The organism is Arachidicoccus terrestris (genome assembly GCF_020042345.1).
GTDB lineage: Bacteria > Bacteroidota > Bacteroidia > Chitinophagales > Chitinophagaceae > Arachidicoccus > Arachidicoccus terrestris.
Map to the genome: position 1 here is coordinate 3287275 of NZ_CP083387.1, position 922746 is coordinate 4210020.

Annotated in this window: 709 protein-coding genes, 7 tRNA genes, 2 other RNA genes and 2 riboswitches (2 of these 720 cut by a window edge); of the genes, 363 read left to right on the top strand and 355 right to left on the bottom strand. The window is 43.2% G+C overall.

What is annotated here, in order from left to right; genetic code table 11:
* Together guaA and K9M52_RS12805 are read left to right on the top strand one after the other, a co-directional pair.
* On the top strand, positions 1-836 hold the 3' portion of the coding sequence (gene guaA / locus K9M52_RS12800; RefSeq protein WP_224068820.1) for a glutamine-hydrolyzing GMP synthase. The gene continues 700 nt to the left of window position 1, outside the view; only the last 836 of its 1536 coding nucleotides appear in the window; its start codon lies beyond the left edge, outside the window; it ends in the stop codon at positions 834-836.
* 92 nt (positions 837-928) lie between these two features.
* A tRNA-Met gene (locus K9M52_RS12805) sits at positions 929-1002 on the top strand.
* Positions 1003-1156: 154 nt separating this feature from the next.
* On the opposite strand, the gene K9M52_RS12810 is transcribed toward K9M52_RS12805, so the two are convergent.
* From K9M52_RS12810 to K9M52_RS12855, 10 genes are all read right to left on the bottom strand, one after another.
* Entirely contained in the window at positions 1157-1357 is a 201-nt protein-coding gene (locus tag K9M52_RS12810) for an ATPase (protein ID WP_224068821.1), read from the bottom strand.
* 957 nt (positions 1358-2314) lie between these two features.
* Positions 2315-3412: a hypothetical protein gene (locus K9M52_RS12815; RefSeq protein ID WP_224068822.1), complete on the bottom strand. Its 1098-nt coding sequence runs from the start codon at positions 3410-3412 to the stop codon at positions 2315-2317.
* 9 nt (positions 3413-3421) lie between these two features.
* On the bottom strand, positions 3422-5155 hold the full coding sequence (locus tag K9M52_RS12820) for a hypothetical protein (protein ID WP_224068823.1): 1734 nt from the start codon (positions 5153-5155) through the stop codon (positions 3422-3424).
* A 17-nt stretch (positions 5156-5172) separates the two neighbouring features.
* Positions 5173-6867, bottom strand: a complete 1695-nt coding sequence (locus tag K9M52_RS12825; RefSeq protein ID WP_224068824.1) for a hypothetical protein — start codon at positions 6865-6867, stop codon at positions 5173-5175.
* Positions 6864-10487, bottom strand: a complete 3624-nt coding sequence (locus K9M52_RS12830) for a hypothetical protein (protein ID WP_224068825.1) — start codon at positions 10485-10487, stop codon at positions 6864-6866. Before K9M52_RS12830 ends, K9M52_RS12825 begins: the two co-directional genes overlap by 4 nt.
* The gene (locus K9M52_RS12835; protein ID WP_224068826.1) at positions 10484-11347 is read right to left on the bottom strand and encodes a hypothetical protein; all 864 of its coding nucleotides are present in this window, start codon (positions 11345-11347) and stop codon (positions 10484-10486) included. Before K9M52_RS12835 ends, K9M52_RS12830 begins: the two co-directional genes overlap by 4 nt.
* Before the next feature lie 12 nt (positions 11348-11359).
* Complete coding sequence (locus K9M52_RS12840; protein WP_224068827.1) at positions 11360-12685, bottom strand: hypothetical protein; 1326 nt, start codon at positions 12683-12685, stop codon at positions 11360-11362.
* A 28-nt stretch (positions 12686-12713) separates the two neighbouring features.
* Positions 12714-17117, bottom strand: a complete 4404-nt coding sequence (locus K9M52_RS12845; RefSeq protein WP_224068828.1) for a DUF6603 domain-containing protein — start codon at positions 17115-17117, stop codon at positions 12714-12716.
* 3 nt (positions 17118-17120) lie between these two features.
* Positions 17121-18377 carry an exonuclease/endonuclease/phosphatase family protein gene (locus tag K9M52_RS12850; protein ID WP_224068829.1) on the bottom strand — a complete coding sequence of 419 codons (1257 nt, stop codon included), beginning with the start codon at positions 18375-18377 and terminating at the stop codon, positions 17121-17123.
* A gap of 232 nt (positions 18378-18609) precedes the next feature.
* Positions 18610-20538, bottom strand: a complete 1929-nt coding sequence (locus K9M52_RS12855; protein WP_224068830.1) for an outer membrane protein assembly factor BamB family protein — start codon at positions 20536-20538, stop codon at positions 18610-18612.
* 278 nt (positions 20539-20816) lie between these two features.
* Here K9M52_RS12855 and modA point away from each other — a divergent pair, with 278 nt between their 5' ends.
* The 6 genes from modA to K9M52_RS12885 all read left to right on the top strand — a co-directional run bounded on the left by modA (position 20817) and on the right by K9M52_RS12885 (position 26397).
* Positions 20817-21569, top strand: coding sequence for a molybdate ABC transporter substrate-binding protein (gene modA / locus K9M52_RS12860; RefSeq protein WP_224068831.1), 753 nt, complete (start codon positions 20817-20819; stop codon positions 21567-21569).
* A 15-nt stretch (positions 21570-21584) separates the two neighbouring features.
* Complete coding sequence (gene modB, locus K9M52_RS12865; protein ID WP_224068832.1) at positions 21585-22265, top strand: molybdate ABC transporter permease subunit; 681 nt, start codon at positions 21585-21587, stop codon at positions 22263-22265.
* Positions 22262-23104 carry an ATP-binding cassette domain-containing protein gene (locus K9M52_RS12870; RefSeq protein WP_224068833.1) on the top strand — a complete coding sequence of 281 codons (843 nt, stop codon included), beginning with the start codon at positions 22262-22264 and terminating at the stop codon, positions 23102-23104. Before modB ends, K9M52_RS12870 begins: the two co-directional genes overlap by 4 nt.
* 124 nt (positions 23105-23228) lie before the next feature.
* Positions 23229-24749, top strand: coding sequence for a sulfatase-like hydrolase/transferase (locus tag K9M52_RS12875; RefSeq protein ID WP_224068834.1), 1521 nt, complete (start codon positions 23229-23231; stop codon positions 24747-24749).
* A 67-nt stretch (positions 24750-24816) separates the two neighbouring features.
* A complete protein-coding gene (locus K9M52_RS12880) occupies positions 24817-25158 on the top strand; it encodes a TfoX/Sxy family protein (RefSeq protein WP_224068835.1) in 342 nt (113 codons plus the stop codon).
* Between the two features lie 132 nt (positions 25159-25290).
* Entirely contained in the window at positions 25291-26397 is a 1107-nt protein-coding gene (locus K9M52_RS12885; protein WP_224068836.1) for a Gfo/Idh/MocA family protein, read from the top strand.
* Between the two features lie 60 nt (positions 26398-26457).
* Here K9M52_RS12885 and K9M52_RS12890 read toward each other — a convergent pair whose 3' ends face one another.
* From K9M52_RS12890 to metE, 4 genes are all read right to left on the bottom strand, one after another.
* Positions 26458-28905 (bottom strand): TonB-dependent receptor, encoded by a 2448-nt coding sequence (locus K9M52_RS12890; RefSeq protein WP_224068837.1) that lies wholly within the window; start codon positions 28903-28905, stop codon positions 26458-26460.
* A 127-nt stretch (positions 28906-29032) separates the two neighbouring features.
* The gene (locus K9M52_RS12895; RefSeq protein WP_224068838.1) at positions 29033-30244 is read right to left on the bottom strand and encodes a GTP-binding protein; all 1212 of its coding nucleotides are present in this window, start codon (positions 30242-30244) and stop codon (positions 29033-29035) included.
* Between the two features lie 487 nt (positions 30245-30731).
* Positions 30732-31694 carry a methylenetetrahydrofolate reductase gene (locus tag K9M52_RS12900; protein ID WP_224068839.1) on the bottom strand — a complete coding sequence of 321 codons (963 nt, stop codon included), beginning with the start codon at positions 31692-31694 and terminating at the stop codon, positions 30732-30734.
* A gap of 181 nt (positions 31695-31875) precedes the next feature.
* Positions 31876-34182 (bottom strand): 5-methyltetrahydropteroyltriglutamate--homocysteine S-methyltransferase, encoded by a 2307-nt coding sequence (metE, locus tag K9M52_RS12905; RefSeq protein WP_224068840.1) that lies wholly within the window; start codon positions 34180-34182, stop codon positions 31876-31878.
* 188 nt (positions 34183-34370) lie between these two features.
* On the opposite strand from metE, the gene K9M52_RS12910 reads away from it, so the two are divergent.
* Complete coding sequence (locus K9M52_RS12910) at positions 34371-34832, top strand: Lrp/AsnC family transcriptional regulator (RefSeq protein WP_224068841.1); 462 nt, start codon at positions 34371-34373, stop codon at positions 34830-34832.
* A gap of 68 nt (positions 34833-34900) precedes the next feature.
* Here the strand turns inward: K9M52_RS12910 and K9M52_RS12915 are convergent, their stop codons facing one another.
* Positions 34901-35305, bottom strand: coding sequence for a YidH family protein (locus tag K9M52_RS12915; RefSeq protein WP_224068842.1), 405 nt, complete (start codon positions 35303-35305; stop codon positions 34901-34903).
* Positions 35306-35536: 231 nt separating this feature from the next.
* On the opposite strand from K9M52_RS12915, the gene K9M52_RS12920 reads away from it, so the two are divergent.
* The gene (locus K9M52_RS12920; protein ID WP_224068843.1) at positions 35537-36661 is read left to right on the top strand and encodes a major royal jelly family protein; all 1125 of its coding nucleotides are present in this window, start codon (positions 35537-35539) and stop codon (positions 36659-36661) included.
* A 51-nt stretch (positions 36662-36712) separates the two neighbouring features.
* Positions 36713-37276 (top strand): NADPH-dependent FMN reductase, encoded by a 564-nt coding sequence (locus K9M52_RS12925; protein ID WP_224068844.1) that lies wholly within the window; start codon positions 36713-36715, stop codon positions 37274-37276.
* Between the two features lie 301 nt (positions 37277-37577).
* Here the strand turns inward: K9M52_RS12925 and K9M52_RS12930 are convergent, their stop codons facing one another.
* The 5 genes from K9M52_RS12930 to K9M52_RS12950 all read right to left on the bottom strand — a co-directional run bounded on the left by K9M52_RS12930 (position 37578) and on the right by K9M52_RS12950 (position 42679).
* Entirely contained in the window at positions 37578-38342 is a 765-nt protein-coding gene (locus K9M52_RS12930) for a DUF6620 family protein (protein WP_224068845.1), read from the bottom strand.
* Between the two features lie 40 nt (positions 38343-38382).
* The gene (locus K9M52_RS12935; protein WP_224068846.1) at positions 38383-39159 is read right to left on the bottom strand and encodes a hypothetical protein; all 777 of its coding nucleotides are present in this window, start codon (positions 39157-39159) and stop codon (positions 38383-38385) included.
* Between the two features lie 16 nt (positions 39160-39175).
* On the bottom strand, positions 39176-39433 hold the full coding sequence (locus tag K9M52_RS12940) for an eL43 family ribosomal protein (protein WP_224068847.1): 258 nt from the start codon (positions 39431-39433) through the stop codon (positions 39176-39178).
* 10 nt (positions 39434-39443) lie between these two features.
* The gene (locus tag K9M52_RS12945; RefSeq protein WP_224068848.1) at positions 39444-40463 is read right to left on the bottom strand and encodes an SPFH domain-containing protein; all 1020 of its coding nucleotides are present in this window, start codon (positions 40461-40463) and stop codon (positions 39444-39446) included.
* Between the two features lie 389 nt (positions 40464-40852).
* On the bottom strand, positions 40853-42679 hold the full coding sequence (locus tag K9M52_RS12950) for a helix-turn-helix transcriptional regulator (RefSeq protein ID WP_224068849.1): 1827 nt from the start codon (positions 42677-42679) through the stop codon (positions 40853-40855).
* Positions 42680-43347: 668 nt separating this feature from the next.
* On the opposite strand from K9M52_RS12950, the gene K9M52_RS12955 reads away from it, so the two are divergent.
* The 4 genes from K9M52_RS12955 (at position 43348) to K9M52_RS12970 (ending at position 52366) form a co-directional block, all read left to right on the top strand.
* On the top strand, positions 43348-47145 hold the full coding sequence (locus K9M52_RS12955; protein WP_224068850.1) for a TIM-barrel domain-containing protein: 3798 nt from the start codon (positions 43348-43350) through the stop codon (positions 47143-47145).
* Positions 47146-47437: 292 nt separating this feature from the next.
* Positions 47438-47587, top strand: a complete 150-nt coding sequence (locus K9M52_RS12960; protein ID WP_224068851.1) for a hypothetical protein — start codon at positions 47438-47440, stop codon at positions 47585-47587.
* A gap of 400 nt (positions 47588-47987) precedes the next feature.
* A complete protein-coding gene (locus K9M52_RS12965) occupies positions 47988-50471 on the top strand; it encodes a PIG-L family deacetylase (RefSeq protein WP_224068852.1) in 2484 nt (827 codons plus the stop codon).
* 86 nt (positions 50472-50557) lie between these two features.
* The gene (locus K9M52_RS12970) at positions 50558-52366 is read left to right on the top strand and encodes a sodium:solute symporter (RefSeq protein ID WP_224068853.1); all 1809 of its coding nucleotides are present in this window, start codon (positions 50558-50560) and stop codon (positions 52364-52366) included.
* A gap of 10 nt (positions 52367-52376) precedes the next feature.
* Here the strand turns inward: K9M52_RS12970 and K9M52_RS12975 are convergent, their stop codons facing one another.
* Both K9M52_RS12975 and K9M52_RS12980 read right to left on the bottom strand, forming a co-directional pair.
* Positions 52377-52619, bottom strand: a complete 243-nt coding sequence (locus tag K9M52_RS12975; RefSeq protein ID WP_224068854.1) for a hypothetical protein — start codon at positions 52617-52619, stop codon at positions 52377-52379.
* A gap of 15 nt (positions 52620-52634) precedes the next feature.
* Complete coding sequence (locus K9M52_RS12980; RefSeq protein ID WP_224068855.1) at positions 52635-53498, bottom strand: SPFH domain-containing protein; 864 nt, start codon at positions 53496-53498, stop codon at positions 52635-52637.
* Between the two features lie 419 nt (positions 53499-53917).
* Between K9M52_RS12980 and K9M52_RS12985 the strand changes: the two genes are divergently transcribed.
* Positions 53918-57265 (top strand): protein O-mannosyl-transferase family, encoded by a 3348-nt coding sequence (locus K9M52_RS12985; RefSeq protein ID WP_224068856.1) that lies wholly within the window; start codon positions 53918-53920, stop codon positions 57263-57265.
* Between the two features lie 113 nt (positions 57266-57378).
* Here K9M52_RS12985 and K9M52_RS12990 read toward each other — a convergent pair whose 3' ends face one another.
* From K9M52_RS12990 to K9M52_RS13000, 3 genes are all read right to left on the bottom strand, one after another.
* Positions 57379-58695 (bottom strand): alpha-amylase family glycosyl hydrolase, encoded by a 1317-nt coding sequence (locus tag K9M52_RS12990; protein ID WP_224068857.1) that lies wholly within the window; start codon positions 58693-58695, stop codon positions 57379-57381.
* 103 nt (positions 58696-58798) lie between these two features.
* Positions 58799-60295, bottom strand: coding sequence for a magnesium chelatase (locus tag K9M52_RS12995; protein WP_224068858.1), 1497 nt, complete (start codon positions 60293-60295; stop codon positions 58799-58801).
* A 295-nt stretch (positions 60296-60590) separates the two neighbouring features.
* Positions 60591-61034 (bottom strand): NDR1/HIN1-like protein, encoded by a 444-nt coding sequence (locus K9M52_RS13000; protein ID WP_224068859.1) that lies wholly within the window; start codon positions 61032-61034, stop codon positions 60591-60593.
* 258 nt (positions 61035-61292) lie between these two features.
* Between K9M52_RS13000 and K9M52_RS13005 the strand changes: the two genes are divergently transcribed.
* The 4 genes from K9M52_RS13005 (at position 61293) to K9M52_RS13020 (ending at position 65806) form a co-directional block, all read left to right on the top strand.
* Complete coding sequence (locus K9M52_RS13005; RefSeq protein ID WP_224068860.1) at positions 61293-61919, top strand: WbqC family protein; 627 nt, start codon at positions 61293-61295, stop codon at positions 61917-61919.
* Positions 61920-62301: 382 nt separating this feature from the next.
* The gene (locus K9M52_RS13010) at positions 62302-63789 is read left to right on the top strand and encodes a glycoside hydrolase family 125 protein (protein ID WP_224068861.1); all 1488 of its coding nucleotides are present in this window, start codon (positions 62302-62304) and stop codon (positions 63787-63789) included.
* A 50-nt stretch (positions 63790-63839) separates the two neighbouring features.
* Positions 63840-64739, top strand: a complete 900-nt coding sequence (locus tag K9M52_RS13015) for a LysR family transcriptional regulator (protein WP_224068862.1) — start codon at positions 63840-63842, stop codon at positions 64737-64739.
* Positions 64740-64807: 68 nt separating this feature from the next.
* Positions 64808-65806 carry a YeiH family protein gene (locus K9M52_RS13020; protein ID WP_224068863.1) on the top strand — a complete coding sequence of 333 codons (999 nt, stop codon included), beginning with the start codon at positions 64808-64810 and terminating at the stop codon, positions 65804-65806.
* A 29-nt stretch (positions 65807-65835) separates the two neighbouring features.
* On the opposite strand, the gene K9M52_RS13025 is transcribed toward K9M52_RS13020, so the two are convergent.
* Positions 65836-66684, bottom strand: coding sequence for an NAD(P)-dependent oxidoreductase (locus tag K9M52_RS13025; RefSeq protein ID WP_224068864.1), 849 nt, complete (start codon positions 66682-66684; stop codon positions 65836-65838).
* A gap of 193 nt (positions 66685-66877) precedes the next feature.
* Here K9M52_RS13025 and K9M52_RS13030 point away from each other — a divergent pair, with 193 nt between their 5' ends.
* The 6 genes from K9M52_RS13030 to fumC all read left to right on the top strand — a co-directional run bounded on the left by K9M52_RS13030 (position 66878) and on the right by fumC (position 74551).
* The gene (locus K9M52_RS13030; protein ID WP_224068865.1) at positions 66878-67417 is read left to right on the top strand and encodes a MarR family winged helix-turn-helix transcriptional regulator; all 540 of its coding nucleotides are present in this window, start codon (positions 66878-66880) and stop codon (positions 67415-67417) included.
* 61 nt (positions 67418-67478) lie between these two features.
* Positions 67479-69062 (top strand): histidine ammonia-lyase, encoded by a 1584-nt coding sequence (gene hutH, locus K9M52_RS13035; RefSeq protein ID WP_224068866.1) that lies wholly within the window; start codon positions 67479-67481, stop codon positions 69060-69062.
* Entirely contained in the window at positions 69037-70707 is a 1671-nt protein-coding gene (hutU, locus tag K9M52_RS13040) for a urocanate hydratase (protein ID WP_224068867.1), read from the top strand. The genes hutH and hutU overlap by 26 nt, the downstream gene beginning before the upstream one ends.
* 13 nt (positions 70708-70720) lie before the next feature.
* Complete coding sequence (gene hutI, locus K9M52_RS13045; protein WP_224068868.1) at positions 70721-71974, top strand: imidazolonepropionase; 1254 nt, start codon at positions 70721-70723, stop codon at positions 71972-71974.
* Positions 71964-72953, top strand: a complete 990-nt coding sequence (gene hutG / locus K9M52_RS13050) for a formimidoylglutamase (protein ID WP_224068869.1) — start codon at positions 71964-71966, stop codon at positions 72951-72953. The genes hutI and hutG overlap by 11 nt, the downstream gene beginning before the upstream one ends.
* Positions 72954-73150: 197 nt before the next feature.
* On the top strand, positions 73151-74551 hold the full coding sequence (gene fumC / locus K9M52_RS13055) for a class II fumarate hydratase (RefSeq protein WP_224068870.1): 1401 nt from the start codon (positions 73151-73153) through the stop codon (positions 74549-74551).
* Positions 74552-74643: 92 nt separating this feature from the next.
* Here fumC and K9M52_RS13060 read toward each other — a convergent pair whose 3' ends face one another.
* The 4 genes from K9M52_RS13060 to K9M52_RS13075 all read right to left on the bottom strand — a co-directional run bounded on the left by K9M52_RS13060 (position 74644) and on the right by K9M52_RS13075 (position 78086).
* On the bottom strand, positions 74644-75393 hold the full coding sequence (locus K9M52_RS13060; RefSeq protein WP_224068871.1) for a lipoprotein signal peptidase: 750 nt from the start codon (positions 75391-75393) through the stop codon (positions 74644-74646).
* Positions 75394-75588: 195 nt separating this feature from the next.
* Complete coding sequence (locus K9M52_RS13065; protein ID WP_224068872.1) at positions 75589-76008, bottom strand: VanZ family protein; 420 nt, start codon at positions 76006-76008, stop codon at positions 75589-75591.
* 140 nt (positions 76009-76148) lie between these two features.
* On the bottom strand, positions 76149-77105 hold the full coding sequence (gene lpxD, locus K9M52_RS13070; RefSeq protein ID WP_224068873.1) for a UDP-3-O-(3-hydroxymyristoyl)glucosamine N-acyltransferase: 957 nt from the start codon (positions 77103-77105) through the stop codon (positions 76149-76151).
* 321 nt (positions 77106-77426) lie between these two features.
* Complete coding sequence (locus K9M52_RS13075; RefSeq protein ID WP_224068874.1) at positions 77427-78086, bottom strand: 4'-phosphopantetheinyl transferase family protein; 660 nt, start codon at positions 78084-78086, stop codon at positions 77427-77429.
* Between the two features lie 75 nt (positions 78087-78161).
* Here K9M52_RS13075 and dcd point away from each other — a divergent pair, with 75 nt between their 5' ends.
* The 3 genes from dcd to K9M52_RS13090 all read left to right on the top strand — a co-directional run bounded on the left by dcd (position 78162) and on the right by K9M52_RS13090 (position 82227).
* Entirely contained in the window at positions 78162-78698 is a 537-nt protein-coding gene (dcd, locus tag K9M52_RS13080) for a dCTP deaminase (RefSeq protein WP_224068875.1), read from the top strand.
* Between the two features lie 260 nt (positions 78699-78958).
* Entirely contained in the window at positions 78959-81766 is a 2808-nt protein-coding gene (locus K9M52_RS13085) for an outer membrane beta-barrel protein (RefSeq protein WP_224068876.1), read from the top strand.
* Positions 81767-81993: 227 nt separating this feature from the next.
* Entirely contained in the window at positions 81994-82227 is a 234-nt protein-coding gene (locus tag K9M52_RS13090) for a 4a-hydroxytetrahydrobiopterin dehydratase (protein WP_224068877.1), read from the top strand.
* A 15-nt stretch (positions 82228-82242) separates the two neighbouring features.
* On the opposite strand, the gene K9M52_RS13095 is transcribed toward K9M52_RS13090, so the two are convergent.
* From K9M52_RS13095 to K9M52_RS13125, 7 genes are all read right to left on the bottom strand, one after another.
* Positions 82243-82722, bottom strand: a complete 480-nt coding sequence (locus K9M52_RS13095) for a universal stress protein (protein ID WP_224068878.1) — start codon at positions 82720-82722, stop codon at positions 82243-82245.
* A gap of 138 nt (positions 82723-82860) precedes the next feature.
* On the bottom strand, positions 82861-84666 hold the full coding sequence (locus K9M52_RS13100) for a cellulase family glycosylhydrolase (RefSeq protein WP_224068879.1): 1806 nt from the start codon (positions 84664-84666) through the stop codon (positions 82861-82863).
* Between the two features lie 49 nt (positions 84667-84715).
* Complete coding sequence (locus K9M52_RS13105) at positions 84716-86275, bottom strand: glycerophosphodiester phosphodiesterase family protein (protein WP_224068880.1); 1560 nt, start codon at positions 86273-86275, stop codon at positions 84716-84718.
* Between the two features lie 45 nt (positions 86276-86320).
* Positions 86321-87769: a glycoside hydrolase family 30 protein gene (locus K9M52_RS13110; RefSeq protein WP_224068881.1), complete on the bottom strand. Its 1449-nt coding sequence runs from the start codon at positions 87767-87769 to the stop codon at positions 86321-86323.
* A gap of 102 nt (positions 87770-87871) precedes the next feature.
* Entirely contained in the window at positions 87872-89419 is a 1548-nt protein-coding gene (locus K9M52_RS13115; RefSeq protein WP_224068882.1) for a RagB/SusD family nutrient uptake outer membrane protein, read from the bottom strand.
* 37 nt (positions 89420-89456) lie between these two features.
* On the bottom strand, positions 89457-92591 hold the full coding sequence (locus K9M52_RS13120) for a SusC/RagA family TonB-linked outer membrane protein (RefSeq protein ID WP_224068883.1): 3135 nt from the start codon (positions 92589-92591) through the stop codon (positions 89457-89459).
* A gap of 88 nt (positions 92592-92679) precedes the next feature.
* Positions 92680-94194, bottom strand: coding sequence for a glycoside hydrolase family 30 protein (locus tag K9M52_RS13125; RefSeq protein ID WP_224068884.1), 1515 nt, complete (start codon positions 94192-94194; stop codon positions 92680-92682).
* 288 nt (positions 94195-94482) lie between these two features.
* On the opposite strand from K9M52_RS13125, the gene K9M52_RS13130 reads away from it, so the two are divergent.
* Positions 94483-97515 carry a triple tyrosine motif-containing protein gene (locus K9M52_RS13130; RefSeq protein WP_224068885.1) on the top strand — a complete coding sequence of 1011 codons (3033 nt, stop codon included), beginning with the start codon at positions 94483-94485 and terminating at the stop codon, positions 97513-97515.
* A gap of 12 nt (positions 97516-97527) precedes the next feature.
* On the opposite strand, the gene K9M52_RS13135 is transcribed toward K9M52_RS13130, so the two are convergent.
* Positions 97528-98322: an MBL fold metallo-hydrolase gene (locus K9M52_RS13135; RefSeq protein ID WP_224068886.1), complete on the bottom strand. Its 795-nt coding sequence runs from the start codon at positions 98320-98322 to the stop codon at positions 97528-97530.
* Between the two features lie 17 nt (positions 98323-98339).
* Positions 98340-98711: a hypothetical protein gene (locus K9M52_RS13140; protein ID WP_224068887.1), complete on the bottom strand. Its 372-nt coding sequence runs from the start codon at positions 98709-98711 to the stop codon at positions 98340-98342.
* 147 nt (positions 98712-98858) lie between these two features.
* Here K9M52_RS13140 and K9M52_RS13145 point away from each other — a divergent pair, with 147 nt between their 5' ends.
* The 3 genes from K9M52_RS13145 to infC all read left to right on the top strand — a co-directional run bounded on the left by K9M52_RS13145 (position 98859) and on the right by infC (position 101751).
* Positions 98859-99302: a DoxX family protein gene (locus K9M52_RS13145; RefSeq protein WP_224068888.1), complete on the top strand. Its 444-nt coding sequence runs from the start codon at positions 98859-98861 to the stop codon at positions 99300-99302.
* A 185-nt stretch (positions 99303-99487) separates the two neighbouring features.
* On the top strand, positions 99488-100894 hold the full coding sequence (gene dacB, locus K9M52_RS13150; protein WP_224068889.1) for a D-alanyl-D-alanine carboxypeptidase/D-alanyl-D-alanine endopeptidase: 1407 nt from the start codon (positions 99488-99490) through the stop codon (positions 100892-100894).
* Between the two features lie 170 nt (positions 100895-101064).
* Positions 101065-101751, top strand: a complete 687-nt coding sequence (gene infC, locus K9M52_RS13155) for a translation initiation factor IF-3 (protein ID WP_224068890.1) — start codon at positions 101065-101067, stop codon at positions 101749-101751.
* A 143-nt stretch (positions 101752-101894) separates the two neighbouring features.
* Here infC and K9M52_RS13160 read toward each other — a convergent pair whose 3' ends face one another.
* Both K9M52_RS13160 and K9M52_RS13165 read right to left on the bottom strand, forming a co-directional pair.
* Complete coding sequence (locus K9M52_RS13160) at positions 101895-102299, bottom strand: RrF2 family transcriptional regulator (RefSeq protein WP_224068891.1); 405 nt, start codon at positions 102297-102299, stop codon at positions 101895-101897.
* A 140-nt stretch (positions 102300-102439) separates the two neighbouring features.
* Positions 102440-105214 (bottom strand): putative LPS assembly protein LptD, encoded by a 2775-nt coding sequence (locus K9M52_RS13165; RefSeq protein ID WP_224068892.1) that lies wholly within the window; start codon positions 105212-105214, stop codon positions 102440-102442.
* A gap of 290 nt (positions 105215-105504) precedes the next feature.
* On the opposite strand from K9M52_RS13165, the gene K9M52_RS13170 reads away from it, so the two are divergent.
* The 4 genes from K9M52_RS13170 (at position 105505) to nhaA (ending at position 111151) form a co-directional block, all read left to right on the top strand.
* Positions 105505-106431 carry an N-acetylmuramoyl-L-alanine amidase family protein gene (locus tag K9M52_RS13170; protein ID WP_224068893.1) on the top strand — a complete coding sequence of 309 codons (927 nt, stop codon included), beginning with the start codon at positions 105505-105507 and terminating at the stop codon, positions 106429-106431.
* Between the two features lie 226 nt (positions 106432-106657).
* Positions 106658-107671 (top strand): MlaD family protein, encoded by a 1014-nt coding sequence (locus tag K9M52_RS13175; protein WP_224068894.1) that lies wholly within the window; start codon positions 106658-106660, stop codon positions 107669-107671.
* A gap of 2 nt (positions 107672-107673) precedes the next feature.
* The gene (locus K9M52_RS13180) at positions 107674-109881 is read left to right on the top strand and encodes an OstA-like protein (RefSeq protein WP_224068895.1); all 2208 of its coding nucleotides are present in this window, start codon (positions 107674-107676) and stop codon (positions 109879-109881) included.
* Between the two features lie 94 nt (positions 109882-109975).
* A complete protein-coding gene (nhaA, locus tag K9M52_RS13185) occupies positions 109976-111151 on the top strand; it encodes a Na+/H+ antiporter NhaA (RefSeq protein WP_224068896.1) in 1176 nt (391 codons plus the stop codon).
* Positions 111152-111166: 15 nt separating this feature from the next.
* On the opposite strand, the gene K9M52_RS13190 is transcribed toward nhaA, so the two are convergent.
* From K9M52_RS13190 to K9M52_RS13205, 4 genes are all read right to left on the bottom strand, one after another.
* Positions 111167-112165 carry a vWA domain-containing protein gene (locus K9M52_RS13190; RefSeq protein ID WP_224068897.1) on the bottom strand — a complete coding sequence of 333 codons (999 nt, stop codon included), beginning with the start codon at positions 112163-112165 and terminating at the stop codon, positions 111167-111169.
* Complete coding sequence (locus tag K9M52_RS13195; protein ID WP_224068898.1) at positions 112155-113153, bottom strand: hypothetical protein; 999 nt, start codon at positions 113151-113153, stop codon at positions 112155-112157. The genes K9M52_RS13190 and K9M52_RS13195 overlap by 11 nt, the downstream gene beginning before the upstream one ends.
* 14 nt (positions 113154-113167) lie before the next feature.
* Positions 113168-114109: a DUF58 domain-containing protein gene (locus K9M52_RS13200; RefSeq protein ID WP_224068899.1), complete on the bottom strand. Its 942-nt coding sequence runs from the start codon at positions 114107-114109 to the stop codon at positions 113168-113170.
* A 70-nt stretch (positions 114110-114179) separates the two neighbouring features.
* Positions 114180-115181: an AAA family ATPase gene (locus tag K9M52_RS13205; RefSeq protein WP_224068900.1), complete on the bottom strand. Its 1002-nt coding sequence runs from the start codon at positions 115179-115181 to the stop codon at positions 114180-114182.
* A 187-nt stretch (positions 115182-115368) separates the two neighbouring features.
* Between K9M52_RS13205 and ubiE the strand changes: the two genes are divergently transcribed.
* Together ubiE and K9M52_RS13215 are read left to right on the top strand one after the other, a co-directional pair.
* Positions 115369-116112, top strand: coding sequence for a bifunctional demethylmenaquinone methyltransferase/2-methoxy-6-polyprenyl-1,4-benzoquinol methylase UbiE (ubiE, locus tag K9M52_RS13210; RefSeq protein ID WP_224068901.1), 744 nt, complete (start codon positions 115369-115371; stop codon positions 116110-116112).
* A 69-nt stretch (positions 116113-116181) separates the two neighbouring features.
* Positions 116182-116526, top strand: a complete 345-nt coding sequence (locus K9M52_RS13215) for a DMT family protein (RefSeq protein WP_224068902.1) — start codon at positions 116182-116184, stop codon at positions 116524-116526.
* 76 nt (positions 116527-116602) lie between these two features.
* On the opposite strand, the gene K9M52_RS13220 is transcribed toward K9M52_RS13215, so the two are convergent.
* Together K9M52_RS13220 and K9M52_RS13225 are read right to left on the bottom strand one after the other, a co-directional pair.
* On the bottom strand, positions 116603-117109 hold the full coding sequence (locus K9M52_RS13220; RefSeq protein WP_224068903.1) for a TlpA family protein disulfide reductase: 507 nt from the start codon (positions 117107-117109) through the stop codon (positions 116603-116605).
* Positions 117110-117174: 65 nt separating this feature from the next.
* Positions 117175-118929, bottom strand: coding sequence for an ABC transporter ATP-binding protein (locus K9M52_RS13225; protein ID WP_224068904.1), 1755 nt, complete (start codon positions 118927-118929; stop codon positions 117175-117177).
* Positions 118930-119808: 879 nt separating this feature from the next.
* Here K9M52_RS13225 and K9M52_RS13230 point away from each other — a divergent pair.
* Complete coding sequence (locus K9M52_RS13230; protein ID WP_224068905.1) at positions 119809-120576, top strand: SDR family NAD(P)-dependent oxidoreductase; 768 nt, start codon at positions 119809-119811, stop codon at positions 120574-120576.
* 108 nt (positions 120577-120684) lie between these two features.
* Here K9M52_RS13230 and K9M52_RS13235 read toward each other — a convergent pair whose 3' ends face one another.
* The 3 genes from K9M52_RS13235 to K9M52_RS13245 form a co-directional block, all read right to left on the bottom strand.
* A complete protein-coding gene (locus K9M52_RS13235) occupies positions 120685-121419 on the bottom strand; it encodes a ThuA domain-containing protein (protein ID WP_224068906.1) in 735 nt (244 codons plus the stop codon).
* Between the two features lie 35 nt (positions 121420-121454).
* Positions 121455-122327: a KPN_02809 family neutral zinc metallopeptidase gene (gene ypfJ / locus K9M52_RS13240; RefSeq protein ID WP_224068907.1), complete on the bottom strand. Its 873-nt coding sequence runs from the start codon at positions 122325-122327 to the stop codon at positions 121455-121457.
* 221 nt (positions 122328-122548) lie between these two features.
* Positions 122549-123349 (bottom strand): metallophosphoesterase, encoded by an 801-nt coding sequence (locus K9M52_RS13245; RefSeq protein WP_224068908.1) that lies wholly within the window; start codon positions 123347-123349, stop codon positions 122549-122551.
* A 525-nt stretch (positions 123350-123874) separates the two neighbouring features.
* Here K9M52_RS13245 and pth point away from each other — a divergent pair.
* The gene (gene pth, locus K9M52_RS13250) at positions 123875-124462 is read left to right on the top strand and encodes an aminoacyl-tRNA hydrolase (protein WP_224068909.1); all 588 of its coding nucleotides are present in this window, start codon (positions 123875-123877) and stop codon (positions 124460-124462) included.
* A 12-nt stretch (positions 124463-124474) separates the two neighbouring features.
* Entirely contained in the window at positions 124475-126742 is a 2268-nt protein-coding gene (locus K9M52_RS13255; protein ID WP_224068910.1) for an FUSC family membrane protein, read from the top strand.
* 49 nt (positions 126743-126791) lie between these two features.
* Here the strand turns inward: K9M52_RS13255 and gmk are convergent, their stop codons facing one another.
* Genes gmk through murA form a run of 3 tightly spaced genes read right to left on the bottom strand, consistent with a single transcriptional unit; the run spans position 126792 to position 129379 of the window.
* Complete coding sequence (gene gmk, locus K9M52_RS13260; protein ID WP_224068911.1) at positions 126792-127403, bottom strand: guanylate kinase; 612 nt, start codon at positions 127401-127403, stop codon at positions 126792-126794.
* A gap of 12 nt (positions 127404-127415) precedes the next feature.
* Positions 127416-128003, bottom strand: coding sequence for a nitroreductase family protein (locus tag K9M52_RS13265; protein WP_224068912.1), 588 nt, complete (start codon positions 128001-128003; stop codon positions 127416-127418).
* Positions 128004-128062: 59 nt separating this feature from the next.
* Complete coding sequence (gene murA, locus K9M52_RS13270) at positions 128063-129379, bottom strand: UDP-N-acetylglucosamine 1-carboxyvinyltransferase (RefSeq protein WP_224068913.1); 1317 nt, start codon at positions 129377-129379, stop codon at positions 128063-128065.
* Positions 129380-129569: 190 nt separating this feature from the next.
* Between murA and K9M52_RS13275 the strand changes: the two genes are divergently transcribed.
* Positions 129570-130115 carry a DinB family protein gene (locus K9M52_RS13275; RefSeq protein WP_224068914.1) on the top strand — a complete coding sequence of 182 codons (546 nt, stop codon included), beginning with the start codon at positions 129570-129572 and terminating at the stop codon, positions 130113-130115.
* A 124-nt stretch (positions 130116-130239) separates the two neighbouring features.
* Positions 130240-131502 carry a PQQ-dependent sugar dehydrogenase gene (locus K9M52_RS13280; RefSeq protein ID WP_224068915.1) on the top strand — a complete coding sequence of 421 codons (1263 nt, stop codon included), beginning with the start codon at positions 130240-130242 and terminating at the stop codon, positions 131500-131502.
* A 93-nt stretch (positions 131503-131595) separates the two neighbouring features.
* Here the strand turns inward: K9M52_RS13280 and K9M52_RS13285 are convergent, their stop codons facing one another.
* Positions 131596-132438, bottom strand: coding sequence for an alpha/beta fold hydrolase (locus K9M52_RS13285; RefSeq protein ID WP_224068916.1), 843 nt, complete (start codon positions 132436-132438; stop codon positions 131596-131598).
* On the bottom strand, positions 132416-133666 hold the full coding sequence (locus K9M52_RS13290) for an Lnb N-terminal periplasmic domain-containing protein (protein ID WP_224068917.1): 1251 nt from the start codon (positions 133664-133666) through the stop codon (positions 132416-132418). Before K9M52_RS13290 ends, K9M52_RS13285 begins: the two co-directional genes overlap by 23 nt.
* Positions 133667-133881: 215 nt before the next feature.
* On the opposite strand from K9M52_RS13290, the gene pyrF reads away from it, so the two are divergent.
* The 4 genes from pyrF to K9M52_RS19050 all read left to right on the top strand — a co-directional run bounded on the left by pyrF (position 133882) and on the right by K9M52_RS19050 (position 138009).
* Entirely contained in the window at positions 133882-134691 is an 810-nt protein-coding gene (pyrF, locus tag K9M52_RS13295) for an orotidine-5'-phosphate decarboxylase (RefSeq protein WP_224068918.1), read from the top strand.
* 37 nt (positions 134692-134728) lie between these two features.
* Positions 134729-135247, top strand: coding sequence for a hypothetical protein (locus tag K9M52_RS13300; protein ID WP_224068919.1), 519 nt, complete (start codon positions 134729-134731; stop codon positions 135245-135247).
* Positions 135248-135315: 68 nt separating this feature from the next.
* Positions 135316-137865, top strand: coding sequence for a S9 family peptidase (locus K9M52_RS13305; protein WP_224068920.1), 2550 nt, complete (start codon positions 135316-135318; stop codon positions 137863-137865).
* Between the two features lie 21 nt (positions 137866-137886).
* The gene (locus tag K9M52_RS19050; protein WP_262902407.1) at positions 137887-138009 is read left to right on the top strand and encodes a hypothetical protein; all 123 of its coding nucleotides are present in this window, start codon (positions 137887-137889) and stop codon (positions 138007-138009) included.
* Here the strand turns inward: K9M52_RS19050 and K9M52_RS13310 are convergent.
* The gene (locus tag K9M52_RS13310; RefSeq protein ID WP_224068921.1) at positions 138001-138852 is read right to left on the bottom strand and encodes an AraC family transcriptional regulator; all 852 of its coding nucleotides are present in this window, start codon (positions 138850-138852) and stop codon (positions 138001-138003) included. The two genes, K9M52_RS19050 and K9M52_RS13310, sit on opposite strands and share 9 nt — an antisense overlap.
* Before the next feature lie 87 nt (positions 138853-138939).
* Between K9M52_RS13310 and K9M52_RS13315 the strand changes: the two genes are divergently transcribed.
* The 4 genes from K9M52_RS13315 to K9M52_RS13330 all read left to right on the top strand — a co-directional run bounded on the left by K9M52_RS13315 (position 138940) and on the right by K9M52_RS13330 (position 141607).
* Positions 138940-139503, top strand: coding sequence for a short chain dehydrogenase (locus K9M52_RS13315; RefSeq protein WP_224068922.1), 564 nt, complete (start codon positions 138940-138942; stop codon positions 139501-139503).
* A 35-nt stretch (positions 139504-139538) separates the two neighbouring features.
* Positions 139539-140042 carry a lipocalin-like domain-containing protein gene (locus tag K9M52_RS13320; RefSeq protein WP_224068923.1) on the top strand — a complete coding sequence of 168 codons (504 nt, stop codon included), beginning with the start codon at positions 139539-139541 and terminating at the stop codon, positions 140040-140042.
* Positions 140043-140269: 227 nt separating this feature from the next.
* Entirely contained in the window at positions 140270-140863 is a 594-nt protein-coding gene (locus tag K9M52_RS13325; protein WP_224068924.1) for a hypothetical protein, read from the top strand.
* A 15-nt stretch (positions 140864-140878) separates the two neighbouring features.
* Positions 140879-141607 carry a type 1 glutamine amidotransferase gene (locus K9M52_RS13330; protein ID WP_224068925.1) on the top strand — a complete coding sequence of 243 codons (729 nt, stop codon included), beginning with the start codon at positions 140879-140881 and terminating at the stop codon, positions 141605-141607.
* 125 nt (positions 141608-141732) lie between these two features.
* Here K9M52_RS13330 and K9M52_RS13335 read toward each other — a convergent pair whose 3' ends face one another.
* From K9M52_RS13335 to proS, 7 genes are all read right to left on the bottom strand, one after another.
* Positions 141733-142401 (bottom strand): DUF922 domain-containing protein, encoded by a 669-nt coding sequence (locus K9M52_RS13335; RefSeq protein ID WP_224068926.1) that lies wholly within the window; start codon positions 142399-142401, stop codon positions 141733-141735.
* A 108-nt stretch (positions 142402-142509) separates the two neighbouring features.
* On the bottom strand, positions 142510-143844 hold the full coding sequence (locus tag K9M52_RS13340; RefSeq protein ID WP_224068927.1) for a dihydrolipoamide acetyltransferase family protein: 1335 nt from the start codon (positions 143842-143844) through the stop codon (positions 142510-142512).
* A 60-nt stretch (positions 143845-143904) separates the two neighbouring features.
* Positions 143905-145173 carry a CinA family nicotinamide mononucleotide deamidase-related protein gene (locus tag K9M52_RS13345; RefSeq protein ID WP_224068928.1) on the bottom strand — a complete coding sequence of 423 codons (1269 nt, stop codon included), beginning with the start codon at positions 145171-145173 and terminating at the stop codon, positions 143905-143907.
* 147 nt (positions 145174-145320) lie between these two features.
* Positions 145321-145965, bottom strand: a complete 645-nt coding sequence (locus K9M52_RS13350) for a class I SAM-dependent methyltransferase (RefSeq protein WP_224068929.1) — start codon at positions 145963-145965, stop codon at positions 145321-145323.
* Positions 145966-145998: 33 nt separating this feature from the next.
* A complete protein-coding gene (locus K9M52_RS13355) occupies positions 145999-147246 on the bottom strand; it encodes an MFS transporter (protein ID WP_224068930.1) in 1248 nt (415 codons plus the stop codon).
* A 61-nt stretch (positions 147247-147307) separates the two neighbouring features.
* Positions 147308-148342: a Smr/MutS family protein gene (locus tag K9M52_RS13360; RefSeq protein WP_224068931.1), complete on the bottom strand. Its 1035-nt coding sequence runs from the start codon at positions 148340-148342 to the stop codon at positions 147308-147310.
* Positions 148343-148547: 205 nt separating this feature from the next.
* Entirely contained in the window at positions 148548-150026 is a 1479-nt protein-coding gene (gene proS / locus K9M52_RS13365) for a proline--tRNA ligase (RefSeq protein ID WP_224068932.1), read from the bottom strand.
* A 299-nt stretch (positions 150027-150325) separates the two neighbouring features.
* Between proS and K9M52_RS13370 the strand changes: the two genes are divergently transcribed.
* Entirely contained in the window at positions 150326-151261 is a 936-nt protein-coding gene (locus tag K9M52_RS13370) for a hypothetical protein (RefSeq protein WP_224068933.1), read from the top strand.
* 124 nt (positions 151262-151385) lie between these two features.
* On the opposite strand, the gene K9M52_RS13375 is transcribed toward K9M52_RS13370, so the two are convergent.
* Both K9M52_RS13375 and K9M52_RS13380 read right to left on the bottom strand, forming a co-directional pair.
* Positions 151386-151742, bottom strand: a complete 357-nt coding sequence (locus K9M52_RS13375) for a DUF4870 domain-containing protein (protein WP_224068934.1) — start codon at positions 151740-151742, stop codon at positions 151386-151388.
* Between the two features lie 149 nt (positions 151743-151891).
* The gene (locus K9M52_RS13380; RefSeq protein WP_224068935.1) at positions 151892-153160 is read right to left on the bottom strand and encodes an aspartate kinase; all 1269 of its coding nucleotides are present in this window, start codon (positions 153158-153160) and stop codon (positions 151892-151894) included.
* Positions 153161-153332: 172 nt separating this feature from the next.
* Here K9M52_RS13380 and K9M52_RS13385 point away from each other — a divergent pair, with 172 nt between their 5' ends.
* The 4 genes from K9M52_RS13385 to K9M52_RS13400 all read left to right on the top strand — a co-directional run bounded on the left by K9M52_RS13385 (position 153333) and on the right by K9M52_RS13400 (position 155911).
* Complete coding sequence (locus K9M52_RS13385; protein ID WP_224068936.1) at positions 153333-154094, top strand: ABC transporter ATP-binding protein; 762 nt, start codon at positions 153333-153335, stop codon at positions 154092-154094.
* A gap of 71 nt (positions 154095-154165) precedes the next feature.
* Positions 154166-154723 carry a YfiT family bacillithiol transferase gene (locus K9M52_RS13390; protein WP_224068937.1) on the top strand — a complete coding sequence of 186 codons (558 nt, stop codon included), beginning with the start codon at positions 154166-154168 and terminating at the stop codon, positions 154721-154723.
* Between the two features lie 39 nt (positions 154724-154762).
* Positions 154763-155344 (top strand): NUDIX hydrolase, encoded by a 582-nt coding sequence (locus tag K9M52_RS13395; RefSeq protein WP_224068938.1) that lies wholly within the window; start codon positions 154763-154765, stop codon positions 155342-155344.
* 15 nt (positions 155345-155359) lie between these two features.
* Positions 155360-155911, top strand: coding sequence for an AAA family ATPase (locus K9M52_RS13400; RefSeq protein ID WP_224068939.1), 552 nt, complete (start codon positions 155360-155362; stop codon positions 155909-155911).
* Here K9M52_RS13400 and K9M52_RS13405 read toward each other — a convergent pair.
* Genes K9M52_RS13405 through K9M52_RS13420 form a run of 4 tightly spaced genes read right to left on the bottom strand, consistent with a single transcriptional unit; the run spans position 155908 to position 160739 of the window.
* Entirely contained in the window at positions 155908-157356 is a 1449-nt protein-coding gene (locus K9M52_RS13405; protein ID WP_224068940.1) for an APC family permease, read from the bottom strand. The two genes, K9M52_RS13400 and K9M52_RS13405, sit on opposite strands and share 4 nt — an antisense overlap.
* On the bottom strand, positions 157353-158609 hold the full coding sequence (locus tag K9M52_RS13410; protein ID WP_224068941.1) for a 3-deoxy-D-manno-octulosonic acid transferase: 1257 nt from the start codon (positions 158607-158609) through the stop codon (positions 157353-157355). The genes K9M52_RS13405 and K9M52_RS13410 overlap by 4 nt, the downstream gene beginning before the upstream one ends.
* Positions 158590-159519 (bottom strand): tRNA (adenosine(37)-N6)-dimethylallyltransferase MiaA, encoded by a 930-nt coding sequence (gene miaA / locus K9M52_RS13415; protein ID WP_224068942.1) that lies wholly within the window; start codon positions 159517-159519, stop codon positions 158590-158592. Before miaA ends, K9M52_RS13410 begins: the two co-directional genes overlap by 20 nt.
* 59 nt (positions 159520-159578) lie before the next feature.
* The gene (locus tag K9M52_RS13420) at positions 159579-160739 is read right to left on the bottom strand and encodes a sigma-54-dependent transcriptional regulator (protein WP_224068943.1); all 1161 of its coding nucleotides are present in this window, start codon (positions 160737-160739) and stop codon (positions 159579-159581) included.
* A 262-nt stretch (positions 160740-161001) separates the two neighbouring features.
* Between K9M52_RS13420 and K9M52_RS13425 the strand changes: the two genes are divergently transcribed.
* A complete protein-coding gene (locus K9M52_RS13425) occupies positions 161002-161307 on the top strand; it encodes a YtxH domain-containing protein (RefSeq protein WP_224068944.1) in 306 nt (101 codons plus the stop codon).
* A gap of 451 nt (positions 161308-161758) precedes the next feature.
* Positions 161759-162280, top strand: a complete 522-nt coding sequence (locus K9M52_RS13430; protein WP_224068945.1) for a c-type cytochrome — start codon at positions 161759-161761, stop codon at positions 162278-162280.
* Positions 162281-162460: 180 nt separating this feature from the next.
* On the opposite strand, the gene pckA is transcribed toward K9M52_RS13430, so the two are convergent.
* On the bottom strand, positions 162461-164074 hold the full coding sequence (gene pckA / locus K9M52_RS13435; protein ID WP_224068946.1) for a phosphoenolpyruvate carboxykinase (ATP): 1614 nt from the start codon (positions 164072-164074) through the stop codon (positions 162461-162463).
* A gap of 488 nt (positions 164075-164562) precedes the next feature.
* Between pckA and serA the strand changes: the two genes are divergently transcribed.
* Positions 164563-165795: a phosphoglycerate dehydrogenase gene (gene serA / locus K9M52_RS13440; protein ID WP_224068947.1), complete on the top strand. Its 1233-nt coding sequence runs from the start codon at positions 164563-164565 to the stop codon at positions 165793-165795.
* A gap of 84 nt (positions 165796-165879) precedes the next feature.
* Here serA and K9M52_RS13445 read toward each other — a convergent pair whose 3' ends face one another.
* Positions 165880-167274, bottom strand: coding sequence for an IS701 family transposase (locus tag K9M52_RS13445; RefSeq protein ID WP_224071853.1), 1395 nt, complete (start codon positions 167272-167274; stop codon positions 165880-165882).
* A gap of 32 nt (positions 167275-167306) precedes the next feature.
* A complete protein-coding gene (locus K9M52_RS13450; protein ID WP_119986438.1) occupies positions 167307-167516 on the bottom strand; it encodes a hypothetical protein in 210 nt (69 codons plus the stop codon).
* A gap of 183 nt (positions 167517-167699) precedes the next feature.
* Between K9M52_RS13450 and K9M52_RS13455 the strand changes: the two genes are divergently transcribed.
* Positions 167700-168773, top strand: coding sequence for an NAD(P)/FAD-dependent oxidoreductase (locus K9M52_RS13455; protein WP_224068948.1), 1074 nt, complete (start codon positions 167700-167702; stop codon positions 168771-168773).
* A 90-nt stretch (positions 168774-168863) separates the two neighbouring features.
* Here the strand turns inward: K9M52_RS13455 and K9M52_RS13460 are convergent, their stop codons facing one another.
* From K9M52_RS13460 to K9M52_RS13470, 3 genes are all read right to left on the bottom strand, one after another.
* Positions 168864-169742 (bottom strand): Ppx/GppA phosphatase family protein, encoded by an 879-nt coding sequence (locus tag K9M52_RS13460; RefSeq protein WP_224068949.1) that lies wholly within the window; start codon positions 169740-169742, stop codon positions 168864-168866.
* A gap of 18 nt (positions 169743-169760) precedes the next feature.
* Positions 169761-171962: a polyphosphate kinase 1 gene (ppk1, locus tag K9M52_RS13465; protein ID WP_224068950.1), complete on the bottom strand. Its 2202-nt coding sequence runs from the start codon at positions 171960-171962 to the stop codon at positions 169761-169763.
* Between the two features lie 459 nt (positions 171963-172421).
* Positions 172422-172925 carry an adenylyltransferase/cytidyltransferase family protein gene (locus K9M52_RS13470; RefSeq protein ID WP_224068951.1) on the bottom strand — a complete coding sequence of 168 codons (504 nt, stop codon included), beginning with the start codon at positions 172923-172925 and terminating at the stop codon, positions 172422-172424.
* A 559-nt stretch (positions 172926-173484) separates the two neighbouring features.
* On the opposite strand from K9M52_RS13470, the gene K9M52_RS13475 reads away from it, so the two are divergent.
* Positions 173485-174636: a transposase gene (locus K9M52_RS13475; protein WP_262902434.1), complete on the top strand. Its 1152-nt coding sequence runs from the start codon at positions 173485-173487 to the stop codon at positions 174634-174636.
* Positions 174637-174785: 149 nt separating this feature from the next.
* Here K9M52_RS13475 and panD read toward each other — a convergent pair whose 3' ends face one another.
* Both panD and K9M52_RS13485 read right to left on the bottom strand, forming a co-directional pair.
* A complete protein-coding gene (gene panD / locus K9M52_RS13480; protein WP_224068952.1) occupies positions 174786-175136 on the bottom strand; it encodes an aspartate 1-decarboxylase in 351 nt (116 codons plus the stop codon).
* A gap of 11 nt (positions 175137-175147) precedes the next feature.
* A complete protein-coding gene (locus K9M52_RS13485; protein ID WP_224068953.1) occupies positions 175148-175954 on the bottom strand; it encodes a 2,3,4,5-tetrahydropyridine-2,6-dicarboxylate N-succinyltransferase in 807 nt (268 codons plus the stop codon).
* 63 nt (positions 175955-176017) lie between these two features.
* Here K9M52_RS13485 and K9M52_RS13490 point away from each other — a divergent pair, with 63 nt between their 5' ends.
* The 13 genes from K9M52_RS13490 to K9M52_RS13550 all read left to right on the top strand — a co-directional run bounded on the left by K9M52_RS13490 (position 176018) and on the right by K9M52_RS13550 (position 190373).
* A complete protein-coding gene (locus K9M52_RS13490) occupies positions 176018-176617 on the top strand; it encodes an L-threonylcarbamoyladenylate synthase (RefSeq protein ID WP_224068954.1) in 600 nt (199 codons plus the stop codon).
* Positions 176618-176841: 224 nt separating this feature from the next.
* A complete protein-coding gene (locus K9M52_RS13495; protein ID WP_224068955.1) occupies positions 176842-177489 on the top strand; it encodes a DUF47 domain-containing protein in 648 nt (215 codons plus the stop codon).
* Positions 177490-177525: 36 nt separating this feature from the next.
* Positions 177526-178569, top strand: coding sequence for an inorganic phosphate transporter (locus K9M52_RS13500; RefSeq protein WP_224068956.1), 1044 nt, complete (start codon positions 177526-177528; stop codon positions 178567-178569).
* 566 nt (positions 178570-179135) lie between these two features.
* A complete protein-coding gene (locus tag K9M52_RS13505; protein ID WP_224068957.1) occupies positions 179136-180503 on the top strand; it encodes a 3-keto-disaccharide hydrolase in 1368 nt (455 codons plus the stop codon).
* A 6-nt stretch (positions 180504-180509) separates the two neighbouring features.
* Positions 180510-181850, top strand: a complete 1341-nt coding sequence (locus K9M52_RS13510; RefSeq protein ID WP_224068958.1) for a Gfo/Idh/MocA family protein — start codon at positions 180510-180512, stop codon at positions 181848-181850.
* A gap of 31 nt (positions 181851-181881) precedes the next feature.
* Positions 181882-183219, top strand: a complete 1338-nt coding sequence (locus K9M52_RS13515; protein ID WP_224068959.1) for a Gfo/Idh/MocA family protein — start codon at positions 181882-181884, stop codon at positions 183217-183219.
* A 240-nt stretch (positions 183220-183459) separates the two neighbouring features.
* The gene (gene galE, locus K9M52_RS13520) at positions 183460-184521 is read left to right on the top strand and encodes a UDP-glucose 4-epimerase GalE (protein WP_224068960.1); all 1062 of its coding nucleotides are present in this window, start codon (positions 183460-183462) and stop codon (positions 184519-184521) included.
* A 68-nt stretch (positions 184522-184589) separates the two neighbouring features.
* Positions 184590-185558 carry a transketolase family protein gene (locus K9M52_RS13525; protein ID WP_224068961.1) on the top strand — a complete coding sequence of 323 codons (969 nt, stop codon included), beginning with the start codon at positions 184590-184592 and terminating at the stop codon, positions 185556-185558.
* 105 nt (positions 185559-185663) lie between these two features.
* Positions 185664-186212 carry an RNA polymerase sigma factor gene (locus K9M52_RS13530; RefSeq protein WP_224068962.1) on the top strand — a complete coding sequence of 183 codons (549 nt, stop codon included), beginning with the start codon at positions 185664-185666 and terminating at the stop codon, positions 186210-186212.
* 43 nt (positions 186213-186255) lie between these two features.
* A complete protein-coding gene (locus K9M52_RS13535; RefSeq protein WP_224068963.1) occupies positions 186256-187044 on the top strand; it encodes a hypothetical protein in 789 nt (262 codons plus the stop codon).
* A gap of 72 nt (positions 187045-187116) precedes the next feature.
* Complete coding sequence (locus K9M52_RS13540) at positions 187117-187533, top strand: hypothetical protein (protein ID WP_224068964.1); 417 nt, start codon at positions 187117-187119, stop codon at positions 187531-187533.
* Between the two features lie 321 nt (positions 187534-187854).
* Entirely contained in the window at positions 187855-189210 is a 1356-nt protein-coding gene (locus K9M52_RS13545) for a Gfo/Idh/MocA family protein (RefSeq protein WP_224068965.1), read from the top strand.
* Between the two features lie 92 nt (positions 189211-189302).
* Entirely contained in the window at positions 189303-190373 is a 1071-nt protein-coding gene (locus tag K9M52_RS13550) for a phosphotransferase enzyme family protein (protein WP_224068966.1), read from the top strand.
* 120 nt (positions 190374-190493) lie between these two features.
* Here the strand turns inward: K9M52_RS13550 and K9M52_RS13555 are convergent, their stop codons facing one another.
* Positions 190494-191237 carry a TrmH family RNA methyltransferase gene (locus K9M52_RS13555; RefSeq protein WP_224068967.1) on the bottom strand — a complete coding sequence of 248 codons (744 nt, stop codon included), beginning with the start codon at positions 191235-191237 and terminating at the stop codon, positions 190494-190496.
* A 5-nt stretch (positions 191238-191242) separates the two neighbouring features.
* Between K9M52_RS13555 and K9M52_RS13560 the strand changes: the two genes are divergently transcribed.
* A complete protein-coding gene (locus K9M52_RS13560; protein ID WP_224068968.1) occupies positions 191243-193681 on the top strand; it encodes a BamA/TamA family outer membrane protein in 2439 nt (812 codons plus the stop codon).
* A 33-nt stretch (positions 193682-193714) separates the two neighbouring features.
* On the opposite strand, the gene K9M52_RS13565 is transcribed toward K9M52_RS13560, so the two are convergent.
* Complete coding sequence (locus K9M52_RS13565; RefSeq protein WP_224068969.1) at positions 193715-194893, bottom strand: AIR synthase related protein; 1179 nt, start codon at positions 194891-194893, stop codon at positions 193715-193717.
* A 162-nt stretch (positions 194894-195055) separates the two neighbouring features.
* A complete protein-coding gene (locus K9M52_RS13570) occupies positions 195056-195952 on the bottom strand; it encodes a hypothetical protein (protein WP_224068970.1) in 897 nt (298 codons plus the stop codon).
* A 358-nt stretch (positions 195953-196310) separates the two neighbouring features.
* On the opposite strand from K9M52_RS13570, the gene K9M52_RS13575 reads away from it, so the two are divergent.
* The 12 genes from K9M52_RS13575 to K9M52_RS13630 all read left to right on the top strand — a co-directional run bounded on the left by K9M52_RS13575 (position 196311) and on the right by K9M52_RS13630 (position 207514).
* Complete coding sequence (locus tag K9M52_RS13575; RefSeq protein ID WP_224068971.1) at positions 196311-196637, top strand: HesB/IscA family protein; 327 nt, start codon at positions 196311-196313, stop codon at positions 196635-196637.
* Between the two features lie 30 nt (positions 196638-196667).
* A complete protein-coding gene (gene sufB, locus K9M52_RS13580; RefSeq protein WP_224068972.1) occupies positions 196668-198152 on the top strand; it encodes a Fe-S cluster assembly protein SufB in 1485 nt (494 codons plus the stop codon).
* A 66-nt stretch (positions 198153-198218) separates the two neighbouring features.
* Positions 198219-198968 (top strand): Fe-S cluster assembly ATPase SufC, encoded by a 750-nt coding sequence (gene sufC, locus K9M52_RS13585; RefSeq protein WP_224068973.1) that lies wholly within the window; start codon positions 198219-198221, stop codon positions 198966-198968.
* 98 nt (positions 198969-199066) lie between these two features.
* Positions 199067-200407, top strand: coding sequence for a Fe-S cluster assembly protein SufD (sufD, locus tag K9M52_RS13590; protein WP_224068974.1), 1341 nt, complete (start codon positions 199067-199069; stop codon positions 200405-200407).
* Between the two features lie 141 nt (positions 200408-200548).
* A complete protein-coding gene (locus tag K9M52_RS13595) occupies positions 200549-201784 on the top strand; it encodes an aminotransferase class V-fold PLP-dependent enzyme (RefSeq protein ID WP_224068975.1) in 1236 nt (411 codons plus the stop codon).
* A gap of 41 nt (positions 201785-201825) precedes the next feature.
* Positions 201826-202269, top strand: a complete 444-nt coding sequence (locus K9M52_RS13600; protein ID WP_224068976.1) for a SufE family protein — start codon at positions 201826-201828, stop codon at positions 202267-202269.
* 45 nt (positions 202270-202314) lie between these two features.
* Positions 202315-202629, top strand: a complete 315-nt coding sequence (locus K9M52_RS13605; protein WP_224068977.1) for an iron-sulfur cluster assembly protein — start codon at positions 202315-202317, stop codon at positions 202627-202629.
* Between the two features lie 19 nt (positions 202630-202648).
* Positions 202649-203095 carry a DUF3592 domain-containing protein gene (locus tag K9M52_RS13610; RefSeq protein WP_224068978.1) on the top strand — a complete coding sequence of 149 codons (447 nt, stop codon included), beginning with the start codon at positions 202649-202651 and terminating at the stop codon, positions 203093-203095.
* A 179-nt stretch (positions 203096-203274) separates the two neighbouring features.
* A complete protein-coding gene (locus K9M52_RS13615; protein WP_224068979.1) occupies positions 203275-204312 on the top strand; it encodes a LacI family DNA-binding transcriptional regulator in 1038 nt (345 codons plus the stop codon).
* 9 nt (positions 204313-204321) lie between these two features.
* Entirely contained in the window at positions 204322-205503 is a 1182-nt protein-coding gene (gene galK, locus K9M52_RS13620; protein ID WP_224068980.1) for a galactokinase, read from the top strand.
* Positions 205504-205619: 116 nt separating this feature from the next.
* Positions 205620-207299, top strand: a complete 1680-nt coding sequence (locus tag K9M52_RS13625) for a sodium:solute symporter family protein (protein WP_224068981.1) — start codon at positions 205620-205622, stop codon at positions 207297-207299.
* Positions 207300-207310: 11 nt separating this feature from the next.
* The gene (locus K9M52_RS13630) at positions 207311-207514 is read left to right on the top strand and encodes a hypothetical protein (RefSeq protein WP_224068982.1); all 204 of its coding nucleotides are present in this window, start codon (positions 207311-207313) and stop codon (positions 207512-207514) included.
* A 127-nt stretch (positions 207515-207641) separates the two neighbouring features.
* On the opposite strand, the gene K9M52_RS13635 is transcribed toward K9M52_RS13630, so the two are convergent.
* The 3 genes from K9M52_RS13635 to K9M52_RS13645 all read right to left on the bottom strand — a co-directional run bounded on the left by K9M52_RS13635 (position 207642) and on the right by K9M52_RS13645 (position 209931).
* Positions 207642-208160 (bottom strand): hypothetical protein, encoded by a 519-nt coding sequence (locus K9M52_RS13635; protein WP_224068983.1) that lies wholly within the window; start codon positions 208158-208160, stop codon positions 207642-207644.
* Positions 208161-208344: 184 nt separating this feature from the next.
* A complete protein-coding gene (locus K9M52_RS13640; protein ID WP_224068984.1) occupies positions 208345-209577 on the bottom strand; it encodes a nucleoside recognition domain-containing protein in 1233 nt (410 codons plus the stop codon).
* A 96-nt stretch (positions 209578-209673) separates the two neighbouring features.
* Positions 209674-209931: a hypothetical protein gene (locus K9M52_RS13645; protein ID WP_224068985.1), complete on the bottom strand. Its 258-nt coding sequence runs from the start codon at positions 209929-209931 to the stop codon at positions 209674-209676.
* Positions 209932-210612: 681 nt separating this feature from the next.
* On the opposite strand from K9M52_RS13645, the gene pfkA reads away from it, so the two are divergent.
* Together pfkA and pyk are read left to right on the top strand one after the other, a co-directional pair.
* Positions 210613-211596, top strand: coding sequence for a 6-phosphofructokinase (pfkA, locus tag K9M52_RS13650; RefSeq protein ID WP_224068986.1), 984 nt, complete (start codon positions 210613-210615; stop codon positions 211594-211596).
* Positions 211597-211723: 127 nt separating this feature from the next.
* Positions 211724-213223 carry a pyruvate kinase gene (pyk, locus tag K9M52_RS13655; RefSeq protein WP_224068987.1) on the top strand — a complete coding sequence of 500 codons (1500 nt, stop codon included), beginning with the start codon at positions 211724-211726 and terminating at the stop codon, positions 213221-213223.
* 124 nt (positions 213224-213347) lie between these two features.
* Here pyk and K9M52_RS13660 read toward each other — a convergent pair whose 3' ends face one another.
* Entirely contained in the window at positions 213348-214502 is a 1155-nt protein-coding gene (locus tag K9M52_RS13660; RefSeq protein WP_224068988.1) for a hypothetical protein, read from the bottom strand.
* A 160-nt stretch (positions 214503-214662) separates the two neighbouring features.
* Between K9M52_RS13660 and K9M52_RS13665 the strand changes: the two genes are divergently transcribed.
* From K9M52_RS13665 to lepB, 5 genes are all read left to right on the top strand, one after another.
* Positions 214663-215250, top strand: coding sequence for a thymidine kinase (locus tag K9M52_RS13665; RefSeq protein ID WP_224068989.1), 588 nt, complete (start codon positions 214663-214665; stop codon positions 215248-215250).
* Between the two features lie 45 nt (positions 215251-215295).
* Positions 215296-215949, top strand: a complete 654-nt coding sequence (locus K9M52_RS13670; RefSeq protein WP_224068990.1) for a heme exporter protein CcmB — start codon at positions 215296-215298, stop codon at positions 215947-215949.
* A 102-nt stretch (positions 215950-216051) separates the two neighbouring features.
* Complete coding sequence (locus K9M52_RS13675) at positions 216052-216486, top strand: hypothetical protein (protein ID WP_224068991.1); 435 nt, start codon at positions 216052-216054, stop codon at positions 216484-216486.
* Positions 216487-216585: 99 nt separating this feature from the next.
* A complete protein-coding gene (gene fmt, locus K9M52_RS13680) occupies positions 216586-217521 on the top strand; it encodes a methionyl-tRNA formyltransferase (protein ID WP_224068992.1) in 936 nt (311 codons plus the stop codon).
* Between the two features lie 144 nt (positions 217522-217665).
* A complete protein-coding gene (gene lepB, locus K9M52_RS13685; RefSeq protein ID WP_224068993.1) occupies positions 217666-219180 on the top strand; it encodes a signal peptidase I in 1515 nt (504 codons plus the stop codon).
* Between the two features lie 157 nt (positions 219181-219337).
* Here lepB and K9M52_RS13690 read toward each other — a convergent pair whose 3' ends face one another.
* Complete coding sequence (locus K9M52_RS13690) at positions 219338-219751, bottom strand: VOC family protein (protein ID WP_224068994.1); 414 nt, start codon at positions 219749-219751, stop codon at positions 219338-219340.
* Between the two features lie 433 nt (positions 219752-220184).
* On the opposite strand from K9M52_RS13690, the gene K9M52_RS13695 reads away from it, so the two are divergent.
* From K9M52_RS13695 to K9M52_RS13725, 7 genes are all read left to right on the top strand, one after another.
* On the top strand, positions 220185-221411 hold the full coding sequence (locus K9M52_RS13695; RefSeq protein ID WP_224068995.1) for a hypothetical protein: 1227 nt from the start codon (positions 220185-220187) through the stop codon (positions 221409-221411).
* An 82-nt stretch (positions 221412-221493) separates the two neighbouring features.
* Positions 221494-222567, top strand: a complete 1074-nt coding sequence (gene pstS, locus K9M52_RS13700; RefSeq protein WP_224068996.1) for a phosphate ABC transporter substrate-binding protein PstS — start codon at positions 221494-221496, stop codon at positions 222565-222567.
* Between the two features lie 90 nt (positions 222568-222657).
* Positions 222658-223650 (top strand): phosphate ABC transporter permease subunit PstC, encoded by a 993-nt coding sequence (pstC, locus tag K9M52_RS13705; protein WP_224068997.1) that lies wholly within the window; start codon positions 222658-222660, stop codon positions 223648-223650.
* Positions 223651-223663: 13 nt separating this feature from the next.
* On the top strand, positions 223664-224509 hold the full coding sequence (gene pstA / locus K9M52_RS13710; RefSeq protein WP_224068998.1) for a phosphate ABC transporter permease PstA: 846 nt from the start codon (positions 223664-223666) through the stop codon (positions 224507-224509).
* Positions 224491-225249, top strand: coding sequence for a phosphate ABC transporter ATP-binding protein PstB (gene pstB / locus K9M52_RS13715; protein ID WP_224068999.1), 759 nt, complete (start codon positions 224491-224493; stop codon positions 225247-225249). The genes pstA and pstB overlap by 19 nt, the downstream gene beginning before the upstream one ends.
* Before the next feature lie 25 nt (positions 225250-225274).
* Positions 225275-225943: a phosphate signaling complex protein PhoU gene (gene phoU / locus K9M52_RS13720; RefSeq protein WP_224069000.1), complete on the top strand. Its 669-nt coding sequence runs from the start codon at positions 225275-225277 to the stop codon at positions 225941-225943.
* A 551-nt stretch (positions 225944-226494) separates the two neighbouring features.
* A complete protein-coding gene (locus tag K9M52_RS13725; protein WP_224069001.1) occupies positions 226495-226980 on the top strand; it encodes a cytidine deaminase in 486 nt (161 codons plus the stop codon).
* A gap of 30 nt (positions 226981-227010) precedes the next feature.
* Here the strand turns inward: K9M52_RS13725 and ispE are convergent, their stop codons facing one another.
* Entirely contained in the window at positions 227011-227928 is a 918-nt protein-coding gene (ispE, locus tag K9M52_RS13730; RefSeq protein WP_224069002.1) for a 4-(cytidine 5'-diphospho)-2-C-methyl-D-erythritol kinase, read from the bottom strand.
* 26 nt (positions 227929-227954) lie between these two features.
* Positions 227955-228548 (bottom strand): bifunctional nuclease family protein, encoded by a 594-nt coding sequence (locus K9M52_RS13735; RefSeq protein WP_224069003.1) that lies wholly within the window; start codon positions 228546-228548, stop codon positions 227955-227957.
* A gap of 255 nt (positions 228549-228803) precedes the next feature.
* Between K9M52_RS13735 and K9M52_RS13740 the strand changes: the two genes are divergently transcribed.
* The 10 genes from K9M52_RS13740 (at position 228804) to K9M52_RS13785 (ending at position 242770) form a co-directional block, all read left to right on the top strand.
* On the top strand, positions 228804-230033 hold the full coding sequence (locus tag K9M52_RS13740; RefSeq protein WP_224069004.1) for a sugar MFS transporter: 1230 nt from the start codon (positions 228804-228806) through the stop codon (positions 230031-230033).
* A 29-nt stretch (positions 230034-230062) separates the two neighbouring features.
* Entirely contained in the window at positions 230063-230398 is a 336-nt protein-coding gene (locus K9M52_RS13745) for an L-rhamnose mutarotase (RefSeq protein WP_224069005.1), read from the top strand.
* Positions 230399-230443: 45 nt separating this feature from the next.
* A complete protein-coding gene (locus K9M52_RS13750) occupies positions 230444-231211 on the top strand; it encodes an SDR family NAD(P)-dependent oxidoreductase (RefSeq protein WP_224069006.1) in 768 nt (255 codons plus the stop codon).
* Positions 231212-231290: 79 nt separating this feature from the next.
* Complete coding sequence (locus K9M52_RS13755; RefSeq protein ID WP_224069007.1) at positions 231291-232151, top strand: fumarylacetoacetate hydrolase family protein; 861 nt, start codon at positions 231291-231293, stop codon at positions 232149-232151.
* Positions 232138-232986, top strand: a complete 849-nt coding sequence (locus tag K9M52_RS13760) for an amidohydrolase family protein (protein ID WP_224069008.1) — start codon at positions 232138-232140, stop codon at positions 232984-232986. Before K9M52_RS13755 ends, K9M52_RS13760 begins: the two co-directional genes overlap by 14 nt.
* A gap of 22 nt (positions 232987-233008) precedes the next feature.
* Positions 233009-233797, top strand: a complete 789-nt coding sequence (locus K9M52_RS13765; protein WP_224069009.1) for an L-fucose dehydrogenase — start codon at positions 233009-233011, stop codon at positions 233795-233797.
* Between the two features lie 41 nt (positions 233798-233838).
* Positions 233839-235494: a UxaA family hydrolase gene (locus tag K9M52_RS13770; protein WP_224069010.1), complete on the top strand. Its 1656-nt coding sequence runs from the start codon at positions 233839-233841 to the stop codon at positions 235492-235494.
* An 808-nt stretch (positions 235495-236302) separates the two neighbouring features.
* Positions 236303-239638, top strand: coding sequence for a SusC/RagA family TonB-linked outer membrane protein (locus tag K9M52_RS13775; protein WP_224069011.1), 3336 nt, complete (start codon positions 236303-236305; stop codon positions 239636-239638).
* A gap of 19 nt (positions 239639-239657) precedes the next feature.
* Positions 239658-241703, top strand: a complete 2046-nt coding sequence (locus K9M52_RS13780; RefSeq protein ID WP_224069012.1) for a RagB/SusD family nutrient uptake outer membrane protein — start codon at positions 239658-239660, stop codon at positions 241701-241703.
* A 23-nt stretch (positions 241704-241726) separates the two neighbouring features.
* Positions 241727-242770: a 3-keto-disaccharide hydrolase gene (locus tag K9M52_RS13785; protein WP_224069013.1), complete on the top strand. Its 1044-nt coding sequence runs from the start codon at positions 241727-241729 to the stop codon at positions 242768-242770.
* A 242-nt stretch (positions 242771-243012) separates the two neighbouring features.
* Here the strand turns inward: K9M52_RS13785 and cmk are convergent, their stop codons facing one another.
* The 3 genes from cmk to ychF form a co-directional block, all read right to left on the bottom strand.
* Positions 243013-243726 (bottom strand): (d)CMP kinase, encoded by a 714-nt coding sequence (cmk, locus tag K9M52_RS13790; RefSeq protein ID WP_224069014.1) that lies wholly within the window; start codon positions 243724-243726, stop codon positions 243013-243015.
* 74 nt (positions 243727-243800) lie between these two features.
* Complete coding sequence (gcvP, locus tag K9M52_RS13795; RefSeq protein WP_224069015.1) at positions 243801-246668, bottom strand: aminomethyl-transferring glycine dehydrogenase; 2868 nt, start codon at positions 246666-246668, stop codon at positions 243801-243803.
* 506 nt (positions 246669-247174) lie between these two features.
* Positions 247175-248278, bottom strand: a complete 1104-nt coding sequence (ychF, locus tag K9M52_RS13800) for a redox-regulated ATPase YchF (protein ID WP_224069016.1) — start codon at positions 248276-248278, stop codon at positions 247175-247177.
* Between the two features lie 796 nt (positions 248279-249074).
* Here ychF and K9M52_RS13805 point away from each other — a divergent pair.
* The 13 genes from K9M52_RS13805 (at position 249075) to K9M52_RS13865 (ending at position 273645) form a co-directional block, all read left to right on the top strand.
* Positions 249075-250001: a dihydrodipicolinate synthase family protein gene (locus tag K9M52_RS13805; protein ID WP_224069017.1), complete on the top strand. Its 927-nt coding sequence runs from the start codon at positions 249075-249077 to the stop codon at positions 249999-250001.
* A gap of 4 nt (positions 250002-250005) precedes the next feature.
* Complete coding sequence (locus K9M52_RS13810; RefSeq protein WP_224069018.1) at positions 250006-251502, top strand: sodium:solute symporter; 1497 nt, start codon at positions 250006-250008, stop codon at positions 251500-251502.
* 212 nt (positions 251503-251714) lie between these two features.
* Entirely contained in the window at positions 251715-253256 is a 1542-nt protein-coding gene (locus K9M52_RS13815; RefSeq protein ID WP_224069019.1) for an arylsulfatase, read from the top strand.
* 995 nt (positions 253257-254251) lie between these two features.
* Positions 254252-257491 carry a SusC/RagA family TonB-linked outer membrane protein gene (locus K9M52_RS13820; RefSeq protein WP_224069020.1) on the top strand — a complete coding sequence of 1080 codons (3240 nt, stop codon included), beginning with the start codon at positions 254252-254254 and terminating at the stop codon, positions 257489-257491.
* Positions 257492-257584: 93 nt separating this feature from the next.
* Positions 257585-259615, top strand: coding sequence for a RagB/SusD family nutrient uptake outer membrane protein (locus K9M52_RS13825; protein ID WP_224069021.1), 2031 nt, complete (start codon positions 257585-257587; stop codon positions 259613-259615).
* 34 nt (positions 259616-259649) lie between these two features.
* Positions 259650-261260: a DUF5123 domain-containing protein gene (locus K9M52_RS13830; protein WP_224069022.1), complete on the top strand. Its 1611-nt coding sequence runs from the start codon at positions 259650-259652 to the stop codon at positions 261258-261260.
* 70 nt (positions 261261-261330) lie between these two features.
* Positions 261331-262764 carry a glycoside hydrolase family 28 protein gene (locus K9M52_RS13835; RefSeq protein WP_224069023.1) on the top strand — a complete coding sequence of 478 codons (1434 nt, stop codon included), beginning with the start codon at positions 261331-261333 and terminating at the stop codon, positions 262762-262764.
* Between the two features lie 80 nt (positions 262765-262844).
* A complete protein-coding gene (locus K9M52_RS13840) occupies positions 262845-265919 on the top strand; it encodes a glycoside hydrolase family 2 protein (RefSeq protein WP_224069024.1) in 3075 nt (1024 codons plus the stop codon).
* 31 nt (positions 265920-265950) lie between these two features.
* The gene (locus K9M52_RS13845; RefSeq protein ID WP_224069025.1) at positions 265951-266769 is read left to right on the top strand and encodes a rhamnogalacturonan acetylesterase; all 819 of its coding nucleotides are present in this window, start codon (positions 265951-265953) and stop codon (positions 266767-266769) included.
* A gap of 80 nt (positions 266770-266849) precedes the next feature.
* On the top strand, positions 266850-268220 hold the full coding sequence (locus K9M52_RS13850; RefSeq protein WP_224069026.1) for a pectinesterase family protein: 1371 nt from the start codon (positions 266850-266852) through the stop codon (positions 268218-268220).
* A gap of 86 nt (positions 268221-268306) precedes the next feature.
* Positions 268307-269362, top strand: coding sequence for a pectate lyase (gene pelA, locus K9M52_RS13855; protein WP_224069027.1), 1056 nt, complete (start codon positions 268307-268309; stop codon positions 269360-269362).
* Between the two features lie 67 nt (positions 269363-269429).
* On the top strand, positions 269430-271937 hold the full coding sequence (locus K9M52_RS13860; RefSeq protein WP_224069028.1) for a glycoside hydrolase family 95 protein: 2508 nt from the start codon (positions 269430-269432) through the stop codon (positions 271935-271937).
* A gap of 58 nt (positions 271938-271995) precedes the next feature.
* A complete protein-coding gene (locus K9M52_RS13865) occupies positions 271996-273645 on the top strand; it encodes a glycoside hydrolase family 43 protein (RefSeq protein ID WP_224069029.1) in 1650 nt (549 codons plus the stop codon).
* Positions 273646-273736: 91 nt separating this feature from the next.
* Here K9M52_RS13865 and K9M52_RS13870 read toward each other — a convergent pair whose 3' ends face one another.
* Positions 273737-274771, bottom strand: coding sequence for a LacI family DNA-binding transcriptional regulator (locus tag K9M52_RS13870; protein ID WP_224069030.1), 1035 nt, complete (start codon positions 274769-274771; stop codon positions 273737-273739).
* A 912-nt stretch (positions 274772-275683) separates the two neighbouring features.
* Here K9M52_RS13870 and K9M52_RS13875 point away from each other — a divergent pair.
* The 10 genes from K9M52_RS13875 (at position 275684) to K9M52_RS13920 (ending at position 291859) form a co-directional block, all read left to right on the top strand.
* Positions 275684-276472, top strand: a complete 789-nt coding sequence (locus tag K9M52_RS13875) for a rhamnogalacturonan acetylesterase (protein ID WP_224069031.1) — start codon at positions 275684-275686, stop codon at positions 276470-276472.
* A gap of 179 nt (positions 276473-276651) precedes the next feature.
* Positions 276652-278103, top strand: coding sequence for a glycoside hydrolase family 28 protein (locus tag K9M52_RS13880; protein WP_224069032.1), 1452 nt, complete (start codon positions 276652-276654; stop codon positions 278101-278103).
* Positions 278090-278776 (top strand): SGNH/GDSL hydrolase family protein, encoded by a 687-nt coding sequence (locus tag K9M52_RS13885; protein ID WP_224069033.1) that lies wholly within the window; start codon positions 278090-278092, stop codon positions 278774-278776. Before K9M52_RS13880 ends, K9M52_RS13885 begins: the two co-directional genes overlap by 14 nt.
* Positions 278760-279812, top strand: a complete 1053-nt coding sequence (locus K9M52_RS13890) for a pectinesterase family protein (protein WP_224069034.1) — start codon at positions 278760-278762, stop codon at positions 279810-279812. The genes K9M52_RS13885 and K9M52_RS13890 overlap by 17 nt, the downstream gene beginning before the upstream one ends.
* 247 nt (positions 279813-280059) lie before the next feature.
* A complete protein-coding gene (locus K9M52_RS13895; protein ID WP_224069035.1) occupies positions 280060-283005 on the top strand; it encodes a SusC/RagA family TonB-linked outer membrane protein in 2946 nt (981 codons plus the stop codon).
* A gap of 18 nt (positions 283006-283023) precedes the next feature.
* Complete coding sequence (locus K9M52_RS13900) at positions 283024-284694, top strand: RagB/SusD family nutrient uptake outer membrane protein (protein WP_224069036.1); 1671 nt, start codon at positions 283024-283026, stop codon at positions 284692-284694.
* Positions 284695-284734: 40 nt separating this feature from the next.
* A complete protein-coding gene (locus K9M52_RS13905; RefSeq protein WP_224069037.1) occupies positions 284735-286510 on the top strand; it encodes a glycoside hydrolase family 28 protein in 1776 nt (591 codons plus the stop codon).
* A 77-nt stretch (positions 286511-286587) separates the two neighbouring features.
* The gene (locus K9M52_RS13910) at positions 286588-288624 is read left to right on the top strand and encodes a glycoside hydrolase family 88 protein (protein WP_224069038.1); all 2037 of its coding nucleotides are present in this window, start codon (positions 286588-286590) and stop codon (positions 288622-288624) included.
* A 53-nt stretch (positions 288625-288677) separates the two neighbouring features.
* Positions 288678-290207, top strand: a complete 1530-nt coding sequence (locus K9M52_RS13915; protein ID WP_224069039.1) for a tagaturonate reductase — start codon at positions 288678-288680, stop codon at positions 290205-290207.
* Between the two features lie 5 nt (positions 290208-290212).
* Positions 290213-291859, top strand: a complete 1647-nt coding sequence (locus K9M52_RS13920) for a UxaA family hydrolase (RefSeq protein WP_224069040.1) — start codon at positions 290213-290215, stop codon at positions 291857-291859.
* 161 nt (positions 291860-292020) lie between these two features.
* On the opposite strand, the gene K9M52_RS13925 is transcribed toward K9M52_RS13920, so the two are convergent.
* The 3 genes from K9M52_RS13925 to K9M52_RS13935 are packed head-to-tail and all read right to left on the bottom strand — an operon-like array spanning position 292021 to position 296139.
* A complete protein-coding gene (locus K9M52_RS13925) occupies positions 292021-293940 on the bottom strand; it encodes a DUF3857 domain-containing protein (protein WP_224069041.1) in 1920 nt (639 codons plus the stop codon).
* Between the two features lie 18 nt (positions 293941-293958).
* Positions 293959-295878 carry a DUF3857 domain-containing protein gene (locus K9M52_RS13930; protein ID WP_224069042.1) on the bottom strand — a complete coding sequence of 640 codons (1920 nt, stop codon included), beginning with the start codon at positions 295876-295878 and terminating at the stop codon, positions 293959-293961.
* 21 nt (positions 295879-295899) lie between these two features.
* On the bottom strand, positions 295900-296139 hold the full coding sequence (locus K9M52_RS13935; RefSeq protein ID WP_224069043.1) for a hypothetical protein: 240 nt from the start codon (positions 296137-296139) through the stop codon (positions 295900-295902).
* A 27-nt stretch (positions 296140-296166) separates the two neighbouring features.
* Here K9M52_RS13935 and atpD point away from each other — a divergent pair, with 27 nt between their 5' ends.
* The 4 genes from atpD to K9M52_RS13955 all read left to right on the top strand — a co-directional run bounded on the left by atpD (position 296167) and on the right by K9M52_RS13955 (position 304130).
* Positions 296167-297672 (top strand): F0F1 ATP synthase subunit beta, encoded by a 1506-nt coding sequence (gene atpD / locus K9M52_RS13940; RefSeq protein WP_224069044.1) that lies wholly within the window; start codon positions 296167-296169, stop codon positions 297670-297672.
* Positions 297673-297741: 69 nt separating this feature from the next.
* On the top strand, positions 297742-298002 hold the full coding sequence (atpC, locus tag K9M52_RS13945; protein WP_224069045.1) for an ATP synthase F1 subunit epsilon: 261 nt from the start codon (positions 297742-297744) through the stop codon (positions 298000-298002).
* Between the two features lie 1096 nt (positions 298003-299098).
* The gene (locus tag K9M52_RS13950) at positions 299099-302425 is read left to right on the top strand and encodes a SusC/RagA family TonB-linked outer membrane protein (RefSeq protein WP_224069046.1); all 3327 of its coding nucleotides are present in this window, start codon (positions 299099-299101) and stop codon (positions 302423-302425) included.
* 28 nt (positions 302426-302453) lie between these two features.
* Entirely contained in the window at positions 302454-304130 is a 1677-nt protein-coding gene (locus K9M52_RS13955) for a RagB/SusD family nutrient uptake outer membrane protein (RefSeq protein WP_224069047.1), read from the top strand.
* Positions 304131-304232: 102 nt separating this feature from the next.
* Here K9M52_RS13955 and K9M52_RS13960 read toward each other — a convergent pair whose 3' ends face one another.
* A complete protein-coding gene (locus K9M52_RS13960; protein ID WP_224069048.1) occupies positions 304233-305561 on the bottom strand; it encodes a serine hydrolase in 1329 nt (442 codons plus the stop codon).
* A gap of 257 nt (positions 305562-305818) precedes the next feature.
* Between K9M52_RS13960 and K9M52_RS13965 the strand changes: the two genes are divergently transcribed.
* Positions 305819-306724 carry a serine hydrolase gene (locus K9M52_RS13965; protein WP_224069049.1) on the top strand — a complete coding sequence of 302 codons (906 nt, stop codon included), beginning with the start codon at positions 305819-305821 and terminating at the stop codon, positions 306722-306724.
* Between the two features lie 42 nt (positions 306725-306766).
* Here K9M52_RS13965 and K9M52_RS13970 read toward each other — a convergent pair whose 3' ends face one another.
* Positions 306767-307537 (bottom strand): hypothetical protein, encoded by a 771-nt coding sequence (locus K9M52_RS13970; protein WP_224069050.1) that lies wholly within the window; start codon positions 307535-307537, stop codon positions 306767-306769.
* 157 nt (positions 307538-307694) lie between these two features.
* The gene (locus K9M52_RS13975) at positions 307695-308507 is read right to left on the bottom strand and encodes a 1-aminocyclopropane-1-carboxylate deaminase/D-cysteine desulfhydrase (protein ID WP_224069051.1); all 813 of its coding nucleotides are present in this window, start codon (positions 308505-308507) and stop codon (positions 307695-307697) included.
* A 147-nt stretch (positions 308508-308654) separates the two neighbouring features.
* On the opposite strand from K9M52_RS13975, the gene K9M52_RS13980 reads away from it, so the two are divergent.
* Positions 308655-309557, top strand: coding sequence for a nucleotidyltransferase family protein (locus tag K9M52_RS13980; protein WP_224069052.1), 903 nt, complete (start codon positions 308655-308657; stop codon positions 309555-309557).
* 133 nt (positions 309558-309690) lie between these two features.
* Complete coding sequence (locus K9M52_RS13985) at positions 309691-310386, top strand: response regulator transcription factor (protein WP_091401534.1); 696 nt, start codon at positions 309691-309693, stop codon at positions 310384-310386.
* 99 nt (positions 310387-310485) lie between these two features.
* Here the strand turns inward: K9M52_RS13985 and K9M52_RS13990 are convergent, their stop codons facing one another.
* Both K9M52_RS13990 and K9M52_RS13995 read right to left on the bottom strand, forming a co-directional pair.
* Entirely contained in the window at positions 310486-312798 is a 2313-nt protein-coding gene (locus K9M52_RS13990) for a GH92 family glycosyl hydrolase (protein WP_224069053.1), read from the bottom strand.
* 22 nt (positions 312799-312820) lie between these two features.
* Complete coding sequence (locus K9M52_RS13995; RefSeq protein WP_224069054.1) at positions 312821-313486, bottom strand: metal-dependent transcriptional regulator; 666 nt, start codon at positions 313484-313486, stop codon at positions 312821-312823.
* Between the two features lie 139 nt (positions 313487-313625).
* On the opposite strand from K9M52_RS13995, the gene K9M52_RS14000 reads away from it, so the two are divergent.
* Entirely contained in the window at positions 313626-315500 is a 1875-nt protein-coding gene (locus tag K9M52_RS14000; RefSeq protein WP_224069055.1) for a BamA/TamA family outer membrane protein, read from the top strand.
* Between the two features lie 66 nt (positions 315501-315566).
* Here K9M52_RS14000 and sucC read toward each other — a convergent pair whose 3' ends face one another.
* The 3 genes from sucC to K9M52_RS14015 form a co-directional block, all read right to left on the bottom strand.
* On the bottom strand, positions 315567-316778 hold the full coding sequence (sucC, locus tag K9M52_RS14005; protein WP_224069056.1) for an ADP-forming succinate--CoA ligase subunit beta: 1212 nt from the start codon (positions 316776-316778) through the stop codon (positions 315567-315569).
* A 128-nt stretch (positions 316779-316906) separates the two neighbouring features.
* Positions 316907-317620 (bottom strand): 1-(5-phosphoribosyl)-5-[(5-phosphoribosylamino)methylideneamino]imidazole-4-carboxamide isomerase, encoded by a 714-nt coding sequence (gene hisA / locus K9M52_RS14010; RefSeq protein WP_224069057.1) that lies wholly within the window; start codon positions 317618-317620, stop codon positions 316907-316909.
* 97 nt (positions 317621-317717) lie between these two features.
* Entirely contained in the window at positions 317718-318947 is a 1230-nt protein-coding gene (locus K9M52_RS14015; protein ID WP_224069058.1) for an NADP-dependent isocitrate dehydrogenase, read from the bottom strand.
* Positions 318948-320557: 1610 nt separating this feature from the next.
* On the opposite strand from K9M52_RS14015, the gene K9M52_RS14020 reads away from it, so the two are divergent.
* Together K9M52_RS14020 and K9M52_RS14025 are read left to right on the top strand one after the other, a co-directional pair.
* Positions 320558-321433 (top strand): hypothetical protein, encoded by an 876-nt coding sequence (locus K9M52_RS14020; RefSeq protein WP_224069059.1) that lies wholly within the window; start codon positions 320558-320560, stop codon positions 321431-321433.
* Positions 321434-321491: 58 nt separating this feature from the next.
* Positions 321492-322844, top strand: coding sequence for a bifunctional folylpolyglutamate synthase/dihydrofolate synthase (locus K9M52_RS14025; RefSeq protein WP_224069060.1), 1353 nt, complete (start codon positions 321492-321494; stop codon positions 322842-322844).
* A gap of 79 nt (positions 322845-322923) precedes the next feature.
* Here the strand turns inward: K9M52_RS14025 and tyrS are convergent, their stop codons facing one another.
* Positions 322924-324201 carry a tyrosine--tRNA ligase gene (gene tyrS, locus K9M52_RS14030; RefSeq protein WP_224069061.1) on the bottom strand — a complete coding sequence of 426 codons (1278 nt, stop codon included), beginning with the start codon at positions 324199-324201 and terminating at the stop codon, positions 322924-322926.
* 259 nt (positions 324202-324460) lie between these two features.
* Here tyrS and K9M52_RS14035 point away from each other — a divergent pair, with 259 nt between their 5' ends.
* The 3 genes from K9M52_RS14035 to K9M52_RS14045 are packed head-to-tail and all read left to right on the top strand — an operon-like array spanning position 324461 to position 331277.
* The gene (locus K9M52_RS14035) at positions 324461-325573 is read left to right on the top strand and encodes a putative type IX sorting system protein PorV2 (protein ID WP_224069062.1); all 1113 of its coding nucleotides are present in this window, start codon (positions 324461-324463) and stop codon (positions 325571-325573) included.
* 42 nt (positions 325574-325615) lie between these two features.
* Positions 325616-330838: a putative type IX secretion system sortase PorU2 gene (gene porU2 / locus K9M52_RS14040; RefSeq protein ID WP_224069063.1), complete on the top strand. Its 5223-nt coding sequence runs from the start codon at positions 325616-325618 to the stop codon at positions 330836-330838.
* A 58-nt stretch (positions 330839-330896) separates the two neighbouring features.
* On the top strand, positions 330897-331277 hold the full coding sequence (locus tag K9M52_RS14045) for an RDD family protein (protein WP_224069064.1): 381 nt from the start codon (positions 330897-330899) through the stop codon (positions 331275-331277).
* Positions 331278-331285: 8 nt separating this feature from the next.
* Here K9M52_RS14045 and K9M52_RS14050 read toward each other — a convergent pair whose 3' ends face one another.
* A complete protein-coding gene (locus K9M52_RS14050) occupies positions 331286-333079 on the bottom strand; it encodes an ABC transporter ATP-binding protein (protein WP_224069065.1) in 1794 nt (597 codons plus the stop codon).
* Positions 333080-333146: 67 nt separating this feature from the next.
* On the opposite strand from K9M52_RS14050, the gene K9M52_RS14055 reads away from it, so the two are divergent.
* The gene (locus K9M52_RS14055; RefSeq protein ID WP_224069066.1) at positions 333147-334301 is read left to right on the top strand and encodes a glycosyltransferase; all 1155 of its coding nucleotides are present in this window, start codon (positions 333147-333149) and stop codon (positions 334299-334301) included.
* Positions 334302-334351: 50 nt separating this feature from the next.
* On the opposite strand, the gene K9M52_RS14060 is transcribed toward K9M52_RS14055, so the two are convergent.
* A complete protein-coding gene (locus tag K9M52_RS14060; RefSeq protein ID WP_224069067.1) occupies positions 334352-335440 on the bottom strand; it encodes a mannose-1-phosphate guanylyltransferase in 1089 nt (362 codons plus the stop codon).
* Positions 335441-335658: 218 nt separating this feature from the next.
* On the opposite strand from K9M52_RS14060, the gene K9M52_RS14065 reads away from it, so the two are divergent.
* The 4 genes from K9M52_RS14065 (at position 335659) to K9M52_RS14080 (ending at position 340707) form a co-directional block, all read left to right on the top strand.
* Positions 335659-336645 carry a radical SAM/SPASM domain-containing protein gene (locus K9M52_RS14065; protein WP_224069068.1) on the top strand — a complete coding sequence of 329 codons (987 nt, stop codon included), beginning with the start codon at positions 335659-335661 and terminating at the stop codon, positions 336643-336645.
* A gap of 10 nt (positions 336646-336655) precedes the next feature.
* Positions 336656-337129, top strand: a complete 474-nt coding sequence (locus K9M52_RS14070; protein WP_224069069.1) for a MarR family winged helix-turn-helix transcriptional regulator — start codon at positions 336656-336658, stop codon at positions 337127-337129.
* A 63-nt stretch (positions 337130-337192) separates the two neighbouring features.
* Entirely contained in the window at positions 337193-338770 is a 1578-nt protein-coding gene (locus tag K9M52_RS14075) for a glycoside hydrolase family 10 protein (RefSeq protein ID WP_224069070.1), read from the top strand.
* Between the two features lie 89 nt (positions 338771-338859).
* Positions 338860-340707 (top strand): M1 family metallopeptidase, encoded by a 1848-nt coding sequence (locus K9M52_RS14080; protein WP_224069071.1) that lies wholly within the window; start codon positions 338860-338862, stop codon positions 340705-340707.
* 154 nt (positions 340708-340861) lie between these two features.
* Here K9M52_RS14080 and K9M52_RS14085 read toward each other — a convergent pair whose 3' ends face one another.
* The 4 genes from K9M52_RS14085 to K9M52_RS14100 are packed head-to-tail and all read right to left on the bottom strand — an operon-like array spanning position 340862 to position 344368.
* Positions 340862-341248, bottom strand: a complete 387-nt coding sequence (locus tag K9M52_RS14085; RefSeq protein ID WP_224069072.1) for a DUF3037 domain-containing protein — start codon at positions 341246-341248, stop codon at positions 340862-340864.
* Positions 341226-342011 carry a HipA family kinase gene (locus tag K9M52_RS14090; RefSeq protein WP_224069073.1) on the bottom strand — a complete coding sequence of 262 codons (786 nt, stop codon included), beginning with the start codon at positions 342009-342011 and terminating at the stop codon, positions 341226-341228. Before K9M52_RS14090 ends, K9M52_RS14085 begins: the two co-directional genes overlap by 23 nt.
* Positions 342012-342067: 56 nt before the next feature.
* The gene (locus K9M52_RS14095; RefSeq protein WP_224069074.1) at positions 342068-343810 is read right to left on the bottom strand and encodes a phospho-sugar mutase; all 1743 of its coding nucleotides are present in this window, start codon (positions 343808-343810) and stop codon (positions 342068-342070) included.
* Between the two features lie 48 nt (positions 343811-343858).
* Positions 343859-344368 (bottom strand): phosphoribosyltransferase family protein, encoded by a 510-nt coding sequence (locus tag K9M52_RS14100; protein WP_224069075.1) that lies wholly within the window; start codon positions 344366-344368, stop codon positions 343859-343861.
* A 149-nt stretch (positions 344369-344517) separates the two neighbouring features.
* Here K9M52_RS14100 and K9M52_RS14105 point away from each other — a divergent pair, with 149 nt between their 5' ends.
* The 7 genes from K9M52_RS14105 to K9M52_RS14135 all read left to right on the top strand — a co-directional run bounded on the left by K9M52_RS14105 (position 344518) and on the right by K9M52_RS14135 (position 354556).
* On the top strand, positions 344518-345846 hold the full coding sequence (locus K9M52_RS14105) for a (Fe-S)-binding protein (protein WP_224069076.1): 1329 nt from the start codon (positions 344518-344520) through the stop codon (positions 345844-345846).
* 24 nt (positions 345847-345870) lie between these two features.
* The gene (locus tag K9M52_RS14110) at positions 345871-346776 is read left to right on the top strand and encodes an MBL fold metallo-hydrolase (RefSeq protein WP_224069077.1); all 906 of its coding nucleotides are present in this window, start codon (positions 345871-345873) and stop codon (positions 346774-346776) included.
* Between the two features lie 21 nt (positions 346777-346797).
* The gene (locus K9M52_RS14115) at positions 346798-347805 is read left to right on the top strand and encodes an N-acetylmuramoyl-L-alanine amidase (protein ID WP_224069078.1); all 1008 of its coding nucleotides are present in this window, start codon (positions 346798-346800) and stop codon (positions 347803-347805) included.
* 372 nt (positions 347806-348177) lie between these two features.
* Positions 348178-349575 (top strand): DNA repair protein RadA, encoded by a 1398-nt coding sequence (gene radA, locus K9M52_RS14120; RefSeq protein ID WP_224069079.1) that lies wholly within the window; start codon positions 348178-348180, stop codon positions 349573-349575.
* 65 nt (positions 349576-349640) lie between these two features.
* On the top strand, positions 349641-351104 hold the full coding sequence (locus K9M52_RS14125; RefSeq protein WP_224069080.1) for an MFS transporter: 1464 nt from the start codon (positions 349641-349643) through the stop codon (positions 351102-351104).
* Positions 351105-351176: 72 nt separating this feature from the next.
* A complete protein-coding gene (locus tag K9M52_RS14130; RefSeq protein WP_224069081.1) occupies positions 351177-352154 on the top strand; it encodes an ROK family protein in 978 nt (325 codons plus the stop codon).
* 149 nt (positions 352155-352303) lie between these two features.
* Entirely contained in the window at positions 352304-354556 is a 2253-nt protein-coding gene (locus tag K9M52_RS14135) for a GH92 family glycosyl hydrolase (RefSeq protein ID WP_224069082.1), read from the top strand.
* Positions 354557-354687: 131 nt separating this feature from the next.
* Here the strand turns inward: K9M52_RS14135 and K9M52_RS14140 are convergent, their stop codons facing one another.
* The 3 genes from K9M52_RS14140 to dnaB all read right to left on the bottom strand — a co-directional run bounded on the left by K9M52_RS14140 (position 354688) and on the right by dnaB (position 359440).
* Positions 354688-355101 (bottom strand): hypothetical protein, encoded by a 414-nt coding sequence (locus tag K9M52_RS14140; protein ID WP_224069083.1) that lies wholly within the window; start codon positions 355099-355101, stop codon positions 354688-354690.
* Between the two features lie 179 nt (positions 355102-355280).
* Complete coding sequence (locus K9M52_RS14145) at positions 355281-357716, bottom strand: TonB-dependent receptor plug domain-containing protein (RefSeq protein ID WP_224069084.1); 2436 nt, start codon at positions 357714-357716, stop codon at positions 355281-355283.
* 146 nt (positions 357717-357862) lie between these two features.
* Positions 357863-359440: a replicative DNA helicase gene (gene dnaB / locus K9M52_RS14150; RefSeq protein ID WP_224069085.1), complete on the bottom strand. Its 1578-nt coding sequence runs from the start codon at positions 359438-359440 to the stop codon at positions 357863-357865.
* A 784-nt stretch (positions 359441-360224) separates the two neighbouring features.
* On the opposite strand from dnaB, the gene K9M52_RS14155 reads away from it, so the two are divergent.
* Positions 360225-361226 carry an NAD(P)H-dependent glycerol-3-phosphate dehydrogenase gene (locus tag K9M52_RS14155; protein ID WP_224069086.1) on the top strand — a complete coding sequence of 334 codons (1002 nt, stop codon included), beginning with the start codon at positions 360225-360227 and terminating at the stop codon, positions 361224-361226.
* 12 nt (positions 361227-361238) lie between these two features.
* Here the strand turns inward: K9M52_RS14155 and hemW are convergent, their stop codons facing one another.
* Both hemW and fusA read right to left on the bottom strand, forming a co-directional pair.
* Complete coding sequence (gene hemW, locus K9M52_RS14160) at positions 361239-362372, bottom strand: radical SAM family heme chaperone HemW (protein ID WP_224069087.1); 1134 nt, start codon at positions 362370-362372, stop codon at positions 361239-361241.
* Between the two features lie 164 nt (positions 362373-362536).
* Entirely contained in the window at positions 362537-364693 is a 2157-nt protein-coding gene (gene fusA / locus K9M52_RS14165; protein ID WP_224069088.1) for an elongation factor G, read from the bottom strand.
* Between the two features lie 321 nt (positions 364694-365014).
* Between fusA and ffh the strand changes: the two genes are divergently transcribed.
* From ffh to K9M52_RS14180, 3 genes are all read left to right on the top strand, one after another.
* Positions 365015-366349 carry a signal recognition particle protein gene (ffh, locus tag K9M52_RS14170; RefSeq protein WP_224069089.1) on the top strand — a complete coding sequence of 445 codons (1335 nt, stop codon included), beginning with the start codon at positions 365015-365017 and terminating at the stop codon, positions 366347-366349.
* A gap of 141 nt (positions 366350-366490) precedes the next feature.
* Positions 366491-366925: a DUF4293 domain-containing protein gene (locus tag K9M52_RS14175; RefSeq protein ID WP_224069090.1), complete on the top strand. Its 435-nt coding sequence runs from the start codon at positions 366491-366493 to the stop codon at positions 366923-366925.
* Between the two features lie 32 nt (positions 366926-366957).
* Positions 366958-367758, top strand: a complete 801-nt coding sequence (locus tag K9M52_RS14180; protein WP_224069091.1) for a S1/P1 nuclease — start codon at positions 366958-366960, stop codon at positions 367756-367758.
* A gap of 80 nt (positions 367759-367838) precedes the next feature.
* On the opposite strand, the gene purE is transcribed toward K9M52_RS14180, so the two are convergent.
* The 3 genes from purE to atpG form a co-directional block, all read right to left on the bottom strand.
* Positions 367839-368372, bottom strand: a complete 534-nt coding sequence (gene purE, locus K9M52_RS14185) for a 5-(carboxyamino)imidazole ribonucleotide mutase (RefSeq protein ID WP_224069092.1) — start codon at positions 368370-368372, stop codon at positions 367839-367841.
* A 116-nt stretch (positions 368373-368488) separates the two neighbouring features.
* Positions 368489-369523 carry an SMC-Scp complex subunit ScpB gene (scpB, locus tag K9M52_RS14190; protein ID WP_224069093.1) on the bottom strand — a complete coding sequence of 345 codons (1035 nt, stop codon included), beginning with the start codon at positions 369521-369523 and terminating at the stop codon, positions 368489-368491.
* Positions 369524-369671: 148 nt separating this feature from the next.
* Entirely contained in the window at positions 369672-370553 is an 882-nt protein-coding gene (gene atpG / locus K9M52_RS14195) for an ATP synthase F1 subunit gamma (protein ID WP_224069094.1), read from the bottom strand.
* A 544-nt stretch (positions 370554-371097) separates the two neighbouring features.
* On the opposite strand from atpG, the gene secA reads away from it, so the two are divergent.
* From secA to K9M52_RS14215, 4 genes are all read left to right on the top strand, one after another.
* On the top strand, positions 371098-374433 hold the full coding sequence (gene secA / locus K9M52_RS14200) for a preprotein translocase subunit SecA (RefSeq protein ID WP_224069095.1): 3336 nt from the start codon (positions 371098-371100) through the stop codon (positions 374431-374433).
* A gap of 171 nt (positions 374434-374604) precedes the next feature.
* The gene (locus K9M52_RS14205) at positions 374605-375033 is read left to right on the top strand and encodes a hypothetical protein (protein ID WP_224069096.1); all 429 of its coding nucleotides are present in this window, start codon (positions 374605-374607) and stop codon (positions 375031-375033) included.
* Between the two features lie 2 nt (positions 375034-375035).
* Positions 375036-375236 carry a helix-turn-helix transcriptional regulator gene (locus K9M52_RS14210; protein ID WP_224069097.1) on the top strand — a complete coding sequence of 67 codons (201 nt, stop codon included), beginning with the start codon at positions 375036-375038 and terminating at the stop codon, positions 375234-375236.
* A gap of 115 nt (positions 375237-375351) precedes the next feature.
* Complete coding sequence (locus tag K9M52_RS14215; protein WP_224069098.1) at positions 375352-376890, top strand: arylsulfatase; 1539 nt, start codon at positions 375352-375354, stop codon at positions 376888-376890.
* A gap of 109 nt (positions 376891-376999) precedes the next feature.
* On the opposite strand, the gene K9M52_RS14220 is transcribed toward K9M52_RS14215, so the two are convergent.
* The 5 genes from K9M52_RS14220 to K9M52_RS14240 all read right to left on the bottom strand — a co-directional run bounded on the left by K9M52_RS14220 (position 377000) and on the right by K9M52_RS14240 (position 382272).
* Positions 377000-377497 carry a DinB family protein gene (locus K9M52_RS14220; RefSeq protein ID WP_224069099.1) on the bottom strand — a complete coding sequence of 166 codons (498 nt, stop codon included), beginning with the start codon at positions 377495-377497 and terminating at the stop codon, positions 377000-377002.
* Between the two features lie 96 nt (positions 377498-377593).
* Positions 377594-378283, bottom strand: coding sequence for a helix-turn-helix transcriptional regulator (locus tag K9M52_RS14225; RefSeq protein WP_224069100.1), 690 nt, complete (start codon positions 378281-378283; stop codon positions 377594-377596).
* A 13-nt stretch (positions 378284-378296) separates the two neighbouring features.
* The gene (locus K9M52_RS14230; RefSeq protein WP_224069101.1) at positions 378297-379601 is read right to left on the bottom strand and encodes an ABC transporter permease; all 1305 of its coding nucleotides are present in this window, start codon (positions 379599-379601) and stop codon (positions 378297-378299) included.
* Positions 379602-379615: 14 nt separating this feature from the next.
* Entirely contained in the window at positions 379616-380548 is a 933-nt protein-coding gene (locus K9M52_RS14235; RefSeq protein WP_224069102.1) for an ABC transporter ATP-binding protein, read from the bottom strand.
* Between the two features lie 182 nt (positions 380549-380730).
* Positions 380731-382272: a trypsin-like peptidase domain-containing protein gene (locus K9M52_RS14240; protein ID WP_224069103.1), complete on the bottom strand. Its 1542-nt coding sequence runs from the start codon at positions 382270-382272 to the stop codon at positions 380731-380733.
* A 582-nt stretch (positions 382273-382854) separates the two neighbouring features.
* On the opposite strand from K9M52_RS14240, the gene K9M52_RS14245 reads away from it, so the two are divergent.
* Positions 382855-383589 carry an LOG family protein gene (locus K9M52_RS14245; RefSeq protein WP_224069104.1) on the top strand — a complete coding sequence of 245 codons (735 nt, stop codon included), beginning with the start codon at positions 382855-382857 and terminating at the stop codon, positions 383587-383589.
* A gap of 200 nt (positions 383590-383789) precedes the next feature.
* Here K9M52_RS14245 and K9M52_RS14250 read toward each other — a convergent pair whose 3' ends face one another.
* Both K9M52_RS14250 and mnmA read right to left on the bottom strand, forming a co-directional pair.
* Positions 383790-384779 carry an aspartate-semialdehyde dehydrogenase gene (locus K9M52_RS14250; protein WP_224069105.1) on the bottom strand — a complete coding sequence of 330 codons (990 nt, stop codon included), beginning with the start codon at positions 384777-384779 and terminating at the stop codon, positions 383790-383792.
* Between the two features lie 241 nt (positions 384780-385020).
* Complete coding sequence (gene mnmA / locus K9M52_RS14255) at positions 385021-386127, bottom strand: tRNA 2-thiouridine(34) synthase MnmA (protein ID WP_224069106.1); 1107 nt, start codon at positions 386125-386127, stop codon at positions 385021-385023.
* A 280-nt stretch (positions 386128-386407) separates the two neighbouring features.
* Here mnmA and K9M52_RS14260 point away from each other — a divergent pair, with 280 nt between their 5' ends.
* The gene (locus tag K9M52_RS14260; protein ID WP_224069107.1) at positions 386408-387049 is read left to right on the top strand and encodes a hypothetical protein; all 642 of its coding nucleotides are present in this window, start codon (positions 386408-386410) and stop codon (positions 387047-387049) included.
* 241 nt (positions 387050-387290) lie between these two features.
* Positions 387291-387773, top strand: a complete 483-nt coding sequence (ssb, locus tag K9M52_RS14265) for a single-stranded DNA-binding protein (RefSeq protein ID WP_224069108.1) — start codon at positions 387291-387293, stop codon at positions 387771-387773.
* Between the two features lie 151 nt (positions 387774-387924).
* Here ssb and K9M52_RS14270 read toward each other — a convergent pair whose 3' ends face one another.
* The gene (locus K9M52_RS14270) at positions 387925-389472 is read right to left on the bottom strand and encodes a hypothetical protein (RefSeq protein WP_224069109.1); all 1548 of its coding nucleotides are present in this window, start codon (positions 389470-389472) and stop codon (positions 387925-387927) included.
* A 167-nt stretch (positions 389473-389639) separates the two neighbouring features.
* Between K9M52_RS14270 and K9M52_RS14275 the strand changes: the two genes are divergently transcribed.
* Together K9M52_RS14275 and K9M52_RS14280 are read left to right on the top strand one after the other, a co-directional pair.
* A complete protein-coding gene (locus K9M52_RS14275) occupies positions 389640-390722 on the top strand; it encodes an Ldh family oxidoreductase (RefSeq protein WP_224069110.1) in 1083 nt (360 codons plus the stop codon).
* A gap of 99 nt (positions 390723-390821) precedes the next feature.
* Positions 390822-392237 carry an OmpA family protein gene (locus K9M52_RS14280; protein WP_224069111.1) on the top strand — a complete coding sequence of 472 codons (1416 nt, stop codon included), beginning with the start codon at positions 390822-390824 and terminating at the stop codon, positions 392235-392237.
* A gap of 90 nt (positions 392238-392327) precedes the next feature.
* Here the strand turns inward: K9M52_RS14280 and K9M52_RS14285 are convergent, their stop codons facing one another.
* Entirely contained in the window at positions 392328-392843 is a 516-nt protein-coding gene (locus K9M52_RS14285; RefSeq protein WP_224069112.1) for a uracil-DNA glycosylase family protein, read from the bottom strand.
* A 65-nt stretch (positions 392844-392908) separates the two neighbouring features.
* On the opposite strand from K9M52_RS14285, the gene K9M52_RS14290 reads away from it, so the two are divergent.
* Together K9M52_RS14290 and K9M52_RS14295 are read left to right on the top strand one after the other, a co-directional pair.
* The gene (locus K9M52_RS14290; RefSeq protein WP_224069113.1) at positions 392909-393505 is read left to right on the top strand and encodes a DUF1543 domain-containing protein; all 597 of its coding nucleotides are present in this window, start codon (positions 392909-392911) and stop codon (positions 393503-393505) included.
* A 217-nt stretch (positions 393506-393722) separates the two neighbouring features.
* Positions 393723-396257, top strand: coding sequence for a DNA gyrase/topoisomerase IV subunit A (locus tag K9M52_RS14295; RefSeq protein WP_224069114.1), 2535 nt, complete (start codon positions 393723-393725; stop codon positions 396255-396257).
* A gap of 130 nt (positions 396258-396387) precedes the next feature.
* Here K9M52_RS14295 and K9M52_RS14300 read toward each other — a convergent pair whose 3' ends face one another.
* The 10 genes from K9M52_RS14300 to K9M52_RS14345 all read right to left on the bottom strand — a co-directional run bounded on the left by K9M52_RS14300 (position 396388) and on the right by K9M52_RS14345 (position 406328).
* On the bottom strand, positions 396388-397434 hold the full coding sequence (locus tag K9M52_RS14300; protein ID WP_224069115.1) for a TerC/Alx family metal homeostasis membrane protein: 1047 nt from the start codon (positions 397432-397434) through the stop codon (positions 396388-396390).
* Between the two features lie 76 nt (positions 397435-397510).
* Positions 397511-398656, bottom strand: a complete 1146-nt coding sequence (locus K9M52_RS14305) for a cysteine desulfurase family protein (RefSeq protein WP_224069116.1) — start codon at positions 398654-398656, stop codon at positions 397511-397513.
* Positions 398657-398673: 17 nt separating this feature from the next.
* Positions 398674-399186: a DUF2911 domain-containing protein gene (locus K9M52_RS14310; RefSeq protein WP_224069117.1), complete on the bottom strand. Its 513-nt coding sequence runs from the start codon at positions 399184-399186 to the stop codon at positions 398674-398676.
* A 201-nt stretch (positions 399187-399387) separates the two neighbouring features.
* Positions 399388-399828, bottom strand: a complete 441-nt coding sequence (gene smpB / locus K9M52_RS14315; RefSeq protein WP_224069118.1) for an SsrA-binding protein SmpB — start codon at positions 399826-399828, stop codon at positions 399388-399390.
* Positions 399829-399966: 138 nt separating this feature from the next.
* Positions 399967-400887, bottom strand: coding sequence for an acetyl-CoA carboxylase, carboxyltransferase subunit beta (gene accD, locus K9M52_RS14320; RefSeq protein WP_224069119.1), 921 nt, complete (start codon positions 400885-400887; stop codon positions 399967-399969).
* Between the two features lie 135 nt (positions 400888-401022).
* Positions 401023-401637, bottom strand: a complete 615-nt coding sequence (locus K9M52_RS14325; RefSeq protein ID WP_224069120.1) for an IMPACT family protein — start codon at positions 401635-401637, stop codon at positions 401023-401025.
* A gap of 11 nt (positions 401638-401648) precedes the next feature.
* Positions 401649-402731 (bottom strand): bifunctional diaminohydroxyphosphoribosylaminopyrimidine deaminase/5-amino-6-(5-phosphoribosylamino)uracil reductase RibD, encoded by a 1083-nt coding sequence (gene ribD, locus K9M52_RS14330; protein ID WP_224069121.1) that lies wholly within the window; start codon positions 402729-402731, stop codon positions 401649-401651.
* Between the two features lie 305 nt (positions 402732-403036).
* Positions 403037-403972: a DUF3078 domain-containing protein gene (locus K9M52_RS14335; RefSeq protein WP_224069122.1), complete on the bottom strand. Its 936-nt coding sequence runs from the start codon at positions 403970-403972 to the stop codon at positions 403037-403039.
* 66 nt (positions 403973-404038) lie between these two features.
* Positions 404039-404776: a DNA repair protein RecO gene (gene recO / locus K9M52_RS14340; RefSeq protein ID WP_224069123.1), complete on the bottom strand. Its 738-nt coding sequence runs from the start codon at positions 404774-404776 to the stop codon at positions 404039-404041.
* A gap of 52 nt (positions 404777-404828) precedes the next feature.
* Entirely contained in the window at positions 404829-406328 is a 1500-nt protein-coding gene (locus K9M52_RS14345; protein WP_224069124.1) for a S10 family peptidase, read from the bottom strand.
* Positions 406329-406605: 277 nt separating this feature from the next.
* Between K9M52_RS14345 and K9M52_RS14350 the strand changes: the two genes are divergently transcribed.
* From K9M52_RS14350 to K9M52_RS14360, 3 genes are all read left to right on the top strand, one after another.
* Positions 406606-407928 (top strand): aspartate kinase, encoded by a 1323-nt coding sequence (locus K9M52_RS14350; RefSeq protein WP_224069125.1) that lies wholly within the window; start codon positions 406606-406608, stop codon positions 407926-407928.
* A gap of 152 nt (positions 407929-408080) precedes the next feature.
* Positions 408081-408935 carry a hypothetical protein gene (locus K9M52_RS14355; protein WP_224069126.1) on the top strand — a complete coding sequence of 285 codons (855 nt, stop codon included), beginning with the start codon at positions 408081-408083 and terminating at the stop codon, positions 408933-408935.
* A 171-nt stretch (positions 408936-409106) separates the two neighbouring features.
* Complete coding sequence (locus tag K9M52_RS14360; protein ID WP_224069127.1) at positions 409107-409508, top strand: hypothetical protein; 402 nt, start codon at positions 409107-409109, stop codon at positions 409506-409508.
* 39 nt (positions 409509-409547) lie between these two features.
* Here the strand turns inward: K9M52_RS14360 and K9M52_RS14365 are convergent, their stop codons facing one another.
* The 4 genes from K9M52_RS14365 to K9M52_RS14380 all read right to left on the bottom strand — a co-directional run bounded on the left by K9M52_RS14365 (position 409548) and on the right by K9M52_RS14380 (position 413092).
* Entirely contained in the window at positions 409548-410687 is a 1140-nt protein-coding gene (locus K9M52_RS14365; RefSeq protein ID WP_224069128.1) for a hypothetical protein, read from the bottom strand.
* Positions 410688-410717: 30 nt separating this feature from the next.
* Positions 410718-411548 (bottom strand): hypothetical protein, encoded by an 831-nt coding sequence (locus K9M52_RS14370; RefSeq protein ID WP_224069129.1) that lies wholly within the window; start codon positions 411546-411548, stop codon positions 410718-410720.
* The gene (locus K9M52_RS14375) at positions 411532-412074 is read right to left on the bottom strand and encodes an RNA polymerase sigma factor (protein ID WP_224069130.1); all 543 of its coding nucleotides are present in this window, start codon (positions 412072-412074) and stop codon (positions 411532-411534) included. The genes K9M52_RS14370 and K9M52_RS14375 overlap by 17 nt, the downstream gene beginning before the upstream one ends.
* A 64-nt stretch (positions 412075-412138) precedes the next feature.
* Positions 412139-413092: a helix-turn-helix transcriptional regulator gene (locus K9M52_RS14380; RefSeq protein ID WP_224069131.1), complete on the bottom strand. Its 954-nt coding sequence runs from the start codon at positions 413090-413092 to the stop codon at positions 412139-412141.
* A 99-nt stretch (positions 413093-413191) separates the two neighbouring features.
* Between K9M52_RS14380 and K9M52_RS14385 the strand changes: the two genes are divergently transcribed.
* Positions 413192-414322 carry an FAD-dependent oxidoreductase gene (locus tag K9M52_RS14385; protein ID WP_224069132.1) on the top strand — a complete coding sequence of 377 codons (1131 nt, stop codon included), beginning with the start codon at positions 413192-413194 and terminating at the stop codon, positions 414320-414322.
* 81 nt (positions 414323-414403) lie between these two features.
* On the opposite strand, the gene K9M52_RS14390 is transcribed toward K9M52_RS14385, so the two are convergent.
* The 5 genes from K9M52_RS14390 to porT form a co-directional block, all read right to left on the bottom strand.
* Positions 414404-414489: transfer RNA gene (locus K9M52_RS14390), tRNA-Leu, on the bottom strand.
* Positions 414490-414525: 36 nt separating this feature from the next.
* Positions 414526-414598, bottom strand: a tRNA-Gly gene (locus tag K9M52_RS14395).
* A gap of 93 nt (positions 414599-414691) precedes the next feature.
* Complete coding sequence (locus tag K9M52_RS14400) at positions 414692-414916, bottom strand: hypothetical protein (RefSeq protein ID WP_224069133.1); 225 nt, start codon at positions 414914-414916, stop codon at positions 414692-414694.
* A gap of 57 nt (positions 414917-414973) precedes the next feature.
* Positions 414974-415990: a glycosyltransferase family 2 protein gene (locus K9M52_RS14405; RefSeq protein WP_224069134.1), complete on the bottom strand. Its 1017-nt coding sequence runs from the start codon at positions 415988-415990 to the stop codon at positions 414974-414976.
* 72 nt (positions 415991-416062) lie between these two features.
* On the bottom strand, positions 416063-416809 hold the full coding sequence (gene porT, locus K9M52_RS14410) for a type IX secretion/gliding motility protein PorT/SprT (RefSeq protein ID WP_224069135.1): 747 nt from the start codon (positions 416807-416809) through the stop codon (positions 416063-416065).
* Between the two features lie 123 nt (positions 416810-416932).
* On the opposite strand from porT, the gene mgtE reads away from it, so the two are divergent.
* On the top strand, positions 416933-418363 hold the full coding sequence (mgtE, locus tag K9M52_RS14415; RefSeq protein ID WP_224069136.1) for a magnesium transporter: 1431 nt from the start codon (positions 416933-416935) through the stop codon (positions 418361-418363).
* A 65-nt stretch (positions 418364-418428) separates the two neighbouring features.
* A tRNA-Arg gene (locus K9M52_RS14420) sits at positions 418429-418502 on the top strand.
* A gap of 97 nt (positions 418503-418599) precedes the next feature.
* Here the strand turns inward: K9M52_RS14420 and K9M52_RS14425 are convergent.
* On the bottom strand, positions 418600-419133 hold the full coding sequence (locus K9M52_RS14425) for a hypothetical protein (RefSeq protein ID WP_224069137.1): 534 nt from the start codon (positions 419131-419133) through the stop codon (positions 418600-418602).
* Between the two features lie 425 nt (positions 419134-419558).
* Here K9M52_RS14425 and K9M52_RS14430 point away from each other — a divergent pair, with 425 nt between their 5' ends.
* A complete protein-coding gene (locus tag K9M52_RS14430; RefSeq protein WP_224069138.1) occupies positions 419559-421109 on the top strand; it encodes a glycosyltransferase family 39 protein in 1551 nt (516 codons plus the stop codon).
* Positions 421110-421194: 85 nt separating this feature from the next.
* On the opposite strand, the gene K9M52_RS14435 is transcribed toward K9M52_RS14430, so the two are convergent.
* Positions 421195-422157: a D-2-hydroxyacid dehydrogenase family protein gene (locus K9M52_RS14435; RefSeq protein ID WP_224069139.1), complete on the bottom strand. Its 963-nt coding sequence runs from the start codon at positions 422155-422157 to the stop codon at positions 421195-421197.
* A 258-nt stretch (positions 422158-422415) separates the two neighbouring features.
* Here K9M52_RS14435 and K9M52_RS14440 point away from each other — a divergent pair, with 258 nt between their 5' ends.
* Complete coding sequence (locus K9M52_RS14440; protein WP_224069140.1) at positions 422416-423543, top strand: DegT/DnrJ/EryC1/StrS family aminotransferase; 1128 nt, start codon at positions 422416-422418, stop codon at positions 423541-423543.
* 14 nt (positions 423544-423557) lie between these two features.
* The gene (gene rfbD / locus K9M52_RS14445) at positions 423558-424427 is read left to right on the top strand and encodes a dTDP-4-dehydrorhamnose reductase (RefSeq protein ID WP_224069141.1); all 870 of its coding nucleotides are present in this window, start codon (positions 423558-423560) and stop codon (positions 424425-424427) included.
* Positions 424428-424513: 86 nt separating this feature from the next.
* On the opposite strand, the gene K9M52_RS14450 is transcribed toward rfbD, so the two are convergent.
* Positions 424514-426766, bottom strand: coding sequence for a Tex family protein (locus K9M52_RS14450; RefSeq protein WP_224069142.1), 2253 nt, complete (start codon positions 426764-426766; stop codon positions 424514-424516).
* 83 nt (positions 426767-426849) lie between these two features.
* Positions 426850-427404: a 3'-5' exonuclease gene (locus K9M52_RS14455; protein ID WP_224069143.1), complete on the bottom strand. Its 555-nt coding sequence runs from the start codon at positions 427402-427404 to the stop codon at positions 426850-426852.
* Between the two features lie 144 nt (positions 427405-427548).
* On the opposite strand from K9M52_RS14455, the gene K9M52_RS14460 reads away from it, so the two are divergent.
* The 11 genes from K9M52_RS14460 (at position 427549) to K9M52_RS14510 (ending at position 441751) form a co-directional block, all read left to right on the top strand.
* Positions 427549-427776 carry a hypothetical protein gene (locus K9M52_RS14460; protein WP_224069144.1) on the top strand — a complete coding sequence of 76 codons (228 nt, stop codon included), beginning with the start codon at positions 427549-427551 and terminating at the stop codon, positions 427774-427776.
* 110 nt (positions 427777-427886) lie between these two features.
* Entirely contained in the window at positions 427887-428822 is a 936-nt protein-coding gene (locus tag K9M52_RS14465; RefSeq protein ID WP_224069145.1) for an aspartate carbamoyltransferase catalytic subunit, read from the top strand.
* Positions 428823-428854: 32 nt separating this feature from the next.
* Positions 428855-429325: a pantetheine-phosphate adenylyltransferase gene (gene coaD, locus K9M52_RS14470; RefSeq protein WP_224069146.1), complete on the top strand. Its 471-nt coding sequence runs from the start codon at positions 428855-428857 to the stop codon at positions 429323-429325.
* 81 nt (positions 429326-429406) lie between these two features.
* Entirely contained in the window at positions 429407-432406 is a 3000-nt protein-coding gene (locus K9M52_RS14475) for a sensor histidine kinase (RefSeq protein ID WP_224069147.1), read from the top strand.
* Between the two features lie 127 nt (positions 432407-432533).
* On the top strand, positions 432534-433166 hold the full coding sequence (locus K9M52_RS14480) for a response regulator transcription factor (RefSeq protein ID WP_224069148.1): 633 nt from the start codon (positions 432534-432536) through the stop codon (positions 433164-433166).
* Positions 433167-433333: 167 nt separating this feature from the next.
* Entirely contained in the window at positions 433334-434026 is a 693-nt protein-coding gene (locus K9M52_RS14485; RefSeq protein ID WP_224069149.1) for a hypothetical protein, read from the top strand.
* Entirely contained in the window at positions 434007-435626 is a 1620-nt protein-coding gene (locus K9M52_RS14490; RefSeq protein WP_224069150.1) for a T9SS type A sorting domain-containing protein, read from the top strand. The genes K9M52_RS14485 and K9M52_RS14490 overlap by 20 nt, the downstream gene beginning before the upstream one ends.
* Before the next feature lie 453 nt (positions 435627-436079).
* Positions 436080-436278: riboswitch (cobalamin riboswitch) on the top strand.
* A gap of 283 nt (positions 436279-436561) precedes the next feature.
* Positions 436562-438544, top strand: coding sequence for a TonB-dependent receptor plug domain-containing protein (locus K9M52_RS14495; protein ID WP_224069151.1), 1983 nt, complete (start codon positions 436562-436564; stop codon positions 438542-438544).
* Positions 438544-439689, top strand: coding sequence for a YncE family protein (locus K9M52_RS14500; protein ID WP_224069152.1), 1146 nt, complete (start codon positions 438544-438546; stop codon positions 439687-439689). The genes K9M52_RS14495 and K9M52_RS14500 overlap by 1 nt, the downstream gene beginning before the upstream one ends.
* A 9-nt stretch (positions 439690-439698) precedes the next feature.
* On the top strand, positions 439699-440586 hold the full coding sequence (locus K9M52_RS14505; RefSeq protein WP_224069153.1) for a hypothetical protein: 888 nt from the start codon (positions 439699-439701) through the stop codon (positions 440584-440586).
* Positions 440587-440644: 58 nt separating this feature from the next.
* The gene (locus tag K9M52_RS14510) at positions 440645-441751 is read left to right on the top strand and encodes a DUF5074 domain-containing protein (protein WP_224069154.1); all 1107 of its coding nucleotides are present in this window, start codon (positions 440645-440647) and stop codon (positions 441749-441751) included.
* A gap of 287 nt (positions 441752-442038) precedes the next feature.
* On the opposite strand, the gene K9M52_RS14515 is transcribed toward K9M52_RS14510, so the two are convergent.
* The 3 genes from K9M52_RS14515 to K9M52_RS14525 form a co-directional block, all read right to left on the bottom strand.
* On the bottom strand, positions 442039-443076 hold the full coding sequence (locus K9M52_RS14515; protein ID WP_224069155.1) for an NAD(P)-dependent alcohol dehydrogenase: 1038 nt from the start codon (positions 443074-443076) through the stop codon (positions 442039-442041).
* Positions 443077-443110: 34 nt separating this feature from the next.
* A complete protein-coding gene (locus K9M52_RS14520) occupies positions 443111-444844 on the bottom strand; it encodes a M3 family oligoendopeptidase (RefSeq protein ID WP_224069156.1) in 1734 nt (577 codons plus the stop codon).
* Between the two features lie 183 nt (positions 444845-445027).
* Positions 445028-445606 (bottom strand): DUF5606 family protein, encoded by a 579-nt coding sequence (locus tag K9M52_RS14525; protein ID WP_224069157.1) that lies wholly within the window; start codon positions 445604-445606, stop codon positions 445028-445030.
* 254 nt (positions 445607-445860) lie between these two features.
* Here K9M52_RS14525 and ligA point away from each other — a divergent pair, with 254 nt between their 5' ends.
* Together ligA and K9M52_RS14535 are read left to right on the top strand one after the other, a co-directional pair.
* Positions 445861-447984: an NAD-dependent DNA ligase LigA gene (ligA, locus tag K9M52_RS14530; protein WP_224069158.1), complete on the top strand. Its 2124-nt coding sequence runs from the start codon at positions 445861-445863 to the stop codon at positions 447982-447984.
* Positions 447985-447992: 8 nt separating this feature from the next.
* Complete coding sequence (locus tag K9M52_RS14535; protein ID WP_224069159.1) at positions 447993-448676, top strand: NAD-dependent epimerase/dehydratase family protein; 684 nt, start codon at positions 447993-447995, stop codon at positions 448674-448676.
* Between the two features lie 28 nt (positions 448677-448704).
* Here the strand turns inward: K9M52_RS14535 and K9M52_RS14540 are convergent, their stop codons facing one another.
* A complete protein-coding gene (locus K9M52_RS14540; protein WP_224069160.1) occupies positions 448705-449835 on the bottom strand; it encodes an AI-2E family transporter in 1131 nt (376 codons plus the stop codon).
* 374 nt (positions 449836-450209) lie between these two features.
* Here K9M52_RS14540 and eno point away from each other — a divergent pair, with 374 nt between their 5' ends.
* Positions 450210-451484: a phosphopyruvate hydratase gene (eno, locus tag K9M52_RS14545; RefSeq protein WP_224069161.1), complete on the top strand. Its 1275-nt coding sequence runs from the start codon at positions 450210-450212 to the stop codon at positions 451482-451484.
* Positions 451485-451585: 101 nt separating this feature from the next.
* Entirely contained in the window at positions 451586-454579 is a 2994-nt protein-coding gene (locus K9M52_RS14550; RefSeq protein WP_224069162.1) for a hypothetical protein, read from the top strand.
* A 63-nt stretch (positions 454580-454642) separates the two neighbouring features.
* Here K9M52_RS14550 and K9M52_RS14555 read toward each other — a convergent pair whose 3' ends face one another.
* Positions 454643-455743 carry a S1C family serine protease gene (locus K9M52_RS14555; protein WP_224069163.1) on the bottom strand — a complete coding sequence of 367 codons (1101 nt, stop codon included), beginning with the start codon at positions 455741-455743 and terminating at the stop codon, positions 454643-454645.
* Between the two features lie 7 nt (positions 455744-455750).
* Positions 455751-456317, bottom strand: coding sequence for an RNA polymerase sigma factor (locus K9M52_RS14560; protein ID WP_224069164.1), 567 nt, complete (start codon positions 456315-456317; stop codon positions 455751-455753).
* A 152-nt stretch (positions 456318-456469) separates the two neighbouring features.
* Here K9M52_RS14560 and K9M52_RS14565 point away from each other — a divergent pair, with 152 nt between their 5' ends.
* The 13 genes from K9M52_RS14565 (at position 456470) to K9M52_RS14625 (ending at position 472212) form a co-directional block, all read left to right on the top strand.
* Positions 456470-456709, top strand: coding sequence for a hypothetical protein (locus tag K9M52_RS14565; RefSeq protein WP_224069165.1), 240 nt, complete (start codon positions 456470-456472; stop codon positions 456707-456709).
* 574 nt (positions 456710-457283) lie between these two features.
* Positions 457284-458138 (top strand): prephenate dehydratase, encoded by an 855-nt coding sequence (locus K9M52_RS14570; protein WP_224069166.1) that lies wholly within the window; start codon positions 457284-457286, stop codon positions 458136-458138.
* Between the two features lie 12 nt (positions 458139-458150).
* A complete protein-coding gene (locus tag K9M52_RS14575) occupies positions 458151-459317 on the top strand; it encodes a pyridoxal phosphate-dependent aminotransferase (RefSeq protein ID WP_224069167.1) in 1167 nt (388 codons plus the stop codon).
* Positions 459318-459331: 14 nt separating this feature from the next.
* On the top strand, positions 459332-460198 hold the full coding sequence (locus K9M52_RS14580) for a prephenate dehydrogenase (RefSeq protein ID WP_224069168.1): 867 nt from the start codon (positions 459332-459334) through the stop codon (positions 460196-460198).
* A 61-nt stretch (positions 460199-460259) separates the two neighbouring features.
* The gene (locus K9M52_RS14585; RefSeq protein WP_224069169.1) at positions 460260-461951 is read left to right on the top strand and encodes a DEAD/DEAH box helicase; all 1692 of its coding nucleotides are present in this window, start codon (positions 460260-460262) and stop codon (positions 461949-461951) included.
* A gap of 52 nt (positions 461952-462003) precedes the next feature.
* Positions 462004-463092, top strand: coding sequence for a chorismate mutase (locus K9M52_RS14590; RefSeq protein ID WP_224069170.1), 1089 nt, complete (start codon positions 462004-462006; stop codon positions 463090-463092).
* Positions 463093-463197: 105 nt separating this feature from the next.
* Complete coding sequence (gene aroB / locus K9M52_RS14595) at positions 463198-464238, top strand: 3-dehydroquinate synthase (protein WP_224069171.1); 1041 nt, start codon at positions 463198-463200, stop codon at positions 464236-464238.
* A gap of 12 nt (positions 464239-464250) precedes the next feature.
* Complete coding sequence (aroA, locus tag K9M52_RS14600) at positions 464251-465582, top strand: 3-phosphoshikimate 1-carboxyvinyltransferase (protein ID WP_224069172.1); 1332 nt, start codon at positions 464251-464253, stop codon at positions 465580-465582.
* Between the two features lie 39 nt (positions 465583-465621).
* A complete protein-coding gene (locus K9M52_RS14605; protein ID WP_224069173.1) occupies positions 465622-466239 on the top strand; it encodes an HAD family hydrolase in 618 nt (205 codons plus the stop codon).
* 39 nt (positions 466240-466278) lie between these two features.
* Positions 466279-467280, top strand: coding sequence for a chorismate synthase (locus tag K9M52_RS14610; RefSeq protein ID WP_224069174.1), 1002 nt, complete (start codon positions 466279-466281; stop codon positions 467278-467280).
* A gap of 72 nt (positions 467281-467352) precedes the next feature.
* Positions 467353-469401, top strand: coding sequence for a M13 family metallopeptidase (locus K9M52_RS14615; RefSeq protein WP_224069175.1), 2049 nt, complete (start codon positions 467353-467355; stop codon positions 469399-469401).
* A 76-nt stretch (positions 469402-469477) separates the two neighbouring features.
* Positions 469478-470461 carry a polyprenyl synthetase family protein gene (locus K9M52_RS14620; protein WP_224069176.1) on the top strand — a complete coding sequence of 328 codons (984 nt, stop codon included), beginning with the start codon at positions 469478-469480 and terminating at the stop codon, positions 470459-470461.
* A gap of 74 nt (positions 470462-470535) precedes the next feature.
* Positions 470536-472212 carry an APC family permease gene (locus K9M52_RS14625; protein ID WP_224069177.1) on the top strand — a complete coding sequence of 559 codons (1677 nt, stop codon included), beginning with the start codon at positions 470536-470538 and terminating at the stop codon, positions 472210-472212.
* A 30-nt stretch (positions 472213-472242) separates the two neighbouring features.
* On the opposite strand, the gene K9M52_RS14630 is transcribed toward K9M52_RS14625, so the two are convergent.
* From K9M52_RS14630 to K9M52_RS14655, 6 genes are all read right to left on the bottom strand, one after another.
* Positions 472243-472497: a PLD nuclease N-terminal domain-containing protein gene (locus tag K9M52_RS14630; RefSeq protein ID WP_224069178.1), complete on the bottom strand. Its 255-nt coding sequence runs from the start codon at positions 472495-472497 to the stop codon at positions 472243-472245.
* Positions 472498-472521: 24 nt separating this feature from the next.
* On the bottom strand, positions 472522-473556 hold the full coding sequence (gene murB / locus K9M52_RS14635) for a UDP-N-acetylmuramate dehydrogenase (protein WP_224069179.1): 1035 nt from the start codon (positions 473554-473556) through the stop codon (positions 472522-472524).
* A 32-nt stretch (positions 473557-473588) separates the two neighbouring features.
* The gene (locus K9M52_RS14640; RefSeq protein ID WP_224069180.1) at positions 473589-475676 is read right to left on the bottom strand and encodes a putative porin; all 2088 of its coding nucleotides are present in this window, start codon (positions 475674-475676) and stop codon (positions 473589-473591) included.
* A gap of 63 nt (positions 475677-475739) precedes the next feature.
* A complete protein-coding gene (locus tag K9M52_RS14645; protein ID WP_224069181.1) occupies positions 475740-477029 on the bottom strand; it encodes an NAD(P)/FAD-dependent oxidoreductase in 1290 nt (429 codons plus the stop codon).
* Between the two features lie 87 nt (positions 477030-477116).
* Positions 477117-477476 (bottom strand): hypothetical protein, encoded by a 360-nt coding sequence (locus tag K9M52_RS14650; protein WP_224069182.1) that lies wholly within the window; start codon positions 477474-477476, stop codon positions 477117-477119.
* Positions 477463-478038 (bottom strand): RNA polymerase sigma factor, encoded by a 576-nt coding sequence (locus K9M52_RS14655; RefSeq protein WP_224069183.1) that lies wholly within the window; start codon positions 478036-478038, stop codon positions 477463-477465. Before K9M52_RS14655 ends, K9M52_RS14650 begins: the two co-directional genes overlap by 14 nt.
* Positions 478039-478160: 122 nt before the next feature.
* On the opposite strand from K9M52_RS14655, the gene K9M52_RS14660 reads away from it, so the two are divergent.
* From K9M52_RS14660 to der, 4 genes are all read left to right on the top strand, one after another.
* Positions 478161-478913: a C40 family peptidase gene (locus tag K9M52_RS14660; protein WP_224069184.1), complete on the top strand. Its 753-nt coding sequence runs from the start codon at positions 478161-478163 to the stop codon at positions 478911-478913.
* 123 nt (positions 478914-479036) lie between these two features.
* Positions 479037-479108: transfer RNA gene (locus K9M52_RS14665), tRNA-Met, on the top strand.
* A gap of 139 nt (positions 479109-479247) precedes the next feature.
* Positions 479248-480120: a GTPase Era gene (gene era, locus K9M52_RS14670; RefSeq protein WP_224069185.1), complete on the top strand. Its 873-nt coding sequence runs from the start codon at positions 479248-479250 to the stop codon at positions 480118-480120.
* A gap of 77 nt (positions 480121-480197) precedes the next feature.
* A complete protein-coding gene (gene der / locus K9M52_RS14675; RefSeq protein WP_317197274.1) occupies positions 480198-481511 on the top strand; it encodes a ribosome biogenesis GTPase Der in 1314 nt (437 codons plus the stop codon).
* A gap of 96 nt (positions 481512-481607) precedes the next feature.
* On the opposite strand, the gene K9M52_RS14680 is transcribed toward der, so the two are convergent.
* Positions 481608-483530 carry an LTA synthase family protein gene (locus tag K9M52_RS14680; protein ID WP_224069186.1) on the bottom strand — a complete coding sequence of 641 codons (1923 nt, stop codon included), beginning with the start codon at positions 483528-483530 and terminating at the stop codon, positions 481608-481610.
* Between the two features lie 120 nt (positions 483531-483650).
* Between K9M52_RS14680 and K9M52_RS14685 the strand changes: the two genes are divergently transcribed.
* From K9M52_RS14685 to K9M52_RS14695, 3 genes are read left to right on the top strand one after another with little or no spacing between them, the layout of a single operon-like run.
* Positions 483651-484268 carry a phosphatase PAP2 family protein gene (locus K9M52_RS14685; RefSeq protein WP_224069187.1) on the top strand — a complete coding sequence of 206 codons (618 nt, stop codon included), beginning with the start codon at positions 483651-483653 and terminating at the stop codon, positions 484266-484268.
* Positions 484265-484738, top strand: a complete 474-nt coding sequence (locus K9M52_RS14690; RefSeq protein WP_224069188.1) for a 23S rRNA (pseudouridine(1915)-N(3))-methyltransferase RlmH — start codon at positions 484265-484267, stop codon at positions 484736-484738. Before K9M52_RS14685 ends, K9M52_RS14690 begins: the two co-directional genes overlap by 4 nt.
* Before the next feature lie 41 nt (positions 484739-484779).
* Positions 484780-485433, top strand: a complete 654-nt coding sequence (locus K9M52_RS14695) for a rhomboid family intramembrane serine protease (protein ID WP_224069189.1) — start codon at positions 484780-484782, stop codon at positions 485431-485433.
* Positions 485434-485459: 26 nt separating this feature from the next.
* Here K9M52_RS14695 and K9M52_RS14700 read toward each other — a convergent pair whose 3' ends face one another.
* On the bottom strand, positions 485460-485861 hold the full coding sequence (locus K9M52_RS14700; RefSeq protein WP_224069190.1) for a GNAT family N-acetyltransferase: 402 nt from the start codon (positions 485859-485861) through the stop codon (positions 485460-485462).
* A gap of 184 nt (positions 485862-486045) precedes the next feature.
* On the opposite strand from K9M52_RS14700, the gene hisF reads away from it, so the two are divergent.
* From hisF to aspS, 4 genes are all read left to right on the top strand, one after another.
* Positions 486046-486804, top strand: a complete 759-nt coding sequence (gene hisF / locus K9M52_RS14705; RefSeq protein ID WP_224069191.1) for an imidazole glycerol phosphate synthase subunit HisF — start codon at positions 486046-486048, stop codon at positions 486802-486804.
* Between the two features lie 33 nt (positions 486805-486837).
* Complete coding sequence (gene hisIE / locus K9M52_RS14710; protein ID WP_224069192.1) at positions 486838-487452, top strand: bifunctional phosphoribosyl-AMP cyclohydrolase/phosphoribosyl-ATP diphosphatase HisIE; 615 nt, start codon at positions 486838-486840, stop codon at positions 487450-487452.
* An 89-nt stretch (positions 487453-487541) separates the two neighbouring features.
* Entirely contained in the window at positions 487542-488471 is a 930-nt protein-coding gene (locus tag K9M52_RS14715; protein WP_224069193.1) for a TlpA family protein disulfide reductase, read from the top strand.
* Between the two features lie 42 nt (positions 488472-488513).
* The gene (gene aspS, locus K9M52_RS14720) at positions 488514-490346 is read left to right on the top strand and encodes an aspartate--tRNA ligase (protein ID WP_224069194.1); all 1833 of its coding nucleotides are present in this window, start codon (positions 488514-488516) and stop codon (positions 490344-490346) included.
* A gap of 97 nt (positions 490347-490443) precedes the next feature.
* Here aspS and K9M52_RS14725 read toward each other — a convergent pair whose 3' ends face one another.
* The gene (locus tag K9M52_RS14725) at positions 490444-491043 is read right to left on the bottom strand and encodes a peptidylprolyl isomerase (protein WP_224069195.1); all 600 of its coding nucleotides are present in this window, start codon (positions 491041-491043) and stop codon (positions 490444-490446) included.
* Positions 491044-491057: 14 nt separating this feature from the next.
* Entirely contained in the window at positions 491058-493013 is a 1956-nt protein-coding gene (gene glgB, locus K9M52_RS14730) for a 1,4-alpha-glucan branching protein GlgB (protein ID WP_224069196.1), read from the bottom strand.
* A gap of 138 nt (positions 493014-493151) precedes the next feature.
* Here glgB and K9M52_RS14735 point away from each other — a divergent pair, with 138 nt between their 5' ends.
* Positions 493152-493832 (top strand): hypothetical protein, encoded by a 681-nt coding sequence (locus K9M52_RS14735; protein WP_224069197.1) that lies wholly within the window; start codon positions 493152-493154, stop codon positions 493830-493832.
* 220 nt (positions 493833-494052) lie between these two features.
* The gene (locus tag K9M52_RS14740) at positions 494053-496341 is read left to right on the top strand and encodes a GH92 family glycosyl hydrolase (RefSeq protein ID WP_224069198.1); all 2289 of its coding nucleotides are present in this window, start codon (positions 494053-494055) and stop codon (positions 496339-496341) included.
* A gap of 143 nt (positions 496342-496484) precedes the next feature.
* On the opposite strand, the gene K9M52_RS19215 is transcribed toward K9M52_RS14740, so the two are convergent.
* From K9M52_RS19215 to K9M52_RS14755, 3 genes are all read right to left on the bottom strand, one after another.
* Entirely contained in the window at positions 496485-496826 is a 342-nt protein-coding gene (locus K9M52_RS19215; protein WP_394369865.1) for a CPBP family glutamic-type intramembrane protease, read from the bottom strand.
* A 401-nt stretch (positions 496827-497227) separates the two neighbouring features.
* Positions 497228-497941 carry an SAM-dependent methyltransferase gene (locus tag K9M52_RS14750; protein WP_224069199.1) on the bottom strand — a complete coding sequence of 238 codons (714 nt, stop codon included), beginning with the start codon at positions 497939-497941 and terminating at the stop codon, positions 497228-497230.
* A gap of 36 nt (positions 497942-497977) precedes the next feature.
* Positions 497978-499099 (bottom strand): AI-2E family transporter, encoded by a 1122-nt coding sequence (locus K9M52_RS14755; protein WP_224069200.1) that lies wholly within the window; start codon positions 499097-499099, stop codon positions 497978-497980.
* A 93-nt stretch (positions 499100-499192) separates the two neighbouring features.
* Here K9M52_RS14755 and K9M52_RS14760 point away from each other — a divergent pair, with 93 nt between their 5' ends.
* Both K9M52_RS14760 and K9M52_RS14765 read left to right on the top strand, forming a co-directional pair.
* A complete protein-coding gene (locus K9M52_RS14760; RefSeq protein ID WP_224069201.1) occupies positions 499193-500023 on the top strand; it encodes an alpha/beta fold hydrolase in 831 nt (276 codons plus the stop codon).
* Positions 500024-500026: 3 nt separating this feature from the next.
* Positions 500027-501193: a glycosyltransferase gene (locus tag K9M52_RS14765; RefSeq protein ID WP_224069202.1), complete on the top strand. Its 1167-nt coding sequence runs from the start codon at positions 500027-500029 to the stop codon at positions 501191-501193.
* A 25-nt stretch (positions 501194-501218) separates the two neighbouring features.
* Here K9M52_RS14765 and K9M52_RS14770 read toward each other — a convergent pair whose 3' ends face one another.
* From K9M52_RS14770 to K9M52_RS14785, 4 genes are read right to left on the bottom strand one after another with little or no spacing between them, the layout of a single operon-like run.
* Positions 501219-501569 carry a metal-sulfur cluster assembly factor gene (locus K9M52_RS14770; RefSeq protein ID WP_224069203.1) on the bottom strand — a complete coding sequence of 117 codons (351 nt, stop codon included), beginning with the start codon at positions 501567-501569 and terminating at the stop codon, positions 501219-501221.
* Entirely contained in the window at positions 501538-502848 is a 1311-nt protein-coding gene (locus tag K9M52_RS14775; protein WP_224069204.1) for a cbb3-type cytochrome c oxidase subunit I, read from the bottom strand. Before K9M52_RS14775 ends, K9M52_RS14770 begins: the two co-directional genes overlap by 32 nt.
* Positions 502835-503707 carry a DUF2249 domain-containing protein gene (locus tag K9M52_RS14780; RefSeq protein WP_224069205.1) on the bottom strand — a complete coding sequence of 291 codons (873 nt, stop codon included), beginning with the start codon at positions 503705-503707 and terminating at the stop codon, positions 502835-502837. The genes K9M52_RS14775 and K9M52_RS14780 overlap by 14 nt, the downstream gene beginning before the upstream one ends.
* 31 nt (positions 503708-503738) lie before the next feature.
* Complete coding sequence (locus K9M52_RS14785; RefSeq protein WP_224069206.1) at positions 503739-504719, bottom strand: DUF2249 domain-containing protein; 981 nt, start codon at positions 504717-504719, stop codon at positions 503739-503741.
* A 243-nt stretch (positions 504720-504962) separates the two neighbouring features.
* Here K9M52_RS14785 and K9M52_RS14790 point away from each other — a divergent pair, with 243 nt between their 5' ends.
* From K9M52_RS14790 to K9M52_RS14820, 7 genes are all read left to right on the top strand, one after another.
* Positions 504963-506012 (top strand): agmatinase family protein, encoded by a 1050-nt coding sequence (locus K9M52_RS14790; RefSeq protein ID WP_224069207.1) that lies wholly within the window; start codon positions 504963-504965, stop codon positions 506010-506012.
* Between the two features lie 2 nt (positions 506013-506014).
* Complete coding sequence (locus K9M52_RS14795) at positions 506015-506602, top strand: hypothetical protein (protein WP_224069208.1); 588 nt, start codon at positions 506015-506017, stop codon at positions 506600-506602.
* 173 nt (positions 506603-506775) lie between these two features.
* The gene (locus K9M52_RS14800; protein ID WP_224069209.1) at positions 506776-508077 is read left to right on the top strand and encodes a radical SAM protein; all 1302 of its coding nucleotides are present in this window, start codon (positions 506776-506778) and stop codon (positions 508075-508077) included.
* Positions 508078-508104: 27 nt separating this feature from the next.
* Complete coding sequence (gene mtaB, locus K9M52_RS14805) at positions 508105-509385, top strand: tRNA (N(6)-L-threonylcarbamoyladenosine(37)-C(2))-methylthiotransferase MtaB (RefSeq protein WP_224069210.1); 1281 nt, start codon at positions 508105-508107, stop codon at positions 509383-509385.
* Positions 509386-510052: 667 nt separating this feature from the next.
* Positions 510053-513010, top strand: coding sequence for a SusC/RagA family TonB-linked outer membrane protein (locus tag K9M52_RS14810; RefSeq protein WP_224069211.1), 2958 nt, complete (start codon positions 510053-510055; stop codon positions 513008-513010).
* Positions 513011-513052: 42 nt separating this feature from the next.
* On the top strand, positions 513053-514783 hold the full coding sequence (locus tag K9M52_RS14815; RefSeq protein ID WP_224069212.1) for a RagB/SusD family nutrient uptake outer membrane protein: 1731 nt from the start codon (positions 513053-513055) through the stop codon (positions 514781-514783).
* Between the two features lie 161 nt (positions 514784-514944).
* A complete protein-coding gene (locus K9M52_RS14820; RefSeq protein WP_224069213.1) occupies positions 514945-515148 on the top strand; it encodes a dodecin family protein in 204 nt (67 codons plus the stop codon).
* 84 nt (positions 515149-515232) lie between these two features.
* On the opposite strand, the gene pgi is transcribed toward K9M52_RS14820, so the two are convergent.
* Positions 515233-516888 (bottom strand): glucose-6-phosphate isomerase, encoded by a 1656-nt coding sequence (pgi, locus tag K9M52_RS14825; protein WP_224069214.1) that lies wholly within the window; start codon positions 516886-516888, stop codon positions 515233-515235.
* 230 nt (positions 516889-517118) lie between these two features.
* Between pgi and K9M52_RS14830 the strand changes: the two genes are divergently transcribed.
* From K9M52_RS14830 to K9M52_RS14845, 4 genes are all read left to right on the top strand, one after another.
* The gene (locus tag K9M52_RS14830; protein ID WP_224069215.1) at positions 517119-519014 is read left to right on the top strand and encodes a DNA polymerase III subunit gamma/tau; all 1896 of its coding nucleotides are present in this window, start codon (positions 517119-517121) and stop codon (positions 519012-519014) included.
* 48 nt (positions 519015-519062) lie between these two features.
* On the top strand, positions 519063-519860 hold the full coding sequence (locus K9M52_RS14835; protein ID WP_224069216.1) for an undecaprenyl-diphosphate phosphatase: 798 nt from the start codon (positions 519063-519065) through the stop codon (positions 519858-519860).
* An 11-nt stretch (positions 519861-519871) separates the two neighbouring features.
* Entirely contained in the window at positions 519872-521176 is a 1305-nt protein-coding gene (locus K9M52_RS14840) for an MFS transporter (protein ID WP_224069217.1), read from the top strand.
* 130 nt (positions 521177-521306) lie between these two features.
* Positions 521307-522035 carry a class I SAM-dependent methyltransferase gene (locus tag K9M52_RS14845; RefSeq protein ID WP_224069218.1) on the top strand — a complete coding sequence of 243 codons (729 nt, stop codon included), beginning with the start codon at positions 521307-521309 and terminating at the stop codon, positions 522033-522035.
* 37 nt (positions 522036-522072) lie between these two features.
* On the opposite strand, the gene K9M52_RS14850 is transcribed toward K9M52_RS14845, so the two are convergent.
* Both K9M52_RS14850 and K9M52_RS14855 read right to left on the bottom strand, forming a co-directional pair.
* Positions 522073-522468: an SET domain-containing protein gene (locus K9M52_RS14850; protein ID WP_224069219.1), complete on the bottom strand. Its 396-nt coding sequence runs from the start codon at positions 522466-522468 to the stop codon at positions 522073-522075.
* Between the two features lie 57 nt (positions 522469-522525).
* Positions 522526-523407: a transglutaminase-like domain-containing protein gene (locus K9M52_RS14855; protein ID WP_224069220.1), complete on the bottom strand. Its 882-nt coding sequence runs from the start codon at positions 523405-523407 to the stop codon at positions 522526-522528.
* A 176-nt stretch (positions 523408-523583) separates the two neighbouring features.
* On the opposite strand from K9M52_RS14855, the gene ssrA reads away from it, so the two are divergent.
* Positions 523584-523962: a transfer-messenger RNA gene (gene ssrA, locus K9M52_RS14860) on the top strand.
* Positions 523963-524284: 322 nt separating this feature from the next.
* Positions 524285-524659, top strand: coding sequence for a BRO-N domain-containing protein (locus tag K9M52_RS14865; RefSeq protein ID WP_224071871.1), 375 nt, complete (start codon positions 524285-524287; stop codon positions 524657-524659).
* Positions 524660-524814: 155 nt separating this feature from the next.
* Here K9M52_RS14865 and cobA read toward each other — a convergent pair whose 3' ends face one another.
* Complete coding sequence (gene cobA, locus K9M52_RS14870) at positions 524815-525570, bottom strand: uroporphyrinogen-III C-methyltransferase (protein WP_224069221.1); 756 nt, start codon at positions 525568-525570, stop codon at positions 524815-524817.
* A gap of 162 nt (positions 525571-525732) precedes the next feature.
* On the opposite strand from cobA, the gene nirB reads away from it, so the two are divergent.
* The 7 genes from nirB (at position 525733) to K9M52_RS14905 (ending at position 534988) form a co-directional block, all read left to right on the top strand.
* Positions 525733-528255 carry a nitrite reductase large subunit NirB gene (nirB, locus tag K9M52_RS14875; protein WP_224069222.1) on the top strand — a complete coding sequence of 841 codons (2523 nt, stop codon included), beginning with the start codon at positions 525733-525735 and terminating at the stop codon, positions 528253-528255.
* 26 nt (positions 528256-528281) lie between these two features.
* A complete protein-coding gene (gene nirD / locus K9M52_RS14880; protein ID WP_224069223.1) occupies positions 528282-528695 on the top strand; it encodes a nitrite reductase small subunit NirD in 414 nt (137 codons plus the stop codon).
* Positions 528696-528820: 125 nt separating this feature from the next.
* The gene (locus tag K9M52_RS14885) at positions 528821-532321 is read left to right on the top strand and encodes a nitrate reductase (RefSeq protein ID WP_224069224.1); all 3501 of its coding nucleotides are present in this window, start codon (positions 528821-528823) and stop codon (positions 532319-532321) included.
* 43 nt (positions 532322-532364) lie between these two features.
* Positions 532365-533852, top strand: coding sequence for a rubredoxin (locus K9M52_RS14890; RefSeq protein WP_224069225.1), 1488 nt, complete (start codon positions 532365-532367; stop codon positions 533850-533852).
* Between the two features lie 35 nt (positions 533853-533887).
* Positions 533888-534169 (top strand): SelT/SelW/SelH family protein, encoded by a 282-nt coding sequence (locus K9M52_RS14895; RefSeq protein WP_224069226.1) that lies wholly within the window; start codon positions 533888-533890, stop codon positions 534167-534169.
* 59 nt (positions 534170-534228) lie between these two features.
* Entirely contained in the window at positions 534229-534468 is a 240-nt protein-coding gene (locus K9M52_RS14900) for a MoaD/ThiS family protein (RefSeq protein WP_224069227.1), read from the top strand.
* A 76-nt stretch (positions 534469-534544) separates the two neighbouring features.
* Complete coding sequence (locus K9M52_RS14905) at positions 534545-534988, top strand: molybdenum cofactor biosynthesis protein MoaE (RefSeq protein WP_224069228.1); 444 nt, start codon at positions 534545-534547, stop codon at positions 534986-534988.
* A 140-nt stretch (positions 534989-535128) separates the two neighbouring features.
* Here the strand turns inward: K9M52_RS14905 and rpsA are convergent, their stop codons facing one another.
* The 5 genes from rpsA to rpmI form a co-directional block, all read right to left on the bottom strand.
* Positions 535129-537030 carry a 30S ribosomal protein S1 gene (gene rpsA / locus K9M52_RS14910; RefSeq protein WP_224069229.1) on the bottom strand — a complete coding sequence of 634 codons (1902 nt, stop codon included), beginning with the start codon at positions 537028-537030 and terminating at the stop codon, positions 535129-535131.
* Between the two features lie 248 nt (positions 537031-537278).
* Positions 537279-538949 (bottom strand): glutamine--tRNA ligase/YqeY domain fusion protein, encoded by a 1671-nt coding sequence (locus tag K9M52_RS14915; RefSeq protein ID WP_224069230.1) that lies wholly within the window; start codon positions 538947-538949, stop codon positions 537279-537281.
* A gap of 125 nt (positions 538950-539074) precedes the next feature.
* Entirely contained in the window at positions 539075-540508 is a 1434-nt protein-coding gene (locus K9M52_RS14920) for a type III PLP-dependent enzyme domain-containing protein (protein WP_224069231.1), read from the bottom strand.
* A 213-nt stretch (positions 540509-540721) separates the two neighbouring features.
* A complete protein-coding gene (gene rplT, locus K9M52_RS14925; protein ID WP_091393504.1) occupies positions 540722-541066 on the bottom strand; it encodes a 50S ribosomal protein L20 in 345 nt (114 codons plus the stop codon).
* Between the two features lie 82 nt (positions 541067-541148).
* Complete coding sequence (gene rpmI, locus K9M52_RS14930) at positions 541149-541346, bottom strand: 50S ribosomal protein L35 (RefSeq protein WP_091393507.1); 198 nt, start codon at positions 541344-541346, stop codon at positions 541149-541151.
* Positions 541347-541623: 277 nt separating this feature from the next.
* On the opposite strand from rpmI, the gene K9M52_RS14935 reads away from it, so the two are divergent.
* A complete protein-coding gene (locus K9M52_RS14935; RefSeq protein ID WP_224069232.1) occupies positions 541624-543390 on the top strand; it encodes a chloride channel protein in 1767 nt (588 codons plus the stop codon).
* A gap of 112 nt (positions 543391-543502) precedes the next feature.
* Positions 543503-544597: an oxygen-dependent tRNA uridine(34) hydroxylase TrhO gene (trhO, locus tag K9M52_RS14940; protein WP_224069233.1), complete on the top strand. Its 1095-nt coding sequence runs from the start codon at positions 543503-543505 to the stop codon at positions 544595-544597.
* A gap of 74 nt (positions 544598-544671) precedes the next feature.
* Here trhO and K9M52_RS14945 read toward each other — a convergent pair whose 3' ends face one another.
* Positions 544672-545451: an AMP nucleosidase gene (locus tag K9M52_RS14945; protein ID WP_224069234.1), complete on the bottom strand. Its 780-nt coding sequence runs from the start codon at positions 545449-545451 to the stop codon at positions 544672-544674.
* Positions 545452-545671: 220 nt separating this feature from the next.
* Between K9M52_RS14945 and K9M52_RS14950 the strand changes: the two genes are divergently transcribed.
* From K9M52_RS14950 to K9M52_RS14990, 9 genes are all read left to right on the top strand, one after another.
* Positions 545672-546115, top strand: a complete 444-nt coding sequence (locus tag K9M52_RS14950) for a type I restriction enzyme HsdR N-terminal domain-containing protein (RefSeq protein ID WP_224069235.1) — start codon at positions 545672-545674, stop codon at positions 546113-546115.
* 105 nt (positions 546116-546220) lie between these two features.
* On the top strand, positions 546221-546904 hold the full coding sequence (locus tag K9M52_RS14955; protein WP_224069236.1) for a cytochrome c biogenesis protein: 684 nt from the start codon (positions 546221-546223) through the stop codon (positions 546902-546904).
* A gap of 82 nt (positions 546905-546986) precedes the next feature.
* Positions 546987-547214: a CcmD family protein gene (locus tag K9M52_RS14960; protein WP_224069237.1), complete on the top strand. Its 228-nt coding sequence runs from the start codon at positions 546987-546989 to the stop codon at positions 547212-547214.
* Between the two features lie 25 nt (positions 547215-547239).
* Positions 547240-548655, top strand: coding sequence for a Glu/Leu/Phe/Val family dehydrogenase (locus K9M52_RS14965; RefSeq protein ID WP_224069238.1), 1416 nt, complete (start codon positions 547240-547242; stop codon positions 548653-548655).
* 160 nt (positions 548656-548815) lie between these two features.
* Positions 548816-549902 (top strand): peptide chain release factor 2 gene (gene prfB / locus K9M52_RS14970; RefSeq protein WP_224069239.1). Its coding sequence is split into 2 segments (ribosomal slippage): positions 548816-548875 and positions 548877-549902, totalling 1086 coding nucleotides; the frame shifts between segments, so codons are not numbered across the junction.
* Positions 549903-550002: 100 nt separating this feature from the next.
* Complete coding sequence (tilS, locus tag K9M52_RS14975) at positions 550003-551469, top strand: tRNA lysidine(34) synthetase TilS (RefSeq protein WP_224069240.1); 1467 nt, start codon at positions 550003-550005, stop codon at positions 551467-551469.
* Between the two features lie 52 nt (positions 551470-551521).
* Positions 551522-551845 (top strand): DUF3467 domain-containing protein, encoded by a 324-nt coding sequence (locus tag K9M52_RS14980; RefSeq protein ID WP_224069241.1) that lies wholly within the window; start codon positions 551522-551524, stop codon positions 551843-551845.
* 32 nt (positions 551846-551877) lie between these two features.
* On the top strand, positions 551878-553518 hold the full coding sequence (pruA, locus tag K9M52_RS14985) for an L-glutamate gamma-semialdehyde dehydrogenase (protein ID WP_224069242.1): 1641 nt from the start codon (positions 551878-551880) through the stop codon (positions 553516-553518).
* Between the two features lie 163 nt (positions 553519-553681).
* Positions 553682-554668: a pyruvate dehydrogenase complex E1 component subunit beta gene (locus K9M52_RS14990; protein WP_224069243.1), complete on the top strand. Its 987-nt coding sequence runs from the start codon at positions 553682-553684 to the stop codon at positions 554666-554668.
* 650 nt (positions 554669-555318) lie between these two features.
* On the opposite strand, the gene K9M52_RS14995 is transcribed toward K9M52_RS14990, so the two are convergent.
* On the bottom strand, positions 555319-556713 hold the full coding sequence (locus tag K9M52_RS14995) for an FxLYD domain-containing protein (protein WP_224069244.1): 1395 nt from the start codon (positions 556711-556713) through the stop codon (positions 555319-555321).
* A 270-nt stretch (positions 556714-556983) separates the two neighbouring features.
* Here K9M52_RS14995 and gyrA point away from each other — a divergent pair, with 270 nt between their 5' ends.
* From gyrA to K9M52_RS15010, 3 genes are all read left to right on the top strand, one after another.
* On the top strand, positions 556984-559677 hold the full coding sequence (gene gyrA, locus K9M52_RS15000) for a DNA gyrase subunit A (RefSeq protein WP_224069245.1): 2694 nt from the start codon (positions 556984-556986) through the stop codon (positions 559675-559677).
* A 76-nt stretch (positions 559678-559753) separates the two neighbouring features.
* Positions 559754-561115 carry a hypothetical protein gene (locus K9M52_RS15005; RefSeq protein ID WP_224069246.1) on the top strand — a complete coding sequence of 454 codons (1362 nt, stop codon included), beginning with the start codon at positions 559754-559756 and terminating at the stop codon, positions 561113-561115.
* A gap of 326 nt (positions 561116-561441) precedes the next feature.
* Positions 561442-561999, top strand: a complete 558-nt coding sequence (locus tag K9M52_RS15010) for a hypothetical protein (RefSeq protein ID WP_224069247.1) — start codon at positions 561442-561444, stop codon at positions 561997-561999.
* Positions 562000-562123: 124 nt separating this feature from the next.
* On the opposite strand, the gene rdgB is transcribed toward K9M52_RS15010, so the two are convergent.
* A complete protein-coding gene (rdgB, locus tag K9M52_RS15015; RefSeq protein ID WP_224069248.1) occupies positions 562124-562705 on the bottom strand; it encodes an RdgB/HAM1 family non-canonical purine NTP pyrophosphatase in 582 nt (193 codons plus the stop codon).
* A 17-nt stretch (positions 562706-562722) separates the two neighbouring features.
* Positions 562723-563286, bottom strand: a complete 564-nt coding sequence (locus tag K9M52_RS15020; protein ID WP_224069249.1) for a hypothetical protein — start codon at positions 563284-563286, stop codon at positions 562723-562725.
* A gap of 52 nt (positions 563287-563338) precedes the next feature.
* Between K9M52_RS15020 and K9M52_RS15025 the strand changes: the two genes are divergently transcribed.
* From K9M52_RS15025 to K9M52_RS15060, 8 genes are all read left to right on the top strand, one after another.
* Positions 563339-564403 (top strand): branched-chain amino acid aminotransferase, encoded by a 1065-nt coding sequence (locus tag K9M52_RS15025; protein WP_224069250.1) that lies wholly within the window; start codon positions 563339-563341, stop codon positions 564401-564403.
* A gap of 317 nt (positions 564404-564720) precedes the next feature.
* A complete protein-coding gene (locus tag K9M52_RS15030) occupies positions 564721-566340 on the top strand; it encodes a Na+/H+ antiporter (RefSeq protein WP_224069251.1) in 1620 nt (539 codons plus the stop codon).
* A gap of 231 nt (positions 566341-566571) precedes the next feature.
* Positions 566572-567384, top strand: a complete 813-nt coding sequence (locus K9M52_RS15035) for a helix-turn-helix domain-containing protein (protein WP_224069252.1) — start codon at positions 566572-566574, stop codon at positions 567382-567384.
* Between the two features lie 258 nt (positions 567385-567642).
* Complete coding sequence (locus tag K9M52_RS15040) at positions 567643-568206, top strand: outer membrane beta-barrel protein (protein ID WP_224069253.1); 564 nt, start codon at positions 567643-567645, stop codon at positions 568204-568206.
* A gap of 147 nt (positions 568207-568353) precedes the next feature.
* The gene (locus tag K9M52_RS15045; protein WP_224069254.1) at positions 568354-568746 is read left to right on the top strand and encodes a VOC family protein; all 393 of its coding nucleotides are present in this window, start codon (positions 568354-568356) and stop codon (positions 568744-568746) included.
* A gap of 334 nt (positions 568747-569080) precedes the next feature.
* The gene (yidC, locus tag K9M52_RS15050) at positions 569081-570949 is read left to right on the top strand and encodes a membrane protein insertase YidC (RefSeq protein WP_224069255.1); all 1869 of its coding nucleotides are present in this window, start codon (positions 569081-569083) and stop codon (positions 570947-570949) included.
* 207 nt (positions 570950-571156) lie between these two features.
* Positions 571157-572512, top strand: coding sequence for a pyridoxal-phosphate dependent enzyme (locus K9M52_RS15055; protein WP_224069256.1), 1356 nt, complete (start codon positions 571157-571159; stop codon positions 572510-572512).
* A 9-nt stretch (positions 572513-572521) separates the two neighbouring features.
* Positions 572522-573079, top strand: a complete 558-nt coding sequence (locus K9M52_RS15060; RefSeq protein ID WP_224069257.1) for an NUDIX domain-containing protein — start codon at positions 572522-572524, stop codon at positions 573077-573079.
* Between the two features lie 46 nt (positions 573080-573125).
* Here K9M52_RS15060 and K9M52_RS15065 read toward each other — a convergent pair whose 3' ends face one another.
* Entirely contained in the window at positions 573126-574439 is a 1314-nt protein-coding gene (locus K9M52_RS15065; RefSeq protein ID WP_224069258.1) for a UDP-glucose dehydrogenase family protein, read from the bottom strand.
* A gap of 244 nt (positions 574440-574683) precedes the next feature.
* Here K9M52_RS15065 and pepT point away from each other — a divergent pair, with 244 nt between their 5' ends.
* Positions 574684-575931, top strand: a complete 1248-nt coding sequence (gene pepT, locus K9M52_RS15070; RefSeq protein WP_224069259.1) for a peptidase T — start codon at positions 574684-574686, stop codon at positions 575929-575931.
* 59 nt (positions 575932-575990) lie between these two features.
* A tRNA-Arg gene (locus K9M52_RS15075) sits at positions 575991-576062 on the top strand.
* 441 nt (positions 576063-576503) lie between these two features.
* On the opposite strand, the gene K9M52_RS15080 is transcribed toward K9M52_RS15075, so the two are convergent.
* The 5 genes from K9M52_RS15080 to K9M52_RS15100 form a co-directional block, all read right to left on the bottom strand.
* Complete coding sequence (locus K9M52_RS15080; RefSeq protein ID WP_224069260.1) at positions 576504-577271, bottom strand: XRE family transcriptional regulator; 768 nt, start codon at positions 577269-577271, stop codon at positions 576504-576506.
* A 204-nt stretch (positions 577272-577475) separates the two neighbouring features.
* Positions 577476-579953 (bottom strand): penicillin-binding protein 1A, encoded by a 2478-nt coding sequence (locus tag K9M52_RS15085; protein ID WP_224069261.1) that lies wholly within the window; start codon positions 579951-579953, stop codon positions 577476-577478.
* A 147-nt stretch (positions 579954-580100) separates the two neighbouring features.
* Positions 580101-583466 (bottom strand): type IX secretion system periplasmic lipoprotein PorW/SprE, encoded by a 3366-nt coding sequence (gene porW, locus K9M52_RS15090; RefSeq protein ID WP_224069262.1) that lies wholly within the window; start codon positions 583464-583466, stop codon positions 580101-580103.
* A gap of 119 nt (positions 583467-583585) precedes the next feature.
* Positions 583586-585199 (bottom strand): L,D-transpeptidase family protein, encoded by a 1614-nt coding sequence (locus K9M52_RS15095; protein ID WP_224069263.1) that lies wholly within the window; start codon positions 585197-585199, stop codon positions 583586-583588.
* 21 nt (positions 585200-585220) lie between these two features.
* Complete coding sequence (locus K9M52_RS15100) at positions 585221-586003, bottom strand: RsmE family RNA methyltransferase (RefSeq protein ID WP_224069264.1); 783 nt, start codon at positions 586001-586003, stop codon at positions 585221-585223.
* A gap of 145 nt (positions 586004-586148) precedes the next feature.
* Between K9M52_RS15100 and lon the strand changes: the two genes are divergently transcribed.
* From lon to K9M52_RS15115, 3 genes are all read left to right on the top strand, one after another.
* Positions 586149-588554 carry an endopeptidase La gene (lon, locus tag K9M52_RS15105; RefSeq protein WP_224069265.1) on the top strand — a complete coding sequence of 802 codons (2406 nt, stop codon included), beginning with the start codon at positions 586149-586151 and terminating at the stop codon, positions 588552-588554.
* Between the two features lie 213 nt (positions 588555-588767).
* Positions 588768-590069 (top strand): prolipoprotein diacylglyceryl transferase, encoded by a 1302-nt coding sequence (locus tag K9M52_RS15110; protein WP_224069266.1) that lies wholly within the window; start codon positions 588768-588770, stop codon positions 590067-590069.
* A complete protein-coding gene (locus K9M52_RS15115) occupies positions 590069-591082 on the top strand; it encodes a glycosyltransferase family 9 protein (protein ID WP_224069267.1) in 1014 nt (337 codons plus the stop codon). Before K9M52_RS15110 ends, K9M52_RS15115 begins: the two co-directional genes overlap by 1 nt.
* A 24-nt stretch (positions 591083-591106) precedes the next feature.
* Here the strand turns inward: K9M52_RS15115 and K9M52_RS15120 are convergent, their stop codons facing one another.
* The 7 genes from K9M52_RS15120 to K9M52_RS15150 all read right to left on the bottom strand — a co-directional run bounded on the left by K9M52_RS15120 (position 591107) and on the right by K9M52_RS15150 (position 597938).
* The gene (locus tag K9M52_RS15120; RefSeq protein WP_224069268.1) at positions 591107-592231 is read right to left on the bottom strand and encodes an ABC transporter permease; all 1125 of its coding nucleotides are present in this window, start codon (positions 592229-592231) and stop codon (positions 591107-591109) included.
* Positions 592228-593334, bottom strand: coding sequence for an ABC transporter permease (locus K9M52_RS15125; RefSeq protein WP_224069269.1), 1107 nt, complete (start codon positions 593332-593334; stop codon positions 592228-592230). Before K9M52_RS15125 ends, K9M52_RS15120 begins: the two co-directional genes overlap by 4 nt.
* On the bottom strand, positions 593331-594071 hold the full coding sequence (locus K9M52_RS15130; protein ID WP_224069270.1) for an ABC transporter ATP-binding protein: 741 nt from the start codon (positions 594069-594071) through the stop codon (positions 593331-593333). Before K9M52_RS15130 ends, K9M52_RS15125 begins: the two co-directional genes overlap by 4 nt.
* A gap of 16 nt (positions 594072-594087) precedes the next feature.
* Complete coding sequence (locus tag K9M52_RS15135) at positions 594088-595020, bottom strand: ABC transporter ATP-binding protein (protein WP_317197275.1); 933 nt, start codon at positions 595018-595020, stop codon at positions 594088-594090.
* A 53-nt stretch (positions 595021-595073) separates the two neighbouring features.
* Positions 595074-595973 (bottom strand): HlyD family secretion protein, encoded by a 900-nt coding sequence (locus K9M52_RS15140; RefSeq protein ID WP_224069271.1) that lies wholly within the window; start codon positions 595971-595973, stop codon positions 595074-595076.
* Between the two features lies 1 nt (position 595974).
* Positions 595975-597252 carry a TolC family protein gene (locus K9M52_RS15145; RefSeq protein ID WP_224069272.1) on the bottom strand — a complete coding sequence of 426 codons (1278 nt, stop codon included), beginning with the start codon at positions 597250-597252 and terminating at the stop codon, positions 595975-595977.
* Between the two features lie 71 nt (positions 597253-597323).
* Complete coding sequence (locus tag K9M52_RS15150; protein ID WP_224069273.1) at positions 597324-597938, bottom strand: TetR/AcrR family transcriptional regulator; 615 nt, start codon at positions 597936-597938, stop codon at positions 597324-597326.
* A gap of 239 nt (positions 597939-598177) precedes the next feature.
* Here K9M52_RS15150 and K9M52_RS15155 point away from each other — a divergent pair, with 239 nt between their 5' ends.
* On the top strand, positions 598178-600988 hold the full coding sequence (locus tag K9M52_RS15155) for a glycoside hydrolase family 2 protein (protein ID WP_224069274.1): 2811 nt from the start codon (positions 598178-598180) through the stop codon (positions 600986-600988).
* A 133-nt stretch (positions 600989-601121) separates the two neighbouring features.
* On the opposite strand, the gene K9M52_RS15160 is transcribed toward K9M52_RS15155, so the two are convergent.
* Entirely contained in the window at positions 601122-601352 is a 231-nt protein-coding gene (locus K9M52_RS15160; RefSeq protein ID WP_224069275.1) for a hypothetical protein, read from the bottom strand.
* 100 nt (positions 601353-601452) lie between these two features.
* Positions 601453-601878, bottom strand: a complete 426-nt coding sequence (locus tag K9M52_RS15165) for an NUDIX hydrolase (protein ID WP_262902408.1) — start codon at positions 601876-601878, stop codon at positions 601453-601455.
* Positions 601879-601973: 95 nt separating this feature from the next.
* Here K9M52_RS15165 and pyrE point away from each other — a divergent pair, with 95 nt between their 5' ends.
* The 3 genes from pyrE (at position 601974) to K9M52_RS15180 (ending at position 606413) form a co-directional block, all read left to right on the top strand.
* Positions 601974-602612 carry an orotate phosphoribosyltransferase gene (pyrE, locus tag K9M52_RS15170; RefSeq protein WP_224069276.1) on the top strand — a complete coding sequence of 213 codons (639 nt, stop codon included), beginning with the start codon at positions 601974-601976 and terminating at the stop codon, positions 602610-602612.
* 159 nt (positions 602613-602771) lie between these two features.
* Positions 602772-603731 carry a signal recognition particle-docking protein FtsY gene (ftsY, locus tag K9M52_RS15175; protein ID WP_224069277.1) on the top strand — a complete coding sequence of 320 codons (960 nt, stop codon included), beginning with the start codon at positions 602772-602774 and terminating at the stop codon, positions 603729-603731.
* Between the two features lie 243 nt (positions 603732-603974).
* Complete coding sequence (locus K9M52_RS15180; RefSeq protein ID WP_224069278.1) at positions 603975-606413, top strand: alpha-L-rhamnosidase-related protein; 2439 nt, start codon at positions 603975-603977, stop codon at positions 606411-606413.
* Positions 606414-606421: 8 nt separating this feature from the next.
* On the opposite strand, the gene K9M52_RS15185 is transcribed toward K9M52_RS15180, so the two are convergent.
* From K9M52_RS15185 to K9M52_RS15200, 4 genes are all read right to left on the bottom strand, one after another.
* Positions 606422-606988, bottom strand: coding sequence for a DUF4256 domain-containing protein (locus tag K9M52_RS15185; protein ID WP_224069279.1), 567 nt, complete (start codon positions 606986-606988; stop codon positions 606422-606424).
* 38 nt (positions 606989-607026) lie between these two features.
* Entirely contained in the window at positions 607027-607704 is a 678-nt protein-coding gene (locus K9M52_RS15190; RefSeq protein ID WP_224069280.1) for a class I SAM-dependent methyltransferase, read from the bottom strand.
* 136 nt (positions 607705-607840) lie between these two features.
* Entirely contained in the window at positions 607841-608299 is a 459-nt protein-coding gene (locus K9M52_RS15195) for a MarR family winged helix-turn-helix transcriptional regulator (RefSeq protein WP_224069281.1), read from the bottom strand.
* Complete coding sequence (locus K9M52_RS15200) at positions 608292-608714, bottom strand: EVE domain-containing protein (RefSeq protein ID WP_224069282.1); 423 nt, start codon at positions 608712-608714, stop codon at positions 608292-608294. The genes K9M52_RS15195 and K9M52_RS15200 overlap by 8 nt, the downstream gene beginning before the upstream one ends.
* 175 nt (positions 608715-608889) lie before the next feature.
* On the opposite strand from K9M52_RS15200, the gene K9M52_RS15205 reads away from it, so the two are divergent.
* The 5 genes from K9M52_RS15205 to K9M52_RS15225 all read left to right on the top strand — a co-directional run bounded on the left by K9M52_RS15205 (position 608890) and on the right by K9M52_RS15225 (position 616088).
* The gene (locus K9M52_RS15205; protein WP_224069283.1) at positions 608890-610053 is read left to right on the top strand and encodes a hypothetical protein; all 1164 of its coding nucleotides are present in this window, start codon (positions 608890-608892) and stop codon (positions 610051-610053) included.
* A gap of 45 nt (positions 610054-610098) precedes the next feature.
* Positions 610099-610686, top strand: a complete 588-nt coding sequence (locus tag K9M52_RS15210; RefSeq protein WP_224069284.1) for an RNA polymerase sigma-70 factor — start codon at positions 610099-610101, stop codon at positions 610684-610686.
* A 40-nt stretch (positions 610687-610726) separates the two neighbouring features.
* On the top strand, positions 610727-611752 hold the full coding sequence (locus tag K9M52_RS15215) for a FecR family protein (protein ID WP_224069285.1): 1026 nt from the start codon (positions 610727-610729) through the stop codon (positions 611750-611752).
* A 55-nt stretch (positions 611753-611807) separates the two neighbouring features.
* Positions 611808-613496: a carboxypeptidase-like regulatory domain-containing protein gene (locus tag K9M52_RS15220; RefSeq protein WP_224069286.1), complete on the top strand. Its 1689-nt coding sequence runs from the start codon at positions 611808-611810 to the stop codon at positions 613494-613496.
* A gap of 261 nt (positions 613497-613757) precedes the next feature.
* On the top strand, positions 613758-616088 hold the full coding sequence (locus tag K9M52_RS15225) for a TonB-dependent receptor (RefSeq protein WP_224069287.1): 2331 nt from the start codon (positions 613758-613760) through the stop codon (positions 616086-616088).
* Between the two features lie 190 nt (positions 616089-616278).
* Here K9M52_RS15225 and K9M52_RS15230 read toward each other — a convergent pair whose 3' ends face one another.
* Entirely contained in the window at positions 616279-616671 is a 393-nt protein-coding gene (locus K9M52_RS15230) for a helix-turn-helix domain-containing protein (RefSeq protein ID WP_224069288.1), read from the bottom strand.
* Positions 616672-617413: 742 nt separating this feature from the next.
* Here K9M52_RS15230 and K9M52_RS15235 point away from each other — a divergent pair.
* Positions 617414-618202, top strand: a complete 789-nt coding sequence (locus K9M52_RS15235) for a hypothetical protein (RefSeq protein ID WP_224069289.1) — start codon at positions 617414-617416, stop codon at positions 618200-618202.
* A 27-nt stretch (positions 618203-618229) separates the two neighbouring features.
* On the opposite strand, the gene K9M52_RS15240 is transcribed toward K9M52_RS15235, so the two are convergent.
* The 20 genes from K9M52_RS15240 to K9M52_RS15335 form a co-directional block, all read right to left on the bottom strand.
* Positions 618230-618598, bottom strand: coding sequence for a DoxX family protein (locus K9M52_RS15240; RefSeq protein ID WP_224069290.1), 369 nt, complete (start codon positions 618596-618598; stop codon positions 618230-618232).
* Positions 618599-618669: 71 nt separating this feature from the next.
* Entirely contained in the window at positions 618670-619233 is a 564-nt protein-coding gene (locus K9M52_RS15245; protein ID WP_224069291.1) for a Crp/Fnr family transcriptional regulator, read from the bottom strand.
* Between the two features lie 807 nt (positions 619234-620040).
* Positions 620041-620535: a hypothetical protein gene (locus tag K9M52_RS15250; RefSeq protein ID WP_224069292.1), complete on the bottom strand. Its 495-nt coding sequence runs from the start codon at positions 620533-620535 to the stop codon at positions 620041-620043.
* A gap of 54 nt (positions 620536-620589) precedes the next feature.
* Positions 620590-621948 carry a phage/plasmid replication domain-containing protein gene (locus K9M52_RS15255; RefSeq protein WP_224069293.1) on the bottom strand — a complete coding sequence of 453 codons (1359 nt, stop codon included), beginning with the start codon at positions 621946-621948 and terminating at the stop codon, positions 620590-620592.
* Positions 621945-622151 (bottom strand): hypothetical protein, encoded by a 207-nt coding sequence (locus K9M52_RS15260; protein WP_224069294.1) that lies wholly within the window; start codon positions 622149-622151, stop codon positions 621945-621947. Before K9M52_RS15260 ends, K9M52_RS15255 begins: the two co-directional genes overlap by 4 nt.
* Positions 622152-622383: 232 nt before the next feature.
* Entirely contained in the window at positions 622384-622866 is a 483-nt protein-coding gene (locus K9M52_RS15265; protein ID WP_224069295.1) for a glucosaminidase domain-containing protein, read from the bottom strand.
* A gap of 61 nt (positions 622867-622927) precedes the next feature.
* Positions 622928-623911, bottom strand: a complete 984-nt coding sequence (locus K9M52_RS15270) for a hypothetical protein (RefSeq protein WP_224069296.1) — start codon at positions 623909-623911, stop codon at positions 622928-622930.
* A gap of 58 nt (positions 623912-623969) precedes the next feature.
* Positions 623970-624518, bottom strand: coding sequence for a hypothetical protein (locus K9M52_RS15275; RefSeq protein ID WP_224069297.1), 549 nt, complete (start codon positions 624516-624518; stop codon positions 623970-623972).
* Between the two features lie 2 nt (positions 624519-624520).
* Entirely contained in the window at positions 624521-624976 is a 456-nt protein-coding gene (locus K9M52_RS15280; protein WP_224069298.1) for a hypothetical protein, read from the bottom strand.
* 7 nt (positions 624977-624983) lie between these two features.
* Positions 624984-625349 carry a hypothetical protein gene (locus K9M52_RS15285; protein ID WP_224069299.1) on the bottom strand — a complete coding sequence of 122 codons (366 nt, stop codon included), beginning with the start codon at positions 625347-625349 and terminating at the stop codon, positions 624984-624986.
* 2 nt (positions 625350-625351) lie between these two features.
* Positions 625352-625762: a hypothetical protein gene (locus K9M52_RS15290; protein ID WP_224069300.1), complete on the bottom strand. Its 411-nt coding sequence runs from the start codon at positions 625760-625762 to the stop codon at positions 625352-625354.
* Entirely contained in the window at positions 625762-626694 is a 933-nt protein-coding gene (locus tag K9M52_RS15295) for a hypothetical protein (protein WP_224069301.1), read from the bottom strand. Before K9M52_RS15295 ends, K9M52_RS15290 begins: the two co-directional genes overlap by 1 nt.
* Before the next feature lie 54 nt (positions 626695-626748).
* Entirely contained in the window at positions 626749-627312 is a 564-nt protein-coding gene (locus K9M52_RS15300; RefSeq protein WP_224069302.1) for a hypothetical protein, read from the bottom strand.
* Between the two features lie 3 nt (positions 627313-627315).
* A complete protein-coding gene (locus K9M52_RS15305) occupies positions 627316-627528 on the bottom strand; it encodes a hypothetical protein (RefSeq protein WP_224069303.1) in 213 nt (70 codons plus the stop codon).
* A 116-nt stretch (positions 627529-627644) separates the two neighbouring features.
* Positions 627645-627806, bottom strand: coding sequence for a hypothetical protein (locus tag K9M52_RS15310; protein WP_224069304.1), 162 nt, complete (start codon positions 627804-627806; stop codon positions 627645-627647).
* Between the two features lie 275 nt (positions 627807-628081).
* The gene (locus K9M52_RS15315; RefSeq protein ID WP_224069305.1) at positions 628082-628345 is read right to left on the bottom strand and encodes a hypothetical protein; all 264 of its coding nucleotides are present in this window, start codon (positions 628343-628345) and stop codon (positions 628082-628084) included.
* A 6-nt stretch (positions 628346-628351) separates the two neighbouring features.
* On the bottom strand, positions 628352-628609 hold the full coding sequence (locus K9M52_RS15320) for a hypothetical protein (protein WP_224069306.1): 258 nt from the start codon (positions 628607-628609) through the stop codon (positions 628352-628354).
* A gap of 67 nt (positions 628610-628676) precedes the next feature.
* Positions 628677-628856: a hypothetical protein gene (locus K9M52_RS15325; RefSeq protein ID WP_224069307.1), complete on the bottom strand. Its 180-nt coding sequence runs from the start codon at positions 628854-628856 to the stop codon at positions 628677-628679.
* Positions 628856-629113, bottom strand: a complete 258-nt coding sequence (locus tag K9M52_RS15330) for a hypothetical protein (protein ID WP_224069308.1) — start codon at positions 629111-629113, stop codon at positions 628856-628858. Before K9M52_RS15330 ends, K9M52_RS15325 begins: the two co-directional genes overlap by 1 nt.
* Before the next feature lie 574 nt (positions 629114-629687).
* Positions 629688-630326, bottom strand: a complete 639-nt coding sequence (locus K9M52_RS15335) for a hypothetical protein (RefSeq protein WP_224069309.1) — start codon at positions 630324-630326, stop codon at positions 629688-629690.
* Between the two features lie 165 nt (positions 630327-630491).
* Here K9M52_RS15335 and K9M52_RS15340 point away from each other — a divergent pair, with 165 nt between their 5' ends.
* From K9M52_RS15340 to K9M52_RS15350, 3 genes are all read left to right on the top strand, one after another.
* Entirely contained in the window at positions 630492-630794 is a 303-nt protein-coding gene (locus tag K9M52_RS15340; protein WP_224069310.1) for a helix-turn-helix domain-containing protein, read from the top strand.
* Complete coding sequence (locus K9M52_RS15345; RefSeq protein ID WP_224069311.1) at positions 630784-632037, top strand: type II toxin-antitoxin system HipA family toxin; 1254 nt, start codon at positions 630784-630786, stop codon at positions 632035-632037. Before K9M52_RS15340 ends, K9M52_RS15345 begins: the two co-directional genes overlap by 11 nt.
* Before the next feature lie 146 nt (positions 632038-632183).
* Positions 632184-632729, top strand: coding sequence for a dihydrofolate reductase family protein (locus tag K9M52_RS15350; RefSeq protein ID WP_224069312.1), 546 nt, complete (start codon positions 632184-632186; stop codon positions 632727-632729).
* A 428-nt stretch (positions 632730-633157) separates the two neighbouring features.
* Here the strand turns inward: K9M52_RS15350 and K9M52_RS15355 are convergent, their stop codons facing one another.
* From K9M52_RS15355 to K9M52_RS15380, 6 genes are all read right to left on the bottom strand, one after another.
* Positions 633158-634831, bottom strand: a complete 1674-nt coding sequence (locus K9M52_RS15355; RefSeq protein ID WP_224069313.1) for a SusD/RagB family nutrient-binding outer membrane lipoprotein — start codon at positions 634829-634831, stop codon at positions 633158-633160.
* Between the two features lie 20 nt (positions 634832-634851).
* Positions 634852-638037 carry a SusC/RagA family TonB-linked outer membrane protein gene (locus K9M52_RS15360; protein ID WP_224069314.1) on the bottom strand — a complete coding sequence of 1062 codons (3186 nt, stop codon included), beginning with the start codon at positions 638035-638037 and terminating at the stop codon, positions 634852-634854.
* Positions 638038-638642: 605 nt separating this feature from the next.
* Positions 638643-639467 carry a helix-turn-helix domain-containing protein gene (locus tag K9M52_RS15365; protein ID WP_224069315.1) on the bottom strand — a complete coding sequence of 275 codons (825 nt, stop codon included), beginning with the start codon at positions 639465-639467 and terminating at the stop codon, positions 638643-638645.
* A gap of 153 nt (positions 639468-639620) precedes the next feature.
* A complete protein-coding gene (locus K9M52_RS15370) occupies positions 639621-640511 on the bottom strand; it encodes an SDR family oxidoreductase (protein ID WP_224069316.1) in 891 nt (296 codons plus the stop codon).
* A 252-nt stretch (positions 640512-640763) separates the two neighbouring features.
* Positions 640764-641528 (bottom strand): dienelactone hydrolase family protein, encoded by a 765-nt coding sequence (locus tag K9M52_RS15375; protein ID WP_224069317.1) that lies wholly within the window; start codon positions 641526-641528, stop codon positions 640764-640766.
* Between the two features lie 472 nt (positions 641529-642000).
* Positions 642001-643866: a MutS-related protein gene (locus tag K9M52_RS15380; protein ID WP_224069318.1), complete on the bottom strand. Its 1866-nt coding sequence runs from the start codon at positions 643864-643866 to the stop codon at positions 642001-642003.
* Positions 643867-644118: 252 nt separating this feature from the next.
* Between K9M52_RS15380 and K9M52_RS15385 the strand changes: the two genes are divergently transcribed.
* From K9M52_RS15385 to K9M52_RS15395, 3 genes are all read left to right on the top strand, one after another.
* On the top strand, positions 644119-645693 hold the full coding sequence (locus tag K9M52_RS15385) for a carboxylesterase/lipase family protein (RefSeq protein ID WP_224069319.1): 1575 nt from the start codon (positions 644119-644121) through the stop codon (positions 645691-645693).
* A gap of 217 nt (positions 645694-645910) precedes the next feature.
* Positions 645911-647746, top strand: coding sequence for a glutamine--fructose-6-phosphate transaminase (isomerizing) (gene glmS, locus K9M52_RS15390; protein ID WP_224069320.1), 1836 nt, complete (start codon positions 645911-645913; stop codon positions 647744-647746).
* A 173-nt stretch (positions 647747-647919) separates the two neighbouring features.
* Positions 647920-650118, top strand: a complete 2199-nt coding sequence (locus tag K9M52_RS15395; protein WP_224069321.1) for a DUF4954 family protein — start codon at positions 647920-647922, stop codon at positions 650116-650118.
* Between the two features lie 104 nt (positions 650119-650222).
* On the opposite strand, the gene thrS is transcribed toward K9M52_RS15395, so the two are convergent.
* Both thrS and K9M52_RS15405 read right to left on the bottom strand, forming a co-directional pair.
* Positions 650223-652157, bottom strand: coding sequence for a threonine--tRNA ligase (thrS, locus tag K9M52_RS15400; RefSeq protein ID WP_224069322.1), 1935 nt, complete (start codon positions 652155-652157; stop codon positions 650223-650225).
* A 156-nt stretch (positions 652158-652313) separates the two neighbouring features.
* A complete protein-coding gene (locus K9M52_RS15405) occupies positions 652314-652934 on the bottom strand; it encodes a hypothetical protein (RefSeq protein WP_224069323.1) in 621 nt (206 codons plus the stop codon).
* 360 nt (positions 652935-653294) lie between these two features.
* Here K9M52_RS15405 and K9M52_RS15410 point away from each other — a divergent pair, with 360 nt between their 5' ends.
* Together K9M52_RS15410 and K9M52_RS15415 are read left to right on the top strand one after the other, a co-directional pair.
* A complete protein-coding gene (locus K9M52_RS15410; RefSeq protein ID WP_224069324.1) occupies positions 653295-653741 on the top strand; it encodes a MarR family winged helix-turn-helix transcriptional regulator in 447 nt (148 codons plus the stop codon).
* 34 nt (positions 653742-653775) lie between these two features.
* Complete coding sequence (locus K9M52_RS15415) at positions 653776-655008, top strand: MFS transporter (RefSeq protein ID WP_224069325.1); 1233 nt, start codon at positions 653776-653778, stop codon at positions 655006-655008.
* Between the two features lie 27 nt (positions 655009-655035).
* On the opposite strand, the gene K9M52_RS15420 is transcribed toward K9M52_RS15415, so the two are convergent.
* Genes K9M52_RS15420 through K9M52_RS15440 form a run of 5 tightly spaced genes read right to left on the bottom strand, consistent with a single transcriptional unit; the run spans position 655036 to position 661308 of the window.
* Positions 655036-655842 (bottom strand): Rossmann-like and DUF2520 domain-containing protein, encoded by an 807-nt coding sequence (locus K9M52_RS15420; RefSeq protein WP_224069326.1) that lies wholly within the window; start codon positions 655840-655842, stop codon positions 655036-655038.
* Between the two features lie 51 nt (positions 655843-655893).
* Positions 655894-656610, bottom strand: a complete 717-nt coding sequence (locus K9M52_RS15425) for a LytR/AlgR family response regulator transcription factor (RefSeq protein WP_224069327.1) — start codon at positions 656608-656610, stop codon at positions 655894-655896.
* Positions 656611-656665: 55 nt separating this feature from the next.
* The gene (locus K9M52_RS15430; RefSeq protein WP_224069328.1) at positions 656666-657730 is read right to left on the bottom strand and encodes a sensor histidine kinase; all 1065 of its coding nucleotides are present in this window, start codon (positions 657728-657730) and stop codon (positions 656666-656668) included.
* A gap of 41 nt (positions 657731-657771) precedes the next feature.
* On the bottom strand, positions 657772-658590 hold the full coding sequence (gene panB / locus K9M52_RS15435) for a 3-methyl-2-oxobutanoate hydroxymethyltransferase (RefSeq protein ID WP_224069329.1): 819 nt from the start codon (positions 658588-658590) through the stop codon (positions 657772-657774).
* 33 nt (positions 658591-658623) lie between these two features.
* Positions 658624-661308, bottom strand: coding sequence for an FtsK/SpoIIIE family DNA translocase (locus tag K9M52_RS15440; RefSeq protein WP_224069330.1), 2685 nt, complete (start codon positions 661306-661308; stop codon positions 658624-658626).
* Between the two features lie 152 nt (positions 661309-661460).
* Here K9M52_RS15440 and K9M52_RS15445 point away from each other — a divergent pair, with 152 nt between their 5' ends.
* The 3 genes from K9M52_RS15445 to K9M52_RS15455 all read left to right on the top strand — a co-directional run bounded on the left by K9M52_RS15445 (position 661461) and on the right by K9M52_RS15455 (position 664839).
* Positions 661461-661997: an acyl-CoA thioesterase gene (locus K9M52_RS15445; protein ID WP_224069331.1), complete on the top strand. Its 537-nt coding sequence runs from the start codon at positions 661461-661463 to the stop codon at positions 661995-661997.
* Between the two features lie 164 nt (positions 661998-662161).
* Entirely contained in the window at positions 662162-662854 is a 693-nt protein-coding gene (locus K9M52_RS15450) for a DUF6089 family protein (protein WP_394369818.1), read from the top strand.
* Between the two features lie 122 nt (positions 662855-662976).
* Positions 662977-664839 (top strand): UbiD family decarboxylase, encoded by a 1863-nt coding sequence (locus K9M52_RS15455; protein WP_224069332.1) that lies wholly within the window; start codon positions 662977-662979, stop codon positions 664837-664839.
* Positions 664840-664875: 36 nt separating this feature from the next.
* Here the strand turns inward: K9M52_RS15455 and bcp are convergent, their stop codons facing one another.
* From bcp to K9M52_RS15525, 14 genes are all read right to left on the bottom strand, one after another.
* Positions 664876-665355, bottom strand: coding sequence for a thioredoxin-dependent thiol peroxidase (gene bcp / locus K9M52_RS15460; protein ID WP_224069333.1), 480 nt, complete (start codon positions 665353-665355; stop codon positions 664876-664878).
* Positions 665356-665482: 127 nt separating this feature from the next.
* Complete coding sequence (locus tag K9M52_RS15465; RefSeq protein ID WP_224069334.1) at positions 665483-666046, bottom strand: GNAT family N-acetyltransferase; 564 nt, start codon at positions 666044-666046, stop codon at positions 665483-665485.
* Between the two features lie 39 nt (positions 666047-666085).
* Positions 666086-666964, bottom strand: a complete 879-nt coding sequence (locus K9M52_RS15470; RefSeq protein WP_224069335.1) for a hydroxymethylglutaryl-CoA lyase — start codon at positions 666962-666964, stop codon at positions 666086-666088.
* Between the two features lie 35 nt (positions 666965-666999).
* Positions 667000-667776 (bottom strand): 23S rRNA (guanosine(2251)-2'-O)-methyltransferase RlmB, encoded by a 777-nt coding sequence (gene rlmB, locus K9M52_RS15475; RefSeq protein WP_224069336.1) that lies wholly within the window; start codon positions 667774-667776, stop codon positions 667000-667002.
* Between the two features lie 225 nt (positions 667777-668001).
* Complete coding sequence (gene murQ, locus K9M52_RS15480) at positions 668002-668832, bottom strand: N-acetylmuramic acid 6-phosphate etherase (RefSeq protein WP_224069337.1); 831 nt, start codon at positions 668830-668832, stop codon at positions 668002-668004.
* A gap of 10 nt (positions 668833-668842) precedes the next feature.
* The gene (gene hisH / locus K9M52_RS15485; protein WP_224069338.1) at positions 668843-669433 is read right to left on the bottom strand and encodes an imidazole glycerol phosphate synthase subunit HisH; all 591 of its coding nucleotides are present in this window, start codon (positions 669431-669433) and stop codon (positions 668843-668845) included.
* Between the two features lie 57 nt (positions 669434-669490).
* Positions 669491-670273 carry a tryptophan synthase subunit alpha gene (gene trpA / locus K9M52_RS15490; RefSeq protein WP_224069339.1) on the bottom strand — a complete coding sequence of 261 codons (783 nt, stop codon included), beginning with the start codon at positions 670271-670273 and terminating at the stop codon, positions 669491-669493.
* Between the two features lie 31 nt (positions 670274-670304).
* Positions 670305-671498, bottom strand: a complete 1194-nt coding sequence (gene trpB, locus K9M52_RS15495) for a tryptophan synthase subunit beta (protein ID WP_224069340.1) — start codon at positions 671496-671498, stop codon at positions 670305-670307.
* Positions 671499-671538: 40 nt separating this feature from the next.
* Entirely contained in the window at positions 671539-672600 is a 1062-nt protein-coding gene (locus K9M52_RS15500; RefSeq protein ID WP_224069341.1) for a hypothetical protein, read from the bottom strand.
* Positions 672597-673253: a phosphoribosylanthranilate isomerase gene (locus K9M52_RS15505; RefSeq protein ID WP_224069342.1), complete on the bottom strand. Its 657-nt coding sequence runs from the start codon at positions 673251-673253 to the stop codon at positions 672597-672599. Before K9M52_RS15505 ends, K9M52_RS15500 begins: the two co-directional genes overlap by 4 nt.
* A gap of 4 nt (positions 673254-673257) precedes the next feature.
* Positions 673258-674058 (bottom strand): indole-3-glycerol phosphate synthase TrpC, encoded by an 801-nt coding sequence (gene trpC / locus K9M52_RS15510; protein WP_224069343.1) that lies wholly within the window; start codon positions 674056-674058, stop codon positions 673258-673260.
* 53 nt (positions 674059-674111) lie between these two features.
* Positions 674112-675116: an anthranilate phosphoribosyltransferase gene (gene trpD / locus K9M52_RS15515; protein WP_224069344.1), complete on the bottom strand. Its 1005-nt coding sequence runs from the start codon at positions 675114-675116 to the stop codon at positions 674112-674114.
* Positions 675117-675208: 92 nt separating this feature from the next.
* A complete protein-coding gene (locus tag K9M52_RS15520) occupies positions 675209-675781 on the bottom strand; it encodes an anthranilate synthase component II (RefSeq protein ID WP_224069345.1) in 573 nt (190 codons plus the stop codon).
* 36 nt (positions 675782-675817) lie between these two features.
* Entirely contained in the window at positions 675818-677242 is a 1425-nt protein-coding gene (locus tag K9M52_RS15525; protein ID WP_224069346.1) for an anthranilate synthase component I family protein, read from the bottom strand.
* Between the two features lie 435 nt (positions 677243-677677).
* On the opposite strand from K9M52_RS15525, the gene K9M52_RS15530 reads away from it, so the two are divergent.
* Positions 677678-677890, top strand: coding sequence for a hypothetical protein (locus K9M52_RS15530; RefSeq protein ID WP_224069347.1), 213 nt, complete (start codon positions 677678-677680; stop codon positions 677888-677890).
* Between the two features lie 220 nt (positions 677891-678110).
* Here the strand turns inward: K9M52_RS15530 and K9M52_RS15535 are convergent, their stop codons facing one another.
* From K9M52_RS15535 to rlmN, 3 genes are read right to left on the bottom strand one after another with little or no spacing between them, the layout of a single operon-like run.
* Entirely contained in the window at positions 678111-678827 is a 717-nt protein-coding gene (locus K9M52_RS15535) for an RluA family pseudouridine synthase (protein WP_224069348.1), read from the bottom strand.
* 38 nt (positions 678828-678865) lie between these two features.
* Positions 678866-680320 carry a pseudouridine synthase gene (locus tag K9M52_RS15540; RefSeq protein WP_224069349.1) on the bottom strand — a complete coding sequence of 485 codons (1455 nt, stop codon included), beginning with the start codon at positions 680318-680320 and terminating at the stop codon, positions 678866-678868.
* 36 nt (positions 680321-680356) lie between these two features.
* Positions 680357-681406: a 23S rRNA (adenine(2503)-C(2))-methyltransferase RlmN gene (gene rlmN / locus K9M52_RS15545; protein WP_224069350.1), complete on the bottom strand. Its 1050-nt coding sequence runs from the start codon at positions 681404-681406 to the stop codon at positions 680357-680359.
* Positions 681407-681730: 324 nt separating this feature from the next.
* Between rlmN and K9M52_RS15550 the strand changes: the two genes are divergently transcribed.
* Together K9M52_RS15550 and aat are read left to right on the top strand one after the other, a co-directional pair.
* Positions 681731-682039, top strand: a complete 309-nt coding sequence (locus tag K9M52_RS15550; RefSeq protein ID WP_224069351.1) for an ATP-dependent Clp protease adaptor ClpS — start codon at positions 681731-681733, stop codon at positions 682037-682039.
* An 83-nt stretch (positions 682040-682122) separates the two neighbouring features.
* A complete protein-coding gene (aat, locus tag K9M52_RS15555; RefSeq protein WP_224069352.1) occupies positions 682123-682797 on the top strand; it encodes a leucyl/phenylalanyl-tRNA--protein transferase in 675 nt (224 codons plus the stop codon).
* A gap of 88 nt (positions 682798-682885) precedes the next feature.
* Here aat and K9M52_RS15560 read toward each other — a convergent pair whose 3' ends face one another.
* Positions 682886-683281 (bottom strand): hypothetical protein, encoded by a 396-nt coding sequence (locus K9M52_RS15560; protein WP_224069353.1) that lies wholly within the window; start codon positions 683279-683281, stop codon positions 682886-682888.
* A 339-nt stretch (positions 683282-683620) separates the two neighbouring features.
* Between K9M52_RS15560 and rocD the strand changes: the two genes are divergently transcribed.
* Positions 683621-684859: an ornithine--oxo-acid transaminase gene (gene rocD, locus K9M52_RS15565; protein ID WP_224069354.1), complete on the top strand. Its 1239-nt coding sequence runs from the start codon at positions 683621-683623 to the stop codon at positions 684857-684859.
* A gap of 103 nt (positions 684860-684962) precedes the next feature.
* Here rocD and K9M52_RS15570 read toward each other — a convergent pair whose 3' ends face one another.
* Positions 684963-685637 carry a protein-L-isoaspartate(D-aspartate) O-methyltransferase gene (locus tag K9M52_RS15570; RefSeq protein WP_224069355.1) on the bottom strand — a complete coding sequence of 225 codons (675 nt, stop codon included), beginning with the start codon at positions 685635-685637 and terminating at the stop codon, positions 684963-684965.
* A gap of 82 nt (positions 685638-685719) precedes the next feature.
* Positions 685720-686478, bottom strand: a complete 759-nt coding sequence (gene aqpZ / locus K9M52_RS15575; RefSeq protein ID WP_262902409.1) for an aquaporin Z — start codon at positions 686476-686478, stop codon at positions 685720-685722.
* A 75-nt stretch (positions 686479-686553) separates the two neighbouring features.
* Here aqpZ and K9M52_RS15580 point away from each other — a divergent pair, with 75 nt between their 5' ends.
* Positions 686554-687291 carry a 2-phosphosulfolactate phosphatase gene (locus K9M52_RS15580; protein ID WP_224069357.1) on the top strand — a complete coding sequence of 246 codons (738 nt, stop codon included), beginning with the start codon at positions 686554-686556 and terminating at the stop codon, positions 687289-687291.
* Positions 687292-687375: 84 nt separating this feature from the next.
* Positions 687376-689418, top strand: a complete 2043-nt coding sequence (locus tag K9M52_RS15585) for a BatD family protein (protein ID WP_224069358.1) — start codon at positions 687376-687378, stop codon at positions 689416-689418.
* 120 nt (positions 689419-689538) lie between these two features.
* On the opposite strand, the gene K9M52_RS15590 is transcribed toward K9M52_RS15585, so the two are convergent.
* Positions 689539-690249 (bottom strand): response regulator transcription factor, encoded by a 711-nt coding sequence (locus K9M52_RS15590; protein WP_224069359.1) that lies wholly within the window; start codon positions 690247-690249, stop codon positions 689539-689541.
* Positions 690246-691229: a sensor histidine kinase gene (locus K9M52_RS15595; protein WP_224069360.1), complete on the bottom strand. Its 984-nt coding sequence runs from the start codon at positions 691227-691229 to the stop codon at positions 690246-690248. The genes K9M52_RS15590 and K9M52_RS15595 overlap by 4 nt, the downstream gene beginning before the upstream one ends.
* 101 nt (positions 691230-691330) lie before the next feature.
* On the opposite strand from K9M52_RS15595, the gene K9M52_RS15600 reads away from it, so the two are divergent.
* Both K9M52_RS15600 and K9M52_RS15605 read left to right on the top strand, forming a co-directional pair.
* Entirely contained in the window at positions 691331-692206 is an 876-nt protein-coding gene (locus K9M52_RS15600) for a YicC/YloC family endoribonuclease (protein ID WP_224069361.1), read from the top strand.
* Between the two features lie 57 nt (positions 692207-692263).
* Positions 692264-692920: a gliding motility lipoprotein GldH gene (locus K9M52_RS15605; protein WP_224069362.1), complete on the top strand. Its 657-nt coding sequence runs from the start codon at positions 692264-692266 to the stop codon at positions 692918-692920.
* 21 nt (positions 692921-692941) lie between these two features.
* Here the strand turns inward: K9M52_RS15605 and K9M52_RS15610 are convergent, their stop codons facing one another.
* Entirely contained in the window at positions 692942-694696 is a 1755-nt protein-coding gene (locus tag K9M52_RS15610) for a glycoside hydrolase family 3 protein (protein ID WP_224069363.1), read from the bottom strand.
* Positions 694697-694824: 128 nt separating this feature from the next.
* Positions 694825-695418, bottom strand: coding sequence for an RNA polymerase sigma factor (locus K9M52_RS15615; RefSeq protein ID WP_317197276.1), 594 nt, complete (start codon positions 695416-695418; stop codon positions 694825-694827).
* Between the two features lie 277 nt (positions 695419-695695).
* On the opposite strand from K9M52_RS15615, the gene uvrA reads away from it, so the two are divergent.
* The 3 genes from uvrA to K9M52_RS15630 all read left to right on the top strand — a co-directional run bounded on the left by uvrA (position 695696) and on the right by K9M52_RS15630 (position 702196).
* On the top strand, positions 695696-698629 hold the full coding sequence (gene uvrA, locus K9M52_RS15620) for an excinuclease ABC subunit UvrA (protein ID WP_224069364.1): 2934 nt from the start codon (positions 695696-695698) through the stop codon (positions 698627-698629).
* A 147-nt stretch (positions 698630-698776) separates the two neighbouring features.
* Positions 698777-700180: an MBL fold metallo-hydrolase RNA specificity domain-containing protein gene (locus K9M52_RS15625; RefSeq protein WP_224069365.1), complete on the top strand. Its 1404-nt coding sequence runs from the start codon at positions 698777-698779 to the stop codon at positions 700178-700180.
* A 561-nt stretch (positions 700181-700741) separates the two neighbouring features.
* Positions 700742-702196, top strand: coding sequence for an APC family permease (locus K9M52_RS15630; RefSeq protein ID WP_224069366.1), 1455 nt, complete (start codon positions 700742-700744; stop codon positions 702194-702196).
* Between the two features lie 23 nt (positions 702197-702219).
* Here the strand turns inward: K9M52_RS15630 and K9M52_RS15635 are convergent, their stop codons facing one another.
* The 7 genes from K9M52_RS15635 to recQ all read right to left on the bottom strand — a co-directional run bounded on the left by K9M52_RS15635 (position 702220) and on the right by recQ (position 724761).
* A complete protein-coding gene (locus K9M52_RS15635; RefSeq protein ID WP_224069367.1) occupies positions 702220-704259 on the bottom strand; it encodes a TonB-dependent receptor in 2040 nt (679 codons plus the stop codon).
* 228 nt (positions 704260-704487) lie between these two features.
* Positions 704488-706053 carry an NAD(P)H-hydrate dehydratase gene (locus K9M52_RS15640; protein WP_224069368.1) on the bottom strand — a complete coding sequence of 522 codons (1566 nt, stop codon included), beginning with the start codon at positions 706051-706053 and terminating at the stop codon, positions 704488-704490.
* 53 nt (positions 706054-706106) lie between these two features.
* The gene (gene dnaE / locus K9M52_RS15645) at positions 706107-709778 is read right to left on the bottom strand and encodes a DNA polymerase III subunit alpha (RefSeq protein ID WP_224069369.1); all 3672 of its coding nucleotides are present in this window, start codon (positions 709776-709778) and stop codon (positions 706107-706109) included.
* Between the two features lie 438 nt (positions 709779-710216).
* On the bottom strand, positions 710217-719108 hold the full coding sequence (locus tag K9M52_RS15650) for a glycoside hydrolase family 94 protein (protein ID WP_224069370.1): 8892 nt from the start codon (positions 719106-719108) through the stop codon (positions 710217-710219).
* A gap of 380 nt (positions 719109-719488) precedes the next feature.
* Positions 719489-720760 (bottom strand): nucleoside permease, encoded by a 1272-nt coding sequence (locus K9M52_RS15655; RefSeq protein WP_224069371.1) that lies wholly within the window; start codon positions 720758-720760, stop codon positions 719489-719491.
* Positions 720761-720879: 119 nt separating this feature from the next.
* The gene (locus K9M52_RS15660; protein ID WP_224069372.1) at positions 720880-722370 is read right to left on the bottom strand and encodes a lipopolysaccharide biosynthesis protein; all 1491 of its coding nucleotides are present in this window, start codon (positions 722368-722370) and stop codon (positions 720880-720882) included.
* Positions 722371-722496: 126 nt separating this feature from the next.
* Positions 722497-724761 (bottom strand): DNA helicase RecQ, encoded by a 2265-nt coding sequence (gene recQ, locus K9M52_RS15665; protein ID WP_224069373.1) that lies wholly within the window; start codon positions 724759-724761, stop codon positions 722497-722499.
* A 320-nt stretch (positions 724762-725081) separates the two neighbouring features.
* Between recQ and K9M52_RS15670 the strand changes: the two genes are divergently transcribed.
* From K9M52_RS15670 to K9M52_RS15695, 6 genes are all read left to right on the top strand, one after another.
* Positions 725082-726068: a KpsF/GutQ family sugar-phosphate isomerase gene (locus tag K9M52_RS15670; RefSeq protein WP_224069374.1), complete on the top strand. Its 987-nt coding sequence runs from the start codon at positions 725082-725084 to the stop codon at positions 726066-726068.
* Positions 726069-726192: 124 nt separating this feature from the next.
* Positions 726193-727467 carry a sugar MFS transporter gene (locus tag K9M52_RS15675; protein ID WP_224069375.1) on the top strand — a complete coding sequence of 425 codons (1275 nt, stop codon included), beginning with the start codon at positions 726193-726195 and terminating at the stop codon, positions 727465-727467.
* Positions 727468-727962: 495 nt separating this feature from the next.
* Positions 727963-729309, top strand: coding sequence for a TolC family protein (locus K9M52_RS15680; RefSeq protein WP_224069376.1), 1347 nt, complete (start codon positions 727963-727965; stop codon positions 729307-729309).
* Between the two features lie 25 nt (positions 729310-729334).
* Entirely contained in the window at positions 729335-730588 is a 1254-nt protein-coding gene (locus K9M52_RS15685; protein WP_224069377.1) for an efflux RND transporter periplasmic adaptor subunit, read from the top strand.
* 39 nt (positions 730589-730627) lie between these two features.
* Positions 730628-734212: an efflux RND transporter permease subunit gene (locus K9M52_RS15690; RefSeq protein ID WP_224069378.1), complete on the top strand. Its 3585-nt coding sequence runs from the start codon at positions 730628-730630 to the stop codon at positions 734210-734212.
* Between the two features lie 145 nt (positions 734213-734357).
* Positions 734358-734888, top strand: a complete 531-nt coding sequence (locus K9M52_RS15695) for a hypothetical protein (protein WP_224069379.1) — start codon at positions 734358-734360, stop codon at positions 734886-734888.
* Positions 734889-735012: 124 nt separating this feature from the next.
* On the opposite strand, the gene K9M52_RS15700 is transcribed toward K9M52_RS15695, so the two are convergent.
* Positions 735013-735870, bottom strand: a complete 858-nt coding sequence (locus K9M52_RS15700) for a sigma-70 family RNA polymerase sigma factor (protein WP_091393883.1) — start codon at positions 735868-735870, stop codon at positions 735013-735015.
* Between the two features lie 236 nt (positions 735871-736106).
* Positions 736107-736814, bottom strand: coding sequence for a YceI family protein (locus K9M52_RS15705; RefSeq protein ID WP_224069380.1), 708 nt, complete (start codon positions 736812-736814; stop codon positions 736107-736109).
* A 253-nt stretch (positions 736815-737067) separates the two neighbouring features.
* Here K9M52_RS15705 and K9M52_RS15710 point away from each other — a divergent pair, with 253 nt between their 5' ends.
* A complete protein-coding gene (locus K9M52_RS15710; RefSeq protein ID WP_224069381.1) occupies positions 737068-738987 on the top strand; it encodes a S9 family peptidase in 1920 nt (639 codons plus the stop codon).
* A gap of 91 nt (positions 738988-739078) precedes the next feature.
* Here K9M52_RS15710 and K9M52_RS15715 read toward each other — a convergent pair whose 3' ends face one another.
* Positions 739079-740581, bottom strand: coding sequence for a rhomboid family intramembrane serine protease (locus K9M52_RS15715; RefSeq protein ID WP_224069382.1), 1503 nt, complete (start codon positions 740579-740581; stop codon positions 739079-739081).
* A gap of 218 nt (positions 740582-740799) precedes the next feature.
* Here K9M52_RS15715 and pyrH point away from each other — a divergent pair, with 218 nt between their 5' ends.
* The gene (pyrH, locus tag K9M52_RS15720; RefSeq protein WP_224069383.1) at positions 740800-741516 is read left to right on the top strand and encodes a UMP kinase; all 717 of its coding nucleotides are present in this window, start codon (positions 740800-740802) and stop codon (positions 741514-741516) included.
* Between the two features lie 94 nt (positions 741517-741610).
* Here pyrH and K9M52_RS15725 read toward each other — a convergent pair whose 3' ends face one another.
* The 12 genes from K9M52_RS15725 to K9M52_RS15780 all read right to left on the bottom strand — a co-directional run bounded on the left by K9M52_RS15725 (position 741611) and on the right by K9M52_RS15780 (position 764008).
* The gene (locus tag K9M52_RS15725; protein WP_224069384.1) at positions 741611-743116 is read right to left on the bottom strand and encodes a glutamate synthase subunit beta; all 1506 of its coding nucleotides are present in this window, start codon (positions 743114-743116) and stop codon (positions 741611-741613) included.
* 69 nt (positions 743117-743185) lie between these two features.
* A complete protein-coding gene (gltB, locus tag K9M52_RS15730; RefSeq protein ID WP_224069385.1) occupies positions 743186-747715 on the bottom strand; it encodes a glutamate synthase large subunit in 4530 nt (1509 codons plus the stop codon).
* Positions 747716-748132: 417 nt separating this feature from the next.
* Complete coding sequence (locus K9M52_RS15735) at positions 748133-748750, bottom strand: glutathione peroxidase (RefSeq protein WP_224069386.1); 618 nt, start codon at positions 748748-748750, stop codon at positions 748133-748135.
* Positions 748751-748802: 52 nt separating this feature from the next.
* On the bottom strand, positions 748803-750230 hold the full coding sequence (locus K9M52_RS15740) for a hypothetical protein (protein WP_224069387.1): 1428 nt from the start codon (positions 750228-750230) through the stop codon (positions 748803-748805).
* Positions 750231-750347: 117 nt separating this feature from the next.
* A complete protein-coding gene (polA, locus tag K9M52_RS15745) occupies positions 750348-753179 on the bottom strand; it encodes a DNA polymerase I (RefSeq protein ID WP_224069388.1) in 2832 nt (943 codons plus the stop codon).
* Between the two features lie 174 nt (positions 753180-753353).
* Positions 753354-753722: a VOC family protein gene (locus K9M52_RS15750; RefSeq protein WP_224069389.1), complete on the bottom strand. Its 369-nt coding sequence runs from the start codon at positions 753720-753722 to the stop codon at positions 753354-753356.
* Positions 753723-753736: 14 nt separating this feature from the next.
* Positions 753737-754339 (bottom strand): TetR/AcrR family transcriptional regulator, encoded by a 603-nt coding sequence (locus tag K9M52_RS15755; RefSeq protein ID WP_224069390.1) that lies wholly within the window; start codon positions 754337-754339, stop codon positions 753737-753739.
* A gap of 267 nt (positions 754340-754606) precedes the next feature.
* The gene (locus K9M52_RS15760) at positions 754607-757018 is read right to left on the bottom strand and encodes a TonB-dependent receptor (RefSeq protein ID WP_224069391.1); all 2412 of its coding nucleotides are present in this window, start codon (positions 757016-757018) and stop codon (positions 754607-754609) included.
* A 72-nt stretch (positions 757019-757090) separates the two neighbouring features.
* A riboswitch (TPP riboswitch) is annotated at positions 757091-757191 on the bottom strand.
* 107 nt (positions 757192-757298) lie between these two features.
* A complete protein-coding gene (locus tag K9M52_RS15765) occupies positions 757299-759998 on the bottom strand; it encodes an MGH1-like glycoside hydrolase domain-containing protein (protein WP_224069392.1) in 2700 nt (899 codons plus the stop codon).
* Positions 759999-760062: 64 nt separating this feature from the next.
* Positions 760063-760866 carry a glucose 1-dehydrogenase gene (locus tag K9M52_RS15770; RefSeq protein WP_224069393.1) on the bottom strand — a complete coding sequence of 268 codons (804 nt, stop codon included), beginning with the start codon at positions 760864-760866 and terminating at the stop codon, positions 760063-760065.
* A 275-nt stretch (positions 760867-761141) separates the two neighbouring features.
* Positions 761142-762533, bottom strand: coding sequence for an efflux RND transporter periplasmic adaptor subunit (locus K9M52_RS15775; RefSeq protein WP_224069394.1), 1392 nt, complete (start codon positions 762531-762533; stop codon positions 761142-761144).
* 44 nt (positions 762534-762577) lie between these two features.
* Positions 762578-764008, bottom strand: a complete 1431-nt coding sequence (locus K9M52_RS15780; RefSeq protein WP_224069395.1) for a TolC family protein — start codon at positions 764006-764008, stop codon at positions 762578-762580.
* 171 nt (positions 764009-764179) lie between these two features.
* Between K9M52_RS15780 and K9M52_RS15785 the strand changes: the two genes are divergently transcribed.
* The 3 genes from K9M52_RS15785 to K9M52_RS15795 all read left to right on the top strand — a co-directional run bounded on the left by K9M52_RS15785 (position 764180) and on the right by K9M52_RS15795 (position 767354).
* Positions 764180-764950, top strand: a complete 771-nt coding sequence (locus K9M52_RS15785; protein WP_224069396.1) for a TIGR02757 family protein — start codon at positions 764180-764182, stop codon at positions 764948-764950.
* Between the two features lie 337 nt (positions 764951-765287).
* Positions 765288-766184 carry a helix-turn-helix domain-containing protein gene (locus K9M52_RS15790; RefSeq protein WP_224069397.1) on the top strand — a complete coding sequence of 299 codons (897 nt, stop codon included), beginning with the start codon at positions 765288-765290 and terminating at the stop codon, positions 766182-766184.
* A gap of 162 nt (positions 766185-766346) precedes the next feature.
* On the top strand, positions 766347-767354 hold the full coding sequence (locus K9M52_RS15795) for an aldo/keto reductase (protein WP_224069398.1): 1008 nt from the start codon (positions 766347-766349) through the stop codon (positions 767352-767354).
* Between the two features lie 130 nt (positions 767355-767484).
* On the opposite strand, the gene K9M52_RS15800 is transcribed toward K9M52_RS15795, so the two are convergent.
* On the bottom strand, positions 767485-769872 hold the full coding sequence (locus K9M52_RS15800) for an outer membrane beta-barrel family protein (RefSeq protein ID WP_224069399.1): 2388 nt from the start codon (positions 769870-769872) through the stop codon (positions 767485-767487).
* Positions 769873-771198: 1326 nt separating this feature from the next.
* Here K9M52_RS15800 and K9M52_RS15805 point away from each other — a divergent pair.
* Complete coding sequence (locus tag K9M52_RS15805; protein WP_224069400.1) at positions 771199-774303, top strand: T9SS type A sorting domain-containing protein; 3105 nt, start codon at positions 771199-771201, stop codon at positions 774301-774303.
* Between the two features lie 75 nt (positions 774304-774378).
* On the opposite strand, the gene K9M52_RS15810 is transcribed toward K9M52_RS15805, so the two are convergent.
* On the bottom strand, positions 774379-775413 hold the full coding sequence (locus K9M52_RS15810; protein WP_224069401.1) for an isoaspartyl peptidase/L-asparaginase family protein: 1035 nt from the start codon (positions 775411-775413) through the stop codon (positions 774379-774381).
* A 104-nt stretch (positions 775414-775517) separates the two neighbouring features.
* Here K9M52_RS15810 and K9M52_RS15815 point away from each other — a divergent pair, with 104 nt between their 5' ends.
* The 4 genes from K9M52_RS15815 to K9M52_RS15830 all read left to right on the top strand — a co-directional run bounded on the left by K9M52_RS15815 (position 775518) and on the right by K9M52_RS15830 (position 780674).
* Entirely contained in the window at positions 775518-778034 is a 2517-nt protein-coding gene (locus tag K9M52_RS15815) for a glycoside hydrolase family 95 protein (RefSeq protein WP_224069402.1), read from the top strand.
* Positions 778035-778131: 97 nt separating this feature from the next.
* Entirely contained in the window at positions 778132-778923 is a 792-nt protein-coding gene (locus K9M52_RS15820; RefSeq protein WP_224069403.1) for a penicillin-binding transpeptidase domain-containing protein, read from the top strand.
* Positions 778924-779004: 81 nt separating this feature from the next.
* The gene (locus K9M52_RS15825) at positions 779005-780009 is read left to right on the top strand and encodes a VWA domain-containing protein (protein ID WP_224069404.1); all 1005 of its coding nucleotides are present in this window, start codon (positions 779005-779007) and stop codon (positions 780007-780009) included.
* Complete coding sequence (locus tag K9M52_RS15830; protein ID WP_224069405.1) at positions 780006-780674, top strand: tetratricopeptide repeat protein; 669 nt, start codon at positions 780006-780008, stop codon at positions 780672-780674. Before K9M52_RS15825 ends, K9M52_RS15830 begins: the two co-directional genes overlap by 4 nt.
* A gap of 77 nt (positions 780675-780751) precedes the next feature.
* Here the strand turns inward: K9M52_RS15830 and K9M52_RS15835 are convergent, their stop codons facing one another.
* From K9M52_RS15835 to K9M52_RS15865, 7 genes are all read right to left on the bottom strand, one after another.
* Positions 780752-781411: a CoA transferase subunit B gene (locus K9M52_RS15835; RefSeq protein WP_224069406.1), complete on the bottom strand. Its 660-nt coding sequence runs from the start codon at positions 781409-781411 to the stop codon at positions 780752-780754.
* A 104-nt stretch (positions 781412-781515) separates the two neighbouring features.
* A complete protein-coding gene (locus tag K9M52_RS15840; RefSeq protein ID WP_224069407.1) occupies positions 781516-782208 on the bottom strand; it encodes a CoA transferase subunit A in 693 nt (230 codons plus the stop codon).
* A 158-nt stretch (positions 782209-782366) separates the two neighbouring features.
* Positions 782367-787106: an Ig-like domain-containing protein gene (locus tag K9M52_RS15845; RefSeq protein WP_224069408.1), complete on the bottom strand. Its 4740-nt coding sequence runs from the start codon at positions 787104-787106 to the stop codon at positions 782367-782369.
* A 516-nt stretch (positions 787107-787622) separates the two neighbouring features.
* Complete coding sequence (locus K9M52_RS15850; RefSeq protein ID WP_224069409.1) at positions 787623-788414, bottom strand: response regulator transcription factor; 792 nt, start codon at positions 788412-788414, stop codon at positions 787623-787625.
* Positions 788415-788457: 43 nt separating this feature from the next.
* The gene (locus K9M52_RS15855) at positions 788458-791781 is read right to left on the bottom strand and encodes a ligand-binding sensor domain-containing protein (protein WP_224069410.1); all 3324 of its coding nucleotides are present in this window, start codon (positions 791779-791781) and stop codon (positions 788458-788460) included.
* Between the two features lie 36 nt (positions 791782-791817).
* Complete coding sequence (locus K9M52_RS15860; protein ID WP_224069411.1) at positions 791818-794211, bottom strand: GH92 family glycosyl hydrolase; 2394 nt, start codon at positions 794209-794211, stop codon at positions 791818-791820.
* Positions 794212-794448: 237 nt separating this feature from the next.
* A complete protein-coding gene (locus K9M52_RS15865) occupies positions 794449-796977 on the bottom strand; it encodes a glutaminase family protein (RefSeq protein WP_224069412.1) in 2529 nt (842 codons plus the stop codon).
* A 339-nt stretch (positions 796978-797316) separates the two neighbouring features.
* Between K9M52_RS15865 and K9M52_RS15870 the strand changes: the two genes are divergently transcribed.
* A complete protein-coding gene (locus K9M52_RS15870; RefSeq protein WP_224069413.1) occupies positions 797317-798186 on the top strand; it encodes a phosphodiester glycosidase family protein in 870 nt (289 codons plus the stop codon).
* Between the two features lie 97 nt (positions 798187-798283).
* On the top strand, positions 798284-798877 hold the full coding sequence (locus tag K9M52_RS15875; protein WP_224069414.1) for a hypothetical protein: 594 nt from the start codon (positions 798284-798286) through the stop codon (positions 798875-798877).
* 105 nt (positions 798878-798982) lie between these two features.
* Here K9M52_RS15875 and K9M52_RS15880 read toward each other — a convergent pair whose 3' ends face one another.
* Positions 798983-799408 carry an META domain-containing protein gene (locus K9M52_RS15880; protein WP_224069415.1) on the bottom strand — a complete coding sequence of 142 codons (426 nt, stop codon included), beginning with the start codon at positions 799406-799408 and terminating at the stop codon, positions 798983-798985.
* A gap of 65 nt (positions 799409-799473) precedes the next feature.
* Entirely contained in the window at positions 799474-802998 is a 3525-nt protein-coding gene (smc, locus tag K9M52_RS15885; protein WP_224069416.1) for a chromosome segregation protein SMC, read from the bottom strand.
* A 285-nt stretch (positions 802999-803283) separates the two neighbouring features.
* On the opposite strand from smc, the gene K9M52_RS15890 reads away from it, so the two are divergent.
* On the top strand, positions 803284-803928 hold the full coding sequence (locus K9M52_RS15890) for a J domain-containing protein (RefSeq protein WP_224069417.1): 645 nt from the start codon (positions 803284-803286) through the stop codon (positions 803926-803928).
* Positions 803929-803936: 8 nt separating this feature from the next.
* On the opposite strand, the gene pyrR is transcribed toward K9M52_RS15890, so the two are convergent.
* On the bottom strand, positions 803937-804482 hold the full coding sequence (pyrR, locus tag K9M52_RS15895; protein ID WP_224069418.1) for a bifunctional pyr operon transcriptional regulator/uracil phosphoribosyltransferase PyrR: 546 nt from the start codon (positions 804480-804482) through the stop codon (positions 803937-803939).
* Between the two features lie 114 nt (positions 804483-804596).
* Here pyrR and K9M52_RS15900 point away from each other — a divergent pair, with 114 nt between their 5' ends.
* On the top strand, positions 804597-805328 hold the full coding sequence (locus K9M52_RS15900) for an FKBP-type peptidyl-prolyl cis-trans isomerase (RefSeq protein ID WP_224069419.1): 732 nt from the start codon (positions 804597-804599) through the stop codon (positions 805326-805328).
* Between the two features lie 79 nt (positions 805329-805407).
* On the opposite strand, the gene K9M52_RS15905 is transcribed toward K9M52_RS15900, so the two are convergent.
* The 3 genes from K9M52_RS15905 to K9M52_RS15915 are packed head-to-tail and all read right to left on the bottom strand — an operon-like array spanning position 805408 to position 807936.
* Complete coding sequence (locus K9M52_RS15905) at positions 805408-806043, bottom strand: hypothetical protein (protein WP_224069420.1); 636 nt, start codon at positions 806041-806043, stop codon at positions 805408-805410.
* Between the two features lie 25 nt (positions 806044-806068).
* Positions 806069-807445, bottom strand: coding sequence for a histidine--tRNA ligase (hisS, locus tag K9M52_RS15910; protein WP_224069421.1), 1377 nt, complete (start codon positions 807443-807445; stop codon positions 806069-806071).
* A 23-nt stretch (positions 807446-807468) separates the two neighbouring features.
* Positions 807469-807936: a low molecular weight protein-tyrosine-phosphatase gene (locus tag K9M52_RS15915; RefSeq protein WP_224069422.1), complete on the bottom strand. Its 468-nt coding sequence runs from the start codon at positions 807934-807936 to the stop codon at positions 807469-807471.
* Between the two features lie 242 nt (positions 807937-808178).
* Between K9M52_RS15915 and K9M52_RS15920 the strand changes: the two genes are divergently transcribed.
* Positions 808179-808511, top strand: coding sequence for a PadR family transcriptional regulator (locus tag K9M52_RS15920; RefSeq protein WP_224069423.1), 333 nt, complete (start codon positions 808179-808181; stop codon positions 808509-808511).
* Positions 808512-808529: 18 nt separating this feature from the next.
* Entirely contained in the window at positions 808530-810731 is a 2202-nt protein-coding gene (locus tag K9M52_RS15925) for a PspC domain-containing protein (RefSeq protein WP_224069424.1), read from the top strand.
* 81 nt (positions 810732-810812) lie between these two features.
* On the opposite strand, the gene hisB is transcribed toward K9M52_RS15925, so the two are convergent.
* Genes hisB through hisG form a run of 4 tightly spaced genes read right to left on the bottom strand, consistent with a single transcriptional unit; the run spans position 810813 to position 815290 of the window.
* On the bottom strand, positions 810813-811949 hold the full coding sequence (hisB, locus tag K9M52_RS15930) for a bifunctional histidinol-phosphatase/imidazoleglycerol-phosphate dehydratase HisB (RefSeq protein WP_224069425.1): 1137 nt from the start codon (positions 811947-811949) through the stop codon (positions 810813-810815).
* A 60-nt stretch (positions 811950-812009) separates the two neighbouring features.
* Entirely contained in the window at positions 812010-813071 is a 1062-nt protein-coding gene (hisC, locus tag K9M52_RS15935; protein WP_224069426.1) for a histidinol-phosphate transaminase, read from the bottom strand.
* A 28-nt stretch (positions 813072-813099) separates the two neighbouring features.
* Positions 813100-814398 carry a histidinol dehydrogenase gene (gene hisD / locus K9M52_RS15940; RefSeq protein WP_224069427.1) on the bottom strand — a complete coding sequence of 433 codons (1299 nt, stop codon included), beginning with the start codon at positions 814396-814398 and terminating at the stop codon, positions 813100-813102.
* A 34-nt stretch (positions 814399-814432) separates the two neighbouring features.
* Positions 814433-815290: an ATP phosphoribosyltransferase gene (hisG, locus tag K9M52_RS15945; RefSeq protein WP_224069428.1), complete on the bottom strand. Its 858-nt coding sequence runs from the start codon at positions 815288-815290 to the stop codon at positions 814433-814435.
* Positions 815291-815602: 312 nt separating this feature from the next.
* On the opposite strand from hisG, the gene K9M52_RS15950 reads away from it, so the two are divergent.
* A complete protein-coding gene (locus K9M52_RS15950; RefSeq protein WP_224069429.1) occupies positions 815603-817543 on the top strand; it encodes a hypothetical protein in 1941 nt (646 codons plus the stop codon).
* Between the two features lie 412 nt (positions 817544-817955).
* Here K9M52_RS15950 and K9M52_RS15955 read toward each other — a convergent pair whose 3' ends face one another.
* A complete protein-coding gene (locus K9M52_RS15955) occupies positions 817956-819614 on the bottom strand; it encodes an alpha-L-fucosidase (RefSeq protein ID WP_224069430.1) in 1659 nt (552 codons plus the stop codon).
* Between the two features lie 561 nt (positions 819615-820175).
* Between K9M52_RS15955 and K9M52_RS15960 the strand changes: the two genes are divergently transcribed.
* Positions 820176-821057: a helix-turn-helix domain-containing protein gene (locus K9M52_RS15960; protein ID WP_224069431.1), complete on the top strand. Its 882-nt coding sequence runs from the start codon at positions 820176-820178 to the stop codon at positions 821055-821057.
* Between the two features lie 677 nt (positions 821058-821734).
* On the opposite strand, the gene K9M52_RS15965 is transcribed toward K9M52_RS15960, so the two are convergent.
* The 4 genes from K9M52_RS15965 to K9M52_RS15980 form a co-directional block, all read right to left on the bottom strand.
* Positions 821735-822154: an OsmC family protein gene (locus K9M52_RS15965; protein ID WP_224069432.1), complete on the bottom strand. Its 420-nt coding sequence runs from the start codon at positions 822152-822154 to the stop codon at positions 821735-821737.
* A 374-nt stretch (positions 822155-822528) separates the two neighbouring features.
* Positions 822529-825108 (bottom strand): phosphoenolpyruvate carboxylase, encoded by a 2580-nt coding sequence (locus K9M52_RS15970; RefSeq protein WP_224069433.1) that lies wholly within the window; start codon positions 825106-825108, stop codon positions 822529-822531.
* Between the two features lie 77 nt (positions 825109-825185).
* On the bottom strand, positions 825186-826274 hold the full coding sequence (locus tag K9M52_RS15975) for a mannose-1-phosphate guanylyltransferase (RefSeq protein WP_224069434.1): 1089 nt from the start codon (positions 826272-826274) through the stop codon (positions 825186-825188).
* Positions 826275-826345: 71 nt separating this feature from the next.
* Positions 826346-827371: an aldo/keto reductase gene (locus tag K9M52_RS15980; protein WP_224069435.1), complete on the bottom strand. Its 1026-nt coding sequence runs from the start codon at positions 827369-827371 to the stop codon at positions 826346-826348.
* Positions 827372-827527: 156 nt separating this feature from the next.
* Here K9M52_RS15980 and ruvB point away from each other — a divergent pair, with 156 nt between their 5' ends.
* Positions 827528-828559, top strand: coding sequence for a Holliday junction branch migration DNA helicase RuvB (gene ruvB, locus K9M52_RS15985; protein WP_224069436.1), 1032 nt, complete (start codon positions 827528-827530; stop codon positions 828557-828559).
* A 248-nt stretch (positions 828560-828807) separates the two neighbouring features.
* Entirely contained in the window at positions 828808-830115 is a 1308-nt protein-coding gene (locus K9M52_RS15990) for a chloride channel protein (protein WP_224069437.1), read from the top strand.
* 194 nt (positions 830116-830309) lie between these two features.
* Here the strand turns inward: K9M52_RS15990 and K9M52_RS15995 are convergent, their stop codons facing one another.
* From K9M52_RS15995 to K9M52_RS16070, 16 genes are all read right to left on the bottom strand, one after another.
* Positions 830310-830558 carry a type B 50S ribosomal protein L31 gene (locus K9M52_RS15995; RefSeq protein WP_224069438.1) on the bottom strand — a complete coding sequence of 83 codons (249 nt, stop codon included), beginning with the start codon at positions 830556-830558 and terminating at the stop codon, positions 830310-830312.
* A gap of 146 nt (positions 830559-830704) precedes the next feature.
* Positions 830705-831958, bottom strand: coding sequence for an ATP-dependent Clp protease ATP-binding subunit ClpX (gene clpX / locus K9M52_RS16000; protein ID WP_224069439.1), 1254 nt, complete (start codon positions 831956-831958; stop codon positions 830705-830707).
* Between the two features lie 110 nt (positions 831959-832068).
* Positions 832069-832716 carry a ClpP family protease gene (locus K9M52_RS16005; RefSeq protein ID WP_224069440.1) on the bottom strand — a complete coding sequence of 216 codons (648 nt, stop codon included), beginning with the start codon at positions 832714-832716 and terminating at the stop codon, positions 832069-832071.
* A gap of 52 nt (positions 832717-832768) precedes the next feature.
* Positions 832769-833458, bottom strand: coding sequence for a ClpP family protease (locus K9M52_RS16010; protein WP_224069441.1), 690 nt, complete (start codon positions 833456-833458; stop codon positions 832769-832771).
* Positions 833459-833673: 215 nt separating this feature from the next.
* Positions 833674-835065, bottom strand: a complete 1392-nt coding sequence (tig, locus tag K9M52_RS16015; protein ID WP_224069442.1) for a trigger factor — start codon at positions 835063-835065, stop codon at positions 833674-833676.
* Positions 835066-835143: 78 nt separating this feature from the next.
* Positions 835144-835225: transfer RNA gene (locus tag K9M52_RS16020), tRNA-Leu, on the bottom strand.
* A 128-nt stretch (positions 835226-835353) separates the two neighbouring features.
* Positions 835354-835683 carry a putative signal transducing protein gene (locus K9M52_RS16025; protein WP_224069443.1) on the bottom strand — a complete coding sequence of 110 codons (330 nt, stop codon included), beginning with the start codon at positions 835681-835683 and terminating at the stop codon, positions 835354-835356.
* Positions 835684-835705: 22 nt separating this feature from the next.
* Positions 835706-837760, bottom strand: coding sequence for a (E)-4-hydroxy-3-methylbut-2-enyl-diphosphate synthase (gene ispG, locus K9M52_RS16030; protein WP_224069444.1), 2055 nt, complete (start codon positions 837758-837760; stop codon positions 835706-835708).
* Positions 837761-837835: 75 nt separating this feature from the next.
* On the bottom strand, positions 837836-838351 hold the full coding sequence (locus tag K9M52_RS16035; RefSeq protein WP_224069445.1) for an FUSC family protein: 516 nt from the start codon (positions 838349-838351) through the stop codon (positions 837836-837838).
* A gap of 357 nt (positions 838352-838708) precedes the next feature.
* Complete coding sequence (locus tag K9M52_RS16040; protein WP_224069446.1) at positions 838709-839686, bottom strand: DUF4973 domain-containing protein; 978 nt, start codon at positions 839684-839686, stop codon at positions 838709-838711.
* Between the two features lie 9 nt (positions 839687-839695).
* A complete protein-coding gene (locus K9M52_RS16045; RefSeq protein WP_224069447.1) occupies positions 839696-841753 on the bottom strand; it encodes a RagB/SusD family nutrient uptake outer membrane protein in 2058 nt (685 codons plus the stop codon).
* A gap of 15 nt (positions 841754-841768) precedes the next feature.
* Positions 841769-844885, bottom strand: a complete 3117-nt coding sequence (locus K9M52_RS16050) for a SusC/RagA family TonB-linked outer membrane protein (protein ID WP_224069448.1) — start codon at positions 844883-844885, stop codon at positions 841769-841771.
* A gap of 12 nt (positions 844886-844897) precedes the next feature.
* Positions 844898-846307, bottom strand: a complete 1410-nt coding sequence (locus K9M52_RS16055) for an IPT/TIG domain-containing protein (RefSeq protein ID WP_224069449.1) — start codon at positions 846305-846307, stop codon at positions 844898-844900.
* Positions 846308-847072: 765 nt separating this feature from the next.
* Positions 847073-847750, bottom strand: a complete 678-nt coding sequence (tpx, locus tag K9M52_RS16060) for a thiol peroxidase (RefSeq protein ID WP_224069450.1) — start codon at positions 847748-847750, stop codon at positions 847073-847075.
* A 53-nt stretch (positions 847751-847803) separates the two neighbouring features.
* Entirely contained in the window at positions 847804-848793 is a 990-nt protein-coding gene (gene mgrA, locus K9M52_RS16065; protein ID WP_224069451.1) for an L-glyceraldehyde 3-phosphate reductase, read from the bottom strand.
* Positions 848794-849012: 219 nt separating this feature from the next.
* A complete protein-coding gene (locus tag K9M52_RS16070) occupies positions 849013-850887 on the bottom strand; it encodes a glycoside hydrolase family 2 protein (RefSeq protein WP_224069452.1) in 1875 nt (624 codons plus the stop codon).
* A gap of 388 nt (positions 850888-851275) precedes the next feature.
* Between K9M52_RS16070 and K9M52_RS16075 the strand changes: the two genes are divergently transcribed.
* Entirely contained in the window at positions 851276-852490 is a 1215-nt protein-coding gene (locus K9M52_RS16075; protein WP_224069453.1) for a C1 family peptidase, read from the top strand.
* Positions 852491-852577: 87 nt separating this feature from the next.
* On the opposite strand, the gene K9M52_RS16080 is transcribed toward K9M52_RS16075, so the two are convergent.
* The 3 genes from K9M52_RS16080 to K9M52_RS16090 all read right to left on the bottom strand — a co-directional run bounded on the left by K9M52_RS16080 (position 852578) and on the right by K9M52_RS16090 (position 856997).
* Complete coding sequence (locus tag K9M52_RS16080) at positions 852578-853786, bottom strand: MFS transporter (RefSeq protein WP_224069454.1); 1209 nt, start codon at positions 853784-853786, stop codon at positions 852578-852580.
* Positions 853787-853845: 59 nt separating this feature from the next.
* Entirely contained in the window at positions 853846-856227 is a 2382-nt protein-coding gene (locus K9M52_RS16085) for a family 20 glycosylhydrolase (protein ID WP_224069455.1), read from the bottom strand.
* A gap of 131 nt (positions 856228-856358) precedes the next feature.
* The gene (locus K9M52_RS16090; RefSeq protein WP_224069456.1) at positions 856359-856997 is read right to left on the bottom strand and encodes a carboxypeptidase-like regulatory domain-containing protein; all 639 of its coding nucleotides are present in this window, start codon (positions 856995-856997) and stop codon (positions 856359-856361) included.
* A gap of 221 nt (positions 856998-857218) precedes the next feature.
* On the opposite strand from K9M52_RS16090, the gene K9M52_RS16095 reads away from it, so the two are divergent.
* The 4 genes from K9M52_RS16095 (at position 857219) to K9M52_RS16110 (ending at position 860945) form a co-directional block, all read left to right on the top strand.
* Positions 857219-858292: an Mrp/NBP35 family ATP-binding protein gene (locus tag K9M52_RS16095; RefSeq protein ID WP_224069457.1), complete on the top strand. Its 1074-nt coding sequence runs from the start codon at positions 857219-857221 to the stop codon at positions 858290-858292.
* 72 nt (positions 858293-858364) lie between these two features.
* Positions 858365-858823, top strand: a complete 459-nt coding sequence (locus K9M52_RS16100) for a CAP domain-containing protein (RefSeq protein ID WP_224069458.1) — start codon at positions 858365-858367, stop codon at positions 858821-858823.
* 221 nt (positions 858824-859044) lie between these two features.
* Positions 859045-860094 carry a tRNA preQ1(34) S-adenosylmethionine ribosyltransferase-isomerase QueA gene (gene queA / locus K9M52_RS16105; protein WP_224069459.1) on the top strand — a complete coding sequence of 350 codons (1050 nt, stop codon included), beginning with the start codon at positions 859045-859047 and terminating at the stop codon, positions 860092-860094.
* Positions 860095-860195: 101 nt separating this feature from the next.
* Positions 860196-860945, top strand: a complete 750-nt coding sequence (locus tag K9M52_RS16110) for a tyrosine-protein phosphatase (RefSeq protein ID WP_224069460.1) — start codon at positions 860196-860198, stop codon at positions 860943-860945.
* A gap of 13 nt (positions 860946-860958) precedes the next feature.
* Here K9M52_RS16110 and K9M52_RS16115 read toward each other — a convergent pair whose 3' ends face one another.
* The 6 genes from K9M52_RS16115 to fbaA form a co-directional block, all read right to left on the bottom strand.
* Positions 860959-862074, bottom strand: coding sequence for an acyltransferase family protein (locus K9M52_RS16115; RefSeq protein ID WP_224069461.1), 1116 nt, complete (start codon positions 862072-862074; stop codon positions 860959-860961).
* Positions 862075-862597: 523 nt separating this feature from the next.
* A complete protein-coding gene (locus K9M52_RS16120; protein WP_224069462.1) occupies positions 862598-863635 on the bottom strand; it encodes a Gfo/Idh/MocA family protein in 1038 nt (345 codons plus the stop codon).
* Between the two features lie 48 nt (positions 863636-863683).
* Complete coding sequence (rfbA, locus tag K9M52_RS16125; protein WP_224069463.1) at positions 863684-864538, bottom strand: glucose-1-phosphate thymidylyltransferase RfbA; 855 nt, start codon at positions 864536-864538, stop codon at positions 863684-863686.
* A gap of 16 nt (positions 864539-864554) precedes the next feature.
* The gene (rfbC, locus tag K9M52_RS16130) at positions 864555-865091 is read right to left on the bottom strand and encodes a dTDP-4-dehydrorhamnose 3,5-epimerase (protein ID WP_224069464.1); all 537 of its coding nucleotides are present in this window, start codon (positions 865089-865091) and stop codon (positions 864555-864557) included.
* 21 nt (positions 865092-865112) lie between these two features.
* Positions 865113-866171 carry a dTDP-glucose 4,6-dehydratase gene (rfbB, locus tag K9M52_RS16135; protein ID WP_224069465.1) on the bottom strand — a complete coding sequence of 353 codons (1059 nt, stop codon included), beginning with the start codon at positions 866169-866171 and terminating at the stop codon, positions 865113-865115.
* A gap of 141 nt (positions 866172-866312) precedes the next feature.
* Positions 866313-867386 carry a class II fructose-bisphosphate aldolase gene (fbaA, locus tag K9M52_RS16140; protein ID WP_224069466.1) on the bottom strand — a complete coding sequence of 358 codons (1074 nt, stop codon included), beginning with the start codon at positions 867384-867386 and terminating at the stop codon, positions 866313-866315.
* Between the two features lie 236 nt (positions 867387-867622).
* Here fbaA and K9M52_RS16145 point away from each other — a divergent pair, with 236 nt between their 5' ends.
* Both K9M52_RS16145 and K9M52_RS16150 read left to right on the top strand, forming a co-directional pair.
* Complete coding sequence (locus K9M52_RS16145) at positions 867623-868762, top strand: vWA domain-containing protein (protein WP_224069467.1); 1140 nt, start codon at positions 867623-867625, stop codon at positions 868760-868762.
* Between the two features lie 124 nt (positions 868763-868886).
* Entirely contained in the window at positions 868887-869933 is a 1047-nt protein-coding gene (locus K9M52_RS16150) for an ABC transporter permease (RefSeq protein ID WP_224069468.1), read from the top strand.
* Positions 869934-869950: 17 nt separating this feature from the next.
* Here K9M52_RS16150 and K9M52_RS16155 read toward each other — a convergent pair whose 3' ends face one another.
* The 5 genes from K9M52_RS16155 to K9M52_RS16175 all read right to left on the bottom strand — a co-directional run bounded on the left by K9M52_RS16155 (position 869951) and on the right by K9M52_RS16175 (position 876271).
* Complete coding sequence (locus tag K9M52_RS16155; RefSeq protein WP_224069469.1) at positions 869951-871468, bottom strand: PepSY-associated TM helix domain-containing protein; 1518 nt, start codon at positions 871466-871468, stop codon at positions 869951-869953.
* A gap of 10 nt (positions 871469-871478) precedes the next feature.
* Positions 871479-873899 (bottom strand): TonB-dependent receptor, encoded by a 2421-nt coding sequence (locus K9M52_RS16160; RefSeq protein ID WP_224069470.1) that lies wholly within the window; start codon positions 873897-873899, stop codon positions 871479-871481.
* A 436-nt stretch (positions 873900-874335) separates the two neighbouring features.
* The gene (locus K9M52_RS16165) at positions 874336-874578 is read right to left on the bottom strand and encodes a hypothetical protein (RefSeq protein WP_224069471.1); all 243 of its coding nucleotides are present in this window, start codon (positions 874576-874578) and stop codon (positions 874336-874338) included.
* A 226-nt stretch (positions 874579-874804) separates the two neighbouring features.
* The gene (locus tag K9M52_RS16170) at positions 874805-875497 is read right to left on the bottom strand and encodes a hypothetical protein (RefSeq protein WP_224069472.1); all 693 of its coding nucleotides are present in this window, start codon (positions 875495-875497) and stop codon (positions 874805-874807) included.
* 45 nt (positions 875498-875542) lie between these two features.
* The gene (locus tag K9M52_RS16175; protein WP_224069473.1) at positions 875543-876271 is read right to left on the bottom strand and encodes a hypothetical protein; all 729 of its coding nucleotides are present in this window, start codon (positions 876269-876271) and stop codon (positions 875543-875545) included.
* 198 nt (positions 876272-876469) lie between these two features.
* Between K9M52_RS16175 and K9M52_RS16180 the strand changes: the two genes are divergently transcribed.
* Positions 876470-877420 (top strand): EamA family transporter, encoded by a 951-nt coding sequence (locus K9M52_RS16180; protein ID WP_224069474.1) that lies wholly within the window; start codon positions 876470-876472, stop codon positions 877418-877420.
* Here the strand turns inward: K9M52_RS16180 and priA are convergent.
* The gene (priA, locus tag K9M52_RS16185) at positions 877417-880023 is read right to left on the bottom strand and encodes a replication restart helicase PriA (protein WP_224069475.1); all 2607 of its coding nucleotides are present in this window, start codon (positions 880021-880023) and stop codon (positions 877417-877419) included. The two genes, K9M52_RS16180 and priA, sit on opposite strands and share 4 nt — an antisense overlap.
* 167 nt (positions 880024-880190) lie before the next feature.
* Between priA and K9M52_RS16190 the strand changes: the two genes are divergently transcribed.
* Positions 880191-880856: a GDSL-type esterase/lipase family protein gene (locus tag K9M52_RS16190; RefSeq protein WP_224069476.1), complete on the top strand. Its 666-nt coding sequence runs from the start codon at positions 880191-880193 to the stop codon at positions 880854-880856.
* 31 nt (positions 880857-880887) lie between these two features.
* Here the strand turns inward: K9M52_RS16190 and K9M52_RS16195 are convergent, their stop codons facing one another.
* On the bottom strand, positions 880888-882216 hold the full coding sequence (locus K9M52_RS16195; RefSeq protein ID WP_224069477.1) for an MATE family efflux transporter: 1329 nt from the start codon (positions 882214-882216) through the stop codon (positions 880888-880890).
* A 256-nt stretch (positions 882217-882472) separates the two neighbouring features.
* On the opposite strand from K9M52_RS16195, the gene K9M52_RS16200 reads away from it, so the two are divergent.
* Positions 882473-883216 (top strand): MlaE family ABC transporter permease, encoded by a 744-nt coding sequence (locus tag K9M52_RS16200; protein ID WP_224069478.1) that lies wholly within the window; start codon positions 882473-882475, stop codon positions 883214-883216.
* 92 nt (positions 883217-883308) lie between these two features.
* Positions 883309-884301, top strand: a complete 993-nt coding sequence (locus K9M52_RS16205) for a YpdA family putative bacillithiol disulfide reductase (protein ID WP_224069479.1) — start codon at positions 883309-883311, stop codon at positions 884299-884301.
* An 82-nt stretch (positions 884302-884383) separates the two neighbouring features.
* Here the strand turns inward: K9M52_RS16205 and K9M52_RS16210 are convergent, their stop codons facing one another.
* The 6 genes from K9M52_RS16210 to K9M52_RS16235 all read right to left on the bottom strand — a co-directional run bounded on the left by K9M52_RS16210 (position 884384) and on the right by K9M52_RS16235 (position 890889).
* Positions 884384-886726 carry an NADP-dependent malic enzyme gene (locus tag K9M52_RS16210; protein ID WP_224069480.1) on the bottom strand — a complete coding sequence of 781 codons (2343 nt, stop codon included), beginning with the start codon at positions 886724-886726 and terminating at the stop codon, positions 884384-884386.
* Between the two features lie 103 nt (positions 886727-886829).
* Entirely contained in the window at positions 886830-888014 is a 1185-nt protein-coding gene (locus K9M52_RS16215) for a M20 metallopeptidase family protein (RefSeq protein WP_224069481.1), read from the bottom strand.
* Between the two features lie 22 nt (positions 888015-888036).
* Positions 888037-888705, bottom strand: a complete 669-nt coding sequence (deoC, locus tag K9M52_RS16220; protein ID WP_224069482.1) for a deoxyribose-phosphate aldolase — start codon at positions 888703-888705, stop codon at positions 888037-888039.
* Between the two features lie 16 nt (positions 888706-888721).
* Positions 888722-889069 (bottom strand): translation initiation factor, encoded by a 348-nt coding sequence (locus K9M52_RS16225; RefSeq protein ID WP_224069483.1) that lies wholly within the window; start codon positions 889067-889069, stop codon positions 888722-888724.
* 31 nt (positions 889070-889100) lie between these two features.
* Positions 889101-889952, bottom strand: a complete 852-nt coding sequence (gene nadC / locus K9M52_RS16230) for a carboxylating nicotinate-nucleotide diphosphorylase (protein ID WP_224069484.1) — start codon at positions 889950-889952, stop codon at positions 889101-889103.
* A 37-nt stretch (positions 889953-889989) separates the two neighbouring features.
* Positions 889990-890889 (bottom strand): ROK family protein, encoded by a 900-nt coding sequence (locus tag K9M52_RS16235; protein WP_224069485.1) that lies wholly within the window; start codon positions 890887-890889, stop codon positions 889990-889992.
* Between the two features lie 492 nt (positions 890890-891381).
* Here K9M52_RS16235 and K9M52_RS16240 point away from each other — a divergent pair, with 492 nt between their 5' ends.
* Positions 891382-892407, top strand: a complete 1026-nt coding sequence (locus K9M52_RS16240) for an Rpn family recombination-promoting nuclease/putative transposase (RefSeq protein ID WP_224069486.1) — start codon at positions 891382-891384, stop codon at positions 892405-892407.
* 87 nt (positions 892408-892494) lie between these two features.
* Here K9M52_RS16240 and K9M52_RS16245 read toward each other — a convergent pair whose 3' ends face one another.
* Together K9M52_RS16245 and K9M52_RS16250 are read right to left on the bottom strand one after the other, a co-directional pair.
* Positions 892495-892824 (bottom strand): hypothetical protein, encoded by a 330-nt coding sequence (locus K9M52_RS16245; protein ID WP_224069487.1) that lies wholly within the window; start codon positions 892822-892824, stop codon positions 892495-892497.
* Between the two features lie 133 nt (positions 892825-892957).
* Complete coding sequence (locus K9M52_RS16250; RefSeq protein ID WP_224069488.1) at positions 892958-893731, bottom strand: helix-turn-helix domain-containing protein; 774 nt, start codon at positions 893729-893731, stop codon at positions 892958-892960.
* Positions 893732-893947: 216 nt separating this feature from the next.
* Between K9M52_RS16250 and K9M52_RS16255 the strand changes: the two genes are divergently transcribed.
* Both K9M52_RS16255 and K9M52_RS16260 read left to right on the top strand, forming a co-directional pair.
* Positions 893948-895855, top strand: coding sequence for an ABC-F family ATP-binding cassette domain-containing protein (locus K9M52_RS16255; RefSeq protein ID WP_224069489.1), 1908 nt, complete (start codon positions 893948-893950; stop codon positions 895853-895855).
* Positions 895856-895945: 90 nt separating this feature from the next.
* A complete protein-coding gene (locus K9M52_RS16260) occupies positions 895946-897538 on the top strand; it encodes a peptide chain release factor 3 (protein ID WP_224069490.1) in 1593 nt (530 codons plus the stop codon).
* Positions 897539-897633: 95 nt separating this feature from the next.
* Here the strand turns inward: K9M52_RS16260 and K9M52_RS16265 are convergent, their stop codons facing one another.
* The 3 genes from K9M52_RS16265 to K9M52_RS16275 form a co-directional block, all read right to left on the bottom strand.
* On the bottom strand, positions 897634-898323 hold the full coding sequence (locus K9M52_RS16265; protein ID WP_224069491.1) for a glycoside hydrolase family 25 protein: 690 nt from the start codon (positions 898321-898323) through the stop codon (positions 897634-897636).
* 128 nt (positions 898324-898451) lie between these two features.
* A complete protein-coding gene (locus K9M52_RS16270; protein ID WP_224069492.1) occupies positions 898452-899630 on the bottom strand; it encodes an O-succinylhomoserine sulfhydrylase in 1179 nt (392 codons plus the stop codon).
* 72 nt (positions 899631-899702) lie between these two features.
* Complete coding sequence (locus K9M52_RS16275; protein ID WP_224069493.1) at positions 899703-900128, bottom strand: OsmC family protein; 426 nt, start codon at positions 900126-900128, stop codon at positions 899703-899705.
* 190 nt (positions 900129-900318) lie between these two features.
* Here K9M52_RS16275 and trxA point away from each other — a divergent pair, with 190 nt between their 5' ends.
* Positions 900319-900636 carry a thioredoxin gene (trxA, locus tag K9M52_RS16280; RefSeq protein ID WP_224069494.1) on the top strand — a complete coding sequence of 106 codons (318 nt, stop codon included), beginning with the start codon at positions 900319-900321 and terminating at the stop codon, positions 900634-900636.
* Between the two features lie 159 nt (positions 900637-900795).
* Here trxA and K9M52_RS16285 read toward each other — a convergent pair whose 3' ends face one another.
* Entirely contained in the window at positions 900796-902385 is a 1590-nt protein-coding gene (locus tag K9M52_RS16285; protein WP_224069495.1) for a hypothetical protein, read from the bottom strand.
* Positions 902386-902600: 215 nt separating this feature from the next.
* Here K9M52_RS16285 and K9M52_RS16290 point away from each other — a divergent pair, with 215 nt between their 5' ends.
* From K9M52_RS16290 to K9M52_RS16350, 13 genes are all read left to right on the top strand, one after another.
* The gene (locus K9M52_RS16290; protein ID WP_224069496.1) at positions 902601-903749 is read left to right on the top strand and encodes a 2-isopropylmalate synthase; all 1149 of its coding nucleotides are present in this window, start codon (positions 902601-902603) and stop codon (positions 903747-903749) included.
* A 55-nt stretch (positions 903750-903804) separates the two neighbouring features.
* Positions 903805-905205, top strand: a complete 1401-nt coding sequence (leuC, locus tag K9M52_RS16295; protein WP_224069497.1) for a 3-isopropylmalate dehydratase large subunit — start codon at positions 903805-903807, stop codon at positions 905203-905205.
* A 49-nt stretch (positions 905206-905254) separates the two neighbouring features.
* Positions 905255-905851 carry a 3-isopropylmalate dehydratase small subunit gene (leuD, locus tag K9M52_RS16300; protein WP_224069498.1) on the top strand — a complete coding sequence of 199 codons (597 nt, stop codon included), beginning with the start codon at positions 905255-905257 and terminating at the stop codon, positions 905849-905851.
* A 53-nt stretch (positions 905852-905904) separates the two neighbouring features.
* The gene (locus tag K9M52_RS16305) at positions 905905-906678 is read left to right on the top strand and encodes a class I SAM-dependent methyltransferase (protein ID WP_224069499.1); all 774 of its coding nucleotides are present in this window, start codon (positions 905905-905907) and stop codon (positions 906676-906678) included.
* Positions 906675-908189, top strand: a complete 1515-nt coding sequence (locus tag K9M52_RS16310; protein ID WP_224069500.1) for an ATP-binding cassette domain-containing protein — start codon at positions 906675-906677, stop codon at positions 908187-908189. The genes K9M52_RS16305 and K9M52_RS16310 overlap by 4 nt, the downstream gene beginning before the upstream one ends.
* Positions 908190-908238: 49 nt before the next feature.
* Entirely contained in the window at positions 908239-909360 is a 1122-nt protein-coding gene (leuB, locus tag K9M52_RS16315; protein ID WP_224069501.1) for a 3-isopropylmalate dehydrogenase, read from the top strand.
* A gap of 352 nt (positions 909361-909712) precedes the next feature.
* Complete coding sequence (ilvD, locus tag K9M52_RS16320) at positions 909713-911425, top strand: dihydroxy-acid dehydratase (RefSeq protein WP_224069502.1); 1713 nt, start codon at positions 909713-909715, stop codon at positions 911423-911425.
* Positions 911426-911460: 35 nt separating this feature from the next.
* Positions 911461-913200 carry a biosynthetic-type acetolactate synthase large subunit gene (gene ilvB, locus K9M52_RS16325; protein ID WP_224069503.1) on the top strand — a complete coding sequence of 580 codons (1740 nt, stop codon included), beginning with the start codon at positions 911461-911463 and terminating at the stop codon, positions 913198-913200.
* Between the two features lie 71 nt (positions 913201-913271).
* The gene (ilvN, locus tag K9M52_RS16330) at positions 913272-913919 is read left to right on the top strand and encodes an acetolactate synthase small subunit (RefSeq protein WP_224069504.1); all 648 of its coding nucleotides are present in this window, start codon (positions 913272-913274) and stop codon (positions 913917-913919) included.
* Positions 913920-913936: 17 nt separating this feature from the next.
* Complete coding sequence (locus K9M52_RS16335; RefSeq protein ID WP_224069505.1) at positions 913937-914455, top strand: DinB family protein; 519 nt, start codon at positions 913937-913939, stop codon at positions 914453-914455.
* A 121-nt stretch (positions 914456-914576) separates the two neighbouring features.
* The gene (gene ilvC, locus K9M52_RS16340; protein ID WP_224069506.1) at positions 914577-915623 is read left to right on the top strand and encodes a ketol-acid reductoisomerase; all 1047 of its coding nucleotides are present in this window, start codon (positions 914577-914579) and stop codon (positions 915621-915623) included.
* Positions 915624-915811: 188 nt separating this feature from the next.
* Positions 915812-917044 carry a threonine ammonia-lyase IlvA gene (ilvA, locus tag K9M52_RS16345; RefSeq protein ID WP_224069507.1) on the top strand — a complete coding sequence of 411 codons (1233 nt, stop codon included), beginning with the start codon at positions 915812-915814 and terminating at the stop codon, positions 917042-917044.
* A gap of 35 nt (positions 917045-917079) precedes the next feature.
* On the top strand, positions 917080-917685 hold the full coding sequence (locus tag K9M52_RS16350; protein ID WP_224069508.1) for a sugar O-acetyltransferase: 606 nt from the start codon (positions 917080-917082) through the stop codon (positions 917683-917685).
* An 81-nt stretch (positions 917686-917766) separates the two neighbouring features.
* On the opposite strand, the gene rnpB is transcribed toward K9M52_RS16350, so the two are convergent.
* From rnpB to K9M52_RS16365, 3 genes are all read right to left on the bottom strand, one after another.
* Positions 917767-918137, bottom strand: an RNA gene (rnpB, locus tag K9M52_RS16355) — RNase P RNA component class A.
* Positions 918138-918186: 49 nt separating this feature from the next.
* Entirely contained in the window at positions 918187-918786 is a 600-nt protein-coding gene (locus K9M52_RS16360; protein ID WP_224069509.1) for a thioredoxin family protein, read from the bottom strand.
* 67 nt (positions 918787-918853) lie between these two features.
* Positions 918854-920089 carry a metallophosphoesterase gene (locus K9M52_RS16365; RefSeq protein WP_224069510.1) on the bottom strand — a complete coding sequence of 412 codons (1236 nt, stop codon included), beginning with the start codon at positions 920087-920089 and terminating at the stop codon, positions 918854-918856.
* Between the two features lie 201 nt (positions 920090-920290).
* On the opposite strand from K9M52_RS16365, the gene K9M52_RS16370 reads away from it, so the two are divergent.
* The 3 genes from K9M52_RS16370 to K9M52_RS16380 all read left to right on the top strand — a co-directional run.
* A complete protein-coding gene (locus K9M52_RS16370) occupies positions 920291-920971 on the top strand; it encodes a metal-dependent hydrolase (protein ID WP_224069511.1) in 681 nt (226 codons plus the stop codon).
* 125 nt (positions 920972-921096) lie between these two features.
* Complete coding sequence (locus tag K9M52_RS16375) at positions 921097-921897, top strand: ParA family protein (protein ID WP_224069512.1); 801 nt, start codon at positions 921097-921099, stop codon at positions 921895-921897.
* A 142-nt stretch (positions 921898-922039) separates the two neighbouring features.
* On the top strand, positions 922040-922746 hold the 5' portion of the coding sequence (locus K9M52_RS16380; protein WP_224069513.1) for a ParB/RepB/Spo0J family partition protein. Its footprint extends 235 nt past the window's final position; the window shows 707 of its 942 coding nt (coding positions 1-707); its start codon is at positions 922040-922042; the stop codon falls past the right edge of the window.

Below are 922746 nucleotides of genomic sequence, written 5' to 3' on the forward strand. Positions count from 1 at the left end.
TGATCAGTCGGGCCATTGGCGACAGACTTCATGGCATATTTGTAGATAACGGGGTATTGCGTAAAGATGAGTTTAAGCAAGTTCTGGAGACCTATAATGAAATTGGACTGAATGTTAAAGGAGTGGATGCCAAAGCGCTCTTTTATAAAGAATTGGCGGGCAAATCTGACCCAGAAGCCAAAAGAAAAACCATCGGTAAGCTTTTTATTGATGTTTTTCACGAGGAAGCACAGAAAATCAATGAAGCATCGTTTCTGGGACAGGGAACGATCTATCCGGACGTAATTGAAAGTGTCTCTGTACACGGACCTTCTGTTACCATTAAATCTCACCATAACGTAGGCGGCCTGCCTGCTACGATGAATCTGGAGCTGGTGGAGCCGTTAAGAGCTTTATTCAAGGATGAGGTCAGAAGGGTGGGACTGGAACTGGGTATTCCGGCAGATATGATCAACCGGCACCCTTTCCCCGGGCCAGGCCTGGCGATCCGAATTCTGGGCGAGGTAACAGAAGAAAAAGCAAAATTGTTGCAGGAAGCAGATCATATTTACATTAAAGCATTAAAAGACAGAAATCTGTATAATCAGGTTTGGCAGGCCGGGGCCATTCTGCTGCCGGTTAAAAGTGTCGGGGTAATGGGGGACGAAAGGACTTACGAATTTACTTTGGCTTTGCGAGCCGTAAGCTCTGTCGACGGGATGACAGCTGACTGGTCTCATCTGCCTTATGAGTTTCTGGCAGATGTCTCAAACGCCATTATCAATAACGTTAAGGGTATCAATAGGGTGGTATATGATATCAGCAGCAAACCACCCGCTACCATTGAATGGGAGTAACAGAAATTATTATTCCGATTTTTTTGCAAAAAATGGATTTTCCCTTTACTTTTGCAACCCATTAGCGCACGAGTGTGTTCTTGGGTAACCACGGCGAGGTAGCTCAGGTGGTTAGAGCGCAGGATTCATAACCCTGAGGTCTCGGGTTCAATTCCCGATCTCGCTACTCTTATAAAATATCCTAAGTGTCAATTACTTAGGATATTTTTTTGCCATATCCTCTAACTGCTATTTACTGCTTGTACTTAATTTGATACCCAACAAAAATATACAACTTAAACCTTCTAGCCGTGCAATGACAGCAGTCTAAAATATGATTACTATTTAAATAGCATATCCATTTGCAAATCGTTTTGAATCATGGACGAAGCATAGCTATTGGGTGCTAAACCAAAAGTGGTAACCAGTGTGAGATATATGGCTGATTTTGTTTTTGTCTGTTCCTTAAATACCGCGATTTTTGTAGCCAGGGCATCAGCATAGCTTTTTCTGATTGTGAACGGATGGATGGAAAATTTCATCTCGCATAGATTAATTATTCTATCTCGTCTATCAATTACAAGGTCGATCTGTGCGCCTTGATGGTCCCCGTGTCCAACCCAGGAAGATGTTCTTGTTTCTATGGCCGATATGCCCAATGCGTCGTCTTTGATTTGCTCTATATGCTCAAGGCAGGCTTGTTCAAAAGCATAACCGCTCCATGCTCGCTTTTCGGGCTATCAAGTTGCTTGAGCCAATTGGTTTGGTCTAGGTCGCTCGAGCTTTTTATCCATTTTAGGTAGAAAAGTGAATAAGGGTCCGCTAATGGGTAGAGGCTCATTTTTTCTTTATTGTTAAAAGGACGATATTTACGAATGAAGTGGCTTTTCTCTAGTTCTTTCAACATAAGGGTTACGCACCATTATTGGTTAGATGCGCTGCCTTTATAATTTCATTTTGTTTGAGGCCTTTGCCTTTTGCACTTAACGCCTCAATAATTGCAATATGGCCTTCCGCTTTGCGAAACAGTGCATGAAACAGGTTGCCGAATTCATTTCGGAGAAAGCCGTCCTTTTGGAAACATAGTCGGTCGATATGGGTAAAAAAATAGTAACACCCTTGAATGCTATGAGATCACTTAGTGGTAATGACAATTATTTAGAAAATAAGGAGGAAAAGGAAAAGTAAGCAGATAGTCAAGGGAAAGGAATGCATTTTATGAGATAGTGTATTTGGTGGCACTTCAATATACCGAAGAGAAACTTACACAATGAGCTTATCAATTTGGTAAATGCTATCCGGACTTTAGGGATTTTTGTTAGATTGTGTTGTCAATGCCAATCCCTTTTATACTCTCTATTATTGAATAATCGATATTGCTTGCTTTGCTGTTTTGCACATAAATGACTTGGCACAGATGTTTTTTGTAAATTTATGAGTCACAGACTTGAAATATGAAGAAGGAAAATGTAACAACTAATCGAATACCTGAGGTGTAGCTATTTATTAAAATATGCATTAAGAAACGGGACCATTATCTTATCATGTGCAGGGAGGAGTTCCAGAAGCCTGAAAAGAATCCCATTAACGTTTTGCTGCACTGTACCAACCAGCCTTCGGTCGGGTTCGAGATGATCCAGTCGGCCAAGCAAGGTGAGTGTATGAAAAATTAAGGCTGCAGACAGCCCGTCATACCATTGCTGGTCCGGGAAACAAAGATGACCAATTTCTTCAAGGTGCTTACGATAGGCCTCGGCCAGGGTTATTGGAAAATGGGGGTCGTTCCATAAGTAGTTACCGTTGTCTAGATTAACTTCAAATTTTCCCATCATGGGTTTGCAAAGATCAATCAGGCTCAAACCAAAACGGGCGTATTCAAAATCTAGCAAAAACAGGTCATCCCCTTGCTCAAAGGTTTGACGGGCATTTCCGAGATCATCGTGGATCAAAGCCAGGAAGGGTCCGGGAGTTGTTACAATGGCGCGCACCCGTTCCAGTTCTTGTTCCATCTCGTTGCTATCGATATTACGGCGTCCAGCCAGCGCCAACAGCATTTTTTGCCCCACCTGAAATCGCTTGAGTTGGGCGGGGCCCCCATAACGCCGCCGGTCATCTCCGGGATGGCCAAGTCCTGCTTCTTGACGCATGCCATAATAATGAGTTGCTTGTTCGCGTGTACAAAGATGCAATATGGCCAGAGATCTGGATAGTCTTTCAATAATGTAATCAAAGCTACGCATGGTGCTATGCCCAGATTCACCTAAGTCATCAAGCAAAAAAATGCCCTGCTGGTCGAAGGCCAGCAGGTTGGCGCGGAAAGGGGCCGATGGCTGAAGCGACTGCAGGAATCGTTGAGCTAATAGCTCTTCGGCAAATTCGACATGGGTATCTACCAACTGTAGAGCAGGAAAAGCATCAGCGGCTATATGTTTTATAAATACACTTGGCGGGCCGGATCCGCGTAATACCAGCCGGGCCGTGACGGCTGCCCGGCTGGAAAGTGCAACGACCTCAGCAATCGACGTCTGATTGCCAAAAGTCTTTCGAATCAGATCTTCCAGGGATAGCTGAAATGCATTTTGAATATTTATTGGCATGATCAAAGGCTATGAGGGGTTTAACAGCATAATATAACACATCGCATACCAGTCCGGTAAAAGGGCAGTGGTATTGGCATCCGTCTTCAGTTGTGAAAAGTCTACATTCAGTTGGTGGGTATGTTCTCCCGCATTCTGCAATTTGGAATTTGTTCCTGACCCGGCTACATCAAAACCTGCCCAGTGGCCACAGCTGAAGTTTCGGGCATACCAGTTGGCAGGTAAACTATGTGTATGGCTTCCTGCGTTGTCGAACTGGGCGGTCACCTTGAATCCGGAGAGCATATGCTGATGAACCGGTAAGGGGTCTGTCTGGCCAGGTGTTTTGCTCCCCCCTGCTCCCATGATAAAAAGGTCTTTAAGATCCGGAGTCCCGTTATTACCGTCGCAAAGCGCCCAGCCTGCGGGAATGTCTGTTATGCCACCGCTCCAGGCAACAATACTTCCAACCGGTGTCCAACGCTGTGAGATTGCAGGCCTAAAAGTGATCGCGGAACTGGCTGTCTGGAGATCGCCTACAATCATATCGATTGCGGTAAGGACAAATGAACTGTTCATGTTGCAGGGAACTGCTACTGCCGCACCGGAAGAAGCGACTTTACCCAAACCTGATATTTCTATATAGGTGGCGTCATCGACATCCCAATTGAGTTGGGCTGTTGCAAGGGTATTGTTACCAACAATTATCTGCTGTGGCGTTACAGAAAAAGAACGGATAGCCATCGGAGGGTATTGCTTGTTGAGAAGGGAAGCAAAATAGCCATCATTATACCCCGGGATATTTCTATATTGTACATATAACAGGGTTGGGCCATTGATAAAATCCGTGATGATATTGGTGACATTAAACTGAGCAATCGCCTTTCCCTGAATACCTAGTATAGCATGGTTGGATGGATCGGGCTCCAAAATCCATGTAGCGGGGCTGCCCAATGTTTTTTGAGGCGTTTTCCAGCCAGAAGTACCCTTGGCCAGGTCAAAGCCGAAGGCGTTTATTGCATCAGGTGTCGTTAAAGCATAATATCCCGGCGCGCCTCCCGAAGGAACAAACGAAACGATAAATTGCGGAGGGTTGGTGTCCCATGGCACTTTATCCGGTACAATGGGCGTATTGCCGCTTTTATTCAGAAACGTTAGCTGTAATGTGTTGACATAGGGAGCTGTACTGTCTTTAGTGATACCAATATCAGGTATTTTTTGATTTTTCCCGTTCGACGGATCCGGTGGGTTAGCCACTGCGTTAAAAGACATTGTGAGGGTAAGATCCTTGCCACTGGCCGGCGGTTCGTTGATCAATAGCGTGGTTGATATAAGCGTTTCGTGTTCGGCCCCCAGATTATACAACTCCGAACTGACATAGACAGTTCCGGTACCAGAGGTCGGATTGATCTTATCCGCGGTAAATTCAATCGTTTCGCCCTTTTCCCACTGCAAGGTATTTGTTGGAGCTGCCGCCCAGACCGGGTAATCGGGGTCGGGGAAGAAACGGATATCCCAGCCAGTAGCGGTCAGGGTTATTTTCTTTTGATCGTCAGGATCTTCATATAGCATGGAAAAGTCCAGCAGAAAATCTGCCGGCCCGTCTGCAGGTGGCGGTGGATTTATAGCCTTCCCTCCATTTAGCGTAATAGATTTGCCGGTATTGTTTATGTACTGTATCGTCAACGTGTTATCCTGCCCGGTATATATTTCTGGGCTCTGGTCGTTGTTCTGAATGACGACCTGGATATTTAGTGCACTCATGGGATAAATTTTGGAAGTTAGACGCCTTGTTTCATAATATAACACAGTGCATACCAGGGAGGCAGTGGGGGATTATCATTGTTGTCGCTATTAAAGGAGGGGATTACCACTTTGACCGTATGATTGTGTACGCCGGCCTCTTGTGTGTGCGTGTTATTGGCGTCAAAGTGACCATTGGTGTCAATGCCGGTATGAACGCCGCAGCTCAGGTTACGGGCGTACCAATTACTGGGCATCGCATGCGTGTGGTTACCGTCAGAGGTAGATGTAAATTCGGTATCTGCTACATTAATGGCATGGGTGTGTGTATTGGCCGAACCACTGGAATTGGGCGTATAATTGTTGCCGGCGCCGACAATAAATTTATCTCGCAGATCCGGTGTGCCATTGGTGCCGTCACATAAGCTCCAGTTGGCCGGTATAGTCTCCGCTGATCCGCTCCATATCAGGATTGTTCCTTTGGGAATGACGCGTGAAAGAAGGTCCGGCGTGACAGTAACAGTCACCGCTTTGGACACAGCGCCGGCCAGCGAAGCACTGAATGCAGTCAGTACAAAGGTGGTTGTTTGTTCAATGTAAACATCCTGGTCGGTGACGGTAGCATCTACGATTCCCAGGCCCGATAACGTAACGTAGGCAGCATTTGTAGTGCTCCAGGAGAGTAATACCTGGGCCGGGCCGTTAATATTGTTGAGGGTGGTGGCATTGGCTGTAAAAGAGTCAATGGAGAGGCCGGCCCCGGCATTGATCTGATCTTCAGTCGCTTGCCTGACGGGTATATTCAATATCTGATAACCGTCTGCCATGCCGGGAATATCCAGATAATAAAGAATACATTGTGTGTCGCGGGCAGATTGCTCCAGGCTCTTAATATGTATCAGTTTCAGCAGGACTTCTGCCGGTGAGCCGCCTTTAGCCGACGCATAAGTAATCTTCCAAACAGGGTAATCGGCATTGCCGAATTTTTTAACCTTCCAGTTATAGGCTTCACTAATCTCAACCCGCATCAATTGTGCCATTTCAGGAGGCATTAGCGCATTAAAATCCCGTGAATAACCATCACTGAGCTGAAAATAAAAAGAGGTATTAGACCCGTTTTGGCCCGTTTGTAAAAATCCAATACTGTTGGTGATGGCTAGTTTCATAACACCGGCTCCTTCATCATTTGCCTGGCCGCTTATATAGACGGAATTGTCATAGCGCCAGGTTGCTGCCATGTCACAGACTTCGCCGTTTTTATCCAGGATAAATAAGGCGGTCGTTGATGTAGCCGTATATGTCCCCTCAACATTTTCAATGCGCGCCTCCACAAAGCCACAGCCATTTTGACCGGTCGCCTTTACCGCGGGAAACAATAGTACGATCTGATCATTGGTAAACCAGTTCCAGTAGGGGGCAGTTTGTTCAAACGTATATATGAGGTTGTCCTCGCTGACTGACAGACTGAAACCAGGCACTCTTCGGGGCGGCTCTGTAAAGACAAGGTTGCCTACGGTCTTTGTAAAATCGATAATGATCCGTGCCCTTGATGCTGTGCTCTCCGCTTTTTGCGTCTGAAATGAACTCCAGCCATTATTAACCAGTTTTATTTTAAGTGACTCGGTTTTATCTATGGTCATAAAGTTCAGTCCTTCGCAATTCTGCACTGAGTTAAAAAAGGAAAGTCGCCTGGTGGCCGTCTGGGGCCGTTTGTTTTTTTGAGGCTTGTTCATGAGTTTGTATTTTTGTCAAGTTTCAGCCAGCCCTCCGATAGATCGGCGGCGTTTTTAAGCGTGGCTTGTTGATTAACTGTTTGGATGTCCTCTTCTTCCCATTGATTGTTTTGCAGAGTAACCCAACTCCATGTGCCGTCCCCTTCAGCCGGGGCAGGAAATACCGCTTCCGGTCCGGTGAATAGAATTGGCGCGCCCAGGAAGGTAAATGAGAGGGCTGAAAGCGCTGCGCTGTATATAGCCGGCGGGATCGTGATGGATTTAACGGGGAGTACGCCGGTATAGGCATGTATTTCGCAACGTGGATCGATCAGCAAGGCAAGATTATACAGGGCAGTATCTGCTGGCCTGACAGTCAGCGTACCCGGTAACGGTGCCTTAATATGTGCTGTCTGCGGTGGGGCTGCCTCAGAATAAAATGTCCTGAAATCATAAAGGCCCTCCCCTGCATTGTCAGACTTAAAGTAACCATATAGCCCGTCATTGAGCTCTGTGAGGCTTCCCAGCAAAATCGGAAACTCAATATTTGTAAAGCCGGCTACCGACCGGATTTGTACATTGCCCCGCTTCATATCCTCTTTGAGGGCCGCAAAACTCTGGTCTGGTTGGGGGCCACCCATTAGGGTTAGGCCTAGTCCGACCTGTATGAGTGCCATCGGTGTGCCGATCAATACGGCGGTGGAGACGTTCTGCTGTCCGCTGTTCGGAACAACATAGGTGGTGGTCTCATCCAGTGTGCTGATGAAATTACGTATATAGGAAGCACCATTGGCATTGGCTCCTTCAATAAACTGACGTAGTATCGGGTTGACATCTTTTATGGTCTTTTCCATGTCCGTGCCGGCTGAGGCGCTGCCGGGCGCATCCCTCCAGAAAACCATATCGCTGCTTGCGGAGGTAAGCAGCGTGCCTATTGCCGCGCCGGTCGCGTCAAAGAACATCAGGCTGCTGTCGAGGTGATTAGGAACCACCCATCCGCAAACGGGGCTGTCGTCTGCATGGCTGGTCATTTCAACATGATGGTCCGCAGCCGACAGAAGACGAAAATTCAGTTGCATCGGCTGCGATAGGCGGGGAGGCAGGAACATCTCCGGCGGCTCATTGAGACCTTGGCGCCGACTCGGAATGGACTGGCTTACAGCCAGATCGTTTATGTTGACCATTTTCCTACGCCCAAAAGAATCAATAATATAGAGCTTGCGCAAGCTGGCGCGGCCCGCTCTCAGCGGGTTATACGAGACGCTGAGTAAAGGTGTCCGTTGATTTTGGTCTGCCACCGCCGGCGGAAGTGTAATATTGGAAAAGTCATAATATGGCCTGGCAATCGCTGCAGGATCAGCAACCGGCATCTGCATCACCGGTTCCAGCATGGAGAGTATATCATGGAAGCCACTGAGCGACTGGGAAAGCGTGCGCGTGCTTTTTAAATCATTTAGGATCTTCTGAAGTGCGTCGTCTTTATAATATTTAAGGTATTCAGAAATCTGGGTACGAAGGTCTGAAACAGCGCCACTGCTGAGTAAGGTGGTACCTTGGTATTGCTGAAGCATACCGTTAAAGTCGGTATCAGTCGGATAGATATAGTTAAAATCTTCTTTGCTGAATTGTAGCGACGATATCAGTATGTCCGGGGGATAGCTTTTATTGTTGTCATGATCTAGTTTGACTAATGGCGTAAATTCAATATTCCAGGATATAGATGTGGGGAACCAAGGAACATGCCATTTATTGATCAGGATGTTTCCTTCGGGGGCGGGACCATTGAAAGAAATATTGTTTTCGGGAGTTTTGGCAGCGAGCCAGGATGCCTGTGCGGTCCGCAGGTTGGTTTCAGTATCCGTCAGGTTGATGATCGCCGGGTTTCCCTCTCCTCCCTGTTGTTGTAGCAAAATAGCCAGTGCTATGGCAAAGTCTGTATTAAGCATTTGGAGTGCTTTCCAGCTAGATGCTATCCCAGGGTACGGAAGTTGACTTACATCGCCAAACGGGGGTATCAGAGCGGCTGACAGGTCCATTGCCTGGCTACCTTGGACAAGATCTTTTGGTAAACTGATGGTGTTAATCAGGTCTTCTGACAAAACACAGTGGACAGGGGCTGTATAATCCGGAGGGAGTGGCGGTATATCCTGTCCGGCCAGTAAGAGGACAGGGTCCAAAGGCTGGTAAAATCTTGGCGCGGCCAGTGAGACCAGTGCCATCGAATCGGGCAGCGCCTGCATAATCGCGGTTGCCGATTTATCTATTTTATCCTTGGCGTCACTAATTGTAGCCTGCAAGAGGCTTAATGCTGTTATTTCCTCATTAATATAGTTATAAACGTCTGTCAACGACGGCTGCCCTTCCTGGTATTCATGCTGGACAATCATAAACTTGCTCCAGTCCGCGAAGCTCTGCTGCTGCTGCCGTTTTAGCTGAAGCTGTTTGTCGTCGGTAGCGGCTTGCAGCTCATTCAGCTCTTGTAATTGCCTTGCCAAAGCGGGGTCTAATGGAGATGTCGGTTGTCCTTCTCTTGGCTGTATATCCCATAGACCTGCCCCTTGATAAGCCTTGTATTCTGCGCCAAAGAGCAGTTCCTCAAATACGGCCATGCCGCCCGGCTGCCCAAGGTCTTGCAGGGCGCCCAACTGTATGGCGTTCAATAGCAATTCAATAGGTTCCGTTTCATCGTTTTGGCGATGCCCGGCTGACTGCTCTTCTGACGTTGTCAGCTCGGCTATCAGCTTGGCGAGTGCTTCCGGAGCGGTATTGCCAATGGTGATATCTACTGCCGCCGGATCGTCTGCGTCCGGGAAATAGCCTTTTTGCAGCCCGGGCTCCCAGTCAACCGACCTGGTACATCCCTGTACCAACAGATAATCCGGACTTAACTGTCCGTTATGGTCATCAAACAACCATCCGAAACGATTGCCGTTCCCGTGGATTACTTCTTTAGATACAGGGTCTGCAGCCGGGTTTTGATACCAGCCTGTAACGGTATAGCTAAGCTGGGCCGCACTGGCATCAAAACCGCCATTCAGGCTATTATCATACATGCCGAATACGTTGGCGCAGTTAGGATAATAGGCCGCGAAATCTGCAATACCATATCCCATGGCATTCAGATGAGGATAATATACGTCCCCTTTATTGCCGTTTTTCAGCCAATCGTCATAATCATATACCCGTCCCAGATAACGCCAGGTATTGTCACTGTCTCCATCGGGTGTCCATGGAACGGAGGTCTGGCTATACTGGTCTGTGACGGAGATATAATCACTTTCTATAACCCAGTTTTTATAGCTTACAGAGCCGTCTTCTACCAGAACGATGGTGCGGGTGATTAACCAGCGGTTAGGGGCATCGGGGAGGTCGACCTGCCCGTTGCTGTCGGTCTTTCCTGTCCGTAAGGCTTTTGGCAGAGACCAGTGTAAATAAATACCTTCTGCCATGGATCGGGATCCGGTAAACGGTGGATTGAGTACTGACTGGCTCAGGTAGACATTCCCTGTTTTATCTTTCTTAGTCGGCAGATGGGTAAAATCGGCGTTTGCCGGGAGAAAAATATTGTAATTGACGTCCGCAGCACTGATCAGCAGGGCTTCTACTCGCATAGGGACAATAAGGCCGGTATTTGTACTCATATTTGTGGGTTTGAAATAAGATAGTCAACTTCTTGTACTCCCTGTATCATTTCCAGGGCAAATTCAGCAGCCGTAAAAGGTGCCGAAGAAGAAATGCCCTGGTTATCGATGAGAAGTTGATGTATGTCGCCTGCAAGCGCCTGGATATCTATGACCTGATTGTTTGTGGTTGCGTCGCGCATAGGTATCATTGCATGCACATCCTTAATGACGGACCCCGGCTGCTCCCCATTTGGACCTGCCTGCACATATTTAAGCAGCTTCTGCAGTGGTGTGATTCCCTGTTCAACACCAAAATGGAGTGCTTCGGCAGGCTCACTAAAGCGCACTTTTGTAACCAGCCGGTCAAACAGGCAAAGCATAATGTCTGTGGACAGCCGTTCCATTCTCAGCAACTTCGCCTCGCCACTATCATCACTTCCCCTTACTTCCAGTTGCGGCCATCCCGGAACAACCGCTGAACGAAGTAAAAACCCCGTAACCTGCCCGGAAGCTTCTACCGGCTCCCCTTCCTGTTGACCCGAACGCTTGCATGCTGCTTTCGTAAGGATTTTCTTCCTGAGTCTGTCCAGATATTTTTTATCTCTGACATGGTCACCCGTTACAACACGGCCGATACTAAAGGCTCCATCTATAAGCGCATCCACCCAGTTTTGATCCAACGAAAAGAAGCGGATCGACTCTGTCGGGAGCATACGTTGATCAGGTACAAGATAATGGAAAGGAACGCCTTTTAATAGCCGGAGATCTGAGAGCCAGTCGGTTATCTGTACTTCAGTCGGTTGCTCTTCCTGGCCACCCTGCTTAAGAGCCTCTTGTATGCCTGCGCGAAAGCGATTATGCTGTGTCCAACGTTTCATAATGAACTGGGTTTATTTTTTGTATTTTTCGGTAAATCTGGCAAGCAACGGTTTTACTGCTTCATTGATGAGTTTCTGATGAAAGTCACTTTGATGCAACCGCTGCCTACCGCTTGCTAACTGAAATCCGGCGGATAGAAAATCTTGCTCAAATGCGTTGACCGCCGCCTGATCCTGACTTTGTTTCCAGTTATATAAGGTGGTGGAGAAGCCCAGGTCATTGAGAGCCAGTAACCGTCCAAGCTGCCAGGCAGCAGAAAGAGATAAGTCTGTAATGCCATTTTCAGGATCATAACTGATTAAAGCATCTTGAGAGGGTATCGGGACAGTCATCGTTTGTTCAGTAGTAAAGGGCAAAAACGGACCCCGATACCAGCTATAGATATCTCCTCCCTGGCGCGTATGGTAAGGCAGGATAGTGTAGCCTAGTTCGAGCGCTTTTTTTACACTTTCATTGGCGGTCCCGGATGCCATCGCGTAGGGAATCTGCAAAGTGGCCGGAGTGTGGTTCAGGTCCTCGAAGTATTGCCGGAAGGTAACGGGCTGGGCTACACTTGAGAAAAACCACTGGGTCAGGACAACCAGACGAAGCGCTGCTGTTCCCGTTGGAAGTCCGGTGCGGTCCGGAAGATATTCGCCCATATTTTCAAGAGAAACCAGGCAGCAGGTCGTTTTATGGCCCGCCACTGCCAGGCGGTTTCCGGCGACTACCGCCGATTCGCCCAGAGGCGTGTCGACTCCGTCAGTGACGCGGGCTTGTGTCGCCACTTTGCTTACCAGTCTTGCACTGCTGAGCCATTGCATCTCGGTACTCAGCGGAGCGATGGCTGTAAATAAGTCTGCCGGAACGTCTATATAACGGCAGGGATCTGTTTCGTGCTGGCCGTATTCAAGGGTAAATCCCGGGTAGGACAATGTTCCGGAAGGAAGATCCGAAAGATCTTTCAGGCTGCCGGAATGGATCTTAGGCGCAGGATCACCTTCATCGAATACGAGCACTGCGAGCCATGGATAGGTCAGGCTATCTTCTTCCGTCTGATTGGCGATACCCAGGTCTCGTTGCCAGGGAAGGGTTTTGGCGGTTAGTACGACATGTGGCAGAACACTGCCGAATTCGCCTTGTGCCGAAGAAGGCGGAAAAACAGTTTGAACATAATTGGGTGAAAGGCTAAAGCGGATACCCTGGACCGCAAAGCTCAAATGGGTGTCAAACTGCTGATTAAATGGGTGGGGTCCTGTTCCGGCAACCTGCTGAGATACAGATACCAGATAATCACCCGACTCTAGTGGAGGCTGGTAAAATTCGTAAAACGTAATGTCTTTCTTTTTATCGTTCATGATTCTACTTTTAATAATATTTGAACTCTCAGCTGAGATGTTTAGGTTCTCCCAGATAAGCCAGTATGATGGGGCTTAGCAGTTGTAAGGTCTGTGCATCCTGCAGAGGCTGTGTATGCAGGGCACCGGTTACGGAGAAACCATTCACATAAAGATCTGTCAGGATATCACTGCGCACCTGTGCGACGGAGTCTTCGGCAATCGTTGCTGAAAATGTGCTGTTGGGATCAAGGCCTCCAAAAGGATCTTTCACAGGTGCAGTATTAACACCCCGGTCAACGGACACTTTTCCTTCTATTTCTGTTTCCAGCGCCGCGACAAGGATGGGCAATGAATGATCGGGTGTGATGACCTCCGGTATGATATCAAGTCCCTGCAGGACGTTATCGAGCAGAGCGCTGTTATTAAGAACCGTGTTCAGCTGCTTGTCAAAGATCCACATCGCTTTTGGTGCACGGGAGATAAAAGGGGTCACAGTGAAGCCATCATATAGCATACAATCTGTCAGCCGACAGATCGTCACCAGATGTGTGCTGCTTAACTCGCCAGCCTCCAGTTGCATAGGGCCAATACCAAAATCGGTCAGCCAGGTATAATCAGTACCGCCGGACGTCCATTTTCCGGTTCCCTCCAAGGTATTATAGCTGAGGGTTTTCCCGGCTACCAAGGCCTGCGTGCGTAAACTGAAATGCTGTGGATCCGCGATATAATCTATCGGGACCTTTACAGTTTTAGAGGGATTAGCAGGATCAGGATGCACATCGATGGACGCATCCGTACCGGTGAGGTCCTGCAAGACGCCGTTGGTTATAACGGCGCGCACGACTGGTGAGTCCGTTGCAGAAAGACTGGTCACGCTCTTACTGCAGGGACTGTCTGCCACCGGAAGAGCCGTGCCGGATAGCAAGAATGGGTCCCTTGCCTGCCGGGCAACCGGTCGTTGCATAAAAGAGCTGGCGACGGACGCCGGTGTCATTGAACCACCTTCCTGGTCAAGAAAGGAATCCCGGAAATCAGGCCAGTCAATACCGGCAGGCTGGCCGCCTCCTTCCTCATCTCCGATGGTAAAGGAAATAATGTCAAGATCAATGACAGCCCGGTAATGAAAATCCGGTCCCCAGATGTGTAGTTCGGCACCCACACTGACTGACAAAGAAATCCGGACAAAGGCCAGATCGATCGAAGCGTTTACGCTAAAGGACACGCCCAGGCGGATATCATAGCTAAAAGGTTTCCAATAAATTAAAAAATCTGCATGTGCAATAAAGCTCGCGCTGATAGCGCCGCTTTTCCAGGTCGCTTCCAGGCGTCCACCAGCCATGACGGCGTGAGGCGTAAGTGCAAAATACATACCTCCTTTAATGACCAGCTCGGAGGAAACTGCCCAGTTCATGCCCAGCCTGGGTACAGTGGGGTAGTACGAAGGAGCTTTGAAGTATGGGTTGTAACCGCCAAAAGTAATGACAAAGTCCCCAGCGTGCTCATTTGGCGTAAACCAAAGGCAGAAGGCAAACCCTCCCGTTATCCGGCATGCTTTTGCCAGTATATAGGAATCCGGTGTCAGCTCGGCATATACGGCCAGAAGACCATCCTGCGGTATAAAAAGTGCTTCCAGTGCAAGCTGTGCGAAAATAACCGGTTCAGGTTCTTTTGCAGGTACTTGAAGCGTACCGAGTCCTAAGAGGCCGAGTTGGAACCGGGTGCCAAAGGCCACTGACAGCAGTGCGTAAACACTGACCATGCCAAAAGAAGAGACGCTGACGCCGGCAGCCAACCAATTTTCTCCGATAGATACATTCAGATATTGCTCCATCACTTTCATAGCCTCAGCAAGCGTCGGGTGGGTGCCAAATGGATTTCCGCCGGAACCCGCACCCGCAACGAGTGGGAAGCTGGTCACTTTATCTATAGGTGGCAGCAGTAAGTTGCAGTTATAGCCAAAGCCCGCAGAAAGGCCGTTCACATAAAAGTAAGGAGGACCACCGATCGGGGCGTTGATCATGACAAAGGCGAACAGTGATGCCGGATCCGTGGTCGCATAGGCGCCAATGGCAGTCAAACCGAAATTACCGAAGCGAACCATCAGCTCGCCGGCAAATTCCATGTAATTCGTATTGGCGGTTTTTAGGAATGCACCATCGATGCGCAGGGACGGGCAGCTGTAGCTGATACCAAGTCCACCTATCGCAAAGCCTGGAACATATGGACTTTTTAGCGGAATGGTGACCCCGAGCCCCAGTACACTGGCATTGAAAGCGGAAAAGGAGAGTGCAGCATTGAACAGGATTTCCAGTCCGCCGTCAGATAGCCGAAACCCTATCTGTTGTATACTTAAGGGGCCAAAACTCTGTTGTATATTGATCCAGGTACCTGCTTGTGAGCCGGCGTCGACACCTGGAGCTGAATCCGGGCTTGCCAATAAAGGGTAGCCGGCGTCATAGGCAGACTGATCATTTGCTGTAACGGCGTTGCCAAAAGAAAGAGTGACGGTTTGTGCTTTTTGGCCTAACGTTAAATAGATGGTCAAGGTGGAATTGCCACCGGTATCGATATTGAGCGATATGGACTGCAGCCTGATGCTATCTTTTTCGGAAAGGTATTTGCCAACCAGTGGAAGATCTGTCAAGTTGATAGAGGCGCCTGCAAAAGATAGGGCGGCATCGACAACTATCCGCTGTTCCTTAACGGCATATTCAATGCTGAGATTGGAAAGGTCCATTTCAGGAAATCCGTCAGGTACCTTAAATCCAAAATAATCCCCAAGATTGCGTAAGAGTGCTGTCAGGCTGGGTATCTGGCCGGGCGCAGTCCGGCCTGTAAAAGTCCAGCCATTCTGACTATCGTAGACTGCCGAAACAGACACTGCAATACCACCCAGCAGAAACTGTCCGGTTACTGATCCCTGTATTGCACCGGTGGTGATGTTAGTGGCGAGGGCCAGGCTCATCCCGGTTAGTATCAATCCATTTGCACCTCCTATCAGTTCCCATGTTTCTTTTATATCCGCTGAAAAACTATACACAGAATTTCTGATGTCGCCATTCACTTCAAAAGTGGCTCCCGTTATAACCGGCATAGGGATCGAGTCTCCCACCAAATTCCTGACCGGTGCCAGCAGATCGATCTCTTTACCCGGATTGGCTTGCACATCCAACTTGATCGTAAAAAGCAGACTGGGTAGAGCGATATAAGCGCTCAATACGATATTCTTGTTGGATGCCGGATAAAAGATGGCAGAGGCGTAGATATTACCCGATGCGACCCACCCGTCGTTTTCATTGGTTGCCTGAAGTGAAAATGCGATCTGGTCAATAACGATGAGATCATTAAAAAGCGACCATGGCTTTGCTGTAATCGTAAATGAAAACAGGATATCGGAGAAAGACAGCGGATTGACCATGAGATCCAGGCATGCATATGTTAAAGCCAGATTTTCGAAGGCCGGGAAGCTGCTGATGGGGTCAACAAGGTAGCTGATATCGGCACCGTTTACAAGGGAATTAAGATCACTTTTAGTGCCTGTAAGCGGGGTAAAATTCTGTCCCACTTCGACGCGGACGCTCTCATTGTCATCCTGATATAGATACATGGTCGCCGGTATCTCCTTCCAGCCTTTTGCACTGAAAATGGATCGTATAGCCAGGACAGTAAGGGGGGTGACCGCAAATGCCAGGGGGGTATCCGCGACTATTTCCTGGAAGAGAACGGCCATTTGCATGGTGAAAGAGAATTTGTTTTCACCATAGCTATAGGACTTGCCGCCAACTGCCATCTCCAGCAGTAATTCGGGGTAAATCGCCTCTGGCATGTAATTATCGCCTTTAAAATGCCAGAGGGATATAGGGCCGCTCATGGCGACGGGTAAATTAATCACAGCGCCGATCAGAGACTGTTGTTCGCCCTTTATATTCACTGTCGCGGCAAAAGACAAACCGCTAACAAGACTATCCGCCACCGGCTTGATTTCCGGAGGGTAGCCGAAGCTGCTTCTGAAATCTGCCGGAAGCTGCGCCGTAGAATCGGTATCGATGATAATGGAGGGCATTGCCAGCGTGATGGAGTCCACCAGCGGGCCGGACAGTATGGGGAACATCATGGCCAGTGACCAGGATGGATCCGCGATGGAGATTGACAGTTTTGCCGAGACAGTATTATCTGCTGTATTGAATATAAATTTACCCTCTGTTAGCTGACCTTTCTCAACGCCGGTCAATACGTTTTTACTGACTTCACCTTTAATGATTATTAGTTGCAATTTGTCGTCTGCGCTCATCGACGCCTGACTGATGTTCAATGTACCCGCAGATGCAAAGAAGGCCAATTGCCAGAGTGCAGTGAGTGTGGGCGTCTCCAGTTTGTCCGCCGGCAAAGAAATCTGCTTTTGGTTGTCTGGCGTCAGGAGCTCTTTTAGTTTGTCAAATGTTAAGGCCATCGTTTAAGGTAGTGTGAGCGTGAAGGAAACAGGTAAATGATCACTTATTATACGGCCGCCGATTAGTGAGCCGGAAAGATTTATAGCAGTACGCCCCAGTAATTGGCTTGCATAATCCGTTAACGGGAGCTTGTAATCACCGGCCTGAAAGCCCCGCTGGTCAAGTTCAGCATAATGACTTACCGAATCCAAAAGTTTGATTTGGCGAATGCGGATCAATTCTGGAATATTTGTCGTCAGTGGACCCGCAAAAGTCACGGCGGCAGGTGCAGGAGGACCTGACCTGAGGAAAAAATTGTCAAAGCCACTGATCGGCAGTTGTGCTGTGGACTTAAAATCGCGCGGACTAAAAAATTTCGGTGTAACCAGATGTGTGCCATCTTTGATGGCTGGTACTCCACCCAGGTCAGGGTATGCAACTCCCTCTACGGAGCTGTATCCGGTCCTTTGTGTTGGATCAATGAAATTTACATTAAAATCACCGGTCAGTACATAATTACAGACATTAGCTGTTGCTGTTGCTCCACCGATCTTATAGCTTATGTTAAGCGGAACTGACGGCGGGCCTGCAAAGAGCGGTTGCGGTGAGACGCCATTTATGGGCGAGAAATACCGGAGGGTTTGAAATTGTTGAATGGCCAGATTACTATTTGGTGCAAAATGACAGACAATAACGGGCAGTAATTTGTTTGCTCCGCTGGCAGAAGGACACCAGAACATACACAAGGCAGGCTGTCGGGTACCCGGCCAGGTTGGAAGACCAAGCGGCCGGCCAAAGATAGAGACTTTCTGGACATCAGGGTATAATAGACAGGCTCCTTCAGAGATTTTGATTTTGCCGGCAGCGAAAGTATAGGTGAATTTTCTGAATTCAACATCTGCAAAGGAAGGATAAAATAGGCCGCCGATTGTCGACACGTGACCGCCAACGGTTTTATCTATCGGATGAAGCGGTATTGTCTTAGTAGGATCACGGATAAAGAAGGCGTAATATTCCAGGCCGGTATTCGATGAGAGAATACAGAGCCTGTACTCGCTGACACCATTCTTCAGGCTGAGTGCATACAAAGCTTTAGCAATTGAAGCTGCTACTGCACCGGCCGTTGAATTTAAGGTGGTATTTAGTTCAACCAATGCGAATATATCAGGACGGATGGCATAAACCGTTTCTGCAATTCCATCTACGATGTCCTTAAACCCGGATTTGGTTTTCCCATAATTTTGGATGTTCCAGTTCAATACCTTTACCGTTTGAGCCATATTTGCTTAAATTATTAATGAGCAAAATATGTTGGTAAAAAGCCTGCTTTAAGGTTGGTCAGCTATCGGTCAGCTCCGTTAATTTCAAAAGTCGAACAGAACACTAAATAATCAAAACGATGACAACCTTTAAAGAATGAATACACCGGCTGTAAATCGTCTTAAGTGTTGGAGTAAAGTTAAGATATTATATGATAAGAATCAAAATTAATATATGTGAAAGTAAAAGCCCTTATTTTACCGACCTGGGGCGAGGAAGGGTTGCCTGAATCGAACCGCCGGCCGGTTGATTATATCCAACCGGCTGGAGGCAGGTGATCTTCCCGTCCATGGTGCTGACAATAACGGTATGGTCATTTAAAGGTAATATGCCATTAACCAGACCATTGGAAACTTTATATTTCCATAGAACTTTTCCGCTTTGCCGGCTTACTGCTACTACCAGGCCGGAACCGGTAGGCAGGTAAACGATATTATTCTTTTCCACGATAGGAGTGGGGCAGATTTCATAACCCAGTTGAACGTCCGGGTGCCAGGCTAACTGCATGGTATCAGACGTAGTTGAGAAACCGCATAATTCCCCTTGCATGGTCTTTGTATAAATTAAAGCACTATCCGAAGACAGCCCCATTGATTCCCTGACTTTCCAGTCAGGATTTCCTTTGCGCCATATAACGCGGCCGTTTTCAGCATTAAAAACGGTCATGACCCTGTCCGGCGCGACGATAAATATCCGGTTGTTGGCGGCCACCGGCCAGCAGGCTGCCGGAGAATACATCCTGTTGCCGGAACCATTATTCCATTTCCAGGCTAATTCTCCGGTGGCGGTATCCAGTGCATAGAAATCATTTGCCCAGCAGCCAAAATACACTTTGTTGTTATATAGCAATGGCTTATCCACAACAAACCCCTTGACCTCCGGATAGTCCCATAAAAGCTGCCCGGTATTCAAATTAAATGCTCTGAAATGGCCGTCGGAGCCACCGATATAAACTTTATCATGGACGATGAGAGGGCAAGCCACGTTCGGCTTTTCTGTTGTATACTTCCAGACAGGCTGACCTGTCGCCGCGTCCACGCAATAAATATTTTTATCAGTCGATGCCACAACAATTTTGTCATCTCCAACAGCCGGCGTAGAATATATCTTACCTCCCGTCCGGAAGGTCCACTTAAGGCGACCATGTTTTTTGTCCAGCGCAAATAGTGAGCCGTTGGTATTGGTGGTAATTAACAGATTTTCATAGCTGATGATGCCCGTTCCGATATCACTTTTGTCCTTATACTGCCAGCGGGTCTTAACCATGGGGTAATCTTCATTGACTGCGTAGGATGGCCGGGGGTAGGAGGTTGTATCCCTTCCAAAATAATGATCTCTCAACGTAATTGCTGCCCAGGGCGCATCGGTTTTAACACCGGGTATTCTTATGGCAAAAGTAGCTATACTATCACGGAAATGAACAATATTATAACCGCCTATGCTGTCTTTTGCCCGAAGCGTAGAGCGTCCGACGATGGCGGGAATACCTTCTGTATTCAGTTTCGCGTTTCGATGCCAGTGCCCGTCAAGTATCAGTTGAATGTCGTGTTTTTTTAAAAGGTCAATCGCTTCATACCAATTATTTAAACCGGAGTCGAGCGGGTAATGATTTAGAAAAACGATTGGCTGTTTTTCATTTTTTACTTCTTTTAAGACCGAGTCAAGCCAGACAATTTCTTCACGGGGTATCTGGCCGGGGCCCATGCGCATATTTGGGCCGGAGCCTGTCGCGAGAAACAGATAACCACCATAATTAAAGGCAAAAGTTTCTTTGCCGAAAACTGTCCGGAAACTATTTGCTCCACTCTCTGACCAATTGGCGTCGTGGTTGCCGGGTATGACATAGTATGGCTTGTTCAGGCTGTCCAGTATTTGCTTGGCCAGTTCCAGTTCGGCGTCTGCCCCAAACTCGGTGACATCTCCCGTGTGCACCACAAATTTGAGCGAGGTGTCTGCATTGATATCTTTCACGACCCTTCGCAGGTCTTCTGCACCTGTTGCGCTGCCTACATGTGTATCAGAAATAAAAGCGAATTTAAAATCGGTGGCTCTGTTTTGTGCGACCGCCATCCGGGTGCAGAGACATGTCAAAAACAGAACAAATAGTCGTTTTAAAATCATCAGGTTAAAATTAATGGTTAGAATCTTATAAAAATAATACCACACTGTAAGGCAGTGTAAGCCTTATTGTTTCTGGTAGCGGATAATGAGCCTGCCAGACAAAGCTAATCAAATTCCTAAACAGCCGCCGTTTTTTCTAATCTAGGCAATAATGCTGAGTAATGAAGTTATTATCTGTTGTTGCCTGCTCTTCTACTGCGGTCTGGAGAACCTCTATGTGCTTAAAATAGCATATTTTTGATTCCGGTTGTTTTAACCGCTACAAAAGAGGAATGATTATGCGTCGGTTCAAGACTTTAGGAGCTATCTTTGTAATTTTGTTATGTATTGCCAGCGTCAATGGACAGACTTTGCGCATAGCTGTGGCGGCAAACGCCCAATTTGTCATGGATTCGTTAAAGACAGCTTTTCAAAAAGATCATCCGGGAAAGATCGATTTGATTGTCAGTTCATCGGGGAAGTTGACGGCACAAATCAAGCATGGTGCGCCCTATGATATTTTTTTGTCGGCGGACATGAAGTATCCCAGCTCTATTTATGAGGCCGGCGATGCACTGGCGGCCCCTGCGATATATGCGTTTGGTAAACTTGTATTATGGACTGCCGGCAAGACGACGCCGGGACTGGATAGACTCCGGTCCTCGACGATAAAAACCATTGCGGTTGCCAACCCTGCCATCGCACCTTACGGGGTAGCCGCTATAACCGCGCTTAAGAAAACGGGTATGTTTGAAACCATTAAAGATAAAATTGTTTATGGTGAAAGCATCGCCCAGGTCAATCAATACCTATTGAGCGGTGCTGCTGATGTTGCGTTTACGGCGATGTCCGTCGTTAAAAGCCCCGATATGAGCCGGAAAGGGAAATGGATAGAAGTAAAAGCAGACCTCTATCAACCCATAGCGCAAGGCGTCATCATATTGAAATTTGCCAAACGCAATCATCTTAAGATGGCCCGTGCTTTCTATGATTTTCTTTTTAGCTCTGGGGGAAGAGCGATCTTTAGATATTTTGGTTACAGAATACATTAAACAAATCAGCGCTTTATGGCATTCAACTTCCAACCGCTTATTTTGAGCCTTGAACTGTCACTGATCACTACAGTGCTGTTGTTGGTTGTTGGCATTCCGATCGCCTCCTTTTTGGCCTTCAGATCTTTCAGAGGTAAATCGGTTATCGAAGCGATGGTCAGCTTACCGTTAGTATTACCGCCTTCTGTGCTCGGTTTTTATCTTTTGGTCACCTTTAGCCCTCATCATTTTGTTGGCGCTTTTTTTCAGGAGTATTTTGATTTGCGATTGGTTTTCTCATTTCCGGGGTTGGTTCTTGGATCTCTTATTTACAGTCTTCCCTTTATGATTCATCCATTACAGGCCGGCTTGCAGGGATTACCTCCCAGCTTCAGAGAAGCTTCATATGTTCTCGGCAGGTCGAAAAAGCAGACACTTTTCAAAGTCCTTCTTCCCAATATTAAACCGGCGCTGCTAACGGGAATGGTACTGACTTTTGCACACACACTTGGAGAGTTTGGTGTGGTGCTGATGATTGGCGGAAATATTGACGGCTCTACCAAAGTCGCCTCGATCGCAATTTATGACTCCGTTGAGTCCCTGGACTTCCACACAGCTCATATTTACTCCATTGTATTGATTGTTATTTCATTTGTTATTTTGCTGTTTGCCTATGGATTGAATAAAAAGCTTTTTAATTCCCGTATAAACTTATGATCAAGATTTCCCTGCAGAAGCAGTTGAATATGGCCCAGGGCAGCAAAATGTTTACAGCTGATATAGAGATCAAATCCGGTGAGTTTGTTGTCATTTTCGGTAAGTCAGGAACGGGAAAAACAAGCCTGCTGAGAATGATCGCCGGCTTAATGAAGCCTGATCAGGGACATATAGCAGTGGATAATGTAGTGTGGTTTGACGCTAGAAATAAGGTTCACCTGCCGATTCAAAAAAGAAATATTGGCTTTGTTTTTCAGGATTTGGCCCTTTTTCCCAACATGTCCGTGATGGATAATCTGATATTCGCGGCAGGCAAGAATAAAGATGAAGCCTATCTGGACCGTCTGCTTTTGATGACGGAAATGAAAGCGTTGTCAGCCAGAATGCCTCAAACTTTATCGGGTGGACAGCAGCAGCGGGTGGCGTTGATGAGGGCTTTGGCAAGAAAGCCCGGGCTACTGTTGCTGGATGAACCATTTTCATCTCTGGATGAACAGATGGGGTATCAATTAAGGAAAGAATTAAGAAGCCTCCATCAGCAGTTGCACTTAACGACTATATTGGTATCCCATGACCTTATTGATATTAACGGGAATGCGGATAAAGTTGTTGAAATAGAGAATGGACGGACCATCCCCATGAAGACTATTGCGTGTAGATACAGCGGTAAGATAAAACGCATTTATGCATATGGATCTGGATTTATGGCGGAAATAGCCCTGGATAATGAGATCCTGAAAATGCCCATAGACGAATTGACCGCGAGCAAGTTGAAAGAAGGCTCGACCCTCTCTATCGCGTATGGTAATGGCCATGTTCATATATTTCCTCATTTCTGAAAATAATGAACTTGTTTTAATCATGGTATTTGTCGTTTAAGGGCACAAATTGCTATATAACGGCATTCTGACATTTATTTGTATCTTAGTGGAGCGTTATATTTCAATCATTAAAAACTAATCTATGAATTTCAGCGACCGTCTAGCGGGTTTGTCAGGCCAACCGGATATTATTATGATTATTACCGATCAGGAAAGGGCGACGCAGCATTTTCCTGAAAACTGGGAAAAAGAGCATCTTACATCTCTCACGTTTTTAAAGGAAAACGGATTTAGTTTCGACCGGGCTTTCTGTAATACATGTATGTGTTCTCCCAGCAGATCGACCCTGCTGACCGGACTTTATCCCGCGCAGCATCATGTAACGCAAACACTAACCAGTGGAGGAAAATACTCTTCGGGAGAGGTGACACTGGATAATACCTTGCCTAACGTTGCCCGGATGTTGGTTGACGCCGGATATGACGTACATTATCGAGGGAAATGGCATATCAGCAAAGGAGAGGACGGCGGCGGGCCCGCACCATCGGATATCGCTCTCTATGGGTTCAGGGGCTGGAAAGCGCCCGATGCCGGAGAGGATACCGCTCCGGAGAACTTCGGAGGTGGATTTGCGAACCATGACGGTGCATATATACAAGAAGGAATTGAATTTTTGCAAAATGTAAAGCGCCTGAGAGCTCAAGGCAAAAGCAAGCCGTACTGCCTTATCCTTTCTTTGGTGAACCCACATGATGTGCTCTGTTATCCCAGAGGTTTCCATTATGGATATAGTGATACATTCCTCGAAGGACCTATTATGCTACCAGAGACCGTAAATGAAGACTTGGTGGCCAATGGAAAGCCTTCCGCGCAGGCACAGGTAAAAACGACAGCCGGCATTAGCCTGGGAAGGCTTAATACAGCGGAGAAGCAAACCAATTATCTTAATTTCTACGCTAATCTGCTACGCCAGGTCGATAAGGAAATAGGTTATTTTATTGATGAATTGTATAAAGAGGACGGTGCCCCTAAGCTGGCTGATCAGGCAGTGGTTATCCGACTGGCTGATCACGGGGAAATGGGCATGACGCATGGAGGTATGCGACAAAAAGCATTTGTTGCTTATGAGGAAGCGATAAGGATTCCTATGGTGTTTTCCAATCCAATTCTTTTTCCTAAGGACACGGCTTATAAATCTACCCGGAACCTGGCATCTTTGATAGATATTATGCCCACTATTGCAGACATCGCTGGCGTAAAGCCTCCGGAAGGCGTTCGAGGTGTCAGCCTTTTGCCTTTATTGAATGAAGATAAGCCGGTACAGGATGCCGTGTTGTTCACCTTCGATGACACCAAGGCCAGCGCTGCTGACAAAGCCAGTGTTGTTAAGGCTGCAAATCGCATTCGCTGTGTCCGGACCAACGACTGGAAATATACAAAATACTTTGATGCATTGGGCGGCTACCCTGAAGAGTTTGAGTTATATGATTTGCGCCAGGAAAATGCTTTAGAATACGAAAACCTGGCTAATGACCCTAAATATACGGAAGTCAGGTTAAAAATGGCTGCACTACTGGACGAACAGGTACAGCAAAAGCTGTCAGTAGATGTGGAAGCCTTTGACGAAGGAAAGTTTACAAGGTGGTTTGAGCGACCTCAGTAAGGCAGATCTTTGACACAGACCAATAGAAGTATTCCTTGCTTTTTTTAATTCATAAACCGGGCATCTAATGGCATACGACTTGAAACTTGCGGACAGGGTACGTGCGTATTTAGTATCGTTTCCCGGCCTGAAAATTAATGAGAAGGAAATGTTCGGCGGACTTGCTTTTTTAGTGAACGGGAAAATGTGTATTAATGTCAGCGGGGACAATTTGATGTGCCGTTTCGATCCGACACAGACTGAAGCGCTGTCAGGAAAATTGGGGTTTCTTCCCATGATAATGAAAGGTAAGCAATATTATGGCTATTGTTATGTTGAACCGGAGGGGATTAAAATGAAAAGAGATTTTGAATTTTGGATACAACTCTGTCTGGACTTCAATAGCGATGCTAAATCCTCCAAAAAATAATTGGAGAACGATAACAGACTATCGCTTTATAGATATGGCTGTACGTCTAGCGTAGAGGTCTCTCACAGGTTGAATTTGAATATTACATATTTTAAACCCGGATTTTGTATTGAACACTTGAAAAAAATAAGCATGAAACTTTCTTTGTTATTGCGTACCGCGTTATTGAGTTTTGCTGCATTTTTGGGATTCTCATTATCCGCCTCAGGGCGGCAGGCACCTCTGAAGGTTGCCCTGGCGGGATTAAGCCATGACCATGTTTACCTTTTGATGCAGCATTACAAAAAAGGAGAAGTGGCAATTGTTGGTATTGTTGAATCAGATCCTGTCTTAGTTGAGAAGTTTAAAAAGACCTATCATTTGGCCGATACTTTGTTTTATAAGGACCTTTCGGTGTTGCTCAGGAACAGAAAGCCAGAAGTCGTTATGGCATTTGGACCGAACGTCGCCCATCTTTCGGTGGTAGAGGCCTGTGCTCCTTTGCATGTGAATGTCATGGTGGAAAAGCCGCTGGCGACAACGGTGAAAGATGCGGAACGGATTGTTTCTCTGGCTAAGCAGCATCATATTTACGTATTAACAGATTATGAAACAAGCTGGTATGCGAGTAACCAGGCCGTATATAAGCAGGTCAGCGCAAATGAAATCGGAGAGGTCAGAAAAATGGTGGCACACGACGGGCATCAGGGGCCTAAAGAGATCGGCTGTAGCCCACAGTTTTTGTCCTGGCTGACTGATCCGAAAAAGAACGGAGCAGGCGCTTTATTTGATTTTGGTTGTTACGGAGCGAATCTGATGACATGGCTGATGAATGGCAGCGCTCCCGAAGCGGTCTATGCGGTCACCAGGCAGATCAAGCCCACTATTTACCCAAATGTGGACGACGATGCTACTATCGTTTTAGATTACCCCGCTGCTACCGGTATTATTGAAGCTTCATGGAACTGGCCGTATAATATTAAGGATTGGGAAGTCTTCGGTAAGAACGGCTATCTTCAGGCTGTTGACCCCGACCAGCTGCGTGCGAGAAAGAATGGAGAGATGAATTATACTATAGAAAAGTTGCCTGCTCCGGCACAACCCTACCGGGATTATGTTGCCTATGTGTCTGCGGTTGTAAGGGGACAGCTGGATCCCGGCAATGATCTGTCTTCCCTTCAAAATAATCTCATTGTGGTGAAGATACTGGCGGCCGCCAGACAATCTGCCAGGGAGGGCAGGAAAATATACCTGAAGTAGGCAATAGATATTCTTGAATTGAGCTTATGATAAAAGGAGATCTTTTTTATGCTTAACCGTTTATATAGGAAATATGATTTTGATACATATATTTCGGCCGGGCCCATAAATGCCGTAACGGTGGGTAGGAGAGAAGCTATAATACTCAAAGTATTTTAATCTGCTCATATGGCTCTGATATGTAGTATTCATCACATTGTTTATCGCAACCTGTAATTCGATACGTTGCCGTCCGTTACATTGCAGGGAAACCCCTGTGCCGATATTAACCAGTGTATAAGACGGTGTGGCGGTTTCTGTATTATATAGACCCAGGAACCGGTTTTGAGATCCATGGTAATCGAGTTCAGTCATGAAAGTTAGACAACGGAAGACCTTGTTTTGTAAGGAAACAATTTGTGTAATGTTGCTGAGCCAGCTAACCGGTGGGATGTGAGGCAGATATCTGCCTAATGTGCCTTTATTTTCATATAAGTGACTTGTATTTGCGCCATAGGTGATGGAGAGGTTGTTATTCCAGGAAAGGCCTTTCAGGGATCGGGGATGTATGTTTGCTGTAAGTTCCAGCCCATATAAGTGTGCACCTGCCTGTTGATATTGAAAAGTTTTATTACCCTGGGCATCGGTGAGGGGTGCTCCATCATTAGAAAGTTCTGTCAAGTAAATATAGTGATTGATATAATTATTAAAAACGCTAATCGATCCTGAGAAGGCACTGTATTCCATATCCATGCCAAGGTCTTGCTGGAAGCTGAACTCGGGTTGGGCATTCATATTTCCTTTATAGATAATGTGCGCGCCCGGATCCAGGCCATTTGCGGCAAGCTCCGTGATGTTGGGTGCTCTGTAACCCCTGGCTATATTTGCTTTCAGGCTGATATGGCTGTTGAAGGTATAGGTGCTGCCCAGACTTAAAGAGAGGCCATGAAAGCTTTTATTGAAACGACTGAATTGTCTCGTAGCTTTCGCATCAGGATGATCCGTCGTTTTATCAAACCCGGTATACTGATTTTTTACGGTATATAGGGGTTTGCCATCTATGTGTCTGTGGTCGTAACGAATACCTCCGCTAAAGGTAAAGTGCTTATATTTCCATTTAGAGAAAATGAAGCTGCCGATATCCCAAAGCCGGTAATCAGGAATGGGAAAATCTGTAGCGTCTTTATTTTTGTTGCCTTGATTCATGCCATTGACGCCAATGGTTAAATCCAAATTTTGCCAGACCGGTAAAGTATACTTAAATCCAAAGTTCAAGGTATTTAGGCGGACATACATACCGGCCTGATCCGTAATAGTAGGATGACTGAACTCTTGCCGGATGTTTTGTTGCCAGGCTATGGACGCTTCTACCTCTCCATGTCTTAATTTATACTGGTTGTTTGAATAGATCCGGTAATGTTGTATGCGCTGATGCAACGGACTTAGCCTGTAGCTGTTTAGTTGTTGATCAGATACGACTGGCCGGTCTTTAATATTATCTCTGTCTCCTTCATATATCTGTTTAGTGAATTTTCTTGTAAGAGAATCTCTACTGCCATCGGGTATACCTTGCCGGTCATTAAACAAGGTAAGATTAATAGTACTTTTACCGTTGGCTCCGGTGTGCCCTAATGATACGGTAGCTGAGGCTTCTTTAAAATTGGTATTATAGACACGACCATCTACCGGATTTTGGAAGTTTTTTGCCATCCTGTAACTGCCGGCACCGAGAAAATACCAGTTTCTGTTGCTGCTGTATAGACGGATACCATTGCCGATTAATCCATTGTTTTGCTGATATTCGCTGGTCAGACGGCCTCGAATGTTTCCGGTCTGGTCTTTTGGCCTAAAGGGTATCAGGCTGACGACTCCAGCCAATGCGTCAGAGCCATATATAAGACTAACAGGGCCTTTTAGCACTTCCGCTTTCTGCAGGCCGTAGGGATCAATTTCAATACCATGTTCATCTCCCCATTGTTGTCCTTCCTGTCGAATGCCATCGTATAAAGTCAACACCCGGTTGTATCCAAGCCCCCGGATAAACGGCTTGGATATGTTCGGGCCGGTTTTAACCGCATTTAGCCCCGGGACGTTTTTAACAAGGACATCAATGATATTACTTTGAAGCGTCCGGTCAATCTTCAAGGCAGGTACCGAAGTGATCGCTACGGGGTTTTCCCTCAATTCTTTCTGCCTGTCTGTACGAACCGTTACATCGGTTAATGTGCCTGCTACCTGCTCTAAAAACAACGTATGAAATGCTACCGTGGAGCAGAGCATTAGCGTATCCGTTTTATAGCCGGTGGAGGAAATGACGACTTTGACATCAGACGGGTCATTTGCCACATCTATTGAGAAGACGCCGTTTTGATCGGTCACAACGCCCTTTGCACTCTCCAGAATCTTTATGGAAGCGCCCGCTAAAGGCCTGTTATTTCCGGCATCTTTAACGATACCGCTTATTCTGCGATAATCAACACTAAAACCCATTAGAACGAAAATAGTACCTAAAAGCAATGTTTCTCTCATTATAATCAATATATGAGCGCAAATATAAGATATAATTTTGGTAAACCTAAATAATTAATTTGGCAATATGAATATTAACTAATAAGGTTGCGGGTTCAAAGCAAAAATGATGAAGATGGAGTTGAAATTAAGTCTTCATGGGAAAAGGGTCGTTAAACTGAAAACCGTTACCAAAGGGAGATGGCTCATCGTCTTGTAGCAGACAGCTGTTAAGGTCATTTATGACCTTTTCCTTTTCTATGTTCTGGCCAATAAATACAAGTTCATTGATCCTGTCTCCCCATTTTTTGTTCCACCTGCTTTCAATATCCTTTTGGTTATAAACAAAAGATGCATACTTGATACGCTCAGAGTAAGGCATACTGCACCACCACACGCCTGCTCTTTCCAGTCTTGAAGAGCCTCCCGCCTGGGAGAAATTCATTGCCTCATCAGGCCGGGAGGCTAGCCAGAATAATCCTTTGGCCCGAATTATCTCCTGGGGGTATTGCTCATTAAGATAGGTCCAGAAACGTTCTGGGTGGAATGGACGCTTACTTCTGAAAACAAAGGAACTAATACCATATTCTTCGGTTTCGGGCGTGTGGTTTTCTGTCTGGAGTTCTTTTTGCCAGCCGGCAGAAGTTTGTGCCTCATCAAAATCGAAAAGCCCGGTATTGAGTATCAGTTTCGGATCAATTTGTCCAAAGGAAGATCTTAGAATTCTGGCTGAAGGATTTAACTTGTGAATAGCTGCTTCCAGGAGGCCGAGGGTTTTTCCGTCTACAAGATCAGTCTTGTTTAAAACGATGACGTTGGCGAATTCAATCTGATCGGTGAGCAGATCGACAATGGTCCGGTCATCCCCTTCCATATTGGTGAGTGCCCGATCTGTTAAACGTTCATTTGTGCCGAAATCATTGAAAAAATTAAGACAGTCTACTACCGTGACCATCGTATCGATATAGCTGAACCTTGACAGGTCTATACCGCTCTCGTCGTTAACATACGAAAAGGTCTGTGCTACCGGAACTGGCTCGCTGATACCGGAACTTTCGATGAGCAAATAATCAAAGCGGTTTTCAGCTGCCAGGCGCTCGACTTCTTTTACCAAGTCTTCCCTAAGTGTGCAGCAGATACAGCCATTACTCATTTCTACTAATCTTTCTTCAGTTCTTGATAAAACCTCTTCATTCTCTACCAGTTTGGCATCTATATTCACTTCACTCATATCATTGACAATGACGGCAACTTTAAGATGCTGTTTATTATGTAGTAGATAGTTAAGAAGGGTGGTCTTGCCTGCTCCCAAAAAGCCGCTTAATACGGTTACGGGAAGTTTTCTTTTATCAGTGTTCATATACGCTGTACCAGTTAATTATATTTTCTAAATGATTTTTCCCATAGATTTCAATAAATCGGCGTGTTTCAGGATGTTCTGCATTGCGAAATACGGCCAGCCGGCGCCTCGCGAAGTGTTTACTTAGTTTGATTTCGCATTGATTTTCAATGCAGTTACGCCACTGGTCAAAAGTCTGGGGGATCATATTTTTTAGTTTAATAATGAAACGTTGTTGCAAATATAAAGAATGCCTACTATTTATTGCAACATTGATGCAAATATTTTTTTGACTATTCTGGCGATCCCGTGTGGAGCGGGGCGGGAACATGAATGGCTTTTTTGTCAGGTGCCCGGGCTTTTCCTGAAAAATAAGGCAGCAGATGAACGAGCAGACAACCTCCTCAGATGAGGCAATAACGGTGTTCATTAGCTGAGTCAGGTGCCGTTATCGTTCTATTTTTATATTCAAGATATCGCTAAGCCGGTGGGATTGAAGTTTCGGTATTTATTGCCGGTTGAAAGTATGCACCTCTCTTTGCTTCGTCGCATCCTCTCTGTTCAACATTTTTCCAATCTTGTTGACAAGGTCAATTGAGCCATTGATTTCATCTTTTCGAATAGCCAGACTCTCAATATTAAATCCAAAAGGGACGCAGCTTCTAGTGCAGAATTCAATCAGTTGATCAGCAATATCTAGACAAACATTCAGGGATTTTTCCAACATATTGTCGGCTTGTAATAATTCTTCTTTAAGTTGATCCGGAATATGAATACCCAACCATTCCATAAACCGAAGCGTCTTTACAGAGCCGCATACCGTTAATGTAAAAACAATCGTGGGAGGGGTGATCTGCTGCTTTTGACTGGTCAGGCAAAGGTCTTCTATCATTTTTTTCGCATAGTCCAGATTGAAAACACATTGAGAAATAAAGTAAGAAACGCCACAGGCGGCTTTATCTAAAATGCGTTTATCCTCATCGTGTAAGACAGCGTGTCTTTCTGGAATCGTAACAGCCCCCAGAACAGATGTTTCATTGAATTTCTGCCACAGACCATAAGCTTCCGGCAATGTTACTTTAACAGGGTAATCAGCTGCAGGTACGCCTACAAATACCGGATAGAACTGTTGTATATGAATATCATCCAGCCACTGTGTCAGTTCCTCACTTGAAAATTTACCAGCGGGTCTGTAAATGATTTTCGGGACCTTCAGATCTTGCAGATACTGCCTGGAGAAATTGAATGGATCAAGTGCATTCATAAAGGGAAATGGACGCTCAACCGAAGTACGGGCTGACTCGTCCTGCACATCATAAACCACCAGGGCGTCGATATCCAGGGACACGAGCCTTTCCAATGTTTTTTGAGCAATTTCTGCGACTTTCTCCGGAGAAGTGCCTTCTTTGGGAGGCGTAATTCCGTAGGTTAAAATTCCTGACTTTCCTGATTTGACTTTATCTAAAAACATATACCCTTATACTAAACTTGTCCTTGTCTTTTGTTTAACTATGCTATTTTCTGTCTGATCCGCTTACTATCTGCAAAAGTAAGTATTATATCGCCGTTTTCGGTTATCTGTTGATGCCCGGTTTTTAATTTTAAGAAAACGCACTGCAAACCGTTAGGCTTGCAGTGCTCAAATATATAAATTATAGGACAGCTTCTACACTTATTTCTTGCCGAATTTGCCTGGCGGCAGCAACCATGTTTTCCAGGGCAGCCTTCGTTTCAGGCCACTTTCTGGTTTTTAATCCGCAGTCCGGGTTGACCCATAGATTGCGCGCCGGCAAGAGCCCGGCCGCTTTCTTCAACAAAGAAGCTATCTCTTCCGTAGCCGGAACACGAGGGGAATGGATATCATATACACCGGGGCCGATTTCATTTGGGTATTCAAAATGAGCAAATGCCTGTAATAGTTCCATTTGGGACCTGGAGGTCTCAATAGTGATCACGTCAGCATCCATGGCCGCGATGTGTTCAATAATATTATTAAATTCACTATAACACATATGTGTGTGGATCTGCGTTTTATCCTGCACACCGCCGGCTGTAATTCTAAACGCCTTTACCGCCCAATTTAGATACTGAGTATGTTTGGCTTTTCTCAACGGCAGACCTTCTCGAATAGCTGCTTCATCAATCTGTATAATACCGATTCCTGCTTTTTCCAGTGCCAATACTTCATCGCGGATAGCAAAAGCGATTTGCGCGGCTGTGGTCTCACGAGGCTGATCATCCCGCACAAATGACCATTGTAATATTGTAACGGGGCCGGTCAGCATGCCTTTCATGGGTTTAGTGGTTTGTTTAGCTGCGAAACTGGTCCAACGGACAGTCATGTCATTGGAGCGGCTTATATCTCCAAAGATCACGGGTGGTTTGACGCAGCGACTGCCATAACTTTGTACCCAGCCGTTTGCGGTAAACAAGAATCCGTCCAGTTGCTCGCCAAAATATTCCACCATGTCATTACGTTCGAATTCACCGTGGACCAGAACATCCAGGCCGATTTCCTCCTGCCAGCGAATTACATCTGTGGTGGCCTTTTCGATGGCCGTTTCATATTGTTCATTTGTCAATGCACCTTTTTTGAATTTGGCCCGCAATTGGCGAATGTCATCAGTCTGGGGAAAAGAACCGATGGTCGTCGTCGGAAAGGCCGGTAAGTTAAACCGCTCGTGATGCAGACGCTGGCGTACCCGAAAGGGACTATTACGTGTCGCATCGGCGTCAGTAATGGTGTCAACTCTGGCCTTTACCGCCGGTTTATGCACTTTCTTTGATGATTTTCGAGACGCTATCGCTTCAATATTTGCTTTTAATAGTGTGGTATTGCCTTCTGCAATCCGGGTAAGTTCGCTAACTTCTGATAGTTTTTGCTTAGCGAAAGCCATCCAATTTTTTATCTCCGGGTCTATAGCTGTCTCCAGAGCCAGATCAATCGGGCTATGTAAAAGGGAACAGGAAGGAGCAATGATAACGCGCTCTTTCCCTAATTTTTCAACAGCTTTATTGATTAATAGTAATGATTTCTGATAATCATTTTTCCAGACATTACGTCCATCCACGATCCCCAGAGATATACTTAATGAATCCGGGGCGAGCGCCAGTACTTCTTCCAGTTGTTCGGGTGCCCGTACCAAGTCGATATGAAGTGCTTCAACAGGTAAACTGACGGCCAGTTCTGTATTGTCAAGCAGGGCGTCAAAGTAGGTAGCAAGGAGTATGTGTATGCCGCCAGTCTGGTCAGCGATCTTTTTATAGGCATATATAAATGCATCTTTCTCTTTTTGGGAAAGGTCAAGCACGAGACAAGGCTCGTCCAGCTGAACCCAGGTTGCACCTTGTTTTTTTAGACGGTTGATAATGTCAATATATACAGGTATTAATTTGTGGATAAGATCAACGCGATCAAAACCTGCTTCTTTTTCTTTGCCTAACAGCAGATAACTTACTGGCCCGATTAGAACAGGTTTGGCGCTTTCGCCAAGGATTTGCCTGGCGTCGCTATATGCATTAAATACATTATCATCGGATATCTTGAATGTCTGATCAGCCACGAACTCCGGGACAATATAATGGTAATTGGTATCCAGCCATTTGGTCATTTCCATGGCTGTAATATCCAGACCGTTTTTTTGGTAACCACGGGCCATGGCAAAATATAATTCTATTTTATTATATGCACTATTGGCGGACAATAAGGGTGAATAGCGTTCCGGGATAGCACCCAGGAGCATACTTGTGTCAAGAACCTGATCATAAAAACTAAAATCATTGCAAGGTATCAGGTCAATACCTGCTTCGAGCTGCGCCTGCCAATTCTGTTCTTTAATCATATCCGCGACACTGTTTAAGGCTGTAAGGTCAATCTTACCGCTCCAGAACTGCTCGCATGCCTTTTTGAGTTGTCGGTGGCCTCCGATTCTGGGATAGCCTAGATTTTGTGTTAGCATGTATCTTGTCTTTAAAAATGGTAAAAACGTCTTTGTTTTTTGATAAATAAATCCGTGTAAAGATAAAATTGAAGACTATTAAACTGCCTTAATGATTAAAATTGATAAAAATATCTATTTTAATATGTGAAATAAGTGTATTGTTCTGTTTTGTTGCTATTTTTGCCGGAAAAAAAGAAATTTATTTTATGTATGAACTGGATGAAACAGATATGTTGCTGTTGAAGTTACTGGCCGAAAATGCGAAATACACAAATAAGGAATTGGCCGGCATGGTGAATCTTTCTCCATCTCCCGTATTTGAACGGATTAAAAGGCTGGAAGGCAATGGATTTATTAAAAAATATATTGCTATACTGGACGCAGAGAAGTTCAACCGGGGCTTTATCGTTTTTTGTAACATCAAACTAAAGCAACATAATAAAGAGATAGGTAATAGCTTTGTAGCTGATATTATGAATATCGATGAGGTGGTCGAATGTTATAACATTTCCGGAGATTACGATTTCATTTTAAAAGTATATGCCCGCGATATGAAACACTATCAGGATTTTGTTTTTAATAAACTGGGGTCAGTTAAAAGTATTGGCAGTACACATAGCACTTTTGTGATGTCTGAAATTAAAAATACCCATAATATAAGTTTTTGATAGAGCGCAGTATATTCAGATCACACAAATAAAATCATGCTTAAAAAGCTCTATTTTTAAACAACGCTTTATTGGATAAATGTCAAATTCCAGCACAAATAAATTAAAAGCAATATACAGATGATGAAAATGAAAACGGTACTAACTTTGATTAACAAATCTGAGTGATTATAGTTACCCTCTTCCAATTGTTTACGTGATTTTCGGTAACGTAAATAAGCAAAGACGATGACCAGGCCTCCCAGCGCCACTAAAAATAAGCCGATTACCTGCGAATAGCCGGTGTTCGGCGGTAAGCCCTGTTCAGCATTTAATGCGATCGATACCTGCCGGATAAATAAAGAAAATTTGACGACTACGAACCCGAACCCCATAATGCCGATGCTTGTCCGGACCCAGGCTAAAAATGTCCGTTCGTTTGCCAGTATATCGCTTATTGGGAGCTTTGTAACTGACTTTTTTTGATTTTCCATATATCTATGATTGATTCTAGTTGTAATTTAAGAACTATCCTGATACATTGAACAGTTTATTTAACTGGAAGGTTCGATGATGCACGCCGCGCGATCAGAATATTGTGATGAAATCGTCAAGCCATAATTTCCGCAAACTTTCTATATGAAAGCCTAAGGCTGCTAGTAGCATCAGCAAAATCCCGTAATTTTAGGCTGGCAGTTCAACTATTGATAAATAATGGGGCAGCTATGAAAAAGAATAGATTGATCCAGGTCTTGGCCTGTGTAGTTATCGGGACGGTTAGTTTAACCGGTCGCGGGAAGGCCCAGGATAAGGGCGGACAAGCACTTCAGACGGTTGCAGAGTTTGGCAGGAGCATGGCCATAGGTCTTAGCGTAAATTCCGCAAACAGGCTATTTGTTTCTTTCCCAAACTATGATGGTGATGGCAAATATGCTTTAGCTGAGGTTGTCAAGGGCACATTGAAAGCTTACCCTAATGAAGCATGGAATCTAGAGCAGTCAGACAATAAGAACCATTTTGTCAGGCTCCAGGATTTATTTGTGGATGATCAGGACAATTTATGGGTATTGGATTCTAAACCGGCCCCTGGCGGCGATATCTTTAAGACGGGTGAGCCAAAGCAAAAAGCCGGCCGCTTTTCCTTGATCAAAATCAACACAAAGGCTGATCAGGTAGAAAAAATTTACAACTTTCCCAATTTAGATAAATCTTTTTCTGCACTAAATGATGTTCGTGTAGACACTAAAAGGCAGGTAGCTTATCTCTCAGATCCTGGTCAGGCTGCCATTGTCGTATTGGATCTCCTGTCTGGCAGATCCAGGACAGTACTTTCCAGAACAACCTTTACACTTGCTGATGATATTGTATTGCGTTACAGTGGCCGGGAAATGAAAGATCGAAAAGGGCGACCGTTTAGGTCTAATGTTAATGGGATCGCATTAACGCATGACGGGCAGTATCTTTATTTTAAACCCATAAATGAGGAATTTTTATTCCGGATTAATACCCGTTTTTTGAGAGATGCCTCTTTATCAGAAAAAGAGCTGGAAACGAAGGTGGAAAATATGGGTAAAGTAGGTGTCACCCACGGGCTGATAGCAGACAGGGCAGGTAATATTTATCTGACGACTTCCGAAGGATATTCAATTTCCTATTTGACACCGGAAGGTCAGTTGAAAGTATTGATTAAAGACAAAAGATTACTCTGGCCCGATTCAATGGGTATCGGGTCAGACGGTTATCTGTATGTCTCCTGCGCTCAGCTACAGCTATTACCGGCATGGAATAAAGGTGAAAATAGAACACAGTATCCATACCGGGCATATCGGGTACGACTGCCAGTGAAGTAAATGGATTTTGGATTGTATATTTGATCGAACATTATAAATTAAAATTGAAACATGAGCGCAACGCATATCGGTATTTTTGTAGGGAGTTTGAGAAAAGGGTCTTATTCAAAAAGTATTGCAGGTTTTATTGAAGGGCTTTCTTCTGATCGCTTTAGTTACAAAATTATTGAGATCGGGAATCTCCCGTTATATAATCAGGATTATGATGATGAAGGGACCGCTCCGGAAACTTATGAGAAGTTCAGAAAATCGGTTAAGCCTTTGGATGGGGTATTGTTCATTACGCCTGAATATAACCGTTCCGTGCCGGCTGTATTAAAAAATGCCATAGATGTTGGTAGCCGTCCTTATGGACAGAGTGTGTGGTCAGGTAAACCAGGCGCCATCATAAGTTCCTCTCCCGGAATCTACGGTGGTTTTGGTGCCAACCATCATTTACGTCAGTCTCTGGTATTTTTAAACGTATTGCCGCTTCAACAGCCTGAGTGTTACTTGCCTAAAATCGCAGATAGTATTAATGAACAGGGAGAGCTGACTAGTGACAAGCTCAAAGAATCATTGGGTAGGTTCATAGAAGCCTTCGAAAAATGGGTGATGACCACGAAAGAATCGTAAATGATGTGGCTGTATTTTTAGCCCAAAAGTTCCGCCAAATTTTACTGTATGTATGGCATGCATATCCGTGCCAGACGCCGGTGACTACCGCTAGAAGTGCTGGTTGGCGGCTATTGATTTGATAACGGATAATTTAATGAATAGGTAGCCAGCCTATAACCGGTCATTGTTTTCTATGACGGCTATAGGCCGGTTACATTCATGTCTGTATTTATGACTATAATCATTGGAAGCCGCATACATGAATATTTGTCCTTGAGCAGCGGTTAAAGTTGCAGTGTCTTTTATTTCCTGAGTGATATTAAAATTCAATATCATCTACTATACTTCCTGTGCCGTGCTCGCTGGCGAATTTAGCACTGTATTCCTTTTTCTTTTGCTCCTGATAATCATCCATTGCTGCCATAATGCTAAAATCACTCATCCACTTAAAACCAGCCTCATTTACCTGAGAAATGGTAACGCCTAACTCATCCACTAGCCATTGAGCCCCGTCAATTCCGTTGTCATAGGCGGCCTGCAATGCTCCCTGGATTTCGTAAAAGTAATATTTATCAGAAGCAAGCTTCTCTAAAGTCGCTTTGGCGGCTTCAGAGGAAACAGTGGTTGCCGGTTTGTTTTTGGGTTCGAGAGTCGCTAGTTTAGGATGGCTTTGGGCCTCCCCATAATATTTGGAATAGACGTTGACGACATTGTAAGTGCCGTCTGAACGCATACGGTTATTCCAGGTTGTCTTGGCTTCTGCCCATTGTGGCGTTTCGACCCCTAATGCTTCAGCAATTTCTGCATCCGTACACCCTGCTCCCATTCTGGCCATCCCGGCTGCATAGTCTGCGATAGAAATGCCATGTACAGGCTGTAATAACGGATCATTAGGGTCTTCAGTCGCCGTGTTCATGGTTTTAATGCCCTTTGACGCTGCACCGACATCCATGACCTTCTGCATATCTCCGTCCATATATGCTTTTAATGCTTCATTATGCGGCGAACCCCCTTGATCGGCGGCTGCTTTCTGTGCTTTGTCTATTAAGTTTTCTGTAAGGTCTTTAAACATCTTTTTAAACATGATTTTTCTATTTTGTGATTAATGAATATAGGTTAAAGGGCTACCATGATTGTCCATATGATTTATAATCATGGATGAGCCGATTATAAAAATCTTGGTGATGTTGTTCCAGCCCAGGTAGTATATTATCCATTTCCTGAATGAGAGACTTTGCATAGCGCTCAAAACTTGGCAAACCGGCAGAGATTCCCTTTTCCTGGTAAATAGCCTTGTGTACTTCCTTTAGATGATGGCATCGCAGGGATGCCAGGGGGTATACAAACATTTCAATTCCTTTCGCTTTCGACCCCGGATCAAAATTGTTCTGGGTCAAACAAAATTCACATTGTATATATGTATCTATAAAATAGAATTTTTTCAGTTTGAGTTTGGCGCCGCATTGTTTACAATGAAATTTTTCACGGATTTGTTCGTATTCAGCCATCGCTTCGGCATATTGTTTCTCAAGATCCCTTTCCTGAATATTTTCGAATACGCCGGTCATTTGGCTGAGCACTTTTGTGTGCCAGTTATTGTAGAGTTCTGACAGAATCATTTGCTGGTTCCAGCCTGCAGATGGCGCTACCTGTGTATGAAAAGTATTCGACCCCTTTTGTATGATCGCATTAAACTGTGCAATAATGCCGGCTTTAAATTGATAGTAGTTGCGCTTATAAAGGTCTGGGTCGGTATCCGCGATTTCTTGTGCGTTTGCCTTTACTTCCTGAAAAAGATCATCCGCTCTTTGCGACAATTTGTTTAAGAATGTTTCCAGCTTCTGCTGGAGCGCGTCGTTTTCTACCTGTTTGTCTTTATTGCTAAAATTAAGAAAACCCATGATAATAGTTTTTTCGTTAGGAGGGTGAATTGTCGGATTTTTTTAAATGAATGCCATCTGTTATTTGAGCTTTGATAAACTCAAAGTTGCAGTATGCACAGTGAGTTACACCATCACTTTTCGCTCTTCCGGCACCACAATTCGGACACGTGTGCAGATAAAACGTAGGGGCCGTCGCAGCAGGGATATCCCGCTTCTGAGACCGGAGGGTTTGTTTCATTTTCTGGATCAGGCTTGCAGCCCTCGGCTGCTTCTGCGAATCTTTTTGCTCCATACGGCTTGTTTTATAGTTTTGAAAGAATCTCTGCCTTCTTGGCTCTATATTCATCGTTATCTATTAATCCTTGGTCGAAAAGGGATTTTAAGGTTTGAAACTGTTCGGTAATATTCTTTGGCGTGGCAGCAGGGGTATCGCTGCCATTGCCTGCTTCATCTGAAGGACTGGCATTTGTAGACCTTACAGCCTGATGCCCACTTACCGGGGTGATCTGTCCCATGACCAACCCTAAACCCACGCCTTGCCGTGTGGCTTCGTTCAATGCGCTTCCCTGCTGTCCGATAGCCAACGCGGTATTGAATTGCCTGTATTTTTCCATATCACCGACCATATTCATTCCTGTGACGGAGTCATAGTATTTACTGACTTCGTCGGGGAGATTGACTGATGTTACGGTAAATTCAGTGATTTCAATACCAAAAGGATCAAAGAACTGGCTGATTAACGGACCGATCTTATCATTAATGACACTTAGATTTTTGAAGAGGTCGAGAACGGATACGCCGCTGACTGCAATGGCCTCTCCAAATTTGGGGGCAATAAAGTCTCTTAATTTTCTTTCAAAATCCTGAATGGTGATTATGGAAGTGGCTCCTGCATATTCTTTAAAAAAGGCCTCCGGACGGGCAATCCTGATATTATACGTTCCGAATCCACGAACACGTATCTGGCCAAATCGGGGATCCGGCATCATGATCGGAGCGGGTGTGCCCCATTTTAAGTTGATGAACTGCCGGACGGAGAAATAGAATACGTCTACCTTAAATGGACTTTTAAAACCATACTGCCATCCTTTTAAACGCGAAAGGATCGGAATATTTTCTGTGGATAGGGGATGGGTTCCTGCCTCAAATGTATCGGCTATTTTACCCTCGTTCAATAACATGGCAGACTGACTTTCTCTAACAATCAATCTGGCTCCGTTTTTTATTTCCTGATCACTGTCCGGAAACTTCCACATCATAACATCCGGATCATCTTCTAACCATTGAATGATCTCTAAAAAGGGTAAATTTGTCAGGCGCATAGATTAGGCATTTTTATATAGCCAAAAATAGAAAACACACGACCGGATTCCGCATTTTCACCGTTGCATTGTAGCTACATAATGAAAGAAAAGTGACTACAAAATAGCTACAAGAGGTATAAGTTGTTGTAGGTCAATTAAGCAAGGGCTATTTTCATACATCTAAGGTTGAATCGATTGACGCGGATTTGCAGATCTCAGATGGATTATGGCAAGAGGAAAGACGGTCTTTGCTAATTGACGGAGGTAGACATGATCAGTTGGCAGGGTGTAATTACTTGCTTTTTTTCTCGTGAAAGACGATATCTGCTGCCATTATGGCTGTCTATATCAGTGCAGGTGATATAGAAGCACGGTAGACGCCCTGTAAGACGGGGAAGGAAGTTCAATTATTTCAGACTCTGAATAAAGTTATCCAGATCGGTGTCTTTCCCCAGTTGAAGTTTCTGTTTAATGCGATACTTGCTTACTCTTATACTTTTAGGGTCTACATGGAATACAGATGCCATTTCTTTTGTGGACAGCCCAAGTAAGAGATAGGCGCAATGTTTTAATTCCAATGGAGTTAACCTGTTACCTGATTTTTCTTTTAGCTTCTGGAAAAAATCAGGGTTGATATGTTTGAACTCCTTTACGGATTGTTGCAATGCTTCCTCAATTTGCATTTCTTCACGGATAAGCCGATCCACCGTGCCCCGGTTTCCTTCAGTCTCCAGCTTTTTCAATTTGTCCTTAAGCTCTAATAACAGGTTATTTTTTCGTTCAATCTGGAGCGCGTCTGCCATGGCCTCTTTTTCCAGTTGTTCTTTTTGCAAAGTAAGCAGTTCTTGTTTGGTTTCCAGTTGAACCTTTGCTGTTTGCTCCATTTGTAGTCGCATGGCACTCCTTTGACGTTCTTCCTCTTTCTCATTTTCCAGTTTCAGGGCATTTTGGACATGTAGCCTGGTTTTAGCTTTAAAATATAGTAACAGTAAAAGTAGGCTGACACCCAGTAATAAGCAAATAGCCCACAAGCGTATATTCAGCCTTTTTTTGTTGCTTGCTTCCTGGTCAGCGATTTTCAGGTCTTCCTGTAGTTTTTTATTTTCGAATTGTGCTTCTAATTTTTTGACCTGTTGTAAACGGGCTTGGTTAAATATAGAATCATTAAAGACTTGCTGTTCTTTCTGATAGAATAAGGCAGATTTGTATTTTTTCTGGCGCTCATATAGTTTTGTTAAGCCTTGCGCAACATTGAATAAGGTATAATAAGAAGGGCGAGGTGCGTTTTTTAAGTGAATATAGGCATCCATCAGATACGCTTCTGCCTTCGGCACTTCGTTTTTGAGGAGCGCTATTTCTGAATGGAGTCCTTTTACGTTACCCAGTATCTCATAGTTCCGGTCAAAGTTTTGTGCTGCACGTTCCGCGATGCCTGTAAAGTATATAATACTGTCTTGCTGAATGCCGTTATTCTCAAGTTGATACTGGAAGAAAAAATTGGCAAGGTTTAGGTTCGCAATAGCATATGTCCGGATGCCTACTTGGCCAGGATGCTCCTCAAACAGATCAACAGCCTTATGAAGATATAAACGTATGCTATCTACATACAAGCTGTTTTTTGATTTTTTGTAATGGTAACCCATCACAATAGACTTGGCGGTGAATGCATTGCTCAATATTTCATACTGACCCGCAGCGATCGCTGCAGCGATCGCCAGATCGGCGTATTTGCCGCTTTGTACCATGTCGTTCCAGTTGGTGTATACACCATACATCATATAGTAAAGCCTGGCCTGTAGATCCTGGTCAGGATGGGTGCTTAATATATGTAAAGCTTTTTGGGCATTTGCGACGGCTATATCCCGTATATCCAGATAATTATACCAGTTGGCTATGGCGTAATAGCCATAGGCGGTGGCTAACGGGCTTTTAGACTGTTGTCCGATCGCCAGGCTCTTCTGTGCGTATGATTTAGAGAGATCATAATTTGTGTTCGAGACAATACTTTGTTTGCTTAATTCACTATACACCTTCGCTGTCAATACCGGGTCTGTTTTGCGGGTGATGGCTTTTTGTGCTTTCGACAAATACATCAGATTGCCATTATAGTCGGCGCGAAGCCGGCAGTAATAGGCCGAGTCTAGTAAGGAGGAAATAGGGCCTGGACTGCCGTATGCTATGCTGACAAAACATAGTGATAGACTAAGGGCTATAAAAAAGCTATTTATTTTCATGGATATTCTACTTATGATTCAACGGCCCACTGACGGTTGAATGGTATTTATTTGCAAAGCAGGGCTCTATTTGGTCTTGATAAGCCCGCAGACAGGAGATCGCCGGCAGAGTCGCTGGCCCAGTTTGACAGGCTGTCCCGAGCGATAACTGTAAATTAAGGGGCGAAAAAGTAGTGCTGGGTTCCCTTCCATAAATATCTTGTTTCATTATAACTTAAGACAGGCGGTGCTGGTCAATTATTTTTAGGTTGACGTAGATGTTCCAGGTTTGATAAGGATTGAACCAATCCGGCCATAAAACTACTGAAAATTAACTTATTATTGCCCTTGGTTGTCTTCTTTTGTGGCATTTCTCAATATTGGCGGGCCATCTTTGAAGGCATGTCTTTTTACGCACAGCGGGGGACTCGAGAAGTATAATTATGGCAAATTTATCATTTTATATAATTAACTAATTGATTATAAACCTTTTTTACGCAAACGAATGTGTAGTATTTTACTAATATCCGTTATTTAATAGACAGTCTTTTTTATTTTTACAGGAATGCGGCCCATAGTGACCGCATTTATTTTTCATACAAACAGCATATTTACCAAAGATGATCAGGCGAATCCAAAACTTTTTTTCCTTCAAATTGCTATTGTTGAGTCTTTTGCTAGGCCCTCTTATGGCTAATGCAACCAATTTCGATCCTGCGGACAGCGTTTCCAGCAAGATCGAGCGGGCGGAACAGATCAATCCGACTACAGTACAGTTAGTATTTACAGACAACCACAGGCTGAGTATTGACTTTTTTGGAGAAAATATTTTCAGAATCTTTGAAGATATTAAAGGTGGTATTATACGCGATCCTGAGGCAAAACCAGAGGCGCAGATATTGGTTGATAATCCCAGAAAGAATCCCGGAATACTGAGTGTCACAGATCGCGATGGAGAAATTATCATCAGTACAGATGCCGTTGCGCTGCAATTCGATAAAGGAAGCGCGGTATTTAGGGTCACCAACAAAGTAACCGGTAAAACGGCTATACAGTCTCTGCATTCAATTGATTTCAGCGATGACAAAGTAACGCTTTCCCTTAAAGAAAATACGGATGAATATTACTATGGCGGTGGCGTCCAAAACGGCCGTTTTTCCCATAAAGGACATCAAATATCGATAGAAAATCAGAATAGCTGGACAGATGGCGGGGTGGCCTCTCCGACGCCTTTTTACTGGTCTACCGCTGGTTATGGTATCATGTTCTATACTTTTAAGAAAGGTACTTACGATTTTGGATCAAAAAATAAGGGCGTTGTTACCCTGTCACACGATGCAGCCTATTTCGACGCCTTTTTTATGGTTGACACGGGTGCCGAAAAATTGCTACAGGATTTCTATCAGTTAACAGGTAATCCGGTTTTGCTGCCTAAGTTTGCTTTTTACGAAGGCCATTTAAATGCGTATAATCGTGATTATTGGAAGCAAGACTCTACGGGTATTCTGTTTGAAGATGGTAAAAGATATAAAGAAAGCCAGAAAAATAACGGCGGGATCAAAGAATCGCTGAATGGTGAAAAAGGCAATTATCAGTTCTCTGCCAGGGCAGTGATTGACCGGTATGCCAGTCACGACATGCCACTAGGCTGGCTGTTGCCCAATGACGGATACGGTGCCGGATATGGGCAAACCAGTACACTGGATAGCAATATCGCTAATTTGAGATCTCTGGATGATTATGCGCGCAGCAAAGGGGTCGAAATCGGTCTTTGGACACAGTCCGACCTGCATCCTAAACCGGGTATCAGCGCATTGCTGCAAAGAGACATTGTGAAAGAAGTTCGTGATGCAGGGGTAAGGGTATTAAAAACCGATGTCGCCTGGGTAGGTGCCGGTTATTCGTTTGGGTTAAACGGGGTCGCTGATGTGGGACATATTGTGCCATATTATGGCCACGCAGCCAGGCCGTTTATTATATCATTAGACGGATGGGCCGGCACGCAAAGGTATGCGGGCGTCTGGTCCGGTGATCAGACCGGCGGAAACTGGGAGTATATTCGTTTCCATATTCCGACTTTTATTGGATCGGGGCTTTCCGGGCAACCCAATATCACCTCTGATATGGATGGGATTTTCGGTGGTAAGAATCCGGTGGTCAATGCCAGGGGGTTTGAATGGAAGACGTTTACTCCGATGGAGCTCAACATGGATGGTTGGGGTGCTAATGAAAAGTATCCCCAGGCTCTGGGAGAGCCCACGACGTCCATTAACCGTACCTATCTTAAACTTAAATCAGCATTGCTCCCTTATACTTATAGTATAGCCCACCAGGCAGTTACAGGCCTGCCAATGGTCAGAGCTATGTTTTTGCAGTATCCTAACGCATACACCCTGGGTACCGCCACAAAATATCAGTTTATGTATGGGCCGGGATTGCTGGTGGCTCCAATCTATCAATCCACCCAAATGGATAAGGAAGGTAACGATATTCGGAATAATATTTATTTACCAGAAGGGCAATGGGTCGATTATTTTACCGGCCAGCAATATGCAGGAAACGTCGTATTGAACAGTTTTGATGCGCCAATATGGAAATTGCCCGTTTTTGTAAAAAGAGGTGCTATTATCCCTATGACCTTACCCAATAATAATATACACGGCATCCGGAATGATTTACGGATCTATGAGCTTTACCCTTACGGTAAGTCCTCCTTTGAACAATATGATGATGATGGCAGGACTCAGGCCTATAAAGACGGTGAAGGCGCCACTACACTTATTGAATCCAGGCTGACCGGGAGCAATGCCCGGATTACGGTGCATGCAACTAAGGGCACCTTCAAGGGGTTTGTGAAAGAAAAATCGACACTGTTTAAAATCAACCTGACTGAGCAACCCAAGTCTGTTTCTGTAAAACTGGGTAGTCATAAAGTGAAACTTACTGAGGTGTCATCCCTGGAGGCTTTTAATCAAACAGATAATGTTTATTTCTATAATTCCGCGCCTAATTTGAATCAGTTCGCGACAAAGGGTAGTGCTTTTGAGAAAGTTAAAATGATCAAGAATCCACAGGTCTGGGTAAAGGTTGGCAAGTCAGACATTACAAAAAATGATTTGCAGCTTGATATAAAGGGTTATGCATTTGCGCCAGTAGACAGGTCCATGACCCATACAGACGATCTTACGATACCTGGCCGTTTAACTGTATTGGACAGCAACAAAGCCGCTTATTCATTAAATCTTACATGGAGTAAGGTCGCTGGTGCGGATTATTATGAGATTGAGTATGACGGTATGCGGTATACACATATTATACCGACCCATTTTTTGTTTGAACAGTTGCAACCTGAAACAGATTATAGTTTTAAACTTAGGGCAGTGAATAAAGGAGGTACTTCTGACTGGGCAACGCTCGAAGCAAAAACAAGCAAGGATCCTCTTGAGTTTGCAGTTCATAATATTACTGCAGTATGTACTGCTCCGTCACAGGGGCGCCGCATGGGTATCAATAAAATGTTTGATTTTGACGAGAGCACTGACTGGCATACGGACTATGATACCAAAGCGGTGCCGTTTGATGTTGTAATTGACCTGCATTCTGTGAACGAACTGGATAAAATGCAGTATCTGCCTCGCATCAGTGGCAGAAATGGAATCATAACCAAAGGGAAAGTTTACTATAGTCTGGATAAAAGCGACTGGAAGGAAGTCAGTGAATTTACGTGGAAGAGCGATAACGAAATCAAAGAATTTACTTTTAAAGGCCATCCGTCCGCAAGATACATTAAAATAGAGGTTGAAGCAGGTATTGGTCAGTTCGGGTCAGGTCGTGAACTATATATTTTTAAAGTGCCTGGATCAGAAAGCTATCTGCCGGGGGATATTAACAATGATCATAAGATCGATCGAAATGACCTGACCTCTTATATGAACTACACCGGATTAAGGCAAGGAGACGGCGACTTTGAGGGATATATCAGTAACGGAGATATTAATAAAAATGGGCTCATTGATGCCTATGATATTTCTGTGGTGGCCACGCAGCTGGACGGAGGCGTACGATTAAAAAGAAGTCAGACCCCTCTTGAGGGATCGCTGGTAATCACCGCCGGGAAAGCGGATTATAAGAAGGGAGAAACCATAGAAATTCTTGTCAAAGGAAAAGGCTTGAAAAATGTGAATGCCTTGAGTTTCGCACTGCCATATAATCCTGATGATTTTGAGTATGAAACGGTTCAGACGTTACATACGGGTAAAATGGAGAATCTGACCTATGATCGTTTGCATTCGAATGGGAAGAAGGTATTGTATCCGACATTTGTCAACATAGGGGAGCAAACCGTTTTAGATGGTAGTGATGATCTGTTTATCATTAAATTCAAAGCTAAACGTTCGCTGAAACTGAACCTGATAGCAACGGAGCGTATTTTGGTGGATCCGGCACTGGACTTCACAGCGGCACCAGCTGCTATAAAAATTGATTAAGTGTTTGATTAGGTGTTTTGCAATAATGGATGGAGCCTGCAGGCCTTGCGCTTGCGGGCTACTTTCGTTCTAGGCCTAGGATTGCTAAAAAATGTTTAGATTACGGTGGAAGTGTTAATGTGAAAAGTACTTATTGGTTATGGCTGCGGTGCTGTTTTTATTGCCTTTAACGCGCACACAGAAGGTCATGGATCTGTATGATGACCCTGTGCCTGGTGCCAGAGGGGCGCAAAACCGGGAGTATGTAGAGAGCAAGTCTATCATAAGGTTAGCCAACCTAAATTGATTATGTATGTCCCCATCACCGGATAAATCCAATGGAACAGCGGAGATCATTTGCCCCGGTGGAGGCTACGAAGGTCTCTGGATGGAACTAGAAGGGTCATCTGTTGTGAAAAAAATGAATGCACTTGGTAATTACGGCTTTTGTACTCAAATATAGGCTACCCGATGACTGTACTATGAAAAACAAATGTTTTGACCCTTTGCAGGATGCACAACGCGCTATACGACAAGTGCGCGAGCATACTAGTTATAGGACAAAACCGTTCCTGTTGAGAATAGTTTATTGTTTTATCAGGCACTGCTTCGTCATGATGTTTCTGCTGCCATGCATCAGTTTGATATTGGAGGGCATGGCTTTCCGGAAGAACCCGCGAAAAGTCATTGGTCTGACTATGCAGCAGACTGGTTGCGGTTTAAAGGCCGGGTCCAATAACAATAAGTGAAATTTTGATTCTTTTATGGATCTATCTGGTCATAAAAGCAGAATATTGAGTAATTTGGTCATATTTTCCCAAACAGGGTAAAATCTCTCAATCTAATATTTTTATAATTTGCTCATGCGAAAAGTTGGAATACTCTCGTTATTATTGATTCTTTATACCGTTTCCATCGCACAGCGCCCCCGGCGATGGAGCGCCTCAGACATAAAATTTCATCTGGAAAAATTAGGTGTTCTTGGAAGGGTACTCTACCTGGCAGCTCATCCGGATGATGAGAATACAATGCTCATTTCTTTTTTATCTAAAGGCAAAATGTATGAAACAGCCTATCTGTCATGCACCAGAGGAGATGGTGGGCAGAATCTGATCGGCAGCGAGCAAGGCAGCGAACTAGGGCTTATTCGTACTGAAGAGCTTCTGGGTGCCAGGGCTATAGATGGCGGAAAACAGTTCTTTACGACTGCCAACGACTTTGGGTTTTCAAAAAGTGCAACGGAGACGCTCAAATTCTGGAGGCACGACAGTACTCTCGCTAATATTGTATGGATCATCCGGAATTATCAGCCCGATATTATTGTCACCCGATTTCCGGAAGACGCCCGGGCAGGTCACGGCCATCACTGGACGTCTGCCCTACTGGCTCATGAAGCTTTCAAAGCCGCCGCGGACCCTAATCGTTTCAAAGAACAATTACAGTTTGTTCAAACCTGGCAGGCAAAGCGCTTACTTTGGAATACCTTTAGTTTTGGACACCGTAATACGACGTCCCCGGATCAGTTCCATATTGAAACCGGAGGATATAATCCTTTATTAGGGAGAAGCTATGGAGAGATTGCTGCTGCCAGCCGGAGTATGCATAAAAGCCAGGGGTTCGGTGCCGCTCCTTATATGGGTGAGCGGCTGGAATATTTCAAGACAATAGAAGGTGAAGCGCCTGAATCTTCCCTAATGGATGGCATCACAACTGACTGGTCCAGGATAAAGGGCGGTGCTGCCATCGGCGAACAGATAAGCGAGATTAACCGAAGTTTCCAGATTAATAATCCCGCCGCAAGTGTTAAAAGCCTGCTTGCGCTATTAAAATCCATTCAAGAATTGCCGGATGGCCGTTGGAAATCGGAGAAGTTATCCGAGACCCAGGCACTTATTCTTGCTTGCCTGGGATTTTTTGCAGACGCGACGACCAGTGAAGCTGTTGCGGCTGAGGGGGCTGAAATAAGTGTACAAATCAGGGCGTTGAACCGCTCTGACATTCCTGTTGAGCTGATAAGCTATCAGCTGGCCGGACTAGATAAATCCATTCATCAAGCGCTTTCTAAGGGCAAGGACTATAATGCCAAACTTGTATTATCTATACCCAGTGATGCTCCTATTACAGAGCCGTACTGGCTAAAAGAGGCGCATCCGATCGGCTATTATAACGTTGATGATCCAAAACTTGTTGGCCGCCCTTTAAATCCGCCACCCTATATAGCACGGCTGCGATTAAACGTGGAGGGCACGGCCCTTGATTTGAGGTTGCCCATACAATACCGGCATACCGATGAGGTAAAAGGAGAGCTGTATCAGCCCCTTGTTATCGCCCCGGCAGTTACCATTAACATGAATGATCCGGTAGTACTACTCAGCCGGGACGCGCCAGCTAAAATGATTCGGGTGGAGGTGAAGGCGTTTAAAGATCATCAACAGGGAACACTGCACATTCATGTGCCGGATCAGTTTGAGGTGGTTCAAAACGACCTGCCGTTTAATTTAGACAAAGCAGGAGATAGTTGGATGGGCGTATTTGAACTCCGGTTGAAACCTGGCTTGGTAAATTCAATCAGCCTTAATGCAAAAATATCTGCGATTGTGGACGGCAAGACGTACGACAGAGGCATTAAGGTCATTGAACACAGTCATATTCCTGCTATAACCTTGTTTCCCAAAGCAACGACTCGTCTGGTGGGACTAGATATAAAAACAACCGGCAAGAATATCGGTTACGTAGCGGGAGCGGGCGACCTTGTGCCGGCCTCTCTACGACAATTAGGCTATCAGGTGACACCTATTACTTCTGCTTCTATTTCTCAGAAAGCGCTTTCGGGCTTTGACGCGATTATTACAGGCATCAGAGCTTACAACATTAATCCTCTGCTCCATCCCTTGCAGTCCAAGTTGCTGAATTATGTCAAAGACGGTGGCGTCTTATTGGTACAATATAATAAGAATGGTCACATGGTCACTGACCACATGGGGCCTTATCCTTTTAACGTCTCCGGGGACCGTGTGACGCAAGAGGATGCCCCGGTTAAATGGCTGCTGCCTGATCATGCGGCCCTGCATTATCCGAACACGCTTCAGCCGGCAGATTTCGATGGGTGGATACAGGAACGTGGGCTATATTTTACCAGTGATGCAGATCCGCATTACAGTAGATTGTTTGAGATGCATGACAGCGGTAGCCAGCCGCTGGATGGCTCAACTATAGTCTGCAATTATGGAAAGGGAAAATATGTGTACAGCAGTCTGGACTTTTTTCGCGAATTACCGGCAGGAGTTCCCGGCGCATTCAGGTTATTTGTCAATTTACTGGCTAAGCCTGCAGATTCTACCAAATAATCCAAACAAAGCATGCGGGAAAAGAAAATACATATACGATCTGACAGCAAAGAGGAACGTCCGCCGCTATTTAAAAATTGGCGTGGATGGTACGCAGCTGTATTGCTGATATTGGTATTATTGATCCTGTTATTTTATTTATTTACGAAGCATTTCGCATGAGTAACCTCGACTGGTGGATAATGTGTCTGACCTTTTTGGTAATCATTTTGTATGGTGTATACAAAAGCAGGGGACAGCGCAATGTAGACAGCTATTTTCTGGATAATAAATCCATGCCCTGGTACCTGATCTTATTTTCTATTATCGGTACACAGGCCAGCGCTGTTACCTTCCTGTCTGCTCCGGGACAGGCCTTTACGGATGGAATGCGCTTTGTACAGTATTATTTTGGGCTGCCCATTGCGATGATTGTTATCTGTATTGCCTTTGTGCCGATATTTCATAAGTTAAAAGTCTATACAGCTTATCAGTTTCTGGAAGACCGGTTTGATCTAAAAACAAGGTCTTTAACAGCTTTTCTGTTTTTATTGCAACGAGGCATGTCTACGGGCATCAGTATTTATGCCCCGGCTATTATCGTCTCTTCGATATTGGGCTGGAATATCTACTGGACCAATATATTCATGGGCGGCTTTTTGATCATTTATACTGTACTTGGCGGAACCAGAGCGGTCGCGCATACGCAAAAACTACAGCTTTTTATTATTATTGCAGGTATGTTTCTGGCCGGTTATATGGTCGTCCACTTATTACCGAACGGTGTCAGTTTCTCTGATGCTTTGCATATTGCCGGCAAATCGGGTAAACTTAATGTTATTACCACGCCTACCAATGTCGGGGATCATAGTTTCTGGGAAGATAAGTATACTTTGTGGAGTGGATTAATCGGGGGCTTTTTTCTGGCGCTTTCCTATTTTGGTACGGATCAGAGCCAGGTGGGCCGCTACCTGACGGCCAGATCTATACGGGAAAGCCGGATGGGATTGCTGTTGAACGGCCTGGTTAAAGTACCTATGCAGTTTCTGATCCTGTTAATCGGTGCACTCTTATTTGCCTTCTATCAGTTTCAGCCGGCACCACTTTCTTTCAATGAAATGCAGCTCCACAAAATAGAAGACCCCGTCTTACATAACCGGATCAGCGAGCTGCAACGACGTTTTGATTCTGTCAGTCAACTAAAGAATACAACGACCCTGGCACTGGTCGACCAGATCCATGCAGATGATAAAAAGAAGATTCAACAGTCCAGGCAACAACTGTCCAACTTACAAATCCAAACGGAACAACTAAGAGCGGAAGCGAAAACAGTGATCAAGAAAGCCGATCCGGCCGCCGACACCAACGACACCAACTACATTTTTTTAAATTTTGTGATTCACTATCTACCCAAAGGCCTGATCGGTTTATTATTTGCGATCATATTTCTGGCTGCCTGGGGATCTATTGCTGCGGCCCTTAACTCTCTGTCATCAACCACGGTGATTGACATCTATAAAAGGTCCGTCAGGCCGCTGGCCTCGGAGCGTCATTACCTGAATGTGTCCAGATGGTTTACACTGTTTTGGGGTGTGTTTTGTATTGTGATTGCGCAGTTTGCCAATAAACTGGGCAGCCTGATCGAAGCCGTTAATGTATTGGGATCGTTATTTTACGGTACAATACTAGGTATTTTTATGATTGCTTTTTTTATGAAGCGGGTCAAAGGCGCTGCAGCTTTCTGGGCCGCTATTCTTACGGAACTGATCATAATCATCATTTATAATCTGGATATCGTATCTTTTTTGTGGCTCAATGCCATCGGCTGCCTATTGACGATGTTGTTGGGATATTTTTTGCAAAAAATATTGCCCGACCCGCCAGATAAGAAAGCGGCTGGTGTGTTCGAAAAATAAGGGAGCCTGTTTAATGGTCTGGAAAGGGCCCCCTATTTGTATCCGGCACACTGTCATGGGGGCTGTCAGCTGGCCGGGCCTTAGATGAAAGAAATTTTTCCTGGTAGTGCTTGCCAAATTGCTCTTTGAGTGTCTGGTTCAGGATAAATTCTATTTGGCCGTTAACGCTTCTAAATTCATCGGAGGCCCATTTCTCCAATGCTTTGTAGGTTGCTGGATCTAATCTTAATACAAAATTCTTTTTTTCGGGCACAATTATTCGTTTTGATTATTGATAAAGTGTACCTGCGTTGACGACAGGTGAGGCTGCTTTCTCTCCGCAAAGCACAACCATTAAGTTACTAACCATGGCAGCTTTTCTTTCATCATCTAATTCTACCACATTTCTCTCAGACAGCCTTTGGAGGGCCATTTCCACCATACCCACAGCCCCTTCGACGATCTTAGCCCTTGCTGCGACAATAGCCGTAGCCTGTTGACGTTGCAACATGGCACCGGCGATCTCCGAGGCATAGGCCAGGTGGCTGATTCGTGCTTCAATAATTTTGATGCCGGCAGGGGCCAGGCGGTCGGACAACTCCTTTTCCAGGATCTCATTCACCTGGTGACCACCTTCTCTTAAAGTGATACTGGCGTGTTCATCCTCCAGGTTATCATAGGCAAAACTGCCTGTCAGCATCCGGACGGCAGCTTCGCTCTGGATCTTGACATAGCCTTCATAGTCCTGAACTTCATACGCAGCCTTGTATGTATCGCCTACCTGCCAGACAATAACGGCGCCGATTTCAATGGGATTGCCCATTTTGTCGTTGACTTTCAGTATCTGGCCCTGTAAGTTGTTCAGGCGCAGGCTGATCCTTTGTGTAGAGTATAGCGGATTGACAAAAAAGAGTCCGTTGTCTTTCACAGAAGCGATATACTTTCCGAAGAAATTCAGTACTCTGGAATGATTCGGGCTGATGACCATCAGGCCCTTCATCAGGAAGATAAAAATGATCATACAGATAAATCCACCGATCACTAGCAGGACCTGTCCTGCACCGTAAATAAAAAGGATGATCCCTGCTGCAAAAGATAGTATTGCCAGCAATAGGGCCAGGAAACCGGACATGGGTTTGACTAATTTTTCCATAAGTATTATTTTGATATTAAAATGATATTAAAGATAGAACAATTTCTTCAATAATCGTAAAAAACAACAACAACTTTCTCAGTGGATAAATCGGGACAAATAATTTTATTATATTGATAATTATATATTTATGTCTTTTTACAGGACCTGCTGCCGTTCCCCCGACCCCGACCTTCGGTAAAATGCGATTGTTGCCTCCGGCGACGCTCGGAAAATAGGAGGCAAATATTTCCAAAAATCAGCAGGCAGGGGAACGGAAGTGTTCAGAAAATCAGTGATTTTCTATCAAAATTCTAACAAAATAATTGACAAGGCTATCTTGTAATATCAATACTTTCCCTTAGGTTTGCTGTCAATCCAAAATCAGTTATTTTTATAACCATTTTTAATTTTATTATTAGCAGTATAATTATTTTCAGATGAATTTTAAGAAATGGAACAACCTTGTCGGGTGGGCGGTTTGCCTGATTGCCTGTGCAACCTATATATTAACCACTGAATTAGGCGGTAGTTTCTGGGATTGTGGTGAATTTGTCAGCAGCTGTTACAAAGTACAGATTCCCCATCCACCGGGCGCGCCCTTGTTTGTGCTCATTGGCCGTTTTTTTATTGTTCTGTTCGGCGATCATCCTGAAAATGCGGCCAAAGCGGTCAATGTGATGAGCGCACTGGCCAGCGGTTTTGCCATCTTATTTTTGTTCTGGACAATTACCCACTTCGCCCGCAGGATTGTGCAGGGTACCAGGGCTCTGGCTGATCTGACCAAAAATGAAGTGGTGATGATTATGCTGGCCGGTGTAGTAGGAGCGTTGGGATATGCCTTTACGGATTCCTTCTGGTATAGCGCCGTTGAAGGGGAAGTATATGCTTTATCGGCTTTCTTTACGGCGTTAGTCTTCTGGGCTATGCTTAAATGGGAGCATAAGGCAGATGAACCAGGCGCTGATAAGTGGATTATTTTCATCTTCTTTATGATGGGACTTGCCGTGGGGGTCCACCTGTTGAACCTGTTGACGATTCCGGCGGTTGTTATGATCTTCTATTTCAGGAAAAGACATCTTTTTAATTACACACTGGTCAAAAAGTATTTTATCCGCATTGTGCTGATCGGTGGTGGTCTGGGATTTGTCGGTGCTTTACTGAGCGCTAATTCTGTTGCGAATAGCGCCGGTGTGCCCATGGATTCTACCGTGGCTATGCTGATTCTGTTCGGCGCTATTATCTGTGCGCTGCTGGTAAGAGGCGTAGAAAAGATCAATAGTGATAAGAAGGAATTATACGGAGGCGCATACATCTTTTTTGTCATCAGTGTAATAATCCTGGGATTTGTGCAGATTGGTGTTATTCAAACCTCGATCAAACTGGCAGGTCATTTGGATATCTTTTTTGTGAATTCTCTGAATCTGCCGATTTTTTCCGGATTTATCGCCTTTTTTGTAATCCTGGCGATTGCCCTGTTTATCGTATTGAGGATGGCAAAAAAGAAAAACTGGCAGTTTGTCAAACTGGGTGTCTGGTGTATTGTTTTCCTGTTGATCGGGTTCAGCTCCTATCTGACGACAATGATCAGAAGCACAGCCAATCCGTCCATTGATATGTATAATGTGGACAATCCTATGAGTCTGGTTGGCTATCTGGGCCGTGACCAATATGGCGATTTCCCGTTACTCTATGGACAGAAGTTTACTGCTTCTCCCATCGCCCCTTATTACGGAGCCACCCAATACCAAAAAGGGGTAGACGCCAACGGTAAGATCAAATACATCCCGACAGGGAAGAAATTTTCCTTTCTTTACAGTTCAGAAGATCAGATGATCTTCCCACGTGTCTGGAATACCGGCCATGACAGGAGACAGACCGATTATTATGCGAACTTCCTGGGTATTGGTAAGGACCAGCAGGGTAATTATGAAAGAGCGCCCAATTTTGTGGACAATCTCAAGTTCTTCATGGGCTATCAGGTCTATTACATGTATTTGAGGTATTTCCTGTGGAATTATAGCGGCCGGCAAAATGACATGCAGGGTAATACGGTCTCGGATGTCAGAGACGGAAACTGGATCACCGGGATTCCATTCATTGATAATTTTATGTACGGAGACCAGTCCCTGATGCCTGAAGCGCTGAAAACGAATAAGGCTCATAATGTCCTGTTCGCCTTGCCGCTGATCCTGGGGCTTATCGGAATGTTCTACCAGTTTAAGCGTAAAGGAGATGACGGATTGATTACCTTCCTGCTATTTTTTATGACCGGTTTTGCGATCGTTATGTATCTGAATCAGGCAGGGAATGAGCCCAGGGAACGTGATTACGCATATGCAGGCTCCACCTATGCTTTTGCAATATGGATCGGCATCGGTGTCTTTAAAGTCCGTGACTGGTTCCAGAAGATATCCAATCAGAAGGTAGCTACGACACTGGCCGGGGTTGTTTGTGTACTGGCCGTACCGGTACTGATGGCCGGTCAGGAATGGGATGATCATGACCGCAGCAATAAAGCATTGGCACCCGATCTGGCTAAAGACTACCTGGAAAGTTGTGCACCGAATGCCATTCTCTTTACTTTCGGGGATAATGACACTTATCCACTTTGGTTCGCCCAGGAAGTGGAAGGTGTCCGGCCGGATATCCGTGTGATTAATACCAGTTTATTAGGCATTGACTGGTATATCAATAACCTTCGCGTTAAAGTCAATGAAAGTGACTCCGTGGACGTGATCCTTTCTCAAAAACAAATAGAAGGGGATAACCGGAATCAGGTTGTTTTTGTTCCCAAGAACTTTCCACAGGACAGGTATTATGATTTGTATGATATGATGAAGAATTATGTGGGAAGTGAAGATCGCTCTAAGCAAGTGCAGATGAACGATGGTAACATGTATAGTACTTTCCCCGTTAAAAATGTATTCGTTCCTGTTAATAAGGAAGTAGTAGAGAAAAACGGAACGGTCAACGCGAAGGACAGTGTGCTGAGTTCTTTGCAGTTTACGATTCCAAAGAATAACCTATTTAAAAACGACCTGGCTATTCTGAATATCATTGCTGCCAATAAATGGAAACGGCCCATTTATTTTACCATGAATCAGCAAATCGGACTGGGTTTTGATGAATACCTGCGTAAAGATGGTTTAAGCTATCGTCTGGTACCTGTTGCGCCGAATACAACCAGTACGGATTCTGTTTTTAACCGTTTTAATGCTAAATATGGCTCTATCATGGGACTGCTGAAAGAAAATGTCAATGCAGACTGGATGTATGAAAAACTCATGAAAAAGTTTGTATTTGGCAATGCGGATTTGCCAGGTGTCTATTTTGACGAAGAAAACAGACGGCATTTAATTACAATCAGAGAGGCCTTTGCAGATGCAGCCATCGCGATGGTGAAGAATGGCAAACATGATGAAGCCAAAAAATTGCTGGAAAGAGCCGATAAAATGATGCTGGAACAGAACTTTCCTTACGGAATGCCTTCCAGAATGGGGATGCATAATCAGACGAGTCTGAAGTTCCTGATGGCCGCCTACATGGCTGGTGATGAACATTTGGCCAAAAAGGTGGATAAGTCACTGCGTACAGACCTGCAGCAGGAAATTACCTACTTCAACTCTATATCGCAAGACAAAATAGGCAACTATTATTTTGAGGTGACCAGCTATCCGCAATACCTGATTATGATGGATGAACTGTCTAAAGATGCAAGTCCCCAATCGCCCGTCAATCATCTGGAAAACGCAGATACCTTAAATACAATGGATACCGGTAAATAGCCGCCAGGAATATATAGAAATAGCCGCACCTGCTAAAGACAATAGGTGCGGCTATTTTATTTATGCGGTGTAAGGATTATAGGGATATAGAAAGCATGACCGATAATCTTTTCCTATCCTTCCTTCGAATAATATACACTAAAGCTGGCTGGCGGCAACACCCATTGTTGATCCGGCTGTATTTTTTGATTTTCCTGCTGACGCATCCTCTGGTCCATATGCGTGTATATCCCTGTGATCGTCTCTTTGGGCAATTGCCCTGCCAGATTAAAGAGCTGACTTTGCTGCTGAGATAAATTGAGCATAACCAATGCCTTCCCATTGCCTCCCTCCGTTGCCTGAATGAAGTAGGCAAGAATAGTGCTATTTGGGCCGGTATCCAGCCAGTGAAGTACGGTATTAAAGCCAAATGCCGGATGCCTGTGCAGGCTGATGACGCTCTCGTAGAACGGGGCTAATGCTGGTGGGTCGGAGGCAGGCCAATCCAGTTGGTCTTTGTCAAAAAAACTTAATCTTTTTGTATTCGGGATTTCCTGCCCGCCGTAAATAAGCGGAACTGCCGGGTATAGGAAAGTAAAGGCAGCCAAGGGTAGCGCTAAGTCAGCGTATTTTTCATAAGCGGTTCCATTCCAACTATTCTCATCATGATTGCCGGTAAACAGTAGTTTTTCTGCACCCGCGGGTAAACTTTTATAATGCTGTAATGTGCCTGTCATATGCTGAATATGCGCCGGGAGGTCTTCATTATACCTTAGTTTCTCGCTGTCATGCATCCATCGCCAGGCATAGGTGATATCGAAAACATCACTATAAGAATCATCATCACACTCCCCCAGCCATAATAACTGCTTCAGTTGCTCTAGGTCAGTTCTGGCTTTTTGCCAGAAGGACAGGGGAACCAGGTGAGCCATATCACATCTAAATCCATCAATATCAAACATGCCGATCCAGTATTTCATGGCATGAATCATTGCTGTCTGCATATCCTGATTCTGATAATTGAGGTCTATGACATCTTCCCAGCCATGGGTTTCTGTAAAATTGCCTTGTTCATCTTTAAGGTACCAATCGGGATGTTGGGTCCATATATGGTCCCAGCCTGTATGGTTGGCCACCCAGTCGATGATCACCTTGAAACCAAGTGCATGGGCTGCATGAACCAGCTGTTTAAAGTCTTCGGTCGAGCCAAACTCGGGATTAATATCCATATAGTTACTGGCCGCATAGTAACTGCCTAAACTTCCTTTCCTGTTCTTCATACTGATGGGAGTGAGTGGCATGAACCATAGAATATCAACCCCCATTTTTCTGATCCTCGGCAAGTGTTTTTCGAATGCTTTTAAGGTGCCTTCCGGTGTATATTGTCTGACATTTACCTCGTAAATGCTGGCCCCATTCAGCCAGTTGACACCCTTAAATCGAATACTCATATTAAATTATTATATAATATATTATCAGGCTTCTATCCAGATATTGAATAAAGCGCTCTATAACTGTGGGTTATCTGCTTGTTTTTTTGAATCCACATTACATCTACTGATCCTCGTCATCAAAATCCATCATACTGCCAATAAGATCATTAAAATGGATCTGCCCTTCTACCACTTTCTTGCTGATCAGCGAGTAGGCAGACAAGCCATGTAAAACGAATTCCATCATCAGCGTGTGCTCTGAGGATGATAGTGCCGGGTAGTGCTGACTGACGATTTCCGACAGACCAGAGACCTGCTTTAGTTGTTTTTGCCGGTCCTTATCTTTCATATCTGTCAGGATATCCAGGTTACCGCCTTGATCAAACCAAGAGATGACTTGCCGGTAGGGATTCAATTCCCTTCCTTCCATAGATGATTTGCCGGTCGGACTCCTTTTGGCAGGTACTGGAAAGTACAAAACAAACTGGCTTCGAATGGCCTTTTCCAATAGGTGGAGGGCGACCTGAAACGGGCCTTCCTGTTCTCCTTCGTACACCAGTTCAATTTTTCCGGTAATAGCCGGAATAGTGCCCATTAAGTCACTGATCCAGATAGAGGTCTGCTTCTCCCGATTGATCAATGCTCTTCTTTCTGCGCTACTGACCAGGTTTTCAAAAGCCGCTATCGTCAGGCGGGCACTGACGCCGCTTTTCCTGTCTACATATTCGCTTTTTCTGGCTTCAAAAGCAATTTGCTCCACTATCTTTTTGACCAGGTCCGGTATGAGGACTTTTAATTTTTGTTCTTCCAGTATAGCGGCCTGCTGTTCCGTAATTTGTAATGCTGTATTTAGGTCTTTTGGATAATGTGTAAGTATTTGGCTTTCAATTCGATCCTTTAAAGGTGTTACAATGCTCCCCCGGCTGGTATAATCTTCGGGATTGGCCGTAAACACAAATAAAATATCCAGATTGAGTCGTAATTTGAACCCTCGTATCTGAATATCTCCTTCCTGCAAAATATTAAATAAAGCAACTTGTATTCTAGCCTGAAGGTCGGGTAACTCATTGATTACGAATATACTACGATTGCATCTTGGGATAATCCCATAATGAATAACTTCCTCATCTGAAAAGCTGAGCCTTAGATTAGCGGCCTTAATCGGGTCAATATCGCCTATTAGATCCGCAACGCTGACGTCCGGTGTGGCAAGCTTTTCGCCAAACCTGTCTGACTTATGCAACCACTGTATAGGAGTCTGATCGCCCATTTTCTCAACTAACTGCCGCCCAAATTTGCTGACAGGGGCAAAAGGATCATCATTGACCTCACTGCCTTCGATAATAGGCATATATTCATCCAACAGATCAACCATCTGTCGTGCGATTCTGGTTTTGGCCTGACCGCGAAGTCCGAGAAGCAATATATTATGACGGCTTAAAACGGCTGTTTCAATGTCCTTTAATACAGTTGAATCATATCCCAGGATTCCCTGAAACCGGGGTCCATTATTTTGGATTCGGTGAATTAGATTTTTCCTGATCTCTTCTTTAATGGAAAGGGGCTGATAGCCGGATTTTTTTAACTGCCCCAGGTTCTTAATTTTTTGAATATCCATTTTTTTCCTTTCGCTTTTAAAAAATAACCAATATCTAAGTTAGCCGATTTTAAGAAACTAACTGCTAAAATGGACCCAATAATAACCTGCCGTTTAAAAATTAATGGATGACAGGATAGTAATAGCAGAAATGCCATCAGGTAAAATGTCATATGACCAGGCAGGAAAACCCCGAACCGCTGAAAACAAATAATGGAAGTTTTGTTCACAGCCGAGATTCAAAAAGTCGACATGATGGCCGCCAGGGCGAAAACCATCCGCATCCTCCAATAGAGTAATGGAACCTCTTAAAAGATCAAAACCGGATCGATTGTTTTGTAGAAACATCAAAAGGGACCTGCACAAAAATCCCCGAACGCCCCACCTTGGTTTTGCCCTTCACCTCTAATAGAACCTCCTTTTTAAAAAAAGCATCCGCTATATTATTAAAAATTTTATTACGATCAAATCTGAGGCTTGTCCCAAAAGTAAATGTTGTATCTGCGGGAATAGTTAAAGATGTGTCCAGATTATAATGTGTTATCAGTTGGCGGTTTGCGAAAACATCGGCATCGATTTTTTTGAGCTGGATCGAATATTTGTTCGGATTGAAAAATGTCAGGGTACCAAAAACCGTTGCGGTGTCCCCGGAAAAATCTATCAATTTAATGTTCTTGATGCCCCGGAATTCGATGCCGGATGGTTTTTTGCAGCCCCAAATTACGAGGCCAAAGAGTAGGATAGAAGCGATTTTTTTCATTTTGAATGATTATCCTGCAAAATACAAAATATGCCCGTAATCGAACATATATTAATTTTTTTGTTGTATCTTTGATGACTATAATACTTAGTAATTTTAAAAGTAAATGAAAGGAGATACTAATCTAATATGTTTAGTATATTATATAAATTATAAATTAATGATTACCACATATTAATCCGTTTTATATAAAGTAAAAATTTACATATTATAAGCCGGATTTTTGTTAAAAAATCAATTAAAAAACATCTTATAGATATGCTCAATGAAATGAATGAAATAACAATTTATACTGTTGATAATCAGTTTCTACCAAATATTAATTGGTTTAAAATTTCAATTAAAGGAGAATATATAAATTTTAGTTTATTTGAAAGGTGGAAAAAAATGAGTTTTGGTAACCGTTGTACCCTATCCGGAGGCAATGGCCCGGTAAATCTTTCCATTCCCCTGGAAAAAGGGCGGGATCAAAAATCATTATTTCGGGATATTAAAATTTCTTATTTAGATAATTGGCAAGTTAAATTTTGGAGAACCATAATTTCATGCTATAACCGCTCACCTTTTTTTGAGTATTATGGTGATGGATTCCGGGAAATCTTATTTAAGAAGCACAGTTTCCTGCAAGACCTGAATATAGAAATGATTTATTTATGTTTGAACTATCTGAGTATAAATAAAGAAGTTATGATGGTTAGTGACGATAATTTACCCCATATTGACAGTAGGAAGCATTACCTGACCCCTAAAACATATCACGAAGATCCTGATCCCGTTATCTACCATCAAATGTTCATAGACAGGTTTGGCTTTCAAGCAAATTTGAGCATCTTGGACTTGCTATTCATGGAGGGTCCTGAAGCTCATTATTTATTAAATAAATAGTATTATGTATTTATATACAATTAGTTGTTATTATTTATATAACGATTTTCATTTAGGGCATTTCTTCAAATGTTGAATATTTAACTATATTTATTATTGTTGTATTAAATCAGATAGGTACTTGATATTGTAAATCATGTCAAAAATCATATGACCGTTTTTGAATATTTGTTTGCATTGGAAGAACTCTCTTATTTATATTAGTCAAATATTTAAATTATTAAAATTCGTATGTTTGAATTGGATGAGGATTATTTTTTCCGAAATCTTTAAGGATTTGTAAAAACTGTTATTAGATTTCAGTTTTAACTAAATCCTTCTTTGCTTCAGAAGATTTGCCTTATTTTTAGCCAACTATTTTTTTCATTAAATTTTTCATGCAATGCATCGTAGAAAATTTTTACAACAATCTGCTATGGCGGGCGCAGGTGTGATGGTGGCAAAATCCGGCTTTTCCCGATTAACAAAATTTGAGGATTTTCCGGTAGTGAGGGTTCCGGTAGGACAACGGAAATTTAGAAGTGATGCGGTAGAAGCTCTGATCACGGAGGTGAATCAGAAAATAGGTAACAAGGAAATTGCGTGGCTCTTTAATAATTGTTTTCCCAATACTTTAGATACGACCGTCGACTATTCTTTGATCGGTGGTAAACCAGATACGTTTGTTATTACCGGTGATATTGATGCGATGTGGTTGCGGGACAGCACTGCGCAGGTTTCTCCCTATTTACCTTTATGTAAGAAGGATAAGAATCTGCATAAAATGATTGAGGGCGTCATTCGAAGACAGAATAAATGTATTATTATTGATCCATATGCCAATGCCTTTTATAAGGATGGGTCTAAAGTCAGCGAATGGAAAAAGACAGACCATACGGACATGAAGCCGGGCGTTCATGAACGAAAATGGGAAATCGACAGTCTTTGTTATCCCATCCGTTTGGCCTATCATTATTGGAAAGAGACCGGTGATACAGCCCCTTTTGATGAGCACTGGAAAGAGGCCATGGCACTGGTGGTAAAAACATTTAAAGAGCAACAACGCCTGGAAGGCCAGGGGCCCTATAGTTTTACCAGGGAAACTTCCTTTGCTACTGACTCATTACCACTTGGTGGGTACGGGTATCCGGGCAAACCCAATGGGCTTATCTGTTCTATGTTCCGGCCGAGTGATGATGCGACCATATTCCCTTATCTGATTCCCAGTAATTTCTTTGCCGTTAAATCGCTTGGTCAGCTTGCAGAGATGTGCGAGCAAATTGGCAAAGATCCCGAAAAAGCGAAGGAAGCCAGAGAGTTGGCCAAAGAGGTATATGTAGCATTACAACAGGTTACGGTTATGCATCCTAAATATGGTAAGATCTATCCGTTTGAGGTAAATGGTTATGGCAGTATCAATTTGATGGACGATGCGAATGTGCCTTCTATTTTGGGTATGCCTTATTTGGAAGCTGTATTTCCGAATGATGCTACCTATCTTAATTCACGCCGCTTTATTTTATCGGAAGATAATCCATTCTTTTTCAAAGGTACAGTTGCAGAGGGAGTTGGCAGCCCGCATACTGGTCTGAACATGATCTGGCATATCGGTATTTCCATGCGGGGACTAACCTCTACAGATGTGAAGGAAATGGCAGAATGTCTGGAAATGCTGAGGTCTAGCCATGCAGGAACCGGGTTTATGCATGAGTCCTTTGATCCAAGCGCGCCGATCAAGTTTACAAGGAAGTGGTTTGCCTGGTCCAACACACTTTTCGGTGAATTTATATGGAAGATGTACAGAGAACATCCAGATCTTCTAAAGGCACCGGCACCAGCTGTTGCTGCAACACCGCCCAGCAAACAAAAAAGCCGCTGGAAAATATTTTAATAATAGAGATATAGGGCGTCCATTGAGACGCCCTTTTTAAACCTGATCGTATGCTGGATTTTAGATTACGGGTGTTTCATGTAGTGGCCCATTTGTTGAGTTTTACCAAAGCAGCTGAGGAGCTTTCTATCAGTCAGCCCGCCGTTACAAAGAATATTAAGGAGCTGGAAAGCCAATTGGGCATCCGGCTTTTTGATAGAAAAGCCGGTAAAGTTGCACTTACTTCAGCCGGCCGTACGGTATTGAATACAGCAGAACGTATCCAGGCGCTCTACCGTCAACTGGAATTTGATTTGAATATTCTGAAAAATCAATTTGGAGGGATATTAAAGCTTGGTGCCAGTACTACGGCAGGTCAATATGTCTTGCCCGAGATACTTGCGAGGTTTCACCGATCATTCCCGGAGGTGAAACTGGCCATGCACAGTGCCAATACTGAAACTATTGAACAGGCAATCCTGCAGCATGAAATTATGATGGGCGTCGTGGAGGGTAAAAAACATCAGCCTTTACTAAGTTATACGCCTTTTATCCAGGATGAGATAGTAGCCATTACCCACAAAGACAGTAAATATGGCGGATACAATCAGGTATCGCTGGAAGAACTTATTGCGATGCCGGTTGTTTGTCGCGAAAAAGGGTCCGGTAGTCTGGAAGTATTGGAAGCTGCCCTGCAGGAAAGGAATCTGAGTTTATCTGACCTACAGGTGGAAATGATGCTGGGTAGCACAGAAGCGATCAAATCTTTTTTAGAAAATTATGATTGCATCGGTTTTGTTTCGATTGCGGCTGTAGCCGGTCCGGTTAGCAGGGGAGAGTTCAAGATTATTGAAATCCCTGAAATGGAAATTCTGCGGGAGTTTTATTTCGTACATCCCTTAGGCGTTGCCTCTGGTTTAGCGGCGTCTTTTATGGATTTTGCGCGGCATGCCTATAACCATAGGTTATAATATATCAATATTTGCCATAGGAGAAAACCAGAGCGCAGGCCCATCTTTGTTCTTCAAAAACGACAAAGATGATGAAGATAACAGCAAAAAAAGATCGGAGGAAAAGGGGAAAAAATGTATTGTTTTTATTGATGATGGTCGCTTGTATGACGCCTTGGGTGGGGGCGGCATCGGCTCTATTTTTAGGTATTCTTATGGCCTGGCTGGGCGTTCTGCCCTTAGAAAAATACAGTGGTATACTGATCCGGTATTTTTTGCAGATCGCTGTTGTGGGCCTGGGATTTGGGATCAATTTGCAACAGGCGCTCCGCGCGGGCAAAGAAGGGTTTTGGCTTACGGTCTGTTCGGTGTTTATAACGCTCAGCTTCGGGATTTTCCTTGGTAAAAAAATCCGGCTGTCCTTCCATAGCACATTATTGATCGCTGCAGGGACCGCCATTTGTGGAGGAAGTGCCATTGCGGCTCTCGCGCCACTACTCGCTGCAAAAAAAGAAGATATTTCTGTTTCTTTGGGAATCATATTTTTACTGAATGCAGTAGCGCTTCTTATTTTTCCGTGGTTGGGTAATGCATTCCAGTTGAGTCAGCACCAATTTGGGCTTTGGTCGGCTATTGCCATTCAGGATACCAGTTCTGTGGTCGCCGCCGCAGCAAGTTACGGTAATACAGCACTGAAAATTGCCACCACTGTAAAACTGGAAAGGGCCCTTTGGATCATACCGGTCTCAGTTGTCTGTATGGCTCTTCTAAAAAAAGAACATAGAAGAAATAAAAGTGGCGGTTCAGAACAGATAAATGGCGATAAGCCGCGGATCCGTATTCCCTGGTTTATAGTGTTGTTTTTGATCACAATCGTGTTATCTTCCTATCTTCCGTGGGTACATGCCGCAGGAAAAGTGGTGTTACCTGTTTCTAAAAAGCTATTGTCTTTGACCCTGTTTTTTATTGGTACCGGATTTACTAAGGAGGCTGTCCGCAAAGTCGGGTTCAGACCGTTACTTCTGGGACTGATCTTATGGGGATTTATTGGAATCTTGTCTTTGGCCTTTTTATTTTTTCAGGCATAAAAGGCCGGGTGCGCTGGTGGAAGTGAAAATCATGTTTTCTTAAGATAATTGATAACACCCATAACGTCTTCTTTGCCATAGCCAACATCATGGGCTTTCTGGTAGGTTTCGATGGCTATTTTTCCAACGGGAAAATCAGCACCCGCGTCTCTGGCAAGCAGTAAATCTTTCAGCATAAGATCAAGGGCAAATGCCGGTTTAAAATCATTATTCAGCAATATTGGCGTTTTAACTTTAGTGGCTCCGCTGCCACTGGCACTCTGATTGATGATGTCAAGCATCGCTTTTCTCTCTATTCCAAGACTGTCAGAAAGCAATAAGGTTTCGGCCAGGCCCTCATACAACATGCCCAGAAAATAATTGATAGAGATCTTAGCGGCAAGTCCCTTTCCGTTACCTCCCAGGTGCTCTACTTGCTTCCCCATTTTTTCAAGACAAGGGTGAGCACGCTGAACATCCCTTTGCTGTCCGCCCACCATAATGATCAAAGTCCCTTCGGTGGCCGGCCCGGTACTGCCTGCAACAGGCGCATCTATAAAAGAACCGCCTTTTGTTTTTATTTTTTCATTAATTTCCAAAGACTTGGCTGGGGAAATCGTACTTAGGTCGACAAATAGTTTTCCTTGAATATTCTCTTCCAGAATTTCCTGATAGACCTGATTGACAGCTAGATCATTGGTGAGCATGGTGAAGAGGATATCCGCATTCGTTACTACTCCCGAAATAGATTCATAGACAGTCGAATTTTCCCTGAAGCCGGTCGTTTTTTGTATTGTCCTGTTATAGACAGATAGAGGAAATCCGGCCTTTTCCAGATTTTTAGCCATCGGATATCCCATGTTTCCTAAACCTATAAACCCAATTTTTTCTGTATTCATACCATTACATTCGATTGATTAGAGATGTTATTATTTTGAGACTTCCCGCTAGGGGCGGATAAAGGTATTGAAAAATGCAGGGGTTTAGAAGATTGATGCCCAGTGCGCGCTGTTAATTTTTAAATTTTTCTAAATTTTTTTGGTATTAGTTTTATACGACTTAATATTGTATAAGTACTTATATAATAATTGTATGGCATCATTATATCATGATCTTGGATTTTTAATTCTGGGAAGCCGGCTTCGAAGAATGAGTGAGTATTTTCTGGCAGAGGTTAATAAAGTTTACCAGGAATTAGACCTTCCGTTTGAGGCAGGCTGGTTCCCGCTGTTTTTTATTCTGGCGAGGGAACAACAAGTCAGTATCAGACAGGCGGCGGATGAGTTAATGACTTCCCATTCTGCCATCAGTCAGCTCGTTGCTAAATTAAAAGAAAGAGAATTGATTACGTCTTTTGAATCCAGTGAAGACCGAAGGGTCCAGTTAATCGGGCTAAGCGAAAAAGGTATACAGTTAAAGAATAGATTACAGCCTGTATGGGAAAGTATATCAAATAGTATGGAAGAAATGGAAACGACGTATCCGGACGTCGCCCATTTTTTGCCTGCGGTGGCACGTCTGGAGCAGCATTTTGAATCCCAGCCGCTATCGGGCATCATCATGGACCGGGTGCAACAGGATACCAGAGCACTGAACGGAGTGAACAATGGAGAGAAGCCGCGGAAAGTATAGTTATCCTGGCTTCATAGCTTAACTTATCGTGAATTAAATACAAATCGAACAAAACAATAATATGCAGATATTTGAATATGGGAAGGATCAGTTAACAGTGGGACTGGCCGTAGATCTGAGTCTGGGGAAAATAAAAGGGCAATTACCTTTATCAGTAGTAGAGCGAATTCAACAGAGTAGCGGATGGGTTCAGGAAATTGTAGAACAGCAGGCGGTAGTCTATGGTATAAATACAGGGTTCGGCCCACTGTGTGATACACTGATCTCCGCTGCGGAGACCAGAACCTTACAGCATAATTTGCTTAAGAGCCACAGTGTAGGGGTGGGAGACCCGATAGCGCCTGTTATTGCTAAATTAATGTTGATTTTAAAACTGCACGCTTTATGTCAGGGATACTCAGGAATTCAGTTAGATACAGTCAGGCGCATCCTGGCCATGATAGAAGCGAATATTATTCCGGTCGTGCCCGCGCAAGGATCTGTGGGAGCATCTGGAGACCTGGCCCCGTTGGCACATTTGTTTTTACCGTTAATTGGCGAAGGCGAAGTCTACTTTAAAGATAATCGCCTACCGGCCCGGGAGGCATTGCAACAGTCGGGACTTGCACCGTTGGAACTCAGTGCGAAGGAAGGGCTGGCACTTATTAATGGCACTCAGTTTATTGCTGCACATAGTGTCTGGGGGCTTTATCAGTGGTATAACTGTCTTGAATCTGCAGATATTATCGGCGCGCTCTCTCTGGATGGACTGATGGGATCGGTGAAACCATTTGATCCCCGGCTTCACGCGATCCGTCCTTTTGCCGGAAACCAACTGGTAGCCGCCCGTTTAAGCGCTTTATTAGCAGATTCGGATATTCATAGCGCCCATCTGAATTGCAACCGGGTACAGGATCCTTACTCACTGCGCTGTATGCCACAAGTGCACGGAGCATCCAGAACGGCTTTTCAGCATCTTAAAGAACTGACACATATCGAAATTAATTCAGTGACGGACAACCCGATCATCCTGGGGGCATTAGATACAATAAGCGGAGGTAATTTCCACGGAGAACCACTGGCAATAGCATTAGACTATGGTACTGTGGCTGCACATGAACTAGGCAGCATTTCCGAACGCAGAAGTTATTTAATTATTGAAGGGCGATATGGTTTACCGAAGCTGCTGATTCAGGATGCAGGATTGAATTCCGGATTTATGATCCCTCAGTATACAGCTGCGGCGCTTGTTTCAGAAAACAAGTCTTTGTGTTTTCCTGCCAGTGCAGACAGTATTCCCACATCGCTGGGTCAGGAGGACCATGTCTCGATGGGCTCCATCGGTTCCAGAAAAATGTTGCGGGTAATAGAGAATCTTAAAAATATCCTGGCAGTGGAACTGCTTTATGGTGCGCAGGCTGTTGATTTTAGGCGGCCTTTGAGAAGCTCCCGGCCTCTGGAAGCTGTTCACGATTTGGTCAGGGCGGTGGTACCCTTTGCGGACAAAGACCGTGTATTTGGCAATGATATTAAAACTTTACACGATCTGATTGATGCGCGGCAGATTATCGCCTGTGTTGCGGACAAATCGCCGGAACTCAGCCAATTATATACTATACAAGAAGTAAATACACATAACTATGCAACATTCGGAATTTATCAGTAAATATGCGCGCCATCCGCATTATAGTGCGCCTGTCGGTCATATTTTGCATGCCAAAAGTTGGCAAACAGAAGCACCCCTCAGGATGCTCCTCAATAACCTTAATGCTGAAGTGGCAGAGAATCCAGATGAACTGGTGGTTTATGGAGGTATCGGTCAGGCGGCCCGAAATAAGGAAGCCCTGGAGAAAATTATTGAATTACTGCTGGACCTGGACGAGGAACATTCCTTGCTTATTCAATCGGGTAAACCGGTAGGGATCGTTCGCACACACCCTGAAGCGCCACGGGTGTTACTGGCTAACAGCAATCTGGTCCCACATTGGGCCACCTGGGATCATTTTAATGAACTTAGAAGCAAAGGTCTGATGATGTTTGGCCAAATGACGGCGGGCAGCTGGATCTATATCGGCACGCAGGGAATTTTACAAGGCACTTATGAAACTTTCGTTGCCTGTGGGAAAAAACATTTCAATGGTGATCTGGGAGGGAAGCTCATCGTGACTGCCGGCCTCGGAGGTATGGGCGGCGCCCAGCCACTGGCAGCAACTATGGCCGGTGCGGTTTTTCTGGGTGCTGATGTCGATGCCTCCAGAATCCAAAAAAGAGTCGATACAAGATATATTGATAAAATGACCAGCGATTATGAGGAAGCAATCCGCTGGGTAAAAGCAGCACAACAAGCGAAAGAGGCCGTTTCTATCGGGCTGGTCATGGATGCGGGAAATATGTTGGAACGGCTTTTGGCAGATGGCATTGTCCCGGACATCTTAACTGATCAAACCTCCGCACATGATCCCATCAATGGATATATTCCCAGTGGTTTAAGCTTGGAAGCTGCTGCTGATTTACGTAAAAAAAATGCTGGATTATACAGGGAAAAATCACTTAAAAGTATGGCCAGGCATGTAGGGTTAATGCTTGAGTTAATGCATAAGGGAGCGGTCACCTTTGATTATGGTAATAATCTGAGAGCCTTTGCCAGGGAAGGCGGAGAAGACAATGCTTTTGATTTTCCAGGATTTACCCCCGCTTTTATCCGGCCACTTTTTTGCGAAGGCAAGGGACCGTTCAGATGGGTGGCACTTTCCGGGGACCCGGAAGATATCTACACGACCGATCAGGCGCTTATAGAGGCCTTTCCTGAAAACACGCATCTGATTCATTGGTTAAAAATGGCCCGGGAGAAAGTAGCTTTTCAGGGGCTGCCTGCCAGGATTTGCTGGTTAGGTCTGGGAGAGAGGGAGCAGGCAGGGCTTATCTTCAATGAACTCGTCCGGAAGGGTAAAGTTAAAGCGCCAATTGTGATAGGCAGGGATCATCTGGACTGCGGATCTGTGGCTTCTCCTTATAGAGAAACGGAATCTATGTTAGATGGCAGTGATGCCGTCTCCGACTGGCCATTGCTTAATTTGATGAGTAATACCGCAGGAGGAGCGACCTGGGTTTCTTTCCATCATGGAGGAGGTGTCGGAATGGGCTATTCTCAGCATGCAGGCATGGTTATACTGGCGGACGGAACAGCGCGCGCCGCCAATTGTATAAAAAGAGTGTTATTCAATGACCCGGCCATGGGGATCTATCGTCACCATGATGCCGGTTATGCAACAGCAACGAAATTTGCTGAGAAATTTGACATCGACCTATAAAAAATACTTTCTGATGACACAACAGCAATCGCCCTGTAGATTAATTGGCCCCTTTAGTCAAATCGTTACCTTTAAGAATGCTTCTTTAAAAGGTCCTCTGAATGCTGCTGACCTTGGCATTATCCAGGGAGGTGCGGTCGTTGTCGGTGGGGAAGGCCGCATAATAGAAGTAGGTGAGATACAGCATCTGGTTTCCCGTTATAAAGACGCTGCGCATGAATTCATTCAAGGAGAAAAGGTTTTATTACCCGGATTTATTGATGCACATACACATATATTATTTGCAGGAAGCCGGAGCAGGGATTATAGCATGCGCCTGGATGGCAAGACCTATTTAGAAATTGCCCAGGCCGGTGGTGGTATTATGGATACGGTAAGGACCACCAGGGAGGCAGATGAAACGGTACTCAGCAAGGATTTGCAATGGCGATTGCACAAAATGTTACAGGGCGGGATCACAACGGCAGAAGTAAAAACCGGCTACGGCTTGGGGGTATCAGAAGAATTGAGACTGTTAGAGGTCCTGCATGCCAATAAAGACAATGCCGTTATTGACATTGTGCCGACATGTCTGGCAGCCCATATGAAAGCGCCTGATTTTACCGGTAATAACAAAGACTATTTAAATGAAATCCGGGAAAAACTCTTCCCCGTCATGGACACCAGCTCTCTGGCTGCAAGAGTGGACATATTTGTAGAATCTTCTGCCTTTACCATTGAAGAGGCAAAACCTTATCTGAATGCCGCTAAAGACAGGGGATGGGATATTACCGTACATGCGGATCAGTTTACGCCCGGAGGTGCAGAACTAGCCGTATCGCTCGGGGCCGTATCTGCGGATCACCTGGAAGCCAGTACCGAGAAAGACATTCATATCATTGCAGGCAGTAATACCGTTGCCACTGTTTTACCGGGTGCTTCTCTGGGATTAGGCATCTCTTTTGCACCGGCCAGAAAGCTCTTGGATGCCGGTGCAGCAGTAGCCATCGCAAGTGACTGGAATCCGGGGTCTGCCCCCATGGGCAATCTTTTGGCAGAGGCGGCCTTACTGGGCGTCTATGAGAAACTGAGTATGGCAGAAACGCTGGCAGGATTGACATTCCGGGCGGCAGCTGCGCTAAAACTTTCTGACAGAGGTAGAATCGTAAAAAATGCGATTGGCGACATGCAGGCCTATGATACATCCGATTATAGGGATATTTTATATAATCAGGGGTCGTTAAGGCCCTCCATCATTTGGACTAAATCGAAACGTTATGATCAGTAATATCTTTTACGAACTGCCTCAGAAAAGCTGGTGGCAAGGGCGTATTGACGGTGAACAACCCAGCTTGATACGGCTGCACCAAAGTGTCCAGATCATTGAACTTAATGCCTTAAAGCCCACGGCTGGCATTCGTAATGTGATCTTTCTGGGTTTTGCTTCAGATGAAGGCGTCCGTAGAAACCAAGGTAGGTCGGGCAGTGCGACCGGACCTTACTTATTGCGGAAGGCTTGTAGCAATTTGCCCGTGCACCACAGTGAGCAGCTGCATCTGTTGGATACGGGTAATATTGCCACGATTAACGGGAACCTGGAGGAGGCTAGCAAGTATCTCTCACAAGCCATTTCTTTAATCGTTGAAAGTGAAGGTTTTCCGATTGTGCTGGGCGGCGGGCATGCGGTAGTCACCGGCCATTACAACGGGCTCAAAATGAAGATGCAGGATAAAAAAATTGGTATCATTAACTTCGATGCACATTTTGATCTAAGGCAGCCGGGAGAAAGCGGACCTAATTCGGGAACAGCGTTCTATGAGATTGCCCGGCAGTGTCAGGACAGCGGTGAAGCCTTTCATTACCTGGCCATCGGTATTCAACGCTCTGCTAACAGCAAGTGGTTATTTGATAAAGCAAAGGAAACGGGAACCCAGTATATTCCGGTAGAAAATATCAATTCCCTGGAAATCGCGTCAGCACAGGAGAAGATCCGAAGCTTTGCCCAGCAGGTAGATGCCCTTTATCTTAGTTTTGACCTGGATGTTTTTTCCAGTGCAATTGCACCTGGTGTGAGCGCGCCGACGGCAGCCGGCATTTTCTATGACGGCAATTTCAGGCGATTGCTGCAGGCCTGCTTTGCCAGCGGTAAAGTCATTTCCATGGATGTGGCGGAGCTTAATCCTGTCTATGACCTTGACAACAGGACGGCAAAATTAGGCGCACAGATAATATTCGACAGCCTGTTAGCCTTAGAAGGGGCACTTTAATGCCGCAGCGGGGCCGGCCATGTCTCTGAAAACCAGTTGAAGATTTGGGAAGTGTCCGATAATCCTCAGCTAAAAGTTTTTTCAACCGGCGGTTATCGCCTGCGGGTCCGGTCAACAATTGGCATGATGGGTAGGGCGGTTGGGAATTAGCCAGTATATTTGCACATCTGAAGTTAACATTTAAATGATTATATATTATGGAATACAGGATTGAAAAAGATACAATGGGAGAGGTGAAAGTGCCCGCAGACGCTTATTGGGGGGCACAGACACAACGCAGTATTGATAATTTCAAAATTGCGGAAGATATCAATAAGATGCCTAAGGAGATTATCACAGCCTTTGCTTACCTGAAAAAGGCAGCGGCACTGACCAATGAGGCATTAGGCGTCCTCCCTGGGGAAAAGGCTGAACTGATCGCCAAAGTAGCTGATGAAATCCTGTCCGGCCAGTTATTGGACCAGTTTCCCTTGGTGGTTTGGCAAACCGGCAGCGGCACACAGAGTAACATGAATGCCAATGAAGTCATTGCCTATCGGGCACATGTGCTGCACGGAGGTGTATTGACGGATAAGGAAAAATTTCTGCATCCTAACGATGACGTCAATAAGAGTCAGTCTTCCAATGATACTTTTCCCACTGCCATGCACATTGCGGCCTATAAGATCCTGGTGGAAAATACTATTCCGCATATTACAACGTTACGTGACACGCTGCAGAGCAAATCCGAAGCTTTTAAAAAAGTGGTTAAGATCGGCAGGACCCACTTTATGGATGCAACACCTCTTACCTTAGGACAAGAGTTTAGCGGTTATGCTGCACAACTGACGCATGGACTAAAAGCAATCCAGAACTCACTGACACATCTTACGGAACTGGCCCTTGGTGGGACAGCCGTAGGGACGGGTATCAATACGCCTAAAGGTTATGCAAAGCTGGTCGCGGAAAAAATTGCTGAACTGACAGGGTTGCCTTTTGTGACTGCCCCCAATAAGTTTGAAGCGTTGGCGGCACATGATGCGATTGTGGAGGCCCACGGTGCATTGAAGACAGTTGCGGTAAGTCTGATGAAAATCGGCAATGATATCCGGATGTTGTCCAGCGGACCCAGAAGCGGTATCGGTGAAATCCATATCCCGGATAATGAGCCCGGTTCCTCCATTATGCCTGGCAAGGTGAATCCGACGCAGTGTGAAGCGCTAACTATGATCGCGGCACAGGTGTTAGGTAATGACGTTGCCATTAATGTAGGAGGAGCAACCGGTCACTTTGAGTTAAATGTGTTCAAACCGATGATGATCTATAATTTTTTGCATAGTGCCCGTTTGATCGGGGATGGCTGTAAGAGCTTTAACGATAAATGCGCGGTAGGAATAGAACCCATTGAGGCAAATATTAAAAAGCATGTTGATAATTCTCTGATGCTGGTAACGGCATTGAATACGAAGATCGGTTATTATAAAGCTGCGGAAATCGCACAGACTGCACATAAGAACGGATCAACCCTGAAAGAAACTGCTGTTGCCCTCGGTTATCTGACCCCTGAGCAGTTTGATCAGTGGGTAGTGCCTGTGAATATGTGTGGAGATATAGATTAAGCCGGCAGAGCCGCTGTAGGAAACATAACAAAAAAGCGTGATCTCAGATTTTAACTGAAGTCACGCTTTTTTATTTATTATGCCTTTTGAGATTAACGGGCCGAATGGATTTCAATGTTGTTTTGCTGATTATCAGAAGATGCATTTTCCTGCATATTCAAGGCTGTGTTAAGATCGGATTGCGGTGTCTGCAGTTCCGTTTTATTCTCTTTAGACTGCTGGTCGGGAAAGAATCTTCGTTGGAAAATCAACAGCACGAAAAAACTAAAGGAGATATAGAAATCAGCCAGGTTAAATACAGGATCAAAGAACGTGAATTCTTTACCGCCCCAGAAAGGCACCCAGTTGGGTAAAACTGTATCAATCATAGGAAAGTATAACATATCAACAACGCGGCCATGGAGAAATGCCGCATATCCGCCACTAGGTGGGAACAGTGTCGCAACGTGGTGGCTGCCTAAGTGGCTGGCATTGAAAATTAATCCGTAAAACATGCTGTCGATGAGATTGCCTGCAGCACCGGCATAGATCAGACTGACACAGATAATGAACCCCTTGTGCGCTTTTTTACGGATCAGATTCCGGATATAAAAAGTGCCCCATATCACGGCAACTAACCTGAACAGTGTTAAGGCTATTTTACCGAAAGAGCCGCCAAATTGCAACCCCCAGGCCATTCCTTCATTTTCTACAAAATGCAGTCTGAACCATGAACCTAAAATATTATGTTCCTCACCTAAATAGTAATGCGTCTTGATATAGATTTTAAAAGCCTGGTCAATAAACAGTAACAGTAAAATGAGCCCTGCAACATGTTTTCCTTTAATGGTCGACGATTTCAATGTTAAATTTTTTAATGCACTTAAATTGCGGCAAAGTTAATGGAAAATCAAATGTAGGCGTTTAGCCGCTTGCTTTTATTGTTTTTGCCCGTGTGAATTTACAAAAAAATCGCCCGAAAGACGTTAAAAAATCGCTATTGAGGTCTGTTTGGATGCCAGAATCCACCGATCTGAGTAAAATGACAAAGAAACAGGCTATTTAAGTAACCTTGTATTGTTTTTTGTGATAATATAACGAACCAGAAAGTAGCCAATGACTGCCCCGAGTCCATCTGCGACCATGTCTTCATAGGAGAAAGAACGGGAATGGCCGGTGCAATATTTCTGGACAAACTCCATGATAATACCATAAGAGGTGGCGATCAATACCATAAAAACGAGTTTGGTCTTAGAGAAAGCGAAAGGTATCTTTCTGTAAGCCAACCCAAAAAAGAATACCAGACCACCGAAAAGCCCCATATGAACGAGCTTATCCTGAAAGGGAATTTTCATGTCCACGCCATCAAAATCTCTTTGCGGGAGCGTCAACAGGATAAAAATAATGAGTAGCCAAATAATGAAAGGAATGAACTGGGCGAAAGTCGGTGGCTTTATAATGGTAGTTTGCTGACTCAAAATTAATCTTTTTTGTTCGCAGATCAGTCCGTATCAAATTGCTGTACAATGGATACGGGCATCCATATTAGGGTGCTTCTTTGTTATTATTGAATATTTTCACTACCAATGACTAAAATCAGGCCAAAATACCGGAACATCTATCGACTTTCGTCCTGAAAGACTTTTTTCCATAATTCCGGTATACGCTTTACCCAGACGAGTTCTCTTCTTTTGTACCCAGCCTCTTCTGCAGGATAACCGAAATAGGTCTTTCCGCCTTTGAGGGAGGAAGGCACGCCACTTTGCGCTAATACTGTTGCGTTTTCCCCGATAGTCAGCGTCTTGCTGACGCCAACCTGGCCCCAAAGGGTGACGCCATCTTCGATTTTGGTCGCTCCTGCGATACCTACCTGAGCCGCAAATAAACAATTGCGTCCAACCTCCGTATCATGGCCGATATGAACCATATTATCCATTTTTGTACCGCGGCCGATCCGGGTCGCATCCGTTACACCGCGGTCGATTGTACAGTTGGCCCCGATTTCCACATCGTCTTCAATAATCACCTGACCGCAACTTTGCATTTTACGATACCAGTCTGGTGCTGTTTTCCGGGTATTGTAATAAAAAGCATCACTGCCAATAACGCTGCCTGATTGTATAATTACGTGGTTTCCGATTCGTGTATAATCACTAATGGTTGTGTTGGGGTAAATAATACAATTATCACCTATGACCACATCTTTGCCGATAAAAACACCCGGACTGATAATGGTATTTTGACCGATGATAGCGCTGGGGTTGATCATCGTACTGGCCGCTGTAAAAGGACGAAAATGCGTAACGATTTTCAGGTAAGCTTCAAAAGGCTCTTCTGAATAAAGCAATACTTTTCCCTCTGGTCGTTCTACTGTCTTATCATTAATAATGACATGAGTGGCTGTACTTTTCAAGCAACTGTCATAATATTTGGGATGGTCCACAAAGACCAGATCACCGGGTTTGACTTTGTGCAGTTCATTGATACCACTGGCTTTCATAGCGGGATCACCAATCAATTCGGCGCCGATTAGTTCAGCAATCCACTCTGCGGTTACGGGTTGAGGAAACTCCATGGTTCTATTGTAATTAGTTGTATTTAATATTTGGTTCCAAAATTAATACAGTTGGGCTATTATTCTTTTAGAACTTTGTTATTTCTTGCTAGTCTCTCTCAGGCAGCATTCACGGATGATCAGCGCCCTTTTCAATGGTTTAATGCATGAGGGAAAAATAAAAACCTGCTTGACATGCAATAAAATAATGATGGCTGAACAAAGAAATGCACAATTTGAAAGGTAATTGTGCATAAAAAAATAGGTAAATTATTTTGCATTCGTCAAAACTAGTTTTAATATTGTGTACGGAAATTTTTTTTCGTGCTTACTAACACATTTTTATCTATATCCCGCTTCATGCGGGATATTTTTTATTCCCCCTGAAACCCACGTCATACTTAGCTTTGCGAATAGCTTGTAATGAACAGCCAATGACATATCCATTTCTTCCTTGAAAAATCTCCCCTTAAAACACCCCTCCGTTTTTAAAGAAAATGGCGCTAAAAGAATATTTTCTTTAAAATTAACCTTTCCGAAACTAAACCATTTGTAGATGGCTTCCTTAGCACACCACAGCGTAGTGTATAGCGCCAAAGAATGATCATTATTTTCTGACAGGAAACCCCGTTCATTTTCATTGAGAAATTTATTCTGAATACGTATCACTTTATCATCAAATATTTCAATATCAATACCTACCCTATGGGTTTTACTGATAATGGCTGCGGCATAATCTCCGCAATGGGAAATGGAAAAGTGATATTTTTCATCTTTAAGGTAGGGTTTTCTGCTGTCTGCAATAGCGATCTCTGACAGCGGAAAGTCAGCCGCCAGAAAGGATAATAAATACCGGCCTGCCAGGTGTTGTTTTCTTTTGTGGGGGTGCTGGATCTTTTTACTAAGGGGAACCTGGTTCAGGAAGAAAGATTCTTCTTCCCGGATTTGCCAGATGGCTAAACGGATATCATCAGAAGGCTGGTCTTGATAAAACAAAGGCATATGGGCTACTGGTTTCTTTTAAATGTTGGATAAGCTATATATTTGCAAATATAATCTTAAACCAATTAGGCAGGAATGATATTATCGGATAAAAGGATTTTAGAGGAGATGAACAAGGGGACTATTAAAATCACCCCCTTTGTGCGTGAACAACTTGGAAGCAATAGTTATGACGTGCATCTGGGGAGCACGCTGGCAGTCTATAAAGATAGCGAGCTGGATGCCAGAAAGCATAATGAGATTGAGTTTTTTGAAATTCCTGAGGAAGGTTTCGTGCTACAACCTGACAGATTTTATCTAGGGGTTACGCAGGAGTATACTGAAACACATGTCCACGTCCCGTTTCTGGAAGGGAAATCTTCAACGGGAAGGTTAGGTATTGATATTCATGCTACGGCAGGAAAAGGCGATGTGGGTTTTTGTGGCAACTGGACACTGGAGATATCCTGCAAACAGCCCGTACGTGTTTATAAATTTATGCCTATAGGACAGCTGATCTATTTCCCTGTTGAGGGAGAGATCGAGGTCAAGTACAATCAGAAAAAGAATGCCAAGTACAGTGGCCAGCCCAATAGACCGGTAGAGAGCATGATGTGGAAAAACCCTTTTTAGCACCATGGAACCATCTATTGCAGGCTGTAAGATGGTCCTATTGCAAGGTAGAAGTGTCCTGATTGCGGCTTAATTGAGTGCTTATGAGGAGTTCTATACAGATTAAGCTGCCGTTTTCTGATTGCCGGCTTTTGATTTAACCTAATCTTTTCACCTTTCTACCGAAAGGCTCTTGTTTTAGCCAGGTGTCCCAGACCTTTGCTTAAACCCAGGCTTTCTGCCTGAGTCGAAATTTATTTAAAATATACCCCAAAAGTCTTATGCGTTTCACAGTCGTCGTTAGCATCCTGATGGTTTCCCTTATTCTGAGTCGGGCTCAGGCACAGACCCAGAATAGGGATGGGAAAATATCGGGCCAGATCGTAGATACGATCTCTAATAATGTCAGCAGAGCTACAATATCCTTGTTAAAGGCTGCTGATACCGCTAATGTTAAAAGAACTCTCTCAGATAGTACCGGGCACTTTAGTTTTTCAGACCTGGAGCTGACAACTTATATTATGCGCATATCCTTCCAGGGCTACGATGTCGCAGACCGTTATGTATCCATTTCTAAAGAAGAGCCGGCATTAAATGTTGGAGAAATCACATTGAAGCAGACGCTGAACGAATTAGGGACGGTCATCGTGACGGCTATTGTGCCGGTGACCTTCAAAGGAGATACTACTGAATTCAATGCGGATGCATTTGGTACCAAGCCCAATGCAACGGTTGAAGACCTGATTAAAAAGCTACCGGGTATGGAAGTAGGGAAGGACGGCACAATCCAGAGTCAAGGGGAATCTGTTCCAAGAGTATTTGTGGACGGTAAACGTTTTTTCGGAGATGACCCGAAAGTGGCCACACAGAATCTGCCTCGTGAGGTCGTAGATAAGATCCAGGTATTTGACGGCAAAAGTGATCAGGCAGAATTTACCGGCTTTGATGATGGCAATACGATTAAAACGATCAATATTGTGACAAAAAAGGACAAACGCCACGGTATGTTTGGCAAGTCCTCTGCGGCGATCGGTAATGATGACCCTGAATTCAAAAACGGGCTTTATAATTTTAACGGTCGCTTCTTCAAAATGGATGGCGATAAACGACTTGGCGCGATTGTGAACTTCAACAATGTGAATGCGCAGACATTTGGTGGTGGCGGCGGTAGTGACGACAATAACGGGCTGAATAAGACTTTTTCTGCCGGTATACGTTACGGTGATCAAATATCTAAGAAGACAGAATTCTCCGGCAGCTATAATTATACCGACAGGCATTCTGTCAGAGACAGTAAATCTTTCCGGCAAGATCTGTTCACAGATACTTCTCAGTTGACTAGTCAAAACAGTTATGGTATTAGTGATAATCAGGGCCACCGGATGAATCTGAACTTCGAGACAAAATTTGATTCCAGCAATGAACTCAGAATCCGGCCAAATATAAGCTACAACAAAAGCTCAGGCAGCAGCTCATCTTCAAGTGAGATTTCCCGGCTGATTGACGGAGATACTTCCAGGCTCAGTCGTACTAATTCAAATAATACGACGGGGTCAAACAGTTATAATGCCGCCTTGGGAACAACTTACCGGCATGCTTTCAAAAAGAAAGGGCGGTCCGTTTCACTGGACCTGCAGCTTTCTGCCGGAAGGAACGAAAACGAGGGCACTAATTTCTCAGATATATATAATTTCGAAACGGCCAAAGATAGTCTGACCAATCAGACCTATTCTTCCATTAATGAAAACAAATCTATCAGCACGACTTTGTCCTATACCGAACCTATTGCCCCGCATCAGTTACTGGAACTGGAACTTAACAATTCCTACCGGAAAACGAACTCGGACCGTAAAACCTATAATTACGACAGCATCACCGGCGGTTATACGGATGCCAATGAATTTCTCACCAATCTCTACGAAAATACCTATCAGTCTACCCGGGCGACGTTAGGTTATATGTATAGTGATGAGTTATTGCATATCAGTGCAGGGACCGGGGTGCAGTTCGGTCGCCTCAACAGTGACAATCTTTCCAAAGATATTCATCTGAGCCAGGATTATGTCAATCTCTATCCAACCGCCTCTATGTCCTATAAGTTTTCAAAAACCAGGCGTTTACGGTTTAATTATCGTGGGCGTACCAATCAACCCGACGTTAATCAACTACAGCCTGTAGTCGACAACTCCAATCCGCTACATATAACAACAGGTAACCCTAATCTGGACCAGGAATTCAAACATAGCTTCCTGTTGCGCTACAATAATTTTGACAGAGAGAGTAATAAGTCTTTCGATGCCATGATCAGCGCAGATATTACACAACATATGATTTCGAATGCAAAATTCAGGCTACCCAATGGCGGAGATTCTACGATACCCGTTAATTTGAACGGTTTCTATAATATCAGCGGTTATTTGAACTGGGGCATTCCTTTGAACCGGCCGAAGTCCAACCTGAATCTTTCCACCCGCTTTGAGAATCAGCGTTCTGTCAGTCTGATTAATAATGTGCATAGTTTTACCTATAACACTTCCATTAGCCAACGTATCGGTTGGTCTACCAATCTGGCAGAACTTTTTGACGTCAATTTTTCCACAAATCCGACCTATAATTTTGCCAGTTATACCGTCAATAAAAATTCAGACGGTAACTATTATTCCCAGTCACTGTCCTTTGACGGTACCTGGTATTCAAAGTCCGGTTGGGAGATTATGTCAGACTTTGATTACACTTTTTACGCGGGGCTTCCAAAAGGACAGAATACGGCCATCCCTATCTGGAATGCAGGTATTGCCAAATTGTTCTGGAATCAGGCCGGGGAATTAAAGCTTTCCGTACATGATATCCTTAACCAGAATAAAGGGATTGATTTTACCAGAACGGACAACGTTATTGGCTGGACCCAGAATAATATTCTCAAACGTTATTTTATGTTGACATTTACCTACAATCTGCGCAAATTCGGAGGAAGGAAAATGCGTTTTGGCCCCGATGGTGGCCGGGGGCCAAGAAGGGATTTTGGTGGAGAAAGAGGTGGTTTTGGAGGTGGCAGAGGTGGCGGTTTCCGCGGTGGCAGAGGCTTTTAATCGTCATCCCATGACTTAGGCGTCGTATTGAAAACAGGGAATTTATCAAATACAAATGGGCCGGCTATGGAGTAATATGACTACATTGGCGGCCCATTTTTTGATTATAAGGCTTTACATTTTTGCATATCACTGCATGGGTATCCGGCAGTCGTGGCATATATATTGTGCCGGTTAGAACGGATATACAGAAAACAACATTCAGACCCAAATAAAAAAACATCATTATGTGGGAAGAGAAAGATAGCAGGTTAGTAAGGTCGTTCACCTTTGGTGATTTTAGTGAAGCTTTTGCTTTTATGACCAGAGTGGCGCTGATAGCAGAGAAACACAATCACCATCCCAATTGGTCCAACTCGTGGAATAAAGTAGATATTAGCCTTAGTACACATGACGCCGGTGATATTGTTACTGATAAGGACCGGGAACTGGCAGAGGCGATCAACGGGCTATTGTCCTGATTGGAAAGCTATGGGTTATATGTCTGGCCCTTCAAAGGGAATGACCAATACAGGAACTTTAGCGTGCCGGACCAGATATTCTGCTGTACTGCCTAACAGAAAATGGGCAAGGCCCTTGCGTCCATGGGTGCCAACGACCAGGATGTCAGCGCCCCAGTTCTTCAGTTTTCTCAGGATCTCTTCTCTGGGTAATCCTTCCGTCAATACCGGATGGATACGGTCCTCCATGGAGCGGGGTACATATTTTTCAATGATTAGCCTGATCGTGCTGTTGGCTTGATCTTCCAGAAATGTACCTGTCTGGATAGGTTTTACTTCCAGGTCGGAAGGAATGATTTCCTGGCTTCTGTCTATTACAGAAAATAATGCCGCGGGAATCTGCAAAACAGAGGCTAGTTCAATACCCTTTTTAGCCGCATTTTCTGAGCAGGGACTACCATCCACCGCAATAAGCATCTTGGAGAACACCATCGTTCCGGACATTGAAGTTGACATATGCGTGCAATTTAAGTTGAAAGATATATTCAGGGTGCAAACCCTCTTTTAATCTGTTCTTTAATCCGCTGCTGCTAGCTGCCGCAAATTCTGCTCCAAACTCCTACGTTAGGTGTTAATAATCGGTGCCGGAGGCGTCTATTTTGTTACCGGCCTGAAAATAATGCCTCTAAGCAATAGGCCCCCTTTTTTAAATATAAGCTTTACCGGTTTCCCAAGGTTACTGCTCTTATTCAACATAATGGTTACCGGCCGGCTAATTGTAAATGTCCCGTTTGCCGGGGCACTTGTATTGAGCAGAAGATCTCCTACTGTTTTGTCAGCTTGCATGATCTCAATATTGAGTGAGTCGGTATCTTGCATCTGCTTATCTTTCGCATAATCCAGCTGCAATTGATATTTACCGGATCGTTGGATGTCTAATGTGTAGTTTAGCCATTCACCGTCCTGGATAAAACAGACATAAGGTTTACCGGACGCAGAATCGATTCTTATATCGACACCGTCGTTACGGTATTGTCGTCCCTTATTGCCATCAGTATGAACGCCCGGGGTATACTGATACCGGGCTGTATCTTTGTCCAGATAGGCATAGCCGTTTGCGCCTAAATCGTAGTCTGCGGCCAAGACATAACACGGATGGCCATTGAGTGTATATTGTTTAAACCGAACGGACGTGGGGTCCTGCACTCTTCTGAATAGTGCATCAATGACATCTCTATGGATGATATTATTTTGGATACGAATGTTATTAATAAGAGCTTTTAGCAATTTGCTGCCCTTGCCGGCGGGTGGTTGGGGACCCTTTCCTGCAGCGTAACGGATAAAAGCATCGTAGTTTGGGGGCATTTTGATTTCCAGCGGGTTATTCAACCCCATTTTTTTCCAGGGCCACCAGCTCCAGCCGATCTGATTATCTTCCATTAACCGAATACATTGCATATACCAGTTATTGGAATTTTCCCCGGATTCTCCCAGCCACACAGGTGCCTGCAACCGGTTTCTCAGATCCAGGAAGTACCGGATCGCAGTCTTGTCATTGAAGTTACCATATTTATGAAAACTAAGAACTGTATTGTTATCCCATAAGCTGTCAAGGCCGTGGTAATTATTGGCAAAACCGTTACCCTCAAGTATGATCATGTGACGCTTGTCATACTGGCGGATGCTTTCTGTAATTCTTTTAAGCAAGGCCCAAAGTGGCTGATTGTGTTGTTCTTTGGTCCCTCTTATATCTGTACTGTCTTCAAAGCCCCAGTTGGTTTCATTAAGCAGATCATAGCCACCTATATAGGGTTGGTCCTTGTAGCGCTTTGCCAGTTTTTCCCATAGGGCGACAGTTTTCTCCTGGTTGGCTTGGGACTGCCATAGGGAAGGGCGTGCCGGGTCTCTGTCACTGATAGGCAAATCATTGCCCTGTCCGCCCGGTGCAGCATGCAGGTCTAATATGAGATAGACATGAGCCTGACTGCACCAGGAAAGAAGGGTATCTACTAACCTGAAACCTTCCGGCAGCCAGGTATTCTTCCCGGCAAAAGGTTCTTGCTCAATGGGCAATGTAAAAAGATTGTAATGCATGGGCAGCCGAACGGCATTAAATCCCCAGGCCGCCATTGAATCAATATCTGCCTGTTGGATAAAGTTTTGCCGCCAGTCTTTATAAAATTGTTCTGTGCCTTCTTCTCCTACCATGTCGCGGATTTTTTCGCGTATCTTAGTCTGTGTTCCTAAAAAACCAACATGAAACATATAGCCTTCCTGCAGCATGTAACCGCCCAATCCTATACTGCGGATAATAAAGCTGGAATCTTTGCCGTCTGTGATATGGGTGCCGGAAGTTCTGAGAAACTGTGCGTCGGCTCTCTGGTGAACGCCGATAGCGCCTGCAATGAATAAGCCGATGTTGAGTAGCCATTTAATCCTGAAGAGAGAAGTGTAAGCCATAGTAGGAGATATTGCTTGAATAAGAAAATAAGATAGATTGGTAACGACTTTATTGATAGACCCTTACATAATCCACCAGCATCTTGGCAGGGAAGACGTTGTTGTCAATGCCTCGTTTACCGCCCCAATCGCCGCCTACGGCGATATTCATGAGCAGGTGAAAAGGTTGATCATAAGGCCAGCTTTTATAACCAGTATGTTCATTGGCAAAACTAAACTGTTTTTGATCATCCATGTAAAAGGATAGGGAGTCCGGCGACCATTCTAATGCATATACATGAAATTGTGTATAAAGTGAATTTGTATAAACTCCCTTGGATTTTTGGGTATGCTTTACGTGATTGTATTTCTCTGTATGTACGGTAAAAAATACAGAGTCCGGATTGTAACCGACATTTTCCATGAGATCTATTTCTCCGCTGGATGGCCAGCCTCCATACGTGTTATTATCCGGTAATAACCATAGTGCCGGCCAGAGCCCACGGCCAGCCGGTAGCTTAGCGCGCAGTTCAAGACGCCCATATAAAAATCCTTTTTTCTGGACCATGCGGACTGAGCTATATCCTTTGGGTTGCTTATCATCCTTTCGGGCAATAATATGTAACAATCCTTTTTCAATGACAACATTGCGGCGGTCTCCGTCTGTATAATTCTCTAATTCATGATTGCCCCAGCCATGACTGCCGGTATCATAGCGCCAGTAACTGCCATCAGGGGAGCCGGCAACGTTAAATTCATCGTTGAAGACCAGTTTTCTGTTACCATAGATTTTCTGATGACGGCGGGCCCTGGCGGCCACAAGCTCCGGTTCATTGGTCGTAATGGCGTCAAAACGGCTGGCCAGTAACCAGTCGATAGTTGCTGTATCGTTGACGGTCCAGCCATTTAGCAAAATGCCTGTATTCTTTGCTTCCCCGATCCACTCCGGATGCTTTTGAAAGACACTGTAATGGTAATCTGCACCGTTGATGCCGTCCGCTTTTAGGTCGGTCGGCGATTTCTCTCCATTCAGATATTGCGTCATGGCCTTAGGGTATAGGTGATGGATTTCAAGCAACACATCATAATCAAAACTGATAAAAATGACCTTATCCAAAGCTTTAAATTCTTTCACCATTTGAAGTACTGCACGGGTGGTTTTAATGGCACGGTCTTTACTGATCACTGAGGGTTTGATCTCCAGTATCGGGATAGTATGACCGCCGCTTCCGAGTGCTGTCTGCAGGTAACTCCGGAGTGTGGGCAAATGTTCTCCGTTTTTCAGCGGTACACGCATCAGCTGCTGATACGTACTTTTTTCAATCGTATCCCCGGCATACACCGGATCGTGGTTGATAATAAGTGTGTCATCTGAAGTCATCTGAACGTCAAACTCAGATCCCATACAACCCAGCTGAATCGCTTTTTTAAGGGATGCTATTGAATTCTGGGGCAAACCGGCGGTTTTCCAGGCGCCTCTATGCGCAATGACGTTGCTATAGCCGGCCGTATCACTGACCGCCGGAGACTGCCCCCTTAGCTGCAGCAAGGGAGCGATCTGGAGCGATCCGGCTGCAAACAATGCCAGTGCAGCGAACCGGTGCCGGGGTAGGAGGTTCTTTACATTCATTTTTTATCTCTTTAGTTATCCTCAAATTAATATATCCCTACTCAATTACCAAACGTAGGTGGCTGCCGCACCCGCACTGAGAATAACGGGGGCGATTTTATTTTTGTATTTCAGGCAAAAACGGCGATCGTGGTCCGTGGTATTAATAGCTATACATACCTTCCTGCCCCCGGGCGTCAGAAAAGCAACGTTCGGTACGCCGGCGATCTTGCCGGAGCTGATTCTGACTGAACCGGCAGGTACAAACCTGGAAGCATGGGCAATAATATAATAGGAGGGATTTCTGCTGATGACTTTGCCATCAATGGTAAGCGCCCCCAGACATGTGGTACAGCCACCGGGTGTATGCGGGGCCAGATTTGGATCTGCGGCCAGGTTCCATTCCAGTACATTGCGGCTCCAGTTCCTGGTCGCGCCTACGATCAGATTACTGATATGCCAGCTGAGATCGCCACCAAAAGACCCGGTAGAGGGTGTATATTGTTCTGTAAAATATAGATTTTTATCTGGGTACCGATCATGTACTTCAGACAGCGCACTGATGTCGCCGTTATATAAGTGAAAGGCTGCCCCATCCACATAAACAGCGGCGTCCGGGTCACTAAGAATGGTCATTGGATAATCCGGATGATTGGCGTTATGATCATAGACCTGTATTTTGGTCGACAGACCTGCGGTTTTGAAGGCTGGTCCAAGGTTGTTTTTGATAAAACCCCGCTGGTCATCGGCAGTCATATACAGGCTGGGATTGTTATCCGGATTCAGCGGTTCATTTTGTGGTGTAATGGCGTCAATGGTAATACCTTCTTTCTGCATGGCTTGTATGTACCGTACAAAATACTGCGCATAGCTCTCATAATACTGCGGCAGTAAACTGCCGCCTTTGGAGCTGGCATTGGATTTCATCCAGGATGGGGCGGACCAGGGAGAACCTAGTATCTTAATAGAAGGATTGATGCGGAGAATTTCTTTAAGTAACGGAATCAGGTGTATGCTTGCTTTGGCAATGGAAAAATGTTGCAGGTTTTGATCGGTCTGGCCTTCTGGCATGTCATCGTACGTATAAACACTGTCACTCAGATCGGACGCACCAATGGATACCCGAAGATAGCTAATGCCAATGGCGCTGCCTTTGTGACCAAATAGCTCGCCGAGTAGCTGCTTTTTGTCCGCGGCAGCCATTTCACTGATTAGTTTGGCACTGCCATCAGTCAGACAGAAACCAAACCCGTCCATCGTTTGATACTGAATGGCAGAATCAACGGTAATCTTATCCAGCTGACTATTGTCGGTTGCTTCGAAGGCAACTTTTGGCTGTCTTTCCAGCAACTTTGACCTGTTGGGGGTTGTTAAATATGGTTGTACCGAGTCCTTAACAATGGGTGATGTTTCAGGCGAGGTCGTTGTTTGGCTATTACTCTTGCCACAGGCTGTCATCAGGCTAAGCACGAAAAAAGAAGTAGCTGTTGCTCTTAGTATTTTTATTGAGTGCATATGTATCGGTTTTTCATAGAGAACAACCGGCAGGCGTTAGCCTATTAGAATCACCTGCCGGTTGTCATTTGATTATTAAGTATGTAGATCAGGACAAGTACGCTAATTTACATAAAGTGGGTTTTGTTTCAGGTTTTTATTGAATTCGAATTCTGCAAAAGGGATAGGCAATATCTCGTTTTTGCCCGCTTCAAAACCCTTAAAGGCCAGTACAGCTGCGGCCCTTCCGGTCCTGACCAGATCAAACCACCTGTGGCCTTCCGTAGCCAGTTCCATATGCCTTTCATGGTAGATATTCTTCAACGTAACCGGTACAGATGGTAGTCCTACTCTGGCACGTACGGCATCCAGGAGTTTTTGTGCGCGTGCGGTGCCGGTACCTGCCTGTACTAATGCCTCTGCTTCCATCAGATAGGTGTCGGCCAGCCGGATCTCGATATAATCATTGGGAAAGTTTAGTTCGGCCACACCTGAAGCCACCTTGTATTTCTGTAAAGGTGCGAATTTCTGGATAAAGTAACCTGTGTTCAAATAGCCTTCAATATAACTGGATCCGGTTGCCTTTGTGAGAGAGTCAATATTGGCAATAGTATAACGGTAACGCGGATCATAGACGTCTTTAGACGGATGCATGTCTTTTACCAGCGTTTCCTTAATGATCGGATTAAAGCTCCAGCCACCTCCAAAATAAGTGGGACCCGTATAGGAGCGGGGCCCTACCATATTGACATAGACATTGCCTTTGCCCGGAAACCAGTTACCCCAGTCCGTTTTGCCGGTGCCGGTGTAGACCAGTTCAAAAATAGACTCAGAATTGAATTTATGATCCGGGCTGAAAATGTCCGCAAAATTTTTCACCAGCTGATAGCCATATACCGGTGTGGCTGCGCCGCCCGGTGTGGGGCCGTTGATCTTGTTGAACTGTTCCGCCGCCTCATCCCATTTCTTTTCGTAGAGATAGACTTTGCCCAGTAAGGCGATCGCTGCTCCTTGCGTTACACGGCCTTTCTCGGCTTCGCCCACCGTGGCTGGCAGATTCGGTATCGCTGCCAACAGATCTTTTTCTACCTGGGCATATACACTGTCAGCAGAAGTTTGTTTGACGTCCCTGTTTTGGGCAATGGGAATGGGTTCCAGTGACAGGATGATGTTTTTAAACAAGCGTACCAGGTCGAAATAATAATGAGCCCTGAGAAACTGCGTCTCTGCCTTGTACCTTTTTAAAGTGGCTTCATCCAGCCCGGCCCCTTCGATTTTCGTTAATAACACATTGCAACGGTAAATACCTTTGTAATCCATAGACCAGAACTGGCCCTGGGGGCCGACCTGCGGTGTGAGTTTTGAATAATCACTCATGGCCTGCCAGGTATTCATATCTGAGGCGCCGCCGCCACCTGCCAGGCATTCGTCTGATGCGGCGTTCAACGGTCCTAATGTATTCGCATAAGTGCCATCAATCCCTCCACCCGCATCGGTGAGCGGTGCGTAACAGGATACCAGACCGGCAAAGGCCTGATCAGGTGTTTTATAATACGTGTCTTCCTGAAATTCCCCTTTTGGGTCCAGTTCCAGAAAGGATTTGGAGCAGGCCGTGAAAACACCTACGGTCAGTAGTAGCGCCGCTGCTCGTTTAATTATATGATATTGCATGATTTCTTTTTTTATCTGATGTATAAGAAACTATAATTTAAAGTGTGATATTGGCTCCCAGCATCCAGGTTCTGGCCTGCGGATAAACACCTTTGTCGATACTGCCGGCCACTTCCGGATCCAGTCCGTTATATCCTGTTAGAGTAAACAGGTTATTGGCACTGATATAAAAACGCACCTTTTGTAGGGTAGCTTTCTGGGTGATCTCTTCAGGCAGCGTATAGCCGACTTGCAAAGTCTTTACCCTGAAATAGGCACCATTCTGCAAATAAAAGTTACTGGGGTTTTTGAAGTTGCCGTTCTTGTCATCATTGGTCAGGCGTGGATAGTTGCCATCTGGGTTCGCTTCAGACCATCTGTCCAGCGCTTCGATGCCATAGTTGGCAGAATTGATGTCCATACGCCTGTAGGCTTTCATAATTTTATTACCCCATACACCCTGACCAAATAGCAGGAAGTCAAAATTGTGATAGCTGGCGCTTACAGAGAAGCCGTAGTTCCACGAGGGCAGGCTGCTGCCCAGGAACGTGCGGTCACCGTCAGAAATAGTGCCGTCACCATTGAGGTCCGCCCATTTAAAATCGCCCGGCTTGGCATTGGGCTGAATCAGCTTTTCTCCCGTCTTGTAATTATTGATCTCATCCTGGGAGCGGAAGATGCCGAGCTCTTTAAAACCATAGAAGGCGTTGACCGGTTGGCCGACCTGTGTTCTTCTGGGCGGGTAAATCATGTTCTGATAGGAGCCTGAGGTAAAATACTCGGTCGTTCCTAAATAGGTCACTTCATTATGGTTATAGGAGATATTGCCGCTGGCGTTGATTCTGAAGTCTTTATTTTGATAGGTATAACCCAGGACCAGTTCTGCTCCTTTGTTAACCAGACTGCCTACATTCTGCCAGGGATCTCCGTTATAACCTGCATAAAACGGTTGTTTAACGGTCTGCAGCATATCGGTTGTTTTCTTATTGTAGACATCTAAAGACAGGTTGAAGTTTTTCAGGAAAACGGCATCGATACCGATATTGGCCGTGGCAGTCTGTTCCCATTTAAGATCCGGGTTGGCCGGCGCATTGGGACTGTATCCGATGATCAGGCCATCTATTCCATAGACATAGTTCCTGCCGCTGCCAATGGTAGCTGCATATTGGAACGGAGCCAAAGAACGTTCATTGCCCAGTACACCGTAGGATGCCCTTAGTTTAAGGAAGCTGAGATTGGCAGCCTCTTCCATAAAATGCTCTTTGGAGAGTACCCAGCCTACTTCAACGGAAGGGAAATAGCCATATACATTGTTGCTGCCGAACTTCGAAGAACCATCCCGGCGGATGATACCGGAGAACAGGTATTTTTCATCAAAGTCATACGTCAGGCGGGAGAAAAGAGAAGACAGTGTATAAGGCTGCGCATCGCTGCCGGAAGCGACCCTGTCTTTGGTCGGCAGACTGAAGTTCAAAGAGTAATCTTCGTAAGAATTGATCGGAAGACCTGCAAAGCTACCACTCAGATTCATACCGGATTCTTTTTGTGCCGATGTACCGACCAGGAGCATAAAATGGTGCAGGCCATTGTAATAATCATAAGACGCCGTGTTGTCCCAGTTCCAGGTCAGGTTCTGGTTAGAGGCCCGGTTGCCTGAAGTAACGGTCGTATTGCTTCTGGTGGAACTCAGGTAGTAAAGTGGCGTAAAGGATTCACTGCCATAAAATGCCTGTTTGGCGGACAGTGAGCTTTTAAGGATCAATCCTTTGATGGGCCTGATCTCAACAAAACCGTTGGCCAGAATATTGTGTGACCAGTTATAGTTACCAGCAATGGTCTTTACGTAGGCGGCCGGATTCACGATCTCCTGGGCGACGAGAGACGAAATACCGTAGGGTTGACCCAGTGCGTTTCTGACGATATACGGATTGGAATAGACTGCGGGATCTACAGTGCTCATGTCGGAAACGATAACCGGTGTAATCGGATCCAGGTTCATCGCATCGGAGAGCGGGCCACCGAACTCGGTATTCGCATCAATACCTTCTGTCTTATTGTAACTATAGGAGATATTTTCTCCGATCGTTAACCAAGGCCGTATTTTATAAGTACTGTTTAATGCGAAATTGAGTCTTTTAAAGCTGGATACATCCGGCATGACCAGGCCTTTTTGCTGCAAGAGACCAAAGGAGGCATAATAAGTACCTTTATCGGATCCGCCACTCACACTAAAGTTATGGTTCTGGATGGGCGTATTCTTTTTAAAGATTACGTCCTGCCAGTCTGTGCCCCGACCATACTTAGATGGATTTTCAATCAGCGGGTCACCGCCGTCATTGGTAGCGGCTTCATTGACCAGCTCTGCATACTGGCTGGCGTTGGCCAGTTTTACCCTTTTGATCGGGTTCTGGATACCAAAATAGCCATTATAACTGAGCCTGGGCGGACCGTTTTTGCCACTTTTGGTCGTGACGATGACTACACCGTTAGAGGCTCTGGCGCCATAGATAGCCGCAGAGGCATCTTTTAAAACTGTAATACTTTCAATGTCATCCGGATTCAGCGCTTCATAGCCACCGTTATCTACCGTAATGCCATCAATGACGTACAGAGGATCACTGTTGTTAATGGAGGTGACTCCACGCACCCGGATGGTGGGAGAGGCGCCCGGCTGACCGGAACTCTGAACGACTGTTACACCCGCGGCGCGTCCTCTGAGGGCATCATCAAAACGCGTGATCTGTTGGTTTTCCATGTCTTTTGCGGACACGGTTGAAATCGCACCTGTCAACGCTTTTTTCTTCTGGGTGCCGTAACCGATCACGACAACATCACTCAAATCACCGGATTGGGGCTGGAGTGTGATGGAGAGGGTTGTCTGATCAGCAATAGTCACCGTCTGGTCCGCATACCCGATAGAAGAAATGACCAGAATATCTCCGGCCTTTGCCTGTAGGGTGAATCGTCCGTCGGTATCTGTGACAGTGCCATTGGAGGTGCCCTGTATCTGTACAGAAACGCCTGCCAAAGGTTTTCCATCAGGACCCGATACAATGCCGGTTAGTTGTTGCTGTACCGTAATATAAGCAGGGACATAGCCTGCGGCTAGTGTCCTGGATGTGGGTATCACCGCCCCTATAAGTGCAAGGGATGCCAGCGATAGCCAGGGTTGCATGTGTTTTCTTTTTTTCATTGTTAAATTTTCGTTTGATGAGCGCCATTCTGATAGGATGCCCTCACCTTGTTCTTGTTAAATGAGTGTATGGGGTGTTGTTTTAGTTTTATAAAATGACGGTATTCAGGCTATGCGCTCTGGCCCTTGCCAAGGCCCACCGACCGTTTAACCAAAAATGAAATGAAATATCTTTGTCAGTAGTGTTCAATACTACGGAGGCAATGGATCCATCGGGGTTAATGAAAGAAGTGGCCTGCAGATCGGAGCGGTTGGTCGTGCAGCTGATTCGCCTGGCGCCCTTATGAATGAATTTAGAGAATTGGCCAATATACCAGAAGGCGTTTGTGAAATGCAGTTGCTTTTCCGGGATATTGGCGATGACGGGTGCAAAACAGAAATTGCCTACATGGTTGGGTCCGCCGGTTTGATCCAGCAGGATATTCCAGTCACAATACGCGGTAATGCCGCCATTCAGGTCATGGAGGATATTTATGGCGTATCTTTCTCCCAGTCCCCAGTCATTGATCTTACTGTAATCAAATTTTTCCTGACAGCCTTCTGTAAAGAGCAGGTGTACGCTCGGAAAACTCTCTCTTACTTTTTGCACATTGTCAAAAAGCGGTTTTGTGCCGGACCAGGTTTCATACCAATGGAAGCCCAGCCCCCAGATGTATTTAGCCGCTACGCTGTCACTGAGCAGTACACTGGCTCTTTGGAATAAAAGATCCCGGTTATGGTCCCAGGCAATCAATTTTAGGTCCGCATAGCCGTTTTGATGTAAGGCAGGGCCAAGGGCATTTTTGATGAAGTCTCTTTCCTCGCTGGCGGTATATATACAGGATTCCCAGATTTGATTGGCCATGGGTTCATTCTGGACAGAAATACCCCAGAGGTCAATTCCATACTGATGATAGGCCTGGACGAATCTGATCAGGTAATCAGCCCATAACGCGTAATATTTTTTAAGTAAATGGCCACCATGCAGGATATTGTGGTTGTCTTTCATCCAGGCGGGCGGTGTCCAGGGGCTGGCAAATAGCTTGAATTTACCGCCAAGTTTTTTCTGGATCCGTTTGATCAGCGGAATCTTGAACTTTTCATCATGGGCAACGCTGAAGGTGCTAAGCGTGGTGTCATTTTCTGCCACATACATGTAGCTGGCGCTGGAAAAATCGCAACTCCCAATGTTGGTGCGGCCGAAGTTATAACCGATACCGTTTTCGGGATCATAATAGACATTGATCAGGCTGTCTTGCAGGTTTTCCGGAAGCGCCGCCAAGGTTTCTGCCGAAGCGTCCGTCAGGGCTCCGCCAAAGCCGGTTATTTTCTGAAACTGATGGCCGGGATCAATAAAAACACAGATATCGGTTTCCAGAGGCTGATCTTTAGCAGTCCAGGTGAGCGTATCTGAGGGGCTGATTCTAAGGTTGGTATTTTTAGCTGTCGTATAGATGACGGGAGCTGATTGCTGATGATAGGCAATCACTGTTGACAAACGATTTTGACCTGGGTAATTCCGGTCAGTAGTTGTTTTATTATCCGACCGGCAGCTGGCGGTCAGGATGATGCAGGTTGCTATGATCGCAACCTCCGGGACATAAGATCTAAATTTTTGAGACATAAACAAAGTATTGTGTATTATGAGCTTTAAAGATTCTTTGTGATCGAGGACCTGATTAAGGGCGGGAATCCTAAGAGCACCTTAACCTCTTTTAATAAACGAGTCGCCCGTTTGTTAAAGAATTTTAGGTAAAGTTTGCGTTTTGGGGGACAGCTGCCAAACATACTGCCCCTACAATACCACTACATATTAAAATACATTTATTGATAATCAATGTTTTAATGCCCCTCAATATGAAATTGAGATAATTCATGGAAGTTTTTCAGGCAAAAAACAGAATTTTAACGGGTGAATCCGCAAGCATTATTTCCGGCACCTAAAAGCCAAAATCTGTTAACGAACAGCAGCCGGCCAGGTTATTTATTCAGGACTTATTTGTTCCTGCTGGCAGTACTCTGCTGTTTTGTCAGGGTGGCCGGCCAGCGTAATACGGCTGCGACTCATGTACCCTACAGCACCATCGGCTTGCCAGGAGTGGTTCATTTTACTGAGAAAGATTTTGAAGCGGGTGTACAAAACTGGATGATTGCACAGGATAGTCTGGGAATACTCTATTTTGCCAATACGGATGGCTTACTTACTTATAATGGGAATGACTGGCACCTGTATCCCTTGCCTAATAAAACACTGGTACGGTCGCTGGTTATTGGCTCAGACGGGAAGATCTACACCGGTGGCCAGGATGAGATCGGTTATTATTTTCCATCATCCAACGGGACCTTAACTTATCGCTCGCTTAAAAAGTATTTGCCGGCGACCGAGCGCAGCTTTGCAGATGTCTGGAACACCGGGATTACCGGCGGCCGGCTTTATTTCAGATGTACCGACCGGATTATGGCTATTGACACTGCAGTCGGCAACCGGAGATCTGTTGTGTATCCGGCACCCAGCGAGTGGGTATACATGGCCTGTGTCAGGGAAGGTGTGCTGGCCCAGGACAGAAAAAAAGGACTCTTGATGTATAAGGGAGGGCACTGGAACGTTCTGACAAAAGCATTTATAAATCAGGTGATAACCTCCATTGTAGAGACAGAAGGCCATGGCTATCTGATTACGACACTAAAGGGCGGTATTTCAATATTCGAAAACGGCAAAGTCCGCCCTGTACCTCTTCCCGATTATGTCACAGCTGCACATATTTATACTGCTGCCAGCGTCAGTCGCGATAAGTTTGCTTTAGGTACGACTTCCCGGGGCGTATATATTATCAATGAGGCCGGACAGATATTAAGGCATTTTGACAGTGAAACCAGACTGCAGAATAATAATGTCCTCAGCCTTTTTGTGGATCGGGAGCAGAATCTTTGGCTGGGACTGGATAAAGGCATTGACCTGGTAGACTATAACTCTTTTATCCAGACTATTAGCCCGATTTATAATACACCAGCTGCCTGCTATACCGCACTTGTATATAAAGGACAGCTGGTGATTGGGACTTCGGACGGCCTTTTTAAAGCACCTTTAAGTGTACCGCTCACTGAAGATATCAGTTTTAGCAGGGGACATTTTTTCAAAGTGGCAGGCAGTTCTGGTCAGGTATGGGGGTTATACAACACAGGAGACCAATTACTGATGGGGCATAATGAAGGCATTTTCCGGGTAGAGGGAGTCAGTGCTGTACCTATTTATAAGCATGAAGGTGTATGGCTTTTCCAGCCCCTGCCCGGTAATGGCCAGAGCAGGCGTCAATGGCTAACAGGTAATTATGCGGGAATGGAGTTGCTGAGGGATTCCTTGGGACAAATCATGGATGGAGGGCGCATTCCGGGTAGCCCTTATGAGTCACTCAGGTTTATGGCCATGGATACCGTGCGTCACGTTATATGGGCTTCACATCCTTACAGGGGCGTTTATGGTTTGCAGATGAGTACAGATATGAGACGTGTTTTAGGCATACGCTTATACACACAAAAAGATGGCCTGCCCGGCACCTTAAATAATTATGTGTATACCCTGAAGGGTAAGATCGTTTTTTGTACTGATAAGGGGCTATACACATATGATCCTCAAAGAGATCGCTTCTTCCCCGAAAATAACTATAAAAAAATATTTGGGAAACTCTCTGTTCGACTGGTTTGTGAAGATGCCAAAGGCCGGATCTGGTTTGTAACGCACAAGAAACTCGGTGTATATATACCTTCCAGGGGTATCCGTTATTTTCCCGAACTCAACGGTAAGTTGATATCCGGGTTTGAATTTATTTTGCCTATCAATGATAAAAATATTCTTGTCGGATCCAATGATGGTCTTATTCATATCAATTTTAATAAGTATCAGGGCCGGCATGAACCCGTCCAACTGATACTCACCAGGGTAAATGCAATTGCCGCCAGGGACTCTTGTCTTTTCAATGGCTATTTTACGCAGCGCAATACCGTTGTCAAAAGCCAGCCTGAACAGACAATTCGACATTTGCCAGCCAGATTCAACTCATTCCATTTTGAGTTTACCGCCACTTCCTACCGTCCGCCCAGAGAATTTGAATACAGTTTTCAATTAGAGGGTTTTGATAAAAAATGGAGCGACTGGACGGCAAAAAAGGAAAAAGACTATACCAACCTGCCTTATGGGAGTTATACTTTTAAAGTCAAAGCCAGGGATCGGTTTGGGACAGCGTCTCAGGTAATGGCGTATCAGTTTGTCATTGAGCCCCATTGGTATCAGACCACCCTCGCTTTTCTCCTTTATATCCTCTTATTTTTTGCTGGCTTAATTTATGGCCGGCACCTGTTACTTAAAAAATTCGAGGCGCAACGCACCAAGTTCGAAAAAGAACAGCAAAAGCTGCGGTATCTACATCAACTGGAGATCGAACACAGTGAGAGAGAAATTATACAGCTCCAGAAAGAAAAGCTAGAGGCAGAAGTGGCTTTTAAAAACCAGGAACTTGCTTCAGCCACGATGCATCTTTTTAAAAGAGGTAAACTGCTTTCAAAGCTCAAAGAAGAGCTTTCAGGTGCCATTAGAAAATTGCCGGATGATGAAAGTCATGGCGACTTTTCCCGGCTGGTTAAAATGCTCAGTGAGGCGGAAAAACAGGATGCTGACTGGGAACAGTTTGCGATTCATTTTGATGAAGTACATAATAACTTTCTATCGAATCTGAAAGATGCTTATCCGGAATTGACCCCTTCAGATCTAAAAATATGCGCTTATATCAAAATGAATTTATCTTCCAAAGAAATGGCGCAACTGCTGAATATTTCTTTAAAAGGGGTAGAGGTGGCCAGATACCGGCTTAGAAAAAAGCTGCGTATTACGAGTGCACAGGTGAACCTCTATGATTTTTTGAGTAGTGTGCGAAGGCAGGCGGGCAGCTAAGTTCACATGGCGTTATATCGGAACTTGCAATACCAGGCCGTCATAAGCCATATGAACATGCTGAGGCAGTTGTCTGGATATTTCTTCGTGTAGCCCCATTTGATGGCTGGCATGTGTAAGATAGGCTTCTGGTATTTGCAGCGTATCAATTACGCCTAAAGCTTCACTAAGTGTAAAGTGAGAAATATGTTTTTCCTTTCTCAGAGCATTGATGACAAGTACTTTGGTTCCTGCAATCAATTCCTGTTGCGGGGCGTCGATTTTATTGGCATCTGTTATGTAGGTAAAGTCTCCGATTCTGAATCCCACGACTTCTAATTTATGGTGCCACACCCTGATAGGTGTCACTGTAAGGCCCTCTACCTCAAAGGGGACTGATTCGATATTATTCAGTACTATTTGCGGGATGCCTGGATATTTGGCTTCAGCAAAGGCATAATAGAATTCCCGGACCAGCTCTTTTTGGGTCGCTTTGGTGGCAAAGACCTGCATTGGTTTTTGCTGAAAAAAATTATAGGCCCTGATATCATCCAGACCGGCAATATGATCTTTGTGGGCATGGGTGAATAAAACCGCGTCCAGCCGGTCGTTATCTATACGCAACATCTGATAACGAAAATCAGGAGTGGTATCAACTATAATCGTCTTATCCCGGTATCGAAGCAAGATGCTGCTTCGTAGCCTTTTGTCTCTGGAGTCAGGGGAGCGGCAAACTTCACAGTGACAACCGATCATCGGAACACCGCTGCTGGTACCGGTTCCTAAAAAAGTGATCTCTAATAAATCTTTTTTTGCTATTGCTTCCAAAGTATATGCTGATTTAATTATTGGTCCCGCATGGCTAGTATACTGTCAACGATATAAACAGAGTGACCGCGCCAGGGAAGCCTGCCATGATATTCTTTATAATGGAGATCAAAGACCTTACCACTGTTTCTTTCCAGCTGATGAAAAATGGCACTGTCATCCACCGAAAACGCAAACTCATAGCTTTGAAAAGAGCCATTGTTTTGCCGGCCAAAACCCTGTTGGATCAGTTTGCCCTCATAGGTCTTAAAAAGATTACCTTTATAGACCGCATAATTGAGTACACCGGATTTGACACCGGTGGCAAAAACATAATAATATTTTACGTAAACGAAAACTGTGACAAAAAGAATCAATATGATGGAGGCGATGGTCAGGATCTTTTTCATGTGCCGTCTTTATATGCTGGATTTCGTCAGCAATTTACGCCTAATTCATGGATTTTGTAGCCAAATTGCCTGTTTCTTGTATTTCTTCAATCAGTTTAAGAAATACAAGAATGATTCTTTTTAATTTTGAAATTAAACATTTATAACATGAAGTATGCACAGCTTTTTGTACGTCTGGCTGTTGGAACAGCTTTCTTATCGGCGGTCGCAGACCGAATGGGCCTTTGGGGCCCTTTTGGCCAACCGGGCGTCGCATGGGGCAACTGGGAACGTTTTGTGGCTTACACACATCAGCTGACTGTCTTCGCCGGGGAAGCGATCAGCAATGTACTTGCCATAGTCGCTACCTTATTAGAAACCCTATTGGGCATCTTGCTGATTATCGGTTACCGTATTAAAGCGACCGCTTTTTTTTCGGGTGGCCTATTGGCACTTTTTGCCATTGCTATGACAGTATCCTTGCCGCTGGGTATTAAATCGACCTTTGATTATTCGGTCTGGACAGGCGCCAGTGCCTGTTTACTGTTATCATCCATACCCCGTTCCCACTGTGCTTTTAGCCTGGATCGTTTTTTGCAAAAAAATCGCTGACAAACCGCGGTGTTCCGGTCGATGAAAAGAGAAGCGTATTATAACTGAATTTGCGGGTTTTGCCCGTCTGGGTCAGTGAATTGGTTAATTTGACCGATATTTGCGCCACCGGACTGTTCGGTATTCGTTTTGCTGGGTACCGATGAATATTGATCCAATAACCGAATGTAGAAAAGTATAGATTTATGCGCTTATTTTATTTGACGTTTCTTTTTTTTGTGGCCACCATACAGTTGTCTGCTCAGTCCATTCATTCCAGGCTTGCGAGTCAGACCCAGCGGTTATTAGAAGATGTGCAAATGAAAAATGCCTCCCTGAGTCTTTATGTAGCGGATGCGGCAACAGGTGAACTGGTTTATCAATACAGTGGACACCGTGGCCTGGCACCGGCCAGCAGTCAAAAGATATTTACTGCCATTGCAGCCTTCGAAAAATTAGGAACGGATTTTCGATTTAAAACGACGCTTGGATATAAAGGCCAGGTAGAAAGTGGTGTATTAAAAGGAGACCTGATCATAAAAGGCTACGGAGACCCTACACTGGGTAGCTGGCGTTACCCCGGCTATAAACCGGAGGATGTAAAAAATAAGATCATCAGCAGTTTGGAAGCTGCCGGTATCAGAGCCGTTGACGGGGATGTTATTGTTGATGAAACAAGTTTTAGCTTTAATCCGGTGCCGGGTGGCTGGCCCTGGAATGATATGGGTAATTACTATGGTGCCGGAGACTGGGGGGTGAATTGGATGGAAAATCAGGTGAACATTACCTATAGGGGCGGTAGCCCGGGTGGCGCTGTAAAGATCCAGAAAGTAGACCCCGAGATGCCGGGTGTTGCACTGATCAATAAGATGGTCTCCGGCCCCTCTGGCTCCGCTGACAAGAGCAGGATATTTACTGCACCATATAGCCCGGTGGCCTTGATTGACGGACGGGTGCCTTCTGGAACGACAAGGATGGCGACCGGTTCCATGCCCAACCCGCCTTTGCAGCTGGGAACAGACATTGTCCGCTGGTTGAAAGAAAAGCAGATTTATATTACCGGAGGCGTTAAAACGGGAGGAGCGCTGGTGATAAAAGGTAACAGTGTCCCGAAAATGGCCAAAGTGATTGATACCTATACTTCACCTCAACTTTCCCAAATTGTTCATTATTTCCTGCGGAAAAGCGTCAACCTGTATGGCGAGGCCTTTGCCAAGGCTATTGGTTATCAGGAGAAAAATGAAGGTAGTACGGAAACAGGAGTAGATGAAATTATTAAGTTCTGGAAAAGTAACGGGATCAGTGCCGGAGAATTGGGAATGATGGATGGCAGCGGGTTGTCTCCACAGAATTATGTCTCCGCCTATGCAGAGGTAAAGGCGCTGCTCTATGCCAGGGGCCGGAACTGGTTTGCTGACTTTTATGAAGCGTTACCTACCTATAACGGTACAAAAATGAAAAGCGGAACCATTCACGCCTGTAAGGCTTATGCGGGTTATCAAAAATCGTCTTCCGGAAAGAATTATGTATTTTCTATTATCATCAATAATTATTATGGAAGTCAGTACAGTCTGCTCCCCAAAATGTACCGCATTTTGAACGTTTTGAAGTAGCAGGGGCTTTGCCGTTACAAGCGGTAACTGACAAACTGCCAGCATTTCTAAGAAGATAGCGGTGTTTTTTTGTGGTTTGGAACTATTGTACAATATTTGCAGTAATTTTCAAGTCAAAAAGTTTCTAAAAAAGAAAACTAGTTTTACTTAATTTCACCAAAAAATTGTGAATGGCATTAGTACACAGAAGAAATAATCGGCGTTTTCAGAGACAAACAGAGCCGGAGCATCGCATCAATGAACGCATAAGAGTTCCGGAAGTTCGTCTGGTAGGAGATAACGTCGAAGTAGGCGTTTATCCTATTGAAGAAGCCCGTAAGATTGCTGCTAATCTGGAATTGGACCTGGTAGAAATATCTCCTAATGCAAATCCGCCGGTATGCCGGGTGGTCGAGTATAAGAAGTTCCTGTATGAGAAAAAACGTAAGGAAAAGGAAATGAAGGCCAACTCTAAACAGAGTGAGCTGAAAGAAATCCGCTTTACGGCTAATACTGATGACCACGATTTTGATTTCAAGGCCAAACATGCTGAACGCTTCCTGCAAGAGGGTAATAAAGTAAAGGCCTATGTACAGTTCAAAGGCCGTGCGATTATGTTTAAAGACCGCGGCGAACTTTTGTTGCTGAAATTTGCGGAAAGGCTGGCAGATGTCGGCTCTTTGGAAAGTATGCCGAAAATGGAAGGACGTCGGATGCTGGCGATGTTTGCTCCGAAAGTCACCAAGAAGAAAGAAGGCGGTGGTAACAAGGAAAAGCCTCAGGGGGAAAAGAAGGCCGCCAAGCCTCAAGCAGAGAAAAAGGCTGAAAAGCCACAGGCAGCAGACAAAGCTGTTGATAAGCCGGGAGATAAAGCTTAATTATACCTGATTTAGCGTATTGGAAAAGAGTCAGCATGTATCATGCTGACATATATAAAAATAATAAATGCGTCGATATCTCTGGATATTTGACGCATTTATTATTTAAAATTGAAATAACAGCCTTGCCGGATTGGCTGATCCTAAGTCAGATCCGCGACGGTTCTATGTTCCAGGATGGCCAGATTGGCGTCCCTGACCTGAATCAAGACATCCCGTAGCCCACAGCTGTCTTCATTGCAGTTCTCACATTTTTTATAAAAATGCAGACTCACGCAGGGTAATAAGGAGATTGGTCCCTCAATGAGCCGCATTACCTCGGCCAGCACAATATCCTCTGGCTTTTTTGCCAGAAAATAGCCGCCCCCCTTGCCTTTTTTACTATCTAAAATCCCTTCCTTTTTCATTTCCAGGAGGATGTTTTCCAGAAATTTTAATGGTATTTTCTTTTTGCGGGAAATCTCCGCAATCAATACCGGCCCATCCTGTGCCTGTTGTGAGAGGTACATCAGTGCTTTAAATGCATATTGCGTTTTCTTTGATAACATAATTCTATTTTTCCTCCAATCACCTTGGTTGTTGCAAACGGCAAAGTTACCTCATAAAAATAAATCAAATTATAGAAAAACCCTATTTTTTAGTGGTTTTAGTTCATTCAATCCGTGATTTTGCATCTATGAGAGCTGGTTTAGTTGTAGAAAGATCTGGATCTATTGATTTTAAGATCTCTTAGAATGCCGGATTTTGGGTTCAGGATAATGCTGAATGACTTAAACCGGCCGATAGGTGAGACGTTAATGGACATCTGCCAACAGTGCATTTCCCGGGTCAGGAAGAGGCTTAACATACGAACTTCCTGTGATCCGACATCAAAATACATGCTTCCGCCGGCCTTCCATTTTGGCGTCAGGCTAAAATCGCCATTCAGGTTGAGGCTGGAATTAACCTGGGTGAAGAATCCCTTATAATCCGGTGTCGGCGTCCGGTAAAAACCCAGGGCAAAAGAGGCCTGAAGGTTCCAGGGGATATTAAAATCTACAAACTCCGCCGGATTATCCCTTACGTATTGCAATTGCCTTTGCTGCTGGTCATAAGGCATATTGGGATCCGGTTCAATACGTTGTTGATCAGACCGCTGATCCGCCTTTTTACTCTGAAAAGAAGTAGACATAGAAATATTACCACTTGTAATGTTACCGATCTTACCTTCTTTCCATAGGAGTTTATTGACCCGTTGCCCTAATTCATAGTCGTACTGATCAATGACCATACTGGCATTGACATTCATCTTGTTATTGAAAAGGGCGGTTCTGAGGGAGATATTGATAGGGGACCAGTTCAGGCTATCGGCGATCATATTATAACCAGTATTGATACTAAGCCCGTCGATCAAATTGACTTTTTTAGTGGCATTTTCAGGATCGCCGGTCGTGTCTTTATCGTTGACCTTTTTCATTTGCAGGATATTATCCAGACCAAAATTGATACCGCCAAAACTGCCTTCACCAAAGGCTCCTACAATATTGCCGTCAAATTTGGAGACCCGGATCCTGCGGGCAGAAGTGTCCGTCTGCAGTGACTGGTAGTTCTGTGCATTCATATCGGGCTGATAATTCAGGCTGATCGTAGGGCGGATCTCGTGGCGGATGGCCTTGATTTTCCCTTTCTTAAAATTCAATGTTCCGAAGATCCTCGTATTCATGGACATGCCGAAAGACATCTGACGGGCGGCAAAGAACCCTCTGGAGATCGTTGTGTCAACTGTTTGCGTTTCCTCATTCCAGTGTCGGTCCATCTTACGGCTATACCAGTTCTCCGCATAGGAAACGGATGGTGTAAACAAAAGCGGACCTACCGCGGGTAAAGTCAGTGTAATAGGAATCTGGTGCTGCGCGCCCCAGAGCATGGTATCTTTTAGCTGTTGCGTTGAAAAAGCGGTGTCGTAAAATGAGAACTGGTTGAGAACGGTTCCATTATAGGAGATCCCCAGGTTCTCATACCATTTAGGTTTGCCGACCTGCTCTTTTTTCTGGAACGGGTTGATGGTGGCCATCGAGAAGTTGGCTGTCGGTAGTTGCACATTGATCAGATGGGTGTTATTATTCTGATTGTGGTTCGCCGCCAGTGACAGATTGTACTTCCCTTCATCCCAGGTCTTGCTCCAGGTAACAGAAGAGCTTAACTGGTTCTGGATGTTTTCCAGGTTGTTGGTCAGGTAGCTGTTGTATTTTGTACTGCCCGCGTTGACATTGGCAGAAAAACTCACACCGGGTCTTGCCTTACTATCCATGGAGTGACTCCAGCCGACATGTACGGTCGTTGACTTGGTATATTCATCTCGGGATATGCCCGATGTATTGAGTATTTTGGTAAACTGGTACTGTAGGTTTAGCGACCCTCTGTATTTATATCTTTTATAATAGTTAGGATTAACACTGATCATATACCCTCCGTAACTGTATATATTGGCACGGGTGGTCACATCCCAATAGTCATTGATCACCTTATAGTATCCCAGGCCGTTAAACCCGAGCCCATAACCACTGTTCTGTTCGAAGGTAGGCGGTAAAAAGCCGGAATGACGCCCTCTGGTCAGCGGATAGATACCAAAGGGGATGACCACCGGCATGGGCACTCCTTCAAACTCCGGAATGGCCGGTCCGGAGACGGCCAGCTTACCCGTGATCATTTTCATTTTAAAGGCATGAAAATCAAAATGCGGTGGATCCAGATTACAGGTGGTAAACCGGGCATCTTTGGCAAAAAGGGCATTACTGTCTATTTTCTTGACAATATCTGCTTTTACAAAGATCTCTCCTTCGTTGTAGTACGTATTTTTCAGAATCCCTTTTTTCGATTTGGCATTAAAGCGCAGACTGTCCATAATGGATTTACTGCCCTGTTGCACAATGGTGGGTTTGCCGTATATATTATCTGATGTATCTTTGTTGCCGAAGGCATTAATGATATTGGTGGATTTATTATAATTAATGTCATTGGCTGAAATATCGTATTCCGGGTTTTTGATATTTGCGTCCTTGTGCAGGGAAAAGGTGTTTTTTTGCACATAAAACACAGAAGAATCTGTTGCCTTATAGTCAAAAACGGAAGGTATGGAGTCTTTGGATAAAAAAGACATATCCCTGGCCGGGCGCTTACTAAAAGTAAATGCATCAGCAGGCGTACGTGGCAGGACGGAGTCTGCAAAACTGGCTGGAATTGAATCGAGTGCGGGATTCAGCCACCATGTATAGTTATGAAAAATTTTTGCCGGATGCAGATGATCTGATTTACCTATCGTCCTGAGGACCGCAGCAGAGTCGCCGGTCCAGTTTCCGGTGAGCATGCCGAGAAGCAGATGAAAGGTATATGTTGAGTTGTTCTCACTTCTGAATGCCGGTGAGTGGCTTCTTGTTCTGGCCTGGCCATTGAGCACCCAGGCAAATGAAAATACCGTGGCCACGGTGGCCCTTATTAAGTATTTTTTTTTCGCTGGATAACTAGGGTTCATACCAAAAATCACCTGTTGAATGACAGTGCAATAATAACTTAAAAGTTGGTAGCACGATCACAAAACATGGAGAAACTGAATATTTTATCGGTTTAAGAAGGCTACAAATGTAGTGCTTATGGGGCAATTGCAAAATTGGCCTGTCGTAATTATAACATATTTTATTTTATAAAAAGATGGGATTCAAAAAATATCCTGTTATTATTGCAAATAAAACGTTACAGGCGCAAATATTTACGTAAATGAAAGGGAATTTTCGGAGAATTATAGGTGTTTTTTTCTTGTTGTTTTGTGGCCTGGGTTATGTTCAGGCGCAAAAATCAGCACTTCGGACTATTATAGTGGACCCGGGACATGGGCTGCCGGATCCCGGTGCCAGAGGGAAATACAGCAATGAGTCGGATATCACGCTTGCGGTCGCCAAGAAACTGGTAGATAAACTGCGGGATTCTCTTCCGGGTGTGAAGGTGCTGATGACGCGTACCGACCGGAATTTACCGGGCAGATTGGAAAATGCAGCCCAGGCGAATCGTTGGCGGGCCAAATTTGCCAACGAGAACCATGGGGATCTGTTTATTTGCATTCACGTCAATGATGCGCCATCGACAACACACAGAAAAGTCGTTGGGTATAGAACCAAAGTATATTATACCGGCAAAGGCAGTAAAAGACGCCGGCATACCCGCCGGGTGCCTCGCTACAGCTATTATAAGGTTGCCGGGACTGCACATGGTACAGAAACCTATGTGTGGGCGGTTCGTAAAAATGATTCTAAACAAGACTTTGTCCAGAACAGTCATCCCGAAGAGCTGTATGGAGAAAAAGGAGACAGCTCTGTTCCGATGTTCAGTTCGACCGAAGAAAAGATACTGGCTACGATCCGTACAAAAAAGTTTTTTTCAAGAAGTTTATTGCTGGCTAATTTAATCGAAGAACAATATGTCAAACAGGGTAGGTTCAGCAGAGGCGTCAAACAGCGTAACGAAGTGGGGATCTGGGTGCTGCACGCAACCGCCATGCCTAGCATTTTGACGGAGATCGGGTTTATGACCGATCGTAGTGAAGAGGATTATATGAACAGCCAGGGGGGACAACTACAGATTGCTTCCAATATTTTGCAGGCGGTCATTAAATACAAGCAGTTGCTGGATGCGGGGAATGTACACTGATGTGTCCAAGAAGCTAATTTGGTTGGTTTTTTGCACTAAAATGGCTGATTTTAATGTTGCGTGAGCCCGGAGGATATAAGAATAATTGGCTATTTTTAAACTTAACAACTTATGGTTCAAAGACTAATCTAATTATCTTTGTACGCCGGTGCCGGAATTGATTATTAGGCTAAAACGATAGAAAGCAAACTAGGGCACACCGGATAAAAATTATAAAAACCAGGGTATGAAAATATCTAATGAAACTAAAATAGGCGCACTAACCATTATAGCCATTGTATTGCTGTTTTTGGGATTTAATTTTTTAAAGGGTAAGAGTCTGTTCAAGTCCGGCTATTATTTATATGCGAAGTTTCCCGAGTCCAATGGACTGGTAGCGTCCAACGTTGTCACCATTAATGGATTTCAGGCGGGAACCGTCTCTAAGATCAGTGCCAGCAAAGACCTGAAAGAGATTGATGTAGAAGTGAAACTTAATCAGGAATATGAGATCCCCGATAATTCTACGGCCAATATTTCCAGCAATCCATTAGGTGCTTCCAGCCTGGAAATCACCTTGGGAGACTCTAAGACCCTGATGAAATCGAAAGATACTTTACTGACCGTTATGACTCCCGGACTGTTGGGACAGGTAGGGAACCAGATACGCCCCCTGGCAGAAACCGCTAAAAATACCCTGCAGCATATCGACACCGTCATGCAGAACATTAATCAGGTTATGGACTCCTCTTCCAAAGAACATCTGCAGGAGATGGTCGCAAACTTAAGCGTGGTAACCAAAAATCTGACTCAGACGACTGCACTGCTAAATAAGGCATTAGATTTGCAGACAGGAGCCTTTGCAGGATCTATTAAAAATATTAATAGCTTTACCCAGAACCTGGCTGATAATAATGCCAAGCTCGATTCCGTAATGAATAATCTTTCCGTGGCGACCGGTAAGTTGGCACAGGTAGACCTGGCCACCACTTTGGACAAGCTCAATAGTTCCATGGAGCAGCTATCTGGTATCATGAAAAAGGCGAATTCAACGGACGGCTCTCTGGGTGCCCTGCTAAATGACAGAGAATTATATAATAATTTTAACCGTACAGCAAAAAGTTTACAGACACTTTTGGACGATCTTCGGGTGCATCCTAAGCGGTATGTAAATATTTCTATTTTTGGCAAAAAGGATAAAGGGAATTATTTAGAAAAACCTTTACCGCAGGATAGTTTGCCTGCTGACTTCCGGAAGTAATAATGAAGATCTTAAAGAAGAAAAAAATACAATATTACCTGAGTGTTATTGCCTGTATTATACTGTCTGTCTATACAGGCAATACTTTGCGGGCACAAGTAAAGCGTGCGGGTACGGATTCTGCCGGCGGGGATCGTATTCAGATTATCCATGCTGACCGCACCGGGTTTAAAAAGTTCAACGATAGTACCATGATCCGTTTTGCCAGCGGCAATGTCGCGGTCAGGCAATCTAATACTTTGTTTTATTGTGACAGCGTAGCTGCTAATCCTGCTACACAGATTACCGAAGCTTTTGGTCATGTGCATGTTAATGACAACGACTCTATCCATATCTATTCGGATTTTATGCGTTATAAAGGTGCAGAGCGGACAGCCTTTCTGAAAAATAATGTAAAACTGACAGACGGAAATGGCACACTGACGACCTCTACACTTGATTATGACCTGAATACCAAGATTGCGGTTTACAATCAGCAGGGAAAACTGGTCAACGGCAAAACAGTGCTGACCAGTCGTTCGGGCACTTATTATGGTGATACCAAGGATGCGCAGTTTACCAAAGATGTAAAACTTGTGGATCCGGATTATACGATGACCACTGATACCCTGTTATATAATACAGTCACAAAAGTTGCCACCTTTACGGTCCCGACCCTAGTCCAACAGGGGCCTTATAAAAGTATTCAGACGACGGACGGGTATTATGATCTCTTACATAAGACCGCCTATCTGGGGAAGCGCCCTACACTCATAGATAGCAGCTCTGTCCTGATTGCGGACGAGATTGCAGCCGATGATAGCAGCGGCTTCGCGGAGGCCAGAGGAACCGTGGTATACAGGGACACGGCCCAGGGAATGGTTGTCCTTTGTAATGACTTGAAATCCAGTCGTGAGAATGCATCTTTTCTGGCGACTGTAAATCCGATCGCTATCATCAAGCAAGATGCAGATTCAATATTTATCGCCGCAGACACGCTTTATTCTGCACGTTTTGTCAATGATTCCCTGCAGATAAATACGGATAGTGCGCATAAGGTCGTAGATCACCATCCACTTGATTCCACAGGCGGTGATCATGAACGCTTTTTAACGGATCATGTGTCAGCAGCCTCAGATTCACTGCGGACAGACAGCACCAGTTTATCTTCAGCGAAGGAGTCAGCTACCAAAGACACTGTCAGCCCCCAGGGGTTCCATAAGGTGGGTAAGGTATTCGTCTGGGATACGGACAGTACAAAGCCTGCGGGTCAACCAAAGCAGGAAACTGATAGTACGACAGATGAGCATCAGGGTTTGTTTGATTTCTTTAAGCGGAAGAAAAAAGATGAACAGGTTAAACAGCCCGTTTTGCCTGCGGTGTCCGCTGACAGTACAAAGCCTGGCAGAGAGGCGCCCAAAAAGAAAGAGGAGAAGAAATCCATCTTTAATATCTTCAAGAAGAAGGACCGGGGGGTGAATTCGGGTAAACGCCAGCCGGCGATCATTGACAGTATTAAAGCGTCCAAACCTCAACCTATGGCAGATTCAAGCGGTAGCAGAAAACCCGGCTTAGATTTTTCAGTAGGGAAATCTGGCGGTAAAAGAGACTCGTTGCCTCCGGAGGATAAGAAAAACCGCTTTTTGGAAGCTTACTATAATGTGCGGATCTACAGTGATTCTTTGCAAGGGATAGGAGATAGTCTGTATTATTCGGGCAGAGATTCTCTGATTGAGCTTTTTAAGAACCCGACTATCTGGACGACCTCTAATCATCAGATCTCGCAAGTCAGCGGAGACACCATTTTGGTCCAGACTGCCAATAATAAACCCAAGTATATCCGGGTAGCGGAAAATGCGCTTATGATTAGTCAGGCCGATACATTGCACCAGGAAAAGACCAGTAAGTTCTTTAACCAGATGGCTGGGAGAAAGCTGGAAGCCTGGTTTACCGATGGTCAAATAGATAGCCTTTCTGCTCAGGGAAATGCGCACGGAATATTCTATAGCCTGGATGACGAGAACAAGTATATCGGGGTGACACAGCAAGATTCCAGGATACTTAACTTTTATTTTATCAATAAAGAACTGCAGCGTATTGTTGGAAAAAGTGATGTGGTGGGCAGGGTTTACCCGATGGGCGAAGTGGATCACGAAAAGATTCGCCTGAAAGGGTTTCAGTGGCTGGAAGACAAACGGCCTAAATCCAAGTACGATTTACTGGCGCATTGATTTTTATCGAATTATTCATATACGTATTTTTACCCGTAGACAGAGAAATTCCCGTGTCCATTATATCTGGTAGCTGTCTTTAAATGAGTGGTATATGTATCAGAAACTACGGTATACCGTAAAAGCATTTATTCATGATAGTCGCAGCGTAGGGATGCTGCTGCTGTTTTGTACCTTTATATCCCTGCTTCTTTGTAATTTGCCGATGGGAGCAGCTTACAGCCATTTCTGGCACCTGGAATTCAAAGGCTTGCATACACTACATTTACCTCATACACCAGTAGAACTAATCAATGATTTACTCATGTCGGTCTTCTTCTTTCTGGCGGGAATGGAGATTAAAAGAGAGCTGGTCAAGGGAGAATTATCTTCACTCAAAAAGGCGGCTTTGCCTTTTGTTGGAGCGGTCAGTGGCGTCGTTTTTCCTGCCATTATCTTCCTGCTATTTAACCGTGGGACGGGATTTGAACATGGTTGGGGTATCCCTACGGCGACAGATATTGCTTTTTCATTAGGTGTAGCTGCACTTCTGGGCAGCAAGGTGCCGTATTCTTTAAAAATATTTTTAACCGCACTGGCCATTATAGATGATCTATGCGCTATTTTAATTATTGCCTTATTCTATGGGGGACAGATAGCGGGCATATGGCTACTAGTCGCTACGGGCTGCTTGTTGTTGCTTTGGGCCATAAACAAGGTCCGCTCTGTTACGACAACCGTCAAGCATCTATTGCGGATCGCAGTAGCGCTGCTCCTTTGGTATGCCATTTTGCAGAGCGGTATACATCCAACGATCGCAGGTATACTGTTTGCCTTTATGATTCCGGTGGAATTATTGCCACTGTATGAAAAGAAAGTGCATATTCCTGTGAACTTTATCATTGTACCGGTTTTCGCGCTGGCCAATACTTGTATTTTGTTACCGGACAACCTGACTGCTGTATTTCAGTCCACGGTTTCCTGGGGCATTTTATTAGGTCTCTTTATTGGAAAGCCACTGGGCATTAGTCTGGTAGCATACATGGGCATCCGAGCTGGCTGGTTCAGACTTCCGGCTGGCGCCAACTGGAACCAGTTTATTGGTATTACGGTACTGGCAGGCATTGGCTTTACGATGTCCATATTTGTGACCTCCCTTGCCTATTCTGAGCTCGGGTTACAGACTGATGCTAAACTGGCTATTCTTCTGGCTTCGGTACTGGCTATGGTGACGGGTTATGGCTGGTTATATGCCGCGTCTGCCAAAAAAACAAGTTCGCTGTCAGACTAAATAAGAAGATTTATCTTACGGGAATTTTCGCAACACGCGCAGTCGCAGGAAGAGCTCCAATGCAAGCAGGAAAAGTCCTGTCAACACAAATGGAATATACTTTTCTTCATAACGGTTATAACTGGTTACCTTAATGTCAGATTTTTCCAGTTTGCCGATACTTTCATAAACTTTTTGCAGGGTTTTATTATCGCCTGCCTGAAAATACTGACCACCGGTCTGACGGGCAATATTTTTCAGCAGTTCCGGGTTAAACTCCAGCTTTCTGCCACCCGGGTCGCCAAAAGGGTCGTTGTCATTGACGACTTTATTACTGCCGATACCGACGGTATAGACCTTAATGCCGAACGTCTTGGCCATGGAAGTGGCAATATCCGGAGATATTTTCCCGCCAAAATCCATTCCATCCGTTAGTAAAATGATGATTTTGCTTTTAGCTTTGCTATACCTGAGGCGGTCGATGCTAGTGGCAAGGCCGGAACCGATGGCTGTGCCTTCCTCTTCCAGATAACCACTGTTGATCTGACTGATCTGTTGGAGCACCATATTATAATCTGTGGTCACAGGCGTTAGCGTGAAACTGATATTACTGAAGATTGTTACGCCGATGCGGTCTCCTTCTCTGGTTCTGACAAAGTTTTCCGCAACTTTTTTGGCCGCTTCCAGCCGGTTAGGAACAAAGTCCCTTTCTGTCATGGAGCCACTGATATCAAAACAAAGTACAATATCGATGCCCTGGCCGGTTGTCGTGGTTTCAGTAAAGCTATCCCTGGGTCTGGCCATGGCAATGATCAAAACGCCAAGTGCTAATATCCGCAGCCAGAAAGGAATAGGGACCAGCCTGGTTTTCCATGTTTTGGTTTTTTTGATCTCCCGGGTCGTGGACAATGCTAAAGTTGCCGATTTTTTGGCCTGGCGTCTATAGTGCCATATGACCAATACCGGTAACAATACTAATAACAGCAGGAACCAGGGGTAGGCAAAATCCGTATATTGCAACCAGTTAACGATCATTTTTCTTTTGTGTTTCCATTATTTGTTTTTCTACGCTCGTAAGCGTTTGCCGGGCAATCGTCACCGCTTCCTTTGTCTTTTCCACTTCAGGACTATGCTCAGCAAATTTCACATAATCGCTTAAGGAAGCAAATGATTCCATATCGGCGCGTTCTTTATGGCGTACCAGATAAGCCTGGAGGCTGGCTACGAGTTCTTTGGAGGTTGCCTGGAAAGCATGGCTGGATAAGCGTTCATCAAAATAGGCGCGGCAAATATCCAAAAGCCTTGTATAGAATTCTTTGACCTTACCGGCTTCCACCAGCTTTTCCTTTTCAAGGGCGTCGATCTGGCCCATTGCCCAGGCCAATGGAGGCCCCTTAACGACCGGCTTACCGGTCTTAGGCCGATCCTTCGTCCTTTTAATCCAGCGGATAATCAGAAAGGTCAAAAGCCCGAGTAAAATTACTGCTCCGGTTATGTATAACCAGGTGTAATCTCTATAATCTACATTCAGGATATCTTTAACGGGGTGAAAATCTTTTAAATTGCTGACATCCACTGGCATTACCCGCAAAGTGACAGGTGTTGTAGAGAGTGTATATTCCTGATTGTTGATATCCTTAACCACCGGTTCAATCACGGGAATTTGCCAGGAACCGGAATCGAAAGAGGTGATGGTCAGCTTTTGCATGAGCGTCGTCTGCCCGTCTACAGATATCGTATCTATCTTTCCACTGCGAACCACCTCTATATGGTTTGCAGTATCCTTTACCTTAAACCAGTTTTGCACGCTCTGCGCCTGGTCGGTGAGGTTCTCTACTTTAAGTTGCAGCGTGACTTGTTCGCCTATTAAAATTTGCTCCCGGTCCAGTGTGACCACTGCCTGTTGAGCGGTTACCCGCTGACCCATACAAAAACAGAAAATAATAAATAACAGGGTAGAGAGCATTCTGGTTAAAATAATGCCTGTACGATCTGCTTTATTTATTATTTTATTCAGGTGCATCGCGTTGCCGTTGATTATTTTCTTTTGATGAAAAACTGTTGGAGAATACCGACAAAATCCTGTCCGGTTTCTATTTGTAACAGATCTGCGCCCACTTTTTTAAACTGTCTCTGGGCCTGAGAGGTGATCTCATCAAACTGTTTAGTATATCGCAGCCTTGCGTATTTATCATTGCTGTCAAATAAAATATTCTCGCCGGTTTCAGGGTCACTGAGCTCGACCAGCCCGATCCTGGGCAGTTGCATATCCATACGATCATAGACCTGAATGCCTATAACATCATGCTTTTTGGCAGCGACACCTAAAGCCTGCTCGTAATGATCGGCCACAAAATCGCTCAGAATAAAGACAATGGATTTATGTTTCGCAGTACTGGTCAGAAACTTAAGGGCTCTTTCCAGGTCAGTCTTGCCAGATTCAGGAGTGAAACTCAATAATTCCCGTACGATTCTAAGTACATGTTGCCTGCCCTTTCTGGCCGGAACATATTTTTCTATCCGGTCACTGAATAGAATAGTACTTATTTTGTCATTATTGCTGACAGCAGAGAAGGCAATAGCCGCCGAGATTTCTGTGATCAGGTCTTTTTTGGATTGCTTATTGGTTCCAAACAGATTACTGGCACTGGTGTCGATCAGCAGATATACACTCAGTTCGCGTTCTTCCTCAAATAACTTGCTATAGGCATGCCCCATTCTGGCCGAGACATTCCATTCGATAAAACGCACGTCATCCCCCGGTTGGTATTCCCGGACTTCTTTAAAGGCCATCCCCCGGCCTTTAAAGGCAGAGTGGTATTCTCCGGAAAATAAATGATTTGTCAGCCTTTTGCTTTTGATCTCCAGCTCGCGCACACGACTGGAGACGGAGGCGTCATTATCATCCTCTGTCAACAGCGGTGTATTAATGTTGTTATGCTGCGATGACTTATATTTATTTTTCCTAAGTGAAAACACGACAATTATAATTAATCGGTGAAGACCAAAAATACGAAGGTAGGGTTCTCGATCCGCTCAGAGAGAAAGACTATGGAACCTGAACAGTTTTCAGAATATCTTCAATAATGTTTTCAGAGCTGGTATTTTCCGCTTCGGCCTCATAGGTGATTCCGATTCTGTGTCGCATAACATCCTTGCATATGGCTTTTATATCTTCAGGGATCACATAGCCGCGGCCTTGCATAAAAGCATGTGCTTTACCGGCGAGCGCCAGATTAATACTGGCTCTGGGCGATCCGCCATAACTGATAAAAGGTTTGAGTCTATCCAGGCCATATTGCTCAGGATAACGGGTCGCGAAAACAATGTCCAGAATATATTTTTCGATCTTTTCGTCCATATAGATCTTGCTTACCAGGTCCCTTGCTTCCTTGATTTCTTCTAAGGTAATAATGGGATGAATGCGGGCATTGGCAGACTGTCTGGATGCTTCCTGACGAATGATCTGCAATTCTTCCTGTTTGGTCGGGTAACCCACGACCACTTTTAGCATAAAACGGTCTACCTGTGCCTCAGGCAACATATAAGTGCCCTCCTGTTCCAGTGGATTTTGAGTAGCCAGCACTAAAAATGGCTCAGGAAGCGGGTAAGAGCCGTCACTGATGGTCACCTGTTTTTCCTGCATGGCTTCCAGCAGTGCACTCTGGACTTTAGCAGGGGCCCGGTTAATTTCGTCTGCCAGAATGAAATTAGCGAATACCGGTCCCTTGCGCACGACAAATTCAGCTTTTTGCTGATGATAGATCATTGTGCCGATCACGTCTGCCGGCAATAAATCGGGTGTAAACTGGATGCGGCTGAATTGTCCCTGAACAGCTGCGGCCAATGATTTAATAGTCAAGGTCTTGGCCAGACCGGGAACACCTTCCAAAAGCACATGTCCGTTAGACAGAAGGCCTATGAGTAACCGATCGATCATATAGGTCTGTCCAACGATCTTTTCAGATAGTTCTTTTTTGATTCTTTCTATAAAAGAGGATTTCTGCTCTACTTGTTCATTAACCTGTAAGATTTCTTCTTCTAAACTCATTTTGGAGAAAATTAGAGCGTGAATGTACGAAGTATAACGCTTTGATTGGTTAATTATATTCTAAAAAAAGCTATTATTTATTTCAGGTTTCACCTTGTGAGCTGACAGTGAAAAACAGGAGACTGAATGGGCGAAAATGAGATTTTAAGGCTGACGAAACTTCCTAAAAGCCATTATCTTTGCAGCTATGACAAAGTACGCACATGACGAGATTCTGCCTTTCGGCAGTAGCGGGAAGGAAAAAAAACAGCAGGTAGAGCATATGTTTGACGACATCGCACCAAAATATGATTTTCTAAACCGCTTTTTAAGTCTGGGAATTGATGTTCAGTGGCGAAAGAAGGCCATCAGGCGTTTATCGAAGCTTAAGCCCAGACAAATCCTGGATGTGGCAACTGGTACCGGTGACGTAGCGCTTATGACTTATGATATGTTGCAGCCAGAAAAAATCATTGGGGTGGATATATCTCAGGGCATGTTGCAGGTAGGTCTTGAAAAGATAATAAAAGCCGGTCTGTCAGACAAAATCGAACTAAAGCAGGCAGATAGCGCCGCTCTTCCTTTTGCGGATAATAGTTTTGATGCCATTACAGTGGCTTTCGGGGTGCGTAATTTTCAGGATCTGGAAAAAGGACTCTCGGAAATGCATCGGGTATTAAAACCAGGTGGTAAGCTCATCGTACTGGAATTCTCCCGTCCGCATAATCCGGTATTTAAGGGATTGTATAGTTTTTATATGAATGTAATAACACCTGCTATGGGAAACCTGTTTTCCAAAAATAAAGAAGCCTACAGTTATCTGAATAAATCAGCTAAAGCCTTTCCTGAAAGGAATGATTTTGTGAAGATCCTCAATGGGGTGCATTTTAAAAATACCCTATTTAAGGCACTTACTATGGGAATCTGCTGTATATATGAAGGCGTAAAATAGCGGCAGGCAATGCATGGTTGGAAATGTTTTTGCATCAAAAGCAGGAATTCAACTTTTCAATTTTAATCCATGAAAACGACTTGGATCATCTTACTACTGGTTTGTTCCAATATTTTTATGACGACAGCCTGGTACTGGCACCTGAAACCCGGTGTTGGCAATTTACCGGTCTGGAAAATTGTGCTGATAAGTTGGGGAATCGCTTTTTTTGAATATTGTCTGACGGTGCCGGCTAACCATTTTGGAAGAGCGTGGGGAATCGGGGCTTTTCAGCTGAAAATTATTCAGGAAGTTGTAACGCTTGTCGTCTTTACTTTCTTTGCTATCTTTTACCTGAAAGAGCCTTTTCACTGGAAATACCTGGTTAGTTTTTTGTGTATACTGGCTGCCGTTTATTTTGCCTTTAAAAAATGAATCTTAATCTCTGTTATACAAGTATGCCCGTGCAATATTGCAAGGGCATACCTGTATCTCCTATTCGTTGATACTTTTACTCCAGCAACTGAATTAATTCCCTTGGACTGACACCTGCAGGGAAGGTCTTGACCAACTGCCTTTTCTTATTATAAGCGGCCATATACGGGGTCATTTCCAGGTGGTAGAAACTGGGGATGGAATAATTGACATCTTTCACAAAATGCACATTGGGCAAATCGTTGAGATGATATTTTTCTGCAAATTCATTGATTTCTTCAAAGGAGGCCGCATAGGTGGCCCAGATAAATTCGATCTTTTTTAATTTATTCATGGAATTTGCCAGTTGAGTTGCTTCATGCTGACAATGTTCACAATCGGGATTAAAAAAAGTGATCACTATAGCTGTTTTCTTGGGTATCTGAGCCAGGCTCAGCCAGCTGCTATCCTGTCTGAGTAATAGAAAGTTGGGGAGGGTAGAGTCTTTCCTATAGGGAGGAAGGCTGTCGTAGCTGTCCTGTGCTTTCAGAGTAGTTACTAAAAATATAGCCAGTAAGGCGGATAATATACCTTTGTAGTTCATGTGATCTTAATTTTAAGAAAATATAGATTCTACAGTAAAATTAAGGTTTAATTATTGGATGACTGTTAGAAAAATGCTGTATTTCTTTCGCCTACTTGCTGACGCCACATGGCATAATACAGGCCTTTTTGTTCCAGAAGTGTGTCGTGATTGCCTATTTCGGCGAACTTACCTTTTTCCAGTACATATATGACATCTGCATGCATAATCGTAGAGAGTCTATGTGCGATCAGTATTGTAATTTGCTGCTTGTCGGCAGAGATCGACCGGATCGTTTCCGTAATGCTTTGCTCGGTTATGGAATCCAGTGCAGAAGTTGCTTCGTCAAATATAAGCAGTCGTGGCTTTCTTAAAAGTGCCCTTGCGATTGAGAGTCTCTGTTTTTCTCCTCCAGAGAGTTTCATGCCGTTTTCTCCGAGAATGGACTGCAGTCCCTGCGGAGATTTTTGCAGCAGATGCGTGGCGGACGCCTTGTGCATCGCGTCCAGCATTTCTGATTCGGTGGCATCGGATTGCACAAACTGTAGGTTTGCCTGAATGCTGCCGGCAAATAGCTGGGTATCCTGCGTGACAAAGCCAATCTGCCGTCGCAATTGGTTGTAGCGGATCTTTTGGGAATCAATTTCATTAAACAAAATGGAACCCGATAAAGGTCTGTAGAGTCCCACTAATAGTTTGACCAAAGTCGATTTGCCCGATCCTGAAGGACCGACAAACGCAATGGTTTGCCCGATTTGGACTTCAAATGAAAGGTGATCGATACTGTTATAATCGGCTGTTTTATGCCGGAATACGACATCGTCGAACCGCAGGCTGTCCAGCCTGCCAAGGTCTTCTGGTGTAGGGGGACGTGTTTCAACAGGCTTTATCATCAGCCGGTCAAAACTGCGGATAGAAGCATCTACTTCCCTGTATTGTAAGATGATATTTCCCAGATCCTGTAAAGGGCCGAAGATCGTGGTGGAGATAAACTGCATGGCAATTAATTCACCGGTGGTCAATACTTTTCTGAAGATGAGCCACAGCAGAATAAATAAAATGGATTGCTTCAATACATTTAGTGTAGTCCCCTGCAGAAAAGATAAAGTGCGTACTTTTTTAACCTTTTCCATTTCGAGGTCAAAAATGGAAGAGGTTAATCCACGCAGGCGTCGGATTTCCGGAAAGGTGAGCCCAAGGGAGCGTACCAGTTCTATATTCCTCAGGCTCTCTGTAATAATGCCAGACATGGCATAGGTCTCTTTATTGATAGAACGCTGAATGGTTTTAATTTTCTTAGAAAGCAGTCCGGTCAATGACCCTAATAAAACAATACCAATTAAAAACACAGGTATGAGCATCCAGTTTTTTGTAATAGAATACCAGATCAGGAAGCCGATCCCGACAACAGAAGAAAAAAGGATATTGATAAAGGACGTAACAAAGCGTTCTGTGTCGGTTTTAACCTTTTGTAAAATGGACAGTGTTTCTCCGCTTCGGTTTTCCTCAAATTCTTGAAAGTTTAACCTCAGTGTCTGTTTAAGTCCATCGTTGAATATCTTCTCTCCGAATCTGGCGGTCGCCAGGCGAATGACATAATCCTGAAAAGCCTTGGCCAGCCGCGATAACAAGGCGACAGCGATGGCAACGGCCAGCCAGAAGAGGACTCCGCTTATCAATTCTTTTTCTGTGCTGACGACCGGATGCGTCGCATAATCGTCAATGATTTTTCCGAAGATTACCGGGTCGATCAGACTGAGCAGCTGCGCCGCAGTGGCTAGCAGTAGGGCCAGTATGATCAGTTTCTTATGAGGTTTGAGGTACTTCCAGAGCGTTTCCATCACCTAATGTAAGGAATCTTTTTATTGGACAGACATTTGTGGCTTTTTTTTCAGACCGGCCGTCAAATGAGATGGGGGAAATATCTGAGGCTTTGGCGAGAGTGCCTATAGGCAGATCATGAAGGCAGTATATGTAATTGGCTGTATATTTCGCGTTTTGTTTAGATATGAGGTGGCAGAATAGAGGGCACAATCAAATGTGCGATTCCCGTAAGAAGAGGAGCGTCATATCAGCTGTATTTATCCTATATGCCGTTCATTTTTTCGTCTCCTATAGAAGCGCGCTTATAATAAAGAAGTTGCTATGCAGGGAATAGTATATTTCATTATATATTGAATAAATAATTATACATTTTCGATTCACTTTGCATTCTGGTCCCAAGAATATACGCTGATTTCGTACTTTTGCCATTTTTGTTTTCATGTCATTTTCCATTTCTTTTTATTAAGATTAGCCATGCCCATTCTATCAAATAGTGACTTAGATCTTTCCTATTTAAATACAACCGGTATTTCGTCCATTGTCCTTTATGGGATCCAAGAAAACACCAGTTTTTAAACCCAGATGGAAAACCGGTTCTATTGAAAATGGAATAACGAGACCAGCCATACATAACGAATAGTCTGCCGACGGTGATGTATATTGCTTCTAATTTACTACTCACACAACTATATGAATAACGTATTTACCTAATAAATTTTTCTGCGCGTTGTGCGGTAGGATTGGTATCAGCAAGTTTGAGTGCAAATGAATAGAAAATAGATTGTTGACCATCCATCTTAGAAAATAAGCCTAATGAACACTGAAGTTCCGGTCCTATTTAGAGATTTGTTTTACCTTTCCATTTCAATTATAAATATCTGTTTAAACTAAATAAAATGGCAAATAAAAGAATAATTCTTGTAACGGGGGCCAGCTCCGGTTTTGGTAGAGCAATTGCCTTGCGGTTTGCGGCAGGAGGGTGGGATATCATTATTACAGGAAGAAGAGCGGAAAGGCTGTCGGAGCTCAAGGGGCAAATTGAGGCTGATTATGGAGTAGACGTACTGCCCCTGTGTTTTGATGTTCAAGACAGGAAAGCGGTTAATGAACAGTTAGCCAATCTACCTGCCGAATGGCAGGAGATTGATGTTTTGGTAAATAATGCTGGTCTTGCACTTGGCAGAGCTAACTTCGATGAGGCCGATATAGATGATTGGGAAACCATGATCGATACCAATATTAAGGGGCTGCTTTATGTTTCAAGGGGCGTTTTGCCCTATTTTGAGAAAAAGGGGAAAGGACACATCGTCAATATTGGCTCTACAGCCGCTAAAGATGTATACCCGATGGGCAATGTGTATTGTGCTACCAAAAGCGCGGTGGAGGCAATTTCCAAGGCTCAGCGAATAGACCTGCTTTCTAAAAAAATAAAGGTAACGGCAATTCATCCAGGTGCTGCGGAAACAGAATTTTCTTTGGTACGTCTTAAAGGTAACCAGGCAGAAAGTGACAAAGTATATGCAGGTTACCATGCCTTAGAAGCCAGAGATATTGCAGATATTACTTATTACGTCGCCAATCAGCCAGCGCATGTTTGTATTAATGACCTTGTTGTTACTTGTACGGCCCAAGCCAATGGTTTATTCACCTATAAAGAAGGGTAGAAGGAGTTTTGCGGGGAACAAAATAATATAAATAAAAGCCGACAAGCCTACGAATAGGTTTGCCGGCTTTTATTTATTATCACTGCCTTTAGAAATCTGGTCACCGGATTAATTCTTTGAAGTAGCCCAGTCCAGCGCCTTGTAGATTATTTTCTGAAAGCTTTTGGAAGAAAAAGTTTCGGGAAAATGGCCCCATTCAATATAAAAAGCCCGCCCGCCATCAAAGTTATGATACCAGCTGATCGGGTGAAATTTACCCATGTTGCCACCTTTATAGCTGGATTCATCTACGCTGATCAGGTAATGTAGACCGTCTTGTACAGACTTAAAATTATAGATCTCTTCTTTCTGTATCAGGGAGTCCGGCAGATGCTGGGTCGCAATGAACTTTTTGTCCAATACTTTGAAGGTCGCTTCCTGCGGGTGAGGATGGCTGTCGAAATAGGCTCCGGAGAGTTTGTTATACCAAGGCCAGTCATACTCCGTATCAGTGGCTGCATGGATGCCGATATATCCGCCTCCTTTTTGAATAAAATGCTGAAAAGCGGCCTGCTGCGCATTATTGAGTACATCGCCGGTGGTATTGAGAAATACAACCGCTTTATAAGGTTTAAGCCCCTGTTTGGTAAATACTGTCGCGTCTTCCGTTGTGTCTGCCTGGTAGCCGGCAGCAACACTTTTTTCCAGAAACATCGTTTTGCCGGCAGCAATAGAGGCATGCCTGTAACCGGCTGTTTTGGAAAAGACCAATATTTTTTTGGGTTGCTGGGCGAACAGATACGCCGGCACCAGCCATAAAGCCAGCACGGTAAACAAAAGATACTTTGTTTTTAGTCGAAACATTCTTTTTTAATTTTGATGAGTGATGGAGTAACTGATTAATTCAGGCTGGGATCATTAAAGGTATCGCCTTGGCTGAAATCACCGGACGTGTAGCCTTTTTTAAACCAGTAAATACGTTGTGCGGAAGTACCGTGAGTGAAAGAGTCTGGGTTGGTGGTGCCGGTCGCTTCCCTTTGCAGGCGGTCGTCGCCTACTGCACCGGCAGCGCCCAGTGCTGATTCGATGTCACCTTGCTCCAATTGAATGATCTGTTCCTGTTCTGCATAATGTGCCCAGAGGCCGGCATAGAAATCTGCCTGCAGTTCCAGTTTGACAGACAGCTTATTATAAGCGGCCTCGCTAAGCCTCCCTCTGGCGGCATCCACCTGATCGGTCATACCAAGGAGATTCTGGATATGATGCCCCATTTCGTGGGCGATGACATAAGCTTTGGCCAGCTGGCCCGGTGCATTAAATCGCTGGGATAGTTCCTGGAAAAAACCAAGGTCAATATATACCATTCTGTCGCCCGGACAATAAAAAGGGCCGGAGGCCGAACTGGCACCCCCACAGGCAGTCTGCACACTGCCTTCAAACATGACCAGTCTGGGTCTGGAATAAGATTTACCAAACTTGTCGCGTAAAATGCCGTTCCAGACAGTATTACAGCTGTTATATACTCTGACCGTCAGTGTTGAGTCATTATTGGCCCCAACATTCGTGACGGTTCCAGTGGTCTGCGTCTGCGTTTGGTCCGGTATCGCATTATTGACAAAACCCAACATCTCCATGGGATTCTTGCCAAGAATCAGGGAAATAACGACGACGACGATAGCGCCCAGGCCACCGATCTTGCCGACACGACGGGCGCCACCTCCTTTCCTTACCTCTACGCCATCTGTACTGTCATCAGGATTTAACCATTTCATTTGTTTGTGTTTTAGGTGTGTGGAACATTCGTTATCTGTTCAGTCCCATTAAAATTAACTGTTAATAAAAACTTATCGTAAATATACAGTAAGATTCTAAGTCAACCACTACTTGCTCAAAAAATCTAAGTGATAATTATACCAGCTGTGCTTTTAATACACAAAGGGCATGGCCTTCTGCGCATGTCCCTCTTTACTTATGGCAGGTATTTAGCCCGTATTTACCGATAGCCATGTTGGTATAGTGTCGGTAAGAGATCTGACTGCCAGAAGGGGTTTGTTTCAACAGGAGCAGATGCTGCACTGACAGTCGAAGGCAGTTCCATAATCGTTAAACGGCCTTCATGGCCCGCACCAGTATCCAGATTTATGATATTCAATGCTTTCATAGGTTGATCTCTGTTCCAGTGGGTTGTCGCAGTATGCCCGATATAGATTTCCCGGAAACGGGTATCACTATAAAAACCTTCTGGTATCACCCCGTTTTCATAATAACTATCCTTTTGCAATGCGGCCTCAAAAAGATCCCTGTCCCGGTAAAAAGTTGCTGCTTTTTGCAGGCTGAAGGGTATATGGCGGTCAAAACCACCATGTACAAAACACCGGTTTTCCGAATCTATATAATATAACCTTTGCTGGTTGAAAAACTTTTGATGCTGCTGGGGTATATCTGAGGCCGAAAGTGCCGATTGAAAGCCTGACCCGGACGTATATATTTTACGCGCTTTACCCGCGTGATGCAGGTAGGAGATTAATGTGCCTCGGCCTCCGGTTCGCCACTGGACAGGGTGGTAGCCGGTTTCAAAGAAGGTCTGGAACCAGTCATCATGATTACCTTTAATAAGCACGCTGTTTTTGATGCTTAAGAGGGTCTCGATACACTCAAAAACATCAGGATAGCCATCGACAATATCTCCCAATTGAATTAAGTGATCTTGCTCTACATCGAAGCTTGCCCGCTCCAGACATTGCTTAAGGGCTTTATAGGCGCCATGAATATCGCCCATAACAAAAGTGCGCATGGTAATTTTATTGCAAATTCCTGATTGATTTTCAGTGTTAAAGATCGTTTTTTCCGGATGAATAACAAGGAATTCTGCAGCCTTATGAGGGCTGGTTCCTATTTACAATATATTACAACATATTTATTATGAATGTTGTACGTAAGGACTTGCGACTTATTTTTACCAAGTTTGTTGTTAAAATTTGTTTTGCCCATTCGTAGAATTTGCTTTACCTTTAGCCTACAAGCGCATTAGATGCGCCCTATCACAAACCTGATATGTGGTTTGGACAAATCAACGACCAGGCGGGTAATTTCAAGATACCCGCCTGGATTTTTTAAGATATTGCTTTGCTGCCAGACTGTCTCCTCTCTCTTTATCCATGCCCTTTGCTATTTAATGAACTTAATGCCGGAAAAGAGGCCTTGATGCTTAAAAACGTTTAGTTGTTACAGAACTTGTCCACATAACCGATTAATATGCATTAATTTTGCATATTATTGTTATTGATAAGTAATTGTGATTACCTGAAGGAGAGTTAATATGTCTAAATTTTTAATCGTTGGGCTGGGGAATCCGGGAAGTGAATATGCCGGCAGCCGCCATAATGCAGGCTTCGATGTGGTAGATGCCTTTGTGTCAAAACATGAAGGTAGTTTCCGGTCAGACCGCCTGGCCGATGTGGCAGAAGTAAGATGGAAAGGCAAGATTTTTATATGCATCAAGCCCACCACCTTTATGAATTTAAGCGGTAAAGCCTTTCGGTATTGGATGGATAAAGAAAAGGTACCCTTGGAACGGACCCTTACAGTAGTTGATGATTTGGCCCTGCCCATTGATAAGGTCAGGATTCGGGCGGGCGGTAGCGATGCAGGCCATAATGGTTTAAGGGACATTCAGCAGATCCTTGGTACTACGGAATATCCAAAACTGCGTTTTGGGATTGGTAATCAGTTTCCTAAGGGGATGCAGGTCGATTTTGTTCTGGGAAAGTGGTTTCCAGAGGAAAGAGAGACTATTCGGGCCAAAGTAGATAAGTGCGTTGAAATGATCGAGCAGTTTGCTGTAGCAGGGATATCCCGGGTCATGAATGATTATAATAAGCAAAGTTTTAGCGTCGTTAAAAAATAATTAGCAAATACATTGAACAATATAACAGCTTTTCGCAAGTTTGTTTCTGGGCATCATTTATATGCCGGGTTATTAATTACCCTGGCGGTATTGGTTCCCTCTATTGTCTTCTTCCAGAACGGGTTGCTGATCAAATATATTCTGGTTCCTCTTGGCGTGATTAACGTCGGGTTTGCAGATGCACCAGGTTCTTTTAAACATCGGCTGAACGCCAATATTATCGCTATTGTCGCTTATTTTGTAGTATCTGTTATTGCCGGTTTTTCCAGAGATATTTTATGGTTGTCCGTAATAGAACTGTTGATTTTTGCGGTCACGCTTTCGCTTTGCGGTATTTATGGAACCAGAATGTCCAGTATCGGCACTTGCGCACTCATGTGTTTTATCTTTTTCTCAGATAAAAATTTTGTGGAAGGAGATATTCTGCTGAATGCCTGGTACATGACAGCTGGGGGCATTCTGTATTTTTTTATATTTATTATATCATATAGACTCAGGCCATATAAGTTAATTCAGCAGATGCTGGGTGAACATCTGATAGAACTTGCTGAACTCCTTAATCTGCGCAGTCGATACTATGCGCCCAAAGTTGATTATCCTCAGATACTGGATCAAATGCTTAAAAAACAGGTTGTCTTGAAAGAACAGCAGGAAAACCTAAGGGAAGTGCTATTTAAAACCCGTCAGATTGTTCAGGAATCTACTGTCAAAAGCCGTTCATTGCTGGTTATTTTTATAGACAGTATTGACTTGTATGAACGGATACTTTTGTCACAACAGGATTATGTTCAGTTGCACAAAGCTTTTGACGGAAAACATATCCTCCAGGTATATGGACGCTATATTGGTATCCTGGCTTTTGAACTGGAACAGATAGGCCTGGCACTTCAACAGGGAAAACAATATCATAGTAAAAGAGAACTGAATAATGCGTTCGAAAAATGTCGTGGCGCGTTTTATCAGTTGCGGGAGCGGCATATGGATTCGACGAATATGGAGGATTTTATTATGCTCCGGCAGATTCTCTATAGCCTGCAGGATCTGACAGACCGCATAAAAAAATTGAACCTGTTCACCAAGAATAAAAAGGATATCTCTGCAGAAATGCATGGAGACCAAAGTGACAGGGAGAATAAAGAAAAGCGTCATATCCGGGACTTTGATCCTTTTATTCCCAAACAACAGTATGATTACCGGCTATTCGTCGAAAATATTTCTTTTAAATCCGGTCAGTTCCGTCATGCAATCCGGGTTGCTATTGCGTTACTGATAGGGCTGATTGTTTCAAGGATATTCAACCTGGGGCATCATAGCTATTGGGTACTAATGACGATCATTATAATCCTTAAGCCTTCCTATAGCCTGGGTAGACAAAAGAATATTGATAGAATAGGTGGGACGATTGTAGGTGGTGTAATCAGCTTTCTGACCATCTATTTTATAAATGATGCGAACGCTATTTTTGTAATAATGTGCTTCGCAATTCTGCTTTCCTGTTCTATGTTGCGCATCAACTATTTTATCTATGCCATTGGCATAACGATGATGGTGATTTTATCTTACGATTTTATCAGCGCTAAAGTGATGTCTGAAGTCCTGTTGCAAAGAATATTAAACAGTGGCATTGGTTGTGCGATCGGATATGTTTCCTCTTTATTTGTATTGCCGAATTGGGAGCATGAACAGAAAAATCAGTATGCGGCAGAAATGTTGGAGGCCAATAAAGTCTATTTCCTTTCTGTTGCCGGTTATTTTATCGGTAAGCCCTTGGATGTAGACTACTTTAAACTATGCAGAAAGAATGCTTTTATCGCACTGGCGAATTTGTCGGATAACTTTCAGCGGATGTTATCTGATCCTAAACGTCAGCAGGTAAAACTGGAGGAATTTCATCAGTTTGTGGTGACCAGTAATATGCTTTGTTCTTATATCGCGTCGCTTTCATACTATGCACAGGGGCAGGACCAAAGGTATATTTCTGATGAATTCCTGATTGTGTGTAGCCAGATCCAGCAGAATTTTGAAACCGTACAAAGAACGCTTGATACAGCCGATAGTGAGGGAGCGGGCGCTGTCCTTCGTCAGTTGCCGGTTAATCAAAAATTAATGGATTTGCTGGAGCAGCGTAAAAAGGAGCTACAGGTAAGTATTGACGGGCCGCATGATACCTCCATCAGAAAATTCCTGACAGATTATAAGACCATTAATAGCTTATTTAACCTGATCAACGGCGTGATCTCCGATCAGAAAAAAATCGTTGCCGAGCTAACCAGGAACTAGTTGGATTAAATTGGCAGAGGTCTTTTTTTTCTGAACGTCTTTTGATGGTTTACCCGATAAAGTCCAAAATCAATTGCTCCGCTTTTTTGCAGGCATCGTCCAGCTGATCATTGGTAACGGTTTGATCAAAATGAGGCTGAAAGGAGAGCTCATATCTGGCCTTACTTAGCCGGGTCTGTATAGCTTCCGTGGTTTCAGTACCCCTACCTATTAGCCTTTGTTCTAGGGCCTCAACAGAAGGCGGTTCAATGAAAATGGAGAGGCATTCTGCACCAAACTGTTTCCTTACATGAATGGCTCCTTTTACATCGATATCCATGATCGGCAATTTGCCACTGTTCCAGATCCGGTTAAGCTCTGACTTTAAGGTGCCGTAGTATTTACCTTCATAGACCATTTCCCATTCCAGAAAAGCTTCCTTTTGGATGTTTTCCTTAAATGTTTCCACAGAAACAAAATAATAATCAATTCCGTCTTTTTCCTGGCCCCGTGGCGCACGGGTTGTAGCAGATACAGAAAAAGCAAGTTTATCCGCGTGATTTGAAAGCAAGTAGCGGGCAATGGAACTTTTACCCGCTCCCGAGGGAGCCGTTAAAATGATCATTTTACCATGACTCTTTGAGATTTTCTCAGCGGATATGTCTGCAGGTATGTTATTCATGTCTCTGTTTTTCTATCGGTGGTACCACATGACTTTTTCTTCCATAGAAGTCAATCTTCTGCCTTCCGGCTTTTCCTGGTCTGTATATCCCAGGTAAATAAGGCCGATCATCTGGTCTTCTTCTTTTAATTGAAAATACTGCTTCATGGCGGGCTTTAGCGTTTGGCCTCCGGTACTCCAGAAACTGGCAATACCCATGGCTTCCGCTGCCAGCAGCATATTTTGTACAGCCGCAGCTGTAGCACAGATTTCTTCCAGTTCTGTAATATTGTTTTTAGGACCTCTTTTAGAAAAGACCGCTATGATGTGAGAGGCGCTGTTGCCCTGGTTTTTCAATTTATCATAAGACGCCTGCATAAACCGGTCAGGTTCTGTATTGACCTTATATAAATCTGCATGGTCCTGACAAAACCGCCCGATACCCTCGCGATCAAAAATGATAAAGCGCCAGGGTTCAGTCAATCCATGGGTAGGAGCCCAGTTTGCTGCCTGGATTAATTTGTTTATAGAAGACGGATCAATGACCTTGCCATTGTAGCCTTGCGGTTTAACAGATCTTCTATTCTGAATTACTTTTTCTATTGTATTAATATCTGACATAGTCTTTTGAGTGGTTACCTATATAATACAGTTCTTTCAAAAATGCCTGGTTAGATGGATTATCTTCTGTCGTCGATCCGGCGGATCTCAGCACCAAGTTCGATGAGGCGTTTATCAATATGCTGATAGCCGCGATCGATCTGTTCGATGTTCTGAATAATGCTTTTGCCCTCTGCACTCAGTGCCGCGATAAGTAACGCTTGCCCCGCACGGATATCCGGACTGCTCATGGTTATACCTCTTAATTTATGTTTTCGATCCAGTCCGATAACGGTGGCGCGATGCGGGTCACAAAGAATGATCTGTGCGCCCATATCGATCAGTTTATCGGTAAAGAACAGCCGGCTTTCAAACATTTTTTGATGAATAAGCACACTGCCTTTGGCCTGGATGGCGGTTACTAATACAATGCTGATCAGATCTGGCGTAAATCCCGGCCAGGGATTGTCATAAATGGTCAGTATACCCCCGTCCATATAGGTGGATATCTCATAATGATCCTGCTGAGGAATATAAATATCATCCCCCTTAAACTCCATCCGGATGCCCAGTTTACGGAACTTCTCCGGAATAACGCCTAAATGCCCAATTCCCGCGTCTTTAATCGTGATCTCGCTAGCTGTCATGGCAGCCAGACCGATAAAGCTACCGATCTCAATCATATCCGGTAGCATCCGGTGTGTGGTACCCGAAAGCTTATCCACCCCTTTAACGGTTAACAGGTTGCTGCCAATGCCGGTTATATTGGCGCCCATGCTGTTCAGCATCCGGCAGAGTTGCTGGATATACGGTTCACAGGCTGCGTTATATATCTGGGAGGTGCCTTCTGCCAACACAGCCGCCATGAGTACGTTGGCTGTTCCGGTTACGGAGGGTTCGTCCAGCATCATATAACATCCTTTTAAGCCATTGGTCCTAAATTCCAGACAGGACGTTTCCGCATTATAGTTAAATGCAGCGCCCAATTGCTGAAAGCCCAGAATATGTGTATCGACACCACGGCGTCCGATCTTATCACCACCTGGCTTAGCGATATAAGCTTTTTTATAACGTGCCAGCATGGGGCCAGCCAGCATAACGCTGCCTCTCAGCTTACTGCCCTTGTCCCTGAATGCAGCAGAAGCTAAATAATCTGTTTGAATATTATCCGCCTTAAAAAGGCAGGTATGTCGATCAATACGGTTGACCTGTACATTCATATCTGCCAATAATTCAATTAACAGATTGACATCCAGAATATCGGGAATATTTTCAATTCGTACTTCCTGATCAGTTAACAGTACAGCAGAGATAATCTGCAGGGCTTCATTTTTAGCCCCCTGAGGAATGATACTGCCACTCAGTTTTTTGCCACCTGTTACTTCAAATGAAGCCATATGATTTTAATTTAATTGAGCATGTTGAAACGCAAATTTAATAATCTATGGGAGAATAGCGCTCAGATGATTGTTATATTCCATAAAAACCGGGAATGTTCAGGAGAATTCTGTTTTGAAGAAAGGCACCATTCGCAAGTTATTAAGTAATTTTACGGTTCAAAAGAACGATCCATAAAATTTACATAATATGATATCTACACCTGAATCCTTCGCAACCGGATTTTTGACGCAATCTATCAAAAGACTGGAAGGATATAAACAGATGGCGGACAAGGCCATCAGTCAGTTATCAGATGATCAACTCTTTGCAGTTGTAGCGGAGGGAAGCAACAGTATTGCTGTCATTATGCAGCATATGGCCGGTAATATGAAAAGCCGCTGGACGAACTTTATGACGGAAGATGGGGAGAAAGCCTGGCGGAACCGTGACCAGGAATTCGAATCAACACTGCAGGACCGGAAAATGTTACTGACTGAGTGGGAAAAAGGCTGGTCTTGTCTACTGGAAGCTTTGAGAAGTCTGCATGCTGAAGATCTGGCAAAAGAGATTACGATCAGGGGGGAAAAACTTGCTGCCTATGATGCTATTGTAAGACAACTGATGCATTATAGCAGCCATGTCGGGCAAATCGTTTATGTGGCTAAATGGTTGAAAGGTGCCGAGTGGGAGCCATTAACAATCGCCAAAAATCAAAGCCAGGCCTTTAACCAGTCTATGGGTTATTCGTCATAACAAGACTGATTGATTTGACCTGTTGGAATAGTTAAGAAGGGATCGGGAAAGGTTTGAACGACAAAATATTGTTAACATAGAAGAGGTGATTGGATAAAAACTGCTAAAATGAAGTAAATTCACTATGAAAAACCATATTCTCATGCATATATCACATGCTACACGTGCGCTCATCGGACTCATGATGGGCGGTGCTCTGTTGAGCTGCAACAGTAATTCTCAGTCACAAAACGATCAGAAAACAGCCCCGGCAGACAGCCTGCCACCCGTGGAGACCAAGGCTCCCAATAGTAATTATAAGCCGGCGTTTCCTGGACAGACCCGGGTAAAAGGGGTTAAAACCCAGACACCGATTAAGGTGGAAATGCTGGACAGTACACTTAAATTCCCTTGGGCGATCTGTAATTTGCCGGATGGCCGGTTACTGATTACTGAAAAACTGGGGACCATGCGGATTGAAACCCTGGATGGACAACTGGATAAGAAGATTACCGGTCTGCCAAAGGTAAATGCGGATGGACAGGGAGGTCTTCTGGATGTTAATATAGATCCGGATTTTGCCACCAACAGAATGGTGTATTTTGATTACGCAGAACCAGGGGCGGAAGGTAATGTACTGGCAGTCGCGAAAGGCAGGCTTGCGGATGACGAAACGCATTTAGAAAATATCCAGGTGATCTACCGGGCTGCACCGGCCTGGAAGGGTACCCTGCAATATGGCTCCAGGATTTTATTCGACCAGGAGGGTAATCTTTTTGTCAGCACCGGAGAACGTTCGGACAAGAAAGTCCGGGTGCAGGCACAGCAGCTCAATTCTGCTTTGGGTAAGGTGCTCCATATCACGAAGGAAGGTAAGCCGGTTCCCGGCGGCCCTTTTGTGGATTCCGCAGGAGCCTTACCGGAGATCTATGCCTATGGCTTCCGTAATCCTGAAGGTATGGCTTTCAACCCCACAACCCATGAGATCTGGGAAGTAGAGTTCGGCCCCAAAGGTGGTGATGAATTAAATGTCGTTCGCCCGGGTAAAAATTACGGCTGGCCGGTTATCACCTACGGCAGGGAATATAGCGGTGATCCGGTAGGAGAAGGTATTCAGCAAAAAGAAGGCATGGAACAACCCGTTTATTACTGGGATCCGGTTATCTCACCTTCAGGCATGACTTTTTATAATAGCGATACCATTGCTGAATGGAAGGGAAATATCTTTATTGCCTGTCTGAGCAGCTCACACATTACCCGCATCGTTTTGAACGGCGATCATGTGGAAGCAGAAGAGTGGCTCATGCAGGATATGGGACAACGTTTCCGGGCCATCACACAGGCGCATAATGGCGCATTGTATGTGGTGTCTGAACAGGGGAAACTTTATAAAATTTCTAAAAAATGAGCTTAGTCAGCTCATATATAAAAGCCTATGTTATTTTTTGAAAACCAAAAATAACATAGGCTTTTTAACAGGCGGTTTATGAGATGAGTCCTGTTATATGGATACGTTTTGCACCAATTGCAGAAAATGGGTCAGGATCTTATTAACCTGACCGGGGCATTCCAGAAACCCCATATGACCTGCCTGTTCCAATATCTCTATCATCGCTGTTTGGGGCAGAGAAGACTGACGAATCAGATCGATGGCAGGCGCTGCTTTATCCTCAGTTCCCGAAATAAATAAAAAAGGTATGGATAGATGCATTAACAGGGCCGTTTTGTCTGTCCGGTCATGCATCATTTGATAATACTGTTGCAGAGTCCTCGTCTCAAAATGGCTGCCTGCTTCAATCAGTTCCTGAATGACCTGCGGATGAGCTGATTTAAAGACAGGGCCAAATAAAGTAGGGATCATGGTTTTCAAGAAGGCAGCCCCCCCATATTGCTCCATGGTATGTATGGCCTTGATACGGTTGACTTTCTTCTGTTCAGAATCTGCATAGGCAGTGCTGTGAAGCAGCCCTAGTCCCAGTATTATTTCCGGATATCTCTCTGCGAATGCCAGTGCGATATAGCCGCCCATTGAGTGACCGATAATAACCAGCTTGTCAATTTGCTCTTCTTTTATGATAGCTGCCAGGCTATCCGCAAAGTCGGCTGTACTTTCCAGTACTGGATTATAGGGTGAGCCGCCGGAGCCAGGTAGATCCGGTACCAGTAATGTGTAGTAGGCCGACAAGGCATCCAGCTGTTCTTGAAATATACCGCCTCTCTCGGGAAAGCCATGCACCAACATCAGTGTAAGGTCTGCTCTGTCACTGCCACTGTTCGATGGGCGAGTTGGTTGTAAAAGCACATATCTGATATCTTGTCCTCTATAGTGGATTGTTTTCTGCATGTATATCATTTTTTCTGGCCAATACTGCATACCTGATAAGCATGAGGACACAGAAGGGCAATAATGCGATATTAAAATGTTGTGGGAGTCCCCACCAGAAAGCGAGCAGAATAGCTGTTAATATCAACATGAATATAAAGTATTTCTTCAACCAGGTACGTGGCTTCCAGATGAAAAAACCGGCAATCAGGTTTAGAGGCATGGCCCAAATGAGGTTATAATTATTTTTACAGGCCTGGTGGTCTGTGCCCAACCACATAAATACCAGTAATACGCCTAGGAGGCCCGTAACGTATAACAGCAGGCTATCCAGTATCAATTGCCCTCTCGGTTCATTTCTAAGCAGGTAATAGATTAATAGCAGCAAGATACATGTGGCAGAAATGACTATGAGTGGAAGATATTTGCTGCTGGGGATTATGGGCGAAGGGAGGTCGATGATCTTGCTGTTAGATTGTACGTAGGGATGTCCTGTGACAGTGGCAGAATCTATACCTGCAGCTAGATAATCCGGCAAAAACATGGCTGTATTGTTATCCACAGGGATGTCGATTCTGCTACCTAGCAGAATATCTATCCCAAGCTTGCTCCAGGGCTGTCCTCCCTTATCCAGATAATGATATATCAGATCCCTGAAACTGGTATGATCCGGTACGATCTGTCCGTGTATTTTCGTCCCTTTCATTCGGCCGAACAGAATATCCCTGATTCTGGTTGCGCAATTGTCATAAAGAAAATCATATTTATAATACCTTTTGGCCGGTTGATAATTATCTTTTAAAAAATTGAGGACCTGCCGTTTTTGATCAGCTGTTAGGTCGAGTACTTGTTCAGTCACACTTCGCTGAGTGACCTGGTATTCATACATAAATTCCTCAAATGTCGAAATGCTTAGCATGAATTCCAGTTTGCCCCGGATGAACTTGAGATAAAAATTGGGTTGATCGAACTGAAATGTTCCATAGTTGAACACATAATCCGTGTTTAGCTGCCGGTCCTGAATACGGATGGCGGTATGGCCAAAGCTGGAATACAGATCTGCCCCCGGAGCACAGGTAAGCAAACTGACCCGCAGTGGATCATAGGGCGCAGTTGCGTTTATATCCTGACTGATAATGCTCTTAGGGGTTTTGGAGGTTGAAAGGGGGCCGTTTTGTGCACTGACGGTGAGTGCTAGTGTGCTCAGGCAAAGTGAAGTAATGAATAACCGTAAATATTTGCACCACATGAATAATAGGTTTCTATAGATGAATTGAACTGTATAAGTCTTGAAATGCCTTACATTACGTAAGCATTCTTTGACTTTTTTCTTCGTTTTACCTGATTTTAGCCATTTTGCTCAGGAGTCTTAGGCCTGGCTGCCGCTACAAAGATGCAAATTCTCGGGCAGAATGTTATTTTTTAGGGCGCACTTTCTTATTTTTGGCTCTTAACTAAGAATTTATGAACATTCGGCAACTGACAGCATCTATCTTTCAAAAACGTTCTTATTTGTGTGTAGGCCTGGATACGGATGGGACTAAATTGCCTGATGGCTTGCAGGATACGCCGAAGGATATCATTGCCTTTAACCGGGATATAATTGATGCCACCCTTGACAGTGCTGTTGCTTATAAGATCAATACGGCATTTTACGAGGCCATGGGGCAAAAGGGGTGGGAGATTATGGAAGCCACTCTGGCACATATTCCCAAAACCCACTTTAGTATTGCGGATGCAAAACGAGGAGATATCGGGAATACAGCCGCCCAGTATGCAAAAACTTTTTTTGAAACTTATCAGTTTGATGCTGTAACCGTGGCGCCTTATATGGGCAGCGACAGTGTTCAGCCTTTTTTGGCGTATAAGGATAAAACCACTATTGTTCTAGGGCTTACTTCGAACAAGGGTGCCGATGATTTTGAGCAGTTGGCCCTCGCCACCGGTAAAAGACTTTATGAGCAGGTGCTTACGACGGTCAGTAGCTGGGGAAGCCCCGATAATCTGATGTTTGTCGTAGGAGCCACTCAGGCAGAGTCTTTACAACATATCCGTACGCTTGTTCCGGATCATTTTTTACTGGTTCCGGGTGTGGGTGCCCAGGGAGGCACTGTCGAGGAAGTGGCTGCCGCAGGCTGGACTAAGAACTGCGGACTACTCGTGAATGTCAGCAGAGCCGTAATGTATGCCTCCAGCGGAACAGATTATAAGGCCGCAGCAGCAGAGGCTGCCAGGAAATATCATCAGCAAATGATGCAATCCTTTGAAGGCTAACCGGTTTTTATCGAGTCATCCCGTAAATATTATTGTTATGATAACGAAGATTGTACGTAGTGTTTTTGTCTGGGCACTGCTGGCAGTTGCATTTACATCTATTAGCTGCAGGTCAAATACCGACACAGATCAAAATAAACCGGAAGCAGACTCGGCCGCTGCGGGTATGAAAATCGACACCGCGTCTATCACTGATCGTTCGGCCTTGACGGTAACTGAAACGAATGAGGATTCTTTGATCATTGCATCAGTTACCCAGGGCAGTATACCGGATTCAATCGTATTAAAGGTGGATCACATTTTTCAACGGATTCATGTAGTGGTTAAGAATGTGTCAAGCGACTCACTGGTGGCCTCTTTAAATGCTCCCGGTAAGGAAAGGAATGTGCGTATCAATCAGATCATTATGCCAGATGGCAGTATGGACGGCCCCTTTGGGCATGAAATACACTATCGTACCCGGCAAAAAGGTACTTATACGCTTATTGTCGGAAAGGATAATATGGCTGACGGTCAGGTTGAAGGCCCCGTCACTGTTTTTGTAAAACTATTGTAGAGGGATTTTAAGGAAAATCAGGAACTGACAACTGTAACTTTAAATATATTCATACCCACCTTAAGCTTATGAAGCGTACAACAGGCTTATTATTGATGACAGTACTGGGTTTTCTGTCAGTACAGGGGCAGGAGATGCCCACAACCCGGCAACAGGAACCGTTCAAGGCAAATTATGCCCTGGCTGCTAAATTTTCGCCGGAAAGGCAAAAAAAGATGATCTTTTCTACCCATGTGAGCCCTCATTGGCTGCAGAAGGGAGACCAGTTCTGGTATCAATTCTCTACCAGCAGAGGAAAGAAATGGTACCTGGTGAATGCTGCGGCCGGAACCAAGCGGCCATTGTTTGATGAACAGAAAGTAATTGCCAAAGTCAGCGAAATTGTGGAGGAACCTTATACGGCTCAGCATTTTCCCATCGATAGCGTTGAATTTTTGGAAAATGAGCATGCAATACGGTTTCAGATAAAATCCCAAAAAGATGTAGTGGATAAAGATACCGGCAATGTTAAAAAAGATAAGGGAAATGAGGGTGATAAGAAAAAGGATCATACCTCGGCAGCGGAGAAGTCTCAAAAAAAAATCTATTATTTTCGCTATGATATAGACCAGGATAGGCTCACCGAGCTTAAGGACTATAAAAGGAAAAAAGAGACGCAGAAATGGGCTAATATTTCTCCTGATGGCCAGACAGTTGTTTTTGTGAAGCATTATAATCTCTACTGGATGGACAGGGCGAATTTTGAAAAGGCCCTGATCAACGAAAAAGACAGCACTATTATAGAGCATCCATTGACCACCGATGGAGAACTCTATTACACTTATGGCCGCAATGCCAGCAATATTGGTACGGATAACGTGGAAATGGAAAAAGATAAGGACAAAAGATCCAAGCCTTATCTTCTTTGGTCGGCTGATTCCAGATATTTTGCCATGACAAGAGAGGATGATCGCAAAGTAAGTAAGCTATGGGTTGTACATAATATTAAAGAACCCCGCCCCACACTGGAAACTTACGCTTACGCTATGCCCGGAGATACTGCACTGTCGGTTTATCATTTACTGGTCTTTGACATGGCCAATAAAACGCGAAGAGAAATAGACGCGCATGCTTATAAGGATCAGACCTTAAGTATACAGGGTAAGCCTTATCATTCCTCGGACAGGGATAAGCCTTATGTGCCTTTGATCTGGTCAGGAGATGATACACATTTTTATGTAACCAGGCAGAGTCGTGACATGAAAAAGATTGATGTGCTGAAAGCAGATGCAGCCACCGGTACAGCCAAAACCATTATTGAAGAGCGGATGAATACCTCGCAGGAGGCCAAGAATGTAGGTGTTGTCAATGGTGGGAAGGAGCTCATTGAATGGAGCGAACGGAGCGGCTGGGCGCAATTTTATTTATATGATGGAGAAGGACATCTGAAGAACCAGATCACTCCCGGTGGTTTTCATTGCAATGACATTGAGAAAATAGATGAGCAAAACAGGGTGCTTTATTTTACAGCGAATGCCCGGGAAGATGGAGAGAACCCCTATTATATGCATTTCTACCGGATTAATTTTGATGGCAGCAATCTGCAACTGCTTAACAAAGGGAATTTTGATCATGATATCAGTATGAGTGATTCCAGGAAATATTTTGTGGATAATTATTCCAGGGTCAATACGGTACCCAATGCAGTACTTAGGAATAATGAAGGCAAGCAGATCATGCAACTGGACTCGGCCGACTTGTCGCAATTATTTGCTGCCGGCTACAAGTTTCCAGAGTTAGTAAAGGTTAAAGCGGCAGATGGCATCACGGACCTTTATGGCGTTCTTTATAAACCGTTTGACTTTGACAGTACTAAAAAATATCCTCTGGTTGAATATGTCTATCCCGGACCGCAGACAGAAGCGGTACAGACAGCCTTTACACGTCTGTCTGATCGTACGGACCGTTTGGCGCAGATCGGATTGGTCGTCTTAACGGTCGGTAACAGAGGCGGCAGCCCCATGCGGTCCAAATGGTATCATAATTATGGTTATGGTAATCTGAGAGATTATGGGTTGGCTGATAAGAAAGCGGCAGCTGAACAGATCGCCGATCGTTTTAACTATATTGATATTAATAAAGTTGGTATCCACGGGCATTCCGGTGGCGGATTTATGACGGCAGCCGCCATGTTTACCTATCCCGATTTCTTTAAAGTGGGCGTTGCGTCTTCCGGTAACCATGATAACCGGATCTACAATAACTGGTGGAGTGAAAAGCATCATGGTATAACAGAAAAGATAAGTAGCAAAGGGGACACTAGTTTTGCCTTTAAGATCGCGACAAATCCACAGATCGCGTCACATTTGAAGGGGCATTTATTGCTCACTACAGGAGATGTGGATGACAATGTTCATCCCGCCAATACGATCCGCGTTGTAAATGCACTCGTAAAGGCCAACAAGCGGTTTGATCTGGTAATATTACCCGGGCAGCGTCACGCTTATGGCGACATGGAGGAATACTTTTTCTGGCGACTGGCTGATTATTACAGCATGTGGCTTTTAGGGGATTTTTCTCATACGGCGCAGGTAGATATGACGGAAGCAAATCGCGATAAAGCGCTCAGTGACGATTAAGCTATTTTTTATTGATAAAAGATGAACAAAGAAGGGGCCGCCATGAAAGAGGCAGTCCCTTCTTTGTTTGCCGGCAGTTGGATAGCCCGTGACTATCCTGGTTCTTATTTTTCAGAATGGAAAATGAATGCGGTATTAACCTGAGTTGCTCATGTGAAGCTTCCTGTATTCCGATGGGTTCATGCCCTTGTATTTTCTAAAGGCGCGGTTTAAATGGCTTTCATCGGTATAATTAAATTCGTATGCGATCTCGTTAATACGCATATCACTGTGTAGCAACCTTGTTTCTACTAATCTAAGCCTGAAGTTATTGATATATGCCTGTAGGGTGTCACCTGTTTGCTTTTTAAAATACCTGCCAAGGTAGTTGAGCGAGATATTAAAATGCTTGCTCAATTTTTTTGCTCTTAGATTGTCAGGTTCAAATATATTATCCTGTATGTAATTAAGTATTTCCAACACAGGTTCACCCGTGGCTTCTGTCACATTTTTGGGCAGTTTTAAAGCGATATTTCTGGCTACAATGGTAATTAACGTATCGATAATCTGTTCAGTAATACGATTATAATATAGTTGCTGATTTTGTTGTTCGTTAAGTATGTTTTCAATAAACGAGGCCACCAGCGGTTTATCCACTTTGTTTTTCAAAATGCATCCGGGGCGATGACTGGCATTCTTTAAGATATACTCCACTTGCCTTATCAAGTCTGACGTGTCGCGGTTTTTGCCTTTTACATATTGTTCACTGAAACGTAGAATAAAAAAGGTAGTAGGTATCGTAATGTCAAAGCTATAAACATCCTGTGGTGTCAACAGGAAGAGGTTTCCCTTGCGGTAGTTGAACCGGTTCTTATTGACAGTTTGGACACCTGTACCTTCGAGTATAAAGATCAATTCAAAGAAATGGTTACGTTTTGCGATTTCGCTGAAATCGCTTAACCGCTTGCATTCGATTTCGTATGAATCATATAGTATTGCGCCTGCCATGGGTGCAAAAGTACAAAATAAGTGTAAAAATGTACAAGAGCTGAATAGCCATCCTTGTATAATTTTGCTACAATCAAATTTTGAATCATGAAAATTTTACTTATTGGCGCAACAGGTGCTATCGGAAGGCTCATTCAACCCGCTTTACAGATTGATCATGACGTTATTAGCGTAGGCAGGAGCAACGGCGATATTTTGGCGGATATTTCGGCAATAACGGATATCAGGCATCTTTTCAAAAGGTCGGGTAAGGTCGACGCGATTATCTGTGTGGCGGGCAGCAGCGTAACGGGGGAACTGGATGCTATGGACATCACCGGCTATGAGGCCGGTATTCAACAGAAGCTGTTGTCGCAGATTAACCTGGTACTTATCGGGCTAAACTATGTTAATGATAATGGATCTATCACGTTGATATCTGGAAAAATAGGAGAGAGCCCCGTTAAAGGCTCTTCCGGAAAGGCTGTTCCCAATGGAGCCGTTAACAGTTTTGTAAAGGCTGCAGCTTTAGAAATGCCACGCGGCATACGGTTAAATGCTATAAGTCCGGCTAAGATTTCAGACATTCCGGCAAACGACCTGGTACTTGCCTACATTAAAAGTATAGAAAGCAAGCTCAATGGAGCTATTATCCGCATTGGCTACAAATAATTGTAACGATAATAATAACTTAAATTAACATTAAGATGATAAAATGTTTATTGCTCATAACTTTTTCGATGCTATGGGCCAATCCACACCATAGTTCTAATTTGTCTACGGCAGCCAGGAACCGGTTGGTGGGAACCTGGTCGCTGATGGCAGTGGAGAACACCTATGCTGATGGCCGGGTCACCTATCCTTACGGGAAAAATCCTGCAGGCAGGATGATTTTGACAAATGGCGGTGACTATTCCATTCAAATACTAAAATCGGACAGACCCAACGTGGCTGCCAATAATAAAGCCAAAGGTACACAGGAGGAAAATGCTGCATTGGTCAAAGGAAGCAATTCGCATTTTGGCAGATATGTTGTGGATGAGTCGAACTATACCATCACTTTCGATGTACGGCATGCTTTTTTCCCCAATTGGGAAGGACATCTTCAGGTTCGGTCTTATACGTTAAAGGATAAGGTGCTGACTTATATTGTGACCAATACCACCAGCGGCGGTAAGGTAAAGGCCCGGGTTGCCTGGCAAAAAAAATAATTAGCTGCTGCAAACAGTCAGAGGCGTCTAAAACAGCAAGCGGGTTATATCTGATACGGGATATCTGCCAAGGAGCCTGTAACGCTTTTCAGTTTTGGACGCCTACTTTTATTGTGATTACAGGCAGTCTTCGTTTCAGGAATAAAAGCAGCCAAAAACTGTGGATATAGCCTATTTGTTTGGCATTTAAATTGTAATTTTACTATAGAGCAAACTTATCTTTTATTATGGAATCACGTGATATATTGCAAAGTGCAATTGAAAAGTTTTCACATACTGCAGAAACCGGTGATATCAGGGCTGGCCGTAAGAAGTTTTTTGATACGATTACATGCAGAGACGATAAAGAAGGGCTTCGTATCATCGATACCATAGGAGATGAGCGTAACAATATGGTGATTCTGGCTGGTAAACAAAACGATGGTTCCTCAGGTGTTGTTTCTTTCTCTTTTGTGAGAAAGGAAGGATATTTTGCCATCCAGGTAATCTCTACGATTGCCGCATTCATTCCTTCTGAACAGGTCGTGATCGGGTTTAAATTTGAAAATGGAAAGGAAGTCATCTCTGGATTTGTATTTCCTCCAGTGAATGTCGAAGGTACCCATTACTGGGCCAATTATGCACAGGTTTCCCCAGAAGACCTGGGCGCATTTATGGAATCTTCTCTGGTTACCTGGCAGATGAAAAATAAAATCAATAACAATCATTTGGAAAGCGACTTTAATATACTTGCTACAGATATTTTACCCCAGACTGAAGCAAAATATCTTTTACGCTCTATGGCTTGTGCGATCGCCAAAGATTATTTAGCTACCGTATAATTTCCGTTTTTATTCATGAAAAAGGAAAAGCGCGTCCATTATCTGCAACATGTCGATTTTGAAGGCCTGGGTTATATTGAAACCTGGCTATCGGAAAATGGATTTGATTGTACAGCGACAAAATTTTATGAGCCACTGTTTCAGTTGCCCGCGCCCGACGATATAGATGCCCTGATTATAATGGGCGGCCCTATGGGTGTGTATGATACGTCTGTCTACTCCTGGCTGAAAGCAGAAAAAGATTTTATAAAATGCTGTATAGAAGCAGAGAAGCCAGTGCTTGGCATCTGCCTTGGCGCACAACTCATTGCAGATGTGTTAGGTGCAAAGGTTTATAAAGCTCCCCAAAAAGAAATTGGCTGGTTTCCGGTGATGCCTGACGCAGGTTTAATAAAGAAAGGCAGAGTGTCGCTGAAATTTGAAAGATTGTTCAGAAATAAACCAACTGTTTTTCACTGGCATGGGGATCAATTTGAGCTGCCGAATGGCTGCTCCAATTTGTTGGACTCTCCAGCTAACAGCAACCAGGCATTCTCAGTGGAGGATAAGGTTATTGCATTACAATTTCACCTGGAAGTCAATGCATCGGGTCTGGCTTTAATGATAGAAGAAGGCAGAGGTGAGATTAACCTAGAAGATGCCCCATATGTACAAAGTAAAAGCCTGTTGTTAAATGGAAGAAGGTATATTAACGCCTGCAACGAATTGATGGGTAGAATACTGAATCTGTGGTTAGATAATTAATTCGCTTTTATTATTGAAAACCTGTAATCGGCATCCTTTGCCGCATGGAAGAAGGTATATTAACGCCTGCAACGAATTGATGGGTAGAATACTGAATCTGTGGTTAGATAATTAATTCGCTTTTATTATTGAAACCTGTAATCGGCATCCTTTGCCGCATTTAACGGCGGTAAGGTCTGGCTGATATGTGCTCCTTCATAGGGAGGTAGCTGCTGCAAAGCAAGGGTAATCCGCTGGTTCCAGATGGCCTGGTTCTTTTTGAGTAATCCATGCATGGTCTGGCGTTCGTAATTCTTCTGTACTTTGGAAAGCTCCTTATTCATGGCTTCCATGATCTTGGCGATCTCTTCTTTAAAATTATTGGTAAATTTTACTTGCCGGAACTGCTGGAAGGTTTTTCTGGTATAGATCTCATTCAAGTCAAAATGACCTTGTTCATGCTGAAGAAGACCACTATCCTGTAAAGCATCCGCAGATACCCAGGATTTGTTATAACTGAATCTATTGGTCATGGAAATTTTCAAGACACGTTGCAGGTCCAGATTACTAACACTTACTTCTACACCTGGCTGGCTTGAAGTGACTGCTCCGACAGAAAGGGGCTGCCCCTTTCTTGCGGGTTGTACTACCCGAAAATTATCAAAAGTTAGGCCGGTAGGGCTCCAGTCAACATCCCTGGCCGGATCAGAGAACTGTGCCTTGGCAACACTGAATTGTAACAGGGTTATTATTAATACAATCACCCCTGAGGACCTCCGTAAAAAATCCGGCAATACATTTTTAAACTTTGACATAGAAAATTAGACTTCCGTAATCAACGCAAGTTACATGCTTTAAAGAAGTTCTCGGCTCACACTATGGCAAATTAAGATCTTATATATAGTAATTTATATTAAATTAGGTTAATATTTCTTATTCAGGTCCCAGTTTTCTATTTCTTTTACCACTCCATCCAGAAAACGGGAACCTAATGCGCCATCAATGATCCGATGATCATAACTGAGCGACAGGATCATAATGTGCCTGATACCAATTGTATCGCCCATGTCTGTCTCAATAACCACCGGTCTTTTCTTAATGGTGCCGATGGCCATAATAGCCACCTGTGGTTGGTTGATAATGGGCGTTCCGCCCAGAGATCCAAAACTGCCCACGTTGGTCAGTGTAAATGTACCTTCCTGTGTATCAGCGGGTTTTAATTGATTATTGCGGGCTCTTTCAGCCAGATCATTGACTGCTTTACTGAGGCCTACCAGATTAAGATGGTCGGCATTTTTAATAACCGGCACGATCAGGTTGCCACTGGGCAGCGCGGTGGCCATCCCTATATTAATATTTTTCTTCAGTATAATAGTGTCACCATCCACAGAGCTGTTAATCAAAGGAAAACGTTTGATTGTACGTGCTACGCAATCAATAAAAAGTGGCGTAAATGTGATCTTGCTCTTTTCCCTGATTTCAAAGTCTTTCTTAACTTTCTCCCGCCATTTAACCATATTGGTGACATCAACTTCGGCAAAACTGGTCACTGTTGCATTGATGTTTTGGCTATCTTTCATATGCTTGGCGATCAGCTTACGCATCCTGTCCATCTCAATGACCTCTGTCTCTCCACTGAAACTTGCCGGAGATATTGAGGGGGCAGGCATAGTCTCCTGTATAGCGGAGTTGACGGGCTGACCACCCTTGCGGGCGATGTAGGCTAGCAGATCTTTCTTTGTAAGCCTGCCATCATTGCCTGTTCCGGGGATACAGGCAAGATCCGATGGTGCAATACCTTCTTTAGCGGCGATACTCATGACTAGTGGGGAATAGAAGCCATTATTGCCCTGAATATTATTAGACTCATTTGTGGTCGCCGGCGTTTCTGCTGAGGCAGCAGGTACATAAGGAATGGATGCAGTATCTTCATTTTCAATGTTTTCTGCACTATCCTCCGTTGCGTTTTGCGTTGAAGCCGGTTCCGCTTCTGTTTCTTTTGTATTTGCTGCTTCTCCTTCAGTTTCTATAAGCGCAATGGTAGCGCCTACAGGGGCAACTTGGTTTTCCTTGAACAAAACTTCTTTGATTACGCCACTTACAGTAGAAGGCACTTCACTATCTACCTTATCGGTAGCGATTTCAAGAACCATTTCCTCTTCCTCGACCTGTTCACCCGGCTGTTTAAGCCATTTTAAGACGGTTGCTTCTATTATTCCTTCGCCGAGAGCCGGCATTTTTAATTCAATTAGCGCCATAAATGTATTTTTGTGCCTGGATTAAGGGAATCCGGGCCTGGAAATGTACGATTAAGTTTTCTAATCTGAAAATTGAGTGCCCTGATTTTCTGATTCGATTAGTTTACGTAACAGATTAAATGCCTGGAGGGAAGCGGCTTCCCGGTTATGCAACCGGTCATACCGGAAGTGACAGAGCTTGGTCACGACCTGGTCCTGACTGGCTGCGGCTATCCATACGGTCCCGACTGGCTTTTGCTCAGTTCCGCCGGTAGGGCCTAATATGCCCGAAACAGCTATGCTGTAATCAGCACCCATGATCACTCTCACCTGTTTAGCCATTAAAATGACGACCTGTTCGCTGACGGCCCCATGGGTGTCCAAAATATTCCTGGGTACTTTTAAAAGACCTTCTTTAATGGCATTGTCATAGCTGACGACACTACCGTGAATATAGGCAGATGCCCCGCTAATGGCAGTTAACTGGGCTGCCAGATAGCCGCCGGTACAACTTTCTGCGGTTGTTACCCTTTTGTCGTATTGAATCAGGAGTCGGGCAATGGCCTCGGCGAAACTGATATCCTCATCTGTTACCAAAATATCACTGAGCAAGTCCTTCATTTGCTGAAAATAATCATCAATGACAGAGCGAGACCCCGGCTCCACATTTTCTGTCAGTCGAAGCCGGACGGCCTGATGACCAGGTAGATAAGCAAGTTTGATATTTTCGGGAAGACTGGTTTCCAGGTCTTTAAGCCGCTCTGCGACGAAGGATTCTCCAAGCCCCATTGTCGTCATGGTACGATGCAGGACTTCTCCCAGATCAAATTTCTCCCGGATAGCTTTCAGTACAAAGTTTTCTGTCAGTCCCTGCATCTCAAAAGGGACGCCCGGCATGCTGAAATAGAGCTTACCTTCCCTTTCAAACTGCATGCCGGGGGCTGTTCCACGTGAATTAAGCATGACCTGGCAAACGTCAGGGACTTCAGCCTGCCGGATATTGACATCCAGCATCGGTCTGTTTAGCCTGGCGAAAATGCCCTTGATTATTTCCAGGGACGGTTCATGAAGGACCAGACTTCCTCCGAAATATTCGTTCAGGATCGGTTTAGTAAGATCATCTTGTGTAGGTCCTAATCCGCCTGTAATTATAATAATATCAGAATCCGACGAAGCGTCATCTAAGGCCTGCCATATGGCATCCCATTTATCACCTATGATGACGCGCCTGGCTACCCAAACCCCAATATTATTTAAAGCCTGTCCCAGCCAGGCACCGTTTGTATCGATTACCTGGCCAATCAGCAATTCATCACCAATCGTTAGAATAGTAGCGGTTACGCGCTGCATATATGACATATTAGTTGGGTGCAATTTACTAAAAAATGGCTTCTAATTACGTTAAAGCGGAGCGGGCTCTGCCAAAAAACCACTGTATGGTTTTGTGGCAGCTGTTAAAAAAGAATGCACAAATCAGCTCGGGAAATAGGTTTATATTCATTGGAGAAGCCTGACTCTTACAATCCAATAATATCTAAGATTGATATAGGCTGTTTCTGCCGCGATACCCGATAATTGCCTGATAACAAATTCTCTTGTCGGGAAATTCTTTAAAACCAAGTGCGAAGCCCCGGTTTCCAGGGTTCTGGTCTGATAGGTATTGCCGCGATCATCTGACTTAGTAATCATGTGACTACTGCCTTCAATATAATTATTATCGATGAAAACCAGAGTCCCTCCAGGTTTTACCAGCCCGGATACCTTGGTGATAAAATGATCCAGTTCCTGTAACAGTATATGACTCCAGATAAATCCGCCAAACAGACTTTCATGTTTTCTGATTGGGTTTAAATCATAAATATCAGAAACTTCAAAAGTTACACAGCTTTTATATCGTTTGTTTTTTGCAATGTCGATTACTGTTTTATTGATGTCGGTAGCCAAAATTGAGTTTGCCGTCTGAGCAATTCTTTCCGTCCAATACCCGGTTCCGCAGGCGATTTCCAAAACTTCTTTATGAAAGAATAAAGACTGCAAAACGCTGATGAGCTTTTTTAAATCAGCCTGCCTTTCAGGTTTATGGTAAACCTTTTCATATTCCTGCGCCCGGTCTCTATAGTAATTAACAAGGTCTTGATCCATTCTTATAGATAATCGTCGTTGTTCAAATGCTGCCTATACGGCAGGCACTGCATCTTCTTCCATATAATCCAAATCCTTGTGGAAGGATTCCTTGAGTCTGCTTAGCGAAAAAAGCGCAATGGCTACCAAAAAAAATAACATAATGTAAGCTGCCGGAATCAATTTAAAATGCTTTACAAAAAATTCAAATAGGAGTGTGATTGGAATCAATGCACCTCTTACAAAGTTTGGTACAGTGGTGGTCACCGTTGCACGAAGGTTGGTGCCAAACTGTTCTGCGGCAATGGTTACAAAGTTGGCCCAATATCCGACACCGACGCCAATGATAAAGGCCAGGTAATTGAACTGGGTAGGCGTAATGCCTTTATAGCTGAGATAGTAAGAACAGCTTGCCAATGTAAATAAACAAAATATCAAAATGACTTTTTTCCTGGATTTCATCCATTGAGATAGGAGTCCTGCAATCAGATCTCCAAAAGAAATGCCTATATAGGCAAACATGATACCACTGCCGGCATCCAACGTACCTTTTGCATTTAATTGATGGCCTATTTCGGGGGCCTGCGTGAGAAGGATGCCTACGACAAACCATAAAGGAAGCCCGATGAGAATACAATGGATGTATTTGACAAGTCGGTCTTTATTGCCCATAAGCATACCCAGGCTGCCTTTTTTGATGTTTTTATCTTTGGCGGCCTGTTCAAACATCCCTGACTCGAAAATGCCTAACCGTAAGAATAACAATAGGATGCCCAGACCACCACCTACAAAATAGGCATTACGCCAATCAAAATAATGTGAGACTCCCTTGGCGGCTACTGCGCCGAACAATCCTACTACAGCGACCATCATCGTACCATACCCTCGCTTTTCCCTGGGCATCGTCTCGGCGACCAGCGTGATACCGGCACCTAATTCCCCGGCCAGACCAATACCTGCAATAAAACGAATAAAAGCATAGGTATTGACATCGTGCACCAGGCCATTGCAGATATTGGCTATCGAATATAAAAGGATGGATCCGAACAGCACTTTGATCCGGCCATATCTGTCGCCCATAACGCCCCAGATAATGCCGCCAATGAGCAGGCCACCCATTTGCATGTTAAGGATGTATTCACCCATCTGGCGCATTTCACGATCGGGGATACCGATGTCTTTCAGGCTCTGGATCCGGACAATGGAAAAGATTAACAGGTCGTAGATGTCAACAAAATAGCCGAGAGAGGCTACCAGTACCAGTAAAATAACATTTTTGTTTTGAATCCGGTTTGAGACCATATATGGTTATTTTGGCACACAATTTACACCAAAATGCCGCAAAAGTTAACAACAGTATCAATTAATATTGGAAGAAAATCTCTGTTGCGCCAAACCCGAAACGATGATCAAACTGGTTAACAAAGCTTTTTACCTCTCTGCGGCTCTTGAGCAGCTGATGGATCTCTTCTTTTAGTTTGCCTTTGCCTACTCCGTGGATAATAATCAAATTAGGCTGGCGGTTCATCACTGCGATATCATACCATTTTTCGAATTCTCTTAGCTGCAGCTGCAGCATTTCAAAATGGGAGAGACCTTTGGGATCATCTATGATTTTATCAATATGCAGATCCACCACACTCCGAACAGGCGGCAGGGTTTCTTTGAACTTTTTTGCAGGAACAACCTTGTACCCGACTTTGCTCAGGGAGCTAAGGTCCATTTGTTCTTTTACCTGCTTCTCCCTAACTGGGTATTTGTCCAGTAAACGGTAGGAGATAGTCGGTTCGTTTTTGTCCTTGATCTCCTCTACTTTATTAAATACCTGCTTCGGTTTTAATTTTAACTGAGTTTCAAAATAATCAGCCCTCTTATCGTCTTTTTTGGATAGGGAGAATTCTATTTCAAAATGGGGGTAATCATTTAAATCAGAAAAATCCATGTCATGAATATAGACATCTTTATGAGGAAGCACTTCTGATTTCAATTCAAAATCGACCTGACCATTTTTCTCATACCTGTAATAAAACTGCATGGCATCCTGAGTATGGTTGACCAGGTAGATTTTAAAATAATCCACAATGTCATCACCAAATTCATCCAGTGAATATTTTGGCAATAAGGTCAGCCAGGTCCCGTTTTCAGCTTTAATATGATTCGTTTGCGTTTTCTTTTCAATAGGGATCTGATCAATAAAAGCTTTTTCTTTTTTGGGTGCCGATACGAGAGGCTTCTGAGAGAACCTTTTAAAATAAGGGAAATCGATCTGATCAGTATATATAGGGAACTTGACACCACGTACTTCTACGATGACCATCTCTGGATTTAAAATTTCCAGCACGCGGCCTTCTTCACTTGTCTGTAACACGAGGATTTCGTCTCCAACTTCATATTTCATACTGCAAAATTAATTCATTTCTCTACAAATCCCTGAATTCATTGCCGGTTGGCGCCCCCCGGAGTGAAACCAGAGTGCTGCTTTATTCAGTATTAAAGTCTTCTTTATAAGCCGGGAAGCCGTCCAATGATTGATGGACGGCTTCGTATCTGTTTTATAGTTGTTTTCTGTGATATATAATTCCCCGGCCTTACTTTTATTAGTATTAATAGGCGCGGGCGAATAATACCCGCTGTTTGCTGGGATTGCCTGTCAGGATACATTTGCCATTTTCCTCAGGATTATCGAGTGGGATACAACGAATAGTGGCCTTGGTCAGCTCTTTTATTTTGTCTTCTGTTTCAACAGTGCCATCCCAATGGGCTGCAAGGAAACCGGGCTGCTCATCCAGTAAGCGCACAAACTCATCCCAAGTGTCTACAGGTGTGATGCGGGACTGCTGAAATGCTTTCGCTTTATTAAAAATGCTGGTCTGGATTGCCTCCAGTAAGGAGACGATCTGTTCATCCAGGCCATCCAAAGAATAGGTTGCTTTTTCCCGGGTATCACGACGAGCAAGCTCGGCTTGGTTGTTTTCCAGGTCTCGCATACCAATGGCTATTCTCAGCGGAACGCCTTTTTTCTCATATTCGGCAAATTTCCACCCCGGCCGTTGGTTATCAGTATCATCATATTTCACGCGGACTCCTTTTTGCTTTAACTTGTCCATTAAAGGTAAAATGACTCCGTCAATCCGGGCCTTTTGTTCTTCACCTTTGCATATAGGAACAATAACAAGCTGAATAGGAGCAATCTTTGGAGGTAATATCAATCCTTCATCATCACTATGGGCCATGACCAAGCCACCGATCAGCCGCGTGGATACTCCCCAGCTCGTAGCCCATACATAATCCAGCTTATTTTGCCTGTCACTGAATTTAACGTCAAAAGCCTTCGCAAAGTTCTGACCCAGAAAATGTGAAGTGCCTGCCTGCAGCGCCTTCCCGTCCTGCATAAGTGCTTCAATACAATAGGTATCCACCGCTCCGGCAAATCGTTCACTTTCACTCTTGATCCCCCTGATGACTGGCACAGCCATGTATTGTTCTACAAAATCGCCATAAACATGGAGCATTTTTACGGCTTCTTCAATTGCTTCTTGTTGGGTGGCATGTGCGGTATGCCCTTCTTGCCATAAGAATTCTGCAGTACGTAAAAACAGCCGGGTACGCATTTCCCAACGCACAACGTTGGCCCACTGATTAATGAGTAGCGGAAGATCCCTATAGGATTGAATCCAGGTTTTATAGGTATTCCAGATAATGGCTTCAGAGGTAGGACGAACCACCAGTTCTTCTTCCAGTCGGGCTTCGGGATCAACGATCAGTTTTCCTTTTTGCTCAGGGTCACCCTTTAAACGATAATGGGTAACCACCGCACATTCTTTAGCAAAACCCTCAGCGTTTTTCTCCTCGGCTTCAAAAAGGCTCTTGGGGACAAATAACGGAAAATAGGCATTTACGTGGCCCGTTTCCTTAAACATACGATCCAATACATCCCTCATATTTTCCCATAAGGCAAATCCATAGGGTTTAATGACCATACAGCCGCGAACTGCACTGTAATCGGCCAGTTCACCTTTAATAACCAGGTCGTTGTACCACTGAGAATAGTCTTCGTTACGGGATGTTATTTCTTTACTCATATTAAATAATTCAATAATATTTTTACTGCAGATTTTGCAATACGATTTTATTTAACTATTTATTAAAGTTTAGTAATTAACTATTAACCCTAGCAAAAAGTCTAATAAAATAGGTTGCAAAAGTACTAACTTCGCAGGTAATTTAACAACCAATGGTTTAAAGTTTTAAATTTGACAAAAATAGCTTAAATTTAGGTCAGAACTGTCGCAGAAAGATTGATATTTACGTTATTAAGTCGAAGGAAGCAAACAGGCTGCTGTAAACCATTAGCGACCTAAATGCAAAAAAATAATCGAGGATGAAAAATAAATTATTAACCATCGGAATCATGTCCCTGCTGATGGGAAGTTGTACGGTAGTCTATCAGGCCAGACCGGAAGATAGCTATGCGCGTAACAATTCAACTCAGTATAATGATCAATATGGTGATCCCTACTATCAGGGAGACGATATGGACGGATATGATGAAAGCTGGGACGCAGATACTTCCGCCGGAGAAGAGCCTAAGATAGACTTTAACAGCGGTGCTTACGATAATGGATATGTCTATAATCCGGCATATTTCGGAGCCAATTTCTATGCTGGTAACCCTTTCTGGGGCCTTGGGCTGTATAACGGCTGGGGCTGGGGTTCTCCCTGGGGCTGGGGCGCTTATTCTCCCTGGGGTTGGGGAATCGGCATCGGTTACGGCTGGGGCGGTTATTATGGCTGGGGTAGTATCTATACCGGTTGGGGCGGTGCCTTTGGCTGGCCGGGATACTATGGTGGCTACTGGGGATATCCCTACTATGGTTGGGGTGGCTATTACGGCGGCTGGGGATATTCTCCCTATGTTGTTCGAAGAGCAACCCGACATTCTAATCTGGTTACCAGAGACGGAAAGACATTTGCACGGACAACTTCTGCCAACCGTTGGGCTTCGTCTAACATGAGAGACATGAATGTCCGCAATACCAGAGGAGTACGCTCTTATCAGCCCTCCATTCGCGATGTCAGTAGCAGCAGAAGCAGATATGGTTCAGGTACCAACAGGAACTATTCCCAACCCAGAAATAGTAATGTGATCCGCAGAACTGCACCGGTTCGCAGAAGCACGTCTCCTTCCAGAAGCTACACACCTTCCAGAAGCTCCAGACCAACGCGGAGTTATTCACCGCCAACGCGGAGCTACTCTCCACCAGCCAGAAGCAGTGCGCCTTCCAGAAGCTCTTCCCCGGTAAGGAGAAGCAGGTAATCTATTAGCATAGCGTACTTCTACAATAATAAATACCAAGTGCCCGTTACAAATAATCTCTGTAACGGGCACTTGGTATTTGTCATATTCTGGCCCTCCGACTTACTTGAAACACAGGCGTTAATCAGATAATTCGCAGGGAAAAAGGATACCGGTATAATTTGCCTTCTGATGCACGTATTGTGGCTACAACCACTAAGACTACAGCGATAATGCCCACAGCCCACAGCAGAAGAATACCGATGATAGAAATAAAAAGTATAAGACAAACCAAGGCAACCGTGATCTGGAAATTCAGGGACTCTTTGGCATGTTCCCTGACGAATTCCGATTCATTCTTTTTAAGCAGATAGATAATAAGCGGCCCTAGGAATGTGCTGACGAAAGTAATGAGATGTGCCAGTAACCCCAGTGTTTTTTCATCCTGTGTGGGAGGCGTCAATGGTTCTGATTCCTGGCCCAAAATTGATGTATTTGCCATAAAATGGATTTTAGTGAGGTTAAAGTTATGGCTATTTACGATTAGTTGTTGATTTTGAAAGAAGAATCATCTAAAGCAAATAATAATGAGGTCTTTTCTCCTCCAGAGGGGCTCAATTGATCTCTTATAAATAACAGCAGGCCCGCGTACTATTGTGCTTCGTATAATACCTGCAAATGCAACTCATTTTCTTGGTAGAGCACCTGCCTTTTGTTGCTGAGATACCGGCTTTTCGCAACATCGTTATGATGGCGGATGGTAAATAAGCTCAGTCCCCTTTGAACCTGAACATCAAACCATTCGCTGGCACTTTGAGCAAATTGTTCAATTTTTTCCGCATGGTCGTCTACAGCGACTTCCAGACTGATGGCTCCGGTTTGAATCAGATTAGGCTTTATTTTAAGTTCCCTGAATATCTTATATAACCGGCTCATAGGCTTTTCCTCAATAAATGAAAAGTCCAGTGTCCGTAAATGAATTAACACCTGCTGGTGTTTATTAATCAGGATCGGTGGCAGATCTTTTGTAGGATGCTGGTCGATCAGTGTCCCTGGCAATCCCGTATCCAGAAAACACTTGACATGCAGGGGAATGTTTTTATTCTGCAATGGCTTGATGGTTTTTGGATGTATGACCTGAGCGCCGTAATAGGCCATTTCAATAACTTCTTTATAACTCAGTTGCGGAATGTATGTTGCTTCCGGAAATAGCCTTGGATCGGCGTTCATGATACCTTCCACGTCTTTCCAGATGGTCAGGCCGTTTGTGTTCAGTATATTGGCAAATATAGCGGCGCTGAAATCGCTACCTTCTCTGCCCAGTGTTGTGTTCTCACACTGGTCTGTAGAACCGATGAACCCTTGTGTAACGACAAAATTCGCCTTATTGAACAGTGGTAATAGCTGGGTTTTAGTAGCATTTTCTGTAAATTCCCAGTCGACAATGCCTTCCTGAAAATGATTGTCCGTACGCAGTATATCTCTCACATCGAGCCAGACAGTATTTAGCCGGATCTCTTTAAGGTAATAGCTGATAATACAGGTGCTCATCAATTCACCTACACTGACAATCTGATCATAATAATAGCTGTATTCTCTAACAGGTTTATCATGAAGCAACCATTCAACTTCTGTAAAAAAATCAGCCAGTTGGGCTATACAGGGGTTAAATTCCAGTACTAACAGATACTTTGCCAGCGTTAGATGTTGTTTGCGGATGTCACCGAAAAGCCTGAGTGCATCATCTTTCCTGCCATCAAAAAAAGCAGTGGCCACAGTTTCCAGCGCATTTGTCGTTTTTCCCATTGCAGAGATAATGATCAGTGTCGGCTCTTCGGCATTCTGTTCCAAAATTTTGCCCACATGTTTTACATGATCGACATCCTGAACACTGGCACCCCCAAATTTAAATACCCGCATGACTAATTAATAAATAGTGATAAATGGTTTGCAGCAAATGTACAAGTTGATTTTTACTCTTGGAGAAAAACTAACAAGGAAACGGCTTATATCGCTTCTATCCGGAGGCAAATACATATTAAAATTGTTGAAAACTGTTCCCTAAACCAAAATTATCGATTAATTTGCGGCCATGGCACAACCGATTATTTCCGTACGGGATCTTGTTAAGAACTATGGTGATTTTAAAGCTGTTAAGGGGATTTCTTTTGATGTTATGCAAGGCGAGATCTTCGGGCTTTTGGGGCCTAACGGGGCCGGAAAGTCGACTACACTGGAAATCATTGAGACGCTCAGGCCTAAGACCAGCGGCAAGGTTATGGTAGATGGAATTGATCTGGACAGCCGGCCCGGCGCTATCAAAAAGATTATCGGCGTACAGTTGCAGGCTGCCGGTTATTACCCCGGGCTGAACTTACAGGAACTGGTTCAGATGTTTGCCGGTCTGTATAATCAGCAGGTAGACTCTCTGGAGCTACTGGATACGGTCCAGTTAAGAGATAAGGCCAAAAGTAAATTCAAACAGCTGAGCGGCGGACAGAAACAACGTTTTTCCATAGCCACGACCCTCATCAATAAACCGAAAATTATTTTCCTGGATGAACCCACTACCGGACTGGACCCACAGGCCAGACGTAACTTATGGGAGTTGATCCGGGATATTAAGGGGCGAGGTACGACTGTAATACTTACGACACATTATATGGATGAAGCCGAGTTTCTGTGCGACAGGGTTGCCATCGTGGATGCAGGTAGTATTATTTCGCTCGCTACGCCCGATCAAATGATCGATGATCTGGTGGCCACAGGATTTGAAAGACCGAAGCAGGTCAAAATGGCTAATCTGGAAGATGTATTCCTTCATCTGACGGGTAAATCCTTGCGGGATATATAGCTTTTTTTCAGTAGATATATTATATTTCAATTAATTTATATATTAAATACCCATCTTAAAGATTTTATCTGATGTCAGCAATGCAAACCGAAAACCTAGATCAATTGCAACACCTGCGGTACCCTATCGGGCAATTTGAACCGCAACCCTATAGTGATGCACAGAAAGCCAAATGGGTTTCTGATGTGCAGTCCCTGCCAGCCCTATTGGAGATTGCTGTCCAGAATCTGGATGCTCCCGCGCTGCATACGCCTTATAGAGAAGGGGGATGGACAATTCAGCAGGTAGTGCATCATGTAGCCGACAGCCACATCAATGCTTATATACGGCTAAAAATGACATTGACAGAAGACAAGCCGATTATTAAGCCTTATGAAGAAGGGCTATGGGCAGAATTGGAAGACACAAAAGGACTCCCGATTAATATATCCCTGACTTTATTACATAGTCTGCACCTACGGTGGGTAAAGATCTATGAGTCTTTAAAAGAGGAGCATTGGAAGCGGTCCATGATTCATCCGGCAACACAAAAAGAGATTACTTTATGGGAGCAACTCGGCCTATATAGCTGGCATGGCAGACATCATCTGGCCCATGTAATGGGTTTAAAAGAACGAATGGGCTGGTAGGCAAGATGATTATCCTTAAAAACAAAAAAGAGATGCAGCATGCAAGATCATGAGAATATTGATAGATTGAAATGGAAGACCCTGGATTCAACATATCTGTTTAAAGAAAACTGGTTTACTGTTCGAAAAGATAAATGTCAACGGGCAGATGGCAAGATCATTGATCCTTATTACGTATTTGAATTTCCTGAATGGGTTACAGCTCTCGCTGTAACAGCTGATAATAAGGTTTTGATGGTCAGGCAATATCGCCATGCGCTTGGAGAAGTAGGATTGGAACTGCCAGGTGGATGTGTAGATGATACTGATGAAAATTATGAAGACGCAATCCGCAGAGAACTGCTGGAAGAAACCGGCTATGCATTCGAATCTGCACATTATTTAGGAAAGATCTCAGCCAATCCCTCTACCAACAGCAACCTGATGCATATGTTTGTAGCCACCGGCGGGCAAAAAATCAAGGACCAGGATTTGGATGATAATGAACAGATAGATGTCCTCACCTTGTCGTTTGAAGAGCTAAATACCTTGATTGAAGAGAAACGGATTGCTCAGGCAATGCATATTTCTACGATTTTATATGGACTCAGATATCTGGGTAAGCTCACTATACATCCCTGATTACAATAACCCATAATGAGCTGTCAACATCCCCTTAATATTGTGGTGATCGGGCCGGAAAGTACCGGCAAATCCAGCCTTTGCCAGGCATTGGCGGTATACTATGATAACCTCTGGTGCCCGGAATATGCCCGGCAGTATCTGGAAGAAAAACCGTCTGAATTTCATTATACAAGAGAAGATCTGCTGGTGATTGCCAAAGAGCAATTGCAACAGGAAAAGTTATATATGCTGAAGGCCAGGGAAAGGAATGACCGGTTTTTATTCATTGATACCGATATGTATGTCATAAAGGTCTGGAGTGAGGTCGCTTTCCAAAAATGTGATCACTGGATACTGGAACAAATTGCCAGGCGACAATATGACTATTACTTGTTGTGTGACATAGATCTTCCATGGACAGAAGATCCATTAAGGGAGTATCCTGATCCGGCGATGCGCCAGCATCTTTTTAAGCATTATCAGGATCTGCTTCATCACCAAAATACGCCCTTTTCAGTAATTCATGGAGCGGATAGCTCAAGAATAGAAAACGCGGTTCAGGCGCTGGAGCAGCAGTTTCCCTAATCCGGCTTTTCTACTCCATGCCGGCCATTGTCTACCCCTTTGATCGCGTTGTTCTTTTTGGCCATATAATATAATGGGAACCCGATAGCCACAATAATTAGCCCACCAATCACATAATCTCTGGTATAGAATACCAATAGAATACAAAAAGCAGCACTAATAAGTACATAAAGTGCGGGAAGTACTGGATATAAAGGGGCTTTGTAAGGTCGATCGGCATCTGGCATCTTTTTGCGTAGCCGAAAGATGCCAATAATAGTCAGCATGTAAAAAAGTACGACTACAAAGGAGACCATGTTGAGCAGATCCCCATATTTGCCACTCAGACATAACAGGCTGGCAACTATGCATTGGATCCATAAACCAAATTCAGGGACTTCATTTTTATTCAGACGACCTGCCTTCTGAAAGAACAATCCATCCTTGGCCATAGTATAGTACACCCTTGCCCCGGCCAGGATCAGTCCGTTATTGCAGCCAAAAGTGGAGATCATTATCATGATCGCGATGATGAGTGTGCCGGCCGGGCCAAAGGCTTGCAGTGATGCAGCTACGGCTACTCTGTCATTTTGCGCGTAGGCAATATCATGTAAGGGCAATACAGCAAGGTAAACCAGATTGATGGCCAGATAAAGAAGTGTGACCAATAAGGTGCCCAAAAAAAGGCTCATGCCGACATTCTTTTTTGGGTTTTTGATCTCTCCGGCAATAAACGTGACATTTTCCCAGGCTACGCTGCTAAATACGGAGCCCACCATTGCTGCGGCAACGGCGCCGAAAGCTGCCATAATTGTATAATCACTAAAACTTCCGTCGGCGTTTAGCATATGGAGATCCAGGGCATTTTGCCAGTTGGCTGTCCACACATCTGCCTTAAAGGCCATGAATCCAAAGAGGATCAGACCGGCCAGAGATAGAATTTTAATAATTGTAAAAAAGGTTTGAATGATTTTACCATTGCGGATGCCTTTGGAGTTCACAACCGTAAGAAGGATAATGATGGCAATAGATAGGATCTGTGCCGCACTGATCTGAATGGAGCCAAGATCTAGCAATATGACGTTTTCTCCCACCTCAGGAAACAGGTAGGCCGTAAACTTACTGAAGGCAACGCCCACCGCTGCAATCGTTCCTGTCTGGATTACGGAGAAAAAGCTCCATCCGTATAAAAAGCCCACAAGGGGGTTATAAGCCTCTTTCAGATAAACGTACTGGCCACCTGCTTTTGGAAACATTGCACTGAGCTCGCCATAGCTGACAGCAGCAAGAATGGTCATCACTCCGGTGATGACCCATACCAGGATCATCCAACCGGCACTTCCTACATGTCGCGTGATGTCTGACGATACAATAAAAATACCCGAACCGATCATAGAGCCGGCAACAATCATTGTTGCGTCCATCAGGTTCAATGAAGATTTAAATGCGGGTTTCTGATTACTCATAATATTTGCGAAATAAGGTTTTTATCGATATACGAAAGTATTTTAGCTGTTGCTCCGGCGCTTTGTTCCATAAAGTCGGAAGCGGCCTGACAAGCCTTTTGGTATTGTTGATGATCTTCCAGAAGTTCATTAAAAGTGGCTTCCAGTTCAAGAACATTATCGACTGGAAAAGCTGCACCCGCTTGTTCCATTTCTACGGTTTCTTTGAAATGTTCATATATCGGCCCGAAAACAACGGGCTTGCCATAAACGGCGGCTTCCAGCGTATTATGGATACCGCTTTTACCGAAACCTCCACCCACAAAACATATAGTGGCATAATGATATAGCCTTTTCAGCTTGCCGATATTATCGATGATCAGGATATGGGCATCTGACCCGGGGGCCTGTATATAGGTACTGTACAAGATACTGCCGGGGTAGAGCTCCAAGCAGTCATCCAGACGAGCCTGATCGATCTCATGCGGGGCAATAATAAAACGGATCTCTGGATGACTGTTGGCATAATGACGGAGTTCATTGTCGTCTTCCGGCCAGGTGCTGCCTGCGACAATAACCGGAAATGTTGCGCAGAACTCGTCAACACCGTCTATAGGAACCCAGCGGTCCCGTACGGAAAGAACGCGGTCCACCCGGGTGTCTCCCGTACGGGTGACATTTTGAATTTGTATACTTTTTAATAGATGTACAGAATTTTCATCCTGAACAAAAAGATGCCTATAAAAAAAGAGCATCTTTCTATGGAGCAGGCTGCCATACCATTTGAAAAAAGGCTGATCCTTTCTAAATAACGCGGATATCAGGATTAACGGGATCTTGCGGTCATGGATGGCCTTGAGGTAGAAATACCAAAATTCATATTTGACGAAGATCACCAGTTTGGGTTTGGTGATACTTAGCCAGCGCCTGGCGTGATAATGACTGTCCAGCGGCAAATAAAAGACCCAGTCTGCACCGGCATAATTTTTATGAATTTCATAGCCAGAAGGAGAGAAGAAACTCAGTAAGATCTTATGATCTGGATGATGTTCTTTTAAGGCTTCCAAAAGCGGCCGTCCCTGTTCAAATTCTCCCAGCGAGGCACAATGAAACCAAATAACAGGGGCCTCGTTGCCTTTAAATGCCTTATTCAGCTTTTTAAAAATTTTTTTTCGGCCTTGATACCAGAGCCGGGCTTTGTGATTGAAAACCGAGGCGATTTCCACACCACAAGCATATAAAAACAAAAATATTCTATACAGAATCAGGCCCATTCAATTGAGATTTAATACAAGATAGTATATTTTCCTTATCTGTTGGGGAAAACCATTTAAAATCTTCCTGCTTTTTAAACCAGGTAATTTGCCTTTTGGCATAGTGACGTGTATTGCGTTGAATTGTTTCTTTTACACTTAACAAATCCGTCTTTCCCTCAAAATACGGATACCATTCTCTATATCCCACAGTCTGTAGCGCATTCAGATGCCGAAAAGGATAAAGGGTGCGGACCTCCTTTTCCAGGCCCTGAGCCATCATAATATCTACACGGGTATTGATTCGTTGATATAGCACGTCTCTGGGTGTGGCAAGCCCTATATTAATCACCTGAAATCCCCGGTCCTGTTTTTTATTCTTGCGGTAGGCAACGATAGAAGTGCCTGTGGTACGGATAAACTCGAGCGCCCGCATTAATCGTTGCGGATTCATCTTTTCCGCCTGTTCCCAAAATAAGGGATCCTCCAAAGCAATCCTGGATTGTAACCATTCCAGCCCATTTTGCTGATATTGCTGAATGACTGTTTCACGGATGGAGGCAGGTATAGACGGCATGGCATCGATTCCCTCTGTGAGTGCTTTAATATACAAGCCTGTACCGCCAACAGCCAGTACGACTGAATGCTCCTTAAAAAGCTGATTCAAGGTTTTTAAACCATACGCAGCGAAGGTCCCGGCATTGACTATTTCCTGAATGCTATGCGTCGCAATAAAATGATGAGGAACCAGGTGAAGTTCTTCCGGGGAAGGTCTGGCGACCCCGATCTCAAGTTCTCTGTAGCATTGCCTGGAGTCAGCGGAGAGAATCTCTGTGCCAAATGCCTTTGCCAGCCATATGCCCAGGGCAGTTTTGCCTGAGGCCGTTGGTCCGGCAAGGACAACCAGGGTCCGTGGATGAGGTAGTTGCATAAGATCCGTCGAGTTTAATGAAGCAGACTTTGCTTTCCAAAGATATCCGATCCTGCTGCCTATTTGGAGATGACGTAATTATGGATGTCTTCCAGCTTGATTTTGTCGCCCGCCAGAATGATCAGCCTTTCGACCACATTTCTGAGCTCCCGAATATTACCACGCCAATTATGTTCCTGCAGCGCCTTGAGGGCGTCCTTATCAATATTTTTGACCGGCTGCCCGTAGTCCTGGGCGATATCTTCGAGAAATTTTTCCACCAGCAACGGAATATCTTCTCTGCGATTGTTAAGAGACGGTGTGTGGATCAGGATGACACCCAGACGGTGATACAGGTCCAGCCTGAAATTCTTTTCCTCGACTTCCCTGAGCAGGTCCTTGTTTGTGGCCGCAATGACGCGGACGTCTACGTTAATCTCTTTTTCGCCTCCGACACGCTGGATCTTGCCTTCCTGGAGCGCCCTAAGTACTTTGGCCTGGGAACTGAGACTCATGTCGCCGACTTCATCCAGAAACAGTGTTCCACCATTCGCCTGTTCAAATTTACCTATATGCTGTTTGACTGCAGAGGTAAATGAGCCTTTTTCGTGCCCAAAAAGCTCGCTTTCAATAAGCTCCTGGGGAATGGCGGCACAGTTGACCTCAACCAGGGGTTTTCCTGCCCGGTTACTTTTAGCATGAATCCATCTGGCTACTAATTCTTTACCGACTCCGTTTTCGCCGGTAATCAGTACACGGGCATCCGTTTCTGCTACTTTATCGATTGTGGTCTTGATCTTATTCATTTCTTCTGACTGGCCGATCATTTCCTGAACTTTGGCAACCTTTTTCTTTAAGGTCTTCGTCTCTTTGCTAAGGACATTTTTGTCCGTCGCGTTGCGGATGGTGATCAACAGGCGGTTCAGATCAGGGGGTTTGGATATAAAGTCAAAGGCACCTTTTTTTACGGCTTCAACCGCCGATTCTATATTGCCGTGCCCACTGATCATAATAATAGGGATATCTGAATTCAGTTCCATCGCCTTGGTTAAAAATTCCATGCCATCCAGCTTGGGCATCTTAATATCACAGAGTACTACATCGTAATTATTTTCAGAGAAATGTTTCCAGCCGTCCTCACCGTCGGTTGCTTCATCTACCTTATAGCCTTCAAACGTCAAAATTTCATGAAGGGTCTTGCGTATTGCCTTCTCATCGTCAATAACTAATATTTTCGCCATATTTTAAAGGGCTTGTTTTTTGGGTAATAATTACCTGCGAATATAGTTTTTTTTGCCTAAACCACATCCCCGCTCTATTATATAAAGATGGGGAATTTCTCGTATGCAAAAAGGTGCCTTCTTTAGCGGTTTAAAATATAATCAGGGAAATATTTGGTATAGTTCTCTGATTATCTTACATTAACGTTATATTTGGCGATCTTGGCAAGGTTGTTGAACTTTACAGATTAATCCTTATTAATAACATTTAAAACTATTCGTTATGAGTGCGAAACATATTTTGGTTGGAACGATTTCCGGTATTGTTGCAGGTGCCGTTGTAGGACTGATGCTAGCTCCCCAGTCCGGTGAAGAGACCCGCAAGCAACTCGCAGATTCGACAAGGGATCTGAAAAATAAATGGAACAAGTGGACAGCCAAATCCATGGAAGAACTCGATGACCTCCAAGAGGTCTTTAAATCTGAGGTCGCTGGTGTTAGTGATGATATTCGTGAAAGGGTGCTGAAACTGATTAAAAAAGTAAAGCATTCTACTGATAGCGTTTCAGAAGAAGTTGCTGAAGCATGACATCCAGATCCGGATTAAAATACTAATTGCAGATGTAGGTATGACATCTGGATGAAGCAAAACCACAGACAAAATATATTGATTTAATATCGATAGTTTTTAAAGATAAATGATCAACCTCTTTTAAAACCGCATTTATCATTATCCGGTAACATAAAGAGGTATATTACAGGAATTATAACCCTACGCTTCACGAACACCAACATACAAATGAGCATTTCCTGATTAACTTTATTATATCGTTAATTATGGGGATGCTCTTTTATTGTGCTTCCCCTGCTACCTTTATAATTTTCAGAATATGGCTTATTGGTCAAAAAAACGACTCCCAGTAATTTTTTTTTGATAGTAGAGATGAGTTATTTATATTTACGGTACAGTAAGGCAGTGGTTCGGGTGTTGTAATCCAAAGCCTGACTTCCTGTATTCCCTATTCAAATTCGAAATTGATATGTTTAAAATTAAAGCCAATAAAAACAAAGGCAGCGTCCTTATTGTTTTGGGAGCACTGTTCGTGGGTGTACTGATGTCTTTTTCATTTACACAACCTAAACATAATTTTAAAGTCTTACCCCAGGATATAAGTCATGACAGCCTAATGGGTATCATGAAAGGATTCAATAAGGCGTTGGGCGTCAAGTGTGGATTTTGTCACGCAAAAAGCGAAACGGACTCTACCAAATTAAATTTTGCGAGTGATGAACTGCATCATAAGGAGATTGCGCGATATATGATGAAAATGACCGCAGGTATCAACAAAGAATATTTTAATTTCCGTGGCTCTACACGCCCGGATACGATTCAGGTCATTACCTGTGTTACCTGCCACAGAGGAAATGAACATCCGGCCAAAAGCATGGAGGATGTCCAGCCAAATCATTTTCGTAAGATGATGGGGCCGGATCATAAAGGCCCGAATGGTAAAGAAGGCCGCCCTGATATGCCGCCACGCAGGGAACAAAAAGAAGGGTAAGGTAGATCGTATACCGATTTCAAAAAGGAGGACAAGTATTAGATCAGTACAACTAATAGTGCCCTCCTCGGGATACAGCTGTTGAAAATTATACTTGTAATCATCAAGTTGGTACCCACTGTAACTAAATATTATAAAGAAATCCGCATTCAGTACCCCCGGTAGTGGATGCGGATTTCTTTATAATATTTGAGGTCCGCCTGCACGGGTAGATGCGCTTGCTTTCTGAGAATATTTTTTGAAATTCTCAATAAATAAACGCGCCAGTTTATTGGCCTCGGCGTCATAGGCCTCCTTATCTTGCCAGGCTTCTCTGGGGTTAAGGATGTCATCCGGTACACCAGGGCAATGCTGTGGTTTCATGACGCCAAAAACATCATGTTTTATATAATGCACGTCACGGAGTTCATCATTGAGGGCTGCCACTACCATGGCCCTGGTATATTTTAGATCGATTCGTTTGCCCGTACCATAAGCTCCGCCACTCCAGCCGGTATTGATCAGCCACACATTAATCTCGGGGTGTTTTTGCAGGTTGCGGCCCAGGAGCTCTGCGTATTCAGTCGGATGTAATGGTAGAAATACATGGCCAAAACAGGCAGAGAAGGCTGATTGCGGCTCTTTGATACCCACCTCTGTTCCGGCTACTTTAGCAGTGTATCCGCTAACAAAGTGGTACATAGCTTGCCCTCTGGATAGTTTAGCAATCGGGGGTAAAACGCCGAATGCGTCACAGGTCAGAAAAAATATGTTTTTTGGGAGATTCCCAAACGAAGGCTGTTTGGCATTTCTGATATAACTGATTGGATAGGCGGCACGGGTATTTTCAGTGATGGAAGCATCACTATAATTGACCCTATTTTCTCCGGGATAAAAACTCACGTTTTCAAGTAAGGTGCCTTTACGTATGGCAGCTGCGATTTCAGGCTCCTTTTCAGGGCTAAGATTGATGCATTTAGCATAACAGCCGCCTTCAAAATTAAAAATAGCATGCTCTGCCCAGCCATGCTCATCATCGCCGATTAAAGCTCTGTCCGGACTGGCACTCAACGTTGTTTTGCCGGTACCGCTGAGACCAAAAAATAAAGCGACATCGCCGTGTTTGCCTTCATTGGCTGAGCAGTGCATAGATAATACTTTATTATCATGGGGTAACAGAAAGTTAAGGACACTAAAAATACCTTTTTTGATCTCTCCTGTATAGGCACTTCCGCCAATCAGGACGATTCTTTTGGTGAAATTGACAATCGTAAAGTTACTTTGACGGGTTCCGTCGACCGATGGATTAGCCATAAAGCCGGGCGCCTGAATAATTTGCCACCTGGGTTGTGCTTCTTGTACATCGTCGGCTGCATTTGTCTGGTCAATAAAGAGATTATGACAGAAAAGGTTAGCCCAGGGCGTTTCATTAATGACCTGTATTTTCAGGTTATATTCAGGATAGGCGCATGCACTGACATCTCTGATCCAGATTTCCTTATCAGAAAGGTAATCAATGACCTTGTTATACAAGGAGTTAAATATGTCGGTACCGATGGGAATATTTACCGTTCCCCAATCCACTGAATCGGTTGTAATAGCATCTTTTACAATAAATTTATCTTTGGGAGACCTGCCGGTAAACTTTCCCGTCTGAACACAAAGTGCGCCTTCCTGACTTAATTTACCCTGTCCTAATTGCAGTGTCTGCTGTTCAAGTTGTTCTGGAGCAAGGTTGTAATAGATTTTTTTTGCATTGAAGGGTTGAGGCTGTTTTAAGGGGGTAGCCGCAGGACGGTCGGATATAGGTTGCATAACGCGTTTAAAAACTTTTAAAATGAACGTACATTTGTTAGTATATGCAAGGTAGGAATAAATTCTTGAGAACAAAGTAATTCTGCTATAATTTTTAACAGGGTTGGAGAATGGCGGCTTCGGGAGGTTATAGATCTTTCTAAATTTTTTTATGTTTTTTGTAAGACATTTTATTTTTAGAACTCTATCTATTCAATAGAGTATTTTCGCCAATTTATATGGGTATAATTGCTACTTAATCAGTATGTTATGTTTATTATTTGTCACTGAAAAAAATGAAATGCCTGGTTCAGCTTACTTTTTGGTAACCTATATTTTCTTCCTTATACCAATAACACGCATTAGTTTAGATTCGATTACATTCGCAATTGTTAAATATTACAGGCTGTATTTTTTATGCAGGTTAGTTAGATTTTATGCAAAAAAATCAATGCGGTTATGTAAAATTTGCACTATTTTCAAATACTCATTAAACAAATGAAAATTGCATGAAAGAGCAAACCAGTTATCCTAAAGAAAAGATTAATATTCTCTTTTTAGAGAATATCAGTGACAAGGCCGTTGAACGATTCAAGTCCGCAGGGTATGCTAATGTAACAAAATTGACAGGGGCCATGAATGAAGAAGAGCTTATCAAGGCCATTAAAGATGTTCATTTAATTGGTATTCGCTCGAAGACAAAAATCACGGCTAAGGTTTTAAAGGCTGCCACCAAATTACAGGCGATTGGCTGCTTTTGTATCGGTACTAATCAGGTAGACCTGGAGTCTGCTAAAAAAGCCGGCATTGCAGTTTTTAACGCTCCATATAGCAATACGAGAAGTGTAGCAGAACTGGTGATTGCTACATCCATTTTGCTGATTCGTAAAATTCTGGATAAGAACAAAGCTGCCCATGAAGGTATTTGGTTGAAAGATTCTAAGGATAGCTATGAACTAAGGGGCAAGACAATGGGTATTATCGGATACGGTAGCATCGGCACCCAGCTCAGTATTTTGGCTGAAGCGCTGGGCATGAAGGTGTTGTTTTATGACGTGCAAACCAAACTTCCTCTGGGAAATGCGGCATCTACCAAATCCATGAAAGAACTGGTGAGTAAAGCTGATATTGTTTCCTTGCATGTTCCCGAAACACCGGAAACTAAGGAAATCGTCAATGAAAAACTACTTAAATCTTTCAAAGACGGTTCTATTCTGATTAACTATGCGAGAGGTCATTGTGTTGAGATAGATGCATTGGTTAAACATCTGAAAAGCGGTCATCTTTCCGGAGCAGCAATCGATGTATTTCCAGTAGAACCCAAAAAAATAGGGGATGCATTTGAAAGTCCGTTAAAAGGACTAAGCAATGTGCTGCTAACGCCACATATTGGGGGGTCAACAGAAGAGGCGCAGGCTAATATCGGAGAAGATGTGAGCAAAAAGCTTTTTGATTATCTGGAAAACGGAGTGACCAACCAATGTATTACGGTGCCGTCAATCGCGTTACAGGCACACCCCAATGCCCATCGCATTTTGCATATTCACAGCAATAAACCAGGTGTGTTAAGCGCAATCAATACGCAGCTGTCCAAAAATAAGATCAATATCCTGGGACAATATCTGAATACCAATGATACCATTGGTTATGTAGTCCTGGATCTGGATAAAAAGCTTTCCGCAAAAGCGGTTGAATTACTTAAAGAAGTAAAAGGAACGATTAAGGTACGTACCGTTTATTAATAAGTGGTAGTTCGAATAGCTTACCCATCAATTATAAAGCCTGCGCTTCCCCCTTTGGGTGAAGTGCAGGCTTCTTTAGTTTGGCTAATTTCTGGCATAAAAGAAGGAGGAAAATGAGGGATTTGCCATTTTTTCGCACTTCGATAATTTTTTTTCAATGTTCACGAAGTCGGAAAAATTAATATTTACACTTTGCGCCCAATTTTCAACTCTACATCTATTTATAATATCACCAGTAGTAACCCTTTGCTTTTTAATATTTACGTACCATTTAGGCCCAGGGAGTTGTTTTTTTGATTTGGACTGCTGCTGTTTGTGCGATGCCAGTATCATCATAGCATAACATGCGGATACAAATGCCGGAACTTTTGCTACCGCAGTTTTTTCCCGGATTTGTGCCTGACCACATCCCATTAATGTTTTCTGATCTCTAAAGCCGACTTCTATCTCCCATCTTCTAATATAAGCCTGGACCTGCAGGAAAATATCTATCTCTTGATTGGTTGATATTAAATAGGCGGGAGCACGATACAGTAATTTTGATTTTTTGGTGAGCCTATAGGAAACTGGCCTGATAATGATCAGCATTAAGTCTCTCTTACCTGATTTTCGCCAGCGTATATCTTTTACAACTTTCACATTGAATGTACGCATCTTTCCTGCAGCCCATGCTTCAACCTGCTGATAAGGATAGTCATCGCTTTGTCGGATTTGTTCTGGTGTGGGGAGCTCTTCTCCATAATATCGTTTACGTCCCTTTCCTGATTGTTGCTCTTCTGGTAGAGCATAAATTTTTGAATCCTTCCTTATGCGGCCAATGAGTTCTACATTTTCTGGAAGTTGCCTTAAAACAGTTCCATTCGTGTAACTGCCGTCCACGCTCAGGATAAGTTTTTTATTTTTATAGCCATCGTCATCTAAGCACTTTCTCAAGGCTATGACACGCTGGACGCCTACTTCGCTCATTTTTTCTTTCTTCTGTCTTTCCCGGTATAGTGCTACTTCCTGGTCGGTCGCATTTTTTGACGGCTTCTTGGTGGGAGGACAATGTTTGAAGTCTACCGGGATGGCCCTTGATGGACCGCAGAGGTCTTTTTCAATGAGCGATAAAGAGAGTTGAACAAATCGTTGGCCCCAAATGAAATTATTACAAAACGGGGGGCCAAGTGGATCCCTTAGCCATCCGGTCCCTGATATTTTCTTCCCTCTCTTCCTTAACAGGGTATCGTCCATGTGTGCATAAATAAAATCGCCTTTCTTTCTATTTTGATACACGACCTCCTTTCTAACTTCAGAAAAAATTGCATTCATATCCATTCTTTCACCCTTAAATATTCGATAGGCCGCACTCCAGTCCTTAAACTGATTCCCACTTGCTGTTAACATCCCTGTTATCGTACAACGTCCAATACATGAAATAACTCCGTGAGACAAATCGCGAGCTCTCTGAAAAGTTCTGGATTGCTTGAAAGCTGTTATACATCTATCGAATAATTCATTAAAGCAAGCAACTACTCCTTCTTTTTGGGGAGTTTTTTTTTAAGATCTTTTACGGATTCATCACTACGCTGAAGTACTAGGCGCTGGTGATCATCTATCACCCACTCAACAATCTCTCCTTGCTTAAATTCTATTGCCTGAGCCACGGCAGCTGGAAAATTTACATACCATTGCTCACTCTTTGCTCTTTTTATTATCTGAATTTTAGTTGGATATCCCATATCTAGTCGTTTAACTAGATATAAAGATCACAAAAAATAGCAATATAACCAACTAAATTGCTATTTTTTTTTGCCTTATCTAGAAAAAGGCCAAACTAGAGAAGCCTGCGCTTCCCCCTTTGGGTGAAGTGCAGGCTTTATTGATTTGTTCGCTTGTCAGTACTTATATCTAATTTTGTCTCTATGAAAGACATGGATTGTATTATAGTGGGGCAGGGAATCGCAGGAACTCTATTGAGTTTTGAATTGATGCAGGCAGGCTTTTCTGTACTGGTCGTAGATTCAGACAAGCCTTATGGGGCCAGCCGCGTGGCCAGTGGAGTTATCAATCCGGTGACAGGGCGAAGGGTTGTGGAAACATGGAAAATAGACCATCTTTTGCCCTTGGCCGCTGATACTTATGACCGGATCAGTAAGTTCCTCGGCTTACCTTCTATCACAAGAATGATAGATGTCCTTTCGGTTCATAATAGTGAGCAGATGCGGCAGGCGTATGAGAAACGCATTAAGGAAGAAAGTAATTATATCCTTGAAGTGGAAGGTACCGGACAGTATGAGTTATTTTTTAAGCTACCATATGGTTTGCATGCGATTCATCCTGTTTTATTAGTTGACCTGCAAACATTGTTGTCTGCTTATAGGGACTATCTTATTGAACAGGATCTTTTATTGAACATCCCCTTTGATTGGAGTCGGTTGCAATTGTCAAAAAAAGAAGACGAGCCGATTTTTTATAACAGTGACGATGGCATACAACTAAAAGCAAAATGGCTGATTGCCGCTGAAGGAACCGGAGTGGTGCATAATCCATATTTTAAGGAGCTGGCTTTTAGGTATAATAAAGGTGAAGCTCTGATTATTTCAGCGCCACAACTGCCAAGGTCACATATTTATAAATTGCGATATAGTATAGTGCCCTGGGGAGAGAAGGACCTTTTTTGGGTGGGTTCGACGTATCAGTGGACCTTTGATAATGCATCGCCCTCAGCTTCCTTTAAAGAATCGGTGATCAGTTTTTTAGATAAAGAACTTTTAGTACCTTATAAGGTGTTGGATCACATGGCTTCTATTAGGCCGGCCAGTGTGAACAGAAGGCCGTTTGCCGGTTTTCACAGTATATATTCCCGACTAGGTATTCTCAATGGACTGGGGGCCAAAGGGTGCTCACTGGCCCCATATCTGGCAATGGCCTGGAAGGATCATTTGTTGAGGGGCAGGCCTTTTGATGCTGAAGTCATCCTTGACAACAATCGGTAAACAGCGCCCCTGTTTATATATGTATAGGTATGACTATATCTATATCTGTCTTTAATACCATCGGTTATCGGCCGCAGATCTGTCGTATTATTATTTGCTGATTTTAGAATACAGCTCACGGATCAGACCATCTGCGACGCCGATTTTGGGTACATAGATCTCTTGAGCGCCAGTCCAGCGCATGATTTGAATATAGATCTGAAGGGCGGGTACAATTACATCCGCACGATCTTCTCTTATTTTGTATTGTCGCATTCGTTCAGCGATGCTCAACGTTTCAAAGTGTTTATAATAGTTTTTAAGGGTACGTATAGACAGGGGCCTTCCCTCCTTTGTTTTACTCAATGAAAACACTTTATTAATATTACCACCGGAACCAATAGCGGTGATTGGCAAATCGCATTGGGTTTTCTCCTGAATCAATGTTTTGAGTTCAGCCCAGTCTTTATCTCCCCACTGGCCTTCCAGGAGGCGTATCGTACCCAAATTGACAGATTTTTTAAAAACTTGTCTGCCTTTTACATAGAAATTGAGTTCGGTACTGCCTCCACCCACGTCAATGTATAGGTAGGCATGTTGATTGCTTAGCGATTCCGCAATATGGTTTTTAAAAACCAGCGAAGCTTCTTCTTCACCCGAGATGATTTCTATAGAAATTCCGGATCGCTGATGCACGTCTTCAATAATATCCCGGCTGTTTTTAGCGTCTCTCATGGCGCTGGTCGCACAGGCTCTGAACTGCTCCACACCATAGGCATCCATCAGATGTCGGTATGCCTGCATGGTATTGATGAGCATTGCTTCCCTTTTAGGGCCGATTTTTGATAGTTTGAAGACGTCCAAACCCAATCGTAAGGGGACGCGGACAAGGTTCATTTTATTAAATTCCAAATGTTTTCCTTTGCCTTTGACATCGGCGATCAGCAGACGTGAGGCGTTACTTCCTATATCAATCGCGGCTAGAACCATACGCTATTTTTTGTAATACTATTTATTTGTTCCGTTTACTAATTTTAATGACGCTATTTTCGTGCCTGTTTTTGGTATGGGCTTCACTTTTGCCACAGATTTTATTGCCGGCTTAGAACGAGACGCCTTTGAGAGCTGTTTGGATTCCGGTGGCAATGTATCCTGCAAGTATGTATAGATCTTTGTTTGAGACCTTATCTCCTTTTCTTTATTGCCCCTATGAATATACTTGTTTTCCAGCAAACCATCCAAAATTCTTGCTTTGACATTATCGCTTAACTGGATTTGGAGGATTTCCCGGAGTGTTTTTTTGATGGCGGGATCCTGTATCTTTACGGCTACTTCTAGCCGATGTTGTAAATTTCGGACCATCCAGTCCGCAGAAGATATATATGTGGTGTGCTTGCCGCCATGATGGAAGATCATTACTCTGGCATGTTCCAGGTATTCATCGACAATACTGATGGCAAACATATCTTGTTTAAACTTCTTAAAATGAGTGTTTGCACAGCATATACTCCTTATGATCATCTGTACGGGTACACCTGCGTGTGCTGCTTCATACAATTTCCGGATAAGAATATCGTCACTGAGAGAATTTAGTTTTAGAATGATTCCTGATTTTTTTCCAGCTTTTGCGGCAGCGATCTCGTAGTCGATGCGGCTGATAAAATGTTCCCGCATTCCGGTAGGGGCTATTACCAGATGTTTGCATTTGTGAAGATGGGCTTCGCTAGTGTGCTCCGGCGCTTCCAGGTATTTAAAAATGCGCCCGATATCAGCCATGATGGCTGAGTTGGCGGTCAGCAGATAATGATCTCCATAGATTCTTGCGGTTTTTTCATTAAGGTTGCCAGTTGCAATGAAACCATAACTGACGGTTTTTTTCTGAATCCGTTTTTTGATCAGACAGACTTTTGCGTGAACTTTTTTGTCCGTAATGCCAATTAAAGTTTTGACACCTTCTTCTTCCAGGCGGTCCTTCCATTCCAGATTGGCCTGTTCATTGAACCTCGCCCGGAGTTCTATCATAACGGTTACATCTTTTCCATTACGGACAGCATTGATCAGCGCATTGACGATCTTGGAATTAGATGCCAACCTGTAGGCCGTTATCTGAATGCTCTCTACATCCGGATCCATAGCGGCCTCCCGGAGCAAATCAATTACCGTTACATAGCTGTGATAGGGCGGGCTTAATAAAATATCTTTTTTGAGCAGGACATCGGTCACCCTTCTTTTACCGGCAACATCCGGATGAACAAATGGAGGTTGGTTCCTGGTTGTTTTGATAGGAAATAAATCAGGTAGCGCCATAAAATCACGGAAATTATGAATCTTTTCTCCTGGTAAGATATTGTCTTTCTGGCTCAGATGCAGATGTTTAATAAGAAATTGTAGCAGCCCTGTATGCATCTGTTTGTCATAGATGAAACGGACCGCTTTTCCTTTACGCCTGTTTTTTAGACCCTTTTTGATCTGCTGAACCAGCGTAGTCGACAAATCATTATCAATATCAAATTCTGCATCCTTTGTAATTTTGAAGATATACGCTTCAAACTGGTCATAGTCAAAGAAGGAAAAAATATACGGTAAATTAAATCGTATCACATCTTCCAACAGGATTATATGCCGTTCAGTAGACCTTGAGGGAAGCTGGAGGAATCTTCCATGAATGTCAGACGGGATTTCAATGAGAGCGAGTTTATGGTCGGATGGATCATTCTTTTTATGCATAACCACACCCAAGAACAGGCTTTTATCTCTTAGATAGGGCAGAGCTGGCAAGTCTTCAACTAAAAGTGGTATAACACTGGAGGCAACTTCCTGATCAAAATAGTTTCTGACAAAACTCTTTTGACGGGTAGACAGAGAACTGGCATCTTTTAGAAAAAATTTATTCTCAGCCATTTCCTGGACGATGCCTTGCCAGACTGTATTGAATTCATTTTGTTGCCTGAGTACGATCGTCTGGATTCTTTCCAGGATTGCCTCCGGTTGCTCCTCGAAGTAAAAGTTCGCTTTTTTCCCTTTAAGCAAAACCATGCGTTTAAGTGCTGCTACCCGGACCCGGAAAAACTCCTCAAGATTGCTGGAATGGATGGCCAGAAATTTAATTCGTTCTGGTAATGGCACTGTAGGGTCGCTAGCCTCTTGTAAAACGCGTTCATTAAAACTGAGCCAGCTTATATCACGTGGAATGTTCTGAATGGTTTTCATCTAGATCGTCGTGGAAAATAACCTATTTTAAATTCATTAATATGTTCTGTCTCTAAAGGTAAGTATTGAAGGGTAATTCTTTAGTATTCCAAGGTTAAATTATTGTAACTTCTTTCTTTAGTGTACATGCGGAAAAAAAGAGCTAATTAAATGAGCTTAACACCATTTTTTCAAGAAGACATCATAAAAAGATGGTTGAAATTTAAAGAGTGTTACCCTGCATTGTTAGATACTTCTATAATAAACTTAGCATATATTCTCTTCAACATTTAGCTGAACTATATCAACTAAAGAGAGGTATTGACGATAAAAATGGGCGAATGTAGAGATAAGTTCGATAATTTAGAAGATAAAATAAATATCAAACTGGCCTTGGTTGAAACCCGGCACTTTGAATGGCTGTTTCGTTGTATTTTATTGTAAAGAGCTCTTGGATTAGATAATTATAGCATATGTCAGTTATTCTGTTTTATCCGTATTTCTCAGCTTTTCCAGCGTTGCAGTAGATGAATAGCCTTCCAGAATAGGGTTAATAATAACCTCGCCACCATTGTCCTTTACCTCTTTTGCGCCGACAATCTGATCGATACTATAATCACCACCTTTGACCAATACATCGGGCAGGAGTGCCTGGATGGTCTTAAGAGGCGTTGGTTCGTCAAATACGATAACAGCGTCAACGACAGCCATCGCAGCCAGTAAAAGCGCCCGGTCTTCCGCTTTATTAATGGGCCTTCCCTCTCCTTTAATGCCGGCAATACTGGCATCTGAATTAATAGCCACGATAAGACAATCTGCATGACTGGCAGCTTCATTTAAAGAAACCAGGTGACCGGCATGTAACACATCAAAACAGCCATTGGTAAATGCCACTTTTTTACTTTTAAGTCGCCATCCCGCTACCACTCTTTGTAAATCTTCTAACTCATATAGCTTACTCGCCGCAAATGCTGTAATTTTCATGTATTGTGTTTAGAGGTTCAATTTAAGATAAAATCGCCAAAGGCCATTATTTTATTGATGCTATTGTTCTATCGATATTGGAACACATCGTCAAACCTCTTAATAATCAGCATAGAGCAGAGTTAAAAGAAGAGTAACTGCTGCTCAGATATATAATTATTTAATTGATTGTCAGTTTATTATATCCAAAAAAGCAAGAAGTTTAACACCTACTCGAAGCGCAGTTCCAGAAAATGCAGAACTTGTCTTTAAAAGTTGACAGCCATCTCTGCTTCTTTCACTGTAATTATTTAGTTTTGCCCCTGTCATCATCGAAAAGCACTGATACTAATAGGGTGGAGATGATGACGAACCTACTTCGTTGATTTGACCTGACTGTACATCTGCCGCTTTGCCATGGGCAGTAAGAACAGCCATCAATCCAAATATTATTGAAATCATGCCCTGGTGGTATAAGGCCACATTAAAGGGGCACAGGCATTCTATTATAAAAAAATTAAATTGTGAAAAGCACGCACCTGAAAGCCTATAAATTTCGGATCTACCCTGAGGGGAACAGATTAATTTTCTGGCCCGGCAATTTGGCTGCGTCAGGTTCGTGTACAATTATGCCCTTGAACTGCGGCAAAAGACCTATGAACAGACCGGCAAATCCCTGTCTTACTATGATACCGCCAAAATGCTGCCTGTGCTTAAAAGCCGGCAGGAAACCGGGTGGCTGGGCGAGGTGATCGCCCAGCCACTGCAGATGGCCATGCAAAATGTAGATGATAGCTACAGGCGTTTCTTTAAGGGACAGAACAGGTACCCCAGATTCAGGTGCAGAAGCGGCCGTCAGTGCTTTAAGCTGCCACAGGGCTTCAGGGTGGAGGGTGATCACCTCTGGCTCCCTAAACTGAAAACAGGGATCAGAATAAAAATAAGCAGGCAGATCAAAGGGAAAATCTTATACCTGCATCTGTCCAGGACCACTACAGGCAACTATTACGTTTCCTTCACCTGTGAGGTCCCCAGAGAGATACTGGCCGGTACGGGTAAGGATACCGGCGTCGATGTAGGGGTCAAGGATGCCGCCATCCTGTCGGACGGCACCAGATATGAAAATATCAAACCGCTGAAGACACTGGAGAAGAAACTAAAACACAGACAAAAGCAGCTCTCAAAAAAGCAGAAAGGCAGCAAATCCAGGAAACGGCAACGCCGTAAAGTAGCCCGGCTGCATGAAAGGATAAAGAACCTCAGGGAGGACCACCTGCATAAGATCACTACCGACATCGTCAAGAAACACGACTGTGTCGCGGTAGAGAACATTGCGGTGAAAAACATGTTGAAAAACCACTGTCTGGCAAAGTCCCTGTCAGACGCTTCACTGGGAAAGCTACTGACCCAGCTCGAGTACAAATGCGACTGGTATGGCCGGAAGTTCGTGAAAGTTGACCGGTTCTTTCCCTCTTCCAAAACCTGTTATGTCTGCGGGGAAAAGAAAGAAGACCTGACTCTGGCAGACAGGACCTGGACCTGCAGCTGCTGCCATACCACGCATGACAGAGATGTCAATGCCGCCAGGAACATACTCAGGGAAGGTCTGAAAATATTGTCTGGCTGTGGTACGCAGTCGGACACTAAACAAAAACAGGCGGAGGCGTTCCCACCAGGGGAGTCTGTGAAGCCTGAAGCGAAGGCTATGCAAGAGGAAAAACCTGATGCATAGCTGAGCAGTACAAAAGAAGATGATGAGTTATATAATATTTTGATGGCCATCAAAATCAAAGATGCCTGCCCGGAAATCTTATGAAATCCTAAGGCAGGCGTTTAAAAAATATACCCAGCCACTAAACGGGTAACACTGGCTTCCTTAGATTAAGGCAGTTTATTCGTTCCCTCTCTGGGAAAGACGACCTGGGGACGGAAGGTCTTAGCTTCTTCGAAATCCATGTGTGCATAAGATATAATAATAATAATATCACCTACTGCACCTTTTCTGGCAGCAGGGCCGTTTAGGCAAACGGTACCGCTGTCTCTTTTGCCTTTGATGAGGTAGGTTTCAAGGCGCTCGCCGTTATTGACATTAACGATCTGCACTTTTTCTCCTTCAATCATTCCTGCTGCGTCCATCAGGGCTTCATCCAGGGTGAGGCTTCCGACATAGTTTAAATTCGCTTCGGTCAATACTGCCCGATGGATTTTCGATTTTAATACCTCGATTAACATACTTAATTTTTTTAGACGGCTACATTAAAATCACGAAGCGCGTCATTGAGACTTGTTTTAAGATCTGTGCTGGGTTTACGCTGACCGATGATCAGGGCACAGTTCACATTATAGGTGCCGGCAGGGAATTCCTTAGGATAACTACCTGGAATCACCACACTGCGGGCAGGAACCCGACCTTTAATTTCAATGGGCTTTTCACCGCTGACATCAATAATTTTGGTGGATTTGGTTAAGACTACGTTGGCACCCAATACGGCTTCTTTTTCTACAATCACGCCTTCAACTACAATACAACGGCTACCGATAAAGCATCCGTCTTCAATAATGACCGGAGAAGCCTGTAAAGGCTCCAGTACACCACCGATACCAACACCGCCGCTTAGGTGAACGCCTTTGCCTATCTGTGCACAGCTGCCAACTGTCGCCCAGGTGTCTACCATTGTACCTTCATCCACATAAGCCCCGATATTTACATAGCTAGGCATTAAAACAACGTTTTTGCCTAAAAAAGCACCATAACGTGCGACAGCATGAGGTACTGCTCGTACGCCCATAGTCGCATAATCTTTTTTCAGCAACATTTTATCATGAAACTCGAAAGGCGCCAGATCCCAGGTTTGCATTTTCTGTACACCAAAATATAATAAAATGGCTTGTTTTACCCACTCATTTACCTGCCAGCCACTCTCGGTGGGAGCAGCTGTGCGGAGTCTGCCTTTATCTACCTCTTCGATAACACTCCGAACGGCATCCACATATTTTTGGTTTTCCAGTAAGGACCTGTCTTGCCAGGCGGCTTCAATAAGTTCTTTCATTATAATTTTTAGTTTTTAATGGATTTTGCAAAATTAATGTATCACATGGATTAATTTAGCATTATGCACAAAGACTTTGAAATAGACCTACACAAATGCCTTTCTTGTTTGGAGACCGACGGTATATTCCTGTATCCAACTGACACCGTATGGGGGTTGGGCGCAGATGCGTCCAATGAAACTGCTGTTCAGCGTATTATGCATCTTAAAAACCGCCCTGCCAACAAGAGCTTTGTCGTATTGGTGGCGGACCAAGTGCAATTGGCACAATATGTAACAGATATTGACCAGAGAATTCAGCCTTATTTGCGGCAGTTTCATAAACCGACCACGGTTATTTACCCCGGCGCACATGGACTGGCGCCAACTGTCATTGCTGCTGATGGCTCTGTTGCTATTAGAATATGCAATGACCCTTTTTGTCAGGAACTATTACGTAGGTCGGGTAAAGCCTTGTTAAGTACTTCTGCGAACTTAAGCGGTCAGGCAGCTCCTGCATTATACGCGGAAATGGACCCTGCTATTATACAGGGTGTTGATTATGTCGTCAGGTATAGACAGGATGATACTGAGCGTTCCGCTCCCTCAACTATTATTAAGTGGCATCCAGATCTGTTGAATACAGCAGACAATAAGAGTCCTATTGAAATCATCAGGAACTAACAGCTGCCTTTCCTTTAGATATAAAATTATATCCATAGATAATAATTATGACCTGTAGGTTAAATAATTATTATCAAATTGTAAATTTATTGATTATATATATTCCTTATAAGCAATTATTTGCAAATAATTTGTTAGCCTATATTAATTTTATATTAACTTACGGTAGATAGGGCACTTAAAACAGCACAGCAGGTTACTTTTGCACAAAATATTTATAAGCTATGGGACTGAACAACTTTGGGAAAATTTTTATGCCAAAGAATAAGATCTTCTATGATCTGTTTGAAAGTGTGGCAGAAACGCTGACCACGATGGGTAAAGAACTCAAACGTATGGTAGATGAGTCCGACAGAGATAAACGAGCAGTTGTTGTTTCCAGACTGGAAGACTTGGAACACAAAAATGATGAAGCCACCCATCAGTTATTTACAGAATTAGGCAGGAACTTCATTACACCTTTCGACAGAGAAGATGTTCACGCCCTGGCCATGTCCTTAGATGATGTTGCAGATTGTATATATGCTTCCGCCAAGAAAATCCACTTTTATAATGTGAATCCGAATGAGTCCAGTATCCAGAAGATGGCTGAGCTTATTGAATTAGGTACCAGAGAGATCCAGGTGGCGGTTAATTGCCTGCGCGATATGAAGCACTTAAGAAAAATGACCGAATCCCTGATTCGTATCAATAGTATTGAGAACCAGGCAGATGATATTTATGATCTGAGTATTGAGAAGCTCTTCCAGGTAGAAGAGGACTTTAAAAGCCTGATTAAGAAGAGGGAAGTGTTTCAGGTAATGGAAAAAGTAGTTGATAAAATGGAAGATGCCGCTAACACGGTAGAGTCCATTATTATTAAATACTCTTAACACCATACCTTATCACACTTAACATAAAAAGCAGCTATGTTCGGATTTTCCGCATTATTAATTGTTGTTATTGTCCTGGCCCTGATATTTGATTATATCAATGGTTTCCATGATGCCGCCAATTCAATTGCTACTATTGTCTCCACAAAGGTGCTGACGCCTTTTCAGGCGGTACTTTGGGCGGCACTTTGGAATTTTGTCGCCTATTTTATTTTTAAAGAACATAAAGTCGCCAATACAGTTGCTAAGACTATCCATCCGGAATATATCACGATGACGATTATTCTGGCCGGAATTGTTGCTGCTATCATCTGGAATCTGATTACCTGGTGGTTTGGTATTCCCTCCAGTTCTTCCCATACATTAATCGGAGGTTTTATCGGTGCTGCTTTGGCAAGGATAGGCCACTTTGATGTAATTGAGATGTACAATCTGGGTAAGACAGTCTTGTTTATCTTTCTGTCACCAATTATTGGGATGTTCCTGGCCTTTGTAATAACAGTAATTATTAATTGGATTGCCAGAAAATCGCACCCGTATAAAGCGGAAAAGTGGTTTAAAAGACTGCAGCTGGTGTCTTCAGCCGCCTTTAGTCTCGGGCATGGGGGTAATGACGCTCAAAAGGTGATGGGGTTGATTACTGTGGCGCTTTTGTTGGATAAGAACGGCGGCGCACCACTGGCGGAAAACGCACCTATTCTGGAAACGATGTTACATAATAACTGGATCCCGCTGGCCTGTTATACTGCAATTGGTCTTGGGACGATGAGCGGTGGCTGGAAGATCGTTAAAACGATGGGGTCAAGAATCACCAAAGTAACGCCTATTGAAGGTGTCGCCGCGGAATCTGCGGCGGCTTCTACTTTGATCCTGACAGAAGCCATGGGAGTGCCGGTTAGTACCACGCATACGGTAACCGGTGCGATCATGGGAGTAGGGGCTACAAAGAGACTTTCCGCGGTACGTTGGGGGGTAACCGTGAACCTGATCTGGGCATGGGTGCTTACGATTCCTGTCAGCGCGTTGATGGCGGCTATAGTCTACTGGCTGTTGAGACATCTGTTTAATCTGCCTGCATAACTTTTACCCAAATCATTGTATTTATAAATAAAGGCAGGATTACGTTTTGATTCTTTTAGATCGATAACGTAATCCTGCCTTTTTTGATTTGTCCTACAGGGAATTAATAGCTTGCTGCCTGGTTTATACGCTATGTCGCTTTCTGATATAGATTTTTTTACTGCCCTTTAAATATTAAACCGATTTTAAACAGATCCTTAATCTAGTTCAAATAATAAACTCATTTACTGTATGAATACTGGTCATTTGGTATTATTTGTATAAAATCTGATAGAATTTGTTGCATTTTAGTAAAAATTTTCTATTACCTTTAGTTTCCTTCCTTCGGATATTGTAAGCTGACTTGTGGAACTGGAAAAGCCCTGAACAAGGGAATTCAGATCGAAGGAATCCAAGCAGAGATAGGGTGTTAAGCGGTGGGTTATGCTTTCACGGTAAGCCGGATCTTGACAGTAGATATAAATGCTGCAAAGAAGCTTAAAGCAATCGGATATAGCCTTTTAAGCAAAGACATGACTTAGAGAATGATTCTTATTTTTTCACTACCATAAAATTTAAAAACGTATATGAAAACGATTTTAGTAGGCTTAGCATTAATGACGGCAGTGGGTTGTAGTGCCGGGGGAAGTAATGACCAGGCTGATGCGCCATGGGAACCCCTGTTTAACGGAAAAGACCTCTCTGGCTGGACACAAAAAGGTGGCAAAGCCGGCTACGAAGTGAAGGATGGCATGGTGGTCGGTAGTACCGTCCATAATACACCCAATTCATTTATGTGTACAGATAAAAATTATGGTGATTTTATTCTGGAGCTGGATTATAAGGTAGATCCGTCGATGAACTCGGGTATACAGATTAGAAGTAATAGTATGCCGGTCTATCAGAATGGTAGAGTACACGGCTATCAGGTCGAGATTGATCCTTCTGACAGAGCCTGGAGTGCAGGCATATATGAAGAAGCACAACGCGGTTGGCTTGTACCTTTAACCGACAATCCTAAGGCAGGACATGCATTCAAACAAAACGATTGGAACCATTACCGCATTGAGGCTATTGGTGATACCATCAAAACATGGATCAATGGTATAGCTGCCGCTAATCTGATTGATGACAAGACCCATGATGGTTTTATTGCTCTGCAGGTACATCAGATAGGAGATAAGGATTCTGCCGGCAAACAGATTATGTGGAAAAATATCCGGATCATCACCAAAGATGTCGCAAAGTACAGCACTCCTTCAACCGCCAAACCCACATATACTAAAAATACGTTGACTGCCGCAGAGCAGAAAGATGGCTGGAAAATGCTTTGGGATGGCAAAACAACTAACGGCTGGCGTGGTGCAAAACTGGATCATTTTCCCGACAAGGGCTGGAGTATTGAAAATGGGGAACTGATTGTCAATGCTGCCGATGGTAAAGAATCTGCAGACGGAGGTGATATAGTGACAGTGGATCAATATGGCGATTTTGAGTTACGTGTTGATTTTAAGCTGACCAAGGGCGCTAACAGTGGTATCAAATACTACGTAGATCCAGCACTGAATAAAGGTGCCGGTTCTGCTATTGGCCTGGAATACCAGATACTGGATGATGAAAATCATCCCGATGCTAAATTGGGGGCACAGCCAGGAAGCAGAACTGTTTGTTCCTTGTATGATATGATTCAGGCAGATCCGAAAAAACCAATTAACCCGATCGGACAGTGGAATACGGCTTATATTGTTTCTAAGAATAACCATGTAGAACATTGGTTGAATGGTGTAAAAGTGCTGGAATACGACAGGGGTAGTAAGGATTTTGAACGTTTGGTTAAAGAAAGCAAATATAAAGTGTGGCCTAATTTCGGGTTAGCTAAAAGGGGACATATCCTGCTGCAGGATCACGGTAATAAAGTGTTCTTCAGAAACGTAAAAATCAAAGCATTAAACTAATTTTCAATGACGACAAGAAGAGATTTTATATCAAAGACATTACTGAGCAGTGCAGGGCTCATGTTGGGTAAAACGGTCATGAGTATGCCGGCCAGCAGCTATAATAGGATTATCGGCGCTAATGACAGGATCAATGTGGCGCTTGCAGGTCTGGGCAGAAGGGTAGGTGCTTATTACGATCCAATGGGCAGAAAAGAAGCGAACGCACAGGTGCTCTATCTGTGTGATGTGATGCAAAGCCAGCGCGAAAAATGCCTGAAAGCAATTTCTAAACATATTACCAATAAGCCGGTCTTGGAAAATGATATCAGAAAAGTACTGGAAGACAAGAATGTAGATGTATTGGTCAATGCAACACCGGATCACTGGCATACGCCTGGATCTATTATGGCTATGCATGCCGGCAAAAATGTATATGTAGAAAAGCCTTGCAGTCATGATATGCAGGAAAATGAATGGTTGGTAGCCACCGCAAAAAAACTGAATAAGGTGGTCCAGATGGGAAATCAGCAACGTTCTTCGGCACATACCATTGAGATTATTAACGAGATCCATAAGGGTATTATTGGTACGGCTTATAAAGCAGTTGCCTTTTATTCCAATTCCAGGGGGGAGGTACCTAAACAGACCAAAGCGCCTGTACCGGATGGATTGGATTGGGAGCTCTGGCAGGGGCCGGCTATCAGAAGAGATTATACAGACAATACATGGGACTATAACTGGCACTGGTATGGCTGGAATTATGGTACAGCTGAGGCAGGAAATAACGCTACACACGAACTGGATATAGCCAGGTGGGCGCTGGGTGTGGATTACCCTGAGTACGCAGAAGTCGAAGGTGCTAAGCGACATTTCCTAAACGATGGATGGGAGATGTATGATACTATTTTGTCTACCTTTAAATTTCCTGAAAACAAGATCATCCAGTGGGATGGCAAGAGCCGTAACGGTTATAGCACCTATGGTTCGGACAGAGGAACGATTATTTTCGGGAGTGAAGGGACGGTCTATGTTGACAGAAATAAATACCGCTTGATGGACAGAACGGGTAAGCTGGTTAAAAAATTTGACAGTAGTAGCCATGAAGCAGGGAATGCCCTGGGTGGTGGTGGCGATACTACTACAGATCACATGATTAATTTTTTAAACACCATTAGAGGTAAAGAAAAATTACATGCGCCTATCGCGGATGCCAGTATTTCTATGGCTATGGTACATTACACCAATATGGCGTACCGCAGCGGCAAAGGCTTTACAGTTAATCCCAAAAATGGCCAAGTGCAGGATGCCGAAGTCCAGAAACTTTGGGGGCGACAATATGCCTCTGGTTGGCAGCCTAAAATCTGATAACTTATTGCATAAAAATGAATATATTAAAATGAAAGATAGCAGTAGACGGTCCTTTATTAAAAACGGATCCATTATTGCGGCCGGTGCCGGAGTGGCGTCTTTATTGCCACTGGATTTGCTGGCTGCAGCGAGAAAGAAGATAGCCCCTTCGGACAAGATCCGTGTGGCGGCAATCGGCGTAAATGGCATGGGCTTTTCTGATTTAAAATCGATTCTTAAGAATCCGGAGGTTACAGTAGCTTCTATCGTGGATGTAGATGAGAGGGTATCAGCCAAGAGGTCCGCGGAATTGGCAAAACAGGGTTTTAAAGTCAATACCTTAATAGATTACCGGAAGGTATTAGACGATAAAAATATTGATGCCGTTATTATCGGTACGCCGGACCACTGGCATGCCAAGATGATGGTAGATGCCTGTAACGCCGGGAAAGATGTTTACTGTGAGAAACCGACCGGACACTCGATCGAAGAGTGCCGTGTGATGGTGGAGGCACAGAAAAAATATGGCAACGCCGTTCAGGTAGGGCAGTGGCAACGAAGTCAGAAGCATTTTAAAGACGCCGTTGATTTTGTGCAATCAGGGAAGCTGGGTAAAGTAAGGTTGGTAAAAACCTGGGCTTATATTGGCTGGAAGGATTCCATTCCTGTAGAACCAGACAGCCCTGTCCCACCAGGCGTACATTATGACCAATGGTTGGGTCCCGCTCCTAAAAGACCGTTTAATATCAATCGATTCCACTTTAGTTTTCGGTGGTTCTATGATTATGCCGGCGGGCTGATGACTGATTGGGGCGTGCATATGATTGATTATGCGATGCTCGGCATGAAGGCCAGCCACCGTTTTCCCAAGTCAGTAGCTGCTATTGGCGGCAAGACAGGTTATCCGGATGATGCTCAGCAATGGCCGGACACGATGAGTGCGGTTTATGACTTTGGTGATTTTAATATGGTTTGGGAACAAGCCATGGGCATTGGCGGAGGTCCTTATGGTAGAGGACATGGCGTCGCATTTATCGGCAACAACGGAACTTTAGTGCTTGACAGAGGCGGTTGGGAAGTGATTCCGGAAAAGAAAAGCTCTGGCTATTTGATGGAAGCGGTTCCGAAACAAAAATCTGTGGATAATGGTCTGGACCTGCACACGAAAAATTTTGTGGAGGTCATTAAATCAAGAAAGCTCTCGGATTTAAAAACACCCATTGAGGATGGGTGTCAGGTCGCGATGAATTGCTGTATGGGCAATATAGCCCAAAGGGTCCAAAAAACGATCCATTGGGACAGTCAGGCACTGCAGTTCACGGACAAACAGAGCAATCAGTACCTGAAATCTGAATATCACAATTCAATTGCCTTTCCTAAAGTATAGGAACGTTATTAAACCTAGAGCAATCTCAAATAGTAAGGTAAACGTCGTAAGCGCATCGGTGGTCAATAGGTCTGCCGGTATTCTTGCGACGTTTTTATAGGCTTAATACCGCGGAATATAAATGCTTTTTAAGCTTTCGGGTCTTTTTAACTAAATCGATTGCGGAGATTCGGATGGTTAGCGAACAGTTAATTGCAAAAACTGGGCTATTTTTACACCTCAATAATAAAACCCTGGTTTATGGCAAAAAAGAAAATCCTGGTAACAGGAGGATGTGGATATATCGGTGCACACACCGTCGTCGATCTTATGGAAAATGGTTTTGAAGTGGTCTCTATAGATGATCACTCTAAATCTACTACCTTACTTCTGGATGGCATTGAACGAATTACAGGCAAAAAACTGAAAAATTATAAAGTAGATCTGAAAAACTGGCAGGATACACGTGCTGTTTTTCAGGAGAATGCAGATATTGAAGGCGTGATCCATTTCGCTGCTTATAAAGCAGTAGGGGAATCCGTAGGGCAGCCTCTTGAATATTATGAGAACAATCTGGAATCCCTTATCAATGTACTTAAATGTGTTGCAGAGTTTAATATCGGGCAGTTTGTGTTCTCTTCTTCATGCACAGTATATGGAAGCCCGGATAAAATGCCGGTAACAGAAGATTCGCCTATTAAGGATGCTGAATCCCCTTATGGTGCTACTAAACAGATGGGAGAGCGGATTATTCAGGATTTTGCCAAGGTACACGATACAAAAACGATCCTGCTACGTTATTTTAATCCTGTAGGGGCTCACCCGTCAATTGAGATTGGAGAAATTCCATTGGGCAAACCTCAGAATCTGGTTCCGGCTATTACACAGACTGCTATTGGTAAGCTTCCGCAAATGACCGTATTTGGAGCAGATTATGATACGCGTGACGGAAGTTGTCTGCGTGATTTTATTCATGTATCGGATATTGCCCATGCCCATACGCTGGCTTTGAATTATCTGCTGGAAGACAGAAACCAGTCCAGTTGTGACGTGTTTAACCTGGGCACAGGAAATGGGGTAACCGTACTGGAAGCTATTAAGGCCTTTGAAAAAGTTAGCGGCGAGAAACTCAATTATGTGATAGGTCCGAACCGGCCCGGCGATATTGTGGCGATCTATGCGAACAACCAACATGCCGTCGATAGCCTTAAATGGGATATCCGCTATGACTTAGATGAAATGATGCATACCGCCTGGGCTTGGGAAAAGAAAATGGCTGTTGACGGCAGGTATTCCAATCAGGAGAAATCTGTCTTAAATTAAAAAAAATTCAATGTATTTGTTTATCTTGCAGCTTATCTCATTGTAAACAAAATTATTAAAAACGTATTATGCATTTAGAAGATATTAAGCTTCAAAACGAAAAGGAAACCCGTGCGGGCTTTGGAGACGGCATCTATGAGATTGCTAAGGAAAATAAGGATGTTGTTGTCTTGACTGCTGATCTGGCCGGATCCTTCAAATTAGGCCCGTTTATCAAAGACTTTTCTGATCGCTACTATGAAATGGGGATTGCAGAGGCCAATATGATGGGCACTGCAGCCGGTCTGACTATTGGGGGTAAAATACCGTATACGACTACCTTCGCTAATTTTAGTACGGGACGTGTCTATGATCAGATTCGTCAGAGCATTGCCTATAGTGGCAAGAATGTTAAGATCTGTGCAAGCCATGCCGGTCTTACTTTAGGTGAAGACGGTGCGACCCACCAGATCCTGGAAGATATTGGTATGATGAAAATGCTGCCGGGGATGACTGTCATCAATCCTTGTGATTATAACCAAACAAAGGCTGCTACTAAAGCCATTGCCAGCCATAACGGCCCGGTATATCTGCGCTTTCACCGTCCTAAATGGGCTAATTTTACGACAGAAAACGGTAGTGACTTTGTTATTGGTAAAGCACAGTTAATGGCAGAAGGTACTGATGTATCGATTTTTGCCTGTGGGCATCTGGTATGGTATGCGATCGAAGCTGCACGAGCCTTGAAAGAAAAAGGGATCAGTGCAGAAGTAATTAATTTACATACGATTAAGCCTCTGGATGAAGAGGCGGTGGTTCGTTCGATCCGTAAAACGGGGTGTGCCGTTACTTGTGAAGAACATAATATTTGGGGTGGACTCGGAGAGTCCGTTGCTCATGTAGCCGGACAGTACAATCCTGTTCCTATTGAATTTATCGGAACAAAGGACACATTTGGTGAGAGTGGCAAGCCTGTTGACCTATTAGACAAATATGGATTGACGCCTAGATTTATTGTAGCGGCTGCTGAAAAGGTAGTTGAACGCAAAAAAGGCTAGGGCGACCATTTAAGGAATAAAATCAGGAACCTGCTTGGATTAAAGCAGGTTTTCCTATTTTTACCGGAATTTTGTTATTAGTAGGACTTATAGTAGTAATAATCTATGATTTTAGACGACGGTGAGCTTTTAAGGCTTTTCAGGCAGGAAACAACCCGGGAAAGTGCTTTTACTGATATAATTAAAAAATATCAGGAAAAACTTTATTGGCATATCCGCCGCATGGTGGTTAGCCATGATGACGCCAATGATGTTTTGCAAAATGTTTTTATCAAGGTCTGGAAGGCCCTGGATGGATTCAGGGAGGATAGCCAGCTCTATACTTGGTTGTACCGGATTGCCACAAACGAATCCCTTACTTTTTTGGAACAACAGAAAAGGAAGGGGTCGGTGAGTTTTGATGATGTCGAGAGCGGCCTTTCCAATAAGATCAAAGCCGATGATGGTTTTGATGCCAAAAAACTGGAATGGAAATTGCAGTTGGCCATCCAACAACTCCCAGAAAAGCAAAGACTTGTGTTCAATTTACGGTATTATGATGAAATGCCCTATGAGCAAATGAGCCGGGTACTGGATACCAGCGAAGGTGCGCTAAAGGCCAGCTATCACCATGCGGCAAAAAAAATAGAGGAATTTATCAGAAATAGCGATTAAACGAAAGTCTATTTGGGTTGTCGAATGATAAGTTAATACTAAAATGGAAAAGAATTTGAGATATACAGGCTCCGGCGGTACTCCGATTTTGGATACCGTCAACAAAATGGAACGGCTCTACAAGGTGCCGCTGTCCTATTTTGAAGGGCTTGCTGATGAGATTATGGCTAAGATCAGGCTAGGGGCGTTTTCGGGAAATATGGGTTACAGGATTCCGGAAGGATACTTTTCAGGCCTGGCAGGCCAGATCATTGACCGGATTCACTCAGAAAGAGAAATGACCTCCGGTCTCCAAAGTGATTTTCGTGATCCATCGGTTTATCAGGAGTTAAAAGATATAGCACCTTTGTTACTGCAGATTGGCAATCAAAATGTTTATGAAGTTCCCAAGGGATATTTTCAGGGGCTCTCGGCTGCTGACATGGTCCAGGCTGAAGTTGATCGTGAATTATCCACTATCCGCAACAGTGATGATGGCAAGGTAATTCCCCTGACTCCCAGAAAAAAGATGTGGCGCACGGCGGTAGCCGCGGCTGCTATTGTCGTCGTGATATTCAGTGGACAACATTACTTTACCAACCACCACGACTCTAGTGTGCCTCCTCCTTCCGGCAATCAGTTCGCTTCTAAGCTCAATACGGGTAATGATAGTTTTCGGTCGGGCATTTCTGAACTCTCCGATGAAGAGATTATGGGGTATCTGAGTACGCCTGATCCTTCCCTGAGAGATTCCATGAGTGAAAAAGCAGCCGAAGAAACGCAAAAAGCGATCAGCAGCATGACCAATGAGGAATTGGAAAACTATTTAGAAAGGACGCCAGCTACTTATTAAGGTAATTTATAATATGTTACTATTTATATCTTAAAATTATTGATTATTTGGGGTATAAAAATTGGTTGAGGAATGAAAAAAATTATATTTTTTTTAGGGATTTTGTTTTTTCATAGTTATATTTGCCTTGCACAGACTAACGGATCCCGAAACGGCGACAAGGTTGAGAAGGTGAAAGTCTCATTTTTCACCCGTCAGCTTAATTTAACTGCATCAGAATCTAAAGAGTTTTGGCCTGTTTATAACAGTTATTTCTTGAAATTAAAGAAAGCCTGGCATTCAAATATCGGTAATCGAACCGCTTTTGATGAAAAGGCATCGGCATTGAAAGATCAGTATAGAGATGATTTTGTCAAAATACTACATTCTCATGAAAGAGCTGAGGATGTATTTAAGGCAGAAAAAGCTTATCGGAAGATGTTGAAAGAAGAATTAAAAAATAGAAAACAGGCGCCACGCGGAAGCTCGGGGTCTAAAGGCCGTAAATAATATAAAACAAGTTTCAAAGGCATTATAACGGAAGGTGGTAATACAACTGCATATCGAAGACGATAATAAGTTATAGCAGCTGAATAGTGTCAATAATATAATTAAAAGTGCCGGCTCTTAGGCCACAAAAGTGCACTTTTCAACTTTTAGGTGTTTTTCATAGGTTAGCAACAGCCGCTCGTTTCTACGTATGGCTGTTTTTTTTTGCCCCTGCAAGAGCAAAATGACAAACCCAAACTTGGGCAAACGATTGTGTGTTCATTTGTTGTAAAAATTACGCATCTTTAGCTTTCACTTTATTTACCGAGCAAAAATTAAAGCATGAATACTACCAGAAGAAACTTTGTTAAGGCAGTCGCTGTTACAACGGCTGGAGCTGCTGTATTACCGGGACACTTATTTGCCCGCCCCAAAAAAGCCAATGAGAAAGTAAGACTGGCCTTTATCGGTGTCGGCCTTAGGGGAGAGAGCCATGTGGCACTTGCCTGCAACAGGGACGATGTTGAAATCGTTGCTTTGTCTGATATTAATGCTCAGATGATGGACAGAGCTAAAAGTATTATCCAGAAAGCAGGCAGACCAATGCCGCAGATTATATTAGGAGATAAGACTGCATACAAAAAAGTCTTTGAAATTAAAGACCTTGACGCTGTTATCATCGCTACGCCCTGGGAATGGCATTGTCCAATGATCCTGGACGCTATCGCAGCAGGCGTCAAATATGTAGGTACTGAAGTGATGCTGGGAATTACGCTGGAAGATCACTGGAAAGTGGTTCGGGCAGCTGAAGCTTCTGGTGCGCATGTCATGATGTTAGAAAATGTTTGTTACCGCCGGGATGTCATGGCGGTCATGAATATGGTCCGTCAGAATGTTTTCGGTGAATTAGTGCACTTGCAAGGGGGCTATCAGCATAATCTGCGCTCAGTGCTGTTTACCAAGGACAAGAGTGGCGATTATATTTTCGGAGAAAAGGCTTTTTCTGAAGCACAATGGAGGACGGCACATTCTGTTCACCGCAATGGAGACTTGTATCCTACACATGGTATCGGACCCTGTGCAATGATGATCGATATTAACAGAGGAAACCGTTTCATATCCCTTTCCAGTTTTGATTCGAAGGCACGGGGATTGCATAAATATACGGTAGACAAGAACGGTGAAAAAGGGACGGGGACCAAAGTGCGTTTCAAATGCGGAGATATGATCACGACCAATATTAAATGTGCAAACGGAGAGACGATCCTGTTGCAGCATGATACCTTTGTCGCACGCCCTTATTCTCTTGGATTCAGGGTACAGGGCACTGAAGGTCTGTGGATGGATGTCAGCAACACGATCTATGTGAACGGGGTGTCTCCAAATTATGACACCTGGGATAAAGCAGATGAGTGGCTGAAAAAATATGACCATCCACTATGGCAAAAATATGGTGAAGACTCTAAAGGGGCCGGGCATGGCGGTATGGATTTTTTCGTTATTCATGCGTTTGTAGAATCGATCAAAAGAGGCACTGCTACACCCATGGATGTCTATGACGCAGCGGCCTGGAGTGCAATTACGCCGCTTAGTGAAAGATCTATTGAATTGGGGAATGCTACAGTAGAGTTTCCGGATTTTACCAGTGGCAACTGGATGTTGCGCAAACAGGATTTTGCTTTAGACAATAGTTATTAATGCCCTGATATATATAATTATTTTAATATTCACCCGGTAGGCTCTTGAAATACAGCTTACCGGGCATTCAAAATTCATGAATTTAAAACCCAATGATAGAATCATCGGTTAAAGAGGCATTTAACTTTCCAGAGCCATTAGAAATGGAAAAGTTGTCTACAGGACTTATCAATCATACCTATAAAACGACTTTTCCCGATGGCCAGGTATTTTTACTACAGAGCATTAACACGAACGTTTTTAACGATCCGGATCGACTACAGCAAAACTATGTGAAGATACAGCAACATTTTCTGGAAGAAGATAGCTATAAACTACCGGGCATTTTAAGGACCCGGGATGGAGGGCTGCTGTATAAAGGAAAGAATCATGTCTGGAGATGTTTTGAATATATAAAGAACACCTATAGCCCGATGGTTTCCTCCACACCAGAGGAAGCTTGGCTGGTTGCTTCTTGTTTTGGCAATTTTTCTGCAAAATTGTCTAATCTGGATCCTTTAAAGATTCGGACCGTTTTACCTGGATTTCATGACCTGGCACTTCGTTTCAGTCAGTTTACGACGGCATTGAAAGGTGCTCCACAGAGCCGAAAGGATGCCGCAGATCGTTTAATAGGACAAGCGCTGAAGCATGAATATTTAGTCGATTTTTATATAAAAGTACAGGCCAGCCCCAAAAAATTTCCGTTGCATATCCTGCATCATGATTGTAAAATTGCTAATATCCTCTTTAGAAGCGAGGATAATAAGATTTACAGTCCGATCGATCTGGATACTACACAACCAGGGTTATTCTTCTCGGATATCGGAGATATGGTCCGTTCTATGGTGCCTAATTTTCCTGAAAATCATGCGCAGGCAAATGAACTGGTCATCAGAGGAGACTTCTATGAGGCGATCAGGGCAGGATATCTGGAGTCCATGCATGCTTACCTGAGCACAGAGGAAATGGAGCAGATAGATATGACTGGAAAAGTGATTGTCTACATGCAGGCACTGCGGTTTTTGACGGATTATCTGAATCAAGATATCTACTATCAGATTAGTTACCCCGAACAAAATCTCGACAGGGCTGCTAATCAGTTTCAATTATTGCAATTACTTATTCAGTATGTAGAGGGGCACAGCCGGTCCAAACGACATGTTTATACGCCGAACAGCTGATAAGAGTTGTCTTGTAAAATAAGCGATTAAGTTTTTTTGTTTAATGAGAGCGAAGGTCCGTTCCTGCTGTTAAGAATATTAATAAAAGGGGGCGGGCCTTTTTGTCGGGAAAATTAACGATTATACAGTGGCCGGTATTTTTAGGTGACCCAAAAGGACTGCAGCAGCAATAGCGGCATTGAGGGATTCTGCCTGGCCGAATGCGGGAATCTTAATGGCCTGGGTAATGTGTGGCAGTATTTCTTCGCGAATACCCGTAGACTCATTGCCGATAAGCAGCACCCCCTCTTTAAAAGGGATAGGAAGTGGAAAGCTGCCCAGCGGGGTGCCATCCAATAATGCACCATAGACAGTGGTCTGACTGCGAGAAAGGTAGGTTTTCAGGTTTGTAAAGTATACGGGGAGTCTGAACAAGCTTCCCATGGTCGCCTGAACGACTTTTGGATTGAAGATGTCGGCAGAGTCTTCAGAGGCTACAATGGCATCAACGCCAAACCAGTCGGCGATTCTGATCAGCGTGCCCATATTACCAGGATCGCGGATGCCATCTAACGCAAGTATCAGTTTGTCATTGGTTACCGGCAGCTTCTGAGGCGTTGGCATAGCGGCCATCGCCAGAATCTCATGAGCTGTTTTCAGGTGACTGGCTCTTTCCAGCTCTTCTGGAGTGATTAGTTCAACAGGGGCACTGGGGTATTTTTGAATCCAGTCTTCCTTGCTGGTCCAGATCTTCAATGGCCTGAACTTACTTTGCAAAAGTTCTGCTACCATCTTCGGGCCTTCTACGATAAATACCTTTTCTTTGTCCCTGGTTTTTTTGTGGTATAAACTTTGAATATATTTGAGTTCATTTTTACTGATCATTATTTATGCATATTAAGCCCTCATCCCGTTACATGCTGGCTGTCCAACTCTGGGTAGCAGGGTTGATTATGGGGATGAGCGCCTGTGTGACGGTTAAAAATCCACCCGTTGGTCAGCCATTTGTCTACGACTCAAAAATAGAATTAAAAAGCGATAATCTTTCCAAAGAAGAGGCCAAACTCCTTAAGACAAACCTTGCTGAGTTTTGGGTAGACAGCCTCAGACCTCCTAAAGTACAGCGTTACTTTGTGGCGTACAGGATTGTTTCTCCACCGGTATTTGATACCGCCGGCATTGAAAAGTCTATTCAATTTATGGATAGCTATATGAATTCGGCCGGATATTATCAAGCGACCTTTAAAGATAGCGTCCGGGTCGATAGTACTTCTGCTCCGGGGCAGAAGAGAGTTACCGTGACAATGTATGTCGATCCCAATAAAGCAATGATCATTGATTCTCTGGGCTATGGACTGGCAGATACTGCCCTTCAACGAATTGCAATGGATAGGAGGGAGGCTTCTGCTATTGTCCCGCATAAGACAAAATTTACAAAAGAAAATATAGCTACAGAACTGGACCGCTTGGTCAAGAACTACCGCAATCTCGGATATTACAGAATTTCCAGGAATAACCTGATTGCCGAGACCGATACCACAGATGCGGCGCTCTTAAAACTAACGCTGGATCCGTTTGAACAAGCCATTAAAATGGCGCAGGCTGCGGCGAGAACCCGGGAAAACCCCTCTGCCGTCGTGATCGTCAAAGAAAGACCGCCCGAAGACACGACGCTTGTTAGTTCAAGGGCAAGGGATTTTGTGCGCTATAGGGTTGGACATATCAATTTTTTCCCTGAAACGGCCTCCACTGAGATTCCGGATTCTATTTTAAGGAATCTGCATGCATTTTCCGATGTTTTCGAGACCAGAAGGCGACATGTTTCCATTTATAATAAGGAAGGTAAGTTTATTCCAAAACCGATGCTTAGTCATTTATATATGCGGGAGGGGGATTACTACAGTGACACCAGCTTTTATAAGACTATTAATAATCTGAGCGCCATTGGCGCCTGGCAACAAGTGGATTATCGGAATTTTTTGCATGGAGATTCGGTGGACATGAACTTTTTTCTGGTGCCTGCCGTTAAACAAAATGTTACGGTGGATCTGGAAGGTAGCTGGAATACGGGAGATTTTGTATCTTCTTCCAATATGTTTGGATTAGCCCTTAACCTGACTCATCGCAATAGAAACGTCTGGAAAAGGGCGATTCAGTCATTGACTAATCTGAGGACCGGAGTAGAGCTGAATCTCGGCCAGTCCAACAGTTATTCCAACAGGTTATTGCAGACGCTGCAGATCGCGGGGTCACATTCTTACTCCTTTCCGCGCTTTATCGCTCCATTTCGCTTACGAAGCCGTAATCTGGATGCCATTCGCACCGTAGTCTCGGTCAATGGCAGTTATACCGACCGTAAGGATTATTTTCAATTCCGGTCCTTTGTGACCAACTGGGGGTACGAATGGAAAAAGGGTAATGCTTCGTGGCAATATAGGCCTATTAATTTTGAGCTATACTCACTGGATGTAAAAGAAGGGTTAGTGCAGGCTATGGAATACAATCCTTATCTTAAGAACGCCTTTAATACAGGTACAGTGCTCAGCCAACAGCTTAACTATAATGTCAGTTATCCTAATACACGCTTTCCGGGAAATAACTATTTTAGAGTCGGTGTAGAGGAATCGGGAACATTATTTGGATTAATCCCCGCGTTACGGGATCAGATTTACCGGTATTTTCGGGTTGAAGGGGAGTATATCAAACATTTTGATTTTGCTAAAACCCAATTAGCGCTCCGGGGTTTTGCAGGCGTAGGAGTTAATTATAGAGGGAAAGAAGACAAATTTGGAGGTGGCCTACCTTTTTATAAGCAATTTATTGCCGGTGGTCCTAATAGTATGCGTGCATGGGGACTAAGGCAACTTGGGCTTGGCTCCAATCTACAAAGTGACACGTCCAGTACATTCAGGGACCGTTATGGAGATATGCAACTAGAAGTAAATCTGGAATACAGATATCCTATATTTTCCATTGGTGGGGTTAAATTCAATGGGGCTGTCTTTACTGATATAGGTAATATTTGGAATGTACGCAAAGATGAAAGCTTGCCTGATGCAGAATTCAGTATTGGCCGGTTGGGCAAGGATCTGGCCATTGCTTTAGGAACCGGTATACGGATGGATTTTAATTTTGTTGTGATCCGGGTTGATTTCGGTCTAAAACTCAAGGACCCGGCGAGGCTAAAAAATAACGGTTGGATGAGCATCCGTCATTTTACCTGGCGTAATAAAGAGTTTGAAGACGTTACGGCAGATAACCCTATTACGCATAAGCCATTGGTTCGCAATAATTACGGCATACAGCTGGGGATCGGCCTACCTTTCTAATAATCTAATGACGAGAGTACCTGATTAATAGTTTTAATACTTATACGTTATCCAGCCGGATGGCGCTTTCAGATGCAGGCTTTTTGTGTCGGCAGCCTCGGTATGGCCCACAATTTTAGCTTCAATCCCCAGACTGGCAGCAATCTCTATCATAGACGCTGCAGCGGCCTTGCCGGTAAAAATCTCCAGACGATGGCCCATATTAAAAACCTGATACATTTCTGTGTCATCTGCGCCAGAGTTCTGACGAATTAATTCAAATATAGGAGGAACATCGAATAAGTTATCTTTCACGATCTTCAGATTGCAAGGGAGATATTTCATGCATTTTGTCTGTCCGCCACCGCTACAATGAATGGCACCGCTGATGTCTCCAAAATGTTTTTCCAGAAGAAGTTTCATAAGGGGGGCATAGGTTCTGGTAGGGGATAGAAGGAGTTTGCCTGCTGGAATTTCACCAAAGCCTTCGATTTTGATCAGATCCGTGACTTGTTGGTTGCCAATATAAACGACTTCACTTGGAAGCGTGGGTTCGAAGGTCTCTGGGTATTTTTCCGCATAATACTTACCCAGCACATCATGACGGGCGCTTGTAAGCCCGTTACTACCCAGGCCGCTATTGTATTGATCCTCATAAACAGCTTGCCCAGAGGAACCAAATCCCACTATAACCTGACCAGCTGAGATTTTTTCATTACTGATCACCCTGGATTTAGGTAATCGGGCGCTCATTGTTCCATTTACAGCGATCGTTCTGGCTACATCTCCTACATCAGCGGTCTCGCCGCCTAGATAATGGATATTAACTCCATATTCCTTTAATTGGTCAAAGAAATCCTGATTACCTTTGATAATATGTTGCAGCACCTCACCAGGGATAAGCGTCTTATTCCGGTCAATTGTGGAGGAAAATAAAATGTTATCATAGATTCCCACACAAAGCAAATCATCCAGATTCATGGCCACAGCATCTCTCGAAATACCTTCCCAAACGCTCAGATCTCCTGTTTCTTTCCAATATAGATAAGCCAGGATACTTTTGGTACCTGCTCCATCGGCATGCATAATATTGATATAACGCTCATCACCGCCTAAATAATCGGGATACATTTTGCAAAAAGCATAGGGAAACAGGCCTTGATCTAAATTTTGAATGGCCTGATGTACTTCTTCTTTCTGGGCAGATACGCCACGTTGGGTATAAAGACTCATAGGCTGCAAAAGTAATCGTATTCTTTAGCATTGAGAACTTTCAGAGGGCACTTTTTGGAAGATTATTCAAAACACAGACCATACTTGTTCAAAAAGAAAGGGGATCAGCCAAATTGCTGAACCCCCCATTGAAAGCAAACTCATTTAATGTTAACGCTTTAATTAAGTCAAAGACTCATTCTTTGTAATAACGGCTACAACAGGTGTGTTATCTGCCTGTAATGTGGCGTCTGCCTGATTTATAACAGCCACTGACGTTGTTGTAGAATCTGTTGTTGGAACAGAGTCTTTAGCTGGTTTATCTGTTGTGTCCCTTTTAGGAAGGGTAGTGGTGTCCTGAAAAAACTGGTTGTTCTGATAGGCTACCATAGCTACGTTTGAGGAACTAGTATCCTTTGCAGGCTGGTCCGTCGTATCCTTTTTAGGGTCAGAAGTGGTGTCCTGGAAAAACAGAGTCTGCTGAGGGGCCACCAATGCTAATGCCAGTGCAGAAGAGCTGGTGTCCTTTGTAGGTTGGTCTGTCGTATCCTTTTTAGGGTCCGTAGTAGTATCCTGATAAAACAGGGTCTGCTGAGGGGCTACCAATGCTAATGCCAGTGCAGAAGAGCTGGTGTCCTTTGTAGGCTGATCCGTCGTATCCTTTTTAGGGTCCGTAGTAGTATCCTGATAAAACAGGGTCTGCTGAGGGGCTACCAATGCTAATGCCAGTGCAGAAGAGCTGGTGTCCTTTGTAGGTTGATCTGTTGTATCTTTTTTGGGATCCGTAGTAGTATCCTGATAAAAGGCAGGAGCGGATTGAAAGCTTACCATAGCCAGACTTGATTTAGTAGTATCTTCTGGTATAGTGGTAGTATCTTTTTTAGGATCGGTTGTATCAGATAACATGGCCATTGCTGTACCCTGCATGCTGTCTGTAGGAGGAACAGAGACCGTGTCCCTTGGAACTGTAATTGTATCCTGAGATGGTAATGTATCTTTTCCTGGTATTGTGTCCTGTCCGAAGCTAACGGTAGCGATCAGCATCGCAGCTGCCGCCATACTAAGATGATTGAATTTCATAACTAAGTGTTTTTTTATAGGTTAATAATCCAACTGGGTAGTTCAGATATTATGCCGAACTGGAAAGTATATTGTTAAAAATATGATAATGATGGAAAATGTTGGAAATCAATTATAATATGTCAAACATTATAAAAATATTCTACAATAGAAGTTAATTGCAATTGAATACTAAATTTTGATAATGTATTGTTAATTAAATGGAATAAAAGACCTTTTTATCCTATTGTTTGAGCCCCTCAAACTTTACCAAATTAATACATTCATTCTATCAAATAATCAATTTCTCTTTGTAACTTTGCACATCGAAACAAAGAAGAGGCTAGAATCTGAAAGGATTGCCAAAAAAGGAGGAACAATGATTACCGTTTCTGATGCAGCAAAGGCCTATATTGACAAGTTACAAGGAGAACAGCCTGATAGTAAGGGTAAGTTTATCCGCGTAGGGGTACGTGGCGGAGGTTGTTCCGGCCTGGAATATCAGCTCGAATTTGACAGTGAAAAAAGGCCGGATGATCAGGTATTTGAGGATAAAGGGGTTACGGTTCTGGTGGATCGAAAAAGCCTGTTGTATTTATTCGGAACTGAATTGGATTATTCAGGCGGCCTGAATGGAAAAGGACTTTTTTTCAATAATCCGAATGCGACCAGAACCTGCAGCTGCGGCGAGAGTTTCGCAGTGTAGTGTATCGTACTATTAAATTTATTTTTCGAAATGGCGAATAAGGAAAAAGATGAGGATATATTAGAACAGATATCCAATCAGGAATATGAGTTCGGTTTTTCTACCGATATAGAGATGGATGTTTTGCCAGCCGGTTTAAACGAGGATGTCATCCGTTTTATTTCCCAGAAAAAAAATGAACCTGAGTGGTTGCTGCAATGGCGCCTGAAGGGACTACATACTTTCGAGCGTCAGCCGATGCCCGAATGGCAAAATTTTGAAATGCCTGAGATCGATTTTCAGGGGATTTCATACTATGCGGCACCCAAAAAGAAAAAGAAGCTCGGTAGCATGGATGAAGTAGATCCGGAATTACTGGCAACTTTTGAAAAACTAGGGATCCCCTTGAATGAGCAAAAGATTCTCGCGGGAGTAGAAGAACTGGAAGGCGAAAAACCACAGGTAGCCGTAGATGCAGTTTTTGACAGTGTTTCTGTTGCAACTACCTTCAAAGCTGAATTAAGTAAACTGGGCATTATTTTCTGTTCTATCAGTGAAGCTGTACAAGAGCATCCTGAATTGGTTCGTAAATATTTGGGAACAGTGGTTCCTTATTCTGATAATAAGTTCGCGTCCTTGAATACCGCGGCATTTTCTGACGGTTCCTTTGTCTACATCCCGAAAGGAGTACGCTGCCCGATGGAACTTTCCACTTATTTCAGGATCAATACCGAGAATACAGGTCAGTTTGAAAGAACGTTGATTATTGCTGATGAAGGCGCTTATGTCAGCTACCTGGAAGGTTGCACTGCACCAAAAAGAGATGAGAATCAACTACATGCAGCGATCGTCGAATTGATCGCCATGGATAATGCAGAAATCAAGTATTCTACGGTGCAGAACTGGTTTCCGGGTGATAAAGAAGGCAAAGGCGGTATTTATAATTTTGTAACCAAAAGAGGGGCCTGCAGAGGTAAAAATTCCAAGATTTCCTGGACGCAAGTCGAAACCGGGTCTGCTATTACTTGGAAATATCCTAGTGTTATTTTACAGGGAGACAACTCTGTCGGAGAGTTCTACTCAGTGGCGGTGACTAAGAACAAGCAGATCGCTGATACCGGTACTAAGATTTATCATTTAGGAAAGAACACCCGTAGCCGGATTATCTCTAAAGGTATTTCTGCCGGATTTGGACAAAACAGCTATCGTGGATTGGTCCAGGTCGGAGCGAAAGCAGAAGGTGCACGTAATTTTACGCAGTGCGATTCCCTTTTGATCGGAGATCTATGTGGTGCACATACTTTCCCATACATTGAGTCAAAAAATAATACGGCGACCATCGAACACGAGGCAACAACTTCCAAGATTGGTGAGGATCAGATTTTCTACCTGAACCAGAGAGGAATTGACACCGAACAGGCGGTTGCCCTGATCGTTAATGGTTATGCGAGAGAGGTGCTTAATCAGCTTCCCATGGAATTTGCTGTTGAAGCGCAAAAACTTCTTAGTCTGACCCTTGAAGGTAGTGTGGGTTAATTATAATATAATGACCGACACTTTTATTATTATTTCATCGAATATTAAACATAGCAGAATCATCGAATGTTAAGCATTAAAAATTTATACGCATCTGTCGAAGATAAACAAATATTAAAAGGGATCAACCTCGAAGTAGGTGCCGGTGAGGTACATGCGATCATGGGCCCTAACGGTTCCGGTAAGAGTTCCCTGGCTTCTGTACTCGCAGGCCGGGAAAATTATGAAGTGACTGAAGGCGCTGTTGAAATGGATGGTAAGGACCTGTTGGAACTCTCTCCTGAAGACAGGGCCCGTGAAGGCCTGTTCATGGCTTTTCAGTATCCGGTAGAGATTCCAGGTGTATCGAATATTAATTTCCTGAAAACAGCATTAAATGAAATCCGGACTTATCACGGTAAAGCGCCTCTGGATGCCAAAAGTTTTCTGCAGTTGACAAAAGAGAAACAAAAATTAGTCGAGTTTGATGCCAAGCTGGTAAATCGTTCGCTGAATGAAGGATTTTCAGGAGGAGAGAAAAAACGCAATGAAATTCTGCAGCTAGCCATGCTGGAACCCAAGCTGGCTATTTTGGATGAAACAGATTCAGGGCTGGATATTGATGCACTGCGAATTGTCTCCAATGGCGTGAATAAGCTCCGCTCTAAAAACAATTCCTTTATTCTGATTACCCACTACCAGCGTTTACTGGAGTATATCGTGCCTGATTTTGTTCATGTGCTTTACAATGGCCGTATCGTTAAATCCGGGGGAAAAGAATTAGCCCTTGAACTGGAAGAAAAAGGGTACGACTGGATCAAGGAAGAAAATAAGTAATTTTTATGTATAGTCGGTGTTACGTGAACATACATCGGCACTATGTGATGTAACTGTTGATTAAAGTGGTTATGTTACGTTATAATAACTCAAATTGTATGTCTCAACAAGTAGTCGAAAATTCTTTATATGACAATTTGATTAAAGAATTTGAACAGACTTATCAGAAAAACCAGGGGGAAGAACCCGAAGCACTTCTTCAGAAAAGAGAAGCGGCATTGGGTGCCTTCCAGTGTGCAGGGATTCCTACAATCAAAAACGAAGAATGGCGCTTCACTAATCTGGCGCCCTTTCTGAAAGATAATTATCAAATGCAGCCCTCAGGTATCCTGAGTAGGGAAACTGTTGAAAAAGCAATTTCGAAGGCGCGGATCAAAGGGCTGGATGCCTATAAACTTGTTCTGGTCAATGGTGCGATCGATTTTAGTTACAGCGAACTGCCGGAACAAATGCAAGGGTGGACCTTACTATCAGTTGCAGATATTAGGGGTACAGAAAGTTTTGCCAACCAGGTAAACAGCAGTTTGCCTATTGAGAAATTTCCTTTTGCAGCTATAAATACTGCCTGCTTTACCGATGGTTTTTATTTAGAGCTGCAAAAGGATTTCAGGTTGGATAAGCCCTTGCAGGTCATTCATGTGTACGGTGACACCGAATGTCTTTTCCTGCAGCCCAGAAATATCATCAAAGTCCGCCGTGGTGCTTCTGCAGAAGTACTGGAGTCAAGTGTCTGTGTATCCGGGCAGGTCTTATTTGTCAATGGTGTGACAGAGATCCAGGTGGAAGAAAATGCACATTTTAAACATGCTCATCTTCAGGTAGGACGCCCCCAGGAACGCTGGATCATGCATACACAGGTACAGCAATTAAGGGATAGCCGTTATGATAATTACACGATAACTTTACCACAGGCAGACCTCGTACGCAATAATTTGAATGTGAGTCTGGATGGACCAAACACTGAGACCCATCTGTATGGTCTTTATATGGTGGAAGATAAGCATCTTGTTGACAATCATTCATTAGTGGACCATCGTCATCCGAACTGTATGAGCAACCAACTGTATAAAGGAGTGATTCTTGACGGCGGTAAAGGCGTTTTTAACGGTAAGATCTATGTCCACCGTCCAGCCCAGAAAACCAATGCTTTCCAGCAAAACAATAATCTATTATTCAGCCCGAATGGCACGATCAATTCTAAGCCACAGCTGGAAATTTATGCAGATGACGTTAAATGCAGCCATGGTAGCACGGTAGGCCAGTTTGATGAAGAGGCATTGTTTTATTTACGTTCCCGCGGTATAGGGGCAGAAACAGCCCATAGTCTTATGGTTACAGCCTTTGCTTTTGATGTGACCAGTAAGATCGAAAATGAGGCGTTGCGGGATCATATCGAGCACCTGATCGAAAAAACGATCTCTTCCGCTCAGCAGCTATAATATTTACCGCTTCCTTATGTGAAAGGAAGTATAATAAGGAGCCGGGGAGACCATACTCCCCGGCTCCTTTGCTAATAACCATCAGGTAATTTTATATTACCTTTGTTATACCCTATATTATCCATCATTTGAATGATTAAGATGTCTACAATATTAACCTCATCAGAAATAAAAGAGATCCGCAGGGACTTTCCCCTGCTGGAACAAAACATATATGACCACCCGCTGGTTTATCTGGACAATGCGGCTACTACACAGAAACCCCGCCAGGTGCTGAACCAGCTTGAACGGTATTACAGGCAATATAATAGCAATGTCCACAGAGGGGTACATCATCTAAGTCAAGTGGCGACAGATGCTTATGAAGAAGCAAGAAAAACAGTCGCTGCCTATATTGATGCCGGTGATGATAAAGAAGTCATTTTTACCAAAGGGACCACAGATGGAATCAATCTGGTCGCCAGCAGTTTTGGCAGAACCTTTTTGCAACAAGGCGATAGTGTGATGATTACTGCTATGGAACACCATTCTAATATTGTTCCCTGGCAGATGATCTGTGAAGAGCGAGGCGCTATCTTAAAAGTCATTCCGTTTAATACATATGGCGAATTAGAGCTGGATAGAATGGATGAATTACTGGATGATTCCGTTAAGATAATAGCACTGACTTACGTATCCAACTCACTGGCTACAGTCAATCCGGTTAAAAAGATCATCGCTACAGCCCATGAGAAAAATATTCCGGTATTGTTGGACGGTGCACAGGCAGTTCAACACATGCCGGTCTCGGTAAGAGACCTGGATGTCGACTTTATGGTCTTTTCCGGTCATAAGATCTATGGACCTACAGGCATCGGTATTCTTTATGGTAAGCAAGAGTGGCTGGATAAACTACCGCCTTACCAAGGCGGAGGGGATATGATCAAAACCGTTACCCTGGAAAAAACGGTCTACAATGAGTTGCCTTTTAAATTTGAGGCGGGAACACCGGATATATCCGGTGCGATTGGTCTGGCGGCCGCCTTAAAATATGTCGAAGATATTGGTATTGACCGAATTCATGATACGGAAGCCGCTCTGATGGAATATGGGCTGACCCGTCTGCAGTCTATTGCTGGATTTAGGCTGATCGGACAGGCAAAAGACCGTGCAGGAGTAATCTCCTTTCTTCTGGGAACAGCACACCCTTTTGACACCGGGGAGCTGTTAGATAAACAAGGTATTGCTGTTAGAACCGGGCATCATTGCTGTCAGCCGGTGATGGATATATTCGGTATTCCCGGTACGGTGAGGGCGTCCTTTGCGTTTTATAATACAAATGAAGAAATTGATGCCTTGTTTAAAGGACTGGAAAGGGCTGCAAGGATTTTACTGTAAAAGAAGTGTTCAATAAAAATACGCTGGAATTAATATTAAAAATGGCAACAGAAAATATAAATAATACGATAGAGGCCGCTCAGGAAGAGATCATTGAAGAATTTGCCTTTCTAACTGACTGGATGGATAAATATGAAATGATCATTCAAATGGGTAAGGAATTGCCGATGATTGATGAACAATATAAGCTGCCGGAAAATCTGATTAAAGGCTGCCAGTCACAAGTCTGGCTACATGCGGATTTTAAGGATGGAAAATTGTATTTTACGGCGGATAGTGATGCATTGATTACTAAGGGATTGGTAGCCCTGGTTGTCCGGGTCCTTTCGGGGCATACACCCAAGGAAATCATTGCCAGTGATTTGCATTTTGTGGATGATATTGGCCTGAAAAGTCATTTGTCCCCTACCAGGTCCAACGGCTTACTTTCCATGTTAAAGCAAATCAAGCATTATGCGATTGCGTTTAACACCTTACAGCATTAACTGGTGCAGATAACTCCGGTATTTTTTTGATTAAAAAGAACAGCTATGTCAAACGAAATTACACTTAGAGATCAGATAGAAGATACATTACGTACAGTATACGACCCCGAAATCCCCTGCAATATCATGGAACTGGGACTGGTGTATAAAATTGAAGTAAAGGAAGATAATGTTGTATTTATTACCATGACGCTTACAGCGCCTAATTGCCCTGTTGCAGGTGATATTGTCAATGAAGTCCAACAAAAAGTTCAAGATATCCAGGGTGTCAAAGAAGCGCATATTCAACTCACTTTTGATCCCGCATGGGACAAAGACATGATGAGCGATGAAGCGAAACTGGAACTTGGATTTATGTAAAATTTAAAGACAAGATTACTTGAATAAAACCCTGTTTCTCATATTTATTGTTGTATTTGGGTTATATATCCCATTTAGCCGGACACCGGATTACTTTGATGGTCTGAAAACACCGGCTACGATTCGGTACAAGTTAGATAGCAATAGTCATAAACAGGCACCGTTCGCAGAATATACACTTAATGGTCAGACCAACTACAGTGTGCCTGCGGGTTATCTGTTCAGATCATATAAGGAAGGTGAAAAGGTAGTCGTTATCTATGAAAATGCACGACCACAACAAGGGGCAATATATAGCTGGTGGGGGTATTGGATTACATGGAAGGAACTGCTGTTTTGCCTGGTAGGATATATCGTGCTATTCCAGGCGGCAAAATCAATTGTAAATGAGCCCGCTCCTGAAGCCATGCAAGAGCTCAGGGATCATGAGAAAAAGCCGAAGATCAGAAAACGACGATATAAGTAAGTACTATTGTATACTCCTTGCAATTATGATAGGTTAAGGTAGCCGCAATTGATATATCTGGTTTTGCTCCAAATTTGCCAGAAATGGGCCTGCCATTAAAAGAAATTAAAAATTTTGCCGTTATTTTTTATTTTATTAATAATTCTCCTTTATCTTAGCCAACGTAAACGTTTGCATAGGTGAATAAAAAAATAACAATTACCGATTTAGCAGAATATCTGGGAACCACCCCCGGAACTGTCTCTCGTGCGCTAAATAACCATCCGGCTATCAGTGACGCTATGAAAAAAAAGGTGCATGAACTGGCGGACAAGATGCATTATAAACGCAACCAGATCGCTTCTTCACTCAGGTTAGGCAAATCTTATACCATAGGTGTGCTGATCCCAAGTGCAGACATCAACTTTTTTGGTTCAGTCGTACATGGTATAGAAAGTGTGGCTAATGAAAATGGCTACCGCATCTTGTTATTTCAGACGAATGAAAGTTACAAATCAGAGATGGAAGGGCTGGAGGCTCTGCTTTCTGCACATGTGGATGGTATTCTGGTGTCTATTGCCAAGGAAACCATCGATTATGGTCACTTTACTGCCGCCAGAGACATTGGTATGCCGTTGGTATTCTTTGACCGGGCCAAGGAAGGGCTGGATATTTCCTCGGTGGTGATCGATGATTTTAACGGAGCTTATTTGGCTACTGAGCATCTGATTGAACAAGGCTACGAAAGAATAGCACATATTGGCGGACAACAACACATAAAAGCATTTAACGATCGGTTTAATGGTTACAAGGCCGCACTTAAGAAATATAAAATGCCCTTTAAAAAGTCCTGGCTTTTTGATGGAGATGTTTCCATCGCTGCAGGAAAGGAAGCGATCAATTATTTCTTTAAACAAAAAGAGGTACCGGACGCTGTCTTTGCGGTCGAAGATTACTCTGCGTTAGGAGCTATTAAAGAGTTAAAAAGCAGAAAGATCTGCGTGCCGGACGCATTTGGTGTTTTTGGATTTGCCAATGAGTTATTTGCCGAACATTTAACGCCCAGCCTCTCGTCAGTAGACCAACAAACTGTTATGATGGGTAAAGAGGCGATGAGCTTATTGTTATCCATTATTGATGCAAAAAAAGGGCAGCCTGCCTGCAAAAGTATTATTTTAAATCCCCTGTTATACAAAAGAGAGTCCTCTCAAAGAAAATCCAATCATCAAAGCATATAAGTTAAACAAATGCATTCCATCATTAATAACATTCAACAAAAATTTGAAGAGAAATTTCAGGAAAGACCGCTGATCATACGAGCCCCAGGCAGAGTAAACCTCATAGGAGAGCATACCGACTACAATGACGGTTTTGTGTTACCTGCGGCGATCAATAAAGCGATTTATTTAGGTATGTCCGCAAGACAGGATGATCGTATTGAACTGGTTGCGGTTGACCTGAATGAGTCCTATACGGGCAGCGTTAACAATATCGAACAAAATAACCAACACTGGACCCTTTACATTTTGGGTGTCGTGGATCAATTGCAGAAAGCCGGCCTGAAGGTCGGTGGGTTCAATTGCATCTTTAGCGGAGATATTCCACTTGGAGCCGGATTATCTTCCTCTGCTGCTTTGGAATGTGGGGTTGCCTTTGGTTTGAATGAACTCTTTTCACTCGAGCTGGATAAAGTCCATATGGTGAAGATCGCACAGTGCGCCGAGAATGAATTTGTCGGTGTCCAATGCGGCATTATGGATCAGTTTGCTTCCATGATGGGTAAGAAAAATTTTGTAATACAACTGGATTGTCGGTCTCTGGATTATAGTTATAACCCTATTGAGATGGAGGGAGTAGACATTGTTTTATTTGATAGCTGTGTCAGTCATTCTCTGGCCTCTTCTGAGTACAATACCCGCAGACAACAGTGTGAACAGGGCGTACAGTTGATCCGACAAAAATATCCGGAAGTAAAAACACTCAGAGATGCCACTCAGGAAATGTTGGATGAACTGGTAAAAGATCAGGATCCCGTGGTATATCGAAGATGTCGCTATGTCGTTCAGGAAAACAGACGGTTGCTGGAAGGCTGTGAAGATCTCAGAAGAGGCGATGTCGCTTCATTTGGCCAGAAAATGTTTGCTACACACGACGGCCTGAGCAAAAATTATGAGGTAAGTTGCCCAGAACTGGATTTTTTGATCGACTGCGTTAAAGGTCATCCTGACGTGTTGGGGGCCCGTATGATGGGTGGTGGTTTTGGGGGATGTACGATTAATCTGGTCAGAAAGGAAGCGATCCCCGAGCTGATCAGGAGCGTTTCTCAAAAATATGAGGCAGCTATGGGTAAAACACCCAAAGTATATGTGGCAGAAACAGAGGCAGGCGTAAGTGTCGTACAGCAACAAGAGACTGCCGCGGCAGATTAGAGACTGACTAAATTCAATCTATTATTGCATCCTTTTAATAAAATCAAAATCTGTAAAGCAGGCCATGCTTTAAAATCCCGAAAGGATCATAAGGCATTGTCTTAAACTTTAAACCAATGAAATTAGAACTGAATCTGGTCGATTACCTGGTCATTCTGACCTATTTCGTTTTTGTACTGGGCATCGGGTATGTGCTCAAACGAAAAATGAAAACCTCAAATGACTTCTTAATGAGCGGTCGGTCAATCCCCATGTGGGTGGCCTCTCTGGCCTTTATTTCAGCCAATCTGGGCGCACAGGAAGTATTGGGGATGGCTGCTTCCGGGGCCAAGTATGGCCTCTTTACTACTCATTTTTACTGGTTGGGGGCAGCCATTGCCATGGTATTCTTGGGCATATTTATGATGCCGTTTTATTATGGCAGTAAGGCAAGGAGCGTACCCGAATATCTGGCCCTGCGTTATGATGAAAAAACAAGAGGTTTTAATGCCATTACTTTTGCCATCATGACCATTTTCTCATCCGGTATTTCTCTGTACGCCCTGGCTATTCTTTTAGAAGCCATGTTGGGCTGGAGTTTTAGCTCTTCTATTATTGTCGCTTCCATTATCGTATTGGGTTATACCTATTTGGGAGGGCTTACCTCTGCGGTCTATAATGAAGTACTACAGTTCTTTTTAATAGTTCTGGGTATCGCCCCATTAGTATATATCGGCCTGCATCATGTGGGTGGCTGGGAAGGTATCAAGACTAGTCTGGAAGGCACGAATTTACTGCATGTCTGGAAAGGGATGGGCAGTGCAGCAACCAATCCGTTAGGCACCAATTATGGAAGCCTCATCTTTGGACTCGGTTTTGTATTGGCCTTTGGGTATTGGTGTACGGATTTTCTGGTGGTGCAAAGGGCAATGGTTACCAAAAACATCAACGATGCGCAGATGACACCCATCTATGCAGCCATACCTAAGATTTTCATGCCGGTTATCGTGATTTTGCCGGGCATTATTGCCCTGGTGTTGATGAAAACCGATGCCAGCTATACACTCCCTATGGCAAAGGGAGGTGGTTACGATTATAACATGACACTTCCTTCACTGTTACAGCATTTTTATCCCAACGGTTTACTGGGAGTGGGCTTAACCGCACTTATCGCTTCTTTTATGAGCGGTATGGCCGGTAATGTGACAGCCTTTAATACAGTATTTACTTTTGATATCTATCAGTCCTATATTAAAAAGGGTGCCTCGGATAAGCATTATCTGAATGTAGGCAAAGCTGTGACGGTGTTTGGCATCGCTGCTTCGGTAGCGACCGCTTATCTGGCTCGTAGCTTTGACAATATCATGGACTTTTTGCAATTGGTGTTCGGCTTTATCAATGCACCGCTATTCGCTACATTCTTTCTGGGCATGTTCTGGAAAAAAGCGACTGCCAATGGCGCTTTCTATGGCCTGATCAGTGGTACCCTTGCAGCGGCCGCAACGCATGGGCTGACAGTTGCAGAAGGTAAAGGGGGATGGCTGTCTCACCTATTGGGTACGCAACCGCTGTATGAATATGGCTCTTCAATGGGGCAGAATTTCAATATTGCCTCTGTTGCTTTTATCAGTTGCTTTCTGGTGACCTGGCTGGTAAGCCTGGGAACAAAACGCCGCAAAGAGTCTGAACTGGTAGGGCTGGTTTATTCTCTTACGGAAAAACAGAATACGGGGCACTATGTCTGGTACAAGAGCCCGGTGATTGTGGGTTCTCTGGTCGTCATTGCTACCATTATCTTTAATATCATCTTCTATTAAACGCATCAATTATGGAAAATAACAGTATGGATTTACGCTCCGTTATAGGCTGGTTTTTTATGATCATCAGTATTCTGCTTTTGATTGCCTCTTTTACAACGAAAAACGGCAGTGAGATCAACCGGATTACCGGCGTCACTTTTCTGATCTTCGGCGGGGTGATGTATTCCCTGGCACGTTTTAGCAAGAAAAAAGCAAAAACGACAGAGGACTGAGAAGCCCCAGGTGGTAATTGGTAGTTGAGTGCTTTAAAAGGTCCGCCGCTTCTATCATTGAAACGGCGGACCTTTTAGCTGTAGTATGTTATGTTGGATTGACCTTTACTTGTAAAGAACAAATGGATTATTTCAGGTTAAATACCCTTCTGACTTCATTGTAATCCTCTTTATTGACATTTTTGTGGGCATTATACAAGGAGCTTGGTATCGATACAACCTTGATCTGTATCTGATTGCCGTCAAAGGTAGATGGGACACCTGAGTTATCGCTATATGGAACGGCCGTTAATAATACGTAGCCGCCCTGCGTGTCATCTCCAGATTCCGCCAGAAAATCAAAAGAATGCCCCTTGTCATCTGTCCGGGTCAAACTGGGCGCTAGTTCATAGGAATTACCGCCGTTAAAGGAATAATAGATCCAGACAGCACCCATATCGGTTATGGATTCAGTAATTTCAGTCATATCAAAAGTGACGTCATAATTGCCAGCATCATTACTCAACCAGTCTGAGGACTTGACATTAAAAACAGAAGTCAGAGCCTGGGGATCGTCTGGGTAAACTGGGTCGTTATCTTTGCTACAGCTAAACAGTACCACGCTGGCACAGAGTATGGCCGCTATGGAAAATAAAGTCCTTTTCATAAAAGTGTTATTTAATGGTTAATGTACTTATTTTATTGAATCCGTTAAAATTGCCCAAACCCGTAATTTTCCAGGACGTCCGTCAATATGGGGCATTAATCATGCCTAAATTTCTGATTGTCTGGATTTTTCATCGATCTATCGATTACCTTTTGGATGTTATTTATTTACAAAAGATTAATGGTTAGTGAAAAAATATATAACCTATTGCGATCGCTCCGAGCACACCCAGGATGTCCGCTGCCAGCCCCACCCAGACCGCATATCTGACCTTTTTAATGCCCACACTACCAAAATACAGGGCAATAATGTAAAAAGTTGTGTCAGCTGAGCCGTTAAAGGTACAGGCCAGCTTCCCGACAAAACTGTCCGGTCCGAAAGTTTGCATCGTATCAATCATCAGCCCTCTGGCGCCGCTGCCGCTAAATGGTTTCATGATGGCAACAGGCAGGGAAGGTACAAAGTCCGTATTAAAGCCGATCGCATGAATGATATAGCCGATACCATCTGTCAGGTAGCCCAGTGCTCCACAATCCCTGAATACCCTGATTGCGACCAGCATACCGACTAAATAGGGAATGATCTTTACGACGATGACCCAGCCTTCTTTAGCCCCATCAATAAATGTATCGAAGACCGAAACCTTTTTATAGGCTCCTGCTATAATGATTAAAATGATTACTAACAACAGCACCAGGCTGCCGGCGATTTTACTAAATACTTCTTTGCCCGCCGTACTCATCGTCCCTACTCCGATCAATAGTCCGACAATAAGTGCAAATATGCCAAGCAGCCAGCCAATCAGTACAAAATCCCATTTAATTTTTTGTTTGAGACCAGTAACTAAGATTGCCATAAGTGTTGTAAAAACCGTACCTAATACACAAGGTATAAATATACTGGCGGCTTCCTGGGAGCCGGCAGCCAATCGGTAAGCAATAATTGACAGGGGTATCAATGTAAGCCCACTGGTATGTAATACCAAAAACATGATCTGGGCATCACTGGCTACGTCTTTTTTAGGATTGAGTTCTTGCAGGCTTTCCATGGCTTTTAAGCCGAACGGCGTTGCGGCGTTATCCAGCCCCAGCATATTGGCTGAGAAATTCATCACCATTTCTCCCATAGCCGGATGATTTTGCGGCACCTCAGGGAATAAACGACGCATAAAAGGGTTTAATATCCTGGCGAGTCTGGCTATCGCGCCTGCCTTTTCTGCGATTTTCATAAGTCCAAGGAAGAAAACCATAGTACCTGCCAGCGGGAAAGCCACCTGTGTGACAGAAGTCGTGGCACTATCAAAGATGCCATCAGTTAACCTCTTGAAGATCTCGATGTCTCCCAGAAAGAAGAATTTGATCAGCGCTATCACAAATGCAATGACAAAAAAGGCTATCCAGACAATGTTTAAAGCCATGTATGCTGCTTAAGTTATTGATTTTGTAAAAATAGTGGATTTATAAGGTAAGCCAAAAATGAATTCGACTATTTACATCGTCGGTAAAGCTACTGGCTACATTTTGTCCTTTTCCTTGTTTTTGAGGTAGTTTTTGCGTAGTTGATTTACATTAATGAGTATTGCGATCACAAATACAGCCAATACCAAAAAGAATTTATCCGAATATCGCTGGCCCTCATGGTAAAGAAACATCATAAAAATGCAGATTGCACCGATTAAAAGCATAAGCCAGCAATAAATATTGCTATGGGTCACTTTCTCAATTCTTTCCTTGAGGTCGAATGGTTGCTCCGTGTGCGGATCTGTAGACATACGATTCTATATTTTTAAATCAGTTATTTTGCGTGTGCTTCATTGAGGCTCCAATAGTTGCAGAAATACGCACGGAAATCCACAATTTATCGAATAAAGCGCCCTAAAATACTCAATTGGCGACTCACCTGATGGTGCCGAAGACGCCTCTTTAATCGGCTGCGTTGACCCTGCTATATATTGGGTCATGCATGAGATGATCTTGAAACTTTTTTAACCGATTCCGTAAATGGTTCACTCCTTTTTATTTGGTTCAACCATATGTGAAGCTCTTTGCGGTCAAATATAATCAATATATTGGAATTTAAGCGGTTAGCAGTTTGATACGTTACAGGCCAGATGAGTGGCCGGCATTATTGCAAATTTAGACAAGCAACTTGTTATTGAATTTTTAACCCAGCTCCCCCCGATGGATTTTCACCGGAAATCTTCGTACCTTTTCACCTCATTTATATTGTGATGCTAACGTAGCTTTGACATTCTTGAAATGGTGCGGTGAAATCCAAAAGCCATATTAGATATTGCCGGCAACAGACAGGTACAATTCGCTGAAACGCTTTGCTAATAGGTGTTAGGCAAAAAATATAAAGATAGGTTTTCGGAAAATTATATTCCTTTTTGTACTTTCGCCTCTTGTTGGAAAATCAGCGCAAACGTTACCATATATTATAATTTTTTCAAATGTCTAAAAAAGTCAGTAAAATAGCGATTCTAACTTCCGGGGGAGATGCACCTGGAATGAATGCCACAATCAGGGCAGTTGTACGTACCGGTGTTTATATGGGACTGGAAGTGTATGGTATTATGCGGGGGTATAGCGGGATGATGGAAGATGACATCTTCCAGATGGACTCCAGAACAGTGGCAAATATCATTCAGAGAGGTGGAACTATTTTAAAGTCAGCTCGTTGCAGAGAGTTTTATACTGAACAGGGCAGACGGCAGGCTTATGAAAATCTCAAAAAAAGAGGCATTGATGGCCTGGTCGTTATTGGCGGCGACGGTAGTTTTACCGGTGCCATGAAACTACAAAATGAATTTGGGCTACCCGTAATTGGTCTTCCGGGTACAATAGATAAAGACTTATATGGTACGGATTTTACTATTGGTTTTGATACAGCCTGTAATACCGCCGTTCAGGCCATCGATAAGATCCGTGATACAGCCGATGCACATGACAGGCTTTTTATTGTAGAAGTAATGGGGCGGCATGCGGGTTATATCGCATTACATAGTGGTATTGCCACGGGCGCTGAAACGATATTGATCCCGGAGGCGGCGACCAATATCGAGGATGTAATCAGCTCTCTTTCTGAGAAGGAAAAAAGAAAAAAGCTGGTGAATATCATTGTGGTTGCAGAGGGCGACGCATTTGGGGGGGCAAACGAAGTCGCAAAGATTGTTCGTGAGCGACTCCCTAATTTTGATACCAAAGTGTCTATTTTGGGACATATCCAAAGAGGTGGATCGCCAACCTGTATCGATCGCCTAGTGGCCAGCAGAATGGGATACCATGCAGTAGAAGCCTTGATCGAAGGGAAATCCAATGTTATGGTCGGTATTATCAATAATGAGATCGTCTACACACCGTTGGAGGTTGCCATCCGCGAAAAGGATTCGGTGGACGAGAATTGGTTACGTATCGTGAAGATATTGGCTAGTTAAAAGAACTAAAAGAAAGGCGCAGCGTATCAGACTGCGCCTTTTGCTCGTACATTCTTTTTAAGGGTATCGGGCGTGTTCTTGAAAGGATGACATGTATATTTTTTAATGACAAAAACAAATGGTGAAAATGTCTAAAAACGTAGAGAAATATTTACACAAAGAAATGGATGCTGAAGCAGGGATTCTGCATAATGTTCATAAAACAAAAATAGTGGCGACTGTAGGACCGGCCTGTGAAAAATATGAACAGCTACTGGCTCTGGTAAAGGCAGGGGTAAATGTTTTTCGTTTAAACTTTTCTCATGGCAGCCATGAAAATAAAGGAGAGATCATTGACCGTATCCGTAAAATCAATGAAAAAGAACCTTATAATGTTGCGATTCTGGGTGACCTGCAGGGACCTAAGTTGCGCGTGGGGCAGATCGAGAATAATAAGCTGACGATCGCTCCGGGAGATATCCTGACTTTTACTTCCACAGAAAAGGTTGTGGGTACAAAAGAAAAAATATATGTTTCCTATCCCAATCTACATAATGATGTGAGTGTGGGAGAGAAGATCCTGATTGATGATGGTAAATTAGAAGTCGTGGTTACTGAGGTGAACAAGGACAGTGGTGATGTAAAGGTAAAGGTAACCTATGGTGGCGATTTATTGCCCAATAAAGGCGTTAACCTGCCGGATACGGAGATTTCCTTGCCGGCCATGACGCCAAAAGATATCGAGGATCTGGATTTTATTATAGCCAGGCAACTGGATTGGGTAGCATTGTCCTTTGTTCGTAAAGCAGATGATATTGTAGATCTTAAAAGGAGAGTCCAGGAACAAAACAGCAAGATCAAAGTAATGGCAAAGATCGAAATGCCTTCTGCCATGGATGATTTGCGTAACATTGTCAATGAATCCGATGGGGTGATGGTTGCCCGTGGAGATCTGGGTGTTGAATTGCCTGTGGAAAAAGTACCTATGGCACAGAGGGAAATCATCCGTAAATGCATCCACAGATCAAAACCGGTTATTGTGGCTACTCAGATGATGGAATCGATGATGGATAGGACTAAACCTAACAGGAGTGAGATTACTGATGTTGCCAATGCAGTATTGGAAGGTACGGATGCTGTTATGCTAAGTGGTGAAACGGCAATGGGTCATCATCCTGTACTGGTGGTAGAGACGATGCGTAAGATCATCATGGAAGTAGAGCGTACCGATTATTATTATGATAGGGAAGAAGATCTGAAAGTAATAGCCCATTCTCCTACCATGTTGAGTGATGCGATTTGCTATAATGCCTGTAAGATTGCCTCTGAAGTGAATGCCAATGCATTAGTGGGTATGACCCAGAGTGGCTATACCGGGTTTAGAATTTCCAGCTACCGTCCAAGAACGCCCCTGTATATTTTTACCAAAGAACAGCAACTGGTCAATCAGCTGAGCCTGAGCTGGGGGGTCCGTGCTTTTTTCTATGATGAAGAGGAAAGCCTGGATGAAATTGTCAATGACCAGATCAATATCCTTCGGGAGCGGCGTTTTATTAAATCAGGTGATATTGTGGTCAATACGGGCAGCACACCCGTAGAACTGCATTTACCAACCAATATTCTAAAGATTACCAAGGTTACCGACTAATCGACCCGGTTTAGTTTGGATATATAATCAGACAGCCTGCATACGATATCTGTATCGTATGCAGGCTGTCTGATTATATATCTGCCTTTAAGCGGCAACAAGCAATTCTCTGTTCTGGCCCCGGTCACATAAACCTTCTTTTGATAAGTTGCTCAAATTGTTGCGTGATAGGATTTTGTGTGTCCCATCCGAGTTTCAGTCGAAGCTCTCTTTCTGACCAGGCATGTGCTTCGTGAAAATTATTGAACTTATTCAGCGTGATGATACTGCGCTCATACATCGACTCATCCCCACGGAATAGTTCACTGATATAAAGATACCGGTCGTTCACACCAATGGCACTGGAGAGGTTTTCAATAGGCGTACTTTGCATTTTGTGAGCCCATTCTTCCTGCGGCTGTCCCAATTGTTCATTAAGTTCTCTGTATTGTTGCTGCTGATAATTATTATTGTGACTGGAACTAAGATCCTTTATGAGTGGTTGATTTTGAACGAGTGTGGGCGCTTCTCCCGCCATGCCATAATCGGCCCAAGTGCTGAAGTTATCGGAAATAAAGGCCAGATGCCTTTTTTTCTCTTCTTCCGTCTGCGTGATCTGCAGCGGGTTAGATACCTGACGTGGTGTATTTTGGTCAAAATCAGGCGCTTGTTCAACCGGCACCTGTATTGAAGCTGCCGGTTGCTGTACTATCTGCTCCCCGGTTTCAGATTTACGCGCTGAAGAGTCGGTGAAAACAGGGGGTATTTCAGGATGTTGCTGAATGTCCGGGCTGTTGTTTGGGACACTGGTGGGGTATTCAGTTGCCGTTAGAGGCGAGATGGCTTCCTCTTGTTCTTCTGCGAGAGGAAACAGTTCTTTCTGGACTGGTTCCGGATCATGGTTGCGTGCTGGTAAGCTTTTTTCTGCTGCCGGTGTCAGTATTTCGGTCGGGGGCACCGGTATGTTTCCAAAGCTATGATTATCAGCGGCCTCACTGGGTTTTGCTTCTGTAATAATGGTTGGTGGTTGTAAAGTGGAAGGACTGCCTGCTCGAACAGCAGCTGAGCGTTCCTCCGAGGGTACATGACTAACAACAGGTTTGCCGCTAAACGGCATAACTACGCTTACATTGCCGTTTTTATGAGGTATATTGCTCTTATTTGCGTGTATATATTGAAGCTCAGCAACAATCAGTTGCGCAGTAGACAGCATGCTATGTGTACTGCCTTCGGCGGCTTGAGATTGTAATGAATCTATTAGTCTATGTACTTTTTCCAGATTTATTTCCTGGTTTTCCATAATCAAATGCAGAGGGTTTCCTGAATATATAATATTTTTGACCTTTTAATCCGAGTTTTAAAGTTACAAAGGAATTTACTCAGTGGGGAGATTCATTTACATTATTTTATATAGGAAAATGTTAATATATAGATGAACGCCCCAAAGAAGGGATTTTAATATGTTCATAGAGCCAAGTTTAACAGGAGACAGAAGGGGATGGATAGAAGTGATCTGTGGGTCGATGTTCAGCGGAAAGACTGAGGAACTGATCCGCCGATTGAAACGTGTCCAGATCGCTCATTTAAAGGTGGAAGTCTTTAAATCTTCTGTCGATACACGATACAGTGAGAAAGAGGTGGTCAGCCATGACGAAAATAGCCTTCATAGTACATCCGTAGAGAGTTCACAACATATTTTGTTGCTGGCTCAGGATGCAGATGTAATAGGTATTGATGAAGCGCAGTTTTTCGATCCTGAAATCATTCATGTCTGTGAAATGCTCGCAGCCAGAGGTGTACGGGTCATTGTGGCGGGGCTGGACATGGATTATAAAGGTAACCCTTTTGGCCCCATGCCGGCCCTGCTGGCCATTGCGGATTATATTACCAAACTTCATGCGATCTGTGTAAAATGTGGTAATATCGCCAGTATCTCTTTTAGGAAAGCAGCTGCTCAATCTCAGGTGCTCTTAGGTGAAAAACATGAATATGAACCCCGTTGTCGAAAATGTTATGAAGAGGGTATGAAAGGTCAGGTCCGCTCCTGATCCAACCGAACAAATTGAACGTCTAAACATCCAAATCAGTAAGCTTTGAATCGTTATGTTATTGCACTCATTAAGAAGGATTTACTGCTGGAACTCCGTCAGCAGTATACCCTTTATGGCATTTTCTTATATGTTGCGTCAACCATCTTTGTAATCTATATCACGATGGGCCAGCCAGAAGAACAGGTATGGAATGCTATGTTCTGGGTGGTCCAGCTTTTTGTCGCTGTCAATGCTGTTGCCAAGAGTTTCTTACAGGAGTCCAAAGGAAGGATGTTGTATTTTTACGCTATTGCAGGTGCCCGGGATTTTATCTTATCTAAAATCATTTTTAATGGGCTGCTGATGATGGTAATGACGATCCTGAGCCTGGGATTGTTTACTTTACTATTGGGCAATCCTGTTTATAATATGTGGCAGTTCATTGGGCTGTCATTGCTGGCTGGCTTGGGACTCAGTTTTATTTTTACTTTCCTGGCAGCGATCGCGGCCAAGGCTCAGCAACAGGCAGCGCTGATGGCGGTCATGGGATTCCCGATCATTGTTCCGCAACTACTTTTACTGGGTAAAATATCTAAAATTGCTTTTTCTCCGGCCTTGTATCAGGGACTTATGTCTTTTATCGGGCTCTTGATTGCTTTTGACATATTGATCATCGTGTTGGCCTTGATTTTATTCCCCTTTCTCTGGAAAGACTGATGTCTTTTGACTATAAAGCGCCATGCGGCGCAAACTTTGTCTTTTTAAAAGCCGGTTTTGGAAATAAATGAGTAATTTCGCTCTAAACAAATAAGGGAAGAAATGCTAAAAGGATTACTGGATCTGCACAACTTATTACGTTGGCTGATTTTGATTTTGCTCTTGGTCAATATCATCAAGAACTATGCGGACCTTAAAAAACCGTTTGCCAAAGCTCATAAAAAACTAGGGCTATGGCTAATGATCTGTGCGCATATAACACTGTTGGTAGGGCTCGGAATACTGGCTGTGGATCTGAGCGCCCTGGCAGACAAGTCTGGTATCATGTCCAATGAGGCATTAAGATTCAAATTTGTGGAACACCCTGTGGCAATGATTATTGCTATCGTGCTGATCACTATTGGTAAAGGAGTGGCTAAAAAAGACATATCTGATCTTAAAAAGCACCGTAAAGCAGCTACGCTGTTTCTTATCGCACTTATTCTTATTCTCATTATGATACCTTGGTCGACCTCATCACTGGTTCCCGGTATGTAAAATATATATGGAGGATAAGGAGGTTTTAAATGACTGCTGACAAAAATTGAAGCGGGCGTTTAAAACCTTTTTAATTTTAATCACTACACAACAAAAAAAATGCCCGCACTAGCAGATATCAGAATTGTATTTATGGGAACCCCGGATTTTGCCGTTCCGACGCTTAAAAGACTGGTGGAAGAGAATTTAAATGTCGTTGGTGTGGTTACCGCACCTGATAAACCTGCTGGGAGGGGTATGCAATTGCAAAGCAGTGCGGTTAAACAATTTGCAGTCAGTGTAGGGCTGCCAGTATTACAGCCAGAAAAGCTCCGTGATCCGGCTTTTCTGGAAGCATTATCTGGTTTGAAAGCTGATTTACAAATCGTCGTGGCTTTTAGAATGCTGCCCGAAGTGGTCTGGAATATGCCTCCCATGGGGACGGTCAATCTCCATGCATCTCTTTTGCCGCAGTATAGGGGAGCTGCACCTATTAACTGGGCTATTATTGAGGGGGAAAAAATAACAGGACTCACTACCTTTAAGTTGCAGCATGCCATTGATACTGGTAACATTTTATTGCAAATGGAAATGCCCATCGCCAATTCCGAGGATGCTGGATCGCTTCATGACAGAATGCAGCAAGCGGGTGCAGAGTTGGTTTTTGAGACTGTGAAAGGCCTGGTGACGGGCACATTACAAGAGCGGCCACAGCCAGAAGCAGCGGTGCTGATGCCTGCTCCCAAGATCTTTAAAGAAACATGCAGGATCGATTTTAATCAGCCTGCTCAGCACATTTTTAACCTGATTCGAGGATTGTCGCCATTCCCGGCCGCCTATACGGAGTTGGATGGTAAGATGTTTAAGATCTATCAGGCCCATATTGAGGTAGGTAAGCCTGGACTGAAACCTGGCGAGTTGTCAACAGACGGAAAGACCTATCTCGGGTTCAGTTGCCTGGATGGTTTTATTGCTGTTGATCAGCTTCAATTAGCTGGTAAAAAGAAAATGTCGGCTATCGAATTTTTAAGAGGGTATCACTTTGAGCATAAATAGATGACTGGTTTATTTTAGGGAATATTTATAAAGGACGGGTTAAAACCACTCCTGGAAATTATCAAACCTTTTTTGCAGATGCCGGGCCGTTCAACATGGAAATCCCTTACATTTGCGAGAACTAACGTTAAAATTCAAGAAAGTATGGGTTGGCTATACGTGATTTTATATTTGGTCGGATGGCCAATTGGCGTCTACGGAATGTTTAAAAAGGCAGGGATCGCTCCATGGAAAGCGTTTATTCCTTTTTATAATACTTGGATCATTTGTGAGCTATGTGGCATTAGCAAAGTATGGTTTTGGTTACAGCTGCTGCCCTTTGCGGGTCAGTTCATTACGATCTGGATTACAATCATCTTTGTCATGCATTTTGGACGTTTCAGCCTGATCGATCATGCTTTGACAGCTATTATTCCTTTTGTCTTTCTGCCCTATGTCGGATTTTCTGATAAGGTGAGGTATATTGGTCCTGAGGGCGTAAAGCTTTACAAGAAAACGACGATCCGCGAATGGATCGATGCCCTGGTTTTTGCGACGGTGGCAGCGACAATTATCCGTACATTTATCTTTGAAGCTTATGTAATCCCCACCGGAAGTATGGAAAAAACCCTATTGATCAATGATTTCCTTTTTGTCAATAAAATGAGCTATGGCGCCAGAATTCCTGAGACCCCCATCAGCTTCCCCTTTGTTCATAACTTTATGCCTTTTTCTACTACGCAGCCTTCCTATTCCAAGGCTGTTCATTGGCCGTATAAACGCCTGCCCGCTTTTACGGAGGTTAAAAGGAATGATGTTGTGGTATTTAATTTTCCAGCTGGAGATACGATTATCAATGAGCCCGGTTTTGGTTCCGCCTATCCTTATTATCAAGTACTGCGGGATGTATACCATGGAGACCGGCAAAAGCTATTAGCAGAACATGAAATTCTGGTACATCCGATGGATAAGACCGATAACTATATCAAAAGGTGTACGGCTGTGCCGGGTGATACCCTACAGATCATTAATACAGAACTCTATATCAACGGCAAAAAAGCCTATGTGCCACCCACATCTCAAATGGAATATCTGGTAACAACCAATGGCAATTCTTTCTCAGATGCCTATCTGCGGGATGAATTACAGGTAAAACTGGAACCGGTGAACGAAGGGGATGTACCAGAGATGGAGCAGGAAAACCCCAATCTTTATAAATTTGATGTACGTGCAGCTGATATAGAAAAAATTAGAAAATTACCGAATGTTGTGAGCGTACATTATGCGATCCAGAATAATAAGGATCTATTCCCCTTTTATGATCATACGGATAGTAGTTGGACACCAGATAACTTTGGGCCACTCTGGGTCCCCAAAAAAGGCGCGACTGTTACCCTTACTTCCAAGAATATTGCTATCTACAGAAGAATTATTCATACTTACGAACACCATACACTGGAAGAGCAAGGCGATACATTTGTTATTGATGGTAAAAAGACCAATCAATATACTTTCGAATATAACTACTATTGGATGATGGGGGATAACCGTCACCGGAGCCAGGATAGCCGTTACTGGGGATTTGTTCCGGAGACGGCCATAGTCGGAAAGGCTTCCCTGATCTGGTTTAGCTGGCAAGATGGGCCTAGATGGAAAAGAATATTTAAGTCTATTCAATAATGGCTGTGTAATTGATCCGGCTGGGCGGAATAACTGAAAAATATCTTGTATAAGATAATATAAAAGTAAGAGCCTGCTTTGTAAGCAATAGTGTTACTAAGGCAGGCTCTTACTTGTATCCTTTCAAGGATTGTATTTACTGGTAAAAATGGTTCATCTATGTAACTATACCATTCAATCTATTAATGGCTGCCGTAGTAACTGGCGTGAACAGGTTAATGAGGTTGTCTTCGGGATCCCGAAACAACAGGGAGCGATTGCCCCAAGGCATATTTGTCGGAAATTGAATAATATAGGGTGTAATTAAACTGGAGAGTCTGTTAAATGCGCTATCGACGTTCTCCACAAAAAACTCAATGATACTTGTTTTATTTTGACCTGCCTTAATAATATTATCGGCTCCAAAGAGCTTGAGAGTTTGGGTACTGCCTATCGCCAGGGTGGCCGACGGCGTTTTTATTTCTGCAAAATCAGGGGTATACCAAACAGGTTTAACGTTCATGATTTTTTCATAGAAATCGACCATTTTTTGTATATCACCTGCGATAATTCTAACTGATGCAAGACGCATAATGTTATTTTTAATTTATAAAGAGTTAATGATTCCATAGCAAAGTACAGAAAGGGGAGTGACAGCAGTATGGCAGCCATTTTTCTTGTTTATTCTTTTAACAAAATGTTGTTGCATTGTTGATCTGTCATTGGAACGCATTATGATCCGTCGAGCGTTCGATAAGGGCGGATATTTAACAGAACGGCTAAGATCTGCCAGTATTTAAAATCCTGACTCACGTAATTTATTTTAGATAGAGGATTGTGTGATTGATCGGCGAGGTAGGAATTCGCTTCCAAACGGATTGATTATAAGCCGTTCCAGTATTAAATTATCATCATTAAACTATTAACAAAGCAGGTTTAGGACCCTGTTGGTAACATTAAGTTAACCTTCTGGTAATATTGGGATAATTAAATCTTGATTTCTTTGTGCCAAATATTAGAATCGTATGATCAGGATAGGTAATTACCTAATTGTTATTCTATTGTCTATTTGCAGCACATCTTCCTTCTTGAAAGCCCAGGTTTTTAATAGTGATGATTCCTCTTTTGCAGCCGGAACCCCAAAAACAGGTCGCCTGTGGGGATATGCTTTCGGTGATTATGCAATAAAAGCACATAGCGATTCTATGGTTAGAGGAGGTGCCAATCAGTATACCGGAATGAAAGAAAGTGAGAATGCATTTGCTTTTAGAAGGATCTATCTAGGATATGATTATAATATCAGTAAAAAGTTTTCCACGGAAATTTTGTTGGCTGCGGAGGATAATGTCACACATACCAATGCAGCAGGTAATACGACTACTTCAGGTGATTTACTGACCAATAATAAGTATACTTTTTATATCAAATACGCAAATCTTCGTTGGCGAAATATCTGGCGCGGGACAGATTTAATCTTAGGACAGTCGATGACACCGGCTTTTTCTGCAAATTCCGAACGAGTATGGGGGTATAGGAGCGTCGAAAGAACCGTTGCGGATATTCGCAGGACACCTTCATTTGATCTAGGCGTTTCATTGCAGGGCAGATTTGATAACGAAGGCAATTATGGCTACGACCTTATGGTGGGTAATGGCACCAGTGCTGTCCCTGAAAATAATAAGTTCAAATGGTTTTATGGGGATTTATGGGCCAGTTTTTTCGATAAAAAATTAAAGATTCAGCTGTATGGGGATTATGAACGGTTGAATTGGACGAATAGCTGGCATCATGCACGCAATATGGTCAAAGCTTTCATTGGTTATGCTGACAAGTTATATGCACTGGGTGCAGAAGGCTTTATCAATCATGGTCAGAATGATGTTGCTGGCATCAGCGGCAGTAGTGCAGATACACTCAATGCCGATGCGCTCGGTCTCTCTTTTTTTGGACGTGCCAGTATACTGCCCGGTAAATTAATGGCCTTCTCCAGAATTGATTTTTTTAATCCGGATCGCCATTATGACAACCAAAAATATGAAACCTACCAAGGATTTTCTTCTCATTATGATCCTAACACGAAGGAAAAATTCATTACTGCGGGACTGGACTTTACACCCGTAGGTAATGTTCATATAATACCCAATGTCTGGTATAACAGTTACGATGGAAGGCAGGCTAATCTGACCGGAGTAGAAAAACATGATTATGATCTGGTCTACCGGCTGACCTTTCATTATGTGTTTGGAAAATAGTAGTCTTCAGATTTTGATTTAGGCATCAAGTAAATGGGCTTCACATGCCTTAAGAAAACATAAACATTAAATAAAAATAAAAATGAAAAAGATACAATTCAGATCATGCATATTGGCATTTGTGGCTATAGTGACAGTCCTGTCGTTTACTGCATGTAACGGTGGTAGTTCTGGTACAGGTAATGCCGGGATTATCGGCGCCGGAAGTTCCTTTGATAACCCGTTATTTTCTAAAATGTTCTCTGTCTATCATGATTCGACCAAAATCCAGGTGAACTATCAATCCGTAGGCTCCGGCGCTGGTATATCGCAATTGACACATAAGACAATTGACTTTGGTGCTTCAGATGCGCCCATGAATGAAACCCAGATGAAAGCGGTTCAGGGAGATGTTTTACATATACCGGTCACGGCCGGAGCGGTTGTTATCAGTTACAACCTGCCAGGGTTTACAGACTCTATAAAGCTCACACCTGGTATCGTTGCGGATATATTTTTAGGGAAGATAAAGAAATGGAATGATCCGGTCATTGCGGCGGTAAACCCGAATGTGGTTTTGCCTGCGATTGATATCGTCGTGGCACATCGTTCAGACGGAAGCGGGACATCGGCTATATTTACTTCTTATTTATCGAAGATCAGCCCCGAGTGGAATAGTAAGGTGGGGAATGGCACTTCTGTTAACTGGCCTATCGGCTTAGGCGGTAAAGGTAATGAAGGTGTTTCAGGACTGGTTAAGCAGACTCCGGGCGGTGTTGGCTACATTGAGCTGGCTTATGCGATCCAAAATCATATGCCTTATGCGAGCATTCAGAATAAGGCAGGCAACTTTATAGTGCCCTCTATTGAAAGTGTTACTGCTGCAGCCGACATCGATATCCCACAGGACGGAAAGGTATTGCTTACAAATACGGAGGCTGCACAAGGATATCCCATTTCTGGCTTTTCATGGGTATTGATCTACAAAGAACAAAATTATAACAATAGGACGCAGGCACAAGCTACACAGCTTGTTCAGCTGATTAACTGGATGATTCATAATGGACAGCAATTTAGCAGCAAGTTAGATTATGCGCCACTTTCCGGTGCAGCGGTTGCTACAGGTGAAACTATTTTAAAATCGGCGACTTACAATGGCCAGCCCATTTTAAAATAAGCCAGGTGTTGGAAATAGGTATAGGTGACTGATACGGCCCCAGGTAAAGGGGCTGTATTAAAGCCTCTGAAACAAAAAAACTATTTTAGAATGGATTCAGTTATACATGACATTGGAGCTTCGTCGCAGGTGCAAAGCGCTGTTGTACCCCAGACAAAGGCAGGTACACATAATGAAAGGCTGTTACGGCCGGGCCGAATACGTAAGGGAATCAGAAGGGAAAGATTTTTCAAAAAGACCTTGTCTTTTACAGGTTTAATGATTATACTGATTGTCTTTGGAATTCTGGCCACGCTGTTCTATCAATCTCTGCCGGCGATCCAGTCACTCGGGGCACGTTTTTTCTGGAGCAGCACCTGGAACCCCGTAGAAAATATTTTTGGTGCGTTACCTTTTCTGGTGGGAACACTTATTACTTCTTTTTTAGCATTGATTATTTCCGTTCCCTTTTCAATAGCTATTGCCGTTTTTCTCGGAGAGTATTTTCCTAAAGGAGGTTTTTCCAATTTTATCAAGAATACTATTGATTTGATCGCAGCAGTACCCTCTGTTATATTTGGTTTTTGGGGTTTCTTTGTACTGGTTCCTATTATCAGGATACTGGAAATGAAATTTGGGATTATGCCTAACGGCGTAGGCTTATTTTCTGCATCATTGATATTGGCGATTATGATTATCCCATACGCTGCATCTCTGGGAACGACAATGATTCGTATGGTGCCGGCCTCCTTAAAGGAAGGGGCTTATGCATTAGGCGCAACCCGGTGGGAAGTATTGCGCAAGGTCATTGTCCCCTATTCTAAATCAGGACTTTTTGCGGGGATCCTTTTGTCACTGGGCAGAGCCATAGGCGAGACAATGGCGGTTACTATGCTCATCGGGAACGCGAATTTTCTACCCAAAAGCATTTTTTCGCCGGGTAATACCATGGCCAGTGTGATTGCTAATGAATTCACGGAGGCGGATCACCCTATTTATGTATCGGCCTTGATTGAAATGGGGCTGTTCTTATTTCTGGTGACTTTTGTTATAAACCTAATAGGCAAAAAAATTATCAAACGCGCGACCAGCAACAATGGTTGATATAATTTACCCTATGAATGATCGATTAAAACTCCGGATTTTTAAGAATAAAGCGATGCAGGGCGTCATTATTGCGTTGACCTTTCTATGCGTTCTTCCGCTGGCCTTTATCCTGATCTACATTATAAAATCGGGGATAACAGCTATCAACTGGGATTTTATAACAAATATTCCAAAACCCGTTGGAGAAACAGGTGGTGGCGTCGCCAATGCGCTGTTGGGGACCCTGATTATTATTGTCGTGGCAACTGTTATCGCCGTTCCCATTGGTATCCTCTGTGGCGTGTATCTGAGCGAAAATAAAAAAAGTAAAATCGCGTATTGGGCAAGTGTTTGCGTAGATATTCTCCAGGGAGTGCCTTCCATTGTGATCGGAATTGTTGCCTATTTTTGGATTGTGCGGCCAATGGGAGGTTTCTCGGCATTGTCGGGCAGTATTGCCCTGGCCATAATGATGTTTCCCATTATTATCCGCTCCACAGAGGAAACACTTAAACTGATTCCTGATTCACTTAAGGAAGCAGCTTATGCACTGGGCATGCCTACTCATAAAGTGATCCTGAAAGTGATCGTTCCTTGTGGATTTAGTGGAATAATATCAGGGGTAATGCTTTCTGTTGCCAGAATTGCCGGAGAGACGGCGCCTTTGCTGTTTACTGCCTTTGGCAATCCTTTCATAGAAACCAATTTATTAAAGCCGATGCAAAGTTTACCTTTGCTGATTTTCAATTATGCGACCAGTTCCTATAAGGATTGGCAAAATCTCGCCTGGGGCGCTTCACTGGTGTTACTGGTCTTTGTCCTGGCGCTTAATCTTCTTACAAAATTGATGACGAGAAAATGGAAAGTACAATTATAAAAGCAATTAACTATAATGCCTATTTTGGGGAGAATCAGGTCGTCAAAGACGTGAGCATGGACATTCCGCGCAACAGCGTTATCGCTGTTATGGGTCCCTCGGGTTGTGGGAAAACCACTTTTTTAAGAGGCATTAACCGAATGCACGAACTGGTACCGGGTGCACATGCCGACGGGAATATATGGCTAAACGATGAAGATGTGATGGAGATGCATCCGATTGTTGTACGTCTTAAAATTGGTATGGTGTTTCAGCGGCCCAATCCTTTTCCTAATCTGAGCATTCATGATAATGTCCTTGCCGGCTATAAACTCAATGGGATAAAACTCTCTAAGTCAGATAGAGAAAGGATCGTGGAGGAGTCATTGACGAAGGTAGCTCTTTGGAAAGAAGTTAAGGACTCCCTGATGAAAAAGGGGACTTTTCTTTCGGGTGGTCAGCAACAGCGTCTCTGTATCGCTAGGGCTGTTGCAATGCAACCGGAAGTGCTCTTATTTGATGAACCGACTTCGGCCCTGGATCCGATTTCTACTGCTACGGTAGAGGAGCTATTTAAAGAGCTGAAGAAGAATTATACACTGATCATCGTCACCCATAATATGCAGCAGGCAGCCAGGGTCAGTGATAAGACGGCTTTCTTCTATATGGGAGAACTGGTCGAATACGATGAAACAAACCTTATGTTTACCAACCCTGCAGATCAACGGACACAAAATTATATAACCGGTAGATTCAGTTAATGGTCTATTTCCAAATTAGCAAACTATGGCACAGATAGAACTTGAGATAAAGAGCCTGAAAGAAGAACTTGTCAATATGGGCGACCTGGTTAAAGCGCAACTCCAGAAATCCAAAACGGCGCTTAAGAATTTTGATAAGAATCTGGCCCGTGAAATAGTGGTTAAGGAAAAACGGGTAAACGGCTATGAATTGAAAATTGACCGTGATTGCGAGAATATCCTGGCACTCCGGACACCTGTCGCTATTGACTTAAGATTTATATTAGCGGTACTGAAAATTAATAACAACCTGGAAAGAATAGGAGATATTGCGGAAGGCATTGCTAAATATATCATCCATACAGAAACTAAGTTTGCATCCACCTTGCTTGAGCAATCCAAAGTCTTACAGATGCTGGAGGTTGGTATATCTATTTTAGAAGATGGACTTGCTTCCTTCGAACATGAGAATACGATTCTGGCAAGGAGTATTTTTTTAAGAGATGAATTTTTGGATGAAGTGAACTTTCAGGCGATTAATTTTACAAAAACATATTTGGCCGAGCACCCTTCAGAAATTGACGAAACACTTTATATCCTTTCCATTATCCGCAAATTAGAACGGGTGGGGGATCAGGTGAAAAATATTGCAGAAGAAATCATATTTTACATTGAGGCAAAAGTCCTTAAGCATAACAAAGATGCACAGCCATAACTACACTATTTGAGCGAAACAGGTTGAAGTTGAGAAGAATGCGTTTTCCGTGGTTAACTCTCACAAACTCAGCTTTAATCCTACGGATCAGCTAAGCGGTAGAGCATTGTCTTCACATTTTAAAATATCATGCAGATATCCGTCTGGAACGCCCGTCCAGATATTACTTAATTGAAAGGTGGTCAAGCAGGCGGATTTTCTTTGCCAATACATTATTATCACGCAATCATGCTCCGATAAGAATTGGCCTTTGGGTTCATTGACAGTTCTGGCAATAGTTTGTCTATTTCTTCCAATGATTCTATTGCTCGAAGCAAACTGATAGGTGATGACCATGTAAGGCCGGTTGGCGTACCATTTTCGGTAATTGCATATTAGCAAGCTGGTTAATTTTATGTTTTTGCCTGAAAATTGCTCACTGTTTCACTAAAATAGCCTAATTTGATTAGGCGAAGATATCAGCTTATCAGTCTGTCGGCTGAATTTGCTGTGAATAGAGGAATTGGATTTATAACCAGCCGTTCAGCAGAGACAGGCTTTAAAATTTATTTATGGAGAAACATTACCAATTTGCATATGATTACTTTGATTCAATAGATGACTTAACGCCTGAGGAAAATGCTTTAATACAGCGTGCCAGACAGCGGGCGCATCATGCCTATGTACCCTATTCAAATTTTGGGGTCGCTGCCGTCGGATTGCTGGAAAACGGTATGATTGTAGAAAGTACCAATCAGGAGAACGCCAGCTATCCGGTTGGTATTTGCGCCGAAAGAGTATTGCTTTCGACTATTTCTTCTGTTCATCCTGACATCCGTTTATTAAAGATGGCCATAAGTTATTATAATCCCGGCGGTAAGGACCAGGCGCCGATTGCCCCATGTGGCATGTGCCGGCAGGCACTGCAGGAGCAGCAGTTGCGGTTTGGGCAACCCGTGCTTTTGCTGTTGTCGGGACAAGAGGGCAGTGTCATCCGGGTGAAGGATTCCATGGATCTGCTGCCGTTTCATTTTTCCGCAACAGACTTGAGAGGATAAAGTGTTTCCCGTTTTTGGGTGGTATACTGTTTATAATTGCCAGCTACCCACATAATAATTTTCAAAGGGAAGAAGGGCTTCCTCAACCGGGGTGTTTGCTGTTTTAAAGATACCAAATACTGAGCTGCCTGAGCCAGTCATGCTGGCATATGCCGCTCCGAGATCATATAACGTCTGCTTGATTTCTTTGATGGCTGGAAACTGCCTGAAAACGGCATGTTCGAATTGATTATGAAGCTGTCCGGACCAGTTTTCAGGGCCTGATCCTATGATCTGTAGTAAAATTTCCCGGGTTGGCCCTGCCTGAGGCTTTATTTGCTTGAAAGCCGTTGCCGTCGGTACATGGATATGGGGACATACAAGTAGCAAGGTATAGCCTTCGAGCGATAATGGCGCAGAAACAAGTATTTCTCCCTTTCCGGTTGCTACCTGAGGCTCATTTTTAATAAAAAAAGGGCAGTCACTGCCCAGCTTGTCTGCATAAGCATGCAATTGTTTTTCCGACAGCTGCAGGTTGCCCAATTGGTTTAATATTTTGAGCGTAGCGGCGCCGTCGGCGCTACCTCCTCCGAGTCCGGCGCCCATAGGTACACTTTTATGCAAATGCATGGCTACCGGCAGAAGCGCAGGGTAATCTGTTTTAAGCAATTTGTATGCCTTAACACACAGATTGCTCTCTAATGAGCCCTGTACAGGGAGCCCCGAGGCGCTATATTTAATCGGGAGCCCTGGAATGTCGGAGGGCTGAAAATCAGCTTCGGCGGGTGGCAGCTTCTTGGCCCATAATGAAGAATCTGTTATCTGCGTACGCGCAGACATCGGGATGATCTCTAGGCTATCGGAAAAGGGAATAGGATAGAAAAAGGTCAATAGATCATGAAAGCCATCGCTTCTTTTGGCTGTAATATAGAGTCCCAGATTAATTTTTGCGCCCGGTGAGACAATCATGGTTCCAGATTTTAATCGGATGACTGCTATTTGTTTTTACGCATATTGATCTCATCACGGATAGCAGCAGCCTTAATATAATCTTCAGCTTCCAATACCTGATCCAGCATTTTCTGCAATTCAACTAAACTTAAATGAGAAAGATCATTTTCTTTTTTCTGTTCTTCCGGTTGACCGGCCGTATATGTTTCCGAGGTACCTACGGATGAAGTATTCATTTCCAGCGAAGCGCTGTCCAGAATATGTTCATAGGTATAGATGGGACAGCCATAGCGAACTGCCAGGGCGATCGCATCACTGGTACGGCTGTCAATTTCTGCAGATTGATGATCGTTCATACAAACCAGAGTCGCATAAAAGACACCCTCTTGCAAATCATTGATAATCACTTCCAGCACTTCAATATTAAAGGCAGATGTAATATTTTTGATCAAGTCATGTGTCAAAGGACGGGTAGGCTTCATTCTTTCAAGGGCCACTGCGATAGCCTGTGCCTCAAAGCCGCCTATGACTATTGGCAATTTACGCAGCCCGTTTACCTCACCCAATACAACGGCATATGATTGAGTACCGGACATACTATGTGATAAGGCAATTATTTCTAATTCAATCTTTTTCATGCTTTCCTACCTTCTCTTTTTTCGAGTTGAACGACAAAAATAAAAAAATCAGCGCGGAATCCTTACAAATTGGCACACAAAAAACAATAACCTCTGTATTATCCAATTATATTACATCATTTAGGGGCATTTTGCGGATGCTCATGTTAATATAACATAAGAATTGGCCAAGAAATGACATCAGATTACTGAATTATTATAATTACTTTGGATATCAAAATCGGACTTAATTCCTAACTTACCCAAAATTGTAATATGTCAAAAAATAAGTATCTATTTGCTTTTGCACTGGTTACTTCGCTATTCTTCATCTGGGGCTTCACTTATGGCCTCCTGGATGTCCTCAATAAGCATTTTCAGGAAACGTTGCAGGTGACCAAAACCCGGAGCACACTGTTGCAGGCTGCTTATTTTGGTGCTTATTTTTTGATGGGTCTTATTGGCGTCTTTGTAAATAAGTTTGATTACAAAAAAGGGATCATTTTTGGACTGTTGCTCTTCGCTATCGGCGCCTTTCTGTTTTATCCGGCGGCAGAATCCTTTAATTTTAATTTCTTTTTGCTGGCATTGTTCATTCTGGCTGCCGGTTGCGGCTGCCTGGAAACAACCGCTAATCCTTATGTGACCGTCTTAGGAGATCCTGCCAGATCGGCGAATCGTCTGAACTTAAGCCAGTGTTTCAACGGCCTGGGATCTTTTTTCGGCCCTATCCTTGCCAGCCAGCTTTTTTTCTCTCATGGTAACAGCGATAACCTGGATTCGGTAAAGAGCGTTTATTTAGTTATTGGTGTTGTAGTTTTGGCGATTGCTTTCTTATTTATTAAGACAAAATTGCCGGAGATTAAGGAGGCGGAAGCCGAGCATCTGACCAGTGAAGAGGATAAAAAGCCATTGGGAGCCCATCCGCATTTTATCTTTGGCGTCGTAGCGCAGTTTTTTTATATCGCTGCTCAGGTTGGCGTAGCGGCTTTATTTATTAATTATTGTACTGAGAGCGGCCTTAAGATAGATAACGCGCTGGCATCTAAATTACTTTCTCTGGCTCTGATCTTATTTGCGGGAGGACGTTTTCTTGGAACATTTCTTATGCGTACCATCGCCCCTCAGGTACTTTTGTCCATATATGCAATTGTAAATGTTGTGCTTTGTGGTGTCGTTTTATTACATATGGAATGGATTTCCATCGGAGCACTCGTCGCTATATTCTTATTTGAATCTATTATGTTCCCGACAATTTTTGCTTTGGGAATCAAAGGGTTGGGCTCGCATACGAAGAAGGCGGCCTCATTTATGATTATGTCTATCGTTGGCGGAGCAATTGTTCCTTATGTTATGGGGATACTGGCCGATCGTTATTCCACCGCTGCGTCTTATGTGATACCTATGGCATGTTTTCTGATCGTGGCCTGGTATGGATGGAAGGGATATAATAGTGGTATGGTAGATAGTGACACAGATGTAAAGGTGGATTTTGCCAAACATTAGTTTAACAGGAGAAAATAATAGAAAAGATTATGAGAACATATGCTTTAGCATTGGATTTAAAGGATGATCCGGCTCTAATTAGAGAATATGAGGCCTATCACAAAAATGTCTGGCCAGAGGTACTGACGAGTATAAAAGAGAGCGGCATTCAGTTTATGCAAATATACAGAACAGGTAATCGGCTTTTTATGCAGATGACTGTAAACGACCGTTTCAGCTTTGAAAAGAAGGCTGCCGCTGACAATGCTAATCCAAAAGTAATAGAATGGGAAGAACTGATGTGGAAGTATCAGCAGGGACTTCCCGGGGCGGCGCCGGGTCAAAAATGGATATTGATGGAAGAGATATTTTCTCTGGAAGTCTAACTTAAGATGTTTAACGTAAAACACTAATTTTATAAAGAACAGTATATGAAGTTTAGTTTGACAGGCAAAAATGCGTTGGTGACAGGTGCCGGCAGCGGGATTGGCCAGGCTACCGCGCTCAGTTTTGCCCAGGCAGGTGCTCATGTTTGGATTGTGGATCTGAATGAGCCGGGTGCAAGAGAAACAGAAAGACAAATTAAAGAAAAGGGTGGAAAAGCCAGTGTGCTTCTGGTCAATGTTACAGATCAGGCAGCTGTTGAGAAAGCGTACGCCTCACCTGAAACAATCGACATTTTAGTCAATAGCGCAGGCGTCTCCCATATTGGTAATCTGGTCGGTACAACTGAGGCGGATTTTGACCGGATCTATCAGGTGAATGTAAAAGGTGTGTATCTCTCTATGCAGGCTGCGATAAATCGTATGCTGGAAACAAAAAAAGGTGTGATCTTAAACCTGGCCTCCATTGCTTCCAGCGTAGGTATCCCTGATCGTTTTGCCTATTCTATGAGCAAAGGTGCGGTACTGGCTATGACGTTATCTGTCGCCAAAGATTATGTGAAACAGGGAATCCGTTGTAACTGCATTTCTCCGGCAAGGGTTCATACGCCATTTGTGGATGGTTTTTTAGCAAAGAACTATCCCGGCAAAGAACAAGAAATGTTTGAGAAACTTTCCGCCACACAGCCAATTGGCCGTATGGCCACGCCGACGGAGATTGCAGATCTGATTTTATATTTATGCAGTGATGAAGCAGGCTTTATTACTGGTTGTGATTATCCCATCGATGGCGGCTTTATTAAATTGAATAATTAATACATGAAAAATATGTATGGGATGTCGAACGTCGAAATGCGTGCTTCCATACTTCCAGGAAAGAAAAATAAGTAAAAATATGAAACTGATAAGATTTGGTGCAGTAGGTCAGGAAAAGACCGGTGTTTTAATAGGAGACAAACGTTATGATACTTCTGGGTTTGGACAGGATTATAATGAACAATTCTTTGAGAATGGCGGATTGGAAAAACTGGCTGCTTATATAAAAGAAAATGAGGGAAAACTGACAGAAGTCGCAGATAATGAAAGGTGGGGTAGTGCAGTAGCCCGGCCATCGAAAATTATTTGTATTGGACTGAATTATGCAAAGCATGCAGCAGAGACTGGTGCCCAGATTCCTAAAGAACCGATTGTGTTTTTTAAAGCAACGACAGCACTCTGTGGTCCTTTTGATAATGTCATCATACCAAAAGGCTCTGTAAAAACAGACTGGGAAGTAGAGCTGGCGGTGGTTATTGGTAAAAAAGCCTCCTATGTGGAGGAGGATGAAGCGTTGGACTATGTAGCGGGTTATGCGCTTCTCAATGATTATAGCGAAAGAGAATTTCAGATTGAAAGGGGCGGCCAATGGGTAAAAGGCAAGGGTTGCGATACATTTGCGCCTTTAGGCCCATATGTGGCTACAAAGGACGAAATTGCCGATCCAAATAATCTGCATCTCTGGTTAGACGTCAATGGCAAAAGGCTGCAGGACTCTTCCACCTCTGACTTTATTTTTAATGTCCAGCAATTGGTGAGTTACCTGAGCCAGTTTATGACACTGTTGCCAGGAGATGTGATTTCCACGGGTACTCCGGCAGGTGTCGGCCTGGGGATGAACCCCGAGCCCTGGTACCTTAAACCGGGTGATACGGTGGAATTAGGTATAGAAGGATTGGGTAGCTCCAGACAAACGGCAGTGTCTTATGGAAAGAATTGATGCACATCAGCATTTCTGGATATACGATCCTGTGAGAGATAGCTGGATATCGGAGGATATGTCAAAGATCCGGCGAGATTTTTTGCCAGGCGATCTTGCGCCCTTACTGAAGGAAAATAAAATAGATGGCTGCATTGCTGTCCAGGCAGATCAGTCATTAAATGAAACAGATTTTCTGCTGTCACTGGCCGCTAAAAATAATTTTATTAAAGGGGTTGTCGGTTGGGTGGATATTAAAAGTAACGATCTCGATCAAACGCTTGCATTGTATGTCAATCAGCCTTTACTTAAGGGCTTTCGCCATATTTTGCAGGGGGAAGAAGATATCCAGGCTTTTTTGAAAGATGGTCTTTTTGAGAATGGTGTTGCCCGTATCCTTGACAAGGGGTATACCTATGATCTTTTGGTATATCATAACCAACTTGAAGGCCTTCTTCCCATGGTTAACCGCCTTTCGGAAAAAGGTGGACGAAGGCTGGTGCTGGATCATATGGGAAAGCCTGATCTAAGAACAGGCGATATCTTGAATTGGAAAAAAAATATTAGTCAGTTGGCAGCCAACAAGAATGTTTATTGTAAAGTATCAGGGTTGGTAACAGAGGCGGACTGGCTTCATTGGAAGCCAAAGGAACTTAAGGCAGTTTTAGACACTGTATTGGAGGCTTTCGGCCCAGAACGTCTTTTGTTTGGCAGTGACTGGCCGGTATGCCTGCTTGCAACTAGTTATGCTAAATGGCTGGAGACATTGGCCGTTTATTTTGAAGGGTTCAGTGAGTCGCAAAGGGACGATATATTTGGCGGCAACGCGATCAGGTTCTACGATATTAATATTTAATCAACATTTATAATTGCGTGTTATGGATTTAGGATTGAAGGATAAAGTGGTTATTGTAACAGGTGGAGCGAAAGGTATCGGAGCAGCTATCGCTTTATTACTAGCTCAGGAAGGTGCCCAAGTTGTCATTGTGGGTAGAAAAGCGACCGACAATCAGAAGAAGCTCAATGAGATTATCCAGGCTGGCGGTAGAGGTTATGCGATCGAAGCGGAGCTCAATAACCCGGAAAATAGTAAAAAGGTCATAGATGAGGTGTTGAAAGCATTTGGGAGGATCGATGGTATTGTCAATAATGCCGGCCATAATGACGGTGTTGGACTGGAGAAAGGCAGCTATGAGGGTTTTATTGAATCGATACACAAAAATGTTGTCCATTATTACTTATTGGTTCATTACGCATTACCAGCGCTAATCGCCTCTAAGGGTAGTATTGTTAATATCTCTTCAAAAACCGCAGAGGTAGGCCAGGGCAATACGTCCGGCTATGCAGCGGCCAATGGCGCAAGAAATGCCCTGACAAGAGAATGGGCAGTGGAATTGCTCAAATACCAGATTCGGGTTAATGCTATTGTGGTGGCAGAGTGCTGGACGCCTCAATACGAACAGTGGATTAAGGCCCTGCCTGATTCTGAGGAAAAACTCGCCGATATCACCAGCAGGATTCCTCTGGGTAACCGGATGACCACTGCGGAAGAGATTGCCAATACTACGGCATTTCTACTATCGGAAAAATCATCACATACAACCGGACAATTGCTCCATATAGATGGCGGGTACGTGCATCTGGACCGGGCACTGGCCAATGCCTGATAGTAAGGCAACAACTTTGATCATTAAATAAACTATATAAGGTGAGTAAGAGAAAAGTTCTACAGGTACATCCCAAGGATAATGTACTAGTGGCACTGCAAGACCTGCAAAAGGGCGATACAGTGACCTTTGGAGGCAATGAATACGTGTTGAAAGACACGGTAAGAGCCAAGCACAAGTTTGTAACAAAAGACCTGGAAACAGGTGGACAGGTATTTATGTATGGTGTTTTGGTGGGTAAGGCCAAACAGCCGATAGCAAAGGGAGAAGTTATTAATCTCGGCAATTTGGCACATGCTGCTAGTGACTTTACCATTGGCGAGCGACATCTGGACTGGCACCAGCCCGATACCACGAACTTTGAGGGGAAGCATTTTATGGGCTATCATAGAAGTGACGGTCGGGTAGGAACGGCGAATTATTGGTTGGTCATCCCACTGGTGTTTTGTGAGAATAAGAATCTGGGGAAACTGGAAAAGGCACTGGTGGAAGATCTGGGTTATGGTAAAACAGAAACCGTCGATATGCAGTCTGTCCAACTCATCGATCTTTATAAAAACGGTAAAAGTGTTGAAGAAATCTTATCAGCGGATCTTGCCCATGAAGTTACAGCCCCTAAGAAAGAACGGCTCTTTAAAAATGTAGACGGTATCAGGTTTTTGAGTCATACCGGCGGTTGTGGCAGTACAAGGGAAGATTCAGATGCTTTATGTGGCCTGTTGGCAGGTTATATAACTCATCCTAATGTGGCTGGCGCAACCGTGCTCAGCCTTGGCTGTCAACATGCGCAGGCCAGCATCCTTAAGGCAGAAATTAAGAAGCGGGCTGCCGACTTTGATAAGCCTTTATATATACTTGAGCAACAGAAAATCGGTGTTACGGAGACTTTTTTAAGTGAAGCGCTAAAGCAGACTTTTGCCGGGCTTATGCAGGCCAATCAGAATGAAAGGCAACCTGCATCACTCAGTAAGCTATGCATCGGCCTTGAATGTGGTGCCAGTGATGGCTTTTCCGGTATTTCTGCCAATCCCGCCATCGGCTATACTTCGGATCTAATAGTAGCGATGGGCGGCTCTGTTATTCTTTCGGAATTCCCAGAACTCTGCGGTGTGGAACAAAACCTGAGTGATCGTTGTGTGGACCAGAAGACTGCGGAAAGGTTCTCTTATCTTATGAAAACATATAACGATCGGGCTGTTGCCGTCGGATCGGGATTTGATATGAATCCATCCCCTGGTAACATAAGAGACGGCCTGATTACTGATGCGATCAAATCAGCCGGTGCTGCGAAAAAAGGGGGTACGTCTCCGGTAACGGATGTGCTTGACTATCCTGAAAGGCAAAGCAAACCCGGACTCAATTTACTCTGCACACCCGGCAGTGATGTAGAATCCTGTACTGCTGAAGTAGGTGCAGGCGCCAATATCGTACTCTTTACTACAGGTTTAGGTACGCCTACCGGTAATCCGGTTGCCCCGGTCATTAAGCTGGCTACTAATACGGCGCTTGCAGAAAAAATGCCGGATATTATCGATATCAATACCGGTACCGTGATAGAAGGAGAGGAGACTATTGAACAGGCAGGAGCCCGCATCTTAGATTATGTCATTGATGTTGCCAGTGGCAGAATTGAGATTGCCGCTGAAAGGAATCGCCAGTATGACTTTATTCCTTGGAAAAGGGGCGTGTCGTTGTAGAAACGAGCGCATTTTTCGATCATATGTTTAAAACAGAAGAAACGGGCCCATGTAGTGTGACCCGTTTTGCTCTTTAGGAACGATAAATATTTCTGCCGACTACAGCCGCATACCTTTGCTTAAGATCGATATTTGTTGTTTTGTGTCTTTATCAATGTATTAAAAGTTACAGTTGTCCGATAACGAATTATGGTGAATGATAAAAACAGTGGATAGGGCGGAGGTTGATTATGATTGGCTAAAAAGGTGCAATCGATGCCGTTAACGATTGCGGAAATAAAAACTGACAAACGCTTGCCTGCATTCAATATTAATTTTAGGTTTGTTAACAAGTTCGTGCTTGATTTTCTTAATTTAAAAAACGGAAAATATCTAGAAAAGAATTGATTTTGTCAGGATGGTTTATCGATTGCAATAACTTCTATTGATAAATGGACCCGACCACCAGCTGATATGAGAATAAAATAGTATCGATTTTGGTTATCGATTGCACACTTGTTCTATCAGACGTTTCATGACAGGTTGTGCGGTCAGTTGTTTCTGCTTTCTCCAACGGCAGACAGGAAAGGTATGGCTTGTACTATCTTATATTTTATGTACTGAGTGAAGTGCTGGCGTTGTGGCAAATCTGCACTAGTAGCAAATAACTGGTTAGAATCGGAGGAAATAAAATGAATTCTGGAACAGCCGGAGGTTTAGGCCATACTCTGATTTTATTAACAGTTAGCCGGTACCTGGAATGTAAACAGCCCTCGGGCCATAAATATATTAGCTCTTGATTTTTAATGATTAAAAACAAAATTTAAGAATGAAAACAAAAATAGAAGAAAAAGGTGTCAGGTCAATATTGCTCCTCGCATTTTTACTGCTGATTAGTTTGGGGACTTATGCCCAGCAGCAAATCGTAAAGGGAACAATAAAAGATCGCCAGGGCAATCCTGTAAGCGGCGCAACCATTCAGTTGATGAATGACAGAAAAGTAGGGACGACCTCCGACGGGAATGGAAAATTCTCGCTGCAAGTGCCACAAAATGCAAAGCAGTTAGAGATCAGCAATGTAGGCATGCAATCTCAACAGGTGAATATCGTTACAGGGCGGCCCATAGATGTTGTTCTTATACCTGATATCAGGAATCTGGATGAGGTGGTCGTTGTGGGTTATCAGACCGTAAAAAGAAGGGATCTTACCGGTGCAGTATCTTCAGTCGCGGGCAAAGATATCGCAGCAGCCCCGGTAGCCAATGCGGCACAGGCTATACAGGGCAAATTACCAGGTGTAAGTGTGGTGACACAGGACGGCCGTCCTGACGCTTCTGTTGCAATCCGCGTGCGTGGTGGCGGATCTATCTCTCAGAGTAATGATCCATTGATACTGGTAGACGGTATCAGCATCGGTTCTCTGAGTGATATTCCGGTGGATCAGATTGCCAGTATTGATGTGTTAAAAGATGCGTCTTCCACAGCCATCTATGGTGCACGTGGCGCCAATGGTGTTATTCTGGTGACAACCAAGGGGGCGAAGGCTGGTAAGGTAGCTGTTACCTATAACGGATACATTAAAGTAAATACGCCCACTAAATATTTAAAGGCTATGGATCCATATGACTATCTAAAGTATGTTTGGGCAAATGCTGCCGCGAACGGCGCAGCTTATCAAACAGTATTTGAGAAGCTCTATGGCCTGGGCACTCAAGAAGGTAATAATACCGGAGGATTAGATAGTTATAAAAATACTCCTCTTTATGACTTGCAGAAGAAAGTGTACAACAGTTCTGTATCTCATAACCATGATATTACGTTGTCTGGTGGAACAGATAAAACAAAATTATTCTTTTCCGGTAATTTTATTGATGAACAAGGAATGAAGTTGAATTCATCCTATAAACGCGCCAATATCTCCTTTAAGGGCAGCCAGAAATTATTTGATAATGTAGATATCCATCTGGATGTCCGGTATACGGACGTACGTGACTTAGGAAATGAAGGAACTACAAATGGTAGCGGCTCCCTTCTATCTTCTTCGTATAAATTCCGTCCCATCGCCATGAATGATATACTGGGTGACACCAATGCTATACGCGAAGGCAATATGGAGCAATATGGAAAGAATTCTACTTGGGATACTTATAGTTCTTTAAGCCGAATTAAGGATTATGACCCCCTGGTCATGGATCAGCAGCTCCGGGGCACAATCGCGATGAACTGGAAGATCATTAAGGGATTGACCTATCACACAGATTTTTATTATAGCAAAGGCTGGAGTCAGACGAAGATATGGTCTGGAGCGGTCTACAATAATTATCTGGATGATGCAACGGGAGAAAAGTTGTATGCCGGGGCGGCGGATTACAGCAAATCAGACAGCTGGAGCGACCGGTGGTCCAATACGTTGAATTACAATACAACTTTTAGTGATATTCACGATATCAATGTGTTGGTAGGACAGGAAGTTTCCAACTCCGGTGGAACTGCATTGCGTATTTCCGCCAATCACTTCCCCGCAACATTTTCCAAGGATAACGCTTTCGCCATGATTAATCAATACGATCAGGCTGTCGGCACCATGTCTTTTTCCTCCGGTATCAGCACGCCTAATCGCCTGCTTTCCTATTTTGGAAGAATCAATTATAGTTTGATGGATCGTTATTTATTTACGGTGACGATGCGTGCAGACGGCTCTTCAAGATTTGCACCGTCACGCCGGTGGGGATATTTTCCGGCTGCTGCCGCCGCCTGGAGAATTTCAGATGAAAATTTTATGAAAAAAGTAAGTTGGCTCGATGAGCTTAAATTGAGAGCGTCCTATGGTCAGGTCGGAAACGATGGAATCAGTTCTGACCTGTGGTCACAATTGTGGACATCAGAGACGGACCGAAGGTGGCAATATGTCATTGATAATCATTATCAGGCCGCTTATGACCTCGCTTCTGAGCAGATGTCCAATGCTAATTTAAAATGGGAAACGACCATTACCCGAAATTTGGGTCTTGATTTTACGCTTTTTCATAAGCGCGTGCAGGGTACCATTGATGTATATAAGAACACGACCAAGGATCTGTTGATGCTCACCTCGATTCCCGGGATTACCGGCTTTACGTCCACCTACGCAAATATTGGCCAGACCAGCAATAAGGGCATCGAAATCTCCCTTTCAGCGAATATTTTCAGTAACAAAGACTGGAATATAACTGCAAGTGGCAATATCAACTTCAATAAGGGAAATGTAGATCAACTTGCCGCGAACGTCTCCGGACTTTATGGCACCCAATGGGCGAGTACCAGCACTTATCCGGCCGCCGATTATATCCTGAAGGTGGGCAGCCCAGTCGGCCTGGTCAGAGGATTGGTTTATGATGGCTTTTATACCACTGATGATTTTGACTATGCCGGAGGTGTTTATACTTTGAAGCAAGGCGTAGCAGATGTAGGGTCATTTATCGGACCTGTACATGGCGTAGGGGCTTCCGAGCGGCCGACAGGGCAGATTGCCTACCCGGGACTTGCCCGATATAAGGATATTAATGGAGATGGTATTATAGATGATCAGGATTTGACGGTCATCGGCAATACGAACCCGGTGCATACCGGTGGTTTTAATCTGAATGTAACTTACAGAAGCCTGGATTTTGGGGCTTATTTTAACTGGAGTTACGGCAATGATGTTTACAATGTCAATAAACTCGCTTCTTTGTATGGCTATAAGGAATCCGGTGTGTATGAAAATAAGCTGGCTATCCTGAATCATGCGTACAAAATTTATGATATCCAGGACGGCCAGCTAATACGCCTCAGTACGCCTGAACAATTAGAAGCGGCCAATAGAAAGGCAAAACTGCCTCTGGCTTACAATGAAAGTGGGGTCAGCTCTTCACTTGGTATCGAAGATGGGTCTTTTCTGCGCCTCAACACAGTGACATTGGGATATAGTTTGTCTAAAGATTTTTTGCATAGAATCGGGCTAAACAGCCTGAGAGTGTACGCAAGCGTTTATAACTTGCTGACCATCACTGGTTATTCTGGCCTAGATCCGGAAGTTAATACGAATACTGCGCAAGGACACGCTGTTTATCCGACAACAGGCATGGACTGGGGGGCTTATCCCCGGGCCAGATCTTTTGTCTTTGGGTTAAACCTTAATTTTTAATTTTTTAACCGTAATGAACATGAAAAAAATACATAATTATATACTGCTGGCTGTATTTTGTCTGGCATTTACCCAATGTAAACGCTATCTGGACACTTCATCACCTGCCAATACAGACGATGATTTTGTTACATCCACTACGTCAGAGACCTTTAAAACACTCTCCTGGTGTTATGCGAATTATCGTCAGAATTGTGCAAATGCGCTATACAGTTGGAATGATCCCATCGGTTCAGATGCTGAAATGTATCCTGAGCAGACTTCAACCAATAACTTAAACGCCATTATGCAAGCTGATGCAATGCCGGTAGATGCGATGGCCGGCCCTTTTAATAGTTTATACAGCACACTTGCCCGGGCAGCGAAAGTTGCGGCAATTATTGCAAAGAAACCGGCATATCAGGCGGATGTCGCGGCCGGTAAGACAACTGACTGGACACAGTTGTATGGAGAAGCAATGACCATAAAAGCATTTTGCTATTTTAATCTGGTCAGGCATTTTGGAGATGTCCCATACGGATATGAGAATACTTATGTCGAAGATTATTCATTAAGTTCACGTTTTGATATTTATGATCAGTTGATCGAGTCTCTGAAAGCAGTAGCGCCGCTGATGTATACTCTAGGCGAAGGAGGAATTACGGCTGAGCGGTTCTCAAAGACATTTGCCGAAGCCTTGATCGGAAAGATGGCATTGTATGCAGGCGGTTATCAGACCATTCGTACAGACGTTAAGGACTTGTATGGTTCAGTACAGTTTTCTACGAAAGGGAAAGATGCGCATGGATGCATTTATGCCCGTAGGACAGACTATTTAGGTTATTACAAAACAGCAGAAGAATATCTGCAAAAGGCCATAGACGATAAAGGATCTGCTTATCTTATTACATCCGATGAAAGAACTTATGCGGATAATCCGTTTCAGCGGCACTTTCAGTATATGAATGACCTGCAGGTAAGCCCTGAGTCTCTATTTGAGGTAGGTAATATTCAGGGAGGGCAGAGCGGTCAGACAACCACCAGTGAATATCCCTATGCATTTGGACGCCCTTCAGCCGGAGGTGGTTCTAATGCCGCTCCGAATAAAGTGTTTGGTGCAGTGCGTGCGGTGCCTGTATTCTATTATAACAGTTACCAGAAAGGAGATAAAAGAAGAGATGCCAGTATAACGGTTACCGGAAGCACTGGCGACGGTAACGAAGCCATACTGGCCTTTGTACCCGGATCTAAGCTTGATGGTGGTATTGCGCTGAATAAATGGGACGACAACCGCATGAATCCGCCATATACGGCCGCACAAAGGCAATCGGGAATTAACTTTCCGGTGATGAGGATGGCAGATGTCATACTGATGCTGGCAGAAGTTAAATCGGCATTGAATGAATCTTCAGCTGCTGTTGCGTTGGTCAATCAAATAAGGGAAAGAGCTTTTGGTAACGCTAATCACAATCTTGGAGCGCTATCAGGAGCGGCTTTGAATGATTCTATCTGGCAGGAGAGAAAACTGGAGTTCTTTGGTGAGGGAATACGTCGGCAGGACTTGATTCGCTCTGGAGAGTTCTCCGAAAGAGCTATAGCGGTGAGAAATGAAATGACTGCAATGATTGATGATTTACGTGCAAATGGATATCATAAGTTTGCAGACGGTAAGGTGATTTCCAATTATATTTGGGTCAAAAAAGTTACTTTGGCTAATCCATTGACCTATGATGCACCGGATATGACAGATCCCGCGCTGTTTCCAGGTTGGAGAGGCCAGTATGACTGGAGTACGACCAGTGTCAGTGGCAAGGTTAAAGGCACTGAGCATAACCTGGCTATCGAGGGATTATTTTCCTTTATTAATCCCAACAGTGCTCTGGCAGTCAGTCTTGAAGCCGACGGGTATACCAAGGTTAATTGGGGAATTGACCTGGTGAATAACCAGTCCAGTTATGACCGGAATATACTTTCGGGCATAAAGACAGCGCAGGATCCTCCTCGGTATTTCTTCCCGATTCCTTTTGAAACCATTAGTAAATCCAATGGAAAGATTACGAACGGCTATGGATTGGCTCAGCAATAGGAACATATGCTGAGTAGCTAAGCATGAGAACTATAGCTTTGCATAGTTCTCATGCTTGTTTAAGTGTCACAATAGAAAAGCTCTTGATTTTTCCTGTATTAACATTTGTGATGTGCAATGACAGCAGAAATTGCTCATATGGTTGGTTTAGTGTTGGTAATCTGTATTTTTTTCAAAGAACTATATCGTGTTTAAAACGATGCCAATATGATGAACTATTCAAAACAATCAGTTCAATATGGGATGTTTTGTTTGTTTTTCCTACATTTGATATCGAAAATCAAACAAAAACTATGAACAAAACAGTCTATGTATTAGCCGCCACTGCACTAATGGCGACTTCATTTAACGCTATGGCACAAAAACCAGAAGATACAGAGGTTTATACACCTGTCCCTGCCGTTGTTACTCCAGGGGCCAATAATCAGGATGCACCTTCTGACGCCATCATATTATTCAATGGTCAGAATCTTGGTCATTGGGAATCTGTTAACAATCCTGGCCAGCCGGCAGGCTGGGACGTGGCAAACGGCATTTTGACCGTAAATAAAAAGGCCGGAAACATTCAGACCAAAGATAAATTTGAAGATTACCAGCTTCATATTGAATGGCGGATTCCCGCTGATATTGAAGGTGAAGGGCAGGGTCGCGGAAACAGTGGTTTGTTTTTAGCTTCCATAGGTTCTGGTGACGCTGGGTATGAACTGCAAATCCTGGATTCATATAAGAATAAAACCTACACAAATGGCCAGGCTGGCTCCATTTATAAACAAGGGGTGCCGCTGGTGAATCCGGCACGTATGCCAGGTGAATGGCAGACATATGATGTGATTTGGACAGCTCCGAGATTCAATGAAGATGGTTCCCTTAAATCTCCTGCGAAAGTAACGGCGTTGTTCAATGGTGTACTGGTACAAAATGATTTCATTCTGAAAGGGCCTACTCAATATATAGGACAACCTTCTTATGATAAGGCTGCACACGGCCCAAGTCCTATTAAATTGCAGGCACATGGTGACGCTAGTAAACCAATTAGTTTCCGCAATATATGGGTTAGAAAGCTCTAAAATGTCAGTCAGTATTTTTTGAAACCGGCAATTATTAGGTTTATAACAAAGCAGGGAAGTTGTAGTCAAAGCTGCAGGCTCCCTGCTTTGTTTTTATCAAGTTGCATCACCTGTGAACCCACAAGTGAATACTGTTTTTAGGAATACGGCCCGATTAGCAGGCGCTATAATTCGGATAATATCCGGCACAGAGAAACGATGTTCAGATTACAATTTTCCATGCTGGTTTTGGCTAGTTAAAATTATCTAAGTTGATGGTTTTTAGTCGCTAGCTGCGTTTTTTTTAATATCTCTTCTGCCCATCCTGTGGCGATGTCCAGTTGTTGCGGCATGGAAAGCCTGGAATTGTCCAATGTGATAGCATCTTTGGCCTGCCGAAGCGGGCTGATTTTTCGGGTGGAGTCGATTAAGTCTCTTTTTAACAGGTTTTCTTTTACTTCCTCCAGTGAGATGTCCGGAAATTTGGCTTTAAGCTCATCGTAACGTCTGTGGGTCCGGACTTCAATGCTAGCAGTCATAAAGATCTTCAATTCAGCCTTGGGAAATACAGTCGTGCCAATATCTCGTCCATCCATCACAATGCCTTTCTTTTGACCCATTGCTTGTTGCTGGGCGACCGCAAAATGGCGAACAGCCTCCAGGGTGGCGATATCGCTGACATGGTTACTGACCCGCATGGAACGTATGGCTTTTTCCACATTTTCTCCGTTGAGCCATATATCAGACTGCCCTGTTGCCGCATTATTGACAAATTTCAACTTAATCTGTCGCAGGCCTGCTTCAATGGCGGCAGTATCCTTAATGTCGACTTTGTTGTCAAGAAAATACAGTGTAATAGCCCGGTACATGGCTCCACTGTCTATAAAGATATAATTCAGCTGCTTAGCCAGTTGTTTAGCCAGTGTACTTTTGCCGCAGGAAGAATAGCCGTCTATCGTAATGATGATCTTTTCCATGAGACAAATGTATAAAAGAAAAAGACTTCCATCAAAAATGGGAAGCCTTTTACTTTTTCTAATGATCGATCCGTTTACTCTGCCTCAGCATAACTTTCAACAGGTGCGCAGGTACAGATGAGATTGCGGTCACCGTAGGTGTTATTAATCCGGGCGACGGCTGGCCAGAATTTACTTTCTCTGATGTATTCCAGCGGGAAAGCTGCAGACTGACGGCTATAACTGTGTTCCCAATTATCCATGCAAATCACGTGTTGGGTATGTGGTGCATTTTTGAGCACATTATCTGTTTTATCGGCCTCACCGCTTTGGACAGCTATGATTTCTTTATAGATATTGATCATTGCATCACAGAACCGGTCAAGCTCTGCTTTATCTTCGCTCTCTGTTGGTTCGATCATAATTGTCCCCGGTACAGGGAAGCTCATTGTCGGAGCATGGAAGCCATAGTCCATCAGGCGCTTGGCCACATCTTCTGCTTCGATGCCTGCAGATGTTTTAAACGGACGAAGATCGACAATAAATTCATGAGCGCAGGTACCGTTTTTGCCGGCATACATGATCTGAAAATATTCGGCTAACCGCACCTTCATGTAATTGGCATTTAAAATAGCGTACTCTGTAGATTTCTTAACACCCATCGCTCCCAGCATCCTGATATAGGCGTAACTGATCAGCAGAATAGAGGCGCTGCCGTAGGCAGCGGCACTTACAGGCTGGCCTTTGTCCAGGCTAAAATGGCCAGGCAGGAATGGCAGTAAATGTTGCTTCGCACAAATAGGGCCTACGCCGGGGCCGCCACCACCATGTGGGATGGCAAAAGTCTTATGCAGGTTCAAGTGGCATACATCAGCGCCGATATATCCCGGAGCCGTATATCCTACCTGTGCATTCATATTTGCTCCGTCCATATATACCTGACCGCCATTATCGTGGATAATTTCGCAGATCTCACGGATACTTTCTTCAAAGATACCATAGGTAGAAGGGTAAGTGATCATGAGTGCACCCAATGTATCTTTGTACTGCTCAGCCTTATTACGTAAATCTTCCACATCTACCAGACCTTTTTCGTCGCTTTTTACAACAACAACTTTCATACCGGCCATTACCGCAGATGCCGGGTTGGTGCCGTGTGCCGATATGGGGATCAGCACTATATTACGATGCTCCTGATTATTCGCACGGTGATATTCCATAATGGTGTTCAGGCCTGCGAATTCTCCCTGCGCACCACTATTTGGTTGAAGGCTGCAACCGTCAAATTGTGTGATGGTGGACAGATAGCTGCTCAGTTCATCAATAACCTGCTTATAGCCGGCTGCCTGATCCTGAGGTACAAATGGGTGAATACTGGCAAATTCCGGCCAGCTTAGCGGGATCATTTCGGTAGCTGCGTTCAGTTTCATGGTACAGCTGCCCAGAGAGATCATGCTGGTATTCAAAGCCAGGTCTCTTTTTTCCAGTTTCTTAATGTAGCGCATCATTTGTGTTTCACTATGATGGCTATTGAAAACCGGATGTGTTAAAAATGCAGAAGTGCGCTGGAGAGCAGCAGGGATTTTGCCGGCTGCGCTGATCTCGCTGTCAAATCCGATCGTTGCTTCATCAGTACCTTTGGAACTGGCAAAGACAAACACGATATCCAGGGCGTCCTTTTGTGTAGTAGTCTCATCTATGGAGATACCAATAGTGCCATCCGTATAATATTGAAAATTGATCTGATTTTGAAGGGCAATAGGTTCGATCACACCGCGGTCAGCACGAATCCTCAGCGTATCGAAATACGTGTTATTCAACTGTTCAAATCCGAGCGTTGTCAATTCTTCTTCAATCGCTTCCGCGATAACATTGATCCTGGAAGCAATATTCTTAAGGCCTTCAGGGCCATGATATACCGCATACATAGCAGCCATATTGGCCAATAGTGCCTGTGCAGTACATATATTTGAAGTTGCTTTTTCTCTTTTGATATGTTGTTCTCTGGTCTGTAATGCCATTCTCAAAGCATTATTGCCCTGGGCATCAACACTGATTCCGATAATACGGCCGGGAATACCTCTTTTAAAGGTTTCTTTTGTAGAGAAGAAAGCTGCATGTGGCCCGCCAAAGCCTAATGGAACACCAAAACGCTGGGCGGAACCGATTGCCACATCTGCTCCTAATTCTCCCGGAGAGGTGAGTAAGGTTAATGCCAGAAGGTCGGTAGCCATAACTATATACCCGCCTTGATAATGTACATCTTCTATAAATCTCCGATAGTCTTCAATTGTACCGCTGCTGTTTGGATATTGTACAAGTGCGCCAAAATAGGAGTTATCAATACCTGCGTTTTGGTAATCGCCAAAGACAAGTTCAATGCCTACAGGCTTTGCCCGCGTTACCAGGACATCTTTTGTTTGTTGGAAAACCTGATTGTCTACGAAAAATCTGGGTTTATCCGTAGTGCGGGGATTGACATGGTGGAATAACATGGCCATGGCCTCTGCGGCTGCCGTAGCCTCATCTAATAAAGACGCGCCGGCCAGTTCCAGGCCTGTCAAGTCACTGACGACTGTCTGGAAATTTAAAAGGCTTTCCAGGCGGCCCTGGGAGATTTCGGCCTGATAGGGCGTATAGGAGGTGTACCACCCCGGGTTCTCAAATACGTTTCTGAGAATAACCGACGGCGTAATTGTATTATAATAGCCTTGACCAATATAGGTTTTGAATACTTTGTTTTTAGATGCGACCATCCAGATATCCTGCAAGTATTCCTGTTCGGAGATACTTGCCGGTAAATCCAGCTCACTGGGAAGATGGATGTTTTTGGGGATTGTTTTTTCTACCAGGGATTGGGTAGAGCTTTCTCCGATGGTTTCCAGCATTTGCCGGGTTTCTGCCTCATTAGGCCCGATATGGCGCCTGATAAATTCCGTGGATTGTGCGTCAAATAAATTCATTTTCTTAGTTGGTTCTCTATTTAAAAGATGCGCAAAGATAACACTTGTTTGAAGATAAAAACCGTTGATCATTCTCTGTTTCGCAAACGGTTGATAAAATGTGCAGATCTCGATTTAAATTTTACAAATTTTTTAGTATAAGTATCAATTATTCAGAAGTTTATACATTAAATTGATGCTGCTTTGTGTTTGATAGACCTGCTTAGACCAGGCATAAGATTATCATAAATCAAAATTTGATATTATCGCATTTCTGTTGAAGAAGATTTGAAGGATTTTATGGCTTTCCCGATAGGGGCCGAATAAAAGTTTTTTCGTAAGCCCGATACCCAACCTTTGTTTGCCCCCTGAATAAAAACACAGAAGGATACGAAGTATCAGCGTGAAAATGAGTATCGATAATTTGGAATAAGGTGCCGCGTGTCAGCCCCGCCTCCAGGGAGCCAATATAAAAAGTCCGAAGATATCTGCTTCGAACTTTTTATATTGAGTACACTAACTGGTGATTACACATTAAATAAGAAATGCATAATATCACCATCTTCCACTATATAAGTTTTGCCCTGAACGGACAGTTTGCCATTTTCTCTACAGGCTGCCTCGGATTTGAATTTCACAAAGTCGTCAAATTTGATGACTTCTGCACGGATAAAGCCTTTTTCAAAATCAGAATGGATCACACCCGCAGCCTGCGGCGCTAAAAAGCCTTTGGTGATTGTCCAGGCCCTGACTTCCTGGACACCTGCCGTAAAGTAGGTAGCAAGATTCAAAAGCTTATAGGTTGATTGGATCAGACGGGCAACACCACTTTCTTTTAGTCCCATATCTTCCAGGAACATTTGCCTGTCTTCATAACTTTCCATTACGGCGATATCACTCTCGATGGCGGCACTGATAAAAATCACTTCAGCTTTCTCGTCTTTGACTGTGTTTAGTAGTGCTGTTGTATGTTGGTTCCCCGAAATAACAGATCCTTCATCTACGTTACAGACATATAACACCGGTTTAATAGTTAAAAGACAGAGCTCATCCAGGAATTTTTGTTTTTCTTCCCTGGATATATCAAAACTGCGGGCGTTTTGGCCGGCTTCCAGATGGGCTTTTAATTCCTTGAGGATCTCGACCCCGCGTTGGGCGTCTTTATCTCCGCCCGATTTTGCCTGCTTTTCTGAGCGACTGATCTTTTTCTCTATAGTTTCCAAATCTTTGAACTGGAGTTCAATATCAATGATCTCTTTATCCCTAACGGGGTTAACACTGCCGTCTACATGGATAACATTATCATTATCAAAACATCTTACCACATGAATAATGGCGTCGGTTGCCCGTATATTGCCCAGGAATTGATTGCCAAGCCCTTCTCCCTTGCTGGCGCCTTTAACCAGGCCTGCAATGTCTACGATCTCAACTGTGGTAGGTACCACCCGTTGAGGTTTTACCAGCGATTCCAGTGTCGTCAGACGGCTATCCGGCACGGTGATGACGCCGACATTCGGCTCGATGGTACAAAAAGGGAAGTTTGCAGCTTGCGCTTTGGCGCTGCTAAGTGCATTAAAAAGGGTGGATTTTCCAACATTTGGAAGTCCTACAATTCCTGCCTGTAAAGCCATTCTTTAATCATTTTGTGGGTGCAAAAGTACGGTAATTTCTGGTGTGGAGAAACAAAAAACGCCGCAAAGACAAATTAAGCCCAGTTTGAATACTATGGCTGTTTTGGTATGTCAATGGTTAAACGCTGAAGATAATTGTGTAAGATTTAATCGGTTGATTATAGAACGCAAATATATTTTCTGGTCTCTGCAAGCTGTTTTGCTACTTGTCTAGATAAAAGTATGTAATTATGACCTTTACAAGGGAGGTGCTGTCGGTCATGGCAGAATATTTCGATAAAGACACCGGACAAGATCCGAGTATTTAATTCCCGACCGGATTATTTGTCAAAGTGGTTTGAGACAAATAAGAAGTTTGGTGTTTTATTTTGTCAAGATAAATTAATTATGGTTCATGATAGAGATTGGATTGGATTATTGTTTGTAAATGCAGAAAGACTACCCGTCGTGTTTTTCATATATTGCCAGATTTGTTAGACGATTTTTTCCAATCCTCTGCGTAATAAATCGAGCTGTTTAATTTCATAAAAAAAGGATATTTCTTATTTATTGAAATTGAATAATTTGCGAAGATTTAACTGCTAATAGAATCTGTGGAAATCTCTGATCGTATTGAATATACTTAATCATGTATTTCTTACATTTATTTAATTAATAAAGAAATAAAAGTCAGTATATTTGCTGGAAGCGGCAATCGTCCAGACCTGTAATCAGCCTTTTAACCTTAAAAAAAGGGTGCCTCGGCTTAGATATTTTATTTATACAACAAAAGTATTGAAAAAAACGCATACATATTATGAGCTTTGATAAACTACCTGGCGGTTTATGGCCAGTGATGTTGACAGCATTTAACGAAAAGAATCAAGTAGACATTGACGGGTTGTCCCGGTTGACTGATTTTTATATACAGTCAGGATCCAATGGCTTGTTTTCCAATTGCCAGTCCAGTGAGATGTTTCAACTGACCGATGATGAGCGGTTGCTTGTTATCCGGACTGTTATGAAGACAGCAGGTAATAGAGTCCCGGTCGTGGCGACCGGCACCTTCAGTACATCAATGAAAACGTCTGCTGATTTTATCAAGCGGGTGTATGATACCGGAGTGGCGGCGGTGATTGTTTTAAGTAATCATCTTGCGGACCTGGGCGAAGATGAGGATGTTCTTATGAAAAGGACGGAAGAGCTCCTGGGGTTAACAGGCAATATCCCTTTGGGGTTATACGAATGTCCCTATCCTTACAAGAGATTAATCTCTCCCAAAATGATGAAATGGATCGGCGAAACCGGACGGTTTTTCTATCATAAAGATACTAGTTGTGACCCGGAAGCCATTAAACTGAAAGTGAAGGCAGTGGAGAATACGCCATTCGCTTTTTATAATGCAGATACGCCCACCGCGTTAATGTCGTTGCAAAATGGCGCCGTAGGTATTTCTCCTATTGGGGCCAATCTTTATCCGGAATTATACAGCGCACTCATTAATATGTATAATGATCGGCAAAGCGAAGAAAAATTAAACTGGCTGAGTGCCCGGCTAACGGTCATGGGTACTGTTGCTGATTTATGTTATCCATATTCAGCTAAGCTATTCTTACAGAAAAGAGGCTTTAAAATTTCATCAATTTGCCGGGTCGTCCATGAGAAAATGAAACCAGACGGTTATTTGAAGATTAAAGCTTTGACAGAAATGTATAAGGAAACAAAAGAACTTTTAAATATATAACAATATGCGGACGATAGATTTGGTCGTATTTCTTGCTTACCTGATTGGAATAACACTGTTTGGTAGTTCTTTTTTTAAGAAAAACAAATCTTCCTCGGAATTCACGCTTGGGACCAGCAAGATTCCTTCGTGGGTTATCACGATGTCTATCTTTGCCACCTTTGTCAGTAGTATAAGTTTCCTGGCGTTGCCCGGCAATGCCTATATTACAAACTGGAATCCCTTTGTTTTTAGCATTTCCATTCCAATTGCGCTATGGATCGCTGTAAAGTATTTTGTTCCACTGTATAGAAAAGTAAACAGCCCGTCGGCTTATACTTTTCTTGAACAACGTTTTGGTCCATGGGCAAGAATATATGTCTCTGTATGTTATCTGCTCACTCAGTTGATGCGCGTCGGAACTATTCTCTATCTTCTTGCATTGGCTTTAAATGCTATTATCGGCTGGGATATTGCAACTATTATTGTTATAACGGGGGTTACAGTTGCAGTTTATTCACTGTTGGGAGGCTTTCAGGCCGTCGTCTGGACAGATGCTATCCAGGGAATTATTTTGATTGCCGGGGCCCTTATCAGTGTCGCGTATATTTTATTCAATATGCCTGAAGGTCCCGGACAACTGTTTTCTATTGCGGTTGCAAATGATAAGTTCAGCCTGGGTAGTTTTGGTACCAGTTTGACTGAACCTACGTTCTGGGTAGTGCTTGTTTACGGATTTTTTATAAACCTCCAAAATTACGGAATAGATCAAAACTATGTGCAACGTTATATGGCATCCAAGACAGAAAGCGCTGCAAAAAAGTCCGCTTTCTGGGGTGGTGTACTCTATGTCCCAGTCTCATTGATTTTTGTTTTTATCGGCTCGGCGCTTTTTTCTTATTACCATTCCGGTGCTGCTTCATTGCCGGTCGAATTACAGCAGCCAGGTATGAGCGACCGGATATTCCCCTATTTTATCGTGAACCAGTTACCACCGGGTTTGACTGGTTTATTGATTGCCTCTGTTATTGCTGCGGGAATGAGTACTGTGTCTACTAGTTTTAATAGTTCGGCTACTGTTTTTTTGACGGATTATTACAAAAGATATAGCAAAGAACCTGTTTCTGACAAAAAGGCGTTGCGCGTACTGTATATTTCATCGACCATAATTAGTATTATCGGCATTCTTGTTGCCATTGCCATGATAAATGTAAAGAGCGCACTGGATGCATGGTGGAAATTGGCATCAATATTTAGTGGTGGTATGCTTGGATTGTTCCTGTTGGCGGCGTTTACCAAGATTACCAAATCGACGGGCGCACTGATTGGTACGATTACAGGAGTATTGGTGATTTTTTGGCTCAGCCTTTCTTCCTTATTGGCAGGCGATTATAAATGGTCTGTTCATCTACATAGTTTTCTGACCATTGTTTTTGCGACGGTGGCTATTTTCTTGGTGGGATTTCTGGTTTCCATGCTGGGAAATCGAAAAAGAGATCATCTATCAATCAGTGAATCCTAGCGGCTCTTTGCGGACAGATGCATTTGATTGGGACTTTACGATCTGTGTTTCTCATGAAAAAATATAATGTAAGAAAAGACTTTACCAGCAGCTTGTTGAAAGATGACACTATTTGAGTGCCGTAAGTTATCATTATTGAAAAAGTAAAGGTCAATTTGCTATCTTTATATTGTAGAATCAACAATTGAAGCCATCAATAATTTTAAATAGATATGCAACATATTCAGGTACCGACATTTGCTAAAAAGAAGCGACAAGGGCAGTTAAAAAAGAAATATATTCATATTCGTATACTAGCCTATGCTGCTATCTTGTTTTGCAGCCTATTTATGATGGGGTTGCAAGTTTATGCCCAGCCTGCGGTCAAGCAGACTTCAGCTCCGGCTACCCGGCCTAATATTATACTGCTGATAGCTGATGATCTTGGCTACGGCGATGTTGGATTCAATGGTCAGAAGAAGATACGTACGCCTCATCTTGACCGGCTTGCTTCTGAAGGGAAGGTATATCATCATTTTTACGCTGGCACCAGTGTCTGCGCCCCTTCAAGGTCGACTTTGCTGACGGGACAGCATACTGGCCATACTTATATCAGGGGAAATAAATCAGTGCCGCCCGAAGGGCAGGAGCCTTTGCCCAAAACGGGAGTGGGGCTGGCGGAGTTATTGCACGGAGCCGGATACCATACCGCAGCCTTTGGTAAATGGGGACTCGGATTCATTGGCAGTACGGGAGACCCGCTCAACCAGGGATTTGAACATTTTTACGGTTATAATAGCCAGTCGCTCGCACACAGATATTATCCAGATCATTTGTGGGAGGATGACCATAAGGTGATACTCTCCCAAAACGCTAATTTTACCAAACAGAAAATATATGCACCCGATTTAATTCAGCAGAAGGCGCTGGATTATATTGATCGGCAGCGTTCCGACCAGCCGTTTTTTCTTTTTTTACCTTATATCCTGCCTCATGCTGAACTTGTTGTTCCCGATGATTCAATTTTTAGATCCTATAAGGGGAAATTTTCAGAAAAGCCTTATAAGGGAAGAGATTACGGCCCTGATGCCATAAATCATGGCTATGCTTCCCAGCGATATCCACATGCGGCCTTTGCCTCTATGGTTACACGGCTTGATCTGTACTTAGGCCAGATTGTGGATCGCTTAAAAAAGCGAGGCCTGGACAAAAACACAATAGTAATTTTTACAAGTGATAACGGTCCCCATATTGAAGGTGGTGCTGATCCGGCGTTCTTCAATAGCAATGGCCCTTTTAAAGGTGTAAAGAGAGATCTGTATGAAGGAGGTATAAGAGAGCCGTTTGTGGCATACTGGCCGGGGAAAATCAAGGCCGGGACTACCTCCGATCACGTAAGCAGTTTTTGGGATCTCTTGCCCACCTTGGTGTCGCTGGCAGGAGCCAGTCAGTCAATACCTAAAAATATTGACGGTATCTCCATGGTGGCAGATCTATTGGGAGTTGACGGGCAACAACAACATGATTACCTTTATTTTGAGTTCCACGAGCAGGGAGGCAAGCAGGCCGTCGTAAAAGGCCCGTGGAAAGGGATCCGCTTACAGGTGGATGAAGACCCCAATGGAGCATTACAGTTGTATAATATAAACGAAGACCCAGGAGAAACAAAAGATCTTGCAGACCGCTATCCTGAGATCGTTCAACAAATGGCAAAAATCATGAAGCAAGCCCACAAGCCTTCTCTGCTTTTCCCATTTGCGCAGGAAAAACAATAAGTCGGTTCGATTTTTAGCGCCTCAGCACTTGTTTTAGCGGATTTAACGTGTTTAGTATTAATTATTAATAAAATAAGTTTATATTTATATATGTTAATAGCGGTAGTTGTTTATGTATTTTTTTAGGTAAATTTTGCATTGCTTTTTCTATAAGAACATATAATAATTATTTTACCCATATAACTGCAAAATCGTTATTCTTATCTTCAATATGTTGATTATTAATATTTTATAATATATTTTATTCACTATACAACGTGGCTTTTTATTTTTGTTTCGCAATCGATACTGGCATCGTTTGCGTAACTTTATTTGTGCGTGACTGCTTTTTGTTAACAAAAGTCCGATATCTTCGTTACAAATCATATAAAGATTTAACTGGGAATATTTCATTTCATATCCATCTTTTTTTTTAAAATGAAGTTCATGACGTTCTGTTTTTTGCGCTTTTTGAGTTTATCGATTGCGCAAACGAGTGTTAGTGTTGAGTTACAAATGAGACAGTTCGGAAAGCTTTAGTGGACGTTCACCGGCAAAAAAATCTGTTTTGGGTCGGTTTGATTTTTATGGCAGAAGTGAGTTTAGAACTATTGACGCGAAAAGGGGAAACAGACGATCTATACCGGCTAGAGACTGATGAAGCTATATATGGCTCATTTTATTTTAACGATAGGTAACTTGTATTTGTCGTCTTAGCGGATACAGAGGACTTTCAAGTTCGGAATGATTACATTCAAAAGGGAAATAAGGTATTGATTAATTATATAAATCACTTAGCCGGGTATTTTAACCACTAATAAAATATGATGCAAATGAGTAGAACCCCTTCTTGTGGGTGATCGAAAAAAATTTACCGATAATTTTTCAACAGGGCGGCAGCATTTTTAAAGCTACAAAATGATTGTGTTTTGTAGGTAAGGGACTTTTATGCTTTTGCGGGTTGAAACAAATGTTCAGTAGTTTACTTTTTAATATACAAATTTAAATCTGCATGTATGAAGAGAATAATTCTATTATTGACCTTTACCTGGATCTCAGCGCTATTATTTTCGCAAAAGATTACTGGTTTGGTTACCACCGAAACAGGAACACCAATGCAAGGCGTTTCTGTTATCGCAAAGGATGCGAAAGGCATTAAATTGAGTGGTGTTGTAACGGATGCGTTTGGAAAGTTCATTATGGAGTTTTCCCAAAAGCAAAAACCAAAGTCAATCAGTTTTACCATGACTGGTTATATTCTTGTGGAGCGGGCAATTATTGCCGGTCAGGACTCTATGCATATTATTTTGAAAGAGGACGAAAACTCCCTGAATGACGTGGTGGTGGTGGGTTATGGAACCGTTCAGCGTAAAGACCTTACCGGATCAGTTGTGTCCATCAATGAGGAAGAATTAAAAGACCTGCCTGCCACCTCTGCGTTGCAGGCGATTCAGGGGCGTCTGGCGGGGGTAAACGTAACGGTTACAGAAGGATCCCCTGATGCTGCGATCAATGTGCGGGTTCGCGGAGGGGGCTCTATTACGCAGGATAATTCTCCCTTGTATATTGTGGACGGATTTCAGGTGCCTAACATTAATGATATTGCTCCCCAGGATATAAAAACGATCGATGTTCTGAAGGATGCAGCTTCTACGGCCATCTACGGTGCCCAGGGAGCGAATGGTGTTATTTTGATTACGACAAAATCAGGTTCAGCCGGAAAGTCTGACATTACATTCAACAATTACACTGCACTGAGCCACGTTTACAGGTTGACAGATGTTCTTTCTCCATATGAATACGTGTATTATCAAAGAGAGCTAGATCCAAGCATGAGTGAAAATGCCGGGTTCTTTGGTTCATATGGAAAATGGGATGATATTGATATTTATAAATCTAAACCAGGGATTAACTGGCAGGATAGTTTATTTGACCATACCGGTGTACAGCAAAGCTATAATGTAGGCCTTAGCGGAGGAGATAGATCCCTGACTTATAATTTAAATTATACCCATGATCAGGAAGACTTTATTATGCTGAATTCGACCTACAAACGTGATTATTTTAGTGGGAAACTCAAAAAAATCATCAGCCCCAAGCTGACCTTCGATTTTAATGCCAGAATGTATAATACGGTTATCACCGGTCCCAGTGTGTCCAGCGGAAAAAAATTGCGGGATGCGGTAAAATATGCGCCCGTCAGAAGTTTAACAGCTCCTGGAGCAGGCGGGCTGGGCTCAGATGAAGACGCCACTTCAGCGGAGGCTTTGAGTTCTTTAAATGATCCTATCTATAACATTGTTAATGAATATCGATATCAAAACCGCTTTAATTCAACTTTTAATGCGGGAATAACCTGGAAAATAGCCCATAACCTGACGTTCACCTCGAAAGGCTCTTATGCCTTCGTAAAAGACTATACTGATAATATCTTTTTAAACAAAACGGGTGAATCCAGTGCCAATGGCGGTCAGCCAGTCGCCAGAAGGAACGATGAAAAAGGTTATATGTGGTCGGTCAGTAATGTTTTGGATTACAGGTTGAATTTGAATGGTGGCAAACACCGTCTTAACGCGATTGTTGGTCAAGAATTGAGCAGCCGTCAAAGTAACGAAACAGCTTTGAGCTCAAAATTTTTTCCTATAGACTTTACAGCCGATGATGTATTGGCTATGTGGAATTACGGGACACCCGACCCGACGTATACAACAATAGGCGAGCCTTCCAGACTGTCTTCTTTTTTCAGCCGTATCAATTATATCTATAATGACAAGTATATTTTGACCTTGATTGGACGAACCGATGGAAAGAATGTGTTTGCCCCCGGGCATCAATGGGGTTTTTTTCCTGGAGTTGCCGGAGCATGGAGGCTGTCAGATGAGGGTTTTATGAAAGGAATGAAAGGGTGGCTTTCTGACGCAAAAATTCGTTTGAGCTATGGTGATGTGGGTAACGCGAGAGTTGGCTCATATTGGAGACAGCAATATAGCTTTATTTCTCAGACGAATCGCCTGATCTACTTCGATGATAAGGCACAAAGTGCCCTTAGAACCTCCAGTACACTTAAGAACGAAAATCTGACCTGGGAAAGCACAACCTCAGCTAACCTGGGGCTGGATCTCGCTTTTCTGGACAACAGGTTGACCTTTACAATGGATCTGTATAATAATACAACCAGAAACCTTATCCTCAATGTCGCATTACCTTCCAGTTCTGGCTATGTGACCCAGTACCAGAATATTGGCAGTACACGAAACAGGGGACTGGAGTTCAGCGTGAATGGGAACCTGGTCAATACAAAAGACTTTAATCTGTCTGCGTCGTTTAATATAGCCTTTAACCGCAACAAGGTCCTTGAGCTGAATGGGGCGGACGAAATGATTGTGTCCTCAGGCTGGGGCGTGAACATCGGTTCTGACGATTATCGGGCAATCGTTGGACAACCCGTTGGACTAATGTATGGATATGTAAGTGACGGGTTTTATACTTTTGATGACTTTGATTATTCTGAAGAGCTGAAAAGGTGGGTGATCAAGCCAGGTGTGGCCGATGCTTCCAAAGTTCTGGACCGGTCCGGCAATTATTTTGGGCCGGGTCATATGAAGTTTAAGAAGCTGCACCCATCAGCTGACGGCGACAATTTTATCAATGCAGATGATGACAGAAGAGTGATCGGACATGCTCAGCCTAAACATACGGGTGGCTTCTCCTTTAATGCCAGTTATAAGAGCTTTGATCTCACGACAATGTTCAACTGGTCCTATGGCAATGATATCTATAATGCGGACAAGATCGATTACACCACTTATGCGTTATCCAAAAGATATCAAAATATAAGCACACTGATGAGCCTGGAAAACAGATTTACGACAATTGACCCCGCCACGGGCGCCAATATTATGTTTGGTAATGATGCCAATCCTGAGCTTTTCAGGGAATTGAATAAAAATGCGCGTATCTGGAGTCCTATGATGACAAATTCTTCTATTATATCTGATTGGGCTATCGAGGATGGCTCCTTTTTACGCCTGAGTAATGTTACTTTGGGTTACACTTTGCCGCAAAAGATTTCTAAGAAGTTTCTGATTGAGGACCTGAGGGTATATGTTGCCGGTTATAACATTTTTGTATGGACACATTATTCCGGGCAGGATCCTGAGGTTAGCACACGAAACAATCCATTAACGCAGGGGGTAGACTATTCAGCCTATCCCAAATCGAGGAAAATACTTTTTGGACTGAATGTCAGATTTTAATGTCTGCATTAACAACGTTCGTCTTCTTGATGATCTCCTTTGCAGCCTTTAGGCTTTCGTTGGTTAATAATTAAAGAACAAAAAAATATACAGATGAAACATATACTGATCATAATTTCTGTACTGACCGTTTTGGGCAGCTTTTCCTGTAAGAAGTTCCTGGAAACTTCTTCCCCCTCCTCTTTAAGCCCTGAAACGGTTTTTAATTCTCCTTCCATGGCCAAGGCTGCCGTAATGGGGTTATACGGTAAGATGACCGATACTTATATATATGGGCAGAAGCTCTCCGTAAACTGGCAAGGGGTTTCCGATATTGAATGTAACCGGGCATTCTCTGAAACCGGATATAACTCTACCAGCTCTGACGCCGGAGCTGGTAACTTTTACGGCAGCCAGTATAATTCGACAACCCGTTGGTCCGGACTCTATGATTTTGCAGAGATCTCCACAGCAGCGGTTGACGGTATCCGGCAGTCGCCGATTCTGGAATCTGAGGCGGCCAAGATGAAACCGTTGCTGGGAGAGGCACTGGTAATGCGTGCTTTGGCCTATTTTAACTTGGTTCGATACTGGGGCGCGGTGCCTTTTAAACGGGAAGCCTCTAAATCAGATTTGTCCAATGTGTATCTGGGTCGTACTGATATAGATACGATCTATCACTATATCGTCAAAGATCTGCAGGAAGCGGTTGATCTGTTACCCTGGCTGGGTACGAATGCTGAATACAATTCGGCCGAAAGGGTTACGAAGGGTTTTGCGATGGGCCTGCTAGCACGTGTTTCTTTATTTGCCGGCGGCTGGTCTCTGAGAGACGCTAAGTTGTTTCCCGATTCAAAGGCGGAACACAACAAGAATATTCCCGAGACGCCGGATTATTTCGTTGGCCGGCCGCAGAACTGGAAAGACTATTACCAGATCGCAGCGGATATTTGCGCAAAAATGATCGCCTCACCGGATAACCCACATAAGCTTGACCCCAGTTATGTTGACATCTGGAAAAGTGTGTGTGGGCAGATGCCTAATCCTACGAATGAAAATTTATTTGAGGTGGCTTTTGGAATGGGTGACAATGGTGATATAGGCTCACTAATGGGTTATGTCGTGTCGGGCAACACCAAGTATGGTACGAGAGGATTTGGCGGTACGTATGTCACCTCTACAGCGTATTATTTCTATTCTTTTGACAAAGCGGATACCAGAAGGGACGCAACACTTTCCTGGTTTAATTATACATCCGACAATAAAGAAGCAATGGGATCGGATCCAATAAACGTACCTTTTGCCAAATGGCGTATTTATTGGACAACTCCGGGTTTTCAGGCACTCCAGAAAACGGCTAATTCCAGAATTGCTACCGGGATTAATTGGATCCTGATGCGATATTCAGATGTGCTGCTTATGTATGCTGAGGCAATGAATGCTTTAAAAGGACCGGATGTTGCCAATCCCAATGCAGATGGGGTAACCGGGCGTCAGGCGTTGGAAATGGTTCGGGCCAGAGCCTTCGGCGCCGGTGCACCAGAGATTACTAAGTACGACCCAGATTTTTTTAAGGCAGTTGTTAACGAAAGGGCCTGGGAATTTGGTTGTGAATCGATCCGTAAACAGGATTTGATACGCTGGGGGCTGGCCTATACCAAAATTGAAGAAATGAAAAAAACCTTATGTCAGATGTTTGACGGCACTAAAGCAGTCAAGATCTTTGATAAAACTTATCAGCCATCAGATTTCCCTCAAACAGTGTATTACAAATTTAAGCCGGATGGCGAGTTCATCGATCCAGAATCCCCTAATTATTATAAGGAATTACCGGCAGATCCCGGCGAGCCCTGGATCGCCGTAAAATGGTTCCCACAGACGACTATGAAGCCGGAGACGGGTGCAAAAGCCACCGACAGATATATTATATACCCGATCCGGGTGCTAACGGCCGCAACGGGGCTCTATCCATCCTATGACTATTCTTCATTTTTGGGAACATTGACTCATGGATCCGAGATCCAGGCTTCTTTAGCAACCTATCAGATGGGTAATGGAACTATCTATTACAGATACCCCTATGCAGTATATTATGAGGATATGTATGAATCCAAAGGAGCTATTCAAAGTAGCTACGGATATTAGTTGTTGATCAATATTCGAAATTAAAACATAAGAAATGAAAAATATTTTATTCAAATTAATGGCCTTTATCCTTATCGTTTTTTTTGCGGCGAGTTGCCAGAAAGAGGTCAATAATTGGGACGTCGATCCCTCTCATGCTCGCTTATTTAAGCCATTGACTTTCGAAGTACAGACTACTGCGGCGACTTCAGTCACGATAAACTATACCAGATCGATCGGAGCTACCAAGTACATTTTCGAGTTTAGTAAAGACAGCCTTGAGTTTAAAGATATTGTACGTACGGTAGAAATACTGGCTGATACATTAACCCCCTTTTCCGTGTCACCCACACCAACAAGAACATCTTATCACACGGTGTTCGAGGACCTGGATGGGACCTCCGGTTATTCTGTCAGAATGAAATGTGTAGATTCAACCGGAAATGAATCTAAATATTCTGAACTCTATTTTATGACGCCGGCGGAGCAGTTATTTGACAGATCTGAACAGTCGACAGATAATATCCAGATGTTCTGGCAACCAACCGATAGGGTAACTCACGTGACCGTCAGTGATCCGGTTACGCTCTCTGAGATAAAAAAAGTCACACTGACTGAGGAGAATAAGGCAGATGGATCAGTCCTAATCCCTGGCCTTAATCCGGGCACCTCTTATAAGATAGAAATTTTTAATAACGATGTGCTCAGAGGTACCATGATCCTGCATACTACGGGCATTAAAGGCGCTGTAATTGTGCCTGTTGCATCCGGGGATGATATTAATGCCGTACTGGCTGAACAGGTCGCTGAAGGACACTTTGCCGTAACCTTGCTCTTTAACGCAGGACAGAATTATGACATCGGATCAGTAGTTCTGCCTTCCGGTCTGACAGACCTTAGCTTTACCGGTGAAAGAGAAGTTTGGGGTGACAATGCAATGCCATCAACGTTAAATATAAGTAATGTTGCGCTGGAAGGCAATGCATTTGGATCGTTGATTTTTCAAAAGGTAAAATTAATTGGAGGAACAGGTGATTACCTGATAAATATGGGTGATGATAACGTTGATGTCGGGCAGTTCGCTTTTGCAAATTGTGATATTGAAAACTATAGAGGTGTTGTCAGAGTACAGAACAAGGCCATTAGGCTAAGCCAGATATCTCTTGCAGGAAGTATAGTGAAAAATACGGGAGGTTATGGCGTTATCAACGTGGGCGGATCCAACGTCACGTTGGATTCTATTAAGGTAGACAGTAATACGTTAATTGACATGGCAACGCAATTAATGGATGTCCGTGCGGCCGTCCCGCTTATCCTGGTCAATAGTAATACAATCTATAATCAAAATGTTGCACTTACTCAACTAATCCGCCTGGATAAGAATAATTTGCCATCTTCTTTTACAGCAGAGAATAACATTATTTCCGGTACAAACGCAGGAGCGCCTTTAAAGGCCTTTAGCCTGGATTATGCTGGCTCCTTTGCCGGAAGTTACCGTACCACAGAAATGGAAATCAGTCAGGACTTCCCGGAAATTACCTTGTTTGAGGGAAGTTCCACGGATTTATTTGTGAATCCTGCGAATGGCGACTTTTCCATTATTCCGTTAAACGGGTTTGGAGGAACAGGCAAGGCCGGTGACCCAAGGTGGTTTGTGAGTTTGTAAGGTTGTATAATGGAGAGTTCCGGTTGCAGGAGCTCTCCTTGTTGTCTATAAACATATTAAATACATATGCATGAAAAATATAGGAGTTGCAACTTTAATGAAGGGGTTAAGTAGAAGATACCGGCCTTATATTACCATAATACTGGGTTGGTGTATGCTCTCATCGTTTGCATGTAAGAAGGTGAGCTCTCTTTATCCTCCCGTTGATGAACCGGCCCCTTCTATTATTGATGAGCCCCAGCCACCGGAAGACACTGTAGCGGATCACGATCCTGATTTTGATACGGATTGGGGCGATACGATCAAAGTGCCTGATATTTCGGGCAAAGAGTTTTTGATAACCGATTATGGTGGTGCAGCCGGTGCCAAGGATAATGCGACAGCTATTCAAAAAACTATTGATGAGGCAGCAAAGAATGGTGGCGGAACCGTTGTTATTCCTGCCGGTACTTTTATCTCTGGCCCCTTACACCTAAAAAGTAATGTGGGGCTTAGAATCTCTGAGGGCGCAATTCTAAAAGTTCTGGCATATGAAGATTACCCGGGAGCCGGAACGACAGAGAAAGTGGCCTCTTTTTTAGATTTAACCGGGACGACAAACGTGCTTATTGATGGCAAGGGCGTCATTGATGGGCAGGGGGAAGCCTGGTGGGAGGCCTTCAGGGCCACCAAGCCGACTGGCGGGATTGCCAGACCGGCTCTGATCAGTTTTGATGACGCCCGTATTATTGAGGTAGCTGGTATAACAATCCGGGACGCACCCAATGGGCACATCAGCATTCACAGAGGGAATCGGCATGTGACGATTTCTGGCGTGACGCTGAACTCCCCGGCAGATTCTCCCAATACGGACGGCATAGATGTCTGGTCGCCGCACGTAAATATCCTTAATTGTGACATAAGCTGTGGAGACGATAATATTGCTATGGATAATGAAACGCGGTATATGACAATTAAGGGTTGCTCTTTTGGCAGAGGCCATGGGTTGTCTATCGGCAGCTATACTTCGGGAATTGATCATATCTATGTCAGTGACTGTGTATTTGATAAAACTGATAACGGGGTACATATTAAATCCAGCAGAGATCGCAGCGGAATTGTCGAGAATTTGGTGTATGAAGATCTAACCATGACGGGGGTTGGCACCCCGATCAATATCTGTGAATATTATCCCGATAAGACCATTCCCTCCGGCGGTGGAGCCGATCAGGCGCAACCTGTCACAGCGTCAACGCCTCAATGGAGGCATATTTTCCTGAAAAATATCAAGGCTACGGGATCTGCCAACGCTGGGCTCTTATGGTCTGTTCCAGAATTGCATATGAAAGACATTGTTTTTAATAATGTCCAGATTGAGGCAAAAACGGGTATGAGGATCAACAATGTAGATGATTGTGTGTTTATTGGTGGCTCAAAAATTACGGCAGGAGCGGGTAAGGCGATCAGTACTTACGGATCTACAGTCTCAGGAATTGATTTTGCGACCGGAGCGCCAACAGAGTAATAGGGTGCCGAATTTGGCTATAGCGCCCAATTTCACTTTCCCATTATCTTGATAGAAGTATTCATAAAAACAATTAAGCTATGAAAATACATAAGACCGGAATTACAAGGCTTCTCTTTGTTTGCACAGTCCTTTGTCTGAGTAGCATGTTATTCGGCTTGCCGTCTGTCTGGGCTCAAAATCGGATGTCAGCTATTGATCTGTCCGGCAGTGACTGGTCCATTTGCCTAGATACGGCGGCAAAATGGCAGCAAGACTCCTTGTATGCACCCCCGGTGGATCTGTCGGCGGTACCGGTCAACATACCCACAGGCGGCTGGCAGTTGTTAGATAATAACCCATCGGAGATCCGGACGACATTACCTGCAACAGTTGAAGAGTTTTACTGGGGTCAGAATGGAGACAAGTTCGGCGTGGACGGCAATTATTTGGGTATTTCCTGGTTTTCGACGAAAATACATATCCCGGCAGAATATCGGCATAAACATGTCCTTCTAAAGTTTGAAAGTGTTCGTTTTCGTGCTGAGGTGTTTGTTAACCATAAGCTGGTTGCCTATGATCTGGTCAACAGCACCCCTTTTGACGTAGATATTTCGGGAGCGATGCTGCCAGGTGAAATCAATAGCATAGATGTCCGTATCACGGATCCAAATGGTAATTTCGACTGGAGGGATTCCCAGAATTTTATGTGGGGGACCTACCGGACCCAACCTTCCCATGGCTTTGGAGGAATTACGGGCAAAGTGTGGATGGTAGCAACTGATTCTGTCTATATTGAAGATGTTTTTATAAAGAACAAGCCCAGGCCCACAGAAGTCGATGTAGAGCTGACAGGAAAAAATATGACAACTGAGCTGAGTAAGGGATGCTATGCGTTACAGGTGAAAGAATACAAAACGGGTAAAATTGTCTATAGACGTGAATTTGAGGCCGTACTTCAGGCAGGTTCCAATACCCGAAAGTTTACCATTAATTTGCCGAATGCTGCGCTCTGGGATGTAGATCACCCCAATCTGTATGTGCTTACCGCGATCTGGAAAGGTAACGGCGGAGCCACCGACCGGTTCGACCGCCGTTTCGGATTCCGCTGGTTTGAAATCAGAGACAATCATGGTGATCAGCAGTTTTACCTGAATGGTAAACGTATCGTACTGCGCACAGCTATTTCTTGGGGATTTTGGGCCATTAACGGCATTGCGCCCTCAGACTCGTTGGCCCGTAAGCAGATAATGGATGCCAAACGTCTGGGTTTGAATATGCTTAATTTTCATCGAACAATTGGGCAGACGAATGTTTTGGATGCAGCAGATGAACTGGGGCTGCTTTATTTCGAGGAGCCTGGGGGTAATCAATTTCCGGAAAAACTATTCTACCCTAAAGATGCGCTGGAAAGAAAGCAGGCTGATTATTATTTTGCGGTCAGGAACGAAAAATTCTTTCGTATGATCCGACGGGATCGCAGTCATCCGTCACTGATTATCTATAATATGCATAATGAGCGTGGGGCGCTGCCTCAGCCCATTGATAAAGCCCAGATGCGTGCCGGTCGTCGGTTAGATGACTCCCGGATTATCACATATAATTCCTGCAATGGTAATATCAGGGTAAGTGAGCCTGATCCGAAGTTTAAGCTACATTTATTGCCCTATGATACCACATTTTATGACTATGGATGGTTTGATCAGCATCATGCCGGTGGGCCTGGTGTCTATCATGATAATCTGTACAGAAATCCGAAAAATTATGCAAAATATACCGATCATAAAGATGAGATCATGTATTATGGTGAAGAGGGAGCAATAGGAACGCCGGCCCGTTTGCAGTTGATTCGCGAAGACATCTTAAAGCGGGGCAAGAATATAGGGTGGGAGTCTGATGCCTATTTGAAACTATATGACGCTTATAATTCCTTTCTTTATAACAACGGCTTTCTCGGGGCCTTTCCCAATGTGGACAGCCTGACCAGAAAAATGGGGAATGTAGCTTATTACTATCAGGGAAGGGTCATTGAAAATGTACGGATCAATAATACTGTAGATGCCTATGCTATTAACGGATGGGAATCTATGAAGCAGGAGAATCACTCTGGTATGGTAGATGATTACCGGAATCTGAAAGGAGACCCTGATTTAATTGCCCGCTATAACCGCCCGCTTTATATTGCGGTTAAGCTGAACCACAAAGTAGTGCCCACAGGTGATACGGTTACTGCTGACTTTTATATAGTGAATGAAAAAAATATCCATGGGATTGCCGTGCTTGAAATTCAGGCAATTGATCCGGATGGAAAGCGCCGGCTACTCGGAAAGGAAAAAGTACTGGTAAAGGGCGGTAGTGAATACGGACAATTGCTGGTATCCGGTATTAAAATACCGATTGAGCATGCTGGATATTCCAGTGTGAAGGCAATTCTCAGGCAGCGATCAGACAGTGTCTGTGCGGGCTCAGATCAGCTGTACGCGGTCAAGTTTGATACAACTGGCGTATCTGACCAGATACAGGTCGCCGACACTTCGGGTAAGATTCAGGCCTATTTTGATGCCATAGGCGTCAAATACCGTAACTACCGCTCGGGATGGCCTGAAGGAAACGTTTTGGTTGTCGGAGCTTTTGCGCCGCGCCAGACAGGGAATCCTTTAGTAACCGATATTTTAGAGTGGGTGAATAACGGTCATAAATTAGTCGTTCTTAGCAATACTGAAGTTTGGGCTACACATTTGGCGAGAAAAGAAACCATTGATTTCAGAGGTATTAAACAAATGGGGACCAGTTGGTATGGCGGCAATTATTTTGTGAAAAGTTCACCTTTGTTCCACGGTTTGCCGCAAAATTGCGTGTTTAACTGGGAATATCAATGCCTGGCCACTTATAACAAGCATAGAATCGGTATGAGAATGTTTAACGGCAATACGGTTGTAGGGGCTGTTTCGGATCACAAGCAGGAAGTTTATTCGGCATTAAGCGTTGTGCCATTGGGAAGGGGAAAGATCATCTTAAATGCGCTGGATATTACCTCTTGTATTGAGAATATTAAACATCAAAAACGTACGGAAGGGGATGGAGAGAATGCTTCCATGGATACGTTCAATTCATTTGCCGATAACCCCGCCAATGTAGTGGGGCAGCAGTTACTGGTCAATATGTTAAAGGACTGAAACGTTTCGTATAATTATTAAAAATACAATAATGTTTGTAGAGGAAATCAAAAGTGTCTGGCAGGGGCAAAAGACAAAAGGTTACTGGATATTTCTCATCTTATCTATATGCTTGGCTTCTTTTACGCTTATCGATCAGAAAGAAAAGCCGGTCATCTATATTATCGGCGACTCTACCGTGCAAAACAGCGATGGTAATGGCCGGAACGCCTATTGGGGTTGGGGGAGTTTAATATACCCATACTTTGATACTTCACGCATTTCCATACGTAATCACGCAAAGTCTGGTACCAGTACCCGGACTTTTATCCTGGATGGACGCTGGGATAGAATTATGGGGGCTCTTAAAAAAGGTGATTTTGTGATTATGCAGTTCGGACATAACGATCATGCCGGCGTGGATGATACAGTCAGGCAGAAGGGGTCGTTGTTGGGAATAGGAGATTCGACCAGAGAAATCATTAGCATCCGTACCCATCAACCGGAAACGGTGCATACTTATGGTTGGTATTTGAAAAAATTCATTACCGAGGCTCAGCGTAAGGGGGCTACGCCGATTGTTTGTTCTCTTGTTCCCCGCAACCGCTGGGACCATGGCCGGGTGGTTATCGAAGCGCATTATCCAAAATGGGCTGAACAAGTAGCGCGGGCAAACGGCGCTTACTATATTAATCTCAATCGTATTATAGCGGCTCACTGGCTTTCGCTTGGAAGAGACAGCGTCAATCATTTTTTTCCAGGAGACGGAACACATACCAATATTAAAGGAGCGAAGCTTAATGCGGCCTGTGTGGTGGAGGGGCTAAGGTCATTGGACGGTTGCCCCATCCAAAAGTATATGAAACCTTGATACTAGATAAAGGCTCTGTTAGGAAGTTGTAAAGAAAGGCGGGTAACGCCAAAGTTAAATATTCAAAAATCAATAGCACTATGAAAACTAAGTATATTCTTTCAGTGGTTATACTGAGCTTGAGCTTTTTCGGTCTTGAGCATCCTAAGGCTTACAGCCGGGAGAGGGCTACCGTAATTCCCCAAACGCCGGTTGGAACTATTTCTTCAGCTATTACTACTATAGACCGGCTCTATGATGCTGTTGTCGACGTTAATGGGAAGGGAGACTATGCCTCTGTTCAGGCGGCTATTGACGGTGCACCGGCTAACCGGAAGGAGCCCTGGAAAATATTCGTTAAGAATGGACGCTATGAAGGGTTGGTAAGAGTCCCGGAAGATAAACCGTTTATCTATTTGATCGGACAGAACAGGGAGAAAGTAATTATAACATTTAAGATCAATTGTGCCAATCCTGAAAATCCTAAAGATGCCGGTCAGCCGTACTCCAAAGTCAAATTTCAGCAGTCGGATTGTGCCGTGGTAGTCGTGAATGCACCGGATTTTTACGCGGAAAATATTACTTTTGAAAATGCATATGGTGTAGAAGCCCAAAGCGGGCCACAGGCACTGGCTATTCGGACAAATAGGGACCGGATGGCCTTTTACAATTGTAAATTTCGATCTTTTCAGGATACCTGGATGACCAGTACTAAAAATAAGGATGACAGAACATATGCAGATAGCTGTTGGATAGAAGGTGCTGTGGATTATTTTTATGGTGGTGGAAATGCCTATATTGAGAATACTACTTTTTATAATGTACGCAGCGGATCGGTTATCGTTGCACCCAGTCATGACGCAGGCACCAAATGGGGATACGTTTTTCAACATTGCACCATAGATGGTAATGCAGCCGCTGCTGACGGCCGGTCAAAGCTGGGACGACCCTGGCATAACCAACCTATCGCAGTCTTTTTAAATTCCACCATAAAGATACCGCTTCAGCCGGAGGGCTGGACTGACATGGGGCCTGCTGCGAAGTTGTTTGCAGAATATAACAGCCGTGATGATAAGGGGAAACTGATCGATCTAAGCCAGCGCCGAACATGGTACCGGCAAAGTAAAGGAGAAGGCGGAAGACGTGTAGATGGTTTACAGGCCGTGCTAAGCAAGCAAGAAGCGGCAAAATATAGCTACCATAATGTTATTGTAGAAGAAGATGGCTGGGATCCCAGAACTTTTTTTACAGAAGCCGCTGCTCCGAGTCATTTAAAGTGGTCAGCCGGACGTCTCATTTGGCAGGGAAGCCCGGATGCTGCCGGCTATATTGTGTTCAAAGAGCATCAGCTGATTGGCTTTACAAAGGATGTTTCATTTAAGGTTGGAGGGAATGCTAATGGGAGTTACGCTGTAATGAGTGTAAATGGATATGGTTCTTTAGGGAAGATGTCTGGATTAAATTCTCTTTAATGGATGGCGATATTCGTATGTACAATCAAAGTGATTGTCAGAAAGTTTATTGTATTTGGCGCAATTAATGTATAAAAAATAATAATATGAATGCGATTAAGAGTAATAGTTATTGGGTGGGGGTAATATTGTCGGTCTGGTGTATTATGCAACCTTTAACCAGTTATAGTCAGCACGAAACAGACCTGATTGCAGACAATATGTTACTTTATCAGCGTTTTAACGGCGGCTGGGCGAAGGCTTACCATAACAGGAAAATTACCTATGATCATGTTTTCAGCGCGGCGCAGAAAAAGCAGATTAAATCACAACACGATCTAAAAGATGCAACCATAGATAATAAGGCGACGACCAGGGAAATTAATTACTTATTAAAGGCTTACAACAAAACCCACGATTCTGCTTATCTTGTATCAGCGGAAAGAGGGCTGGACTATCTGCTTAAAGCTCAATATGATAATGGCGGCTGGCCACAGTACTATCCGGACAGTAGCCTGTACCGCAGTCAGGTAACCTTTAATGATAACGCGATCATTAATGTGCTACAATTATTAAGGAATGTAGCCCGTCAAAAGCGAGAATTTGCTGCTGTTGATCCAAAATATGTGCGCCCCTGTAGGGAAGCTGTAAAAAGAGCAATAGACTGTATCCTGAAAACACAGATTGTTGTGGACGGGCGGAAGACAGCCTGGAATCAGCAATACAATAAAGTAACCCTGCTTCCGGAAAAAGCAAGATCCTTTGAACTGGTAGGCTTGGCTGCGTCAGAATCAGCTGCCATTGTTGATTTTTTGATGCAGATACCACAGCCTTCAGATGCAGTGAAAGATGCTGTAAATAGCGCTATGACATGGTTTAAAAAAGTGGCTATCAAGGGATATCGCTTTGAACATATTGTCGCCCCAAAGGAGTCTACTGGCAAAGACGCCATTCTGGTTAAAGATGCAAATTCGGTCATCTGGGCCAGGTTCTATGAAATTGGTACGGACAGGCCTTTTTTTTCCGGCCGGAATAGTGAGAAAAAATATGATCTGAAGGAGATTGAGGATGAGCGGCGGGCCGGATATGCCTGGTATGGAAGCTGGCCGGCGAGATTAATTGACCAGGATTATCCTGCATGGCTTTCGAAGTATGGGCGTTAATGTTTTGTATGTTTTGGGTTTTTCTGCCAAAACCTGTAGTTTTAAAGTGTTTGTAAAACAATAAATAATGACGATTCAATCAAAAAAGCTTTTTAAGCAGATTATCTGCGCAACTTTACCTGTTTTTGTTGTAGTTAGTTGTATGGGGCAGGCGCCATTGCAATTGAACTATGACCGGCCGGCAAAAAACTGGAATGAGGCATTGCCTCTCGGCAATGGCCGGTTGGGTGCAATGGTCTTTGGCGGTGTTAATGAAGAAAGGCTACAGCTTAATGAAGAGACGGTGTGGGCCGGAGAGCCCGGTAATAATATCCCCGAAAATGTATTTGACAGCATCGTTGAAATCCGGAAGCTTCTTTTTGCTAAACGATATAAAGCGGCGCAGGAGATGTCTAACCGGGTTTTCCCGAGAAGCGCGCCTAAGAATAGTAATTATGGAATGCCTTACCAGCCGGTGGGAGATCTTTATATCCGGTTTGCCGGACATGAAAACTTTAAAAATTACCACCGGGATCTGAATATAAGCGATGCCACTACGCATACTTCATTCGAAGTAAACGGAGTACACTATGACAGGGAAATTATTTCTTCCCTGGCAGATAATGTGATTATCGTTCGGTTAACGGCTGATAAGAAAGGCGCAATTAACTGCACACTAGGCATGAGCAGCCCGCAGGTTCATCATAAGATCGGCACTTCGGATAAAACGCTCATCCTTAAAGGCCACAGTGGTGATGCCGATAATAAAAAAGGCAAAGTACAGTTCACTACTCTGGTAAAACCGGTGGTCGTGGATGGCATTGTCAGTAGCAGTGACAGTAACTTAACTGTAAAAAATGCGAGCGCTGTAACGATTTATGTGTCAATCGGCACCAACTTTAACAACTATCATGACCTGACGGGTGATGCAGATAAGCGTGCTGCTCAGTTTTTGACGGCAGCTATCGGCAAGCCTTACGATAAGGCGTTGCAGGCTCATGAAGCGATTTATCACAAGTATTTTGACCGTGTGACATTTCAATTGGAAACGCCAGATACTGCTAAAGCAACGACCGATCAACGTATCATAAACTTTGATTCCAAATATGATCCTTCACTTGTTGCCTTATATTTTCAGTTTGGCCGGTATTTGTTGATTTCATCTTCTCAACCAGGTGGACAACCTGCGAATCTACAGGGCATCTGGAATGATATGGTCAGCCCGCCCTGGGACAGCAAATATACTATCAATATTAACACTGAAATGAACTATTGGCCTGCTGAGGTTACAAGCCTACCGGAAATGGCACAACCTTTATTTCAGATGGTAAAGGATCTATCAGTGACAGGACAGCAGAGCGCCCGGAAGATGTATCATGCAAGAGGGTGGAATGCCCATCATAATACCGATCTTTGGCGGATTACCGGACCGGTCGACGGTGGATTCTATGGTATGTGGCCGATGGGGGGTGCCTGGTTGAGTACGCATTTATGGCAACATTTTCTATATACTGGTGACAGGGCATTCTTGAAAGACAATTATCATATTCTAAAAGGGGCGGCACTCTATTTTGTGGATGTTTTACAAGAAGAGCCAGATCATCATTATCTGGTTGTCGCACCTTCAATGTCCCCTGAACATCAGTATATGAGAGGCGTAGGATTAAGCGCGGGAACGACTATGGATAACCAAATCGTTTTTGACGTTTTCTCGCAAGTAATCAGTGCCAGCAGGTTTCTAGGGGAAGACCGATTATTTGCGGACACGCTGTCCCGGTTAATCAAAAGGTTGCCTCCAATGCAGATAGGGCAATACGGTCAGCTACAAGAGTGGCTGGAAGATTGGGATAAAGAGCATGATGGTCATCGCCATATTTCTCATTTGTACGGGCTCTTTCCAAGTAATCAGATATCTCCTTATGAGCATCCGGCGCTATTTTCTGCCGCGAAAACGACTTTGATCAGTAGAGGAGATGTGTCTACCGGATGGTCTATGGGGTGGAAGGTCAACTGGTGGGCCAGGATGAAAGATGGTAATCATAGCTGGAAACTTATTCAGGATCAGTTAAGGCCGGCGCCTGAAAGATCAAAAGGTGAGGGAGGGGGAACTTATCCTAATTTATTTGATGCGCATCCGCCCTTTCAGATCGACGGTAACTTTGGCTGCGCCTCCGGCATAGCGGAAATGCTGTTGCAATCACAGGACGGCGCTTTGGAAGTTTTGCCTGCGTTGCCTGATGCCTGGCAAAATGGAATGATAAAAGGATTGATGGCCAGGGGTGGGTTTAAGGTAGACATTAGCTGGAAAAATGGCCATATTACCAGCCTTAAGATTCATTCTACCCTGGGAGGTAACTGCCGCCTTAGGCTTCCGGTAAACACGCGACTGACAAGCCGTAATGCTACCTTGAAACCTGTTAAAGACAATTCAGCTAATCCAAACTCCTATTATCAGGTTGCTGACATTAAAGCACCGTTAATTAGTCAAAAGATCAAAAAAACAGATTTACAGATACCCGCATTTCCTAAGACTGTACTATTTGATTTTGCCACTGATAAAGGAGGAACTTATGTATTCAATGCCCCGGGCAAATAACGGGCGTTCAACACATCTATAAAAATTTGAAAATTATATTTAATATTTAAACTCGATCATGAAAGTAAATAAGCTATTATTACTGTCTTTATTATGCAGTTCTGTAAGCTATGGCTATGGGCAGCAGCCTTATGTGTCCAAAGTATGGGTGGCCGATCAAAGAAACGGTACTTATAAAAATCCCATCATTAATGCGGATTATTCTGACCCCGATGCTATCCGGGTAGGAGATGATTTTTATATGGTCTCTTCTAGTTTTGAAGATATACCCGGACTGCCTATTTTGCACTCTAAAGACCTCGTCAACTGGACGATCATCAATCATGCGCTAAAAAAGCAGATTCCTGCTGAAGTCTTTAATACACCCCAGCATGGAAATGGCGTCTGGGCACCTGCCATCCGTTATCATAACCATGAATACTATATCTACTATCCAGACCCGGATTTTGGCATATATATGATTAAGACCAAAGACCCCGCCAGTGACTGGTCGGAGCCCGTATTGGTCTTTGCGGGTAAAGGAATTATTGACCCCTGCCCACTCTGGGATGATAATGGCAAAGCCTGGCTGGTACATGCATATGCCGGTAGCCGGGCAGGAATAAAAAGTGTCATAGCCATTGCTCCGATGAATACTGCCGGTACGGCTGTTACCGGTGAAGACAAAATTGTGTATGATGGTCATACGGATGATCCGACGATAGAGGGCCCTAAGATATATAAAAGAAACGGCTACTATTATATTTTTGCGCCTGCCGGCGGTGTGTCAACCGGATGGCAATTGGTGCTTCGTTCAAAGGATTTAATGGGACCCTATGAAAGAAAGGTCGTAATGGATCAGGGAAAAAGCCCGGTCAATGGGCCTCATCAGGGTGCCTGGGTGACCACACAGACGGGACAGAATTGGTTTTTACATTTTCAGGACAAGGAGGCCTATGGCAGGGTCGTTCATTTACAACCGATGCAGTGGATAAATGACTGGCCGGTCATTGGTGTCGATAAGGATCATGATGGAAAAGGTGAGCCGGTTATGACATACAAGAAGCCGGATGTTGGTAAAAGCTATCCGGTCCAGACGCCCCAGGAATCTGATGAATTCAACGAGAGAAAGTTAGGTTTGCAATGGCAATGGGAAGCCAATTCCAGCGGCAGATGGCTAATGACCGGAAATGATGGCCATCTTCGGCTCTATGCCAATTATACTCCTGACGCCAAAAATCTTTGGGATATACCCAATATACTGGCCCAGAAGTTTCCGGCGGACCAATTTGTCGCAACCACTAAAGTTCATTTTACCGCGAATGAAAAGAATGGACAGCAACAGGCCGGGCTTGTCGTATTAGGGCTGGACTATGCAAAACTTTCCATTGTTATGAAAGACGGCGCTTATATTTTACAAAAAGGTATCTGCAAGGCATCAGATAAAGGAAATCTGGAAAAAGACACTTCGGTAGTAACTTTAAAAAAACCGGAAGTGTGGCTCAGAGTGGCAATATATAATCCAGCTCCTAACCAAGCGCTTTGCAAGTTTTATTACAGTCTGGATGGAAAAGAATATCAGGAAATATCGGGTGACTTTACGCCGGCTCCAGGTAAATGGACGGGCGCAAAAATTGGGCTTTTTGCTATCGCAGCGAAAAAGACGAATGACGTAGGATATGCAGATTTTGACTTTTTCAGGATAACACCACTAAATGAGGAAAATTAACAGCCCCCGGATATTGATGTGATCAAAAAAGGCCCGTGTAATCACTAAAAAATAGTCGCATTACACAGGCCTTTTTTGATTCTTGTAGTAATTACTGTTTATGGGCAGCGGAAGAGGCGCGGGCAAAGAAGTCCGGCTCCAGTACAATCTCACTGAACTCTTCCAAAGGTCTTTTGCTTTCAATTTGCCTGATTAATAACTCTGCGGCCTGTGTACCCATGGCTTCAGCTTTTTGTTGTATAATAGAAAGCGATGGGTTTAAAAATTCAGTAAGGTCCAGATTAGAGAACCCGATAAGCGCCATTTGATCAGGAATTTTAATATCATGTTTGGATAAGTAGCGGTAACAGCTGGTCGTTATTTTATCCGCACAGGATAGAATGGCTTCTGGTGGATCACTTAGCTGAAGTAACTCATCCATTACACGTTCTACTTCTTCAAAAGAAAGGCCGCCATGTTGGCAATATTTGATATAGGCATTCTGATGAGGTAATTGATGCTGCTCCAACGCTTCATCGTAACCTCTTTTCCGCTCTTTTATAATTGCCAGATTATCGGGATTGCCGATAAAGGCAATTTTCTTATATCCATTTTGAATCAGATGAGCGGTGGCATCATAAGCACCTTTAAAATTGTTGGACCTGACTTTATGGCCCTCCACTGCTTTAGTGATCCTGTCAAAAAAGACAATAGGCATGCCCCTGTCAAGTAATTGTTGTATATGTTCCAGACTCTTGGTTTCAGAACTGAGTGATATCAGCATCCCGTCTACGGATTGAGATAGGTTACGCACGGCCTCCTGCTCTCTCTCAAAATTCTCAAAAGTCTGACTGATAATAACATTATAGCCTTTTTCTTTGGCTACGGATTCAACACCGGCTATTATTTGTGAAAAAAAGCTGTTTGCAATTTCAGAAATGGTTATACCCAGTGTCCGGCTTCTGCGTTTTTTCAAGTTAAGGGCAGAAGGGTTAGGCCGATAATTGACACTCTTGGCATAGGCTACCACTAATTTTTTAGTTTCTTCGCTGATCTCATAGCTATCCCTCAACGCCCTGGAAACTGTAGAGGTGGACAGATGAAGTACCTTTGCTATATCCTTAATAGTGACTGACTCGAATTTCATTTGCCTTATGTGACTTTAAATTTTAATATGAGCTCAAACAGCGCATGGAAGATAAGCCATTTTACCAAAAAACATGTATATATTTTAATCAGATACATGCTTGCAATCGTTATCGGCAACGATTGCGGAAAGGAAATTGCGCTATCGATTGCAACTGAGTATTGGAATGCTTAAAACTTTCTGTGGCGAGTCTTCGGAAAACGGAGCAAGTATTTAAGATGCTGAGAGTATTGGGAGACCTGTATTGGAATAACAATCTGGTGTCTACTCACAATCCGAAGGAGATTTTTAATATGGATATTAGTGGGGGATATGCTGCTTTAATAATGAAGATGCTGGCCTACGCCGAGAGACGGGTAAAATCTCTTTGTTAGCTTGCCTGCCTGCTAATTGGAAAAACGGTCACTTAAAGAGATGGCGCTACGTGGAGGCATTATAATGAATAAATTAAACTAGAGCCCGGATCAAATTCAGGCCGTTTTTACAACTAAGGTTAATCAGAAGGTGCAAGTTTTGATTAGGGGAAAACTATATGGTGAGATTGCTTTGAAGGCTGGCAAGCGAAATGCGTTTCGTTTTCCGATAAAATTTTAATAATTCTGATTTTACAACAAGGCTAGTTCATTGATTTTCTGATTAAAAGTTATGGCTGCGGTGATGAGAATCTCCGGGACAGCCCTACTGGTATCGATTGCGTAAATTATTTGCGCAAAATACACTCATTTGTTAGTAGATGCGATTAACTTGCCTATAACAAACCTGGCGGAGTTAAGAAGAATTTGTCCCAAATAAAAGTCAAAGAAGTCCACATAGTAATTAATAATTGTATTGATTATTAATTGGTTTTAAACAGTCAGTTTATAATCCTTTGGCCAGGGATGCACAGCGAAAAAATAAAATTACACTGAAGCAATGAATACGCACAAATGGATACAGAATATGCAGCGATACTTGCGTTGGCCGAACGTCGGCTTGACGATTGTAGTAATGGCCTGCATGTCGTTTTGTCTATTGATGCAACATAAGACAACTATTTACATGATCGGCGATTCAACAATGGCAGATAAGTCGGTTAAGGCTTATCCGGAAACCGGCTGGGGAATGCCCTTTCACTATTTTTTTGATTCCACCGTCGTCGTGGATAACCGTGCCCAAAACGGTCGAAGTACAAGAACTTTTATAGAAGAGGGCAGATGGAAGGATGTATTAAAGACACTTACCAAGGGGGATTATGTATTAATTGAATTTGGGCATAACGACGAAGTACCTACCAAAAGAAGCTATACCCCTCCTGAGGCATTTACTGCAAATTTAAAAACCTTTGTAGAACAGACCAGAGAAAAAGGAGCCATTCCTATTTTGTTGACACCCGTAGCCCGTCGTCATTTTGATTCAACGGGTATGCTCATCGATACCCATCCGGTTTATGGGCCATTAGTCTTGCAGACCGCGAAGGAAGAAGCTGTACCTTGTATTGATTTGCAGAAACTCAGTATGGACCTGCTTCGTAAATTGGGACCGGAGCGCTCGGCTATGTTATATAACCAGCTGGAACCGGGTGAACATCCTCACTATCCTAAAGGTGTGAAGGATAACACGCACTTTAATGAATTAGGGGCCAGGAAAATGGCGGAAATGGTATTACATGAACTGTGTAAGCTGGATTTGCCTATTGGCCAACACTTGAGTCCTAAACGATAGAATATAGCTTGCTTCCTGTACTATCGAATTGACAGGCGATCAAGTTAATTCTCTTTTTTAATAAACGTATTAAATACACTAGTTTACTCATGCAACATCACGTAAAGTCTACAAGCTCTGTTAACTGCAATTACGGAAGTTATTTTAAACAGCTGTCCGGCAGCTTGAAAACGATTTCTATGATTGCTATAATTTCTATAATGGGGCTGATCAGCTGCACCGGTGCAAATGATAGTAAGACAACTGAAAGTCTGACTGGCTGGAACAAGTTGGATAGTATTAAAAAAGGAATTGTTGTGCCGACTTTTGCGGATAAGGATTTTTCCATCATGGATTACGGTGCCGTGCAGGATAGTACTGCGGACGCTTTGCCTGCTATTAGAAAAGCCATAGAGGCTGCCAGTCAAAATGAGGGTGGAGGCAGGGTCGTTATACCCGCTGGCGTTTATCTTGTGAAAGGCCCGATTCATTTAAAAAGCCATGTTGAACTACATTTAGCTAAAGGGTCCCGGGTAAAATTCAGCACTGACGCAGCAGACTATCTGCCTGTTGTGCATACCAGATATGAAGGGATGGAAATGATGAATTATTCGCCGCTGATATACGCTTATCAACAACAGGATATTGCGCTGACCGGTGAAGGGATATTAGACGGTCAGGCAGGTAATGAGCACTGGTGGTGGTGGACCGGAGCTAAAGGATTTGGCTGGAAAAAAGGGATGCCTTCGCAGGAATCTGCCGATAATAAACCCAGATTGAGCCAGATGAATAAAGATCAGGTGCCTGTCGAGAAAAGGGTGTTCGGAGCGGGGCATTATATGCGCCCGACCTTTGTGGAGTTCTATAGTTGTAAGAATATCCTGATTCAGGGCGTTACATTGATCAATGCGCCATTTTGGATATTGCATCCGACCCTCAGCCAGAATATCACGATAGATGGTGTAAGTACCCTAAGTTATGGCCCCAATAATGACGGTTGTGATCCCGAGTCTTGCACAGATGTCTGGATTAAAAATTGTCATTTTGCAAATGGTGATGATTGTATTGCCATTAAAAGTGGACGCAATGAAGATGGCCGGGCTATCGGTATACCTTCCAAGAATATAATTATAGAAGATTGTTTTATGGAAGATGGACATGGCGGGATTGTTATTGGCAGTGAAGCATCCGGAGGAGTGGAAGATGTATATGGACAGAACCTGAAGATGAACAGCCCTTCACTAGACAGAGCCATCCGTATCAAATCCAACAGCTGCCGCGGTGGTATGATGCGTCGTTTTTATTTTAGAAATATTGAAGTAGGACAAGTGCATGAAGCCGTGGTGAAGATTAATATGTTTTATGGTGGAGGTAATGAAGACAGCTGCAATTATACGCCAACCCTGGACAGCGTTTTTATAGATCATATCAACAGCCACAAAAGTGAGTTTGCGATCAACTTACAGGGTAGAGATGATAAACCGGTAACCAATATCTATATTGACAGCTGTAATTTTGAAAACGTGCGTGAATCCAGTATTATAAAAAATGTAAATGCTATAGAAATAACCAACTCCAATGTGAATGGAAAGGCGGTGGACGCAAAACAGATTATCGCACAGACAAAACAAAGAGTCCATGAACAAAAATAAAGCCTTCTTCAGTCAACCGGTTAAAAAACTGCTGTTGGCAGGCGGCCTGCTGATCTTGGTTAGTTTTGCCTGTTTGCCAACACAGAAGAAAGTTGTGGTGTGTTTTGGAGACTCCATTACTCATGGCGCCCAGGTAGATGGTCATAGCTGGGTCTGGTATTTACAGCAAAATGAGAAGCCGACGCCTTATACTTATGTCAATGCCGGCAGGAGCGGAAGAAAGACGGCGGACCGGGAAGAATTATTGCCGGTGCTCGAAAAGTATCCGGCTGCTGCTATGTATGTTTTTTTTCTGGGTGTAAATGATCTGAAAAATGGCAATGATACGATGGTGGCCGGATGCCTGAACAATATGCAATGGATGATTGACCAGGTTAGAGAAAAAGATCCTAAGGCAAAAATCCTGTTATTGGCGCCTTCAGATATCAATACGGAGATTATGAACGAAATTAACAAGAAGAAACAATATAATACAAACACAAGGCGCAGCCTTCAGCAACTCGAGGGGGGCTACAGAGAACTTGCCAGAAAGAATAAGACCGGATTCCTGTCCCTGCTTCATGTTGTCCCGAGACTTGCTTATGCGGACGGCTTACATCCGGACAAGGAAGGACAACAGGCATTATATAAAGCAATCGGAAAAAAGATCATTTCCTATGACGGCGCTCAATAGAAGTAAGCAAGTAAATAAAGTAAAAGTAAGCTATAGGATAGCCCTATTGACGATGTTATGTGTTTTGGTTACCGGAACATACAGCCGGGCATTTGCCGGTTCGTCAGTTCAGTCGTCAATACAAAGTCGACAGGAAAAGCCGGATACGATAATCGTTGCCAGGGACGGTTCAGGTGATTTTACCGGTATTCAAAAAGCGATTGAAGCAACTAAAGCCTATCCACTAAATAGATGGATCATCTTTATTAAAAATGGTGTATATACAGAACAGGTAAGGATCCCCGCCTGGAATCCCCGTGTCACCCTGGTCGGGGAAAATAGAGCACATACGATTATTCGGTTTGGCAGTTATTTTGGCCAGGTCAATAAGGGCCGAAACAGCACGTTTTATACCGCTACCGTGAGTATAGAGGCTACAGATGCTATCTGCAAACATCTGACAATAGAGAATACGGCGGGCCCCGTCGGGCAGGCAATTGCCTTATCGGTATCGGCAGACCGTTGTTTGATTGAAGACTGTACGATTAACGGTCATCAGGATACTTTTTTTGCCACCGGCGCTTATACGCATGTTTATCTGAAAAGCTGCCTGATCAGCGGTACCACTGATTTTTTATTTGGGGATGCCACGGTCCTGTTGAGCTATTGTACCATTCTTTGTAAGGCCGATTCCTATATTGTTGCCGCCTCCACACCGGATGGGCAATCATTTGGATTCGTACTGGATCATTGCAGGCTCCAGGCTGCAACCGGTGTGAAGCATGTACTGTTGGGGAGGCCATGGAGGCCATACGCAAAAACCGTTTATCTAAATACCATCATGGGTGATTTTGTTGCACCGGTTGGATGGGATAACTGGCGTAGCAAAGCGAATGAATCAACGGCTTATTATGGTGAATATAAAAGCTACATCGAGGGTGTCAAAGATGAAGCTGTGATCCGGGATCGGGCCAGATGGTCGCATCAGCTGACTCGCAGGGAGGCAAATAAATATACACCGGAAAGCGTTCTGGGCAAATGGGTTAATAACCTTTAACGCATTGCTCATATATATGGTCCCTGACATCGATATCGGGAACCATTGCGCAAATTAAGATAATCGTTTAACGCTTCCATACAGGGAGAATAGATAGCTTTGGAACGGTCCTGTTTGGTGAATGGTGAGAAAGGCCAAAGCGGAATGATGGTTATGAAATTGTATTATGCTTCTTATTAATATATAGCTATTGTCAACAGTTTTAATTTTTGAATTGATTAACCACCTTAAACAAAATCATTAACACATGCGTCATTTAATTATTGTTTTGAGTTTACTCTTTAGTTGTCTGCAGGCCTTTGCCTGGCAGCAGCCTATCAGAGGTAAGGTGACTGACAGCGCAGACGGTAGTCCGCTCGCGGGCGTTTCTGTCGTGTTGGTTGGTACAAAAACAGGCACCACAACGGATATCAACGGTAGCTTTAGCTTAGCGGCTGCAGCAACGCAGCGCGCCGTATTGGAATTTAAGTTTGTCGGCTATAGAACGGTGCAGAAAACGGTCACTGATTTTAGCCAGCCTGTAGCCGTTCAAATGGCGGCAACAGAAGGCGTGAACAGCGATGTAATCGTCGTGGGATACGGCACTATGAAGAAAACAGATTTGACCGGTTCTGTTGTTTCTATCAAAGGTGATGAAATTACAAAAGTAGCTTCGACCAATGTTATGCAGTCCATTCAGGGTAAAGTTCCCGGTCTGGATATTACCAGCGGAAATGGGTCTACCAGCTCTTCACCCAGTGTTCTATTGCGCGGCCATCGCTCAATAGCGGGTAGCAACGGTCCACTGTATATTATTGATGGGGCAATTAACGGTCATGTCGAGGATCTGAACCCAAATGATGTAGAATCCATGGAAGTCTTAAAAGATGCTTCAGCAACAGCAATATACGGGTCTAGGGGTGCCAATGGCGTCATTATTATTACTACAAAAAAAGGAAAAACAGGCGCTCCAAGGGTTTCGGCGAATGTCTATGCCGCCTCTATCAGAGATGCAGGCTATCCACATTATATGACTGGCCCCGAATATGTCGATTTTATAAGGGAAAGCTATCGTGCAACGGGTAAATGGAACAGCCCCGAAGATGATAGTAAGATCTTTAACGCCAATGAACTGGATGCCATTGCCAACGGAACCTGGACAAATTATCGTGATCTGTTGCTTCGTAACGGAAACGAACAGAATTATAAGGTTAGCGTTAGCGGAGGTTCTGATAAAACCAAAGCGTACTTTTCCGCAGGTTACAATAGAAAAAAAGGGTTATTTAAATTCGATCAGACAGATAAGTTTACAGCCCGGTTAAATATCGAACATACAATCAGTAAGATGTTTAAAGCAGGATTAAATAGCCAGTTAACCTATTATAAGATCAGTGAAGAAAGGGACCCCCTGAACGGTGCAAATAAAATTTCTCCGCTTGGCTCCGCCTATGACTCAACGGGGCAGCTGGTGATCTATCCGAATAACGGATCACAGATAAACCCACTGGCTGATGAAGAAATTCCGAATAATTATGCTAACAATACGAATACTACCAGAGCACTGATAACAGGATTTTTAGAAATCGATCCATTTGAAGACCTGACGTTACGTTCTAATGTTTCGGTGGGGCTGGCCAATTCCAGACAGGGAACATTCAACGGGCGATATTCCATCAGCAGAAACGGATCTGATCCAAGATCACAATATAATACTTCGAGGTCTACTAATCTTCTTTGGGAAAATATCCTTACCTATGATCATACCTGGGATTTACATCATTTAACGTTGACGGGCGTAACGAGTTATCAGTCCAATCAAAGTGATAACGGGGCTGAACAAGGCGATGGACAGCTGATACCTTCTCAATCTTATTACGGTTTGGGTAATGCCATTAGTGGTTTGATTGCCTCAACAGGCTATGAAGAGTCTAAACTGGTATCGTTCACCGGCAGGATAAATTACAGCTTTAATAACAAGTACTTGTTAACATTGACAGGGCGATCTGATGGTTCTTCCAAACTGGCTCCAGGTAATAAGTGGGCTTTTTTCCCGTCCGTGGCTGCCGGTTGGCGCATCAGTCAGGAAGATTTTATGAAATCTGCGACCGCGGTCAGTGAATTAAAACTGAGAGCCAGTTATGGGGTGACAGGTAATGATCCGTTGGGCGCCTATGCGATCCAGAGTCTGTTAACTAATATTTCATTTGCCTATGGTGATGAGTCTGCGCCGGGATACACTTTTAATTCGCAGATAGGTAACAGCGAACTTAAATGGGAACTCTCGGGTACAAAAAACATCGGACTGGATTTCGGCCTCTTTAAAAACAGGATTACCGGTACGATTGACTGGTATGATACGAGAACAAAAGATTTATTACTTCCGAGATTATTACCAACTTCCACTGGTGTGAGTTCTGTGATCCAGAATATCGGGAAAACCAGAAATACCGGTATTGAAATATCCTTGAATACCCGCAATATTGAAAAACAGAATTTTTCATGGAACTCGGCTATCACCTTTACACATAATAAAGAAAGCATCGAGCAGTTGGCTACAGGTGGGGGAGATGATATAGCGGATGGCTGGTTTATCGGTTACCCCGTTTCGGTCTTCTTTGATTACGAAAAACTGGGTATTTGGCAGACAGATGAGGCTGATGAGGCTGCCAGCTTCGGTCAAAAGCCCGGTGAGATCAGGGTGAAAGACCAGGATGGTGATGGAAAGATTACCACCAGCGATCGGGTTGTTCTGGGGGCAGCGGCTCCGAAATGGAGCGGGGGCTTCTCTAATACTTTTACCTATAAAGGATTCGACCTGAATATCTATATGTTTGCACGTGTCGGGCAGATGATCAATGCCAACTACCTGCGTTTTAAAACCGGCACACCGGAAAATCAGGCCTTGCATGATTACTGGACTCCTGAAAATTCAACCAATGCATTTCCAAGGCCTAATGCAGGCGGCGGTCTTCAGTATTTAAGTACCTTACAGTATATCTCGGGATCTTTTCTAAAAGTCAGGAATATTACTCTGGGGTATACCTTGCCCGCTACTTTTATGGACCGGCTTAAAATGAGCAGCATCCGCTTTTACGTTTCTGCTGTGAATCCACTCACCGTATCCCATACAAAGGATTACGATCCTGAAAGAGGCGGCTCGGAGAATTTTCCGATGACCAAATCCTTTTTGATAGGAGCCAATATCGATTTATAATCCTTAAAATGAACTAAGATGACTTTTAATAATATAAAACATACACTTACTGTATTTGGCGTGTCCTTGATGGCCACAGCCTTATTTTCCTGCAACAAGACGCTTGAACAATATAATCCGGGCGGATTGACCGCAGAAGCGGTCTATTCAACGCCCGAGGGTTTTGAAACCTTGGTGAATGCTGCCTATTCCTATGAAAGATGGTGGTACGGTAAAGAAGAAGGCTACTGCCTTTCTGAGATGGGCACAGACATCTGGGCTTCCGGTCAGGCGGCTCCTGACCCCGGCCTGACAGACTATCTTCATCTGGAAGGTGCTGACAATTATGTCGATGGATTGTGGCAACATCTGTACGCTGCTGTGAACGTTTGTAATTACGGGATTCAGCATATTGACGAGGCAGGCCTTGATGATGACACAAAGAAGATCAGAAATGCCGAATTGCATTTTTTGAGAGCTTTTTATTATTGGCATATTGTAGAAACATGGGGAGATGCGCCGATGCCTACAGAAGCAACCTCCGGCATTCTGACTACTGCAACACGAACTGCTACAGATGACATTTATACGCTCATCTTTGCGGATCTGAAATCCGCTGTGGCTGATTTGCCTCCAACTACAGACGATTATGGCCGTGTCACTGAACCGGCGGCACAGGCATTTTTGGCAAGAATGGATATTACCCGTGGAAATAATCAGGAAGCGCTGGATCTGGCAAATACGGTGATCAATGATTATGATTTTAAGTTGGTGCCGAATTATGCTGATTTGTGGCCCATGGATAAGCAGGCGGCAGCAGAAGCCAGTGAGGTAATTTATGCTGTCAATTATTCAACAGATTTAACACTAAATGACCGTCAGGACGATATCCTTTTCCCGAACGGGCATAGCCGCGGCGGAAATAACGGACATCTTGATTTTCTGATGAAGTATGATGCGCTGCCGGGGTTGCAGCGTTCCGTTGAGTATGGGCGTCCTTTTGTGCGCTTCATGCCAACGAAGTTTTTAATGAATCTGTTTGACCTTAATGCCGACAGCCGTTTTGCCGGGTCTTTCCAGACCGCGTGGTTATGTAATAATCTGGCGACGGCACCCAGCGGCATGACCTTGGGTGATACAGCTGTAGTAGTAACCAATAAGGTTGTTTCTGCTGGGCAGAGAGCGGCAAAGAACTACCGTATTTATGATATTAATGATACATATGAGCAAAATGGTCTTATTAAAGATAATCAGCATTTTGTACAATTGAGCAAGTTTATGGATCCGACCAGATCCTCGATTAATGAACAGGTGAGTGCCAGAGATGTTTTTGTGATCCGTTTGCCGGAAATGTACCTGATTGCTGCTGAAGCTGCCATGAAGCTAGGTAAGAATCAACAGGCAGCAGATTATATAAATGTGGTGCGAAAGAGAGCCGCCTTACCAGGTAAGGCAGCTGATATGGAAATTACGGCCAGTGATGTGAATTTAAATTTTATTTTGGATGAATATGCCCGCGAATTTGCGGGAGAACAAATGCGCTGGTTTCTCCTAAAAAGAGAAAAAGAGTTGCTCGCCCGCGTCAAGGCGGACAACCCCGATGCTGCCAAGAATATCCAGTCGTATCACAACCTGCGCCCGATCCCTCAGAGTCAGATTGATGCTGTTACTAATCCAGATGAATTTAAACAAAACGAAGGCTATCAATAACAGCAGTTTTCATACAAAACAAATATTAATAATGACCAGGATGATTTTCGAACAAACACAATATAAAACAGTAACTCGTAACAGGCTGCTTTTACAGCGTATAAGGAAGACTGTTGCACTGATGGGGCTGTTGAGTCTGGGTACGCTGTACGGTTTACCCGCTCTGGGGCAATCTGCACCACTCGATTATGATATTCCTGCCAGTATTCTGGAATTGGAGAAGATGGAGCTGCCTGCATTTAGAAGCGATACTGCTTTTATTGAAAAATACGGCGGTAAAGCTGACGCCGTTACCCTCAACACGACGGCTATTCAGCACGCCATTGATGCTTTGTCTGCCGGTGGTGGCGGCGTGGTGTATATCGGACCCGGCCAGTGGATTACCGGCCCGATTGTATTGAAATCTAATGTTAATCTGCACATTGCGCGTGGTGGCTTATTACAGTTTTCCAGTGACTTTGACCAGTATCCATTGGTAACGACTAATTATGAGGGATTGGGGGCAGCGCGCTGCCAGTCCCCGATTTCCGCTAAAGGGCAATCGCATATTGCCATTACTGGTAAAGGGATTATTGACGGTGCGGGTGATGCCTGGCGAATGGTAAAAAAAGATAAGCTTACAGCTTCTCAGTGGAATGACCTTGTCGCATCCGGAGGTGTTGTTGACAGTAAGGGCCGCATCTGGTATCCCTCTGAGGGCTCCCTTAAGGGATCCACAACAAAGGATGCGGGTGTGCTGAAGGAGGGCAGGACAACGGCGGACTTCAAGGACATAAAAGATTATCTCCGCCCCAATCTACTTTCCCTTGTCAACTGCAAAGATGTCTTACTCGAAGGTGTCACTTTTCAGAATTCGCCAGCCTGGTGTTTGCACCCGCTGCTTTGTGAACGGATGATTATCCGGGATATCTACGCTAAAAACCCGTGGTATGCCCAAAACGGTGATGGCCTGGATCTTGAATCCTGTAAAGATGTTCTGATTGAAAAGAGCAGTTTTGACGTCGGTGATGATGGTATCTGCATGAAATCCGGCCGTGACGAACAAGGAAGAAAACGTGGCGCGCCCACTCAAAATGTGCTGATTCAGTATTGTACAGTTTATCATGCACACGGAGGGTTTGTTATCGGCAGCGAGATGTCCGGCGGTGTAAAAAACGTCGGGATCAGATATGCGACCTTTCTAGGTACGGACATCGGTTTGCGCTTTAAGACGACGCGTGGCCGCGGCGGAATTGTAGAAAATATCTATGCTTCCCATATTAACATGAATAGCATAAAAGGAGATGCCATCCGTTTTGATATGTATTATGCGGCCAAAGATCCTATTGCGCTGAATGGAGAAAAACGAGATACTCCTAAAGAAGTATTGTTGCCTGTAACGGAAGCAACGCCGCAGTTTCGTAATTTTTATATTCAGTATATAAATTGTCAGGGTGCAGAACACAGCTTATTTTTTAGGGGGCTACCTGAAATGGCTATTAAAGATATCCATTTGCGTGAGCTTACTATGCAAACGCATAAGGGCATAGAACTGATACAGGCTGATGGAATCCAGATCCGGGACATGCATGCTATCCTTACAGGCGGCCAGGGTCCTGCTGTAAGGCTTAATCACGCCACGCATCTTTCATTGCGAAATGTAAAGATGGAAAGCCGGGCATCCGAAGGCATCTCTGAAGCCGGGTGGATTGTTTCCGGCCACGGGAACGGCCCGATTTCTCTGGAAAACTGTACTATAAATGGCAGACAGGCCACTAAGTCAGATTTTAAGCTGATAAGTGGTGCAGAAACTACTTCCATTCAGATCAAGCCATAATGAGTCAGGGTGCACTGAATGGTTGCATATCTAATCAGCCCCCAATTATTATCTAACAATAAAATGAATATTCAAGTATGTTTAAAGTACGCATTAATCGAAAACCATTTAAGTTATGGCGACAGTCGGCATATGCAGTGGCAATCATCTGTTCCGCAGCGCTCTGTTCATGTGGGCAGTCTAAAGCTGATAGTAGTGGTCAGGAGGGTGCCGGACAGATAGAAGGCATTGTGTCTGCCGAACAAGGAGTTCAGGCGGACTCTCTGGTCAGACAAATGGCTCGAACCGTGATGACTATTTGGAAAGACCCGGCCATTACAGGACAACACTCCTATAGAAACTGGAGTTATGATGAAGGAGTGATATTAAAAGGATTTGAAAATATATGGGAATTGACTGGTGATCCGGTGTATTATAATTATATCCAGCACTCAATGGATGATTTTGTCGACAAAAATGGTGTTATCCGCAGATATGACTCTACTTCATATAAACTGGATGACATTAATAACGGTAAGGTCTTACTTACCCTGGCTAGAGTATCTGGACAAAAACAATACTGGAAAGCTGCCGCCAGTTTGCGTAATCAATTGCTGCACCAGCCTCGGACGTTTGACGGGGGGTTTTGGCATAAAACCATTTATCCTAACCAGATGTGGCTTGATGGTCTGTATATGGCTGAACCATTTTATGCTGAATATGCGATGCTGAGTGATGAAGACACGGCATTTAATGATATAGGAAAGCAGTTTGTGTTAATGGAAAGGCACGCGCGGGATGAAAATACCGGTTTGCTTTACCACGGATGGGATGCCGCTAAAGTGCAGAAATGGGCTGACAAGGAAACTGGACTGTCCCCTAATTTCTGGGGCCGCGCTATGGGTTGGTACGGTATGGGACTGGTGGACGCGCTGGATTATTTTCCAAAGGGCCAGCCTTATCGCGACTCTCTGATACAGATTCTGAATCGCTTTGCGGAGGCTGTAGTTAAGTATCAGGATAAAAACAGCCATGTCTGGTGGCAGGTCCTGGATAAGGCGGGAAAAAAAGGAAATTATCAGGAAGCGTCCGCGTCTTGTATGTTTGTGTATACACTTGCAAAAGGTGTTAGAAAAGGCTACTTACCTGCCAGTTTTGAAAAGGCCGCCAGCGAAGGATTTGCCGGTATCGTCAAAACATTTATCGGCAAGGACAGCACCGGCATGACAGTGCTCAACGGCACCTGTGAAGTAGCAGGATTGGGTGGCAAACCATACAGGGACGGAACTTATGAATACTATATTAACGAAAAGCCGAAAGTGAATGATGGTAAAGGCGTAGGTGCGTTTTTATTGGCGGGAACGGAGATACAAATGGCTGCACAGCTACATTACGGACGCTCTAATGGTGAGGCGAAAGAAGTGTTACTGGATAATTTTTATAATAATGAGACTAAGATTAACCCGGCAGGTGTATCCAAGCCAATGCATTATACATGGAACGACAGGGCAAACAGCGGTTTCTCATTGTGGGGTGACATTTTTGAGTCTCTGGGAGCTCATACCGCTATGCTGAAGGCAGCACCTTCCGATGACAATTTAAAGGATGCAGATATTTATATTGTTGTTGATCCTGATACCGAAAAAGAGACCGCCCGACCAAATTATGTCGACCAGTCAGCTATTGAGGCTGTTAAGGAATGGGTAAGTAAGGGGGGCGTCTTAGTTCTATTAGCCAACGATTCGCTTAATGCCGAATTTGAACATTTTAACCACCTGGCAGAAACCTTTGGAATCCATTTTGACGGTAATAGTCTAAACAGAGTCCAAGGGCACGCATATGAACAAGGCGCCATTGCCATTAATGCCGATGATTCAGTTTTTAACGGTGTTGAAAAAGTCTATATCAAGGAGCTTTCATCTATCACACTGAAAGGTGGTGCAAAAGCTGCACTAAATACGGAAGACGGCCATGTAGCTGCTGCAATTAGCCATGTTGGCAAAGGTCTTGTGTTTGCGGTAGGCGATCCTTGGGTATATAACGAATATGTCGATGGTAGAAAACTACCCTTACAATTTGAAAATTACAAAGCTATGACCGCACTTAGCAAATGGTTATTGAAAAATAGCAAGTAAATCAGAAACAGAAACCAAATTTATCATCATTATTATTAAACAATAAAAGACAGATGCAAGAGAGTATGGGGGCCGGAAGATTAAGTGAGGATTCTTTAAAGACTATCGAATCGGTTGTCGTGCCCCAAAAGGAGATATTTGAATTGCCCGAAAAGATTTTGCAATTCGGGACCGGGGTATTGCTTAGGGGCCTACCTGATTATTATGTGGACGAGGCCAATAAACAGGGTATTTTTAACGGACGTATTGTTGTTGTTAAGTCTACCGCTCAGAATCGTGCTGATGATTTTCAGCAGCAAAATGGACTTTATACCCTGTGCCTCAGGGGATGGCAAGATGGAAAGGCGACTTCAAGGGATGTCATCAACAGCTCGATTAGCCGGGTGATAGACAGTGTATCAAACTGGCCAGCAGTGCTGGAGACAGCAGGCAATCCAGAAATGAAGATCGTATTTTCCAATACTACGGAAGTGGGTATCGTGCTGGATGAAAAGGATCTGCTTCAGGAAGATGCGACGCCACGGTCTTTTCCCGGCAAACTGCTGGCTTTTCTATTGAAAAGGTTTGAGCTGTTCCAGGGGGACCCGGAAAAAGGTATGATCATCATTCCGACAGAACTTATTACCGATAATGGCCGTACGTTGAGAAAGATTTGCCTTGAACTTGCGCGGATAAATAGCCTTTCTCAGCCGTTTATAGAATGGCTGGAAAATAGCAATGAATTTTGTGATTCCCTGGTAGACAGGATTGTATCCGGCAAAATGGAATCCGCACAAGAGGCCGAAGAATTTAAAAAGTTAGGTTACACAGACAAGTTAATGATTATGTCTGAGGTCTACGGCCTTTGGGCGATCGAGACCGCCAGTGAAAAGACGTTGGATGCCCTTTCATTTCGAAAGGTCGACCCGGGAGTCATCGTTACGTCCGATATTGAGAAGTATCGACATATGAAGCTTTTCTTGTTGAACGCGCCACACACTTTTACCTGTGTAATTGCGCAGGCATTAGGGTTCAAGTTTGTCAATGAAGCTATGTCTGACAAAACGTTTGAAAGTTTTATCAGGCAATTACTGATCGAAGAAGCTGTACCCGCTGTAGCCGGACCCGACATTACAATCGAAGAGGCCACTAAATTTGCAGAGCAGGTTCTGGACCGGTTTAAAAATCCATATATTGATCATAGATGGTCAGATATCAGTAAACAAATGACGTTAAAAATAGGGATGCGATGCTTGCCGCTGATCAGCGACTATTATGTTAGGTTCGGCAAGCTGCCTAAACAGATGATCAGGGGGCTGGCAGCCTATTTATTGTTTCTTAAAAACCAGAATATGGAAACGACGTCTGCGTCCACAGAGCTGAATGGAAGAATACTCCCGCTGACGGATGCCAAGGCGGCGATCCTGGCGGAACACTTCAGTGACAAAGCGAATAGTACCGAGGTACTTATTGCACGAATATTGCAGGATGAGCGTTTATGGCCGGAGGCGGCCATTAAGGCAACGGCCGGGCTACATGAACTGGTCGCAGCCACCGCAACGGCCATGGAAGGAATGGGTTTGGGTACTCAAATTAAATTATAAGAAAAATGGGACAGAAGGTATTAACCGTACAGCCGGCAGATAATGTTGCCGTGGCTTTACAGGATCTGAAAGCGGGAGAAAGGGTAGAGGTTAATGGGAATACCGTTACTCTTCTGGATGACGTACAGGCAAAACACAAGTTTTTATTGAATGACCTCAGAAAAGGGGACAGGATTATAATGTATGGAGTTTTGGTGGCCATTGCCAACGAGGATCTAAAGCAGGGGAATATTTTAACGACGGCGAATGTACATCATGCAGCATCCGGGTTTGAAGTAAGAGCCGGACATTTTGAATGGGATGGGCCTGACACGACTGCATGGAAAGAGCGTCAGTTTTTAGGCTATCATCGTAGCGACGGGAAAGTTGGAGTGGCCAATTACTGGTTGGTTATACCCATGGTTTTTTGTGAGAACAGGAATGTGGAAGTGATGCGGCAGGCACTTACTCAGGCCCTCGGTTATAAATCTCATGATAAGTATAACGATTTTGCCAGGCAGCTGACAAGTTTGTATAAAGCGGGTAGGTCGACCGCCGAGATACTGGATGCCGATTTTAGCGGAGCAGATGAATGGGCAGAAAATCCTTTGTTGCCTAATATAGATGGTATTAAATTTTTAACCCATCAGGGCGGCTGCGGCGGCATACGTCAGGATGCCATTACACTGTGCGGTTTACTGGCAGGATATATAACACATCCTAATGTGGCAGGTGCCACTGTTTTGAGCCTGGGCTGCCAGAACGCGCAAATTAGTATTCTGGAAGAAGAAATTAAAAAGCGGTCACCGGATTTTGATAAGCCGTTGATACTCCTGGATCAGCAAAAAATTGGCAAAGAAAAAGACCTTTTGGCACAAGCCATCAAGCAAACCTTTGCAGGTATGATGGAAGCCAGTAAGCAAACGAGGCAGCCGGCGAGTCTTGACAAACTGACTCTGGGGCTGGAATGTGGCGGATCAGACGGATTTTCTGGTATTTCGGCTAATCCGGCCGTAGGCTATTGTTCTGACCTGTTGGTCGCCATGGGAGGTACAGTAATTCTGTCAGAGTTCCCCGAGTTATGTGGTGTAGAACAACAACTCAGTGACCGGTGTATGAACCGACAGGATGCACAAAGGTTTGCCGAGCTGATGAGCAAGTATAGTCAGCGTGCAGAAGAAGCGGGGTCCGGATTTGATATGAACCCTTCACCGGGCAATATCAAAGATGGCCTGATTACAGATGCCATTAAATCAGCGGGAGCTGCCAAAAAAGGAGGAACATCGCCGGTAAGTGCTGTATTAGATTATCCCGAGCAGGTAACGAAGTCAGGACTCAATCTTTTATGTACACCCGGAAACGATGTGGAGTCTACAACCGCTGAAGTCGGCAGTGGTGCTTCTATAGTACTTTTCACGACCGGACTCGGTACCCCCACCGGTAATCCTATTGCACCCGTTATAAAGATATCCAGTAATACGATTTTGTATAACAAGATGAGTGACATCATTGACCTGAATACCGGAACCGTTATTGAAGGAACAGAGACCATTGAACAGGCGGGGGCGCGAATACTGGATTTTGTTTGTGAAGTTGCAAGCGGCAAAAAAGTAAAGGCCGTCATTAACGGGCAGGATGATTTCATACCATGGAAGCGAGGCATTAGCTTGTAGTGGGAATTAGTTTACCCGGTTTTATAGGATCTTGTGGTAACATGAGTTTTGGATTTGTTTGTAATAATGGGGGAACCGCCTGTACACATATTTACAGAAATATGCTGCTCGCAGGCGGTTCATTTTTGATGGGTCTCTAACGTTGATTTGCCGGATTTTGCCTATTCTTTTATGAAAATGATTTTCTCCTGGATATCGCCTTCGACGCTTTCGGCAAAATCGGTTAGTTTGCTGAAATCTGCTGCGCTGATTATTTGTTTTGTAAGATCTAGCTGGCTGACGATCGTCAATTTTCTGGCATCTGCATCGTAACTATACTGGCTTGTATAGTTACCAAAATCGTAGCGCTCATTCTTGCCTTCAGGCAGTGATTCAGGATGGAGCCCTTCCTCCAGCAAAAATATGGTCGTGTCCTTTATCTGGTACGGGAAGGGAAAGTAAAAGTCCGCTTTGCGTGTACTGTCTTCCTCGGGCGTATAGATAAAACGGCTGAAAGGTCTGGAACTTACAAAAAGTTTATTGCCAGAGCTGAAATCGGGATATTGATCATATTTCAGGTCAATCTCAAAGTTATAGGGGCCTTCTCCTTTGGCGACCTCTGTAATCGATATGGAATCTGTTTGCTTTAATCCGGTATATTGATCCAGAAAGTCCTTTTTCTCCCTTTGTTGCTTTTGATATAATTGATAAAGGAATAGTTCTTTGTAGGCGCCAGTCCCTGCAAACTGGCTATGCTGAACAGCAGATCCGTCTTTACGGAGTTGCACGTGTTGAGTGGTCGTTAATGTATTTTTATGATCAGTCGTAGCTGGTGTCTGAATCAGTTTGCCTCCATCCGGCGTTAACAGCAGACCGTAATTTCCCGCAGTTGAATATCCCAGGGTGCCGAAGTTTAACAATGAACTGGTACATTCCAGCCAGGTCGTATCCTGCTCTCCTGTTAACTGGGGAATGCAAAGTATTTCGTGGTTAAAACAATAGATTGGAAAATCTGCTGAAATCGGCATATCTGGCCTTTCCATATTAATAAGCACCGGATAACTCTTTATGCCCACGGCTGCGAGTGCAGCCTGCATAAAATGGCTGAGGGCCTTACAGTCTCCGTATTTTTTGGTGCTGACAACAGAGGCTGCCATTGGTTTCCAGCCGCCTATACCCAACTGTATACTGACATAGCGCATATTTTGCTGCAAGTAATCATAAAGTATCCGGGCCTTACGTTCCGGGGTAGAAGCTTCCGCTGTCATGGCTTGATAAAATGCAATCTGGTCAGGCTTAAGCGCTGCGTCATTTTTATTTAACAACGTAACCCAGTCGCCAAAATGTGCCCAGCTGTCCATTTTGCCTTCGTAATCATCCATGCTGAAATGATCGGCTGCCATGAATACGACAGGGAGATATTTGAACTTTGGTCCGGAATTGCTTTCCAGTGAGAGGGCTGGCAGGTTTTTTACTTTCCATGAATAGCTGCTGGTTACACCATTGGTTTTTGCCTCAGGAGTAATCTCTGTATTATAATTTTTAAACCTAAAGCCCAGCTGCGTGGGGATAGAGATCTGGTAACTGCTTTCCTCTACAGACTGATCTGCCATTTGAATAACAAAAGCGGGGTATTGCAATATGCCCTTGTATCTGACAGTATAGTCATATTCTACGGTGATCGGATAAGAGGGAGGGCTGACCTTGAAATAGGTGATGCTGCCATCGTCGATCAGCCCCTCGCCAAAGCCACTGGACATTAAATCTTTCTTGCTATATTGCTGTATCTGTATCCCATCCTTGTTATATACATGGATGGTGGCGTCGGTGAGGGCCATGAATTTAGAATTCTGCGCTGTAAAAATAAGACTTCTGTCTGCTTTTGGATTTAAAACGGTATACACTTGATGATAATGGACAGCCGCATTTTGGGCATCTTTGACTTTTATCTGTGTATTATCCAGCCGCACGACACTGTTGGCGTCCTTTAATAATGCAGCGTTTATTCCGGAAGTAGGGTATTTACTTTCCTGTGCCGGCAAAGTAGAGGATGTGATACTTATGGTAATTATGCAGATGCTTAGTTTATAAAATAATCGCATGGCGAGGTTGCTTTGAGGTTACATTTTTTTGAGTACGATCCGCTCGGAAAGCAGCTCATACATTTTTTTGTAATAAGCCTTGATGTCGGGATATTCAATGGCGGCGTATTCTGGGCGAAGGTGTTGAATCTTTAACTGGAACGCCAACTGATCCTTTCCGGACTTCTGAAAAATCCGTTTAAAAAGAATGCTGCTGTCAGGCATCCGCATTATCATGGATTTCGGCATAGATTCCAAATCAAAACCTGGTGGCAGATTAATATAGCCGGTGATCTGGAGGTCTTGCAGAAAGCCAAAATTAATGTTAGTCTGTCGTTTATCTGCGGTAAATGGATTATCGCCGAGCCCCAGAAAGAGATCATAGGGGATAAGGGTGTATTTGCCGGATTGTTTTGCCTTGCCGCTATAATTAATTTGTACATCCAGCGGCTTTTGCCAATCGTCTGCATTGTGAACATCGAGTGAGTCGATATTGATCGTTATATCGCCAGTCTGGTCAAGTTCGGATTTAAGTTGTTTTTTGCGGTAATCGGCAAGGCGCATGTTTCTGGCGTAATCGGAATAGGTCGCACGGCCAATACCTGTAAATTTGCCATTTTTGTCTAGATTAAGCGATACCGTAATGGTTGATCTATCCTTTTTGCCATTGTCGAAGATCGTCATCCAGCCGCCCTTTTTCTTATCCACTACAAAACCATAGGTATATTGTACATCATAAGGAATGAGGTTGACAGGGTTGTACTTATCAGCCGCATTGAGTATATAGCTATTGGAATCTAATTGTACCATCGCCATCGTACAATTGAATTGCGTTATGTCAGGATAGGTTTTATGTACGCTGCCATTATCACGGGTACTGACAAGGATGGGGTAGGCAGATATATCATTATCTCTCAACAAATCGATCAAAATCATATTAATATCTGCTGCTGTGCCTTGCTTTTTATTCCAGCAATCTTTTATTCCTGCATCTGCAGCATATACCCTGTTATCGCCATTCCAGGTCATATATTGCTGGACGAACTCGTAGATAGCTGTCACTTTCTCCAGTGGCGTTTTACAGTTGGAAAGCGCTGCATTTAACGAATCAGTCCCTTTTATATTTCGTCCGAGCTGCTGACCAAAATAAGTATTTTCCAAAAGATCTTTAGTAATATTCTCCCAGGTGGTGCCTATGGGAATAGAAGGCTGGCCGGGAGGATTGATTCTGGTCAGATGAAAATCAACCCGCTGCATAAAATCATTGGTACCGGCCATGTAAGGCTCATCGTGCATGCTGGGAATGTTACTCATGGTGTAATAAGAACCTTGGAGCCCGTCATGCTTAACTTCCATTTCCTGACGCCTTACGGCTGTATATGTGAAATCAAAATATTCAGGGATTAGCAGGTGACAGCAACTATATAACGTCGGATACTCATGCTGGAATTTCCATGGAGCGATGCCGCCGATCGTCTTTCGGAATATCTTGTATTTATATTCAAAGACGCTCCCTTCCTTTACGCCCGGCAAGGCGAAACTCATTTCTGAGTATTCATCATCCAGTTTTTTGCGAAAGGCTTCATTGCCTTTCATTTTGGTGCTGACAACCTTGCCGTCAGGTCCCATATTGTATACATAGCCTTCTACACCACTTATTGATGCATATCCACCTTTGCTATAATAAGTAAGTTTTATATTGGCGGATTCGGCGCCAGCGGGCTTTAAAACTTTGAAGCGCTTCCTGATATAGGTTTCTAACATCGGTACATTGCCATTGAGATTATATTGGACATTACTTTCCTCAAAAAGGCACACGATATCGGCACCTGGATCAAAATCACAGTCTTTCAGGGCCATTTCTTCATCGGATATCCTTCCGAATTTCATTAATTTTTTTTGCGCAAAGCTGCACACGGTTATTGCCAGCAAAAGCAGCAGAAGAGTTGGTTTTCTCATATTTTAAAATATTAATATCTGTTAGTTCCTTGTAAGCAGTAACAAATCTACTGTAAAAATAATTGCGACAAAATTATTTTTTTTACATTTTCTTGACAATTCATGTCCTCTGCCAGGAATCTCCGAAAAATCTGATGAAAAATCACCTGATGTTAAATTTATTGCCTGTTTTTTTCCTTTAAAAATTTCTAAACCCTTACCTTTGCCAAAAATTGAAAATAGCGGTATTTTACCGCCTGGTTTCACAGTATTTTTATTCAAAAAAGACACATTAATTCTTTGTCATTTATGGCTAACAAAGGTAAAATTAAACAAATCATCGGTGCGGTCGTAGACGTACATTTTCCTGATAATCAGCAATTGCCTGAGATCTACAATGCGTTGGAGCTTCAAAAGGAAAACGGCGATAAGCTGGTTCTTGAAGTACAGCAGCATCTGGGAGAGGATAGTGTAAGGACTATCTCTATGGAAGGTACAGAAGGTCTTGTACGTGGGACAGAAGTAGTAGATACGGGCCGTCCGATTACCATGCCGGTGGGGGAAGGCATTAATGGTCGTTTGTTTAATGTAACTGGTGATGCCATTGATGGTCTGCCCCAGATTGACAAGACGAATGGTCGTCCTATTCATAATATTCCCCCTGCTTTTGAAAATCTGAATACTTCAACAGAGGTACTGTTTACAGGTATCAAAGTAATTGACTTGATCGAGCCTTATGCTAAGGGAGGTAAAATCGGTCTTTTCGGTGGGGCTGGTGTAGGTAAAACCGTATTGATCCAGGAATTAATCAACAATATTGCTAAAGGCCATGGCGGTCTGTCTGTATTTGCCGGTGTAGGAGAAAGGACCCGTGAAGGAAATGACCTGCTTCGTGAAATGATCGAAGCCGGCATTATGAAATACGGCGACAAATTCCAGCACTCTATGGAAGAGGGTGGATGGGATTTGAACACTGTAGATATGGAAGGATTAAAAGATTCTAAGGCAACCTTTGTATTTGGTCAGATGAACGAACCTCCAGGAGCCCGCGCCCGCGTAGCTTTGAGTGGTTTGACTATCGCTGAGTATTTCCGTGACGGAGATGGTACCGGTAAAGGTAGAGATATCCTTTTCTTTGTGGATAATATCTTCCGTTTCACGCAGGCTGGTTCTGAGGTCTCTGCCTTGCTGGGACGTATGCCATCAGCAGTAGGTTACCAGCCGACGCTTGCAACCGAGATGGGATTGATGCAGGAAAGAATTACTTCTACAAAAAATGGTTCTATTACTTCTGTACAGGCGGTATATGTACCTGCGGATGACTTGACTGACCCTGCTCCGGCTACAACCTTTGCTCACCTGGATGCAACGACAGTATTATCCCGTAAGATCGCTGACTTAGGTATCTATCCTGCGGTTGACCCATTGGATTCTACTTCAAGAATCCTGACGCCTGCGATTGTTGGCGAAAAGCACTATGCTACAGCTGACCGCGTAAAACTGATCCTGCAGCGTTATAAAGAACTACAGGACATCATCGCCATCCTGGGTATGGATGAGTTAAGCGATGAAGATAAACTGACAGTATCCAGGGCTCGTAAAGTACAGCGTTTCCTTTCTCAGCCATTCCATGTTGCTGAGCAGTTCACTGGTCTGAAAGGTGTATTTGTAAGCATTGAAGATACGATTCGTGGTTTTAATGCCATTATGGACGGTGAGGTGGATGAATATCCAGAAGCGGCATTCAACCTGGTAGGTACATTGGAAGATGCAGTTGAAAAAGGTAAAAAGCTGTTGGCACAGGCACAGGGATAATCGTGTTTAAGGGGCTATCAAAAGATAATCCACAGCCGACCAGATCTGTTACCAATTAAATTGAATTTCATGCTTTTAGAAATATTAACACCGGAAAGAAGAATCTATAGTGGGGATGTATATGGCGTTCAGTTGCCCGGTATCAGTGGCCTGTTTGAAGTGTTGAATCGTCATGCACCAATGGTGAGTGCGCTTACCAAAGGCCAGATCAAAGTTCTGGTCAATGCAAAAGGCTCCAATAATCAACTATTCTCGATTGAAGGCGGATTTGTTGAGATTTTGGATAACAAGGCAACTGTATTGGTTGAAGGTGCTTCAGAGGAAATCTAATCTTCTCTTCTTTGATGCAAACCTGCACATAGATAATGCTTTTGAAATAAGTTAAATCTATTAATACAAACGGGACTTTCAGCAATGATCTGAAGGTCCCATTTTGTTTGCAACGGATTTTGGCTTGCAACGCTCCATCAGGTTTATTATTTGAAATGATTTGTTTTTTCCAAGCTGTTTTTGAGCTGCTCGTTTATGGCGGACTGGTGGATATCATCAAATGGGAAGATCAGTACCATCCGATATATTAATTTTTCATCCGCCTGATTCGCCTCACAGCAATAATGTACTATTTAATATAGGGGGCTGCGTCCCTGTATCAATATCCATCTGCATAGTCAGCCGTAGCTGCTAACATACACGGGGGAACTATGACTTCAGCCCTATTTACCTTGTTTATTTGCGCCCGCAGCATGTTGAGAAGAAAGTACATGCGGGTTACTAATAGTGGCTTCATAGGCCGGCTGCTGGTAAGGCAGATTTTGTTATCGGGCTGCCCACCGTTCTTCATAAATGTTGTTTAATTGCCATAACCGCTGATTACTTGTGGATGGTAAAATACCGGAAGTGGGGAATTGATGCGAACGGGAAATCTGCTACAAAACACGCTCATTTTATGATTAGACCAGACGCACCAGTATGGGTCGAACGACACTTTCGATACAGTAAATACTGCATATTGATAATCGTTAAGAAAAATATATATTTTGTTAAAATTGGCCATAATATACATGAAAAATATTAATAATATTTTAATATTATTGAACTGTATATTATATTAATATGAATATTATTATATTATATTTATGTTATTTGCGCAAATTTTATTTTTTATTTAACTAAATTTACGTAATTCTGTACTTCAATTCAAAGAGATATTACTATCAAGCAAAAGTATTTCCCTTAATAAATGTTCATTTTAAGTAAGAAAATGTAATAATATGAAACTACAGCATTTACTGTTTTCCTAGCGGGCAAGTCGGATGGTTTACAAATATTAATTAAGATCACAGGCAAGGGCGCAAATTAATTAAATAGCATTAACGGAGCCGGTTTTCGGATCTTATCTATTTCTTATTCTCTTTAAAACTCTTGTATGAATTTACCAAAAATTAAAACTGTCAAGGGGCTTAAGCTTAATCGCATAAGCCTCTTCTATCTTGGACGGCCAGAGTTCACCTATCCTGTTACAAATAGAAAAAGGGATATATTGAAACCCATTTTATTGTCCTTATGGATGGCCATTTTGTTATTAATTATAATACCTGCCGAAGCCCAAAACGGTATGGTCGATACACTCCATGGGAATGTATATAATCAGGCAGACGGGACACCTGTGTTTGGCGCCTCAGTTACTATCAAGGGTACGACGCAGGGAACGCTGACGGACTCTGCCGGGAATTTTAGAATACTTACGAGATTGCCTGTTATTCTTACAGTAACAGATGTGTCACATCTGCCTCAGGAAGTGCCTATCAATGATAATAAGTTTGTTAGTATAGGATTACAGGCTTCGACGCAAAGCCTCAATGATGTTGTTGTTGTCGGTTATGGAGAACAGCAGCGTGGCCAGGTGACAGGCGCCGTCAGTACGGTTGATGTCACGAAGACTTTTCGCGATCGTCCTTTGAATGATCCGATCAAAGCTCTACAGGGCGTCGTACCCGGGCTCGCTGTTAGTTATTCTAATGGAGGACTGACATCAGCCGCGACCATACGCATTCGCGGTGTAGGGTCTCTTGTAGGTTCCGGTAGCCCGTTAATTATGGTAGATAACGTTGAAACGGATGATCTGTCCGTATTGAACCCAGATGATATTGAGAGTGTTTCCGTATTGAAAGATGCTGCATCAACGGCCATTTACGGTGCCAGAGCCGCCTTTGGTGTTATCCTGATCAAAACCAGGAGCGGGCGTAAAAACCAGCCAACTTCCATACGATATTCGAATAATTTTTACTGGAGCAACCCGACGATCTTGCCAGATTTTGCTGATCCTACCCTGGGATTGCCTGGTTTGATTAAGGCGGATGAGCGCTCTGGTGTAACACCTGAATTGTTTGGAATGAATTTAAATACGCTTTTGGAAGGGATTAAGACATGGAAAGAGAAATATGCGGGAAACAGAACATCAGATGAAATGATTCCGGGTGAAGACTTTGACATTACGGATGATGCTGCGCCTTATTTTTACCGGATCTGGGATGTTAAGAAAATGATGCTACGTACTCAACCGGGCCAGCAGCACAATATCCGGATTTCCGGTGGCAGCGACAATATTGCCTATTATGTTTCTGCTGGTTATAGCAAAGATGGCGGTATTATGCGGGTACATCCTGATCAGGTACAAAAATACAATATCTCCACCGGCGTAAGCGCAAATGTTACAAAATGGTGGGATTTGAATGTTAAGATGTTATATCGCAATTTTGAATATGATTACCCCTTTGGTTATTATGGCGCTACCCAGAACTATTTTTACTATATGTGGCGCTGGGGGGCCTATTGGCCATATGGGACATATCAAGGAAAATATTTTAGAAATATTCCGGCCTATCTGAACGCGGCCCAGGATAATACCGTCATTGATAATTATAGCAGAGTTGATCTGAGCTCTAATATTAAAATCACCAAGGATCTGAATCTCCATGCCGACTATAGCATTGTTCGTGATAATGTAATCCGGCAAAATACGGGGGGACCGGTCATGGCCTGGAACAGTTGGACGGTGGGCGCGCCTTATCAGAATATTTCTTCCTCTGGGTACGATTATACATCCTCTAATCAGATGCGTGACAATATGAGTGTGTTTAATGCCTATGCTACCTACGATAAACATTTCGAAGGAAAGCATCATTTAAAACTCATGGCAGGTATTAACGCACAGAATAATAATGATTACGACTTTACAGCTAAGCGTATGGAAATCCTGGATCCCACTAAAGGTTATCTCAGTCTAGCTTCAGGGGAACAATATGCTTCCGATGATGCCAATCAAGCAGCGTTTGCCGGATATTTCGGACGTGTTAACTATGACTATAACGATAAATATCTATTGGAACTGGATGGCCGTTACGACGGTTCTTCTTCTTTCGCAGAGCAAGACCGGTGGTCCTTTTTTAGTTCAGGATCTGTGGGGTACAGGATTAGTAAAGAAAGGTTTATGGATTTTATCAAACCTTTTGTTTCTGATTGGAAGTTCAGAGCTTCCTATGGTGCGATCGGTAATCAGGATCTGGGCGGTGACAACAGATATCTGCCACTGATGAACGCCGGAGCTGTAGATTGGGTGGTGGACGGGGTTGCCGCTCAAGGAGTTGGTGCTCCTAATGCGGTGGCAAAATCGCTGACATGGGAAAAGATTACTACGCTAAATATAGGTACCGACATTAGTATGCTGAACGATAAAATCTCGCTCTCGTTAGACTGGTTTCAACGGACTAATGATGGAATGCTTACACAAAATGCGGTGGCAAATACCTTTGGTACGACTGCTCCCTGGATCAATGACGGAACCATGAGGACCCGGGGTTGGGAATTAAGTGTGAATGGCAATTTACCTGTCAGTAGAGACCTGGCTTTCTATGGATCTTTGACATTAACTGATTATAAGACTGTGATTACCAAATGGGATAACGCTTCGAAGCTCCTGTCCCAAAATTATTCCGGTCAGACATATGGAGATATCTGGGGATTTGAGACAGACAGGTATTTTACGGACAATGATTTTGATCAGGATGGAAACTATGCTACAGGCATTGCAGATCAATCCGGACTTGCCAGTGGTAACTTTAAATATGGTCCGGGCGACGTCAAATTCAAAGATCAGGATGGAAATGGTGTTATTGACGGCGGTGATTTTTCGGCTAATAATCCCGGTGACCTGAAAGTAATTGGTAACACACAACCGCGGTATATGTATAGCTTTCGAATAGGAGGTGTCTACCGTAATCTGGATTTCGACTTTTTCTTCCAGGGTGTAGGCAAGCAAAGCTACTGGGGGACAGGAGATGTGGCCATGCCTAACTTTAGAGGTGGTGATATTTTATATGCCCACCAATTGGACTACTGGACACCGGAAAATACAGACGCCCGCTATCCCAATCCTTATGCAGGTAATGGCAGTGGTAAAATCCCTGGTCTGGCTGCAGGCGGTAATAACTTCTATCCACAATCTAAGTACTTGCTAAATACAGCCTATCTACGCCTGAAAAATGTGTCGATCGGTTATACGCTACCTCGTCAGTGGCTGAGTAGATTTAGCATAAAGTCTGTCAGACTGTATGTCAGCGGAGAAAATTTATTTACGATTTCTGATTTGGGCGTACCATTAGATCCAGAAGCCCTGGATGGGTATAGTGCATCTACCGGAAGAACTTTCCCGATCCAAAGAATGTATTCATTTGGCGCACAAATTCGCCTCTAAAATTATCTGACGCTTAAATTAAAAAATTATGAAACGCTATATAAACAGATATTATTTACTGGGTCTGTTCATACTGATGGTATCCCTGCTTACAGGGTGTGCTAAGTTTGTGGACAAGCCGCCGCTGGATGAATTTTCCAATGATGAGTATTGGACCAGTGAGACAAACGTCAGGACCTATAATTGGGGCTTTTATGAGATGTTTACAGGCTTCGGCACCGGCACCAACGGGGACTTTTATTTTTCCTGGCTCTCCGATGATCAGACTCCTGCAGGATTTACTAATTTTGTATTGACGCCTCCCGCCTCGGACAGTCGCTGGACCTTCACAAATATAAGAAAGGCAAACATTATGCTGGAGAATATTGACAAAGTTCCGATGGATAACGAAGCAAAAAGTCATTGGAGAGGAGTCGCTCGGTTTTTTAGGGCGCTGGCTTATTTTAGGCTCGTGAAAGTATTCGGGGATGTACCCTGGATCAATAAATCGCTGGATATTTCTGAAGACGATATTATCTATAAAGCCAGAGACTCAAGGGGCCTGGTAATGGATAGTGTATTGGCGGATTTGAATTTCGCATATGAAAACTTACGTCAGGATGATCAGCCTAATACAGTTAACAAAGATGTAGCCCTGGCATTGATTTCCAGAGTAGGCTTGTATGCTGGCACCTATCGCAAGTATCATACTGAATTAAAATTACCGGATGCAGATAAATTTCTAATAGCTTCTAAAGAAGCCAGTGAAAAGCTGATGACCGCAGGATATGTCCTGAATCCGGATTTTAGAACCGTTTACAGTTCATTAGATTTAAATGGTGATAAGGAATGTATATTATACAAACAGTACGAACCCGGCGTATTGACGCATTCAGTGATCGGTTATACGAATAGTAGTACCACCATGGCGGGTCTTAGTAAGAATGCAGTTGAATCTTATGTTTGCACAGATGGTTTGCCGATTGAACTTTCTACACATTACCAAGGAGATGGTGATTTGGAACACACAAGGATGAACCGTGATAAGCGATTATTAGAGTCTATCAGTGATTTTCTTTGTTATAAAGGTCATCTCGTTGGTGGCCTAAGCGCTTCCACAGGCTATCGACCAGCAAAGTTTTTGCAGCCGGATGATGAAAATCAATTAGCCCCTTATAATAGCACTGATGCACCGATATTCTGGCTACCTGAAATCCTGGACAACTATGCCGAGGCTTGCGCGGAATTAGATGATATGGGAAAGTATACCATAACTCAGGCGGATCTGGATAAATCTGTAAATAAATTGAGAGATAGGGCGGGTGTGGCTCATCTGCAAGTCTCAGGCCATCAGGGAACGGCCATTGACGGTACGATTTTTACAGACCCTGTCAAAGACAGTGATGTGCCTTCTCTGATATGGGAAATTCGTCGGGAAAGAAGAGCTGAGTTGATGATGTGCGGGTTTAGGTTCTATGATCTGATGCGTTGGAAAAAAGGAGCGTATCTGGATAATACGAAGAACCCTGACATATTCATTGGGGCAAAGGTGCCGGCCAATGACGATATCAAACGCACATCTGATGGTTATCTGCTTCCTTATAGTTCGGGCAGTAATAGAATATTCGAAGCAAAAAATTATTTGTCTCCTGTACCTACTGGCCAAATTGCACTTTATCCGTCTGATATACAAGCGGGTATGCAAAATCCTGGCTGGGGTGATTAAATCTATAGTTCAACAAGTTAGATTGGTGATCATAGTGATGGCCTTCCTGAAGCAATTCGGGAAGGCCATTTAAGTTCAGTCTTTCTTGTGGTATATTTTTAACTAATCCGCGATATCACTAACTAGAGGTCTATTGTCTTTTCTATCTCTTTGCTCATATTTTATTTTAAAAGCAGATAAATTGGGGATATATTTTCTTTTTCTACTAAGCTCATACTGATAGATTCCTTGCCCCAATGCGGTCATGAATGGAAATCCTATGGATTCGTAATCATATTTATTGTCGTTTATGATGCCATCTTCATTGACATACAATGTGCAGCTTAACATAAATTCAATATGATGCTTAAAGTCAACGACGTAGGCGATATCGGTTAGGAAACCATAAGACCAGCCAGGTTTATTGAATACCCGGACATAGGAAGGGATTTTATGTCCTTTGCTTCTAAAATAGAATTTGGTAAAACTATCGAAAAATTTGCTGGTATCATATTTTGGATAGTTCGTCTCACCTGGATACTGAGACATGTACTGCAGTAGGAATTGCCGGTCAGCAGGCCGAAGATTAAAGCTGTTTTTTACAGGTACAGCATTGGGGAACAGAACTGCTTTTAGCATATTGGTTAAATCCTCGAGGCTGGTTTTATTCCCTTTCGTGAAATCATAAGGCCCCTGGATGATGCTGTCTTTGCTATCCATATAAGCCTTACCGATTCGTATTGGCGTTCCGTAATCAAAACTGTCTGTATTATAAGCTGGCGGTTGCCGGTATTGCAGTTTCTGGCTGGCCGATACAAATCGTATGGCATTGGTATGGCGATTCTGATCATCGTTCATAGGGTAAAACCTTCTATTGATGCGGCTGTTTAAGTAACCTTTTTCCTGTAGCTGTTTATTTATATACTGCTGACCCAGGAATTCATAGAGCCGATTATAAGCGTCATTATCGCTGACCAGGAATATACGTTTGATATAAGATGCTATTGAAGGAAAGCTGCTTTTTGAGGTACTGTCATTATGGATGGTTTGTTGCTTGGTATAACTGCTGTCTGTCAGCATATAACTGTCTTTGTTGACCCCATACCTGTCCAGGCCGTGCAGCTTTTCCAGGCTGAGAAAACTAAGCGGCATTTTTACCGTAGAAGCAGGATTAAAATAATAGTTTGGGCGGCAGTGGTAGCTATAAGTCTTAAAATGAGGTTGGTTATGTTTATCGCGGTTAATCTGGGTATAGATGATTTGCAGCCGGTATTTTCCCGGATGGCGGAACACTTGCTGGAAATTATGGTCGGTTATTCCTGCGGCGATCTGTTGCAAAAGAGTCTGCTTCTGAGCCCAAATGCCGGTTTTTGACCCCTGGGCATAAAGGACACCTGTCGCACCATTCAGCAGCAGGTTTAGATATAAAAGAATGCGCGTTCTTGTTATCATACAGGAAAATTACTCAGAAATTGGATGAGAACCAATAGTCTTGGGTAATTTTCATGTCTCTGAAACTATATGCCATAAAATCAGTAACTTCACTGACTATATTTTACTACGCCTTTTGTGAGATGACCAAGAAGTATATGGCAACAGTAGGGGCGAATTTATTTTAAACATCACCAGCTATGATATCCTATTCTAATTTTGCCTGCCGATACATTCGGAAGCATAATCTGATGGCTGTATTTTTAATGATAACGACAATGACTGCGATAATGCCAACAACGTATGCCCAGGTTTCATCTAAATTAAAGACGGACAAACATTTACAGACGGAACTGGCGCACCTGCTGCATGACTTTCACGGCACTGCCGGGGTTTATGTAGAGAATCTGCGTACAGGTAAAATCGCTACGGTGAATGCAGATACGATATTTCCGACGGCGAGCATCATTAAAGTGCCGATACTCCTGGGCATTTTCGATAAAATAAAGAAAGGCACTTTGCAATATAATCAACCATTATTATATGACACGTCCAGGTTCAGAGGAGGATCCGGACTGATGCAGTTTTTTAAAGACAGCACTAAAACAAGTCTGGATGTGCTCATATCGTTAATGATCGGGTACAGCGATAATGTAGCGGCGCTATGGTGTCAGGAATTGGCGGGGGGCGGCGCGGAGATTAACCAGTTGCTGGCCAGGATGGGGTTTAAGGATACAAGAGTAAATTCCAGAACGGCTGGCAGAGATAGTGCTTATCATCTGTACGGCTGGGGACAGACGACACCCCGGGAAATGGCCGGCATATTGAAACTGATCAGGTCCGGTAAAGCCATAGACAGGCGCAGCAGTGATTGTATGTATCGTCAGATGAGCCATATTTTTTATGATGGCTATGCGCTCTCACAAATACCGCCCTATATACAGACTGCTTCCAAACAGGGAATGGTCAATGATTCCCGTTCAGAACTCGTTATGGTGAATGCGCCCCATGGTGATTATGTCTTTTACATTGCTACTAAAAACAACCTGGATGAGCGCTGGGAAAAAGACTGCGAAGCCTGGGTGCTGGCCAGAAAGGTCTCCGCTTTATTATGGCATTATTTTGAGCCGAAAGAGGCGGCTAAATGGCATCCGGCCAAAGAGGCATTAAAGCTGGTGCCTTAATACCTCTTGTGCCGGATATATTCTTTGTTTGCCTAGTTAAGCCTAGTTAATCTCCAGGCGGCTGCGTTCCAATAATTTGCCGTCTTTATATATTTCGTAAGGGTACCAGCCGGTACGTAGGAAGCTGCTTTTACTCAATATGAGTTCGCTGTCCTCAAATCTGGGTATTTTAAACAACACAGAGGTGCCATTTTGTTTATAGATCGTCATCGAGTAATCTGACAGATCCCGCTCGGGGAATTTTAGGACAATATAGCCATCGGCATTAATGTATAGAAATTTAGAAACAGGTCTGAGTTCGGTTGTGGAACTAGCCATGGCTGCAACTGCATTATATTTAACGTATTGAATCGTACTGTCATTGACAAAATACAAGGTGTCACTCGTATTATTGATAACTGAATCTTTTAAGTGCTGAAGCTGCTTAAAGGCAAGTTTTCTGGTATTTGTTCCCGTGACCGTAATCATTTTACTGTTATTAAGTTGACCAAGCAGGTTGTCCGGTACAAATCCTGTAGCGATCTTTTTGGCTTTGGTAAAATAATAGCTGCCATTCGTAAGCATATAGTACAGACGGTAGTAATCCGCACCGGGTGCGGGTTTGTTGTCCGTATAGGCATTTGCTTCGAGGGTGAGGTTGTTGACAGAATAGATCGTCCGGAACCCTCTAATGCTGTCCGTAGAACGCTGGATATTCAATACTTTCAGACGCTCCCCGAAATTATTTTTCCAGGAAAGAACGGTTTGCTGTTTGGGCCCTTTCATAATATTAAAATCAGGAAGTGCGGGTTGTGCCAACAACGCTGTAGACATACAACAAATCCAAATCAGTAAAATGTATTTTTTTTCTATCATGTTTAACCTTTCTTGCAGGCAACAGAGGAAAACCTTCCTTTTGCCTTCTTTTGGATAAAATTGGGACAAATGTAATGCAAAATATGCTCCATTTATTGCCCCTGAGACGGGCCTTTCAATAACATAGTGTGTCTGGTGATAGAGAATCGTTACCCTGCAGACCACCTGTGTGTAAAAATAAAACCCGGCTATCCTCAGACAGTTCAGCGTTTTGTAAGTAATTTTTTAGTCCATAAAAAGCTTTTGCAGTATAGACAAAATCTAACGGAAGCTTAACAGTTTGATACGTTTTGTTCATAAAATTGATTAATTCCGGCGTTTTTTTCGCATATCCGCCAAAAGTATAATCAGTGATTATTTGGTAATTTTTACGGCAGTCCTGCTTATCAAGTAACGCCTCCATTTCGACCGTAATCGTATTTTGGTTATTGAGCACAGCCATTCCAATCACTTTCTGATAGGGCAGCGCCCCTTGAATCAATCCAGCCATGGTGGTTCCTGTACCGACGGCAGTGACAAGATGCGTGTAGTCCCAATAAGGGACCGCTTTTAACATGTCCCGGATACCAGCTGCACCTTGAATGCCATAACCTCCCTCCGGTATCCAGTAATAGTTGCCGTCAGGATCATGCATTGCCTGCATCCTTTGTTTATCCTTATAGTCCGTCCGGCTGACAAAGATGAGCTTCATGTTATAAGAGAGGGCATTTTCCAGCGTATGAGAGAGTACACTTGGTTTTTCACCACGTATAATGCCCATGGAAGTTAAACCTTTCATCCTGGCTGCATAGGCAGTTGCTACAATATGGTTGGAGTAGGCGCCCCCGAAGGTGGCAATGGCCTTTGCTCTGTTTTGCTCCGCCTGCTGAAGGTAACCTGAAAGTTTAAACCATTTGTTACCGCTAACAATTGTATGTATTTTATCCATTCGCAAAATGTCTACAGGCCACCGCTGATGCGCATGTGTGTCATTGGGCAGCGATTGTATTGGAATGACGGAAAACATCAGAAAATTTAATTGGAGTTGAAACGATAATATTTTAGTTTCGCCAAAGTTTAAACAAATTATCCAATTATGAAACAACCTACCCTGGTAATTTTAGCGGCGGGTATGGCAAGTCGTTACGGGAGCCTTAAACAGATACAATCTTTTGGACCTTCCGGTGAAACAATTATTGAATACTCTATTTATGATGCTATCCGCGCCGGGTTTAAGAAAGTGATTTTTATCATTAGAAAGGATTTTGTCGAAGATTTCAAGGAAATATTCGAACCTAAACTGAAGGGCAGAATTGAGGTAGACTATGTATTTCAAGAATTAACAGCCTATACTGACGGCTTTGATATTCCTTCGGAAAGAACAAAGCCTTTTGGTACTGCGCAGGCGATTCTTTGTTGTAAAGGCAAAATTGACGGGCCTTTTGCTGTGATCAATGCAGATGATTTTTATGGAGCTGACGCCTTCCAGAAAGCTTATGCCTTCCTGGATGCAAAAGTTGCTGATAATGTATATGGTTCTATTGCCTATAAATTGAAAAATACCCTGAGTGATAACGGATCCGTCTCCAGGGGAGAGATCATAACCAATGGTGATGGGCAGATGACAGGTATTGAAGAAAGATTGAAAATATATAAAAAAGACGGTAAAATTGTTTTTGAGGATGGTGACACTGAGACTGAAATGGCACCCGATACATTTGTATCTATGAACTTTTTCTGTTTTGATCCATCTTTCGTGGAACTGTGCGCCTCGGAGTTCCAACCTTTTTTGGAGAAGAATATCACCGATATTAAAAGCGAATTTCTGATGCCAAAAGTTGCAGACACATTTATCAAAGAGAAAAATGGTATTATTGATGTAATACCAACTGACGCTAAATGGTTCGGTGTCACGTATAAAGAGGATGCTCCGGTCGTAAAAAAAGAACTAGATGAACTCTTAAAAGCGGGTGTATATCCTGACAATCTGTGGGCATAATCAGATAATCTGTAGATAAACTCGGAAAACTGTAATTTTAAAGTCAGCCAGCCATCTATAGATTATAAAATATTAGCAAATGTTTTATAAAACATAACCTACCTTTATATTCTAAATTAAAAATAAGTAGTATATGGTAACCAAAAAATACAAAATCCTTCTTTGCGAGGATGACCAAAATTTGGGAATGGTTTTAAAGAACTACCTGGAACTCAATGATTACGAAGTGGTCCTGGAACGTGACGGCCGGCTTGGGCTGGCTGCCTTCCAAAGAGAAGGAGCTGATATTTGCTTATTGGACGTAATGATGCCTCATATGGACGGTTTTACATTAGCAGAGGAAATCCGGGATATAAATCCGGATGTACCTTTGTTCTTCCTGAGTGCCAAAACCATGAAAGAGGATATTATTCAGGGATATAAACTGGGTGCGGATGACTATATCACTAAACCCTTTGACAGTGAAGTTTTATTACTGAAGATAAAAGCGATTCTGAAACGGAACGAAGAGGTCAATAAAGAGAATGAGTATGTTGAATTTGATTTAGGTGGATTCCATTTTAACCCTCGTTTGCGTCAGCTAATACACGGAGATGAAACACATACGCTTTCTCCAAAAGAAAATGAACTCTTGAAAATGCTCGCCGAGCATAAAAACGATCTTTTACCCAGAGAGAAAGCATTGAAGAAGATCTGGGGTAGCGATACCTATTTCAATGGCCGTAGTATGGACGTCTATATCGCCAAGCTCCGTAAGTACTTAAAAGAAGATGATCAGATCGAAATTGTCAACATTCACGGCAATGGCTTCCGTTTGGTAGCGCCGTAACGCAGATAAGTTGGCTATTTTGCAATAAATGCCAATAAACAAAGAGCCGATTCATTTGATTTGAATCGGCTCTTTGTAATTAATGGGAATGGCTGCTCGTTATTTATGGTGTTTTTTACTCATGTAAAAAGTCAGCTTACCGCCACTCGTAATATCTGATTGTGTAATTGTTTTGCTGTCCAGTTTTTTACCATTGAGCTCTACTTTACTGACATAGACATTTCCAGGTGACTGATTGATCGCTTCTACAGTGAATGTCTTACCATTTTCCAGTGAAATACTGGCTGACTTCACCAGTGGACTGCCCAGACTGTAATGATCGCTACCCGGTGCGACTGGATAGAACCCAAGAGCGCTGAATATATACCATGCACTCATTTGTCCGGTATCATCATTACCGCCTAAACCATCCGGTCCGTTATGGTACTGTGATTTAAGGATCATTCTTACGGTGCTTTGCGTTTTCCAGGGTTCAGTGGTCCAGTTGTATAAATACGCGATATGGTGGGAAGGCTCATTGCCGTGCACATAGTTGCCGATCAGCCCATCTCTGGTGATATCTTCGGTATGCGCAAAATATTTATCGGGCAGATAGGTTGTAAATAGCGCATCCAGTCTTTTAATAAATGCTCTGTCTCCGCCTAGTAACGCAATGAGTCCTTTAGGGTCATGTGGCACATATAAGGTATAATTCCAGGCATTTCCTTCTATAAAACCTTCTCCAGAAGTTTCCAAAGGATCGAATTTCTTCCTGAACTGACCTGCCTTATTTTTGGGACGCATGTATCCTATGGAAGGGTCATATACGTTTTTGTAGTTTTGTGCTCTTTTTGTAAACTGCTGATATATTTGTTCATTACCCAGCTTTTTTGCCATTTGGGCTACACACCAGTCATCGTACGCATATTCGAGGGTCGTTGAAACAGAAGTGGCACTCATCGAATCTGGGATATACCCGTATTTTTCGTAAGCAGGAATATTATCATAGAGAGGATTAGTGGCCGTCGTTACGGCAGCCTCCAGCGCTTTTTTTGTATCAAATCCCGCAATATTTTTGGCAACGGCGTCTGCAAGTACAGAGACGGCGTGATAACCGGTCATGCACCAGCCTTCATTGGCATAGGTAGACCATACGGGCAACATGCGTATAATGCTTTGATCAAAATGCTTCAACATAGATTCTACCATGTCCCCGGCTCTTTTGGGTTGCAGGATGGTAAATAATGGGTGAAGGGCCCGGTGCGTATCCCAAAGGGAGAAAGTTGTATAATTGGTAAAACCTTCTTCTGCCGCGTTGTGTATCTGTTGATCCAACCCTTTATATGCTCCATCGACATCCATGTAAATGGTTGGATTGATAAAGCTGTGATACATGGCCGTGTAGAAATTGATCTTATCGGAATCACTGACTGTCTGTATTTTTACTTTTTCCAGTTGCTTTTCCCAGGCCAACTGCCCTTCATTTTTAATTTTGTTGAAATCCCAGCCGGCAGCTTCAGCTTTCATATTGTCCAGTGCGCCCGTGTAGCTGACCGGAGAGAGGGCCATTTTAATCTTGACTTTTTCTCCTTGAGTCGTATTAAAATTAAAATAAGCCCTGATGTCGTGTCCCTGGATCAGCGGAAAGTTTTTAGTTACATCAAACCTTCTCCAAAAACCGATGTATGGCTCATTGGTAGAATAATTCCTGTAGCCATAGCTTTTGAAGGGTTTGGAGAATCGCATGGCAAAATACTCCGTTCTGTTTTTAGCCCACCCGTTCGTCTGCCTATAACCGACAACGGTGGAGTCATCCAGAACCCGTATATAGGTCCAGACGTCTTTGCCAGGGTAATTGTATAAATTATAGGTCATATCCAGAATGATATGTGCGCTGTCTGAGGCCGGAAATGTATATTGATGCATACCCACTCTGGTCGTAGCGGTAAGCTCTGCCTTAATACCATAATCTTCCAGTTCAACACTATAATAATTGGCTGCTGCCGTCTCGGTCTTATGGGAAAAACGGGAGCGGAACCCGCTATCTGGATCTGTTGCTGTGCCGGGATTAAGTTGTAGCTTACCTACAGTTGGCATTACAAGGAAATCTCCGAGATCGGAATGCCCCGTTCCATTAAAATGTGTATGTGCGAACCCGACGATGGTCTTATCATCATATTGATAGCCGGCACAGTATTTATAGACATCAGGCACATACTTGCCGTCTACACTATAGGGAATGGTGTCGGTCTCTGGACTGAGTTGCACGGCACCAAAGGGAACGGTGGCTCCAGGAAAAGTATGCCCCATACGCTGTGTTCCGATTATGGGCTTGACAAATTGCACCAATGGCAGGTCCTTTTCAGATTGAGCAAAATTCGTTTCGGCTATAAGTGTTAGACAGCCTAACAGTATAACTGTTCTTTTTATCATTCTTTAATATTTAATGCTTACTTCAGTCACTGACCAATAGGTTTTTGGCTACTTCACTGCTGATCATAACAGGCGTGCGATTACCAATACGGATCACCATGGAATGGTCAAATTCCTGGATCTCTTTTACTTCGATCTTATCGTTTATGGTCATTTTGATTTTATCCAGATATTGTAGAAATGCTGTAGTATGATTGGCGACGCCAATCAGTCTGAAACTACCAGGCTCTTCCACCGTAATCAGCGGAAAGGTCTGGGACTGTGGCAGCTGTCCGTTCTTGTCCGGGATGGGGTCCCCATGGGGATCAAATTTTGGGAAACCGAGCAATTTATCTAACTGGCGGATCAGTTTATCGGATTGGATATGCTCTAATTGTTCAGCAATTTCGTGCACTTCATCCCAGGTGAAAGCCAGTTTGTTGACCAGAAAAGTTTCCCAGAGCCGATGCTTGCGGATAACTTTTAACGCCAGTGCTTCACCCTGAAGCGTCAATGCAGCCCCATCAATCCGGTTGTAATCAATCAGGTTCTTTTCATTTAATTTCTTGAGCATCTCTGTCACAGTTGCAGGGTTGATATGCAACATTTCTGCAATTGAAAGATTGGCAATCTTCCCTTTACTTTGTCTGGAAAGGGTGTATATAGTTTTTAAATAGTTCTCTTCTGTAAAGGAAATGGCTTGTTCCATAATAATAAAATTGAGTGCACGTTTAATACTGGTAAAGTTATCTTTATCTTCCGGGCAAACCTAATGATCATTCATGAAAGTTTGCGATTAGAAAAGACCTATTTTGCAGGTCATGAGAAGATATGTTAATCAGTCTTTTATGCACATTCAATCTGGCCTTATTAACTTTTTTATTGTTCTATCAAGAAAAGCCAGACCCGTCGAATGGGTCGTTTTAAGCCTACTGGGGTTGTTCCTGGTTCTCCCCGCCAGCAGCCATGCCCAACAGCTTCCGCAAGATAGTATAGAATTGCAAATTCAGAGGTTGGACAGCAGCTCGTTAGATGTTCATTTAGGATTTATTAGCAGTTTTCCTACAATTGATTCCTGTAAACATTATTTACAGTTACTTCCGGCAAAGTTACAAGCTGCAGGCTATATTGGTGCTTCTGTAGATTCTTTCTGGCAGGAAGATGCTCATCTTATGAAAGCTAGTCTTTATATAGGCCCAGCTTATAAATGGGCCGCAATAGAATTATCCGACGAAGAACAGGCAATTCTTGAAAGCCAGCGGATCTATCCCCGTGATATAGCCGGAAGCGTTGTCAAACCAGAAATCATTAGAACCATATTAGAGGGGCTCATCAATTATTATCTGGACCGGGGTTATCCTTTCGTCAGAACCCGACTGGATAGCGTCCGTTTTGAGCCAGCCTCCGGCCATCAAAATCAGATGAGCGTCAGGGCAAAGATATCAGTAGATAAAGGTCTCCGGTATACGATCGATACGATTCTGATTAAAGGAAACGCACAAGTTAAGCCCCGTTTCCTGAGCCAGTACCTTAATATTCATCCGGGAGAAGCTTTTAATCAGTCTAAAATACAGGCAGCTGACCGGTTACTTAAGAATCTGCCTTATGTTAAATGGAATGGCCCATCTCAAATTAGTATGGGTATTTCGGGAGCAACCCTGAATGTACTACTAGATAAAAAGCCGACCAACCAGATCGATGCGCTGATCGGTTTTATGCCAGCGGGCGGCGAACCGGGAGGCAAACTTCAGGTGACAGGCCAGGTTGCCTTATTGCTCAAGAACGCATTTGGCAGCGGAGAAATGATCAATATTAACTGGGAGCAATTGCAGCCACAGTCGCCTAACATCGCACTTGCTTTTCAACGCCCTTATATTATGCACTCGCCCTTCGGGCTGGATCTTAGCTTTAGTCTCTATAAAAAGGACTCCGCTTATGTGAATGTTGCAGCCAATATCGGAACTACTTATCAGTTTTCCCCTTTACAGACGGGCCGGATATTCCTGAATTTGGCTTCTTCCAGACTATTGGACGTGGATACGCTGACCATAATTGCGGAAAAACAACTACCCGAGATTATGGATGTCCATTCTGTAAACATGGGTCTGGGGTATCAGATAAATACAACAGACTACCGGTTCAATCCCCGAAGAGGCACAGAACTGGATCTGGAAGCCATTATCGGCAATAAGAAAGTCAAAAAGAACAACGCTATTACCCAGATTACTCCAGTAGACGGTTTTGACTATGCGAGCTTGTACGACACGGTTCCGTTAAGCAGTTATCAGGTGAGAGTTCGCCTGGCAGCGGCTAAATATTTACCTGTAGGCAAATATGGTGTCCTCAAACTGGCAGCGAATGGAGGGCTGTATCAAAGTGCTCACATTTTCGTAAATGAGATGTTTATGGTAGGAGGATATGAGTTGCTCCGGGGATTTGATGAGCAAAGCATTTATGCGACCTCATATGGAATAGGGACGCTGGAATACCGGTATCTGATTGGCCAAAACTCGTATTTTTTTGGATTCTCTGATTTTGGGTATGCCGGCTATCACAATCACATAAAGAATATAAATAACGGGTATCTAAGTTTCGGCCTGGGAATGGCCTTTGAAACAAAGGCTGGCATTTTTAATTTTAGTCTGGCCACTGGTAGAGGGGGAGGTAATAGTTTTGGCCTGAATCAGGCCAAAGTACATATTGGCTATGTGACCGTGTTTTAATATCAAAAAATCCGCAAGCGTTTAACACACCTGCGGATTTTTTATTATAATAAAGTATATATCCAATTATGCGACCGCTTTTTTTACCAGATCAGCAGCTTCGCTCAATAAAATAGCTGACTGAACTTTCAAACCACTTTCATCAATAAGCTTTTTCGCTTCTTCTGCGTTAGTTCCCTGCAGTCGTACGATAATGGGAATTTCAATATTGCCGAGTTTATTAAAGGCTTCAATGACACCTGCGGCCACGCGGTCGCAACGAACGATACCACCGAAGATATTGATCAGAATAGCCTTGACATTAGGGTCCTTCAAGATAATCCTGAAGCCAGCTTCAACAGTTTCTGCATTGGCAGTGCCGCCTACATCCAGAAAGTTGGCAGGATCTCCACCGCTGAGTTTGATCATATCCATCGTTGCCATGGCCAGGCCTGCACCGTTAACCATACAACCCACATTACCGTCCAGTTTAACAAAGTTCAGGTTGTATTGGCCTGCCTCAACTTCAGTAGGATCTTCTTCTGTGACATCTCTGAGGGCCTCGATGTCCGGATGGCGCATCAATGCATTTTCATCAATATTAAGTTTACAATCGACTGCAATGATTTTATCGTCGGATGTTTTAAATAATGGGTTGATTTCCAGCATGGAAGCGTCCGTTCCAATATAGGCGTTATACAGATTGGTCACGAATTTGACACAATTTTTAAAAGCCTGACCGGAAAGACCGAGATTAAAGGCAATTTCACGAGCCTGGTAAGGCATCAGTCCACCACCTGGGTAAACCCATTCTTTAAAAATCTTCTCCGGTGTTTTTTCAGCGACTTCTTCAATGTCCATACCGCCTTCGGTACTATACATAATGACATTTTGTCCTTTGGAGCGATCCAGCAGGATAGAAAGATAGAATTCTTTGATCGGCTGGTCACCCTCATAGTAAGCATCTTTAGCGACAAAGATCTTATTTACTTTTTTCCCTTCAGGCCCCGTTTGCTTGGTGACAAGTACACCTCCCAGGATATTACGTGCAACGGCAGCTGCTTCCTCAGCACTTTTAACTACTTGAACACCATGCTGTTCTGTTCCCTGTATGGTCCCTTTACCACGTCCGCCGGCATGGATTTGTGCTTTGATAACGGCGAACTTACTGTTGGTTTCCGATTTTATCTGACGATAGGCCTCTTCTGCGGCCATTACGGAGTCAGCTGAGATGCCTTCCTGTACAGGTACATTATATTTTTTCAATAATTCTTTTGCCTGGTATTCATGCAAATTCATAAGACTACATTTAAGATTTATAGTGGCACGAAGATAAGCCAACTCGACCAATGTGCAAAGGTTGATTTCTAACTTGATCGTTTCCTTTAAGGTTTGTCACCGTGACTGAACAGAGAAAATTTCAGCCGTTAAAATCGACTGAGGTCTTTTAGCGCGACTTTTCCTTCATAAATGGCTTTACCGACAATAGCTGCCGCACAACCAATGTCTGCCAATGCTTCCAGATCGGTCATAGAACTGACACCTCCACTGGCAATGAAGTATAGTTCAGGAAATTGTTTTATAATGTCTTCGTACAAGGGAAGGGAAGGTCCTTGTAAAAGCCCATCCTTGGAGACATCTGTACAGAAGATGTTTTTTATCCCTTTTTTGTGGTATTTTTTAATAAAATCAAATACAGACAGATCAGTCGTCTCCAGCCAACCGCCTATTGTAATGAGTTCATTTTTCACATCTGCTCCCAGTAGGAATTTATCTGCACCATATATGTCGATCCATTCAGTGAACAGTGCTTCATTTTTAACGGCGATAGATCCTATGGTGGCGTATTTAGCTCCGGAACTGAGTACAATCTCAACATCATTTTCGGTTTTAATACCACCGCCAAAATCAATGTTCAGGTTCGTCGCCGAAGCAATATTTTCCAGTACCTTCCAATTGGTTACTTTACCGGCTTTGGCACCATCCAGGTCGACGAGATGCAGCCTGTTGAGGCCAGCGGCTTCGAAAGCCTGTGCTACTTCAACCGGGTTTTCATTGTATATGGTTTTCTGATTATAATCGCCCTGGGTCAGACGGACACATTTGCCGTCAATCAGGTCTATGGCGGGAATGATTTGCATATATGAAATTAAGTATTTTGATGATCGTTAATAAAGAATGCGCAACAAAATTGGGGTGTTGCGCATTCTTTTATCTATTAATTAGAACTATATGATCTTATCCAATTTTTGCCTGCAGATTTTTATCCAGTGCATCAAGGAATTCCTCCGTGGTCAGATAGTGTTCTCCAGCTTTAACGTCTTTACCGTACACGCAAATAGCGAGATCTTTGGTCATTTTGCCACCTTCAACGGTTTCAATACAAACTTTTTCCAGGGTATTGGCAAAATCGATCAGCGCTTGATTGTCATCCAGCTTACCACGGAATGCAAGGCCTCTGGTCCATGCAAATATGGAGGCAATCGGGTTGGTAGAAGTCTTGTTGCCTTTCTGATGTTCACGGTAATGGCGCGTAACGGTACCATGTGCTGCTTCCGCCTCCATGACTTTTCCGTCAGGGGTAACCAAAGTTGAGGTCATTAGACCTAAACTGCCAAACCCTTGTGCAACGGTATCGCTCTGTACATCACCATCGTAGTTTTTACAGGCCCATACGAAATTACCATGCCACTTTAAAGCAGAAGCCACCATATCATCGATCAGGCGATGCTCATAGGTAATACCTGCGGCTTCAAATTTAGCTTTGAATTCATTTTGATAGATCTCTTCAAAAATATCTTTGAAACGACCATCATATTTTTTTAAGATAGTATTTTTAGTAGACAAATACAGTGGCCATCCTTTGCTTAAAGCCTGATTGAAACAAGCATGTGCAAAGCCGCGAATACTTTCATCTGTATTGTACATCGCCATAGCAACGCCATCTCCATTGAAGTTGTGTACCTCATATTCCTGTATAGTTCCGTCTTCGCCTTCGAATTTGACGGTAAGCTTTCCTTTGCCTTTGGTCACGAAGTCTGTAGCGCGGTACTGGTCACCGAATGCGTGACGGCCAATACAGATAGGAGCTGTCCAGTTGGGGACTAATCTTGGTACATTCTGACAAACGATGGGTTCACGAAATACAGTGCCATCCAGAATATTTCGAATGGTACCATTAGGAGAGCGCCACATTTTTTTCAGACCAAATTCGGTTACACGCTGTTCATCCGGTGTAATAGTCGCACATTTAATACCTACGCCATATTGTTTGATGGCATTGGCTGCATCTACAGTCACTTGGTCATCTGTCGCATCACGGTGTTCAACACCGAGATCATAGTACTTAATATCTAAATCCAGATAGGGGAGGATCAACTTGTCTTTGATAAATTTCCAGATAATTCGGGTCATTTCATCGCCATCCAATTCCACCACTGGATTGGCCACTTTAATTTTTTCAGCCATTAGTCAACAACTATTTTAAATTTTACAATAATGTGTACAAAAATAAGGGAATGTGGTTAAAAAAGGGCAACCTAAATGCGAAATTTGAATTATATAAAAAAATGTTCTATGTATTGATTTTTAAATGGTTGTGAGATAATGGTAGCTAATGAACAATTGTTTTAACGATTTGGCGTATTTGTCAATCGAAATTATTTGTGTTTAAACTCGGTTGGCGAACATTTATTAAAAAGTAAAGCCAAATAAAATATGAGGAATGGATTAACGAAATTAAAATAGCTGATGTCAAACCTGGAGTTAAGTATACTGTTATAAAATCCGTTAAATTCAACTGTTTTTGCAATAAGTGATAATGATACAGTAACTAGTAAAGTTATAGTGCAGGCTTTTATAATGCTTTCCAGATTATTAATAAAAAAGGAGTATACTATAGCAACAAGAATGCAAAGGAGGCTGAGGAGAAAAGGCAATTGACTGTTTTGGAGATAAAACGGATTGTATCTCATGAAGTTGTCTATGGTTTCAACATTTTGAAATACAATAATAAAGGACAAAATGACAATAAACAGAAATATGCCAATAAAAAGCCCTTTATTTTTAAAGCTCATTTTGAAGAAGCGTTTAAGCAAAAGTACGATTAAGGGTATGACAGTCACAATTCTCGTCATGATCAGCATTGCGCTACCGATGCCATTAAAAAGAATGTCTTTTTTTCTGCCTCTTTTATAAAATTTTTCAGACAAGGTAACAAAAGCTAGAGTCAGTATTGAGTTAGAAATTATGTCACTTTTTACGTAAATATCATAACAATAGGCAGACGAAAAAATTATCGTCATCAATGCCCAAAACCGAACGCGATATGACTTAAAAAAAATACAAATGAGGAATAAGAATATTATGAAAGTGAAAGATTGCAGATATCCAACGTCCCCCAGCAAATAGAAAGGGATTCCTATGAAAATTAAGGCAGGTAAATTTGAAGACCGTCCTTGTAAATGATCTATCGCACTATAGGGGTATTCGTTATGTAACAATGCTTTTATACAAACTTCCATAGCTGACCATCTGTCAACTTGTAAGGAAAATTTATCAACATGAATATTTAGCCAGATGGAGAATAATAAGAAAAGTGAAGATCCAATAAAAAAGAAGAGTTTATAGGTATTCTCTTTTAAACAATATTTTAAATTTAAAAAAAGAACCATCAATAGAAAAAGAGAATAGCTTGTAGCCAAGGCCCAAGCATCAATATAGTTTTGTCTGATTCCATATTTATATACGATCAGTGTGTTAATGATAATATATATCGTGTAAAAAATATATACTTTTTTGCGGAAATTGGCAGTTTTTATTTCGGAAGCCTTATTCATAATGTCCACTGAATCATGTAGATGCATAATCTTTAATTAGCGGTTTATATTCAAATATAGGCTTATTTAATAATAATAAGTATTTTGCCGATAAAGTAAACAAAGCCGCTAAATTGCCTTTTTTGCCGCTTTCGGAAAGATGTTTTAACTTAATAGACTTCTTAAAGTCAAAAGGTTTTAGCCTTTTGCGGCCAAAGAACCATTATTTTTAATAAATTTGTTGAATAAAATATTGCAGATTTGGAAAATCAGGAAAAACAGAAGAATTTAAGGGCCTTAGGGTATACTGCGCTTACATGCGGGGCACTGGTGGTCGCATTAATTTTTGCGAGTTGGACATTACCGACTCCTCCTCCTGAAGTAATAGATAATGGTATCGAAGTAAACCTGGGAAATTCTGACCAAGGGATGGGTGACATTGCTCCACAATTGCCAGGAGAACCCACCTCTGATGATCAGACACCAACCGATAACCCACCACCGATGGTGGCCACAGAATCTGCACCTAAAGAATATAAGGAAGTGGCTGATAATGCAGATGACGTTCCAGTGATTAAAACCTCTCCAAAGCCTAAGGAAAATAAGAAGACCGATCCGAGAGCGGTAGAGAAATCGGTAAAGAAGGCAACCGCTAAAAAAGTGATTAATAAAACGCCTGCTCCGCCAAGCCCCAAAGCTGTTTATAATGGGGGCACTAATAAAGGTACGGGCGGCAATAACGCGGACAGTTATAACGGCAAAAGAAACCAGGGAGTAGCTGGCGGCAATGGAGATCAGGGTAAAATAAACGGAAATCCTGCCTCAGATAACTACAATGGCAATGGAGGAACAGGAACCAGTGGTATCAGCATTCGTAGTGGCCTATCTAACAGAAGATTTGTCGGAGACCGAAGCTTCACCGGTAAATTTAATGAAAATGCAAAGGTGGCTGTGGATATTATCGTTGATAAAGCGGGTCATGTGACCAGTGCCGACATTAATCCCAGAGGGACGACGACCACCAATTCTACTATTTTAGGTATCGCTAAAAGAAAAGCCAAACAATTACGATTCAACCAAGGTACAGTGGACGCGCAGACAGGGACCATTGTTTTTAATTTTAAATTAAATGGCTAAAGTTTGACTGGGCTAGGGTATTGTGTGCTAACTTGCGCATAATTATTTCTATCTTTCCATGGATTATAGTCAAACGATTGAATTCTTATATGCGCAGCTACCGATGTTCAGTAGGGATGGCGCCTCTGCATTTAAGAAAGACCTCAGCAATACATGGGCACTCTGCGAGGCCCTCGGCCAACCTCAAAACCAATTTAAATCGATCCATATAGCCGGCACAAACGGTAAGGGGTCTTCCAGCCATATGCTGGCTGCGATTATGCAGGAAGCCGGGTATAAAACAGGTCTCTATACATCTCCGCATTTATATGATTTTAGGGAACGTATTCGGATAAACGGTACAGTTTGCACAGAAGAATTTGTTATTCGATTTGTAGAGAAGATTCAACCTTTATTGCCCGTCATACAGCCTTCTTTTTTTGAGATAACTGTAGCCATGGCTTTTGATTATTTTGCTGAACAGAAAGTAGACATTGCCATCATTGAGACAGGATTGGGAGGAAGACTGGACAGTACGAATGTTATTTTGCCGGAACTCTCGCTTATCACGAATATAAGCTGGGATCATATGCAGTTTCTGGGCGACACATTGCCGCAAATTGCAGGAGAAAAGGCGGGTATTATCAAGGAAGGCAGGCCGGTCGTTGTATCAGAATATATCACGGAAACCAAACCGGTATTTGAATCTGTATCAGCGCAAAAGCATGCCGATCTGTTTTTTGTTCAGGATCTATGGACTGTAACGTCCACGCCATCCAAGAGGGACACAGGCAGTAAAGAGTCTTTATTGAAGATACTTGCAACACGTCATGCAGACGTTAGTGAGCAAGATGATCAGAAGTTGTCGGGTACTTATCAGTTAGATCTGACGGGCAATTATCAGGTAAAGAATGTCGGAGGGGTACTAGAAACAGTGTTTCAGATGCGCCGTTTAGGCTGGAATATAGCTGGACCAGCCGTAAAACGCGCGCTCAAAACAGTTAAGCCGTTAACAGGTATAGCCGGCAGGTGGGATGAAGTATCGGCCCGTCCCTGGATTATCACAGATGTAGGGCATAATGTGGATGGTATCAGGATGATCCGTCAGCAGCTCAGTCTGACTGGTTATAAGAAGCTTCATGTCATTACTGGTTTTGTAAAAGATAAGGATGTCGCTGCCTCTTTGAAGGAACTGCCTAAAGCAGCGCTTTATTATTTTACACAGGCACCTATACCCAGAGCCTTAGATGCCCTACAGTTAGCGTCATTGGCCGCCGGTTTTGGATTATCGGGTGAGGCATATCCAAATATGGAAATGGCACTTCGGTCAGCAATAAGTCACTACAGGGAAGGTGATCTGATTCTTGTTTGTGGCAGCGTGTTTCTCGTCGCGGAAGTCAGAGGAGCGCTCCAAAGACTACAATTTCCATAATAATCAGAATTACAGTTTTGTAAAAAAAAGGAAGCCTAAAAAATTACGCTTCCTTTTTAAGTATATTTTATAGGACAGGTCAGGCGATCTCGATGAGGTAGTAATTCTTTTTACCTTTTTGTACCAGCAGGTATTTATTATGCAGTAATTGTTCTGCCGTTACTTTGTGCTGGATATCTGTTACTTTCTGACGGTTGATGCTTACGCCGCCGCCCTGAATCATTTTACGGGCTTCCCCTTTACTGGGGAAAACTTTAGTTTCCGCTAAAAAGCTGACAACATCCGGTTCTGTATTGAATATCTCTTTGGAAAAGTTTACTTTCTGGACGCCTTCCATATTTTCCAAGTCTTCGACAGATAGCGAGTCCACGGGGGCGTGCTGATTATTGAACAGCTTTTTGGTGACTTCAAGTGCGGATGTCAGCGCTTCGTCTCCATGCACAAATTTGGTAATTTCTTCCGCCAGTTTTTTCTGTAAGATTCTGTCTTCAGGTTTTTGCTCATGTTGAGACAACAATTCATCGACTTCGGCTTCGTTCAGAAACGTAAAGATCTTGATCCAGTTTTTTGCATCTTCATCTGTACTATTTAGCCAGAACTGGTAGAACTGGTAAGGAGTCGTTTTCTCTGGATCCAGCCATACATTCCCCTGTTCCGTTTTGCCGAACTTTGTGCCGTCTGCTTTTTTAATAAGCGGGCATGTAAAGGCGAATGCCTCTCCGCCGGCTTTACGGCGAATCAGTTCCGTACCGGTCGTAATATTACCCCACTGGTCGCTGCCGCCCATTTGTAGCTTCAGGCCTTTCTCTTTGAAAAGATGGTAAAAATCATAGCCTTGCATTAACTGATAGGCAAATTCTGTGTAAGAGATGCCTGTGTCACCGGTAAAGCGTTTTTTGACACTATCTTTGGCCATCATGTAGTTGACAGTGATATGCTTGCCGGTATCACGCAGAAATTCAATGAAAGAAATCGTTTTGAACCAATCATAATTATTGACCAGTACAGCGCTGTTTTCGTCGTTTTCATTGAAATTCAGAAATTTAGACAATTGATTTTTAATACCTTCCACGTTCTTTGTCAGTTGATCTTCGTTTAGAAGATTCCTTTCATCACTTTTGCCGCTGGGATCGCCGATCATACCGGTGGCACCTCCTACGAGTGCATAGGGTTTATGGCCGGCTTTCTGTAAATGAACTAATAATAATATAGGGACCAGACTGCCGATATGCAGGCTGTCAGCGGTTGGATCGAATCCGATGTAGCCAGAGATCTTTTCCTTTAATAATTGTTCCTCTGTTCCCGGCATGATATCCTGGATCATGCCTCTCCAACTTAGCTCTTGTATTAAATTCATCTTCAAAATTTTGGCAAAGGTAAATGAACCGGGCTACAATATGAAACCCCGGGTTTGAAAAGGTATTATAAGCGTATTTGTATTAAAGTAAATAATAATGTAATGTCTGGTTGAAAACCATGTTTATATTTTGAGGAAAAAGAACCAGTGGCGAGCCAGCCGTTGCAATAATATGACCCGGAAATCGTTAAAGGATAGATGAGGTATTGGAAGCTGGCCTTTTTTGCTCCATTACTGCTTAATACTTTCAATGAATCGAATGAAGCGACTCAAAATAATTCTGCTTTTCACAGTGTTTTGTGGGATGTCTAAACTGGGTATCAGCCAGTTCAGAACCTATTCGAATGAATTTATGAATATTGGTGCCGGTGCCAGAGGCCTTGGAATGGGGGGAGCACAAGTCAGTTCAGCCACTGATGCAACGGCCGGCTATTGGAATCCCGCCGGGCTTAGTTATGTAAGAGATATACCTTCCATATCTGCCATGCATGCTTCTTATTTTTCGGGAATTGGTAAGTATGACTTTTTAGCGGGAGCGATTCCCCTAAATGATGATAAAAGAACTTTGGGCATTACGGCTATCCGATTTGGTGTGGATGATATTCCAAATACCTTGTTTTTGGTGGATCCGCAAACAGGCCAATTAAACTATAATAACATATCCGCCTTTTCATCTGCTGACTACGGTTTTTTACTTTCTTATGGGCAGATGCTGAAGAATACACCGGATATGCAGATATCATTAGGAGGAAATGTAAAAATCCTATACCGGCATGTAGGGAGCTTCGCCAATGCTATAGGACTGGGTATTGATGCAGGATTAATGATCCGGACTCCGACCTGGCGTGTGGGTGTCGTCGCCCGAGATTTAACGACAACCTATAATGCGTGGACGTTTAATTTTACGGACAAAGAAAAAGAGGTCCTTTATCTCACCAATAATGACATTCCTACCAAATCTACAGAATTGACCCAGCCGAGATTAATATTAGGGGGGGCTTATAATTTTGTGTTCAATGAGAAGTTCAGTTTATTGGCTGAGACCAATCTGGATGTGACTTTCGACGGGAAAAGAAATACATTGATCAGCAGCGATCCTATCAGTATTGATCCACATTTGGGTATTGAAGGGAATATTTTGGATAAAGTATTTGTGCGGGCCGGGATCTCTAATTTTCAGCGAGGGTTGGCAGATTCAGATACCACTAATCAGAAACGAGTCTGGATTTTTCAGCCAAGTCTAGGTGCAGGGTTTAAACTAGGCAATGTGATGATTGATTATGCATTTACCAATCTGGCCAATCAATCTAATCCTTTGTATACACATATATTTTCTTTACGGGTAGATTTAGAAACCAGGCGAAGATATTAGCGTATTTAGAAGAGTATATTTTTAATGCTATTTTCTTTTGAGATGACAAAAAGGAATTTACATATTTATTGGGTGCTACTGGGAGGGATATTTATGTTGCTTGGCAGCAATAAGATGCATGCTCAGACATACAATAATGAGTGGGTTGTTTCTGGTAAAACCTATTATAAGTTCAAGGTAGGATCTGACGGATTGTACCGTATTAGTGGGAGCAGCCTGACGGGTGCTGGGCTTACGGATGCTACGGGCAGTAATCTCCAGCTGTGGCGCAATGGGATCCAGGTGCCGATCTATACCAATACCGCTGGCACTCTCGGCGCAGGTGATTATGTAGAGTTTTGGGGCGAACACAACGATGGGAGCGTAGACGCGCAGCTGTTTAAAACTCCGGGTGACCAGCTTAATAAGGCCCGCAGCTTTGAGGGTGACAGTGCGACCTATTTTCTCACAGTTAATACGACGACGGGCGAGAATCTTCGGTTTAAGCCTGCTGCTAATAATGTGACCGGGCAGGCCGGCAGCCTTACGGCGGAGCCCTATTTTTATTATACTATCCAAAAAGACCTGGGTACCACCTTTAACCGTGGTGCCGCCACGGCTTATGGCTCCTCTTATGTATATATGTCTGATTATAAGGGTAAATGTTTCGGCGTGGTCATAAAGGGCTCCAGGAGTACGACAGCGAGCTTTAGTAATTTATATGGATATACGGGTGCTACCGGAACGATCAATGCGGGCATGGCCGGAGCCTCAACGCTGGGCAGTAACCGCTCGATAACAGTCAAGGGGGGAGATGGCGCCAGCAGTACTTCCGCATTGGGTAATTTTGAAGCTAAGGTCATATCCGTTGGCAGTGCCCGGATCGGCTCCAGTTACACAGTAACTGTCACGAACGGGAGTAAGAATGCGAATGACCAGGTCAATGTCAGCTTCGTATCCTTACGGTATCCGCGCAGCTTTAATTTTGGGGGTGCATCCAGTTTTGGATTTGATCTTCCTGCCAGCAGTAAGGCCCGGTTATTAAATATAACGAACTTTTCAGCCGGGGGCAGCACGCCGGTCCTGTATGACCTGACCCATGGGCTGCGTTATGAGGCGGTTGTCAGTGGCAGTATGTATCAGTTTGTCCTGCCGGCGATGGATTCCAGTCATCTGGCCCTGGTGGGGCAGAGCAGCAGCAGTTATACGCCGATTAGCGGCGGCGCCATTACCAGACGACAGTTCCCTGATTTTTCCAGCAGCGCCCAACAGGGAGATTATCTGATTATCTCCAATAAAGCCCTGTATGGAAGCGGGGATTATGTATCCCAATATGCGGCCTACCGCCGTTCATCTGCCGGAGGCGGTTATAATGTCCATATCTATAATATAGATGACCTGGAAGATATGTTTGCCTATGGGGTACATTCCAGCCCACTGAGTATAAGGAACTTCCTGCGTTATGCGCGCCATACGTTTTCCATTAAGCCCAGATTTGTGTTTTTAATTGGTAGGGGCCTGACCTTTGATAATTTGCAGGGGTCGAATGCCACGAACCCAGAGTATCAGGCACAGGCGCTGGTTCCGACCTTTGGGTGGCCTGCTTCAGACATCATGCTGGCATCGGACAACAGTCAGCCCATTGCCGCCACACCGATTGGTCGTCTGTCAGCTGTCAAGCCAGAGGAGATCAAAAACTATCTGGACAAGGTAAAAGTCTACGAAGCTGCACAACAGAATAATGACCATACTATTGAGAGCAATAGCTGGAAGAAGAACGTGGTGTTTATATCGGGAGGGACTAATACCTCTGAAGACAATTTATTTACTAGTTATCTAAACAATTATCGAAGTATTTTAAATGATAGTTTATATGGAGCAAATAGTTATTACTTGAGCAAAATAACCTCAGATCAGGTGTCCTCAGGTGATGCATCTGCTTTGAAGCAATATTTTTCTATGGGGATAGGCTTAATCAGCTATTTTGGACACGGCGCGAGTACTACAATTGGTTATGGTGAGTTAAATGATCCTTCTGTATTTAATAATAATGGTAAATATCCGGTAATTTTTACCAGTGGTTGTGATGTAGGCGACTGCTACAGTTTTATGGCAGGGAGAACCTCTACAATTAACAATATTACAGAGCGATATTTATTTGCTAAAGACAAGGGCAGCGTAGGCTTTGTGGCAGAAACCTTTCTCGGCGTAACTTCTTTTCTTCAATACTATAATTTAACCCTGTATAAAGATTTGAGTATTACAAAATATGGACAGCCCATTACTGCCAGTATGCAGGAGAGCCAGGCCGTTATGATTGCATCAGATAGGCTGAAGGTAAGCGATACAGTTACCAATTATGCGCATGCTGAGCAGACCAATTTCTTTGGAGATCCCGCGATTGCACTTAGCAGCTTTACAAAACCGGATTTTGCTATTGAGGACGATCAGGTATTGATGCCAAATACAGTATCGATCACCTCAGAAAAGTTCCATGTCAAAGCTTATTTATATAATATTGGCCGTGCTGTTGGAGATTCTGTAAAGGTGTCTGTGCAGCAAAAGCTGCCGGATGGGAGCCAGGTTACACTATTGGAAAAGAAAATAGATGCGATTCGTTATAGAGATTCTCTTGATCTGGATGTAAGCATTGATCCAAATAAGAGTGTCGGAAGCAATGAAATTATTGTGCATATAGATGAAGACAATAAATATGCTGAGCTAAGTGAAACAAACAATACAATAACCAAAAGTATTTTTATTTATGCCAATGGAATTACGCCGGTTTATCCTTATGATTATTCCATTATTCGTAATGCCAATGCTGCTCTGGTTGCTTCAACCTCAGATGCACTGGCAGAGAAAGGTAGTTATGTGATGGAGTTGGATACGACTGCTTTATTTAATTCCTCTTTCAAAGTAACAAAGACGGTAACATCTATTGGCGGGGCTATTAGTTTTGACCCTGGTATTACGTATAAAGACAGTGTCGTTTATTACTGGCGTGTGAGCCCTGTTCCTGGTACGGGCGAAGATTATCGTTGGGCGAGTAGCAGTTTTCAGTATATCACTGCTAAGGGTGGCACTGCATTGGAGGGGATGGGCCAAAGTAATTATTGGCAACACACTCGTTCCTTAATGAATGGGATAGGAATAGATAGTGCTGGCAGACAATGGTCATTTGATGATTTTTTACATTCCTTTTTGATTTCTCATGCAGTTTATGGTTCCGGTATCCCTACAGGATGGAGTAATTTTGCTCTGCGCTATGATGGTGAGCTAATATCAAGCTTTCAATGTACAACTTTGGGGAATTCATTAATGTTTAATGTATTTACGCCAGAAGGTGTTCGTCCCTATATAAATCAGCCGGTTCCGGGGATTAAGCAGACCGTGCCCAATAGCGATATAGGAGGGTTTATGGGTTCTAAAGCTTCGTGTGCGAACCATCCCTATTCTTTTGACAAGGATCCCGTAAATTATCCCAACACAAATAAGTATAACTTTCAGTTCACTTATAAAACGGCTGCAGACAGGGATAATATAGCACGTTTTATGGATTGGATTCCGGCTGGCTCCTATGTGATAGTCCGGCTATTTGTCGTGTCACCATTTACATCGGTGCCTTTAGTGGATGCATGGAAAAGTGACCCGAGTGGAAGCAATAGCTTATATCAAAAGTTTATTGATCAGGGCTTAGCTGCGATAGATGATTTTACCAGTGCCAAGGCCGGATTATTTATTTACAAGAAATCGGATAAGGGCTTCACACCGTACCAGCAATTAACAGCAGATTACTTGGGCCAGATACAGGTTTCAAAAAGTTTGACCGGCAAGGACTCCGTAGGGTATGTTACCTCTCCTGAGTTTGGTCCCGCCAAAAGCTGGCGTTCGATACAATGGAACGGCCGTAGCAAGGAGATAACCAGTACGGATCATGCCCGTATTGACGTTATAGGTATTGGGGTTAATGGTTCCTCTACGATACTGCGCACATTGAGTAGTGATCAGCAGGATGTGGGTATATCTTCCATAGATGCCAACGCCTACCCCTATTTGCAATTGAAGTTAAGAAATGTCGACAGCATCAATTACACGCCTTATCAGCTAAGATACTGGCATATTCTTTACACGCCTGTTCCTGAGGGTGCATTGGCTGGTAATATTGCCCTGGAGACAAAAGATACTCTGGATCTGGGCCAGGATCTGAATTTTTCGATTGCCTTTAAGAATGTCAGTAATCAGGTATATAGAGACTCCATTAAGGCAACTGTTACGCTTAGAGATAAGAGCAATCAGCTTTATACCATCCCGGTTAAGCGACTGAAACCTCTACAACCGGGAGATACAGCAATGATTCATATTACGATTCCGGGAGACACAAGTGTTTACAATGCAGGACACCCTGAAGCCAAGATGCCTGTTGGTACGATGAATCTGGGTGGCGCATTGACATTGGGTCTGGATATTAACCCATCCATGAATCCACTGGAAATGAGTCATGATAATAATTTCTTGTATAAGACAGTTTATATTCGAACAGAAGAACACAACACACAGTTAGACGTAACGTTTGATGGTATTCATATCCTGGACAATGATATCGTTGCAGCGAAACCTGTGGTCGCGATCCGGGTAAGTGATGATTCAAAGTATTTATTATTAAATGATACTTCAGTTGCCAAAATCTCCTTAGTCTATCCGGATGGCACTGTACGGAATTTTGGCTACAACTCAGATACATTGACTTTCAGTCCCGCAACTGACAGTACTAAGAATGAGGCATTAATTGATTTTAGACCGTATCTGACCCAGGACGGTACTTATGAACTTATTGTAAAAGGACAAGGCAAGACGGGGAATGTTAACTCGGCTACTGACTATAGTGTTAATTTTCAAGTGTACAATAAGCCAATGATCTCAGATATGTTTAATTATCCTAATCCATTTACCAGTTCGACGGCTTTTGTATTTACCATTACCGGATCGCAGGTGCCACAGAATATTCGTATACAGATATTAACTGTAACTGGGAAAATTGTAAAAGAAATAACTAAAGAAGAGTTAGGCCCGTTACATATTGGAAGAAACATCACTGATTATAAATGGGATGGTACAGATAATTATGGGCAAAAATTGGCCAATGGCGTATATCTATATCGTGTAATTACTAATCAGGATGGCAAAAAACTCGATCACTTTACAATTAAGGACACTAACGGTAATGAGATCAACACAAGCAAGTACTTTACTAAAGGGTATGGAAAAATGTATTTGATGCGATAATGGGTTGGAGAAAAACGGCCACTTTACCTATCTTCGTGCAAATTTTAAATATAGGACAATGAAAGTTGTTGGAACAGGTACCCGAGTACTCAATTTTCTGATAGATACATTATTGATATTTATTATAGGATATGCTTTTAGCAAGTGGTATAATTTCCACGTATTGTATTGGGGATATACGCCCCTTCCGCCCTATAGTTTCTTTTTTATTAGCCTTTTTGTTTATTATTTTGTTTTTGAGGCAATTTGGAGTAGGACACCAGGTAAGTGGCTCAGTATAAGCAAAGTGGTCGATAAGAATGGGAGGAGAGCTTCCTTTATCCAGGTTTTGGTGAGGTCACTAGTCAGATTAGTTGTAATTGACATGTTTTTCATTCCGTTTCTGAGTGGCAGAACGCTGCATGATTATTTAAGTAATACTTATGTTGTTGAGGCTTGATAGGTGTTTTAGAATAATTGACTTTGGGCCATTACCCTAAAGATTTCGGAGTCAGAAAATAGACTTTCGAAGCTGCCAGAATTCTGGATCTTTTTATTATTAATCAAATATATTGTATCAACATCTTTTATAGTTGCTATTCTATGTGCAATGACAATTATTGTTTTTTGCCCTTTTAACTTTTCTATACTTTCTTTGATTATATTTTCTGTAGTTGAATCGAGAGAGGATGTTGCCTCATCCAAGACTAATATTGGGGAATCTTTATAGATCTCTCTTGCAATAGAAATGCGTTGTTTCTGACCTCCTGAGATGAGAATTCCATTATCTCCTAAAATTGTATTCTCTTTTTCTTTTAGTTCTTGAATGAACTCATAAAGAAACACAGTTTTAATTGCTTTCCAAAATCTTTTCTTATTTGCCTCATTTGGGAGATCAAAAAATGTTACGTTGTTAAAAATGCTAGTGTTGAAAATGACCGTATCTTGAGAAATGTAGCCAAAGTTGTTTCTATAACTATCGATATTCAATTGATGCAAGTCCTTGTCATTAACTAGGACTTTTCCCTCATCGGGAGGGAATAGACCCATAATTAAATTGGCTAAAGTTGTTTTGCCTGCGCCACTTTGTCCAACGAACGCGATTATGCTATTTTGTTTGATTGTAAGGTTAATGTTCGCAATTATTGTTCTGCCTGATAGCATTACTGACGTATTTACAAGTTCTATCTTTTCAATTGGAAGTTGTAATTTAGTCAGCGGATAGTGTTCCTGATTTAGCTTTATCTCTGAATTTATTTTTGAAACAGAATTCATGCTACCAATGTTTTGTAAAAATGACAACCAAGATGATTGCAATAGGGTAAACTGGATGAGACATCTGTATAACAATAATAGACATATCATTATCCCTTCTAAGGATTGGCCTAGCATTTTAGTTTGAAAAAAAATGATAAGACAGATAATCAAGATAGCAATTGGCTCTTTTACGCCTTCTGTTATTGCATACTGCTTACCCATTTTTAAATTCAAAAGCTCAGTCTTTTGAATGATTTGAATTAGCTTTTGGGAATATCTACTAAGATAACTTGTGGCCTTTAGATATTTGAAATGATTAATGGCTTGAGTGAGGTGGCTATTGAAAACGTCTCCGTGAATAGATAGATCAATTGACGTTTCTTTTGTTTTTTTGAAATAGGATTTATATAAGAATAAGGTAATACTGGATAGTATTATTAACGAAAGTGAAATTCTAAAATCTGTCATTAAAGAGAGAGCAATATAGGTTAATAACATTGTTCCATACTGGACACAATTGAAGTAATAAGTCATCGTTATATAAAGCTTATTCACTTCATTTACAAAGTTATTTTGTATTCTGCCTGCATCCAGCTTCGTGAACCCAGCATAGGATAAATTCGATAGTCCATTGACCAGGTTTTTTTGGATGCTGGTTACAAATGTTTGTTTCATTTTAGCTAAATAAAACATTTGCAAAAAGCGAAACAAACCTTTAATTGCGAACACGGTTAATATCAGGAGAAGTATTGATAATGTTGTTATTTCGATGTGAGTAGAGTGCATAATCGAAACAAAAGCATTCAGAAACTTTGAATTTGCTGCATTAACGGTACTATCGGAGTTGTTGAATAACAATAATGGAATAAATAATGATAATCCTATTCCATCAAACAAACCTATGATTATATTTATTAATATATAATTATATATTTTATTATTTATTATAGAATAGTAAAATTTAAAATATCCTAATATGGAGTTGCTGTATTTTAAATTTAACATTAAGCTTTAGAGTTTTTGTAAAGTTAGTATCATTGTAATAATTTGTATGGATTTTTAAATAAAAAATATGATCAATGTGTTATGGCTTCCGAGTTGGTATCCAACCATTGAGTCTCAGCAGAACGGAGATTTTATCTACAGGCACGCTCTAGCGGCGTCAAATTTCGCAAAGTTGGCGATATTATTTGTCCAACCTTCTTCTAAAGTTGATAGACTCGTTGAGCGTAATTTTGATATTAATAATAATATTAGTGAGAGGGTCCTACTATTTCCTAGGTTAGGTAGATTCCGCGTGTTTAATTTTATAGCTTTATTATACCTCTATAATAAGGAGTTTAAATCTTTATATAAAAATGGGATTCATCCAAACATTATTCATGTTCATGTCTCTTTCAGAGCCGGGTTGATAGCTCTTTGGTTAAAAAGGAGATACCAAATTCCTTATATTATAACTGAACATTGGTCATATTTTAATAAGCCGGGAAACTTAAATTATGCCAATAGCAGTTTTTTTATCAAATGGACAATTAAAAAAATATTTAGAAAAGCAGATTATATTTTACCAGTTAGCAATGATTTATCAAGCCACCTGAAGCGTTTTTTTCCTTTTATTAATCCTATCGTGGTGCCTAACGTAGTAGATCCTGCATTGTTTTATTTAACTAAAGCATGTAACAACCGAAGGGAGTTTAAGTTCATTCATGTTTCTTCTCTTAATGAATTGAAGCAGCCATATAAGATTGTAACTGCTTTTGAAAAAATTAGATATAAATACAAGAGGGCTGTTTTAGAAGTAGTGGGGCCTGCAAGTTCTGAGCTAATGGAATATGTTTGTGAGTTAGGACTTCCAAAGGATTCAATTGTGTTTTATGGGTTAAAGGAACACGAAGAGGTTGCCTCCTTGATAAGGGAGGCAAATGCCTTCGTTTTATACAGCACAACAGAAAATTTGCCTTGTGTAATATTGGAAAGCCTTTGTTGCGGCGTTCCAGTTATTTCATCTTCTGTTGGTGGTGTTCCGGAAATGGTGGACGATTCCAACGGTATTCTGGTACCTCCAGGCGATGAAGAGGTCTTGTATAAGGCTATGGAGTCTATGATACTGAATTATGACAAATACAACAGGCAGAGAATCTCCGAGGATGCACAGGCCAAATATAATCCCGAAGTAGTTGGCAGGCAAATAGTAGAGGTCTATGAGAAGGTATTGAAAAAAAAATAATCCGGCAATTGCCCGCCGGATTATTTTGGTCATCTTTTTGTTGAGGCAGATTACAAGTAGTCGTCATCAAAATTCCTTCTTACTTCCGCCACGTAATCTTTAATTTCTTGTTCCTTTTCTTTTTTGCATATGAGCAGGGAATCTTTTGTGTCAATTACAATACAGTCGTCCAGACCCTGTAAAACGACTAACTTCTTATCCGGTGCACTGATCATACATTTCGTAGCATCAATAACTACGATGTGTTTTCCTGTAACGGCATTACCTAAGTAATCCTTTTCCAGGTTCTCATAGGCACTATTCCAGGTACCCAGATCACTCCAACCAAAGGACGATGGGATTACATAAACATTCTCGGATTTTTCCATAATGGCAAAATCTATTGAGATATTGGTGCAAAGCGGATAGATACGTTTAATAGCTTCTTGTTCCTCCGGTTTATTGAAGTTGTCCCTTTCTGCATCAAACACTTCAAATAACTCGGGCTGATGTTTTTCGATAGCATTTAGAACACTTTTTACACGCCAGATAAAAATACCTGAGTTCCATAAAAATTCACCACTTTCTAGAAATACCTTAGCCAGTTCCAGATTGGGCTTCTCGGTAAAAGTCTTTACCTTATAGATATCAGAAGCCACCTCTCTGGTTTCATACTGGATATAGCCATAGCCTGTATTTGGATAAAGTGGTTTGATCCCCAGTGTAACAAGTGCATTTAAATGGGCGGAAAAATCAAGTGCTGTTTCGACTGCTTTTGTAAATTCAATAGTGTCCATTATGATATGGTCACTTGGAGCGACAATTAAATTCGCATCCGGATCCTTAGCCAAAAGTTTCATGGAAATATAAGCTACACAGGGAGCAGTGCTTTTCCTGCTGGGTTCCCGGATAATATTTTCTATAGGAAGTTCAGGAATTTGTTCATGAGCCAGTGCAGCGTATTCTTCCGTGGTGGCTATAAAAATATGGTCTAGCTGTATAAAAGGAGCGAACCGTTCAAAGGTCTGACGGATTAATGTCTTTCCCGTATGCAGTATATCCAGAAACTGCTTAGGTTTAGCCATTAGGCTTTTGGGCCACAACCGACTGCCGATTCCACCCGCAAGTATTACAACATAATGGTGTTCATTGTTTTGCACAGAGTAAATATTATTGATCGATTGCGAAGATAACGAGATTATCCTAAAAAAATAATACCTGTTATTTTTCGCTATTTTTAATGGGAACCCTGCTAAAGTGGCACCAATTTAGCCATAAAATGCAAAAAAGTCAATAATAAACCATAGATATACGTTTAAACATTATTTTTGTGGTTATGTATTTTAATTGGAATGACAGTATAAATTTAATGAAGAAAATGACTTTTCGGCGTTTTTGGAATGCCGCAAAGGTCACGATGAGTTTTGAATTGAGCAAAATTCGTAAAAAGCCAATTCAATGGGGCTATCCCATGTCGATTTCTTTTGAACCAACGACTTCCTGTAACTTAAGATGCCCGGAATGTCCAAGCGGATTGAGAGCGTTTACAAGAGAAAAAGGAATGCTGAAAAATAATTTTTTCACTGATACAATTGATGATATATATAAAGAAATATTATATCTTATCTTTTATTTTCAGGGAGAACCTTACCTGAATCCTGATTTTTTGAAAATGGTCCGATATGCGCATGAGAAGGGCATCTATACGGCTACATCCACTAATGCGCACTATTTGACCGACCAAAAGGCAAAAGAGACCATTGAAAGCGGGTTGGATAGATTGATTATTTCGATTGATGGGACGACCCAGGAGGTCTATGAACAGTATCGAGTCGGTGGCAAGTTGGAAAAAGTTTTGGAAGGGGCCAGGAATATCGTAAAATGGAAGAAAAAGCTCAATAGCAAGACTCCTTTCGTATTTTTCCAGTTTTTAGTGGTTAAACCCAACGAGCATCAAATTGAAGATGTAAAAAAATTGGCTAAAGAAATCGGGGTCGATCAGGTTCGTTTTAAAACGGCGCAAGTTTATGATTATCAAGATGATCCTAATAATCTGATACCTACTATTGATAAATATAGCCGGTATAGAAGGGATAAGAATGGAGAGATGCAGGTGAAGAGCGGAATGAAAAACCATTGCTGGAAGCTTTGGCAGTCTAATGTAATCACCTGGGATGGGTTAGTCGTTCCCTGTTGTTTTGATAAAGATGCCATGCATCGTTTGGGAAACCTGAAAACACAGTCGTTTAAGGAGATTTGGCATAACGATAATTATAAGCAATTTCGGAGGGAATTGATGGCCGGTAGAAAAAACATTGATATTTGTGCAAATTGTTCTGAAGGGCTGTCTGTATGGGAAGATTAATAAAGTAATAATGGAAGACAAACTTAAAAATATTGATTTCCCTGAATTTAGGAATGATTTTCATCTGGTTAGATTAAGCATTTTTCTAACAGAGAGCTGGCTCATGGATTCTGTACGCAAATTTTTTGATGAATTCGATATTACAGCACAACAGTATAATATTATGCGTATTGTTGAAGCCAGCGAAATCCCATTAAGTATTTTGCAGATCCGTGAAAGAATGCTGGAGAAAATGTGTGATGCAAGCAGGTTGATCGATCGGCTTATATTAAAAGAACTAGTTATAAAGAAGGTCTCAAATATTGATAAAAGGCTGGTAGAGGTCTATCTGACCCCTAAAGGATTGGATCTTTTGTCGGACATTAAAGGGAAGGTCGGTGTCCTTGAAAAACCTATCCGTGACAATATTAATGAAGAGGAGGCGGCTACGCTTTGCGCCCTACTCAGTAAAATGAGAGGAGCTGACCCGGATAAGTGCTGTTGAGTACACATCTTTACTTATCATTTTGCATTCATTATTGTTCCTTATTGTATTATTTATTCAAGTATGTTAAAAACAAAATTCCAACAGTCGTTAAGGTTTTTATTTATTGTTTATTTTATCGGAACCTTATGTATTTCAGGGCGAAGCCAATCACTTCCCCCAAAATATGAAATGCGCGGTGTTTGGATTGCCACAGTTATTAATATCGATTGGCCCAGTAAATCAGGTTTAAGTACAGAGCAGCAAAAAAAAGAATATATTCAGATTCTGGATAAGGACAAGGCAATGGGAATGAATGCCGTTTTTGTTCAGGTCAGACCGGCTGGCGATGCCTTTTACCCTTCTCAATATGATCCGTGGAGTGAATACCTTACAGGTAAACAAGGGAAAGCACCTGAGCCATATTATGATCCTCTTAAATTCATGATTGAGGAAGCCCATAAAAGAGGCTTGGAATTTCATGCCTGGATTAACCCATACCGGATGGTTTTCGATGTTACAAAATCCTCTGTAGCGTCTAATCATATTACTAAGCGACACCCGGAATGGTTTGTAAAATATGGCAAACAACTCATTTTTAATCCAGGATTGCCAGAAACTGTTAATTATTTGGTCGGTGTCGTAAAAGATATAGTGCATCGTTATGATGTTGACGGAATTCATCTGGATGATTATTTTTACCCATATCCGACTTCCCAGCATTTTAATGATGACGCTGCCTATCAGAAATATGGCAAAGGTCTGAGCCTTGCCGATTGGAGACGGTCTAACTGTGATACGGCAATCAAACGGGTTCATGATGCGATTTTACGTATCAAACCTATGGTCAAATTTGGTGTGAGTCCGTTCGGCATCTATAAGAATAAATATGTGGACCCTGAAGGCAGCGACACTAGAGGATTGACCAATTATCATGATCTGTATGCCGATATTCTACTTTGGCTAAAAGAAGGCTGGATCGATTATGTTGCTCCACAACTTTACTGGAAAATAGGGAAGTCTGGCCAGGATTTTAGAATTTTGCTGGACTGGTGGGCGCATCACACTTATGGAAGAGATTTGTATATTGGACAGGCTGTTTATCATGCAGATGAAAGAGACGTCTCGGGCTGGGCTGATACTAAGGAATTACCGAATGAAATTAAATTCCTGCGCCAATTCCCGAATAAGGTTCAGGGAAGCTTATTTTTTAGTAATAAATCTTTTAATTCTAATCCTAATGGCTTTGTAGACAGTCTTAAAAACAATTATTATCGCAAACCTGCATTAATCCCACCGATGCTCTGGATTGATAAGAATCCTCCCAACGCACCGGAAATATGGGCTGGAAATGGAGGGAGTCCGCAAATTCAGGGAGCACTGAATGAAATCTCTAAACGTGAGATCGTTAATAAATACGTATTGTACACCGGAAGAACCATCGAAGCGTTAGGTGAGCACCCGGAACAGATTATTGTGGGCAATAATAAAGGCGATCTTTTTCAGTTTGCTTTAAATAATAGTAATATTCCGTCTAACAGCAAGAAGTTTTACGTCTCTGTTACGAGTGTAGATCGTGAAAATAATGAGAGTGCAGAAAGTAATATTATCCGCTTTGAGAAGAAAAGCGATGGGACCTGGCAAGGTTTTAACGGCCATTAAAAAACACTGCTTAAATAAGAACAGTTGGTAGTAATTGCGTAATTTAGCAAGTCTATCCGATCAAAATTGATATGTTAATCACAACAGGTATGAAAAGATATTTACTATTTTTATTAGGTGTAGGGTATGGACTTATTTTGCATGCACAACCAGAGCGGTGGCAGCAAAGAATTAAATATACCATCGATGCAAATATGGATGTAAACACCAACAAAGTGACCGGTAAAGAAAAAGTTATTTACTGGAATAACTCTCCTGACACCCTTCATCGTCTTTTTATACATCTGTATTGGAATGCATTCCAGCCAGGCAGTATGATGGATGTACGTAGCAGGGAATTGGGTAAAATAATATTGGGTAAAAATAGAAAGGGGCAACCTGTACATGATTGGGATCCCCGGGTAAGAGATAGGATTTCCAAATTGACTGACAAGCAAATAGGCTATCAGCGTGTAAAGTCTCTGAGAATAAATGGAAAAGAGCAAGAGCTGACTGTCCATGAAACGATTCTTGAGGTGACACTGAAAAATCCGATTCTGCCACATTCATCCACTGATCTGGCCATTGACTTTGAGGCGCAGGTTCCCGAACAGATCAGAAGAAGCGGGCGTGATAACGAGGAGGGTGTTCGCTATAGTATGAGTCAATGGTACCCCAAACTAGTTGAATATGATTACCAGGGCTGGAACGCAAATCCTTATATTGCAAGAGAGTTCTATGGTGTCTGGGGCAGTTATGACGTAAATATTACGATAGATAAAAATTATTTAATTGCTGGAACAGGTACTATTCAAAATCCAGATGAGGTTGGGTTTGGGTATGGAAAGACGGCTGGAGTTCCACCAAAGGAGTCAGCAACTACTACCTGGCACTTTAAGGCGGATAGTGTTCATGATTTTGTATGGGCGGCGGATAACCAATACAAACTGATAAAGCGGCAAATTGAAAAGGGGCCTCTGTTTTATTTTGTATATAAAAGAACATCAGCTACTGATGACACCAATTGGAATCTCCTGGCAGACTCTGTTGCATATGTCTATCCATATATTGCAAGGACTTTTGGTGCTTATCCTTATAGAAATTATTCTTTTATCCAGGGCGGTGATGGAGGTATGGAATATCCTATGGCGACCCTGATCAAGGGGGCTAGTCTGGGGACAGCTTTACATGAATTCGGGCATAACTGGTATCAGGGAATTCTGGGAAGTAATGAGAGCTTATATCCCTGGATGGATGAAGGGGGAGCTACCTATTTCCAGACCCGCATTTTTGGGTGGTTACATCATGACAGCACTTGGTATGACCAGAGCTATAAATCATACTACTATTTGGTGAAAAGTGAACTGGAGGAGCCTATGAGTACGCATTCAGATCATTATAACACCAATTATGCGTATGGAGCTGCTGCCTATGGAAAAGGGGCAGTCTTCTATGATCAATTAGGCTACATCATTGGTAAAAAGAATATGGATGCTTTTCTACTCAGTTATTTTAACACATGGGGTTTTAAACATCCCAACCCAAATGACCTGATCCGCGTAGCAGAAAAGGTGAGCGGCCTGGAATTGGAATGGTATAAAAGATATTGGATCTACTCGACTAAAACAATTGATTATGCTATTGGCAATATCTCGTCTCAGAACAATCATGGTGTTGTCGAGATCATCCGTAAAGGAGAGATGCCTATGCCACTCGATATACTGGTAACATATAAGGATGGTCGGCAGGAAATGTACAATATTCCATTGGGGATGATGTATGGGCATAAACCAGCTGACAATAGTTACTACACTTGGATATTTGCTCCGGAATGGCGTTGGACAAGCCCCACATATCAGTTAGAATTAAGTAGGCCTAACACAGACATTAAATCTGTAGAAATTGACCCCTATGGGCAAATGGCCGATGTGGATAAACTAAATAACAGTTTGCAATAATGTAGCCCCGGAATGTATCTGTTATAACTGGTTCGGGGGAAACAGATAAGCCGTCTTTAAAGTAATTTGTAAGCGGATTCTTTATAGATTTTAAGATTTAAGTCCCCGTGTTTATAAGAACACGGGGACTTTATTGTTAAATGACCGGACCACTTTAAAGCACCATCTTTTCAAATAGCTCCTCGAAAGCTTCCGATGGGTCAACAGACCTTCCAGGATGGATGCGGGAGCTTTGAATAACGGTACTTCTTACGGCGGTCAGCCATCTGAATCTGGAAGCCGGGTCTAACTGTGCAATAGGATGATTTGATATTTTTCCCTGGGCTATCGTAACAAATGAATCCAGATGCGCTGTGATTTCCTGGATATTAAGCGCTTCCGCGCACAGACAATGTATCCTGTCAAGATTTAAATGGTACTTACAGTCCAGATAGGATGTAGCTTTACAATATACGATCACACCTACATTGATAAACTCCTCACGTTCTACGCGAGGCATCAGTCGAATGACAGCATATTCATATAAGAGCGGCTCTTGCATCAATGGCTTTATTTACGAAAATTTCAGAATGTTGTACCCGGTACCAGATAAAATTAAAATAGGTATCCTTGACTTGCTTAGGCGAATACTGGTTGTCATATTCCTTTAACCAATTATCAGGAATCAAGTCGATAATCTCACGCAGTTTTTCAGCAGTGATAAGGTTTTTGGAGATTAGATCCGCTTTCTCCAGTTCTGCTGCCTGCGGTAGTAGGATATGATCTTTAATCAAAGCAAATTCGCTTTTTTTGCTGGTATCATGTCCTGTCCAGTTATGATGAAAATATAAAGCCGCCCCGTGATCTATTAACCAGAGTTCACGCTGCCAGGTCAGCATATTGGCATTTCTTGCTGTCCGATCCATATTAGTGATCAGCGCATCCAGCCAAACAATTCTGGAAGCCGCTTCAGTATCGATCGTTGTAACGGCCGGATCATAGGTGATGGCGCCACTCAGGTAATGCAGCGCCAAGTTTTCTCCGACACTGGCTTTGAGTAGGTCCTGTATTTCCTCATCGGGTTCGGTTCTGCCAAATGCACTATCCAGGTTCGCGAAGACAATTTCAGGAACTTTAAAGCCGAGCAACCTGGCCAATTCGCCACCGATTAATTCGGCTACCAGCGCTTTGATGCCTTGGCCAGCTCCCCGGAATTTTACCACATACGTAAATCCATCATCCGCCTCTGCAATGGCGGGAAGAGATCCACCTTCTTTGAGCGGTGTAACATAGCGTGTTACCTGAACACTTCTGATTTCTATCATAAAATTTTAATAGGGGACCGTCAGATACTTCATAAAATCTGCGCTATGGAGCGATTTTAGACTTTGAGGTCCCGGATAATATTATCAATTTTTGTTTCCAGCTCTGCCAGGCGTATGTCAAAGTCCTCTTTTTTGGCCAGAGTGGTCTGCACGCTAAAATAGAACTTGATTTTAGGTTCAGTGCCTGAAGGGCGCGCTGATATTTTCGATCCGTCTGCCAGGATAAATTGCAGTACATTACTTTTGGGTAAATCTATGGACCAGTTGGCTCCTGTTTGTAGATTCTTACCTTGTTTGAGTTGATAATCAAGTAATTGCACTACTTCAGATCCGTTTAGCGATTTAGGTGGGTTTTCCCTGAATGCCTGCATCATTTCAGCGATCTCTTCCTGTCCGCGCATACCTTTTCTGGTAATGCTCTTGAGTTTCTCATAGAAAAGGCCGTATTCAATATATAACTCAATCAGTTTGTCATAGAGCGTTTTGCCCTGGTTCTTTTCATAGGCAGCCATTTCAGAAAGAAGGGCTACCGCAGAAACTGCATCTTTGTCTCTTACCTGGTCGCCAATCATCAGCCCAAAGGACTCCTCTCCGCCGATGACATAATGCTCTTTACCTGTCTTTTCGCGGATCATTTCAGCAATCCATTTAAATCCGGTAAGGACATTATAACAATGAACTTCATTGGCGGCAGCTATTTTATCAATCATCTCTGTGGTCACAATAGTCTTGACAACCATGTCTTCAGGACGGGCGATCTTTTTAGCTCTTCTGGCTTCCATTACATAGGTAAATGCCAGCACAGCGGTTTGGTTGCCATTCATAAGTATCCAATCGCCTTTGTGATTTTTAATGCCGATGCCGACTCTGTCTGCATCCGGATCTGTCCCCAATAGGATATCCGCATCCAGGTCGGTCGCCATTTTAAGACCGAGACTCATTGCTTCTGCTTCCTCAGGATTAGGGTAAACTACTGTTGGGAAATTGCCATCCGGCGCCTGCTGAGCTTCTACGATATGGATATTGTTAAAACCAAAGGCCTTCAGTACATCGGGTACCAACTTGATCCCGCTGCCATGAATAGGGGTATACACTATTTTTAAATCTTTTTGCTGACTGATGGCATCCGGATAAACACTTAGGCCCTTTACCATCTTGATATATGCTTCATCCACTTCTTTCCCGATGAGCTGAATCAGTTTTTCACCGCCAGAGAATTTCACATCTTCAATATTTTTTATTTTAGACACCTCGTCCATGACGTTGACGTCGTGGGGAGGTACTAACTGTGCGCCATCATCCCAATAAGCTTTGTACCCGTTGTATTCTTTGGGATTATGTGAAGCGGTGCATACAACGCCTCCTTGACAACCTAAATGCCGGATAGAAAAAGAGAGTTCAGGTGTCGGGCGCAAGTCATCAAATAAGAAAACCTTGATGCCGTTAGCGGCAAATACACCCGCCGCGGTTTCCGCAAAAAAACGACTGTTGTTGCGGGGATCGTGTGCAATGGCGACTTTGATTTCCTGGCCTTTGAAGGATTTTTTTAAATAGTTTGCAAACCCCTGTGTGGCCATACCCACTGTATATTTATTCATACGGTTCGTGCCCACACCCATAATGCCTCTTAAGCCACCGGTGCCAAATTCCAGATCCTTGTAAAATGCTTCTGTTAGATCTTGAGGATCTTCTTGCTGCAGTCTCTTAATTTCTGCTTTTGTCTTGTCATCATAGTTGCCATTGAGCCAACTATCTATTTTAGCCTGAATCAGGGCCTGATCCTGTGTATTTGACGCCATATTTGTTGATATTTTTAAGGTGAATCTTTTTTGTATAGTGTTTGATAACTACTTACCCAGCGTATCGAAAATAACGCCTGTTATTTCCCCATTCTCAATCTCTACCCGAATATGATCCTCTCCGGTGGTGGCCAGAGAAAGCCCAACGTAATCCGGTTTAATGGGGAATTGCCGGTGCATGCGTTCGATCATGACCAAAGTTTGTATACGGCGTGGATGGTAAGCGAGCAGTGGTCTTGTCGCATACAGCAGGGTTTTACCTGAATTGCTGACATCATCTATAATAATTATGCTTTTGTCATTAAAGTCTTTATTTTCAGAAAGCGTTACCTCTGTAGGATGTATTTTGTCCAGAGAAACCGTTAATATCTCTATAGGACTTGTAATATACTGTTTCAAAAAGCCTTCCAGCTGCCGGGCCATTGCTGTGCCGTTTTGCTCCACACCAACAAGCGTAAGTTCCTGATGATCGTCATTTAGGTTTTCTGCGATCTGTAGCGCCATACGGTGTAATTTTTCTCTGGCAGAACTCCTGTTTAAAATAAAATCTTTTGCCATAATAATATTTATAAGTGAATGACCGTGAGAGTTTTTCCTAAGGCCATTTTTTTTGTTACTGTTTGAAGGCCTAAAATTATGGATATATCAGTTATAATCTGCTATAACATTCATAATTATCAATTATCTTAGCGCATCAACTGTAAAGTATGCATATTGTATCGCAATTTTTGTTTGTAGCGCTGTTCTCTGTAGCCATATGGCAGTTTACAAAAAAATGCAGACAAATTAGAAGAAATATTAACCTCGGTCGTGAAAAAAAGATAACTGACCGCAAATCTGAGCGGATAAAGAACGTTTTTTTATTGGCGCTTGGTCAGAAAAAGATGTTCCGTAATCCATTGGTGGCCATATTGCATTTGCTGGTGTATGCGGGCTTTATCATTATTAATATTGAGATACTGGAAATTATCTTGGATGGCTTATTGGGATATCACCGGCTTTTTGCCGGTATCGGGGAGGTGTATATTTTTCTGATTAATGCTTTTGAAATACTGGCATTATTAGTGCTGGTCAGCTGCCTGATCTTTTTACTACGCAGAAATGCGGTCAAGGTAAAAAGGTTGGTTTCCAAAGATCTGAACGGCTGGCCGCATGATGATGCCAATTATATATTGATTGCAGAGATTACGCTCATGTCGCTGTTTCTTATTATGAATAGCTGCGATACAGTCCTGACTGCCAGAGGTGTAGGGGAGTATGTCAATACGCCATCGACGCATTTTCTGATTTCCGGTGGGTTACATGGCATTTTTAACGGAATGGGAGATGCCGCGTTGATCGGTATAGAAAGGACGGCCTGGTGGCTACATATTATTGGTATCCTGGCGTTTATGAACTATTTGCCTTACTCTAAACACTTGCATATTATTCTGGCTTTTCCTAATGCCTATTATGCGAACCTGCAGCCAAAAGGAGAAATGGACAATATGCCGGATATCCAGCAGGAAGTATTATTGGCGATGGAACCGGAAAGAGCTGTTAGCGAACCCGCTGCAGGCGAGGGTAAAGCGCCGGCACCCTTTGGTGCAAAGGATATCTTTGATCTTAACTGGAAAAATCTATTGGATGCCTACAGTTGTACAGAGTGTGGACGCTGTTCCGCAGCCTGCCCGGCAACCAGCACCGGTAAGGCGCTCAGTCCCCGGCTCATCATGATGAAAACACGTGACAGGGTGGAGGAAGTCGGCAAAAATATCCAGAAAAACAAAACCTTCGAGAATGATGGCAAGAGCCTCCTGTATGATTACATCTCAGTAGAAGAGCTCAACGCCTGTACAACTTGTAATGCCTGTGTTCAGGAATGTCCGGTGAGTATCTCACCCTTAGATATCATCCTTCAGATGCGCCGCTTTCTTGTTATGGAAGAAAGTAAGGCACCGATGGAATGGAACAGTATGTTCCAGAATATTGAAAACAATTTTGCGCCTTGGCAGTTTTCTCCTGATGACAGGGATAAATGGATGCAAGAGGCCTAATCGCGAATGCAAATCCACGAGACCATGGAAATATGCAGCATAGAGACAGATTTATTTAAACTGGATGGGGGAGCGATGTTCGGAGTGGTCCCAAAGACGCTTTGGGAGAAGGTGCTGCCAGCTGATGAGCATAATATGTGTGATCTGGCCATGCGGCTTCTGCTTGTCCATGAAGCTGACAGATTAATTTTGATAGATACCGGAATAGGCAATAAACAAGATGAGAAGTTTTTTGGCAGGTATTACCTACACGGTCCGAACAGTCTGGACGATTCTCTTAAAAAACAGGGTTATACAAGAGCGGATATTACTGATGTTTTTCTGACACACTTGCATTTTGACCACGTCGGAGGGGCCGTTATTAGAGAGAAGGCCACAGGAAAACTCATACCAGCATTCCCTAATGCCGTTTACTGGTCCAATGAACTTCACTGGGACTGGGCCACTCATCCTAATGCCCGGGAAAAAGCTTCTTTTCTTGAAGAGAATCTGCTGCCGTTGAAAAAGAGCGGGCAACTGCAATTTTTACCCACAGCAACTTCAAAAGATAGCAAAACAGACCGACTTTGGTCAGATGAATTATTGCCTTTTACGGAGCATTTTTCCTATAAAGTCGTGGGAGGGCATACAAGAGGCATGATGATTCCCTATATCAAGTTTGCCGGGAAGACCTTAGTGTATGTTACAGACCTGATCCCGACCATAGGGCATTTACCTTTGCCATATATCGCCAGTTATGATGTGTTTCCGCTCCTGGCCATGGATGAAAAAAATGACTTTCTTAAGGCAGCCTTGGAGCAAGAATATATAATATTTTTTGAACATGATGCTGAAAACCAATGCTGTACCGTTAAAATTAATGAAAAAGGGAAGGTGGTTCCCCGTGAAATCTTTACTTTGGAGGATCTAAAGAGTGGCAAAACTCCTTAGAAACTCTTAAAACGAATCCAGATGATAATGAGGAAGTACAATCTGATCGCCCTGAGCATTATCTTTTTATTTTTTTCCAGTTGTTCAAGAGGCAGCGTTCCGGGGCGCATTGATCGGCTGAAAGCAGAGCGGGATATGGCCTTAAACGGCGATAAGCCGGTAGAAATTGGTAAAAAAAGTAAAAAATCCAAGCCAAAGCATACAGATAACAAAACAAGGGGCGGTGCAGGCGACCATGCACCCGAACCAGTCAAAGCGGACCCATATTATGTAGATACCGCTTATGCTAATCAGACCTATGAACGCCTGGCAACAGCGTATGCAGATACAATCCTGGAGAAGCCAGCGCGAGATATTAAAGATGTTGAATATGGCGATAGTTTTGTAGGTACGACTAATTTTAATCTGCGGAAACCTCAATACGTTATTATCCATCATACCGCACAGTCTTCATTAAAACAAACCCTGCATACTTTTACGCTGGAAAGAACCCAGGTGAGTGCTCATTATGTAATTAGCAGAGATGGCAAAGTGCAGCATATGCTCAATGACTATCTTCGCGCCTGGCAAGCTGGCAATGGTAAATGGAATAATATTACGGATATGAACTCCTGTTCTATCGGTATCGAGTTAGATAACAATGGTTTTGAACCTTTTACAGATAAACAGATTGATGCCCTGATAGCTGTTTTGCAGGGGCTGAAGGAGCGGTTTGACATTCCTCAGGCTAATTTTATCGGTCATGGCGACTATGCCCCGCTGCGTAAAAACGATCCTAATGTCCATTTTCCGTGGGCTAAGCTAGCGGAAAAAGGTTTTGGGTATTGGTATGGGGATACATCAGGGGTGGAAGTGCCAGCTGATTTTAATGAATATCTGGCCCTTCGTATTATCGGATATGATGTTTCCAATGTGAGTAAAGCGATCGTCGCTTTTAGAAGGCATTTCTGCGGAACGGAATCCGGAGATAAGGTATTATCACCCAAGGAGCGGAAGATTTTGTATAAGCTGTATACTAAATACCTCTGATCACGGGTTACCATTAAAAGAATTGACAGGATAGCGGTTGACGGACCGTTAGGTGACTATAATTGTTAATAGTGGAATGCCTTAAAATGATGTGCCGGTTGTATATAACTAACAATTAGGGACTGGGGACAATTTGTAAAGAACTTGCAATTAAGTTGTTAAGCAGGAGATCTTGTTAAATATTATAGAGGATAGCCCTTATTTTTGAGCGATGCCTCATTTTATATATAAACGGTGCTCAATGGGTAATTGTAGTGTAGCTGGTCCGCAACATTTTTAAGAACCGTCGAAAAAAGACAATGAAGACCCCACGGGTTTGATCCATAGATCAACAGCTGCTCTTCTATAAAGCGCTCAGGATAAGCAATAAATATGGCGAAAATAAAAAAAGCCTTTTTTTGTAATAATTGCGGCTATGAAAGCCCGAAATGGTTGGGTAAATGCCCCAGTTGTGGCAGTTGGAACACATTTGTAGAAGAAGTGATTCAGACAGGCAGCCGTCAGTCGCCTAATAGCTGGTCAGATTATCAGATAGCCGACGATAATACGGGCACCCGAAGGGATACCCGTATTGTGACACTGGATCAGATCGAGACCCAAAAGGAAGTTCGGATTCTGACCAGTGATGCGGAGATTAACCGGGTTCTGGGCGGCGGAATTGTCCCGGGATCCATCGTGCTTGTGGCCGGAGAACCGGGAATTGGTAAGAGTACGCTGTTTTTACAAGCCGGACTTGAATTACAAAACTATCGTGTATTATATATCAGCGGGGAAGAAAGTGAACAACAGATTAAAATGCGTGCAGCGCGAATCGCCGTACACAGTGATCAGTTTTATTTACTCACTGAAACGCTTACACAGGAGATCTTTAAAGAGATCCGCAAATTAAGGCCTCAGCTGATTATTGTGGATTCGATTCAGACATTGCAATCTAACATTATCGAATCGTCTCCGGGTACAGTATCACAAATCCGGGAATGTGCTGCCGAGTTTCAGCGCTTCGCAAAAGAAACGAATACGCCTGTTTTTTTAATTGGCCATATCACCAAGGATGGCAATATCGCTGGTCCAAAAATCCTGGAGCACATGGTCGATACGGTACTACAGTTTGAAGGCGACCGCCATTACGCTTACCGGATACTCAGAACCCTGAAAAATCGCTTTGGCAGCACAGCTGAACTAGGTATCTATGAAATGACCGCCAGTGGCATGCGTGCTGTTAATAACCCTTCAGAAATTCTGATCACACAAAAGACAGAACAGTTGAGTGGCAGCGCTATTGCGGCCAGTATGGAGGGGATGCGACCTTTGCTGCTGGAAGTACAGGCCCTTGTCACGCAAAGTGTTTATGGAACACCACAAAGAACTGTCAGTGGGTTCGACCTTCGACGATTACAGTTGCTGTTGGCTGTTTTAGAGAAAAGGGGCGGTTTTCTGTTCGGGATGAAAGATGTTTTTATTAATATCGCCGGCGGATTAAAAGTAGAAGACCCTTCTATCGATCTGGCCGTGATCTCAGCCTTGCTCTCTTCATACGAAGATAAGCCGTTACCACCCACTATTTGTTTTGCCGGTGAAGTAGGGTTGAACGGAGAGATCAGAGCGGTAAACAGGGTCGAACAAAGAGTAGCCGAAGCAGAGAAACTGGGTTTTGAACAGATCATTGTCTCAAAATATAATAAAAAGGGATTTGCCGATCAGGCTAGAAACATACAGGTGGTGGCACTTGGTAAAGTAGAAGAGCTCTATGATCTTCTATTTAGAGAATAATCTAAAAAAATTAAAAACTTATAGTATTTTAGCCTCATCATTATACAAAATTTTAAAATATATTCATGCAAAACAACCAAACGGTGCAAAAAACACAATGGGGACAGTTCGGAACCCTGATTATTGTTTTCTTCTTCTGGGGCTTTGTGGCTGCCAGTAATGACATCCTGATCCCTGTCTTTAAAGAAAATTTGCACCTCTCTCAGGCATATAGCCAACTGGTTTCCTTCGCCTTCTATTTCGCTTACACGGTGGGCTCAATCATCTTTATGGTTGTCAGTGAGACCCGTAAAAGAGACTTATTGCAAGATCTGGGGTATAAAAATGGTATCTCTGTAGGTTTGATAATATCTGCGGCCGGCACTTTACTTTTTTTTCCAGCCGCCCAGTCTTCGTCCTTTTTATTGTTTATATCTGGCTTGTTTATAGTGGGCTTAGGATTTGCCTTACAGCAAATTGCGGCCAATCCACTGGCTGTGATCATGGGAGACCCTAAAACCGGATCTCAGCGTTTAAGCCTGGCAGGAGGGATCAATAACTTTGGGACTACTATCGGCCCGTTAATCGTCAGTTTTGCCATCTTTGGATCCGTCACGGGTGATCATTCTCATGCCTCTATCAGCAGTATTAAAGTCCCTTATCTGGTATTGGGGGCTGCGTTTATCTTAGTCGCTTTGATCTTTAAATTCTCCAAAGTGCCCAATAAAATTGATCTGGAACAGGTCGCGGAGGAGGAGTCAACCGAGGATGATAAAATCCTGCACAGATCCAGTGTCTTTAAGTACCCGCAATTAGTGCTGGGTATGATTGCACTTTTCCTGTATGTGGGAGTGGAAGTATCTACGGCTTCCAATCTTCCGGAGTTTATGAAAGAGCATCTGGGTACTGCAACAGAAAATATTGCACCATTTGTATCGCTTTATTGGGCCAGCCTGATGATTGGCCGCTGGACCGGCTCTATTGGCGCCTTTGATATCTCTCAGGGAGCAAAAGGAGTACTCAGAGTACTGATGCCTTATATTGCTTTTGGTGTATTTCTCTTGGTCAATAAGATCGCCCAACATGATGTAACACCCTTTTACATCTATGTAATCATCATCTTAGGGCTGATCATCTGTGATTATCTGAGCAAAGGAAATCCAGCCCGTCAGCTATTGATTTTCAGCATCATGGGTATAACTGCGCTATTGATCGGCATTTTCTCTGACGGCATGGTGAGTGTTTATGCCTTTATCAGCGTGGGCTTGTTTTGTTCCACTTTATGGCCCTGTATTTTTACATTGGGGATAGCAGGCCTTGGCAAATATACCAATAAAGGCTCTAGTTTGCTGATTATGATGATCATGGGTGGAGGTGTGATGAGTGTATTCCAGGGGCTTTTGGCCTCTCCCGACCTGTTGGGCATTCAGTTCAGCTATTTTATCCCGGTATGCTGCTTTGCCTATCTGGCCTTCTATGCCTGGAGAGTTAAAAAAATATTAGCAAGTCAAGGCATCGATTATGACGTAAAAGTCAGCGGCGGGCATTAACTTTGCACCCGGAAAAAGAATTTATACAATGAACCTGTTAAATTCAATAAAGCAATCATCGTAAATACAACTATGTTATCTATTCCTATTTCACAACAAATGGCCATTGGTATTGATATCGGTGGTACCAACACGGTATTTGGTATTGTAGACCACCGGGGCGAGATCGCTTACCGGGGGGCTATTTCTACAAAAAAGCATGACAATGTCAATGATTATATAGATGAGCTATATGCAGCCATCATGCCCGCTCTCAATCAATTTGGCAGTGATAAACTGGTGCGTGGTATCGGTATTGGAGCGCCCAATGGCAATTATTATAATGGTAACATTGAATATGCGCCGAATCTGCCCTGGAAGGGGAAGATCCCACTGGCTTCGCTCATCCAGCAAAAGTTCAATCTGCCTTCTGCTTTGACCAACGATGCCAATGCAGCGGCTGTCGGAGAAATGACCTATGGTGCCGCTAAAGGGATGAAAGACTTTATCATGATTACACTGGGAACCGGTGTAGGAAGTGGAATTGTTGTGAATGGGGAAATGGTATATGGACATGACGGATTTGCCGGCGAGCTCGGGCATACGATCATCATTCCAGGAGGCCGTAAACATTGGTCAACCGGAGCTGAAGGATCGTTGGAAACCTATGCTTCCGCTACTGGTGTCATGTTGACAGCTCTTGAATTACTCAAGAAGTATCCAGATAAACCCAGTATCCTGCGTCATTATGAAGACAATGAAATCGATAGTCGCCTGGTGTATGACTGTGCCATCCAGGGTGACGATATTGCCAGAGATACCTATACTTTTACTGGAGAAATTCTGGGCAAGGCCCTGGCTAATTTTGTAATGTTCTCTTCACCCGAAGCAATTATTCTGTTTGGCGGTCTGTGTAAGGCTGGTGCATTGATTTTTCAGCCGGCTAAAAGAGTGATGGAGGAGAATCTGTTGCCGATCTATAAAAATAAAGTACAGATTATCCCCAGTGAGCTGAAAGAATCAGATGCAGCTATTCTGGGCGCCAGTGCACTGGTTTGGGAACTCAAATAAAGCCTGGAGAACTGGCATAACGCTTTATTAACATTTTAGGAAATTCATTAACGACGCCTGTTGCGCAAATTGAATAAATTCGCTGACAGGCGTTTGTTATGAGACAAGACAATATTCGTCAACAGTATATATAATAAAAGCAACTATTCATGAAACGTATAATGATTGTATCAGCAGCCTTGCTCTTTCTGGCAAGTTGTGCTACCAACCCAGGGTCAGTAAATAAGGACGATGTATTGCAATATGTGGATCCCTATATCGGGTCGGCCGCTCACGGACACGTATTTGTGGGTGCGTCAGTGCCATTCGGAGCAGTTCAGGTAGGGCCGACTAATATCACCCAGGGATGGGACTGGTGTTCGGGCTATAACTATTCTGATAGTGTGGTAAGGGGGTTTTCTCAGTTGCATCTAAGTGGGACCGGCATTGGTGATTTGGGAGATGTTCTGATGATGCCTTATCTGGGACCTCTTCGTACCATGACAGGTACCCAGCAAGATCCTACATCGGGTTACAGCGCACATTATTCTCATGCCAATGAACAGGTCGCTCCTGGTTACTACAGCGTAAAACTATCTGACAATGATATTCAGGTGCAGATCACGGCTTCACAGCGTGTAGCTTATCAGAAATATGATTTCCCTGGTACAGACAGTGCCCGTGTGATCATTGACCTGGAACAGGGTATTGGCTGGGATGCACCTGTCAAAACCCATATTGCCCGACTCAATGACACGACACTTGTAGGATACCGCTTTTCCAAAGGTTGGGCGAATGATCAAAGGCTTTGGTTTGCGATCCGCAGCTCTGAACCAATTAATAGGTGGGATGTGTTTGACTCCTCTGCTTTTAAATCTAATAATTCTTTAACAGCCGTGCGTACGAAAGGTATAATCTCTTATGGAAAGGATCTGAAGTCTGTCTCCTTTAAAATCGGTATTTCTCCGGTTAGTTCTGAAGGGGCGATTGCCAATATAGATGCGGAAATTCCTCATTGGGATTTTGAGGCCGCTAAAGAAAATGCGCAGGATAGCTGGAGAAAAGCACTCGCTAAGATAAAGATCGAGACACCTGATACTGCCAAGAAGCGGGTTTTTTATACAGCTCTATATCATTCTATGATCGATCCGGCTTTATTTAACGATCATGACGGCAGTTACCGGGGTACTGATAAGAAAGTATATGAGAAAGCTGACTTTCAGAATTATTCTGTTTTCTCTTTATGGGATACTTACAGAGCGTTAAATCCACTCTATACTTTAATTGAAAGGGATCGGGTCGTGGATTTTGTAAAATCCATGCTGGCCATTTATCAGCAACAGGGAAAATTGCCGGTATGGCACCTGATGGGCAATGAAACCAATTGCATGGTCGGTTATAGTGCAGCCCCTGTGATTGCAGATGCGATCGTTAAAGGGATTGACGGATTTGATACTGATTTAGCAATGGAGGCTTTGGTCAAAACGGCCAATACTGATGAATTTGGACTGAACTATCTTAAGAAGCTGGGATATATCCCTGCGGATAAGGAAAATGAGGCGGTATCCAAAGCGCTGGAATATGCTGTGGATGATGGTAGTATTGCGCTAGCCGCTAAAAAGCTGGGCAAGCAGGATATTTATGATACGTTTTCAAAAAGAGCCCAGTATTATAAGAGGTATTTTGATTCAACCACTGGATTTATGCGGGGTGTCATGTCTGATGGTCATTTTAGAACGCCGTTTAACCCGTTCCAGTCTGTACACAGAGAGAACGATTATACAGAAGGAAATGCCTGGCAGTATATTTGGCTGGTGCCACAGGATGTACATGGTCTGATCGGTCTGTTTGGCGGAGATGCTGCATTTGCCAAGAAACTCGACAGTTTGTTTATTGTAAAGGGCGATATGGGCGCTGAAGCCTCTCCGGATATCTCTGGACTGATTGGTATGTATGCACAAGGAAATGAACCTGAGCATCATGTACCTTATCTCTATGATTATGCCGGACAGCCCTGGAAGGCCGCGGAAAAAGTAAACGAGATCGCTACAAAATTCTATACAGACAAACCAGACGGGCTTTGCGGTAATGATGACTGTGGAGAAATGAGTGGCTGGTACGTCCTTTCATCGCTGGGCTTCTATCAGGTCAACCCGGCAAACGGCATATTTGTCTTTGGCACACCATTTTTTGACAAGGCCACAGTTGATGTGGGTGGTGGCAAGAGCTTTACTGTAATTGCACGTGAACTGACTGGTAAAAATATTTATATTCAGGCCGTAAAACTCAACGGGAAGCCTTATGCTAAATCTTACATTACCTATAAGGATATCATTAGTGGAGGTACGTTGGAATTCACCATGGGGGCAACACCTAATAAGGATTTTGGTACGGCGCCATCTGATCGCCCGAAAGACCAATAAAGCAAGCCCACTGAGCATAATTCTAATGTTGGTTTACTTCTCTTAAAAAAGCAGCTATTTTCAAATCTGGTCTGAAAATAGCTGCTTTTTTTACCCTGTAGCAGGTTTATGCTCATGTACTAACCGATAAGTCAGGCAGAAGGGGAGGTTTTGCCGGCGTTATCAGCTGCGTTTTTGGCGGCATCTGCCGCTGCATTAGCAGCGTCACTGGCTTTGCTGGCTGCGTCTGCTACTACATCGCTGGCTTTGGCAGCCGCTTCAGCTTCGGTGCCATTAATTTTGCTTTTCAGGTTCTCTGCTGTTTCCTGGGTCTTATCTTTTAAATTTTCCCAGGCGTCTTCAGCTTTGTCACCGAGACCAGCAGTTTTTTCCTTAACGGCATCCATGGCATCGCCGGCCTTTTCTTTGGTAGCATCCCAAATATCCTCAGCTTTATCTTCAATGTTTTCCCAGGTTTCTTCAGCCTTGTCCTTTAAATGAGACAGGCCTTCTTTAGCTTTATCAAAGAAGCTCTTTTCCTCCTGCTGATTATTTTGTTCACTCATAATTTTAATCGGGTTTTAAGGTTTAAAAAAATGTATGAACAAGTTAATGAAAATCAATCTAATTCTGGCATTTCTCCTTAATAAATTTTCGTTATTTCTACGAGGATGAACCTGGAATATAAAAAAACTGCCGAACACGGGATGGGACGGCAGTTTATATTATAAATTATTTTTATAGGCTATTGGATCACTTTTTCTATATGGGTGAACTGCCCCTCACTGTTCATGCCTTCCAGAATGATCCGGTAGGACTTTGTGATATCATTATTGAAGAACTTAAAACGCAGTTCATGATCCTGGGGTGTGGTCATGATCAGCGGGTTCCAGTAAAGAGTAGAGCGAACATCTGTCTTGCTCCTGTCCTGAGTGAGGCTTAGGTAATCCGGTACATAGAATTCTTTGATTAAAGAGTAACCGGCAATCGTTTTATGCGGCATACCTTCGCCTTTTTCTCTCTGTACATCGCCGCCTTTACGGGTATAGACGGCAATGGCGCCTCCCGGGCTACCCCCGAACCCGCCCATAAAGGGAGGTCTGAATACCTTCACCATAGCAATATCATTCATACTGATATTGGAAAGCTGGCTGGCATCACTGATCGGCATTTCATCCAGAAAAAGTGACGGAGAGCTGCCTCTCCAGGTCATACTTGGGGTGCCACTCTGCGCGTTGCTTATCTGCAACCCGGCTACCCGGCCCTGCAAATAACTAAAGATATTAAATGAACCCTGCGCTGCGATATCATTCATCACGTCAAATGTGTAGCCATTATCGCTTTTGAATAGCCCGCTGGTGTATTTATCATTGAGTTTTTCTTCCGGCGACTTGGCTTTTGTCGTCACCTTTACATCTTCCAGGTTGGTTTCCATATGGGTGGCCGCCCAATATTGATCATAGAGCCGTCTGCTGGCGGCAAGTCCAGTGGTATCGTAAACCCGGGCCTTAATAATATCATTGATATCCATTTTTACCTCGCCGGGTGATTTAAGCCTATCCGGCATAAAATTGATGGTCGCGGTTCGTTCCATGGTATTTTTCTTACCTGCAAATTTGTAATAGACTTGCAGAGAATCAAAAAAGATGGTATTGTGATCGTTGAATGAACCATCGCGCTCTAAAGGCACCATGATAAATCTTCCGGCCGTATCTTGCTTGGATTTTGTGATGGCAACTAGTGTGCCGCTGGCAGCGATTTGAGCGGGAGAGGCGCCATAAACCTTGCCCGAGAAAGTCAGGTAATTGGTATCGGCTGGATATGTGATTTTTGGGTCTTCATGTTGCATGAGTCGATCCCAGTTATACCTTCTCCATCCATGTGTCAGCATGACCAGATCAAGCTGTTGACGGATTGCATCCGTTGTGTCAGAGAAGTAATAAAACGGGTGGAAAACGCGGCCTTTGATTTGGGAAGTCAGTAGCATCCGGGAGATCAGGTTGCTGGAGCTGTCAGCGCCGACCGTTGCGTCTGTGACTGATACAGAAAGATTGGCGGGAACAGAATCCGGTACATTTACCACAATTTCATTTTGTCCCCTTTTATCAAAACTCAGTTTCGAGAACCCCACTTCCGGATGAAACTCAGCCTCACCGTTGTTTACAAATACGATCCTTTCTGAAACAGGCTTCCATGCCTGATCAAATAAGGTAATCTGCAATATGCCACTGGGGAAGGCTGCAGTAGGTATGGCACCACTGACCATAGATTTGTCCTTCAATGATACATTGGCCATATAGACCAATTGCTGATAGGTAGTAGCAACGATATGCAGGGTTTTAAAATTTTCCGGTGCATTCTCGGTACGTTGAACGGCAAATAAAGTAGAGCCTAGAGTGGGTTTGGCAACAATAGAAGCTCCACTGGGTTTAACTTTTGGTAACGAGGTGGTATGGCTTTCGCCTTTGTCATCTGTCCAGGTAGCGGTATAGGTGGCATCTGCATTAGCCAGGATGTGAAAACTGCCCATGCCATCATGTTCGGGTTTGATGGTAGCGACTTCCTTGCCGTCGCCATCTTTGACCACGCCGGCAACTTTCACCGGTTGACCGTACTGATTCTCGGCCATAAACGCGACACGGGTGTTCAGACCTGCTATCAGATCGCCTCCTTCGGGGAAAAAATATAACTTGGCCACTGTCGCTGGTGGTTCGCCTTTGATGCGTTTGGAGGCCGGTTGAATTACAGTCAGGTCTTGATTAAACAAAAATGATGTGTCAAAGTTGAGCATCCATTTTGTATAAGCTCTCACGTGTATCAGATTTCCACGAATACTATCGGGAACCGAAAACTGCCCCCTGGTGGCTCCATTTGCTATAGGGTAGGCGTCATGGGCCAGTATTTTACCAGTCTCATCACTGAAGTCTACATAAAGTGTCTTACTTAGTTGATCGGGCATTATGCCCGATACAAGGTAGGCTTTAAACCAGATATCATCTTTAGGCGCATAATTGTGCCGGTCAAAATGCAGATGGATTCTTTCTTGTGGGTATTTAGCACCGTAATTATTAATCAAAGTATCGATGCGTTGGGCGCTGGCAAATTGAGTGCTGCCGGCTGCAAGGCCTGCCATGAACACCGACAGCATCCTAAATAAATTTTTTCCAAAACGCAGATTCATGTGTACAGTGGGTTTATAATTAAATGAAGTAATATACAAAAAATATCCCTCGAAGTTAAGGGATATTTCTATAGTAGCTTTAACGTAAGGCCAGGTATCTTATAATGTTTTCTAAAAAATACATTTAATAAAATGTTGAATTGCAGCTAAAACGGAGGGGCATCAAAGCCGTCGTCAAATTCACCTTCATTCATTTTGCTTGGCCGGCTGATGAAAAGCTGCGCGTCGCCACTACCGGCTGCGCCACCATCTCCAGGACCGCCTGGCCCTCCGGCCGGCAATGCCTGCCAACTACCCGGATTAAAGCCGTTGTCTCCTGCGTCCTCAAATTTCTGGATATCAAGCCGAGCCCTGAGTTTGATGGTTTCCAGGGAACCGTTACGGTGTTTGGCGATCTTAATCAACGTTTCTCCTTCAATAGATTCACCATGTTCATTACTATTGATCTCGTAATAATCAGGACGGTATATAAACATCACCATATCAGCATCCTGCTCGATCGCCCCCGATTCTCTAAGGTCACTCAATTGGGGGATCTTGCTTTCTTTCCTGGATTCCACTGCACGGCTTAACTGTGAGAGGGCAATAATAGGAATCATCAATTCCTTGGCCAATACTTTCAGATTTCTGGAAATGGTACTGATCTCCTGCTCACGGTTGGAGTTTCGGTCTCCTGAACCACTCATCAGCTGCAAATAGTCGATGACGATCAGCCCGACTTTATTTTTATTGACTAGTCTGCGCGCCTTGGCGCGGAACTCAAAGATGTTTAGTGCGGCTGTATCGTCGATAAAGATAGGTGCCGTTTCCAGCGGTTTTATTCCTTTAGCCTGCAGCTGTTTGTATTCATATTCCTCCAGATTACCTCTGGATATCTTTTCCAGTTTAATTTCACTTTGGGCGGAGAGTACACGCTGAACTAATTGCGCCGAGCTCATTTCCAAAGAGAAGAAGGCGACCGGTACCGGATTAGTCGGGTGCATAGCCGCATTGCGGATCAGGTTCAGGGCAAAAGCTGTCTTACCCACGGCGGGACGTGCCGCCAGAATAATCAGGTCACTGGGCTGCCAGCCGTAGGTCACTTTATCCAGACTGGCAAAGCCGCTAGGAACTCCGGAAATCTCATTGGTCTGTAACCGTAGCTTATCAATGCGTTCCAATGCTTTGGCCAGCGCATCTCCGATATCATCATAATTTTTCTTCAGGTAATTATTGGTGATATTGAAGATCTTTTGCTCCGCATCATCTAATAAGTTGAAAACATCTGTACTCTCTACATAGGCTTCTGTGATAATTTCACCACTGATTTCTATGAGTTTGCGTTGAATGAACTTTTCCAACAGGATACGGGCATGGGTCTCGATATTGGCAGACGAGCTCACTGACATCGTCAGTTTGGAAACATAAAAGGCACCGCCAACCAAGTCCAGCTCCTCGCTGGCCTTGAGTTCCTCCACAACGGTCAGCATGTCAATTGGCATATTCTTTTGTGCCAGCTTTTCACAGGCCTTAAAAATACGCTGATGGGCATCAACATAGAAGCATTCTGCCCGAATAATCTCAATGACATTATCGAAAGCCGCCTTCTCCAGCATGACCGCACCTAAAATGGCTTCTTCCAGATCTCTTGCCTGTGGGGGCACCTTGCCATACATCATTGTATTGATGTCGGTAGACGGCTTTTTACGGCCGACCTTGCGGTTAATATTCGATAAATTGTCCATTTATATAAAGTAATTTAAGTATATGTTGTCTTTTCTGCTAGGGAATATCACCCTCCCGTCTTGTCATCGCAATTTGGTAACAATTTAGTTACAAAAATTTAAAATGACCTTTTATGATGAGCGAATATAGGAAGGCTGGGATTGCCAAAAAACTTTGTTTAGTTGATTATTTTTACATACCCAATGCACAAAGATATTAACAGTTTTCCTAAGAATATGCACAAATATTATAAAGTTATCCACTATTTTTTGGCTTTATACAGTAAATTGGAGATTTTATCCCCAAACTTATGTGCAAAAAGAAATACCTTGTATCAATAGGATCACCGCCGGATTTTTTGCTATTTTTTAAAGATTATTTCATACCCGGGGAGTCTTTTTTTACCAGGAAAATGTCTGTGTTTTTTGGGAATTTTGGCCCGGCGAAAAAGAAAAATGGGCAGTTTTTAACTGCTGATGTCATTAATAGTTCAAATTGACGGACCGGAAGCAGTTGCTCCAAAATCTATAACCGGGCGGCGGGCGGAATGGCCGGCGGTTTGTTAAGTTAAGCGGCCTTTCCTTCCTCCAATAACTGTGCAGTTTGTGGGGAATGGAAAGAAGCGTTACCTTTGCCCGCCAGGATTTATTCGGGAAAAGTTAAAAACTTGTCTGGCTGTGGTGGGCAGCCAGCGCTAAACAAAAACGGCGAGGTTGCTCCATCGGAAGTGCCTGTAAAACCTGAAGTAAAGGCTATGCAAGAGAAAAAATCTGAACGTAGCCGGGCCGTCACAATATGACAGAAATGAAAATAGGTATTGTAGGGAGTGGGAGCTGGGCTACAGCGTTGGCTAAGTTATTAACTGATAATCAGGTAGAAATTTATTGGTGGTTCAGAAATACACCCGCCATGGAACATTTTCAGCAAAGAGGTCATAACCCGACCTATTTGTCGAAGTCCTTTTTTGACCTGAGCCGGATTACCTTTAGTGACTCATTGCCTTTTGTTGCACAGAATGCCGATATCCTGCTATTGGCAACGCCCTCTGCTTATCTGCAGCAGGCATTGGAGATACTGCCTACTGATTCTCTCGACCAAAAATTAATTATATCTGCGGTTAAAGGAATTCTTCCTGAGAAAACAGAGCTGATCAGTGACTATCTTCAGCGGACGTTTAATATACCATTAGAGCGGGTCTATACGATTCTCGGGCCCTGTCATGCAGAAGAAGTCGCCAGCGAGAAATTATCTTATCTTACTTTTTCCGGATTAGATCCGGTTATGTGCCGGAAATTGTCAGATTTGTTTGAAACGCCGTATCTGAATACGCGGGTTAACCATGATGTCATTGGTGTTCAGTATGCAGCGGTGATGAAAAACATCTATGCGCTGGGAGCAGGAATGGCTCATGGCTTGGATTACGGAGATAACTTTTTGAGCGTCTTTATCGCGAATGCGGCCAGCGAAATGGTGGCATTCCTCCAGAAGATTACAGCCTGTAGACACCTGCCTGAAACGCCTGATTATGCCAGCTCCGTATATTTGGGCGATCTTCTAGTGACTTGTTATTCACTTTATAGCCGTAACAGGATGTTCGGTACTATGATCGGTAAAGGATATAGTGTGAAGGCTGCCCAACTGGAACTGGGGATGGTGGCTGAAGGGTATAATGCCAGTAAGTGTATTTATGATTTAAACAGGCAGCTGGCTATGCAGTTACCGATTGCGGGAACTATTTATCGTATCCTTTGGGAAGGAATGCCTGCAGAAAAAGGATTCCTGGCTTTGGAAGGTATTTTGAATTAGTGACTACAACAATCAAACAAACAGATCTACTGCTATACTGTCCGCAAAATGCTTCCCCTTGCGGGTGAGCATCAATTGCTCATTTTCAATTGTAAGTTGCCCTTCATTAAGTGCTTTCTGTGCTTTTTGAACAAGGGCGGCGCCGGCCAGGTCGCCAAATTGTTTTCTAAACGCGCCCAGGTCCAGACCTTCCATGAGCCGAAGCCGGATCATGATCATTTCATTGATCTGGTTGTCCAGACTGAGTACTTCTGTTGTAGAGACATCTTTTCCCTTAGTGATCCCTTGTATATAAACCTGATTATTGTCGACATTCCACTTTCTGGTCATTAATCCATCAAAGGAGTGTGCGGCCGGACCCAGGCCGAGATAGGGAAGGCCTTGCCAGTAACTGCTATTGTGGCGACTCCGACAGCCAGGTGCTGCAAGATTAGAGATTTCATAGTGTTCGAAGCCTTGAAGGTCGGCCCACCGCATAAGCTGATCAAATTGCCGGCTTTGTTTGAGGCCATTCAAAGGCGGTAGTTTCCCCTTTTCAATCATTTTAAACAACGCCGTTCTGGGCTCTACGGTCAGCGCATAAGCAGACAAATGGCGGACGCCCAGATCGGCAGCTTTTTGCAGGTTCTCCTGCCAGCCCTGGTCAGAAAGGTAAGGCGTTCCATAGATCAGGTCCAGTGAAATATCATGGATGCCGGCATGCTTTGCGGCGGCGACGGCCTGATAAGCCTGTTGGGCATTATGGGCCCGATTCATCCATTCCAGATCTTTGTCTATAAAAGACTGTACACCGATGCTTAACCGGTTAATTCCTGCCTGCTGCCAGTTTTGAAGTGTTTCCGGATGAATATCATCCGGGTTAGCTTCCAGGGTAATCTCTGCTGTAGCTCCTACTGGATAAATCTGCCTGATGCATTCAATTAATTCCGCAATCCAGGCAGCGGGTAAAATAGAGGGTGTGCCACCGCCAAAATAGATGGTTGAGACAGGGCCGGCGTCGCTTTTAAAAAAATCTTTTTGCAGGGCGGCTTCCTGTATAAGGCTGTCCTGCATCTGTCTGATATTATAGCGGGTTGTTGAAAAATGAAAATTGCAATAATGACAGGCTTTCCTGCAGTAGGGGATATGTATATAAATGCCGGCCATAGTTGAATTAGAATGACAAAGTTAGGGTATCTTCAGCATTAAGGCTTGTCCAGGCGTTGCTTTTGCTTAGTGACCTGCACGAATATTGTAAGGGAAAAAGCCACTTCTCTATGTCATGCATAGAGAAGTGGCTTTTTAAAATATACGCCCGCAAAGAATAAAAACTATTCTTCCTCGGATTTTACTTTTCCTTTGTTTTTAGCGATCACTTCTTCAGAAATGTTGTTAGGCGCAGGAGCATAGTGATCAAACTCCATTGTGGAAGCTGCTCGTCCGGAGGACAGTGAACGCAGTTGTGTTACATAACCAAACATTTCACTCAGCGGAACTTTCGCTTTGATCACCTGTGCATTACCACGGGTATCCATTCCTTCCATCAGCCCACGACGGCGGTTCAGGTCACCTGTAACATCACCCATGTACTGATCCGGTGTCGTAACCTCAACTTTCATGATCGGCTCCAGTAGTACTGGTTTTGCTTTACGACCGGCTTCACGGAACCCGGCTTTCGCACAAAGCTCAAATGACATGGCATCAGAGTCTACGTTGTGGAAGCTACCATCAAAGATGCGTATCTTCATGTTGTCCACCGGATAACCGGCCAGAACTCCTGTTGTCATTGCAGTTTCAAAACCTTTCTGGATCGCAGGAATAAATTCACGAGGAATAGATCCGCCCACAATATTATTCACGAACTGGAAGTGTTTACCTTCATTTTCTTTCATCCACTCTTGTTCTGCAGGCCCGATCTCAAACTGGATATCCGCGAATTTACCGCGACCACCGGATTGTTTCTTCAGTACCTCACGATGCTGGATCGTAGACTGGAAAGTCTCTTTATAAGCCACCTGAGGATTCCCCTGATTAACTTCTACTTTAAACTCTCTTCTCAGACGATCGATGATGATCTCCAGGTGAAGCTCACCCATACCACGCAGGATAGTCTGGCCAGTATCTTCATCTGTATTTACGCGCAAGGTAGGGTCTTCTTCTACCAGTTTAGCGATAGCCATACCCATCTTATCCACGTCAGCCTGTGTTTTAGGTTCGATGGCAATAGCGATTACCGGTTCAGGTATAAACATGTTTTCCAGAACGATCGGATGTTTCTCATCACAAAGAGTATCACCGGTTTTGATTTCTTTAAATCCAACCGCAGCTCCGATATCACCTGCTTCGATAAAGTCAACGGGGTTTTGTTTGTTGGCAAACATTTTCATGATACGGCTGATACGCTCATTCTTACCGCTTCTTACATTCAGCACATAAGATCCCGCGTCCAGATGACCGGAATAGACACGGAAGAATGCCAGGCGGCCGACAAATGGGTCAGTCATGATTTTGAATGCCAGGGCTGCAAATGGTTCTTTCGCGCTGGGCTTACGTACCAATACTTTTTCAGGATCGTTGGGATCGTGTCCTTCGATAGCTTCGATATCGGCAGGAGAAGGCAGGTAGCGACAAACGGCATCCAATGCTGTCTGTACGCCTTTATTTTTAAAGGAAGAACCACACATCATCGGAATAATACTCAAATCGATACAGGCTTTTCTGATCGCTTCATGGATCTCATCTTCGCTGATGCTGTTAGGGTCATCAAAGAATTTTTCCATTAATGACTCATCATACTCAGCAACGGATTCGATCAGCTGTGCACGCCAGTGTTCTACTTCCTCTATCATATCTTCCGGAATGGGCACCTCAGTATAGGTCATACCTTCAGTAGAGTCATCCCAGATAATACCAATATTTTTGATCAGGTCTACTACACCTTTAAAATTATCTTCAGCTCCGATAGGCAGCTGCAGTGGAACTGCATTGGCTCCCAGCATTTCTTTAACCTGATGCACAACATTCAGGAAGTCTGCACCGGAACGGTCCATTTTGTTTACAAAACCGATACGGGGCACTTTATAGCGGTTAGCCTGACGCCAAACAGTTTCAGATTGAGGTTCCACACCATCAACGGCGGAGAAAAGGGCAATCAGACCATCCAGTACGCGCATAGAACGTTCTACCTCTACAGTAAAGTCTACGTGGCCTGGGGTATCGATGATATTGAAGCCGTATTTTTTGGTTGCTGCAGTAGGCTGACCATTATCGGTTGGAAAAGGCCACTGACAGCTAACTGCTGCAGAGGTAATGGTAATGCCCCTTTCTTTTTCCTGTTCCATCCAGTCAGTGGTTGCACCACCATCATGAACTTCACCGATTCTGTGAATCATACCAGTGTAACGCAAAATACGCTCAGTAGTAGTGGTTTTACCGGCATCGATATGCGCAGCAATACCGAAATTGCGCTGTAATTTTAAATCCGCCATATAATTTTTGTTTTATAGATTGTGTTCAAAAAACTGCCCGAAACAAGCTGAATTTAGCTTTTAAGCGGTTTTTAAGGCGCAAAGGTAATAAAATTGATTCAATTCAATGTTAATTTCACGGGATATTTTAACACCATTTAGCCTGTCAGATGAGAAGCAGGGATATCTGGTTATTTGGCCTGGCGGTATTAACGAGTAATTATGTATGCTGACATAGGAAACATAATGGTGTTGGTATGCATTCTGTTTTTGTTTTATTTTCCTATTTTTGCCGCCATTAATCACATGAATATTCAATTACGTTGAAAATACGACTAAAGTATGTTTAATAATTTATCGGACCGCCTGGAATCGGCATTTAAAAACCTCAAGGGCGAGGCAAGGATCTCTGAATTAAATATCGCCAATACAGTTAAAGATATCCGCCGAGCTCTATTGGATGCGGACGTTAACTATAAGATAGCCAAGGAGTTCACTGATAAAGTCAAAGCAAAGGCGACAGGGGAGAAGGTCATTAATGCGATCAGCCCGGGGCAGTTAATGGTAAAAATTGTCCAGGATGAATTAACTGAATTAATGGGCGGTACCGAGGCCAGTTTTGAGACCACGGCTAATCCGACCATTATTTTGATTGCGGGCCTGCAAGGTAGCGGTAAGACCACTTTTTCCGGTAAATTATCTAACTATTTGAAAACCAAGAAGGGAAAGAGGCCCTTACTCGTAGCGGCTGATATATATCGTCCTGCGGCGATTGACCAACTTCATGTATTAGGAGAGCAAGTAGGCGTGGAGGTGTTTAGTGAAAGGGAGAACAAGGACGCTGTTTCTATCGCCAAAAATGCCCTCGCGTATGCAAAGGAACACGCGAAGAATGTCATTATTATAGATACGGCCGGCCGTCTGGCTGTTGATGAAGTCATGATGACGGAGGTCGCTAATATTAAACAAGCCATCAACCCCAACGAAATTCTTTTTGTCGTGGATTCCATGACGGGTCAGGACGCTGTCAATACGGCCAAAGCCTTTAATGATCGCTTGGATTTCAGTGGTGTTGTATTGACGAAATTGGATGGAGATACCCGGGGTGGGGCGGCTCTCAGTATTAAGTACACGGTAAATAAGCCCATTAAGTTTGTCAGCAGCGGTGAAAAAATGGATACGCTGGACGTATTCTATCCGGACAGGATGGCGCAGCGTATTCTGGGTATGGGAGATATTACTTCCCTGGTTGAGAAGGCTCAGGAACAATATGATGAAGAAAAAGCCAAAAAACTGGAAAAGAAAATTCGGAAAAATCAGTTTGATTTTCAGGATTTTATCGACCAATTGCAAACAATCAAGCGTATGGGTAATTTAAAAGATATCATGGGGATGTTGCCCGGGGTCGGTAAGGCTATGAAGGATGTCGACATCAGTGATGATGCTTTCAAAGGCGTGGAAGCGATCATCAATTCCATGACGCCTTTTGAAAGAGCCAATCCCGATACTATTGACCCGTCCCGCCGGCAACGTATCGCTAAGGGCGCCGGTAAGGAACTCCAGGAGGTAAACGCCTTTATGAAACAGTTCGATCAGATGCGTCAGATGATGAAAATGATGAATAAAATGCCAATGGCCGGCATGATGGGCGGTATGGGGGGACTCAAACGCAGGTAACATTTCGGATGTAACAATGGCTTTCTGGCTGCAGCTATAATTTAATCCTTTAAAAATCAATGACCATCCGGATAGAAATAGTACCTTTAGTGGTGTAACTAGTCCTATTATTAATCAGATGGCTATCAAAAATATATTCCTATGATTCAGCGCATTCAGTCTTTTTGGCTGCTGGTAGTGGTGATACTGGCTGCCCTTTCCCTGAAATTCGGTTTTTATGTTGGTACCTGGATGAACGAAGGCGTACAACATCCACAGATTATTTTAAACGGACACAATCCTTCCATTCTTGTTTTTGCCACGACAATTGTTATTTTGGTGGTCAGCCTGATCGCTATATTTATGTTTAAGAACCGCAAGCAGCAGTTAATGCTGACGATAGTAGATTTGTTGCTAAGCATTGCTCTTTTTATTTTTTATTATCAAGAGATCAATACGCATTTTTTGCCGGGTAGCGGAACATTAACACTTACCTCCGTATTTGTATTTCTTTTGCCCATCTTTATTATAATGGCCCTAAGAGGTATTAGTAAGGACATACGGCTTCTGAAGCGTGCGGATAGGTTAAGAGGTTAATTTGGATGGAAACTGCCAATAAATGCATAGATATGATAGGTAGAAAATTACAAGTTCTGTTTTTTGGAATTGTATTTATGTGTATTGCCTCATCTGCTATGGCCTGGGGTCTGACAGGGCATCGGATTATTGCAGAGATTGCGCAAAGACACCTGTCTAAAAAGGCAAGAAAGAACCTCGAAAAGCTGATCGGTAAGGCGCCACTTGCCTTCTGGGCTAATTGGCCAGATTTCATCAAATCTGACACGACGGACAAGTGGAAACAGACTGGCCCCTGGCATTATGTGGATCTTCCCGGTCACCTGGATAAGGATGAATTTATAAAAGATCTTGAAGCTTTGGAGGGCAAAAATTTGTATACCCAGATTCCGGAGATGGAAATCCTGTTGAAAAACAAAAACCTGCCTTTAGAACAACGACAGATTGCGCTTAGATTTTTAATTCATTTTATGGGTGATCTGCATCAGCCCTTGCATGTCGGCAGGAGTGAGGATGCCGGTGGTAATAAGATAAAAGTAGTCTGGTTCGGGAATCCCTCAAACTTGCACACGCTCTGGGATAGTCAGTTAATCGACTACCAGAAATGGAGCTATACTGAATATGCGGCTAACATTGACACAGTCAATGAACAGCAGATTACTATGATACAGTCTGGTAGTCTGCAAGACTGGTTCTTTCAATCACATCAATTATCAGACGAGATCTATGACAAAACACCTGATGGCTCCAATTTGAGCTATAACTATAATTACCTGTTCTTTGATCGTCTAAATGAACAGTTGCTGGACGGCGGTCTCCGGCTGGCAAAGGTACTGAACGATATCCTGGGTTAGTGCCGTAATTATATTACCACTAGAAAGGGGCATTGACTGGATCAAATGCCCCTTTCTAGTGGTAATATGCTCAGTCGAGATTAGTGCTGATCAAATTCGTTATTCCAGTCCCCGGCCAGTTTATTGATTTTTTCCTGGACTGAATCTTTGAGACTTTCCTTATACTTTTTATACTTTTCAGCATAGGCAGCATCTGCTGTACCTAAAATCTGCGTTGCGAGCAGGCCGGCATTTTTGGCTGCATTCAATGCTACGGTGGCAACAGGTACTCCATTTGGCATCTGCAGTATGGATAATACAGAATCCCAGCCGTCAATAGAGTTGGAAGATTTAATTGGTACGCCAATCACTGGCAGATGTGTTAATGAAGCGATCATTCCGGGTAAATGAGCTGCACCACCTGCGCCGGCGATAATCACTTTGATGCCTCTGGTTGCTGCACCTTGCGCGTATTGAAACATTCTTTCCGGTGTGCGGTGGGCGGAAACGACGGTCAACTCATAAGGTACATCAAAATGTTTAAGGATCTGAGCAGCATCCTGCATGATTTTCAGGTCGCTGTCACTTCCCATTATAATACCTATCTGCGCGGTCCTGTTATCTGTATTCGTCATTTTTTCGTATTTATTGTATTTGGGGTAGACTCTTTAATGAGAAAATTATATACTAATAATAGTAGACTGCCCGGATTAGGGTTGACGGTTATGGACAGCAGGTCTTAAAAACAGCACTATCGGGATGATTGGTTATTGTTTAACCGATCCTCATCTTCCTCATCTTCTTCTAGGTCAACATCATCCTCCTTCTCAGTTTCATCTGCATCTTCTTCGCCCGCTTCATTGATTTTTTCAAGGTCTGCCAGTTCCTCGTCTTGTATTTCATCTTCGTTGTCAAATGACGGATCGGATGCTTCTTCGTTAGCGATTGTCTCATCAGCCCGCTTGATCGAACTCAGGTCCGGATGTAATTGCTGATCCATTTGTTCAGTGGCCTGATGGATGCTTTCTCTGCTTTCTTCGTCGGATAGCTCTAATTCCCCGGCATCATCGGGATCAATAGGAATGTCTTGCGCTGCCATGTGCTCTTCGCCGTGAGATGCCGACTCTGTCTGCAAATCTATATTTTCTGCGGCCGGCTTATCGTTATCAAATTTGCCGAAAATACCAAAATCTGCATTTTCTTCTATAGTTCTCTGTTGCAAGGTCGGTTCGATTTGTTCTGCCAGCACTTCCTTGATCTTAGGCAGGTCAGAGGCAGAGTTCAGTCCAAAATAATCCATAAAACTCTTAGACGTTTCATAGATCAGTGGTTTGCCTGGCAATTCTTCATTTCTGCCGGAGATGATAATCAATTCCTTTTCCAGCAATTTCTGAACGCTATAATCACTGTTGACACCACGGATGCTTTCAATTTCTCCTTTAGTGATCGGTTGTTTATAGGCAATAATGGATAATGTTTCAAGGGCGGCATTAGATAATTTTTTCAGGAATTTTCCCCCGTTGAGTTGGGCGATGGTGGTATGGAAGGCGGGTTTGCTGAGGAACTGCCAGCCGCCGCCACTCTGAAATACTTCAAACGGGTAAAAGTCGGAATTGTATTTTTCCCGGATACCTTCCAGGGAGGTTTCTACCTGATCCAGGGTGATTTGCTGTTCCATAAACCCGAAAGCGTTGTTGATCAGATCTACCAGGTCCAGACTGGTGAGTGGACGGTCACTGGCAAAGATCAGGGCCTCGATGTGGGGTATGATTTCACTTAACTCCATAACTTATTGTAAACTAAAACTGCAAGTCAAAAACTTGCAGTCTAAAAAAGATTGTAATTTGTCGATAACTAAAGATAAGGAGAAGATTTGATTTGCCATGCTAAATCTTCCTTTTCTACTCCCGGTATCTTTGGCTAAGGTATAAATCCTACCCCTGAAGAGCGGCAGCACCACTGACGATTTCAGTCAATTCAGTTGTGATGGCGGCCTGACGGGCACGGTTATAAGAGATTTTCAGGCTGCGCAGGATCTCATTTGCATTTTCGCTGGCCTTGTCCATGGCCGTCATACGTGCGCCATGTTCACTCGCCTGAGCATCCAGGACCGCCTTGTATAATTGGGTATTGAGGATTTTAGGCATTAATTGCGCTACCAGTTCCTCCTTTGCCGGTTCGAAAATAAAATCAACATTCTTTTTTCCACCGGTACCCTCGATCTTTGGAATGGGCAAAAATTGTTCTACTGAATAGCGCTGAACAGCGGCATTAATAAACTCACTGTAGACAATATCGATGGCATCAAATGTCTTATTTTCAAACGCGCTGATCGCCGCCTGCGCTGCTTGCTGCACATTTTCAAAGCTCAGATTTATGAAAAGATCTTTATAGGTGGCGTCAGTTTTAAAGCCAGCCTTACTCAGGGATTCGTATCCTTTTTTGCCAATATTCCAGATAGTGACATTGCCTTTATCCAGGGCGGCCTTATATTTAGTAGTGGCAGCCTGTTTAGCAGCTTTGACAATATTAGCATTATAGGCGCCAGCCAGGCCGCGATCACTGGTAATAACGATCAGTAACACCTTTTCTACTTCTCTGTGATCCGCCAGCTGGATATTAGATTCTCCACTCAGGCTGCTGACAATATTACTCAGTACTTCCTGTAGTTTTTGCGCATAAGGTCTCATCTGTGTTATTGCCTCCTGAGCACGGCGTAATTTAGCCGCACTCACCATTTTCATGGCTTTGGTAATCTGCTGTGTAGATTGTACCGACTGTATCCTGTTACGTACTTCTTTTAATTGGCCTGACATGGGGTTCTCAATTTGGCTGCAAAAGTAACCAAAAGCATTCAATCAGACAAGATTTAGCCCCTATTTTCAGTGAAACAGGATGCATTTTTTAGGAACGCACGATAACCAATGACTAAACTCCTGAAATAGACTGCTTTTATCGTTAGATTTTCTGTGTTAATAAGTGGGATGAAACGAATAAGCGAAGGCTGGGAGGCAAAACCCGCTAAAATCCTTTAAATATTATAGCATAACGCAGGGTATTACTAACAAACAACTGCTATTTTAGCAGAGAAGGCCCTGGATGAACGGTTAAATTGGCCGCTTTAAGAATGAAAGTAAGATGCAGCCAGACAAGGCTGCTAAAGGGCGTAATCTCCCTGCAAGACCGGCGTATGACGGCCTTTAATTCCCAAATTATTCCCTACATTTGCAACCGCGAAAACTGTCAATTTGGCCTGTAAATGTGATAAGCATTGTTTTTGACTGCTTTTTTCAGAATAATGGTATATTTTGGCACTTTCGGGCTAAAAATCGAGATCTAAACAATTATAAAAAAAAATTAATGAAAGGCATATTAAGCAGGCTGCTCGGTGGCAATAAATCTGAAAAGGATGTGAAGAAGATCCAGCCGCAGGTAGCTGAGATCAACCAGCAATATGAAAAATTGCAATCCCTATCCAATGATGAACTACGTAGTAAGACCGTGGAATTCAAAGGGCGTATCAAAGAATTCCTTAAGGATATCGATCAGACCATTCAGACTAAAAAAGAAGCAGCTGAAGCCTTACCATCTGCAGATATGGTCGGCAGGGATAATCTCTACCGTGAAATAGATGAGCTAAAAAAGGATCGCGATAAGAAGATCGAAGAAGTCTTAAATAATATTTTACCAGAAGCCTTTGCCGTAGTTAAAGAAACAGCCAGGCGCTTTAAAGAAAGTGACGAAGTCATCTCTCGTGCGACAGATCTGGACAGACAACTGGCTGTGAAGAAGAATTATATGCGTATTGATGGAGAGAACGTTACTTATAATACGAGTTGGGAAGCAGCCGGTGTGGCCGTTTCCTGGAATATGCTTCATTATGACGTGCAGCTGATTGGTGGTATTGTACTGCATCAGGGTAAGATTGCAGAAATGGCAACGGGTGAAGGTAAAACCCTGGTATCAACTTTACCGGCTTATCTCAATGCCTTGGCTGGAGAGGGGGTACATATTGTAACCGTCAATGATTATCTGGCTCGTCGTGATAGTGAATGGAATGGCCCTATTTATGAATGGTTGGGTCTCACGGTCGACTGTATTGACAAGCATCAGCCCAATACACCTGCCAGAAGGAGCGCTTATCTCTGTGACATAACTTATGGAACCAATAATGAATTTGGCTTCGATTACCTGAGGGATAATATGGTGCACAATCCTGATGAAATGGTACAGCGTAAGCACCATTATGCGATGATCGATGAGGTGGATAGCGTTTTAATTGATGATGCCCGTACGCCGCTGATCATTTCGGGGCCGGTAGGTAAAGATAACTCTACACAACTTTTCTTTGAATTAAAAGATCGCGTGGCACAACTGGTTGCTCATCAAAGACAGATCTGCAATAATTTTCTGATCGAAGCAAAAAAGAAAATAGCAGAAGGTAATGATGATGTAAAAGAAGGCGGAGGTGGTCTGGCGCTGTTCCGTGCACACAGAGGCTTGCCTAAGACAAGCAGTTTGATCAAATATCTGAGTGAGCCCGGCATTCGTCAGAAACTCCAGAAAGTGGAGAACTACCACTTGGCCGACCAACAGAGGGAAATGCCAAAAGCAGATGCAGAGCTATTGTTCTATATTGATGAGAAAAACAATACGGTTGAGCTAACTGATAAAGGGATTAAGGCTATGACTGGTCTGAATGAAGATCCTATGTTTTTCGTATTACCGGATATCGCTACAGAACTCGCAAATGTTGAAAAGGATGAACAGCTTTCAGGAGAAGACAAGCTGACACGCAAAGAGCAACTCTATAATGAGTACAGTGCTAAAACTGAACGCATTCATACGATCCAGCAACTCCTTAAAGCGTATACATTATTTGAGAAGGATGATGAGTATGTTGTGATGGACGGACAGGTGAAGATCGTGGATGAGCAGACCGGGCGTATCATGGAAGGTCGTCGTTATTCCGACGGCTTGCATCAGGCCCTGGAAGCAAAGGAAAATGTAAAGATTGAAGCGTCAACGCAGACCTATGCGACTGTTACCCTGCAGAACTATTTCAGGATGTATCACAAGCTAAGCGGTATGACCGGTACGGCAGAAACAGAAGCAGCAGAGCTTTGGGAGATCTATAAGCTGGATGTTGTCAGCATTCCGACCAATGTACCGGTGATCCGACAAGATCAGCATGACCTGGTCTACAAGACCAAGAGAGAAAAATATGGTGCAGTCATCAATAAGATTGTTGAATATCGCGAAGGCGGGCGCCCTGTTCTGGTAGGTACGACTTCCGTAGAAATCAGTGAGTTGCTAAGCCGTATGCTCCGCCAAAAGCAGATCCCTCACAACGTGTTGAACGCCAAGCAACATGGTAAAGAAGCCCAGGTAGTGGCAGAAGCAGGTCTGCAAGGAGCTGTAACCATTGCTACTAACATGGCTGGTCGTGGTACGGATATTAAATTAGGGGAGGGTGTGAAAGATGCCGGCGGGTTAGCCATTATTGGTACCGAAAGGCACGATAGCCGCCGTGTAGACTTACAGCTACGTGGCCGTGCCGGTCGTCAGGGAGATCCTGGCTCTTCACTGTTCTATGTTTCCTTGGAGGATGACCTGATGCGTATGTTTGGTAGTGAGCGTATTGCCAAGGTAATGGACTTTGCCGGCTATAAAGAAGGCGAAGCTATTGAGAGCGGTATGATTACCAAGTCTATTGAAAGAGCGCAGAAAAAAGTTGAGGAAAATAACTTTGGTATTCGTAAGCACCTGCTGGAATATGATGATGTTATGAATAAGCAACGTACTGTGATTTATACCAAACGAAATCATGCTCTTTTCGGAGAACGGCTGGCATTGGATATTGACAGTGCATTTTATTATGTAGCAGAGATGCTGGTCGTAAATCATAAAGAGACCAATGACTATGAAGGTTTCCGCCTGAGCGCGATCGTTCATTTTGCACTCGATACAAAGATCACTGAAGCTGCATTTGGTAAGAGCAATGTAAGTGAATTGACAGAGGAACTTTACGGTGAGGCTTTTGAAAATTATCAGCGTCATCGTGAGGAAATTTCTAAAACAGCTTATCCGGTATTTGAAAATATTCGCAAGGCGCAGGGTGACAGAATTGAAAATGTCGTGGTGCCGTTTGCCGACGGCAGAAAGGCATTGCAGGTGCTGGCGCCGATGCAGAAAACGCTGGATACGGCAGGTCTGGAACTGGTGAATTCCCTGGAAAAAACCCTGATGCTAGGCTTTATTGATGATGCCTGGAAAGAGCATTTGCGTTCAATGGATGACCTGAAACAAAGTGTCAGAACGGTACAATATGAGCAGAAAGATCCGCTTGTGATTTATAAACAAGAAGCCTTTGGACTATTCTCCAAAATGAATAGCCAGGTGAACGTAGAAATAGTTACCTTCCTGTCCCATTCCAATATACCGGTTGATGTACAGCAAGGAGGTCAGATTCACGAAGGTCATGAGCAGAAAACGGACTTAAGCAAGCTTAACGCCAACAAAGAAGCAGTAGATGCGGCAGGTAGTGATTATGCTGCTAATGAAAATGATTATTACGACCCTAGCGAGCATGTTAAACAGCAACCTGTAGTGGCGGGACCGAAGATCGGCCGTAATGATCCCTGTCCTTGCGGCAGCGGCAAAAAATATAAGAACTGTCACGGCAAAGACGCTTAACCAAGTTATCTGAAGCAAGCGTAAATAATAATATAAAATACAGTATACGGCGCGTTGTAGTCAGAAATAATTTCTGAATATAGCGCGCTTTTTTTGTGTAGCCAAATAAAAAAGTAAAATATAATGGATATAATGTAAAGTTTGTTTTACTTTTATGAAAAATCTACCTTTATGAAATCTCAATTATTATTACCTTACCGATATAAAAAAATCGGCTGGCTTATTTTGATACCTTGTTTGGTATTGGGTTTACTAAAATGGTACCTGATCAATGATCATGAAACGCTGACCTATGTGGTGAATATTTATTATAAAAATGTTTTTTTCGACATCGTGACGACGGTGCTTATTGCTGGCATTCTTGCCGGCGCGTTGCTGGTGGTGTTTTCAAAAGAAAAGCAGGAGGATGAGTTTATACAGAAGCTGAGACTTTCTTCCTTTGGCTGGGCCATACTCATTAATTATTTAATTTTGTTTTTCTGCAACCTACTCTTTTATGGGTGGAGTTTTTTGAATATTATTGCAGTCAATATGTTTACAACCTTGTTGTTTTACATTATCCGTTTCAATTACCTGCTCATTCGCAGTAAGCGCCTCTGAATATGACCAACACACTCAAGGTAGAAAGAGCTATCAAAAATATCACGCAGGAAGAACTGGCACAGTGTATTGGTGTGAGCCGGCAGACAATTAATGCGATTGAAAAGAAAAAATACGTACCATCTACCCTGCTGGCGCTTAAAATCGCGCGATATTTTGATAAGCCGGTAGAAGCGATATTCAAGCTGGAGCCAGAAGATTAGACAGGCAGTGTATCGATTATGTCAGTCATATTTTCCGGCCATCTGCCGAAACTATGAAATTTTTTGTCTATTTTGCCGGTACATTTGATTAATAAAAGCTGTCAGAGTATAAAAGATGAAGCAAGCAAGGTTTTTCAGAAGTTTAGGTGGCCTGGTCTGCGGACTGGTCTTTCTGGTTGGTCTATATACTTTTACTTACGGTCAAAGTGTCCAGAAGCGCCCCAACATTATCTTTATTATGGCCGATGATCTGGGATATGGTAGTCTGGGGTGTTATGGACAAACCAGGATCCAGACACCGAATATTGACGCGCTGGCTAAAAACGGACTGAAATTTACACAGTACTATGCAGATCCGATCTGCAGCCCGTCCAGATGTGGACTTTTAACAGGTAAGGATATGGCACATGCTTATATCCGTGACAATTATGAAATTGGTGGATACGATTTCTCAGATGAAGGAGAAAGAGGTCAGATGCCTTTACCTAATAATACAGTAACATTTCCGGGACTCCTGCAAAACAACGGTTATGTGACAGCGTTAATTGGTAAATGGGGCTTAGGCGGACCAGGATCCACAGGCATACCAACGCAACTCGGCTTTTCTTATTTTTTTGGATATTTAGGACAAAGACAAGCTCATAATTATTATCCGACACATTTATGGAGGGGGACAGAGCGGGTGCCATTAGACAATATTTATTTTTCCCCACATCAATCTTTTCCCAAAGGAGCAGATCCTGATGATATCACTAATTACGCCAGATATAGCGGTAATGTGTATTCCTGTGACACGATGGCATCGGATGCTATCAGGTTTATTAAGGAGCATAAAGGCCAGCCTTTCTTCCTTGAATTCTCACCAACGATACCTCATGTGGCGTTGCAGGTTACCCGTCAGGCACTTAAAAGGTATGAGGGCATGTTTGATGATAAGCCATCTCCCAATAATGGGTATTTACCCTGCTTCCGCCCAAGACAAACCTATGCAGCGATGATCTCTTTGCTGGATGATTATGTCGGGCAAATTATGCAGACCTTGAAAGAGGAGGGGCTGGCAGACAATACACTCGTGATCTTTACAAGTGATAATGGCGCTCCTGATGGAGAAGGAGGCGCACCGACCCGTTATTTTGACGCTAACGGTCCCTGGCGTGGATTTAAAGGAGATGTTTATGAAGGCGGAATCCGGGTGCCTATGATCGCTAGCTGGCCCGCCAAGATCAAACCAGGCTCTGTAACAGATCATCCTACTACTATTTGGGATATGTTCGCTACTTTTTGTTCATTGTCCGGTACGCAGATTCCTGAAAAAAGTATTGCCGGGGCAGTGCAAACGCAGGGCATCTCCATTGAATCCATACTGACAGGCAAAGGGCAGCAGCGCTCCCATGAATATCTGTACTGGGAACTGGCCAGCCACCATAACGGGGAACAGGCCGTAAGGTTAGGTGATTGGAAGGGTATCAGGCTGGGCGCCAAAAATGACCCTGATGCACCCATTGCGCTGTACAATATAAAGGCAGATCCGGCCGAACAAATCAATCAGGCTAACAAACATCCGGATCTTGTTAGAAAAATAGATGAGATCATGAAGCGCAGGATATTATCACATCTAAATGAATGGAATTTTGAGTATCCCGCTCAGCAATAAGTTTTTAAAGATACAGTTGGAAAACAGGTGCAGCAATAAGAAAGCCCGGTAACAGCCGTTATAAGAATTGCTGTTACCGGGCTTTGATTAAAAATCCATCGGTATGTAACTAGAGGCTGCCTTCGTCCGCACTTGGCCCATAGCTAGGTGGGATCGGGACATTGTTCAGCCGTAGAAATACGCCCATTTGTGCCCTGTGGTGAACAATCTGACAATAAACCATGCGCAGTGTCTCCAGCTTGTTATCTGCTGCCAGTACTTTGTCCCCGTTGCTCAAGGTCCATGTTTTTTCCAGTATGGCGGGGTCTGCTTTGGCTAACGCGCTGTGACCTGCTTCATAGGACTTGTCGTAGATGTTTAAAATATCTGCTGTATGGTTAACAACGGGTGGATTGTAAGGCATAGTTGCAAAATCCAACCCGTCTGTGTTTAATACCATATCCACCCAGGAAGGCAATTCTGCCAGGTGTGTAGCAAGCGATCTGACGGTCATACTTTTGGGGTGAGGCTGCCAGTCATAGATTGTGTCCGGGATCCGGGACAGCATTTCTCTTGTTGTAACATTTTCTTTTTCCATTTCTTTCAGTAATACAGGGATAAATTCCATTGCTTTATTTTTTTTTTGGTTCAAAAGCAAAGTAACATGACTGGACTGACAACCCTATGGCAGTCAGACCGGCCCATACTTATTTTTAGAATAATTTTAATAATTAACCGGCAGCTGATCCATAAAGTGACTGATCGGCAAATGATCCTTTTTCTGAAAGTCGGTGCCAGGCTGCTTGATCTGGAGAACCCGGTTCAACTTAAAGTCCCGGTAATCAGTTCTCAGATGACACCAGGCGATCACGTGCCAACCAAATGCGTAAAATATAAGTCCGATAGGTTCAATGTGCCGAAGGCTCTCTTGCTCACTTTTATCTTTGTACCTGATCTGCAGTTGCTTCTTATGTGCGATGGCGTTTTGTACGGTGGGAATAAAGTTCTCCTGCAACTGCCACATTTCATGGAATTGCAAATAAGTACTGGCATCCAGGACTTCCAGCAGATCTTGCTGACTGCCTTTCAAGACGGATCTGATCTTAGTCATGGCGCTTCCATACTGAGTGGCGGTGGCCTGATCGGCCAGAGCCCGCACCATTTTCTCCATTAAAAGCAATGCACTTGTTTCTTCCATCGTGAATGATACCGGGGAAAGAAAGAAACCTGAGACAATAAAATATCCTTTGCCCGCTTCATGACTAACAGGAATGCCTGATGCGACGAGCGCCTTTACATCCCTGTATACAGTCCGCAGGCTGATCTCAAACTTTTCACTGATCTTTTCCGCAGGCACATATTTTCTGGACTGCAGATGGACGAGTATTGCAAAAAGGCGATCTAGTCTGTTCACGACAACTAACGGATTAATTTTTTCTAAATGCCCATTTAATAAGTTCTTTCCAGGTAGGTTTTTTACCGTACATGAGGATACCCGTGCGATATATTTTACCGGCAAACCATGTGGTAAATAAGAAGGAACCAAATAACAATACGATGCTCAGGGTCAGTTCCCACCACGAAACGGCCTCCGGTACACCCTGTGCGACCCGGGCCATCATGACAATGGGAGAGGTGAGTGGAAATAGACTCCCAAAAACGGCCAACCCTCCGGTAGGATTATTAACGGCTTGCATCATGATCACAAAGCCGAAAATAATAGGTAAGGTAATAGGCAGCTGTAATCCCTGTGCATCCTGTTGCCCGTCGCTTACGGAGCAACCGATGGCTGCAAATAGAGATGCATAAATAAAGTAGCCACCCAGAAAATAAACAAAGAACATGGTAATGATCAGCGGGAAATTAATGGTGCTGAATGCCTGAAAAACAGCTGTCATATCTGCGCCCGATGCATTAGGGTCCACCACACCAGCGCTAATCGCATGGGTCATTTCCGGAAAGAGAACAGGAATTAACAAATAACGCAATCCTACCCCCAGAACGATCCAGATCAGGAATTGTAAGAGGCCTACAGCTCCGATGCCCAGGATTTTGCCCATCATGAGTTGAAAAGGCTTAATACTGCTCACAACGATCTCTGCGATGCGGCTGACTTTCTCTTCCATGACACCGCGCATAACAGAAGTGCCGTAAAGAAGTAAGATCATATAAATCAGGATGCCACAGAATATACCCACGCCATAGCTGACACCGGCACGCATGCCGGAATCATTTTTATCATTGATATTAACGATGTCTACCTTGTTTTCTGTTTTGGCCTTTTTAAGGAGGTCCTGGGAGACAGGTAAGGCATCCATTTTGAGTTTTTCCAGTCTTGATTGAATCGCTTTGGTAATGGATTCTCTGGTCATAATTCCGATTTTGGAACCGGTAATCAGATTAATTTTATCGTCCAGAGTGGCATGAGCCGGTATGACGATATATCCATCGATGGTTTTATTTTTAGCTTTGTTTTCCAGATCAGACTGGCTGACATCAGTTGTAAACTGATACGTGATCTCTTTAGTATTTGGCGCAATTGTGTCCTTAAATAAACCGGCATTGTCTACCACCATAATCTTTGTACTGGAGCCACTGTTGATACTAAAGTAGATAATCGCCGCATAGATAGCAAATATTAATATGGGAAGCCCGATGGTGACCAGTAGAAAGGTTTTTTTCTGTACACGGGTTAGAAACTCTCTTTTTAAAACTAATATTATTTTATTCATGACGCGTCAGAGGTTTAAATGTTATGGAAACTTCGGGTAACTGCATTTGTGCCATGTACCAGCCGGATAAATATCTCATTGAGCGAAGGAAGGATTTCGCCGAAATGTTGTACCTGAATATCCTGATCAAGGAAATAACGCAGTAAGTCATTACCTCGGTAACCCTGCTGTATGCGGACAATCATCTTATTGTCTGCCAGATTGATCGGTTCAAAGATCGTGGAAGCCGCGATCTGGTCTGCGGCTTTATCCAGCTTGATTTCATACAGGTTCTCCTTGTATTGTTGCCGGATATCGGCTACTTTTCCATCCAGTACCTTTTTACCCAGATTGATCAGTGCAATCTGATCGCAGATTTCCTCTACCTGTTCCATCCGGTGAGTGGAAAAGATAATTGTGCTACCCTGCCTGGCCAGTTCAAATATCTGATCCTTAATCAAATTGGCATTTACAGGATCCAGCCCACTAAAGGGTTCATCCAGTATAATCAGTTTGGGTTGGTGTAAAACTGTAATAACAAACTGCAGCTTCTGACTCATTCCTTTACTTAAGTCTTCTACTTTTTTATCCCACCATGTCTGCATCTCCAGTCGTTCAAACCAGTATTTTATTTTGGTCATGGCATCCGCATAAGACAGGCCTTTGAGGCGCGCCAGGAAAAGTGCCTGTTCTCCGATTTTCATTTTTTTATAAAGGCCTCTTTCTTCCGGCATATAACCGATTTTCCGTATATCATTTTCCGGATCGAATTTATTACCATCGAAAAGAATGCTGCCTTCATCAGGATAAAATATCCCGGTGATCATACGCAATAATGTGGTTTTTCCGGCCCCATTTGGCCCCAATAGACCAAATATCTGCCCTGATTCTATTGAAAAACTGACATCATCGACCGCTTTTTGTGTGGCATAGTATTTTTTAAGATGCGATAGTTCAAGTATTGCCATAATTGTTTTAATTAGCCTTGTGAATAAGGTTTACGAAAATAACATACTTTTTTCCATTTCATTAACAATAGCAGGTTTATCCATATTTTTTTTGATAGAAGTATGATCCGTAGGATAAATGGTCAACAAAAAGGGCTAACCATCAGGTCAGCCCTTTTTTCGTTCATAAATTATTATTTTTACTAGTTACCACTGTCACTATCTTCATCGTTGTCCAATCTTAAAGGATAGCCGTAGATGGCATCTCCATCAGGGTAAATACCTCTTAACTGCAGTAACCCGGTACTCTCTTTGAGAATTTTACGTACCTCTTCTGCCTTGGTAACGGTCTGTCCGTTGATGCTAACGATAATAAAACCATTCTGGATTTTTGCCTTTTTAAAAGCGCCTTCTCTCAGATTAGTGACCTGTACACCACCTCTGATGCCATATTTGCCGGCTTGTTCCGGAGTAAGTGTCGTTAGATCGGCCCCTAATGTCTTTGCAGAGGCTTCGTCGGCGGTCAATTGTTTATAAGTACCGATACTGTTTTTGAGGATCAGGCTGGCCTGGTGCTGCTTGCCATCCCGCATATAGGTGACGTTCAGTTTATCTCCGGGTTTTTTGTCGCCCATGACTGCTGACATCTGCCCTGAATTATGCACCGCTTTTCCATTGATTGCGGTAATGATATCACCTTTCTGAAGTCCTGCTTCTTTAGCGGCACCGTCTTCACTGACATCAGCCACATACAGGCCGGTATTGTAGTTGGCAATTTTCCGTTCTTCTTTTTGTTTATCGGTCATATTAGTGATATCTCCGAAAGATATCCCGATGTATCCCCGCTGCACGGCCCCGTATTTAATAATATCATTGACCACTTTACGGGCAATATTGACAGGGATGGCAAAGGAGTATCCCGTAAAGCTACCCGTAGGAGAGGCAATAGCACTATTGATACCGATCAGCTGTCCGTCAGTATTGATCAACGCACCGCCACTGTTACCGGGATTAACCGCTGCATCTGTCTGGATATAGGATTCAACCGTCGTGGAGCTGCCATTGCTTTTAGACCGGCCCAGACCAATATCCCTAGCCTTAGCACTAACGATACCAGCCGTTACGGTCACATCCAGCGTGAATGGGTAACCAATGGCAATAACCCACTGGCCGAGTTTCAGATCATCACTATTACCATAAACTAAATAGGGCAGGTTGTCTGCTTCAATTTTTACGACCGCCAGATCACTGCTGGGGTCTGTGCCGATAACACGGGCCTTATATGTTTTTTTATCGCTGGTGGTTACCGTAATCTTATCGGCATTCGCCACGACATGGTTATTGGTTACGATGTAACCATCTTCACTGATGATGACACCACTGCCGCTGGCCCTTTCCCCCGGAATGGTCTGAATTCTTGGGCCACCGAAGAAATCCCCGAATGGGCTATCCCCGAACAGGTCTCCAAAAGGGCTTCTGGGTAAATTGTTGGTTACTTTTCTGGCTTTGGTTTCTACTTTAATATGAACAACGGCAGGTGTGGCGGAAGCGCTGGCTGCCGTAAAATCAAGCGCTCCGGCAGGGGCGGTTGATTTATCATAAAAACTGGCATAGTTGGCAGGAAGTTTACCGGTTTCCTGAATTCCGGCTGTTTGCATGCGCTGGTATTTACTGAAGCCCCATACACTACCTATGGCTGTAACAGCGCTGATAAAAACAACAAACAGTACATTTTTTAATTTCATCGGTTTATTTCATTTTAATAGTTAATAATTCCCTTGAAACTTGCAGTACACGAGATTTAATGTTTTTAATAAACTGCTTTTATCAAAGGGCCGGTTGCTTTTCAGTCTTAGCAATATTGATAAATTAAACTGCAACTGTATTTGGTTGCTTTTTAATATTTATTGGACGATAAATTTACAGTCCAGTTCAATATGGCTTTACGCAGCTTTTATTTATTAACAAAATATTTAATTGGTAGTCAGCAATGTTAAAGATGACTGCCATGCTGAAAGCTCGGAAAATTAATGGTTGTAGCAAAAAGTAGGATGATATGCTGTTAAAATAAATTAACCGAGAAACCTGTTTCGTTAGCATAGTTTTTTGCATGCGTATTTTAGTAACCCCTATTTTGACAATTATTAATGTTTATGGCTGCTATGTTTTTTTATTAAGGTGCCACTTTTCTGATAGGCACCGATTGTATAAAATAAAAATCAAAGCAGAAAATTAAAAATATTATCCATAAGTTTACAATATCAAGATGGACCGTTATCAGGACTTTATCGCTTCGGCGCAGCCAAAGTCATATCAAAGTATACATTATGAAAGGGAAAGTTATACGCAGAAAAAAGATTATTTATTTAGATAGCCCTAAAAGGGGCATCTGGGAAATTGGCTTTTCCCTGAAGGTTGCCTGGCAACTTATGTACAACATGTATAAGCTGCATAATATCGGGCCAGGGGTGACGGTATTCGGATCTGCCAGATTGGAAGAAGGAACAAAGTACTACGAGGCAGCTGTTGAGTTTGGCAGGCGGATCGCCGAAATGAAATTTACGACGATCACCGGTGGCGGTCCGGGTATTATGGAGGCCGCTAACAAAGGCGCATTTGAGGCAGGCGGTATTTCTGTAGGAATGAATATTGTTTTGCCACATGAGCAGCACGAAAATCCTTACCTTACTGATTCTATAGTCTTCGAACATTTTTTTACCAGAAAGGTCATGCTGGTAAAGCATTCGTATGCTTTTGTGGTGATGCCAGGCGGCTTTGGAACAATGGATGAGTTTTTTGAGATCCTGACCCTGGTGCAGACCAAGTCTGTTGACAGGTATCCAATTGTATTATTCGGGTCTGCATTTTATCAGCCGATTGTGGACCTGATGAAAGGTTTCGCCGACGCGGGCACTATTGCGCCGATCGATATGGACCTGATTTTTATTACGGATAGCATTGATGACGGCATGGATTATATCCAGAAATTTATTAGCCGACATTATAATATTTTGCCGCAAAGGCCTCGCTGGAGGTGGCTGGAACGCAAAGAGCCCAGGTGATTACAGACCCATATTAGTGTTCAGCCGGGGATGTAATCTTTTAAAAAATGCAATATTAAACAACATATAGGGGTACCACCATGCCAAAAAAAGTCTATTCCACTGCAAGAATCTTAAGAGTGGAATAGACTTTTTTAATAAACAGCATTGATACGATACAACAAACTAATTGCCGTCCAGCCATTATTTGGCTTTATCGCCTAAATCAGCTTTTGCGCCAACAGGTATTCAGCGATCTGTACGGCATTGGTGGCTGCACCTTTGCGAAGGTTATCGCTAACGACCCAGAGATTTAAAGTTTTAGGTTGGGTTTCATCTCTACGGAGACGCCCCACAAAGACCTCGTCTTTCTCATGTGCATTCAGCGGCATAGGGTATTGACTTTCGGCAATATTGTCTTGTAAAACGACGCCCGGAGCTTCACTCAATAATTGGCGAACTTCATCCAGGTCAAATTCTTTTTCAAATTCAACATTGATGCTTTCACTGTGTCCGCCGATGACCGGAATACGGATTGCAGTAGCGGTCAAACGGATGGAGTCATCTTGCAAGATCTTGATCGTTTCATTGGTCATCTTCATTTCTTCCTTGGTATAGCCATTATCTGTGAAGACATCGATCTGCGGTATCACATTCAAGTCAATAGGGTGTGCATAGGCTTTGTCACCATCTTTACCTGTTCTTTCATTAAAGAGCTGATCGACGGCTTTTTTACCCGTACCCGTAACGCTCTGATACGTGCTTACAATCACTCTTTTCATTTGATAGGCTTTATGTAGCGGATTGAGGGCAACGACCATTTGTATGGTAGAGCAATTGGGGTTCGCGATGATTTTGTCTTCGCTGGTTAATACCGACGCATTGATCTCCGGAACCACGAGCTTTTTAGTAGGATCCATTCTCCAGGCAGAAGAGTTGTCGATAACCGTGATGCCGGCTGCCGCAAATTTTGGAGCCCATTCCAGGGAAGTGCCTCCACCTGCAGAGAAAATAGCCACCTGCGGTTTTTCATCGATTGCCTGTTGCATACCAATCACCTTATATGTTTTGCCTTTGAAGCTGACTTCTTTACCAACGCTTCTTTCAGAGGCTACAGGCAATAATTCCGTTACCGGAAAATTTCTTTCTTCCAGGACCTGCATCATTTTTGTACCTACCAGACCGGTAGCACCGACTACGGCTACTTTCATTGTTTCTTTTTTTTGTTATATAATGAGCTTTAAAACGGACAACACTGAGAATATACTTTAAAAGCCTCGGTTGAAACACAAGAAAAAAGCCTTCCCGTTATAGGAAGGCTTCATTTATGATGTGACACATACCAAGTTCACCCTTCCTGTTTAGACGGTTTCATCTTCTTAGTATGTTTCTTTATGTTGTTCATTTATGGGTCAAAATTAATTGGATATAATGAATTATTCAAATAATTTTTTAGGAAAATGTAAAAACTTCCTGCCTTTTGATTATTCCACCACCAATAACCGTATCCCCTTCATAGAAGACGGCGCTTTGACCCGGCGCGATCCCGGAGGCAGGAGCCAGCAGTTCTACGCGCAACTGCCCCTCTTCCTGATAGAGATGACCCATGGTGCCTTTATCCTTATAACGGATCTTTACCAGTACCTCCATGCCATCCTGAATGGTGTCATATTTTTGCCAATTCAACTGTCCCACCTTTAATTCGCTTTTGTCCAGATCTTCGATATCGCCTAATACAACGGTATTGGTATCGGGATCAATGTGGGTGACATATACCGGATGTCCCATAGCGATAAGCCCTTTACGCTGACCGATCGTATAGAAAGGATAGCCATTGTGTTGCCCGAGTTTTTTACCGGTTTTATCGACAAACCATCCACCTTGTACGCGTTCCTCCAGACCTTCCACCCGGCGCTTTAAAAATCCCCGGTAATCATTATCAGGTACAAAGCATATTTCGTAGCTTTCACTCTTTTTGGCGAGCTCCGGATAGCCGTAATCGGCTGCCAGTTGTCGGATCTCGCTTTTATGATAGCCCCCTAACGGCAGAAGTGTGCGACTAAGCAGGTCCTGTTCCAATCCCCAAAGTACATAACTTTGATCCTTTGTCGCGTCCAGTCCTTTGCTCAGATAATACCTTCCGTCTTCCCCCTGATGAATGTTCGCATAATGGCCGGTGGCGATATAATCGCAGCCCAGGGCATTGGCTCTTTTTAGAAGTGCCCGCCACTTAATATGCGTATTGCACATAACACAAGGGTTCGGGGTACGCCCGGCAATATACTCCTCAACAAAGTTCTCAATTACAAAATCACCGAATTCATCTCGTATATCCAGTATAAAATGGGGAAACCCATGTTGAACTGCCGCCTGGCGGGCATCATTAAAACTGTCTACGTTACAGCAACCGGTCTCCTTGGAGCTGCTGCCGCTGCTGGCATAGTCCCAGGTTTTCATGGTAATTCCAATAACTTCATACCCTTGTTTGTGGAGCATAAGCGCAACGACAGTACTATCAATACCGCCACTCATAGCTACCAAAACCTTTCCCTTTTTCACAATATTAAATTTTTGCAAAGGTAACATTATTGGCAGAAATAGCTTTATGGGTCCGTCACACGGCTGTCATAATTCTGATTTATGATATTTTTTGGATATCCGTGTTGAAGAATTCAACAAGAAGAGATATCTTTGCCTCATGGTAAATTGTTGAGAAATAAGGAATTGAAAATTCATTATTTTTTACATTTTTCCAGGTTTTGGCCAATTTGGCACGAAATTTTAGCATAAAAATTAGCAAGCTGGGTATTTACATTCCAAACAAACTAAATTGTAAAACATGAAAAAATTACTTGTATTAACAGTCGCAGGCCTTTTCGGTGCGTTAACAGTGACAAATGCACAGATCCAGAAAGGGAATCTGATGCTGGGTACTGATTTGGGAAGCGGTCTCGTCACAACACCGAATAGTGGATTATTCGGATTCAATTTCGGGCTAAACGACGGCGCGGGTTACAGTATAGGTATCAGTCCTAAAATCGGATATTTTATTGACGACAATGTTATGGTAGGGGGTGTCGTAAATCTTGGATTCAATAAATCCGCGGAGATTAACGGGGTAGCAGCAAAATCTACTATATACGGAATCCAGGCTTTGGGACGTTATTATTTGTCTCCCGGCGAGAAAGGTGTAGATAATTTACTCAAACATGGACGGTTTTTCGCCGAAGCTAATGCAGGTTTTGCAGGTATAAATATTAAAGACGGTCCAACAACCAATGGTTTTGCTTTTGGTTTTGGCCCGGGTTATTCTTATTTCGTTACACCAAACGTAGCACTGGAGGGTCTGGTAAAATACAATGGTCTTGTTGGTGGTGGTAACACTTCCTATCAGCACGCACTGGGCGTGAATTTTGGCGTCCAGGTATTTTTACCCAGTTCCAGAGTTCGCTCGATGGTCGATAACCCATCTCAGTTGTAATAAGTATAGCCAGTTTTTAGCCTGATCCGAGTGGATCAGGGGCTGATAAAAGCAAATAAACCAAATCAATCAGGATCCGATCGGCACAAAAACCGGTTTGGATCCTGTTTTTTTAGGTTGTAACCTCGATTTTGGCATAAAAGTGGCGCTTTATCAATTTTTACCGTGTTATATACGTTTTCTCGCAAAAAAATGTATATTGCTGCAAACATATTTGCCACGAAATTTTAATTGACGTTTTATGATTAAATTGCAAGTAATTGGAAATCTGGGCCGGGACTGCACGGTTAATAATGTGAACGGCCGAACTGTTATAAATTTTAGTGTTGCCCACACGGAAAGATATCGGGATAGTACAACGGGGGAACTGAAACCTAAAACTATCTGGGTGGAATGTGCTTATTGGACAGAGAAAACTGCTATTGCTCCTTACCTTAAAAAGGGAACACAAGTATATGCAGAAGGAACGCCAGATACCCGGTCTTATACAACTCAAAGTGGGGAAAACAAGATTTCACTTACGCTTAGAATTCATAATGTTCAATTATTAGGCTCCAGACCTAATGATAACTATGGCCAGGATGCGATGCCTGGTGGATCTTCCGGTAATATTGGCTCCGATAGTAATAGCGGCGGTTACGGTCAGCAGGAAAGCGGCAATACCAGTGACGGCGGCTCCATAGGTGGAGCAGCTGGGGAAGGGGCTGATGACCTTCCTTTTTAAACAGCGTTTGCTTCATAAACAATGAAGTCTAAGAGACGGTTGGTTAGCTGAAACCCTTATAATTTGAAATTATTATGACTCAAAAAAGCCTGAAACATGCAATTTTTATGTTTCAGGCTTTTTTGAGTCTTGTTGAAAGCACGAGGAACTGTTATCTGCTGTGCTCAAACTGATCTACTAGTGCAATGATTTCTTCAGGCGTTACATTTTTTTTCTGATTGTCAAGATTGATCACCTCCAATAAACCCATTCTTCCCGGTGTTTTTAAAAAAGTATTGACAAGGCTTAACTGATCGCTTTGATTGATGCCTCCGGTCTTGCTATCCCAACTTTCCAGTGTGGACAGGCAACCATCAGTCGGGGAATTGGGATAGAAAGACCAGCCTTCAAAAAAACTGCCATCCAGCGTGGAGCCATGAATGACAATATAACGCCTGCCTACAGCACCTGCCCAGAAACTCTCTTTCATTGGAGGATAGGCTTGCCATGAGGGAGGGAGTAAAACTTTATAGTTATCTAATTTCGTACCTGTGCTGTCATAAGGGAGCCCTCTGAAAAAAACTGAGTCAGCCTGATAGGGTAAAATGGACTGAAGCGTCGGTGTGGGTCCGATGAGTTTATCGATAGACACCCTGGCGCCGGCAATTCTGTATACACCCTGTGGCGTATTGCCGTTAGTAATAAAATAAGGCAGTCCGCTTCCGGATCTTGCCAGTTGTCTGAATATCTTCAATTTGCCATTTTCATCCCTGGCAAAATGCCCATCTTCATATTGGACAATACACAGACCGCTATAGTTACGGTCCCACCGTTGAAAACTATAAACTGTCTTTTGCTTCCAGAGTTGTTGATACCTGAATAATTCCAACACAGGGGGAGGAGGAGTTTGCTGATCAGCCAAGTGTCTTAATAGATAGGCATTCAACTGCTTTAAAAGCAGGATTTGACTACTGTTTGCAAACTGCTTTTCCATTTGTCGTATTAAACGATTACGATTGGAAACTGAACTATCTGTTCTGTAATCATAGAGAGCAGCAATAGCAAATAGTTTGGGATCTCTTTCATAGGGGAGTATGGCTTTTACCTCATCTTTGAATGTAAGCGGATAAATGCCATACACCGCGTTTAATAGAGCCTGCCGGGCAGAATTGTCCAACCGGAAATATTGCTGAAACATTTTCTCAAAACCACGTTGTGTGTATTGGTTCTTGATTAAAAACTGGGTTGCAGAAAGACAGGAATTTTCGAACTTATAGTCTGTATATTGATTAAGTGGTCCACTAAAGATTTCTTGAATGGTTTTTTCCATCAGGTATTTCTTAAAGCTGGCCCGTCTTTCGGCCATGACAAAATCACTGTGGATACTGCTTTTATCATATTGAATGATGCTGGGGGTAAATACCTGTGGACTATCGGGCGTCTGATGCAAAGTTGCCACCGATGTCCCCTGTTTCCCTTGATATGTATCGCCGGATGGCGTTGCAGTATGTGGCGCAGCGGGATAGACCGAGTCTTTTGCTTTTATAGAACTGTCAACTATCTGTGCACGTCCGTCATTCGTATAGGCAAGACTGATTATTATTATTGTCAGTTTTGCCCATAAACTGATAAGGTCATTAGAAAATATAGACCATTTTTTCGAGGATTTTATTATTACATTGCGTACTGCAGGAGTTGCTGAATGAAGGTCTTTTATCATCTGATTTTTATGCGCATTTGTGGTTTAAAGCCTAAAAATGACTACTTGGTTGTATTTTAAACAAAAATACAGCCACAAAAATAAGTATTCCGAAGCGGTAAACCCTACCTGCATTTAATAAGGTTTAATGTTTGCAAGTAGTATCTTTGCTACTCAATTTATTATATATGCACAATTCCTATAGTTATCAGGCCTTATTTAGATTTACGCTAAACGTCTTTAAAAAAATGGGCTGTAATGATACCCATGCCGATACGGCTACCAGCGTATTGTTAAGTGCAGATATGCGTGGTATTGATAGCCATGGAATCGCGCGTCTGTCTGGATATGTCCGGCTTTGGGAGGCAGGGCGCGTAAATCCTGTTCCCGATATTCGGATTGTTCATGAAACCCCTTCCTCAGCTGTTGTAGATGGTGATAAAGGGCTGGGGTTGGTCGTGGCACATGAGGCCATGAAAATAGCAATAAAAAAGGCCGAGGCTGTGGGCACAGGCTGGGTCAGCGTCAAGAACAGCAACCATTTTGGAATTGCGGGTGTGCATGCGATGATGGCTCTGGAGAAGGATATGATCGGCATGGCTATGACTAATGCCAGTGCTTTGGTTGCTCCGACTTTTTCCGCAGAACGAATGTTGGGTACAAACCCGATTGCCGTAGCGATACCCGCAGGCAAGGAACAACCCTTTGTCGCAGATCTTGCCACGACTACTGTAGCCAATGGTAAACTGGAAGTTGCGTCACGAAAAAATGAAGCTATACCTGAAGGGTGGGCGCAGGACAAGCAGGGGCGTCCAAGTGAAGATCCGGGTTGTATTAAAGAAGGTGGTGCTCTTTTGCCTTTGGGAGGAGATCGAATGCACGGCAGTCACAAAGGCTATGCATTAAGTAGTGTTGTAGATATCTTCTCAGCTGTATTGAGCGGTGCTTCTTATGGCCCCTGGGCCCCCCCATTTCCGGCCTATATACCAATGCCCGAAAATATGCCTGGTGAAGGGTTGGGGCATTTTTTGGGTGCTATGCGGGTTGATGCATTCCGGTCTAAAGAAAGCTTTTTTGACAACATGGATAAATGGATTGACCGGTTTAAAAATGCTAAGCCCGCGGCAGGCCATGACCGGGTACTGATTCCGGGAATGCCCGAAATGGAAAAAGAGGCCTATCACAAAATGCATGGGATACCACTACTGAAACCTGTAGTGGAAGATCTGAACGCTTTGGCCGGGAAATTGGGAATATCTTGCTTACCTTAAAAATAGAGAGAAATCGTCAGTCGATGAGCGTTATCTCAAGTGGCATAATGTTTGTTTTATATATGTAAACCATAAAGCTGAAAATCAAACTGTTCTATAATGCAAATAAAAAAAACTTTACTATTAGGAATGGGGGCTCTAATGGCACTGGGCGGCCAGGCCCAACAAACTGCAGATTATTCTATACCCAGGGTGACTCCCTTTTCCGGGGTCAATGATTACAGAACCTGGTCGATTGGTGTCTGGGGCGGACTATCCGCGCCCGCCACTCCATTTGGAAATAATGATTTTAAACGCATGGGCTTTGATCAACTGGGCGCTATATATGGTATCAGCCTTAAAAAGCAGATTTATCATGGATTCGGGCTACAGGCGGATGTCATGCGTGGCCAGGTAAAAGGGCATAATAAAGCTGGCCAGGATAATTGGTTGGCGCTTCACGACGGCGATCCCCTTACGTTTACCTTTGTGCGGAATTTTAAAACCAGTATCGACCTGGCAGCTTCGGTAAGTGGTGTATTTACTTTAGGGACGATTAATTGGTTAAATCGTCAGGCGACCGTTTTACCATACATCAGTGCCGGTGGAGGCTATATGCGTTTTCATACACAGGTAGGGAATACTGACGATGAGAGCGTCGGTTATATTAATGCGCGTGGCGATTTTGACGAGAGCAAACCGGATGCTTCCACGGCATTTTATATTCCGGTAGGTATCGGCGCTAAGTTTAATGTAGCCACCGGTATTAATCTGGACCTGAGCTATCGTACCAATTTTATTAACCATCATTTCTTTGATGGCGTTAACGGCAGTGGTCATCAGGACAAGTTTTCCGGCGTGAGAATAGGTCTAGAGTTTGCCCTGGGTAACCGCAGTAAACCGCAGCTCGCGGTGGTTAATGCGCCGGCACAGCTGGCTATGGACCTCTATGAGCGGAACCAGGACCTGAAACGCAAGATAGATCAATCTAATGAAGAGAATAAACAGGCTATTGAAGGGTTGCGGGGGCAATTAGAGGATGCAAAAAAAGACAGTGACGGCGATGGGGTAGCAGATATTTTTGACAAATGTCCCAATACAGAAAGCGGTGTGCGTGTAGATGGTGCCGGTTGTCCGCTGCCGCAACCAAAGCAAATTATTAAACAAGAAAAAGTAGTGGTTACACAACAAGACCGGAAAATTGTAGATGAAGCTATCAAGGATCTGGAATTTGATCTAGGTAAGGCCACGATTCGCGCGGCGTCTTTTCCAAGCCTGGACCGCGTTGCTGAACTACTGGTCAATAAACACTTTAGCCTCAAACTGGCCGGACATACGGATAATACAGGAAGTAATACTCTAAATATGCGTCTTTCTAAGGAAAGAGCAGAATCTGTAAAAGCTTATCTGGTATCTAAAGGAGCGAATGCGTCCAGAATCGAGGCTGTCGGTTATGGCTCCAGTCAGCCTATTGCCACCAACGATACTCCAGAAGGGAGGCAACAAAACAGAAGAGTGGAATTTACGCTTTACTAAAGCGGGGTCACATTTGTGGAAGCAGTTATAATCATCAAACAAAGGTGCGGCCATACCATGCCGGTTTATGGCCGCACCTTTGTTACAATTCTATTTTTCAACCCCGAAGAACAGAATTTGCTTGTATAAGGCGGCCTTTTGATCCAGATTGAGCCTGGCATACCGGGGTGACGGGGAAGGTAACAATATACTATGCTGGTGCGCCGGAAATAGTGACTTAAAATGCTTTTCAACGAAACGACTGGTAAAACAGACACATACGTTAGGGTAACGCTTTAATATATCGCCAATGGCCTTATCATTGTATGTGACAATCTCCAGGTCCTGATCTGCATTGGAGTCCTTGAGCCTGGTTATCTGTAGTAAAATGTCTGCTATACCGATGCCGTGAAGGGACAGGACAGCGGATTTGGTCTCCTGATCCGGCAAGGGCTTTTCAAATACTTTTTCTAGAATTTTCCAAAATTGATTGCGTCTGGCGCTGTAAAACCACTGGTTGCCAGGGTCGTCCGATAGGGTCGTACTTCGTCCGGGAAAACTACCCATAATGAGAACTTTTAGTGTATCAGGTATAAATGGAGCATGGGGGTGGGTCTCGATCTGCATGGAACAAAGTTAGTTTTTTGCCGTGAGATTAATCCTGATCCCCAATTTCTCCTTATTTTTAGCCTATGGAACAACCTAACTTGTACATGTGCCTGATCGGCTGCAAACCCGAAGGCCGACACATAGAACAACATGATATTTTTTTTGGCATAGCAGCCAGCGCCCCGGAATTGATCCGGCAGATGGAACAGTTCTGGCCGGATGGTGGAAGATTGCACCTGGATGCCTGGCGTAAGGTGACACGTGTAGACGGTTTTAAGGTGGAAGTCGTGGAAAGGCCAGATATCGTATCAGATAACCAGGATAACATGAGTAACGCCGGTTCTGCCCCCAGCTCCAATCACCTCTATTTTATTAATCTGGGTGGGTATCACCCAGACAGCTTCGAAGAGTGGCACCACAAACTGATCACTGTACAGTCGGGTAAAGCAGGAGCCATTGAGGCGGCCAAAGCTTCTGTTTTTTATAAAAATGCTGCTGGTTCTCATGTTGATGATCAATATGGGGTGGATATTGATGACCTGTATAATGTGGAGGATATTTTATCAGCAGACTTAAAGAAAAAGTACTTCCTGCACTTTAGGTTGGCCGGTGAAGGCGAAGAGGACCACTGGCAGATCGGATATACTAAGTTGACAAAACTTAGTCAGTTATTTGTATAATTAACTGGTTATGTTTGTTTTAATTTGGTGTGTAAAGCGGTTGAGGATGGGGGGTGTTCATGCTAAAGTTTTTATACACAGGTGCTGTTTTTACCAAAAAAACGAATTACATTTGCCCGCACCCATCATTTGGGTTAAAAGGGAATAATTCCATTATATTGCGATAGCAATATTTAAATTAATCGGATTTAGATATATAACTGGATATTAACGATACATGGCAAAAGATTCAAAGAAAGAAATAAAGCGGGAATTGGACCTGAGCGTCAATACCGGTGTTCAGGGTCAATATAAGAACTGGTTTCTAGACTATGCTTCCTATGTGATCTTAGAACGTGCGGTACCTGCTGTTGAAGACGGGTTAAAGCCTGTACAGCGCAGGATCCTTCATGCGATGAAAGAAATGGATGACGGGCGCTACAATAAAGTCGCAAATATTATCGGGCAATCCATGCAGTATCATCCACATGGAGATATGAGTATCGGAGACGCGCTGGTGAATATGGGACAAAAGGATCTACTGATCGATACGCAGGGTAACTGGGGAGACGTACGAACTGGTGACTCCGCCGCCGCTTCCCGTTATATTGAGGCAAGGCTTTCTAAGTTAGCCCTTGAAATTGCTTTTAATGCCAAGACTACGGGGTGGCAGCTTAGCTACGATGGCCGTAAGAACGAGCCTATCACGCTTCCCATGAAGTTTCCTTTACTACTCGCTCAAGGTGCTGAAGGAATTGCCGTAGGCCTTTCCACTAAAATACTGCCACATAACTTTATTGAGCTCTGTGAAGCATCCATCAAATACCTGAAGGGAAGGAAATTTGAACTGTTCCCAGACTTTTTGACCGGCGGAATGATTGATGTCTCTAATTACAATAAAGGGAAAAGAGGAGGCAAGGTAAAGGTTCGTGCAATCATCGAAGAACAGGACAAAAAGACATTGGTCATAAAAAGCGTTCCTTATGGCATTACGACTTCCTCATTGGTGGACAGTATTGTCAAAGCCAATGATAACGGTAAAATTAAAATCAAGAAGGTAACAGACGGCACAGCTCAGGAAGTGGCTATATATGTGGAACTGGCGCCGGGAATTTCTCCGGATATCACCATAGACGCCTTATATGCCTTTACGGATTGTGAGATCAGTATTTCTCCCAATGCCTGCGTTATTGTCGAGAACAAACCCCGTTTTATTACTGTCAATGAGCTCCTTGAAACATCCACAGAGAATACCAAGGAATTGTTGAAAAGGGAATTGGAGATCAAGCTTGCTGAACTGGAAGAAAAATGGCATTATACTTCACTGGAAAAAATCTTCTTTGAGGAGAAAATATACAAAGAACTAGAGCAAAAACATAAAAGCTGGGATGATGTCATTGATGCAATAGATAAAGCATTTATTCCTTACAAAAAGAAGCTCAAAAGAGCGATTCATCGCGAGGACCTGTTAAAACTTACAGAGAAACCGGTTCGCCGTATCTATCGGCTGGATATCAACGACCTTATAGAACAGATAAAAGCGATTGACGAAGAGATTAATCAGGTGAATTTTAATCTGGAACACCTCACCGATTTTGCGATCGCGTATTTTGAAAACCTGATTAAAAAATTCGGAAAGGGAAGGGAAAGAAAAACAGAGATCAAGCTTTTTGATTCTATTGAAGCCAAGCATGTGGTTATTGCCAACACGAAACTGTATATAAATGCAGCAGAAGGATTTATCGGCACCAGTCTTAAGAAAAACGATTTCTTATGTGAATGCTCTGATCTGGATGATATCATATGTTTTACCAAGGCAGGGAAGATGAAAGTTGTCCGTGTGGCGGATAAAGTCTTTATCGGCAAAGATATTCTGCACGCAGCTGTCTTCCAGAAAGGAGACGAAAGGACTACCTTTAATATGATCTATGTGGATGGGAAATCTGGCGTTTCCTATGCCAAACGTTTTAATGTGACTGCCATCACAAGAGATAAGGAATACGACCTTACCAAAGGAAGCGATAAGAGCAAGGTACATTATTTTACAGCGAATCCCAATGGAGAAGCGGAAGTTGTTCGCATTTTACTCAGCCCTAACTGTAATGCCCGGAATAAAGAGCTTGACTTCGATTTTAGTACGCTGGAGATTAAAGGCAGAAGCTCTAATGGTAATCAAGTGGTTAAATATCCGATTCGCTCTGTTAAATTAAAGGAGAAAGGGAAATCCACGTTGGAAGGCCGAAAACTTTGGTTTGATGATAAGTTTGGCCGACTTAATATGGAAGAGAAAGGTAATCTCCTGGGGTCTTTTGACGACGAAAATATCCTCGTGATTTATAGTGACGGCAGCTATGAGATTGTCGATACTGAGTTATCACAACGATTTGATGTAGAGAAGGTTATTCTTATAGAGAAGTTTGATCCTGAAAAAGTCATTACAGCGGTTTATCTGGATAATGATAAAAAACAGTTTAATGTTAAGCGGTTCAGGATTGAAACCAACACCATGAAGTCTAAATTCAGTTTTATCAAGGACGGAGAAGGAAACTATGTTGAGGCTGTAACCATGGATGAACAGCCGGTCTTACAAGTTCAGATTGGCAGAGGAAGTTCCCAAAGGACGACTAAGTTTCGCATTGCAAACCTGGTAGAAGTGATGGGCTGGAAAGCCGTCGGTGCCAAGTTAATGGACTTCAGTAAATCTGTAGCGATGGAATGGATCAGTCCCAAAAAAACAGCCGGAAATGCGGATGACCAGCCGAGTCTGTTTTAGCGTATCCTGTGCGTGTTGCCTTGAGATAAATTATAATAGCAGTAAAAGAAATGTCCGCTTCACGTTCAAATGAAGCGGACATTTCTTTTACCCGGACAATCTCATTATTAGGCCATTAAGCGCTGTTCAGCTATGGTTGCTCTGTCGTAGGACTCTCTTCCTTTACAGGAATCATAATTGACGCAGCAATACTGATGCCTACACACAGCACGATAACACCCAGGGAGATCCCTATCGGAATATGGATATGGAAAAATTCAATGAGCATTTTCACCCCGATAAAGATCAGAATAAAGGCAATGCCTTGTTGAAGGAATCTAAACTTGTTAGCCGCGCCTCTCAACAGAAAAAACAGGCTTCTCAGTCCCAGGATCGCAAAAATATTACTGGAATATATAACCAAGATGTCACTGCTTGAAAATGCTGCATTCGGGCTGTCTTTTACAAGGGAAACTACTGTAGGGATACTATCCAGCGCAAAGGCGATATCGGTAACGGCCAGGACAATGACTACCAGGGTCAGTGATGTAAAAAACTTTTTGCCATTTCTTTTGATGACATATTTGCCCATGGGCTCTTCGTCTGTAAATGGAAGGGCACGTTGTATCCATTTAAAGAATTTAGAGTCCATCATATTGAATTCATGAGATTCCTTTTGGGCGAAGAGCTTAATTCCTGTGTAGAGTAAAAAGGCCCCGAATATATACATAACCCAGTGGAAACGGTCAATCAGGCCAATACCTACGGCGATAAACAGGATTCTAAAGACAATGGCCAGCAGAATGCCTATCAGCAGGGCACGGCCCATATCGCTTTCTTTAACTTTAAAAGCCGCAAATATGAGTATGAATACAAATATATTGTCAATGCTAAGGCTCCATTCCATTAGATAAGCCGAAATATATTTGGTGGCGGCATTCGAGCCATTTTCATACCAGACAAAGACCCAAAATGCAAGGGAAAGTCCGATCCAGAAAGCGGTTTGAATACTTGCCTGCTTGATGGAGATCTCTTTTCCTTTTTTACTCATGAGTCCTAAATCCAGCAGCAATGCTATGATCAGGACGATGCCAAAGATACCATAAACGATTTCTGTGTGTGTCAGGGCCATAGTAAGCGTTGAAAGCGGTGTTGAGACCAGAGTTGTAATAGTTGTTGTTAGTAGTGTTATGTTCATGATGTAAAAATAAAGGATTTTTGGATTGGCAATTCTTTTTCTTCTTTTATGCACCTGATTGTTTAGGCAACTACTGCTACCGGCCGCTTAGATCTCTTACGGCATCCGTCACTTTTAATATGGCAGTTGTAATATCCTGTTCAGTTGTAAATCTTCCCAGGCTAAACCGGATACTGCTTCTGGCCTGATCTTCAGACAGACCCATTGCTAAAAGGACATGACTGGGCTCGTTACTGGCCGTACTGCAGGCAGAGCCGCTTGAAACCGCAATGTCGGGGTTTAAACGCCCGAGAAGCTGCCTGCCTATGGTGCCCTCAAACCGGAGATTACTGACATGTCCCAGCCGGGGTGTTTCCCTGTCTGTGTTTACTTGTACGCCAGGCAGTTTTGTCAGTGCATGCTCGAGCCGATCTCTAAGGGACTGGATATTTTGTAAACTTTGTACCTCGCGAGGGTCTTTACAAATGGAAAGCGCTTCTGCCAGTCCTACAATGTCCGGCACGTTCAGTGTACCGCTTCGCATGGCTTTTTCATGACCGCCTCCGTGTATCTGTTCACTAAGCCGCACTCTGGGGTTTTTTCTGCGGACATATAATCCACCAATTCCTTTGGGTGCATATATTTTGTGACCTGAGAAAGCCATTAAATCGATATTGTCGTTTAGAACATGAATCGGTAATTTCCCCAGGGCTTGAGTGGCATCTGTAAAAAAGAGGACCCCTTTTTTATGACATAATTCCCCGATCCGCCGGAAAGGTTGGATCACCCCTGTTTCATTATTGGCGACCATTACAGCGACCAGTACCGTGTCCGGTCGGATAGCGGTTTCTAATACTTTCAGATCGATCATCCCTGCTGAATTAACCGGAAGATAGGTTAGTTCTGCATCTTTTTGTTCCAGCCACTTGCAGGTGTCCAGAACTGCGGGGTGCTCTGTTGTGACAGTAATAATATGTCGTCCCTTTGATCTGTAAGTTTCAAGAACTCCTTTGATCGCCAGGTTGCAGCTCTCGGTGGCGCCGGAGGTAAAAATGATTTCTGACGGGTCGGCACCCATTGATCTGGCAATCCGGCTACGGGCATTCTCCACCGCTTCATGGGCCTTACGACCATAGGGGTGGGCACTGGCTGCATTGCCGAACTGCATAGAAAAAAAGGGTAAGATCTTAGATATTACCCTTTCATCCACCGGTGTGGTTGCATTATAATCCAAATAGATCATTCCTATTTTAATTTCGGCTAGGATTTTTTTACAGTAAATTCAATATCCCAGTTGCTCCAGCGTAAAGTGACCAGACCTGTATCATCTAATTTGATGGTAAATTGCTCTACCTGATCAGTACTCATTTTTGTGGGTACTTCTACACGCATAAAATCGTTGGATTCGTCATAATTTGTACCCCATTGATTCCAGAGTTTGTTAAATATCAGTACCGTCTGATCTTTATCGGGAATCGTGTAAAGGCTATACTTGCCCGCCGGCAGTTTCTTTCCTTCGATTGTAACATCCTGATCAACCTGGAAGAGTGTAGCCTCATTCGCACCGGTACGCCATACTTTGCCGAAAGGAACAATGGTGGTAATCTCTCTACCCTTTAAATAAGGCCTGCCATAGACAATTTTAATATTGACACCGGATGTCGTTGTGGCTGATACACTGTCTTTGGGGCTGGCTCTTTTTTTAGGCTGTTGCGCGCTGGCTAGAACGCCAAGACCGATGGCAAACAGGCAAACCAGAATTAGCTTTTTCATCTGTTTAATTTAAATGTTTTAAAATGGCATCCCGAAATCCGCCAATAGCCATCAAATATACAATGACCGTACGGCGGTTCCATGGTATGAAGTTTCCGCTGATGAAATTACGTTAAAGATTTTAATGAATGCAGAGAAGTAATGGACTTTAGAAATATTTTATAGGATCAGTGGACGGACCATTAAAAACGGAATAGTGCGCTATTTGAGATAACGTTTGATTTCCCGGTCGGTATCTCGTTTTTTGAGGGTTTCCCGTTTGTCGTGGAGTTTTTTACCTTTGGCTACACCGATTTCCACTTTGACGAGGTTTTTATCATTGATAAAGACCTGTAACGGGATAATAGTGAGCCCTTTCTCTTTAATGCTTGCCTGTAGCCTTTTTAGTTCTCTTTTGGTCAGCAGTAATTTTCTGTCATGTACCGGAATGTGGTTGTTAGTGGTGCCTAATCCGTATTGGCCGATAAAAAGCCCTCTTAACCAGAGTTCTCCTTTATCAAACAGACAGAAACTGTCATTGAAACTTACCTTGCCACTACGGATACTCTTGACTTCGGTGCCAAGTAATACAATACCCGCAACATACTTAGTATCAATGTTGTAATGAAAATATGCCTGTCTGTTGGAATGTGTTGCGCCCATAACATTTTTATCTTTCTATCAATAACCCTGGGATAATTTTGCCTTGCTACAATAGCGTCATTGACAAAATAGCACGGTTACCGGTTGGACCAGAAATGCCGTGCGTTTGAATGTAATTGTATTTGCTGCGTCTGTTTTTTAAACTTTGAAGTGACGGAGCATAACACTTAGCTTGTCTTTCAAGGATTTTCTGTCTACAATGAAATCCAGAAAACCGTGATCTAATAAGAACTCACTGCGTTGAAAACCCTTAGGTAAATCCTTTCTTATCGTCTCTTTTATAATACGTGGGCCTGCAAATCCGATCAGGGCACCTGGCTCAGCGATATTGATATCGCCCAGCATGGCAAAACTGGCGGAGACGCCACCAAAGGTTGGGTCTGTCAATAATGAAACATAAGGCAGCTGGGCATCGCTTAATTGAGATAACTTGGCACTGGTTTTCGCCATTTGCATCAGAGAAAAAGCGCTTTCCATCATGCGTGCGCCTCCAGATTTACTGATCACCATAAAGGGGACCTTTTTATCAATAGCATAATCTACTGCCCGGCTGAACTTTTCTCCCATCACGCTGCCCAATGAACCGCCAATAAAGGCAAAATCCATGCAAGCGACAATGATGGGTGCACCGTTCATGCTACCGGAAGCAACCCGCATGCTGTCTTTGAGATCTGTTTTACTATAAATATCATCCAGACGTTTTTGATAGGACTTTAAGTCTGTAAACCCTAAAAAGTCCACACTTTTGATTCCTTCAAAATGTTCTTTAAAATTTCTATCGTCAAATAAAATCTTGAAATAATCCTCACTGCTGATCCGGTGGTGATATCCGCATTTGGGACACACATACAGGTTTTCTTCCAGTTCTGAGGAGGTACAGATATAATTACATTCCGGGCATTTGCTCCAGAGTCCTTCTGGGACCTCTTTTTTTTCAGAGGTGGTTGTCTGAATGCCTTTGCGCAATCTTTGAAACCATCTTTGTTTGGGTTCTCCTTCCGTTTTCTTATCCTGCTCCGGTATATAACTATTTTCTGATTTCAGTTCTTCTTCGCTCATATTTACTTTTAGATATATGTTTCAGACTGACAAAATTAAGGACTTTCCTACTTTATCAGGCAATTTAAAGGTATTTGTTTTATCTATGTAGACAAACGGTTGTTATTTTTAGAGAACTGATTTTAAATCGTAGAATTATTTACCCAGTTTTTTAAAATCGACCGCCTGAAGCGAAGAGAATACCGTTGTCGCCTCTTCCATAGATACTTTAGGAATGCTGATGATCATTTTGCAAAATAGCTGAGACTCCTGGCTTTTGATGGTTGCATTAAAAGTCTTAATCCAGCGCATTACTTCACCGAGCCGGGTATAATCGAAGTCCAACTGGCAATCCTCCATAATCTGTTTTTTAATGATAGGTACCATTTGCAAGGCTAGGGCGGCAGACGTTTTATACGCATTGATCAGTCCGGGCACTCCCAGAAGTGTTCCACCAAAATAGCGCACCACAATGATCGCTACATCCGTAAGCCCTTTACTGGTGATCTGACCCAGAATCGGTTTGCCGGCACTGCCTGAAGGCTCTCCGTCGTCGCTACTTCTGAAAATTAAATTGTCCGGCCCCAATTTATAGGCAAAACAAAAATGAACGGCCTTGCCATGTTCTTTTTTGAGTTCCGATTGCCGCTGCTTAAAGTCTTCCGGATGTTTGATGGGGAATGCATAGGCCAGGAATTTACTGCCTCTGTCTTTGAATTCGGCAATCGCCTCCTGACCAATTGTAAAAAATGATGTCTCCTGTGTCGTCATGTATGCTGGTCCTAATCGTTTTGAGCTGCAAAATAGCATATTTTATCCTGACCAAGCCTGATTGATTGCAAGAATATACTCTTATTAAGGACAGGCGCAGCAAGTCCCTGTTCTATTCTGAGTGAAGTATTGGTGACGATGCTGCATTCATCCCAGAGCTGCATGTCTATGAAAGATTGAAGTAGCGAAGCGCCGCCTTCCACCAAAATGCTTTGAATATTTTCCCGGTAACAGTAGTCAGCTATTTGTATTGGCCATGGTAATTCATTATTAAGCCTTTCAAAGCGCAAGTGGGCGCCTTGCTCGTGACTGGTCTTTAACCGGTTAAAAATAACCGTGTGCTGTGGGGGCTGCATCAGTTTTGCGGTGCCGGGAATTTCTAAATGCCCATCGACTACCATTCTAATCGGACTCGGACCATGATAATGTCTGTTATTAAGTGCCGGGTCATCTTTAAGTGCGGTATGTTTGCCTATCAGAATAGCTGCATTTTCAGCGCGCCATTTATGTACCAGCCTGTCTGTAAGAGGGCCGCTGATCTTGAGACGCTCCTCCAGCCCTCTCTGATGAACCGGTGCTATGTATCCGTCAGCGGTTTCGGCCCATTTAAGGATGATATAAGGTCTTCTCCTGGCATGGAAAGTGAAAAAACGTCGATTCACTGCGAGGCATTCTTTTTGCCAGGGACCTTCCAGAATCACGTCAATGCCTGCCTGTTTTAATTTTTCAATCCCTTTACCCGCAACTTTGGCAAAGCTATCCTTGCAGCCAATGACGACTCTTGGGATCCGGTGGCGGACAATCAGATCTGCACAGGGTGGTGTTTTGCCGTGGTGTGCACAGGGTTCCAGTGAAACATATAGGGTGGAAGCTGAGATCAGATGATTGTCCGCTTCTTTAACAGAAGCCAGGCAATTCACTTCTGCATGGGCTTCCCCATAGCGTTTATGCCAGCCCTCTCCCAGGATGCGGCCCTGGTGCACCAGTATGGCACCTACCATGGGATTCGGTGCAACATACCCAGCTCCCTTTTTGGCCAGTTCCAGGCACCTTGACATGTAAGTACTGTGTTCCACATTAATACTCTCCTGCATATTGCAAATGTAGAATATATTGGGCGACAATCTTACGTGGCCAATTAGTTTTCAGGGAGCCTACCTGAAAAAAAGGCTCAGCCATATATCAGGGGGAGCGATAATCAGGAGATACTTCCGGGTAAAAATCGGAGACTTACTGCCATAGCCAGGCAATACGACTATGAGCTGGCTGACGGCAGCCTACTGATCCAATCCTTTTGTATATAATAATTATTCATATGTTTAATTAATCCACTTTTAGTTTGTAACTTTTAGTATTGTTCTAACTGCCCTTTTTCGATCAATATTTTCCAGGCGCGTGGTTACAATTTATAGAGTAATCCTACACCAAGAATAGACTGTGTCTGAAATTTAGGACCTTTGCCTTCTACCGGCCGGTAAAGATCATCATAGGCCAGGTTAAAGTTCCAGGTAACGGCAATAGCTTTGGTCAGCTTAGCTGCAAAGGTATTGGTCATGAACATATAAATGTTCTGCGGGTCCTGCAGATAATTGCTGTATAGTTCCAGGTTGCCTGTATAGGAAATTGTTTTTGTGATATTTGCGGTGTAGCCTGCATTGAGCAAGAAACCAAACTGAAATTTCACTTGTTTCCCCGTGTCCACACCATAGGCACCTTGATCAGACAAGGTCTGATTGGCAACGACCAGTGCTCTGGCTGCTACAGGAGACAGGAATAAATTAAAATTCTTGAAAGGTTTGTAGGTAATACCAGGTGCAAGTGTGATATAGGCTGGCGCAAAAAAAGCGGAATTCATTTCCTTCGTTTCATTGCCATCTGCATCCTCACCATATGTATATCCTTTAAAGCCTTGCGTTCTCAGGCGAAAAAGGGCAGATACATCCAATTTAGGACTGATAGAGTGCCCGTATAAAGAAACCAGATCGATCAGGTCAGCGCTTTTACGACCGTCCAATCCGGAAGTTTTCAGATAACCATATTGGACATTTAGGTTGTTCGCCCAGCTGTCTTTTCCTTTCTGGTAATCTGCATATAAATTGACAAATGCATTGGCAGAAAGGGCGTCTGTACCGCCGCCGGACCAATTACCTAATGAAGTCTGAGCGACATTGACAGACACGGAACCACCTTTGTTCCAGTTTTTCGTGGAGTCATAGGTTCTGCCTGTTTTATCGATTTTGTTATTCAGATCGGACTTAATATCCGTTCTGCCGTTATCCTGTGCATTAGCGAAGGCTGCGACAAGTAAAAATGCCCCGAAAAGTAGTTTTTTCATGTGTATGGATTTTGTTTTTCTATAGTGACGAATATTGACGCAATAGCGTATTACTGGAACCAATTATTATTGTAACACGGTCTTTAATATCTGGTAGCTTTTAGCTTCCCGATAGTTTTCCAGATGCAAAGAAAAGAACTGTTGGTAATATTTCAAAAGAGATCGGCGATTTATATTGTTGATTTGTATATCTTTAGCTTCATTTATGGTCATTATTTGCATAAGCCGGCTATTGATAAGCGCCATTTCTCCTTCCAGTGTAAAGCCATGCTGAGGCGCATGGTCTACATATCTGCCTTCCTGCAAATCCAATACAGGGGTTTGATCGCTATACCTTCCGTGAAACCGGAAGCCCAGTATTTTTGCAAGTTGCAGGCTAAAAAGAAGCGGTATATTTAAAATGTCATGGTGCCCATGCTGATCTATATAGATCAGCGCCTCTTCAATCAATTCATAGAGTTGCTGCCCTTCCTCCTGTTCTTTAATCGTATGGAGCACCATTTCTACAATATACGTGACTACAGCGTTTTTGAGGATGTCAAAATAGACTGTTTTGTAAATGTGCGACCATTGATACTCTTTAATATATTGTAAAGTCTTGACCGGATTTTGGTAAACTTCCATTTCCAGCATAGCTGCCGGCTGAAAAAAGCTGATTTTTCCGGCGGCCGTTTTTCCACTGGTGCGAATACCTTTTATCATATAGCTCTGTAGTCCGAAAAGCTCCGTAAACATCGTTACAATAAGGCTGGATTCACCATATTTTACTGTTTTAAGGACGATGGCTTTGCTTTTGTGGGTCATAACGAAGCAAAATTAGGCTTTTTGGCGAAATTCATACCTAAACTTACCATATCTACATGCCGCTTATTTTATAATCAGAAGACTGGCCTTTCGGTGGAATAGAAGCCTGGATAAACTGTCTGATATCCTCGTTACCTTTGATCATACTTTCCTTATCCATATAAATCATATGTCCACACGGATAACCTTTCCATGTGGTACGGGCTTTCAGACTTGGAGAGGTAGTTATCTGCCAGATTGTGTATTTTGTATTGAAGAAATTGCAGATCGAGCCGTCGTAATAACCATTTTGAACCAATAAATGCAAAGAAGGGTTTTCTTCCATGGCTTCTCTTAACTGATCTCCTGTGTGGTTATTGTCTGAATCCCAGGGATAAACATGATCGGATAGTATCCAGTAAGGTACATCTGTTTTAAAATTAAGGTCATTGCGCATATAATCGTTGGCCGCCGGTGCGAATGAGCGAGCCCAGGCCGGAATTTCTGCATTAAAATCCGGACGATCACCGCCGTTCTTCTCATCGATACCTAAATATCTGGAATCTAATCTGCCAATGGTATATCCTTTATCTCTTAGAAGTTCTTTCCAGAAAAGACTGGTTCGGACAGTCAGATTATTTTGATCCCATACCTGTTTAGCTATACCAGTATAGCGCTCCAGCTGGGCTTCTATGTTTTGTTTGTCCTGAGGGTCGATGGAACTGCCTTTGGCGATCGCCGGTAGCAGTTTGTCGAGTGTAAATGATTCAATTTCCGGTAAGATGGCTGTGAGCTTTTGTTGTTGCAGTTCCGCGGGTAACTTTTTAAAATACCAGGCCGTGGCTGCATAATAGGGGATATTCAGCGCTTCGCTGACAGCACCTTGACGATTGATGCCAAGTTCTGTCGGGGATACGAGGATTACGCCATTCAAAAAGACGCCTCTGGAAGGCTCTTGCAAAGCTTTTGAGAGTCCTGAAACCCTGGTTGTTCCGTAGCTTTCGCCGATCAGAAATTTAGGAGACAGCCACCGGTTATTACGGGTCAGAAAAGTCGTGATCCAGTCAGCCAGGTAATTGATATCCTGGTTAACCCCAAAAAATTCACTTCCTTTAGCGTCTTTATCCACTATTCTGGAGTAGCCTGTATTCACGGGATCGACGTAGACAATATCAGTAACGTCCAGAATGCTGTATGGATTTTCTTTAAGCCCATAGGGTTGGACGGCTCTTCCCGCGTTATCCAGGTTCACCCGGACAGGACCGGTATATCCGAGTTCCATCCAAAGAGAAGCTGACCCGGGCCCACCATTAAATGATATACTGATGGGCCGGTTACTCTTGTCTTTTATGCCTTCTCTTTCATAATAGGTATAACCTAGGGTAGCCACGATTTTACCCTCTTTATTCCAGACTGGCTGAGTGCCCTTGTAAACGCTGTAGGTGAAGTGCTGACCTCCTATTGTTGCCTGATGATGGGTCAGAATAGCCGTATCTTTAGGGATATTCATTTGGGCCACGGCAACGGCCGTGAATAACAGGAGGCTGGTTAATAAAGTAGAAAGCTTACGCATTTTGAAACTGGTTAATAATATTGAGTGAATTGAATGACACAACAAATTACATCTAAATTTAAATACCACCCAAATTAAGCACCTGACGACTGAGGAGCTATTTTGACAGATCATCAGAACAAACGACTGTCCGTTATCTAAAAAGCCGCTGTTTTATAGTGTTTGAATCAAAATGGACGCTATCTTTACGGTCCAAAAAATAAAAGAGGTTCTAAGGATAACCGGGATTTGAAGTCAGGTTTCCGTTTGGCCATTAAAAGAAGTAAACGAATTACAAATGAAAGTAATGAAATTCGGGGGCACCAGTGTTGGACAACCTGAACGTATGCACCAGGTAGCTGCTACCGTGACAGAGCAAAAAGAACCTAAAATTGTTGTATTGAGTGCCCTAAGCGGCACCACCAATGCATTGGTTGGTATCAGTGAGGCGCTTTCTACTGGAGATAAAGCGGCTGCCAAGAAAATTATTGACGGTCTTGACAAGCATTACAATACTTTTATTAAGGGGCTCTTAAAAAACAGTGTGCTGCGGGAAAAGGCGAAAGCATCTATTGCAGAACATTTTGAGTTTCTGAACATCATATTAAAGATTTCATTTAGCGATGCTCTGAATAAGGATATCCTGGCTCAGGGGGAACTAATGAGCACTAAGCTATTTTCTATTTATCTGGAAGAGCTGGGGGTGGATCATTTATGGTTGCCGGCACTGGAGTTTATGCGTATTGATGCTAACGAAGAGCCGGACTTAAAAGCAATTAAGGCCGACCTGACACATATTCTGAAAAAGCACCCTAAAGTAGATTTATTTGTCACGCAGGGTTATATCTGCAAGAATGTCAGAGGAGAGGTGGATAACCTGAAAAGAGGCGGCAGCGATTATACAGCTTCTCTGATTGCTTCTGCTATCAAGGCGGATGTCTGTGAGATCTGGACAGACATTGATGGGATGCACAACAATGACCCGCGTATTGTCAGCAAGACCCGGCCTATTGAAGTATTGAGCTTTGAAGAGGCGGCGGAGCTGGCATATTTTGGTGCTAAAATTCTGCATCCGACTTGTATCTGGCCTGCCCAACATGCACATGTGCCGGTCAAGCTGCTCAATACGATGGCACCAAAGGCTAAAGGAACGACCATTCAGGATAATGAGGAAGGCAAAGGAGCAAAGGCAGTGGCGGCCAAAGATGGTATTATTGCCATTAAGATCAAAAGCAGCCGCATGCTTCTGGCCTATGGTTTCTTAAGGAAGGTATTTGAGGTGTTTGAAAAATACAGGACCCCGATTGACATGATTACGACCTCTGAAGTGGCAGTTTCTTTGACTATCGATAGTGACCTGCATTTGAAATCTATCATTAAGGAGCTGGAACCCTTTGGTGCGGTAAGCGTGGATAAGCATCAGGCCATTGTTTCCATTGTGGGCAACAGTATCGTGGAAGAGAAGGAAGTATTGCTGAATATATTTGAAACCATCAGCCATATTCCGGTCCGCATGATCAGTTACGGTGGCAGCCGTCACAATATTTCTTTTTTAGTGCCTGCTGGCAGCAAAAATGAGATGTTGCAGGCCATTAATAAAGGTGTTTTTGGATTATCCTGATAAACTCTGTCTCTATAAGGTCTTCAAAATCGCCATCTTAGTTTATAAAAGATGGCGCTTTTTTTAGATGAATATCCTAACTTCGCGCCCGTTATGGTTGTCGGGCCGCACAGCGGCCCGGTCATTTATTATCCGAAAATCAAGCATTACCCATGCGTTCCATATTACTAAAAGCCATTGTTTTTGGCGCAATATGCCTGGGCATTCAAAACTCCATTCAGGCACAGCAATACAAAGAAAATAAACAAAAACACAAACACAAAGTCCATCTTTCTAACGAAGGCAATTCTGTCGGAAAAAAAGGAGAATTATATCTATCCTGGGGATATAATAAAGAGTGGTATCTACCCAGCAATATTCATATTTATCAACCAAAACTGGGAAATGACTATACCCTTCATAACACGTTGGCTTCTGATCATCCCGGCTGGAATGAGGGCCTGTTTAACAGAGCGCTGACCATACCACAGTATAATTATCGCTTGGGTTATTTCTTTAAAGATAACTGGGCAATTGAAGCAAACTTCGATCATACTAAGTTTGTGGTGGCTGAAAATCAGTTACTCCATGCCAAAGGGATGATGCAGGGACAGCCGGTGGACACATTTATCAATAACCAGTCCGGCTTTATGAAATATCAACTGAATAATGGCGCCAACTTTTTACTGATTAATCTGGTTCATAGAAAACATCTGACCAGCTTCAATAAAGATTGGTTTGATGCCTCTTTATTAGTTAAAGGAGGAGTAGGTATTGTCATTCCACACGTGCAAAACCGGATCGATGGTCATTATAATAAAAAAGGTTTTCAATTCGGTGGCTTTGATATGGGATTTGAAGCCGGTATAAGAGCAACTTTCTTCCGCTACGGCTATCTGGAGTTTACCAATAAGATATTGGGTGCCCAGTATTATAATCTCCGGCTCTATCAGGGGCGTGCCAAACAGTTTATTGCTACTTACGAAATGATCCTTAGTATCGGGGCCAGTATCCCGCTGAAGAAGTAACAATATTTCAATGGATTAATCGTCTTCAATATGAAGTAATCATTTACTTTAGTGTTGAAGACGATTTGTCTTTATGCTAACTGGAGTTGCCTGAGTTCTCTTGAAAAGGCCTAAATTTGTTGAAGCAGGCTGCTTAAGGAAACAGACTGCCGGTATACAAATTCTTTGCGGATGCAGATAAAAAAAGGTAGTGTACGGCCGGTTCGCTGGTGTTATGATTATGAGCTGACGTCCAGAAATCAAAAAAATGATTTTTTGATGTGGACCACCGGCATGTTTCCTTATTTGCTGCATAAGGGTAACGTTCTACTTACCGAAAAAGGACTGAGTTTAACGAATAGTTATGGGGTCATTAAAGATGAGGTGCCTTTTACCCGGATCCAAACCGTGTACCTCGGTTATGATGACCTTTATCCGCCGAGATTGTCTAAGAATTCCGGTACATTCTGGTCACCGCTTAGACTTACTTTAGATAACGGTATGAAAATCTATCTGATCGTTTTTGGCTATTTTGGGATTATGATCAGAACAAAACTGTGGTTTGAAAGTCTGAAAGAATTGTTGTCTTATTGACGATCCCATGGCAGTAGAGAAGCAGTTAGTTTTGTATCGTTATTTGCCAATGCCGATACTCAGCTGAATGCTTGGGCTGACGCCTTTGAAAAAATCATGAAAATAAATGTAGGGCTTAAGCGTTGCGTTCCCGTATTTGACTCCAAAAGCGTTAATGCCAAAAGTATGCTTTTCCAGAAACGCCCCTTTTCTATGAATCAGATAGCCGATAGACAGTGGTAGATATACACCCAGGCCGATGTGGTCTTCCTGGTCGCTATGGTAGGCGTTATAGGTGGCAAACAAAAAATCATTGCGATAGGTCGTGGTTTTGCCTTTTAGATCTTTTCCAAAAAAGAAGTAAGGCGCCCAGTAAAGCCCATAGTTATGGTAGCTGTTTTTTGACTGGAGTGCATAATGGTTCCAGTTTATTCCGACCGCCGCAGATGGAACAAAATAGTTTTTAATATTCTGGATGTCGGCGGACAGTCCTAATGAAAGCACATATTCTACATTCTTTTTTATTGTTACCTTGCCGGCAAAGTGGTTGTCTTTATTCATGTGATATTGACCATATATAAAAGATCTGTAGGAAGGCCGCCTGGCGATGTCTTGGGGTATTGCATGCTCTATACTGTCGATAAATCTGTCGACAATAGTTGCGTTTGCAATTTTGCTGAATTCACTTAAGGAACGCATAGTAAGTATCATGACAGCAGCCCGGTAATGGCCGTTGGAGGAGTCGACTTTAGCAATTGTTATCGAATCAAGGAGGGGCTTTATAATGGCCATTTCCCCATTTTCGATATAATAAGTGGTTTCGCCGGTGGCAGGCTTCTGGTTGATTAAGGTTGTCACACGGCCGTTGTATGAAATGTATTGTAGCTTTTTTACAGTCAGCGGATCCTGCAGGGAATCTTTAAACTGATTATAGGCCTTTTCTACCGCATCAAAAAGCGTTTTGGTGGGCTGTAATAACGTCAGCCCTGACTTCGATCCAGGATAGCTGTTTGATCGCTGGATAAATAGTTTGTTCCCTTTTCCCAGATCCAGCGTATAACCTTGCTGTTTAGGTAGAGATTGTCTGCGATATTGTGGCGGCGTTCCCACAAGACTAATAGGTTCATCCAGATATTGAGCACAGAGAGTGCCGGTTACACTTAACAATAAAAGTGTACTGAGTATAGTTTTTATTTTCATCTTAAGAAGATTTAGATCAATATTTTAACTTTAAAATCGGATTCGAAATGGGGTATTGGAAGAGGTGCCGCTGTTATTGCCCAACTTTTTGTAAACACTTTCCTTGAGTAGGCCATTTCTGTAGAGCTCAGGTTGTGTGGGCGGCAGTGAAGGCACTGTATTGATTTCTGATAAACTCACGACAGGTAATGATTTATCGGAACTGATGTGGGGCGATGTCCGGATGGAATGAACGTCTGCTTTAACAGAAGGCCTGGCGGTTTCATCAGGGATAATATTGACACCATTTAAAGCGTACCGCGCATCTTTACCGCTTGAGAGCGTGTCATGGCGGACAATTGATCTCTCTGTCCCGGTTGGGTGATTTTGATATGTCTTTTGTTGTGCTGCATGCTTCTTGGCATAATACTTTTGATTACCAGCTGCTCTCTTATGCTGTGGAGCAATTGCCTTTTTCTCAGTGCGCTGCTTATCTGCTGTCACAGCTATTTTATCCGTAACAGCCGCTTCAGCGCCGGATGCTGTTGCTTTCGGTGCAGTGCTGTTTGTCTGGGCAGCCGGTTGATCATTGGGTGATGGCCTGACTGCTGTCGTTTGCTGCGGGGGGAAATCATGCTCAGAACTCAGGCGTCCTGTGAAAAAGCCGATTAGCAGCAAAAGCATAGCCGCAACCGTCATTTTCCAGATAAAGAATATTTTCCCTTTCGGTTGTTTTCTGACTGGCTTGTGATATGCAGCTAGCTGACCGGCTAACGCGTGCCATCCCTTCCGGGTGTCATAATCCTGTTCTTGCAGTGCCAGCATCTTGTTTTTCAAAGTGTGGTCTTGCTGGCGGCACTGTTCTTTATGATTGGAGTCCATGACTTTCCATTTTAATGATCATTTGTTGCAATAAGGCTCTTGCCTTACTTAATTGAGACTTCGATGTTCCTTCTTTTATGTTTAGCGTTTCTGCAATCTCTTGATGAGTCATTCCTTCGATGACATAAAGATTAAAGACGATTCTGTATCCGGTAGGAAGGACGGTAATAAGCTGCAGAATCTCTGATGCGGATAATTGGTCCAATGCATTTTCATCATGACTGATGGAATAATCCTCTATTTCTTCTGTCGTTATATAACGCGTACCTCTTAAATGCATCAGGCATTCGTTGACCATAACGCGCCTCAGATATGCACTGATACTGCCTGTGCCCCGATAGTCAAATCGCTCAATCTTTTGAAAGAACTTTAGAAATCCTGACAGCATGACCTCTTCGGCGTCCTGTCCATTGCCTATATATCTTCGGCAAACCGTCATCATAGAAGGAGCGTGCTGGTCAAATAGGGCCTTCTGTGCCCATGCCTGATTCCTTTTACATCCTTGAATGAGTTTCGTTTCTTCCAATTTGGTGAATTTCTATAGATTAAATGCAGTCAGTAACAAAAGGGTTGCCTGGATAGAAACTTATTTATTTTTGCATGGAGAATCTTTTTGGTTTCATACCAATATGCTGGTTGAAAACCCGGGAAAAATGGCTAAGGTTGCTAAATCCCAGATGATAACCTACTTCTGAGACCGATAGCTGCCTTTCGGCGAGCAGCCGGGCGGCTTCTTGTATCCTGAATTGCTGATAGTAACTATATATGCTTTTGCCAAAGACTTGTTTGAAGAGGGTCTTGAGTTTGGAGATGCTCATATTGGCTGAACTGGCTAATGTGGCTAAAGTAGGAGGGGTTGCAAGGTGCGCTAATATATTTTCCCTGATATTGTATATAACTTGGATGTCTGTCCGGTTTAAAGGGTGCAACTGCCTGCCTGATGGCCTGCTTTCTAACTCTATCAACAAACGACATATGAGCTCTTCGGCTTTTACACGGAGAAAAAACAGCCGGAAAGGCTCTTTGACGGGTTCTTTTATGATCTCATCCACGATCTGTAACATGGACGGGTAAACAGTCTGTTCAAACAGCAGTGGTTGATTATTTTCCAGAAGCTGGCTTAAAATGACAGATTGATTTTTGGATACCAACAGGCTGGCAAGATATGCCGCATTGACTTCGATATTGATGGTTGCGGTCTGGGTATGAACAGGTATGATGATATCGGCCTGCACCTTTCTGGTCGCAATCATGACAGACGGCAATTGTGTATTCGCTCTTTTGCTTTCCGGTAATACATGCTGAAACTTGAATAGAATCATTTTGCCCCGGATGTCGGTGTCTGGGTTGGCCAGCACAATCTCCCGGTTAAGTTCATAGTCCATAATAAGCATCCGGATTTGCTCATTGAATGTGAAGCCGGTACAATATCCCTTTCCGTATTCTTGGGGTATATTTATCCGGTTATGTGAGATAGGAACACCTAATGTTTTTGCAAAATCTCGAAGAGCTTCCGGAGTATGTGGATCATAATTTTGCGGCATTTAATGTCTTTTTCGACTATTATTGAACCAAATATAGCTAATTTATCATAAAATGATATTATAATTTTGCATAATTAATGAGATCAATAACAAAAAACGATGCTACTAAGAAATACAAAAGTTGCGATCATTGGCGCGGGACCGGTTGGGTTGACAATGGCCAAATTGTTACAGCAGGGTGGTGCCACAGCTATAGTTTATGAAAGAGATGTAAATGCAGCGGCCAGAATTTGGGGAGGAACCCTTGATCTCCATAAAAAGACAGGTCAGCGGGCTTTGAAGAAAGCAGGGCTGCTGGATCAGTATTTTGCGTTATCTACGGCGATGGGCATAAAATTCGCGGATCAGAGGGGTACTATTTTGGTGACAAAAACGCCTACGGCTGAAAGTCAGTACGATAATCCGGAGATTAACAGAAATGCTTTACGAACGATGTTGCTACAAAGCTTGCTCCCTGGCACAATCCATTGGAACAAGAGATTGACAACGCTTGAAACATCTGATAGAAAGTGGATTCTTGGGTTTCTCGATCATACGCAAGCGGCAGTGGATGTAGTTATTTTGGCGGACGGAGGTCTGTCTAAAATGAGACATTTTGTAACAGAGACCTCGGTAGAGGAAACGGGATCTTTTATTGTTCAGGGAGATGTGTCAAATCCAGAAATTAATTGCCCTGAATTATACCGGCTGTGTGATGAACACAGGCTAATGGTGGCGTATGGTGGATATTTGCTGGTCATAAATCCTTTAAATAATGGAACGATGACTTATGGGCTGGTATTTAAAAAGCCTGCGGAATGGAGCGGCCATCACCCTCTGGATTTTAATAATAGGTTAGCCGTTATCGAATATTTTTCAGAGCAGCTTGACGGTTGGTCAGATTTGTATAAGGGGTTATTTAAGGTCACTGAGAAATTTGTTGTGTTGCCTACCCGGAAATTGCCATTGCATAACACCTGGAAAAGCAACAGGCCGTTGCCGATAACATGTATCGGTGACGCGGCTCACCTAATGCCACCATTCGCCGGTATGGGCGTGAATATAGGTTTATTGGATGCAATGATACTGTCTGAGAATTTAACAGAGCGAAATTTTGCGTCTATAAATGATGCGATCTTTGATTATGAACAGCAGATGTTTGTGTATGCTTCTGCTGCCAGTAAGCAATCCAGTGAAAACGAAATGAAGATGCATGACGCCGGTTTTCAATTTCAGACGTTAATGGAATGATGTTGGATATGTATGGATTTGAAATACTAGAGTGAAATGGCATAAAAAAGCCTCCCGGAAAAAGGAGGCCTTATAATTAGGTGCCCCGGGCGGGACTTGAACCCGCACGACCATTGCTGATCACAGGATTTTAAGTCCTGCGTGTCTACCAATTCCACCACCAGGGCAATCGAAAAAAAATCCCGCGAACTGCGGGATTAAAGAGCGGAAGACCGGGCTCGAACCGGCCACCCCGACCTTGGCAAGGTCGTGCTCTACCAAATGAGCTACTTCCGCTTATAACTGCTTGTTAAAGAACTAATTACCGTGTTTTCTAATTGGATTGCAAAGATAATAACTTATTTCACACCTCCAAATTTTTTTTCAAAATTATTTATACTCCGGTGTATATAAGGTGCTGCTTTGGATTTCAATATCTGGTTTTCCCTGATAACGGTTTGCCCAAAGTTCATAGAATACGGTAAACAATAAAAGGACAAAACCAATCACCTGAACATAAAATAAGAATCTGGAAGAAGAGACTTTATTATAGCTATAGTCCATATTCTTCATTTTCTCCAATTCCTGCTGATATTCATGATTCTCGTGACTCATAATGTTCTATTTAAAATTACTGTGCAAATGTAAGTATAGAAGGGAAAATTCACAATATTATTTTATAAAATCTTCAAACTTTTTTTTGCCTTTAAGAAAATACTGGATAACGATGGATCCGTTATAAACCCCTGATAATGCCTTAGTGGCCTTCCTTTCAGTGTTGTTTGCTCCGTTTTTTATTATACACCATTTATAATAAGCCATATGTGCATTCCAGATGGCCTGAAACGATGTGAAATCTCCACCGATCAAGCATTTTATAGCGAATATACCATCTAATAGCAGCCTGGCGGGTATTTTCCACCACTTTTCCTTTAGCGGTAGATTCCGGGAAAGCATCATCAGACTGTTTCTAAAGTTCAAAAAGGTTTTACGATGCCCTTTTGGCAGCGTCCCTCCTCCAACATGATATACAACTGACTCTGTGCAACAGGCTATTTTATGGCCGGCATTTTGAACGCGCCAGCAAAAATCAATTTCTTCCTGATGTGCAAAGAATGCTCCATAAAGTCCTCCCAACTTTTTATAGATGGCTCCTTTTACAAATAATGAACAGCCAGAGGCCCAGAATATTTTTGTACTTGTATTGTATTGATTACGATCTTTTTCAAGTGTATCAAATAAACGCCCTCTCGCAAAAGGATAGCCTAATGCATCCATCCACCCCCCGGCGGCGCCAGCATACTCAAACTGATCTTTCTGGTTAAAAGATAGAACCTTCGGCTGGCAAACAGCGAGCTGTTTATCGGCTTCCATCAGTTCTATAACAGGATTGATCCAATTAGCAGACACTTCTACATCAGAATTAAGCAGCACAAAATACGCTTCGTTTCGCTTTAGAAGTGCTTGGTTGTATCCTTCTGCAAAACCGTAATTCTGCCCCAGCTTTTCTAATTCAACAGCCGGATAATTAGCTTCTATAAAGGCAATTGAATCATCCGTTGAACCGTTATCGGCGACCACTACCTTATAATTTGGATAAGTAGACGCCAATACTGAGGGTAAGAATTGCTCCAGAAATTTTCTGCCATTAAAATTGAGAATGACGATTGCTACTTGGGGATACTTCATTTTATGAATTCTTTCGGCTACGAAGCTATCATTTTTGCATTAAAACTCGGGATTTACGCCGCAGAAGGCGTTTTATTGTTCAAAAGTGACGGAAAATACGAGCATTTGTGTGCGAAAGCGGTTCATTACATTAGAATATGGATTTTCCGTATCCCGTACATGGCTATTGCCCAGTGTATTAGAGATTTTTATCTGTGGAGAAATTACAGTAAAGGGTAGGTAAAAATTAAAACCGATACCTCCTTCATACCCCCAATCACTCTTTCTGAACAGGGGGGGCGGATTCTGGTCCAATTGCATGGCTTCCTTGTATTCACTGGCGTTGGCGGACAGGTTTATATCGTATTTCACGCCGCCAAACATAAATACCCTAAAATTACGGATCCTGTCAGAGTTCAATTTAAGTTGTAAAGGAACACTGAAAATATTAGCCGGGAGCTTAATGTTTTCAATCGGCTTCTTTTCCGGATGGGCCTCTAGATATTCATCTGTATAATAATAGGACAGATACTTGGATCCTCCCAAGATTAGCTTGGGTATAGTTCTGATTTCCAGTCTGTTGGAAATTCTTTTAGTCACCATAAATCCCAATGCCAATCCACTGCTGCTGTGTGGCTCTATTCTCGAAAAAATGGATTGCTGTTCAAAAGCAGCAGCCCTTGTTGTCTGTAAGTTACTATTATTGTAGCCGATGCTGATCCCAAAATAAAACGGCAGCTGATCATGATTTTCACGGTTCAAACGTGGCTGAGCTGTAGTCAGTCCTGTGATCAGTAGCCCGGCAATAATACTTCCGAGATATTTGGGTCTTAAAATCATGATAATGACGAAATTAATAAAAATTAGGGCAAATATCTTTAAAAAACGCTACTCTCATTAATAAATTATATCTTCTAACTTTAAAGTAGTTTTGAAATTGTAGTTTTGCAAAAATTTTGGCCGATGAGTGAAGAATTAGAACAAAACCTGATCGACGCACAGTTTGAGCTGTTGCTTCACGATAAAGATGCCGCTAAACTCCAGGATTTTTTGAATGAACAAGGAATTAGCGACGTTGTGGCCTTAATTGACCGGTATCCTGATAATGAAGCAGCTATCATAGCTAATATGGCTGTGCACAGAGCGTCCAGAGTGTTTAAATTACTGGATATCTCCACCCAGAAATCTGTAATAAAGGAACTCCCTCCCTTTAAAACAGCAGAATTGCTAAATCAGCTCTCCCCGGATGACCGTACAGACTTTTTAGAAGAATTACCTAAAAGCGCCCTCAGAGATCTGATAAAGTTGCTTAACCCGGAGGAAGTAAAGATTACGCTCAGAATGCTGGGCTACCCCGAAGATAGTGTCGGGCGTCTAATGACACCTGACTATATCTATGTTTACGAGACGGATACCGTGGCCGAGGCTTTTAGGATTATCCGAAAAAACGGAAAGAACTCAGAAACCATCGATGTAATTTATGTGATCAACAAGAAGGGAGAACTGGTGGATGATTTCAGGATCAGGGATTTAATTCTAGCTTCGTCTGATATGAAAATCAGCGAGTTAATGGATGGTAGGATTATCGCGTTGAATGTTACAGATGATCAGGAAAAGGCTGGGCATATTTTCCGAATGAATAACAGAGTCGCCTTGCCGGTCGTGGATGATAACAATATTCTGCTAGGTATTGTCACTATCGATGATATCCTTTGGGTGACCAATGAAGAGTATAGCGAGGACATGCAGAAAATGGGGGGTACTGAAGCGTTGGATGAACCATACCTGGATACGCCTTTTTTTAAATTAATCCGAAAAAGGGCGCCTTGGCTGATTATACTGTTTCTTAGTGAGATGCTGACAACAACTGCCATGACGCATTATTCAGAGGAAATCCAGCAGGCAACGGTATTGGCATTATTTATTCCTTTGATTATGTCTAGTGGAGGGAATAGCGGTTCTCAGGCATCCACACTGATTATTCAGGCGATGGCAGTTGGAGAGGTCACTATTAAGGATTGGTGGCGTATCATGCGTAGGGAAATCTTAAGCGGCTTAACCCTGGGGCTTATATTAGGGATAATTGGGTTTTGTAGAATATCCCTGTGGGAACTATTCCATAATCTTGGATTCATGGATTTTTCCTATGGTGATCATTGGCTGTTGATTGCCTTTACCGTAGGATTTGCCTTGGTCGGGATTATTCTATGGGGATCTTTAACCGGGTCCATGCTTCCGATTCTATTGAAACGTCTGGGTGCTGACCCTGCGGCTTCTTCTGCGCCGTTTGTGGCCACATTGGTGGACGTAACAGGTATTATTATTTATTTTGCGACGGCTTATTTTGTTATGGGGCAGCTCATCCAGAGTGGTGCACTGAATATGACTCCGTGATGTAGAAATAAGAAAAACTTTTTTGGGATTTCACATTGAAACCTATATTTTTGCAGCCGTTAAATGGCTCGGTAGCTCAGCTGGATAGAGCAACTGCCTTCTAAGCAGTAGGCCATTGGTTCGAATCCAATCCGGGTCACTTCATAAGAGACAATTACTTTAATGTAGTTGTCTCTTTTTAATTCTCGAGGATTTGGGAACAGTATCATTTATCAGCCGTCCCTTGCAGTAGATTGCTATTGAACGATTTTAATTGTGATCGCTTTTCCATTAGCCACTCCGCTGATCAGTTCACTATTATATTGGATGGTATAGGTCCCTGCTTTTTCTATTTTATAGCCTTTTTTAAGGTTGAAATTAACGGATTCACTTTGCCCTGGAGCAACAGCATGATAGGTCGCAGCAGGAGGTGGCATCACACGTTTAGCCATCGGCCCCAGATATTGGGCTTCATTCCCCTCGCTGTCTTTAACGATCAGGAATTTACTGAGAAAGCCTTCAAAAGGAGTATGATAGGTTGTAAACTTTAAAGTATCTTTGGTCGGATTGGTTACGGTAAACTTAATGATCAAACTGTCTCTAAGGTTAGGTGCCATAGTCCTACAATCCAGTGTCGCATAAAGGGAAGTATCTACAATTACAGCATTTTCTACAGCAGTTTCTGCCAGAGAATCTGAGTTAGATGACTGGGTATTGTCTGCTTGCTGACATTGTATTGCAGTTATGGCTACTGTTAAGCTCAGCACCACCGGGACGATCTTTTTAATCATAATGACGTTGTTTTATTTAGGACAAAAATAGTCAATTGCTTCATAACCAACGGAATATTTAACTTATTTAATATACGTGATTTTTACTAACTTAGTTGAAGATTTGTCTGATACAAGTTCCGTGAAGAGAATCCAGGCCCTTATCTATAGATATTTAAAGATGAATGAAAAGGGCATGTTTTGTGGCTGTATTGGCAAACTGATGTTTTTGTTTTGCAGTTTGTCTCATTGATTACTAAGTTAGGGGCCCATAGTATACGTGAATTGGCATCAGAAATTATATATATTAGAACAATGAATCCGAAAAAGACCACAGTATGCTCCTTTATATTTGCAGCTATGTCTGCCTAACCTATAATGTTAAAAGGTAAGGCTTCGCTTGCACTTTGTTTCAACTTTACTATCATTCAAAACTTGATTCCGTTATGAGAAAAAATGCCTCCTTATCCCGGTTTATTTATTTTCTCGTTATACTAAAAATTCTTATCCCCTATCTCTTACAGAGTCATTATTATGAACCGCATAGAGATGAATTACTATACCTGGCAGAAGGTCATCATCTGGCGTGGGGATTTATGGAAGTGCCGCCTGTATTGTCCATATTCGCGTTTTTGACAAATCTCTTTGGCGGTAGCATATTTTGGATAAAACTTTGGCCATCATTATTCGGCGCAGCAACGTTTTTAGTCGCAGGTAAGATCGTTCAGTCTTTAGGAGGTGGAAAATTTGCTATTTTCCTTCTTTTCTTGCCTTTTATTTTTGGGGTTTATCTCCGGTTATTTTTTCTTTTTCAACCCAATACACCGGAGGTTTTTTTTGTAACGCTGATGTTCTATAGCTTGATCCGTTTCAGTCAAGTCAAAAAAAATAAGTGGCTGTACGTATTTGGCATTAGTGTTGGACTGGGAATGATGAGCAAATACTCGGTGGGTGTTTTTACCCTCAGCGCTGTTATTGGACTTCTCTTAACCCCGCATAGGAGCATTTTTCTAAATCGTCACTTTTGGATCGCCTCGCTGATTTCTCTGCTTATTGTTTTTCCCAATATTATTTGGCAGTTTACCCATGGATTGCCCATTGTACATCACATGGAGTTGCTAAACAAATATCAATTGCAGTATGTCAAACCATCGGGTTTTTTAATGGATCAGCTCCTGATGAATCTTCCTTGTTTATATATCTGGATTGTGGGGCTTGCTTATGTTTTATTCAGCAGGGAGGGGAAAAAATATCGTTTTGCCGGGTTCGCGTTTTTATTTGTTTTAATCATATTATTAATATTACACGGAAAGAATTATTACACACTGGGTGCTTTTCCTATGTTGTTCGCATTTGGCGCCTATGCGATTGAACAATTGACGCTAAAGCGTTACAGGATGAGCCGATATATCATGGTGGCGTTTTCTGTGATTATTGGGGTTATTTTAATACCTATAATGCTACCTGTCTGGAAGCCGTCTAAACTCGCCACTTATTATCAAAGAGTCGATGCTGGAAAAGCGGGGGTATTGCGTTGGGAAGATCTGCAAAATCATCCTTTGCCACAAGACTTTGCAGATATGCTCGGCTGGAAGGAGATGGCCGGGAAAGTATCCAGGGCGTATAATCTATTGGATACAGAAGAAAAAAGCAGTACCATTCTTTTTTGCGATAATTATGGTCAGGCTGGTGCAGTGGATTATTACAGAAAGCAGTTTCATTTGCCCGAGCCGCTAAGTGATAATGCCAGTTTTTTAAATTGGATACCCGATAGCCTGGCGTTTAATCTGGAAAATGTTGTACTCGTCACTGACGATAAGGGAGAAATGGATCATCCGTTTGTTTTGGAATGTAAACAGGCTATTTTGGTGGATAGTATTACAAATCCTTATGCAAAAGAGCGTGGCAGCCTTATTATTTTGTTTAAAGGTATCAATGATAATTTTAAAAAGATGGTGAAAGGTAAAATTGAAAAGGACAAATCTATATTTAAGTAGTGCCGGAGATATCTTTGACAGATCATTGTGGAAATAAATCCGGCGTGTCTTTGATTTATGGCTATTTGGAAATACGCGGATTCTATTAAATGACCTCCGGATTTGCAATGTTGGTGGGGGTATTTTTAATGAAATTAATGACATTCTCAAAGGCTTTGGCGAAATACAACTCGTAACTGTTTTTCTCAACATACCCGATATGAGGTGTACATATAACATTCTCCATCTTAAGGAGAGGATAATCTTTATTGTAAATTGGCTCTGCTTCATAGACATCGACGCCCACGTTGATCTTTTTTCCACTGGCAAGTATTTTGGACAGGGCGTTGGTTTCGATAAGTTCTGCTCTTGAAGTATTAATAAATGCTGCATTTTCTTTCATTTCCATCAAGTCCAGTTCTGTGACAACGCCTCGTGTGCTTTCGTTCAACCGCAAGTGCAAGGTTAGGATGTCAGCGGTCCTGAAAAAAGCCAATTTTGACTCCGCCTGCTCGAAACCGTCTTCTACTGCTTTAAGCCTTGAAGCCTGGCTACCCCAGACCAAAACGCGGGCGCCGAATGCCTTGGCATACTGTGCTATTGTTTTACCTATTTTCCCATATCCCCAGATACCTATCGTTTGCCCGTAGATTCGACCACCAATATTGGTTTGCCACTGACCCTCTTTCATGCCTTGAATGGCTTGCGGGATCTTTCTGACCGTATTCATAATGAGTGCCCAGGTGAGCTCTGCTGGTGCAACAGGGGACCCAATCCCTTCTGCTACGGCAACACCGTACTGGGTACAATCGGCCAGGTTAATGTGGTTAGATATTTTTCCTGTTTGGCTGATCAACTTGAGCTTGGGCAGCAGCGAAAGCAAGTCCGCATTTATTGGCGTCCTTTCCCGGGTTAACACGATAATCTCCGCGTCTTTGAGCAATGTAGATAATTTGATGGGATCCTTTTCGGACTGATGCAGGACCTTTACATTCTGCCCCGTTAGCATTTCGAAGCAATTAAGGGCCTCTATAATATTTTGATAATCGTCTAATATAGTGATGTTCATGTTATAAACGTGATTATAGATAAAACGAGGTATTTCTATAATTACAAATGTACATGGAAAAGTGGAGCGGATATCATTCTAAATATATAACGATTCTATATTGAGGGCCGGCTAGGCGTGTTGCTGCAGACTAAACAATGATTTTCCCGCATTACGGAGCATTGAGCTGAAAAATAATCTGATTGGATACGTCAGAAGGATTTTAACCCTCAATATCCTTCGTTTTAGTTTATTTTTGCGCAATAAACATAATATTTTATGCGTCCTATACAAATGGTCGATTTAAAGACCCAATATCATAGATTAAAGCCCCAAATCGATAAAGCCGTTATAGAGGTACTGGAAAGTGCAGCTTTTATTGGTGGCCAACCTATAGCAGAATTCTCAAGTAAATTAGCTAATTATTTGAATGTGAAGCATGTTATACCCTGCGCCAACGGTACAGATGCCTTACAGATTGCCCTAATGGCTCTTGACCTGCAACCGGGTGATGAAGTTATTACGCCGTCATTTACTTTTATTGCTACAACGGAAGTGGTTGCATTATTGAAGATAAAACCGGTTTTTGTTGACGTTGACAGAGATACCTTCTGTATGGATATCGATTCTGTTAAAAAGGCGATCACACCCAGAACCAAAGCAATTGTGCCTGTACATTTGTATGGTCAGGCGGCGGACATGGAGGCTTTAATGGAGCTTGCGAACGCACATAACATCACAGTGATTGAAGATAATGCCCAGGCGATCGGATGTGATTATACGTTTAATGATGGTCGTGTTAAGAAGGCTGGCACTATCGGCCATATAGGAACCACCTCATTTTTCCCTTCCAAGAATCTGGGCGCCTATGGAGACGGGGGCGCTATTTTTACGGATAATGATGCATTGGCTAATAAGATGCGCATTATAGCTTCACATGGCTCATCCAAAAGGTACTATCATGAAACGGTAGGAGTGAACTCCCGACTGGATACTATCCAGGCGGCCATTCTAGGTATCAAGCTGCCGCATTTGGATGAATATATTGATGCCCGTAATAAAGCCGCAGCATTTTACGATAAGGCATTTGCGGGACACCCGAAGATCAAGACACCCGGCAGGAGCAAAAAATCCAATCATGTTTTTCATCAATATACATTGGTCTTAGAGGATGTGGACCGGAACGGTCTGCAGGCGTATTTGTCAGAAAACCAGATTCCTGCTATGATTTACTATCCGGTACCGGGACATCGTCAGGAAATGTTCGCGGCGTTTAAGACTGAATATGATCTGCCGGTAACAGATTACCTGACGACCAGAGTCATATCCCTGCCTATTCATACCGAGCTTGATGAGGAGCAGCTGGCACACATTACCAAACATGTTCTGGAATTCTGTAACAGATAAACTTTATAATTATTTTGAGTGCATTACCAACAATAATCGTCACAGGGAAAAATGGTCAGTTAGGCAGTGAGCTGCTGGCCCTTCATATGTCCTATCCCGGGTATAGGTTTGTTTTCCTGGATAGAAATCAATTAGATTTTGCGTCACTGAAGGAGCTGAAAGCCTTGTTTGAAACATATCGGCCCGACTTTTTTATCAATGCCGCTGCGTATACGGCGGTTGATAAAGCAGAAACTGATAAGAAGTTGGCGATGGAGGTAAATGGAGAAGCTGTTGGCAAAATTGCAAAGGCCTGCTATGAGAATGGCACCAGGTTGATCCATATTTCTACTGATTATGTTTTTGATGGACAGGCCAAGAGCCCTTATCAGCCCGACCATTGTACTTCTCCCGTTAATTTCTACGGAGAAAGCAAACTAAAAGGGGAGCAGCTGGCAATGGCGGGTAATAAGGCAACCATTATAATCCGGACTGCCTGGGTTTACAGTGCCTACGGACATAATTTTGTCAAAACCATGCTCCGTTTGATGAGTGAACGCCCGTCAATAGGGGTTGTAAGTGATCAATTTGGAGCGCCTACCTATGCCAGAGATCTTGCAGTTGCTATCATGACGATTATAGAACAAGGTGCTCAGCGCACGGGTATTTACCATTTTAGCAATGCAGGTAAGATTTCCTGGTATGATTTTGCCTGCGCGATCAGAGACAAAACGGGACTGAGCTGCCAGATTAACCCTATTACAACGGCGGATTTTCCGACACCTGCAAAAAGGCCGGCTTATTCTGTTTTAGATACGAGTAGCTTGAATAGGGATTATGGGGTTCAGCCCAGGGGCTGGCAGGATGCTTTACAGGAATGTTTAGGCTATTTGCAACGTATTTAGGTGAATGGCGAATAAAAATAAGGCAATCAGGATTGTTGATGACAAAAACTGATTGCCTTATTTTATCTTTGGAGTTCTGTTTATGTCTATTTGCCGAATTTCTTTTTTAGCAAAGAGAGTGCGTCTCCCATCGCCATATTAGAAAGATCCTGAGCTGGCTTCTTTTCCGTACGGGCCCTGTCTCTTTCTTTCCTGCTATTTCCGGCCGGAGTAATGTTTCCATCAGCCTGGCGGATAGACAAGCCAATACGTTTACGCTGAATGTCGACCTCCATTACTTTAACCTTAACCTTGTCATTTAATTTGACAACTTCGCTGGGGTCGGTAATATATCTGTTGGCCAGTTCAGAAACATGCACCAAGCCATCTTGTTTTACTCCGATATCAATAAAAACGCCAAAGCGCGTGATATTCGTAACGATCCCCGGAACGACCATACCTATATGCACATCTTCAATTTTATAGATGTTCGCATATTCAAATTGTTCTATTTCGCTTCTGGGATCTAATCCCGGTTTTTTCAATTCACTTAAGACGTCTTTAATCGTATGCTCCCCGAAAGCATCTGTGATGTATTTTTTGGGATCTATCAATTGGATCAATTTTTCATTACCTACCAACTCCCCAACAGATAGCTGCAGATCTTTCGCCATCGTTTCAACCAGTGGATAAGCTTCAGGGTGCACTGCACTTTCATCCAGCGGGTTTTCCCCTTTTTTGATTCGCATAAATCCGGCACATTGTTCAAAAGCTTTGCCACCCAATCTAGGTACTTCCAAGAGTTGTTTTCTCGTAGAAAACCGGCCTATCTCCGTACGGTGGCGAATGATATTTTCTGCAAGGGACGGGCCAATACCACTTACATAACTTAATAAGTGTTTACTGGCAGTATTAAGGTTGACTCCGACTGCATTAACACAACTTACTACTGTCTGATCCAGCTTTTCTTTTAAACGGAACTGATTGACGTCATGCTGATATTGGCCGACACCAATGCTTTTAGGATCGATCTTCACCAGCTCCGCCAGCGGGTCCATTAATCTTCTGCCGATGCTGACTGCTCCTCTGATGGTCAGGTCCTGGTCAGGAAACTCTTCTCTGGCTATTTCGGAGGCTGAATAGATGGACGCACCGTCTTCGTTGACCAGAAATACCGGCAGGCCGAGGTTCAGAGATCTGATGAATTGATCTGTTTCGCGGCCCGCAGTGCCATCACCGATAGCAAAGACCTGAATATTGTGCCGTTGTACTAACAACCTGATCGTATTTTCTGCTTCTGTCAGGCGGTGGTTTTTTTCATGTACGTAGATGAGATCTGTAGTAATAAGATCGCCTTTTTCATCGAGAACAACCACTTTGCAACCCGTTCTATAGCCTGGGTCGATAGCCAGCATTTTTTTGCTGCCAAGCGGGGAGGACAATAAGAGCTGTCTCAGGTTTTCCGCGAAAACCGTAATAGCTTCTTCATCGGCCTGCTGTTTCAACTGGGTCCTGAATTCAGTTTCCAGGCTTGGCTGCAGTAATCGGCGATACGTATCACGAAGGGCTTTTTTTACCTGTTCGCTGGCAGGTGTGCCATTGGGCTTATAATACTTATCCTCAAGTTTAGCAAGCGCCATTTCTTCAGAGGGACTGATGGACATTCTTAAAAAGCCTTCTAAAAACCCGCGCAATACTGCCAAAATCCGGTGAGACGGTATTTTTGAGATCAGCTCGGAAAACTCAAAATAGTCCTTGAATTTAGCGCCCTCTTCCTCTTTACCTGCAATAACAGTACTTTCCAGCATCGCATCGTTCTCAAATAAACGGCGTATTTCCGCTCTGGTCTCCGCATCCTCATTAATCATTTCAGAGATAATATCACGGGCGCCTTGTAGTGCCTGATCTGCTGTGGTAATCTTTTCGTTTAAATATTTTTCAGCTTCCGCTGTTAGGTCGATATCTGTTTGTTCAAAGACCAAAAGGCCAAGAGGTTCCAGTCCGGCTTCTCTGGCTGCCTGGGCTTTCGTCTTGCGTTTCGGTTTGAAGGGCAAATATATATCTTCAATTTCTGCAAGCGTAACGGCTTTGGAAAGTTTATCCTGGATTACTTCGGTCATTTTTCCTTGTTCAGTAATAGCATTTTCAACAAAGGTCTTGCGTTCAGTAAACTCCTTTAAAAATTTAGCTTCATCCTGGATGAGTTGAATCTGAACCTCATCCAATGCGCCGGTTTTATCCTTTCTATAACGTGCGATAAAAGGTATCGTACTGCCTTCCTGTAGCAGTGTTAGGACCGACTCAACTTGTCCCGGGCGCAGATTTAATTTAGACGCAATGGGTTGTGCGAATTCCAGCATATTCTATGTATTTTTTCTGTAATAGGGGAGCGAAAGTAAAATAATTCTGGTGAAATCCATTTTTTTGGATACAGATTAGCACATTATATGCAGAAATCTTTTTTTACCATAGCATCAACCAGTTTCTCACCCCCGTTATTGAGAATGAGTTCCAATACCTTAGCTGTAGCCAGTGCATCACCTCCGGCCCGATGCCGATTATCGATTCCGATTTTCAGATCTCCACAGAGACTTTCCAGGCCATGTTTCACCAGATTGGGGAAAGCCCTGCGGCTTAATTCAAGTGTGCAAAGTACAGGTGTATCTAGATTGTAACCAGATTGTTCCAAAAAATACTTAAGATACGGGTAGTCAAAGCCTGCATTATGGGCAACAAATGTGGTCTTATTAAGTAATTTTAAGATAGTGGGAGCGACCTCTTCAAAAAGTGGCGCCTCAGCAACCATTTTGTCGCTGATGCCCGTTAATTTCGCCACATATTTTGGAATGGGCATTTTAGGGTTGATGAGCGTCTCATATTGATCCACGATGTCTTTGCCGTCATACAATACAATCGCGATTTCAGTAATACCATTTTTGTTGGCAGGACTGCCAGTCCCCTCTATATCTACGACTGCATATGTTCTTTTTCTCTTCATAATCTTATCAAGGCTACAATAATAAGTAATTTTTCATGAAATCGACCTTAAAGGGGTGTTGATAATGAGTTAAGTCAGACTTATTTTGGTGATTTTTTTATTCAATCTGAATGCTGTACCTTTGAATATTCAAATTTTTTGGTTATGCGAAAAGTTTTCTATTGCTGTTTACTTTCTGCCGGGCTGCTGCTTACAGCCTGTCAGAATAGAATTGCAGAATTTAAGGACTTTAAAGACCAAATGAAGGAGTCTCTGTGGCATTCCGTCCTGGATCAAGTGAATGTGGAATCGGCCGATACAGCTGCTGTAGAAGCACCCCGGCCGCTCAATTACTTTTTGAGAGAAGGTTTTGCTGCTAAATTTGGCCTTTAGAGATACGGTATATTATCTTTTATTTATATGTGTAGTAAAATCGCTTTGCGTGAAATTTTTTTCAGTAAAAAATGCGTGCAAAAAAGAAAAACGCCTAACTTCGTTTTTTAATGGCACTATCTACACAACATCTGTTAGGCATTAAAGACATAACCAAAAAGGATATTGAAATCATCCTTTCCACTGCCCATCAATTTAAAGAAGTTTTACAAAGACCTGTCAAAAAAGTTCCCTCACTTAGGGATGTAACCATAGTCAATTTGTTTTTTGAGAACTCCACCCGAACCAGGATGTCATTTGAACTGGCTGAAAAGAGGCTGTCAGCAGATACCCTGAATTTTTCTGCAGCGGCTTCTTCGGTCAAGAAAGGAGAAACTTTACTGGACACAGTCAATAATATCCTGAGCATGAAAGTCGATATGGTCGTTATGCGACATAGCGCAAGCGGTGCTCCTCATTTTCTGGCCGGACACATTGATGCAGCCATTGTCAATGCAGGTGACGGCATTAATGAACACCCGACGCAAGCATTACTGGATGCCTTTTCAATGAAGGAAAAATTCGGTAATCTGGAAGGCCTGAAAGTGGCCATTGTTGGGGATGTCATGCATAGCCGGGTGGCGCTCAGTAATATTTATTTATTAAAGAAGATGGGCGCTGAGGTTATGGTTGCCGGACCGCCAACATTGATCCCGAAATATCTTACCCAGGCGCTGGATGTCCGGGTAGAATATAATCTTAAAAAAGCACTGGTTTGGTGCGATGTAGCGAATGTGCTGCGAATTCAATTGGAAAGGCAAAATCAGCCCTTATTTTCCTCCTTGAGGGAATATAATCTGGCCTATGGGGTGAGTAGGAAGTTACTGGAATCGCTCGACAAAGAAATCGTTATAATGCATCCTGGACCTATTAATAGAGGTGTAGAATTGGATAGTGATGTGGCGGATGGTCCTTTTTCGATTATATTAAACCAGGTAGAGAACGGAGTCGCGGTTAGAATGGCGGCACTTTATCTTTATTCCGGTAAAGATATTTCTGAGTCCTGAATACCCTGTTAAATTATCCTAAGCCTCAAAAAATGCAAAGAATCGCCTTATTTCCCGGAACCTTTGACCCAATGACCTTGGGACATGTGGATATTGTGAATCGTTCTCTGGATTTATTTGATAAGATCATTGTGGGGATTGGTACCAACGTTAATAAAAAACCAATGTACAGTGAAGCGCAGCGCGTGGACTGGATCAAGGAAATCTATAAAGACGAGCCGAGAGTGGAAGCCAGGGTATATGAAGGGCTGACTGTGAACTTTTGCAAAGAGGTTGGAGCGGGCTATATTATACGGGGAATTAGATTTGTAAGTGATTTTGAGTATGAGAAGACCATTGCTGACATGAATCGCAGTCTGGATCCAAAAATCGAAACTATTTTTTTGACCTGTTTACCTAAATATTCTTCTGTTGCATCTACATTGGTGAGAGATGTCATCCGTAACGGGGGAGATGCTTCCATGTTTTTGCCAGAAGTCATTCGTAAAAGTATAGGACAGTAGACCTTACCCTGGTTTAGGCTTATCATTGCCCATAGGGTTGGTCCGGCCGGAGAGGCCGCCCTGAAAAGCTTTTTTATTCCTATGAAAAAAGTATTCATATTACTCTGCATTCTATGCTACACAATACCTGTTACTGCGCAAAAAAATAACTTTGTATTACATTCGATAACGCTGCCCGCTCAATTTAGCCAACAAATTATTACTTGTCTGGAACAAGATAAAGTAGGGATGTTGTGGTTCGTCACTAATGAAGGACTGTTTCGTTATGATGGCAATGATGTTGTGCATCTTGGACCCGAAACGACGCCGAAGATTCCACATATGGGTATAAAAACGCTGTTTGCAGACGATAAAGGGAACATGTGGATAGGAGCACAGGATGGGATTACCCGGTTAAACCTCCGAGACTGGACAACTACTGAAATTAAAGCACCTTCAAACGCTTCTTCACTCAGCCTGTATATTAGAGAAATTACACAAGATCATAACGGTGTTATTTATGCGGGTACTCAAAATGGGCGTGTATATAAGGTTGAACGTGATAGCCTTATATGCATGTTCGATATGAATAAGGCATTTACTGATTTATATGATTTGCCGAATATCACATTTATGAAAGAGGCTTATCCGGGGCAATTATGGATAGGAACTTCCGTTGGAAAAATGATCTGCATTTCTATCAACAAAGATAGCACTTACAGTCCTCCTGTATTTTATGGATTGGATAAGTTTCGAAAGGAGCAGATCATTGCGGCAGATTTTGGGCCGGCCGGTAATTGTATAATGGTTGTCCCCTATTTAGGATTATATTCCATGAATATCAAGACCGGTGCTATCCAAAAAATAAAGGGTGTTTATGGCGACCTGGGTAAAAATGGCCAGGTTTTTATGGTGCCACTTGACAAAAACAGATCGATTATATTAACCAATACGCCCGGGATTGGAAAAGAAAAGCTTTTTATCTATGACTTTATAAAAGACTCCGTTACCGTTCATCATCTGCGTTACCCCAGATTTTTGGAAGACAACCATATTGTATGGTTGAGCCATAGCGGATCGAAGATTTTATTGTCGCTGAATGATCATCTATTAGAATTGGCACCTTCTAATAGTCCTTTTAGTTCTGTTATGGCAGAACCTAAAGCCTTAAATAGTATTCGCGCTATTTATAAGGAACCAAATGGTGAGTTGCTGGCAGGTTCCTATAAGGATGGGTTTGTAAGTTTTAATGAACATACCGGTGAGAAAAAGGTGGTTGCCAGAAAATATGTTTATAGCATCTTACCCTGGAATAAGGATTCCGTATTAGTGAGTACTGAAGGAGATGGCCTTTTCTGGTATGAAGTGAATCGAAATAAATTAACGCCGATAGCGATACCAGATAGTAATATCAAGGGTAAGCCCATGGGGAAGTTTCTGACTTTCTCATTACGCCATGATAGGCAACATTTGCTGGTGGGTACCTATGAGCGGCTATATATGGTTAACCCCTACACTCATACAGCAAAATCTATTCGGGAAGATCGATTGTTAAAAACAAAAATTTTAAGTTTATTAAAACGAAAGGATGATTATTTAATAGCCACTGAACACGGCATTCTCAAATGGAACAGTAAAACGGATGTTGTTGCTGATTTTACCGTAAGAGATCATCAGACTACACAACAAAAAATTCCTGTATATGGGATGACTGCTGCCGGAGGGCAGATCTGGGCTGCCACTGGCGGTTATGGAATCATTATCTATGACTCTCAGGGGGAAGCCATAGATACCATTGGACGCCCCGATGGATTGGCGGCAAGTATTGTATTTACGCTCGCTGCGACAGAGAGGTTCATATTGGCTGGTACAAAAAACGGATTAAGTGTCATAAATAAGGTAACACATCAGGTGACCAATTATTCAACGATTGATCAACTTCCCGCCAATGAATTCAACAGTGGTGCGATTTATCAACTGGGTAATACCGTGTATTTGGGCACCATTGATGGTATTGTTCGGTTTAATACAGACAGATTGAATCTGAACGCAGCAAGGGAAACGGTGGGAAGGCGATATATTACAGATCTAACAATCACAGATAGGCGGGGAAGTGCCATACATGATTACACATTGCCTTATCAAAATAGCAATGGATTTTCTATTCCGGCTCGGACGACTTATTTCTCTATTGGGTTTGGCAGCCTGCAGCCTGCTATGCAAACCTTAGATTATTATTACCGGCTGGATCCAGAGCAGGCGTGGATTTCGGTGGGGAATTCCAGAAAAATTACTTTTATTGGCATGCCTCCCGGGCATTATCAAATTGAGCTGGCTGCCAAATTACCGGATGGCAGATGGACAAAGCCATTGTTAAGTATGCCCATGACTGTTACGCCTGCCTTTTACCAGACTTTATGGTTTAAAGTATTGATTGGCCTGATGGTATTGGCATTGGTTTGGGTGATTATAAAATACAGAGAGCGGCAGGCCGAAAAAGAAAGAGCATTGCGTTTAAAGATTGCCGGTGATTTGCATGATGAAATCGGAAGCACTCTCGCCGGGATGTCTATGCAGGCAGAAATGCTCTTAAGTGGACATCAGGAGCTCCAAAAGACATATCTGCAGAGTATTGCGGATAACGGGAGGGCCGCTGTACAGACGATGGGTGATATTGTCTGGTCTATTGACCCTAGAAACGATGATAGTCTGAGTCTTTATCAACGAATGGAGCGTTATGGCAATAAGGTGCTGGGAGATTCGGATATGCTTATTCATTTTGAAAACAGGGGCTTCACGGAAAAACAACATATACCACAGAAGGTCCGCCAGAACGTAATGTTGATCTATAAAGAAGCGTTGACCAATATCATAAAACATGCAAAGGCAGACCGGGTGGATGTTAAGTTTATTGCCTATAATAAAGGTTTTAAATTATTAATAGCTGACGATGGAATAGGACTGACAAATAATGTGTCTGAGAGCGCAGTAACTGGTCATGGACTGAAAAATATGGAAATGCGCGCACAGTTGATTGGTGCAGCACTAATATTCCCTGAAGCAGAAAAAGGATTTAAAATCGTTTTGACTTTTAAAGGCTGACTTAAAAAAGCACAAACTATACTTTTGGGTAGGTTTTATGTGCTTGAAATACACGTATTTTGTTTGAGGATGCAGCTCCGGCTACTACGTAAGCACCGCGATCCATTTATTTTAGAATTTATTTCAGATGATTCAATTAGCTATAATAGAAGATAATATAAGTATTCGCCGGGTATTGACGGACTTTTTTACAGCAGAGCCTGGATTTGAGGTAGTGATATCCTGTGGTAGCTTTGAAAAGTTCCATGATGACTGGCAGCAATTGGATAAGCACATTGATGTTATTATCTGTGATATCGGTTTGCCCGGAAAATCAGGTATTGACGCTGTTTGGTATATCAAAAATAAAACTGATAAGACACATGTTCTGATGCTGACTGTTTTTGAGGAGCGGGAGAAGATCTTTCAATCGCTTTGCGCTGGCGCATCGGGATATATGTTGAAAAGCACTCCACTGAAAGAGATTAAGGCGGGTATCAGTGATATTCTAAACGGAGGAGCTGCCATGTCCCCAAAGATAGCTATGCAGGTTATCAGTTATTTTAATAAACGAAAGCAGGTGGGAATTGTAGAAGCAGAAAAGCTGACCGCCAGGGAAATTGAGATCCTCTCTTACCTCGAACAGGGGCTGTCCAACAAAGCGATTGCCGATCAGATGCATTTATCGGTAGATACGGTGAAATTCCACATTAAAAATATATACCTGAAACTGCAGGTCAGCAGCCGGGGTGAATTAATTGCTAAATACAAGCAGTTCTAGACACCGGACGTTGATTACCTGTTTATGAATACCGCAGGATAATTGCCTATCTTCCTGTTCCATTTGATAGATGTGGGGGCGTGCTAAAATCTACCCAATTGGGTAGGAGGATTCTTTAAGATTATGATTTTCTTTGTGATATTCAATCATTTAGCTAAATCATCGACATGAAGAGGAATTTATTTTTATGCCTAGTGCTCCTTTTATTTTGCTTTGCCGCAAATGCTAAATTTAATAAGAATAATAACGATACCCGAAAGGCTTCGCCAGCGCTTTTGCCGTTTACCATCAACTGGAAAACGATGGCTGACAAAGCAACTATTACTATTCCGGAAGACCTTCATAGGAACAAGTATTATTATTCTGGAAGGTGGGGAAATGGCAGTGATTTATCCGGTGGAAAAGGAAGATCTGCCCACCACTATGCGGAATTTACAAATGTTACCAGTCGTTTACCCGCCACTCGCTTGGTTGCTAGGGCAGATTTTTTGGCAACGATTGAACCGGACAGCAAAGGTATTGTCTATGTAGATAGTGCCGTTGTTATACCCGGGGATGGAAGTAGCTGGGAAAGTGCATTACAATTTTTATCAGATGCAATAAGCGCTGCCCGTGTCAATACAGAGATTACTGAGATTCATGTTGCTGAAGGTACTTATTATCCCGGTGGCTTACAGACGAATACGAAGCGTGATACAGCCTTTATACTGGACAGGGGAGGCATTAAGCTGCTAGGTGGATTTCCTAATGGCGGAGGTGACAGGAACTATGCGGCGAATCCGGTTGTTCTAAGCGGAGATATTAATAACCCTAAGGATACCTTTGACAATATATTGTATTATGTATATTCAGAATATTGACAAAACTGCTGATAGTCTAATTGTAGATGGCTTTACCATTACAAAGGCCAATACGTCGTTATATCAATACGGCAGGGTGCCGGGAGGGCTGAGTATAAGTGATGCCTATGATAACACACTTATCCGGAGCTGTCGTTTCTTAGAGAATTATTCGCTACTTGGGGCTGCTATGATGATTTGGGGAACGAAAGGGGCTGGGATCTCCTCTCTAGCCTCCCCACAAATTATCAACTGTGAATTTTCCGGGAATGCGGATGTTTTCCTGATCGATGATAATTCGGAGTTTTTGCTGTTGCCAGGTGTGATTTCTAATTTTCAGGCGGCTCCGTTTTTCAGTAACTGCATCTTTACAAACAATAAAACCTTTTATGGAGGTGTAATTGTGAATACGAGCTCATATCCGGTCATTTATAATTCTGATTTTAGTAGAAATACAGCCTGGGGAATAAGTGTTTCCAGAGTCATGCAGGATAGTCACATGATCCTTATTAATTGTAAAATAACTGATAACACGAATATTAAACTGCCAGACGGTGTTTGGGATGATGAAGTGTCGAGGGGCTTGTTAAGCTTCTTTGATAATAATATTCTATCCTGTGAAGGAAATTCATCTTTACGCCTGATCAATACGACAATTGCAGGCAACAAGTCTTTAATCTCTGCTGATGCTGATAAAAATCTGATTATTAATTCCGACAATTCCCGTTTTTATATGACGAACTCTATTATTTGGGGCAATGGCTCCAACAGTATTTTAGATACGTTGGGCATGCCTTCCAAAATTTCCTATAGCTTGATCCAGGGGAAAAGCGCAGATGCGACCAACCATAATCTGGAAGGTGTCGGTGTAGGGGATATTTTTGCAGACTCGGCTGGCGCAGACTATCGCCTTTCTGTAAACAGCCCGGTGATTGATGCAGGATTATCCGACTCATTATTAGATGTCATCGCGCTTTATACCAATAATGATCCTGCAGGAGGACTGGATCTTGCTGCGGGTACCCGGATTCAGGGCTCAAATGTCGATCTGGGAGCTTATGAGTCTGCCGGAGATGCCTTAGCGGTAGAGATGGGGGCATTAAAAGGCAAACTTAGTCATGACGGGCATGCCATCCTGAGCTGGATGACATATACAGAGGTACAGAATAAAGGGTTTCAGTTACAGGTATCATTGGACGGTATCATATTTCGTGATCTGGTATTTATTCCTTCACTGGCTTCAGGTGGCAACAGCAATGCTCGTATTTCGTATTATTTTGATGCCGGTGCTATGTCTGATGTCAAGTATTACAGGGTGATGCAAGTTGACCTCAACGGTCGCCGGAAGCAGTCTAACATCGTAATGCTGGAAGATATCCTATCATTTCAATTGAAAGCTTACCCTAATCCGGTGCATAACACACTGCATATTCAGGTGGAAGGGAAAATGGCCGGCCATGCCAGAATCCTGATGATCGATTTTTCTGGAAAACTGGTACACCGGGAAAGCCTGGAAGGACCAGATACGACAATCGATATGCAAAGATTTGCCGGCGGGGTCTATTTGGTGAGATATCTGGATGATACGCGGAGCTCCATTATTAAGGTAAAAAAGAAGTAAATATGGATAGCAGCTGTTGTTGTCTTAATTATATTAAGAAAATAAAAACTACCCATTTGGGTAGGTGTTTTTGGAAGATTATTGGTTTCCTTTACGTTGTGATTCCTTTTGAGTATTTCTTGGGACACAAGCGCTTGTGACTGACTATTTTAGTTGTTTGGTGCTTCAATGCCAGGGGCTTAGAAGGGTAGCTCACCCCTGGCATACCAAAATAAGACTTGATTTATTATGGTGATAAATTTTTAAGTTGATATAGCCAGAACAAACAGACTGCATTGAGATAAGCGATAAATGGGGATTTAAACGGGTCGCAACCAGATTTCGGTTCCTTTCCAGGAAAGCGAATTGTGTCAGTGGTCAGGGTAGGGGCTTTAAGGGTAGTCCTTACCCTGATTTTTTATTCGGGGCGATCAGTGAAACCAATAAATCTCTAAAAGAGAAGTAAATTTCATTTACCTTTGCGGCGATATCGGTTTTTGCTTCGGCAAAATTAAAAGGGAAGTTGGTGCAAATCCAACGCTATCCCCGTAGCTGTGAGCTTTCAGATGATAATAGTTGTCTGTTTTCCGGATGAAACCACTGCCGGCACTTGTTGGTGGGAAGGAGACGGTATAAAGCAAGCCAGAAGACCTGCCTATATCAATTATATTTAGCTAAAATGGACTTTCGGGTGAAAGGTCTGCAGCAATTGTCATTCTGCGAAACGGCTGGTGTTGACACATCCGGGGTTTCGTGGTATTTGTGCAATAAAGTTGTTGCCTGTTCTCCTGTTTTTCCGGTTACTGATCTCACAAATGCGTGTATCTGTGAATTTTGTTGTTTCAAAAACCGTATATTGGTTGGGCATTTGCTGCCTGATGATTCTATCATTACTCCAGACTAACTTCACTCAAGCCCAAAATGGCATTCAAGAGCGCGTGCCAATAAAAAAACAAGTGACTAAAAAAGATACGGCCCGTCCTGGTGAGGATGGCATACATTCTCTACAAGAGGTGAAGGTTCATACTGCCATATTACCACAAATTCTGACCTCTATAGATCCGGTTCAAATAATGACAAGAAAGCGCTCTGCATGGCAAGACGGTTTGAGTGTATCGGACATGATCCGTTATTTTTCTGGCACACAATTAAAGGACTATGGCGGCGTGGGTGGACTTAAGACCGTCAATATCAGGAGCTTAGGGACCAGACATACAGCGGTGCTATTAGATGGACTGCCACTTGAAAACGCACAGAATGGTCAGGTCGATTTAGGGCGTTATCCGTTAAATGACTTGGGAAGTATTTCCTTATATAAAAATCAAAACAGCCAGATTTTTCAGCCGGCAACGGCATTTGCCAGCAGCAATGCTATCTATCTGGAAACAAGAACGGATGATTTGGATAGCAGCCGACAATCAAAGGGCAGCATTTCATTACAAACGGGTTCTTTTGGCCTAGTAGGTGTTTCGACTCATGGAGCTGCTAAATGGGGTAAGAACTGGCAACTGCAGGGCAGTGTTTCGGGGTTATCGACGAAAGGAGATTATCCCTTTACTTATACAAATGGTGTATATGATACTACATTAAGAAGAGATAACGGAGATGTGGAAAGGTTTCAGGGCCGGATAGGATTGTATGGGCAATTCGCAGACAGCAGTAAGGTTTCCATTACCCTATATGGCTTCAGAAGGCAAATGGGGCTGCCGGGCGCTATTGTCAGCAATAAGTTTTCGAATAGAGAACGTCAGGATGAATCGGACTATTATTTCCACACATCCTACCTGAAACCCATTGGCTTAAAAGATAAGCTCCGGCTTCAGATTAAATATGACAGGAGTTATCTCCGTTACAGTAACCCGGATATTAATAAACTTTATCTTGAAGATAGTGATACTATCAAAAAGCCCCTTACCAATCATTACAGACAGGCATCCTATTTCTTCTCTGCCGCAAACCTCTATCAATTAGCCAAAAATTGGGATATAGATGTTTCAGCTGACATGCATTATAATCACCTGAATATGGATCTGACCGGAACGGAAAATCCATCCAGATGGACGGGATACGCGGCAGTAGCCAGTCACTTTGAATCAGAGCGAATACAGTTGGCTGGTAATCTTTTATATACAGCTGTATATGATCATCGACAAATGCATCATGACTGGTTATCTCAACGCAAGAAGCTATCTCCGTCAATTAGCGCGAGTTGGCGGCCGTTCTCGACAAACACAATTAAGCTAAGAGCCTTTTATAAGAAAAGTTTTCAGATGCCGACTTTTAATGATTTATACCTGACCCAGTATAATAAGACCGAGCTTCGTCCCGAACACAGTGTGCAGTATAATCTGGGCGCTTATTATTTTAAAAGCTGGCGGGGGGTGTTAAGCTCCTTATTGTTGGAAACGGATATCTATTATAATGAAGTCAAAGATAAAATTGTAGCGATTCCCACCACCAGTCTTTTTAGATGGCAAATGACGAATTTGGGGCTGGCAAAAATAACAGGACTGGATTTTACAGCCAAAACCTCGTGGGCATTTGCAGGCTGGAATATGCTGGCTGCTTTGCAATATACCTATCAAAATGCAATAGATTACACGGATCCCGGTTCTATCACCTATAAAAACAGACTGCCTTACATACCCCGACATAGCGGTTCGTTCACACTGGGTGCAAGTAATGAACATTTTGGATTTCATTACAGCTTTATTTATGATGGGGAACGTTATAGCGGACGATTTAACAGTCTGGTAAGTTATGTCCCCGCCTGGTATACACATGATCTGTCCGTCAGCTATAGCTGGCCGGTGAAGCAAGGTGTAAAAGGTACGATATTGTTTTCCCTGGATAATGTGTTAGACCAGCATTATGATGTGATAGAGAATTATCCGATGCCGGGGAGAAATTTTAAAACAAGTTTACAAATTGAGTTTTGATGATGAAACAATACTGTACCCCAATATCCATTTTATGCACTGTGACCACCCTTCTATTATTTGCAGGATGCCGGAAAGAAATAGGCGTTATTCCTCCCAAAACTACGCAGGTAATGCCAGCGGGTAGTTATGGTGAGGGTACTGACTTCTATTTGCTCAATGAAGGCAATATGGGTAGCAATCATTGCAGCCTGGACTACTTTAATCACCAGCAGGGAACTTATGCGCTCAACATCTATGAGAGCGTCAATCCGGCTGCCACATTAGGTCTGGGAGATGTAGGTAACGATATACAGATTTATGGCGGAAAGCTATACATAGTCGTCAATGGGTCAGATAAAGTAGAGGTGCTGGATAAAACCACTGCAGTGAAGCTCTGCCAGATATCCATTGACAACTGTAGGCATCTCGCTTTCTGGAATAAAAAGGTGCTTATCACTTCGTATGATGGGTTTGTTGGTGTCGTAGATACTTCCAGACTTCAGAATGGCGCTGGTACAGTATTCTTAGACAGCCAGATTGCGGTAGGGCGTGAACCTGAAGGATTGGCTGTTGCAGGAGATCAGTTATATGTGGCTAACAGTGGCGGGTACAGCCCACCCCTTTATGATAATACTGTATCCGTGATTGACCTATCTTCACAAACTGTTACTAAGCATATTCAGTTAGGTGTCAATCTCAATGATGTACAAAAAGATGATTATGGACATATCATCGTCAGCGCCAGGGGGGACTATGGGGCAACCGCTCCCAGCTTTTTTATACTCAATGCGGTGACAGGTGCTCAGATAAAACATGTGGAAATTCCTATAGAGAACTTTACCATTAAAGACAGCCTGATGTATTATTTTACCTCATCATATAATCTTCAGGGGCAGCAGCAGGCAGTTACCTATGAAACCTTTAACCTAAGAACACTCACTTCTACCGACAATAGTTTTCTGTCCAGAGAAGCGTCAGCTAAAATAAAATCACCCTATGCTTTGGCTGTGGATCCGAATGGAGATAAGATACTCATATCTGATGCCGGTGATCACACAAGCCCGGGTTCTTTATATTGGATCAGCACAGATGGCGCTATAGACTGGCAGGTACAGACTGGCGAGGTGCCTGGACACATAGCTTTTTTGCAATACACAAATTAAATATACAATATGGTAAGAAAAAAAAAGTGGATACTGATCGCTGGCCTTATGCTGGTTTTGTATGCAACTTCCTGCAGTAAGGATGATCGTTCGACTGAGCCGGGAAAAGAAAACAATCAACCTATCCGTGAGATTACAACTGCAAGTAGTGCTTATGCGGATACGGTATTTAGCTTTATGCCGGCACCTGGACAATTTATCAATACGGATTATACAGATATAATTAAGGATTCTAAGGTGATACAAAATAAAGCAATTTCTCTGGGGGCCTGGGGTGGCCAGATTGTATTAGGCTTTGATCACACCGTTCTTAATAAAAAAGGAGATGATATTCAGGTGGAGGGAGCAGGTGCCGAAAACGCTGCAGAACCAGGTGTGGTCTGGGTTATGTATGATGCCAATGGTAACGGCCGGCCAGACGATACCTGGTATGAACTCAAAGGGAGCGCTTATGGTAAAGAAGGCTATGAAAAAAATTATAAGGTTACCTATTATAAACCCGATAGTAAATCTGCGGATGTTATGTGGGTGGACAAATATAATGATACCGGTTACGTGAAATCCAATAAATATCATGATCAGTCCTATTATCCTTCCTGGATTACAGCAGACAGCTATACTTTAGAAGGGAGTCTTTTGCCTGATACAGGAATTGATGATACGAACCCAGCCTATATAACCAGTACACCTTTTGAATACGGATACGCAGATAATCATTCCGTTACGAATGGCGGTAACCCTTTAGATATTATGAATGCCGTTGATGCAAAGGGAAATGCGATAGAATTAATTGGGATTGATTTTATAAAGATACAGACAGGCATTCAGAAAGATCTAGGATGGCTGGGAGAGCTTTCTACGGAAGTGAGCAGCGTCAGTGATCTTCATATGTTATAATCAGATAATACACAAACAGAACAGTTTAATACATTAAAAACAGAAAATGATTCAGCAAATGCGAACAAAATTTACTTCAGCCTGGCTATTAAAGTGGAGCCCGAGATTATCCGTATTCATGTTGGCTATTTTTATAATTGTTTCATGTAGTAAAGATGATAAAACAATAACGGCTCCCGCAGGCCCTTATTCCAATGGGTTTTTTATCCTTAATGAAGGGTGGTTTGGTCATGACGCAAGCAGTGTGAGCTTTTATGCCTATGGTGCTGATACACTTCAACAGAAGGCCTTCGCTAAAGAAAATAATGGCAACTTCCCTGTGACAACATCGACTACACTCGAAGATGGACTGATCATTGGTGACAGATTGTATCTAATCGCCACGGCCGGGGGTTCGGTGATCGTTGCTGATCCAGCCACACTCAAACAGGTTGGGCAGCTCAGTTTGGACGGTGCTGATTTTAGGTCTATGGCTGCAATTGATGCTAATACTGCCGTAATCAGCAGCGGCAATAATATCTATACGGTTGATCTGGCGAGTCTGACGATCCATGCAGAACCGGTCTTTACCGGCAATAATATCAAAAAACTGTATGTTAGCGGGGATTATCTGATCGCAAGCAATGACAAAGGGGTCGATATCATTGAGATGAGTGACTGGAAATCGATCGTACATTACAATGGTCCTACTGAAGGTTACGTAAAAACACCCGACGGAATGATATACGGAGCTGGTGGTAATATTCTGGTGAGTATTGATGCAACTACGCAAGATACCACGCAGATCACACTGGAACAACCTATCTGGAGTAATGATTTCGCTTATAATGCGCCAAGCCTTGTGAGTTCTTCAAAAGAAAATGCAGTTTTCTATATTGCAAAGCCGAATGAGGGGTTTGCGGGAACCAGTATCTACAAATATGTAAAAGGCAGCCCGCATTCCCTGAACACTCCATTTGTTACACTACCTACAGGCGAGACTTTTTATGGAGCGGGCCTGTTCTATGACAAGAAAAGTGATCAGATCGTGACTTGCTCAATTACTGGGTATACGCAAACAGATAAGAATTTCCTTCGTTTTTATAATGCCTCTACAGGTGAATTAGTTAAGACGATCGAGTATGGCCATGTTTATTTTCCGTCCAATGTAGTATTTTACAATTAGCCGATCTGATATGGAGCAATGCTGTATCTGTAGATCATTCGACAGCATTGTTGTGCCAATTTAGTCAAGTGATTCAGAGCTGTGCCACCGGCAGATATATTTTGTGTTTTACCTCTGCCGTTGAGTAATAGAAGTCAAGATATTTTCTGAATAACCCTTATTGTTAAAAAGCCACTCAAGATTATTTCCTGAGTGGCTTTTTGGTGTTCAGCTCAATGGTGAAAACCTTATTCCCTTAATTCTGTCTTATTATAAGGCAGAATTTAATTTATTGTATATTGCGTAACTTATATCGTTGCCATATCAATAACGAATCTATAGCGTACGTCGCTCTTTAAAACTCTTTCGTAGGCCTGGTTGACATAACTGATGTCGATGACTTCAACATCAGAAGTGATCTGGTGCTCGGCGCAAAAATCCAGCATTTCCTGGGTCTCGGGTATGCCTCCGATAGAAGAACCGGTAATGGCTCTATTCAAAGATAACCCGCTTAATTTTAGTCCCCCTGGAGGAAGCCCGACACAGATATGTACGCCGTTATCTTTTAATAAAGACATATACCAGTCGTAATCATGCGGCGCTGAAACTGTATCAATGATAAAATCAAAATACCGTTTGAGTGGTTTAACCTGTTCATTATCTTGGGTGTTACAAAATTTATGGGCGCCCAATCTGTGTGCATCCTGTTTTTTATTCTCTGACCGGCTCAGCAGCGTTACTTCCGCGCCCAGTGCTACTGCAAATTTTACAGCCATGTGACCCAGGCCACCCAGCCCCAATACGCCGACTTTGTGCCCTTTGCCGATACCCCATTTTTTAATTGGCGAGTAAGTGGTGATACCTGCACAAAGTAAAGGAGCCACACCTTTCAGATTCAGGCTCTTTGGTACGCTCAATACAAAATCCTTATTACAGACAATCTTATTAGAATAACCACCATAGGTCGGCGTTTTCCTATCCCTTTCCACAGAGTTATAGGTCCAGACAGTCTGGCCTTTCTCACAAAACTGTTCATGCCCGCTTTTGCAGCTGGGACACTCATGGCAGCTATCTACCATACAGCCAATCCCCACAAGGTCGCCTGCCTTGAATTTACCGGCATTTTCACCGGCAGTAACCACGCGTCCAACAATCTCATGGCCCGGAACCATCGGGTAGATACCCGGGCGCCATTCACTTCTGACCTGATGAATATCTGAATGACAAATGCCACAATACAGAATATCAATTTCGACGTCGTCCGGACCAACTGCTCTGCGCTCAAAGTCCCAGGGAATAAGCGGGTCTTGTTGATTATGGGCGGCGTATCCTTTAACAGGTATCATAATTTACTCAGTTTAAGATTTAAAAGTTCATTTTTTAATCGACCAACTCCTGCATCTGTCCATGCACAAAATCCATCAGTTTTTTTATGTGGGCAGGAGAAAGGTCAAATTTAAGACCTGCTGATTCAAAAAGCTCCGGAAGTGTTCTGGTGCCTCCCAGGCTTAATGCTTTTATATAATTGTTCAGGGCTTGTTTTGGGTGCTGCTGATATTGCATCCACATGCCAATGGCACCTAATTGAGCAATGCCATATTCAATATAATAGAACGGCACCTCGAAAAGGTGTAACTGACGTTGCCAGCTACAAGCACGGAACTTTTCCAATCCTTCCTGATCAACAACAGGGGAGGAGAACTCATTGAGTATACGCAGCCAGTTTGCTTCTCTTTCTTTTTCGGTGTGCCTGGGGTTTTCATACACCCAATGCTGGAACTTGTCAATAATGGCAATCCATGGAAATATGGTAATGACTCTTTCAAGTTGGTGGATTTTTGCCCTGCGCAACTCCTCTGTATCTTTAAAATATACATCCCAGTGGTCCATAGTGAATAGCTCCATGGACATGGAAGCTACTTCTGCTATTTCCATGGGATATTCTTTAAAAGCGCTCAACTCAAGAGGATGTGCCAGAAAAGAATGGATGGCGTGGCCACCCTCATGTACCATAGTGGTCACATCACTCATCTGACCTGCGGCATTCATAAATATAAACGGAGCGCCACTTTCCGACAAGGGGCAGTTGTATCCACCGGGGGCTTTTCCTTTTCTGCTTTCCAGGTCAAAATGTTTTAGTTCATCCATTTTTCGGAGGCAGGCGGAAAAAAACGGGTTCAATGCTTCAAAACAGGCTTCTGTTTTGGATAGCAGTTCTTTGCCTGAGGTAAAAGGATGTAGCGGTTGCGTGCCGGCAGGTTCGGCTTCCAGGTCCCAGGGCCTGAGTTCTTCCAGGCTTAATTTCTGTTTTTTATAGCTATTGATCTGATCCACGAGTGGCAATACATGTAATTTTACAGCTTCATGGAACTGAAAGCAGTCTTCTTTTGTATAATCAAAACGGCCTAATTCTGCAAATTTATAATCGCGATAGTTTTCAAACCCGGCATTTTCGGCGATCTGTTGTCTTTTTTGGACGAGCTCGGTAAATAGTTTGTTGAAAGCATCTTTATCCTGTAATCTTCTGTTCTGGACTTTCAAATAAACATCTTTTCTGAGCATTCTATCCGGATTTTCCAGGAATTTAGCCGCTTGCTGTAGCGTATACTCTTTACCATTCACTTCAACGGTCATTTTGCCGGCGATGGTGCCGTATTGTTGCTGCAAAACACTTAATTCTGCCTGGATAGGAATATTCTCCTGGCGGAATAGCTCAATACTTCTGCGTACACTTCTGAGATAGGTATGATAAAGCTGTTGATCCAGCTGGTCAACATAGGCAGATTGCACCAGCTTTTTGTTGAGCAGGTCTGCATAAGGCTGGAGCTTAGGCTGTATTTCCATACAGAAGTATGTAAAGGCGTCTTCCAGTGCTTTATTATTTGTATCACAAGTCATTTTAATCTGACGCCAGCAGGCGTCCTCGCTGACCACGGCTTCAAGTTCACTTACATCTTTTAACCATTTTTCCAGATCGTTTTTACTGTTAATGGGACGCTCAGCCAGATCCTGGTAATAAGGCTCCAGAGACGCCCAGGTGCTAATCGCAAAATCCGTTGGGACAAAATTTCTGGACAGTTTCTGGATATCGGCAGTCGGAATCACATTTGCCATACGTATTTAATCGTTTAATTGTTATATAATTACTACACGGCTGAACATTGATAATCAGGTTGTTATTGATATGTTGTAGGAGCCATGTATGCCAAAATTACCACAAAAAAAGCGCAAGTAAAAGGTTTTAACCTTTTGCTTGCGCTCGATCGTTTTTGCCAGACCGGCTCAAACCCATCCGGACTATTTTTCTTCCTTATCTTTTTTCTTAGGAGCCGCTTTCTTTTTAGGTTTGGCCGAAGTTGCTTTTTCGTCCTTTCCTTCCACAGCTGCCTTCGCTTTTTTAGTAGCCGCCTTTTTGGGTACTTTTGCTTTTTTGTCTTCAGCAGGTTGTTCTGCTATGTCATCAGGAGCAGTTTCCGATACTGCAACATTTTCTTCTGAATCTTCCAGATTGATGCCATTATCGGTTAGAATGTTGTACCAACGGACCATTTTTTTCATATCACTGGTATAGACTCTTTCAAAATCTATATCTGGATAAACTTCGGTAAAATAAGCTTTTACTGCGGCAATATCTTTATAATCCGGAATAGGCCTGCCAGCATTCTTCATCGCTTTGAACACTTCCACCAGATTAACGTTTTCGCGGACGGTATATACTTCAATGCTTTCCAAATGGGAAAAATGATGACTCCTGGAAGAGGCAAACTTAGTGGTTTTATCCTCCAGCGAACGAACGATGGCACCATCAGCCTTACTGCCGATCAATTCAAAAAGACCGCCTAATCCGGTGACAGAGATAATTTTGTTGTATTCCATTTGATAGTTTGATTTAAGGCTGCGAAAATACTCAGTATCGGGTAGAAAGCCAAATTTACAGGAAGATCTCCCATTTTTGGCTATAATTAACTGTGTTTGAGCTAATCAACGGTTCCTTTGTAAAAAAAGGGAGATAAAAACAATAAATATTGCCGATTTTGCCATTGATTCAAGTCGAAATCTGTCTTGATTCGTGATTTTTAATTAACATTGCCAAGCAAAACACCACTATATTTTTACTTATTTTTTGTTATATGTACAGTCCAGAACAGGTCAAAATATTACAGTCCGATACATCGGTATTATTAAAGGATACTGCAGCCATTGATCAAGGGCAGCTGGAAATACTCAGACGAGTGCTTAGGTTTCATGAATACAGATATTATGTAGAAGATGATCCATTGGTCTCTGACATGGAATATGACCGTTTATTCAAAAAATTAGAAGCATTCGAAGCAAAGCACCCGGAGTTGATTACAGCCGATTCTCCAACGCAAAGAGTAGGCGCTAATTTGACCGGTCAATTTGCAACGATCCGTCATCAGGTGCCGATGCTTTCTCTCGAGAACTCTTATAACGCCGACGACTTGAGTGACTGGGACAAAAAGGTCAGAGAGGCCGCTGGCGAAAAGAAAATACGTTATTCGGTTGAGCCTAAATTTGATGGCGCCAGCATTTCTCTGCTATACGAAGACGACCGGTTAGTACGGGCTGTAACCAGGGGAGACGGTATTGAAGGCGAGGATGTTACTGCTAACATCAGACAAATCCGTTCTATTCCGCTCAATGCCCCTTTTGCATTGTATGGTATTCAACAAATAGAAATAAGAGGTGAGGTAATGATGTCTAAAGCCTCTTTTCAGAAATTCAATGATAAGCAGGCAGAGGCTGGCTTGCCGATCCTCGCCAACCCCCGTAATGCTGCCAGTGGCAGTTTACGCCTCAAAGATCCGTCTGCCGTAAGAAACAGGGGGCTGGATGCATACTTATATCATATCAGCGACATAGTCTTAGCCCCTGGCAAAAGGCCTAGTGAACTTCTGGAAACGCATAGCGGTAATCTGGCCTTACTTTGGCAATGTGGTCTTCGTTCCCCAACAAAAGAAAGTGAACTTTTCAACAGTATAGCGTCGGTTGTGGCACATGTAGGAGATTTTGAAGCCATGCGAGACACATTGCCTTATGAAATTGATGGAATGGTGATTAAAGTGGATGATATCGCTCTGCAGGAACAGCTGGGCATGACTTCACATCATCCCAGATGGGCAATGGCTTATAAATTTAAGGCCAGACAGGCCACTTCAATCATTCAGTCTGTGGAGTTTCAAGTGGGACGAACGGGAGCAATCACCCCTGTCGCTAAAATTGAACCTGTTTTCCTGGCAGGTGTGACGATTGGTTCCATCTCATTATTCAATGAAGATATTATCCGGGAAAAAGATTTATGTATTGGAGATAGTGTTCTGGTGGAAAGAGCAGGAGATGTCATACCTAATATTGTTAAACCACTTAAAGAGCTAAGACAGGGTAATGAGATACCTATTATCTTTCCTGCCAATTGTCCGGTATGTAAAGCTGCACTGCATAAACCGGAGGGAGAAAGTGTCTGGCGCTGTATTAACCCGAATTGCGAAGCGCAGGTCGTGGAAAAGATGATTCATTTTGTCAGCAAAGATGCCATGGACATCCGGTCCTTTGGAGAATCCAACGTGCGTAAATTTTATTCACTGGGTTTGCTACCCGATATTCCGGGCATCTACAAGTTGGATATGACACAAATCGGAAAACTAGAGGGTTTTGGGCAAAAATCCATCGATAACCTGACTTCCGCTATTGAAAAAAGTAAAACGCAACCGTTACACCGGCTTATTTTTGGGTTGGGTATCCGCTATGTAGGAGAAACGACTGCCAAGATATTAGCCAAAAAAATCAGTAACCTTTGGGAACTTAAAGACTTTTCTGAAGAGCAGTTAATGGAACTTGAAGATATCGGTCCAAAGGTAGCAGGAAGTATCTATGAATTCTTCCAGGCGCCACAGAGTAAAGAGCTCCTAAATGAACTTGAAATACTCGGCCTTAATTTTAAGGGGCAAAAAACCGCACTGACTTCTGCAGGAACACAGCCCTTTGAAGGCCTTACTTTTTTATTTACCGGAACATTGGAACATTTAAAAAGAAGTGATGCAGAGGCAGTTGTTGAGGCAAAAGGAGGTAAGATACTAAGCGGCGTGTCGGCTAAACTGAACTACCTTGTGGCGGGCGCCGCAGCTGGCAGTAAATTAGATAAGGCCAAGAGGCTCAATACTGTCAATATTATTACTGAGCAGGAATTTGTTGATATGGTGGCAAATAATGAAAAGGGGCGTGGGAAAAAATAAAAATTACTATGGGAAAACGTATGCCTATTAAGGTCATTATAACAGGTGCTACCGGTATGGTAGGTGAAGGCGTACTGAATGCCTGTCTGAAAAGTGCGGAGGTGGAATCAGTATTGGTCGTTACCAGGAGGGCCACCGGTGTTAGGCATCCCAAACTAAAGGAATTGATTCATCACAATTTTTTTGATTTTTCGCCCATTGCTTCAGAACTGGACGGGTATGATGCCTGTTACTTCTGTTTAGGTGTAACCTCGCTGCGCAAAACGGAAAAGGCCTACTTCAAATTGACACATACACTCACTTTACAGTTTGCTAAAACGCTGTGTCTGGTGAATCAGAATATGACTTTTTGTTACGTGTCGGGAAAGGGAACAGACAATACAGAAACAGGGCGGATCATGTGGGCCAGGGTCAAAGGGAAAACGGAAAATGATCTCAACCGGTTGCCTTTTGCGAAAGTTTTTTCTTTTCGACCGGGTTTTATAAAGCCAACTGCAGGTAATCAGCATACACAACCGTTCTACAAGTATGTGACCTGGTTATTTCCTTTAGGCAGAAAGTTTTTCCCCGGGTCTTTTTGTAAACTGGAGGAGTTGAGTCAGGCAATGCTCAGTACAGCTTCCAACCCTGAAAAAAGAGGTATTTATGAAGTTGGGGATATACAAAAAAGCGCGATGGAAACCATTACCTGACATTGTATCCTGTTAGTTTCCGTTTTGCCTATGTCTCGCTTTCGTTTTTATCTTTATATTCCTTTTTTTCTGCTAAAGGAACGGCTCCTGTCTGGGCGGCTATGCCTGTTTTTAATGCTTCCCGTTTCTTATATTCACTTCTATATTTACTGCCCGCACCATACTCAAACTTGTATATCTGGCATAGCAACAGAAAATAAGCAATCATCAGCGGTCCGAAGATCAAGCCCATTAACCCAAACAGCTGGAGACCCAGGATCACGCCAAATACGGTGATCAGCGGGTGGACGTCTCCAAACTTTTTCATGAGTGCAAATCTGAGCACATTGTCACTATTGGAAACCACGACGGCGCAATAGGCCGTTAAGCCCAATCCCATGCCGATCTCTCCATTGGCCATTGTGATAATACAGATGGGTATCCAAACAATCATGGTACCTACTACCGGAATGATGGATGCCGCTCCGGTGAGCAGACCCCAGAATATAAATTCTTTGATCCCGAAAATCCAGTATCCTAAAATAGCCAGTAATGCCTGACAGAGGGCCAGTACAGGAATGCCAATCGCGTTGGACACAACCATGTTTCTGGTCTCCTGCCATAACGTGGATTTATTTTCTTCACTTAGCGGAAGAAAAGATTCCAGTTTTTCTTCCATCTTTCTACCGCCCATTAACATAAAATAAAAGATAAAGAACGCGACTGCCAGATTAGATACGACCGAAGCCGTCGCATTGAGTATTTGCGGGATATAGGCTGCCAATTTCTTGAAGTTCGTGAGGATTGTCGCATTTGAAATATCCAGTGAAGGGAAATGGGTTTTAAGTAGATCGATGGTATGGGTTAATTTACCCGTTATAGTAGGAGCCTGTTCTATGGCCTGATTAATTCGGGGAATCAATACTTTTATCACGGAAAAGATCGGAAAAACCACCAGTATGATACTGCCCATAATCAGTAATAATGCAGCTGCCCATTTTTTCCATTTCTTTTGCTCTATAAGTTTGTAATACCAGTTTCGATATAACACATAAAGGGTAATGGCGCCAAAAAAACCGGGTAGAAAGTACTTGAGTTGCACAATGATCTCAATGCCGATGAACGTAATCAGGATCAGAAGGACAATCTGTTTGATCAAACTTGTACTTATTTTTTCCATGTGCGGTAGTAATTAGGTATTAAAGGGTAAAAGCGGAATCGTGAACTGATTTTCAAAGACTTCGCCCTATGTAAATATAGTCTATATCGGCGAAAGATCATTCAATTGATCTTCCTTTAATCAGGGAGATATGCTAATTTTTTGTAGTACCCAAGTTTTCTGAAAACCAGCCCGTCGCACTGAATAAATATGAAAAGGCTTACTATAGTTAAAGAGGAATATACCGCATTTGCTTCAGCAATAAAGCCTGAATTTCAGAAGACTTATAACTAACAATCGTATGTGAAATTTTATTTATTTATTTTTCAGTCTAGCAAAAAAACAATAACATTGCGCAGTTAAATTCTTTTCAATACTTGTAAAAATTAAATGATATGAGCTTTATAGCCGATATTCATGCAAGACAGATTCTTGATAGCCGGGGAAATCCTACGGTAGAAGTGGATGTATTAACTGAAAATGGTATTTTGGGCCGTGCTGCCGTTCCTTCCGGAGCATCTACAGGGATCCATGAAGCCGTTGAACTGCGTGATGGAGATAAGAGTGTTTATCTGGGTAAGGGGGTCCTGAAGGCCGTTGATAACGTAAATGATATTATCGCTGAACAACTGATTGGCTGGACTGTTTCTGATCAGGTGGGTATTGATAAGAAATTACTGGAGATTGACGGAACAGACAACAAAGGAAAATTAGGTGCAAACGCAATTTTAGCCGTTTCTCTGGCAGTGGCTAAAGCAGCTGCTCAGGAATCAGGCCTGCCTTTGTATCGATATATCGGAGGCGTTAACAGTAGTGTATTGCCGGTTCCATTGATGAATATCCTGAACGGTGGGGTACATGCCGACAATAAAATCGATTATCAGGAATATATGATCGTCCCTCATGGTGCGACTTCTTTCAGTGAGGCACTTCGCTGGGGTACTGAGATTTTCCATGAATTAAAGTCTGTTCTGAAAAAGAAAGGCTATAGTACAAATGTAGGCGATGAAGGTGGATTCGCACCAGATATTCAGAGCAATGAAGAGGCTATTGAAACTGTATTGGAGGCGATCAAATCTGCCGGTTACAAACCCGGCGAAGACGTTTCTATTGCCCTGGATGCGGCTAGCAGCGAAATGTACAAAGATGGTAAATATAAATTCTACAAAAGTACAGGTAAAGAGCTGACTGCTGATGAAATGGTTGCTTATTGGGTGGAATGGGTAAATAAATATCCGATTGTTTCTATTGAAGACGGCATGGCAGAAGAAGATTGGGACGGTTGGAAAAAGTTGACAGAAGCCCTGGGCGATAAAATTCAGCTGGTAGGAGACGATCTGTTTGTTACCAACAGTAAAATCTTAAAACGCGGTATTGATAATAGCATTGCTAATAGCATCCTTATCAAAGTCAATCAGATCGGAACTTTGACTGAGACCATTCAGGCTGTACAGATGGCACAGAATGCCGGTTACACGACTGTCATGAGCCATCGAAGCGGCGAAACAGAAGATACAACAATTGCAGACCTGGCGGTTGCATTGAACTGCGGACAAATCAAAACCGGATCTGCCAGTCGTACGGACCGTATTGCTAAATACAACCAATTGATCCGCATTGAGGAACAATTGGATACAGATGCTATATTCCCGGACTTGTTTAATAAATAGTTCCACAGAATATTCTATATCTTTAACCCGGCTGTACGCTTTTTATAAAAGATTTACAGCCGGGTTTTTATGTGCTGTTATATTTATATATAACAGCATTATTGAAAGTAAACACTAAAGATACAGATCGGATGAGCCGTTACCAGCTACAATTTCTTCTTCTCTTGTTGCTCACGATCAGGACTTTTCCTCTTCAGGCCCAGCTGTTTGGAGGGAATCCCCCTAAGATAAAATGGCGCCAGCTTAAAACAGATTCTGTCGATATTATTTATCCTGTAAGGTTTGATACACTGGCTTTTAGGGTAGCGGCCGTTATTGAGCGGCTACAAAAAACAAGGGAGTATTCTCTGGGCGGGAAGCTAGAGAACATACCGGTCGTCTTACAAACACAGACAACTAATAGTAATGGATATGTAGGGCTTGGGCCTTATCGAAGTGAATTTTATCTTTCCACTCCAATGGATGCAATGGAATTGGGCGGAATGGATTGGACAACGACATTAACCCTGCATGAATATCGTCATGTTATTCAGTATAATAATATCAACAGAGGCATTATCCGAACGGTCGATTGGCTGTTGGGTGATAATGCCAGGTCGCTAATGAGTGATATGGCTGTGCCCAATTGGTTTTTTGAGGGGGATGCTGTATTTAATGAAACAATTCATAGCCGCCAGGGCAGGGGGAGGTTACCTCGCTTTTTAAATGCGTACGCTTTACTGGATAAAGATGGTAGGCATTATAACTACCAACAACTGCGCAACGGCTCCTATAAAGATTATCTCCCTGGCCATTATCAGTTAGGCTATTTGCTGGTTTCCTATGGGTATAGGCGCTATGGGCCTGCGTTTTGGGGAAAAGTGATACATGAGGCAGCTAGCTATAAGGGAATATTCTACCCCTTCCAAAAGGCGATTTATAGTATTGCGGGTATTTCTTTTAAAGACTTCAGGGAGGCCGCATTTAAAGAATATATAGCGCATTATCAAAATTTGCCCTGGATGGTGCAGGGTAGCAAACGCCAACCCAATTCCTCTTTAAGGCAACTCTCTCATTTGTCAGATAAAGAAGTTATCGACTATTTATATCCCTATCCGGCCATCCTGGATGGTGAATCAGGTACTATCGTATTGAAAAACCCCCGTAAGTCAATCAGTCGATTTGTCTGGCTACATAAAGGCAAGGAGAGAAATCTGGGCCAGGCACCCATTTCCAGAAATGCATATTTTGGATATAATTCCGGGAGAGTAATCTATACAAGATTCCAGGCAGATCCCAGATGGGGTTACAGAGAATATAGCGATCTGGAAGTACTGGATATTCACAGTGGCAAACGTTTGAGACTCACTCATAAACGCCGCTTTTTTACACCAGATATTTCCAGTGACGGCAAGATGGTAGCTGCTAGTGAGTTACGGGCAAATGGTCATTCAGCTATTGTCCTGTTAGACGGCTCCGGTGGGATTTTGGCTACATGGAAGGCTCCCAAAGGAATAATTTATAATTATCCAAAATTCTTTGCCCTGAATGGTGACAGTAGTGGCGCGCTCTTATTTTTGATCCGTGATGCCGCTGGGAGAATGGGTATCGGATATGTTCACTTGCTACACAAGAAAAACAAAGGAGGGTATGGCGTTTCCTATCCAGCAACGGCCACCGCCACGGACACTATTCACCCAATACTGTCCTTAAGCGGGCAATTACTTGGATTTCCGGTTGTGCGGGGAGATAAGTTGTATTACACCCGTGTGACGCCCGGTAATACGGCGGTCAGTCCTTATACCGCCCTGATGGAAATCAATTTGACAGATATAGTTAAAGATACTGCGGTAAGTCCGGTAATGGTTGGTAAATCTCTAAGGGATGTTTATCAGGGTTACGGAATAAATACGGGCGAGAATATCGCCAGCCTGCAGACCGCTAATGGTTACGGCATTTTCCGGTGGGACGGCAATCTGGCAAACAGCAATGACGGCCAGAGGGATATCGCAACTGGTATTTTTGATGCTCATTTACCACTTACAGGACATCGACTTTTAGATACCTGGACTGACTCGATAACGGCTGGTGGATTTATTACCTATGGCCATTCAGTTAAAAAATACCCATTGCTCAGTCATCCTTTTCATTTTCATAGCTTGCAGCCAAACATTGATGATCCGGTTTATAGCCTGGATTTGCTAGGCCAGAACACGCTTAATACGGTTCAGACGAAACTATCATATAGTTATAACCGTGTAAGCCAGATGAGTGCTGTCGGCGGTGATCTTGCTCTGGGTGCCTGGTATTTGCAGCCATATGTACATATGGATTACAGTTGGGATCACCGGGCTGCAGATAGAAAGGGCAATCAGTACTTTTATAAAGAACTTACCAGGCAGATTGGGTTGCAGCTACCGTTAAACTTTACAGGTGGCAGATGGCGACGCAGTTTATATTTATCAACGGCATTAAGCCAAAGCAATCTCTACTGGAATGAGGATATGCCGGCTTCCGGCCCAGTTTTAAAGAAGATCAGGTATTTATATAGCCGGCTGCAGCTTTCAGTCTACGGTCGACAGTCTATACAACAATTATATCCTGGAATCGGGTTTTACAATTATACAGAGATGAATACACCACTGGACAGCAAAGGAGCCAGGCAGTGGATGAGTAGCGCAACGATCTATTTACCGGGCTTACTGCCCACACATAGCCTTCGTTGGAATCTGGCCTATCAGCATAGGGATACTGCAGGCGCTTATGGGTATAATAGCCGGTTTCCTTTTTCCAGAGGTTATGTCCGGCCCTCTTATGCAACTATGTGGAAGTTTGGAGCAGATTATGATTTGCCGGTCTGGTACCCTGATTTTGGATTTGCCGGTCTGGCTTATTTCTTTAGAATCAGGGCTAATCTCTACTATGATCAGAGCTTAGGCTTTGACAATACTAAAAGACGTAACGGATTTGGATCTGTGGGAGCGGCTCTATTCGCGGATATGAATATAGGTAATCAATATCCGGTTACAATAGGATTGCGCTACAACCACTTATTAAATCAAGATTATCGGGAGCAAAACAATTGGGAGCTGATCTTGCCTATCCGGCTATTTTAAGAAAAAAAGAGCGTCCTCAACATAAGGACGCTCCCGAAATCTTCCTGTTTAATTGAAAGTCGATTAGTTGTATGCTTTGACGTTATACACGTATTGTTGTAGAGATTTAAGCTGATTTTCTCTGTTCATACCTTTCAGATTACGGCTGCCATTCAGTACGGCAGCATTGACTGCGCTGGTATCCTTATCGTTCCATGATTCAAGAGACTGAACAATCTCCTTTGATTTGATGGCAAAGGTGACACCTTGTGCATTCGCTTCCCGGGTACTTAAAATGCCGATAATATCTCCATATCGATTAAAAACTGGCCCCCCTGAGTTACCAGGGTTTGCCAATAATGAGATCTGCACAGTGGAAGTGTCACCATCAAAACCGGAAACGGCACTCAGATATCCTTTGTTATAGGTGATGTCATTGCGGGGATACCCCAATGTAAAAACCTCCGCTCCCAGATTTACACTGGTGCTTTTCAGATCATAGGGGAGCGTTTTGACGGGCTCATAATCGCTGTCGGTGATTTTCAATACTGCCAGATCTTTTGCATGATCAACGTAGACAATAGAGGTCTTAAATTCCTGGCCATCAGCGTTGGCTACCACTGCGCTGCTACCTTTCAATACATGTGCATTAGTCAATAGATAACCCTTTCCGTCAATCATAAAGGCAGATCCCCCGCTTTTTACGACAGCGCCTTCCGGCAACTTGGTAGCCTCCTTGATCTGTGTATACTGATAATCCTGTGTCTTTTTCAATTGTTCAATATCCCGGCTTAAAAGCTCAATTGTCTGTCGGCTGGCCGGGCCGAAAGTGGAGATCACGCCGCTGATAATAAGTGCCGTAAGGCCTGCAATGCAGGCCGCAATTGCGGTTGTCTTTTTATAACGATGCCAGAGTTGTCTGATCTTGCCTTTCGAGATCTTTTTTTGATCCTCAGCGATGGCACCTTTCTCCAGCAAATGGTCATGTGTACTGCTCAACTGAGTCATCAGTTTTTGGCGTTCTGCAAATTCTGCCATCTTGCCCATAAATATCTTATGGGTAACGACCATCTGATCCAGTTCCGGATTATCCTGGCGCATTTGCTCAAAATAGGCTTTTTCCTCAGGAAGCATTTCGTCGTTGAAGTAACGCTCCAGACTCTCTATTAATAATTGTTCACTCATTATTATCTTATTTTGAATATTGCGCAAAAAATAACTTTTTAAGACGCATCAAACATTTATATTTCTGATTTTTGGCATTATCAGTATTCGTATAGCCAAAAATCTCCACTAAATCCGACATCGACTTTTTCTGTATATAAAAGGCCTCCAACAGGCTTTTACAAGGTTCTCCCAGTTTCGCAAAGGCGGACTCCATTACTTCAAACTCCTCATCTTTCTTTTCAGCCATTTCGAGGTCTTCTTCTACAGGAATAACTGGTTCCAGTAAACTTAACTCGGTATTGCTGACAAAAAGACCGTGATGCTTTAACTTCTTGAGCCATAGCCTTTTAGAAATAGCGTAGAGATAGGTTCTAAGTTGACAGGTCAGTTGGAAGTCGCTTTTACGGGCTTTTTCGTATAATATCACCATCGCTTCCTGAAAAACATCCCTTGCGTCATCATAAGAGCCATTATTATTGAGAACCAGGGCCTGAATCAGGCTAAAATTACCGGCATAAATGGTCTGGATGGCCTTTGTGTCATTTTCCGCCAGTCCCCTTAATAATTGTTGTTCTCTCTGATCTGAATTCACCCGGTCTTCTTTTAATACTTAAATGTGCCTAAAAGTAACCCAATTTTAAGCCGAAATATAATTTTTTAGAAAAAATAAAATTTCTGGGTTACCTTTTTCTTATTTGGGTATCAATAACTGAAAATTAAAACAAAAATTAAATTAGAAACAAGATGAAAAAGTTATTATTTGTTGCTGTATTAGGTTTAGGTTTATCTTTTGCTGCTTGCGGTGGTGCTAACACTGACGCTGCTGCTAGTGCAGATTCTTTAGCTAACGCAACTACAGAAACTATCGATTCTACAGCTAATGCTGCAGTTGATTCTGTTGGTGCTGCTGCTGATTCTGCTAAAGCAGATGTAAACGCTGCTGCTGATTCAGTTAAAGCTGCTGCTGATGCTGCTACTAAATAATTTTAGTAGAATTTAATACAGAATAAGCGTAAAAGGAGTTAATCCGATTTGTTTTAACTCCTTTTTCTTTATCTGGCGACTAATAGTATGATTTTGTGGTCGCGGAGACGAATTTGACTTATTGCAGAATTATTATAGACTGATAATAAGGTGTTTTCTTTGAAAACATTCAAGATTTTTCATATGGCAAGCAATCGTTAGAGGCCGTCCTTAGTCTTAGGGAGGGCTTTTTTTGTAGCACAAACTGTCTGTTTTTGTTGAATGGTATATAAAAACTAACAATTGTTTTCATGAAAATAAAAAAAAATTTGTGGGTAAGTAATATGTACGTAACTTTGACCCCGATAATAATTAAAAAAAAAGTATATAAAAAATACCTAATAACTATTCAGAGAGAACAGGCACCATGGCAAAAAAATCCTTTACATTTTATTTCTGCTTTTTTCAGTTTTTTTATTTTAGAAAAACAAGGGCTGGTGTTGTGCAACTTTAATCATCTTAAACATATATAACCCATCCCGATCTTCTAGGCATCGGGATTTTTGTTTTACACAGAATATATTACAATACAACTATGGAATCTCGCAAAGGTAATACTGCTCCCAAAAAAATAGCCATACAAGGCTATGAGGGTAGCTTCCACCAGGAAGCAGCCCAATATTATTACGGTAAACAAGTAGAAGTTATTGCTTGTGACACCTTCCGTGACGTCGTTAAAATAGCCTCTGATAAGAAGACTAGCGACGGAGGAATTATGGCCATTGAAAACACCATAGCCGGCAGTATTTTACCCAACTATAACTTATTGCAGAAAAGTAAGCTTAAAATTGTGGGTGAGGTTTACCTGATGATTCGTCAAAACCTAATGGTGAGTATCGGTGTTCCTTTGGAAGATATTAAAGAAGTACACTCTCATCCGATGGCTATTCAGCAATGTTTTAAATTTTTGGATGAGCACAATTGGAAATTAGTGGAGACGGAAGATACAGCACTCAGTGCCCGTAAACTTAGTAAAAGTAAGAGTCCGCACGTTGCAGTTATTGCGAGCCGCCTGGCTGCGGAGATCTATGATTTGGAGCTGATCGCCCCTAATATCCATACACTTAAAAATAACTATACACGGTTTTTAATCCTTAACAGAGAAGAAGACGTCGTGGATATTCCGGATGCAAATAAGGCATCTATTTATTTTCATACGGATAATTCAAAGGGTAGTCTGGCCAAAGTACTCAATAAGATCAATGAAGTAGATATTAATTTGAGCAAATTGCAGAGTTTTCCCATTCCGGGCAGTGACTGGAAGTATAGCTTCCATGCAGATATGGAATTTGACAGCAGAGATAAATTTGAATTGGCATTAGAGCTGATTCGTCCGTTGACAGAAGAGCTCCGCATAAATGGAATTTACAGAAAAGGCAAGACAATATAAGTAATCATTTTTATGAGTCAGGTAGCGAATAGATTAGCAGGAATACAGGAATACTATTTTTCAAAAAAATTAAGGGAAATAGAGCAGCTGAATAATGAAGGCAAACGTATTATTAACCTGGGCATTGGCAGCCCTGATCTGCCTCCCGACCCGAGTGTAATAGCTGTTTTAGAGGATGAGTCGCGCAAGCCGGATGTACATGGATATCAGTCATATAAAGGGGCACCTCCGTATAGGAAGGCCATCTCCGATTGGTATAGTAAATGGTACGGTGTGCAGGTCGATCCTAATAAAGAAGTGTTACCGCTTATGGGATCTAAGGAGGGTATTATGCATATCTGCATGACTTATCTGAACCCGGGCGATCAGGTATTAGTCCCCAATCCCGGTTACCCAACCTATGCCAGTAATGTAGCATTGACTGGAGCGGTTTCAGTTACCTATGCACTGACAGAAGAAAATGACTGGGAGCCTGATTTTGGCCAGCTTGAAAAGCAGGATTTGTCCAAAGTCAAGCTCATGTTTGTTAATTATCCGGGGATGCCGACGGGAAAAGCCGCCAGCAAGGTACTTTTTGAGAAGTTGGTGGATTTTGCGAGAAGGCATAAAATATTATTGGTGCATGATAACCCGTATAGTTTTATTTTAAATCAAAAGCCGATCAGCCTGTTGAGTATTCCTGGTGCATTGGAGGTCGCTATTGAACTCAATTCCCTGAGCAAGTCCCATAATATGGCCGGCTGGAGACTGGGGATGCTTCTGGGAGCCGAGCAGCGTATCCTGGAAATTCTGCGGTTTAAAAGCAATATGGATAGCGGCATGTTCCTGCCTTTACAACTGGCCGGTGCAAAAGCACTATCATTAGGTAGGCAGTGGCATGATCAGGTAAATGAAGTGTACAGTGCAAGAAGAAAAAAAGTGGAAGAACTGCTGGATTTGTTGGCTTGCGAGTATAGCAAAAGCCAGGTAGGCCTGTTTATGTGGGCCAGCATCCCGTCCCGATACAGGGATGGCTACGAACTGGCGGATGAAGTACTGTATGGTGCGAACGTTTTTATCACACCAGGCGGCATATTCGGTTCAGAAGGGAACAGATACATACGTATCAGCCTGTGTGGGGACATTAGCCGGTTTGAAGAGGCTATTGGAAGAGTAAAAGAAATGCAGGGTAAGAGATAGGTGAACTAAATAAAATGAAACAAAGAAATTTAACGACAACTATAATCGGATTGGGGCTTATCGGCGGTACCATGGCCTGGGCTTTGAGAGACCACGAGTTGAGTGGACGTATTATAGGTGTTGATGATAACCCTTTACACAGTAAAAGGGCGCTGGAACTTGGAATAGTTGATGAAATCCTTCCGCTGGAAAAAGCCGTTGCGGCAGCTGACCTGCTTTTTCTGGCCATTCCGGTAACCAGTGCGGCAGCATTATTGCCAGTTATATTGGATCAGACGGATAAGCAGGTTATTACGGATGTAGGTTCTACAAAAAGAGGGCTGGTGACGGCTGCCGAAGGACATCGTAAAAGAGGGCGTTATGTACCGGCGCATCCCATGTGGGGTACTGAATTCAGTGGCCCCGACGCTGCTTCCCGAAATGTGCTGGAGGGTGTTGTAAATATAATTTGTGACCCGCAGGACAGCGATAAAGACGCATTGGCCTTAGTTGAAAATATATTGAAAGAACTGGGCATGCGAATTGTCTATATGGATAGCCTGAGTCACGATACACACTTGGCTTATGTATCTCATATTTCTCATATTTCCAGTTTTGCCCTGGCCAACACCGTTTTGGAAAAGGAAAAAGAGGAAGAGACGATCTTTAATCTGGCAAGTTCAGGATTTGAGAGTACGGTCAGGCTCGCTAAAAGTAATAGTGATACATGGGTGCCTGTATTCAAGCAAAATAAAGAAAATGTGCTGGATGTGTTAAACGAATATATCTCGCAATTAAGGAAATTTAAATCATCGCTGGAAAAAGAGAACTGGGATTATTTAAATGAACTTATTGAGTCCTCTAATAAGATTAGAAAGGTTCTGGATAAAAAACAGCAATAACAAAAGCGTAAACAAGTCGCAGGCTTCAGTGAAGAAGGCTGCGCAATTTTAAATACATATAATGATTACATTTGAACAACTGGGACTGGATGATCGTTTGGTAAAGGCTACCAGCGAATTAGGATACATCCACCCAACGCCAATACAGGAAAAGGCGATTCCGGTATTACTTGGCGGCACAAGAGATCTGATCGGTCTGGCACAGACCGGAACAGGTAAAACAGCAGCATTTTCCTTACCGCTGCTCAGTATTATTAAGGAGGATAAGAAATATCCGCAGGCCCTTATTGTTTGTCCTACGCGTGAGCTATGCTTGCAAATTGTAAAGGAGATTGTCGGATTTAAAAAATTCATGAAAGAGATCAGTGTCGTGGCTGTTTATGGAGGAGCTTCCATTAGTTTACAGATTCGCGATATTAAAAGAGGGGTGCAGATTATTGTTGCGACTCCGGGAAGGCTTATTGATCTGATCGAAAGAAAGGCAGTGAACCTGGAAAAAATTCAATACGTTGTACTGGATGAAGCCGATGAAATGCTAAACATGGGCTTCCAGGACGATATTGAGTTTATCCTGAAAAACACGCCCATCAGGGAAAGTACCTGGCTGTTCAGTGCCACGATGCCACCAGCCATACGCAAGGTGTCCAAAAAATATATGGATAATCCGGAAGAGATCACTGTCGGTAAGGCTAATACGGTCAATACAAATATTGATCACCAGTATTACGTGACTTCTGCGCAGCACCGTTATGAAACTTTAAAACGGCTGATAGATTTTAACCCGGGTATATACGGAATCATCTTTACCCGTACCAAGGCAGATGCCCAGCAGATTGCTGAAAAATTAACCCGCGAAGGATACGATATCGATGCTTTGCATGGCGATCTGACACAACCACAACGGGACCGTGTCATGAAGCAGTTCAGAGACCGGAGTCTGCAGCTCCTGATTGCTACAGATGTAGCGGCCAGAGGGATTGATGTAAAAGAAATTACACACGTTATCAATTATGAACTACCGGATGACGTAGAAGTATATACACATAGAAGCGGCCGTACTGGCCGCGCTGGTTCTACCGGTATCTGTATCAGTATTATTCATTCCAGGGAAAGCTATCGCTTGAAGCAGATTCAGAAAATTGTACAGGCCCCTTTCAATAAATTGGAAATCCCATCCGGAAAAGATGTATGCCGCAAACAGTTTTTCTATTTTATGGACCGGCTGCTGAAAGCAGATGTGTCTCATGGAGATTATGAATCCTATGTGCCTATGCTGGAAGAGAAGTTTTCCGATATTTCTAAGGAAGAAGTTTTAAAAAGGGTAGCGGCACTGGAATTTGACCGGTTTTTGCAATATTATGAAAATGCGGGTGACTTGAATGTGCGGGCTAATGATAACAAAGGCGATAGAAGAGACAGACAGTCGGGTGGCAGTGGTAGAGACAGAGATCGTAGTGATCGTGGCAGCCGTAATGGAAGAAGAGACAGCCGCGATTTTCAAGGAGACACAACAAGACTCTTTATTAATATTGGCACAAAAGACGGCTTTTATAAAGCCAGCTTCCTGCAGTTCATTCTGGATATGAGTGACCTTAGAAAGGATGTATTGGGGCGCATTGATATGAAAGAAATGAACTCATGGGTGGAGATCGATAAAAGAGCAGCGGTGCAAATGATCCGCTCTCTGGATGGCAAAAAGTTCAAAGGGCGTAAGATCCGTATGAATGATGCAGAAACAGGTGGTCGCCGTTAATCAAGAACAACAACTTAAAACAAACATTAATCATCATTAATCATTTTGTAAAATGGAAACAGCAAACATTGCAGCAAAAAAAGAACAGGTTATGCAAGTGCTGAAAAAGCGTCCGCTGATCATCTCCGGACCTTGCAGTGCAGAGACAGAAGAACAGGTGATGGCCACGGCTTTGGGATTGAAACAAACAGGCAAAGTGGATATCATACGGGCGGGTATATGGAAACCAAGGACGCGCCCGGGTAGTTTTGAAGGTATTGGAACAAAAGGGCTGCCCTGGTTGCAGGCAGCTAAGGCTGCGACCGGCTTATTGACTGCCGTAGAGGTAGCTACCCCCAAACAGGCAGAAGATGCCTTACACTTTGGCGTAGATATCTTATGGCTGGGAGCCAGAACTACAGTCAATCCATTTAGCGTGCAAGATCTGGCCGATGCGCTGCGCGGGGTAGATGTACCCGTGTTGATTAAAAATCCAATCAATCCCGATCTGGAACTTTGGACAGGTGCCGTTGAACGTATTGACCGTGCCGGGATTAAAGATATAGGCCTGATTCACCGCGGTTTTGCTTCTTATGGTAATAGCGAATACCGTAATGCGCCGATGTGGCATCTGGCTATCGAGATGAAACGTCGCTATCCCGAGTTGTTGTTTATCAATGATCCTTCACATATCTGTGGTCGTCGTGATAATCTGGTCGCTGTAGCACAGGAAGCGATTGATCTGGATTATGACGGTTTGATCATTGAATCTCATATTGATCCGGATAAAGCCTGGAGTGATGCGAAACAGCAGGTGACACCTGAAAGACTGGGCGCTATGCTGGATGAGATCGTGTGGCGCAAAGAAACCGTTCATGCGACCGATCATGCCACTCTGGAGAAATATCGTCAGCAGATCAATCACCTCGATGATGAAATGATCCAGCTGATCGGCCAGCGTATGAAAGTCGCTGATCTGATCGGTAAGTATAAAAAGGAAAATGGTATTACCATTTTGCAAACGAATCGCTGGAACGAGATCCTGGAGAAGGCCGTTATTAAAGGTGAGAAAAAAGGACTCAGCAAAGAGTTTATCACGAAGTATTTTGACGCCATTCATATGGAGAGCATCGCACATCAAAATAAAATAATGAACGATTAATGGTGCTGCATTAACCTGTAATTGCTGTAATGCCTGCAAAGCAACCTTATCCTCCGGCAAAGACCGGAGGGTAGGTGTGGCTTACTGGCCTTTAAAGAAAAGACCTTGAAAAAGACAATTAAATTTAGTTCAGGCAGCACTGTCTTCCATTTTGACAGTAGTCTGGAAGTTCTGGGAAAGCTGGTGGATAAAAGCACCACCTATATCATTACTGATGATAATGTCTATCATTACTATCAGAAGAGGTTAAAGGGGTGGAACGTCCTGCTGATTAAGGCAGGCGAAGCCTTTAAAAATATGGACGCTGTACAGCAACTGACTGGCCAGCTGATCGAAGCCGGTGCTGATAGAAGATCCACTATTATTGGCATGGGGGGCGGCGTGGTTACTGACATTGCAGGGTTTGTGGCTTCAATTTATTTAAGAGGTGTAGACTTTGGATTTATTCCCACTTCTGTTTTAGCCATGGTAGATGCGTCTATTGGCGGCAAAAACGGGGTAGATGTGGGGGTCTTTAAAAACATGGTCGGGAATATCCGTCAACCTCGTTTTTTGTTGTATGACTATAGCCTTCTAAAAACCCTGCCCGATAATGAGTGGATAGGCGGGTTTGCAGAGATAATTAAACATGCCTGCATCAAAGATGCGGCCATGTTCAAGTTTCTGGAGGAACACTCTTTGAAGGAATATAAAAAGAAGCCTGCACTCTTGAGTGAGTTGATCCAGCGCAATGTGCTGATTAAAGCTAAAGTGGTACAGAAAGATGAAACTGAACAGGGTGATAGAAAATTGCTTAATTTTGGACATACCCTGGGTCATGCCATTGAAAACACTTATCAACTCCCGCATGGAGAAGCTGTATCTATCGGCATGGTTGTCGCTGCCTACCTATCTAAAGCCATTCTTGATTTTAAAGAATCGGAAAGGATCGTAAAACTAGTAAAAGCTTATGGTTTACCTGCTTATTATGATTATGACGCTCAGGACGCGCTGATGAAAATGCGCTCAGATAAAAAACGTGTGAAGGACCAGATCCATTTCGTGCTTTTAGAAAAGATCGGTAAGGCTGTTTATCAACCGCTGTCCATGGATCAGATCGCTAGCGTGGTAGAAACAATGGGCGGTTCAGTAACCTTATCCAAATAATATATAAGAAACATGATTTTTGAAAGTATAGAGATTCCATATTCAGTAATCATTCATCCCGGGAAAGTACATGGTGAGATCACTGCTCCTGCTTCCAAGAGTTCGATGCAGCGGGCAGCTGCGGCTGCGCTTGTCAGCGGTGGTATATCCCTGATTGAAAATCCCGGAATATCCAATGATGACCAGGCTTCCGTAGGTGTGATAGAAGCGTTGGGGGCATTGGTAGAGATAGAGCCGACGGGTGCTTTAAAAGTGGATGCCACCCATTTGAGTGAAGGTTCTGCAAGAGATACAGAGGTACATTTCGGAGAAAGCGGTCTTGGAATCAGAATGTTTACTTCTATTGCCGCCCTGCGTCCAGGCAAGATCCGAATCGAGGGGCAGGGCAGCCTCAGGACTCGCCCGATGGATTTTTTTGATGAGACCTTACCTAAATTAGGTGTTACGGTCAAATCCAATCAGGGCAAATTGCCTTTAGAGATCAAAGGGCCATTAACGCCAAAAGACATTACCATTGATGGCTCATTAAGTTCTCAGTTTCTGACTGGTTTATTACTGGCTTACGCTGCAGCTGATGCTTCTGATGTGACGATCTCGGTGACCGATCTGAAAAGCCGGCCGTATGTGGATCTTACCTTAAAGGTCATGGCTGATTTTGGTCTTAAAATACCTGTTAATCACAATTATGAGCGCTTTTATTTTGAAAAAGCCGTGCATGCAAAAGGAACAGACCCGACTACATATCAGGTAGAAGGTGACTGGAGCGGCGGCGCCTTTCTGCTGGTTGGGGGTGCGATCAGGGGACCGGTTACCGTGAAGGGACTGGATACTCAGTCGACTCAAGCGGATAAGGCTATATTGCAGGCGCTGACCGATACCGGTTGCCAGTTGTCTGTGGCTGAGGACCGGATTGAAATCGGTCCTATGGCGGCAGGCGGCCCACTTAAAGCTTTCCATTTTGATGCAACGGATTGCCCCGATTTATTTCCACCGTTGGTAGCACTGGCAGCTTATTGCGCAGGTAGGACCGTGATAGAGGGCGTGTCAAGACTCGCTCATAAAGAAAGTAATCGTGCATTGACATTGCAGGATGAGTTTGCAAAATTCGGTGTAAAGATTGAGCTACAGGATGACCTGATGATCATTGAAGGAAATAACAATGGTCAGTTGTCAGGTGACATCACCACGCATTCCCGGCATGACCACCGCATCGCGATGGCGGCAGCTATTGCCGCCTTGGGCGCTGCGGGACCAGTGCAGATCGATGAAGCACCAGCCGTGAAAAAGTCTTATCCTAATTTCTACCGCCACCTTGAGCAATTAGGTGTAACTTTAAGTTATTAATTTTCAATATCAATATTCGGGATCGTAAAAAATCGGATTATGTTGCAAAGCAAAAAGATAAGGGCTATTTTTACAGACATCGGAGGAGTACTGCTTAATAATGGATGGGACAGACATAAAAGAGCATTAGCGGTGGAAAAGTTCAGTCTGGACGCGGAGGAGCTGAATGAGAGGCATCATCTGACATTTGATACGTATGAAGAAGGCAAGATTACCCTGGATCAGTATCTGGACCGGGTCATTTTCTACACCTCCAGGGATTTTACCAGAGAGGATTTCAAAACCTTTATGTACGGACTCTCTGAACCTTTTGAAGATATGATCGAACTGATGAAGAGCCTTAAAAAACAGCACCAGCTGCATATCGCGGTGGTCAGTAACGAGGGGCGGGAATTAAATGATCATAGGATCCGGCACTTTGGCCTCAATACTTTTGTTGATGCTTTTATTTCTTCCAGTTTTGTACATATCCGTAAACCGGATGAAGACATTTTCAAACTGGCGCTGGATATTTCGCAGATGAAGCCGGAAGAAGTGGTCTTTATCGATGATCGGCCTATGTTCGTACAGGTAGCGGGTTTACTGGGGATTAAAGGTATTATACATAAGCACTATGAGAACACGAAGAGTGAATTGGAGGCCCTGTTGGCTGGTTAGCCTTTTTAAGACGTAACTTTAAATAATATTATAGATAGCATGAATGGATTTGGCAGATTATACAGACTTCATATATTCGGGGAATCCCATGGCGCATCGGTAGGAATCAATATTGATGGCGTGCCCGCAGGGCTGCCACTGAGAGTAGAGGATTTTATGCCCGACATGGAAAGGCGGAAAGGCGGGAAACAAAAGGGAGCGACTCCCAGGCAAGAAGCTGATATGCCTATTTTTAAAAGCGGGCTTTTTAATGGATATGCAACAGGGGCACCTATCACCATCTTATTTGAGAACAATAATACACGCTCCGAAGACTATCAGAAACATCGTTCCCATCCACGGCCAGGGCATGCTGATTTCGTAGCACATGAGAAATTCGGCGGGTTCGAGGATTTCAGAGGTGGTGGAAGTTTTAGTGCCAGGCTCACTGCTGGTATTGTTGCAGCGGGCGTGATTGCAAAAAAAATACTGGGATCCGGAATAAATATTCGGGCGGAGGTTACAGAAATCGGAGGTAGTAAAGATATAGAGGCTGGTCTGGAAGCAGCCATTGCAAAGAAAGACAGTGTCGGGGCAATTATTGAGTGCCGGGTCACCGGCCTGCCTGTTGGGCTGGGCGAACCCTTCTTTGACAGCGTGGAATCAGAGCTGGCTCATGCGGCGATGGCGATCCCCGCCGTCAGAGGGGTGGAGTTCGGTACCGGATTTGCGGCTGCTGCGATGTTTGGCCTGGAGCACAATGATGCCATTATAGATATACAGGGCACAACCCGTACCAATCATGCCGGAGGAGTGGTAGGCGGCATTACCAATGGCAATGAGTTGATTTACAGAATTGCCGTAAAACCTACGTCGTCTACACCGCAGGTCCAAAATACCCTGAACTGGGAAACCGGGAAAGTTGACGATTTTTCTGTTAAAGGCAGGCATGACCTTTGCGTTGGCCTGCGGGCACCGGTAATTCTGGAAGCTATGACGGCTATTGTACTTGTGGACCTGATGATGCTTGCCGGTAAAGTGGATCGGATCTGGAAGGGGTGAGAATGGCGTGATGTCGTCCGATTTTCAGTATTAGGTTGAAAAAGGCTATTTTTAGCCTCAAATAGACCGACAATGCAAAAATTGACTTTTTCAAAATATTTTCTATATGGCACAGTGTCGATTATGGCAAGCTGTGCCATTTTTGTTTCCTGTCAGACTGCAGAGAGTGAGCATGCAGATATCCTGGCCCGGCACATTGACACGACTGTCCGGCCACAAGATGATTTTTTCGATTTTGCCAACGGAGGCTGGATCAAGAAAAACCCGATCCCTGCAGCTTATAAGAGTTGGGGGATTGGTAACGAAGTGCAGGACGATCTGTTTAAAAGACTAAAAAAGATTAATGAAAATGCAGTACAACAGCCAGGTCAAGGCATTTCTGCGAAAATTGCTGCTTTTTACGCCAGTGGCATGGATACAGTGGCACTTGCTAAACAGAGCATTGCCGTGCTGACGCCAGAACTGTCGCTTATTGACTCAATGGAGACTACCGCTGATCTGGTGAAAGTCAGTGGCCGTCTATCAAAAGAAGGCGTAAGTAACTTACTGGGGGCCTTTATAGGGCAGGATGATATGAATAGCAGTAAGATGGCTGTGTTGTTCGCACAGGGAGGACTGGGGCTCCCTAACCGGGATTATTATCTTAAAAATGATGCACGCACACGTAAAATAAGAACAAGTTACATCGGCCACATCGGCAAAATGCTGGTGCTGTCGGGAATGGATAAGCAAAGTGCTGAAGCGGCGGCTAAAACTGTTTATGATATCGAAAAGCAATTAGCGACTGCAAGCAGATCTCTGGAAGATCTACGGGATCCCTATAAAAATTACCATAAGTTTGCTGTCAGTACTTTAGACAGACGATATACTCATTTTAATTATAGTACATGGCTGGAAAATGCGGGTATTCCGGCAGATTCTCTTATCATCGGACAGCCGGAGTTTTTTAAGGAACTGGACGAACTGATGGTCTCTGTTCCTGTTCATGACTGGCGTTTATATATGAAATGGCATTTGATCCATCGCCTGGGTCAGTATGTCAACCTGAATTTTGAACAGGAAACGTTTAATTTTTATGGAAAAATCATGGACGGCCTTAAAGAGCAAAAACCTCGCTGGCGTCGGGTGTTGGAGGCAGAAGAACACTGCATGGGGGAGGCGTTAGGGCAGCTATTCGTCAAAGCTTACTTCCCAGCAGTGGCGAAACAACGCTATACGCACTTAGTGGAAGATATCCGCTCTGCATTAAAGGGTCGGATTGAACAATTAGACTGGATGAGCGACACAACTAAAAAGAAGGCTTTATATAAACTCAGCCGAATGACAGCGAAGGTAGGTTACCCGGATAAGTGGAAGGACTTCTCCGGCATGGAAATTACCCGACAGCCCTATGTTAAAAATATATTAGCTTCAAATCGCTGGTGGCATAATTATCAGGTAGCTAAACTGGGAAAGCCAGTGGATCGCTCCGAATGGCAAATGACCCCGCAAACCTATAATGCTTATTATAATCCGGCCAATAATGAAATCGTTCTGCCGGCGGGCATTTTTACCGTGCCGGGCAAAAGGGATGATGAGTTGGATGATGCGATCGTATATGGATATGCCGGCGCTTCTACTATCGGCCATGAGATTACGCATGGATTTGATGATCAGGGCAGGCTTTACGATGCGAAGGGTAATCTCAGTGATTGGTGGACGCCCGAGGATGCGGCCAACTTTAAACAACGGGCATCGGTTATGGTCCGGCAGTTTAACAGTTATATGCCGGTGGATAGCCTGCATATTAATGGTGAGGCAACGTTGGGAGAAAATATTGCTGATCTGGGCGGTATTCTTCTTGGTTGGGAAGCATTTAAGAAGACGGCTGCCTATAAATCAGGGAAAAAAATAGGCGGGTTCGCACCGGCCGAACGGTTTTTTATGGGCTATGCCCTTGGCTGGCTGTATAGTATCCGCCCAGAGACATTGGCTCAACGCTTATTGACCGATGTGCATGCGCCTGCCAAGTATCGGGTAAACGGGCCATTTTCAGACGTTGACGCATTTTATGAGACCTTCAACGTGGAGCCCGGAGATAAGATGTATATTGCACCAAAGGATCGGGTTCGTATATGGTAATATTTTTGCCAGTCCATCAGGAATCCGGTATTTTGCACCGGTAATCCTTATGCAATCATTAAAAATTGATTTTCAAGTGCATTCATTTACTGAATTAACGAATTTATTTTGCCAGCAGTTTAAGGAGCCGCAGTTTCCAGCGGAGCCTGGCGGGCTATATGAACCTGCCAGTTATTTTTTAGGGATCGGGGGTAAAAGAATCCGGCCAGTCGCGTGTCTGATGGGCAATGAGCTATTTGGTGATATTCAAGAAGACTCATGGCGGATTGCCAGGGCTGTAGAACTCTTTCATAATTTTACATTGATGCACGATGATATTATGGACAAGGCCAGTCTTAGACGGGGGCAGACTACCGTGCATATACGTAATGGAGAAAATACGGCTATTCTGAGTGGCGATGTCATGCTGGTACAGGCATACAGCTGTCTGGAGGAGCTCTCGGGCAATTATATTCATTGGATATTGAAGCTTTTTAATCAGACAGCCAGAGAAGTCTGCGAAGGACAACAATACGATATGGACTATGAATCCCGGGATAAAGTTACGTTAGAAGAATATATCCGTATGATCAGACTCAAAACCTCTGTATTGCTCGCAGCCAGTTTAAAAATGGGGGCTATTGTGGGTGGGGCGACCCGCCATAATTGTGATCGGCTTTATGGCTTTGGTAAAAACTTAGGGATTGCCTTTCAGCTGCAGGACGATTATTTGGACTGTTTTGGGGATCCTGAAAAATTTGGCAAACAGCCGGGGGGGGACATCTTGAGAAATAAAAAGACCTGCCTGTTAATAAAGGCCGGAGAACTGGCGACAGCCGGAGATATAGACAAACTGAAGCATTTGTTGGCCGTTCAGCCTGCGAATAAAACCGAGGAAGAGCAAAAGGTGGCCGGTGTACTGGATATTTATAGGAGGACAGGAGTAGATAATTTTACCCGGGAATTGATTGCTGATTATGCCAAACGGGCTATGCAGCATTTAGAAGAAGTCGTTGTGGTCAATTCCCGCAAGCAACCCTTACAGGATCTGGCAGATTATCTGTTGCATCGGGAATATTGATGACAAGCAGGATTGCTTTCAGACAGCCACTCGCTGAATACTAATGCATTAGTGTAGATACAATTATAACAACTATGAGTCAGCCATTATTTAGAAAAAAGTCAATTGAAACAATTCAAAAGGAATATGACCGCGGCCAGGAAGATGGCCAGCCCATGAACCTGAAAAAAGTACTGACGGTCAGAGATCTGACTTTTATGGGAGTGGCTGCCGTCATCGGTGCCGGTATCTTTTCAACGATTGGTAAAGCGGCTTTTGAAGGAGGGCCTGGGGTAATTTTTCTGTTTTTGATTACGGCCGTGACCTGCGGGTTTACAGCACTTTGTTATGCGGAGTTTGCTTCTCGGGTGCCTGTATCGGGGAGTGCCTATACCTATTCTTATGTAACCTTTGGTGAACTCATTGCCTGGGTGATCGGGTGGGCGCTGATCCTGGAATACGCGATTGGAAATATTGTAGTGGCAATTTCCTGGAGTGCTTATTTTAATAATCTACTCATCGGCATGCATATCCATTTGCCGGACTGGCTGACAATTGGCTATCAGACGGCCAAAATAAAATATGACAGTGCCGTAGCAGCGGGGCTTCCATTGGATGACTTAGTCTATAGTCATGCACCAGCCCTTGGACCGCTTAAGTTTATTATTAATTTACCTGCTTTTTTGATCGTCGTGATCATCACCATTTTGGCCTATATCGGAATCTCTGAAAGTAAAAAGAGTGCCAATTTCATGGTGGGCTTAAAACTTGTTTTGTTAGCTTTTATTGTAATTTTTGGTTTTTACCTGATTGTTTCAGATGGTACAACGGACAACTGGTCGCCTTTTTTACCTAATGGGATGGAAGGCGTTTTAAGGGGTGTTTCATCTGTGTTCTTTGCTTATATCGGCTTCGATGCGATCTCTACAACCGCTGAAGAGTGTAAGAACCCCAGAAGGGATATGCCTAAAGGGATGCTGTATTCGCTTTTGATCTGCACAGTGATTTATATCCTGGTGGCTCTGGTTATAACCGGCTTGGTTAATTATAAAGAATTTGAAGGTGTCGCTGATCCATTGGCCTATGTGTTCAATAAAATCAATATGCCGAAAGTCGGCTTGATTATAGCCGTGAGTGCTGTAGCTGCTTCTACCAGTGTATTACTGGTATTCCAGATCGGCCAACCAAGAATTTGGATGAGTATGAGTCGTGACGGATTGTTACCCAAGCGTTTTGCTAAAGTGAGCAAGCGGTATAAGACGCCAGCATTCGCCACGCTGATAACCGGTCTGTTGGTCGGAATCCCGACTCTATTTATTGATGACCTGTTAATGACCGATTTGACCAGTATCGGAACGCTCTTCGCTTTTGTGCTGGTTTGCAGTGGCGTTTTGGCACTTCCGAAGATCAATAAGGCAAAAGACCAGTTCAAGCTGCCATACATTAATGCCAGGTATTTGATTCCCTTGTTCGTTACTATATTTATTTATTTTTTCCGCAGCCGTTTAATGGCGGCTTTTGAAAACCTGAGCACTGAGTCCTATGAAGAAATCCTTTTTATTTTGTTTATCGTTGTAGCAGTTATCGCAGCAGTTCTTAGCTTTGTAAAACGCTACTCCCTTATACCCGTATTGGGTACACTCTGCTGTCTTTATTTAATGATTACCATTCCGGCAAAAAGCTGGCTGGTATTCTTTGGGTGGATGGCTATGGGGTTACTGGTTTATTTTGCTTATGGGTATAGGCACAGTCGTCTTAGGAAAAACGCTTAAAATGCTTATTTCTCAGATAATCTTAATCTATTACCGCAGCGCCTTTTCCTGCCCTATAAACAAATAGAGTAATGGTCCGAGCATGGGGAGAATAATAATCAGTGTCATCCATATTTTCTTACCATTACCTGCATAAGTTTTTGGCAGAATATCACGCAGACAATAGAGCATAAAAGCTAAGGGTATTACACCAAAAAAGATGATAAGGGGCAGGATGGAATGAGGGTTTTGTTGTGTTGCGGTAGCTGCTGCATCGCTACTTTTCTGAATTTGTATAAGAAACATGGCACTATAATAAACTACAGGTGATTAAATAATATTGACTTCTCTTTCCAGTGCGATTCCAAACTTGTTTTCTACACTATTGATAATACGTTCCGAAAGTGCGTAAATCTCAGCCCCGGTGGCATGACCGTAGTTGACCAATACAAGAGCTTGACGAGCGTGTACACCGGCGTCTCCATCTCGATACCCTTTCCAGCCACAGGCTTCAATCAACCATCCGGCGGCGACTTTGATCTGTTCATTACTTCCTATACCAGTTAAAGGGTAGCCTGGGAGTGTTGGGTGCTCCATTTTAAGCTTTTCAAACTGAGCGATGGGGATACTGGGATTTTTAAAAAAACTACCTGCATTACCGATCTGTTTGGGATCGGGTAGCTTACTTCGTCGAATACGTATCACTGCTTCAGATACTTCTTTTATGGTTGGCGTAGTCGTATTAACAGCAATGCCAGCCTTTTCCAGCTCCTCACGGATCGCACCATATTCCAGATGCAATATAGGTTTTTTGAGTAAGCGATAGGTAACATTTAATATGATATACTTCCCCTTTAGTTCAGTTTTAAAAATACTCTCACGGTATCCGAACTGACAGTCTTCTCTGGAAAAGGTATGCAAGGTCTGGTCGCTTATGCGCATGGCTTCCAACTGATAGAAGACATCCTTTATTTCTACGCCGTAGGCGCCGATATTCTGCATGGGAGAGGCTCCTGCCAGCCCGGGTATCAGGCTAAGATTTTCCAGACCGGCGTAACCATGATCTACGCAGTATTGTACAAAAGGGTGCCACGGCTCACCGGCTGCGACCTTAAGATAATAATATTGATCATCTGCTCTAAGCAGCTCGATGCCTTTGAGATTGTTTTTAAGGATCAGACCCGCAAAATCATTTGTAAACAAAATATTGCTACCGCCTCCCAGGATAATTTTATGCTCATGCTGATTGTCTCTGAGTAAAGCAGCCAGTGTCTGCACATCCCCGAAAGCCGCAAAACGGCTGGCTCTGGCAGCGATACCAAAAGTATTATAGGGCTGAATACTGTAATTTTTCTTTATCTGCATATTGAAAACCAAAAAAGCTGTGAGGCGGCATTTTAATTAATGAAATACCACCAGACGCCCAGACGGAGCCATAGCGCCTGACCCGGCATATTGGGGTTAACGTAATTATAATGGTTAAAGCCAAAAGTATTGTTACTATAATCCAGGGTATTCAGATTCGCTAACTCTCCAAAGAAGCGAAAACGTTTGATTCTGAAATTGACATAAAAAGAAATGTCGGGCCGGTTATTGATCTGTTGCTCATCCTGGTAATAGAACTGACCGGTAAATGGCGAATAAGCCGATGCTTTATATGGAGATACGTATCTGACATCAATTCCGGTTGCCAGGTAAAGGTTTTTATAGAAATGCCCCTCAAAGGCGATCCTGTTTCTTAAAAGCAGTAAGGGTAGATTCAGCGGAGCTTCACCTGCTCGTTGTTGAACATCGGCATCTACATACCAATGAAAGAATTTTCCCAGTCTGGTATGTTTTTGGGCACCGACTTGCAATATGTTAAACAGGCTACTAGACTGTGCTGCTGTGAACACATCTTTAAAGTAGGTGTAATTCGTTACAAAGTAATAATTTCCTGTCAGACTCAGCCCCATAGAAGGTAGATAATACCGTGCATAGGCGCGGGAGATATTTTCTTTATTCAGGTTACTGACGCCAATCACCGGGAAATCGGAATGAGGATTATAGGTCACTTTGGAATCATCCGTCGTGAATCCTCCTTCATTACCGGCATTATAAATAAATGATGGCGTTCGGTTGACGTTCTGAAAGCCCAGTTCAAGGCCGCCAAGCTTTTCCCCGAAATCTCTTCTTAGACTGGCCTGGGCATTATAATCGCCTGCATAGTTGCCTGCGACATAGAAATTACCTGCCAGTTGAATATCCCATTTATTATTTTTTGAACGGTTCCGGTATTCTGCGCCGACAAAGATATTGCTGTAACTGAGTTTATAGTTTTCTCCTAATCTCCCGTTGAGTAACTGCAGATCCGCATGAAGCTTCAGGAATTGATTTTTATTTTTTTTATCAGGATACGTGTAGATGGCAAACTGATTGGTGAGGTCCTTCCATTTGTCCTCAAATAATATCGTGTCTGTCGGAACAATAAAATTGTAGTAATTGAGATAATCGTCAGAAGTGGGATTATAGTCATGATAGTTATAACCATGGGTCGAATAGGAAATGGCATGTTCAAACCGAATGCGGGGATAGAACATGTAATAGGTAATTGTATCCTGGACAACGGAATCTTTCTGGCCAAAATCATAAGATTGTCTCAGGTACAGCGTGATATCATTAAATGTATTGCCGGTAATAACACTGGCATTAAAAGGGTTGCTGGTCGTCGTATTGCTGTTGCCTAGTTTTACGCCGGCTTCAAATGGATTTCCCAATGATAAATCGCTCAATTGATCCGGATTTACCAGGCCGCCATTCGTAGCGGTTTTAAGACTGTTGCGAATAAAGATCAGATTGGAAGAATATCTTTTGTTGGTGCTTTGAACAGAAATATTTGCCCGCAGGTTACTATTGGCATTGTTCTGATTTTTAAAAGCACCCGGCGCATTCAGTAGGCGGTATTCAAACGTGAAATTAACATTGCGGTTTCGATTCTGCGTGTGCAGCAGGTCTATATACTGTTCGCCCCGGCCGCCCAGCATATACCCCAGTTCAGAATAAGGGCGGGTAGATGTAAAATAACGGGTATTCTTTAGTGTGAATCTTGCATAATCCATGCCGTGCATACCCTCATCCCAGCCCGGCTGCATATAGGGCGAAAAGAGCAAAGACTGCGCGGGCGAGCCTATGTTACCCAAATCATTGTAAGTGTAGGGTAGCTGGAGCCGGGTATTGAAATCATTGATTGAACTATCCATATGATGATCCAGAGTGGAATCAAAATACCGGTAGCTAATTGTAATAGAATCTTCGTACTTATCACGCCTTTTTAGTGAGTCATTGCCACTTTGATTGGGGGCTATGGGGCGACCCTGATTGTCGGTTTGATAAGTCTGGGTCTGGTCAGTCTGGGTCTGGTCAGTGACCTGCGCTTTCAATACACCCACGGAGATTACCAGGGTGAGCAACATGGAAAGTATATAGATCTTTCTGTTTATCTGCATGAATGAGTCATAAATCTTTAATGGAACAGACAGGCTCCTGCCTACTGTTTTTTTCGCCAAGAACTATACGGATAGCTCATCATATTCCTGCCCCAGCCAGGTCTGTTTTTTGGAGGGCAACAAAATGATCCTGAGTGTTGAGTCATTAGTGAAATAGCTGATCATCCAGTTCAGGAATACCAATAATTTATTGCGAACGCCCAAAATTAACATCAGATGCAGAAACATCCATATTAACCAGGCCAATCTTCCGTGAAAATGTAATTTGGGCAGGTCTACCACAGCTTTGCGTTTGCCAATGGTGGCCATTGTTCCCGGATTCTTATAGGTAAAAGGCGTTACCGGCTTATTTTTCAATAGGTTCTTGAAATGCCTGGCAAGGTGCTCTGCCTGTTTATTGGCAACATGAGCCAGTTGCGGGTGTCCATGGGGCCAGTCTTTGGTCTCCATATAAGAAATGTCTCCAATCGCATAGACGTCGCTCAGGTCTTTTACCTGGTGCAATTCATCTACTATAATCCGGTTACCCCTTGTGATACTTTCTTTGGGAATCCCCGCCGGAACATTCCCTATGACACCAGCCGCCCAGATAAGCGTTTTACATGGAATACTTGTGCCGTTTTCAAGAGAAACGGTATCACCATCATAATCTGTGACATGGATATCTGTCTGGATATGTATGCCCATTTCTTCCAGATAGCGTCTGGAATTTTTCTGGGACTGCTCGCTCATGGAAGACAGGGTGCTGGGGCTGCCTTCGATCAGATTGATGCGCAGATTACTGAAATCGATCAGGGGGTAATCCTTAGGGAGAACTTTGGATTTCATTTCGGCCAGTGCACCGGCGAGTTCAACACCGGTAGGGCCGCCGCCTACGATCGTAATATTATTGTAAGCCTCTTTGTCTTCAGGTGTCCTGGCTGAAAGGGACGCTTCAAAGTTTAACAAGATCTTGTTGCGCAGGGCAATGGCTTGATTGGTGGATTTCATCGGGAATGCATTCTGCTCAATATTTTTATTGCCAAAATAATTATTGGTGCAGCCGGTAGCAATGACCAGATAATCATAGTCATAGATATTATGGCGGGTAAATACTTTCTTAGCCCGTGTATCAATCTGACGAATCATACCTACCCGTACATTGACATTTCTTTTACCCTGAAAGATTCGTCTGAGCGGAAAGGAAATTGCCGTAGCTTCCAGTCGGGCCGACGCCACCTGATAGAACAGTGGCTGGAACTGGTGAAAGTTATGAATATCAATGATGGTAATCTGGTAATCTGTATTATGCAGCTTTCTGGCTAGTTTGAGACCGGCGAATCCCGCTCCGATTATAACAATTTTTTTCTGCATATGTATACACTTTAATTTCCCGTGAATAGAATCTGATTACAGCCTGCAATTTACCCTATCTACGGCAATTAATGTATAACAGTTCAGCTAAATTTGTCCCAGACGCATGCGGATCACAACAAAAGCAAGTATAATCACCATGATGATAACGACAATGGCCACCACAAACCAGAATAAATGTCCGGTGTCCACAGGCCCCTTTTTTCTGCCCGCACCTGTTTTTTTCTGTATAGACCGGTTAATCCGGTTGGTATGATTATAGATCTCACGGGTAGAGCTAAATTTGCCCAATCCTTCCATTGCATCCTTGTAAAAAGGATCATCCTTGTTTGGCGGTCCATCGTCACCCTGGGCCATGTCACTGCCAGGCGCATTCAATTGTTCTTGCAGCCATCGCTCCAGTTCCTTTTTACCGGCCTGAGGTGATATTTTCTTAGGATCCGCCATGGGGAGGAAGATTTTTGATCATATAATTTTTGAGATTTCTTTTGCCGTTTTGAATATAACTTTTTACCTGATCTCCATTATACCCGGTTTTTACAGAGATTTCCTGATAGGAATGGTTCTCCAGATAATAAAGGGAGATACAGGTTCTTTGCTCCTTATTGAGCAGTTCCAGAGCGGACTGCATCTGATCCAGCTGGCTTTCCCGATCCTGGATATTATCGAGTTCACTTTCTGAGCTAATTTCCAAGAGCTCTTCTTTCAGTTCTTCCATCCGGCTATGCTTTTGCCCTCTGATATGCATCAGACAATGGTTTTTAGCTACCGTATAAAGCCAATTTTTAAAATTAGTAATTTTGTGTCGGCTGACCGTCTGTAATACGTGAAAAAATATTTGTTGGGTGGCATCTTTTGCTTCTTCAGGGTCGTTCAAATACTTCATGGCGACCCCTAAAACCAGTACTGTATAGCGCTGAAGTAAGATTCCCAGCCAATAATTATCCTGACTCTGCATATATTTGCTGAGCAGAAAGTCATCATTGTATTTTTGATGGATTGGACTCAAATAGGGAACGGTTTTGTATTTAGATGCATTCTTGCCCAGAATTCCATAACGGTAAAGGGTAATGAGGTGCTTGTGATCAGGCTAAAATTAGCCAATTATTATTAATTATTAGTGAGAAAAGTATGTTTCACGTTATTGGTATAACACCCGTTGCGCCGATCCGGCTAGAACCCTCTCATCGTTCTGAGATGGTGAGTCAGCTGCTATTTGGGGAAATGGCTGAATTACTGAATCGCGATGGCGATTTTCTTCAGGTACGCACGGTTTATGACCAGTATGTTGGATGGATACAGGCAAATCAAGTCACGGATGTATTGGAGAGTTGGCTGGAGAAGTCTAAAACAGAGGGATATATAGATCAGGTCACAACTATTGAAGTGGCAGGTCAGCCCATGGTGGTATATCCGGGGACGCCGGTCTGGCGCAGTGATACACTGGCAGGTATCCCGGTGGACTATGGAGCGGTTTCTCCGGTAAAGCCTAAGCGTAGATCCAGAAAAAACCTTCAGGAAGCGACCTTAACCTATATGAACACTTCTTATTTATGGGGCGGTAAAACGGTAGCAGGAACAGATTGTAGCGGATTTGTACAACAAGTTTATAAACTTTTCGGAACCGATTTGCCCAGGGATGCCTATCTTCAGGCGGAAGTAGGTGAGGTCGTTGGCTTTCTGGAGGAATCAAGGCCCGGTGACCTGGCTTTTTTTGACAATGCCGAAGGGCGTATCACACATGTGGGTATCTTATTGGGACCTAATAAGATTATACATGCCTCCGGGCAAGTTAGAATTGATATGATCGATTCACAGGGCATCAAACAAAAGGTTAGCCGGCAACGAACGCATTTTCTAAGAATTATCAAAAGAGTGTGGTAGAAGTTTGGCTGCTAAATATTTTCTCCTTATCTTTGCAACCCGTTTGGGAAACACGGTTATTCTTTCCCAGATGCGCGATAAAAACATTCAGGGAGTTTACTCCATTATTGATAAAGATTATATCGCGAGGTAGAGCAGCGGTAGCTCGTCGGGCTCATAACCCGAAGGTCGGTGGTTCGATCCCGCCCCTCGCAACAGCTGAAAGGCGAAAAGCTCCACAATTTTGTGGGGCTTTTTTTGTCGCTGCGGATCAGGTATGACGTTTTTTTCATTCAGCATTAAAATTCTACCTTTGCATTTGGTACGGATTCATTTTTTTGTTTAAATACCCTTCATGAAATCTGGGTTTGTTAATATTTTCGGAAAGCCAAATGCGGGGAAAAGTACCCTGCTAAATGCCCTCTTGGGGGAAAAACTGGCTATTGTATCCAGTAAGGTACAAACTACTCGGCACAGAATTAAAGGTTTCTTGAATAAAAAGGATGTCTACCAGATCATTTTGTCCGATACGCCAGGCATCATCGAGCCTAAGTATAAATTGCATCAGAAAATGATGGGTAATGTTAAAAGTGCCCTGGAAGATGCAGATGTTGCCGTATTGCTGGTGGATATACAAGATGACTGGGATGAGTGTGCGAAACTTTTCACTTCCCTTCGCCTAAAAGTTCCTTGTATCATCGCCATCAACAAAATCGACAAGGCCAATCCGGACAATGTAAAGGCGGCTAAAGCTTTTTTTGGCACGCTGCCTTATTGCAGGAACGTTGTTACACTGAGTGCCCTTAATCAGAAAATCTTTGAGAAACTAATCCAGGCTATTGTAGCGTTATTGCCGGAGGGTATGCCGTTTTATGACGAGGATGAGATGACCGATTTACCTACCAAATTTTTTGTGGGTGAGCTTATACGGGAAAAGATCTATTTGCTTTTCGGTGATGAGATTCCTTATCACGCGGCTGTCCTGGTTAATGCTTTCAAAGAGAAAACGACATTGATCAAAATACAGGCCGATATCATTGTGCAAAGAGAAACCCAGAAGATGATCCTTATAGGAGAGAAGGGGTCGATGATCAAAAAAATCGGTACACTGGCCCGGGAAGATATCGAGAAATTCCTGGAACAAAAGGTTTTTCTGGAGCTTTTTGTTAAAGTGCGCCCTAAATGGCGGGAAAGTGATGCTCAGCTAAAAGAATACGGTTATAATTAATTAAGAATAAAAGTACAGGTAATTACCGGAACAGGCCATGATGGCTGTCCTGATTGATCCACATTAATGAAATATTTATGAGTTATACAGTAGCGATAGTAGGTCGGCCCAATGTAGGTAAGAGTACGTTTTTCAACCGCCTGCTGGAAGAAAGAAAAGCAATAGTGGATGATGTCAGCGGTGTGACCAGGGATCGCCAGTATGGTGTGACGGAATGGAATGGCCGTTCTTTTAACGTTATTGACACCGGTGGCTTTGTCCATGGCTCAGAAGATGTATTTGAAATCGAGATTTGCAAGCAAGTCAAAACAGCGATCGATGAGGCTGATGTAATCATTTTTATGACAGATGCAGCAACGGGGATCACTGATCTGGATGACGCAATGGCTAATATGTTGCGAAGAACAACTAAGCCCGTATTAGTAGCGGTGAATAAGGTAGATAATAATAACCGGTATTTAGAAGCAACTGAGTTTTATATACTGGGTTTTGAAAAGGTATTTTTTATCAGTTCAATAAGCGGTAGTGGTACTGGTGAGTTACTGGATGCTGTAACTGAACTAATGCCGGAAGAAACAGAAAGCTCCGTAGAAAATACAGATCTGCCTAAAATTGCCATTATAGGACAACCCAATGTCGGGAAATCGTCTCTGTTAAATGCGCTGACCGGTCAGGAAAGAACCATTGTCAGTGATATTGCAGGTACGACCAGGGATACGATCCATACCCATTATAATCTCTTTCAGAAAGAGTTTATTTTGATCGATACCGCAGGTATTCGTAAAAAAAACAAGGAAAAGGATGATCTGGAATTTTATTCAGTCATCCGGGCGATCAAAGCAATGGATGAGGCTGATACCTGTCTGCTCTTATTGGATGCGGAAAAAGGCATCACCGCGCAAGATATCAATATATTTTCACTGGCCGCCAGAAAGGGAAAGGGTATCACCTTGCTAGTTAATAAATGGGACCTGATCGAAGACAAAGCTACTAATACAGCCAGAGACTATGAAAAGGAGTTGAAAAAACGTATTGCACCGTTTAATGATATTCCTATCGTGTTTATCTCCGCAAAGGAAAAAACAAGGATCTTTAAGGCAATTGAAATAGCCTTGGAAGTCTGTGAGAATAAAAAGCAGCGTATTGCAACCAGTAAACTCAACGACGTGATGTTAAAGGCGATTGAGGCCTATCATGCACCGGTCGTAAGGGGTAATTCTATTAAGATCAAATATGTGATGCAATTGCCCACTCATGTCCCCTCTTTTGCCTTTTTTGCCAATTATCCGGACGATATTAAGACGCCCTATAAAAATTACTTAGAAAACCAGTTAAGGAGCCATTTTAACTTTAAGGGCGTACCCGTCCGAATTTTCTTCCGTAAAAAATAAGCCTATCGTACGAGTGCTGCAAGATAAATAAGTAAGCACCCTGCTTTATCCTTTACCAGATAAGCAGGGGTTATTGTTTGAACAAAAAGTTCAATATTAGTGAAGTTTATTATTGAGAATCATGTACTTATCCGTCTGATAAATAGCATTGATCAGTAGCTCGTAATGCTTTTTTACAGAATCGGCCAGTTTTACGGGCTGATTATTGAACATATTAAACGCCTTTGGTTTTTGCTGACGGTCTACGTCATAAAAATAATACAGCGAATCCTGCATCAGCCCGATAGTGATATTGCTGGGATCATATATAAAGACGCCATTATGGTCCGGATGAGCCCTCATATGCGGGCTCATCAGATCACGGCCCATAGTGGTGTTTTTGTAAGGTAGCCTGGCCAATCCCGCGATAGTAGGCAACACATCTGCCTGAGAGGCATAACTATTGATCTGCTCCGGACGGATAAGTCCGGGCGCATAAAATAACAAAGGAACATGCATATTTACCAGTGAGCCATTGGTCCAGGCATCCGGATAGTATTTGGAAGCGTCTCCTTTTGTACCATGATCTCCGACAAAGACAAAGATCGTGTTCTTGAAGTAGGGTTGCTTTTTAGCTGCCTCAATAAAATGGCGGTAACAATAATCAGTATAACGAAAGGCGTTCAGTTCTGCCAGACTGGTAAAGCCATTCTCCAGGATCTCCTTTTGTGAGTAGTGAACCAGCTTAAAGTTGTCTTTATCATCTTCAGGAATGGTATAAGGACGATGATTATCAGCGGTCTGAATGATCGCAAAAAAAGGCTTGGTGGCTTTTGAGAAGTCCTGGTTTGCCCTTTCAAAAATGTGTCTGTCACTGACGCCCCAGACGTTTATTTTAGGGGCGTCATAATCGGGCTGTTCGATGGTTTCCAGACCAGGAATATTATTTTCAAGCACGCCCCGGATATTTGCCCAGCTTAAGCTACCGCCGATATAATAACTTTTATCATAGTTTTTAAAAGCATTGATAATGGTATGCTGATTAACGGCTCCCGGATTTCGGCTGGAAGTAGAATTTCTTTCAACGTCGGGAATACCTGTGATGATTGCCCATACACCTCTGGCCGTACCAACGGATGGTGAAAAACATCTGGTAAAGAATAGACCCTGTTTAGACAGTGAGTCAAAATAAGGCGTGGGATTAAGCGTATTGCCTGACATGGAGCTCTTTACATAGCTAAAGGATTCGCAGATGACTAGCACGACGTTGGGAGGGTTAACAGCCGGGGTATCCGGCGTAATAATTCTTTCAAAGTTCAGCTTATTTTGATCCGGCTGTTTGATATCCAGGAAATCCACCATTAAGGGATAACTTTTTTTTACCGCCTCCTTGTTATAGGTGATGCTGGCATGTTGCAAGGTGCTAAAAAAAGACTGAAAGGGATTCAGCGCCATATTCGAGGCGTAATCACTACCCAAGGTAAATGCATCGCTCCAACGCAAAGGGTATTGCCCCAGGCGGCCAAAAATAAAAAAGGCAAGCAGCAGAAAATAAACGATACCGACAGTGATACGCCTGGACTTAGTCACCTGGTCACCCGCTCTTTTGTTAACCCAACGGTAAGTCAGACGGATAAACCAATGCAGTAAAAAGGTTCCGATGATTAGTGTAAATAAGATCCAGAAGACAGGATATGTTTCCATAACCATCCCGAAAGAAGCGTCTTCCTGCAGGTACTCGAGCACACTGGCGTTGAGACTGGCGCCTAAATATGCGAAATAGGCGAATCCTGCAATGTACATAAAAACAAAAAGAAATGTGAAAATGCCCCAATAAATAAAGGCCGTTTTCTTGCCCTTTGCTTTTTTAAACGGATGTAAGGCCGGTAGCAGCGATAAAAGAAAGCCTACCAATGCGGCTACGCTGACGATACGCAAATCATATCGAAGACCAAGCCAGAATGCCTTGCCCATGGGGTGGTCGATATCCAGAGCCGGTTTTGGGAAAATGTTCATTTCAATGATACGCAAAAGGGACATTAGAACTATAAAAAATATGCTAATTATCAATAACCATTGGATAGAACTTGGTATTTTTATGCGCTTCATGAGCTGATTTTTGGCTCCAAAAGTAATAAAATTTTAAACCTTGGCTTATAAATGATATTTTCCTATTTCGAAAATTTTGATAAATATCTTTTTTTAAAAATAAATACGGTCTGGACCAGCCCTGTTCTGGATAGTATCCTTCCCTGGTGGCGGGATAAAAATACCTGGATTCCCCTATATATCTTCCTGGGGCTGTTTATCTTTATTAATTTCGGCAAAAAAGCGCTACCCTGGTTTCTGTTTGTACTGGCTACAGCGGCACTCATGGATCAGATCAGCAGCCATTTTCTAAAAGAGTATTTTGATCGGGTGCGACCCTGTAATGATGTGGTGATGCGGCTTAAAGAAAGATTTCTGGTAAGGCATCGTCCGCAGAGTGGTAGCTTCCCTTCCTCTCATGCCTGCAATCATTTTGCGCTGGGCTTGTTTTTTCTGTTGACACTCAAAAGGTATTTTGGTAAATGGGCCTGGCTGTTTATTTTTTGGGCAGCGACAATCTGTTATGGGCAGATCTATGTAGGGGTACATTATCCGACAGATGTTATTGCCGGCGCCATTATCGGCTCTTTGGTGGGGCTCGGTATGTATGGATTATTTACCCGTTTTTTTAAAATGCCTGATCCGCCTGGACATGAAAGAACACTCAGCAAACAAGTATCCAGATTATGAAAATTCAATTATGGTCTGTTGGGAAACCGCATGACCGCCAGCTATCTGCCAGTATTGAAGAATTTACGGTCCGGCTCCGAAAATATTATCCGGCCGAATGGTTTATTATTGCCCCGCCGAAGCATGCGGCATCCTTACAGATAGCCGATCTGAAAAAACAGGAAGGAGAGCTCGTTTTAAATCAGTTGCAAGCAACAGACTTTCTGGTATTATTGGACGAAAAAGGGAAAATGCTCAGTTCTATTGATCTGGCTGCGTTTATTGAACAAAGAGCCACGGAAAGTACCAAAAGGATTGTATTTTTGATCGGCGGTGCCTTTGGCGTAGATGAGCCGGTCAGAAAAAGAGCCCAGATGGTCTGGAGCCTCTCCAAACTGGTTTTTCCGCATATGCTCGTCCGGCTGATTTTGGCGGAGCAGCTCTATAGAGCCTGCAGTATTATTCGGGGAGAAAAATATCATCACATCTAATTTAACTAGTTCTGGCCGCGCGCACCTGAAAAAATGAATTTATGGAGCATTTAAGTGTTACCCTTGTTATCATAATTATTACTTGTATTGTATCCTTTATGGCTTTTTCTAATGAAGCACTGATGGGAAAGCTGATTTTCTATCCGCCTGCCATCAGTGAGCAAGGTCAATGGTACCGGTTTTTCAGCTGTGGACTGATCCATGGAGATTTTGGTCATCTGGCCTTTAACATGTATGCCTTTTACACCTTCGGTGTCGTCGTAGAAGGAAATTTTGCTTATATATTTGGAAATGGATTTGGCAAACTACTATATCTGATACTGTACATAACAGCTTTATTGGTTTGTTTGTTGCCCACCTATGTAAAGAATAAGGATAACTATGCCTATCAGAGTCTGGGCGCTTCCGGGGCTGTGTCGGCGATTGTATTTGTCAGTATTCTACTTATGCCGACCGCCGAGATAGGATTGATTTTTATTCCGTTTTTTAGCCTGCCTTCTTTTATTTTCGGAGTGATCTACCTGATTATCACTGCCTGGTTGGATAAAAGAGGCAGCTCAAGAATTAATCATTCTGCCCACTTGTATGGCGGACTGTACGGTATTGCTTTTCTGATCCTGGCCTGTCAGCTATTCTCTCATTTTAATGTATTGGCACAATTCATTTTGCAGGTACGCAGCTATTTTCAGATTTAAAAAGCAGGCTTGATATGCATTCAGGATCAGTCTGTTTCCCTGTTGAAGATAAAGGCGCGATCCATCTTTTCCATACCCAATTTGGGATAGTACGCTACTGCGCTGGGAGCTGCCAGTAGCAAGAGCATACTTTGAGGGCCGATTTCGAGGCGGGTACGGCGCACAAGTTCTTTGCCGATTCCCTCATGTTGGTATTCTTTACGGACCGCCAGGTCGGACAGGTAACAGCAGTAACAAAAGTCTGTCAGACTGCGGGCGATACCGACCAATTGGTCTCCATCCCAAGCACTTACTGTCAGATCCGCTGCCTTAAACATGCTTTCAATCCGCTTCATATCACCGGTGGGGCGGTTGATGCCAGAACTATCAAATACTTCGATGATTGTGTCTATCGGAATTATCTTATTAATTGCGTAAATGATTGGCATAGATAAAGGTTTAAATTAGTCATGAAATCTGACCAAAGTTACCTGATCCATTGGAAGAGCCAAGTTTATTTTAATAACGAATGTCTGTTTGCCGCAGGCATATTTTGAATGTTTTTTTGCTTGTTAGCCGTCTTTATTTGTCTTTCCCGCAGATTGCGAGTAATTTTGATCACTTCTATTATTTATGTTAACGAAAAGAATCATTCCCTGCCTGGATATCAAAGATGGCAGAACGGTGAAAGGTATTAATTTTGAAAGCCTTCGTGACGCCGGAGACCCGGTGGAACTCGGAAAGTTCTATGCCGATCAGGGTGCAGATGAACTGGTCTTTTTGGACATCACTGCAACGGTAGAAAAAAGAAAGACGCTGAGGGAGTTAGTCAGTAAGATAGCCCGCCATATCAATATTCCTTTCACGGTTGGGGGGGGGATCAGTTCTGTTGAGGATGGCAAGATCCTCCTGGACAACGGAGCTGACAAAACTTCGGTCAATTCGGCGGCGTTTAAACGGCCGGAACTGATCCAAGAACTGGCAGGCGCATTTGGGAGCCAGTGTGTCGTCTTGGCCATTGATACCAAAAAAGAGGCTGATGGTCATTGGTATGTTTATTTGAATGGAGGCAGGCTTAAAACAGATATCCGTTGTGAGGACTGGGCCAGAAAGGGAGTGGAATTAGGTGCAGGGGAGATATTGCTGACATCTATGAATAATGATGGAACGAAACAGGGGTTTGCACTGGATATTACAGAGACGCTGGCAACGACATTACCGGTTCCGGTTATCGCCAGCGGTGGTGGCGGGACTGTAGAGCACTTTATAGATGTCTTTGAGTCGGCGCATGCGGATGCGGCGCTGGCTGCCAGCATTTTTCATTTTAGAGAAGTAGAAATCGGTGTTTTAAAACGGAAGCTGGCGGAAGCAGGAATCCCTGTCAGGCAATAAGAAAATAAATAATCAAGTGAAAAGATAAGAATAATGGAAATCAATTATGCTAAATATCCGGACGGCCTGGTACCGGCTATTGTACAGGATAGCAAGACTGGAAAGGTATTGATGTTGGGCTTTATGAATGAAGAGGCGGTCGCCCAGACCAAAGCACTGGGCAAAGTGACCTTTTTCAGCAGGTCAAAGAACCGGCTGTGGACAAAAGGAGAAGAGAGCGAAAATTTTCTGATCCTAAAAGATATAAAAGTAGACTGCGACCAGGACACTTTATTGGTTAAAGCGGAGCCGTTAGGCCCAGTATGTCATACAGGTACAGATACCTGTTGGGGCGAAAAAAATGAATGTGGTAGTTTTTTGGTTCAGTTGGAAAATATAATTCAGCAACGCAAAAACTCAGGTGACGAAAGATCCTATGTTGCCAGTTTATTTAAAAAAGGTATCAATAAAATTGCTCAGAAAGTCGGCGAGGAAGCGGTAGAAGTGGTGATCGAAGCTAAGGATAGTGATGAGTATCTTTTTTTAAACGAAAGTGCAGATCTCCTTTTTCACTACCTGATCCTACTCAATGCGAAAGGGTACAGACTGGAGGATGTCATGAAAGTGCTGCGCAGCCGCCATGAGACAAAAAAGGCTGATCAGAAATAGGCATTTAGCTGTCATATATCCATTATTGTGTAACAGGCATGATTTATGCCTGAAGGCAATGATCTTATTGGTTATTATTTTTAATTTTCATGAAGTATCAAAGTAAGCAGTTCCAGCAGCCGTTCATACGAAGATATCTCTATTTTATAGTAGTAGTAGTAATACTGTCGACTGTTATAAGTAGATCCCAGGCGCAGAATATGAATATGATGACGGAGCTTGATCAACCTGCTGAACTCGCCTGGTATAATCAGCATTTTGCCCTTCTGGAAGACAGTGTAACGCATTATCAGGAAGCCATTAAGCAACCTCAGGTACCGGCCGAACGTAAACGTAATCTGGAGGCGTATGAGAAGGAGTTAGGCAGATATAGGACAACCATGCGACAGTTTGTGGCCCTGCATCGTGCAGAAGATACGGCTGCAAAAGCGCTCCTGATCAGTTGTTTCAGAGAAATTGAGGTCAACCAGGATACCTTAAGATCGATGGCTTCCCTGTTGACCGGTGCAGGGGCTGATAATACCTATGCACGGTATTTGGAGCAGGAGCTGCAGGGGAGGGCTAACGGTGAAGTCGGGAAGATTTTTATTGATTTTTCAATGCCGGATGACCATGGCAGAATGATCTCCACACAGCAGTATCGTGGTCACTACCTTTTGGTTAACTTCTGGGCAAGTTGGTGCGGCCCCTGCCGTGCAGAAATGCCTTCTTTTTTAGCTGTCTATCATCGGTTTAAGGATACTCTTTTAACAGTCATCGCTGTTAGTGTAGATACGGATAAATCCTCCTGGCTGCGGGCTAAAAAGCAAGACGGAACGGATTGGCTGAATGTCTTTGATGACAAGGCCTGGAATAGCCCGGTCGTACGCAATTATGCAGTTCACCGGATACCTCAGAATATTCTTATCGGGCCGGCCGGTCATATTGTCGCAAGGAATATCTCTGCACATGGGATCGAAAAGCTGCTGCATAGGGTACGGGTGAAGACACCTGCAGTAGCTGGTGCGCCTGTAAAATGATGAATATCCCTTATCTTCGCAATCCTAAAAAGAAATCATTTTATGTATCGCTCACATACCTGCGGAGAATTAACACTATCTAATGTACAACAAGAAGTTACACTGTCTGGGTGGGTACAGACCATCCGGAAATTTGGTTCTATAACATTTGTGGATCTAAGAGACCGCTATGGAATTACTCAGCTGCTTTTTGGTGAATCCTTGAATGAGCAGCTGGATAGCGCTCCACTCGGCCGTGAATTTGTCCTTCAGGTAAAAGGGAGGGTGGCTGAGCGTTCCAATAAAAATATGCAGATACCCACAGGTGAGATAGAGATCCTTGTGGAAAGTTTTTCAATTCTTAATAAATCGGCGGTGCCCCCCTTTACCATCCAGGATGATACAGACGGTGGAGAGGACCTTCGTATGAAGTATCGCTATCTGGATTTAAGAAGAAATGCCGTTAAAAAAAATCTACAACTTCGTTATCAGGTAGGGCGTTCTGTCAGAAACTACCTGCATGAGCAGGAATTTATGGATATTGAAACGCCATTCTTGATTAAATCTACACCGGAAGGTGCAAGAGATTTTATTGTGCCTTCCCGTATGAATGAAGGAGAGTTCTATGCCTTACCTCAATCTCCACAGACTTTTAAACAGTTGCTGATGATTAGCGGTTATGATCGTTATTATCAGATCGTCAAGTGTTTTAGAGATGAAGATCTTAGAGCAGACCGGCAGCCGGAATTTACCCAGATTGACTGTGAAATGGCCTTTGTGGAACAAGAAGATGTACTTCAGATGTTTGAAGGCCTGATCCGGCGCGTATTTAAAGACGTCATTGCAAAAGAATATACAGAAGAAATTGTCCGCCTGAGCTGGGAAGAAGCTATGTGGCGCTATGGGAATGATAAGCCCGATATTCGTTTTGATATGGAACTGGCAAATCTGAAATTCCCTGCCCATACTTTTAGGGAGAAGTCTGCTATAACCGGTATTTTTGAAGGAGTGGATTTTAAAGTATTTAATGAAGCTGAGACGGTAATTGCCATCGCTGTGCCAGGCGCAGCCGGTTATACGCGTAAAGAACTTGATGAATTGACTGCTTGGGTAAAAAGGCCGCAGATCGGTATGATGGGGTTGGTCTATGTCAAATGTCAGGAAGATGGCACTTATAAAAGCAGCGTAGATAAGTTCTATGATAGAGCGCGACTGGAGAAGATCGCACTGGCGACTCGTGCGAAAGCCGGCGATTTGATCTTGATTCTCGCGGGCAAGGAAGAACGTACCCGTAAGGCAATCAGCGAGCTTCGCCTGGAAATGGGTAAGCGCCTGGGAATGCGTAAACCTGAAGAATATAAGCTACTCTGGGTATTGGATTTCCCGCTTTTTGAATATGCACCGGAAGAGAACAGGTGGGTGGCCAGGCATCATCCGTTTACGTCTCCAAAACCTGGTGACATTGATCGCATGATCGGAAATGATCCAAAGATCAGTGATCCGGAAAGGTATTTAGAACATCCTTATGCGAATATCAAGGCCAATGCTTATGATATGGTACTTAATGGTAACGAGATCGGAGGCGGATCCATTCGCATATTCCAAAAAGAATTGCAGCAGAAAATGTTTGCTGCCCTGGGCATGGGTGAAAAGGAGCAGCAGGAAAAATTTGGGTTCTTATTGGGCGCATTCCAGTACGGTGCTCCCCCACACGGCGGCTTGGCCTTCGGGTTTGACAGGCTCTGTGCATTACTGGGCGGAAGTGAAAGCATCCGCGATTTTATCGCCTTCCCTAAAAACAACAGTGGTCGCGATGTGATGATCGATGCACCCTCCAGTGTTGATCAAAAGCAGCTCGATGAATTAAGGTTAAAGCTTGTTCCTTCTGATATTTAGGGTGGCTAGTGCTCTTCAAAAAACTAAGTCATATTCTATATGGAAAAATTCCTGTAGCAACGCTACAGGAATTTTTCCATATAGAATATATCGATGATTATAACTTTTTAATATCGTAGATCGGAATCGGCGGATCAAAGGATTGATCTCTTGCTGGTTTATTATACAGCAACATCACGATATCCATGCCGCGAACGACTCTGCCAAACGCCGCATATCCCAGGTGGTCCGGATTATTAGCACCACCCGAGTCATATCCCGGCTGGTCGCCAATGACAATAAAAAACTCGGAATTGGCGGTGCCTGCAGCTTCTCTGGCCAGCGATACGGTACCGGTTTTATGAAGAATACCCGTTCTTTTGGTGGATTCATGAACGATACCCTTTAAGGTTCGAAGTTTATCGGGTTTGGTTTGCCAGATACCCCCTTGAATCAGTTCTGCTTTTGGAGCATCAGATGCCTGATTGTCTGCATTCAGTACCCGATAAAAGCTGGCATCTTTATATAAACCTTCCTTAACATAGGAGAGGAAAGCCTTACACGTTTCGGGTGCCCGGTCAGGATAAATCTCTACCTCAATATCACCCATTTTTGTTTCTATCAGCACATGTGGATGGGCATACTTTTTTCCGCAACTAAAAAATATGAGGGACAAGAGCATTGCAAAGATGCAAACGGGCATTAATTTTTTAATCATTATCTATAGTTCGTTTATTTTAATACAATTGCTGCCAGTGCCGGTAAATGTACTTTAAGCCGGTAATGCTTTGTTTTTTTATCTAGTTCTTCCATTGGAATTTCAGTGTTATAAACGTCACCGGTTCCCCAGTAGTCTTGTTTATTAGAGTTGAAAATCTCTGACCACTTATTTTTACCAAATAATTCCAGTTCCCAGTTCCAGTGGACTTCAGGACGCATATTTAAGATGATGACCAGATCATCTTTTGATTTAAGGCCTTTTCTTTTAAACACAATAACCGCTTGGTCTTCATGGTGCAGATCTGTCCATTCGAAGCCTGAAGGGTCGAACTGCTTTTCAAACAAAGCCCCCTCTCTGCGGTAAAGCAGGTTTAGGTCCGTAATGCATTTTTTCATGCCCTGATGACTGGGCCACATTAACAATGACCACGGGAGCTCTCTTTTGTAATTCCATTCCTCGGTTGCGGCGAATTCATTGCCCATAAAAAGAAGTTTGGCACCTGGATGGCAGAACATATAAGTATAAAGTAACCGCAAATTGGCGAACTTTTGCCAATCATCCCCCGGCATTTTATAGATCATAGGACTCTTGCCATGAACAACCTCGTCATGGCTTAACGGCAACATAAAGTTCTCATCATAATAATAAGCCATACTGAAGGTGAAATCATTTTGATGGTAAGGGCGGTGTACAGGTTCCCGGTGAAAATACTTGATAGTATCATGCATCCAACCCATCATCCATTTCATACCAAAGCCCATGCCGCCTTGATAAGTGGGCCGGCTGATCCCGGGCCAGTCGGTGGACTCCTCAGCGATGACCTGAATACTGGGAAAATCCCGATATAGGGTCTCATTAAGTAACTTGACGAAAGCAATCGCTTCTGTGTTGCCATTACCTCCGAATTCATTAGGCTCCCACTGACCTTCCTCTCTGCTATAGTCCAGGCGGAGTATGGAACTAACGGCATCTACCCTTAGACCATCTGCATGAAATACGCCACACCAATAATGTGCACTGGAAAGCAGGAAACTACGCACTTCTCCTCGTGAATAGTTAAATATATAGGAGTTCCAGTCCGGATGATAGCCTTTTCTGGAGTCGGCATATTCGTATACATGGGAACCGTCAAAGCGGTAGAGGCCATGGGCATCTCTTGGAAAATGGGACGGAACCCAATCTAAAATGACCCCGATTTGCTCGTTATGGAAGGCGTCAATGAGCTTCATAAAGTCCTCAGGTGTTCCAAAACGGCTCGTAGGGGCAAAATAGCCTATGCCTTGGTAGCCCCAGCTCCCGTCATAAGGGAATTCCATAACGGGGAGCAGCTCAACATGCGTGAATCCCATTTCTTTTATGTAGGGAACCAACAGATCGATCATATTCAGATAACTGTTATAGCTTTCTTCATTATCTGGATCGGGACGCATCCAACTGCCTAAGTGGACTTCGTAGACCGAAAAAGGCGCATTCAGCTGATTGACCTTCTTCCTTTTACGCATCCAATCACCGTCTGTCCAGGGATACTCAGGCTGATATGTTATCGTCGCCGTGAGTGGCCTTTTTTCCCAGAAACCGGCATAAGGGTCACCTTTGTCCAGTACTTCTGATTCCGGTGTTATAATCCTGTATTTATAGAGCTCACCCATCCCCAGGTCTGGAATAAAGCCTTCCCAGATGCCGGAACTGTCCTGACGGACGATCAGCGGGTGAGTATCTGAATCCCATCCATTAAAATCACCAACAATGCGGACACTGGCAGCGTTCGGAGCCCAAACAGCGAAATAGCTGCCACGGGTACCCATTATCTCGATCTGATGATTACCCAGTAACCTGTGCATGCCGCAATGGATTCCTTGCTGGAATTGAGTAATATCCTCATCTGTAAATAATGAATAGTTCCATACGGATTTACTGCTGTCCACAAAATAACGTTGTTCATATTTTGTTTTAGAAGGCGCGGGCATGGTGATTGTCAATTTTTAAGCAATATACAACAATCTGCAGGAATAATATTCTTGCTATTAAGCTGATAATGCATTATTTTCACTTGCTGAAAGATCAGTGCAAATGATGGAAAATACGTCTTTCAGCTTCCATAAAATATGTTTGACTATACATTCATATCGAAAATTTACCGCCTACTGCTGGTCGTCTTTATAGTAACTGGTGCAGGTCGTCATGTATTTGGCCAAAAAGAGATTGGAGACCTGACTTTACATTTTGAACTGACAGCAGGTAATAACCAGCATCTGGATTCTAATATGATTAAAACTGCCGCTAAAACATTGTATGTCAGAGGTGGAATGTCCCGTTCTACCATCCATTTTAATGGATTTTCCCAATCCATCATCTATAATCAAAATGGGGATAAGGCATTTGTACTCTATCATCTTAATGATCAGGATTATATGTCCGTACTCACCAAAGCGCAATGGAAAGACCAGTATAAGCGGTACAAAGGCATGAAAGTGAATATTCAAAAGGACGCGGCCTCCAAAAAAATTTTGGGTTATAGCTGCATTAAGGCTGTGGCCATTTTGAAAGATGGTACAGAAATCAATATGTATTACACACCGGAACTAAAAACAACTGTAGGAGACAATCCCTATGAATTCAAGGAAATCCCGGGCCTGATCCTGGAATATGAAGCGCAGGTGATGCACAAATACAAAATTACTTTTACGGCGACCAAAATTGATTTTGGTCCGGTTCCTGCTTCTCGGTTTATTATACCTAAAGAGGGCTACAGGTTGCTGGATCCCAACAAATTAAAAGGGGAGTAATAAAGGTTAATATTGGAAAGGCTTACCCTTAAAGATAAATCTGCCAGCTCAAATCCGGTGGATGCGCTTAAAATAAATTGTTAGCAAAAATTATCTCAATTGTTATTTTACTTCGTTCGTGCAGCTCAAAATACAAAATTGGCTACATTCACTGCCCACAAACTGGTCTAGTCAGTTATAGTGTGGTGTCGGGCTTATGTTTTTTATCAAAATCGATTTAATGAAGCAATTCTTTTTAAGTGTATTAATCATGGGTTTATTCGGTCTGCAGTTACATGCGCAGATCGTTACGCAAGTAGATAATCCGGTCGACTATGTTAATCCATTGATGGGAACAGATTCAAAGTTTGAGCTCTCCAACGGGAATACCTATCCGGCCATCGGGCTTCCCTGGGGAATGAATATGTGGACTCCACAGACTGGAAAAATGGGCAGTGGCTGGCAATATACCTATGGTGCGGATAAAATCAACGGATTTAAGCAAACCCATCAGCCATCTCCCTGGATGAATGATTACGGCCAATTTTCGATCATGCCCACCACTGGTGGTATAAAAGTAAATCAAGAGGCAAGGGCAAGCTGGTTTTCACATAAGGCAGAAATTGTCAAACCTTATTACTATCAGGTTTTTTTAGCGGATGCGAATGTGACTACCGAACTGGCGCCTACAGAGCGCTCAGCGCAGTTTCAGATTACTTATCCCAAAGGTGATAGTTCAGCCTTGGTGATTGACGCGTTTGACAGAGGTTCCTACATAAAAGTAATGCCTGAACAAAATAAAATTGTAGGATACACTTCCAGATATTCTCGTGGTAAACTTAAAAATTTTAAAAATTATTTTGTTATCTATCTGGATAAGCCCATTAGCTTCGCTCAGATATATGACGATACGGTATTGACCAGCGGAAATGAATTGCAGGCCAATCATGTGTTGGCTGTTGTTGGTTTTAAGACAAAAGAAGGTGAAAAAGTACATGCAAAAGTGGCTTCTTCTTTTATCAGCGCGGATCAGGCAGAACTGAATTTAAAAAGAGAACAGGGCCAGAAAAGCTTTGATCAGATAGTGAGAGATGGCAGAAAGGTCTGGAATGATCAGTTAGGTCGGATTAAAGCTGAAGGGGGAACTGTGGACCAAACCCGTACGTTTTACTCTTGTCTGTATCGCATGATGTTCTTTCCCAATAAACTCTATGAAATCAACGCACAGAATCAGCCCGTCCACTGGAGTCCATATACTGGAGAAGTTAAATCGGGATATATGTTTGGAGGTACTGGCTTCTGGGACACATTTAGGGCGTTGTATCCATTCCTGAGCCTTGTATTCCCGGATATTAATAAGGAAATGCAGCAAGGCCTTATCAATGATTTTAAAGAAGGAGGCTGGTTGCCCGAATGGTCCAGCCCCGGGTATTCTAATATCATGCTGGGACAGAATTCTGCTTCAGTTGTCGCTGGTGCTTATCTGAAAGGGATCCGTGGCTATGATATCCAGACCTTATATAAAGCGATTATTCACGGTGCACATAGCAAGGGGCCGGAGGCTTCTGGCCGTTTGGGCTTTGAAGATTATGACAAATATGGTTATATACCCAGCGATAGCAAGACAGGTAATAGTGTCGCACGTACGCTGGAATATGCTTATGATGATTATGCCATTTACGCATTGGGCAAGGCATTAGGAAGACCTAAAGTAGAGACAGATTTGTATAGAAAAAGAGCCATGAACTATAAGCATGTCTTTGATCCATCCACGAATTTTATGCGCGGTAAAAATAAAGACGGTTCTTTTGTTTCAGATTTTGATCCTTATAGCTGGAGCCGCGATTTTATTGAAGGTAATAGCTGGCATTATACCTGGTCTGTATTCCAGGACGTACAGGGGCTGATTGATCTGATGGGCGGTAAAGAATTCTTTATTCAGAAGTTGGATTCGGTTTTTTCCGCACCACCACTCTTTGCTTCTGAAGGTAGGAAAGCCCGTGGTATGATCCATGAAATGCGGGAGATGCAGGTGATGCACATGGGGCAATACGCTCATGGTAACCAGCCGATTCAGCATATGATCTACTTATATAATTATGCAGGCGCTCCCTGGAAGGCACAGTATTGGGTAAGAGAAGCTATGAACAGATTATATCAACCTACGCCGGACGGTTATTGCGGTGATGAAGACAATGGACAGACCTCGGCCTGGTACGTGTTCTCGGCCATGGGATTCTATCCGGTATGCCCGGCTTCGACACAGTATGTTCTGGGTACGCCACTGTTCAAGAAAATGACTGTTCAACTGGAAAATGGGAAATCCTTTGTAGTTAGTGCATCTGATAACAATGCGGACAATCGGTACATTGAAAGTATGACGGTAAATGGCAAGCCTTATACCAAGAATTATATTTCACATAAGGATTTGCAACAAGGAGCTGTTATAAATGTGAAGATGGGCACTCATCCCAATAAGGAAAGGGGTATAAAAGATACGGACAGGCCATTCTCTCTTTCTATAGAGTAAAAGCCTTTTTGCCAGTTTTAATGATGTATGCTTTTGCAGATGGAGCTGAAGTCGTCTCGCTGGAATATAAACGGTTTTCGTATAATCATAAAAAAGCCCAGATCAGCATTGTATGACCAACATGTTCTTTTTATGGTCATCAGCTATTTTACAAATGAAAGTATAAGGAACATAAAATTAACCATAAAATGCAGGATGAATCCGTACAAAAAACCGTATTTGATCCTTACATAGCCAAATCCAAATCCCATAATTATCTGCGGTAGTACAAATACAGGATAGGCCCAAAACAGGTTTGGATAAAGTGGGGAGAAGGTGGATATATGTATCAGCCCAAATAGGAAAGCTATTATACAGAATATAAATTTTCTGGTTTTTAAATCAATTCCGATTATTTGCTGAGCCGCAGTTGTTTTTAAAATAGCGATAAGACAGCATAGGGCTAAAATGCCCTCATAGATATATTTGTCGGTCAGGCCAGCCAGATTTAATACTTACGGGCTATTACCAGTATCAAAAGGTCCTATGATATCAGGATATTTTTTACTCTGTAATCCTGCCACAGCTAAACAGGATTTCCTCTAAAAATGGAGCTAAAAGGGGCATTATCACATATTTGCCAACAGGCGCTTCAATCATCCTAGTTACCTGATTTATGCTATAAATATCTACATGGTACACCCGGCTTAAGCATCAGAATCACGGGAGTCACGAGGATGACTCCTCCCGCAAAAATAAGCAATAAACATACTCCCCAGACGCGTACAACCGCTGACAGTTTCTGGCTGGTGCTGAGATCTGGCACATTGACAGATGGGTATAGTTCCACGGACGCGTTTGTTTTGGTAAGCCGACATGTTTGTAATATGATTTAAACCCTTTTGGTTTATCCGGCCTGTATTAAAAAAATAGCGGGTCTTTTATGTAAATCCAGCTTCGAAAAAGCCGTTTTCCACCAAGAGAGTTTCCTGGATTGAATGGATTCACGCTCAGACGTAATATCAACTGCAATACAAAGCCGGGTATCTGAATGGCATACAGCGATAATATCTTCTATTAGTTGCATATTCCGATACGGCGTTTCTATAAAGATCTGCGTACAGTTCCTTTTTCTGGAATCCCCTTCCAGCGCCTGGATAGCTTTTTTTCGTTCCGCTCTATCGATGGGCAGATACCCGGAAAACTGAAATTGCTGACCATTCATACCGCTGGCCATCAGGGCGAGTAGGATCGAATTAGGGCCGACCATAGGGTGAACCGTGGCTCCCGTTTGCTGAGCGATTTCTACCAGGTACTGACCCGGGTCTGCTATACCCGGGCAACCGGCTTCACTGATGATTCCTATGTTTTTTCCAGCGATTAAATGAGTTTTAAACTCATTGAGCAACTGATCCTCCAATTTATGAATCGCATACCACTGGTAGTCATCAATGACCATTTCTTTCCACCATTTTTTAAAATAGCGCCGGGTAGTTTTGATATTTTCTGCGAAGAAGACATCACAGGATTTGATCCCGTCTAATATATACGCCGGCAGCGCATCAAATGCTTTTTTATCCTCCTGAAGTACAGTCGGAATCAGGTAAACTTGGCCAATCATATCAGAAATTCCTTCTTTTCGGTAGTATATTGTATCTTAATCATTTTCTTTTGGTGCCGTTTTCATCTTTTTTTTGATCTTAATTTTCAGGCTTCTGGGTTTATGTGGCCGGCTGATATCTTCACCGAGTAATATACCCCACGGTTTGAGGTCATCCACACCGTCAAAGAACACCTTCAAAAATGCCATCATAGGGACTGCCAGGAACATACCCGGAATACCCCAGATCTGATTGCCAATGATAACACCGACAATGGTAACCAGTGCATTGATTTTTACTTTTGAACCCACTACCTTGGGCAGTAATATATTGCTATCAATTAAATGTACCACAGAAACCACGATGAGTACCCCCAGCATAGTGACCAGACTGCCCGAGGTGGCTGTAATGACCAGACAAATAATAGCCGCAGTAAGAATGCCCAGATACGGGATCAGATTTAGAAGTGCGACGACAAAGGACATCAGTAGGGCATATTTAGCGCCGATAATCATAAAGCCAATAATCAGTAAAATGGCAACGATCAGCATTTCTATTAACAGTCCAAAAATATAATTTCGAATGACATATTTAGTCTTACCCAAAACAGCAGCCACAGCTTCACTATGAGTCTCCTTAAAACAGGCGATCAGAAATCGGACAATCAGATTGCGATAGAGCAAAAATAAAAAAGTGTAGATAGGTACCAGAACAGTGTATTCGATAACGGTAGAAACGGTAGAGACTGTTGAACCTACCAGGGCGGGGGCACTGTTGAGGACTTTGGTTCGCAGGTTTTCTACTGAGGTTTGTAAATTAATGGAACTAACATGAAAATGCTTCTGTATGTAGGCTTGCATATTGCCCAGTGCGGTATTGAAGTGAGCTTCCAGGACCGGTAAATCCTGTTTGAAGTCAATTAATTGCTCAGATATAAAATAAATAATAGCACCGATAACGACGATAGCCGCTAACATGCAGATAATCGCTGCGATCGCATGGTGCATTCCCTTGCTTTCTAGATAATTACAAGGCTTAATTAGAAAAATACAGATTATGGCTGCAATAAACAAGGGTACCAAGATGGTTTTTCCAACAAATAGCAGCCATAGTAATAAGCAAAGCATCAGCAGAACACTGCTGATCTTCATATAAAAGGGGAAGGTCTTATTCTCCATATATTACTGTTGTATATACAAACCTACTACAATACCCGCAATCAAAATGAATAAAAACCTGATTTTTAGGACAATCATGGTATTTTTGTGTATATGATGCAGCAACACTTCCTTGAATTTCAGAAGACCAGCATCTGCTATTATGTATATGGCAGTGGCCCACAGCTGGCGTTTTGTCTGCATGGTTACAGTAACAATGCCTCTCTTTTTAGTTTACTGGAGGAGCCATTAGGGCGTGATTACACATTCATCGCCCTGGATCTGCCTTTTCACGGATTGACCAGATGGGGCAGAGGCAGGATGGAGGTAGCCGAACTCAATGATATTTTACAGGCTATCGTAGCCAGGGAAAGTAGAAGCCGGGATTATTTTCTGGTCGGATTTAGTCTGGGCGCCCGTATCTGTATCTGCCTGTTTAATCATAATCCGAAACCGGTCCGTAAAATGATTTTGCTTTCGCCCGATGGGCTATATAGTTCAATATGGTATAAGATACTCGTACGTACCCGGTTGGGGCACCGGCTAATGGCTTGGTTGCTCAAAAATCCGAAAAAGTCTATGCCGATGCTGGATTGGTTTTTCGACCATAAGCTGATTAATAAGACCATTTATACCTATGCCTGTAGTTTTGTGCACTCCAAAAGGCAGAGTACGTTGTTGTATGCAAGATGGGTGTCAATGTCGAAACTGCATCCAGGCCTGAAAGCATTTCAACGGCAACTAAAAGCCAGTAAAATACCGGTTCTGATGGTTTTTGGTAAAAAAGATCAGGTTACGCCCATGCAGAATGCGGATACCATCCGCAAATACCACAGCCAGTATCTTCATGTGTATAAATGGGATGCGGGCCACCTTTTATTAAAACCGCAGTATTTATCCAAGCTGACGGGTTTATTCATAAATACCTATACAATTAACCAGTAAAGAATGAACTTGGGGACTCTTATAGTTGAAGTTATAGCCGTTTTGCTGATCCTCTATGCTTTATTAATCTTATTGTATAGAAGACTATGGAAGAAATTAAGTCCTATTATGCTTGAGGCGCAGTATGAGATACCGGTGAATCGCATCCGGTTCAGTATTATTATACCTGCCCGCAATGAGGAAGAGAATATAGCTACCTGTCTGACTTCTATACTGGGAGGCAGTTACCCCAACGTATTGTATGATATTACAGTAGTGGATGATTTCAGTACAGATGGCACAGGAGATATATTGCGTCAATTGCAGACGCAGTTTCCTGGCCGGCTAAAAGTTATTGAACTGGCAAAGATGCTGGATAGCCGACCGATTAACTCTTATAAGAAAAAAGCGCTGGAACTGGCCATTAGCCAGGCAACTGGTGACTGGATACTTACAACGGACGCAGATTGTATTGTTCCGGTAGACTGGCTTGCTTATTTTGATGAATATATTCGCAAGTCGGGTAAGCGCTTTGTGGCGGCCCCCGTACGGTTTACAGACATGGGTTCTTTTGTCAGTAAATTTCAGTGTCTGGATTTTCTTAGCCTGCAGGGCGTGACTGGCGCTGCTGTCGGCGGGGGCCTGATGAGTATGTGTAACGGAGCAAATCTTGGTTATGAGAAGGCCTTTTTTGAGCAAGTGGGAGGCTTTACCGGTATTGACCAACTTGCCAGTGGCGATGATATGTTTTTAATGCAAAAGATGCAAGAAAGGCAGCCGGGCTCAACCGGGTATTTATTTGCTGCAAAAGCTACCGTATCGACATTACCCATGCCTGACTGGACTTCCTTAATTAATCAGCGGATTCGCTGGGCCAGTAAGGCGGGCACCTATAAGGATTGGAAAATAAAACTTGTACTCTTGCTTGTTTACCTTGTAAATCTGGGATTATTATTGCTGTTTGTAATAGGACTTTTCCATCCGGCGTTGTTGCTGAGTTGGACCGGGCTGATTTTGTTTAAATTTTTAATTGAACTTAGTTTTATGTGGCCGGTTGCTGCTTTCTTTCAACAGCGATATTTATTGCGCTGGTTTTTAGTTATGCAGCCTTTTCACATCGCATATACCGTGGTCGCAGGATGGCTGGGCCTTTTCGGTAAATACAAATGGAAGGGTAGAAGCGTAAAATGATGGCTGACTTAATCATGTCTCGTTATTAATTCCGAGGTGGCATTCCCAGCATCTTTCTACCTTCCTCAGAGATCTTTTCAAGACTCCAGGCTGGCTCCCATACAATTTCTATATCAATTTGATGATCAGCAAATTCTTGTAGCAATCTGTTTTTAACACCCGTCTGAATGGCTTCACCCAATGGACAATGTGGTGTGGATAGTGTCATAGTGATTAGAATCTTATTGTCTGGTAAGAAGTCAATATCATAGACCAGGCCGAGGTCTACTATGTTGACAAAAAGCTCAGGATCAATAACATCATAAAGAGCCCCGATAACTAGTGCCTTCTGTTCAAAAAACGGATCATGCATTTGGAGTGATTGTTGGAGTTGCATGGATGAAACTTGTTTTATGTTGCAAGATATAAAGTACATTTATCCCATAACTTATACTGGTTGCGATCAGGAAAATCAGGGCTATTTGTATTAATGTCTCTAATTGTAATAATACACCGCCCAATAGACCGTATAATGCTGCAATATAAAACCACCACTGGAGCCTTACAAGCCACTGTAGATATAGCTCCTTAGGGAGCGGTATCCTCCCCTTGCCATTTAGATGTTTATAATGCCCGTTCCATACGATAAAAGGAAGGGTTTTAAACGTCATGCCCAGCGCCAATGCAGAAATCCAGCCAAGTATGGCCAGTGTGCCATAAAGGATCTGCAGTTGCCCGGCGGGCCGCCATACAAGAATCAGTACTAAGAGCAATAAAGTAAGGCAAAGGTTGACAAAAGACAATCCACTAAAACGTAAAGTGACATCAATAGGTCTTTTAATCCGGTTGTTGTATACATCTCTCAGGTAAAATGTCCAAAAGATGATTCCCGTCAATACAAGAGCTAAGTATATGACGGCACGACTTGCCACTGACCGGAAAATACCATCTACTAAAAATAAAATTATTCCGATATTAATAAAAAGATAGGCACTAATAAGCAGTCGGGTTTTGTTGGATTTACCTAATAAAAACATAGGGATAAGCTTGGCGCTCACGCCAATAATAAGTTGCAGAAACCAGCCCGCCAGTCCCATGTGGGCATGAAGCTTTAATAACTGCAGGTGACTCTTGCTGATATAGGGATATCTCAGATTCCAGGCAAGTAAAAAACCTGCCAGACAGGTTGCACTGAGCCAAATGGAAGAAGTCAGTATAAATGCCTTTTGAATATTGAAGGAAGTACAAATTCTGGTGGTAAGTATGACATTACAGACAAATAGCAGACTGGATATGAATACAAGCCCTCCTCCGATGATTCCCCAAAGGGGGAATACACCCTTCAAGTCAGGTGTAACCCAGAAACCACTACTGAGCAGAATAATACCCGCCGACAGCAGCAGATAGGAGATCACCGCCAATGTTTCGCTATGAAGTTCTCTTTCACAGATAACAGGCAACAGTTGATAACCAGCACCAAAGATGATCATGGTCAGCCACCCCAAAACAGCCAGATGGACAAGCGCAAGAAGGTGAAAGTCGAAATAACCATTTGTCAGCAAAGGGCTACGCCAAAGGAGCAGGATACTTAAGAGGATAAAAAAAAGTGCGGCCGTACCATAAAATGGCAGAACTGCGCTGTTTGCCGGTGCTGTCGCAATATTAATCTTTGCCACGTTTAAACTTGCTGTTATGCGTTAATAATAGATCTACCCGACCCTCTGTAATGGGCAATATAAATACACGATATTTGCCCGAAGCCTGTAGGTCTTCTAACAGATAGACAGGGATCCTTTTATGATGCACATAGAGCCCATGCTCCTCGGATAATGCTTCTAATTCTTCTAAGATCGCTTGCATGGGCGCTGGCATTTCCAATGTTCGGACATCTATTTCCTTTATTTGGTCAACTGCATACCGGCCGAGCTGCGCGTTAAAACTTGCCTCGTCTACCGTTGAAATCAAATCACCCAATTTTACATGGGCGGTTGCTTTTTTATTGTCGTTTACCTGGATCGGTTTAAAAAAATAGCTATAGGTGAGCCGCTGTGCAATAGTCTCTGAATAGGTCAGAGCGCCTTTGTTTTCCAGAAGCCTGAGTAGAGGAGTAGGAATAAAGGTATTGATGATCTGCAAGGCGGTGCCCGGCTGAACCTTTTTGTATTCGGCCAGGATTTCTTTAAGTGGATCATATCCTCTACTAAGCGTTTCCCGCACATCAAAAACAATGATCTGCTGAGGGACTAATGCTGCCAGCCAGTCAGGCCGGTTGGTTGGTTGATCTGGTGTTATAGCTTTAATCACAGGTGCATTGCTGCTTTCAAAACCTAAGGGGCGCAGTGCCAGAAAGAACGCCTCTACATCACAGCCGCTTATATCTGCGGCTTGCTGAATGGTCGTTCTGGAGGCCATGAGCTTTCTCAGAATTGGATTACGCAACTTTTCCAGTGGTTTTGCTAGGCTGGTTATGGCATCAAGTGCAGCGCTGTTTTCTTTTAGTAACTGGCTGATCTTTGTGTTGCCGTTGATTATCATAATGGGATCTTATTATTGAATCAGAAAAGGCTTAAAACCACTTATTTATTTTTGCCAACAATATTGTGTTCTCGAGGTGAAGATATCTGCTTAGCCTAAGGTCAAACTGTGAAAGCCCTTTTATGTAATAAATATAAGCGTCACAAGCGTCAGCCGGAGCATTGTATTCAGCGCAGTGAAACCTGATATGCTCCAACAACTTAGCCAGCGTTTTATTGGCCTGTTTTTTCATGGTTGTTCCCGTATAAATTTGTCGTAACAGCAGTGTGTCTCGTTCCCGGTTTATCTGATCAGATTTTTCAATCTGTTTAATGGAATCGAATAACACAGATTTTTCCTGGGTCAGATGAAAAAGCAAGGTGGCCAGTAATTGGTCCTGGTACATTTTCAGGGAAGCCAGTTCCGGGTGACCCTTCTGGTGTTTTAACCGGATATGTTCTCCCAATTCATCTAGTTGACGGGCCTGTTCCTTGAAATAACAGTGATCAGTCTGCTCAATAAAGTCGCATAAAAAGCTTGCATTCCATTTGTCATATTGCAAAATAATATCATCTCTGAATGATGCGATACTGGCCGGGTCGCTCGCATCTGTATTGCAGCCGGGAACTTCTTGGTGCCCAGACGTGTCTGTAGTCAATGTGTCGTCTTTCTTACCGTTGTTACAGCTGTAGCCTTGTCCTTTGGCGGCAAAAAATGAAGCCTTTTTCTGTTCTTTTTCAGAAACGTTACCAACGTTTTTATCCTCCTTTTCAATAAGGGTTTTCTGGACTTGAATAAACCACTCTTCTGGCCCCTTGCTTAAATATTCAAAAGTAAATATATTACCTCTTTCGCCCAGCAGCTGATAATATACCGGTTTCGGATCATGATCATTGTGAATAATAAAGTATTCACCAGGTTTAAGGCTATCGAAATATTTAAAGATTGTTGGATGTTTTAGTCTGGGTTCGATAACAGTCACATCAAGTACCTTATCCAGGTCAATTGTGCGGCCGACGTTTTCTATATCCATGATTGCTAATTGTTTAAGCTATTATTAAAAGTTATTCATTACATATGACGGTATAAAGATAATAAAAATAATAAAAGATCTTTTTATCTTTTATTATTTTTATTGAAGACCTGATGTTAACTTCCTGTTTTTTGTTAATATTATCTTATCGGAATCACTGCATTCTGATGAAAATCATAAAACCGCAGAAATTGCGTTATTATCTATAATATCTCGTTACTTTTGCAGGCCAAAATTTAAGGTATGGTAGATTTATCCAACTTTGATCCCAATAGCGTTGGGAACCCCGAAAACGGCCTTTTTGGTCTTCCTTTCAATAATGTGGAAGATTCAGGTCTTGTAATTTTGCCGGTGCCTTGGGAAGTGACGGTGAGTTATGGTTCAGGCGCAGCAAGAGCCATTGAACCCATTTTAAAAGCCAGCTTGCAGATTGACCTTTTTGACCCGGATTATGGTAATACGTGGCAAAAGGGCTTTTTTATGATGGATCTGGATAAGAAAATCCTGACTAAAAGCGATTATTTACGCAAGGAGGCAGAACTCTTTGTAGATTATATTTGCCATGGTGATGAAGTGGGGAAGAATAACTTCATGTGCAAAAGTATTCGCGATATCAATGAAGGTGGGATTTATTTAAATACCTGGGTTTACGAACGCGCTAAAAACCTGATAAGCAAAGGTAAACTGGTTGGGCTATTAGGTGGCGATCATAGCACCCCCTATGGCTATATAAAAGCATTGGCGGAGACTCATGAGTCATTTGGGATATTACAGATAGATGCACATTGTGATCTAAGAAGTGCCTATGAAGGTTTTACATATTCTCATGCATCGATCATGTACAATGTGTTGGAAGATATTCCGCAGGTCAATAAGCTGGTTCAGATCGGTATCCGTGATTTTTGTGAGCAGGAATGGGATTATATCCAGCAGCATCCGGACCGAGTAAAAACATTCTTTGATCGCCAGATTAAAGAAAGAATGTATGAAGGTGAGAGCTGGCAATCTTTGGTTGATGAGATTGTTGCTCAATTGCCCGATAAGGTGTATCTTTCTTTTGATATTGACGGATTAGACCCAAAACTTTGCCCCAATACAGGAACACCGGTCCAGGGAGGTTTTGAAGCTTGCCAGATCATCTATCTGATCAAAAAGATTGTGGCAAGCGGTCGCAGACTGATTGGCTTTGACCTGGTTGAAGTAGGGTCTAATAATGAAGTGGCAGATGCCAATGTTGGTGCCCGCATGTTATGGCATCTCTGTAATTGGCTCACTATTAGCAATAACAAATAACTATGGCCCAAAAAGAATACGATTATCTGGTAACACTGCGTAGAAATATTGACAGGCAGGTCAATACAGTTGCGGTTATTTTGTTGGTAATCAGTATTTGCATATTTCTTTATACTGGAGCCCGCCTGTTAGGGACGGCTTTCCAAAAGCATGCGATTATTTGTTATATAATTGCCGCTTTCAGTGGATTATGGCTTATCTTGAAGCAATTGGGAAAGGTCACTTACTACAGGTTGGCTTTTTTAGTCAGTGGCGCGGCGCTGTTTTTCCCTCCCTTTCAATTAAACTGGTTAGGTATCCTTTTTCTATTGATCGGACTTTTGGAAAAACAGGCAAAGTTTCCTCAGGAGGTCGGCTTTGACGCAGCCGGTATAACCACGAATGCGATTCCTAACAGATTTTACAGCTGGAAAGATGTAACCAATGTAGTGCTTAAGGGCGGTATTCTGACCATCGATTTTAAGTCGAATAAGCTTTACCAAAAAGAAGTGCAGAACAGTGTGTCCAGGGAACTAGAGCAGGAGTTTAATGCGTTCTGTCATAGCCAGATAGAAAAATCAGCTACAATTAATATTGATTCGGCTGATTAACTGTTTCCAGGCTTGCTTTTTTACCTTTTATTATCTTCCCTAGTTTATACAACCGCCATCAACTTGAGGGGCTCTGATTCTGAAAGCCTTGTTAATCGACATGCATTTGAAGCAAATACAGGGTTATATTCACGTAATTTCGTAATTTTGCACCCTTATTTATATATAATTTTATGCCCTTAACTTCATCTCCATTTCTGTTGTATTCAGATGGCGAAGGCAATATTTTTGAGGATAACTCTTTATATGCTATCGGTCGTTGTGGCTGGGACGCGTTACCCATTGAAACGGAGGACTGGATAGAGCTGCCTGATGGAGGTAATCTTTATGAATTGCCTGGTAGAAAAGGTATTGGCCTGGATGTAAAAACAGGAGCATTGCGCCTCTGTGATAAAGGCTGGGCAGTAGCGGCTTTTATTCCCCCAGCTTATACAGGGCTTTTTCTGTCTGCATATGAGACTACTGACCCCGAGGCTCCAAAATTGCCACTTTTCTGCTATACAGCTGCAGGGTGGCATAATGAAAAATTGTATGTCCCCGCAGTCCGTGTAGAGCAAGATATCCGACAGGAATGTGCCGGTTATAAGGACGACCTGGTTGCAGCTGGCGCCATTGATATGCTGAAAAATTACCCTAATAATAGATTGGTAAGACATCTGATGGATAATTGTTGCAATACATATCATTGTCCTGCAGCCCGCAATTTATCTTTGGGTAGGTGGGAGTGTCCGGTGCCGGTATCTCCGGCCTGTAATGCCAACTGTTTGGGCTGCATTTCTTTTCAGCCCGAAAGTGAATCTATTGTCTCCACTCAGGACAGACTTACATTTAAACCTTTGGCAGAGGAAATCGTTGAGTTTACAGTGCCCCATTTGCTGAGCGCTCCTTATCCCATTGTCAGCTTTGGGCAGGGGTGTGAAGGAGAACCGTTACTGATGTGGGAGACTATTAGAGAGTCAATCATTGAGATTCGCAAACATACTGATAAAGGAAGTATTAATATTAATACCAACGGCTCCAAGCCAGATGCTGTCAGGCAGCTCTGTGAAGTGGGGCTGAACAGCATCCGGGTTTCCATGAACTCAGCTCAGGAAAATGTGTACACGAAATATTATATGCCGAATAATTACACGTTTGAGAACATCGTACAGAGCCTTAAAGTTGTAAAAAGTTTTGGCGGCTGGACCAGCATTAATTATTTTGTTTTTCCCGGCATGACCGATACGGAAGCCGAGTATGAAGCCTTAAGAAAACTGATTCTGGAGACTGATTTGAATATGATCCAATGGCGCAATTTTAATATTGATCCTGATTGGTATTTGTCCCATCTGGGTGTAGTGGACAGCCCCGAAGTGATGGGTATAAGGCAGCTCATGGAGCAGATTCATGAGGAATTTCCCCAGCTTAGGTATGGGTACTATAACCCGCCGATCGAACGGATCAAAGGACACTATGAGCGGGACTTCGCGCATTAACTGTTTTAAAAATTGCTTTAATCGATTATGAACACTCAAAAATCTGTCGCTTTTCATACATTAGGTTGCAAACTCAATTATTCAGAGACCTCTACGCTTTCCAGAATGTTAGAGGCCGAGGGATTTGCCAAAAAAGAATTTGACGACCTGGCAGACGTGTATGTAATCAATACGTGTTCAGTTACCGATAACGCAGATAAGGAATGCCGGCAATTGGTCAGACGTATTGGTCGAAAAGCGCCAGAAAGCCTTGTGGTGATCACAGGTTGTTATGCGCAGCTTAAACCAAAAGAGATTGCTGATATTCCAGGTGTGGATCTGGTATTAGGAGCGGCTGAAAAATTCAACATTGCAGACCATCTCAAAGAGCTGACCAAAGGAGATTCAACTCGGATATCCAGTTGTGATATTGAAGATGTAAGCGGTTTTAACAGTGCTTATTCTTTAAATGATCGTACACGTACTTTCTTAAAGGTGCAAGACGGCTGCGATTATACTTGTTCATTCTGTACCATACCCAAAGCGCGTGGGAAAAGCCGCTCCAGTGATATTCAGAGTGTATTGGATAACATAAAAAGGATTGCCGATACCGGGAATGTGAAGGAAATTGTGTTAACGGGTGTGAACCTTGGGGATTTTGGCAAAGGGCCCGACGGACAAAAAAAATCTGAAGAGCATTTTTTTGACCTGATCCGTTCGATCGATGAACTGGAAGGGATAGATCGCTACCGGATTTCTTCTATTGAACCCAATTTGCTCACGCCCGATATTATTTCTTTTGTAGCTGGCAGCAGGCATTTTATGCCCCATTTTCATATCCCGTTACAAAGCGGATCTAATAAGATACTCAGGCTAATGCGCAGAAGATATCAGCGGGAACTATATGCAGAGAGAATTCAGGAGATTAAATGCTTAATGCCGCATTGTGGTATAGGAGCAGATGTAATCGTTGGGTTCCCCTCGGAGACTGATGCCGAATTTAAAGAAACCTTTGATTTTATCCATCAGCTTGATGTCAGTTATCTGCATGTATTTACTTATTCAGAGAGGCCTGGAACCGCAGCACTTGATATTAAGGGAGCTGTGCCTGTGCCTGTGCGTCATGAGCGAAATAAGGTACTCAGAAACCTGTCTTATAAAAAGATGCAATATTTCACACAGAGACAAAATGCCAATACAAGAACCGTTTTATTTGAAGACCATAATAAAAACGGCCTGATGGAAGGCTATACCGATAATTACATCAGAGTTACTACTTCTTTTAGAGAGGAATGGGCCGGTCAGTTGGTAGATTGGGTGATTTCCTAAAAAACAAAACATTCGATTGATCTTCTTAGATTTTTGTTAGGTGCATGGTAGTCATAATAAATTGCTAAGCATTGTTATTGCATTGTCATTAACAATCTGTACAAGATTGAATATAGAATCATTTAGATTGCGGAGATGCAATGCAAATTTTACATTTTGATTTATTTCTTTTTTGATTAAACTCTGATTAAAAGAGACATTTCCTGCATATTGACATGCAAATTTTGTATTGTCGTTTCTTCAAATTTTGGCAGCCAGCTGTAGAATGTTTCCCAAAATATAAATCAATATAGTGAGATAATTATAGCGCTGGGATAAATTGAATTTTTCAATTACTTTCACAAGTGTGCAGGTTTTGTTCATTCAAATTGTGTTCTACGTCAACACTTGCATCTATTTCTTCTACATCTATATTTGATTTGTTATGAAAAACTTCTATTGTAATTGTAAATCCTTTGGGCCACAGATCCATTGTTGTATTCTTATTGACAGGTTTCTGGAGCATTCCTACTGATCCTCGCAGAGGTTTTCGCAAAGGCAAGCTTTTTATAAAGTTGAGGGATGATTATGTCTATAAACGGCTCAAGACTTTAGAGCGAAGCACGCTTTTATTTCCCTGATTTAGTGTTTTTTCTACGCTTTTTTTCATCATTAAATTTAATAATTTATGAAACTAAACCAAGTATTCAAAAGTGGGATGCTACTGGTCTTTATCCTAGCCTCCTTCTGTGCGGTAGCACAGACACAAAAGGTGTCTGGTACCGTTGTTGATTCTTCAGGTAGCCCGATATCGGGCGTTTCTGTAAAGGTCGTTGGTTCCGGCGGTGGGACCCTTACATCTGCAGTTGGAGGTTTTTCTATACAAGCATCTCCCACGGACTCCTTAAAGTTTGATTACATTGGCTATGAATCCCAGGTTGTACTTGTAGGTTCCGGGAAAAATATTCATGTGACATTACATGCTGTTTCCAATCAGTTAGCAGATGTTACACTAGTCAGTGTAGGGTACGGCTCTTTGAATAAGACTGAAGTGTCTAGCGCTATTACACATTTGGATGCCAGTGACCTTTCGTCTGTTGCAGGTAATGGTGCATTGATGTCTATGCAAGGTAAAGTGTCCGGGTTAAATGTTACCAATACAGCTACCGGGGATCCAAACTCTACTCCCAATATTCAGCTACGGGGTGCATCATCTAGAAATGCGGGGCTCGGGCCTTTATATGTAATTAATGGTATTCCGGGAGGGAACATCGATAATTTGAACCAGAACGATATCCTTTCCATTGATGTGTTAAAAGGTGGAGCAGCTTCCGCCATTTATGGCACACGTGGGAGTAATGGAGTTATTGTGATCACAACGAAGAAAGGAAGTTCTGATTCCAGAGTTGTGTACAATGGATATCTTTCTTTGGATTTCCCGACAAATAAACTTCATGTTCTGAACCGGAATGAATTTATGGAGCATCAAAGAGGAACAGATTTTGGCGGTAATACGGATTGGCTGGAGGCTTTAACCAAATCACCGGCCGTTTCTCATAAACAAACCTTGCAGTTCTCGGGAGGCTCTTCTAATACCAATTATATTGGTACCGTAGATTATCGCAACGCCCATGGTATTGATTTAAGATCTTCTAAGGCAGAATATGGCGCAAGGGTTAATATCAATCATCGTTCTAAGAATGGTCTATATGAAATCAGCTTTAATGTGGCACCACGCTATGCAAAAACGAATCTCGCAGACCGGGAACTATTCGCTAAGGCACTTTCTCTAAATCCAACCTTATCGCCTTACAAAGAGGACGGAAATTATGCTTATATCAATAACGGAGGATTATTCCCTTTCAACCCCGTGGAAAAGTCAAACTTGGTAAAAGACCAACAAGAAATTAAGTACTTGGATATGAGCGGATCTTTTAAATTGAATATTGCACCGGGTCTGAATACGATTGTGACAGGTGGAGAAGTGAGTTCTTCTTTTAGAAACTACGACTTTGAACCATCCATTTTGACTACCCGGGATAAAGGAAATGGAGGTAACGGGCGCAATTATGCCAAACAAGCGTTAGAGGAGCATGATCAGAAAAGTTTTGAGTGGACCGGTAATTATAACGCCACCTTCGACAAACATAGCATTAAAGTGCTTGGAGGCTATTCTTATCAAGTGTTTACAAATTCCGGATTCGGCGCAAGTAACGAAGATTTTCCTTCAGACTTGTTAACATGGGATAACTTGGGAACGGGGCTATATGGACAGGAGGAAGGTGTTGATGGAACGAGTTCTTACAGAAATGAGTCAACGTTAATTGCGTTTTTTGGAAGAGTTAATTATAATTTTGACAAAAAGTATTATTTGTCTGCAAGTTTGAGGCATGAAGGGTCTTCTAAGTTTGGCGAAAATAATAAGTGGGGAAACTTTCCGGCGGTTTCGGCTGCATGGCGCTTGACTCAGGAACCTTTCATGAAAGGGATAGATTGGTTAAACGAATTGAAACTGCGAGTTGATTATGGCGAAACCGGTAATCAGGACTTCGACAGCTATAAATCTCTTCTGACGTATTCAGGCTATGGATTTTTTCTGTTTAACCAAAACAATTACCAGGTTATCGGACCTAGCCAAACACCAAATCCCTTTTTGGTTTGGGAGAAGGCACAGAACTTCAATTTGGGAGTAGACTTTGACATTAAGAATGGATTGTTATCCGGTAGCTTGAATTATTATGTTCGCAAGAACAAAGACCTTTTGGGTGATTATCCGATACCTGTACCACCTAATATTCAATCAAGTATTTATGCGAATGTCGGTACTATGAAAAATTCTGGCCTGGAATTGCAATTAGATGCACAGATTATCCGCCATAAAGACTTTACTTATACAGCTTCCTTTACTGGTGCTACAAATAGTAACGAATTTGTTGCCTTTTCTAACAGCTTATACGAGGCTTCTCCGTATTTAGATGTTGTTGGTATGCCCGCGCCCGGTTCTCCGGGCAATCTTCAAAGACTACAGGAAGGAAAGAGAATTGGCAGCTTTTATGGATTGAAGTCAGCCGGTGTTGATAGTACAGGAGCCTTGTTGGTGTATAATAAGGATGGGGAGATTATTCGTGGAGACAAGGCTAATAATGATGATAAGCAGTTTATAGGTAATGGCCTTCCTAAATTTACCGCCAGCCTGGGCAATAACTTCACTTACAAGAACTGGGATCTGGGCATTTTCCTTAGAGGAGCTTTTGGTTATAAATTGTTTAATACAAGTGCTTTTTATCTGGGAACACCCTCTACACAACAAGATGCGAATGTCTTAACATCAGCGTATGATGATAGCAAATATGCGAAATTGACTAACCCCGCGACTACTGCTATATTGTCGGATTACTTTTTGGAGTCGGGCAATTTTGTAAAATTGGATAATGTCACTTTAGGATATACGCATCAATTCGAAAATAAATATATCCGTCAGTTGAGGGCATATATTACGGGGAGAAACCTCAAGACCTTTACCAAGTTCACAGGCGGAGACCCTGAGTTGATCGAAACCAATGGTTTATATCCCGGTGTTACAAATAAACTGGATTATTATCCCTCGTCGCTCCAGTTAATCTTTGGCTTACAGGTTACGTTTTAATCACGGCTGAATGGCATTTATTGAACAGTTAAAACAAAAATTATGCAGTATAAATATTGGATAAAGTATACACTCTTTGGGACGTTGGCATTGATGCTGGGAGTGTACTCAAGTTGTACCAAATTGGATGAAAAGGTCTATGACCGAATTAAAGGAGAGGATTTTCCCAGCAATAAAAATGACGTGATCCGCAGCTTTTTACGCCCATTTGAGCATGCTTACTGGAGTATTCAGGGCGGTAGCACGTTTATGTTACAGGAAAATAGCTCTGATGAGCTAATGACGCCTAACAGACAAGGAGACTGGTTTGATGGTGCACAATATCAAAGGGTTCATTATCATACCTGGACACCAAATGATGGGTATACCAGCGACGCCTGGAATGCCTTCTACCAAGGTATCGCGCTTGCGACCAATTCTCTTGAAGTATTAAATAAAGTGGATCCGGTAGCAATGGGTATGGAGGAAAAGGATTTGAAAGACCTTAAAGCTGAGCTGCATACTTTACGGGCATGGTTTCATCTTCGGGCATTTGATTTTTACAGAAATATCATCATCGTAGATTCAATTGGTGACAACACAGGACCTATGACGCAATCTACACCTAAAGAAACTTTTAATTTTATAGAAAAGGAGCTACTGAATGCGATTCCCGATTTACCAACTGTAGAAGACTTGGGTATTAACAACGCGATTGGCAGGTGGACGAAAGCGGGAGCCGCGGCACTGTTGGTACGATTGTATTTGAATGCGAAGGTTTACATCGGTGAAGATAAGTATAGTGAATGTGCTAAAGTCTGCCAGGATATTTTAGATGGAAAATATGGGCATTATGAACTGGAAACGAGATGGGATGCACCTTTTGACTACACAAATACCACTTCGCCGGAGACAATTTATGGTTTTCCCGGCAGCTTAAATCAGACGCACTGGCAGTATGATGGGGGTATGTATTTTTGGTGTGTTACTTACCAGGCTCCCAGATATTTTGGATTTTCGGATTTTGGTGATGCGAATCCCAAGTTTGCCTTACAACCAGGTAGAGATGTTGATAGTGTCGAGTATTCATTTAAGTTAGGCAAACCTTTTGTGAAGTTTCAGAAATACAAGGATGACTACCGGCTGAAGGTCTATAAGAATTTAGGAGGTAGCAAGAGAGAAGGTATGTTCTTATATGGTTATTTACCATATATTAATAGTGATGGTGACCAGGATACCGTCCGAGGTAATAAAGGTCCCTATCCTTTGTTCATCAGGGACCAGGTAGGAATGTTTCTGGATGCAAAACCTGGAACAAAGATTGCCGATAAAGAATCTGACATGAATCATGCTGATCATAATTCCGGCGTATTCGCTGTTAAGTATCCTTTCTATCCAGACGGTGATGATCATAGAATTACATCTGCATATGCGGAGATCAGGTTAGCAGAAATCTACTACTCACTGGCTGAGTGCAAATACCGGGCTGGCGATAAGGCCGGAGCCGCTGTCTTATTAAATGCCGTTAGAAAGCGCAATTATCCTGAAGGCTCCAATAGTCTTTATAAAACGGATGGCAGCCAATTGACCGACCAGGAAATGCTGGATGAATGGGGACGTGAGTTTCTGGTTGAAGGCAGAAGAAGGACCGATATGATTCGCTGGGGTGTTTTTAATTCAGGAACATGGTGGGATAAAAAGCCTGATGCAGACGATCATACGGAAATTTTCCCCATCGGCATTAATGTCCTGAACGCTTCCGGATCATCACTAAAACAAAACCCAGGCTACTAAAGCGGCCAACCATAAAAAAGACCATTTATAAAGGAGCTCCTTGGCCTCGGCCTGCGGGGCTCTTTTGTTAAAGCTATTGCAGCAAGCGGCCTCCTAAATGAAGGAAATTTGCAGAAAAAAACTTATATTGTGTTTTGTTTTAACCTTTAAAGAAAAATATCATGGCAGTATTAAAAGTTATTGAAGTGATGGCTAGTTCACCTATTGGTTGGGAAGATGCCGCAGCTCAGGCAGTTGCGGAAGCCTCCAAAACACTAAAAGGTATCCGTTCCGTTTATGTGAAAGAGCAAAGTGCTGTTGTAACGGATAATAAGATTTCAGAATACAGGGTGAATCTGAAGATCTCATTTACGGTAGAGAACTAACAAGTGCATTTACTGACAAAATAAAAGCCTATTTGATTTTAAAGACAAATAGGCTTTTATTGTATTTCTGTATCCTAAGTAGTGTTATTTCCTAAGCTTTTTATAGGCGTTGATCAGGCCATTAGTAGAACTGTCATGCGCTGAAACGGATTCATCGCCTTTAAGCTCTGGCAGGATTTTCCCCGCGAGCTGCTTACCTAATTCAACACCCCACTGGTCAAAGCTGAAAATGTTCCAGATTACACCTTGGACAAAGATCTTATGTTCGTATAAGGCGATCAGGCTGCCTAAAGTTTCTGGGGTGATTTCTTTAACCAGAATGGAATTAGTGGGGCGATTGCCTTCAAAGACTTTAAATGGTGCGATTTTTTTGATCTCTTCTGCTGATTTTCCCTGAGTTTTTAATTCTTCTATGACGGTTTCCTCGGATTTCCCATTCATTAGGGCTTCCGTTTGAGCAAAGAAATTACTGAGGAGTTTAGGGTGATGGTCTCCCAGTGGATTGTGACTAATAGCAGGCGCAATAAAATCCGCCGGAATGATCACGGTCCCCTGATGAATCAATTGATAGAAGGCGTGCTGGCCATTAGTGCCGGGTTCGCCCCATATGACAGGGCCTGTACTATAGGACACCTCGTCCCCTTTTCTATCAACGCTTTTACCATTACTTTCCATATTGCCTTGCTGGAAATAGGCGCTGAATCGGTGCAGGTATTGATCATATGGTAAAATTGCTTCTGTCTGGGTGCCGAAAAAATTCGTATACCAAAGACCTATCAGCCCCATGATCACCGGAATATTTTCTTTAAACGGGGCTGTTTTAAAATGCTCATCTGTTTTGTATGCCCCTTTTAAGAGTTGTTCAAAATTGTTATAGCCAATACTTAACACAATGGAGAGTCCGATGGCACTCCACAAAGAGTAGCGGCCACCTACCCAGTCCCAGAATTCAAACATATTGGCGGGATCGATACCAAATTTTTTTACTTCGGTTTCATTGGTCGAAAGTGCCACGAAATGCTTGGCTACTGCTTTTTCATCGCCGGCGGATTGTAGGAACCATTCTCTGGCCGTATGGGCATTGGTCATGGTCTCTTGCGTAGTAAAAGTCTTAGAGGCGATTAAGAATAAGGTTTCCTCCGGGCTGATCTTTTTCAGGGTTTCAGCAATCTGTGTGCCATCTACATTGCTGACGAAATAAGGCTGAATGCCTTCAATCCAGTATGGTTTAAGCGCTTCCGTTACCATTACAGGGCCGAGGTCACTGCCACCGATACCAATATTGACAATGTATTTTATTTTTTTACCGCTATAGCCTGTCCATGCACCGCTATGAATTTTCTCTGCAAATGCCTTCATTTGATCCAATACGCGGTGAACGTCCCCCATTACATCTTTGCCGTCACTCAATACGGGCTGGCCGGAAAAATTTCGAAGTGCCGTATGTAAAACGGATCTGTTTTCCGTTTCATTGATCTTGTCTCCGGAAAACATGGATTCGATGGCTGACTTTAACTGACACTCATCCGCGAGAGCCATCAGGAGGCTAATCGTCTTATCGGTGATAATGTTCTTTGAATAGTCGAATAGAATATTGTTAAAATTTAGGGAGAACCTATCAAAACGACCCGCATCTTTGGCAAAAAGGTTTTTCATTTGCGTCTGACCCATTTCTTCCTGATAATGTTTTTTCAGCAAAATCCAAGCCTGTGTAGTCGTTGGGTTAATTTTCGGTAGCATGACAATGATTATATTTATTAGTTGATAGAATATGAATTAATGTTGACAAAAATACCCCCAAAATCTATAATTCCGGGCTTAAATTTATCATATAGTGTATAATGATAATATAGTATAAGATTTTAAATGCTGACTTGTCATTCCTTATGAGGTAAAATTTATCCACATTAGCCTGTCCAGTCAGCGGAATTGTCTCCATAAATTGCCTAAATGATTATCTTGCATCACATATGGATAATTTTGTAGTATCAGCCAGAAAATACCGTCCTCAGACTTTCGATACAGTTGTCGGTCAGGGACATATAACAACAACACTTAAAAATGCCATCAAAAACGGTCAGTTGGCACATGCGTTTTTGTTTTGCGGTCCGAGAGGCGTCGGAAAGACCACTTGTGCCCGTATTTTGGCCAAGACTATTAATTGCGAAAATCTCCAGTCTAGTGGAGAGGCATGTGACGTGTGCCCATCCTGTAAACGCTTTAATGAAGGTACCTCACTTAATATACACGAACTGGATGCGGCCAGCAATAACTCGGTAGATGATATCCGTGCTCTTGTAGAACAGGTGCGATTTGCACCTCAGGCCGGTAAATACAAAGTTTATATTGTGGATGAGGTTCACATGCTGAGTTCCAGTGCTTTCAACGCCTTTTTGAAGACTTTGGAAGAGCCTCCTTCTTATGCTATTTTCATTCTGGCAACAACAGAAAAACATAAGATTCTGCCCACCATCCTAAGTAGGTGTCAGATTTTTGATTTTAAGAGAATCACCAACCAGGATACAGTTGGGCATCTGCAAGATATTGCCACCAAGGAACATATTGACACGGAGAAGGCTGCGCTTCAGCTGATTGCTCAAAAAAGTGACGGTTGTATGCGTGACTCCCTGAGCATTCTGGATAAAATAGTCAGTTTTACCAATGGAGAAGTGACCTATCAGAACACACTGGAACATCTCAATATACTGGATGATGAATATTATTTTCAACTATTAGACAGTCTGGTCATCCAGGATATGGCAGGCGCATTACTGCTCTATGATCAGATTAATAAAAAAGGGTTTGAGGGAGATCTTGTTCTTAACGGATTTGCTGGTTTTATCAGGAACCTATTGGTATGTCAGCAACCTAAAGCATTGAGTTTACTGGATGTCGTCGAGGCACTGCAGCCGAAATACCAGGAAATGGCCTCAAAGGTAGCTCCTTCCTTTTTGATCAGTGCTCTTAATATACTCAATCAGGCAGAGGTTGAATATAAAATGGCCCGTAACAAAAGACTCCATGTAGAGATGGCGCTGATTAAACTTAATTTCCTGCAACAAGCCATTGAGTTGGCTGTGGAAGACCAAGGGAAGGTCGTAAAAAAAAAGCAGATTGATGGCCCTATAGCTTATAGGGAACGAGTAATCGCAGGCTTTGGAGCCGGCACAAAAAAAGCGGCCGCATCGGTTGAAATTGCAAAACCCACCGCTCAAAAAAGTTCCCCGGATAACGGGTCTTCATTACACATAGAACCGCCGTTACGGCCCAGGCCTGCCGCACCTGAAAAAATAACGACTACTCCCGACACACGAACAGAAGCTGACATACGGCGCCAGGATCAGGTAATGGCGCCAACAGAACCAAGACCCCTTGAACACAAGTTAGAAGGCAGTACCGGCAATACCCTTACCAGGCCCTCCAAAAAGAACTTGCTGGATGCTATTAAGGCGAAAGTTGGAAGAGAATATGAGGTTAAGGAGGTTGAAAATCCAGAACCGTTAACAATGGAAAAACTCCAACCTCTTTGGGATGAATTTGCGGACAGTCTGTTGGCTCAAGGTAAACATTCTGCGTCTAATACTTTTAATGCAGCGATACTAACCATTCAATCTGATGAACTCTTCCAGATCGAAGTACAGGCGGTGACGCAGAAAAAGATCATTGAACATGAAAAAATGATACTTCTCGATTATCTGCAGAAGCATTTTAAAAATCGGTTGCTGACGTTTACACTTTATGTGCCACCAAGTGCAATGGAGGTAAAGTTGCCCCCCAGCAGCAGAGAACGCTTTGATGCTATGGTGCAGAAAAACGGGGCATTGCTGGCGCTCAAAAATCAGTTAAAACTTAATTTAGATTATTAAAAAACAAACGGGATCCCCGTTTATTATTTACTTTAACGTTCATCTTATATGGATTATCTACAGGCCGTTATTCTTGGAATTATTGAAGGGTTGACCGAATTCTTACCAGTTTCATCTACCGGGCATTTAATCATTGGCAGCGCTTTATTGGGAATCGATCCGGGAGATCAGTTTGTACAGCTTTTTAATGTTGCGATTCAGTTGGGGACCATATTATCAGTAGTGGTATTGTATTTTAAACGCTTTTTTAAATCTCTGGATTTTTATTATAAATTGTTTGTAGCCTTTATTCCCGCTGTTGTTTTGGGACTCCTATTTAATGAACAGATTGAAAGGTTCCTCGGTAATGTGACCATTGTCGCTGTTTGTTTACTACTGGGTGGTATTTTCTTACTGTTTATTGAAAAGCTCTTTAAGCATCCTAAACTGGATGATGCGGATCAAGTACCGTATAGAAGCGCATTTAAGGTCGGTATCTGGCAATGCCTGGCGATGATACCAGGCGTCAGCAGAAGTGCCGCTAGCATCATTGGCGGAATGCAACAAAAGATGACGAAGAAAGCTGCGGCAGAATTTTCCTTCTTTTTAGCGGTGCCAACGATGTTTGGAGCTACTGCTAAAAAGCTTTATGACTTTTACAAAGCCGGCTTTGAGGTGAGTGCGCATCAATGGGGGTTGCTGGGCGTGGGGAACCTTGTTGGGTTTATTGTTGCCATTATTGCGATTAAGTCCTTTATCGGATTTGTAACCAGACACGGTTTTAAGGCGTTTGGGATCTATCGTATTATTGTTGGATTGGTAATTCTGGTTCTGATTTTTTCCGGCCATAGCCTGCAGATGGTATAAAAAATGAACGCATGGAAGTAACTGCACCTTCGAAGAAAGTGGTCCGGGGCTGGGCCATGTACGACTGGGCCAATAGCGCCTATAATTTAGTAATTACTTCCACGATTTTTCCCGTGTATTATGATGCGTTAACCGCTGTTAAAGACGTGAATGGAACAGTCATCAGTCGTCAGATTGATTTTTTGGGCTGGCATGTAGAGAGTGGAGCGCTATATAATTATGTGATTGCTGCCGCCTATCTGGTAATTGCCTTTTTATCACCCGTTCTTTCGTCTATTGCGGACGGCCGGGGGAATAAGAAAAGGTTTCTTCAGTTTTTTTGTTATCTAGGCGCTTTAGCCTGTTGCCTTTTATATTTTTTTACTAGGGAACGTTTGGTACTCGGGCTGGGGGCGTGTATCATAGCCGCGATCGGCTATTGCGGATCTCTGGTGTTTTATAATGCCTATCTACCAGAGATTGCGCCGATAGAATTGCAGGATAAAGTCAGTGCCAGGGGCTTTGCCTACGGATATGTTGGTAGTGTATTGCTGCAGATTGTCTGTTTTGCACTAGTGCTCATCAAACCGTTCGGGATATCTGACGGATTGGCAGCGCGGCTTTCCTTTTTACTGGTGGGCCTTTGGTGGTTGGGTTTTGCGCAAATTACTTTTAAGGCTTTGCCGGGTAAAAATCCAGCTGCCGGTAAAAATGTTACCCTATGGAATAACGGACTCCGGGAATTGAAAAAAGTGCTTTCGGAGGTCAGGAAGATGCCTGTGCTCAAGCGTTATCTCATCGCGTTTTTCTTTTACAGCATGGGCGTGCAAACGGTGATGCTGGCCGCCACTTTATTTGGTCGACAGGAGCTCGGTTTGAAAGCCACACAATTGATCGGCTGCATACTGGTCATACAACTGGTTGCGATAGGTGGGGCGCAGATGATGGCTTGGCTGTCCGGTAGGTTTGGCAACATAAAGGTCTTGTCATTTGTTGTGTTGGTCTGGATATTTATATGCGTCATGGCTTATTTTATCCAGACCGCAATGGGGTATTATGTTGTTGCCACACTGGTAGGCATTGTCATGGGAGGGATACAGGCACTCAGCCGATCTACTTATTCGAAATTGATGCCTGCCACCAATGATACTGCTTCATATTTTAGCCTTTATGATGTTACTGAAAAGGTTGCTATTGTATTGGGAACCTTTAGCTTCGGACTTATCCAACAGCTTACCGGTAGTATGCGGTATTCGACGTTGGCTCTGGCCATATTTTTTCTCATTGGATTGGTAGCATTAGGGACACTTAGAAAAGCATACCCTTACAAAGATTAGCGCTGCAAACAAATGATTACTTTTCTTTGTTTCGCTAAAATGGCTTAAATTGTCATAGCTATTCATTACCATCATTTGAGACACTGGTAACGGAAAAGCTGCATTTATCACTGCAAAATCATTTTTCTAAATGGCGCATAAAGCACAATATGGTATTGATGCACCCGGTGTGATTCGTAATCTAATTGTTATCGGGATTATTCTTTACGTGTTAGCGATATTTGTACTACCAAGATTCGATGCTGGAACCTGGATTTTGTATGTAGACGGAGCCATGGTTTATACCGGCATTTTCCTCATTATTGAGGCGTTACTGATGATCTGGTATAGTAAATATGGTAAATTGAAACATCGGGACAGGATGCTGGCGCTTTATTCTTTTTCGGGTCATGAACAGGTATTGGATGTGGGGGCGGGCAGAGGGCTTTTGGCAATAGGTGCTGCTAAAAGACTTTCGGACGGGAAAGTAACAGCCATAGACATCTGGCGTCGACAGGATTTGGCTGAAAATACCAGAGATGCTCTGTTGACAAATGCCCGCCTCGAAGGCGTTGTTGATAAGTTGGTGGTGATAGATGGTGATATCGTTAAAACTGATTTCCCGGACAGGCATTTCGACCTCATAATTAGCAATCTCTGTTTGCATAATATAGCTTCTCATGAACAACGCCAGAAAGCCTGCCAGGAGATTGCAAGAGTGCTAAAGCCAGATGGTGTCGCTATTATATCTGACTTTAAATATACAGCTGCCTATAGCAAAAACTTTCATGATCTGGGATACCGGGTTGAGAAGGTGGGGACTTATATCTTCAGTACTTTTCCCGCATTAACTGTGATAAAAGTTTCCTGGCCTGATTAACTTGCGGATTAGAGGATCGGATAATTATGCTGTTCGACTATTGGTGCTCAATCATGTGATGGAACCACACTTCCGTTGGGTCATCCGGATCTGCGTTATAATTTATCGAAAGCTCTTCACCTTTAGCAATGGGCCTAACCGTTTTAATGGTGATGGTTTTGTCGTCAAAATCCATCTCATAGACACAATTCGAATTATAACTATGATTGTAGACGGATACGTAACCCAGTGCAACAGCTGCTTTCTTACGAGATTTTCCCCACTCAAAAATGTAATTGAATAGTTCTGTTTTTTCAATATGCTTGCGATCTTTAGCGGATAATACGACAACCGGCGAAATCTCGATTATCTGATCTTTTGCAATGGTCTCAGAGGTAAAGACTCCTCTGCCTTTATTGCCACTATGGGCAATCGTGAGATAGGGCATGATCATGTTTGCTGTAATAATTTATGTGCAAGTAAAATTACAGCTTAAATTGTCAAAATGCAATTAATTTTGACCCTGCGTCAAAAGTGAAGCAATTTTGTCCAGATCATTTTTTCGGTCAAGTTCTCGTGTTGACAAATAACATTTCCCAACTTCAGTTGCCATGTTGCTGATGATCTTCTGATGGGTCAGGGGCTTAAAGTAAATATCTTTTTTAGGAATATGATACTGGTCAAAATATTTATCTAAATCATATTGGCTGAACAGTTTTCCGTTGGTTGCATCAATATAAAAGAGGATCTGTGCCTGAAATGGCTGGTTGACTGGAGCTTCTATGAACCCTCGTTGAAAACAGGCCAATATATGCTGGTCGGGCACGGCGATTAACTGAATGGGGATTTCCAGCGCTTCACATAAATGCTGATACAGGATGCCTGTGGAAAGGGCATTACCTTTCTTCTTTTCCAATATAGAGTGCAGACAGAAATGCTCTAAATGCTGATAATTATTGCGTTCACTCTGAATTTTCTGAAATTGGAATAAGATCTTGGAAACCAGCTTAGCTGTTTCCAAGGACGTTAAAAAGTTATTGGTCTCCAGCCAGATATCCCGTTTAAGCAGGCTAACATTTTGCCTTAGGCAGTCCAGCGAAAGGTTGGGATAAGAATAGCTGGCGATCAGATGACTGCCCGTTAGCAGGTCATGCGTACTTTCTGCATTCCATAACTGAATTTCACTGATCAGGCTGTCAAAATGTACCTGTCGGATAATCTCATTGATGCGATGTTGTGTCTTGTCATCTTCAGTTACCTCACAGAGATCCTCCAGGCAGGGAATGACCTCTCTGCCATAAGTCACTATTCTCTTAGAGATCAGGTGAAATATTTCTTCATCCGGATCATCTATTAATGTAAATAAGGCGCTAAGCTCTGCGTTTAAATGCATGCTGTTTGTGAAAATGATTAGGACAAAACAAAGCAAAAAATTGCTTAATTAAAAACAAATTAATCCACCGGTGTTAATAATTGTATAAGCTTAAACGCAAACGTCATTGTTTAAAAAAAAACGTATCTTTGCAGTAGTTCTTTGAGTCCGTATAGATTACATTTTTTATATGTTATGGGGCTGTATTTGGTTTTGACAGCGCTAGTAGCGGTAAGTGTAAGCATGCAGCGCGTTGTGTAATTAGCGCTTAAATCTGAATACTCAACATTCAAATGGCAACAGACAGTTTGCTATGGCTGCCTAATTAGTTAATTAGACACCCATTTGGGCCGCGTTGAACAGGTTGTCCTGTTACCAGGTTCCGCCGCCGACTCAAAATCAAATACAGGATGCTGCTCCCTTAGGCTGTGCAGGGGGCAAAAGATTTATTCAGCTAAGGAATAGGTTGGTTGGCTCTTTTCCTGCCTTTTCCCGACAAGTAATAAAGAGCTAAGCATGTAGAAAGCTTATGGTAGCGGCGTTTGGACAGGAGTTCGACTCTCCTCAGCTCCACAAAAAAGACATCTTGAAAAGGATGTCTTTTTTTGTTAGGAGGGAGAGGATCCTCGGGTTCGATCCGAAGGAGGCTCAGCGTTGACGTGCGGCTGAGGCCATCACACCGGGGAAGTGCAGGGGGCAAGGAAGAAGAACGCGATAATATGGCGGTAATGAGCTATACCTCCATAGTTTTTTTGTAAATTTCCTCCAGAAAATTAGTTGGCAACAAAATAATGTAACTATTTTCAGAAGAGTTGACGTTAAAGTCAGAAAGTGATATAGGTGAATTATTCTTTACTTTACTTGTAAAGGCAGATATGAAAAGGAAAACGTTATACAAATATTTGAGCAAAAGAAGGTTCGTACACATTGGGATGAGGAACAAGAACTTTGGTATATTTCGGTTATTGATGTAATTGAGGTATTAACAGGAACGGACCGACCTCGGAAGTATTGGAATGACCTAAAAGCAAGCCCAAAAAAAGAAGGGGGTGAACTGTCCGAAAAAATCGGACAGTTGAAAATGATCGCACCTGACGGTAAAATGAGATCAACTGATGTCGCCGACACGGAACAGATATTCAGATTGATCCAGTCAATTCCCTCACCTAAAGCAGAACCTTTTAAAGTTTGGTTGGCACAATTAGCCAATGAACGTTTGGACGAGATGCAGGATCCAGAAATAACCATCGACAGAGCCACTGATATTCTTTAACATCTGCGTAAGGTGGCAAAAAGAATAAAATTCAAAACGACATTATTCAGAGTGTGTCGCAAATGACCTTGAAAAACAGGCGCTCTGATCATTCAACTTAATTGAATGATCAGAGCGCCTGTTTTTTTGTTTATATCTATTTTAATTTCGAATCCTTAAACAGCATCCTTAAGATCAATGACAGAAGCAATCTGCCGCTGATTTAAAACGACTTTTCCGACAACTATTATCGCAGGATTGGACAATCCTTTTATTCTGGCCAGATCAGCAATATTGTTTACCTGACCCGTTATTATTTTTTGACGTGGCGTGCAGCCTTCTTGTATAATGGCCACTGGTGTACTTTGTTTTCCGTGTCGGATAAAGATTTCCATGATTTCATGCAGGTGATTCATTGCCATTAATAATACTATGGTAGCAGTTGATTGCGCTGCTAAATACAGATCATTAGCGAATTGCCCGCTCCGGGTAGTTCCGGTAATAACCCAGAAACTCTGACTGACGCCTCTGGATGTGAGTGGTATCATCGCTGCAGCTGGTACTGCCAGGGCACTGGAAATACCTTGTATCACCTCTATATTCATACCTGCGGATTTTGCTGCCTCGATTTCTTCTGTTGCTCTTCCGAATACAAAAGCGTCTCCACCTTTTAGGCGAATAATGTGCTTATAGTGATTGGACGAACGAATGATGATTTCGCAAATTTCCTGTTGCGAATAGGAGTGCTGTCCAGCTCTTTTGCCTACATATTGTTTGACACATGAAGAATTGCAATAATGTAATAAGGACGGATCGACTAATGCGTCATATAACACGAGGTCAGCTGTTTTTAAGGCGTTTATTCCCCTAAGTGTAATTAGATCAGGTGCCCCTGGTCCCGCACCAAGTAATGTCAAAGTAGAATGTTGCATGATTTATATAAATTATAAAAAATTAAATGTATTTAAAAAATCTACTTTATCGGTAAAAATAAAATTATATTTATAAATTTACACCAAAATTATAGATATATAGTTCAAATTTTGATAAAGTTTATAAAAATATAATATATTGAAATAAATTTAATATAATTTATGAAAAAAATAATTGTCATTGGGAACGGCATGGTGGGTTATAAGTTTTGTGAAAAACTAGTAGCTAAAGCAGTAAAAGGGAGTTATCATATGACTGTTTTTGGGGAAGAGTCTCGCCCAGCATATGACAGAGTGCATTTGACCTCCTATATTAACGGCACCTCTGCAGCGGAGTTAACGCTCGCGTCTGAAGCATGGTATGAGAGCCATGGAATTGATCTCCATTTAGGAGATCCTGCCCGCAAGATAGACCGGACTGCTAAAACAGTTGTCACCGAAAAAGGACTGGAGTTGACATATGATATTCTGGTTATGGCAACGGGTTCAGCGGCTATGGTGCCACCCATTCATGGTGTGGAGAAAACAGGCGTTTTTGTATACCGAACCATAGATGATCTGGATAAGATCGTGGGTTATGCTGCGGGTGTTAAAAAAGCAGCTGTCCTGGGCGGCGGGTTATTAGGATTGGAAGCCGCCAAGGCAATGGTAGATATCGGGATTGAAAAGACTTATGTGATAGAATTTGCACCGAAATTGATGCCTCGTCAACTGGATGATACCGGAGGGGCTGTACTTCGTAGTAAATTATCTGCTTTAGGGCTGAGAGTGCATACCAGAAAGCATACTTATCAGGTATTGGGTAAGGACAGGATTACGGGTATTCAATTTGTGGATGAAAGCGAGCTTTCTGTGGATATGTTGGTCATTTCTACGGGAATCAACGCCAGAGATGAACTAGCAAGGGACGCAGGTCTACCGACCGGCACCCGAGGAGGTATTGTTGTGGATGATACAATGCGCACTGAAGATCCTGCTATTTATGCGATTGGAGAATGCGCTGCTCATGGTGGTATGATCTATGGATTAGTGGCGCCCGGGTATGATATGGCTGAAGTGGCCGTCACGCATATTATTATGCATCATTTAGATGGCGAAAAAAAGCAAAGACTTTTTACAGGCTTTGACATGAGTACAAAGCTAAAATTGATCGGTGTGGATGTGGCTAGTTTTGGTGATCCGTTTTTAACGGCTGACAAAGCACAGCATGTGATCTATGAAGATAAAGTCAATGGTATTTATAAACGGCTGAATATTTCTCTAGACGGAAAGTATCTGTTGGGAGGTGTTATGGTGGGAGAAGCTTCTCAGTATAACAACTTATTACAGTATTATAAAAATAATATGCTACTGCCCAATGCGCTTGAAAGCCTGGTGTTTTCAGAACAGAAAGGAGATAAACCGGCGGGCATGGGCTTAGAGGGATTACCCGACGGGGCCTTAATCTGTAGCTGTGAAGGCGTCACTAAAGCGGATATTTGCCAGGCTGTAAATGATGGGCATGAATCTGTAGATGAGATAAAAAAATGTACGAAGGCGGGCACCGGTTGCGGAGGTTGTGTTCCAATGCTGAAAGATCTGGCAGCCATTACATTAAAAGCACAGGGAAAGGCGATTCACATGGAAATCTGTGAACATTTTACATATACCCGCCAGCAGCTCTATGATCTGATTAAACTGGAACATTTGCGTGCATATGACGAAGTGTTGGAAAAACATGGTAAAGGCGATGGCTGCGAGGTCTGTAAGCCTGTTGTCAGTTCGCTGATTGCCAGTATTTCAAATGAAATGATCCTGCGCCAGAACAATGACACCGCTCAGGACAGCAATGACCGCTTTTTAGCCAATATTCAGAAAGGAGGATCTTATTCTGTTGTACCGCGGATCCCCGGCGGAGAGATCACTCCTGATAAATTACTGACTATTGGGACTGTAGCCAAAAAATACAATCTATATACGAAAATCACGGGCGGACAACGCATTGATATGTTTGGTGCCCATCTGAGTGATTTACCGCTTATCTGGAAAGAGTTGATTGATGCGGGGTTTGAGAGCGGACATGCTTATGGAAAATCGCTTAGAACAGTGAAGAGTTGCGTCGGCAGTACCTGGTGCCGCTTCGGGTTGCATGATAGCGTAAGCTTTGCAATCAAGATCGAAAACCGGTATAAAGGACTTAGGACTCCTCATAAGATCAAGTCTGCGGTGTCAGGGTGCATTCGGGAATGTGCGGAAGCTCAGAGCAAGGATTTCGGCATTATTGCAACAGAGAAGGGATGGAATTTATATGTATGTGGTAACGGTGGCAGTAAGCCGCAACATGCCTTGCTATTAGCACAGGACCTGGATAGCGACACCTGTATTCGTTATATAGACCGTTTTTTGATGTATTATATTAAAACTGCGGACCCATTGACCCGGACTGCCACATGGCTGAATAAACTGGAAGGAGGGATTGATTATCTGCGCAAAGTAGTGGTTGAAGATTGTCTTGGAAAAGGGCTTGAGTGGGAAGCTGAAATGCAGGCTATTCTGGAACACTACGAATGTGAATGGAAAGCCGCAATAGAGGATCCTGTAATCCGCAAACGCTTCTCTCATTTTGTCAATGCACCTGAAGAGAGAGATCCAACGATTGAGTTTGTTGCCATGCGTGATCAAAAAAGAGTCGCGGAGTGGCAGTAGTTTTTTAATCTTTTAAACTAAATAACATGAATAATACAGAGATGACACCTAGCTCAACCCCTTGGTTTTTTGCCTGTCAGGTAGGGGATGTGCCACGAAATGGCGGTGTTTGCGTGAAGCGCGGAACTGAACAGATTGCCCTATTTCATTTCGCAAGAACGGATAGTTGGTATGCGACTGAGAACCTTTGTCCACATCGCCGTCAGATGGCGCTTAGCCGTGGAATGACGGGATCAGCCGGTGAAATGCAGGAGCCGAAGGTGGCCTGCCCTTTCCATAAGAAAAGTTTTTCGTTGCTTTCAGGTAAATGTCTGAGCGGTGAGCATTATCAGATAAAGGTATATCCCGTGAAGGTTGAGGCGGGCAATGTGTATATAGGCAAGGATCCGATCCGACAGGATATAGATGCGAGTGGAGAATACCTGGAATGCGCCTCTTAGGTCCTCTGAGCTAAAGCAGTTTTCCACTGCATCCGTCTAAGTGGTTGAAATATGAGTCGTGTAAAGATCTGGCTGCTGTCGGCAGCCATTTACTAGTCCTGAAGACAATGTAAAATAGGTAGGGTATGCCGGTAAGTTATAAAACAACATGCTGTTACTGTGGTGTGGGGTGTGGCATTACTGTCCATAAAGACAGAAATGGTGCGCTTCAGGTAGAAGGAGATAAAGAGCACCCCGTAAACCGGGGGATGCTTTGTAGCAAAGGTATGAACCTTCATTATACGGTAATGGACAAGACGGATCGCCTGCTGTACCCTGAAATGCGTTATCATAAACAAATGCCCAGAAAAAGGGTAAGCTGGGAGACGGCCTTGGAAAGAGCCGCCAGAACATTCAGTGCAATCATTAAGAAATATGGTCCTGAAAGTGTCGCCTTTTATGCCTCCGGCCAGTGCCTGACCGAAGAATACTATATTGTCAACAAACTGGTTAAAGGTTTTATAGGCTGTAATAATATTGATACGAATTCAAGACTCTGCATGAGCAGTGCCGTGGCTGCCTATAAAATGAGTCTGGGTGAAGATAGTGTACCTGTTTGCTACGATGATATTGAAGAGACCGACTTAATTTTGGTAGCAGGAGCTAATCCTGCATGGTGTCATCCGATCGTCTGGCGCAGGGTAGAGGCGGCAAAAGCAGCTAATCCCAATCTTAAGATTATCGTCAGTGATCCCAGAAAAACACAAAGCTGTGCCTTGGCGGATATACATCTTCAAATAACGCCCGGAACAGATATTACACTCCACCATGCGCTGGCAAGAATCCTGATCGAAAACGGAAATATAGACTGGGGTTTTATCCATAGACATACGGAAGGATTTGAAGATCTTCAAAAAAAAGTGATGGAGCGCTCTGTGGAGGAGGCGGCCGCCATTTGCGCCGTTGCCGTTGAAGATATCTATGCAACCGCCGCCATGATCGCGGAGGCCAAAGGGCTGATCACCATGTGGACTATGGGGCTCAATCAGAGCGTAAGGGGTGTGGACAAGAATCTTTCGCTGATCAATCTGAACCTGATTACTGGCAGGATCGGCCGACCTGGTTGCGGTCCTTTTTCTCTCACCGGACAGCCCAATGCCATGGGGGGTAGGGAGGTAGGCGGACTCGCGAATATATTGCCGGCGCATCGGCTGCTATCCAGCGAGGCAGACAGGTTGTACGTGCAACAGTTCTGGAACGGAAAACCTATTAAGGAATCACCGGGGCTTACTGCAACAGAGATGTTTGAGGCGCTGGAAACCGGGACATTAAAAGCTATCTGGATCATGGGAACCAATCCACTCGTCAGCCTGCCTGATGTCCGTAAAGCGGAATCCGCCTTATCAAAGGCCGCTTTTGTTGTCGTGCAGGAGATCAGTAACCAACCCGAGACTTTGCATTATGCTGATCTGATATTACCTGCCGCCGCATGGGCAGAGAAGGAAGGCTCCATGACAAATGCTGAGCGAAGAATTACATATCTGAGCCAGATCACCGAACCGCCAGGGGAAGCCAGGCCCGATGCCGAGATACTTTGTGATTTTGCTAGAAGAATGGGGTTTCACGGATTTGATTTTGAAAGTAATGAAGCGATCTTTTTAGAGCACTGCAGGCTGACTGCAGGTACAAATATGGATATCAGCGGATTGGACTACAGCATTTTAAAAGCTAAAAGATCTGTCCAGTGGCCTTATCCTAAAGACCCGGTCAGCCAGCATACCCCCCGTTTATTTGCGGATGGTCAATTTTATACAAAATCAGGGAAAGCAATGCTTTACGGACCGGCTGATCTGAACGAATCGGAGGCGCTGTCTGATAAATTACCCCTGATCCTGACAACAGGCAGGATCAGAGATCAGTGGCATACCATGAGCAAAACCGGGAAAGTGAATAAGCTCAAACAACATATTGACCGTTCTTTTTTGGAGATGCATCCAGAGGATGCACGGCAAAGGGGCATAGAGGAAGGAATGCTTGTGGAGGTGTCCGGGGCCAGGGGCATTGTTCGTGTAAAGGCTAAAATCACGCCTGATATCAAAAGTGGTGTCGTGTTTTTGCCAATGCATTGGGGAAAGATACTGGGCAATGACCTAAACCGGGCAAATAATATTACACATTGTTTACTGGATAAAGTTTCCAGGCAACCGGATTTTAAGTATGCGGCCGTTCAGGTCAGCAGATATGTCAAGCCCCGTCAGCGGATCCTGATCGTTGGTGCCGGTGCTGCTGCCTATGGTTTTGTGAAGCGTTACCGGGAGCTCAATGCATATGATGATATCGAAGTGTTCAGCAAGGAAGATCAGCCATTTTATAATCGCGTCATGCTGCCTGATTATATCAGCGGAGCACAGCATTGGGAACAGATTGTCAAAATGACGGAGGCAGAAGAAACCGATTACCGGATACAGCTGCATAGAGGCATCAGTATTGTAAATATTGACAAGGCGGGAAAAAGGATACAAGATGATCGCGGCAATTGGCATATCTATGATATCCTGATCCTTGCTACCGGGAGCAGGCCTTTTATATTAAAAGATACCCCTAAAATGCGGGGCATTTTTGCCATGAGAACCCGCGGGGATGCAGATGGTTTTTTGCGCTATCTGGATCGCAAAGCGGGAAAGGTCGTGATTATTGGCGGTGGTCTATTGGGTATTGAACTGGCTGGTTCATTAATGGAAATAGGTGTTCCTGCACTGATTCTGCAACGCTCTTCTAAATTGATGGACCGCCAACTGGATACGCTGGGTTGTCAGTTACTGCATGAGGAACTAGTGGAACGGGGAATTGAGGTATTGTTCAACGAAGAAGTGGACCGATTTGTGGGGGATGAGAAATTAACAGGCCTCCGGCTTAAAAGCGGTAACAGCATCACCTGCCAGGCGGTAGTCATGGCTATAGGTACCCGCCCCAATATAGAGTTGGCACAGCTGGCAGGATTAACCTGCAAGAGAGGTGTCGTGGTGAATGCTTATTTAGAAACCAGTGCACCTGATATTTTTGCCCTGGGCGAGATCGCAGAACACAATGGTAGGCTTTATGGTATTACTGCGGCAGCTGAACAGCAGGCGAGTATTGTAGCCAGTTATCTTCATGGGGATATCGCCCATTATTATGAAGGGTCGCTGCCCATGAATTTACTGAAAGTACACGGTATCCAGGTGTGTTCGGTTGGCATTGCAGATGCTCCGAAGGGAGACACTTCCTTTGAAGAAGTGATCTTTATTGACCGCTCTAAAAGATATTATAAAAAGTGCATTGTCCATCAGGATAGGTTAGTCGGAGCGATTCTGATCGGTGATAAAACTGAGTTCCTGGAATTTAAAAGCTTGATCGAAAATAAAACGGAGCTCTCTGAAAAACGATTGCAACTGCTCAGGAGCGGTAAACCGGCGGAACCGGTACTCGGTAAGATTGTCTGTTCCTGTGGTAATGTAGGAGAGGGTAATATTATGAATAAAATTAAAGATGGATACCTGGATCTTAAGGCGCTTTTTCAGGCGTCAGGAGCGGGGCAGGGATGCGGAAGCTGCCGTTCAGAAGTGCAGGCCATCCTGGACAGAACCCTGACGACATCATTGGTCTAGCGTGTTCGGGTAGGTAGCAACATCAGGGAATAAATTTTACATTATGCAGAAGGCAAAAACATATAGTGTTTCTTTTAAAGGAGGGATTGTCTCACCAGGATTCCTGGCAGATATCCTGGCAGTGGCAGCAACAGCGGGCGTAAAGCAATTGCGGTTGGGCTTAAGGCAACAGTTGCTTATCGATATAAAGCAAAGCTATCAGGCTGCATTTGAAAAAACATGCCTGACCAGGGGGATTATGATAGAAGAGCGGCATCTGGCCAGCCCGGGTATTATGAGTGCTTATCCTGTCATTCATTTTAATCAGGAAGATAGTTGGCTTAGAGAAGGGGTGTATAAAGACGTTTTTGATCAGTTTGAAACGCCTATACGCTTTAAGGTGAATATTGTTGAATTCAACCAGAGTTTTGTTCCCTTGTATACAGGACATATTAATTGGATCACGACTGAAAAGCCGCATTACTGGAGACTGGCATTGCGACTGCCGAATTCAGGAGCTGTGTTTTACTGGCCTGAGTGGATCTATACCAACAATATAGCTTCGGTGTCTAGGGCGATAGAAGAAGTTTTAATGGACCCTGCACTTATAACGGGTGGGGACTGTGTTTTTTTTAAGAAATTGCTTCGCCGGAAATTAGACAGTATCAGTTACATTTATGTACCTGAAGAAAATATGGAGCATACGGCGAGGTTTTACCTTCCTTACTATGAAGGGTTTAATAAAATGGATAACAGCTATTGGCTGGGGATCTATCGCCGGGATGAATATTTTGATCTGGCGTTTTTAAGGGAGATCTGTGAACTTTGCCAGCAATCAAAAATTGCGGAAATGTATACAACGCCCTGGAAGAGCCTAATCATTAAGGATATTGACCCTGGCAGCCGACCACGCTGGGATAGGATCTTGGGTAAATACAGGGTCAATGTCCGTCATGCAGCCAATGAACTGAACTGGCAGATAGAAGACCAGTCGGAGGAGGGACTCAGTATAAAAAGGGCGGTGATACGACATTTTGATAAGGAAGATGTGAGAACTTACGGGCTCTGCTTTGGCGTACAGATAAAATCGCATTCAACATTATTTGCCTCGGTATTGATTAAGAAAAAAGTAGTCCGCAATCCGCACAGGTTAAAGTCCCTGGATAGGTATGATATTCTCCATACGGCAGATTTTAACCCCAATACACAGCACTGGGTCCTCTTCAGGGAAGACGTCAAAAAGGAATTTATTGGAATCTATCTAGTTTCCTTATGTAAGGAGTTCTACAGCAGAACTGGTGAAGATCAGCCCGTCCAGTCGGGAAATAATACGTCAAAGGAAACTGAGGATGTAAAGGCACAAAAAGAAGTCTATCAATGTAATGTATGTTTAAGTGCCTATGACCCGGAACAGGGGGATGCAGCGGTCGGAATTCCTCCGGGAACGGACTGGGAGCAGTTGCCCAGCAATTATTGCTGTTCGGTCTGTGGCGCGGAAAAACCCGCATTTAATCCTGTACATCTCGGTGTATTGCAATATATTGATGGATAGGATTAAACTGGCAGATAATGAATAAAAATACAGTGATGAAACCAATTATTGAAATTGAGTATTGCCCCAAATGTGGCTGGCTATTAAGGTCTGCATATATCGCACAGGAGTTATTGACGACTTTTACAGAGGAGTTGGGAGGGATTACACTTATCCCCTCTGCCGTAAGCGGACGTTTTGAAATGCGATTGGATAAGAAAGTGATTTTTGATCGTAAAAGTTACGGAGGTTTTGCGGATATCAAATGGCTTAAAATGACCGTGAGAGATTTGGTTGCCAAAGACAAGCCGCTTGGACATACGGAGCGCCATAATTGAGCGGTCCGTGGTATAATTTAAACAAAAGTGATATTGTAAAATCCTTTAAATAGTGAAGCATGAATGCAGAAGTAGAGGTATTGTTTTTCGGGGTGCTGAAGGAAGTTACGGGGATTCCTTCTCTTCGGTTATGGGATGTATCGGATACAAACAGTGTTAAGAAAATCATCGTAAATCGTTATCCATTGCTGGCGGAGTATCGCTATGTCATTGCATTAGATAAACAGCTGATTGGTTCAAACTGTCCCCTGCACAGCAGTCACACGATTGCATTTATGCCGCCTTTTTCGGGAGGGTAGTACTTTGCCTTGTTAGACTGAAATAATTATCCCTGGGGATTGAAGAATAAATAAATTGAATGATCAAAGAGAATATATGAAAAGAAGCCTATTTATACAAGGCCCGATATCAGTGGCCTTTGTGTCCGCACAGATCAGAAAGCATCAGTTAAAGACGAATATTGGTGCTAATCAGATCTTTTTGGGACAGGTACGCCATGATCAGCTGACGGAAGGGAAGGTGAGCGGGATCGAGTATACCGCCTACGAAGAAATGGCATTAGAAAAAATAGAGCAGATCAGAGAAGTACTTTTTAATAAATATCCGATCCGATGTTTGCACGTCTATCATAGCCTGGGTCTGGTAAATGCAGGCGGCTGTTCACTGTTTATATATGTTTCGGCTACACATAGTGAGCCGGCTTTTTTAGCTTGTCAGGAATTATTGCAAAGCATAAAGAACGAAGTGCCTATCTGGGGTAAAGAAGTATTTGAAAGCGTCGGATTTCAGTGGAAAATAAATCGAGGAATAAGAGATTAGTTCGCCACTTTTATTACTTTCAACTGGATGTTTTATCGTTTATAATAAGGTACGGACAATAAGGGAATAAAGAAGCCCTCCGGTTAACGGAGGGCTTCTCTCTTATAAAATCGATCGAAACTATAAGTAATCTGTCAGGGTTAAGCCTGATCTTTAGCTTCGTTTTCCTCAGATTTTAATTTGGCTTTAATGTCAGCTAAAGCACCTAAATCACCCAAAGTCGTTTTCTCAACTTTGCTCTGAATCGCTTTTACAGCTTTCTTGGTGTTTTCTGTTTCTGCTCTGGCTTCTTTTTTAGCCGCTTCTTTGGTTTCGTTAGCCGCTTGTTCCCAAATACGGGCGTGACTTAAAACGATACGCTTTTCGTTTCTATCAAATTCGATAACAACAAATTCTGCGGTATCATCCTGTCCTACACTTGTGCCATCTTCTTTGGCCAGGTGACGGTTAGGAACGAATCCTTCCAGACCGTAAGGTAACTGAACCAGTGCACCTTTTTCGTCTTTGCGGGTTACCGTTGCTTCATGTCTGGTACCAACAGCGAAAGTGTCTTCCAGGGCGTTCCAGGGATCTTCTTCCAGTTGCTTGTGACCTAACTGTAATTTGCGGTTTTCTTTATCAATAGACAAGATAACCGTATCAATGTTATCGCCAACTTTGACATACTCAGATGGATGGTTGAAGCGTTTCAGCCAGCTCAGATCGCTGATATGGATCATGCCACCGATACCTGGTTCCAGTTCAACAAATACACCGTATGGCGTGATGTTTTTCACCAGGCCGTTGTGTTTGCTGTTTTCTGGAAATTTATCTTCAATCGTATTCCATGGGTCTTCTGTCAGTTGCTTGATAGACAGGCTCATTTTGCGGGACTCTTTGTCCAGGGTAACCACCTTAGCTTCGTACTCGTCATTTAATGTAAAGAATTCCTTCGCATTGATTGGGGTGTTTGCCCAAGTGATTTCACTAACGTGAACCAGTCCTTCAACACCCGGCTGAATTTCCAGGAATGCACCGTAGTCTTCAATGTTAACAACTTTACCTTTTACGGTAGCACCTTCAGTGATGTTTTCAGGAAGAACATCCCAAGGATGTGGAGTCAGTTGTTTCAGACCCAGGCTGATGCGACGTTTGTCATCATCAAAGTCCAGAACAACTACCTGGATTTTCTGATCCAGTTTCAGCACCTCAGACGGGTGAGAGATTCTGCCCCATGAGATATCTGTAATATAAAGTAAGCCATCTAAGCCGCCCAGGTCCATAAAGGCACCAAAGTCAGTGATGTTCTTCACTGTGCCTTCCAATACCTGACCTTTTTCCAGCTGGCTAATGATCTGAGCACGTTGTGCTTCTATATCACTTTCAATCAGCGCCTTGTGAGAAACGACAGCATTCTTAATGGTTTCGTTAACTTTCACCACTTTGAATTCCATGGTTTTTCCAACGAACTGATCATAGTCAGTTACAGGTTTAACATCGATCTGAGAACCTGGCAGGAAGGTTTCCATACCAAATACGTCTACAATCAGACCACCTTTCGTTTTGCTGGTAACAGTACCGGTAACAATTTCACCAGTTTTGTGTACTTCCACAATGCGTTCCCAGGCGCGGAAAGTGCGGGCAGATTTACGGCTCAGATGCAGGTTGCCCTGACGGTCTTCTTTTTCAAGAACCATTACTTCCACTTCATCACCTACTTTCAGGTCAGGTAAATCGCGGAATTCATTCAGGGAGATCAGACCATCACTTTTAAACCCGATGTTCACAACAGCGTCAGTTTTAGTGAGTCCTACGATGGTACCGTTCACTAATTCGCCGTCTTCGATCTGGATAAAAGTATCTTCATATACCTTTCCGTACTTTTCCTGATCTTCTTTAGAATAATGTGCAACATTCCGTTTGTCGATTGACCAATCGAAATCATCATGTGCAGATTCTACAATTTCAGGTGCATTTGTTGTCGCTGTTGTCGCTTCGGGCTGAGTGGCAGCCGCTGCTTGTTCCTGTTCAGCGTTTGGATTAACAATATTGTTTTCGCTCATAAAAAAATCCCGAGGGTTTTTATTCGGGACTGCAAAATTAAGCAATTATTGTCAAAATCAGCTGTAAAAGCCTTTGTTTTTGCGAAGTTTCAAGGATTTTCTGCTTAAAAAGGAGACATTATCGCCTTTGCCGATCAGTACACATTTGGATTATTGGTATTGTTCTGATTATCAGAATCTTATATTCAAATCGCCGGAGTCCGACATACGCTTTCGGACTCCGGCGATTTGAATATAGTTATTGAGGGCTACTTTCTGCTCTCTTTCGCCCAGCTGTCTTTCAGACCGACGGTACGATTGAAAACTGGCTTACCCTGTGCATCTGATCCGGTACCTGAATCCAGGATAAAATAACCCTTACGCAAGAACTGGTAGGCCAGACCGGGCTGATCTTCCAGAATTGCTGGTTCTGCAAGAGCTTGCTCGTTGAATATTAGAGAATCAGGATTCAAATGATCTTTATAATCTCCTTCGGCACTGCCCATATCTTCTACGGTAAATAGTCGGTCATATAATTTCAGTGTAACCGGCACATGATGGCTGGCACTCACCCAATGCAACGTGCCTTTTGCTTTCAACGTGTTGTCGCCACTGCCGCTTCTGCTTTCAGGAAAATAAGTGCAATTGATTTGTGTAATATTGCCTGCTGCGTCCTGTTCAAAACTGTCGCAACGAACGATATAGCCATATTTTAGCCGCACCATTTTCTCTGGTGCAAGGCGGAAGAATTTCTTTGGCGGATCTGCCATGAAATCTTCTCTTTCGATATAAAGCTCTCTGGTAAACGGGATTTTTCTATACGTCTTTTCTTCCGTTTCCGGATTATCTTCACCCTCAAGATAGTCAATCTGTCCTTCCGGAAAATTGCTGATCACTAGTTTAACGGGATCGAAAACAACCATTCTCCTTGTAGAAGTTTTATTAAGATCTTCCCTGACAAAATATTCCAGTAAACTTAGGTCGATCAGATTCTCTCTTTTTGCAACGCCGATTTGCTTTGAAAACTCCCGGATAGCCTTAGCGGTGTAACCTCGCCGGCGCATGCCGGAAATTGTCGGCATTCTGGGGTCGTCCCAGCCTTCTACCACCTTGTCCGTCACGAGCTGCAACAGTTTTCGCTTGCTCATGACCGTATAGGACATATTCAGCCTGGCGAACTCATACTGATGGGATGGGAATATCTCCAGCTGTTTGATCAGCCAGTCGTATAATGGACGATGGGGAACAAATTCCAGTGTACAGATTGAGTGGGTAATCTGCTCGATGCTATCACTTTGGCCGTGTGCAAAATCGTACATGGGATAGATACACCACTTGTCACCTGTACGATGGTGAGTGGCATGTTTGATCCTGTAAAGCACCGGATCACGCAGCAACATATTAGGGGCTGCCATGTCGATCTTTGCACGAAGGACCTTCTCGCCGTCTTTGTATTTGCCGGCGCGCATCTGTTCAAAGAGGGTAAGGTTTTCTTCTACGGAACGGGAGCGGTATTGATTGGCAACGCCTGGCTGGGTAGGGGTGCCCTTGCCGGCCGCGATCTGTTCGCTGGTGCTGTCATCAACATATGCCAGGCCCTTTTTAATGAGGGTCACTGCAAGCTGGTACAAATCTTCAAAATAATCGGAGGTGTAGAGTTCTTCCGCCCATTCAAAGCCGAGCCATTTGATATCTGCCTTAATACTTTCTACATATTCTGTTTCCTCTTTTTCGGGATTGGTGTCATCAAACCGAAGATTGGTCTTACCATTATAGCGTTCTGCCAGCCCAAAGTTCAGGCAGATACTCTTGGCATGTCCGATATGCAGATAGCCGTTTGGCTCCGGCGGGAACCTGGTAACGACCTGCTCGCATTTACCAGACTTAAGATCGTTTTCAATAATTTCTTCTAAAAAATTCAGTGACTTCTCTTCTGACATATATAAATTGATTCTTACTGCTAAAGTAGGTGCATTATCTGCCCCTGAAAGTTCAAAATTACAATAAAGGCAGCAAATCCTGCTGCCTTTATTGTAAGGTTATAAGGTTTCTTTGATGAACCAGACTATTGGTAGCCGAGAATTTTCAGCATACTTTGTGCGCTCTGTTCTTTTGCATAAACCCATGTGTCTAACTGCCCGTTTTTATCATATTCTACAATAATATGCTTGGGGGAGGGGATCAGGCAGTGCTTTATTCCGCCATAACCACTGATCTGGTCCTGATAGGCGCCGGTATGGAAAAAACCGACATAAAGTGGTTTTTTGTTCTCCTCATCTTCTCCATCCTGACTTTTGGTTTTTGGCAGGAATACTTCATTAATATGTTCTTCAGAGTCATAATAATCATGTCCGTCACAGGTGATGCCGCCCAACACAACGCGTTGATACTCATTATCCCATTTGTTGATGGGCAGCATCAGGAATTTTTCTCCGATGCCCCAGGTATCAGGCAAAGTTGTGATAAAGGAGGAATCGATCATGTACCAGGTCTCTCTGTCATTCTGGACTTTCTCACCAATGACGGAGTATATATGCGCCATACTTTCCCCAACAGTAAAACTGCCGAATTCCGTGAAGATGTTGGGCATAGGCACCTTAGCTTTTTTACACGCCTTTTTTATATTACCAACGATCTCATTGATCATAAACTGATAGTCGTATTCGAAAGCCAACGAGTGTTTGATCGGAAAGCCGCCTCCGATATTAATACTGTCCAGCTCCGGACAGATTTTCTTGAGCTGGCAATATAAATTAATACTTTTGTTGAGCTCAGACCAGTAATAAATGTCATCCTTTATTCCTTTATTGAGGAAGATATGAAGCATCTTAAGCTGAAATTTATCTTCATTACCTTCGATCTCATCTACATAAAACTCGAGGATATCTCTGGCCTTAATGCCCAGCCTGGATGTATAGAATGGAAAACTGGGCTCTTCCTCGGCAGCGATGCGGATCCCCAATTTAAATGGTTCCCCGGTACGGATACGCCCCTTATACATTTGTAATTCTTCTTTGTTATCCAGTATAGGAATTACATTTTTGAATCCTGAGTTAATCAGCTTGGCAATGCGGCTGGTATAGGCTTTTTGTTTAAAGCCATTGCAAATGATATGAATATCTTTAGATACCTTTCTTTTTTTGTACAACTGATTGATAATTTCAATGTCGTAGGCATAAGAGGTCTCCAGATGAATATTGTGTTTTAACGCTTCCTCGACTACAAATGAAAAATGAGAGCTTTTTGTACAATAACAGTAATAATAATCTCCCTCATATTTATGCTTTTTGAATGCTTTTTCAAAGTATTCTTTGGCGCGATTGATATTGATCCCGATTTTGGGCAGGAACGTCAATTTAAGCGGTGTGCCATATTTTTCAATAATGGGCTTGAGGTCAAGTCCATTGAATTCCAGGTAGCCGTTTTTTTTGTTGAGATCTACACCTTCCTGGGGAAAGTGGAAGGTTTGTTTCACCAGATCGGTGTACGAATTATTCATTTGCAAAATGGATAAAAATCTGAATTTAAATTTTTAACGACACAAAAGTAACTTAAAATATTGTATGCTGTTTTGGTTATTGGGCGAATATTTTAAGAAAAAGCTTAAACTTTACCCGTCACAAAGTCAATAGACAGTAAAAGGACAGATGCTGAATAAATCAGGACCTGTCCTCTTATGCTCTCTTCCTCTTTTACAGAGGCGTAGATGTCATTATTTTACAGAATCAACCAATGCTTTAAAAGCTTCGGGCTCATTCATGGCCATATCAGCCAATACCTTACGGTTCAGCTCGATACCTTTTTGATTCAGCTTGTGGATAAATTCGCTGTATGTCAAGCCTTCCTGACGTACACCTGCGTTGATACGTGCGATCCATAGTTGACGATATTCACGTTTTTTGAGTTTACGACCTACATAACTGTAAGTCATCCCTTTTTCAACGACGTTTTTCGCAACGGTGTATACGTTTTTACGTTTGCCATAAAAACCTTTGGCTTGCTTTAAGATCCTCTTTCTTCTTGCCCTTGATGCAACTGCATTTACTGAACGTGGCATATGCTATAAATTTTAAACCGGAAGACCGGTGATTTTTTAAATTGATTTTCCCTTAGTGAAACTTTAACACTGACTTACCGAATTATTTTAAACGGAGTAAACGCTGCACAAACGGTTTGTGAGAAGGAGCGACTGTACCTTTAATACGCAGGGCTCTTTTACGTTTAGTAGATTTTTTGGTAAGAATGTGGCGTTTGAAAGGTTTTTGGTGCATCAATTCGCCGGTACCTGTTACTTTGAAGCGTTTTTTTGCGCTTGAGTTTGTTTTAACTTTAGGCATGTTTAATAATCTAAAAGATTACACTCTGCTGGCGGTTTCACTCCGTGTGAAACACTTGTAGGGCCTTACGAGTAATGTTTCCCCGATTTTGGGATGGCAAAGGTATGAAAATTATATGAATTCCATAAAAATTATTACTATTTGAGGGGCGGAATACATATTAGGCTCGCAAATTTACTGTTGTTACCCTGTTTTTCAGTTACCTTCGCATCCAGAAATGACAAAAAAAGGCATCAGGAAGATTATAGAAAAGTCGGTACATTTATTCTTTATACAGTTGAAATACAGCATTTTACTGTTGAAAAGAAAAATGACGGAAAGGCAGTTTTTGATTTTCTGCTGTTTGCTAGTCGGGAGCCTGGCCAGTCTGGGAGCGATCGCATTAAAACTTTTTGTCGTAAATCTGGAACATTTCTTCTTTGAGAGCTCCAGTTTGGGCGATATTGTCTGGTATCAGGCGCTGACCCCGATCCTGGGCATTGGTCTCAGCAGCTTGCTGATCGAGAAAGTTTACCGGTCCAGTTTTAGAAAAGGCAATGACAAAATTGTATACGCCATTGCCAAAAAATCGTCTGACCTTCCGTTGAGCCAATGTTATTCACATATTACTACGGCTGGCCTGACAGTTGGCCTAGGTGGTTCCTGTGGCCTGGAGTCGCCGATGGTTGCCACCGGTGCTGCCATTGGATCCAATCTGGGCAGGGCTACTTTCCTGCCCTATAAAGAAAGAACACTTTTATTAGCCTGTGGAATTGCCTCCGGTATCTCTTCAGCATTCGGCGCACCGATCGCAGGGATTCTATTTGCCCTGGAAGTTTTAATGATTGATGTCTCTATTGCATCTTTTATCCCGCTTTTGATGTCCTCTGCGACCGGAGCACTACTCGCGAAGGTAATACTAGGAGATAATGTCCTTTTAACTTTTAACACCATAAGGGACTTTGATTCCAACAATATTTTCCTATACCTTGGTTTGGGGTTACTGGCGGGATGCCTTTGTCTGTTTTATACACGAACTTATCACTGGATCGACCATAAATTTGTTGCTATGGGTAGCCCTGTCAGGCGTTGGTTGACTGGATCGTTGTTGCTGGCTGTATTGATTTTTTTATTTCCACAGATCTTTGGAGAGGGGTATATGTTTATTAAGACCCTGGCCGAGACAGGACAAATTCCACATAATTCTATTCTTATTGCCCATACGCATAACGAATGGCTGATCTGGCTATTTATATGTGGCATTATGATTTTTAAGATCTTCGGCACAGCATTTACAATAATGGGAGGTGGTAACGGAGGTAGTTTTGCACCTTCGCTGGTGATCGGAGCTTTACTGGGATTTGTGGTGGGGCGTTTCTTTCAACTCATCGGTTATACGGATGTTCCTGTAACTAATTTGATTGTGGTCGGCATGGCCGGTATGCTTAGCGGGTTGTTTTTTGCTCCGTTGACCGCTATTTTTCTTGCAGCTGAGGTGACCAACGGTTATTCGTTGTTTATACCGCTGATGATGGTGGCTGCCATTAGCTTTTTTGTTGTAAAATCTTTTGAACCACTATCCCTGGAAATGAAAAAGCTTTCTCAACAGTCTGAACTTGATCCTACAGACAGGGACAGGTTTGCACTCAGCCGTCTGGAACTTAGATTCCTGATTAGCAAGGATTACCCGGCTTTTCACCTGCACACCGAACTTGCAGAGATGCTGGATATTATCCGCAGTACAGATAAGGACGTTTATGCTGTAATAGGAGATGGGGAGGTGCAGCAACTACAGGGTGTGATTTATCTTAATGATATAAAAACAATATTGTTTGATGATAAAAAGAGAGAGGAAAATGCCAAGGTGACGGCCGGTGATTTGATGATGAAACAAAGCACATTGACTATTAAAGATGATATGCATTCAGCTATCCACAAATTTGAGAAGCTCCACTCAGCTAAAAATGTGTTGCCCGTTGTAGATGAAGACGGTATCTGGCTGGGATTTATCTCAAAGGCTTCCATCCTGGATAAATATCGCAGCGAAATCATCAAGATGGCATAATGCCAAAAACCTATTACCTTTGCATGGAGATTCGCCCGTCTGATATACGGGTCCATATTTTTAATGGAACATTCGTCCTTTTACAGGGCGGATGTCTGAAACAAAAACCTACATGGCAATATTACACAACCGCGTCTCCGGTGAGGAGCTTAAGAAGCGTTTAATAGAAGAACCATTTAAGCGCATTACTATTAGCTATTATCAATATTTCCCGATCGTCAATCCACAGGAATTTAGAGATGAACTTTATAAAGCACTTTTCCCAATGGAAGTCTTTGGCCGTATTTATGTGGCTAAAGAAGGGATGAATGCCCAGATCAGTGTACCTGAACATCACTTTAATGCCTTTAAACAGTATATTCATAGTCTGGATCATCTACAGGATCTGCGGCTCAATATAGCCGTTGATGATGACGGCAAATCATTTTGGGTACTAAAGATCAAAGTCAGGGATAAGATTGTAGCGGATGGCATTAAGGATCCTGCGTTCAATATGGAGAAAAAAGGTAAGTATGTTAACGCCAGTGAGATGAATGCACTTCTGCAGGACCCTGAAACGACAGTGGTGGATATGCGAAACCACTATGAGTATGAGGTCGGTCATTTTGAAAATGCCATAGAAATTCCTTCTGATACTTTCAGAGATCAATTGCCCATGGCGCTTAACGCTTTAAAAGGAAAGGAAGATAAAAATATCGTCATGTATTGTACCGGTGGCATCCGCTGCGAGAAAGCGAGTGCTTTTATGCTGCATAATGGATTTAAGAATGTCTTTCATCTGGAAGGCGGCGTAATTCACTATGCACGTCAGGTAAAAAATGAGGGGCTGGATAGTAAGTTTATTGGTAAGAATTTTGTGTTTGATAACCGGTTAGGGGAGAGGATCACTGAAGATGTAATCGCTCATTGCCATCAATGTGGGAAAGCCTGTGATACCCATACCAATTGTAAGAACGATGGCTGCCACCTCTTGTTTATTCAATGCGATGAATGCCGGGATAAATATCAGGGTTGTTGTAGCCAGGAGTGTCTGGATACCATAGAAATGCCGCTGGAGCGTCAAAAGGAGCTGCGCAAGGGCATCGATAAAGGGCGCAATATCTTTAATAAGTCAAAAGTGCGCATTAGGCCCAGATGGAGCGAGGTGCACGGCGACAACAATGAAGGTGCCGCATCGTCACCTGATTCGGCTCCTATTGAAAAATAGGTATTTGTTGACCAGTGACCTATGATTGCTGCTTTAAAAGTAACTCCACTTGTTTTGTGATAGGAGTATGTCAACTAAAGGTATCTTAAATGGCGCACAGTTAAGCCATTATTGATCAATTGTTTCAGTGAATCAATGCCGATCTTAATATGGTTGTCGACATAGGAAGAGGTAACTTTCTTGTCGCTTTCTGCTGTTTTGACCCCTTCAGCGACCATCGGTTGATCACTTACGAGCAATAATGCTCCTGTAGGAATCTTATTATAGAAGCCGACGGTAAAAATGGTGGCGGTTTCCATGTCGACAGCGTAGGCACGGATTTTCGTCAGGTATTTTTTAAAGGCATCATCATGCTCCCAGACTCTTCTATTGGTCGTGTATACGGTCCCGGTCCAATAATCCACCTTATAGTCTCTGGCCGTTGTGGAAATTGCCTTTTGAAGAGCGAAGGCCGGAAGTGCCGGTACCTCCGGCGGAAAATAATCATTAGAGGTGCCTTCCCCCCGAATAGCTGCAATAGGGAGAATGAGATCACCGATCTTATTTCTTTTCTTGAGGCCGCCGCATTTCCCTAAGAATAAAGCAGCTTTTGGCTTGATCGCGGAAAGCAGATCCATGATCGTGGCGGCGCCGGGACTGCCCATGCCGAAGTTAATAATCGTAATATCCCCCGCAGTGGCACATTGAAAGGGTTTGTCTCTTCCCACCACTTTGACCTTGTTCCACTGAGCGAATTTCTCCACATAATTGGCAAAATTAGTAAGCAGTATATACTGTCCGAAGTTTTTCAATTTTTCACCGGTATAGCGTGGAAGCCAGTTGGTGACAATTTCGTTTCTGGATTTTAACGGCATATTATATAGTATTAAAATAAACGTGACAGGTATTCACGAATATAAACATTTTATATAACCTTCAGGTGTAAAGGTACCTAGTTGGTTCACAATTAACCAAAAATTGGTATTGACAAACAGTAAACGGCTTGCCTCTCATCTGGCAGAATGGTGTGTGGCTTAAATAAAAATAATTTCTTTTCTTGCCGCAACAACAACCGGGTATGCTTACTTTTGAGGTATGTTACACATTCAGTTTCCGGAACCTGATTTCCGGTTCCAGGGCGAGCGAGGGCAGGAAATGATCTGGGATTCCATTCGTAGAAAATGGGTTCGCCTGACTCCTGAGGAATGGGTCCGGCAGAATTTTGTCCGGTATCTGACGGGGGGAAAGGGCTATCCGCCTTCTTTGATAGCGATCGAAAAGCAGATTCGGTTGGGTGAACTTAATAAAAGGTATGATATAGCCGTCTATCACAATACGCATCCCTGGCTGGTGATAGAATGCAAAGAACCGGATGTACCCATAAATCAAAAAGTGCTGGAACAGATCCTAAGATATAATTCCCGGCTTACAGCTGCCTATCTCGTTCTGACCAATGGTCACCAGCATTTCGGCTGGCAGATCTGTGAAGGCCGATTTAAGTTGTTAGACGCGTTACCTGACTGGCCGGAGCTCGTCTGAAAACAGGCAGAGAAGAGAATTTTTTCAAAATATATAAACTAACAAATGTTTGGGTGATTATTTTTACATAGTTTTGCAGGGCAAAGGCCCAAAAACGAGAAAGAAATGCGAAAAAACTGGTGGAAATTATTGACATTTATTCTGTTGATCTACGTGTGTATAGAAGGTTTTCTTGTCAAAGTTCCGGTCCTGGATGGACGTCTGCAGCAATCCATTAGAAACTTATTTTTCCATGTTCCTATGTGGATGGCTATGATGGTGCTGCTGACAGTCTCTGTCGTTTATGCTATTTTATATCTAAGATCCGGTAGTAAAAAGAATGATATTATCTCTCTGGAGTTTGCCCGCACTGGCCTGCTATTTAGCTTTATGGGGCTAATTACAGGCATGATCTGGGCCAAATACCAATGGGGCGCCTATTGGAGTAATGATCCCAAACAGACCGGCGTTGCGATGGCTATGCTGATTTACTGCGCTTATTTTGTATTAAGAGGTTCGATGAACGACATCGATAAAAAAGCCAAAGTAGGTGCTGTTTATAATATTTTTGCCTTCTGTATGCTATTCCCTACACTCTGGATCATGCCCCGCCTGACCGAGAGCCTGCACCCGGGAGGTATGGGCAGTGAAGGCAACCCGGGCCTTAACCCCAATGATACCAGCGCCGCCCTTAAAACAGTTATGTATCCGGCCTTTATAGGATGGGCGCTGCTCAGTGTTTGGGTGGCTACGCTATTTGTACGGTACAGAACTTTACTGGAGAAAAAACTGGACCGGGCTACCGGGTAAATACAATATGTAACGAATTCATAACCAATCATTATCTGTTTTATCTCTGATTTAAATCATCATCAAAAAGTCACTTATTCCCATGAACATTCTCAGAAAAGCCCTCGCCGTTGCTATGATTCTCTGCATGCATAATGCGCTAATAGCCCAGACAGTGGAAAATACCGGCAGCGAAGACTTTATGAATAGTAATGGAAAAATCTATGTTGTTGTTGCGGTAATTGTTGTAATCGTTATCGCCCTATTTGCCTATCTCTTTTACTTGGATAGAAAGATAGCCAGAATGGAAAAGGAGCATGATCAACAATGATATATAATCCATAAACATTCAAACAATGGCAGAACAAATCAGTTTCTTTGAAAATGTCAATAAGAACTTTGACAAAGCCAGCAAATTCACCCATTGGCCCGCAGGGCTGTTAGAGCAGATCAAAGCTGCAAACTCCGTATTAAGATTAAGATTTCCCTTGAAAAGAGATGATGGTTCACTGGAAGTAATAGAAGCTTACCGCGTACAGCATTCGCATCATAAAACACCCTGTAAGGGAGGAATTCGTTTCAGTGAAGAGGTGGATCAGGATGAAGTCATGGCGTTGGCGGCACTCATGACGTATAAATGTGCTATCGTCAATGTGCCTTTCGCCGGCGGGAAAGGCGGTATTAAGATCAACCCAAAGAAATACAGCGAATTCGAGCTGCAGAAAATCACAAGACGTTATACGTCCGAACTCATCAAAAAGAATTTTATCGGACCCGGAATTGATGTACCGGCACCCGATTATGGAACGGGCGCCCGTGAAATGGCCTGGATACTGGATACTTATATGTCCATGAATCCGGGTATGATCGATGGCGCAGCCTGTGTGACAGGTAAACCTGTTTCCCAGGGAGGTGTCAGAGGGCGGACTGAAGCGACGGGTCTCGGCGTATTTTTTGGTGTTCGGGAGGTGTGCAATACCCATAAGGTGATGGATAAAGTAGGATTACCTATGGGGGTCGAAGGTAAGCGTGTCATTATTCAGGGTTTAGGTAATGTAGGGTATCACTCTGCAAAATTCTTTCGTGCCTATGGCGCAAAAGTGATCGCTATTGCGGAGTTTGAAGGCGCCATATACAATGAAGAAGGGCTTAATGAAGATGAAGTATTCCAGCATCGGAAAAAAACTGGATCCATCCTTAATTTTCCTGGAGCGACTAATCTGCCAACCAGTGATGCTGCGTTGGAAACAGATTGCGATATTTTAATACCTGCCGCTCTGGAAAGTGTTATTCATGAGGGCAATGCGGATAAGATCAAGGCAAAGATCATTGGTGAAGCGGCCAATGGCCCTTTAACACCGGAAGCAGATGCCATTCTAAATGCTAAAGGAATTGTGATTATTCCGGATATGTATCTGAATGCCGGAGGTGTTACAGTGTCTTACTTTGAATGGCTGAAAAATTTGAGCCATGTCAGGTATGGCAGAATGGAGAAGCGTTTTACCGAAAACATGAATAAGCAGATATTGGCCCAGCTTGAAGATATGACCGGTAAGAAAGTCAGTAGTGCAGAGAGAGCTTTTATCGAACATGGGGCAGACGAAGTGGACCTCGTTTATAGTGGTCTGGAAGAGACGATGGTTTCTGCCACCAGGGAAATTCTGGATGTTTGGGATAGCAATGATGCGATCCCGGATATGCGTACAGCCGCTTATATCGTGGCGATCAATAAAGTAGGTACCTCTTATGACGAGTTGGGTATCTTCCCATAAATAGCTGAATTTAAGTTTTTAGAAGACCATCCTTTGTGCAGTCTATGGTACAGTGGATGGTCTTTGTATAAAAACAGGATCGGGCAAGGATTTGCTGATTAATTGCCGTAATTTTGCCCGGAATACACAAAATTATTCATACCCTATATTTACTATAAAGATGACCAGTGAACATTTAAAAGATATAAGAGACCGCCTATTGGTTTTGAGGAGGTTTCTTTGACGTCGAGAATCGACAACAAAAGTTAGAGGAAGATAGAAGATTGAGCGTTTCTGCTGGTTTCTGGGATGATAATACCCGGGCTACGCAAACGATGAAAGAAATCCAGATACTGGAATACTGGTTGCATCTATATGAAGATGTAGAAACCGCGGTAGAGGATTTTGCTGTACTCTTTGAGTTTTGGAAGGCAGGTGATGCGACCGAACAGGAGACACAGCAGGCGTACGATCTGTCCCTTGAAAAACTGGAGGAAGCAGAGTTTAAAAGTACACTGAATCAACCTGAAGATGAACTGCCGGCAGTTGTTCAGATTAATTCTGGTGCAGGAGGTACGGAAAGCCAGGATTGGGCTGAAATGTTACTGCGCATGTATAGGATGTATGGTGAGAAACAAGGTTGGAAAGTTACTGAAATGGATTATCAGGAAGGAGATGGTGCTGGGATCAAAACGGCCACATTGGAATTTGAAGGTAGCTTTGCTTATGGGTTTCTGAAGGGAGAAAGTGGCGTACACAGACTTGTCAGAATCTCTCCATTTGACAGTAATGCAAGAAGACATACTTCCTTTGCGTCTGTATATGTTTATCCACTCATTGATGATTCTATTGAGATTGAGGTAAATCCGGCTGATCTGGAATGGGAGTTCTATCGCAGTGGTGGTAAAGGTGGCCAAAACGTCAATAAAGTGGAGACGGCCGTTCGGTTAAAACATATTCCTTCTGGTATTATCGTAGAATGTCAACAATCCAGAACTCAGGGTGAAAATAGAGAAATTGCGCTGACCATGCTGAAGAGCCGCCTTTATGAAGAAGAGCTTCGGCGCCGCCAGGAGCTGCAGAACGCCACCAATGCAAACAAGAAAAAAATAGAATGGGGTTCGCAGATCCGCAGTTATGTTTTTCATCCTTATAAAATGATTAAGGATCATCGTACCGATTACGAAACGGGCAACGTTCAACCTGTTATGGATGGGGATCTTGATGGCTTTATTAAGGCCAACCTCATGTCACAGAATGTAGATTGAATATTGGCTACGGTGGCTTTCTAATATATGAAAGATAGCTGTGGCCTTCTTACATAAATTGCCGGGTAAGTTTCTTACCATTTTAAAGATAGACGAGACAATGGCTCATTTGCAACAACAAAAGGGGACTCAGGATCTATTTCAGGCTTTTAAAAAGCAGCTTGAAATATGTTTTCCTTATGTGTTGAATGGCTTTGCCGGTAATCGCCATAACCAAACCCAGTGGTCAAGGCGGCCGGTATTGCTGGCGATCAGCGGGGGAATGGACAGCATGGTACTCGGTCGATTGCTTTTTGATATGGGAATTCCGGCCATCTGGGTACATTGCAATTTTCATTTAAGAGGGGAGGAGAGTGACCGGGACGCATCCTTTGTTCGCTCTCAGGCAGCACTTATAAAAACACCTTTAATTGTCAAGGATTTTCATGCCGGGAATCAGGCCACCGAATGGAAAATGTCCATTGAAGAAACTGCCAGAAAGCTTCGGTATGATTTCTTTAAAGCACTAATAGCAAAAGATAAAGTGGCATGGGAGGGTATTGATTTACCTGATCCCGCTCCTGAATTCTTAATGACCGCTCATCATGCAAACGACCAGATAGAGACCTTGCTTTTGAATTTTTTCAGGGGTTGTGGTATTAGTGGCTTGCATGGAATTCCTGCAAAAAATGGAAACATACTCAGACCGCTGCTTGCATTTAAACGATCATCGCTGTTTAATTATGCAAGATCTGCCGGGATAGACTGGGTGGAGGATTCAACGAATCAATCTACAGACTATACGAGAAATTATCTCCGCAATAAAATTTTACCCGAGTTAAAAACGATTTATCCTGTCATTGAAGATACACTGTTAGATAACCTTCAGCGGTTCAGTCAGGCAGAAGTTTTATATCAGGCAGGCCTTGAGAAATATAAAAAGCGGCTGTTGAATTTTCAGGATGGTCACTTATACTTAAGTGTGCGGTTGCTGCAAAAGTCGGGTATTGCCTTAACCCTTCTTTGGGAAGCATTAAGGCCTTATGGGTTTGGATATAGGCAACTTCCCGAAGTAGAAAAATTATTATCGTCTGAGAGTGGTGCTTATCAGGATAATGCAGCAAAAGATTATCGTATTTTGCGTAACCGGGCCCATTTAGTTCTGTCACCACTGAATGAGAAAATTGCCGGAATCATTTTAATAGAAAAAGGCGTGCAAGCCATTGAGTTCCCAGCCGGCAGACTAGAGCTCTCCGTTCAACAAGGAGTCCCATCTAAAATCCTGACAGACCCGACCGTGGCTATGATAGACAGTAGAAAAATTTCCTTTCCTTTACTGCTCAGAAAATGGAAGCCGGGTGATTACTTTTATCCGCTGGGCATGCTTAAGAAGAAGAAGGTTGCGCGCTTTTTAATTGATCAAAAAGTAGGTATGCATGAAAAGGGACAGATATGGGTATTACTTGAGAGCGGAGGGCGTATTATTTGGGTGGTGGGACACCGACTGGATGAGCGGTTCAAAATTACACAAGGGACAAAAAATATTCTTAAACTTAAACTACTACCGACAAACGATTGCCCTAAATAAAGGGCAGCTCGGGCGAATGTGTTATATTCGCAGTTTAAAATCTATTATTTATATGGCCAACCAGAAGGACAACGCAAATACACCGGAGCATCTTAATATTGAGATCAGTGAGGAGGTGGCAGAAGGTACTTATTCGAATCTGGCGATCATTACGCATAGCAATGCAGAGTTTATTGTAGATTTTGTAAATGTTATGCCGGGTAATCCGAAAAATAAGGTAAAATCCAGGATCATCCTTTCACCGATGCATGCCAAAAGGCTGCTAGGAGCACTGGCGGACAATGTTCGTCGCTTTGAGAGTGAAAATGGAGAAATTAAGGATCTGGATGCCATTGAAATCCCTATGAATTTCGGAGGTCCTGCAGCACAAGCTTAAGCACGTTTTTTTCAAGTACAAATTATAATTCTATGAGTTTAGGTTATTTTAATTATCCTTTGCCGGCTAATGAACCGGTTTTAGGGTATGCTCCCGGGTCTGCGGAGAGAAAAGCCCTCAGCAAAGCCTTGGCTGATGCTAAGAAAAAGAAGTTAGAAATACCCATGTATATTGGTGGTCGCGCCGTAAAAACCGGCAAAAAAGTTGAAATTCGCCCCCCTCATGAACTGAGCCACACGCTGGGCTTTTTCCATCGTGGAGATGATAAACATATTAACCAGGCGATCGACGCTGCCCTGAAGGCCAAAAGTAGCTGGGAGGCAATGCCCTGGGAAGACCGGGCGCACATCTTTTTAAAAGCAGCAGATCTTATTGCTCAGAAGTACCGTGCCGAACTAAATGCGGCCACAATGCTTTGCCAGAGTAAGAATGCTTATCAGGCGGAAATTGACAGCGCCTGTGAACTGATCGACTTTCTACGGTTCAATGTACATTTCCTCAGTAAGATCTACCGGCAGCAGCCCAGTGACAGCCCCGGTGTAAAAAACCGGACGGAATGGCGTCCGCTGGAAGGATTTGTATTGGCTCTTACGCCGTTCAATTTTACGGCCATTGCGGGTAATCTGCCCACCAGTGCAGCCCTTTGCGGTAATGTGGTAGTCTGGAAACCGGCTGATACTCAAGTCTATAGTGCGCAGCTTATTATGAAAATACTGAAGGAAGCAGGCCTTCCTGATGGCGTTATCAACCTCGTGTATGTCAGTGGGCAGAAACTGGGTAAGATCGTGTTCTCTCACCCTGATTTTGCTGGCATTCACTTCACTGGCTCTTCTGCGGTATTCAACACGATCTGGAAAACCATTGGAGAAAATATCAATCGCTATAAATCCTACCCAAGAATCGTTGGGGAAACAGGGGGTAAAGATTTCGTGGTTATTCACAAATCTGCCAATATTGATGAGGCTGTCACAGCCCTGGCAAGAGGTGCATTTGAATATCAGGGACAGAAATGTTCTGCCGCTTCAAGAGCGTATATCCCTTCTAACCTGGCAGACCGGATCAAGACAAAGCTCATCAATACTGTGAAATCCTTCAAAATGGGGCCAGTAGATGATTTTAGTAATTTTATCAATGCTGTCATTGATGAGAAGAGCTTCGATAAGATATCCAATTATCTAAAAAACGCAGCGAAAGACCGAAAAGCCAGCATTCTGGTGGGAGGAAATTGTGATAAAACGGAAGGCTATTTTGTCGAACCGACAATTATTGAAGCCAAAGATCCTAAGTATGTTACCATGTGCGAAGAAATCTTCGGCCCGGTATTGACAATATACGTTTATGACGCGGATAAGTTTGAACAAACGCTGGATCTGGTGGACAGCACTTCTCCATATGCCTTGACTGGTTCTATTCTGGCCCAGGACAGACAGGCAATTGCCTTGGCTACAGAGCGTTTGCGTTTTTCTGCTGGCAATTTCTACGTTAACGATAAACCAACAGGCGCGGTGGTAGGACAGCAGCCATTTGGTGGTGCCAGGGCTTCTGGTACCAATGATAAAGCTGGCAGTGCCCTAAACCTGTACCGGTGGTTAAGTGCCCGTAGCATTAAAGAAACCTTGAATCCGCCAGTAGATTATACTTATCCGTTCCTGGCCAAGGATGCGGAGCAATAACATACCCCTATATTAGAGGAAATCCACTTTCTTAGGAAGGTGGATTTTTATTAGGATCAATAGACTGGTAATTTTACAAATAAATTCGGAATTCTAGAGAAAAAACCTATATTTTTGCGCCGTAAATTACGAGTAATCTTATATTAAATTAGATAAATATATTATGCGACAAATAGCCTTTCGTGAAGCATTGCGTGAAGCGATGAATGAAGAAATGAGAAGAGATGAGCGTGTATTCTTAATGGGAGAAGAAGTAGCTGAATACAATGGTGCTTACAAAGTGAGCCAGGGTATGCTGGCTGAATTCGGTCCTAAACGTGTGATTGATACGCCTATCTCCGAATTAGGCTTCACCGGTGTGGCTGTAGGCGCTGCTCAAAACGGATTATTGCCTATCGTAGAATATATGACCTGGAATTTTGCTGTTTTAGCACTCGATCAGATCCTGAATACGGCATCTAAAATGCTGGCTATGAGTGGAGGTCAAATTGGCTGCCCTATCGTATTGCGTGGACCCAACGGTAGTGCAGGACAGCTGGGTGCCCAGCATTCTACGGCTTTTGAAGCCTTATATGCCAATATCCCCGGTATTAAAGTGGTATCCGTGTCGAATGGTTATGACGGTAAAGGTTTATTGAAACAGGCCATCCGTTATGAACAGGACCCTGTGATCTTCATGGAAAGTGAAGTGATGTACGGTGATAAATGTGAAGTGCCTGAAGAAGAATATTATATAGAGATTGGCAAGGCAGCGATAAAAAAAGAAGGCAAAGACGTTACTATTGTATCTTTCAATAAAATGATGAAGGTTGCGCTGGCTGCGGCAGAAGAACTGGAAAAAGAAGGTATTAGTGCCGAAGTAATCGACCTTAGAACGATCCGCCCACTGGATTGGAGAACCATTCTGGAAAGTGTTAAAAAGACCAATCGCCTGGTGATCGTGGAGGAGCAATGGCCGTTTGCTTCTGTCAGTTCAGAAATTACTTACCGCATTCAAAAAGAAGGTTTCGATTATTTAGATGCACCTATTCGCAGAATTACTGCTGCTGATGCACCGATGCACTATGCTCCTACACTGGTGGAAGCTTATCTGCCCAGCGTCGGCCGTGTCGTTAAGCTGGTTAAAGAAGTGATGTACCTGAAAAAATAACTGAAAGGTTATTCAATATATTTTTATCCGTCATCTGTTATTGGACCCACAACAGATGACGGATTTTTTTTATCTGAAGAATTATCAGTCTAGGTAAGGGGCTGTTTTACTGCCTGTTAAACGAGAAATCAGGCTTTAAAGCAGAGTGGTTATGTATACGCATTTTCATATAATTATCTGCCTCTTAATGATCGTGTTCCGAACTTACAGAGGTAGGTATTTGCTCAGCAATGATTTATTGGATAGTGCCTTTGCAGACGATATTATTTGCTGCTAAATACCATTGATGTACGGTTGCCTATTCACAGGCAGGGTGTTCTGTCACGGACAATTGCGGGAACAATATTGTTTCCGGCCATATCTTTGATAATCCCGTTCTAAAAACCCCTGCCGCTTAATATCAGTGTGCAAACTGTACAAGTCGGGTCTGCTTTCTCTGATGAGGAGGACTTCTACCGTATACAGACTGATTAACGAGATATTGTGTGGTTTAATGACCAAGAAGGCGGGGTGCGGATATCTACCCAAAGACATAGACTAAAAGGTGTCTTACATGCGGGTATGCCGTCATTTACCGACTGTAGAATTTTGTTGAAGTCAGATATCAACGTGTCTGTTACGAAGCCCGGCCTTGACCGTGTATCGATGGATCAGCGCCCCATAAGATAGACATTATCACCGCTGATCAGAGAAACTTTATAGGAGATACGTTCTGCATTTCTGCTACTGGGAACCTTAAGTGTCGTCGTTTTGCCGGCATTTATTTTTCCAGTCTGGAGGGTTTCTCCTTGAATGAATTTTCCTTCCTTATCGTAATATTTAATTTCCACGACGGCTATATTGAGGTCATCTTTTGAAGTATTATGAACTCTAATTTTCACGTTTTTAATACCCGGTTCCGGCGCCTTATTCAAGGACAAACTAACATAATCTGCTATACTTGCCGCTTTTTGTGCTTTTTTTTCAGGCGCCTTTTTTTCAGGCGCTTCCTTGGCTGTTGTTGTCACAGGTGTATCCGCTTTTTTCTCTACCGGGGCTGTTGCCTTTGCCGGAGGAGCCTTGACCGTATTTTTATCCGTACTGCTGTCTTTTAGGGCCGTTGTTTTTTGTGCTGTCACGGATGGAGTAGTGGAGGCTGAGGTCCGCGAGGGAGTTTGTGCGGCTTTCTCTGAGACCTTGGCTAACCTGCTGCTATCCTTAACGGACTTAGGTTGCGAAGTGGTGTTCACGGCATTTCCAGTTGGCTTATGCATGGGAATAGCCGCCGGCCCGTCGGTCTTGACTGTATTGTTTTTTTGTGAGTCTTGCCGTTTGCTGCCCGCAGTTGAAGAATCACGAACTGCAAGGCCGGTTGCCGCAATGCCCGAATCTGTAGAAGGCGTTGTAAATTGTTTATATCCCCACCAGGCCAGAAAGCCAATACCACCAATGATGATAATCGGAAGAAAGAATTCCTTAAAAAAATGGGAGTTTTGTGGACGAGCAGTCGTCCGAACTGGCTTAGGAGTGGGGTGGTGCCGGACTTCTCTGAGCGGAGCTTCATCCAAGTTTTGGATCTGAGGGTGTATTTTTTGATGCGCATTTGCGGCGGCATGAGCCGCAGCAGATCCACTTGTATACATTTGTGTGGACTCCAGAGGTTTTTCTATCCGTGAATTTTTGGCCCGTTCTTTTACCTTCTCATTTATATTGACGCCCGTCTTATCCACTGGTGGCGGAACAGTTGTCTTTTTTTTGGGCAAGGCTGAGGGCATGCGTTTAAACGGAGAGGGTCCGGCCGAAGGTTCTGGTTTAGGAACGGTCGCCTCGGGTTTTACCTGGTCCTCGTCCTTGATTTCTATCAATTTCTTATCTGCAGTAAACTTATATTTTGGTTTGGGTGTACTTTGCAACCCCTGTTGCAGTTCAGCAAAACTATTGGGCGATTTCCACTCGGAACCGCCATCGATCTTGATCAGGTCGCTGGAATTGAGCCCTTGGCTGAGTAACGCCTCTTTGGTAAACGGGCCCTTTTCGATGTTATTTCTACGTAACCAGTATTGCACTTTTGTTTTAAAGGATTGACATAAAAATAGGGAATATCAAAGACTTAAAAAAACGAACAGTAAAATTAGGATTATTTTATCCCATAACTGGCCGAAAAATTCTCCAAAATACTCATTAGCAATTATTTTGCCATTTTATTTTGCCTGGAATTTTCAAGCTAAATATTTTGTACGGCAGCCGGATTTTTAGCGCCGATTTAGGCATAAATTTCGTAGCTTTACGCCTTACATGCAAGGCGTAAATTCGCTTTAGATATTTTTTAATTATATATGGAAGAAAATAAAGATTTGTTACCCGAAGAAACGGGTGATCATGACCGGATTATTCCCGTCAATATCGAAACTGAAATGAAAACCGCCTACATCGATTATTCGATGAGCGTTATTGTCGGAAGAGCGTTACCCGATGTCCGCGACGGGTTTAAACCCGTTCATCGCCGCGTTCTTTACTCTATGAATGAGTTAGGGAATCATAGCAATAAACCTTATAAAAAGTCTGCCCGTATCGTCGGGGAGGTAATGGGTAAATACCACCCTCACGGTGACTCTTCAATTTATTTTACAGTCGTCAGGATGGCCCAGGATTTTACCATGCGTTATACGTTGGTGGATGGCCAGGGTAATTTTGGTACCCAGGACGGGGATAGCCCGGCTGCCATGCGTTACACTGAGATCCGCCTGTCCAAGCTGGCAGAAACGATGTTGGAAGATATCGAAAAAGATACAGTGGACTTTCATCTGAATTTTGATGATTCCCTGGAGGAACCCAGTGTATTGCCTACCAGGATTCCTCAGCTTTTACTCAACGGTTCCAGTGGGATCGCCGTTGGTATGGCGACCAATATGATGCCTCATAATCTTACGGAGGTTGTTGACGGATGTTTGGCCTATGTTGACAATAGGGACATCGCGATTGAGGATTTAATGAAAATAGTCAAAGCGCCTGATTTCCCGACAGGGGGAATCATCTTTGGCATGGATGGAGTGAGACAAGCCATGATGACTGGCCGCGGACGTGTCATGGTCCGAGGCAAATGCCATGTGGAGACCAAAGAGTCAGGAAGGGAAAAGATCGTTATTACAGAAGTACCGTATCAAGTCAGTCTGGATGGACTTACTGATAAGATCGGTCAATTAGCGACCAATAAAGTGGTAGAAGGAATAGCCTATGTTAATAATGAGACGAGTAAAAGAGGGGGTATCCGTATTGTTGTAGAACTCAAAAGAGATGCCGTGGCCAATGTGGTCATCAACCAACTCTATAAATATTCTGAGCTGCAAACCAGTTTTGGGATTAATAATGTGGCAATCTGTAAAGGGCGCCCACGTACGCTAAATCTCAGACAACTGATCGCTGAATTCATTGAATTCAGAATGGATGTAGTCATCCGCAGGTCCAAATTCGAACTTAAGAAAGCAGAGGAGAAAGAACATCTTTTAAGAGGTTATCTAATTGCACTGGATAATTTGGACGAAGTGATCCGGATTATTCGTGAGTCTACCAATCCGGCTGAGGCTAAAGAAAATCTGGTCGCCGCACAGCTGAAACTTAAAAATTCTCAAATTATCCAACTCCTGGGTGAAGCGACCTCAAATGAATTCCTAGATGAAGTGCAGGCACAGGCCATTTTAGAAATGAGATTGCAACGGCTTACCGGCATGGAAAGAGAAAAGATCCAGGCTGATTATAATGAGCTTATGCAGTTTATCGCCAAATTGAAGCATTTACTCGCCAATGAGGACGCCCGTTATGATGTGATCAAGGAAGAGCTTCTGGAGGTTAAAAATAAATATGGAGATGAAAGAAAGAGCACCATTGAGTATAACGCCAACGACATTAGTATCGAGGACTTGATTGAAGAGGAAGATGTGGTCATTACGATCTCTCATCTGGGTTATATTAAACGAACTTCGGCCTCTGAATACCGCCAACAAAGACGTGGTGGCCGTGGAGGCAAGGGAGCCGCTACCAGAAATGAAGATTACGTTGAGCATTTATTCGTAGCTTCTACCCATGACACCATGATGTATTTTACAGAAAAAGGGCGGGTGTTTTGGCTGAAAGTCTATGAAATACCGGAAGGAGAGAAGAATGCAAAAGGCAGAGCCATTCAGAATCTGATTCAGATACCCGGTGACGATAAAGTGAGAACGATTATCAATGTGAAGAAACTAACGGACGAAACCTATGTAAATAGTCATTATGTTGTTTTATGTACCAAGAAGGGAATTATTAAGAAGACGGCGCTTAAAGATTTTAGCCGCCCCAGGGCTACAGGGGTAAACGCCATCACAGTTAACGAAGGAGACGAATTACTGGAAGCTATGTTAACAGATGGCCAAAGTGAAATCATGCTGGCGGTTAAGAGCGGTCGGGCGATCCGTTTCCCTGAAGCCAAGGTGCGTCCAACCGGCCGGGGTGCCATTGGTGTAACGGGTATAGAGGTAGATGCGAAAGATGACGAAGTGGTCGGCATGATCCATGTAGATAAAGAAGATTTAGATCATACTGTATTGGTTGTCAGTGAGAAAGGGTACGGTAAGCGGACCCGGATCATTGATGAGATGGGAGAAGATGTTTATCGTGTAACCAACAGGGGAGGCAAAGGTGTAAAAACAATTAATGTAACGGAAAAAACTGGCAAGCTTGTTGGTATATTAAATGTTACAGAAAAGCATGATCTGATTATCACCTGCAAATCAGGTATCACACTGCGTACGGATGTGGCGGCAATTAAGGAAGCAGGTAGAAACACGCAGGGGGTTATCCTGATTCGTCTGGATGACGGCGATGAAATTGCAGCTATTTCTAAAATTGATGAACAGCAAATGGAAGAACCGGCCGAGGAGATAATTGCAGAAGGAGCAGATGTTATCCCGTCGGAGACTTCTAGCGGGGATAACGATCAATCTGAAAAAGATGACGATCTGCCAGATGCAAAAAGGGACATTGAAGAAATGTAGAATGGATGCAACGGACATAGTTTAATCAAATCAAGGATATAAATTAAAAGACATTCAGTTAACTAAAAAAAACAAAATGAAAAGGATTGTATTCTCATTTTTGCTTCTCGGAATTACCGCTGGAGCATGGGCACAAAAACCTGTCAAATTTAAAAAGGATGATGTAGTCAAACTTTTGGTGGAGAAGAAATACACCGATGCGAAGGATTTGATTGATAAAGTTTTGGCCAATCCTAAAGAACAGGACAATAAAGAAGCTCTTACTTATAAAGCAGTTATTTACGCTAATCTTGCATCTGACTCTGCTCAGGCGGCTAATTATCCGGATGCCTTACAGACCAGCGCATCTACATTGGATCAGTTACAACAGAATACAGACACCGCGGCATTTAATAAGTTGATGCGTGAGGACCAGGGTATTAATGCCGTATCGGTCGTGTATTCCAAATCTTTTAATAATGGTCTTAATAAGTTTAAGGATACAGCTTGGGATGAGGCTTATAAAAGTTTCTACAATGCATACAAATGGGCAGATTATATTACCAAAAATGGTTTTAGTCAGAACCCCGACAGAAACGCAATAGATACATTTACCGTTTTATATACTGGTTTCGCAGCACAGAACGCATCCAGATATAATCAGGAAAACGGCGGTTCATTCCAAAATCCCGCTATGGCAGACTCTGCAATGTCTATGTATCAGAAATTAGCTGAACGTAATATCGCCACGAAGGATATGGCAGCCATGTATCAGTTTATGATTCAGTATTATCAGGTTAAAAAGGATAAGGCAAATACAGATAAATACTTAGCGCTCGCGAAAAAGAATTATCCCGATAAAAGTGATCTCTGGAGTCAGATTGAGACACAGGCGATGTTGGCTGGAGGTAGTGTAAACGACATTATTAACAATTACAAACAAAAAGATGCCGGTGGACAAATGACAGAAGCGCAATATATTGAAATTGCACAGACACTCGCCAACGCTGAAAAATCTACTCAGGATACTGCGGAGATAGCCGCTGCGAAAGCTGCTTCCATCGATGCATATGCGAAAGCGTTTAATTTGAGCCAAAATGGGATATATGCTTTTAACGTCGGTATTTTGAACTACCAGAAATTTAGCGCACTGGATGATGAGTATTATGCTAATAAGGGTGAAGAGGCAGAGAAGAAGGCCAGAAGAGATGCGATTGAGAAAGAGCAAGCTCCTATTGCAGACTCGTCAATTACATGGTTGACAAAAAGCTTTGATATTCTTTCCAACAAACAGGATAGGGATAAAAATGAAGTGGTCTCCCTAAACCGCGCTGTCGATATTATAGCAAATCTCTATAGCTGGAAAATGAACAAGGCCAGAGGACATGATCCCAAGGCTTATGATAAATACAATGCGTTGTTTCAGAAGTTTGATGGTTTACATGATTCTTTCAAATAAGAAGATTGACTGTATATAAATTTGGTGACAGCCCTGTTTATTTAATTAATCAGGGCTGTTTGTATAGAGGAAGCTCTGTTTGTATTTTAATTATAATTGGGTACAATTCATGAATTATTCGGTGAAAATGATTTTTTTTAGCCTGCTTCCATTAAACTTTAAGGGCAAATATCCTATCTATATACACAGAAAGGATAATGAAGCTGCGTATGGCCACCGCCTCTGATTATCTGAAAACCTACATGAAATTTACCGCATTCCGGATGAAGTGACAGGCCCGATAAGGTGTGTTTTATGTGATTATATCATTATTTAAATCTACAAACATGAAAAAAGCAATATATATATGGATGCTGTGTTTGGGTGGACTTTTTTTTAGTCAACAAAGTTTTGCCCAAAGAGGCCATGGCCACGATCAGAGGGGGCATTACAGCGGAAAGTCTTATAGAAAGGCTCAGAAACATTATCGTAAAAGCCACGCAAAAGCCTACAAGCATTATCAAAAACAGGGACATTATTATAGCAATCGCGGTCATTACAGTGGCAGAAGCCATTATAACAGCAGAAGAATTGTGAGGGCTCCCAGAAGGTCATACAGAGTCGCACCATGGGCAGGCCGGCACCATTACCACTATAACCGCCATGTGTATTTTCCAGACTATCATGCATTCTATGACGCACGCAGGCATGGATATGTATATAGAAACAGGGGGCGTTGGATATTTTCCGAGGCAGTACCCAGTTTTATGGTGGGATTGAACTGGAATAACGTTAGGCTGCAGTATTTACAGGGTGTCCCTGTAAGTGCTTACCCGCAGAACTACTATGATACATATAGCAGCAGATATCCGGCAGTATCTTTTAACCTGAATTTGAATTTATAGACATAGGTAAGCCTGCGGTATTGAAAAGAACAAGTCAATGGCTACCATAAGTATAGAGAAGGGCGGGCTACCTGAATAAATTGGGTGGTCCGCTTTTCTTATTGGTAAAACTGCTTAAGAAAAGCTATTTTAGCTTGCGTTTTAGAAATTCGATGAGTTGCGTTGTGGCCTTCTTACGATGACTGAACTTGTTTTTTTCTTCCATGGTCATCTCTGCAAAGGAGTGTTCGCTACCATCTGGTATAAATATCGGGTCGTATCCAAAACCACTTTCTCCCGTAGGTCGCTCTGTGATCCTGCCCGTACAAATTCCCTCAAAATAGTAGGTCTGATGTTCCCAAATCAGTGCGATGACAGTTCTGAACTGCGCCTGACGCATCGCCTTACCTTGCATCTTTTCTAACAGAAGTTCAATATTTTGCCTGTCTGTTGCTTTATCGCCGGCAAACCTGGCGCTTTTCACGCCTGGCGCTCCACCTAATGCAGTGACTTCAAGTCCACTGTCTTCACTGAAACAATTTTTGCCGGTTAGGTGAGAAATGGTCTGTGCTTTTTCCAGAGCGTTATCCTGTAAGGTGTCATGTGGTTCTGGAATCTCTATAATGATACCTGCTTCCTTTAGAGGTAGGATGTGAATCTTATCGCCGATTACGTTTCTGATTTCTCTGACCTTATTGGGATTATTCGTCGCAAATATGAGTTCCATAACAAGTATATATAAGGTTATCCTTTAAGATGAAAAAATTGTTGAAGTGCGTTCCAAAGTTTCATTTTTTCTGCTTTTGCCTCCTGCGTTGTACTCATCATAGCAGACAGTGGGGCGGCCAGCAGAAAATGGCTCTGGTCAACCTTCTGAGATTGATAAGGCGGAAAAGTGAACTGAAGTTGCAACTGCGCCGGGCTGAGGCCAAAGATCAGAAAATGAGTGCACTCCGGATCCTTGCTTAATTCAATATAGCTGCGTGGCGTTCTGGCGTAATTGATCAAGGCAACATCTGTTATGGAGAGTTTACAGGCTTTCAGGATATTGGTCAGGAACTCCAGCTCCTTATCTCCTATAAATACGCTAGACTTATCCTCTACCAGAATAGCGATCTGGCGGTTGTTTGAGCCCAACCACCATTTTTTAATTTCTGCCGGGTTTTGAACAATATTTGGCTTTTCCGGTGAATTAATTTCATTACCTTTGAGTACCAATTTTGCTGAAAGCGAGGGTGTTGGTTCTGTAATAACGAGCACGTCTTTGTATAATCCGGCTAACACGAATTCAGGCAATTGCGTATCCATAATTATTGAATTATAAACATTTGGTCAAATATACATTTAAATTTCAGATTTTATGAGCGAGTCTTTAGCTATTAAAGTTTCCAAAACTGATTCCAGCCGGTTGCCACAGGTGGAACTCAAAAATATTCATTTTGGGCATGTTTTCACGGATCACATGCTGGTGGCAGATTATACCGATGGGAAATGGCAGCAGGTGGAGATTAAACCCTATCAGCCATTAACATTTGCACCTTCTCTGGCTGCTATACATTATGGCCAGTCTATATTCGAAGGGATTAAGGCCTATAAAAACACCAAAGGGGAAGCCGTGATCTTCCGTCCGGAAGAGAATTTTAAGCGTTTTAATCAATCGGCAGTGCGTATGGAAATGCCGGAGGTTCCCAGTGAGATATTTATGGAGGGTATGAAACAATTGATCAATCTGGACAAGGATTGGATTCCCGCCATGGAAAACCATTCTTTGTATATCCGTCCTTTTATGTTCGCCACTGATGAGTTTATTGGCGTACGCCCATCCGGTTCCTATAAATTCATTATTATTTTGAGTCCGACCGGACCTTATTATGATAAGCCGATGCGTATTGCTGTTGAAGAAAAATACACGAGGGCTGCTCCGGGAGGCGTCGGTGAGGCCAAGAATGCGGGTAACTATGGCGGTAGCCTGAAGCCTGCACAGGATGCCATCCGCAACGGTTTTGATCAGGTACTGTGGACGGATGCTTTTGAGCATAAATGGTTACAGGAAGTTGGAACGATGAATGTGTTTTTTGTACTCAAGGATGCAGTCGTCACGCCTTCGCTGGAAGAAGGTACTATTTTAGATGGGGTTACCCGTAAAAGCGCTATTGTTGTTCTTCGTGAAATGGGTCTTAATGTGGAAGAAAGAAGAGTCAATGTAGAGGAGTTAATTCAGGCTTATGATAACGGTGATTTTGTGGAAGCCTTTGGTACTGGGACCGCTGCAACAATTTCCAGAATTAAAGAATTAAGCTATAAAGACAAGCATATGGTTTTTGATCTGGACAAAGCGGAGGTCTCAAGGGAACTGGCTAAAAGACTAAATGATATCCGCATCGGTGTGACCGAGGACAAACATGGTTGGATCGTGAAGCTATAGGTATTGATCGGCCGGCGCAGATGGATTTACTGCATGGCTGAAGATGAGTTTTGAAAACCGCAGAAAAGAAGCACAACTGGTTTCACTACTATGGGTAGTTTGAAATCTGTTGTGCTTCTTTGTATTTAGACAGGCGGCTGACAATGGATTTTTGCCTTATTTTTCTTATTTTTGTGCTTTACAATATCAGCTATAAAAGGCTGGCTATTTTGACAATCCCATATCGCGAATATGGCGAAATAGCATTGTATTTTACCGGATTTGCTGCAATTTAGAGGCCTGAATCGCTTTTTTAATCGCTTTATATTAAATCATTTATGGGGCATGAAAACCTGATACACCAAAATCTCTTACTGATTTTAGCTTTATTCTTCGCGATGGCATTGTTATATGTCTTAAGTCAGCGCTTTCGGATATCCTATCCGATTTTTCTGGTGATAGGTGGACTGGGCATAAGTCTGATACCAGGTGTACGGCCTATCAGTATTGATCCGGATTTGATTTTCCTCATATTTTTACCACCGCTACTTTTTGAAGCCGCCTGGTATACTTCATGGAATGATTTCTGGAAATGGAAGCGGTCAATCTTCTCCCTGGGTTTTGGTTTGGTGATTATGACCTCACTTGCGGTAGCTTTTTTTTCTGTGAATATCATTCCCGGATTTACGTTTGCTCTCGGATGCTTGCTGGGAGGAATTGTTTCTCCGCCTGATGCGGTAGCGGCAACCTCAGTGCTAAAGGGGCTTAAAATGCCAAGACGAGGTCTCGTCATCCTGGAGGGTGAGAGTCTGGTGAATGATGCTGCCTCCCTGACTGTTCTGAGATTTGCAATAGCTGCTATTTTAACCAGTCAGTTTGTTTTCAGGGTAGCGGCAACTAATTTTATGATCCTGTCTGTGATGGGAATTTTTGTGGGATTAGTGATTGCTCATTTGCTTTATTTTATTTTGAGATATTGGGCTAAATCCTCAAGTATTACGACACCTATTACATTGATTGCTCCTTATATCATGTACGTTGTGGCGGAGTATTTTAACTGGTCCGGTGTACTGGCGGTTGTCAGCGGAGGTTTGTTCCTTTCATTTAGGTCCAGTGATTTTTTAAATTACCATACCCGTCTGCAGACACAGGAGGTCTGGGCCACTGTGGGATTCTTACTGAATGGTTTTGTATTTATCCTGATCGGGCTGGAGTTGAAACAAATTATCCATAGCCTGGAGGGTTATTCTATTGAAGAGGCGATCCGGTATGCTTTGGTCATTAGTGTGATCGTTATAGTCATCCGGATTATTCTGGTTTATCTGGCGCTTTTTTTACCAAGGTTATTGTCTTCCAAAATCAGAAATGAGGAACGTAGTCCGGGGCTTAAACTGCCCTTTGTCATCGGATGGGCAGGTATGCGTGGGGTGGTTTCACTGGCTTCTGCATTGGCGATTCCTATTACGCTGTCCGATGGAACTGACTTTCCTCATAGAAACCTGATTCTCTTTATTACATTCATAGTTATCTTGGTAACACTGGTGTTCCAGGGATTAACCTTGCCATTCTTCATTAAATTCCTGAAACTGAAAGAAATTGACGACTACCGGCCCGAGGTGGAACAGCTCGAAGAAATTCGGTTAAGACTCAGTAAAGACTCGCTGAACTATATGGATAAGCATTACGGTAAGGAATTACAGGAATATGAAAGTATGGCTAAGATCAAAGAGCAGATCATGCGCAGTATTACAATGAGCGAGCTCAATTTGTCGGAGCAAAATGATGAAGCAACTGCCCGGTCTGAACGTAAACTGAACCGGAAGGTCCTGCAGGAACTGGTCAAACTGCGTCGATCGTTATTACATACGATCCGCTATGAGAAAAAGTATGACGATAGTGTCATCAGGGATATGGAGCACAGTCTGGACCTGGAAGAGGCACGGTTGGCTAAATATTAAGGCTACGGGCCCATTATGCCGGTTTACCGCTTTAAAGCGGCTGTTAACCGTTCTTGACATAAGGGATTAAAGGATAGGTGGTATCTTTGCCGTCTAACAAAAAAATATCCTATGAATGTCTTTGCAAAGCCGACAGAATTAAAGGACCTGGTCAGAACAGTTGCCATTGGGGACGCCTTGCAGGCAAAATGTAATGAAAAAGGAAGGGACAGCGTTACCGATCATAATGACGTGCAACATTTTGCATTAATCAAAACAACATGCAAAATTGTCAAAAGTGCTCCATATAGATTAGACCATTATGCGATTGTACTTTGCCTGAGCGGTCAGGCTAAAATGACTTCAGGTCATTTTAATTTCACGGTTCGGCCTCAGAGCATGCATTTTGTTTTTCCCGGAATGATCAATGTTGTGGAACAGAGCTCTGAAGATTTTGAAATCTATATGGTTTTATTTAGCCGCGATTTTTTTGCTGATATGTATCTGAAAGAGGCTGTTCTGGAAAGCATACTGGATCAGACCCCTGATTTTCCCCCAATTAGCCAGTTAGATAATGACATGTTTGCAAAGGTTAAATCCCTGATTGAAGGTATGCATGAAGAATATAAAATGCAGGAAAAATTCCATCTGAAGCTTATTCAGTCAATGCTTATGCAGCTGTTTTTCTTATCCGGCCGTATTTTTCAAAGTGAGATACAAGCCCAGCCGGCTATAGCTTCCAGAGGTTATCAACTTGTACAACAGTATAAGAAGGCGGTTGATGAAAACTTCATGGATAGGAGGATGGTTCAGTGGTATGCAGATAAATTATTTGTTACTGCAGGGTATTTGGGGGAGACGGTAAAGAAAGAAACAGGTGAAACAGCAATAAAGATTATTCACCGCCGAGTTTATCTGGAGGCACATTATTTACTTAATTATTCGCAACTTAGTGTTAAAGAGATTTCTGATCAGCTCAATTTTGACACACCATCACATTTTTCGAGATTTTTTAAGCAGTTTGCAGGATATGCGCCAACAGCATTGAAGAAAAATATTGCTTGATTCATTATTGAAGTAATGTATTGGGTCACTATATTTTGGCCTGCAGCCCAGTTATATTCAGTAAACGCGGTTGCAGGCTTTTGTATATGTTAATTGCTCTGAAATAAAAGCATCCCCTGAAAATTGGTCATTTTTACCGCAATTTTGGAATTGATTGCTCTATCACGCCATACTACCTTTGCCTGGTCAATGAGTTATTCAAACTGCAGTTTTAAATAATACACTGAATAAATTATTTGATCACTAAAAATGAAAAAGATGAAAATTTTAAACAAAATAGCCGTATTATCGCTTGCATTGGTCCTTGGATTGACTATTAATGCAAAAGCACAGACCGCTCCTGAACGGTCCGGAATTCAGTTAAGTGTCGGACCGCAGGCCAACTTGCCATTGGGTAGTTTTAAAGATGCATATGATTGGTCCATAGGTGGAAGTGTACAGGCGGATTTTCCTGTATTAAAGAATGACTTGTATGTAGTCGTTAACGCTGGTTATAATAATTTCTTTGCAAAAGAAGGAGCAGGTACCGGCAAAGATCTGGGTGTTATCCCCGTAAGCGCCGGTTTGAAATATTATTTTCCTAGCACTAATTTATATGTACAGGGTACTGCTGGTGTGGGATTTTTGACCAGCAAAGATGATGTTGCCGCCGATAAATCTGCTTCCTTTACCTATAGCCCGCAGGTCGGTTATTTATTAAATCTGGGCGGTCGTAATGCATTGGATATTGCGGTTAAGTTCGAAGGAGACAGCAAGATATACGACAATGGTAAGTCCAGCAATTTTCTGGGTTTACGTGTTGCATATAACTTGGGGCTGTAATTATCAAGATAATAAAGAAGAAGTCTGATAAAAATCCCATATTTTGGATTTTGTTTTTCTGCCACCTGTACTCTTACGGGTGGCTTTTTTGCGAAGTGTGATTATTGTTAAAATGTTTTCTATCTTTAATAGTTAATTTTAACGACTATGAAAGCCGTCCAGTTTAGGGTCGCGAGACCCACGAATCGATTAAAGCAAATAGTTAGGTTCTACAATGAAGGCATAGGATTGAACATCCTTGGACAATTTGAAAATCATGAAGGATATGATGGCGTTATGTTGGGACTACCCGGCAAGACTTATCATCTTGAATTTACGCAACATATAAAAGAGGCTGTGTTGGCTGAGCCCACCAAGGAAAATTTGTTGGTTCTGTACTATGATAAAATCGAGGATTATAATGAAGCAAACGATCGGCTAAAATCATTCGGCGCTATGCCGGTTGAGCCGGAAAATCCATATTGGAAGGATAAAAGTACGACGTATGAAGATCCCGATGGCTGGAGGGTCATCCTTTTTAACGGTGTTTTTAATCCTTAGCGCTTTTCAATGAATTAATATGAGCTAAATATGGTATGGAAGCTTAGGACAGAGTGTGTATATTTGAATGTCTGGAGGAGCGGAAGTATGGGAACGTGCAGGACCGCATTGCCACGCGGGTTCATTTCGTGCGTTTAGGTGCGAATGCCTGAATGCATCAATATAGACGGCTTAATTTAGCGGCATGCTAAAATATATAGGCTTGACACCTAACGCTATTTGACTATTTACCGAAAAGATAGAGGGTTTGATTGGCATATTCTGCTGTGTTCATTACCTTTGCCACTCAAATTTTAAAAATACTAGGCTAAATATTCTTAGTAAATAACACTGAATGAAGACAGATAAAAATACCATTATAGGGCTTGCGTTGCTGGGTATATTGTTTATTGGCTACTTTGTCATTACCGGCAAACAGAAAGACGCTTATGAGAAAAGTCAGCAACATATAAAAGACTCTCTTGCGCTGGTCCAGAAAGCTCAAGCGAAACCAATTGATACTGTAGCGCTTATTCAAGATTCCTTAAATGCAGATTCGCTGGCAAAAGCCGGCGCCGCTGGTAACTTTACAGGCGCTGCAAACGGTACCGAACAGCTCCAGGTTATTGAGAATGATCTGATGAAAATCACCTTTTCCAATAAAGGGGGACAGATTCAGAAAGTAGAATTAAAAAAATATAAATCTTATGATTCTACTCAGGTAATCCTCGGAGGAACCTCTAATAAACTGGGATATGCGATCAATACTTCTGCCAATAGTTCTACACAGACTACAGATCTGTATTTTACGGCAGAACCTGTAAAGCAAAATCAGGATGGCACACAGACTGTTACTTATAAGCTTTCCAATGCCAATGGACAGGTTGTTGAGCATCAGTTTGTAATTAAGAAGGATAATTACATGGTGGATTGGAATATCCTGATCAATGGCGCTCCTCAGCTGTTGACACAGAACGTACTGAATATCAACTGGGTAAATATCTTGCATCGACAACAGTTAGCGGTTAAATATGAAAAAGAACAGTCTTATCTGGCCTATAATGATAGTAAAAAGGGTTATGATGATGAACGGGCAGCAGGTGGGGCAGATGAACAGTTCAAGAACGGCCTAACATGGATGGCTTTCAAGCAGCAGTTCTTCAACATGACCTTGCTTTCTAAAGGTGGAATTGGAGCAGGTAGTACGGCTAAAATGACTGCACAACCGGGTGATGATGGCGATTCAACGGTAAAACAGATTTTCCATGATACGGCCGCCCTTAAAATAGAAGTGCCGAGTACGGCTTCCGTAAATATTCCGCTTCAATTGTATTATGGTCCTAATGATTATTATATTCTGAAGACATACGACAATGGGATGCATAATATGGTAGACCTAGGCTCCGGTATTGATGCATTTGCTAAATATGTGAACCGCTGGTTCATTATGCCAATCTTTAACTTTATTGCCAGTTTTGTCAGCAATTATGGTTGGGTGATCATTCTGCTAACGATTTTTATCCGTCTGATTACCTCTCCACTTACATATAAAAGTTATTACAGCAGCGCGAAGATGAAGGTATTGAAGCCGGAAATCGATGCACTGAAAGAGAAATTTGGCAAAGATCAGCAAGGGTTTGCCATGGAGCAAATGAAGCTGTTTAGAGAAGCGGGAGCTAACCCGCTCAGCGGATGTATGCCCATGTTGTTACAGATCCCGATATTCCTTGCCTTATACCGGTTCTTTAACTCCAGTATCGCGTTACGGGGCCAGAGTTTTTTGTGGGCTAAGGATCTGTCTGCCTATGATGCTATCATTCATTTTAATACACATATACCCTTATTAGGAGATCATCTGAGCCTTTTCACAATTACCTATTGCGTGACCAGTATGTTCACCAGTATGTATAATATGAACATGTCGCCATCTACAGGCCAGAACCAGGCAATGATGAAATATATGCCCTATTTCATGCCGTTCATTTTCTTCTTTGTATTTAATGGATTGCCCTGCGCCCTGACGCTTTACTATACAATTAGTAATCTGGTAACATTGGGGATACAGCTGGTCATCCAGAAATATATTCTGGATCATGATAAGATCCTGGCAGAAATTAATACGAAACGTAAACAGCCGAAGCAGAAAAGTAAGTTCCAGGCGCGGATGGAGGCGATGCAGGAACAACAAAAGAAAATGCAGGAAATGCGAAAAAAGAATAAGTAGTTAACTGCCTATCAGCCAAAAGGGCGATTCCAACAAGGAATCGCCCTTTTGGCTTGAAACCATTTAGGTTGCTGTTTGAAAGCAAAATCCCACCTACTTTAATGATAGGAATTATCAATTCCAGAGATAATAGCTTTACTCGGATAATCGAGAAGGTTCCAAAAACTTGGCGTACATTTGTATATTATATCACTAATTTAATAGACTATGTGGCTCAATAACATCTTAGAAACCATTGGAAATACCCCATTGATCGAACTGAATAAGAGTGTCAAAGGGTTACCCTGTAAGGTTTTGGCCAAAGTAGAATATTTTAATCCTGGAAATTCTGTAAAAGACCGCATGGCCATTAAAATGGTAGAAGTCGCTGAAAAAGAAGGCTTGTTAAAGCCTGGAGGCACGATCATTGAAGGAACCAGCGGCAATACTGGGATGGGGCTGGCGCTGGCAGCTATTATTAAGGGTTATAAATGTATTTTTACAACAACAGATAAACAAAGCAAAGAAAAAGTAGACATCCTAAAAGCATTAGGGGCTGAAGTGATCGTGTGTCCGACAAATGTGGAACCAGAAGATCCGCAGAGCTATTATTCGGTCTCCAGAAGATTGGCTGAGCAGACACCTAACTCATTTTATGTAAACCAATATGATAACCTGGCTAACCGCCTGGCGCATTATGAACAGACGGGCCCAGAGATCTGGGAGCAAACCGAAGGGAAACTCACACATCTGGTCGTTGCTTCGGGTACGGGCGGTACGGTAACCGGGGTCGGTAAGTATCTGAAAGAAAAAAATAAAGATATCCAAGTCTGGGCAATCGACAGTTATGGTTCGTTACTGACTAAATATTTCCGGACCGGGGAGCTGGACAGTAAGGAAGTTTACCCATATATCACCGAAGGCATCGGAGAGGACTTTGTACCACAAAACTTCGATATGTCCTATATCGATCATTTCGAACAAGTGACCGATAAAGATGCTGCAGTGATGGCCCGAAGGATAACTAAAGAGGAGGGAATATTTGTCGGTTACAGTGCCGGGAGTGCTTTACAGGGTATCTATCAACTGAAAGACAAATTGAAGAAAGATGATCTTGTCGTCGTGATCTTCCACGATCATGGTAGTCGTTATGTGGGTAAAATCTATAACGATGAATGGATGATGGAGCGGGGCTTTATGGAGGTAAAAACCCTGAAAGATATTATTAATGGGCGTAAAGAAAACAAATTAATTGCTATTGAACCGGAGGCAACGGTTGTGCAGGCCGTAGAGCTCATGAGAAAATTTGATATTGAAAACATTCCGGTAAGAGATCAGGATCAGATTATCGGTTCTATTAGTGAAAGTGGCCTTTTTCAAAAGATATTTGCCAACCCGGAACTAAAAAACGAGAAGGTGAGTCAGGTGATGGAAAAGCCTTACCCGGTGGTGCCTATTGAAACACCCATTGAGAAGAGCAGTCATTTGATCAGCCGTGAAAACGGGGCTATTTTGGTCACTGATGAGTTGGGTAATCATCATATCGTTACCAAGTTTGATTTCATCCATAGTTTTGCTCAATAGTTATTTAACGTGGAAGATCTACCGATAGAAGAAAATCCCTGGAAGGTTGTTTCCGGCAAAGAAGTATATGATAATCCCTGGATCAATGTCACCGCTTATGAGGTGATCAATCCATCGGGAGGTAATGGTATTTATGGTAAAGTCCATTTTAAAAATCGGGCCATCGGTGTTGTGGCGATGGACGAAAATAATCAGCTGTTCCTGGTAGGGCAATACCGGTTCCCTTTAGAAAGATATAGCTGGGAATTACCCGAAGGCGGCGGTCCGCTGAATGAAGCCGCGCTGAGCGCGGCAAAAAGGGAGCTCCTGGAAGAGACTGGATTGGTCGCGAATAATTGGCAGGAGTTTTTGACTATGGATCTTTCTAATTCAGTTACGGATGAGCAGGCAACCGTATTTCTGGCCACGGGTCTTAGCCAAAAAGAAGCGGCACCGGAACCAACAGAAAAATTGCAAATCATCCGTAAGTCATTCAGTCAGGTTTTTGATCTGGTGATGGCAGGGAAGATCACGGATAGCATTACAGTTGCGGCTATCCTTAAATTAAAAGCGATGGGGTATAGTTAATCGCAATGATGATCTCCCCGCGTTTCCGAGAGTCAATGATGACTGTTTATTGCCCGATGCCGTAATAGATAAAACCTGCCTTGGTCAACTGCACGTCATCATAGATATTTCTGCCATCAAATACAACCGGGGTTTGCATCAGTGATTTTATCTGATTCCAGTTAGGAAGCCTAAAGGCATTCCATTCCGTAATGAGTGCAATGGCGTCAGCACCTTTGACGGAGTCATATACATCTTCTGCCCATTTCACTTTATCGGATAATACTTTGCGGGCTTCTTTCATGGCTTCCGGGTCATAGACCTGGACTTTCGCTCCCGATGCCAGTAACGCTTCGATCAGTACCAGCGCCGGTGCCTCCCTCATATCATCGGTATTAGGCTTAAAAGCGAGTCCCCAGACCGCTATAGTCTTGCCCTCCAATGATTGATCATAATGCCGGTTGATCTTGTCAAATAATACCTTTTTCTGTGCATCGTTGACCGCTTCCACAGCTTCTAGCAAACGTAATGGATATTGATGATCCTTACCCGTACGCAGTAAGGCTTTAACATCCTTGGGAAAGCAAGAGCCTCCATATCCGACTCCCGGGTAGAGGAACTTTCTGCCAATGCGGGGATCGGTGCCTATACCCGCCCTTACATGAGATACATTGGCGCCGACTTTTTCGCATAAATTTGCAATATCGTTCATAAAGCTGATGCGGGTGGCCAACATGGCATTGGCTGCATATTTTGTCATTTCCGCGGAAGGAATGTCCATATACAGAATACGGTAGCCATTCAACAAGAATGGCTTGTAGAGCGTATCCATTGTTTCCCTGGCCCGGTTGCTGTCAATGCCCACAACGATTCTGTCAGGGCTCATAAAATCTTTAATGGCCGCCCCTTCTTTTAGAAACTCTGGATTAGATACGACATCAAAGGGTATATCCTGCCCTCTTTTTTCTAACGCTTTGTTGATCGTAGCCCGGACCTTTTCTGAAGACCCGACCGGCACAGTGCTTTTGGTAACGACAACTGTATAATCTTCCAGATGTTGTCCGATCGAATCTGCTACAGAGAGTACATATTGCATATCGGCGCTGCCATCTTCTCCCGCAGGGGTGCCTACTGCGATAAATACGGCGCCAGCGTCTTTTATATGATCCGCTATGGAAGTGCTGAAATGAAGCCTTTTGCTTTTGACATTACGGTTAACAATATCTTCCAGTCCAGGTTCAAATATGGGCAAGATGCCTTTTTGAAGATTGTCAATCTTTTGCTGATCGACATCCACACAGCAAACATCCACCCCGATATCTGCCAGACAGGCACCTGTTACTAATCCCACATATCCTGAGCCCGCAATTACTACTTTCATGTATGCGCATTTTAATTTATTATTATAACCCTGCTCAAATTGTCCCAAACCAATCCGGCGTCGAAAGCCTAAAAATAACTCTGTAGCAGGAATTAAAAAAGTTCTGGAAAGATAATACATCCTTCTTTATCAAATTTTAAAAAAAGCCTAATCTGCATTCCACTGTACAGGATTTGGTTAAAAATAAGGTCATGGTTGCGTTACCAGTCTATTTTTTGTACTTTGCGCACAAATCATGTAAAATATGACAGATCAATATAAATATACAGTGACAGACAGGTTTTTGCGGTATGTAAAAATTGATACACAAAGCGATCCAGATAACCCGGCTTTTCCTTCTTCAGAGAAGCAAAAAGATCTTAGCAAGCTCTTGGTTAAGGAATTGTTGGAAATGGGCATTAAGGATGCGGTGATGGACCAAAATGGCTATGTTTATGCGACAATTGAATCTAACACAGATAAAGAAGTCCCGGTTATTTGTTTTTGCTCCCATGTGGATACTGCGCCGGATTGTTCTGGAAAAGATGTACGGCCTATTGTTCATGAGAATTATGATGGCAGCGATATTCAGCTGCCCGATGATCCGGATCAGGTGATCCGTATGGCGGACTATCCTTATTTAAAAACACATTTGGGTAAATCGATCATTACGGCTAGCGGTAAAACGTTGTTAGGCGGAGACGATAAAAGCGGCGTTGCGGTTATTATGGATTCGGCTCATTATTTAATCAACCACCCAGAGATAAAACACGGAACCGTAAAAATTTTGTTTACGCCGGATGAAGAAACTGGCAGAGGTACCGAAAAGGTGGACTTAAAAAGACTGGGCGCTGATTTTGGGTACACATTGGATGGAGGCGAACTGGGAAGCTTTGAGGATGAAACTTTCAGTGCTGATGGAGCCAAAATCACGGTACACGGGGTTATTGCACATCCGGGTTATGCGAAAGGTAAGCTCGTTAACGCGCTTAAAATTGCAGGAGAAATCCTGGCTGCTTTACCTAAAAATGAATTCAGTCCGGAAACGACCAGTGGGAGAGAAGGCTTTGTGCATCCTGTCAAGGTAGAAGGGATTGCAGAGGAGGCGTCCATTGATTTTATCGTGAGAGACTTCATAACCGAGAATCTGGCAAAACATGAGGCCAGACTCAAGGCGATAGCGGAAGAAATCATCCTGCAATATCCAGGTGTTAAACTAGACTTTGCTGTCAAGGAACAATATCGGAATATGAAGGAAATCCTGCAACAATATCCGGAGGTGGCTGATAATGCCATCATAGCATACAAGAACGCAGGATTGGAAGTGGTCAATGAACCTATCAGAGGGGGCACAGATGGCAGCAGGCTTAGTTTTATGGGCCTTCCCTGTCCAAATATCTTTACCGGCATGCAGGCTATCCATAGCCGCCACGAGTGGATTGGTATTTCAGATATGGAAAAAGCAGTGGACGTTTTGGTCGAATTGACAAAAGTGTGGGAAGAAAAAGCCTAAATCAGTTGAAAATACAATTCTAGCAATTATATTTGCATCCCGAGAGAATATCGGGTATAGGCCTCGTAGTACAATGGATAGTATATGAGTTTCCGAAGCTCCAGATCCAAGTTCGATTCTTGGCGAGGCCACTGGTAGCACTGGTTATATTGATAATCAGCGCTTTTTTGTGCTTTGATGTAAAACCCAATTAATGAAAAACGACATTCATATCAACTGTACCTTGAATCATTGATGATGAATAGCTATTGGTCGTCAGGCCAAATGTTATTATTAAATGAATTGCCGATCGGACTTTAGTTTCAGCTTTGAATACCTGAATCTTATCTGCGAGAAATGTTACATAGGATTTGGTAACTGTAAATGGGGATTGAAGACTTCGTCTCATAAAGGCGGTCTCTACCTTTAAACTAAATAAAATATGTAGTTTGAACCAATGTTTTATGTAAGTGAGGCGTGAATCGATAGCCGGGCTCAATGTATTTATAAGTAAAAGCGGGCATCCTTATAAGAAGATAAGATGCCCGCCTGAATCTTTAATGCTATTTATGATACTATGCTATGCTCTGACTTTAACTGATCTGCTTTTTAAGAGAAGCTACCTCTTGCTGCAAATTATTTACAACACCTGCCAATCCGGCCATTTGGCCAACATCCCATCTCTGGTGCTTATCAATTTTGGTAATGATCATCTGGGCCTTCCAGATCTCCATAATATCAATCGCATCCAGTTGATATGGGTCAAAAATAGGATTATCGCTGACTAAGGTTACCTGTTCCCTGGTTTTGTTATTGCGTACTATCCGTTTATAAACGATACCATTGGATCTGGAAACAACAATATAGGCGTTATTATTTTTTACATCATTGAGGTGCTCAACTTTTTCCCCGACAACAACGCTGCCGCTGGGGGTAGGAAGCATGCTGTCGCCGACGATTTCAAAAGCGCGGTAAAAACCGGGGGCCAGCATTGGCAGGGTAAAAGTGTTCAGCTCATCTAAAAACTCATTATCTTCATAACCCGCTAAGTACCCGGCTGCAGCTTTCACTGGCACAAATTGTACCTTTGCTTCTGTCGTACTGGCCATCATCATTGCACGTCTTCTGTCTAAATACGTACCCTCTCCCGGTTGATCTAAGTCTTCCAGAAAAAGCTCATCCAGGCTTAATTTGAATATCTGTCCGATAGCCGTTAATACATCAATACGAGGTTCAGCCCGACTCTCTTCATAGGCGCCGATAAGGGAACGCTTAATGCCTAGTTTATCAGCCATCTGAGCTTGTGTCCAACCACGCAGCTTTCTTAGATATTTCAGGTTTTTGCCGGCGTATGTAGTCATGTTTTTGAATTTTTAGAGTGAACACTAATACGATTAGTGCAATTTACTAAGGATTGGCAAGACTCCCAAATAATTTGGAGTTTTTTTGCAAGAAAAAACTAAATAATTTTATTTTTCGTATTTGATAGCAAAAAATCCAGTGAAATAGAACGGCTGAGCTCATAAATCACTGGATTTCTTATTTCTATCCTTAGGTCAATACGGTTATTTGTCTTTATTCTTTCCGCCACCAAAAATGCGCCTAAAAATTCCCTTTTTTTTAGGTTCTTCTTTTTTGGGAGCCGGCATGACAGCTTTGGGCTGTGCCTTTTTTGCACCTGAAGAACTTCCGCCTATCAGCGGGACATCATTTTGATCAGTATTATTAATATTTGTATCGCTCTCCGGTCCAATATCTTGCGGTTTAATACCTGGCTGGTTGAAAATGTTATTCTGGATGCTATCAGTACTGTCTTTAATATCATGTGCCCAGTCATAAATCACGGATTCTGCCGGATTAACACCGCCGGTATTGAAATGTTGACTGGAGTTCAAGCCAGCAGCCTTGTCCTTATAGGCTTTCTGGAAGAAATAGGCCCAGATCGGAAGTGCCAGAGAGGAACCTTGGCCAATAGCTGTGCTATTGAAACGAATAAAGCGGCTGTCGCATCCCGTCCATACACCTACTAATAATTGAGGCGTAAACCCAATAAACCAAGCATCACTATTGTCATTGGTGGTACCGGTTTTACCAGCAATATCTCCCGGTATATCGTAGCGGGCCATTCTTCTGCCGGTACCATAATCAATCACGTCTTCCATCATAGAAACCAGAGAACTGGAAGTAATGTCACTGATGACTTGTTTACGTTTAGGTGTGCTGGTAAATAAAATATTGTGATGCGCATCTTCTATGCGTGTTATAATCATCGGCTGGACGGTAAATCCTCTTCCGGGGAACATCGAATAGGCCTGCATCATTTCGTATAGTGATATCTCGCCACTACCCAGGGCAATGGCAGGGTAGGGGTCAATCTTAGAAGTAATGCCGCAAGTCTTTAAAAAATCCACAAACTTAACAGCGCCATCATTGCCTTCCGGCCCAAGCTGTTTCATGATGTATGCTGTGGCGCAGTTGCGGGATTCTGCAAGCGCTTCGGACATCGGCATTGTTCTGCCGGTACAGGTAGCTCCGGTTGCCGGAACATTACCATATCCTTTAAAGTATTGCTGGACGTCTTCTACCGGCGTACCGGGGGTAAAACCGCCTTTTTCTATTGCCAGGCTGTAGAGAAGAGGCTTAATGGTAGAGCCGACCTGCCTTTTTGTATTGACATTGACATGGTCAAACTTATACGTCTGGAAATCGATGCCACCCACCCAGGCTTTAACTTCTCCAGAGATAGGATCCATGGCCATGAGGCCAGCCTGCAACATTTGTTTGGTATAACGGATGGAATCATACGGTGTCATAACCGTATCTGTATGCCTGTTTTTGTTCCAGGCAAAGACACGCATTTTGGTTTTAACATGGAAGGACTTTTCAATGTCTTTATCGGACATGCCATTCTCCTTTGAGGTTTTCCAGCGGTTGCTACGCTTCATCGATCTTTCAATGGTAACTTCGTGCCCTTTCCAAATGCTGCCATTTTTAACATTCTCCTGTGCATTCAAAAGTTTTTGCATGGAGCTCATATGCTTGGCTACAGCACTCTCTGCATAGCGTTGCAGATTCGGATTGATGGTCGTATAAATCCTGAGGCCGTCACGATATAGATTATAAGTTGTGCCATCAGGTTTTTTATTGGCAGGGTCTGCACACCACTGTTTGAGCTGGCGGATCAGTTCCATTCTGAAATAAGGAGCCAGGCCATTGGAGTTACTCATTTTATGATAATTCAGCACAATGGGGGCTTTTTTGATCTTTTCAGCTTCCTGGGGGGCAACAAAATGGTTACGTACCATCTGATTGATGACCACATTGCGGCGCTGCAGCGCCTTGTCCATGTGCAATCTCGGATTGTATGTTGTAGACGCTTTCAACATTCCGATCAGCACAGCGGCCTGGCCCACGGTCAGATCAGAAGGGTTAACCTGGAAGAAAGTTCTGGCCGCATTGCGGATCCCATAGACGTTATCTCCAAAAGGGACGGTATTCAGATATAGCGTGACGATCTCATTTTTGGTAAAGTTTCTTTCCAGTTTGATGGCAATGATAGACTCTTTGAGCTTTTGGATGATTCTGATAAAGGCATTCCGCTTGTAATCAGTAAACAGATTTTTAGCTGTTTGCATTGTAATCGTACTGGCTCCCCCTTCGCCACCCAGGGAAAACAGTGCTCTGGCCAGAGAGCGGGGGTCGATACCGCTATGTTGATAAAACCGCTCATCCTCGGTTGCCACCAAAGCCTGAATGACGTGGGGGCTGATCTGATCAAAGGACACATTGATCCTGTCCTCGGAATAAATCTTACCCATGATGGTTCCGTCGTCTGCATATATCTGACTGGCTTCTGAAGCGTTCGGATTCTGTAATTGTTCAATAGAGGGCATTTCGCCAAGCAGTCCATAATTGGCCATCATAACCAGCAAACATGCGCCGAGTAGTCCTGCGAAGAATATGATCCAAAGGACGCGAACGACCTTGTTTTTATTTCTTTTTTTGCCTTCGGACTTGTTTGGCTGCTTTTTTTCCTGCTTCATGCTTGATTTTCTATTACTATTATATTTGAACTGAGGGTATTAGGGCCCTGTCCGCATTAAATACGTCAGGACTTATCAAAAAATGGACCGTTTCCAATTCTCAGCCGACCAAAAATAATGACTTCCTTAAAGATAGCCATAAAAATACTATTTTGACTCAAATTGCTTCCAGGCTGCACGGTAATTTATCAGATCTTCTCCTGATTTTAACTTATTCATATTCTGTGGGCTAACGATAATAAATTCATATTTATCCTGCGTGAGCCATGGCAGGATGGTAGAAGGTGTAACTTCCTGAATTTGTTTAAGATATGATTTTGCCGCGGCGTAGTCCCTAAAAGGTCCGATTTGAACCATATCATAATCCTCCAGTCCCTGGCGATTCACCGGCCATTTTTCGTGTTCAAATGCCAGAAGGTTATAGCGGTTAAAGGCGTTGGCGGCCTCACTGGCAAAAACCGGAGCGACCTTATGAAGCGTAACGGTTACATATTGCGGTGCTGAGGGGTTAAAGATGAACCCTCCGATCGTAGCAGATTGTTTTACAGGGGTTGAGGGAGGCATTACCGGAGCGCCTGTTGTGGGTGGCTTCTTTATTGCCCCCACCTGTGCTACAGGATCGATTTGCGTGGAGTCCGTCACCTTTTCAGGGCGTGTTTTTTTCTGATCCCTGGTGGATGACGTTACAACTATCGGATGCGATTGGCTGGAGTCGGCTTTTTTCACGATCTGCCCAGCCGGCAGCTCGGTAACCGGCGTTCTTGTCTTGAGGCTATCAACTATCTGCATCGGCGGTTGTACTATATTGTTACCGGGAATACCGGTCATGACCATTGTATCAGGCCTTTTCAGATTAATTAAGGAGCTTTTGTCATTTATCGCACCCGATAACTGATTGATGGCCCCACTACTGGAATCAGTCAGATCAAGAATTTTTTGGCCCCGGAGCAAACCGATCCTTCTTTCTCTCTGATCTGCCAGCGCTATGGCAGCAGTTTCCAGCCTTGCCAGCCGGTCGTTTTGAATATATACGTTGGGGCTAATCTTTAGTTGCCGCAAATAAGCCTCAATTTCACTGCGCCTTTTAAGAATACTGAGCAAATGCTGCGCCTGGTTTTTAATGGGAGAGGATGTAAAGCGCTGTATCAGATAATTGAGTTTTTTGATCGCTACCGTATCCCTGTTTTCTGATATGTGATAGACTGCTTCAATATACAGGAGTTGTGGGGTCCAATAAAAACTTCCGTATTTTTTATCCGCTATTTGTTTTAGTGAATCTGCTTTTCTAAAGGCGCCTTCAACAAAAAGTTGGTAAACTTCATTATAGGCATAAGTGGCCTGGTTCCGCAGGCTTGTTTCCTGGATACTGTTTTTGAGACTGTCCTGACGCCGGATTTTATTGATCCAGGTGCTGTTTTTATATTGGCGTTCCAGGGAGCTGAGCACCAGATTTGCTTTATCCCTTTTACCTAGCAGTATCCAGCAGATATATTGATTAAACAGTACTGCATCTGTTGAATCCCAACCATTAAATCTACGCAATAGAGAATCATACATATATAGTGCCCCTGTATAGTTTTCCATAGAATTTTGCAGGATTTTACCTGCTGTAAATAAACGCGATGCAATCTTATTATTACTGCTATCTAGGGCTCCTTTTGTGAGCGGCAATCCTTTCAGGAGGTCCTCTGGCTGTATATTACTGCTATCCAGTTTAAGTGATCCATCTTCATTAAAAGCATCGAGAATGGACTGGTTATTGCTGGCTTTTGATGGCCCATTAGCTGCGCCGGTAATCGCACTCAGCCTTTGCCAATTGTCGACATTAGGACGATTGCCAAATTTCTGCTTGAAAAGCTGGTATCCACTGTTTTTTAAAGTGGGGTTATTGAAGTACCAAATCGTAGATCCGGATGTTAAAGAAGGAAACAGGCTAGTTGGTGTCACAGGCCTGCGGATGGCAGGGTTGGTCACATTACCCTCCTGCGTTTCGCGGTCGCGCTGTATGGCTTTACGGATTTCCCGAGCCTTTTCCTTCAAGATATTCATCCGTTCTTTTTCGGGCAGTCTGGCCAAATGCTGCAGGCTGTCCTGATAATAAACAGAATCGAGCTGCACGGCTACATTGCTTAACGGAGATTGCCTAAGTGTTAGCAGTGCGCGATCAGCCTCCCCAGGCAGGTCTGCAGATTTTACGCTATCATAAAAACGAGAGGCGTCATAAAAATTGTTTTCGTCATATTCCAGCCCGGCAAGGGTAAAATAGGTTCTGCTTTTCTGCCAGTCATTTGGGGGCGTTATTTTTCTTCCCGCTTCGATACTGGAAAGAAGTAATGCACGTCCTGTTTTGCTTTGCCCTTTATTAAGTGCGATCGCGGCCTCGGCAAAATAGATTACATCCTTATATCGTCTATACTTATCTCTTCTGGCGAGCTTTTGCAGTAGCACCATATGTGGGTCCTGGTCGCTTTTTTGGCCGGTCTCTGCTGCGACACTGCCTTGTGTATTTTTCATCGATGCCTCTGCCAATGCTGCATAAATACTCAGCAGAGGATCAGTAGCCGATGACTTAGCCTTTGCATAATAGGTGGCCGCGGAAAGGCTGTCACCGCCCAGCGCATAAAGCTGTCCGGTCAAATAATACATTCTCGGTCGAACGGCTTTTTTATAAACAGAATAGCCTGATTGACGCAGGTAGGCGGCAGCGCTGTCATATTTTTTCAGCCGGTAAAAAAGCAGTCCGTGCGTCTGCGCTATGACTGGCTTTAAACGCTCCGGCAACAGACTATCTTTTTCGATGTAGCCCAACAAGACCCGCGCCTGAATATAATCACCTGATTGTATGAAGTTTTTTATTTGCCAGAGAAGGCCGTCGTTTCTTCTTTCTTTGCGGGCATAACTATTTTTGCTGATGCCTTTGTGTTCGGGGTTTAGAATGGTAAAGTGTCCTTTCACTTTACTGATATTACTTCCTATGGGCAGATCATATCCGTCATCTTTGGGTGCAAAGGCGTAATTGAGATATTGAAAAACCTGATGAGCGGTGTCATACTTCTGCTGATAATAATATGCCTTGCCTAAAAGGAAATACAGCTCATCTACATATTGGTTGCGTAGATCATGGAGTAATATCCCGGCGGTGGCATGCTGAATCACCGAGTCCAGATAAGCATTGCCAGCCATTGCTTTTGCATCATAAGGATAATAAGTCAAGAGCTGAGCATAATCTTCTTTATAGCCGGCAGTAGCCTTGTTCAGGATGTCTTCCATGCGCTTATTGGCATTATAGAGGTAATTAAAGCGCGTAAAAGTATTTTGCATAAACTGTTGGAATTTCCCCAACGGACCATAATCGGTTTTTTCAGCACGCAGAAGCTTCTTGGCAAATTCAGCCGGCTTTTCGTCTTTTAGATGCAGGGTAGTCCCGGGTTGGGCATGCAAAGACCGGATGCTGCAAATAAGCAGCATCAGCAATAGTGTTGTCCACTGCCCAGCCCGTGCCGGTATATCCATGCTTATTAAACGTTTTGGTACTGCTTTTATTATGACCGGCGGCCGGCAAAAACAGCCATGGACCTTTGCTATTGATAAGCGTCCATGGCTGTCCAACAGATAGTTCCTCTCTAGTTTGATCAATAGCTAAACAGCTTTTCTGCTATCTTGGCGTCATGACCATAGATATCCTTTCTAATATTGAGCTGTCCGTCATCGTCCACCCAGCTGGTAAAATAAACCAGATAGACGGGAACAGTTTTATCCAAGGTAACCCATTTTTCTTTCAGGTTTTTATTCATCAGGGAATCGATCACTTTTGGTGGATAATGCACTGTATCTTTTCTCAGCAACCAGTCTGCCATCTTCTGGGGATCAGACAGTCTTACGCATCCATGACTGAGTCCTCTGTTGCGGGAAGTGAACAAGTCATGGTTTGGTGTATCATGCAAATAAATATTATAGCTGTTAGGGAACAGGAATTTGACCCGGCCAAGGGCGTTATCCGGACCTGGTAATTGCCGGACTACCGGTATTTTGCCGTCATGGCCATAGATTTCCATATTATGATTACGGATATAATCCGGATTGTTTTTCATGCCCGGCATAATTTCTTTTTTGACGATACTAGTCGGCACGTTCCAGTAGGGAGCAAAGACAATGTATTTGATATTACCGGAAAAAATAGTGGTACCATGTGCAGCGGAGCCTACGATAACCCGCATATTAAACACTTCCTTACCATCTTCATAGGCGTGGAGTTTGTAGTCAGGGATGTTTACCCACACATATTCCTTCGGCAGTTCGCTGGGAATCCAGCGAACCCTTTCCAGGTTGATGGTGATATCGCGAATAAGGGTATCCAAAGGAATGTTCAGGGATTTCATAAAATTGGGTCCAACCACGCCGTCAGCGACCAGGCCGTAGCGGCTCTGGAAAGATTTTACAGCTGCCCTAGTATCTTTATCGTAAAGATCATTAGTAGGGGACTCTTTCAAATCTCCCAAATAATACAGCCGTTCTTTGATGGCCAGCACCGCTCCTCCCGAATCACCAACGACCAGCTTAGGCCTTTCCAGACCGATGGAATCCCAGGGATGGTCTTCGTTTTTAATATCAATGTATTGTTGAAGGGCCGCACGTAATTTTTTGAACTGCGGATTCAGCAGCTTTTCTTCATCAGGCGCTTCTTTTCCGTTAAGCGTGGAATCCAGCAAGGCGGAGAAATCAATTTTTTTGCGGGGAATATACCAACCCAGTTGAGTGGCATCGATGCCTCCTTTACCTTTAAAGACTTGTTCCGCATGGCGGAAAAATTCACCGGTCATAATCAGTTCGGAGCGAACGAGTTCATTATGTGTTAAACCTTCCGGCAGGCTGTCACTAAATCGGTCCAGTATAGCGCCGATCTTTTTTTCGCCGTCTGTGCTATCTTGCTTACGCATCGATTTGGCATCGGCACTAAGCAAATTGATAAAGTTATGCGCTTGTTCTACCAACCCACTGGTATCAAACCAGGCAAATTCGAAGTTGCGATGGCGGTAGAAATTGACAAACATCTCTTCAAATGGCTTATAGACAGTATCCTTGTTGGTGAACTGACGGATCGCAGCACTGTCCAGAAACAGATTGTTATAGGAAGTCTGGGGGGTAATTGTCTGGTCGATCTTCACCTTTCTGTTTTTGCGTCCGCCACAGGCAGCAAGCAGTAATGTAACAATAGAGGCCGTAAAGAGTAGTTTTCTAAAATTCATGTAATATGAAGTGTTTTAAGTTTAAATCTTTAATAGTACACCAGCGACCAGTGCCGCAGTTTCTGTTCTGAGCCTTGTATTGCCCAAAGTTACCGGTTCAAATTGATTTTCCGGTGCGAGGGCTCCTTGAATCTCTTCAGGTGTAAAATCGCCTTCCGGGCCGATCAGAATCAGGTGGGATTCTCCCGGGCCAGCTTTTCCTATCAGCTTTTTGGGGCCTTCATCCCGGCAGTGAGCGATCCACTTATGTGTATATTCATTAGATCGGGCAATAACTGCTCTAAATTTTAACAGACCGGACAGTTGTGGTAAGAACACTTGTCTGCTTTGCAGCATGGCAGAAATAAGGATTTGTCTCAACCGGTCTTCCTTAATGATCATTCTTTCTGTGCGTTGCGTACGCATTAACAGGATTTCACTAATACCAATTTCTGTTAATTTTTCCAGGGCCCATTCAGTCCGGTTCATATTTTTAGTAGGAGCGATAGCGATGGACACTTTGCCTTCTGCCGGATCTTGCGTGGTGATTTCCCCAATGTTTACCTGACTGTGTTTCTTATGGGCAAGGGTAAGCGTGGCTGTAGCCAGCAAGCCATTGCCATCTGTAATCTGAAGTTGCTCACCTTCTTTCATCCGCAGTACCTGAACACAATGTTTGCTGGTCGGCTCGCTTAGGGTAAAGTGAGCTTTGTCCTTTCGGAGCTCGTTTTCATAAAAATAGGGTAGCTGCTGTACACTCAAAATAAACGGGTTGTTTGTCAGCAAATTTAGCAAGACTCTGGCAAACCTATGTAAAAAAGTCATTAATTAAAGGCGCTATGTAGCCAATTTGTGCCAATTTTTGACCTGAAGGGAGGATTTAGTGGGCTGGCATCTTAATTGAATAAGGCTTTCTGGCATGAGCACTGTTTGAAACAGTGACAATTTGACGAAGTAACCTACAATTATTATGAATCATAAGTATAACGAGATTTTATTTCAGAATATGGATGAGAGCGATTTTTTGCCATTATTACCGATGAATGAGATGGGAGAGGACAAAGAAGAGTTGGATGTCCCGGAGGAACTGATCCTACTTCCTTTACGCAATACTGTATTGTTTCCAGGTGTGGTCATACCGATTACCGTAGGAAGAGATAAGAGTATACTCGCTGTAACCGAAGCCTATAAAGGCGGTCGGCTGATCGGGGTGCTAGCACAGAAAGATGATCAGGTCGAAGAGCCGACTGCGGAAGATCTGTGTAAAGTGGGTACAGTTGCCAAGATAATCAAACTGATCCGGATGCCGGATGGCGGGACCACCATTATTATTCAGGGGAAGAAACGCTTTGATTTAAAGAAGATTACACAATCTGATCCCTTTTTTAAAGCTAAGGTTGAACTCTGCGCAGATCAGCCATTGCCGGAAGCACAGGATTTTCTGGCCCATGTTGACAGTATCAAAGATCTGGCTGCCCAGATTATTCAGCTGTCGCCTAATATGCCGACAGAAGCGTCCATCATTTTGCGCAATATTGAGAATCCTGAATTTTTGATCAATTTTGTGGGTGGGAATATGAACGTGGATGTGCGTGATAAACAACAACTGCTGGAAACCAGTTCTATTGAGCAGCGCAGCATGTTGCTTATCAGTCTGCTTCAAAGACAGTTACAGTTTGTTGAGCTAAAAAACAAAGTGACAAATAATGCCCGCACAGAAATTGACAAACAACAGCGGGAATACTTTCTTCAACAGCAACTTAAAAGTATTAAAGATGAACTGGGTTCCGACAATGATATGGAAATCAGTTCTATGAAAAAGCGCGCTGAGACAAAAAAATGGCCTGAAGCCGCTAAAGAACTCTTTAATGCCAATATCAGTAAACTGGAAAGAATGCATTCCAGTACACCTGATTACTCTGTTTTGTACAATCACACGGACTTTTTACTGAGTCTTCCCTGGGACGACTATAGCCAGGATAACTATGACCTCGGCTTTGCTGAAAAGGTCTTGAATCAGGATCACTATGGAGTGAAGAAGATTAAAGAAAGAATTCTGGAGTATCTGGCTGTCTTAAAACTGAAGGGAGATATGAAAAGCCCTATTCTCTGTTTTGTGGGGCCTCCGGGTATCGGTAAGACGTCTCTTGGTAAAAGCATCGCAAGTGCCATCGGGAGAAAATATATTCGGCTGAGCTTAGGGGGACTTCATGATGAGAGTGAGATCAGGGGGCACCGCAAGACTTATATTGGAGCGATGCCGGGCCGTATCCTGCAGAACATTAAAAAAGCAAAGACCTCCAATCCGGTCATTATCTTGGATGAGATCGATAAGGTTGGCGGTGATCACAGGGGAGATCCTTCATCCGCCCTGTTGGAAGTTCTTGATCCTGAGCAGAATGCAACATTTTATGATAATTACCTGGAACTGGAGTATGACCTTAGCCGGGTCCTATTTATTGCAACGGCTAACGATTTACAAAGCATTCAACCAGCACTGAGAGACCGTCTGGAGATCATTAATCTCAATGGCTACGCTATTGAGGAAAAACTGGAAATTGCGAAAAAGTATCTGATTCCCAAACAGAAAGAAGCCCATGGTTTAAAGAAGGCCAAATTTAAGGTCGCTCCTAAAGTGATTGAGAAAATCATTGAAAAATATACCCGGGAAAGCGGTGTCAGAGAACTGGATCGTCAGTTGGCCAGTGTAATGCGTTATCTGGCTAAACTCGTCGCTTCTGATCAGGAAGTGCCCGCCACGATCACAGAAGAGCTGGTGGTTCAGATACTGGGCAAAACGAAGTATTCCAACGAACTCTATCGAATTGCTGGTATAAGTGGTGTAGCCGTAGGGTTGGCATGGACGAGTGTTGGTGGCGATATCCTCTTCATTGAGGCATTACCAAGTGAAGGGAAGGGTGAACTCCGGCTGACGGGTAATCTGGGGGACGTCATGAAAGAAAGTGCTATGACAGCCTTCACTTATGTAAAGGCGCATGCCAAAGAGCTAGGGATTGATCCGGCTATTTTTCAGGAGAAAAACATCCATATACATGTGCCGGAAGGTGCTGTGCCAAAGGACGGCCCAAGTGCCGGCATCACTATGTTATCGGCCATTACTTCTGCTTTTACCGGCCGGAAGGTCAGGTCTTATTTAGGAATGACGGGAGAGATCACACTCCGCGGGCAGGTGCTTCCGGTGGGAGGTATTAAAGAGAAGGTGCTGGCAGCCAAAAGGGCGGGTCTTAAAGAACTTATTTTGTGCTTTGAAAATGAAAAAGATGTCCAGGAGATTGATCCTGCATTTATTAAAGGCGTGAAATTTCATTACGTCCGTACGATGATGGAGGTGCTAGAGCTGGCACTGGCAAAATAAACGAGAATTATTTTGTTTGTATTCGCTTTATTGGTTACTTTTGGTAGCCTAATTTACACATATATAATACAATATTATATTTATATATTAACGATTTCATGTTGGTTGTTTTAAGGGTTATAATTCCTACATTTCTATGTAGGAATTTTTTTCAAAAGACATTTGTAGATATTTTTCCTTATTATTGCGAACCAGACATTAAAAAACTGAGCAATGTACCCTAATTTATATTATTTATTTTGGGATTTATTTGGTATTAAGATATCGGTCTTAAAAGTGGTGAACTCATTTGGTTTTTTTGTCGCCATTTCCTTTCTCATATCAGCCTGGTTGATCTCCAAGGAATTTAAACGCCGTCAGGCGCTGGGGTATTTTACCTACACTGAAAAAAAGATTACCATTGGTCAGCCAGCCAGTTTTTCTGAACTTTTTTTCAATTTTGTGCTGGGCTTTATTTTTGGATACAAGATACTGGGTATCTTCTTTACAAAGGGGGCAATGGCCAACCCACAGGCCTTTATTTTTTCTTCAGCAGGCAGTTGGCTGGCAGGAATTGTTCTTGGTGGTATTTTCCTGTTTTTAAAATGGAAGGATAAAAACAAATCAAAACTGGCCAAACCGGAACAAAGGACGGTCCGCATCTGGCCAAGTGACAGAGTAGGAGATATTGTGATTATTTCAGCAATTGCAGGCTTTGTTGGCGCTAAGATCTTCGATAACCTTGAGAATTGGGACCGGTTTATTCAGGATCCGATCGGCAATCTGTTTTCTCCCAGCGGCCTTACCTTTTATGGTGGCCTCATCGTAGCGATCATCGCCCTCTGGATTTATTTTAGAAAGAATAAAATGCGTTTTATAAGCGTTGCCGATAGTGTTGCGCCGATTTTGATGTTGTCTTACGGGCTGGGCCGGATCGGTTGTCAGGTGGCCGGCGACGGAGACTGGGGCATCATTAACAGCGCTTATCTGTCTAACCCGGATGGCAAGTTACGCTTATGCACACCGGAACAATTTAAACAAGCCGCTGTATTATTTAAGAATCATACGGAGCAATATGGCATTGTAGGAGAAATCCAGCACGCCGCTTTTAAAGGCGCCAGTTGGTTACCGGACTGGTTATTTGCTTTTTCCTATCCACACAATGTGAACGGGCAGGGAATCGCTCTTGCCAGTTGTAATTGGGGGCAGTATTGTAATTATCTCCCTTTACCTGTATATCCCACGCCACTTTATGAGATAATTATGTCACTTATCCTGTTTGGCATTTTATGGAGTCTGCGCAAGAAGGTGACTTATCCCGGTAAACTGTTTGGCCTCTATCTTATTGTAAATGGTGTCGAACGTTTTTTAATAGAGCAGATTAGAGTCAATACGAAATACGATATTATTTTTCACCCTTCTCAGGCGGAAATCATCTCTGTATTGCTGGTGATTGTCGGATTAATTTTTGTCACCATGGCTCCTAAAATATTTAAGCCACTCAATCTGGTAAAACCCCATACATCTACTCCCTGATGAAATTTCTGGTGATCCGTTTTTCCTCCATTGGCGACATCGTGCTGGCAACACCTGCGATCAGATGCCTTAAAAAGCGGTATCCTGATGCAGAACTTCATTTTTTGACGAAGAAGAAAATGAAGGCAGTTACAGAGGCTAATCCATATATTGACAAGTTTCATTATTTTGATGGGGATTTCCGGCAAATGGCCCGGGAGCTAAAAGCAGAGCATTTTGATTATATCATTGACCTGCATAAGAATTTACGCACGCTGAGACTCCGGTTTATATTAAGAACCAAATGGTATTGTTATCAAAAGCTCAGTATCAGGAAATTCCTGCTGACTAAATTGCATTGGGATGTCATGCCTGACGTGCACATTACGGCCCGAAGTCTTAATACACTGTTACCGCTCGATGTAAAAGATGACGGTCGGGGCCTTGATTATTTCATTTGGGAGAAGGATCGAGTGAATATAAAAACGCTTCCTGAATTCTTGCAGCAGGGCTACGGGGCTGTTGTGATTGGTGCTTCCTATTATACGAAAAAGCTCCCACCGGAAAAATTAACTGAATTACTGGATTTGCTGAATTGCCCTGTTATCTTAATGGGAGGGCCTGAAGATAAGGTCATTGGCGAACAGATCATTGGCCGTACTAAAAATAAAAATGCCTGGAACGGTTGTGGCAGCTTTTCACTGAATGGATCCGCAGATCTGATCCGTCAGGCGGACTGGGTGATATCTCATGATACCGGCCTGCAGTATATTGCCTGCGCTTTTAATAAACGCGTGATGGCCGTCTGGGGTGGTACATCGCCTAAGCTGGCGGTGGAGCCTTATTATGGTACCGGCCAAACAGTCAAGTATCGTAATTATATTGTCCCTGATCTGCCCTGTCAGCCTTGTTCTAATTTTGGTTTAAAATCTTGCCCAAAGAAGCATTTCAAGTGTATGCGGTTACAGAATGTGGAAAGGATTGCCCAGGATGCGTTGAAAGGTTTTGAGAATGCTGCGCCGATGGAGATGTGATCCGCATGATTTCAGGAGTATTTGTCATATTCTTTTTTTATACAAAAGCAGGGCAATGCCATTAACGGCAATAGCAAATGCAGTGATGGCATAGAAGGCTGTCTGTACATCGCTCCAGGTGCTGTTTTTTAATAAAACCATACGAATTACTTTAATAAACCAGCCTACGGGATTGAACAGTGTGATGGATTTTGCCCAGCCAGGCATACTGTCAATGGGTGTAAACAGTCCGCTGAGCAATAAGAATATGACAATAAAAAACCAGGTAATGAACATTGCCTGTTGCTGCGTATCTGTTTTGGTTGAAATGAGCAGGCCCATTCCAAGCATGACCAATAAATAGATCGCTGCAAACATAAAAATAATCAACAGGTTGCCCGCAAAGGTTAAATCAAAAATCCACCAGGCCAACAGTAATCCGAGTGTCAGTTCCATCAGTCCAATGATCCAGAAAGGAAGGAGTTTGCCGATGATAAAATGAAGTTTTTTTATGGGCGTTACATTCAGTTGTTCCATGGTGCCGATTTCTTTTTCTCTGACAATGTTCATCGCAGAAAGAAAGGCACCGATCATGGTCACCAGTACGACCAATATGCCGGGTACCATAAATTGTTTATAATCCTGGTAAGGATTATACCAGTAGGCAGTTGTGGTATTTATACCGACCGCCCGAGTCGGAGAGGCGGTGGGCTGCGATAACCACTCTATTTGAATTTCTTTATTGAACTCGGACAGGATTTGTTGCAGATAACCGGCGGCAACACCTGCCTTAATGCCGGTAATGGCATTAATCAGTAATTGAATTTTTTGCCCTTGATTACGTACCAGGTCCCGCTCAAAATGCGGTGGTATGACTAATGCCAGGTCTGCCTGCCTGCTTTCCAGATCTCTTAAGGCGGTGGATGAGGAGGGTGTATAGTTATTGATCAGGAAATAACCGGAGGCCTTTAATTTACCGGTTAGCCGATTTGACCAGCTGGAATGGTCCCGGTCCACCACATCGACAGTTATATTTTTGATTTCATAATCCGCTGCAAATCCCAATACTAAAAGTTGGATAATCGGTAAAATAATGATGATCGGCAGCATTCCCTTATTACGAAATATTTGCAGAAACTCTTTTTGTATAATAAATTTGATGATTCTCATTTGTCCAGACGGATTTTAAATTTTTGAATACTGAGGCCTGTAAATAGAGTAGTCATTACGAGCAGTATGAGTGTTTCCTCCCATACCTGCCGCCAGCCACTTCCCTTTAACATAATATCTTTCAGGATAAGGATAAACCATTTGGCAGGTATCAAATTCGCGATCCAGCGCAGTGGCCAGGGCATACTGGACAGTGGAAAAATAAACCCAGACAGCAAAACGGTAGGCATCAGCAATCCTCCTAAGGAAATCATCATAGCCGTCTGCTGACTGCTTGTCAGGGTGGAGATCAAAATGCCCAGCGATAAGGCCGTCAGGATAAATATGATGCTCTCTAATAGCAATAAAGCGGTATTTCCCAAAATAGGGACATCGAATAAAAAATGTCCGAATCCTAAAATGAGCAGTGCATTAATAAAGGAAAGCAAAATATATGGGACGATCTTACCGGTGATAATGAGTACCGGTTTTAGTGGCGACACCAAAAGCAGCTCCATGGTGCCCGTTTCCTTTTCTTTTGTGATGGTAATAGCCGTCATCATGGCCGAAATCAACATGAGGATTAAAGCCATCAGCCCTGGAATAAATCCATATACACTTTTTAATTCGGGGTTATATAACATGCGGATATCGGTGTGAATATGCAAGCCCTGCGGGCCTGCTACTTGCATGTCCTGCTGGCAGCTCTGTATAATGGCTTGCGCATATTGAATTCGGGAAGTAGCGGTATTGGGATCTGAACCATCTGCGATCAGGAGGAGCTGGGCAGAGCCGGCATGCATCAGGGTATGGCCGAACTGACTGGGGATCACCAGTGCAATGCTTGCCTTTTCTTTTCTGAATACCTGATCAATTTGTTCAATAGTGTTAAGTTGGTAACTTACCTCAAAATATTTGGAAGCGTCCAGCCGGTCAGTGAGTTGCTGACTGTAGGTGTCATGGGCATTATCTACAATGACGAGTTTTGAGCTGCCCAGGTCATTGCGAATGGCATACCCAAATAACACGATCATAATGACAGGCATGCCAAATAATATCAGCAATGTGCGTTTGTCACGCAGGATATGAAAGCATTCCTTTTTTATAAAATGAAAAATCGTCATCTGACCAGTTTTAAGAAGACTTCATTGATTGAATTTGCCTGGAATTTTGTTTTTAAGGCAGCCGGGCTGTCAAGGGCCGCTATTTTTCCATCGACCATAATGGAGATCCGGTTGCAATATTCTGCTTCGTCCATATAATGCGTTGTTACAAAAATGGTAACACCATTATGTGCAGCCTCATAGATCAATTCCCAAAACTGCCTTCTGGTAATCGGATCTACACCGCCCGTTGGCTCATCTAAGAATACGACTGTCGGCTGATGAATGAGCGCGACCATAAAAGACAGCTTTTGCTTCCACCCAAGAGGCAGGCTACCCACCAGTGTGTTTTCTTTGGCCGGCATGCGCAACCGCTCCAGCAGATCAGTGGAACGACCGCCGATCTGCGTATCAGAAAGGCCGTAAATACCGGCATAAAAGCGAATATTTTCTTTTATTGTCAGGTCATTGTAAAGAGAAAATTTCTGACTCATATAGCCGATGCTTTTTTTAAGGAGCGCACTTTGCGTGTACAGATCAAATCCGGCCACTGTTGCTTCTCCTGAGCTAGGGCGAAGCAAACCACATAACATCCTTATAGCTGTGGTCTTACCAGCCCCGTTGGCACCCAGAAATCCAAATATTTCTCCCTTGGCTACCTGAAAATTCAGGTGATCAACAGCCGTGAAATTTCCGAACTGACGTGTCAGGTTTTCGACAGCGATCGCCGGCGTCTGAACTGGATTTGATAGGGGCATACGTGTCTATTGAAATTTAATGATTAACAGAAGGATGTTCTTTATGCGGCTGCATCAGTTCCATAAAAGTATCTTCAATGCCAGGCTGGATTGGTTCGATCCGCAGTTGGTCATGCTCTTTTTTCAGCAAATGATTTTTAACGTCAGTGATGTCCGCCGGTGTTTTTAGTGTAAGATGGATCGTAGCTCCAAATAACCAGCAGGTATCGGTTTGCTGAAGTGCCCGAAGGTCCTTGAGTAGCCGGTAATTATCTTTTGCTTTAACGGCCCATAGCTGCTGACCGAATTTTTTTGTGATGTCTTGCGGCCGGTTGATATCTAATATACTCCCTGCCTGAATAAGAGCGACCCGGTCGCATAGAACAGCTTCGTCCATATAGGGTGTGGAGACCAGAATGGTCATTCCACCTTTGCGAAGTGATTCAAGTGTCTCCCAGAACTCTTGTCTGGAAACTGCGTCTACGCCCGTTGTAGGTTCGTCCAATAGAAGTACACTGGGATGGTGAACCAAAGCGCAACATAAGGCCAGTTTTTGTTTCATGCCCCCTGACAGCGCACCGGCGCGTCTTTTTTTAAAAGGAGCAATTTGCTCGTAAATCTGCTGAATATTATCGTAGTTGTCTTTGACTGAAGTCCGGAATATAGCCGCAAAGAAATTTAAATTCTCCTCCACGCTTAAATCGGTATAAAGAGAAAAGCTGCCAGGCATATACCCGATATTTTGACGGATATTCTTATAGTCTTTTATGACATCCCATCCGTTTATATTGATCTTTCCCTGATCTGGTAATAGCAGGGTAGCCAGAATACGGAAGAGTGCGGATTTGCCGGCACCATCGGGCCCAATTAATCCAAATAGCTCTCCCTGTTTTACGTCAAAGCTTATTCGATGCAAAGCCGGCGGTAAGATCTGACTGTAGCGTTTACTGATATTTGTTACCTGTATCATACAGATGGTCTTTAGAATTGTAGTATTGAAAAGATGCTGAGTTAAGAATGATTTCAGAAAACGACTTCTCCCGGCATGCCAATTTTAAGTATTCCTTTTTGATTGGCAACGCGTATTTTGACGGCGTAAACCAGATCAGCCCTCAGATCTTTGGTTTGAATCTGTTTCGGCGTGAATTCAGCTTTGTCCGCAATCCATGTAATGATACCTTTCCAGTGATCATATTGGCCCTTGGCTCGATCTGTGGCTACCTGTACCGTATCACCCAGTGCAATCTGACTTAACTGATCTCCGCTGACATATGCCCTGAGTATCATTTGGTCCAGATTTCCTACAGAAAATAATGGCTTTCCATAACCGACAACCTCACCAGGTTCTACAAATTTGGTAAGCACAATGCCATTTACCGGGCTGATAACTTTACTTCGATCGATATCTACCACTATTTGTCTGAGCTGCCATTCTAGGGGAGTGATCTTTCCTAAAATGGACGCGGTTTGAACGGACAAAGTAGACTGCAAAGAGGCGTACTTTTTCTCCAATAGCCGTACGTTGGCATCTATGTTGTCTTTTTGTTGCTGGGTTGCAGCCTGCCCCTGGATTAATCCCGCAACCCTTTGTTGTTCATGCCTGGCATGGCCGAGTTCTTGTTGTATGACTTGCAACTGTATCGCGCTTTCGGGTAGACTATTATGCAGCGCCACTATCTGGGCTTCAATCTGACCGGCCTTTATATGCAAATCTGTCGTATCAATACAGCCCACCATGATACCGGCTGTTAATTTCTGTCCTTCTTCTACTTTAAAACTTTCCAGGGTGCCGTTGCCTTTTGCCGCAACTAATGTTTCAGTTGTTTCAAAAGTTCCATAGGCATCGGCGTGTTCTTTATCTGCTGTGCAGGAGCAAAAGGTACTGCTTATCATAATAATTATGAGAATCGTCAGCCTGTTCATACTAATTCGATTTTAGGAGTTGATAGTTATATTTGGCAAATTGAAGCTCGATATGATGAGTTTGTTTGGCAATTTGTGCTGCCACGGCTTTATTGAGCTGAATAAGATATTCTGTTGGCGTCAGGGTACCTTGCTGAAGCTGCACTGCTGCCGTTTTACTTATTTTCATCTGGAGTTCGACAATTTTTTCATCGGTGTAGACGCGGCTTTCCAGAGACTCGATCCGGGCAATTTGCCTATTGAGTTCCAACTGGGTATTAAGCAAAAAATTGTCTTTTTGGAGGGTGACCCGGTGACTGTCGATTTCTAGTGATTCCTGGGTTCTTTTTTTGCGGTGCCAGTCCCAAAGAGACCAGTTCAGTCGGACACCTGCTATATAGAACCAGTCAAAATCATTTTTAAGCATATTGAGTGCCGGCCTGCCATAACCGCTCTGCGCAAAAAGCTGTATTTTCGGAACATTCTTCGCATCAAGGAGTGAGGATTGCTGTGTCAGGAGTTTATGCCGGAGTAAATAGCCTTGTAATTCGGGACGTTCAATTTGTTGCTCGACAGGTGCATTATCTATTGCCGGAATAACCAATTGGGTGGAGTCCTGAAATGTTTTACCGGTGACTAAAGATAACACCTGCATTTCTGCATGGTAGATCGCCTGTTGGTCCGTGACTTGTTGGCCGGTTTGCAGCAGTGCAACCTGCAGTTCCTCTGCCCTTGTAGGTAAACTTACACCGTTTTCAATAGCAACTTTTGTTTTCTGAAGCTGTTTTGTCAGGTCAGCTTCTTTAATCCGTAACGCCTGGATAGTTGCCTGGATCGTAAGGAGATGTTCATACCATAAGGTCAGCTGACTCTTTAATTGGTGGAAGGTGATTGCTTGCTCCTGTTGCAAAAGTGCCGTCTGCGTCTGCTGCAATTCCTGACTTTTTTTGATGCGACCGCCATCATATATTAATTGCCGGACATCCAGGAGTGCCTTGTATTGATCTTTACCGATGGTAGGTATCTCAATACCTGGTATAGTTATCGGGAGCTGAGTAACATCAGATTGATAAGACCCGCTTACAGTCAATGAGAAATCCGGTAAGCGCTGGCTTTGAAGATTTTTCAGGGACAGAAAAAGTTGTCTTTGCAATCCACTGTCTTGTTGTAAAATAGGATAATGAGCCTTAGCAAGTGAAAAGCAGGCTTCCAGGCTTAGCTGGCCCGCTCTCTCCTGACTAAAACTGCTTATGGCAAATGCCATGAAAAATATCCATAGAAAGAATTTTGTTTTGACCATGTTGTTTAACTGTTTGGTTAAATGAAGTGCAAAAAATAGAGGTTTCTTTGAAAGCGGCTTTTATAGGTTTATTAAAAATTCAAAACGGCATTTCTGATAAATAGGGGGACTTGCTTTTTTCTTTCTTTCATAAAACTCTGCAACTGCTGCGCATCCAATTCGAAAACGGTCTGCAATAGCGGACTGGCAACAAAAGGAAAAATACAAAGCGAGATAATATTGATGAGCAGATGAGGCGGGGCTATTTTTCTGAAATAACCTTTGTCGACCTCCGTCTGAATTTCCTGAAATAGCTTTTTTAAAGAATGATGAATTTCACTTTCTATAAAGAGACTGGTAATCATCTGTGGATGTTGATAAATCTCATTAAACACAAAAAGCGGGAGATAGGGAGATCTGCTTAATTCAGTAATATAACGTTGGGCTATCGAGGTCAGTTTCTCTATTACCGGAGTTTCGCTATCTATAATATCCTTAATACGAATGAAGATATTTTGGACTGCTTCCCGGAATACAACTTCAAATAGTTTTTGCTTGTTACGGTAATAATAATGCAACAATGCCTTATTGATCCCGGCCTGATCTGCAATATCCTGCATTCTGGCACCACTCATTCCTTTACGCATGAAGACCTGCCGGGCAGCTTCCAGGATTTTTGATTCTGTTGTACTTTCAATCTGATGCATTATCTATTTGGTTTAACCATTTGGTTAAAGCAAAAGTAGTAAACTTTTTTCAAAATCAAAATCTTTTTTAAACAGAGCGGGATGCTGTTTACATAGGAAGCCGGCAAGATATGCCAGAGGGAGAAATATCGACTTTATTAAAAGCTAAAGCCTGCAGCGTATATTTTTTTGATAAATTAATATTAACTATTCGACAATTTATAAAGTAGTTTTGTCTGAAAATATATATATAGTATCTTATGAAGCATCCGAAGAATTATTTAAAGTCCATCTGGATCTGCGCGGCGGTGTTGATAGCTACAGGCCAGTTTTCTGCGGCGCAAGGAGTCAGTCAAACTCAGTTGAAGCATTTTAAACTAATGAGTTCCACTCAGGTAAAAACAAATGGAGCAGCCATCTCTCGCCCGGACTATAAAGGTGATCTTGCCTGGTTTGATGCGACGGTTCCCTCTACTGTGCTGACCGCTCTTGTTGCCAACAACGTGTACGCAGACCCCCACATTGGCATGAACAATATGTTGATTCCCGATGCCAATGACAGTTTTAACCTGGCCTATGGGTTGGATAAATATTCTTACCTGCCGCATATTAAGAACCCCTGGAAAGATCCTTATTGGTATAGAACTACATTTGAAGTAGGGCAAACAAATGCATCTAAAAGATTTGAACTGATCTTTGACGGGATTAACTATAGGGCGGAGGTCTGGATGAATGGACATTTGATTGCAGACTCCTCAAAAATGGTAGGGATGTTTGCCAGATATAATTTTGATGTGACACCCTATATCAGGCCGGGTGCTACAAATGCGGTGGCAGTTAAGATTTACCCATTGGATTATCCCGGAACTCCTGATACAGAACAGTTAAAGGCTATGGAAAGTTTCTATCTGAATGGTGGTCCGACAGGAGATATAGGTAAAAACGTGACAATGCTTTGTTCTGTTGGGTGGGACTGGATGCCACCCGTCAGAGACCGTAATATGGGTATCTGGCAGCCAGTGTATCTGAGACAAACCGGCGTCGTAAGTATTGGCAATACGCAACTGGTCACTGAGTTACCGAAGTTGCCTGATACAAGTCTGGCGTCTCTTCAATTAAATCTTGCGCTACATAATAGTAGTGCAGCTACTGTGAACGGGCAGTTGGAGGTTAATATTCAGCCTGAAAACTTCAGCGGTAATAGTAACGATAAGATTTCTTTCACCCAGGCAGTGACAGTGCGTGGGAAGACAGAGGGCAAGGTTTCGCTGGACGCCGAAAGCATAAAGGCTTTACTGATTAAAAATCCGAAACTCTGGTGGCCAAACGGATATGGTGATCCCAATCTTTACAGGATTAACCTGAAATATACAGCGTCGGGCAGTGTGCTTGATGACACAAGCTTTGTGTTTGGAATCCGCACTGTAAAATCAGAAGCAGAAGCGATTGGCGGGCATTATGAAGGATTCTACAGAAGATATTTTTATGTGAACGGGCAGCGGATTCATTTAGTGGGAGGTGCCTGGGTACCGGACATGATGCTTGACAGAGATGCTGACCGTTTTTATAATGAACTGGCACTTTGCAGAAATGCCAATCTTAACCTTATTCGTATCTGGGGAGGTGGCGTTACGCCGCCTGAACCTTTCTGGAATGCGGCAGACAGGTTGGGGCTCCTGGTCTGGAATGATTTCTGGGTAACAGGGGATACACAGGGGGAGTTTAAAGGTTCACCTGATTATCCTTTCCAGGGTCATGTATTTCTGGATAATGTCAAAAGTTCGATTTTACGTATCCGCAATCACGCGAGCCTTTTAGTCTGGACGGGTGGTAATGAGGGACACGCACGAAAGGAACTCTATAATGGAATGCGGCAGGCGATTATTGACCTGGATGGTACCCGGCCGTTTATCCCCAGTTCTTCCGGTTTTGCAAAAATGCCCAAGGGATGGCTAGGCTCCTGGCCGGATAATAAACCTGCCGGTGTATATAGTGGCGGACCGTACGCCTGGAAAGATCCGAAAGTCTATTACAGTTTGGCTGATACTGCTAAAGACTGGTTATTTAAAGATGAGACCGGGATACCGTCTCAGCCACCACTCAATACGCTTAGAAAAGTAATTCCCGATATGGTGTGGGATAGTACATTACCTTTTCCAATGAATAATACCTGGGGGTATCATGATGCTTGTACAGGTGCCGGTAAATATGACGAGTATTACGCTGATATGGTAAGCCGTTACGGGCAGCCGTATGAGGTTGACAGCTTCTCTAATAAAATGCAGCTCATGAATGCCACCGGATATCAGGGGATTTTTGAAGCAGCGAATTCTCGGATCAGCGAGAATGGAGGAGTGATGCTTTGGAAATTGAATGCGGCATTACCTAGTGTGATCTGGCAGATATATGACTGGTATCTATTACCCAATGCCGGTTATTATTACATGAAGAAAGCCTGTGAACCTTTGCATGTGCAGTTTAACGTGAATGATTCCAGTGTGGCGGTGATAAACAGAAGTCGCTTTGACGCCGGGGGGCTTCAGGTGACAGCTACCATATATAATATTGATGGGAAGGTTATTGCGAAGGAAAATGGAATTGTAAAATCCGTCCAGCCTGATCATGAGGTTCAGGCTATTGTGCTTAAAAAAGTACTGAAAGGACAACAAGATTTCGCCTTTATCCTCTTGTCGCTCAAAGATAGATCTGGCAAACAGGTTTCTGACAATATCTATTGGACCGCTCGGGGAAATGATTATACCGCTCTTAACCATATGAGTAGTGCCAATCTGAAGGTGTCTGATATGACGATGTCTGATGGTGCGGGGCAAAAAACAATCCGGTTTATCATCCACAATACCGGAACGCAGCTGGCATTTTTCAATCGCGCACAGCTATTATGTGCGGGCGAAGAATTGACGGCTGCACTGTGGTCAGATAACTATTTGACACTTGCTCCGGGCGCGGGTCAACAGATAACGGTTCGTTTTAACGAAGCCAAGCACACGGGAAAACTGCAGCTAAAAATATCCGGTTGGAATACACCGGATCAATTTATAACAGTGCCCTGACGAATGTAAATAAATAATAATATTTGCCAGTTAAAGCAGAGAAGCGATCCTTTGGGCCGCTTTTCTGCTTTTTGCGGATAGAGAGGTATACTGAATATGGTGGCTGGTTATATTCAAGGGCTACGGTGCCTGCTTAGTCGGTTTTCGATTGGGTGGACAGGCGATCCCAGTAATAGAGCAGAATGGAAAATAGGAGGCTGCCTGCAAAAAATAGCAGCGGCCATATCAGGTTATAATCTTGCCGGTTACAGTCACTACCCCGATAATAAATAACTGCAAAGGCAGCCAGCAACCAAACGGAAGAGAGCCTCAGCAAGAGCCCGGGTAGCCGTTTTAGGATTGGAGAACGAAGTAACTTTTTCATGGGAGCGCTTTATCTTTCATCTATAATGCGAAGTAAAAGCAGCCCACTGACAACCCTATGGCAGTCCAAAATGCATGACTAAAAAAATATTTTATAAAAACTAAGTACCTTGGTATAGACCCGCCTTCGTCATGATGTCAATGATATTAGGGAAGGTGTCCTGCATGCAAAGATCGATCTGTGTCTGATCGGCCCATATGATCTGCTCAATGTCTTCTTCCGTCTGTGGAACTAAATGCTGGCCATCCTCAGCAGTCATAGCAAACCAATGGGTTTCCTTTTCGACGTCTTGATGACTCCATTTGTCAAAATATTCATGATAGGTGGTACCTAGCTTAGGCCCCAGTTGAACCTGTGTCAATCCTGTCTCTTCCTGGACTTCTCTGAGGGCACAGACTTCAATTGTTTCGCCTTCATCCAATTTGCCCTTGGGCAAGTCCCAATAACCTCTTCTGAAAATTAACAGGACTTTCCCCCATGGATTAGTAACGACTCCGCCTGCGGCGATGATCCTGGGCTTTTGCATAATGGATTATTTTGATGTTGTTTAAGGGTTTAAATTTACTGATATTGCTACAACAAGGTAATAATATTTTACCTTCGTGAAAATTTTTTAGAGTTATGGCAAAGACCGACGAAAAAGTGATCGCCGAGAAATTATTACAGGCAGGGGCTGTTAAACTGAGCCCGGAGAAGCCTTTCACCTGGGCAAGTGGATGGAAGAGCCCTATTTATTGTGATAATCGTAAATTATTATCATTCCCCTTTATCCGGGATTTTATTAAAAGTGAACTCTGTAATCTGGTCTTTGATGCCTATCCCGAAGCTGACGCCATTGCCGGCGTTGCCACTGCCGGTATTCCCTGGGGAGCATTGGTTGCTGATCAATTAAAGTTGCCTTTTGTATATGTGCGTTCTAAACCAAAGGCACACGGTATGGGTAATCAGGTCGAAGGTAAATTGGAACAGGGATGGAAGGTCGTTATGATTGAAGATCTTATTTCTACAGGTTTAAGTAGTCTTGATGCCGTTAATGTATTAAAAACTGAAAATGTGGATGTTGTATCTGTTGTTTCAATTTTTAATTACGGATTCCAGAAAGCAGTAGACGCATTTGAAGCGAACGGTACATCTTATAAATCGCTGACAAATTATGGAGCACTAATCGAGTTGGCCCGAGAAAAGAAAACGATTAAGCCTGAGGAAGAAACTAAACTTTTACAATGGCGGGAGAATCCAGCCGAGTGGGGCAGGGGATAAGGATTTTGTTGGTTGTATTTTTGTAACATATTGAAAATTATTTCATAATACACATTAACTATAAATAATTTTTCATTCTTTTTAGCATAAAGAACAGCCGGCAAGAAAAAGGCTAAAGAATTGAGAACAATTTTATAACTTACTATAAAATAATATTTTATGGGGTTTTTTGGAAATTTATTTGGTAAGAAGGAAAAAGAGACACTTGATCAGGGCTTGGAAAAGACTAAAGACAATTTTCTTTCCAAAATTACAAAAGCGGTTGCGGGCAAAACAACAGTCGATGATGAAGTCCTAGACAATCTGGAGGATGCCCTCATTACCGCAGATGTGGGTGTTGACACCACATTGGAAATAGTGGAACGAGTGCAGAAAAGAGTTGCGAAAGATAAATACGTTACTACCAGTGAATTAAATAGGTTACTTCAAGAAGAAATTGAAGGTTTATTGCCAAATGTTAAAGAGGCAGATTTTGGTAGTTTTGATTTGAGCGCTGCCAGGAAACCCTATGTATTATTAGTGGTCGGTGTCAATGGAGTAGGTAAAACCACAACGATTGGTAAGCTCGCAGCTAAATATAAAGCAGCGGGCAACAGCGTCGTATTAGGAGCGGCGGATACATTTAGGGCGGCTGCGGTGGATCAGCTGACTATATGGAGTGACCGGGTAGGTGTGCCTATCGTCAAGCAGCCAATGGGTAGTGACCCTGCTTCGGTGGCCTTTGATACAGTTCAAAGTGCAGTGGCTAAAAATACAGATATTGCCATTATCGATACGGCCGGCCGGTTGCACAATAAGATTCATCTGATGGATGAACTAAATAAAATTAAACGTGTTATCGAAAAAGTAGTGCCGGGTGGGCCCAGCGATGTATTATTAGTGTTGGATGGATCAACCGGTCAAAATGCATTGGAACAGGCTAAACAATTTACAGAGACAACCAATGTATCTTCTCTGGCAATCACTAAGTTAGATGGGACTGCTAAAGGTGGGGTAGTGTTGGCGATTGCTCATCAGTTAAACATACCGGTACGTTATATTGGCGTTGGTGAACGTGTGGAAGATTTAATGATTTTTGATAAGCATGAGTTTGTTGACAGCCTTTTTAAATTGACGTAAGCTTTCGATGGCATAATGGACAATACAGGCAGTTGAGGTGTGGAAGGAAAGAGATCGCTTAATTTTTCATGGATGGCTGTTAAAGATTCGTATGTGCTGTTTGCGCTAAATAGGAATAGAAACTCATCTCATTGATTATTAGTTTTATATAGAGAATACGTATTGATACGCTATCAATGTTTTATCTTGATAGTGGTCGCTAATGATTATCGCGGATCTTTATAATTAATAAATTGAGCTTCTATGAAATTACCCTCATATTTTTTCAATTTTAATTTTATATTAAAATTAAAATCAGCCACTTCTTTATTTTGCCTGTTATTTTTCAACTTGCATGCCAGCCTTTATGCACAGGAGCATTCCATCAATTCAAAATTGCTTACCGGCGTCTGGTCCGCCCGGTGGATACAATATGCAGCTGAAGGTAATGACCCTCGAAGTTACGGTGTTTACCATTTTAGAAAAACAGTAGGGTTATCTGCCATACCTGCGGCTTATATTATTCATGTTTCTGCAGACAACAGATATCGTCTGTATATCAATGGTGTCTGGGTTGGAGAGGGGCCGGCCAGAGGTGACCTGCGGCATTGGCAATTTGGAACATTCAACCTGACGCCGTATTTAAAAGTAGGCAAGAATGTTTTAGCTGCAGAGGTATGGAATATGGGTGTCCATGCGCCCGTTGCCCAGATCAGTAATGAAACTTCGTTCTTAGTCCAGGGGGACAATGCTCACTGTAAAGATTTTAACACGGATACGACTTGGAAGGTCTTGCGGGACAGTGCCTATCAGCCCACAGCTCTTCAAACGGGGGCAATCTTACATAGTTATTTTGTCACGGGGCCTGGCGATGAGGTACAGGGTAAGAGCTATCCCTGGGGATGGGAATTGCCGGATTTTGAGGATTATAGTTGGAAGCCTGCTGCGATCATAGGCACACCGGTGGCGCCGGAAGGCTATGGGACAGACAATAAATGGACTTTAACACCGAGGTCCATCCCGCAAATGGAGCATCAAAAGGAGGCGCAGGGCAAAATCAGAAAGGCAGAAGGAATGGAGTTGTCCGCAGTGAGGTCTGTTTTTGCTGCAGGCAAATCTATTGTCGTACCTGCTTATAAAAGCGTAAAGTTACTGATCGATCAGTCCTATGAAACTATTGGTTATCCTGAATTAAAAGTAAGTGAAGGCAAAGGGGCTTCGATTAAATTGACCTATACAGAGGCGCTGTTGGATAGCAAAGGGCAAAAAGGGAACCGGGACAGCATTCAGGGGAAATCCGTGAAGGGGCTATATGATATTTATAAGCCAGATGGAGGAAAGGACAGGGTATACCGGCCGCTTTGGCTGAGGACATTCAGATATGTGTTACTGGAAATTGAAACGCAAGATCAGCCTTTAGAAATTCAGTCTTTTAAAAACATTTTTGTGGCATATCCTTTTAAGAGAGCCGCAACTTTCTCCAGTAACGACACTTCTCTTGCTTCAATATGGAAGGTGGGCTGGCATACCGCCAGGCTCTGTGCCGGTGAAACCTATTTTGATTGTCCCTATTATGAACAGTTGCAATACGAGGCCGATACAAGAATACAGGCATTAATTACTTTATATAATACTGAGGACGACGCACTGGTCAGAAAAGCGATCCAGGATTTTTATATTTCTATGACACCGGAGGGATTGACTGAAGGCAGGTATCCCAGTAACCGTTATCAGGTCATACCGCCATTTTCGTTGTGGTGGGTCTCCATGTTGCATGATTACTGGATGTTGAGGCCCGATAGAAAGTTCATTAAAGGATATTTGCCGGCCGTTACGCAGGTACTCGGCTGGTTTGAAAATCGCGTGGATGCTTCAACGGGTATGTTAGGGCCTCTGAATTGGTGGAATTTTGTGGATTGGAATCCAGCCTTTAAAAATGGGGTGCCCGATGGTGCTACGACCGGACAGAGTGCCATCATTACACTTCAATATGTTCTTGCCTTACAGCAGGCATCAGAATTATTTGCGGATTTTGGAGACCTGAATAAAAGCAGGCATTATAAGACTTTGGCTGACCGGTTAGCGGCGGCCACCTATACCGCTTGTTTTGATCGCTCTAAAAATGAGATGGCGGATAACGCTACAAAATCTGCGTTCAGCCAGCACGCCGGAATTCTCGGCATCCTGACAGATGCGATTCCCAAAGAAGACCAGCAATTAGCTATGGAGAAAATACTGCAGGATAAAAATCTGAGTCAGGCTACTTTCTATTACCGGTTCTATCTGACGCGTGCTATGATCAAAGCTGGTTTGGGTGAGGATTATTATCAGTCTCTGACACCCTGGAGAGACATGCTCCGTATCGGACTGACCACTTTTGCTGAAAAGCCTGAGCCTACCCGTTCCGACTGCCATGGCTGGTCCGCCAGCCCTGCCTATGATTTTTTGGCAACGATCTGTGGGATTACACCAGCTGCACCTGGGTTTGGCAAAGTGGCGATTGCCCCCAAACTGGGTGCGTTAAAAGAAGCAAGCGGGTCCATGCCTTCACCAAAGGGGAGAATCAAAGTAGCGTTTAAAAGAATAGGAAGGTCAGGAGTGGAAGCCTGGTTTGATTTACCTGAAGAATTGACGGGAACCTTTATCTGGAATGGGCAAACCTATCCTTTGGCTGGAGGTGCCCGGAAAATCATTGTGGAATGACGACTGGATTAAATGGACAATACACCTCTGAAACCCCGGGCAGCATAATAGGATATGGCGCCGTTATGGTAGACAAACACCTCGTCATATCTACGGTCACAAAAAAGTGCTCCTCCCAGCTTTCTGATGGAAGCAGGTGTTTTTATCCAACTGGATGTTTTCAGATCAACGGCCTCCAGTGACTGCAGATACCGGTATTGCTGTTCGTCTAAAATCTGGATGCCAATTTCGGATGCCATTTCCAGGGCGCTTCCTTTGGGCTTATGTTCTTTGCGCTCTGCCAGGGCTTGTTGATCATAACACAGACTTCGGCGTGCTTTAGGTGTTTCTTTGGCACAGTCGATAAAGAAATATTCTCCGTTTTTTTTACTCAGGTCAACCACATCAGGCTCTCCTCCGGTTAATTCCATCTGCTGTAGGGACCATAGCTTGGTTGGCTGGCTCTGGAGTTTTTTAGTGATATTTTCCCAGGCGATGCCGTGATGGCGATGTTGATTTTCCTTAAAACGTTCTTCTAATATCTGAAGCAAGGCATCCGTTTCTTTCTTTGATAGCTGAGAAGTGGTTTTTATCATAGGATTCCAATTTTTGGTGGAAGATTGAACTAGAGGATTCATTGATGACCATAAAGGTACGATATGTTTTTTTTACAGATAATATACCAATATTCTGCTTGCTGCCTGGGTTTGTTTTCTTTTTCATTTTCCACTATCTCCTGATAAGAGACCAGCCCGTATTGACCAAATTCCTTCTGGATAGACTGACAGTCGTAAAAATATAAGGTAACACCGTGTATTGTCTCATATCTGTCCTTACCGAGTGGTTTGCCTTGGCCAAAGCTTGGGTACCGCTTGGAAACGGCAACGAAGATCATATAACCTCCGGGTTTTAATTGATTGTAGCAATCTTGAATCAGCTTGATGCGGGCGGGCTGGTCAAGTAAATGGATTAGACAGTAGCAGAAAATTCCATCATAGCACTCTTTGTTAAAAGGCATTGCCGCAACTGAGCCATGATAGATTTTTGGAAACTGGCTTTTGAGGTATTTTTTTGCCAGGGAAATAGCTGTTTCCGATATTTCTATTCCGGTTATTTTCATATCATAAGTTAGAAATGGTCGGGCATTACGTCCATATCCCAATCCCGGAATGAGTATATTATCGAAATTATTGGCTTTAAAAAAGGTGGCGGCCATGTAAGCTGCATTTGCAGGCACGAACCCCCACATTTCCCGTTTTTCCTGAAAGCTGCTCTCCCAGAATTTATCTAAATTGTTTACACAGTTATCCATCGTGTTAAATTATATGGAATGCAATATAGTGAATATTTTATTAAAATGATACATTGTTGCAAATATTAGATTTGCATTAAGCCAATTGGACGCACGAGACAGAATCGGCGACAATAATTATAGCGTTTATGAATCTTTAGATTTTCAGTAAGGATAGAATATATTTATTAAAAACAGGTATGTCTGCACCCAATTTTGAAAAAAACTGATGATCAAATTGCTCAACGACTCTTATGGCTTCTTTTGCAGTTCCCAACCCTCTGTTGGTAAGTACGACTTCCTTTGCCCGGGTGTCCATTGAATGCTCCCTGCGTTCAATAAGTTTCTTCAATTCTAATTTACGTAAAACGGATGAAGTCGTCATGGGGTCAATTTTTGTGTGATTAGAGAGTGTTATTTGCGTAATGTCTTGCATTTGTTTTGTTAACCAATGGATACCGGCTAATAAAACAAATTGAGAATGGGTAAGATTATAAGGTTCCAGCGCTTGCTTGATCATTCGCTGCCATAAGTTGGTCACTTGCCATAGTAGAAAGCCCGTACTATCTTCTGCCTTTTCAACACTGAATGGGTTGTATTGATCTGTCTTAGTCATGTTTGATCATTTTTGATGCAATTAATTGGTAGTCTTTTTCACTGATTTCAAAGAATCCATATCTAAACGGGTAACCCCACCGCTTCTTATCCTGAATAAAATCAAGTCGTTCAATCAATGGAATAATAGGGCACTCACGGCAAGGCATAAAGCGGACTTTTCTTCGAAAGGGATTAAAATCTTTTGTCATTTGATATTGATAGATGTTATCGTCTGTAACCTGACCCATCGCGGTAAATCGCTGATATTTTTCTTTGTCACCCATAGTAACCTTGGACGAATAAATCAAAACGAAGTCTCCTTTAGACATGCGCTTTAAAGGAGCCTGCTTGCCATGGCAGACTTGAATGAAATCTCCTTCTACACCTCTTAAAGTATGCTCCTTTGATATTGCCGCAATCCAATATTTAGCCATAGGTTTATATTTGACATTATCTTGCCTGCTGTAAATATAATAAGTATACTTATAATAAGCAAATTTATTAATTATAGGCTATTGATTGCGCCACTGCGCTTCCTTGCCAAAAAAATAACCCGGAAGCGTAGGGGAAAGACTTCTGCGAAGTGTCTTACTGCAAATTGGATAGATTATGCTATTGACAAACACCTTAGAATCGATGGTTATTACAGAAGTCCTTTCAGCAGCACAGCAGAGAGTTTTTCTGGAAATGCCTGATAGAATATATAATACCGATCCCAATTACATTCGGCCCTTGGATAAGTCCATCCTCGATATCTTCGACCCTGCTGCCAATCCTCTATTACAATCCGGAGGAGCATGCAGGCGTTGGCTTTTATGGTCGAAAAGTGGTCTATGTGTCGGCCGTATTGCCGCTTTTTACAAGATTAAGTCTGATGGGGTAAATGAGCGCCGGGTAGGAGGTATCGGTTTTTTCGAGTGCATAGATGATCAGATGGCAGCCAATTTATTATTGGATCAGGCAAAATACTGGCTGGAAGAAAAGGGAATGAACGTAATTCATGGACCGATTAACTTTGGAACCAGGCACAGTTGGTGGGGGTTATTGATAAACGGGGAGGGAAAACCTAATTTTGAATCAAATCATCATCCCGTTTATTACAGGCGTTTATTTGAAAACTATGGATTTGCGTTAAATTACAGGCAATTTACATTTAGGTTTAGCCAGCAGCAGGCTCCCGATTGTTTCTTTAAGGCAGTCTTGAAGCGCTTTCAATCTGATGGCCGTTATGAATTTAAATCAGCAGATCCTGCACGATGGTTAAACTACGCCGTGCAATTTCAACGGTTGTATAATAACACCTGGGCATTGGAAGAAAGAGCTCCGGCATTGAGCCTGGATCAGGTGCTTAACTGGATGGATAATTTAAAGGATGTATTGGACTGGAGGCTGATCTGGTTTGCTTATTTCAACGGAAAGCCAGTGGCATTTTTTGCAGGTATTCCGGAGCTCAATCATCATATTTTGCAGTATGTCCACGGCAAGGTCCGCTTTATGGATAAATTTAAACTTGCCGGTAAAAAATGGCTAGGTAGCAGTTATGATAAGGCTTACGGAATGTATTATGGAGTGCTTGATGGATTTGAGAGTAGTGGGGTCGGGCTTGGCCTTATTGCAGCCATGCAGGATGCATGGATGACTCAGTTGAAAATTCCTTATCATAGTATTGAGTTTGGATGGATTGGCGATTACAACCCAAAAATGATAAAACTGATGAAAATGGCCGGAGGAGAAATTACTAAAATTCATCACACTTACAGGTACTGGATTTAAATCAATATATTAAGTAAAATAATAATATATATTCTTATATTTAATATGATGGACATAGTTGAGCAGGAAATGATATCACGAATACGAGCAGGAGATGAGGCTGCATTTGAGAAAGTCTTCAGGACGTATGCGAAGCTGCTGCATGCTTATGGCTATACGTTGCTGAATAATAGCCATATCGCGGAAGAGATGATCCAGGATTTGTTTTTGAAGATTTGGGAGCAAAGGGGTGTACTGCAAATACACACTTCATTAAAAGCATACTTATACAGATCATTGCATAACGATTGTATGAATCACCTTAGACATGTAAAGGTCAAAAAAAATTATGAAGCAACTGTAACTAAAGATGGATCTGGCGTTAAACAACATCAACCCATCAACCGACTTGAGGTGAAGGAGATCCAACAAAAGCTAAGGTCAGGGTTAAGCAAGCTACCAGAAGCTTGCCGGACAGTATTTCAGTTAAGCAGGTTTGAACACCTGACATATAAAGAGATTGCCAGCCAGCTGGGAATTTCTGTCAAAACAGTAGAGAATCAAATGGGAAAGGCTTTTAAGCTATTGAGGGTCGAATTAAAAGATTATTTGGTTTTACTGTTGTTACTGGTATTAATTACTGCAATTTTTTAATGATTGGTCAAATGTGGATGAGCACGATAAAGCAATAGAAATGAAAGACGAAATACTTATAAAATATCTTTTAGGTGAAGCGACAGTTGAAGAGGTTACTTTAGTAGAAGGTTGGCTAAAGAAAGATAGTGCTAATTATGAATATTACTTGGACCTGAAAACGTACTGGGATCAAAGTAAGCTGCTTGAATTACAGCCTGCACATGATTATGATACTGATGCACAATGGCATAAACTAAAATTGAAAATGGGACCGAGCACCGTTAAAAGCGGCATGGCTTCGGCTACTGCTGATATGAATGAGACGAAGGCCGTGGCAAAAAGTGGAATAGGACGCATTGTTCAGATGCAATATTGGAAATGGGCTGCCGCTATTGCCGTCGTTTTATTGGGATGCTGGTTTGCATGGAACGAAATGCAATCCGCAAACAATACCGGAAATATTCAGATTTTGACAGCCTCTGCTTCTCCATTAACAGATACGTTGTCAGATGGTTCAATTGTCACACTAAACCGGTATTCGAGCTTACAGACTCCGTTGGAATTTAAAGGAAAAGTCAGAGAGGTTACCTTGGAGGATGGAGAAGCCTTTTTTAATATTGTTCATAAGCCGTCAAAGCCTTTTTGGGTTCATATTGGTCCTATAGATGTTAAAGTACTTGGAACCTCTTTTAATATTAAAAAGAACGGTAATCAAACGATCATTGATGTAGCAACGGGTAAGGTGTCAATCAATTATAAGGGCAAACATCTGATTCTTTATCCTAAGGAGAGAACTTTAATCGATCCGTCAACAACAGAATTGCTTAGTCAGAGAAATCAGGGGCAGCTCTATAACTACTACGTGACAAAAAAGTTTATTGCGAACAATACCAGGCTGGAAGATTTGGTCAATATTTTAAATGAGGCATACAATCAGCATATCGTATTCGGAAGACCGGAGTTAAAGGATATGCGTATAACCACTGTTTTTTCCAAAGAACCATTGGAGATTATATTGAATGTGATTTCAGAAACCTTTGGAATTAAGGTTATCTATAATAAAGATTCCATTGAGTTAAAATAGCTTTGAATATCTATAACAACAACACCAATACTTACTTTCCGGCAAAAATTAATCTATGAACATAGCAAATAAAATATCTTCCATTGGCTATCTGTTTCTCTTATTGTTTTTTTTCGTTGTGAGTTCCAGTCGCGCACAGGCCTATTTGTCTCAGGAGGTTGAAATGGATATCAGCCATAAACCGTTAAGAAATGTACTGGATAGCATTGGACATCAGGCAGGGTTTATATTTTCTTATAACAGCTCGGACCTGCCGGGTGACAGTCTCGTGAGTTTTAAGGGGCATATGCCCGTAGATAGAGTTTTAGATCAATTATTACAGGAAAGATATGACTATAAAGTTATGCCGGGCTATGTTATTCTGCGCTATACCCCGTATTCCTTTAGGATTGAAACCCAACCACCTGTCCTGACAAGAAAAGGAGTGTTATTATCAGGGGTGATCGTAGATGAAAGTACTGGCAAAAAATTAAAGAATGTGAGCCTTTATGAAAAAACGAACCTGGTATCGGCATTAACGGATAAAAATGGCTATTTCCAGATACCGCTGATGAGTGACTCAGGGAGTATTACGTTAACGGTTAGTAAGCAGTGGTATCATGAAATTGTAATGACGATATTGCCTACCGTTAAGGTGGAGACAAAAGCAAGTAATATTGCAGCGATTGCTAATTCGGATACCGCTGGAGCGTCTTCTGTAAACCACTCTTTTTTGGACAAGATGTTTAGTTCTACAAGGCAACGAATTCAGAGCCTGAATATCAGTGATTTTATGGCACATAGATCTTATCAGTTCTCTGTCATCCCTAAATGGAACACTAGGGGAGATCTTAGCGGCCAGGTGATCAGCAAGTTTTCCCTTAATCTTTTGGCGGGATATAATGCCGGTGTCCACGGTTTTGAAATGGGAACGATAGCGAACCTGAATAGAACAGAGATGGATGGGGTGCAGTTGTCCGGTATCATGAATGTAGTAGGAGGGCGGAGTAGTGGTTTTCAGGTAGCTGGTATAACCAACCAGGTTTATCAGGAGGCACATGGCGTGCAATTGGCAGGGTTACGTAACAAAGTAAACCGTTCGTTTTCAGGATTACAAGCGGCTGGTATATATAATAAGGCCGGCGGAATTTTGGAGGGGCTTCAACTATCAGGAATTTTTAATAGTGCAGGTCATTTGAAAGGAACCCAAATTTCCGGGGTGATTAATAAAGCAAGTACATCTTCTGGGTTCCAGCTAGGTCTGGTCAATTTGTTAGATACCGCCTCAGGTACCAGTGTAGGGATGGTTAATATCGCTCGCCATGGCGGGTTTTATCAACTTAGCATATTTGCCAGTGAATCCTCTCTGGCCAATATAGCCTTCAAGAGCGGCAGAGAAGCCTTTTATTCCAAGATCCTTTTTGGTATTGGCAATAAGGACGCAAGTGATTTCTATGTTGGTCTGGGTGTAGGCCACATATTTCCTTCTAAAAGAAGAATGAAAGTATCGTGGGATGGGGCCATTGAAAATTATATGCGCCATGACAATGATAAAGTCAACTTGGTATTTAAATCTTCTGTAGAGTTTCATTTTCCGTTAGCAGATGGTTTGGGAGTCTTTATAGGACCTTCCATTAATGTGTTTGGCAAGGGACAGGATCCTAAAAGACCTATTGAACTTCCTATGAAGGATTATCCGACAATAAACCGGGGCAAAGATATTAGCGGTTGGGTTGGTATTAACGCGGGCATTGATGTTTTTTAATCAGCATGTTAGAAAATTATATCGAGATATTTTGGGTACATTTTGTTTTGCTTAGATCTAAATGTTAAAAAAACATATAGGTCAGAGTAGGGGGACGCCTTCCTTAGATGTCTTATTCCAAACCTGTTTTACCATAAAATATAAATAATTACTGGTGTGAGCAATTTCAAGTTGTTCAGCTTAGGGAACCTTTGTCTTAAAAGGTTCGCTGGTCATCATGTTCTGTATTTATCCGATTACAAAATATAAAATTCTTCAGTTATGAAATGCTTCGTTGGCATTATGATATCAATGTTCTTTTGTACCGTTGTTGTTACCGGCCAGAGAATTACCCAGAATATTAGAGGTGTAGTAAAGGATGCCGCATCAGGAAAGCCGATCGCTGCAGCGACTGTTATGATTCAAGGGAAGTCGACGGGCAGGGTAGCGGACTCTTCCGGACATTTTCTGTTAAGCGATGTTCCTGTCGGAAGATACAATATTTTATTTAGCGCGGTAGGTTATGAGCCTACCTTGCTAGAAGATATTATTGTATCTTCTGTTCAACAGCCGGAATTGTCTGTGGTATTAAGACTGTCTGCCAGCAAGCTCGAGGATATTATTGTACGTACCTCGGGCAAGAGTGGTGCTGCGGATAATATGGCAATCAGCAGTTCTCGCCAATTGAGCCCGGAACAGGCCAGCCGTTATGCCGGCGGTTTTGATGATCCTGCAAGATTGGTGTCTTCATTTGCAGGTGTTTCCAGTAACGTTAGCTCCAACGGGATCGTTGTAAGAGGCAATAGCCCAAATTCACTACTGTGGCGCATGGAAGGAGTGGAGATTCCTAATCCCAATCATTTCGCAGATCTGGATGGATTTGGTGGCGGCGCCCTAACGGCACTTAGTTCGAGATTATTATCCAGTGCAGATTTTTTGACCGGTGCATTTCCCGCGTCCTATAATAACGCACTATCTGGTGTGTTTGATGTTCATATGCGAACCGGAAGCACAAAGCAACGCGTTAATGCAGTTGGTTTAGGCCTAATAGGACTTGATGTCTCTTCTGAAGGGCCGTTCAAAAATGGCAGCAGCTCTTCTTACCTTTTCAACTACCGTTACTCGACGCTTGGGCTAATTGGGCCAATCATTGGGAATAATGCAGGTGTGAATTTCCAGGATTTGTCTTTCAAATTAAATTTCCAGACCAAGAGATCCGGTACATTTTCACTATGGGGTATCGGACTGATCGATCACTCCGGGCAGGACCCGGAAAAAGACCGGGACAAGTGGGAATATCAAGATGATATGGAAAAGTCAGATGTGGATCAATACATGGGAACGATTGGCCTGACCCATGAAATTCTTCTATCCGGCAAGTCAATGCTAAAAAACACATTGGCGACGACGACCAGTGGTATTGACCTAAAAACAGATAGCTTGAATGTGAGCAATACATTGGTGCCGGAGAACCGCATCAAAAATAGCTATACCAATTATATTTTATCTTCTTCTTTGAAAACAAGATTTAATAGACGTCATACTAACCAAACCGGAATCACCATTACCGGGTTACAATATAATCTGCTGATGCGTAACCAGCCTGAACTGAATGCGCCTTTAGAGACTTTTGCTGACGCGGATGGATCGAGCTTGCTGGTCTCAGGATATACAGAGTCATCTTTAAATTTAGGAAACAGGTGGACGTTGAATGGGGGGATTAACGGCCAGATTCTTATGCTTAATCATCACTATACCGTAGAACCACGGCTTGCATTTAAGTATATGCTGAATGACAAACAGTTCTTGACTTTGGCTTACGGACTGCACAGTCGACTGGAAAGGATTAGCAGCTATTTTGTAAATGGCGGACAGGATGGGAAACAGCAGGTCAATAAAGATATGGATTTTACAAAGGCCCATCATTTAGTGATAGGATTTGATAAAAGAATTAATGCTCAACTCCATTTTAAGGCAGAAGCGTATTACCAATACCTTTTTGATGTACCTGTTATAAGAGATAGTTCGTTCTCTCTCATCAATTTGGAAGATGACTGGTTTTTTGATGCTGCATTGCAGAATACTGGTAAGGGCAGGAACTATGGTATAGATTTGACATTGGAGAAGTATATGACACGTGGTTTCTATTGGATGTTTACCGGATCGGTCTTTAAATCCCAATATATGGGCGGTGATCAATTCTGGAGAGATACCCGGTATGACCGAAATTATGTATTTAATTTATTGGCAGGAAAGGAGTGGCAATTGGGCAAGTTTAAACAAAAAACCTTTGGCGTAAATGCGCGGATCAGCTATCAAGGAGGAGATCATTATTCCCCTTTGGATATGGATGCTTCCTTGGCAACGAAGGATGCCGTTTACAATGAGCGTGATGCTTTTTCGAAACAATATGATCCGGCATTCGTGACACATCTTACGATCAATTACAAAATTAATCGTAAGAAAAGTGTCCATGAGCTGTCTTTAAAAATTATTAATGCCAATGGATATCGTGAACATTTTGGTTTTGCATATAATTATCTGACAGGCAAAATGGAGGATTATCGGGAAGCGTTATTTATTCCCAATTTGAGTTATACTATGACCTTTTAATGTAACTAAACATTATTTTAGTTGCATAGTATTAAGCCCTTAAACACTGAAAATCCTTCGTGTTTGAGGGCTTTGTTTTGGTTAATGGCTAAACCGAACACCTTCTCAATATTCTGTTTGCAGAGGTAGATGGACTCCAATGGGCTTGTTATGGTACCCGTAAGCATTCTTGTATTTTTAAGGCCCCATGTCATTTTGCTTCAATTAACTTTTCTAACTTCTCAATTAAATCCTTTTGTTGTTGCAACATTCGCTCGTATAATTCGACCATTTTATCGAGAGGGTTGAATGTCGGGTGGTAATTATAAGCAAAGCCAGTTCCATTATCATTAGCAGTAAAATTATTAGATATAATATTTACGGCCAGCTCCTCGTCAAAATTCTGAATGGCTTCAGCCGGAATTTTTAAGGCGTCAGAGATTTGTCGGAGCAGGGGAGCATCAATCTTTTCTTTTTGTTCCAGCAGTGATACTTTCTTCTGATTCCAGTCTTCTCCCAATTCTCGGGCGAGGGATTCCTGCTTTATATTCAGCATCTCACGGAAGCGTTTTACATTTCTTCCTTCATGTATTGTATGTTCCATTGGCTAAGTGTTTTATATGCGGCCAAAGGTAATTTATCTTTTCACTATTTTTCTGGTAAAAAGTGGAAAATATGAGAGTATATCGGGAATATTACCCCGGCAGTTTACCTGCCTGGGGCTTCAGTTGACAGGATGTGGTCATTCATACCAGAAATTTATATTATTTTTTGACCAGATAATATCGTTATATTTTTTTATAATCAAACCGGTGTGAAAATAGATAAAATATTCCTTTAGATGGAATAAAATACTCCTTCAGAAAAGAATCTCTTTTTAAGAATTTGGCGATTTTCGTTATTGAAAATATGCTTGACTTGATCAGTCAATTTACAAGCTGGATTTGCCATCAGCAGGAAGAAGAAAAAAAGATTTTTAGATATTAGAGATGAAGATATTATAAACAGTAATTTTTAATCTTTGGGAAGGTCTGAAACCGAACAATGGACTGATTTTCAGAGATTATTGCCAAAAGATGAAATGCTAGATCCCTATAAAGCTTTTGGAAGAATATTTCGGCATTGCAGCCAGGATAAGTTGTATAATATAATTAAATAGTTGTTAGAAGATGCATGTGGAAGTTATGGTACGGACCCTTACCAGAATACCCTTGAAGTTCATGTGTGTCTAACCAAGAACTTTGAAGCAGCGCATTTGATTTACGTACGAGAGTTAGGGCATGTTAGAAACTGGCGGTTAGACAAGATTAATAAAAATTAAATTGTGGACATAAATCTATAAACTAATGAAGCGACATACATCAATGAGCCATTTCTCAGGAAAAGAACAACAAACGTTGTTAAGGTTAAAGAACAAAATTGTGAAGCTGTATAAACCGCTTATGGTTTACTTGATTGGCTGTGAGAGTTCCAGCCATTTAAGCAGGAATTGCTTTGATAATCCACGAAATGAATCTCGATGGAATTTCTCATGCGATTTACTGCTGATTCTGCCTAAAGGAAGGTGTCTTCCTGAAAATGCCTCGAAGGAATTAATGAATTTAAGTAAAGAATACCGACATATACGTTTGCTATCACATTCATTGGATTTTGTAGATGAAAAATTACAGGAGTATTCGCTATTTTTTTGCTGGATACAACGCCGTGCAATAGTCTTATATGTAAAAGACGATTTGCGAGTGAAACTTCCGGAGCCGGTTAAAAATATGAAGCAATATGAGAAGCAGGCGCAGAATTTTTTTACGAACAATCCGGATTACAATGGTTACGAGGAAATTAGGTTGTCACCGTTGCCGAAAAAATGCATAGCAGTAGAAGAGCGGGCTGAGCTATTGAAAGAGAATCTAGAGCTGACTATAAAATTGCAGCATGTGATGGGGCGATTTTTAAGTGTAAGAGGGGCGAGTCAGCGTATTCGGAGGGAAATGATTCGATTTGTAAAGGCGCAGAGGAAGAGTGCAGGGGATGAGATGTCAGGTAAATTCGACCGCATTTTCTGTGATTATGAAGAACTTTTGGATTTTTTTGATTTTGCAGAGAGTGAAATTCTTAACCAATATAAAGAGCTTCTGTAATTATTCAGGTTGTATATTTATAAGAAGTTATGAAAATGTTTTGGCAAGGGAGATTAAAATACAAACGATAAATAAGGTCACGTTCGTGACAACATTCCTTGGTTCATTTTTCCTATAATGAATGACAGCGGCAAAGGGCATTATCAATGCCAGACACAAGGCTGAAAGAGGGGTGAGCCAAGGCAGCATGTTAATGGCTGTTGGCAAGATTAACGCAATAGATCCGGCAATTTCTGAGATGCCAATGAATTTTATGAATGCCGGATGCAGTCCTTCAACGCCCGTCTGACCCATTGTTATCAATTTCATTTCTGAGAATATTGATTTACATATTCCTGAATATAGAAATATGATGGCACTGACGATCTGCAAAACCCAAACAATAGTATTTATCATGGTTTATTATCATTTTGATATAACAAAGGTTGGATTTACTGGCGAGAGTTTCTTTGACATTTATCAAAAAATCAAAGCTTGGCTCGTATTCTGCTTAAGGTTTCCTGTGTAATACCAAGGTAGGATGCAATCATACCCAATGGTACGCGCTGTATAAAAGAAGGATTTGTTTGCATAAGCTTGCGATAGCGGTCGGCAGCGGCGACAAAATGCAAGTCGTCGAACTTTTGTTGCAATTGGATCAATCCGAACGATAGCAATTTTCTTGTAAAGGTTTCAATGCTGTGATATTTAAGGCAGAGTGCATTGAGATCGTCATAGTGGAGTGCATAGAGAATACTGTCCTCCAGGAGATCGATTCCCCGCCTGTCTGGTTGGCGTGTAATAAAACTAATGATCGAACAGGCGAATGAGTTTTCATCACTTATCCAGTCGGTGATCTCTTTGCCATCTTTCAGATAATAAGTTCGGGTTAGCCCTTGATCAAGGAAAAACAGAAAATTGCATGTCGTATCTGGTTTTACCAGTTTATGGCTTTTAGGTAAAGTCAACTTTTTAAGACAGGATGCTAAATCCTGTCTGCTTACTTCAGAAAGTGTGACAAATTGTGAAACGATTGAAAAAAAACTTTCCATCTTTTAAGATAATACTGTTTGACCGCTCAACCAAATTGATCCATTTATTCATGCTTAAAACCAAATATAAATGCAGAAAAATGGGTCAAATTCTTCAGATATTCTTATAAATAATTGATTTTCATTTAAAAACGAAATTGTGTTGAACTTGCCAATAGTTTAGTGAGAAATCTTAATTATTATGTTAAGTAGAAATCGCTGTCGTTATGGAAGGAATTTGAAAGTGACGGGGAATTTTCACCGGCCATTCCATTAATTACACATGGAGGTCTTAATCTCGCATTTCTGGAAACAATTTCCATAAGATCATAAAATCTATGCTAAAATTAAGGCGCCGATACTACTTGATAAAAAATCCTTTTGCCATTAACAACAGTTAGAACACCGATATGGAATGCAGTCCTACAAAGCTCAATAATTGTAAAAATTTCCTATAATTTATATTATGAAAATTTTTAAAGTGTAGGCTGTACAACACTTTCAGAGGGAGGGGAAAAAAGCGGTTAAATAGAGTAACCGCAGCAAAGAACTACACCAAAGATAATGCATAAAATTTAACATAGCCAAATAAAAAGCAGAAATATTTTACTACTGTTCCAAGTAGTTCCAGAAACGGGAATTTTGGAACAGTGGGAGAGAAGAGAAAGACAAAATTTTATATTGAACTTTTCATAGACAAGAAATAAACAAGAGAATATGAGGTAAAAGAAAGCAGAAAACAAAAACGCCACCGCTCCAAGATTCCCATTATTGGGACTGTTTGTAACGATGGCAATAACTTTATACTGAACTTTTCATAGGCAAGTATTAAAAGCCGCTCCAAAGATGATTAGAATATATAAAATCTACATCCAAAGAAAAGCGTTTTGCAAAGTCAGAACCACAGACGAAACGGGAATACTTTATTTTCAAAATAGGAATTACAAAAACATCAACAGGTTGATTAGGTTTACCACCGACACCCAAAACAAAAAAGAAAGGGACAGAAGCAGCAACCTTTTTATAATGCTCAAACTTTTCAGGTGTACACAAATCAACCGTACCGGATTCAGAACGGTACTTACATTCTACTGCAAACTCACGCTTTAGCCATTTATCAAACATAAGAAAATCATAGTCACGATCACCAACAGCATACCTAACCGAATTTTGCACACTGTCCGAAGTTCTCTTAAGCAAGTCAAAATATCTTTTATCAAAACCCTGTATAACCCAATCTTCAAACTTATCACCATCTCTAAAAGATTTTGGCCTATTGGCATAATTCAAACCTGCATTTACAAAATCGGCAATCTTACTCATAACTAAAAGTTTTAGAACATAAATATATAAAAAAAGGGACACATATAGCGTCCCTTAATGGTATTTCAGAAAATAAATTTTGTACTCGACGTAATCAAGAGCAGGAGAGGGGATATTAAGGGCAGCGGAGCGGGTAGAAAGCCCGATCTTTTTAAGATCATCCAAAAGCCTGTAATAACTCGTTTTGGGCAAATACTGCTTAAATTCAGCAATATCAAAGCCAGACTGAACCAATAGCGCAGTAGACAACAACCGGAAGTTTTGAACCTGTTTTTGAGGGTCAGCCCTAAGCTTATTTTTTAACTCAACATCACCATTATAGTTATTAATCCTACTGACAATAGCGTTAATATCCAAATCGTTCTTTATCTGATATTCCCGCACACGCTCCCAGAACTCCAAATACAAAATATTAAAGATGGAAAAATTAAAACTCAAAACGGGCTCAGTCAACATAACCGTATCACAATAATCCGGATTATCCCAAGAAGAATGCAAAAAGAACTTTTTACTATAACCTATAAAAGTCTCAACATTATTTTGCTTTGTCAGTTTTGTAAACCTACGTAACCGGATTGCATATGAATCAGACGCAAAATTAACATTGGCCGCATGTTTTTTACCAGAGTAAAAATAACGCTCGAATAGATAATTTATTTGAGAATTACGGAACGTCATTTCATAACGCAGAATACAATCAGCTTGTCTTTGAAAATATTCAAGGTCTAAATTTCTTTTATTCTTTTCCTTTACAATAGCCCTCTTATCATGCTTTTCAAATTCTGTTCCTTTGTGGTAAATTTTAAATGAATAACGGCGGGTAGTATACATAATAGAAGTACCATAAGTACGACACCTATTTTTGTCACTCTTAGCTTTCGTCTGATGCAGCTTTTTTTGATAATCCAAGTACAACAAAGCATCTTCCTTACTATTAAAAAACTGGTTATAACAAAGGTCAATCCTTGAAATCTCAATATCTGAAAAATCAGGACGTTGCAAAGAAAAATTTTGATCAAAGAAATCAACCAAAAATTTAAGTAACAAAGAATAAGTTACCCTTGAGCTCTGCTCCGCAAGCGAGATGAATTGCTGTACATTTTGCCCGTAAAGATATTTCGGTACAGAAAAATTAAACTCCGCAAAATCTTCGGTAGAATTAACCCTAAAAGACACACTATAATGATAAGAATTATTAGGAAGCACAGAACGATAACTAACAGGGAGGACACGATTAGTGTCATGAAAAACATAACTATGAAGGAAGGAATTTTTAAGAATCTCGCCAGTATCTTCATCGGCCACAGCTTCCAAAACCGTATTTTTTTTGCGAGACGGGGCGTATAATTGCTCATATAATTGCGGATATTTTTTTTGAAGGTTATGAATTTTAAAAATAATGGTATCAATCATTTTTTTAAATATTTATCTGAAATAAACAACTTAATCAAATCAACCTCAAACCCAAAATTTAGCATACGATTATAAATTTTGTAAGCCTTGTTAGAGGACGTAATAAGAGGGGACAACTCCCAACCTTCACCGTTTGGCTTTTTAGTCGCAACAATATAAACAGCAGATTTCTGACAATCTGCCCAAGCTTTCATATTTTCCATAAATTGAAATTTTAAAAGAAATAAAAAAAGCGGTTAGATTAACCGCTTTGAAAAGATAATTTCATTATTCAAGCGGGAACGTCTATAAAGATAAGCCGCACGAACACCGGAAAACTTCCGTAACAAATCGCGCGCGTTTTTCTCATTATTCACCCGAAAAGTAAACTTATAATTAGGGTCAGAACCACGAACCGCATAAAACGAGCAATAACACTTGCTATTTGCCATTTTATCACCGTTTAAATAAAAGGTATCCGCCAACTAACAAAAGAGGAAATAAGGCGACCGTAGTAAGTCCAGAAGAGTACTTATAAACGGCAAGACCGGCTGCATACTGTACAGCCGTTTCGCCGTAATAGTCATTTTTTTTCAAGGCTTCGGCATAACCAAGTAAAGTGTTGACATTTTCAAAATCCGATTGCCTACGGCCTAACCAATCGGCAACCTCTTCGGCTGAATTATCTATAGTAGAATAATCAGCATAAGGGTTACCCTCGTTAGAAATAATTCCCTGACCTAACTGATAATCGGAAGCACCGTAATATTTATAACCAAAAGCATTATTGTTAGCCTTAAAAACATGGCTTGTATAGTTGGCACTCTCATAACGGGATTGAGCAACCATAAAAGAAGCTAAACGCTTACTTTGACTGTCAGAAAAATGTCTTTTAAGACGAGGTAAAGCAGCATCGTAAATAGTTTTTTCAATAGACATAAAATTAAAATTTTAAAAATTACTAAAAATTGCCACTGAAATTAATCAGTGGCAAAAAAACTTAACGGGAAAACTTAAAAGAAAGAGAACCATAAGCAACACCAAAATCAGTAACAACTCCACTACCGGGCAAATAAACCTTACCATCAGCAAAGGTAATTGGAACGGACACGATAGGTTTACTAGTATCAACAGCATTAGAAAATTCAGACCACAAAACAATTTGCGTAGTAACACCTGAAGATTTTAGGTAACTAATAGTCTTATTACCACAAACAATAGTCGCAGAATCAACAGAATCATCAACCACAAAAGAAAAGTGATCAGAACCAAAATAAAAGTCCTTTAAAAGGTCGATACGCCCAAAACCATAATCGCCAGGTTTATAGCCTGCATTCATATAGCCAATCCGCAGATCATCAGCAGGGAAAAACAATTGAACAAATTGCGCTTGTTCAGCAGGTACGCCTAAAGCAGCACGTTCAAAAGAACCCGAACGAAAAACAACACCGTCAAAACGTGTTGTTGTATTATTTGGAATCAAAAAGCCGCAATAATCACCTAACCCGAAAACACAAAATTTGCTAAAATCCAAACGAGTAAATAAATCCGTATAGTTAAATACAGCTGGAGTAAAATTATCAATTGAGCCCTCAACATATACCCTAAATCCAATAAAACTAAAAGCAAATTCCTGTCCCATGATTAAAGCAACATTATCAAAAATAACAGGAACCAAGGAACCGACATTAGGGATAAAATAAACACCATTACAGATTAACCAAGGTTCAACACAATTAACACGAGGTTTAGCCCAACCATCAACAGGAATACCCCCAGAAGATGCAGGCGAAACAGAAACATAACCTACATAAATAAACTTACCACTAAAAACGGAGTTAACCTGATCTTTAAAAAGATAATTATTAAACGAGAAAGAACAACTTTCCACCATTTGCACTTGACAGTTAGTATATTTTTTCCTAACTAAAGAATGCACAAAATCAACATCCAAAAACTGTTTTAAACCAAGATCACTTTGCATAAAAATAAATTTTAAATTAAAAATTAAATACAATTTCCACCAGACAAGCAACGAACCATTAACCATAGTATTTTAAAGCAATAGAAAGAACATTTGAAGTCTTTTCTAACATAGGGTCGGTAAATGATACTTCAACCTGTTCAGGAAGCGTTAAAGGAGTATCAGTAAGCCAACCGGTGACAGGAGAATGACGCTCATTTAAATTACGTGCGCCATAAGCGGCAATAATACCGGCAACATCAGCATTAGGCATTGTGTGTATTAAATCATAAACCTTTTGCTGATAAACGGGAGGTGTTTTTCTATGCCAGAAATCAGAAGAAAGAAAATCATAACGGGTAACATTAATCCAATTAGCAATAATATTTGCCTGTTCCTGATGATAAGAAGTAATTTTAACTTTTGAAGTTATTTTATCATGAACAGCATCAGCATTTTGTTTAGCGACCTCCGCACCCTGATTATTAGTAAGGTGCTTAATCGTATTTCCAAGGCCTTCAAACAAATTAAATATACCCAATTTGGATAGCAAGACAGCTACCAGAATGCCAATTAAAATGAAGGGTAGCAAACCGCTACCCTTCATAAACCTTTTTATTTTATACATAGTTAACGCATTGACCGCCGTTTTTTCCAACGTCTGAACTCTTCGTACTCCGCATCATCATCATCATCAAGATCATCATAATCATCATCATCATGATCATCGAAATCATCAGAATCACGGGAACGGGCAGAACCCTCTCCGTTGATATAACTTTTAATTTTAGGAACTAAGAAAATGAAAAGAACAGCAAAAAAATAACGCATGTACCATTGCTCAAGAACACCAACAATACGCATTTTCAAAGGCATCTTTTTTGGCATAATAGGGATATAATCGATCTGATCTGCCCCCTTCTCATTAGCGGCTTTAATACGCTCGTTTTCTTCAATAATAGCCAATCTTTCATTGGCTATTTTGGAATAGACGTTAACACTCTCTAAATGCAATTCTGCTTTAGTAGCATCATCCAAAGGCACAAAGCGAGCAATCAACTGCTCTAATAATTGATAAATTTTCATTACAAGATTATTTTTTCTTTAAAACAATAACAGCCAATAAGGCTAAACCAAGCCATAAAAGCCAGTTAGGCTTTTTGGAAGCGGAAGCAGTAACAACAACATCATCATATTGCGTTTGCGGAGCAGTCCAAGAGGGCAAATCATTCGCAGCAATGGTACTTGTGTTATCCTGCCTAACATTTGACACCCACGAAGCAGGTGCAGCAGTTGAAGGAATGGAGGGTTTAAGCAAAGCTTCTGCCTGTTTATTAAGTTCAGTAATTTGATTAAACTGCGCTATTAATTGCTGACCCTTTGCATTACCGGCTTTGCCACCGGAAAACAAACCCGTAACCATTCCAATACCGCCCTGTAAAATGCTTAGGGGATTCACTGCTAACGTTTTTTCATTAACAGATACAGAAGCAAACCACCACCAACTAACAAAATCAAATTGTTTTGATTGCCTGTATCAACGCCCATATTTAAAGTAGGCAGTTTCACATAATCATTCAAATCAACAAGAGGGTCAGAAGGGGAGCGGGAAGCGGAAGTATTGCGAATAGTCGGCGTATTCGAAGCGGAGGGAAGGACAGAAGCCGCAGCACTGTTTAAGCCATTCAACAAAGAATTTTGCTTTTTAGTTGCTTCGGCAATCCTGCGTGCGTACTCTTTATTTGTCATAGTACCACCAACAGGAATCATATTATCACCGTTCCCAAGTAGACCACCCGTAGCGGTATTGGCAACCCCTCTCAAGAGGTTGCCAAAAAAAGTACCGCCCGGCTTTTTAGAGAAAAGCCCCATTAGCTCATCTCGTTAATGCGGTCTATTTTCTCTTGACCATGCTTTGCGGAACGCTCCGCAGCATCGGTAAGCATTTCAATATTGGTAACATATTTTGTAGATACCAAATAGTTTGAAGAACTGGCCACATTAGCGGAATTAAAAGAAGCATCCACTTTAACCGTATCCAACTCATCGCCAGTTTTAAGACCATCAAACAGGAAAAAGGACTGCGGAAGGGCAGGGGTAGAGGTTGAATAATCAAGTCTCTGCTTATCGTCATATTGCAGCAATTCAGCAGCTAACAACTGATTAAAAGACATTGAAACATCAAGCCGATCAGAAGAAATATTTAAGTTGGTAACAACTTCACTTGCAAGCGAAGTTTTATCAAAATTCAGCAGCGCCATACGGACAACATTATCACCTGGGCTAAAGCTTTGCTTGTTGGTATTCTGCTGTACTACTTCGGAAATCGTACTGAAAATACCGACCTCATAACCAATAGACGGGTTACTTTGGAACTCTACATAAGAAAGGGCGGTATCTACATTGGCAGAAAATAAACCAGTCAAAGCCGGAGTAACTTCTACAATCAATTCATCACCATCAGAGACACGAATATGACCCCCAAAATTCAGGGTAACAGGGAACAAACGCACCTCTTTAACAGCAGCCGCAGCGGCAGCCTTAACGATACCCTTATTAAACTCCGCATAGCCTTTTTTCAAGCTATTATAAGTACCCAAAAGCAACAGGTTATCTTGCATAATAATATGCTGCTGACCAGAACGCTTTAAAACTACTTTAATAGAGACATTTTGCTTTTTAACATCAGCGTCAACAAACGCAGTATTAACAGCAGCAGCAACAACGTACAAATTTACATTGACACTGTTATAAGTTCCAGACCTTACAATATCCTGTCTGGATTCGCCAACTTTTACAATCATTGGATTTTGAATTATTAAATTAAATACTAAATTTTTTAAAGCTTAAGAAGAAAATTATTTTTTCTTTTTAAGAATATGGGCAACAGCAGGATGCACAGGCTTTTTTGCAACTACAGTATGATGAACAGGAGCAACGGTTTTTTTAGGAACAACCTTAACAACCGGCTTCTTAGGAACAACCTTGACAACCGGCTTTTTAGCAGCATGAATAACTGGTTTAATAGGAGCCTTAATAACCTTCTTTGCAACTGCATGAACAGCAGGCTTTGCCACCGGATGACAAATCGGTTTAACCGGTGCGTGAACAACCGGTTTTTTTGCCACAGCGTGAGCAACGGCCTTAACAGCCGGATGGGCAACAGCCTTAGCAGTCGGTTTAGCATGAACTTTAGCAACTGTCTTAGCAGCAGCTTTACTGGCAGCATGGGGAGCAACAACAGAAGCGACCGTATGTGCTAAATGGTCTTTAAGGTCTTCGGGGTCAAGTTCCCCATGTTCCCCAGAAATTTTGGCGCACAGACTTTTGAAGAAATCGAGAATTTTCTCTCTAAAGAAAAAACCAACAAGCATCAAAATAGTGAGCAGAGAAACGCCGAAAATCTTCGTTCGTTTAAACAAAACTTAGTCCTCCTTTTTACCAATCAAACCTAAAACAAGGCTTTTAAATTGGGGAATGAAGAAAAAAGCAGCTACAGCAGCAACCAGAAGAATAGGAAAACCAAAGATTTTGGATTTGTGAGTAATATGCCTACTGCCACCGCCACGACGACGACGATAAAAACGACGTCTACGCATAGGGCGATAACGTCTACGAAATCTTCTAAAACGAGCCATTTTTGAATAAAATTTAAATGTTAACAGAACAAGGAAGGATTTAACAAATAGTCCCATTAGTGGGACTGTTTGGCGCATGTTATAGCACATGCGCCATCATTTTCAAACCCAGCAAATCAATCCTGAACCTCAATTACAGAAACAATACGCAGATCATTGCCCTGTAAGGCAGGATAAGCACTGAAACAAGCAGAAACAGCACCGACAAGGCTAAGACTATAAAAGAAGTCCGTACATGTGAGACCTTCAAGGCCGATCATCTTAATTTCAAATTTCATATTACATAAATTTAATAAATGTAAAATACTAATTAATACCTGTAAAAAGACGTATTTAGGTAGTCATAACCAGACATAACAATAGCCCCAAGCTTATAACGCTTTCTAATAGTCCGGTTTTTTTCAAAAACAGCCTTAAGGCACGCATGACTATTGTTACCTGAACCAACACGGGTAAAGGATTTATTTCGCTCCCGATCATAAAACCGAAAACGAACTTTAAAAACCTTTGAATGACGACCAGAAAAACGAGCCATAAAAATTAATTTAAAGGATTAATAATCAGGAAGTTTCTTAGAATCAAAATAAGAAATCAACCTATAACGAAGCATTGTAAAACGGCCAGACTTCAAACTGAAATAAATATCACCCCGAAAATCTTCCATCTTATTAAGTGCAGCACCGAAAGAACCACCACAAAGGCCGCAGTTATACCGATGGGTTTTACCCGTCTTATTATCCCGATAATAAAACAGCAATACTTGTTTTGGGTCGAAATACTCATAAAACACCTTCTGTTTAAAATCAAAATAATTCATAAACAGTTACTTAGAAGAAACAAACAACCAAATCAAACGCCTAAATAATTCATCAGTAGTAATCCCAAGTTTCATTGCCTGTATAGAAGCTTCCAAAGCCGAAGAGCGATCAAGATAAAAGCTGATTCTTTCGCCTTCCTCTTTTTCAATTATAGACCGTTTCAGCTTATTAAAGCCTACAGACGTAGAAGGGTAAGGAGCAGTTTCTAAAGAAGCCTTAAAAGCATCATTGAAAGCGGCAAGAGCAGTTTTTTTTGCAGCCATAAAGTAAAATTTAAAGTGAATAAAAAATAAGAAAAGGCAGTTATACTGAACTTTTCATAGGCAAGTACTAAGCGTCCTTTTTCCGTTTGGAAAAAAGATTAAAAATCAGATGAACAACAACGGAAACCACCGTAGCGATAACCGTTTTTAAAAGCTCATCATTAGACGAGGGGGCAACCGTACCCATAGCAACAACGGAAGAACCCGCAGCAGCACCGATTTTGACAACGTGCGATAATGTATCCATTATTTTAGTTTAAAAGGACCTGCCGAACCTTCTAGATCGGCAATGATAAAATTTACATAAGCTTCAAGCTTTTTATACTGCTTTAATCTACGTTCATGATAAGGCCGAAGTTTTAACACTTCGGGACGATTAAAAAGAGGGATTCCAGACATCATAAACTCTAAATTCTTAATATTAGCCTGAATAATACAACCTCTATAATCTTTTAAAACCTTGATTAAGTGCCGTTTATTAGCGTGAGAATAGTTAAAGCCCATAGGGAAATGTTTTAATAAATTAAAAAAAGAAAAATCTATAAGACACACAAAACGTGTGAATCCGCATTTTCAAAGAACTGATTCCCCAAACGTCATATAGTTAATATTTATTATCTATTAACAAACGAAATCCTTGAAAACACTGGCCTTTTTTCGCTTTAAAAAATTTCCTATAATTTATATTATGTTAAATGCATTTAAAATCTTCTACTCCCCATGCCGGCTCATTGTTTCAAGCCGAAATTATGTTGAATTGGAGTTTAATAGAAAGTGATCGTTTGATTTTGAGACCGGATACAGAAATGAATAACGTCTACCTTTACATTCGTTACCGGAAGTCGATAAATTTAACACTTTGGGGATTCTGAAAATGTCGCGAGGTTTAGAGAATATTAAAGAAAGTGTTCGGTGCTTTAACAGCGGTGTTGTACCGATTTTGTTTTATCTATTAACCCAGTTAACTTCCCAGCTAGATAATACCAGCCCCCCGGCATTTTTAATCCCTATATCAGGAGCATTTATAATCCTTTATGAGGGCAGAGCTAGCTTAAAAATTGGGTATAGCGGAATTTTGTTAGTTTAAAGTGGCATCAATCCTACCATATGGATATGATAACTTCAGTGGGTCTGACTCTAGTGATTTTAGAATCTTTTGATATTTTGACTTGTTAATCGAATTAATTACTGTCCCAACGATTCCTCCGATTATTAAAAAGATTCCGAATATCACATAGACGCTCTTGAAGTAGTCCATAAGATAAAGGGTAAGTATCGCCAGACCCACAACCGTCAATACACAACCGAGAATCATATTGGCTTCGAAATGCTCTATTACGCGTTTTAACCTGGAATTTAAACCTTGTATATAGACAAATGCGCACTGGTCAGTGAGGCCTTTTTTTATTAGTCTGTTGTATAGTTCGATCGTGGTTTTTCCCTTTTGTCTTTCTTCTATCACGTAGTCAAACAATGATTGATTAAATTCAATGGCTGCGTTCTTTTCCATCTCTGATTTTACGAATAGACCTGACAGTTCTTTTTCCGTTTTGGCTGCTTCAAGAATTCCCAGATCAAGATTTCTTAACCGAAATTCATCCATTAATAATCGGAAGGATTCTACCGTGAGCCGGTCGGCTTCATTTTTGGACAGGTGCAATAATTCGTCATCCGACATTCTGGCATATTGATCTTTGATAACATTTATTGGGGTCATTGGTCGGGTTTTGATCTTTCTTATTCAAATGTACATTTTTTAATGGCATACGGCATGCATTAAAATCACTTTTCCATTTAAAAATTATATAGATATATCTATAATTATCTTAATTTTCTTATATTTGTATAGATATATCTATATAATTGTGTCAAATTATGTTTTATGCTTGATGATATTAACGAAAAATCAGGAAATGAACTTGTGAAGGAATTAGGAAGGCGATATAGCGTCTATCGAAAACGAATGGGTTATACACAGAAAGAGGTTGCTTATAGATCAGGATTAAGCATTTTCACAATAAGTAGTTTCGAAAATGGTGCATCTACAGGTATTACGATCTCATCCTTTATTAGATTACTCCGAGTAATTGACTCACTTGGAGAGATTGACAAACTATTACCTGAATTGCCAATGAGCCCTAAAGCTCTTTTTAAGAAACAAAAAAACAGAAATAATGGAAACTAATGTTGTAAAAATAAAGCTTTGGGACTTAGATGTTGGTTATCTTAATTGGGATGAAAAAGCCAATGTAGCCGTTTTTGAATACGATACTTCTTTCCTTTCATTGGGATTGGATATTGCTCCGATTACTATGTCAATAAATTCACCTCGTAGTAAAAAGTTGCTTCCCTGGTTAGGTGACAAAGACAAATTATATCAAGGTCTTCCACCTATGATTGCTGATTCGTTGCCCGACAAATGGGGAAACTCACTTTTTAATGCATGGTTGCGGGATAATAATCTCTCAACTAAGAGTATTAGCCCAATTGATCATCTTTCATTTATAGGAAATAGAGCAATAGGTGCATTAGAGTATGTACCTGCAAAAGCTCTCGGCGATGAGAGCACCTTTACTGTTGACGTTCAAGGATTATATGAGTTTGCAAAACAGGTACTTAATCGCAGAGAAGCGACTGTTTTAGATAAGGGAAATTCCATTCATTGGCAGGATTTAATAAAAATCAGTTCATCTCCGGGTGGAAAACGCCCTAAAGCCATTGTTGCTATTAATAAGGCAACCCAGGAGGTTATTTCTGGGCAGGGAAACATTCCGAAAGGGTACCAACATTATATTCTAAAGTATGATGATAATTCTGTTTATCCGTTTGCTAAGTTGGAGTTTATCTATTACCAAATGGCATTGGATGCCGGTGTTTATATAATGCCATCTGAGCTACGTCAATATGGGAACATAACTCATTTTTTAACGCAACGATTTGACAGAAAAGGCAATCGGAAAATTCATACCCAAACATTGGCGGCAATGGCTCCCTTCGTTAATAGCTATGAAGGTATTTTTGGCGTTATCCGCCGCCTGAATCTACCTTTTGAGGATAGCAGGCAACATTACTTAAGAATGGTCTTCAATGTACTTACGCGTAATGTTGATGATCATAATAAGAATTTCTCGTTCTGTATGGACCATAATGGGGAATGGCGCCTATCCCCTGCCTATGACCTGACTTTTAGTGTTGACCTTGGCGCTCCGGCTTATGTAAATAGGCATAGTTTAACAGTGAATGGTAAAAATCAGGATATTAAAAGAGAAGATTTGGAAATCGTTGCCGTGCAGAACGATATTAAAGACTACCATACATTAATAGACCAAGTGGTAAAAGCAGTTGATAAGTTCGAAGATTATGCGACCTCGTTATCAATTTCTAAAAGCTTGATTGATCAGATTAAGTCAGAATTTATAAAAATTTAGATTTCCAAAAGCGAATTTTTGTGATTCAACAGAAGGTTAGTGCTAATTGAATTGAATATGCTTTTTTTCTGTCACTTCTGTCGTATCTTTAAACCTCGGTCATCAGTTTAAGAATAGCCGACAAAAACATCTAAAAGAATATTTATATGAAAAAGGTAATTGCCGCATTCAATATGACATTAGATGGGAATTGCGACCATACTGCAGGGTTGCCAGATGAAGAAATCCATCAACATTATACAGAATTATTGAACCAGGGAAGCGTGATTTTATATGGGAGAACTACGTACAACCTTATGGAATTTTGGCGCACATTTTTAGAACGCCCTTCGGCAGAAAGGTCGATGAATGACTTTGCTATTGCAATTGACAAAATCCCAAAAATTGTTTTCTCACATACGCTTAAAAGTGTAGATTGGAAAAGCGCCACTGTCGCAGATCATGATTTAAAAGAGACCATTTTAGAGCTAAAGCAGCAATCTGGCAAAGATATTTTAATTGGCAGCCGCAGTTTAATTATACAACTAATGAAACTTGAATTGATTGATCAATACCAAATTTGTATTCACCCGGTTGTTGCAGGCAATGGATTGCGGTTATTTGACAATATAAGTAGGAAGACTATTTTTAAGCTTGTGGATACCAAAATATTTAAAGGTGGTGCAGTAATACTTTATTATGAGCCGAAATAGCTACGAGATGCTTTTCTTAAAGAGGATATGAGATGGAGCCGGGAATCTACTACCCGGAATTGGTGGATCAATAAATTGCCTCTCCGTCGCTCATTTTTTCCTAAAAATTTCGCTCGATTTGGCCGAAGTGTGGCTGGTTTTAATTGCTTCAGATTAAGCTTCGTCTTTCACTGTAAACCGTGTAATTAAAGGGTTATACAAATCAGGATTTACTTAAGGTAAGGAGTTTATATAAAATCAGGTACAGCAGTGTTTGTGGAACGATTCTTTCTTGTCTAAGCAAGAAAGTATATACAAAATGAATATAGACTATTCGGAAAGAGAATATAATCCGTGTTGCTCTGCTCAAAAATAAAAACCAGAAACAACTGGGATGATTGTTTCTGGTTTTTGGGGATTGAAATAAATTTTGTCTAGTTTTACCCAGGTTAAGGTTTCGAGAACCAGCTTTCCATTGTATGATAATCCACAACCTGTGATCCTTCTGCATCGACAGCCCCTACTGATTTTAGTGAGGGAATGTCATAAAGATATTCGGAGTTATATCGGGGTCTTGCACGATAAACGTATTTGCCGTTGTTATTAACGAACAAAGTGCCGCCAGCCGGTTTAAAGGCCGCGTATATCTGTTTACCGGTTGTTGGATCTTTGTCGGTGTAATGAAACCTGCGCATATCCGCCCAGGTTTCCTGAATACCCCACCCATATAATGCTATATATTTTTGCATCATAATTTGTGACAGCGTTAAATTGCTTGCGGAAACAGGAACTACGCTTATGTTATTGAGATAGAGTGTTTTATTGATGGTGTTGATTTGATGTCCACTAGGCACATTCGTGGCATATTTCGTACTTAACATGTCGAAGTTTAAACTGATAGCGTTTTTATAGGCGCTTAATGCGTTTGCCTTCTCTCCTTTTCTGTAATATGCCTCGGCCAGAAGAAATTGCATTTCAGATGCAGTCATAATCGGAAACTCCGCATTATCCCTGAAAATATATCTTCCGGAATCTGTTGCTGGGCTGGAGGTAGAAAGGCCTGATTTGCCCCAGAAATTGGTGGGCCATTTTTCTTCCGGTAAAGTTTCATCTAAGCCTTTGCCAATTGTCACTCCATAAAATGTTCCTTCTTTATTTTCCCGTAAAAGGTACCAAGCCCTCGGGTCCTGCACTCCTGTAAGTGCTTCCGGATTCCTCCCTGAAAGTAAATCTGCAATATAGGCCGATTGACGCAGGCTACCTACATTGCCCCTGAAAGGCCCGTAATAGTTGGAGCTTCCAGAAGTTCCGATCGCAGAAAATTTAACTGTTGTGTTCTCCGCATTTGTTTGTGCTGCCAGTGTTGCGTACTTAATCACTGAATCCGCACTGTAATTAGATTTGTTAGATAAATATGCGTAAGACCTGGCTAGTATGCCGTAAGCGAATTTTTGCCATTTCTGGATATCTCCCTGGTTAAAATAGGCATCCGCTGTTTTAAAACTGGCAGATCCTCCCTGCGCTTTACCAAATGCAGCAAGGGCATCAAAGCAGGCTGCCCTGCACGAATCGTATGCCAATTGTAGGGAGTCATAATCAAAAGTAGACCGGTCAACATCAAAGGCCTGCTTAATAATAATCGCATTGGCATATTCATTACCAAGTTCCAGCCAGCCCCAGGCTCTCAGGGCTCTGGCTCCTCCCACAAAATCCCATTGATTTTCTGCACTGGCTCTGGATACGATATAGTTTAGGTTTTGTCCATGGCCAAAATAAAAAGCTGCCCACATGCTTCCAAAGGCGTCGCTGGAACCTAATACTCCTCCCATTCGGTCATATTGAGTTCCTCCGTTGTCTGTGGCTGTGGCTACATAATTATTCCAGTATTGTACATATCTGCCAATATAGATACCATCACCGGCAATTCCATACGCGGATCCTGCAGCCGCTGAACTTCCGATAATACTTCCGATTAAGCTGGGAAATATATTCTCGACCGGTTCATCCGGCGGTGAATTAGGATTGGTATATGCTTCGTCCAACTTTTTTGTACAAGAGGCCATCATTACTATTGCTGGCAAGATGGATAAAATGGATATTTTAATAATAGTTAATATTTTCATGACTGTGATTTTAACGAGATTTAAAAGTTGGCTTTGATCCCAAAATTGTACGAAACGGGGGCTGCCACATTGCCGTAATCCATTCCGAACCCCCCTACTCCAACGGTGCCTGCTGTATTACCGCTTACATTGGGATCTGCCCCTCTATAATTCGTAAATAATACCAGATCATTACCCGTAAAAAATATACTCAGTGATCTGAACATCTTCCATTTCTGAATAAGTTGTTCAGGTAATTGGTAGCTCAGGGTAATATCTCTTAATCTGAGCGCATTGACATCTTTTTGAATAAAAACTTCGTCTGGAAAACCTTTAGTTTCAGTGTAGTAAGTACTGGCTACATCATTGGGCACAAAAGAAATAGTATTTTTTGTTGGACTTGCGGAGTTCTCCTTACCATCCTGTAATACACCTTCGATAATAGTGGGAGTCATTCTGTTCTTGGTAAGCGCACTTTTGCCCATATAGGTCAGGTATTGTTCGGTAGCATTATAAATATCGCCCCCTACCCGTAAATCCCAGAGGAAACTAAGATGCCAGTTTTTATAACGGAAGCTGTTGTTTGTCCCCAAGGTAAAATCTGGATTCCTGTCGCCTATTGGTCTGAAGCTTGTGTTGACCACCGGCATCCCATTTTCAGGATTGATTAGTATTTGCCCTTTATTATTCCTTTCAAAAGAATACCCTGTTAGCTCCGTGGTGGGATAATTCCTTACGAAGCCTCCTCTAGTATTAAGGTATATCCATGTGTCGGAGATATAATAGTCATTTTTTTCGGCAATAGATGCCGGTATATCGATAACATTGCTCCACATATGATTGAAGTTAAATTCGATGTCCCAGGCGAAGTCTTTTTTATTGATGGGATTGACGGACATCGTCAGTTCGATACCCTGGTTACGTGATTCTGTTGCATTTTGCGTGTTTAATATGAAGCCGGTGCCATAACTGGCCCTGTAACCTACACTTATCTGGTCAATATTATGTGTGTTGTAATAGGCCGCTTCCAAAGAAATTTTGTTGTTTAACAACCGGGTCTCAAGGCCTATTTCGTACGTTTTTTGCTGTTCAGGTACCAGATTGGGGTTATTATTATAGTAAGAATAGGAATATGCAGGAATATTTGAACTCGCGTAATTATCCACAAAAACGGCCTGATTTAGATAAGGCGGCATCAGTCGGGCAGTTTGCGCTCTGGAAGCTCGTAATTTCAGGTAATTAAGGAAGTCTCCTTTGAAGCCGGGAATGATATCGCTGAGGATGGCACTAAAGCTGATACCTGGATAATTATAGCTTCTCTTGTCCGGTGCAAATACGGACGCCTGCTCAAAACGGTGGGTGTAGGATAAAAACAATACATTGTTATAGCTAACGGCCGCTTCGCCAAAATAAGCCAGTTGCCGCGTGATACTTTCATTGGGCTGCCCCACTTTGTTTCTTGCCAGTCGTGACTCTACCACGCCAATATTACTGCTGTCAGTACTATGGGATCTGGGATTGTCGGCGTCCTTTAATTGAGACCCTGCTACGGCGTATTCCTCTGTTTTGTAATCCTGCCACATTGTCCCAATCATACCTCTTAACCCAAATTTACCCACTTTCTTTGTGGCGGTCGCGGTGATGGTATGATTATAGCCTTTATAGTTGAGATAGTAATTACTTAGGAATCCCCGAGTGGCAGATTTGAGTGTACTGGACTGCGGATCGGTCAAAATGTAGCCATTCTGATCATAAGTGTCATAGCCAAATCTTCCTGCAATCGTCAGCCAATCTACCGGTTTTACGTCAACACCTAATGTTGCAATCCATCTGGAAGTTTTATCCTGACCGTAGTTTCTATGGGCGCTAAAGAAAGGGTTATCCAGTACTTCAGAATTGTAATCATCTGCATAAAGCAATCGTTTGTTGCCATCGGCATCCAGATAATTGGCGGCATTGTCGATTGTGGGCCATGCATACAGATCCAGCACATACCCTCCGGCGCCTCTTGTAGGTTTGATGTTTTCAGAATTGATATAGCTAATGGTTGGAGTGATGACAATTTTCCCATCCCATAATTTTGTATTATTGGACAACTTAAAATTATACCGTCTGTAATTATTATTGGGAATTACGCCGCTATTGTTAAAATAGGAACCCGTTAACCGGAAGCCGACATTTTTTGTACCCATGTCGGCTGCTATATTTTGTGTATTAGCGAAACCGGTCCTGAAAAAATCAGAAATATTATCGTATCGTTTGGTCCCTGATGGATATTCCGGCCCAAAATATAGGAAAGCTTCGGCGGGATTGTTTGTCGCTTTCCCATCTTTTCCTTGGGAATAGGTATCCAGGATCTCCGGAAATCTCGTGATCTTATTAAAACGGAAGCTATTGTCATAACTAACATTAATACGACCGTTCATTTCTGGCTTTTTAGTGGTAATGATAATAGCACCTGAGCTTGCCTGACTGCCATATAATGCGGTTGCCTCCGGTCCCTTTAGTATTGTGATAGAAGCGATATCATTAGGGTTAATATCTGAAATTCTATTGCTGTAGTCGCTAGTCCGGTTTGGCCGGTCATCGGCAAGGCCAATACCTGCTCCGCCATTGGAAGTCTCATTGAAGGTTGTATTGTCAACAATGATACCGTCAATAACAAATAATGGCTGGTTATTGAGTGACGCCGAGTTGAACCCTCTGAGAACGATTTGGGAAGAAGCCCCTGCCTGGCCGCTGGTTGGGTTGATGGTAACACCAGCAGCACGCCCTTGTAAGGCATTGACAAAGTTCTCTCGTTGTGTCTGCTGGATATCGTCACCTTTTATTGTCTGAACTGAATACCCCAGTTCTCTGGAGCTTCTTTTAATATCCATTGCCGTGACCACAACATCTTTAAGGCTGTTGTCTGTGGCCGCTTGCATTATAACCGTTAACTGCCGCTCGCTCCCTACCGTTAACTGTGCAGATGTATAACCTACATGAGTGAATTGAAGAACATCACCTATGTGGGCTTCGAGGGAAAACGTTCCCGAATTGCCGGTTAGCGTTGCCTGTTTTGTATTGGCAATTTTCACGGTGACACCTACCAGCGGAGCGCCTATGCTGTCTTGCACCTTGCCGGTAATCTTCTCTAATTGTTGGGCAAACATGGCGTTGGTAAAACAGATACTAAGGAAAGTGAGCCCAACGCCTAACCGATAAAAAAAACTTCTTTTTTGCATAAAGGGGAATTATACGGGGTTATTTATTGATGAGCGCATTATTGTACAGGGATATTCATTATATAAATCCTGCAATCTGATCAACATCCATATTACAAGTAGCGCAAGGAACCGATACATTGTTGTCGGTCGAGGTTTCTAATGTTTATAGGTTCTTCTTCTTATTCCAAAGGCTAATCGTAAGTAAGCCTAGTAACAATAGGCCTACTTTCGTATTACAGAATTACGATAAATTTTTCATAACTGATAAAAATTGTTAATGAATATTTTTATTTTTTTTACCGGTTATTAATGCCGTTTTAAGTCGCTTTGGATATGGCCCTACAAAGGCCTGAATTATTATAGCGGCATATTATACTCATTACAAAGTATTGCTGGCAGAACAACTGGATAGCAGAGGCAGGCCGAATCTATATGTACCAGGGTCCTTACTCTGATACCGAATTGATTGATATTCAATAACTATAAATATTATCCGGCCAAACTTATGAAGAAGGCTCTGTGTGGTAGATACTATTTTAAATAAGAAAGGGGAAACGTTTTATTTTCCCCTCGTGATTTTATAAATGCATGCCTATTAAAGTCGTCAGGCAGAGTCTTTCCCATTATGCCGATATAGCTGCTGTTCTGATCTGTGATGGCGGTACACCATACATTTTTTTAAAGGCAAAAGAAAAATGAGACAGGTTTTCAAAGCCTAACTCTAAGTATACGTCTGTCGGAGCCCTGCCTTTTTCCTTTAAAAGGTAATGTGCTTCAGATAATCTTTTGCCTAAAAGCCATCTACTGGGTGTGGACTGAAAGACTTTCTGAAAATCTCTTTTGAATGTTGCCAGGCTCCTGCCGGAGAGATAGGCAAAACGGCTCATGTTGACATTAAAATGATAGTGCCGATTCATAAATTCCTCCAGGTCGATCTTGCCAGGTTCGGAGAAATCGAATAAGGTTGATTTTAACGAAGGCACTAACTCCAGCAGTAACATGATGGCTTCTTTCATTTTTATAAAAACAAGGCTGTCGTTTAACGCCTCCTTGTTATTTTCATACTGCATTAAAGAAGTAAAAAAGCTTTCCAGCAAAGGGTGACTATCTAGTTTTATAACGGCATCTCCCTTTTCACAACTGGAATATGATATGTTTTTATGGACGCTTATTTTGCGCAATAGTTCCTGATCTAACGGCAGGGATACACAGCGAAATGGGCGATCAATATCCGGTGTTTTTTCAAACTTAACAAGACGGTTTCTTTTTGAGAATCGGAACTCTCCTTCTCTGAATATATATTCCTTGTCTCCATCGTTTAACTTTAAGGTGCCTGACATCTGGAAACTTAAAACATGTTGTGCTGTGAACTGTTCTCCTTCTCTTTTCGTCTCAAAATGGCAGGAGTAATGAACGGACGGTTTATTATGTGCTTGTTGCGCTTTCATTATCAATCTTTTAATTCAGGACTTTCTTTCAGAAGCTTACCTTCTTTAAAATGGCGTTTCCAGAAGATCCTACGGTGGATATAGGCTAAACTTAAATATAATGGCTAATTGTTCGTAAAATTACCACAATTAATGGAAGATGTTTGTTTTTTTCTATATTTCTGAAACTTGTTGTGTTGGCAATGCCTGGATATCTATAAAATTAACATCTGTCTGCGTTTCAGTATCAGTAGAAACACTAACAGAAAGCCACTCTTTAAGCTCTGCTTCTCTCATTGACATCCCATTTTGTAAAACGCCAACGGCGTCACTGCCCAGAACGAGATGAACAGGCGGTTTGGGATGATCAATTAGATCAATTATTACTTTTGCCATTTTATCCGGGTCACCTACAGGAACAAACTGCCCTCTTTTATAAGTTGACACACGTGTTTGTATATCTTCATATATATCCGGGCTGTCGGCGTACCCCATTGAATTGCCTGACCACTGCGTTTTTATGCCACCTGGTTCAACGGCAATTACTGTAATACCTAAAGGTGCTAATTCCCTTTGAAGTGCTTCGCTAAATCCACTCAGGCCAAATTTGGCTGCCTGATAGATAGACAGTCCGGTACTGGCCACTCTCCCACCAATTGAACTAATTTGCAAAATATGTCCTGAACCCTGATGACGCATGTGCGGAATAACGGCCCTGGACAATTCAATCGGTGCATACAGATTCGTTTCCAACTGGTCAATGACCTGTTCATCTGAAAAGCTTTCTGCAGCGCCGGTAATGCCAAACCCTGCATTATTGACCAGGACATCAATACGACCAAAATGACTGATACTATCGTTAATGGCCTGGTATATTTGTTTTTGGTCCCTTACATTCAACGTTAATTTTAGAATGTTTTCTTTGGGGTACTGATCCAAATCATTTAGGTCATTTATGTTTCTCGCTGTAGCAATGACTTTGTCTCCTTGTGCCAGGATCGTTTTAGCCAGGCTTTTGCCCAGACCTTGTGAGCTGCCGGTAATAAACCATACTTTACTTTTCATGTTTTTCTTATTTTGAATAGCAAAGTTCTGTTTATTATCATTTTTGGGGTTTGTTTATTAGCTCAATTGTACTTTGTTGAATGGCTCATGCTGCGCCACTCCACAATTTTGTACCTAAGGCTAAGGATGCTTATCTTGAAATCCAGGGACATGAAATCAAATTAACTACAAAGACAGCATAGGGGTTTTATGCCGATAGCAGAAGGTCACTCCTCTTTTTTATAAAGCGCAATGACGCAGATAGGAGCATTGTCATAATCCATCTGATAATATCTTTTGTATTTTTTTCCAAGCATCGTCACTTGCTGTGTTGCTAAAAGTTAACGGCCGTTGGTCGCAAAAGAATCCGTGCATTGCTTCTGGGTAAATTGTCAATTCGTACCTGACCTCTGCCGATTTCAATGCCGTTGACATTAAGTCTAACTGCTCTTTGGTTATCAGACTATCTTGCCCCCCAACAAAATAAACGAGCTGCCCTCCGTGTTTTGCGATGCCTGACGTAAGCTTGACCGTCGGCTCGGGTTGACTAAGTTTGATGTCAGGGTTCACTATCCATCCGGCGTAAAAGCAAATTGTAACTGCAATTTCTAACTGTGTCGCCGCCAGATAGGCAATATGTCCACCAATGCTAAACCCAATAAATCCAATTTTACCAGAAATGTTCTCGGTGGATGTTAGAAAAGCCATTGTTGCTTCCACATCTTCCAATACTTCTTCACGGGAAAGCTGCCCCATCAATTCCATTCCTTTATTCCGTCCCGCAGTATCATAGGAAAGTTCCAAGTTAGGTTCTGTCCGATGATAAAAGTCTACAGCAATCGCTACATAACCAAGTTCTGCGACTCTATTGGTAATATCTTTGATATGATCGTTTACACCAAATATCTCCATTCCAATTATTACGCCGGGAAATGTTCCGTCAGTTGCTGGCCGGGCAAGATAGCCGTTCATAACTGAGGGGCCTCCTGATACCTGAATGGCAATTTTTTCGTTAATGATTTTATGTTTTGTTGACATATCTTATTTTTAAGTTGCGTAAGTGCCGTAATGTAATGAATGATTTTTTTGTATATGACCTGCAGGTATCTTCGAAGCTTTTTTCTTTGCGCTTGCTCATTGTTTATTTAAAATTCAAAAGTAGGAGCGCCTAAAATAAAGTTACGCTTTCTATTATTTGCTGTATGATAAAGGTAGGTGTATTTTTGTAGCTGTTCAAGCGAACGCCTGCTAGCGCCAGATAAAAACGCCATATGGCCCTCGAACTATATAGACGAACTTTTAGAATATTACATGCTGCTTAAGTCTGTGCTGCTTTGAAGATGCATTTAAAGGCATTAAAATATGTGGCATACAATCGTTAATATCTAATCCAACGGGGATGTTTATGAGGATTTGTACCTGTTTCGCTTTTTTAGCTTACTAAAAGTTTCAGTGCTTACATAACGACTCATTGGCCGCTTAATCAATTACCGTATTATTGATTATTATTTTATATAATTCCCATTTGCTTCATCAGTGTAGAGGCATTCATATTTTGACAAACCCCATCTCGGTATTGGTAGCTGAATATCATTTTATCCCCTTCCATATCTATCTCAAAGGCAATATTTTTGATATTATCCTGATAGGAATTGACCAGATCAGTCAGTTCAATATCGTGGGTAGCAATAAGCCCCCTACCCTTATATCGGATAATGTTTTTAATCAGGGCAGCAGATCCCAGATGCTGATCCCTCGAGTTGGTACCTTTAAGGATTTCATCAAGCATAATATAAACCGGCCTTTCAGATTTGATCTGTTCCATGATCGATTGCAATTTCTTGAGCTCCGCATAGAAGAAGGAAGTATGTGTAAACAACGAGTCGTTGGTTCGCATACTGGTATATAAAGCAACCGGTGTCAGTGTCATGGCCTCGGCTGCCACATTTGCACCAGCCATGGCTAAAACCATATTAAGGCCCACCATCCTAAGGAAGGTACTCTTGCCGGCCATATTGGCACCGGTGATTAAATACAGATTAAGGTTTGCCGGTTGGTGTAGGTCATTGGGAATGGATGGCTCGGGATATAGCAAAGGATGCCTGCCTGACTGAATGTCCAGCATAAAATCCTGTTTACCGGATTTGTCCAAGATTGTCGGCGTAGTATTGCCTGGGTGATTAAAATTAAAAAAGGCCAGGCTGATCAGACTGTCGAGTTCACTGCTTACAGAAATCCATAGCGGAAATTGTTCTTTAAATATATTTTTCCAATGTTCGATCCGGTACAGGCAATTAAGGTCCCAGAGTAAGAGCCCGTTTAAGACAATATTCATAATAATATTGAGCCGGTTGTCCAGGGCTGCGATCAGTTTAATAAATTTTCTAAAGCTGCCTTTACTTTGCTCTTGCCTGTTTATCGATGTATGCAATTTGTTTAGACCTGCTTCCCCAAAAGTCCGGCCCGCAAATAGGTGCACTAGATTATGGTATTTTTTTAATGTTCCAGCTCTTTTGCTGATAAGCTGGTGACTTTCATTGATCATTTTTGCTTTATTACCTGTAATGCCCAGCTGAATTAAAGAAAGAACTATGGCAGGCCACGCCGGTAAAGGGCCAAACATGAAAAGCAACCAACCGGCGACGGTTACTGCCGGGAGGGTCGTCAGCATATATTTCCATGTTTTGCTTGGGTATAAGTCCGGTGCTAGCTTTAACCATTCTTCAATACTGCTTCGGTCTGCCGGACCTTCTTCATTAAGTGAACCGGTGATCAAAAACTGCTGGCACCATTCAGGCTCTTTTTCTAGGGCAGCTACCATCGACTGACGCTCACGAATGACCAGGCTGTCCTGTTCAGATTCAGAAAGGAACCTGCCCAATAAAATTTTCCCCTTATTGGTAACAGATCGGTTGATCCGCTGAAACAATGAGTTCTCTCCAAATAGGTCGAGGTCAAATGCATAAGGGTGTTCAGGGCCAACGATTCCTTCGCCCCCGTCGAATGCGCCGAACTGGCCGTCGAGACCAGCCAACTCCCGCTCATTGATCTGTTTTCGCCTGGTTTGATAAGCCTCTGCTTCCTGTAAATCCCCGGATCTGCGTAACAAAAAAATAAAAATTATGATAAGTATACACAAAGCCAGCCACCATATATTTGATCCATAAGTTCTAAAAAGCTGATAAATAGTCAGAATAATCGATATACCCGCCAGCAACCTGTATAAAGCAATCGTTTTGATGTTTTGCTGCAGGCTTGTAAGCATTATCGTACTCTCTGCTAACTGTGCTTCATAGAATGAGGCGGGTTCAGTAGCCGATGAGGCTATGGCAGAGGTTTGGGACGATAAGGCTTTTGTAGAATCAATGGTTGCCATGTTGCGTTAGCGTGATAATTTGAAATATAATGTCTGTATGCTATACAAAGAAAGTGAATCCTTCCCAAATAACATGGATTCTCGGATGAAATTGACTGGCTTCCCGTCACCGGGCAATGGATATTACAAATACATCAGCTTGTTAATGGTGGCTCATATTTCTCTTTGTTTTATATCTTAGAGCTGTATACTGATCTGTTATTATTTAATATCTAGCTTCTGAGCTGCCTCAGCAAAATAAAATTCTGCTCCATGACTAAATCGTTGACATCGACTATCTATCTATTCCTGAGTAAAAAGGCCTTCCAAACACAATTGTGTTCTATAATACTTCTGATTTCAGGGGTGTCTTGGACAGCAAAGGCACAGGTGTCTTCCAGTAAGGTTTCAGGCGTTATGCCTGTCACTAAAATCAACAATGGCTTCATCAAAGGTGTCCGTGAGCAAAATAGCTTTGTCTTTAAGGGCATCCCCTATGCAGCACCCAGAACAGGTGCCTCGAGGTTTATGGCGCCTGTACGACACAAAGACTGGGTAGATACCTTGAATTGTCAGGCCTTTGGTTCTGCTTCTGCTCAGGCGGGTTCAAAGGAACATCCCGTTGTGGGAAGCGAGGATGGTTTGTATTTAAATGTCTATACGCCTACCCTTTCACAAAAAGCCAATATGCCAGTATTGGTGTGGGTGCATGGAGGATCAATGGTTGCGGGCTCAGGCAATGGAGCAAACGGCCATGCTTTTGCAGACAGAGATTCGATTGTTACGGTAACCATAAATTACCGGCTGGGGGTGTTCGGGTTTATGTATCTAGGTGACCTGGGATCTGTATACAAAACATCTGGGAATAATGGCCTTTTAGATCTGATACAGGCGCTAAAATGGGTAAAAGTAAATATCGCTCACTTTGGCGGAGATTCTAACCGGGTAACTGTCATGGGAGAATCTGCCGGTGCGAAATTGTCCAGTGCACTCATCGTTGCTTCCGGAGCCAAGGGCCTTTATTCCGGAATGATCCTGGAGAGCGGCGGCTTTCAATGTATCAGGGATACAGTTACTGCCAAAGCGATTCGGCAAAGAGTTATGGAGAAATTAAATATAAAAGATCCCCGGGATCTACTGGGCCTGCCGACCGAGAAGCTAATCAACGCGCAGACTGAAGTACTCGGAGGCGCAAAAGGCACTAATTATTTCGGACCTGTTATGGACGGTATCATATTAAATGATAGCCCTTATGCCTCAGTGGCTAAACAAGGCCGTAATATAGTTCATTACCTTGTCGGAGCCAATGAAAACGAAAGCAGGATCTTTATGGATATGGATAAAAGGTTATATCACCCGGATTCTACCGTAATTTCAGATTGGTTTGGCAGTAATTATCCATATTGCCTGGCCGATTACACAAGGGCACTTAAACATTTCGGGAAAAGCAAAGACACTGTTGCAGCTGCCAACGTCCTTTCAGCTTATATGTACCAAATGCATACCAACCGGCTGGCAAAAGAGCTGGCTGCAGCTGGCAGATCCACCTGGGTCTATAGATATCAATTTCCTCCAGCCAATCACGGTTCAGAGCTCCGGTATGTCTGGTATGCCCCTGCACAGATAAGATACACCGCTGATGAACGGGATTTTGGCCGTGATTTGCATAGATATTGGGTTCAATTCATTCGTAACGGGCGGCCTGGAATTGTAAATAATATTAATTGGGGTCCCTATACATCTAAAAGACAAAACGTTATGATACTCAAAAAACATTTTCATTTACAAAAAATTAAGAAATTTTTTAACAATCCCCATCAACCTTCTGCCTGTTTTTTGTTGAATTAGCACCCGTAGAAGACATTTGTCATCCATCCTCAACCAGCTGTTTTTCTATGAATTATAATAACTGAGCAAAATTTTGCTCGGAATAATCTTGTTTTGCCCTGTCCAAATATAGAAAAAATCTTATTTGAAAATCATTGATATTTAACCCGGATTTTTTTACGCAAACGATTGATTTCAGTTACATTTGCAGTCCATTAAACAACTAAAAGATATTTTTATGTGTGGAATTGTAGGATATGTGGGTTCAAGGCAAGCCTATCCCGTCGTGATTAAAGGACTGAAGCGTCTCGAGTATCGAGGTTATGACAGTGCAGGTATTGCGTTGCTGAACGGAGGTATTAAACTGTATAAGAAGCAAGGCAAAGTAGCCGATCTGGAAAATTATACTATTGGCAAATCTCTGGAAGGCAATACTGCCATTGGCCATACCAGGTGGGCGACCCATGGAGAACCCAGTGATGCTAATGCACATCCCCATCTCTCAGGCAGTGGCGAAATTGCCATGATCCATAACGGTATCATCGAAAACTATGCTTCTCTGAAAGCAGACCTGTTACAAAAAGGTTACCGGTTTAATAGCGATACGGATACAGAAGTGCTGCTCAATTTTATTGAAGATATCTATAAGAACAATGGAGGGAATCTGGAAGAGGCGCTTCGTATTGCTCTGAAAAGAGTTGTGGGCGCTTATTGCATCCTGCTGATTGAAACCAGTAACCCTGACACAATTATCGCTGCCAGAAAAGGAAGTCCGCTGGTAATCGGTATCGGTAAAAATGAACACTTTCTGGCGTCCGATGCTACCCCTATTGTGGAATATACCAAGGAGGTCGTGTATGTTAATGACTATGAGATTGCTATTGTAAAGCCCGATGAGCTGATTTTGAAAAATCTGGGTAACGAGAAACAGACGCCATTTATAACAAAACTCGATTTGGAGCTGGACACCATTGAAAAAGGAGGCTATGATCACTTCATGCTTAAAGAGATCTTTGAACAGCCCAAAACTATTTTGGATTGTTTAAGAGGGCGGCTCAATGCAGAAAAGGGGACCATCCAGGTAAGTGGCATTGAAAACTATCTGGATGAGATTTCTAAAGCGAACCGTATTATTATTATTGCCTGTGGTACGAGCTGGCATGCCGGACTGGTCGCTGAATATATTATTGAAGAGACTTGCCGCATACCGGTTGAAGTGGAATACGCATCGGAGTTTAGATATAGAAACCCAATCGTTCACAAAGGGGACATGATCATTGCCATCTCCCAGAGTGGTGAGACCGCTGATACTATTGTAGCTATTGAAAAAGCTAAAGAACAGGGGGCAATTATTATGGGTATTGTCAATGTGGTTGGTTCTTCTATTGCCCGTATTTCACAGACAGGTGCTTATACCCATTCAGGTCCGGAAATCGGAGTGGCGAGTACGAAAGCATTTACCGGACAGCTGGCAGCCCTCATGCTGGTGGCCTTTAAAATCGCCCATCACAAGAATACCATTTCGGAAGAGCGCTACCGTGAGCTTTGCGCTGAATTGGCCCTTGTGCCAGGCAAGGTAGAGAAGATCCTGGAGCAAAATGACGCTATTAAAGCGATAGCCGAGACATTGAAGGACGCCTCGGATGCGCTGTTTTTGGGAAGAGGTTATAATTTCCCGATCGCCCTGGAAGGGGCGCTCAAATTAAAAGAGATTTCTTATATCCATGCAGAAGGTTATCCTGCTGCGGAAATGAAGCACGGCCCGATTGCATTGGTTGATGACAAGCTGCCGGTCATCTTCGTGGCCACAAAGGATATCTACCACGAAAAGATCATTAGTAATATGCAGGAGATCAAAGCCAGAAAAGGACAGGTCATTGCCGTCATCAATGAAGGTGATGATGTCACGCCTGCCATCGCTGATAGTGTGATCATGATTCCTGAGGCAGATGAGATTATCGCGCCGATCTTAAATGTCGTTCCTTTACAGTTACTCTCCTATCATATCGGTATCGCAAGGGGGTGCAATGTGGATATGCCGAGGAATCTGGCTAAGTCCGTTACTGTAGAATAGCATGAATAATATGGCATCGAAACATAGACACAAAAATACTGGCAGCAAGTGGAAGTGATATCTAACAGTATTCTAAAAATTATATTAACAGTAGCACGTTTTTGTCAGAAGTTCAGATTCCATATGAGCCGCTGACAGGCGGATGCTGTTCTGTTAATACAAATACCTATCGAATGAACAATATTACCAAATTGCCCCTGGACTCTCTGGGTTATAATTTTATAAAAAAGCAGTATCTGCCAAAAGGGAAGGATGAATATTACCTGCGTAATCTCCAAAACCGGAACGGTACTAAATACAGGCAGCTATCTGCCTTTGAAATAGAAGTCCTCGTTAGAAACAGAAACACCAGTGATAACTGGAATAACATCCTGGTGTCTGATCATTTTAATCCGGAATTGGTTAAAAACTGTAAGTTCTACGGATTGGTCCGGATCGGTAAACTAGAGCCTTTTTTCTTGAGTTTCAGTGATCTTAAAGTAGCTGTCGGGCTTTATGATTCAACGATTATCAGCAGTGATATAGGCGATAACAGCGTCATTAACAACGTACATTACCTTTCGCATTATATTATTGGCCAGGAAGTGATCCTCACCAATATTAATGAGATTCAAACCACAGATATCTGTAAGTTCGGTAATGGGATTATTAAGGAAGGCGAGCAGGAGTCTGTCCGGATCTGGCTGGAGATCTGTAATGAAAATGGTGGAAGGAAGATATTGCCTTTTAACGGGATGCTGCCGGGTGATGCATGGCTCTGGAGCAAATACCGTGATGATGATCAGTTGCTGGAACGCTTTAAACAATTAACGGAAACGGAATTTAAAACGGCAAGGGGGTTCTATGGTAAGATTGGTGACCGCACGGTCATTAAGAACTCTAATATTATTAAAGATGTCTGGATAGGTTCAGATGCGTATATAAAGGGTGCTAATAAATTAAAGAATCTGACCATTAATTCCGGAGAAGAAGGGCGTACACAAATTGGAGAAGGCTGCGAGCTGGTCAATGGTAGTGTGGGGTTTGGTAGCCGCATTTTCTACGGCGTCAAAGCCGTACGCTTTGTCACGGCTTCCCACACTCAACTCAAATATGGCGCCCGTCTGATCAACTCCTATATGGGCAGTAATGCGACGATTTCTTGTTGCGAAGTGCTGAACTCTCTGATCTTTCCTGGGCATGAACAGCATCATAATAACTCATTTCTATGTGCTTCGACTATAATGGGGCAAAGCAATATTCCTGCCGGAGCCACCATCGGGTCAAATCATAATTCCAGAGGCGCAGATGGAGAGATCGTGGCCGGTAGAGGATTCTGGCCGGCTTTATGTGTTTCGCTCAAGCATAACTGTAAGTTTGCCAGTTTTACCATGTTGGCAAAAGGAGATTATAATTATGAATTGAATATACCACTACCCTTCTCATTGATCAGCATACATCCTATTACCAATTCTTTGATCATTATGCCGGGTTATTGGTTTATGTATAACATGTATGCACTCAAAAGAAATGCATGGAAATATGGTGACAGGGATCAGCGTAAACAAAAGCCCCAATATTTAGAATTCGATTTTCTGGCACCGGATACCGTCGGAGAGATTCTGGAAGCAATCAGACTGCTGGAAAAATATACCGGCCGCGCTTATTATAAGGCGGAAGGAACCACAGAACCCGACGAAGAAGCTTTGATCTTAAAAGGAAAAGAGCTATTAAATGATCGGGTTTTTCATATAGAATCCCTGACCATTTTAGCTGATGGCATTGAGAACGCAAAAAGAAATGTGGAAATTATCAAAGTACGTGGTGCTTATGAGTGCTATCAGAAAATGGTTCGCCTGTATGGCTACCGTCATTTATTTTCCGAAGATCGATTGGCTACTGCAAAAAACCTGAAAGCATTACTGACAGATTTGCCTTCTGCTCCTAAAAGACAGATTTGGCTGAATGTCGGCGGGCAGTTGATTCCTGAAAAGAATGTAGAAAGTCTGAAAGACCGGGTTCGCAATGGCAAGATTCATACATGGGATGAGCTACATGATTTCTATACTGCTCAGGGCGAAAAATATCCCGAACAAAAAAGAATAGACGCGTTAGCTGCCCTTACTGAGTCCTTAGGAATCTCTCTGCGGACTTTATCCAGAGAGAAATTACAGGAATTGGCTACAGATTATCTAGAGATCCAAAAGTGGATGGTCGATCAAATCGTGACTTCCAGGAAGAAAGATTACTCTAACGCCTATCGGAAAATGATGTATAGTAATCAGGAAGAGATGGAAGCGGTCGTTGGCAAGCTGTCTGATAACGGATTTATTAAAGATCAAAAAAAAGCGCTTAAACAGCTGACTGAACAGTTAAGTAGGTTTATTGGCTAAAAGAATACTTTGGTATCTATAACAAAATAAAATGGCGACGCAACAATTTTGACCCTGTTGCGCCGCCATTTTAAAGGAGAATCTTATCCGGCTAAAGAAAAATATTAGCTTATCTTGTCATTTACTTCTTTTTCAATAAGTTGAATAAAGGTTTCCAAATCCTGACTGCCTAATTCACCGGCGGATTGTTTACGGACTCCTACAGTTTGGCTTTCCATTTCCTTCTCTCCTACAATCAGCATATATGGAATCTTCGCCAGCTCCGTGTCACGGATCTTACGTCCTATCTTTTCACTTCGCTCGTCGACACTAGCACGGACATTTCTGGCTTTTAAGGTTTTTTCCACTTCATAGGCATAGTCATTATACTTATCAGAGATAGGTAATATCTTTACTTGTGTCGGTACCAACCATAATGGCAGTTTACCGGCACAGTTTTCAAGTAAAACGGCTACAAACCTTTCCATGGAGCCAAATGGTGCCCTATGAATCATGACCGGCCTCTTGCGGGTATTATCGCTGTCAATGTATTCCAGTTCAAAGCGTTCGGGAAGATTATAGTCTACCTGAATGGTCCCCAGTTGCCAGCTTCTACCCAGCGCATCTTTGACCATGAAGTCCAGTTTGGGGCCGTAGAAAGCCGCTTCTCCGTATTCCACAATAGTAGGCAGGCCTTTTTCTGCGGCTGCTTCTTTGATCGCTTCCTCAGCAATATCCCAGTTGGTTTCGCTGCCTATATATTTACTGCGGTCTTGCTGATCTCTTAATGAGACCTGAGCGGTATACTCTTTAAAACCAAGAGAATTAAACACATATAATACAAGGTCAATGACCTTTTTAAATTCATCTTTCACCTGATCCGGACGGCAAAATAGATGCGCGTCATCTTGGGTAAAGCCGCGTACACGGGTCAGGCCGTGCAGTTCTCCTGCCTGTTCATACCTGTAAACAGTGCCAAACTCCGCAAAACGCACGGGAAGATCTTTATAAGATTTAGGAGAGGTTTTATAGATTTCACAGTGGTGCGGACAGTTCATCGGCTTTAACAGGAATTCTTCTCCCTCATGAGGAGTCTTGATGGGCTGAAAGCTATCTTTACCATATTTCTCGTAATGACCAGATGTTTTATATAGGTTGATATTACCGATATGAGGTGTGATAACCGGTAAATAACCACTCTCAATTTGTGCTTTCTGCAGAAACTGCTGCAATCTTTCCCGGAGCATAGCCCCATTGGGCAGCCATAGTGGCAGGCCCGCTCCCACTTTTTCCGAGAAAGCAAAAAGCTCCAGTTCTTTACCTAATTTACGATGGTCACGTTTTTTTGCTTCTTCCAGAAAGGTTAGATAATCATCGAGATCTTTTTTAGCAGGGAATGTAATGCCATAGATCCTGGTCAGCATTTTATTTTTTTCATCTCCCCTCCAATACGCTCCGGCAATATTGGTTAGTTTGATGGCCTTGATGAAGCCGGTATTAGGGATGTGCGGGCCACGACAAAGGTCCGTAAAGTCTCCTTGGGTATAAAAAGTAATGTTTCCATCTTCCAGCCCCTCAATAAGTTCGAGTTTATAAGGATCTTGCTTTTCGGTAAAATAAGCGATAGCGTCTGCCTTGGGAACCGCCTTTCGGCTAAAGCGTTCCTTCCTGGAGGCATGTTCTTTCATTTTTTTCTCGATGGCTTCCAGGTCCGAATCGGTAATTTTCTGATCACCAAGGTCAATATCATAGTAAAAACCATTTTCAATGGGCGGTCCGATGGCGAATTTGGTATCAGGATAAATGTCCTGGAGCGCCTCTGCCATCAAGTGAGCGGAAGAGTGCCAGAATGTGGATTTACCACCTTTATCTTCCCAAGTCAAGAACTTGATATGGCTATCCTGGGTTATCGGGCCAAAAGCATCTACAACTTTGCCATCCAGCTCAACTGCCAGTACTTTACGCATCAGCCCCTCGCTGATGGATTTTGCGATATCCAATCCTGAAATGCCGCTCTCATATTCACGTACAGCACCATCAGGAAAAGTAATATGAATCATAATCAATAGAATATAATACCCATAACGTGCCAGTTTTAATGGCTGGACCAGTTATGTATCTGTTTTTAAAAAGTGTTCAAAAATACAACTATGCCGTGAAATCCAAGCGAACCGGCCCGATATAATTAACTGAAAACTGCAACCATGACCGCTCTTCTATAAACGGGCGAATGAAATGGAATCTTCCACAGAGCCGCAATGGAGCATACCGCTGTGGTAGGTGGGATCTTTGGTGCCGAAGTAAGGATTGATGATTTTGGAGGAATCACTCAACCAGAACCCTTCTTCGTCTCCATTGAATGCCATGGGGCACTTTATATGATAAATGGTTTTTCGGTCGTATTGGACCGTTCTGAGCAGGTTATATAGTGCCTCGGTTGTCGTGTAGAAATCTCGCCTTTGCCCTGATATCGCCGTATCCTTAATAATGCTGGTACAGCCATCCTGTATGGATTTGCCATAGCTCTGCGCTGTTTGTATCAACAGGGAATCAGCTTTGAGTTCTGTATAGGGAACGGCCGCCGCCAATTTACTAAGGGAATCTGCCATCTGGCCAATGGAATCTGCAGGGGCCCAACGTACCAGGCCATCATGCAATGTATAATAGGCATCTAACATAGCATCCAGGCTTAGGTTAAGTTTATCTGTATTCTTACTGATCTTCAGCGGAATCTCTTTGTCTTTTTCCACATCTTTGTTTGTGCTTTTTGCATAGAAGATATATGCAGCAAAGCATACAACCAATGCCAGAACGATGAAAACTCCTTTTTTTAGCATGATATTGGTTTTTTCGGTGATTTGAGGCCCATTGGTCCGCATATTTGCGATACGTGAAAACGGAACCGTCACGCAAAAGTACGTCAAAAATAAGGGATATAGTACGGAATCGCTCTATAGACGTTATCAGCGTGACATTTTTTGTTTAATAAGGTCATTTGAAGTGGAATATGCAATATGACCAATTGTTCCACGGTTAATAAGCGATCCAACGGACTGTATCTGGTGGATCTTGCTATTGTATATGAAATGTTATAATCTCTCTGCCCCCGGTATTTAGGTAAAAATAGATTTGTCGGACCTATTATAGTTAAGTAACTTTACAAAGTTAATTAATAAATAAAATTTACTATTAATATAATGGATCCTGCAATCAACCTCAATGACGCTGATTTTAAATTATCCGTAGGACTGTATAATGTACTCGGTAAATTGTTACGAAAATTAAGAAAGCAGTCAGGGAAGCAGCCTTTTTCGACAACAGAACAGGCCACCATGGCTCTTTTAGATAGCAATGGACAAATGTTGCCGTCAGAGCTTGCCGATGCCCATCATATTTCGGCTCAGGGAGTTTCTCAAATTGTGAGCCGTCTATATGAGCAAGGTATAATGGACAAACATCCGGACGGGGCAGACAAAAGAAAAGTTTATCTTTCTCTTACCAAAAAAGGGCAGCAGGAACTTCTGGACATCCGGGTATCTCGTAGTAAATGGCTTTCCGGTGCTGTTAGTCAGCAGTTAAGTCAAAAAGAAAAAAATACAATCAAAGAAGCTGTAGAGATTCTAGGCCGGCTGGCCGACAATTAATGCAGATTATTATAATGGCGTTTTAAACCGTTTTATGCAAGTTCTTCGCTCTCTTTCGTCTAAAAATTTCAGGTACTTTGTTAGTGGGCAATCGGTTTCTATGCTGGGTACATGGATGCAGAAAGTTGCCGTCAGCTGGATTGTCTATCAATTGACACATTCTGCATTTTTTCTGGGGTTAACCATGTTCGCCAATCTGATACCGTCCTTAATCCTCTCCCCATATGCGGGCAGTTATGCAGACAGGCACAATCGTTACAACATTCTTTTGATTACCCAGATCCTGTTAATGATACAGGCTGGTCTGTTCACTTTGGTGATTTATTTTAAGCTTGACAGCATAGCCATTATACTTGCTTTAAGTTTAATGCAAGGCTTGATTAATGCTTTTGATACAACTGCCAGACAATCTCTCTTGGTCAATATGATCAATAATAAAGAGGATCTGCCCAACGCGATAGCCATTAATTCTTCCATGGCCAATCTGACCCGGATTCTGGGACCTGCATTAGGGGGCATTTTGTTAAGTACGCTGGGAGAGACATCTTGTTTTCTGATCAACTTCATAAGCTATTCCTTTGTTATTTACTCACTTTTAAAAATGAAGCTGAATCTTCCGCCATCCAAAAAGCAAGAGGTCAGGATCTGGCGAACGCTGAAAGAAGGGCTTCGTTATCTTAAACAGGCTCCTGATTTGTCTTCGCTGATTCTTTTGATGGCGGGTTATAGCCTTTTTGTTATTCCATTCAGCACATTGTTGCCCGTATTTGCTAAAGATGTTTTTAACGGAAATGCCGGAACCTTCAGTTGGTTTGAAAGTGCCGCGGGTATTGGCGCCTTACTGGGTACAGTTTATTTCGCCGGCATTAAGCCGAATAGGAACATTATCTCTATTGTTATTTACGCCAGCCTTATTTTTTCTCTGGGGGTATTATTATTATCCGTCAGTTTTGATTTGATGCTGGCACTCACATTTACTATGGTCACCGGAATGGGCATGATGACGCAGACAGCTGCAATTAATACATACTTGCAAACCCATGTCAGCGATGAAATGCGTGGAAGGGTTATCAGTTATTTTATTATGGGCTATCAGGGTATCATACCAGTCGGTAGCCTGTTGATTGGTATACTGTCTTCCAGCTTTGGACCTAAAGTAACTGTATGTGTGGCCGGGATATTAGGCGTTGTAAGTACGATGGTTTTTGTTTACTTCAAATACAGAAGCCGGCAAGATAATAATATCACCTATTCGGCTGTGCATTAAACCCTACTGTAAGTGCACGGGCAGTTTTTATATGTCGCGGGATCTCTGTTTGTCGAACAGGCGGCTGGTCATAATTTGATCTGTCATGTATTGATAGGTACTGTAGGCTTCGAGGTCTCCATTCAGTAGATTCAGATGTTTTTCAACTGTAGGTATATCTTTTCTGATGGCGGGCCCTGTCTGTAGTGTGAGTGGACTAAGGCCTTCTCTTGCCAGCCTACAGGCAGTTTCTTCGATGACAGGGAGCAGGCTTGAGAAGTCCAGCTTGCGCTCGCGGCAAAAGTTCTCGGCAAGCATATAAAAGTAGTTCGGAAAATTGCTGCAGAAAACTGCGGCTACATGTAACTGCATACGCTGTGTATCATTTGCCCATCTGAAACTTAGACCAGCCCCGGTGCATATATTTTCTAAAAACAATTTAGCATCTGTTGTATTGCTATCCAGATAAAAGGGAATCTCAGGCACGACAGACGTTTCTTTTCTAAGACTCTGCAAAGGATATAATATACCGTAACGGTTGAATTTGTCTTTAAATATGTCAATGGAGACCCCGCCTGCTGTATGTACAATCATAGCGCTGTCGGGGATTTTGAGTTTGAGTAACAGCTTTGAAATTTCCCGATCCTGTATGGAAATAATATATAAGTCAGCATCCTGGCTTAACTCTTCGGGGGCTAAGGTATAGGGGCAAAGTAACTCTTCGGCCAGATCTTTTGTGGAGGCCTTTGATCTGCCCAGTACCTGAGAAATAATAATACCTTTGCTACGGAATAGCCTTCCAATATTAGTGGCAACCCCTCCTGAGCCGATGATGATTACTTTTGCAGCTTTCATTGTATCTTGAGAATGAGTGAATTGATCTAAAACGTAAAGATACGACGAATTTTATCCACCACTTTCTTCCATCAATTTATTCAGCGTCTCCTGAACTTGTTTTTGGTAGGTGATCGATACGGGTATTGTCTTATCGCCGATAGTAATCGTATTTTTATTCCAACTGGTCACTTTTTCAATGCTTACAATATAGGATCGGTGTACCCGCATAAATTTTTCCGGCGGTAATTTTTCGGTCACAACCTTCATACTCATATGCACAAGGTAGGGCTTTGGTTTAACATTGATTTTAATATAGTCATCCAATGCCTCGATATAGTCGATATCTTTATAGCCGATCTTCAGCCATTGATAATTGTATTTTACGAGCAAAAAACCTTCTTCCGCTTCCTTGGTCTGCCTGAACCCAATTAACTCCCTGGCCTTTTCTGCTGCCGCCTGGAAACGGCTGAATTCATATGGTTTTACCAGATAGTCTACTGCATTTAGATTAAAACCTTCCACTGCATAATGGCTATAAGCAGTCGTGAAGATTACCTCTGGTTTTAACGGAAGCTCTTTATAGAAATTTACGCCATTGATATCCGGCATCTGGATGTCCAAAAAAAGCAGATCGATGCTATTATTTTCCAAATACTCTCTGGCCTCCATCGCATCTGAAAATGTCGCATCAATTTCCAGCCAGTCCAATTTTTTAGCGTACTGCTCTAACAGCTGTAATGCTAATGGCTCGTCATCTATTGCGATGGCATGTATAATGATGCTCATGATATAATTTTTTGAATGTTCAGCATTTATTGGGTCTTTTCTATCCAAAATAGCACTATGCCTGTGCAATGATATCCAGTTCCAGATGAACTCTGTATTTATGATCGGTGGTCGTGATCTGCAGTTGATAATTCTTTTTATAGAGCAGATCCAGTCTTCTACGGACATTAACAATGCCAGTACCCGTACCTTCAGGAGCATTTACCTTAGGCAACAGGTCGTTGACGCAGGTAAAAACGAGTGTATTGCCTCTCACCCTTATACCTACTTCAATTTGGGTATTTTGTCTGGCACTCACGCCAAATTTAAAGGCGTTCTCTATAAAAGGAATGAGTAGCAAGGGGGCGATCCTTACCTGCTCTCCTACTGTATCCACTTTAAATACTATCTGTACCTTGTCCGTTGACCGGATGCGCTGAAGTTCCAGGTAATTGTTGATGAAATTGACTTCGTTTTGTAACGGGACATACTCACTCTGGGATTCTTCCAGCGTATAGCGCATAATACCAGACAATTTCATGACGGCATCAGAGGCTTTCTCGTTGCCACTCACCGTCAGTGCATAGATGCTGTTGAGTGTGTTGAACAGGAAATGCGGATTTACCTGCGAACGTAACAAAGAGAGTTCAGTTTGTAATTGCTGCTTGGAGACTTCTTCTTTGATCTTTTCTGCATATAACCACCGGGCCATCAATTTAGAGACGCTGCTGAATGTGAAGGCCAACAGGAAAAGTACGATTGGACCTAGCCGGAAAAAGTAATACCACCTCCAACCGCGGGGTCTGCCATGCCGGCGATTAAAATAGGCAATGGTTTCTGTTGAATTTGACCAGATCAGGTAGTAAAAAGACAGATACACTAGGAATGCCAGCAAAATCAATAAGAAATATAGCAGGAGCTTCCGTTTACCCAATAGTCTCGGGATCAGCCAACCCGAATTGACATAATAAAAAGCGACAAGGTATAATATAGAGAAGATATATAATTCGACAAACCTCGTACTCTGAAAGGCAGACTTGTCTCGGTCAAAAGGGAAGAATAAAAAGGGCAACATTAAGAAGCAGGCCCAAAATACTAGGGTGAGAACAGACTGTAATATTCTATTTTTTCCGGTTTCCATAGGGTATGGATTTGAACGGGAACCAAAGGTTTAAAATTGAATTAGTATGACTCTTCCTGGCTGGGGAAACTGCCGGATTTTATATCTTTAATGTAGTTTTGAACCGCATCTGTTACCTGTGTTTGGAGATCCAGGTATTTTCGGACAAAACGGGGATGAAAATCCTGGTTGATTCCCAGCATATCATGCATCACAAGTACCTGACCATCGCAGCCGCTACCGGCACCGATACCGATGGTAGGGATCGTCAGTGACCCGGACACTTCAGTAGCCAGCCTTGCCGGGATTTTTTCGAGTACTGTGGCAAATGCGCCTGCCTGTTCTAGTGCCAGCGCATCTGTTTTTAATTTTTCTGCTTCGCCGTCTTGTTTTGCTCTTACGGTATAAGTGCCAAACTTATAAATGCTTTGCGGTGTTAGTCCCAGGTGTCCCATTACCGGAATACCGGCGCTCACGATTTTTTTGAGGCTATCTACTATTTCGACACCACCTTCCAGCTTAATCCCGTGGGCGCCGGACTCTTTCATCATCCGAACAGCCGATGCCAGCGCAATTTCCGGATTCGACTGGTAGGCACCAAAGGGCAGATCCACCACCACCAACGCTCTTTTTACACCGCGAACAACTGAACTGGCATGATAGATCATCTGATCCAGGGTAATGGGAAGGGTGGTCTCATGACCGGCCATCACATTGCTGGCGCTGTCGCCTACCAGGATAACTTCCATACCCGCTTCGTCAAAAAGCCGGGCAAAGGAATAATCATAGGCTGTGACCATGGAAATCTTCTCTCCTGCTGCTTTTAGCTTTTGCAGGGTATGTGTGGTCACTCTTTTAATTTCCTGGGTTGCTGCTGACATATCATTGATTTGTGATGAATAAATGAATAAAGTTTAAGGCATATTATCGAGGAGTACTTGTAATTCGGCATCCGTCTTAATCAATACATCCCGGGCCTTGCTGCCCTGATTGGCGCCTACGATGCCTGCCATTTCGAGTTGATCCATTAGCCGGCCTGCACGATTATAACCAAGTTTCATGCGCCTTTGAATGAGTGATGTGCTACCGACCTGGTTTTGCACAATGAGTTTAGCAGCATCTTCAAATAAAGGATCTCTATCTTCCAGATCGGATCCTGAGCCAGTCCCCATTTCTTTTTCATCGATGTATTCCGGCAACAGGAATGCTTCCGGATACCCCTGTTGTTCTCCGATATAATCACAGATCTGGTCTACTTCAGGAGTATCTACGAAGGCACACTGTAAACGGGTGATCTCGCCATTGTAGCTAATGAGCATATCGCCCTTACCGATTAATTGCTCAGCGCCTCCCGCATCAAGAATGGTCCGGCTATCGATCTTGGAAGAAACTTTAAAAGCGATACGCGCCGGAAAGTTGGCTTTAATTGTACCGGTAATGATGTTCACAGAGGGACGCTGTGTGGCAATGATCAGATGGATACCCACAGCTCTTGCCAGTTGGGCCAGTCTGGCAATCGGCATTTCGACCTCCTTGCCAGCGGTCATGATCAGATCAGCAAACTCGTCAATCACCAGCACGATAAATGGCAGGAACTGGTGCCCTTTCTGCGGATTTAATCTGCGTTTGACAAATTTTTCGTTGTATTCTTTAATATTTCTGCAACCTGCTTCTTTAAGCAGGTCATACCGGTTATCCATCTCAATACAAAGTGCGTTAAGCGTGGTCACGACTTTCTTGGTGTCGGTAATAATGGCTTCTTCCTCCCCCGGCAACTTAGCCAGGAAGTGGTGCTCAATGGTGCGGTAGATGCTTAACTCCACTTTTTTAGGATCTACCAGGACAAACTTCAATTGAGAAGGGTGTTTTTTATAGAGCAGGGACACCAGTAATGCATTGACGCCGACAGATTTACCCTGCCCGGTGGCGCCCGCCATGAGCAGATGTGGCATACTGGCCAGATCTACGATAAAGTTTTCGTTATTGATCTTCTTGCCGATGGCGATCGGTAAAGAGAATTTGTTATTCTGGAATTTCTCAGATGCGATCAGTCCGCGCATGCTTACAATGGTCTTATTCATGTTAGGCACCTCAATACCAATGGTCCCCCTACCGGGGATGGGGGCGATAATACGGATGCCTAATGCTGCCAGGCTAAGTGCGATATCATCCTCCAGGTTTTTGATTCTGGAAATACGGACACCGGGTGCCGGTACAATCTCATAAAGTGTAACGGTCGGGCCGACCGTAGCTGAGATCCGCTGAATATGAATGTCATAGTTTTTAAGCGTAGTGATAATCTGGTTTTTATTTTGCTCCAGTTCATCCGGATCATGGACCGATTTTTCTGAACCGTGCATTTCCAGCATATCGATGGTCGGATACTTGTAATTGCTCAGATCCAATGTCGGCTCGTAGTCGCCCTGTGCCGTAAATTTGGCTTCGGGACTGCCCGGTCCAACAATGATCTCAGAAGGCACCTCCTCTACTTCTTCACTGATCTCTAGCTTAAAATCTTCTGGATTGGCATTTTTGTTTCTGTTTTTAGCTAAGGTGTTCCCTGGTAGGACAATGGTCGTTGAAGTGTCAGCATTAGAGCTGTCAGATTCCGGTGCCATGCTACCCTCTTTAATTCCTGCTGCCAATTGCTCATTTATGGTCTTTACCTCTGACTGTTTTTCTGAAAGTGATAATCCAAGACCGTCTTCTTCAGATGCTTGATCCGGCATGGTCACGGTAACACTTCCTTTGCCGGCGTTTTTCAGACGATTGCCACCTTCAGCAACACCCGGTTTTTCAATGTAAAGAGAGGCATCAGCGTCATCATCTTCCGTTACTGATGTATCAGTGTCGATTTCATTGTCATGAATGAAGTTGTTATCTTTCTGCTTACGACTGCGTGTGCCGGTGCCCTCTGAATCGCCCTCTTTTGTATCATTGTCAGTTGCTTTAAAGTCAGCGACACGTTTCTTGAACCATTGCAGGCTAAACGACGGATCAAAACGCCAGATAATATAAAAAGCAACAGCCAGGATCAGGATGCAGACTGTACCCAGTGAGCCGATCCATTTGATCAGCCAGGCCGAAATAAGTTCTCCTGCCCCACCGCCCCAGGCAAAGCCGGTATGCAGGAACTGATTGTTTAAGAACGCCAAGGCTACACTTAGGATAAGCAGCCCAGCTATCACGTATTTGATATTACGCTTGAGGCTGAAGATCTTTTTGCCAGACATCAAATTGACACCCAGTACAAAGAATGTGGTGCATAATAAAAAGGATGCCAATCCGAAGCCATTGTAAATGAGGTTGTGGGATGTGTAGGCACCCAATACCCCAAAGAGGTTGGAAACTTTTACATCTTCTGTACTAAAGATCTTAATGCCAAAATTAACGACTTTGTCCTGATCATCCTTCCAGCTGAAAAGATAAGATGCAAAGGATATAAAAAGGAAAAAACCGATAAGCAGCAATGTAGCTCCTACAATTTTATAGGTTCGTTCGTCTTTTACAAGTTCTGACACAGAAACCTGCACATCCGGCTCTTCTTTGAGCTGCGTGGCTGCTTTCTGTTTAGAGGTTGTTTTTAGTCTATTCGCCATAGGACATTTATACTCAATAAAGCGGCAAATTACCAAATTTGATGCGAATATGACGCCTTGTGGACAACCTTTGCCCAATTTATCGGGATTTCGCGGGTAAATGCGGCCGTATCAAACTGGTAAAAACTTATATTTGCTGCAAAATCAATGCTATGGAGGCAAAAAAGGCGGCAGAATCGCTGGTTGTTATGAATGAACTGGTTTTACCCAATGATACCAATACTTTTGGTAATCTGATGGGTGGCCGGCTGATGTATTGGATGGACATTGGCGCTGCCATGGCTGCCGGTAAACATTGTAATAAGCCTTGTATGACTGCCAGTGTGGATAATATCAGCTTTAAGAATCCGATTAAACTGGGTAATATCGTTCATATTGAGGTTAAACTTACCCGCGCATTCAATACATCTATGGAAGTCCGGATCCAGGTATGGGGAGAAGACAGCCTCCACAAGCACCGGTATGAGAGCAATGAAGCTTATTTTACTTTTGTTGCCTTAGATGAACATAACCGGCCAAGCCCGGTTCCCGAACTGATCCCTGAAACTGAGGAGGAGAAAGAGCAGTATAAGGCTGCATTGAGGCGAAGACAGCTTAGACTGATTCTGGGTGGCAAGATGGCCCCTGATGATGCAACCGAACTGAAAGCGCTTTTTGTGCGTACAAAAGCACCGCATCAGGAAGCTTGATTCTGCTATAATAATATATTGCCGTACACAGCGTTATATTAGTTATTAAATGGCAATTAGCTGTTTTGCTTATGGATAAAAATCATAATATCATTTTCACAATAGGAAGGGCTTTGCGTTGCCTGTCTGTTTTAGCCATAATGGGATGTTTTTCCCACTCATTAATGGCGCAGACTCTTTTGCAGCGCAGCTACTTTGAAATTGGTGGCGGTATCCTCCGCTATGGGGGATCCATACCAGATGTCGATACGAAAGCAGCCGCCTCTTTCGGTATTCATTATGAATTAACAGATAAAATCCATCTGCAGCTGGTCTATACCGCTTCTGAAGCTGGCGGTGGAGATTCTGCACTTGTCAATAATGACAATATGGGTAATGATACGCGCAGTGCCGGTTACTATTTCAGATCCAATATTAACGAGTTGACGCTCACGGGTTCGTACGATTTTTTTAACCTGAATGACGGATACAGGTTTACGCCTTATGTATTGGGAGGTGCCGGTATATATAATTTTAAACCTTATCAGGTGGTAGAATATGAAAATGCCAAAGGTGCACTTAGAAAGGAAAACCGCGCGATGAAACAAGTGGAGCCTTTTAATAACTGGCAGCTGAATATCCCGGTTGGCCTGGGCATCAAGTGGGGCCTTTCTGCTAATACTCAATTGAAACTGGAAGGCAAATACCGGATATTATTCAACCCTTATATTGATAATTATATAGCGGACGGTAACAATGATCATTATTATTCGATTTCTTTAGGGTTTATTTTCAGGTTAAGTAAGATCGCAGGTGGTTATGGACGCCCGGCCGGCAGAGCCGGCAGAAAAAACTGCAATTGCCCGCCGGTTTATTGAGTCTTCATAAAGGGAATACCATTGATAGGTACGAAGCAGGCGAAAGGCCTGCTTTTTGCAGGTATAAGCACAATAGAGATTTTCCGGTTGTCAGTATTAGTTAGTAGAAATTAATTACCACTATGGCCTATAAGAGTTTACAGGAAGCGGTCGAAGATTTAGAACGTGTGGGCAGGTTGATCCGCATCAAAGAAGAAGTAGACCCATATTTGGAGATGGCTTCTATTCAGTTGCGCGCCTATAAGGAAGGCGGGCCGGCGATACTGTTTGAAAATGTAAAAGGCTCCAGGTTTAAGGTACTAGCGAACCTCTACGGCACAATGGACAGATGTAAATATCTTTTCAGAGAGACTCTTCCCAAAGTCCAAAATCTGATGTCCCTTAGAGGAAACCCCATGGAAGCCCTTAAAAAGCCGGTTTCGGGAGTGAAATCTGGTATGGCAGCACTTACAGCCCTTCCGTTAAAGCTGCATGCAAAGACAGCAGACTATTTTGAAGAAGTCAGCCTTTCTGATCTACCGCAGATACAACACTGGCCAATGGATGGCGGTGCTTTTATTACATTGCCGCAGGTCTTTTCCGAGAATATAGACAAGCCTGGTGTAATGAACGGAAATATGGGAATGTATCGCATTCAGTTATCTGGCAATGACTATTTAAAAGATCAGGAGGTAGGTCTTCATTACCAGATCCACAGAGGTATCGGTGTCCATCAACAGCTGGCTGAAAAGCAGCACCGACCTTTAAAGGTGAGTATATTCGTCGGTGGGCCTCCTGCTCATAGTGTGGCTGCAGTGATGCCACTCCCGGAAGGGATCAGTGAACTGACGTTTGCCGGTCTGCTGGCCGGTCGCAGGTTCCGGTACTTTTATGAAGATGGCTATGTGATCAGCCGGGACGCTGACTTTGTGATCACCGGAGAGGTCGCCCAAGGACAGCTGAAGCCGGAAGGCCCTTTTGGGGACCATCTGGGGTATTATAGCCTTACCCACCCCTTTCCGCTTTTAAAGATTCACAAGGTTCTTGCTAAAAAGGATGCCATATGGCCTTTTACGGTCGTAGGCAGACCTCCACAGGAGGATACCAGCTTTGGTGATCTCATCCATGAAATCACAGCGGGGGCAATTAGCCAGGAAATTCCAGGTGTAAAAGCGGTGAATGCGGTCGATCAGGCAGGTGTGCACCCTTTATTGTTAGCTATCGGTTCAGAGCGTTATACGCCCTATCAAAAAGAAACGGCACCTGCGGAGTTACTTACTCAGGCCAACCGGATATTAGGTACAGGACAGTTAAGCCTGGCTAAATATTTATGGATCACGGATGATCCGGGTGGTCAGTTATCTGTAAAGGATATTCCGGAATTTTTTAAACATATGTTAGAGAGAATCGATTTTGAAAGAGATCTACATTTTCAGACCTGTACAACAATCGATACCTTAGATTATAGCGGTACCGCTTTAAATAAGGGCAGTAAGCTAATATTGGCAGCAACAGGCCCGGCCATAAGAAGGCTGGCTGCTTTGATTCCTGAAACACTGGCAAATGCTTTGCAGGATCAGCAGCTTTTGCAGGATTATCCGGTCGTTCTGGTAATGCCCGGCGTGCTTGCTATAGAAATGCCTGCTGTTAAGGAGCCTGTACGGGCAGCGCAGGATCTGGCAGCGCTGAAAGAATTACTCTTAAATAATAAAGATGCTCTTCGGGGCTTTCCAATGATTGTATTAACAGAAAGCGCTTCTTTTATGGGAGATTCGCTCGCTAATTTCCTGTGGGTGACTTTTACCAGAAGCAACCCGGCGGAAGATGTCCATGGTCTGGAGGAGACAATGGTTAATAAACATTGGGGCTGCAAGACCTCGATAATTATTGATGCCCGCATCAAAAAACATCATGCGCCTGCCTTAACAATGGACTCCGAAGTAGAGGTTAATGTAGATAAGCTACTTCAGCCTTATAAAGGATACTTTCCAACAACCTTATTCTGAATACTGGAGTAACGGTGTACATCTCCAAAGCAGGCTTTAACCGCCCAGAGTGGACCAGGTGTCCAGTATCTGTTGTGTCTGATTTTTGGTGTCAGGTTTTGTTATAATGGCTCTGATAATACTCTTCTCGTCAATCAGGAAAGTGGTGCGGTGAATACCCAGAAACGAGCGCCCCATAAATTTTTTAGGTCCATAAACACCGTAGGCGTCTAAAATAACTTTGTCTTCATCTGCGATAAGTGGAAAAGGCAGATCAAATTTTTCCTCAAATTTCTTATGACTTTTAACACTATCTCCACTGACTCCGATCACCTGATATCCCTGTTTGATCAGTGTCTGATAATTGTCTCTCAGGTTGCAGGCCTGTGCCGTACATCCGGGTGTATTATCTTTTGGATAAAAATATAAAACAACTCTTTGGCCTTTAAAATCAGCCAGTGAAATGACATCACCGTTTTGATCTACGCCTTTGAAAGCGGGTGCTTTATCTCCAGGTTTAAGTATTATATCGCTCATGTACCTTAATTATTTTCTACTGTTTTTAATCAAGCTCTATTGAAAGAGTGCGCAATTTCAAAGGTATCGAATGTTGAAAGCCTTGCCAAATGTTATTTAATGTTGTCTTGTCAAAAGGACTGCTTTGTCAGCCTTTGTTTAGGCCCGATTGCAGCCATTCTTTCTTTAGCATGGCAAAATGGCGTTCGCTTCCCCATTTACCTTTGAAAAAGATATTTTCTATAAAGTGCCCCTCTTCTCTAAACCCCAGGCTTCTCAATAACTGAATGGAGGCCGTGTTTTCCGCATCCACAATTTCTCTCACTCTGTGAAAACCTGCAATATTGAACAAGTAATGCAAAATGGCTCGTAACGTTTCTTTTGCATAGCCTTTTCTCTGCTCTGTATGTGCAATGGTGATACCTGTCTCGGCTATTCTGATGTCATATTGATCAAGGCGAATTGCGCAATCTCCGATTATTGTTCCGGTGCTTTTGTTTTCGATGCCATATTGCACCCACTGACCAGGTTGCCCAAACTCTTTATCCAGGTGTTCCTGAATAAACGCCTGAGCTTCCTCAAGGGTGTATACATCAAACCCCTGATATCGGGTGACTTCTGGATTTGAACGGTAAAAGTAAAAGTCAGCCAGATCTGTCGTTTTTAAATTTCTGATACGAAGGCGTTGGGTATCTATGATCAACTTGTTCATTCTCGAAAAGAAGTATTGAGTTCAAACAGCATTAAAAAATTATACAAATACCTCACTTGTCATCGTTATGGCCTTTTGGAAGGCCGCTTCATTTAGGGGAATATTATACTGTTGCGTCTTAAAATAACGAATCATCAGCTCAGTATCCATATTGCCTACGAGATCATCCTGAGCCATCGGACAGCCTCCTATGCCTTTTAAGGCGCCATCGAACCTCAGGCAGCCGCCCTCGAGTGCCGCCTGTATCTTTTCATGGCTGTTCTCCCGGGTAGAATGCAGGTGAACGCCGAAGGTGATGGCTGGATAATGGGGGATCAATTCCTGCAGCGCTTCTTTGATTTGTACAGGTGTTGCCAGCCCAACTGTGTCTGCCAGAGATATGATTTTGATACCGAGTTCAGCCATTTTCTCAGCCCAGTCCTGCAAAATGACGGCATTATACGGATCTCCATAAGGATTGCCAAAACCCATGCTTAAATAAATAACAAGTTCTTTATCGTGGGCTAAACAAAGTTTCTGAATTTGACTGACCCGCTCGAAGCTTTCAGCTCTGGTACTATTCGTGTTCCGTAACTGGAAGGTCTCAGAAATGGAAAATGGAAAACCAAGATAATGGATCTCTTTATATTTACAGGCATCTTCTGCACCACGTACATTTGCGATGATCGCCAATAACTTTGTAGGTGTTTTAATACCGGAAAAATTTAGCCGGGCCAGGACCTCAGCGGTATCCGCCATCTGCGGGATGGCTTTAGGAGAAACAAAGCTCCCGAAATCCAGCACCGGAAAACCTGCCTCCAGTAGCGCTTTCAGGTAAGCCACCTTCGTATCGGTCGTAATAGGGTGTGGCCAACCCTGCATAGCATCCCTGGGGCATTCCACCAGTTCAATGACTTTATTTTGGGTTACCGTTTGCATGGCGGTCGTTTTAAGTTGTATCCGCAGTATAGCTACTAGCGCTGCTGCATGCGCTGCTTCATCGCCTCATATAATGTGATACCGGCAGCAACAGATACGTTTAAGGAATCAAAATTACCGGTCATAGGAATAGCATATTTCTCGTTGGCCGCTTTAGAAATATAAGGCTGCACTCCGTTATCTTCGCTACCCATGACAAAACAACAAGGAAGGGTCAGATCCAGTTCAAATAGTTTTTTGGGCGCATCCATTTCAGAAGTGAAAATACCGATGCCATTCAATTGTAATTCTTCCACTGCTTTAAGCAGACTGCTGACTCTGCAGATGTTGATTTTTTCCAGGGCACCGGCACTGCTTTTGACGGCGTCCTCGCCCAATGCTCCCACTCCTTTATCGGGAATAATGATCGCATGGGTGCCGGTACAAAGGGCGCTACGGGCAATAGCACCTATATTACGGACGTCGGTGATACCATCCAGCATTAAAAACTGTGGTACGTCACCATTACCTACAATATGATCAATGACCTGTTGAAGGTTTTGATAAGTGACAGCGGATTTAAAGGCGATAACACCTTGATGGTTCGTATTGGTCAGGCTATAGAGTTTTTCCTGGGGAACTGGTTGTACGGGGATATTCAGCTTTTTGGCCTGGCTTCTTATACCCTGTATCACATCACCGGAAGCGTTTTTGAAAATAAGTATTTTATCGATATTAATACCACTTTTAAGCGCTTCCATAACGGGGTTACGTCCAACAATAATGTTCTTCTTAGACTGGTAGTTATTTGTACTTTTTTTCTGAAAAGCCATACATTATTTTTTAGTGCAGCCTTGGATGAATGTGAAGATTCGTGTTCTTCTGCCTGAAAGACATCCTGTACGGCTTTTACACAAAGGTAGTAAATTACCTTCGATAAGCATTATTATTTGCCTGTTGCAGATTACGACGCCTTACTTTAATAAGCCGGTATAAGGGCTATTTATAGAATATGCTCAGACGTACACGTGGAGCAGAAGGTGGGCTTGCTAAACTTTTTATATCTGACCAGTATCTTTATTATAGGCCTCCATGGCAGCAGCTACGCTCCCGTATTGAAGCAGTAAATGCTTGGCTTTTTCTGTTTCAAGGCCCGTTTTTTCAATGAGCATTCTGGTGCCCCGCTCGATAAGTTTTTGATTGGTGAGCTGCATATTGACCATTTTATTATCCAGAACCCTGCCCATCCGGATCATGGCAATCGTAGAGATCATGTTCAGTACCATTTTCTGCGCAGTGCCGCTTTTAAGCCGGGTGCTGCCGGTCAAAAATTCCGGTCCTACTATCACTTCTACCGGGAAGTCGGCTACCTGGCTGATCGGTGCATGTTTATTGCAGGTGATGCAACCTGTAACAATGCCGAGCGCTCTGCATTTTTCCATAGCGCCTATTACATAAGGCGTCGTGCCGCTAGTGGCAAGTCCGATCAGTATATCATTTTTACTGACCTTATGTGATTCCAGGTCTTTCCAACCCTGCTCTTCATCGTCTTCGGCATTCTCCACGGCGTCTGTCAGGGCAATATTGCCACCGGCAATAATACCTATTACATAGTTCTTGGATACACCAAAGGTTGGTGGGATTTCACTGGCATCCAGTACACCCAGCCGGCCACTGGTACCGGCACCAATATAAAACAGTCTGCCCCCTCTTGCCATGGCTTCGACAACGGCCAGGGCCAGTTTTTCAATTTGCGGCAGTGCTGCCTGAACAGCCAATGGAACTTGCTGGTCTTCCTGATTCATGCCTGCAAGCAAATCATGCAATGGCATTGTCTCCAGATGGCGATAACTGGAAGGCTGTTCTGTTGTTTTAATAAATGGTTCCATAGATCAATGATTAGACTATTTTCGACATAAAGTTATAAAGAATCTGTTCACCAACAGCCGCGCTTTTTTCCGGATGGAACTGTACACCGTAGAAGTTATTTTTGTGCAGGGCGGTGCTATAAGGGTGAATATAGTCTGTTTCGGCGATGGTATGATCTCCAACGGCTGCATAATAACTGTGTACCAGATAGGTAAAGCTGTTTTCTGCTACTTTATCGAACAGCGGGGTTTTCAGACTACTGATCTGATTCCAGCCAATCTGGGGAATTTTAAATTCTTTGGACTTAAAAGCCAATACCTGCTCGTCAAAAATACCCAGACAATCTGTATCTCCCTCATCGCTATGGCTACACATGAGCTGCATCCCAAGACATATGCCCAGAAAAGGTTGCTTAAGTGAGGGTAATAGCTTATCCAGTCTTTTCTCTTTCAGGTATGTCATGGCAGATCCTGCATGGCCTACGCCGGGAAAAATAACTTTGTCTGCGCCTTCGATCTTTTCCGCATTATCTGTCACTTCAGCGGTAAACCCAATTCTTTCCAGAGCATATAGGACCGACTGAACATTCCCCGCATTATATTTTATAATTACTGTTTGCATTTATTACAATTATTAAATACTATTTATCCACTTTTAGATTTGGCATCTGAAAGAAAGTTATTGGCGAATGGTCTGCAAAAATGACTTTGTTGCCTTTTCAATGGATAAAGCGTCCTTAGTTCCGGCTAGCGCCTTGATATACGCACTTCCTATAATGGCTCCATCCGTGTACTTCGCCGCTGCATCAAAAGATGTTTTGTCCCTGATCCCAAACCCGGCCAAAACTGGATTTTTGAGCCCATAGCCACTTAACCCGGAAAGATATTTCTCTACCAGGGAAAAATCTTTTTCATGCCCTGTAGTAGAACTGGACGAAACGGCATATAGAAAACCACTGCTCAAGCTATCTAATAGCTTAATTCTTTCTTCTGACGTTTCTGGTGTGATTAAGAAGATGAAGTCCAAACCATATTCTTTCACGATGGCTCCGTACTCCTGTTGATACTCCAGTGGAGGCAGATCGGGAAGGATCAGCCCATCAATGCCAACCTCTGCAGCGCTTTTACAGAAGCGCTCAAATCCATATTGCAGGACGGGGTTCATATAGCCCATCAACACAACCGGCACCTGGATGTCTTTTCTAAAGCCCTTTAGTTGATTGAAGAGTATCGAAATGGTCATTCCGTTTTTCAGGGCGACTCCCCCGCTCTGCTGAATGATTTCTCCATCAGCGAGCGGATCGCTATATGGCATACCCAATTCAATCAGGTCAGCTCCATTTTGCTGGAGCGATCTCATCACATCTATTGTACTGTTCAATTCCGGATAGCCCGCTGTACAATATACGTTGAGGACCTTGTAATTATCACTTTTGTTAAATGTCTGTGCTATGCGACTCATTTGTTCAAAATATTATTGATTGACAGAAGTCTTATTCAAAGTCTGCCATGTGTTTCATATAGGTGTCCATATCCTTGTCTCCCCTGCCGCTCAGGCAAACGACTACCCTGCTGCCTGCAGGAAATTCTACTTGTTCGAGACCGCTGAGCGCGTGCGAACTTTCCAGCGCCGGGATAATTCCTTCCAACCGTGTGAGGTTGAAGGCGGCTTTTAAGGACTGATCATCTGTGGCACTCAGGAACCGGCCTCTTCCGCTGGCAAACAGATGCGCATGTAAGGGGCCGATACCCGGATAATCCAGTCCTGCAGAGATACTATGTGGTTCTACGACCTGCCCATCAGCTGTTTGCATTACAATGCTTTTGCTGCCGTGTAAAACGCCCGGTGTGCCTAATGTTGTGGTTGCAGCCGAGTGGCCGGAATGGATACCTAACCCCGCCGCTTCTACCGCGATAAGCTCAACTGAAGGCTCGTTTAAAAAGTAGTAGAATGCCCCTGCGGCGTTAGAGCCGCCGCCTACACAGGCGATAACGTGCGTAGGCAACTCGCTGCCGGTTTTTTCCTTTAGTTGCCAGCGGATCTCTTCACTGATGATGCTCTGAAAGCGGGCGACCATATCCGGATAAGGGTGTGGACCAACAACACTGCCAATCACATAATGGGTATCAGTGGGGTTATTGATCCAGTCTCTGATTGCTTCATTAGTCGCGTCTTTTAACGTTTTGCTACCACTTTTAGCCGGGATCACTTTAGCACCCAGCATTTTCATGCGGGCTACGTTTGGAGCCTGTCTTTTTATATCGATCTCGCCCATGTATACGATGCATTCCAGCCCTTTCAGGGCACAGACCGTGGCCGTTGCGACGCCATGCTGTCCGGCGCCAGTTTCAGCGATAATGCGTTTTTTACCCAGTCGCTGCGCGAGTAATACCTGACCGATCGCGTTATTGATCTTATGCGCACCGGTATGGTTCAAATCCTCTCTTTTCAGGTAAATCTCGGTACCTATCTGGGCACTTAGCCTTTGAGCCAAATATAAGGGCGATGGTCTGCCGACATAGTCTTTCAGCAGATATTTATATTCTTTCTGGAAGTCGGCATCCTCCATGATAGAGATGTATTCCTTCTGTAATTGTGCTACATTCGGGTAAAGCATTTCAGGGATATAGGCGCCGCCGAACTGCCCGTAATATCCATTTTCATCAACTTGAATCTGCTGTTTCATTCGGATCTATACTAAATTTAAATATTCGTGTTTTTTGTTTTTAATACCCAAAACTACCGACACCATCTAACATGCCATTAATCAATTCCTGTCTTCTTTGTAATTGATCAAACACATTTTGAATAATGTTTTCCATGCAGGCGTATATCGTGATGACAGAATAATTAGCACCGTTGCCATAATCCTGAATGGTTTCTTTATGGCCGTCTTTATAGATGACTGTCAGATAGATGGGTAATTGTTCGCTATTAATATCATGATGAACGATTGTCGTGTCACCTTTGACACGGCCCATAGCGTAACTGCTGCGTATGAGGGTATCCATATGGACCCACAAGTCCTTGGCCAGCCTGGCCCTATTGATATCTGGCTCTTTCTCAGTGGACCTCTTCACAACGATTTCCATATTGGTCTTCTTGGTTGTCTCCAGGTCTATATTCAAGGCGTGATAGCTACCATCGAAATCTTCCAGCACCTTATAGCTGATAGAGGAAATTTCTGAATGGCGTATGCCTTTTTGAAAGAAGTTTAAGAAACTTCCCCAATAAGAGGAATAACGGATTGTATCACTCTGATAAGGCTGATGGTTCAGCTCATCCTGGCTTTGCCACCTGTGGAGCTGGAGGTAATGTTTACCTGCTACCTGAATCTCATTAAAATATGCAGGAGCATGATCGCTGCCTGATGCCAAGAGGTTAAAGGCTGTATAGCTTTTCCCGGATTGCGAAAGGTATACCAGTATTTTAAAAGTGGCTGTAGCCCAGTCTCCTGGTCTTTTGGCAATATAGCCACTCACAACCAGATCGGTTTTGCCGTCGCTGTTGAGATCTGTTTTCAACCATCTTTTGGATTGTGTTTGCTGGCTGTATTTATCTATCTCGCTATTGCTAAAATTATAATATGACTGCCACTCGTCACCACTTGTCAGGTAGAAAAACTTCCATTGGGGTGCACTCTTGACGTCATAATTCATTTCCTTGACATAGCGCAGTGCTGCGCTATCACTATTGATCTGATCAATGGTCAGCTTTTGGCCATAACTGCCAGCCGCACCAAAAAGCGCCATTAATAAAATGCCTGTTTTATATAGGTATCTTTTCATTGCAAATTTACTTTTAGTTGCCGTATGAATGCCTGGATCCTATCTAAATCCTTGACGCCGGGCTCCGTCTCAAAACGGCTGTTTATATCCAACGAAATTAAACTTTTTGCCACACTTAGCTCCTGAAATAACTTAAGATCTGGCAAATGTTCCTCGCTGATGCCTCCGCTGAGGAAAAAAGGCTTCTCCAGGGACAGGTTCTCCAGTATACTCCAGTCAAAACGTTTGCCGGAGCCGCCAAAGCTCTTAGTATTTGTGTCAAAAAGAAAGTAATCCACAATTTCCCGGTAAGGGAGGATCTTATAGAGAACGTCGTCGTTGTTAAGTAGCCTAAAAGCCTTGATTACCGGAATATTCTCTGCAATCTTTTCACATAGTAAAGGGGCTTCATCTCCATGAAGCTGTACCATGTCCAGACCACAGGCCTCTACAGTATTCAATATTTCGTCTTTGTCTGCGTTAACAAAGACGCCCACTTTTTTAAAAGATCCGTTAATTGCCTTGATCTCTTCCGGCCGCATCTTATTGCCTACATATCTGGGAGAGGCCGGATAAAAGATAAATCCTATATAATCAACGCCCATTTCTCCAAGAGTGCTGACCTGCATTGCCTGGGTCATGCCACATACCTTTATTTGTAACGGTCTACTCATCGTGCTAGTTTCCTGTCTGTAGTGCATTTAGTTCGCTGATATAGTGGCTGAATGCTGTGCCGGGATCAGCATTTTTCATAAAATATTCTCCAATCAAAAAGCCTTTGAATCCTGCCTGATACAGTTCATTTGTTACTTTTACATCACTGATACCGCTTTCCGCGATAGCCGGCCTGTCTTTTGGCAGTAGTGATCTTAGCTTTATGGAATGGCGAATATCTACCTCGAAGGTCTTCAGGTTGCGATTGTTAATACCTACTAAATCAATATCATCTGTTAACCGGTCCAGCTCTTCTTCCGTATGGATTTCAAGTAAGACTTCCAGCTCTAGCTTTTTAGCATAAGCGGCCAGTTGTTTCACCCTCGCAGCAGATAAACACGCAGCAATCAATAGAATTACATCGGCTCCTGCAGCTCTTGCTTCCAGAAGCTGATATTCTTCGATTATAAAGTCTTTTCTCAGAATAGGAACGTCATTGTCTCTGGCAATTTTAAGATCATCCAGACTGCCACCAAAAAAGTGCTGGTCCGTCAGAATGGACAGGCTGCTGGCACCGGCTTTTGTATAGGCGCCTGTCACCTCTTCTACACTCACCTGATCATTGATGACACCCTTGGATGGAGAACGACGTTTGTACTCAGCAATGACAGCCGGTACCGTAGCTTTCTGTATGCGCTCTTTTAAAGAATATGGCCTGCGGAGCAACTGAGGACTTTTCATTAAAACGGAGGCGGGCATCTCTTTCATGGCACGGGCTACCTCTCCTATCTTATAGTCGATAATTTTTTCTAATATATTTTTCATCTGGTTTGTTTCTTTAATGTATAGTTTTATACTCTGGCTTTCCGGAGTGTTCGCTACTTATAGGCTTGGTTGATGTCGATCAGCCGTTCCAGTGCGCTCAGCGCTTTACCAGATTCCAGGCTGACTACTGCCTGTTGGTATGCCTGCTGGTAATCGGCGTAGTTGCCGGTACAATGTAAAGCTGTAGCGGCATTGGCCAGAACGACTGCGTTTTGCGCCCAGCTGCCTTTGCCTGTAATGATTCTCCTAAATAGCCCGGCTGCTTCTTCCAGTGTATTTCCACCAAAAATATCCTCAGCGGATACTTGTCTCTTGCCCAGAGACTCCGGAGTGGCAATACGTTCACCTGCACGGGTGATGATCTTGGAGTCGCCGGTCAGAGAAATTTCATCATAGCCTTCCAGGCTATGGACGATTGCAAAATCTCTCTCGGATTTTTGCAACAGATAATTGTAAAGTCTGGCCATTTCCAGATTGTACACGCCCAGAAGCTGATATTGGGGCCTGGCCGGATTCACTAGAGGTCCCAGCATATTAAAGAAAGTACGAATGCCCAGATTTTTACGTAACGGACCGACCGTTTTCAGGGCCGGGTGGAAGGACGGAGCGTGCAAAAAACAGATACCTGCTTCTTTTAATTCTTTTTGCAATTTGTCCTGGTCTGCTTTAAAAACATAACCTAGCTGTTCCATTACGTTGGAGGAACCACTAATTGAAGTTGCTCCGTAATTGCCGTGCTTGGCTACTTTTTGCCCGGCACCGGCGGCAATAAAACAGGCCAGTGTAGAAATATTGAACGTATTTTTGCCATCTCCACCAGTGCCGACGATATCGAGCAAGGGTTCGGCACCCAGGTCCACTTTAACACATAGCTCCAGAAGAGCATCACTGAATCCTTGCAATTCTTCAATGGTGATCGTGCGCATCAAAAAAACAGTCACAAAGGCGGTGATCTCAGTCTCTGTATACATACCCTTAGAGATCTGTATCAAAATATCTTTACTTTGTGCGGTACTTAATGTTTTATAGTCGAATAAATACTGAAGAATTTTTTTCATTCCTATTTATTATTTAGCATTTTTGAATGTATTGAAAATTGTCCGGTGTCGTTTCTTCCATTGTTGTTCCGGTTGAAACTGATTATATATTGTTACTGGCCAAGCCAATTTTCTATCATACCTCTGCCCTCGGGAGTGAGTACACTCTCTGGATGGAATTGTACGCCTTGCACATCATAGGTTTTATGTTGCAATCCCATAATATATCCATTTTCATCCTCGGCGGTGATTTCCAACAGGTCGCCGGGGAATCCGTCTTTACTCACGACCCAGCTGTGATAACGGCCTACGGTAAATTCTGAAGGCAGTCCTACAAATAAAGGGCTTTTGGTGCCTGTCAGCATACAGGATGAACTTACCCCGTGAAATACATGGCTTAGATTTTCAAGTTTGGCACCAAAAACTTCCCCAATAGCCTGCTGTCCAAGGCAAACACCCAATATTGATTTTGTGGGCGCATAGGCCTTAATCAGATCAAGCAGAATGCCGGATTCTTCCGGAAGCCCTGGACCTGGAGACAAGATTATCTTATCATAAGCAGCAACGGCTTCGAGTGAAATCTTATCATTGCGAAAAACATCCACGGCGTCCCCTGTTATCTGCCGGACAATCTGAACGAGGTTAAAGGTAAATGAGTCGTAATTATCTAAAACTAAAAGTTTCATTTTTTATATGTCTATGTTAAGTGAGGCTTGTTAATTTTAAAAAAGTTCGTCTGCCAGAATTAATGCCTGTTTTAATGCCCCCAGTTTATTATGTACTTCCTGCAGTTCTGTCGCCGGATCGGACTTGGCAACAATACCCCCACCTGCCTGATAATAAAGGGTGTTATTTTTACTCATAAAGGAGCGGATCATGATTGCATGGTTAAACGAGCCATTGAAACCCACAAAACCAATTGTACCTGCATAGAAACTTCTGGAGTCGGCCTCATACTGATCAATTAGTTGCATAGCCTTAAACTTGGGAGCACCACTTAGGGTCCCTGCCGGGAAGGTGGCTGCCAGTAAAGCAAAAGGATTGGCACCTGCAGGCAGACTGCCTCTTACTTCACTGACAATATGCATCACGTGCGAATAGTGATGGATCTGTTTAAAGTAGCTGACATGCACATTCTCACACAGGCGACTCAGATCATTACGGGCAAGATCAACCAGCATCGTATGTTCGGCATTCTCCTTAGGATCCTGCAATAATCTTTCACTGAGCTGCTGGTCCTCGACCGGATCTCCGGTTCTTTTAAAAGTGCCGGCGATGGGATGGACAATGGCGGTTCCGTTATCAATTATTAACTGGGACTCCGGCGAAGACCCCATCAGGCGATAATCGCCGTAATCAAAGTAAAATAGATACGGAGAAGGGTTGATAGAGCGCAGGGCACGGTAGACATTGAAGTCGTCACCGGTATACCGTTGCTGGAATCTGCGTCCCAACACTATTTGGAAAACATCGCCTCTCAGGCAGCTCTTAATGCCTTTGGTGATCATGTCCAGGTGCTGTTCGTCTGTTTTGTTAGAAGACTCCCCGCCATGAATGGCAAATGGAAACTCAGGGACGTCCTTGCTTTTTATGACCGTCTCCAGTTCTGCCAGATTACTGTCAAGGCCGGCGATTTTATTTTCACAGATAAACATCTCATTTTTGAAATGATTAATAATGATCACATATTGATAAAGCCGATAACGCATAAAAGGCACTTCTCTTTCCGGTTGATTGCCAGCAGAAGGCAATTGGATGGTGTCAAAAAACTGAACCGCATTATAGGATACATATCCAAACAAACCCTGCGCTCGTTTAGTCTCAGCAGAGGCTGTTTCCTGGATATCGAATTGCTTCATATAGTCCCATAGGATGGACGGCACCTGTTGACTATCTTTAATGGCAAGGGTTTCGGGCTGTCTGCCCGGGTATTTTAATTCAATGGAGTTAAGGTCCCGCACTTCTATACCACCGATAGCGCCGATACCAATAATTGATCGGCTGCTGGAAGCGACCTGATGTTCCGCACTTTCCAATAAGATGGTATCCCGATACTTATCTCTTAATCTAAGATAGATACCGACCGGCGTATATATGTCAGATAGTATTTTTTTACAATGCGTTTCAATTTTTATTTTCTGCATCATTAATGTTTTTTAAAATAACTCATGCAAGGGATAAGAAAAAGCCCCGGACGAATGATCGCCGAGGCTTGAATATATTGCTATCTTTAATTTTTCACTTCTTGGTAGTAAAATAAATCATGGTGCTATACTTCAAACGGACCCGACGTCTTTGAGCATTGCCACCACCAATGAATATTTACTGTGTTCAAAATCATGGTGCAAATTTAAATGCTTTTTGATAAATGAAAAAATAATCGTGCTATTTTTTTTAAGTTATTGACCGTCAGTACCTATTCGAGCTATTTTTCAGAATAACAGGTTGGTGTTGACACTACCATTGATTAGAGGTATATTCATATTCACGTTAAACTGGAAGATACGATTCGCTGTTATTGCCGGCAAAGGCTGATAGATGCCTGTATTTATAATAATAGCAGCACTAATCCGATCTATAATGTGACCATTAATTTGGACGAGATTGGTAATGCAGCCCATGAATTGGCAACGGTAAAAGTATATGGCAGAAATTATGTTGCAGATTCTGTCAGGAGAAGGGAATTATATGCTGATCTCTACAATTATAAGGATCCAAGACTTAGCATGGGAGACAATTGCCTGATGAAAGAGATCTCTTTTATGGGTGAAAGGCAAAATGCGGCCAGCTGCTAGCCTTGCAGGCAGAGCAGTCGGCTTATGTTCGGCATCGGTTTACAAAGAGTCTGATTGAGAAGTACGGTAATATCTATAATGAAGATTCTTTGAATACCTGTATACAGCAATATGCGCCTACTTATGAAGCGCTGAAGAAAATGTCGGATTTTGAAATGTGCCGGTATATTGCCACAAAATCAAGGTTATACAGAAACGGTGTATCCAATCATTAAGGCGGCTAAATAATCTGGCTTGCATGTTTGCGTAACTGCGTAAGGGTCGCCTGCATGTCTTTGGATAGCGACGCTTCAAAGCTATAATCTTCTTCACCTAATTTAAACCGGATCTGATAGGCATGCAAAGCCAGCCGCCCCATTATGGGCCTTTCTTCCGGCGCTTTCTTAGAAAGGTTGAATTTCTTTTTAATGGAGGAAAGCAATAACGGTTTCCCTCCTCCATATATCGGATCAGCCACTATTGTATGGCCTAAATATTGGCAATGAATCCTGATCTGATGTGTTCTGCCGGTATGGATCCGGAACCGGACCAGGCTATAGCCTTTAAAAATTTCTTCTGTCCGGTAGGAGGTTTTTGAAGGTTTCCCTTTGGCATGATTAATCATCTTTCCGCCTGCCGGATGTTCCATAATGCCTGTCTCAATGATACCTTCCTGCGGAAGAAGATGACCTTCTATTATCCCTAAATAGTACTTTTCTACCTCCCGGGATTCAAAAAGCCTGGAAAGTGTTTTGTGGGTCTCCGGATCCCGGGCATAAACAATTAGACCACTGGTGGCCTTGTCCAGTCTGTGTACAGTGTAGACCGTTTCATACTTTTGATGTAATAAATCTTTGAGAGAAGATTCTGATTGTGTCCTATCTGGTACGCTCAATAAGCCAGAGGGTTTATTGACGACGACAAAGTGTTCATTCTCGTGGATGATCTCAAACTGCATAGGTACGCTATAACTTTAATCCTGTATTTTTGAGTCTGTTAATGTTTTTCTTTCCGGGTCGTTTTGCCTGTTGCCGGGGCATTTTTTCTGGTCGCCTTTTTTGCAGGTATTTCTGATTTCGACGTCGCTTTTCTTCCTGGGGGGACCTTCTTGGTTGGTCGGCCGTCAGTTTTAGTGGGAATTCTGGTTCTTTTTGCCGGGATGAGTGTTGGAGCTTGCATAGCCGCTTCTATCGCCGCTGCCTTTTTGGATTTTTTTGTGCCGCCTGCATTCATGTATTTAAGGACTCTTATTTCTTTTTCAGAAAGGTAACGCCACTTGCCTCGTTCTACATTCTTTTTGGTAAGCCCGGCAAACATTACACGATCCAACTTTTTGACTTCATAACCCAGGTGTTCAAATATTCGGCGGACGATCCTGTTTTTTCCGCTATGGATCTCTATACCTATAACAGCTTTATTTTTGGCATCGGGATAACCTACCTGGTCAGCTTTAATCTCTCCATCCTCCAGCGTAAGTCCTCCGGCGATCGCATCCAAGTCCTTTTTTGCTAATGGGCGGTCCAGAGTCGCCTCATAGATTTTTTTGACTTCAAAAGATGGATGGGTCAATTGTTGTGCCAGTTCCCCATCATTGGTAATCAGTAACACGCCTGTTGTATTTCTATCCAATCTCCCAACCGGATACAGATGTCGGGCATCAACGTCTTTAAATAGATCAAGAACGGTTCTGCGTCCTTTTTCGTCTTTGGTTGTCGTAATATGATCCTTAGGTTTGTTGAGCAGAAAATAGTAATGTTTTACTTGAATGTTCAGCTTTTTGCCTTTTAATTGAATGGTATCCTTCTCTGAGACCTTCGTTGCCGGCTCAAATACAATATCTCCATTCACCTGCACCTGACCAAGTTTTACGAGTTCCGCTGCTTCTCTCCTGCCACAGATACCGCTGTGGGCAATGAACTTGTTCAGGGGCATTAGGTTGTCATCGACATCAGTCTTCTTTTTGACAGGTTTACCGTCATAGTCAGATTGCCTGGATGCATCATACCGTTTGTTTTTTTCCGCATATTTACCAGGCTTTTCCTGACGATCACCGCGATGATCGTTATAACGGCCACGGTTATCACGGTCGAAATTTCTATTGTTGCCTCTTGAGTTTTTGTTGTCCCCGTGATTTCTGTGACCTCTGTCCTTGTTGTCGTCACTGTGTTTTGTGAATCTGCCATCAGGGCCTCTATGCGGTGCTCTTCTATCGCCTTTTGCGCTGTATCCGGCATCTTCGCTTTTTTCCCTGTAAGACTTGCCACCCCGGAATTTCTCATCTTCACGTGGAGACGAATTGCCCCCTCTTTGTTTTTCCAGTTTCTGCCGCCGGTACTCATCCCCAGCTGCGCGTAATGCAGCCTTGGATTTACGTTTTTCCTGCCGGTGTTCTTCTTTTATTTTACCTGCAGATTTTTTATTGATGAATTTTTCAAATCCAAGTTTGCTCATGGGAGTGGTTATTATAATTGATTATGGAAGAGCCGGCTATTTACCTTTGTTCGCTAATTGTCCGCAAGCAGCGTCGATGTCTTTACCTCGGCTACGTCTTAGTCTGGCATTTACTTTATGGGCTTCCAGGTAACGCATAAACAAATCTGTACTTTCTTCTGACGGTTTGCTAAAATTACTCTGGTCGATAGGATTGTATTCTATAATATTGATCAGGTCCGCAGGCACTTGTCTATAAAGCTTGACCAGCTCGTCAGCGTCCTTAGTACTTTCATTAAAATTCTGAAAGAGAATGTATTCAAAAGTAACGTGCTGTTTGGTCTTTTTATAATAATAATTAAGTGCTTCCGTGAGGGCTTTAATATTATTGGTCTCATTGATGGGCATGATGGCATTACGCTTCTTGTCATTTGCGGCATGCAGGGAAAGGGCTAATTTAAATTTAGCCTGATCATCACCCAGACGAGTGATCATCTTAGCGACCCCCGCAGTGGATACGGTAATTCTCCTGGGACTCATACCCAGACCATCCGCAGCAGAAATGCGTTCTACTGCTTTGATGGTATTGGCATAATTGAGCAAGGGCTCTCCCATGCCCATAAATACGATATTGGTCAGCTTTTTCTGATAATTTTCCAAACTCTGATTATTGATCAAAGCCACCTGATCATAGATCTCATCGTAATGCAGGTTACGCTTGCGGTCCATAAAACCGGTCGCACAGAATTTGCAAGAAAGGCTACATCCGACTTGGGAGGAGACACAAGCTGTTTTTCTTTCATCTGTGGGGATCAGAACACCTTCAACCATATGGTGATCAACGGTCATAAACCGGCTTTTTAGCGTGCCGTCCTGGCTATGCTGGACCGTTTCTACTTGTAGTGCCGGCAGGGAAAAGCCTTCTTCCAGCTTTGTTCTGAGCGATTTTCCAAGATTGGTCATGTGATCAAAACTTCTGGCGTGTTTGCTCCATATCCATTCATACACCTGTTTGGCCCTGAATTTAGGCTCACCGGCAGCCTGAAAATATTGTTCCAGTTGGCTAAGGTTTAGATGCCGGATATTTTGTTTTCCCCCTTGGTTCATCCTGCAAAGATAGACCCTTAATTTGTTAATTTGATTTATTATCAGGGGATTTGCCGGTAATTCTGCGATAGCCATCCTTTGGATGCTACCTGATAGCTTCAACGGCTAAGGCGGGCCGTTCAAATTCCGCAAAGAGCAATGAGCACAAATGAGAAATATTCGTATAATAATTACACTGATTACTAGCGACTTGTATAGTTTATTTGTTAGGGGGCTTTTTATAGCATTGCGATGTTTTGGCAGTTATAAGCTGGCTCGCCCCGCTTGATAACACAAGATGCAAATTTGAATCTTTGTTCACTTTTATTTTTTTACCTTTGGGAAATGAAAGAACAGGGTCATATTTTAAGTGAAGTTAAGCCTTGGGAACAAGCCGGGACAGATACTTTGGTTGCAACGAATAGCCCACTGCAACTCATCATATGGAATGATCATTTTAATACTTTTGAATGGGTCATTACGACGTTGATTGAAGTTTGTGGTCATACGGAGGAACAGGCGGAACAATGCGCTTTTATCATTCATACCAAAGGTAAATATGCCGTCAAAAAAGGAGATTATGATACCTTAAAACCAATGTGTGACAATATTACGGACAGAGGTATAGGGGCGACAATTGAAGCTGTTGTTTAATCAATTTTTATAAACTGGTAGATGTTAATTAATTATATAATTTTTAATTACATGCTTTATTCTCCGTATTTATTTATTTAAGCATGTCTTTACCGATTCTTACTGACAGATTATGGTTTCCTCCTGTCTCGGCAGCACTGTCGGATGGGTTACTCGCTTTGGGCGGCGATCTTTCTGCGCAGCGGTTGCTGCTGGCCTACCAAAACGGAATCTTCCCCTGGTTTGAAGGCGAAATGCCTATGTGGTGGGCTCCTAATCCCAGATTTGTCTTATTTCCCGAAGATTTACGGGTGAGTAAGTCAATGAAAGCCGTTTTCAGAAAAAATACCTTTCAGTTTAGTATTAACAGGGCTTTTGATTCGGTCATTCGTTGTTGCCAGCAAATTGAAAGACCTGACCAGGACTCTACCTGGATTACGGATAAAGTTCTGAGGGGCTATACAGATTTGCATAGAGGGGGCTATGCCTTGAGTGCTGAGGCCTGGCATGAGAATCAGCTCGTTGGCGGACTCTATGGTGTATGGATCGGGCATGTTTTTTTTGGTGAAAGTATGTTTGCGCGTCAGAGCAATGCCAGTAAATTTGCTTTTATCAGTCTTGTGGAGAAATTAAAAACCCAAGGTGTGAAAATCATTGATTGCCAGGCCCATACTAATCATTTGGAAAGTCTGGGTGCCAAAATGATTCCCCGTTTCGAGTTTATGGAAATCCTAAGAAAAGAAACAACAAAAACCGGGAACCTGACTGACATGGAGTAGTGTGAGTTTGAAAAAGCAGTGTTCTGCCAAGGCTACCTTCTCCGGTTCAAACGATAGTCTACACCGTTTATCCTTTCATGAGCATCCGTTATTGGCTTTTTTCTTTTATCGCTATTTTAGGTAATAATGCCATCACAATCATGATGAAACAAAAAAGCAGTAAAAGGTATATGCCAAATCGTTTCTCCTGACAATCACCTGCAGGACACATTGAATAGAGCATAAAATTTTTAAGGCCCCAGGCAAGGTTAATAGCGCAGATGAAAATATTTGTGCGCTTGCTCCAGATACGGGGGATCAAAAATAATATGAAAGCAAGACAAGAAAATGCGATATGCAGAATACCGGGCTTACCAAAGTGCGTTCCGGTCGTATTCATCCCAGTGATTGTAATATCCAGAGAAGGAATATAACTCCAGGGGAAAAAGCAATTAACAATGATCAGTAAAGCCAGAACCGCTCCTATTTGTTGTGAATATTTCATTTTTTGAGTTTAATTGGCCCGTTTTTGACCCGGTTAGCCTGACTATAATGGCCGAACCCCTATTGCTGGCAAAAGTAATAAAATTGGCGCTCAGTTATCTGCTTTTGATCCTCTAATTCCAGATGTTATTTTGCCGGTTAATAATTTCTTAGTATCTTGCAGGCCATGCGAGAATTATTCTTACATAACTTTCTTGATTACTTGAATCATCCCTTGGGGTAACTATTAGTATCCCTTCTGTCCGGTTTATTTACTTACTTGGCTCTAATTTTTTTCAGTCATCCCAGGGAGTGCCTGTGGCGGGCCAATATCCTATCACTTTTATTAATACAGAATAGCATGTCTGAAAATATACAGGCTGATACAGAGCTGTCAGCAAAATCGGCGCATTATTTAGCTCTAGAAGATAAGTATGGAGCCCATAACTACCACCCGTTGCCTGTTGTCCTTGAAAAAGGAGAAGGTGTTTTTGTATGGGATGTAGATGGTAAACGTTACTATGACTTTTTAAGCGGATATTCCGCGATGAATCAAGGTCACCGCCATCCCGACATCATGAAAGCGCTGACTGACCAGGCGTCTAAGCTGACTTTGACATCACGCGCTTTCTATAACAATATATTGGGTGATTTTGAAAAATATATCACCGGGTATTTTGGTTATGATAAAGTATTACCTATGAATACCGGTGCTGAGGCAGTAGAAACAGCACTAAAGCTTGCACGTAAATGGGCGTATAAGGTAAAAGGCATCGAATCAGATAAAGCTGTTATACTGACAGCTTCTGAGAATTTTCACGGTAGAACGATTTCCATCATCTCGTTTAGTACAGATCCTGTATCAAAAAATGATTTCGGTCCTTTTACACCAGGATTTGTCACCGTCGAGTACAATAATATTGAGGCGCTGGGCAAAGCACTCGAAGATAAGAATGTGGCAGCCTTTCTGGTAGAACCTATCCAAGGTGAGGCGGGGGTGCATGTTCCTGATGATGGCTATCTTTCAAAGGCTGCTGCATTGTGTAAAGCAAATAATGTATTATTTATAGCAGACGAGATCCAGACAGGCCTCGCTCGTACCGGAAAAATGCTGGCATGTGATCATGAAAATGTTCGCCCTGATATAATCATATTGGGCAAGGCTTTAAGTGGCGGTGTGTTGCCCGTAAGTGCTGTTTTAGCTGATGATGAAATCATGTTGACTATTTTGCCTGGCGAACACGGTTCCACTTATGGGGGGAATCCGTTGGCCTGTGCTGTGGCCATTGAGTCTCTCAAAGTCCTGAAAAGAGAGCATATGGCTGAACACGCAGAAGAAATGGGCAAGCTTTTCAGAGAGAAGATCCGTGAATTGAAGCACCCGGTGATTAAAGAAATCAGAGGTAAGGGGCTTTTAAATGCCGTGGTTATTGACCATATGGATAAAGACGCGGCCTGGAATATCTGTCTTAAATTGAGGGATGCGGGGCTTTTGGCTAAACCCACACACGGTGACAAAATCCGTTTTGCGCCCCCGCTGGTCATTACGAAGGAGCAAATCCTGGAATGTGTGGACATTATTGCCGGCTGCCTGGACTGATCGTCAGCTGGCCGGAACGCCATTTCTGTAAAAAAAGCTAAATCCCCCGGCTTATTCGATCGAATAAAACCGGGGGATTTAGTTGTATTGGCCTTGCAATAGGCTATTTATTGCCCTGGTCGCTGCTGCCTTCCAGCATAGGTACAAATGAAAAATGGTCAAAGGTCTCTTCTTCCCATGTGCCGTCGTCATTTTTAGTGATGCGCATCATGGTCTGAAACTCTTCCTCATCTTGTACCGGCAAGACCATTTTGCCGCCGATCTTGAGTTGGGCCATAAGCTTTTCGGGAATATAAGGCGCTGCCGCAGTAATGATGATCTTATCAAAAGGTGCATAATCCGGTAGCCCTTTGTAACCATCTCCATAAAAGAAATGGATATTGGGGAACCTGTCTTTAAGCGGAAAATCCTTTCCGGCTTCAAAGAGTTTGTGCTGCCTTTCGATAGTGAATACATCGGCACCCATAGCCGCAAGCACACTAGCCTGATAGATACTGCCCGTACCAATTTCCAGAATACTGTCCGTAGGTCTTACTTCCAGCAGTTGAGATTGGTAGGCTACCGTATAGGGCTGGGAAATAGTTTGCCCCTCTCCTATGGGAAATGCCCTGTCATCATAGGCAATTCTGTCAAAAGCTGAGTCGAGGAAAAAATGTCTGGGCACTTGATTCATGGCTTCCAGCACCCGGTTATCCCGAATACCTCTGACTTCCCTTAGGTAAGTAACCAACTGTTTTCTTAACCCCTTGTGCAGGTATGTATCTTCATATCTTCTCATAATCGGCTGCAAATTACAGCAATAGCATTATGCGTTTTTATGTTGTGGATAAAATTAGAGATCTGTTCTCTATAATGAATATTTATGCACTGGGTTCCAGTGTCTCCGGCTCAGGAATATTATTTGGTAGCAACCACCTATAGACACCGCCTGCCAGGATGGCGCCTATAATAGGTGCTGCCCAAAATAGCCAGACCTGTCCAAGTGCCCAGCCGCCCTGGAAAATAGCCGGAGCTAAAGACCGGGCAGGATTGACTGAGGTGTTGGTAACCGGGATGCTGATCAGATGGATAAGTGTCAGCGCCAGGCCGATGGCAACACCAGCAAATGCGCCCGATGCTTTTTTATGGGTGGCCCCCATGATCACCATGACAAACATAAAGGTCATGACAACTTCACAGATAATGCAGGCGGCCATATTATAACCACCGGGCGAATGCTCGCCATAGCCATTAGAAGCAAAATCACCTATAGACGTAAAATCAGATTTGCCTGTAGCGATCACGTATAAAATCGCAGCACCCAGGATACCACCCAGTACCTGAGAGATAATATAAGGCACTACTTCTTTGCCCGCAAAGCGCCCGCCGGCCCATAGACCGATAGAGACTGCAGGGTTGAAGTGGCCGCCGGAGATATGCCCGAAGGCATAGACGCCGGTAAGTACGGTAAGTCCAAAGGCAAGCGCAACACCCACAAACCCAATACCCAATTCAGGGAAAGCTGCTGCAAGAACAGCCGCACCGCATCCACCGAGTACCAACCACATGGTACCGATTAATTCAGCAATGTACTTTTTCATAAATTTTAAAGTTTTAGGTGAAAAAATCAAACCAGACACAAAAAAAGCATCAGATTCGTGTATTGAAAATACAATATATTATGCTTATGCTCAAAAGTTCTTTATTTTGCAGCCATGGAAAAACGAAGTCTATATACTGTCCTTTCACCAAGACTACTGGATCTGTATACGCTAAATGGAGCTATTGTAGTGATCATTGATGTTTTCAGGGCCACTTCCACCATTGCAACGGCATTAAGTAACGGCGCCCGGGCGGTTTACCCGGTTGCCGATGTAGATGGGTGTAAGACCCTGGGTGCAGCGCTGGGTGCTATTACTGCTGGCGAAAGAAATGGTCAGGTCATTGAAGGGTTACTGCATGGAAATTCACCCGCGGAATATCCTCCTGCCTTTATAAAGGGCAAGGAACTGGTCTTAACCACGACCAATGGTACAAAGCTACTGCATATGGCTTTGCAGCAAGGAGCCGCCGAGGTTGTTACAGGATCTTTTGTTAACCTGAACAGTGTGTCTCAATATTTGCTGAAAGGCGATAAAGACGTGATACTGGCCTGTTCTGGCTGGAAGGACAGATTTAATCTGGAGGATACGCTGTTCGCCGGTGCTGTTGTGAATCAGATCGGTCAGTATTTTTCTGTTAATTGCGACAGTGCTTTAATGGCCAAAGAAATGTATCTGTTACATCAACATGATATAAAATCTTTTATTCGAAACACTTCCCATTGGCATCGGCTCAAAGCCTTTGGGTTAGAAAAGGATCTGGAGTTCTGTGTCACAGCGGGAGCTGCAGAGGTCTTACCGTTTTATGACCGGAAATCGGGCGCATTAACTGCCCTGGGAGCATCCTGCTAACTGTTAACAAAGTATTTCAAAAGTATTCCCAATCTTTACAAACAAGATTTTTTAAAACTTCAGAGGTGATTAAATTTGGACACCATGTGTAAGCGGTCGATTCTCGTTTTATTCATATCCGGACTCTTTATCTGCGGGCTGATGGCGCAGCCCTCCGTTCAGCTGCATATCTCAGATAAAAGCATTGGCTCGAAGGATCAAGTCTCGGTCACCTATGAATTTAAGAATATCAGCCGACCGAACCTGCCGGATATTACCTTTAACGACTGGGATGTCAATGGGCCTTCATTTAGCCAGAGCACACAAATTTATAATGGGAATGCGACCTCTTCAATTTCCTATACTTTTACGCTTTATCCCAAACATATCGGTACTTTAAAGGTGCCAGGTATAACGATTGATTATAACGGTAAGAAACTGAGCTGTCACGATGGTACTGTCAAAGTCCTGCAGAAGGAACATGTTCAAAGAAAGTCAGCTGGCAGTGGCAATTCTCCGTTTGGATCAATACTGCAGGGGATGCCGAATATGGGTTTCCCCTCTGACATCTTCGGGACGCCCGACCCTACACCCCCGCCTGTATCCGGAGTTATCGTACATCCGGGACAGAGTTATGACCAGGCAGCGGCCCATGATTTTTTTATAAAAATCACACCCTCCAAGTCCAGCTTCTATGTGGGTGAACCAATTTTGGTGGATTATGAATTTTTTGGCGCAGCAAACTGTAACTGGCAGCCAGAAAGATTCCCCTCTTTTAATGGGTTCAGTGTAACGGATATTGAACGAAAATTATATCCTTATAGAGTTAAAGTCGATGGTCGGGATTATAGAGTCGGAGGGATCCGTAAAGTACAGTTAGTTGCTTTAAAGACAGGCACACTCCCCTTAGACTCTTCTTCTGTCAGCGTACAAACGACTTTTATCGATGCGTCCAATCCGGCCGACCGCAATACGGCTTCAGCATTAATCAAAAGCAAACCGCAGATGGTGACAGTATTGCCACTACCAAAAGACGGGCAGCCGGATGTCTTCTCCGGAGCAATCGGTCAGTTCCAGATCCGAGCGACGGTGGATAATAATAAATTACCTGCCGGAGAGAATAACCGCTTGCATATTCACATTACGGGTACCGGAAATTTGGATGGGGTTACCGTGCCAGACATAAAATGGCCTGACGGTGTCCAGGCGTATGACGCGAGAGACAGTCAATCGGTCAATAAAACGAATTTTCCGATGGAACGGTCCCTGGATTTTGAGATCCCTTTTATTGGCAATAAGGAAAGCGGCGTTATTATACCGCCAATCACATTTAATTTCTTTAATCCTGATACAAAAAAATATGTAACTGATTCTACTGATGCTATTCAGATACAATTTACCGCGCCGTTAAAGGACAATGGTCTTGCGGCGGGGCTGTCTCAGCATCACCGCACCAATCGCGACTATCTATGGATTGTAGCGGGTATTGCTCTTGTTGTGGGAGGCATATTTGGGTTTGCCGAATGGAGGAAAGCAAAAAGCCAAAAGAAAAATAGGAAAACAGGCCTTGTGTCAGATCCTGATCCTGTAAAAAAACACGAAGCGTCTTATAGGGGCGCGGACAGGTTAGCTGCGAGCGCCGACGCAAGGATGAAATCCGGAGATTCTTCGTCGATAAGATCCGTTGACAAAAAAAAGGAGCATGTCAAGAGTACTGGCGAACCTTTACCGCACGTGGCAGATCATTTGCAATACCTGCCCGAAGGATTGAGTAATAGGATCAAGGCAAAAAACGGGCCGTATCAAACGACAGCAGAAAATGTAGGGTCCGATGAGCAACCCGTATCGCCTTCAAAAACCAGAGAAGAATTACGGCAGGAAGCCATTCGGGAGCTAAAGCAGCGACAAGATCCCAAAGAATTCTTTGTACTCGCAAAGGCCTTCATAGTTGAACAGTTGCAGTACTTGCTGAATACATCTGAGACGGATGAGAAACGCCTGCTACAAGCCCTGGCGGATAGCCGGCCCGAATTACACGGGGATTATAGTTCACTGATTAACATCTGTAACAAGGCGCTTTACTTGCCGGTAGCCTCTGAAACGTCCAGAACGCTGGTGTTGGATAAGATAGAGACAATGAAAGCATAGCCTGACCTGAAATAGGCAGAATGATGGCCGGTTAAATATGCGCCGGCGGTAGCCGTCCTTTTGGATGGGCTATCCCGGGAGCATTTCGTCTCGCTCTTTCGTTTAAGATGGTCCTTACGTTTAAAGATCAGTAAACTTGTACCCTACCCCCCTCACCGAATGGAAATAAGTGGGGTTGCGACTGTCTTTCTCAAAATATTTCCGGAAGTTTAAAATAAAGTTATCAATTGTTCGTGTAGCTGGGAATACATTATAGCCCCAGACCACTTGAAGTATCTTTTCCCTGGGTACAACTTCGTTTCTATTTTCAAAAAGAAGTTTCAGTAACATTGTCTCTTTTTTACTGAGTTCAATGGTTTTTCCCTCCCATGTAATAGCCTGTTGCGCATTAAACAGGATTTGATTACTGCCAAAGCTAAAAGAGTCGCTTATTGTTTCCCTGTCTTGCAGTTTTTTGTTTTTTTCGATTAGTTTGTAGACTCTGAGTAACAACTCTTCCAAATCAAAAGGCTTCGTCAGGTAGTCATCTGCACCTTTTTTCAGGCCAGTTACCTTGTCCAGAGAGGTGTTTTTGGCACTAAGGATGAGGATCGGCGTCTCTATATTCTGAATACGGATTCGTTCTGTAGCGCTGATCCCGTCCAGTTCAGGTAACATGACATCCATTATGATCAGATCAAAATATTCATTTTCCACCGCTTTGAGGGCCTTATTGCCATCATAGGCGGAAGTGACACTGTAACCCTCTAGTTCCAGATTGAGTTTTAAAGTATCATGGAGGTTCTCTTCATCTTCTACCAGTAATATATTGCCATTATTTGCTGTTGTCATACTTTCGGTTTTAGTATCGGAAACTGTAATGTAAAAATAGCGCCATTTGGCTGATTATCCATAATCTGGATCTGACCACCATGTTCTTGGGTAATGCGCTTACAAAGATAAAGGCCCAGTCCGGTACCTTTGGTCTTACGTACTGACTCATTGCCGGCGCGATAAAATTTGTTGAAAATCTTATTTTTCTCCGATGTGGCAATGCCCGGTCCCAGGTCAATGAATTTCAGTAAGGCATATTTGCCTTTAAAAGTTGCTATACTCGCGTATATCGGATCCGGACCCGGTGCATATTTGACGGCATTTTCCAATAGGTTACTGATCAACAGTTCCAGCAGCAATTGCTCTCCTTTAACCCAGATATCGGGAGACACCTCACCCTGAAAGATCCTATTCGGGTAACGCACCCGGAACTGCATGAGCTGCTCCCCCAATAATTCGGAAAGGTTAACTTCACCAGCGTTGAGGGTGTGCTGACCGCTTTCCAATTGTGCCGTTGTCAGAATGTTGCTGGTTAATGTATTGAGCCTTTTTGTTTCGCTTAGCGTATTTTCCAGCAATTTTCGGCGTTGGTCAGGATTTAGACTTCGCTTGAGCATGGTCTCCAGATTCAACCGGGATACAGCAATCGGGGTCTTGAGCTCATGGGTGATGGCCATCATGAAGTTTTGTTGTTGATCGGCCTGTTTGATTTCCTGACGAATAGTTCTATAAACATAAGCCGCACCGATCATAATTAATATAAAGAAAGTCATACCCTCTCCTATGTACTGCAAGGATTTTCGATGGCGTGCGTCTTTTAAAGCTGCTATTTTATCCTGGTATTGAAAATCATCTGTACGTAGCTGCTCATATCTGTAGAAATACATTTGCCTGTTTTGTGCTTCCAAAGAAATGAACCACCATACTAATGCGGACACTATATAGAGTAGTAAAAACCAATAGGTAAAGGAAATAAAATAAAACTTATGTTTTTTCATGTCTAAATAGGGCTAATTTTGCCACTTGAGCCGACCCTTAATTTGAATTTACAGGCAATTTAGCTAAAATTAAGTAGGTTTGTTTTAAAATTTATTAATATATGCTTCTTTCAATGACAGGCTATGGCCGTTCGGAACAATTAATCGGAGACAAAACGTTTTTAGTAGAGATTAAATCTCTGAATGGGAAGCAATATGATATCCGGCTTAACCTCCCGGCATTACTGAAGCCTTTTGAATTTAAAATCCGTAACCTGATTTCTGATCAGCTCATTAGAGGTAGTGTTGAATGCACGGTTACCATCAAACAAAACGGGGCCGGCAAGTCCGTTGCTCTAAATGCTGATTTGGCCAAGCATTTTTATATCTCTGTGGAGAGGCTGGCCAGGGAATTGAATGCCAGCACTGAAAATCTGCTGGGCTCTGTATTGAAGCTTCCGGAGGTAATTTCCAGTTCTACAGAAGTACTCACGGATGAGCAATACGGCGACTTCGAAAGAATTTTGCAAGATGCGCTGAATGCGATTGAAAAGCATAGAGAAGATGAAGGTGCCGCTCTGGAGCAAGACTTATTACTGCGAATAGCAAATATTGAAAAGTATCAGCCACAGATCGCCGGCAAAGAAGTGAATCGCAAGGTACGTATTAAAGAGCATCTGATGAAGATACTGGAAGAGCATGTGGGTAAGGAGGCTTATGATGCCCATAGGCTGGAACAGGAGTTGGTATATTACATTGAGAAGATTGATATCAGTGAAGAACAGGTTCGCCTAAAGACCCATTGTGCCTATTTTAAGGAAATTGTGCTGGAGGAAGGTAAATCCAAGGGTAAGAAACTTGGTTTTGTTCTGCAAGAGATTGGAAGGGAAATCAATACCACCGGATCCAAAGCCTATGACCTGGATATACAGCGTTATGTCGTTCAGATGAAAGATGAACTGGAAAAGGCCAAAGAACAAGTACTTAATGTTCTTTGATCTGATGGTAAATTTATTTAAGACTTTATTACAGAAAGGTATTAAAACGCGACAGGTATGATCCGCCAAATCGATTTTACTTTTTGTTCCATTATTAATAAGATAGGTACGCGAGCGGGCAAACACTGTTTTATAACCAATCTGGCAGGTACGCTTGCCTGCATATTGGCTTTTGTAGGTTGTTTGAGCAGCTGTTCAAATCAGATTGTTAAACAGGAAAGACTGGTATCGATTCCTAATCAGGCGTGGGCGCAGTCATATCAGCCCTGGGTTCATTTGGATGTTCAGGATTCAACTCACCCCTACAGGATTTATGCGGTTATCCGTCATAGTCAACAATTCAAATACGACAACTTATTGTTAAGATACGGTTATATAGCTCCGGGGGATAGTGCCATATTTCATGAGGTAAATCTGCCGCTGGCCAAAAATGACAGGTGGCTGGGTGATACGCTAGGCACTGTTGTTGAAACCAGAATCAAGCTGGGACCGGCGCCTCAAAAGTTACCGATTGGAGACAACGTCTTTGTAATGGCCCACCTTATGCCTGATGAACCGCTTATTGGCGTGTTACAAGTGGGTATCCGCATTGAAGTTGCGGATGACGGCATATCCGATGGGGCCGGCCCGGCAAAAAATTCCGGCGGAGGTAACACTGCAGATACAACCGCAAAATCTTCAAGGTCTGCGTCCCCCCGAACATCTGCAAAATAACCTATATTTTTCGTGCTCAACCTACCGCCTGTTTTCGCCTGCTTTAACAATTAGGCCTTTTCCATAAGGCATGCCTGGCGTTACAGTTACGGGTAATTTTCCTTTTGCACCTGTCTCTCCTGTTAGAAAATCGGCCACGGCCTGTTGAAATACATCACCATTTTCATAACTTACCAACAGATTATTAAAGGTTGTGAAATTTTTCAGGGCATAGGGATTACCCATGACAATTAAAGTCGATCCGGTATTATAATCATGCACATTTTGGATAAGTTTCAAGGCCTGCTGGCTGATTTTGAAATTATCAGCCGGCCTTTTACTAAACCCCTCTATACTAATAATGATTCTGTCGAATCCGCCTTCCTTTATTTTCTGTAGAATATCGGTGGCCATTGCGTTTTCGTCGTTAAAATCAAAATAGAAATTCTCGGCCTGAACTGTTTGTCTGAGTATGCCGGAAAGCAGGTTCTTAGGTTGCCCGCCCACCTGTAAATAGGCGATCTTTTTGCCCGTTTGTAAAGGCTTAAATTTATCTTTCTCCAATTTTACCGCCGTAAGGCTGCGGCGGGCTACCTGAGCGCTCAATGGTGTCACTTCCTCATTGAGATCTTCCAGCAGGTGGTCGGGCCTGATGTTTTCAGGATCAGGCTTATTGAGGCCCAGGTGGTATTTTGCATATAAGACCTTTTTTATCCTAGATTCCAGATCCACCCAGTTAAGATCGCCATTTGCGATGGCCTGATTGATCTTCTCAATACTGAGTCTCACGTCACCGGGTAAACAAAGCATATCATTACCGGCTTTGAGAGACAGCACAGCTACCTGGCCTTTTGGGAAATATTTGGCCACTCCTTCCATCTCCAGCGCATCTGTAAATGAAAGACCTTTGAATCCTATTTTTTTTCGCAATAGGTCCGTCACAAATTTATGAGATAAAGAGCTGGCCAAATGGGGAGTATTGTCGATTTTAGGAATAGATAGATGTGCAATCATGACCGAACCAATACCTGCTTTAAAAACCCGTTTAAAGGGAATCAGTTCTAACTTTTCAAGTTCAGACAAGGATTTGTTGATCACAGGCAGATCAAGATGAGAATCAACCGAGACATCTCCGTGCCCGGGAAAGTGTTTGGCACAGGCCATGACGCCTTGAGCCTGCATACCCTTCATGATCGCTACTCCATAGGTGGATACAATATTCTTGTTTTGTCCGAATGATCTATATCCAATAACAGGGTTGGCGGGGTTATTATTAATATCCACGACCGGCGCGTAGTTTACCTGGATACCCATTCTTTTACATTGTCGGGCCATTGCCTCTCCAATCTTATAAACGAGATCTTTGCCGTTTCTGATGGCGCCTATGGTTAATTGATCAGGGAATTTCGCTACGCCATCCATGCGCATTCCCAGTCCGGTCTCACCGTCAATGCATACCATTAAGGGGGTTTTTGCAGCCTTTTGCAATTTTTTTAAGACAACTGCCTGATCCGCCGGCGCTCCCTGAAATAAACAAACTGCACCGACATTGTAACGTTTTACCAAATCCAGCACTTTTTCTGTATAGATATCAGGCTTCCCGTCTTTAATGCCACTTTCCCGGACAACCATCAGCTGTGCCAGCCTTTGGTCTGGCGTTAACGACTGATAAACGCTGTCCACCCAGCTGGAGGCAGCCGTGGTGTGTTGGAAAAATTTTTGGCTACGGGCAAAGCCTGATAGCAGAATGCCTATGAGTAATAAAGAGAAGAACTTGGTATTAGATGTTTGCGTCATATGCATATGCTATTTTATTATTAAAACTATGGATCGTCCGTGAAGTTAGCCATTTGTGCCTGAATAGAAAACAAAATCCCGCCTGTGATAAGTCATAAGGCGGGATAAAATATAGGGATGCTTTTTTGTCAGAGCTCTATTTGGTAGGTGGCCATGAGTTTACGTAAATTCAGTAAGCCGTAACGCATTCTGCCCAATGCTGTATTAATACTGCAGTCGGTCAACCGAGCAATTTCTTTAAAGCTCATGTCACCATAATGGCGCAATACGAGTACCTCTCTTTGGGACGCAGGCAGATGGTCCAACAGCATACTGACCAGTTGGTAGGTTTCCTGACGAATTCGTTTGGTTTCAGCATTCTCATTGTGATGGACACCCACTACATCAAAGATATCCCGCATGTCATTTTGATCCGTGTTTACAAGGGGAACTCTTTTGAGTTTACGAAAATGATCTACACAAAGGTTATGGGCAATCCGCATAATCCAGGGCAGTACCTTACCTTCCTCATTATACCTCCCACTGCGTAATGTGTCAATCACACGTATAAAGGTTTCCTGAAAGATGTCCTCTGCCAGATATTTGTCTTTTACCAGAAAGAAGATGGAAGTGTAAATTTTGTCTTTATACTTCTCAATCAGCTGCTCCAATGCGTTTAGGTCTCCGTTTTGGAAGCGGGATACCAACTGTGTATCCGTTGGGTAATCATTATTACTCATCATGGTTAGTTCATTTTAATGGAATAGGCGCAGTTCTGATAAGCAGCCCGGTTTCCAAATGAATATATTAGTTCAGAGTAAAAATGCTCAATAGGCGTATAAAGTTTTAATAGGACAAAAATAAGGTATTTGTTAAATGATTTCCAAATTAAAGACCTCCTTTTTTTGAAATTATATATATATAAATTAACGTGAGTGATGTGTTTTGGGATTTTTTGCTACATTTTTAAGAAAAAAAATATTTTTTTACATCTTTCTATTAGTAACTTTATCCTCAATTATGCAAACCGAGAATTCATCCAGTCGTTCAAAAGCCGCCAAGAATAAGCAGGCGAATATATTAGAAGTGTCTAATTCAAACAAAAAGAAAGTAAATAATGCTGCTAAAAAAGTGAAGACAAATAACGAAGTCATATCTCAACCAAGAACAAAAGATCAGGATATATTTATTAAAGGCGCCCGGACGCACAATCTAAAAAATGTGTCGGTTGCTTTTCCCAGAAATAAATTTATTGTAGTCACAGGTGTATCCGGCAGTGGGAAGTCTTCCCTCACGATTGACACTTTATTTGCAGAAGGGCAAAGACGTTATGCAGAGAGCCTGAATGCCTATGTCAGGCAGTTCATGGCCAGAATGGATAAACCCGATGTCGATTATATCAAAGGCTTATGCCCTGCCATTGCCATTGAGCAGAAAGTGACCACCCGTACACCACGAAGCACTGTCGGTTCCATGACTGAAATATATGACTATCTGCGCCTTTTATTTGCAAGGATAGGTATTACGGTCTCTCCTGTCAGTGGTCGGGAGGTAAAAAAAGATGATGTTGCTGATGTATTGCAAACAGTTCAAAACTGCAAGGATGGCGCTCGGTTGTATATCATGAGTCGTTTTAAAGAACAGGCTGGCAGAGATAGCCGGGAAGAACTGGAGATCCTGATTCAAAAAGGGTTTTCCCGGATTTGCCTGCTGCCAGTTGACGAAGCTGCTGAATTGCTGGCAATAGATGAATTATTACAGCTAACAGAAAAGGAACTCAAGAAAAAATTGCTTAAAAAATCAGTTTACGTCCTGATTGACCGAATAAAGAAACGCGAATTCACGGAAGAAGACATACACAGAATTACTGATTCCATTGAAACTGCTTTTTATGAAGGTGAAGAAGAAATGACACTGTTAATTGATGAGAAAACACTTAATTTTAGCCGCAAGTTCGAGCTCGATGGCATTGTGTTTGAACCGCCTGTTCCCAACTTATTTTCTTTTAATAATCCCTATGGTGCCTGCCCGACTTGTGAAGGGTTTGGCCAGGTATTGGGTATTGATAAGGATCTGGTAATTCCCGATCAGAGACTCAGTGTATTTGAAGGAGCAGTAGCTCCATGGAAGGGAGAGAAAATGGTATGGTGGAAAAAGCAATTTATAAAACACGCGAACAAGTTTGATTTTCCAATTCATAAGCCATACCAGGACCTGACAGAAAAGCAAAAACGCTCCTTATGGAACGGTGATGTCGACGCCTATGGTATCAATGATTTTTTTAAAGATATTCAGCAAAACCTGTATAAAATCCAATACAGGGTATTGCAGAGCCGCTATCGCGGCAGAACGGATTGTCCGGACTGCGATGGCTATCGGTTAAGACCCGAAGCCCTATATGTGAAAGTAGGTGGGCTGCATATCGGTGAACTCTGCCGGATGCCGGTGGAAGAACTAAAGCCCTGGCTGGATAGTTTGGTCGCTAACCTGTCGGAACAGAATAAAAAAATAGCCGCCAGATTATTATTGGAGTTACAACAAAGATTGCAGACTTTGCTGGATGTGGGTCTGGGGTATCTGACGCTGGAACGCATGGCCTCTACACTTAGTGGAGGGGAAAGCCAGCGTATACAATTAACCAGGAGCCTGGGCAGTAATCTGACAAATTCTCTGTATATATTAGATGAGCCTTCCATTGGCTTACATCCCAGAGATACTGACCGCCTGATTGGCGTATTAAAGCAACTGAAATCATTGGGCAATACTATCGTGGTGGTTGAACATGATGAAATGATCATGCGAGAGGCAGATTATATTATTGATATGGGGCCGCTTGCTGCACACCTAGGCGGTCAGGTGATCGCCATGGGTACTGCTGATGAACTTATGAAAAATACCGAAAGCCTTACCGGTCAATATCTGAGTGGGGCCCTGAAAATTGACGCACCTAAAAAGGTTCGCTCTTTCACCAATAGTATTCAAGTGAAGGGAGCTCGTCAGCATAATTTGAAGAATATAGATATAAAATTCCCTCTGAATGTGATGTGTGTGGTAACCGGGGTATCAGGAAGCGGTAAAACGACGTTGGTAAAGCAAATACTGTATCCGGGTATTATGAAGCAAAAAGGTGGTACAACTGAAAAAGTGGGACTGCACCAGTCCATAACCGGAGACCTTAGCCAGATAGGTCATGTTGAGATTGTTGACCAGAATCCGATTGGTAAATCTTCCAGAAGCAACCCGGTCACATATATCAAGGCCTATGATGATATCCGACAGTTATATGCCAGGCAGTATCTTGCAAAAGTAAGAGGCTATACGGCCGGTTATTTTTCTTTTAATGTCGATGGCGGTCGGTGTGATGCCTGTAAAGGTGAAGGAGAACAAACCGTAGAAATGCAATTTCTGGCAGATGTCCATTTGGTCTGTGATGTCTGCAAGGGAAAGCGATTTAAGCAAGAGGTGCTGGAAGTGACTTATAAAGAAAAGAGTATCCATGATGTACTGGAAATGAGCGTAGATGAGGCTGTTGAGTTTTTCAAAGATGAGAAGAATCTGGCAACTGCGCTCCTACCCCTTCAGCGTGTTGGCCTGGGGTATATTAAACTGGGACAACCTTCTAATACATTGAGTGGTGGCGAGGCACAGCGTGTTAAACTGGCCAGTTTTTTGAGTAAGAATAAGGCAGAAGATCATACATTATTTATTTTTGATGAGCCAACAACAGGACTTCATTTCCATGATATCCGTAAACTGCTTGATGCGTTTAATGCCTTAATTGATCAGGGGCATTCCCTGATCATTATCGAACATAATACGGATGTTATCAAATCCGCTGATTGGGTTATCGATCTGGGGCCAGAGGCCGGGCAAAGAGGGGGACAGCTGGTATTTGAAGGGAAGCCGGCGGATCTTAAAAAAGTGCCTGCCAGTTATACAGGTAAATATCTTTGAAATTGACTATATTTAATCAGTAATTAAAGGGAAACGTCGTAAAGTCGGAAGGAACAAATCGTTTTTTGTTTTAATGACTGTCTAGGTAATACATATTAGGATGTAACGTTTTCAATTCGATAACCTCAAACCGATAAATATATGAACATGAACCTGACTTTTCATGGAGCAGCCAGAACTGTAACCGGCTCTAAACACCTGATTGAACTTAAAAACGGGAAGCAAATCCTTCTGGATTGTGGGATGTTTCAGGGAATGGGTAAAGAGACGGATGAGTTGAATGCAAATCTGGGATTTGACCCCACACAGATCACGTATATGTTTCTTTCCCATGCGCATATTGATCACTCTGGATTAATCCCTAAACTGGTTAAAGACGGGTATCAGGGAAAGATCTATTGTACGGCAGGGACCAAGGACCTGGCGGCTATTTTACTGAGAGACTCCGCTAAAATCCAGATGGATGATGCCAAGTATTTTAATAAACGCCGTGCAAAACAGCATTTACCGCCCGTGGAAGCGTTATATAATGATGAGGATGCAGAAAATGCGATTCCTCACTTAACAGCGGTAGATTATGATAAATGGCACAAAATCGATGATCAGATTGAAGTGATGTTTGCTGACGCAGGACATATCATTGGATCTGCTTCGGTGCATGTCAGGATAACTGAAGAGGGCAAGACAGAACAGATATCTTTTAGTGGCGATGTGGGAAGGTATCGCGATATTATTCTAAAATCACCTGAGGCATTCCCGCAGGCTGATTATATTATTATCGAGAGTACTTATGGCAATAGCCTGCATGATGCTGTATTTAACACGCCGGAACAGTTGTTGGGTTTTGTGCAGAAGACCTGTGTGGAGAAAAAAGGAAAATTGATTATTCCGGCCTTTAGTGTGGGTAGAACGCAGGAACTGCTGTATTTTCTTAATCAGCTTTCCAACGAGAAGTTATTACCTAAAGTGCCTGTATATGTAGACAGTCCGTTGAGCCGGGAGGCCACAAAAGTAACAGAGGCGCATGAAGAAGGCTTTAACAAACGAATTCGTAAGATGATGGACGTAGATGAGGATCCGTTTGATTTTGAGGGCCTGAAGTTTATCCAGTCAGTAGAAGAAAGTAAGGCACTTAATGATAACCATCAGCCGATGATTATTATTTCTGCCAGTGGGATGGCTGATGCGGGCAGAGTGCAACACCATATCCTCAACAATATTCTGGATCCTAAAAATACTATTTTGATCGTCGGATATTGTGAGCCTCATTCGCTGGGCGGACGGCTGATGCGCGGCGCACAGCAAGTTCGTATTTATGGAGACGAATATGATGTCAAGGCTGAAGTTGGTGTCATGCGCAGTATGAGCGCACATGGAGATTATGATGACTTAAGTCAGTTTCTGGCTTGTCAGGACCCGGCACAGGTAAAAATGACGTTTATTGTTCATGGAGAATACGATGTGCAGCAGGACTTTCAAAAGAGTCTGCAGAAAAAAGGCTTTAAGGAAGTATATGTGCCAGATATGCATCAGAAGTTTAACTTGCAATAAGCAAAGCGTCAAACTAAAATATCTACCGAAGGAGGTGTCAATTATTGGTACCTCCTTTTTCGTTGTATCGCACATATGATATGGGCAATATTGATGGATATTTCAATACGTTCAATGTGTATCGAATTTATTTACCGGGATCTTCCTGGAGTACCTTATTCGGTGTAGATCGCATATGGAAGAGTCAGTTTAGGTAGTGAAAAATCAATTATAAAAATTTAAATTTCTTACGCCCGAATAAACACAACGCTTGTTTGAATCTTCCTAGCTTATGAAAGTATGGATAAATTAAGTTTTCTTTAAAAAAAGGAATCTTACAGCGTAATTGCGTTAATAAAAACATTCGTCTTTACCTCCTTTTCTACAAAAAACTTGTCATAAGCAGTAATTTTAGACAAAAGTGGCTATCTTAGCCACGATTGGCATGTTCTGATGCCGTTTTTGATCAGGCCCTGTCCATGTTCACCTTTGACTGGTGATGGCCATTTACAGTTGGGCCGTACATTTTCCCTTTGCATCTGCAAGTTCGTTTTTGTTTCAGGGGAATAATACATTTTTGTTATGGAAAATCATAAGCAGGACGCACCACAAAATGGTGCACTGGTTCGTTCGTTTGGGCTAAAAATGGCCATTATTATCGTAATGAGTGCCATTATTGGTTCCGGGGTATTTAAAAAAGTGGCCCCTATGTCGGAGGTACTTCATTATCCCTGGATGGTTGTACTTGCCTGGGTGCTTGCCGGTATCATAATATTATTCGGTGTATTCAGCATTGCAGAATTAGGGACAATGTTTCCACGTTCAGGCGGTCCTTTCGCGTGGCTGGAAGAAGTTTATGGGAAATTGGTTTCTTTTCTGTATGGGTGGTCTTGTTTTACAGTGATTCAGACAGCCGCTATTTCTTCAGTTGCCTTTGTCTTTGCAGGTGCCTTGGCAAGTTTTGTACCTCTCCCCCAGTTACCGGCTCATATAGCGTCCATTAATATATTAGGATTAACACCGTTCTCTAATTTTGGCGGGAAATTAATAGCGAGTTTACTGATAATAGGCCTTACGGTAGTTAATATTAGAGGCACTAAAAAGGGCGGCCATGTCAGTCTGGTATTTACTTTTTTAATCACACTGGCTATTTTGACTATTGTATGTCTTGCCTTCGGCTCCAAAACAGGAAGTATGGCAACGTTTGAAACTGTTGGTTCATTACTGCCTCCTGAAGGTTTTTCGATATTGACCTTTATTATGGCCATGTTTATCGCTATGCGTCATGCCTTCTGGGGATATGAAGGATGGGTGGCACTCGGATTTATAGGAGAAGAACTGCATCACCCTAAAAAGAATCTGCCCAGAGCAATGATAATCGGTATAACACTTATTATATTATTATATGCGCTCCTGAATGCTGCTTACTTATACGTAATGCCTATTGACGAAATGCTGGCCGCCGTCAATGTTAATGAGAATACGATTGCCGCAGTCGTTGTTGTAGATAAGTTGGTGGGTGACGTCGGTGTATATGTTGTCAGTGGTATGATACTTATTTCTACGTTTGGCTGCACAAATGCGACAATTTTACTGTCTTCCAGAATTTACTATGCGATGGCCGGTAGCGGACTTTTCTTTAAGAAAGCCGCCAGGTGTCACCCCAAGAGAAATACGCCGGTCGGCGCACTTACATATCAGGGCATTTGGGGGGTTATTCTGGTCTTTTCCGGATCGTTTGATATGTTAACCGATCTGCTGATTATCGCCGCATTTGTTTTTTATGGATTGATCGTACTGGGAGTAGTTATCCTCAGGTACCGCAAGCCGGCTTTACCCAGACCGTATAAAACCTGGGGGTACCCAGTTGTGCCATGGGTGTTTCTGGTTTTTTGTGGGACGCTTTTAATCGTTTCCCTGATTGAGTCACCCGTTAAATCATTGATTGGCTTCTGCCTTATATTTTCAGGGCTGCCCTTCTTTTATTATTGGAGAAAGCAATTGAATATAAAAGCAAAAAAAGTCAAGACAGATTAACTCCGGTTCGGATAAATCATGGGTTACAGCCTGACCTGTATGCCGGTGAAATAATTGCACCCTGGCGCCGGGTTAAAGTAGCGACCTCCATATGCATTAATGTCATTGCCCAGGCTATAAACCTGATCCAGTATGTTATCCACACCAAAATATAGGTCAAACGACGTCTTATGGACATTAAAGCGATAACCTATTTTAGACTGCAGTAGCTGGTAGGCATCTGCATATACTGAGGCGGCGTCATTTAGTGAAATCCGGCTTGTGGCGTTTAGTACAGTGTGTAGGTAAAAACCCTGTTTACTTTCGACATTTAGTCTAAATACCGCAATATTTTTGGGCACTCCTGTCAGTGGGTTTCCGTTATAGATGTTATCCTCTATCTGGTAGTTTAAAAAATGATAAGGTTGATAGCTATAGCTACCACTTATCTGAACCTGACTGATCCAGCTTTCAGGCTGGTTGCCGGCAAATAATCGATATCGTACCCAGAGTTCAGCACCTTTTTGACTGGTGACGCCGGCGTTGACGTAATATTCCATATTGTCCTGATCTGCCCTGCGTACAATGGCGTTTTTTAGTTTGAAACTGTAGATACTACCTTCAAAGTCTACATGGTTGTTAAAGGCATGCCCTCTTACCCCTCCTTCCAGATTCCAGCCTCGTTCTGCCTGAAGGTTTTGTTCAAAACGTCCGTCAGAGGGATGTATTTCGGCTAGTGTCGGCGTTGAAAATCCCTTTGCGGCAGTTGCGTAAATGGCAAGTGTGGGCCGTATTTTATAAGTCAGCCCTATTTTAGGAGACCATAAATAATCGGTTTTTGCAATCGCATCTTTTAATTGCCCGGGGTCAGTCAATCGGTGGTATCGCAGTTTTTGCTGGTTTGTACTGATGCCGGCCTGTAGATGCCATTTGTTTTGGGGGTCAAGGTCTGCAGAGAACTGGACAAAAAATGATTTTCTCTGCAAGACTAATCTGTCTTTGTATTGAACCGTATCCGGGACACCTTTATTGTTGCCAAAATTATCTATCCTGGATCTCCCTGCTATCCATTCCATCCCGGCAAGGAGCTTCCAATTGCTGATGGCGTCATTATTATGGACTGAAAAAACGGTTCTTCCTCCATAATTGCTCTCCTTTCTTTTCTCATAATTGGTCGTGAACGGATTTTTGAAATCAGTGTGGCTCCAGAGGACAGCTGTTTCATTATTTATATAATTATTGATTTTTGATTTAAGGCTGGCGCCACCAAAAATAGTACGGTTGAATATGGCTGCCTGTTGTTCTATAGACCGCGGATAGGCGGTCGTGTCTGTCCCAAGTTGACTTTTGGTTATGCCTCCCGGTGTCTGATAATGCAGGTAACTGTAGAACCCGATCAAGTCAAGCTGTAACGCACCCGAGAGCTTAAATTGCGAGGAATAATTGACAATTGACCGCCCGGCCGTGTCCTGGGCCCTGTCTCCTTTGGAGTAAAAATGGCTTGCGCTGATATAGGTATGGCTCTTCTTACCGGAATGTTCCCAGCTGCCCGTAGGGTTAATGCGGCCGAAACTTCCCATTGTATACCCTAGTGTCAAGTTGTTTTGTGTAGAATCTTTAAATCCTGCCGGCGAATGCAATAACACCGCTCCGCCTGTTCCCGCTCCATATAAGCTGCCTGCAGGTCCTTTAATAATTTCTGCTGCGTGAATCTGTTCGGGACCGATGGATTGAAGGTAAGTATTGCCGCCGGCATCTGTCAACGGAATGCCGTCCAGATAGAATTTTATGCCTCTTACGCCGTACGGAGACCTCAGTAAACTGCCCCTGATGGAAAGCCTTAAACTTCCGGGAGATCTCTGCTCCAGTCTGACTCCCGGAGTGGTATTAAAGGCAGACACAAAAGAGCTGTTGTCAATAAACTGCAGATCCTCATTATTGAGGGAAAAGAGTGAGGCGGCCACGTCCAGGCCGTCGCCTCGCCCCTGAAATGCAGTGATCGTAACAGTTGATAAATTATGGGGAAGACTGTCTACACTGACTGAAGGCACATTTTTGGAGGTCGTATCCTTTTTAACTGGCATAGGCTGCGCTTTTGCATTAGCTATAGACAGCCCCGTGCTGACCAATAGTGTCAAAATTATACACCGGCTTACCGGTTTGTTGATGCACATTAATCTCTTACTTGGATTTCTTTCGTACCGCCCGCGATTTTTCATTATCCAAATTTAAACAACAGAGGATGATTCACAAGGCTTTTATGTAATTATATATCCGAGAACTCATGTACATATCTTCATTAAAAGATTGCTTTAAGCCGGAAAAAGAATATGCCTTTTGTCTCTCAATTTCAGGAACGCTTTGGGTAAACAGTCAATTAAGTCTTGAGCAATCAATGATTCAGCAGCTCCTTTTTTGATGTAGTAGTCTCCTGCCAGACCATGCAAATGCACACCCAGAATAGCCGCTTGCGTGGGTGGATACCCTTGTGCCATTAGTGCAGTAATAATACCTGTCAGAACATCGCCGCTCCCTGCAGTGGCCATTCCGGCATTGCCACTTAAGTTATAGTGAATATTTCCATCCGGCGTGCAGATAGCAGTTCGGTGCCCTTTAAGTACGATGACCAGATGCCATTGCTGTGCTTTCCTTTTTGCCAGTTCGACTTGCTCTAAAGAGTCTTTGCTATTACCGAATAGTCTTTGAAATTCGCCAGGATGCGGTGTTAAGATACTACTTGCCGGAATTAATGCTAAAATAGCTTCTGGATCTGTCGCAATAATATTCAATGCATCTGCATCCAATACTAATGCATCTTTTCTGGTTTTCAGGAAAGCCTTTAATGCGCTGACAGATTCAGGATGTGTATCCATTCCCGGGCCGATTCCATAAGTTGCTTTTCTGATGGGATCAATATCAGATACATAGCTATCGCCAGCTGGCTCAAACATGGCTTCAGGGGCGTTGATTTGCAGAATCTCGTAACCGCATTTGGGGGCCTGTATAAATACCTTTCCCACACCTGCCCGAAGCGCGGCCCTGGCGGAAAGAGAAATGGCTCCTATTTTGCCATAACTGCCACCTACTAAAACAACGGTGCCAAAATTTCCTTTGTGCCCGAATGAATGCTTTGATCTGGGCTGATAGAATTGAGCGGCTGCTTTTATATCAATAGCATAAATATTTGAACTTTCCTGTTGGGTAAAAGACGCACTTAGGCCAATGTCTAACAGGTGAACCTTCCCGGTATACTTTGCTGATTCAGGATGCAAAAAACTTCGCTTATATGCCTGAAAAGAGAGTGTATAGGCTGCCTGGATGATATTTAGGTTGTCGTCCTCTCCGGGCGGAAGGTGGTCAGGTGTTAATCCACTGGGTAAATCGATGGCAATAGTCGGTTTGTCTGCATTGGATAGGAATTTGATAAGTCTGTTAATCACTTCGTTGCTTTTACCGGGGTTATAGCCGGTGCCTAAAAGCGCATCGATTATGACCAGCGGTTTCGGCGTCTTTAAAGGAATTAATAGATCGGTTTTATCAAAAGCAACGATCGCGTTTTCTGCTGTTTTAGGGAACTCCCTGCTCAGATAGTTCCAATGATCCAGCGTTGCTTTCCGGAACTCCGCTGGCGGGTTGGAAAGTATAATTTTTACCTGATAGCCGGCATGTAATAAATTTCTGGCGATTACGATACCGTCTCCTCCATTGCCCCCTTTGCCGCAGACAATATAAAATTCGACTGACTGATCGAATTTCTTTTTAATCCAGCGAGCACAGGCGTCGCCCGCCCGCTGCATCAGCGTTGTTTGAACAATGTTTTCACCAGCCATCGTTGCCTCGTCCCATTTTTTAATTTGGCCGGCATTAAATATTTTCATGGCTTGCTGTTTAATATGAATAATTGGAGATCAGAGATGGAATCTTGCATCTGTTAACCGGTAAGGCCTATCTGAACGTGTATATCCGGATGGCTATTCAGGTAGTCAATCAGTTCATCATTCAGGCTGATTCCTTTATCCAGTGTATATAGGTTGACGGATGCCTGTTGCTCAAAGTCGATCACCTTGAATTTAAGGGTAGCGTTTCCGGGGTGTTTATTAATGTTCTCCTCTAGGAAATTGACCAGGTCATGAGTGACTTCTTTTAATGGCATCTCCATATCCAGCGATTTTGTGAGCGCTGATTTAAGGGACTCCATCAGGCTTATAGAAGATATCTTAAATTCATATTGGCCTGTGTTGAATCTTTGCTTAAAATGTCCGGTTATACTGAGCATAAGCCCTGGCTCGACAAAATTTTTGAAGTTGAGATAGTCTTCCCGCCAGAGCATAAGCTCTGTTTTGCCGGAATAATCCTCAAGAGCCAGTACGCCGAAGTCCATCCCCTTTTTTGTCTGCCGGTGTTGTGCGCCAACCACCATGCCAGCAATTCTGAAATTGACACCTGTTTTTGGATTGGCATCCATGCGCATGGCTTCAAAATCATTGAGTGGCATAATACCATAATGTTTCATTTCGAACCGGAAATTGTCTAATGGATGTCCACTGATATAAATACCCGTTACATCTTTTTCATGCTCTAATTTTTCAATTAATGACCACTTGTCACAAGGTAATATTTTCGGCGTAGCGATTTCCGGCATGGTGGCTTCACCAAATAAACTGCCCATGGAGCTTGTTTTACTGGTCTGAACCACGTTGCCAAATTTAATGATCCTTTCCAGGTTATTAACGACCTCCCCTGTCTGCACCGCAAAATATTGACCTCTGTGCAGGTCGGAGAAACAATCAAAGGCGCCTGCATATACCAGGCTTTCCAATGCTTTTTTATTGACAACTCTTTGATTAATGCGCTGGATAAAATCGAAGATATCTTTATAGGGGCCGTTTTGTGTTCTTTCCTCAATAACTCCGTCAATGGCGGCGTCTCCCATACCTTTCAAGCCGCCAAATCCAAAGCGGATCTCTCCGTTTTTATTTACGGCAAAGCCTTTTTGGGATTCATTAATATCGCATCCCAGAACACCAATGCCCATCCTTTTACATTCCTCCATAAAAAAGGTGATCTTGTCGATCGCACCCGCATGGTTGAGTACGGCGGCCATATATTCACTCGGATAGTGTGCTTTTAAATATGCTGTCTGATAAGCCACGAAAGCGTAACAGGTAGAATGTGATTTGTTGAAGGCATATTGCGCGAAAGCTTCCCAGTCTTTCCAGATTTTGTCTAATTTGTCCTTGGGATGTCCTTTTTTGGAAGCCCCTTCAACAAACTGCGCTTTCATTTTGTCCAGAACAGAAATCTGCTTTTTACCCATGGCTTTACGCAGAACATCTGCATCCCCTTTAGAGAAGCCGGCCAGTTTCTGGGAGAGCAGCATTACCTGTTCCTGATAGACAGTAATGCCATACGTATCGGCCAGATATTCTTCCATCTCAGGGAGATCATAAGTGATTTCCTGTTCTCCATGTTTACGTTTGATGAAATCCGGTATATAGGCAATCGGACCCGGACGGTATAAGGCATTCATCGCGATCAGGTCGGCGAAAACGTCCGGTTTAAGCTCCCGGAGATTCTTTTGCATGCCGGCACTTTCAAATTGGAAGATAGCATTGGTCTCCCCTTTCTGGAAAATCTCAAATGTCTTCTCGTCATCCAGCGGAATATAATCAATTTCAATATCTCTATCATAATTCTGCTTGATCAGGTTTAAAGCAGTCTTAATGATGGACAGGTTTTTAAGGCCCAGGAAGTCCATCTTAATAACCCCGGCGGATTCAATACTACTTCCTTCGATCTGTGTTACCCATAGGTCGGAATCTTTGGCTACGGATACAGGAATCAACTCTGTCAGATCTTTTGGTGCAATAATGATACCTGCCGCATGGATGCCTGTATTACGTACACTTCCTTCCAACCTTTCAGCTTCATGTAATACTTGTGCCCTTAAATCATCACCGTTATATATCTCCCGGATCTTTTTGATATTCTCGATATCTTCCGGTGCATATCCTTCTTTTTCTGCGAGTGATTTTTGTCCATCCTTTGCTTCTGCTGCAGTGATCGGCGCCTTTAGAACACGACTGAGCTTGGTGCCGGGTTTATCAGGCACCAACTTTGCCAGCGTATTGGATTCAGCAAGCGGGAGATCCAACACTCTGGCGACGTCCTTGATAGACATTTTGGCTGCCATTGTACCATAAGTAATAATCTGAGCTACCTGTTGTTTAGAGTATTTCTCTACGACATAGTTGATTACTTTCTGTCTGCCCTCATCATCAAAATCAGTATCGATATCCGGCATGGATTTACGATCCGGATTTAAAAAACGCTCAAAAAGAAGATTATATTTGATCGGATCTATATTGGTAATGCCAATACAAAACGCGACCACACTGCCAGCAGCAGAGCCACGGCCGGGGCCGATAAATACGCCCAGGTCTCTGCCTGCTTTGATAAAATCACTTACGATTAAGAAGTAACCCGCAAATCCCATTGTTTTAATCGTAAATAATTCAAAATCGAGCCGCTCACGGATTTCCTCGGTAATCTCGCTGTAACGTTGTCTGGCTCCTTCATAGGTAAGATAATGCAGATAGTTCCACTGATTAATATTACTGTCCTGTGTTGTTTTAAACTCTTCCGGAATGGGGAACGCCGGAAGCAGAATATCTTTTTTAAGATTTAGCACTTCAATTTTATCCACAATGCCCTGGGTATTCTCCAGTGACTGAGGGATGTCCTTAAAGACCTGCTCCATTTCTGCAGTTGTCTTAAAATAAAACTGGTCATTGGGAAATTTAAATCTTCTGTTTTTAATGATAGCGTCATCATTGACAAAGTCATCGAACCCCGGCGTGGTTTGCTTTTCTCCTGTATTAATACAAAGCAGAATATCGTGGGCATTGGCGTCTTCCTGATTGGTATAGTGGCTGTCATTAGTACAGATGACCGGTACGTTGTATTTTTTAGCCAGTTTCAGCAATACCAGGTTTACTTTATCCTGTTCAGGTATGTTGTGACGTTGCAGCTCTACATAGTAATCATCACCAAATAGGTCCAGCCACCATTTAAACTCCTTCTCGCCTTCTTCTTCTCCACCGGTCAAAATAGCCTGAGGCACGGAAGCGCCCAGGCAGCAAGTAGTGGCAATTAATCCCTCATGATGTTTCGCGATCAGACTTTTATCGACCCTGGGATACTTGCCGTACAACCCCTCAATAAAGCCCATAGAAGTGATTTTGATCAGGTTGCGATAACCCAGATCATTTTTGGCCAGTAGAATCTGGTGATAACGGCGGTCCTTCTTTTCTTTCGTAAAAGTCTTCTGGAACCGGTCTTCCACAACATAGAGTTCACAACCTACAATCGGTTTGATTTTTGGGGTTACAATGTCTTTCCCGTTGGCATCCTTTCCAATGACTTTTGTATTGTTCCAGGCCTGGGCGACGAACTCAAAAGCACCGAACATGTTCCCATGATCGGTGAGCGCCAATGCTTTCATGCCGTCAGACTCCGCTTTTTTATAGAGATGTCCGATTGAGGCGGCTCCATCTAATAGAGAATATTGAGAATGAACATGTAAGTGCGAAAATTGAGGCATAATGGGATGATATCTAACGGTTGATTATTATAATATTTTTCCAGGCACAAATTTCGCCAAAAATTAAGGAACAAAAAAGCCAAATGTCCGATTGGGGAAAACTAATTGACGATTTATATTATTATATAATTTATGTGTATTGCATATACAATCAATATAATGCATCCATTCTGAACAACTTTTTGTAAATGGCGCTAAACAGATTCTGGCCAGATATCTCAATTATGATGCATCTTCAAGAATTCTGAAGGGCACATCCAAAGATGCGATTTCCAAAACAAAGTTAATGACGTAATTCTAAAATGTGCTGACATAGCCGTCAAAACTGCAGATCAGTTTATCAAGTTGATGCAACCCTGGCTAAATGCCCAAAAAACGGTATCTATTGAACTTATTGGCAACCAGCAACCGATAGTACTAAAAATTAAGTCCTGATGACTATTTCACTTGAACCTGATGTGACTGACCGTCGTCTACCATTGAGATATAGGGTTCCTCTTGTTGAACACCATCGACAATATAGGTGCTTGGTATATCGCTGCCGGGGAATATTTCTATATGGTAGAGGGTTGCCTCTCCAAATCTATAATCTACTGTATAACGTTTCCAATTTTCCGGTGTACAGGGTTTAAAGGAAAGCTTGTTGCCACTGCGTCGTATGCCCAGAATGAAACGGAACATAAATTGTTGCATCCAGCCGGCAGAGCCGGTGTACCAAGTCCACCCACCTCTCCCCTTATGCTGCGGAGAATTGTATACATCTGCAGCCATTACATAGGGCTCTACTTTATATGTTTCAAGAGCTTGCCTGGTGAGCGTATGAGAAACCGGGTTGATCATGGAAAACAGCTCCCAGACTTTATTTCTTTGTCCCATTTCTGCAAAGGCCATCATCGCCCAGACTGCTGCATGGGTGTATTGGCCACCATTTTCCCTTACGCCCGGCGCATATCCTTTGATGTACCCCGGGTTTAAATCAGATTTATCAAATGCAGGATCCAGTAGCAGAATGATGCCTTCTTTGGGCCGGACAAGGTGCTCATTTAAAGATGTCAGCGCCCTTTGTTTTTTGTCGTCGTCCCCCGCTCCAGACAGTATAGACCAGCTTTGTGCGATGGAATCGATCCGGCATTCTGTATTTTGTCTAGAGCCGAGTGGTGTGCCATCGTCAAAATAAGCCCGACGATACCAATCTCCGTCCCAACCGTATTTATTGAGGTTGTCTTTTAATCTTTCTGCTTGCTCCAGATATCTGACTGCTGTTTCATGATCCATTACTCTTGATGCGATTTCCTTAAATTGCATGAGTACGCTATATAGGAAAAAGCCCAGCCATATGCTTTCGCCTTTGCCTTTCTCTCCTACTTTATCCATGCCATCATTCCAGTCACCGGTACCCATCAGCGGTAATCCGTGCTCTCCCATTCTAAGTCCATGGTCGATGGCTTTTAAAGCGTGCTGATACAGGCTTTCTGTTTCTTCTGTCACAATAGGTAGATCATAGTAGGAGTCCTCGTTCTCATTAAGAGGTCTACCGTCTAAGTAGCTGGCCTGTACATCCAAAACTGCTTCGTCACCTGTTGTAAATATATATTGGGCCAGCACAAATGGCAGCCATAAATAATCATCCGAACAATGTGTCCTGACGCCCCTGCCAGTAGGCGGATGCCACCAGTGTTGAACATCTCCCTGTCTAAATTGTCTGGAGGCGGATAACAGGAGCTGATTTCTGGCAATATCGGGTCTGGTTGCCATTAGGGCCATGACATCTTGTAATTGGTCTCTGAAGCCAAATGCTCCTCCTGATTGATAATAACCACTTCTGCCCCATATTCTGCAGCTTAATGTCTGGTAGATCAGCCAGCCCCCAGCCAGAAAATTAAGCGCAGAGTCAGGCGTTTTTATGCTGGTCTGCCCCAGGATCTGATTCCACTGTTCATGCACCTGACTGAGTGCCCGGGATGGGAATTCGACCTCATTGGACTTTCCGATCAGCTCAATTGCATTGGCTTTATCCTGTCCGCAACCCAACCTGAAATTCACTTCGGTTTGCTGATCTGTATATAATTGTAGTTGTATCTGGATTGCAGCACATGGATCGAGCGCGGCGCCGGTCTTGCCAGATAGTCGGGTACGTTTCATACCCGCTGGTGTACGCATTGAACCAGACCGGCCGATGAATGCCTCTCTGTCTGCTGTAAGGCTGTAGTCAATTCCTGATACTGCGTAAAAGCAGACGTTGCCCGGGTAGCTTCCGCTATAACGGTTGTATGCAAGGATTGCGGCCTCATCTGGCACCTTTTCCGTGACAATATATGGTGTCGTTTTGCCAGACTGGTCCCCTAATATCCATTGTACATATCCCGTTATGGAGATCTTTCTTCCTCTGCCGCTGATATTATGGAGTTTCAACCATTGATAACGAACAGGCAGCGTCACATCTACAAATATCCATAATTCACTGTGAATACCATTTTCGGTATGCTCAAAGACGCTGTATCCAAACCCGTGCCGGGTAATAAAATCCCCCTTGGTTATTGTGGGTAATGGTGTAGGCGACCAGAAGGCGCCAGTCTCATCATCCCTTATATAAATAGCTTCTCCGCAATTGTCTTGAATCGGATCGTTTTTCCAGGGTGTGAGTCGGTATTCATGCGCATTGCCGCACCATGTATAACTGCTGCCGCTTTCAGTAATGACCATACCCAGTTCTGGATTTGCGATGACGTTGGACCAGGGCATAGGTGTTCTTTGCCCGGCAGAGCTACGAATGATATATTCTTTTCCATCCTTTGTGAAACCACCGATACTATTATTAAAAACCAGTCCTTCCGGTAGAAGTTTTCTGGTGGAGATAACTGTTTTTTCCTCTCGGGTACTTTGAGTAGCAGATTTGGTCAGTTCAGGAGGCAGCAACTTTGTTTTCTGACTGCTATTGATCTGTTCTTCCAAACTTCCCAATTGGTCATCTATAATGATACGGGCCACGGTCTGCATCAGGATCCGGTCTTCCATCGGTATCTGATCTGCTGAGCGCAGGTAGATACCTCCGTATTGTGCATTGATTGAAACACTGTTTGCCAGTGCAATCAGGCTCTGGATCTGTTCATGGAGATCTTGTCTGTAAGAACTGAAATTCTCATTCCATATAATGAGATCTGCTTTTATTCCTTTTAGCCTCCAATAGGTATGTGCATTGATTAGTTGCCGGATCAGGCTAATATTTTCCTCGCTCTGTACACGAAGCAATACAATGGGAAGATCCCCGGAGATCGCATAAGCCCATAATCCTGACTGGGTTTTAACGTTACTGGCAATAACAGAAGGGGCGGCTCTGAGCGCTGCGTTTGGATACAGGATAAAACCTGCCATTTTGCTGTAAAGTTTTGCTTCGGCCTCGGTGGCATTGATCTGACGAAGCAACACCTGGCTGTGTGTCCAAGATAGTTCAAAAGCCCTGTTTTTCAGGTGTCGGTCCTGATATTTATCTAGCAGCGCTTCACAAACTGCTTTTTCTGCAGCAACGCCAATGATCAGATCAATGGTCGCTGTCTGCCCCGCCTTAAGCTCGAACTGGTGGCGAATAGATACAATAGGATCCAATACAGCGCCTTCACTGTCGGATAAAGGGCCTGCCTTGTCCATTGCTATTGGATTAGCGGTGGTTCTGGCCCTGCCGATAAAACGTGCTCTGTCTGTTTCATAGGAAATATTGCGGCTGGTGATGCCGCTGACAGACATCAGGTGGAACATCCAGGGTGGCTGTTCATCAGATGATCTAGGTCTTCTGGTACATAGGATTGCCTGCTCCTCCTTAAGAATACTGGTTTCTACAAACAAGTTACTGAAGGCCGGATGCGCTTCATCAGCACTTTGCGGTGCTAACACCACTTCTGAATAGCTGGTCACTTCCAGTGTTTTTGAGCTGGATCCTCTGTTTGTTATCCTTATTCTTCTTACTTCCACATTGTCTTCCGGGGAAACAACGATTTCTGTCCTGGTTTCAATAGCATCATCCTTTCTTCTAAATTCTGCATGCCCCTGTGAAAAAACTGCTTCATAGACATCTGTCATTCCCAGCACCGGCTGATAGGTATTTGACCAGTACTGGCCTTCCTGAACATCTTTGATATAGCAGAAAGTGCCCCAGTTATCCATGGTGCCGTCTTCTCGCCACCGGCTGATCGCCAGGTCGTTCCACCGGCTGTACCCACCACCCGCATTAGAGATCATGACGTGATAATGACCATTGGATAGCAGCTTGATCTCAGGATGTCGGGTAAAGGGTGTCCGGATAATTTCCATACTGGCTTGTTCGGTTACAGGACCGGTTTGTGCGTTATCCGGTGTATGTGCATAGAATATAGTGGCTTTAGGGATTTTCTCCTGTAGCAATAAAAGAGAAGATTGCAAGGTGGGGTCTGTTTCAAAGCGTTGTTGCATTTTCCCCTGGCGTAATAGGCAGGCCAGGGCTAAAAAACTCATGCCCTGATGATGCACCATAAAAGAGCGGATAACCGCCTCCTCTCCTCCGCGGGGTAATCTGGACTTTGTAAAATCAATCGCTTCATAAAAACCATAGTGTCCGCTATACCCTTTTTCCGCCATTCGTCTCAGATTGCTGGTCGCCAGTCCCGGCCGGATCATAAGTGCCAGCATCGTCGCATAAGGGGCAATGACCAGGTCCTCTCCCAGCCCCCTTTTCAACCCCAGCCCTGGAACACCAAATGCACGATATTGATAGTTGAGATTTGCATCAACTGTATTATAGCCGGATTCCGATATGCCCCAGGGAACATTTCTGGAAGCAGCAAAAGATATTTGCTTCTTTATTAACCCTTTACTGGTCTGCTCTATTAAGGTGTTTTCGTAGGTAGGCATGACGAGTTGGGGCATCAGATATTCGAACATAGAGCCACTCCAGGATAGCAATACCGGTGTTTTTCCAGCGCCAGTTAGTAGCCTGCCAAGCGCGAACCAGCTTTCTTGCGGAATTTTCCCTTGTGCAATAGCCACATAGACCCCCAATCTTGCCTCTGAGGCCAGCAAGTCATAATAACTCTTATCTGCTTGTCTGTCCTGTACATTATAGCCGATACGCAATAGATGTTTAGAGCTGTCATATAAAAAACTATATTCCATATCAGCCATTCTTTCGCAAGTATCAGAAAGGTCGATAGACTGATCAATCAGATCTATTGCGGCCTTTGCTCCCCTGAGAACAAGTTCTTTTATCAGATCCGGGGAAATTCGTTGACCCATAGCGGGGTTATTGTTGCCCGTAGCTATGTTTTCCGTTTGATCAAGAGCAGTTAATTTTTTGGGATAACCTTTGATGCGGTACAGATGCGTGTTATTGACCAGCCACGGATACTGTTGCAGCAATATCTCTAGTTCGTTTTGTGATAAATTGTCCATAAAAGAGATCCAGGGTGCTACTGTGCTAATCTGATCAATAAGCACCATCAATTGCCGGTGAAGGCAGATAATGCCACTTGCCGGAATAACCTGCATAGGGCTGGTCTTGGCCTCAGATTTTGTCTCCTGCAATATAGCCGCTGCCTGTGGGGCATTGGGCTCAAGAGCCGGTTGGGTCTTAGTGCGGCTGATCTCCTCCAGTTTTTCTTTTATTTCAGCTGGTTTTTCTTCATGGATCAGGGCTTCACAAAGTGTGGTCAGTTCCAGAAAACTACGATAATAGAAAAGCAGATCGTTTTGCAGCGCATCAACTGTTGCCATACAGGCGCTTAATCTGTTTTGAACGGAGATAAACCGATCATTATTTTGATTGCTATCCTGGTCCAACAATAAGGTGTCTCTTAGACCTTCAAATATATTGCTGGGAATCAGCGGGGCAAAGCTTAACTGTAATAGGCCCTGTCTGAGTGTGATGAGATGCCCTGCCAGATTGCCGCTGTCTACTGAAGAAACATATCTTGGAGGCAAGGGCTCCAGCGTCAGCGTATTATACCAATTGTAAAAATGCCCCTGGTATTTTTCCAGTCTGTCCATCGTTTGCAGCGTGTTGGCAGTCCTTGTGAGCAGTTCCACCATGGAAATATAAGCAAAGTCGTAGGCGGACAAGGTAGCCAGTAAAGACAGCCCCATATTGGTCGGTGAAGTACGATGGGCAATGACTGATGTAGGTTCCTGCTGATAGTTATCCGGCGGTAAATAGTTTTCTTCTTTGGTAACGAAGGTCTCAAAAAAAGACCATGTCTGACGACTCAGGTGGTGCAGAAAGGCCCGGTCCTGTTCAGATAAAACATCTGTATTTTGTCTTTTTGGCTGATTGGTGCGCCATACCAAAGCAGGTGCCAGCAACCATAGTAACAGAACGGGTAGTGCTACTAGAAATGAATCAATGGAATGTAGATATAAAAATACGCCTATGATTAGCGTAGTGACAGTGGCTGTCCACATAGCACTATAAGTACCCGTAAGTGATGGCCTTTTTTTTCTCGCCAACAGCCCTGAGGGTACCCACTGGAGTAAGTGTTTTTTGGAAACGGTCATACGCCAGATGGTGCGTCCAATGGCATCCAGATGTTGCCAGGCTTCATATGGCAGGCAGGCAATATAGAAAAGTTCTGTTAGAAAATTCTCCCAAGTCTTCCAGGCAAATTCCCTGAGATGTGGTTGCATATCCACATCCTTGGGCTTATGTAGTAAATGCCATAAAGAATTAAGCAGAATGGGGATAATAAAAACGGCAATGACACAACTCGTCCAGAGCCATGGGTAGGGTAACATCATCCAGCCCATACAAAGCAGGATGACTAAACAAGGTGCAACTAAAGAGCGCCGGATATTATCGGCTATTTTCCATTTGGATAGCAGCGAAAGTGGATTCTTTTGTAATCGTCCGTTGCCTGCCGGCGCCCATGGCATTGCCCAGGAGGCGATCTGCCAATCTCCCCGGATCCACCTGTGTTGCCGACCGGTGTCCAGTAAATAGCGGTCCGGATAATCCTCAAATAAAGCCACATCACTGATAAGCCCCGAACGCAAGTAGCAGCCCTCTAAAAGATCATGACTTAGAATTCTGTTCGTGGGTAGCCTGCCTGACAGGGCTCTTTCAAAAACATCAACTTGATAAATGCCTTTTCCGATAAAAGAACCTTCGCCATACAGGTCTTGATATACATCAGAGCTGACCCGGGTATAGGGGTCTAATCCCGAGTCCATACTATGCATCCGGACAAACAAGGAACTCGTTGATTTTGGAAGCGTGACGGCTACCCTGGGTTGTAATATGCCATGGCCGGCGATGACCCTGCCCCGGGTCAGATCATAGAGCGGATGGTTGAGTGGGTGGGCCATCGTTGCAATCATCTGCGCAGCGGCCTCTCTTGGCAGCTTTGTATCTGCATCCAGTGTGATGACATATTTGATGGCCGGAAGTGTCTTGAAATCGCCTGCAATGGTCGCAAATGCACCGGTGTACTCTTCTTGCCCGTCCAGCTGTTTCTTTTCAGCTATTTCAATCCTTTTAAGTAAGAATTGATTGAGGTCGCCTAATTTTCCTCTTTTCCTTTCTCTGCCCATCCATATTTTTTCTCCCGGGGACCACTGTCTGTTGCGTTGAAAAAGATAAAAGATATCGGCATTTCCTTGGCTGTATTTCTTATTAAGCGCTTCAATATTTTTCACGGCATGATGCAGTAAAGTGCTGTCTTCTTCTAAAACGGCCCTGTCGGCGTCTTTATAATCTGCCACCAGGCTATAAAAGAGATTTTTATGGGGATTTGCCAGATACCGGACTTCGAGCGCTTCTATTAGTTCTTCTATTCCACTGAGGCTGGTCAGCATACAGGGCACGGCAACAAGGGTAGCGTTGTCGTCCGGTATGCCACCGCTAAAATCCAGTTTAGGGAGCAACCGTGGTTTAATGGCTCTTGTGACAATCCAGTTAGCCAGGGAAATGGCCAACTGGCTACCCCCTATGAAACTTAGAATAAAGACCAACAGGATGAGCGTATAATGCACATGATGGCTGTAGGCAAATATGCAGACAGCCATACATAAGACAAGGGTGCCGATGAGAATTCCGACGCTATAATAAAAAAGCTTATGACTCAGAAAGAAAGCCTTTATTTTATCTGTAAAACTACAGTCCATTCTTGCCTCTTTTTGGGTCTGGGCGATGCCTTTATCGATCAGGTAGTACCCCACATGCCTTCTTCGGTAATCTTCCAGATTATCTTTGCTGGCCGTAGCGAGCCGGATGGCGATGCCGGCAATATCTGCCTCAGAAATGGGACTCTTTTGAGCGATAGATTCGATTACATGTCTGTAAGTATCCCTGGTTGTAAAATCCATTTGAGTATATACAGGATCCTCTTTTAATATCTGATCGACCGAACTTATACTTTCAACAAAGTCACGCCATTCAGTCGTTCTCAGTAATCTAAGGCTTTCAATACTGTTACGCATGGAGACCTGATCTGCTGCCTGGGATTGATTCTCTATGTGAATTAGTTCCGAGCTCGTATATCCGGTTTCCACCAGTTGCTGGTCTACCCAACTGAGCGGCAGGGTCAGTCCGGCCCCTTTTCCCTGCAAACGTCGGGTAAACTCCGCTACGAAACAGCTGGACAGAACGGGGCCGGTTCTGGCCATATCTGCCACGGTCAGGATGATATTTTTTGGCTGATTCTCGGCATCCTCTAAAAGGCGGCCCGCCCAATAGCCGGCGATATTCTGATCAATACGATCTAAGGCAATACTCACTGATACCCTTCTTAAGTTTTCAATGAGTGCCAGTCTAAGCATAATCGGAATGGCCCAGAGTTCTCCCAGGGTTAGGTTGGTTTGCTTTTGATAGGCGTTAATAAAACTGCTCAAGTTGATCAGATCCACACGCCCGTCACTGTGAGATATGATTTCCAGGGCAATATCGTACACTCTGGGAAAACCTGCATTAGCTCCGGAAGTCAGGTGTGGCAGATTCTGACTATATCCCTTGGGGAGGTGTTTACGCCCAATGGAGATCTGTTCCTCAATCAGATAAAAGTTATCTAAAAGCCATTCACTGGCAGGCGTTAAAGGCAGTTTGTCTTTTACTGCTTCTACCAACAGATCCCGTACCTGTAATAACACATCCTCGTTCTGATCCAATCTTTTTAAGAGCTTATCACTGTTCTTACCAGACATGACCCGGTGGCTGGCCGCGACTTTAGTACCATGTCGCCTCATTTGCCAGGCACTGAAAAGCTCAGAACGTAGTGGTTGTTCTTCTTTGTAGGGTTTCTTTAAAATGCTCTCTCCCTGAAAATAGGAACGCATACGTAAGAGCAGGCTACTGGCCGTGTTAGTGATTTTCTTCATGCTTCTCCGTTTCTTTTTTCTACTATACGGTTCTCAGCCTGACGGGTAGTGCTCCTAGGGGTTATTAAGGCTGGGACAAAAAGTTTATGTCAAAATTTGCCTTACATAAACTATTAATTAAGTGAAATTTACGAAAGAATTAGAATATGGGCAAGGGAGTATGATAGATTAACAAAATATATAAGGCGTATAGCATGATTGCTTTCAATGTTTAGAAAATTGAAAGGGGTAATTACTAGGTCATTAGAAAATGTTTCGGGGTATGATTGCCCCATTTTAATCTAGAAATCGATTTTAGCAGATCTTTGGATAAAGTAAATGTGAGGAGATCTCAACTCTTTTTCTGCTGAAAGCTAGATAAGAAGGAATAAATGAAAATATTAATGAGGTGCCTTTAGCAAGACTTCTTGCTCCTTGCTTCCGGCTATCGATTTAGCTTTGAATATAAAGGGAAAGACCAGTGCCAGCACAAGAGCATAGGCTGCAAAAGTCATCCAGATGCCTGTCCACTGTTTGGTTCCATCCGCCAAAGTAAAGAAATGATCGATCAACAGACCACTGCCAAAACTCCCCAGTAATGCGCCGAAGCCGTTGACCATCATCATAAACAGACCCTGTGCGGAGCCCCGGATACCAGGATCGGTCTGAGTCTCGATGAATAAGGACCCGGATATATTAAAGAAATCAAAAGCCATCCCGTAAATAACGCAGGAAAGAATAATCATCCATAAACCATCGTCCGGGTTTCCGGTGCCTAATAGCCCAAATCTTAAAACCCAGGCGACCATACTGATGAGCATGACGTATTTGATGCCGAACCGCTTTAGAAAAAAAGGTATAGCCAGGATAAACAAGGTCTCTGAGATTTGGGAAACGGACATGATAATAGCTGGGTATTTCACCGCCAACGTATCCTTGTAGGCAGGTATTTTTGCAAAGTCATGGATATATGTATCACCATAGGCATTGGTAAGCTGTAGCGCCGCTCCCAACAGCATGGCAAAGAAAAAAAATACGGCCAGATTTTTGTCTTTAAATAGCCTGAAGGCGTGTAGACCGAGTGCTTCCGAGAAGCTCTTTCCTTTGGTATGTTTGCCCAGGGGCGGGCAGTCCGGCAAAGTGAATGCGTAAATACCCAATAAAAAGGATGTCGCACTGGCGATATAGAACTGGTTTTCGGAAGCCTCATTATGGGTCAGGCTTACCACCCATAAAGCAGCAATAAATCCGATCGTCCCCCAGATTCTGATCGGTGGGTAATCTTTTACCACATCCATGCTTTCTTTTTTCAATGCGTTATAGGCTACTGTAATGGATAGCGAAATGGTTGGCATATAAAAAATCATGTTGATCAATAATACCCAGAAGAAGAGACCTGGCGTATTGATCTGTGGAATCATCAGCAATGTACAGGCTCCCAGAAGGTGCATGACCCCATACATCTTCTGGGCAGGGACGAAGCGGTCCACAATGATCCCGGTAAGGGCAGGCATAAAAACAGAGGCGATACCCATGGTGGAAAATATGGCGCCAAAATCGGTACTGGACCAGTGTTTATGTTGGAACCAATAAACACCGATGGTAATCAGCCAGGCGCCCCAGATAAAATACTGGAGGAAATTCATCAATATCAACCGCAGTTTTATGCCCATAATCGATCGTATTATTATAGTTCCGGAGCTTTTCCCCGCCCCCAACCTGGATCTCTTTATATTTTACAAAGGAAATACAACACAAAGCCACAGCAATTTAACCAAATAGTTGTTAGGTATTAAGATTTACGCAGGATTTTCTGCACAATGTTTTTATACATGGCAGTAATGTCCTCTGAAATATTAAAATATAGCACAGCCGGAACATATAACAGGGCAAAAGTGGCACATCTTAATACCGCATCGGCATATAAGTTGCCTATAAACGGAATTAGACAGGTGACAAAGATCGCCGTTCCTGCAATGAGAAGTGTATATAATGTCTTTCGGTCGAAAGGTTGCAATTTGAACAGCCACCATAGAAGGGAAAAACGGGTCATATTGTAGAAGATCAGCGCTATGGCACTGCCATAGGCAGCTCCCATCAGACCATAGGTTCTGATCATAAAATAGTCCAGGATGATATTGATCACGATAAAGAAGACACTGGAGTAAAAATCCATTTTCCAGTACTTGGACAACAGCAGTATCTGTGCATTCATACCCATACCCAGATCAATGAGCTTTGCCAGCCCCGCCACGATAAAAATAGCTTTAGCCATACTATAATCAGGATTGAATCTGACCAGATTGTCTAAATTGGGCATAAGGAGCCCAAAAATGGCCAGTCCCAACACCAGCAAATTGAGGGACGTCTTATGATAGAGCTCCCTGATCTTTTTTATGTCCTTATTCTTCCAGGCCTCGGCAATCAACGTTGTGGTAATGCCCTGCATACTTCTAAAGGGCACATCCATGATACTGGCCAGATAAACGGGAATACTGTAAACGGCAAGATTTTCCAGGCCTTTGTCTGTGAGACCGGCGATCAGTATCCCGTCAACAGTTTTCGGCAAAACGCCGATCAGTAATCCGGAATAATGGTAGGTGACAAATACCAGGATTTTTTTATAGAGCCTTTTAGTCGCCCGGCTGATCCTGGCGTAAATAGTTAATCCGCCGTTTTTATAAATAACATAAATAAGGACCAGAAGCGCCGGTACATATGAATAGGCAAAAAGGACAAAGAATGTCTCCAGTGTGACCCAGTGCAACACATAGAGTAAAATAAGAATCGTAGTCGTGAGCCGGTAAAAAAGCTCTTTTACAATATTTGAGATAATGGTCCTTTTAATGACCCAACAGTATGCCTCTAGCATCATGAGCATGGTGTAGGAGATCGTAAAGGGAATTACCAGTCGGTAATGAACAACAAAAAGTGGCGAATTACTGCCAAACTTCCTTTCCAGAAATGGCTCAAATACAATGGCAGCTATTAAGAAGAGCACAGATCCCAGTATATTCACCATCAGCGTCAGATACGGAAGGTCATTTTTGCCTTTAGGCAAAAAGTCTCTGTAGAATGGATTGAATTTATACAGGGCGCTCAGACTCCCGAGGGTCGACAGTGCAGAAAAAAACAGCGAGAACTCGATCATGATCCGGGTCAGGCCAAATTCTTCCTTGCTGAAAAAAATGGGAAAAAGTACGATCGTATTAATAGCGCCAATGGCAAACCCCAAATAGGTAAAGATGGTGGAATAGGTACTTTGTCTACGTACGATGCCCATTAAAACGAAGTTTAATTAACGTGGTTAATTTGGCATTGCTGCCGAAACTGAAAGGTAGTGATTTTATTAAAATAGGGCCTGCCGCTTCTGAATTGGTCCTTATTAACAATACACATGGAATGAGCACTAATTCCCGTATTCCACCAGGAACTTAATCCGCATAATCTTTAACTGCTCCCAATTATAATCACTGTCTTCCAGTTCTTCTCTGGCTAAGTCCAGGGAAGAGGTTTCGCAGCTGCGAAAATAATCCATTACCTCATCCTGTTCGTCTTCATCCAGCATATCATCAATGGCATAATCCAGATTCAGCCGGGTTCCGCTCGCGACAATGGTTTCCATCTCCTCCAGAAGTTCATCCAGACGGAGATCCTTGTTTTTGGCGATGGTGTCCAGTGGTATTTTCTTATCTACATTCTGTATAATATAGATCTTATTACTTTTTTTATTGACGACGCTTTTCATCACGAAGTCATCGGGGCGAGTGATGTCGTTTTCTTCAACGTATTGGGCGATTAACGTAACAAAAGGTTTACCGTATTTGATCGCCTTTCCCTTGCTGACGCCGGAGACCTTTTCCAGTTCTTCGAGTGTTGTCGGATAAAGGGTAGCCATATCATGAAGTGAACTTTCAAGGAAAATCACAAATGGCGGCAGGCTTTTTTTCTTAGCTTCTTTTTGCCGCAGATCTTTCAGCATTTCAAAAAGATGCTCATCCGCTGCGTGGGCTCCCTGGCTTCCTGTTTCCGTTTCTTCATCATCTGCAACGGCGTCATCAAAGTTATTATTGAGCACAATTTTGAAGCTGGTAGGTTTTTTCAGGTACTTTTCCGCTTTCGGGGTGAACTTCAGGACGCCGTAGTCTTCAATATCCTTTCTTAAGATATCTTCCAATAGCAACTGACGGATCAGACTGTTCCAGAAATGGGCATCTTTATCCTTGCCCAGGCCAAATTCCGGAAGCTGCTCATGTCGATACATCGTAACAGTCGGAGTCAGCCTGCCGGTCAGGATATTGACCGTATATTCTATGTTAAAGCGTTCATCCAGGGCCTTAACTACTTTCAGGACATTCACGGCTTCTTTCTTGGCTTCAATTTTTTCTTTGGGATTCAGGCAGTTATCGCATTGCCCACAGTTTTCTTCATGCCATTCTTCTCCAAAGTAATGCATCAGTACCTTACGACGGCAAACAGAAGTTTCTACAAAGGCCAGGGTTTCATTGATCAGCTGTGCTCCTACTTCTCTTTCTGAAAGAGGCTTGTCACGCATCAGATGCTCCAGTTTGGCTACATCTTTATGGGAATAATACAGGATACATTTGCCTTCCAGTCCGTCTCTGCCGGCACGTCCGGTTTCCTGATAATAGTTCTCAATGGACTTGGGTACGTTGTAATGTATAACGAATCGGATATCGGGTTTATCAATACCCATACCGAAGGCAATGGTTGCCACAATTACCTGGACATCTTCTTTGAGGAAGGCGTCCTGCCGGTTGGCCCTGAGTTTGGCGTCTAATCCTGCATGGTAGGCCACCGCCTTGATATTATTGGCCATCAGGATATCGGCAAGCTCTTCAGTGGTCTTGCGGTTAAGCGTATAGATAATGCCGCTTTTACCTTTGTTTTGGGAGATAAAGCGAACAATACTTTTAATAGTCTGATCCAGTTTTATTTTGGGCTGGATCTCATAATAAAGATTTTTACGGTTAAAGGACGAGATAAATACATTGGGCTGCTTCAGGCCCAGATTTTTGATAATATCGCTTTGAACTTTAGGCGTCGCCGTGGCCGTGAGTGCAATAACCGGTAATTCCGGATCGATCATATCCATCATTTCTCTAAGGCGCCGGTATTCCGGCCTAAAATCATGGCCCCATTCAGAAATACAGTGCGCCTCATCTACTGCAAAAAATGAGATCTTGGTACTCCTGAAGAAATCAATGTTTTCCTGTTTAGTGAGCGTCTCAGGAGCAACATAGAGTAATTTTGTCTTACCACTTGTCAGATCGTCGCGGACTGCTTTAATCTGGCTTTTATTTAGTGAGGAGTTTAAAAAATGGGCTACATTCTCATTTTCGCTATATCCCCTTACCAGATCTACCTGATTTTTCATCAAAGCGATCAGGGGACTGACAATAATGGCACATCCTTCCAGTATCATGGCAGGCAACTGATAACAAAGGCTTTTCCCGCCGCCGGTCGGCATGATGACAAAAGTGTCATGTCCATCCAGTAAACTGTGAATGGCTTCTTCCTGCCGGCCTTTAAACTGATCAAACCCGAAGTTTTGCTGTAAACCGGTAGCTATATCATGAGAATGTTTTTGCTTTTGAGTCTTAATTGCAGTACTTGTTGCCTTCTTCCTAGAAGTCGTTGTGCTTTTTGCCATTTCTTAATCAATATTGAATGATTGAGCAGTAATCTACGAAGATTATCTCAGATTTCCTCGGAATAATGGATATTACTTTGACTACGCTCGCCTGTTTTAAGGTAGGCGAAGTTAATACAGATTAAGGTAATTTCTCATTGTATATATATATTTTAACACTGACGAACAGTTGTTGCTATGGCCTTGAGGTTATGTTGCTAAAAAGGCAATAAAACGAATTGATAAAGATATGTTATCGACAAAATGTAGCCAACTTTACATCTGCATTAAAATTCAGTTACCTTTCCCAGCTTGTCAGGCGGATTTCCTAATTTTGCCTCATGACGCAAAAGCTGGAAATGCAACAGGATAATATCAAAGAAGTTGCAGTAAATGCCATCAAGGCTGAGTTATCTGCAGTTGAGGGCTTGTTGGCTCAAATTGACGAGGGCTTTGAAAGCACCGTACATGCGCTTGCTGCCTGCACAGGGCATATTATTGTGAGCGGAATCGGCAAAAGCGCCATTATCGCTCAAAAGTTGGTTGCTACCTTTAATTCCACCGGCAGCAAAGCGACTTTCCTGCATGCTGCCGATGCCATTCACGGGGACATGGGTATGATCGGAAAGCAGGACATGGTATTGCTGATCAGTAACAGCGGTGAAAGCGCAGAGATTAAGGTACTGGCCCCGCTTGTAAAAGATCTTTGTAGCGGCTTGATTGCTTTGGTCGGTAATAAATCTTCGTTTTTGGCCACACATAGTGACTATATTATCTGTACCGGTCCGCTAAAGGAAGCTTGTCCGCATAACCTCGCCCCCACATCCAGTACAACGGCGCAACTCGTGTTGGCAGACGCGTTGGCTGTCTGCCTGATGGAGCTTAACGGATTTAAACCGTCTGACTTTGCCAGACTACACCCGGGAGGGGACCTGGGTAAAAAACTGCATTTAAAGGTATCCGATCTTTATCTCCAAAATGCGAGGCCGGCCGTTTACCCCGATACGGATCTGAAAGCGGTTATTTTTGAAATTACCAAGGGGCGTGTTGGAGCGACCGCTGTCTTAAATGATCAAAAGAAGGTGATCGGGATTATTACGGATGGAGATGTAAGAAGAATGCTGGAACGCACTGATACACTGACAGGGATTGTTGCATCAGATATCAGTTCAACACAGCCAAAGACCATTACTGAAGACATGCTGGCTATCAATGCGATGGAAATGATCACCAGATGGGATGTAGGACAGTTAATTGTAACCGACCCCGGTGGAAGCTATCTGGGTTTTTTACATGTACACGACCTGATCCGGGAAGGTATTTACTAAGCACTGAAAGCTGCAGCGGCTATGGCTCAGGTATATCAATCGTTTGCATAAAATTACTTGTATCAGAAGGTCGCGAACCTGCCGGAAATTAATTAAGTTAGCATTTCAATAGTAAAATGTTAACATGCAACAAAACTCCTCCAAAAGTTACCTGATCCCGACCCTCATCATTGGGGTGCTTTTTTTTGTATTCGGGTTTATTACCTGGGTCAACAGTACATTGATTCCTTATTTACAGACTGCCTGTGAACTAACACCTAATCAAGCCATCCTGGTCACGTTCGCCTCCTATATTGCATATGCAGTGATGGCGTTTCCTTCTGCCGGTATCCTCAAATACACGGGCTTTAAAAAAGGAATGATGCTGGGGCTTGGCGTTATGGCCCTTGGTGCATTGCTTTTTATACCGGCGGCCAACTCCCGGACTTTCGCCATGTTTTTGACAGGATTGTTTGTCATGGGTATAGGTATGGCGCTGTTACAGACAGCCGCAAATCCTTACATCACTATTTTGGGGCCTATTGAGAGTGCTGCCAAAAGAATGAGCGTTATGGGCATCTGTAATAAAGGAGCCGGTGCTATTGCACCGCTCATCATGGGAGCCCTTCTTTTAAATGGAATGGATGCGTATTCCAGTGATAACCTGAAGCACTTGCCCCTGGATCAAAAAAATGCTTTACTGGATCAGCTGGCCGGCAAGATCGTTGGACCTTATATCTTTATTGCCGTCGTATTTGTGATACTGGCCGTTGCAATTTATTTCTCCAGCCTGCCAGATATCAAAAATGAGGAAGAAACGAATCCGGAACACCAGACAAAGGACAGAGGCAGCATCTTCAAGTATCCTTATTTGTGGTTGGGTTTTGCTACGATATTCCTATATGTGGGTGTAGAAGTCATCGCTGGCGATACCATTCAGATGTACGGTATTACCGGACTTCATATTCCGGTTGAAGAGGCTAAGCACTTTACCTCCTTTACGATGATCGGTATGCTGATCGGTTATCTGGCGGGTATTGTCCTTATTCCTAGGTATATTAATCAGGCGACAGCGCTCAAAATCTCAGCTATCTTAGGGGTGATATTTTCTTTAGGTGTTATTTTCCTGCCTGGCTATTATTCGATTGCCTCTTTGGCATTATTGGGATTGGCGAATGCACCTATGTGGCCTTCTATCTGGCCGCTGACTATTGACGGATTGGGTAAATATCTGAAAACCGGATCCGCCCTCCTTATTGTGGGTATTGCGGGCGGTGCCATAATTCCCAAAATCTGGACCATGATCAGTACCAGTACCGGTATGCAATCTGCATTCTGGATCTTAATTCCTTGTTATCTATTCATTCTCTATTTTGCGATCAAAGGTCATAAAGTTGGTCAGAAAGTTGGAAACGAATAAGATATAATATCCGGCTTCATGCGAATGGATATATGGATATATCGCAGTCCGTTCTGGTGTATGCATGTCATACAGCAGAACGGACTTTTTCGATGTTAAACCCTAGTCTTTGATCACATTTGCCGCGGTTACTGTACCTGTTTAAGTCTAGCCCGCTCCTGCTGAAAGAATCACTAAACACTTGCTATTTTTCTTTGCCTGCCGCTCCTTACCGAGTATACGCCGCCGTTTGTCGAATATTTACACCCGTTCACTTAATAATCATAGGCTATTATGGATATTGCCCCTATTTTTACGCCAAATTAGAGGTAGCCGGCAGAACAGAAGAAGGCCTGCCTTGTCAACAACCGTCATTAATGGTAAATGTTTATTGAAACGGTGTAACATGATGATGGTAAGTGAATCAGCGTGAGTGTGAAAAAAAAGAATCCAGTACAGGAGCAACAGAAATATTTATATGATATATAAAATTTTAATAATCAATCGAAGACTTTTATGAAGCACCTTCTCAAAACACTGGTTCTTGCCGGTTGTTGCTTGATCTTAACTCAAAACACTTTTGCACAGGTAACGGATACCAGTACCACACATGAATTTACCTTGCAGGAAGCGTTGGATTATGGCCTTCGCCATAATGTACAGGTAAAAAACGCCTTACTGGATATTCTTATACAGGAGCAGACTAACCGGGGGGTTGCGGCGGCGGCTCTGCCTTCCGTTAATGCCAGCGGCTCGCTGACCGACAACCTGAAATTGCAAACCACACTCCTTCCGGGTGAATTTTTAGGGCAACCAGCCGGAACCTTTGTGCCGGTTACTTTTGGCACTAAGTATATCACTAGTGCGGGGGTAGACTTGAATCAGGTTCTTTTTGACGGGCAGGTATTTATAGGGTTAAAGGCCAGGAAGACTTCTATGGACTGGAAAAACGCTCAGGCGGAAGTCACCAAGGAACTCATCCGGACCAATATTTACAAAGTCTATTATCAACTGGTTGTCAGTCGCACGCAGATGGAACTCATCAATGCCAACATTGATATGATTGCCAAGTTAAAACATGACACTAAATTGATGTATGAAAATGGCGTTGCAGAAAGGCTGGATGTGGATAAAAGTGATGTACAGCTGACCAATCTGGAGACGGAAAAGCAAAAACTGCTGGTGACGATCGCCAATGGATACAATGGTCTTAAGGTCCTGTTAGGCATGCCGGTTACCGATAAGCTGATACTCAGTGACACGCTCAGTGAGGACCAGATTAAGTCTGGTATTCTGATCAGTGATGACTTTGATTATGCACAGCGTAATGATTATAAATCCCTGCAGTTAACCAAGAAATTAGATGAGTTTAATGTGAAGCGGTATAAATATAGTAAAATGCCGACCTTGAATTTAGGCGCCTCTTACAGCAAGCAGTCCCAGGAAAATGAATTCAAATTTACCGGTGACTGGTATACCTCTGCTTTTGTCGGCCTTACATTGAAAGTGCCTATTTTTGCCGGTTTCGGAAAAAACGCTCAGATTAAACAGGCGGAATTTGAAGTACAGAAAGTAGACAATCAACTTTATGATCTCCGTCAGAGCATCGATAATGAGATCACTACTGCAAAGAATAATTTTACGTCTGCCATCTCTATTATGGATTATCAGAAAAAAAACATGGCTCTCGCTCAAAAAGTTTATGACCAGACCAAAAAGAAGTATGAAGTTGGCGCTGGCTCTCAGACAGAAATCAATACCGCACAGACAGACCTGAAAGCGGCACAGACAAACTATATCAGTGCGCTCTATGATGCGGTTGTGGCGAAGATCGATTTTTTGAAAGCTACTGGCAAATTATAAAAAACATTATCTAAATAAACGACAGATGAAAAATAAGTGGATACAACAACTTGGATTGGGTGCTAGCCCTCGCTCTCTTTCTTTCGCGCTCTACTTTTCTGCCATGTTCTTAATGGCCGGCATTATACTTACCGGCTGCGGTGGTGACAGCAAGGGGAAGGAAGCTAAAGTCCTGCAGGAGAAGAAAGCAGAACTCACAAAATTGCAAGGACAGCAAGATGCGCTGACAGCTCAGATTGATAAACTGCAAAAAGAAATTAAGGCGATCGATCCGAATGCTGTTGAGGCAAAACGTAAACTGGTCGCCCTTGACACAATTGCTATCAGTACCTTTGATCATTATATTGATCTTCAGGGTAAAATTGATGCCCAAAATGTTGCTTATGTAGCCCCTAAAGGCCAGGGAGGTGTGGTTAAAGCGATCTATGTGAAACAAGGTGATCATGTTTCAAAAGGACAGTTGCTGTTAAAACTGGATGATGCATCACAACGGCAATCTGTGATAGCCGCTCAGCAACAGGTGGCTGGTATCGCTGCTCAGATGGAGCAGGCAAAGACAGTCTTCGAAAGGCAGCAAAATCTCTGGAAAGAAAATATTGGTACAGAGTTGCAGGTGCTGAATGCCAAGACTTCTTTGGAAAGCTTGCAGAGTCAATACAAGGCTGCTAAAGCCAACGAAGAAATTGCTGAAGAACAAGTCAATAATACAGCCGTTCGCGCAGGAATCAGTGGGGTGGTTAATACATTGACAGTAAAAGTCGGCGAATTTTTTACAGCTGGCAATCAGGTCCAGATCGTCAATAATGATGACCTGAAAGTGACGGTCAATGTACCGGAAAATTATTCGGGCAAAATAAAAATGGGAAGTGTCATGCATGTAACATTGCCGGATGTCGGCGGGAAAGATCTGTTGACTAAAGTAAATGTTGTTGGCAGATTAATCGATCCGGTTAGCCGTACTTTCTATATTGAAGGTAAAGTACCTGAAGATCCTGTATTACGACCCAATCAGGTGGCTATGGCCAGGATTAAAGACTATTCAGATCCGAAAGCCATTACCATCCCTACCAATACCATTCAAAACGATGAAAAAGGTAAATTTATAATGGTCGCGACGGGTCAGGGAAATAAATTGGCTGCCAAAAAGAGGTATGTCACTGTTGGACAAATGTATCATGATCAGCTGGAAGTCAAATCAGGCCTGAAACCTGGAGATGTGATTATCAGCGAAGGTTTCCAGAACCTGTATGACGGACAACCCATCATGGTTGGACTATAAGGGGAACGGTCAATTCTTATCTATTATTAATTCTACATTATGCCATCGTTAGAGAAATTAACAGGAAACTTCAAGCAGTTTAAGCCGACCAGCTGGAGTATCAAAAATAAGACATCGATCTACCTTCTGATGCTCTTTGTATCCATTTGGGGGATCGTACAGTTTGTTACATTACCCAAGGAGCAATTCCCTGATATTGTCATTCCTACCATCTATGTACAGACGATCTATGTAGGGAATTCTCCTAAAGATATTGAGAATCTGGTCACCCAGCCGATCGAAAAGCAGATTAAGGGAATCACCGGAGCGAAGATCAATAAGGTAACCAGTACGTCCGTTCAGGACTATTCAGCAATAGTAGTAGAGTTTGGCACGGATGTCAAAACCGATGTTGCTTTACAAAAAGTGAAAGACGCGGTGGACAAGGCGAAACAAGATTTGCCCACTGATCTGACGGAGGAGCCTACGACAATGGAGGTTAGTTTCTCTGACCAGCCTATCATGTATGTGAATGTAAGTGGCAATTATGACATGATGAGGCTAAAAGAATATGCTGATGAATTGCAGGATCGCCTGGAAGAGCTACCAGAAATTAATCGGGTGGATATGGTAGGCGCACCGGAAAGGGAGTTTCAGATCAACGTTAATAATCTGAAAATGCAGGCTGCAGGTGTTACCTTTAGTAATATTGCTACTGCGGTTCAGGGAGAAAACTTAGATATATCCGGTGGCTTGCTCAGAGTAGGCAATATGAAAAGAACTTTACAGGTTAAAGGACAGATCAAGACCGCCGAAGACCTGAGCCATATTGTGCTGCGTAATTCCAAAGGAGCGCCGATTTACCTGAAAGATATTGCTGATATCAAAGACACCGTTAAAGAGCACGAGAGTTATGCACGTCTGGATGGTAAAAATGTTATTACTTTAAATATCATTAAAAGATCCGGTGAGAATCTGATCGAGACTTCTGATCATGTAAAAGAAATTACCGATCAGGTAAGTCAGGAGATTTTCCCACGAGACCTGGATGTGCGCATTACCGGGGATCAAAGTAATACGACAAGAACTTCTTTTACTGACCTGGTAAATTCAATTGTGATTGGTTTTGTGCTGGTATTGATTATTTTGATGTTCTTTATGGGGGTAACCAATGCCTTCTTTGTTGCCTTATCAGTACCGCTCAGCATGTTTGTGGCCTTTGTGTTTCTGCCCGGAGCTAACCTGATTGTCGGTTCTGCGGTGACGCTCAACTTTATTGTACTTTTTGCCTTGCTGTTCGGTCTGGGCATTATTGTGGATGATGCTATTGTGGTCATTGAAAATACCCATAGGATCTTTTCTGAAAATAAGGGTAAAGTGTCAGCTGTGAAAGCGGCAAAGATGGCGGCCGGGGAAGTATTTATCCCTGTATTGGCAGGCACACTGACGACACTTGCACCATTCTTTCCGCTATTATTCTGGCCCGGGATTATCGGCAAGTTTATGATTTATCTACCCACCATGCTAATCTTCACATTAGCGGCTTCCCTGGTGGTAGCCTTTATCATGAATCCAGTGTTTGCGGTTGATTTTATGAATCATCCGGAAACTGAAAACAAGCCCCCTAAATCCGCTATCTTCAAGCAGCCGGTTTTTTGGGTTGCCCTGGGCGTAGGTATTATTTTAGATGTGGTGGGACAGCCTTTTATAGGCAATCTTATCATCTTTATTGTGTTGCTTACCATACTGAATAAGTATGTCTTGGATGATTTGATTCATTCGTTCCAGCATAAAGTGCTTCCCGGAATTATGCACAGTTATGAAAAGTTGCTCCGTTGGGCATTGAAAGGTTGGCGCCCGGTCTGGCTGCTGGTCGGTACATTTGTTCTGATGATTGTTTCCTTTCTCTTTTTTGGCGCGCGTAATGTACCGGTAGTCTTTTTTCCCGATAGTCAGCCTAACCAGATCTATGTCTATCTGAAAATGCCGGTGGGTACCGATGTCGATTATACCGATTCTGTAACCAAAACCCTGGAGAAAAAAGTCTATCATGTATTGGGTATGGAAAACGGCAAGACCAATCCGGTCGTAGAAAGTGTCATCACCAATATTGCCATCGGCGCAGCGGATCCCACCAGCGGGGACAGAAGCACCCGTCCGGAACTCGGGAGGATTCAAGTATCTTTTGTTGAATTTGGCAAACGTAATGGCGTATCTACCGCTCCTTATCTGGATTCGATCCGGGCGGTTGCAAAAGGAATTCCCGGTGCAGAAATTACCGTCAATAAAGAACAGAATGGCCCGCCGACAGAACCTCCCATTAATATCGAAGTAGCCAGTGAAAACTTTGACGATCTGATCAGTACGGCTGTGGCCCTGAAAAATTATCTGGATTCTATTCAGACACCCGGTGTTGAAGAATTGAAAATGGATGTCGATTTGACTAATCCTGAAATCAGTTTTACGGTAGACAGAGAAAGAGCCATGAGGGAGGGGGTGTCTACGGCACAGGTTGGTCAGGCTATAAGGACGGCATTGTTCGGTCTGGAAGTTTCCAAAATCAAAGACGGAGAAGATGAATATAAAATACAACTCCGCAATGAAGAGACGCAGCGTAATAACCTGAGTGACCTGCTCAATATGAATATCAGCTTTATGGACATGGCATCGGGTCAATTTAAGTCAATACCGATCAGCTCTCTGGTTAAAGTAGATTATACCAATACATTGGGGAGTGTAAAAAGAAAGAACCAGAAAAGAGTGATTACACTAACATCCAATGTGCTCACAACCCAGGGGTATACACCGACTGCTGTCAATCAGGAACTCGCGAAACATATTCAACAGTTCAAGCATAAACCCGATGGCGTCACCATTCGCCAGACAGGTGAGGGAGAGCAGCAGGCAGAAACAGGCGCTTTTTTAGGAAGTGCACTGCTAGTCGCCCTGATGATTATTATTTTCCTTTTGGTGTTGCAGTTTAATTCTGTGAGCAAATCGGTTATTATTCTGACAGAGATACTCTTTAGTGTAATTGGCGTTATATTAGGCTATGCGATAACAGGTATGGAAGTCTCCGTGGTGATGACGGGGATCGGTATCGTCGGCCTTGCAGGTATTGTCGTGAAAAACGGCATCCTGGTCATTGAGTTCGCAGATGAACTCAGAGGTAGAGGACTTAAGACCCATGAGGCGGTTGTACAGGCGGGTAAAACCCGTATTATCCCGGTGATGCTCACCGCGCTGGCGGCGATCCTGGCACTGATCCCGCTGGCAGTAGGATTTAATATTAATTTTGTGACCCTGTTCTCCGAACTTAATCCGCATATCTTTTTTGGGGGTGATAATGCATCGTTCTGGAAGCCGCTGTCCTGGACAATAATATTTGGTCTGGCCTTTGCATTTTTTATGACCCTCTTTATTCTTCCAGGTATGTATCTGATCGCAGAGAGATTGAAAAGACCTATGCGCAGACATTTTGGAGGAACATGGGTGTCTTTTATGGGGATTCCGCCACTTACAGTTTTGTTCCTGCCCATGATATTCTACACTATGTTTAAACATAGAAGAGAAGTGCGTAGAAGAAAGGCCAGAATGACTGGTAAGAAGACCGTCAATGAAGCATTCACCGGCAGCTGGTTCTAAGACTTTAGTCAATTGATTTCAGCCATATATTATGATAGGGCTCAAGCCTCTGGTTAGTCGCCGGAGGCTTTTGCATGAGAAGTTCCGGGTAGCGGACACAGTGGCAGGGTTTATGTGGTAACAGAACAGATTTTAAAAGTATATTATGCAGACAAGAAAAAACAATATCCGTAATACACTGGCCTGTGGTGCATTTTTATTGGCGGGCAGTCTTTTGATATTTAGTTGTGGCCCTACCAAATCCTCGACCCATTCAAACGGGGGAAATGTAAAAACGAAAGGACCATTTACGCTGCAAGCAGCCATGCATGATGCGGATACGGTCCGTATCCGACAGTTTTTAGCCGGTAATTGGATCTTGGACAGAACTTGCAGATCCACATTTACGGGACTGAATTGTGATACTTCTGTTAAACAGAGCTGGCAGCTGGATTCTCTGGCAGGCATAAGCTGGACGACAGAGGGAGATAATGCGGGGTCTGATAAGTATCATTTTGTACCCCGGGACGGAGCCCAGGCGGGGTCTACGAAGGGAGATTCTGTTTGGGTGATGTATTTGAACAAAGCCCGGAGAGGCTACCTGATCCGGACACTGACTAAAGACTCTTTGTCATTATCTGAATATCCGTTGATTATGGACAATACAACAACCTACTATCTAAGCCGGCAGCAATAGATTTGGATGCCAATGTCAATCCATGCGAGTGAAAAATAAAGGTGATGCTTTAACAAAAAAGCTTCCGCGAATATTGCGGAAGCTTTTGCTTTTATGCTGTTTATTCCTTTATTCAGTATAAATTTTATCCTAAATAGGACTTTAAGGCACCGCTATAGCGGGCTTTCTGTAAGCGTTTAATCGCTCTTTCCTTGATCTGGCGGATGCGTTCTTTGGTCAGATCGTATTTTTGACCGATCTGTTCAATGGTAATGCCATTTTCTCCTTCCAGACCAAAGTAAGCATTGACGATCTCTGCTTCCCTGGGACTGAGTGATTTGAGTACCCTGCGGATTTCTTCTCTCAGAGAATCTTTCATGACATCATCATCTGTGTCATCAGCACCTTCCAGCAGATCCCCCATGGCCACATCCTCTGCCTCGTGCACTGGTGCATCCAGAGATGTATGTCTGGTGTTACTTTGGAAAATGTTGTTGATTTCTGTCTCGCTCATTTCCAGGATACTGGCTAATTCTTCCGTACTTGGCTCCCGCTCATGTTCCTGTTCGAATGCCATGTAGGCTTTGTTAGCCTTGTTATACGTGCCAATTTTGTTTTGAGGCAGGCGGACTAGTCTACCCTGCTCTGCCAACGCCTGTAAGATGGACTGGCGAATCCACCATACCGCGTAAGAGATGAATTTGAAACCTTTGGTTTCGTCAAAGCGTTGTGCCGCTTTAATTAAGCCGAGGTTACCCTCGTTGATAAGATCGCTAAGTGATAAGCCCTGATGTTGGTACTGCTTAGCGACAGATACCACAAAGCGCAAATTGGATTGAACCAATTTGTCTAAAGCCCATTGATCACCCATCTTGATTCGTTGAGCCAAAGTGGTTTCTTCCTCAGGTGTAATCATCGAAATCTTGGAGATTTCCTGAAGGTATTTTTCCACGGCCTGCGAATCACGGTTAGTGATCTGTGTGGCAATTTTAAGCTGCCTCATATTGATTTATGGCTTTAATGATAGATATAAAACGTACCTTTTGGTGGATTTGTTTCAAATTTATTATTAATTTTCAATATTATAACATAATTCTCCACAAATTCGGCGGCAAAGTTACGATTAAAAGCCAGCTTAGACAAATAATGAACTGATTAAACGGTCTTTCAAAGGAAAAATTATGAAAAAATATAGATTAATGGTCTTAAATACGCTTAACGACCATTTGTATTGAAAAGTTATTTTCCTGCTTCAATATTGATCTGAAAATCAATGTTTTTGCTAATAATTTTGTCTCTGATTGAATTTTCTGACCCATATGTTATTCCCCAATTTGTTCTGTCGATAGCAAAAGCTGCCGTAAAGCTTACAGAACTGGAGTCCGCGTGGATCTCTGCCGGGAAGGTAATTGATTTAGCAATACCCTTGATCGTCATATTACCCGTAACAGTGGTATTGGACTTTATACCTGCTGCTTTAGCGTCCTTGCCGCTGTCTGGGGTCGCATTGACAGATTGCTCAGCTCCCTTTTCTATTTTAGTGATTTCAAAAGTGGCTGTAGGGAACGAGTCAACGGAGAAAAAATCCGAAGATGACAAATGCGCTTTTAGTTTTCCGTTGCTCTCGGCGTCCTGATCAGTAGGCTGAAGGCCTTTCAAATCGATCACTATTTTGCCGCCACTGACCTGATCACCTGTTACACTGACCTGACCTTCCGCAATGGGGGCAAAACCAGAATGTGCGCTTCCGACCAATTTGGAACCGGTCCATAATACTTTACTCGCACTGGTGTCGACGTTCAGCATATGGCCCTGGTCTGTACGCTGAGAAATCGCTTGCGCTGCCGAGGTTTTTGCTTGTTCATTGCCCTGGGTGTTGCCGCAGGAAGACAATACGATAAACCCTGTACTGAGCAGCAGCGTTACTGAATGGGATAATAATCTCATGTGTATGTTATTAAATGGGTAAGGTACTGATAAAAAGTATTTTATCAACCGGGCAAAAATAAGCTCTTGTCTGAATTCAATTAGAGGACAACTGCCACAAAATTGTCATTTAACAATAAATTGAAGAATACTTGCTTCTGTCAGAGCACAGGTTTTTCAATCTGAACTATTTTACTATTTTTGCCTCCCGGCTAACAAGCAATAGGTTTACAGATATACACTTGTCTTGCTTAGCCATCACAAAATTTTCAATATGAAAAAATTATTATTCACTTTAGCCGCATTTACAATGTTACAGGCCACTGCACAAAAATCTCCACTGACCCCCGAGGGACTATTATCTCTGGGCAGGGTCAGCGCCCAGGGAATCAGTAAGGACGGGAAGTCCCTTATCTATAAGGTTTCTACGCCCGATATACAGGAGAATAAGATAGCCGCCGTGTTTTATGCTGTTCCGCTGACAGGTGGAGTGGCCACGAAGCTCTCCAAAGAAGAAAAAGACGCTCAACTAGCTAATGACCGTATTTCCCCGGATGGAAAATATCTGTTGAGCGCCGAGGCCGTAAAACTGGAGAAAGTGCTGGGCCGTGACCGTTATCCGGAGTTGACCAAAACGTCCGCTCAGGTTTATACTTCCCTCAACTACCGTCATTGGGATAAATGGTTTGAAGGCAGCTTCGATCATGTCTTTTATGCCCCATATGCAGATGGTAAAGCGGCAGAACAGAAAAAAGATATTATGCCCGATGAGCCTTATTTCTGCCCGCAGCAACCCTTCGGCGGTCCTGAGGATTACATTTGGAGTCCTGATAGTAAAAAAATTATTTATGTATGCAAGAAAGCATATGGTACTGCTTATGCAGAAAGCACCAATACAGACATCTATGCATATGACATTGCGTCGGGTAGAACGCAGAATCTGACTGAAGAAAACCTGGGGTATGACCTCTCTCCTGCTTTTAATAAGAAAGGTAAGATGGCCTGGTTACAGATGAAGACCGCCGGTTATGAAGCTGATAAAACCGATCTGGTGGTGCGCACGGCTGAAAGCACTGTGAATCTGACCGGTTTTAATGACCAGATTAATGTAGCCTCCTTTAAATGGGGTGATGATGATAGAACGCTTTTCTTTGTCGCACCTATTGACGGAACAATGCAGGTGTTTTCAGTTCAGGACATAGGTCTGACAAAAATGTTGCCTCAGATCCGTCAGATCTCTAAAGGCGATTTTGATGTAAAATCTATCGTCGCACAGGTGGGCGATCATCTGATCGTAGAGAAAGAAGACATTTCCAGGGCTGCTGAAGTCTATTCGCTCAATATCAAAACAGGGACACTCAAACAATTAACCCACGTAAATGACGAAGCTTATAAAGCATTGGCCCCGGTGACGACAGAGCGCAAATGGATTACTACTAAAGATGGGCATAATATGATGGAATGGATCGTCTATCCGCCGAACTTTGATAAACGTAAAAAATATCCCACTTTATTATATTGTCAGGGAGGGCCGCAGTCTGCCACTACACAATTCTTTTCTTATCGCTGGAACTTCCAGTTGATGGCTTCTCAGGGCTATATTATTGTTGTGCCGTGCCGCCGCGGCATGCCGGGATATGGTACTGAATGGAACGCTGCTGTCAGCAAGAATTGGGGTGGTCAGGTCATTCAGGATTATCTGGATGCCATCGATGATATTTCTAAAGAATCCTATGTTGATACCGCACGCAGAGGTTGTGTAGGTGCTAGTTTTGGCGGTTACTCCGTATTTGAACTGGCAGGTAAACATGAAGGACGCTTTAAGTCTTTTATTGCTCATGACGGTGTCTTTGACTTTGTGGCCATGACAGGAACAACCGATGAGCTTTGGTTTGAAAAATGGGAGAAAGGTGGATATTACTGGGAAAAAGACAATAAGGCTGCTCAGAACTCCTATGCGGCTTCTCCGGTCAACTTTGTCGCTAACTGGGACACGCCTATTATGATCGTTCAGGGAGGTATTGACTACCGTGTCCCGATCGAACAGGGGCAGGGAGCCTTCCAGGCAGCGCAACTCAGAGGAATAAAAAGCAAGTTTTTATATTTCCCCAATGAAAATCACTGGGTGCTACAGCCGCAAAATGCGATGGTCTGGCAAAAAGAGTTCTTCAGCTGGCTAAAAGAAACGCTATAATCTTTATAACTATTCAAAGGCATTAAAAGCCGTGTATGAGGTCTTAGCAGGCCAGTACACGGCTTTGTTGTAATACTTGGCACCTCGCCCTCTATTGAAATGTCCAGGGGGTATATGAAAGATCCTCTAACATATTGTCAAGTATATAGTCGCAATCTTGAATGCTGTCTACATAACCATGTATATCCCGGTTATGCAAGATCCAAAGTAGTTCAAAGCTTGCTTTTTTTACCTGCATAAAGACGAAATTACGCATTTGTTGCACTCTTGTATGTCCACTTTTTCCAATACTAAGCTGATCTAATTGATCCAGTACATCTGCATTTTGCTTCCAGAAGCCCAGCGTTTGATATTGAATTTCCCGTATAATGGCCTCGTCTGATGCACTGCCCAACATTTTTATATAACGTAAAGCCATTGCTGTGTTGCGGCTGAACTGGCCGATATGCTGGCGGAAGCGATTAGGCTGATTGGGCATTTTCTTGAGCGCGAAAGTGACGGCGAGTGCTGCAACAAGGATGATGACGGCCAGTCGCTTTATTGTCCGTGAGGTGTTTTCCGTTCTAATAGCAGAGATGGCAGTTCTGCCCAGTATAAAGCCGGTAACCAGTCCCCCAATATGGGCGCTGTTGTCTATGGTTGCTTTAAGCCCGGCTAAGAGCTGCAGGCAAATAAAAAATAATAGGGTGGATAATATCGCTTTACGGGCGTGTTTTTCTATCAGATCAGTGGTAAGCAGTGCCAGGAACACACCGTACATACCCAATATTGATCCTGATGCTCCTACTGATCCTCTAAAGGGGTGGCTGTATATACTAAGCAGGCCGCCTGCCATCCCGCAGATGAGATAGAACAGTAAAAAACGTGCCCTACCCAGTAATGGTTCTAAATATACGCCAATCATCAGCAAGGCGAACATATTGCCGATCAGGTGTATGAATCCTTCATGCATAAACTGATAGCTAAGCAGTCGCCACCATTGACCATGTGTTTGGGTTAAATCTGCCGCATTTGCACCAAAATATTCAAATCCATGGAGGTTATAAGGGGCAAATCCGGCGCCTGCCAGACCTATTAAAAAAAAATAGAAGATATTCAGGTTGATCAGTATAGGGGTAATGAAATATCCCGGTTTGGGATTGAAAATCGACATAAATCCAGATATTTTACTGGCGGACGCTACAACGCTTCGGAATCGCCCCGATCCACCGCCCTGCCGCTCACCTGCGATAAATTCAGCACTGGCCTTCATATAGGTTTGTTGCAGTTCTTCATTTGCGCAATTTTCCATTAACAAGTTCAGGTTACGGCCCAGGCGCCTGATATTTCGCTTGTTTTTGCCGATGCTCCAGAGCTGGGGCATAAGACAGGTGCTTGTGACCTCTACAATGTCTTGATTGATCTCCAGATGAATTACTTCTCCAAAAGAAGTAAGAGAGAACTTCGCATACGCGGTTATGGTGGTTTCTGTCACTGTTCCCCTTGACCAGCCCATTGCCTCAATGCCTTTTAAAAGCAATGCATAAAGCATTCTGGATGAGGTACCCTGAAAATGGAGTTGCTCGCTATAACTGGCGTTAATTTGAAATGACATGGGTATAAACAGGCCGTCAGATTTGGGTTTGCTACGTCGGCATGACAATATTAAATAATTATCTGAACCTGTCAAAGTATTCTACCTGAAACAGTTATCGTGAACAGACTTTTCCACAATTTCTGCACGATGGTTATTTTTGACCAGGACAGTCTGGCCTTTGCAGTTGGCATTAAAAAAAAAATCCCGTTATTTTGCACTGAAACAAATTAACCACCATGCTCCCAAAATATAAGCGTGTCTTACTCAAGCTGTCCGGTGAATCGCTGAAAGCCGAGAATAGTACAGAACCATTTGATCCCAAAATTATTGAACAATACGCCAATGATATTAAAAGTATCACGGATATGGGGGTGCAGGTAGCTGTTGTGATCGGAGCGGGAAATATCTACCGGGGGATGAACGAGGCGGAAAGTGGAATTGAAAGAGCGCATGGTGATTATATGGGCATGTTAGCTACCGTCATCAACGGAATGGCTATGCAGGCGATGTTAGAGAAAATAGGCATTTTTACGCGTTTGCAGAGTGCCCTTCAGATGGATCAGGTTGCTGAACCGTATATCCGTAGAAGAGCGATCCGCCACCTGGAAAAAAACAGGGTAGTTATCTTTGGTGCCGGAACCGGTAATCCCTATTTTACTACAGATACCGGTGGCTCTCTGCGCGCAATAGAAATCAAGGCAGACGTAATCCTGAAAGGCACGCGGGTAGATGGTATCTATACGGCGGATCCCGAAAAAGATCCATCTGCCGTTAAATACGAAACGATTGGGTACAAGGAGTGCATTGATAACAATCTTAAAATCATGGATATGACGGCCTTTACGCTTTGTATGGAAAATAAGTTGCCGATCATTGTATTTGATATGAACAAGCCAGGTAACCTGCGTGCCGTTATTGAGGGCAAGAATGTAGGCACACTGGTTACACAATAAGGTTGCGAAAGATAGTTGGTTACAAAAAAATCCCCTTCAATGATTATTTATTCTTAGGGGATTTTTCTTTTATTAGATTTGAATCGCTGTCAGGCTATGACACATTATTAACGATCAGGTTTGCATCTTTGCTTTCCAGAACAGAGTGCCCCATCAGGAACTCATCTACTTTTCTGGCGCATTCCCTACCCTCGCTGATGGCCCATACGACCAGAGATTGACCACGACGCATATCCCCGCAAGCGAATATCTTAGGAATAGAAGTAAGGAACTCCTTTTCTGTCGCTTTGACATTCCCTCTTTCATCGAGCTCTACACCAAGCTCGTCGATCATGCCAGCCTGCAATGGATGCAAAAAGCCCATGGCCAGTAAGGCTAACTCACAGGGTAGCTCTCTTTCGCTGCCTTTGACTTCCAGAAATTGTGACGGCCGGCCATTTTCTGACTTCCACTCCAGATCGACCACCTTGATGGCTTTGAGGTGTCCATTGTCATCTCCGATGAATTCTTTTGTCGCGATGGCCCAATGACGCTCAGCCCCCTCTTCATGGGAAGAAGTTGTTTTAAGGATCATTGGATAGGTCGGCCAGGGCATAAACTCCGTTCTTTCTTTAGGTGGCACCGGCATCAGTTCAAATTGTGTGATTGATGTAGCCTGTTGCCTGTTGGAAGTGCCCACGCAGTCACTACCGGTATCACCACCACCGATGACAATTACATTTTTCCCGGAAGCGGTAACATTTTCAGAAAGGATGTTGCTTTCAATTTCGGGGTTAGCAAGAGGATCTTTGCCAGCCACCCGCTTATTTTGCTGTTTTAAAAATTCCATGGCATAATAGATCCCTTTAAGGGTGCGACCATGTACAGGAAGGTCTCTGGGAACAGTAGACCCACCGGCCAGTACAACAGCATTATATTCTCTCAGAATATCATTTAATTTGACATTGACGCCTACGTTAGCATTAAATTTAAAGGCGACGCCCTCTTGCTCTAAGACTGCCACACGGCGGTCAATGATGTTTTTTTCCAACTTGAAATCTGGGATACCGTATCTCAGAAGGCCTCCGGGTGCGTCATCTCTTTCGTAGACCGTTACAAGATGACCTGCGTTATTTAACTGTGTGGCAGCGGCAAGTCCCGCAGGGCCGGAACCGATTACTGCGACTCTTTTGCCGGTACGTACAATAGAGGTCCGGGGCTTGACCAAGCCCAGCTCGAAAGCTTTCTCTATGATATGTTTTTCGATCTCTTCAATAACAATAGGAGGCTGATTGATTCCCAGCACACATGCACTTTCACAGGGTGCCGGACAGATTCTCCCCGTAAATTCCGGAAAATTATTCGTAGATGATAAAATGTCGTAAGCTTCTTTCCAGTCCTCACGGTAGACCGCATCATTGAATTCAGGGATCAGGTTACCTAAAGGGCAACCATTATGACAAAAAGGAACCCCACAATCCATACATCTGGATGCCTGCTCTACGAGTTTATTATCTTTGTAGAGATTATTAAACTCTTTATAATCTTTGACACGCTCCGCTACACTTCTTTTCTCTGGCAGTTCACGCGTGTGTTCTAAAAATCCTGTTATTTTTCCCATCGTCCCCTAATTATAAAATAATATTATTATTGGTAATTTGTCCGCTACTTACGTTTCCGTTATTGCCTATTATTTATTCACCATGGCTTTCTCTTTTGCTGCCAGAAGTACTTTTTTATAATCACGCGGCATAGCTTTGACAAAATTTTTCAGCTGATTTTCCCAATCACTGATGATAAAGGCAGCGACCTTACTATTTGTGTAGCTCAGATGCTTTTCGATCATTGACCTGAGTAGAGTGATGTCTTCTTCATCCAGTGACTCTAAGTCTGCCATCTCTCCATTAAACATAGAGGGAAGATTGCCTTTGACATCGTAAATATAAGCGATACCGCCACTCATACCTGCGGCAAAGTTTCGTCCTGTCTCACCCAGGATTACAGCGACCCCTCCCGTCATGTATTCACAGCCATGGTCTCCAACTCCTTCCACGACGACTTTGGCACCCGAATTTCTGACACAAAAACGCTCACCTGCTTTGCCCCGTATATAAGCCTCTCCGGAAGTAGCTCCGATAAACGCGGTATTACCAATGATAATATTGTCTTCCGCTACAAAGGCCGATTTGCGGGAAGGATAAACGATGATCTTTGCACCGCTCAGGCCTTTACCTATATAGTCATTGGCATCTCCTTCTAATTCCATAGTGACACCACGGGTATTGAAGGCGGCAAAGCTCTGGCCGGCGGTTCCGGTAAAATGTAATTTAATAGTATCTTCCGGTAAGCCTTCGGCTTTATATTTTTTGGTGATTTCATTAGAGAGAATGGTTCCTGCCGTACGGTCGATATTTCTGATAGTAAAAGAAGCTTCGACAGGTGTCCCATTTTCCAAAGCCGGTTGTACTGCTTTAAGCAGCTGCCAGTCCAGGACGTCTTCCAGTCCGTGATCCTGTGCTTCAGTCTGATAGAGACCAGTGCAGGTTGCATCTGTGGGTTGTTTGTACAGTATTGGCGAGAGATCCAGCTGTGAAAATTTCCAATGGGTGATATTGTCTCTCTTTTCGAGACAATCTACTTGTCCCACCATTTCATTAATCGTTCTGAAACCTAATTCTGCCATAATCTCTCTTAAATCCTGCACCAGGAATTTAAAGAAGTTAACGACATGGTCCGGATTGCCGGAAAAACGTTTTCTTAAAGTTTCATTTTGTGTCGCTACACCAACAGGACAGGTATTCAGATGACATTTACGCATCATAATGCAACCTTCTACGACAAGTGCAGCTGTGGCCACTCCCCATTCTTCAGCACCCAGTAAGGTCGCAATGGCAATATCCAGGCCTGTTTTCATTTGTCCGTCTGCCTGTACAACTACCCTGCTTCTAAGATTGTTTTTAACGAGCGTCTGATGCGTCTCTGCCAGACCTAACTCCCATGGCAATCCTGCATGCTTGATAGAACTAATAGGTGACGCACCTGTTCCACCATCAAAACCAGAGATCAACACCACATCTGCCTTGGCTTTGGTAACACCTGCTGCAATGGTGCCCACGCCTGCTTTAGATACCAGTTTAACATTGATCCTGGCACCGCGATTGGCATTCTTCAGGTCATAAATCAGCTGCGCCAGATCCTCAATGGAGTAGATGTCATGGTGTGGCGGAGGAGATATCAGTGTAACGCCCGGGGTTGAATGACGAACGCGACCGATCCAGTCGTTGACTTTGTGTCCTGGCAGCTGGCCACCTTCACCAGGTTTGGCACCCTGGGCCATTTTGATCTGCAATTCGTCGGCTTCAGTCAAATACTGGCTGGTCACCCCGAAACGGGCCGAAGCTACCTGTTTAATAGAAGAACGCATGGAGTCTCCATTTTCCATCGGCTGATAACGGATCTCATCTTCTCCACCTTCACCGGTATTGCTCTTACCGCCCAGGCGGTTCATAGCAATCGCCAGTGTGGTATGCGCTTCCCAGGAAATAGAACCGAAGGACATTGCGCCCGTCGCAAAACGTTTATAAATGTTTTCTGCCGGCTCTACTTCATCAATTGATATGGAAGGGCGGTTGGGCTTCAATGCGAAAAGGCTGCGTAACGTAACCGCTTTTTTGCCTTGTTCATTGATCAGTTTGGCATATTTCTTATAGATCTTATAATCATTCATCCGAGTAGAATACTGCAACAGATGAATGGTAGATGGATTAAATAAATGTACTTCGCCTTTTCTGCGCCATTGATAAAGCCCGCCTTCAGGCAACCTGTCAATCGGGATTTCTGTTTTGCTGAAGGCAAAACGATGTTTGTATAAAGTTTCTTTGGCAATCTCATCCAGCCCCATTCCTTCAATCCTGGAAGTGGCCCCGGTAAAGTGACGATCGACTACCTCTTTATTAATACCGATAATCTCAAAGATTTGAGCTCCCTGATAGGATTGTAAGGTAGATATACCCATTTTAGAGAAGACCTTATATAAGCCTTCGCAAATGGCTTTGACATAGTTTTTCTTGAGCTCATGAACGGTCAGATCTGTCTTCAGGCGACCGGTGATCTTTAGGGAACGAATCGTAGAGAGTGCCAGATAAGGGTTGATGGCTGTCGCACCAAATCCAATCAGGCAGGCAGCGTGGTGGACTTCCCAGATATCGCCGGCTTCAATGACCAATGCCACTTTACCACGGAGTCCTTTACGGATCAAATGGTGATGTACGGAAGATACAGCCAGCAAAGAAGGTATCGCTGCGTGCTCGCTGTCTATAGCCCGGTCGCTGAGAATCAATACTTCAAAACCATCTTTAACTGCATCTACAGAATATCGGCAAAGCCGCTCAATACCAGCTTTCAAGGCGCCAGATTCGCCGTTGGCGCGAAAATAGGTCTGCAGTGTCTTCGCCTGAAAACTACCGGTATCAATAGAGCGGACTTTTTCCAATTCGATGTTGTTCAGTATTGGATTTTTAAGTGCCAGTGTATGACAGTATTCGGGTTCCTCTTTTAAGATGTTGCCTGAAGAGCCCAGGAAGGTTGCCAGGGACATCACCATCCTTTCACGAATGGGATCGATCGGCGGGTTGGTCACCTGTGCGAATAACTGTTTAAAATAAGCACTCAGATGCTGGGGCTGGTCACTCAATACTGCTAACGGCGCATCGGAGCCCATAGAGCCGATAGGTTCTTTACCACCGATCGCCATTGGCGAAATAATATCATGAATGTCTTCCTGTGAATAACCAAAGGCTTTATGGTATTTAAATATCTGGGCATCTTCCAGATGGGTAAACTGTACCCGAGGCTCCGGAAGTTCTTCCATCCGGATTTTATATTTATTCAGCCATTCACCATAGGGCTTGGCGGAACATATCTCATTTTTCAATTCTTCATCGCTGATAATCCTGCCTTGCTCCATATCTACGACGAACATTTTACCCGGTTGCAGACGGCCATTCTGAATAATGGTGGATGGATCAACTATGAGTGCCCCCGTTTCAGAAGCCATGATAACGCGGTCATCATTAGTCAGGCAAAACCTGGAAGGACGCAAACCGTTTCTATCCAGGGTCGCGCCGATGATCTTGCCATCCGTAAAAGATATGGTAGCCGGGCCGTCCCAAGGTTCCATCAGGCAGCTATGATATTCATAAAATGCTTTTTTGACAGGATCCATCAGATCGTTACCATCCCAGGCCTCAGGGATCAGCATCATCATCACGTGTGGCAGGCTGCGGCCAGTTAAGGCTAACAGTTCTACCATATTATCCAGACAGGCAGAGTCAGACTGTTGAGAAGTGACGATGGGCAGTAACATATCGATTTCCTCTTCCGTAAAATACTCGCTGACAAAATCACCTTCACCGGCCTTCAGCCAGTTTAAGTTTCCCTGCAGGGTATTGATCTCACCGTTATGGGCGATGTAGCGAAATGGCTGAGCCAGTTTCCAGGAAGGGAATGTATTGGTGGCAAACCTGGAATGTACCAGTGCAAATGCGGAAACAACTTTTTTATTATTCAAGTCATTAAAATAAGTACGCACCTGACCGCTGGTCAGTTGCCCTTTATAAATGACTGTTTTATAAGAAAGCGATGCGATATAAAAACCGATCTCATCGTTTTTAACGGTGTTCAGTATAGTGTGAACCGCGTAATTGCGCAGTACGAAAAGTTTTCTTTCAAAGGCTTCCGGATCGCTGATATGATCTGGGCAGGCGATGAAGACATGCTCCATTTCCGGTTCCACAGAAAGTGCTGTTTTGCCGATGTCGTGCGTATTCACCGGTACCTTTCTATAAGCCAGGATCTCCAGCCCCAGGGTCTCTACGGCCCTGTTAAAAATGCCCCTGCATTCCTCTCTTAAACGCAGGTCTCGCGGAAAAAACAGAACACCCACGGCATACTTTCCAAAGGAAGGCAAGTGGACGCCCATTTTCAGACATTCCTCAAAAAAGAATTCATGTGGGGTCTGGATCATAATACCGGCACCATCACCCGTATTCTGTTCACACCCACAGGCCCCTCTATGTTCCATATTTTCCAATATGGTTAGGGCGTCAGCAACATTCTGGTGAGATTTTCTGCCTTTAATGTTGGCCACGAACCCCACTCCACACGCGTCATGCTCAAAGGAGCTATCATATAGTCCCTGCTGATTTTCTGGTCTTGACATATCTACAACAAATAGTGAATGAATTGAATCGTCATTTTTGACGAACAGGCATAAAATTAGACAATAAATTTTAGATTTTCTAAATATTCATCAAAAAAATTTGAAGATGTTTAAACTAATGTTCGTTAACGGCCTAGTTGTTTGTATAATTTCCAAAGAATTTTTAAAATCTTTGAATTTTATCAAAACATCGACCTTGTATATTATATTTATTATATTATAAAAATATATAATAATAAATTAACCTAATATAAAAAACACCTAGAACGGCAGAATCCTTAGAAATTATCTTATCATATTTTGTCACAATTCTGAACAAAAACTATCATTTGGTGCCAAATAGGTGGTAAAATAATAGCCGCCAACACTCCATTTTGCAAAGGACGCTGGCGGCTATTATTTAGGATAAAAGTTCTATCAATTAAAATAATGTGTGATTTCTGGGCTTTCCGGAGTGACTTTGGAATCAAAGTGCGCCAGCAGCTTTCCCTGAGGATCGATCAAAAATTTATTGAAATTCCAGGAAATCACAGCATCCAGCTGTCCATTTTCTGACTTATGGGTCAGATAGTCGAATACAGGAGTTATGTCATTCCCTTTGACATCCACTCTGGTTGTCAAAGGGAATGTCACGCCGTAATTCTTTTCACAAAAAGCCTTGATATCCTTGTTGTCATGAAACTCTTGGTCATGGAAATTATCAGATGGAAATCCTACGACCACCAGCTTATCGCCATAATCCTTATAAAGTTGCTCCAGCCCCTTATACTGTGGTGTATAACCACATTTAGAGGCTGTATTGACAATGAGGATATATTTACCCTTATATTTTGAGAAATCAATAGTACCCCCGTCAATAGATGCAATTTTGAAATCATAGATCGTCTGAGCCATGGCTGTCTGAGATTTTATCGGGGAGACCATTGTATTTGTGTTTTTTTCTTGCATATCAGGTGTTGTATTACCGGTCTTGCAAAAGGACATACTAAATACAACAGCTATACTTAGCAAGCTTAAAAAATAGTACTTTTTCATTTTTGTGCCGATTTGAGATTAAATGCTACTCAAATATACGTTTTATTTGTGCTCAGTTTGTTGCAGCTTCCTTAAATTCATAACAGCCTATCGTAGGCGTCGCCTCGGAACGCTGTCGGTTGAGGATATCTTTTGAGATACCGTTAACAGGTATACCGGCACCAATGGCCGGTGAAACGTTGAGTAATTGAAAATTGTATGTTGCTCTCAGGTTGTCAATGGATATAAAGGCTGGGTCCACATTTAAAAGGCAATCTTTAAAGCTACCTAAGGGGGGTAAAGTGGTGGCTTTAATCAGTGAGTTTTTGAATATCAACGTAAAATCACTGTTTTTATTATCGAGGAATATTTCATCCAGTGGCTCGTTATCTCCCGTGATAATACAATTTGTTGCCATGATTGTTAATGGATCCCCTACCCCCTTACCATCATGGTCCGCCAGATAAAGTAATGGATTAGTGTGATAAATATAATCATTACTGTAACCTGCCATTGTCAAGTAATTAAGTGTATATTTTCCGCCCATGGCACGAATACCGATACCAGAGTTGTATATGAGACAATTGTTGATTATTGCATTGCTATGGCTAAATAGCAGCGCCTCTTTGGCGCTTTGCATAATAACACACTCCTCCAGTGTTACGGCTGTCTGATGATTGACATCGAATGCCGATATTGATTTGGACGTATCAGCTATTGCATTGACTGCATTTTTTATATGGACATAACTGAGTATATTGTTTTTGCTGTCAGGTCCAAAGCTCAGGCCCTGCCAACTGCCAGGCATATTATTATATGGTTTATCCAACCGGCTACCTGTAAGTAGTATTTGATGCGCTTTGTCAGCAGCGCCCTGTGCCTGTATCCGGCCATTCACTCTGATACTTTTACCCGCTCTGGTAAAGACTTTGGTGCCCGGATTGATATGCAAAGTGGCAGTGGTAGCGACCGTTATATTGTCATTAACGACAATAGGACGCTCATCGGTCCACGTTGTGTCAGAACTGATCGTGCCACCAGAGAGAAAGTAGGCATTCATGCCAACTGCATGCAAAATTATTTTGCCCGTCTTATCACCATACTGATATTCAATGCTGTCCTTTACAAGAAAAGGCTCGTCACTGTTGTGCTCAGGCAGAGAAATAGTGATAAAAACATAAAGACTGTCCTGTTTGGCCAGTGAAAGTGTATTAAAATTTGTACCGGCCTGACCATTGACATTGATTTTAAAGGGCGAGGTTTCTCCTCCCGCCAGCCTGATATTATTAATTTGGATGTCCTGCTGGCTGCCATTAAGAAGTTTGACGGATTGTGTAGGCTGGATCTGTGTTGTGAATACCTGGTCAAATTCGACAGAATCTGCTGAACTGTATACAGACAGGCCGCCGTCTGTACCAACCTGATCTTTCTGGCAGCCAGAAAGGCAGATTAAAAAGCAAGCAGCCAGTAGTAGGAAGTATGTCCATCTGTTTTTGGTCATAAAGGCTTAAAAATTTGCCGGCCGAAGGACATGGTTAAAAGGTGCTCAGCCGGGATTATTATATTAGAAACGACAGATCACTCACAAAATTGTTCAAACAGATTCTCAAAAGAGAGGCTAATGCGCTTCCAGCCAGCTGTTGCCTGTACCGATCTCTGCTACCACAGGAACATCTTCCGGTAAGGGAAGTGCCGTTTGCATCTTGTGCAGGACAAGCTCTTTTAACTCATCGAGTTCATCTTTATGTACATCAAAGACTAATTCATCATGCACCTGAAGGATCATTTTTGACCGAAGCTTTCTTTGCTGCATTTCATTATGAATACCAATCATTGCCAGTTTGATCATATCCGCCGCTGTGCCCTGAATGGGTGCATTAATAGCCACTCTTTCTGCAAAACCTTTGACTGTAAAGTTCGCCGAATTAATATCCCGGATCCAGGCCTTTCTGCCCAGCAGAGTTTCTACATAGCCGTTTTGCTGAGCTCTGGCAATGGTGTCTTCCATATATTTTGCGATACCTGAAAACTCGGTTTTATAGTTGTCAATTATCGTTTTGGCTTCCGTTCGCGAGATTCCCAGGTTCTGGCCCAAACCAAATGCCCCTTGACCATAAATAATACCAAAATTGACGCTTTTGGCTTTATAACGCTGTTCTTTGGTTACCTCAGATTCGTCCACGCCAAAGACCTTTGCGGCTGTGGCTGTGTGAATATCTGCACCGCTCTTAAAAGCTTCACACATATTTTTATCTCCACTGATGGCTGCGACCACTCTGAGCTCAATCTGTGAATAGTCTGCACTGAACAATACATGATCTTTATCGCGGGGTATAAAAGCCTTTCTTATTTCTTTACCTCTTTCGGTACGAACCGGAATATTTTGCAAATTCGGATTATTGCTGCTCAGTCTTCCAGTTACAACCAAGGTCTGGTTGTAAGATGTATGTACGCGCCCAGTTTTAGGATTGATCAGTTGTGGTATAGCATCTACATAGGTGTTTCGCAACTTGGTCAACTCTCGGAAGCTTAAGATGTCATCAGCAATCTTATGTTGGACAGCCAGTTTGGATAATACATCCTCTCCCGTTGCGTATTGGCCTGTCTTTGTCTTCTTGGCTTTAGGATCCAGTTTTAGCTTTTCAAAGAGAACTTCGCCCAGCTGTTTTGGAGAAGCCAGGTTAAAATGGACACCTGCGGCTTCATATACCTGTTTCTCAAAAATGGCTGCATCGGATTCCAGGACAGAAGAATAATTTTTAAGAAAATCTTCGTCTACTCTTATCCCTTCAAACTCCATGTCAGCCAGCACTTTTACCAGCGGTAAATCCGCTTCATAGAATACTTTTTCTACTGCTTTTTCTCTGATCAAGGGCTTGAATACTTCTTTTAACTGTAGGGTGATATCTGCATCTTCTGCCGCATAATCTGCCGCTTTTTCCGCAGGTACATCCCGCATATTGCCTTGGTTTTTACCCTTTTTACCGATCAGTTCTGTAATAGAAACCGGTGTATAACCTAAATACTTTTCACTGAGCAGGTCCATATTTCTTCTGCCTTCGGGCTCAATAACATAGTGAGCGACCATGGTGTCAAATATCTTCCCCGGGAAGGATTGTCCGTACCACTTCATGACGAGGAGATCATATTTGAGATTCTGTCCGATCCAGGTAATATTCGGATCAGAAAATAATCCGCTGAATAGCTCCACCTGACGATTTGCCTCTGCCTGATCTGCGCTGACAGGTACATAATATCCTTCCGCAGCTTTAACTGAAAAGCTCATGCCGACCAGCTCTACATTATTGGCATCAGTGCCGGTTGTCTCTGTATCAAAACAAATTTCCTCATATTGCCGTAAGGTGCCGATAAGTTCTTTAATAGCCGCATCCCCCTGTACCAGATGATACTGATGTGGTGTATTTTCAATTGTCTTATTTTCAAGGGGGATAATTTCTTCTTCGGGTAAAAATGCGTCGCCGGCCGCTTTAGTGGTCTCTGAAATCGTGGTGCTGGATTCAACTACATTGCCAAATAAATCCCTTTGAACCGCTACATGAACATCTACCTTAAAGCTTTCTCCTAAAATACGCTTACCCAGGCTTCTGAATTCCAGTTCAGAGAAGATGTCGGATAACGCCTGCTGATTAAACTCTTTTATACAGAAGTCTTCTTCATGGAAAGTTACAGGTACATCTGTAATAATAGTTGCCAGTTTTTTGGACAGAATTGCACTTTCTTTACCTTCCTGAACTTTTTTCCCCAAAGCTCCTTTGATTTCATGAGCATGCTCCAGAATGTTTTCCAGGCTGTCATATTGTTTCAGGAGTTTAGCGGCTGTCTTTTCTCCCACGCCCGGAATACCAGGGATATTATCTACAGCGTCCCCCATAAGTCCCAGGACATCTATAACTTGTTCGACTCTTGCGATATCCCATTTTTCACATATTTTTTCCGCGGTCAATATTTCCTCTTTTTTGCCCATATAGGCTGGCTTGTATATAAATACACCTGGTTTGGTAAGTAATTGACCGTAGTCCTTATCTGGTGTTACCATAAAGACTTTATAACCGGCATCTGCTGCCTGCCAAGCCAATGTGCCGATGATGTCATCGGCCTCATAGCCATCACTTTCTATGCAGGGTATATTAAAACCTTCGATGATTCTTTTAATATCAGGAATGGAATCTAACAGATCCTCCGGTGCCTTTTGCCGATTTGCCTTGTAATCTTCAAAATCACTATGTCTTTCAGTCGGGGCATGTGTATCAAAACAAACCGCCATATGGGTGGGTTTGTATTTATTTAAAAGTTCCAGCAAGGTATTTGTAAAGCCAAACTGGGCATTGGTGTTTTTGCCCTGTGAGGTTAAGCGTGGATTACGTAGTAACGCATAGTATGCCCTGTAAATCAAGGCCATTGCATCCAATAGAAATAATTTTTTTTCCATGGCGCTAAGTTAAGGTATTTGAAGCATGAAATAGGCTGTTCCGGCTGTTTACCTGGCTGTTAAATTGCTGTTCGACCGCCAGCATTTTCAGGGCGTTTTATCCGCTTCGTTGCTGTTTTTCGTTTATGTATTGAGAAAAACTATTATAAACGCCTACGAAACCTACCTATGTTGCTATTTCGCTTCTGCAAAATGATGCCCGATTTCAATAAATAGATTGTCAAAGTAGAAGTAGAAACCATAACTATTCCTTATATTTTTGGGGAATTGATCTATTTTATTTTTCCCGCTTAACAGTTTTCGGTGAAGGTCGTCCACTTCATCCGGACTGTCCAACATGAAACCAATATGGAAGTCTTTTGGATAATCCGTGTCACCGGTTTTACTCTGCATGATTACCAGCGAGAACTTATCGGGATTTTGCAGCACGGCAATGATATTGTCACCTTTTACAACTTTACACTGGAAATCAAAATAAGTCTCAAAAAAGACGGTGGTTTTCTGTACATCGTTAACGACCAGATTGAGATGATTAATTCTCATTTTTTATAATTTAGCTATTTTTCTGTAGATTCAAATGTTAGGGCTTTCATGACCAATTCAAAGCATTGCCATAGTTTTTGCTCGGTAAGAGAAAACGCTGTGCCAGCCATAGTTGCTTTATCCAGATGAAATTTTACCAACGTATAAAAAGGACCATAAGCGACAGCCCAGAATATTTCTGGGGGTAAATCCACTATTTCTTTGTTATGTACGGCGTTATAAGTAAAAGCTTGCATTGCCTTTATGAAAGCTGCCGGTTTCATATTTTTTTGATGTATAAGCGGCGAGTTCCTGAATTGTTCGTAAAACTGGTAAGCTAAGGGATTTTGAATGATATTGGTAAGTCGGTTTTTCCATTGCAGCCACAATCCTTCTTTAAATCTTAGATTTTCAGAGAAATTATGCAATGCGTCTTTTTCGAATTTTTCCTGCACCTCGCTGTAAAGTCTATTTACCAGCTCCTCTCTGCTATCAAAATATACATAAATGGTGGACGGAGAAATATTAGCTCGTTTAGCCAGCTTCTGCATACTCAAGCCGTCAAATCCCTCATTCACAATCATTTCCATCGCCTTTTTCCGGATAACGATCTCCTTATTTTCGTCTTTTAGTCTCATGGCGCAAATATAATCGAATAATCGTTCGATTATATATTTTTTGCAACTTCTTTCAGAGAGACCGGTCAAAAAAAAGAGGCCATGTACCGGCCTCTCTTTGCTTAATTACGAGGTGTAACATGGTACTGCTATGCTATGCATCAGGTTTTTACTCTTGTATAGCCTTCGCTTCAGGCTTCCCAGACTCCCCCAGTGGGGACGCCTCCGCCTGTTTTTGTTTAGTGTCCGGCTGCGCACCCCCTTTTCTTCATAGCAGTTACTGTAACATTATAAATCCATCTGAACCCCCGCCATAAAATGAATAGGCGCTGCCGGGAAATAGTATAGCCAATTGTTGATGGCACCGCCCTCATATTCCGGATAGGTGGCTCCGTTTGTAAAGTATTTTGTGCTGAACAGGTTATAGACCTGCCCTATCAGTTGAAACCGTTTAAACCAGTTGCCACTCAATTGATAGACGACTCTGATATCCTGATTGTAATATCCTTCCAGACTGCGGTCTTTGTTTTGTGTATTATCTACATATTGTCTGCCAACATATTTTCCTTCCAGGGACAGCGTCATTGCATCAACTGGATGAAAACTAATGCTGGCACCTCCTACGATATTAGGAGAATAAGCGATGTCCGTATTGTGTTGGGTTTCAATAATGGGGTCCAACTCATTCCAGTCGTTGTCATAGGCCGTATAATAAGCGGTGTACTTATCGATCTTATTTTTGCTGAGAGACAAGTTAAATGCCGCATCCATCCAATTGACAAATTTGTAATTAGCCTGGAGTTCAATACCTGCACGGTAGCTGTTTGGTACATTAATTCTTGTGGCTTCTCCTACATCATTTAATTGACCGGTTAACACCAGCTGATCCTTATAACGCATATAATATAGGCCTATAGCATAAAAGTATTTACCGGCTTTTTTTTCCATTCCCAATTCAAAATCGTGTAATTGCTCTCTTTTGGGTTGGTGTGTCAGACCTGCCTCGAAGTCATCCCGATTAGGCTCTTTGTTGGCCAGGGCGTAGCTCAGATAGGCATTGTAGCCATTTTTGGCGTAAGAGATACCCACTTTTGGGTTGTAGAAATCAAATTTTCTTTCCACTTTTAAATCCGGATGCCCGCTAAAACCTTTCATTTTGTGCCATACATGACGGTATTGCATATCTGCGAATAAATGCCAATAGTCGGCAAAATCATGCATCCATTTCAGATACACATTCTTGTCATATTTATAAGCAGGCGTATTGTAATATTCATACTCAGGTGTCATACCTCCATTGGCTGCCCATATGACCCGCCCGTAATGCCCGCCATCATAATTGGTCCAGGCCCCTCCTAAAGTGAACAGGTCATTTGTCTGTTTCCATTGCAATGAAAAAGTTTGTCCATAAAAATAATTATCTAAATATTTTCTTCGGATGAGGTCTGTGGATAAGGTATCTACTGGTTTGATACCGTAATCTGTGTAATTTTCATTATTTTCATACTCTTCATAATAGCCGATCCCTCTGGTCAGGAAGGAGGCTAAACTAAAGGACCATGCAGCGTTAAAAGAGTGATTGATAAAGAGCTGATAGTGACTTTGTGTATAATTATCAGTTTGATTGGCGTAATAAGAATCGGTAGCCTCAATATACCCCAATTCATTATAGGTAGGATCATCTTTGATATGGTCTTGGGGAACGCCGTTCCAGGCCTGGTAGGTCTTTTCTTTACCGGTGATAAAGTTGAAGCGAACAGTGGTGTTTTTCCCTACATATGCTGTTGAGAATAACAGGGATTCCAGTTTACTGGAGGCGCGGTCAATATAACCGTCACTGCTGATATGGCTTAATCTGATGTCTGCCGTGAATTTACCGTCAATCAGTCCGCTCCCGGCTGCCACCGTATTTTTCCAGCTATTATAGGAGCCATAGCTATTGCTAAGCGTAGCATAGGGAAGTTGATGAACCTGGTTGGTGCTGATATTTATAGTGGCTCCAAATGCACCTGCCCCATTTGACGAAGTGCCTACACCTCTTTGAACTTGTATAGAGTTAATTGAAGAAGCAATGTCTGGCATATCAACGAAATAAGATCCGGAGCTCTCGGCATCATTATAAGGAATGCCATTGAGTGTAACATTGGTTCTCGAAGCGTCGGAACCTCGGATATGGATACCGGTATACCCGATCCCATTACCGGCATCAGAATTGACAACTACGCCTGGCGTCTGGTTTAACAGATATGGCAGATCCCGGCCCAGATTCTTTTCCTGTATTTCTGCCGCATTGATATTGGTTTTGGCAAACGGGGCATGATCGGCTGCTCTTATAGCCCTTACTTCCAGCGGGTCCAGTGCCTTTGTTATAGGCGTCAAAAAGAACACCTTATCCAGTAGGCCGTTACTGGTCCGGATTTCGGGTGAAGAGGGCTCATAACCAATAGCTTCTATCGTGATTTTGTATTTACTGTGTTTTTGGAGCCGCAGTGAAAAATGTCCGTTGTTATCTGCTATTATCTTACCAGAATCATTCTTATTGATTTCCTGAAATCTGACCGTTGCGCTTTCTACCGGTTGCCTGTCTGTATTTATAATACGACCTTCTAAGACAACCTGTTGTGCTTCGGAAAGCAATGGCATCAAACCCATTAATACAACACCTAATAGCGGGCACAAGATAACACAGAACCTTTTCATAAATATTTAAATGTGAACAGGTTACTGTTTAGCAGAGAGGGGAACACTACATATGTGTACTGCAATATGTAGGTGGCGATTTGCAGCCTTCCCTTCGCAGGCATTATCCTGTTCAGGTTATACGGGTTTGATCTCAGCCTTCCGTTTAAGGAAAAGCACCCCGAGGAAAATTACGGCTGCAAAGGTAAGTAAGTATTGGGGAAATTTAAAAAGGATTTTTAAGATTGAATAGTATGGCCATTTGTGATTTGATTATAGAAAGCCCTTTAGGTTGCGGAGGTTATTTTCCTCTTTTTTGGTTATACTTCGACTGGATCATTTTAGCGATAATACCTGTCCAGCCTGTTTGGTGAGAGGCGCCGAGCCCCTTTCCGGTGTCTCCATGGAAATATTCGTGAAAGAGGATGTACTTGCTGAAATTCGGATCGGTCTGCTGTTTTTCATCTCCATTCAGAAAGGCCCTCCTTCCATCTTTGTCTGCAGCAAATAGCTGTAGATTCCTACAGGCCAGGAATTCAGAGATTTCAAGAATAGTCATGTAGTTGCCGCTGCCGGTGGGGCATTCCACTTTAAAATCATTACCATAATAAAAGTGGAACCGCTGCAGGCTTTCCACGATCAGAAAGTTAATAGGCATCCAGATCGGCCCTCTCCAGTTACTGTTGCCACCAAACATATTAGAATCTGATTCCCCTGGCGTATAGGCCACATTATAGTTAAAATCACCAATTTTGAGGGAATATGGATGGTCTTTATGATACTTAGATACGGAGCGGACTCCATATGGGCTAAGGAACTCATTTTCATCCAACATGCGTTCCAGGATCTTTTTCATCCGGTGTCCTCTAAGTAACGATAGTAAATGGAGCGTGTTGTTTTGTTCTTTCCATCTGGACACCAGGCTTGCCAGTTCCGGTTTGTTTTCATAGAGCCAATTCATTCGTTTGATGAATTCCGGTGCTTGTTGCAGACTGGCCTCATCAATGACCTCTACCGCGAAGAGCGGAATAATGCCGACGATACTTCTTAATTTAAGCCGGATATTCTCTCCGTATTTGGTGCGGATCTGGTCGTAATAAAACTCATCTTCCTCATCCCAAAGCCCCTCTCCGTCGCCTTTTACATTTTCCATAGCATAGGCGATGGACAAAAAGTGTTCAAAAAACTTTGATGCCATATCCTGATATACGAGGTCGGTTTTACAGAGCTCTAACGCGATGCGCATCATATTCAGAGCGAACATGGCCATCCAGGCAGTGGCATCAGATTGCTCCAGTTGTACACCATGCGCTGTCGCCTCATTTCTGTCAAATACCCCGATATTATCCAGACCCAGGAAGCCGCCTTCGAATATATTGTTCCTTTCAGCATCTTTTCGATTGACCCACCAGGTAAAATTGAGGAGCAGTTTGTGATAAACTGCTTTTAAAAACTCCGTGTCAGCCTTACCGTTGTTTTTTTCATCAATCTTATAGACTCTCCAGGTAGCCCAGGCATGAACAGGCGGGTTAACATTGCCAAAATCCCATTCATAGGCAGGCAGCTGCCCGTTGGCGTGCATATACCAATCATGGGTAATAATATAAAGTTGATTTTTGGCAAATGCCGAATCTATCATAGCAAAATTTACCGCATGAAATGCCAGATCCCAGGTAGCATACCAGGGATATTCCCATTTATCCGGCATGGATATTATATCCATATTGTCGATATTTTGCCACTCGCTATTACGGCCTTCCTTTCTGGACGCGGGTGGTGGCGGTGCCGTCGGATCTCCCTGAAGCCATTTACTGACATTATAGTGATAGAATTGCTTGGACCATAATGTTCCTGCCAGTGCCTGCCTTTGAATCAGTTTCTCCTCTGCATCCGGTACAATCTCCTGCAAGGCTTCATAATAATGATCTGTTTCCTCCAGTCTAGTTTTATAAATACGATCAAAGTTTTTGAATGGATCTGTGAGTGCTTTCTGGGACAACCTGAATCGAAGCGTTTTTGTTGCCCCTGGTTCTATATTTTCAATGATATGGATGGAGGCTTTCGTCCCCGACTTATCATTTACCGCCTTTACATTGTCATGTATTACGTATTCATTAATGCCATCTTTTAGATAGGTACTGTCATTGGCACTGCCGTAGAGTTTTTGATTGTTGGTTTCGTTATCGCAAAACAGGAAGGCGCCGGAAGACTCTGTATAAAAATGGTAGGTACCTAATGTCTCATGGGTGAACTCCAGATGGTTATTTTCAACAGCATGAATGGCTGGTTTTTTTGCTTGCAATTCCCAGCTCCAGCAGTTCCTGAACCAGAGGGTTGGCAGAATATGGAGGCGTTCTTTAGTATCTGAAGAGCGGTTGGTAACCGTCAGCTGGATTAAAATATCCTCGATATTATTTTTTGCATATTCAATAACGATATCAAAATATTGCCCGTTGTCAAGGATACCTGTGTCCATGAGCTCGAATTCAGGATCCTGATGGGTTCTTTGAGCATTCTGGTCAATTAGCTGCTCATATGGAAATGCCCCAAATGGATATTTGTAGAGCATTTTCATATAAGAATGTGTGGGCGTATTGTCCAGATAATAGTACAGTTCTTTTACATCTTCTCCATGGTTACCTTCATAGTTGGTGAGGCCAAATAAGCGCTCCTTAAGTATCGGGTCTCTCCCATTCCAGAAAGCCCAGGCGAAACACAGATTCTGCTTATCATCACAGAAGCCTCCCAGTCCTTCCTCACCCCAACGCCACGCCTTGGAACGGGCCATCTCATGGGTCGTGGATCGCCACGCATCGCCCGAAGCGCTATAGTCTTCTCTGACGGTTCCCCATTGTCTGTAACTCAGATAAGGCCCCCATTTTTTCCAGCCAGTTTCTTCTAGTCGCTTGCCTTCAGCCGTTTGATGAATAGACTCAACCTGCGGATCATGTAGCTGCTTCTGGTTAGCCTCTTTTGCACTCTTTGCTTGCTTCTCTTCCATAATTGCTTTTCATGAAATAGTCGGTTAGATTAACTTCTGTTACCGCATATTCAAAATATTTATACTATCCGTTGGTTCTAAATCCGGGAAACAGGGTCATGCCACCATCCACAAATAAAGAGGCCCCGTTCACATAATCACTGTCATCGCTAGCCAACCACACGGCAGCTTTCCCGATATCTTCCGGCTGTCCGATCCTCTTATAGGGAATCAACGTGAGTAGTTCATCCAGCGCTTCTTTGGTACTCCAGGCGTCCTTATTGATGGGTGTCTGAATGGCGCCAGGGCATATGCTGTTGACACGTACTTTTCTGCCGGCGAATTCCTGAGCAATGGTCTGCATCAACATATCAATACCTCCTTTACTGGATGCATAATTGGCATGTCCTGCCCAGGGAATGACCTGATGCACGCTACTCATGCAGATAATCTTGCCGGCAGCACAAGAGGTGTCAGATACAACGCCTCTGCTCAGAAATTCTTTGATGGCTTCCCGGGCACAGAGAAACTGGCCGGTGAGATTGACATCGATCACCGCATTCCATTGTTTCAGGGACATTGTCTCAAAGGCACTGTCCACCTGGATTCCTGCATTATTGACAAGGATATCTACGGTACCATATAGTTTTTTTGTGTGCTCAAACATCGCAATTACCTGATCTTCCTGGCTAACATCACACTGAAACATACTGCCCTCTCCCCCCGCCTGGGTGATACTGTCTAGCACGGCTTGTGCATCTGGCGCAGTTTTCTCAAAAGGGTAATTAATGATCACTTTGGCGCCTTCTGCTGCCATGCACTGAGCGACGCTTTTGCCAATGCCACTGCTGGATCCGGTAATGATGGCCACCTGATTTTTGAGTTTCATCTGGAATTGTTTTAAGTTATTGAGAAACGGATGATACCGGAATTACTATTCCGGGAATATCCTTAGGCAAGTACACGCTTGTCCTGGCCTTTTTACAATCCTCAATGTCGCAAAATTTTGGCAATCATCTGTTTAAAACATGTTATTTTTTTTATACACTTATTTAAGAGCTGCTCAACTGTTTTATAGCTTAAAAGAAACTGACCCGGCCATTTAATAGATATGACCGGGTCAGTTATTTAATGAGTCTTATAAACTCAGCTTTTATTCGTCTTTTACTTTTTGATTTCTATTAACTGGGATTTGTCAACCACATGCACTTTATCGCCCGCTTTCAGGAGTTTACTGACGGTATCGTATGAACCTGTGACAATCTGGTCCCCTGTTTTGAGGCCACTGGTAATCTCAATATAATTAATATCCTGGATCCCAGTTTGGACAACAACAGGTTTTACTTTACCATCTTTACCAATCACAAATACAACTTCGGAAATGCCATCATCGCTACCACCTGCGGCATTTGTTGATGAAGCTGTATTAGCTGTTGCTTTGGCAGAATCTGTTTTACGACTTTTGGCAGTTGTATCTGCTTTTTGCAAGTCTTTGGTATCCCGAGTGGTGACGGCATTGATAGGAACAGCAAGAACACTTTCCTTTGTATTGGTTTCGATATCTGCACTGGCTGACATACTGGGTCGGAACGGGAAAGGTTTGCCTTTGCCGATGAGGTCTTTGTAACTTTCCGGGTCCAGCAGGATATGTACCAGATAATTTGTTGCTGTCGTAGAAGCTGTGGCGGTGGATGTCGTGGCATCATTTGGCTGAGGATTGGCGATCTGTGTAACCACTCCCCTGAATTTACGCTGATTATATGCGTCCACTTGAATACTAGCCTTGTCACCGATACGGACCTTGTGAATATCGTTTTCACCGACATTTACCCTTACCTCAATTTGACCCAGATCAGCAATACGCATCATTTCGGTACCGGTCATCTGAGCAGTTCCTACAACGCGTTCGCCTTTTTTAACGTCCATCAGACTGATGATACCGTCCATGGGAGAAACAATGGTGGCTCTCTCTACGTCAGTCTGGGCACGCAACAGACTTGCCTGGGAGCTTTCTACGTTGAATTTGTTGGCATTAATTGTCGCTTGTGCGGCCTTATAATTTGACTTAGCTGATAAGTAAGCCTGTTCCGCCTGCTCAAACTCTGACTGGGAAATAACCTTCTGATCTAATAGTATCTTCTGACGATTATAAGCTTCTTGTGTCTGATTCAGGGAGGCCTTCAGACCGGCCAGCTGATCAATGGCGTTTTGTACCTGCGCTTTAGACTGGGCTACAACTGCGGCAGCCTGATCTCTCTGACTGGCATAGATATCTGCATAGATTTTGGCCAGCACCTGTCCTTTTCTCACGGTATCTCCTTCCTGTACAGGCAGGTCTACGATCTCCCCGGAAATGTCGGATGATACTTTTACTTCCGTCACAGGATAGATCTGTCCGGAAGCAGTGACCAATTCCGTAATCGTTCTGGTGGTCGCTTTTTCAGCTGACACTTTGATGCCTTCGTCTTTTCCAAAAGCCCCCATTTTGCTGAGTATAACCAGCAGGACGATTAGTAAAACCAGTATAGCGATGATCCATTTAAGTTTCTTACTCATAATAATAGAATATAGTATTGAATAGTGGCGCTTTGCTTTTTAATTTAAAGATGTATTTGATTGAATTTATAAAACTCAAGTACTTTGAGTCTGAAAATATACTCATACCGGGCGGCTGACTGATTGATTTTAGCGGTATAGAGATTATTTTGAGCCACCAGATAATCAGAAGCAGAGAGCATTCCGTTTTCATATCGTAATTCAGCCAGATGATAGGCATACTGGGCGTAGGATGCACCTTTTGTATTCGCATTAAATTTCTCTATACCCGATTTAGCATTGGTATAGGCGGTGTAAATATCTTGCTGAAGTGTCTGATTGTTCTGTGCCTGTTGTAGCTGGAGGTTGGTAACGTTGAGTTTTGCCTGCTCCCAGGCTGTCCTTGATTGCCGGTTATTGAATATCGGAATATTTAAACTGATACCAACGGCCTGAGAAAGGTTGATGTCGAAGATCTGTTTGCCATAGGATGCTTTTCCATATACCGGAATCTGTCCTTGGGCAGTCGAATAGTAATCCTTACCGTTGATATTGATTGTACCGATGGTATCCATATAGGGAAAGGAACCGGTCTGTGTCATAAATGAACTGGCATAATTGGATCCAACAGAACCGAAAGCAGATAAGGTCGGATACAAGGCAGCCCTGGCTGATTTAGCTGCATATTTAGCGGAAAGTATCTTCAGGGAATCCACTCTTTGCTGATATTGCGTCTGGACCGCATGTTTATAGAGTGCATCTGGCTGAAGTTCACTGATGGGCTCCAGTGGGATTTTGTCCACATCCGGCAGGGATACTTCAAAAGGCGCATCAGCACTTAAGTTCAGTAGAGCCAGTAGCTGCAGCTTATTTTGTTCCATCGTCGTGACATTAGTAATGTAGGTGCTGCTGTCGGTAGCCAACTGGGAGGCCAGCTGAGCTGCATTTAGCTCAGGTAGGGCGCCCGCCTCCACCTGTTTCTTTGTCAAATCTAATTGATTGGTTGTCAATTCGATCTGTCCCTTTGCAATATTGACCTGCTCTTTGGCTAGCAAATACTGCAAATAGGCAGCGGCGACATTAAGCGTTACATCACTTTTGGCCCTTTCGATGTCTGATGCAGAGGCTTCGCCCTGGATCTTTTTGGCTTTGATATCGTTTTGAACCCGGAAGAAATTGAACAAAGTGACTCCTGTCTGGATACCGTAGCTCTGAAAGAGTACTCTGTTGGTCGTAAATTGGTTGGTAGTGGGGTCCACAGATCTACCAAAATTATACCCTCCTTGTGTGTTGAAACTCAGTGTAGGGATTTGATTGGCTTTAGCCTGTTTGAGTGTCAGTGCGTCAAGCCGGGCCTGCACATCAGATTGCTTGACTGATATGTTATTATCCAGGGCATATTGGACGCAGCGTTGCAGGTCCCAGGTCTCGCTTTGCTGTGCAAAGATCAACATAGGGGCCGCCAGAAATGCCGCTAATAGCTTTAGTTTCTTCATGTAAAGTATCCGTTTTTGTACTTTCCAGGTGACAAAAGCCTGTACGGTGGCTCACCTATGGAAGGATGAACAAATATAATATTGATTTGCATGCATTCCATGTATTTTTAGATAAACGGAAAAAGGCCGTCATGTACGGTAAATTACCGGGAAATTCCCTTACTTCGCCAGATGGAACTCAAACGCTTTTTAGATCGTAAAGTCGCGGAATTTAACCGGCCGTCTTTTATCCTGGAAGACCCGGTCAGTATTCCCCATCAGTTTACCTTAAAACAGGATCAGGAAATTGCCGGTTTTTTTGCCGCTATCTTTGCCTGGGGAAACCGGTCAGTCATTATCAAAAAAGCGACGGAGCTCATGCAGCGAATGGATAATGCTCCCTATCAGTTTTGTCTGGAGCATACGGATAGTGATTTAAAAAAACTATTGAATTTCAAACACCGTACTTTTAATGATACAGATCTGCTCTATTTTATAGTGTTCTTACACGAGCACTATAGAAGGTTTGATTCGTTGGAGGATGCTTTTCTTATGGAATTGCCAAAAGATGAACCTTTTTCCATGAAAACCAGCCTGGTTCATTTTTACCATTACTTCTTTTCTTTGCCTGATTTGCCCTACAGAACGCGCAAACATATCGCTACTCCCGAAAAAAATGCCACTTGTAAAAGACTTAATATGTTCCTTAGGTGGATGGTCAGACGAGACAATCAGGGCGTCGATCTGGGGCTTTGGAAAAACATCCGGATGGCTGATCTGATTTGTCCGATAGATCTGCATGTTGCCAAAGTGGCCCGCAGGCTGACACTATTAGATAGAAGCCAAACAGACTGGCGCGCAGCGCAGCAATTGACAGACAGGCTCAAAGAACTGGATCCGGGAGATCCGGCCAAATATGATTTTGCCTTATTTGGTTTAGGTGTGGTTGAAAAATATTATTAAGTTGACGAGTGCCATAGTCCTACTGCCGGTTCACAAGCGCTCTTCCCAGGCGGGTGGTCTTTTCCAGTTTTCTGACAGTCGTGTGGTCGGTATGGGATGTGCGTTTTTTAAGATTGTGTAATAGGTTATTTTGCTACCCAGCTGCATACTACCGGCCAGACACCATTTTTTGGCTTGGCATTAGCTTCCTACAGCCTTGCTTGACTCCTATATGATTTCCAGGCTGGCGTATTGTGAAAGACTTGTTGACAGAATCGTTATAGATGATTGGGGGAATAGTGACAAAGGACGCAATCAGAAAGTGGCCAGAATTCCTTGAGATGATGTAAATTTGGGAATGGAAAACATGGAATGCACCGGATTGCAGTACCGGTCATTTTTGCCCATAGGTAAAGATGGCGATTTTACCCGTCAAAAAGGGGATTTTAATGTCTATGACAGGAAGCTTTGTCAGTTCAAAACACCTTACAGAAGAAGGGACTTTTATAAGATAACCCTGATCGAAAATAAAGGGCTCCTTCATTATGCGGAAAAGGTCATCCCCGTTACGGGCCCTACCCTTTTGTTTTCAAATCCGATGATACCTTATTGCTGGGAAGCAGAACCTGGTGTGCAATATGGCAAGTACTGTGTATTTACTGCAGCGTTTTTGACAAGAAACAGCTCCGGTGGGATCATTCATCCCTTATTTACGCAGGGAAAGGCTAGACCGGTATTTCACCTGGACAAAACAAAAAGAGAGCAGATTGCCGGCATCTTTAGGCAAATGGAAATCGAGCATCGGTCTGATTATGCTGAAAGGGAAAGCCTGATATTCAATTATGTGCAAATACTTATCCACGAAGCTTGCAAGCTAAGTCCAGTAGAGAATATAGTATCACAACCGGGCAGTGCTGCGGCCAGAATTACGGCACTGTTTATGGAAATGCTTGACCGGCAGTTTCCGGTGGATCCCAGAGAAGGACTATTGTTGAAGAAAGCAGCCGATTATGCTGATAGCCTTTCCGTCCATGTGAACCATCTGAATCGTGCCATTAAAGAAGTAACTGGTGAAACGACCACACATTGGATTGCCTCCCGTTTGATCATAGAAGCCCAGCAACTACTGTTACATACCGATCTGAATGTTGCAGAGATTGCCTATGCACTGGGCTTCGATTATCCCTCCTATTTTAATCAGTTTTTTCGCAAGATGACCGACAGGACACCCGCTGCTTATAGAACAAGAGCTTAAAGTGAAGTTTCTCTGACAGAGAAGGTGTCTGTTTAAGGTTTGGCTATCGCTGTTTGTTGAGCTGAAGCGAATTGTTTGATTTTTATAATGACTTATGTGATTATTGTTATAGCTGCCACTGGTTGCACGCTAACTTTGTATTCTAAACAAAAAATCAAACATATGAAATTTAGACAACTTGGAAACACAGGAGAAAACCTATCTGCTATCGGCCTGGGATGTATGGGATTAAATTTTGCCTATGGAGACAGCGTAGATGAAAAAAATGCTGTTCGACTTTTGGAAAGGTCCATCGACCTGGACGTTAATTTTTGGGATACAGCAGACATGTATGCCCAGGGAGCGAACGAAGCGTTGATTTCTAAGGCACTGGTGCCCAACAGAGACAAGATTTTTATTGCCACTAAGTTCGGGTTCCGGCGTAGAAGTGGCGGCAGCGGTTTTAGTAGTGATCCAAATACGTATATCGACGGGTCTCCTGCTTACATAAAAGAAGCAGTAGAAAAATCCCTTAAAAGGCTGAATATAGATACAATCGACCTGTATTACGCACATAGAGTAGATCCAAAGATCCCTATTGAAGAGACCGTCGGAGCCATGGCTGATCTGGTAAAAGAAGGGAAAATACGGTATCTAGGATTGTCAGAAGCTGCCGCCGGCTCATTAAGACGCGCCGCTTCGGTTCATCCGATCGCTGCTTTGCAAAGTGAATATTCTTTACTCAGCCGGGATATCGAAGGCGATATTTTGGATACCTGTCGTGAATTAAAAATTTCTTTGGTTCCTTATAGTCCGTTGTCCAGGGGATTGATTACTGCGACGATTGAAGATCCGTCAAAACTGCCCGATACTGATTTTAGAAAAAGCTTACCGCGGTTCGATCTGATAAACTGGGAAAATAACCAAAAGCTGATCGCTGGATTTGCAGAACTGGCAGTTTCTATTAATGCCACGCCTGCTCAACTGGCCATCGCCTGGGTTTTAAGTCGCGGCGAAGATATTATTCCTATCCCCGGTACCAAGAAAATAAAATACCTGGAGCAAAATATTCAGGCAACAGATATGGAACTTAATCCGGTGATTTTGCAAAAACTGGATACCCTGGTTAAGGCCTATCCTATTCAGGGTGATCGCTACAGTGAACGTTCTATGGAAACACTGAATAGATAGGAAGAGAGCATCTCAAGTCTCAAAAAAAATTCCCGCTGAATAGACATTCAGCGGGGTTCCTTTTTGGGGTGTATAATAACCTTAAAAAGAACATGAGACAAAAAGGTTATTCTTAAATATACTGAAGATGTTATAATCTGTTTTGTTCCTCGGCATTGCTACTTTGTACCTTTTTCGCCTTAAAGGCTTTACCCAGATTAAAATTATAGGTCAGCCCTAAGGTTATTTTTTGTGATTGTTGTAATTGATTAAAGTTCAGGCGGAAATCATCATAATAGAATCGTCCTTTCACTTTTTGTGTTCCAAAGATATCGCTGCCGGCGAGTTTTACCGTCAATTTGTTGTTAAAGAACTTTTTCTGGATAGCCAGATCCGTATTAAATAAATGATGCAGGACAGCATTGGCGAATATAACCTTATTCAGATAGTAGGCGGAAGCGCTTACAGTATAGCCTTTACCCAATTGAAATATTTGGGAAGACTGCAACATGGCTATATTCTCCTGGAGGTCAAATGACTCCGCTATTGCGTGCTGATTGCTTAATTGTAAAGTGTTCTGTGTCATCCACCATTTCGTGATCTTTACCGGTGCAAATGCGGTAAACATCCATATTTTGGTAGAGCCCGAGTTGATGGGTTGTTGCATCATTTTTTCCGGATCATCTGCTTCCGGTATGATAGCGTTGTTAATAACGTCTGTACTTTGCGTATAACTCGTAGTAAAGATGTATTTATTATGTAATGTAAAACTGAGCTCATAGGCATTGTTGAATTCCGGCATGAGATAGGGGTTGCCTCTTCCAGAAGTGTAGTTGTCTACATAACTGATATGAGGGTTCAAAGAAGAAAAGCCTGGTCGGTTCAATCTTCTATTGTAGGAAGCACTTAGGCTATTGGTCCCCTCTTTGTTTAGTTTTTTCGTAAGATATACACTGGGGAACAGTGCAAAATAATCCTTAGGGTTACGTTGTACACCAGCGGTATCATATAATGTGCCCGTTACATGTGTGTTCTCCCCTCTCAGCCCTAATTGAACATCCATATCCAGTACGTGGCCATTATAGTTCAGGTAACCGGCGATAATGTTCTCTTTATAGTTATAGATAAAATTCTGATCAGTATTATCTACCCAGTCATTACCATCAATATAAGAGAAGTAGGCCGCATTATGTATTTTGGTCAGACTGATTTTTGAGCCAAATCCGAAAGTGCTTCCGTTTTTAAAGATCTTTTTATATTTAGCATCTGCTGTAAAGATTTTTGCGTCAGAAGGTGTCAGGTTTCTGAATGAAGTATCACTTACGAACTTGTTATCAGCATCATAGAAACTGCTATTGGCTTCATTTGTAGAGTTACCATTATTAGTCGTGTAATCAGAGAGTAGCTCAAAATTCGACCCCAGTGTATCTGTTGTAATGTGGTAGTTCAATCCTATATCATTATAATCACTATTGTAGGTGCTGGGGAATAACCCTCTGGACGTTGAATTGAGTGTGGGTTGACCAGGGTAGTCGATAAAGGTAGTTGCCTTAAAAACATCTTTATCTCTGGAGAAAGATCCGGTGTAATCCAATGCAATATATTGTTTGTCCGTAAAGTCAAATGTCGCACCGGTATGTATCCGCTGGTTTTGACTCCTGGTTTTACCCCTGTTTTGTGCAGAATAGATGCCGTCATTAGGAAAAGTCCTGGACTGATTGAGTTTGTTAAAATTCTTGTCCCAATTGTAGCTGTAATTGGCGAATAGACCTAGTTTTCCTTTTTTGAAATTCAGCTGGACACCTTCAGAGGTTTCGGGGTATTTGCCTTGGGAATAATTGCCGTAAACGCTTCCATTCAGGCCCAGATCTTTTTGTTTTTTCAAAATGATGTTGATCAGGCCGCCTGACCCCTCGGCGTCATACTCAGCCGGGGGGTGGGCAATGATTTGTATAGACTCAATTTCATCAGAACGAAGTGAACTCAGGTAATTCGTCAAATCGTCGCCACTCAATTTAAGAAGTTTTCCATTGACCATTACTCTGGTACCCGTCATGCCGTTTATAACGATTTGACCGTCTCTGACCAGAACACCCGGGGCCAGCGCAATGGCTTCCATAGATGATTTGCCGGTGGCCAATGGATTATTTTCCACATTCATGATTAAGCGGTCGGCTTTCCGCTCAATCAGCGGTTTTTTCGCCTGAACAGAAACATCACTGAGTTTATGCTCTCGTCTATTTAAAGCAATAATCCCTGGAACATCTGTGTTGATTTCAATTACTTTATCTATATAACCGACTGCAGTAGCTCGAATGAGATAGGTTCCTGACGCGGGGACATCAAGCGAAAACGCACCCACGCTATCTGTTATTTTAGAGGCGATATAGCGTTCTGTAGTATCTTTCTTGCTGACAGAAACAGCTGCATAAGCCAGTGGCTCCTGTTCATTGCCCACGACCTTACCGGAAATTGCGCTTTGACTATAACCCGTGATAGCCAGCAGTGAGATCGCAAGAAAGAATAAGAATGTTTTCATTTGAATAATACTATGATGCTGAAAGCTGCTTAAATAATTTTCTTTTTATCAATGACGATGTTTCTTTTAAATAGGTTGCATCCGATGTAAAATAATGATAAAGCAAAACTGAAATATTTCTGGAAATAAAAGAAGCGATTTTCGGTTAATGGTTAATTCCCTTTACAAACGGTCTCATTTCAAATGCGACGGTTTTATTGCATTGAATTCCTGTTTAAAGAAATTTGTATCGCCTGTAACTATTGTGGTGTCAGCATTTCGGGCTGAACGGTGTCTTTGGTATTTAACCGGTTTGCAGAGCCTATGAGTGCGAATGCTATGGCTGTAATAAAAGGATATGATGAATTTGCGAACGCCTGTTTGTCTATTTGCTTCGAGTTTGTATCTTTATTGAAATTCTGTGTCCGTGAAAAAACTATCAGGAGCTGCTTTGAGACTGGGCTGTCTGTGGATAATCGTTAGTGACTGTCATAAAGATGTCAGTGCCGGTTATTATGAGGGTATTTATTATTAAGGGAGCACGGCTTGCCCCAGCGTTATAGAAATTAGGGCTATACCCGACAATGGTATGAAGAAAGGAGCCGATTTTGGCGTCAATGACGATGATATAGGACTTGCTAGTGGTGGCACAGGAGTCTGGTTTCGCGTAAAGCCCTATTAAAAAGATAATGCGATACATCCCGCAAACTGCAATTGGGGGACCTATGTCGTCGTATTGCAAGAAATTCATGCAAAATAAGAAAGATCGTTATGGCAGCCGGTATCAAGTTTGTCACGATCATCAGATTGTACAACCGGTATATCCATGATCTTCTTAGAAGTCGTTTTTACATTGAAAACGGGTTTTCATTCAGTAAACTGCTTTTATAAACTCTGCCACCTCTTCACTTCTTTCTTTTGAACCAACCATTTTTTCGTGTAGACAGAGGAAAATAACTTTATGCAAATTTTTCATAAAAAAATGTCAATTACCTGGAATGGAGCATGTCTGTTTAATTTTATTTTTGAATTATAAATTTATATATAAACGTTATTGCTGTTGAATGTTATGCTTGTGAAACAGATTGTAGTGAATAGTGTATGGGAAACATAATATCAATAATTAAAATCAGTTTTTTCGTATAAGGTTTTTATCTGTGTCAAATTGCTACTGAAAAAAGATGATAGTTTATAAGGCCGGAGAACTTAAGGCTTAAGCGGAGTCGTTAATGCATCGCAGCTTATCCTCCTTTGCGCGTCGGTAATCTTTTATATGCAAGCAGTAAACACATTGCTTTCTTACTTGAGTAAGTGCTCGGTACTATTTTCTTAAATAAAATAAACACTATGAAATCAATTTTACGCAATGCGCTATTAAAGTCTTTCATCGCAGGTGGTTTATCGATTGCATCATTGTGCGCAATCGGGCAATCCGGTCCTGTAAAAGTAGATTTTAATATGTCTGGAAGACAGCTGGCAGAGGTTAATGAAGATGGTTATACGCCTTGGGCAGTGACAAACGGTGGGCCGGATACTTTGGTTGCGAACGGAGTCACTTTTATTGTATCCAAGGGTGTACGTGGAGACTTTTTGGCAATGACCTGGTATAAAGCAGGTGTTCAAAGCCCAAATTTTGCCCGGTTTTCAGAAGACGGCTTGTTTGTTAAAGATGGAGATTTTGACAAAGGCAGTGAAATTCAGATGAAGATCATTGGGCTGACCGCGGGTCATCACAGCTTAATTACTTATCACAATATTACTGATAACATCTCGGCTGATCAGGCTTGCCCGATAGATATTCATTTAAATGGTGAGGAGGTAATCAGCAATCTTGTTCCGACTGTAAGGGCCCTTAAAATCACTGATTGCCAGAAAGCCCTACTTTCTTTAAATGTGGCAGAAGGTCAAGATGTTGTCATTCGTTTTATTGCAGATACGATCGGGAATCAGACTATAAAAAATCTGATCATTAACGGTTTTCAGTTAGACGGTATCAGTGCTTCTGACAAATCAAATACTCCCTTACCTGCGGATCGAAATGAACATGTTGAAACGATGGATGGCGATAATGTGCAATTGACCTGGTCCCCTGCTGTCAGCGCCGCGAGCCACGATATATATTTTGGAACAGATTCATTGGCTGTAGCGCAAGCCGATCATAATTCACCGTTATACAAAGGCAATCAAGCTTTAGCAGACACCACTTATGCTGTAAGTAACTTGTATAGCAGGGAGAAGTATTTCTGGCGGGTGGATGAAGTATCTGCGGATCAGACGTATAAAGGAGATGTTTGGTATTTTAAGACCAGACAACTGGCATTCAAAGGTGCTGAAGGTTATGGACGTTTTGCCATTGGTGGCCGAGGAGGCAAAGTTGTTGAGGTGACCAATCTTAATGATGGTGGCCCTGGTAGCCTGCGAGAAGCTGTGATAAATGATATCGGGCCAAGAACCATTGTGTTTGCTGTTTCTGGATTGATTCAGTTGAAATCCAGGCTTGTTCTCAACCAACCTCATGTCACCGTCGCAGGACAAACGGCTCCGGGTAAAGGAATCACAATCCGGTCAGCTCCTTTTGGAATCACGGGAAATGATTGTATCGTCAGGTTCGTCAGGGTTCGTTTGGGAGGAGGGACCACCTATGATGGTATGGGGCTTACAGGAGCGGACAATAGTATTATGGACCACTGCTCCATTAGCTGGACAATTGACGAAGCGTTTAGTTCAAGAGGAGCTCACAACATTACTTTACAACGGACATTGATCTCTGAAGCATTAAATGCTGCAGGCCATCAGAATTATCCTCCCGGAACGGAACACGGATATGCTGCAACCATTGGAGGAGATATCGGCAGCTTCCATCATAACTTGCTGGCAGATTGTTATGGCCGTAACTGGAGTCTTGGGGGAGGCCTGACGGGTGACGGCTATTATAGCGGTCGTATGGATATCTCCAATAATGTTGTTTATAATTGGGGGCATAGAGCTACAGACGGCGGAGCTAAGGAAGTTAATTTCGTAAACAATTATTATAAACCCGGTGCTGGAACTGATTTTTTTTATGCCTTTAATGCGCAACACGAAGGCGTTGGCCTTGGAATGCAGCGCTGTTTTTTTAATGGAAATGTCATGCCGGGACATTTTGATGAATCTAATCAGACGGCCGGCAGAAAAGCTAGTTACAGCAATGGTGATACCAGCAGTTATGAGACTTTTGTTAACGAACCGTTTTTCCCTAATTACATAGGGCTGCAGACGGCTGAAAATGCGTATAAAGACGTGTTATCAGATGTAGGCTGTTATATCCCAACATTAGATGATCATGATATTCGGATTATCAAAGAGACCCTCAATGGAACCTACTCCGTGGTCGGCAGCGTAACCGGTAAAAAAGGCTTTCCTGATAATGAAGCCGATGCGGGCGGATTTGAAGACTATCCTGAAATTCACCGACCTGACAATTGGGATAGTGATCATGATGGCTTACCTGATTGGTGGGAGTCAATAAACGGGCTTAATCCAAATTCTGCACCAGGTGATTTTTCAGATAGCAATGCCGATGATGACAGAGATGGATTCACCAACCTGGAGGATTATCTAGGGTGGATGGCAACACCGCATGCAAGTGGCCCGAAAAATAGATCTATCCGGGTTAACTTAAAAGCTTTGGCCAGAGGATATGGCTTAGGCCCAACGTTTACTGTTACAGGAACGACTAACGGAACTGTTATAATAAATCAGGATAGTATCGCGGTCTTTACGCCTGCAAGAGGCCATAATGCAAACGGATCAGGTTATGAAACCGGAAGCTTTACCTTCAAGGTACAGGACGCCATGGGAAGTGTAATGGAACGGGAAGTTAACCTGGTTACAGGTGTCAACCTGGCCTCCTCTACTGGTATTTCTGATTTTACTGCGATCCGGTTAAACCAGAAAAATGTAAAATTAAACTGGATAACTCAATCAGAACAGTCAAATAAATATTTTCAAGTCCAGAAAAGTGTTAGCTTTTCGGGACCGTTTAAAGACGCAGGGCCTATGATTTTATCCAAGGCCGAAAACGGTACTAGTACGACACCTCTACGTTATAATGTGGTTGACGCTAACAATGCGACATCTTCAACCTTTTATAGAATTCTCCAAACCGCCCAAAATGGTAAGCAGACCTATTCGGATGTCCAAATGGTGTTGGGCGCGGGAACGAACACAAGTGCAGATATCAAAATCTGGCCAGTTCCCAGCCCGGGACAAGTAAACATTGATCTAAAAAGGATAAATGTTAAGACTCGTATATGTGTTTATGATTTGAGAGGACTCCTTGTATTGGACCAGATAGCACAACCTGCCAGTCAAAAGGGGATTGTTTTAAAAACGAAAGGTATCTATTTAATAAAAGTATTGAGCGCTGAAGATAGCCAGCCGCTTTATCAGGGAAAGATTATTATTAAGTAAGAAGAAGATGATGATGTAACAAAACAGGAGATATAGTTCAATCTATACCTCCTGTTTTAAATATATTCTATAGTATCAGAACATCGAGGCTGAAGCAATCAATTCATTATTGATTTTAGCATCTTGCCTGGCATAACTAAATCCTTTTTGGATAGCATAAGCGCCTACTTGACCTTGTTTATTCAGCGCGATGAAGGCTACTTGAAATGTTTTTGCCTTCGTATGACCGGTTCGGCTGACGATTCTTTCAACGGCTAGCTTACAGGCTTTATCCGGCGATAAGCCTTGGCGCATAAATTCTACCACCAGATGTGTTCCGGCAGATTTAATGACTTCTTCTCCCAATCCCGTTGAGACTGCCGCGCCATAAGCATTGTCTACATAAAGCCCGGCACCGATAATGGGGGAGTCTCCTACCCGCCCCCTTACTTTAAAGGCCATTCCGCTAGTCGTACAGCTGCCACTCAGGTTGCCTGCCTGATCTAACGCAAGCATGCCGATTGTATCATGATTCCAGTCTCCGTTGTCCAGTTTAAGGGGTGCAAAGGCACTTTTATGACCACCTTCTGATTGTTCAATATTAATTTCGGGTTTATATTCTGATTTTTTCAGCCATTCTGTGTAGGCTTTTCTCGCCGATGGGGACAGCTCCTGAGGCTCTAGAGGAAATCCTTCGGCAACGGCAAACTCTTGTGCCCCCGCTCCGGCCAGTAACACATGTGGCGTCTTTTCCATAACCCGCCTGGCGACACTAATAGGGTGTTTAATGCGTTCTATGGCTGCTACAGCTCCTGCGTTGCCATGTTCATCCATAATTGAAGCATCGAGGGTAACAATTCCGTCCCTATCGGGGTTTGCTCCAAGACCTACACAGCAATTGATACTGGATTCGGTAACCATGACTCCCCTTTCTACTGCATCCAGTGCTCGTCCTCCTTTGGATAAAATTTTCCAGGCATCCACATTGGCAGCGATGCCGGCGTCCCAGGTTGAGATGACGACAGGCTTAGTAATAGCTCGTAGTGAGTTGTTTTTGCCAAAACTTGCTGAGGAGATTATTCCTCCGAGGCCCAGTGTGCTGAGCTGTAAAAATCTTCTACGTGGTAACATAATAATAATAGTATAAGTTATTGTCAGGATTTTGGTAAACATTTCCTGACGCAAATTGTACATTTACGCTGATAAGCGCGGGTTAAAGCTAAAAAAAATATCCAATGTTCATTCAAATTTTTTCCAGGCATAGAAGAAATCTATTATTATTAGGACTATTGCTTTTTTTGTCAGGAGGTCTAACTGCAACGACACTGTCTTCTGGCACGAATGCGTTTATAGATAGCAATATGACTCCGGATCTGACCGTTCTTTTTACTCGGCCGGCCGATGTTTTTACACAGGCAATACCTTTAGGAAACGGAAGGTTGGGTGCTATGGTATTTGGGAGAACTGATACAGAGCGTATTGCGCTCAATGAAATTACGTTGTGGTCGGGTGGCCCCCAGGACGGCGATCGTAAAGACGCTTATCAATATCTTAAGCCCATCCAGAACTATTTATTAAAGGGGGAGAATAAAAAGGCTCAGGACCTCCTTCAAAAACATTTTACAGCACTGGGAAAAGGAACCGGGTCTGGGAATGGAGCCAATGACCCCTATGGCTCTTATCAGACTGCAGGAGACCTACTGATTAAATGGAATAAAAAGGCATCTGTCATTACAGATTATAGGCGAACCCTGTATTTAGGTCAGGCGAAGGCCGTGGTGAGCTATATTCGAGACGGTTATCGGGTAAAAGAAGAAGTATTTTCCGACCGGTTGAATGATATTACGTGGGTGCGTTTATCCACTGTTGATCCGGAGGGCCTTAAGCTATCAATTTCCCTAGACAGGAAGGAAAATATACAGTCAATTCAAGTAAAAGATAGCCGTATATTAATGAAGGGCCAACTGCCTGATGGCAATAAGCCCGGGATGCGTTATATAAACCTATTAAATGCGCGCGTGGATAAAGGTCAGTTAATTACCCGAGATAGTAGCCTCGAAGTGAAAGGTGCCAGTACCTGTGTTATTCAACTCGATACGCGTACCGATTATGATCCGAGCACTGGCATTTGCCTTCCTGAAAAGAATTTAGAGGAGAAGAGCCGATTCGTCCTTGCGAAGAACGCAACAGTCAGCTTTGCACATGCGCTTGCTGCCAATACGAAGGATTACCTCACTTTGTTTGACCGGTGCCGTTTAAGGATTCCTGCCGGTAAAGAGCTAGCTGCGTTGAAAACTATGCCTACTGAGCGAAGATTAATTCGCTATTATAAAGGCAATAGCGATCCGACACTTCCGGTCCTTTATTTTAATTTTGGCCGATACCTGTTAATCAGCTCATCCAGACCTGGATTACTACCCGCCAATTTGCAAGGACTCTGGGCTGTTGAATACCAAGCGCCCTGGAATGCTGACTATCATTTAAATATCAATCTGCAGATGAATTATTGGCTGGCTGAAACAACCAATCTTTCTGATTTAGCCGATCCGTTGTTCCGGTTTACGAAACACCTGGTACCTAATGGGGAAAAAACAGCCTGGAATTATTACAGGGCCAAGGGCTGGGTTGCGCATGTTGCCACAAATCCCTGGTTTTTTACATCTCCGGGTGAAGGCGCTGCCTGGGGATCCACACTTACCGGTGGTGCTTGGTTATGTGATCACATCTGGGAGCATTTCCGGTTTACTAAAGACACGGCCTTCCTAAAAGATTATTATAACGTATTAAAAGGTGCTGCCAGATTTTTAAGCAGTATTTTGATTAGGGAGCCTCAGCATGGCTGGCTGGTGACAGCGCCATCTAACTCTCCGGAGAATGCTTATAGGATGCCCGGCGGGTTCGAGGGGCAGACATGTATGGGGCCTACTATGGATATGCAAATCTCTCGCGATATCTTCTCTGCGACAATCCAGGCCTCCAAAATACTCGGAAAAGACAAAATATGGGCAGACAGTTTGCGGATTATTTATGCACAATTAGCTCCTGATCAGATCAGCTCTACGGATGGCGGGGTGCAGGAATGGCTTAATGACTGGCCATCTACAGATCCACATCACCGGCATACTTCACAGCTATTCGGCCTTTACCCATATGATGAGATCACTCCCTGGGGTACACCAGAACTGGCAAAGGCTGCCAGAAAGACCCTGGAGCTGAGAGGGGATGGCGGCACCGGCTGGTCCAGAGCATGGAAAATTAGCTTTTGGGCCAGGCTAGGCGATGGAGATCACGCCTTTAAGCTACTAAAAGGGTTACTTACGCCAGTGACAGATCTGGAACTCAAAATGAAAGGCGGCGCCGGGACCTATCCCAATTTATTTGATGCGCACCCTCCGTTCCAAATCGATGGTAATTTTGGCGCAGTAGCTGGTATCGCTGAGATGCTATTACAGAGTCACGGTAAAGAGGAAGTCATTCGTTTTTTACCTGCATTACCTTCGGGTAAGGATTGGGCAGAAGGAGAAATTAAGGGAATCGCAGCCAGAGGTGGGTTTCATGTAGATTTTTGCTGGAAAGGCCATCGCGTGGTCAAAGCGACGATTAAAGCGCAAAAAACAGGCGTTTGCCGTGTTTTATTACCCGAAGGGCTCCATTTATATAATAGCGAGGGACGAAAATTAAAAGCTGTGCACTTAAGTGAGGGAGTGGCAGAGTTTAAGGCAGTTAGCGGCCTGACCTACAACCTTCATTAATGGAATGATTGCTACTGATGGTCAATTGATAGCAGGGTTTTAAGGTTTTGAAGCTATGTTTTACCAGAAAGATGGTTACTTTTGCGAAAATTTAAATATGAAGTTTTTAGGTTCCATATTATTGACTGCCGCTGTGATTTCAGGTATTCTGGGCGGTTGCACGCTGAATAATGTTGATCAGGATGACGCTGCGGCAACCTATTTTAAAGAAAATAACCTAAAAGGAACTTTCGCCTTACTGGATAATGTCCATGAATTGTTTACCGTGTATAACCTTAAAAGGTATCGGGATTCAGCGTATGCGCCTGGCGGAACTTTTCAGTTGTTGACTACGCTGCTGGGAATAGAAACAGGGCGTTATTTAGATGATAAGAGCCTTATTACTGTTGGGACGGACACGGTGACACTCGGTGACGCCTTTGTTAAAGGCAATGATGCAGCGATGGCTAAGGTGGCAGCCCGCATCGGTAAAGATACTTTGCAGTATTGGATGGACTCTTTACATTACGGTAAAGCGAAGATGGTCAGTGACAGCGAACAGATCTGGAAGAATGACTCTTTAAAAATTACACCAGATGAGCAGTTGGGTCTTTTCGCAAAGCTTTATTTTGTAAAATTACCATTCCAGAAGCGCACACAGCAAATGGTGCGTAAGCTCATGATCCGGGAAGATAATTCGTTGTATTCCCTTGCCTATAAGGCCTCCTGGGACCTGCTCCCTTCGGGAAAATATATAGGTTGGATCACTGGCTGGGTAGAAGAAAATAAGCATATTTACTTTTTTGTCATCAACGCTGAGCCCATCAGCGGCCGACCGGCACAGGGCGCGCTGATTAAAACGGCTAAAGATATATTGAAGCATTACGGCTTTTTCGAGGGTAAAAAATAGGCGAAGCAAAAGTTAAAATCCCTTAACCCTTTTTTTCTTTTGTTTTTTTAAAATAGATTGCAGGCAGCAAGGCAAAAATCTATGTTATCATTTGCACATCCTGTTTATTTGTGGTGCCTGATTGTTCTTATACCACTGATTTTCCTGTTTTATGCGTTGCTAAAATGGAAAAAAACGGTGGCGGGATCGTTAGGCGATAAAAAATTAGTGGCCAGGCTTCTTAAGTCCTATGATGCCCGGAAGTTCAAGTTAAAATTTTATTTGATTTTTCTGGCATTGGCGCTCACGGTCCTGGCGGCCGCGGGTCTTCGCGCGCCTTCTGAAAAAGGGCAGGAAAAATCGGCGGGTATCGATATTGTCATTGCACTGGACGTCAGTAAAAGCATGTTAAGCCAGGATATTAAACCCACTAGATTAGACCGGGCCAAACAATTGATTCGTTCCCTTACCGCCAACCTGAATAATAACCGGGTTGGCCTTGTTGTCTTTGCCGGTCAGGCGATTCTCCAGATGCCATTAACCAATGATGTTGGTGCTGTCAATATGTTTTTACCGAATGTCAATACAGATATGATACCCATACAGGGAACTGCTGTGGGTGCGGCTTTGATGAGCTCAGAGGCCGCCCTGCATTCTCCTGATAAAAAGCATAAGGCCATTATCCTCATGACAGACGGTGAGACACACGATAAACAGACAGCACAGGCAATCAGTCAACTTTATGCGAATGGTATAACGGTTTTTACGATTGGTATTGGTACCCCTAAGGGAGCGCCCATTTTTGATCCTGCTACAGGTCAGGATAAAAAAGATAAGGATGGTAATATTGTGATCTCTAAACTTAATGAACAGGAGCTTAAAGAGATCGCTTCTAAAACGGGCGGCAGTTATATACTTTTGAACAATAATCAGGATGCCATTCAGCAAATAACAGATCGCATTAATAAGATGGAAAAGAAGATTATTGTTTCGGGAAAGGTGGGTAGCCGTAATTTTTATCAATATTTTCCTATATTTATTGGCGTAGCTTTATTGCTGCTGATTATTGATTTGTTTATTACAGAAAGAAAACCTGGTAGAATTTGAAGAAGATACTCCCCATAATAGGATTATGCCTGTTTACCGGCTTTTCTGCTTTTGCGCAAAAGGGGAACAGAGATGTATACTTTGGCAATAAAGCCTACAGAGAGGGAGATTTAAAGACCGCGGTTGCCAAATATGAAGCTGCGTTGAAAGCCAATCCGGAAAATAATGCGGCTCGCGTCAACCTGGCCATTGCGCAAAGCAAACTGAAAGCTACAGACGCTTCTGTTAAAAACTTTGATCTGGCCCTGAAAGAAAATAAAAGTAATGCTGCTATGGAAACCCGGCTTAATTATGATAAAGGGGTTACACTGGCAAAGGACAAGAAATACCAGGAAGCTATAGACGCCTTTAAAAAGGTGCTTAGAAATACGCCGGAAGACAATGATGCCAGGGAAAACCTGCAAAAAGCACTCAATGAATTAAAGAAGCAGCAACAGCAAAAAAAGCCACAACAGAATAAGGATAAAAAAGACCAGCAGAAAAAGCAACAAGAGAAGCAGCAACAACAAAAAAAACAGCAACAAAAGCAAAATCAACAACAAAAAATGAGTAAAGAGCAGGCCGATAAGCTGCTCCAAGCACTGCGCAATCAGGAAAAGGATACCCGTAAAAAATTGCAGAAGAAAACGAATGGAGCTCCGCCAGTCAATGGGGAAGACTGGTAAATTGATTTTGGTACGATACTACAAAATGGAGGACTTTAGGGTCCTCCATTAATATGAACACACTATGGTTGCGGCTTTCAGAATTTCATTTCCGGAATATCCGGATTGGCTAGTTTCAGTTTGCCGGCTGTTTTAGATTGAATTTCCGCTACAGTTACACCGGGGGCTCTTTCCACTAGTAAAAAACCATCATCGGTGACGTCAATCACAGCCAGGTCAGTAACGATCCTGCGCACACAATTAATGCCTGTGAGAGGCAGGCTGCAGGCAGGCAGAAGCTTGCTCTCCCCTGCCCTGTTGGTATGTTGCATGGCAACAATAATATTATCACAGCTGGCGACCAGATCCATAGCGCCTCCCATACCCTTAACCATTTTACCGGGTATTTTCCAATTGGCGATATCTCCGTTTTCACTGACTTCCATGGCTCCTAGTACGGTCAGGTCGATTTTCCCTGCGCGGATCATGCCGAAACTTTCGGCACTGTCGAAGAATGCACCGCCGGGAATAAGTGTTACGGTTTCTTTACCCGCATTGATCAGGTCTGCATCTACGTCATCTTTGCTGGGATATGGACCTATGCCCAGCATTCCGTTCTCGCTCTGTAACACGATGGTCATACCTTCAGGGATATAATTTGCCACCAGGGTAGGGATGCCGATACCCAGGTTAACATACATACCATCTCTGAGTTCAGCGGCGATTCGCTTAGCAATTTGTTGTTTATCTAAAGCCATTTTATTGATCTTAATATATTTCTGGGTTATTGAGGTTAGTTATCGAGACTTTTGTCCCTCCTTTCGTCCATTTATAAACGATTAACTTAAATAAAATTAGTGAACTAGTCTCTCACTGTTATCTTTTCAATGCGCTTCACGTAGTTCTCTCCCTGAAAAACCCGGTGTACGTAAACGCCTGCCACATGAACCTGATCCGGATCAAGCTCTCCCGGCTCTACCAGCTGTTCTACTTCGGCAATGGTAATATCTGCAGCTTTCGCCATTGCCATAGAGAAATTACGGGTGGTTTTTCTAAAGATGAGATTTCCCATTTTATCTCCTTTCCAGGCTTTGACAAAGGCGAATTTGGCATGAAGGGCGTATTCCATCAGATATTCTTTTCCGTTAAAGCTTCTGACTTCTTTACCTTGTGCCACTTCAGTTCCGATACCTGCACGTGTAAAGAAGGCTGGAATTCCCATGGCGGCCATCTGAATACGCGTTGCGAGTGTACCCTGAGGAATGAGATCTACCTCTAATTCTCCGGATAATAACTGTCTTTCGAATTCTGCGTTTTCACCTACATAACTGCTCATCATTTTCTTGACCTGTCTGGATTGTAGTAATAGACCTAATCCAAAATCATCAACACCTGCATTGTTGGAGATGCAGGTTAGATTTTTTACACCGGATTTTACTAGATGGTTGATGGAATTTTCGGGAATACCACATAAACCAAATCCGCCTAGCATAATAGTATCACCGTCCTGAATATCATATATTGCCTTTTCGGCATTTTTAAAGGATTTATCCATGAATGTTTGTATTTAAAATATAAATGCTGGTATAAAGATAACGATTGTTTGTTAATATATGGCACGCATTCAGATTATTTTAAACAAATACAGCACATGTTCAGATAACATGTGCTGTATTTGCCGGTGTGGGTTTTACAAATGTAAGACCGTTTCCTTTATAGCTTAATGATGCTAAACTTTTGTTTTTTACCCGACTCGCTGTCGGTCAGAAGGACAAAATATTTACCGGCGGACAGCTTGCTTACACTGAGCTGATCTCCTTGTTGAATGATAGAGTGCAAAACCTGCTTGCCTTCACTATTGTATATGTTGAGCTGGTAGCTTTTGCCATTGGTTAGCCCGACAAATTGCAGGCGGGTTCGGACTGGATTGGGGTAAAGTACTACTCCCCTGTCGGAGGGTTCTTCTCCCTGCGGTGGCGGGATCGGTTTGTCTGATTTATCTATTGGGGTCTTTTTGCTAAGCAAAGTATTGGTACTTTGAGCCAGATTGCTCATATCTCCCTGACTTAAGGGTACATAAAATTCCAGACTGGATTTAAGCATTTTGCCTTCTTGGAGGGCGGTAATAGCCTCCGGACTCATGCCTGCCCTGTAGAAGAAAAGATCTTTAATACTCAAGGTCTCGGGTGCCTGGAGATCATTGATGTAAAAATAAGAAGGTACTAGTTTTTCATCGATCTCGCCTGCTTTTACGCCGTCAACATATAAAATGGTGGCACCTCGGGCATAAAAATGCGTAAGGGTAATTGTGTGCCATTTGTCATCGTTCAGGATTGTGCTTGTTTTTATGCCCGACCCCTTCGGGGAAGTATAAATCAGGGTGCCGTTAGAAGCATCTAAGCTGATGACTCCTTTATGATTCAGTTCACTAAAATAGGCCAGTGTACCAGTACCCTTGGTTTTTACGCCTAAACTAAAGGTAAAGGAATGGACAATATCTTCTGGCAGGAAGTAATATTGCTGCAGGGTAACTGTATTGCTGAGCTGAGTGGCTGAGGAACTCTGCCGTTTGGGCAGAGGCTTGCCATTATCCAGCGCATCAAATAATGAAGGTACAATGGTATAGAGCATCTCTTGATGCCCTGCGTCGTTAGGATGCAAATCATCATAGCGATAGTCTGCTGCCCAATGACCGTTTCCGTCATCTATGGCACCGAGCAGATTCATGCTTGGGGCATCAAGCTGATGGATAAACAGATCCATTTTTTTGATGTAGAAATAATCATCAGAGGTATAATCGGAACGCGTGTAATTGTTATTGATAACCGGGATCATGTTGTCTGCCCGGGCTAGTGCCATCATTTTCAGCAGGTTTTCCTTAAACTGTTTAAATGTGGCTTCTTTGTCCTGACTTTCATGAATGCCCTCATTGCCCAGAGATAAGCCGATGATAACATATTTACCGCATCCCATCGCCAGATCTCGGTTCCATCTGTCCAGTACATTGAGGGTATTGTTGCCACTGATCGCTTTATTGATAAGATTCCAGTTTTTACCCCTGGACTGATCAAATCTTTTGGCCAGTAACTGACCATACAGGTAATTATAACCGTGGTTATCCACGGCGCCAAAGCCGAAGGCTACGGAAGACCCCATAATTGTTATTTTCTTGGAATCAAGGCTGGCACAGGCTATGGAATAAGTCTGTCTGTTAAGATCTAATGTCAGGTTGTAGGCATTATAGTCGGCCTGGATATCGTCTAAATCATAACCCAGTTGCCCTGCATCCTCATAGACCATTACTTTATCTTCCGTGCCAGTGACATGATAGATCCGAAAATCGTCTCCCTGATTCAACTGAAAGAAGAAGTTCTTATTTCCGTCATTGATGACTTTGTCCATGGATACCTGACCTGACCATATTCCCAGAGAGGAATAGTTTAATTTAACTTCCCCAGTGGCACCTTTTATGGTAATCTGTTCGATTGGCAGCACGCTGATGGTACCGGCAGCCATATTTACCCGTATACGTACCGTTGAGTCGCCGGTGGCCGAGAATGCTGGTCCATCCCTCATTACAAAAGATTCGTCCGCCCCCATTCCATAGCGGGGGGAAGATTCTTTATTTTCCGGTGAAAAATAGAAGTCACCGGTATTTTTAAGGCGGGTATAGATTTCAAAAATGCCACTTGAATTGCCGTCTGCATTTTTAAGCAGGTGCATGGCCAGATAATCCGATTCGTCCTGGCTGTCTGACAATGCAGATCCGGAAATATACATTTGTTGATACTGATGCGTAACCTGAATGGTTTTGCGCGCAACAGTAGTGGATCCATAATACCTGCTTTTGGCACTAACCGTTACCTCGCCATTGCTTATTGCCTGCAGGTAGCCATTTCCATCGATCCGGGCAATTGCCGGATTATCTACGGACCAGTATACTTCCTGAACGGTCGCATTGTCCGGTGTGATAACGGCCTTCAGTTGTTCCCCGCCACCCGGTTTATTGATGTCGTTTCCCTCGATGCTGATCTTCGTCGGAGCAATAATCGTCATATCCAGGCTTTCCAGGCTTAAGGCGTTCAGGTAACCATAGGCGCTCGCTACGTTCCTTAATGTAACTCTTAGTTTGCCCGTTGAATCGGCAAAGAGGATGGGGGTTGTGATCAGCTGACTGATATTGGTATTTACTCCGGCTCCTTCCAGGTCCTTGCCGGAGGTTTGAAGGGTATCAATATAAGTGCTGATTCCCTCTATGGTGAATTCCGTTTTGCGTACTTCATCCTGCAGGCGGCTCCCGTACAAATTTAATCGATAAGCAGTCAGTGGGTTCAGGCCGTCAAACTCAAGCGTTCCGGTATTGTTCTCCACAAAGAAGAAGTCCATTGTGGCGGTACCAATATTAAGGGCGCCTAATAGCGGAGAGGTTATTGTAGGTCCCATCAGGGATCCGGGATTAATACTGAAGGTTTTGGTTGTCTGGATACTCCAACCAGTGCTGCTATTTTCACGATCAATTACATCTAGTTTATCTCCTTCGTTATTACCTGTGAAATTGTTCCAGTAATATCCCATATTATCGGGACTCTCAGTTGGTTTACAATTGTTGCTGTTACCCAGGGGGCCCAGATCAATCAGTACAGCTTGCTTAACTGTCAGCTGACCCGATATCTGAATGGATAGGATACCGGATATATAGGGATTGTCCTTGCTGGTGGCCTTCACCTGAACGGTACCATTACCCAGGGCTTTTATAAGGCCTGTGGAGTCTATGGTGGCCAGGGTGGGATTATCAACGCTCCAACTAACGGCCTTAACCGTGGCACCAGCCGGATCTATTATCGCCTCCATTTGTGCCGTACCTCTCGGGGTCGAAATCCCATGACCGGTGACAGTGATATGCTCAACTGGTACCTTAATGTTTTCGAATACTTCCAATTTGAGATCATTGAGATATCCGTATGCACTGGAGTTGTTCTTAACATCTAATTGTATGTGGCCACTTGGATCCGGATATATAATGGGTGAAATATAGGTACTGTTGATATTGGTGTGATTGCCGGGGCCACCCAGATCGGATCCTGAGGTCTGTAGGCTTCCTGAAACCGTGCCGATGCCGTGAAATGTATAACCGGTTATCCTTGTTTCTGTTGTTATCCGGCTACCGAATAAGGTAAATCTATATCCTTTTTCAGGATCCAATCCCGAAATCTCGAAAGAAGTCGTTTTGTTCTCTACATAGAAGAAGTCCATTGTTGCCGTTCCGGTGGATAGTTCGGCCAGACGGTCCGAAACGGATAGCGGTCCCATAAGTTGACCGGGATTGGCGCCGAACTCTCCTAGGTTCGTGAAACGGATTGCTGTGGCATTTCCTTCTATATCCGTCAGAGCGATACTGGCGCCTGAAAGATTATCTGTAATATTGGTCCAGTAATTGCCCGCGTCGTCCGGGCTGGCTGTCGGTTTACAGTTATCGGTATTACCGACGGGTCCGAAATCCACCAATAGGATATTGCTGGGTTTTATCTGGCCGCTGACCTTAACCCGGCAATTGCCTTTTATGATTGGGTCATCCAAGCTGGTTGCAGTTACGGTAACCGTTCCGTCTGCCTTGGCCTTGAGTAGGCCATTTTGATCAATAGAGGCAACTGATGGATCATCCACAGACCAGGTAACTGTCTTAACGGAGGCGTCCGCTGGGGCAATTGTTGCCTGCATTTGTAAAGTACCCCCAAGAATATTGATCGCCGCGTCTTCCAGGGTGATTGAACTGATCGTCACTTTTGCGTCCTGGTAAGCCTCCAGTTTAAGCGCATTGAGATAACCAAAAGCACTAACCCTATTTTGCATCTCCAAAAGGATGGTGCCATTTCGATCTGCAAAAAGCATCGGGGTCTTGAATACCTTATTGAGGTTACCGTTTTTACCGATGCCTTCCAGGTCCTTACCGGAGGTCTGCAAGTCTCCGGTACAGGCATTGCCACCTGTCAGGGTATAGGTCGTGATCCTCGTTTCATCTGTGAGGCGGCTTCCATATAAATAAAATACATAACCCAGATTAGGGTCCAGCCCGGTAATCTTCAGACTAGGTTTACTGTTTTGGGCGAAAAAAAAGTCCATGGAGGCTGTACCGATTCCCAGCTCGTCTAAATGATCGTTGTCGGCGGTAGGACCCATCAGGTCTCCCGCATTGACGATGAAGCTCTGCACTGTTGTTACTGTAAGGGAGGATTGCTCTCCTTTACTATCTAATAAAGGCAGGGAGGCGCCGTTGTTACTGCCGGTAAAATTGTTCCAGAATAATCCATCTTTATCCGGACTGGCTGTAGGTCTGCAGTTTTGTGTATTTCCAACCGGACCAAAGTCAATAAGCCAACTAGTAGTTTTAGTCTGTGCCTGAAGCATGGAAAACCCCATAAGGATTCCCCAGATAAATAGCATTACTTTTTTCATATTTAGAATTTGGTTTTTTATAAACTAAAACCTCTTAGGCCCTGTTTCAATGGTTGTTAGAACAAGGCCTTGGAGAGGTTATCACTACATGTAAACCCAAATTATTCATTGCTGACAAAATTCCCGCTTCGGTACAATTGGCAATTGCACTGCCGGCTGTTCCGGATACTATCCATTATTTAGTTTTGCTGACCACCTAATGATCGCATTATCCGTTGGTGACAAAACAAGCGCGATAAAATCAGCCGGGCATACTATGATGGAAGGACGAACTGTTCCTGGCAATCATGGTCTATTGGGACAGTTCAACAAAATCATGCGTATTCTCCTGATTTGAAGATCTTTACTTTTTTCTCTGAACGATTTGTTTATGATTTGGTTTTAATTTTTGTTCTATGGCAAATTTGTCTTTTTAAAAAACTAACAAGACTTCCATTTGAATCATTTATTTGCGTATTTGATTCATTTTTACCCAAAGAATGATTCTGTTGATGGCGTTCAAGGACTTGCCGGAGTTTACCTATTACGCCTTATTTTGTCCAGAAACTCCGAAGGAGTCATATTGAATTGTTTTGAAAAATTACGGCCAAACTGCCCCAATGAATGATAACCAACCATTTCAGCAATTTCGCTGAAGCGGTACCGGTCCTCTGCAATGAGTTCGGCTGCTTTGTTTAACCGAAGCAAGTGAATCATTTCATTGGGAGAAAGGTGGAAAAAGGTTTTAATTTTTCTGTAGAGGGTGGGTCGGCTAACATGCATTTTTCCCGCCAAAAAAACAACGTCTAAATCCGGGTTATCCAGATTGTCAAAAATAATAGACTTTATATCTTCAAGAAACGGCTCACTGGCTTTCTGGCCGGCATCGGCACTTAAATGCGCTAGCGGTGACTTTGTGTAAAAAGCCTGTAGTTGGGTTCTGTTTTTCAGCAGGTTTTCAATTTGTACTTTCAGGTGTTCTGCGGAAAAAGGTTTCTCAATGTAAGCATCTGCACCGATTTTCAACCCTTCAATTTTGGATTGCATGGTGTCTTTAGCGGTGAGTAATATCAGAGGGATGTGTGATAGCTCAGCATGTGATTTCATCCAGTCGCATAGCTCAAACCCATCCATTTCGGGCATCATAACATCACTGATGACCAAGTGAATACCCTTGGATTTCAGGATTTCACATGCTTCTTTTCCATCGTAGGCGGTATGAATCCTGTATTGTGATTGCAAAAGACTGTTCAGGAATAGAAGAATGTCTTCTTGATCGTCCACCAGTAAAATAGCCGGGTTGTCCTGTTCGAATTGGATGGCGGTCATGTGTGCAATTTTATGGTGGTGTGTAATCTAAAGATACGCATTATTAAATTACGGGAACGGGTAATAAAAGAGAAAAAGTGTTATAACAGTCTTCCTGGATGGAAAAGGTGAGACAGCCTCCGTGTAATTCAGCGAGCGACTTTGAGACAAATAAACCTATACCCGATCCCTGGATCTGCCTTTTTCGGTTCCATCTGAAAAATGGATCAAATATTTTTTGCTGCATATCCTCCGGAACGAGATGTCCGTCATTTTTGATACGGATAATAAAATGCTTTCTGTCAGTGGAAATATCCATGCTGAGTATAATGATATGTTCGCCGTATTTTAATGCATTATCCAGTAGATTGTTCAGCATTTTAGCCATAGCGCCCTCATCGGCTTTAACCTGTATCGTTTCCATGGGCGGCAAATAGAGAAAATGGATATCCTTATCCGAAGCAGCGGCTTGATATGGTTTTATGAACTCTTCCAAGAAGCTGCCCATTTCCATTTCCTTTAAACTCAGCGTCATGTTGGACTCGATTTTTCTGAAATCGAGTAAGTCCTTGGTGAGCGAAAGCAAACGATTGGTATTGCGCTGCATCAAATCGATATATCCTTCCAGATGGGGCAGATGATCTTTTTCTTTTAATATTTGCTCCATGGGTCCTTTGATCAGAGTAAGAGGCGTCCTGATTTCATGGGCGATATGGGTAAAAAAATCCACTTTGGACTGATACAGCTCTTTTTCTTTTCTTAAAGAGTATAAAGTCATTTTACGCTGATTTCGAATCTGATGCCTGCGATTGTTGTAGGTTACACCCAAAAGAATAAACCCTAGAAATAATAGTCCGTATCCTGCATAGGCTACACGAGATTTCCACCAGGGAGGCAAAATGGTAATATTGATATCTTTCTGATTATCCATCCATTTTCCCGAACTATTAGTGGAACGAATAGATAATTTATAGTTCCCCGGCGGCAGATTTGTAAAATAGATACTCCGGTCGTTCTTTAATGATGTCCAGTTATTTTCCAGGCCTTCGATCCGGTAGGCATATTGCAGGTTGGTCGGCGAATTATAACTTAATGCGGCAAAGTCAAAACTAAAGGTAGACTGTTTATGTGTCAGCTCCAGCTGGCTGCTGGTAATAATGGATCTTTTGAGCGGTGAATTGACTGAATCTACCGGTACTTCCTGATTAAAGATATGGAAATCCGTCAGATAAAGCGGTGGCTTAAAATGACTCACTTCCTGGTCATAGGGGTTAAATCTGATTAAGCCTTTTAGGCTGCCAAAATAAAAATAGCCATCTGTGTCACCGTAGGCGGACTGGTAATTGAACTGGTTATTCAACAGGCCGTCTGCCTTATTGAAAATGGAAATATTGGCACCGTCAGGAGAAATTTTTGCCAGACCGTTGGAAGTAGTGGCCCAGGTATTATTCAGACTATCCGTCAATGTGGTGTAAACCGTATTGGAGGGAAGGCCATGGTTACGGTCAAATATCTGGACATGTTTTAAATCGGTAACCCTGTACAGCCCACTCTCTGTTGAAATCCAGAGCCGGCCTATACGATCTGCTTTTAGAAACAATATACGGGTGGACATCAGTAAATCCTTGCCATCCTGCTTTATTTTTAGTCTTTTCCAAATGCCGTTTTCGTTGTAGTATAAGCCGTGAGTGTGTGTGCCCACCCATATCCTGCCTGACTGATCTTCTGTAAGTGCCGAATAAAATTCTTCCAGCGGAAGAGCCTTAATACGCGAAAAATATTGTTTTGAAGGATTAAAGTAATAAATTCCCTTTGAGGTACAAACCATGATACTGTCCCGGGAAGTCTTGTAAATAAGATTAATAAAATTGCTGAACAACCCACTGCCGTCATGGGCCAGATAGTGATCGGTAAATTCTCCGGTTTTGACATTCATGACATCGATGCCATGCTCAAAGGTGCCGATATAGAGCAGATCACCGTCACAGAGCATTCCATGAATATTAGTGTGGGCAGCCTGTCCTTTAGGACCCGGCACAACATTTTTGAACCGAAGCGTTTTAAAATCGGCTTCATTGAGCCCGTTGTCTTCGGTACCAATCCAAAAATGCCCATACCTGTCTTTGGTAATCTCTCTGATGACGTTACCGGTAAAAGAATGATGGCGCGGACCCGGATAAAATTTTTCAAATTGCATGGGCCGGTTGGCGAGATAATCGATTCCGCTAAAATAGCTGGTAATCCAGACGCCTCCTTCCCTATCCTTGCAAATGGAATATAGGGCATTGTCTGATAAACTGTACGGATCTCCGTACATCTTTCTTATCTGTTCTACTCTTTCTTTCCGGCCATTGGCGGGATAAGCCTTTTGGTAACAGAATAACCCTTCTTCTGTCGCCACCCAATATTGGCCCGGTTTATATTCCAGAATATCCCGGACAAATATTTCGGAACTGCCATTAGCATTATGCAACAGCGGATGACTAAACTGATTTTGTTTTACATTGTAGGCTACCAGGCCTTTTTTGGATGTACCGATCAATAATGTATCCTTTCCTACAGCCAATATTCTTTCAATAGAACCACCCTGCAATTGTTTGGATGGAAGTAGCCGGGGCCGATGTTGATTTTGGGTGACGTAAAATAATTCGCCACTGATTGTGCCTAACCAGATTGTGCTATCAGGCTGCAACGCGATAGAAGTGATTTCGGTACCGGCGTACTGGACCTGGCTTGTTTTTGTCAGGGTTAAATTTTCTTTATTAAAATGGCTACCGGTATGGTCCGGCAGTTCCAGGGTATAGAGTTTGCCACCGGCGGACACCCACAGCCTGCCGGCCCCATCCTGCTCAATGGCTCGGACATACTGTTCTTTCAGTGCATCTATGGCATAAAAGTTATCCATATCTACATTGAAGAAATACAAACCTCCTTTACTGGTTCCTACCCAGAGCCCGCCGTCTCGATCCTCAAATAAATAGGTAATACCGCCGCTGCCGAGACTGTGGCGGCGATGCGGATCATTACGAAAGACTTTAAAGTTGGTGCCGTCAAACCTGTTCAGTGCATCAGATGTGCCAAACCACATAAAGCCTAGCCGGTCCTGAAGACTACAAATCACGGTATTATTTGATAATCCGTCTTCAGCTTCGTAATGGCGGAAATTAAGTGCCTGCAATTGACGTGTCCATTGTGTCTGCTGATCTGGCCGAGCGCTTTTCAGTAGTTGAATCTGAGATTTGACACAGTGAGGCGTAAAAAGCATAAGGGGTATAATAAACAGGCAAAACAAATAGCCCAGGCAAACACGATCTCCGGTTCTCCTTAGTTGACTCAGGGTGAGCCGAAGATCGCGTTTGCCTGAGCCTGCTCTCATATACACCTGCATAGGATACGATTTGTGATCGAGTAGTACTTATAGTGATTATTGTATAATTTTTGTGGCGGAGACAGAAAACGGGCGGTCTTCCTGTTTCGTCCCTCTGTGCTTGTCGGGGGTACTGCTCATTTCAAGCACCAGTTTGCCACCTGCCATAATTTGTTGATTGGTTATATAATTCTTAGTAAATGGCTTACCGTTTAAGGTTGCTTTGGCAATGTAGACGTGTCCGGAATCATTGTTTTTGGCAACAACGGTAAATCTCTTTCCGTTCTCAAGACGGAGCGTTGTTTTTTTAAATAACGGGCTGCCGATCACGTATTGGTTTGTTCCCGGACATACACTATAGAAGCCCATCGCACTCAAAACATACCAGGAAGAAGTCTGCCCCTGGTCTTCATCTCCAGGATATCCGTTTTCAGTACTATTGTACATCCTGCGCATAATCTCACGGACATGTTGTTGCGTTTTCCAGGGCTGTCCGGCATAGCAGTATAGGTAAGCCATATGTTGAATAGGCTGGTTACCGTGTGCATACTGGCCCATATTGGCGACAATCATTTCCTTCATTTCGTGGATCATACCGCCATAGCTACCTACTTTTACATCATTTTTAGCGGTAAAGACTGCATCCAGTTTAGAACAAAAAGCTGTATCGCCACCTATTAGATGGATCAGGCCTTTAATGTCATGGAATACGGACCATACCCAATGCCAGGCGTTTCCTTCAGTATAAGGGCCTCCCCATTCAACGGGGTCGAAATTTTTACTCCACTGCCCTTTTGCATCCTTGCCCTGCATAAATTCGGTAACGGGGTTGTAGACATGCCTGTAATTGAACATCTTTGCGGCAAATATTTTTTCATATCTGGTCTGTCCCGTGGCTTTGGCCAGCATATAGGCGCAAAAATCATCATAGGCATATTCCAGGGTTTTGGCCGTCGCTTCCCTGACTTCGGGATAGGGCACATAACCCAGAGAATTGTAGTATTTATAACCATCTCTTCCATTGGCTGGCCCCCAGGGGCCTTTATTATTGGATTCATGGTAATAAGCATCCAATGCTTGTTTGGGGTCAAAACTATGGATACCTTTTGCCCAGGCATCCGCCAAAAGTGAAATAGCATGATTGCCTATCATGCTTCCCTGCTCATTAGGGAAGGACCAGGAAGGCAGCCATCCGCATTGTTTCTGGGCTTCTAGCAGTTCTGCTGTATAGCGACCCTGTTGGGTGGGATACAGCAGCGCATTTAAAGGGAATTGCGCCCTGAAGGTGTCCCAAAAGCCAGTATCTGTAAAAATGTATCCATAATGGATTTTTCCGTCATAGGGACTAAAATAGTAAGCCTTCCCATTGCGGTCAATTTCGTAGAATTTTCTTGAGAAAAGGCTGGCCCTGAAATAACAGCTGTAGAACGTAGCCAGGTCTGCCTCAGAACCTCCGCTGACGCTGATCGTAGCCAGGTGCCGGTTCCAGACGTCCGCGGCTCTTTTTTTTGTGTCTTCCAGCGATTTGTCCTGGCCCAGTTCTCTTTCTAGATTCAGGGCGGCCTGATCGGAACTGATGTAAGATGATGCGACTTTTATCTGTACAGTGGTGCCGGGAGCAAATTGCAGATAAGCTCCTACTCCTTTGCCTTCTGCGGATTTTTGTCCCGGATTTTTGGTATTGTGCCTGTTTTCCCATGTGCCATATTTGAGTACAGGCTGATCCAGTTTGGCGATAAAATAACTCTTCCAGCCTTTCTGGAAGCCTCTTCCGTTATTGACAAACCCGGTAAGTGTTCGGCCATCCGGATTAATCTTTATACCGCTGAGACCAGTGTAGCCGTCCAAGACCAGGTAAGCCGGATGTCCTTTCGGAAAGCTGAAGCGAAGATGTACGCCCCTGGTGGTCGGTGACATCTCTGTTGTGATATGATTGTCAAGGGTAACTTTATAATAGTTGGGTTTGGCTATTTCATTTTTATGACTGAACCCTGTAGCTCGGTCATTTTCATTAAGTGCCAGGGAGTCTATCACAGGCATTAATGAGAATACCGCATAATCATTGGTCCAGGAGCTACACTGATGTGCTTGCTGAAACCCGCGGATCGTATGTTTAGTGTATTGATATTTCCAGCCGTCGCCGTTGTTGCCTGTCTGAGGTGTCCAGGTGTGCATTCCAAACGGCAGGGCCGTTGTGGGATATGTATTGCCATGGGTTAGTTCAAAAGAGGAGTTCGTGCCCTGTAAAGTATTAACGTATTGGACTCGCTGTTTTTTCTGACCCTGCGCCGCCGAACCTATGCAGATAAAAGTACTTGCCAAAAATAATCCCACCACCAGCCTGAAATACGGATGTTTATTGGAATGTATACGTTTATGGGTCCCTAAAAGTTCCGGCGAGGTTGACCTGTCTTTTATTTTTGTTTTAATCGGAAATAAAAAATTGGACATAGAAAGAAAGTTTTGTAAGGCACGCCGCGACGATGATGGACGGCCTGCGGAATCTGTTTTGGATGAATTGCTGATAAAAACCAGTCAGCAACCAAAAATAATTAAAAAATGCAAAGCATTGAAACGTTTAGAGTCTGTTCACATTTGGATATGTCGGTGGAACGTTATAAAGCAAGCCCGGTATTCAGGAATCAAATAGTCTGTATACCGGGCTTGCCTTTAAACTGCATAGCCTGGTTATTTTCTGTAATGCAACCAATAATTAAAAGCCTGCATGTAATAGCCACCAACTACGCTTCTGGCCTGAAAGTTCTGTTGTCTGCCGTCCTTCGTGTCATGCCAGTCACTTAGTGGTACACGGCTGGGTGTCTCACTGATATAACGGACAAGAGGCTGCATAAACGCGGCAAAACTATGCCGGTCAGGCGCCATAGTGGCACTCCACATAATCCAGTCGGATTTTGTATAACTTTTCCGACTATCTAACGGGACACCATATCGGTTCTGTTGTTTCAGATAATAGCTGATTTCTTTTTGATAGACTTCTTGGGGAAAGATATTGAAATCCAGTACTTTATCCCAAACAAGATTGTATTTCTGACTCCAGGTGCCTTTTTTCTCAAAGCTCAATGTGAAATGGTCTCCATCCGCAGCCAGTTCCATCCACTTGGGAACCATACTCTTGGCTAAGTCTGTGAATTTTTTAGCCAGTTTTTTTTCTCCGAGTAGCTCTGCCAGATAACCAAAACTGCGCAGCGCCATAATGGCTTTGGCAGAAAGATTGACATTTCTGGCCAAGTGGCCAGCAAAGTCATCCGTACAGAGCTGATTGGCTGGATCAAATCCAGCCTTTGCCAGATAATTAGCCCAGATAGAAAGCGTTTTCCAATGAGCTTTGGCAAAATCAGCATTACCATCCACTTTTGCGATGGCAGCGGCAAGAATGACCATATTGCCTGCTTCTTCTACCGGCATATCTTCGCCATAGGTCTGGCCATTTGCAATCGGGTAAGTACCCAAATCGTGGGCGGAATAAGGCTTAGTCCACTTCCCACTCTCACTGTAATAAAAGATACCGCGCATCATTCCTTTTAATAACTCTGTATTGTACATCAAATACAAAGGGGCTGAGGGGTATGTTAGATCCACCGTATTAATGGAACCGTTGGAAAAATTTTCCTTGGAAAGAAAAAGCAGTTCTTTTTGCGGGCTCTCCACAATGTTGTGAGCGGCTATACTTTGTCTGTAGGCTAAAATACATAACCTGGCATAATCGGCGCCACCGGCCATTAAAAGTTCCTGTCGGATTTTTTGGTCCTCTTTTCTGACCAAGCCCATAACCTTGCTGTAATCTCTGGCCGCCTTCTGCATCAGATCGGAGAAATTCCCCTTGCCATTCCTGTTCCACCACGGTCTTAAATTGGTATGAAAATACTGGATGGAATATTGTTCATCATAGCCCAGTAGCATGTGTCCTGAGGCCAGATGCCTAGCATCTGTTGCGCCCATATCAATGATTGTATTCAGGCTAAGTTGTTTGCCTTTTATTTTATTGGTTGTTTGTACACCGGATGTGCCAAGGAAGGTCGAAATTCCTTCAATGACGCTTTTGCTAATAGTTTGTCTCGCGTGATTACTGTTCGCTCCGACATAAAAATACCCCCAATCTATTCGAACATCATCTCCTTTTTTACCTAAAACACGTTGGGCGGCCGTACCGGTTTTTAATAAGGAAAGTTGCCCGTTTTTGAGTGACTCCGAGACCACCTCCTGATTTGGGGTGTTTATTGCTATATCTGAACTGGCGCCTAAGTAAACGGCCACCTGGTGCGCTTTTCCATCCTTACTAGCGGCCTGATAAGTAATATAAGAGACAGGCCGGCTAAGGATGTCTAAATGCTGCAATAATAACGGTGAGGTAAAAGTGACTGCCAGATTAACTTTTCCACAATCGAACCGATAAATGGTCTGCATAGCTTCGATCTGAACGGACCTCTGTCTGGCCACTTGGATGGTTTCTTTGTAATCCGGCTGTAATTCACGGGAAAGGCCGATGTCAAAATACCGTCCGCCGGCTGTATTTCTTACATGTGCTGCCAGTACATTTCTCCCTTGTCGCAAGTATTTCTGCAATTTATTATTAAAATCGGTGTACTGAAACTCTTCCATCCAGCCTTCTTTCTGATATACTTTATGGCCGTTCAGGTAAAGGACAATATTATCATCATGACGTAATTTGATCTTAAGCCCCTCGATGTTGCCACCGTTAAACTCAAAGCTTCTTCTGATCCATATGTCATCTGATTGCCAAAGAGTACGGGCCGTTTTGCTGTCGTCTGAAAGAGGCAACAGCCCACTTTGCCAACCCTGCGTATCTGCATTAACGGATTGCCAGTTCTCCGCAGGTTGCCGGGTTGTATATAATATCTGCATATTTGCTTTTTCATTGCCGGCCGGGGCAATTGTGGTAAAAGATTTAACCGCTTTGCCCATAAATCTGTAAAACTGATCATCTACCTTTAGTATTCCTACCAGTGAATGAGGCTTCCCTGTCCAGTGCACCGTTGAGGCTTCTGTCAATACATCTTTATTACTCCAGATACTAAAGTAAGGATTATGGGTGATAAGCGGATAGCTGGGGGCCACTTGGGGAGCGGGCTGCGCATTTGCCGGAGGGCCTGCAGCGACCAGCAGCAGTGCTGAGCCGGCCATGACTGCCTGCCGGATACATTTTTGAAGTGATTTTACAGATTTGTGTACATTCATGAACTTGATGATTTGCATTTCCTTATAAATTGTGTTATTGTTTCAGCAGGATCTAGTTATCTTTTGAATATTGGATTTTAACGGATTCTGCATAATTTGCATTTGCCGGAGTCTCTTGCAACTCTTGATTATGCTACAAATTTGAACGAATTAACTTTTATCGAAGTTGTTACTCGTCTCATAATTTTGCATATTTGTTTCAACTATTGAAAACTTGTGAAATTTCGGATGTTTTTCTCTGTTGTTTTCATAAAGTGCGCCAAGGATCTGAATATTTAACGTCCCGACCGGTGGAATTATCTTATTTTCACTCTGTTATTATTAAAAATGCGTTTCGTGATGAAAAGGAATCTGATATCTACCATGTTGAGCTTTGGCTTATTCTTTATTATGATGGGGTGGGCAGATGCTCAAAAGTATATCGGACTGCCCGCCACTAAAGTTTTAGAGGATAGCAGCTGGCTACCAGGCCCACATACTGAAGCCAGAGAAATAACCTATCTGGATCGGGACAGCAAGCCCGTTGTTGTGCAGGTACTGAAGGCGCGACTGAAGAAAAAACATCTTATGCTGGAAGCAGCCACACCTGATGATAAGGATGACTTCGGACGGCAGATCGTCACCGATGAGATGCAGGCAGAGAATAGGAAAGATCGTCTGGTAATTGCAGGTGTCAATGCCGACTTCTTTAATATGAAAAATGGTATTCCCCTTGGGCCGGTTATCAAGGAGGGCAGGATGATTAAAGGTGTTGACAAGACGATGGTGGATTTTGTCGGGGTTTTAAAGTCGGGTAAAGTGATTATAGGAGATTCTGTTTTATTTAAAAAGAAAGAAAAGGAGCTGAATGAAGCGTTGGGAGCCCGAGCCGTCTTGTTGAAGAACAGAAAACTCCTGCCCCAAAATAGAAGTAGTTTAAGTACCGTTCATCATCCAAGAACAGCATTTGGTGTAAAGGGCAAAAGAACGGTTTGGCTGGTAACAGTTGACGGCCGACAGCCTGCTTTTAGTAACGGGATTTCCTTAACCGATCTGGGTAGACTGATGCGCTTTTTAGGTGCTGAAAATGCGGTCAACCTGGATGGTGGCGGCTCTACGACAATGGCTGTCTGGGATGAGCAGCATCAGCAGTATCGGGTTCGTAACCGGCCCTCAGGTAAAACACTCAGGCCAGTGGCCAATAGCTGGATACTGGTCCGCAAAAAGTAATTTTACGTTTCATTCCCACGATAGAATAGTATTAATGACAAATAAGATGCGAGAAATTTTTGACAGAAGACGGAAAAGGTCAATAAAATATTTGTGGATGCCGGCATTCATATACAGTCTGTTGATACAGGGCTGTATTAGCTCCCAGAGAATGATAGACGCTGTTCATGGCCATTATTATCAATATAAGTTTTCTATGCGGGAATCTGATTCACGCAAAAAAGCCACATGGGATAAAAGCGGGGTAAAGATTACTTTTACACCCGTTTATAATCGCATTAATTTTTCCCTGGAAAATAAATCTGGCAGCCCGGTCGAAATTCTCTGGAACAAAAGCAGTATGGTCCAGGAAAACGACAGCTCAGCTATTATACATGGAGGTGTAACGTTAAATTCAGATCCGAGAAAACAATCTCCTTCTAGGATTGCGGAAAATCAAAGCCTACAGGATTTTATCCTGCCTTTGCTTTTAATTGAAATTAACGACAAGCATCTATCGATCAGGGATCTTTATCCGGAGAAAGATGACGAGTTGTCGGAGAAGAATGATTGGATCATGCACCTCATTGGCCAGAATTTATTCAGGCTGCATTTGTCGTTGAAGATTAATGGGCAAGAGCAACCTCTAACATTTAATTTTTATCCCGTCGAAATTATGAGAGGCGCTCATTCATTTAAGACTAACCAGTAATAAGAATCTTCCTTTCAGTATAAAATATCAATAGGGCGCTTTGACTTAGATTGTCAATGAAGCACCCTATCGATCTATTTGAATGAAACTGCAATCAGGCTAATTTTATTTTCTGAAAGTTAGCAGTAACTGAGTATCCTGATATAAGTATAAATGGTCTGCTGTGATTTTATATTTGTTAACCAGATCCAGATTCCGAATAAACCCAACTTCTATTTTACCGCAGTCTTCGCCCACGCAAGCCATCATGGTAGAAGCTAATGGTCCTAATTTGATATGATGTTTTTTGGTGGTTTTAAAAGGGCCGAAAAAGTTGTTACAACCTGAATAGCCATTTACGCCTTTATCAGAAAAAGTGATATTCAATGGCTTTTTTACATTACAGCCCATTTGGTCTTTTCCGTCCTTGGTAACTAAAATCCAATTATGTAATAAGGCTTGTTTTTCCAAATCTGCATTTTTGGTTGTACCACACCCTGCTGCCAAAAATACGAGGCAAATGCCCATTAGTACTATTGCTGTCTTTTTCATATCCGGTGTTTTTTATGTTCAACAAAATCAGCCATCAAAGCGCTCTCACCGAGATTGTAATTAAATTAATTCAGGTTTCTAAAGTCTACCGGTACCAATTTACTCACCCCTGGTTCTTGCATTGTCACGCCATAGATTACATCCACAGCGCTCATGGTCTGTTTGTTATGTGTAACAATGATAAACTGTGAATTTTCAGAGAACTTCTGGATCATCTGTGTAAATTTACCCACGTTGGCATCGTCCAGCGGGGCATCCACCTCATCCAGAATACAAAAAGGAGCCGGCTTGATCAGATAGATAGCGAAAAGCAATGCTGTAGCTGTCAGCGTTTTCTCTCCCCCACTCAACTGTGTGATAGATGACGGGCGTTTCCCCTTAGGTTTTGCCATAATGTCAATGCCGGTATCTGCCAGATTCTCTGGATCCAATAATACCATATCGGCGGTATCTTCTTCCGTGAATAGCGCCTTAAATACTTTCTGGAAGTTCTCTCTTACCTGATTAAAGGTAGACAAAAATTGCTGATTAGCGGCTGATTCCACTTCCTGGATCGTTTGAATCAGACTTTCTTTGGCAGTCACCAAGTCGTTTTTCTGCTCCAGAATGAACTCATAGCGCTTTTTCATCTCTGTAAAAGCTTCAATAGCAGTAGGGTTAACTTCTCCCATGTTGTCCAGTCGCTTTTTGAGCCTTTCGGTGCTGGCCTGTAACTCCTCCAAAGGGATTTCCGTCTGACGCGGTTCATCCAATATGACGTCCAGGTCCACCTTAAATTCAACATTGAGACGTTCTTTCATGCCAGCCAAATGCAATTTCAACTCATTGAGTTTATCCTTTAACTGGCTGAGCTGCATGTCCAGCTGTTCTCTTAATTTCGTCTTTTGCCGAATCTCATTTTCTTGTTTTTCAAGGGCGGTACGAATACCGTAAAAATTTCTATCGGCGACTTCCAGCGCTTCTTTATCAATTTCTTTTTTCTCTGTGAGATCTTCCACCAGTTGAATAGCATCCTGTAAAAGCTCATCCGCTTCTTCAATTTCCTGACTGGAGTGCTGTAATTGCTCCGCATTGGATTTTACCTGCTCTCTGAGTTCAAGCAGCTGATTCTCTTTAAAGACCAATTCCTGTTTAAGGGCATCAATCTTACTTTGCTGGCGGGTCAACTGTAAGTTAACGTCATTGTGGCTGGCGGAAGCAAAATTAAAATCCTGTTCTGCCTGATAATAGTCCTTTTGAATTAATTGTATCTCCTCAGAGAGTTGCTTCAGGTTTTTGTTTAGTTCATCCAAACCTTCGCGTGTGGAATAGATTGCTTCTTTTTCCTCTTCCAGCTTGGCTTCAATTTCTTCCAGCCGCGTCGTCGCATTTTGCTGTGATGCCTGAAGATTTTCAATTTTGTTCTGTGTTGCAAAAATCTGATTGGATAACTGATTGATCTCGTTTTCTGCAACTTTGATTTCCCTTTCTTTTAACTGCTCATTGAAACGCAATACGTCTTGTTGCTTTTTCTGAATTTCAGTTTTGAGGGCGCTGACCACCGCGTCCTGAAATACGATCTCGTCACTAAGTTTTTCCAGGTTCTTTGCCCGGCCGATTTTTTTTCCTTCAAATAAGCCAATACTCCCGCCTGACAAAGTGAATTTGCCTTTGACAAATTTACCGTTTTTATCGAGCAGCACCGCGGAGGTGATATCTGCGTTTTTGAATGCGGAACTATCTTCTGAGATATAGACATGCTGTAATAGGTAAGCAGCGAGCTTTTCATACGGCTCATCTACCTCTATTACATCCATTGCATGAACGGTATTGGGAAGTGCTTCCGGCGAAGACTCATAGCTGCGGATTTTATCTAACAGGAAAAAATTAGCTTTTCCTTTTTTATGCTCATCCAGTAATGAAATGGCCTGCAGACCTTGCTCCATATCTTTTACTACGTAGTAGTTCAGATAAGGTTCAAGGACGTTCTCCAGGGCCGCGCGATAGTCTTCCTCTACATAGATGATATCGGACAAGATCGGCGCTTGATGATCCCAATCTTTATTATTATGCAAGAATTTTACACTCTCCGGATAACCTTCCATGGAATCAATCAAACTTTTGAGCAAATCATGCTCATTGCGTTTGGCATCCAGCGTTCTGGTCTCTTCCGCCAGCTCTGTACGCATTTCTTCCAGTTCTGACTGGGTAGAGAAGATCGCCGCTTTGGCCGATTCATGCTGTTCTTGCATGATTTCCAGTTGATCCTTTTGTGACTCAAGCAGGCTTTGCCTTTCTTCAAGTTCTACAGTCAGCAAACTAAGTTGATCTTTACGATGGATAATTTCTTCTGAAATCTGCGCCTGCGAACGGGTTAGATTCTGGATAGAAGTATCTGCAATTGCTACTTTCTTTTCTGCGTCAAACTGATTGCGTTGGACAGCAAGGTGCCCCGTACGTAATGATTCTGCTTTTTCACGTTTCTGTTCAAAGATGATCCTTTTATCCTCTATATTATCTTTGGCATCCAATGCTTTTTCCTGGAGAGCTGCTTGAGTACCTTCCGCTTCCTCCAGCTGCTCTTTGGTAAATTCGATGGACTCTTCCAGCGTAGCCACTTTCACCTCTGATTGCGCCAGGAAATCATTCAGGCCCTGTTGTTTTTCTTTGAGATATTGTAATTTTTGGCCTGCCAGATTACGGTCATTTTCTTTGGTTCTGAGTGACTGCTGCAATTCGTTGAAAGCCTGTTGCTTGAGCTGAAGGTCCCTTTCCTGATCGTGGTGGCTGGCTTTTTCTGTTTCGTAAGCCTGTTCCAGGGCCTCTACCTCTGACTCCAGCAGGTTTCTCTGTTCAGATCCTGATGATTGTTGATCGTTGAGTTCCTTGTATTGTAAATTGAAGCCTTCCAGCGCAGCTTTCGCTAATTCAATGGAAAGTTCCCGGTAATCCTTTTTGATCTCAAAGAACTTCTCTGCTTTTCTGGCCTGACTCTCCAGACTCTTGAGTTGATTATTGATCTCAAACAGGAGGTCTTCAATTCTGTTTAAGTCTTGTTCGGTTGCATCCAGCTTCTGTTTAGCCTCTTTTTTACGGGTTTTGTAGATGGTAATGCCGGCAGCCTGTTCCAGCATTCGCCTACGGCTGTTCTCTTTATCCTTGATGATATCATCCACCATACCTAGTTCGATAATGGCATAACTGTCGGTACTGATGCCGGTATCCATAAACAAATTCTGAATATCTTTTAACCGACAGGTGACATCATTGAGACGGTATTCACTATCTCCGTTTTTATAAAATCTTCTCGTAACTGTGACCGTAGTGAATTCTACCGGTAAAAGTCCTCTGGTGTTTTCAAATGTCAGGCTTACTTCGGCCAGGCCACTGGCACTTCTGCTTTTGCTGCCATTGAAAACCAATGCTTCCAGATTTTCACTCCGCAGCGCAGAAATCTTTTGTTCTCCGATTACCCATCGTATGCTATCAATAATATTGCTTTTACCGCAGCCATTGGGACCAATGATGCCGGTAATACCCTGGTTAAAATTGACGACAGTTTTGTCGGCAAAACTCTTAAATCCTTTTACTTCTAGTTGTTTTAAACGCACTGTGACTGCTTTTTATAGACTGCGAACTTACGTTAAAACCTTTAATAAAATGACTAAAAAACCACGTGGTGGGTAAAAGGTGGAAAAACAATTAAAATCAGTGCATAACGCTCAAAAAATAGTTAAATTTAGCGCTAAAAGCTGTTGGATGTAACTTGGTATAATTATATTATTATATACATATCTATTTTATATTTATTTATATATAAATTTGAATATAGTTATATGCAAATGCCAGGGGATCGTTAGCGTAACCATAAAAATTGAAACGATTATTTTTGCAGCGTGCAAGGGAAAAATTACTATCAGATTCTGGGGGTGTCCCCTTCGGCAAGTGGTGCTGAAATCAAGGCGGCCTACCGCCGCCTGGCGCTTATCTATCATCCGGATAAAAACAGTGAAGATCTTGCCAGTGGGTATGTATTTGCTGAGATAAATGAAGCCTATCAGGTACTTTCAGATAAAACTTCCCGTGCGGATTATCACCGCAACTTTGAGACTGCCGGCCGCAAATTTAAGTCTGGGGGGACGGTCTTTTTTAGTGCCGAATTACTGCTCATCAAGCTGGAGCATATGAAAAAAGCGCTATCAGAAACGGACCCTTATCGAATGAACACCGATGCTGTTTTTGAGGAACTGCAACAACTATTTTCGGCCTATCACCTGGTGATCCTCGAAAAGGAGAATAATACAATGCTGAGCCGCCAGATTACCGGGAATTGTTTGGATCTGCTAATTTACCTTCCTAAAAATGAACAGCTTATGATCCTTGAGGATCTCAAGAGGCTGCCTGGCTTACCGGAGGATATAATCATACAATACCTCCAACAACAAAAGCAAAGATGGTTCTGGAACAGATATAAAACAGTATTGGTCATTTTACTGACCCTGGCGCTATGCCTGTTACTATTTGAGGTCATTCACCTGTAATACTGGCACTATGACTGAGCTGCCTCCTCCCCGCTCAGCAGTTCAACAGCATTTTTGCCATCTTTTTCCTCCCAGTAGACTTTCACCTTCTGGTCGTTATAGGTGTCGATGGAGCGGCCGATATAATTGGGCTGTATTGGAAGTTGCCGGCTAAAGCGTCTGTCAATCAACACACATAGTTCTACGCTGGAAGGGCGGCCAAAATCCAGTAAAGCATCCAGTGCGGCTCTTATTGTACGGCCTGTCCAAAGTACATCGTCAATTAATATAACGGATTTATTTTCGATGCTGAAATTGATATCTGTTTCATTGGCTATGTGAATCGAACTGCGGATATCGTCCCGGTAAAAAGTGATGTCGAGTTTACCATATCGGATCTTACTTTTATCGACAATTGTTTTTAACACCTCAACAATGCGGTTACTGACAAAAATTCCACGAGGCTGCAAGCCGATCAGAACAGTACTGTCAAGATCCAGATGGTTTTCCACAATCTGATGTGCGAGCCTTTGAATCGTAAGGTTGACCTGCCCAGGCGTTAAAAGTGATTTCATTGAATATATTTTTCCCAAAAATGGTCTTATACTGATAAGATACGAAATTAACAGGAATTACAAAAATAGTTTAACCGAATCAATTACATTCGCGTTTTATAAATTTTAATTTTTATGCGCAAAAATCTGATTCTTTCCTGCAGTTGTTTGGCATTTTCCTTGGTGTCGGTAGAAATGGCTCAGGCCCAGACCGCAAAGAACGCCGTTAAAACAGTTACGTCTGCCGATATTAAAGCGGTTCCGGCACTCTCGACTTTTAACGATACGATTAGTTATGCCTTAGGGCTGAGCCTGGCTAAATTTTACCAGCAGCAGGGAGCCTCTGCGATTAATTCTAAACTGTTAGGTCAGGCGGTGGATGCGGTTTTTAATAAAGACAGTATCCTTTTCTCTGATCAACAGATCGCTTCAATACTCATGAAAGCTGATCAGCGTTTTACGGAACAAAGAGCAGCCGGTGCAAAAAAGGCAGGCGAAGCGTTTTTAGCGAAAAACAAAACCAGGCCGGGAGTGACGACATTGCCTGATGGATTACAATATGAGGTTATGAAGGTAGGCACCGGTGGCATGCCTACGGATACCAGTAATGTAAAAGTGAATTATAAAGGAATGCTTATAAGCGGAGCTGAATTTGATAATTCCTATAAAAGGGGTGAGCCGGTTGATCTGGATGTAAACCAGGTAATCAAAGGATGGACAGAAGTATTGAAGCTGATGCATGAAGGGGCTAAATGGAAAATATATGTGCCTTCCGATCTGGCTTATGGTGACAGGGGAGCCGGTGAAGCGATTCCGCCGGGTGCGACGCTGATCTTTGAGATTGAACTCTTAAAGATCAATCATTGATTGGTAGACAACAAAAAAAAGGCTGACCTGAATATTTCGGATCAGCCTTTTTTTGCGTCACAAATTTTGATCAGCCAACTCATTTATAATAATTCTCGTCTAGGTAGAAATAGCCATCTGCTTTTTTCCAGTACCAGAACTTATCGTTGTATTTATAATAATACCCCTTGCGGCCTTTTTTGGCCAGATTATCAGGTACAAATAGCACTCTTGGCGGGATTTGTTTGAAACGGTAGGCCAGGTTTTTCGCCTGATCGGGTGTAAAGGCCCGAATGGTCTGATTTAGAGAATCCAGATTATGAGATACCGTCGGAGGCAGATTCAGGGTATCGATCATCAGGTTGCCCCTGCTGTCAATAACGACGACAGGTTCTGCTAAATAATGTGTTGCTGCCGCTGCACTGTCTGCGGAGGTATTTGCATCAGTGTTGGCAATTGCATTCAAAGAATCAATATTACGGCCATAAGAATCAGTGATTACTTTGCCTTGATTGTTGTTTCTATTTTGATCTTTTGGCATTCCCACTTTGCCTACCTGAGCTGAATCAATGACAGTGGCCCTTTTGACATATTGTTCATGGCCCGGTCTTTCTCTGTCCGGTGTCACTTTAGGGTGCAGTTTTTTCCCTTCTGCTGATTTGGATGGGATATTTCTGCGGCCACATGCGGCCAGCAATAAACAAAACGCGACTGAGGAGTAAATCAATTTTCTCATAATGTATTTTTTAATGGACTTCTACCTATTTAGGACTATGAAGGGTCTGAACAATTTTATCAATGTCGGTGCTATCCAAACGCTCCTGCCAGCCTGTAGACAGGTGTTTAATCGTTATTTTTCTATCGGTGATCTCTTCTGAGCCGACAATGGCTACATAAGGAATTCCCTTTTTTTCTGCAAATTTGAACTGTTTATCAAACTTTACCGGTTCATGGTATAATTCAGTACGAATGCCGGCTTTTCTAAATTGTTGAATCAGTGGATATGCTCCTGCCAACTCATAGGAACCCAGATTAAAGAATAAGACTTCGGTTCCCTGGCTAAGTTTACCCTCAAAAAGTCCTAACTCCTCCATAACATCATAAATCCGGTCAATACCAAAGCTAATGCCTACGCCCGGAATGCCGGAAACGCCAAATAATCCTGTCAGGTCATCATATCTTCCGCCCCCGCCAATACTGCCCATTTTGACCGTACTGGCTTTTATCTCAAAAATAGTTCCAGTATAATAGTTGAGCCCACGGGCTAGCGTAAAATCCAGTTGCACCGCATTGATACTGTCTTTCGTAAAATCCAGCAAATACCTGAGCTCCTGAACACCTTTAGCAGCCTGATCGCTGCCGGATAATAATTTTTCAATACTGGACAGTTTTTCCTCATTGCTACCCCCGATCCGCAGATATTGTTCTATAATCTGAATCTGCTTCTCTCCCAGGCCACGGGCCCTCAATTCTTCCTTGACTTTATCCAGCCCGATTTTGTCCAATTTATCGATAGCTACTGTTATATCTGTTAACTGATCTGTGCTGCCGCAGGCTTCCGCAAGACCTGCCAGGATCTTTCGGTTATTAATCTGAATGCTGACCGGAATCTGTAATGCTTTAAAGGCCTGGTCATAGATATGGATCAATTCTACTTCGTTAATGAGCGAGGCGCTGCCTACGACATCACAATCACATTGATAAAATTCCCTGTAACGCCCCCTTTGTGGTCTGTCCGCCCGCCAGACCGGCTGAATCTGATATCGTTTGAAAGGAAAGGACAGGCTGCCATGATTCATAGCCACATAACGGGCGAATGGAATGGTAAGGTCGTAGCGCAAGGCTCTTTCTGTCAGCTGCCTACTCCATTTTCCAGCCAGGATTTCTTCCATAGCCTGGCGGGTTTTATCCTCCTTACTGGGATTGTCCAGGCCGTTATTTAAGATTTTGAAGATCAGCTTATCCCCTTCTTCTCCGTATTTCCCCATCAACGTGTCGATGTTTTCCATGGCCGGTGTCTCCAAGGGCTGAAAACCATATAGTTCAAAAATCTGTTTGATCTTGCGAAGAATATACTGCCTTTTATGCACCACTTCATGAGAGAAATCACGGGTCCCTTGTGGCAAAGATGGTTTCATGTATGTAAATAAATTAATTCGGTTTAGTTATTTTGTTGAAGCTGCTTGATTAATACCTCACATGCATCCAGTAAAAGGCTGTAAACATGTTCAAAAGCCTTATCAGTATTTTCAAACCAGGGATCTGGTACAGATTTATTTTTTCCTGGTAGAGATGCGTTCAAAATTAAGTCAACTTTAGACGGGTTCCAAAGTTTGCCGGCAATTCCTTTGACATCCTGATAATTTTGGCTATCCATTACATAGATATGGTCAAATTGCTCCATGTCACCGGCCGTAAAGGGTCTGGACCGTTGTGTGGAAATATCAATCCCATGGTTTTTAGCGATTTTTACAGACCGGTGATGAGGGGGTTCTCCTTCATGCCAGTTACTGGTCCCGGCACTATCCACCTTCCAGTCCAGTCCATATTTTTCCACCAAGTATTCCAGGACACCTTCCGCTAGTGGGCTTCTACAAATATTGCCCAAACAGACCATTAAAATTTTCATAGCCCGCAAAGATAATATATTGTCCAGAAGTGAACTTTGGTCACCAGTTTTAAACAGATTTTAGGCGCTGTAATGTTAAATAAATGTGTAAGTCTGTCGCTCTGGTTTTTCTTATTTTTCTTAAAATGTTTATTATAAAGAAAATATAGTTAATTAAAAAATAAATGTTTTTATATAAGGTACTATGTAATGCATAGTATTAGATTCCTGCTTATCTTTGTATTGTTATTAAAATTTTCAATATGGATATTCAGAATACACAGAGTCAGATGCGCAAGGGCATATTGGAATTTTGCATTTTATCTATCATCAAACAAGCGGAGGCGTATCCCAGTGATATCGCCGCCAGTATGAAGGAAGCCGACCTGCAAATTCTGGAGGGAACATTGTACCCTCTTTTGACAAGACTTAAAAATGCCAATTTGCTGACCTATCGTTGGGTCGAAAGCGTCTCGGGACCACCGCGCAAGTATTTTTCGCTGACCCCCGAAGGACTGGAATTTTTAAAGGAACTGGAAAAAACCTGGAAAGAACTCTCATTTGCAGTTAACCAGATAACGCATAACAATTTTTAAATTATTAAAAATCAGGAAATGAAAAAAGTCATTAATATTAATTTTCAAGGCCGGGTGGTCATGATCGAAGAGGTGGCTTATGACCAGCTTAAGGACTATATTGAAAGCCTGCGCCTGCATTTCGCTGAGGAGGAAGGCCACGAAGAGATTATTAACGATATAGAAAGCAGGATCTCTGAGCTTTTCGCCGATGTGATCAAAAAGGGACAACCCTGTGTAACAGAAGAAGACCTGAACGCTATCATCCATTCAATTGGCCGGCCACAGGATTTTGAACAGGCGGATCTTGCAGACGCCGGAATCAGCGGCAGTGGGAAACATCAGCAGACGGGTAGCAGCGCTAAAGAAGAAGATTCTTCTTCGAGAAGGCCTGGCGCAGATACTTCTTCTCCTTTTTCAGCTGCTGCAGCACGTACAAAGCAGTTATTCAGAGACGAGAACAATAAGAAAATCGGAGGTGTCTGTTCCGGAATAGCCAATTTCTTCGGAATCGACCCGACCATTGTCAGGTTGATTGCCTTACTGCTATTGATCTTTTATGGTACAGGGCTGCTTGTTTATATTATATTATGGATCTGCGTGCCCAGTTCAGCCGTACAGGTTATTGGTAGCTCGCAGCGCAAGCTTTTCAGAGACGTGTCCAATAAAACCATTGGAGGTGTGTGTGCAGGCCTGGCCAGTTATTTTGACGTCAGTATATGGGTACCCAAGGTGATCTTTATAGTCGGTGCACTTTTTAGTTTTCCACTGTCTGCTTTTACAAATATTCACTTTGGTGGATTTTTCTTTCCCGGCATCAATTTTTTCTTTGTCTCATTATATATTATTTTATGGATTGTCGTACCACCGGCTATTACAGCTTCCGATAAACTTTCCATGAAAGGTGAGTCTGTTGATTTAAATAACATTAAGTCTTCTGTTCAGGAGGACCTGCAAGACGGTAAAAAAAAAACAATGAGCCAGCATGGGGTTACTGAGCCGGTGATGGTAACACCGCATAGACGTTCAACTCTTGGAGACATAATAGTGCTTATTTGCAAGATCTTCGCCTATTTTGTGTTGGGTTGTATTCTGGTAGGAATACTTGGTGGGTTGATTGCCGCAGGTATTGGCATCTTTGGTTTTTCTCCATTGAAGGATTATATCATCTCTGGCTATTGGCAAAATGCTTATGGCTGGGTGGCCGTAATTTTGTTGGTATGGATGCCTGTCCTGGCAATTATCACTTGGATTATCCGCCGACTTATGAAGGCCAAAAGCAGTCCGGGATTGAGGATCGGTTTTATTGTCTTATTGGTGATCGGGCTTATCGCAGGCGGATTGTTTTTTAATTCAGTTTATCGAGATTTTAGATTTGTAAGCCAACCAGTTATAACAGCTGTTCCAATGGTCAATGCAAAAGTAGATAAGCTCAGTATAGAACTGGATAGAAAGCCGGCATTCTATAACTATCAGAGAAGATGGTTTGTGGCGGGCGAGTCCGTTCGTTTTTTAGGGGATTCTGCCAGGGTAAATAACACCCGTTTGATCCTGCGACCTTCTGCAACAGATAGCTTTACCGTTTCTATGATCAAGTTGTCGAATGGGCGGTCAATAGAAGATGCTGATAACCGGGCTGCGGCCATCAGGACCGCGCAGATTGTTCAGCAGGGTGAAAAGTTAATTGTGCCTTGTGCCATTACCATTGATAAGATCAGTAAGTTTCGCAACCAATATGTACTGGTAATAATAGGTATCCCTGTAGGGAAGAAAATTGAAGTACATGCCAATCGTCGGCGTGACAATCAGCTCTATGTCCGTATGTGGGACGATGACTGGAATGATTTTGATATGGACGCGCTGGATAATCTGGATAACCTAGATGATTTTGATAATATACGATCCACACTGAATTGGGAGTATGATACGGAGTATATTATGACTAAAGATGGCTTGGAACGTACACAGCCCGATCTGGAAGCCCGTAAGGAAAGAATCGAATCATCTCAGGAAATTATTGAGCGGGAGCAAAGAAAGATCAAGGAGGAAGAAGATATTATGCGCAGAAATTACGAAGACCAAAAAGCGCAGAATCAGAAGCAATATGATCAAAAACAAAAAGAGCTGGAACAGAAAGCTGAAAAATTAAAAAGTGTATTACCTGATGATTCAGGAAGCACAACTATATTAGATCCTGCGCCCATGCTATGGATCGGCAAATCGCTGTTGCGTCTTTCCTGATTGGTGCAACTGCAACATAAAACAGCCTGGACAACATTAAATTAGTTGTTCAGGCTGTGATATGAATAGGGCATTCCGAAATTACAGAACGCCTTTGGTGCTGGGCAGCGCATCACTTAACGGATCTCTTTTGACGGCCATTTTAATTGCTTTGGCAAATGCCTTAAAAATAGCCTCGATCTTATGATGCTCATTATCGCCTTTGCAGGCAATACTTAGATTGCATTTTGCAGCATCACTGAAGGATTTAAAAAAATGGAAAAACATCTCAGTGGGCATATCCCCTACTTTCTCTCTTTTAAATTCAGCATTCCAGTTGATCCAACTCCGCCCGCCAAAATCAATCAGTACTTTAGCCTCGCTGTCATCCATGGGCAGGGCAAACCCATAGCGTTCCATCCCTCTTTTGTCTGCCAGAAGTTTCGTAAAGACTTCGCCTAATGCGATACCCGTATCCTCAATGGTATGATGCTCATCAATATGCAAATCACCATCCACTTTTACGGTTAAATCAATATTACCATGGCGGGCGATCTGATCCAGCATGTGATCAAAGAAACCAAGGCCTGTGTGGACATCAGAATTGCCTTTTCCATCTAGATTGATATCTATAAATATCTTCGTTTCACTGGTGGACCGCTCATGGCGGGCTTGTCTGGTCTTTAACTTTAGAAACCGGTAAATATCTTCCCATTTTCCAGTCGCTAGTGCAGTTGCGTTTGCTAAGGCTTCTCTATCGCTGATCTCTCCTGCCCCCAACGCTTCATCATTATTCAGCCAGATAGCTTTACAGCCTAAATTAGCTGCCAGCTGGACGTCGGTAATCCTATCGCCAATGACAAATGAATTTTTGAGGTCATAGGCCGGATTGTCGATATATTTGGTCAATAGTGCCGTTCCAGGTTTACGGGTAGGCCGATTATCTTTGGCAAAGGTCTTGTCAATGATAACGTCCTCAAATAGGATCTTCTCGCCTTTTAAAGTATCAACGATGAAATTCTGCACCGGATGAAAATTATCTTCCGGAAAACTATCGGTTCCCAAACCGTCCTGGTTGGATACCATAACGAGCTCAAAATCCAATTCCCGGGCAATACGGCCCAGGTACGTAAAAACTTCGGGATAGAAGACTAGTTTTTCAAAGCTGTCTATCTGATAAGTCGGTGGGGCCTCTTGAATAATAGTGCCGTCACGATCGATAAATAATACAGATTTCATGTTATTATTAATGTTTAAGCTACTAAGAAAACAGCGCTCAATTTTGATGAATTTAAATGATTACAGTGTATCCATATAATCAGCCAAGGCATCTACTAAAATGGTATTTTCTTTTTCTGTACCAATAGTGATACGCAGACAGTCTTCACATAGCATAACACCAGACCTATTACGGACCACTATTTCTCTGGATACCAGATAGTCATATACTTTATTTGCCTGATCGGTTTTGACAAGCAGGAAGTTGGCATCTGACGGGTACACTTTCTGTATGATCGGAATTCTTCCAAGCACCTCAGCCATGGCCTCTCTCATGGAGACAATCTCTTTGATCATATCGTTGACCTGGCCTACTTCTTCAACTGCTTTGAGCGCCAGTTCCTGTGTCGCCTGATTGATATTATAGGGCGGTTTGACTTTGTTGATGATATCGATGATGGATTTATCTGCAAAAGCCATCCCTAATCTAAGGCCGGCCAATCCCCAGGCTTTGGAGAAGGTTTGTAATACAACCAAGTTGGGATAATCGCTGAGATCCCTAATAAAGGATTTTTGACGGGAGAAATTAATATAAGCCTCATCAACAACAACTAACCCGTTAAAGTTATTAAGCGTCATCTCAATATCTTCTCTGTTTATTGCATTGCCAGTCGGGTTATTCGGAGAACAGATCCATATAACCTTAGTGTTCGTGTCTATTAGATTTTCCAGATGAGCCAGGTTTAATTGAAAGTCATCCAGTAATGGTGCTTCCCGGACTTCAATATCATTGATATGTGCAGAGACCTCGTACATGCCGTAGGTAGGCGGGCAGATAATAATATTATCGATCCCCGGCCGGCAGAAGCTGCGATAAAGCACATCAATACATTCGTCTGAGCCGTTACCTAAGAATATATTTCGAGCATCTATTTTTTTGATTTGGCTAATAGCGGCTTTCAGCGCTGCCTGATGGGGATCCGGATACCGGTTATACCATTTAATAAGTGGTGATCCCAGACTATTTTCATTGGCATCCAGAAAAACGGATGCTTTGCCCGAAAATTCATCCCTGGCGGAGCTATAAGGCTCGAGTTTTTTAATGTTTTCTCTTGTAAGATCTTCTATATTAAAACGGGGCATATAATATATGATTAATAATTTTAACAGGTTATTGTTTTTCCACCTCTTTTAAACGTCTGGACACAGCGAGTGCGTGTGCCCGAAGCCCTTCAGCTTCTGCCATGGTAATGACGGTATCTGCTATTTCTGAGAGCCCTGCAGGGGTCAGTTTCTGAAAAGTAATCTTTCGCACGAAGCTGTCCAGACTAACACCGCTGTACGCAGTAGCATAGCCATTGGTGGGCAGCGTGTGGTTGGTACCACTGGCATAATCTCCAACACTTTCCGGTGAGTAATTACCCAGGAAAACAGAACCTGCATTGATGATGTTGCTGGCTACCCGTTCAGGATCCAGCGTCGAAATGATAAGATGCTCCGCTGCATAAGCATTGGAAAGCTCGATAGCCTGCTCCATGTCACTCAAAACAATGATTTTGCTATGCGCTAAAGCTTTTTCGGCAATAGCTTTGCGAGGCAAATCTTCGAGTTGGCTCACAACTTCCTTTTCGACTGCAGCAGCCAATTCCTGGGAGGTTGTGATCAGCAGTGCCTGACTGTCCGGCCCATGTTCGGCCTGAGACAGTAGATCAGCCGCTACATATATGGGGTTGGCACTCTGGTCTGCGAGTACCAGTACTTCGCTTGGACCGGCGGGCATATCGATAGCGGTGCCAGCACGTTGGACAAGTTCCTTGGCACAAGTGACATATTGATTGCCAGGGCCGAATATTTTAAAAACTTTGGAAACCGTCTCTGTCCCAAAGGCCATGGCGCCAATAGCTTGTACGCCACCAATCTTGTATACCTTTCTAATGCCAACCAGCTTTGCCGCAAACAAGATGGCAGGGTGGAGTTTGCCGGCTTTATCGGGAGGAGTACAAAGTATAATTTCTTTACAGCCGGCCAGCCTGGCCGGAATGCCCAGCATCAAAATAGTAGAAAACAATGGCGCCGATCCACCTGGAATATAAAGCCCGACCTTCTCTATACCAACACTTTTGCGCCAACATACGACCCCAGATTGTGTTTCCAGGGGCTTTATATCCGATATTTGACATTTATGAAAGGTTTCAATATTGGTGGCTGCAGTCTGAATGGCTGTTTTTAACTTGGAAGAAACAACTGTCTCTGCTTCAGCCCATTCTGTTTCTGAAACAGAAAAGTCCTCCAGTTGAACACCATCAAAAGTAGTCGTAAATTGCCTTACCGCCTGATCGCCCTCTTTTTTAATGGCTTCCAGGACATCTGTGACTTTGCCCACCAGACTTAAGTGATCCAACTGAGGTCGCTGAATGATTTGCGACCATTCAGATCTGGCCGGTGCTATATATGTTTTTATCTTTTGCATTGTATAATAATGAAATAGAGGCTGTATCTTGTTTTTAAACAATCATTTTTTCAATGGGCAGGACCAGTATATCCTCTGCACCCGCAGCTTTGATCTCTTCAATATGTTCCCAGAATTCGTTCTCGCTAAGCACCGTATGGATGCTACTCCAGCCTGCTTCTGCCAGCGGCAGTACAGTAGGACTTTTCATGCCTGGTAGCATGGTGATCACTTTTTCCAGCTTATCGCCCGGGACATTCATCAAGACATATTTTTTGCCTTTTGCTTTTTTAACTGTCTGGATACGGAACAATAGCTTTTGGAGGATTTGCTGTTTTTCAGGGCTTAACTCAGGCGTTTGAATCAAGGCTGACTGGGATTGCAAAATAATCTCGGTTTCTTTCAACCCATTCATAAATAACGTAGATCCGCTGCTGACCAAGTCACAAACGGCATCGGCCAGGCCAATGCTGGGAGCTATTTCTACACTGCCGCTGATCTCATGGATTTCGGCCTGAATGTTGTTTTTGTCCAAGAACTGCTGAACGAGAACAGGATAGCTGGTCGCGATTTTTTTCCCTTGCAGGAAACCGGGCCCTGTGTATATATCTGTTTTCGTCGTCGCAATAGAAAGTCGGCATTTACCAAATCCTAAAAGTTCGGCCACCTTCACCTTTTTGCAGGACTCGTAAACGACATTTTCTCCTACAAAACCAATGTCGGCGACACCGTCCTCGACATATTGCGGAATATCGTCATCTCTTAGGAAAAAAACTTCCAGCGGAAAATTGGCAGCTGTCGCTTTTAATTGATTTTTGACGTTGTTATTGATTTCAATGCCACATTCCTTAAGCAGTTTTACTGAATCTTCGTGTAACCTGCCGGATTTTTGAATGGCTAATTTAAGGACCATCTTTTTTTGATTTAATGGTGGTTTTAAACAAGTTTATTAAAGAATACAAAAAAGGCTTACCGAAACCGGTAAGCCTTGACTAAGTTTTATTATGAATATACACAAAACCGTACAACTTACCCGTTGAATAAGAAATGATGGTGATGTGTATGTGCTTTTTTAAACATTGACGCAAAGCTAATCAGAAATTTCTATATTCAGAAATTTAAATAGTAGATTTTGTGAAATTTGTTTGGAAAAATCCCGTTTACAACAAAAGAGCCGGATCCTATATGAATAATTTACGACCTTAAGTGATTAAATGGGAAAGATTTGATATTTTGGGTGGTGGAGTTGAAAGCGACAAGAAGCATTAGGAGAACATCGTTTTTAGTAATAACGCTGTTTTGCTGCCTGCTGAGTGCAAGAGTTCTTGCTCAAAGCAGTGCGGATACCGTTCCTTTACTTGATACCGTCTCGGCCATAGACACGATCCCTAAAATTCATCAAAGGTCTCGCTTTGGTAAATGGATTAAAAAGGGGTATGATGCTATTAAACGCCGCCATCCGCGTGATACTACAGATAAAACCATCGCTTATCATAGCCGTATTGAGAATTATTATCAACCTTATGCAGGTAAGATTATCCGCCATATTGAAGTCCGGCAGTTTGGTTTTGAGAAAAGCTTTTCGGATACGGCCACTAAAATCCGATATTTTGGTACCCGGATCCTGAACAATTTGCACGCTAACTCCAAGACCTGGGTAATCCGAAATAATCTGTTTATCCATGAAGATGAGCCGCTCAGCCCGGCCATTATTGCGGACAATGAACGGTATTTGCGTAATCTGAATTTTATCCGGGATGCCAGAATACTTGTCAAAACCATTGATCCGGCATCCGATTCTGTTGATTTGCTTGTGGTAACCAAGGACTTGTTCTCATTGACAGGTGAAATGTCAAGTTTTGACTTGGACCATCAGGAAATTACCATTGGTGACGAGAATCTGATGGGCCTTGGACAATCCTTGGAGGTGACAGGGTTTCATGACCCCGAACGAAAACCTAAATATGGAATGGATATACGCTACGAAAAATATAATGTACTTAATAGTTTTGTCAACGTAAGTGGCGGTTATGCCGACATTGGTCGTAATCTCTATAATTATAAGAAAAATGAACGCTCTTATTTTCTAAATCTGGATCGGCCATTGTATTCTCAGTATGCAAGGACTTTCGGTTTTCTGCATATGACTAACGCATGGTCGGAACATAGTTTTGAACCCTTTGTAGAGCCAGACTCCGCTTTTTATAAATATCACTATAAAATGATGGATATGGCCTTCGGTTATAATTTTGGTGCCCGCAGACATCTCCAGTCAACAGAAGTGCCACTGAGAAAGGTAGTCAGTTTCAGGTATTTTAATTATAATTTTAAAGAGAGCCCAGCGCAATTTGCCGGACGGTATGTGGCCAAGCTCAATGATCGTCAGGCATTTTTAACCAAGTTCACACTATTTAAACAAAAATTCTTTAAGACGCGCTACATCCTGGGTTTTGGTGCCACAGAGGATATCCCCTATGGGTATAATTTCTCTTTGACAGGAGGATGGTACAGAATTAAGGATTTGTCCAGACCTTATATAGGCCTAGATGCGAATCGGTATGCTTACACAGAAAAAGGAGATATCATTCAATTGTTCCTACGGGCGGGAACGTATTTCAGGGGTGGTCTGGAGGATGGAAGTATTTTGCTTGGATCTTCCTTATATAGTCGTTTGATACGGCTTCGCCAGTTGAAGGTGCGTCAGTTTATGCGGTTAAGTTATACCAGTCAGTTCAATACATCGATCGCAGAGCCTTTACGCATCAATAATGCATTCGGGCTACAGGATTTCCGGCAGGATTCTATACAGGCAAAACGAAGATTGACGCTTAGAAGCGAAACGATCTTCTTTGCTCCCGGAAAAGTCTTCGGTTTTTCTTTTGCCCCATTTTTAACGGGGGATTTTTCACTGATAGAACCTACGGAACTCAGCATTGATCCATCTCATTTTTATTATGGTCTCGGAGGAGGAATTCGTACCCGTAACGAAAATCTGGTATTTGGCACCATTGAGCTCAAGGCTATTTATTTTCCCAGAAAAATCTATGGGCAAAGCCAGTTTAAGATCGGAATCACGACCAATCTACGATTCCGTTATAATTCCAGCTACGTGAGTGCACCGGAATTTGCCCAAATCAATAATGATATTAGAAATGATATTTTCTAGCCAGACCGTCGCATGCGTCGGCCATATTTAGTGAAAGTAATCAATATCGACATCTCCAGCCCTGATGTCTATTTTGCCATTATAATGATAAATGAGACAATTCTGTCGCATCTATATGCGGCAGCATGGCGCGACTCGTCTTTAAAGAATTTCAAATTCGTGTAAAACTTCTGGAAGGTATCGAAACCTGCTGCTCTATATAACTCACCCGACAAATCCATCTTAACCATCTTTAGGATACTGTCTAAAGACAACCAATACCACTTCCCTCAACGATTACCCCAAATATTGTCTAACGCATCTGATGTTTTACGATTCATGCTATCATCAAAAGCTAGTAAGCTGTGTAAAAACCAAACGGGCTATCAATCTATTTGAAATGCCCTGATGCAACAATAACTATTCAGGCACATTAAACGATCGCTCCTGAAATCTTAAAAACAAAGGCTTCTTTTAAGCTACCAGGGTCGGATAACTCGACTTTTAATCCTTCAGTCGTTTGCTCAAATTGCAGTTTGTTATCGACGCCTAGTAATTGAACGGATTTTACGACTCCGACTCCCACGCCTTTAGCCAGCTTTTTAATAAAAGCGGTTCCATCTGTCGGCCAGCCTAACATTGTAGCATAGAGTGTCTCTCCTTTTTGGGTAAACCGAAAATCATGGGGACCAAAGGGTTTTCCTTTGCCTTCATTGAACCCTTGGGCGCTCAATGGCGCCGCTGACTCAATGGCTGGCCCTTCTCCGTAATATTTCCATGGACGCGTACAATAGATACTTTCGCTGTTTATCGCCATCCAATCTCCGATAGCTTCAACGATTTTTCTTTCTTTATCATCAATCGTTCCATTACCACGGACAGGTATATTGAGCATCAGATTCCCATTTTTACTCACGACGTCCACCAAGATATGAATGACAGTTTTAGCGCTTTTATAGCCGTTATTGTCATAAAGTCGGCGATCATAATGCCAGTTGCCAATACAGGTGTCTGTCTGCCAAGGGAGTGGTTCAATTTCATTGCTCTGCCCTCGTTCGATATCCCAGATCATACATTTGCGCTGCTGTTCATCCAGGATCTTACCCGTGACGACTCCGGTCAATTTACCATTGTCTTTAATGGACTTATTATAAAGGTGCGCCGCGATTCGAAGCCCCTTGTCATTTATGGGATGAAAAGGAAGAACCGTATCATCAAAGTAGACCAATTCCGGGTTATACTTATCAATCAGTTCTATGGTACGTTTATAAAACTTTTCACAGTAAGCCGCTGAAGGAGGTGTGACCCCATTTCCCCAGTTCCACTGTTTGTGGATCATGCCGTTGTCCTGGCTGTTCTCACTCAGCGGATGGTTTTGTGCATATAGGTCCGATTTAGGGTCATACTCATACCACCATTTTCCGACTCCTTGCTTTTTGTCTATACGCCCATCATAAGGAACGTCTTTTAACGGTCCGGACTTATCGGCACGCTGCGCCGTCTCATACCAACTCCATGCATGGGCGGCGTGGACACTCACGCCAAAAATCAGCCCGTTGTTTTTCGCGGCTTTGGCCCACCCGGCGATCAGATCTTTTCGGGGGCCGAATTTAGTGGCGTTCCAAGGCTGATAGCTACTGTCATATAAATCAAAATTATCATGATGGTTTGCCAGAGCCATAAAGTACTTAGCTCCGGCTTTCTTATATAAAGAAACGAGTTCTTCAGGATCCCATTGATCCGCTTTCCAGCTATTGATAACATCCTTAAATCCAAATTTGGAAGGGTGGCCGTACTTTTTACAATGAAAATTATAATCGTCAGAACCTTCTTCATACATTCCACGTGCGTACCAGTCACCATGTTCCGGTTCACACTGTGGTCCCCAATGGGCCCAAATACCAAACTTTGCGTCCCGGAACCACTGCGGTACTTTATACTGCTGAAGGGAATCCCAATTAGGTTTAAAGGGGCCATTTGCAATAAGGTCTTCGCCGAAGTTGCCGAGGCCTTTTAATGCAGTACCTTTTTTGACAAAAAATAGACCGGGAAGAGCCGCGGCCAAGGTTTTAATTACAGTTCTCCTTTCCATTTAAACTAAATTTATGTTTTATATGCTTGATAAAATGCATTGGACTTAACAGGTACAAACCGACGTTCACTGAAAGCAACAGACATTCTTTTACATCAGGTATCGCTAATTTGCCATGAATAAACTGAAAATAATCTATTTTCGGGACAGGGTCGTTGCTACTTGAATCATTCTATATTCCTATGTGAACCTGTCCGGTTACTATAACGCCCGGTGCTCAAAACCGTTCTCGTTTATATGTTTGATCGGTCGTTGCCCTTGCCCATATTTGTCAATAGATACGGTCAAAAATTTGGTGTAAATTTCTTGCATGGCCGCTCTCCTGTCACTATAAGTCAATTCAAATCATCGTCATTAAGCCAAGAACAAGTCTAAAGCGGTATTAAATCAACGTTAGTGTCTCACTTTCGTCGACTTAAAAGAACAACAAGATCAAAATTAGAATAAATTAAGTCATAGAATTTATATTAAATAGACCTTTTTTTGTTCAAATCCGACTTTCGCCATTAAAAAATTTCTTTAAAAATAGGATCAACCTTAATTTTTTTTAAATTTGACTATATGATTAAACGTACGCTACAATATACATTTTCGCTGCTCAACGTTGATTATGTACAGTTGACATCCAAATGGAATTACCGTAACATACTGAGCCCCTATTATAGAATCTATTATATAGACGGTGGTGAGGGAGAAATCTCAGATTTTTTGCAGACGGTGAAGTTGGAACCAGGGTTTCTATATATGATTCCAAGTTTCACGATGTGTAATCTTTGTTGCAAAAACGACCTTAGTCAATTTTTTGTCCAGTTCTTTGAAGAATCCACGCATGGAATATCCATGTTCGCGAATAACAGGTCAGTTTTTAAAATAAAAGCGACAGCGTTAGATGTACAATTATTTAATCAGTTACTAGCCATTAATCCAGGAAGGGGTATCAACCGGTCCGATAACCCTATGGTATATGAGAAGGATATTTATTATAATGAATACCAGGAGCTGAATAACAAACAAAGCCTCAATACCTATTTAGAGACCCAGGGTATCTTGATGCAAGTAATATCCAGGTTCCTAAACCTGAATACAACATTAAGTCATAATGCTCAGGTCATTCCCATCAAAATTATCCAATCCCTGAACTATATATTAGCTAATCTGCGGTTGGAGCTATCTGTTACACAGCTGGCAGCCAGAGCACATCAGAACGTCGATTATTTTTCAAGACAATTTAAAAAATATACAGGGATGCGGCCCATTGCTTATATAAATGAAAAACGTATAGAAAGAGCCCAGTACCTGATGGCTACCAGCCGGATGAGGTTATCTGAAATCTGCGATGAAACCGGGTTTGAGAACCTCTCCTATTTTTCTAATACGTTTAAAAAATTAACTGGTATGTCTCCAAGTGATTACAAAAAGCAGTTACAGTCAGCCAGGTGCTGAACAAACTATGACATATTGCTTAGGGGCACCGCTATATTGTCAACATCAAAATATCGACAAAGCAATGCCATGTCAATAATGCCTTCCAGATTGATTATCGATGATCAACACCAGGGATGTTATTAGGTCGCCCCACCACTGGATCAATAATGTTGCTTGGTATTTTACTGGCGACTGATAGATTTTATCAAAACATGTTATTTCCCGCTTCTGTTTAGATTCGTTACTTTCAATTGTTTAATGAGGGTATTTGGGAACCACCTATCCTATCCGAAGTAACATCCAGCGCCGCCGATTGTAACGACTATTCCGTAGACATTAGCCAAACAAAGCCAGATAGCAACATTGGGTTATCATGGTTTAGCCGGAGGCAGTAGTAAAGACTCCGATGAGGCTATTGCCCCAACTTTGAGGCGGGCAATTTAATAGCCCTGTCGAAAATAGTCTTTAAAATTTTAGATTCTCATGACGTAAAATTTGGTCTAAATACATTACACACATACAACGGATGGATGAATGGACTGGTTCAACTATTCATTCCGGAAAATTTAAGGTCCGATGCTCGCTGCCTATCACGTTTTCTTTTCCCGTTTTTTTTGACCGTAAAAAAGCGACCGCACCTTTCATTAATGAAAAAGAAAGGTGCGGCCGGTCTTGCTCAAAGAGAGATATCTTCTTTATGGAATCAGTGTAGCCTGCAGGCTGATCTCTGCTTTTAATAATTTGCTGATGGGGCAGCCCGCCTTAGCGCCAGCTGCAATTTGCTGAAACTGATCATCGGTAATGGATGGAACTTTTGCCTTCAGAACAATATCAGAATGGGTGATTTCCAGTTTATCCGTGTCCATCGTCACGGTGGCCGTCGCCTCCAGTGAAGATGGCGTGAACCCTGCCTGGCCTAACTGAAGACTTAGCGCCATGGCAAAGCAGCCAGCATGGGCCGCTCCGATCAGCTCTTCCGGATTGGTACCCGTGCCCGATTCAAAACGGGACTTAAAGGAATATTGTGTATTGTCTAAGGTTTTGCTGTCTGTGGTAAGAACGCCGGATCCTTCTTTGATAGACCCTTTCCAGACGGCCGTAGCGGAACGTTTCATAATAAATAATTTTATAGGTATACACATATTGCTTCCCGGAACTGCATTTTATGGCGCCCCCATGACAGAAACAATGTTTGCTTTCGAAGTTACACCTTCAGATGTTAAGGAATCACTTAATATTGCGAGGCCTTTATTAATTGTTGCAGTAAATACCCGCTTTGGGGGATAAAACGGACAAAATAGCCGGCTATATATCGGGCAGCCGGACAATATGGGTCGCTCATCTGCTGCAATTCTTGTTGGTAGCTATTTATTGTAACATCTTCCCGTAGACAAATATTATTTAAAAGCCAGTTACCTACGCTGAGTTGCGTCGTAACTGGCTTTTAAATAATATGTCCTTCAACTTTGCTTAGAACAGTCCAGATGGCCTAGGCGGAGTTTCTGCCGGCATTGATAATACCAAAAGAGCATCGCATGATTAATTTTTCGTATACAGAGATTAGCTCGCTCTCCCTGTCGCCGTTTTCCAACTTATGGTGTTTAGCGAGGCCATATTGCTGGATAGTTAACAGAGGAAGCACGATTCGCTCACGCATCTGGATGGATAATGATTCTACTGGATAGCTTTCCATTAATTCAGAGTTACCTGTAAGTTTTAATACCATCTTTTCTGAGAGCAGATATTCTTCATAGGCCATATTCCAAAGCTCTCCATATTTTGGATGCGTGGATTGGAATTTTGTCAACGGGAAGAAACATTTTTTCATGGACATCTCACTGTTTTCAATAAGTGCCCTGAAGAATAAAGAATTTTTATATAACGCCCTGACTTCATTAAAACGCCCTGCTTTTTCCATGGCCAATAGTGCAGTTCCTACACCATAATAACCGGTGACGTTTTGCTTTAATTGGCTCCAGGACCCCACAAATGGGATGGCTCGCAGGCTATCTAAGGTTAATTTTGCTGCATTTCGTTTTGTCGGGCGGCTACCAATGTTCGTTGCACCGTAGAACCTGAGCGGACTGGCATAAGACAGATAATCCAGGAAGGAAGGATGGTTTTTCAAGGAACAATAGGCTTCAAAGCTGATTTCGGAAAGTGTTTTAAACACCTCCTCTTCTTCGGCTGTCATCGTGCGCCTGGAAGAGGATAGTATATCATTAGCAATACCCGCATTCAACAGCTGCTCAATATTAAACTTCGCTGAATCCACCGTGCCGAAATTAGAACTAACGGTTTGTCCCTGAATGGTTAATTGAATCTCTTTATTGGAAACCTTGTTACCCATTGATGCATAGAATTTATGGGTCTTGCCGCCGCCCCTTGCCGGAGGACCGCCGCGTCCGTCAAAGAAGACAACATCAAGATCATAGCTGCGAGAGATGGCCGTGAGCGCTTCCTTGGCCTGGTAAATAGACCAGTTAGCCATCAGATAACCGCCATCCTTGGTACCGTCAGAGAACCCTAGCATTATGGTCTGGATATTGCCTCTGTTGCTTAAATGCGCTCTGTATGTTTTATTTGAATAGAGTTCCTCCATAACACCGGCTGCATTTTGCAGATCCTCAATGGTTTCAAAAAGAGGGACAATATCCATTTTTAATTCTTTCTGTTGCCAGCCGCTCATCTTAAGCATGCCGTATACTTCCATCATATCCAGTGCAGTCATGCAGTGACTAATGATATATCGATTACAACCCTCCTCACCGTTGCGCTCCTGAATGGTTTTGGCTGCTTGCATGGACTGGAAGATATCCTGAAGAAGTTCATCATTGATAAGATCCGGATCAATAACATCCTGGATATTTTCATGGACCTTAATTCTCTCTTTTTCAGAAAGCTCATTATAGCCAGCAGGCAGCCCTAGCTCGTGCTCACTAAGGTATGTCATAAGTCTTTTGTGTTGACTGCTGTCTTGTCTTATATCAAGAGTGGCAAAATAAACACCGAAGATCTGGATCTTGCCGATCAAGTCATCAATGAGTTGAACAAACATGCCGTTATGTTGCTCAATAACTGTACTGCGAATAGATTTTAATGTACCTATCAAGCCACTCTGTGTAATTTGAATTGAGCTATTCTGGTCAAAAAGTAAAGCATAAAAGTTCTTCTCCAGCTCGGCGATAACATCTTCTACACCTTTAAAGGTCAGGCGCCGTTTCATGCGACGAATATCTTTATAATAACAATGTAGAATGGCTTTGTGTAATTGCTCTGCCACCTGTAGTGTCGTGTCCGCTCTTACAAACGGATTGCCGTCTCTGTCGCCTCCTGGCCAGAACCCCATATGGATCAATGCATTGTTATCATTTTCCATGATATCGGGAAACTGAGTTTTAAGTTGTTCAATGATCTTGCCGCTCGCCTGGTAGAACACGTTTTCCAAATACCAGATCAGGCTCATGGCCTCATCAAATGGTGTGGGTTTTTGTTTTTTCAAAAAAGGTGTTTTGGCCAGCTGTTGCAAATAAACATTGACATTTTGCGTATCACTTTTAACCAGGGCTTTGGATAGGTCATTAATGATTCCCAGTACCTCACCGGGATAAAACTGAGTGGGGTGAGCGGTAAGTACAAGTCTGACTGAAAAATCTTCTACTTTTTTTGCCAGTTCATCTTGTTTTTCCTGTTGAACAACTTCGGAAGCCAGATGCCGCATTGTCCCCTGCCCCTTCAGGTCCTGGATGGAATCAAAGGAGGCATCTTCCAGTGCATCAAATAATACAACCTGCCTTTCTGCGTACTGAATAAAGCGAAACAGCAGATCTAATTGTTCTCTTCCTTCAGGGTAGTTTGTGTACTGCTGCAAGAAGCTATCGATGATCTCTTCCGGGCTTTTTGCTTTCTTAAATCCCTCTTCACAGTGAATCAAAAATAAAGACAGTAAAACCCCTGTTTTTTCTATCCGGTGAAAAGGAAGCGAGGTAAAAAGACTGTTATACAATTGAAAGCGTATGCCCACTTTATTTTTAAACTGAGAAAGCGCATTTGCTGAAGAGACTTGCATGAGGCGTAAATGATTTTTAATATTTTGAATTGCTCAAAAGATTTTCGCTGGATGAGCAGGCTAAATTAAGGCAAGTTTCACAAATACCTGTTAGCTTCGCTATCTTGCTCCAACCTGGCAATTACATTTTTAATTTGTTGTTCCTTGCTTTTGGGATAAATTAAAAGCACATCTTTTTGATCTATCACAATATAGTCAGAGAGGCCATCTATTACAGCTAGCTTTTCCGGTTCCTTCGAGATGATACAACCATCGGTCCCGGTGAGTATAATACGATCCTGTGAAATCAGTACATTGTTTTGTTCATCCTTTTCTTTAATATCCCAAAGGGAAGCCCAGGTGCCCAGATCACTCCAACCAATATCGGCTGGTACCGTATAGACATTATTGGCTTTTTCCATTAATGCATAATCGATTGATATCTTGGGCGCTTCTTTGTAATGCTGCTGAATAAATGCCGCTTCCTGGTCCGTATTATACAGATCCATACCACTTGCGAACAGTGCATATAGTTCCGGCTGGAACTTTTTAAATCCATTGATGACATCCCCGGCCTTCCAGATAAAGATTCCCGCATTCCAGAGATAGGAACCGCTATCTAGATAGGACTGTGCAGTACGGAGGTCCGGCTTCTCTTTGAAAGACTGGACCGGCAGTACTTTGTCGTTGTCGGCCTTCTTCTCAAACTGGATGTATCCGTATCCGGTATCGGGGCGCGTTGGTTGAATGCCCAGTGTCAGTAGGGCTTCCTTATCTTTTACAAAAGATATGGCTGTTCTGATCTTCTCTTCATACTCGGATTCCTTCAAAATGAGGTGATCAGAAGGCAGGATGACCATGATAGCGTCGGGGTCCTTCTTATAAAGTTTGAAAGCCGCATAAGCAATACAGGGCGCTGTATTATTTCTGGAAGGCTCTGTAAGAATATTTTTTTTCAGGATTTCAGGAAGATGATCTGCTACTAATCCCTCGTAGAGCTGGTTGGTCAATACCAGGATTTGCTCCGGTGCCGAAAAGTGCCTGGCTCTATCCCAAGTCATTTGCATAAGCGATTGGCCAGTGCCCAATATGTCAATAAATTGTTTGGGCCTGGCTGTGCGGCTGCTGGGCCAAAATCGGCTGCCGATACCGCCGGCCATAATAACTGTATAAATATTTGTTGCCAAATTCAGTGTTTAAATTAAAATAAGAATAGAAGCGAAAATAAAGGATTGTACACAATTACCTGTTCCTGTAGCTATCTCTTGATAATCTGATCGTAAAACCCTCCAAAATTATTTTTACGGACACCCGCCTCCTGGAAAAATTCGCCTGGAAAACCCAGCTCAATCTGGCTGGCATCATTTAGCCTTTGCAGAAAGGCCGGCTCTAATTCCAGTTCCAGAGATTGCAAATTTTCTGCCAGTTGATCCATTTTGGTGGCGCCGGCTATTGGAATACACTTTTGATATTGTTGTCTCACCCAGGCAAGAGCGACACTTGATGCAGGTACACCATATTTATCAGCAATATCCATGACTTCTTTGGTAATTCTTACGCTATTTTCATTGAGCCTTTTACTGTCCGGTTTAATCCTGCCCGGGTCTCCTTTCAGGTATTTACCGGTCAGCGCACCACCTGCCAGTGGCGCCCAGGGTAAGAGGCTCATTTCAAAATGCCTGGCCATGGGAATCAGATCTCTTTCAGGGCTACGTTGCAGCAGGCTGTATTCCACCTGTAATGCGACAAACTGACTCCAGCCCATGAGCTCAGCATACGTATTGCCTTTCGCTACGACCCACGCCGGTGTGTCACTGATAGCTACATAGTTCACCTTGCCTTGGCGGATCAGATCATCCAGGCCACGCATAACCTCTTCAATAGGTGTCAGATCATCCCAAATATGCAAATAAAGCAGATCTATGAAATCCGTACCCAACCGTTTTAGACTGCCTTCCACACTGCGCATCAGATTTTTGCGATTGTTACCGCTGGCGTTCGGGTTGGTTTCATTATCTTTTAGACTATATTTGGTGGCCAGGACAAAATAATCACGATCTACTTGCTCGTTGGCAAAATATTTACCAATAATCGACTCACTCTCCCCTAACTTATAAATATTGGCGGTATCAATGAAATTACCGCCAGCTTTCGCAAACTTGTCCATAATGGCAAAGGAATCCGCCAGGTCAGCTCCCCATCCGGCCGCAGTTCCAAATCCCATGGTTCCCAGGCAAAGCTCAGATACTTTAAGCCCCGACCTGCCTAATAATTGATATTTCATATTGTTAATGGCGTTTTTAAATTATGAATAGATTGTAAGCCTTACAGACTACAAGCTCTTCCTACAAAGTTGCCCCAAAGTGCCCAACTTTCCAAGTTTTGACCTGACGCTACAATTACTTTTAACTTTTGCGTTTTTCCATATAACTTTACACCCATGTCTAACCCGAATTTAAACGCAGACGCCACCGAGCTGAACCCTAAGGACCGGGAATTTGAGAATACCATCCGGCCCAAAGAAATCGACGAGTTTTCCGGTCAACCGCAGCTCGTGGAGAATCTCCGCATTTTTATCAAGGCGGCAAAAATAAGAGGAGAAGCGCTGGATCACATTCTTTTTCATGGTCCTCCGGGCCTCGGCAAAACGACACTTTCCAGAATTGTGGCTAATGAACTGGGCGTAAATATCAAAGAGACTTCAGGTCCGGTGATAGAGAAACCGGGAGATCTGGCTGGATTGCTTACTAGCCTGGAATCGGGAGATGTGTTGTTTATTGATGAAATTCACCGGCTAAGTACGGTGGTAGAAGAATATCTCTATGCAGCTATGGAGGACTTTAGGATTGATATTATGATCGATTCAGGTCCGAATGCCCGCAGCGTACAATTATCGATTCATCCTTTCACGCTGGTGGGTGCTACCACACGCAGCGGTTTACTGACTGCGCCGCTGCTTTCCAGATTTGGGATTAAGAGCCGTTTGGAGTATTATAATGCAGACACGCTACAAAAGATCATCAAAAGAAGTGCCCTTATTCTCCATACAAAAATTGATGACCAGGCAGCGGCTGAAGTCGCCAGGCGTAGCCGCGGCACGCCCAGGATCGCCAATGGCCTTTTACGCAGGGTCCGGGACTTTGCACAGGTACTCAATGATGGCCAGATCGATCTTGGCATCACCCGTCATGCTTTAAACGCGTTGAATGTTGATGAGGATGGATTAGATGATATGGATAATCGTATCCTTTCAACCATTATCGAGAAATTCAAAGGCGGTCCTGTAGGGATCACTACAATTGCTACTGCTGTGGGAGAAGAGCCCGGTACGTTAGAGGAAGTCTACGAACCTTTCCTGATACAGGAAGGATTTATTCAAAGAACACCCCGGGGCAGGGAAGCGACAGAAAAGGCCTATCTCCACTTGGGCAAAACGCCGTCTGCTGGCCCCACTTCTCCAAAACTGTTTTAATGGATCTGAATGCCCCGTTCCCGTTTGTTTTTTTACAGCCAGGCGGATTTGTGTCAAGCAGCTATACGTTGGCTTATAAAGTGGACGTCTACACACGAATGCTTGTTTTTAAAGTGATTGCCAAGATTCGCTAATTTCTGGTTAAAGTGGTTTTTATGTCTTAATTTTGCAGCGCTTTGGGTATAATTCTATACTATGGCAGCTTGATTATCAAGTAAATGGCTCTTATAAGACATTAAATAAAACGGATGCGCAAAGAAGTACTTACCATCAATTATGCAAAACTCATTGTAGCTTCACTGGCAGTTGGACTGGCTTCTACCCTTCTTGCGGATTCTTTAAAGCGAATTACGGCTTATTACGAAGAAGGTATTCTGGACAAAGCGCATGGCTTCCCATGGATATTTATTATTCTGCCATCAATCGGGATCACTTTGATTTATTTTTTGCGTAAATACGCCTTTAAGAATAAACAAAATAAAGGGATCAAAGAAATCTATCATACGATTGAAGAGAGACGCAACGAGCTGCCTGCTTATAAGATACCCTCTCACTATATTAATGGCTTCTTAACAGTTATTTTTGGGGGTTCTACTGGTGTGGAAGTGTCTACTGTAGTCGCTACTGCAACTGTAGGCGCTGTTGCCAGAAAAAAAGCATCTGTCGCCAAAGCGCATAAGACGGAACTGATCTGCGCAGGTGTGGCTGCCGGTATTGCCACGCTGTTTGGAAGCCCCCTGGCCGGCTTGTTGTTTTCTGTTGAGGTTATTGCCCGGCGGGTATCTAAGACGATACTGCTGAGTTGCTTTTGCTCCATTTTTGTGTCCTGGCTTTTTATGTCCCTGGTAGAAAATGAAATGCTGTTCAAGCAGCTTTCTGTCTCTGGATGGGAAATGCGTGCCATCCCATTTTTGCTGATATTAAGCGCCATCGCAGGGCTGTTGGCGGTTTATTTTACTAAATCTGTCATATTTATTAAGGAAAAGTTCGGAGGTATCAGTAATAATTTTATCCGTGTAAACTTGGGAGCCGTTCTTGTCGGACTGGCTATCCTCGCATTCCCGCAGCTCTACGGAGACTCTTATCATGCATTTCCAGAGCTGCTTTCACGTATTGAGGAGCGATCATTTTCTATCCCCTTTGCACTGACCATTCTTTGTATTTCCTTGCTCAAACCTCTGGTGGCCTCATTAACACTGGGAGCTGGCGGAGACGGCGGTGTGTTTGCGCCTTCGATTATTGGGGGGGCCGTATTCGGAATGTTTGTCGCTTTGGTAAGCAATCAGCTTTTTGGCCTTCATTTAAGCCCTTTGAATTTTGCTTTAATTGGTGGTGGTGCGATGTTGAGTGCAGCGATCCACGCACCGTTGACCTCGGTATTTTTAACCTGTAACCTGGTTAATAACGGCTTTGAATTATTTATACCTATGCTGGTAGGGTGTTTTGTGGCTAAATACACGGCTAAGCTGGTATGCAGTTATACTGTTTATAGCTATAAAGGAAAGAAAACGAAACCAAAAGAATTGCCCGATCCTGAGATGCATTTGGCCGGGTAGTTCAAGCCTTTACCTTGTCGGCCACTTATATGCTGTCAGTTCGTAGAGTTTTAAAGCGCTGCTTTGCCTCAGTCAAGACCTGATGAGAACAGGCAGCCTTAGAGTAACAATAAAAAAGAACCGCTGTTCATGCGATGAGCATATTACAGCGGTTCTTTTTATAATTCTTAAAAAGGTTTCCCTTTTCAATACTGTTATTTTTTCTTACCGTAACGTTTGTTGAATTTATCGATACGACCGGCGGTGTCAACCAATACGTTTTTACCAGTATAAAAAGGGTGAGATGTATTTGAAATTTCCAGTTTGATTACTGGATACTCCACACCTTCAAATTCTGTGGTTTCGCTGGAGGCAGCCGTTGATTTAGATAAAAATTCAACACCGTTACTCATGTCTCTGAATACGACAAAACGGTAATTTTCGGGATGGATACCTTTTTTCATAATAATGAATGTTTTAGGCAACACGGATTTTGCCGTGTATTTTATAAAATAATTTGGGTGCAAAATTAAAATTTCCCGGCTGTTTTTCCAAGAAAATTTGCATAAGTTGCTTCCTTTCTATGTTTTATGCTTTAATGAGCTGATTATTAAGCTACTTTCATAGAGCCTAATTTGCTAATATTAAATTGCTGCCTGGCATAATCCAGCGTTACGGTGAATTTTTTCTTGTTAGTTCCCGGAATTTCAAACATAGCTTCGGTTAAAATACTTTCACAGATGCTTCTCAGGCCACGGGCTCCCAACTTAAATTCGAGTGCTTTCTCTGTAATAAAATCCAACGCCTCTTTCTCAACAACCAACTTCACTCCTTCCATATCAAACAGACGGGTATATTGCTTAATTAAGCTGTTTTTAGGTTCTGTAAGAATTGAACGTAAGGTCGCCTTATCCAACGGGTCCAGGTGTGTAACTACCGGTAGACGCCCCAACAGTTCCGGAATCAAGCCAAAAGACTTTAAGTCCTGCGGATTAACGAACTGTAATAAGTTCTTCTTTTGTTCTTCCTGCTGCTCTTTATTTACATTGAAACCAATGGCGTTAGTATTGACTCTTCTGGCAATGATTCTGTCAATGCCATCAAATGCCCCGCCACAGATAAATAGAATGTTCTGGGTCCGGATCTTAACCATTTTCTGTTCGGGGTGCTTTCTGCCTCCTTGAGGAGGTACCAGCGCTTCAGTACCTTCTAACATTTTCAGCAGGCCTTGTTGCACACCTTCACCGCTGACGTCACGAGTGATTGAAGGATTATCATTTTTACGGGCAATCTTATCGATCTCATCAATATAAACAATCCCCCTTTCAGCAGATGGAACGTCATAATTGCAGTTCTGCAGAAGACGGGACAGCATGCTTTCAATATCTTCACCGACATAACCTGCCTCGGTAAATACGGTTGCATCTACAATTGCAAACGGGACATTTAGCATCTTGGCGATGCTCTTGGCCAGCAGTGTTTTTCCTGTACCGGTCTCTCCAATCATGATAATATTGCTTTTCTCAATTTCAATATCATCATTTTGAACTTTTTGTGTCACGCGTTTGTAGTGATTGTAGACAGCCACGGACAGGATTTTTTTCGCATCTTCCTGACCAATTACATATTGATCCAGAAACTTCTTGATCTCAATAGGCGTCTTAAGCTCTAGTTTGGCGTCATTGCTACCTGGCGTGTTTTGCCCTTGGTGCGTTTTTTCAAATTCAAATTCCTGCTCAATGATCTCTCCCGCATTCTGAATGCATTGGTCACAGATATCTGCATCGATACCAGAAATCAACATCTTTACTTCCTCTCTGGGCCTGCCACAAAATGAACAGTGTGTATGTAAGTTTTTAGCCATAATTGCAAATCCATTATCAGTTGACAGCAGTTTTACGCTGCAACTATTATGCAAAATTAAGAAAACCGCTGCAAACAGCGGTCTTCCTGTGTTTTTTAACGTTCGAAATATTATAATTTTTCTAGTACCGCGTCTACAATGCCATAGGTAACAGCTTGCTCTGCGTCCATATAGAAATCTCTGTCAAAGTCTTTTAGTACTTGCTCAACGGTTTTGCCACAATTTTTGGCGAGTAGCTGCGCACCCATGAGCTTGGTTTTTTCAATTTGTTCGGCCTGTATCTCAATATCTGCTGAAGTTGCCTGAAAATAGCCGCCGATACTGGGCTGATGAATCATAATCTCACCGTGGGGATAGACAAAACGCCTCCCTTTGGCTCCTACACTGAGCAGTATAGACCCCATTGAGGCAGCCAGCCCCATGCAGATTGTGCTGACAGGAGATGAGATCATTTCAATCGTATCGTAAATAACCATACCACTGGTCACGACACCTCCCGGACTGTTTATAAAAAACTTGATTTCCTCACCTGGTTTATCGGCTTCCAGAATGAGCAGTTTGTTGACAATGTCACGGGCAGATTTGTCATCTACCATGCCCCAGAGATAGACCGATCTTTTCTCCAGGAAAAGTTGTTCCTGTTTTTTGAGCAGCAAAGAGGATTTCTGTTCTTCGCCGGCACCGGGTTTTATGTCTGGCTCATTTTCATCATCATCTTCTTGACGTATAATATAGGGAGATTTATAATGTGTATTCATTTTTCAATAATTTAATTGGCTTAATGCGCTTAGCTAATTACGTTTTCGATAATTAGGCTGTTTTAGATTTGTTGGGATTTGAAATTAAGACCTCGTCTACCAGTCCATATTCTTTAGCTTCCTGAGCAGTCATCCAGAAATCACGGTCCCTATCCTTGGCGATCTGTGCTGGATCTTTGCCACTGTGCTCGGCAATTATATTATCGAGTTCATTTTTGATTTTACGAATTTCCCGGGCAGTGATCTGGATGTCAGAGGCCTGTCCTCCGATGGCTCCGCTGGGCTGATGGATCATAATACGGCTGTGCTTCAGCGCGCTTCTCTTACCTTTCACACCGGCGGCCATTAGTACGGCACCCATGGATGCGGCCATACCCGTACAGATTGTGGATACATCCGGTGAAACGAACTGCATCGTATCATAGATACCCAGACCGGCGTAAACGCTACCTCCCGGGCTATTGATATACATTTGGATGTCCCTGGTCCGATCGACGCTATCTAAAAACAAAAGCTGTGCAGTGATGATATTGGCAACATAATCATTGATTCCTTCTCCTAAGAAGATGATGCGGTCCATCATCAGACGGCTGAAGACATCCATGGACGCCACATTCATGGGGCGTTCTTCAATGATATATGGCGTGAGTGCGGTAAACTGCCCTTTGTACTGATGCATGGTATTACTGCTGATACCCTGATGTTTTACAGCATATTTTTCAAATTCTTTTCCTATGTCCATAAATATTAATATTAAGGTTTGAAGATATTCAATTTTTGCTATTCCGTAGAGGTTTAACACGTAAATCTATTCCAAACTTCGTGCAGCATATAAATGACCGACAAAAAGGCAGCCCTTCCGAAATACAAAATGGCGGCTAATACTAGTTGAAGGGTATTAACCGCCATTTTGTATATTGAAGGAATTTACTTTCTTACAGTAAAGTCTCTTGCTGATTAATGATGATGCTCATGCTGATGCTTCTGTACCATTTCGGTGAAGTCTTTCTCAGCAATAGGCTGATCTTTAGCCGTTACCTGGGTTTCCAATGCTTCGAAGAGTTTGCCGATACGAACCTGACCATGTGCGTCTTCAATGAATTTTCTGTCACCCATCATCTTATTGACATAATCTTCGATCCAGGCCTCATTGCCCTGAAGGCTCATCTGACCGCCCAGATAGCTCATAAGTTGATGTCTGGCAAAGTCTTTTAACTCTTCATTTTCCACTTTGATCTCATTATCGTTGCTGAGTTTTGAGGAGATCAATGCCCATTGTAATTGTTTTTTGAAATCTACAATGTCCTTGTCAATATCTTCGTCCGTTTTCTTACCTTCGCTGCTTACTTTCATCCAGCGTTTCAAAAAGGGTTCTGGCATATCCAGGCTGACATGGTCAGTCAGGTAATGATAAATCTGATCATGGATTTGACCGCTGGCCTGCTGTGCATAATATTTTTCTATGTCTGCCTTTATTGCAGTTTTGAAATCCTCTTCTGTCTTGATGTCCTTTCCAGGATATACCTGATCAAAGAGTTTTTCATCTAAAGGAGCTTCTTCCAGAAAGCCGATTTTTGTGATGGTTAAAGTAGCGGTCTTCTTACCGTTTTCTTTATCGGTTTTATCTAATTTTAAGTCACCTAACACTCTTTCCAGAATTTCGCCTTTGAAGGCTTTATCCAGCTGTACGGTGACTTTATCACCTATTTTCTTCCCTTTGAATTCTTTTTGCTGTCCTTTAGCGATATCCTTTAAAGTGATGGCTGTATCGGTTGGCTTTGCAGGTTCTTCACCTTCGGCGGCTGGTTCGGGCTCCTGTCCATCGATAGCAATTTCTGCGCTGATGATCGTCTTTTCATCTTCGATGGTCTCCGGTGTAGTATAGTTGCCGTAACGCTGACGAAGTCTTTCCAGCTCTTCCTCAAGAGCCTGATCGGTGACTTCGATCTGATAACGGGTCACGTTGATCGATTTAGGATCGATGTTAACTTCAGGCTGAAGACCGATCTCAAATTCAAAATTGTAATCTTTAGGGTCCTGGAAATTGAGTTCCAGCTCTTTTTGTTCCAGTGCGATAGGCTGTGCTAAAATAGCAAGCTTCTCCTCAGCAATATATTTGTTCAGTTCATTATCCACTGTCTTAAGTACCTCATCCTGGAAAATACCGGGACCGTACATTTTGCGAATCAGCCCGGCGGGAACCATTCCTTTACGGAATCCCTGAATATTGGCTGTTTTAGCATAATTTTTAATGCTTTTATCAACAGCGGGTAGATAATCTTCTTTCTTTAGTGTTACAACGAGCTTATCGTTTAATGGTGCGATATTCTCTCTAGTAATTGTTGCCATGTTTGAACAGCTGCGCCCCGCCCTATCGAGGTGATTAAAAATTAAAAAAAAACCGTCTTAAAAGGGTAAGACGGTGTGTGCGGATGGAGGGAGTCGAACCCACACGCCTCGCGGCGCTAGATCCTAAGTCTAGTGCGTCTGCCAATTTCGCCACATCCGCAATTTCCGGTGTTTTAAATGCAAAGGCATTTTAACGGGCTGCAAAGATAACTATCTTTGAATACCAGACAAATATTTTTTGCTGGCTAATAAAAAAGCTTTGACTGCCCGAAGCTACTGCAGGTTAGTTCAAACGACTTTGTTTTTGATAAGTAAATAAAGCAGCTCCGCAATTAATACCGCTAAAAATATCCATTTGAGCCGTTTGGTGAAATTATCTTTCTTTTCAACCTGAGGAATCAGTATGCCAGCCTGTTGCAGGATCTGCACGGCCGAATCAAGATCATCTGTGGCTACCTGTAACTGAATACCATTGGTCAGGGAGGATAGATAAGGAGCGGTCTGGTGCAGTCGCTCGTCTTTGGTAAAAGAGAGAATACCGGCCTGTTCAAGTTTTGCCTGTGCAATATAAATTTCAGAAAGACTGACAGAGTCATATATGGTCACCAGTTTCGCCATTTTTTAGAAAGTTTTGCTTTTCTTAGCGTTTCTCGTCCAGAGCAGGCTCTACCCAGACGCCTCCTTCCTTTAAAAGGTTAATGAGTTCACCCACCGCGATCTCGCTGTCAATATTTCTTTTGACGACTTCCTTGCCCTTGTATAAGGTGATCTTCCCCACCCCGGATCCGACATATCCGAAATCGGCATCAGCCATCTCCCCTGGCCCGTTTACAATGCAACCCATAATCGCTATTTTAACACCTTTCAGATGGTTTGTCACGGCTCTGATTTTAGCCGTCGTTTCCTGGAGATCAAACAGGGTCCTGCCACAACTTGGACAGGATATATATTCTGTCTTGGAAATCCGTGTTCTGGATGCCTGTAAGATACTGAATGCAGTAGCGTTTAAAAATTGCTCGACATTGGTATTTTGCTGGTAATTTCTGCCAGCTGCCGCTTGAAAATTGCCCGCTAACGCTTTATAAGAAGCTGTTTTTAAGTGGAAAAACACGCCGTCTCCCATCCCGTCGACGAGCAGCCCTCCGGCTTCCGTAGAAAAATGAATCAAGTGCTCATCGGCCGTGTCCCAACTGCTGGAAACACTGATAATAACCGGGTTTTTAATCTTTTGCTGCTCCAGTTCTACGATAAAGCGGCGGACAGCCTGCATCGCATTTTTACGGTTGCTGTCAAGTACCAATACTACTGTCGGGTCGGCGGCCAAAAGACAAAGCTGTTCTTCTGTGAGGAAGGGCATATCCTGGTATACGGCGATATGAACGAAATTAACCTGGCCTTTCTGGTCGGTGCCCGCCATGTACGTAGGAATGTCAAAAAGCGGGCAAAACTGTTCTTTATGTTCCTGCAGATCAAAGGCGGGAGGATAGACTATCGCTCTGAGGGTGCCGGGTAACTGAAAATCAATATTCTGATACCCTATAAAGATATAATCAGCTGCCCTGTCTCCGATGAACCATTTGTCCAGTTTTTCATTATACTGATACCCGACCTGTAGTAAATCGCCAGGTGTAATATGGTTTAATTTGCTTAAGTCGGCTATGACAACAGGGACATGGCTACCTCCGATATTACTGATCTCGATTGTATCGCGGCGTTTGTATTCAAACGGGGTATATGGGAGATGATCTGTGATGATCTCCGGTACGGGAAATCCAGGTTCTTTCCCCAGGATCTCACTGGTATGCTGTAGACTGAGGTCATATCTTTTTACCAGGTCATAGCAGACAGGAATTTCCAGCTCAGCGTCTTCTGTCAAAGAGACCCGTACCGTGTCTCCGATACCGTCTTCCAGTAATGTACCAATACCGACGGCAGATTTGATCCGGCCATCTTCACCGTCACCCGCTTCGGTAACGCCCAGATGGAGTGGGTATAGCTCTCCGAACTCAGCATTCATCTGTTGGATAAGCAGCCGGTACGCCTCTACCATAACATGGGTATTGGACGCTTTCATGGATAACACAATATTGTGATAATTTTCTCCACGGCAGATCCTTAAAAACTCCATTGCACTCTCCACCATTCCCATGGTGGTATCACCGTAACGGCTCATAATACGGTCACCTAAACTGCCGTGGTTGGTACCGATACGCATGGCAGTTCCATGTTCTTTGCAGATACGTACCAACGGGGTAAACCGAACCCTGATACGTTCCAGTTCGTCATTATAAGCTTCGTCTGTATAATCGATCTGTTCAAATTTCTTCTTATCTACGTAATTACCCGGGTTGACGCGGACTTTTTCTACGATTTTAGCGGCGATTTCTGCGGCATTAGGCGTAAAATGAATATCGGCTACTAATGGGGTATTATAGCCTTTAGCTCTCAAGGCCTTTTTTATCTGGGCGAGGTTTTCCGCTTCCTTTTTGGACGGGGCTGTAATACGAATCAGTTCGGCCCCTGCCTCAATACAACGGATGGCTTCCGCGACTGTGGCCTCCGTGTCCATGGTATCGGTCGTGGTCATGGTCTGAAGCCGGATAGGATGATCCGCACCGAGCAGCAGATCGCCGATTCTTACCTCGCGGGTTTTAAGTCTTTTATAGGAACTAAGTGAATGACAGTAAAATTGCATATGGCAAAGATACTGCAAGATTTCACATCACGGATATCTTAAAAATAGATTAACCTCTTACTAGATTTACTTGTATTATTTTTTAATGTAATGTTTCCGGATGACTTTAGCTTTGCGGATCATCCGCCCCCGTTTGTCCTTAAAAAGAGTGACGTCAAACAGTAAAGTAAGTAAAAGTGCGATCAGGCAGCCGATAATGACACAAATCATTCTTTCCAGTGCCATATGCCAGGAAGCATTTTCCTGTTCATAAAGCAAAACGATAACCACAGCGGCCAGTGCTGACCTGGTGGTGGACTGAATATTTAAAAGCGTGGCAATGGCAATAGTTGCCGCCACGCCGATGCCCATAATGACCAGGTTCGGAAAATGGATCAGAAACAAGATCATTCCTACCGTTGAACCGAGGATATTGGCCTTCATACGGTCATAGGCTACTTTTTTCGCGTCTTTATCGTCTGGTGAAAAAGCCAATAGTACAGAAATGACACTCCAGAAGAACTGATGCTGTGGAAAGGTGACATAGATTGTGTAGGTAATCAGTAATCCGATCAAGCACTTGGTAATGTAGATCAGAAAATTAATTTCCAAGAATCGATTATACGCTATATGCCTTTTCTTTTTCAAGGATGAGCCATCTATTTCTTATTAAGAATGGAAATAACATGGCAAAGATACACAAACAGAAACTATCCATTTAGACGATATGATCGTCTTACTTTCAAAAGTAAATATTACACAAAAATAATTCAATTTGAGAATCTATAGATTGCTTCCAAATAGAACTTTAAGACATAACTGCTCAAAAAATTGTCTCACTTGCCGACACGGAAGGTTTCAGGACCGGGTGTTATTTCAAGTAGGGATAAAATTAAATAGCATCCGTTACTTTTGAGGCAGTAGATGCTATTTTTGTTTGTCAGGCAGATTTTTTGCGCCTAACCGTTTCTACCATTCAATCGCCTGGTCTTCATCCGGAATCTGGGTATTGATTTTTCTTTCCATAATTAGTGAACCACGAATCGTATAATCGATAGTTGCATTTGAAACTGAGGTATAATCCGTATAGTTATAATCTATATTATTGATCGTTAAATATCTATGAACCAAATACGGGAGTAGTTCATCCTGCACTTCTTCGATCGAATAATTGATTGTCTGATTGACATGTAGATTCATCAGCGGATTATCGGAGTGCAGCGTCACCTCTTTTTTTACATCATCAAAATGTGCATAAATTTTGTAATTTCTTCTGTCTGCTTTGTTTTCGTCTACCGTGCCCGCATAGAAAAATATCGTGTGCTCATCCACAACATACGTCTCTATGGTATTTTTAACGATAGCTGCCCCATCTTCCTCTCCTTTTAGATAGACTTTTAAGGATGTTCCGCTATAGGTTCCTGAATAATCATTAAATGGTACGATTCTGAGTAGTGCCTTAGAATAGTTTCGTCTGGGATTAGCGGTATAATCAGAAGAAGGCTGAATGGTTAATGGCAGAACCCATTTGTCGACTAAATCTATATTTTTTAGCGTAAAGCCGACTTTAACGGTATTGATATTGATTCCTTTTTGAATGGACACTGTGTCTGGTATGGTAAAGTACTGTTCGGTGAGCTCCTTATAATAGAGATCTGTCCTGTTTTGGAAGTTTTTAAAATTAAAATCCTTAAGTGTGTCAGAATCCACGCCTAAATGTACAATAAGATTTTTTGTGTTATTGGTGGAGCCACTGACGATAACCGGTAATTCGTAATTGACTTGCCCATCAGGTTTGTACCGGATATGGATAGGTGTTACATCGTCGTTGTTTAAGGGTGCCTTAAAAGAAATATATTGTTCATATTGTTCTGAACTCCATTCCTTATTGCAGGCTACCGTTATGAGGACTAGCAGAATGGAAAATATTGATGCTATCTTTTTCATATATAAAATTTAGTTGTTGTATGTTTGCCAGCCGGGATTTTGTGTCAGGCGGCTGTCGCGTCTTAATTCTTCAATTGAAATCGGCCAGAAATACATTTTCGATGCAAATGTGCTTTGCAGCGCGAATGCCGCAACTGGTTGATGGAATAAATCTCTCTGATTGGCAGTCATCAGGACATTGTATCCATAGATCGGTAGGGCTAATTCGTTGGCCGCATCTTCCCATCTACGCAAGTCATAATAACGCTCCTGCTCACCCATTAACTCAATCTGACGTTCACGTTTGATCGCCTTGCGTAATTGGGTGCTGCTGGAATAAACGGCCTGAGAAAAGTCAGGCAATCCTGCTCTGATTCTGACTGGTCGGATACCCTTCTGCATCTCATCCACGCTTCTTGAAATAGTATATATTTGTGCACTGTCCCAGCTTGCAATACTATAAGAACCGTTTAATTCATTTAAGGCTTCTGCATATTCCAGCAGGATGTCGGCATAACGAATGGCGGGCTCATATTTGGGAACTACTTTATTGAGATCCCCATTTTCATATGTGTCCTGCGGATTAACGTATTTTTTAATGCCGATTCCTGTTCGCAACCAGAACATGGTATTGGTATAACCATTGCCCGAACCGCGATAATAAAATACCTGTTGTTCTCTGTTACGTTCCTCGGATTCATTGGTTAAGTCCCATACACTGCCGTTAAAGGCGACGGAAGCGTAAAATCTTGGTTCTCTGTTGGCAAACTGTAATGAGACCCCGGCCGCCAGTGGCTTATACCTGCCATCTGCGACATCTTGTTCAGTTACATAACCCCCTAGTCTTTGACTTCCGTTGCCGCGGCCATATTCCATATCTTTACCGGGTGCGTCTGTCCCATCGTTCATATAATAGGCATCACATTGTTTTAGGGTCATACCATGGGTATTCCAGCCAGAAGCGATTCGGGGCAACTGATGTACAACCATTACATTGATCCCCTCTGAAGACTGATTCTTCCCACGCGTAAAAATCAATTCCGGATTTTCAGAGGCTGATAATTCTCCGTCAAAAAGTGCCCGATAGGATTCAAACGGATCTATATTGGACCAGCCGTCGGGCCAGGGTTTATTGGAATATTCTGGGTTATAGGGCGGGGTAATCGTGGGTGGATGTGTAATTGTTCCTGAACTACGGTATGGTGCAACATATAGATCATATACGCCTAATTGCATAACATCTTTAGCCGCTGCCGCTGCCCTGGCCCATTTTTGTTCTTCATAGGTCACAGACAGTAAAGGATTGCCCTGGTCATCCACTAATTCCTGCTTGTAATCCATGCTTCCCTTTCCGCCGTTAATCAGTGGGCTGGCCGCATATAAAAAAGCTTTTGCACGGGTTGCTAAGGCAGCACCCTTGGTGGGTCTGGCAATGGCTAGCTGGCCTCTGCTTTGTGGCAGATCCTTCGCGGCGAGCACCATTTCACGGCCAATATATTCTGCACAGGCGTCATAACTGCTTCTGGGCAAGGCCAGTTCTGCATAACTTTTAGTATAGTCAGCACCTTCATCCGGAATAATCGGAATAGGGCCATATTTTCTTAGCAAAAGCCAATAGTAATAGGCACGAACGAATCTGGCCTGCGCCTTGTAATCAGCTTTTTGGGCATCATCTATTACAGTAGATTGATCAATATTATGTATAAATATCGACGCGCTTCTGATTCCTTTATAGCATTCAGACCAGGAATCCTGTTTATCACCCTCGTGATAATTGCCAAGATTAAATTGATTATAAGACAGCTGACTGGCTTCCTTAATATCATAGTCCTTATCCCTGTCTCCATAATAAATATCATCAGAGAAGTTAAAAGGCTCATAACCTTTACTGGCGACATCTGCGTTGACATCTGTCAGGTAGGAGTATGAATTGGCGAGCCATTCCTCAATATAATCAACATTATTGAATGATTTATCAAGTGTCATCCGGTCCTTAAATAATTGATCGGATTCCAGGTATTTATTACAGGATATCAGTAGCGTCACCATCATTATTAGAATGGTTGTAGCGGATAATTTTTTCATCATAATATACGTTTTATATTATAAGTTGATTGTCAATCCAAGTGTGATGGATTTTGTTAGCGGATAAGTTTCGCCTCGCGGATCTACGGTTTCCGGGTCCCACAGTTTAAAAGGCGCCCAGGTGAATAAATTGGTGGCAATGCAATAAATGCGCAGGCCACTCATATGGACCCTGTTGAGCATTTCTTTAGGTAGGGAATAACCAAGGTCCAGGTTTTTAAGTCTCAGATACCTTCCGTTGCGCAACCAATAAGTTGAATTTCTGTGATTATTGCCTTCGAAGATGTTATAGCTTAATCTTGGATAGGGAGCGTTGGGGTTTTCCGTTGAAGGATCACCGGAAAGATCGGCAGATATCCACCGGTTCTCAACCATGCCTTTTAAAATGTTTCCCCATTCACCCTCACTGAAAGCATATACGGTCTTTCCGTAAATAAAGAAACTAGAATTGCCTGCTCCCTGAAAGAGCACACTGAGATCAAAGCCCTTCCAACTTGCAGAGGCAGCAAAACCATAAATCAAATTCGGCGTTTTGGTGGAGCCGATCGCCACAATATCGTCATTATCAATAAGGCCATCACCGTTCACATCTTTGTATTTGATATCTCCGGGCTGATAGGCTCCGAAAGTCTGGGTGGGACTATTGCGAATATCATCATAGTCCTTAAACAATCCCAGTGCAATTAACCCCCTGTTCTGGTCAACCCGGTAGCCCTTTTGCATCTGATATGGATATACACTTTCTTCCTCGTCGCGCTCCAGAACTTCATTTTTACTGAGCGTTATGTTGCCACGAAGCGTAACCAGCACCTTATTGAACTCATGCTTCAACGTAAAATTGCCGTCGATTCCCATGGAACGTACAGCACCTACATTGGCGCTGGGCAGACTGGTTAAACCGATATAAGCAGGAAGGAAATTTCTTTGCATATAAATACCGGTACGCTCATCTTTAAAGGCGTCCACTGTTAATGAAAAATTGTTATTCCAGAAGGACAGATCTAAACCAATATCCTGTTTTGTAGCCACTTCCCAGGTGACATAAGGCGACGCTACCTGAGAATATCCTAATCCGCCAAAGAATTTATCGTTTCCAAACTCGGCCCAATCATAACCACCTATAGGGTTCCCATCTCCGTCCTTGAATTCCTGTAAGGTATATAAATAAGGGAATCGATTGTCGCCTAAATTATCGTTGCCTACCTTTCCATAGGAATACCTGATTTTAAACAGATTAATCCATTTAAAATTGTTCTTAATGAGATTTTCCTCTGCTATATTCCATGCACCGGAGATGGCCGGGAAGAAACCAAACTGGTGTCCCGAACTGAAATTTTCGGAACCGGTATACCCGAAATTGTAGTCGACAAAATATTTGCTTTTCCAGTTATAGGAAACCCTGCCTGCCAGCCCCTGGTTTTTCTTGGCGATTCCGTTTTTAATGTCAGTACCCAGGTTTTGGGTAAATGTTGTGGATTCCTGGGTATATCTAAGGTCCAAACCAAAATGGTGATCCTGGATTGTACGGTGATAATTCAACATGCCAATTAAAAATTCTCTGCGCTTGCCGTCTGAATTACTGGCTTGCGTTAACTGGCTGGGGCCAGCGATATGCGTGAAAATTAAATTGCCTTCCGGGTCCCTATGCCTTTCAGCACGCCATTGTTCAGGCCATTTATGCCTTTCGATCGTGCTGGAGTTGTATGTATCGTAGCCGAAGTTTCCCTCAAAAGTCAGGCCTTTCAACAAAAAGTTCAAATCCTGATTCAGTGTAAGATTCGTCTGGATATTGTTATTCCAGGTCTCATTAAAGCCGGTTTGGGTAGCCGCTACCCAAGGGTTGGTTTTGTTCCCCGTGCCGATAGCCGGGACATACCCGTTAGAGTATGTGATGGGCGTACGGATCGCGGTATAACCAAATAATTCTCCCCAAACGTCATTATCGCCCAGGCCCGGGCTGTTCCTTTTCGTGAGAGAGCCTGATACTCCTAATTTTAATACAGTGGTTTTCGTAACATTGACATCCGTATTAAGTCTGTAGGTCCATTTCTGGAAATCCGCATTGGTATTATAATCCTTTTTGAGCTGGTCATCGGTTTTGTACATGCCATGTTCGTCCAGGTAACTGCCGGATACAAAATACCGAGCCGTTGTGCCTCCGCCGTTCATGTTCACGCTGGCATGATTGGTAAAGGCGCCGTCCTTTAGCAGTTTTTCCGACCAGTCCACATCGGGATACAGATCCGGGTCCAGACCTAACCTTAATATTTCAAGTTCCACCGGACTGTAAATCGGCTCATTATTTCTGGTGATCCTGGCTTCGTTGATTAAACTAGCATAAGTATTCCCGTCGACGAATTCTGGTGTAATGGTACGTCTATTGTAGGACGATTCTACTTTTGCAGAGATGTTGGTCTTTCCGATGGTGCCATGTTTTGTTGTGATGAGCAGCACGCCATTAGCGCCTTTGGACCCATACATGGCTGTGGCAGAGGCATCTTTTAACACTGAAAAGGACTTAATATCGTCAATGTTGATCTCATTGATATCCCGTTCAAATCCATCCACCAAAACAAGTGCACCATTACTGGCGCCAAAAGTAGATATTCCCCGGACCCAGAAGTTAGATATATCTTTACCCGGCTGTCCGGATGTCTGCATGGCCATGATGCCTGGAACATTTCCCGCCAGCATATTGACAATGCTGGCTGTGGGAGCCGATTTACGTAGTTCTCCGAGATCAACGGTGGTAATGGCTCCGGTTACATTCAACTTTTTCTGTTCACCGACTGCGGTCACAACCACTTCATCCATCGCTTTAACGACTGCTTTTGTCATCGATACATTCACGGGATCCGGCCCTTTAATCAGAATTTGTACGGTATCATATCCAACATAGGAAAATAATAATTTATGATATGCCTCCACTTTGATACTAAATGTACCTTCTTTGGTAGAGAAAGTCCCGAGGCCGGCAGAATTGATTACTGAGATGCTCACTCCGGATAAAGGTTCTCCAGTTTCTGCATCTGTTATCTTTCCTGAAATCGGAATTTTGTCTTGTGAAAATGCAGTTACTGCGGTAAAAAGAAGTAATAAAAGTATATAAGGCTTTCGCATATATGCTCGCTTCATAGCAATAGTATTTTAGTTTTCTAATGAGATTTTTCTGATACAATGGTTTTCTGCATCACCCACGTAAAAGACATGGTTGGTCGAATCATAGGCCAGGCCTTTCGGCTGATCGAATCTGGCTTCGGATCGAAGACCACCGTCGATATGACCATATGGATTCGGATCAATGCTGGAGCTTCCACGGCCTGCGAATGTGGTTACTTTGCCTTCTGGCGTCAGAATCCGAATGTCATGATTGCCCTGTTCAGTAAAGTAAAAATCATATTCATCTTTCTTGCCCGCATAATCAGGGTTTTTGACAAAGACGCCCTGATAAGGGTTCCAGAGCCTCGCCTGGGTCCCCACTCCATCTACCCAGGCATTTGCCCGTGGCTCCCCGCAAACGACATAAGGCTGCATGAAGGTTTTGGTATCCCAGTTATAATCTGTTCTTAGAATATAATGCTGGTTGATGACGACTATGTATGCATAATTTCCGCTCGGATGGATATCAATCTGGAATTCCCAGCTGTTATCCTGAATTTTAAAGAGTTCATCATAGTCCTTTATGCCCAGATGATCCGTAAAATATTTATTCAGATCAAATCTATAGAACTGTCCTTTCTCATAGCTGTTAAAATAGAGCTCTCCGTTCACCGGATGCACGGAGGCGCCGTTACACTGCTTGTATGAGGTCAGGACTTTGGGGTCCTTAAAACCGTTCGCCCTGGATAAAATTGAAGTGCTGATTCCGTTGACATCTCCCTGGTCATTGGCTACAATCATATACTGAGCATCTTTTGTAAAGGCGATGGTACGGATACGGCTCCAGTTGCCCATACCTCTGGTAATAGGCGTGGTAACGACACTGTCTCTAAAATTGAGTAACCTGATATCTCCTCCATCCTGTCCCATATATAACAGACCTGGATTTTTAGGATCAAAAATTAACCAGGATGGATTGAAGAAGCCGCCACAGTCGTCAAAGGGTCCGTCTTTTATATCGTAATTTCCCCTTTCATCTTCGGCGCCTGCAAGTGTCGTGACGACCATACGCCGTTGATAATTAAACGCATCGGCCGCTTTAGCCAATTGCTGCGTATTTTTTGACCCAACGGTTACTTCTATTTCGCCGGAGTAGGCTCTGTCTGGTACAACGCAGTATATGGCATCATTGTGCACTGTGATAACGGTTGCCTGTTTCTCCCCGATCTTTACAGAAACAATAGACTTGTCGTTTCCAAAGTTTTTTCCATACAGGACGAGTTGCTGGCCACCGCCACCTGTTTTGGGAAAGAAATCGTTCACTACAACCTCCTGGGCAGGATTGTAAGCGTGGGATTCAGACTTTACAGAATCCTTTTTACATCCGATCGTGCTGATTGTTACAAGCAGCAGTAAAATACACAGATCAGTAATCTGTATTCTTTTTATACAATTCATAGCTTAACCTTAAAAAATCTACAATGATTATCAACTAGTTTATCAGCCGTCTGGTATTTAATACTATATGGTCTAAGTTAATTTTTGTGGCTTTAAACATTTCATTAGCAAATATGAGTTAAAGAAAGCCAAATGTTAATTAAAAATTGTTCAAAAATTTGCAGTTTTGATTCAATTAGTGTGGGGTATAAAATGTGGCAATCTTCAAATTGTATCGTAATCGATAGTTGGAAACTTGATGTATGTTAATGAGCTTTTTTCAAGTTGTTGAACTTAAACACGTTAATTTAAAAATCTGCTGTTTTTTCTTAATCGTATATTAAAAACCATGTGAAGGTCAAAAACAGCAGCCTCTGTAGGCACTCGTTATTCTTGCCTTCTCAACACTTTAGATGTTTATAAAGTGAAGCATATGGCAATTTATGGGAAAGTAGAAAATGGTGTAGGTTAAAAACGTGGCAAGGATCCCAAGAAAAGTTTTTGGAAAGCAAATAAAAGGAGATTATCGATATAGACCCCTGATTTATCGTTACGGCAAAGAACGGCAGAGGTTTTTAATTTGATTCAGCGGATATTGCGCTTTACTTAGTCAAATTGCAGGTTGATCCATGTATTTAAAATTAAAGAAGGGATATCAGATTATCCCTTCTCTTACTGTATCAAGTATACAGTCAACAAAATATAATATTACGATAGCACTCGGGGAATTGTTTTAATGAGTGGTCATAATGCGCCGCTCACTTGGAATCCAGCATTCCTTTTATCTTATTGAATGGCAGCGAGCGCCTTTTCATAGTTAGGCTCTTCTGTGATTTCCGGCACCTGCTGCTCATAAATAATCTTGCCTTCCGGATTTATCACTACAACAGCACGGCTCAATAAACCTTGTAACGGCCCGTCTGCCATCTGAACACCGTATTGATGTCCGAAGTCGGTCCTGAAATCAGAGAGCATTACCACGTTTTCTATGCCCTCTGCACCACAGAACTGGGACTGGGCGAAAGGCAGGTCTTTTGAAATACAAAGCACTGTTGCATTTGGAACTGATGCTGCATCTTTATTGAATTGTCTGACGGATGCAGCGCAAACGCCAGTATTGACGCTTGGAAAGATATTCAGAATGACATATTTTCCTTTAAAATCTGACAGGGATTTATTCGAAAGGTCAACGCCAACCAGTGTAAAATCCGGGGCTTCCGTACCCTTTTGCGGTAGGGCACCTACCGTGTGAATGGGATTACCTTTAAATTGAATTGTTGTCATAAATGATGTATTTTTTTGTGAAGGATTATAATTATTAACGCCATTTTCTTTGCTGACGGCTGTTGTATCGAGGTCTTTGTTCGCCTCTCCCTTAGACGCCGGCGTTTGCTGACAGCTAACGATTGTCAATAAACAAGCAGCCGCTACAAATAGTTTGTAAGTTTTTGTTATCCACTTCATAATTGTATGTTTATTTATTTGAAATGCAGATCTCAAAATTACTCCTTTATATGCTATTTACCCGAAGGAACCGTGTGAAGAATCTGTTCTATTTTCGTTAATTCCTCTTGATCAAACTGCAGGTTATCCAGGCATTTCAAAGAATCTAATAACTGTTCGCTGCTGCTGGCGCCAACCAAAACGGAAGTGATTCTAGGGTCTTTCAATAGCCAGCTGAGCGCCATTTGTGCAAGTGATTGACCCCGGTTGACAGCCAGTGCATTCAGATCATTTATCTGGCGAAGCCGGCTCTCAGTCAAGGCTTCTTTTTGTAAAAAGCCATGTGGCTTGGCAGCTCTTGAATTTTCCGGAATACCATGGAGATATTTATTGGTTAACATTCCCTGGGCCAGTGGAGAAAATGGGATACATCCTACCCCATTTTTTTCCAGCGTATCCAGCAATCCGTCTTCTACCCACCTTTCAAACATGGAATATTTAGGCTGGTGAATAACACAAGGTGTGCCAAGCTCTCTTAGAATCTTAAAGGCTTTTTCTGCAAGATCAGCCGGGTAGTTAGAGATACCTGCATAGAGCGCCTTTCCCTGACGGACTACCAAATCCAGTGTTCGCATTGTCTCTTCCAATGGGGTTTCGGGGTCAGGACGGTGATGATAGAAAATATCCACATATTCCAGCCCCATGCGTTTTAGGCTCTGATCCAGTGAAGCCACTAAATATTTTTTTGATCCCCAGTCGCCATAAGGACCAGCCCACATCGTATATCCTGCTTTAGTGGAAATGATCATTTCATCCCTGTATCCGGTAAAGTCAGATCTTAGTATCTTGCCAAAATTTTCCTCTGCTGATCCGGGTGGCGGTCCATAATTATTGGCCAGGTCAAAATGTGTAATTCCTTTATCAAAGGCCGTATGAAGCGTTTCTCTAAAGTGCTCATAGCGGTCGACAAATCCGAAATTATGCCATAAACCTAACGAAACAGCAGGCAATTTCAAGCCAGAGGAACCGCACCTTCGATATGTCATTTGTTCATATTTGCTCATGTGTATTTAATATTAATTGATAACATTGAATGGGAAAGTGAACATCTCGCTCTTGTCTCCATTTACTTCACAATAGTTCTTATTATTATAATAACGGCTAAAGTTAAGTGTTATTTTTGAATAGCAGAGATGTACTTTGGAACAGTTGATAAATACAGATCCCGGCACTTTGGTAAATCTAGATGCCGGGATTGCTTACCTAGTTGTCAATTTTAAACCTTATTGCTTGTATAAAGGCGCGTGTATTGCATGCAGTTTTTCTGCAGGCATTTTTATGACTTTTCTGTCATATGTCATAATGCCATTGGTTTCTACTTCTACATCCGTGGTCTGTGTATAAACGGCGGCAGAAAGACCCAAAGGGATCAGTTTTTCAAGATGCTTAATTAATTGACCATAACGCTTGATCAGTTCGTCTTTGTTTTTAAAAGTCTGGTACCCCCAGTTGTCCTTTTGTTGCCAGGTATGTCCGGGTACCGGCAGGCCTAATCCTCCAAATTCACCTAGTACGAGCGCCATCCCGGATTTGCCAAATACGGCAGGATCTGGCATGGCCGGATCCGGATAGTTATGGAGGTCGAAGAGATCTCCCACTTCAAAGAAGTTGCCACCGCTAGCGCTGTTGACAATCCTGGACGGGTCATACTGTTTAGTCCATTTAGTGATCTCCACCGTTTTGAATTGTCCCCAGGCTTCATTAAATGGTGTCCATACGACAATGCTTGGAAAATTATAGGTCGCATCAATCATGGCTTTCCATTCTTTTCTGTAATAAGCTTCAGATTCAGCAGAGCGCTCTTTTTCTCTGTTATTCCCCGAAATCTTACCTGGCTGATTGTCCCAGGCATTGCCTCCAAGATCACCACTTGGCATATCCTGCCATACCAGCATTCCCAGGCTGTCACAATAGTAATACCAGCGGGCTGGCTCGATCTTAATATGTTTACGGATCATATTAAACCCCATTTTCTTGGTTTCTGCAATATCAAAAAGCAAGGCTTCATCTGTCGGAGCAGTATACAAACCGTCGGGCCACCAGCCCTGATCCAGTGGGCCATATTGGAAGATGGGTTTATTATTGAGGCCCATGCGGGTAATGCCTTTGTCATCTTTGACAAGGGAAGACTTACGCATAGCAAAATAGCTACTGGCGGCGTCAAGCGGCTTACCCTTTCTAATTAAGGTAATTTGTAATTGATATAAATGTGGATCAGACGGAGACCAGGTGCGCGGATTGGAAATAGATATACTTCCTCCTTTCTGCGAGGCGGCATCGATGGTGGTCTCTCCTATTACTTGCCCTTTGTCCAGTGCCACAAACTTTACCTGATCGCCAACTGCAGGATCTACTATATTTGCTGCTACTTTCAGACTGGAAGCGTCAAGATCCGGCGTTTGTTTAGTGGAGGCGATATAGGTTTCAGGCACTTGTTCTGTCCAGACAGTCTGCCAGATACCTGTAACCGGTGTGTACCAGATACCGTTTGGCTTACTTACCTGCTTTCCGCGCGGTTGAGGACCTTCGTCTGTCGGATCCCAAACCCGTATTGCGATCTGTTGTTTTTTCCCTTTTTGCAGATAGGGCGTGATATCAAAACTGAAGGGATCATAACCCCCTTCGTGCCGACCGACTTTCTGACCGTTCACGTATATATCGGCCCTCCAGTCAACAGCACCAAAGTGCAGTAATAATTTGTCTTTGCCTGAAGGCTTCTTTTGTTCAATGGTAGTTGCATACCATAAAGCCTGATCTTTGCCGACAGTCTTGGCAACTCCTGAAAGTGCAGATTCAACCGGGTAGGGCACCAGAATTTGACCGTCAAAATTCGTAGGCAGTCTTTGTTCAGTGGCAGCGGTAATGGCGTATTGCCATAATCCATTGAGGTTATTCCAATCACCTCTTTTCAACTGCGGCCTAGGATATTCCGGCAAGGGGGCCTTCGGGTTGACATCTGCGGCCCATTTGGTCATAATTTTGTCTGCTACAGGTTTGTAGTTTTGTGCGGAAATCGTCATACTACCCAGTAGTAAGCCAGCCATTGCCAGCCCAAGTTTAGAAACAGCTACGCCGACCGGCCCTTTTGTCTGAATCATATTTCTTTTGTTTTGTTGTATTGGTTCTTTGTGTTTTTAATAGTATTTCGCATCCAACGGGTAACATCGATTACCAGTTCAGGCAGTTAATTTACAACGTTTTTGGGATTGAGCGGCAAATTGAACTTGCCTTTAATATTCGTTAGGAATCTGCGCGAGTTAAGCATTACAAGGTGGCTCCGAATGTTCAAAAAGTAAACTGTCCCGAAGGTAAATACACATAGGAAGATTATTTAAAAAGAAAAGCTGCATTATAATACACTGAATCCCCTATCTTTGGAAACTGTTTTTATCCGGAAATGCAGCAAGCATACGGAAATGCAATGAAAATAACTTTTGAAAACGGATAGCTTATTCAGATTATTTTTTAAAACTAAGGACTGATTCAATGAAATTTCTACCGATTAAAAGCATAGTCGCTACTACAGCAGTTGCGGTTTGCATGGGAATGCTGCCAACGGCACATGCTCAGACCGATCTGATCAATAAAGTAAATGAAAAACAAACGACCTTGGATGAGAAAGGTTATCATTTTACAGACTTGATTAATCTGACCTATACACCCGTGGAAAATCAGGGGAATTCGGGTACCTGCTGGAGCTATTCCACCAATTCGTTTCTGGAAAGTGAGATGATCAAAAAAGGAAAAGAACCTGTGCATCTTTCCAAAATATTTACAGCCCGTTGTGTTTATCTGGAGAAGGCTGAAAATTATCTTAGAATGGATGGTAACCTTAATTATGGTGATGGTGGTCAGGCACATGACGTAACCAATATGCTGGCCAAATACGGTACGCTGCCAGAGGCGAACTATACAGGGCTTACCAATGGCGCTACTGAGAATAATTTTGGACCCATGCAAAAAGAGATCCTGGATCATTTAAAAAGTTGGGTGGCTGCCCACGCCATCCCGGTTAACTGGAAGGATACCGTTAATCAAATCATGGATCAGCATTTGGGGAAGGTCCCGGCGAAATTCACGTATAAAGGCAAAACTTATACCCCAAAGAGCTTTGCCAGTGAGTATACTGGGCTGGACGCTAAAGACTATGTAGAGATCATGTCACAAACCAATACGCCATATTGGCAAAAAGGCATGTTGATGGTGCCCGATAACTGGGCCTATATGAACAACTATGTTAACGTACCTTTGGAAGATTTAACTCAAATCATTGACGGAGCCCTAAAGAAAGGCTACACGGTGGAATGGGATACAGATTGTTCTGAACCGTATTTTAGCTGGCTGAATAGTGTGGCTATTGTGCCACAGGGCGCAGATACACTTAATTATAAAAGTGTAGATAAAGAGAAAATCAAAACATGGTTTACACAACCGTCACCGGAAATGAAGATCAATGCTGACAACAGGCAAACCGCTTATAATAATAAGAGAACAACCGATGATCATTTGATGCATATTGTCGGCCTGGCTAAGGACCAGAACGGCAATGAGTTCTACATCGTCAAGAACTCCTGGGGAACCAAAAATGTATATAAAGGTTTTCTTTATGCCTCTAAGGCTTTTGTCAATTATAAAACGGTGGCTATTATGGTAAATAAGAATGCGATAGCGCCAGAGCTTAGAAAGAAAATGGGCCTTTAATGGATTAATTTAACAAGAAAGACAGTCAATTTGTTCAACAAAAAAAGCAGTCAGGCCGTTCTGCCTTTTTTTGTTGAACAATATATTTTACTGGCTTTTATCGGATTCGGGCAATGCCCTCCTGCCAAAGACATGGAGGAGCAACATCAGAACGGAAAGTGTCATCCCGCTAAGCGCTGTTCCCCACCATCCCCCGTAAAACCAGATATACCCACCTATCAAGGTGCCGAGTGAGCCGCCGATAAAGTACCAGACCATATATATCGTATTGATCCTGTTTCTGGCCGTCGGATTGCCCTGAAAGATGATCGCCTGATTGGTGATGTGAACGGATTGTACACCCCAGTCTAATAGAAAAGCGCCAATGATCAGACCAATCATACTTTTACCGGAAAATCCCAGCACAATCCATGATATCAGTACAATCAATATCCCTATAATAATTAGTTTGTTTTTACTCATCCGGTCGCTGAGTCTTCCGACGTATGAAGCAACAATTGCCCCGGCGATCCCGACTAACCCCATCGCACCCGCTACGTCGCTACCCATATGAAACGGCGCTCCTTCCAGAAGAAAAACGATCGTTGTCCAGAATACACTGAAACAGGCAAAGTCCAATGCGCCTCTAAAAGAGGCCAGCCGAAGATTGGCCTGCGTTCTGTATTGGGTAATAATGGATCTTAAAAGAGATGGATAGGAGCCCTTAAAATCAGGGTGAAGTTCTGGCAAATATCGAACCAGGCAGAAAAAAAGCAGCGCAATCATTATTGCTGCAATATAGTAGATGGCCTGCCAGCCCCAGTGAGCGCCTATGTATCCGCTAAGTGTCCTAGATGCAAGAATACCCATCAATAGTCCAGACATGACGGTACCAATGGCTCGTCCCCGTTTATCATCAGAGGCCAGTTGTGCGGCCATCGGTACCAATAACTGTGCGATCACTGCTGTAAATCCGATCAGAAAGCTAAACAGTTTTAACTGAAAGGGGGTTTTTGCCAGTGCCATGCCGATCAAAGATGCGATAATAAAAGCAAAGTCGGATAAAATCAGTTTCTTGCGTTTTAGCTTATCACCCAACGGTACCACAAAGAACAATCCAAATGCGTAGCCGATCTGCGTAAGCATTGGAATGCTGCTGATTTGTAATTCAGATACCCCAAAATCTTTGGCCATTAGACCTAGCAACGGCTGATTATAGTAATTATTGGCGACGACCACACCGGTCGTTATGGACATTAATAACAGCAATCGGGTGCTGAGCGTTTGCTCATCATGCCTGATACACGGCTGTTTCATATATGTTGATAAAGGTTCTTAGTGTTTAATAGATATTCTTTGCCTTCTTTTATAGCCTGTTATTTCAGCATTTCTGGCGTAACCGCTGTAGGTGTGGTCGCTCCCCGACCGCTGTAATCCAGGTTTAGCTTGTAGCCTCCTCCCCCTTCAATAAAATCCAGTTGGAAAAAGTGATGCCCTTTTTCCAGAGCGATCTGTCCGTTTTTTTCAATTGCTGAATGCAATCCGTCATTGTCTATAACGGTCTTGTGGTCAATGGTCAGAACGGCACCGTCGTCGGCTGTCAGGTAGAAAGTGTAAATGCCGCTTTCGGGAATGGTAATAAGGCCTGTATAGCGCAGTCCAAACGCTCCGGCCGTTGCTTTTGCGTCGTCTACCGCTAAATCGGGTTGGTTCCATTTATTGGTTGGGGTTGCTTTGTTGAAATCTTTTACAGATTTAAATTGGCCAGCATAGTAGCTCACATTCAGTCCGGTGTAATTTCTTTTGACCATGACTGCCTGGCTTAAAGTTGTTTTTTGATAACGACAGCTATAGGTATCTCCTTTATGTCCTTTCTGCGTAAAAGCGGCCAATTTAATTGTCATATTTTCTTTGATGACAAGAGGATGATCTAAAACAGGATCGCTTAACGCAGGCGTCTGCCCATTGACCGTATAGTGAATAGTCAGATCTTCCTTGGGAGGTTGTACATCCAGAATAGCACTGTCTAAAAAAGCATTGTTCTGTAAAATGCCCTCAATGTCAGGGAGCCGGTAATGGATATTCATCTTGTCCATACGCTTAAACTGATTGTTTAATCGGTGCATAAAAGAGCTGTCATCGGTCTTAGCCGTCCATAATACTTCTGAGAGCGCCAGCATTCTTGGATATTCCATGTATTCCAGCCGGTTAGTGGTGGGTATATATTCTGTCCAGGAGTTGGCTTGGGCACCTAAGATATTGGCGGCCTGCTGCTGATTGAGTCCTTTGGGTATCGGATTAAAATGGTATACATTCATCAGAGAGTTCTTATCAGGAGTCGCGTCAAAATATAAGGGATTGCCTGGAGTCATAATGACTTTATTGCCTTGTCTGGCCGCGATAATGGGTGCATTGGGGACCCAGGAACGCCAGTACATGACATTCGCGGTGGGTGTAACACCTCCTTCCAGAATCTCATCCCAGCCGATGAGTTTTTTGCCATGCCGGTTAAAGAATTTTTCCATGCGTCTGACAAAATAACTCTGTAATTGATTGACTCCTTTCAGCCCTTCTTTTTTTAGCGTCAAGGCACATTCTGCAGAATTCTGCCAACTTTCCTTATTGACCTCATCGGCTCCAAGGTGCACATACTCGTATGGGAATATATCAAAAATCTCCTTGTAGACATTTTCAGCAAAAGTATAGGTGGCTTCATTGCATGGACACATCGGGACAGAGAACCCCTTGCCGGTTTCATGGCCGGCTGAGCAGGCCAGAAACGGATAAAGCCTGATAGCTGTTCTGGAGTGGCCTGGCATATCGATTTCCGGGATAATATCAATATGACGGGCGGCAGCATATGCGACCAGGTTTTTTAATTCTTTCTGGGTATAAAAGCCGCCATACATCATTTTGCCATGGATCAGTTTGAGGTGGCTGCTATCCAGATACATATCCGGGTCACCGGTTTCCCTTGCTCTTTTAATACAGGCGGAATCATGGGCGTCCAGCGTGCGCCAGGCGCCCTCACTGGTGAGTTTCGGATATTTTTTGATCTCAACGCGCCAGCCTTCGTCGTCGGTGAGATGTAAATGGAATTTATTGAATTTATACAGGGCCAGTCGGTCTACGAATTTTTTTAGATAGTCCATTGAGAAAAAGTGCCGGGAAACATCCAGGTGCATCCCTCTATAAGCATAAGTTGGAAAATCAAGGATATTAGCTGCAGGTATCGGAAGTGCTTGAGGGCGTCTATTCGACTCGATGGTGACAGGCAGCAATTGGCGGATCGTTTGTATGGCCCGGAATATACCTGCTTTGTCTTTTGCGGTTATATGAACGGAGTTCGGAGTAATATCCAGCTGATAGCCTTCCGCATGGTCAAAAGTGGGGTCCAGCGCAAGCGCAATATAGTTATTGGCAGGTGCCTTGCCGGTTTCTTTTAAGGGTAATTGTAGAAGGTCTCTCAGGTCCCTGATCTCCACAGACAAGGTTTTACTATCTGCAATCAAACGGGTATCTTTATTAAATAAAAAATTGCCACTTGCCGGGGTTAAACTCTGTGGATAAGGTATCAGGGGATAACGATTATCCAACTGACGGGGCTTAATGCCGTCCACAGGGGTCGCTGTCTGTGCTTTTACGGGAACAACAGCGATGCTCAGGCAAAATAGTGTAAGTCCGGTGTACAAAGCTTTTGCTTTTTTACTTAAGCCTGGCTGATGTAAACGTTTGCGTTTAGGGGCTAAAATTTGCATTGGAATAAATAGGTTCTTAATACTTGTTAGAAATAGTAGGATTATACTGTTTATAATTGGACATAAGTTGTTACAGCACTTCTTTTCGCAGGATGAATGCGGCCTTAAAAAAATGTTTAGAAACCTTGCTGCTAATCATTTGACCCGCCTTCTTTCAGGGACCGGACGAAGTCACGCCATGCAAATGGATTAAAGATACCGGAAGTCGGAACCATACCTTTTGTTGCACCTCTTCTGAATTGCTCCCGGCTGTGTAAGTTGTAGATGGCATCGCCGTCCAGAGGCATATTACGCATTTCCTTCAGGAGGTTTCTGAGATTTAAATTCTCTCGTGCAATATCGGCGTTGGTTTTGACAATCGGCGCATATAGGAACATATATTTGAACTGCGCAGGTGTAGGCAACGGACTGACAATGGCCGTTGGCAAAAAGGCGGTGTCTTCGACCAGAACCGGAGAACTGAATAGCTGGGTGCCCGCCGTCTCCTTTGGGATCAGAACAGTTGTAGATTTAAAGCCGATATAAGAAAATTCAATAGAGTCTCCGGGAGAAACGGCAATAGAATAAATACCGGCATCATTAGAAATCGTACCCCTATGGGTTCCCCTGATGTAAACACTGGCGCCGGGAAGTGCACTGCTATCACTGGTCTGGATAATACCGGAAAGCTGAATCACCTTCTGCTGTTGTGCTTTGGAATTTTGGCTCAGCACCAGTACAAACAGTAAGATCAGTATAATATAAATATGTCGATATGTGTGTCGCCTCATTCTAATACTTTGCTAATGCGGTAGGGTATGACTCTATGTAAGTTGACTGCCATGCCTACCGCCGTAAGTTTCAAAATTAATGAAATTCACTCAACCTCCGCGGCTTTAACGTAACATTAAACAGTCAGTTAGCTGTTTTGGTTCCAATTATTCGGGAAGTCCCTTGTAATGGGTTATTTTTGCATCCAGAAAATTATATACTATTAAAAATACATATAGAGATGACGGAAGCGGAAATAGTAAAAGCACTCACAGGTGTGATAGATCCAGATCAAAAAAAGGATATTATCTCCTTACATATGGTATCTGATATCAAGGTACATGATAAAAACATATCGCTGACAGTAGGCGTGCCTATGACATCAGCCCCTCATAAAGGCAGTATTAATGAGCAATGTGAAACAGAAATTAAAAAACTAGATCCGGAAGTAAATGTCAATGTGACTTTTACAGCTAAAACCAGTAAGATTAGCGCCGTACATGAAAAAGTCCTCCCCGGTGTTAAAAACATCATTGCAGTAGTCAGTGGGAAAGGCGGTGTGGGCAAAAGCACTGTTTCAGCTAACCTGGCTCTGGCATTAGCCCAGGACGGGTTTAGCGTCGGATATATGGATGCTGATATATACGGCCCCAGTGGGCCTATCATGTTCGGCGTGCGTGGAGACCGGCCTATGATGATGGAGGTCGAAGGCAAAGCTAAGATTGCCCCCTTAGAAAAATATGGCATTAAAATTATAAGTATAGGCTTGTTAGTAGATGAGAGACAGGCAGTTGTGTGGAGAGGGCCTATGGTAAGCAGTGCTGTTCGTCAATTTGTTACAGATGTTTACTGGGGGGATCTGGATTACCTCATCATTGATATGCCTCCCGGAACGGGTGATATCCACCTGACACTTATGCAGTTAGTACCAGTGACCGGGGTTGTGATTGTCACTACCCCACAGGACGTAGCGTTGGCGGATGCCAAGAAAGGCATCGCGATGTTTGGACAGGCACAAATAAATGTTCCTATTTTGGGTATCGTGGAAAATATGGCTTACTTCACACCCGCCGAGTTACCGGACAACAAATACTACATTTTCGGTAAGGAAGGAGGTAAACATCTGGCCAGTGAGTATGATATTCCATTCCTGGGACAGATTCCCTTGGTGCAGAGCATTAGAGAAGGGGGGGATCAGGGCGTGCCCGCCATGATGGGCGCAGATGAGATCACAAAAAAAGCTTTTCGGGGCTTTGCGGATGAGACAGTGAAACAAGTGGCCATCTATCGTGCGGAGCATATTGTTAAAAGATAATAATTGATGTGTAATAAACCAAGCAGATGTATTGAAAGTCATAGGTTGGAAAAACACAAAATATTATTTTCTATGCGCCTATTTCGTTCATTACTTATTGTATCTATCCTGACGCTTGGCGTCTTCATAACTGTGTCCGCTCAGAGTCGTGGTCAGTTCCAGAGGGAAATTTTAAAATATACCAATCAATACAGGCATCGGCAGGGACTGCCCGCGCTTGAATCGGATCAGGTAGCCACACGCTTGGCTCAAAAACATAGCAGTGACATGGCTAGTCGGAGAGCTGGATTTGGACATGGTGGGTTCCAACAACGGACTAATAAACTACGCGCTGCCTATGGTCGTTATATCGCTACAGGAGAAAATGTGGCTTATGGCAAACTTTCTGCCAAGGAGGTTGTTAATATCTGGATCCATAGCCGGCCACACCGTAAGAATTTGCTGGGTAATTTTAATAAGATTGGCATTGGGATTGCGTATGACCGGCAGGGGATCGCTTATTTTACCCAATTATTTGTCAGAACCAATTAAACGAAAACATAATATTATATCTATCGAAACGTTAATATCTGGTTGTGATGGATTATTTTCGTAATTTTGCGCACTTATTATGATGCCGTAACATCATCCAGTCGCCCCGTAAGGCGTCGACAGTATGTATGTGGGCTATTAAAAATATTAATTAATAGACACAGGATACACCCCGAGAGGCAACTTTTTTGGGTTACATCTGTAAAATTTGAACCAAGCACATGAAATTATCTCAGTTTCGCTTCGATTTACCCCTAAACTTAATTTCTCAGAATCCACCGAAACGCCGCGAAGACTCTCGTCTGATGGTCGTTGAAAGAAACACAGGCCGTATTGAACATAAACAGTTTAAAGATGTCCTGGATTATTTTGATGATAAGGATGTTTTTGTAGTGAATAATACGAAGGTTTTTCCGGCCAGGATGTATGGCAGAAAGGAGAAGACGGGTGCCAAGATTGAAGTCTTTTTACTACGTGAATTGAATAAGCAAAACCGTCTTTGGGACGTGATTGTAGATCCGGCCCGTAAGATCCGTGTAGGAAACAAATTATATTTTGGAGAAAATGATGAATTGGTCGCTGAAGTGATAGACAATACGACCAGCCGTGGAAGAACAATCCGTTTCCTATGGGATAGCGATGAAGCCAGCTTTAGAAAAATGCTGGAATTTATGGGCGAAACACCGTTACCTAAATACATCAAGCGTAAACCCACTGAAGAGGATAAGGAACGCTATCAGACCGTTTATGCTAAATATGAAGGAGCCGTCGCTGCGCCAACAGCCGGTATGCACTTTAGTAAAGAGCTGATTAAGCGCCTGGAGATCCAGGGCATTAAATTCGCAGAATTAACCCTGCATACCAGTCTGGGGACTTTCCGCCCGATTGAAGTAGAAGACCTGAGCAAACATAAAATGGATGCAGAATATTTTCGGATTGACGAAGAGACCTGCAAAATCGTTAATGCGGCCAAACAGAGTGGCCACCGTATCTGCTCGGTAGGTACGACCACTATGCGTGCCCTGGAAAGCAGCTTCACCGCACAAGGATTATTAAAGCCGAATGAAGGATGGACCAATGTATTTGTTCATCCCCCACATAATTTCAGCATCGCTGACAGCCTGATCACCAATTTTCATTTACCTAAGACCAGTTTGCTGATCATGGTATGCGCCTTTACCGGTTATGACCTGGCCATGGAAGCCTATCAGACGGCGATCAAGGAAAAATATAATTTCTTCACCTATGGTGATGCCATGTTGGTTATCTAATTTGGCTTTTTAAGGAGATAGGCCTTACTCCCTATCTCCTTTTTGCATTTAAACCGGCCCGGCAGGCAACAAAACGCTGCTTTAAACTGAAAATCTGTAGGATGTTCAACCTATTCAAAAAATCTGGCGTTTCTGCGACTAAAAATCGAGACTGGGGATTTGTCAAAACGGACATACACAGCCACATTCTCCCCGGTATTGATGATGGTGCCCAGACCCTGGAAGAGAGTCTGGCCCTGATTGACAGCATGTATAGACATGGTTATCGCAAGATGATCGCTACTCCCCACTCCAGTGAGGATATTTATCCCAATGATACCAAGACGATTATAGAAAGAAGGGATCTATTGCGCAGGGCCGTCGGGGAAAAAGGGATTGATATGCAAATAGAAGCGGCTGCGGAATACATGATAGACGAGCGCTTTGTAAAAATGGTGGAAAGTGGTGAACCTATGCTTACGATCCATGATAACCGTGTCTTAGTAGAGATGTCTTATCTGCTGGAGTCTCCTTATCTGCATAATGGCCTTTTTGCCTTACAAACGCACGGATATCAACCCATACTGGCCCACCCTGAGCGATACAACTTTTACCACAATACACCGGATAAATATGACGAGCTTAAAGAAAAGGGGTGTTTATTTCAATTGAACCTCATCGCCTTTTCCGGTTACTATGGCAAGCATGTCAAAAAGGTAGCTACTTATCTTTTTGAGAAAGGCATGTATGATTATGTAGGCTCCGATATTCACCATACCCGGCATACGAATGCCCTGCATTCGGTGCTGCAATCCAGAGTGATGACTGAGCTAACTGACTATCCGTTCGTGAACGGCACGCTGAACATTTAAAAAGTAAGATTGGCTACCATTTGCGCTTCAGCCATGCCCTGACCGGCTCATCATAATATTTAAGACAGAGATAAGCTACCAAGATAGATCCGGTAACTGTTAATGCCCCATATCCGATCGCTAATGGCATACTAGTCAGGTGGTGATCACTTGCCCATCCCGTATAAATGTAGATAAAGGCATAATGCGTGATATATAGAGGATAGGAAATGTCGCCCAGGAATTTACAAATTTTATTCTCTGTCTGGGAGGTAGTAAATCCGCTGGCCCCTAAATATACGATTAAAGGAAATAGACATATAATGACGAAGGACTCATAAAGCCCATTCATCCATCTGTGGGCATCTCCACCGATCCTGGGCATCGCTAGGGCAACACAAATAAGAATACTGCATAGTAGAAAGGCATGTTTAATCCGGCCAGGTTGAGCCACTCTGGAAAGTAATAACCCGGCTAAAAAGGGGTAAAGCAAACGGGTGAACCCGATGCGTAAGTGCTCCGGGTTGACGACCCAGCCGCCGACAACATCTCCCCTTGCTGAAGTAAGCAAATAATGAACGAGAATGCCTGCTGTTAGTATGACCAGAACAGACAGCGCCTTTTTGGAAAGCTTTCGGAGGCCGATGGCATAGAGTATATTGGCAATATATTCAAAAAACAAAGACCAGCCGGGACCATCCAGCGGATGCATTTCATCCCAGCCTCTAATATCCATACCGGGTGTAACAGGGATCAGTGTAAAGCCGATCAACATCGTCAGGACGACTGCCCAGACTGGAACAGTATGGATCTGCGGCCACAGGGAGGAGTCTCCAAAATAGAAGCAAATGGCCCCTATGATCATTCCCATGATGACCATAGGTTGCAACCGCTGCAGGCGTCTTTTAAAAAATCCGCCTATTGTAAGCTTATGCCACCTGTCATCGTAGGCATAGCCGATCACAAACCCCGACAGGACGAAAAAAAAGTCTACTGCCAGATATCCGTGATTAATAATTTGAGTGAGCGAACTCTCCGCATGGGCTTCAAATGTGTGAAACAGAACAACAATTACAGCGGCGACACCACGGAGTCCATCCAGGATGGCATAATGTGGTTTGGTGGGAATGGCACTGGCGTTTTGCGTCATGCTCTCGTCTTGTTTAATTTACAATGATTAACTGTAAATATAACGCAGATGCCCCATATTCATAAATGAAATCTGTAATTTTTTGTATCTGTCCAATCACAAGACCGGCCTTAAGCCTTCGGCAATCTATATTCTCCAGCTCCCTATTGCGGATCAATAATGAATAAATCCGCCGCTTTCAAATAACTCATTTATGTAATAAATGACGAGCGGTTTATTCTCTTCGTTAAAGAAATGCAACCAGACGAGTAACTGAACAAACTATGCCGTGATCATTGACGGTGGTTAATCTTTTTTCCTATTAAGGAACGAATATAAGGTTAACGCAAGGAAGCCCGCAACACCCCCGGCCTGAAAGCTTTTTGAAGGAATCCATAGCAGCCAGATTATATTGGATGTGACACCTAAAACCGCAATGATAAATAATATCCTTTTGAATGTCTTCATAACTTAGATCTTTTATATCCTTTGGAAGAGTAATGATACAGACTTATGCTGTTTTGTTAATGGACTGTCCGGCAATTTAGTTAGGGCATCTGTAATTATAGACCTGTTCTATAAGACTGATTACCTCGGCAGCCTCTTGTACCGTTGGCAATTCAGCAGCTTCTCCTTTATAGGACTTTTCCAATTCCTCCCAGAACTTGTAATGTCCTGCAGCAGCACCGAATTTTTCTTTATAGGGATCCTCGGATAAAGCGACTTCCAGATCTTCCTGTCCGGGTAATCCGCTGCCAATGGCATATAGCAGTTTTTCCATGTACTGCCCTCCTATTTTGACGGATCCTTTCTCTGCAATAATCGTCAGCGTACTCTCTGCGTTTTTACCCCAGGCAGCTGTGCTAAACGTCATGGTGGCTAATGCATCTTTTGCTATGCCGTCATTAAAATCAAATTGTATCACTCCTGAATCCTCGAACTGAGATAAGTTCTGGTGATTAAAATCCAGCAGTTCGGCATTTTTGACCATCGGTTTGCCAAATAACCAGTACAGCATATCTATAAAATGCAAAAACTGCGTATACAGACTCCCGCCGTCCAGTTTCAGGTCTCCATGCCAGCTGTCCTTCTGATAATACCTTTCATCTCTGTTCCAGAGGCAATTTATCTGAAGGATATAGATTTTACCCAGGAGTTCTTTTTGCAGCATCTGCTGCAGCCACTGTGATATTTTAGCGTACCGGTTTTGTACGACCGGAAATAAATTAAGCCCTTTGTTTTGGGCTTGTTGCTGATGGGCAAGTAAGGCGTGGCTGCTAAGCACCATCGGCTTCTCTGCGACTACATCTAATCCATGTTCCAGGCAAAGCTTAATTTGTTCGCTATGGAGCCCGTTAGGGGTGGCAATAACCGCTAATTGTGCACAGATATTCGCGGCAAAAAAATCTTCTATAGAAGTAAAAAAAGATGCTGCCTCAGAGAGGTTTTCAGGCCTTGTTACGTGGTGCGGATCCACAAGTGCCGCAAGATCAAAAAAACCTGAAGCCTCAATCACTGCTTTGTGGCGTTTGCCGATATGACCATAACCGATCACTACTACTTTTATTTTTGAGTCACTCACTTTCGTATAGGTATGTTTTGTTTTGGTGCATGAAGAACTGGTGCGCCCTTAAAGCTTTAAAAGGTACTCGCCGTAACCGCTTTTCTTCAATGGCTCAGCAACTTTACGCAATTGTTCCCTGTCAATAAAGCTCATTCTAAAAGCAATTTCTTCAGGACAGCCTATTTTTAGCCCCTGCCTATTCTCAATGACCTGCACAAACTGTGACGCCTCCATCATAGAGTCATGCGTACCGGTATCCAGCCAGGCGGTCCCCCTGCTAAGTACACCCACATTTAAGCATCCCTTTTCCAGATAATAGCGGTTCACATCGGTGATCTCATATTCTCCTCTGGCAGAAGGTTGTATATTTTTAGCGACCTCGACTACGGAGTTATCATAAAAATAGAGTCCTGGAACCGCATAATTAGATTTGGGCTGTCTGGGCTTTTCTTCTATAGAAATCGCCTGATTATGGGCGTCAAATTCTACTACGCCATAGCGTTCAGGGTCACTGACCTGGTAGGCGAATATTACACCGCCTTGCGGATTATTATTTTGCTGTAATAATTTAGCAAGCCCGCTGCCATAAAATATATTGTCTCCCAGGATCAATGCGACTTTATCCGTTCCGATAAAGTCCGCGCCCAAAACAAAAGCCTGCGCCAGTCCATTGGGCTCTGGTTGTATTATATATTCAAAATGACACCCCCATTTAGTGCCGTCGCCCAGTAATCTTATAAACCCCGCCTGATCATCTGCTGTGGTAATGATCAGAATATCCTGAATGCCTGCCATCATGAGTACCGATAGCGGGTAGTAGATCATGGGTTTATCATAGATTGGCATCAGTTGCTTACTGATACCCAGCGTAATCGGATAAAGGCGTGTGCCGGAACCGCCGGCCAGTATGATTCCTTTCATAGGAAATGGATTTGGATTAGGCGTTAAAATAAGGCAGCAGCAGATCTTTTTCAGAGAGGATCATTTTGTCCTTAGGTATTTGCCAGTCAATAGCCAAGGTGGGGTCATCATATCGGATCCCAGCTTCGGAGGCCTTGTGGTAAAAATTATCGCATTTATAACTGAACAAGGCCGTTTCAGTCAGTACGGAGAAGCCATGCGCAAAGCCTCTGGGGATAAATAACTGCAGGTTATTCTCTCCGGACAGTTCAACCCCAAACCACTGCCCATAAGTACCAGAATCTTTTCTCAGATCCACAGCCACATCATATACACTTCCCTCTATCACTCTGACAAGCTTGGCCTGGGCATGGACACCGGTCTGATAATGCAGCCCCCTGACAGTACCATAGGTAGAAAGAGACTGGTTATCCTGTACGAATTCAGCACTGTAACCTGTCAGTTCAGTGAAGGCCTTTTGATTATAGCTTTCAAAGAAGTATCCTCTTTCATCCTTGAATACCCATGGCTGCATCGTAAAGCAACCTTTTAAGTGTGTTTCCTTTATTTCCATAAATAATTATAACGTCAGTGCTTATCTTTCACTGTATTGTTTTTCGTAATATTTTTGGTAATCTCCACTGGTTACACCCCGCAACCACTCGTCATTGGCTAAGTACCAGTCCACGGTTTTAGCCAGGCCTTCTTCGAGCCGCAGGCTCGGTTTCCAGCCCAGGTCCTTTTCCAGCTTGTCTGCATCAATGGCATAACGCAGATCATGTCCGGCTCTGTCCGTCACAAAAGTAATGAGTTTTGCAGAGTTGCCCGGTTCACGACCCAGCCTGTCATCCATGATCTTGCAAAGCAACTCAATCAGGTCGAGATTTGTCCATTCATTATGTCCTCCGATATTATAGGTCGAACCCGGTGCCGCTTTATGATAGATTAGGTCAATGGCCCTTGCATGATCTTCTACAAATAGCCAGTCCCTGACGTTTTCTCCCTTACCGTAGATAGGAACGGGTTTATGATGCTGGATATTATGGATGGCCAGCGGGATGAGTTTTTCCGGAAAATGATGTGATCCGTAATTATTGCTGCAATTGGAAATTACCGTATTGATGCCATAGGTATCGTGATAGGCTCTGACAAAATGGTCGGAGCTCGCCTTGGAGGCGGAATACGGGCTATGCGGATCATAGGCGGTCTGTTCTGTAAACATACCGTTTTTGCCCAGTGCACCATATACCTCATCGGTGGATACATGATAGAACCGGTGGTCGTCATAGTTGCCTTTCCAGGCTGCCCGTGCCGCGTTCAATAAATTGACCGTTCCCACGACATTGGTCATCACAAATTCCAGCGGACTGGAGATAGAGCGGTCTACATGACTTTCTGCGGCCAGGTGGATAATGCCATCGGGCTGCTCTTTTTCAAAGATATCCAGCATCCGCTGGCTATCCGTGATATCCGCTTTGATAAAACGGTAATTGGGCTTGTCCTCAATGTCCTTTAGATTGGCCAGATTGCCGGCATAGGTCAGCTTATCCAGATTAATGATCTGGTAATCGGGATATTCATTGACGAATCTCCGTACGACATGTGATCCTATGAAACCGGCTCCTCCGGTTATAATAAGGGTTTTGTCAGGCATAGATATAAATAAATTGCTATTTCAAACAAATATAGTCCCCTTTGACGTAAAAAAGGCAAATAGAATTGTAAAAAACAAAAAGTTCAAACCGCATGAAGGCAGTTTGAACTTTTACAGAAAGTTATATCATCAAATGCTTACTTATGCATTTTTACCCAGGCAGTTTAAGTCGCCAAAGGCCTCTTCCAGTCTCTTAACAAAAGACTCCTCACCTTTACGTAACCAGACACGTGGATCATAATATTTCTTATTCGGCGCATCCTCACCAGTTGGGTTACCCAGTTGTCCCTGAAGATAGGCTTCGTTTTGTTTGTAGTAACTAAATACACCATCGGCAAACGCCCATTGCATATCAGTATCAAGATTCATTTTTACAACACCATAACCCAACGTTTCGGTGATTTGTGCCTTTTCGGAGCCACTACCGCCGTGGAATACAAAAGATACCGGTTTGGCATTTTTATCAATCCCTAATTTTTCGGCTACATAGACCTGGCTGTTTTTCAGGATCGCCGGCGTCAACTCTACATTACCTGGTTTATAAACGCCGTGTACATTACCGAAAGCGGCAGCGATGGTGAAAAGATCCCCTACTTTGTCTAGTGCCTGATAAGCTTCGTATACTTCTTCCGGTTGTGTATATAATTTGGAGTTGTCAATATGAGAATTATCCACACCGTCTTCTTCTCCACCAGTCACACCCAGTTCAATTTCAAGACACATCCCTAATGGCTGCATTCGTTTAAAGAATTCAACGGAAGTGGCAATATTTTCCTGCAAAGGCTCTTCACTGAGGTCAAGCATATGAGAGCTGAAAAGAGGCTGCCCTTTTTCTTTATTATATTGTTCGCCGGCAGTGATCAGACCGTCTATCCAGGGTAACCATTTTTTTGCCGCATGGTCGGTATGAAGAATCACCGGAACGCCGTAATATTTGGCTACATTATGCACGTGAAGTGCGCCGCTGATGGCGCCGCTGATATTGGCTTGCAGCTGATCATTAGGCATGCCTTTACCGGCAAAAAACTGTGCACCACCATTGCTAAATTGAATGATAACAGGAGAATTCACTTTTGCTGCTGTTTCCAATACAGCATTAATGGTATTTGTACCGGTTACGTTGACTGCAGGAAGGGCGAAGTTACCTGCCTTTGCATCACTGAATAAGGCAGCTACTTCTTCACCATATAAGACGCCTGCTCTGTACTTTGCCATTGTTAAATTTTAATTTTGTTTGAATAATGTTTGAAATCCCGGCAATTTACTGATGTTTTGCCAATTGACCAACCTAACTTGTGTTAGGAGATTGATGCTCAATGGATGACGAAAAATTTACTTACATGCAACCTCTTGGAAACCGGATTGATGTATATTATTAATTCTCATTTGTTTAGATTTTACGAAAATTGGAGGTACTCAGGTTTTGACCCTATTGTTGATTCATAAAATCTGTGTACCTTACTGATCGATTTAGCAAGAACGTATATGTGATGATGGAAGGCTTTAATTTTTCAAAATACGAACCAGAGGAAGGCAAGTCCAAGTTTGAGGAACTGTTGGATTTGTTTATGCAGCTCCTACCTTATACCAACGGAGATGCCGAGGAAACCCTGCGTTGGATGATGGAATTAGATAAACAGTTTCATCTGACAGATGATAAATACGGCATGGGCGATTTTATTCAGGATTTGAAAGATAATGGCTATTTGAAAGAAGATCCTGCGATGGGTACATATGGTCTGACGGCTAAATCTGAACAATCCCTTCGACAAAGAAGCCTGGAGGAGATCTTCAATAAATTGAAAAAGTCCAAGGCAGGAGACCATCCGACCAAAAAGCCAGGTACCGGAGATGAAGTAAACCCGGATATCCGAAGCTATCAATTCGGGGATAAACTTGAGCAAATTGATTTTACGGAGAGCATCCGGACGGCACAGGTCAATCATGGTCTGGAAAGTTTCCGATTACAGGAAAGCGATCTGCAGATCCGTGAAACAGATTATAAAGCACAAACCTCGACTGTATTGATGATTGATATATCGCATTCCATGATCTTATATGGTGAAGACCGGATAACACCTGCCAAGAAAGTCGCTATGGCACTCAGTGAGCTGATTACGACCAAATATCCTAAGGATACCCTGGATATCGTTGTTTTTGGCAATGATGCCTGGACGGTAGAGATAAAGGACCTGCCCTATTTGCAGGTTGGCCCTTATCACACCAATACGGTAGCCGGCATAGAACTGGCAATGGATATACTACGCAGGAGAAAGAATGCGAATAAGAAGATCTTTATGATCACGGATGGTAAACCAACCTGCCTGAAAATAGGTGGGCGGTATTATAAAAACGCATTTGGTCTGGATCGGAAAATTACCAATAGATGTATCAACCTGGCTGTTCAGTGCAAGAAGCTGAAGATTGATATTACGACCTTTATGATCGCGTCAGATCCTTATCTGCAGCAATTTGTGACAGAATTTACAGAAGCCAATCACGGTAAAGCATATTTTGCCAGTTTGGATAATCTCGGAGCTTTTATCTTTAAGGATTTTGAAAGTGGTAAAAGACGCCGTATTTATGATTAAGCTGAGACCTGCATGGCCAGTTGACTGCCTTCATTGAGGTTCAGAAAAAGTTTTCCTTTATCTTTATGGTCAATGGGTAGCCTCAATGTTGTATATGTGCCGTTTAAAATCTTAATGTTATTGCATGTTTTCATTTGCACTAAGAAAAATGGGTTATGGAATCTTCGTCCTGGTGGGTGTGGTGATTGTTGTCTTTTTCCTTTTTCAGGGATTTGGCGACCCTGCCAGACTGGTACTCGGCCAGACCGGTGACAGCGCGACTCTGGCAAATGTTCGCAAGGAGCTGGCGCTTGACCAACCTAAATGGAAGCAGTTTCTATTATATATTAATGATGTATCTCCTGTGGGAATAGCGACTCAGACCGAAATCAAGGAAAAGGGACTCAAAGGTTTTTTTGTCGGTGGAGATGTGAAAGTCGGCATCAAAGTACCTTATCTGAGAAGATCATATCAGAACCGGCGGCCGGTCATGGATATATTAATGGAAGCCCTGCCGGGTACAATGATCCTGGCCTTTTCGGCTATGATTTTTGCCACGGTCATTGGTATTCTGCTGGGGGTATTATCTGCCATTAAACACAATACCTGGATGGATAGTTCGGCGGTTTTCGCCAGTGTGCTGGGCATTTCTGCCCCTTCATTTTTTATGGGAATCGTTATTGCCTATATATTCGGTTTTGTATTGCACCAATATACGGGACTGTTTATGACAGGAAGTTTATTTGATTATGATGTCATTGGCGGTAAGCATTTAGCGCTGCGCAATCTGTGGTTGCCGGCTCTTACATTGGGCATTCGTCCCTTGGCCATTATTACGCAACTCACACGCAGCGCCATGCTGGATGTTCTTGGGAAGGACTATATCAGAACGGCCTACGCTAAGGGGCTGCCTAAGAAAACAGTTATATGGAAGCATGCATTACCCAATGCATTAAACCCGGTGGCCACGGCCATTACGGGTTGGTTTGCTGAATTACTTGCCGGGTCTTTTTTCGTTGAGTTTATTTTTAACTGGAAAGGAATTGGAAAAACGACGGTTGACGCCCTGGAGAACCTGGATTTTCCGGTCGTAATGGGCAGTGTACTGATCACAGCTACTTTTTTTGTAGTGGTGAATATTTTGTCTGACCTTTTATATGCGGCCCTGGATCCGCGGGTCGAGATTCATTAACTCTTGGTTCCATGCGTTTAACGCCTATTTCCTGTTTTACGATGCAGGGATTTGATGTAAAGCAGGCGGTAGCCTGCAATCAGTAAGATCAATACTGTCAGCACACCTATGACCGTACTGGTATCCTTCGCACTTTTTCCTGCCCAGCCCATGAATTCATGTTTATGAAAAAAAGCAAAGATCAATGCGTCCGTTTGTTTAAAGGTATCCCCTTTTTTAACAAGAGAGCCTGAGGTTATGTCAACGAATAAAGTCTTGCTGATGCCTGGCCCGTATGAAACTTGCCAGACCGGTAGTATCTTATCGGAGAAATTATATTGCTCCGTAAAGTGCGTCAGATGCCGAAGCTGTGCAGTGTCGATTCTGTAGGTTTTGGAATCCTTGCCCCCTAAGGCGGAGGCAGCCATTAATGCCGCCATTTGCTTTTCACTGTAGCCTTTTAAGAGCGTATCTTTTACGGTGTAATAATCGCTAAAAGAATGCTCCTTTACCTCTTGTTCAAGCATTAAATCTTTCGTCTTCGTCTGTCGGGCGTATGGTTCAGTTTGCAGCCATAATTGCCCTTTTAACTGAAACAGGCTAATGCCTGCAATGGATCTTGCGTTTGGAAGCTCTGTCAGGGTTGCCGGCAAACTTTCGGGAAGTTCAGCCGTAATGATCATTTCGTTTGTGACGGGCCGTATCTTGAATGGTGATCTGCCGTTTTGCAATGCGTGAATCAGGCCACTGAATGCCCAGGCCAGTAAGAAGAATGCGCCGGTGATGGCGGTTAGACGGTGCAGTCTCCTGGCCTTTATAAGTGGATGCGTTTTGTGGCGTTTGGCTTTTGTGGCGAAGGACAGGTATATGCCCAGGCTGGCAGTGAACAGAGTCAGCAGAAGAATCATAGCGATGATGCCGGCTTTTAGCCTGGGCAGCCTGTCCATCCAGGACCATGTGTGAAACCAGCCAAAAAACCGGTTGAAGGCGGCCCTGTGGCGATCCAGTGCGAAGGCGAAGCGACTGTTATGTGTATCAACATAAATGGCGATCCGATCCGGGCGTAAGAAGGATACTTTGTATACAGGTAAAAGCCGGTTGACATAGGTATACTGATCGGTGTAATCATTGATCAGCTTGATGGATTGAATGGGTATGCCTGGATGTTTTGTTTTTCCCAGCAGAAAATGCCTGGCAAGACTTGCGGCGTATAATTGATCTCCATTCAATAATTCACGCCCGTTTTGTATATTAAAGTACCTGGCTGCTTTTGTGGGTGCCGGCAATATCTGATAATACCAGGAAGTGTCCATGTGTATCAGGTGCACCTGACAGGCCTCGGCGATGGCTGCCTGCTGCAACAGTCTTTTTAAAGGAAAAGCATGCTGAAATACCGCTACCGGTATGTTGATATCAGGACCGGCCTGTGTGGTTATCTGCGGACGGACACTCGTCATTAACGGATGCATGAGCCCACTGACCGCCCAAAGAAAAATTGGGACACCGATACAGGTACTTAAGACACGGTGCATGCGATATAGATTTTTCCTTTTCATTTTAATTCGTTTAAAAGTTATATGCAAGGCCTATGGCCAGTGTAAATGGATTGCCTGGATTATAACTGTATCCATAAGAAGATTTAGTCGCAACATCGGCGTAATACTGGTCCAGCAAATTAAGGGCATGTGCCCAGAGCTCAGTTTTGCCCCACTGATATCCCGCTCTTAGATTGATGACCCGGAATCCTTTATATCTCGTTGTATTGGCATCATCCATATAATAACGACCTACCTGCTGATATTCAAGACTCACATGAAGACCTTTTATAAAATCCGGTCTGTAACTAATGACGCCGTTGCCAAGCCAGGCCGGAGCTGCCTGCATATGGTTGCCGTCAAGTACAACGGTGCCCTGTGTTTCTTCCCGGAACTTATGACTGGCTAGTGTGCCTCCCAGGCGCAGATCCCATTGATGGCCCGGCTTGTAACTGATACCCAGTTCCAGGCCTGTATGACTGGTTTTGCCGGCATTTTTATTTTCTGAAGAACCGTCGTTATTACGTACCGATATGATTTCCCCAGTGCCATTCATTCGATAAAGGCTCCAGTCCAGGCGCATTTTACTTTTTTTAAGGCGCCACCAGCCTCCTATCTCATAGTTATGGAATACCTGTGGATCCAGGAAGGGGACCTTCACATTATTGAACAGCTCGGTCACCTGCGGTGGCACAAAGCCTTCTGCATAGTTTGCATAAAAACCTGCCTGTTTAAGGTTGTAATTCAAGCCTGCTTTCGGTGTCCAGTGATTAAACCGGACCATTGAAGATGGTGCGCCACTGACTGCTGTGCTGTTCAGATGATTCTTGAAATCATAATCAAAGCGGTCATATCTGCCGGCTAAGGTTAATCTAAGCCCTGAAGCCAGATCCATTTGCCATTGTACAAAGGCTGCATAATTGTTGATGTCCGTATGATAATCTGTCAGTAGAGAGTCCGGACTATTGAAATGAATATAATCGCCTGCGTTGTTTTTCCTAATGCTTATAAACTGTGCTTGGTACTGACTGGGGCTGATGTCAGCGTTCAAGCCCATAATAAGCACACTGTTCTGCCATTTAAATTGTTGATGGTGCTGCAATAATCCCACGTAGCTTCTAAAGGCATTCATATTGATTTCACCGGAAGCGGATAAAGGGTCTGTTTTATTGTCTTTTATCCGGTAGGAAGGATTCTGGCCGGTCTGATTACTGCGGTACATAAAAGAAAATTTTGTTGTTGCCTGCTGATTCCAGGCTTTTGTAAGGATTGAGCTTGTGCGAAAAGCTTTTACCTTCCTGTATGTAAATCTGTAATGACTGGTAAAATCTTTCTGTGCAAAGGCCAGACTGTCCAGTGAACCTGACATATCCGCGTAATAGTCCACATAGGTGGCTTTGTTTTCCCAGCGTAGAGAAGGCGAGAATTGGTAAACACTGTTAAGTGTGAAAGCACTCTTATGAAAATCGCTATAATCTATCGGGCCATTATGCCGGTTGGCATAATATCCGCTAAGTATTACCCCCAGTTTGCCAAAACTGTCACCTATTCGAACAGATGATTTTTTATAGCCGTTATTGTCCGCCTCTACCGTTAGTTTTCCCGACAGCTCAGGTGGCGCCGTGGCAGATATAAGATTGACTGCTCCGCCTATGGCTTCAGGGCCGTATTGCGCTGATGCAGGACCTTTGAGCACTTCTATCCTGTTGGTAGCCGCCAGATTCATTTCGAGTAGCGCATTATGATTGTATAGGCCTGAAGCCCTGATTGGCATTCCGTCCTCTAAGTACAAAAACAGGCTTTTGGTGGTGATCGGCTGCCGGATACTCATTTCATGTTGTTCATTACCTAAATCTGCCATAAAAACGCCCGGAACCTGATTGATCAATTGATTGATGCTTGTTGCTTTAGTGAGTGCTAATTGCAGGCTGTCCACGATGCCAATAGCTGCAGGTATATCGCTTCTATTTTGTCTGAACCTGGCGGCAGTAACCAATACCTCAGCAAGGTTGTTGTCAGAGGGCGTGAGTTCAACGGTAATGGGCGCATTGACCTGGCCTTGGTCAAGGATAAATGTAGTAGTTTGATAGTTGACCGCAGATATGATGAGCGTGTCCTTTTGGATGCCACAGTCCTCATCCGGTTGCATATTGCAATAGCTTCCCGTCGATTTATATGGAATAATGAAACTTCCGTTGGCGCCGGAAATGCATTGACAGTTGTCCCCTTTTTCCTCACAGCAGCAACTTGTCTTAAATTGTATCGTAACGCCGACAATTGGCTGGCCTGTGTTACGATCGGTTACCCTTCCCCTAATTGGCTGTTGTGTGTCCTGAGCGGTTGTATCTTGCCCTGTAAGGACGGGTTGTGCTGATAATATAATTGAAAATGACATCAGAATAGCAAAGAAAGTATATGAAAGTATAAGCCTGCATAGGGGTGAGCGGTTCATGATATAATTATTTTGTACAGTATAAGACATAGGTTAGCCAGTACCATTAATTGCGTGTATTAACGGTGCGGAAGACGGAATGTGGCAGATGAAGCAATTAAACGCGCCGCGCTTTAAAGAAGCCCGTGAGATGGTTAAAAGCTGGCCGGAATGAACGCAGTGTCCATCAGACTACTTTGAATCTCCTTCTTTTAATAATGAATACAGCAGTAACATGTCTCTAGCCTATAGTTTGTATAGGCGGGCATGATGAGCCATTAGATGCATAGTGAGAATATCTGCATCAGCCGAGTTGTATTTATTGTTTAATATACATATTCTGACGACAGGTAAACTTCATAGCCATATTGTATACCAATAGCTATATTATTGCTGGCATAATACTGTAAACGGTGTAAGGTCCAGTACAAATTAAAGCGGGAGCCTGTGTATATATTCAGGCAAATGCGGGTGGGTGGATCGTTTTGGCATAATAGGCCTGCTTACTGAACAGAACGGGAATGCCGTTTTGTGGTGTGAGCGATGTAATATCACTAATTATAGGTAGTAAGTTATCTGTGCTAAAGAAAAATACAGCAGATTCAAAACTGACTTTTTTATCGGAATTTGGCTGATTGTGGTTGTGATCCTCATCCTCATGCAGTTTCTTATCCAACTGACAATGACCATTACAGTGCATTTCCGGGCGATCTTTGTTGACGCAAAGGTTAGCGGCAACATAATCTTCATTTACAAAAAATGTAGCTATGACCAGAAATTTATTAAAGACCTGGCAGTTAAGCAGTAGTATCAGAAATATGGTAACGCCTGTTTTTATGTTTTACTGATTTGCCCGCAAAGTTAGGTCATACGAGCCTTCTGGCAAAAAAAATACTGCCTCATTTCTTGGAATTTAATATTGTGCCTTATTTCTTCCCTTTGCGGAAAACCCACCAGATTTTTCTCGCAGTCGATTTGTGAATTCCAGGAGTGATTTTATCTAGGTTCTGTTCAGTTACCGGTAACCAGTATTTTGATTTTTTTTCTGCTTCTGTCCTAAAGTCTTTATAAACGTAAAAACCATTCTCATCCAACTCGCCTGTCAATACAATCTTTCTTGCTTCCAGTTGCATGAGCAGATCGGTTATGCACTCTTCTAATAACGGAGACAAACTTTCAAGGTGCTTGTTTTGTTGATCGGCTGAAAGCGCTTGCCAGCCGCCGGCCGTATAACCCTTGGTGACCGGCTCTACGATCGAAAGCCCCATGCCCAGCCCCAGATCTCGCAGGAATTCGTAACCTCTACAATAGAGATCGTAAAATTCAGCCAGAATAGCCGGAAGCCTTTTGTTTTTCTGTTTTGCTTCCCTGAGCAGCCTGAGTAACTTGTATGTTTCAAAATCGCCTATGTCAATTTGTGTTTTAAGGAGTTTCCAAAGCGCATATTTGGTGCTTTTTTCTCTATAGTCAAGTGAAATTATTTCAAGATAATCTTCAGCCGACATGTATTGTTCCAACTCTTTATCTGCGTATAGCCACTGCTCAAATTCGCTAAGTGAGATATCAGCTATGAGTACACTGTAAAATTTATTCTGTATGTATGTCGGCAGCGATAACATGGGTCTGTTGAAGTTTACCTTCCTGCAAATATTTCAAACGGGGTACTATTTAATTCCTTTTTCAATTTTGAATTTTTTATAGCAGTCTAAGATATATTGACCGAGGGTCAGATCCACCATGCCTTTCATTTGCGCAAAGGAAGGGCGGTATTTTTTCATAAACTCTCTGATCAGTTCGTCATCCTGCATACCCGTGAGGTTGGCCACGAGCGTAGTGGTAAAGCGGGAATTTATATATCCTTCCTGCTCGCTGGTTACAGCGAACTGCTGATAGCGTTTTTGCCGGTTCAGATAAGGTTGCCGGAATACATTGATAACAGAAGTTACAGGATGGAATGGATTGAATTTAGGTTTGGTGTAATCAAATATGTTTCCATATAATCTTCTTTTCTCCAGAGAATCTGTATGGTAGTTTCTGGCATTTATCCTGACATCTTCCAGTTCATTATAGTAGCTGTCATCATAAAACCCCGGATTTTGCAGATAGATATCGAACTTTTCCGGCGTGCTGATCAGGCCAATGGGATATCGCATGACCTCCCGGCCTTTAAAGGAAACATATAATGTGTCATGATTTGGGTCACTGCTGCTTATCTGAAAAAAACCCGATTGATCCGAATACGTAGCCTGGCCCCGGGCGGTAGTGATCAACATAGAATCGACCGGTGACGTTGTTGTCCTGGCGCCATATACGTGTCCGCGAATAAGACGTTGTGCGTCAACCTTGACTGAAAAGATGAATATTAAGATAAAAATATATATTATTCGGTTCAAACGCATAGATTTTCTTGAGTTTACAAATATGCATCCAAATTAATGGATTCCCTGCAAGTGGATGTTAAAAATTTGGGAGTCTGTCCCCTCCTTTCAGTCAGCCGGCACATTCGTTTTTTTGAGTTAACCTACAGAGCATCAACCGATCTTACTAAATTTCCTCCTTGTAAAAGCCGTATCTTTATCTTACAAATTATTATGATACGATATATTTTACTGGTCCTGTTAGGCGGGTGTAGTTTTGGGATATTGTCCACAATTGTTAAACTGGCTTATGCACACGGTTTATCGCTGGCCGATGTGACCAGCGCACAGGCTTATTTTGGCGCAGTTATTCTCTGGATGCTATTGATCATATTTCAGAGAGGGCGATCGACCAAAAAACGTATACAGCCTGCTGCGAATCTAAGCACGACTTTGAAACTGATTTTTACCGGTATGGCCTCTGGCAGTATCAGCCTTAGTTATTATAAATGTGTGGAGCAGATACCAGCGTCTATTGCCATTATATTGCTCATGCAATATACCTGGATATCCATTTTGTTGGAACGCCTGATCTTTAAAATTCCCATTACCGGCCGTAAGTGGATATTCTTGCTTATAGTATTAATCGGAACCGTATTGGGTTCGGGTATTATTGGTTACAATAATGAGGTGCATTTAAGCCTGGTTGGTATAGGGTACGGACTATTGGCCGGCTTTTTTTATGCAGTCTTTGTGGTGGCCAATGGGTATGTCGGGAATCAGTTGCCGGCCATTGTCAAGAGTTCTTGGGTCATATTAGGGGTCGCGCTGATGATTATGGCTGTATTCCCTCCTTTCGGACAAATGCAAAAATTGGTTCGTACACAGGAAGTGACTGCGTATTTTTTGGATATCCTGCCTTATGGATTATTGCTGGGCTTTTTCGGTATGGTTTTACCGCCTCTGTTATTCGCCTATGCCATTCCAAAAGTCGGTGTTTCTCTGAGCAGTATTCTGGGGTCTGTAGAATTACCTACTGCTGCTCTTTGCGCCTACCTGATACTCGGTGAAAAGGTAAGTGTCTGGCAGCTCCTGGGCATATTGCTGATCCTGACAGCCATCATTATCATTAATATTCCTTCTTCTCAAAATACGGGGTTGAGGCCAAAGACAAATACAGGTTAAAGTGGATCGATGTCTGCAGCAACTGTCACTCTCGCGAAGGCTTTCGTGGATTGGAGGCTCCCGATTTGTTGGTCAATGATACGCCTGCAATGTTGTAATTGCCCCGGCTCCTTAGGCACTTTGATCAGTATTTCCCAAAGATATTGCCCGCGTACCCGCTCAATCGGTGCGGGCGCCGGTCCCAAAACCTCTATGGACGCCAGTTGTCCTAAAACCTGTGAGACACGGCCCGCCGCTTCTCTGGCAATACCGCTTTCTCTATGCTTAAATACCAGCCTTATGAGTCTGGTGAAGGGCGGGTACCGAAAAGCTTTCCGATGGGCAAGTTCATCCTGATACATGGCTTCATAGTCGTGTGCTTTGACGTATTGCAATACCGGATGATAAACATTAGCTACCTGGATCAGCACGCGGCCTTTGCCATCTTTTCTACCGGCCCTGCCGCTTACCTGTTCCATTAACTGAAAGGCACGCTCTCCTACCCTAAAATCTGTGAAGTTAAGCAGTCCGTCTGCGTCCAGAATTCCCACCAGGCTAACATGCTCAAAATCGAGCCCTTTAACGACCATTTGCGTACCGATCAGTATATCAATTTTCTGTGACTCAAATAGTTGGATCATGGCGTCGTGGCTGTGCTTTCCCTTGACACTGTCATAGTCCATTCTGGCCACCCGTGCTTTAGGAAATAATGCCGCAACGGTTTCTTCAATCTGTTCTGTACCAAATTTTTTTCTTTGAAAATCATGATTACCACAGGCCGCACAGGTAGTGACTAAGGGGTATTCCGTGCCACAATAATGGCAGACAAGCTTATTTCTCCCTTTATGGTAGGTAAGGGAGACCGCACAGTGTCGGCATTGGGGTATCCAGCCGCAGGTATTACAGACTTGATAGGGGGAATAGCCTCTTCTATTCTGGAATAGGATTATCTGTTTATGTGACTGTAAAGTGGCCCGGATCTGAAGTTCCAGTTCCGGAGAAATTAAAACAGGTCTGGGGATCTCTTTAGGCAGCAAGCTTAGGTTGTCCAGCTCGATAACGGGCATTGCAACGTTTTCGTAACGCTCTGTGAGATTGATCAAACCGTATTTGCCCTGTGTTGCATTATAATAACTTTCCAGGGAAGGCGTTGCGCTTCCCAGCAAAACAGGGCAGTGTTCATATAAGGTGCCATAATAGATGGCGGCGTCTCTGGCATTATATCGGGGGGCAGGATCCTGTTGCTTATAGGAACTGTCGTGCTCCTCGTCAACAATGATCAGCCCCAGTTCTTTAAAGGGCAATAGCAAGGAGGATCTGGCCCCCACAATGATCTGTACTTCATTTTTACGCACCTTTTCCCAAAGCTCAACTCTTTCATTGGCGTTGAACCTGGAATGATATACAGCTACATGACCTCCAAAATGATGTTGTAACCTTCTTATGATCTGCGCGGTGAGCGCAATTTCCGGCAGCATATATAATACCTGCTTCCCGGCTCTGAGTGTCTCTTCCATTAACTTGAGATAGAGATGCGTTTTTCCGCTGGCTGTTACTCCATGCAGGAGATGAACGTTCTTTTCCTGCATCGACACTTTTAGCTGATCATAGGCTTTTTGTTGGGGTTGCGTCAAAGAAAAATCCATTTCAATAAAAGGCGGCATCAAAGGCAGACGGGTAATGGACCGGGTCTGCGCTATTAGAATATTTTTATCCAGTAGCACTTTTAAGGTGCTGACAGAGGCTTCCGCTTTTTTTAGCAGTGCACTTTGCAATACATCTCCCTGCCCGAGTGCCATATGCCGGAGCAGCATCAGGATTTTTAATTGTGCGGGAGCGCCCTTCCAGTTATTGAGCAAAGGTTCCAGATTATCGTCTTTTTGATAGTCCGGATGAAAACCGATAAAAACAGCTTTTTTTTCTTTATACTTTTCTTTCAGCGTTTCCTCAATATAACAAATGCCTTTATCGATCAGTCTTTTAACCACCGGATAGATGCTTCGGCCCTCTAGAATCTGCTGAACTTCAGGGAAACGGAGTGTTCCCTTTATTTGCAGTGCTTCTGCCAGCAAGAATTCTTCATCAGAAAAGTCAAGATCCAGGTCCTGGCTTTCTGCATCTTCTTCCAGATGGATAATACTTTCACTGGAGAGTTTAAAATTGGATGGCACGGAAGCTTGCATGACATCGCCTTGGCTGCATTGATAGTAATCTGCCATCCATTCCCAGAATTTGAGTTGTACAGGTGTGACAATCGCGGTCTTATCCAACAGGCTGTATATAGGTATAGGTGTAAAGCCTTCAGGTGCGTGCCGGAAGAGCCTTTTTATAACGCCGGTATATTTTTTGTTTCTCAAAGAGACCTCGCAACGAATACCTATGCGTGCGTCCTCTATCAGATAATCCGGGATTTCCCATGTATAATTTTGGGGTAGATGGAGCGGGATGATGATCTCGGCATATAGCCGGCTATCAGACCCCTTGACCGTCGCCGGTCCGGATAAATCTGGCGCAGGGATCTGACCTGCATTTTCGGTCTCTGTCGGGGCTTGGGCAGGCCGATCCACCGTTTTTGTGGGAATTGATTGCTTTTGCGCCCGAGGTTGCGGATCAAAATGACTCATAATACGATACTTAAACTGATATGGGCGAAGATAATCAAAGTTGACGCTACCCGAAAAAACCTGGCACAATCTCTCATAAAACGCTGTTTTGTGTTGTTAAAGCGACTTAAGTTGATGGATAACGATCTGATAAAGCTTATATTTGAGGATATATTAAAGAATATCTTATGTTGAAAAAAGTATGGGGCATGTTGGCGTTGAGTCTATTGTTCCTAATGCCGGCAATGGGACAGTCAAACGCGTCGTTCAAAGGCGAAATCAATCAGTTTCTGCACAACGACAGTTTGAAAATGCCGCCTAAGGATGCGATTTTGTTTATCGGCAGCTCCTCATTTAGAAAATGGACCGATGTGGCCAGATATTTCCCCGGATATACCATTATTAACAGGGGCTTTGGAGGGTCTCAATTGCCAAATCTGATCTATTATGCCGATAAAATCATCTATCCCTATCATCCACGGCAGGTGATTATTTACTGTGGTGAAAATGACTTTGATTATGACAGATCCGTATCTGCTGATACTGTTTTTGAGCGGTTCCACACGCTCTTTGATATGATCAGAGAAAAGTTGCCCGAAACGAATATTGGTTTTGTCTCTATTAAATTCAGCCCCAGCAGGAAGTATGCCTGGGAGAAGATTAAAAAGGCCAATAGTCTCATCGAGGACTTTTTGGAAGAGCAGTCCAATGCCGAATATATCGACATAACGAAACCGATGTTTGATAAAAACGGCAAGGCGATCACCACGCTTTATCTGGCTGACCAGTTGCATATGCGTCCGGCAGGATATGAAATCTGGAAAAAACAGATCCAGCCTTACCTACTCAAATAAAAATAATATCATTAGAAAATAAAATGGTCTGTCAAAAATGCTGACGGACCATTTTGTTAAAACGCTTATTTAGAAATAATGAGTTAAAGGATAGGCCCAGAATAAAGCCAATCCAGATGCCGGTGACACCAAAATCAAAGACAAAGGTGAGCAGACAGCCGATAGGCACGCCAAATACCCAATAGGCAGCCGCCATATAAATAGTGGGCATTCTTACGTCATTAATGCCCCGTAGACTTCCTACACCAATAGCCTGTGTTGCATCAGATATCTGGAATACAGCTGCATAGAACATTAGAATGGAAGATAGGGCAATCACCTGGCTGTCATCGTTAAATATCTGAGATAAGGGTCTGCGTAATACAATAAATGCCAAAGCGCAGATCACGCCATAAATAAGTCCTGAATAGAAGGTACTTTTCCCAATAGAACTGATCTCAGGCCAGTTTTTGCGCCCGAAGGCATTACTGATCCTGATAGAACAGCCTTGGGCGAGTCCCAGGGAAACCATAAAGGTTAGCGATGCACACTGCAGCGCGATCTGATGTGCGGCCAGTTGAACTGCGCCCAATGTACCCACAATGATACCGGATATGGCAAACGCCCCGGTTTCAATGCCCGCCTGCATGCCGCTGGGTACGCCAATTTTCAGAAGATCCCTGACGGACTGCCATTTTAATTTCCATTGATTTTTACGTACGGCCACATAGCGCTTAAAAAGCGGATGTGTAAAGAGCACCGTAATCATCGCCAGTAAGATAATAATACGTGTAATCAGCGTACCTAATCCTGCGCCAGTAAGCTCGAGCCGCGGCATTCCCCAGTTACCGAATATGAGCAGCCAGTTCAAAAATATATTGAGTGGCATGGCCAGCAGTGACAGGATCATGGCGGTTTTTGTCTTCTCAAGCCCGTCTGTGAATTGCTTAATAGACATAAACATCAGTGTCGGTACCACAGAAAATCCTACTAACCTTAGGAACGGGACAGATAGCCTGGCGACTTCAGGGTCCTGGTCCAGATGAAATAAGATGTTTTTACCTAATTCGAGTAAGCCGCATATTGCCAGCGCAGCTATGGAGCAAAGAATAAAGCCATTATACAGGTAATGGGACACCTGCTGTCCGTCCTTTCTGCCGTGAGCTGCTGCTACTTTCTGTGAAATAGACATGGTAAGCCCTATGCCAAACACAAAGGGGATCACCAGTACACTATTGACCAGTGCGGAAGCTGCCAGTTGTTTATAGCTGATGGATCCCACCATGGCAGAGTCGATCAGACCCAGAGACATCTGTGTCAGTTCGCCAAAAATGATGGGCGTGGACAATTTCCAGGTTTTTATGGCCTGTTGTTTCAGCATAATGAATAAATAAAAGGGCAGCAAAGCTAAAGCAATTTTTTTAATCAAATGGTTAAAATTTAAAGGTTTATGTAAATACGCCCCGAAAAATCTGCCCGGCCAGCGGGCAACCGTATGCTGTAGTTGGTTGTATCTAAAAACCAGGTGAAGGCGAAAGTTATAGAACTGCTATAAATAACGGCTTTTCTGATGGCTACCCGGGCATCTACACGGTAATTGCCTAAAAATCCGTAATTTGCCAGCGAAACAATCTTATATGTTTTCAACTTTTCTCACGGAATTCGGGAAGTATCTGATCATGCTCAAGACCATGTTCTCCAGGCCCGAGAATTTCAAAATGTACTGGAAAGAGTTCATTAGTCAGTGCTATGAAATTGGGTTTGGGGCCTTGCCGATTGTACTGATTATCTCCATCTTTCTGGGTGCGGTGACCACCGTACAGACGGCTTATCAGTTGGTGAGTCCGCTGATTCCGCTTACGACTATTGCGCAGATTGTCAGAGACAGTATTTTGCTGGAGCTCTCTCCTACGGTACTCAGTATTGTATTGGCAGGCGTTGTGGGCAGTAAGGTCGCCTCCGAACTGGGCAACATGCGCGTTTCAGAACAGATTGACGCGCTGGAAATTATGGGGATTAATCCTTATTCCTATCTGGTGTTCCCGAAAATAGCTGCGTCTTTTATTATGATGCCTATCCTGGTCATGATCTCTTGTATCGTGGGAATTTGGGGCGGCAGGGTTGCCGGTGATTTTTCCGGCATCATTTCTCCTAATGTATTTGACAGAGGACTACGAATGGGTTTTAGTTCGTTTAACGTAGTATTTGCCATGATCAAAGCTTATACGTTTGCTTTTCTGATCAGCAGTATTTCTGCTTACTATGGTTATCATGTACGGGGAGGCTCTCTGGAAATCGGCAGGGCAAGTACCAAAGCAGTTGTAACAAGTTGTATTACGATATTGATTGCGGATTATATCTTGGCTGCCGTTCTGTTGTAGGTATGCCTTCAACATCGCTGGCCGGCGCTATAGTTATCCCGGTTATTTTTCCCGAAGACCTTTTCGGTGACGATTATTAAAACAAAAAGACATTGGAAACATTAGATATTTTGATTGTCGGTGCGGGTCCTATTGGACTTACCTGTGGCATTGAGGCCAAAAAGGCCGGATTGAATTATTTGATCATTGAAAAGGGGGCCTTGGTTAACTCTCTGTTTAACTATCCTATTTTCATGACCTTTTTCTCCACAGCCGACCGGCTGGAAATTGGCGGATTGCCATTTATGTGCCTGGCGCCTAAGCCTGGCCGTCAGGAGGCCCTGGAATATTACCGGCAGGTAACCCATTATTTTGGCCTCCACGTGCATCTCTATGAAGAGGTAAAACAAATTCAAAAAGAGGCGGACGGAAGTCAATCATTATTTCTGGTGGAAACATCAAAGGGGGACTATCAGGCGAGAAAAGTGATTATTGCTACAGGATTTTATGATGTACCGATTTATATGGATATACCCGGTGAGAACCTACCCAAGGTGCATCATTACTATAAGGAAGCGCATCCCTATGTCATGGAGAAAACGCTGGTTGTCGGCGCCAATAATTCAGCAGTTGACGCCGCTCTGGAAATCTGGCGCAAAGGCGGCGATGTTACAATGCTGATCCGGGGTAATGAGATAGGTAAAAGGGTCAAATATTGGGTCAAGCCCGATATTGAAAACCGGATTGCCGAAGGCAGCATTAAAGCTTATTTTGAATCGGAATTATTGGAGATCGGGGAAAAAGAAGTTGTGTTGAAGGACAGAGAGGGCCAGGTCGTTACGATTCCCAATGATTACGTGCTGGCCATGACCGGATTCAGACCGGATTTTGATATGCTACGCCGTTTCGGGATTAAGATCGACGAACCTAATGCCTGTCTGCCTGATCATGACCCGGAAACCATGGAGACTAATATTGAAGGTCTCTACCTGGCCGGCGTTGTTTGTGGTGGACTGAACACACATAAGTGGTTTATTGAGAATTCGCGTGTACATGCGGAAAAGATTGTCCGTAGAGTAGCTGCCCTACTGAAAGCATCAAAATAACCGGGTGAATCTAAAAAGAAAAACGAAGTGGTCAACCTGAAAGTAAGTCACTTCGTTTTTCTGTTCGGGACGATTTACTGCCTTATTTAATCAATCCCATAGTGGTTTTTAACTTTGTCCAGTATCCTGACTCCAATAATGCTTTATTGGAATGCCCGGCGCATTTAAGCTGTGCGTCCAGTACAGCAATGTTGGCCATATTGACAATATTGCGAACAGAGCTTCCCAACTGTAATACATGTACAGGTTTTTTTAGCCCTAAAAGGATTGGGCCGATCAGTTCTGCACCCCCTACTTCTTTTAGGAGGTTATAGGCGACGTTCCCTGCTGTCAGGTTCGGGAAGATTAAAGTGTTGACATCTTTATCCACCAGTGAGCTAAATCCATAGTTTTCCTTTAATACCTCTTTATTGAAAGGCAACCAGGCTTGCATCTCTCCATCTACTACCAGATCCGGATTTTTTTCTTTGACAATTCTGGTAGCCTCTGCAACCAACCTGGCCTCTGCTGAGGGGTTACTGCCAAAGTTACTATAACTCATCATGGCGATATGTGGTGTGATATTAAAATTACCTATCTCCCTAGCCACCATTAAGGTGATATCCGCCAGCTCTTCGGCCGTCGGGTTGAAATTAATGGTCGTATCTGCCAGGAACAAAGGTCCTTTCTTTGTCAGCAGCAGATACATACCGGCGATCTTCTTAACACCGTCTTCAACACCAATTGTCTGTAACGCAGGGCGGATGGCGTCTGCATAATTTTTGGTCAAACCGGAGATCATGGCATCGGCCTCTCCCATTTCTACCATCATACAGCCAAAGTAGTTTCGGTCCCGCATCAGTTTTTTGCTCTCATAGTTGTTAATACCCTTGCGCTGCCTTTTGGCAAAAAATGCTTCTGCAAATTTCAGGCGTGTAGACTCCAGCGCCGGATCTCTGGAATCTACGATCGGAAACTCATCGATATTAATGCCATTTTCTTTGGCAATAGTCTCAATCTTGTTTTTTTCACCCAGTAAGATGGGATAGCAGATACCATCTTCGTAGGCGATGGAAGCAGACTTAAGGATTTTCTGATTGTCTGCTTCTGCAAAAACAATTCTTTTAGGATTACGGCGCACCTGACCACCGATGGCCCGAATCACCTGGTTATCCAGCCCTAGACGTTTATTGAGTTCCACTTTATACCCATCCCAGTCAGTGATCGGGCTTCTGGCAACTCCACTGGCAATGGCTGCTTTGGCCACGGCGGGAGAAACGGTTGCCAGCAGCCTGGGGTCCAGCGGTTTGGGAATAATATAATCTGGTCCAAAAATAATATTCTTCTGGGCATAGGCCATGGTAACGATATCCGGCACGGGTGTCTTGGCCAGTTCGGCTAATGCTTTTACGGCAGCCAGCTTCATTTGCTCATTGATCTGTGTAGCCCGGACATCCAGTGCTCCTCTGAAAATATAGGGAAAGCCGAGTACATTATTGACCTGATTAGGGTAATCGCTCCTGCCGGTGGCCATAATCAGGTCATCGCGAACGGCTTTTGCTGCTTCATAGGAGATTTCCGGTGTTGGGTTGGCCATAGCAAACACGATAGGCCTGGTGTTCATGGTCGCCACCATCTCGGGCTTCAAAACGTTGGGGGCACTCAGGCCGATGAACACGTCAGCACCTTTCATGGCATCTGCCAACGTAAGACCAGCATCATCCACCGCAAATTTCGCGCGGATTTCTCCCAGATCGGTACGTCCTTTATGGAGTACACCGTCAATATCAAAAATGGTAAAGTTTTCGTATTTAGCGCCCAGTGCTACATAGATCTGTACACAGGCAACAGCAGCGGCACCGGCACCACTGACGACAAACCTGGAATCTGCAATATTTTTTTGCTGAATTTCCAGGGCATTGAGCAGGGCCGCTCCACTGATGATAGCCGTGCCATGCTGATCATCATGCATCACCGGAATACTGAGCTGTTCTTTTAAGTGCTTTTCAATATAGAAGCATTCAGGAGCTTTGATATCTTCCAGGTTGATACCGCCAAAAGTGGGCTCCAATGCTTTAACGATCTGGACGAATTTTTCCGGATCAGTTTCATTAATCTCGATGTCAAATACATCAATGTCTGCGAAGATTTTAAATAAGACGCCTTTTCCCTCCATGACAGGTTTGCCGGCAACGGCTCCGATATTGCCCAGGCCGAGTACAGCGGTCCCATTACTGATAACGGCCACCAGGTTCCCCTTTGCCGTATATTTGTAAGCATCTTCCGGATTGCGATGGATTTCCATGCAAGGCTCGGCGACACCGGGACTATAAGCTAATGAAAGGTCTCTTTGTGTTTTGGCTTCTTTGGTGGGGACTACCTCGATTTTGCCCGGGCGGCCCTTGCTGTGATAAAGAAGGGCGTCCTGTTTCTTAGCATCTGACATAATTAGATTATATATATTGTAGGGACGAAGGTATAAAAAGCGGTAAATAACCAAAAAAAAAGAATGAATTTTAGCGGTTTGTTTCTTTTTGACCTTCAGCTTTTTAGCTCACCGACGCCTGCGTGCCTAACCAAGCCATCATCGCCATGCCGGTTTTAATAGCCGACTCATCTACGTCAAAGTGTGGCGTATGGACATTATGGACGATACCGCGGGCTTCATTACGTACGCCTAAACGGTAAAAACAGCCAGGGATCAGCTGTGTATAATGCCCAAAATCCTCCGCTCCCATTCTCAGTTCTGTTTCCTCTACATTTGCTGCACCGATTAACTCTTCCGCCAGATGCCTACAGTTGTCGGTTAAAGCAGCCTGATTATTGACAGAAGGATACCCTACATCGATATGAACATCAACAGAAGCGCCCATGGAGGTCACAAGTCCAACAGCCATTTTTTTGATGAGCTCATGCGCTTTATAACGCCAAGTCTCATCCATGGCTCTGAAGGTGCCTTTTAACGCCACTTCAGCAGGGATGACATTTGTGGTATGCCCCCCCTGAAAGGAACAGATGGATAAAACGGAAGGCGAAAAAGGATCGCAGTTTCTGCTGATCAGTTTTTGCAGGCTGACGATCAGTTCTGATGCAATAAGAATGGTATCTGCCGTCAGATGTGGTGCGGCCGCATGACCGCCTTCTGAGCGGATCGTTATATAAATCTCATCGGCGCTGGCCATAACGCGGCCACTTCTGAAGCTTAGCTTTCCAGCGGGCAGCCCCGGATGCACGTGAAGGCCTATAATGCCTTGCGGTGCCGGGTGTTCAAGGACGCCTTCTTTAATCAGCAGACTGGCGCCGCCCGGATTGCGTTCCTCTCCTGGCTGGAATATCAATTTGACAGTTCCCTCCCACTGGTCCCTGGTTTCCCTGAGAATTCTGGCAGCACCTAATAAACAGGTCGTGTGCACGTCATGGCCACATCCGTGCATGACACCTTTATTTTGAGAAACATAAGAGACTTCATTGGCTTCTGTAATTGGCAACGCATCCATATCGGCTCTTAGCGCGATGACTCGGCTACCAGGGTTCTTCCCTTCTACCAGCCCTATAACGCCGGTTCCGGCCATTACCTGAAATGGGATATGATAAGTATCGAGTTTTTCCTGAACAAATCTGGATGTCTCAAATTCCTGATAACTTAATTCGGGATGGGCATGCAGGTGTCTGCGTATATCTATAAACTCATTGTGATACGTTTCGGCGAGTTCTTCTATCTTTTTTTTCAACATAGTAAAAGGTTGAACATTTTAATTAACTTTTTTGCAGATTTTGCGGATGGGTTACGATGGCCACACTTGCACTGCAGCCCAACCGGGTTGCACCTGCATCAACCAGATCTTTTGCGAACCCGTAATCCCGGATGCCGCCTGAGGCCTTAATGCCCATGCCCCGGGGCAAATTAGCTTTAAATAATTGTACGGCATGAACACTGGCACCTTTTTCTGCATAGCCGGTGGAGGTTTTAAGGTAGTCGATATCCCCTGCGCCATATAACTGACAGCATTTAATGATCTCATCATCGGTCAGTACACCGCTTTCAATAATGATCTTCAGCGTTTTGTTTTCCTTTTTGATAACCGGCATTAAATGATTGAGTTCGTTTGCCAAATAAGTCCAGTCCTGGTTTTTCAGGGCGATCAGATTAATAACCAGGTCTAATTCTTCAGCACCGTCAACCATTGCTAAGACAGATTCCGCGATCTTGGCTTCAATAGCGTTATAGCCAAATGGGAAGCCAATGACGGTGCTTACTTTGACGGGACAATCCTTTAAAAGGTTACTGGCCATTTTGACAAAGGGCGGTGGAATGCAAACTGCCGCAAAGCTGTACTCTATGGCCTCCTTACAGCATTTTTCCACATCCGTGACCAGGGTTGTGGGTTTTAAAATTGTATGATCGATTAAATGATTAAGTTCCATGGAAAACGCTTTATAGTTATTTACCGGCAATTTTTGTTCCTGAAAAACCTTCTTTGATCAGCCATCCCAGCACTTTTTCTCTTTGATCTCCCTGGATAATGATCTCTCTGTCCTTTACAGCACCACCGGTACCCAGGAAATTCTTCAGCTTTTTGCCGAGTTCTTTCAGATCTGCTTCATGGCCACTAAATCCCTTAATAACAGTAGCGGCTTTGCCGCCTCTGTTTTTGGTTTCCAGCCATATGCGCAGTTTCTGTATGTTAGCAGCAGGTGTCTGCGTATCTTCTTCTGGCGCATCCATTTTAAAATCAGGATCTGTACTATATACGTATCCGTTTTGGAAATCTCTTTTACTTTTAGCCATTTGGATTCTTTTCTTTCCGGTTAAGTTAGAACTATTTTTCCATTTCTGCTTTCAGACTCAGATCCACACTTTTGGCCTGGTGGATGAGTCCGCCGACGCTGACATAATCTACGCCGGTATCAGCATACTGGCGGACCGTATTAAGATTAATGCCGCCACTGGCTTCTGTCTCAAACCGGTGGTCAATTAATGTAAGCGCTTTTGAAAGTTCTGCAGGTGTAAAATTATCCAACATGACCCTGAATACCTTATGCTCTCCTACTTTAATGACTTTACGAATATCTTCCAGGCTCCGGGTCTCTACTTCAATTTTGAGCGGCAAGCCAGTTGTGACGATATATTGATGGGCCCGGTTGATTGCCTGTTCGATGCCTCCGGCGTAATCGATATGATTGTCCTTAAGCATGATCATGTCATAGAGCCCAAAGCGGTGGTTGAGCCCTCCACCTATACGGACAGCCTCCTTTTCCAGTACCCTGAAATTAGGTGTCGTTTTACGGGTGTCCAGAATCTTCGTATGATATCCTTCCAGTATATCTGCATACGCTCTGGTCAGCGTCGCAATCCCACTCATACGCTGCATGCAATTCAGTACCAGCCTTTCACAACTGAGAATCGTATGTACATGCGCGCTGACTTCAAAGGCTATTTCTCCGTTGACCATCTTTTCTCCGTCTTTCTTATACGGGAAAAATTGACAACTATTTTCCATTTTGCGGAAGATGATCTCTGCCACCTCCATTCCAGCCAGAATACCGTCTTGTTTAATTTTAAGCAAGGCCTTTCCCTTAGCCTCTTTGGGGATACAGCTCAGTGTGGAATGATCCCCGCTTCCAAGATCTTCTCTTAAAGCTTCTTCTATCAAATGATCTATATGTAGCATGTAAAAATTGTATTATTGTTTGTAGAAGTGAATTCGCCTAGCCCACCAGCGCAGCAGCACCAAATACGCCTGCGCTGTCTCCTAAAAGTGGTTTAAGGATAGGAACTTCCACTTTATCATTAAAAATATAGGACGCGAGCCTTTCTCTCCCTTTGGTATAGAGACTATCAATATTACCTACACCACCGCCGATTACTATTGCATCGGGATCCAGAATATTAATGACCACCGAAAGCGCTTTGCCAAACTGTTCGTACAGTCGTTCCATGGTAGCGGCAGCATGGGTGTCATGTTGCTGGTCTTCGGTGATCTGCCTGAGCAGTTTTTTCTTACCCGTCTGTTCAAAATAAAATCTTTCCAGAGAGGGGCCGGCAATAACGGTTTCTACACATCCCGTCTTGCCGCAATAACAGGGGCCGCCGGTTAAATCCAGAAAATTATGTCCCCATTCGCCGCCTATGCCGTGTTTGCCTTCTAGTATCTTGCCGTCAACGACGATGCCTCCGCCCACTCCCGTGCCCATAATAATCCCGAATACCGTTCTGGCACCCGGGGCCTGTTGTTTGACTACTCCTAAATGGGCTTCTGCCAGGGCGAAACAATTGGCATCGTTGGCCATCTTAACCGGAATTTGCAATTTTGCTTCCAGATCAGCCAGTAAAGGCCTGTCATTGAGCGCAGTGGAATTACAGTTTTTCATGGTCTGGCTGCCCGGATCCAGGACACCAGGTGTACAGATACCGATTTTTTCGGGCGCCATACCTGAAGCCTTTTTGAGCAGCGCCAATACCTCCGCGATCCTGTCGATAATATGATCATAACCTTTTTCGCCCTCCGTCGGAATTCTTTGGCGCACGATGGGTGTGGTGTCTTCCAGGGAAGATAAAATAACGCCTTCTATTTTAGTGCCGCCCAAGTCTATTCCCCAAATCGCCATATAATACGGTTTTAGTACTCAAAATTTGCCCAAATATAACACCAATTCCTGAAAAGGCACGATGAAGTGACTCACGATAAATAATGGGCAGGTTGTTTTACCTGGCAGGTGTTTTTGGTATAAGCCCCGTTCTATTTTGCGCCTTTGCCTCAATATTTAAATGTGGGAAAAATGTCTATTTTTCCCAATTATTCTGGGCAGTCTCTACGATACACGTCAGTACTGCATTTCAGAGGTGTATAAATTGTCTAAACTATGTTCCCTGAAGTTTGGTCAAGGCAGGCTGTTTTACTATTTTGCATTCGTTATCAGTTGTGAATCGGGCGCTGAAAATAATCCTGGAAGGTTGGCCATTAAAACAGATTGTTTAACCATGAAGCATTTTGCGAATGATCACGCTTGTTAATTTATAAGACATTTCGAGTGGCTGCGCAGCTATTTAGAAATTTTAATTTTAATCTGCCTGGTGCTTGCCGGGTACAAAATACATTTATGTCAGAAATAAAAGGGGATGGAGTGCCTTATGGCGCACCTGTGTCCGGTCATGTAAGGTCAGTGATGGCCGACGAGACCTTTTCTAAAGCGCCTATAGACCGGGTGATACAGGATATCCGGGGTGGGGAAAACCCATTTGTTGATATCAAGAAAAAGTTCGGATTCAGAAGAGCCTTTTGTACCGCGGACGGTGTGCCGGAGCTCATTGGGCTGCTAAATTCAGTCATCCGCAAAGGTGAGCCGCTGATCGAACAGCTGTATCCCTTTAGTGTTCATGATATCGGTCAGGCCGACGCTGAGTGCCTGGCTGTTTACGATTTTTATGGGAAAGATCAGCTGGGCCGGGTCATTGCAGTAGACATGCAGGATGACCCTGTACTCAATATAAAGTTTAGAAGTAATTATTATGCCTGCAGGGCACTTAAAGCACTCTGTTTGTCGCAATTCGACTATGAGTATGACCAGGTCGGGGTATTGAGCTTTTTGTTTATAGGTGATAGATTGGATATCCGGCCCGGATCGCCGGTGGTCCGTCATTATATACAGGCGGATGAAGTGGATAAGAAGAGCCAAATCGGGGGTATTACCCTTACGACTGTTGAACTGGGTTATTTTGATATACGCTCCGGTGATATTGCGGAAAAGGACACGTATCTGTATTTGTTAAAACGAATGGGCAGTTTGACAAGCGTGCCCGGCCGGTTTGCAGGTGAGCGATTCCGATCGCTTTTTGACAGAGTACGGATTGATCATTTCAAATATGGAGAAGCATTCAGATACCTGGCTCATCTGAAAGCGGAAGAATTAAAGTTTCTGGAAATTACGCACCACGAAATCAAAACCGCAAGGTTTGTTAAGGAACTAACCACTAAAAGAACGACTGAGAAGGTTAAGGCTGCCTGCAAGGAAGAATTTGCAAATACATTAATGGCTTATACAAATTTTGATATAGAACAGGTTGCTAAGTTAACCGGCCTGCCTGTGGAAAAGGTGTCTGATCTTAAGCAGGAAGGGCAGTTTTGATACTTAATTTTAATAATAAAGAGCCAATATGTTTTCATCAGCTCCTTTATCAAAGTCAGTAATAAGCCGAACTGAAAAATCTTATTTTTAGTCGATTCCGAAAAAGATTTCCCGTTCCATTTGAATGTTCAGGTACTCATAAAATTCCACGGGATTGAAGCCGATCCGGATATGCTCAGCTTGAACAAGCTGTTTGGCCTGTTTGAGGAAATCTTCGTTTTGCCATACAGCAAGGGTGATAACGGTGGCACTGCCATGATTGTCGGTGGTTTGAAAGGCTTCACCTCTCCGATAGCCCGGCAATTTGCTGACAAATAGCCTGTTGCTGTTCATACGGGCGCTGAATGTTGCGAGCGATTTTTGTGGTACGGTAAACCTGTCCATAAAATAAACGTTGTGTTGTTCTTTGTTGTCCATTGTAGGTTTTCTGATAATTGTCGCACGGAGGCGCACGGATACACCGGCCGGCAAAATGAATAATGCGATACTAAATATTAATTACGCAAATTTCACAACGTGTCAGCATATATCATTGTAAAAAATCAGGGATCTACCAATAGCGGGCAGTCTTGAAAAATTCTGTTGGGGCCTGTCCGGTAAAAGTCTTGAAAGTTCTGTTGAAATGGGGCTGATCATAAAATCCGTTTTCAAAGGCAATGTCTAATATGGCCGGATTTTTTTGATATTGCGAGATGACAGCCTGCATTTTAATGATCTGAGAGAACTGCTTTGGCGTGGCTCCTGTGGTTTTCCTAAAGCGTTTTTCAAAAGCGTCCTGACTAATATATAGATCTTTGATCAGTTCTTTAATTCTGATATGTCCGTTTGCCTGGTCAATTTTGGCAATTGCCTCGGTTACAAGCGGATCCTGCTTTCGGACTATAAGTTTGGATATCAGAAATTGCTCAATTGCCTTGATTTGTCTGGAATGATCCGATACAGATTGCAATTGTTCATCCAGGATTGAGAGATCTGTTTGGGCAAAATAAGTATCCAGCGAAGTGCTGTGGTTGTATAATTCATGCATCTCTGGCTTGTAAAAGGCGGAGATGCCGGACTGTTTGAAAAGAACAATGATCGTCGTTGTTTTTGGTGCATAGCCGATTAACCTGAAAGCGTTTCGCATGCCGGAGATAGTCATGGAAGGCAATAACTGATTTTCTGTCCCCTCTATATAAGCTACCTCGCCGCGGATCCTGAATGCCATGGCAAAAGCGGTATCAGGCAATACACGATTGATCTGTCCCTCCTGGCTGTTAATGACAAGAATTGATCGGACGAAAGGGATGAGTTCAATGGTAGGGATATATTTTTTTATTGTCACGGACAACTATCTGTTTTTAAGAGAATTAAAGAGATAATCCTGCCCCGTTGCAGATTGGATCATGACCGACAGGCTGCTAATATTCAAAATTAATACATTTTTTATAAGGAAACCATGTATCGCCTGACTTCTTTGAAGCCCGAGGGGCCTGATTGAAGAAATGCCAAATTCTATCTTTGACATCTGCTTGTCGATTCCCTGAATTATCTTTGCGGAATGCATTATTTATCTGCCGAGGGGCTTACCAAGAGTTATGGAATCATACCATTATTTAAGAATATTTCTTTTCATATCAATGAAGGGGATAAAATAGGCCTGATTGCCCGAAATGGAGTGGGTAAAAGTACATTATTGAAAATCCTGGCGGGCAGGGAGACGCCCGATGAAGGTAAGCTATGGATACACAAAGACGTCAAAGTAGCTTTATTTGAACAACAGCCCGCCTTTGATGAAAATGGATCAATTCTGGACAATGTGCTCCATGAAGCGCATCCTGTCATTCAGGCGATCCGCGGTTATGAAGCAGCTGTGGAAGCAGAGGATGCAGATCAGCTGGCGATGGCTTTTCAGCTCATGGACGAAGTTGGCGGCTGGTCATTTGATGCTAAAGTGGGGCAGATATTTGCCAAACTGAATATCAGGCAGCACCACCAGAAGGTATCAACGCTGAGCGGGGGGCAGCGCAAAAGAGTGGCACTTGCCAGAACTTTGATTGACATCGGGTTTGAACCCGGGCATACGCTGCTTATGATGGATGAACCCACCAATCATCTGGATGTAGAAATGATTGAATGGCTGGAGCATTATCTGAATCAGGAAAAAGTGACATTATTGCTTGTCACCCATGATCGTTATTTTCTGGATGCTGTCTGTGATGAGATCTGGGAATTGGACCGTTCGGATATACAGGTGTATCGTGGTGATTATGAATATTATATGGAAGCAAAGGCAGCCCGTGTAGAGAGCGAACAGGCCAGTATCGAAAAGGCACGCAATACGTATAGAAAGGAATTGGAATGGATGCGCAAGCAACCCAAGGCCAGGACGACCAAGAGTAAATCCAGGCAAGACAATTTTTATAAGGTAGCAGAAAAAGCCGGTCAGAAAATAGAGGACAACCAAATGCAACTCGAGGCAAAAATGACCAGGCTGGGCGGTAAGGTTGTGGAGCTGAAAAAGGTATATAAAAGTTATGGGGACCGAAAAATTATTCAGGGTTTTGATTATACGTTCTCCAAAGGGGAAAGAATAGGTATTGTCGGTAAAAACGGCGCAGGTAAGTCCACTCTCCTCAATATAATACAACAGATCGAAACAGCCGATAGCGGCAAGATCAATATTGGAGAAACCGTCGTCTTCGGCAATTTCTCCCAGCAGGGACTGGAAATAAAAGAGAATGTACGGGTGATAGAATATGTTAAATCCATAGCGGAAAGCTTTCCGCTGGCTGGAGGCGGATCACTCTCCGCAGCACAGTTCCTTGAACTTTTTCTATTCCCCGGGGATAAACAGTATACATTTATTGAATCGTTGTCCGGAGGCGAAAAAAAGAGGCTTCAATTGCTGACGATTCTTTTCAGAAACCCCAATTTTCTCATCCTGGATGAACCTACCAATGATCTGGACCTGCCTACCCTCTCAGTTCTGGAAAATTTCCTGATAGATTATCAAGGCTGTATCCTGATCGTGTCGCATGACCGGTATTTTATGGACCGTCTGGTCGATCATCTGTTTGTTTTTGAAGGAGACGGGCAGATACGGGATTTTCCAGGTAACTATTCCCAGTATAGGATCTGGCAAAAGCAGGAAGAGGCCAGGGCGAAATTGCTAAGCGACCCAAAAGAACCCAAAAAACAGCCGTCATCTGTGCCCGTGACGGGCAATGACGTAAAGAATGAAAAAGGTATGAAAAAGCCTTCTTATAAAGAAAAACGGGAATTTGAGCAGTTGGAGAAAGAAATCGCCGAACTGGAAACCGAAAAGACGGGTTTGGAAGAAGCGCTTGGTAACGGCAATCTTGAATTCGAACAGTTAAGCGTTCACAGCAAACGAATCGCAGAGATCATCGCTTTATTGGAAGAAAAAGAACTTAGGTGGCTGGAACTCAGTGAGTTAATGGAGTAGATCCGGCTGCTGGTCCATGGCGTATTTTCGCGATTTCAGGCTTTGTCAAAGGCGAAAATAGCCTTACCTTTGCGGGCTATTTACAGAGCGATGAAATACGAAAAAGAAATTAACCGGCGTAAAAGCTTCGCCATCATCTCCCATCCGGATGCGGGCAAAACAACGCTAACTGAAAAATTCCTGTTATTTGGCGGAGCGATTCAAACCGCTGGTGCTGTTAAGAGCAACAAAATAAAAAAACACGCGACATCTGACTTTATGGAGATCGAGCGTCAGCGTGGTATTTCCGTGGCAACTTCAGTGATGACCTTTGAATACAAGGATTTTCTGATTAACTTGCTTGACACACCCGGTCATAAAGACTTTGCGGAAGATACCTATCGGACATTGACGGCTGTGGATAGTGTTGTTCTGGTCGTAGACAGCGTGAACGGTGTGGAAGACCAGACCAGAAGGTTGATCGAAGTCTGCCGCATGCGCGATACACCAGTTATCGTATTTATCAATAAAATGGACCGGGACGGAAAGAACCGCTTTGATCTGCTGGAAGAGATTGAAAAAGAGTTAAAGCTGACCCTGCATCCCATGACCTTCCCCATTAATAGCGGTAAGGACTTTAAAGGGGTGTATAACCTTAGGGAGAAGAATCTGGTATTGTTCACGCCTGGTACAAAGGCGGATAGTGAAAGCGTAGTAATTGCTGATCTCGCTGATCCGGTTCTGGATAAAAAACTGGGATCCAAAGACGCGGATACGCTTCGCGAAGATGTCGAGTTAATAGATGGTGTTTATGGTGAGCTGGATACAGAGGCTTATCTGAACGGTCAGGTTGCGCCCGTATTCTTTGGCAGCGCGGTCAATAACTTCGGCGTGAAAGAAATGCTGGATACTTTTATTGATATTGCGCCCGTTCCCCGCAACAGATCAACTACTTTGCGCGAAGTCAGCGCAGGAGAAGATAAATTCAGTGGTTTTGTGTTTAAGATACATGCAAACCTGGACCCCAAGCATCGTGACCGTATTGCTTTTCTAAGGGTTTGTAGCGGGAGATTTGAGCGTAATAAATATTATAAACATGTACGCCTTGGCAAGGATATCCGGTTTAGCAACCCATATAGCTTTATGGCCCGCAGCAAGGATATCATTGAAGATGCCTATCCGGGCGATGTAGTGGGTCTTTTTGATACCGGAAACTTTAAAATAGGTGATACACTGACTGAGGGTGAGAAATTCTATTTTACGGGTATTCCTTCTTTCTCCCCGGAAATTTTTAAAGAGCTGGTCAATAAGGATCCTATGAAAACCAAGCAGATGGAAAAAGGGATTGCCCAACTGACAGATGAGGGCGTTGCCCAGTTATTTACCCAGTATGGTGGCACGAAAAAGATCATTGGCTGTGTGGGTGATCTTCAATTTGAGGTGATCCAATACCGTTTATTACAGGAGTACGGCGCTTCTGTAGAATTTAGAACCCTTCCTTTTTATAAGGCTTGCTGGCTTACCTGTAAGGATGAAAAAATCCTGGAAGACTTTATGCGCTTCAAACAACAGAATACCGGTGAAGATAAAGATGGCAATCCGGTTTATCTTGCCCAGAGTGAATGGTTCCTTAATACGGAGATTACCAATAATCCGGATATTGAATTTCACTTTTCAAGCGAGGTGCAGGGGCCTGAAGCCTAGTCGTTTTTGGATTAGCTGGGCAACCAGCTATAACTTGACTCCCAGAGCAGTTGGTTTACGTTATCTGTGGTCGGCTGTTAATTTACTGCCTATCATTAATCCATCCTGATCGCCTTGAACTCGCTCTTACTGCCCATAAATACATTGTAATCGACATTGCCTTGTATACCGTTGATCCTGTAATTATTGCTTTTTTGCCAGAAAATACAGTCACATGCCGGTTTAGATTGATAGCTGGCAATCCAGAGCTTATATTCCTTGGGTAAGCCGCTTTTTAAATACTGATTAAAAAGCATACAATCCGTATATATAACGGGCCTTACACCTATCTCTTTCTCAACTGTAGTTAAGAATGTCGTAACCTCCCGGACTACTGCACTGACAGAAGGCATAGGGCGAATCCATTCAATATCTAATACTGGCGGTAAATCTCCTTTCCTGAGTTTAGCGGTCCGAATAAAATGTAAAGCCTGACGAATGCCCGGAGAGGTAAAAGAGAAAAAATGGTAAGCTCCGGATACGATTTCATGTTTGCGTGCCTGGACTCTGTTGTCTTCGTAGGTGGCGTCACTATGGGTGCTGCCTTCTGTGGCTTTAAAATAGATAAAATCCGGCTCTTTGGCAGCGATCTGTTTCCAGTTGATACTTCCCTGATGATGGGAAATATCCAGCCCCCAGATGCCATTACCTGACTGTGCAGATACAGATGACGTACCAATGAACAAAAACATTAAAACCAGACCGGACAGTGTTAAATTAAAAAGTGCGGTTCGCTTTTTGGTCATATATACTGTTTTGATGGTATAATTGCCTGCTTTGTTACAAAAAACCTGCCATGAAAAAGGCATACTTTTTTTGGAGTATGCCTTTAATGCGGATGCTTTATAAAAATAAATGCGCGGATCTTCTTGCACTAGATTTTAGCGAGCGCCTGTTCGATATCAGCAATGATGTCATCAGGATGCTCCAGGCCAACAGAAATCCGGATCAGGCCCGGCGTAATACCCACCCTTGCCCTTTCTTCATCGGTAAGCTTGGAGTGCGTCGTACTGGCCGGATGAGAAGCAATACTCCTTGAATCTCCTAAATTGGGTGTCAGCGATAAAAGCTCCAGGCTGTCCATGAATCTGGCTCCTGCCTGTACACCGCCCTTGATCTCAAAACAAACGATACCCCCTCCTGCTTTCATTTGTTTTTTTGCAATTTCGTATTGAGGATGGCTGGGCAGGAAAGGATATTTAACCCATTCCAGTTTTGGATGTTTTTCCATTTTCTCAGCCAGTTGTAAAGCGCTAGCCGAATGCCGGTCAATACGAATGGCCAATGTTTCCAGACTCTTGCTAAGTACCCAGGCATTGAATGCTGAAAGTGCCGGGCCGGAGTTGCGGCAGAATAAGTAAATTTCGTTGATCAATTCCTTTTTGCCTACAACCACACCACCCAGAACCCGGCCCTGACCGTCCATCCATTTAGTAGCAGAGTGCAGAACGATATCTGCGCCAAAATCTACAGGTGTTTGTAATATCGGCGTGGCGAAACAGTTGTCAACATTGAAGATAACTCCATGCTTTTTGGCCAGCTGGCCAACCGCTTCCAGATCTACCAGTTCTAACTGAGGGTTGGTGGGGGTTTCAAGGTAGATCATTTTAGTATTTGGGCGGATCTCTTTTTCCCAGCTGCTGACATCATCAGCGGGAACAAACGTATATTCAATACCAAATTTATCTAAAAATTTAGTAACGACTGTTACTGTGCCGCCAAAGATAGAACGGCAACAAAGCAGGTGATCTCCTGCTTTTAAAAGCGCCATAAAAGAACTGAATACAGCAGCCATGCCACTTGCGACGGCGTATCCTGCCTCACATTTTTCCATGGCCGCAACTTTTGCGGCAAATTCATCCACATTGGGATTGCTATATCTGCTGTAAATATTATCGTCGGTTTCACCGGCAAAAGCTGCCCGCATATCGTCGGCTTTGTCAAAAACAAAGCTGCTAGTCAGGAAAACAGGAACGGCATGTTCGTGTTGGGAGGTCGTCGGCGTCTGCAGACGGATGGCCTGGGTTTCAGGATGTAATTTTTTATTTGACATGTACTATTTAAAATTATGCGTATAATGATTAAATGCTGTTGGTGTGTGGCGGCTGTAGCCCGCATGAAGGGATTATTGCCCGTTCAAGACTAGTTCATAACGGATAGTCGCACCGGCGGCACGTAACGTTGCAGCCACAGAACAGTACTTATCCAAAGAAAGATCGATCGCCTTTTTAGCGCTTACTCTGTCCACGTCTCCGTCGATCATGAAAGTAATGAAGATCTCTTTCCAAAGAGAAGGCTCTTTGTCCGCCTCTCGTTCTCCATTAACGGTCACTTTATAATCGCTGATCTGCTGTTTTCTCTTTTTAAGGATTTGAAGCACATCTATACTGGCGCAGCCTGCGAGTGCATTGAGGAGCAATTGCATGGGCCGGGCCCCATATCCTTCACCTCCCATCTCTGGTTTGGTGTCCATTTTGGTGATTATTCCGTTCTCATCAATGGAATCAAAGGCAAAATGCTGACCGGCGCGGATTAATTCTATTTGGGCCATAATTGATCTATTTGGAGGGCAAAATTAGGTATAAAAGTGACACAATGATCCTGCCGGAAGAAATTTATGCCTTTCTGTCACTCAATTGTTATAATATATGTCGCGTTCGTGCCAAAAGAGCTTACAATCCAAAATTGGAGTTATCTTTGTATTTCAATCTAGTAATTATTCAACCTTAAATTAAAAAGTTATGGCTTTAGAATTTACCGACGCCAACTTCCAAAATGAAGTGATTGCAAACGATAAATTAACCGTTGTGGATTTTTGGGCAGAATGGTGCGGGCCATGTCGCGCAATCGGGCCTGTTGTTGAAGAACTGGCCAAAGAGTATGAAGGACAGGTAAAGGTAGGCAAACTCAATGTCGATAATAATCCGGATGTCAGTGTAAAATATGGCATTACTTCTATTCCTGCTATTCTCTTTATTAAAAACGGGGAAGTCGTTGACAAACAGATCGGCGCCGTTCCTAAATCCGTTTTGGATCAGAAAATTAAAGCCCATCTTTAATTTTGCTTAAGTGCCCCATATAAATAGCACAACCAACAAAAAAGTACAGCATTGCTGTACTTTTTTGTTTTCAGGCAGCATTGGCTCAAAATAAGAGCATGCAATTGTTAAAATCCTTCCACGAAGCACTTTACTTTAAGGAAGTAAGTTGATATTGTTTTATGCGCTTCTTTTTTTACTGACAGCAGGCTTAGCGATACCCTTGTTTTTGCGGCTGGCCAGATATCTTTCTCTTAATACCTTCTGTACCGGAACTTTCCGGATTTTGCTTTCCAACCAGGACTGAATATCCAGATACATGAACGATCGGGTTTCCAGTGAGTTTTTCTCTAACTTGTCCAGTTGTTCCTTAAGGGCTTTAAAGGCGGCCAGCATACGGCCCGGAGATAGTTTAAAAGATTTTTTAAGAAACACAAATATCGCTTCTTCTACTACGTTCAGGTTTTTCATATTAGCCATATAGCGATAAACAGATTTCAGCAGATATTCCAGAAGCTCCATATTGCCCAGTTCGTAATGGGCGATCAAGTGCAGCAGCCGGGCATAGCATTGCAGATCAGTTCTAAGATCAGATTTTTGATGAATAATCTTATTGAGGTAATCAATACAGCTTCCGTTATCGCCACTGCCAAAATACAAACAGGCAATTTTGTAATAAAAGACCAGTACCCGGTGCGTATCCAGATGGGTTTTGTATTCAGTGAGTTTTTCTTCAATCAATGGGATGAGTTCAATACCTTTCGTAAAGGTGCCTTCCAGAAAATGGCGATTAATCTCTGCTGTATACAGGTACATAAAAACCTGTATTTTAATGTTGACACTGCTATAGGCTATTGGCTTTTGACTAAAGGCTTCAAATACCTGCAATACCTCTACGAATTTATCATGATTATTGGTGTCAAAATGTGCACTGAGCAGGTTGTGCATGGCCTTTACAAAAAGAACAGGTTCTACGTCCTGCATAGAAGGTTCTTTGATAAATAAATCGAACCATTTCTGGGTATAACGATAGAACATGCGCAGGTCTTGCAAAATAAAATGATACCAGCAATGAGCCTGATAATAATGCATTTTAGCATAAAAGGTTAAATGCTGTTCCTGTATTTCGGGTAAATTGGTCTTAAAGAACAGTTGGACGGCCAGAACATCCTTTTGATCTCTGGCATGTCCCATTTTAATATACCAGCCATACATTTGCAAAGCCAGATTGGATAGCTGATTTTGTTGGGTGATCTTACCCGTAACCTGATTGACCGCTTCAGAGAGTTGCTCAGCTCTGTCTTGCATACTTCTGGTGACATGCAATAACTCAATTTTCTTGGAGAGCTCCAGTGCCAGCAATAGTGATACATGCTGATGATAAAGGGTAGCCTGCTGCTTGATCTTTTCCAGTGTTTTCAGACTCTGGATATAAAGTCCCTTGCTGTATAGAATACGGGCATGAGCCATTTGCTCATTGAGCCACATTTCCAGATTACTGTCATCTTTCAGGAGTCTGAGTGACGAGAGTATCTGTCTGGACAGATGTGCCTTCATATTGGAAAGCTGCTGCTTTTTCAGGGACTTATTTTTACGCAGCAGCACCGTTTCGTCATATTCCTCCATTTTATCAAAAGCATCAAACAACTGCACGATCTTCAGGTCTTCCGCGCCTGAAGATCGCTTGATAAAAAGTTTAAAATGGCGTTTTTCACTCTTTTCCAGCGATTTAACCAGCTGAAAAAGCTCGTCATTTCTTCGATTGGGCATAGTAATAATCAATTTACCAAACCCTTGATACATGCGGGTTTAGGCACTACAAAGCTACGTTTTTCACCGTAGATTCCGGTATAATTTGATTTGATTGTAAACAAAGCACTAAATACATTTGAAAAATAAAGAAAAACGATCACAAAAACTTACATTTGTTTGTTTAAAAGTACATATACACATAACAAACAAATTAATTAAATAACGCTAAGATTATGTCTGGACAAAAAATTGATATTTTTGACACAACCCTCAGAGATGGCGAACAAGTACCTGGTTGTAAACTCAATACAACTGAAAAAGTTAAATTGGCACTTGAGCTCGAATTGCTGGGTGTAGATATTATTGAAGCAGGTTTTCCAATTTCCAGCCCTGGTGATTTTCAATCAGTTGAGCAGATTGCAAAAGCAGTGAAGGAGGCGACCGTCTGCGGTCTGACCAGAGCCGTGCAAAAAGATATTGAAGTAGCCGCCGAAGCGCTGAAACCCGCCAGGAGACCCCGGATTCATACCGGAATTGGTTCTTCTGATAACCACATCAAATATAAATTCAATACCACCCGCGAGAAGATCGTGGAACGTGCTGTCGCAGCCGTAAAGCTGGCCCGCAACCTGGTGCCGGATGTTGAATTTTATGCTGAAGACGCCGGACGGGCTGACATTCAGTTTCTGGCACAGCTGATTGAGGCTGTAATTGCAGCCGGGGCTACTGTTGTCAATATCCCCGATACAACTGGTTTTTGCCTGCCGCATCAGTATGCGGAAAAGATCGGCTATCTGGTAAACAATGTAAAAGGGATTGAGCATGCGACTATTTCCTGTCATTGTCATAATGACCTGGGGCTGGCTACCGCCAATTCCCTGGCAGGCGTGATTGCCGGTGCCCGTCAGATTGAATGTACCATCAATGGCATCGGAGAGAGAGCCGGTAATACTTCTTTGGAAGAAGTGGCTATGGCGATCAAAAAGCATCCGGAACTGGGCCTGTATACAAATATTGAAAGCACCCGTCTGCATGGTTTGAGCAAGCAGGTTTCTGACACGATGCGTATGCCCGTGCAGCCCAATAAAGCCATTGTGGGCGACAACGCTTTTGCCCATTCTTCCGGTATACATCAGGATGGTTTCTTGAAGGAGGCGACTACCTATGAAATCATTGATCCGCTGGAAGTAGGCGCGGACATTTCAAAAATTGTTCTTACGGCCAGAAGCGGCAGAAGTGCTTTGGCATATCGCTTCAAAAAACTGGGCCATGACTTTACTCGGGACCAGGTAGATGTTCTCTATGAAAGGTTCCTGATTGTGGCCGATGAGAAAAAAGAAGTGACGGATGAAGATCTGGCTGCTTTAGCAAGTGCGCTTTAAAAATTTTGTAATTCTATTCAAATTCCATTCTATATAATTTAAGCAGTGAAGTGATATGAGCAAGAAAACATTATTCGATAAAATCTGGGACACACACGAAGTGAAAAAAATCCAAGACGGTCCCTCCGTTTTATATATCGACCGCCATTTTATTCATGAAGTGACTAGCCCACAGGCTTTTAAAGGCCTGGAAAAAAGAGGATTGCCGGTCTTCAGACCTAAACAGGTTGTTGCTACAGCTGACCATAATGTCCCTACCTTACATCAGGAGCTTCCCATTAAGGAAGAATTAAGCCGTATTCAGGTACAGACCTTAAAGGATAATTGTGCTAAGTTTGGTATTGAACTGTATGGTCTGGGCCATCCTTTCCAGGGCATTGTGCATGTGATCGGGCCTGAACTGGGAATCACCCAACCAGGTTCCACGTACGTATGCGGGGATAGCCATACCAGCACACATGGAGCCTTTGGTTCCATCGCTTTTGGTATCGGAACCAGTGAAGTAGAAATGGTATTGGCTACACAGTGCCTGTTACAAAGTAAACCTAAACTCATGCGTATCTCTGTTGATGGGCAGTTGGGTAAAGGTGTGAGTTCAAAGGACATTGTTCTTTATATATTATCTCAGATATCAGCCAGTGGCGCCACAGGCTATGCAGTGGAGTTTGCCGGAAGTGCGATCCGGGCGTTGAGCATGGAAGCCCGTATGACCATTTGCAATATGAGTATTGAGATGGGAGCCCGTTGTGGTATGATCGCTCCTGATGAAACAACATTTGCCTATGTAAAAGGTCGTAAGTTCGCTCCCGAGGGAGCCGACTGGGATAAAAAGCTTGCACAGTGGCGGCAGCTGTTCTCGGATGACGATGCGGCCTTTGATAAAGAATATCACTTTAAAGCAGAGGATATCGAACCGATGATTACCTATGGTACCAATCCAGGCATGGGTATCGGCGTTACCGGCCATGTACCTGAGCTCAGTGAAATTGATCCACGTGATAAAGCTGCATTTGAAAAATCCATTCAATATATGGGGTTGGCCGCCGGTGAAAATATTATGGGGCATCCTGTAGATTATGTGTTCATCGGTAGCTGTACCAATTCCCGCATCGAGGATCTGCGTCAGGTAGCGGCCTTTGTAAAAGGAAAACAAAAGGCGCCCGGGGTGACCTGTTGGGTTGTTCCAGGAAGCAAGCAAGTGGAAGCACAGGCGAAGCAGGAAGGGATCGATAAGATTCTGGAGGCAGCGGGATTCCAGCTGCGTCAGCCAGGATGCAGTGCCTGCCTGGGTATGAATGAGGATAAGATTCCGGCCGGCAAATATTGTATCTCTACTTCTAATAGAAATTTTGAAGGTCGTCAAGGGCCTAATGCCCGTACAATGCTGGCAAGCCCGTTGATGGCTGCAGCCGCAGCGGTAACCGGTAAAGTATGTGACGTCCGAGAACTGGTTTAAATCATTTCCGTCATTCAAAATTTTTTAAGCACCTTAATCAGAAATAGTCATGAGTAAAGCAATTAATCATATAAATTCTACCGTGGTTCCATTGAACCTCGAAAACATTGATACGGATCAGATCATTCCCGCCCGTTTTCTAAAGGCAACCAGCCGTGAAGGTTTCGGCGAAAACCTTTTCAGAGACTGGCGTTTTGAAAACAATGATCCTGACCAACCTAAAAAGGACTTTGTGCTGAATAGCCCGATTTATTCAGGTAAGATCCTGGTTGCCGCCAAGAATTTTGGATGCGGATCTTCCAGGGAGCATGCTGCCTGGGCCATTAAGGACTACGGCTTTGATGTTGTGGTCAGTAGTTTCTTTGCGGATATATTTAAGAATAATGCCCTGAACAACTTTTTGGTGCCGGTAACGGTAAGTGAAGAATTTCTTCAGAAAATATTTATAGCTGTAGAAAACGATCCTAAAACAGAGCTGTCCGTGAGCGTTGAAAATCAAACCATTACCATTGAAGCCACCGGCGAGAAGGAAAGTTTTGATATCAACCATTATAAAAAGGATTGCCTGCTGAATGGGTTCGACGATATTGATTACCTGCTCAATATGCGGGATGAAATCACCGCTTTCGAACAGGCGCGTAATTAATTGCAGGTAAAATCAGTTCATTCAGTTAATTATAAAACCTTAAATCGTTAATTATGCAGGAAGAGACGATCAGCTGGAATGCCCGTTTATACGATGAGCAGCATCATTTTGTCTCAGATTTTGGCCAGGACTTGGTGGCACTGCTGGCACCTGCAGCAGGAGAAAAGATTCTGGACGCGGGGTGTGGTACCGGTACACTGGCAAGTGAGATTGCCAGCCGGGGGGCAACCGTATCGGGCATAGACCTCTCCCCTGCCATGATCGAAAAAGCGAAGGCTGCTTATCCTGGCATTTCTTTTCAGGTAGCAGATCTGACGGATTTTGATCTGGGGCGTACTTTCGACGCTGTTTTTTCCAATGCCACTTTGCATTGGGTAAGACCACCAGAGGCAGCGCTTCTATGCATTCACAAACATTTAGTGCCTGGCGGACGTTTTGTCCTGGAAATGGGCGGTTATAGAAATGTGGCCCATATTATCGAGGCCATCATGCATGCCCTGGATGATGCAGGATATTCTGCAGAGGCCAGAAGACCAGGCAGTTGGTATTTCCCCTCTGTTGCGCAATATACCCTGCTTTTAGAACAGCAGGGGTTTGAAGTGCAGCTGGTGCATTATTTTGAACGACCGACCAGACTCAACGGCCTGGATGGAATGGCTAAGTGGATCGAAATGTTTGGCTTGTATTTATTTGAGGGAATAGACGGTGCGGCAGTAGAAGAACTGATCCAGGCGGCTGTTGAAAAGCTCCGGCCTACGCATTTTAAAGACGGTCAGTGGTGGGCAGATTATAGACGACTTAGAATAAAAGCAAAGAAGTTAGCGTGAACGAACCAACCATCATATTAAACGAAGTAAAACTGACAAGACCAGGCGGTTTCAGCCTGCAGCATCTCAGTCTTGAATTACCTGCAGGAGCGCACCTTGTTGTCACCGGCCCGTCCGGATCGGGTAAGACTTCGCTGGGTATGGCTTTGGCAGGTAAGTTATTTGTTACCGGTTTGTTAGAAATTAGGCCGTTAAATGAAAATGCGTCTGGCAAAAAAAATCAGATGGTGGATCAGCGCTATGAGATAAAAAACAGAAGTAATACGGTAGATGGCTACTATCAGCAGCGCTATAACAGCCTCGATAATGAGGATGCATATACAGTTATGGAGGAGCTTTTGTTGATACAGGATGATCCGGAGCTGATCAAGGAACATTTAAATGATTTTAATATCGGCTATTTAGCAGATAAGACGATGCTTACGCTTTCCAGTGGAGAGCATAAACGTTTTCAACTGGTGAAAATGTTGTTAAGTCCTGCGCCGATTGTAATACTGGATGAACCTTTTGTGGGACTCGATGTGCAGGCCAGGGGCGCATTAAACAAAATGCTGGAAAAATTGGCACTAAAAGGCATACAGATCATTACACTTACGGGCGCCAGAGAACATTTTCCCGAAATAGCGACACATATTCTGGAACTGCAGAAGGGTAATGTGGTGTATTTTGGTGAGATCACCGGCTATGAACCAGGCTTTCAGCCTGAGGTCGCCAACTATGATCTTGCCCCGCTCACCCTGCAAAGAGCAGACAGGAAGGCAGAAGCGCCACAGGCCATCGTTAAAATGGTGGACCTGCATATCAGCTATTCTGATAAAATAATCTTTGAAAAACTGAACTGGACAGTGAAGCCAGCAGAACGATGGTTGCTCAAAGGACCTAATGGTGCCGGAAAATCAACTTTGCTTAGCCTGGTATACGGTGATAACCCTAAGGCTTATGCCAATCAGATTTATCTATTTGATAAAAGAAGAGGCACGGGTGAAAGTATTTGGGATATTAAAAAGCGGATGGGTTATGTATCACCGGAGTTACATGCTTTCTTTGATAAGAACATTTCTTGTTTTTCTGCGGTTGCCAGTGGGTATTGTGACACGATGGGGTTGTACAGAAAATTAAATGAGCAAGAGACAAATCAGGTAGATGCCTGGTTAAAGACCCTTGATCTCACTGCTATCCGGGATAAAAAGCTTTCCCAGATATCAACAGGCCAACAGCGATTGATTATGCTGTTACGCGCCTTTATCAAGAGCCCGCCATTACTGATCCTGGATGAACCCTGTCAGGGGCTGGATCAGTGGCAAACGGAGGCCTTCGTACGGCTGGTGGAGGACTATTGTCTAAGGACTGGGGCGACATTGATTTATATCAGCCACTATGCCAGTGAGATTCCATCCGTTGTATCACAGGTTATGGAACTGCAGGGAGATGGTAAAGGTGGGTATAGGATATATGAAGCGAACAGAACGACTCAGGCTTTAAAGGAACAGCAAATGCTGGCAGCAACCTGATCAACATAATAAAATTTAATTAAAAGAACAGAATTTAAAAATATCAATAATGAAAAAGAATATTACGGTTATTCTGGGTGATGGCATAGGACCGGAAGTGACGGAACAATCTATCAAGATTTTAAACGCTGTTGGCGAGCAGTTTGGTCATGAGTTTACCTATGATTATCAGTTAATGGGTGCTGTCGCCATCGATGAGACAGGCAATCCCCTGCCGGACGCAACCATTGAATCCGCCCTGAAAAGTGATGCGGTGCTCTTTGGCGCCATAGGACATCCTAAATATGACAATGACCCCTCGGCCAAAGTACGCCCAGAGCAAGGTCTGTTAAAGTTACGGAAGTCTTTACAGTTATATGCCAATATCCGCCCTGTGATCACCTACCCTGCGCTCAATCATCTGTCTCCCCTGAAGCCGGAGAAAATGGAGGGTGTGGACTTTGTGATCTTTAGAGAACTTACCGGCGGTATTTATTTTGGAGAGAAAAAGGTAAACGAAGAGAAAACAGAAGCTTCTGATCTGTGCAGCTATACTAAACCCGAAATTGAGCGGATCGCTCACCTGGCTTTCCAGTATGCCGGTCGGCCAGAGCGCAGGAAGAAACTGACACTGGTTGATAAAGCCAATGTACTGGAAACTTCGCGCCTTTGGCGTAAAGTGGTGCAGGATATCGCACCGTCTTATCCGGACATCAAAGTAGATTATATGTTTGTTGACAATGCTTCAATGCAGATCATTGTCAATCCCAAGCAGTTCGATGTCGTGCTGACGGAGAATATGTTCGGTGATATTATCAGTGATGAGGCCAGCGTACTGAGTGGTTCCCTGGGACTGTTGCCTTCTTCTTCTGTAGGAACCGGCACTGTTTTATTTGAACCGATTCATGGTTCTTATCCACAGGCCGCGGGCAAAGATATCGCTAATCCTATTGGCTCCATACTTAGTGCGGCTATGATGCTGGAACATTTTGGCATGAATGAGGAAGCGGCGCTGGTCAGAAACGCTGTCGCCTGGACATTGGCCCAGGGATTTGTAAGCCAGGATATTGACGCCGTCAATAATTATGGTACCAGCGTGATCGGAGATTTGATCAAAGATTTTATCGAACAGAAAATTCCAGCAGATGTCAATAAGAAATCTGTTGAATTAGGTAAATCTACGATTATCTAAGTTCAGATAATCAACGCTGGGAAAAATATTTTTTCAGCATTGTTCTTTGTTTTGATTTTTTTTCTACATTTGTTTCACGTTACCGTTATAACGTTATTATCTGTTGAAAACAAGTGTAAAAAATATAATCCCGGTCATCGCCCTAAATAATGTCATTATTGTGGTGGTCGTCATTATTTCCTTTTTCCGAGGAAGTGGTAATGGATTTGTTTTGTGACACACGAGCAAAATAAAATATTGAAAACCACTTCCCTATCAGGAGGTGGTTTTTTCTTTCAGGCCGGGTTTGATAACAGCGTTAAGCATATTCACGTAAAATATATTATTCAAAAAAGTTGTAAAGCATTAAAAAATGGAGCCAAATCTCAATAAATATTCTAAAAACCTTACCCAGGATGAAACGCAACCTGGTGCCCAGGCGATGTACTATGCCATTGGTATGAAAGATGAAGACTTAGACAAAGCGCAAGTCGGTATCGCTGCCATGGGATGGGATGGTAATCCCTGTAATATGCATTTAAATGATTTAGCAACAGACGTCAGGGAGAGTGTAAATGCTTCCGGCCTTGTCGGGCTGCGGTTTTATACCATCGGGGTTAGTGATGGAATGGCCAATGGAACAGATGGCATGCGCTATAGTCTGGTTAGCCGTGATGTTATCGCCGATAGTATTGAGACGAATGCAGGGGCACAGTATTATGACGGCCTTATTACCATCCCTGGATGTGATAAGAACATGCCAGGCTCTATAATGGCAATGGCCAGGCTGAACCGGCCGTCTCTGATGCTTTACGGTGGAACGATTGCGCCGGGGCACTATAAAGGTGAAGATTTAAATATCGTTTCTGCATTTGAAGCCTTGGGTCAGAAAATTGCCGGTAATCTGGATGAAGCAGATTTTAAAGGAATTGTCCAACATGCTTGTCCGGGTGCAGGTGCCTGTGGGGGCATGTATACCGCTAATACGATGGCCAGCGCCATTGAGGCACTGGGTATGAGCCTGCCCTACTCTTCCTCTAATCCTGCATTGAGTGAAGAAAAGAAAAAAGAATGTGAAGCTGCTGGCGCTGCTATCCGGCTGCTGCTGGAAAAAGATATTAAGCCTTCCGATATTATGACGCGTAAGGCCTTTGAAAATGCCATGACCGTTATTATGGCACTGGGCGGCAGCACCAATGCGGTCCTACATATGATCGCTATTGCCAGAACGGCTAAAGTACCTTTGACGCAAGACGATTTTCAGCTGATCAGTGATAAAGTACCTATGCTGGCTGACTTTAAACCCAGCGGTAAATACCTGATGGAAGATCTGCACCAGTATGGCGGAACACCTGCGGTGATGAAGTATCTGCTTTCTAAAGGATTGTTACACGGTGACTGTCTGACTGTTACCGGTAAGACGGTTGCAGAGAACCTGGCTGACGCGCCGGATCTGGATTTTGAAAAACAGGATATTATCCATTCTTTGGACAATCCGATCAAAGCTACAGGGCACTTACAAATACTCTATGGTAACCTGGCAGAAGATGGCAGTGTGGCCAAGATCACCGGTAAGGAAGGTGAAAGATTTGAAGGTACCGCCAGGGTATTTGACGGTGAAGCTCATTTGATTGAAGGCCTTGCCTCTAAAAGAGTACATGCAGGTGATGTAGTGGTCATCCGTTACAGTGGACCGGTAGGTGCTCCTGGCATGCCTGAAATGCTGAAGCCGACGGGCGCAATTATCGGTGCTGGTCTGGGTAAATCAGTGGCACTGATAACAGACGGTCGTTTCAGTGGCGGTACGCACGGATTTGTCGTAGGGCATATTACGCCCGAAGCCCATAAAGGCGGTCTGATCGCTCTTGTAGAAGATGATGATATTATTGAAATTGATGCGGTGAATAATAAAATTGTATTAAAAGTCGCTGAAGAGGAGATTGAGCGTCGACGCAAAGCATGGAAACAACCACCTTTAAAGGTCTCTTCAGGGGTGTTGTATAAATACGCTAATACTGTGGCCTCCGCTGCATATGGTTGTGTAACTGATGAGCTGGAGGAGGATCTTAAAAGAGACAATAAATAGAAACAAATCATTTATCATACATAAAAAAGACTCAAATGGATACGCTTGATGTAAAAGAAGCCGCCGCACCCCAGACGGAAAAATCCACAACACTTAACGGCAGTCAGGCGCTGCTGGAAGGATTGCTTGTTGAAGGGGTAACAACAATATTTGGCTATCCGGGTGGAGCGATTATGCCCATCTATGACGCCTTATATGACTATCATGACAAGCTGGAGCATATACTGGTACGCCACGAGCAGGGTGGCATACACGCCGCGCAGGGCTATGCCCGCAGTTCTGGTAAAGTGGGGGTGGTCTTTGCAACAAGCGGTCCGGGTGCAACGAATCTGATCACAGGTATCGCCGATGCGATGATCGACAGCACTCCACTGGTATGTATTACAGGACAGGTATTTGCACACTTGTTGGGTACGGATGCCTTTCAGGAAACAGATGTCGTGAATATTACGGCGCCGGTTACAAAATGGAATTATCAGGTAACGGATGCAACTGAGATTCCCGGTGTGCTTGCCAAGGCCTTTCATATTGCCCGAACTGGCAGACCCGGTCCGGTACTGATTGACATTACAAAAAATGCACAGATCCAAAAGTTTGAATACGCAGGTTATGAGCCTTGTAACCATATCCGTAGTTACCGTCCTGCACCTAAAGTACGCAAATCCTATATAGAACAGGCTGCCAGGCTGATCAATGAGGCAAAGAAGCCTTTTGTTCTATTCGGTCAAGGCGTGATTCTGGGAGAAGCAGAAAAAGAATTTAAGGCTTTTATTGAAAAAACGGGCCTGCCTGCCGCCTGGACTATTCTGGGAGAAAGTGCGATTCCATCTGATCATTACCTCAATGTTGGCATGTTGGGCATGCATGGAAACTATGCGCCCAATGTACTGACCAACGAGTGTGATGTGTTGATCGCTGTAGGCATGCGTTTTGACGACCGGGTTACCGGACGCCTGGATAAATATGCCAAACAGGCAAAAATCGTTCACCTCGATATTGATCCGGCAGAGATTGATAAAAACGTACAGAGCACAGTTCCGGTTTGGGGCGATTGTAAAGAAACCCTGCCAATGATTACGGCACTTCTGGAAGAAAAAGACCACAGGCAGTGGTTGGCCAAATTTCGTGAACTGGAACAGCAGGAAATTAAAGAAGTCATCGAGCCTGAATTAAATCCCGCAGGAGACGTGATGTCGATGGGCGAAGTGATCAAAGTACTCAATGAACTGACTGGTGGTGAAGCCATTATTGTTACTGACGTTGGACAGCATCAGATGGTGGCCTGTCGTTATGCTGATTTCAAGCAGTCTCGCAGCAATATAACTTCCGGCGGCCTGGGTACCATGGGCTTTGGTCTGCCGGCAGCGATCGGAGCCAAATATGGTGCACCAGACAGGACTGTTGTCGCTATATGCGGCGACGGTGGCCTGCAGATGACCATCCAGGAATTTGGAACAATTATGCAGTTTGGAGCGGATGTTAAGACGCTGATATTGAATAATCATTTTCTGGGAATGGTGCGTCAGTGGCAACAACTCTTTAACGATAAACGATACTCTTTTGTAAATATTACTTCTCCGGATTTTGTCAAAGTAGCGGAAGGTTACGGTATTGCCGGCAGGAGTATTGATCAGCGTGCCGATCTGCGCACGGCACTCAAAGAAATGCTGGATCACAAAGGGGCATATGTTCTGGAAGTAATGGTGGGTAAAGAAAATAATGTATTCCCGATGGTTCCACAAGGATGCAGTGTAAGTGAAATTCGCTTAAAATAACTGCAGGCAATAAAGATTTGTAAGAAAGCAGCATCAAAACAGCTCGCATGCTGCTCATAAAAAAGAAAACAATGAAAAATCAAGCATCCATCAAATATGCACCGGCCGCAGACAGCAGCAGTGCTCCACATCAGAAAAAAGAATTTACAATTTCTGTGTTTACGGAAAACCAGATCGGCCTGCTCAATCGCATTGCCATTATGTTTTCCAGGCGTAAGATTAATGTAGAAAGCCTGAATGTCTCTCCCACTGAGATTGAAGGTATCTCACGCTTTACCATTGTCATTACAGAAGTGGAGGACGTTGTCAGTAAACTCAACCGACAGATAGAAAAGCAGGTTGAGGTGCTTAAATCGTACTACAATGTCAATGAAGATATTGTCTGGCAGGAACTGGCCATGTATAAGGTTCCTACCAATGTGATCTCTGAAAAAGCTAAAGTAGAACGGCTGCTTCGTGAATACGGCGCACAGGCAGTTGCCATACGCAGCGACTATACGGTTTTTGAGACGGTTGGTCACCGGGAAGAAACCGAAGGCCTGCTGAATGCGTTGGCACCTTATGGCCTCATTGAGTTCGTGCGTAGCGCCCGGGTTGCCATTATTAAGGATAGTGAAGGATTCCATGCTAAATTAAAAGAATTTGAACAACACGAACCTTCTCAGGAAGTCATTGAGAATGAGTACCTGGATAAAAGAGATGACGTGTTCACCATGTAAAAAAATAAATCAGACCTATGCAAACAGATATAACACTTGCTTATCTACGGAAAACCAGACAGTTATTTCTCGGGATGATGGATGACCTTTCGTTAGGGCAGCTCAATCAGATTCCTGAAGGCTTTAATAACAATATTATCTGGAATCTGGGACATATAGCAGTAAGTACACCCGGACTTTGCTATATTCGCAGTCAGGTTAAGCCTGAGACGGAATTGCCGTTTCCTGGTCGTTTTGGAAAAGGGAGTCGTCCGGAAGTGGAAGCCACGGCTGAGGAGGTGGAGGAGATTAAAAAATTCTTGGTCAGCAGTCTGGATCAGATTGAGACTGATATCCATGCCGGCGTGTTTACAGAGCTGTTTCCATTCGCGACGGATACGTATCAGATTCCGATGGATAGTATTGAAAATACACTGAATTGCTGCCTGGCCCATGAAAATCTGCACCTGGGAATTGCTAAGGCGCAGAAGGCAGTGATATTAAATGCCGGGAAGGTTAAAAAAGAACAGAGCGAAAGCAAGATATCTTTAAATTAAACAATGTCGGACGTATAACCGCGTAAATAAAGGCTCCAATTAAGGGATGAGCCCAGTGACGGGTAAACAAAAATTTTTCGAAACAAAAATTAGATCAGAAAAAAACAAAAAACTAGAAACAATGGCAAAATTGAACTTTGGCGGTGTTGAAGAAAATGTGGTAACCCGCGAAGAATTTCCTCTGGCGAAAGCGCAAGAGGTGCTGAAAAATGAAACAGTAGCCGTTATCGGTTATGGAGTACAAGGTCCTGGCCAGGCACTGAATCAAAGAGATAATGGTATCAACGTAATCGTCGGTCAGAGAAAAGACTCTAAAAGCTGGGATAAAGCTGTGGCTGATGGATTTGTTCCTGGTGAGACCCTTTTTGATATTGAGACTGCACTCGAAAAAGGAACTATTATCTGTTATTTGTTAAGTGATGCTGCCCAGATCGAACTGTGGCCTACTGTAAAAAAACACCTGACTGCAGGCAAAGCCTTATATTTCTCTCACGGCTTTGGCATTACTTTCAATGAGCAGACCGGTATTGTTCCACCGGCTGATGTAGATGTATTTCTGGTAGCGCCTAAAGGATCCGGTACTTCACTGCGCCGTATGTTCCTGCAAGGCCGCGGATTGAACAGCTCCTATGCCATTTATCAGGACGCCACCGGTAAAGCCTATGAAAGAGTGATCGCATTGGGGATCGCAGTAGGAAGTGGATACTTGTTTGAAACAGATTTCAAAAAAGAAGTATTAAGCGATCTTACCGGAGAAAGAGGCACACTCATGGGCTGTATCCAGGGTATTTTTGCTGCACAGTATCAGGTACTGCGCGAAAAAGGCCATATGCCTTCGGAAGCCTTCAATGAAACTGTAGAAGAGTTAACGCAATCTCTGATGCCATTAGTCGCAGAAAACGGCATGGACTGGATGTATGCCAACTGTTCTACTACGGCTCAACGTGGTGCTTTGGATTGGTGGAAAAAGTTCCGCGATGCTACTTTGCCCGTATTCAATGATCTATATGAGAGCGTTGCAACTGGTAAAGAATCCCAGCGTTCTATTGATTCCAACAGTCAGAAAGATTATCGTGAGAAACTGGATGCAGAATTAAAAGAACTGCGTGAAAGTGAATTATGGCAGGCTGGTAAGACCGTAAGAAGTCTGAGGCCTGAAAATAACTAATGGCTAATTAATAGTTTATCATAGAAAGGCTGCCCGACAGATCAAATATTATATTGATTTCAATGACGGCAGCCTTTTTTGATTATAAGAACTGGCAACACACTGAATGTATTATTGCCAGAACGAAAGCAGAAAGCCATACGACTATTTGCGATAAAAGAAGCAGAACATATTTAATGTAAAATATAATGCAAATTGATTTTGAAGGGGCAGCCGCCAGATTAAAGTCTGTTGTCAACAGAACGCCATTACAGCTAAATGAAGGTCTGTCCAAAATATATGATTGTCAGGTATATCTGAAAAGAGAAGATCTGCAAAGAGTACGTTCCTATAAGATTCGTGGTGCCTACAATATGATTAGCACGCTGCCCGAAGAAATACGAGCCCAGGGAGTGGTTTGCGCCAGTGCGGGTAACCATGCACAGGGCTTTGCTTTTAGCTGTAACACGCTAAAAATTAAAGGAGTGGTTTTTATGCCCAGCATCACTCCTAAACAAAAAATTACACAGACAAGAATGTTCGGCGGACCAGACCTTGAGATTATTCTTACAGGAGATACTTTTGATGACTGTGCCGCAGCCGCCAGAATATATACCCAGGAACATCATATGACCTTTATTCCGCCTTTTAATCATGAAAAAATCATTGAGGGTCAGGGAACAGTCGCTATAGAGATCCTGGAAGATCTCCAGGATATTGATTATGTATTTGTGCCTGTTGGCGGAGGCGGACTGGCAGGTGGTGTGGGGTTATATTTTAAAGAACATTCTCCGGAAACCAAAATCATTGGCGCTGAGCCTGAAGGAGCGGCTTCAATGACTGCTGCGCTTCAGGCAGGCGAACCCGTAACTCTGGATACAATTAACCGCTTTGTTGACGGTGCTGCTGTTAAGCGGATCGGTGATCTAAACCTGATAGCCTTTCAGGAGATTAAAGGAAAACCCACACTTGTGCCGGAAGGGAGGATCTGTTCTACCATTCTGGATCTTTACAACAGAGATGCGATTGTGGCTGAGCCAGCCGGTGCTTTATCGATCGCGGCGCTAGAAGATTTTAAAGAAGAAATTAAGGGCAAGAAAGTCGTATGTATTGTCAGTGGCAGTAACAATGATATCGATCGTATGCCGGAAATCAAAGAACTTTCTTTACAATATGAAGGCCTGAAGCATTATTTTCTGATAGGGTTCTCTCAGCGACCAGGTGCACTTAGAGAATTCCTGAATCTGGTGCTGGGCCCGACCGATGATATTGCCCGATTTGAGTATCTGCATAAGACCAATAAAGAGCACGGCACGGCACTTGTGGGCATTGAGCTATTGAATAAGGAAGATTATGTACCCCTTATCCAAAGAATGCAGGAACATAATATCAATTATACAGAGCTCAATAAGGATGATACGCTGTTTAACTTCCTGGTCTGATCATTTTGCATTTAGTCGTCACAAAAAAAGCGGATATGGAAAGCAAGAAAGTTGGGGAAACGGAAAAACAGAAGTTGGCCGCAGGGAAACTCTATAATGCGGGATTGGATCTCCAGTTACAATCTGAGCTCCTGCGGGCAAAGCAGCTTTGTTTTAATTATAATCAAACACCGCCGCTTGATAAAGAGAAACGGTTAAATATTCTGTATCAGTTGCTTGGCAAACTAGGTTCGGCCCCGGTAATCGAACAGCCTTTTTACTGTGATTACGGCTATAATATAGAGATTGGGGATTATTTTTACTCAAACGTGAACCTTGTCATACTGGACTGTGCAAAAGTCAGTTTTGGTGACCACGTATTTGTTGCCCCGAACTGCGGTTTTTATACAGCCGGCCACCCGTTGGACAAACTGCAGCGGAACAGCGGGCTGGAATTCGGACACCCCATCCGTGTTGGTAATGACGTCTGGATCGGCGCGCAAGTGGCTGTATTGCCCGGAGTCACCATCGGTGATGGTGCAGTGATCGGCGCCGGCAGCGTCATCACCAAAGATATTCCATCTGGAGTGCTGGCCGCTGGCAACCCATGTAGGGTAATTAGAGAGATCACCTCCGATGATAAGGAGAAGTATAGGAATTGAGAAACATTGCATGTAGATCGGTAATGCAAAAAAAGAGGAAGCCTCGCTCCAGGGCGCCCTCTTTTTAACCTCATTGTAAAAAATACTATAAACCTCGTAAGCCGGATTCTGTTTCTACACTATCATTTATCTGCCCAAAGCATTACTGCTTTGGTGTAGCTGTCTACCCCATCGGGTTGCCTCGTTACAAAAACAAGGCATCGAACGGGCCGCTCTCAACCCCGACTATATGTGACATTGCAGCGCTTAAGGCTTACCCCGCAGGGCTATTACTAACCCTGCCCGTACGCTCTTACCATACGTTTTCACCCTTACCTGAATCCAGGCGGTTATTTTCTGTGGTGCTGGCTGTGATCAGTTTACTGACCCCCGGCATTTCACCGGTAAGCTGCCCTATGCTGTCCGGACTTTCCTCGACATGTAAATCATGCCGCGATAGCGCGGGTTTATAGCATTGCAAAGGTAGGATCTTTTAGCCGGCTTATTGTGCAGCCGGTTATATTATTTGTGCGGCGCATTCTTTAAAAAGCGGGCCCTGACAGAAGCTGCCTCCTTATCCGACATCTGCGAGGTCTTTTTTAATACGCTGATAAAATAATCGACTTCCGATGGTTGTGCGGGACATCCCATGTTTTGCCCATTGGCTTTATTATTCGGATCATCCGTGTGGAATTTGGAGTCTGCCAGAAGCTTGCCGTCGGGGGAAAAGATCAGCCAGTAAGGAATACCTGACTCTCCACCACCATATTCTTCCAGCATTTTCTGGGCGCCCGGATTTTCCAGGGCAACATTGGCGCCGTTCTCCATAACTGTCAGATGTTCAATAACAAAGTTTTTATCAAAATAATCCTTACAGCCTGGGTCTTGAATAGAAGCATCCATTTTTTTACACCAGCCACACCAGGAGGCATGGAAAATGACCAGGACATTCTTGTTTTCAGCTGCGGCTCTGGCTTTCGCTGCTGTCATAATTTCATCGGCGGAAGCAGGGGCGGCAGCTTTGGATTGCTGTGCCTGGCTTTTACCGGAGGTGCCAACAAAAAATAATGCCATTAGTAGAGAAAGGGTCCAATTCCCAATCAATGCGTACTTTTTCATCATGGGTCTGTTTTTAGTTATTACTTGCTTTAGTCGTTAAAATTAGGACTATTTTTTTATTTGGAGTTATCTAGGCAAATTCAAGCACCGTGATTTCGGGGAGAATACCTACTCTGCCGGGGTAGCCCAAAAATCCATAGCCTCGATTGACATAAAGGTATTGATCACCTTCCTGATAAAGGCCTGCCCATTGTTTATACATATACTGAATGGGGCTCCATTTTAAATGTGGAAGTTCTACGCCAAACTGCATACCATGGGTGTGTCCAGCCAACATCAAGTCTATTCGTCCATACTTTGGCCGGACTTCTGCATCCCAATGGCTCGGGTCATGACTCATCAGTATTTTAAAGGGGATATCTTCTGTACCCCTATAGGCAAGATCCAACCGGCCGTATTTAGGAAAATGTCCCTTAGCTCCCCAGTTTTCAATGCCGATCAATGCCAGCTTTTGGCCGTCTTTTTCAAAGATCTTATTTTCATTCATCATCAGCCGCCAACCCATATGGGCATGGACTTGCTTCAGATCTTCAAGATTAGCTGCTTTTTCCGCCGCAGAATCCCAATGGGCATAATCACCGTAATCATGATTGCCCAGTGTACTATATACGCCCATAGGTGCCTTCAGCCGGCTAAACAGATCCTTATAGTTATCCATCTCCGTAGCCTTGTCGTTGACCAGATCTCCTGTAAAGAGGATCATGTCCGGTTTTTCGCGGAGCACCATTTCCACTCCGCGTGAAACAGCCGGTTTATTCGCAAAGCTGCCGCTGTGGATATCACTTAGCTGAATGATCTTGAGACCTTTAAATGCTTCGGGAAAATTTTTAAAGCGAAGTCTGACCCGTCTGACCCGGTAATTATACTTATTGGTCATACCATACATAAAGACGCCCAGAAAGCCACCGCCCAAGACCATCCCCAGCCAGACCAGAAAGGTTGAGCGCGGGATTTTTTCCTGTAATTCTCTGGCTGCTTCTGATTTAGCAGGTGCGAGCCGGCGAACCGTCCAAAACAACCCCCGACGGGTTTCGTCGATAAGTAAAATGACCAGGGTCAGCAGCTTTGCAACCAGAATACCAACAAGAACGGTAATCAGGTAACGCCGAATGGTTTCTTCTACCGCTCCCAGAAAAAACAGACTGACAATACTTAGAAAACTAATACCCCAATGAATGGAAAATATGGTAAGCCGCGTTTTTGGGCCATAGTTCTGCGTAATAAAACGTAATACAAAATACAGATAGGTGTCAACTAATATGATAAGAAGGGCCAGGATTATCCTGACATGTAAAAATCTATACATTTTGCGCATTTAAAAAGGGTATATTTCCCTTGTTGGTCTATCAAATTTAATGGCTTAAGCGCAGAAAAGGCAAGTTTGAAATGTTATAATCCTTCTTTTCGGTAAATGTTCTGTGAAACATTGTGAAACATTCGGCGAAATCACCTACAAAAATTATATTTGCTAACCTGAGTGATCAGATAATCAGTAAAATTCAATCATATGCAACTCACCTATTATGGCCACGCCAGTTTTTCAGTGGTAATTAATAATAAACATATTCTTTTTGATCCTTATATTACAGGAAACCCCGCTGCTAAGGGTATAAATCCGGATGATTTGAAGGCAGATTATATTCTGGTGACCCATGGTCACGGAGATCATGTTTCTGACCTCATTGCGATTGCCAAAAGAACCGGCGCGAAGGTTATTGCCGGGGCAGAAATCGCGGATTGGTTGAATGCCAAAGGAATAGAAAATGTACATCCCTTAAATCAAGGCGGTTTTGTTGATTTTGAGTTTGGGGAACTCAGAGCAGTGAACGCCATCCATTCTTCCGGGTTGCCAGACGGAACTTACGGGGGGAATCCCTTAGGTTTTGTCATTAACACGCCAGAGGGCAATTTTTATGCAGCGGGCGATACCGCCCTTACGATGGATATGCAGCTTATCCCTTACTGGTCTACGCTTGATTTTGCATTACTGCCTATTGGCAGCAACTACACGATGAGTGCAGCCGATGCGGTGATCGCCGCTGATTTTATTAAATGTAACAAAATAGTGGGCATCCATTATAATACATTTGATATCATTAAAATAGACGCTGCCGCCGCCAAGGCTTTATTCGAGAAAGCGGGCAAAACCCTGTTGTTACCCGAGGCAGGGACAACAATTGACATTTAGACTGTTCCACGAAGCTGGATTGCCACGTGGAACACCCAATTTTACTTATTAAAATCATCAAATAGATTCTTTAACTTCCCGATTGAAATACTATCTTTGAACGGATAAATTTATTTTTATAATATATGGCAAGAATCATTGGCGTAGCCAATCAAAAAGGCGGTGTGGGGAAAACCACCACCGCTATAAACCTAGCAGCCAGCTTTGCTGTGCTGGAATTCAAGACATTATTAATTGATGCGGACCCTCAGGCTAATAGTACAACTGGTATTGGCTTTGATTTACATAATATTACCACCAGTCTGTATGACGTGATGGTAAATGAGACGCCAGCCAGCGAGGTAATCCTCAAAAGCGATGTTCCTTTTTTGGATCTGATCCCCTCTCATATCGATCTGGTTGGCGCAGAAATCGAGATGATCAACTCACCTAACAGGGAGAATGTGCTTAAAAAGGTATTGGAACCCGTGGCCGATGATTATGATTTTATCATTATTGACTGTTCACCTTCTCTGGGCCTGATTACTGTAAATTCTCTGGTGGCCGCTAACAGTGTAGTAGTGCCGGTTCAGTGTGAGTTCTTTGCCCTGGAAGGCTTAGGTAAGCTTCTGAATACCATTAAGATCGTACAGAACCGGCTGAATCCTGATCTTGAAATCGAGGGTATTCTGATGACCATGTATGATGGAAGACTCCGGCTCAGCAATCAGGTGGTCAGTGAAGTGCGCAGGCATTTTGATGAATTGGTGTTTGATACGATCATTCATAGAAATACGAGGTTGAGCGAAGCACCCAGCTTCGGTAAGCCGGTCGTATTATATGATTCTGACTCTAAGGGGGCCATTAATTACCTGAATCTGGCCAAAGAGGTATTGCAGAAAAACAACATGACCAAAATACCCCAAAAGAAAAAGATTATTAAATAAGGTATGGGCTTAGATCAGCAGTTCTGCAGCACCGGACCGCCATCGGCGGTTTTGCTGTAAGATAACCTGGAAAGCACCTGAAAACGGAACATAACAACTATTATTAGGTATGGCAACATCGAAATCAAAAACAGGTCTAAACTTGAATACAAATACAAAAACTAAGCCCAAACAGGGAAAAGAGGCTTTGGGTAAGGGTATTCGTTCTTTGCTGGATAATATTCATGCGGACCTCAAGACAACTTCTGGTAACCTAAATCCTAAGGTGGTGGAAGAAGCCACCACCTCGCTCAGAATTCCTGTAGGGGAAATCGAAGTCAATCCCAGGAACCCCAGAAATGATTTCGATGAAAAGGCGCTTCAGGAATTGGCTGCCTCTATTACCATTCATGATATCATTCAGCCGTTAACTGTCAGCAAGTTGTCTTCCGGTAAATACAGGTTGATTGCAGGAGAAAGAAGGTTCAGAGCGGCCAAGATCGCCGGTCTTAAAGATGTGCCGGTCTATATCAGAAATGCCGATGACGGAGAAATTCTTGAATTGGCGCTTTTGGAAAACCTGCAGCGTGAAGATCTTAACGCTATTGAAATTAGCCTGAGCTATCAGCGTATGATGGATGAGTTGGGCTATACACAGGAACAGGTTGCCGAACGTATGGGTAAAGAAAGAAGTACAGTCGCTAACTACATTCGTCTACTGAAATTACCGCCTGATGTACAGCTAGCCGTTAGGTTTGGAATCATCAGCATGGGACATGCACGTGCGCTGATCAGCCTTGATCTGGTAGACAAGCAACTCTATGCTTTTAAAGAAATTAAAGAAAAAGGACTGAGCGTACGGCAAACTGA

Coding starts and splice junctions, on each gene's coding strand:
- K9M52_RS12810 (WP_224068821.1), bottom strand. CDS start 1,357: ATGAAATTTTCCATCCATCCGTTCACAATCAGAAAAAGCTATGCTGAT.
- K9M52_RS12815 (WP_224068822.1), bottom strand. CDS start 3,412: ATGCCAATAAATATTCAAAATGCATTTCAGCTATCCCTGGAAGATCTG.
- K9M52_RS12820 (WP_224068823.1), bottom strand. CDS start 5,155: ATGAGTGCACTAAATATCCAGGTCGTCATTCAGAACAACGACCAGAGC.
- K9M52_RS12825 (WP_224068824.1), bottom strand. CDS start 6,867: ATGAACAAGCCTCAAAAAAACAAACGGCCCCAGACGGCCACCAGGCGA.
- K9M52_RS12830 (WP_224068825.1), bottom strand. CDS start 10,487: ATGAGTACAAATACCGGCCTTATTGTCCCTATGCGAGTAGAAGCCCTG.
- K9M52_RS12835 (WP_224068826.1), bottom strand. CDS start 11,347: ATGAAACGTTGGACACAGCATAATCGCTTTCGCGCAGGCATACAAGAG.
- K9M52_RS12840 (WP_224068827.1), bottom strand. CDS start 12,685: ATGAACGATAAAAAGAAAGACATTACGTTTTACGAATTTTACCAGCCT.
- K9M52_RS12845 (WP_224068828.1), bottom strand. CDS start 17,117: ATGGCCTTAACATTTGACAAACTAAAAGAGCTCCTGACGCCAGACAAC.
- K9M52_RS12850 (WP_224068829.1), bottom strand. CDS start 18,377: ATGGCTCAAACGGTAAAGGTATTGAACTGGAACATCCAAAATTATGGG.
- K9M52_RS12855 (WP_224068830.1), bottom strand. CDS start 20,538: ATGATTTTAAAACGACTATTTGTTCTGTTTTTGACATGTCTCTGCACC.
- modA (WP_224068831.1), top strand. CDS start 20,817: ATGCGTCGGTTCAAGACTTTAGGAGCTATCTTTGTAATTTTGTTATGT.
- modB (WP_224068832.1), top strand. CDS start 21,585: ATGGCATTCAACTTCCAACCGCTTATTTTGAGCCTTGAACTGTCACTG.
- K9M52_RS12870 (WP_224068833.1), top strand. CDS start 22,262: ATGATCAAGATTTCCCTGCAGAAGCAGTTGAATATGGCCCAGGGCAGC.
- K9M52_RS12875 (WP_224068834.1), top strand. CDS start 23,229: ATGAATTTCAGCGACCGTCTAGCGGGTTTGTCAGGCCAACCGGATATT.
- K9M52_RS12880 (WP_224068835.1), top strand. CDS start 24,817: ATGGCATACGACTTGAAACTTGCGGACAGGGTACGTGCGTATTTAGTA.
- K9M52_RS12885 (WP_224068836.1), top strand. CDS start 25,291: ATGAAACTTTCTTTGTTATTGCGTACCGCGTTATTGAGTTTTGCTGCA.
- K9M52_RS12890 (WP_224068837.1), bottom strand. CDS start 28,905: ATGAGAGAAACATTGCTTTTAGGTACTATTTTCGTTCTAATGGGTTTT.
- K9M52_RS12895 (WP_224068838.1), bottom strand. CDS start 30,244: ATGAACACTGATAAAAGAAAACTTCCCGTAACCGTATTAAGCGGCTTT.
- K9M52_RS12900 (WP_224068839.1), bottom strand. CDS start 31,694: ATGTTTTTAGATAAAGTCAAATCAGGAAAGTCAGGAATTTTAACCTAC.
- metE (WP_224068840.1), bottom strand. CDS start 34,182: ATGCTAACACAAAATCTAGGCTATCCCAGAATCGGAGGCCACCGACAA.
- K9M52_RS12910 (WP_224068841.1), top strand. CDS start 34,371: ATGTATGAACTGGATGAAACAGATATGTTGCTGTTGAAGTTACTGGCC.
- K9M52_RS12915 (WP_224068842.1), bottom strand. CDS start 35,305: ATGGAAAATCAAAAAAAGTCAGTTACAAAGCTCCCAATAAGCGATATA.
- K9M52_RS12920 (WP_224068843.1), top strand. CDS start 35,537: ATGAAAAAGAATAGATTGATCCAGGTCTTGGCCTGTGTAGTTATCGGG.
- K9M52_RS12925 (WP_224068844.1), top strand. CDS start 36,713: ATGAGCGCAACGCATATCGGTATTTTTGTAGGGAGTTTGAGAAAAGGG.
- K9M52_RS12930 (WP_224068845.1), bottom strand. CDS start 38,342: ATGTTTAAAAAGATGTTTAAAGACCTTACAGAAAACTTAATAGACAAA.
- K9M52_RS12935 (WP_224068846.1), bottom strand. CDS start 39,159: ATGGGTTTTCTTAATTTTAGCAATAAAGACAAACAGGTAGAAAACGAC.
- K9M52_RS12940 (WP_224068847.1), bottom strand. CDS start 39,433: ATGGAGCAAAAAGATTCGCAGAAGCAGCCGAGGGCTGCAAGCCTGATC.
- K9M52_RS12945 (WP_224068848.1), bottom strand. CDS start 40,463: ATGCGCCTGACAAATTTACCCTTTTTAGAGATCATTCAATGGTTAGAA.
- K9M52_RS12950 (WP_224068849.1), bottom strand. CDS start 42,679: ATGAAAATAAATAGCTTTTTTATAGCCCTTAGTCTATCACTATGTTTT.
- K9M52_RS12955 (WP_224068850.1), top strand. CDS start 43,348: ATGGCTAATGCAACCAATTTCGATCCTGCGGACAGCGTTTCCAGCAAG.
- K9M52_RS12960 (WP_224068851.1), top strand. CDS start 47,438: ATGTCCCCATCACCGGATAAATCCAATGGAACAGCGGAGATCATTTGC.
- K9M52_RS12965 (WP_224068852.1), top strand. CDS start 47,988: ATGCGAAAAGTTGGAATACTCTCGTTATTATTGATTCTTTATACCGTT.
- K9M52_RS12970 (WP_224068853.1), top strand. CDS start 50,558: ATGGTACGCAGCTGTATTGCTGATATTGGTATTATTGATCCTGTTATT.
- K9M52_RS12980 (WP_224068855.1), bottom strand. CDS start 53,498: ATGGAAAAATTAGTCAAACCCATGTCCGGTTTCCTGGCCCTATTGCTG.
- K9M52_RS12985 (WP_224068856.1), top strand. CDS start 53,918: ATGAATTTTAAGAAATGGAACAACCTTGTCGGGTGGGCGGTTTGCCTG.
- K9M52_RS12990 (WP_224068857.1), bottom strand. CDS start 58,695: ATGAGTATTCGATTTAAGGGTGTCAACTGGCTGAATGGGGCCAGCATT.
- K9M52_RS12995 (WP_224068858.1), bottom strand. CDS start 60,295: ATGGATATTCAAAAAATTAAGAACCTGGGGCAGTTAAAAAAATCCGGC.
- K9M52_RS13000 (WP_224068859.1), bottom strand. CDS start 61,034: ATGAAAAAAATCGCTTCTATCCTACTCTTTGGCCTCGTAATTTGGGGC.
- K9M52_RS13005 (WP_224068860.1), top strand. CDS start 61,293: ATGCTCAATGAAATGAATGAAATAACAATTTATACTGTTGATAATCAG.
- K9M52_RS13010 (WP_224068861.1), top strand. CDS start 62,302: ATGCATCGTAGAAAATTTTTACAACAATCTGCTATGGCGGGCGCAGGT.
- K9M52_RS13015 (WP_224068862.1), top strand. CDS start 63,840: ATGCTGGATTTTAGATTACGGGTGTTTCATGTAGTGGCCCATTTGTTG.
- K9M52_RS13020 (WP_224068863.1), top strand. CDS start 64,808: ATGATGAAGATAACAGCAAAAAAAGATCGGAGGAAAAGGGGAAAAAAT.
- K9M52_RS13025 (WP_224068864.1), bottom strand. CDS start 66,684: ATGAATACAGAAAAAATTGGGTTTATAGGTTTAGGAAACATGGGATAT.
- K9M52_RS13030 (WP_224068865.1), top strand. CDS start 66,878: ATGGCATCATTATATCATGATCTTGGATTTTTAATTCTGGGAAGCCGG.
- hutH (WP_224068866.1), top strand. CDS start 67,479: ATGCAGATATTTGAATATGGGAAGGATCAGTTAACAGTGGGACTGGCC.
- hutU (WP_224068867.1), top strand. CDS start 69,037: ATGCAACATTCGGAATTTATCAGTAAATATGCGCGCCATCCGCATTAT.
- hutI (WP_224068868.1), top strand. CDS start 70,721: ATGACACAACAGCAATCGCCCTGTAGATTAATTGGCCCCTTTAGTCAA.
- hutG (WP_224068869.1), top strand. CDS start 71,964: ATGATCAGTAATATCTTTTACGAACTGCCTCAGAAAAGCTGGTGGCAA.
- fumC (WP_224068870.1), top strand. CDS start 73,151: ATGGAATACAGGATTGAAAAAGATACAATGGGAGAGGTGAAAGTGCCC.
- lpxD (WP_224068873.1), bottom strand. CDS start 77,105: ATGGAGTTTCCTCAACCCGTAACCGCAGAGTGGATTGCTGAACTAATC.
- K9M52_RS13075 (WP_224068874.1), bottom strand. CDS start 78,086: ATGCCTTTGTTTTATCAAGACCAGCCTTCTGATGATATCCGTTTAGCC.
- dcd (WP_224068875.1), top strand. CDS start 78,162: ATGATATTATCGGATAAAAGGATTTTAGAGGAGATGAACAAGGGGACT.
- K9M52_RS13085 (WP_224068876.1), top strand. CDS start 78,959: ATGCGTTTCACAGTCGTCGTTAGCATCCTGATGGTTTCCCTTATTCTG.
- K9M52_RS13090 (WP_224068877.1), top strand. CDS start 81,994: ATGTGGGAAGAGAAAGATAGCAGGTTAGTAAGGTCGTTCACCTTTGGT.
- K9M52_RS13095 (WP_224068878.1), bottom strand. CDS start 82,722: ATGTCAACTTCAATGTCCGGAACGATGGTGTTCTCCAAGATGCTTATT.
- K9M52_RS13100 (WP_224068879.1), bottom strand. CDS start 84,666: ATGGCTTACACTTCTCTCTTCAGGATTAAATGGCTACTCAACATCGGC.
- K9M52_RS13105 (WP_224068880.1), bottom strand. CDS start 86,275: ATGAATGTAAAGAACCTCCTACCCCGGCACCGGTTCGCTGCACTGGCA.
- K9M52_RS13110 (WP_224068881.1), bottom strand. CDS start 87,769: ATGCACTCAATAAAAATACTAAGAGCAACAGCTACTTCTTTTTTCGTG.
- K9M52_RS13115 (WP_224068882.1), bottom strand. CDS start 89,419: ATGCAATATCATATAATTAAACGAGCAGCGGCGCTACTACTGACCGTA.
- K9M52_RS13120 (WP_224068883.1), bottom strand. CDS start 92,591: ATGAAAAAAAGAAAACACATGCAACCCTGGCTATCGCTGGCATCCCTT.
- K9M52_RS13125 (WP_224068884.1), bottom strand. CDS start 94,194: ATGTCTCAAAAATTTAGATCTTATGTCCCGGAGGTTGCGATCATAGCA.
- K9M52_RS13140 (WP_224068887.1), bottom strand. CDS start 98,711: ATGAAAAAGATCCTGACCATCGCCTCCATCATATTGATTCTTTTTGTC.
- K9M52_RS13145 (WP_224068888.1), top strand. CDS start 98,859: ATGAAGTATGCACAGCTTTTTGTACGTCTGGCTGTTGGAACAGCTTTC.
- dacB (WP_224068889.1), top strand. CDS start 99,488: ATGCGCTTATTTTATTTGACGTTTCTTTTTTTTGTGGCCACCATACAG.
- infC (WP_224068890.1), top strand. CDS start 101,065: ATGGCATTAGTACACAGAAGAAATAATCGGCGTTTTCAGAGACAAACA.
- K9M52_RS13160 (WP_224068891.1), bottom strand. CDS start 102,299: ATGTTATCAAAGAAAACGCAATATGCATTTAAAGCACTGATGTACCTC.
- K9M52_RS13170 (WP_224068893.1), top strand. CDS start 105,505: ATGAAAGGGAATTTTCGGAGAATTATAGGTGTTTTTTTCTTGTTGTTT.
- K9M52_RS13175 (WP_224068894.1), top strand. CDS start 106,658: ATGAAAATATCTAATGAAACTAAAATAGGCGCACTAACCATTATAGCC.
- K9M52_RS13180 (WP_224068895.1), top strand. CDS start 107,674: ATGAAGATCTTAAAGAAGAAAAAAATACAATATTACCTGAGTGTTATT.
- nhaA (WP_224068896.1), top strand. CDS start 109,976: ATGTATCAGAAACTACGGTATACCGTAAAAGCATTTATTCATGATAGT.
- K9M52_RS13190 (WP_224068897.1), bottom strand. CDS start 112,165: ATGATCGTTAACTGGTTGCAATATACGGATTTTGCCTACCCCTGGTTC.
- K9M52_RS13195 (WP_224068898.1), bottom strand. CDS start 113,153: ATGCACCTGAATAAAATAATAAATAAAGCAGATCGTACAGGCATTATT.
- K9M52_RS13205 (WP_224068900.1), bottom strand. CDS start 115,181: ATGAGTTTAGAAGAAGAAATCTTACAGGTTAATGAACAAGTAGAGCAG.
- ubiE (WP_224068901.1), top strand. CDS start 115,369: ATGACAAAGTACGCACATGACGAGATTCTGCCTTTCGGCAGTAGCGGG.
- K9M52_RS13215 (WP_224068902.1), top strand. CDS start 116,182: ATGAAAACGACTTGGATCATCTTACTACTGGTTTGTTCCAATATTTTT.
- K9M52_RS13220 (WP_224068903.1), bottom strand. CDS start 117,109: ATGAACTACAAAGGTATATTATCCGCCTTACTGGCTATATTTTTAGTA.
- K9M52_RS13225 (WP_224068904.1), bottom strand. CDS start 118,929: ATGGAAACGCTCTGGAAGTACCTCAAACCTCATAAGAAACTGATCATA.
- K9M52_RS13230 (WP_224068905.1), top strand. CDS start 119,809: ATGGCAAATAAAAGAATAATTCTTGTAACGGGGGCCAGCTCCGGTTTT.
- K9M52_RS13235 (WP_224068906.1), bottom strand. CDS start 121,419: ATGTTTCGACTAAAAACAAAGTATCTTTTGTTTACCGTGCTGGCTTTA.
- ypfJ (WP_224068907.1), bottom strand. CDS start 122,327: ATGAAATGGTTAAATCCTGATGACAGTACAGATGGCGTAGAGGTAAGG.
- K9M52_RS13245 (WP_224068908.1), bottom strand. CDS start 123,349: ATGCGCACTTTTGTTATGGGCGATATTCATGGCGCCTATAAAGCCCTT.
- pth (WP_224068909.1), top strand. CDS start 123,875: ATGTCTAAATTTTTAATCGTTGGGCTGGGGAATCCGGGAAGTGAATAT.
- gmk (WP_224068911.1), bottom strand. CDS start 127,403: ATGAATAACATACCTGCAGACATATCCGCTGAGAAAATCTCAAAGAGT.
- K9M52_RS13265 (WP_224068912.1), bottom strand. CDS start 128,003: ATGTCAGATATTAATACAATAGAAAAAGTAATTCAGAATAGAAGATCT.
- murA (WP_224068913.1), bottom strand. CDS start 129,379: ATGGCTTCATTTGAAGTAACAGGTGGCAAAAAACTGAGTGGCAGTATC.
- K9M52_RS13275 (WP_224068914.1), top strand. CDS start 129,570: ATGATATCTACACCTGAATCCTTCGCAACCGGATTTTTGACGCAATCT.
- K9M52_RS13280 (WP_224068915.1), top strand. CDS start 130,240: ATGAAAAACCATATTCTCATGCATATATCACATGCTACACGTGCGCTC.
- K9M52_RS13285 (WP_224068916.1), bottom strand. CDS start 132,438: ATGCAGAAAACAATCCACTATAGAGGACAAGATATCAGATATGTGCTT.
- K9M52_RS13290 (WP_224068917.1), bottom strand. CDS start 133,666: ATGTGGTGCAAATATTTACGGTTATTCATTACTTCACTTTGCCTGAGC.
- pyrF (WP_224068918.1), top strand. CDS start 133,882: ATGAACATTCGGCAACTGACAGCATCTATCTTTCAAAAACGTTCTTAT.
- K9M52_RS13300 (WP_224068919.1), top strand. CDS start 134,729: ATGATAACGAAGATTGTACGTAGTGTTTTTGTCTGGGCACTGCTGGCA.
- K9M52_RS13305 (WP_224068920.1), top strand. CDS start 135,316: ATGAAGCGTACAACAGGCTTATTATTGATGACAGTACTGGGTTTTCTG.
- K9M52_RS19050 (WP_262902407.1), top strand. CDS start 137,887: ATGAACAAAGAAGGGGCCGCCATGAAAGAGGCAGTCCCTTCTTTGTTT.
- K9M52_RS13310 (WP_224068921.1), bottom strand. CDS start 138,852: ATGGCAGGCGCAATACTATATGATTCATACGAAATCGAATGCAAGCGG.
- K9M52_RS13315 (WP_224068922.1), top strand. CDS start 138,940: ATGAAAATTTTACTTATTGGCGCAACAGGTGCTATCGGAAGGCTCATT.
- K9M52_RS13320 (WP_224068923.1), top strand. CDS start 139,539: ATGATAAAATGTTTATTGCTCATAACTTTTTCGATGCTATGGGCCAAT.
- K9M52_RS13325 (WP_224068924.1), top strand. CDS start 140,270: ATGGAATCACGTGATATATTGCAAAGTGCAATTGAAAAGTTTTCACAT.
- K9M52_RS13330 (WP_224068925.1), top strand. CDS start 140,879: ATGAAAAAGGAAAAGCGCGTCCATTATCTGCAACATGTCGATTTTGAA.
- K9M52_RS13335 (WP_224068926.1), bottom strand. CDS start 142,401: ATGTCAAAGTTTAAAAATGTATTGCCGGATTTTTTACGGAGGTCCTCA.
- K9M52_RS13340 (WP_224068927.1), bottom strand. CDS start 143,844: ATGGCGCTAATTGAATTAAAAATGCCGGCTCTCGGCGAAGGAATAATA.
- K9M52_RS13345 (WP_224068928.1), bottom strand. CDS start 145,173: ATGCAGCGCGTAACCGCTACTATTCTAACGATTGGTGATGAATTGCTG.
- K9M52_RS13350 (WP_224068929.1), bottom strand. CDS start 145,965: ATGGATCAAGACCTTGTTAATTACTATAGAGACCGGGCGCAGGAATAT.
- K9M52_RS13355 (WP_224068930.1), bottom strand. CDS start 147,246: ATGGTCTCAAACCGGATTCAAAACAAAAATGTTATTTTACTGGTACTG.
- K9M52_RS13360 (WP_224068931.1), bottom strand. CDS start 148,342: ATGAAATATGAAGTTGGAGACGAAATCCTCGTGTTACAGACAAGTGAA.
- proS (WP_224068932.1), bottom strand. CDS start 150,026: ATGAGTAAAGAAATAACATCCCGTAACGAAGACTATTCTCAGTGGTAC.
- K9M52_RS13370 (WP_224068933.1), top strand. CDS start 150,326: ATGAAAAATAAATTATTAACCATCGGAATCATGTCCCTGCTGATGGGA.
- K9M52_RS13375 (WP_224068934.1), bottom strand. CDS start 151,742: ATGGCAAATACATCAATTTTGGGCCAGGAATCAGAACCATTGACGCCT.
- K9M52_RS13380 (WP_224068935.1), bottom strand. CDS start 153,160: ATGCGGGTATTTAAATTTGGGGGTGCCAGTGTTCAGGATGTCGATCAT.
- K9M52_RS13385 (WP_224068936.1), top strand. CDS start 153,333: ATGGCACAACCGATTATTTCCGTACGGGATCTTGTTAAGAACTATGGT.
- K9M52_RS13390 (WP_224068937.1), top strand. CDS start 154,166: ATGTCAGCAATGCAAACCGAAAACCTAGATCAATTGCAACACCTGCGG.
- K9M52_RS13395 (WP_224068938.1), top strand. CDS start 154,763: ATGCAAGATCATGAGAATATTGATAGATTGAAATGGAAGACCCTGGAT.
- K9M52_RS13400 (WP_224068939.1), top strand. CDS start 155,360: ATGAGCTGTCAACATCCCCTTAATATTGTGGTGATCGGGCCGGAAAGT.
- K9M52_RS13405 (WP_224068940.1), bottom strand. CDS start 157,356: ATGAGTAATCAGAAACCCGCATTTAAATCTTCATTGAACCTGATGGAC.
- K9M52_RS13410 (WP_224068941.1), bottom strand. CDS start 158,609: ATGGGCCTGATTCTGTATAGAATATTTTTGTTTTTATATGCTTGTGGT.
- miaA (WP_224068942.1), bottom strand. CDS start 159,519: ATGCAACTACCTCATCCACGGACCCTGGTTGTCCTTGCCGGACCAACG.
- K9M52_RS13420 (WP_224068943.1), bottom strand. CDS start 160,739: ATGGCGAAAATATTAGTTATTGACGATGAGAAGGCAATACGCAAGACC.
- K9M52_RS13425 (WP_224068944.1), top strand. CDS start 161,002: ATGAGTGCGAAACATATTTTGGTTGGAACGATTTCCGGTATTGTTGCA.
- K9M52_RS13430 (WP_224068945.1), top strand. CDS start 161,759: ATGTTTAAAATTAAAGCCAATAAAAACAAAGGCAGCGTCCTTATTGTT.
- pckA (WP_224068946.1), bottom strand. CDS start 164,074: ATGCAACCTATATCCGACCGTCCTGCGGCTACCCCCTTAAAACAGCCT.
- serA (WP_224068947.1), top strand. CDS start 164,563: ATGAAAGAGCAAACCAGTTATCCTAAAGAAAAGATTAATATTCTCTTT.
- K9M52_RS13450 (WP_119986438.1), bottom strand. CDS start 167,516: ATGGGATATCCAACTAAAATTCAGATAATAAAAAGAGCAAAGAGTGAG.
- K9M52_RS13455 (WP_224068948.1), top strand. CDS start 167,700: ATGAAAGACATGGATTGTATTATAGTGGGGCAGGGAATCGCAGGAACT.
- K9M52_RS13460 (WP_224068949.1), bottom strand. CDS start 169,742: ATGGTTCTAGCCGCGATTGATATAGGAAGTAACGCCTCACGTCTGCTG.
- ppk1 (WP_224068950.1), bottom strand. CDS start 171,962: ATGAAAACCATTCAGAACATTCCACGTGATATAAGCTGGCTCAGTTTT.
- K9M52_RS13470 (WP_224068951.1), bottom strand. CDS start 172,925: ATGAAAATTACAGCATTTGCGGCGAGTAAGCTATATGAGTTAGAAGAT.
- panD (WP_224068952.1), bottom strand. CDS start 175,136: ATGTTAATCGAGGTATTAAAATCGAAAATCCATCGGGCAGTATTGACC.
- K9M52_RS13485 (WP_224068953.1), bottom strand. CDS start 175,954: ATGAAAGAACTTATTGAAGCCGCCTGGCAAGACAGGTCCTTACTGGAA.
- K9M52_RS13490 (WP_224068954.1), top strand. CDS start 176,018: ATGCACAAAGACTTTGAAATAGACCTACACAAATGCCTTTCTTGTTTG.
- K9M52_RS13495 (WP_224068955.1), top strand. CDS start 176,842: ATGGGACTGAACAACTTTGGGAAAATTTTTATGCCAAAGAATAAGATC.
- K9M52_RS13500 (WP_224068956.1), top strand. CDS start 177,526: ATGTTCGGATTTTCCGCATTATTAATTGTTGTTATTGTCCTGGCCCTG.
- K9M52_RS13505 (WP_224068957.1), top strand. CDS start 179,136: ATGAAAACGATTTTAGTAGGCTTAGCATTAATGACGGCAGTGGGTTGT.
- K9M52_RS13510 (WP_224068958.1), top strand. CDS start 180,510: ATGACGACAAGAAGAGATTTTATATCAAAGACATTACTGAGCAGTGCA.
- K9M52_RS13515 (WP_224068959.1), top strand. CDS start 181,882: ATGAAAGATAGCAGTAGACGGTCCTTTATTAAAAACGGATCCATTATT.
- galE (WP_224068960.1), top strand. CDS start 183,460: ATGGCAAAAAAGAAAATCCTGGTAACAGGAGGATGTGGATATATCGGT.
- K9M52_RS13525 (WP_224068961.1), top strand. CDS start 184,590: ATGCATTTAGAAGATATTAAGCTTCAAAACGAAAAGGAAACCCGTGCG.
- K9M52_RS13530 (WP_224068962.1), top strand. CDS start 185,664: ATGATTTTAGACGACGGTGAGCTTTTAAGGCTTTTCAGGCAGGAAACA.
- K9M52_RS13535 (WP_224068963.1), top strand. CDS start 186,256: ATGGAAAAGAATTTGAGATATACAGGCTCCGGCGGTACTCCGATTTTG.
- K9M52_RS13540 (WP_224068964.1), top strand. CDS start 187,117: ATGAAAAAAATTATATTTTTTTTAGGGATTTTGTTTTTTCATAGTTAT.
- K9M52_RS13545 (WP_224068965.1), top strand. CDS start 187,855: ATGAATACTACCAGAAGAAACTTTGTTAAGGCAGTCGCTGTTACAACG.
- K9M52_RS13550 (WP_224068966.1), top strand. CDS start 189,303: ATGATAGAATCATCGGTTAAAGAGGCATTTAACTTTCCAGAGCCATTA.
- K9M52_RS13555 (WP_224068967.1), bottom strand. CDS start 191,237: ATGATCAGTAAAAATGAACTCAAATATATTCAAAGTTTATACCACAAA.
- K9M52_RS13560 (WP_224068968.1), top strand. CDS start 191,243: ATGCATATTAAGCCCTCATCCCGTTACATGCTGGCTGTCCAACTCTGG.
- K9M52_RS13565 (WP_224068969.1), bottom strand. CDS start 194,893: ATGAGTCTTTATACCCAACGTGGCGTATCTGCCCAGAAAGAAGAAGTA.
- K9M52_RS13570 (WP_224068970.1), bottom strand. CDS start 195,952: ATGAAATTCAATCATCTTAGTATGGCGGCAGCTGCGATGCTGATCGCT.
- K9M52_RS13575 (WP_224068971.1), top strand. CDS start 196,311: ATGATTACCGTTTCTGATGCAGCAAAGGCCTATATTGACAAGTTACAA.
- sufB (WP_224068972.1), top strand. CDS start 196,668: ATGGCGAATAAGGAAAAAGATGAGGATATATTAGAACAGATATCCAAT.
- sufC (WP_224068973.1), top strand. CDS start 198,219: ATGTTAAGCATTAAAAATTTATACGCATCTGTCGAAGATAAACAAATA.
- sufD (WP_224068974.1), top strand. CDS start 199,067: ATGTCTCAACAAGTAGTCGAAAATTCTTTATATGACAATTTGATTAAA.
- K9M52_RS13595 (WP_224068975.1), top strand. CDS start 200,549: ATGTCTACAATATTAACCTCATCAGAAATAAAAGAGATCCGCAGGGAC.
- K9M52_RS13600 (WP_224068976.1), top strand. CDS start 201,826: ATGGCAACAGAAAATATAAATAATACGATAGAGGCCGCTCAGGAAGAG.
- K9M52_RS13605 (WP_224068977.1), top strand. CDS start 202,315: ATGTCAAACGAAATTACACTTAGAGATCAGATAGAAGATACATTACGT.
- galK (WP_224068980.1), top strand. CDS start 204,322: ATGCATTCCATCATTAATAACATTCAACAAAAATTTGAAGAGAAATTT.
- K9M52_RS13625 (WP_224068981.1), top strand. CDS start 205,620: ATGAAATTAGAACTGAATCTGGTCGATTACCTGGTCATTCTGACCTAT.
- K9M52_RS13630 (WP_224068982.1), top strand. CDS start 207,311: ATGGAAAATAACAGTATGGATTTACGCTCCGTTATAGGCTGGTTTTTT.
- K9M52_RS13635 (WP_224068983.1), bottom strand. CDS start 208,160: ATGAAAAGGACTTTATTTTCCATAGCGGCCATACTCTGTGCCAGCGTG.
- K9M52_RS13640 (WP_224068984.1), bottom strand. CDS start 209,577: ATGGCTTTAAACATTGTCTGGATAGCCTTTTTTGTCATTGCATTTGTG.
- K9M52_RS13645 (WP_224068985.1), bottom strand. CDS start 209,931: ATGTCTACAGATCCGCACACGGAGCAACCATTCGACCTCAAGGAAAGA.
- pfkA (WP_224068986.1), top strand. CDS start 210,613: ATGTCTAAAAAAGTCAGTAAAATAGCGATTCTAACTTCCGGGGGAGAT.
- pyk (WP_224068987.1), top strand. CDS start 211,724: ATGTCTAAAAACGTAGAGAAATATTTACACAAAGAAATGGATGCTGAA.
- K9M52_RS13660 (WP_224068988.1), bottom strand. CDS start 214,502: ATGGAAAACCAGGAAATAAATCTGGAAAAAGTACATAGACTAATAGAT.
- K9M52_RS13665 (WP_224068989.1), top strand. CDS start 214,663: ATGTTCATAGAGCCAAGTTTAACAGGAGACAGAAGGGGATGGATAGAA.
- K9M52_RS13675 (WP_224068991.1), top strand. CDS start 216,052: ATGCTAAAAGGATTACTGGATCTGCACAACTTATTACGTTGGCTGATT.
- fmt (WP_224068992.1), top strand. CDS start 216,586: ATGCCCGCACTAGCAGATATCAGAATTGTATTTATGGGAACCCCGGAT.
- lepB (WP_224068993.1), top strand. CDS start 217,666: ATGGGTTGGCTATACGTGATTTTATATTTGGTCGGATGGCCAATTGGC.
- K9M52_RS13690 (WP_224068994.1), bottom strand. CDS start 219,751: ATGCGTCTTGCATCAGTTAGAATTATCGCAGGTGATATACAAAAAATG.
- K9M52_RS13695 (WP_224068995.1), top strand. CDS start 220,185: ATGATCAGGATAGGTAATTACCTAATTGTTATTCTATTGTCTATTTGC.
- pstS (WP_224068996.1), top strand. CDS start 221,494: ATGAAAAAGATACAATTCAGATCATGCATATTGGCATTTGTGGCTATA.
- pstC (WP_224068997.1), top strand. CDS start 222,658: ATGGATTCAGTTATACATGACATTGGAGCTTCGTCGCAGGTGCAAAGC.
- pstA (WP_224068998.1), top strand. CDS start 223,664: ATGAATGATCGATTAAAACTCCGGATTTTTAAGAATAAAGCGATGCAG.
- pstB (WP_224068999.1), top strand. CDS start 224,491: ATGGAAAGTACAATTATAAAAGCAATTAACTATAATGCCTATTTTGGG.
- phoU (WP_224069000.1), top strand. CDS start 225,275: ATGGCACAGATAGAACTTGAGATAAAGAGCCTGAAAGAAGAACTTGTC.
- K9M52_RS13725 (WP_224069001.1), top strand. CDS start 226,495: ATGGAGAAACATTACCAATTTGCATATGATTACTTTGATTCAATAGAT.
- ispE (WP_224069002.1), bottom strand. CDS start 227,928: ATGATTGTCTCACCGGGCGCAAAAATTAATCTGGGACTCTATATTACA.
- K9M52_RS13735 (WP_224069003.1), bottom strand. CDS start 228,548: ATGAAAAAGATTGAATTAGAAATAATTGCCTTATCACATAGTATGTCC.
- K9M52_RS13740 (WP_224069004.1), top strand. CDS start 228,804: ATGTCAAAAAATAAGTATCTATTTGCTTTTGCACTGGTTACTTCGCTA.
- K9M52_RS13745 (WP_224069005.1), top strand. CDS start 230,063: ATGAGAACATATGCTTTAGCATTGGATTTAAAGGATGATCCGGCTCTA.
- K9M52_RS13750 (WP_224069006.1), top strand. CDS start 230,444: ATGAAGTTTAGTTTGACAGGCAAAAATGCGTTGGTGACAGGTGCCGGC.
- K9M52_RS13755 (WP_224069007.1), top strand. CDS start 231,291: ATGAAACTGATAAGATTTGGTGCAGTAGGTCAGGAAAAGACCGGTGTT.
- K9M52_RS13760 (WP_224069008.1), top strand. CDS start 232,138: ATGGAAAGAATTGATGCACATCAGCATTTCTGGATATACGATCCTGTG.
- K9M52_RS13765 (WP_224069009.1), top strand. CDS start 233,009: ATGGATTTAGGATTGAAGGATAAAGTGGTTATTGTAACAGGTGGAGCG.
- K9M52_RS13775 (WP_224069011.1), top strand. CDS start 236,303: ATGAAAACAAAAATAGAAGAAAAAGGTGTCAGGTCAATATTGCTCCTC.
- K9M52_RS13780 (WP_224069012.1), top strand. CDS start 239,658: ATGAAAAAAATACATAATTATATACTGCTGGCTGTATTTTGTCTGGCA.
- K9M52_RS13785 (WP_224069013.1), top strand. CDS start 241,727: ATGAGAACTATAGCTTTGCATAGTTCTCATGCTTGTTTAAGTGTCACA.
- cmk (WP_224069014.1), bottom strand. CDS start 243,726: ATGGAAAAGATCATCATTACGATAGACGGCTATTCTTCCTGCGGCAAA.
- gcvP (WP_224069015.1), bottom strand. CDS start 246,668: ATGAATTTATTTGACGCACAATCCACGGAATTTATCAGGCGCCATATC.
- ychF (WP_224069016.1), bottom strand. CDS start 248,278: ATGGCTTTACAGGCAGGAATTGTAGGACTTCCAAATGTTGGAAAATCC.
- K9M52_RS13805 (WP_224069017.1), top strand. CDS start 249,075: ATGAGCTTTGATAAACTACCTGGCGGTTTATGGCCAGTGATGTTGACA.
- K9M52_RS13810 (WP_224069018.1), top strand. CDS start 250,006: ATGCGGACGATAGATTTGGTCGTATTTCTTGCTTACCTGATTGGAATA.
- K9M52_RS13815 (WP_224069019.1), top strand. CDS start 251,715: ATGCAACATATTCAGGTACCGACATTTGCTAAAAAGAAGCGACAAGGG.
- K9M52_RS13820 (WP_224069020.1), top strand. CDS start 254,252: ATGAAGAGAATAATTCTATTATTGACCTTTACCTGGATCTCAGCGCTA.
- K9M52_RS13825 (WP_224069021.1), top strand. CDS start 257,585: ATGAAACATATACTGATCATAATTTCTGTACTGACCGTTTTGGGCAGC.
- K9M52_RS13830 (WP_224069022.1), top strand. CDS start 259,650: ATGAAAAATATTTTATTCAAATTAATGGCCTTTATCCTTATCGTTTTT.
- K9M52_RS13835 (WP_224069023.1), top strand. CDS start 261,331: ATGAAAAATATAGGAGTTGCAACTTTAATGAAGGGGTTAAGTAGAAGA.
- K9M52_RS13840 (WP_224069024.1), top strand. CDS start 262,845: ATGAAAATACATAAGACCGGAATTACAAGGCTTCTCTTTGTTTGCACA.
- K9M52_RS13845 (WP_224069025.1), top strand. CDS start 265,951: ATGTTTGTAGAGGAAATCAAAAGTGTCTGGCAGGGGCAAAAGACAAAA.
- K9M52_RS13850 (WP_224069026.1), top strand. CDS start 266,850: ATGAAAACTAAGTATATTCTTTCAGTGGTTATACTGAGCTTGAGCTTT.
- pelA (WP_224069027.1), top strand. CDS start 268,307: ATGAATGCGATTAAGAGTAATAGTTATTGGGTGGGGGTAATATTGTCG.
- K9M52_RS13860 (WP_224069028.1), top strand. CDS start 269,430: ATGACGATTCAATCAAAAAAGCTTTTTAAGCAGATTATCTGCGCAACT.
- K9M52_RS13865 (WP_224069029.1), top strand. CDS start 271,996: ATGAAAGTAAATAAGCTATTATTACTGTCTTTATTATGCAGTTCTGTA.
- K9M52_RS13870 (WP_224069030.1), bottom strand. CDS start 274,771: ATGAAATTCGAGTCAGTCACTATTAAGGATATAGCAAAGGTACTTCAT.
- K9M52_RS13875 (WP_224069031.1), top strand. CDS start 275,684: ATGAATACGCACAAATGGATACAGAATATGCAGCGATACTTGCGTTGG.
- K9M52_RS13880 (WP_224069032.1), top strand. CDS start 276,652: ATGATTGCTATAATTTCTATAATGGGGCTGATCAGCTGCACCGGTGCA.
- K9M52_RS13885 (WP_224069033.1), top strand. CDS start 278,090: ATGAACAAAAATAAAGCCTTCTTCAGTCAACCGGTTAAAAAACTGCTG.
- K9M52_RS13890 (WP_224069034.1), top strand. CDS start 278,760: ATGACGGCGCTCAATAGAAGTAAGCAAGTAAATAAAGTAAAAGTAAGC.
- K9M52_RS13895 (WP_224069035.1), top strand. CDS start 280,060: ATGCGTCATTTAATTATTGTTTTGAGTTTACTCTTTAGTTGTCTGCAG.
- K9M52_RS13900 (WP_224069036.1), top strand. CDS start 283,024: ATGACTTTTAATAATATAAAACATACACTTACTGTATTTGGCGTGTCC.
- K9M52_RS13905 (WP_224069037.1), top strand. CDS start 284,735: ATGATTTTCGAACAAACACAATATAAAACAGTAACTCGTAACAGGCTG.
- K9M52_RS13910 (WP_224069038.1), top strand. CDS start 286,588: ATGTTTAAAGTACGCATTAATCGAAAACCATTTAAGTTATGGCGACAG.
- K9M52_RS13915 (WP_224069039.1), top strand. CDS start 288,678: ATGCAAGAGAGTATGGGGGCCGGAAGATTAAGTGAGGATTCTTTAAAG.
- K9M52_RS13920 (WP_224069040.1), top strand. CDS start 290,213: ATGGGACAGAAGGTATTAACCGTACAGCCGGCAGATAATGTTGCCGTG.
- K9M52_RS13925 (WP_224069041.1), bottom strand. CDS start 293,940: ATGCGATTATTTTATAAACTAAGCATCTGCATAATTACCATAAGTATC.
- K9M52_RS13930 (WP_224069042.1), bottom strand. CDS start 295,878: ATGAGAAAACCAACTCTTCTGCTGCTTTTGCTGGCAATAACCGTGTGC.
- atpD (WP_224069044.1), top strand. CDS start 296,167: ATGGCTAACAAAGGTAAAATTAAACAAATCATCGGTGCGGTCGTAGAC.
- atpC (WP_224069045.1), top strand. CDS start 297,742: ATGCTTTTAGAAATATTAACACCGGAAAGAAGAATCTATAGTGGGGAT.
- K9M52_RS13950 (WP_224069046.1), top strand. CDS start 299,099: ATGAATTTACCAAAAATTAAAACTGTCAAGGGGCTTAAGCTTAATCGC.
- K9M52_RS13955 (WP_224069047.1), top strand. CDS start 302,454: ATGAAACGCTATATAAACAGATATTATTTACTGGGTCTGTTCATACTG.
- K9M52_RS13960 (WP_224069048.1), bottom strand. CDS start 305,561: ATGATAACAAGAACGCGCATTCTTTTATATCTAAACCTGCTGCTGAAT.
- K9M52_RS13965 (WP_224069049.1), top strand. CDS start 305,819: ATGACTGCGATAATGCCAACAACGTATGCCCAGGTTTCATCTAAATTA.
- K9M52_RS13970 (WP_224069050.1), bottom strand. CDS start 307,537: ATGTCTACAGCGTTGTTGGCACAACCCGCACTTCCTGATTTTAATATT.
- K9M52_RS13975 (WP_224069051.1), bottom strand. CDS start 308,507: ATGGATAAAATACATACAATTGTTAGCGGTAACAAATGGTTTAAACTT.
- K9M52_RS13980 (WP_224069052.1), top strand. CDS start 308,655: ATGAAACAACCTACCCTGGTAATTTTAGCGGCGGGTATGGCAAGTCGT.
- K9M52_RS13985 (WP_091401534.1), top strand. CDS start 309,691: ATGGTAACCAAAAAATACAAAATCCTTCTTTGCGAGGATGACCAAAAT.
- K9M52_RS13990 (WP_224069053.1), bottom strand. CDS start 312,798: ATGATAAAAAGAACAGTTATACTGTTAGGCTGTCTAACACTTATAGCC.
- K9M52_RS13995 (WP_224069054.1), bottom strand. CDS start 313,486: ATGGAACAAGCCATTTCCTTTACAGAAGAGAACTATTTAAAAACTATA.
- K9M52_RS14000 (WP_224069055.1), top strand. CDS start 313,626: ATGCACATTCAATCTGGCCTTATTAACTTTTTTATTGTTCTATCAAGA.
- sucC (WP_224069056.1), bottom strand. CDS start 316,778: ATGAATTTGCATGAATACCAGGCAAAAGAATTATTGAAAAAATATAAT.
- hisA (WP_224069057.1), bottom strand. CDS start 317,620: ATGCAAATCATTCCCGCCATAGACCTGATTGACGGCAAATGTGTCCGT.
- K9M52_RS14015 (WP_224069058.1), bottom strand. CDS start 318,947: ATGGCTGAAAAAATTAAAGTGGCCAATCCAGTGGTGGAATTGGATGGC.
- K9M52_RS14025 (WP_224069060.1), top strand. CDS start 321,492: ATGGATTATAGTCAAACGATTGAATTCTTATATGCGCAGCTACCGATG.
- tyrS (WP_224069061.1), bottom strand. CDS start 324,201: ATGAATTTAATACAAGAGCTAAGTTGGAGAGGCATGATCCAGGATATC.
- K9M52_RS14035 (WP_224069062.1), top strand. CDS start 324,461: ATGAAGCGACTCAAAATAATTCTGCTTTTCACAGTGTTTTGTGGGATG.
- porU2 (WP_224069063.1), top strand. CDS start 325,616: ATGACAAAAAGGAATTTACATATTTATTGGGTGCTACTGGGAGGGATA.
- K9M52_RS14045 (WP_224069064.1), top strand. CDS start 330,897: ATGAAAGTTGTTGGAACAGGTACCCGAGTACTCAATTTTCTGATAGAT.
- K9M52_RS14050 (WP_224069065.1), bottom strand. CDS start 333,079: ATGTTAAATTTAAAATACAGCAACTCCATATTAGGATATTTTAAATTT.
- K9M52_RS14055 (WP_224069066.1), top strand. CDS start 333,147: ATGATCAATGTGTTATGGCTTCCGAGTTGGTATCCAACCATTGAGTCT.
- K9M52_RS14065 (WP_224069068.1), top strand. CDS start 335,659: ATGACTTTTCGGCGTTTTTGGAATGCCGCAAAGGTCACGATGAGTTTT.
- K9M52_RS14070 (WP_224069069.1), top strand. CDS start 336,656: ATGGAAGACAAACTTAAAAATATTGATTTCCCTGAATTTAGGAATGAT.
- K9M52_RS14075 (WP_224069070.1), top strand. CDS start 337,193: ATGTTAAAAACAAAATTCCAACAGTCGTTAAGGTTTTTATTTATTGTT.
- K9M52_RS14080 (WP_224069071.1), top strand. CDS start 338,860: ATGAAAAGATATTTACTATTTTTATTAGGTGTAGGGTATGGACTTATT.
- K9M52_RS14085 (WP_224069072.1), bottom strand. CDS start 341,248: ATGCAAGAGCCGCTCTTATATGAATATGCTGTCATTCGACTGATGCCT.
- K9M52_RS14090 (WP_224069073.1), bottom strand. CDS start 342,011: ATGATAGAAATCAGAAGTGTTCAGGTAACACGCTATGTTACACCGCTC.
- K9M52_RS14095 (WP_224069074.1), bottom strand. CDS start 343,810: ATGGCGTCAAATACACAGGATCAGGCCCTGATTCAGGCTAAAATAGAT.
- K9M52_RS14100 (WP_224069075.1), bottom strand. CDS start 344,368: ATGGCAAAAGATTTTATTTTAAACAGGAGTTCTGCCAGAGAAAAATTA.
- K9M52_RS14105 (WP_224069076.1), top strand. CDS start 344,518: ATGCATATTGTATCGCAATTTTTGTTTGTAGCGCTGTTCTCTGTAGCC.
- K9M52_RS14110 (WP_224069077.1), top strand. CDS start 345,871: ATGGAAATATGCAGCATAGAGACAGATTTATTTAAACTGGATGGGGGA.
- K9M52_RS14115 (WP_224069078.1), top strand. CDS start 346,798: ATGATAATGAGGAAGTACAATCTGATCGCCCTGAGCATTATCTTTTTA.
- radA (WP_224069079.1), top strand. CDS start 348,178: ATGGCGAAAATAAAAAAAGCCTTTTTTTGTAATAATTGCGGCTATGAA.
- K9M52_RS14125 (WP_224069080.1), top strand. CDS start 349,641: ATGCAAAACAACCAAACGGTGCAAAAAACACAATGGGGACAGTTCGGA.
- K9M52_RS14130 (WP_224069081.1), top strand. CDS start 351,177: ATGTTATCTATTCCTATTTCACAACAAATGGCCATTGGTATTGATATC.
- K9M52_RS14135 (WP_224069082.1), top strand. CDS start 352,304: ATGAAACGTATAATGATTGTATCAGCAGCCTTGCTCTTTCTGGCAAGT.
- K9M52_RS14140 (WP_224069083.1), bottom strand. CDS start 355,101: ATGAGTGAACAAAATAATCAGCAGGAGGAAAAGAGCTTCTTTGATAAA.
- K9M52_RS14145 (WP_224069084.1), bottom strand. CDS start 357,716: ATGAATCTGCGTTTTGGAAAAAATTTATTTAGGATGCTGTCGGTGTTC.
- dnaB (WP_224069085.1), bottom strand. CDS start 359,440: ATGGACAATTTATCGAATATTAACCGCAAGGTCGGCCGTAAAAAGCCG.
- K9M52_RS14155 (WP_224069086.1), top strand. CDS start 360,225: ATGAAAATAGGTATTGTAGGGAGTGGGAGCTGGGCTACAGCGTTGGCT.
- hemW (WP_224069087.1), bottom strand. CDS start 362,372: ATGGCCGGCATTTATATACATATCCCCTACTGCAGGAAAGCCTGTCAT.
- fusA (WP_224069088.1), bottom strand. CDS start 364,693: ATGGCGGATTTAAAATTACAGCGCAATTTCGGTATTGCTGCGCATATC.
- ffh (WP_224069089.1), top strand. CDS start 365,015: ATGTTTAATAATTTATCGGACCGCCTGGAATCGGCATTTAAAAACCTC.
- K9M52_RS14175 (WP_224069090.1), top strand. CDS start 366,491: ATGATTCAGCGCATTCAGTCTTTTTGGCTGCTGGTAGTGGTGATACTG.
- K9M52_RS14180 (WP_224069091.1), top strand. CDS start 366,958: ATGATAGGTAGAAAATTACAAGTTCTGTTTTTTGGAATTGTATTTATG.
- purE (WP_224069092.1), bottom strand. CDS start 368,372: ATGACGAATACAGATAACAGGACCGCGCAGATAGGTATTATAATGGGA.
- scpB (WP_224069093.1), bottom strand. CDS start 369,523: ATGGAGTTAAGTGAAATCATACCCCACATCGAGGCCCTGATCTTTGCC.
- atpG (WP_224069094.1), bottom strand. CDS start 370,553: ATGTCAGGCCAATTAAAAGAAGTACGTAACAGGATACAGTCGGTACAA.
- secA (WP_224069095.1), top strand. CDS start 371,098: ATGAAAGGCATATTAAGCAGGCTGCTCGGTGGCAATAAATCTGAAAAG.
- K9M52_RS14205 (WP_224069096.1), top strand. CDS start 374,605: ATGAAATCTCAATTATTATTACCTTACCGATATAAAAAAATCGGCTGG.
- K9M52_RS14210 (WP_224069097.1), top strand. CDS start 375,036: ATGACCAACACACTCAAGGTAGAAAGAGCTATCAAAAATATCACGCAG.
- K9M52_RS14215 (WP_224069098.1), top strand. CDS start 375,352: ATGAAGCAAGCAAGGTTTTTCAGAAGTTTAGGTGGCCTGGTCTGCGGA.
- K9M52_RS14220 (WP_224069099.1), bottom strand. CDS start 377,497: ATGGAATTTATCCCTGTATTACTGAAAGAAATGGAAAAAGAAAATGTT.
- K9M52_RS14230 (WP_224069101.1), bottom strand. CDS start 379,601: ATGAATAAAATAATATTAGTTTTAAAAAGAGAGTTTCTAACCCGTGTA.
- K9M52_RS14235 (WP_224069102.1), bottom strand. CDS start 380,548: ATGGCAATACTTGAACTATCGCATCTTAAAAAATACTATGCCACACAA.
- K9M52_RS14240 (WP_224069103.1), bottom strand. CDS start 382,272: ATGAAATTAAAAAATGTACTGTTTGTTGTTTTTATCAGCGCTGTTACA.
- K9M52_RS14245 (WP_224069104.1), top strand. CDS start 382,855: ATGAAAGGGAAAGTTATACGCAGAAAAAAGATTATTTATTTAGATAGC.
- K9M52_RS14250 (WP_224069105.1), bottom strand. CDS start 384,779: ATGAAAGTAGCCGTAGTCGGTGCTACCGGTCTGGTAGGTACAAAAATG.
- K9M52_RS14260 (WP_224069107.1), top strand. CDS start 386,408: ATGAAAAAATTACTTGTATTAACAGTCGCAGGCCTTTTCGGTGCGTTA.
- ssb (WP_224069108.1), top strand. CDS start 387,291: ATGATTAAATTGCAAGTAATTGGAAATCTGGGCCGGGACTGCACGGTT.
- K9M52_RS14270 (WP_224069109.1), bottom strand. CDS start 389,472: ATGATAAAAGACCTTCATTCAGCAACTCCTGCAGTACGCAATGTAATA.
- K9M52_RS14275 (WP_224069110.1), top strand. CDS start 389,640: ATGCACAATTCCTATAGTTATCAGGCCTTATTTAGATTTACGCTAAAC.
- K9M52_RS14280 (WP_224069111.1), top strand. CDS start 390,822: ATGCAAATAAAAAAAACTTTACTATTAGGAATGGGGGCTCTAATGGCA.
- K9M52_RS14285 (WP_224069112.1), bottom strand. CDS start 392,843: ATGCAGATCGAGACCCACCCCCATGCTCCATTTATACCTGATACACTA.
- K9M52_RS14290 (WP_224069113.1), top strand. CDS start 392,909: ATGGAACAACCTAACTTGTACATGTGCCTGATCGGCTGCAAACCCGAA.
- K9M52_RS14295 (WP_224069114.1), top strand. CDS start 393,723: ATGGCAAAAGATTCAAAGAAAGAAATAAAGCGGGAATTGGACCTGAGC.
- K9M52_RS14300 (WP_224069115.1), bottom strand. CDS start 397,434: ATGAACATAACACTACTAACAACAACTATTACAACTCTGGTCTCAACA.
- K9M52_RS14305 (WP_224069116.1), bottom strand. CDS start 398,656: ATGATCTATTTGGATTATAATGCAACCACACCGGTGGATGAAAGGGTA.
- K9M52_RS14310 (WP_224069117.1), bottom strand. CDS start 399,186: ATGAAAAAGCTAATTCTGGTTTGCCTGTTTGCCATCGGTCTTGGCGTT.
- smpB (WP_224069118.1), bottom strand. CDS start 399,828: ATGGGCGCAACACATTCCAACAGACAGGCATATTTTCATTACAACATT.
- accD (WP_224069119.1), bottom strand. CDS start 400,887: ATGAGCGAAGAAGAACTGAAATCAGAAAATAGTTATATACCGGAGCAG.
- K9M52_RS14325 (WP_224069120.1), bottom strand. CDS start 401,637: ATGACGACACAGGAGACATCATTTTTTACAATTGGTCAGGAGGCGATT.
- ribD (WP_224069121.1), bottom strand. CDS start 402,731: ATGCAGGAGAGTATTAATGTGGAACACAGTACTTACATGTCAAGGTGC.
- K9M52_RS14335 (WP_224069122.1), bottom strand. CDS start 403,972: ATGAAAAAACTACTTTTCGGGGCATTTTTACTTGTCGCAGCCTTCGCT.
- recO (WP_224069123.1), bottom strand. CDS start 404,776: ATGACCCACAAAAGCAAAGCCATCGTCCTTAAAACAGTAAAATATGGT.
- K9M52_RS14345 (WP_224069124.1), bottom strand. CDS start 406,328: ATGCGTAAGCTTTCTACTTTATTAACCAGCCTCCTGTTATTCACGGCC.
- K9M52_RS14350 (WP_224069125.1), top strand. CDS start 406,606: ATGAAAGTAATGAAATTCGGGGGCACCAGTGTTGGACAACCTGAACGT.
- K9M52_RS14355 (WP_224069126.1), top strand. CDS start 408,081: ATGCGTTCCATATTACTAAAAGCCATTGTTTTTGGCGCAATATGCCTG.
- K9M52_RS14360 (WP_224069127.1), top strand. CDS start 409,107: ATGCAGATAAAAAAAGGTAGTGTACGGCCGGTTCGCTGGTGTTATGAT.
- K9M52_RS14365 (WP_224069128.1), bottom strand. CDS start 410,687: ATGAAAATAAAAACTATACTCAGTACACTTTTATTGTTAAGTGTAACC.
- K9M52_RS14370 (WP_224069129.1), bottom strand. CDS start 411,548: ATGGACTCCAATCATAAAGAACAGTGCCGCCAGCAAGACCACACTTTG.
- K9M52_RS14380 (WP_224069131.1), bottom strand. CDS start 413,092: ATGCCGCAAAATTATGATCCACATACTCCGGAAGCTCTTCGAGATTTT.
- K9M52_RS14385 (WP_224069132.1), top strand. CDS start 413,192: ATGCTACTAAGAAATACAAAAGTTGCGATCATTGGCGCGGGACCGGTT.
- K9M52_RS14400 (WP_224069133.1), bottom strand. CDS start 414,916: ATGAGTCACGAGAATCATGAATATCAGCAGGAATTGGAGAAAATGAAG.
- K9M52_RS14405 (WP_224069134.1), bottom strand. CDS start 415,990: ATGAAGTATCCCCAAGTAGCAATCGTCATTCTCAATTTTAATGGCAGA.
- porT (WP_224069135.1), bottom strand. CDS start 416,809: ATGATTTTAAGACCCAAATATCTCGGAAGTATTATTGCCGGGCTACTG.
- mgtE (WP_224069136.1), top strand. CDS start 416,933: ATGAGTGAAGAATTAGAACAAAACCTGATCGACGCACAGTTTGAGCTG.
- K9M52_RS14425 (WP_224069137.1), bottom strand. CDS start 419,133: ATGATTAAAAAGATCGTCCCGGTGGTGCTGAGCTTAACAGTAGCCATA.
- K9M52_RS14430 (WP_224069138.1), top strand. CDS start 419,559: ATGAGAAAAAATGCCTCCTTATCCCGGTTTATTTATTTTCTCGTTATA.
- K9M52_RS14435 (WP_224069139.1), bottom strand. CDS start 422,157: ATGAACATCACTATATTAGACGATTATCAAAATATTATAGAGGCCCTT.
- K9M52_RS14440 (WP_224069140.1), top strand. CDS start 422,416: ATGCGTCCTATACAAATGGTCGATTTAAAGACCCAATATCATAGATTA.
- K9M52_RS14450 (WP_224069142.1), bottom strand. CDS start 426,766: ATGCTGGAATTCGCACAACCCATTGCGTCTAAATTAAATCTGCGCCCG.
- K9M52_RS14455 (WP_224069143.1), bottom strand. CDS start 427,404: ATGAAGAGAAAAAGAACATATGCAGTCGTAGATATAGAGGGGACTGGC.
- K9M52_RS14460 (WP_224069144.1), top strand. CDS start 427,549: ATGCGAAAAGTTTTCTATTGCTGTTTACTTTCTGCCGGGCTGCTGCTT.
- K9M52_RS14465 (WP_224069145.1), top strand. CDS start 427,887: ATGGCACTATCTACACAACATCTGTTAGGCATTAAAGACATAACCAAA.
- coaD (WP_224069146.1), top strand. CDS start 428,855: ATGCAAAGAATCGCCTTATTTCCCGGAACCTTTGACCCAATGACCTTG.
- K9M52_RS14475 (WP_224069147.1), top strand. CDS start 429,407: ATGAAAAAAGTATTCATATTACTCTGCATTCTATGCTACACAATACCT.
- K9M52_RS14480 (WP_224069148.1), top strand. CDS start 432,534: ATGATTCAATTAGCTATAATAGAAGATAATATAAGTATTCGCCGGGTA.
- K9M52_RS14485 (WP_224069149.1), top strand. CDS start 433,334: ATGAAGAGGAATTTATTTTTATGCCTAGTGCTCCTTTTATTTTGCTTT.
- K9M52_RS14490 (WP_224069150.1), top strand. CDS start 434,007: ATGTATATTCAGAATATTGACAAAACTGCTGATAGTCTAATTGTAGAT.
- K9M52_RS14500 (WP_224069152.1), top strand. CDS start 438,544: ATGATGAAACAATACTGTACCCCAATATCCATTTTATGCACTGTGACC.
- K9M52_RS14505 (WP_224069153.1), top strand. CDS start 439,699: ATGGTAAGAAAAAAAAAGTGGATACTGATCGCTGGCCTTATGCTGGTT.
- K9M52_RS14510 (WP_224069154.1), top strand. CDS start 440,645: ATGCGAACAAAATTTACTTCAGCCTGGCTATTAAAGTGGAGCCCGAGA.
- K9M52_RS14515 (WP_224069155.1), bottom strand. CDS start 443,076: ATGATACCTGTTAAAGGATACGCCGCCCATAATCAACAAGACCCGCTT.
- K9M52_RS14520 (WP_224069156.1), bottom strand. CDS start 444,844: ATGGCAAATGTGATTCCGACTGCCGATATCCAGAAACTGTCCAGAAAT.
- K9M52_RS14525 (WP_224069157.1), bottom strand. CDS start 445,606: ATGGAATACAACAAAATTATCTCTGTCACCGGATTAGGCGGTCTTTTT.
- ligA (WP_224069158.1), top strand. CDS start 445,861: ATGTACAGTCCAGAACAGGTCAAAATATTACAGTCCGATACATCGGTA.
- K9M52_RS14535 (WP_224069159.1), top strand. CDS start 447,993: ATGGGAAAACGTATGCCTATTAAGGTCATTATAACAGGTGCTACCGGT.
- K9M52_RS14540 (WP_224069160.1), bottom strand. CDS start 449,835: ATGGAAAAAATAAGTACAAGTTTGATCAAACAGATTGTCCTTCTGATC.
- eno (WP_224069161.1), top strand. CDS start 450,210: ATGAGCTTTATAGCCGATATTCATGCAAGACAGATTCTTGATAGCCGG.
- K9M52_RS14555 (WP_224069163.1), bottom strand. CDS start 455,743: ATGAGTGAACAATTATTAATAGAGAGTCTGGAGCGTTACTTCAACGAC.
- K9M52_RS14565 (WP_224069165.1), top strand. CDS start 456,470: ATGAAAAAGTTATTATTTGTTGCTGTATTAGGTTTAGGTTTATCTTTT.
- K9M52_RS14570 (WP_224069166.1), top strand. CDS start 457,284: ATGGAATCTCGCAAAGGTAATACTGCTCCCAAAAAAATAGCCATACAA.
- K9M52_RS14575 (WP_224069167.1), top strand. CDS start 458,151: ATGAGTCAGGTAGCGAATAGATTAGCAGGAATACAGGAATACTATTTT.
- K9M52_RS14580 (WP_224069168.1), top strand. CDS start 459,332: ATGAAACAAAGAAATTTAACGACAACTATAATCGGATTGGGGCTTATC.
- K9M52_RS14585 (WP_224069169.1), top strand. CDS start 460,260: ATGATTACATTTGAACAACTGGGACTGGATGATCGTTTGGTAAAGGCT.
- K9M52_RS14590 (WP_224069170.1), top strand. CDS start 462,004: ATGGAAACAGCAAACATTGCAGCAAAAAAAGAACAGGTTATGCAAGTG.
- aroA (WP_224069172.1), top strand. CDS start 464,251: ATGATTTTTGAAAGTATAGAGATTCCATATTCAGTAATCATTCATCCC.
- K9M52_RS14605 (WP_224069173.1), top strand. CDS start 465,622: ATGTTGCAAAGCAAAAAGATAAGGGCTATTTTTACAGACATCGGAGGA.
- K9M52_RS14610 (WP_224069174.1), top strand. CDS start 466,279: ATGAATGGATTTGGCAGATTATACAGACTTCATATATTCGGGGAATCC.
- K9M52_RS14615 (WP_224069175.1), top strand. CDS start 467,353: ATGCAAAAATTGACTTTTTCAAAATATTTTCTATATGGCACAGTGTCG.
- K9M52_RS14625 (WP_224069177.1), top strand. CDS start 470,536: ATGAGTCAGCCATTATTTAGAAAAAAGTCAATTGAAACAATTCAAAAG.
- K9M52_RS14630 (WP_224069178.1), bottom strand. CDS start 472,497: ATGTTTCTTATACAAATTCAGAAAAGTAGCGATGCAGCAGCTACCGCA.
- murB (WP_224069179.1), bottom strand. CDS start 473,556: ATGCAGATAAAGAAAAATTACAGTATTCAGCCCTATAATACTTTTGGT.
- K9M52_RS14640 (WP_224069180.1), bottom strand. CDS start 475,676: ATGCAGATAAACAGAAAGATCTATATACTTTCCATGTTGCTCACCCTG.
- K9M52_RS14645 (WP_224069181.1), bottom strand. CDS start 477,029: ATGCAGAAAAAAATTGTTATAATCGGAGCGGGATTCGCCGGTCTCAAA.
- K9M52_RS14650 (WP_224069182.1), bottom strand. CDS start 477,476: ATGGCGGATCCTAAGAAAATATCACCTCAGGCCGGTAAAAAGGAACTG.
- K9M52_RS14660 (WP_224069184.1), top strand. CDS start 478,161: ATGTTTCACGTTATTGGTATAACACCCGTTGCGCCGATCCGGCTAGAA.
- era (WP_224069185.1), top strand. CDS start 479,248: ATGAAATCTGGGTTTGTTAATATTTTCGGAAAGCCAAATGCGGGGAAA.
- der (WP_317197274.1), top strand. CDS start 480,198: ATGAGTTATACAGTAGCGATAGTAGGTCGGCCCAATGTAGGTAAGAGT.
- K9M52_RS14680 (WP_224069186.1), bottom strand. CDS start 483,530: ATGTCCCTTTTGCGTATCATTGAAATGAACATTTTCCCAAAACCGGCT.
- K9M52_RS14685 (WP_224069187.1), top strand. CDS start 483,651: ATGATATTTTCCTATTTCGAAAATTTTGATAAATATCTTTTTTTAAAA.
- K9M52_RS14690 (WP_224069188.1), top strand. CDS start 484,265: ATGAAAATTCAATTATGGTCTGTTGGGAAACCGCATGACCGCCAGCTA.
- K9M52_RS14695 (WP_224069189.1), top strand. CDS start 484,780: ATGGAGCATTTAAGTGTTACCCTTGTTATCATAATTATTACTTGTATT.
- K9M52_RS14700 (WP_224069190.1), bottom strand. CDS start 485,861: ATGCCAATCATTTACGCAATTAATAAGATAATTCCGATAGACACAATC.
- hisF (WP_224069191.1), top strand. CDS start 486,046: ATGTTAACGAAAAGAATCATTCCCTGCCTGGATATCAAAGATGGCAGA.
- hisIE (WP_224069192.1), top strand. CDS start 486,838: ATGGAAATCAATTATGCTAAATATCCGGACGGCCTGGTACCGGCTATT.
- K9M52_RS14715 (WP_224069193.1), top strand. CDS start 487,542: ATGAAGTATCAAAGTAAGCAGTTCCAGCAGCCGTTCATACGAAGATAT.
- aspS (WP_224069194.1), top strand. CDS start 488,514: ATGTATCGCTCACATACCTGCGGAGAATTAACACTATCTAATGTACAA.
- K9M52_RS14725 (WP_224069195.1), bottom strand. CDS start 491,043: ATGATTAAAAAATTAATGCCCGTTTGCATCTTTGCAATGCTCTTGTCC.
- glgB (WP_224069196.1), bottom strand. CDS start 493,013: ATGCCCGCGCCTTCTAAAACAAAATATGAACAACGTTATTTTGTGGAC.
- K9M52_RS14735 (WP_224069197.1), top strand. CDS start 493,152: ATGTTTGACTATACATTCATATCGAAAATTTACCGCCTACTGCTGGTC.
- K9M52_RS14740 (WP_224069198.1), top strand. CDS start 494,053: ATGAAGCAATTCTTTTTAAGTGTATTAATCATGGGTTTATTCGGTCTG.
- K9M52_RS14750 (WP_224069199.1), bottom strand. CDS start 497,941: ATGATTGGCCAAGTTTACCTGATTCCGACTGTACTTCAGGAGGATAAA.
- K9M52_RS14755 (WP_224069200.1), bottom strand. CDS start 499,099: ATGGAGAATAAGACCTTCCCCTTTTATATGAAGATCAGCAGTGTTCTG.
- K9M52_RS14760 (WP_224069201.1), top strand. CDS start 499,193: ATGATGCAGCAACACTTCCTTGAATTTCAGAAGACCAGCATCTGCTAT.
- K9M52_RS14765 (WP_224069202.1), top strand. CDS start 500,027: ATGAACTTGGGGACTCTTATAGTTGAAGTTATAGCCGTTTTGCTGATC.
- K9M52_RS14770 (WP_224069203.1), bottom strand. CDS start 501,569: ATGCAACTCCAACAATCACTCCAAATGCATGATCCGTTTTTTGAACAG.
- K9M52_RS14780 (WP_224069205.1), bottom strand. CDS start 503,707: ATGATAATCAACGGCAACACAAAGATCAGCCAGTTACTAAAAGAAAAC.
- K9M52_RS14785 (WP_224069206.1), bottom strand. CDS start 504,719: ATGGATATAGAAAACGTCGGCCGCACAATTGACCTGGATAAGGTACTT.
- K9M52_RS14790 (WP_224069207.1), top strand. CDS start 504,963: ATGGTAGATTTATCCAACTTTGATCCCAATAGCGTTGGGAACCCCGAA.
- K9M52_RS14795 (WP_224069208.1), top strand. CDS start 506,015: ATGGCCCAAAAAGAATACGATTATCTGGTAACACTGCGTAGAAATATT.
- K9M52_RS14800 (WP_224069209.1), top strand. CDS start 506,776: ATGCCCTTAACTTCATCTCCATTTCTGTTGTATTCAGATGGCGAAGGC.
- mtaB (WP_224069210.1), top strand. CDS start 508,105: ATGAACACTCAAAAATCTGTCGCTTTTCATACATTAGGTTGCAAACTC.
- K9M52_RS14810 (WP_224069211.1), top strand. CDS start 510,053: ATGAAACTAAACCAAGTATTCAAAAGTGGGATGCTACTGGTCTTTATC.
- K9M52_RS14815 (WP_224069212.1), top strand. CDS start 513,053: ATGCAGTATAAATATTGGATAAAGTATACACTCTTTGGGACGTTGGCA.
- K9M52_RS14820 (WP_224069213.1), top strand. CDS start 514,945: ATGGCAGTATTAAAAGTTATTGAAGTGATGGCTAGTTCACCTATTGGT.
- pgi (WP_224069214.1), bottom strand. CDS start 516,888: ATGCTACCGAAAATTAACCCAACGACTACACAGGCTTGGATTTTGCTG.
- K9M52_RS14830 (WP_224069215.1), top strand. CDS start 517,119: ATGGATAATTTTGTAGTATCAGCCAGAAAATACCGTCCTCAGACTTTC.
- K9M52_RS14835 (WP_224069216.1), top strand. CDS start 519,063: ATGGATTATCTACAGGCCGTTATTCTTGGAATTATTGAAGGGTTGACC.
- K9M52_RS14840 (WP_224069217.1), top strand. CDS start 519,872: ATGGAAGTAACTGCACCTTCGAAGAAAGTGGTCCGGGGCTGGGCCATG.
- K9M52_RS14845 (WP_224069218.1), top strand. CDS start 521,307: ATGGCGCATAAAGCACAATATGGTATTGATGCACCCGGTGTGATTCGT.
- K9M52_RS14850 (WP_224069219.1), bottom strand. CDS start 522,468: ATGATCATGCCCTATCTCACGATTGCCCATAGTGGCAATAAAGGCAGA.
- K9M52_RS14855 (WP_224069220.1), bottom strand. CDS start 523,407: ATGCATTTAAACGCAGAGCTTAGCGCCTTATTTACATTAATAGATGAT.
- cobA (WP_224069221.1), bottom strand. CDS start 525,570: ATGCAACATTCTACTTTGACATTACTTGGTGCGGGACCAGGGGCACCT.
- nirB (WP_224069222.1), top strand. CDS start 525,733: ATGAAAAAAATAATTGTCATTGGGAACGGCATGGTGGGTTATAAGTTT.
- nirD (WP_224069223.1), top strand. CDS start 528,282: ATGAATAATACAGAGATGACACCTAGCTCAACCCCTTGGTTTTTTGCC.
- K9M52_RS14885 (WP_224069224.1), top strand. CDS start 528,821: ATGCCGGTAAGTTATAAAACAACATGCTGTTACTGTGGTGTGGGGTGT.
- K9M52_RS14890 (WP_224069225.1), top strand. CDS start 532,365: ATGCAGAAGGCAAAAACATATAGTGTTTCTTTTAAAGGAGGGATTGTC.
- K9M52_RS14895 (WP_224069226.1), top strand. CDS start 533,888: ATGAAACCAATTATTGAAATTGAGTATTGCCCCAAATGTGGCTGGCTA.
- K9M52_RS14900 (WP_224069227.1), top strand. CDS start 534,229: ATGAATGCAGAAGTAGAGGTATTGTTTTTCGGGGTGCTGAAGGAAGTT.
- K9M52_RS14905 (WP_224069228.1), top strand. CDS start 534,545: ATGAAAAGAAGCCTATTTATACAAGGCCCGATATCAGTGGCCTTTGTG.
- rpsA (WP_224069229.1), bottom strand. CDS start 537,030: ATGAGCGAAAACAATATTGTTAATCCAAACGCTGAACAGGAACAAGCA.
- K9M52_RS14915 (WP_224069230.1), bottom strand. CDS start 538,949: ATGTCAGAAGAGAAGTCACTGAATTTTTTAGAAGAAATTATTGAAAAC.
- K9M52_RS14920 (WP_224069231.1), bottom strand. CDS start 540,508: ATGAATAATTCGTACACCGATCTGGTGAAACAAACCTTCCACTTTCCC.
- rplT (WP_091393504.1), bottom strand. CDS start 541,066: ATGCCACGTTCAGTAAATGCAGTTGCATCAAGGGCAAGAAGAAAGAGG.
- rpmI (WP_091393507.1), bottom strand. CDS start 541,346: ATGCCTAAAGTTAAAACAAACTCAAGCGCAAAAAAACGCTTCAAAGTA.
- trhO (WP_224069233.1), top strand. CDS start 543,503: ATGGCAATATTACACAACCGCGTCTCCGGTGAGGAGCTTAAGAAGCGT.
- K9M52_RS14945 (WP_224069234.1), bottom strand. CDS start 545,451: ATGCCGTTAAAATCCAGAAACGAAATTGTCACCAACTGGCTTCCACGC.
- K9M52_RS14950 (WP_224069235.1), top strand. CDS start 545,672: ATGTTACACATTCAGTTTCCGGAACCTGATTTCCGGTTCCAGGGCGAG.
- K9M52_RS14955 (WP_224069236.1), top strand. CDS start 546,221: ATGCGAAAAAACTGGTGGAAATTATTGACATTTATTCTGTTGATCTAC.
- K9M52_RS14960 (WP_224069237.1), top strand. CDS start 546,987: ATGAACATTCTCAGAAAAGCCCTCGCCGTTGCTATGATTCTCTGCATG.
- K9M52_RS14965 (WP_224069238.1), top strand. CDS start 547,240: ATGGCAGAACAAATCAGTTTCTTTGAAAATGTCAATAAGAACTTTGAC.
- tilS (WP_224069240.1), top strand. CDS start 550,003: ATGGCTCATTTGCAACAACAAAAGGGGACTCAGGATCTATTTCAGGCT.
- K9M52_RS14980 (WP_224069241.1), top strand. CDS start 551,522: ATGGCCAACCAGAAGGACAACGCAAATACACCGGAGCATCTTAATATT.
- pruA (WP_224069242.1), top strand. CDS start 551,878: ATGAGTTTAGGTTATTTTAATTATCCTTTGCCGGCTAATGAACCGGTT.
- K9M52_RS14990 (WP_224069243.1), top strand. CDS start 553,682: ATGCGACAAATAGCCTTTCGTGAAGCATTGCGTGAAGCGATGAATGAA.
- gyrA (WP_224069245.1), top strand. CDS start 556,984: ATGGAAGAAAATAAAGATTTGTTACCCGAAGAAACGGGTGATCATGAC.
- K9M52_RS15005 (WP_224069246.1), top strand. CDS start 559,754: ATGAAAAGGATTGTATTCTCATTTTTGCTTCTCGGAATTACCGCTGGA.
- K9M52_RS15010 (WP_224069247.1), top strand. CDS start 561,442: ATGAAAAAAGCAATATATATATGGATGCTGTGTTTGGGTGGACTTTTT.
- rdgB (WP_224069248.1), bottom strand. CDS start 562,705: ATGGAACTCATATTTGCGACGAATAATCCCAATAAGGTCAGAGAAATC.
- K9M52_RS15020 (WP_224069249.1), bottom strand. CDS start 563,286: ATGGATACGCAATTGCCTGAATTCGTGTTAGCCGGATTATACAAAGAC.
- K9M52_RS15025 (WP_224069250.1), top strand. CDS start 563,339: ATGAGCGAGTCTTTAGCTATTAAAGTTTCCAAAACTGATTCCAGCCGG.
- K9M52_RS15030 (WP_224069251.1), top strand. CDS start 564,721: ATGGGGCATGAAAACCTGATACACCAAAATCTCTTACTGATTTTAGCT.
- K9M52_RS15040 (WP_224069253.1), top strand. CDS start 567,643: ATGAAAATTTTAAACAAAATAGCCGTATTATCGCTTGCATTGGTCCTT.
- K9M52_RS15045 (WP_224069254.1), top strand. CDS start 568,354: ATGAAAGCCGTCCAGTTTAGGGTCGCGAGACCCACGAATCGATTAAAG.
- yidC (WP_224069255.1), top strand. CDS start 569,081: ATGAAGACAGATAAAAATACCATTATAGGGCTTGCGTTGCTGGGTATA.
- K9M52_RS15055 (WP_224069256.1), top strand. CDS start 571,157: ATGTGGCTCAATAACATCTTAGAAACCATTGGAAATACCCCATTGATC.
- K9M52_RS15065 (WP_224069258.1), bottom strand. CDS start 574,439: ATGAAAGTAGTAATTGCGGGCTCAGGATATGTGGGATTAGTAACAGGT.
- pepT (WP_224069259.1), top strand. CDS start 574,684: ATGACAGATCAATATAAATATACAGTGACAGACAGGTTTTTGCGGTAT.
- K9M52_RS15080 (WP_224069260.1), bottom strand. CDS start 577,271: ATGACTACATACGCCGGCAAAAACCTGAAATATCTAAGAAAGCTGCGT.
- K9M52_RS15085 (WP_224069261.1), bottom strand. CDS start 579,953: ATGAAGCAGGAAAAAAAGCAGCCAAACAAGTCCGAAGGCAAAAAAAGA.
- porW (WP_224069262.1), bottom strand. CDS start 583,466: ATGGATATACCGGCACGGGCTGGGCAGTGGACAACACTATTGCTGATG.
- K9M52_RS15095 (WP_224069263.1), bottom strand. CDS start 585,199: ATGAATTTTAGAAAACTACTCTTTACGGCCTCTATTGTTACATTACTG.
- K9M52_RS15100 (WP_224069264.1), bottom strand. CDS start 586,003: ATGACTTTTTTACATAGGTTTGCCAGAGTCTTGCTAAATTTGCTGACA.
- lon (WP_224069265.1), top strand. CDS start 586,149: ATGAATCATAAGTATAACGAGATTTTATTTCAGAATATGGATGAGAGC.
- K9M52_RS15110 (WP_224069266.1), top strand. CDS start 588,768: ATGTACCCTAATTTATATTATTTATTTTGGGATTTATTTGGTATTAAG.
- K9M52_RS15115 (WP_224069267.1), top strand. CDS start 590,069: ATGAAATTTCTGGTGATCCGTTTTTCCTCCATTGGCGACATCGTGCTG.
- K9M52_RS15120 (WP_224069268.1), bottom strand. CDS start 592,231: ATGAGAATCATCAAATTTATTATACAAAAAGAGTTTCTGCAAATATTT.
- K9M52_RS15125 (WP_224069269.1), bottom strand. CDS start 593,334: ATGACGATTTTTCATTTTATAAAAAAGGAATGCTTTCATATCCTGCGT.
- K9M52_RS15130 (WP_224069270.1), bottom strand. CDS start 594,071: ATGCCCCTATCAAATCCAGTTCAGACGCCGGCGATCGCTGTCGAAAAC.
- K9M52_RS15135 (WP_317197275.1), bottom strand. CDS start 595,020: ATGATACAGGTAACAAATATCAGTAAACGCTACAGTCAGATCTTACCG.
- K9M52_RS15140 (WP_224069271.1), bottom strand. CDS start 595,973: ATGAACAGGCTGACGATTCTCATAATTATTATGATAAGCAGTACCTTT.
- K9M52_RS15145 (WP_224069272.1), bottom strand. CDS start 597,252: ATGGTCAAAACAAAATTCTTTCTATGGATATTTTTCATGGCATTTGCC.
- K9M52_RS15150 (WP_224069273.1), bottom strand. CDS start 597,938: ATGCATCAGATTGAAAGTACAACAGAATCAAAAATCCTGGAAGCTGCC.
- K9M52_RS15155 (WP_224069274.1), top strand. CDS start 598,178: ATGAAGCATCCGAAGAATTATTTAAAGTCCATCTGGATCTGCGCGGCG.
- K9M52_RS15160 (WP_224069275.1), bottom strand. CDS start 601,352: ATGAAAAAGTTACTTCGTTCTCCAATCCTAAAACGGCTACCCGGGCTC.
- K9M52_RS15165 (WP_262902408.1), bottom strand. CDS start 601,878: ATGCAAAAGCCCAGGATCATCGCCGCAGGCGGAGTCGTTACTAATCCA.
- pyrE (WP_224069276.1), top strand. CDS start 601,974: ATGGCAAAGACCGACGAAAAAGTGATCGCCGAGAAATTATTACAGGCA.
- ftsY (WP_224069277.1), top strand. CDS start 602,772: ATGGGGTTTTTTGGAAATTTATTTGGTAAGAAGGAAAAAGAGACACTT.
- K9M52_RS15180 (WP_224069278.1), top strand. CDS start 603,975: ATGAAATTACCCTCATATTTTTTCAATTTTAATTTTATATTAAAATTA.
- K9M52_RS15185 (WP_224069279.1), bottom strand. CDS start 606,988: ATGATAAAAACCACTTCTCAGCTATCAAAGAAAGAAACGGATGCCTTG.
- K9M52_RS15190 (WP_224069280.1), bottom strand. CDS start 607,704: ATGGATAACTGTGTAAACAATTTAGATAAATTCTGGGAGAGCAGCTTT.
- K9M52_RS15195 (WP_224069281.1), bottom strand. CDS start 608,299: ATGACTAAGACAGATCAATACAACCCATTCAGTGTTGAAAAGGCAGAA.
- K9M52_RS15200 (WP_224069282.1), bottom strand. CDS start 608,714: ATGGCTAAATATTGGATTGCGGCAATATCAAAGGAGCATACTTTAAGA.
- K9M52_RS15205 (WP_224069283.1), top strand. CDS start 608,890: ATGCTATTGACAAACACCTTAGAATCGATGGTTATTACAGAAGTCCTT.
- K9M52_RS15210 (WP_224069284.1), top strand. CDS start 610,099: ATGATGGACATAGTTGAGCAGGAAATGATATCACGAATACGAGCAGGA.
- K9M52_RS15215 (WP_224069285.1), top strand. CDS start 610,727: ATGAAAGACGAAATACTTATAAAATATCTTTTAGGTGAAGCGACAGTT.
- K9M52_RS15220 (WP_224069286.1), top strand. CDS start 611,808: ATGAACATAGCAAATAAAATATCTTCCATTGGCTATCTGTTTCTCTTA.
- K9M52_RS15225 (WP_224069287.1), top strand. CDS start 613,758: ATGAAATGCTTCGTTGGCATTATGATATCAATGTTCTTTTGTACCGTT.
- K9M52_RS15230 (WP_224069288.1), bottom strand. CDS start 616,671: ATGGAACATACAATACATGAAGGAAGAAATGTAAAACGCTTCCGTGAG.
- K9M52_RS15235 (WP_224069289.1), top strand. CDS start 617,414: ATGAAGCGACATACATCAATGAGCCATTTCTCAGGAAAAGAACAACAA.
- K9M52_RS15240 (WP_224069290.1), bottom strand. CDS start 618,598: ATGATAAATACTATTGTTTGGGTTTTGCAGATCGTCAGTGCCATCATA.
- K9M52_RS15245 (WP_224069291.1), bottom strand. CDS start 619,233: ATGGAAAGTTTTTTTTCAATCGTTTCACAATTTGTCACACTTTCTGAA.
- K9M52_RS15250 (WP_224069292.1), bottom strand. CDS start 620,535: ATGAGTAAGATTGCCGATTTTGTAAATGCAGGTTTGAATTATGCCAAT.
- K9M52_RS15255 (WP_224069293.1), bottom strand. CDS start 621,948: ATGATTGATACCATTATTTTTAAAATTCATAACCTTCAAAAAAAATAT.
- K9M52_RS15260 (WP_224069294.1), bottom strand. CDS start 622,151: ATGGAAAATATGAAAGCTTGGGCAGATTGTCAGAAATCTGCTGTTTAT.
- K9M52_RS15265 (WP_224069295.1), bottom strand. CDS start 622,866: ATGTCTATTGAAAAAACTATTTACGATGCTGCTTTACCTCGTCTTAAA.
- K9M52_RS15270 (WP_224069296.1), bottom strand. CDS start 623,911: ATGCAAAGTGATCTTGGTTTAAAACAGTTTTTGGATGTTGATTTTGTG.
- K9M52_RS15275 (WP_224069297.1), bottom strand. CDS start 624,518: ATGTATAAAATAAAAAGGTTTATGAAGGGTAGCGGTTTGCTACCCTTC.
- K9M52_RS15280 (WP_224069298.1), bottom strand. CDS start 624,976: ATGAAAATTTATCAATTATTAGAGCAGTTGATTGCTCGCTTTGTGCCT.
- K9M52_RS15290 (WP_224069300.1), bottom strand. CDS start 625,762: ATGGGGCTTTTCTCTAAAAAGCCGGGCGGTACTTTTTTTGGCAACCTC.
- K9M52_RS15295 (WP_224069301.1), bottom strand. CDS start 626,694: ATGATTGTAAAAGTTGGCGAATCCAGACAGGATATTGTAAGGTCTGGA.
- K9M52_RS15305 (WP_224069303.1), bottom strand. CDS start 627,528: ATGGCTCGTTTTAGAAGATTTCGTAGACGTTATCGCCCTATGCGTAGA.
- K9M52_RS15310 (WP_224069304.1), bottom strand. CDS start 627,806: ATGAAATTTGAAATTAAGATGATCGGCCTTGAAGGTCTCACATGTACG.
- K9M52_RS15315 (WP_224069305.1), bottom strand. CDS start 628,345: ATGAATTATTTTGATTTTAAACAGAAGGTGTTTTATGAGTATTTCGAC.
- K9M52_RS15320 (WP_224069306.1), bottom strand. CDS start 628,609: ATGGCTGCAAAAAAAACTGCTCTTGCCGCTTTCAATGATGCTTTTAAG.
- K9M52_RS15325 (WP_224069307.1), bottom strand. CDS start 628,856: ATGGATACATTATCGCACGTTGTCAAAATCGGTGCTGCTGCGGGTTCT.
- K9M52_RS15330 (WP_224069308.1), bottom strand. CDS start 629,113: ATGGGCTTTAACTATTCTCACGCTAATAAACGGCACTTAATCAAGGTT.
- K9M52_RS15335 (WP_224069309.1), bottom strand. CDS start 630,326: ATGACCCCAATAAATGTTATCAAAGATCAATATGCCAGAATGTCGGAT.
- K9M52_RS15340 (WP_224069310.1), top strand. CDS start 630,492: ATGCTTGATGATATTAACGAAAAATCAGGAAATGAACTTGTGAAGGAA.
- K9M52_RS15345 (WP_224069311.1), top strand. CDS start 630,784: ATGGAAACTAATGTTGTAAAAATAAAGCTTTGGGACTTAGATGTTGGT.
- K9M52_RS15350 (WP_224069312.1), top strand. CDS start 632,184: ATGAAAAAGGTAATTGCCGCATTCAATATGACATTAGATGGGAATTGC.
- K9M52_RS15355 (WP_224069313.1), bottom strand. CDS start 634,831: ATGAAAATATTAACTATTATTAAAATATCCATTTTATCCATCTTGCCA.
- K9M52_RS15360 (WP_224069314.1), bottom strand. CDS start 638,037: ATGCAAAAAAGAAGTTTTTTTTATCGGTTAGGCGTTGGGCTCACTTTC.
- K9M52_RS15365 (WP_224069315.1), bottom strand. CDS start 639,467: ATGAAAGCGCAACAAGCACATAATAAACCGTCCGTTCATTACTCCTGC.
- K9M52_RS15370 (WP_224069316.1), bottom strand. CDS start 640,511: ATGAAAAGTAAAGTATGGTTTATTACCGGCAGCTCACAAGGTCTGGGC.
- K9M52_RS15375 (WP_224069317.1), bottom strand. CDS start 641,528: ATGTCAACAAAACATAAAATCATTAACGAAAAAATTGCCATTCAGGTA.
- K9M52_RS15380 (WP_224069318.1), bottom strand. CDS start 643,866: ATGGCAACCATTGATTCTACAAAAGCCTTATCGTCCCAAACCTCTGCC.
- K9M52_RS15385 (WP_224069319.1), top strand. CDS start 644,119: ATGACTAAATCGTTGACATCGACTATCTATCTATTCCTGAGTAAAAAG.
- glmS (WP_224069320.1), top strand. CDS start 645,911: ATGTGTGGAATTGTAGGATATGTGGGTTCAAGGCAAGCCTATCCCGTC.
- K9M52_RS15395 (WP_224069321.1), top strand. CDS start 647,920: ATGAACAATATTACCAAATTGCCCCTGGACTCTCTGGGTTATAATTTT.
- thrS (WP_224069322.1), bottom strand. CDS start 652,157: ATGATTCATATTACTTTTCCTGATGGTGCTGTACGTGAATATGAGAGC.
- K9M52_RS15405 (WP_224069323.1), bottom strand. CDS start 652,934: ATGCTAAAAAAAGGAGTTTTCATCGTTCTGGCATTGGTTGTATGCTTT.
- K9M52_RS15410 (WP_224069324.1), top strand. CDS start 653,295: ATGGATCCTGCAATCAACCTCAATGACGCTGATTTTAAATTATCCGTA.
- K9M52_RS15415 (WP_224069325.1), top strand. CDS start 653,776: ATGCAAGTTCTTCGCTCTCTTTCGTCTAAAAATTTCAGGTACTTTGTT.
- K9M52_RS15420 (WP_224069326.1), bottom strand. CDS start 655,842: ATGAAAGCTGCAAAAGTAATCATCATCGGCTCAGGAGGGGTTGCCACT.
- K9M52_RS15425 (WP_224069327.1), bottom strand. CDS start 656,610: ATGAGCATCATTATACATGCCATCGCAATAGATGACGAGCCATTAGCA.
- K9M52_RS15430 (WP_224069328.1), bottom strand. CDS start 657,730: ATGGAAACCGGAAAAAATAGAATATTACAGTCTGTTCTCACCCTAGTA.
- panB (WP_224069329.1), bottom strand. CDS start 658,590: ATGTCAGCAGCAACCCAGGAAATTAAAAGAGTGACCACACATACCCTG.
- K9M52_RS15440 (WP_224069330.1), bottom strand. CDS start 661,308: ATGGCGAATAGACTAAAAACAACCTCTAAACAGAAAGCAGCCACGCAG.
- K9M52_RS15445 (WP_224069331.1), top strand. CDS start 661,461: ATGGAGGCAAAAAAGGCGGCAGAATCGCTGGTTGTTATGAATGAACTG.
- K9M52_RS15450 (WP_394369818.1), top strand. CDS start 662,162: ATGGCGCAGACTCTTTTGCAGCGCAGCTACTTTGAAATTGGTGGCGGT.
- K9M52_RS15455 (WP_224069332.1), top strand. CDS start 662,977: ATGGCCTATAAGAGTTTACAGGAAGCGGTCGAAGATTTAGAACGTGTG.
- bcp (WP_224069333.1), bottom strand. CDS start 665,355: ATGAGCGATATAATACTTAAACCTGGAGATAAAGCACCCGCTTTCAAA.
- K9M52_RS15465 (WP_224069334.1), bottom strand. CDS start 666,046: ATGAACAAGTTGATCATAGATACCCAACGCCTTCGTATCAGAAATTTA.
- K9M52_RS15470 (WP_224069335.1), bottom strand. CDS start 666,964: ATGCAAACGGTAACCCAAAATAAAGTCATTGAACTGGTGGAATGCCCC.
- rlmB (WP_224069336.1), bottom strand. CDS start 667,776: ATGGCTTTTCAGAAAAAAAGTACAAATAACTACCAGTCTAAGAAGAAC.
- murQ (WP_224069337.1), bottom strand. CDS start 668,832: ATGGAACCATTTATTAAAACAACAGAACAGCCTTCCAGTTATCGCCAT.
- hisH (WP_224069338.1), bottom strand. CDS start 669,433: ATGCAAACAGTAATTATAAAATATAATGCGGGGAATGTTCAGTCGGTC.
- trpA (WP_224069339.1), bottom strand. CDS start 670,273: ATGAGTCGCATAGCACAGACATTTAACAAAAGTGATAATTACAAGGTC.
- trpB (WP_224069340.1), bottom strand. CDS start 671,498: ATGAAACAGCAGATTCAAGTTGATGAAAATGGATATTACGGGCAGTTC.
- K9M52_RS15500 (WP_224069341.1), bottom strand. CDS start 672,600: ATGAAAAGATACCTATATAAAACAGGCATTTTATTAATGGCGCTTTTT.
- K9M52_RS15505 (WP_224069342.1), bottom strand. CDS start 673,253: ATGAGTAGACCGTTACAAATAAAGGTATGTGGCATGACCCAGGCAATG.
- trpC (WP_224069343.1), bottom strand. CDS start 674,058: ATGAAAAATATATTAGAAAAAATTATCGACTATAAGATAGGAGAGGTA.
- trpD (WP_224069344.1), bottom strand. CDS start 675,116: ATGAAAAAAATTCTTCAGTATTTATTCGACTATAAAACATTAAGTACC.
- K9M52_RS15520 (WP_224069345.1), bottom strand. CDS start 675,781: ATGAAACTTTTAGTTTTAGATAATTACGACTCATTTACCTTTAACCTC.
- K9M52_RS15525 (WP_224069346.1), bottom strand. CDS start 677,242: ATGATGCAGAAAATAAAAATTGAAACGCATTGTAAAAAAATACTATCT.
- K9M52_RS15535 (WP_224069348.1), bottom strand. CDS start 678,827: ATGCAGTTTGAGATCATCCACGAGAATGAACACTTTGTCGTCGTCAAT.
- K9M52_RS15540 (WP_224069349.1), bottom strand. CDS start 680,320: ATGAGCAAACTTGGATTTGAAAAATTCATCAATAAAAAATCTGCAGGT.
- rlmN (WP_224069350.1), bottom strand. CDS start 681,406: ATGAACCAAGGGGGAAAACAAAATATCCGGCATCTAAACCTTAGCCAA.
- K9M52_RS15550 (WP_224069351.1), top strand. CDS start 681,731: ATGAAAGAACAGGGTCATATTTTAAGTGAAGTTAAGCCTTGGGAACAA.
- aat (WP_224069352.1), top strand. CDS start 682,123: ATGTCTTTACCGATTCTTACTGACAGATTATGGTTTCCTCCTGTCTCG.
- K9M52_RS15560 (WP_224069353.1), bottom strand. CDS start 683,281: ATGAAATATTCACAACAAATAGGAGCGGTTCTGGCTTTACTGATCATT.
- rocD (WP_224069354.1), top strand. CDS start 683,621: ATGTCTGAAAATATACAGGCTGATACAGAGCTGTCAGCAAAATCGGCG.
- K9M52_RS15570 (WP_224069355.1), bottom strand. CDS start 685,637: ATGAGAAGATATGAAGATACATACCTGCACAAGGGGTTAAGAAAACAG.
- K9M52_RS15580 (WP_224069357.1), top strand. CDS start 686,554: ATGGAAAAACGAAGTCTATATACTGTCCTTTCACCAAGACTACTGGAT.
- K9M52_RS15585 (WP_224069358.1), top strand. CDS start 687,376: ATGTGTAAGCGGTCGATTCTCGTTTTATTCATATCCGGACTCTTTATC.
- K9M52_RS15590 (WP_224069359.1), bottom strand. CDS start 690,249: ATGACAACAGCAAATAATGGCAATATATTACTGGTAGAAGATGAAGAG.
- K9M52_RS15595 (WP_224069360.1), bottom strand. CDS start 691,229: ATGAAAAAACATAAGTTTTATTTTATTTCCTTTACCTATTGGTTTTTA.
- K9M52_RS15600 (WP_224069361.1), top strand. CDS start 691,331: ATGCTTCTTTCAATGACAGGCTATGGCCGTTCGGAACAATTAATCGGA.
- K9M52_RS15605 (WP_224069362.1), top strand. CDS start 692,264: ATGATCCGCCAAATCGATTTTACTTTTTGTTCCATTATTAATAAGATA.
- K9M52_RS15610 (WP_224069363.1), bottom strand. CDS start 694,696: ATGACGCAAACATCTAATACCAAGTTCTTCTCTTTATTACTCATAGGC.
- K9M52_RS15615 (WP_317197276.1), bottom strand. CDS start 695,418: ATGATGAGTAATAATGATTACCCAACGGATACACAGTTGGTATCCCGC.
- uvrA (WP_224069364.1), top strand. CDS start 695,696: ATGCAAACCGAGAATTCATCCAGTCGTTCAAAAGCCGCCAAGAATAAG.
- K9M52_RS15625 (WP_224069365.1), top strand. CDS start 698,777: ATGAACCTGACTTTTCATGGAGCAGCCAGAACTGTAACCGGCTCTAAA.
- K9M52_RS15630 (WP_224069366.1), top strand. CDS start 700,742: ATGGAAAATCATAAGCAGGACGCACCACAAAATGGTGCACTGGTTCGT.
- K9M52_RS15635 (WP_224069367.1), bottom strand. CDS start 704,259: ATGCCAGTTAAAAAGGATACGACCTCCAAAAATGTGCCTTCAGTCAGT.
- K9M52_RS15640 (WP_224069368.1), bottom strand. CDS start 706,053: ATGAAAATATTTAATGCCGGCCAAATTAAAAAATGGGACGAGGCAACG.
- dnaE (WP_224069369.1), bottom strand. CDS start 709,778: ATGCCTCAATTTTCGCACTTACATGTTCATTCTCAATATTCTCTATTA.
- K9M52_RS15650 (WP_224069370.1), bottom strand. CDS start 719,108: ATGAAGAAAATCACTAACACGGCCAGTAGCCTGCTCTTACGTATGCGT.
- K9M52_RS15655 (WP_224069371.1), bottom strand. CDS start 720,760: ATGGGCATAAAACTGCGGTTGATATTGATGAATTTCCTCCAGTATTTT.
- K9M52_RS15660 (WP_224069372.1), bottom strand. CDS start 722,370: ATGGGCATCGTACGTAGACAAAGTACCTATTCCACCATCTTTACCTAT.
- recQ (WP_224069373.1), bottom strand. CDS start 724,761: ATGGCAAAAAGCACAACGACTTCTAGGAAGAAGGCAACAAGTACTGCA.
- K9M52_RS15670 (WP_224069374.1), top strand. CDS start 725,082: ATGACGCAAAAGCTGGAAATGCAACAGGATAATATCAAAGAAGTTGCA.
- K9M52_RS15675 (WP_224069375.1), top strand. CDS start 726,193: ATGCAACAAAACTCCTCCAAAAGTTACCTGATCCCGACCCTCATCATT.
- K9M52_RS15680 (WP_224069376.1), top strand. CDS start 727,963: ATGAAGCACCTTCTCAAAACACTGGTTCTTGCCGGTTGTTGCTTGATC.
- K9M52_RS15685 (WP_224069377.1), top strand. CDS start 729,335: ATGAAAAATAAGTGGATACAACAACTTGGATTGGGTGCTAGCCCTCGC.
- K9M52_RS15690 (WP_224069378.1), top strand. CDS start 730,628: ATGCCATCGTTAGAGAAATTAACAGGAAACTTCAAGCAGTTTAAGCCG.
- K9M52_RS15695 (WP_224069379.1), top strand. CDS start 734,358: ATGCAGACAAGAAAAAACAATATCCGTAATACACTGGCCTGTGGTGCA.
- K9M52_RS15700 (WP_091393883.1), bottom strand. CDS start 735,870: ATGAGGCAGCTTAAAATTGCCACACAGATCACTAACCGTGATTCGCAG.
- K9M52_RS15705 (WP_224069380.1), bottom strand. CDS start 736,814: ATGAGATTATTATCCCATTCAGTAACGCTGCTGCTCAGTACAGGGTTT.
- K9M52_RS15710 (WP_224069381.1), top strand. CDS start 737,068: ATGAAAAAATTATTATTCACTTTAGCCGCATTTACAATGTTACAGGCC.
- K9M52_RS15715 (WP_224069382.1), bottom strand. CDS start 740,581: ATGTCATTTCAAATTAACGCCAGTTATAGCGAGCAACTCCATTTTCAG.
- pyrH (WP_224069383.1), top strand. CDS start 740,800: ATGCTCCCAAAATATAAGCGTGTCTTACTCAAGCTGTCCGGTGAATCG.
- K9M52_RS15725 (WP_224069384.1), bottom strand. CDS start 743,116: ATGGGAAAAATAACAGGATTTTTAGAACACACGCGTGAACTGCCAGAG.
- gltB (WP_224069385.1), bottom strand. CDS start 747,715: ATGTCAAGACCAGAAAATCAGCAGGGACTATATGATAGCTCCTTTGAG.
- K9M52_RS15735 (WP_224069386.1), bottom strand. CDS start 748,750: ATGAAAAAGTACTATTTTTTAAGCTTGCTAAGTATAGCTGTTGTATTT.
- K9M52_RS15740 (WP_224069387.1), bottom strand. CDS start 750,230: ATGACCAAAAACAGATGGACATACTTCCTACTACTGGCTGCTTGCTTT.
- polA (WP_224069388.1), bottom strand. CDS start 753,179: ATGGAAAAAAAATTATTTCTATTGGATGCAATGGCCTTGATTTACAGG.
- K9M52_RS15750 (WP_224069389.1), bottom strand. CDS start 753,722: ATGAGAATTAATCATCTCAATCTGGTCGTTAACGATGTACAGAAAACC.
- K9M52_RS15755 (WP_224069390.1), bottom strand. CDS start 754,339: ATGAGACTAAAAGACGAAAATAAGGAGATCGTTATCCGGAAAAAGGCG.
- K9M52_RS15760 (WP_224069391.1), bottom strand. CDS start 757,018: ATGAAAAGGTTCTGTGTTATCTTGTGCCCGCTATTAGGTGTTGTATTA.
- K9M52_RS15765 (WP_224069392.1), bottom strand. CDS start 759,998: ATGGAAGAGAAGCAAGCAAAGAGTGCAAAAGAGGCTAACCAGAAGCAG.
- K9M52_RS15770 (WP_224069393.1), bottom strand. CDS start 760,866: ATGAAACTCAAAAATCAGGTGGCCATCATTACCGGATCCAGCAGTGGC.
- K9M52_RS15775 (WP_224069394.1), bottom strand. CDS start 762,533: ATGAGTAAGAAACTTAAATGGATCATCGCTATACTGGTTTTACTAATC.
- K9M52_RS15780 (WP_224069395.1), bottom strand. CDS start 764,008: ATGAAGAAACTAAAGCTATTAGCGGCATTTCTGGCGGCCCCTATGTTG.
- K9M52_RS15785 (WP_224069396.1), top strand. CDS start 764,180: ATGGAACTCAAACGCTTTTTAGATCGTAAAGTCGCGGAATTTAACCGG.
- K9M52_RS15790 (WP_224069397.1), top strand. CDS start 765,288: ATGGAAAACATGGAATGCACCGGATTGCAGTACCGGTCATTTTTGCCC.
- K9M52_RS15795 (WP_224069398.1), top strand. CDS start 766,347: ATGAAATTTAGACAACTTGGAAACACAGGAGAAAACCTATCTGCTATC.
- K9M52_RS15800 (WP_224069399.1), bottom strand. CDS start 769,872: ATGAAAACATTCTTATTCTTTCTTGCGATCTCACTGCTGGCTATCACG.
- K9M52_RS15805 (WP_224069400.1), top strand. CDS start 771,199: ATGAAATCAATTTTACGCAATGCGCTATTAAAGTCTTTCATCGCAGGT.
- K9M52_RS15810 (WP_224069401.1), bottom strand. CDS start 775,413: ATGTTACCACGTAGAAGATTTTTACAGCTCAGCACACTGGGCCTCGGA.
- K9M52_RS15815 (WP_224069402.1), top strand. CDS start 775,518: ATGTTCATTCAAATTTTTTCCAGGCATAGAAGAAATCTATTATTATTA.
- K9M52_RS15820 (WP_224069403.1), top strand. CDS start 778,132: ATGAAGTTTTTAGGTTCCATATTATTGACTGCCGCTGTGATTTCAGGT.
- K9M52_RS15825 (WP_224069404.1), top strand. CDS start 779,005: ATGTTATCATTTGCACATCCTGTTTATTTGTGGTGCCTGATTGTTCTT.
- K9M52_RS15835 (WP_224069406.1), bottom strand. CDS start 781,411: ATGGCTTTAGATAAACAACAAATTGCTAAGCGAATCGCCGCTGAACTC.
- K9M52_RS15840 (WP_224069407.1), bottom strand. CDS start 782,208: ATGGATAAATCCTTTAAAAATGCCGAAAAGGCAATATATGATATTCAG.
- K9M52_RS15845 (WP_224069408.1), bottom strand. CDS start 787,106: ATGAAAAAAGTAATGCTATTTATCTGGGGAATCCTTATGGGGTTTTCC.
- K9M52_RS15850 (WP_224069409.1), bottom strand. CDS start 788,414: ATGACCGCCATCCAATTCGAACAGGACAACCCGGCTATTTTACTGGTG.
- K9M52_RS15855 (WP_224069410.1), bottom strand. CDS start 791,781: ATGCAGGTGTATATGAGAGCAGGCTCAGGCAAACGCGATCTTCGGCTC.
- K9M52_RS15860 (WP_224069411.1), bottom strand. CDS start 794,211: ATGTCCAATTTTTTATTTCCGATTAAAACAAAAATAAAAGACAGGTCA.
- K9M52_RS15865 (WP_224069412.1), bottom strand. CDS start 796,977: ATGAATGTACACAAATCTGTAAAATCACTTCAAAAATGTATCCGGCAG.
- K9M52_RS15870 (WP_224069413.1), top strand. CDS start 797,317: ATGAAAAGGAATCTGATATCTACCATGTTGAGCTTTGGCTTATTCTTT.
- K9M52_RS15875 (WP_224069414.1), top strand. CDS start 798,284: ATGCCGGCATTCATATACAGTCTGTTGATACAGGGCTGTATTAGCTCC.
- K9M52_RS15880 (WP_224069415.1), bottom strand. CDS start 799,408: ATGAAAAAGACAGCAATAGTACTAATGGGCATTTGCCTCGTATTTTTG.
- pyrR (WP_224069418.1), bottom strand. CDS start 804,482: ATGAAATCACTTTTAACGCCTGGGCAGGTCAACCTTACGATTCAAAGG.
- K9M52_RS15900 (WP_224069419.1), top strand. CDS start 804,597: ATGCGCAAAAATCTGATTCTTTCCTGCAGTTGTTTGGCATTTTCCTTG.
- K9M52_RS15905 (WP_224069420.1), bottom strand. CDS start 806,043: ATGAGAAAATTGATTTACTCCTCAGTCGCGTTTTGTTTATTGCTGGCC.
- hisS (WP_224069421.1), bottom strand. CDS start 807,445: ATGAAACCATCTTTGCCACAAGGGACCCGTGATTTCTCTCATGAAGTG.
- K9M52_RS15915 (WP_224069422.1), bottom strand. CDS start 807,936: ATGAAAATTTTAATGGTCTGTTTGGGCAATATTTGTAGAAGCCCACTA.
- K9M52_RS15920 (WP_224069423.1), top strand. CDS start 808,179: ATGGATATTCAGAATACACAGAGTCAGATGCGCAAGGGCATATTGGAA.
- K9M52_RS15925 (WP_224069424.1), top strand. CDS start 808,530: ATGAAAAAAGTCATTAATATTAATTTTCAAGGCCGGGTGGTCATGATC.
- hisB (WP_224069425.1), bottom strand. CDS start 811,949: ATGAAATCTGTATTATTTATCGATCGTGACGGCACTATTATTCAAGAG.
- hisC (WP_224069426.1), bottom strand. CDS start 813,071: ATGCCCCGTTTTAATATAGAAGATCTTACAAGAGAAAACATTAAAAAA.
- hisD (WP_224069427.1), bottom strand. CDS start 814,398: ATGCAAAAGATAAAAACATATATAGCACCGGCCAGATCTGAATGGTCG.
- hisG (WP_224069428.1), bottom strand. CDS start 815,290: ATGGTCCTTAAATTAGCCATTCAAAAATCCGGCAGGTTACACGAAGAT.
- K9M52_RS15955 (WP_224069430.1), bottom strand. CDS start 819,614: ATGGAAAGGAGAACTGTAATTAAAACCTTGGCCGCGGCTCTTCCCGGT.
- K9M52_RS15960 (WP_224069431.1), top strand. CDS start 820,176: ATGATTAAACGTACGCTACAATATACATTTTCGCTGCTCAACGTTGAT.
- K9M52_RS15965 (WP_224069432.1), bottom strand. CDS start 822,154: ATGAAACGTTCCGCTACGGCCGTCTGGAAAGGGTCTATCAAAGAAGGA.
- K9M52_RS15970 (WP_224069433.1), bottom strand. CDS start 825,108: ATGCAAGTCTCTTCAGCAAATGCGCTTTCTCAGTTTAAAAATAAAGTG.
- K9M52_RS15980 (WP_224069435.1), bottom strand. CDS start 827,371: ATGAAATATCAATTATTAGGCAGGTCGGGGCTTAAAGTATCTGAGCTT.
- ruvB (WP_224069436.1), top strand. CDS start 827,528: ATGTCTAACCCGAATTTAAACGCAGACGCCACCGAGCTGAACCCTAAG.
- K9M52_RS15990 (WP_224069437.1), top strand. CDS start 828,808: ATGCGCAAAGAAGTACTTACCATCAATTATGCAAAACTCATTGTAGCT.
- K9M52_RS15995 (WP_224069438.1), bottom strand. CDS start 830,558: ATGAAAAAAGGTATCCATCCCGAAAATTACCGTTTTGTCGTATTCAGA.
- clpX (WP_224069439.1), bottom strand. CDS start 831,958: ATGGCTAAAAACTTACATACACACTGTTCATTTTGTGGCAGGCCCAGA.
- K9M52_RS16005 (WP_224069440.1), bottom strand. CDS start 832,716: ATGAATACACATTATAAATCTCCCTATATTATACGTCAAGAAGATGAT.
- K9M52_RS16010 (WP_224069441.1), bottom strand. CDS start 833,458: ATGGACATAGGAAAAGAATTTGAAAAATATGCTGTAAAACATCAGGGT.
- tig (WP_224069442.1), bottom strand. CDS start 835,065: ATGGCAACAATTACTAGAGAGAATATCGCACCATTAAACGATAAGCTC.
- K9M52_RS16025 (WP_224069443.1), bottom strand. CDS start 835,683: ATGGCGAAACTGGTGACCATATATGACTCTGTCAGTCTTTCTGAAATT.
- ispG (WP_224069444.1), bottom strand. CDS start 837,760: ATGCAATTTTACTGTCATTCACTTAGTTCCTATAAAAGACTTAAAACC.
- K9M52_RS16040 (WP_224069446.1), bottom strand. CDS start 839,686: ATGAAAAAGATAGCATCAATATTTTCCATTCTGCTAGTCCTCATAACG.
- K9M52_RS16045 (WP_224069447.1), bottom strand. CDS start 841,753: ATGATGAAAAAATTATCCGCTACAACCATTCTAATAATGATGGTGACG.
- K9M52_RS16050 (WP_224069448.1), bottom strand. CDS start 844,885: ATGAAGCGAGCATATATGCGAAAGCCTTATATACTTTTATTACTTCTT.
- K9M52_RS16055 (WP_224069449.1), bottom strand. CDS start 846,307: ATGAATTGTATAAAAAGAATACAGATTACTGATCTGTGTATTTTACTG.
- tpx (WP_224069450.1), bottom strand. CDS start 847,750: ATGAAGTGGATAACAAAAACTTACAAACTATTTGTAGCGGCTGCTTGT.
- mgrA (WP_224069451.1), bottom strand. CDS start 848,793: ATGAGCAAATATGAACAAATGACATATCGAAGGTGCGGTTCCTCTGGC.
- K9M52_RS16070 (WP_224069452.1), bottom strand. CDS start 850,887: ATGATTCAGACAAAAGGGCCGGTCGGCGTAGCTGTTTCTAAACTTGGG.
- K9M52_RS16075 (WP_224069453.1), top strand. CDS start 851,276: ATGAAATTTCTACCGATTAAAAGCATAGTCGCTACTACAGCAGTTGCG.
- K9M52_RS16080 (WP_224069454.1), bottom strand. CDS start 853,786: ATGAAACAGCCGTGTATCAGGCATGATGAGCAAACGCTCAGCACCCGA.
- K9M52_RS16085 (WP_224069455.1), bottom strand. CDS start 856,227: ATGCAAATTTTAGCCCCTAAACGCAAACGTTTACATCAGCCAGGCTTA.
- K9M52_RS16090 (WP_224069456.1), bottom strand. CDS start 856,997: ATGAGGCGACACACATATCGACATATTTATATTATACTGATCTTACTG.
- K9M52_RS16095 (WP_224069457.1), top strand. CDS start 857,219: ATGACGGAAGCGGAAATAGTAAAAGCACTCACAGGTGTGATAGATCCA.
- K9M52_RS16100 (WP_224069458.1), top strand. CDS start 858,365: ATGCGCCTATTTCGTTCATTACTTATTGTATCTATCCTGACGCTTGGC.
- queA (WP_224069459.1), top strand. CDS start 859,045: ATGAAATTATCTCAGTTTCGCTTCGATTTACCCCTAAACTTAATTTCT.
- K9M52_RS16110 (WP_224069460.1), top strand. CDS start 860,196: ATGTTCAACCTATTCAAAAAATCTGGCGTTTCTGCGACTAAAAATCGA.
- K9M52_RS16115 (WP_224069461.1), bottom strand. CDS start 862,074: ATGACGCAAAACGCCAGTGCCATTCCCACCAAACCACATTATGCCATC.
- rfbA (WP_224069463.1), bottom strand. CDS start 864,538: ATGAAAGGAATCATACTGGCCGGCGGTTCCGGCACACGCCTTTATCCG.
- rfbC (WP_224069464.1), bottom strand. CDS start 865,091: ATGGAAATAAAGGAAACACACTTAAAAGGTTGCTTTACGATGCAGCCA.
- rfbB (WP_224069465.1), bottom strand. CDS start 866,171: ATGCCTGACAAAACCCTTATTATAACCGGAGGAGCCGGTTTCATAGGA.
- fbaA (WP_224069466.1), bottom strand. CDS start 867,386: ATGGCAAAGTACAGAGCAGGCGTCTTATATGGTGAAGAAGTAGCTGCC.
- K9M52_RS16150 (WP_224069468.1), top strand. CDS start 868,887: ATGTTTTCATTTGCACTAAGAAAAATGGGTTATGGAATCTTCGTCCTG.
- K9M52_RS16155 (WP_224069469.1), bottom strand. CDS start 871,468: ATGAAAAGGAAAAATCTATATCGCATGCACCGTGTCTTAAGTACCTGT.
- K9M52_RS16160 (WP_224069470.1), bottom strand. CDS start 873,899: ATGAACCGCTCACCCCTATGCAGGCTTATACTTTCATATACTTTCTTT.
- K9M52_RS16165 (WP_224069471.1), bottom strand. CDS start 874,578: ATGCACTGTAATGGTCATTGTCAGTTGGATAAGAAACTGCATGAGGAT.
- K9M52_RS16170 (WP_224069472.1), bottom strand. CDS start 875,497: ATGTTATCGCTGCCGACATACATACAGAATAAATTTTACAGTGTACTC.
- K9M52_RS16180 (WP_224069474.1), top strand. CDS start 876,470: ATGATACGATATATTTTACTGGTCCTGTTAGGCGGGTGTAGTTTTGGG.
- priA (WP_224069475.1), bottom strand. CDS start 880,023: ATGAGTCATTTTGATCCGCAACCTCGGGCGCAAAAGCAATCAATTCCC.
- K9M52_RS16190 (WP_224069476.1), top strand. CDS start 880,191: ATGTTGAAAAAAGTATGGGGCATGTTGGCGTTGAGTCTATTGTTCCTA.
- K9M52_RS16195 (WP_224069477.1), bottom strand. CDS start 882,216: ATGCTGAAACAACAGGCCATAAAAACCTGGAAATTGTCCACGCCCATC.
- K9M52_RS16200 (WP_224069478.1), top strand. CDS start 882,473: ATGTTTTCAACTTTTCTCACGGAATTCGGGAAGTATCTGATCATGCTC.
- K9M52_RS16210 (WP_224069480.1), bottom strand. CDS start 886,726: ATGTCAGATGCTAAGAAACAGGACGCCCTTCTTTATCACAGCAAGGGC.
- K9M52_RS16215 (WP_224069481.1), bottom strand. CDS start 888,014: ATGTTGAAAAAAAAGATAGAAGAACTCGCCGAAACGTATCACAATGAG.
- deoC (WP_224069482.1), bottom strand. CDS start 888,705: ATGGAACTTAATCATTTAATCGATCATACAATTTTAAAACCCACAACC.
- K9M52_RS16225 (WP_224069483.1), bottom strand. CDS start 889,069: ATGGCTAAAAGTAAAAGAGATTTCCAAAACGGATACGTATATAGTACA.
- nadC (WP_224069484.1), bottom strand. CDS start 889,952: ATGCTACATATAGATCATTTGATAGAAGAAGCTTTAAGAGAAGATCTT.
- K9M52_RS16235 (WP_224069485.1), bottom strand. CDS start 890,889: ATGGCGATTTGGGGAATAGACTTGGGCGGCACTAAAATAGAAGGCGTT.
- K9M52_RS16240 (WP_224069486.1), top strand. CDS start 891,382: ATGTCAGAAATAAAAGGGGATGGAGTGCCTTATGGCGCACCTGTGTCC.
- K9M52_RS16245 (WP_224069487.1), bottom strand. CDS start 892,824: ATGGACAACAAAGAACAACACAACGTTTATTTTATGGACAGGTTTACC.
- K9M52_RS16255 (WP_224069489.1), top strand. CDS start 893,948: ATGCATTATTTATCTGCCGAGGGGCTTACCAAGAGTTATGGAATCATA.
- K9M52_RS16260 (WP_224069490.1), top strand. CDS start 895,946: ATGAAATACGAAAAAGAAATTAACCGGCGTAAAAGCTTCGCCATCATC.
- K9M52_RS16265 (WP_224069491.1), bottom strand. CDS start 898,323: ATGACCAAAAAGCGAACCGCACTTTTTAATTTAACACTGTCCGGTCTG.
- K9M52_RS16270 (WP_224069492.1), bottom strand. CDS start 899,630: ATGTCAAATAAAAAATTACATCCTGAAACCCAGGCCATCCGTCTGCAG.
- K9M52_RS16275 (WP_224069493.1), bottom strand. CDS start 900,128: ATGGCCCAAATAGAATTAATCCGCGCCGGTCAGCATTTTGCCTTTGAT.
- trxA (WP_224069494.1), top strand. CDS start 900,319: ATGGCTTTAGAATTTACCGACGCCAACTTCCAAAATGAAGTGATTGCA.
- K9M52_RS16285 (WP_224069495.1), bottom strand. CDS start 902,385: ATGCCCAATCGAAGAAATGACGAGCTTTTTCAGCTGGTTAAATCGCTG.
- K9M52_RS16290 (WP_224069496.1), top strand. CDS start 902,601: ATGTCTGGACAAAAAATTGATATTTTTGACACAACCCTCAGAGATGGC.
- leuC (WP_224069497.1), top strand. CDS start 903,805: ATGAGCAAGAAAACATTATTCGATAAAATCTGGGACACACACGAAGTG.
- leuD (WP_224069498.1), top strand. CDS start 905,255: ATGAGTAAAGCAATTAATCATATAAATTCTACCGTGGTTCCATTGAAC.
- K9M52_RS16305 (WP_224069499.1), top strand. CDS start 905,905: ATGCAGGAAGAGACGATCAGCTGGAATGCCCGTTTATACGATGAGCAG.
- leuB (WP_224069501.1), top strand. CDS start 908,239: ATGAAAAAGAATATTACGGTTATTCTGGGTGATGGCATAGGACCGGAA.
- ilvD (WP_224069502.1), top strand. CDS start 909,713: ATGGAGCCAAATCTCAATAAATATTCTAAAAACCTTACCCAGGATGAA.
- ilvB (WP_224069503.1), top strand. CDS start 911,461: ATGGATACGCTTGATGTAAAAGAAGCCGCCGCACCCCAGACGGAAAAA.
- ilvN (WP_224069504.1), top strand. CDS start 913,272: ATGAAAAATCAAGCATCCATCAAATATGCACCGGCCGCAGACAGCAGC.
- K9M52_RS16335 (WP_224069505.1), top strand. CDS start 913,937: ATGCAAACAGATATAACACTTGCTTATCTACGGAAAACCAGACAGTTA.
- ilvC (WP_224069506.1), top strand. CDS start 914,577: ATGGCAAAATTGAACTTTGGCGGTGTTGAAGAAAATGTGGTAACCCGC.
- ilvA (WP_224069507.1), top strand. CDS start 915,812: ATGCAAATTGATTTTGAAGGGGCAGCCGCCAGATTAAAGTCTGTTGTC.
- K9M52_RS16350 (WP_224069508.1), top strand. CDS start 917,080: ATGGAAAGCAAGAAAGTTGGGGAAACGGAAAAACAGAAGTTGGCCGCA.
- K9M52_RS16360 (WP_224069509.1), bottom strand. CDS start 918,786: ATGATGAAAAAGTACGCATTGATTGGGAATTGGACCCTTTCTCTACTA.
- K9M52_RS16365 (WP_224069510.1), bottom strand. CDS start 920,089: ATGTATAGATTTTTACATGTCAGGATAATCCTGGCCCTTCTTATCATA.
- K9M52_RS16370 (WP_224069511.1), top strand. CDS start 920,291: ATGCAACTCACCTATTATGGCCACGCCAGTTTTTCAGTGGTAATTAAT.
- K9M52_RS16375 (WP_224069512.1), top strand. CDS start 921,097: ATGGCAAGAATCATTGGCGTAGCCAATCAAAAAGGCGGTGTGGGGAAA.